Below are 922,746 nucleotides of genomic sequence, written 5' to 3' on the forward strand. Positions count from 1 at the left end.
ATGAACTTAACTAGCCCTAAGGTTTCTACTATGTTTTTTGATCAGATTATTACAGTAACGGATCACAATGTTACTTGGGAAAAAATCCAAAATTGTCTTTATAATCTTTATGGAGAAGCAACATATAATAGCTGGCTGAGTTCACTAAAATTTGTCAGTAGCAGAAATGGGGAAGTTCTTTTATCCGTGTCAACAAGGTTTATAAAAGAGTGGATTACAGTTCATTACATGAAAAAAATATTATCATTATGGCAAAGCGAAGATAAAAGTATACGTTCTATTGATATTCAAGTAATTGAGGAGAGGAATTCAAATTTTAATGTTATACTAAAAAACAGAGAGGAAAGTAATCATAATCTTGGTTCGCCGCTGGATCCAAGGTTCACCTTTGATAATTTTGTAGTGGGAAAGCCAAATGAATTAGCATTTACGGCGGCAAAGCGTGTGGCAGAGTCTATAGATCCAATATTAGGCAGCAATCCTTTGTTTCTATATGGTGGAGTGGGACTTGGTAAAACACATCTAATGCATGCTATAGCTTGGCACATAGTCAATTCCCCATCAGCAAAAAGAAAAGTGGTGTATTTATCAGCAGAGAAATTCATGTACCAATATATTACAGCGCTGCGAAGCAAAGATATTATGTTATTTAAAGAGCAATTTAGATCAGTAGATGTATTGATGGTAGATGATGTGCAATTTATCAGTGGTAAAGATAGTACACAAGAAGAATTTTTTCACACTTTCAATGCATTGATAGACCAAAATAAACAATTGGTTATATCAGCTGATAGGTCTCCTAGTGATCTTGATGGAGTGGAAGAAAGAATAAAATCACGACTCGGTTGGGGGTTGGTGGCAGATATTAATGAAACAACTTTTGAATTAAGGCTTGGTATATTGCAGGCAAAAGTGGAGCAGATGAATATGTATGTTCCGAAAGATGTCCTAGAGTTTTTAGCAAGGAACATAAAATCTAATATAAGAGAATTAGAAGGAGCATTAAATAAGGTTACCCATACCTCATTAATTGGAAGAAGTATGACGGTAGAATCAGCTAGTGAAACCCTAATCGATCTTCTTAGGTCAAATCATAGGTCAGTCACAATAGAAGAAATACAAAAGAAAGTAGCTGAATTTTTCAATATAAAGGTTGCAGATATGCAATCCAATAGAAGGCTTCGCAGTCTTGCAAGGCCAAGACAAATAGCTATGTATTTTGCCAAAAAATTTACGCAAAAAAGCCTACCAGATATTGGGAGAAACTTTGGTGGCAGAGACCATGCTACTGTTATACATGCAGTAAAACAAGTAGAAAATTTTATAAAGACCGACTCAAAATTTGCTGATGAAATCAATCGATTAAAAAAAATGTTTAAGTAGCGTTTTTAAAATAGCTAATAACAAATCCTAAAATGAATCGACTATAGTTTTAATCCGTTTAAGTTTAAAATCTTCTGTTAGCTTCGCAGAATACATTTCCTTATTGTGTTGATTATAGAAGGTAAATTCGTGATCATCTAAATTTAGTATTGCAAAGCCAAAGCCAAAAAAGTTTCTAACCTCGTGTGCTAAGTAGTTTTTACCATTTAAATAGTCAAATTCTACATTTTGATAAACAGATTCTTGATCTTGAGCGTGTAATGATGCACCACCGTTTCCAACTATAATTTGGTCTGGAACATTATCCATTAATAAAATCTGGGCTATATGAATGTGGCCAGAAACTATGGTAGTAACATTGCTTGGAAATTTATCTCCAAAAGCTTCGATTTGTGTAAGATTACCATGGCTTTTTAATGTCAAAAATTCTTTTTTTGGAGATCTCCAAAGCGGTTTATGAGTTAAAAACCACATGGGCTTGTCAGAACTATTTTGTATCAATTTATCAAATTGCCTCTCAAAAGCATCAATTGTGCTTTGGGTTGTAAAAATATCCTCACCGGATGAAGAGTCGAAGATAAAAAATTTCATCGGTCCAGCATCTAAGGACCAACTAGAAACGAAGTTTCCACATTTTTTAGACGAAAAGGGGTATGAATCTAGATACCTGAACCATCCTTCATAAGCTCTATCACAACTCTCATGGTTTCCACGAACAAAAAGGAAAGGGGATTGTGATAAAATATCCTTTGCAGGCTCAAACCAATCAGCGTACCAAACTTCTTTATTATATCCATAAATATCGCCACACTTTTTTGTATTTCTACATTTTGTTTGTCTATAATGATAATCACCAACATGGATAATTAAATCTGGTTTATGAAGGGCGATTGAATCTAAATTTTTTTTTAAAGGCCAGCTATCTACCGAATTACATTCCTGCTGAAATAACATATTTATTCTACAGCCCGTGTCACCAATGAAAGCAATTTTATTAACCTTTTTTGGTAATATAGGAACCCGTAGATCCTCAATATTAATGTTTTTGGCACTTGTTTGTACTGTCAGTTCACAAACTGTTTCGTTATGATCACCATTGTTAATTGAGCTGCGATTCAGCATTTCTGTTTCCTCGCCATCAACATAAACAATGGGACACACGTCATTGTCCGTAATTGCGCGTATGCTTAGTTTATTTTCTGGGATAACTTGAGACCATGTGTATAATATTTGTGCATGGACGAAATGAAAGCTAGTTATAAGAGAGAGAGCTAAAAAAATAAAGATATTAGCTATATTCATTTGTATAAAAACCTAAGTTAAAAATTAGTAGTAAGGTTATCTTAAATGATTAAAATTTATAATCACAAAATTCATAATCAAATTATACAAACAATTTCTAAATTATTCTAGTATCAGATTGACACTCTAGATGAAAAATTCTAAAATGATTAAGTAATTTAAAATAATTATATAAAAACTAGAATATAGTGCGGCCGTGGTGGAATTGGTAGACACGCAGCGTTGAGGTCGCTGTGGCTCATAAGGCCTTGGAAGTTCAAGTCTTCTCGGCCGCACCAGTTTTTATCGCTGTTTAATATGGGTAAAAATGTTTATAGGAAATCAGAGTAGCAATAAGGTAGAAAGAGCTATCAGCGAAATCAGGCGCGGTCGGCCAATTGTAATATATGATGAAAGTAATTACCTATTGTTTGCTGCTGCTGAGGCTTTAGAAAGAGATTTATTTAATCAATACAAGCTTACATCAAGTAATGTATATGTTACTTTAACTTCAAGTAAGGTAAAATACATGTCTCAGAATAAAGAACATAACAGCAAACGTCTGTTGGTGAATAATTTTGATGAACTGCTCTATTTAATAAACTGTTCAAAGGAAGATTGCATAAAAGAATTGCAATGCTCAAAGACAATAGATGAATGTGCTATTGCCTTGCTTAAGTTCTCAGAATTATTGCCATACGCGTTAGTGGCTGATATGACTTTTGAGAATAACCATGAAATGCGAAATTGGTGCGAGAAAAATGACGTTATTGCACTGGACACGTCATTCATAAATAATTTTCAAGAAAATCAGGATGTATATGAAGTGTGCAAAACATCATTATTTTTAAAACAGACTCAAGAAGTAAATATCATATCTTATAGAACCGAAAGTGGTGGAAGAGAACATCATGCAATTATCATTGGCAATCCAGATAAAGATGACGAACCATTAGTGAGAATTCATTCTTCGTGCTATACGGGTGACTTGTTAGATAGCTTGTCATGCGATTGCAGAAGTCAGTTACATCAAGCAATTCAAATGATAGCTGACTCTGGAAGTGGTATTATATTGTATTTGATGCAAGATGGAAGAGGCATTGGTTTAACTAATAAGTTAAGAGCGTACAGTATGCAAAGAGGACATAATCTTGATACTGTTGATGCAAATAGAATATTGGGTTTTGAAGATGATGAAAGGAGTTTTGCTGTTGCAGCTAAAATGCTTAAGAAATTGAACATTAACAAAATCCAATTACTTACAAACAATGATAGGAAATTGTCAGAATTGGAAAGTAGTGGTATAGGAGTTACAAAGTGTCTACCACTTATTGTGGAACGTAATAAATATAACGATTCATATATGGAGACAAAGTTTGGTAAATTAGGCCATAGATTAAGAGTTTTTTAGCTTTTTTGCTGTAACTACTTTGTTAATTTGCTATGTTTATTAACATAAGTTAAGATTTTTAGGAATACTAAAATGCTAAGATTTTTTAAGCAAGAAAAAAATACTGAATCCCTAGATAAGGATATAAATTGGAATTCAAACCGCTACAGCACAGTTATTGCTCAAAGGAATATTCTACTTTTATTTGCATTAATATTATTAGCAACGATCTCTATCAGCATATTAGTCATATTTAAAATTAGCACAAGTAGCACTATTGAGCCATTTGTTATAGAAATTGACAAGAAATCAGGAATAGTGCAATTGGTTGATCCTGTCACAGTAAAACAGTATTCTGCAGATGAAGCGCTAAACGATTATTTTATTTCAGAGTATATAAAAGCAAGGGAGGTTTTTGATCCATATCATTATAATTATAACTATTATACAAAGGTGAGGTTGTTTTCCTCACCTAATGTGTATAATGAATTTAGAAATTGTGTAGGATCGCAGAATATGGATGATCTTTTTAATTTATATTCAGATACCAAAAGTGAATTTAAAATTCGCTCAATTCAAAAGTTGGGTAACGATGCTCTTCAGGTGAGATTTTTTGTGGAATTTGCACGGAAAGATGGAAGTTCTACGAGAAAAAATAAGATAGTTATTATGTCATATAGATATGCATCGCTTGAAATGGATGATCAGCAAAGATATATTAACCCATTAGGATTTCAAGTTATTTCATATAGAGTAGATGATGAATATGTATAGGATATTATTAGTTTTAGCTTTACTTGTAAGTGGCAATTTAAACGCATCCATTAATTATAATGAGCCTATTTCTATAGATAGTAGAATAAAGACTTTTGTGTATAGCCCTAATGAAGTATTTACGGTGGTTTTTAGTCAGGGTTACTATTCTTATATTGAATTTGCGGAAGGAGAAAAAGTTAAAAATATCGCTGTTGGTGATGCATCAAGTTGGAAAATTAATCCTTATGACAATAAATTGCTTATCATGCCATTTGAAGTTAGTAGTCGCACTAACATGATTATTACGACAACTAAAAAAAGAAATTACATTTTTGATTTAATCTCAAGGCCAAACTACGATAAATACCCGGATACTGATGCTAAGAAAGTAGATCACGATTATTCTGCTGAAAAGGATATATCTTACGTAGTACGTTTTTATTATCCTCAAGAAGAAGGTGAATTTGATGTTGATTTAGATGAGGTTTCCTTACCTACTCAAATGCAATATACTACAGACAAGCTAGAAAAAATAATACAAGAAAATGATACAAAGTACAACTATACATATATTGATGAAGGTGGTAATGCGGATATAGTTCCGATCGAGTTATTTGATGATGGTTATTTAACCTATTTAAAATTTAGAAATAATAATAAAATACCTCAGGTTTTTGTAGAAGGGGAGGATAAACCTTGTAAAAGGCTGTTATTTGATGATTATGTTATAATAAAAGGAGTACATAAAAAGCTATTTATGCGTTATGAAGATGGTGAAGTTGAAATTATAAATAGGTCACTTTAGCTGTGGTACATGCAATATGAATAAAGAAAGGCGTAACAATTCAGAAGATGAATCAGAAATAGAGAATAAGGTAGTAACAGTTGGCTCTAATCAAGGTCATAGGGCATTGATGGTCATTACTTTAGTGCTTCTGGCTGGTGGAGTGTATTATCTCTATTTTAGTCCTTCTCCTAAAGAGGGTTCAGAAGTTATTAAAAAAGAGGAAACAAAGCAAAACGTTCAAGAATTGAAAGGAAAGTTGGAACAAGTTCCAGATAATGTAATGGTTCCTGAAAGAATAATAACTGATCCCTTACCACCCTTACCTCCTCTTCCTACACCACTAATCATACCAGAAATAAAACAAATTAGAAAAGAAGAAGAGAAACCAAAAGAAACTCCTGTGTCAAATATACCTATTTTGCCAAAGCAAAATTTTCCTTCTAGTAATGTTATGGGCAATTTACCTACCTCGTTTCCTACAATAGGGGGTGGCGGTTATCCTAGAGACAGACGTAGTGCACAGATGTTGACAATTTCAGGTGGTAGTGGAGAGAACAAGGCTGCTGATGCTATTTTATCCGACACTTCAGCACAATCGAGCAAAGCTACCAGAGTAGGAAAGCTTGGTTTAATGATTACTCAAGGTAAAATTATTGATGCTGTTCTTGAAACTGCAATAAACTCTGATCTGCAAGGAATGCTGCGTGCTATGGTGAGTAGAGATGTTTATGCAGAAACTGGTGATACAGTTTTAATACCTAAAGGCTCAAGATTGATAGGCAGTTATTCATTTGACTCGAATGTTGCTAAATCTCGTGTAAATATAAACTGGAATAGAGTGATTCTGCCACATGGAATAGATATTGCAATCTCATCACTTAGTACTGACGAGCTTGGTAGAGCAGGAATAGCAGGAATAGTTGATAACAAAATAGTAAGTGCGTTATTCTCTTCAGTGACACTTGCTGGTGTTTCGATTGGTTCTGCTGTTATAGGGCAAAAGGCTTCTAATCTTCTTGATACGCTAACTATCAGAGATGCAGTAAAGTCTATCACTGCAACCGAAATAGATTTTTCTTCTCTCCAACTCATTATTGACCCAGAAAAGAAGATATCTAGTGACAAATGGAAATTAGGCCTTGGGGCTATCGGAAGAATTCGGAGTGCCAAAAGCAGACAAGATTTACTAAAAATAATGAAAGAGGAAGTAGCAAAAGCACTAGGAATTGAAGAAGACGAGGTAAATATAAGCCTGGAAATTGTGAATCAACTGTTAGAACAAGTTCAAAGAAAAAGCAAGTCTGTTTATGATGAAGCAATCGGGAAATCAATCGAGGATTTTTCTAAAGATATGCGGGATGTAGTGGGCAGATATACAGATAAAAAACCAACTATTTATGTTGATCAAGGCACTGCATTGAAAGTATTTGTTAACCAAGATATAGTATTTCCTCCACAGGCAATATTAAATCAATGAAATGAACTATGCTGCACTTGATACATATTTGGAGCCATTACAAGGCATATTTCAAGAAGAAGGCGTAAATGAAATATCAATAAATAAGCCAAAGGAAGTATGGATTGAAAATCGCGGTGAAATAAGGTGTGAAAAATTAGAAGTATTCGATCTTAACCATTTGAAATCTCTTGGCAGACTGATTGCTCAAGCTACAGAACAAAAACTTAGCGAAGAAGCGCCGTTACTTTCGGCAACATTACCAAATGGTTATCGTATACAGATAGTATTTCCGCCAGCATGTGAACCTGATAAAGTAGTCATGTCGATTCGTAAGCCTTCTAGCATGCAGTTAGCACTCGATGATTACGAAAAAATGGGGGCTTTTTCTGAAACTGTTACAGAAGCAACTGATAATCCAGTTGACCGTCATTTGGATTTATTGTTAAGGCAAAAAAAAATAAAAGAGTTTTTAGAATACGCTGTAATAAGTAAGAAAAATATTATAATTAGTGGTGGAACTTCCACTGGTAAGACTACTTTTACTAATGCTACTTTGCGTGCTATTCTAGCTGAGGAAAGAATTATTACTGTTGAGGATGCAAGGGAAATCGTTTTGAACGATCATCCCAATAAAGTCCATCTAATTGCCTCTAAAGGAGGGCAGGGCAGAGCAAAAGTAACCACTCAAGATTTGATAGAAGCGTGCTTACGTTTAAGGCCAGACAGAATAATAGTTGGTGAGCTCCGTGGAGCGGAAGCTTTTAGTTTTCTCAGGGCGATAAATACTGGTCACCCTGGATCAATATCAACCCTTCATGCAGATAGTCCAACAATGGCCCTTGAGCAAATAAAATTGATGGTTATGCAGGCAAATCTTGGCATTCCTCCAGACCAAATTATACCATACATTAGAAATGTGATTGATATTGTTATTCAGCTAAAAAGAACCGGTGGGGGCAAAAGAAGCATTTCTGAGATATTATTTACTAGATCTGCGAGCGAAAATGCTTAAATTTATACATAAGTTAAGGAAGAGTAGTTTATGAGTAATGGAAATCACCTACGTAATATTCTCATAGGAGGTGTAGTAGCTTTTAGCGTACTTGAGTTTTGCTTCTATCTATCTGGTATATTGTTTGTTCTGTTTGCTGATGGTCCGGATGCTGTGGATTTTAAGGCAATTAATCCTAGTTTGACGCCTTTCCCTCAAGCTCTTTGGCCAACGATTTTTGATCATATGCAATATTGTTGGCATCATCCAGAGTTATATAGCCTTGAGCTCAAAATCACATTAATTATATCTTCTGCACTGCCTATCATTGTTTTAATGATTATCTTATGGAATTTAAGAGAAAGGATAATTGAGTGGCGACCATTTAAAAAGAAGGAATCACTTCATGGAGATTCGCGGTGGGCATCAGAGAAAGACATACGAAAAACAGGATTAAGAAGCAAAAAGGGATTATTGCTTGGTAAAGATAAAAGAGGATACTTCATTTCTGATGGGTTTCAGCATGCATTGTTATTTGCACCTACAGGTTCTGGTAAGGGTGTTGGCTTTGTAATTCCTAATTTATTATTTTGGACTGACTCAGTAATTGTACACGACATAAAATTAGAAAACTATGAAATAACAAGTGGTTGGCGAGAACAACAAGGACAAAAAGTATACGTATGGAATCCAGCGCAGCCAGATGGAATAAGTCACTGTTACAATCCATTACAATGGATTAGTGAAAAACCTGGGCAGATGGTTGACGATGTGCAGAAAATAGCTAACCTAATCATGCCTGAACAAGACTTTTGGCAGAATGAAGCAAGAAGCTTATTTGTTGGAGTGGTATTATACTTACTTGCTGCACCAGAGAAAGTTAAATCTTTTGGTGAAGTTGTGCGTACGATGCGTAGTGATGACGTGGTTTATAATCTTGCTGTTGCTCTTGATACAATGGGTAAAATACTACACCCTGTAGCATATATGAATATTGCAGCTTTTTTACAAAAAGCTGATAAAGAAAGGTCAGGTGTTGTATCAACCATGAACTCATCACTTGAATTGTGGGCAAACCCATTGATTGATACTGCAACTGCGTCAAGTGATTTTAATATTCTAGATTTTAAAAAGAAGAAAATTACAGTTTATGTTGGTTTAACTCCTGACAACTTGACTAGGCTCAGGCCTTTAATGCAGGTTTTTTACCAACAGGCAACTGAGTTTTTATGTAGAAAATTGCCATCGGATGACGAGCCTTATGGCGTATTGTTTTTAATGGATGAGTTTCCTACACTTGGAAAAATGGAGCAATTTCAAACAGGTATTGCATATTTTCGTGGTTATCGAGTTAGGTTATTCTTAATTGTTCAAGATACTGAGCAGCTCAAAGGAATATACGAAGAAGCAGGGATGAACTCCTTTTTGTCAAACTCGACTTACAGAATAACTTTTGCAGCCAATAATATTGAAACAGCTAATTTAATATCGCAACTTATAGGAAACAAAACTGTACAACAAGAATCGTTGAATAAGCCTAAATTTTTAGATTTAAATCCTGCTTCAAGGTCATTACATATCTCTGAAATACAGAGAGCATTGCTATTGCCTCAAGAAGTTATTATGTTGCCACGTGACGATCAGATAATTTTAATAGAGTCGACTTACCCAATTAAATCAAAGAAAATTTTGTACTACAGTGATACCACCTTCACAAGAAGGCTGCTCAAACAAACTCGTGTGCCTACACAAGAACCATATGACCCAAACAAAGTTCTTTCTGCCGCTGCGAGCAAAGATAAGGTTAATAACGAGGGGAATAATGTTCTTGAGGGACCTAATTCAGTTGATTATCCTGCTGAAACTAAAACCGAAGATGCAGTATATGATGAATCAGATGAATTTGCAGACGAAGATATTGATGATGAAGATATCGACGATAAGTTTGAAGATGATAACGAGGAAGATGAGGATAGGAGCGATGATGGGTTTGATGACGAAGAAGAGGAGGATGAATTTGAAGATGAGGATAAATTAAAAAATGACGAGAAGTAAGGTTAACTTTGCCTATTTTTAGCTCAGAAAAGTGCAAGTTATGCAAATAATTAGGTTTTTCATATTAAGCCATTTTTAATTAATTAGATTAGCTATTTTAACTAGGGGAGTGATAATGATTAGTAAAAAAACATTAGCGGTTACAGCATTTGCTTTATTGTTGTCACAACAGTCTTTTGCAAGTGAAACAGAAGGGTTTTACTTTGGTAGTGGGTATTACGGTCAATATTTAAATAACACAAGCGTACTAAAAACAAGCACTACAGGTATCAAAAATTTGTCTATAAATGACAGGGGTGCTCAGAACACAGAAGGTCAGTCACTAAGTGAGTATAAAGGAGATTATAATCCACCTTTTGCTGCAAATGTGGCATTTGGTTACACAGGAGAATTGGGTAACAACAGCTATAGGGCTGAATTGGAAGGGATGTATTCTTCTGTAAAAGTGGATAATATTGGTTTAACAAGTAGCCAAATAACTGTTTCATACCCAAAGGAGACTGGTGAGGATCCTAATAAAGAAACTTATCTCTATAGTGCTGCAGTTAGTCATGACCAAATTGAGAACATATCTGTAATGGCAAATGTTTATCATCATTGGAAAAGTGACCGTTTCTCTTTTTCTCCTTACGTTGGTATTGGGATCGGTGCAACAAGAATGACGATGTTTGAAAAACCGTCAATAAGACCCGCAGGTCAATTAAAAGCTGGCTTTGACTATCGCATAAACGAAGATGTAAATATGCATATCGGATATAGAGGTTTTGGTGCTATTGGTAGCGATATTAAGCTTACAGCAAAAAGGTTAGGACAAGTGGTAGACGACCCTAATAATGATAAAAAAAAGAAGCTTAATCCTAGCTCAGGTAGCAAAGTAACTGAGGAAATAAATATAGGTAATCAACTATTTCACACACACGGTATAGAGGCTGGTCTTACTTTCCATTTTGCCAGCAAAGCTTAAACATGTTGCCCTTTAAAAAATGCATAAAACCGTTCCTGTCGTCCTATGGCTTGACCATAGGATCTAGTTAAATATAGATCCAAGTAGTCACGCTACTTGGATGACTAGGTAGAGGGTACTGGGATGATATAGGATAATATGGGATGAAGGCAAAAAAAACATTAGCTATGTTCTTTTCACAACAATGCATCTCTTCATTCCCGCTAAGTCATATACATATTCCTGAAAAGCTAATTCGTATGAGGGGATTATTTTGTCAATATTGCTTTGATCTTCACCTATCTCCAATATCGCAAACCCATTTTTTTTAAGGCACTTTCTCAATATTGGAAAAATGCTCAAGTAACAGCTCAAACCATCAATACCACCATCAAGGGCAATTCTTGGTTCCTTTTGCACTTCAGCTTGCAAGTCTTTCAATTTGCTTCTTTTAATATATGGAGGATTACTGATTATAAGATCGAATGAACCTCTGCACTCTGTCCACGAACTTGGAAATATTTTGGCTCTGCTGAGAAGATCATGTTTTTTTGTGTTCTGATAGGCAACTTTATATGCTTCCAAGCTTTTTTCAAAACCGACGCTAACAGCATATTCATACTCACTAAGTACGGATATCAATAAACAACCTGTGCCTGTACCAAAATCTGCAATTTTTAGTTTCTGTTTTTTGTTTGGGTAATATTTTAACACTGCTAGGATTATTGTTTCACTATCTGGCCTTGGATCTAAAACATGCTGGTTAACTATAAAATTTTTACTCCAGAATTCACGATTACCTATTATTTGCGATATTGGATATCTTTCCGCTCTTTTTTTTGTTAATTTCCAAAATAAAAGTTCTTTCTCCATCGGCACTTGATCAGCATGGTTCACAATTATAAATGATCTTTCCACTTCAAGTACGTGCTGCATAATGATTTCACAATCTAAATGTGGTGATTCAACTTTACGTGACGATAATAACTCCGATCCTTCTTGAATTAAAGTGCTGATTGTTTTCATTATTCTAAAAATATGTTTCTTTCAGCCAAAAATAGCAAGATGAGCTTCCAGTTTAGGGTAGCTGCGCTAAATCCCAGTGTCAAGCACGCAGCTGTACGAACATTGCAATTTGCAGATCCAAGTAGCTTGACTACTTGGATCCAGCTAAGTTGGTGAGCATAAAAGTATAGCTAATGCGAGCTTTACGTCATACCGTCACGGTATCTCTAGATTCCGCTAACACGTAGCGGGACGACGAGGTCAGGGTGTCATCCTAGTACCTTCTCCTGTCATCCCAGTGCCCTGACTACTTGGATCCAGGAAAAAGAATGGTGTCATCCAAGTAGCCTCCCTCCCCTGTCATCCCAGTGCCCAGACACTGAGATCCAGAAAAGTTTGCTTGTAATACCAACTCTCATTGTTGGCCAGTCAAATAGGAGACATTGCAGAGTTGTTTAATTGTGGAGCTGGCAAGAGAAGTAATAAATTTGCACAAAGCACCCTCAAGCAGAGCAATTGTATCGTATATTTTATTGCGCAAAATGTTCTGTTTTATATATAACCAAAGCCTCTCAACAGGATTGAGCTCAGGTGAGTATGGAGGTAGGCATATAATGTCGATATTTTTAGGTACCTTTAAATTTTTTCCAACTAGCACAATCCATAACAAGAAAAGCCTCTCGTGTTTCTAGATATTGCGACATCTGCTCAAGAAATATGTCTATGCAATCAGTGTTGACATTTGAGCTAGAACTCTCTCCATTTCTAGGATTAACCGCACTATAGAGATAGAAATTTTGCCTACCTAATTTTGTTTTAACCTGTGTTCTAATCCCCTTTTTAAACCACCCATGTCCAACCTTTGAATGTGTGCCAAACCGTGATTCATCAAAGAAAAATAGCTTCATTGAGATTTTTTTTTGAATTCCTCTTGTTTGCTTTTATCTTGTCCATTATGAACTGGTCTTGGTGTAATATATGAGAATTTCATCTTTTGCATATAGCGGTGTACTGTAGATTTGCTGATATTTAATCTGAACTTTTCCTGGATTCTTATTCTCATTTCTTTAATGGTAATATTAGGATTTTCTTCTATCCACTCTTCAATTTGCTGTAGTTGAACCTGATTTAATTTAGTTTTTCTACGGCGTTGTGGAGGAGCAAACAGTTTTTCTTCTCTGCCAAATTTTAGGTCATGCAGTAAGTGCCTTTCTTGAAATGCAATATATTTTTGCTACAGCCGTTATACTGTACTTTTTTGCTGCAATTACAGCATTTAGTTTTTTTGAAACATATGCATTATTCCTTACTTTCTTCAGCATTTCTTTTGCTGATTCTACTACTTTTTCATCCAATAATTTTGATCTTAATGCCATTTATACCTCAACTATTTTACTTACTTCATTATCGCTTTTCTTCCATCTTTGTCCATCTGTTTGCCGTGTAATGGGAATTGGTATAAGATGTTAAATTTACTGGCAAATAAGTAAAGTATTCATATAAATATAGCTAACCTAATATAGATTTACTGAAGCAAATTTATGATTATATTAAGTAATTTGAGTTGTTATGCTGTATTCGGTATTGAACTAGAGTTTTACATTAAAGGAATAGAAAAAGAATACTTATTTCTGAATAGCATCAAAAATAAAATAGCATCTCTTGAATTTTCTTGCGAGAAGGAGAATTCTACACATCAGTATGAGATAAAAAGTGGTTGTTATACGAACTCCTACAATTTAATTAAGCATTTTGAGTTAGCAAAACAATCACTTACTGAAACAGCACAAAAACTAGGTGGGAATGTTTCTTTTAAAGCAAAGCCTTATTTGGATAGAGCAGGCAGTGCATTAAATGTGCATGTTAATCTCGTGAATTCAAATAACGGTAACTTATTTTATATCAATGAGCAAAAGTACAGTGACTATCTGATTCATAGTATTGGTGGATTATGTGCAATGATGAAAAAACATATGTTGTTTTTTGCTCCAAATGATGATTCATATTTAAGATTTCAGTATCCGGACATTCACACTCCAACTACGATTAGTTGGGGAGTAAACAACAGAACTGCTGCGATAAGAATTCCCTATTTTGGCAACGATTTCAAAAGATGCCGCCTAGAGCACCGCGTTCCCGGAGCAGATTGTGACCTTGAAAAAGTACTCACAGCAATAATTGAAGGTATGGTTTTTGGTATAGAGAACAAAATTGCTCCGCCAAATAGGATCTACGGCATTGCATCTGATCCTCAATATGAGGTGGAGAGGTTAATATAACAACTATCTATCAAATCCTAATCCGTTAAACCCCTTTTGGGTAATTGGCTGTTTTAGCATTTTTTTACATCATTATCTACATTTTTGCACTGTAATAGCAAGTCTAAAGCAGATAGTTTCTGCGTGCTTTTAGATTCAAGCTCTAGATTGCTTAACACTTGCCCAGGAAGTGGATTACCAGGCACATCCATGTGCTCAGGAAGAGGTTTCATCTGGTTCTTTATAGAGCTAGAGTTATTTTGTGTAAGAGTTTTATCATTTAGCATGCTAAGAATAATTTCCTCAGGCACTACCATAGCCTTTCTCCATGCGTTCTTGTGCTCTTTTCCTTATCATTTCTTCTTCTAACTCAGTTTCAGTTCTTTCTGGTTCTTTTGCGGTATCTTTTTCTTCACCTTCATCAACACTGCTATACCCTTCATCTTCTGAAACTTTCTCTCCTGAAACACCAGTAATTTCAGGCTGTTCTTTTTTAGTTCTTATTTTATGAATCAGCGAAAGTAATAAGTAAGTAACTGCAGCAGCAGAAACGATAATGGCTATCTTTGCGGCAATGTGGATTGCTGTTAAAAATATTAAAGCTGATAAAGCTCCAGCTAATCCAGACACAATAACTTTATTTTTGCCTTTTGTTATATTTAGAATTGCCACCATAATAACCTCTCAAATACCGTTCTAGAATTATTATACAGGAATTTTCTTATACTTGCAATTTTGCGAAAATTTTAATTATTTGCATAAAGTTTTAAAGCTACACAAGGATTAATTAATATGCAATGTATCTCGACTATAATATTGTACAAACACACATATTCAGCTAACATTCAACATGCAGAGCTTACTCATAGAGCGAAACAGGGCGGTGGTATTATTACTTATAGTAATTTTTATCTTCGGTTCATACGTTTATGTAAAAATGCCAAGGGAAAGCAATCCTGATATACAGATTCCTATAATCAGCGTGTTTGTTGGACTTCCTGGGATTTCTGCTCAAGATAGTGAAAAGCTATTAGTGCTTCCTATAGAAAATGAACTAAGATCCATCGAAGGTGTAAGAGAATTGAGAGCTTTTGCAACTAATGATGGTGCTCACATGATACTCGAATTTGGAACAGAGTATGATAATAAAGAAGTGCTCGATAATGTTCGTTCAAAGCTTTCAAGCATAAAATCGAAGTTACCTGTTGAAGCGGAATCTCCGATAATCAATGAAATAAACTTGAGCTTATTTCCGATACTCAATGTCGGCTTAATTGGTAATTTGCCAGAAAGAGCCTTAACTGAAATAGCACGCAAGCTAAAGAAAGAAATAGAATCTCTGCCAAATGTTCTCAAAGTTGAAGTGGCAGGTATGCGTAAAGAAACAGTGGAAGTGATAGTTGAGCCCACAGTTCTAACAAAATATAACATTCAATTAAACGAAATATTCCAAGCTATATCAAGCAATAACAGACTAGTGGAAGCTGGGTCACTGGAAAATGATACCGGTAAATATTCGATTAAAATATCAGGGTTATTAAAAGATATAGAAGATATTATGAATATTCCTATTAGATCTCAAGGCGATGCAGTTTTGAGAATCAAAGATATAGCAAAAGTATACCCTAGGTTTGAGGATCACCAAGGATTTGCTCGCATTAATGGATTACCTAGTGTCGTGCTAGAAATTTCAAAACGTAACGGAAAAAACATAATAGACACAGTAAATCAAGTAAAATACTTAATGGATAAGGCAAAAGATCAATTACCTGAAAATTTAAAAGTGGTGTACTTAAACGACCAGTCAAAAAACGTCCGCGATGTGCTTGATGACTTGGAAAACGGCATAATATTTGCTGTGTTGTTAATATTGATCATAATGATGCTTTCTATGGGAACAAGGATTGCTATTCTTGTGGCACTCTCGATACCCGGTTCCTTTCTCATTGGGATAATAGCTCTTTACTTTATGGGTATAACCTTAAATATCGTTGTGCTCTTCAGTTTAATTATGGCTGTTGGCATGCTGGTTGATGATGCAATTGTGATCAGCGAATATGCCGATAGAAAGATGATCTGCGGAATGGACAAAGTAGAAGCTTTTTACACTTCAGTTCGTGATATGTTTTATCCGGTTCTATCATCAACGTTAACTAAATTAGCAGTGTTTTTTCCTCTATTATTCTGGCCTGATACTGTTGGTAAATTCATGCAGTATATACCAATTACAATAATTCTAACTTTGACTGGATCGCTCATTATGGCTTTGGTTTTTATACCAACACTTGGTGCAATATTTGGTAAGCCTTCGATAACTTCAAAAAAAGAAATAAAAAAAATGAGTGCTATAGAAAGTGGTGAAATAAAAAATGCTGGGCCTATAATAAGAGCTTACGTACGCATGCTAGAGAAGGTTTTGGATCATCCTAAAAAATTCGTATGTGCTACTGTATTCGTTTTGTTTTCATTTAGTGTGCTGTACTTTACTTTTGCTCCTGGAGTAAAGTTTTTTCCGAAAGTGGATTCAGATAATATTTTAATCAGTGTTAAAGCAAAAGAAAGCTTATCAGCCAAAGAACGAGATCTGATACTCAAAGAAGTGGAAGAACGCATTTTGAGCATTGAAAAAGAAATTCATGTTTCTTATGCTAGATCAGGAGCATTTTCAGACAACGTTATCGCCAGAATACAACTAGAACTTATGGATTGGCGCTTCAGGCGCAAAGCTAAGCACATACTAAATGATATAAGGAGCAGTGTGCAAGACATGAAAGGAATAATAATTAATGTTCAAGAGGAAAAGCCAGGACCGTCGGCTGACAAGCCAATACAAATTAACCTCAGCGGGAGTGTATCCAGTTTGAATTTAGCAGCAGAGAAAATTCTAGAAATTATGAACCAACCTTCATCCGGGTTTATAAATATTCAAGATAGCAGATCAGCACCTGAAATAGAGTGGAATATGAGTGTTGATAAGAATAAGGCTACAAGCTCTGAAGTAAGTGTTGCAACCATTGGCGATTTTATAAAGATGGTTACAAATGGAGTGTTGATTGGAAAATATAGACCAAATAACGCGGATGAAGAAATCGATATTGTACTCCGTTTCCCTGGAAAGGATCGCAACATGAAGACTATAGACAATCTTTTTATCAATACAGTTAATGGCCCGTATCCTATGAGCAATATAGTAAAATATGCTCCCGAAAAAAAGGTAAACAAACTAAACAGGATTGATGGATTACGCATAGTGACAATCTCTGCTGACGTTGATACTGGCTATCTTGTTGATGAAAGAGTAAAGTTCATTCAGAATTCTATTGCCCAGGATTGGGACAAGGGAGTAAAAATTGATTTTAAAGGCGACAAAGAAGATCAACAAAAATCAGGAGCATTTTTGTTAAAGGCTTTTATATTAGCGATTACACTAATGATATTGGTATTAGTGACACAGTTTAATAATGTATACCATACATTTATCGTAATGACAGCAGTGTTTTTATCCACAACATGTGTGTTTTTTGTTTTCTTTCTTATCCAACAAGTTTTCGTAGTTGTTATGTGTGGAGTGGGGATAATTGCTTTGGCGGGAATTATAGTGAATAATAACATACTATTACTTGATGCCTTTCATCACCAAATTAAGGTACACAAAAATGACATCAAGCGATGTGTAATAAATGCTGCAATTTCTCGCGTTAGGCCAATATTGCTTACCGTTGCAACCACAGTTCTTGGTTTAATACCGATGATTACCAGGTTAAATATCAATTTTTTTACGCTACAAATCACATATGATGCTCCATCAAGCCAGTGGTGGGTTGACATTTCAACAACCATAGCAAGTGGAATATTGGCTGCAACGGTTTTAACTTTATTCTTTACTCCTGCGTTGCTTGTTATACAAAGACATGAAAAAACTTGACTTAAATTAGCAATCATTTAACATTTAAGATAGTGTTCTTTGCCCGTTGGAGCTATAATTGTAACTAATTACATTGGATTTATTTATTATGATTGCTAATCGTAAAAGCAGTGTTAAGCAGAAAAGTAACAAGAATAACATAGTTGGAAGCCTTGATGTAATAAAAACAGCAGGAGAGCTTTCACTTCAAAAAGGTTTAGATTTTGATGTTGTAATAAAGGCACTAGAAAGTGCTATAGAAGCAGTGGCTCATCAAAAATATGGTAGCAAAAGTAAAATTGTAGTTGATATAGATAGAAACACAGGCAAAGTTACTTCATATAGAAAACTAAAAGTTATTGATGATGAATCAAATGAAAAAGAGAATACCGAGTGTGAATCAATTACGCTTACACAAGCTAAATTAATAAAAGGAGATGCAAAAGTTGGAGATACTGTTAGTGAATTACTCTCTCTTAACACTGATCTTGCCTCAGCAAGAATTGCCCAGCAAAGGATTGCTCAAATAATTAAAGATGAAGAGTCAAAAAAACAATATGAGGAATTTAAAGATAAGGTGGGAGAAATAAGGTATGGTATTGTTAAACAAGTAGAATATTCAGATCTTATTATAGACATAAATGGCACTAGGGCATATCTTCCATTGCGAAATTTAACTGGTGGTGAATCATTTCGTGAAGGTGATAAGGTTAAAGCTTACATACAGACTGTTAAGCGCTCTGATGATGGACGTCAAATTATTCTTTCTAGGACTCATGAAGGCTTTTTGGAGGCATTATTAAATCAAGAAATACCAGAAATTGCTGACGGATTAGTGACAATTAAAGGTATAGCTAGAGATGCTGGTTCAAGGTCTAAGGTTGCCGTTTTCTCTCCCGACAAGAACATTGATCCAGTAGGTGCTTGTGTTGGAGTTAAGGGAGATAGAATAAAAACTATTATACACGAATTAAATGGTGAAAAAATTGACGTTATAAATTACTCCTCAGATTTGGGTCAATTTGTTATTAAAGCCATTACTCCTGCAGAAGTATCGAAGGTTATTATTGATGAAAATGAAAATTGCATAGAGTTAATAGTTGCTGAAGATCAATTGAGTTTAGCGATAGGAAAAAAGGGCCAGAATGTAAGATTAGCTTCAGAGCTTGTTGGATGGAAAATTGAGATATTAAGCACTCAGCAAGAATCAGAAAGGCGAAGTAAAGAACTTAGTCAATGTTCAGCTTTATTTGCTGAAGCTTTAAACTTAGAAGAGATTATGGGTCAGCTATTGGTAACAGAAGGTTTTTCAAGTGTAGAAGACATATCTAGCGCTTCAATTAAAGAGCTTGCTTCAATAGAGGGCTTTAATGAAGATATTGCAAACGAACTTCACAATAGAGCAAATAAGTACCTGAAAGCAGAAAATGATAGAAAAATAGAAGAGCTAAAAAGTTTAGGTATGGAGGATGATGTAATCAATTTAACTTTATCAATAGACAATAAAATTGCTCTTAGTAAGCATGATATTAAGACTTTAGAGGACATAGCAGATTTATCAAGTTATGAGTTTTGCAGCATACTCTCTTCCTCATCCGATAGCAAAGAAGATCTAAAAGATACAGTAGATTCAATAATCATAGAAGCACGTAAAAAGCTTGGATTAATATAATAAAATAATATGAATAATGAAGATATCAGTGATAAAAAATTAACGCTCCAAGGTTTAAGCAAGCTTAAATTAGACCTCAATTTAAACTCTTCAGCTAGCCCAAGTACTGGAGCTACAGTAGTAAAAAAAAGAAGAAAAAAATCTCATGATGCAGAAGAACATAATTTATTTGACGAGAGTAAATTAGGTTCTTTAACAGAGAAAGAACAAATTTTTCGCATTAATGCTGTGCAGAATGCTGCTTTGCTGAAAGAAAGAAATCAGAGAGAAGAAAAAGAGAAAACAGCAAAAGAAGACAGCAATAAAGAGATTGACGAGAAAAATGAAGCGGACGCTTTATCTAAGGAAATAAATAAGCAAGTTTTAAGTAATACCCACTTAGTTGAACCAAAAGAAGATAGTATTGACCATGAGGACAACGATAAAAAGTCTTTTAAAGTCAACAAAGATATATATTCTAAGCATTCTAAACTGGTAATTGCACAGGCAATAGATGAAAAAACTGAACAACCCCCTGTATTTAAGCAAAGGTTTGGTATAAGAGGTAGAAAGTCAAAGTTTACTAAGGGTAAAAATATATCAAGAGAAGTTATTATACCAGACAAAATAACTATCAGGGAGTTATCTATTCGCATGGCAGAAGATAGCAAGAGTGTGCTAAAAATGTTCAAAGAAGAAGTCGGTGAGAGTTATAGAGTAGATGATCTGGTGGATCCAGATATAGCATGTGAAATAGTGGAAAAATTTAATCATACGGCTAAACGAGTGAGCGATACCAACAGAGAAAAAGATTTATTTTTTATAGAAGGCAGAGAAAGCCTGCCTAAAAAACCTAAACCACCAATCGTCACTTTTATGGGACACGTCGATCATGGTAAAACCTCATTGCTCGATGCATTTCGTGAATCTAATGTTGCAGAAAGAGAGTCAGGTGGCATAACTCAACACATAGGTGCTTATCAAATAACGACAAAAGATAAGCAAAAAATTACCTTTATTGATACACCAGGACATGAAGCGTTCACTGCGATGCGTGCATGTGGTGCCAATATTACTAATATAGTTGTAATAGTAGTTGCAGCTGACGATGGAATCATGAAACAAACAGTTGAAGCAATAAATCATGCAAAAGCAGCAAATGTTTCTATTATAGTTGCTATTAATAAAATTGATAAATCTGAGCCTGGTGATGTGGAGAAAGTAATGAGTAGCTTACCTCAATATGATCTCATTCCTGAAGAGCTTGGTGGTGATGTTATGATTGTGCCAGTATCAGCAAAAAAGAAAACTAATTTAGATAAACTAGAAGAGACGATTTTGTTAATCGCTGAATTAATGAAGCTAGAAGCAATAGAAGATTGTCGAGCACTTGGATGGGTAATAGAATCCAAAATAGATAAAGCGAAAGGAATATCAGCCACATTGATAGTTGAGGAAGGAACGTTAAAGGTTGGTGATATATTGGTAGTTGGTACAACATACAGCAAAGTACGTAGTATGGTTAATCACCTCGGTCAAAGAGAAAAAGCAGCACTACCCTCCGCTCCAATTGAAATTACTGGTCTAAATGGTGTGCCAAATGCTGGAGATAAATTTGTTGTTATAAATTCTGAAAAGCAGGCGCGTGAAATTGTTGAATACAGGCTAGAGTTAATCAAGAAAAAGAAAGAAGATTTGGGCGACAATAATTTAGATATATTCAGTCGTAATAACAGCGAAACAGAAGAACTATCTGTAGTTTTAAAGTGCGATGTAACTGGTTCTATTGAAGCAATATCAAGTTCAATTGATAAACTCGGTAAAGATCAAGTGAAATTAAATATCCTACACAAAGCAGTAGGAGGGATAACAGATTCAGATGTGCTGCTTGCAGAAGCATCAAGTGCAGTAATTTTAGCTTTTAATGTAAAAGTGGACTCAAAAATAAGGGACTTGGCAAAACAAAAAGGTATAGAAATACATACTTATAACATAATATACGAGCTCATTGACGACATGAGAATGTATTTAACTAAAATGTTAAAGCCTGTTACACGAGAGGTTCGTGTTGGCTTTGCATCTGTGAGGCAAATATTTAACGTATCTAAAGCTGGTAATATCATTGGATGTTACGTAAGTGATGGAGTCATAAGAAAAGATTCTTTAATTAAGGTAATGCGTGGTGGCAAATTGGTGCATGAAGGAAAGTTAAAAGCACTACGTAGATTTAAAGATGATGTTAAAGAAGTAGGTGTAAACTTTGAATGCGGAGCATCACTAGAGGGTAATGTCGATATTAAAGTTGGAGATATTTTGGAAGCTTATCAATTAGTGCAAGAAGAAAGGGTGTTATAGTAGCTGGATATGAAAAAGGAAATTAGAAACCTAAAGATAGCATCGGTATTGCATAGAGCAATATCAAGAGTTCTAATGGAAGGTAAGGTGTTCAATAAAAATGTAGCGGTATCTGAGGTAAAATTAAGTAAAGATTTGAAAAAAGCAGATGTATATATTGTGTTATCTTCATTGAATATTCAAGTAGCTGACTACTTAGATCCAGAAAAAAGACGCACTGGAGATCCTTCTGAGAATAATTGTGATATTAATACTGTTGTTAATGAAATGAACCAATCTGCATGGTCAATACGTAAATCTATATTGTGTTATGTTGATTTGCGATTTATACCTGAACTAGTTTTCAAGCCTGACTTAGCGTTCGATAATTTTGTTAATGTAAGCAAAATATTACATAATCACACTTAATTAATGTATTTCAACCATTACTTTTCATTAATGAGGTTGCACAGTTTAACAGGTTTGTGGCTTGTGCTATTTCCCAGTTTGAGCGGTATTCTTTTAGCCTCAACTTCTCTATCATATCAGGCTCTTTTTCTCCTTGTTTTGTTTACTATAGGTGCATTTTTAATGAGAACCGCAGGGTGCATAATCAATGATATCTTCGATAGAAAAATAGATGCGCACGTTGAACGAACAAAATATAGGCCACTTGCAAGTGGTGCATTAAACATAAAGCAGGCTTTGGCTTTACTTTCACTGTTACTGTCTATTGCCCTGGTAATCTTATTATTAACTAATAAAACTACACTTATACTTGGAATAATCTCAATGTGTATGATAGCTACTTACCCTTTATTAAAGCGGTATGTTTGGTGGCCACAATTGTTCTTAGGGTTTACCTTCAATATGGGATCGCTCATGGGCTCAGCAGCAATAACAAACCAGATCAGTATGGAATCCTTGCTGTTTTATATAGGATGCGTCTTTTGGACACTTAGCTATGACACCATATACGCCCATCAAGATAAAAAAGATGATGAAAAACTCGGGATGAAATCTACCGCATTATATTTTGGTGATACAACAAAATCTTGGTTGAAAAGATTTTATTTAATATCTCTTATGACGTGGCTATATGCTGGTATCTTATCATCATTAAATAACATTTTTTATATTGCTCTACTTGCTGTAGGGTTCATATTTCACCGCCAATACAAAAATTTCAATCCTGACGATCCCAGTCAATGCATGTCCATATTTAAAAATAATTCCTACGTAGGGTTGCTTCTCTTTTTTGGCATCCTTTTAGATAGAATTATCACCTAGGTCTCAAGAGTTTTGGCTCTAATGAAGTCAATAAACTCAGGTACTCGCAGAAACGAAAATTGCTTGACACCCTTCGCCAGCCCTCTTATCATGATAGTGGAGCTATTGTATTTGCTTTCGCCAATCTGCAGATTAAAAGGTAAGGATTACTTAATGTATCGGCGTCTTATGTTCAATTTTTTGCAGTATATAGATACTGTATGTCTTTACAAAACTTCATCTACATCTAGATTTTTATCTAAATAAGCTGAACGCGCTTATAAAGCGTTACAAGACATCAAAAAATGCCAATACTCGACAGAGATAGTAAAAGACTAGCTAACTCGGGGATTCTTTGTCTTTTTTTTCTGCTTAGTAAATTTCTTAAACATTTGCAGCGTAGGTTAGTTGCAATTAAAAGCAGCTAAATCTTGCTTGTCAAGCGTTTAAAACATAAAAAACGCCAATATTTTAAAGCGGATAATAACCACGGGGCTTCTTTTGCCTTTTTTTTATTTGGTAAATTTCTTAAATATTTATGGCTAAACGACAATCGTCATCCCTAAGTATCCCGCTGCTTGTTAGCGGCTAAGAGATACCACGGCGGTATAGCTATAGGATGACAAAAAAAGGGCACTGTGACGAACTTAAATCACAATTATCAGTTAATGCTAATTACGGCATTATAAAAAACGCCAAACTTTTTTCTGCTTTTATGCAAGAAGTCTAGTCCATATATTCCTCCCACTTTTCCGTGACTTTTCTTACTATTTCCTCACTCATTTTAATTTTCTTTCCCCATTCTCGTTTGGTTTCAGGCGGGATTTTATTTGTCGCATCAAATCCCATTTTACCTCCAAGTCCACTTTCAGGGGAAGCAAAGTCTAAATAATCAATAGGTGTATTTTCTATCATGATTGTATCACGCACAGGGTCCATCCTCGTTGACATTGCCCACATCACTTCCTTCCAATCACGTATATTTATATCATCATCAACAACGATAATAAACTTCGTGTATAAAAACTGCTTTAGAAAAGAAAGTATGCCCATAACAACTCTTTTTGCCTGCCCTGGATAGGATTTTTTTATCGACACTACCGCTATTCTATATGAGCAACCTTCCGGCGGCAGATAAAAGTCCACTATCTCTGGAAATTGATTAATAAGAATGGGCACAAAAATTTCATTGAGTGCTTCACCAAGAATCGATGGTTCATCAGGTGGCTTGCCGGTGAAAGTGCTGAGATAAATTGGATTTTTACGCATAGTAATTGCAGTAATATTAAATTCAGGAAATTGCTCAACAGAATTATAGTAGCCGGTGTGATCTCCGTATGGCCCTTCGTCTTGATATCTATCCAAACTCACATAGCCTTCCAGAACGATTTCCGCGTGAGCTGGCACTTGAAGTGGAATAGTCTTACAATTTACAAGCTCAAGCGGCCTCTTTCGCAGCAGTCCAGCAAATTGGTATTCTGACAATGTTTCTGGCACTGGAGTTACTGCAGCAATAATCGTTGCAGGATCACTACCGATCACAGCAGCAGCAGGAAATTTCATATTTTGTTCCTTCTCTTTCCATCGTTTGTGGTGACCTGCACCACCACGATGTGCAAGCCAACGCATTAGAGTCGTTTTTTTATCTATGACCTGCATACGATATATTCCAAGATTGAAATTATCTTGTTTGTCTTTCGTAGGTCCTTTTGTCACCACAATCGGCCAGGTGATAAGTGGTGCAGGTTCATTTGGCCAGCATGTTTGAATGGGCAGTAGACTTAGGTCCACTTCATCTCCGGTTAGCACTACCTCTTGACATGGAGCCTTGCTCACGACTTTACTTCGCATCGATAACACGACTTTCAACAAAGGAAACATTTTTATAGCATCCTTAAAGTTTTTTGGCGGCTCAGGTGATTGCAAAAATGCTAAAAGTTTACCAAGATCTCTTAGTTCATCAGGGTTTATGTTCAACCCCAATGCAATCCTCTTAATAGTACCAAATAAATTCACCAAAACTGGAATCGAATTTTTGCCATTTTCTGTGATAACATTTTCAAAAATGATCGCTGGCCCTTTGCTTGACAAAACTCTGCGATGAATTTCTGTCATTTCAAGAACTGTTGAAACTTCCTCCTTAATCCTAATCAGACCTTTTTTTTCTTCTAAGGCTTTGATGAAGTCGCGTAAGTTGTTGTACATATTCCAGTTTTTAAAATTTTAAGTTTATATCTAGTTTTCAAGCACTTTATTGAAATTTGACCTATGCACTGTCTAGCGAGCTTTCAGTTAATTTGAGATCAAATCTTCATATTGCTTACTAAGTTTGTATTTCCTTCCTCTATTGGAAAAATCTACAATCTTGATAAACCCCATTTCCACCCACTTTTTACAAAGTTGCGCACTGGTACGAGGCTTAAAATTAAATAGTTCGCCAACCTGACTAGCTGTAATAGCGGAAAACTCCTGGAAGAGCTCAAGAGCTTTGCGTTGTTTAGGATCAAGCTTACGTATAAGATCAGTCTGATCAGTGTGGTATTCTTCTTCATTTATACGTTGTAAAACGTTCTCAAATGAATTTGCCATACCTTTTACGAAATACTCCACCCACTTAGTGATATCTGCTTCAGCTCGTCCCATATAATAATTGTGCGATGGACCTACACTGATTGCCTCATAATAAGCTCCTAGATTCTTAGCATAATATTCTTCCAATGAATAAAGTCCTTTTAGGTCATACCCACCAAGGTGTAAAATTAATGTAGTCAACAATCTTGCAGTACGACCATTACCGTCATAGTAAGGGTGAATTGTTACAAATTGATAATGCGCAATACCTGCAATAATTGGGCAAGGCACTTGCTCAATGTTACGAATCCAATCAATCATACTGCTCATGAGCTTTGGTACATCCTTTGCTTCAGGTGGCATATAAATTATTGCACGTGTAAGACTATCGCGGATAACATTTTGACCATCACGATAAGGTGTTGATTTTATTTTAGATTTTCCACTTGCTATTACTAGAGCATGTAGTGTTTGAACAGCTTTCTCAGTAATGGGTATTCTCCTTGCTGCCCATTGTTCAACTTGAGTTAAAGCTGCATAATATCCTTTAACCTCATTTTCATCTCTCCTATATTTTGGAAAGTGGCTTTTACCACTTAAAACCTCTTCAACCTGTTTAGGTTCAAGTCGATTTCCTTCAATCATAGTAGAATAGTGTGTGGTATAAAGCCGTACAGTTTCACGAAGAGACAAAAGCATTGATACAGTGAGCGGCAAATGTAACACTTTTTCTTTTGCTGCTTCAATCCTTATAAGACAACTAGCAATTTTAGAAGTAATCGTATAATTCGGCATCGGCATAATATCTGCATTACATTACTTCTATATTATGCTGATAAAATGCAGATAATACAACATTTACACGACGCCGACCATAAACAGCAATAAATTCGGCTGATTAAGAAAGAAGTTTGTCTTGTAGAATAGCTATTTCTTTTTCTCTACCAATTATTGGCTCGTTCATATGTTTATTCCGCGGAAAATTATACACAGCGGAAACAACTTAAATCTACGCTCCGCGCGCCTCTGCTACCAAGTCTTCTGATGAACTTTGTGGTAATGTGCTTGAGTTTTATTGTGTAAAGTTTGCATTTGAGGCAAAACTGGTTATAAAATACACTTGATACAAATGTTTTTATATATTAACACTAGATGCTTCTTTTAATATACAGATAAATGTGTACTAAAAGTTTTATGTTGTAGGTTTTTAAATAAATTGTATGTCTAGAATATCGTTTTTATTAATTTTAATAATAGCAATAGCAAGCTTGCCGATAATAAACAATTGGCTTTCACACCGCGGTCAAACCCTAACCGATGACCAAATAAGTACGAGATTAGATGATTATATCAGTAGAAATTTTGATAAGATCGTAAAAACTCTCAAAGAGGAGTCGATTAAAAGTAGTTACGCTGCTCGAGATAATGTAACCAAAAGTAAAATTTCACAATACAAGGATCAAATATTTGACCTTACTTATCCTTACTCCGGAAATGAAAATAGTAGTGTTATAGCTGTAGGCTTCCTTGACTATTCTTGTGGACATTGCAAAGCTATAAAGAATGATATAAAGCAGTTAATTAACGACGGCAAAATTAAGTATATCTTTAGGGATGCTCCAATACTTGGTAACGCTTCTTTAAAGGCAGCAAAAAGTGCTTTAGCTGTCTATTTTCTCGATAAAGAAAAATATTTCGATTTTCACCATGCTGCTTTAAGTCACAAAGGAGAATTTTCAGACGAAAGCATATTGGATATAGTGAAAAACATAGGGATTGATGAGGACGATTTTAATGATTCCATAAAAGATAACGCGGACAAAATTGAGCAAATGATAAACAACAGTAGGCTTCTAGTAAGAGATTTGGGAGTAGGTGGTACACCTTTTTTAATAATTGGAGATAGCCTGTTTGTAGGAGCAACTGATTTGAATGTATTACGCAAAAAAGTAGATGAATTAAGTCACAAGCAAGGCTAGTTACAGTTTGCCATAAAATTTTATTTTTTTGCTTGACAACTCAAATGAACCTGAGTATAGTAACTGTGGGTGTGACAGCAGTTTAACTCAGTGGTCTCACCCACTTTCCATAGCGTCATTTGCTATGTAAAACGCTTTCAAATTACAACATTTTCTTCAACTAAACTATTTTACTTTCACAGGAGGACATATGTCATTCACAGAAATTAGATTTCCAGAAAATATATCTTATGGTTCCACTGGAGGACCGGAATTTTCTACTGACGTTGTAACAACTCACAATGGTTGTGAACAGCGCAACATCAATTGGTCTCATGCACGCACTAGATACAACATAGCTTACGGGGTCAGATCAAACGAGCAGCTACTAGAACTAATAACATTTTTTCATGCACGAAAAGGTAAAGCAATAGGGTTTCGTTTTAAGGATTGGTCGGATTTTATAGCCATCAACCAAGAGATTGGTATAGGAGATAACAAAAAAACGACTTTTCAGCTAATCAAAACTTATGTAAGTGGGGAAGATAAGCATATACGTATGATCAAAAAGCCAGTACATGGGACAGTAAAGATTTATTTAAATGGTAAAGAAGAGAGTGAATATTCAGTAAATTATTCAACGGGAGAAATAACATTCATGAAACCGCCAGTAAAAGATGCAATAATCACTGCGAGCTTCGAATTTGATGTGCCCGTGCGCTTTGATACAGATTACTTAAACGCTTCTATTGATGACTATGGAAGCAATAGCTGGAATAATATCCCCTTGGTGGAAGTGAAATTTTAGTTATAAGCGAGCATAGATCCACATCATAGTAGGGCTACTAGTCTACCATAAATTGAAAAATTAAGCACCACTGAGGCTCTATACCTAAATGAGCCTCAGTATATGCAATTATTTTAAACTTTATCACCAGCTATATACTACAATGTTGCTGAGCTTTGCTAACATTTACACTTGAAGCTTGGGGAGATTCTAACTCAGTGCTTTTTTCTTCCTGCAAAATAGAAAGCTTCAACAACTCCTTTAGAGTTGATTTTGCAAGTGTTGTATCATCTTTGTTTAAGATGTAGTCTAGCATGTTGTTTTTCTGTAAGCGATTAACAAAATATCTATCTTCCTCATTAAGAACCTCTATCTTGTTAATACAAGATAATACTAAATCCGAGCTCTTTATTGCTAAAATTCCATTTACGAAAATATCTAATTTTGTTTTGTCTTCAGTCAAGTCTCTAGCTAACCTATTTCTGATGTTATCATTATCAAGCACAGTGTACTCGAGGTACGAGCAAGGCTCAATAAGTATAAAGTCCTCTAAAGGCACTAGTTCTGGATAGGTGCCAGCGTAATCAAGTATGCCACACTCAGTAATACACCCTCCTTTTCTTATAACACAGCAATTGAGACGACCATGATACATTGATAACAAAGAAAAAAGACGTATTATACTTGTACCTCTATCTTTCATTTCCTCGAAAAGCTTCCTATCATTTATTAATTTGTGCAAAATGTAATCCATAGCAGGACCTGGTTTGCGGAAATGAAACATATTATTCTCTTCAAAAATGGCCTCAGCTAATTCGATAGATTCTTTATCCTCATCTACAAAAGCTTTTTCATTTCTATTTAACTGTATGATCTCAGCTTTGCTATCTCTGCGTAGACCAGTTCTCCTTATTAACATCTCAAATATTTTTGTATTCATATATATCCTATATTAATTAAAGTAAATATTAATAATGTTTACTTTTTAAATAAAAATAAATGAAAATTTTAGTAAAAATTATATTTTTTTAATAGAATAAAAATCTTTTATATTTGCTTGAGTACCAAAAGGGCTTTATTGGTGTAATGCGTTTTCTATTGCGCCTGGCCGCAGCGCGTGATGCAACCGGATTCAAGTGTCAGCTACTTTTATAGCACCACTTCTGCTTCAATAACTGTAAATACTAAGCGATCTGTCTTAAAATCTCCTCTTGCTGCTGAGTGTGAACACTAACATAACCACATGCAGGAGATGCAGCAGCAGGTCTTGCAATGCACTTAGGTCTTTTTGCTTGAATATCGAGATTGGACAACACTTCTTCTATCAATGGGTTGACAAAAAACCATCCTCCCATATTTTTTGGTTCTTCTTGACACCATACAATTTCAGCGTTTTTGTACTTTTCAAGTTCAATACTTAGTTTATCGGCAGGAAACGGATAGAATTGTTCTAAACGTATTACTGCTATATCGTTTATTTTTTGTGCTTCACATACTTCAATTATGTCGTAGTAAACTTTACCGCTGCATATTACAACTTTACGTATTTTATCATTTAGAACCAAATCTGTTCTATATTCTGGGATTACCGTGAGGAATTTTCCTTCAAAGTCAGATAGGTTAGAAACTGCTCTTTTATGACGCAATAGTGATTTAGGTGTAAACACTACTAAAGGCTTGCGAAAGTCTCTGTGGATTTGCCTGCGTAAAGCATGAAAATAATTTGCTGGAGTAGAGCAATTAACAACTTGCATGTTATCTTCTGCGCAGAGTTGCAAAAATCTCTCTATACGTGCGGAGCTATGCTCAGGTCCCTGTCCTTCATAACCATGAGGCAGCAATAAAACTAGACCGCTTGATCGCAACCACTTTGTTTCTGCAGATGTGATAAACTGGTCGATCATAATTTGTGCACCATTTGCAAAATCACCAAATTGTCCTTCCCAGAGCACCAGTGAATACGGGGAATCAAGGCTATATCCATATTCAAAGCCCATTACAGCATACTCAGATAGTGCGCTATCTATGACCTCAAAGTGAGCTTGCTTTTCATTTATATTGTTTAGCGGAATAAATGCTTCTTCTGTTACCTGATCAACAAGCCTTGAATGACGGTGCGAGAAAGTTCCACGACCAGAGTCTTGTCCTGATAAACGCACTCCTATTCCTTCTGTAAGCAGTGATGCAAACGCAAGACTTTCGGCAGTTGCCCAGTCTATATTACTACCGGAATTTATACTGTCTATTCTGCCATCGAGTATTTTTCTAACCTTATTGTTAATGTTAAAGTTACTTGGGATATTGCTATTTATATGCACACCTAATTTTTTCAGCTCATCTGGCGGAACACCAGAATCCGTGTAGTATTCGCTCAAATCGTTCAACTTTGCTCTTCTTAATTTTGACCACACTCCACCGAACCAGTCAGCTTTTTTTGGAGTGTAAGCCGCTGATTCAGCAAGACTTTTATCTAATTTTGCCCTGAATTCACTGCGCAATTTATTTACTTCATCGCCATCTAATACTTTCTCTGCAGTCAATTTTTCTTCATACAATGTTCCAGGAGTTTTATGCTTTGATATCGCCTTATACATAAGTGGCTGAGTGAAATTCGGTTCATCACCCTCATTATGGCCATATTTGCGGTAACATATTATGTCAATCACTACGTCCTTTTTAAATTTCTGCCTATATTTCATCGCCAAATTCGCAACAAAACTCACAGCTTCAGGGTTATCTCCATTAACGTGAAACACTGGAGCTTCTATTGATTTTGCTATGTCAGTGCAATAAAAAGAGGATCGCGCACAACACGGATTAGCAGTAAAACCAACTTGGTTATTAATGACAATGTGCACAATGCCATCCACTTTATAGCCTTCAATATTGCTTAAGGTTAAAGTTTCAGCAACCACTCCTTGACCGATGAAAGCCGCATCACCATGAATTGATATGCCAAGCACGGATCTTATATTCTGTTTTGCTCTTATTCTTCCAGCCAAAACCGGATTTACCGCTTCAAGGTGAGATGGATTAGGGCATAAACTTAAATGTATTTTTTTGCCACTGTCAAGTGCTCGATCAGAAGAATAACCAAGGTGATATTTAACATCACCAGACACCTCAAGACCACCTGGATATGCAAGATTGCCTTGAAATTCAGATAGCATTGCCGCATATTCTTTGCCCATAACTTTGGTTAGAATATTGAGTCGTCCGCGATGAGCCATACCAAGAACTACTTCTTCAATACCATAACCAGCGGAATCACTAATAATTTTTTCAATTGCAACAATAGCTGATTCTCCACCCTCAATAGAGAAGCGTTTATATCCAGGAAATTTCATATGGAGAAATTGCTCGAACATCTCAGATTCAATTAAGTGCCTCAGTATTTCCTTTTTATCTTGTGAACTCAGCGTATAGGTTTGATTTTCGATCTTTTCCTGCAGCCACATCCTCTCCTCATAAGAGGAGATGTGCATAAATTCAAAACCGATGTTCTTGCAGTAAATATCTCTATAGATTCCAGCATCACGTGCTGGGGATAAATTTGAATATTTTTGATAATCTATTTCTTGATTTTCATTTGGTGATAGCGGGTTAAGGTCTGCAAAAAAATGACCGTAGGACCTAAAGAAATTTGCCAAATCAGAAGCCGAATCATCCGTCTTGGTTACATGCTGCGGACTGCAGGTCTCCGTTTTCTTAACTTCTAAATTACTTGAAAAAATTCTGTTCCAATCTTCCCCGATTGATTTATCGCCCTGCAGATAACGGCTATACATTTCTTCCACAAATCCTGCATTATCACCATAAAGGCAGCTTAAACTCGACATAATCACTATAAAAAGTATCAAATACTTATAAGTATAACTTAAGTTTTTTAAAAAAGAACTTTTTTAGTTTCTATACGTCATACCGCCGCGGTATCTCTTAACATAGATCCCGCTAACACGTAGCGGGATGACGATTGTCAGGGTGTCATTCCAGCGCGTGACGCTGGAATCCAGTTTTTATTTGCAGCCTACTTGACTCGAAGCTAAGTTTTCTGGATCCAAATAGTCAAGGCACTGGGATGACAAAAAAAGGAGCACTGGAATGACAAAGCTATAGGTTGCAAGCGAGACGTCATACCGCCACGGCGCTAACAAGAGATCCCGCTAACACGTAGCGGGATGACGGTTGTCGTTTAGCTATAAACATTAAGAAATTTACTAAGCGAAAAAAAGGCAAAAGAAACCCTAGGGTAGCTAATTATTCACTATCCATTTTTTAAGTTGGCGTTTTTTGATGTTTTAAATAGCGTATTTCAGCTTGTGTAGCTAGAAATTTGATAAAGACATGAGGTGCACATAGTGCAAAAAATTAAGCATGATTTACGCCAAATACAAAGTTCCCTTTGTCGTTTTAATCCGCAGATTGCGAAGATAAATAAATAGCTTCAGTTTCATGATAGGGGGGCTGGCAAAGGGTGTCAAGTAAGTTTTTTCGTTTCTATGAGCTACTTGGATGACGAGAAAGGAGCACTTACATATTTATGGCAACCTCATTACCTGCGCTCAAAAAGTTTTTCAATATCACTGAGTTTCATTTCTGTATAAGTTGGTCTTCCGTGGTTGCATTGCCCGGAATATGGGGTTTTTTCCATTTGTCTCAGCAGCTCATTCATTTCATCTAACCTCATTTTTCTACCCGCTCTAATTGATCCATGACAAGCGATAGTGGCCAATATTTTATTCACTTTATCTTCTACTGGCAATGTATCTTCTATTTCCGTTAATCTATCGACTACATTAATTAGCATCTCTTTCACATCTATTGCTCCCAAAATTGCAGGGATTTCTTTTACTATCACTTTATTTTCTGATTTGATCTCAATATCAAAACCCATTTCAAATAACTTATCTTTATAAACTTCAATCATCTCCATTCCGGCTTGATTTTTGATTTCAACCGTTTCAGGAAGAAGTAGTTTTTGTCTTTTTACATTTGATTTTTGTTTTAAGCATTCATATACTAGCCTTTCGTGGGCTGCATGCTGGTCGACTATAATCAATTTGTCTCTTACCCTGGCAATAATGTAAGTATTATAGACCTGACAGCGTGCAAACCCGAGCGGGTGGCTCTCTATCAAATCAACTTGCTCTAACACCTTTTTTTCTAGAACCATAGCCTCCGCTTGTGCTGGGAATTTCTGTATGCCGGTATAATCAAACGATTTTGACTGTTCTGATAAGCCTTTTGCTTTTTCATTTGGAGAAGCGAATTCTTTTATTAGTTGATTTTCAAAAGGACTTGGCCTTCTTTCATTTTGAACATCAGGTTTATCAAAAGGATCTGGCAATGTTGAATCCATTTTCTGGTCATGCGCTGGAAAGGTGCCTATCCTTCTTGACAATGCTTTAATTAATCCTCTTGTCATTATCTCATATATGAGCTTCTTATTCTGAAACCTTACTTCTGACTTATTTGGATGCACATTTACATCTACTTGATCATAAGGTATCTCTAAATGTAACGCTGCGAAAGGATACCTATCGCTTGGAATAAAATCATGATATGCATACCTAACTGCGCCAATAAGTAAATTATCTTTAACTGGCCTTCCATTAACAAACGTATAGATCTGAGTGGACTTACCACGATTGACGGTCGGTTTACAGATGTGTCCCGTAAGTTTAATGCCGTCTTCTTCTTCATTAATCTCCAGAGAACTGCCCTGAAATTCTTCTTCTACTTCACACAATCTATGAAATAACGAAGTCTGCTTAGCGTATTTTAAGAGCTTTTTATTACCTGAAGTGAGAGTAAACCCTATATGATAGTTAATCATTGCTAGGTTGTTTACAATATCAACAATGCTTTGAGTTTCTGCTCTTTCAGTTTTTAGAAATTTTAGTCTATTTGGAGTGGCAAAAAATAAATCTCGTACTTCGATATGTGTGCCTTGTGATAAAGAGTAAGGAGTTTGCTCCCCTATTTTCTCTCCACCCTCATAACTTATAGACCATGCTTCATTTGCTTCTCTTGCCTTAGACGATAATTTTATCCTACTTACTGCTGCTATTGAAGGCAGAGCTTCTCCTCTAAAACCAAGATGCTTGATTTCTATCAACTCATTGTCGCTCAATTTTGAAGTAGCATGGCGCATAAACGCAAGTTCTAAATCGTTTTTTTCTACTCCGTTACCATCATCTGTCACAATAATAAGGTTACGCCCACCACTTTCTATTTTAATCTCTATTTCTAAACTTCCAGCATCTATTGCATTTTCCACTAATTCCTTTACTACACTTGCTGGCCTTTCTATCACCTCCCCCGCTGCTATACGGTTTATGGTTTTTGTGTCTAAAAGAATTATTGCCATAGATTTATTATGAAACTGGTTTCTCTTTTACTTCTTTGGTCTGTTTCTCTCTCCACTTTTTTAACCTACCTGTAATTTCACTGTTGGAAATTGACAATATAGATACGGCAGTAATGGCAGCATTATATGCTCCATTTTCTCCTATAGACATGGTTGCAACTGGAACACCCTTTGGCATTTGAACTATAGAGAGTAGACTGTCCAGCCCATTTAATTGTTTACTATGCACAGGAACGCCGATAACTGGTAAACAAGTTAGTGACGCAACCATACCAGGTAAATGAGCTGCACCTCCTGCACCAGCTATAATAACCTTAAAACCTTCTTCTTGTGCAGATTTAGCAAAATTGAAGAGCCTTTCTGGTGTTCTATGTGCAGATATTATGAATATATCATGTGAAACTTCTAATGCTTTTAACATATCAACAGTATGGATCATAGTGGTGTAATCTGACTCACTTCCCATAATAACAGCAACATCTTTTTTTATTTTTGTCATATTCAACACAATTTTACTTACTAACTAAATAATGTTCCAGCTAAAAAGCAACAAATATTTAAATTATATTATAAATATAATATATAGAATTCTCGTTAAAATAGAAATTTTAAAAATTTAAATAAATATTTATATTAAGATATAGAGATATAAACTTCTTATGTAAGATAAATTTATAAAATAATTATTTTTGTATTTCAAGCTTTGTAATCTTAGCTTGTTCTTTCTATAAATGGTTTTTTCAGATAGACTGATGATAAAATGGTAATTTAAAATTACTAGAAATTTGATAAAAATATTAATATATAATCAACTTAAAGTTTTAAATATTGATATCATATAATTATTGACAAGTTACATGATATTAATATCTTGGTATATTAAATATTATGTTATAATATTTAATAAAGTTAATTGATATGTGAGTGTAAGAATTATGGAAATAATATCGTTAAATAACTTAGACAGTGCAGGAATAAAAACAAAGTTGCTTTATATAATAAATAAAATTATAAAAAAAAATGCTTGGACTCAGGCTTTTGCAGCTGAGAAACTTGGTATTGATCAGCCAAAGGTATCGCAAATTAAAAATGGTAAAATAGGTGGTTTTTCTTTAGAGCGATTGTTAGGATTTCTAAAAAAACTTGATCATGAGATAACAATCACGATGACAGAAAGCCAAGAAATAAAATCTGAGGCAGAAAAAGTAAAACATGGAGTTGAATCGCAATAGATACAAAGTTGACAACTTGTTTTTTGTGATATAGTATAAAACTTATTAAGGTAGTATCTTATGGCTGAATCTATTGTAGAAAAGTGTATAGAACGGGTAAGTAACCGTTTCAAATTGGTTCTGTTGGCAAGTCAAAGAACACATGATTTAAATACAGGGGCAAGTAATCCAATTCAAGCAGCTAAGTTTAAAGGTCATAAAAATACCATAGTTTCCTTACATGAAATAGCAGGAAAACAGGTGGATACTCATGAGCTGTTTAGCCTTTTGGTAGGTAGATGCAAGGAATACATGAAAGGAAATATGAATAATGTTTACAGCAGTAATACAAGTAAGCTAGCGAATTTATTAAATTTTTCTGATAACACAGATCTTGATGCAAGTCAAGAAAGCCAAGATTATGAAGTGGATGATGAAATAAATGATCAAGATGGCGATGAAGAAGTATCCGTTTAGAAATCTACTGAAGTTACATAGTCTTTAAATGATTTGCATTGCTATCTATACACTGTTGTTCTGTATGAGTGTAATGTTGTGTTGCATAGTGTCTAAGTCAAATGATGTGTACAATAAGGTTTTAGCGTTCAATAATTTCTCAACGCAAGTAGTTGTACTTATAACAGCAATATCAATCATTCTGAATAATTTTTTTTTAATTGATATAGCATTGTTGTATGCTAGCGTTAGCTTTATATCAACTATAGCACTAATGAGATTAATGTTGTTTTGATAATTTATGATAGGATCCATTTTCATATTTTTAGGTATTTGTTTGATAATTATTTCAAATATAGGGGTGATCAGATTTCCTGATTTCTATACTAGGTTACATGCAGCAGGTATTACAGATTCTAGCGGTGCAACGTTATTGTTAATTGGTTTTGCTTTGCAGAATGGATTTTCAATCAATACTGTTAAAATAGTATTATTAATTTTTATAATATGGGTAGCTAACTCAACTAATAGCTATATTTTAGCGCGCACTCATTATAAAGTTAAGAAAAAAACTGTTAAAGAAGGCTAAGGTGTTAGAAATATTAAATGTAGTGTTACTTTTGTTGTTACTAACAGTTACGGTTTTTATAGTTTTCTCGCGACATTTAGTCGTAAGTGCTGTTCTAATGTGTGTATTTAGTTCACTGATTGCGCTTATATACTTAATTATGAATGCACCTGATGTTGCAATTACTGAAGCTTCTGTTGGTGCGGGGCTCAGTACAGTTTTTACGTTTGCAGCACTCTCCTTGATAAAGAATCATAAAGTAAATCTATCTCATAACCCTATAACGCTTTTTTTTATGTTATTTCTGGCTGTATGTTTGTCATATTTTATGATTCAATTGCCAGATTTTGGCAGCCACAATGCTCCGATCCACTTGCATGTTGCTCCTTATTATGTGGAAAATACCGAAAAAGCTACCGGTATTCCTAATATAGTGACAGCTATTTTGGCAAGCTTTCGTGGTTATGACACGTTTGGAGAAACTATAGTAGTTTTTACTGCTGCGCTTTGTATAACGTTGATATTAAAAGAAGAAAAAGAAAATGATTAAAGATCCGATATTAAATGCAGTAACATTTTTGATGATACCTTTTATCATTTTATTTGGTTTATACATACAATTTCACGGTGATTACACTCCGGGTGGAGGTTTTCAAGCAGGAATAATTATTGCCTCCGGGATAATATTATATTCAATGCTATTTGGTGTATCTACAACTCTAAAAGCAATACCTTATTCTGTGATTAGATTGACTAACGTGTTAGGTATTTTAATTTATGGAGGAACGGGCGTTGCAACAACTTTACTTGGCCAAAATTTTTTATCTTATGATATCTTGTTAACCAATAATAGAACCGGTCAAAAATTAGGTATTTTTTTGGTGGAATTAGGTGTAGCATTTACTGTCTGCTCCTCTATGTTAATTATATATATAAATTTTGCTCGTAGGAAAAAACAATGACTTTATATAATTATACGATTATTATTGTATTAATGGCGCTAGGTTTATATATTATTATAAACGATAAAAATTTAATCAAGAAAATGATAGGGGTAAGCGTCTTCCAAGCATCTGTTTTGTTATTTTACATATCTCTAGGATATATAAAAAGTTCCTTGCCTCCTGTATTGGTTTCAAATTTTTATTCATATAGCAATCCTATACCCCATGTTTTAATGCTTACTGCTATAGTGGTTGGAATTGCAACATTTTCAGTTGGATTATCCATAGCAGTAAAAATGGAAGAAAAGTATGGAACAATCGATTAAGACAAGTGTACATAAATTAACAGTATCTTAAACTATATGAAGTAACAAATAGCCACAAGTTAAAAGTAAAATTATAGACTTGCTCGTTGTAAGTTTGTTTGTTAATAAGAAATAAAATTATAAACTATAAAGGTAATGATGTCAACTATTAATGATGCAGAAGATAAGAAAAAAATTATCAAAGATCTGGTAACTAAGAGTATAAAAAAGGGTGGTTTTATCACCTTTGATGATATAAATGATAAATTATCAGATGAAAATTTTTCGTCTGACTTTATAGATGATGCTATATCTTTATTGCAGGATTCCGGAATTAATGTGCTTGAAAGTAGCGAAGATGAAGAAGATATTCCTTCCAACAGTGATGATAGTAAACTTGATGATGATGACACATCGCCAAATGTTACTGCAACTTTAGTACAAAATGATGATCCAGTGAGGATTTATTTACAAGACATGAGCTCCGTAAAGCTTTTATCAAGGGCAGATGAAATCGAGATAGCAAAAAAAATTGAATCTGAAAAGCATAACATGTTACGTGCAATAATTGAAACATCAGTAACATTAAAGGTGATAAAAGTATGGCGTGATGATTTAAGTAATGGAGCTCTCTTACTGAGAGAAATTATAGATCTGGATGCAATTTATAACTCTGATTTTAATGTGGTACTCAAAGAAGAAAGTGAAGAGAGTGAAGAAAGCGCTGAAGATGTTGAGGATTCTGAGGATGTTTCTGAAGATGCTGAGTACTGTAGTGATGATGAGAAAGATAGTAAAAAAAGTGATGATGAGAAAGACGGTAATAATGAAGATATAAGTTCAGTCAATTTAAATGTTTCTATTCTTGAAATGGAAAGTGACTTATTGCCAAAGGTCATAGTTGCATTGGATGAGATAATTACTTTAACAAATGAAGCGTTGATATTAAGAAAGAATTCTAAAAATTTCTCTAATGAGCTAGAAAATTTGTATAATCAAATATGGTCTATAGCATTACAAATTAAGTTAAGTGATGCTGCTGTTGCCAGAATTACACAAGAACTTTATAAGATAAATAGATCCATTACGCTTGAAGAGGCTAATCTTATTCCTGAGGCTAGAAAATACGATATCGATAAAGAAAGTTTCTATAAAGTTTATGATGACGTGCTTTTAAAGCACGAATTGAAAAAGATAAGTCTTTTAAAGATCAATGAAAATCAGTCCTCTTTTACAGGTGAATTAAAAAACAAATTTTTAAGGTTTATAGACGATAACTCTGAACATATAGCTAGTACCTTGAACGGTATTAAGCAGCATATACAGGAAGATAACGTACAAGAATTTAAGGAGCTAATCAAGAGAATACAAAAACACGAACGAGAAGTCTCTGAAGCAAAGCAAGAAATGATTAAGGCTAACTTAAGGCTAGTAGTTTCCATTGCTAAGAAGTATTCAAAAAGAGGCCTTGATCTGCTTGATTTGATACAAGAAGGCAATATTGGTCTTATGAAGGCCGTGGATAAGTTTGATTACAAACGTGGATATAAATTTTCAACTTATGGCACTTGGTGGGTAAGACAATCAATCACTAGAGCAATACCTGAGCAGTCTAAAGTAGTTAGAATACCAGTTCATATGGTGGAAATTATCAGTAAAATCAACAGAGCATTAAGAAAGATGACTCATGAGATGGGAAGAGAGCCGACGTTAGAGGAATTGAGTGTAGAACTGACAATGCCACTGGAAAGAATACGCAAAGTTATGAAAATAGCAAGGGATCCAGTAAGTCTTGAAGCTCCAACAGGAAAAGATGATAGTAGTACCTTTGGTGATTGTATAGAAGACAAGCGAGTCTCCAGGCCAGAGGATGCTGCAATACTTGCTGACTTGCGTGGCATTACAACCAATGTTCTTGCAACTTTAACACCAAAGGAAGAAAGAATTTTAAGAATGCGTTTTGGCCTTGGTAAAGATGGGAAGGAACATACCTTAGAAGAAGTAGGAAAAATTTTTAATGTAACACGTGAGAGAATTAGGCAAATAGAGGCAAAAGCACTGCGCAAGTTGAAACATCCAAGCCGTGCTAGAAAACTTAGAGGGTTCTTTTAAGTATACGTGTCAAGTTAAGAAGAAGCTGATTTTGCCCGGAAAAAGTGGAGAGCAAGTTAGGCCAAAGTTGTATAATTTCACCGCTATTTTTCTTTTCCTATGAATCTAATGAAACAACATGCTAATCTACGGTAAATATTATGACAAACAAAAATGACAATTCTAATTCAAAGTATAGAAATTTTTATGTTCTGGGTGATAGCTTATCCGATAATGGCGCAATCATTGGAATTTTAAATAATTTATCCTTTGCAAAAAGCGTAAAATTTGATGATCCTTTTTATCAAGGAAGATCTTTTAGCAATGGCCCTACTGCTGTTGAATATATAGCAAAATATTTAGATTTAGATGAATTTAAACCTGGGTGGAGTTATTCATTTTTTGAGAGATGCCACGAACAGCAAGGTCAGAATTACGCAGTTTCATATGCAACAGCATCTGAAATTTTTGACCCTATTTTTTCTTATTTCTTCAATAAATTTCGTTTAGCTAACCAGCTAGATGCGGTAATTAAACATCACCCAGATATAGGTAAAGAAGATTTATTTTGCATCATAATCGGCGGAAATGATGTTATGGTTGCCACTGCTTATGACGATACTAAAGCGGAAGAAGTGTTGGAACAAGCAGTGAGTGAAATATGTAATGCACTTAAGATTCTAAATGAACATGGTGTTAAGCATGTAGTTGTTGCAAATGCACCTGAAGTTGGCTCAATACCAGCTTTTAATAGAGATGAAGAAGCAAGGGAACTAGCTACAAAGCTCACGGAGAGTTTCAATGCAAAACTGGCTAAAGGCTTAGATTATATGAAGAAAAGTACAAATCTTGAAATAAAAGCATTTGATCTTAACTCTAAAATGAGAAGTATGTTTAGCGAATACAAGAGCAAAGGTTTAAATTGTCAAGATGCATGCACATCGAACATTGCAGACCAAGTTGGGAGATTTAAAGAAAATATAAAAATACTCTTAAAGTTGATATTTAAAGGGGAACTTGACGTTCACTATAACCCTGGGTGTAGCAAAGAAACACTAAAGGATTATTTCTTTTTTGATTATTTCCATCCAACTGCGGAACTTCATCATGAAGTTGGTAATGAAGTGTATGAGTTGATTTGACACAGTTTTTTGAACATATCCTTTTAAATAGTAACCAGACTGCATTCTGTGATTTTTAGCAAAACACGATCTTTCATTTGAGCTTTCTTCAATTTAAAATAAATACAGAAAATTGCTGCCTATAGCTAAACTGACTTAGATTTACCGATAATTTGAAAAACCGTCATCCCGCTACTATATAGTTATTGATATATATTTTCTTTTAAGCTCCTGGTTTTGATCGATAAATGTAATCATTTCATCTTCTAAAGTTTTAATTTAATTACGTAAAATTGCAAGAAGTTCCTCTATTTGTTTGATTATAGATGTATCAGTTACCTGTTGGATTTGGGTTTTTTGTATTTTTGCTATTTCTACAAGTTGGTTTCTACGAGATAATTTTTGTTTCAAGCAATCAATATTACCATTACTAACTGTTAAAGGGGTAACACGCATATCTGTATTATTAATATAACGTGAGATGATACTGCAGTCTATTTCATCAGTTTTTGTAGTAATACCAAGGCTTTTAGCATAGTCTCTCCCACCTTGGTTGAATGACGTACACCTCAAAACCATTGCTTAGTAAAGTATAGGCACATAATTTTTCGTATCCACCAGTTGCCTCAAGACCAATTTTGGTTACATTATGCAAACGTAAAAAGTCCAGCATTTCATCAATGGATTGTACATTGTTTTCAAATATTTTATAATGCTCAAGTGGGTGAATGTGGAGATCTAATTTACTTTTGCTAACATCAATGCCAGCAATAATGTTTGATGAATTCATAATTCCTCCGTAATAATAACATATACTGCATTTTCCAGCCTTATATACGAGCCTAAAAGCTCAATCAGTTGTTCGGAACTTTCAGTATAATAAACCAGAGAAGAGAACCTTGCTGAACAACGATTCTTATAATCAAGGGGCGTGACGATTCCTCTTCTCTGTGTGTCTTTAATCTCACTACTTTGATATTTATAAAGACTTGTTCTTAACATATAAGGGAAGTGTCCTCTAGGTGAGATTGTGGAGCATTCGTTGCAGCATTTGGCTGTTCAATTACGCTAGTTGATTCTTTAGGTATACTATTTCCTTCAAAATTTCCATCTTTTTATTATGTTCTCTTTAGCATTTTGAGAGTGAATTATTCTAGTTTTGATATTTAAACGTTTTGTATCTGCTGTAATGATTTCACTTCCAGTTTGCTATTCTTTACATATTGAATTGCAAGCACTAACGCTTTACTTCCGGAAGCTGTGGTGCTGTAAGCTATATTTTGCAAAATAGCAGTTCTCCTGATATCTTTGCTGTCTGAGACTGACTTTACACCTTTTGAAGTATTAATCACTAGATTTATTTTTCCATCTTTGAGCATATCAACTATGTGGGGTCTGCCTTCTCTTACTTTATTTACAGCTTGTGCAGCAATGCCGTTATTGTTCAGATACGAAGCTGTGCCTTTGGTGGCATATATTTCAAAACTCAGTTCTTTCAACATTCGTGCAACTGGCAATATATACTTTTTATCATCATCTTTTACTGAAACCAGAGCTGTTCCTTCTGTTGGTAACTTGTATCCTGCAGCCATGTGCGTTTTTGCAAGTGCAGCTTCAAATGATGAGTCAATTCCCATCACTTCTCCTGTTGATTTCATTTCAGGACCAAGTAAAGTATCAACTCCTGCAAAGCGGGTAAATGGAAAAACAGCAGCTTTAACTGCAAAATGATTGAAAGGCTTGTTTTCCTGATTCAATTTTTTACCCAAAATAACCTGAGTGGCAAGCTTTGCAATAGGAATATTGATTACCTTGGAAATAAAAGGAACGGTTCGACTAGCCCTTAAATTCACTTCAAGTATGTATACATCACTAGACCTCTTGCATAACTCGATTTCTGAAGGCAATTTTGTCGTCAAAGCTTGTCTGCGCTCCTCAAATACATTCGAGTATTCTGTGGTGCTCATCTGCACTTTTCCTAAAGATTTCTCATCACAAACAGGTTCTGCAAGAGGTCTATTCTCTTGAACAGCAAACTGAATGTTTATCAGACCTTTCACTTCTAGTGCAAGAGCTATTCTCTCAGTTTGGAGCTCGATCTCTTTTATTACTTCGTCACTCAATGTATTTGTCGGTATTGAGCATGTTGAATCACCAGAGTGGATACCAGCTTCTTCAATATGCTCCATGACCGCTGCAATAAAAACTTTTTCCCCATCACATACAGCATCAACGTCAACCTCAACTGCATTGACTAAAAATTTATCAAGAAGCAGCGATCCGTGTTCAAAAATTTTGGTTTGATTCAAGACATACTCTTTGAAGCTCTGAGTATCGTGTCTAATCGACATAGACTGACCGCCAAGGACATATGATGGCCTGACTACTAGTGGAAACCCCACCTTTTCTGCGTTGGTTAACGCTTCTTCTACTGAATGGCAGATAGAATTTTCAGGTTGTTTTAAATTAAGTTGCAAAGCAAGATTTTTAAACCTCATGCGATCTTCTGCAAGGTCAATAGAATCAAACGAAGTTCCCAAAATTTTGAAACCTCTCTCGTTAAGCACTTTGGCTAACTTTAAAGGTGTTTGACCACCTATTTGAACTATTACACCAACCAGTGTGCCATTTTCTTGCTCTTTACTTAGTATTTCAAGCACATCCTCTGCAATGAGTGGTGCAAAATATAAACGATCAGCGGTATCGTAGTCAGTTGAGACAGTTTCGGGATTACAGTTGATCATTATTGTTTCATACCCCATTTCTTTGGCGGCAGAAGCTGCATGTACGCATGCATAATCAAACTCGATACCTTGACCAATGCGATTTGGACCACTTCCTAAAATGACAACCTTTTCTCGGTCAGAAATATTCGCCTCACATTCCGTTTTATTTTCAACATCACCCTCATAGCAACCATACATATAAGCAGTGCTTGATTCAAATTCAGCTGCACAGGTGTCTACGCGTTTATAAACTTGTTTAATGCCAAATTTTTTTCTTATTTCTTCGATTTGTTTTACTCGATCTCCAGCGTGTAACGCTGGCTGGATCCCAGTGTCACGCACTGGGATGACAGAGGTAGGTCTACTACTTAACTTTGCTAATCTTGCATCTGAAAATCCCATTTTTTTCAGCTCTAACATTTCGTACGCAGTTCCAGGAAATCCATTTTCCTTGATTTTTTGTTCAGTTAATATAATTTGCTGTATATTTTGCAGAAACCATAAGTCATATCCTGTAATCGAATTTATTTCTTCTATGCTAATTCCGTGGCGCATTGCGTCAGCAGCAATCAGTAATCTGTTTGGTAGCAATTTTGCTAATTGAGATTTTACGTGATCAATATCAATGTTCTCAGGAAATACTTCATCAAGTCCTGTAAGATCAGTTTCAAGTGAACGAAAAGCTTTCTGCAGTGACTCATTAAAAGTGCGGCCTATAGACATCACTTCTCCCACTGATTTCATGGAAGTTGATAATTCACAATTCGTCCCCTTAAATTTCTCAAACTCAAATCGAGGGATTTTAGTGACGATATAATCAATCACTGGTTCGAATGCTGCTGGTATTATTGGAGCGCAGTCGTTACGTATTTCATCGAGCGAATAGCCAATAGCAAGTTTAGTTACAACTTTTGCAATAGGATAGCCTGTTGCTTTCGAAGCAAGTGCAGAAGAGCGAGAAACTCTTGGATTCATTTCAATTACAACGAGGCTTCCATCTTCTTTAGGATTCACTGCAAACTGAACATTTGCACCACCGGCACTAACATCAATTTCTCTCAGCACTGCTATAGATGCATTTCTCATCTGTTGGTATTCTACGTCACGCAGAGTCAAAGCAGGAGCAACAGTTATGCTATCCCCAGTGTGCGTTCCCATCGGATCAACATTTTCTATCGAACAGACTATTATGCAGTTATCTTTACAATCGCGGATAACTTCCATTTCATATTCTTTCCAGCCGATAATTGATTCATCTATCTGAACTTCATTTATTGGCGAAATTTTAAGAGCACTTTCTGCAATGTTAAAAAACTCCTCTTTATTATATGCTATGCCACTACCTGCGCCACCAAGAGTGAATGATGAACGAATGATTGCTGGTAATCCAACGTAATCCAAAGCCTTTTTTATTTGTTCTTGATTTTTTATAATGATACTTTTGGGGTATTTCAGTCCTATTCTATCCATGGACTGGCGGAATAACTCTCTATCCTCTGCTTTTTTTATTGCTTCTCTATTTACCCCTATTAATTCTACGTTGTATTTGTCTAACACTCCATCATCTGCAAGTTTTATTGCACAATTGAGCGCTGTTTGCCCGCCCATTGTTGGCAATATTGCGTCTGGCCTCTCCTTAATTATAATTTTCTCTATGATTTCAGGCAGTACCGGCTCAATATACGTCGCATCAGAAAACTCAGGATCTGTCATTATAGTTGCGGGGTTGGAGTTAACCAAAATGACTTTATAACCTTCGCTTTTTAATACTTTACAGCTTTGCGTTCCGGAATAATCAAACTCGCATGCCTGACCTATAACTATTGGGCCTGCTCCTATTACTAATATAGATTCTATATCTGTGCGTTTCGGCATAATTACAATAACGGTCTCTATTCAAGTAATGTTACCAATCTTTCCTGTATATGTGAATTTTTATTAAACCTATTAGCTAATTACTTTTAGGCTTGACGCATAACTGTACGAACATTGCAATTTGCGTGGCAGATTCCAGTGCTTGACACACAGCTGTACAAACATTCATTTTTGAAGGTAAATTGCACAGCAAATGATGTCATTCAAGTAGCTGACACTGGTTCCTTTATGACGGCAGTGCCCAGAGGTGTCATCCCAGTCTGGGATGGCTTTGTTGCATCGCTACTTATGAAAGGCTAACTATAGTTAGGATTATAAGCAACCTATTGAAAATCTTGTTTTTTTTGCAATCAATCTGATCAAATTTAAGAATAGTAATTTGTTATTTATATTAATAAATTTAATTCTATTGAAAATAGCTAAAGCATTGAAATTCTTGAATTTTAGCCGGATTGGTAAATGGTAGTGAAATTTCTTTTACTCAAATTTAGGTATTCATTGACCGTTCTTGTTATAAATACCAGAATAATAAGCTACTGATATTCCCTATCTTTTTTATCTTTAATCCATCATAGCTAGCGATGCAACAAAGCCGTCTGGGATCCAGAAAACTTAACTTTAAATAAGTGGCTGCATAATAAAGACTAGATTCCAGACTGGAATGACACCATAGAGGCACTGGGATGACATCCTTCCTAGTGGAGATTACTCTCAAATCACAATGTTCATACAGTTGTGGGCTTAACGGTATCTTTGCAGATACTATGGTAATTTATTCGGGAGATTTGCTGAGCGGTAAGATTTTTCCTGATATGCTGCAGTCTTCAGAAGCTAATTCCACAAATTTATCTGTTAGTTTATCAGGTAACACCAATTCAGATCCAGGAAATGCCTGCTCACTACCCACAGGTCCTTCCGTGTATACAGCATTTACACATAATTTTGTATGTTTTGTCTCAGATGCATATATCTGCACCATTATTTCTAGTGCAACTTTACTTGCAGCATACGGCATCCAATATGGATAAGAGGAAGGAGAAAGTGTCACTTCTGAGGTCATGAATATCGCTCTTCCAGCATTAGACTTTTTTAGCATTGGATCTAAGTTTTTTAGTAAGTACCAATTGGCAGTAAAATTTGTATTCATTACGTTCTGTAGCTCTTCAATCTCACAGTCATGAATGGGGTTCAGTTTGCCTAAAATTCCAGCACACGCAACTAATATATCAAGTGCTCCAGATTCTGATAATTTCAGGCTTTCTATCATGTTTGTCAGTATCTTTACATTCTCAAAGTCTAAAAGATCAAGCTGAATTAGTTTCACAGAGCCTTCTTTAAATTCTTCAAGCTCTTCAATTTCATTATATAGTGGCTTGAGATTATCAAGAGATCTTGAAATCAGAATCACACATGCACCTTCTCTTATAAACCTTTTTGCAACAGCAGAGCCTACTCCACCTGAAGCCCCGGTGATTAAAGCTACTTTACCTTCTAACTTACCCATTTCTTTCTCCTTAGCGAGATCCATTGAAATATTTTAGCTGAAAATTGAATTTTGCTCCATATATAAAAATCAAACTTAGCATATAAAAAAATAGTAATGACACTACAACACCACCTAAACTTCCATATATCAAATCCAGTTGGTCAAAGGAAGCTTTTAAATATTGCTTAAAAGCTGAAGCAGAAATCGTCCAAAGAATAACAGCTACACAAGATCCAGGAAATACGTCTGATAAATTTTGTTTTATGTTTGGTAACATAAAATATAGCCAAGAGACTACTGTGAAAAGTACAAATTCAATAAGTAAATACCTAGTATAACTTAGCCCCTGATAGGAAAAATCAATTAGCATTGGTACTAGTGTAGAAAACACTATAGTTAGAGTTATAATAAGCGTGATTACTAAAAATTGTAATATACTTAGTACTCTTCTTAATATATAAGGCGGCGAAACCGGAACTTTATAGGCCTTATTGAGTATTGTTCTAAGCCCTTCAATTGTCGATGAAGCGGTCCAAACAGCACCTACAATTGCTAAAGTTAGTAAGCTTTGCGGCGGGCCTGATATTATCTCCCTAATACGCGGCATCAAAGATGATAAAATATCCTGTGGCATGTTATCAATGATAAATACCCAGCCAATGTTGTACTGGTCTAAAAAATTTGCGAATGTTGACGCCACAGCCATTAAAACGATGAGAAAAGGAAATATTGATAACAGAATTAAAAATGATAAATACCCTGCATGCTCCACTCCATCATTATAAATTGTGTCAATCAAAGCACGATAAAGACAATAAACGATGCTGTAAAATTTCTGTAGCACTGTAATATAAACGAACCAAGAAAAGTATTCTAAATGAAATAAAGGATACTTTTAAGCAAAAAAATCCTCACCATTTACTTAAATTTAATCAAAATGGTAGATAATCCAGCATTAAATAGAAATTATCGGAGGCATAATGAAAAATTTTCTTCTACTTGTGGCATTAATTCTCTCCTTTGCATTTGATGCAAATGCTCCTCCTACTACTTTTGTTGATACAAATGATACAACATCATCGGTGATATGCAAGATAATAGGCTATACTCACGGCATAGGTGGCCCAATGATCACAATAGTGATAATTGGTGCAGCGTTGCTTGCAATATTCGGCAGAATGCCGTGGCCAGCGCTTTTTGCACTCGGTGCATTTACTGCTGTGTTTTTTGGCGCTCCTGTAGTCGTTTCAAAAATAACACCAGGAGGTGTGATTTGTGAAGACGGTGCAGTAAAGAATCATCCATAGAAATTATTGGAGGCATAAACATAGTTTTCTTTACTTGAAAGTGGTCAAGCTGACCACTTTCAGTGTCTATGAATACCTAATAAATTCTCTTTCTGTAATCATATCAGTTAAAGTCTGGATTCCAGCGCCACGCGCTAGAATGACAAGGCTTATCGTCATGTCACCGCGAACCGCCATACCGCGATTCATTCGCGGTATCTCAGCCGCTAACAAGTAGCGGAATAACGGTTGTCGTTTAGCTATGAATATTAAGAAATTTACCAAATAAAAAAAAAGGCAAAAGAAGCCCCGTGTTAGCTAGTTGTCACTCTCTAATCCTGCAAAATCGGCGCACTATACTGTCTTAAACGACTTATAAGCGCGTTTCAGCTTATATAGGTAAAAACCCAGAAATGTTGTGAAGACATAAGGTGCACACAGTGTAAAAAATTAAAAATAAGACGCCAACTACGTTGTTTTCCTGCTGTTTAATCTGCACAGATGAAGATAACTGAATACCTTCAGTATCATGATAAGGGGGCTGGCGAGGTTTGTCAAGGAAGTTTTGCATTTAATTCATTTGATAATTCAAAAAACTTGAAAGAATAAAGATAGTTATTAAAATTATCTTGATTTACATCAGTTATCCAAGTTTGACATTGAATACTTAACATTTCCTCTATTAACGCCTTTCTGTAATGTTTATCCAGATGAGACATTATATCGTCAAGCAGAAGAAGTGGTGCCTTATTGTAATGAATACACCTTGCTTTTACACTGGATAAAATAATAGAAAGCAGTAATAATTTTTGTTCTCCAGTGGAGCACAGATTTATTGGTACGTTTCTTTTTTGACAAAAAACCCGAAAATTATCGTTATGCACACCAAAGGTTACTCTACCAGTCAATGAGTCTTTTTCTCTGTTTTCCTTTAGACGATTCTGAAAATATTCTGCAGTATCGTTCAAAGTTAGCTGGCTGCTGAATTTCAAACTTGCCTTTGGAAAAAGCTCACTGGAATGGTTATCAATTGTGTCTTGTAATACTTTTAAAACAGACGATCGCATACGTAAAATACTAACTGCATTAACAGCCATTATGTTTTCAAGACTAGAGAGCCAATTTTCGTCCAAGGTGTTCTCTCTCAACAGTTTACTTCGCTCACGTTTAGCTTTTCTGTGTTTCATGTAGCAGCAAGTGTAATTTTCCTCAAACAGTGAGACTATACGGTCTAAAAATTTTAATCTGTCACTTGGAGAATTAAGAAGAACATAGTCCATTTGTGGAATCAGCCATATTACATTGGATATCTTATACAGAGATGAATAACTTGATTGCGTTTTTCCATCAATTTGTATTAGTTTCTTATCAAAACTCTTTGCGATACCAATTGAATTAAAATCCATTCCATTAAAAAAATCATAGTGCACTGCCCAATCTTCATTACTGAATCTATTTTGTATCTCACTGGCTTTTGCTTTTTTCATTCCATTGCTTTTAGCAAGCAACGAGATTGCTTCAAGTATATTAGTTTTACCAATACCGTTTTTGCCAGTTATTACAACTGAGCTATCATCTGAATCCAGTTCAAAGTTTGAGTGGCTACGAAAATTATGTAATTTCAGCTTTTTTATGTAGCAACGGGTAGCCATTAACCTATTCTTTAGTTTATATTCTCTTTACTTCTTCCAGAACCTCATCAACATGTCCACTAACTTTTACATTTTTCCAGATCTTCACTATTTTACCTTTTTTATCTATTAAAAAAGTAGTGCGTTCTATTCCCATATACTTTTTGCCAAACATACTTTTCTCTACCCAAACACCATATTTTCCCAACATTTCAGCATTCTCATCAGAAACTAAAGAAAACGGCAGAGAATATTTTGCTTTGAAGTTAGTGTGACATCTAACACTATCTTTTGATACACCAATTATCACTGTGTCAAGGAAAGAAAAATCATCTATTTTATCTCTAAAGCCTTTTGCCTCCATTGTACAACCCGGAGTATCGTCTTTAGGATAAAAATAAAGAACTACATTTTTTTTATCAAAAAATTCACTCAGTGATAAATTTTCACCAGAATCTGTTAGTAAGCTAAAATCGGGTGCATTATTTCCTACCGCTAATTCCATACCTTGCTCCATTAATAACACTTCTATCTATAGTAGTATATTGTAGTCAGAGTATCAAATTTTATATATAGCTAACAGATAAGATTCTTGATGGGGGCTTATTGATGAATTTCTGCCTACCTTCTCGGCTTGCCGCTTTTGATAAAGTGTGGTTTTCGTCTGATGTAAGGCCATATCAAATAGATCCTATCAAAAATCAATCGAATCTTCACATGTTTGTTCTTCATAAAAGAAGTTCAATGTTATCGTAGTACCAAGTTTTGCTTCACTTTTAATGTCAAAAGTTCCACCCATTAACTCTACTAATTTCTTGCTTAGCGGCAATCCGATGCCCGTACCTTCGTTTCTATACCCCGAATCTGCTTGGCCAAAAACAGACATAACTTTATATATGTCCTGCTGCATTATTCCTATTCCATTGTCATGAAACTCAATAGTTAATAAGTTTTTTTCTATATTTTCTTTTATCACCATTCTTATTAAACCATCTTTGGGAGTAAACTTGATTGAGTTTGATAATAAATTTATTATAACTTGTTTCATTCTCTTGGGATCTGCAATGACTAATAATTGTTTATTAGTCATCTCTTTTTTTAAATTAATCCCGGCTTCTTTTAATTTAGGTAATAGCATATTTACGCATGAATCCATTATTTTGTTCAGGTTAAACTTCACTTTTTCTACTGTTAAACTACTTGATTCAGCTTTAGAAAAATCGAGCACATCATTAATTAAGGTAAGTAAGTGTGTTCCTGCATTATATATATCGTCTGCATACTCCTTGTATTGAGAATTATCCATTGAACCTAAAGTTTTATTTTTGATCAACTCCGCAAATCCAATAATAGCATTAAGAGGTGTGCGTAATTCATGTGTAACGCTTGCAAAAAACTTTAGCTTGTTTGCATTTTCTTGCTCTAATGTCTCTTTTATCTGCTGTAATTCAATGTTAGTTTTATGTTGCTTGGCTAGCATTTGGGTATTAGAAAAGTGCAAATAGAACATTATTAATATTAAGATTATTAATAATAGGCCCAAAAATGTTAAAAACAGGCCATATGCTATAACATAAGAATTATTGTAGTTCCGAAGAATCTTCAAAAAAAACGACGGTTTAACGCTATTTTCATGGAATATAGGGAAAATAGAAGTTAATGTATTTCCTGTAGTATAAAATATTTCTTGGTTACTTAATAGTTTATCAATTTCATCGTTTGTAAGTAACTGTTCATAATCATAATCTTGAGTGTTAAAATTACTGAATATTATTCTGCCGTTTTGATCATACAGTATTAAGCTGAAATCCTTTACTTTGCTCACTGATTGTAATAATTCAGCACGTAGTTTTACTAGTTGGTTTATGTAGTCAAAATTTTTGTATTTAATGTGATGCTTTTCTATTAGTAAATAATGGTATTTTTTTATTGTGCCATTTTCCAGTACGCTTTTTAAGTTTACACTTGAATCACGGTAAGAAGAAAGGAAATTACTCCTTAGTAAATAATTACAATATATCACACTGAATAAAATCATAAAAATTGATGAGAATAATGCGATAACTTTTGTGTATTTGTTTTTCCCCAGTGCAGAAAACATTAATTTACCTATCTTATACATATCCTTACTCATTGCGAAACAACGGCTTTTATGTTATTAATAATAAAATTTAGCATATAATATTTTATGACAATTTCTCCTATTTTGCCAGTTTATTCTCCTGTTAATATAAATTTTTCTCATGGCAAAGGTATCTACCTATATGATGTTGATGGTGAGCGCTACGTAGATTTTCACTCCGGAATAGCCGTTAGTAGCTTAGGTCACACCAATTCACGATTAATTAGTGCTCTTAAATTGCAAGGAGAAAAATTATGGCATATATCAAATACCTATAATATACCTGCTGCCAATAATTTTGCAGAAAAATTAATAAACAATAGTTTCGCTGACACTGTATTTTTCTCAAATTCTGGATCAGAGGCAGTAGAATGTGGACTTAAGATTGCTAGGATCTATCAAAATGGAAAAGGCAATAAAAATCGTCACAGAATTTTAACATTTCATGGTGCATTTCATGGAAGAACCTTTTTAACTTGTGCTACAAACGATAAACAGAAATTTTCTGAATTACTAAATCCCTACATTGATTGGTGTGATAACATCGAGCCCAATATTGAGAGCGTAAAGAAAGCAATTTCAAGTGGTATAGGCGTTATATTAATAGAACCAATACAAGGGCAAGGTGGTATCAAAGTAATGAATGAAGTCTTTATGAAAGAACTAAGAAGGCTGTGTGATGAAAATGACATATTGTTATTTTTTGATTGCGTACAATGCGGTGCTGGTAGGACAGGAAAATTATTCGCATACGAACATATAGGAGTGGAACCTGATATATGTGCTCTTGCAAAGGGAATAGGCGGGGGGTTTCCGCTGGGGGCTTGTCTTGCAACTGAAAAGGCTGCTAAATATATGGCAGTTGGTATGCACGGTTCCACTTTTGGTGGCAATCCGCTTGCAACCTCAGTAGGTAATGCTGTGCTCGAAGAATTGCTCAGCCCCGGCTTTTTGAAAAATGTTGAAATTAGAGGTAAATACTTAAAAAATAAACTAGAAAACTTAGCAAGTAAATTTTCAATAATAGAAGAAGTGAGAGGGAAAGGGTTAATGCTTGGAATAAAAGTGAAAGCAGACAATCAAAAGTTTGCAGAAGAGTTAAGTCATCGTGGTTTACTCACTGTTGGAGTAACATCAGATAATGTTGTGAGAATTTTACCTCCACTCATTATCACTGAAAAAGAGATTGATGAAGGCATCGAGATTTTGACTCAATATTTATCTGAGAAATCTTCTGATTAGATACTTGCATTAATATGAACGACAATCTGGTATGCTTAGGAATTATTACCTCTCCTCACGGAATTAAAGGAGCTGTTAAAGTAAAAACCTTTACTGAAAAGCCTGAAAATATCTCCTTATATGGTAAGCTAATAAGTGGTGATGAGAATTATAAAATAGACTCAGTATCCGTCATAGGTGATAATTTAGTAATAGCTACAATAAGCGGAGTAAATTCCCGTAATGAAGCAGAGCTTTTAAGGAATAAGAAGCTATATATAGAAAGAAGCAAGTTACCAGAGCTAAATGATGAGGATGAATTTTACCAAAGTGACCTTGTAGATATGGAAGTAAGGCTGAAAAGTAATGAATTATATGGCTATGTAAAATCTGTGTATAATTTCGGCTCAGGGGATATATTAGAAATTTTAGTTATCAGCACAAAAAAACGTATTATGCTGTCTTTCACTAAAGAGATATTTCCACATATAAATATAAAGGGGAGGTATATAGTATTAAATATACCAGAATTTATTGACTAATAAAGACTTTGATATTTATATAAAGCTATTTATAATTGTAAGATCAAACTGAAAATGTAATTATGGCAGAAAGAGCTAACGATATTAGACCAGGTCAGGTGTTGGAACATAACGGCGGATTATTTTTGGTTGTAGGTATTATACATACTCAACCTGGTAAAGGTGGTGCATACATACAAGCCGAAATGAAAAACATCAAAACCGGAGCAAAACACTATGAAAGATTTCGTTCTGATGCAACAATCAGAAGGGCAATTTTAGATGAAGAGGAATATGTTTACCTTTTCACTGAAGGAAACATTGTAAATCTTATGCATCCAAGTAATTACGAGCAAATCACTATAAATTTGGACTTATTGGGAGAAAAAAAAATTTATTTACAGGATAACATGAAAATTAAAGTTGTAGCTTATCAAGACAAAATAATTTCTGCGCATGTGCCTGATTATGTTACACTTGCTGTGAAAGAAACAGAGTCTGTTATTAAAGGACAAACTGCTACTGCTTCTTATAAGCCTGCAATTTTGGAAAACGGAATGCGCGTTAACGTGCCTCAGTTTATAAAAGAAGAGGATAAAATTGTAGTATATACTCCAGATGACAGCTATTATGAAAGAGTGAAAGAGTAAAAAGAAGAATGTCCATCTCATCACCACGAATTAATGTGATGCTTGGTTCTGTGCGTAATGCTTCCAGGCAGCTTATGCGCGATTTTAATGAATTGCAAATTTCTAATGTTAAATCAGCAGACTTTATTAATAAAACTTATTCAAAATCCAAGCAAACCATATACGATTGCTTGCACGACTACAAACGAGACTATGGGTTTATTTCCGAAGATGATACTGATCAAGAAGTAAAAGATGACACTTATACCTGGTTTATTATGCCTATAGAGGGCAGGGAGAACTTTTCCAGTTGTATGGTTTATTTTGCAGTATCAGTCTGTCTCATTCATAAAAATAAAGTTGTGGCGGCTGTAATTGATGCTCCGGCTCTTGGAGAAACTTTTTGGGCAGAAGAAAAGAAAGGTGCTTTTCTTGAGGATTTTAGATCTCGTCATGTAAAAATGCGAGTGAAAAGCCGTGAAGGGGGTCTAATAGATGTAAGTGGTAATTTGTTAAATAAATTGCTGCCTGGCAATAGTAATGTACGCTCCATAGGTTCAACAATTTTAGGCTTTGCATACCTTGCGGCAGGAAGGCACAGTGGAATAATTTACTCTGGAGTTAACAAATATAAAGCCTTGCTCGGTAGACTTTTTCTGCAAGAAAGCGGTGGAAGGCTAACGGAAGACAACGGGCTAATCATTGCTGGAGATATAAAACTATAGCTAAAGTAATTTATGTTTACCTACAATTTGATAAGCGTAAAACTCGTCATTCCGCTACTTGTTAGCGGAATCCATGCTGAGATACCGCGAATAAATCGCGGTATGACGTAGGGCTGTACTAGCTGTAGCATAAACAGGCTACAGAGATAGACAACTTTTCGAAAACTTTTACAAGAGATTCTGTTAAATGCTCTATCATTTCATCGGTATGATAAGGTGTAGGGGTAATACGGAAACGCTCAGTTCCTCTTGGAACTGTCGGGTAATTTATATGTTGAACATATATTCCATACTCATCAAATAATAATTTTGATGCTTTTTTGGATAACTCTGAGTTGCCAATTATTATTGGAATTATATGAGTTTCTGTTGGAATGAAGTTAATTCCTGCATTTCTCAGTGAGTTTTTTACTTTTTCAACGACTTGCTTTTGCTTTTCCCTTTCAATGTTGCTCGATTTTAGGTGCTCAACGCTTGCCTTTGCTGCCGCTGCTAAAACAGGCGACATAGCAGTGGTAAAAATAAATCCTGGAGCGGAACTTCTTATTACATCTACCAAGCTCTTTGAAGACGCTATATACCCACCCATCACTCCAAAAGCCTTTGATAGTGTACCTTGAATAACGGTTATTCTATCCATCAGGCCTTCTCTTTCTGCAATTCCGCCACCATGTGAACCATACATGCCAACTGCGTGCACCTCATCCAAATAGGTAATTGCATTATGTTGATCTGCAAGATCGCATATTGCTTTAAGCGGCGCTATATCGCCATCCATTGAATATACGGATTCAAGTGCTATTATTTTTGGTGTCTTTTTGTCTATAGACTTGAGTAACTGCTCTAGATGATTAACATCACTGTGTTTAAATATATGTTTTGGCCTTTTTCCTGATTTTATGCCTTCTATCATCGAAGAATGGTTCTTCTCGTCTGAAAAAATTACTACGCCCGGAATAACAGACGATAAAGTGCTAAGTGTTGTCTGGTTAGCGAGGTAGCCACAAGCAAAAGTTAAAGCAGCCTCTTTTTTATGCAAACAAGCTAAGGATTTTTCAAGTTCAACAACCTCTTTTGTTGTACCAGATATATTTCTTGTTCCTCCAGCACCAACAGATGAATTTTGGATAGCGGCAATTACACTCTCATTTTGTGACATTCCCAAATAGTTATTACTGCACCAGACTATTACTTCCCTATTTCTTTCATAGTCCATAATGTGGGGAAGCCTACCTGGCAATGACGCAAAGTGCGTAAATTCACGGTAGCGCCCCTCATCTTTTATATCTTTGATTTTGTTTAAGAATATTTCTTCGTAGTTTACCAAGTTTTTATTCACTAATAATTAATACAATTATAACAAATTATTAAATGGTAAACTACAATATTTATTATACAGATACGGTAGTAGATGCTTCCTTCGTGTTGAAAGGTTTGTCAACCTTGTTGTTTTCAACTTGGCTTTTAGGTGTACAGCAGTATATAACTGCAGCAGCAACCAGACAACAAGCTCCAACTGCTATTCCTGCAGCTAGCATTTCCAAATAAACTGCAATAGCTACTCCTGAAACAACTCCAGCTACTGCTAACGTCCATGTAGCTATGGTAGGCCACTTACTCTTTTGCGTATTTTGTGTTGCAGTAATAGAGGTTGATTGATTGTTTATAGCACTAGTTTTTTCTACTGCTGCAGGCTTTTCCTTACTGTTAATAACACCTCCAATTGTAGACACATTGTCAGCATTCGAAGAAACTTCACTTACCCCCAACTTCTTTTCACAACCCGTAATTTCTGGAGTTGTGGTAAGTGCACTATTGCTTCCGGTATTATTAGAACTTGTAGATTGGTCTCCTGAATTTGGCAAATTGTTGTTCAGTGAAATATTAACATTACCTTGTTTTGTATTATGGTTTTTAATTTCTTTTACAATTTCTTCTACTTTACCCTTACAGGGACCTTCTTTATTTTTTACATATTGTAGTACAAGAGTAGGAGAGTTACTTTTTAGAATATTTTCGAGTTCTTCTCTTGAGTTAGTACTGGTTTTGCTTATAAGTTTATTAATCTTTTTCTTAACAGGACCAGCAAGTCGCGGAACATCCTTTTTTTCGCTGCCTTCACCCATTTCACCCTCCTTAAAATTATTGCTAATGAGCTCTTCTGTCGAGCTCTCTCCATTATCCATAATATTTTTTCCTCTGTCCACAATATTTTTTCTGTCTGCTTACTGCCAGCACTTTCAAGTCCTGGATTTTCTGATAGAATGTCACTTGTTATAACTGGAATTTCTAATTCATCTGCAACGTTATTACTTCTTTTTCGTATTATAAAAGTTCCAGGAGTTTGGCACATTTCATCCCACAAATCTTGACGTTCATGACAGGAATATTTTTGCACATCAATAGAAAATTGCAGAATATTTCTAATTTGCATTAAACTGAATATTAGATCAATATTCTTTTGACGTTTATTGTCTTTTGGATCTTTAGTGTATTCATCATACACTATGCAAGCAGTCTGAACTAATCCATTTACAATACCTGGAAGACGGCTGTTATATTCACGTAAAGCTTCAGATTGCAATAATTTGTTTTCCTTTTCCAGATCTTCTATGCGCTTTTCTATGCTAGATTTAAAAATCTTACACTCCTCTTGAAAAATTACGTTAATTGCACCCTCTTCTGTGTATAAGTAACATACTTCCTTGACTAAGGAGTAATCTTCTTGGCCTATTGAGTAGTGTGTTGCATTTTTCAGTATATTCTGTATGACCGGCCTAATCACTTGCTCATTATGTGATACGTTTTGATGGATTTCTTTAGTGTAAAAAAGCACCTCGACTATAACGTCTGTGTTTGTGTATTCAACATTAGACAATGCAATGAGGATTGATTCGTGTATGTTATCAAATTCGTTATTTTTAAATTTTTGATTGAGATAGCCGATAACATCATTGCTGCATTTAGCACATTTTTCACACAAGTGCTCGATAAATGCAATATTACCAGCATCCAATGCAGTTTTCAGAATTAAATCATAAATTTCTTTTCTGCCACGAGCTCCTATATTTTTCAGGATTTGTTGCCCTAGTATTGTAATAACTTTATCATCCGCAAATGCTTGTTCATATACATCGTAAATGGCATGATCTGCACTATTAGTGTATCGTTTGCACAGGTATTCAATGACAGATGTGTGTTCCTGGCTTATCGCAGTTTCTAATAAAGTAACAAAACTCTTTTTTAATAACTCTTCTGTTGAGGCTTTTTTAGTTAGCTTATTAATATATCTTTCAAATGCACCCAGCACTATCGTGATGAATTCTTCATTTTTGATCAGAGACGCTGTTTCAAGCACACCATACAAAGAATCAGGATTACTTGTTTTTAACACCTGTCCAAAATCTCTTAAAACGTATTCGACAAAAACTGCATTTAATAATTCTTGCTCTTTTCTTAATGCTATAACTGAGAAAAAACCAATCTTATTAGGTTCGACAAGTTGTATAGTTTGATCTTTTAATCTTCCATAAACTCCATCGGTACCATGGAATTTTTCTATAAAAGCTTCAATATATTTTTGACCACCAACAAGGAGAGGTAAAAGACTTAAATTTCCTTCAGCAAAAAGAAAATCCTGATATTGCTCTACTAGCTTGTCATTAGCTGCAATTGCCAATAGTACCAATTCTTTTACTGAATAATCATATTTGAAACCCTCTTGATCAAATTTATATTGTGATAGTACATTTGAATATATATGTTGATGGTTGCTTCCGTTTTGTAACTCCAAATTAAGTTGATTTGAACAGAAATCTTTGAGATTTTCATTATCCAGCGTAATAGACCTGCCTTCATAATCTTCAATATTTTGTACAACCTTGTCTAATTCTTCACAATTATCTTCTTGTATAGCTTGATTTAAGATATTTATAATCTCAGCAAAAGTTAAGTTTTTAGGAATGATACCATATGAATCTTCATCTTTTAACTCTAGTAAACGACCTATCACAACCATCAGGAAAGTTTGCAAGTATTGCATTCTCTAAACTTAGATCTTCAGGGGTGTGCTACATGGAGTAGCTGGTATCTCTTGACTTTCGCTATCTAAAACTTCAAACTCTTCTTCAATACCTGAACCTTCAGAATCTGGTTTTTCAAAACCATGCCAACTTTTGATTAATCTTTCAGAATTTGATTGGCCCTGTGAAGTTGTATCTTGTGATACAAAGTCTCTAAAATTGGAACCAAACATGTTTTACCTCCTAACTAGCAGCTAAGCTAAGTATAGCATTAAACAGAAATCTTGCCAAGCAAATTATTCAGTCTCTTAGCAAAGCTGCTCGCGTCATCCATCTCTTCGCCTTCCACGATGCAAGCTTGGTAAAACAATAAGTGAACCATGTCCTCCAATGTTGGGTTTTCACCACTTTCAGCATAAGATTTCATTATACTCTTTATTACAGGATGCTTAGTGTTAATTTCAAGCATCTTTGGCGTGCGGTAATTTAGCTGCTTTTGTTCACGCAAAAAACGCTCCATGCGAAGATCCATAGCACCTTCATCAACCGCTAGGCATACGGGACTATCAGTCAATTTTTTGGAAATTTTTACGCTTTTTACTGAATCTCCAAGCACTGTGGTAAAATATTGCAATATAGTTTCCTCAGTTTTTTCTTCATTCGATTTGTTTTCTTCATTTTTCTTATCTTCTTCTGAAGAGAATTTTTCCAAATCAACATCAGCGCGAGTCACAGACTTAAACTTTTGATCTTTATATTCATGAATTACACTAGTCCAGAAATCATCCACTGGATCAACGAACAGAAGAACCTCCAGCCCTTTACTGACGAACCCCTCAAGTTGCGGACTGTTTTTCACTGAATCGAGGCTATTTCCGGTGAGATAATAGATATGTTCCTGCTCAGGCTTCATTCTGCTTATATAGTCATCAATGCTGACTAATTTCTCATCACCAGTACTATGAAATCTGCAAATTGAGAGTAGTGCTTCTCTCTCATCAGTTGGCATAGCTTCACAAAGACCTTCCTTTAAAACTGCACCAAAATTGGTCCAGAATTTTGTATATTCCTCTAAATTCTCTTTTGCTTTTTTACCGAGCTCTGATATCACACGCTTAGTGAGAGATTTTCTGATCTGCTCAACAACACGATTATTCTGCAGCGTTTCTCTGCTGATATTAAGAGGCAAGTCCGGTGAATCAACCGCGCCTTTCAGAAAACGCAAGTATTGTGGTATAATCTGTACGTTATCTTCAGTGATAAATACTTTATTTACATATAACTTCACAGAGCAACGTCTATCTGGATGGAATAAATCAAAAGGTTTTATAGAAGGAACATAAAGCAAATTTGTATATTCTATTGCACCTTCATTTTTATTATGCAATATCATCCAGGGCTCCCCGCCAACGTGGGCAACACTGCGGAAAAAATCGTTGTGCTCCTCTTGAGTAACGTCATTTTTTGGCTTAGTCCAAATTGCAGCCTTACTGTTTAACTTTTCACTTTTTCCTTCTTCGTCTATAAATTCAACAGGAAAATTTATGTGATCAGAGTAAGTAGTGACAATATTTTCAACACGAAATTTATCTAAAAACTCGTTTTCTTCAGGATGCATAATGAGCGTAATTTTGGTTCCGCGAGGGACTTGATTATCTGACTTGCTGATTGAATATTCCCCATCTCCTTTGGATTGCCAGATCCAAGACTCCTCTTCTCCAGCTTTTCTCGATTCTACTATTACTTCTGATGCAACCATAAAGCTTGAGTAAAAACCAACACCAAACTTCCCAATCAGCTCCACAGTTTGGCTTGAATCCTTGCTATTCTTAATCGCATCCAAGAACTTTTGCGTACCAGAGCTTGCAATTGTACCAAGATTGTCTATTAAATCCTGTCTATTCATTCCAATGCCATTATCAGTGATATATAGCTCGTTCTTATCTTTATTGGAGCTGATAGTGATTTTTAATTCGTCACTCAAATCTAGCAAATTAGGGTTTAGTTGAGATTCATAGCGCAACTTATCACATGCATCTGATGCATTTGATATTAATTCACGCAGAAAAATGTCTTTATTGGTGTAAAGTGAATGAATCACTATATTCAGTACTTTCCCCACCTCAGCGTCAAATTTTAAATTTTCAGTTTCTTGTACATTATGCATTTTGAGCTCCATTATTTGCCTACCACCCTAATAATTTAAGTATTGAATCACGATCTTTCAAGGTCACGTACACCAAAATTAATGTGGGTGTAGTTATTATGACACCCAATTTATGGGATCTCTTGCATAACAAACTTTTGGCAGCGCATTGGATGAAACGAAAAAACTTGCTTGACAAACTCCGCCAGCCCTCTTATCATGAAACTGAAGCTATTTATTTATCTTCGCAATCTCTGCAGTGGGTTAATGACAAAAAAACTTGATGTATTTGGCGTAAATCATGCTTAATTTTTTGCACTATGTGCACCTCATGTCTTTATCAAATTTCTAGCTACACAAGCTGAAATACGCTATTTAAAACATCAAAAAACGCCAACTTAAAAAATGGATAGTGAATAATTAGCTACCCTAGGGTTTCTTTGCCTTTTTTTCGCTTGGTAAATTTTTTAATACTTAGATTAGTTGCAATTTAAGAGACCAGAAATGGTCAGTGCTTGGCACTGGAATAACGTCCTCCTTTGTTATCCCAGCGCCCAGACACTGGGATCCAGGAAACTTAATTGCAAGTAATGCATTGGATTTGGTGAGTATGGGTTTTATGTTATAGAATGAAACACTTTTGGTGAATTTGTAAAGAAAACTGGATCCCAGTGTTTGGGCACTGGGATGACACCATTTGTTGTGTTTAACAAAGTTCGTACTTAGCTTCATATTAGCCGTAAATATTTAAAAAATTTACCAAGCGAAAAAAAGGCAAAGAAACCCTAGGGTAGCTAATTATTCACTATCCATTTTTTAAGTTGGCGTTTTTTGATGTTTTAAATAGCGTATTTCAGCTTGTGTAGCTAGAAATTTGATAAAGACATGAGGTGCACATAGTGCAAAAAATTAAGCATGATTTACGCCAAATACATCAAGTTTTTTTGTCATTAATCCACTGCAGAGATTGCGAAGATAAATAAATAGCTTCAGTTTCATGATAAGAGGGCTGGCGGAGTTTGTCAAGCAAGTTTTTTCGTTTCATCCAATGCGCTGCCAAAAGTTTGTTATGCAAGAAGTCTAATGAATCGCGGTATGACGTCTTAGCTATAGATGCTGGTTTGTGTGATTTCAAGAGAAGTTTAGTAGATAAGTTGTGTTTTAAACCAGATTCGGTATTTTAAACTGAACATTTTCAGTAATACCACCTGGCATAACTGAAATTTTTACACTCAGGTTTACTTTTAGGTAGTCTATTAATTCATCAACTAATATGTCAGGAGCGGAAGCACCTGCGGTGATTCCTATCTTTTCTACGCCCTGAAACCAGCTTTTATTCACACAGCTGTAATTATCAATCAAGTAGGCTCTTTTTCCTCTGGCAGTGCACAGATCTAATAAGCGGTTTGAATTTGAGCTATTTTTACTTCCTACAACTAATACCATGTCTACAATTTCAGCTAGCTTTTTAACAGCATTTTGTCTGTTTTGCGTTGCATAGCATATGTCCTTTAAATCTGGACCTGTTATGCCTGGAAACCTTAATTTCAAGGCAGCAATAATGTCACGGGTATCGTCGATGCTTAACGTAGTTTGTGTAACATAAGACAAATTATCTGGATCTTTAACCTTTAAATCATATACATCCTGCAAAGTTTGCACTAAAGTGATAGGATTGTTTACTCTTCCCCTAATTCCCTTAACTTCTGGATGGTTTTCATGCCCAATGAGAATTAATTCTTTACCACTGTTTTCATACCTTTTTGCTTCTTTATGCACTTTGTTGACTAAAGGACATGTTGCATCAATCACTTGAATACCCTTTCTTTTTGCCTCATCTTCTATATTTTTTGATACTCCGTGCGCGCTGAAGATCAGTATTCCTTCATTACCTTCAATTTCCTCGATACTGCTTACAAAAACCACTCCTTGTTTCTTAAAGTCCTCTACTATATATTTATTGTGAACAATTTCGTGTAGCACATAAACTTGGCGCTCGTTTTTGTATTTTTCTAAAGTAATAGCTAATATGTCCACAGCTCTTTTTACCCCGGCACAAAAACCTCGTGGTTCAGCTAAGATGACTTCCATTTTTGTCAAATCAAGTAAATATGCAAGCATTACTTAAAAATAAGCTCCGCTCACTGTGTTTTATAGTACCATTATTTATATTTTATATAATAATTATTTTTCGCATATTCTCTTTAACATTTGATCAACCTACTACTTCAGAAAATTTTAGAAAAGATAATATAGTACATAAACAACCTGATATTTTAGATAGAAATGGAGTGGTAATAGCAACAAATGTGCCCACAACATCACTATATATAGATGCAACCAAAGTAAAGAATCCGGAAAGTATAGCAGCACAACTGTGTTCTACTTTGCATGACCTCGAATACAAGAACTTATATAGAGTACTTACTTCAGAAAAGAAATTTGCTTGGATAAAGCGGCACTTGACTCCAAAAGAATTACTAGCGATCAAAAACGCTGGTGTACCAGGAGTAAATTTTTATGACGACATAAAGCGTATATATCCTCACAGTAATTTATTTTCACACGTGCTTGGTTACACTGACATAGATGGCAACGGTATTGCAGGAGTTGAGGCATATATAAGTAAAAATAATGAGCAAGAAAAGCCCATAATACTATCCTTAGATACACGAGTGCAAAGCATAGTGCATGAAGAGCTAACTAAAGCTGTAAGCAGATATCAGGCACTTGGCGGAGTAGGAATTGTTTTAAATGTGAGAAATAGTGAAGTTATCTCGATGGTCAGCCTACCTGATTTTAATCCCAACTTACAGAATAAGGCAGAAGACGTACAAAAGTTTAATCGCGCCAGTCTTGGGGTATATGAGATGGGGTCGGTATTAAAATACTTTACAATAGCCGCAGCGCTTGATGCGAACGCTACAAAAACTAGCGATTTATATAACGTATCAACACCAATCACCATTGGAAAGTATAAAATTCAGGATTTTCATAAATCTAAAATTCCAAAAATTACTGTGCAAGATATATTTGTAAAATCATCCAACATTGGTGCAGCAAAAATTGCAGTCAAACTAGGTATTGAAAAACAGGTAGAATACTTTAAAGCTATGAAGCTATTTTCTCCTTTGAAAATAGAAATACCAGAAAAATCCACACCGATAATCCCGGATAAATGGAGTGAAAACACTTTAATAACAGCATCTTATGGTTATGGCATAGCTGTAACTCCTATACATCTTGCACAAACTGCAGCAGCATTAATCAACAATGGGATATTTCATAACGCAACCTTGATGTTGAATAAAAGAAGTATAGGAGAGCAAATTATCTCAAGAAGAACTTCCAGGGAAATGAGAAAATTATTACGTGCAGCAGTAACAGATGGCACTGGCAGAAAAGCAAAAATAAAGGCATATTCAATAGGAGGAAAAACTGGATCGGCGGAAAAAGTTGTAGATGGTAAATATAGCAAAGATGCAAACATAGCATCATTTATAGGAGTGCTAACTATGCTTGACCCAAGGTACATAGTGCTAATTGCTATTGATGAGCCTCAAGGAATGCACCATACCGGGGGAATAATTGCTGCGCCTATAGTAAAAAACATTATAAATAGAATAGCGCCTATACTAAATGTTACACCTGAGATGTAAAATTATGATTGCTTTACTACAACTTCAAATTTATCATCACCAAAATCCTTATTAATATACCAAGAACCATCATCTTTAGTTACAAATTCAAGACCTTTAAGGTCTTTTTTTATTGTCTTTCCATTTTGACCATCAATAGCGATATTAATATCGAATGTAATAATGTCTAGATTTATCATAGCTTCTTTCCCGCTGCACGAATTTAGACTGAACTTGCCTGACATGACATCATTAAAACTCACTTTCCCTGTATAGACATCACACTGACCGTCCACACAACACGTAGTTTCAATATAGAAAAGGTCTGACATATAAAACACCTCACGTTTATAAAAAAAGAGCTAAAGCCCTACGCCATACCGTTATAGTCAGTAAACCTAGAGCACTTTAGCCATAATACAGCTAAGAATGTAAAATTCAACAGTTAATTGTGTAAGGAAGTCTAAATTACTATATCTTAGAGGAATGGCTGTTTAGTTTTTTTTGTTAATCTTTTTTACCATGCTGTCAATCATATGCTTTATCCCTTGATATACAGAGTATGTACTTTCGTCGCTACGCATATAAGCAGAACAGGAAAATACATTATGTTCTTCGTCTTCTATTGATAACTCTGTATCGCATTTTATGTGCTCGCCGCCAAGCCTTTCTATCAACTGTTCTCTGTCATCTCCTATAGTTACCTTAACCTTACTTTCTTCTTTACCTATCTTGCTACTTAAAATTGAAACAATGATGGCTGGAGATATGCATATCGCTCCTATTGGCTTTTTTGTAACAAAAAATTCTGAAACTAATCTTTCAAATTCAGGCATTACTGTCACCATGTCTTTACTTTCAGCTAAGTCAGATAAATTTTTCGCAACCCCGTATCCACCAGGTACAACTAGCATGTCAAAATTTTCAGCTTTGGCTTCTTTTAAGTCATATATTTCGCCTCTTGCGATTCTTGCTGCTTCCACAAGTACATTCCTTTTTTCTTTTGTTGCCTCTTTTGTTCTATGATTCATAACTTGTGTGATATTGATATCAGGTGCAAAGCATTTAACATCCACTTCCTGCTGATCAAGCACAAGCAAACTTAAAACCGCTTCTCTTACCTCTACACCGTCAAGGTGACCACACCCTGATAAGACCACAGCAGCTTTTAATTTTTTTTCACCCATAAAGTACCTTGATTTCATATAATCTAGATATTTTAATACAAATTCTATATTTGGAAAGGGGTATATTATATCAATTATAATATAATTAATGATTAGTATGTATAATTAGGCATATTTATAATCAACGAAGCTGAATATGGAATCTAGCAATAGTATGTTTTTTGACACTGACTATCCAGAACTAAGAAAAGCTATTTCAGATATAATAGAAAGTATTGCACAATCCTCACAAGAGGGGAAAAAAGAGTTATTTACAACCCTATCAGAACAAGTTAAAGGGATGAACCTCAAAGATTTAGGTTTAGCAATTAATGACCAAGGCTTGCAAAAGGAGGTAAATAAAGAATTATTTATAAAACTCATTGAAGAAGCACTTAAAGATTTAACTTCTGAAAATGTTGACTCAAAAATAATAGAAGAGGCGTTAAAATCTGTTAACCAACAAGCAATAAGTAATGTTATAAATAATAATAAAGGTCCACTGGATAATCTAGTCAATTATTCTAAATCAGCCTCTGCAAATAAAAAATTAGAATAGCTTCTGCCGTAATGGTATTAGGAGCAGCATTTTCTCCGCTTATTGTCCTTGCTACATTAATAGCGCTTGTGGCTATTGGAGCACGTTATGTAGGAATAGGTATAGGAAAGGCAGGGGAAAAAATAAAAGAAGGAGCGATTGAAGCAGGAAAAGCAGTGAAAAGTTCATATAAGGATTTAATAGATAAATTACCTGAGGTTCAAAGAAGAGAAAATAATTTTGAAAAGTTAATAAGTAATTTAATGGAAAAGAATCTTGAAGCTGATGAAGGAGAAAGAACAATGCTTAGTAATGAAATAAAAATAATAAAAATGCTTCAGAATCAAGAGCAACTAGCAGCAATAGGACAGTTAATAAGGGAAGATAAGGCTGGTCTTTTGAACAATCTTATGAGCAAGGGTACTAGTACTCATGAGGAAGATATGGAGAAACTTGTAGGTTTTATGAGCGAATTTCAACCTAAAATTATGGCAATTGGTAGTGACATAAAAGAGGTAGAACAAAAAGTTAATGAGAAAGCTCAGGAAATGAAGCCAAATTCTCACTTAGGTATTTCAAGTGCTGCACGAGTTAGTGAAGGAGGAATCACAGGACCAAGTTGATGCATTTTTTTACGCAAAAATTACTATCAGAAAGTGGGGTTACGCTACTCCTTTTTATCCACTTTTTTGAGCAATCCACTTCCACATCTAACACACATCTCAGTGATTATAATATCCAATTTTTGATCATGTTTTTCTACAGGTAAATCTTTACAATATTGTTTCTCATAGGCTACACCTATAAATATTTTTCCAAGTGGCCGCAGTTTTTCTATCATTGTATCATACCAACCACCGCCAAAACCCAATCTATTAAAATGATCATCAAAAGCAATAACAGGAGTAATGATTGTGTCGGGAATTACATCTTCATTTGTTTCGTTCCATTCCTCAAATTTTAGTAACTTATTTTTATTAGGAATTGCTACTTTATAATCTAAATCGAGTAAACTATGCATCAAAGGCACAACATCTATTTCCTCATCCATTGGAATGTAAGCTGCTATTGTTTTGCCTTTAACGTAGCTTAAGTTCTGATTAAAGAGATTAATAAGGGAATTTGCCGCATAACTGGAATAACTTTCATCAATATCTTTTCTTATAGCTCTATATTGCTCTCTTATTTCCTTTTTGTGCTGTTTAATATCTTTGAACATGATCTATCCATTTCGCAGTAAGTTTTTCTTGTAAACTATTTTGCTTCAAGCGCTCACTTAAAAAATCAAAGTCAATAAATTCCATATCCTGGTCTTGATTACTGCAGCTATAAACAAAACTCCTTTCTCCTGTTTTCGCATTTATATGCTGCTGCACACACTGAGCGCAGATTTCTTTCATCATACACTGCATAGGAGAATTAACTGACGATATTGCTATATGACTTGACTTCAGATATGGCTTTAAAATTGTTTTTCTAGCTTCATTCACAGCTTTCATCATTTTATCAGAACCAATAGTGATAATTTTATCTATAACGTTCAAATTAATACCTAATCTTCCTTGTTGATAAGAGACTATTGCATCAACTATATTACCATGAAAGGATTTATCTTGATCTCTGCTTGTTTCTATCAATCCTTCTTCACATGCCCAAACTACTGCATTTGATGCACGCTCTATCAGTGCTCGTTTAAATACATCACTTAACTTCTTATAGCCAGCGAAGTACAAAACCTTGTTATTATTTTCAAGACATGCCTTCCCTATCGAAAATAACACTGCATTTCCAACTCCACCACCAATTAGCATTATATTCTTCATGTGCTATTTTAACTACATTTGTTCAAATTTTTTGAAATTTTATAGAACAAAGTAATTTATATAGTTCTATACACAAAGACAGAGACAAGGACACTCTCTGACTTCAACTATACCGATAACTGATAGCTGCATTTTTACGCATATCATCTAATAACAAGTTGCTTTGTATCATAATCTTTTGTTGGTACATTTTCTGTTTGATTGCTTCTATACCCGCTACATTACTCTTGATATCACACAACATCATCAACTTTGCAGTGCCATTTTCTCTCAATTCTACTATTTCATTCACACTTGTTTTACTAAATAAAATCTGTAAATCAGGATTTAAATCTCGCATTTTTATTTCAAATTCTTTTGCGTTTGGCAGCTTAAAATTATCTGCTAATTTATCAAAATTTAAACAATTAACTTTTTGCTCCTTGAGATTATCTAATAAACTTTCTGAACCTTCAACCACAATCTGTTTTAATTTTAAAGTGCTTTCCAGCAGTGCATGATTAGGTTGTACTTTATCTATTACTTTTATAACGGAGTAACCTTCACTGAAACTGAATGGACCTGCTATGTCGCTGGTTTCTAATCCTTCTAAAACGCTCTTGAGTTTTCCTTTTAGCTGACTTAAATTAACTGTTGCTTTACGCATCTTTATTGGAGATTCTGGGTTATTACTGTTGCGTAATTTTTTTACTAAATCTTCAGCTATACCATAAACGTCCTTGTCTTTTTGATCAGGAATTATAAACTCTTGGAACGTGATAAGATAATCCGGCTTTTCTGCTTGCCTTTTTACATCATCTACTTCTTTATCGCTTATATTAATAAATGGCACAATTCTTACTTCAATAATTTTGCTCCACAGTAACTGACATTTTATTTGTTTTCTTAAAATACCAAGATCTATATTATGCTTCTCTATGTATTGATCAACTTCATTAGCCTTAAGTTTAAAACTTTGGGTTAAAAATAACATAATAGCATTATCTAACTCCTCGTTGCTCAATTTTATATTCAGCCTCTGTGCTTCATTGATAATGATAATTTCGTCTATTAGCTCCCTAAGAATTTGAGGCTTTGCTTCTTTTTGATTAACACTTTGAGTGCCAAACAATGAATTTATAAAGTTGATGCGTTTTTCGATATCTAAATTTGAAATTGGTTCACCATTTACATCTGCAACAATTTCAATCTCGGTTGCAAGCAACCTAAGTGGCAACACTATCAACAGTAAAATTAGTATTTTATACATACAAGTAAAGTTGTTTAGTTAATAACCAATTCTATAATAAATACTGAGTCAATGCTAGCCAACTTTTTAATAGTGATCTCAGTGACAATGGAAATAAAAACCATTGCAACAAAATCAGGTACGCTGGTAAATAGGCTAAAAACATGCTAATATAGCGAATTTAAACCGTGCTAAAAACAGTATACGGAAGGAGAGGGATTCGAACCCTCGATACGACTTTTGGGTCGTATAACGGTTTAGCAAACCGCCGCCTTCAGCCGCTCGGCCACCCTTCCAAATTTAGAACCTAAAGATTATATAATACCAAGACCTCTACCACCTGTCTAATGCTTTTAATTGCAATATTTGTATCTGTTCAGATGCATGGCTAATGCTGAAACAAAAATTCCAGTGCTCCCTTTCTTGTCATCCCAGTGTCACGCACTGGGATGACATCGTTTACTATGTGCCATATTGCAATGTTCGTGCAGTTGTGCGCGGTATAGATTCCGCTAACGAGTAGCGGAATGACGAATTTGTTATTTTTCAAATCGTAGAGCCACTTTAGCTATAAATCAACAAAAACTAATTTCCGCTTTTAATAGAGCTTGCAACAATTTGTTTTGCTTCTTCTACACCAACCCATTCTCCAACTGCTACCGTTTTTCCCTTTTCTAGATCTTTATAATGAGAAAAGAAATGAGTAATTTTATCTAGTAGGCTTTTAGATAAGTCAGAATAGTCCTTTATATTGTCATAATAGCTATCAACACTGGAAACAGGCACTGCTAATATTTTCTCATCTTCTCCTTTTTCATCTTTAGTGAGTAATGCGCCTATTGGACGTACCGATATTAAAACACTAGATGCTAAGGGAAATTGAGTTAGCACCAAAACATCCACAGGGTCACCATCACCTGCGCAGGTATTTGGTATAAATCCATAATTGCAAGGATAAGTCATTGAGGTAGATAAAAATCTGTCAACTTGTAACAACCCAAGCTCTTTATTAAATTCATACTTTACAGGCTCAGCATTTGCACTTATTTCAATTACCACATTCACCGCATTTGGTCCCGCTGTTATTTTACTTAAATCCATAAATCACCTCTTAACTTAAGATTATACAATATATGCTTTTAAGTTGCTACATTTATGTAATTCTAAACTTATTTTGCACGGGCTGTCCTAAATTTTCATTCGTCATCTTATTGACTGTTGAAAGTGGTGGTTCCTGTGATAATTGAAATAAAGCATATACTATTACGATAGTAAGCACTGCAGCAATTACTAGATTAGCAAAATTATCCTGTGGTAGGACACCTTTTATTGGATTAGATAATTTTTGCTCCATAAAGAAATAATCAGCAACATATAACCCAACAGATAATACAAACATACCTAAAATAAGTTTACAGACTGTGTTTTTATGGTCTTTTTCTTTTTTCTTGCTGGTGATAGGATTTGGCCTACATTCATTCTCTTCTTGCAGCACTGAGTAGTATATATTATCAGGGCTCGTTATTAATTGTTCAAATTCATCACTATTTTGGTTTTTTAACAGTTGCTCTAGGGTGTTTTTTGTATTTATAGGATATATTAATCCATCCATTTTCAATGCTTTCTCTTGCCGATCCACATTCTCATGGTCGATTGTATATTTATCTCTACTTGATAATCCGATCATGTGTAATTTGCCAGCTAAGAACATTATATAGCTCTCTATTAACTGATTCTCACATATCTCTAATACTTCTCTTTTTACTGTTTTGTTAGATGACGAAAGTTCTTTATAGTGACCACCCAAAGAAAAGAACAATGCTATATCTTTATCTGCTTTTATGTCATGAATGGAATAATAGCTGCTGATAACGCACTTATTTAATGCAAATTCTCTGTCATATTTGTTTAATGTATTTCCTTCACTTAGTAACTTTCTAAGACCAATGAGTACTTTATTTTCAAAATCTTCTTCTGTTTTAAATATTGGTTCTCTCTTTGGATTTGCTAAGATGTTAAGTAAATCTAATTTTCTTCCATCTACTACTTCATTTATATATTCATTTAACTCAGATCCTTTAATAACTTCATATATTTTATCTATGACATCTTTAGTATTCAGGTTATTGTTTTCACTTAGAATTTGATAAGCTTGAGCATAAATTAAAAACAGCCCTTGTAGACTAAATTTTAAGTTAAAATATTTATCTAATGGTTCCTCTTTTTTTCTAATGAATTCAGACAAACCAAAATGATTTCTGTGATCCATAAAACGACCTAAGTCAGTATGTTGAAAGCTACCTAAAAAAATAAATAACGTCTCTAATAAATTACCCTTACCAACAATTTTTATTAGTTCTTCAATTTCTTTTATCATTGCTGAAACCTATAATGTTCTACTTTATAGTATAAGGGATACATGGCAAAATAGCAATAAATGTTATTAGACTTCTTGCATAACCCAAACTAAGTAGAAAAAGGTATAGCTATACCGCCGCGGCACTAACAAGAGATCCCGCTAACACGTAGCGGGATGACAAGGCTTATCGTCATGCCACTGCGAACCATCATACCGCCGCAGCGCTAACAAGAGATTCCGCTAACACGCAGCGGGATGACGAGACTTATCTTTATGCCGCCGCGAACCGTCATACCGCGATTCATTCGCGGTATCTTTAGATCCCGCTGGGATGACGGTTGTCGTTTAGCTGCAAACATTAAGAAATTTACCAAACGAAAAAAAAGGCAAAAGAAACCCTAGGGTAGCTAATTATTCACTATCCATTTTTTAAGTTGGCGTTTTTTGATGTTTTAAATAGCGTATTTCAGCTTGTGTAGCTAGAAATTTGATAAAGACATAAGGTGCACATAGTGCAAAAAATTAAACATGGGACGCCAGATACGTGAGTTTTTTTGTCATTTAATCTGTACAGAGAAGATAAATAAATAGCCCCAGTTTCATGATAAGGGGGCTGGCGAGGTTTGTCAAGGAAGTTTTTTCGTTTCTGTTATATGGTTATGCAAGAAGTCTATTGTATGTTTACACTCTGCATTAAAGCTTTTAGTTAAGAACATATCCATCCACCGCCAATTACTTGCTCATCTTTATACGCTACACAGGCTTGACCAGGACTGATGCCAAAGTAATCGTCGTTTAAAATGACACAGGCTTTATTTTTTTCGTCAATTGAATGTATTGTTGCTAAACTTCCCGCATGTGATGATCTCAGCTTCACAGTTACTTCCATACTTTCCTTTGGTTGTTCTAACCAATTTAACTCCTTGATCAATATTTTTTTTTGCATTAATACGTTGATCGGACCTACTATAACCTCATTATTTTCTGTATTAATTTTTATCACATAAAGAGGTTCATTGTGTGCGATACCCAAGCCCTTTCTTTGCCCCACTGTAAAATTTACTATGCCACTGTGCTCACCTAGCACTTTTCCATTCACATCCACAATTCTGCCTTTCTGTACGGATTGTGGAGCTAATTTAGCTATTGTTTTACTATAGCTTTCGGAAACAAAGCATATATCTTGACTGTCTGGCTTTTCAGAAATTTGTAAGCTGAAATATTCTGCTAATTTTCTTATATCACTTTTATAGAACCCACCTAGTGGAAATCGCAAAAGCTTCAATTGCTCTTGAGTTGTAGCAAACAAAAAATAACTTTGATCTTTACTTTTATCAATGCTTCTGCACAACTTTACCTCACCATTTTTTTCTAACCTTCTCACGTAATGTCCTGTTACGAGCACATCCGCACCAAGATTTTTTGTAACTTGCAATAGATCACGAAATTTTACCGTTTGGTTACATCTCACGCATGGTATGGGAGTTTCCCCACGCATATAGGTACTCGCAAAATCCTCTATTACTTCCTTTTTGAATATTTCCTCATAGTTTAAAATATAGTGAGGAAAGCCAACACTTTCAGCTACACGCTTAGCGTCATAAATATCCTGTCCAGCGCAGCATGCACCCTTTCTTGCGTTAGCATTGCCATCAGTGCCATATAGCTGAAGAGTTACACCTATCACCTGGTACCCAAGGTTATGTAGCAGTGCTGCAGCAACCGAGCTATCAACTCCCCCGGACATTGCAACAATAGCCTTGATCTGGTGCGGAGCTTTATCTTTTAGCAGAGGTTCAATTTCAAATTCTTTTAGCATAATCGCCTTAATTTATAAACGCAAATCTTGTGTCATTCCAACATACAACTGTGCAAACGTTTTGATTTGGGGGCAATTTACATAGTAGATGATGTCATGGAAGTAGCTGACACTGGAATCTAGCTTCTATTACACAAATTCATTAAAACAGCATATTTATTTGTAATCAAGTTTCCTGGATCCCAGTGTTAGCTACTCGGATGACACCCTTTTCTGCTAGAAGTTGCCTTCAAATTACTTGGTGCATGACACTGGGATCTCATTTATATTACATAATTCCATCAAAACAATTCAATAAACTACCTTCAAAAATAATTTAATCTTGCTTGAATAAAACATGGCCAAAATAATCCATGTTTTCAAGCACTTTTCCACTACCTAAGGCAACACAACAAAGTGGGTCATCTGCAACACGAACCGGTAATTTTGTTGTTTCACTGATAACTTTACCTAGATTACGTAATAATCCACCACCACCGGATAAAACTATTCCTCTATCGACTATATCAGAAGAAAGTTCAGGTGGAGTGCTCTCCAGCGCAGTCTTAATAGCAGAAATTATCTGATGTACAGGCTCTATTAAACTCTCTGCAACTTGGTATTCTGATAAAAGCATTTCTTTTGGCATGCCACTCACTAAATCCCTGCCCTTAATTATCATTCCCTCTTTGTTATTTTCACCTGGCAGACTGGCTGAACCTATGCTTTTCTTAATTTTCTCAGCGGTTGTTTCACCGATTAATAATTTATGATTTTCACGAATATATGATTTTATTGCTTCATCCATAATATCGCCACCTACTCTGGCAGAACGTGAATAAACAATTCCACCTAAAGAAATAATTGCAACTTCAGTTGTACCGCCTCCTATATCAACAATCATAGAACCCTCAGGTTCAGTAACCGGGAGCCCAGCTCCGATTGCTGCAGCCATTGGTTCTTCAATTAAAAATACTTCATTTGCACCAGCACTTTCTGCTGCATCTTGTATAGCACGCCTTTCAACTGGCGTGGATCCAGATGGAACGCATATGATAATATTAGGTTTATTAACAGTGAATTTTGTGTTTGCACTGCGTATGAAATATTTTAGCATTTCTTCCGCACTTTTAAAATCAGCAATAACTCCATCCTTTAAGGGCCTTATCGCCTCTATTTCTCCAGGCGTTTTCCCAAGCATCATTTTAGCTTTTTTACCAAAAGCATAAGGAACGTAACTTCCTTTTTCTTTTATTCTTGCTACAACTGAAGGCTCATCAAGCACTATTCCCTGATTTTTCTGATAAACTAAAGTGTTTGCAGTACCAAGGTCTATAGCAATATCGCTAGCAAACAAACCTTTGAAAGTAAAAAGGCTATAAAACTTTCCGGTTAATTTTCGAACAAAACTCATACATAACTCAAGAAAACCATTTATTAAGACAAATTATACTTTTCAGATAAGTAGTAAGTAACACACTCAACGTCTAAACCCTTACCTGTTACTTTTTTTAGCAGTTCCAGGCCACACTTTGCACTGTATATATTTTGAGATAACCAACTGATAAGTAAACCAAAATCTCCTTTTATTATAGCACTTAATGATTCGTAATGATTCTTTTTAACGCAAGAGAAAATCTGCACAGCAGCAATTAAAGCAATAATTTTTATAGGAAAGTAGCCCATAACACCGCTTGCCCAATATTCATCTTGAAAATAAGTGTTTAGCTCATTTTCAGCTTTTACTGGAATTTTATAGTGCTTCATACCTTCCAGCCACGCATCATGCAGGTCTTTGACTTCCAATGTACCGTTTATTATATCTTGTTCTAACCTAGTTCTCAACATAATATGAGCTAACAGACTAAATTCATCTGCACTTTTTAAAAAAGAAGAAAGGTTTATTTCATTGAAAATCAAGTACAAATTTTCAACACTGCTAACTTTCTCGTTAGTTTTGCCTTTTATAGCAAATTTCTCTTTTATGTGTGGTTGAATAAACTCAATAAATTCTCTGGATGTTCCAATCATCCTTTCCATGAATAACCCTTGAGTTTCATACATAACATGTCTCGTAATTGGACTACTTATAGAATTTTGCGCTAAACATTTTTGATAAATTGCATAACCACTATGCCGTAAAAGTGAAAATAAACCATAACAAAAATCAGATTCATCATAATCTATAGGGTAGTAATAAGAAGTACGAATCTCATTTAGTGCAATACCCATTTGCTGTAAACATAATGAGCCAAGTTCAATCTGTTTCTGAGTAGCAACTTTTTGTATATTAGTAACCTTATCCTTTTTCTGCTTTTCAATTATTTTATCTACATTTTCGCTAAAAAATTTGCCTACCTTGGGGAATACTTCCCTTATATTCTTTTCTGTGATATCAGAGTCATAGTCAGCAAGCAGTGAGTCGTATTTTGAGCATTTTAATTGCTGCGATTTTATAGAAGCTACTTCGCGAATGAGTGTGATTAAATCAGTAAAACGTTCTTTTAGTTTTTCTAAGTTACTGGTTTCAGAATGAGATAGCTTCCATAAATTTTGGCATTCAACCTTAGCTTTGGATAAAGACTTTACTAAATCAATAGGAACAGCACTGTTGCTTTTATGTATTCTCTCTATTAACTTTAGCTGCTGAGTATTTGCACTTTTTTTGTTACCAAGAGCATCTGCTAATGATTCCTTTATTGCGTCATGAGAGATAATTTCATGTCTGATTTCTTCTAGAAGACTCATTTGTTCAACTTTGTCCTCTATATTCAATTGGCTTTGGTTTAGTACTTTTAGCGTATTTTCGATATTCTTTACCCTATATAATACTTCCTCTAAAAACTTATAAGATTGCATATTTGTTCATTATTTTAGAAAACATCTGTTTAATACCGTAATAGATTAATAATAAAGTTAAAAGTATATTTGCTTAAAGTACAATAAAAAATTGTACTTTTTATTCTTTTATTGGATTTTTCTACTCAGAGTCCAGCATATTGTAGGAAAATTAATTGTAAGGTTGTAGAAAAAGTACTTAGTATTTTATTTCTCTTGACTATATTACAGTATGGAGAGATATTAGCTACTGAAATTAAAGTTACGCACTATTTAAAATTTATGGAGGTTTAGTAATGTGGAGTAGACTGGTTATAATGTGCTGTTTTTGTTTATTACTTACTGGTGTAAGTTCTTGCCCAAAAAAAGGAGCAAATACAACAAATAAAATAAATTCTGTTGTTAAGCAGATAGGTGATAAAAGAGTTTTCTTTGGTTATGATGAATCTAGTATTGCTGAAGTAAGTGCAGATGCATTACTTGACGTAATGGAGGTGTTACAAGATAACCCTAACGCGAAGGTTACTTTAACTGGTCACACTGACAACCGTGGTTCTCATGAATATAATCTTGCGCTAGGCGCTAGAAGGGCAGATGCAGCTAAAAAATTTATGGTTAGTTGTACACCCTACATAGAAAACAGAATAAAAACTGCTTCTAAAGGTGAAACTGAGCCTTTGGTTAATGTAAAAGATGATTCTAGAAATTCTAAATATGAAAAAGAGCATGCTAAAAATCGTAGAGTGGAATTTTCATTTTCTGGAATAAAGAAATAGTTTCTTGCATTAAAACCTGGATCCCAGTGTCAAACACTGGGATGACATAAAGAAAGGGCACTGGGGTAGACAAAAAAGGACAAACTTGTCATATTTCGTTGCTTGTTAGCGGGATCTATATATACCACAAATAAGTCGCGGTATGACGTAAGAGATCTGACCTGTCTGGCCATCAAGAGACATAATGGAATTAGAGTTATTATTTCAAAATGTGGTTAATAGTTTTGCTTTCTATAACAATCAAGTTGCAGTTGCAGTATCAGGTGGTGTAGATAGTATAGTCTTACTGCACTTAATGACTAACTGGGCAAAAAAAAACAAGCTTTCACTTCCTACAGCATTAACAGTAAATCATGGGTTACGTCCAGAGTCTCAAAAAGAAGCTGATTTTGTTGTAAGTTATGCAAAGGAACTTGGAGCAAAGGAATCGTTCATATTAAATTGGGAGAAGCAAAATATTAAAGGCAATATTCAGTTACAGGCACGAAAAGCACGGTATAAGTTACTAGCAGAGTGGTGTAGGAATAATAATGTTAAATATTTACTTGTTGCTCATCACAAAGATGATCAAGCAGAAACGTTCTTGTTAAGATTAGAGCGAGGTAGTGGCGTAGATGGATTATCATCAATGGACTACAAGTCTTTCCTAAATGGTATTTATATATTTAGGCCATTGTTAAATTTTAGTCGTAGTGAAATAGAAAAGTACGCTAAGCTTCATCGGTTAAAATGGATCGAAGATAGAAGCAACTATGACTTAAAATACAGGCGAACTTTATACCGTAACTTACTTAAAGCAAGTGATAATCAAGAGATTTTAACAGAGCGAATATGCCTCACAGCCCTTCATATGAAAAGAGCTGCAAAAGCGTTGATGCACTACACACGCCTTGCGTTTAATGACTGCGTTAATGTGCATGATCTTGGTTATATTGAAATTAAACTAAGTGAGTTTTATCAATTGCCAGAGGAAATAGCCTTGAGGCTTTTTCTTTACTCCATAATGGCAATTGCCAGTAAACATTATAAACCAAGGTACAACAGCCTTATCGTAATATTTAACAAAATATTGCAAAAGGATAGTAATGTTAACTGTACACTTTCTGGGTGTAAAATAAGAAAACATGGAGAAAATATCTTGATAATTAGAGAATCGTCAAGGATACAAGAAATTACCGTAAATCTACCTTTAAATGAACCTACTCAATGGGATAACAGATTTAGCTGCACAATACTCGGAAATCAAGAGTGTTCAGTTATCATCGCTCCATTAAAAAAAACACAAAAAGTTCCTGAATTTCTGAAGGATTACAACTGCTGCCCTGAAGTTTTCTATTCTTTGCCTGTAGTGCTAAAAGATGGAAAGGTGCTTGCTTATCCTGATGTAAATTATAACGAAAAAAATACCAATGACGATAAGGCTCAATGCATTATTAATAGCACGATAAAACAAAATTTGGTAAGCTTGATTAGTATTTAGTTAGAAATAGAAATGAAAAAATTTTTAGAAGGCTTATTGATCTGGTTAGTAATTATTGTTCTTATTTCAGTTGCTTATATTCAGTTCAGCGGAAATGTAGGTAAAAGTAAAACAATTATACCTTTTTCGGAATTTTTAACTAGACTAGAAGACAATGATGTAGAAAATATTGTCATAAAAAACCAGAGCATTGAAGGCAAGTTCAGGGACGGTTCAAGTTTCAATTCAAGCGGTGTCATATATAGCGACCTAATAAAAAATTTACATGATAGAAAAGTGAGATTCTCCTTTTCAACTGGAGATTCTGCCATGAACGTAATTGGTGGATTACTTATCTCATGGGTCCCAACATTTATCTTTATTGGCTTCTTGCTATTCTTTCTTAAACAAACACAAGCGGGGGGCAACAGAACTATAAGCTTTGGCAAATCAAGGGCTAGACTCATGACTAGTGGAAAAAAAGTAACATTTGATGATGTTGCCGGAATTGATGAAGCAAAAGAAGAGCTAGTAGAGATCGTTGATTTTCTTAAACAAAGGCAAAAATTTCAAATATTAGGTGGAAAAATACCAAAAGGGTGCCTTTTGATCGGCTCTCCTGGAACTGGTAAAACTTTACTTGCTCGTGCAATTGCAGGAGAAGCTAATGTGCCATTCTTTAGTATTTCTGGATCTGATTTTGTTGAAATGTTTGTGGGTGTTGGTGCAAGTCGTGTTCGTGATATGTTTGATCAAGGCAAGAAAAATGCTCCTTGTATAATTTTTATAGATGAAATAGATGCGGTGGGTAGACATCGTGGCATTGGTCTTGGTGGCGGCAATGATGAAAGAGAACAAACATTAAATCAGTTATTAGTTGAGATGGATGGCTTTGAGTCTAACGAAGGTGTAATAATAATTGCTGCGACTAACCGTCCGGATGTCTTAGATCCAGCACTGCTTAGACCTGGTCGTTTTGACCGACAGATTACTATTTCTTTACCCGATATAAATGGGCGTGAAAAGATATTAAATGCTCATATAAAGAAAATATCAATAGCACCAGATGTAAACGTGAAAACAGTTGCAAGAGGAACACCAGGTTTTTCAGGGGCTGATCTAGCAAATTTGGTGAATGAATCTGCACTTATCGCTGCAAGAAGAAACAAGAAGATTGTTACCATGGATGATTTCGAATATGCACGTGATAAAGTGATGATGGGCGTAGAAAGACGATCCCTAATTATGACAGAAGAGGAAAAGAGACTGACTGCATACCATGAAGCTGGTCATGCAGTAGTTGCTATCAACATGCCTGCCTCTGACCCGATACACAAAGCAACTATTATTCCAAGGGGTAGAGCCCTAGGTTTAGTGATGAGACTACCAGAAACAGATAGAGTGTCCCTCACAAGAGAAAAGATGCTAGCAGATATAACTGTTGCAATGGGTGGACGTGTGGCAGAAGAGCTAATTTTTGGCTATGATAAAGTCACAAGCGGTGCATCTTCGGATATAAAACAAGCATCAGATTTATCACGTTCTATGGTAACAAAATGGGGAATGAGTGACAAAATAGGTCCGATCTATCACAATCGCGAACAAACCATACATGGTTCTGACATAATTTCTGAAGATACGTTAAAACTTATAGATGAAGAAGTGAAGAAAGTTGTGTCTTCTTGCTATGAAAAAGCAAAAGACATTTTGACCAAGCATATGAAAGGCTTAGAGCTTATTGCTGAAAATCTACTGGAGTTTGAAACTTTAACAGGAGATGAAATAAAGGACATATTAAATGGAAAAAAAATTGTTAGAGAGGAAAATGAGAAGAATGAGAAAATAAAAAAATCCTCTCTCTATGAGAGTTGACCTCATCTTAAAAATGCTAATCAGCTAACGCTGCAATAAAACATTCAGAATTGTAACTGTCAATATAAATTGTATTAAAATATTCATAATATTGCATTTTCATCACAATAATGCTATCATTCAGTTAGTATTAATGTTTAATGAGGTGTGAGTAATGATTGATATAGCTTCTATTGGTGTAAGTACAGTTATTGATCAGAATTATAGAAGAAAAGCACAATTATGTTTATCAGGATTATTTGTAACTGTGTCAATAGCAACTGTTACCTGGTTTATTTCCCTGCGTCACAAAATGTATTAGCTCCGTTTTTACTTCCGGCTATGTTCTTGCTCTTCACTTTATCGATGGGTTATTACATGTTCATATTTAGTTGTGAAGAAAAATCTTTGGTAAAGAATGTTCTTGGTATGGTTGAACCGGCTGAATCGGTAAAGAGAGTGCATTGCCAAGAAAATATTAAGTCCTTATTAGCAGAAGTGAGAAGTACTACGAAAGATAGGTTTCGTAACGTGCTTGTTAATCTTTGTTTTGAAGATCGTAGTAAAGCACACAAACTTGCATTATATGTGAAAGAAATTGACGATAAAGGCCTCTTAGACCATTTTGATCAATTTTTTACTATTACTGAAGTAAGCAATAAAAAAAATAGAAGTGAATTAATGAACCTCGCAAGGGCATATAAGATGATAAGTGAAGAAGATCCAGACAAAATACAGGATTTTTTAGCTACTCAAACAAAAAGTTATTCATATGAAATAATGTTACCTGAAATTGATAATTTTCTATCACAAGCTAGGTGATTTTATCAATAATTTTATTGTGTACGTGATTATCATTTTTTGTTTCAATTCCAGTGATAACACTGCACCTAACGGGCTCTTTTATGGCTATTTCCTGAAATCCTTTTCTGACCTTATTGTAAAAATTAACATCCATTTCTTCATATTTATTCTTGTCTTTTGCTCTATTTAAACCAACTTTAACATCAACATCTAGAATGAATGTAATATCTGGATATTTAATTTCCACTAGCTTATGTAAGTCCCTTATTAGCCCTAAGTCAACTCCAAACCCATATCCTTGATATGCAATAGTTGAATCAATAAACCGATCACAAATCACTATTTTTCCTTCTGCAAGAGCTGGTAATATTAATTTTTTCATATGTTCGCGCCTCATCGAGATAAGTAGCAAGAGTTCAGAAATAGGATCAATGTTATTCGTTAACAACACTCCTCTTATCTTTTCTGCAAAATCAGTGCCACCTGGTTCTCGAGTCAATACCACATTATTTTCGCCGTGAATTTGCTTAAAATGATTTGCAAGTAGCTTAGATTGTGTTGTTTTACCAGAGCCGTCTATTCCTTCGAAAGTTATGAACATAAGTTTTATAATTATAATACTAAAAAAGAATATGCAAACAGTATACATAGAAACCGTTTGACATTTAAATAATAAGACCGTAAATTACATATGGTATAATAATAGTCTATGGTTGCTCTGAATACTCCTAAAGTCGATTTTAGTTTTACTGCAAAAGATTTTAATCTTTTGGGAGTAGACAATAAATATTATGCATTAAGTGACTGTTGTGGAAAAAATGGTCTTATTATAATGTTTATATGCAATCACTGTCCTTACGTTCAGTCAATTATTAGCAATCTGGTAAGCGATGTTGATCAATTGAAAAAAGATTATCAGGTAAACACCATTGCAATAATGCCAAATGATGTAAATGAATATCCAGAAGATTCCTTTGAAAATATGATTAATTTTGCCAAGGAAAATAAGTTTACATTTCCATATTTAATTGATAGTACACAGAAAATAGCTAAAGAATACGGGGCTGTTTGCACTCCTGACTTTTTCGGCTTTAATTCCAATTTAAACCTTTGCTATCGTGGACGTTTTAACGACACAAAAAAAGAAAAGGTTCAAAGCTATGAAGTAGGAAGTAGTGACTTATTTCAAGCTATGAAATTTATTGCAGAAACTGGTAATTCTCCAATTGACCAAAAATCAAGTATTGGCTGCTCAATTAAATGGTCTAATTCTACAGGTTAAATATCATGCACAGTGGCTCTCAGCATTTGTTTGATATTATAATTTTGCTTTCTGCTGCTGTGTTTATAGTCATAGCATTTTGGAAAATGAATATTAGTCCAGTGCTTGGTTACTTCGTTGCAGGTGCAGTTATTGGTTCTCACGGATTTAATCTGATACACTCAGCTGAAGCAATGGATAATCTTGCAGAATTTGGTGTAGTTTTTCTGTTATTCATTATAGGCCTTGAATTGACATTTGAACGCCTGATCGCTATGCGTATTCATGTATTTGGGTTCGGTTCTCTTCAAGTTATAGTTACCATGGTAGCAATATGGTGCATCGCTCTTGCTTTCGGAGTGAATACGAATATAGCAACAGTTATTGGTGGTGGGCTTGCGCTATCCTCAACAGCAATAGTGTTGCAGGTTCTGCAAGAAAAAGGTTCTCAAGCAAGTCAGGTTGGTAGATTGTCGATAGCAGTGCTATTAATGCAAGATTTTGCAGTGGTACCATTAATAGTATTGGTACCTTTACTTACTGGCAATTCTGAGCACAGCCTGATAAGCTCATTGGCAGGTTCATTGGTGCAAGCAGCTATTGCATTAGTGCTGATATTTATAACTGGTAGATTATTGCTTAGACCTTTATTTTCGGTTATTGCTAAAATGGAAAGTAATGAGATCTTTATATCAACAACGCTTTTAATAGTATTAGGAGCAGCATTTATTACTGAGCAATTCCATTTATCGTTAGCATTAGGTGCATTTGTTGCTGGATTGTTAGTTGCAGAAACAGAATATAGACACTCAGTAGAACACGCAGTATTGCCATTTAAAGATTTGTTTCTTGGCTTATTTTTCATGACTGTTGGTATGTCCATCAATACCGAACTTTTACTCAATAAGTTACCACTAATTACTTTATTATCGATTATCCTTATCGTTTTAAAAACATCTATTATATATATATTGTGTAGATTTTTTGGGTTTAAGAGTGCACCTGCTATACAAGCTGGGTTACTGCTTTCACAAGGCGGTGAATTTGCGTTTATTTTGTTTCGCTTAGCAGATGAGCTAAATGTGCTACCAAGTGAAATCGCTCAAGTACTTATGATGGTAACTACAGTAACCATGGCTTTCACTCCTCTTTTATCGGGGCTTGGAGATTGGATAGCAAACTCATTTAGCACTGAGAAAACAATATTAGATAATGAAGCTGTTGAAACAGATACACAAGATCTTTATAACCATGTGATAGTCGCTGGATTTGGTAGAGTGGGATATATGGTAACAAAAATGCTTACGGCAGAGCATTTAAGTTACGTTGTTGTAGATATTCAATCGAAAATAGTCAAAGAAGGAAAAAGTGATAGTTTTCCTATATATCTTGGAGATGTTACAAGATGTGAAATTTTAAAATCGGTAGGAATAGAAAGAGCTCAAGCTCTCGTTATTTCAATAAAGAATGAAGTTACTATAAAAAAAGTTGTTTCTTTAGTTGCAGCAAATTTTCCGCATGTAAATATTGTAATACGCTTACCAGATCTGAGTAATGTGGAGGTTTATAGAGATCTAGGAGCTAGTAAAATTATTCCTGAAACATCTGAGATAGGATTGCAGCTAGGTGGAGCTGCACTGAGCCTTAGTGGTATTAGCGAAAGTGGAGTTACGTCTTTAAAAAGTAGATTCAGAAAAGGCAATTACAGTATGTTAAAAGACCTTGGTAGTGATAAAGATGAATAACTACTTCTCTAATTTTATGTACAGAAAGCTTCAAGCTTTATTGAGGTTTTGCCTATAGTAAATTACGCACATAATCAACCAAATTAAGGAAAGTGCAAACCAAGTGATTGCATATTCCAAATGCTTCATTGGCTGTATAGCTACTTTGCTGCCAAAATTGTTCGGCCACAATACACACTTCTCTAGCTTAATACCTAACTCATTGGAAATTTCTTCTGTACTCAGGGTAAACCATGTATTCGAAGCAGTATCGTTCTTGATAAACCAATTTTTACTTTTATTGCTATCGCAATATAAAATTCCATCTGCAACTACTTTTTCAATTTTTACTTTTTTCTCCTTTTTTTCTCCGACTATTCCTTTATTCACCAACATGTAACGTCCAGTGGTGAGCAACATAGGAGACAGCACGTGATAGCCGTGTTGCCCTGCAAAAACATATAGTTCTATGTCACTTAGAATCCCATCAATCTTGACATGCCTATAGTTAAATTTTTCAAGGTCGTTATTGGGCAATAGATGAACCACTGGAAGACTCATACTTTTAATAATATTATTCTTCCAGTTCAATCTGAATATTTGCCATAACCCTAATAAAAAAAGAAGTGAGCAAGGTATAATTAAAATAAATACTATCTTTTTTAACACTCTATATTTGTGTTCTTAAATAGTTTTCAACACCCATTAGTTCAATAAGATCGATCTGTTTCTCAATCCAATGAAAGTGCTCTTCTTCATTTTTTAACATCTCTTCTAATAACATTACACTAACAAAATCCTTTTCTTTCTCAGCGATAGAAATCGTTTCTTTGATATCCTTAATACCTTTTCCCTCTAATTTCAAATTAGCTTCTAAGATTTTCCGTATTGTGTCTTTTGTAAACTTTCCATCATACTTTGATATTTCGTTTGTATCCTGAAAATTTGGGACTCCTTTAAATAACAAAATTCTTTCTGCCAACTTGTTTGCATGTTCAAGTTCTTCGTTGAGCTCATTTTTTACCTTTTCTGCAAGTCTATTAATTCCATTGTTTTTGAGAATCGCAAAATGCAAAAGATACTGGCGTACAGAAGTCAGCTCATTGGTCAATAATTTGTTCAAATGTTTTACTATCTCTTCATTCATAATCTTCCCTTAGTTCAATTCATCAGCATAATTTATATGATAACGATAGTTATAGCAACTCATTTAATAGTTCCTTTGATAACAACCGTATTAAATAGCATGTCGTGGTATGTCTGTTTTTTCTTAGAGAAGCAAGCAACTAGATACCAGCAGAGAGTGAGCAGCACCGTTAATATAGTGAGTAGCACTATTAATATATCGAAAGCGTTTATTAACACGTCCTGTTCTTGGAAAAGCTCGATAAGGATAACTATTATGTTATATAATAGAGAAAGAAAAAACTGAGAAATGCTTCTATCAAATGCTAAACTCAAATCTATTTTAGAACCGTCCAAGCTTATGGTATGTATGTTCATTAATTGCTGACCAGGAGTTGCTTGGGCTTTTGAAGATATAAAATATGTGAAGTAACTGCAATCTATACACATAGATGAAATTAACGGAAAATTCTTTAACAATAGTCTGATTAATAAGTTTGGAATTAATAAAATTGCTCTATCTATCAAATATGCGCAAAAGCGTCTTGTTATACTGGCAATCTCTGTAACAGCGGTCATTACCTATCTTCTAAATACTTTATTACAAAATCTGTAAGTTTATCAAAATGTTGAAAACATAACAAATCTTCATAACCGCTTATTGATTGACCGTATATAATAGGTAAACAATTGGCATTTTGTGCACACAGAACATCTGTGATGCTATCACCAACGAAAAACACATTTTCTCTATTTATAGGCAACGTACTCTCTTCTAATGCAAATAGCAGTGGGGTTGCAGATGGTTTATCTTCTGCAGTATCGCATGACCCAACCACTCTTTCAAAGTAGGAATCTAGTTTAAAATAGGCAACTTCTTTACGTAAATTAGTATTTTTCTTATTACTTACTATTGCTAGATAAATATTGTGGCTTTTCAGTGTCTGCAACATTTTCTCTACTCCTTGATTTAAAGCAATGTTTTGCAATAGTGCATCATCTAAATATTGTTGATATATCTGATTCGCTTTTTTCCACTGATCGCCAAATAAATTGACCATATAGCTCTTTCTCGACTCATGGGAATTTCTATCGGCAGCTTTATTACTATACCCCATTGAGTTTATGGTATGCTTAATAGCATTAAAAATGTTATCTTGAGTGTCAACTAAGGTATTATCCCAATCGAATACTACTGCTAATGGGCTGTTTTTCATTTCTATATTGTTATATATTTTAAATTAATAAGTAAATAACATTTTAATAAAAAAAATATAAATAGGACGCTCTTACTCTTTACCACAAGTTATGTTAACTGTTTTTTATATAATTAGCTAACATACTGGTTATATGATATGTTTTAATAGGTAACAGGTATGGCCCAGACATCTAAAGAAAGTGTTGAAAAAAAGTTTAAAGATGTTTTTGAACGTTCTCCAAGTGCTTTTCCAGAAGGTACCTCATTAGAAAAGAAGGTTAATTATATCGCAAAAGGAACAGAGGCTCTAAAAGCTGTGAAAAGTAAGGAGCTTGAGAACAAAATGAAAAACGTTGCAGAATTGAGTCAGAAATTTGAAAGTCAAAAAGGACGTGCAGATGAAAAAGTACGTCAAGATTTTGAAAGAATTGCTGAGCTTGACCAACAATATAAAGGGAAGGGCATCTTCACAAGTGAAAAAGTTGCAGAGCCAAAAAGTGACAAAAAATTCCAAGACACTCCGAGAAAAACTACAACAGCAGTTAAAGACCTTGAACATAATACACAAAAAAAGACTACTGAAGCTTCTGTGCAAACAGCATCAGAGCACGATTCACAAACCGTTAATCCCTCAGTGAGCAAGAGTTCTGTAAAAGAGAAGCTCAACACTGAGCCGGACAAAAAAGATAACACGCCTCAACCACAAGAAAATCAAAAAGAAGAAGGGTTTTTGAGTCTTCTGAAGCGCTTTGTTAAGAAAATATTAGAAAAATTTTTAGGTGAAGGTGAAAAGGATGTAGAGAATGCTCGTGGCATGAAAGAAGATGCTCAAAGAGATACGTCAAATAACGAAGAGCAACAAAAGAGTAAGCAGCTTGATGAATTTTTAAAGGACAAAAGTGTAAGCGAGGGTTTGAGGCAGGCAACAAAGCTTGAGAACTCGGCAATAACGCCTATTAATACTCCTAAAGTGAATGAAGTAAACACGGGTCGTGAAAGGTGATCCGCTTTCAAGCTTCATTATACCGCCACGAACCGTCATACCGCCGCGGTATCTCATCCGCTAACAAGTAGCGGGATGACGATTGTCAGGGTATCATCCCAGTGTCCCTATGATGTCATCCCAGTGCCCTGACTACTTGGATCTAGCAAGCTTTGCTTGCAAATAAGTCTAATACGCGTCGCGTTTTATGCCAAAACACAATTGGGGTTACATGCAAAATAGATCCCAGTGTCAGCTATTCGGATGACAAAAAAAGGAGCACTGGGATGACACCATTTGTTGTATTTAACAAAGTTCGTACTTAGCTTCATGTTAGCTATAAACATTAAGAAATTTACCAAGCGAAAAAAAAGGCAAAAGAAGCCCCAGCTAATATCTATTTTAGAACATTGGCGTTTTTTAAGTCTTAAACACTGCAATTTAGCTGCTTTTAAATGCAACTCACCTTAGTTTAAATGTTTAAGAAATTTACTAAGCAGAAAAAAAGGCAAAAGAAACCCCGTGTTAGCTAGTTGTCACTCCCTAATCCTGCAAATTGGCGTACTATACTGTCTTAAACGACTTATAAGCGCGTTTCAGCTTGTGTAGGTAAAAACCTAGAATATTGTGAAGACATAAGGTGCACATAGTGCAAAAAATTAAAAATAAGACGCCAACTACGTTGTTTTCTTGCTGTTTAATCTGCACAGATGAAGATAACTGAATACCTTCAGTTTCATGATAAGGGGGCTGGCGGAGTTTGTCAAGTAAGTTTTTTCGTTTCTAACGGTTGTTGCCAAAAACTATGCAAGAAGTCTATTGACAGGTGATTAAATTATAATGTAGCCTATCGCCGTATATCCGGGGGTGGGTTGTTGTGAGGCTTTTTCACTTTTTATTCTTGCTAATGTGTTTTTCTCTGTATTACTATGCGGGTTTTATATTTTCGCCCTGCCCAAAAGCTACGGTTTGCTTTTCACCTGGAGAAGATTGTGCTGTACCGATAATCAACGTAATAGATCAGTCTAAAAAATCTATCTTAGTTCAAGAATATACATTTACTCTTGGAACAGTTGCAAAATCTTTGATTAATGCTAAAGAACGCGGTGTTGATGTTAAAGTCATCTTAGATAAATCGCAACTCTACTCAAAATATAGTGTTATAAATGAATTATTTTCAGGTGGAGTACCAATTTGGATCGATGATAAGCCAAAGATTTCTCATAATAAGATAATGATTATTGACAATCAAAAAGTCATCACAGGGTCGTTTAACCTGAGTAAGACAGCTAAAAAAGGAAATGCTGAAAATTTATTAATTATTACAGATTATCCTGAATTGATTCAGCAGTATGTGAAAAACTGGGAGGCACGAATGTCACAATCTTACAAATACGCTCCCAACTAATCGAGAGCGCTTGCTCAAAATCAGTTTTAAAAACAGCAAGGGAGAGCTTTTTTGATTGATTGGCATAATGATTATGATATAATGAACTAAAAATTTAAGGGATAAAGTAGTGGATTATATAAATGATGCTGCCGGTAGCTACACTGCTATTCATGATTTTTTTCAAAACAACGGTGTTGGAGATTACAAAGTTCAATGCAATCATGGTGGGGTGCCGTATGCTACTGATGAGTACGTGCATTCTGGCGATAAATTTTGGAGTAATAATTTCATAGACTCACATTTTGGCAGGGAAATAAAAATGTATCCTCAAAGTGAACTTTTAGCTAAAGAATATGCTGGAAATACGTTGCCAGTTTCAATATCACTAGATAAGGATTTAATAAAAATGAAGGAATGTCAGAAAAAAACGAAATTTGTGGAACTAGAAAGGGAGTCAGGTGATTTAGTGCATGATAAGCAAAAGTATGTAAAGTGTTACACAACAAAGCTATCATATGATGATGTACATATTTACAATAACGATAAAGTTTCAACATTTAGCATAAAATACGACGTGCCAAATGATCCGAAATACAGTTTAAATATAACATTTACAAAGGTTAATGATAATAAACCAGGATTTTGGCAGAAATTTAAAAATATGTTTTAACGTGACCATTCACTGGTTTTTACTCAATCAACCAACAACAGTTAATATCAAATTTTTATAATTAAAAAATATGCTATTTTTTAAAACTTTCATTCTCCTTGACTCTGTCAACTTCACAAAACAACTCTTGGACCAAATGTATCTGGCATAACACCTTTTGGTAACTTGCTACTTCTTTTTTTCCGCATCTCCGACAACAGCCATTGATATTCCACTACATAAGGCTTGATTTTTGGTAGATCAACTTTTTTATGAATAATACTATGCTTCTCCTTAAATTGACCATTTACCCTAAACGCTATTAGCTTCCTTAAAATTTACATTAATGCCTATTTTGCCTAAACTGAAGCGTCTTTTCCAATTTTTTCTAGCATCAACTCAGCAGCTTTTTGTTCAGCAATCTTTTTACTAGAAGCGCATGCAGAAACTTTACCATAATCTTCTATGCAAACTGATATAGTAAATTCAGGATTGTGCGCTGGTCCAGTTTGTTTTACAAGCTCATACTCTGGTAAAGGCAATTTGTTTTTCTGAGTCCACTCTTGCAGTGAGGTTTTAGGATCTTGAGGGGGGTCAAGCATGCCTTTAGCTAGCTTTTCCCAATATTGGATAATAAATTTTTCAACATTTTCAAGCCCGCCATCAATATAAACTGCACCTATTAGTGCTTCAAGCGAGTTTTCTAAATTTTTTAAGTTACATCTCCCTCCATTGCAGCGTTCACTATTATTCATGATGATAAAGCTGCCTAATTTTATTTCTTTAGCAACATTAGCAATGGTGTTGCCACAAACTAAATCCGTCTTTCTTTTTGCCAATGCTCCTTCTTTTTCTTCAGGAAATAGTTTAAACAGTGTGGCAGATACAACCATATTCAAAACACTATCGCCCAAAAACTCTAGTCTTTCGTAGCTTACAATCTGGTTTTTGCTATTCCTTTTATTTACGCTTGGGTGAGTTAGTGCCTCTTCTAATATTGCATAATTTGTAAATTTATAATCAATGATCTTAGATATTGCATCATTTAAACTCTTCATACCCATTATTTAAAAGAATAACACTTCCTACCACACCTTTATACCAAAGAATTAGTTTTGTTTTATTAAAATAATACCAACAACTTCCAAAATATACAGTTTAATAGACTTCTTGCATAACCATTATTTGAATAATGATTCATCGATGTTATTCCAGTGTCGGCTACTTAGGTGACAGAGAAGATGTTTAATGTATACAACCCACCACCTCACTAATGTTACTAAATCCATCTCTCCTTATTAGTTCTGCAAGTTCTAGATTAATTTTGTTTACAACTTGAGGTCCGTGGTATATGAGAGCAGTGTACAACTGCACCAAAGAAGCTCCTGCCTTTATTTTTTTATATGCATCAGCACCACTTGAGATTCCTCCGCATCCTACCAACAATATTTTGCCCTTAGTAAGTTTGTACATATCGCTCAATAACTCGGTTGAAAGTTTAAACAGCGGTTTGCCACTCAACCCACCACTCTCGTTGTGGTGGGAATGTAAGTTATTCCGACTGATCGTAGTGTTGCTCACTGTTAATCCGTCAATCTTATATTCCAACGCAAGCTCAGCGATATTTTCTTTCGTTTGCTGATCTATATCTGGTGAGATTTTTAATATTATTGGTATGGATTTAGAATTATCAATTGATTTCCGGGTTAGAGTTACGGATTTCAACAATTCCGATAATTCTTGCTTATTGTGCAGATTGCGTAAATTAGGCGTGTTTGGGGATGAGATGTTCAGCACTATATAATTGCTTTTTCCATATACTATCTTTATTAAGTCAACATAATCGCTGATTTGGTCCTTTGATGTACTGTTTTTTCCTATGTTGATGCCAAAAATGCAATCATCAAGCTTGGTTTTATCTATTTGTTTAAGAAAGTAGTCTATTCCTTTATTGTTAAATCCCAATCTGTTAATTACCCCTTGATCTTTAATTAACCGAAAAATTCTTGGCTTTTTGTTTCCATATTGTGGATTACGAGTTACAGTACCAGTTTCAATAAACCCAAAACCAAATGAGAGCATAGGCCTTATAACTTCTGCATTCTTGTCAAAACCTGCAGCCAGACCTACGGGGCTTCTGAGCTTATTACCAAAAAAATTCACACTCAAAGATTCTGGTAGCTCTATAGGATTCTTATAAGGTATTTTCTTTAATGCCATAATTGCCAAAGAGTGAGCAACTTCGGGCTGTAGTAAAAATAGTAAATTACGTTTGTAAAACACTTTGCTTATTTTTAGTTTATTTTTTACCATGAAACGCTATAAGAGTATAACCATAACTTGAAAAGAAATTGATTTTACTATGGATAAGCTTTCTCTATAGGTTACACACTTAAAGCTACTGTTGAATTGAGCAACTTTTACAAGATATAGAGAATGAAAGAGGCCGGGACCGGAATTGAACCGGTATAAAAGGATTTGCAGTCCTCCGCATAAGCCATTCTGCCACCCAGCCGTTTTTTATGTGTAGATATCCATTATATCTTTTAGCATAGATAAAGCCTCCTCCCTTTTGCGTTGAAAAGTGTTACGTCCAATGATTGAACCATTACCGCCACCCTGCTTAATCTCTTTCGCTTCATTGTATATGTTATCTACTTCCTTCGATTCACCACCAGAAAAAACTACTATTCTTTTCCCTGCAAAACAAGACCTTTTAACATATTCAATTCTTTTAGATAATGATTCAATATTTTCTGTTTCTATTTTCTCCCTTTCCAAATATTTAGTTGGAAGTTTTACTTTTATTATATTAGCGCCAAGCAAAGCTGCCATGTGCGCAGCATAGGCAATAACATCAACTGCTGTTTCACCTTCTTTGGAAATCCCTTCACCGCGTGGATAAGACCATAGCACTACTGCAAGCCCATAAGATTTGGCTTCAGCTATGATTCCACGGGCTTCCTCCATCATATCGAAACACTTAGCAGAACCAGGATATATAGTAAATCCGACAGCTAAGCATCCCAAACGCAGCGCATCTTTCACAGAAGAGGTTATTGCCTGATCAGAGGTTAGATCCTTTGAATGTAAAGAGTTGGAACTATTAAGTTTCAAAATAAGTGGGAGCATTCCAGCATAAGTTGCAGCACCAGCTTCAATCATACCAAGTGGAGCAGCATATGCACTTACTCCCGAATCAACCGCAAGCTGAAAATGATAATGTGGGTCATAAGCATCAGGGTTAACTTCAAAACTTTTAATTGGACCATGCTCAAATCCTTGATCTACTGGCAGAATCACTAACTTGCCAGTGCCGCCAAGCTTTCCATGCATGAGAATACGAGTAAGATTTGCTTTTACCCCAGGGTTTTCACTTTCGTAGTAGCTTAGGACTTGTTTTACTTTATCACTTATCACTATAATTCAAATTGAATTTAAGTTATAGATTGTAACAAAGATGAAGTTCAATACAAGGATTTTAAACTATATCAAAAGCAATTTTATTTTCTACTTTATTCATATAGATTCTTAATTTCTTTCCTTTTATTAATTTACGATTCAGTATTTCTTCCGCTAAGTAACTTTTTATCTCTTTTTCAATAAGTCTCTCTATCGGACGTGCTCCCATTTCCTTACTATAACCCATTTGTACAAGATAAGATTTCACTTCATCCTCTACCAAGTAGTTTATGCCTTTTTGCGTCAGCTGCTTTTTCAGTTCCTGAATAAATTTATCTACAATATGCAGAATTATATCCGCATTTAAGTCAGAAAAAGAAATAATCGCATCAAGACGATTACGAAATTCAGGGCTAAAAACCTGTTCTATCGCTTTTTCACTATCACCAGTGTTAAATTTTTTATGCCCAAAGCCAACAAAACTTTTGCTGCGTTCAGCTGCTCCTGCATTAGTTGTCATAATTAAGATTATATTGGAAAAGTTAACTTTACGTCCGTAAGTGTCTGTAACGCAACCATAATCCATAATTTGTAGCAATATATTATAGATATCGCTATGAGCCTTTTCAATTTCATCAAGCAGCACAACACTATATTGATTATTAGATACAGACTCTGTGAGTAATCCACCCTGATCATAACCTACATATCCAGGAGGAGAACCAATCATCCTTGATATCGTATGAGACTCAATATATTCGGACATATCAAAGCGTATAAGATTCATGCCCATGCTTTCTGCTAATTGTTTTGCTAGCTCGGTTTTACCAACACCGGTTGGCCCTGCAAAAAGATAATTTGCTAAAGGCTTATTGTAATTTCTCAACCCAGATTTAGCAATTTTAATAGAATTAACAAGAGATTCTATTGCCTGCTCTTGGCCAAAAATCACCTTCTCTAGATTAGCTTTTAAAGACTTTACTTTCTGCAAATCATCAGATTCAGATCCGCAAGGCACATTTGTAATTCTAGTAATGGCATTCTTAATATCTCTACTATTTACAATTTTACCCCTGTTTCTTAGCAATTTACAATATGCCCCTGCCTCATCAATAACATCAACCGCTTTATCAGGTAATATTCGCCCAGTAATATACTTATGCGAAAGTTCAGCCGCAGACCTAATGGCATTCTTTGTATAATATACTCCATGATACCCTTCATAGTAGTGCTTTATACCATCTAGTATCTTTATCGTTTCGTTAACAGAAGATTCCTTAACATTAATTTTTTGAAACCTCCTCGCTAATGCTTTATCTTTTTCAAAACTATTGCTGTATTCTCTATATGTAGTTGCACCTATACAACGCAGTGTACCTCTTGCAAGCGCAGGTTTGAGTAGGTTACCTACATCAAGAAAGCTACCACTTGTAGAACCTGCTCCAATGATAGTGTGTATTTCGTCAATAAAAAGGATAGCACCTGGTTTTGCCTCAATCGCTTTTATTATAGATTTTATTCTCTCTTCAAAATCACCTCTATAGCGTGTCCCTGCAAGGAGTGACCCTAAATCCAAAGCATAAATTATACTGGACCTGAGCGCACTTGGAACACTGTTTTCAATGATTTTGAGTACCAAACCCTCAACTATTGTGGTTTTGCCAACACCTGGATCTCCAACATATAAAGGGTTGTTTTTTCTACGCCTCAATAATATTTCTATAGTGCGATTTAATTCATAATCACGACCAATAACATAATCTATTTTTTTGCTTCTTGCATAGTCATTTAAATTTTTACAATAACTTTGTAGAATTTCCTCATCTTTTAGTAGCTCACCTTTATTTACTGTAGTAGGAGCATCATTATTTTTATCAAGTTTTACTTTATGATTAGTGGTGTATTCATCTATATCGTTAGAGTATTTCATGTTAGATATGTGGTAAATCAAATTGGAATCTTTCGCACTTTGTTTCTGCAATAGATCTTCAACGTATAAATCTTGCCCAGACAAAATTTCTACTAGAACACTTGCTCCATTTATTTCTTTTTTCCCCAAGCTATGAGCCCGTATTATTGCTCTGTGTATTATGCATTGAAACATTGAGCTAGGTTTAACTCCACTGATAATCAATTCAGAACTGCTTTGTAAAAACCCTTTTATATTATTATTATAATCATTAGCCTTAATATTGCATCTTGATAGAATGTTATCCATACTGATGATTTCATCGGCTCTGATATTACATCTTGATAAAACGTAATTTACATCCACGTCTTTAGTTAACGCCAGCAATAAATGCTCTACTTTCGCATATTTAAGATTAAAATTAGAAGCAATGAATAGTGCTCTATTCAAACTTGCCTCCAAGTTTTTGGAAATCATCTCCTATTCTCTTTAAAAGTGGGAACTCATATATAATGAATAGCACACAATTATTAAAAAAATTGAAATCCAGCAGTTCGCTGTAGCCAATTTGAATCCCACTCTGGATCTACGTCATAGCACCGCAATATCTCAGCATAGATTCCGCTAATGAGTAGCGGAATGACGAGTTTTACGCTTATCAAATTGCAGGTAAATCCTATTTAATACGCTTTTTCTAGTACTCTGCTTTTCTTCTTAAATGCATTGATCTTTTTTCTACCGTATTTAGTCTTTAACGTACTTGGCCTTTTAAAGACCTTTTTGCTGTTACGTTTTTTTAATTGCACACTACAATCAAAATTTAGCTCTCCTTCTTTGTCTGCCAGTGCAGGCAGTCTTCTCTTATCTTGAGGTGTAACAAAAGATAGCGCATACCCTTCAGCTCCAGCGCGTGCAGTTCTACCTATACGATGAATATAGTCAGCTTGCGATTGTGGTGCATCATAATTGATAACATGTTGAATGTGGGGAATATCAAGGCCGCGAGAAGCAACATCTGTTGCAACCATGATTTGATTACGGCCACGACGAAAAGAATTAATGACCCTTTCGCGCTTGTGCTGCCTTAAATCACCATGAATTGCTAAAGCGCTATAGTCATCTTTGTGCAATCTGTTAGCTAGCTGATCCGCTCCTCGCTTTGTTTTAACAAAGATAATGATTGATCCTTCGCGCTGACATAGTTGTGTAACAAGCTTTTCATATTTTTCTGATTCTGATGCATAAACAATTTCTTGCTTAATTTTTACAGAAGTTGTAACCTCACAATCAACAGAAATACGTTCTGGTCGATTAAGGTACTTCTCAGCAAGTTTTACTATATCTCCAGGAAGAGTTGCAGAAAACATAAGAGTTTGCCTTATTTTAGGCAAATGCTTCATAATTTCTTCAATCTGAACTCCAAAGCCCATATCAAACATACGATCCGTTTCATCAAGCACAAGAACGCTAACATTGCGAGTAATCAAAGTTTTACGCTCAATATGGTCTATAATACGACCAGGAGTACCTATTACAATTTGTGGTTTTTTCTGAAGCTGATTTAGCTGCCTAAAAATAGGCTCACCACCAATCAACAAAGCGACCCTTAGTGCAGAATTTTTAGATAAGAGTTTTCTTATCTCATTTGTTACCTGATGCGCAAGCTCTCTGGTTGGCACGATGACTAAAGCTGAACCAGTGTTAGGCTCATTCAGCAACTTAGCAACCAACGGAATAGCAAATGCTAAAGTTTTTCCAGCCCCCGTTTGAGCAGATCCGAGAATATCTTTACCTTGTAGCGCTAAGGGAATCGCTTGTATTTGAATCGGAGTTGGGACGAAAAGATTATTTTTATCTAGAGCTTGTCTAAGCGAAGCTGGGAGACCCATCTCATGAAAATTATTCACAATACGTTAATCCTGTTAAAAGACTTCATAATAGATTAATCTTCCAATCTTAAATTTATTGCAGATTTTTTATCTTCTCCGTTTCTACCGCGCTCCTCTTTAACCTCATAACTCACCCTTTCTCCTTTTATTCCCTTCTCTTTATTCTCTCCTTTAAGTGCCTCAGGTCTTATTCCCGAACGTTCCAATGTGCTAATATGTACAAAAACGTCACCCCCTTTACCTTCTGGCTTGATGAAACCATAGCCTTTTTCGGCATTAAACCATTTTACATTACCAAATTCCATTTAAACAACTCCTAAATTATTAACTAACATTACTAATGTGATGAAAAACTTTGAAATTACGATTGAGAATGCTTTAAGCTTAGCTATTGAAACTAAACCTTTATACTCCATAGTCTATTCTTAACATTACATGACAATAATACACAATTGTTGTACTTGATGCAAATAAATTTTTTAATCGTTAAGCGAACCTGCAACCGTCATTTCGCTAACTTTAATCGTTGGTGAATTAAATTGCCCACAAAAAGTTAGATCATCTGCAATGACTAAATTGCTAAACATATCCTTCAAATTGCTAGCAATGGTAATCTCATGTATTGGATACGTTATTTTTCCATTTTCTATAAAAAATCCGGAAGCGCCTTGGCTGTAATCGCCATTGATTAAATCGACACCAAAACCAAATAAATCAGTTACATATATTCCCTCTTTCACTTCCTGAATTAATTCTTCAAACGATACATCACCATTCTCAATGTAGAGGTTACTAGCTGCAGGAATAACTGCAGCATTACTTGCACGAGTTGCACTTCCGGTTGTTTCTGAGTCTAATTTTCTAGCCGAGTATAAGTCTAAAATCCAATTTTGTAATATTCCGTTTTTTACAAATATATTTTTCTTGCTAGTTATCCCTTCTCCATCAAATGGTCTCGATGCTATGCCTCTTGGCAACAATGGATCATCGATAATATTAATTCTATCGTTGAAAATCTGAGCGTTTAAACTACCCCTCAAGAAAGAACTGTTGCTTATAATACTGCTCCCATTTATAGCAGAAGCAAAACTTTTTACTAGCCCTTTTGCTGCTCTTTTTTCAAAAATAACTGGAAATTTACCAGTTTTCATTGTACGTGAATTCAATTGATCAACTGCTCTTTTTGCTGCTTCTTTTCCCATTAACTCTGGCAACTTTAAATCACTAAAATTACATGCTATATCATAATCGTAACCAACCTTCATTTCACTTTCTCTTCCAGCAACAACAGAGACCTGATTAGCAAAGGTTGATTTACTAAACGAGCCAATAAAACCAGAAACAGTCGATAATACTGTATTCACTAAAGCGTATGAAGAAGAGGCTCCTTCAGAATTAGTGATACTCTTATGTGCAAGGGCTGAATTTTCTGCAGCTTCAGCAATTTCTTTTAGGTTATCAACGGTTACAACATTATTATCTGAGATACTTAAATCTGCAGAAGAGATATAATTACTACCATTTACAGCAAAATTAATGCAAGGATCTTCTGGCGCATTCTTTGCCATTTCTACCACTTGGCTTACTGTATCACTCAGATTATTCAAATCGTTTGTAGAAATATACGCAGCTTTGTTTTTACCTGCTATAGCTCTGATTCCTACAGTGCAATTTTTAGATTGTGATATTTGCTCAATTTTTGATAGACGCTGAGAAACTGAAGTCTTATTAGTTTCATATATTGTAACTTCCGCATCTTGATTTTGCTTTTTTATTAGTTTAGTAATATCTGCTGCAATATTTAATATATCCATTTTCTATTCCTTAGATTTCTATAAAGATTCTGCACCACCTATAACTTCAATTAAATCAGTCGTAATCGCTGCTTGACGAGAACGATTATAAAGCAATGCTAATTTGTTCAGTATCTCTTTAGTGTTTCTGTTTGCTGATTCCATAGCAACCATTCTAGCACTATTCTCACTCGTTGCACTTTCAAGTAAAGCAGAGTAAAGAGCAATTACAACGTAATCTTGAACCAAAGATTTTAAAATAAATTCAATATTTTGTGGTTCATACTCATAGCCGTAATCTGTTGTTGGACCAGCCAGAGAGCTATCAATCAAGGATGAGTCTTTACTCCATGGTTTTATTGTTTCCAACATTGGTTTTTGCGTGAAGGTATTATAGAATTTACTATAAAAAACTTTAACTTTATCGTATTTACTTAAATCTATACCATCAACCAAAGCTTCTACGTGCTTTAACGTGATTCCCTTACTATTTTCAATTTTTAAGATACTTTTAGAGTCAAATCTATTTTTACCTACATCAAAAGCTTTTTTACCAAGAAATACAATATCTACTTTTTTGCCATTTGCGATTGACTTATTTACACGCTCTTGACTAAATTTGACAATAGAAGAGTTAAAGTTGCCGCACAAGCCACGATCAGACGCAATAATGAATACTAGGTAAGAACCGTCGTTACTGACATTTAGAATTTTTGCCAGTAATTCTTGATCAACTGATAGCATTAATGAAAAAATAATGTTATGCAGCTTAGATACATATAATTTTGAATTTAATAACTTCTTTTGGCTTTGTAACAACTTTGCTGCAGAAACCATTTGCATTATTTTCGTGGTTTTCTGTACAGACCTAATATTCTTAATTCTTAAGGATAATTCCTTTAAGCTCTTCATTTTGTATACAACCCTGATTTATTAAAATATATAACTGTTAGTGTCTAAAAGCAAGTTTTTTTGACATTAAAACCAAGTCTAGCTAAGAAACTTGCAGGTTTATTGTTTGGAGATAAGGATTATATTAAGAAAGTGCTCTAACTTCAGCAATATCAATGTGAAAGTAGTCTAATGGTAATTTCTACACTTTGTGGAATTTTATAATATATAATAAACACAATTAAAACTATTACAACTTGAACACTTATGATCCCATTGTTCTAGTTCCCTGTTACAATTTTTACATTTCCAGCTTGGATCAGGCAAAGCTTCTGAGCCCATCTTGTTTAGCCAATAAATTACCTTGTCGTGTTCTTGCAATGTAACCTTGAGTTGTATTACAATAAAGTAGATTGACATGTAATTAGCTTTTTTCATAGCAGTGTCTAAATATTGACTTGCAAGATCATATTTACCTGAACTCATTGAGGACAAAGCAAGTAAACAGTAACTAAAATAATAATCAGGGCGTAAGTTGTATAGTCTTTCAGCACCTTTACTATTTAAATTGATGTACATTTTAGCTGACTGAGGAGTAGGATTTACTGTATACTCTGCCTCTAGCACTGCAGAAGCTTTTCTGATTTTTCCAAGTTTAATATATAATTCTGCCTTTAAATAATTGATGGGCTGAAAAATTGCACTATAACGTTGTGCTCTAAATAAAGACTTTATAGCCTCCTTAAAATTTCCTTTACTTTCATATTGCTTTGCTAAAGCGCAATAAAACACTGCAAACATTTCTTTATGATCAAAGGGGAGAAAAATATTGGACTTAACTGCTTCCTTCAACCTCAAAATTGCATTAATCCAATCTTCTTTCAATATGCAATGCTCTATTTGAAAGGGAATAGATAGCATTTTATCGTTAATTGAACTAGAGCAATATTCTATAAATTTTTGAAAGACTACTTTTTCTTGTTTGAGGTGGACAATCAGCTTATTGGCTAGAAGTAGAGCTAAGTTACGATTTTTATTTGCAATATTTGTTAAACCGTTACTGAAAAAGCTGTAATTTCCCGTCTTACCTGAGTTAAAGAGCTTTATTAAAGACAACCTATCGCTCTCCTCACTCAGACTTTTAACTAGCTTTTGGGCATTCTCTATATTGTCTAAGTCTATGCTAAAGAAAGCTTCAAAGAGAAGCAATTCTTCCATATCCCTTCTTCTATTTCTTATGTTGGCAAATGTTGATGAAATGGAGGAAAAAAAGCGTACAAGTGTAATTAATAAAAATAATAAAACTACACAAGTAAAAATAATGAAATATAGATCAATACTTATAGTGTAATTGCCTAATTCCAATTTTATTACTTCACCACTTACCTTGACCCATATACCAAATAAAAACGAAAAAGCGAAAATTATAAAATAAATCATGAGATATATTGTAATAAGTGATGATATATTGTTGAAATATTCTTAGAAGCTACAATAAAACCATTCAATTTATTCAGCCATGGCTTGAATTCTGAATGCGTTAAATTGCTTACTGTAACAGTTATATTTTGCCAATCATTATCATTTATTGACTCCTCAATTTCTGCGAATTTTACTCTTAATGGATCATTTCGGTCGTCTACCTTTATCCAGTTTGAAATGATTTTTTTAGACAATGTACTTTTGTTGTAATCGATAGTATCAATAGTTTTTTCAAAAGATAACTTCAATTCGTGTAAGGTATTTATCTCTTTCAAATTTTCTAATTCATCTACTGCATTTTCTATCTCTGGATCGTCAAGCTCTGATATCAAAGGCTTTATTGAATTTATATGGTTATCAAATTTTGCTTCTCGCAATAACGAATTCTTCATTTTAACCACAAGTAATAGCAATTTTGCAAGGTTCTTACATCTTGAGTTATTATCACCTTGCTCACATTGAGTATGCTGACTTCTCTTGAGGTCAAATATCTTTTTTTCTATTCTAGATTGATTAACTTCAAGCAACATTCTAAATTCATCCATGTTTTCCGTTAAAGCTTTCACATTGTTTTCACTCTCTTGCTGATTTATTTTTAAAAAGATTATGTTATTTATTGTGATGTAACCGGTAAATAACAATACAATTAAGAACCAACCTATGTACTTTTGCTGAGTATCATTCATAACGTAGTATCTCCGCAGGATCTTGTGCAGCTGCCTGCAACGCAGGAGCAATTGTCGCTAAAAATGATAAGAGTAACGCAAGTGCAGAAATATTTACTACGTCTTGGGGTACTAATATCACTGGCAAACTTGAAAAAAAGTATATCATAGGATCAAACAGCTTGACATTAGTAATGTTTTCTAAAAACACTCTAATGCTTTCGATATTGAGAGAAAAAACGACACCTATAATACAGCCAAGACAAGTTCCCGTAAAACCGATTAATAGACCACAAGCGCAAAATATACGCATAACGCTTCCACTTGTTGCACCAAATGTACGCATAATTGCAATCGCGGATTTCTTTTCTTGCACTATCATCATTAAATTTGAGACAATATTAAACGCTGCTACAACTATAATCAAAGTGAGAATTAAAAACATCACATTTCTTTCAGTTTTTAAAGCACTAAAATAATGGCTTTGCTGTGATTGCCAACTTTCAGCTTCCATTCCTATTTCTTTTTCTATAGCATCTGCCAGCTTATCAGCTCTAGTAACGTCGTCTACAAGTACTTCTATATTTTTTATGCTATTTTTGTAATTAAAAAAGGCTTGTGCTGATTTTAGAGGCATATATATCAAGGTATTATCATACTCAAACATACCCATATCAAATATTGCTATAACTTTATATTTTTTCATTCGCGGCATTTCACCAAGTAATGCATCAAATTCTTCAGATGATATAAACGTAATTTCGTCGCCATAGTCAACGTTCAAAGCTTCTGCTAAGCGTGCTCCTATTATTATTCCTTCATCAAATTTTTTTACATCACCTATAATTACATTATTTGTAACGGCAGTACTATCAAGCAAGTCTTTAGTTGATACACCTCGCACTACGCTACCTGCAATTTTACCGTTTGCTACAATAATAACTTGATCATTGGTCATAGGAGTAGCTTTTAATATACCAGGAATTCTCTCAATAGATTTTGAAACTGCGTAGTAATCTGAATTTATGTTCCTATCAAAATAAACATTAATATGGCCATCAATGCCAAGTATTGAGTCAAGCAACTTTGCTCTGAATCCGTTCATCACAGACATCACCACTATTAGTGTTGCAACTCCAAGGGCAATGCCGATAATAGAGAACAAAGTCACTATAGAGCAAAATCTGGCATTTTTCGCTCGCAAATAGCAAGCAGCCATAGTAATTTCAAAGGCAATGGACATTACAAAATATTTTGAGGTTAAACATTATATTTTTGAAACTTCATATAATTGTAGACTTTTCTTTATTTGAAAACTAGAGATTTTTGCTTCCTTAAATTTAGCAGGCTTATAGAGTATCTTTAACATTAGAATTTCAAAATCTTCCATATACATCATCTAACCTCACTATATCATTATCAGATAAATGCTCTCCTATCTGAAATTCAACTATTTCAAGTGGAGAGCTTATGCTTCTATTTTCAATCCTATGGGAAACTTCCCTTGGGATTTCTATCATATGGTCTTTTGCTATAGCATATTCTTTGTCTTCTAAACTAACATACCCAACTCCTGATAGCACTATATGGTATTCATCTCTATAGTGATGGAATTGCTTAGAAGTGCAGCTTAATGGATTTATAAAAAGATATTTTATAAGAAAATTTTCGCTCATTAAAATTATACTACAAAATCCCCATGGTTTAACTTCTTTCCTTATCACCTTTACTTTCTTAACTTTATGAATAAATGAAATTAGACTTTTGTTTGGTTGCTTACAAGCTCCACCCAATAAATTTTTATTACTTTTTGTCGTTGAAACTGGTTCTTTTTCTCTAATCACATGCTGAAATGACACCAGTTCTTTACTAAACTTCTCACTCAATTCTAAAACTGAATTCCAAGTTCCAACATCCAACCAATCGAAATTAGCTTCTATCATTGCAACGTTTTTTGCTTTCTCCATCACCAAGTAATCAATGGATATGCCTTCAATTCCTGCAAAATCTCGTTGTTTTAAATACAGAAATCTCTCTTGCGGTGTGAAATATTTAAAACATAAATTGTAAAGATTCGGGGCAGATTTTTTAATCTCATCTATGTAGCGTTTTGCTTTAAACACAAATATTCCAGAGTTCCAATAATGATCGTTACTTAACTTACGCTCGGGCTTTTCTGTAAAATCTTTCACTATATGACATTTTTCTTTCTGATCATATATTGCATTTATATAGCCGTATTCAGAATTGAATTCATGAGGCTTAACCCCAAAAGTGACTATAGAGTTAGTTTCAGAGGCTAACTTAGACGCTTTTTGAGTAGAAGCATAAAAACTATTCAAATCACCTATAAAATGGTCTAAAGGCAGAATTAACATTATCTCGTTTTCATTGCAGAGAAGTGCAGCAATTAATATTGCCGCTGCTGTTCCAATTTTCACTGGTTCGAAAATCACTTTATATTCTTGCAGTGCATGCAATTCCTCCATCACTAATGACTCGTACTGTATATTTGTAGCAATTATGGGCGGCATATAATCGCTTTTTAGCCTCAACAAAGTGTTGTGAAACATAGTGTTCTGACTAAATATTTTCTGAAATTGCTTTGGCTTAGATAAAGGCCAAAGTCTGCTACCACCACACAATATTACAGGGCGCATTTAGTTAAGATGTTAATTAAATAATTAACATCTTATACTGAGGGCAAAATACATGCAAGTTTTTGTTGTGGAATAGTTAATAAAGAAAGTAAATGTTGATTTAAAGTAATTGCTAATGAGAGTGATCATGTGTAGCGCCTTGCCCTTGCTGTGGATTTCTTCTATTTTGTAATTCCTCAACATGACCTTTTCTTTTATCACTTAATATTTCACTACCCTTATTTTGTTCTTCCTCAGGACTCTTTAGTATTTCATTACTCTTGCTAACTTCTTTATCATTCCCTTGTTTCTTTGGCCTTCTAGCGTTAAGCTCATCCCATGTGCCCACTATACTAAGTGGCTTATGATCCTTTTGCTCTGGCTTTAGCCTTTCTCCATCTTTAATAACATTAAAGTCACTTTTTGCTTCTTCCCAACATCCTTTCAATTGGTGTTTCCACATAGTGAAGTAAGCATCACCATACTTCTTCTTATCTGCTACAAATAATAAAATTGGAGCCTTAAGTATGGTAGCTCCCATATCCACTAAATTTTTTACTGCCATTGCAGGAGTAAATAAAAGATAACCAAAAGACTTTGCAATTGGACTTTGTTTACCTATTAAATACTCCCCTAATTTCATAGGAAGAGAAGTCAACAATTTAGTACAAACTTTAGCTAAACTTGTAGCAAAAACGATAGGAACAGATATAAGACTTTTATCTAACTCTAGATTACCATTCTGATCTCTAATTTCTGAAAAATGGGTGCTTAGCTTCTTGTAATCACTAGTGTATAATAATTCTCCATTTCTTCCTTTTTCATCAACAACTTCCTGAACTTTACCTTCTTTATTTTTTACCTCTTTAGTTAGCACAGAAGAATTAGTTAATTCAAATGGATATTGAGGATCCTTAGTTTTTTCAGCTTCAAAAATTGGCACGTGTTTTTTCAAATCCATTCTCGAAAAGCCTAATGGCTCAAAATATGACTTATGCAACTCATTTATCGGAATTTGCTTACCCTGATTGTCTATATAATTGATAGTAAAATAAGATCTATCATTATCTTTATCTTTGGTAACTAAAGATAATCTGAAACTTGGTTGTTCTCCATTCTCATCTTTTTGACCATACAAAAGTTTATAGGTTGGATTTTTATCTTTATCTAGTATAGCATTTCCATGCATATCCCTGTTTTCTATGATTTTAGCAGACTGTACAATTTGATCATAATTTTTTGGATACTGGCATTTCCTTCCATCATACATCATTACCTTTCTAAGGTCTTCGACGTAAACTTGAGATTCAGGTGAAGTAAGCAGACCTTTTGCTTTAAGTGTAAGATCTATTGCTCCCTTTTTTAATGCTTCAAACATATTGTCAAACCAAAATCGCTATAATGCTATAGTTCAATAATAAAACTAGTACACTAATAATATATTAACACAGCACCGGTGATTTTACAAGAAAATACGCCTGTAGAAGATAAAGATTGTAAAAGCGAGGGTTATATAAGTAATGCTTGATAAGTACTTTATGCATGTAATTGTAAAAATCCTCAAAGGTACGCTGTGTATATAATCTTCGCATACTACCTGCATTCCAAGAACTGCGTGCCAAAAAATGCAAAACAACAATACAACAAAAAATAAAAGCTCTAGAGGGTGATTAATAAATTTTTCACTAAAAGACAAAGAGCTATCAGTATAAAATATGCAAGAAAATGAATAGATGAACCAAGGAAACAGGAACAGTAAAATTACCGCAGAAACACGCTGAACCCACCAATGATGTACTGAATTTCCAGACTGACTCATATAAACATAAATAAAAAAGCCATAGTAGAAAGAAGTAGCGTTACTGTCAGCAGTATAGCACTCCTTGAAACGCCAGTAATTTCTAAATTAAGCCCAGCATCCCACAATAAATGACGAATACCATTAAGAAAATGATATACAAAACTTATAAAACATAAGACATAAGCTAATTTAGCAACAGGAGTGAATAATAATGCATTTAAGTACCTTACTATAAGTAACTCAGGAAAGTAAACATGTAGTATGAAATACCAAGAAAGTATCATTAATAAAAGGAATAGCAAGATACCAGTCAATCTATGCATAATAGAGAAAAAACTAGTAACTTGTACTTTATATATTTGTAAATGTGGAGAAAGAGGTCTATCACTCATAAAATTCCGTTATCGGGAAATTAAAATAAAGTAGAAGTAAAGACAGCAGTACAGCACATAACAACACCATCATTAAAAATGGTAAGTTATGCGCAAAGCCTAAGGAGGTAATCCAGCTGCAGATTCCCCTACTGCTACCTTGTTACGACTTCACCCCAGTCACCGATCCCACTTTAAATAACTCCCTCCTTGCGGTTAGGTCGTTAGCTTCGAGTGAAACCAATTCCCATGGCGTGACGGGCAGTGTGTACAAGATCCGAGAACGTATTCACCGTGGCGTGCTGATCCACGATTACTAGCGATTCCAACTTCATGCACTCGAGTTGCAGAGTACAATCCGAACTGAGATGGCTTTTAAGGGATTAGCTTAGCCTCGCGACTTTGCAGCCCATTGTAGCCACCATTGTAGCACGTGTGTAGCCCACTCCATAAGGGCCATGATGACTTGACATCATCCCCACCTTCCTCCAGTTTATCACTGGCAGTTTCCTTAAAGTCCCCAGCATTACCTGATGGTAACTAAGGATGAGGGTTGCGCTCGTTGCGGGACTTAACCCAACATCTCACGACACGAGCTGACGACAGCCATGCAACACCTGTGTGAAACCCGGCCGAACCGACCCTATCCCTTCGAATAGGTATAATTTCCATGTCAAGGAGTGGTAAGGTTTTTCGCGTTGCATCGAATTAAACCACATGCTCCACCGCTTGTGCGGGTCCCCGTCAATTCCTTTGAGTTTTAATCTTGCGACCGTAGTCCCCAGGCGGAATGTTTAACGCGTTAGCTGTAATACAGAAAGTAAAACTTCCCATATTTAACATTCATCGTTTACAGCGTGGACTACCAGGGTATCTAATCCTGTTTGCTCCCCACGCCTTCGCGCCTCAGCGTCAGATTTGAACCAGATAGACGCCTTCGCCACTGGTGTTCCTCCTAATATTTACGAATTTCACCTCTACACTAGGAATTCCTCTATCCTCTTTCAATCTCTAGATTAGCAGTTTTAAAAGCAATTCCAAGGTTGAGCCTTGGGATTTCACTTTTAACTTACTAATCCGCCTACGCGCCCTTTACGCCCAATAATTCCGAATAACGCTAGCCCTCTCCGTATTACCGCGGCTGCTGGCACGGAGTTAGCCAGGACTTCTTCTGTGAGTACCGTCATTATCTTCCTCACTAAAAGAGCTTTACAACCCAAAGGCCTTCTTCACTCATGCGGCATGGCTGGATCAGGCTTTCGCCCATTGTCCAATATTCCCCACTGCTGCCTCCCGTAGGAGTCTGGACCGTATCTCAGTTCCAGTGTGGCTGATCATCCTCTCAGATCAGCTATAGATCATTGCCTTGGTAGGCTATTACTCCACCAACTAGCTAATCTAATATAGGCTCATCTAATAGCAATAAATTTTTCCCCCGTAGGGCGTATACGGTATTAGTTGCCGTTTCCAACAATTATTCCGTACTACTAGGTAGATTCCTATACATTACTCACCCGTCTGCCACTAAGTTATACCATAGCAAGCTACAATATAACTCCGTTCGACTTGCATGTGTTAGGCCTGCCGCCAGCGTTCATTCTGAGCCAGGATCAAACTCTCAAATTTAGACTTCAACCTATAAAAGGTTGAGGGTACATCGGATAAATCCGACAAAAAAAATAATTTAGCTTAATACTGCTGTCTTTATTTCTACTTTAGAAATATTTTAATCTCCAACTATTCAAACAACTTTGAGAACATTATTATGTGATATAATCACTATGTCAATATGTTTTTGCAAATCAAAAGCATTAATGTATAAATATATAACTATTCGGAATATTACCATGAAAAAATACATCTTTCTGCTTGCACTCGCGCCAATGTTAGTTGGCATCACATTATACTTATTGCGCAACATTGATAACACAAAACAATCTATAACTGCAGGTGACAAGTTTTACGAAGTATTATTCTTAAAAAAAGATAATAAGCCGCTGCTAGAAGAAATAGATTCAAATTGGGAGTATTTAGCAAATTTTGAACGCGCATTCAATCATATCTCAGATTCAATACCAACAGACACAGCATCTATTTATAATGATTTGGCAGATGATAAAGATGCTCCTGGTGTTTTGCGTGAGTTAGCACAATATTTAGAAGTAATGAGCTTACTTCACTCCAACGGTGAAAAAATAAATAAAGACAAAATTGATAATTTAGAATCAAGCACAGTATACCCTTATTCAAGCCAAGAAGCTATCGCTGTAGTAAAGATACATAATAACGACATTAAAGGTGCAACTAAAATATTGCGTTCCCTATTAAATGACAGAAAATGCCCTACTCTAATAAAGGCTAATGCACAAGAATTACTCCGGATATATGGGAGTTAACTCATTGGACTTTTTGCATAGCTTTTGGCAGCGCATCGGATGAAACGAAAAAACTTACTTAACACCCTTCGCCAGCCCCCTTATCGTGAAACTGAAGCTATTGTGTTTGCTTTCGCCAATCTGCAGATTAAAAGGTAAGGATTACTTAATGTATCGGCGTCTTATGTTCAATTTTTTGCAGTATATAGATACTGTATGTCTTTACAAAACTTCATCTACATCTAGATTTTTATCTAAATAAGCTGAACGCGCTTATAAAGCGTTACAAGACATCAAAAAATGCCAATACTCGACAGAGATAGTAAAAGACTAGCTAACTCGGGGATTCTTTGTCTTTTTTTTCTGCTTAGTAAATTTCTTAAACATTTGCAGCGTAGGTTAGTTGCAATTAAAAGCGGCTTAATCTTGCTTGTCAAGCGTTTAAAACATAAAAAACGCCAATATTTTAAAGCGGATAATAACCACGGGGCTTCTTTTGCCTTTTTTTTATTCGGTAAATTTCTTAATGTTTGTGGCTGAACGACAACCGTCATCCCGCTACTTGTTAGCGGGATCTCTTGTTAGCGGCTGAGATACCGCGAATGAATCGCGGTATGACGTAGGACTGCTGTCATTCCAGCGCGTGACGCTGGAATCCAGTTCTTATTACCTGGTGTAAAGTTAAGTTTCCTGGATCCCAGTGGGCTTTGTTGCATCGCTACTTATGAAAGGCTAACTATAGTTAGGATTATAAGCAACCTATTGAAAATCTTGTTTTTTTGCAATCAATCTGATCAAATTTAAGAATAGTAATTTGTTATTTATATTAATAAATTTAATTCTATTGAAAATAGCTAAAGCATTGAAATTCTTGAATTTTAGCCAGATTAGTGAGTGGTAGTGAAATTTCTTTTACTCAAATTTAGGTATTCACTGACCGTTCTTGTTATAAATACCAGAATAATAAGCTACTGATATTCCCTATCTTTTTTATCTTTAATCCATCATAGCTAGCGATGCAACAAAGCCATCCCAGTGTCACACACTGGGATGACACCATTCTTTTTCCTGGATCCAAGTAGTCAGGGCACTGGGATGACAGCTACCCTGACAATCGTCACCCCGCTGCTTGTTAGCGGATACCGCGGCGGTATGACGTAGAAGTTATACTTTTATGCTTACCAACTTAATAAAATTCCTGGATTCCAGTGTCAGCTACTTTCATGACACCAACAGTTGATATTGGTTTGTTGCTTTGCTAGCCAACTACTAGCTATGCCTCAAGTTTCCTATTCAAAATTTTCAATATCAAATCCAATTCATTTGGATTATCATACCGTATCATAACTTTACCCTTAGAATTGTTGTCATTAATTTTGATCTTTAAACCAAGTTGAGAAGATATAGCGCCTTCTATTACTGTCATATCTTGATTTCTAGTATCCCTCTGCTCTTTTTGATTGTTGTTTTGATGTAGGTCCTTTATCAGTTTTTCAGTTTGTCTAACGCTTAAGCCCTGAGAAACTATTTTTTCTGCAATACTTTCCGCATTTTCAACATTAATCAACGCTCTTGCATGACCCATAGACAATTTTTTCTCATTGATCATTGTTTTCACCCTATCAGGGAGCAACAACATCCGAATCATATTGGTTATGTGGCTGCGGCTTTTGCCTATAGCTGAAGCTAATTCCTCATGTGTATAGAAAAACTCATCTATCAGTTTTCTGTAAGCTTCACCTTCCTCTATTGGATTAATATCTTGCCTTTGTATGTTTTCAATAATGGATACTTCCAAGCATTCCTTGTCGTTCAAATCTTTTATGATAACCGGTGCACTATTAAGGTTTGCAATCTTGCTTGCTCGCCAACGACGTTCTCCAGCTATTATTTCGTAACCATCATCATTTGAATCTTTGCGTACCACAATGGGCTGTATAATGCCACTCTTCTTTATCGAATTTGCAAGTTCTCTTAATGACTCCTCGTCAAAATGTTTCCTCGGTTGAAATTTACTTGGGTGCAGTAATGAAATAGGCAAATACTCTTGTCGATCTTCTTTATTATCATAATTATCGCCTATGAGACCGGCAAGACCTCTGCCGAGGCGTCTATCATCCTTCATACCACGCCCTTGCTCACTAGCTTCTTCTCCTTACAACTGCTCGCGTGCTTTTTTAAAATTTCCCTTGCCAAACTTATATACGCTTGTGCACCAGGACATTTAAGATCATACACAATAGCAGGTTTTCCATGAGAAGGTGCTTCTGATAACCGTACGTTACGTGGAATAACAGTCTCATACAATGGGATGATAGTTTTGTATACTTTATCATTTAAATACTGACAAATATCGTTTTTAATCTGCTCACTAAGTTTGTTGCGCCTGTCATACATTGTTAACACTATCCCTTCTATTGCCAAAAAAGGGTTTAGGTTATTCCTTTTTATTAGCTCCACAGTTTTAACTAAATGGCTTAATCCTTCCAGAGCAAAAAATTCACACTGAAGAGGAACAATAATAGAATTAGCAGCAGTCAAAGCATTTATGGTCAGAAGCCCAAGTGATGGAGGGCAATCGATGATTATATACTCATAATTATCGCGTATCTTCTCCAATGCGCTTTTTAGTACGAATTTTCCTCGCTCAAGTTGCGATAATTCAATTTCTGCAGCTGACAAATCAACTACTGACGAAATTAGCGATAAATTCGGAATTTCCTTTATATTGAAAATTGCCGATTCTATCAATTTATTTTCGCTGCTTAGTAGTATTTTGTATATATTTTTTTCTTCCCTACTACGATAAGAAATCCCGAGCCCGGTGCTAGCATTTCCTTGAGGATCAAGATCTACCAATAAAGTGCTTTTTCCCACAGCAGCAAAGGCTGTCGATAAATTTATACTAGTTGTGGTTTTGCCAACTCCACCCTTTTGATTTACTATTGCAATAATCTTGCTCACGCCTTTTATCTTATGTATAAAATAATTCTATTGTATATATGCAAGAAACTTTTGCATTAGAAAATTTTTTTGTTGTTAACCACACTAAAATTAGACTGTCTTTTTTGCTTTGTGTAACACACTTTGAACCTTGTTTCCTAATTCATTCAGAGTGAATGGTTTTGGCAAAAAGTGAAAATCTTCTATATTGATGTCATCACTCTTTAAAAAAGCATCTTCTGCATACCCAGAAATAAAAATAACGTTGATATTTGGCCTATGGATCAATGCTTCTTTAACTATTTCTGGGCCGCTCACCTCTGGCATGATTACATCAGTGATTATAAGATCTATGTGTTGACTTTTTTTACTGATTATTTCTAGCGCCTCGCTGCCTATGCTTGCTTCTATTACATCAAATCCTTTTCTTTTGAGTGCTTTAGAGATGAATTCCCTTACTGAATCTTCATCTTCGATTAATAAAATTATACCATTACCTTTAATTTCACTTACTACCGGTCTTTCTGTTTCTTCACTATCTTCCTCTCTATCATTTTCATCTGATATGTAAACCATGGGCAAAAATATGCTAAATTTAGTTCCATGATTTACTTTGCTAGCAACATAGATGTATCCTTCAGTTTGTTTAATAATGCCATATACAGTAGAGAGGCCAAGACCTGTACCAGAGGTAATATCTTTGGTAGAAAAAAATGGATCAAAGATCTTTTCAGTTGTATCACTCGTCATTCCACATCCAGTATCAATTACTTCAATCACAACATAATTTCCATGTTCAATCGCTTCCTTGTCTGGAGAAAACATATCCTGAGGTGTAGAATTTAATGAGTCAATCTTTTGATTAAAGGTTCGTATAGTTAATTCTCCGCCCTTTTCCATAGCAGCACTAGCATTGACTGCTAAGTTAAGTATAACTTGCTCTAATTGCCCTTGATCAGCCCTAACAGCACCCAAGTCTCTACCATAATAAATATTAAATTTTATATTTTCACCTATTAATCTTTTTATCATTTCATAAAGATTAGCTATAGTATTATTTACATCAATAATTTTTGGCTGCAAGGTCTGTCTTCTTGAGAAAGCAAGCAATTGTCTTACTAAATTTGATCCACGCTTTGCATTTTGCTGTATCTGTATTATATCTCCAAAAGATGGTTCACCAGCTGAGTGTTGGAGTAAAAGCAAATCGCAAAATCCTATTATCCCAGTCAATATATTGTTGAAATCATGCGCAATACCACCTGCTAACTGCCCTATAGCTTGCATCTTTTGATAATGCTCAAGCTTTATCTCTAGGTTTTTGTGTTCAGTATTGTCAATAAAATAACAAAGTATGAAGATCATTTTATTATGAAGAAACTTATTGAAATATATTTTTATGTTATTACCGCCGTTGAGCTGTACATCAAAAGACGCATTATTTATTCTATTACTCGAAAAATATTCACGTATTTTCACATGATAACTATCCAATATCAACGTAAAGATTGAATTATTATCTGACCCTGCAAGCTTTATTAGTGCCGTATTTTTCTTTACAAAGTTGCCGTTTATGTCACATTGTGCAATAGCAATTGATGAATTTGCAAAACAAGGGTGTAATTGATAATCAACAATATTTGATTCGGTTGGTGTTATAAAGCCATATATATAGCTATGGTTGTATTTATCACAAAATATAGCAGTGCTCATATAAGCCTTGAATGGAATACCACTTATAGTAAAAAACAAAATTTCATTATCGGTTGTTGTATTGTTATATTTAGATTGAGATATAAAATCACTGATTGAGCTACCTTTTTCCAGTTTTTTTAGTTCAAATATGTCTAAAAATCTTTTATTTACAGATAAAATCACCCCTTTGGCATTTGCAATGTAAGTTCCTATGCTGTGTTTTTCTATTAACTCTTCATATATCTGCTCCTTGTTTATCTGTGTTGCTTTTAACACAAAATACCCATCTGGCCTTGCTATTGGCACTAATGATAAATTTAAAATCTTATTACTATTTATAGCAATTTGGGGATTATCTGGTATCGGCTCAAAGAGCAAAAGAAAGTTAGATACTCTATTCTTCTTGTTTAAGGAAATGCATACCTGTACAGAGGAGTTATTTTTTAGTGCATGATAGAGTACTTTTTTGTCTGCTTCTGAAACATCTCCTATTTCAAGAATCTTGCCTAACGTAATGTCATCATCTATATGATCTTTAAACCTTTCGTAGAACCTTGCATCAGCATAAATAATACCTTCATCTTTATGTAAAATAAGGCAAAATTCTGTATTATGATTTAGTGCATTTGCAAATATTGCATTTTGAAATTCTATAGTATTAAGTAGGTATCTGTAGCGTTTTACATTATACATCATAAAGAGAGTTGTTAGAATGCTAACTAATAAATTAATCTCTATATTAATATGCTGACTATATATATCAAAAAAGTAGAGTATCGATATTGCTACTGGAGGTAAGAGCATAATAACTGCCATCACAACAATTGACATTCCATAATTTCTTAGTATGAAGTCAACCCTGTTCTCTTTTTTGTTATCTATGTATCTTTTATTCATTATTGTTACTTGGCATTGTTGTACATACGAAAATATTCTATTATATTGATTTAATTATTATAGATTTATTAACGTCTTTGATAGATAATTATCATCCAAATCTAATTAAGTTCCTTAAATATCAGATATAACAATGTTAATAAGCTAGCAAGAGGATATTATGGAAAAACAAAAAACACAAGCATTTAAATGGTTCTGTGCACTAAGAGATAAGATCATAGAATCTTTCTTATTAATTGAAAAACAATCATCCGCAGAACCAAAGATCGAAAAGAGAAAGTGGGATCGCCCAGGTGGTGGAGGTGGTGAATCTACAATTATTTTTGGTAATGTTTTTGAAAAAGTTGGAGTAAACGTTTCAAAAGTACACGGAAAATTTGCAGATTCAGCTATCAATGAAATTCCTGGTGCAAGTGAAAGTAACGGAGAGTTCTGGGCAAGCGGTATATCTTTAGTGTCTCATATGCAATCGCCCCTTATCCCTGCAGCACATATGAACACAAGGCTGATATATACTTCAAAACAATGGTTTGGTGGAGGAATGGATTTTACGCCAATATATAAAAATGAGGAAGATTGCAAGTATATTCATGAATTAATCAAAATGACATGTGATAGATTTGACACCGGATATTATCCAAAATTTAAAGAGCAATGTGACAACTATTTTTTCTTACAACACAGAAAAGAGCCGCGTGGCATTGGTGGTATTTTCTATGATAATCTGAGTTCTGGCAACTGGGAAAACGATTTTGAGTTCACAAAAGCAGTAGGTGAAGCCTTTTTGGAAATTTATTTGCACATCATACGTAAACATATACAAAAATCTTGGACAAAAGAACAACGAGAAAATCAATTAATAAAACGTGGCAGATATGTAGAATTCAATCTGTTATACGATCGTGGCACAAGGTTTGGTTTAGTGACTGACGGCAATCCAGATGCAATTATGATGTCAATGCCACCACTTGTTAAGTGGTTATAGAGAGCTGCTATTAGTAGAAAATAAATCATCATAGTTTAAAATTGTACCATGGTAGTGAGCTTTTATATAGGGGGTATAATCATGGGCATAATAGATAATTTTTTAATTAAATCTGTCAAAAACAATGACATAAAAGGTGTTAAACTGACTCTAATTCTCTATGATGCATTAAATAGTTTTAGAAAATTCTTTTCAAAGACTATGTCTCTCAAGAATACCATACGCGTCAAGTTAAGAGATTGTGAGCAAATTTAGAGAGGTTAAAGTGGATACTCTAGCCCTTCTACGTTTGTCTTTTAATGAAAATCGCGACCAAGTTATAGTGAGTTTTTTAAGAAATGCTTTTAAACTATTAATTTTGGTTAATACTAAAAATAACTCTCTAACCCGCCTTTTTAGCTCAATAAATGCCTTTGTTAAGCTAAGTTCTGTATTCTTTTTCACTTCTGTGCAACCAACTATGCCGTGAAATATAAGAATTGCGCACAATTTAGCATATAGTTCACATAATACTCTGCATGGCTTTCCTTTTAGCTTATCAAGCCTGGTATGGCTTTTATACAATTTAAATAATAACTCAATTTGCCACCTTACTCTGTAAATCGTTAATACTTGCTCAGCACTAATTTTATTTTCTGGAACATTAGTTATAAATATTGACCAGTTCAACAATTTTTGATTTCTTTTAGAGGATGTATATCCCTGCGATCTTGCTAATCTATTAGCTTTCCTTCTTCTGGCCATATTCAGTTAGTTTCTGACATATAATTCTTACTCTAATTTTTGCTTCTTTTCCTAACAATACCTCGTTTTCTAAAAATAACTTATCCTCTAAACATTCTAATAACTCCATTTTTTGATTTGTTTCTACATCATATATGTTGGTATCAACGACTTATGAAATAAGCTCCTATTTCATTGATTTGTTTAAAAGAACTTGGCACAAAATAACCGAGATCAGATATTAGCAAATCATTGCTTAATATATTACTTAAATGTTTCCTATATCCCTGGTCTGATCTTACCCCCTCCGTTAAATTAAGTTGGTCTATTATCTGATTCATGTAGTCGAAAACTAATTGTAACTTTATTCCAGACTTAGTATTGCTTTCATAGCCACTGTAGCTAGTACCATAACCTTTATACATCTCTTCCATACTGTTAGGTATAGCTACTGTCCAATAATTTAACACTATTAAATTGCTGTAAGATTTTGCAACCAACTTGCAAGATATTTTTAAAGAGAATCACAGATTCATTATACATCCTTTTCATAAATTCCACTGCTTCTTCAGTAAATCTAAACTTGTTTTGTTATATCTATCGAGTCCTCGTTTAGTAATTGAAACATTGTTTCTACGCTACAATTATCAACTCCTATATTACCCAAGACCATGGCTTTTACGAATGATGAACCTTTTAGCTTTCTCTTTCTTTTTATAAACCTTGTTGTAATTGAGATTTTCTCTGCTTTTTCATTAAAAAATTCTTTGAGCTTTTTTGATAAGCAAGTTATTTTATTCATTGGTTCTCTCACTAAAAGTATATCTGGGAGAACTTATACCTTATTATTCTATCTCTTTCATACCTTTATTTCCTTAACTTGACGCGTATGCTTTTTTGAACATTCCCAACGAAAAGAGAAAAACAAGGTTTAATTTTCTTTTTTATTTGCGATTTATCTATTAATTAACCGTGAAAGGTTACGTGTAATGCTTCTTCACATAATTATCAATAATTGCCTTAAATTCTTCAGAGACATTATCACCTTGTAAAGTTTTGAAATATTTGCCGTTTTTGTAGACTGCTGAAACAGGTTTTTCTCCATATCCAGGTAAGCTGATTCCCAAATTTGCGTGTTTGCTTTCTCCAGGACCATTTACTATGCATCCCATAACAGCAATGTTCATATGCTCTACACCTGGATTTTTTTTCTTCCACATCGGCATATGAGTTTTTATATAGCCATTCACCTCTTCAGTTAATATACGAAAACGATCGCTACTCGTGCGCCCACAACCAGGACATGAATTAACCTGAGGGTTAAAGTGTCGCAAGCCTATAGACTGCAATATTTCCTGACACACCACCACTTCATTAGTACGCGATTCACCAGGACGTTGAGTCAAAGAAGCCCGTATTGTATCTCCAATGCCATTTTGCAATAAATAAGTAAGCCCTGCTGCGGTATTTACCACACCTTTATTGCCCATACCAGCCTCAGTTAAACCCAAATGCAGCGCATAATTGGAAGATTTTGCAAGTGCCATATAAACTAAAATTAAATCTTGTACTTTGCTAACTTTACATGAAATGATTATTTTGTTTGAATTTAGACCAATTTCTTCAGCTTTTTTTGCACTATCAAGAGCAGACATTACAAGTGCTTTGCGCAGTATAACGTCAGAAGGCCTTGAATTACTAAGCGAAGAGTTTTCATCCATCAATTTTTGCAAAAGGTATTTATCAAGACTACCCCAATTTACCCCAATTCTAACCGGAAGATCGTGCATTATTGCATACTCTATAACCCTTTCAAACTTCTCATCACGTTTGTTGCCAAAACCTATATTGCCTGGGTTTATCCTAATTTTACCCAGCATTTTGATGTTGTCTGGATAATCTTGAACTAATTTATCTAGCTCATACTGACCACAGCCTACCAATATTTTACCGTCAAAACCTTCTTTATTTATCTCTTCTACTATATAAGGTATGGCTCTTGCTACCTCCTCTGAGTTCAAGGCAATTCGCACCAATTCTGAACCTGTACGCGCTAGTTCTGTTATTTCTTTTGCATAATGTTTTGCGCTACTTTTTATATTATCAGCATCTATATGCACGCCAAGCGCCATAGATTGTACAACTACAGGATTATTTCCGCCTATCTTTACTTTCCCAACTTCTACAACATGAGTTTTGTGCATGGAAATCTGCGATAATTCATATGTATTATCATTCAATATCAGGTCTTTATCTAGCATATTATTAATGGCCAATATTGTGATACTATTTTACTGTGTCAGCTACACTGCCAAATGAACTTGAACCATTCAAACTATAAGCATCTACGTTATCCAAATTAGCAATAGAATCATGTGAGCACGTTCTTCTTGATGGAGTTTCTTTTATAGTGACATTTATAGGAGAAACTTTCTTTTCTCGTGTTGAAGTAACTTTCTTCTCTTCTTGTTGTTCACTTTCATGCTGCTTATTTTCATACTGGAAAACTGACTCTTGATCTATAAATACAGCACCCCTTAAACGTGCGATATTAATACCATGCTGATTTATCATAGTGCTCTCTTCATCGTCGACTATGCAAGCTTCCATGTCATTTGGCTCATTATCAAGACTAGCAATTTTTTTCTCTTTTAATTTTTTGATTAGATCTTCTTTATTTATAGCTCGATCTTGTAATTTTTTTTTCTTGAGCAATTCCCTACGCTTCTCATACAGTTTATATGACTCAGCAAAATCCTCATCTGTATGAAAGTTTGCACCACCAGGGTTACCAGGAGGTATGTATCTCTTACTGAGCTTAGATTTAGCTTCAGCACTATGCACAGTAAAAAAGCTAGAAACCAAAAACATTAATATAAATAAAATTTTAGAAAAAACCCTAAGCATATGGTGCTATAGTAAATATCGTGTTTTAAAAGATAGCAATTAACAAACTTTAAGTAAACCAGAATCTTTACTAACTTTACAATACAAATATTTTTCTAAAAAGTGATATGTTTGCTATCAAAAAAAACTACGCAGACTAAGAGAAGAGTAAGGTGTTACAAGTTGCGTAACACCTTTTCAAGAAAAGTGTTATGCAGCTATATGTTTGCAACTTTTAAGTTATTCTGTAGTTTTTCAGTACCATCGGTAGTATCTACATTACTAAGTTTTGCGTCTGGCGTATCTTTAGATAAGTCGTTTTTCTTCTCTTTATCAAGCTTAACTCCCTGATAGATACAGAATGCAACAAAACTAGTTATTGCTATTGCGGCAACAGCACTGACTATGATACAAATTGCCATTATTTTTTGTTGATCTGCTACTGCCTCTGCAAGTGTTTCCACTTTTTCTTGCAGGCCGTTTAAGTGCTCTTGCATAGCTTGAAACTGCTTAGTACCAATCTTGTCTTCTAATGCACTAAAAACTTTTTCAAACTGCTCAACATCTATCTTTTGAGCTTCTTGCAATTCTTTTAATGCACCAAAAACTTTTTCAAACTGCTCAGCATCAATTTTTTGACTTTCTTGCAATTCTGTTACACCTAACCAATTGCACAAAATTCCTTTTACCATTTTAACCCCCTAGTTAATTAATATATTATAATTTTACATTCCCAATGTTTGAATTATTATTAAATTAACTGTCATTATGTATTAACCTTTTAATAATTTTGTTTGACTTGCTTTTTGAAAGTGCGGAAACTTAAATTAAGGTATTACAAGATTGTTATTCAACCAATATCTCTCTTTTCCCTGAGTAATTTGGAGCGCTGACAATACCTTCCTTTTCCATTCTTTCAACGATGTTTGCTGCTCTGTTATAGCCTATTCTAAGCTGCCTTTGAATGTAACTGGTTGAAACTTTTTGATCTCTTTGAATGATGGCCACTGCTTGGTTATAGAGGTCATTTTCTTCATCCTCCGTTTCATCGTGTGACTCTGTAGAAGAATTTTCATCTTCTTTAGTGATTTCCTCCATGTAGTTTGGCTCACCTTGCATTTTCAGATGATCAACTATATCTTGCACCTCATTATCACTTACAAATGGGCCGTGAACTCGAATGATCTTACCACCAGAGGCCATATAGAGCATGTCACCCATGCCGAGCAATTGTTCAGCCCCTTGTTCGCCAAGTATTGTACGGCTATCTATCTTAGAAGTAACAGCAAAACTGATTCTCGTTGGAAAGTTCGCCTTTATCACACCTGTGATCACATCCACAGATGGGCGTTGTGTTGCCATTATGATGTGTATTCCTGCAGCACGAGCCATCTGAGCTAAGCGTTGAATAGAGCACTCTATTTCTTTGCCGGCAACAAGCATCAAATCTGCCATTTCATCCACGATCACTACAATATACGGAAATGTTTCCATCTTGATTGGTATTTTTTCAAACAGAGGTTTGCCTGTTGTTGAGTTAAAGCCAATCTGCACAACGCGCTCCAATTCTATTCCACTATTCATCGCTTCTGTGATTTTTTGATTATAGTTTATAACATTGCGTACATTCAAATACGACATCATGCGATAGCGATTTTCCATTTCTTTCACTATCCACTTAAGAGCGACTACAGCCTTTTTTGGCTCTGTTACTACTGGCGTTATTAGATGTGGTATTGCATCATATATTGAAAGCTCAAGCATTTTGGGGTCGATCATTATCATCTTGCATTCGTCAGGACTTAATCGATAAACGAGTGAAAGAATCATAGTGTTAATCGCAACTGATTTACCAGACCCTGTGGTTCCAGCAACGAGCAAGTGAGGCATTTTAGTTAGATCTGCAATAACTGGTTTTCCACTTATTTCTTTGCCAAGCGCAATTGGAAGATTTAAGTTTGCATTTTGGTATTCTGGTGATTCAAGCAAATCACGCAGCATTACAATTTCCCGTTCCTTGTTCGGCAACTCTATTCCCATAGCATTTTGCCCACGAATTATTGAAATACGTGCAGAGAGTGCACTCATCGAACGTGCAATGTCATCTGCAAGGCCAATTACTCTTGCAGATTTCGTACCAGCTTGTGGTTCAAGTTTGTATAAAGTCACAACCGGCCCATAGCATACACTGATAATTTTTCCTTGCACGCCAAAATCACTCAGGACTTGTTCCAGCAGAGATAAATTTTTATTGCTCTCCATTTCATTCAGCTGTTTTCTCTGCAAAGACTCTTCTGCTTTAGAAAGTAAATGGATACTTGGAAACTTAAACTCACTTAAAATCTCCTCGGTAGCTTTTTTCTGTCTTTCTTTTGGTTGTTGTTTAGTAGTGATTTTAGTTTTATGTTTTTCTTCTACTACTAATGGTGCAACTGAATATTCAGCAGTTTTATGTGATCTGAAGAATGGAACATTTACAAATAAGCAAGCTATTTTTTTACATAAGAAGAATAGAGAGTAAATTGTTCTCTTCCAACCAACAGATCCTACAAGACCTATTAATGTTACTATCACAAACACATAAAACGGGCAGTTATTAACGAGTGCATTCCCTATTATTCCACTGTGTCTGTACCTTGCTGTGATGCCTAGCGAAAGTTGTGGTAATATAGCACATACCCCTAAATTGATTAATATTAAACAGAGAATTTTCAGCAGTATTTTTGCTGGCCTGAAGATCAACAAGTAAACTATGGTTGTAGCTATTGTAACACTAGTTAATCCAAGAAATTGAACCAATATATCAGCTAAATATGAACCTACTATTCCACCTAAATTTGTCACTTCCTCATTTGTAGCCGTGTTTAAGGAAGGATCTTTATAGTTATAGCTAAAAACTGATATATATATATATATTAAAAGGGATAGATATATTGCTGATTTTAGATATTTTTTTAACATCTACCTAAAGTAGTAAGCTACTGTATATTTTACAAAGTGAATTGTTATTAGCAATATCATTATAGATAAATCTAATCCGTTGAACGGTGGTATATATCTTCTAATAATCTTTAGTGGTGGATATGTCAATTGGTTCAAGATGTGCATTATGCTACTGACAGTTTCATTATATATGTTCACCATATTAAGTTTAACCAGCCAGTTTAGGACAACCCAACATATTAGAATGAAGCTATAAAGATCAAGTAACGTATTGAGTAGATATATGATTGGATGCATACATATCTATTACACGAAAGTTATATAAAAGACAAGTATTTAGCCTTTTCAAACTCAAAATGTTGTTTTTGCTGAACCAAAAAAAACTTCATTTTTTGAGCTGCGCAAAGCCACCTAAAGTAGAGAATGGACAAGGAAGGAGGGGTGTATAATATATATTAATGTTGATATTTATTTCTTATAAATATCATCTCTATGTCCTATCTCTGTGATAGTTACTATATGATCTAATTGATTTACTCTGTAAATTACACGATAGTCACCAACTCTTAGCCTTCTACGTCCTTTTAAGTTATGATGTAGTGGTTCACCAAAATTTATTGGGTCAACTGTAAGACGTTCTTTTATAGCCTTTTGAACTTTTAGCCTTATTGTCTTTGGAGGGTTTGGTAAATCTTTTTCAACAACACTCTTTAGAGACTTAACCTTGTAACGCTCTAATCCTACTTAATATCTTCAAAATCAACTGTTTCTGCACCTTCAACATCACGCTCATCAGAAATTTTAGATACTAAAAAATCCTCCATTTCAAGCTCAACTGCTTCTCTAAATAGTTTTCCTGCTAATTCTTGAACGGGCTGTTTAGTAAATTCAGATAATTCAGCAAGATGCTTTAAAGTTTCTTCGCTAAGAGCTATGTTAATGCCTGAATTTGCCATATGTTTTACCAAAGTCCACTGATAGTTATACAACATTTTTTAATTTTTCAATAAAGAAAGGAAGGAGGGCTGTATAAAAATATATTTAATGTTTATCAAGTAGCCTTCTCATAAATGGTGTCTCTATGTCCTGCTGTAGCAACAAACACCTTATGTTTTGCAATATTTACAGTATAAATAATTCGATAATCACTAACCCTTATTCTTCTATACCCTTTTAGCCTGCCACGTAATGGTTTACCAAATTTAATTGGATCAGTTGTAAGCCGCTCGTTTATCGCTTTTGTAATCCTTGATCTTATTGTTTTTGGAAGATTTAGAAAATCTCTTTCAGTAAAGTTTTTTGAGTAGACAATATCGTATTTCAGTTTATGTCCTCTCCCTTTCAGATAGTACTGTGTTCCAGTCTACATCCTCACATTCCTTAATAGTTTTATATAACGCAATATCTTCTACTTCGCACTCGATTCCTTCGATGACTAACCTTTTTGCTAGTTCTTGAACGGATTCCTTGGTGATTTCAGCTAACTTAGTAAGGTTATGTGAAGTTTTTGGGTCAAAAGTTACACTAATTCCTGAATCTGTCATATGTTTTACCAAAGTCTACTAATAATTATACAACATTTTTCTGAATTTTTCAATAAAGGAAGTTGATGATATGTAAGAAAAATTTTGCCACCTGCGTTAATAAATAATTAAAGATTTAGCATATTTATCTACCCTCTATTCTATTACTTAAGTTAGACCACTTTTTTCTATTAATATTTTTTGTTTATAAAGATGAGCAGTTACTCATCACGCAGTTGATCTATGGATATAATACTACCGTTTGGTAGTTTTTCAGTACATTTTTCACTTTTGTATTCTTTATCAGAGTCGATACTGATTTTGTCAAATATTAAAACATCTCCTGAAATTTTATCACGAAACTCACTAATAGCAAAAACGGTATAGTAATTCGCTCTTGTTTTCCTTGAAAACTCAAACTGACGCTAAATTTATCCTCAACTTTTAAATCATAGAATTGATGCTGTAATATAATAAGCATTTGAGTAGGGTATGACTTTTTCAAACGATCTGGCACGGTCACACCATTAAAATATGTGAAAAATAATATTTCTAAGTGAGGGATAAAACCATTACCTGATATAACATCTAAAGTCTTTTTGATAACTTGAAACTTAGCAGAATTAAGCAGTTTTTTGTAATCTGTTTGCTCCATATAACTTTCACATACGTAAATTTTGGGGGAACTTCTGTTACCCGGCGTTCCCTAAACCGTGCTTTAGTAATAAACCGGTTGTGCTAAATTAAGCAGCAACACGATATTCTTCAGCAGCAAAATTATCGTTTGCATTTAAATTATGAACTCTTAGCGGTGGTGTCTAACCGAGCAAAGCTACCATCTTTACCATGCATGTCGATCCTTAATCGCCCCCGTATAATTAAAAAACATGGTGGAGGCGCCGAGTACTGCCCTCGGGTCCAATACACCTATTACAAGGTAATTTTATTGCTATAGTACACAAAATGTACATAGCTATTATATAGCAACATTAAATAAATGTCAAGATATTATGACCTTAAGTTGATTTATTGCTAAAACAAAATTAATATTTCCAGTAAAAAATTCTGTGCTCTTAACCTGACACATATGGCTTTTTGAATACTCCCAATGAAAATATTTATAAATAAATATTTACTCTTCTTTTTTATTGTTTTTAGGTTTTTCTTGATCAACCATTTCTCCACCGATCTCTTTTATTTTTAGTATCAACGACTCTGGTACATACATGTCAATTACTTCTTCTGCTGTCACAAATAAAGCCTGATAAGAGTGTGAATTTATTATCCAATTAGGCAATATGTCTTCTGCTTCTATTTTATACTCTCCCTCTTTTTTGTCATATACTGTGTAGCAATATAAGTGCACAGCAAAAAATAATACATAAGAGAGCAATATTCCTTTAAGCACTCCGAGAAAGATTCCAGTAACTCTATCGATAAACCCCAACCTTATGGGTAATAATATGTACATTAGCCAGTTATTTATTATCATGAATATAAGATTAAGTATAATAAATACAGAGATTGTAGAAAGTATGTTTAGTGTAACTTTAGAATCAAAATATTTACTATAATTTGGAGTGAAAAAATCATAGTGATTAGCTGTCAGAAAGACCGATAAAAATAGAAACATTAGTGCGCATAGCTCTTTTATAAAGCCTCTAGCTACCGAGATTATTACGCATAGAACAACAATGAAGATAATTAGGCTATCGAAAAGCATGTTTTATATCTATATGGTTTTCAAGATATAATAGTTGTAAATAACAAGGTTGTAAAATTAATTGTATTTATGCTGCATCAATTGATCTAAATACCTGGCGATCATGTCAATTTCTAAATTCAAATAATCATTTACTTTGTTGTACTGAAAAGTTGTATTTTCCCATGTATAGGGAGTGATATTTACTGTAAATTCCTGATTAATAACTGAATTCACTGTGAGGGAAACCCCATCTAGTGTAACGGAGCTTTTTTTTGCAACAAATTTAATTAATTCTTGTGGGCACGATAGTTTGATTTCATGAGAATCTAAATTTTGATTAATTGTTAAAAATTTTACTATCCCATCAACATGACCCTGAACCAGGTGGCCATCGATCTTATCGCTTAATCTCATTGCTTGTTCGAGATTTATTTTTTTTCCTATTCTCCACGTATTTAAGTTAGCAACCTTCATAGTTTCTTGAGATGCTTGGACTGTAAATATATCGCTCATTATATCAACAACAGTTAAACACACACCAGAGCAAGCTATTGAATCTCCTTTATTTATAGAGGATAAATTTTGTGTCTTGATATGGAAAATTTGATCAGAGTTGGAGTGAGTGGTAGTATCAGTTATAGTCCCGATATCCGTGATAATTCCTTTAAACATATGGTGAAAATAAATAATTTTACCATGAAAAATTTTTTACAACAACTTATTTCTATTTTGTTATAGTTAAAGTAATTCTGGTTTACCGACAATTTAAAAAACGACAAATTCGTCATCCCGCTACGTGTTAGCGGGATCTAGAGATACCGTGACGGTATGACGTAGGAAAACTGAGCCTGCACTAGCTATAGGCGCGAGAAAGGGGATCGTTTTCACTTACTTGTTCAATAGATTCTATAGAATATTCAGAATATATGAAATAAGCCAAACTCAGAACACATAATGCAGTTAATATTGGCAACCCTATGTTCAATGCTAACCCAATACTTTCCCTTTTTTCTGGTGGCACTAATCCTTTTAACATTGACACTTTTCCTAATGGAAAATGCCATAAGCAAAGTGTTGATGCAGATGCTACCATTATAAATAGACAAAAATAAGCCTTTTTTGAGGAAAATACAGTTTTTAAAGGTGATTTGAGTGTAATGTTAGTAGGTGGTAGAGTTTTAGCTTCATTTGTTGCTGGTGAAAGATCTTTAATTGGTAAAGGGTTTGTAGATTTATGAGGAGTATTTTCATGTTGTGGAGAAGGTTGTTGTATATAAACACCTGAAACTAATTTAAGCAATTGCTCTTTTTTCTATATACTTGTTTTTGTAAATATTCTTTACCTAAAAGTGAGTTACTAAGAGGTTGTGGCCTTTCGAGTATCTGTAATACTTCTGATATTTCGCCTGGCTCTAATATTGCATGTAATTGTTTATCTTGAAAGTAAACAATATTGAATACTGAGCTGAAAATATTGCAAAATGTTTCTGGATCTTGATTTTTGTATCCACTCATCACTTCAATAAATATTTTATCGAGTTTTTCCCCCGTGCTCAATTTGGTTATCTATCATAGCTACTCTAGCATCATTTTGTGCTTGTTTTATGGCTAATGATTTTTCTTTCTCTGATAGTTCTTTGGTCTGCTTTTTTGACTTCTTTTTTCTGTTAGCCTTAAAATACTCTGTGTGCGAAGTAGTTTGACCGAAATCAGAAATAAGCATTGTGACGTCTTCTATTCTTCTTTCGTCGATTCCATCTTTTTGTGTTACCTTGTCCTGTTTTGTCTCTTGAAGTGTTGGATGGTAAGTCAAAGCCCTCTGGTTTCGTATGGACAGTTTTGGTGGCTGTTGAAAGAAGAATTGTATTATATTAAAAAAATTGGATAGCCGAAAAGAAGATCCAAACCAAAAAAAATTGTCACGCATTGCAGCAACAACTATTGGAACCCGCATCACTTGCTTTTTACTACTTGTTAAATTATAGCCAAACAGGCCTGTAACTGGTACGATTTGTTTATTTTGTGCATTTTTTTTGGTTAGTTTCACTCTGTTCTTTTTTGTCTTCATTTTCAGTTTTTTCTGCATGTTGTAGCTTTTCATTTAGAAATAGCTCGATTTGGTACAAGTTGTCCAGGTTAATGTTTTCAACGTCTGTTTGTAGCGTTATCGTTGTGCCCTGCAGAAGGATTTGAGGCAGAGCACTATTTACGAATTCTTCTACAGTTTTATAACTGTTAGTTTTACAGTAGTTATTATATAGTTCACTGCTTTCTTTGGGCACTTTTATGTTGGCTGTAAATTTTTTTTCCCGGGAAAGGCAGATTTTGAAAAAATCAATTAAAGGGTTTATTCGAAATAATCTTATATTAAAGGTGTCTTTATCTGTTGCTGTTAGCTCAAATGAAAATTTTTGTATATTGCTTTCAATACTTCTCGAGCGAATAGCACTGATCTTAATTGTTTCGCTAGAAAATGCTTTACTTATGTTTCTGGATTTTTCCTTAAAGAGCTTAGGTAAATCCTCTATTTTATACTTATTCTTAGTTTCAGTGTTACTGTTGTGCATAGTTGATACAGCAAATTCATCAACGCAAAGGTAAATAAAAAAGATTAATTAGTCAATAAATTAATAATCAGAATAGGGCAATTTTTCGGATTGTTGATGATATTTAAAATTTCACTATAATGAAAGTTTAAGCCAGCGTTTTTAAGATGAATAAAGAGTTATTAGGTGACATACTTTCACTTGAAGATAAAGCAGTTTCCGAAATTGAGAATGCTTCTTCTTTACAAGATTTAGAAAAAGTTAGGCTATCATATTTGGGAAAAAAGGGTGTAATTAAAGCTTATTTTGACAACTTAAAAGAGATAGAAGACGCAGGAAAAAAGCGCAATTTAGGCGAAGTTATCAACGTTTTACGTAATAAGCTAGATCAGCTTATAATGAATAAGGAGAATATACTAAAAGCCGAAGAAGTTAACTTTAAATTGCAGAACGAGGCAGTTGATATCACGTTGCCTGCGAGGCCAGAAAAAATTGGCAAGGTCCATCCACTCAGTAAGGTTATAAATGAAGTAAAGCTTATTTTTGCACATATGGGTTTTAAAGCAGTTGATGGCCCTGATATTGAAGATGAATTTCATGTATTTGATGCACTGAATACTCCAAGTCATCATCCTGCGCGAGAGGAGCAAGATACCTTCTACTTAAAGAATAAAATAAACGATAAAAGAATGGTACTGCGCACTCACACTTCATCTGTACAGATTAGAACCATGGAAAAAACAAAAAAATTCCCAATTAAAATAGTAGCCCCTGGTAGGGTATACAGAAATGACTTTGATGCAACTCATACTCCTATGTTTCATCAGATAGAAGGGTTATATGTCGATGAAAACGTCAATATGGGCCAGTTAAAATTTACTATTCATCACTTCCTTAATAAGTTTTTTGGAGATAAAGGGCTGAAGATACGTTTTCGTAATAGTTTTTTTCCTTTTACTGAACCCTCTGCGGAAGTGGACATAAGTTATAAAGGTAGTAAATGGATAGAAGTGCTTGGATGTGGTATGGTGCATCCAAATGTCTTTCAAAATGTTGGAATAGACCATACTAAATACAACGGTTTTGCGTTTGGCATTGGTATAGAAAGGCTTGCGATGCTAAAATATCAAATCAGCGACCTAAGAAGCTTTTACGATAACAAAATCAGTTGGCTTGATCATTATGGTTTTCATTTTTCATCTTTAAGATAAGTGATAAATAAAGCTCATACTTTTATCATACTTGCTGCCGGGCATGGCAGGCGGATGAATTCAGATTTGCCTAAGGTTCTGCACGAAATAGGCAATTTTTCCATGCTTCAGCATGTCATTTACAATGCAAAACAGTTAAATCCTGAAAATATTGCTGTTGTAGTTGATCAGCCTTTAATTGAAAGACTAAAGTGCTTTGAGGATATACAGTTAATTACACAAGAATCAACACCCGGCACGGGAGATGCAGTCAAAACTGCGATGAGAAACCTGAAAGAATTGCCAGATTCGAACATAGTTGTTGTGCAGTATGGAGATACTCCGCTCATAAAAAGCAGCACAATAACTAAAATGGTTAGTTATTTAGAAGGCAAGACTCTAGTTTGCCTAGGTTTTAGGACAAGCAATAAAGAATACGGTAGGTTAATTATTGAGAATGGTTCCTTAAGAGAAATCGTAGAAGCAAAGAGTGATAAAAATAATCATGAAGAATTTCTTGCAAATGCTGGAATAATGGTTGCATGTGCAAAGAATTTACGTGAATTGGTGGAGAAAATAGAGTGCAATAGCTCAACTCATGAATATTACTTGACTGATATAGTTTCCATTGCAGTGAAGAGTAATTTAAATGTCGGTTACGTTATTACCGGTGGAGAAGAAGCAACGGGAATAAATAACAGAAATGACCTTATAAAAGCTGAGTTTTACTTTCAAGAAAATAAAAGAAAAATTTTTACCGACTCCGGAGTAACGCTTGTTGCACCAGAGACTGTTTTCTTTTCTCTTGATACGCAAATTGCCAGAGATTCAGTTATTTACCCATATGTTTTTTTCGGTACTGGAGTGAAAATAGAGTCTGGTGCGAAAATACTGCCATTTTCGCATTTAGAAAATTGCTTAATTAAAAGTAATGCTGAGGTCGGTCCATTTACCAGAATACGCGGAAACACAACAATTGGTAATAAGGCAAAAATAGGAAATTTTGTGGAAGTGAAAACAAGTGAAGTTGGTCAAAACACTAGAATAAAACACTTAAGTTATATAGGAAATGCTAAAGTAGGGCAGGAGAGTAATATAGGAGCAGGCACTATTGTTTGTAATTATGATGGGAAAAATAAACATGAAACGAATATAGGGAGCAATTGCTTTGTTGGCGCCAATAGCTCACTAATTGCGCCGCTTAATATTCATGATGAATCTGTAATTGCAGCAGGTAGTGTTATAGTTGAGGATGTACCAGAAAAAAGCCTTGCAATAGCAAGAGAAAAGCAAGTAACTAAGAGAATAAAGTAGTCTAATTTAATTATGTTGTTGTGTCATTTTTAATATTAGACTTCTTGCATAACCATATAACAAACTTTTATTGGGAATAGAAACAAAAAAACTTACTTGACAAACTCCGCCAGCCCCCTTATCATGAAACTGAAGCTATTGTATTTGCTTTCGCCAATCTGCAGATTAAAAGGTAAGGATTACTTAATGTATCGGCGTCTTATGTTCAATTTTTTGCAGTATATAGATGCTGTATGTCTTTACAAAACTTCATCTACATCTAGATTTTTATCTAAATAAGCTGAACGCGCTTATAAAGCGTTACAAGACATCAAAAAATGCCAATACTCGACAGAGATGGTAAAAGACTAGCTAACTCGGGGATTCTTTGTCTTTTTTTCTGCTTAGTAAATTTCTTAAACATTTGCAGCGTAGGTTAGTTGCAATTAAAAGCAGCTAAATCTTGCTTGTCAAGCGTTTAAAACATAAAAAACGCCAATATTTTAAAGCAGATAATAGACCAACTTAATTTAACGGAGGGGGTAAGATCAGACCAGGGATATAGGAAACATTTAAGTAATATATTAAGCAATGATTTGCTAATATCTGATCTCGGTTATTTTGTGCCAAGTTCTTTTAAACAAATCAATGAAATAGGAGCTTATTTCATAAGTCGTTGATACCAACATATATGATGTAGAAACAAATCAAAAAATGGAGTTATTAGAATGTTTAGAGGATAAGTTATTTTTAGAAAACGAGGTATTGTTAGGAAAAGAAGCAAAAATTAGAGTAAGAATTATATGTCAGAAACTAACTGAATATGGCCAGAAGAAGGAAAGCTAATAGATTAGCAAGATCGCAGGGATATACATCCTCTAAAAGAAATCAAAAATTGTTGAACTGGTCAATATTTATAACTAATGTTCCAGAAAATAAAATTAGTGCTGAGCAAGTATTAACGATTTACAGAGTAAGGTGGCAAATTGAGTTATTATTTAAATTGTATAAAAGCCATACCAGGCTTGATAAGCTAAAAGGAAAGCCATGCAGAGTATTATGTGAACTATATGCTAAATTGTGCGCAATTCTTATATTTCACGGCATAGTTGGTTGCACAGAAGTGAAAAAGAATACAGAACTTAGCTTAACAAAGGCATTTATTGAGCTAAAAAGGCGGGTTAGAGAGTTATTTTTAGTATTAACCAAAATTAATAGTTTAAAAGCATTTCTTAAAAAACTCACTATAACTTGGTCGCGATTTTCATTAAAAGACAAACGTAGAAGGGCTAGAGTATCCACTTTAACCTCTCTAAATTTGCTCACAATCTCTTAACTTGACGCGTATGCTATCAACGACAGTCTCGTATATAAACATGCAAGAATACAAAACCGTCATAGCCTCATAGGTATTACTATGCGAGATGGATAAAAGAAAATTAGTGAAATTAAAACACTCAAGAGATTTCTTTTCGCGACTTATACCGTACATAGTAAAGTAGTAGTCATATAGCATTCTATTAACAGTCACTACTCTTTGGGCTACTTCAGCAAGCGAGATAATACTACTATAATCTTCCATTTTGGATGCAGTAATTAAGGTGGTACGAATATAATCACCTAAGAACAACGTCTTTTGTTGAGCATAGAATTTGAAGTTCTCTATATTTAGGGTGTTATTCGCTAACTCAACATTAAAAGGATGCTCAATTATATCCTTTAAAAGATTTGACCCGTAACAGCTCCTAATTATGCCACTGAACACTGTAGTTACCGATAAAAGATCAAGTTAACGTAAATAATCCGCTGCTAATATTCTTTGCTAGATATATTAGAGTAATATGCCTCATCCCAAAACATTATTTCTAATTCCAGCCCTTTCTTAAAAAACTCATACATCCTCTTTTTTTTCACAGTCACTAGCTTTTTTATATAGCTTATTTGTAATATCAGTAACCTCATCAATTACAGCATTTACTGTTTCGCTACTATAAATGTTGATCCACTCTTTGTATTTGTTATTTTTAACCCCTTTAGTTGTTATCTCATTTACCATATGGCGTATAACGATTTGGTATATGTTAAAGCAAGAATAAGATGCTACTAAAGCTTCATTAACAGAATTGTGATATGCGGCACTCATGAAAAAGTCAGTAAAGGCAGAACAAGCTCTTGACTTTTTGTGATCATCAGATAGATCACAATCTTCAAAATATTTTTATACTGTTCTCGAACATAAAATGCTCCTTGTGCCAAATTGATTAAACTACTCATCATTTCAATATCATCAACTCTAGCTGCAACAATTAAAAAAGCACGAGCGCAATCTATACAATACAGAAAATCCTGCTGAAGGTAGAATTTGAATTTTTCATAATCTAATGTATTATTTATCAATTCAACATTAAAAAGGTGTTCTTTTATTTTATCAATAAGATCAGAAAACTCTTTTACAATTACGTTGTACAGTTCTCCTTCTATTTCGTTATACACTTTATAAGCCTCACAATAAAAATTGAATATAAAAATTATTACTAATGTGGTATAATTATTATGAAAAAGCGTGCTATGCTTTAACAATAAGCTAGTATATAAATATGGGGCTGTAAATCAAAAATTTTAGCAATCTAAAGAAATTTTACTATTACCTTCTATATTGAATTCTCTACAAAGATCAGCAGATAAGTCCATGTTTTCCCAAGAAAATCCACCGTCCCTTTCCGACTGTTTACCAAAATGTCCATAACAGGCTGTACGTTTATATATAGGATGATTAAGCGATAAATGCTTAATTATGCCTTTTGTTGATAAATCTATATTATTCTCGATAAACTTTTTAATTACTCTTTCCTCTACCTTATTCGCACCAAATGTATCAATATAGAATGAAGTAGGTTTTGATACACCAATTGCATAAGAAAGCTGCACAAGACAACGTTCAGCCAAACCTGCAAAGACAATATTTTTAGCAAGATATCTTGCCATATAGGCCGCAGATCTATCAACTTTGGTTGCATCTTTTCCGGAAAACGCTCCTCCACCGTGTGGAATATAACCTCCATAAGTATCAACCATAATTTTTCGTCCGGTTAATCCACAATCACTAACCGGTCCACCAATAACAAATCTACCAGTTGGATTGACTAAGAGATTTTCCTCAGGACACATCCATCCTTCAGGTAAAGATGAAACTATGTAAGGGTAAGTTATTTCTTTTACTTTTGATTGATCCAAATCCTCAGGGTGCTGTATTGAGACAATAATACTTTCAGCACGTACCGGGAGGTTATTCTCATATGCCAAAGTGATTTGTGACTTTGCATCTGGACCAAGTTTTGCTTTTTTAACTGCGCTCATGATATTTTTCAGAATCGAGTGTGCATAAAAAATGGGTGCCGGCATAAGGTTTTCTGTCTCTGTTGTTGCATAGCCATACATTATGCCCTGATCTCCAGCACCTTGATCCAACCCTATTGCAATGTCATTTGATTGCTCATGCAGCAATATATTTACTTTCACTTTTCTCCAGTGGAACCCATCGTGCTTGTAACCAATATCTTTTATTGTATTCCGTACAATACTTTCAATCCTGCTATTTTTGATGTTAGGCCCAAACACTTCCCCAGCTATAATAACGTTATCTTTGGTGACTAAAGTCTCTATTGCAGCTCGCGCAAAAGGATCAGTAAAAAGGTACTCATCAAGTATTGCATCTGAAATTTGATCTGCTACTTTATCTGGATGACCAGCCGCCACTGATTCACTGGTTACTAAATTTTTATATAAACTCATGTTTTTGCTTATACAATATCAAAACCGCTATAGAAAACACAGTTAGTAACTACTAAATGGTGGGTCTGGGAAGAGTTGAACCTCCGACCTCACGCTTATCAGGCGTGCGCTCTAACCACCTGAGCTACAGACCCATGATTTATTCAAGCTGAAGCTTTCATATTATCTGTAGGCACGATATCAATAAAAGTCTTTTTATTTGCTGACCTTCTAAAGCTGACCCAGCCTTCTATTTTAGCAAAAATCGTATGATCTTTACCTATACCAACATTCTTTCCAGGATGGAATTTTGTGCCTCTTTGGCGTACAATTATGTTACCAGGAATAACCTTCCCATTCTTCTTTATTCCTAACCTACGACCCGCTGAATCTCTACCATTACAGGAACTACCACCTGATTTTTTAGTTGCCATATCTTACCTCTTACTTTTGAAGACTAATTTCATTTATACGAAGAACAGTTATATACTGCCTATGACCAGTTTTCCTACGGTAATTTTTTCTTCTTTTCTTCTTAAAGATTATAATTTTTTCCCCCCTGCACTGCTCCAACACTTCAGCTTTAACAGTAGCATTAGATGAATAAGATAAGCCATTATTTGAAATACAAATCACCTTATTGATTTCCACCTCTTTTTTTTCTTCAGCTTCTAACTTCTCTACCTTTATTATACTACCTTCTTTTACTAAATATTGCTTTCCACCAGTCTCAATTACTGCAAACATGATAAATATAAATTATTGTTATTAACTTTAATCGTAAACGATGTCATATACGCTGTCAATATAAATAAAAAGCATGACTTAACGTTCTTTTTGAGCTACTAAAATACTTCTATCTGTTTTCATCTTTTATCTACCTTTTCTCAGACAGTAGACTTCTTGCATAACCTAAGCAGAAAAAAGGCAAATAGTTATTATAGCTCTAAGTTTACCGACACCGTCATGCAAGTAGCCCCTTCTCCTGTCATCCGAGTAGCTGACACTGGTTCCTTTATGACGATGTCATCCAAGTGTCAGCTACTCGGATGACAAAAAAAGGAGCACTAGGATGACATCATCTTTTTTTAGGATTCCAGTGTCACGCACTGGGATGACAGCAGTCCTACGTCATACCGCCGCGAACCGTCATACCGCCGCGAACCGTCATACCGCCGCGGTATCTCATCCGCTAACAAGCAGCGGGATGACGATTGTCGTTTAGCCATAAACATTAAGGAATTTACCAAATGAAAAAAAGGCAAAAGAAACCCTAGTCATTGTCTATTTTCAGTATTGGCGTTTTTTAAGTCTTAAACACTGCAATTTAGCTGCTTTTAATTGCAACTAACCTACGCTGCAAATGTTTAAGAAATTTACTAAGCAGAAAAAAAGACAAAGAATCCCCGAGTTAGCTAGTCTTTTACCATCTCTGTCGAGTATTGGCATTTTTTGATGTCTTGTAACGCTTTATAAGCGCGTTCAGCTTATTTAGATAAAAATCTAGATGTAGATGAAGTTTTGTAAAGACATACAGCATCTATATACTGCAAAAAATTGAACATAAGACGCCGATACATTAAGTAATCCTTACCTTTTAATCTGCAGATTGGCGAAAACAAATACAATAGCTTCAGTTTCATGATAAGTGGGCTGGCGAGGTTTGTCAAGCAAGTTTTTTCGTTTCTGTGGGCTACCTGGATTAATATTATATAGAAAGTCTGCTGCCAATAAAGCCTAAACTTACCAAATACATTTCTGTAGATTCAGATCTACTTGACTTTGGTTTAAAGTATTTTACTGTTTTAAACATTTTTTTTAGCTCGTTACAAAAATCTTTATCAGATTCTCCTTGGAAAATTTTTACTACAAACGTGCCACCATGGCTCAAGAAATGCTTTGCAAAATTGAGCGCTGCCTCACATAAAAGCATAATTCTGATATGATCCAACGATTTTAAACCACAAGATTCGGGCGCCATGTCAGATAAAATTACATCAAATTTTTGATCCTTGAATTTTTCTCTCAAAATTTCAAACTCATTGATAATATCACATTGTATAAACTCTACTCCATTAATTGCGTTCATTGGTTTTATGTCAAGAGCAACCACATTTGCACCTTTCTGAGATGCAACTTGTGACCATCCACCAGGAGAAGCACCAAGATCAATAATTTTTTGCCCTTCTTGGAATAATTTAAATTTGTTATCCATTTCTACCAGCTTATATGCTGAGCGTGACCTATAACCATCCTTGCTAGTTTTTTGCACATACTGATCATTCAAATGACGATGTAGCCACCTTGTTGAAGATAGTTTTCTGCCTCTAGCCGTCTTTACTCTAGTTTTTATTGCTAATACCCTACTTATTATTGATTATATCTTTAAGCTCTTTTTCAACTACTTCTTTTACCAGTGCATGTAGATATTTATTCAGCCATTCTGAGAGCTGAGGTTTTAAAAGAGATATAACTAATTCTTCAACAGTAAGGTTCGCTTTTTTTTGTTGTTTATGCTGTAATTCGTTTTGCATTTTTCCAAGCAACGCTTTGATCTCTTCCATATTCTCTTTTAAAATTAGATGATCGTTATTTTGCGCTTGTAAGCCGCTATTACTCGCTTTGTTATTACTCATTTGGATATTATCGTACAAATAAATATCTTTTTTTTCTTCTGAATTGTAGCTATGGCCATTAAATTGGTTATTGTTGCAAGCCATTTCCTCACTTTGGTCATCATTATCAATGTCCTCTTTTTCATTATTTTCTTTTTTGCCATCTTCTTCTATTTCTTCTGGATACTCTTCCTCAAGGTATAGCACATCATCATTTTCATCCTTTATTTCTGCTTTATCGTTACTCGCGTTTTTACCCGATATAGCTTTTTTTATATCTTCTAGGATATCTTTTACAGATTGATTACCTTGTTCATCATGCATAGTGCTAATACCATTAAATTTAGAGATCTATACTATTTATCATAAAAAGCAAGTTGTAAACACTAATCACATAATTGCTTTTTGCTTCAACTAAGTCTGAACGTGCTTTAAATAATGCATCTTCAGTGTCCAAAAGGTCAGATGTACTCTTTAAATTTAAGTTTACTTCTTGCTCAACTCCTTCCAATGCTAAAGCTGCTGCTTTTTCCGCTTCTTGACTTGCTTTGATAATGGCCTTTGCTGTCAACACATCATTCCAAGCATTTACAACTGCTTGTTCTATATTTTTTACCGTTTCATAATAATCGTAGGTAGATTTTTTTGCATCCATTTTAGCTTTACTGACACCAAAAGCATTAACTCCTCTCTTAAAGATTGGAACATCAAGAGTAAAAACTACATGAACATTTTCTAATAGTTTGTCTACCTTCATACCATCCTCCCCAAAATTTTTGCTTGCACTTAGATTTAAAGAAGGAAGCCACTTGGAGCTTTCAGCAATCACTTCCATTCCGGCTGCTCTTTTTTGATAAACTGCTGCTTTTAGAGATAAATTATTGGTTTTTGCTAACTGTAAACATTCATTTAGCTCCGGAACAGAAGGTAGTTTATCATTAGCTTCAGAAAGGTCATCAGCATCTTCGCCAATCAAATGATAATAAGCAATATTTACCAACTTTAATTTACCTTCAGCATCAACTCTTTCGGATATAGAAGACGAAAATTTTGCTTTTGCTAACAAAACTTCAGCATTGGTTACCTCTCCAAGGGAAAAGCGTTTTTTCATAGCTGACAAATGTTCCAAAGAAACGCGTTCTTTATGTTCTCTGAGCTTTAATATTTCTGTCTTTTGTAAAACATTAACATATGCTTTCACAGCATTAAGTGCAAGCTCTTGTTTTAATTGCTGAAATCGCATCTTTTCTGCTTTGAGAAGATGGCTTGATCGACTGAATGTGGCAAAGGTACCACCACCATCGATTAATTTCTGGCGCAATGTAAGTTTTTTTTCAGATGTATCAAGATTAAAGTTACTATCGAAATTGTATTGCAAATTAACGTCAGGTAAAAATCCAGCTAACCCAGAAGATTTACAGTGTTTTTCTGCGCTTTTATATTGGTAAAATTGAGACTTTATTTTTGAGCTATTTTTGATGGCTTTGCTTATCACTTCTCCCACATCGGTTGCATAGCAACTTATAGTATTAAAAATGATCGCAAGTGTGATAATCAATCGAAACATTCTAATTCCTATGCATATTGGCTGCGCAGCTCAATTACTAACATAAATTACTTTAATAATCAATAACTAATATTGTTGACACTATTGAGAAATTAAGTATATCATAGCTTACTACTGTTGGATCAAATAATGAAGACTTTTTTCTTAAAGGAGAAACAAATCAATAAAAAGTGGTTTGTCATAGATGCAGAAGGATTAGTGGTAGGGAGGCTTGCAGCATTTGTAGCGACACTATTACGTGGAAAGCATAAACCTGAGTATACACCTCATATGGATTGTGGCGATAATGTAATTATTATCAACGCAGAAAAGGTGCATTTCACCGGAAAGAAGCTTAAAGATAAAATTTACTATAAGCATACAGGTTATTCTGGTGGTTTGAAGAAAACTACTCCAGATAATATTTTAAATGGTAAATTTCCTGAGCGTGTAATAGAAATGGCAGTGAAAAGGATGCTTGATGATGGGCCTATGGCACGTAGACGCTTTGAAAATTTGTATGTTTATTCTGGTTCAGAGCATAAGCATCAAGGACAGCAACCTGAAAAGATAGATTTTGCCTCTTTGAATCGTAAAAATAAAAAGTAATGGAGTAAAAATGAAGAGTTCTACAATAAATAACAATGATTGGTCGGAAAAGACAATTAAATCAGCAGTTGATTCGCTTGGTCGTTTATATGCTACAGGCCGAAGAAAAGAATCTGTAGCAAGAGTGTGGATAAAGCCGGGGAGTGGAAAATTTAGTGTTAACAAAAAAGGCGATCTAATTTCTTATTTTAAAAGAGAGTCAGTGTGCCAAATAGTAAAAATGCCATTTGTTGCAACTTCCACATTGGATAAATACGATGTATTTGCAACTGTAAAAGGTGGAGGGCTATCTGGTCAAGCAGGTGCTCTAGCTCATGGAATAAGCAGAGCTTTAAGTAGTGTAAGCCAAGATTTGCATTCTATACTACGTAATGGTGAGTTCTTAACTAGAGATTCACGTGTTGTTGAACGTAAGAAATATGGTCAACATAAAGCTCGGAAAAAGTGTCAATTTTCTAAGAGATAGTTATTTTATAGGGGTATTTTTTTGTAAGTATTATACAAATATTTGCAAAAATGTATGATATCCTCTATTTTTGTGATGAATTTAGTTGACTATCGGTGCCAGCATAATATGCTATTTATGTGATTTTTTCAATATTAAGGTAATTTATGAGTAAAGAAGATATAATAAAACAATTAAAGGAAGATTGTTCTAGTCAGAATATAGATATAACAAAATCTGATTTGAGCAAGATTCATGATGCGTTTATTAAAATAATAAAGAATGAGCTGCATGGGAAAGGTGAAATACGTTTGCATAGAATAGGAACATTTTCTACTGCTATCAGTCAGGAAAAACAATGTCGTAACCCCCAAAGTGGTGAGATCATGACTGTTCCTAAAAAGACAAGGGTAAAATTTAAAGCAAGCCAAACTCTTTTAAGTATTTTAAATGAGAAGGAAAAAGCAGCAGTTAGTTAGACATTGTCATTTTCATTGTTTTTACTACGCTGTGTAAGCCGTAAAATACAGCTTCGCTAATTAAATAGTGGCCTATGTTAAGAGCTGAGATATGAGGTATTCTTGTCATCTTCTTAGTGTGTTTATAAGTTATGCCATGTCCTGCGTGGCATTCTATTCCTAATTTATTGACGTACTCTGCAGCATTAGTAATTAACTGTAACTTTTTTTCTGATGGATTATCACAGTAATCCCCTGTGTGAATTTCTATTATGTCAGGTTTTGTCCCTAGCTTTTCAAGATATTTTAGTTGATCAATATTTGGATCGATAAACAGTGAGACTTTTATGCTAGAGCTATGCATTTCCTCTATTATACTAGAAAGTTTACTGTGCATATTCACGATATCCAGGCCACCTTCGGTTGTTAATTCTTCTCTTTTTTCTGGTACTATACTAATCGAATAGGGTTTTACCTTTTTTGCTATTTCAAGCATTTCTTCCGTGGCTGCAATTTCAAGATTTAACTCAGTGCTAATGCTTTTTTTTAGGTTAAATACGTCTTCATCTCTAATATGCCTTCTATCTTCTCGTAAGTGTACAGTAATAAAGTCTGCTCCAGCGTCAATGGCTATTTCTGCTGCTTTCAATGGATCTGGATAAGAAGTTCCGCGTGCGTTGCGGAGGGTTGCAACGTGATCGATATTAACACCTAGTTTCACAATCTACCTCAGAAATTATTTATAGATTATACATGTTATTAGGTTTTTTGCATAGTCATTGTTTGACCTTACCCAGAAAAAGTGGAGAGAAAGAAAGGAGTTTTTTTGGGTAAAATAAAATTTTGGAGGATTAGAAATGGTAAGAGAATATACAGCAGAATTCAAATTGGAAGCTGTTAAACTGGCAAATGAACAAAGAAAGGTAGGTCAACCAGTTGCAAAAGTAGCAAGAGATCTAGGAATAAGGGATAGTGTATTAGGAAAATGGATGAAGAAATATAACGAAAAAAAGTCAGCGGCAAATGCATTTCCAGATGTAGCACCTTATGACAAAGAGAGGTTTGATTTACAAAGCAAGAGTAACAAGGGAAAGAGACATTTAAAAAAAAGCCCTGGCCAGTCAAAAAGAGTAAAATATTTTTTATATAGTAACTGCTATAAAGTACAGGAATTATGTAGGATTTTCTGCTAGTGGCTACTATAAGTGGACTACAAGAAAAATAAGCAGTAGAGAATCAGCAAATAAAGAGCTACTCGAAGCTATTCAAAAAATATATCAAGTTTCTAAATGTAGATATGGAGCTCCTAAAATTCATGCTGAATTGAAGGCTTTGGGTAAAAGTTGCAATTTGAAAACGGTGCAAAGTATTATGCAGAAAAATGACATCAGGGCTATACTGAGAAGAAAGTTTAAAATTAAAAAACAACAAACAGATAATAGAGCTGTAGCTCCCAATATATTAGACCAAAACTTTATTGTTGATCAACCAAATAAAGTATGGGATTACTTACATCAAAACCAAGGAGGGATGGCTATATTTGGCAGCAATAATTCTCACGTATGGTAGTTAATGAGTAGTGCAATAAATAAACAATTGGTTATGAACTCTTTATTAATGGCCATTAATAGGCGTAAACCTGTTAAAAATCTACTGCTGCACAGTGACCAAGGTTCACAATATACTGCGCAAGGGTATCAATATCTCTTAGCTGTAAAGAATATAGATGAGTAATAAAGGCTGTTGTTACGACAATTCTGTTGCAGAAAGCTTCTTTAGCTCATTGAAAAGAGAAATACTTATTGATACTTCACAACACTCTGCTCAACACACTAGAACTGCAATATTTGAATACATAGAAATTTTTTATAACAAACAACGTCACTATTAACTATTGCATTCCTGCACAATTTGATGCATCATTCTTTTTGTAAAAAACATTCCACACTTTCTCTCCACTTTTTCTGGGTAAGGTCAGTTTCCATTTGGTTCAAACTCGGATACAATTTCTCCAGAGCTGGGTAATCTCATACCAGAACCATCTGCTGCAATAAGTCTATAGCCTCTCCAACTCAGGTTCATCCTGATAGGCTGTTTGGATGCTTAAATTCTTGAAAGCCTGTATGGCAAATCTTATATCTTGCTTTAGAAAAAGCTTGCTTTGAGGGTACATGTCAATGGCTCCATAAGTTCACATTCTATTCCCAAACTTTTTTTAACTAACTTTAAAATCATAGAAAATACTGTCGAAAAAGCTTGTTCGTGTAAAACTCAACACAATGGATTTTCTGAAAAGTTTTCGAGTATATTATATTTTTAATTTGTAGAATAAGGTTTTTTCCTTTTTGCATGTTTCACCTAAAAAAGACACATTTTAAACTTTTTTGTTGCAATAAAATAGAAACAAAAGTGCTGTTTCTTGCACTCTTTGGATAATTTAATGATAAAAAATTTAGAGAGAAATTTTATACACTATCGCTGATATTTTTCCTTAAGTTGATGCCATTGCCTGAACGGATACATGACAAATCTATCGTTTATCAAATCGTCGGTAAGCCTAAAGCTATAGCCATTAAGCACGATAAAGAAAATCATTCATAATCGCTATAGCAACTAGTGTAGACACTTGACGTTCCTTGTGATTTGATAAATAGAGGTTTTTATCTGACTTCACAACAAGGGCTTCTGGATGACTTTGAAAGTGAACATTACCATGCTTATCTTCAATAGCCTCTATTACCCCCTCACTGGAAAATGCTGCAACTTTATATCCAAGTGACTCCAATTTTCTTCTATTTTCTGGTGTATTACCTACTGCTCCTGAATGAGCATCTGGAAAATATGTTGAAAACCAGCCATTTTCATTAGGTATTAGGAATTTGGCTACTACTTCTGCTAAACGACTATTTGGAACGATCTTTATCTGCTGGAGAGGTACATCCTCTTTCTGTGGATTAGGTGCTGATTTTAAATGAGATCTTTGCTTCTCTTCATCACTCACAACACTCACTACTTCAATTCCCTTTGCATTCATTATGCCTTCACATATGCCAAGTAAATGAATTGCAGGGTTATCATCAACTATTTTTACAATTGCTTCAGTAACAAGCTGGCGATAAGGAGTGGGTGCTGAATGTAAATTATCCGGAATAAATATCCTATTTATTTTGTGCTCTTTAATGAATTGTGCAACTTCAACTTTTATTCGGTCTAATGTTAGCTTTTTTGCCAATGTTTTATCTTGTTTTGCGAGATTAAGTGACTCTGTCTGAATTTTTTTAAGGCTAATTATCTTATTATAATCAATCAGTACAGTCTTAACCACAAAGTTATTAAACATCTCATAGATATTTTGAGATAGCCCAAGTTCATGTGCTTCTTCCGTTTTCAACAAACCAACAACTACGTCATTATTTACTGTATTTTCTGCCGTCAAGACAGTTGACGCTGGTTCTTCTTTTCTGGTTACATGTTGAGATGCCGGTTTTTCACTAACGCCAGCATAAGTAATATTGCTTAATAATAGAACTATAATTAATAAGATATTAAATATTCTGCTATAATATCTATACATATAGTTTACCCTCTCAACACTTATATCAATATCATAACATATTATAGAACGTTTTACAACAAAAAGGTAAATTTGGTAAGAAAGAGAAGGTGGCCTGAGCAGGAATCGAACCAGCGACACAAGGATTTTCAGTCCTTTGCTCTACCAACTGAGCTATCAGGCCAACTGTATACTTTTATTTTTAGATAAAAAATGTTATTATGTCTATCAAAAGTTTTTAAAGTAGTTTATAAAAATAAAGGATGAACATTAATGACAAAATAGGAATCTACCCTGGCACATTTGACCCTATAACTTTTGGGCATATTGACATAATCAAAAGAGCGTGTAAACTAGTCGATAAATTAATAATAGGAGTTGCAGAAAACGTTAATAAGCATACTGCCTTTGACACAAAGCTACGCACAAGCATGGCTGAAAATGAAATCAAAGGACTAGGAATTGATGCAGATGTTATATCTTTTAATGGGTTGCTAGTGAAGTTTGCCAAAGAGCAGAATGCTTCTGTTATTATTAGAGGATTAAGAGCAGTGTCGGATTTTGATTACGAGTTTCAAATGAGTTGGGTAAATTATAAACTTCTTCCTGAAATCGAAACCATATTTCTTCCCGCTTCTGAAGATACTCAATTTATCTCATCAAGCTTTGTAAAGGAAATAGCAAGATTAGGAGAAGATGTTAGCAAATTTGTATCAAAAGGTGTTCAAAACGAATTGATTAACCTGAATAGGATAAAAAATGGAGAATAGTGCTTGTTGTTTTTTATTTCTGAATGGGTATATTCAATATATAAAATGTTATAAGCTAAAGGAGCAGCATGTCAAAAGTGAGGGTTAATAATAGAAAAGTTTGTTGTCATGGTGATGAGAATGATGAGGGTTCCGGCCATCCATTAATATATTTAGATATGGGAGAAGAAGAGGAAATAGCCTGCCCTTATTGTGAAAAGACGTTTGTCCATGACTGCACTGTAGAAGCGGTTGGGGAGCTGACTAGGGATGAGCTCTAATGGCACTTCTGCAGACTTAGCTTATGTAAATAGCAATAAGAGGGGCAGTAAAAATGAAACTGTCCATACGGTCGAGCACTCCCCCATGGCCAGGTATCATATTTCCACTATCTTTAACACCGTAAGCCCTTTTAACAAGCGACTCAGTGAAATCGCCAAGTTGCGCTAGAATAGCAATTGCAAGGCCAATGATTGGAGAATAAAAAATTGAAAATAGACCAAAAAATATTGATCCAAAAATTGTGCACACTACTCCAGCTAAAATCGCACCAAGAAGTCCTGTCCAAGTTTTTCCAGGGCTAAGAATTGGGCAAATTTTAGCTCCACCAAAATTCTTGCCAAATAGGTAGGCAGTAACGTCAATTCCCCAAATGGTTAAGACGAACCATACTAATGCGTATTTTCCCTGTGGTAGATTATATAAATATATTAATGAGGCGCTTGGTAGTGCAATCAATAATAATGCAAAAACGTATAAAATTTTATTTCCTTGGGTTAGATTATACCATTCAAAAGAAGATAAAACTGCTATTGAAAAAATCAATAGGTAAAACGATAAATCACTAAAATATGTAGCAAAGGAAAATATGAATAATATTACTATTGAGGACAACACTCTAATTATAAAATTATTATCTACCATATTTTTTCTCTCTTTTTATATAATCTTCTAATGCTTTACTCAAATCTTGACAAGAAAAATCAGGCCATAAAGTATCACAAAAATACAATTCAGCATAAGCTACTTGCCATAATAAAAAGTTGCTTAACCTTTTTTCGCCGCCAGTGCGAATTAATAAATCCAATTTTGGCAAATCTTTAGTATACAGAAATTTTTCAAATTCCTCTTCTGATACATAAGCAATATTTTCTTTTATAATATTGCTTATAGCTTGTGTAATTTCTTGCTTTGCTCCGTAACTGACTGCCACAGTGAGTAATAAACCATCGTTCTTATGTGTCATTTCTTCTGCTTTTTTAATTTGATCCAATATTTTACTGGATAACAGACTTAAATTGCCAATAAAATTCAACTTAATGTTACAGTTGCAAATGAAATTGACTTTATCTTCATTAGTTAAAACGGAGTAAAATAAATCAAATAGACAGTCAGTTTCGTTTTTGGGTCTAAGCCAATTCTCCATAGAGAATGCATACAAAGTTAAGTAGGGTATGGTTAGGTCCGTACAATACTTGGCAATATCGTATGCAACTTCACTGCCCTTTTTATAACCATCAATTTTTACTCTTCCTTGATTGTTTGCCCATCTACCATTACCATCCATAATAATTGCTAAATGTTTCGGTAAAGATTCTTGATTCAACATTTAAATTTAACCTAATTTTGACTTGAGTGAAATTTTTTGGATTTCAATGGACACCTGGAAGGTGTCAGCTACTTGCATGACAGGAAGAGAGTTACTGTAGTGACACCAATAGTTGATACTTGAATGCAAAATTGGTGTCATCCCAGTGCTCCGACACTGGGATCCAGGAAATTTGATTTCAAACAAGTGCATCAGATAGTTGTATAGTAAAGACTGGATTCCAGTGTCAAGCACTGGAATGACATCATTTGCTATGTAAGCTTTCTCCATATCATTTAGTGATTCAGTATATCCTTTTCTTTGATGGACAATTCACCATCAATTTTTTTTATATTATTATCAGTAATATTTTGTATTTCCTTTTTAGCACCATGAAAATCATCTTCTGAGATTTCTTTATTTTCCTTCATTTTTTCTGTTTCTTCCATAATATCTCTACGTATATTTCTAATGGCAATCCGTGCATTTTCAGCAAACTGATGCAATAATTTCACTAATTTTTCACGGGTTTCTTGTGTCAAGTCCGGAAGAGCTATACGTATGGTGCTACCCTCGACAACAGGATTTAAATTCAGGTTAGCATTTAATATAGCGTTTTTCACTTCACCTACAACACTAATGTCCCAAACTTTAATTGATAGGGTTTTGTTATCTATAACCGAAACACCTGCAACCTGATTTAACTTTTGATGTCCACCATAGATATTTACAACTATACCATCAAGCAACGATGCGCTAGCTCTACCAGTGCGTACGCCTTTAACATCATCATGAAAGGACTGAATAGTTTTTAGCATTCTTTCTTTTGTTTTAGCTTTTATTTCATTTAACATAAATTACCTAATGTTTACAATCTGAAACTATAGTATAAGTACCTTGACCCTTAATAATATTGACTATTTTTTCTCCCTTCAAAGAAAAAACTATAATTGGAATAGAATTCTCACGAGCAAGTGAAATTGCTGATGCATCCATAACTTTTAAATCACGAGTCAATAAATCCGTGTAAGAAAGCCTATCATACATTACAGCATCCTCATTTTTTTTCGGATCAGCGGAGTATACACCATTTACTTGCGTACCCTTTAGAATAACATCACAATTCATTTCAACAGCACGTAAGGCTGCAGCTGTATCTGTAGTAAAAAATGGGTTGCCTGTGCCTGCTGCAAAAATTACCACTCTACCTTTTTCTAAATGACGAACAGCTTTCCTTCTGATGTAAGGTTCGCATACAGTGGCCATGGGTATTGCAGATAATACCCTAGAAGCTACTAATTTTTTTTCTAAAAAGTTTTGTAAAATTAAAGCATTGATTATAGTTGCAAGCATTCCAATATAATCACTGCTTGCTCTTTCACAACCACTTAAAGACGCAGATGTGCCACGAAAGATATTACCACCACCAACAACAATACATACCTGAACTCCAAGATTACAAACTTCAACTATGCCTTTAGATAACTCACCTATAGTCTCCATATCGTGACCAAATTGCTTTGATCCCATCAAAGCCTCACCAGAGATTTTAAATAACACCCTGGAATATTTTATTTCGCTTTTTTCATTTGTTGAAATAAACATTTTTTGCTATTTAATCTGCATCACCCAAAACAAGTAACTTGTAATTAGAGAGTTTAACAGCACTCAACTCGCTTGATTTTATAAAATCAGAAATCTTCATCTTATCATCCTTTATAAATTTTTGCTCCAGTAAAACAACTTCTTCATAGTACTTAGCCATTCGTCCATCTACTATTTTTTTTGCTACTTCTTCAGGTTTATTTAAGCTCCTCACTTGCTCTTCAATTATAGAACGTTCGTTGTTCAACTTCATTTGATCTAAATCATCTATAGACAAGGCTTCAGGCTTCATAGCAACTACATGCATAGCTATTTGTTTCCCAATCTCTTGTAGCTTCGCCTTATCACCAGATGATTGCAATGCAATTAAAGCACCAATCTTACCTAAGCCATGCGCATCACCATGTACGTAGCCAGCAATAACTCCATCCTTAGCTTCTAAGTAACAAAGCTTGCTTAACTCTAGCTTCTCACCAAGAACTGACGTACCATTCATAATAGCTTCCTGCACTGTGCCAATGCTTTCATACTTGGCATTTTTTAACTCATCAACGCTAGTACAGCGTTCTTGATGAGCAATTGATGCTAAATTTAAAACTAACTCTATAAATTTCTCATTCCTTGCGACAAAATCGGTTTCGCAATTGAGTTCAATCAATACACCACAATTCTCAGTCAAACACATAGCAACGAGCCCATCTGAAGCTACTCTATCAGATTTTTTGTCAGCTTTAGCAAGACCTATTGTACGTAACTTATCAACGGCTTTCTTAATGTCACCATTACATTCTTCTAATGCTTTTTTACAGTCACTTAAGCCAAGCCCTGTTCTATCACGTAATTCTCTTATATCATCTGGATTCATCTTCATTTGTTACTACCTCCCTTTCTTCTTCTTTGTAAACTTTACTACGTCTCCTTTTAGTTTGCACAATACCATCTTCTTTTTCTTGAATAAACTCATCACCCCTTATATCATCAACCTTAACTCCAGATTTTGCTAGACTAGACTCTATTCCAGCTAATATAGAGTCGGTAGCTAATTTACAATAGAGCTCTATTGATTTTCTTGAGTCATCATTTCCAGGTATTAGATAAGTAATACCATCTGGATCAGAATTAGTATCAAGTATTGCAACTATTGGAATTCCTAACTTCTTAGCCTCCTTAACCGCTATATGCTCTTTATTAGTATCAATGATGAATAAGATATCAGGAATTGCTCCCATTTCTCTAATACCGCCAAGCGCCTTATCAAGCTTTTGCTTTTTCTTTTCAATGTTTCCCAATTCTTTCTTTGTTAAAATGCTATCCTCGTCATTTAATATTTTCTCATATTGCATCAAGGTTTTTATCGAAGAAGAAACAGTGCCCCAATTAGTAAGCATACCACCAAGCCAACGATGATTCACATAATATTGACCACAACGAATCGCTTCACTTGCAATAATATCAAAAGCTTGAAACTTTGTACCAACAAATAGAATGCGACCACCTTGAAATGCAACGTCATATAAAGCCTTCATGGCCACCTGTAGCAATGGTAGTGTTTTTCGCAAATCAATTATATGTATACGATTTTCTTGATGCACTCCATATATGTATGGAGCCATTTTTGCGTTCCAGCGACTAATTTTGTGACCAAAATGTACACCAGATTCAGCTAAATCACGCACAGTGACTTTAGGCAAATTTGTCATATATCATTCCTCCAAATAGTTTATCTTCCATGGCATAACCCTAATGGGACTACTTGTACAAGCCATGTGTGAAATTAAATTATTTACATAGTAATAGAAAAGACAGCAAAGCGCAAACAAAAAATATTGACAAAGGGCAACATGTTTATTAGCTTTAAAGTTGAAGCCCGAAAACGCTAAAAAGAAATTAGGGGGTGTAGCTCAGTTGGTTAGAGCGCATGCCTGTCACGCATGAGGTCGTGAGTTCGAGTCTCATCACTCCCGCCATATTAGTTTTAGCATAACTTAGAATTCGCAGTATTATTGCCGGTATTGAGAAACGCCTTCACCAAACTTGACATGGCATGGTATTGTAATTAATACTTAAATAGGTTTGTTTTTATCATTAACAATTAGGATTAAATATGCTCATTTCTGAAGTTTTTGCAGCAGATGCACCTAGCAATACATCAAGTATCGGCGCATCTTTTGCTAGTTTTACTCCATTGATTTTAATATTTGTGGTATTTTATTTTCTCATTATTCGCCCGCAACAAAAAAAACTAAAAGAGCATAGAAAGATGATAGATCAAATAAAACGTGGTGATACAGTCATTACTTCTGGTGGAATAATAGGTGAAGTTAATAAAGTTGATGAGGCAAATGCACAATTTATAATAGAAATAGCACCAAAAGTCGGGATAAAAGTCCTAAAGTCCGCTATATCTGAGGTTTTAAGCAAAGAAACTCAAAAAGTAGCAGCTAAACCAATTAAAAAGGTAAAATCGAAAGAATGATAAAAAGAATATAAATCAACCAGTAATAAAGGCAAAAATGCTTAACATGTTTAGAAAAAAGTTTGTTTGGTGATCCATTTGTGTGCGGAATATTTGGTGTAGTAAGTAGCGGTGATTCAGTAATACCAACTTTACTAACTGGGTTGCAAAAATTGGAATATAGGGGATATGACTCTTCAGGTATAGCAATCATAAATAATGAAGGCGAGATAGAAGTCAAAAAATCAGAAGGTAAAGTCGAAAGGTTATGTGAAGTTGTTGATGACAGCAAGATGTCTCACAGTACAGTTGGTATAGCACATACTCGCTGGGCTACACATGGAGTCCCAGGCCTTAAAAATGCTCACCCCATTCGTACAAATAATGTTGTTGTTGCTCATAACGGCATAATTGAGAATTACAATCTGCTAAAAAAGGGTCTAGAAGAAAGGGGCATGTCATTCCATACTGACACTGACACAGAGATCATACCAAACATGCTAACCTTATATCTTGATGAAGGATTGTCGCCAATTGATTCTCTATTTAAGTGTTTAAACAACTTACATGGCTCATTTGCCTTGGTCTTATTATTTGCAGAATATCCAGACGCCTTATTTGTTGCGAAGAGAAATTTGCCTTTAGCAATAGGCTATAACTGTAACACAGTGTTTGCTGCATCTGACTCTAATGCTTTAAGTGCATTTGTGGAAAAGATATCGCATTTGGAAGATGATGACATTGCAGTGATAAAATCTAGTGGAGTTAGTATATACAACAATGGTACACAAGTTAAACGCAGTATAGAAAATAGTAGTCCAAGTGATTTTCTAATTAGCAAAAATGGTTACCCTAGCTTCATGTTAAAAGAGATTTTTGAGCAACCTTGTGCATTAAACAAAACAATAAACCAATTTTACAAGCAATATAAGGAGGTCAACAAAAAATTATTCTCTGAACTGAATCACATTACTATAGTTGGATGCGGGTCATCTTATTTTGCTGGACTAATAGCAAAGTATTGGCTGGAAAGTATTGCTCAAGTTCGAGTATATCTAGAAATCTCATCAGAATTTAGGTATAGCAACGTCAAGCTGGAAGAAGGCAGCATTGGGTTATTTATCTCTCAATCTGGCGAAACTGCAGATACCATAGAAGCGCTGCGTTATGCGAAATCACAGAAGCAAACAATCATAAGTATAACTAATACATTTAGCAGCAGCATTGAAAAGATCTCAGATACTGTGTTACATACTCTTGCTGGGCAAGAAATTGGTGTTGCTTCAACAAAAACCTTTTCTGCGCAACTTGCAACTTTAGCATGCTTTGCTGTGGAGCTTGGAAAAATAAAAGGTATACTAAGTGGAGAGAGAATAAAACAGCTAAGCAGTGCTATCAATTCTATTCCCGAGTATGTTGAGCACGTTTTGAATGTGATGAAAATACAACATATATCGGGCAGTATATTAGAACACAATAACGTTATTTTAATCGGCAGAGGAAGTTCATACGGAGTTGCAATGGAAGGTGCATTGAAGATAAAAGAGCTTTCATACATCAATACAATTGGTATTGCAGCGGGAGAAATGAAGCACGGTTCTATTGCTTTAATAGACTCCACTGTGCTTGTTATAGCAATTATCCCTTATGATAGTTTATTCTTTAAAACGCTATCTAATATACAAGAGATTATTGCAAGAAAAGGCAAAGTAATTGCCTTCAGTGATAAACAAGGAGCGCCATTCCTAAGGGGAGTTTGCGCAGATGTGGTGCAACTTCCAGACACTGATAATTTTATCTCTCCAATCATCTACAGTGTTGCTATGCAATTCCTTGCTTACTTTACTGCAGCAAAAAAAGGGTTAGATGCAGATTGTCCAAGAAATTTAGCTAAGTCTGTCACGGTTGAGTAGTCCATTTAAAGTTAAAGCTAAACTTCTAATAAGGTAACCAGACTGCATTCTGTGATTTTTAGCAAAACACGATACACAATCGTCATTCCGCTACTAATTAGCGGAATCTATGCCGAGATACCGCGGCGGTATGACGGTTCGCGGCGGCATAGCTATCTTCAAAAATATGGTTGAATAATTGTTAATAATAGTGTATAATTATTAATATTTTTAAGCACTTTGGCTATGGCTTTATCTAAGTTTCTCGACCCTAAGCTGGATTTGACCTTCAAAAAAATATTTGGCACTGAAAAAAATAAGAATATTCTCATACATTTTTTGAATGATATTTTAGGGTTTACCGAGATAAATACTATACAAGAAGTGGAATTCCTCAGTACTATAATGGATCCTGAAATTGCCTCTGATAAGCAAAGTATAGTTGATGTTCTTTGCAGGGACTCTAGTGGGGCTAGGTATGTGATTGAAATGGTGCGACCTGAAAGTCTTCGGTCATATTGTTTAAAAGGAGAGGAATTCCTCCAGAAAGAAACTGAAAGGATTCTAAAACTTATTAAACCAGATGTTTTGCCATCTGAGTCTACGCATCCATACGCGTCAAGTTAAGGAAATAAAGGTATGAAAGAGATAGAATAATAAGGTATAAGTTCTCCCAGATATACTTTTAGTGAGAGAACCAATGAATAAAATAACTTGCTTATCAAAAAAGCTCAAAGAATTTTTTAATGAAAAAGCAGAGAAAATCTCAATTACAACAAGGTTTATAAAAAGAAAGAGAAAGCTAAAAGGTTCATCATTCGTAAAAGCCATGGTCTTGGGTAATATAGGAGTTGATAATTGTAGCGTAGAAACAATGTTTCAATTACTAAACGAGGACTCGATAGATATAACAAAACAAGTTTAGATTTACTGAAGAAGCAGTGGAATTTATGAAAAGGATGTATAATGAATCTGTGATTCTCTTTAAAAATATCTTGCAAGTTGGTTGCAAAATCTTACAGCAATTTAATAGTGTTAAATTATTGGACAGTAGCTATACCTAACAGTATGGAAGAGATGTATAAAGGTTATGGTACTAGCTACAGTGGCTATGAAAGCAATACTAAGTCTGGAATAAAGTTACAATTAGTTTTCGACTACATGAATCAGATAATAGACCAACTTAATTTAACGGAGGGGGTAAGATCAGACCAGGGATATAGGAAACATTTAAGTAATATATTAAGCAATGATTTGCTAATATCTGATCTCGGTTATTTTGTGCCAAGTTCTTTTAAACAAATCAATGAAATAGGAGCTTATTTCATAAGTCGTTGATACCAACATATATGATGTAGAAACAAATCAAAAAATGGAGTTATTAGAATGTTTAGAGGATAAGTTATTTTTAGAAAACGAGGTATTGTTAGGAAAAGAAGCAAAAATTAGAGTAAGAATTATATGTCAGAAACTAACTGAATATGGCCAGAAGAAGGAAAGCTAATAGATTAGCAAGATCGCAGGGATATACATCCTCTAAAAGAAATCAAAAATTGTTGAACTGGTCAATATTTATAACTAATGTTCCAGAAAATAAAATTAGTGCTGAGCAAGTATTAACGATTTACAGAGTAAGGTGGCAAATTGAGTTATTATTTAAATTGTATAAAAGCCATACCAGGCTTGATAAGCTAAAAGGAAAGCCATGCAGAGTATTATGTGAACTATATGCTAAATTGTGCGCAATTCTTATATTTCACGGCATAGTTGGTTGCACAGAAGTGAAAAAGAATACAGAACTTAGCTTAACAAAGGCATTTATTGAGCTAAAAAGGCGGGTTAGAGAGTTATTTTTAGTATTAACCAAAATTAATAGTTTAAAAGCATTTCTTAAAAAACTCACTATAACTTGGTCGCGATTTTCATTAAAAGACAAACGTAGAAGGGCTAGAGTATCCACTTTAACCTCTCTAAATTTGCTCACAATCTCTTAACTTGACGCGTATGGTTCCAGGATCGGTGTCAAAAATTGCTCAAACCATCCATTAAAAACATCCATATTACAGTGGCCTTCAAAGGTTAACGGAACAACTATCTTTCTTCCACTTAAGGCTGCAACCATACTGATTCGTTGAGTTTTCTTTCCAGATTTTAAGGCATAAAACCGCTGTCCTTTCTGGCAATATCCGTAGTGGTAGTCTTCGGTGTTATCAATGCCAGACTCATCTATATACACTAAGTTTTTAGGTTCTTTTGTCGCTATAATTTTCAAAAATTCAGCACGTTTTTCTTCGTTTCTTTCCTTGTATCCATATGTCTTTTTTTGCGCGTAAATCCAATTTTTTTAAGGGCTCGATAGATCGTTTGGATACTAACGTTGTTCCAAAGTTTAGCCATTTCCGATAGAGTCTTTCCTCCGTGTTCTCTGGCAAATTTGGCAAAGGTATCCCAGTCGGTAATTTTGTGATTGTAACCCCCATTTCCAAGTTTTTTTGATTGAAAGTCTCCTGTTTCTTTTCTTCTTTGCTGCCACTCCCATAAAGTAGTTCGTCCAATCTTAAATCTTGCTGCCACTGTTTCTCTGCTTTCTCCTTCGTCTAGCGCTTCCATTGCTTTTTTTCTTAAATCATAACTATATGCTGCTGGCATTCAACCTCCTTATCATCATCTACCCTTATCCTGTCACACCGGACTTTTATGGAAAGAGCTATAATATGGAAGATATCGAAATTGCTATAGATAGTACAGGAATTAGTATATACAACAACACTCCTGGTCATAGCAAAGAAAATAGCGAAGATAGAAAGTATCGCAGCTATGAACAGACAAGAAAATTGCATGTAATGTTGAATACAAACAGCAAAAAAGCCATAGCTGTAAAATACAGTAATGGCTGATCACTATGGAGCTTGTGATTTGCTAAAAGAAGTCGATTTTCAGTATGTCATAAAAGTACTATATGCAGATAGGGCATATGACAGAGAAAAGCTCTATAAGCTGTGTAATCAATATGGTATAAAAACGAAAATTCCTCCGAAAAACAACGCAGCAGAGCATCCAAAGTATGGCTGAGAGAAATTCTGCAGTCAAGCTCATAAAGTCATATGATGAAGATGGTATAAAGAAGTGGAAAAAAGAGATGAGTTATGGAAAAAGATCTTATATAGAAAGTTTTTTCTCGCGACTGAAACAAACATTCGGATTTAGTTTTAGGAATAAATCTGAGATAAATCGAGAAAAAGAACTGCTAATCAAATGCTATTTGCTTAATAAATTCACTGATATTGGTATGGCTAAATTTGAGATAGCTTCATAAATTTATTGTGCGTTACCTACTATCCGAAGAGCGATGCAACAAAGCCATCCCAGTGTCAAGCACTGGGATGACAAGAAAGGGAACACTGGAATTTTTGTTTCAGCATTAGCCATGCATCTAAACAGATACGTTGCCTTGAGAATCGCAACATCCATGCAGTTATGCGCGTAACACTGAAAATCAAAAAAAACAAAGAGGCAGACTTAATCTACCTCTTTTATACTTAGCTGTCTAGTCTGGTACTTTTCCTTTAGCAGCTTGTTCAACAATAGGTGAGCCTAAATAAGTGTTAACCTCTTTAGCACCATCTTTGTCTAAACCTAATGTTTTATTCCACTTTGTTTCATTTACCATACGCGTCAAGTTAAGAGATTGTGAGCAAATTTAGAGAGGTTAAAGTGGATACTCTAGCCCTTCTACGTTTGTCTTTTAATGAAAATCGCGACCAAGTTATAGTGAGTTTTTTAAGAAATGCTTTTAAACTATTAATTTTGGTTAATACTAAAAATAACTCTCTAACCCGCCTTTTTAGCTCAATAAATGCCTTTGTTAAGCTAAGTTCTGTATTCTTTTTCACTTCTGTGCAACCAACTATGCCGTGAAATATAAGAATTGCGCACAATTTAGCATATAGTTCACATAATACTCTGCATGGCTTTCCTTTTAGCTTATCAAGCCTGGTATGGCTTTTATACAATTTAAATAATAACTCAATTTGCCACCTTACTCTGTAAATCGTTAATACTTGCTCAGCACTAATTTTATTTTCTGGAACATTAGTTATAAATATTGACCAGTTCAACAATTTTTGATTTCTTTTAGAGGATGTATATCCCTGCGATCTTGCTAATCTATTAGCTTTCCTTCTTCTGGCCATATTCAGTTAGTTTCTGACATATAATTCTTACTCTAATTTTTGCTTCTTTTCCTAACAATACCTCGTTTTCTAAAAATAACTTATCCTCTAAACATTCTAATAACTCCATTTTTTGATTTGTTTCTACATCATATATGTCGGTATCAACGACTTATGAAATAAGCTCCTATTTCATTGATTTGTTTAAAAGAACTTGGCACAAAATAACCGAGATCAGATATTAGCAAATCATTGCTTAATATATTACTTAAATGTTTCCTATATCCCTGGTCTGATCTTACCCCCTCCGTTAAATTAAGTTGGTCTATTATCTGATTCATGTAGTCGAAAACTAATTGTAACTTTATTCCAGACTTAGTATTGCTTTCATAGCCACTGTAGCTAGTACCATAACCTTTATACATCTCTTCCATACTGTTAGGTATAGCTACTGTCCAATAATTTAACACTATTAAATTGCTGTAAGATTTTGCAACCAACTTGCAAGATATTTTTAAAGAGAATCACAGATTCATTATACATCCTTTTCATAAATTCCACTGCTTCTTCAGTAAATCTAAACTTGTTTTGTTATATCTATCGAGTCCTCGTTTAGTAATTGAAACATTGTTTCTACGCTACAATTATCAACTCCTATATTACCCAAGACCATGGCTTTTACGAATGATGAACCTTTTAGCTTTCTCTTTCTTTTTATAAACCTTGTTGTAATTGAGATTTTCTCTGCTTTTTCATTAAAAAATTCTTTGAGCTTTTTTGATAAGCAAGTTATTTTATTCATTGGTTCTCTCACTAAAAGTATATCTGGGAGAACTTATACCTTATTATTCTATCTCTTTCATACCTTTATTTCCTTAACTTGACGCGTATGCTTACGGTGACTCGCTGGAAAATACGGAAGTGAAAGTGATAAATTCATTTAGTAATTGAAATTTAATAAAGTAAGTGCTAGAATTAATATACAGGTATTAATGGTAGAGGTATAACATGTCAAAGGAAATGGTCAATGCGTTGAAAGCTGAAGTGAAGAAGCTCAAATATGCTGATTTCAAAGCTAACACTTGGGACGGAGTAATTTCTGGTGAGGGAACATATAAGGATCTTAATAGAACACACGACCTTGCTATTAACGGACAAAAAATAACTAACGAATTTATTAACAATCTGTATTCAAACCATAAAAATCTAATTCTACGGGATGAAAACGGAAAAGGGAATTATCGTCCATTTCTCAGACAAATTTTTACAGAAATGTTTAAACACGTTGGTGCAACAATTCCCAATAACTCTATTATTGAGGAGTTAATAAATAACTATTATCAGGGCGGATATACTCATTTTCTTCCTGATGATATGAATCAAGCTCTTGGATCTTTTCATTTGTTAACGCAAGGCAACTGTATGACAAGAGAGTATATTATGGATTGTCGTGAACCCAATTGTATAAAGCTTAGTTTTAGCATGAAATATACAAAAATGCTTAACTATGATGATTGTACATATATCGAAACACCAGGTTTTTGCAGTTCAGCGGAGTTTAAACTGAAATGTGAAGATAAAAATGTAACATATGAAGATGGTAAAGTACTTCTTACCATTCCTAAAGAGTTAGAGGACTATAAAGCTGGTGATGACGGTTCGTTTGATAAGCTTACTTATATTATAAATAAGCTTATTGAGTATTTTAAAAAACTTTGTGAGAAATTGGGCTTTGAGTTTGATACAAGAATAGAGTACGATCCTGAGCGTAATATAAAAATAGAGCATAATCTTGGTGAACCACTAAAGGTAGTAAGTGAGGCAAATGCATCTTCTGTTGAAGATTTAAAGCTTAAAGTGAATAATCAAAGGTAAGATATTGAAATTCGTGCTTTTCATGATTTTAGCTTAAGATTTCAGTGTCCGCTACTCGAATGACATCGTTTACTATGTAACATTGTACTTATACTAATGAAAAAAATACATTATAATTAAGTATATTTACCAATAAATCATTAAGTGAAAACAGCTCTTTCGCAAAATATCATCTCTCTTATTATGATATTGTCTGTAGCAATTGTCGATATGGCAACTGACCTATACTCAGTTGCACTACCAAGCATTGCCAATTATTTTAAAGTAGAAGGCAGTGTAGTGCAGCTTACAATTAGCTTGAATCTAGTTGGATTTGCGGTGTCTGGATTAATTTATGGTCCATTATCGGACCATTATGGTAGGCGTCCAATGATGCTGATTGGTATGACAATTTTTACTTTGGCAAGTGTCATGTGTTATATAGCCGACAGCATTGCGCTCTTGATACTAATTCGCTTCATACAAGGAACAGGGGCTGGTGTTGCAGGTGTTGTTGGGTATGCAGCAATAAGGGATATGTACTCGGGTAGTGAATACTCGAGAGTCATTTCAAAATTAAATATGGTTGTGGCACTCTCACCTGGAATAGCTCCAGTGGTGGGCAGTTATATAATTTCACATGGGTATCATTGGAAATTTTTGTTTTTTATTATATCACTTGCAGCAATTGCTATACTTATTTTTATCTACTTTAAGTTACAAGAAACACTCACTGTAAATAAAAATGAAACCAGTATAACTAACATAACTACTAATATCTTCAAGCAATATATATCAATATTTAGAAATTATCGTTTCCTTGGGTTTTCAGCCATTCATGGATTAACTTTCATGTGGCTTTGGGCATACATTGCTAACTACCCGTTCATATTTGAATCGATGGGCATTGAAGTACAGTATTTTGGCTACCTCATATCGATCATAGTCATATTTTACATAATTGGAACTTTAATTAATAGAAGGTATGTACCAAAAGTAGGGGTTAGCAAAATGCTAATAATAGGTTTGGTGTTACCGATAATATCCGATAGTTTATTGGTATATTTTTATTTCGCGGACAAGTTGAATATATTCATTCTTCAAACTGCTTGGATTCCAGCCAATATCGGACTTGCATTAATAATAAGCAATAACGTAACTTCTACTTTAGAAACGATCAAAGGTATAGGGCTTGGTAGTGCAGTCCTCTCATTCTGCAATATGATGTTTGGGGCTATTGGAATATATATAGTAGGAAAATTTTTTCGCTATGGTATTTTACCAAATTTACTATTAACAATAGCATGCTCTACAATTGCAATTCTTATGTACAGCCAGCTCAAATGTACTGAAAAACACAGGGAATAACCATTATTTGCGTGATCCAGAGCTCATGGGTTATTAATGACTTTATCATAATAATATAGTTTTACAGGAGGTATGGGATGAGTGATTTACAAAGTATAAATAATGATTGGTTTTCTGCTGTTATAAAAGGTAATACTAATAAAGTAAAGCGTCTAATAAGTGAAGGAGCTAAGGTTAATGCAGTAGATGAATATAACAACACTCCTTTACATTATGCTGCTACGAATGGCGATGCAGAGATAGTAAAAGATCTATTGGATAATGGGGCAGATGTTAATGCAGTAGGTCAAGATAAAAAGACTCCTTTACATTGGGCTATTGCACATGGCCGTAAAGATGCAGTAGATGCCCTACTGAAAGTAAAAGGGATCGATGTTAATGCACAAGATAAAGATGGAAAGACTCCTTTACACTTTGCTGCTGAAAGTGGTTATCAGCAGGTGGTGCAAGCTCTATTGGATAAAGGGGCAGATGTTAATATAAAAGATAAAAATGAAAAAACTCCCTTAAATTTAGCTAAGGCAGAAGAAATAAAAACTCTATTGCAAAACGCAGAAAAAACTGATGATGTTAATCCAGTATTGCAAGATGATGAAGAAGAAAGCCAAGTTTCACAAAATGCTGATTTATTTGAGGCTATTAAAGGAGATAATATTAATGAAGTAAAGCGTCTAATAAGCGAAGGAGCAGATGTTAATGCATTAGATGGAAACCGATTTACTCCTTTACGGCATGCTATTGTCAAAGGAGACAAAGATATGGTCTCGCTTTTAATTGATAACAAAGCAGATGTTAATGCACAGTCTGAAAATGGACGCGCTCTTTTACATGTTGCTGTTGACAAAGCCAACAAAACGCAACCACTCGATACAAGTATAATAGAAGCTCTATTAGAAGCAAAAGGGATCAATGTTAATATAAGCAGATAAAAATGGAAGGACTGCTTTACATGAAGCCGCTAAAACTGACGATCAGCAAATAGTAACAGTTCTATTAGAAGCAAAAGGAATTTATGTTATTCCACTAGATAATACTAGCAGCACTCCTTTAAATCTTGCCTCTCAACAAGGCGGGAAACATATAGTAAAAATTCTAGAAGAAACGCAAAAGGACATCGAAGCTTTGTATTCAGCCGTTAAAAGTGATAATTATGAGGAAGTTCAAAGTCTATTAAGTAAAAAAGTAAACGTTAATTCAATAGACAACGATGGAAAAACTCTTTTACATTTTGCTGCTAGAAAGGGCAATGTAGAAATAGTAAGAGCTCTAATACAAACAAGGGCAGATGTTAATATAGCAGATAAAGATGGAAGGGTTCCTTTATTTGAAGCTGCTTTCTATGGTCATAAAGATGCAACTGAAGTTTTATTAAATAATGGAGCAAAGGTTGATACAGTAATGGAATCACTTCTTCAGAGTATGATGGAATATAATTACAATAGTAGCCATAAAGATATAGTTAAAGCTTTATTAAACAAGGGAGCAAATGCTGATGCAGTAGATTCATATGGACATACTCTTTTGCATTGGGCTGCTAGAGAAGGTTATACGGATATAGCAGAACTTTTATTAGAAAAAGGAGCGAATGTTAATATACAAGATAACGATCTATGGACTCCTTTACATTTTACTACAAAAAATAAAATGTTTATGGGTTATGCATATCGTCCAGCAAACGCCTCTGCGGAAACAGTAAAATTCTTAATAGAAAAAGGAGCGGATGTTAATATAGAAAATGAAGATGGAAATACTCCTTTCAAATTAGCCACTGATGAAGGAATAAAAACTCTATTGCAACCAGCAGAAAAATCTGATGATGGTTCAGCGGGTGGATCATCGACAGATAGTGAAGGGGGTCAAGAGGAAGAAAAACGAGTAGGTGATGATACTGAACTACAATCAGGTAATAGCAAAGAAGGGGAAAAACCAGCACCACCAGTGCAGAACAAGGAACTGGTGTAAGCAACGGTAGTCAACCTACGGGATCTACACAAAATAAGGGAGGACAAACCAGCACCACCAGTGCAGAACAAGGAACTGATGTACAAGACAACGATGTAGGTCCTGTTGCTTCCACAGAACCTGCACAAACAGAAGAACAGCCGAGCTCTTTTTTTGGTAGTTTGTTTAGTATACTTATGAAGCCTTTTTCATTAATTGCATCATTTTTTGGTGGTTTTTTTCATGGTTGTTTGGGTCTGACGAAGAAAAGTCTGACACACAACCTTATGATGATTCTTCTTCACCTGGGGTCGATCAATCAGTTGAACAAAATAATGGTGATCATAATGACCAGAGCAATGTGATTTGATAGTGATCTTCTACCGGAAAAGGTGTCATCCCAGTCTGGGATGGCTTTGTTGCATCGCTACTTATGAAAGGCTAACTATAGTTAGGATTATAAGCAACCTATTGAAAATCTTGTTTTTTTTGCAATCAATCTGATCAAATTTAAGAATAGTAATTTGTTATTTATATTAATAAATTTAATTCTATTGAAAATAGCTAAAGCATTGAAATTCTTGAATTTTAGCCGGATTGGTAAATGGTAGTGAAATTTCTTTTACTCAAATTTAGGTATTCATTGACCGTTCTTGTTATAAATACCAGAATAATAAGCTACTGATATTCCCTATCTTTTTTATCTTTAATCCATCATAGCTAGCGATGCAACAAAGCCCACTGGGATCCAGGAAACTTAATTGCAAGTAATGCATTGGGTTTGGTGAGTATGGGTTTTGCGTTATAGAATGAAACACTTTTGGTGAATTTGTAAAGAAAACTGGATCCCAGTGTCAAGCACTGGGATGACAAAAAAAAGAGCACTGGAATGACACCATCTTGGATGGAAATAACGTCACGCGCTGGAATGACAAAGAAGAGTGGGCTTTCATATGGTTATGCAAGAGGTTTACTGAATGCAACCTAACTTCTCACACACACATTTTACCACATGATCAGCGTTGATATTAAAATGCTCATAAAGTGTTTTATAAGGTGCTGATTCTCCGAAGCTTTTCATGCCAATAAATATACCGTTTGAACCTATGTATTTATGCCAACCCATTTCACTTCCGGCTTCAATTGCAACTTTAATGCTGTCATTATTTAATATTGCCGCTTTATATTCATCGCTTTGCTCATCAAAAAGCCTCCAGCATGGCATAGAAACAATCCTTGTACCTATACCCTTTTCCTGCAATTTCTCCCTTGCTTCAACTGCAATTTCAATCTCGGACCCCGTAGCAAATATCGTCACTTTTAATTCTTTTGAACATTCACACAAAATATATGCACCAAACTTCGATAAATTAGCAGATTGATCGATATCAGAGTAGAACTTGCGCATGTAACTTACGTTTTGCCTTGAGAGCGCAAACAGTGCTGGAGATTCTTTCTTTTCGAGTGCAATGCTAACACACTCCAGAGTTTCAACTGCATCGGCTGGCCTAAAAACATATAGATTTGGTATAGCACGCAAAGAGGCTAAATGCTCTATTGGCTGATGAGTTGGGCCATCTTCTCCCACTCCAATTGAGTCGTGAGTCATGACATACATAACCTGCTGCTTCATCAGAGCTGAAAGACGTATAGCAGGACGACAATAGTCGGAAAATACCAAAAAAGTGCCGCCATAAGGAAGAATCGCGCCGTGAAGTGCCATACCATTCATACAAGCTGCCATAGCGTGCTCTCTCACTCCATAGTGGACATAAGAGCCACTATAATTATTGCTATTTATTACCTGCATGTGCTTATATTTAGTGCAATTTGACCCAGTAAGATCAGCAGAACCGCCGATTAATTCCGGCATAGACTCAGTTAAAAGTTCCATTACTCTGCCGAAAGAAGATCGAGTAGCTTCGTTTGGCATTAGCTCACATATTTGTTTCTTCAGGTCAGCTAAAACACCAGCGATATTATCTGGTAGATGTTTATTTAACCGTCTTTGAAGTTCTGCATGATACCCTGTCATCCCAGTACTCTCTCTTGTCATCCCAGTGCTTGACACTGGGATCCATTCTTTTTCTTCTTTCCTGGTCACGCGCTGGAATGACATCGTGTAGTTTTGTTTTGCTCTCTCAACAGTTTTCTTCCAGGCATTTTTCACATCTTCTGGTACATGGAATGGTTCATAATTCCAGTTTAATTTCTCTCTCATCTGTTTTATGTCTTCCTCCGAAAAAGCACCACTGTGAGCAGAGGATGTGCCAGCACGGCTTGAAAATTTTCCGATAATAGTTTTGCAGCAGATCATTGTAGGTTTATCAGACTTTTTTGCTTGCTCTATTGCAAGGGATATGGCATCAAAATCATGGCCATCAATTTTGTCAACATTCCATCCATACGCTAAGAAGCGTTTCTCTACATCGTCAGAACAGGAAAGGCAAGTAGCGCCATCTATAGAAATATCATTATCATCAAAAAGAGCTATAAGCTTATTCAATTTAAGATGCCCAGCAAGTGATGCTGCTTCATGGCTTATTCCTTCCATAAGACAGCCATCCCCTAGCATCACATAAGTGTAGTGATTGATTCTAAACTGCTTTTCAAGTATCGATTCAGCAAGTGCCATGCCAACAGCAGCGGCAAACCCCTGACCGAGCGGGCCTGTTGTTGCCTCTACCCCGGAAGTCAAGCCGAACTCTGGATGACCTGGGGTCTTGGATTCCATTTGCCTGAAGTTTTTTAGCTCATCTATGCTAATATAACCTGTCAAATATAATATTGAGTATAGTAACATTGACCCATGACCGTTTGATAAAACAAAGCGATCTCTATTGAACCATTTAGAATCATCAGGATTATGATTCAGATATTTAGCAAACAAAACAGTTGCAACATCTGCCATGCCAAGTGGCATACCTGGGTGTCCAGAGTTTGCTTTTTGTACTGCATCAATTGATAAAAAACGGATGGCGTTTGCCATAGATTTTAAATGTGAATGATTCATGTGTTAATAGAAAAACTTAAAAATGAAGTATAAAAGATTATATCAGCAAAAACAAGTTGACACTGAGTGCTAAAATCCTTAATAATCTAAAGTTAAATCGTGAGAGTTTTTATATGACAACTGTTATCACTAGAAAATATAGGATTAGCCGTAGACTTGGTGTAAATTTATGGGGTAGAGCTAAAGACCCAGTAAACAAGAGGAAATACCCTCCAGGTCAACATGGTATTCTTGGATTCAAGAAGTTATCCGACTTTGGTAAGCAGTTTGCTGCGCATAAGAAATTTAAGTTTTACTATGCGATTTCAAGTAAGCAGCTCAGACGTACATTTTTAGATGCTTATAACAGAAAGGGTTATACGGCTGATAATTTTATCGGTATCTTAGAATCGAGATTAAGTTCTGTTTTATACCACTCTGGTCTTGTTCCAACAATTTACTCAGCAAAGCAGCTCATATCTCACAAGCACGTTACAGTTAATGATAAGGTGGTTAACATATCGAGTTATCGAGTGAAGCCGGGTGATATAATAAAAATAAGAGAGAGGGCAGCAAAAATCCCTGTAGTAGTAGAGGCTGAACAAAAACAAGAGCGCAAGGCTCCGGATTATTTAGAAGCAGATAGTAAAGAGCATTCAGTGAAGTATTTGAGGTCGCCTCAATATTCTGAAGTTCCTTATTCAGCAGACATGGAAGTCAATTTAGTAGTAGAGTTTTACTCTAGATAGATAAAAAAAAGCCCGTGTGGCGGAATCGGTAGACGCAGCGGACTTAAAATCCGTGGGTTTTGCGACCTTGGGAGTTCAAGTCTCCCCATGGGCACCAATTTAACTTAGCAGATAAATACAAAAAAGTATGAAATGGCTTGATATAGAAAATATTGTGGAAGCTCTGGAGGAAAAATTTCCAAATGAGAATATAATTAGTATCAGATTCACTGAGCTTAAAAAAAAGGTCTTGAGTTTAGAGGAATTTGATGATGATGAAAAATGCTGTAACGAAAAAATACTCGAAGCTATTCAAGCAGCTTGGATTGAGGAAAGATTAACCGCATAGCAATAAACCATACGCAAACGTGATTTCTATTACAATTTGCATATTGATTATGCTATTTTTTGGATCTAGCCTGGCAAGTTAATAATAATTTAACCAATTGCAATTAAAACAGCTATAAGGTTAATTATGAGGCAAAACAAAAATTTTTGAATGGAACGATCTTGACAAGTGCTACGTTGAGATAAGTTTTGCATAAAAATACTGCTTTTAGGTGTGAGGCCAGAGGGTAGAGCCTTTGTAAAGCAGTTAGAAGGTTGTCATCTAAGTAGCGTGACCAGAGCTAGATTCCGCGAACACGCCGCGGAATGACGACTATGCAATATGCGTTGCGGAGTGACGATTATGGTCATACCGTCACGGTATCTCACAAACATGTAGCAGTAATGACAAAATCTCAAGTTATATGTATACTTTTATATTATCTACCTACTAAAAAAACAGAAAAATGCTCAAACGTAGCGGTCCAAAAAAATTAAAGTCTATAATTGAAAACTATGCATTAAAATGCATGAAAAATAAGATTAGTAAAAATGAAATACGTCTTATTTTAAACTGGCGAAATATAGTAGGGAAAGAAATAGCAGAGTGTACAAAACCGAAAAAGATCTCATATGCACAGAATATAAATTCGGGTGTGTTGCATCTGGTAGTAACAAATGGCAGCAAAGCATTGGAAATTCAGCATATGATTTCTCTTATAATAGAAAAAATTACGATATTTTTTGGTTATAAAGCAGTATATGGTATAAAAATTAAGCAAGAGAGTATTGACTATTTGACTATATAAGGTAATCTAAGTACGTAGAATAATTTGGTATATTGAAGTGAGTAGAGTTTGTGAATTAACAAATAGAAAAAAATCTTTTGGTAATAAGGTATCACATTCGAATCGTAAAACAAAGCGTACCTTTCTTTTAAATTTACATAAGGTTACGTTGACAAGTGATATATTGAATAAAAAGTTTAGATTTCGTGTGGCAACAAGAACTTTGAGAACTATAGATTACAAAGGTGATTTAGATGCTTTTTTGCTCAACACAAGAACGATTAAACTAAGTGAGAAAGCGCAGAAGATAAAAAGAAGGTTGAAAAAAGTTTTAGTAAAGCAAGAGGTAGAGTTAGCCGTTTCAGATGCATAGTAAGCCTCCATGGCTCAGAGCAAAAGTTCCGACCGGTGAAGTATTCAATGAAACCTTAAACATCGTTAAACTGCATAACTTGCATACAGTGTGCGAAGAGGCTGCATGTCCAAACATTGGTGAATGTTGGAATAAACGTCATGCTACTGTGATGATTCTTGGTTCTGTTTGCACTCGTGCTTGTGCATTTTGCAACGTTGCAACTGGCATTCCTGATAAACTAGACCCTCATGAGCCAGAAAATTTAGCAAAAGCGATAAAAAAGTTAAACTTAAAACATATTGTCATTACTTCCGTTGATCGTGATGATTTGCCAGATGGTGGCGCAAATCAGTTTATACAGTGCATAGAAGAAATTAGAAAGATAACTTCAGAAACAACAATAGAGATTTTAACTCCTGATTTTTTAAATAAGAAAGGAGCATTTGAAGCAATCGCTGTTGCATCACCTGATGTCTATAACCACAATATTGAAACAGTGCCGAGATTGTATGCAAAAATAAGACCACGAGCTCGCTATTTTCATTCACTATATTTGCTGAAGATGGTAAAGCAGATTAATCCTAAAGTTTTCACAAAGTCGGGGCTTATGGTTGGTCTTGGAGAAACAAAAGAGGAAATATTTCAGGTTATGAACGATTTGCGCAGTGCTGAGGTTGATTTTATTACAATTGGTCAATATCTACAACCAACTCCAAAACATGCAAAACTTGATAGATATGTTACCCCAGAAGAGTTTGAGCATTATAAATATATCGCTTACTCCAAAGGGTTCCTAGTGGTTGCATCAAGCCCACTAACTCGGTCATCATACCACGCTGAAGAAGATTTTAACAGGCTCAAGGCCTGTCGTTGACATTTGTGTTAATTCAAATTAATTTTTACTAATTATAAAGGAGTTTTTACGTAATGTCTACTATAAAAATCGAGAAGAAATCACAATTAGTTAAAGAGGTATTCGATTCCGTGGCAAATCGCTATGACACCATGAATGATATAATGAGCCTCGGAATGCACAGATTATGGAAAGATAGGATGGTAAATAGTGTGCATTTTACAAAAAACTCTAAGGTTTTAGATGTTGCTGGAGGAACTGGAGATATAGCAATAAGAGTAGTAAGAAAAGAGCCAAGTGCTAAGGTTACAGTATGCGATATAAATCAAAACATGCTAAGCAGAGGACGTGATAAAGCTATAAATTCAAACCAAATTAATTTTGATTGGGTATGTGCGAACGCAGAAAGTTTACCATTTGAAGACTCCGAATTTGATTATTGCACAATAGCTTTTGGTATTCGAAATGTTTCTGACCGTAAGAATGCTTTAAATGAGGCGCACAGGGTATTAAAACCACATGGAAAATTTATCTGCTTAGAATTTGCCCCTATGCACTATCAAAATGAGATATTTACCAAACTTTATGACTTATATTCATTTAAAGTAATTCCTAAAATTGGCAGCATAGTTGCTAAAGACAAGAGTTCTTATGAATATTTAGTGAAGAGCATCAGAGAATTTCCAACTCAGGCTGATTTTAAAATGGAAATTGAAGAGGTAGGCTTTAAGAATGTTGAGTTTCATAATATGAGCTATGGAATAGTGGCATTACACATTGGAACAAAATGAATATTAAACTCTGGTATAGAACCCTAGATTATTATCTCATCCTTCCAGTGTTTTTTTTGCTCACTATAAGCTTCATTCTTGTTTATTCAGCAAGCCCTGTAATTGCGCAGCGTCTTTCTTTACCACAAGATTATTTTATACGGCGTCACACAATTTATATAGTCCTGTCACTAATTACCTTGGTGACATTTTCTTTTCTCAACACAAGAACTATACTTAACCTCTCATTCGCAGGTTTCGCTTTATTTACTATTCTAGTAGCAACTGCGATAATACTTGGTATAGAGGTAAAAGGTGCGAAACGATGGTTACATATTGTCAAAATTTCAGTTCAACCATCTGAGTTCGTAAGGCCATTTTTTTCTGTTGTTATAGCTAGTATCTTGGCCAGCGAAATGAAGTTTAAAATACACATATCAATCATAATATTTCTGTTAGTTTTTGTGTTGTTACTTTTGCAACCTGATTTCAGTATGTCTATGCTTTTAACATATTCTTTTATTGGTCAAATGTTTATTGCATGTATACCATTTTTATACTTTCTATGCATAATAGGAATGGCCACAACTGGAACTACAATAGCTTACTTATGCCTCCCACATATAAAGCAAAGGATTTACAATTTTGTCTTTTTTACGCAGCGCGATAACTTTCAAGTCACAAAATCATTAGAAGCATTCAAAAGAGGTCAATTAACTGGGGTTGGACCTGGTGAAGGTAGCATAAAAGCCTCTCTTCCTGATTGCCATACAGATTTTGTGTTTTCTGTTTTAGCAGAAGAATTTGGTTTGATTACGTGCTTAGCCACATTGATGTTATTTGGCATCATTTCCGCCCGCTTGCTTTACGTTGCATATAGGGAAAATGAATTATTTAATCTGTTAGTGATTCTCGGTATCTCAATGCAATTCATCACACAATTCATAATAAACATAGGGGTAACATTGAGTGTTTTTCCTACCACCGGCATAACCCTGCCGTTACTTAGCTATGGTGGTTCTTCTCTTTTATCTTCGAGCATCGCACTTGGCATAATGCTGTCTTTCAGTAGAAACCAAGCTATCGCATTAAAGTTTCGTGAGCGTGTTATGCTTGGAAGGTATATGGACTAAACTTGTACCGCTCACAACTATTATTGGTATCCCTCCAAAATGGGTATCTGTTCAGATGAGTGGCAAAATAAGGTAGACGAGAAAAGCAACTATAGGAACAAATGGGTGTCATGCAAGTAGCTGACACTGGGATGACAAAAAAAGGAGCACTGGAATTTTTGTTTCAGCATTAGCCATGCATCTGAACAGATACCAGAAAATATTCCACTGACATGCTGAACAACAAATACATCACTATGTCATTTATCGCAAAAACTTATATTTTTCGTAACCATTCACACTTAATTCTGCAATTCTTTGATCTCACTCATAGAAAGACCAGTAGTTTGAGCTATAATATTAAAAGAAACACCTGCTTTAAGTAGATTCTTTGCGACTTCAATTTCCCTCTCTTTTCTACCTTCCTCTTTAGCAAGGTCAAGTCTGTATTCAAGAATGGCTTCTTCTTTGCGTAGATCCATTATTCTTTCTTCGTAAGCTACTAAATCTTTTTCATTCCAGCTAAACCTGTCTAATTCATCGTAGGCTAACTTTATTATTGGTGCTTTTTCTGCTATTTTCCTTAAGTCTTCTTCGTTTGTTTCTGCTGCATATCGAAAAAAGTAACACCATTTTTCAACTATACTCTCCAATTGGTCTTCTTTTGTCTTTGTAAATTTAGGTAGTTCTATGAATACAAAGTAAAAATCCTTTAAGTCATGTTCAAAGCTATTTTGATCTAAGATGACATGATTAGATTTGTACTCAGCCTTATCTGGAAAAATAATACAATCAGCAACAGCAATAAAGATAATTTCTTTGAGGTTATGATAATCATCACCTTGATCAGCTTGACTTGAGTAGGCTTTGGCAGCATAATATTGAGCACGTTTTTCGAAGCCTTTAGTCTTAGTAAACTGGTCAGGTAAGGGAGCAGTATTACTACTACCCCCTCCCTTAGAAACGCAGCGTGCAGGTTTCCCCACACTACGCTTGAGCCCCTTATCTAAGTTCTTCTTTTCTAGAACCGGCTTGTCCTTCATGATTCCTCAGGAAACATCATTCTTAATGGTGACACCAACAGTAGAGAACCTTCTCTTGAGAAAGAGCTTGCTAACATTCTTGTTCGTTTCACTCTCTCATCAAAATACTTTTTCCATTTTAAGTCAAGGGGATTTGCATCCGCTCTGATTTTAACATGTCGTCTGATAGGTATATCAATCAGCTTAAGCAGTCTTAAATACCGTATCTCTTTTGGTTTGTTCTTGCATATGGGTGCAGCAAAGACCCATCGGCGTTGACCCATTACTTTGAAGTAACGATTCTTTATCCAACGTAATCCTTTACGAGGATGTCTTTTCTTTGCCCATTTCCATAAACTATGCCAAATTTCATTGTCGACCTTTCTAAACGCTTTTTTAGCACACACATGGTGATAGTAATTTCCCCATCCTCTCAGTAGAGAGTTGAGTGACTTAATTACTATAGCCTGAGTGTTCGCTATATTTGCTTTTATCAATGTACGTGCTTTATTAAGAAGTCTTTTAATACTTTCTTTCGAAGGTTTAATAATTAACTTCTTATTATATCTACGTACATTACAACCAAGAAAGTCAAACCCTGTTGTGATAGATGTAATCTTTGTCTTTTCTTCTGAAAGAATTAAACCTCGCTCATGAAGAAAAGATGATACTAAAGGCTTAACTTCATTTTCCAGTACTTCATGTGTGAAACCTGAAATAATAAAGTCGTCTGCGTATCTGATTACGTTCACTCCACTTCTGATTTTGTTTCTTCTTCTACTGCCGAGTTTACCAAATCGACTTTCCAATAACTTTTCAAGTCCGTTTAAGGCTAAATTGGCTAGTATTGGAGAAATTATACCACCTTGCGGGGTACCTGCAGTTGTGGGATACAGAGTTTCGATTCTAGGAAGCCAGCTTTTAACCAACTATGCAGAATTTTCTTCTCCATAGGAATATGCTTCATAAGCCATTCATGATTAATGTTGTCAAAGCATCCTTTGATATCACCTTCAAGTATCCATTGTAGTTGATTACGACTTGCCAGTAACAAATGACAAGCTACTGTAGCATCTGCACAGGATCTTTTAGGCCTAAAGCCATAGGAGTGACGATCACTGATTGTTTCAGCTATCGGTTCCAGAGCAAACAGATATAATGCTTGCATGGCTCTATCTTTTATCGATGGTATTCCAAGAGGTCTTCTTTTGCCATTAGATTTACTGATATAAATCCGTTTTAGCGGAGAAGGTTTATATCCTCTTTGCTTTAACTGCTTTATTCCTTGAAATTTAGCATTGCAAGTTGACCATAGTTGACGATCTACACCCGCTGTGTTTTTTCCTTGGTTTTCAGTTACTCTCTTAACAGCCAAAGCTTTTCCGCTAAAAGAGCGTGTGAGAAGATGTTGTAAAGTTTTTACCTTACCCCATCTTCCTTCTTGGACAGCCTTAACAATACGTCTTTGTAGCCTCACAATAACTTTCTGGCATTTCTTCCATGGCAACTGCTTCCATGCTTCAAAGCTTTCGGTAGATGCACTTACAGGTTTACTTGTAATCATCTGCTTTCCTACCTTAAGTGGTTAACAAAGTTTCTTGTCACGAGGGACCAAACGGAAGTCTGCTCGTTTTCACGCGAATTAATGTTACAAATTCTATCCATTTCGTTACAAAATGGCATTCGCTTTCTCCATTCTCCTTTACCTGCACTTCCGTCAGCATTCCTTGCGGTTTGCTTGCCATGTAGGCGAAAATACAGGCTTACCCTGTTCCTTCTGTCATACAACAGTGGGTTAGGTGACTTCTCTATACCGGTGATTTGCGTACATCTAGAAATGAGAAATGTCACATTACCTTTTTGGTTAGAGCTTATCAGCATCTTTAGCTCCTTCATAATTACGATACTTTGAAGTTTCACTTACGTTCACCATACCACTAGCCTAGCTCTCCAACCACATGATGCTTGTAGTTTATGCTCCTCTCACGATTGAGCATCTTCTTTTTCAAGAGGAGGTTCATTGTCCGCATCGCTTGGCACCAACCGGTTGCCCGATTCGCACTGATGCGTAGACTCAGATGGCAAAACATCTGGTTTAATAAGTTTTAGAATCCTTTCAGTTTCTTTCTGAATGAATTCCTCTCCTTTTAAACAATATGACCGAAGACTTTCAGGTCGCACCATCTCAATTATATACCTGTTCCCACTAGAATCCCTGCAAAGAACATCAACTATACTTTGCTTATCAGAGGCAATTTCAGCATCTTGAATAGTGCTTAAGAATTCTACTTCTTGTATAGTGTTGACTTCAGTACATCCTAAAATATCGTTTAAAAAATGGATAAGAATATTCTTATTTTTTTTTCAGTGCCAAAGATTTTTTTGAAACACAAATCATTGCGAGGATCGAGAAATTTTGAAAGAGCCATAGTAAAAATACTGAGAAAAGATTAATAATTATACACTATTATTAACAATTATTCAACCATATTTTTGAAGATAGCTAGTTTCTGTATTTATTTTAAATTGAAGAAAGCTCAAATGAAAGATCGTGCTTTGCTAAAAATCACAGAATGCAGTCTGGTTACATTACTCTAGCTATACGCAACAACTTTACTTTCAACAACTTTATTAGCAATAATACGACTTTCATAATCAATATTTATTATATCAGATAGTGAATTAATATCAGTATAACTACCAAAACTTTCCATTGTTGATTCCACTACCTCTACTATTTTTAAAAAGCCGATTCGTGACTTCAAAAATTCATTAACAGTTATTTCATTTGCAGCATTGAGCACAATACTGTTTGTTTGTGGAGCAGAAGAGTTTAACACTGCCATGCTAAGCTTTAGCGCAGGAAAACGCTTATGGTCTGGCTCTTGAAAGGTCAATTTTCCTTGCTCTGTTAAATCTAGTCTACAATTTAAAGCTGATCTTTCCGGCCAAGACAAAGCATATGAAATGGGAATTGCCATGTCAGTTTCTGCAAGCACAGCAAAGTTGAACCCATCCTTATAAGTTACAATTCCATGTACTATTGACTCAGGATGCACTACTGCTTCAATTTTATCCGGGCTGATGTTAAACAAGTTATGTGCTTCTATTATCTCTAGTGCCTTATTCATCATTGTTGCGCTATCAACCGAGATTTTCTTTCCCATATTCCAAGTGGGGTGACTAAGCGCCTTATCTACCATAACATTTTTTAATTGCTCAAGGCTATAATTTAAGAATGGTCCACCAGAAGCAGTAAGTATGATCTTTTCTACGCATTTGTCGTCATTTTGCAAAATTTGAAAAATTGCATTGTGCTCAGAGTCAATAGGGATTATTTGTACATTTTTTTCTTTAGCTTTTTTGAGTAATAACTTTCCACCGCAAACAATGCTTTCTTTGTTTGCCAATGCAATGACTTTGGTACCGCTTTCTATAACTTCCATAACTGGCCCAAGGCCTGCAATGCCAACTATTGCAACAACTGAGAGATCAACAGGTATGGTAGCAATATTTGTAGCACCAATTGCTATTTTTACATCTGTACCAAGTAAACTTTCTTTCAAATCTTTGTAAAGCCTTTCATCGGAGATAGCAACATATTTTGCATTTAGCAGTTTTGCTTGGTGTGCCAGTAGAGCAAAGTTCGAATGGGCACTTAGTGCTTCCACTTGGTATTCTTCTCTTCTCTTTGAGAGCAAATCTACAGTCTTTTGTCCAATGCTTCCTGTTGATCCTAAAACTGAAACCTTTTTCACTAAGATAAACTCATAACAATAGCAACTTTTCTTGCGAACCCAACTATTCAATAGTTTTTAAGCGTTTAACCAAGTTCATGCCCGTGGTCATCGCCAACAGATGGTGAAGGACCAGGTGAAAAAGATTGACCATGGTGATCACCTGCATCATGCATGTCTTGCAAACCATCAGCATTATGAGCTATTTCGTTATTGGCATGAGGGTAATCATCTGAGTGATGTCCATCATCACCATGAGCCATATCCATTCCTTCTGATGGCATATCTTCCCCACCTCCACCTGAAAAATATTCTGCAAGGCCTTCAAGAAATTTTATGCCAAACATATTACCTGATTTTCCACACAGCGTTACTAGACTACTACCACTCACCAAACCTTCAAACACGTTACTATAAGCAGCAATTGCTCCTTCATGAAAGTTGAACAACCATTTCATTCCATCGACAACTGTTGAAACAGAGTCACTATGACCAAGACCAAAACCACTTTTCTCACCAGCAGCCTCTTGGTGTTGCTGCTGCGCTTGCCATTCTGCAATATTTGGACCTTGAGCTTCACTCATAAATTTTTACTCTCAACCTTAAGCTGTTATTTTATCACAAATATTGCAAAATATCAATAGAGCTTTTGAATATAGCTAATACAAACAATTTCTGTCATCCTATATATAGCTAAACTGACTTACGACAATTTGAAAAACCGTCATTCCGCTACTAGTTAGCGGAATCTATGCCGAGATACCGCGGCGGTATGACGTGTTAGCTATAGGATCCAGTTTGAAAAAAATCTGAATTCCAATGTCCACTACCTTTTACAAAGTTAAAACTTAAAAATATGACTGTTAGCAATAGTGTATATATCTTTAGCTATATATAACGAATGAATTTTTTTATATATTCGTTATTAGTATTTTGTATTTCCTGAACAGTTCCATGGGAAATGATCTCCCCTTCATATAATACTGCTATTTTATCAGCTATTTTAAATGCGCTATGAATATCATGTGTAATCGTGATAATTGTAGGGTTAAAGTCTTTAGATAATTTTATTATTATCTCGTTTACTATATCTGACATAATTGGGTCCAATCCTGAAGTTGGTTCATCCAAAATAATGATTTCTGGGTTGTGTGCAATCGCCCTTGCAAGTGCCACTCTTTTTTTCATTCCACCTGACAACTCTATTGGAAACATATCTGCTATATTTTCTTCCAATCCAACATCATTTAGCTTTTCAATTGCTAGCTGTTTTGCCTCCTTTTTGCTGATATTAAAGCGTTTTTTATAATTAAAAGATATATTTTCCCACACTGTAACGTAGTCAAATAAAGCGGAATTTTGAAATAAAACCCCAAATTTATTTTTGCTTTTACTATTTATTTTAACAGACCCTGAGTCTGGAGCAAGCAAGCCGATAATTGTTTTTGTTAATACAGATTTGCCGCTTCCTGAGCCACCAAGTATGACTAATGATTCCCCTTTTAATATATCAAAATTTAGATCTTTTAGTACTGTCCTATCATCAAAAGATAAGCTTAAGTTCAATATTGATATTATGGGGTTACGCATGTATCAAAGTAATCATGTAGTTTGCTAAAATGATCAGTATGGACGATAAAACAACAGTTGATGTTGTAGCAACACCTACTCCTCGTGCACCTTCTTTGCAATGGTAACCGTAATAGCAGCTTGAGACAGAAATTATGGCGCCAAATACAGTTGCTTTTATTAGCCCAGTTATAAAATCATACGTATTAAAGAACTGAGCTGTGTGTTTAATGTATATATTTAAATTGTGGTTAAATTCGAAGACTGCAGTGATACATCCTCCAAATATTCCTATTAAATCTGCACATACTGTAAGTATGGGAAATACTATGATTGACGCTAAAATCCTTGGTGCAATTAAATATTTAAAAGGGTTGATGTTCAAGGTTGTAAGTGCATCTATTTGCTCGGTGATGCGCATTGTACCAATTTCTGCTGCAATTGATGATCCAACCTTTCCTACCATTATTAAGCTGATCAAAACTGGTCCTAACTCTTTAATGATAGTGATCGTAACAAGTTTGGGTATTATCTGTTCTTGGTTAATTAATGAGTCACTCAAGCTACTTTGTAAAACTATTGCCGCTCCTATAAAAACTCCAGTGAGCCCAACAATTGGCAGAGAGAAAAAGCCTATCTCTATAATTTGTCTTGCTATGTTGCTAAAATAATATGGTGGCACAAGGCAGTGGTATAGAGATTGAATAAAAAATATGAATGCATTACCAAGCCTTAACAAAAAATTGATAAAGTACCTACCAATTATTCTAACACTATTTATATCAAAAAAGCTCACTTTGTATTCATTTTAGCTAGAGGTTAGTCTTACTGATTTTATTAAAATTTTTATTAACTTTATCGCAAAGTATAGCTGAGATATGTTTTAAGTTCAACATACTTGATGTTTTAATTTAAAGCTCATATAGCTAACCCAAGAAAGGTTTCCCTACGTCATACCGCCACGGTATCCACAACTGTACGAACGTTGTAGTTTGGGAGCAATTCCCACCAGTGGGCCAGTGCCCAGACACTGGGATCCAGCTTCTATGCAACTTAATTAAAAACGTTTGTTTTAGCGTAAGACAACTACCTTTAGCTCATCAGCTCAGTTATAAGCAAAATTTCTGGATTCCAGACTGGAATGACATCATCTGTTGTGCAATTTACCTTCAAAAATGAATGTTCGTACAGCTATGGATTCATTCGCGGTATAGATTCCGCTAACTAGTAGCGGAATGACGGTTTTTCAAATTGTAGAGCCACTTTAGCTATAGAACTCAATTACATAAGCAAACCTTACTTATTTTACTATCCCTGTTTACTTCCTGTAAAAAACATGTTACTAATGTATTGTATTTTGTAGTAGAATGGAGGAAATTTTGGCAGTTCCAAAAAGAAAAAAGTCAAAGTCAAGGCGTAATATGCATCGTTCTCATCATGCTATTGAGCCTAAGAATGTTGTGGTATGTTCAACAACTGGGGAATTCATGTTGCCTCATAACGTAGCAGTTGATGGCAGTTACAAAGGAAAACGGGTTTTCATCAAGCAACAGGCAGAGTGACTATTATGATATGTTACCTACGGTCAATAATAATATAGTTATTGCACTTGACGCTATGGGGGGCGATTTTGCGCCTCTTTCCGTAATTCAGGGTGCTGTTTTTTTTTTAGACAACCTTGTTGACCCAGGCATTAAAGTTTTTTTTCATATTTATGGAGATAAGGAAGAAGTATCTCCTTTGCTTTTGAAATATAAAAAAGTAAGTAACAATTCTGAATTTACTCATTGTTCTGACAATGTCCTTGCAAATGATAAGCCATCTTTTGCACTGAGGCATCGTAAAGACTCAAGTATGAAAGCTGCCATTGAGGCAGTAAAAAAAGGTAAAGCTTTCGGAGTGGTGTCTTCAGGCAACACCGGAGCATTGATGGCAATTTCCAGATTTATTTTAGGAACATTACCAAACATTTATCGTCCTGCTATTGCCTCTATCTGTCCAACTAAGACAAAAAGCTTCGCTTTGCTTGACCTTGGTGCAAATGTTGATTGTAATGCCGACTCATTATTTCAATTTGCGTTAATGGGTAGTATATTTGCAAAAATAGCATTAAAAATTGACAATCCTGAAGTTGCTTTGCTAAATATCGGCACAGAAGAAGTTAAAGGTAATGACTCAGTGCGCGGCGCTTTTGAGTTGCTTAAAAACGCTCCAGGCATTAATTTCAAAGGGTATATAGAGGCAAGTGAATTTTTAGAGGGTAATATAGATGTGATTGTTGCTGATGGTTTTGTTGGCAATGTAATGCTCAAAACGGCTGAGGCAACCGCTAGTACCTTTATCAATCTAATAAAGCAGGAAGTATTCAATTCGTGGATAGCGAAAATGCTTGTTGGTATATTGTTAAAATCCAAACTAAATAAAGCTTTAACGCGTTTTAATCCCAAAATTAGAAGTGGAGCTATGTTTTTAGGGCTGAATGGTATCATCATTAAAAGTCATGGAAATTCTGATGCTATTTCTTTTGCCCATGCCATAAAATTTGCAGTAAATGCAATTAGTGAAAATTTAAATCAAAAGATAATTAACGGGGTAAGTCATATTGAATAAAAGTTTCATATTAAGCACTGGATCTTACCTACCAAGAAAAATGTTGAGTAACAACGAAATTGCATCGATAGTTGAGACGAGCGATGAATGGATAAGGCAGAGAACAGGAATAGTTCAAAGGCATATAGCAGATGAAGGAGAACTAACGTCAGATCTAGCTGTGAATGCAGCAAAAAGTGCTATAGAAAAAGCTAAAATTTCAGTAGATGAAATTGACTTGATTATAGTTGCTACAACAACTCCTGATAAAACTTTTCCTAGCTGTGCAACGATTGTACAAAGTAAGTTAAAATGTAAAAACGCATTTGCTTTTGATGTACAAGCAGCATGCTCTGGTTTTATATATGCAGTTACAGTTGCTGATTCGCTCATAAAATCTAACAATAGAATTAAATATGCATTGGTTATAGGTGCTGAAATAATGTCTAGGATTGTTGATTGGGAAGATAGGTCAACTTGTGTACTCTTTGGTGATGGTGCTGGTGCAGTGGTGATGAAATCAGAAATGGGTAGAAGCGGCATCATATCAACAAACTTACACTCTGATGGCAATGTGGACATATTATGTACGAACGGAGGGACATCCTCTACTGGTGATTCTGGAAAAATATGCATGAATGGAAGAGAAGTGTTTAAACATGCAGTGGATAAGTTAGCAGCCTTAATAGAGGAAACTCTGAAATGCAATAATTTGAAAATTACTGATATTGACTGGCTAATTCCCCATCAAGCAAACATTCGTATTATTGAAGCAGTAGTAAAGAAGTTAGATTTTCCTATAGAGAAAGTGATTAATACCGTTGATAAGCATGCAAACACCTCAGCGGCATCAATTCCACTGGCCTTAGACTATGCAATACAAGAATCAAAAATAAAATCAGGAAATCTGGTACTGCTGATTTCAATAGGTGCAGGCCTGACCTGGGGTTCCGTGTTGCTGCACTATTAGACTTCCTGCATTACCTCCTGTCATCCCAGTAGCCCCTTCGGTGTCATTCCAGTCTGGAATCCAGTTCTTATTGTACATTCACCTGGTGTAAAGTTAAGTTTCCTGGATCCCAGTGTCAGCTACTCGGATGACAAAAAAAGGAGCACTGGGATGACGATTGTCGTTTAGCCACAAACATTAAGAAATTTACTAAGCAGAAAAAAAGACAAAGAATCCCCGAGTTAGCTAGTCTTTTACTATCTCTGTCGAGTATTGGCATTTTTTGATGTCTTGTAACGCTTTATAAGCGCGTTCAGCTTATTTAGATAAAAATCTAGATGTAGATGAAGTTTTGTAAAGACATACAGTATCTATATACTGCAAAAAATTGAACATAAGACGCCGATACATTAAGTAACCCTTACCTTTTAATCTGCAGATTGGCGAAAGCAAATACAATAGCTTCACTATCATGATAAGGGCGCTGGCGAAGGATGTCAAGCAAGTTTTTCTTTCCCGTGAATTCCCTTTGAGGTTGAATATTGAAAATTAACCGGAGAGTTGTGGATTACTTTGTATATGTCATAACAAGCCATGGCGCTCTCAGCAAAACCATTTAGTATTAATTTTAGTTTGCCTGAATAAATAGCTATATCTCCGATTGCATATATCCTATCTCTACTGGTTTTAAGTGTAGCTGGGTCGACAACTATGCGGCTATGTTCTAACTGTATACCCCAATTGTTTATTGGACCAAGATTCATTGACAATCCAAAAAATGGCAGCAAAAAATCAGCGGATATTTCTTTTTCTTCCTTAGAGGCAATGTTTTTTACTATCACTGCGCTCAACTGCCCATTACCTCCTGCTAGTTCGTGTAATTGATATGGCACTACCAGTTCTATTTTTCCATCAATTTCAAGTGATTCTAATTTATTTCTAGTTTCAGGAGTGCAGCGAAATTCCTTTCTCCTATGTATCACATAAATTTTCTTCGCAACTTTAGAAAGTTCTACAGTCCAATCAGCGGCAGAATCACCCCCCCCTGCAATGACTATAGTTTTATCCTGAAAATCAGAAATTTTATTTACACTGTAAAATACAGATTTATTTTCATATTCTAATATACCACTTAAGGGTGGACGGTTAGGTTCAAACATTCCATTACCTGCAGCAATGATAACGGCTTTGCATTTTACCTCTGTACCTATGTTCGTTATGATAGTAAAGTTTTCACCTTCGTTATTTGAAATCTTTTCTACTTTTTGACTTAAATGGTAAATAGGCTTAAATGGCGAAGCTTGCTCCATTAGCTGCTCAATTAATTTTTGGGCAGTAATTACAGGATAACCAGGTATATCGTATATTGGCTTTTCTGGGTAAAGAGCTGTGCATTGTCCTCCTGCTTGATCCAAAACATCTATTATATGACATCTCATATCAAGCATTCCCGCTTGAAAAGCAGTGAATATTCCAACAGGTCCTGCACCTATTATTACTATATCGGTTTTCATATTCAGATGGTGATCTATTTATAGATATTAGCTTTCTTTGCTAACAAGGTCAATTTACAAAGGGATGTATTTTTAAAAGATGTGGCTAGATTAGACAGGATTTCCAGCGTTATGAACCACATAGTCCAAATAAGCTCTAAAAATCAGCTAGCATAGCGAGATGCTGTGCGGACGGAATGGGATTCGAACCCATGGTACGCTCATCACGTACGTCAGTTTTCAAGACTGGTGCCTTAAACCGCTCGGCCATCCGTCCATTTCTTTTCTATCACAACATTTGATTTTAAGCAATCTATAAAAGCTTTACTTGCCCACGCAAAAGTTGCTAAACACACTACTCAATATTTCCTCAACATCAATAATTCCAATCACCGCACCAAGTTCAAATGCAGCAAGCCTCAAATCTTCAGATATCAACTCAATTGGATTATCGATATTAAAACGTTGTAAATGTTCCAGTGCTTTCTTCATGTGATTCCTATGTCTTTGCCGAGTGATTACAGGAGTGTCTCTATCATGCCCAAATTTTTCCTCTGCCTTCTCTTTTATGAGAGAGATCAATTTGTTTGTACCTATTCCCTTTAAAATAGAAATAGGTAGAAAATCTATGCCATTAATTTTTATATTGTGATTATTGATAACATCGTCAGCTTTGCTCAATACATAAATAGTATCGCTATTTACAACGTTGCAATTGATATTATGACGCTGTTCAAAAGGAAATAGTTCTATTCTTAAATCAGCTTCAAAAGACCTCTTTTTCGCTCGACTTATACCTTCTGATTCTATTGGATCTGAACTCTCACGAATTCCAGCAGTATCAGAGAGAATGATTGGGTATCCGCCAATGTCAATATGAGCTTCAAGTATATCTCTTGTTGTGCCTGCATATTCAGAAACAATAGCAATATCACGCTTGGCTAAGAAATTAAACAGAGTTGATTTACCGACATTTGGTTCACCAGTTATTACAATATGTAAACCCTCACGCAACCTTTCGCCCCGTCTATTATCATTTAAATGCTCTTGTATCAATCGCACGAGAGATTGCACTTCATTATTAATTTTTTCCAACTCACTTTTTTCTGCCCAAATGTCCTCTGGAAAGTCTATATATGCTTCGATTTTGGATTGTATCGTTATCAATCTTTGCCTCCAATTGCTGTATAGTCTCTCCAATTCTCCTGATATCTGCTTAATCGCTTGTTTAGCTTGCATTTTCGTCTCAGCGTCAATTAAGTCTGCAATTCCTTCTATTTGAGTTAAGTCAAATTTACCATTTAGAAAAGCCCTAAGTGAGAATTCTCCAGGCCTGGCCATAACGAAAATTTTTGATAATTCCTCCAAGATGATTTTTATGACTGCCTTACTTCCATGCACTTGTAACTCTATAACATTCTCGCCAGTGAAACTGTTTGGAGCAGGGAAATAGATGATTATTCCATTATCTATCAATTGATTGAAATCATCATATAGATCAACTAAAGTAGCAAATCTTGGTTTAATTTCTTTCTTAATATGAAAATGATTTAAAGCTTTAAGCGCATAGTTGCCTGAAATTCTGATTACTGCAACTCCTGACTTACCAAATACGGTCGACAAAGCGAAAATAGTTTCATTTGTGTTTGTCATTATTTATATAAACTACTTAGCAATATTACACTTAAGAAACCAAAATACCTAAAAAGTCACCCAGGTGAAAATATTTATTTTGAAAACTGATAATATGATTTATAATGACTGACACAAGTTTTAAATATTTTATGCTCAAGAAATTAGCTTGGTACTGGTCTTTTGTAGAGTTAATTAAAGGGTTTGTTATTACATTAAAATATATGTTTAAGCCAAAGGTTACTTTGAGGTATCCTATGGAGAAGGGCCCTTTAAGTCCAAGGTTTCGTGGTGAGCATGCGTTGCGTAGGTATCCAAACGGTGAAGAACGATGCATAGCTTGTAAATTATGCGAAGTCATCTGCCCTGCTCAAGCAATAGTTATTGAAGCAGAGGAAAGAGAAGACGGTAGTCGCCGCACTACGCGCTATGATATTGATATGACAAAATGCATATACTGCGGACTTTGCCAAGAGGCATGTCCAGTTGATGCAATTGTGGAGGGTCCTAACTTTGAATTTGCTACTGAAACGAGAGAGGAGCTAATGTACAATAGAGAAAAGTTATTGCGTAATGGTGAAATTTGGGAAGACGCAATTGCACTCAGGTTAAAAAAGAATAGACCTTATTATTAATGTTCAGAGCTTATAACCCTGTTATCCATTATGATTTAGGGGCAGTGCCCACTAGGGGTGGTGTCATCCAAGTAGCTGATACACAACTGTACGAACATTTGTTTGCGAGGGCAGTATGTTAAATGTTATGGCCTGTTTTGCCTCAAACACAAAAGTGTCATCCCAGTGCTTGACACTGGGGTCCAGGTATAAAAATATTTGCAAATTGTGCAATGGACAACAGATTTTAGGAGCATACGTTAAACTAATTTCCATTATAAAAATAAGATGGATCCCAGTGTCAAGCACTGGGATGACAAAGAGAGGGTTAGACAAAAGGGTCGATAAATGATTAGGATTACTTTTTCAGCCGAACAAAAAGTAAAAGAATACAGTAGTAAAGTTACTGGCTTTGATATATTACAACCGGATGTTTTGAAAGAAGCAATTGCCTTTAAGGTAAATGGTGAGTTGCATGATCTCTCACGTGAAATTGAAGCTGATGCAGAGATAGAGGTGATACAACTGAGTGACGAAGTGGGTTTAGATATAATAAGGCATGATGCTGCTCATATAATGGCGCAGGCAGTGAAAGAGCTATTTCCTAATACTCAGATTACTATCGGCCCAACAATTCAGGACGGTTTTTACTATGATTTTGCTACAGATCGTACCTTCACTACGGACGATCTTACCGCAATAGAAAAGAAAATGAAAGAGATTGTAAAAAGTAACCACAGATTTGTTCGAGAAGTTTGGACTCGCAAGCAGTCAGTTGATTTCTTTAGTGGTATAGGCGAAAAATATAAGGTTGATATTATCTCATCCATACCAGAGGGTGAAAACCTAACTGTTTATAGGCAAGGTGATTTTGTTGACCTATGCCGTGGTCCGCACTCACCATCAACCGGTAGAGTTAAAGCGTTTAAACTTATGAAAGTAGCGGGTGCATACTGGCGAGGTGATGCAAAGGGCCCAATGTTGCAGCGAATATATGGCACAGCATGGAGAAATAAGGATGAATTAAACGCTTATCTTGAGTGTCTCAAAGAAGCAGAGAAACGTGATCACCGCAAAATTGCCAAGGATATGGATTTATTTCACATCCAAGAGGAAGCTGTCGGGCAGGTTTTTTGGCATGAACAAGGATATATTTTATATAATGTTCTTGAGTCTTACATCAGAAAGAAGCTAATAAATAATGGCTATTTTGAGGTAAAAACTCCTATTTTAGTAAGCAAAGAGCTGTGGGAAAAATCTGGACATTGGGATAAGTTTCGTGAAAATATGTTTATTGTTGATGAATCTGAAAGCAAAAAGCTAGCAATAAAACCCATGAATTGCCCCTGTCATGTGCAGATTTTTAATTCTCACACCAGAAGCTATCGTGATTTACCGATACGTATGGCAGAATTTGGTACGTGTCATAGGAATGAAAGCTCAGGCTCATTGCACGGACTGATGCGAGTGCGTGGTTTTACGCAAGACGATGCACACATTTTTTGTATGGAAGAACAAGTGAATTCTGAAACTATAAAGTTTTGTGACCTTTTAAAAGAAGTATATTCAGAGCTTGGATTTAATGAAATTTCTGTGAAATTTTCAGACCGTCCAGATATTAGAGCAGGTAATGATGAAGTGTGGGATAGAGCTGAAAAAGCGCTGCTTGAAGCCGTTAAAGAAGCGGGCTTGAGTTATGAACTGAGCCCTGGTGAAGGTGCATTTTATGGTCCAAAGCTAGAGTTTGTTTTGAAAGATGCAATAGGCAGAAGCTGGCAATGTGGAACATTGCAAGTTGATTTCATTTTACCAGAACGTCTGGGAGCTTTTTATATAGGGGCAGATGGGCACAAGCATCACCCTGTCATGTTACATAGGGCAATTCTTGGGACTTTTGAGCGTTTTATCGGAATTTTGATAGAAAATTATGCAGGAAAATTTCCAGTTTGGCTTGCTCCAACGCAACTTGCTATTCTGACCATTACAAATGAAGCTGACGGTTACGCCACAGAAATTAGCAATATTTTAAAAGAACAAGGTGTGAGAGTCAAGACTGATTTGACCAATGAAAAAATTAGTTATAAGATACGTTTGCATAGTTCAAACAAGGTTCCTATATTGTGGATTGTAGGCAAAAATGAAGTTACAAGTAAAACTGTGTCAGTGAGAAATTTAGGATCGGAAAGACAGGAGTCTTTTTCTTTGGAGAAGGCTATTGAATTGTTGTTAAAAAGTATTAATTTGAATTAAGGGGGTTAAAGTTTGCAAGTTAAAAAGAACAATAAAAACAGAATTAATGGATTCATCACAGCTAAGGAGGTACGCTTAGTTGATCACAGTGGTGAAATGATCGGAATCGTGCTAATAGAACGAGCTTTGGGGCTTGCACAGGGTGTTGGTTTAGACTTGGTAGAAATTGCACCTGATTCAACCCCTCCAGTATGTAAAATTCTGGATTATAGCAAGCAAAAGTATGATATAAAAAAGAAAGCAAGTGAAGCAAAAAAGAAACAAAAAACATTAACTATAAAAGAAATTAAACTGGGTCCCAATATTGGTGATCACGATTACGGAACAAAATTGCGTCAAGCAAGAGACTTACTTGCCCACGGACATAAAATTAAAGTCACAATGAGATTTAGAGGGAGAGAGCTTATAAACACTGAAGTTGGACTGGAAAAATTAGAACGGCTAATTCGAGACACTGAAGATATCGCAAAGGTAGAATTGGCACCTAAAAGAGAAGGGAATCAATATTTTTTAGCTCTGGTTGCTAAGTAGCAAAACGGCTTAAGAAGTATAAGTAAAGTTAAATTATCGCTCTCTCTTTGATAACATGGCGAAAATGTCTTATTAATCCTTGAATCGGCCAAGCTGCAGCATCGCCAAGCGCGCAAATTGTATGTCCTTCTATTTGAGTTGTAAGGTCAAGCAGCTTATCTATTTCATCAGGCTTAATATCTCCTGCCACCATCCTCTTCATAATCCTCCACATCCATCCAGTACCTTCACGGCATGGTGTGCATTGTCCACAGGACTCGTGCATATAAAAGTGTGATAACCTCTCTATTGCAGCTATTATATCAGTTGATTTATTCATCACTATTACAGCAGCAGTACCAAGCCCTGATTGTGCAGTTCTTAATGAATCAAAATCCATTTCAATAGTATCACATATAGATTTTGGAATTAATGGCACTGAAGACCCACCAGGTATTACAGCAAGTAAATTATCCCAACCTCCTCGCACTCCACCTGCGTATTTTTCAATTAATTCACGTAATGGAATTCCGAGCTCTTCTTCAACATTACACGGGTTGTTTACGTGCCCTGAAATACAAAAGACCTTGGTACCAGTATTATTTGGTTTACCAAGAGATGCAAACCATTCTCCTCCGCGATTCAGAATATCTGGAACCATGGCTATAGTTTCAACGTTGTTTATTGTGGTTGGGCAGCCAAAAAGTCCAACACCTGCGGGAAATGGAGGCTTCATGCGAGGAAAGCCCTTTTTTCCTTCAATTGATTCGAGTTGAGCTGTTTCTTCCCCACATATGTAAGCTCCTGCGCCCCTATGGATAAACACATCAAGATCATAACCTGATTTGCAGGCATTTTTTCCAATTAAACCTTCTTTATAGGCTTCCTCAAGTGCTTTTTTTAGAACTAAATATTCATTATAAAATTCACCCCTGATATAAATATATGCAACTGATGCGCTGATCGCTTTGCCGGCCAGGAGAATTCCCTCAAGTAACTTATGTGGCTCATATCGCAATATATCTCTATCTTTACATGTACCAGGTTCTGACTCATCTGCATTGACTACTAAATATGCTTTTGGGAGATTTTTGGGCATAAAGCTCCACTTAAGGCCGGTGGAAAATCCTGCACCCCCTCGACCTCTCAAACCAGATTTCTTTACTTCATCAATGATCTTTTCTGATCCTAAATCCAGTAATTCCTTTGTTTTTTGCCAGCTACCACGTTTTTTTGCACCCTCAAGTAGTGGAGTTCCTTTACCATTTAGGTTGGTGAATATTTTGTCTTGTTCTTTTAGCATGTTTTTCAAAATTTGTGAGTGATCCCGACGCGATTCGAACGCGTGACCCACTGATTAAAAGTCAGTTGCTCTACCGGCTGAGCTACGGGATCATTTCATTTTTCAGCTATACTAAACATCAATACAGTTTTTATCCGTTTTAATCAAACTAAAATTTTCATGTGTGGTTAAATAAATTATATAATATACTGCGTTAGTGATAATTTAGTTAAAAAATTTTTAAAGGAAAACTTCTTGTTAATTTTCAGTTCACAGATTTATTTGGATGGTGTGACGTATAACGCTAAGGAGACAAAAAAATAGAGAAGTGTGTACACCCTGCAGAATTTGTACACTATTTAGCAATAGCCTAATAGATAAATATTTCTTGCATTTCAGCCTGAGTGATTTATGCTTTAAGCAAGAATTACCTGGGGGTATAGCTCAGCTGGTAGAGCATCTGTTTTGCACGCAGAAGGTCAGCGGTTCGATCCCGCTTGCCTCCACCAGTCTATACAGCTCTAGCCGCCACAAAACCTGTCAAAACAGCTTATTTTAATCTATGAGTGTTTTATACTAGTTTCCTAAAAATCCATATTTCTTTTCGTCACTTCTCTCTACACAAGTAATGTTTGTTATTATAATTCTAATATATACCAACTTAACAATAAATTAATCAATAAATGTTAGAATAGCTATAATTAAATTTATTAGGTAATACTCATGAGTGGAAAAAAGCATGTTTTTAAGATGATACCTGGAAAAGAGGTGTTTAGAAAAACCCCGACTACAAGGATAAAGTGGCCTGAAGGTAATGATCCTACAATGCCTATTAAAAAAGTTGAGCTTGTATCGCTGGATGATAAAAACGATGTAGTACTAGGCTTATTGCCTATAAAACTTTGCAGCAGTTCTTGCCTAGACAGTTACATATGTCTGGAGGAAGAAAATGAAGGAAATCTGGTAGCCAAAGATTATAAAAGTGATTCTAACTTAGATTATGTAAAGAGTAACCATACATTTGTATATTACGGTAATGAGTTGGCTAAGTTATCATATACAAGAGAGCTTGTGCAGCCTTTCAAAACTATGTGTAGCAGTTCTATTAAATCAAAAAAATTGGAATACAAATATGTAACATGGGAAGATTCAGATACTGGCAACAATAAATATTATTTTTCAGACGAGGCAGGAAATATAATCGATTCACCTGACAATAAGGTATTACAAGACATTATGTTATACTACGGTGAGAGACATATAAGAGATGTGCTACTGTTGCTATCAAACGCGTTTACTAAAGTTTTTATTCAGGGCCTAACAGACGACCAACTAAAAACTCTTACCAATACTCTTAGTAACGAGCAACTGCAAAAAATAATTCCTGAACTGAGCTCAAGCCAACTACAGACCTTAGCAAAGAACTTAACAGATGAACAACTCCAAGCTTTAGTGGATCATCTAACCAATCACCAATTACAAACTCTTGCTCAGGAACTAAATCCAGAAAAGTTACAAATAATTGTTCCTATTTTAAATGATGCTCAGCTTGAAGCTCTAGTTAGAGACTTAAATCCAGAGCAAGTAAAAGAAATTTTACCTCACTTAAAAGTGGATCAGTTCAAAGCACTTATTAAAACTTTAAATGACGAGCAATTTACAGTGCTTGCAAAAGACTTGGCTGAGCACCACTTGACAATACTCTCCAAAGAATTAGAAGGTGATCAGTTGAAAGCTTTAGTAAATAGTCTGCAAGAAGAACAACTGAAAGACTTAGTTAATAAGCTTGATCCTGAGAAACTCGAAGCAATTGCTCAGGATTTAACTGATTCTAATAAGATTCAGATTATCATTAAGTCTTTAGTTGACAACCCAGACAAACTTCAAGCTTTTGCTCGCAATATGTCTAATGAGCAGTTTAAAGAACTTTTGGATAACGTAGGCGCAGAAGAGCTTAAAGACATCATTCACAAACTGCCTTATGAGAAAGTGACAGCTGTGATCGGTGATCTCAGCAATCAAGATCAGTCTAAAGCTATTATTGATGCATTAAAAGGGAAACTTGACGAGCAGAGTAAACAGAACAAGGAAATGATTGAGATGCTCAAGCAAATCAAGGACGATATGCCAGGCATTGCAGAAGCTCCAGATTTTACAATAGTAGAAAACAATAACGATTCAATGCTACTTGTATGGTAGCAATTTATGAAAATCAATTTTTTTATAGGAGGTAACTTATTATGAGTAAAAACAATGTAGAATTATATTTTGGTGACGAGCCTTCAGACCAAAGTAAATTACTAAAACTTGAGAGCCCGGTTTTTACAAAACCAGATTTTGTAAAACCAAGTATAGATTCAGTAAAAATTCAGAATAAAGAAAAAGGTGCTAAGGAGTTAGATTTTGATATAAATCAGCCACTGGAAAAAATACCTATAGCGGAAACGAAGCAAACAGCCGCAGCTATAACATACCTTAAAAAGGTTTATGATGGCTTGATAGACAGTATTAATGAGTATAACACAAGTTTAAGCAGTAACATTACAACTGGCATAGTGGAGCCACTGTCAACAACTATATCAAATATAGGGAACAATACAACTGAAATAAAAAGTCAACTTCAAACTCTTCGAGATGAGCTTCAGGAATTTCGTGATGATCAGCCAGGCATTGCAGAAGCTTCCATATTCCCTCATGCTACTGGCGAAGAGAACGGGTTGCTTTAATAAAAAAGGTAATAGCTTGCTAGTTGTTACTCTTTCCGCATACCACTTCAATGTAGCTGAATTGATTTTAAAATTATAATTTTTTATAGGAGTTAGCATGAATAATAGTAAACAAGAAAGCAAAGACGAACTTAAAGTAATAAGCAAAATAGAAGTTAACACCAAACCTAAAGGTTATGATGAAACAGTTGCGCGAAATCCAGCGCAGCTTGGTTATGTCCACAAAGCTTTAGATAAATTAATCGCAGAGCTGAACACGAAATTCGTTCCTGAATTGGATGATGTATTGCATAACAATAGCAACTCTATCAGTCAATTAAATGACATGCTAACAGAAGAAAGGAGTAAGCTTGACGAGCTAATTACAAAGGTTGGTAATGAAAATAGTGGTTTAGTACAGAGCCTGAATAACTTACAGACAAAAGTAGAGGAATTAGAAAACAATACCATTAATGAACCAGATTGGGGTTAAACTGGAAAGAGTAATAGTCTCTAGGCTGTGACTCTCTCTACATACCGTTTCAATACAGCCAGGTTAAGGAATCTATTTTAAAACTTTCGGCATATAGTTCTCATCATGTTTTGCAAACACTGTATCTGCAAGAAAAGTACTATTATCAAACATTTTACCTTGCACAACAACACCACTTTTTTCTGAAAACATTGGTGGAAGTATTCCCTGATATTTCACCATAACGCTCTTATTAAAATCTGTCATTTGAAAAATCACTTCACTTTCGTTGCGTATCACGCTATTTTCAACAACCATTCCACCAACACGGATTAGTTTTTGACTATTTGGTAAAACTATTGCCTCACTTACTGTATAGAAAAATGAGATATTTTCTTTGAGCGTTGTTAAAATAAAAAAAACTGCACAACTTAAAAAGCAGAAAATTCCTGAAGTTATAAGTAATCGCTTATGTTTCTTCTTCATGATTATCTTTCAGGCTTTCTAGAATTTTTTTACTTTTAGTATAACAAAAAATGGTAAAAATTAGCTCTCCAGCAATCAGCGTGAAACTAATAAGGTAAGCAAAAATTACATATGTATTCATAATGCATTATCAATAAATAACTCACCTGCATCAAAATAAATTAAGCTTCCATCCTTTTGCTGCAACACCAATTTACCACTTTTATCTATATCAGCAAAAATTCCTTCATACAATTTGTCAGCTAACTTTACACTGATTTGCTCATTCACTTTGAATGCTTTTTTTAACCACATTTCTCTTATAGCATAAAACCCATCAAGTAGCCATTGCTTTCTTAGCTTATTAAAATTTATTATTAATTTCTTTAACAGATCTATGTTAGACACAGACTCACCGTAATTGCTAATGCACGTTGTTCCTGGAAGTGGTGCATGACTGACATTAATTCCAATTCCTATAATGAGCCAATTCGAATTGGATCTTTTTTCAAGCAATATTCCACTTATTTTCTTGCTATCGATTAGAATGTCATTTGGCCATTTATACTGGAGATTTAGACCACTTATAAATGACAGTATAGCATTTCCAACAGCAAGAGCAGTAACAAAAGTCAATTCTGTTAATTTGCTAACTTGATTCATTAAACCTCTTTCTATCATCCCAGTATTTTCCCCAGTGCTTGACACATAACTATGCGAACATTGCAATTTGCAGGTGGTATGTGGTGTCATTCCAGTGCGTGACACTGGAATCCAGTTCTTATTACACAGTTGCCTGATGTGCCCATTTGTAATTAAGTTTTCTGGATCCCAGTGCCAGGCTACTCGGATGACATCATCCTTGGTGGGAATACCACAACGTTTGTACAGTTGTGTGCTTGACCATTCTTCTTGATTTCTAGATTCCAGCGTCACGCGCTGGAATGACACCGAAAGCTGGCTTTCATTCAGATAATCGTTAAAGAGGTTTATTACCAAACTTGCATAAAAATTACCCTCTGGAGAAATCCAGTTTTTTCCGGTGCGCCCCCTGCCTTCTGTTTGTTTATCAGCAACAATAATAGTTTCATTTGATATTCCTTTATCAATTAAATCCAACGCTTCTTTATTAGTGCTTGAAACTTTTTTGTAATGATGAATATGAAAACCCTCAGGGGTCACCTTGTCAGCCCTTTAGTTCAATGAGTGAGTAAAACGTACAAGAAAAGAACGAGGTTGATCAGCGAAGCCACCGAAGTGATAATGAATAGGCCCTTAGAATAAGCAACCTTATTACCACTAGCTTTATCGAAATACATAGCTTTTATAATATTTAGATAATAGTAACACGATACAACACTCGCCACCACAAGGGTCAAAGACAGGCTGATAAAGCCAGAATTTATTAAACTTTTGAATATAAAAAATTTAGCGATAAAACCTGCAAGTGGAGGTATTCCCGACATCGAGAGTAACAGTACAGAAAGATGAAATGCTACAATTGGGCGTTTCTTCCCTATACCAGATAAATTTGCAATATCACAATCGTCATCGTCAATTTGTACAAGATATGAGAATAGCCCTATGCTTGTGATGATATATATCACCAGATACATTAAGGCACTATCTGTTCCTGCTTGCGTAAAAATAGAAAGTGAAGCAAATATAAAACCAATGTGACCAATTGAACTGTAAGCAAGCAGCCTTTTTAAGTTTTGCTGACGTAAGGCCCCAAAAGCTGAGATAAGCACAGACAATGCTGAAACGTATAAGAAAATAGGCTGAACATAACTTTTTACATTTACTAACTCTTCATTCATCAATCGAATTAAAAATGTTACAAGTGCAGCTTTTGGAGCTGTAGAAAAAAACGCAGTTACTATGGTAGGTGCACCTTGATAGACATCTGGAGCCCACATATGAAAAGGAGCAATAGCAAGCTTGAAACACAAACCAATAAGGATAAAAACTAACCCAAAAACTATTCCATAAGTTATCTGATGGCTTTGCAAGAATGAACCGAGCTCAGAGAAATTGACTTGTCCTGTATATCCATAAAGCAGCGACATTCCATATAGCATAATGCAGGAAGATAGTGCACTAAGTGTAAAATATTTCACTCCTGCTTCACATGAATAAGCTGAATCTTTACTAAAGCTCGCAAGAACATACAAAGATATACTCATCAACTCAAAAGCTAAATAAAAAGAAATCAGACTATTTGCTGAAACCAAAGTTATCATACCAAATAGCGCAAAAAGAATCAGTATTGAAAATTCATATTTATAGTCATATTTTGATAAATTCAGCATCAAAAGTATTAAAATTCCTGTGCTGAGAATTAACCCTTGGGCTGACCTGATGTATAAATTGAGTTTTAACAACGAATTAAAGAGAAAAATTTCATTGTTTTCTGCCGAAATAATTAAAATAATCAAAGTTACCACTGTGCAGCCAAGTGCTAATAAGTTGATAGTTCGGCGGTTAAATATAATTCCAAGCAGTAGCAACACTAACGAGGAGATAATAGAGAACGTTTCCGGCAATATCTGTATATAATTCATAGCGCATTATATTTGACTAACAAATTTGCCATACATGGCTTCAAATAATTCAGTGCAAGGGTTGGGTAGAATCCAAGCAAAATAACAAACACTGCAAGCAAAATTAAGACAGAAAATTCTATTTTGTCCAAGCGATTATTCAACAATTTAGAATAGCTAACCCCCCATATTATTTGCTTACATAAATTCAGCATATAAACTGCGCTTAAAATAGTGCCAAGTGCGATAAATCCTGTAAAAAACCCTATGCTCTTAAACATCCCAACCATAGCCAAAAACTCACCTGCGAACCCAGATGTTCCAGGTAGCCCTATTGAAGCCATTGAAAACAAAATGAACATAAAACCAAATTTTGGCATTGTATTTACTATGCCAAAATACTTTGCAATCTCCAAAGTTCCAGTTCGAGTATATAGCATTCCAACACACAAAAATAAAGCAGCAGAAATAAGGCCATGACTAATCATTTGAAATATGCTACCCAGTACTCCTTCCTCACAAAATGAAAAGAGGCCAGCAGTAACGATCCCCATATGTGCTATTGAAGAATAAGCTATTAACTTCTTTATATCATCTTGAGCAAACGCAACTAGAGAAGCATATATCACCGCAATAATGCTCAGCACAACAACGAAATTTGAAAAATACAAACTTGCCTGAGGAAGCATTGGAATAGAAAACCTTAAAAATCCATATCCCCCCATTTTAATAAGCAAGCCAGCTAAAATCACAGATCCAGAAGTTGGTGATTGCACATGCGCATCAGGAAGCCAAGTGTGAAATGGAAACATCGGTACTTTTATTGCAAAAGAAATAAAAAATGCAATCCACAGCAATGACTGCACTTCAAGATCAAGGCTTGGCACTAATGTAGCTAACTCTTGTATATTAAACGTCCCAAAAATGCTATAGATGTAAACCAGTCCAAGTAGAAATAATAATGAGCCAGTTAATGTATAAAGAAACAACTTAAACGTTGCATATACCCTGTGTTTTCCTCCCCAAATGCCAATAATAAAGAACATTGGTATTAAAACAGCTTCAAAAAACACATAAAAGCTTATAGCATTCAGTGAAATGAAAAAACCGACTACAAAACTCTCAAGTAGTAGAAACAATGCCATATATGGACTGAGGGTCGTATAACTCATTTTGCAGTTGTAGAGTATACAAATTACAAACAAGAAAGTTGTAAGCAGAAGGAAAAGCAACGATATACCATCTATCCCTATTCCAACATTTCTAATTGGGTAGCTGACAAACTGAAAGTCCGCATTGTTATAATCAAATTCTATACAAGCTACAATGCTAAGCAAGAATGGAAGTACAGCAAAAAATAGGGCAAGGAATCTTAGGTGTGTAGATTGATGATTAATCCTGATTAAAGATAAAATCAACGCTCCTATCAGTGGAAGCAAGAATATACTAAGTAACAACACCTTCTATTTAGTTCCAATAATATATAAAGCACCGATTATTAAAGTAACAAACATAATAAATGCATAATCAAATATATAACCAGTTTGCAACTTTATAGAACTTTTTGAACATTCATTAACCAACCTTACAATACCATTTGGCCCAAATGAATCAATAGCCTTAACATCAAACTTCCATAGAAGCCTAGACATAAACCTTATCGGTGCAATGATAACAAACTCATACACCTCATCAAAGTACCACTTATTCTGCAAAAACTTAAGTAAAAATTTACTCTTAATTTGCCTAATTACTTGATATTGGTAAATTAGGTACGCAAGTGCTATTCCACTTAGGCTTGCTAAGGTTGGCAGTAGTTTTATAAAGAAATTATGAACTCCATGCTCATCAATAACTACTAAACTTGATTTCCAAAACGCATTACTAGTTATGTTCAAAATATTTGCTCCCCACACTCCAGAAAATACCGAACCAAAAGCAAGTATCAGTAATGGTATAAGCATAATCTTTGGTGCCTCATGTATATTAATTTTACTTTGTTTTTGGCTGTGGAACACAAGAAGCAATAACCTCCAAGAGTAAAATGCTGTGAAGAATGCAACAACTAAGCTTATTACAAAAGCAAAGCTATCCGTGCTATAAGCATGTTCAATTATCAAATCCTTTGAGTAACAACCTGCAAATGGAAATATTCCAGAAAGTGCAAGAGATCCAATCCACATGAGAGTGTAAGTGCAAGGGATTTTCTTCCAGCAATTTCCCATTTTCTGAATGTTTTGCTCATGATGCATTGCATGAATTACATTGCCAGCACCAAGAAATAGTAGAGCTTTAAAAAAAGCGTGTGTCATTAAATGAAAAATAGCAACATTGTAAGCAGAAAGCCCACATGCCATGAACATATAACCAAGTTGACTGCAGGTTGAATAAGCAATTATTTTTTTTATATCATTCTGAGTAATCGCAACGGTGGCTGCAAAAAAAGCAGTGAGTGCTCCAACGATAACTATTAATTCTCGTGCCACATTTGATAACTCAAACAATGGAGAACACTTTGCTACTAAAAATATACCTGCTGTTACCATCGTTGCTGCGTGAATAAGTGCAGAAACAGGAGTTGGCCCTTCCATTGCATCTGGCAACCAAACATGTAAACCAAGCTGTGCAGATTTACCCATACAGCCAATAAAAAGTAATATGCATATTATATGAATTATTTTAAATTCACAGCAGAACACACGAATGTTTTGAGTGCCAAGAAAATCAGTTGTATCAAATATATATGCAAATTCTAGAGAATTAAATGTGTAATAAATAAGAAAAATTCCAATTAATAGTGCAAAGTCTCCTACCCTATTCACAACAAATGCTTTAATTGCTGCATTATTTGCAGAATATTTTTGGAACCAAAATCCTATGAGTAAATAAGAACATAGGCCAACCCCTTCCCAGCCAAAAAAAAGCTGCACGAAATTATCGCTTACAACCAGCACAATCATGCAAAACGTAAATAGCGATAGGTAGGAAAAAAACCTCGACTTCCCCTTATCATGCTCCATATAACCGATAGAGTAGAGATGTACTACCAGTGAAACGGTGGTAATAACAATAAGCATTAAGGATGAGAGAGCATCCACACTAATTGCCCAATTTACTTTTAAGATGCTCAATGAAAACAAAGGAAATAAACTCAAGTGATAATTTTCAGAGAAGGTGAGAAAAACATACCAAGATAAAACTGCAGATATTCCAATCCCCGCCGTTGTAACTAACTGACTTTTTCTAAAAAGTGCTGCAAATAGCGAACCAAAAAGTGGCAAAAATACTATTAATTTCAGTATATCCATCATACTTTCATTTTTTCATTAAATTTGCTTGTTCAACATCTATATTGCCACGGCTTCTATAATATACAACCAATATTGCAAGCCCAACTCCTGACTCTGCTGCCGCAACAGTCAACACAAACATCACAAAAATTTGCCCAACTATATCATTCATAAAGGCAGAAAAAGCAACTAGATTGATGTTAATCGCCAACAATAATATTTCTATTGATAACAATATATTGATTATGCTCTTACGGTTGATGAAAATACCGCACACCCCAACAGTGAACAAAATAGCAGCAACTATCAAAAAATGATTTAATCCTATTTCCATTCCACTCCTTTTCCAAATTTAGCCTTAACCAATTTTACAGATGAAGATTGCGTCAATTGCTTTAATACATTCTGTTTTTTAACTCCTTTTTTCTTGTCCTGCAAAGTAAGAGCAATTGCACCGACAATTGCAACAAGTAGCAAAATTCCAGAAAGATGAAAAGCGTACATGTAGTCAGTGTAGAGCAAATTACCGATAGCTTTCACGTTATTGGCATTATAGTTTATAACATTACTTATATTCAGCGTTGAGCTGCGGATTACAAAACTGATAATCAAAAAAAACACACCACACAATATAGCACCAAGAGTGAAATGCTTCGCAAAACCCTGGCGCAATCTTATGTAGTCAATATCGAGCATCATAACTACAAAGAGGAACAACACTGCAACTGCACCGATGTATACTATCAGTACCATCATAGCGATGAATTCAGCTCCAAGGAGAATGAAAAGCACTGCAGAGTTAACGAAGGTGAAAATTAAAAATAATACTGCATGCACAGGATTTCTTGCACTAACTACGCATACAGCAGATAAAATGCTAAGAATTGCAAAAAAATAAAAGAAAAAAGGCATTGATACTTTAACTGCAACAATAGTTACTAATTTAAAGTGACTATCGTTGTAAAGTCAATATTATATTAAACGTTTGAAAACATTGTACTACAAAGCTCCAGCTCCAGCTCCATTTTAAATTATTATACAGAGCGCTTTCTAAGTGCTTAATCAATGCACTAAATCCTTAATTTATCAATATATAATATGTGTATGTTAGTAATTAATGGCGGCTCAAAATGTACAACATATTTGGTTATTTTAAAAGCAACAATAGTTCTAACGCACAAAGTAGCAGACTAGATGGAGAAAGTTATCAATACACCACAAGAGACTATATGACAATTTACTTTAATAACACACTAGCAAGTTTCAGTAGATCATTGAGAGAATTTAAAGAAAAAGCGTATGGATTCATGTATGATATCGGAACTTGGTTGAAAGAAACATATGAAAATCTCACTGAACGACCTGCAACGCATAATCGCTATACCCCAAAAGAAAAACCCCTTGTTGAAGTTGAAGAAATAGAAATGAAGGAACTAAACCGTACATATAAGCCATTCCAAACTCCACTTATCTACCCAACAAGCAGAAGTTCTGGTGCCAATACCTCAAATCAAGTTGTTGTTACTCGACATACACCTGAAACTACTAAAACAAAATAGATGTAAAACCTACGTTTAAATATGTAGTACTTGAGTGAAGCATTCTTTAACTGTTCTATTCAATAAAACCTTTACAATATTTCAATCATAGGTTTAACTTTACGAAGTTATAATCTATAGGGCTACGATGAACGATTATCTCTCACTGCTAAATCCAGAACAACAATCAGCTGTAACTAACATAGATGGATCGGTTTTAATATTGGCAGGAGCCGGAACCGGAAAAACAAGAACGATTACTTCAAGAATAGCACACATAATTAGAAATGGTCACGCTTATTCTGATGAAATATTAGCTGTTACATTCACAAATAAAGCAGCAAATGAGATGGTATCAAGGGTACTTGAGCTAACGGGCACAAACATACCATGGCTTGGCACTTTCCATGCAATTGCAGCAAAAATTTTGCGCCTGCACGCAGAAATTGTGGGCTTAAACCCCAATTTTACAATCATTGGTGTGGATGACCAATTACAGGTAATAAAAAATATTATCAATGAAATAAGCCCTGATTACCTATCAGAAAAATGTAAGACCATTATGAATATTATTCAGCAATGGAAAGAGAAGTGCTTATTGCCATCTGAAGTGGAAGATATTCAATCATTTAGGCCAGTGTACGTAACTGCACTCAAAGTCTATCACCAGTATCAGGAAAGGTTGAGATTCCTTAACTCTGTCGATTTTGGTGACTTATTGCTATATAACATACAACTCTTTAATCAAAAGACCGAAGTTCTGTCCTACTACCAAAACAAGTTTAAATATGTCATGGTAGATGAATATCAAGATACAAATGCGATACAATATCTTTGGCTAAAATACCTTGCAAAAGAGCACTCAAATATTTGCTGTGTAGGAGATGATGACCAGTCGATATATAGTTGGCGTGGTGCAGAAGTTGAAAATATTTTGAAGTTTTCTGATGATTTTAAAAATGCAAAAACCGTTAAACTAGAGTGTAACTACAGGTCAACATCCCACATACTTGCAACTGCGTTATATGTTATCAATCACAATAAGACTCGCTTAGAAAAAAAATTGTGGACAACAAACATTGAAGGGGAAAAGGTAAATCTAATAAAATTATGGGACGGAAAAGCTGAAGCAAGGTTCATAAGCGAACAGATATTAAAGCTCAATAAATACAGATTTAGTGACATTGCAGTGCTGGTAAGGGCCACTTTTCAAACTAGAGTTCTCGAAGAGTATTTTATAAAACATTCAATTCCCTACAAGATTATAAGTGGCGTAAAATTCTACGAACGTCAGGAAGTCAGGGATATAATTGCATATTTAAGACTCGTTACAAACAATAACGATGACTTAGCTTTCGAAAGGATCGTAAACCGGCCAAAAAGAAGCATAGGAGCTACAACTCTAAAGAAAATATACACGACTGCTCAGGATAACAAAATTTCTTTTTTTGAGGCAGCAAAAATATTAGTTAATAGTAATCAAGTAACCGAAAGAATTAAACTCTCACTAAATGATTTTTTAAATAAAATTAAAGCTTGGGAAGAAATAGTAAGCGTAAAACCACCGCATGAATTCGTTAAAATCGTAGCAAACCAATCAGGGTATATTGAAATGCTTGAAAATGAGGAGGTAACAGGCTTAGCACGAATAGAAAATGTCAAGGAGCTCATCTCATCTTTAAAAAATTTCGATAATGCCACAACTTTCTTGGAGCACATAAGTTTGGTGATGGAAGTGGATAATATGAATAACGATGACACCGTATATGTTATGACTCTTCATGCAGCCAAAGGACTTGAATTCCCGTGCGTGTTTCTACCTGGTTGGGAAGAGGGATTATTTCCTCATCAAAGATCTTTTGATGACAAAAGTGGTAAAGCTTTAGAAGAAGAAAGGAGACTCGCATATGTTGGCATAACCAGAGCCAAAGAAAGGTTAATCATTTCATGTGCAGATAGGAGGGAAATTAACAACCAGTGGCAACCGATGCGCACTTCTCGGTTCATTAAAGAATTGCCAAGAGAAAATGTTGAGGTAATTAAAAGCAACATTGCCTACTGTTGAAGCTATAATTGCAGATAAACATATCTTACAAATCTGAATTACTTTAACTATATGTTTCTCCTGGCAAAAATTCTGTAACCGTTCACACTTAATTCTTCAATCTCATACCAATTTCTATTACATAACAAACAAATAGACAATAGAAGTGAGAAGGTTATACTAAGGCAGTATAATGATGGAGTTTTGGAATGGCATTGGTATCAAGTTGCAATTTTAGCTTACATTGTGCCAATCTTTCTTCAATTGCTGCTCGCATAAATTCTGCCTGTCTTTTAGTTCTGCAGTGCACTATCGCATCATCCACATATCTTTCAAATGGTACTGTTGGGTGATTTTGTTTCATCCATATATCAAATGCATGGTGCATAAATATGTTTGAAATGATTGGGCTTATTGAACCTCCTTGCGGAACTCCTTTTTTCCCTAACTACCTTACTGCCATCTGCTTGCTGAATAGGGGATTTCATCCACCTTTCAACATACAGTATGACCCATTTGCAGTCTGTGTGCTTCTTGATAGCCTGCAGTGCTAAATTGTGGTCCAGATTGTCGAAAAATCCTGTAACATCAACAGCTTTCTTGGTAACCGTATCCTGTCTCCAATAAACAGCGGTTTTGCTATGTATCCTTGATCAGCAAAAAACTTACGTAAAGTTGGAGCCTTGTATTTAGCTTGAGTGAAAAGATTTAGAGCACCATCACGATCTTGAACACTTGCACTATGAACATCAGCCGCAATAATTAAGCCCACTGTATCTACAACAATATGACGTTTTCTACCCTTTATTTTTTTCAGCATCATATCCTCTGGATCCCCTTTTTGAGTGGTTTTTACTGATTGACTGTCAATTATTCCTACTGAAGGTGTTTCATTTTTACCAAACATTTTTCTTACCTCTTTTACTAGCATATTATGTATTTTTTCCAATTTGCCATTACTACGTCACCTGAGAAAATAGTCATACACCGTCTTCCATGGAGGAAAATCTTTCGGCAGCATTCTCCATTGACAACCACCTCTCATTATATACCTTATTGCATTAATAATTGTTCTGATATTGTGCTTTCTTGGCCTCCCTATCTTTCCTTGTGCAACATGTGGCTCCAAAATTTCCCATTCCTTATCACTTATATCACTTGGATACAATTTTCCCTCCTATTTTTTACTTACACTATCATATTTTTTCCTCATTCCTTTTCAAGACATACTCTTAGACAACTGGACGTCAAGCCTATCCTAGTGCTGCATATCAAGCTCATACTCAGTATGTAAATCTTTGACTAAAGCTACAGCGCATTCTTTTTGAACAATTATACTGATTTTGATTTCAGATGTTGTGATAGCAAGTATTTCTATCTTTTTTTCGCTTAAAACCTTGAGTGTGCGGTGCATCACTTCAGCGTTAGACATAACACCAATACCAATTATTGAAATTTTAGCTACATTATCGTTTATAGCATAATTTTCATTCTTATTCAGTGACTTTTCCATTAAATCAATATCAAATTTAGAGATAACAAAACTTGACCCATGTATCATATCAATTTTAACGTTTGCTCCTGCTATGTCTCTTAAAGTACGCAAGTTATTTGCAAGGTTAGTGAAAGTTACAAGAGCTTCATTAGTGCTATAAGCTATTCCAGTAATTAAGTATCTCTCTAGTACCTCCCTTTTGTGTAGCACTGTGGTGCCTTCTACTTCCTTAAAAGTGGATAGCACTTGCACTTTAATGTCATGTTTCATTGCAAGTTGTACTGAACGATTATGCAATATTTTAGCACCAGATGACGACATTTCCAACATTTCATCGTAAGAGATAAATTTGAGCTTGCGTGCCTTTGGAACAATTCTCGGGTCTGCTGTATATATTCCATCAATATCAGTAAAAATTTCGCAAGTTCTAACACCAAAGGCTACCGCGAAGGCAACTGCTGATATATCAGAGCCTCCTCTTCCAAAAGTAGTGATTCTATCATCATTTATACCCTGAAAACCAGCAATGATCGCAGCAGTATAACCCTCAGCAAAAGATCTTTTCACACGTTCAATCTTTATTGTTTTTATTTTAGACTCAGAATAAAAATCATCAGTTACAATTGGTAACTGCCAGGCAAGCCACGATTTAGCATTAACTCCGATCGATTGGAGAGTGATAGCTAATAGACCGCAAGAGATTTGTTCTCCTGCTGAAAGCATAACGTCATACTCTGATAACTCTTGTCTATAACTTAAATTTGAGATTTGCCTAGCCTGAAAAACCATTTGGTCAGTAAATCCTGCAACAGCAGATACAACAACGATTACATTACAACCTTTCTCAATATCGTTTTTTATCAAATTTGCAACTCGGTTTAAATCAGTTAGCGAAGTCCCACCAAATTTTTTTATGATTATTTTGTCCATAGTTACAATATAACTCTCTTCTGAAGAAAAATATAGTTTTTGTAGAGATAGCAGCTTGCAAGCCGTTCAGAAAAGGGAAGACAAAGCTATAGCTAACGCGTCATACCACGATTCATTCCATAGCTGTACGAACATTCATTTTTGAAGGTAAATTGCACAGCAAATGGTGTCATCCCAGTGCCTAGACACTGGGATCCAGAAGACTTAATTTCAACCAAGTGGCTGCATAATAAAGGCTGGATTCCAGTGGGCTTTGTTGCATCGCTACTTATGAAAGGCTAACTATAGTTAGGATTATAAGCAACCTATTGAAAATCTTGTTTTTTTGCAATCAATCTGATCAAATTTAAGAATAGTAATTTGTTATTTATATTAATAAATTTAATTCTATTGAAAATAGCTAAAGCATTGAAATTCTTGAATTTTAGCCGGATTGGTAAATGGTAGTGAAATTTCTTTTACTCAAATTTAGGTATTCACTGACCGTTCTTGTTATAAATACCAGAATAATAAGCTACTGATATTCCCTATCTTTTTTATCTTTAATCCATCATAGCTAGCGATGCAACAAAGCCCACTGGGATCCAGAAAAATTGATTGTGCACTATACAACATTTTCGATCAAACCAGTGTCAGCTACTTGCATGACATCATCTGCTACACACTTGGATTACAAGAGGAGAATTCTGAAACAACAAGTTTCAGGGAAGTCTTATGCAAAATCTAGCATTTACGGAAATTATATTATTTTTATGCACTCTATGGTTTTTATAATCAATGGAGAGTGTGATATGACGTTAGATGAACCTTTAGAAGAATCACTCATAAACAATAATGATTTTGTAAATGCTCTATTAGCAAAGCTCAAAGCAGGGGCTGATGATAATGGTGTTTATACTAAAAAAGGTGTGGATGATGAGTTGAAAAAGAAAGCTGACACAGCCGCTCTAACTAACAAAGCTGACAAGAATTACGTCGATACTGAGCCAGGAAAGAAAGCTGGTGCAGCTGATCTAGCCAACAAAGCTAATACTGCAGATGTTTACACTAAAACTGCTGCTGATACTGCTTTTGCTAAAATCAATGCTTCCAACCTTATAGAGGCAGTAAACAAAAAAGCTTTCGCGAAAGCTATACTTCCTGCAAAAGACGGCGACAAATCAATTCTAGTGGATAAATTAGGAGAATTCCTTGATAACTCTACTGACAATAAGTATGGTGCCAAAAGTGATCAAACAGCAAAGGTGTTCTTAGGAGGTAAAGGGCTAAAGGGAGATCAAGGAAACACCGGGCCAAAAGGAGAGAAAGGGGATACTGGTCTTAAAGGAGCAGATGGAACAAGTCCATCAGCTACTGAAATAGCTGCTGAGAAAGCCTTACAAGAGCATGTAACAAAGATAAGCATAGAAAGTCCAGAATTTAAAAGAGCTGTGCAAGAGGAAATGTCACAACCGTATTTTGAGCCTCCAACAAGTGATGATGCTGCACTTAATTGGACTTGGTAATCCAGCGCTAGATCCAAGTAGTCACGCTACTTGGATAACAGGATAGGGAAACTGGGATAACATTCCGCTACGTCATTCCAGCGCGTGACCAGGTCTTTTTAGCTATCATAGGATGACAGAAGCAGACACTCCACTTTGTCATTCCAGTGCCTCCTTCTCCTGTCATCCCAGTGCCCAGACTACTTGGATCCAGGAAAAAGAATGGTGTCATCCAAGTAGCTGACACTGGGATCTAGCAAGCTTTGCTTGCAAATAAGTCTAATACGCGTCGCGTTTTATGCCAAAACACAATTGGAGTTACATGCAAAATAGATCCCAGGGTCAGCTACTTGGATGACAAAAAAAGGAGCACTGGGATGACGATTGTCGTTTAGCCATAAATGTTTAAGAAATTTACCAAATAAAAAAAAGGCAAAAGAAGCCCCGTGGTTATTATCCGCTTTAAAATATTGGCGTTTTTTATGTTTTAAACGCTTGACAAGCAAGATTTAGCTGCTTTTAATTGCAACTAACCTACGCTGCAAATGTTTAAGAAATTTACTAAGCAGAAAAAAAAGACAAAGAATCCCCGAGTTAGCTAGTCTTTTACTATCTCTGTCGAGTATTGGCATTTTTTGATGTCTTGTAACGCTTTATAAGCGCGTTCAGCTTATTTAGATAAAAATCTAGATGTAGATGAAGTTTTGTAAAGACATACAGTATCTATATACTGCAAAAAATTGAACATAAGACGCCGATACATTAAGTAATCCTTACCTTTTAATCTGCAGATTGGCGAAAGCAAATACAATAGCTCCACTATCGTGATAAGGGCGCTGGCGAAGGGTGTCAAGCAAGTTTTTTCGTTTCTATGTTGTCAGCTACTTGGATGACACCACATAAATTAATAAATAGGAAAATTACTACAAATCCTTTCAACTTTAGTTTTTACTGCTTTTTCGACACTTGAGCTATTTCCGCTGATTAATCCTTGAATTACTTCATTTATTAGATCAGCTATCTCCTTAAAATTTTCTGCCTCAAGTCCGCGTGTTGTCTCAGCAGCGGTGCCAAAACGGAGCCCTGAAGTGATGGTCGGCTTTGCTGTATCAAATGGTACAGAGTTTTTATTACAGGTAATACCGGCTCTCTCAAGGCTATCTACAACGTCTTTTCCAGTTAATTTCTGCGATCTTAAGTCAACTAGCACTATATGAGAGTCAGTGCCACCGGTTATAATGTCGAGTCCATGCTTTTGCAATTCTTGAGCTAGTACTTTCGCATTTTCCACGACTTTCTTGCTATAAGTTTTAAATTCTGGCGCCAATGCTTCTTTAAATGCAACAGCTTTTGCAGCTATCACATGCATAAGTGGCCCGCCCTGCAATCCTGGAAAAACTGCAGATTGAATTTTTTTGTGTAATGCTTCATCATTGGTCATCACTATTCCACCACGAGGACCACGCAAAGTTTTGTGAGTTGTGGAAGTCATAACATGTGCATATTCAGCAGGAGACGGATATTCACCTGCTGCAATAAGCCCTGCATAGTGAGCAATGTCTGCAAGCAAATAAGCACCAACTTTATCTGCAATTTCGCGAAAGCGTTTGAAGTCCATTTTTCTCGGATAAGCAGAAGCACCAGCTATGATCAATTTCGGTTTATGCTCCAGCGCCAGCTTTTCTATCTCATCCATATCCAGCAAGTAAGTGTCTTTATTCACTGTATATTGAATTGACTTAAACCATTTACCAGAAAGGCTTGGTGCCGCACCATGAGTTAGATGCCCACCGCAACTCAGTGATAATCCAAGTATTGTATCGCCTGGAGTAAGCAGTGAAGCAAATACCGCCTGGTTTGCCTGAGAACCAGAATGAGGTTGAACGTTTGCAAATTTAACACCAAACAACTTACAAAGTCTTTCTATAGCCAGACTTTCAATTTTGTCCACATGCTCACAACCACAGTAATATCTTTTACCTGGATAACCTTCTGCGTATTTATTAGTCAGAAAAGAGCCTTGTGCCTCCATTACCGCTTTGCTTGCAAAATTTTCTGATGCAATTAATTGCAATTGTGATTTTTGGCGTTGTAATTCTTTTTCTATAGACTGATAAACCTCGTTATCAAAAGACTTTAAGCTATTTTTAGAGCCACAGATTTTTTTTAAAACACTCATCATAGATCAAACCTCGCTTTAATTTTAAGATGCACAAGCAATTTTAAGACTGCTTATCCTGCTTTTTTAACCATAAGAGCCCAAAAACAGCCACCAGCAAACATACAGGAATAACTGATGTTGCTTTTATCAGCAATTCAGCACCATACACAGGATTTCCTTGTATTATTGTTCTATCCCAATACAAATCTACTATTTTTGCGATCCCAGTGTGAAAAAAATAGCCAAAAACCATAATTATCATGTTTGACACAGCTGTAGCCAGGCCTACTAAGTTATTATTTACATAACTTATCGCTTTGTAAATGGTAACCACCTGATATCCAGATGTGAAGCCAATAATAAAAAGCGTAGGTAATACAACATACAAGCCACCAATCTGAGTAAAAAGCAAAAGAAAACTAGCGATCATTGCAAATGAGCATGCAATTATTACTTCATAATGCTTATTTTTATATTTTTCCAATAAATAAGCCAAAGAGAATGATCCTGTTAACATTCCTATCAATATTACGGAAGAGAGAGAAGATGCCAAGTCTTCATTCATTTTATATACTTCAAAAAAGAATGCTTTCACCCAACCATCGGCAAAACCTTGCATTGGACCGACCATGAGTCCACCAAAAAAGCTAATTAGAATAATATGCTTGTTGAAAAGTATGTTTTTTAAGTCTCTAATGCTAACTTTTTCCTGTTGAGCATTGCTTTCAGGCGTTACTAAGAACAGCAACAGAGCAAGTAAACACCCAAATGCTGAGAATGTATAGATAACATAATTCCAGCCAAATTTATCGAGTAAGAAGTCTAAAGGTAACCCGCCACATATCCCTCCCAAAATTCCTATAATTACAGATAAGCTGGCCATTCTTGCTGATTTTTCTTGCGCAAAATACATGCTTGCAACTTTAAAGATTCCAATTGCCGAAGCGGATGACCCAATTCCCACAATTATTCTTCCAATTATTGAATAACTCCACTCATCAAAGCATATAAGCGGTAGTGTTCCGGTAAATGTCAAAACGGTACAAGCAGGTAAAACAAACTTTGGTCCAAATCTATCAAGGAAAAGACCAATAGGTATATGAGCTAGCGTATAGCCTACATAGTATAACCCACCAAACTGGCCAACATCTGCAATACTTATGTTAAATTTTGTTATTAATTCAGGCGCAATTATGTTTGGAATTACGCGTAATATATATTGGTATGCATAAAACAGTGACGCCAACAACCAGATTAAAAAATTCCTCTGCAATACTTTACCCCAAAGCTAGCATTATAGATACTCTGTTTATAGAAAACAATATTTTTATGAATACTTATTTTAATTTACCGGAATTTTATACAGTTGAACTCATAGCCAACATAAGTAGTTTATGCATTAACTAAATTTTCCAGGTTCAAGTTTGGATGATGGAAAAAGTTCACTTTTTCTATTTTTAAAAAAGACCTTTTATTTTACTTATAATTTTTTCTACCATATCTACAACTGGCTCATGAATAAGGTATATGAAAAAAATTACACCACAAATGATAAGTATATTTATGATTTTACCCTTATTCATCTTTATCTTGAGCTTCACTTTTGTTACAAGATCCATTTTATTTATGTTTTTATTTCATGCTGACAATTATATCTTAAATACCATAATTTTCAGTAAAATTTGACTTCAGAAGTATTCTATTAATTCAATATTAACCTTTTTATGTGTAAAATAGTTAATATAATATTAAAGCAGGCTGATGAATATAAGCACGATAGATAATACGCTGCAAAATTACATAACAAAATACATTGAACAAACATTCGCTACACACGTGCTAGGCAATAGATACGACAAATTGTATAGGAAACTTCTAAGTGGTATAGAAGAGATAATAAAGCTTGCTGTAAATGAAGCAAAACACTACGATGAAAATTTAGAAGATCTATATAACGATTCAAGATTTAATAAGAAATTTATTCAAGCTGTTGCTAAACATCAGGTGTCGGAATTTTTAAATACTTATCCGAAAAGAAAAGAAATTGTTGCAGAATTTTACAATGAACATCACATTAACGAAAGTGATTTAAAGACTCTGGAAAAGGGGAAAGATTTAGTAAATAAAATAAATAACATTAACTTACTGCAACAAAATGAAAAAAATGAGGAATTCAACATTAGAAAGACACTTGCTCAATCAATAAAAATGCCTTCCATAGAAAAACACAAGTTAGAACATTCAAAATAACCTTGGCGAAGTATGGCAAAATATACAACTTATGGATAGTCTATTTCATTTTAACTCCTGGCACGCTTTAGTAATACTATAACATCCAATTTCTAATTGTTCCTGAGAGGTTGCATAAGAAATTCTGATAAAATTTTCTAGACCAAATGCAATTCCTGGAACCACAGCAACCAAATGATCTCCCAGTAAGTATTCAGTAAAATCTAAATCATTATTTATTATCTTACCACTTTTTGTGCTTTTACTGAGCAATCCTTCACATGAGACAAATAAATAAAACGCACCTTGTGGAACAGACGCTGATAATCCCAGGGCAGAATTTAGCTCTTTCACCATAAAATCTCTACGACTCTTAAAAATCCTTGTTCTTTCTTTCAAAAAACTATGATCACCGTTTAATGCTGCTGCTGCTGCTGCTTGTGCTATCGAATTTGGATTAGAAGTGCTTTGAGACTGCAGCGTAGAGATAGCTTTTACCACATCACTTCTACCTGCAATATACCCTATTCTCCAGCCTGTCATTGCATAGGCTTTTGATACTCCATTGACTACAAAAACTCTATCATAAAGCTTCGGCTCAACCTGAGCGATAGTAAAAAACTTTTCGTCGTATATTATATGCTCATAAATATCATCTGTAACGACATTCATATGTGGATATTCAAGCAATATTTGTGCTATGTCTTTCAATTCATCACATGTGTACACAGCTCCTGCAGGGTTGTTCGGTGAGTTAAGAATTAACCATTTAGTTTTTTTAGTTATCCTGCTTTTCAATAATTCCGCTGTCAGTTTAAAATTTTGTTTGCATTCTACTACAACTGGCAAGCCGCCAAAAAGACTTACCATATCAACATATGAAACCCAATAAGGAGCTGGAATAATAACTTCATCTCCAGAGTTAATTGTTGCCATGAACAAATTGAATAACACCTGCTTAGCACCTGCACCAACACAGATTTGGTTAAGCGTGTACTCGAGGTTATTATCCTTTCTTAACTTATTAATTATTGCTTCTTTCAGCTCACGCGTTCCATCAACAGCAGTATATTTAGTCTTACCTTCACTTATTGCTTGAATAGCTGCTTTTTTTATATGATCTGGAGTATCAAAATCCGGTTCTCCTGCAGCTAAAACACAGATCTTTTTTCCTTCATTTTTCAACTTATTTGCCTTATCAGTTACAGCAATCGTAGGTGATGGTTTTATTAGGGACATTCTTTTTGCAAGGTCTGACATATCTTACTGAAGCTAAATTCAAATGATAAACCCCGTACAACAAAAAAGCTAGAATTTTGTGTATTGTATTAGTAGCTTTTTACCAGGTTTACCAACGCAGCAATATTTTCAACTGGAGTATCAGGGAGTACTCCATGTCCGAGATTAAATATGAAGGGTAAATCTCTAAAGCAATCTATTATACGTTTTGCTTCTTTGATTGCTTCCGTTTTATTATAGGCTAAAAGATTAGGATCAAGGTTTCCTTGTAGAGGGATGTTTAGATTCGCTTTCGCCCATTTTATTGGAACATTATAATCTATACTTACTGCAGATACACCTGTTCGTTCGCAGTAATCTTTATAAAGATTTCCAGCAGACCTTGGAAAACCTATTATTGGAAAATCAGAAAATCTATCCCTTATTGCCAAGATAATTCTCTTTGTTGGTTCGATAACATATTCTTTAAACAATGGTTCCGATAACGCACCAGCATTACTGTCAAATAGCTGAATAACATCTGCTCCAAATTCTATCTGTTTAATTAGATAAATAATCGTTACTTCCGTTATTCGTTCAATTATTTCCTTCAAACACGAAGGATAAAAATTTAATACTTTGGAAAAAGTTTTGCTGCTCCCACCTTCTATGATGTATGAGGCTACTGTCCATGGTCCACCAGCAAATCCTATGAGAGATTTTTCTTTTGGTAATTGGCTTCTGACTTTTTTTATAGCGTTTAGAATTAGTAAGGTTTTAGTTTCAATTTCTTGTGGACCCTTCAATTCCTTAGGACTTTCCACGGGTTTTATTATTGGACCTACACCGCGTACGAAATTCACGTCACAACCCAAAACATCAGCTATTATTAAAATGTCTGAAAAAATTATCGCCGCATCCATGTCAAATCTTGTCACCGGCTGTAACGTCAATTCTGTCACTAAATCTGTGTTGTAGCATATCTCCATAAAATTATTCATATTTTCTACTGCTTTGCGGTACTCAGGAAGAGACCTGCCAGCCTGACGCATTAGCCAGATAGGCACTCTTCCACCCGGATTATTTCTCTTAATAATTTTTGCTATTGTTGTTTTGCCGCTTTCCAATCTATTCCATTTATTCTTTTGTATATCAAAGTATAGCAATAATAATAGTTCTATCAATAACTTGTTACTAACTTAAAATTCAGTAAAAATTGGCGTTGTTCAACTTGTGGATAAATATGTGAGTAACTTTCGTATATTATTGATTTTATGTTATGATTTATGTGTATAAGTAAGGTGTTTAGAGTGTTAGTAATTTTCTTTTATGGAAAATACTTTACCATCATGCATTGTTACACAACTATGTATATGTTGTTGAAAAAGTTGTTGATCAATTGTTGGTATTTTATATCAACAAATAATTCACAAATTAATTTGACATTATTCACATGCTTATTAAACATTTAATAACAGTTTTCTTGATAAATCTAATCTGAAAACGTTTTTGCCATTACAGGGAATAAATTGAGTAAAAAAAGAACCTTAGTAGAAAAAATAGCATATAGAATTTTTCTCTTCCTTTTCAAAAAAGCTTCTGTGTTGAAAAAGTGTGCGACTGAGGCATTAATGAAAGATCTGCCAGACCTTAATATATTTAATGGTCTATTAAAATTCCGCGATTGTGGTATAATGGATATAATGACTCCACGTACAGAGATATGCGCAGTAGACATTGAGTCAAGCGAGCGTGAAATAATAAAGAAGATAAAAAACACTTGCCACACTAAAATACCAATTTATAAAAATAACTTTGATAACGTAATAGGCTTTTTTTATGTAAAAGATGTTATTTTTAATAGGGATAAAAATTTTAATCTGAAACATATTATACAAAGCGTAATATTTGTTCCACCCTCGATGAAGACAACTAATCTTTTTGTTAGGATGAACTCTTCTAAATCATGCTTAGCTATCGTATTGGATGAATATGGTGGAACTGATGGTTTAATTTCAATGACTGATCTTATAGAGGAACTAATACCAAACATTGATAGTGAAAACGAAATAAATTCAGAATATACCATTACTAAATTGTCTCAAAATAAGTTTGAAGTATCAGCAAGGGCTCTTATAAAAGATATAGAAGAGGATCTAAAAATAGAATTACGTGACCATGAAGAAGACTATGTTACACTTGGTGGTTTGATTCTTTCGATTGCTGGTAAAGTACCTTCTGTAGATGAAGTCATTAAATATAAAAATGGTATGAAGTTTATCATCAAAGATGCAAATGAGCGCTACATTAATAAAATAGTACTAGACTTAAGTGATTACAAAAATTAGATTTGGTACCCCTTGTCGGGGAATGCCTTGACACGAAGAAAAAGTTGTAATAACCAAATATGCAACTCAAGTTATAGTTAAACCTATTTCCAGCAAATTATTTTCGCAAGTATAATGCATTTCAGTGTTATAGTACTCTAATAATAAAGAGGTCATATAGATATTAATATCTTTTGTATTTAAATTAGTGTCATTTTTTTTGATTAATTTGTCTACTAATGATTTGCTTATTGGTTTGTGTTCATTTAGAATTTTTATAGTTAATAGCATTTTATCTTCTGTTTGACTCAGTAAAACAGATACTAGTTCAACTTCCGCCACTGCACTGGCTATAGTTAGCACCATATTAGAAATTATCTTATTTATCTTTTCAATTAAATCTTCCTTATTTTTTGCAGAGTATGCGTCTATTTTCCACGTAAGCTTTACTTTTTTTTTAATAAATAATTTTCGATATTAGATTTGGTCTTATCAAAGCTATAATTATCCATTGAAGAAGAATATGCCTGCTTCATAACTTTATGTTTATATATTAAATCATCGGAGCTTTCTTTAAGAAACAACAACGCTTCCTTCTGCGCATCAGCATCATTCTTATCTATTACTTCAAGCTCTTCTACGCCAAACGTTATTCCATTCATAGAGTTAGCAAAGTCATGAAGCAGCCGTCCTGATAGCAGTTCCGTTATTAACAGTATGTTTTTGGTATTTTCGTTCATTGGATAATTATAAATGATTTAAGTTACCCTATATTGGTAAGTATATAATAGTCAATTAAGAGAAAGTTTCGTTGCACTTTTTATATCAAGGCATTAATATAGTATTAACAATTTTAAAATTTATAAAAGGATTATGAATACTTATACCAGATCAGGAATAGATATTGAACTATATAATAAGTTAATAAAAGAAGTCAAGCCTATTGCTCAAGAAACTACTAGAGAAGAAGTAATCAGCGAAATAGGTTCATTTTCTGCGTTATTTGATTTTGCTGCACTAAGTAAGAAGTATGACCATCCAGTACTCGTTTCCTCAACTGATGGAGTAGGTACGAAACTGTTGATAGCTCAAGAAGTGAATAAACATGATACTATAGGTATAGATTTAGTTGCAATGTGTGTAAATGACTTACTTGCACAAGGAGCAACGCCTTTGTTTTTCCTTGATTACTTTGCAACAGGCGTTTTGACCAAAGATGTTTTATTATCTGTGGTTAAGGGCATTGCAGAGGGGTGCAAGCAAGCTAAAATAGCATTGGTTGGTGGGGAAACTGCAGAAATGCCTGGAATGTATGGTAATAATCACTATGACCTTGCAGGGTTTGTGGTTGGTGTAGTTGATCGAAAGCAAATTCTTCCAAACTGTAGTATGATGAAAGCAGGTGATTATATAGTTGGCTTAGAGTCAAGTGGAATTCACTCAAATGGGTTTTCTTTAGTGCGCCATGTTTTCAAAAGCTTAGGTATAAATTATAACGATACATCTCTATGGAATAGTAAATCTTGGAGTGAAATACTACTTGAACCAACAAAAATATATGTTGATTCTTTGCTGCCTATCATGTCACAAGTAAAAGGTATTGCGCACATCACGGGTGGTGGTTTGGTAGACAATATTCCGCGAATTCTTCCAAAAAACTTATTTGCAAACATAGACATTAATTCCTGGAAATGGCCAGATATATTTTTATGGCTAACAAAGGAGGGTAAAATAGAGAAGAAAGAAATGCTAAAAACATTTAATTGTGGTATTGGTATGGTATTGATCGTAAGTTCTGAGAATATGCAAAACGTGAAAAATCATTTCCAAAAACGTGGAGAAAAAATTGAAATTATTGGAAAACTTGATGAGGCATGTAACCCTCCACTTGATAGAGTAGTATTTAGTTAACCTAACTTTACTGACAGTCTTTTTGCAACTTCTAGGTATGCTTCCTTTAAATCTCCTAAATTCAAACGAAAGACATCTTTGTCTAGCTTTTTATAAGTATTTTTATCCCATAATCTGCAGTTATCAGGGCTAATTTCATCAGCTAAAACGATTTTAGTACTGTCATTTATTAATCTGCCAAATTCTAACTTGAGATCAACTAAATATATACTTGCATTTGAAAATAGGTGAACTAATATTTCGTTGATTTTTAAAGTTGTAGTTTTAACTTCATCCATTTCTTTGCTAGATAGCCAATCAAAATACAGTATGTGATTTTCACTTACCATTGGGTCGGCTAGGTCATCATTTTTGTAAAAAAAATCGATTATAGGAGATGCAAGCCTCTCACCTTCTTTGATATTAAAACGTTTGCAAAAGCTGCCAGCTGCGACATTTCTAACTACTACCTCAAGAGGTATTATCTTGAGTTTTTTGACTAGCTGTTCTCTTTCGTTTAGAGTTTTTATAAAGTGTGTGCTAATTTCTGCTTTCTCAAGCTTTTCCATGATAAAAGCACTAATATGATTATTAATTATTCCTTTACCATCGATTATTTCATATTTTTCCTTATTGAATGCTGTAATATCATCTTTAAAGTGCTGTATGACAATTGATAAGTCTTCAGTTTCAATAATGACTTTCGCTTTACCTTCGTATATCGTTTTATTCAGTGACATGTTTAATTTAACTATATATTATATCAATTTACTATTCTTAGAGTATAGCCCCAAATAACTTAAAATAAACCTTAATGGCATTCAATGTTACAATATTAACCATATTCCCAAAAATGTTCCCGGGGTTTTTGAACTATTCTCTTGCCGGAAAAGCGTTAGAAAAAAAAATATGGAACCTTGAAGTAATAAATATTCGTTCTTTTGCGAAAGATAAACATTCAACTGTGGATGATGTTCCATATGGAGGTGGAGCAGGAATGGTTATGCGTTCTGATGTAGTTGGTGATGCAGTAGATAGTATGCTCTCTGTTCATAAAAACACTAAGTTTATTTACATGACTCCATCTGGAACTAAGTTTAATCAGAATATTGCCAGAGAATTATTAGAGTTTCCTCATATAACAATATTGTGTGGTCGATTTGAAGGTATTGACCAAAGGATAATTGATGCGTATACTCCCTATGAGTTAAGTATTGGAGATTATATACTTTCAGGAGGTGAGCCAGCTGCAATGGTGGTTCTTGATGCATGCATTAGACTTCTTCCAGGTGTAGTAAATAATACCGATAGTATTACTGAAGAAAGTTTTAATTATGGTGGTGGTGTACTTGAATATCCTCAATATACTAGACCTGAGCAGTGGAAGGGATATAAAGTACCTGAGGTTTTGTTATCTGGCAATCACAAAAAAATAAGTGATTGGAGGCAGAAGCAGTCTCATGTTATAACAAAAAAGCGTAGGCCTGAATTATTGAGTGGAGAGATAAATGACAAATTTACTTAAAAAATTTAACGAACAGCAAATGCAAGTGTTAGCTAAAGAAATACCAGAATTTCGTCCTGGCGATGATTTGAAGGTCACTTTTAAAGTAGTTGACGGTACAAGTGAACGTATACAGATATTTGAAGGTGTATGCATATCAAAAAGGAACCGCGGGTTACATTCTTCTTTTGCAGTCAGAAAAGTGAGCCATGGAGAAAGTATAGTGTCTCAGTTTTTTGTTTATTCTCCTGCACTGGTTTCAGTGCAAGTGACAAGAAAAGGAAAGGTTCGTAGAGCAAAACTGTATTATCTGTGCAAACTATTTGGAAAAGCTGCAAGGATCAAAGAGCGTACTACTTATGTTAAAAAGAAATCTAAGTAGATACAATAGGGAGTGATGTCAATTGTGTCATCTCAGAACTCTCTCTTGTCATCCCAGTGCGTGACACACAACTGTACGAACATTGTGTTTGCCTCCCGCTGTGGTGTCATCCCAGTGCTCCGACACTGGGATCCAGCATTCATTATTCTCCTTTTGGTTTGTGCTTTCATGGAAAATGTAAAAATTATTTGCAGGCAAAGCCTGCTGGATCCCAGTGTCAGCTACTTGCATGACAAAAAAGGGGAAAGTTTTTTCAAATCCTCGTGTAAAGAAAAGTAAATGAGTATAAAGAAAAAATTCCTTAAATTACTTCAGTCAAGGCGTGTACATGCTCGTATAAAAAGGAAAAATAAAAAGAACAGAGCGCTACGCTTTTGTTCTTTCACGGCACTAGTTATCTCACTTGGCTGTCCTGTGTGTATATTGTTGAGTATATTAGTTAACTCTTACAGTGCCTTAACAGTAACGAAAATTTTATTGCCAGTTGAAATAAATGCTGATCTTGCTTTGGCGAGTAATCCTAGTGATTTGCGGTATAAGTCCATTGGCTTACTCAACGATTCTTTACGTAAGGTGTTTGGAGGAACTGATTTTAAAGACGGTGACGAAATTTTAAGTCGTAATTCTTACAAAGAACTAGAGAAATTTTTTCGTAAGAAAGTAAAAGATAGTGGTGAATATGAGATCTGGTTTACCGCGTCAAGTATAATTAATTCAATAAATAAAGATAAATATTTGAATGATCGTTATGCTAAATTACTTGATTGGCTAAAAGAAGAGAGGAGAGTGAAAAAATTTTTTAATAAGTCTTTATTCCTTAAATCTGACTCTCGTGAACCTGAAAATGCAGGGATTTTAGGAGCGTTTATCGGTTCATTAATGACAATTATAGTGTGCCTAGCATTAGCATTACCAATAGGAATTATGTCGGGCATCTGTCTTTACGAATTTATGCCTAAAAATAGGCTAATGACTAATATTGTAGAAATTAGCATAAATAATCTTGCTGCAGTGCCTTCAATAATATTTGGTGTAGTGGGCTTAACTCTCTATCTTGGCATATTTGGGCTACCACGCTCTTCACCACTTGTTGGTGGAATGACTCTTTCATTTATGATGTTACCTAATATTATAATTGCAACAAAAAATGCCTTTGCGAATGTTCCTATTACGATAAAAGATGCAGCGTTTGCGCTCGGTGCACCTCACATCAAGGTGATATTAGATCACTCTTTACCGATTGCGTTACCAAGAATAATACATGGTACTGTGCTTGCAATTGCAAGGATTTTAGGTGAATCTTCTCCTTTACTTATGATGGGTATGGTGGCATTTATTGCTGATACACCTACGTCCTTTTTCGATCCGGCGACTGTTCTACCTGTGCAAATATACATATGGTCAAGCAATCCTGAAATTGCATTTGTTGAACTTGCTGCTATCGCAATTATAGCTTTATTATTGGTGTTATTTGCGTTAAATTTAGTAGCAAATTTTGTAAAAAGGAAATTCGAATTTTTTAATTTTTAGCAATTCATGAAAATCACAGTCCTATCTGGTTATGGCTTAAATTGCGAAAAAGAAACTGCATTTGCATTTATGGAATGCAGCAGAAAACTTGGTGTTGGTAATATTGAAGTAAAAATCGTTCACATTAACGATATCATAGATAATCCAGGTGAACTGAAATTAAGCAATATACTTGCAATTCCAGGGGGTTTTTCCTATGGTGATGACACTGGTGCTGGTAATGCGTTTGCTTTACGTATTAAAAACAACTTGTTGGATGAGTTTCAAGAGTTTTTATCTCAGGACAAGCTGATTATAGGAATATGTAATGGTTGTCAGATATTAGTAAAATTAATTCCAGAGTTCTCTAATCTAGCTTTAATCCATAATGATATAGGCAATTATCAATGCCGTTGGATTAGAGTGAGAGTTAATTCAAAGAGTAATTCTGTTTGGCTACGGGGCCTGAGTGAACTATATCTCCCTATTGCTCATGGGGAAGGCAAGTTTTTTATGGATCAAGATATTTTGAACCAATTGATTGAGAGCAATTCCACCGCATTACGTTACATTGATAAAAATGGCAACTATGCTAACCTACAATTTCCTTACAATCCGAATGGATCTACATACGACCTAGCAGCTTTATCAGATAAAAGTGGAAGAGTGCTAGCTTTAATGCCCCATCCAGAAAGGGGAATATTTTTTACCCAGCAAGATAATTGGCCCCTTGAAAAAGAAAAGAGCAAGCGTTTAGGTGTTGCTGTGCCAAAATATGGCGATGGAATGCTTATATTTGAAAATGCACTAAAGTATTTTTGTTAAAATTTGTTGATAGGGATTTATGGTCGAAATTATCCCCTGATATTGCAAAAAACTTGCTTGACAAGCCTTGCCAGTCCCCTTATCATGAAACTGAAGCTATTTATTTATCTTCTCTGTACAGATTAAATGACAAAAAAACTCACGTATCTGGCGTCCCATGTTTAATTTTTTGCACTATGTGCATCTTATGTCTTTATAAAATTCTAGGTTTTTACCTAATATAAGCTGAAATGCGCTATTTAAAACATCAAAAAACGCCGATTTAAAAAATGGATAGTGAATAACTAGCTACCCTAGGGCTTCTTTTGCCTTTTTTTTTCATTTGGTAAATTTCTTAATATTTATAGCTAAACGACAACCGTCATCCCGCTGCTTGTTAGCGGGATCTATGTTAAGGTATGACGGTCTGCGGCGGTATGACGGTTCGCGGTGGCATGACGATAAGCCTCGTCATCCCGCTACGTGTTAGCGGGATCTGCCGAGATACCGTGGCGGTATGACGTCTCGCTTGCAACCTATAGCCTTCAGTGCTCCTTTTTTTGTCATCCCAGCGTCACGCGTTGGTTTCAACATTATGTCATGAACTTTCAAAATTCATTGAACTGTGCTTTCAAACGGTGGTGCCGGGGTGTGAGTATAATGATTATCAGTATATAAAAGTCATAGCAGACAGACTTGAAGCGGCAAATGTTGGCAAAATGAGGCGAATAATATTCAATATGCCTCCGCGTTCAATGAAGTCCCTGTGCGCTAGTGTTGCGTGGCCCGCATGGATACTGGGAAATCAGCCAACTGCAAGAATAATAGTTGCAAGCTACTCTCGGCTGCTTAGCGAAAAGCACTCGCTCGATACAAGGTGTATAATGCAGTCTAGTTGGTATAGAGAGCTGTTTCCAGAGGTAGAACTATCCAAAGATCAAAATACCAAATACAAATTCCAAACAGTGCAGAGAGGATACAGAATCGCAACGTCCGTTGGAGGGACGTTAACAGGTGAAGGTGGTGATTTCATCATCGTGGATGATCCACTGAGTCCCGCCCAAGCTTTGAGTGAAACGTTTAGAAAGCGTGCTACAAATTGGTTTGACCAGACTTTAGTAGCCAGGCTCAACAATAGAAAAAAAGGAGTAATTGTTCTTGTGATGCATAGGCTACATCAAGAAGATTTAACCGGGCACCTTCTCTCCAAACCGAAAAACATATGGAACCATACTTGTTTACCGATGATATCTGAAAATAAGGAGATTATCTATTCAATCAAAAAGCCAGCGCCTCCTTTTCTTGTTCCTGTCACCCGAGTAACTACAAATGAGTACAAAAGCTGGATTACAGCATCAAGTGCTAGAATGACACCACCCGTAATATTATACTCAAGAGAAGAAGGTCAGTTGCTATATCCCCTCGATGGAGGAAAAGAAGAAGTTGAGATGATAAAGGTTGAACTTGGAAGTTACGCTTTTGCTGCACAATATCAACAAAACCCTCTGCCACTTTCAAGTGGTATAATTAAACGAGAGTGGCTGAAGCGCTATAGAAATTTTCCTGACAATCTCTCGCATGTAACTCAAAGCTGGGACACTGCAGTTTCAACAAGCAACATGAGCAACTTTAGCGTCTGCACCACCTGGGCAAAAATAGATAACAAATTCTATTTACTTGATGTATATCGTGCAAAGCTTGAGTATCCAAAGCTCAAAGAGCAAGTTTTGTCCTTAGCAGCAAGATGGACACCACACGCAATTTTGATTGAAGCAAAAACGAGTGGTCAGCAATTGGTGCAAGAGCTAAAGACAAGCAGTGATTTACCCATTATCGAAATAATGCCACATGATGACAAACTCACTCAAAATTGTTCCGATTATAGAGTCTGGCAAGGTTTTTCTGCCGCACCAAGCAGTATGGCTGAACGATTTTGAGTATGAGATTTTAATGTTTCCTGAAACTCGACACGATGATCAAGTGGATAGTACCGTGCAATATTTGCAGTGGGTGAGAGATAGTAGCTCTAGGGTCGCAGCTTTACGGGCATTGTGATTTGAGTCTACCAGATCCAAGTAGTCAGCTACTTGCATGACACCCTGACAACCGTCATCCCGCTACGTGTTAGCGGCTAAGAGATACCGCGGCGGAATGACGGTTAAGCAATTCGTCATCCCGCTACATGTTAGCGGGATCTCTTGTTAGCGGATGAGATACCGCGAATGAATCGCGGTATGACGGTTAAGTACGTGTTAGCGGCTAAGAGATACTGCGGCGGTATGACGTAGAGCTCGCGTTAGCTATAAGATTAGCTAAATTCTGCACGTCCATAAAAAACAAACCTTCTTTTTCGTCTTGAACGCTAATAATAGCGTGAGTGTTAAAAGGTAAAGGGTCATTTGTATGTCCATGGCCTACCCCTTTCATTGTAAATACAGGAAAGTTAACACTTTTTGCAAACCTTTCTTTTACAACTTCAACAAGATTATCATTATAGCAGTTAACGAAATCCCCAAAGATTACTGCATGTACTCCATCAAAGATGTGGGCTTGTTTTAGGTGATCTAAACTGCGCTCTATTGCATATGGGTAAACTCTTATATCTTCTAAAAATATAATTTTACCTTTTGCATTTATTTGCCAAGCGGTTCCTATACTATTTTCAACTAAAGTCATATTACCACCAATGATTTTAGACTTTAATCTGCCATCTTTTAGTCTAATGCCATTATTTATCATCTTTAGCTTATCAAATCTGATAGAATCCTGCTTGTTAAGAATTAACTCTTTCAATTTTTTAACAGAGCTTTCAGAAATGGAGTTATTTACTATCATTTCCAACATGGTGCCGTGAAGAGTTTGCCAATTATATTTAGCTTGTAGATAGATGTGCAAGGCAGTTATATCGCTATAGCCTATGAGGATTTTTTTGTTTTGAGCAATCCTTTCTTTTTTATCATTGGGTAACTTTTCTAGATAGGGAATTAACCGAGAAGCCCCTTCTCCTCCTCTGATACACCAGATTATTTTACTATCACCGGTTAGTGCACTAATCAAATCATTTGCTCTGAATTCATCAGAGTTGGAATAAAATGGATTATCATTACTATATATTTTCTCCGAAATATGGGGATTAAAATCCAAAGCTTCTACATATTCTTTTATAGTAGTCAGATCTAATTCTTTTCCCTTCGAAGAAGGAGCAATAATATCAACTTGGTCGATTGCATGAATACCTGTGTTAGCACATAAAGTGAGAATGAAATATAAAAGGTAAACAATCATTAAAATATCTTATAAAACTCTTTTTTTAGTATATCATCCAATTCAGAGAGTGGAACTTTCACTCCTAGTTCTTCCATTGACGTGACGCCATAATCTTGCAGTCCACAAGGAATAATACCCTTATAGTGAGAGAGGTCTGGAAAGACGTTAAGCGCTATGCCATGATAAGTTACCCATTTTCTTAAACGGATACCAAAAGCTGCAATTTTTTTTTCTACTCCGTTATGGTTTACCCAAATGCCTATTCTATCTTCTCTAAACTCTCCAAGTATATTAAATTGCTTTAAAACATTTATGATCCACTTACTTAGATCTCTAATATATAGCTTTATATCGCATTTGTTTCTTTTTTTAAGGTTTAACATTAAATATATAATGCGCTGTCCTGGACCATGATATGTGTGTTTACCACCCCTTCCTGTTTTATATATGGGAAATAGTTTTTCAACAATATCATCAGCTGTTGCACTGATTCCTGCAGTGTAAAGTGGAGGGTGCTGGAGTAGCCATACTAATTCGTCTGCTGAATTATTGTGAATTTGTTGAATTTTCTCTTCCATAGATTTTACAGCGCAGTTATAATCAATAAGCTGATTAGATATTACCCATTCTGTCATGTTCAATTTCTTTTCTTTTTAGTATAGCAGTGCGTTCTTTTCCTGTCATCCCAGTGCCCTCTTCTTGTCATTCCAGTGCGTGACACTGGGATCTATGTCTTAGTTTAACTACAGAATCTAAAACACTTTTAACTTTTAAACATCTTTCATGAGGCATATATGAATCTCAATATTTTTCAAAGAAAAAAAAGCGCAGTATTTACTAAATATTCTGCTTTGCAACTAATGATGGAGCCAAGTTGGAGTAAGCGTGATTATGTAAGTTTTGCTGAGGAAGGTTACATAAAAAATGTTATTGCCTTTCGAGCAATCAATATGATTGCAAGTGCTGCATCTTCGGTACCTTTTACTCTCTGCCAGCTTACTGAACAGGGAAAATCGCAATTAAAAGCCCATCCATTACTGAAATTACTTTATTCTCCTAATCCAATGACATCAAAATCGGAATTTATTGAGGGGATTGTAACTTATCGGTTAGTTAACGGCAATTCTTATATATTGATGATTGAGTCACAGAATAGTAGAAAACCACCAACAGAGCTTTATCTTCTGCGCCCAGATAGGGTTGAAATTGTTCCAGGGAGAAATAACGTTCCTTATATCTATCGTTATACCATAAATAACAACAGTTATGGCTTTAAAGTTGATAAACTAACCGGACGTTCAGCAGTGTTGCACTTAAAGACCTTTAATCCTTTGAATGATTGGTATGGGTTATCACCAATTGAGGCAGCTGCATATAGCATAGATCAGCATAATCAGGCGGGTGCTTGGAATCAAGCGATGTTGCAAAACGGAGCAAGACCAAGTGGTGCAATAGTTGTAAAATCAGCAAAAGATGGAAGTGGTGGAAGTTTAAGTCAAGAGCAGTACCAACGCTTAAAGGTGCAGATAAATGATCATTATTCAGGTTCTATAAACGCTGGGAGACCGATATTGCTTGAAGGAGGCTTGGAGTGGAAGGAGATGAGTCTTTCGCCGAGGGATATGGATTTCATTGAGTCCAAACACAGTTCAGCTCGTGATATTGCCCTGGCTTTTGGCGTTCCGCCGCAGTTGCTTGGCATACCAGGTGATAACACTTATAGTAATTTAGTCGAAGCACGCTTATCCCTCTGGGAGCAGACGGTTTTACCAACGCTAGAAAATATTATCTGTCACCTGAATTCTTGGCTGATACCAAGATTTGGTGAAGATCTGTGCTTGTCGTATGACAAAGATGCAATAGAAATTCTCATGGAAAAAAGACAAAAGTTGTGGAAATACGTAGAAAACGCAAGCTTCATGACGCTCAACGAAAAGAGAGAAGCATTTGGCTTGCCACCACTGCCAGGTGGTGATGAGTTAGGTTAAGTTTGTATCCGTTCAGATGAGTTCATTGTCCCCTAAACCGTACGCCTAAGTAAATCAACTATTTTTCTTGCCAACCAGAGCGGTGAAGATTTGGTCTACATCAAAACTCATCTTAGGACGCCAAATAGGGCCATCCAAATGCATATCGATATAGATTGGATTACTATAATTTGGTGGTATGAAAAAGAACCTGAATATAGAAGCTAAAGCGAAGTTAGATAAGGTTAAATTAGAAGAGATCGACCCTGATGCTTGATCAATCCCGAATTGTAAACTAGTTGAACATATACCACTCTTAATACTTGCTTTTCCGCTAATATTTTCAAAAGATGTTTTACCGTTATATATATCAACATAAGCAAGTGTGGAAATTTCAGACTTATTCTTACTGCTTAACAAATTAGTGATAAATGAATTGAAATCTACATTAATAACTTCTATTCCCTGCGCTTGTAAATTTATATCTCCTGATAAGCTATTAGCCCAATCATGAAAACTTTTTCCTTGAGTTTTGATTTCACCATTTAAGCTTACCTGACCATTTACATTGTCAATTCCTATAACCTTACCAATCTTTTTAGTGTCCAAATTTACAATAGAAAACCTTGTATTTATTGAGTCTGATCTTAAATAACCCTGAAAAAACACTTGCCCGCGTTCTAATACGTAACTTGCCTGCCTGATAGTGATAGTGTTGTTTCTCATTACCGCATCCAAATTAAAATCTTTTAAAACATTCTGCTCGGTTTTAAATTCTGCAGTATTGATTTGCACATTTGCATCAAAGCCTTCTTTATCATCCAAAAAATCAAGCTGCTTTGTTGACCATTGAATTTGATCTATCTCATTTCTTGAATTTCTTTTCGTCTCTACTAAATTTGGTAATGTAATAATTTTTCCATTAAATTTACTGCCCGTAAGGTTAACATCTAATAAAGATTTGGCGTATTTTTGATCTGCTAATATTTTTGCATTACCGGTAATATCGAAATCTTCTCCAGATAGTTTTATTTTATCTGCAACTAGCCTACCTTTTTCCATTTTCAGCAAAAAATCCAAATTTTTAATTTTCGTATCATTCAATGTAAGGTTATTAACACGGGCCTTTATATTTGCATCATACTGAAAATTTTTCAGCCATTGCATTTTAGGTAAACTGCTAAATAATGAATGATCATATTTATCTGCATCAAGATTATGCATGCTAAATTCACCATTGACCACATTGTGTTTTTTTGTATGGCTTACTCTAATTGACCCTTGCAAGGATTCCTTATTATTTAGCAGTCTAATGTCTGAGATAGATAATATTCTTGGTGCAAGGTGCAGTTTAGAACTTAGTGTAAATTGATTTTTCTGGTTTTCTTTCATCTTTATAGAAGGGAAAAAACATGAAATGAATGACCCAAAATCATTTCCTTCGACTAATAAATCGCCGTTGAATTCAGATAGGACATTATTGTTTGAGATCTCTCCTGATAAGTAAGATATATTATTGATTCCAGGAAATTTAAGAAGCGTATTAACTTTTACTTTGCCATCAGTGGATTTTAGTACAGCACGGAAATTGTCCAATATTTTGTTTTGATATTGAATGTTAGAAGCTTCCATATTAAAATTTAAGCTCAAGTTCTTTGGCACAACTGCTCTAAAACATTCCAGAAGATCCTTCATATTCATTGTTCTTTGTGAATCATTTTGTATGGAATCTAAATCAACTTTACTGAAGCTAATATTGAAATTAGTGTGATTGCCTTTTCTATCATTTTGTATTGTACCGCTGGCTTGCATGCTTTTGGAATCAATTTTTAAGTCAGTTGCCGTAAACTCACTTTCATTAAGACTTATATTGGATGATATCTTGATATTTTCGCTAGGAATAACACAAGAGAGAAAGCTAAGATTAATGATTTTTGCTAAATCACTCACAGAACCGGAACTGTTATTAATTGTTAATGTTAAATTACCCTGGAGTTCTTCTTGATTTCTATTACCTGTAAATAGCAAATTTACAAAATTTGATTCAACACTAATGTGTACATTCCTTTTTGTGACATTAACCTTTCCTGAAAAATCGTAATTATTATCACCTACCTTTACTTTACCAAAAAACTGCTTATTTTTTTTTACAGCAACTTCCTTTATGTTAACAATATCAGCGAAATCATTCTTGAAACTTACTTGGCTGTCTTTTATTACTATATTGACTGTGTTACCACTGGCGTTTGTATTTATAATATTAAGTAAATTTTCTTTGTTGCTTTTCATGCCAAACAATGTGATTGACTTTGGTTGCAACGAAAATAAAAACAACGATAGGAACGATGGCCTTATTTCAATTTTTCTTACACTAATTAAATCTGACAACTTTTGCTCTTTATTTTCGTTGTATTGTACGTATACATTATAAATAGTGAGCTTTGGGGTAATCAACGAAACTTTAATTTTTCCCCCAATATGCACTTTAGCATCATACGTCTTCTCTAACTCTTTTATGATATATTTCCTGTAGCCACTCCAATCCTTAAAAGTTGCAGCAACATGCATGAGAATTAATAGCAGTGAGATTGATAATATAGCATATAAAGAAAGTCTCATAATTTACACATGCTTAAAGTTTCCCTTAAATATTAAATAGAGAATACCAAAATAAACAATAACACTCAAAGCTATTAAAGTCGTTAAATAAACAATACGAGCCAACATTTTATCAAAAAATAATCCTGCCAACAAAGAATTAAAAATATAAAGGGCTATTGACATGACTGCCGTTGCTACAAAAATTTTCATGACATTTAACAATAACGCTTGGCTAACCTTATGCATTTTATTTATTGTTAAATAACTAATTAATAGAATAGAGTTTATCCAAGTGGAAACGGAAGTAGCAATAGCAATCCCCGTATGCTGATACTCGTTCATTAACAAAAGGTTTAGCACTACATTAATTCCAAGACACATTAGCGAAAATATGGTTGGTATTTTCAGATTGCCTTTAGCAAAAAATGTAGGTAGCAATACTTTATTTATAATAAATGCAGGTAAAGAAAGAGAAAATGCTATTAAAGTGGGAACAGTTTGCTGCACTGCATAATGATCAAACCGGCCGTAAGAAAAAAGCGTAAGTAAAATTATGTCGGGAATAATGATAAAGGCAGCAGTTGTTGGCATAATTAACATTAATCCTATGTTGAGAGCCTTGTTCTGTATTTTGACTATATTTTCAGTATTATCCACCTGTTTTGAAATTAAAGGAAGAAGCACTGTACCAATTGCAGTACCGATTATTCCCTGCGGTAGTTGATTTAGTCTATCGGCATAATATATATAGGACACCGCATTTGGTATAAAACTCGCCATGATTGTATCAATCCATAAGCTTATTTGAGTTACACAATTGTTGATAATTGCAGGTATCACACGCTTAAAAAATAACCTTACTTCATTGCTTAATTCAAGGCTAAAAGAAAAAGCTGCCTTTAACTTGTATGCACTAAATAGTATCAAAAGTAGCTGGAAAATTCCTCCTATAAGGACAGCTATAGAAAGGTTATGAGCCGGTGTTTCAATGTAAGGTAAAAACAAACTGATGATTAAACAGAGATTCAAAACAATTGGTGCAATAGCTGTTGAAGCAAAATGCTGCTTTACTTGCAGCATTCCACCAATAAGTGATGCAATTGAAACAAGGATTATGTAGGGCATCATAATTCTTGATAAAGTAACAGTAAGGGTAAACTTACTTTGGTCAAATCCAGGAGCAAAAATTTGAATCATATAAGGGGAGAAAGTTTGCATGATAAGGCAAAAAATTACTAAGATAATAAACGTAATGGATATTACACTACTTGCAAAATTAAATGCCTTTTTATTATCATATGATTCTGTCGAATATAATGGTATGAATGAGGTAGTGAACGCTCCTTCTGCAAAAAATGCTCGAAATAGATTGGCAAAACGAAACGAAGAAAAAAATATGTCTGCAAGAGAGTTCGCACCAATAACCGTAGCAATCAATACATCTCTTATTAACCCTGAGATTCTTGAAATAGCCGTAAAAAAACTAAATGTGAAAATACTTTTAAACATACCACTACTTCATTAGTGTCAATACAATTAACTATAATGGTAAAAGTATCAATGAAAATATTTATTGGCTAAACTTAAAACCCTCTGCAAAAGGAGAGTTAAATAATCAATTGACTATTTGCGCTCTTATGTTAGAAATTTTATATCTTGGCGGGCGTAGCTCAGTTGGTAGAGCGTCAGTTTGTGGTACTGAATGTCGCCAGTTCGATCCTGGTCGCTCGCCCCACTAAAGCTTTCTGCTTTACGGAAATATGAACAAGTGGTAATATATCGATTTAATTAGGTAGGTTGTATTGATGACGACACTAAAGTTCTTTTAATGCTTTGTGGTGCAGCATCAGTAATAGGAGCATTGACAGGTTTGGGATTGAGTTTTACAGCTTTATCTACTTTGGTTATAGGTGGAATTGTTGCTGCCGTTCCTTCAATATTATTCGCTGCATGTATTATACGCGGTAGTGTACAAGAAGGAACATTCTCCAAAAAAGATCTTTTCGGGATGGCCGTTTTATGCGTTGCAAGCGCTGCAATCGGAGTTGGCCTTGCTGCAGCTGCAACTGCTATTTTCCCTGGTGCAATGCTTGGGATGCAATCACTGGCTTTAACAGGTGCTGTAATAGGAGCCATAGCACCAATTGCAGGGTGCTTTGTAACTGATAAAGTGGATAATTATATTATATCACCTATAGTTGAGCGCTTTTCTTCAAAAAGGGAGGGGTACGAATCACTTTAAACCAATTAAGTAAGGGTTCTTTTTGTTATTCCAGTGTGCAGCATTAGAATAACAAAATTTGACATTAACCGCTAATAGTCGGAATATTAGTAGGGTACGAATTACCTAAAAAGCATGCAGAAATATGACGTAGTAGTAGTAGGTGGTGGCCATGCAGGGTGCGAAGCGGCTGCAGCGGCAGCTCGCCTTGGTGCAAACACGCTGCTTATAACTCATAAAATTTCAACTATAGGGGAAATGTCCTGCAACCCAGCAATCGGAGGAGTTGCAAAGGGTGTTGTAGTTAGGGAAGTTGACGCCCTTGATGGAATAATGGGAAGAGCAATCGATCAAGCAAGTATACACTCAGTCATTTTAAATAGCAGCAGAGGTGCAGCAGTATGGGGCCCGCGTGCACAGGCAGACCGAAAATTATACAAGCAAGCAATACAGGAAATTATTCTAAATTATAACAATTTGGCGGTAAAAGAAGAGTCAGTTGACGATTTCCTTATAGAGAGTAATGGCAATGGAGAACCGTGCATTAAAGCTGTAATAACAAGCTCAGGAGAACATATACTGACAAGCAAAGTCGTTTTAACTACAGGGACTTTCCTGCAAGGTGTGATTCATATAGGAGAACAAACAACCCCTTCAGGAAGAATGGGAGATAAGCCTGCCGTAGAACTTGCAAATACGCTCAAGAGATATGATTTTAAACTAGGTAGACTGCGCACAGGAACTCCACCGAGACTCAATCGTGACACCATAAACTGGTCAATATTGCAAGAACAAGTGGGTGATAATCCACCTGTGCCGTTTTCTTACTTAACAGAAAAAATTAACCAACCTCAGGTATCATGCTTTATTACCCATACTAATGAAAACACGCATAAAATAATTCGAGAGAACCTTCACAGGTCAGCTTCTTCGTATTTGGATGATATTATAGCACCAAGATACTGCCCATCCATTGAAACTAAGGTTAAAAAATTCGCAGAAAAAAGTAGTCATCAAATATTTTTAGAACCAGAGGGCTTGAATGATGATACTATATACCCGAACGGAATTTCAAATTCATTGCCTATTGAAGTGCAGTGTGAAATGATAAAGAGTATCAAGGGACTTGAAAATGCAGAAATACTAAGACCTGGATATGCAGTTGAGTATGACTATATTGATCCACGAGAACTAATCCATACTCTTGAAACTAAGAAAATTAAAGGCCTATATTTTGCTGGCCAAATTAATGGCACCACTGGATATGAAGAAGCAGCAGGGCAAGGAATTATTGCCGGGATCAATGCAGCACTTTCTGCATCTGAAAAAAAAGAAAGCTTTGTTCTTCATCGCACAGACTCATATATCGGCGTAATGATAGATGATCTAGTCACCAAAGGGGTGATCGAACCTTATAGATTATTTACCTCGCGTGCAGAATATAGGCTAGCTATCAGGTCAGATAATGCAGATAGAAGATTAACACAAAAAGGTTATGATATTTCCCTTGTTTCGCATGAGAGATACTCTGTTTTACAGAATAAACTTAAATCTATTAAGCAACTTGAAGAAAAACTAGAGAGTTTGACGATTACTCCTGAGCAGCTCAGGTCTTATGGTATCAAAATATCTTATGATGGGATAAGAAAAACGGCACTAGATCTACTTAGCTATCCAAATATCGACTGGAATAAATTACAAGAAATATGGCCGGAGTTAAGCAGCGTCACGCGCTGGGATGACACCGCAGTGGGTAGCATAACTAAGAATGAAATATGCGAAGCGGTTGAAATTGAAGCAAAATACAAACCTTATCTAATAAGACAAGAAGCAGATATGAAGTTTTTACGAGAGGAAATCAATACTCAAATTCCAATCAACTTCAACTATTCACAAGTTAAAGGCCTGTCAAGTGAAGTAATAGAAAAGTTGCAGACGATAAAACCAGCAACGATTGGCATTGCAAAGCAAATACAAGGCATCACTCCTGCAGCGATAGTGAGCATATTAGTGTATTTGAGAAACAGGAAAACGAAAGTGGCTGCTAATTTTGTATGAGGTGTTCTATGTCAAAAATCGAGGAATTTCGTTCTTTTATGCACGAGATAAACGTTGATGCATTTATGTTGCATACTAAAGATGAATATTTAAATGAGTATTCAGAGGAGCTAACAAAGCTGTGTGGCTTTACAGGAACAAATGGGCTACTTATCGTTATAAAAGACAACAAGTGCCCATTTTTTACGGATGGACGCTATATTACACAAGCTCGCAATCAGCTCGATCGGGGCAATTTTCAAGTATATAATATACAAGAAGAGGATCCACGCGAATGGATAAAAGCAAACTTAACATCGACTGCCTCACTAGGTTATTATTTGCAATATTTTACCATCGAAGATATAAGAAAGTATGAGAATATCTGTAAATTCATACCCTGTTTAGCTGGAAAAAAAAGTGACTATCGAAAACAAGCAGTGGTTTTACATTCTATTGAACATGCTGGTGAAAGTAGTAAGGACAAATGTGAAAAAGTCGCTAAAAGTATAGATAAAGAAGCTGAAGCAGTGCTTTTAACTGATCCAAATTCAATTTCATGGTTATTAAATTTAAGAAACGAAAATGCTAAATATACTCCATGTATATTGGGTCGTGCTATATTGTATAAAAGCGGTAATGTTGATTTGTTTATTCAAGATAAAGAACATTCAACTATAGAAGCAAATTTAGGCAATCATGTAAATATTTTTGATATTAGTGAGCTAGAAAATTCGCTGCACAAGCTAAATTCAATAGTTATAGATCCAAACACAACTCCAATGAGTATCATGGCTGTAATAAAAGATAAACAGGTAGCTGAGAGAGAAGACCCTTGTTTAATTCATAAAGCAGTAAAAAACCAAACTGAAATAGCTGGGGCTATAAATGCGCATATCAGAGATGGAGTGGCAGTTACAAATTTTCTATCTTGGCTTGAAAATAATGTTGGTACAGAACTTGAAGCTGAAGAAAAGATTTTAGAATACAGAAAAGAGCAGAATTTGTTTAAACAATTGAGCTTTCCAACAATTTCCGCATTTAATGAAAATGGTGCAATAATTCACTATCGTGCAAGCAGTAAGACGAATAAGGTAATTCAGAAAAATGGACTATATTTGATTGACTCTGGTGGCCAGTACCTTGACGGCACAACTGATGTGACAAGAACTGTAGTAGTTGGTAATCCAACTGATGAACAAATAACCCACTATACAATAGTACTCAAAGCTCACATTGCTATAGCAAGTGTCGTCTTTCCCCCCGGCACTACTGGTGGAGAATTGGATATATTGGCACGTACGCATTTATGGAAATTTGGAATGGACTATATGCATGGTACAGGGCATGGAGTAGGAAGCTACCTATCAGTACACGAAGGACCACAAGCAATATCAAAAAGTAATAAAGTAAAATTAGTACCAGGTATGATACTATCCAACGAACCTGGCTATTACATTCCGGGAGAGTATGGAATAAGAATTGAAAATCTGATGTATGTTGATAAACATGAAAATGGTTTCTTGGGGTTTAAACAACTAACCTCTATTCCGTATGATAGAAGGCTAATAGATGTGCAAATGCTTACTAAAGATGAAATTGAATGGATAAATAGCTATCATCAATTTGTCTATAAAAACTTAGAAAATAGCGTCGAAGATAAAGGGTGGTTAAAGAAAGTATGTGACCCTTTATAAGCAAAGGAGCATTTTTTATTATTTAAAAAGTATTAATGCAATTGTGACAGGTATTTTGTATTGTTTTTAATTTTAAAATAATATATAATAAGGAACACGTATTTTTAGGTAGGTTATAATTATGATAGACAAAGGGCAAGAAGATGAATTTATGAAGCAGTATATGGATACTTGCAAAGAGCAAATAGAAAAATTAGCTAAGGATCCTGAATTGCTTAATCAGACTTTAAAACCATTTATGCAAATGTCTCAGCGGCTTATGGCTGGCGGTATGTTAGAAGGGGCTATGCCTGGCATGATGCCTGATTTGGGCAGTATGGATGTTAACAAGATGATTGCTCAGATGAAGGAAATGATTGACTACATAAGAGGTAACTATAAGGAACTAATGAAAGAGCACAGCTCGCAGATTCAAGAGCTTGATGAATCCAGTAAAAAGCTAAGAGGCTTAGTTAAAAAATTGATAGAAAAGATCGAAAGTAAGTAAATAACATCTGGATTTCTGTCATTCTATATACAACTTTCTAGTTGGACGGTAAGTCGAGGTCAATTATTGATGCCGTGCAAGTAGTGTAGCTACTTGCATAGCATTTATACCAGTTTTCGTAAATAAATAAGGTGCGTTGCTTAAGGCTGCAGTTATAGTGAGGTATTTTTTCTAGTTTATTTTCTTATTTCTGAGGTTTATAGCTAAGGTTTTCCCTACGTCATACCGCGATTCATTCGCGGTATCTCAGCCGCTAACGAGTGGCGGAGTGACGGTTTTTCAAATCGTCGATGAACCTAAGTTACTTTATCTGTAGTATCGGGAACGTAATTGCACATTGGTTTTACAAATTTGAAAATTAGTGTTAAATAAAAATATAAACGCAAAAGGAAAAGAAATGATTGAACTTAAAGGCCCAGAAATTTGTGCAGGCGGAAATAAGAAAAATTTGATTATTTTTTTACATGGTTGGGGCTCAAGTGGCGATAATTTTATTCACCTTGCCAAAGTTATGAGCAAGTTTTTACTGGGTTCATATTTTGCAGTACCCAATGCTCCGTTTGAGAGAGAAATAGGTGATGGTTATCAGTGGTTCAGTTTGGAAGATCGTAGTGAGGAAGCGCTATATAATGGAGTAAAAAATGCTACATCAATTGTAAATCATTTCATTGATACAAAATTAAAGGAGCTTAATTTAAAAGATACGCAACTTTCTTTAGTTGGATTTTCTCAAGGAGCAATGCTTGCAATACATACAGCTCTCACCCGCTCTCAATCCTGTGCATCAGTTGTTGCATACTCTGGTAGGTTTCTTTTACCTTCAAAAACTGCACCAGAGATCAAATCAAAACCTAACATATGTGTTATCCATGGTGATGCTGACGACGTGGTACCCTTTTCGTCCCTCGACTTAGCGGTTAAAGCTCTGAAAGAAAATGGAGTAAATGTTGAAGGGCACCCAATTCATGGATTAGGGCATATTATCAATGAAGAGGGAATAAAATTAGGAGTAGAATTTATCAAGAAGAACTTTAAAAATTAATTTTCATGCACTTGTTTTGCTTTGGTTATGGATATGTAGCTAAATTTTTATCGAAAAAACTACTGAACTTAGGTTGGAAAGTTAGTGGCACATCAAGAAGTAAAAATATACAAAATGTAATCCTCTGTAATTATGAGAAAGTTAGCCAAGGTCTGCTTAAAAGTGCAACGCACGTTTTAATTTCTATTCCTCCAGATGGCGATGATGTTGTGGAGAGATACGGTGATTGCCTGCAAAATGTTAAATGGCTTGGTTATTTGTCTGCAACTAGCGTCTATGGTGATCACTCTGGTAATTGGGTTGATGAGGAATCTAAAACAAAACCTATAGAAATCAGAGGAGAAAAGCGCCTTAAATCTGAAAGGAAGTGGCTAAATAGCAGATTGCCTGTACATATTTTTCGTTTAGCTGGAATATACGGTCCTGGTAGGAACGTGTTAATTGACTTGCAGCTTGGCAAAGCAAGAAATGTGAAAAAAGAAGGGCATTTTTTTTCTCGTATTCACGTTGAAGATATATCGAATATTTTATTTTCTTCCATGCAAAACATAAAACCTGGTGAAATATACAATTGTGCAGACGATTTACCCACTACACGATCTGAAGTGATAATGTATGCGGCCAAACTTCTCAATGTTAGCCCTCCAGAGCCAATTGAGTTACCAGATTATGCACAGAGTTTTTATTTAGGATCAAAAAAAGTAAGTAATGTTAAAATTAAAAAAGATCTTAATGTCTCTCTAATTTATCCTAACTACAAGGTGGGATTAGAGAGTTTGCACGTAAACAAAACTGAAATCACATCAGAATGATAGATAGGCTTATTGTCACTGCCATTAAGTTAAGGAAAGAATGGTTAAAAACTGAACTAAAAAGTCAGAAATAATTAAGGATTTATGACAAATGCTGAAACAGAATAGAGTAAACTTTAAAGCAGATAAACTCTGAAGTGTAAATTACTTAAGAAATAGCGACCTTACCCAGAAAAAGTGGAGAGAAAGAAAGGAGTTTTTTTGGGTAAAATAAAATTTTGGAGGATTAGAAATGGTAAGAGAATATACAGCAGAATTCAAATTGGAAGCTGTTAAACTGGCAAATGAACAAAGAAAGGTAGGTCAACCAGTTGCAAAAGTAGCAAGAGATCTAGGAATAAGGGATAGTGTATTAGGAAAATGGATGAAGAAATATAACGAAAAAAAGTCAGCGGCAAATGCATTTCCAGATGTAGCACCTTATGACAAAGAGAGGTTTGATTTACAAAGCAAGAGTAACAAGGGAAAGAGACATTTAAAAAAAAGCCCTGGCCAGTCAAAAAGAGTAAAATATTTTTTATATAGTAACTGCTATAAAGTACAGGAATTATGTAGGATTTTCTGCTAGTGGCTACTATAAGTGGACTACAAGAAAAATAAGCAGTAGAGAATCAGCAAATAAAGAGCTACTCGAAGCTATTCAAAAAATATATCAAGTTTCTAAATGTAGATATGGAGCTCCTAAAATTCATGCTGAATTGAAGGCTTTGGGTAAAAGTTGCAATTTGAAAACGGTGCAAAGTATTATGCAGAAAAATGACATCAGGGCTATACTGAGAAGAAAGTTTAAAATTAAAAAACAACAAACAGATAATAGAGCTGTAGCTCCCAATATATTAGACCAAAACTTTATTGTTGATCAACCAAATAAAGTATGGGATTACTTACATCAAAACCAAGGAGGGATGGCTATATTTGGCAGCAATAATTCTCACGTATGGTAGTTAATGAGTAGTGCAATAAATAAACAATTGGTTATGAACTCTTTATTAATGGCCATTAATAGGCGTAAACCTGTTAAAAATCTACTGCTGCACAGTGACCAAGGTTCACAATATACTGCGCAAGGGTATCAATATCTCTTAGCTGTAAAGAATATAGATGAGTAATAAAGGCTGTTGTTACGACAATTCTGTTGCAGAAAGCTTCTTTAGCTCATTGAAAAGAGAAATACTTATTGATACTTCACAACACTCTGCTCAACACACTAGAACTGCAATATTTGAATACATAGAAATTTTTTATAACAAACAACGTCACTATTTATACCAATTCCCATTACACGGCAAACAGATGGACAAAGATGGAAGAAAAGCGATAATGAAGTAAGTAAAATAGTTGAGGTATAAATGGCATTAAGATCAAAATTATTGGATGAAAAAGTAGTAGAATCAGCAAAAGAAATGCTGAAGAAAGTAAGGAATAATGCATATGTTTCAAAAAAACTAAATGCTGTAATTGCAGCAAAAAAGTACAGTATAACGGCTGTAGCAAAAATATATTGCATTTCAAGAAAGGCACTTACTGCATGACCTAAAATTTGGCAGAGAAGAAAAACTGTTTGCTCCTCCACAACGCCGTAGAAAAACTAAATTAAATCAGGTTCAACTACAGCAAATTGAAGAGTGGATAGAAGAAAATCCTAATATTACCATTAAAGAAATGAGAATAAGAATCCAGGAAAAGTTCAGATTAAATATCAGCAAATCTACAGTACACCGCTATATGCAAAAGATGAAATTCTCATATATTACACCAAGACCAGTTCATAATGGACAAGATAAAAGCAAACAAGAGGAATTCAAAAAAAAATCTCAATGAAGCTATTTTTCTTTGATGAATCACGGTTTGGCACACATTCAAAGGTTGGACATGGGTGGTTTAAAAAGGGGATTAGAACACAGGTTAAAACAAAATTAGGTAGGCAAAATTTCTATCTCTATAGTGCGGTTAATCCTAGAAATGGAGAGAGTTCTAGCTCAAATGTCAACACTGATTGCATAGACATATTTCTTGAGCAGATGTCGCAATATCTAGAAACACGAGAGGCTTTTCTTGTTATGGATTGTGCTAGTTGGAAAAAATTTAAAGGTACCTAAAAATATCGACATTATATGCCTACCTCCATACTCACCTGAGCTCAATCCTGTTGAGAGGCTTTGGTTATATATAAAACAGAACATTTTGCGCAATAAAATATACGATACAATTGCTCTGCTTGAGGGTGCTTTGTGCAAATTTATTACTTCTCTTGCCAGCTCCACAATTAAACAACTCTGCAATGCCGCTTATTTGATTCACTAGTAATGAGAATTGGTATAACTATTGCATTCCAGAACAATTTGATGCATCATTCTTTTTGTAAAAAACATTCCACACTTTCTCTCCACTTTTTCTGGGTAAGGTCATTTTTGCCTTGACCAAGAAAAAATTCAGCTATTGCCTTACTTTCTCTTGCAACAACTTCTTCCTTAACAATTTTTCCTTTCTCATCAACGATACTTATAAAAGTTTCTTTTAGTGAGATCGCTATAATATTCCATGAGACTGCTCCTACTAATAAAAGTTTAAATTATTTTTGAAGAACTTATTCTACTGAATTCGTTACTTCGTGCTAAAATAATGGACTCCATCATTCAACAGCAATTACAGTATGTTTACCCTTTTTCTTGTTATTTTTCTAATCTATAGCTAGCGTTCAAAACCATATTCGAAAATACGTTTTCGGATTTTTTTTAATGCTGTTTATTTCATCCTCAACATCGTCTCTACCTTTATGAACTAAGTAGCAGCATTAAAAATTATAACGTACCCCTATCTCTAGAGTTGCATCTGGTATTTGTTTTGCTTTTATACCACTTAGTTGCCCACCCATGGTCATACCAACTGCACCAATTATCTGCGGAGTAATTTCATAATCAACACCTAACTTTAGTTTATAGGAAATAGAACTCAGTATTTTATCTACTACAGATGAACCAGCAGCTTCACCACCTGATTCTGGAGCACCTTGTGTTTCTTCTTCCTTTTCTTTTTCTTCTTGTGAACTATCGCCATCACCATCAACTGTATCACTAACACCAAAGCCAAAAGGTGTTATTTGGAGATATCCTCCTAAACCTCCGCTGACATATAGTTTAACGGGATCAATATCAAGGTCAGGATAGAAGCGGTAGTTTGCCAATAAGCTAGCTCCTATGCTCTTTAATGACTTAATATTACTGAGAACCTCAAGTTCAAATTTAGAGTTTTGGTCATAATGGTAACCAAGAACAACACCAGGTTTCATTTTAAAGCCACCACCCCAACCAGCACCAAAGTTTAAACCTGCATAGTACTTATCTTCTGACTTACTTGCACTATTACTAGCTGCACCTGCTAGAGATGAAGTAAGTAACACAGCCAAAACGCACAATCTCTTTATTTTCATATAACTCCTCATACAAAAAAATATATAATGCATAAGTATATATCCTTTATATTAAAAAAGATATAACTACATGTCAAAAAAAAGTATAGCCATAAAATCAGATTATATAAAACGTACTACTCAGGTCTTTTATATAACTATATTTACTATCTTATTTGGTACAGCATATACAGTGCGAACTTTGCTTTGATCGATCTTACTGGACACAGAGTCTATCGCTATTTTCTTCAATTCTTCTTGAGGTAAGTTAATTGCCACCTTGATTGTTGTACGTAATTTTCCATTGATTTGCACTGCTATAGTTACCGTATCGTCAACTAATAATGATTCATCAGCTTTTGGCCAAGGTTGACCTCCTATTTCTTGCCATAGGCTTTCAGCTAGATGTGGTATGAATGGTTCGATTACTCTGATTAATATACATATACCTTCATCAATAAGAGATTTTCCAGTTTTTACGTCTATTTCAGCTATTAAATTCGTCATCTCACGAAATTTTGCCACTACACAGTTTAATCTGCAGTTTTCCAAGTCATCTGTAAGTCCGTGTAAGAGTTTATGAATTTTTTTTCTGTACTCTAGAAGTCCACCCGTAACATTTTCATTATCATAGTGTATATTTACAGGTCTTAGCTGCATGACCATACGCCACAATTTATTTACATAACGAGAACAACCTTCCACACCATCATCGGACCATTCCATATCTTTCTCCGGAGGAGTGTCGGACAACACAAACAAGCGAGCAGTATCAGCACCATACTTTTCTATGATAAAGTTTGGGTCAACTGTATTCTTTTTCGATTTGCTCATTTTTTCAACTTTGCCCACTTGAACTTTTGCACCTCGCGCTATTAATTCTTTTGCTTCTGCGGGAAATAGCCACTTACCATTTTCGTCTTTATAAGTTGCATGGCAGACCATTCCTTGAGTGATTAAAGTAGAGAAAGGCTCTTTAATATCAAAATAGCCACATTTGGTTAAAGCACGGCAGAAAAATCTTGAATAAAGCAAATGCAGAATTGCATGTTCTATCCCACCTATATAATAATCAACAGGCATAAAACGATTACATGCATCTTTGTCTATTGATTTATCTTCACTACAGAATGCAGCAAAATACCAGGAAGATTCAAAAAAGGTGTCGAATGTATCAGTTTCACGCTCTGCTTGCTTTCCGCACTTTGGACAATCAACAAATTTCCAAGTTGAGTGCTTATCCAGCGGATTGCCACCACTTGTAAATTCTACATCTATTGGTAAAACTACAGGAAGGTCTTTTTCTGGCACTGGAACAGTTCCGCAATCTTTGCAATATATGATAGGTATAGGGCATCCCCAATAACGCTGCCTTGAAACTCCCCAATCGTGCAAACGATAGTTTATTGTTTTTTTGCCTATTTTTTTTTCTTCAAATTTTTTAACTATGGCTTCCTTTGCTTCACTAACCATTAATCCATTTAAGAATTCAGAGTTGCACATTATTTCGCCGCCAGTGTAGGCTTCTTCTAGAGTCACTATGGCTTGTGCACCCTTTTCACAAATAACAGGAATAACCGGCAAATCGTATTTCTGTGCAAATTCAAAATCACGCTGATCATGTGCAGGGCAACCAAAAATCGCGCCTTCCCCATATTCCATCAACACAAAATTTGCTATGTAAAGCGGCAATTCCTTATCAAGAAATGGATGTTTGACGTTTAATCCGGTGTAAACTCCTATTTTTTCGTCATTTTCCTCCTTTGCTTTCATGCCATCGATAAAGTCTCGTATTTCTTTGTCCTTAAGATCCTGCACAATAGGATGCTCTGCTGCCACTGCACAAAAAGAAGCCCCAAACAAAGTATGAGAAGAAGTTGTAAAAATCTTTAATTTCTTATTCAGGCCAACTATTTCAAACTCTATAATTGCTCCTTCAGATTTTCCTATCCAACGCTCCTGCATTGTTTTGACTTTTTCTGGCCAATTTTTCAAACTTTGCAGGCACTTGAGTAAATCTTCAGCAAAATCAGTAATCTTTAAAAACCATTGGGATAACTTACGTTTCTCAACAACTGCGCCTGATCGCCACCCTTTTCCATCGACTACCTGCTCATTTGCAAGCACTGTTTGGTCCACTGGATCCCAGTTAACCCACGACTCTTTTCGATAGGCAAGCCCATGCTTTAAAAAATCCAGGAAAAATTTTTGTTCATGTTTGTAATAATTAGGCTCACACGTGGAAAGTTCACGGTTCCAATTATAAGAAAGACCTATAGATTTCAACTGTGCACGCATATTATTTATGTTATCTTTTGTCCATACCTCAGGGCTAATATTGTTGTCCCTTGCTGCATTTTCAGCTGGTAATCCAAACGCATCCCAGCCAATTGGATGCAAAACCTCAAATCCACGAGCTCTCTTGTAACGCGCTATCACATCCCCTATTGCATAGTTACGTAAGTGCCCCATATGAATTTTACCAGATGGATATGGAAACATCTCCAATACGTAACATTTCTCTTGTTTACTACTCTTGCTTACAGAAAAATCCCATTTATCTTGACAAAACCTTTCGACGTTTTTAAAATCATATCTCATATAAATCCAAATTCAATTACAGTTCATATGCATCAAAGGATCAACCGCTTGGCCGTTGTGTCGTATTGTGAAGCACATCTGCGGATCTTTATCTTGTGTACTTGATTTACCTGCAGATCCAATTACTTGACCTTGCTTTACTTTATCACCAATTTCAACATGTATGTTCTTTAAATAGGAGTACACAGTCATGTAATTATCTTTGTGTTCCACTATAATTAAATTTCCATACCATCTCAGCCCTTTGCCTACATATATCACTTTGCCGGGTGCAGAGGCAATTACGTTCGTTCCATTTTGAGCAGCAATTTTTATGCCATCCTTACACGTTTCATCAGAAGAGGTAGCTGAACCTTTAACTGGCATTACAAATTTACAATTTACCTCCACGTTTTGTGCATTATTGTTATCTCTGTATATCCTATTTATGATGGCTTTTCTACTTTCTTTTTGCACTGAAGGCTCCCTAATTAAATGGTACTCTCTTGTATATTCCAGATCTCTTTTTCCGTAAAATTCTTCGCCTTTAAGCAGCACAGGTGCAGGTTTTTGCAGGCCACAGCCTATTAATATTGCTAATAACATAAGAAATGAGGCTATATGCCACATTTTAAACTCTCACAAAACTCCAAAATTTTAGCGAGACGTAGTGTTTCACGCCTGCTTGTTACTTTCCTCGTTATTTATTTTACTAGTTAAATAGTCTCTCAAATCGGTGAGTTCTTGCAACAAATTCTTTGTGACTTTTATATCATTACCAAATTCTTTTTGCACTCCTTTTATTGTATATCCTTTATCATATAGCATGTATTTTACTTTCTTTATGGCCTCTATACACTTGCGATCATATAGCCTTCTTCCTTTACGCTTTGTAGGCTTAATTTGATGAAATTGACCTTCCCAAAATCTCAAAACATGCTGTTCCAAATGTAGCTCTTCAGCTACTTCCCCAATCGTATAAAATAATTTTTCCTTGTTCATTAATTATTGATTGATTTTTTTATAATTTTTGAAGGCCTAAAAGAAACTGAATTTCTTGCCTGAATCATCACTTTCTCCGATGTATTTGGTATATTTCCTGGTCTTTCCTTCTTTTTCTTAACCAAGAATGTTCCAAATGACGATATTTTTACTATTCCATCCTTTACCAAGCTTGTCTTTATTTCGTCCAATATATCATCTATTATCGAAACAGAGTCTTCCTTTGATAATCCTATTTCTTGGTTTATATCTCCAGCTATCGTTGCCTTAGTTACTGTTGTGTCTTTTGTTGTAACGTGATCCATTATTGATAAATATTACAATACGTAGATATAATATAGCAATCGACTCGAGATTCAGCTACTTTATTTTTTAGAGTATGTCTCTTTTGTTGCATAATTTAAAATACCGGCAACTATCAATATCGCAAATATTGCAAAAAGTGCCATTTTATGATCTGTAAAAAGTGCTAACATTGACACTATAACTCCACTGCCAATAAACATAAATCCATTGATAATGGATGATGATGTGCTGATGTATTTTCGTTTCACAATCTCGCTGCCGACAGTAAAATTAAGCATATGTCCTCCCGCAAAAAACCCGAACATTAACATACAAAAGTACACAACGTGGACTGTTAAATGGCTGTATAGTAAAATAATAATTGAGACGCCTTGCAATAAAGCAAAAGCAGAAATTACATGTTTCCTATTTTTAAATAAGTTTGAGATTCGATCTGCAATTGGAGCACCAACTGCAAGACCAAGCCATAGTATTGCAGTTGCTATACCTGACTCCATTGCATTGAGTTCTGAGTTGCCCAGTAACCTTGGAGCCCACAAGGTATTAAGTGCTAAAAATGTTCCAAAAGTAATAGCACCCACCACTGAAGTTATCCAGATATCTCTTAATTTTAGCACTGTTAATATAGAGCACATTACTGTCTTCATAGAGCTTTTTATTGTGCGCTTTTCTGAGCTGCTTTCTGGAAGTGTGTTTGGACAAAAAAGCGTAAGTACAAATATCAACACACCAAATAGTATTATGCATACAATCAGATTTTTCCAATATGCATCTTCGGCAAGCAAGTTAGAGAACAGTATTTGAATTACCAAAGCAGAAAGGCTTGAAATTGTCTGCACTAGTGAAAACATTAGTCCAAATTGGGCAGCGGAAAAACATATGCTACTTGTGTGAGCAGCACCAATAAAACCAAATGATGCTCCAGTTGCAATCAACACTTGAGACAAAATCAAATGGGAGAAATTGTCACTATTAATAAGGACAAAAAACCCCAAGATCATAGTTGATAACGAGAAAAAATAAATTTTTTTACTGGAAAAAACATTAAACGTTGCTCCACTAAAAAATTGTAAGATGGCGAAAGACCAAGTATATGCTGAATTAGCCAGTGCAACTTGCGCGATTGTAAGTCCAAGTTCCTTTTCGAGATTTACACTTATAAAGGTATAAATTATCTGCATGTTGCTGAATATAACAACCAAGTTACTAATCAGCCAAATGAACCAAGCCTTAGCTCTGCTTTCCATAAGATTTATTTTTATAAGTAATCTATTAGAAATTTAACACTAAGTCTCTTTTTAAGCTATTGTTTCCTGACTACTGTTATAGCTAACCCAAAAAACGGTTTCCCTACGTCATACCATCACGGTATCTCTAGATCCCGCTAACAAGTAGCGGGATGACGGTTGTCAGGGTGTCATGAAAGTAGCTAACACTGGCTTCCATCCAAGAGGGCAGTGCCCTCTTCTTGTCATCCCAGTGCTTGACACTGGGATGGCTTTGTTGCATCGCTCAAGTGAAAAGAACTGGCAGTTACTGACAAAATTCATTATAAATAGCCATTTAACTGTTGAAGAAAAAATATGCCACAAAAAATGAGAGTCAGTAACTGCCATGAATATAACAAATTTCTCCAAGAAAGAGGAAGCATTTTTTGTTATATCAATGACGCCATAGAAAAGTGGTACGAGAATGGTCCAAAAATACCAGGTGGCAACAATATTTATAGTGATAAAGTTGTAATTTTGGTGCACATAATAACTTGTTTATTTAGAATAGGCCTGAGGCAAACAGTTGGGTTTATAGCAGGATACCTTGAGCAAATTGGGAAAAATTTGCAAGTTATCAGCTATTCACAATCATCAAGAAGGTTTAAGAAACTTAATATTAAGATAAATGATTGCAGAAAATAATATGGAAGATATCGAAATTGCTATAGATAGTACAGGAATTAGTATATACAACAACACTCCTGGTCATAGCAAAGAAAATAGCGAAGATAGAAAGTATCGCAGCTATGAACAGACAAGAAAATTGCATGTAATGTTGAATACAAACAGCAAAAAAGCCATAGCTGTAAAATACAGTAATGGCTGATCACTATGGAGCTTGTGATTTGCTAAAAGAAGTCGATTTTCAGTATGTCATAAAAGTACTATATGCAGATAGGGCATATGACAGAGAAAAGCTCTATAAGCTGTGTAATCAATATGGTATAAAAACGAAAATTCCTCCGAAAAACAACGCAGCAGAGCATCCAAAGTATGGCTGAGAGAAATTCTGCAGTCAAGCTCATAAAGTCATATGATGAAGATGGTATAAAGAAGTGGAAAAAAGAGATGAGTTATGGAAAAAGATCTTATATAGAAAGTTTTTTCTCGCGACTGAAACAAACATTCGGATTTAGTTTTAGGAATAAATCTGAGATAAATCGAGAAAAAGAACTGCTAATCAAATGCTATTTGCTTAATAAATTCACTGATATTGGTATGGCTAAATTTGAGATAGCTTCATAAATTTATTGTGCGTTACCTACTATCCGAAGAGCGATGCAACAAAGCCATCCCAGTGTCAAGCACTGGGATGACAGAGGGGGGTGCTAGGATGACAGAAACGAAGTCATACATAGAAAATAGGTTAGGTATTTTCAATTTTTGTATGTATACTTAAGTCAAAACACTCACTTTTAGTATGTAAATGGGTATAGTAAAGTTTGTTTTATTACTGCCAACAATATTACTCATGCTAGTTGCTGGTGTTTACCTATCGATTAAACTAAAATGGCTACAGGTATTTAGATTACCATACGCCCTTTCACTCCTTGGAGCTAAAAAAGGAGAAAATAAATTTTCTTCTATAGCCGCTCTGTTTACAATTTTAGGGGGAAATTTGGGAGTAGGAAATATTTCAGGAACTGCTGTTGCTCTAAAAACCGGAGGACCGGGCTCTATTTTGTGGATGGCGATAATTATTGTTATCACTTCTGTGATAAAATATGTCACTTGTTATCTAAGTATAAAAACCAGAAAGGAAAAGAACGGACGGTTTATAGGTGGCCCTGTAGCCTACATGGCTGATGCATTTAACTCTAGAAAAGCTACAATTGTGTTTCTAGTTGTTATGATAATGGTTTCAATAACAGTTGGTAACCTTGTTCAGGTAAATTCTCTATCAATACCACTTAACATGATAGATGTGCCTGTAGTCATTGGTGGCATTGTAATGGCCATAATATTTTTTGTTGTTGCAGCTCTCAGCTTAAAAAAAATTAAAATTTTTATATCAGCTATGATACCGATAATGACGGTAAGTTACCTCACACTTTGCGGTATCATATTATTTAAATTTAGTGAAAATATTCTTCCTTCTCTAAAACTAATAACAAGCAGTTTTTTTACAACCAGTAGCTTTAACTCTGGTTTATCTTTAGGTTTGATTTTAGAAATGTTGACTATTATTCAAGTTGGAACTTTGCGAGGTGTTTTTGCAACAGATATAGGGCTTGGCCTTGAAGGAATCGTACATTCTTCAATTGTTCCTAAGAAAAATAACAATAAATTTATTATTGAGCAGAGTCTAATTACGATAATATCGCCTTTTATAGTTGCGTTTATAGTGTTTATTACAACAATGGTACTGCTTGTCACAGATTCTTGGATTACTGATTTAGAGAGCACTAACATGTGCATATTTGCTTTTAGAAAGGCAATGAATTGGCCTTATATTGACTATTTAATTATGGCCATAATGTTTTGTTTTGCTTTTACTACTATTTTTACTTGGTTTTTTTGCTCAAAACAGACAATACGCTATGTGTCTATGGATAATAAATACACTAAAATCTGGGTTGTAATTTTTACCTTGATTATTCCGCTTGGTGCGATAGGTAAAGTTCAATTGCTATGGGATGTTGCTGATATTTCGATCGCCGCTTTGTTGTTTATCAACATACTCGCTATACTCAAGCTAACCTCTCAAGATCCAGAAGTGTTTACTATGAGTGACAGATACTTGAAATTAGGCGCCAACTAAAAGTTGCCATCTAACACAACCTTCCTTAATAAAAATTCAACCAATGCTCGTGATAATTATATTAGCTAGTATTAGCTAGAACTAAAGGCAGAGGGTTATTAGTGAGGGGTATATGAACACTAACGATACACAACAAGAACACATTTATAATGAGCGCATTCAAGAAATTTTTCCTTTATTTGGTAGAATAAAAAAGGAAGACGACCCAATTTATAATGCTAGAGTTGATTTTAACACAGTAAAGTTTTTAACAAAACACGCCAACTGGAATTGGGACGAAGAAGAAAACAAAGATAAAGCATATGGGGTTATTCTTCAGAAATGCGACAAGACAAAGAAAGCTGGACAAGAGCTTGAAAGTGAAGTTAAAGAAAGGTTGAAAGAGTATGTTGATGATGTTGCAGGAGTTTCAATATACGGTAATCACGCAAGCATTACGCTGGGAGATAACAAAAAAGAGTTTAAAATTAGCGAATTTTTAAATAGTGATTTTTGTGAGAAGAATGAAATCTCGGGATTTTCAACATTGCATAGTGATGGAAAGAGCGGAATGCATGGTTTTGTTGCCGAGGAAGAAGGGAAAAAAAATAAGACATTATGTCGTAACTGATGGTTCATATGAAATGACTTTAAAGTGGTATGCGGAGGGGAAAGAATGTAAGATCAAAATTAAGATTGATGCTAACGGTGTAGACCTTGTTAAAGGTGATGATTTTTCTCTAGAACGGTTAGAAGTAAACAGAGATGTAAAAATAGGTGGTTTATTCTTGCATGAAATACAATTCAGGGAGAAAGGACAAGGAAAAGCGAATGAGATGCAACATAGTAAAGACAGTAACGAGCTATCATCTGAAACTACGACAAGAATTGATGTTAATAGAGATGTTAGTGTTCAAGCTACTGATATAACTCGAAAAAAAGAAGATCACCATTCACATTTTGGACCACAATCTAACAGCAGAAGGCAGTCTTACGATAGCGGAATTGGAAAAGATTTTGACGATAAAATTAATTCTCAGGAGGCTAAAGAAAAGCGTGAGCTTGGACAAGCAGCACGAGAAGCAAATTCGGGAGGTCAAGTTTATAACCTACAATCGCTTTTTGAGGAGAATCCTCAGAACAAAAAAACTCCTCCGCCACTTCCACCTAGAACTAGTTCACTACCACCTAAAAAAGGTGTTTTCGATGAGCAAGGGGGAGCCAAATCTGGAAGCCAAAAACCAGATGACTTGCGCGAAAATGAGCAAACACCTAATAATCAGCAAAAAGGTGCAACTTCTGATTCTTCAGATAGTTCTACTTTCACCAAGTCTGTAAGCCACAATCAAGATAATAGGCAAGAAGATGAACGGTATGACAATCCTACATTTGGACATGCTGTACCTGGAAGCCAAAAACCAGATAGAAGTGAGCAAACACCTAATGATCAGCAACAACCTAAAACCCAGCAACAAGAAGGAAATAGCAAAGGCGATCTGTTACAAGACATCAGAAATTTCAAGAAAAACAACTTACGGCACATTGATGTTGATGATAGAAAAGCATCAATTGCAGGAAGTAGAAAAAATAACCCATCACCGTTAGAGACATTAAAGGACATAATTCCTTATTCATCTTCTCCAGATAACAGTGATAACCAAGATGCTAGTGATGCTAAGTGGAAAGAAAGTGAACAGCCGCTCTCTGCTACAGCACTCAATAATAAAAGTGACTCGGGCTATTCATCTCCAACTCATGACAATAATGAACAATCTCAAGTAAATCCTGAACAGTTAAAGAAGAGCTTAGAGAACATTGAACAAAGTGATCAAACTCCACCTGAAAATCTTCTTAAAGAAATCAGAGATAGATCACAGCAGGATAATAGAGGATTAAGGCAAGTTGATCCTACTGATAAACTGTCACAAGATAAAGAAGATGGATTGCAAAAAGACGATTTAGCAGATGTAAAAATAGTGGAAGGTCCAACTATTAGTGTCTCTGCTTCAACACCAAATAGTATAAGTGATTCAGGCTATATATCTCCAACTAATAGTGATAGTAAATCTCAAACAGATTTAAAACAGGTAGGAAGGAAATTAGAAGAACATATTAGACAAAGTAATCTAACTCTATTTGAAGAACTTAAAAATACATTAGGTCAAGAAAATCTCGGGTTAAAACCAGCTGATCAGAGTCAGATTAGCGAAGAAACTAAAAAACGCTTGAGAGAAGTTGGGTTGCTAAAAGACAGCTCAACAGACATAAAAGCAAACGATTCGGGCTATTCATCTCCAACTCATGACAATAATGAACAATCTCAAGTAAATCCTGAACAGTTAAAGAAGAGCTTAGAAAACATTGAACCAAAAGAAATCGGAGATACGAGTGAGTTAAAAGGAGCATTGGGAAACCCGGATAAAGGGTTAAGAGAACCGGCACAGCAGGCTACTAAAGAAAATATTCCTAAAGATTCATTCTCAGAAAACATTTTAGAAAAGATAGGAGAAGGTAAACAATATGACCCTATACGTAAGTGGTTAGAAAAAACAGTGGCAGAACGAGAAAATAATGACACTAATCCAACTGTAGATAAAAATAGCGAACTATATAAATTACTAGAGAAAGATGAAGCACAACTGAAAGCTGGAGTAATAGAAGAAGAAAGAGGAGATACTTTAACAGAACACACTGATGGTTATGATCGCAATAGAATTGCATTAGCTAACAGAAATAAAAGACCACTAGATTGGGCTAAACAGGTTGCTGAGTCACAACAAAAAAAAGATACTAATAAAGGTATTTCAATATAAATTGAAGTTAAAATAATTGCTTAGCAAACAATAGGTTTCATGTAATGGTAACCCTATAACGGAAGAGTAGGAGCCGCGTAAGAACAATACGAACACTCCAGCTAGGCCTTGTATATTGCATCCCCCCGCCCTATTTTTCCACTCTTCTGATGCTAAATAATACTTAATTTCTTGTTCACTGAGACGTTTAAATTTCACTATTGTAACCACAGTCCTGATATGTTGTTTAGATTGATCGGGAGTTAATAGACATACACTGGTGTATACTCTATGCCTTCTTCCTGATAACAAGCGGATACATTTTTCTGCTTGCTCAACGTTTTCAGCTTTGAGCAATATCCTTCTACCACAAGCAACAACTGTATCAACACCAAGCACAAAATAATTTGGATTTAAACTTTGTACTTTCTCAGCTTTACTTTTTGCCATACGGATTGAGTAATCCTTCGGAAGTTCCTTTTTTAAAGGGGCTTCATCTATATCTGCTGGCAAAATTAAACCTGGCTCAATGTTTATTTGTTTTAGTAAAGCTATACGCCTTTTCGATGATGAAGCAAGAATAAGATTATTTAGAGATCGTTCTGTCACTTGTACCTTTAAGCCTTCTAATGATCCTACCCTTTCTCGCATTCCTATCGTAAATGCTCATCTCAACTAACACCCTATCCCCTATAATGATGCGTATTTTACTTCTTCTCACTTTCCCTGATACATGACAGATAATCTCATGTTCATTGTCCAGTTTCACTCTAAATTCTGCTGCAGGTAGTAAAGCAGTTACTGCCCCTTCCACTTCAAAAATTGTTTTCGATTTCTCGTCTTTTATCATATGTTATATTATAATTTAATAATCTTTTTTAGTCTACTATAGATTTTAAATTATTATCAACACAAAAGACCTTTTGCGCCCCACTTAAGTTGCAACTTAACCCCAACCATCTTCACAATGATACCCTACCTACGTTTCTACTCTCTGCCACCTTCTCAATAGAACTTATAGGACTTATGTTGAAAGATAAATCATTATCACAATTTTCTTCATCGCTATCAAGTCCACTATCAACGCTTAAAGATCTGAGTAATGTTGTCTTCTCTCTCAGTGGAACATAAGACTCATTATCAACGCTTGAAGATTTGGATAACCTTTTCTTCTGTCGTGGAGCATTACCAGACTCATTAGAAATTTCTCCCGTTAATTGATTGTTGAAGCTCCTTTGTTCATCAGCACGAATTTTTTCTTCCAGTCCATCAAGCATTCCTACCAATTCATCACCCCATTCATTTTCTTCTTCTAATAATTGTTTACACTTTTCTTTCTCACGCTCTAGCTCGTTTCTTAACTCTTCGACTTTATCTTCATCTTTAGTGAGTTCAAGTGTAAGCACCTTATCTCCTGGAAATTCCTCGTACTCGTTTTCTAGTTCTTCAATGTTGAGTTTTAGTCTCTCTTCTCCAAGTGTATCTTGTAAATCGCTATCCTGCCTATCTGATTCTTTAATCTTTTGCTCAATTTCTACTTGTACCTTATATTCCTGATCTAATTCTCTTAGCTGATCTTTCAAGCGCTCTTTCTGTTGGCGTCGTTCAACCATTATCTGTTCCGCATCTTCTCGTGCTTGATTTAGCTCTTTTTCCAAATTCTTCTTTCCTGCATTAACAATTTTCAGCTCTTCCTTTAGCTTTCTTTTTTCTTCATATACACCTTTAAGTTCTTGTGCTTTCCCTTGTAGCTCTTTTAACACACCTGCTAATTCTTCATTTTTTTGTGCCAGTTCAGTTTGCAATTCCGTGTTTTTTTGCTCCTCTTTTTCAAACCTGTCTTGTAAATTGCTATTCTGCTTCTCTAACTTTACAATTGTTTGATTAGCTTCTGCTTGGGTTGTTTCTAGTTTCTCCTGTAGTCGCCGATTTTCTTGTATTAATTCATGGTGCTTTTTATTTATCACTTGCAACCCTGCTTCTATTTCTTGCTTCAATTCAACAGCTTCTTTTTTCAAATTTGACATTTCTTGCTTCAATTCAACGTTTTTTTCGGACAGCATCTGATTATTTAAAATCAATTCATCCATTTGTTGTGAAGCAAATTCTGTCTGAGTTCCAGTGTGCTGTAAATTGACTTCTGTTTGAGTTGATGCATTGCTATTAATAGAAGGAGGAAGGCTATTGTCAGCATCAACTTTAGGGTCTAATTCTCCCTCTGGTTCCTCGCGATAGGCCGCTATAGACTCATTTTGAAAATTATTATTAGCAGTAGGTACAACATCAGCAGCCTTACCTTTTTCTAGTACAGCATCATATAAGGAGAGACCTTGAATATATAATTCATCGTTTTGCTTTATTAATTCTAAGATCTCATCCGACAGCACAAAATCTTCATCATTAAATTTTAGTACTTCAGTTATGCCATCGCTACTCACATTCATAATCATGGTACACATTTCGGATCCATCCTTTACAGGCCAAGTGCTTTTCATTTCATAATATGCGCCCTCTTTAAATTCATAATATCTTTCCTTACCTTTCCGATGAGCGTGTATTTCATGTTTTTTATTGCAATAGATATTCAGCTCTTTAATATCTTTCTCTTGCTGTAAAATGTCACTAATCCTGGTTTGCTCACTTCTATTGTAATTAATAAGATTGATATTCAAAACTCTATGAGTGTTATCGGTTTCTGTGTAATAAGCTCGAAACTCTACGCCTTTCTCTCCAAGATATTTACTTGCAGCTTCTTTTCCCTGCTCTGCCAACTTTATGCATTTATCTATATCTTCCTTAAAGCTCTTATTAGCAGACTCTGTTACTGCTTTATCTATGTACGTTTTTTTAAAATCTCCATCATTTATTAGGTCATAAAAACTCCACTTATCCCCAAAAGCCCTCTGCACGTAAGTGAAATTCTTTTTTTTCCTTTAGTTTTCCTAAGAACCACACCTTTTCTTTCAGATTTTTCAGTTGAAAGCTTACCCTTGCCTTTACACTAGAGTTTTTGGCAGGAATACTAACTTCTTCTAATTCTTTAAGTAATTTGTTATTTTTTATAATTGAGGAGCAAAACTTTACAATAGCAGAATTTGCAAACGAAGGATCTTTTTTTATATCTTCATCAATAATTTCTTTAAAATGTGCAAATTGAGGTAGAACATAAAAATTGATTATTTCTTTTTCTGATTTTGTTTTATTAGCATAAGAGATATCACCTAATTGTGAATATAACTCTTTTAATGTATGGTAGATAAGCGTAGAGTAATAAACCTCCCTATTCAGTGAAGTTGGTCCAATACACTTTTTAAGTTGATCACCTGTTTTTCCTGCCTCTGCTGTTTTTTCTTCTTTAGCCAAACTTCCAATCATAATACACCTCCTTAACTATATTTATATTATATCAATTAACATATATTAAAAGAAATCAAACTGTATAACCTCGCCCTACACTAACTTTTATGATTACTTAATTGTGTGAAAATAACTGCAAGTGTTAAACTTGAGCTTTTATTTTTCATTATACATTTCTTACTACATGTTTATACTGCTGTCTTGCATAATAGACTATTCGAAGTTACACAAGTATTTTTTTTATTAGATAAGAGTTAGTAATAGCCTGTTCATAATTTTTTCAGAAGTAAGGCAGTGAAAGCCAGAACTACCATTTGTAGGCTAGTATTGAGTTTTCGCTCACAATCTTCTACATTTTTCTAACCAAGCAAAAGATCGCTCCACAACCCATCTTTTGGGCAATACAACAAAGGAACGTAATTCATTTCTTTTGATCACTTCAACGGTTGCACCAATAATCGTTTTTATTTGAGTTACAAAATTCTCTCCAGTATAGCCTGCATCAACCAGTACATTTTTAACTTCCGAGAGGTTTTCTTTTGCATTTTCGACCATTCTCACAGCACTGCTACGGTCAGTTATCTCTGCTGTTGTTGTATAAATTGCATGCTTGCGTATCTACTGCAATACGGCCCTGAAATCTTCTTGCCTGCATCATAGCTTCAGCAGTATCTGCATTTTTTATACTCTGTGCATCAATTATGCAGAAGCTTTTCCGACCATTGTTTTGTCGCAATTATTTTTTTTAATACCAGCTCCAGAACACTTTCTTTATTTACATCTGGTTTTTCACTCCACTTCTTAAAATAGTCGTAACAATTGCGCCATTTTGGGAACTCTTTTGATACCATTCTCCACTGGCAACCACTTTTTAACACGTATAACACTCCACAAAATATATCATGTAAATCAAGTGTTCTTGGTTTTGTCTTCTTTCTGCAAGATTCCAGATCTGCTACAATAATCTCAAACTTTTCTCGACTTATGTCACTTGGTTATAAACTTCGCATATCCTACTTTATATACTTTATCCTCTCACTTTATCTCTTTTTTGAGATTACGTACAGGCTCTAAGATACAAAGACGTTTTCAGAAATCTTTAAGCTTAATAACATCCTCTCTCTTTGGACTAGTTGAGATTAGATGAATTGGTACACCTATTAATTTTTCTAACCCTTCTATATATTTTATTAAATTGATAGGCAATGTTTCAATCGACCTTTTACCTTGAGTGTTTTCTTTCCAGCCAGGAAACTCTTCATATATTGGCTCTAATTCCCCTTGTATTGAATGCGATACGGGTAAATAATCATACATTTTTCCGCTATACTTGTAACCAGTGCATATTTTAATTGTATCAAAAGAATTAAGCACATCTAATTTGGTTAATACAATACTTGAAACTCCAGAGAGTTGTACGGCCTGGCGCACTAAAACTGCATCGAACCATCCGCAACGCCTTCTTCTATTGCTCACTGTTCCAAGTTCCTTACCTATAGTAAACAAGCTATCTCCTACTTCATTTTTCTGCTCAGTAGGAAATGGGCCATTGCCCACTCTTGTTGTATAAGCTTTTACCACACCAATAATGTAAGCATTGGAGGATAACCCTGAGCCTGTTATTGCTTGCGATGCTACAGTATTACTTGAAGTAACAAAAGGGTAAGTTCCGTGGTCGATATCTAAAAATGCGCCTTGGGCACCTTCAAATATTATTTTCTTACCTTCTTTCATCAAGTCATTTAATATCTTCCACACAGGTTTTTTATATGAAAGAATTTTTTCTGAAATCTCTTGAATTTCCTTTAATATTTCTTCTTTTTTAACCACCTGGTAGTTAAGGCCTTTCCTGATAGCATTGTGGTAATTCAAAAGAGTATCCACTCTTTTATTGAGCTCATCTGCGTTTTCTAAGTCACAAAGGCGTATAGCTCTCCTTCCAACTTTATCTTCATAACATGGCCCTATCCCTTTGTTTGTTGTACCAATTTTGTGATTTCCATTTAAATCTTCAAATAGCTTTTCCTTGTCCTTATGTATGCTAAGTATTAATGGACAGCTCTCGGATACCATCAAGTTGTTATAGTTTACGTCTACTCCTTTAACTTTCAATGACTCTATTTCTGAGATTAGAGCGTGTGGATCAAGAGCAACGCCATTTCCTATGATAGATATTTTGCCTGGCCTCAAAACAGCAGAGGGCAGTAAATTTAATTTATAAACCTCATCATCTACTACTATAGTGTGCCCTGCATTATTTCCTCCCTGAAATCTCACAACTACATCTGCATTCTCAGAAAGATAATCTACTATTTTACCCTTGCCTTCGTCACCCCATTGCAGACCAACAATTACAATGTTATTCATCATTATTTTCTAGATTAATACATAAATATTAATGCAGTACGCTACAAATGGAAAGAGAAATCTACGCCTTTCCTACACCCCTTAAATAAAGAAATATACTGTCGATTTTCTTAATATATTACCAAATTATTCATCATTATATGATATAACTTACAGCATATTTACAGTAAGGTGTTATTTATGAAAGAGACAAAAGGAAAAAATAATAAGAGTCCAGTAGTTAGATTAAAGGCCACAGCTAAAGAGTTCAATTTTAGTAAATTAAGAGCAGATCAAGATAATAAATTAGCGAATTCCGGTGAAACAATGTTCTTAGATTTTCAAAGGATGAATTTTATTATTAACGGAAAAGAAATAGATAAAAATCTTATTATTGCATTTAAGGAACGAGCTAAGCACCGCAAAAGCGAACTTTTTAATAGTGATGATATATATAATGACGAAATATTTAACAAAAAAGGAACAAGAGAAATAGATACGGATCATGGCAAAGCTTTTGTTGCTTCAGTACTCGAAGATATTGAGAAAGAGCTTGTAAGTAATGCATTGGGTGAGCTATGGAAAAATCACTGTGAAAATTCCAAAACTGCCAATCATCAAAAAACCGATTCATATAAGAAAGAATTTGAAGAATTTTACAATGCTGGCCAAAGGTATGTCCATCTATTACCAACAGAGAAAGATGAAAACAAGGATTACCGTTCCTTTGCAAAAGAAGTTTTCAAAAAAATGTTCAGATACGCTGGGGCAGAAGTTCCAAGTGATGCTATTTTAGAAGAGCTAGTTACCAATTGTAATCAAGCAGGGTATGAGGCTGCTCCATTTATACAAACCCAACTTGCACTTGGACAGTCGTTCATAGTAGAAAATCCTAAAAAAGTAATAAACATTGATTGTGCTAACCAAAATAATGTGAGAATTAGATCTGATATGAGGCTACCAATACTCTCTGTTAAAAATCAAGTTATGCATGGCGATAAGATATGTAATCTGTCTAGTTCATTGGAATTTACAATTGAATCTCACAATGGTGAAGACTTTGTAACATACAGAGATGGTAAATTGTCACTTACTATTCCTAAAGAGTTAAAAAATTATAAAGATAATGGCAAGAGCTTGTTTGACATTATTAAAGAATATTTTCAGAAATTCTGTGCAAAATTAGGATTTAAACCTGAGACAAAAATACAAATAGAGCATGGCTTCGGTGCTCAAAGTAACTATTTAGATGGTACAATATCAACCACAGGATCAGATGCAAATGAAGAATTTATCAATCTTTTAAGCGAAAATCTCAGAGAGAGGTTATTGGGGTCAGGAGTTGCTCTAGAAGATGAAGGTGTTGATGAAGGTGTTGATGATGTTGTTGGAGTCAGAGTATCTACCGTTATAGATCTATTGAGTGATTATGCTAAATTGGAAGATAATAAAGAACACAGAGAGTTATTAATAAGTAAAGTAGCAGATAATTTAGGACTTTCCACTCAAGATAAAACAGCACCAGAAGTATTGATGGAATTAGGCTCTTTACCTTCTTTGACAAAAGGTCAGGTTAATCATAATCAAGTGCAGTCTGTTGTAAATACTTTTATTAAGTTAATTATTGAAGGGAAAAGCGAAGTATACAAAAAAGGAGGTGCGATTGATGCAATTCATAAGGAGATAGATAAGGCAATTGTTGAGCAAGAAAAAAAGCAACCAACAAACAAGATATAGAAAATGATAAATGGACAGATAGAATCAAAAAACAGAATTATTCTGCGGAATCACATGAACATTTACCTTAAAGATATTAGTAGGCTCTTTAAATATTTTAGAGTTCATGGTTGCAACGGTTGCTATTTTACAGTGCATCTCACGACCATAATCATGAACTTCTTCCATTAGCTGCTTTCCCATACCTTTTCTTCTATAATCAGAGTGCACCCAAAGCAAGTCAGTGTAAATTGAACCATAGATAACAAAACCGCTACACCTACAATAATTTGTTCAGTATCATCGCGAATAAAAAAAACAAATGGGTTACACGTACCTTTATCAACGGTTTCTTCATTAATCTTTTTGAGTAGGAATTCAATGTCTTTGCTACTTGGTGATGTGGTGTGTTCTATTTTCATCTCTCGGCCTAATACCGCATACTGATTTCTCTCTTTATCTTATATAAATTAATTAAGTAAAGTGAATACAGTATCCACACTACTAAAAAAAATGTGGCACAAAACATAAACATTACAATGAGTGGCAACAGCAAAGAACCTTCTATTGCTACTCCACCTCTTCTCAAAATGCTTGCAGGCTGATGAAGAGTAGACCATAAATTCACAGAAAATTTTACTATGGGAATATTTATAGCACTAAAAATGGCAAATACTGCTGCTGATTTTTCTGCCCTCGCTTCATTATCAAAAGCGCTCCACAATGAAAGGTAGCCAACATATAGGAAAAATAAAATCAGCATTGAAGTAAGCCTTGCATCCCATACCCACCAAGTGCCCCAGGTTCCTTTTCCCCAGATGCTGCCTGTGATTAAACATATTGCCGAAAAGACTGTCCCTGCAGGAGCAGCAGCATGTGCCAAGACACTAGCAATGCTATTGTTCCACACCAATGAAATAAAACTGAGTGATGCAATTAATCCATATATTCCAAGAGCAAGCCATGCAGAAGGCACATGAAGATACATAATTCGTACAATTTCTCCTTGTTTATAATCTTCTGGGGAGAAGAATAACGCCAAAGACATTCCAATTAAAAAACATGCGAAACAAATCACCCCAAGCCAAGGTAGAGCTTTCTTAGAAAAATAAGAGAAATTTGTAGGCTTTAATAAAAACATTCATTTTGAGAATAATTGTGTTAAGAATTTACCAATTAGTTTGAGTTTTATCAACAGGATAGTTTTTCTATATTTACGTAGGTCAACAAATTAGCATAATTTCAGTAGCAGATTGCTAGCTATTATTTTTAGTATATGACCCTTAAAAAGCTTAATCTACACTTAGTATCAGATTCAAGTGGTGAAACTGTTATATCAGTTGCAAAATCAGCTCTGAAACACTTTCGTTCTGTAGAAACGATCGAATATGTTTGGTCTTTTGTAAAAGGAGAAGAGCAGATTGACAAAATTCTGGAGGAAATTAATAGGAAAAGTGATGAGCATAATTTTGTTATATGCACTATTACTGATGATGAGCTAAGAAAATATCTAAAAGATAACTGTATAAAGTTGAAAATTCCCTATAGAGCAATATTATCACATATTATTAGAGAAATTTCGTCTTATCTTGAAATTGAAAAAGACGAAAAGCTTGACTTGCATACTGAGATAAATAACGAATATTTTCAGCGCATTGAGGCAATAAACTACACTATTAATCATGATGATGGACAAAATATTCAAGATATTGATAAAGCAGATATAATTTTGGTTGGAGTTTCACGTACATCAAAATCTCCCACCAGTACGTATTTAGCTTACCGAGGCTATAAGGTTGCAAATATTCCTTTTGTTAGTGGGGTACCCTTTTATGTCGACTTGGCAAAATTAAAAAATAAACTAACGATAGGGGTAACAATAGACGTAAGTAGGCTAATAGAAATACGCAAAAATAGACTTACTTCAATTAACAACGAAGATAATAGTATATATGCTAATCCTGAAAAAGTAGAAAAGGAAATTAAAGAAGCAGAGGAACTATTTAAGCAGAATAACTGGCCAATTATTGATGTCACACAAAAGTCGATCGAAGAAGTATCAGCAACAATTATACAATATTTTAATAAAATGTTATCAATTGACTAACTCTTGATAAGTGATTATAATGTAAGGTAATTTAATTCTTACTATAGATATGAAAGTCAAAAGTTCGCTAAAATCTCATCGTAACAGAGATAAAAATTGTAAAGTTGTGAAAAGGGGTGGTAAGATTTACATTATAAACAAGGTAAAGCCAAGGTGTAAAGCGCGTCAAGGTTCTTAGCTTTTTGTTCACCTTTTCATGTTATATATTTTTTATGTGTGAAAGTACGGTGCTTATATCTAAAAAGAAGCAAAAATTGCTGTGTTTGAGCGCAACCTTACTCATTTCTTCTCTTACATTATATTTCAGCATTAGCACAATTACAGGTAAACGTGGCTTATTGACGTTAATCGATTTAAAAAAAGAAATCGAGTACAATGAACTTTTGCTAAAGGATGTCTCTTCTGCAAAGGAAAAGTTGGACAACAAAGTATTTGGCTTATATGAAAAAAGCTTAGATTTAGATCTGCTTGATGAGCAAGCAAAAAATGCTTTAGGTTATGTGAACCCTAATGAACTTATGGTTGTTCTTGACGTGGAATAGCAGTAGCGACCTTACCCAGAAAAAGTGGAGAGAAAGAAAGGAGTTTTTTTGGGTAAAATAAAATTTTGGAGGATTAGAAATGGTAAGAGAATATACAGCAGAATTCAAATTGGAAGCTGTTAAACTGGCAAATGAACAAAGAAAGGTAGGTCAACCAGTTGCAAAAGTAGCAAGAGATCTAGGAATAAGGGATAGTGTATTAGGAAAATGGATGAAGAAATATAACGAAAAAAAGTCAGCGGCAAATGCATTTCCAGATGTAGCACCTTATGACAAAGAGAGGTTTGATTTACAAAGCAAGAGTAACAAGGGAAAGAGACATTTAAAAAAAAGCCCTGGCCAGTCAAAAAGAGTAAAATATTTTTTATATAGTAACTGCTATAAAGTACAGGAATTATGTAGGATTTTCTGCTAGTGGCTACTATAAGTGGACTACAAGAAAAATAAGCAGTAGAGAATCAGCAAATAAAGAGCTACTCGAAGCTATTCAAAAAATATATCAAGTTTCTAAATGTAGATATGGAGCTCCTAAAATTCATGCTGAATTGAAGGCTTTGGGTAAAAGTTGCAATTTGAAAACGGTGCAAAGTATTATGCAGAAAAATGACATCAGGGCTATACTGAGAAGAAAGTTTAAAATTAAAAAACAACAAACAGATAATAGAGCTGTAGCTCCCAATATATTAGACCAAAACTTTATTGTTGATCAACCAAATAAAGTATGGGATTACTTACATCAAAACCAAGGAGGGATGGCTATATTTGGCAGCAATAATTCTCACGTATGGTAGTTAATGAGTAGTGCAATAAATAAACAATTGGTTATGAACTCTTTATTAATGGCCATTAATAGGCGTAAACCTGTTAAAAATCTACTGCTGCACAGTGACCAAGGTTCACAATATACTGCGCAAGGGTATCAATATCTCTTAGCTGTAAAGAATATAGATGAGTAATAAAGGCTGTTGTTACGACAATTCTGTTGCAGAAAGCTTCTTTAGCTCATTGAAAAGAGAAATACTTATTGATACTTCACAACACTCTGCTCAACACACTAGAACTGCAATATTTGAATACATAGAAATTTTTTATAACAAACAACGTCACTATTAACTATTGCATTCCTGCACAATTTGATGCATCATTCTTTTTGTAAAAAACATTCCACACTTTCTCTCCACTTTTTCTGGGTAAGGTCAGATACTATAAACTATAAAAAAATTTCTCCGATAGTTCATATAGCAAGTAAATTCACAAAATGAAGACTATTATTTTTATTACAGGTGTATCTACGGTTGGAAAATCAAGTTTGGCTCATATATTAGGTTCAAAGCTTTTTATGCCTAGAAACTTTGCAATTCCACTAACTATAGCTAACCCAAGAAAGGTTTCCCTACGTCATACCGCCGCGGTATCTCAGCATAGATTCCGCTAACGAGTAGCGGAATGACGAATTTGTTGTTTTTCAAATTGTAGGTAAACCTAAGCCACTTTAGCTATACTTGTAGAGAAAAAAGAATAGATGATGATCCTAAATATTTAATAAATTTGACTACTGAGGAATTTCAAAAATCTCAATTTTTTATTAATTGTGATATGGTACATTCTATCTTCATATAGCTTTCCTCTTCATACCTCAACTAATGAAATCAGAAGCATCAACTCCCTTTTGCAAGCAAGCAGCAATAACAGTGTTCATCATTAGAAATGCAATGGTCATTGGGCCAACGCCCCCGGGTACTGGGGTCATAGCTTTGGCTTTCCCTTTTATTCCTTCAAAGTCAACGTCACCTACAAGCTTTCCTACGTTAACGCTATTTATGCCAACATCGATCACTATTGCACCTTTCTTTATCCAGTCTGCTTGAACAAAATTTGGCTTTCCGACTGCTGCAACTACTATATCCGCTTTAGAGCAATATTCAGCTAAATCCTTGCTTTGTGAATGCAAGATGGTGACAGTGCAGTTTTCTTGCAATAGCAGGTAAAACATTGGCTTGCCCACGATATTTGACCTACCAATTACCACTGCGTTTTTACCGGAAAGGTTCTCTTCAATTGACTTAATTAAATGCAAAGAACCTTTAGGAGTGCAAGGTATAAGGCAGTTTTTTTCACCTTTAACTAATTTGCCAACGTTTTCATCATGAAAGCCATCTACATCTTTTTCAACACTTACTGTGTTAATTACTCTGCTTGCACTAATATGATTTGGTAAAGGCAACTGTACTAAAATGCCATGCACAGATGGATCTTCATTTAACTCATTGATTTTCTCAATCAATTCATCTTCTAAAATATTATTAGGCAAAACAATGGTCTCAGAACTTATGCCTATTGATTCTGCTTTTTTTTGTTTGTTGCGAACATAAACCTGACTTGCTGGATTGCTACCCACGAGAATTACTTTCAGGCAAGGAAAAATGTTATACTCCCTCTTTAAAATATCAATTTTTTGTGATAGCCTCTCACATAGGTCGTTTGCTATTTTTTTACCATCAATAATAATTGTCACTTCCTTGCCACTCCTTAAAGTCGGGTAATTTGATATCAAATAAATCCAATACTTTGCCAACAGGATGATTAATAATATCATCCAACGATTTCGGTTTAATATAAAAAGCAGGCACTGGTGGAGCAATAATTGCTCCCATCTCCGTTAATTTTAACATATTTTGTAAATGCCCAAGATGCAGTGGTGACTCTCGCACCATAAGAACTAACTTTCTTCTTTCTTTTAGCGTTACATCTGCAGCCCTTGTCAATAGATTGGAAGTAACACCTGATGCGATTTCAGACATTGTCTTCATAGAGCATGGTGCTACAATCATCCCTGAGGTTTTAAATGAGCCGCTTGCTATTTTTTCTCCAATCTTTTCTTCAGAATAGTAAAAATCTGCAAGTGATGTAATATCTTCAAGTTTTTCTTTAATCTCGTGAGCTAAAGTTATTTTCCCAGCACGACTTATCACTAAATGAGTTTCATAATCGACGTCTTTCAACGCTTCTAAAATACGCACACCGTAAATAGAACCAGATGCTCCACTTATTCCAATTACAATTCTGCTATTCACTTAACTCTTCTTCGTAGCTCATTCCCAATGCACGTTTATAGGTATCAAGCAATATTTCTTGTTCCTCTCTGTCATCATCATCCATCTTCCTCAGCCTAATAATTTGTTTCATCACTTTTATATCCCAACCTTCATCTGCGGCTTTTGCATATACATCACGAATGTGATCTTGCACATCCCTCTTTTCTTGTTCAAGTTTTTCGATTCTCTCTATGTAACCCTTCAACTCTTCAGCCGTTATTTTTACTGTATCTTCCATGAAACTCCACTAATTAATTGCTGCCACTAATATTACCAGTTTTTACTTGCACTTCAACAACAGTAATAATATTTTTATTTTTTTTTAAAATCTTAAAGCGAAAACCATACATGGAAAACTCCTCGCCTTCGTCAGGAATGCGCTCTATTTCATTTACAATCATACCTGCTAGAGTTGTAGCTTCTTCATCAGGGAGATTCCAGTATAACTGCCTGTTAATGTCCCTAATAGTAGATTTTCCTTCTATGTGATACATATTATTAGATATTTTCTTTATAAAATTCTCCGTAATCAAATCATGTTCATCCGAAATTTCTCCAACTATTTCTTCCAGTATATCCTCAAGAGTTACAATTCCCTGCAGTGCTCCATACTCATCAATAACAAATGCAAGGTGTTTCCTGTTCTTACGGAAGTTGTGAAGTTGCACGCTGAGCGGTGTACTTTCTGGTATGAACCAAGGCCTTGACATAACTTGGGTAATGTCAACTTCTTCCGCTTTATTATTCTTTTCACGCAAAGCATTTATTAGAGCTTTCACGTGAATTACACCTACAATGTTATCTGGTTCCTTCTGCCATAAAGGTACTCTACTGTGACTGCTGGTTAAAATCTCTCTTATTAACTCTTCTTTATTCCGATCTATATCAAGAGAAAATAGGTTTCTTCTATGGGTCATAATTTGTGATATCTCTGTCTCAGCCAAATCAAGTATGCTGCTTAGCATATCTAAATCCTGTTGCAACATAGTTCCTTCACTGCGGTGAAGAGTAATCATATTACGCATTGCATCCGCTGCAGATATCACTTCCTTATCTTTATGCAGCCCACATAATTTTAGGATGAGGTTAACAATAAATTGAATACCTAGTGTCAATGGAGAAAAAATCTTTACAAAAAACAATACAAAATAAGCAGAAAATGATGCAAATTTTTCAGGATTTTGAATAGCATAAGTTTTTGGTAGAACTTCGCAGAACAATAAAATACAAAATGTCATTATAATTGTTGATAGGAGAATGCCCTCATTTCCAAAAAGATTGATAAATATTGCTGTAAATAAAGCAGAGCAAGTAATATTAATAATTGTATTGCCGAGCAATACCGTTCCTATTGTCAATTCTTTCCTATTTAATAAGCGATCTATTACCCTGGCTTTTTTGTTACCGTCTAGCTTTAGCTTATTAACTCGAGAACGGCTAATTGAGGTTAAGCCTATTTCTGCTCCTGAGAACAAAAACGATAAAACTAACAAAACAAAAATTGCTGATGATACTAAGACCAATAACCAATCCATTAAAGTACGATGTTGTTGTGATAAAAAATAAAATTAATTTTACATGTTATGAGAGGCATTTGCAAGCCTGAATTTATATTGCCGAATTTTATATACCTTTAATCTTAAAAAACAAATCATAAAGCATATTACACGCTGCGTTCACATGCTCATCCTCAATGATAAGTGGTGGGGTTACCCTTACTACTTTGTTGTTTAAAACCCTAGTTATTATTAAACCTTTATCAAGAGATCGACTAATAATTTTATCAGCTACAGGAGTTGCTAGTTCTATTCCCATTAGTAACCCTTCTCCACGAACTTCTAAAATCATCTCAGGAAATTCTTTAGCTAAAAGCAACAGCTTTTCTTTTAAATCTTTACTAATTTTTTTAACATGATCAAAAAAGCCTTCTTTTAACATTATATCGAGCACTGCATTACCAACAGTCATGGCAAGTGGATTGCCACCATAGGTTGATCCATGAGTTCCTGGAGTGATTGCTTCTGCTATATAATCTTTCACTAAACATGCAGCTAGAGGAAAACCGTTACCCATAGCTTTTGCACAGGTTAGCATATCAGGTTCAATGCCGACATTTTGATAATGAAATAAAGAGCCGATGCGTCCATATCCGCACTGCACTTCATCAAAGCACAAAATTATTCCTTGAGCTTTTGTTATTTCCCTTACTTTTTGAAGATATTCTACGTCTAGTGGATATACTCCACCTTCGCTTTGTATGGGCTCTAAAAATACAGCAGCTATTTCATTGTTGATTTTTTCTTCTAATGCTTTAATGTCATTTCTTGGCACTTTATCAAAACCAGAAAGGAGCGGAGCAAAACCTTCGCGTGATTTTTCATTGCCTCCAGCAGAAATTGCAGCAATACTGCGGCCATGAAAGCCTCCTTCAATTGTAACAATACGATTACGTTTTGCTTGCCCTTTTGAATAAAAGTAACGACGAATAAATTTAATTGCAGCTTCTGTTGCTTCAAGCCCACTTGAGCAGAAAAAAACTTTATCTGCAAAAGTAAGGGTTGTTAAACGGTCAGCAAGCCTTTCTTGCTCGGGAATAGTAAAAATGTTAGAGCAGTGCCATAGTGAGCTCGATTGCTCTTTCAGCTTATCTGTAATGTATGGATGACAATGCCCTAAAGAAGTTGTAGAAATACCTGCAGCAAAATCTAAATATTTTTTACCATCTTTATCAAAAAGATATGCCCCTTCTCCCCTGACTATAGGAGTGTCAAGTCTATTATACGCATTAACAACATGATCCATTTTATAAGTATTGTGGTATTATCTATACTATACCTGAAATGAATCCATTAACACAAAGCTTTTCCTTTAACCTCTTATGCTACTTCAACTAAAAATTTGGCTAATGCAAACCTTTTTTGTCATTCTATAGCTAAAGTGACTTGGTTTTACCAACACTTATTAGCCATTGTAAAAGTTTTTGTTTCTATTGAATGATAGTTGTAGCCTATGCAAGAAGTTTATTGACTTTGAGCGCACTTTAGCCTATACAATTTTAATATCTTAAACTACTGGACATGCCCGATCTAAAGACAATGATGTTAAATTTTGGACCTCAGCACCCAGCTGCACATGGAGTGTTGCGTCTTGTTTTAGAGATGGATGGTGAAGTGATCGAGAGGGCAGATCCACATATTGGGCTTTTGCACCGCGGTACTGAAAAATTAATAGAACATAAAACGTATCTTCAAGCTTTGCCTTATTTTGATCGCCTTGATTACGTATCACCAATGTCACAAGAGCATGCATATTCACTTTGTGTGGAGAAATTGTTGCAATGTGAAGTGCCAATTAGGGCAAAGTATTTACGTGTCTTGTTTTGTGAACTGACGAGAATACTAAATCATTTACTGAACGTTTCTTCTCAAGCACTTGATGTTGGAGCAATGACCCCTCTTTTATGGCTCTTTGAAGAAAGAGAAAAAATACTGGAATTTTACGAAAGAGCTTCAGGTGCAAGGTTTCACGCAGCTTACATCAGGCCAGGTGGAATTGCAGCAGATATTCCAGAAGATTTGATTGAGGATATTGCAAAGTTTATAGAGCAATTTCCAAAATATATAGACGATGTTGATGAACTTTTAACAGAAAATAGGATATGGAAGCAACGCACTGTAGGAATTAGTGAAATATCAATTAAACAGGCACTTGATTGGGGCTTTAGTGGCCCAATGTTGCGCGCTGCTGGGCTTGCTTGGGATTTGCGAAAAAGCCAGCCATATGAGATATATGATCAACTAGATTTTGATATACCGATCGGCCAAAATGGCGACTGTTATGACCGTTATCTAGTTAGAATGGCAGAGATTAGGCAATCTATCAGTTTGGTGAAGCAGTGCATAGAGAAAATGCCTGAAGGGCAAATAAAAACTGAAGATAGAAAAATTTCTCCACCGTCAAGAGCAGAGATGAAAAAATCTATGGAAGCTCTGATTCACCATTTTAAGCTCTATTCAGAAGGATATCACGTACCAGAAGGTGAGGCTTACGCAGTTGTTGAGGCACCAAAAGGTGAGTTTGGAGTGTATATAGTTTCAGATGGTACCAATAGACCTTATAGGTGCCGAATAAGAGCACCTGGCTTTGCGCATTTACAAGCCTTAGACTTTATGGCAAAAGGACACATGCTTGCTGACGTTGCAGCAATTATTGGCTCACTCGATATAGTTTTTGGTGAGATTGATAGGTAATCATTGGTACCCGTTCAGGCAATGGCGTCATGCAAGTAGCTGACACATAACTGTACGAACATTTGTTTGCAAAGGCAGTATGTTAAGTGTTATAGCCGATTTTGCCTCAAACACAAAGGCAGTGCCTTGACTACTTGGATCCAGAAAAATTGATTGTGTACTATACAACATTTTTGATCAAAAGCGTAACCATTCACTGTTAGACTGCATTCTGTGATTTTTAGCAAAACATGATCTTTCATTTGAGCTTCCTTCAATTTAAAATAAATACAGAAAATTGCTGCCTATAGCTAAACTGACTTAGATTTACCAACAATCGTCATCCCGCTACTTGTTAGCGGCTAAGAGATACCGCGGCGGCATAGCTATCTTCAAAAATATGGTTGAATAATTGTGTGTATAATTATTAATATTTTTAAACACTTTGGCTATGGCTTTATCTTATACCAATTCCCATTACACGGCAAACAGATGGACAAAGATGGAAGAAAAGCGATAATGAAGTAAGTAAAATAGTTGAGGTATAAATGGCATTAAGATCAAAATTATTGGATGAAAAAGTAGTAGAATCAGCAAAAGAAATGCTGAAGAAAGTAAGGAATAATGCATATGTTTCAAAAAAACTAAATGCTGTAATTGCAGCAAAAAAGTACAGTATAACGGCTGTAGCAAAAATATATTGCATTTCAAGAAAGGCACTTACTGCATGACCTAAAATTTGGCAGAGAAGAAAAACTGTTTGCTCCTCCACAACGCCGTAGAAAAACTAAATTAAATCAGGTTCAACTACAGCAAATTGAAGAGTGGATAGAAGAAAATCCTAATATTACCATTAAAGAAATGAGAATAAGAATCCAGGAAAAGTTCAGATTAAATATCAGCAAATCTACAGTACACCGCTATATGCAAAAGATGAAATTCTCATATATTACACCAAGACCAGTTCATAATGGACAAGATAAAAGCAAACAAGAGGAATTCAAAAAAAAATCTCAATGAAGCTATTTTTCTTTGATGAATCACGGTTTGGCACACATTCAAAGGTTGGACATGGGTGGTTTAAAAAGGGGATTAGAACACAGGTTAAAACAAAATTAGGTAGGCAAAATTTCTATCTCTATAGTGCGGTTAATCCTAGAAATGGAGAGAGTTCTAGCTCAAATGTCAACACTGATTGCATAGACATATTTCTTGAGCAGATGTCGCAATATCTAGAAACACGAGAGGCTTTTCTTGTTATGGATTGTGCTAGTTGGAAAAAATTTAAAGGTACCTAAAAATATCGACATTATATGCCTACCTCCATACTCACCTGAGCTCAATCCTGTTGAGAGGCTTTGGTTATATATAAAACAGAACATTTTGCGCAATAAAATATACGATACAATTGCTCTGCTTGAGGGTGCTTTGTGCAAATTTATTACTTCTCTTGCCAGCTCCACAATTAAACAACTCTGCAATGTCTCCTATTTGACTGGCCAACAATGAGAGTTGGTATTATTTCTCTGGTTGGCAAAAACAGCAACACTCTGCTAACTCAATCCAGGAGAAGATAGAAAATGCTATATTTAATTTTAGTGGTGAGAAAATTGCCTTGTACTGTGGTGGTAGGACTGATGCAGGGGTTCATGCTTTAGGACAAGTTGCTCATTTTGATATGGAAAAGGAATTTGAGCTTTATAGAATAAGAAATGCAATAAATTATCATTTAAAATCAATTCCTATAGTCGTGCTCAATGTAGAAGTTGTAGATGATGCGTTTCACGCACGGTTTTCAGCAAAAAAAAGATATTACGAATACAGAATAGTTAATCGCTATGCTCCTGCCGCTCTGGAGACAGGTTATGTATGGCAAGTGTTTAGTCCACTTGATGTAAATATTATGCGTGAAGCTGCTAAACATCTACTTGGAAAACATGACCTTTCAAGTTTCCGTTCAAAAGATTGTCACGCCGCAAATCCGATAAGAACAATTGATGATATCGATATAGTACAAAACGGGAATCATATACACATCAAAATATCTGCTATTTCCTTTTTACATAACCAAGTGAGGATTATTGCGGGTACTTTAGTTGAATTTGGAAAAAATAGAACCAATCCGCAAGAAATGCTACATATATTAAGCCAATGCAAAAGAAGTGCTGCTGGGGTTACCGCGCCGCCTTTTGGCTTGTATTTGGTAAAGATAGATTACTAATTTAATAAAAAGTAACGTTCTTAGTGAAATAAGTGCCATACCGCCGCAGTATCTCCAGATCTCGCTAACAAGCAGCGAGATGACGAGTTTAAGTTCTCATTGGCATCACTACATATAATACACTTGAATCATCTTCATCAGTGATAATTGTAGCACTATTACCATCGGCTAAGCTAAACTTACATTTATTTTTTATGCAAGATAGAACATCAAGCAAATAACGCGAGTTGAACCCTATTTCTATAGGGGCTTCATTGTAGTCCACTTCTATGGATTCAGTTGCATCACTGCACTCTTGGGAGTTTGAATGCAGAGTTAGCAGCTTTTCTTGTAGTGAGAATTTAATAGATTTTACTTTATCAGATACAACAACGGAAACTCGATCTATAACATCTGAAAGTTTTTTACTTTCAATAATCATATGCTTATCTTGAGATGCTGGAATAACTGCTTTATAATTTGGAAAAGTTCCATCTATTAATTTTGATATTAGAATATATTCACCGCATGTAAACTTAATTTTTCTGTCTGAGAGTTTTACATTAATTTCATTACAATCGTCCAATATTTTTAACAGCTCCATAACAGTTTTACGTGGAATGATCACACCAGATTCGCCATTGATGTTCCCAGGCTTTGGCCTCTTTATACATGATAAACGATGGCCATCAGTTGCAACGCAGTACAGAAACTGCTCATCTGTATGTAGATATATTCCATTTAAATTATACCTTGTATCATCTAGTGATACAGCAAATTTTGTTTTAGTTAATAAGTCTATCAGGTCCGTATTTAGTAGAATAAAATCATGTTTATAATTATCTTCTTCAAGAGCAGGAAAGCTGCTTGAAACTACATTCGGTAAAGAAAAGTTTGCATTTCCGCAAGACATCAATAATTTTCCTTGGTTGTTTACTTCAAAATTGACATCCAAATCAGCGGGTAACTTCTTCACTATGTCATGTAAAGTATGCGCTGAAATTTTTACTTCTCCTTCTGTTAATACGGTTGCAGCAAGTGAGGCAAACATTGAAATGTCAAGATCAGTTGCCATTAATTTTATGCTGCCGTGTTGTGCTTTGATATTTATACACGCCAAAACATCTATTGCATTACGCCTTTCAACCACTCCACTTACTCTGGATAATGTATTTAAAAGACTTGTGCGGCTCACGCTAAAACGCATCTGCTCGCACACAGAATTCTGCTTTTTGATTTCTGTATCTACACCTGCAACCTCTGACATTGCTAACTCTCAAAAATATATTTTAAATGATATCCACATCCCATATAAAGTAAAGTGCTATTTATATTTCCATTGAAAGAGTAGTCTAGTTTATACTATAGCTGGGTATTCTGTTACAATAATTTACTTTGTATGGCATAAATCATGCATTTTTTGATACGCTTTTTGAAAACCAAGTAGGGAATAAGTATCATCAATGGTCACTGTTTTTGTTTTTCCATTAACTACCATTGATAACCCCTGCTTCATTTTTAGAATGAGATCTTGATCTATTTTTGTATGCTCTGCCCACGCAAAACTTCCCTGTATTATGGGCAGTGTATATTTAATTTTTTTGTCGATATTGAGAGCTACAGGCTCCTTATCATACTGAAAACCAGAGGTAACGCTTACCTCATCTGCTTTTTTATCAACATAACTAATCATTACATACGGCTTGCGATTGGTTGTATAATATTCGCTTTTTTTTTTAGGATAGGATACAATATAACATACTTTCTCTCCATCTTCCAATGCAGTATACACGAGCCAATCTTTATATTTTTCCTTCAATTGTACATCACTAACCGATGCAAAAGCGCCTATCGAAAAAAATATTAGAAATATAAAAAAACTACGCATGCAAACAAAATTTCAAACTTTCAGATTGTATATATTGTTTTACCTTAGCCATCGCCTGCTCAGCCAACTGCCTTATTCTTTCTCTTGAAACACAATATTTTTTACTAAGTTCATCCAGAGTTTGAATGTTTTCAGACAAATATCTACTGATAAAAATGTCTCTTGCCCTTTCGTTGAGGCTCGCTAGTGCATTGTTTAAAATTGCTTCTTTTAATTCTTTTTCTTCATGATTCTGATAGGTTACTTCTTGACTAACCAAGTTACATGGGATCATATCTTGCAGCTCCCTTTTAGAGTCATCACCTATTTTTATGCAATCGTTTAGCGACTGATCCTTACAAGCCATACGGTAATTCATCTGCAGAACGTCTCCTTCGGATACAGAAAGCTCATTAGATATTGCTTTTATTTCTTCATTATTTAAGGTTTCCCTGTTTGTATACTGTAAAATTCTTTTTTTTATTTTACGTAAACTAAAAAACAATCTTCTTTGTGCTTGCGTTGTGCCTATTTTCACAAACGACCAAGATTTCAATATAAAGTCTTTTATTGAAGCTTCAATCCACCACACCGCATAAGTTGAAAAACGAAACCCTAAATCAGGATTAAACTTTTTCACTGCATGCATTAAACCCATATTTCCTTCCATGACCAGGTCCATCAACAATAGTCCATAATTTTTGAATTTCATTGCAATTTTCACTACCAAATTCAAATGGCTGGTAATCAATTTATGAGCAGAAGAAACATCCTTATATTGGTTCCAATTTTTTGCTAATCGTACCTCTTCCTCTTGAGACAGCATAGGAAATTTTTGCACCCTAGCAATATATTGCATGAGATTGGTTCTGCTATCGACACATAAGTTTGCCATTGAGGTCAACATAACAACTTAAATTAAAACTTCATGCATATAATATATTGATTTTCCAGCAAAAATTCAAGCTTTGATTTGAAAAAAGTACAAATCTTCCATCTAATTTCTTGGAGACAGTAGGCCGCAGTGTTAGCTAATTGGATAACATTATGTAACTTTAGATGATATTCTACCAGTACAATGACAAACGTTATAGCTTAAACACATAGCAAATAGTGTTATTCCAGTGCCCTGACACTGGAATCCACATTTCTTTTTTCTAGATCCCAGTGTCATGCTACTTGAATGACAAGAAAAAGCCCACTGGGATAACAAGACTGAGATAGACTAAAAATTAAACGCTACTCCAGCTTCTGCACCAACAGTGCTGTAAAGGACTGTATGTCCTCCTTTGCCTTTCTCACCACCGCTTTTATCGAAATTAGCACCATAAGAACCGAAATAACGAGCTCCAGCATAAAGTTTGACTTCTGGAGTTACATCATAACTAACACCAGCTTTTACTTGACCAGCAAAACCAAATTTACTTTTTTGATCATTCACAGCGTCTTTCAAAGGAGTGCTAATATACGCTGCACCAACACCAACACCAACATATGGAGTGATAGGCATATCTTCAATTGCTATATCGTGATAAACGTTAACTAGCCCTGAAATTGCTGTTAAACTGTCTGCAATAGTATCTGGCGTAAATTTTGCATCTGTAACATCATTTTTGTTTAGGTATGAATAAACTCCTTCAACATCAACCCTGATGTCGTCCATTTTGTAACCAAACGCAGCACTACCAGCTATAAAAGATGCTTTTAATGGATTATGAATCTCTGTGGCCTTTTTATATTCAATACCTCCAATTTTTGTGAAAAGAGGTAAAATTTCACCGTTGTATTGCAAACGAACGTAGTAGCTAGTTTCTTCATCACTTATTGGACCAACAGGATCTGAAAAAGCAGAGTTTGATAAACTTAGCAACGTTGCTAAAGCGGCTGCTGAAAAAAACTTTTTATAATGCATAATTGTCCTCGTAAAAAAAATTAAAATTCCACTTTAGCAGTCTAAGTAACAACTAAAGTTAAGTCAAGTGCTAACTTAATAACACAAAATATTCTACATTTTAACTAATTTTTAGGAGAAGACAAAGATTTTATTAATGAATAAATACGACTTTTGATTTTTTGGTATAGCTAACACAGGTAAGATTTACTATCGAAAGACCTCGTCATCTCGCTGCTTGTTAGCGGATGAGAAATCCACAACTGTACAAACATTGCAATTTGGGCCTACCAGGAGGGCAATGCCTCTTATCCAAGTACCATCTTCTTGTCATCCCAGTCTGGGATCCAGGAATTTTATTAAGTTGGTAAGCATAAAAGTAGCCGTTTTATGTTAAAACACAATGTTCTTGATGAGATTACGGCAAGGCTGGATTCCAGACTGGAATGACATCGTTTACTATGTGCCATATTGTAATGTTTGTACAGTTGTGGAATGAATCACAGTATGACGTAGGGCTATGCTAGTATAGGTACATTATATGAAGAAGTACTAGCGTTGGGAATATTAGAAAAAAAATACTTACACTAAAAGAAACCTCAGTAGTAAATTCAAAAAGGAAGTTTAAACCCAGATGGTAAACCCATCATACCTGCAAGATCAGAAGTTGCATTCGCCATATCTTCTTCTGCTTTTTTAACGGCATCATTAAACGCTGCTGTTACTAAATCCTCTACTATATCTTTTTCCTCATTTCTCATAAGTTCTAAGTCTATGTTCACCTTTTTAGCTTTATAGCTACCTATTTTTATGACTTCCACTAATACAGAAACTTTGCCACCACCAGAAATACCTTGAAACTCTTTTCCAACATATTTTTCTTGAGCTTCTGCAAGCTTTTTTTGCATCTCTTGCGCTTGTTTCATTATTTGACTAAAATCCACAACTTACTCCTTATTTTCTATATTAACTACTTTTGCACCTTTAAACGTGTCAAGGATATCCTTAACTGCAGGTGCATAATTTAAATTACTCACTTCCCTGTTTATATAACCTGTATCAACTGCAATAACCCACTCTTGCTGAGTCACCTGGTTTAAGTAATTTTTTAAATCATTGCAAAAATTACTATCTAACTTAGATACAGCTTTTAATTTTAAATATCCAGGTTTACAATCCATTAATTGTAGATTATTACACAGTTGTTTGTAAAGATAAATTTGGTTACTTCGCCTTAATAGTTGCAAAATCTTATCAAAATCGTAATTTTGTTGTTTATTTTCCACATGGATCCCAGTGTCACGCACTGGGATGACAGAGTGGGGTTGTTGTTTACTTTTCACATATTTTTTTGGATCCGAGTAGTCAGCTACTTGGATGACAGAGGGGGAAGGTGCAACAGGTCTGCCCTGTCTATTTCCTTGCTCTACATTCTGCGAAAGAACTTTTTTGATCACCTGTTCCGGAGAAGGCAGATCAGAAAGATAACAGAGGCTAATTAACATCATTTCAGCAGCAACATCGTTGCATGTTGAAGTTTTTATATCTTGAATACCTTTAAGCAACATCTTCCACAATCTCGAAAAAAATATTAAAGATCTCTTTATACTTAAATCTTTTATCCTATTCTTTTCATGCTCTGTAACTGCATTATCAATCTCTTTTGTAATCAAAAAACGGCATACTAACTGAATTGTTTGCAATAGACCTTCAAAAATACTAAGTGGGTTTGCTGTTTTTACCGCCTTGTCAAACACTGATAGAGCTTTCTGTAAATCACCTTCTAATATTGCCCCTAATAGATCGAATATAATATCTTTATCCACTAGGCCAAGTATGTCTGTCACATTTTTAGTGGATATTGCACCATCTTTGCTATATAGCACTGCTTGATTCATCAAAAACAAGGCGTTACGCATTGAATTTCCAGAGTGTCGTGCAATTAATTCTAATGCTCCCTTTTCAATGGAATAACTCTCTTTTTGTGCAACATCATTTAAACGTTCCACTATTTTAGCTACAGGAATGTTGTGTAAATCAAATCTTTGACAACGTGCAATAATAGTTACTGGTATCTTTTTTATTTCCGTAGTTGCTAAAATGAACTTTACACTAGATGGTGGCTCTTCTAGGGTTTTAAGTAATGCGTTAAATGCACTGCTAGATAGCATGTGTACTTCATCTATAATGTAGACTTTGAATTTAGAGCTTATAGGTGAATAGCAAATATCTCCCAGGATTACTTTAATATCGTCAATGCTAGTGTGACTTGCTGCATCGATTTCAATTACATCTGGATGGCTTGAATTTTTTATTGCTAGACAATTTTCACATGATCCGCAAGGTTCAAAAATTGGCCCCAGGGAACAATTTAAACATAAAGCTATTATCCTTGCAGTGGTGGTTTTACCAACTCCACTACTACCAGAGAGCAGTATAGATTGTGGGATTTTGTTTAAAATAAAAGCATTTTCTAATACACGCACTAATATATCTTGACCTACTAGATCTTTGAAGCTACTAGGACGGTGTTTTAATGCTATATTCATAGCCTCGGATAAAACAAATAATGAAATAGGTATGCAACCCAAAAAGGTTCTGATATGGCTGCTTCATTTCTGATCTGACCAAATTACAGAGTTTTTGCCTGCATACCTTATAAAATATTATACTTTTTTTTTTATTTAGCAAGGTATATCCTATATTAGCTCTATAATTTGATATGTTAAATTTTTTACAGTGCTATTTTGAAGTAAACAAAAAGTTAGTTGTCATGCAAGTCACTACAAGATTGTCACTCCAATGTTTATTTATGTCATTTCAGCGCTTATTTATGTCATCCCAGTGCCTAGGCATACAGCTGTATGAATGTTGTGATATAAGAGCAATTTTTACCGAAAAGGATGTCATCCCAGTGCTTGACTACTTGGATCCAGAAAACTTAACTGTAAATGAGCGCACTAGGCAATTGTATAACAAGAACTGGATTCCAGTGTCAGCTATTTGCATGACACTACCTGCTACGCAAACTTCTGTGGACTACAAAGAAAGTTCGTACAGTTGTAGGTCAAGCCATAGAGTAACAAAAAAAGGATATTGGTATAACAAAAGAGGAACATTATGATTTTATATCATTTTCCTCTTTGTCCATTTTCACGAAAAGTTAGGGCTTTTCTAAAAGAAAAAAAATTAGGCTGTGATCTAGTGTATGAAAATCCGTGGGAAAAGCGGAATGAATTTATGGAGATCAATCCAACCGGGCAAGTACCAGTGTTAATAGATAATAACTTTGTAATAGCGGATAGTAATGCCATTTGTGAATATATAGAAGAGACTTACAATAGCGACGTCAAATTACTTGGTTCATCCACTATTATTAAGTCTAAAATACGCGCTCTAATCAATTGGTTCGATAACAAATTTTACAATGAAGTTACTAAGTATATTATGAATGAAAAAGTAATTACTAACCGCAGCCCTGACTCTAGATTTCTTCATGCAGCTCAGCATAACCTGCCTTGCCATATGGAATACATCGAACACTTAATTAACAAGAACGTTTGGCTTGCAACTGATAAGTTCACTTTAGCTGATATTACTTTAGCATCGCATATTTCTGTAATGGATTATGTAAGTAGTTTTCCATGGGAAAAAAGTAAAATTTTAAAAGAATGGTACTCCATTGTTAAATCAAAGCCTTGTTTTCGTGAGATATTATTAGAGAGGATTTCTGGTTTAATCCCTTCTAAACATTATGCTGACCTTGATTTTTAACTTATGTTAGCTTTAAAGCTACAGTCATTCCTTCATCAGTTGGAATCAATATAGAGAAATATTTTTTTATCTGATAATCTATTATTAAACTCCCTCATGGCATGCCATGATTTTTCTGATACTTCTTTTGGAGGCGATTCTAAAAATACTGTGTTAAACAGTAGAGTGTTATCTGCAACGATTAGCCCATCTTGTTTAATGTGTGACTCTGCCCAATCTAAATACTTAGGATAACTACTTTTGTCAGCATCAATAAATATCATGTCAAATGGTGCTTTTGCTGATAATTCATTAATTTTTTCCAGTGCATCGCCTTCTATTAGAGTAATTTTATCACTTAGATTAAAAGCACTAAAATTTTTTTTTGCTATTCTTGAGTGTTGAGGATTATTTTCTATTGTATATATATGACCGTCTTTTAGTAGAGCTTTTGCCATGCAAATCGACGAGTAACCGTATAACGTGCCAATCTCAACAATACTTTTGATTTTTTGGATTTTTATAAATAAACTTAATAGCTTTCCTTCTTCAGGGCCAATTTGAATATGTTGCTTTTTTTCAAGAATACAATATTCTTCTATTTTTTTATATTCTTTTGCAAATAGATTTCTTATGTATGACAATTTTATACTAAAATTATTACGCATATATTATAAATTAGGGAGACTTAATTCATACAAAATTTGTAAATATAATAATATAGTTTAAAATAATAAAAACATTTATTTTAAGTTATTATTTCATAGTATAAAATTTTAAGTGACAAAAATTATTATATATCGTACTATAGTTAACTAGTATAATAAACAGTCGATTATTATGCTAGAATTAAAGGGATTGTTTATGCGCATTTCTCTTTTTAAAATATAATTTTTATAATCAATTAGAGGGGTTATATGTCTTATGCTATTGCTGGTGAAGTTGAAACGTTAAACAAAAAATCTAACAAGAATGAAGGGGTTATGTTACTACATAATCCAGCTTATCGTGAAAAGTATAAAGAACGTTTTGATGAAGCTCAGAGAAAAGTTATGGATATGGTTCAGTTTTATGATGGGACAATAGTATTAATAGAGAATAAAATCGCTATGTATTACTACACTTGGCACAGTAAAAAAAGAGAGTTTGAGCGTAAAAAACAACAAACAGTAGTGAAAAACAATGACTCAGCATAGAGTCTTTTATATGGTAAGCTACAGTGGTATTACTTCACTATAGCTTTTCCATACAATTTATCTATCGCATTAGTGAAATATTTCAGCTCTTTATACCCTCCATGTTTAACTTTATTATGCTCTATATATGATTTATCATCGTTAAGCTTGATGAAAAATATTGGAGTGGCTGTGATACCAAGTTTATTAATTGCCAGTGATTTATCATTTACGATTTTATCCATTATTTTCTTATCATTAATGCATTGGTTAAATGCATCTTGCTTTAAGTTGCTTAGTGCAGCAATTCTTTGTAGTAAAGTCAAATCACTAAAATTGTAGTAATTCCACGAATCTATTGAGTTAAAAACAGCTTTGTTAAAATTAAAGTAGTCTTCTTGTTTTTCGTAGCAATGACTTAGCATTGCAGCCTTTAGCCCTCTGTAATCCAAAGGAAAATGACGAAATATATATAACATCTTACCTGTGTCTATATATTTCTCTTTAATTTTAGGAAAAACATTCCTATGAAAAAGAGAGCAGTGATAACAAGTTAATGAAGCATATTCTATCATTAGAATTGGTGCTTTTGGATCTCCTAATAATTTATCATTAGGTAATGGCGATAATAGCTCATTTGATGTTATTTCATTGGGTTTTTTTTGAATGTACTGGTTATCGGATAAATCTTGCTTAACAACTGCATAAGAATTAACACTTATGAAAATTAATAAAAACAATAGTCTAAAAATCATTACAATATAAACACTTAACTTACTAAAAAAAATTATACATTTATATTAATAATGTCAAGATAACTTTTGTTTAGCAAGGCTTTCAGCCCTATCTTTAAATGCAGCAATTATTTTACTTTGTGTATACTTATATACTGAGTTTAATAAAGTGGAAAATGAGTTGGACTTAAACTTAAACTCTATATAAAACTTTACCATAGTTTTATTTTCATCTATGGGAATGAATTGCCATTCATTGTATAGATGTTTAAATATTCCATTTGATGATACAGCTTTTATCCAACCTTCATTTGTTCCACTTGGAGAAAGAGAAGTAACTTCTGATGTATATCTACCTTTAATTCCATGAAAAGCTGCGAGGAGATCCACAACCATTTGGTTGTTAATTTTTTCTTTTATATAAACGGCTTTGCACCAAGGAACAAAATCAGGATACCTTTCAACATCAATTACAATTTGGAATACTTCATTAGGCAAACATAGGAAAACACCCTGTTCTTTGTATTGATGAAGCATAAATGTCAAACCAATCAAAATAGGATCCGTATCTACCGTCAGCCTTAGTAGATTCCTGAGACTAAAGTTAAGGTGGGCATCGCGTATCAATTTCAACGAAATTAACAGAGGCAATTCCCTTGACTAGAAATTATCGCTCGGGAAATTTAACTTAACTCATAACGCATAGAACAGACCCTTAATCAATTGTAGATGATTTATACAAGGTGTGTCTATAGATATATTAAAGCTAGCGACTATTATTTAATCTTTATTAAACTTTACATTCTAAGTATCATAGATAATAAATATATCTTATGAACATTACTAAAGTTTTAACTATTATTGTTTTTATTGTAATTTCTTCAAGTGCTTACACTAATTGTACAGATCACAAAATTTTTGTGCATACTATGAAGCAACAAGTGGATGGTATATCTACAAAGGAGAATAAAAAAAACCGGGAATATGTGCAAAAAAAGCTTCAGGAGGTCATTCAAAACAATGTTAACCTCAAAGGAATATCGCAATTCGTCATAGGAAAATATTGGGCTTTAGTTAAACAAAAAGAAAAAGAAGATTTTTTAAGAGAGTATGAAGTGTATCTTACGCGTTTGTGCGTTAAAATTTTATATAAATACATGCATGATAGTGAAATGATCATAATGAGTACAAAAGCAGTTGACGATGAAACTTGCTTAATTGGTACAAGATTTTCTTACGGTGATGAAGAATTTACAAATATTGATTTTAAAGTTACTAAAAATAACAGTTCTTTCTTGATAAGTGATGTTGTAATGAGTGGAATAAGTATTGCTATTAATCAACGTTATCAATTTAGTGAAAAAATCGACACGCATGGCATAGCAAGCGTTATAGCTGAATTAAAATGCAATAACAATCCATGATATATATGCCTCATTGGCCTAAGCCACTTGGTAGCAGGCCGAATGATTTTTCTCTTGATCGCATAAAAGGCTTTCTTAGCAAACTAGATAACCCCGAGAAAAAAGTGCCTCCCGTAATTCATATAGCTGGAACTAATGGGAAAGGCTCAACACTAGCATTTATAAGATATATAATGCAAGCAGCAGGGTATAAGGTACACGCATACACTTCTCCACATTTAGTGAGTTTTAATGAGAGGATAGTGATAGCCGGCAGCTATATCGACGATAATGAATTATATAGCTTATTAGAAGAATGTCGTGCAGTAATTGCAGAACAACCTATCACTCTGTTTGAAGCTGCAACTATTGCAGCTTTTTTAGCTTTTTCTTGTCATAAAGCCGATATAACTTTAGTTGAAGTGGGTATGGGTGGAAGGCTTGATGCAACAAATGTTATAGATAATCCGATTTTAACAATAATTACTTCCATTGCACTTGATCATACAGAATATCTTGGCCCTACTGTAGAAATTATAGCAGGTGAAAAGGCTGGAATAATGAAGCCTAATGTTCCTTGCGTAATAGCACCGCAAGAAAAATCTATAGTGAACACGCTAGAACACCACGCAATAAATAAGAAATCTCCCTTGTATAGAGGAGGTCTTGAATGGAATTGCAAAAAAAAGAACAACAAAATGGTTTTTCAATCAGCTATTCAATCAATAGAATTTCCTTTGCCATCTTTAAAGGGTGATCATCAGGTGATTAATGCAGGCAATGCTATTGCAGCATGTAGTATTTTAAGTGGAAAGTATGAATTTGATATTGGAGAAGAGGATATCACTTCAGGTTTACAGTGCACTTATTGGCCTGCACGGCTAGAGTCTATAAAAGAAGGTAATTTAATTTTCCTACTACCGAAAGATTGGCAATTATTTTTAGATGGTGCACACAATAATGATGGTGCTAGAGTACTATCTCAGTGGGTAAAAGATAATTTTGCTGAAGGTATTTATATGGTTTTTGGTGTTACTAGTAACAGAAATGTGGAAGAGTTCTTAGAGCACTTAAAGCCATATATCAAGCTACTATGTGCGGTTTGTGTTAAGTCTGAACCTAAAGCAACAAATACAAATTTGATTAGGGAAAAAGCCAATAACATAGGAATAAAAGCAGTTGAATGTGAATCAATTGGCGATGCAATATCAAATCACATATTAAAAGCCTCTACCCAAAACGTCAAAACCATACTAATCTGTGGCTCATTGTTCCTAGCTAGAGACTTCGCTATGGAGAATAGCTAACTTTGATGATATTAACTGACCGATGGGGAAATAACTTTGATTGCTCATAGTACTGCTTGGCTTTTCGTTATCGACTTCTATAAACTGATCATCACCTTTAAATTGCTCCTCAATTGAATTTATAGCTGTCTTTTTGAGAATATAATTACTTGCAGCATTTAAAGCAGGTGAAGTAACAATTAAAAGCGTGAATGGTAATGAAAGTAATAAGCCGGATAACATCATAGAGTTAGTTATACCAAAGCCGTTGGCAACTAAATCTAATCCCACACCGAAAAACATTAAAGATGTACAGATTGTGTTGCTCAAAATAACTGATTTTTTAGCTGCTTTAATTTAGTCCTATCACTCTTTGAAAAATTTTCGCATTCTTGGTCAAAGTTAAACAATAATAAAATATTAGTCTGACGATTAGGCTCTTTCCCATTTCTAGTATAAATGCTCTTAACAGCTAGACTCAAAATAGATCCTGCTAACAGGTGAGCAAGAAAACCTACTGCTATTGGTACATTAGAAGAAATACCATTAATTATTAAAAATGCAATTGATGTGAAGGATACTAAAGGAACTCCTAAGAGATCTGGATAAGAAAGATATTTTACATAAGCAGTTACATTATTGTTAATTGACTGCTGCTTATTATAGAGTTTATTTCTGCACTTATCATCTAAGTATTTTTGCAATTCTTCATAACTGCGACTCCACAACTTACCGCGTAATTCTTTTATTAAATTATTTCTTTTATTGAGACCTTTCTCCAATGGCTCTATTATAAATTCTTCAAAAAATGGCTTATTTAATGCAATAACCCTAAATTTCTCCTCCGCTTCTTTATTGTTTGGGTTTTTATCTGAGTGATATTTTAACGATAATTTACGGTATTGTTGACTAAGCTTTTTCTTAATATTCTTAATGTCAGAATTTACCACATCCTCCTTTTGAATATTAAATGTTAAAAACAACTGCTTTAAAGCGTGGTACTCATTTTCATTCAAAACATTTCTAGCCATATTACACCTACAAATTAACTAACTATCAATGTTCTATAGTATACATATTTCCAAATTATGTCAACTATTTCATAAATATCTTTGGTAAAAATTATTTCTGTTATGACTAGCATGATAAGTGTATGAAGCGACTAAAATTGTCATTACAGCGCTTAGTGTACGACAGTGCTCCAACATTTAGGGTTGCAGTTTTCATGGCAGATCTGAGTAGCTGACACTGGAATGGCTTTGTTGCATCGCACCTTATACGGTAGTAATTTACAATAAATTCATGTAGCCATTTCGAATTTAGTCATTTCAGTGTTGGCTACTTGGATGACACCACCTGCTATGCTGCAAATTGCAACGTTCGTACACTAAAGTATAGTGTGTTACTAACGAAGGCAAACAAATATCTGCTTTATGAAAACGTTAATATTTTTCATTGAAATAATACATAAATACTAGAAAAACCTTGGCAGGTTATTCGCGTTTGATTATCATAGAGAATTATATAAATTAATAAATGATCTATGGCAAGTAACCCAGAAGAAAGAAATAGTGATAAACAAAAAGCGCTAGATAACGCAATAAGCCAGATTGAAAAAGCATTCGGTAAAGGTGCAATAATGAAGTTGAAGCAAAACCCTGTAGAAAAAATAGACACAATATCCACAGGATCAATTGCGCTTGATTCGGCTCTAGGTGTTGGAGGTCTGCCAAAAGGGCGTATAATTGAAATATTTGGCCCCGAGAGTTCTGGTAAAACCACTCTTGCCTTGCACGTGATTGCTGAAGCACAAAAAAAAGGAGGATCATGCGCATTTATCGATGCAGAACATGCATTGGATGTCTTATATGCTCGTAAACTTGGGGTAAGCACTGATGATTTAGTGATTTCACAACCAGACACTGGAGAGCAGGCGTTGCATATTGTTGAGTATTTAGTGTGTTCTGGTGCGGTTGATGTGATAGTTATTGACTCTGTCGCAGCATTAACTCCAAGAGCTGAAATTGAAGGTGATATGGGTGATCAACATATGGGGCTGCAAGCAAGGCTTCTAAGTCATGGGCTACGGAAACTAACCTCTGCCGTTTCAAAAGCGAACTGTATATTGATATTTATTAATCAAATTCGTATGAAAATAGGAGTAGTGTATGGAAATCCTGAAACTACCACGGGTGGAAATGCATTAAAATTCTATACTTCTGTAAGGCTTGATATAAGAAAAGTTGGTGTAATAAAAGACAAAGAAAATATTACAGGTAATGAAACAAGAGTTAAAGTTGTAAAAAATAAAGTTGCTCCTCCATTTAGAGAAGCGAAATTTGATATAATGTACAATGAAGGTATATCAAAACTCGGAGAAATAATAGATATGGGAGCAAAGCTTGGTGTGCTTGAAAAAGCAGGCGCTTACTATTCATATAACAACACACGTCTTGGGCAAGGAAGAGAGAATGTAAAAACTTACCTAAAAACAAACAAAGAAGTCGCAAATGAAATAGAAACGAAAATCAGAGATTTACTCAGAAATCATGATAATTCTATCATAATAGACGAGGATAGTGAGCAACTTTTAGAAGAATCAGTTTTCTGATCTAAACTTAGGCATTAGATTTTGTGTTGGACGGGTTGTTACAGTATGACGGTAATTCTATGTGCTAATATAACAATCTGTAATGTTACCTTGTATCAAAAAGACTTTGCTGAAGCAGTTAAAAAAAGCTTTTCATGAGAAATTATAAATGATAAATTGTTAACAATAGGTTATTGTTAATAAGATTATGTGTTTTGGTTTATCTAATATAAACAGGGAAGGTTATTCATTTATAGTAGTTTCCTTTATAGTAACGTGTATAGCATTCTCTATATCTTGGGGGTTTGGCGTTACGTGCTTGTTTCCGACATTATTGTGTACTTATTTCTTTCGTGATCCAGCAAGAGCTGTGCCAAACAATAAGAATCTTATATTAAGTCCTGCTGATGGTGTGATTTCAAAAATTGAAGAAGTTAATTATCCTTTATCAGCAGAAAACGGAGAGGAGAAGAAGTTTACGCTTGTTAGCATATTTTTAAGTGTTTTGAACGTCCATGTGAACCGTATACCAATATCTGGTACGATAAAGGAAATGAGTTATAAAAAAGGCAAGTTTGTATCCGCAATGAGCAATAGGTCTAGTAATGAAAATGAAAAGCAGGTTATTGTAATTGAATACGAAAAGGGGAAAGAAATTATTGTGGAGCAAATAGCTGGATTAATTGCACGTCGTATCGTTTGTAATTTAGGAATATCCCAGAACGTAAAAGCAGGTGAAAGGTTTGGAATTATAAGGTTTGGCAGTAGAGTGAATATCTATGTTCCTGCTGATACAGAAGTCAGAGTTTCAGAAGGGCAAACTGTTATTGGTGGTGAAACAATTATAGCAAACTTAAATAAGGAAAACGTTCAAGAGAAGCTTACTTTTGACGTTATATGAATAACGATGGAAGTAACAGTAGATTCTTACCTATTACTAAATTATTCCCAAACTTTATAACTTTATTGGGTTTATGTTCTGGTCTCACTTCACTTAAATTTACATTTAATGAACAATGGGAATTCTCAGTAATTTTTATCGTCATTGCAGCAATAATAGATGGAATGGATGGCAGAATAGCTAGAATTCTAAAATCAACTAGCGATTTTGGAGCCCAACTTGATTCTTTTGCAGATTTTCTAAATTTTGGTGCAGCGCCTGCATTTCTTTTGTATTTTTGGAAGCTAAACGAAATCAAAGTCATAGGTTGGATTTTAGTAATGATATACGTAATCTGCATATCAATAAGACTTGCAAGATTTAATGTTTCGCTACACTCAGAACAACCATACTGGGAAAAATTTTTCTTTTCTGGTGTTCCAGCTCCAGTGTGTGCTTTACTTTCTTTGTTACCAATAATTATTACCTTTCAATCTCATGAGAGTGAATACTTACTTCTCATAGAGCGATTTTTTAACACAAGAAACGTAGCTTGTTACTTTCTGGCCATTTCATTTTTTTCGATAAGTCACATTCCAACTTTCTCTGCAAAATATATTTATATTCCCAAAAGCCTATCCTATATATTTGTGTCATTTTTTGGAGTACTTATTGTATTTTTCATCAGTAAGCCCTGGATGACTCTACCAACTTTAGGTATAGTGTATACACTTACTATTCCAATAAGCATCGGGTTTTACATATATTTTACATATAAAACTCGTTAGCTAACAAAAAATAGAAAACTGCATGATTTTGAAGATAAGTGAACTATTAAATTCATTTCTGTATATAAAGATATTCAACATTCCATTTATAATTATTTGGGTAATTGCAACTGGAATCTTTTGTACTGCCCAGTTCAAATTCATTAACTTTAGGTTACTTAAATATGGAATACAGACGCTATTCAATCTAAAGTGTAATAACAGCAACAATGGCATAATCACTCATATTCAAGCGTTTGCAACAGTAATTTCAGGAACAGTTGGTCTTGGAACAATATCAGGAGTTGCAATAGCTATCACAATAGGGGGCCCAAGTGCAGTTTTTTGGATGGTAATTACCGGAATACTTGGTATGTCGATAAAGTTTGCCGAGGTGGTGCTTGCATTTACTTATCGCTCTGAAAATACAACTGGCGGGGCTTTTTATTACATGAAGTACGGGCTTGCAAAAATTGGATTTGCAAAAACTGGTAGATTTCTTGCCTTCACTTATGCGATTACGCTACTTATTGCAATGATTTTGGGCGGTATACCATTTCAAGCAAATCAAATAGCAGCACTATCAAATAGCCTCCTAGAATACAACGCATCCATTATTATATCCCTGCTTGTCTTTATTGTAATATTGGGAGGAATAAAGCGCATTGCTTTCGTTTCAACGAGCTTAACACCAATTATGATAGTGCTATATGTGGGTATGTGTATATATTTAATTTATGTAAACGGAAGTAATTTGCTGAATGCTCTATCCATAATATTCCAAGATATCTTCAATAAATCAGCTATAGGAAGCGGAGTATTGAGCGGATTAATAGCCGGAGTGAGAAGATCAGTGTTTGCTAACGAAGCAGGTACCGGAACAGCAGCTATAGCACATTCGGCTGTAAAAGAAGAAGATCCAATTAAAGTTGGGTGCGTTGCAATGATTGCACCACTTATAGACACAATATTAATCTCATTTTTGACTGGTATTGTGATAATTATCACTGGTATGCATAGCACTGATAACGTGGGTGATATTACACTAATTAGTTCGATATTTTCAACAGCTTTGCCCTTGTTCAGCAAGTTAGTTTTTCCGCTAATGATGTTTTCCTTTGCATTTTCCACAATAATAGCTTATTGTTACTACTGTGAAGTTGCTTTGCTGTATTTATTTGGTAGTAAAAAAATACTGATACCGTTCCAAATTCTTATAGTGGTTTCAGTGTATATCAGCTGTATGTCAAAGAATATAGAATTTATATCTTATCTAGGTGACAGTTTGTTTATGTGCCTTATGATTCCAAATGCTGTTGCAATATATCTACTAAGAAGGGAAGTTTTGAATACAATAGATTCTTATTACAGTTCTAAAGGGTATTAACATGATTTATAGATTGCTTTGTATGGTGTTATTTTGCCTATTGTTTAATGATGTGTACGCTGCTTCAGGTTTTTACGAAAGTTATGACGCTGTGTTGAATGGAATAAATAACTTCATGAATGAAGTACTGTTTTTCAAGATCCTTTACGTGCCATTTATAATCCTTCTACTAGTTTTTGGTTATGTGTTTCTAACATTACGTTTTGGATTTCTCAACATAAGAATGTTTAAGCATGCGTTTGCCATTTTATGTGGAAAATATGACACGAATCACCATGATGGTCATATTACGCATTTTCAGGCATTTATGACTGCACTTTCAAGCACAGTAGGCCTTGGAACTGTTGCTGGAGTCGCAATTGCAGTTTCAATGGGTGGACCAGGAGCGGTGCCTTGGATGATGATTACAGGTTTTTTTGGTATGTCAGCAAAATTTGCTGAGGTAACGTTGGCGTTTAGACATAGAACAGAAGATCAGGACCAATTGTTTAGTGGTCCCTTTCAGTATATAAGGAATGGTCTGGAGGAATTTGGATTTAAAAAACTTGGTATTGTGCTAGCTGCCATGTATGCAGTATTCTTTGTATTATCAGGTCTTGGTGGAAGTGTAGCGTTTCAAACCAACCAAATGGTTTCAATATTATCTGGCTATTCAAGTTGGGTAGATGGTCACTCTTGGTTTCTTTCTTCCATAATTTCTGCGCTGCTTGCTCTAGTGATTATTGGCGGAATTAAAAGGATAGCTAGAGTATCTTCTGCACTAGTGCCTATTATGTCACTTATATATATCTTTAGTTGTATTATTATTATTGCATTTAATACTCATAACCTTGGTTATACGTTGAAAATATTATTTTCCACTATGATAGATTTCAATGCTGTTGGCGGAGGGATGGTAGGAGCATTTGTTGCTGGAATTCAAAGGGCAATCTTTGCCAGCGAAGCAGGTGTTGGTTCTGCTTCAATTACTCATGCAACAACTAAAGATGAAGAACCAGTAAGAACTGGACTAGTCGCTATGATAGAACCATGCTTTGACACAATGTTAATTTGCTGTTTAACAGGAATAACAATAGTAATAACAGGTGCATACCAAACAGGTGTTGGTGAGGGAGTATTAATTACTCACAAAGCATTTGAGACAGTTTCTCCATGGTTTCCTATCCTTCTAACAGTAGCTGCTCCTTTGTTTGCATTTTCTTCAGTAATTTCGTTTGTATATTGTTGTGAAATGGGGTGGCTATATTTATTCGGTGCAAAAAGTATAGTGATATACCGCATAGCGGTAATAATTGTGGCGTTTTTCTCTGGTCTTTCTAAAGATATAATGGCTATTGCCAATATCGGTGGAACTTTATTCTCTTGTTTAGCTCTCATCAACATGACAGCGCTTATACTGTTTAGTAATCAGATTAACGATGAAGTTCAGTGCTACCTAAAAAGGCTGAGGAATAATAAAATTAATTAGGTTCTTGGTATAATGGAAAAGCATGTAGTCCTTATACTGTCCTACATACTCGGTTCAATACCGTTTAGCTTAATCATTACAAGAATAAAAGGGATAAACTTAAGAGAAGTAGGTTCAGGAAACATTGGTGCTACAAACGTTGCAAGGACGGGAAATAAATTTCTTGCTGCTTTGTCATTATTTCTGGATTCCTTTAAGGGATTTATTGCCGTTTATATAGCACAACAATTTTGTGATAATAACGATTTTTATATATATGTATCTGCAATTTTAGCAGTTTTAGGACACATGTTTCCTATTTGGCTAAAATTCAGTGGAGGAAAGGGCGTTGCAACCACTCTAGGGATACTGATAGCATTTAACATCGATATTACTTTAGTATTCGTAATAATTTGGATAATAGTCTTTCTTGCCTTTAGATACTCTTCCCTTGCTTCACTCAGTGCTACTTCAACGGCTGTAGCATGGTCCTTTTTTTTTCAGAGGAATTTGTTCTTAACATTACTAATTATAGGAGCACTGGTCTTCCTAAAACACCACAGAAATATTGTGAATCTTCTGCAAGGTAAAGAGTATAAATTTTATAGATAATGTACTGCCAAATTATTGACACTTAAACTACGAGACAAATTGCTTGACGGTATGATTTTGTCCTCTTTGTTTAAGTCTATGATTTTTGCTTTTGTTATATTCTCTACTTCTTGAGGTGTTAAAAGACCATCTTCAATGAATTCCTTTTTTGTTTCTCTTATTTTTTCATAAAGTTGAGTAACGTGATCTTTATTTCCTTCATATACACTTTCAATTTCTAACTCTAGCTTATGTGAAGCTCCTTTTTTTAACATTTCATCCATTGCTGCTTTTGTTACTTTTAACCTTTCTTGCAAAATTTTCTTTATTTTTTCCTTATCATTTTCGTTATTTTTACTGAGTTCTACATATACCCTACAACATCTTTTTTCTCTTGGGAGCATTCTTAACCCATCTAACATGCTAATTATCTGACCTTCAATAATCTTCTCAGCCTTTAATTTAAATTCTGCTACTTCTATTATCTTATTAGCTGTTCTCTTAGCTCCATCCAAAGATGAATCCTTGAGAGAAAAATCTGTCTCGAGTAGATCTCGATTTGATAGCTCTAAGAATACTTTTTTCCCGATGTTTTCGGGTAAACTTTCTTGGTCATCTAAATCATGCCCCTGCAGTTTATTTCTCATGTGCTGAACCAGCTCACAACATTGTAATTTATTTAACTCTATAGAGCTAATATTTTTCATTAACGTCAGCACAATTTGTTCACTATATCGAGAAGTAATACTCAATAATTTTCTCATTAAAGGAATACTTACTTCTGAAATAAAATCATCAACTATTTTTTGACTTTCATCGTCTTCATAACCATTTTGAACGTCATACCAAGCCTTAAGAATTTCTTTATTGTTTTTCTTGTTTTTTAACCTGTCTAACATAAACCAACGTGCTTCATTTTGTGCTTCTGAGAGCAACATTTCCCTTGGGGGAGTAAATCTAATTTCTGGATCAGGATGAATACCCTCTAGCGTGCTTAACATTCTATAGACAATACCGGTGAAGCAAGTGTTAGGAATTCGCTCTTTTCTAGAGAAAGTTTGGCTATCAATTAAATTAGAAATCAATGCATCCTTTTTACTCTTAACGGCTTCTCCGTCTCCATCATTGCAAGCCCTTAAAACTAAAAGCAGAACCTGCCCACCTGTAAAGCCGGAGCTATGCTTTTGATCATCTTTGCAAAAGTCATCTAAAAATACAATTACTCTTCCTTTATCCTCATCACTAAACTCATATGAATTGTTTATATATCCAATGAATTGAATATATTCATCATTTTTGATTACGTCTTCAGGTACTTGTTCACTATACTTACCTTTTAATTTATCAATATTTTTAATGATATCATCATTTAATTGATGGGGCAGTAAATGTTCAAGCTTAACATCAAAACTATTAACCATATCACGTAAATTCTCTTTTATACCTTCCAAAAAGAAATTTATAGAAGCTTTAAGCAGCGTAAATGGGTTAAAATCTTTTGGCCTTAGTTCACTCTGCAATAAAATTAATAGCATTGTAAGTGGTATAGTTCCCAGTAACGAAATAAGCAAGAAAGTGGTAGTGAAAGTTAGATATGTTATGAAAGCAGAAAACAAGAGGAGGGATGCTACCTTGATTGTATTGTTTTTAAAAAATATTTCCCAATATTCCCTTTTGCTCATTTTTTGCTGTTTTGCCGTTTTTATTTTTTTGTAGGTATAAAGAGTTTTAATTTCAGACCTGAAGAACACAGTACCAAGAGAAAAAAGAACATTAACAGGATTAGTGATAATGTTTAACGAGACAAAGGCTCCAAGGTAGCTAACAAATTTTAGCCTACTAGAATCCTTTGAGGGAAATTGTATTTGAGAAATACCAATCACAGCTTACCTCCAGCATCATTACACTTTAATAATAGCATAATAATTTAAAACGTCAATGTTTAATTATCTTATTATCCGCACACTCATCGTATTCGGTCTCGACTGTAGAGTGTGCTATCTCGAACTTATCTAGCAATATTTTTTTTATTTCATATAAAACATTGGTGTGCTGCACATTTTGCTTTATTTTAGCATGCATGGTAATTATAAAATAATTATCAGACAGCGACCATGTATGTATGTGGTGCACATCTATCACTTCAGGTAATTCTGATGTGATCTTACTTTTTATCTCTTCAGCAGATATACCCTCAGGCGTACCTTCAAGGAGTATATGGCAAGAATTTTTGAGAATTTTATAGCCGCTATTTAGAATTATCACACTAACAAATACTGATAAGATTGGATCTACTATTTGCCATCCAGTAAGCATGATAATTATAGATGCAAGTATAGCAGCTACAGAACCTAAAATATCTCCTATAACGTGTAGTACAGCACTTTTTATGTTTATATTGCTCTCGCATTTACTATGTAATATAAAAAAGACTATTATGTTAGAGACAAGACCGAGTGTAGCAATTATTAACATTACTTTCCACTCAACATTGACTGGAAAAATAAACCTCTTTATTGACTCAATTATAATGATTACTGCAATGAGGAATAGAGTTAAACCATTAACAAATGCTGCAATTATCTGCAACCGATGATATCCGTATGATCTCTGCAAATCGGATTTCTTAGCTGAAAACCTATGTGCTAACCAGCTTAAAACCAAGGCAAAGAGGTCAGTGAGCATATGCCCCGCATCTGATAATAGAGCAAGCGAATGTGAAATTATTCCACCTACTATTTCCATAAACATTGTTATCGCAACTATTATTATGGAATAGATTAAGCGCTTGGACTGCGCTGCTGAGTGTTTACCGTTATGCACTGCTGTCATATAAAATCTTTTCATAAACAAAAACGTGGGTAACACTGGGTTCGAACCAGCGACCGCTTGCACGTCAAGCAAGTGCTCTACCAACTGAGCTAATTACCCATCGTGGTTTTAGTATAGTGCTTTGGTGGAATGAAAGTCAATAAACCACTTTGCTTTTGTCCTTGTCCAATGTGATTCCGGAATATAGCTGTATAGAATTTCAGCCATATTCTAAATTTTACATATTAAGTTAACTATCTATACTTTATTTATTAAGATATAAATTATATTAATACAGGGATTTACGTTTTTTTTAGGGAAATTACTTTATGCTTGATATTGAAAGATCAGCAAATTAGAGGTTAAAATTATGACAATTAGTCAACAAGTAAATAAAAATATAATTAAAGCAGAATATTTCAACAATAACGGCAAAGGGTTTAATTCGCCACATGTTATAGAAGTTGAAGATTTAAATATTAAAGTAGAGGTTTATTCTCACAATTTAAGAGCAAGTAAAGTTGCTAACATTGAAAGTGAGATAAGAGAAACAGCTATTAGTTTTAAAGATACATTCAAGTTAGAACGCGGCAGTTCAGAACAAACATTTAAAATTTATATATTTGATGACAAGGATGATTACACTCACCTTGGCGGAAGCGAGCGTTTCGGTTCTTACCTTGGAGACGAAGGTGGTAAATGTTACTACAAAGGGAAAGCTGATGTTTTTGCTGAAATGTACGTCTACCAGCAAGGTGGCGTTCATAACCTTCAGCATGAATTTGCACATGGTTTAACTTACTTGGCTACAGGAGGCGAATCTTTACCAACAGTATTAATGGAAGGAATTGCAGATTACTTTGAGCACCATTCAGATCATAAATTCAATTCTCAAGGATCAAGTATTGACAAGACCGAAGCTGCAAATCTGGATTTAGATAAAATTTTAAGCTTAAAATATTCAGATGACAGCGAAGCAAATAGCCTAGTTTATAAAACAGGTCATGCGTTGATAATGTACTTACAGGAAAAAGATCCTAGTTTATTAAGAGACTACCTAGATGCTTTACGTCAAGGTGACTCACATAAATCAGGAAGCTTTTTAGATCAAATAAAAGGGCATGATAACGCCTTTAAAGGCTGGCTTGCTGAGAATGATACAGAAACTGCAATGGAACATCTCAACGCTTTGCAAGTTACAAAAGGAGATTTCATAGCAACTGGTCAAGAAATAGTGGGTGGAGAAATTAAAAACGTATCCTACTATAAAGCAAATATAGAAAAAATGGATGGAGAAAACGTTGGAAGTTTTTCTCCTGTAGAACACGTTGCGTTTTATGATGTTGCTCGTGCTATAAATAGAGCAACAAATGATACACTTGATATATCAAAGGAATATCATTTCCTTAAGGTAGTAAAAACTTCCGATGGACAGGATAAACTAACTTACTCTGACCAACAAGGTAATGAATATCAAAACAGTCAAGAGTATAAAAATCAGGCTTTAAGGGTATTATCAAAATATGATACAGAAGTTAAGAATCAGGTAGATGAATTTGATAATTTGAATAAAGAACGTGGTGAAATGTATCAAAAATATCATAAAGAAGAGATTACTATTGAAGAGTTACGTAATGAGGAAAATACAAAATACGGACCAGCATTTTTAAAGTTTGATCAACTAAAAAACAAAGCCGTTGATGAAATTGAAAATAATTCCCAAGCAGCAAAAATATTAGATGGGCTGGTCAATATCGATTCAAGCTTAATCAGAGGTACTCACATTAATCTACAAGGAGGTAAGATTTTTTCTATGCAAGCTCATGGTCAAGGAGATATGGGTGCACTGTCTACATATGACGGAAATACAAAGCTTGGAGAATTATTGAGCGAATCAGGATTTTTTAAGCAAGTTGAAGGCCAAACTAAAGAAACTTTCGTTTTTGAGGATATATTGCACAACTTAAATGTTTCATACGAAGGCGGTGCTTACATGGCAGTTACAAAAGAAAATGGTCATTATAAAGCTTCCCTAATAGATGGCAGAACAGTTGAACGCGATGAATACTTTGATGAAGCGCATTTACATGAAAATGAATTGTTGCATCCTAGCACTGGACACATCCAAAAAGATTTAGATTCTCTGCTTCTTAGAGGTACCAAAATTTTGAGTCATCAGGATTCAGAACATGCACAATATTCTGATGAGCAAAAGGCAAATGGAGTAATCGTGGAAAAAGGAAAATTACTGGATAATAAGGGAACAGATAGGACAGACGATGATGTATATGAAGCTGTCGTAAAGCAAGGAGACGAGCGCTTACATGAATTTAAAAATATGGGCTTTTATATTACCGAGAAAGGTGATCTATTTATTCATGACCATGGAGCAAATGTAAGGTTTCAACTACCACAAAGTATTACTCATCTAAAATTAGTGGAAAAAGATGGAGCATATAAGCTTGTTCCGGTGACGAAAGATGGGAATGAACATCCAGTAGGTATGCCAAATATATCAGACGAATATAGATATATAGATCCAATATTTGCACATGAATATGAAAAGAGAGATTATTCCCATAAACATGTAAATGTGGGCCTTATAAACTTAGAGAAATATGGCTCTGGCAAACTTTTTGCTATAAAGCACGACCCAAATGATTACCACATACAAAGAAACTCTAGCGGTGAAATAGTTAGAATAAAAGGTCAAACATATTTCACTAAAGTAAAATTGTTTGATGGCGACGAAGAAATTGGAATGTTATCTAATAACTTCCATAACTTCAAAGGTAAAATATTCTTTTCTGCTGACTACAACTACAGTTATAACGATTTCCTAGCATCTGTTTCTCCTCAAGTTGAAATTGAGGATATGGGAAATGGAAGTAAAAAAATAACTTTCGATCAAGGTAGTGGTGATATCGGTGATACTAATAGAGGCTACACGGACTATCAGAGAATATATACAAAAACCGAAAGTCCAAAAGGGCAAGTAAGTGAAACTAAGACAGAAGTTCATAGTACTACTAATGTTGTTGCACAAGCTGCTGAAGAGAAAACTGCATCAAACGACAATAGTGAAATGCATTCTGATCAGCCACAAATTCCAACAAGGGCAAAAAGGTCAGCTTCAGTGGAGGAGAAAGAGCAAGAACAGGTAGTATTAAAAGACACAATTCTCAAAATAGAAAAGAGCTACGAGCAGGACTCAGAAGGGAAGCATAAGGCAAATGTAACGATAAATTATAATGATGTGAAAGCCTTGTATGATAGAGCGGAAGGAGCAGAAAAGCAATCTGTGTTAGATTTTTGGAACAAACTGCACACATCAGATTATAAGGTTGGTGCTTTGCCGGAAGACAAATACTATTTTGAAAAAGGCAAATTCGTAATCCACGATAGTGGCACAAAGAAGCTTATAGTGTTACCTGAAGATAAGGTGTCCATCAAGATAATGAAGGATGGTGATAGTTATAGTTTAGCTATATCAAGTGGTAATGGCAAAGTAATAAACAGCATTAGTAAAATAGGTAATCTAAATTACGAATTGCTGTCAGATTCAAGTCATTTCAATTCAGGGGAGCAAGATAATATTGTATTATCAGATCAACATCACGAATATAATCTTTATCTAGAGAATGGTTTTGTGAAAATGTTCGATTGCGCAAGCGATCACATTTATCACGACCACAACTCGGCCTATATCTAATACATACAAGGAGGGCAGTGCCCTCTTCTTGTCATTCCAGTGTCAAGCACTGCCGTCTTGGATGGAAACCAGCGTCACGCCCTGGAATGACAGGGTTTGTCATCCGAGTAGCCCCTTCGGTGTCATCCCAGTCTGGGATGGCTTTGTTGCATCGCTACTTATGAAAGGCTAACTATAGTTAGGATTATAAGCAACCTATTGAAAATCTTGTTTTTTTGCAATCAATCTGATCAAATTTAAGAATAGTAATTTGTTATTTATATTAATAAATTTAATTCTATTGAAAATAGCTAAAGCATTGAAATTCTTGAATTTTAGCCGGATTGGTAAATGGTAGTGAAATTTCTTTTACTCAAATTTAGGTATTCACTGACCGTTCTTGTTATAAATACCAGAATAATAAGCTACTGATATTCCCTATCTTTTTTATCTTTAATCCATCATAGCTAGCGATGCAACAAAGCCATTCCAGTGCCAAGCACTGGAATGACACCCTCCCTTGTGGAAATTGCTCTCAAATCACAATGTTCGTACAGCTATGGATTCATTCGCGGTATAGATTCCGCTAACTAGTAGCGGAATGACGAATTTGTTATTTTAAAATTGTCAGTAAATCTAAGTTAGTTTAGCTATATAGCACGAACTAAACCACTAAGCAGCAGAAGACCTTGCATGACCTCCAAAAAATGCTTTTACTCTTTCAAGATAAGTAGGTGGTTCTGCAGGGATTTCTATTTCATCTATTTTAGAATATATTGCCGCGTCTACGACTTTATCCGTTATTAACTCCCTTAACCTTTGTTTTATCTGCCCTCTCTGAATATGCTCCCCATAGTCGTTATAAAACTTTACATATAATTCCTTAAACACGAATTCTTTTATAGCATCTCTTGTATAAGAAATGCCGTCCTTTACTTCATCACTCACGTTGCTCAAATCCACCCCAGAACTTGGTGAATACAAATTATCAAAATTTTCTTTCAAAACTTTTATTTTATGGTAGTGCTTATCCACATATTTCTCAAGAAATCTTTTAGTAGCATTACCAGCCAACTTCCCCATTAGCTGAGGCTCCAGTTGAGCTGCAAGGTTGTTTTCTGCTTCAAGGCCACTTAATGCATAAATAATACGGAGAAGCATTCCAGGACCACATTGACGGTTACTTTCTTCAAAGCGAACCAGTAATATAGATTTCAATAGTTCTACGTCTGCATTTTGCTCTCTTGCCGCAATTAAAACTAAATTTATAGCCTGTGTCAATGTCAATCCGGTTTGTGAATCTACCCAATTTACCCACTCCCCAGTTTCATAACCATCCAATCTTAGATAAGGTTCTATCATTCGTTTTTGCTGACTTGTTAAACCGCTTATATAACTTTTAAACTCTTCATCCAACTCATTTAACGGCGTACCATGTTCTTCCTTTAATTTTTTGGCACATTCAATAACGCTTTGCTGAAAACTTCTAGTATGAACGCTCTGACTACTAGTACCCACATCACTTACATTAAACAAAAAGCTTAGCTGCTTTACATTCAAACCCAAAGGTGAAAAGAGTTTTACTGATGGATATTTTATTAACTCAAGAAGTGCTATTGGAATTAGCAGTGCATAATTTAACAATAATAAACCAAAATTAAATATAAGAAACCCACGTAGAGCTGATACCTTTGATGCAATATACAAAAATGAAAGCTGTAGTAATATATCAAGTGTATACTGAAGAATAAGATTTTGTCCTTTAATTTTATTGTTGGATCTTTATAAACCTCAAACAACATGCTATTGCTATCAATATTGTTGTTTTTAAAGGAGGTATAGTTGTTTATGATCTTCTCTTGCGAGGGAAGAAGCATTTTATTCAGGCAAATAAACGCAGCAATAACAATAAAACCTGTAGCCAAAAATGCTAGTGCAGGGCTAGAAGTGCTTGTAGATAAATAGGCATAAAGACCATCAACAATTAAGTTTTTGTATAATCTTTCAAAGGGACGAACTAGAATCGGGTCAAGGATATAGTTAACAAGAAGATTTAAATAATACACGAGAAACAAAAGTGCAATCAAAAATGCTTTTAATCTCGGATTCATAACCCCCTCTTAATAATCTGTTAATATAATCTATTTTAGGAATAAATTGAAAAAAATACAAGTTTTTATGTTAAAAGATCAATTGAAATTTCTGAGTTTAGGGTATATTGTTAATCTATTTAGATAAGAATTATTGTGTCAAATAAAATAGGTTTTTGGGCTATTTTTGCCTTAGTGATTAGCAGCCAAATTGGCTCTGGAATTTTTATGCTTCCAATTAGCCTTGCTCCATATGGCATGTATAGCCTTATAAGCTGGATAATATCAGGGCTTGGTGCTATATCTCTTGCTTTAGTTTTTGCCTCACTCTGCGCAAAATTTCCGGAAACGGGTGGCCCTCACGTCTATGTAAAGCATGCTTTTGGCCCTGCTGCAGCTTTTTTTGTTGGTTGGACGTATTGGGTGATCTCATGGGTTAGCACAACAGCCGTAATAGTTGTGGGTGTTGGTTATCTTACACCATTTTTCCATGAAGATATTCAAAACGTACATCTGTTTTTAGAGATGTTATTACTTACAATTATTACACTAATAAATTTTAGAGGAGTAGCTACTGCTGGACGTGTTGAGTTTTTATTGACGGTGATAAAAATTTCTGTATTGCTTGTAATACCTATAGCAGCATTGTTTTTTTTTGATAGAAATAACTTCATCATAAGTGAAGAAATATCAAATCTTACAACATCGCAGATTCTTGCCCGTTCTACACTTATTACTCTATGGGGTTTTATTGGAGTTGAATTGGCAACAGCACCTGCAGGGTCAGTTGATAATCCAGCTAGAACAATACCAAGAGCTGTGGTACTTGGAACAATCTCTGTTGCTGTTGTGTATTTTATCAACAATCTTGCAATTATGGGATTAATAAATGGTAATGATTTAGCAAGTTCAAGAGCACCATATGTTGACGCAATAAAAATTATGGCCTCTGGCAATTGGCACTTGATTATTTCTATGACTGCGTTCATTTTTTGTGTTGGTACTTTAAACGCTTGGGTACTAGCTAGTGGACAAGTGGCCCTTGGCCTTGCAAAAGATAAACTGATGCCACAGTTTTTTGCTCAAAGAAACAAGCACGGTTCTCCTTTCTGGGGCATAACAACTAGCTCAGTTGGAACTGCAACTTTACTAATCCTCACTTCAAGCAACAATTTTGCTAAGCAGATCACATCAATTATCGACTTTTCTGTAGTTTCATTTTTATTTGTTTACCTTGCATGCAGTCTTGCTTTTCTCAAAGTTATTGTGCAAGAAAAGAGTTGTTACAAATTTTTAATTGGCAGTATAGCAACAACATTTTGCTGCTGGGTAATATTTGAAACTTCTGTGAATACCTTGCTGATCGCAAGCTTATTCACTGCAAGTGGCGTACCTCTTTATTTATTTTGGTATCGCAGAGTTTCTGTATAGCAAATGTTATGTATCTGTTCAGCAGAGCATACGCGTCAAGTTAAGGAAATAAAGGTATGAAAGAGATAGAATAATAAGGTATAAGTTCTCCCAGATATACTTTTAGTGAGAGAACCAATGAATAAAATAACTTGCTTATCAAAAAAGCTCAAAGAATTTTTTAATGAAAAAGCAGAGAAAATCTCAATTACAACAAGGTTTATAAAAAGAAAGAGAAAGCTAAAAGGTTCATCATTCGTAAAAGCCATGGTCTTGGGTAATATAGGAGTTGATAATTGTAGCGTAGAAACAATGTTTCAATTACTAAACGAGGACTCGATAGATATAACAAAACAAGTTTAGATTTACTGAAGAAGCAGTGGAATTTATGAAAAGGATGTATAATGAATCTGTGATTCTCTTTAAAAATATCTTGCAAGTTGGTTGCAAAATCTTACAGCAATTTAATAGTGTTAAATTATTGGACAGTAGCTATACCTAACAGTATGGAAGAGATGTATAAAGGTTATGGTACTAGCTACAGTGGCTATGAAAGCAATACTAAGTCTGGAATAAAGTTACAATTAGTTTTCGACTACATGAATCAGATAATAGACCAACTTAATTTAACGGAGGGGGTAAGATCAGACCAGGGATATAGGAAACATTTAAGTAATATATTAAGCAATGATTTGCTAATATCTGATCTCGGTTATTTTGTGCCAAGTTCTTTTAAACAAATCAATGAAATAGGAGCTTATTTCATAAGTCGTTGATACCGACATATATGATGTAGAAACAAATCAAAAAATGGAGTTATTAGAATGTTTAGAGGATAAGTTATTTTTAGAAAACGAGGTATTGTTAGGAAAAGAAGCAAAAATTAGAGTAAGAATTATATGTCAGAAACTAACTGAATATGGCCAGAAGAAGGAAAGCTAATAGATTAGCAAGATCGCAGGGATATACATCCTCTAAAAGAAATCAAAAATTGTTGAACTGGTCAATATTTATAACTAATGTTCCAGAAAATAAAATTAGTGCTGAGCAAGTATTAACGATTTACAGAGTAAGGTGGCAAATTGAGTTATTATTTAAATTGTATAAAAGCCATACCAGGCTTGATAAGCTAAAAGGAAAGCCATGCAGAGTATTATGTGAACTATATGCTAAATTGTGCGCAATTCTTATATTTCACGGCATAGTTGGTTGCACAGAAGTGAAAAAGAATACAGAACTTAGCTTAACAAAGGCATTTATTGAGCTAAAAAGGCGGGTTAGAGAGTTATTTTTAGTATTAACCAAAATTAATAGTTTAAAAGCATTTCTTAAAAAACTCACTATAACTTGGTCGCGATTTTCATTAAAAGACAAACGTAGAAGGGCTAGAGTATCCACTTTAACCTCTCTAAATTTGCTCACAATCTCTTAACTTGACGCGTATGATCAGTAAAACAGGCTTTGCAACAAGCAAAATAGCTTTGCACAAAAAGGCTGAAGCAAGGAAATTTCAAGAATATATAGAATCTTTCCGTCAATACATTTATGAAAACCTGCAGCAAAATATCAAAAAACCACATGCGGATATAATCTCTGCATTACTGATCGGTAAAAAAGATGGCATAGATCAAAAAACTATGGACGCGATACGAGATTCAGGTATAGCACATTTGTTTGCCATATCTGGTTTGCATTTATCATTCGTTGCTGGTCTGTTTTTTGTAGTGTTTCGTAATTTATTCGCAATATCTGAAACTTTGACTCTTAAGTATAACACCAAGAAAATATCTGCATTCCTTACTATCTTGCCAACCACGTTTTATTTGTTGATTACCGGTATGCAAATTTCTGCTCAGCGTGCCTACATCATGGTGATTTTAGTACTCGTTGCAATAATGATAGAGAGAAAATATCGAGGGTTAATAGCAATTGCGTTTGCTGCTTCAGTGATACTCTCAGTAGAACCAGAAGCAATTTTAAAGCCTGGCTTTCAGATGTCATTTTCTGCTGTTTTGGCACTGGTTGCCAGTTATCAAATTAATGCTAATAAGTTGTTCAAAATAAAAATAATGAAATATTTTGTATCGATAATGATCAGCTCAGTAATAGCAAGTTTAGCAACTGTTCCGTATACGATATATAATTTTAATTATTTTTCAATTAGTGGCATTATCACAAATTTAGTTGCTATACCAATAGTTACATTAATTATTATTCCACTTGGAATAATCTATGTTTTGTTGATTCCTTTCGGTATTGAATGGATTATAGCGCCACTTGTAGAACGCCCAATTGACAGCATTTTGTATATAACAAACGCTATCGCTAGTCTTCAGTATTTGGTTATTCCCATTCGTACTTTTCCTGCCTCATCAATTATTATAATAACATTTGGGTTATTGTGGCTGTGCTTGTGGGAAAGAAATTGGCGTTTTTTGGGATTTTTTTTATTGTACTAGGTATTTGCTTTAGCGCTGCATATAAAACCCCCGACATCCTAATAAATGCTGATAATGTTGCTGCAAAGGAGAGTGATAACTTACTATATTCTCTCACTAGAAAAAGCAGAAATTTTGTTATCAAAACGTGGGCAAAGCAAAACGGACAGAACCAAATTTTGAATCATACAAAATATAGCAATCCAGATAAAAGACTAAAGTATGGCTGTATATATAATAAAGGAAATAATAAATCAGTACTGCTTGCTTATAAAAAAGAAGATATCTTGAGAAACTGTAATAGTGTTGATCTGATAATTCAATTAAGTGAATTCGACTATTCAGCTTGCAACGCTAAAATTATTAAACATGCTGATCTAGAAACGTATGGCACACATTCTGTTTGGTTAACAAATCGTTACGTAAAGATTAATACAGTGCGCTCCAATAGGCCTTGGCACATGTTGAAAAATTAAGAGACTTGATTTTAAGGTTTGGTTAATGTATACCTAAATAAGTTTTAACTAGAAAAATGTTATGGTTACAAACACTCAAGATCCTTTAAAAGACTATTTTGATTTTTTAGGATTTAGAAAACTTTCTGGCCAGCCCAGTAGAATTTTGAGCTCTATAAGAAAGTATTCTGGTACTATATCGATAGCAAGCACCATTGCTACTCTTATAGCATTTACTGCCTTTTCTATTCAGCCTGTTACAGTAAGTATTGCTAGGTTTGCGTTCACGCCAGCACTTCTTGCCTCTATTCCTCTTATAGTTCTCTTATTTACTGCTGTTGTAAACTTTATAAATACACAAAAAATAAAAGAGAATGAAATAGATAAAAAAATAGGAAACTATCAAGTTGATGAACAGTACAGCCAGATTGCTCAAGAAGCTAAAAAAATTGAAATTGTAACAAATTTAGATAAAAAGGGGGAAAAGCTTTCAATAGTTTTACCAATTTCTAAGACGCAGAGAGAAATACTAGAAGATATAGAAGCAGAAAATAGAAATAGGATTCTCTTGTTTACTGGATCATATGTATTTGGTACTGTTATAGTAGTTTCAGCAATATCACAATCCATTAATGCTCCAATAATATTAATAGCTTTATCAGTCGCTGTTCCTTTATGCATCATATCAACACTTAGCAATCTAATAAGTAATAGCGTGGATCATGAAAATCATACTATTAGAAAACACAGTTCTTTAGGTCTTCTATTTCCATACTGGTCTGGAAAGGGCATGGTTGTATCAGTAGTAGAAAATAAGCTTGGTAAAAGGGAAAATGAACTAATATCTCTAATGAAAAAACTACTTAGTCCGCTTTGCAACTCATTTGACAGTAACCTTAAAAAAGCTTGCGATTTACTTGATAATAGTCTTTTAAAGCCTGCAAATATTAACATTGAAGAAACGCTTGATCACCTAAAAAAAATCAGAGAAGACATCAAAAAAGATTTAGATTGGCTACATGCAGAAATTTCAGAAGTTTTAAATAACACTAAAGAATTGACAAAAAAAGCACATTCACTAGGTATTGAAGGTACTTTTTCTAGGTTAGAGAATGCTATTAAAATTGCTGAAGATAAAATTGAACGATTTGAACCAAGCCGCCTTGTAGGCTGGCTTCGATCAACTACGCAGTCTAATGATAACGAGTTCCTTATCATGCTAAAAAAGTTAAAAGAGGATACAGAAGAGGAAAAAACGGAATTGAAGGAGCAATTAAACGTAGTAAGGAATGAATTAGAAGAAATAAAAAAGAAGCAAGCTCAACCAAGTACGCCTGATTTAGAAGCTAACAATGGAAATAATACTAATAATTTATTAGTATTAGAAAATAAAGTCAAAGAACTACGTGACACAGTTAGAAAGTTAGAGCTGGAAGCAGAACAAAATAAGCTGCAGCAAAAGAAGGAAAAGTTAGAGCAAAAAAAATCTGAACAAGAAAAAACAGATGGATGGAAAGAAAAAATCAACGGCAAACCAAGTGAATTTCTATATTATTTATTAGAATCTATTAAGCTGGAAGAAAAAGATAATAAAGAAAAAAAGGTTGAGGCAACATTACGGGATTTTGATAACAAAATAACAATTCACTGGAAAGATATCTCTCAAACAATTTGCCATATTAAAAAACAAGGTGATCTTCCTAGTACAAAAGTTGATTTTGTAGATCAAAATATTCAAGCAGCATTTGCAGTAGCTCGCGCGGGGTAGTTGTTATAGACCACTTAGAAGTAACCTTAAGTGTTAATAATGATAAAGAGAAATTAAGGTTAGACACCTATATAGCTGAAAAATGCAACATATCACGCAGCAAAGCGCAAAGATTGATACAAAATGAGCAGGTGAAATTACTTGGCACACCGATAATTAATAATGACTACATAGTAAAACCAGATGAAGAGTATGTGGTGCATCTCTTTCAACCTGACATATCCACATCAATTAAGCCTAATTATGACATAAAACTTGATATCGTCTATGAAGATGAGGACATTATAGTTCTGAGTAAACAAAGTGGATTAACAGTGCACCCAGGTGCTGGGACAAACAATGATACGCTTTTGAACGCAGTTATCGCTCACCTTGATGTAAGACCAGGAATTGTTCATAGACTCGATAAAGATACTAGTGGGCTAATGGTAATTGCAAAAAATGAAGCAGCCCATAGTTTTTTGTCTGAATTGTTATCGAATCGCAAAATAAAGCGGGAATACTTAGCAGTAGTTTGGGGAACATTATCTTCTCAGCAAGGCACGATAAAAACTAACATTGCTCCCAAACGCGGCAATAAAGAAATGATGTGTGTAACAAAAATCACAGGCAAATTAGCAATCACTCACTATTTAGTGCAAAAAGTTATAGAACAAGCAAGCCTCGTTAAATGCACTTTAGAGACAGGCAGAACACACCAAATTCGAGTCCACATGAGCCACATAGGACATTCCATAGTTGGTGATCAAGTTTATGGAAAAAATAGTAGTAAAAGCACAAAATATGCTAAAAACTCTAGTTTCATTCGTAATTTCAATAGACAAGCACTACATGCTTATACACTGGGCTTATACCACCCAAAAAGTAAGGAATACATGGAATTTGTCTCTGATTTACCGCAAGATATAAAAACTTTAATTGGTGAGTTTGAAAATATACCTAAGAAAGGGTATCCGTTCAGCAGAGTAGCAAAGTAGGTAGATAAGATAAACCAAAAAATCAAGAAAAAGTGAGTTTACAACAAATGGGTGTCATGCAAGTAGCTGACACTGGTTCACTTTATGATGGTGTCATCCCAGTCTGGGATCCAGATTGGGTACTAAGTTGGTAAACACGAAAGCGCTTTACAACGTTTTTGATGGAACTGCGCGAAAGAACTGGATGCCAGTGTCAGCTACTTGCATGACACCCATTTGTTCCTATAGTTTCTTTTTCACTTCCACTATTTGTAAACCAAATGTTAGCCAGTTCATCTTTAAGTAACTCCAAATCCGCATCTGGCGTAATCACTTATATATTCCTTTCACTACTTCTTGATGCTGCGGACAACTAAGTAAAATTTTGAAATCTTCTTTATCTGGATGTGCTCCCCAATCTCCACAAACTTTCAACACTCCTCTATCGAAGTCAGTTAATTCTGAAACGGTGGCTGGTTGTGAACTGAAAAATGGTTCAAAATTGACTTCAACATTTTCTTCTACATAGCCGGTGTGAAAATAATGATCCTTAATATAAAAAATAAACCCTATTATTGGTATTATTAAACACAAAATTAGTTTAACTGTCTTCGACATAATCACGTTCACAAAAAAGCTAGCCTATAAGAAATAATTTAAAAAAGTTTTAATCTAATCGTTTTTGCAGAGCAGCAACTCCCGGCATTTCATCGCCACTTAACCAATCTAAAAATGCTCCTCCACCAGTGGAAACATATGTAAAATCCTTATCGGTAAGGCCTGCAGCGCTTATTGCAGATAGACTATCGCCTCCCCCTATTATGCTGGTTAACTTTCCTTTGTGCGTTAAGTCACTTACGATTTTCATTACCCCTATTGTACCGCTTGCAAAAGCTGAATGTTCAAAAACACCAATAGGTCCATTCCACAGCAGAGTCTTACTGCTTGCTATTATACTGCTTATTGTACTCAAAGTTTGTGATCCGATATCCAAAATTATATCACCGTCCAAAATGGACTCAGTTTTTCTTGAAATACTAGTGCTGTAATCAGAGCTTACTGCAACCAGAACGTCTTCTGGCACAACTATTTTGCAATTGTTTTTATTTGCTGTTTCAAGAATATTATGCAGAAGGTCGTCAACACCATTTTGAAAGAAAGATTTCCCTATATTTACTTTGCTAAATGACAAAAAATTATTGGCTATTGCACCACCTAGAACTAGGTAATCAACCTTTTCTGTTAGCTTTATAAGCATTTTTATCTTAGTTGATATTTTAGCTCCCCCAACTATCGCAGTAATAGGTTTAGCTTTAAACGATACAGCTTTTTCAAGATACTTTAGCTCATCTTGCAAGCAAAACCCTGCATAAGAGGGTAAAAATTCTGTAATGCGTGAAATAGAAGCGTGAGCTCTGTGAGAGCAAGAAAATGCATCATTTACATATATATCCGCTAGAGATGCTAGTTGTTTGGCAAAATTTGAGTCACTTTGCTCTTCCTCTTTATAAAATCTTAGATTCTCTAGTAATATTATATCTCCTGCATCCATAACACTTACTGCTCTTTGTACTTTTTCACCAACGCAATCGTCAATGAATTTCACTTTTTTATTTAGTAACTGCGATAAAGTGTCAATTACATTTTTTAGCGACAGATTATTGTCTCTGGCCTTTGGGCGTCCAAAATGTGATATAATAATAATCTTTGCACTCGCATTCACTAAATACTGAATAGTAGGCAATGCTCTCAAAATACGAGTGACATCACGAATTTCTCCATCTTTTATAGGAACATTGAAGTCAACTCTAAGTAAAACGGCTTTATTGTGAAGATCACAATTTTCTATACTAGGTATGTTCATTACAAAATTGAAGCTATAAAGCCACTATACAGCAGTTTGATCTAAAGTAAAGTTTTAAGCTTACGAACGTTTAAGGAAATTTGCATGCCAAACGCTTGACACTGGAACCTTATCGTCATGCCGCTGCGAACCGTCATACCGCCGGGTATCTCTTAGCCGCTAACACGTAGCGGGATACTTGACCTTTACAGGGATGACGATTGTCGTTTAGCCATAAATATTTAAGAAATTTACTAAACAGAAAAAAAGGCAAAGAAACCCTAGGGTAGCTAATTATTCACTATCCATTTTTTAAGTTGGCGTTTTTTGATGTTTTAAATAGCGTATTTCAGCTTGTGTAGCTAGAAATTTGATAAAGACATAGAGTGCACATAGTGCAAAAAATTAAACATGAGACGCCAGATACGTTGAGTTTTTTTGTTATTTAATCTGTACAGAGAAGATAAATAAATAGCTTCAGTTTCATGATAAGGAGGCTGGCGGAGTTTGTCAAGTAAGTTTTTCGTTTAATCCGTTTCTTGCTTTAGGTGCCCTTGACTTCCGGCTGGGTCGAATTTGTATAGCTACATTGTCGGTAAATCTAAATTGCTTTAATGATTTTGATTGAAAAATAGTTTTTCTATTATATAAATGCTACTTTAGGGTAATCAAAATGGAAGACGATAAATATAGCCTAGGTTTAAGGGTTATCCATTGGTTGATGGCTGTTTTTATTATCGGTATGCTTTGTTCTGGACTTTATATGAAAAGCCTGCCACTTAGCAATGAAATTAAGTTCAACATATACGCTATTCATAAGGCTTGCGGTATCACTATTCTTGGATTAATCATAGTACGCATATTTTTTCGCGTCTTTACTTATGTTCCACCACTTCCAGCAAATTTTTCTCGGTTTGTAATCAATATAAGTAAAGCAGTACACTTTGGTTTATATTCTTTGATGGTGCTAATGCCACTATCTGGCTATGTCATGTCTTCTGCTTCTGGCAAACAGATCAAATATTTTTTTCATATCCCTTTGTTGATTAATCAAAACAAAGACCTAGCTAACACGGCTAACGAGCTACATTCGATGCTTGCATATTTTATGGTACTCTTTATAATCTTACATATACTTGGCGCTTTGAAGCACGCATTTATAGATAAGCAAAACATTTTTAAACGTATGATATAGGTTATATGTTAAGTAGCCTCTGGAAAAAAGGAACAGATTTTCTTGGCAGTGAGTTTGCTATAATGGGTGGTGCTATGAGCTGGGTTTCAGAGAGAAATTTGGTTTCAGCAATTTCAAACGCTGGTGGTTTTGGTGTAATTGCATGTGGTGCAATGTTTCCAGACTTACTGGAAAAAGAAATCATAGAGACGCAGAAATTAACTAACAAACCATTTGGTGTAAACCTAATTACTATGCACCCAAAGTTGGGTGAGTTGATAGATGTGTGTATTGAAACGAAAGTAAGCCATATAGTGCTTGCCAGTGGACTGCCAACAAAGCCTAATATAGAAAAAATCAAGGGTGTAGGCATTAAAGTTATGTGCTTTGCACCAGCATTAAGCCTTGCGAAAAGGTTAGTAAAAATGGGAGTAGATGCATTAATAATAGAAGGAATGGAAGCAGGTGGGCATATAGGTCCAGTTAGCACTTCTGTTCTTGCACAAGAGATATTGCCTCATTTTAAAAATGAACAAATACCAGTGTTTGTTGCAGGTGGAATAGGCAGAGGCGAAATGATAGTTAATTACTTAGAAATTGGAGCAAGTGGCTGTCAAATAGGTACATTATTTGTCTGCACTAATGAATCAATTGCCCACAAAAATTTTAAGGAAGTGTTTATTAAATCGGCCGCACGTAATGCAATACCTTCTGTACAGATAAGTGCTGATTTTCCTGTAATTCCTGTAAGAGCTATAGCCAACAAAGCAAGCGATGACTTTATGAAGCGTCAAAAAGAAGTTATTGATGAATACCAAAAGGGACAGATCTCAAAAGAAGATGGGCAGCTTGAAATAGAAAAGTTCTGGGCTGGAGCTTTAAGAAGAGCAGTGATTGAAGGAGATGTTGAAACGGGATCTTTAATGGCCGGTCAAAGTGTTGGCATGGTTGATAGGGAAAAGCCTGTAAAAGAAGTAGTGGATATGTTAGTTCAACAAGCAAACAATTATATTGAGAGCAAATCTGTAGAAGTAGAAAACCCAGAAAGCAAATAGTTAAGCGACCTTCCAATAAGCAAGTTGCCGCAATTATTTATAATATGGCATAATTGCCCAGTTTTAATGTAAAATTAACGCTAAAGAGGTATCTATACATTTTATTATGTATGGAGGAATCTATGCTAGGTACTTTAAAAAAACCTCAGAATAATAAAGAAGTTATTAACCAACAATTGCACGACACTATATACAAAAAGGTAACAAAAAAAACACATAATCATGAAAGCCCAAAAAAAATGGAGATGGAACTATCAAAAAATGCATAGAGTTGTTCAAGGAAGGAGCTAGTCCCGAGGTATTAACTGAATTAGAAAAATCGCTGAGAGAACAATTAGAAAAATCACCAGAAAAACAAGAGGAATATCAAAAACATTATAAGTATTATATCGAAAACTTTCTTCCTGCATTGAAAGATGAAGTAACAAAATCAGAAGAACTAGCTGTACCTACAGTATTTAACAATGAAAGAGAACAATCACAAAGACCACAAACAAAAAGAGGAAAAATAGTAAAAACAATTTTGGATATTACTAACAGGAGCAGCAGTGTAAGCTCAATACCAAATGCTGTTGAAGAAAATATTGAAGATCAAATGCAGCTAGGACATATTGAAGAGCAAAACAACACACAAGAAACACCCTTGAATGTAGCTGAGAAAAAAAGTGGTGATACTAAAATACTTGGCCAATTAGATATTCCGAAAGAGGTATCTAGAAAATATAGTAAAGTTATGGAGCAATTAAAGAAGAATATAAAAACTCCCAAGCTTGGTAACGGTAGTGGTTCAGATAGTGGAATAAACTCACCTGGACTGAGTGAAAAAAACTCGATATCACCAATAAATAGTAGAAAAAACAGTTTAACATCAATAGCAAGCACTTCATCTGAGGAAAGTTTAAACTCAACATTGAGCTCTGTTGAAGAAGATAATGGCTTACAACCAGAGGGTGGAGAAAAAACTGAGTTATTAGAATCAAATTTGGAATCCCCAAAAGAAAACGAGACTCAAGTGCAGCCAGAGCAGACTGTAAAAAAAGAGCCAAAAATGCAAGAAAATGAAAACTCAGATGGTCAAGCAAATCCAGATCAAGTTAAGAAAGATATCCTACTTAAAAACCAACCCAATAACAGAAATCTTCACGTTGCATTTGTAGCAGGTTGTGCTCTCTCCACAATAGGGTGCATTGTTGCAGGAGCAATGACATCAGGATTGATAGGAGCAGGACTACTTGCTATGGTTGCAGTGCTTGCTATAGCAGCAGTAGCTGAATTGCATTCAAACTTCCTATCAAGTAAATTAACATCCATTAATGTGAGTCCTCTTGTTGATGATAAGAGCTTACAGCATGTTCACAGCGGTAAAAATTAAATATGTGTTACTTGTAGTGGATAAGTGAATTCAGTTCTTGCCTATTGATATAAAAGTTGTTATATTTGGGGAATGTTTAAAAGGTGTTTAGTTGATGCGCATTCAATTGAATAAAGTTTTGGTTTTTGTAGCCTTATTAAGTTTCATTTTTGCATCATATTCTAGCGAAGCAAGTTCGGCGAGTGATGAATTAAAGGGTATACAAGAAACGGTAAAAAATTTTATTTCTTCATTTTCAGTTAAAGATACTGTAGAAAATATGAGTCCTTCAACAATCATAGGGTTGTGTATAGCTGCAGTGATACTTGCAGTAGTGTTCAGAGGTCTAATCTTTTTTATGATAATGTTTGGTGTACTGGTCCTGATGTTCGGTAGTACAGAAAAGGCAACAGACTACTTAAAAGAAAAATTTAACTTTGCAAAAGATATAAAATTACAATCCGATAGCGAAAAAAAAGATAAAAATTAAGATAGTATTTTTATCTTTTTTAATTATCTTTATTGAATACGCATATGCAGTTAAAAGTACCAACAGTTAACTCTAAGCTTAAAAAAAAGAACAACTTAGCATTACTAGAAAGCATTGATTTAGATTTTGTTCCTTATGCTTGTCATTACGATGAAGAAACCATACTAACAAAACAGGGAGAATTGTTAAAAATAATCAAGTTAGAAGATTATTCTTCTGTTGATAACTACAGCGACCTCAGAACTGAAATTAGAAAAAGCATATCAAAAAATATTAATAGCCTGTATTTTACCGTTTGGATTCATACCGTTAGAAAGCGCAATAAACTGAGCTTGAAATGGAATAAAACTGAAGACTTCTCTGACAACCTACATTCAACGTGGTTTAATAAACTAACTGATAGTAAATTACAGTATATAAATGAACTATACATTGTAATATTGTTTAGCGATTTTGGCAAGCATACTAATAATTCGTTTTTTTTCAATAGAATAAAGAATAAGCATAAGTTGTCTTTACAAGAAAGCCATCAGGAGTTGCAAAAGATAACTGACGTAATTCAAAATGATTTAGGACCTTTTGGAGCTAAAAAACTGAGTCTAAGGTTTAGTGAAGGTAAAATATATTCTGAAATGATAGAATTTCTCCACTATATTGTTACATTAACGCACAAAGATTATCCAATACATGAAAGGGACCTGTCGCAATATATTAGAAATTTTAAAATAGCTTTTGGTTTCAATACGTTTCAAACAATATTTGAAAATCAACAGAAATTTGGCTCTATTTTCAGCATAAAAGAATACCGGGAAATCTCTTTAGGTAATATAGATAGATGCTTGCAGCTTGAATCTGAATTTATCATTACAGAAATAATGATATTTACTAGTAATAACAAAGCAATAAAAGAATTTAAAAAACAAATCAACATGCTGCAAATTAGTGAGGATAATACCTTACTTAAAAGCTCAGGAATTGAAGAAATAATAGAGCTTGAAAAGACCTCTAGTATAGACTTCTGCCAACAGAAAATTATTTTTACAATATTTGCAGATGATAGGAATAAGTTAGCTGAAAGTATTAGTGATTTATCTTCTATAATGTCATTAGTTGGCTTCATGATGTTTAGAACTGATTTACATATGGAAAGTCATTTTTGGGCACAACTTCCAGGCAATTTTGCTTTTATTACGCAACCGAAAAATATCTTAACAAAATACGCTTGCAGCTTTGCTATGCTGCACGATTTTACGTCAGGTACATTAAAAGGAAGAAGGTGGAAAGAAGCGGTAATGATTTTTTTCTCAAAAAAAGGAAATCCTTACTTCTTTAATTTTCATGGAAAAAGAAATAATGGCCATACTACGATACTCGGAGCTCCAAATTCAGGCAGAACTTCACTCATTAATTTTCTATTATCAGAATCAAGAAAGTTTAACCCAAGAATTGTCATATTGGATAACACTGGAAAATCAATAATTTTTACTAAAGCAGTGAGTGGTAAATATTACATAATCGATCCAAAATATAAGGACAAAAGCCTAAAATTTAATCCACTAAACATTGAAGATAGTGCTTCCAATCGCAATATGTTGTTTGAACTGATCAGAAGAATGGTAGCCGATACGAGCTTGGTGGACGTAGAAGAAAAGATAAGAAAAATTGTGGATTCTATATTTGCTATACCCAAGGAATCACGTTCTATTTCACAAATTTCTGAGGTGCTCTTGCTCCTTGGGGGTAAGATAAGTAGATGGTGTGACGATGGTGACTTTGCTTACTTATTTCAAGATGGTAATGAATCAGATATTGACTGGGAAACAAAAATTATATCTCTCAACACCGCAAACCTTACAAAACAAAAGGAATGTATGTCCGTGATACTTTACTATTTTTTATATTCTTTTGAGGCAAAATGTGATGGCTCGCCTGCAATACTTGTTTTGGATGAAGCATGGGAGATAAGTAATATTTTTCCTACAGAGAAAGAGTTTGATAACTGGATGCAAAGAATGACGGAACTAAATGTTGTAGTAATCCTAAGTACTGAAAATTTAAATCTCGCATTTGCTAGCAAATTTACTCAATATTTAGATAAACATGTTGATACAAGAATCTTGATGCCGAACGTCAATGCAAATAGATTATACATGAAGGCATTTTCTCTATCGAAAGAGGAGCTGAATATAATTCTGCAGACGCCAACACAGGAAGGTTTATTTTTGATAAAACAGTACAAAGGATTGGTAACCTTAAATCTGGATTTGAAGGATATGCAAGAAATACATGTACTTTCAGCTAACAAAGAGACTATAAAGTATATGTATGAGGCAATAAAAGAAAAAGGAGAAGAAGTTAATGAGTGGTTACCGGTATTTTATGAGAAGTGTAAGGCTTAATTTCTTATTGATATTTTTTTTGATACTTGGTCTTTCGTATCAAGGATATGCTGATTGTCCAACATTTGTAGAAAGTAATACTTGGTGGGAAGCAATAGTTGGTGGAGATTGGGTAAAGGAAATTAAGGTGCAAGCAATAAAAGATCAAGGAGTTGATGGTTACTTTAATCCCAAAATTAGAGTATGTGCTTATGATGGACAAAGTTATTGTTATGACTTACAAAGTGGGGAATCCTGCCGCCAGATATATGGAACGCAAGGTACAGGAGCTGGAGTTTCTGCTGCAGCTTTTATTGATTGGGAAGGGGATAAAACAAAAGCTGGACGAGAAATTGCTCGGGGTCTTAAATGGGAATGGGCAGACGGTGTTACTGATGAGGAAAAAAGAAGATTCGCTAACTCTCCTAAAATATGTACTTGCAGTCAAAAAGGGGCTTGTATGTCAGGAATTTCTTCATGGGGTTCTAGAGTATTTTCGGGTGAGAATATTTTCCGTCCTGGGGAGATGGAAAAAGTCTGTGATACCTGCTACCAAACGGCAGTAAAATGTGCTCCTGTGCCACTTGCACCTAGCCCCCCTCCATTCTGTGAACAACTTGCGATGTCACCTCCACAAGTTAGAATTGTTCCTATAACAAATGAAGATAATGATTACTTCGATCCAAGAGTTGGGGTGATAATTAGCGGACTGGAGGAAAGAAAAGAGTTAGGTTTTCCACACGTTGTTTCAAATAATGAGAACATTCCAAATCACTCATATACTGTTACAGATAAGGATACTCACTATTACTTCAAAACCTATAGAAAAAAGGGCCAGCTCTGCGCTGAATACCATGGAACTCAAAGTATAGACAAAAAAAATCCACAGTTCGTCCGCTGTTTCCCTGCACCACCTGCTCCAGAGCCTGAAGTAGTAGAAATAGTACAAAGTAACACGTCTGGAAAGCAGAGTGATACGTTAAAGATAAGAATGAAGATGAGCGAGAGCACTTGTACTTATGAAGCACGTGGAACCTACAGTGATGGTTTATGTACTTTTAATGTTAATACCGCTGTAAATATTGGCCCCCTATCTTTAAAAGTAGTAAAACCAGCAATAGTAGCAAAAACAACTGATAGTAATATTGATAATATTATAGAAGGTATATTAGAAAGTAATCCGCAACAATTTAAAGTTTTGAAAGAATATGGCTATGTTCCTGATGTGCAAATTAAATGTTCTAAAGGCGGAAGTTTTTATAGTTTTAATGATTTTGAGAAAAAGTTAAAAGACAAATCTATTCAATGTGAATTTAATAACTCTGGGCAGCCGGAAATAGAAGTAAAGTATAAAGGAAATTCTAACAGTAAAATGCTTTGTCTTTCTGGATGGCAGCCAGAACCAGAGGAGTTTGTTCTTAAAAGAGAAAATAAAATAATACCACTAAAATTAATGGGAACAAGATATACTAAATACAATGCTGTTTACTCCAAGGAATCAAATCAGTTCTATTATCTTCCAAGCAAGGAAAATAAAAGAGCCGATCTCTTAAGCAGAGATCAGAGTGAGTTAGATAAAATAATATTCAATAAGCAAGGGTATGTTTTCTTTCCTGATGAAAATAAGCAAGAAAAGGGAAAATGCAGTTACTGCGTGAATTACGATAAAGACATAGATGAACAATTTACAAACAACAAAGTCAAAGTAGTATATAAGTTGATAGATACAGAGCATAAAGAAGGATGTGAGCAAGGCTATGATGGGTGCATCTGCTTTAATGGAAAATGCAGCCGTTCAACACAATATGTAGACAAAGAAAACACTCAACCTTTTTATACAAAGATTTCACAAGATGCAAATGGCGTTGTCACGCAACTAGAAGCACCAATAAAAGCAAACAGAACAGAGGTCTTTTACGCTGATAAATTGTGTAGGTTCGATTTAGAAGGTCTCAAAGAGAAGTTAAAAGAGATAATCGAGAAACAACTTGAAAAAAAGAAACAAGAGCTGGAAAAAAAGAGCGAAGAATCCTATAAGCATGAAGATGGAAATGTTTATACAGATAACTTATCAATAATGTTTGACCGTGTTGAAATAGAAGCGTGGGGAAGTGGTGAAGCAGGTCATATAGTTGATATAGCAAAGTCCAAAGAAAGCAGATCAGGAATGCCAGGAGATTATATTAAAGCTAAACTGAAAATTGATCCTGATTATCCTATAATTAATGTGCAAGTCACAGAGGGAGGAGGTAACCAGACAGATGAATTATCACAGAAAGACGGGGGACCTGTTTTTATAAAAATGTGTCGTTCAGACAAACAAGATTGCAAGCCATTAATCACTGTTGCAGGTGGAGGTATGTATAGAACATATGGTCCTAAACGTACAAGTTATCGAGACACAATAATTCATGAACCGAGTTTAATATTAGAAGAAAGGATCATAGCAGCAGATGCATTGAAGTCTACTGAAGATAATAAAGTAGCATATATAAAAAATGGTAAAATCAAGTATGAAACAGTAGAGTGTAGACAGGGTTTTAGAAGCAGTAGATCTGGTGCAGGTGGCTGCATTGATCAAAGCAAAGGAATTTATGGTAAAGGCTCTCTAGGGTATGTGAAGATTAGACCTATTATAAAAGGATTTAACGTAAAAGAAATAGATGATACTATTGAAAAAGTGACAAGAGATCTATATGACCTTGAAGCTATGACTGATTTTTCGACGAAGGACCTTAACGTAAATATAAGAGAGACAATTGAAGAGGAAGTCAAAAAAGAATTGTTAAGGTAAAAAGATATAACTCTGGAAATGATGCTCTTGTTTTAATAATTAATTAAAGTAAAGTGTGTAGTAAATGGTGTGATTGCTGTATCTTAACAAAAAGGTATAACGAATGTAAGGAGGGTACTTTATGTCTCTAAAGAATAAAATTTCTGAGTTAATAGAACAACAATTTAGCGTTAAGTACCATGACAATTATTTGGCTTACGCTATACATAAGTAGGCTGCAAGCGAAATATCTGACTCTATTGCTCTTTGTATAACTGGCGGTGGTGATTGCAAGATTGGATATCAAGATGTTGCAAATTCATTCAACATAACAAAAGAAGAAATTGATCAAGGTAATATTGCAAGCATAGAAAGTAAAATAAAAAGTGAAGCTGAAAAATCAGGTAGCGAGTTTTCTGAGTTGATTTCTAGAGTGGATCAATCGCTAAGAGAACAAAGTGAAAAGTCTATTGTACAAATTTTAGATTCATCCGCTGAGGAGATGTTAAGGAGTTTCTGTGATAGCCCTGTACAGTCTCCAGAGCCTCAAGAACCCTCTGCTTCATCTGAAGAGCATGCTACAGAAGGCCCAGAAACTAGTGTTAATTCAGATCTTTTGTCAACCTAATCAACCCCATATATATGTTTTTTTTGTACCCATGCTTTGCGTTTTGGGGTGGAAAGAAAGCACCATTCTTCGTTGCATTTTTCTATCTTCATCACAACAAACTTGTCTATTTTCATAGTAATCTTGCTGTCTACACTCTGTTTTTGATATCCATAAGTATCTTCTTTTACAATCGCGTAGCGCTTATCACTAAGAAGATTGCCTTTTATCCATCCGCAGTCTTCATCTATATCGCAGACCTTTTTCCAACTCTCAAACTCTTCTATCACTTTCAGGGGCAGATTTTTGCAAGTGTATATCCATTTTACAGGATAGTGAAACCCTGGCCCCGTTCTCATGTTGATCTTATTTGATTTGGTTGAAACAAAGTTGTTAGCAAACAAGCTATGGCTAAATAATAAAAACAATAGGATAATAGTACTGAACCAAGATCCCAGTGTCACGCACTGGGATAACGTGAGGGATAGTGTAACAGACTTATTCATCATAATTCACGATTAGGTTGACATAAGATAAAGAGTAAATTAAAAATTGAATAGATCTTTAAATGCAAAATCAATGCCTATAGAAATATTAATGCCTGCTCTTTCACCAACAATGAGCAAAGCTGGAGGAAAAATTGTAAAGTGGCATAAAAAAGAACAAGACAAAGTTGAAGTAGGCGACGTAATTGCTGAGATAGAGACTGATAAAGCCATAATGGAGTTTGAATCTATAGATGAAGGAGTTTTAGCAAAAATTTTAGTAATAGAAGGAACAAGTGGCGTGCCTGTAAATCAACCAATAGCTTTAATGCTGGAAGAAGGAGAAGATGAAAGTGCACTTAACAACTATACTTCAACTTCCATCAATAGTGCAGTTAAAAAGGAAGTGACAAAAAGTGCTGTTGATAATCAAAAATCAGAACACCAAGATTTAAACGGAAAGCCAATAAGTCATTCTTCGGTGTCATTCCAGCGCGTGACGCTGGAATCCAACCCCTCAATGTCATCCCAGTGCTTGACACTGGGATCTAGAAAAGAAGAATGGATCCCAGTGTCAGCTACTCAGATGACAGAGGGTTATGCAGAAGGTAGAACAAAAATAAGCCCATTAGCTAAGAAAATAGCTCAAAATGAAGGGGTTAATGTGCAGCAATTAAAAGGTACAGGACCATACGGTCGCATAATTAAGGCTGATGTGTTGGAGTTTTTAAGCAGTAGTATACGCACTGAAAGTCCTGAGATAGTTGAAGTAAGCAACATGCGCCAAGTGATAGCACAGCGCCTAACTGAATCAAAACAGAATGTTCCACATTTTTATTTAACTGTAGACTGCCAGGTTGATAAGTTAATATCGTTAAAAAACGAGATTAACTCAGCAGATGAAAACAATAAAGTAACAATTAATGACTTAATTATCAAAGCTGTGGCTTTTAGCATGAAAAAATTTCCTGATATAAATTCTTCGTGGATAGATAATAAAATACTGAGATATTCAAATATAGATATTTCAATCGCTGTGGCACTTGAAGATGGGCTAATTACTCCTATAGTAAAAAATGCTGATAAAAAGGGTATTTTATCTATATCAAAAGAAGTGAAAGATTTAGTAAGCAGAGCAAGATCTGGAAAATTGAAACCTGAAGAGTTTCAAGGAGGAGGGTTTACTATCTCCAACTTAGGGATGTTTGGTATAAAAGCCTTCAGTGCTATAATCAATCCGCCGCAATCTTGCATTATGGCAGTTGGTGCATCTAAAAAACAACCAATTGTTATGAATGAGAAAATAGAAATAGTAGAAATAATGACAGTAACGCTCTCTGTTGACCATAGAGCAGTTGATGGGGCACTCGGAGCAAAGTTTTTAAATGCCTTTAAGCATTATATAGAGAATCCTCTGGTGATGCTTATTGAAACTGCGGTAATCTATTAGCATTGTTATTACAAAATTAATACCTCTAAGTTTATACTTTTATTAGTTAATAGGTTTAGAGGTAAAAAATGAATACTACAGTAGAAAAAAATAATCCAAAAATTTTTCCTCAAAATGAAGGAAAGATTAACTCAAAAGGCATGGTTGCCCCACCTGTTCCTACGAAATCTTCCCAAGCTAAATTTGCTGGAATAAAAGCAATTTTTGAGCGAAATGTACCTCATTCTCAAGCAAATGATAGTAATAAAACAGTGAGTAGCAATCTTGGAAGAACATTTGGCCCAACAATGCAAAAACTCATGGAAGACAACATTCATAGCACTCCTAACAAACAACGCCGCAATTCAGGGGATAGTGGTATCAGTGATATTAGTAGCAGCACTTCTGATGATGAGGATAGAACAATAAAAGATAAAATGATGGAAAATGTTAAGCAGGATAACCATCAAAAAAGCTTTGATTTACATAAAGTACAAGCAACTGATGAATTAGAAACCGTAAAATTTCTCAAAACGCTAAGCAAGAAAGAAAGAGAAAAACTTGGTTTTTCTCCTAAACAGCAAAATAACCAAAAGGTTGAGACTAGCAAAAAAACTTATAATCCACTTGATTGGAATCCAATCTATCAAGGTAAAAAGCTCTTTAGCTTAGGCAATATGTCGAGTAATTCGTCTTCATGTAGTGAAAAAAGCAATATTTCAGATGTAAGCGATAAGTCTAATAATTCAAACATTGTTAGATGTAATATTACTAGGAGTAACAGTAAGGAAGACCTTCGTAAACCTGATGCTTCACATAATGACAAATCTGCAGGTAAAAAATTATCTAATGTCAATGTAAGCGAATTAATCAGAAAGTTTGAACAAGGTAATGACATAGTAAAAGGGCGTTAATCAAATGTTACCCTACCTTTGTATATGTGAAGGTAGGGTATCTTTTCAAAATAATATATCCTTTATAGCTTTGTTAATTTTTGACTCCCTCTCTGCAAAAGCAGTTTCTAGAGAGGTTTTAAGTTTTTCCCATTCTTCTTGACCATTTAGAACTAAAGATTTATATTCATTTTCAATTTTTTCCAAGGATCTTTGACATGAGGAATCTAGTTCCTCATATATATCAATATTTATTGATTGCAGTATTACCAAAAATGCAAACAAATTCGGATCAGGTAATTCTTCTCTTGTGTGATTCAGAAGACACAGCTTTATTTTTTTTACGCAGTATTCTATTGTTTTTAAAGATAGTGACAGGCTTTCTGCATAAAATATAAAACTATCTACAATCAAATTTTTTGACTTTTTTGGTAATTTAATATTTTCAAATAGTTCTTTTGTAAATTTTTCTATCGGTTGTTTTGGCAAATGTAAAGAGAGATCAGTAAAAGATTTTAGGTCAAAATTTGGTCCAAGTATTGTGCTGATTGCTCTTTGTACATTACTCTTATCTTTACTTACAGAAATAATGAAAACCAGCCCCTCCACATCAAGCATATACTTTATAGATTCCAAAAAATCGACAACGAATTTAGGACGGCACACATCAAGATTATCCACCATTATATAAATGTTTTTGCCTTTTCTGATTTTATTAACCACATCCGCTAACTGTATTTTGAAATCTCTAGTACTCTCTTTTCTTCTTTGGAGAAGACTTAATTCACTCAAGACAAAACCTATGTCTTTTTTATCAGCCTCTTTTGCAGCATCAAGAAATACTGAAAGCATAGCAAGTGGAGATTTACTGATCAGCTTTCCTAGTGTGTTTAGAGAAAATAGCTCTTGGTTTATGTTCTTGAACTGTTGTATAACGCTTCTTTTTACTTCATACGATGCAAATAAATCTTCAAATAGAAAATTTAAAAAAGAAGGAAGTGGTTGGTCCAATGCATTGATATCCCATGCACTATAATAAGCTACAATTTCATTTTGCTGTTTTAACTCTTTTACCCATTCTTTCAAAAAAAACGTCTTGCCCCATCCATCATATCCTTCTAAAGATATTATTGTAAAAGACTGATCAATTGTTTTAATTATAGTGTTGAATTTACCTGAAAATTGCTTATAGTTTAGGCGGTCATTTTCCCAAGCCACCACTTTAAGTGGTGGCACTATTTTTTTCTTTTTGAATGTTATTAGCGATATAAGTTTTTTTAAGCACATGTCTTATTTTATATTTAACTCATATTCTTGTCTTGAAGTAAGTGCTATCCTCAGCGTTCCTTCATCAAGATAGTCAATTTCTCCGCCCATTGGTATGCCGCAAGCAAGGCGTGATATTTTCACATCCAAATTTTTTAGCAATTCAATTATATATTGTGCAGTAACTTGGCCCTCTAATGTCGGATTAATTGCGATAATTATCTCTTCAATTTTAGACTCTGTCACTTTTTTCAGAATAGTGTCAAGGTTGAGTTCTTTTGGACCTATGCCATTTATTGCAGACAATCTGCCACCCAAAACATGGTATAAACCTGAATATATATTTCCTTTTTCAAACGCCCATAGATCACCTAATTCTTCTACTACACACAGTAACTTAGTGTCACGTTTTGGGTTAGTACAAATAGAACAAGGTGACTTAGTATCTAGATTTCCGCAAACTTCACACTCTATTATAAGATCTGCTAGCTCTTTAATCAAAGATGTAAGTGGTAGCATAACTTTTTCTTTGTTTTGGAGTAAATGTATAACTAACCTGCGTGATGATGATGGCCCTAAACTTGGCAATTTAGAGAAAGCATGAACTAGATTTTTTATGTTAATGTTCATCCAATAAATTCAGAATAGGTAGTCAAATGGTAACATCAAACCCTTTGTAAAGAAAGTGGTAAGTTTCTCTTTATCCACTTTGATTAGCTATAGAAAAAATTTTTTACTCTAACGCAAAAAATTACTTCCGCACACTTAAAGCCTGATTATAATAGACTTCTTGCATAACCCAAACTAAGTAGAAAAAGGTATCATCCTAGTAGCTCTCCTTTGTCATCCCAGTGCCCAGACACTGGGATCCAGGAATTTTAATTGTAAGTAAGCATACTGGGTTGATAAGTATAAAAGTAGCTAGAAAATAAACATTTTTGATGAGATTATATGGAAAACTGGATGCCAGTGTCAAGCACTGGCATGACACCCTTCACGGACTTTTAAATTACTTTAGCTATAAATATTAAGAAATTTACCGAATAAAAAAAAGGCAAAAGAAGCCCTGGGGTTATTATCCGCTTTAAAATATTGGCGTTTTTTATGTTTTAAACGCTTGACAAGCAAGATTTAGCTGCTTTTAATTGCAACTAACCTACGCTGCAAATGTTTAAGAAATTTACTAAGCAGAAAAAAAGACAAAGAATCCCCGAGTTAGCTAGTCTTTTACTATCTCTGTCGAGTATTGGCATTTTTTGATGTCTTGTAACGCTTTATAAGCGCGTTCAGCTTATTTAGATAAAAATCTAGATGTAGACGAAGTTTTGTAAAGACATACAGTATCTATATACTGCAAAAAATTGAACATAAGACGCCGATACATTAAGTAATCCTTACCTTTTAATCTGCAGATTGGCGAAAGCAAATACAATAGCTTCAGTTTCACGATAAGGGGGCTGGCAAAGGGTGTCAAGTAAGTTTTTTCGTTTCTATGTTGTCAGCTACTTGGATGACGCCAATCTGAGTTAACTACACCAACTCACATTCAGCAAAAAAGAAAGCTATCTCCTTACGAGCATTTTCTAGACTATCCGAGCCGTGGACTCTATTTTCACTAATATCATCAGCAAAATCACCCCTGATTGTGCCTTTATCTGCCTGTTTTGGATTGGTAGCTCCCATGATTTGTCTGTATTTACTTACTGCATTTTCACCAACTAAAACTTGAACTACCACAGAACCAGAGGTCATAAACTCTACTAATTCCCCAAAAAAAGGCCTATCTTTATGAATTTCATAAAACAGCTCTGCTTGTTTTTTTGTTAGTAACATCATTTTTTGTGCTGTGATTTTCAGCCCAGATTGTTCGATGTAGGAATTTATATTGCCTGTAATATTATTTTTTACTGCATCAGGTTTTAATATCGAAAGTGTCTTCTCAATTGCCATATTATTTCCTTATATAAAATTGTATATTTATGGATTCATTTTATTGCAAATTTTGATTTGATAAAAGTAGTTTTTTATTTATAGTTAAGAATAAACCATCAAGGAGGTATTGTGTGGGTGAATGTTGTAAAAATAACACTACTAAACAAGCTGAATCTACTACTAAAAAATTAGTAAGTAACTTTAAGTCATCACTTTTTTGTGGAACAAAAGGATTTTTAACTTTTAATTTGGCCTTTTTAAGTTATTTGGAATATAGCATATATAAATGCACTTCATCTGCTCATGTACAACAAAAGGAAAATATTGAAAGATGTAACAACATACAGGCTTCCAAGCTTGCACTTGCTGAGGATACAGATGGCAATTTTGCTACACAAGAAATAGAGCAAAAAGAAAAAAACTTTAACCAGCAACACAAATTTTTAAGAGATACTGCTGCCTTTGCAATGAAAAGGAATACTATTCCATTGCTTGAAATGGCTATCATAGTGCCATTTGTTTGTTTTGCGCTGCCAGCTATGCTAGGCAGTATGAGCCTCATGCAATGCGCACTTTTATGTGCTTCCTTAATGATTGCCACATGTTTTATTGTCAGAACTTTTCATCTGCGTGAGAAGTTAATGGAAAAAATCACTAACCATAGTAGAAAAGAAATAGACGCGGAATTTAAGAAAGATACTATAAAATTTCCTATCTTTGATCAAAATAGAAAACACACCGAGTATAATTCGCCTAACTCAGGGCAACTACTGGATGAAACAAGTAGCACCTCTCTTTTCGTTAAAGTTTTACTTTTTCCCCTCAAGGTTCTTCTGAATGTCCTGCAAAGTTGTATAATGCTATCTTTAGCTGCTGTTGAACTTCTTGAAACGGTATCAAGTCTTCTTGTCGATACATTTTTCGATTGGAACTTCACATCCACCAAGAGTAACCTGAAGAGATCAGGCCACTTATTGTATGCCAGTGTAAGAAATTTAGTGCCTATAACTAAATTTGATGAGTGTGTAGCTAATTTTATAGGCACCCCAGAAGTAACTTGTTGTAGTAGTGCGTAGGTGAAAAAGGCAGTTATCTTATTTAATCTTGGCGGGCCTGATTCACTAAATGCGGTCCGTCCTTTTTTATTCAACCTTTTTTATGACAGGAGAATAATCAATCTACCGAATCCCTTTCGGTTTCTTTTAGCAAAGTTTATATCTGCGAAACGAGAAAATACTGCACGAAAAATATACGAGGAAATTGGAGGTAAATCGCCAATTCTAGAGAATACAAAAATGCAAGCTAATGCTTTAGAACTAAAATTAAACGAAAATAGAAACCATGTACACAAGGTATTCATCTGCATGCGCTATTGGCGTCCATTTGCTGACGAAGTTATTGAAAGTGTAAAACAGTTTGATCCTGACGAAGTAATTCTGCTGCCACTGTATCCACAATATTCAACTACCACAACTCTGTCATCCATCGAGAATTGGCAAAAAAATGCTAAACGGTATGGCCTAAAATGCAATACAAAAATGATTCACCGTTATTATGATAACCAAGATTTTATTGAAGCTCACACTAATCTGATAGCTAAGTACTATAAATTGGCTAGAAAAATCGGTAAACCAAGAGTCCTATTTTCAGCCCATAGCTTACCTCTTAGTATCATTAAAAAGGGCGACCCTTACGCTTCACAGGTAGAAAGAAGCGTAGAGTTAATAGTAGAAAAGTTAGCTATCAATAACTTAGATTGGTCAATATGTTATCAGAGTAAGATTGGTCCTGTAAAATGGCTAGAGCCAAGCACTGAAAGTGAGCTATTACGCGCAAAAGCTGATGGTGTACCTGTAGTTCTATCACCTATATCTTTTGTTTCTGAGCATTCAGAAACTCTAGTTGAACTTGATATAGAATATAAAGCAATTATCAAGGATGGATATTACTTTCGTGTGCCAACTCTCAGTACCGATCCCTTGTTTATAAAATGCTTAGCCGATTTGTGCATAAATCTCCCTTAAAGTCCTGATTCATAGGGCTTTTCTTTTAGGATTTTATGTGATAGAGTAACAGGAAGTTATTAACTATTTCATGCCAAACAAGCTAAAAAAGAAATCTAACATACTCGCACAAAGGGTGCATGATATTTATGATCATGATTTCAGGAAGGTAATCTGCATCACAACAGGTTTAACAGCCCTATTGTGTAAGATTTCACTGCAATTTTGCTGCGAGTTCATTGACAATAATAGATCCAATATCCTTCTTATACGGAATGTTGCTCGACTAGTAAAGTTTCCGACATCTATTCTATACATTGCCCATTCTGCATTTACTCTACAGGATCTAATTAAGGATTACAGAAACCCTGAGAGTAAAAAAAAGCTGGCAAAAATTGTGGGTAAATCGGCTAATCTTGCAAGCAGCACCATAGAAGCGCTAATGATGTTGAAAATCATCCATTTTTGCACTGGAAGCAATACAGACATAATAAGTTATATTAACTTAACCTCAACGATCCTATTTTTGTTCATTTCAGAACCTATAAGCTATTATTATACATGCAAGAAATATCCGGATAATAAGGATCCTGAAAAGTCTGCTGAGTGTAAGAAGGACCTTATTATTAGCACATTAACTTTGTCGTTAGGTTTATTAAACTTCATATTAAGAAGGATAGGGACTCCAACTATACCAATAAACTTAGGTAATGGTATAATCTATAATTTCAACTTAAGCGTAACAGTCAGCATAATATATAGTGCAGTATTTCTTGCAGTTCAGCTTGACAAATTGTTTCAACAACCTGTCAATGATGATCCTTCCACTGAACTTGATGATGTTCATAATATAAACGGTCATTCTAATGACAGCACTGTAGAGGTATAGGAATTAGGGATGAAAAGATTTTATTTCTACTGCCAACGCTAGTACTGCTAATTTGCTAACAATACTCCAAAGTGATAGAATTTTACCTTCTACAACCTGGCTAACATCATGAAACTCACAGTCAGTGGCATTCAAGCTAGAATATACATCTTTTCTGCTATTACATCGGTATAAGTAACATGTTGGAGTATCTCCTATATAGTATATTAGCGGTTCTGCAGAACTGCTTTTAAACATGTCAATGGTTGGTACACCTTCTTGTATAATAACGCTATTGATTGCTATTCCTTCTTTTATCTTTTTCATTTTATGACGCTTTTTTTTATTGAGGTTTAATATTTCCTCTCCACTTGTTGCTGTTATAATGCCCATCCCATATGTGCCATTGCTTGCTTTGATAAAAACGTAAGGTTGTGTTTTTATTTCATATTCCTCATATTTTTTTTGCACTAGAGATAATATTTGGTCAACTTTAGTTGCTACTGCTCCTAGTGACAAATCATCATCAAAATCAACTCCATCACAGCTCTCTGTAAGCACAGAAATTAGCCATGGGTCTATTTTAAATTTGCCACAAAACTCAGATGCTAATTCTTGATAGATTTCAAAATACTTAAATTTCTGCCTGCTATGCCAACCGTATAGTGGGCTTGGTACTATATCTTGCTTTACGTCTTTCAGCGTGTCTGGAATGTGGCTCGTCATATCACGGTTCAGTATAATAACATCAGGCACAAATCCTGAAGTTGTCTTTAGCAGAGAGTTTTCTTTCACAACAGTTTCATACTGTTCTATTAAATTGTATACTTCATTATATAAAAGGCCAATTCTAGTCTCAAAACTTGCGAGTTGTAGTATTTTCTCTATAACAAATACGTTTTCTATATACATTTTATTGCGTGTATAATTTTCCGGTATTATAAGAACCTTTTTGTATTGATGTCTTTTAAAATAGCTTTTTATCAATCTTGCTGCCATCGTTCTTGATTCTTCACTTAAGTTATTGAACCCCGCAGGAAATAAATTAGCGTCTACTGGAACGATTTTATAGCCAGAGTTTCTAAGATCTATAGAGCTATAAAATGGCGATGTAAGGCCATTAAATTTCGCTTCGAACCAATTATTTATACTTTTTTCCGAATCTGGGTGAACTATGTTTTGCATCTGCACTTTAAATGTTATAAGGAAGGTATTATATTATAAGCTATAGTTGAACATATTTAGTAAATTTGACTAAAGATTAAAGTATAATGAGATTCTTATTTAAAGTGATAGAAAAATGATTCAACACGATAACAATAAAATGTATGGCACTACTATCTTATCAATTAGAAAAGATAAAAGTGTAGTAGTAATAGGTGACGGACAAGTTTCACTGGGCCACACTGTTATAAAATCTGGAGCAAAAAAAGTTAGGCGTCTTTCTGGTGATTCCGTAATTGCTGGATTTGCCGGGGCAACAGCCGACGCATTTACTCTTTTTGAAAGATTAGAATCTAAACTTGACAAGCACCCAGGGCAATTAATGAGAGCATGTGTTGAACTTGCAAAAGACTGGAGAATGGATAAATATCTGAGGAAATTAGAAGCTATGATGATCGTTGCAGATAAATCTATTTCATTAGTAATTACGGGAACAGGTGATGTTCTTGAACCTGAAGATGGAGTCGCAGCTATTGGCTCTGGGGGAAATTTTGCTCTATCTGCAGCAAGAGCTTTAATTGACATTAAAGGAATATCAATAGAGGAAATTGCGAAAAAGGCTATGAAGATAGCTGGCGATATATGTGTTTATACAAATCATAATGTAGTTATTGAAAAGATAGAGGAGTGATATGTCTTCCAAGCAAAAAACTTTATGCACCAATTTTTCCAATCAGCCCATAACCCTTTCAGAAGGGCGGTCTTGTAGTAGTGACACCTACGATGAAAAAGATAACCTCTGTAAAGATACTAAGAGTGGTTTTGATTCAAATGACAGCGATGTTCAAGTTAATGACAGCACTCAAGTTTTGTTAGATGACCTGCCACCACAGAAGATAGTTAAAGAATTGGACAGATTCATAATCGGACAGGATGATGCAAAGCGTGCTGTTGCTATTGCGCTCAGAAATCGTTGGCGTCGCAATCAGGTTCCATTTCCATTGCGTGATGAAATCATACCTAAGAATATATTGATGATCGGTCATACAGGGGTTGGTAAAACTGAAATAGCTCGTCGCTTAGCAAAACTTGCCAGTGCACCGTTCATAAAAATTGAGGCAACGAAGTTTACTGAAATAGGGTACGTTGGACGTGACGTTGATTCGATAATACGCGATTTAGTTGATGCAGCAATAGTTTTAGTTAAAGAGAAAGCCCGTAAAGCCTTAGCTAAAAAGGCTTTAATTTTAGCTGAGAAAACAATAGTAAACTCTATGGTAGGCGAAAATGCAACCAAAGAGAGTAAAAAAATTTTTAGAGAAAGGTTGAGGAATAAAGAGTTTGAGGACGGAGAAGTTTCTATTAACGTCAGAGAGAGCAAGAGTATGTTACCTACTTTCGATATACCAGGCATGCCAGGTGGGCAAGTTGGTGTGATGAATGTAACAGAAATAATGGGCAAGATGTTTAACAGGAGCAAAAAAACAAAAACTATTACGGTGAGGGTAAAAGAAGCGCGTGAAATATTAATTAATGAAGAAAGAGAAAGGCTAATGGATGAAGATAAGATAATCAAAGAAGCCATTGATCTTGTTAGTAATGACGGTATAGTATTTTTGGATGAAATAGACAAAATTGCAGCGCGTACAGAAGTAAAAGGTGAAGTAAACAGAGAAGGAGTGCAACGCGATCTGTTACCATTACTTGAAGGAACAACTGTTACAACTAAGTATGGCCATGTAAAAACAGACTATATATTATTTATTGCATCTGGTGCTTTTCATCAGTCTAAACCATCTGACCTCTTACCGGAATTGCAGGGCAGATTACCGATCAGGGTAGAACTTAAGGCACTTACTCAAGAGGATTTAATAAGAATATTAAAGGAACCAGAATCTAGTTTGTTAAAGCAGTACATAGCTTTAATGAAAACAGAAAATGTGACACTTGAGTTCACTGATGATGGTATAAAAACCATAGCTGAAATAGCGTTTACAGTTAATAGGCAAGTGGAAAATATAGGCGCAAGAAGGCTTCACACTGTCATGGAGAAGCTTTTAGATGAAATAAGTTTCATTGCTTCTGAGAAAAATAGCGAAAAATTCATTATAGACAGCAAGTATGTAAAAGATAAACTTGAGTCAATTTCGAAGCAGCTTGATTTATCTAAGTTTATACTTTAGGAAAAACGAAAAGCCTACTTTAAGTAGTATAGAGAGTGTTCAGAAGATTAGCCAGTAGACCTAAAATTTCAGCTATATTCTTTAGGCTGTTTTTCAACAGTAGAATGGTGTGCTGCGACCTCTTGCTTAACATCTAAGCTTAAGTCAATTATTGAGATATTTTCTTCATCATAATCTATGTCTTTTATTAACATATCGTCAGTAATAGTCAAAAGGTCAGGCGGAGAAAGAATAGTTCTTTTATTACCAGCTCTCATTCCCACAACTCCAAGCTCTATAGCAAGTGGTATTTTTTTATCGCCAACCCTAAATTGCACTGTTTGATCTTTGACTATATATTCCCCATTATGCTCCTTTACGCTATATTTAACCGATATCTCATCACTGCACCTTACTTGTTTTCCAGTCTTGTTAATTAAGTCATTAAAAACCATCAGATTATTTACTGAGTCGGGATATTTATCCTTTACTTCGATCAGTTTGACGTAATAAGAATTAAAATTCATTTTGTTCTCATTGGCAATAGTAACTACACGCTCTCCGCCTTCTTTCATACCTATTACCCCTAAACTCACTTCTTTTAGGTCATCTTGACCTATTTTCAAAGTAACATCAGAAACTTTGCTAGGGAGTGTTGCTGAGTTATTATTAGAAATTTTATATATTTGCAATAGGACTTCCAGGCCACAAAAAGCCTTGCTGCCACTGCCTTCAGTAATTTCATAAAAATTTATTAAATCTTCTTCCTTTTGCTGCGTTATTTCTTCTAAATATTCTGTCAGCCCATGCTTTTCAATATAGCGGTCAAGTGCTGATTCAAGTATTGGCTTCACTAGGTAATGTGCTATCGTCTGTATCAAACCACCATGCGTGGCATTTATCTCATAAAGCTTGTCCTTTTTTTCCGGTTTACCTTTGTTTATATAGACAATAGTAAACACAAAAGCAGAAGTTAAAGTGAGAATCATTACTACGGAAATAAGCATTTGTAATATAATTTTTCTAACCATCTTTCTTTACTTGATTCAATAAATCATATAAATAATTAGTATCCCCTGAAAGCGCACTCAAATTATCCAAGCCTTGTTTAAAGAGGCCGTCTATATAGTCCTCTACTTCACTTTTACCAAGCACAGACATAAGATTATTTGTTTTATCTTGTTCGTAGTCTTCAATATCATCCTTAGCTTGAAAGATAAGCCCTAGATTTATTCCATAGTTATATAACGCTTTACGTTGCTTGTCTGTAGCACCCCCGATTATAGCACCTATTTCACATGAAGCTGCAAATAGTTTTGCGGTTTTCATCAAATGAATTTCTTTTATTTTATCAGCTTGGCCCGACGTCATTCCAGCGTCATACATACAGCCGTACGAATGTTGTAGTTTTAAGGTAGAAAGGGTGTCATTCAAGTAGCGGACACTGGAATCCATTTCATGTTCAGCTCCACTATCGCATGGCTTTTTGCACGAAATGCTTGTAGGCAAAGCCTTCTGGATCCCAGTGTCCGCTACTTGAATGACAGAGGGTTGGGGGCTAAAATCTATATGCTCACTGTTAATATCTAAAGCCTGTCCTCCCACCATTCCCCTAATTCCTATTGCCTGAGAAAGAACTTTTATGATCTCACAGCGTTTCTCATTTAACGAAGATAATACCTCAAAAGCCAGAGTAAGTAGTGCATCTCCGGCAAGCACTGCTGTTGCTTCATCAAATTTTTTATGGCAGCTTAGCTGGCTTCTGCGAGTATCGCTGTTGTCCATGCACGGTAAATCATCGTGAATCAGAGAGTAAGCATGAACAAATTCAATTGCTGCAGCAACTGATATTACTTTTTTAGCTTCCGCGTTAAACACTCGCGATGAAGCTACGACTAAAAAGGAGCGTATATGTTTTGCAGGAGCAAGGAGTATATAACGCATAGCTGATATAAGCTTATTCTCGCTATTTTCGGGTAAGAGTTTATTTACTTCTACAATAAGCAAATTTTTTGTTGTTTCGTCTAGCATTTTTGAATTGTTAACTGTTTAGCACGTAACGCTAGCCAGCTAGGGCAGTAGAAAACTTTACTGTAATTTACCAGTTATAAAAGATATTGCAAACATAAAAATTTTTTATAACATCAAAGAATAGGTTATTTTTTTGGTAAGAAATGTGAATAGCGAACTAGCAAAGAGCACTAGAGAAGACATAGAAGAAAAAGTGAAAAAGATTATACTAGAGCATATTAGTAAGGATGTAGAGAAATTCAACAGCTCTTCAAAGCTTTCGGAGCATGGTACAGACAGCTTAGATGCAGTTGAAATCATCATGGCAGCAGAAGAAGAGTTTGGAATAGAAATTCCAGATGAAGACGCACAAAAAATGGAAACTATGGAGCAAATAGTTGAGTACATTAATAATAAAAAAGGCTAATAGTTAGTGTTAAATGAGCAGAAGAGTAGTAGTCACTGGTGTTGGCTTAATCACTCCACTAGCGGCAGATGTTGACAACACTTGGTCAAGGCTAATAAAAAGTGAGTCTGGCATAAAAGCAATCAATACGGATAGATTTGACTCTTCTGATCTTGCTTGCAAAATTGCAGGGCAGGTGCCGTTGCAATCAGATAACATTGAGCACCATTTCAATCCACTAGATTATATTTCTGAGAAAGACTCAAAAAGGACAGATCGTTTTATCCATTACGGTATTGCAGCAGCTATTCAGGCAGTAGATGATTCATTAATTTTGGAAAGCCAAAATATCAATCGGGAACGTGTTGGTGTGACTATTGGCTCTGGTATAGGTGGTCTTCCGTCAATTCAGGAAAATGTTATTACCATGCAGGAAAAAGGGCCCAGACGTGTCAGTCCATTTTTTGTCCCTGCAAGTCTAATAAATTTGATATCTGGCCATATTTCTATTAAATACGAATTTACAGGTCCAAACGATTCAGCAGTAACCGCATGTGCAACAGGTGCGCATGCAATCATAAACTCAGCAAGAACTATAAAACTTGGTGAAGCGGATGTTATGATTGCAGGTGGAGCAGAAAGTGCACTGTGTAGAGTTGGAATTGCAGGTTTTGCATCTATGAAGGCGTTATCAACTAAATTTAACGATAAACCGGAAGAAGCTTCAAGGCCATGGGATGAAGAACGCGATGGTTTTGTTATGGGTGAAGGAGCAGGTATATTGGTGCTGGAGGAATACGAACATGCGAAAAAAAGGGGGGCAAAAATACATGCTGAACTGGTTGGGTACGGACTCACAGGAGATGCGCACCACATTACAGCACCACATCCAGAAGGAAGAGGCGCATTTAAGGCAATGCAGCTTGCTTTAAAGAGCGCACAAATTAATCCCAATCAAGTAGGGTATATCAATGCACATGGAACTTCAACGCCACTTGGAGATAAAATTGAAGTAATAGCAATGAAACAGTTATTCGGTGACTACGTTTATAAAATACCTGTTTCTTCAACTAAATCTTCTATAGGACATTTACTTGGTGCTGCAGGGAGCGTTGAAGCAATATTCAGTATTCTTGCGTTAAATAATGGAATTATTCCGCCAACCTTAAATTTACACAAGCCTTCAGAAGGATGTGATTTAAATTTTGTACCGTTTAAAGCTCAGGAGCATAAAATTCAATATGCACTTTCTAATTCGTTTGGTTTTGGTGGCACTAATGCATCGCTCATATTTGGACAAGTTTAGTTGATGTCACCCCAGTGTCTTCCTCTTGTCATTCCAGTACCCTCCTCTTGTCATGCAAGCAGCTCTCCTACTGTCATCCCAGCACGTGCTGGGATGACAAACGGTTGTGAAAGGGAATACATATAAAAATTAAACTATCAATAGCAATTCAAAAAGAAAAAATATTCTATTCATCCCTGAAGAAGTATTTTATTGACAATTTATGAATAAAGATCAATAATGCAGAAAAGGAATTGGTGGGCGTATGCATGAATTTAACCACTATTAACTGTACATTATTTGTTGTAATTACATATTTTTTGACGTGCATTATAGCTTGGTGCTTACCTTTCAAAGACATAACATTATTAGCAACATTTGTTCCGGCTTCAGTTGCAATTTTGCTAACCATTTATAATAAACAGAAGGTAAGGGATCTTTTTAAACTTAGTTCGCCAAAAAACTGTCTATTAGGGTTTATACTTATTCTGGTAAGTATGCTAATTTCCAATGGTCTTTTGTCAATTTACTGCGGTTTTTCATTTTTCCGAGAGTCTTTTACGTTAGACCGTGTAAAGGATTTGAGTGCAGTTTTGAGTCTATTGGTGATGTTATTTGTTTTATTATCAACCTTTGTGATGTGGATCATTATGTCTCTTGGTGAAGAGATCGGTTGGCGTGGCTATCTTTTAAAAAATCTTAAAAGCAAAATATCAAATTTTTATATCAGAGCAATTATTGTCGGTATTATTTGGTCAGTATGGCACATACCAACTTATGTGGTTGCTGGCTCAGCTTTGTGGAAGGATGGCTTTACATTCCCGACTATTTGTGCTTATACCCTTTATATTTGTGCAATGTCTATAATGTTTACCTAGTTGTTTGAAAAAGACAACTCGATTTGGCCAGTAACTATTGCTCATGCAACAAATAATCTTGTGTATAGTGTTTTGAGCATTCTAATGCCGTCTCCTCCTCTGTCAACTTTCGATGCAGTAATTCGCCTTACATTAGGAGCAGCTGGTTATTTCATTGTTGCAATTGGTGTTATTTGGTTTGATAAAGCTCGAGAGCGTCATTTGAGTAATTCATAGTATAAAATTTCGGGGGCAATTCGCATCAGGTGTCATGCAGGTAGCATGACACTGGGATGATGAGGAAGAAAAAGCAAATTTTGCCTTTTACGGTCAATCTATTATACTTAGTAAGACTTCAATAAACTAATGAATTATACTTTATATCTAATTAAATGCACAAGATATTAATAAGAAATAACTACAAACCTTTGGTCGGAAAAATCAAGATTAATGGCTCAAAAAATGCTGTTTTACCAATAATGGCAGCAAGTCTATTAAGTAGCTCCCCGGTAATTTTGCATAATGTACCTGATTTAATTGATGTGCATCTAATGTCTAAGTTGCTTGAAAGTCTTGGAGCAGAAGTGAACTTTATGCACAATAAAAATTATAAAGCGAACCATACTTTGAAAATTGACTGCAGCAATATCAACAATTACGTGATGCCATATAAAACCGCAAGTAAGCTAAGAACTTCTTTTCTAATATTGGGTCCAATGCTTAGCAGATTTGGCAAAGCGAGAACAGCATTTCCTGGTGGATGCAACATTGGAAAGCGTCCCGTTGATATGCATGTTAAAGCATTAGAAGAAATGGGAGCTAAAATTGAAATTGACGGCTATAATATAATTGCAACAGTGAAAGGAAAGCTACAAGGAAAAGAAATCACATTTGAGAAAATAAGTGTTGGCGCAACAGAAAATGTAATAATGGCAGCAACATTTGCAGAAGGAGTGACAACAATAAACAATGCTGCAACTGAGCCGGAAGTTCTTGATTTAATAGATTTTCTGAAGAAAATGGGTGCTGATATTGAAATTGATAATACAAAGGTCATAATAACAGGAGTTGAAGCACTAAATGGATGTGTTCATAAAATAATACCAGATCGCATAGAAGCAGGCACCTATGCACTAGCTGCTATAATAACCGGTGGTAAGTTGGAGTTGGAAGGAATAAATCTATCTGATATAAGGTGTATTACAAATGAGTTGGAGACTATAGGAGCTATGGTTGAACTGTATGATGGAGGCATTGTTATTTCCAGAAAAAATGGCTCTATTAAGTCTGCTAACGTTGCGACAGATCCATATCCCAATTTTCCCAGTGATATGCAACCACAACTGATGTCTGCAATGTGCATCGCTGATGGGATATCAGTAATTGAAGAGAACATTTTTGAAAACAGATTTACACATGCAGATGAATTGAGAAAGTTAGGTGCTAATATCAGCATCGAGAAAAGCAAAGCTACTATAAGTGGAATAAAAAGCTTATCTGGAGCTAATCTATATGCTACTGACTTAAGATCAACAGCAGCTTTGGTGCTTGCTTCTTTGGTAGCCGATGGAGAAACTATAATAAACAATTCACATCATTTATGGAGAGGATATGAAGCAATGCATGAAAAACTCAATTCATGTGGAGCTGATATCTCCATTTCGTCTTGAGGATATTTTATGAATGAAGCAACCAAACGAACTATAGTAAAAGAAATAGATGCAATCTTATATGAAGAACATAAGGTATTAGACCATGGATTTATTCGAGTAGTGGATTATATGGGCTCTGATAGCGCTATAGTTCAAGCTGCTCGTGTTTCTTATGGCAAGGGAACAAAACAGATAAGTCAGGATGAAGCACTTATAAAGTATTTAATGAGACATCATCATACAACTCCATTTGAAATGTGTGAAATTAAGTTTCACGTGAAACTTCCAATTTTTGTTGCAAGGCAATGGATAAGGCATAGAACTGCAAATGTGAATGAATATTCAGCAAGGTATTCAATACTTGATAATGAATTTTATACACCTAAACCAGAACAAGTTGCAAAACAATCTGACAATAATAAACAAGGTAGCGGGGAAGCTTTTGATCCAGATACCTCAAAGGAAATAATAGATTCTCTAACAAATGACTCTAATTTAGTATATTCTCATTATGAAAAATCTATTGAGCAGGGGCTTGCAAGAGAAATTGCCAGAACTAACCTAATGCTTAATTACTACACGCAATTTTATTGGAAAATAGATCTGCATAATCTCCTTCATTTTTTGAAGCTTAGAGCTGATAAGCATGCCCAATATGAAATCAGAGTTTATGCAGAAGTTATGCTGGATATAATAAAAAAATGGGTTCCACTGGCCTACAATGCCTTTGTTGAATATTGCCTAGAATCAGCCTGTATTTCAAGAACTGGTCTAGAAATAATTCGCAAATTAATTAAAGGGGAAAACGTTACTAGAGAAGAAAGTAATATTGGTAAAAGAGAATGGGGCGAGCTGATGTCTATACTTGATAAACAATCTTAAAGATAAAGGCATACGTGTCAATCTCCTCTGTCAGTTAACTCTCGTTCACCAGATTGAATCTTGCTTTTTACATCACATTAACTCATCACTTTTATAGAACATCTCATTAAAATCATTTAGAGTTCCAAAATCCTGACCCTTGATAAACAGGTGATCATTAGCAACATGTGCTTCATCAAGAGTAAACAGCTCGTAATGATGATTGTGAGCGGGCCTAACAATTTCATTATATAAAACCATTACTTGTTCGTAGTTATATCCATCGCCAGCATGATATTTACCACGTACGGTATCATAAAAATTCTTTACATCATCATATGTCACTTGCAGCTCCACCTTATACTTTCCCACTTCAAGAGGACTTCCTGTCTTTATTTTTGAGGGATGTTGTGAATTTGCAACACTGTTAGAAGTTTCTGCTTCAATATCAGAATTTTTATCCATATTTTCTATCACACTTGCCATAACAGTTTCTTGTTCATCTTCTGTTGGTTTTGTTTGTTTTTCAGTCTTATTACTGCTACCGTCAGTTTCCACAGTTACTTTTTTTACTTCTATATCTTTTTGAGCTTTCTCATTACTTTGCTTGTGTATTTCATCTCCATGCAATTTTTCCTGCAGAGCTTTTTTCGTATCAGCATAATCATCACGATTGCTTTGCAAAGCTGGTTTATAACTGCTGCTATCATCCGCTTGCATTTGATCTATATAGTTAGATTCTTCTTCCTGTATAGTATTTTTTGCGTTATCCTCACCAACCGTTCCTTTCTCCCCAGACTTGGCTTCACTCTCTACCACAACTTCTTCGTCTACTTGCTCATCATCAATTGTAAATTCAGTACCTATCTGATTGCTATCTTCCTCCAATTCATTAGATAATTTTTCAGATAGCTGGTCACCACTCAAATATGGTTCCTTTGAATATTTAGCATAATTATGGGGATCGGTTCTGTTTTCTGAATAAAACCCACTTTCAAAGTCTGAGTAGGAGCTTTGATTGAGCACAAAAAATAAGTTTTCATAATTAACCAGCATATCACTATCAGGGCTAACAAAATTTAAATATTCATCGCCTTCCCATTCTGGGTGGTGTCTATACTCTGCTATGTAGTATTTACTAGAGTCGAGAGGTATCTTGTCACCTTCTTCCCCATCAAGTTGTAAAACTACTGCTGAATGCCCATTACCTAAATCATTACCTTTTACCACTTTGAATATTTTAATCTCATCCTTTTCTACAAGTTCTTTTAACTCCTCGTTCTTTTCATTTAACTCTTCCTCCCTTTGTCTTTCTGCTTCTCTCTCTCTTGCCAATCTTTCTGCTTCTTCATCAGCTTTCTTCTGCAGTTGTGAGAATACATTTTGTAATATATCTTGTGTGGTTAAGCTATTTGTGTTGCTTAAAAAATTATCTAACACATTTGATGCAATTGGTGACAATTCACCGTGATCATCAAATACTTTTTCCTTTGCTTTATCATAGTGATTTGGGTTATAGATTGCATACAGAGGATAAAAACCATAATCTGCAATTGACGCTCCGTCAGGTGATAGTTCCATTGAGAATCCATAGTAATTAAGTGGAAGATTGGAGGTTAAATATTTACCGTTATCATCCCTAACGTGTAGCTCACTTCTACCATTGTGCTCACTATATTTGTTGTAGTAGATATAAAAATTCTCATGGTTAAGATTGAAGTGATCATCTAGATTATCGAATTGAATTGTACTGCCAAGCTTCTCGCGCAAAAGATTTTTGCTTTCATCTGTAAGCTTTATATGTGCAGAAAAGTAGTATCGATCTATAGGTTCGCCTTTTTCTATTTCAAAGTTCAAAGTAATCTTGTCGTTGACCATTGGTAGCCTCCACAAATTCTATAAATCATTTTATTTATCAATCATACGGTCTGTACTATGAAAAATGTGTTAAACGTTAAGATTTTCTCTGTACCGATTCATCTATATTGCCAAGCTTAATAAAGTTACAAGCTCTTTAAAACAATGTTAAACTCAATCACTATGGCAAAAACAGTTGACGTATTACTACCACTTCCAATTGATCAGTTATTTTCATATGCAATTGAGGAAAATACTGAGATTTTACTTAGAGATTACGTAGTGGTGCCATTTGGCAAAAAACGCTTAATCGGAATAGTTTGGAAATACAGTGATAAAAGTAACCGAGAATTAAAATTTATTGAGCAAAAAATTGATTTACCAAATATTAGACCAAAATTGATTGCATTTGCAGAGTGGGTTGCACAATACAATTTAATACCTATTGGTATGCTTGCCAAAGTGATAATGGGAGGAGTGTTAAAAGTAAATCACATAGATAAATTGGTTTGTGTTGAACAAAAGCAGGAAATAAGTGAAATAAGTTGCCAATTAAGCCCTGAACAGCAGATAGCTAGTGATAAAATAATCAGCAATTTGAACGAGTATTCAGTGACTTTGCTTGACGGTGAGACAGGATCTGGAAAAACGGAAGTTTATCTCTCTGTGATTGCACAATTGATTAAGAATTACACTGCCGTTCCAAATGCTGCTCAGACTTTACCATCCCAGTGCCCAGAGACACAACTGTACGAACATTGTGATTTTGGTCTACCAAGAGGGTGTCATCCGAGTAGCCTGACACTGGGATCCAGTTTTTCATATAACCTCATTACAAATGTTTATTTTAACTTAAAACCAATACCTAATTTACAATCAAAATTCCTGGATTCCAGTGTCAGCTACTTGAATGACACCTTTATACTCAAGGCAAAACCCACTGTAACATTTAGCATACCGTCTTTGCCACGTACTAGTATGACACCAGAATATGTTGAAATGACATCAGGAGAAGGTAATACACAAATTTTAATCCTCCTACCTGAAATTGTTTTAACTTCACAATTGGTAAATCGTGTTCGCGGTCAGATATCAAAAAACTTAGTTGAATGGCACTCAGGGCTCACTCCAAAAACTCGCCGGAATAATTGGCTCAATATAGCAAATGGAAATGCGCAGATAATTATTGGTGCACGGTCAGCGCTTTTTTTGCCTTATAAAAACCTAAAATTGATTATCGTTGATGAAGAGCACGACTCATCTTTTAAACAAGAACAGGGAATTATATATAATGCTCGAGATATGGCGATAATCTTAGCCAAATTTGAAAATATTCCGATTATTTTATCATCAGCTACTCCACTGCTTGAAACGATTCATCATGTTAAAAACGGGAATTACAATCATGTAAAGCTAACTAAGCGATTTGGTGGTGCAGAATTGCCACTCATTAAGGTAGTAGATATGAGGAACAACAAGCAATGGATCTCCTCTGAGCTTTTTGAAAGCATCAAACAAACCATAGAGAAAAAACAGCAGGTTATGCTTTTTCTAAACCGCAGAGGGTATGCACAACTGGCAATTTGTAAAAAGTGTGGATATAAAATTTCCTGCTTAAATTGTGCTGTTTGGCTTACATATCACAAGAAAAAAAATGCTCTTTTGTGCCACCACTGCTCTTATCAATTGAAACTTCCAGAAAAATGCTCTAATTGCCAAAGTGAACAGCCATTGTCCCTCTACGGCATAGGAATTGAAAGGTTACTTGAAGAAATGGTGAAATTAATACCAAACGCAAAAACTGCGATGATAAGCAGCGATCAGAAGTCGGTTAGTAACATCATTGATTTAGTGTTAAAGGAAGAGGTGAACATTATAATCGGCACACAGATAATTGCTAAGGGGCACAATTTTCCCAAATTAACTTTGGTTGGAGTAATAAATGCAGATTTGAGCCTCGAAAATTCTGATTTAAGAGCAGCGGAAAAGACGTATCAATTATTGCACCAAGTTGCAGGCAGATCAGGAAGGTTTAATGAAAAAGGAATGGTAATAGTGCAAACTAATAATCCTGAAAGTTCAATAATAAAAGCATTGCTGCATCAAAAAAGAGACTCATTTTATGAAATCGAACTTAAGTCAAGACGCGAAGCCAAAATGCCACCATTTAGCAGATTAATAGCGCTTATAATTTGTGGTAAGAATCAGATTGCAACACAAAAAGCAGCGAATGAAATAGTAAAATCTCTTCTTTGTTATCCAAGTAGCTTAACTACTTGTATCCAGGAAAAAAATGTAGGTGTAGACAGAAAGGAATTTGAAATTCTTGGCCCATCACCAGCAGCAATAAATTTTTTAAATAATAAGTATCGGCATAGGGTATTATTAAAAATACACAATAAACACAGTTTATCTATACAAAAAAAGCTGAAATATTGGATTAAAAATTGTAACTTGAATTCGAGTATTGCAGTGATAATAGATGTTGATCCTGTGAGTTTTTTTTAACGAGTTCCGTTAAGCCTTCTTGCCAATTACCACAACATTCTCACTGGGAAAAAAATAATCAGGTACAGCCATATTTTTCGGTGCAGGACCCCCAATCACTCGGCCTGATGTATCATAATATGAACCGTGACAAGGACAGAACCAACCATTACCATCTCTTGTAGCGTGGTCAACCGGTATACACCCAAGATGTGTACATATTCCAAGCATAATTAACCATTCGTCTTTTCCTTCGTATACTCTCTGCTCATCTAATTGAGGATCCCTCAAGCTCTTCACATTCACAGCTCTTGCAGCCTCAATTTCTTGCTTTGTGCGTCTACGAATGAATACTGGTTTACCTTGCCACTTTACTTTTACTCCGTGTCCTTCCTGAATTCCAGACAAATTCACCTCCACTGTGGAAGTTGCTAGAACTTCAGCAGAAGGATTCATAGATTTAACCAGTGGCCAAAGTCCGCTTGCAGCTCCTATACCTGCCATAGCGCATGTAGTTAATGTTATAAAATCTCTCCTACTCTTATTTTTAGTAAGATCTTTAACAGGAGGTGTTTTTTTATCCTCTTTGTCTGCCAGTGGTTTTTTATTTTTAGTTAATTTTTTGTCCATTGATCTTTACTTAGCCATAAGTATATATTTTAATTTAAATACTGCGTATTAATCAACAAAAACTTGCGCTTTTTGTTTAACCTATACTACGGTTAAGAAGCGATAGAGTTTTCAACTTCAAAAATACTATCTTCAGTGGAATCAGGATCTTCAATTTTCGCTACTGACACCACTTTTTCTCTACTTTCTGTTTTAAACAGAGTGACTCCTTGAGTGCTGCGTCCTGCAATTCTAATCTCATTGACCGAAATGCGAATTAACTTTCCTTTATCTGTAATAAGCATTATATTATCACCCTGCTCAACTGGAAAACTAGCAACAACATTACCGTTTCTGCTAGTAGTAAGAATATTGGTGATACCAACACCACCCCTGTTAGTTACTCTATACTCATACGCAGAAGTTCTTTTACCAAAGCCATTTTCAGTAATAGTTAATATAAACTCCTCATTCACTGCAAGTTTTAAGAATAATTCGTTATCTATTTCTAAATCATTCAAAGTCTTTTCCAATTTAGAATCAATGGAGTTATTAATTGCAGTTCCCAGTCTTTTTGCAAGTGGAACTTTTAAGTAAAGTTCTTTTGTTTCTGTTGCTACACCTATCCCATTTAATATGGTCATGGATATCACGCTGTCATTCTTTGCAAGTTTGATACCTATTACGCCATCTGAATTGCGACTTTTAAATTGACGCACATCACTTACAACAAATCTGATACTTTTGCCGAATCTTGTTGAAAGAAAAACATGATCAATTGCATTGCATACTTTAACCGATATTAATTTGTCTCCTTCATCGAGCTTTATTGCTATTTTTCCATTGCTTGGAATATAGTGAAAGTCCGCTAAAGAGTTACGCCTTATGTTTCCATGAGCAGTAGCAAAAACTATGTTTTGATTTTCGTCATTTTCACTTGGCAATGGCATGATATTAGTTATAGTTTCACCATCGCTAAGCGGAAATATGTTAACAAGTGCTCTTCCACGTGCAGTTGGTTCTGCAAGAGGCAACTTATAAACTTTTAATCTATAAACTCGACCAATATTAGAAAAGAATAAGAGGCTAGTGTGGGTATTCCCAACAAATAATTTTGTGATTACATCCTCTTCTTTTAATCCTTGTCCTAGCTTTCCTTTTCCACCACGACGCTGAGTTCTGTAGTGAGAAAGCTTCACACGCTTGATATAACCATTCATAGTTACGGTTATCACCATATCCTCTTGTGGAATTAGATCTTCAGCTTCAATGTCCGTATCTGATTCCTCTATTGAAGTTTTTCGCGGCACAGCAAATCTGTTCTTTATTTCTTGTAGATTGTTTTTTATTTCCTTCATCAACTTCTCTTCTGAGCCAAGAAAAGCGATATATTCTTTTATCAGGTTGATCATTGAACTTAGCTCAGCTTCTAATTTGTCTTTTTCAAGGCCTGTTAAACGCTGCAGTTTCATATCAAGGATAGCTTTAATTTGTAGCTCAGTTAATCTATACACTCCATCTTTCAAAAAGCTTGCGCTATCTGAAATCAACTCGATGATAGTGTTGATTTCATTCGAAGTTTTCCATTCTTTATTTAAAAGTTCTCTACTTGCTTCCGCAGGATCTTTTGCACCGCGGATGATTTTTATCACTTCATCTATGCTGAGGACCGCAATGTAGAGCCCTATATATATATGAGCTTTTTCTCTCGTTTTTCTTAGACGAAATTCTGTTCTCCTGATTAACACTTCTTTTCTAAAGTCAACAAAAGCAGCTATGATTTCTTTTAACGACATCAAAGCAGGTCTGTTGTTATTGAGTACTAAAGTGTTAACACTAAAACTACTTCTTAGTGGAGTTAGTCCCAATATTTGATTAAGTATAAAACTTGCTTCAGCATTTCTTCTGAGGTCAACTACTACTCTAATACCAGACTTATCGGACTCATCCCTAATTTCTGTTATGCCATCAATTCTTTTTTCTTTTACAAGCTCACCTATCTTCTCAATTAATTTTACTTTATTTACCTGGTAAGGTATTTCATCAATCACTATTGCTTGCCTATCTTGTGGCAGGTCTTCTATGTGAGTCTTGCCTTGCACAACAATTGATCCACGACCCGTTGCAAATGCTGATCTTATTCCAGACCTTCCAAGAATCGTTCCCCCAGTTGGGAAATCCGGCCCTGGCATCACTTCAAGTAACTCATCCAAAGTAACTTCAGGATTATCTACATATAATATACAAGCATCTATTATTTCTCCAAGATTATGAGAAGGAATATTGGTTGCCATACCAACTGCAACACCACTTGCACCGTTTACCAATAGATTCGGAAACTCTGCAGGCAGCACAACTGGTTCTGTTTCATTTCCATCGTAGTTTGGCCTAAAATTAACTGTATCTTCATCAATATCATTTAGTAAAAAGTGTGACACTTTTTGAAGTCTTGCTTCTGTGTATCGCATTGAAGCTGGTGGATCTCCATCTATCGAACCAAAGTTACCTTGCCCATCAATAAGTGGTAAAAGAAGAGAAAAATCTTGAGCCATCCTGACCAAGGAATCGTAAATAGCTGCATCACCATGTGGGTGATATTTCCCCATTACATCCCCAACTATACGAGCTGCTTTTTTATATGGCTTACCGGCATCGAATCCAGCTCTTGACATTGCATATAATATGCGCCTGTGAACAGGTTTAAATCCATCCCGCACGTCAGGTATAGCCCGGCTTATGATAACGCTCATTGCGTAGGAGAGATAAGAATCTTCCAGCTCTTTTACTATTGAGATTGGTACTATATTATCCTGCATTTTCTATATTTTGATTGAAGTAATTAATAATACTAACATTCAGTTAAGCAAATGGGCAATGACAGACTTGAACTGCCGACCTCCTCGGTGTAAACGAGATGCTCTACCAGCTGAGCTAATTGCCCCTTTAGATGTAATTCTATAGTTCAATATTATTATTGTAAACAAAAATAGCGATAAATTGTATCCGTTCAGCCAATGGCGTCAACTTAAGGGAAAATATCAGTGATTGTGTATAAAATTTCTCTCTAAATTTTTTATCATTAAATTATCCAAAGAGTGCAATAAACAGCACTTTTGTTTCTGTTTTATTGCAACAAAGAAGTCTAAAATGTGTCCTTAAGTTGACGCCATTGGCTGAACAGATACGATAAATTAGCTTTAGGTAAGCTATAAGCTCTTATGAAATCTTTGGGTGCGTGCTGTGAAGTTTTATAAATTTTAGTCTTGCTGTCACTTTGTATAAAGGTATTTTTTCACTCACATCTTTCGAAGTTGTAGCCATGTTTAACAACTTTAAGTAGAATATTGTAGCATTTTGAAAATCTGAAAGTTTATCTAGAATAACAGCTAAATTATAAGTATAAAAAATATTGTTTTCATCGAGGGAAATAGCAGTTATCATATACTCTTTACCTTTTACATAATCCTCCTTTTTCATATAGATCAGACCTAAATTTGCTAATAAAGGAGCATAATTTTTATGTATATCATACAATTTTAACATTTCACTCAACGCCAGATCAGGACCATATTGTGAGATTATCGTCAGAAAATTTTTTAATATGTAAGGGTTACTAGGGTGTTCTTTTAACAGTCTTGTGTAAATCTCTACAGCTTTTTTGTATTCTTTATTAGCGTAATAAATATTTCCCAATCCAATTAAAGCATTTTTATGATAAGGAAACTTTGCAATGATCTGATTAAGGAGAGAAATAGCTGTTTCATTATCTCCTGATTCAAAGGAATCTCTTGCTTTTTTTAAAGTAGAGTATATGTCAAAACTCTTGCCAGAATTCTGCGCAATTTTGATGTTAAATTTATCACTTTTTCTCTCAATAACATCAAGATCTTTATATTTTTTATCAGCTTTTATATGCTTGACAACACTATCAAAGGCCTTCTGTATCTCCAAATTTTCACTAGCATAGGTAACAGAAGACCTCCATAAAATCACAACGCAAATTAACATGCAGATAAACATAGGTCCTAGTGTTGTGGCATTGGCTGCAGCGTGTAACCAGTAAACCTTATTTCTTTGAGCTATATGCAACACATTACAAATTCATAAATGCTAAATTACCTATCTCATACAATAATAAAGATATTATTAATTAGCGGGACGAACATGCTGTGTAGCCTTTCAGAATGCATTTATCTTTTGTCTTCCATATTTCGCTTTATTTCCACAAAAATGCTTCGATTTATCTTAACATTTTGTCAACTACCTTTATAGGAATGACAATTTAAAAAGGCATTTTTACATATTCCATATGGCTGCCAGTTGCACCCCTCACATGCGTACTCGAATTTCTCTAAAGACATTTTCTCCCTAATCTTTTCTACCGCTTCACTCCAGGTCAAAGTCTCGCCAATTTTAATTCCTAAAATTTCCATATGCCTTCTATCTAGCTCTAAAACTTTAGCTTGTGTGGTGCATTTACCTTGTTTAGTCTGATTTGGACAAGCACTACAGATACTATCAAGGTTACCAACTACTTCGATTTGAGTACTAATTACTTTGCTTGCTATCTTTTTATAATTTTCTACAAAACCCTGAGAATACCCATATCCCCGAAACGCGAGGGTGCACATGAAATGATGAGGGCGGAATTTTATCATTTTTTCAAATATTGCAAAGCTGCTACAAGTAGAAAAATTTTTATCAAACCAGGAAGGATAAACGGCAAAACACCCACCATTATTGCTTGTCTCAGACCCAAGTAAACAGCAAGCCAACTAACACCACAAATAAAGATTATAACTGTACCAGCCAGACAACTTAAAGAATTACACACAAATGATTTATACTTAGAGTTCAGTAATTCATTTACTTTGCTCATTACCATAACGGCAGCTAAACAGCCAATTAAATATCCACCTGTTGGTCCGAGAAAAATGTGATAACCACCAGAAAAATTCGCAAGAACAGGCAATCCTGCTGCACCAAGTGATAGATATGTAAGCACAGAATAAAATGCTGTTCTGCGGTTAAATTTAAGCCCAATAAGCATTACTCCTAAAGTTTGCAATGTGATAGGCACAGGCTGCAATGGTATGCTTATTTGAGCCATCAAGAATAAAAGTAAAATGCAAGACAATATTTCAGCCAGTGTTGATCTGCTGCTAGATTGTGTTATAAACATACCTTCCCAATAAAAATAACTTATTAAATGTAATATATGTGTATGAGAGGTTTTGCAATTTAAATTTTGCTTATATTGTGCTACAATGAATTATTTATGCACTATTAAATTAAAAATGATGAGTAAACAAGATCTATTATCGTTGATGAAAGCAAGACACAGCGGACGTTCATACGATCCTACAAGAGCAATATCTCAGGAAGACATGGATATTTTAATGGAAGCTGTAAGGCTGACTCCCTCATGTTTTGGTGATGAACCCTGGAGATACGTAATATGCAACAAACAGAACAATCAAAGCGCATGGGAAAAGCTGCTAAATTGCCTTGATGAATCTAATCAAAAATGGGCAAAAGATGCACAAGTGTTAATCATATCTTTAAGTGCTAAAAACTTCCGTAAACAAGGTAAAGGAGAAAATCTTTGGGCTAATCATGATACTGGTGCAGCAAATTATGGACTTATGTTACAAGCTGCAGTTATGAACTTAATGGCCCATCAAATGGGTGGATTTGATAGAGATAAAATAGTGAAAGAGTTCAATATACCCAATGACTTTAACGTAATGTCAGTGATAGCGGTTGGTTACGAAGAAGAGGGTGCTGAAACAAGTAAGAAGAAAAGAAGACCAATAGAAGAAATATTTTTTTATGATGAGTGGCCAAAATTCTGAAAATTTTATCAAAATGCACGGCACTGGTAACAATTTCGTTATCATAGACTCACGTTCAACAAACAATTTAGACTGGAACCATAGGCAAATTGCTGATCAAAGCAGTTGTGATCAAGTGATAATTATAACAATGTCTAATGCTGCAGACTGTTTTATGCATATCTATAATGCTGATGGCAGTCGAGCTGAAATGTGCGGAAACGCAGCACGCTGTGTTGGATATTTGATAATGTCAGAAAAAGGTGCTGAATACTCCATTATTGAGCTAACAAGCAAACGCATTTTAGAGTGTTTTAAAGTGGGTGATAAATCCATAAAGGTTAACATGGGTAAACCTTTGCTAAAATGGCATGAAATTCCCTTGTCTACTGAGTGTGACACTCTTCACTTACCTATAGAGCTTGAAATGCTAAAAGATCCTGTTGCAGTAAATATTGGCAATCCTCACATAGTTTTTTTTGTTGATAACATAAGTGAAATACCATTGCGAAATTTAGGACCAAAGCTAGAAAATCACGCATTATTTCCTCGGAAAATTAATGTTAGTATTGCACAAGTTGAAAAGTCTGGAGAAATAGCTTTAAGAGTTTGGGAAAGAGGTACAGGCATTACTGCATCATGCGGTAGTGCAGCCTGTGCAGCACTTGTTGCATCCACACTACGTGGATATCTGGTTGCCCAACAGACTTCAGTAAATTTACCAGGAGGCAAGTTATTAATCGAATGGGCAAATAACGTATTCATGACCGGTGATATAGGGTTTTTGTGACCCTAATTCTAGTGATGCATTACTTCCAATACCTTCTTACCAATTACTGCAGGGGTTTCAGCAATTGCAATTCCAGCGCTCCGCATAACTTCTAGTTTTGCACCAGCACTTCCACCGCTGGAGGAGATGATTGCTCCAGCGTGTCCCATACGTCTTCCTGGAGGTGCCGTTTGGCCTGCTACAAAACCAACGATTGGCTTTTTAGTTTTTTCTGTTTTCACAAAATATGATACATCTTCTTCTTCGTTTCCACCTATTTCACCAATAACTACAATACCATGAGTATCGTCATCTTTTAAAAAGAGCTCCATACAGTCGACAAATGTCATACCATGAATTGGATCCCCCCCAATTCCGATACACGTGGATTGACCAAGACCAACAGCGGTTGTTTGTGCTACTGCCTCGTAAGTTAAAGTTCCGGAGCGAGACATAATTCCTATGTGTCCACGCTTATGGATATGGCCAGGCATAATTCCTATTTTGCATTCTTCAGGTGTAATAATTCCCGGACAGTTGGGACCAATCAATCGACTTTTTGAGCCGATAAGCGCACGCTTAACTTTCACCACATCAAGTATAGGAATGCCCTCTGTAATACAAATTATCAATTCTATTTTCGCATCTATTGCTTCAAGTATTGCAGCAGCGGCAAATTTAGCAGGTACATATATAACTGTAGCATTTGCACCGGTTTTTTCTTTGGCTTCTGCTACAGTATTAAAAACCGGTAAATTAAGGTGAGTGCTACCACCCTTTCCAGGAGTTACACCTCCCACCATTTTCGTTCCGTAATCAATTGCTTGCTCTGAATGAAATGTGCCTTGTGCACCAGTAAAACCCTGGCATATTAATCTTGTATCTTTATTTACTAAAACGGACATGCTTTATTTTACCTCTTTTACTATCTTTTGTGCAGCATCACCCAGTTCATCTGCAGCAATAATATTTAATCCTGACTCTTCTAAGATTTTTTTTCCTTCTTCAAAATTAGTACCTGATAATCTAACCACTAGAGGAACTTTAATGCTCATTTCTTTTGCAGCCGCAACAATTCCACTTGCGATAATATCGCAACGCATTATACCACCAAATATATTAACCAAAATTCCTCTTACGTTGCTATCAGACAATATGATTTTAAATGCTTCAGTTACAGCTTCTTTACTCGCTCCACCACCAACATCCAAAAAGTTAGCAGGCTCTGCTCCGTAGTATTTTATTATATCCATTGTTGCCATAGCAAGACCTGCACCATTTACCATGCAACCAATACTGCCATCCATTTTGATGTAACTGAGCCCATACTTTGAAGCCTCTATCTCTTCTTTCACTTCCTCATCATAATCACGAAGTTCCATAATTTCTGGGTGACGATATAAAGCATTATCATCGAAATTAATTTTCGCATCGAGCGCAATAAAATCTCCAGAATTTGTTTCAACCAGTGGATTAATTTCAATTTGGCTCGCATCAGTTGCAATAAACGCATCATATATTTTTTTCGCAATGTTCGATATCTTTTCTATTTGTTCTGGACTCAAATGAAAACTGCTGCTTAACTTGCTGCTATCAAAACTTGTAGCAGAATCAATATCAAATTTCACAATTTTTGCAGGAGAATTTTTTGCCACTTCTTCGATGTCCATTCCACCCTCTGAGGAAAATATGAATATTGGCCTACTGAGCTTCGGGTCGATTACCAGGCTTAAATAATACTCTTTCTTAATGCTTGAGCCTTCTTCAACGTACACTTTTCTTACTTGCTGCCCGCTTGGCCCTGTTTGATGAGTAACTAAAGTCATACCAATCATGTCCTTTACAAACTGTTGAGCTTCTTCAACCGACTTTGCTAGCTTTACGCCACCGGCTTTACCCCTACCACCTGCATGAATTTGAGCTTTAACTACAAACACGTCAGATTTTAATTGACTTACTTGAGCCTTTACTTCTTCCACAGATGTAGCAACAAAACCTTTTGGCACTGGGACATTAAATTTATGCAAAACTTCTTTCGCTTGATATTCGTGAATATTCATAAAATAACCAATGATAAACTATTAACCTGAGTACAAACTACCAACCATAACGCTGCCTTCTGCACTCTTGTTGGTACCTCTTTTTTTTAGCTTCAGCTTTCTTTTTAGCTCTTTTTTCTGATTTTTTTTCATGATATTGTTTTTTCATTTTCAACCCTCTTCCTTCCTTTTGAATTGTTTTTTTCAATACTGGAAGAGCTCTGTCTACATCACCATAATGGACTGATACTTCTATCAAACTCTATACCTCCTTCGGTAATCATTTCAAAATCTACTTATAAATTAGAAAATTAACATTGTCAATTATTTTATAAACTTGAGCGTTAAAATGTAATATGCCATAATTTACATGGTGAATAATGTCATTCCAGTGTCAGCTACTTGCTTACTGATGGAGATTGCTCTTGTGTTACAGCGTTCTTACAATTATACTAACATCGGGGCGGAGAGATTTGAACTCCCGACCCTTTGGTCCCAAACCAAATGCGCTACCAGGCTGCGCTACGCCCCGACTTCTTTACTCAGAGTATCAACAACTCAGGCAAAATGCAAGATTCATTTGTTTACTTTAGAAAAAATATAATATGAGATTTAATATTATCTTAGAATATGTTTTTTATTAGCTCCTCTTTAACAACAGACTGCTTCGTAGAAAATCTACAGGGTTTTTGTGCGCGCAACACTGAACCAGATTTCTTTATGACCCAAACCTTAGTCATATTTAAAAATCTAGCTACACCAATTGGTGAAAGTGAGTGCAGCAACTACAGCAGTATCGACCCTTAAAATTCTTTTTCCTAGACTCAATTTTTGACAAAACTTATCGGCAAGATCAAGTTCATAAGATGAAAAACCACCTTCAGGGCCAACAATAATAGCAACATTTTTTTTGCCTTTCAGCACTTTGTCAGCTTTACCTGTTTCATCACACAAAACAAAATTTTTACTCTGGGAATCAGGTAACTCACAAAAGTTAATAGGAGGCAAAATCTCTGGTATACTTATCCTACCTGATTGTTCCGCTGCTTCGATTGCTTGTAATTTTGCTCTACTTAGGTTAATATTTTTTACCACTGTACGTTCCGTTGAAATAAATTGAATGCAGATTACTCCCATTTCAGTTGCCTGTCTTACTATGTTGTTCAAAGCAGCACTTTTTACCATGGCACAATACAGGTATAAATTTTCCTCATATTGCTGTTGTTTAGTGCATTCTTTGGGTGTAACTTCTGTCAATTTACGCGATATATTAACTACTTCTCCTAACCATTCTCCATCTTTTCCATTAAAAAGAGAGAGATTATCATACTTCTTAAGCCGCATTACATTGCAAATATAGTGACTTTGTTGTGGATTAAGTGCTAAACTCACGCCTTGTGATAAAGCTTCTTCAACATAGAGCCTAATTTTTCCCATTCAAAACTTTAATTATATTCTACTTGAGTGACTCTTACGGGATTTGAACCCGTGTTACCACCGTGAAAGGGTGGTGTCCTAACCACTAGACGAAAGAGTCAACTTGAATCTAACTAGGTTATATCGATTACATATATAAAGTCAATTCAATTATTTTGAATCACATAGTTAGAGGGATATATCAGTAATCTTATATCGACAGCCTCCTATTACTCCATGCTCAATACTCACTGAACCTATCTCAGATTTAGGAGCTAATTCTAATTGTTGTTCAATTTTTGTATCGGAATCATAGCCAGAATCTCTACGCTCATATTTCTGCCTTATTTCTTCTACACTAAAGCCAGCCTTGGTCTTAATTTTTTGATCATTAGTCTGTTGCTGACTTATCGACTTATTAGCACTTAGCTCATTTAGCTTCACTTGCCAATCATTCACTTTATCTTGCACTAACCCATGGCAAGTTCCAGAATTAGCTTTTATGTCTTTTGCTTTTCTTTCTGCTCTTTTCTTGGACAAATCTACCCTAGCATAAATAGGTTCTGACGACTGTTCTGGCTCTTTCTGTTTTAGGCTAGTAGGCTTTTTGTTCTGAAAGATCATCTATAGTGCAATAAATAGGTTCTTCTGATATACTCAAATAACCACTATCTTCCAATGATAAATTTTCAGTGGATTTTTTATGTGAATCATATATTTCAGCATAAATAGATTCTTCTGATACACTCAAATAACCATTCTCCCCTAATGAGTTACTAACCTTAGCATCATACACCTCAGCGTAAATTGGCTCTTTTGAAGGCAAAGCATCATAATTAGTGCTCTTTGGCTTATACTCAAAAGTTCTAGGAGGTTTTTGAGGTGGTATTACATTGTTGTTCACCTCAGCGTACATAGTTATTGGCTCATATTCAGAGGTTCTAGGAGGTTTTTGTTGTATAGCTTCAACATTCAAATCATCTGTAGAATAATACTCTGCGCCTTTTCCTAGTAAAAAGGAAACTGTGGGGTGAAGAATTATCTCTGCTGGTAAGTTTTTCTCACTATCCAATTTTAGATTTTTTGATTCTGCTAAACTCTCAATAACACGAATTATAACATTCTTTCCATTCTCATCTATTGAGTGGATATCAGCTCCACGATTAATCAGCAATTCCATTATTTTGTGATCTGTAGCATGTCCTAAAGCCTGATTTAAAGCTTGATTATTATTTATATCAAATGATCCTGTATTCTTGACCATACGCGTCAAGTTAAGGAAATAAAGGTATGAAAGAGATAGAATAATAAGGTATAAGTTCTCCCAGATATACTTTTAGTGAGAGAACCAATGAATAAAATAACTTGCTTATCAAAAAAGCTCAAAGAATTTTTTAATGAAAAAGCAGAGAAAATCTCAATTACAACAAGGTTTATAAAAAGAAAGAGAAAGCTAAAAGGTTCATCATTCGTAAAAGCCATGGTCTTGGGTAATATAGGAGTTGATAATTGTAGCGTAGAAACAATGTTTCAATTACTAAACGAGGACTCGATAGATATAACAAAACAAGTTTAGATTTACTGAAGAAGCAGTGGAATTTATGAAAAGGATGTATAATGAATCTGTGATTCTCTTTAAAAATATCTTGCAAGTTGGTTGCAAAATCTTACAGCAATTTAATAGTGTTAAATTATTGGACAGTAGCTATACCTAACAGTATGGAAGAGATGTATAAAGGTTATGGTACTAGCTACAGTGGCTATGAAAGCAATACTAAGTCTGGAATAAAGTTACAATTAGTTTTCGACTACATGAATCAGATAATAGACCAACTTAATTTAACGGAGGGGGTAAGATCAGACCAGGGATATAGGAAACATTTAAGTAATATATTAAGCAATGATTTGCTAATATCTGATCTCGGTTATTTTGTGCCAAGTTCTTTTAAACAAATCAATGAAATAGGAGCTTATTTCATAAGTCGTTGATACCAACATATATGATGTAGAAACAAATCAAAAAATGGAGTTATTAGAATGTTTAGAGGATAAGTTATTTTTAGAAAACGAGGTATTGTTAGGAAAAGAAGCAAAAATTAGAGTAAGAATTATATGTCAGAAACTAACTGAATATGGCCAGAAGAAGGAAAGCTAATAGATTAGCAAGATCGCAGGGATATACATCCTCTAAAAGAAATCAAAAATTGTTGAACTGGTCAATATTTATAACTAATGTTCCAGAAAATAAAATTAGTGCTGAGCAAGTATTAACGATTTACAGAGTAAGGTGGCAAATTGAGTTATTATTTAAATTGTATAAAAGCCATACCAGGCTTGATAAGCTAAAAGGAAAGCCATGCAGAGTATTATGTGAACTATATGCTAAATTGTGCGCAATTCTTATATTTCACGGCATAGTTGGTTGCACAGAAGTGAAAAAGAATACAGAACTTAGCTTAACAAAGGCATTTATTGAGCTAAAAAGGCGGGTTAGAGAGTTATTTTTAGTATTAACCAAAATTAATAGTTTAAAAGCATTTCTTAAAAAACTCACTATAACTTGGTCGCGATTTTCATTAAAAGACAAACGTAGAAGGGCTAGAGTATCCACTTTAACCTCTCTAAATTTGCTCACAATCTCTTAACTTGACGCGTATGGTCTACGCATCAGTGCGAATCGGGCAACCGGTTGGTGCCAAGCGATGCGGACAATGAACCTCCTCTTGAAAAAGAAGATGCTCAATCGTGAGAGGAGCATAAACTACAAGCATCATGTGGTTGGAGAGCTAGGCTAGTGGTATGGTGAACGTAAGTGAAACTTCAAAGTATCGTAATTATGAAGGAGCTAAAGATGCTGATAAGCTCTAACCAAAAAGGTAATGTGACATTTCTCATTTCTAGATGTACGCAAATCACCGGTATAGAGAAGTCACCTAACCCACTGTTGTATGACAGAAGGAACAGGGTAAGCCTGTATTTTCGCCTACATGGCAAGCAAACCGCAAGGAATGCTGACGGAAGTGCAGGTAAAGGAGAATGGAGAAAGCGAATGCCATTTTGTAACGAAATGGATAGAATTTGTAACATTAATTCGCGTGAAAACGAGCAGACTTCCGTTTGGTCCCTCGTGACAAGAAACTTTGTTAACCACTTAAGGTAGGAAAGCAGATGATTACAAGTAAACCTGTAAGTGCATCTACCGAAAGCTTTGAAGCATGGAAGCAGTTGCCATGGAAGAAATGCCAGAAAGTTATTGTGAGGCTACAAAGACGTATTGTTAAGGCTGTCCAAGAAGGAAGATGGGGTAAGGTAAAAACTTTACAACATCTTCTCACACGCTCTTTTAGCGGAAAAGCTTTGGCTGTTAAGAGAGTAACTGAAAACCAAGGAAAAAACACAGCGGGTGTAGATCGTCAACTATGGTCAACTTGCAATGCTAAATTTCAAGGAATAAAGCAGTTAAAGCAAAGAGGATATAAACCTTCTCCGCTAAAACGGATTTATATCAGTAAATCTAATGGCAAAAGAAGACCTCTTGGAATACCATCGATAAAAGATAGAGCCATGCAAGCATTATATCTGTTTGCTCTGGAACCGATAGCTGAAACAATCAGTGATCGTCACTCCTATGGCTTTAGGCCTAAAAGATCCTGTGCAGATGCTACAGTAGCTTGTCATTTGTTACTGGCAAGTCGTAATCAACTACAATGGATACTTGAAGGTGATATCAAAGGATGCTTTGACAACATTAATCATGAATGGCTTATGAAGCATATTCCTATGGAGAAGAAAATTCTGCATAGTTGGTTAAAAGCTGGCTTCCTAGAATCGAAACTCTGTATCCCACAACTGCAGGTACCCCGCAAGGTGGTATAATTTCTCCAATACTAGCCAATTTAGCCTTAAACGGACTTGAAAAGTTATTGGAAAGTCGATTTGGTAAACTCGGCAGTAGAAGAAGAAACAAAATCAGAAGTGGAGTGAACGTAATCAGATACGCAGACGACTTTATTATTTCAGGTTTCACACATGAAGTACTGGAAAATGAAGTTAAGCCTTTAGTATCATCTTTTCTTCATGAGCGAGGTTTAATTCTTTCAGAAGAAAAGACAAAGATTACATCTATCACAACAGGGTTTGACTTTCTTGGTTGTAATGTACGTAGATATAATAAGAAGTTAATTATTAAACCTTCGAAAGAAAGTATTAAAAGACTTCTTAATAAAGCACGTACATTGATAAAAGCAAATATAGCGAACACTCAGGCTATAGTAATTAAGTCACTCAACTCTCTACTGAGAGGATGGGGAAATTACTATCACCATGTGTGTGCTAAAAAAGCGTTTAGAAAGGTCGACAATGAAATTTGGCATAGTTTATGGAAATGGGCAAAGAAAAGACATCCTCGTAAAGGATTACGTTGGATAAAGAATCGTTACTTCAAAGTAATGGGTCAACGCCGATGGGTCTTTGCTGCACCCATATGCAAGAACAAACCAAAAGAGATACGGTATTTAAGACTGCTTAAGCTGATTGATATACCTATCAGACGACATGTTAAAATCAGAGCGGATGCAAATCCCCTTGACTTAAAATGGAAAAAGTATTTTGATGAGAGAGTGAAACGAACAAGAATGTTAGCAAGCTCTTTCTCAAGAGAAGGTTCTCTACTGTTGGTGTCACCATTAAGAATGATGTTTCCTGAGGAATCATGAAGGACAAGCCGGTTCTAGAAAAGAAGAACTTAGATAAGGGGCTCAAGCGTAGTGTGGGGAAACCTGCACGCTGCGTTTCTAAGGGAGGGGGTAGTAGTAATACTGCTCCCTTACCTGACCAGTTTACTAAGACTAAAGGCTTCGAAAAACGTGCTCAATATTATGCTGCCAAAGCCTACTCAAGTCAAGCTGATCAAGGTGATGATTATCATAACCTCAAAGAAATTATCTTTATTGCTGTTGCTGATTGTATTATTTTTCCAGATAAGGCTGAGTACAAATCTAATCATGTCATCTTAGATCAAAATAGCTTTGAACATGACTTAAAGGATTTTTACTTTGTATTCATAGAACTACCTAAATTTACAAAGACAAAAGAAGACCAATTGGAGAGTATAGTTGAAAAATGGTGTTACTTTTTTCGATATGCAGCAGAAACAAACGAAGAAGACCTAGATAAAATAGTTGGTAGTGACGTAATAATAAAACGAGCTTATGAAGAGATGAATAAGTTTAATTGGTCAGAAGAAGAGTTACTAGCATATGAACAAATGAAAAAACGCATAATGGATGAGATTGCTGCTTTAGCTCAAAAATTTGATGAGGGTCTTAGGATTGGAGAACAAAGAGGCATCCAAATTGGCCGTGAAAAAGGTAAAATTGAAGGTAAAATTGAAGTTGCAAAAAACTCACTTAAGGCCGATGTCTCTATTGATGTTATCGCTGAAATAACCGACCTTTCTTTAGATGAGATCGAAAAGTTAAGAGACTAACTTAGCTTTATCCTTAGTCAAATGACCTTGAATAGAAGTATTACTTAAATAACTTTTAGGCTCTAAAGGGAATGTTCAAAAAAGCATACGCGTCAAGTTAAGAAGAAGTGAGGTAAAGAAAAGAAAAAGAAGATATAAGTTCTCTTAAATTTAACAAAGAAAACGGAGAACTTATACAATGAAAAGAATAATTTGCATCTCAAAAAGCTCAAAGAATTTTTTAATGAAAAAGCAGATAAAATCTCAGCTACAACAGGGTTCATAAAAAGAAAGAGGAAGCTAAAAGGCTCGTCGTTCATAAAAGCCATCGTTTTGGGTAATATAGGGGTTGATAATTGTAGTATAGAGACAATGTGTCAATTATTGAATGAAGACTCGATAAATATAACAAAACAAGTTTAGATTTACCAAGGAAGCAGTGGAATTCATGAAAAGAATGTATTTTAACGTTACTTAAAAATACCTTACAAGTTGATTGCAGAATCTTGAAGCACTTTGGAGGTGTTAAATTATTAGACAGCAGCTATACCTAACAGTATGGAAGACATATATAAAGGTTATGGTACCAGCTACAGTGGTTATGAAAGCAGTACTAAGTCTGGAATAAAGTTACAATTAGTTTCTGACTACCTAAACCAGACATTAGACCAGCTTAATATAACTGAAGGAATAAGGTCAGATCAGGGTTATAGAAGCCATTTAAGCAATATATCGAGCAACGATTTACTAATATCTAATTTGGGTTATTTCGTGCCAAGTTCTTTTGAGCAGAGCAGGAGCTTATTTTATCAGTCGTTGATACAAATATATATGATATAGAGACAAGTCAAAAAATAGATTTACTAGAACATTTGGGAGATCGATCTTTTCTAGAACAGGAGGTATTGTTAGGAAAAGAGACAAGGGTTAAAGTGAGAATTATATTTAAAAAACTAACTGAATATGGCTAGAAGAAGAAAGGCTAATAGGTTAGCAAGATCACATGGATACACATCTTCTCAAAAGAACCAAAAGTTACTAAATTGGTCGATATTTATAACTAATGTTCCAAAAAGTAAGATTAATGCTGAGCAAATACTAGTAGTTTACCGAATAAGATGGCAAATTGAATTATTGTTCAAATTATATAAGAGTAATATAAGGCTTGATAAGCTGAGAGGAAAGCCATACAGAGTATTATGTGAGCTATATGCCAAATTGTGTGCAATTCTTATATTTCATGGGATAGTGGGTTGCACAGAACTGAAAAAAAATACGGAGCTTAGCTTAACAAAGGCATTTATTGTCCCAAATTTGGGAGAAAAACCCTGGACTTGAAGTCCATCCTTTCAAGAATATAATTTTAAGGTAAAAAATTTGAAAGAATGTGGAATATTATAGAAAAAGCAGTCACTCTGTATATGAATGTACATACCACATAGTGTGGATAACAAAATATCGATATCCAGTATTAGTTGGAGATATTGGGCAGAAAACTAAAGAAGTTGTACAAGAAGTATGTGCAAATAATCAGGTAGAAATTATCAGAGGTAGAGTTGCGTCAAGTCATGTACATGTATACGTTTCTGTACCCTCATACTTAAGTATTAGTAAGTTAGTGCAGTTAATAAAAGGAAAAAGTTCCAGAAAAATCCAGCAAAACTTTCCAGAGTTGAGAAAAAGATACTGGGGAAAACACTTATGGGCAGTAGGCTACTTTGTCAGGACTAGCGGAAACGTAACTGATGAAATGATAAAAAATTATATTGAAAATCACTCTAAAAAAGAAGATAAATTTGGTGACTTTCAAGTCGAAAGTTAGCATTCTATGCTCTCTCTCAATCTTTGGATTTTAATCCATAGTGGTTGAATTAAGTTTTCAAACTGATAAATGATGTTGATCTTTATTTACCTTGAAATTCCATTTTTACTATAGACTTGCTGCAAAAGTGTAAAAGATGGTAAAGTATGAAAAAGAGAAATAAAAAGTGAGGGAAAATGAGTCTGAATTACCATAAAGCAAGTAAACACCCGAGAAATTTTCGAGATGTAACGGGATTGAAAATAGAAGAATTCGAAAAAATCTTGGAAAAATTCGTCCAGAGTCATCTGCAAGTGCTTTCTGCAAAGAAATTCGAATCACTACGTGCTTACTCACGTTCTCATAGAGAAGGTTATTTTGAGGGTAGGTTCTCAGAACAAATGGGTAACGTTAGGAACTTACATCAATTTGCAGATGAATTGATGAATGCTGAGCCTAATTTTGGTAATGATGGTAATGTGAATGGTGAGTACAGGGCTAGGTATGGAGTTTTATTTAATGAGATTTCTCGTCTGTTGTCTCCGTTATTAAATGGAAACCGTCTACTCGTGAATAATGAAGCTAAATTTCAGGCTTTGTTGCGTGGGATATTTCAAAGTTGCGATAATCCTGCCAAGGTAATTATTGAGTTCCAGCTACAGAGAGGAAGGAAAATAGACCTAGTATTATCGCAATCTGCAGAAAATGGCGACACTCACCCAATTGGAGTAGAATTAAAGTATGCTAGGACTGCAGAACAAGTTGAACGAAAAAGAGTGGAGGCAGATAGACAGTTAGGTGAATATGAATCTTGCGGAGGATGCAAGCGTATTACTGGGGGAGATGCGATGGTTTTGTTATACGCTATATTAAATGCTGTAGGGCAAAGACAGAATCTGATATCAATTGGTGGTCTTCGTGAAACACGTGAATTTTCTAGATAATTTTGTAACTAATAAAAGCACTAGAGATAAGGTTGTTTATGGATAGAATGTATATATCAAGCTCTAGGGTGCGTTTGGGTAAGATTGGAAAAAAAGCAAATTCTTCGAGCAAAAAAATTAGATTTGTGTTTTCTTAAGTTCAAATTAACTTCATAAAGTTTGTATAATTTATTGTCAGAGTTTTTTTTATTCTCTTTTTACTGTAGGTTCACTCTATTTTGTCTTTTGCCTTTTTAAGCAGATTAATTATTAACTCATTAGTGTAGATTACTAAAAATCTAAATAATATAGTTATTTTTAGTGCTCGAAATCAAGGAGCGTGAGAAGTGTTTTTCTTGGGATGCGTTGGTCTACCGCTAGATCCGCGTGAACTTTTCTCTATAGTAATTTGCTACGTCGCAAAACCAGCTATAATAGCCTATTTTCACCATATTTACATACGAAATAATTTGCCTAGCTTTGTTACAAAAATTTCACACCTTTATTTTTACAACCCTGTTTTTATGTAAAATGTTCTCACAAAGGTAGGTACTTTTTACGATTTTTGGAAAAGTAAATGATTAAATTTTTTATGGTGCTAGAGAAATCCATGTTTTCTACATGAATGTAAATATTTTTCACACTCTGGAACCATACAGCTAAAGCATTGAAATTCTTAAATTTTAGCGGGATTAGTGAATGGTGGCAAAATTTCTTTTGATCAAATTTAGGTATTCGCTGATCGTTCTTGTTGTAAATGCTAAGCTACTGATACTCCTCGTTTTTTCTCTTTAATACGTTACAGCTAGCTACGCAACAAAGCTATCCTAGAACTGTACGTCTCCCTAAAAGCACTGTAGTACTCAAATAACTTTGCATATTGGAGTAACAATGTTATATAATATACCGTGCAGGTATTAAATGAAGCAGTGTGATGAAAGACATTTGGGATAAGGTTGTAGCTCTTGCAATAATTGGTGGTATGATGGGAGGTATTGCCAGTATTGTGCTAATTTTAATAAAATTAATGGGGATGATTATTAGTTTTGTACTAAGCTTAGCAAGCCTAAAGGTAGTTTTGGCTTATCTTGCGCTAGGCTTAATTAGAGCTATTGTCATTGATAGGCAAACCAGCTCATCACCTTCGATCAAAAAGATAATTGTTCCGCTTATTACTGTTTGTAGAACAATTTTAACATTGTATATTGCTGGATTTGTGTTGAGCTTTATTAGTTCGTCACCTTTGATTATGGGAGGAATGATTGGTTTTATGTATCCAGCACTGTCTACAATCTTGTTCTCATCTGCAGTCTCATCGTATAATTCTAATGAGAAAGACGAAGCCTTCGATAGAATCTTTCAAAATAGTAAAACATTTTTCATAAAATTAGGTATTATGACAGTAATCGGTACAGCAGTTGGAATTGGTCTTGGTGCTGCTGTTAGTGCTATTTTCCCTAATGTCATGCTTGGAAAGTGGTCGATAGCTTTAGCAAGCACAGCAATAGGAGCAATAGTATTCCCAGTAGAAATTTTTACTGCTGAACTTATTACCCTGTCTGCGATTAAAAAATTAGAAACCTTCACTGCATTTGTGGTAAATAAAGTAACCGAACGTTTTTCTTCAAAAGAAAGCGAACCAAGTGAGCAATTAAGTGGAGTAGAAGCTCTTAAAGCTTTAGGAGACTTGCCTTACGTCATCTAGTTTTTCTGCTGCATTTTTAGCTCCGTAGTTATTGAAGTGACAGTAGGGCCTTGCACACGGAATTATAGTTGCGAAAACGTAAATATTGTGTACAATATAAGAAAGTTTCGATTTGTAGGTAGTATGACTGGGGTAGTGGTGATGACAAATCTTGAAGAAAATGTAAAAGTAAAAACTGTGGATCAGAAAATAATGAAAGATACAACACAAATAAAACACTCTGTTGAATTTCTAAATGGTGCGAGTAGTAATAGCACTATTAAAGGGATTTTAGAGGAGATTGAAGAAAAAATAAAGGGATCTCAGCCTCTGGATGTGTTCAATATCGACGTTAATAGAGTAAAGGCTGAAGTTAAGATAGAATCTGGTGAAAAAGATGGTGTATACAACATTAAATTTGCAGACGTACAAATTAAACCAGTTCAAGACGATAATGCTCAAGATCAGAAACAAGATGAAGAATTAGCAGCTCTACTTAAAAAAGAAGTGAGGTTTTTTGTATGCAAGAAAAATGTGGATGGTGAAGAAAAATATAAACTTGGAGTAAAGTTTGGTAAAGGTGGAGAAGAATTTACCATAGGTGGAGATAATGAAAAGTTACCATATCCATCACAAGTAAGTGCACTAGAAGATGGTTTTGATAAGAATTTAGCATTAATTGCAACAGCAACAGGATCTGGTAAAACCATAACAAAACTCATGTTTGCTCTTGTAGCAAAATTACGTGGAATGGATGTTGTTTCGGTTAATCCCTGTGCTGACTTGGTGGAGCAAGAATATGAAGAGCAAAAAGGAGCCGTATCAAAACTAGGTGACATTAACTGTGATAATTCTTACAAAAAAGAATGCAAATACAATGTGGTAAGTCTAGAGACTTTCTTTAATAGCTCAAATGAAATATTGGGTTTTAGTAAATTTTCCAAGCTGCTGAAAGATGAAAAGGCGGAAGATAAGGAATTTAAGGTAGATTTAAAAAACAAAAAAATAACAATTGGTGGAAATATCACGATCTATAAAGATTACTATACGATTGATGGCAAGGAATACAGAGAAAGTATTTTTAGTGACCGCAATTTACTTTTAATGCTTGATGAAGTGCAGGACATGGTAGACAAGGGAGAAGCATATTATAAAATAACCCAGCTTTTGCTATTGCTTGCACATTGGAAAGAAATAAACCTGGTAATGACAACGGCAACTCCTCCTATTTGGATGAGGGATTACATAAAAGAGGAAGAAAAAAAATGGAAGAGCGCATATTGAAAGTCAATCGTTGCAGCAAAAAATTAAGTCATGTATTGGCGCGAGGATTGATGTTAAAGTTAGTAATAATGTAAAAGATAGTGATTTTGTTAGCAAGTATGTAGAATACCATAATAATGAATTATTGGAAAGACGTGAAAATGATCAATATTATTACAACCCCAAGAAGGACAGTTCTAATATAGAGGAAGAGATAAGGAAGTGCACCATATGGAATATGCAGAGTGTACGCAATAGAATGACTCTTGCTTGCATGGATTCTGATCAAGCTCGGGAGCAGTTGAAGGAGTGTTTGTGGAAAGAGAAAGAAAGTTCAAAAATAGGGGAATTTCTTTACAAGAGTAAGTTAGGTGATTCAACCAGTACAGTAAAGGAAAAACTTTTAGGTCAATTTGGTAAAGAGAATGAAGAAGCAATTGATAGAGTTCTCAGAGGCATTGACTGTAAGGGTAGCATTGTTGATAGTGGTACATTTGCTGTAGGGCATGGGATTATTAACAATGTCATATCGTGCATAACACAGGATAAACTAGATAAAGATAAATTCGAAGGTAGGCTGAGTGAGCTCGATAATCAACGGTTCTCAAATATGGAATTATTTAGAGAAAAAGTTAAAAAGGCTATCGCAAAACTTAATGATCAGGAAGCTCATAAAAAGATAGAGGAGTATGTTAAAGGTCTAAATATTGACAATTATTCATATGAATGCGGTATAATATCAGCAATGGAGACTGTATGGAAGGTATTAAAAAACGGCGATGAGAAAAGGTTAAATGAGTTGCTAGATAATCATAATCTCAGCAAAGAAATTCACAAAATGATGCCACCTGACTTGGGTTCCATATTTGTGTCCAGGCTCAGTAACGTTGGTGTTGGTAAGGGTATTCTAGATATTCTTGAGAAAAATAGAAGTGCTTTTTTTAGATACCTCAAAGAGCACTATGAAGTAGATGGAATGTTGGCGAAAATAGAAGGGGAGTGTGACACACTGTATCAAGAGTATAAGAAAGCAAAGGATGAGGCAAATGAATATGATAGAAAAGAACTGGAGCCAGCTAAGAGTAAGTTTAGAGAAGCAAGGAGAAGACATATCACATTTAAAGAAAGAATAGACAAATTAAAAAAGGGGATAGAAAAAGCGAAAGGTGCGGATCAAGAAACAGTCAAGGAGATGAGGAAACAATTACAAGAAGCTGAAGGAAAACTAGAAGGTTTACAGAGCGAGGAAGCGAAAGCAAGAGGGGATAAGGATGGCTGTCAATTTGTGTATGATGGTAAAGAATGCAAGGCAAAAGAAAAGGAGAGAGGGCTAATTAGTAAGTTCAGGGAAATTATAATAGAGTTTCAAAGTGAAGAAAAGTATCCGTTAAGGAGCTTACGAAAAATTTGTGAAAAGTTATCTGTCTGCGAGGCTAAGGGTAAAGATGCATGCGCTGGCGATAAATTATCAAGGGTAGGCCTTATTGGGTATTATTTCAATTGGGAAAGGAAATCGGGTTATAACAATCAAGTACTGCATAACGTTCTTATGAGAGAGACGGTGGAGGATAATACAGAAAACAAGAAGCAGTGCATAGGTAGGGGAGGTAGGAAGAATGGGCCTATTATATCGTTATCTTATGTTGATTCTGCAAAGATCAAGAGTTGCGATAAAGTAAAGGGTCAGCTAATAGATGGTGATCCCTTTGACTCTCTTGAGGAAGTGAAGCATAAGATTGATACGAAGAAGTACGCTGAAAGGATAGTTAAAGGGATCGAGAAAGTTGTTGATTCTAAGTATCCCAAAGAAGAAATTAAGTTTATTAATGAGGAAGTATACGATGCACTGATTAAAGGTGCTTTTGAGTGTATTTTAGGTGTGCGTAAAGAAATTTATGACCGCAGTGGGTACAGTGTTGAAGCAAATAAATGCTTTTATCAGGTTTTAAAGTCTGCAACTTCTGCTTTGAAAAAACAACTTGATCAAAGAGGAATAGTAGTAGGTGATTGTGAAATTGAGCTTAGAATTAAAATTCTTGAAAACAAAATAGGTGATCTGTTGGAAAAACATGAGAACTCTTCACGTAACATCCAGCGCAAACAAGAAGAAAAAGATAAGGTTAGTAACAAACTGAAGATAGAAGGTAATTTTTTAAAGGTTATTATTATCAAATTTTGTACTTTGGTATTACGTTTGTGGTATTGGAGATTTACCCTTGACAAGTCACAAGTGGAAGAAGTTTTAAAGAAAGAAGATAAGCTTACTTTCAAAGAAAGAGTTGGCCTTATCAGGGAAGAAAATAAGATTCAAAAGGAAGAAGCAGCTTTACAGAAGGTACATGATAAACAGGAGAGCGAAATGGAAGATTTGAAGAAAGAAAAGATAGATCTTCAAAAGCAGTATAATAAAATACATCAATTAATAGGAATAAAGGCAATCAAAGGTAATGTGGAACACAGGGAAATAACAAAAGGATACAAAGAGAGAACAAAAACAGAACAACTTAAATACATTGAATCAGAGTTAAAAGAAGTGCAAAGTCGTTTGGGTAAAAACAAGAAGGATGTGGATATGTTTAATGAGCTCAATAGTAATACAACCTCAGAAAATGGTAATGATATGGATGTAGCAATCTTAGAATGCCGTATAGTATCTCTCAGGGTGAAGTTAGAAAACATTGTTCGTGAACATGAAGGATTAGCTAAAATTAAAAATACCTTAGTCAATCTGAGAAAGAGTATTATAGGGGATTTTTCAGCAGATGATCAGAATTTACTGAAAGACAGAATGAAGCAGATAACAGAAAGTTTGCACAATTGTAAGTTAATAGATGGTGCTGATAAAGATAAGATAAAGGATAAAATTGATGATCTGTACGCTACGGGCAAAAGTAAAGAACAAAATAATAAGTTAGCTCAGGACATATTTGAACAGCTATTGAGTTATGCGAATGCAAGTTGGATCGGTAAAAATTCAGTAGGTCAGAAAGGTACAAAAGGAGGTAAAACTAAATTTGAGAGGTTATACAACACAATAAATCATAAAATTGAGAATCTCAGCATTGCCCATAAAGGGCTGCAGTACGATCTTGGTGACGTTCAAAGTTTACTCAAGTATTTTGATAACTTTGCAAACGGGAAGACAAGGTTTGAAAAGATAAAAGAGGAACAAGAAAGGTTACAGAAAGAAGCATGGCAGTTAGAAGCTGAGAAAAAAATGCTAAAAACTAATGATAAAAAACAAATGGACATTTGCAGAAGGTTGAAAGTATTTGAAAGTATTAATAAGAATTATGATGTAGGAAGGATTGTGTGGCTAGGTATGGTACTTGATAAATTCTTCCCAAAGCTAAATGAAAAGGATCTTGATCTCAAGATGGGGTATATCTGCTCCCCTCTTTTCTTAGAACTCTTTGCTAATATCGTGGCACCACTTGCTAATGATGGAAATCTCAAAATAGCACTCGATATGTTTGATGATAGTGGCAATAGTTCAAAAGATGGTGCAGACAAAATCTGTAAATTTTATCAAAGTTTATTAAATAAGGATGAGAGTTTTATAAGAGACAACATTGATAATGTGTTAGCGAATACAGTTCGATTGTGTTTATTAATTGTATCTACAAAGTTATGTCATCACGCTAACGCTTTTAGCAAGGATCTTGAGCTTATAAGCTCTTTAACATTTGGTATAGTTGATCCAATAGAGCTATTCGTTAACGATAACGCTTCTTATACTACTAACAATGAGCAAAAAAATATATTGCAAGGTATTGCGGGACGACTTTTCTCAAGAAACTCAACTACAGGAGAATCATTCAACCTTCTAAAGAGATGTAACTTTATTGGCACTGGAATTCGTGGTGATCAATTCAATACTGGAGCAGTTGTGTTTTCAACGCTTAATGTAATAATGGGAGTGCTAGCTGCCGTAAAAGGTGACGGAGCTTGTGATAGAGATGATCAAAATAGTATGTCAAACAAAGTACTTGGGTTTCTTGGTGATAGTAGTATTAGAAGAGCGGAAGGAGAAATTGCAAGATTAGGTAAAGGTGTACATAAAGAGGTTGCAGAAAAATATATTTATGAATATTTGGAGATATTGAGAGCAGGATTAAGTGGTCGTAATTACTGTATATCTCAGCAGCCTGATGATTTACCGAAAACTTCGCTTAACACTTGCCACGTTCAAAAATTGTCGGAAGATTATAAGAAAGCATCACAAAGCCAACTTCCTGCAAGTTCTATAGCTTCTCCAGATATTGAACGTTTAGACAGAGTTTCAACATGGGTTAAGTTAGGTGGGTAGGGCAAGAACTTAAAAGATCAAGGTTCTCAATAACCTACCTAAAATCACTATGATTAAGAGTTGCAATGGCTATTGTAGATCTTGTGAAAAGCGAGGAAATCGTACATTGCTGAAGTGCGAAATTACAGAATAAGGGCATGTTGGTGGATTAATCTGCTTGACGGGCAGTTTTTTTTATTATATTCTACCCTTAGAACCTGTCTTGAAAGGAACTAAGCAGCTAATTTAGCAAGCATAATGGTAATCATATTAAAGGAGATATTAGTTTTTGAAGTAAGAGGAGAATGCTCATAATCCTTACTCATACGTCTAAAATTGGAAAGCCAAGCAAAAGTTCTTTCAACAATCCACCGTTTAGGAATAACTTGAAATCCTACAGCATCAGCTGCTTTTTTAGTAATCATATCATGTTTTCAATAAACAGTAATTTTGCAATTTACCAATATATCCCTGATCAGCGAGAAACCTTTGTAGCGTTGGAGCTTTTCGTTTAGCTTGAGTAAAAGGATTTAGAGCACCATCACGATCTTGAATGCCTCCACTATGAACATCAGCTGTAATAATCAGGCCTATTGTATCCACAATGATATGACGTTTTCTACCCTTTATTTTCTTGCCAGCATCATATCCTCTGGATCCCCTTTTTGAGTGGTTTTCACTGATTGACTATCAATTATTCCTACCGAAGGTATTTCATTTTTGCCAACCATTTTTCTTACCTTTTTTACTAACATATCATGTATTTCTTCCAATTTGCCACTATTACGCCACCTGAGAAAATAATCATACACCGTTTTCCACGGCGGAAAATCTTTTGGCAGCATTCTCCACTGGCAACCACCTTTCATTATGTATCTTATTGCATTAATAATTGTTCTAATATTGTGCTTTCTTAGCAGTCCTACTGCACCTTGTGCAACACTTGGCTCCAAAATTTCCCATTCTTTGTCACTTATATCACTTGGATACACCTTACCCTCCTATTTTTTACTTATCTCATCATATTCTCTTTCTCATTTCTTTTTAAGACAGGCTCTCAGCTAAACAGGATAGTAAATATGTATATAGATTACGCAGAGTTTCAAGCTACCAGGGGTAAAGTAATGTATATGAAGGATTGGAAAGAGAAACTTGATGCATTTTTAAGATTTAATGAGCAAGATATATTACAGAATTATGGCAAAACCTCTCATGAAGTAGCAATTGCCCTAGCTACAAAAGAATATGAGGTGTTTAGAAAAACACAGGATAAGTCATACAAGTCAGACTTTGATAAATTGGTAGAAGAAAAGAAAAGTCTTGATCAAAAAAGTGTAAAAACTTAGGGCTGAATCTTGTAAAGGTAAAGAAATCATAAAAAAATCTATTTGTTCTTTAGGTTTCAGAAATTTTCTTTGCAACTACAGTTTTTTAATAAATAAAAGTTTGGGGTAAAAGGCACTATTTTTTAAAGCCAGAGTATAAACGTTAAAAGGTACAGCTCTAGTTTTGCCCATCAACATGGAGACATAAAACCCAAAATTTAAATCTTCGTCTCCTCTTTGCGTTAACAGTTTTTTTGAAAAAATTTCTTTCTTCTACGGTGATTTAAGAATAGCTTTTATTTGAGCTTTAAGGTCTGTTATAAGCCTGACTATACAGATATCCTAAAAATTACCACCTAGCTTAAAAATGTGTTTTTACCTTCTCTGAAAAAATTTAAAGCATTAGACTAAAATTTCTAGTTTAACTACGAAAACTCAAAGTTATACAGTAAAAAGAGAATAAAAAAAACTCTGACAATAAATTATACAAACTTTATGAAGTTAATTTGAACTTAAGAAAACACAAATCTAATTTTTTTGCTCGAAGAATTTGCTTTTTTTCCAATCTTACCCAAACGCACCCTAGAGCTTGATATATACATTCTATCCATAAACAACCTTATCTCTAGTGCTTTTATTAGTTACAAAATTATCTAGAAAATTCACGTGTTTCACGAAGACCACCAATTGATATCAGATTCTGTCTTTGCCCTACAGCATTTAATATAGCGTATAACAAAACCATCGCATCTCCCCCAGTAATACGCTTGCATCCTCCGCAAGATTCATATTCACCTAACTGTCTATCTGCCTCCACTCTTTTTCGTTCAACTTGTTCTGCAGTCCTAGCATACTTTAATTCTACTCCAATTGGGTGAGTGTCGCCATTTTCTGCAGATTGCGATAATACTAGGTCTATTTTCCTTCCTCTCTGTAGCTGGAACTCAATAATTACCTTGGCAGGATTATCGCAACTTTGAAATATCCCACGCAACAAAGCCTGAAATTTAGCTTCATTATTCACGAGTAGACGGTTTCCATTTAATAACGGAGACAACAGACGAGAAATCTCATTAAATAAAACTCCATACCTAGCCCTGTACTCACCATTCACATTACCATCATTACCAAAATTAGGCTCAGCATTCATCAATTCATCTGCAAATTGATGTAAGTTCCTAACGTTACCCATTTGTTCTGAGAACCTACCCTCAAAATAACCTTCTCTATGAGAACGTGAGTAAGCACGTAGTGATTCGAATTTCTTTGCAGAAAGCACTTGCAGATGACTCTGGACGAATTTTTCCAAGATTTTTTCGAATTCTTCTATTTTCAATCCCGTTACATCTCGAAAATTTCTCGGGTGTTTACTTGCTTTATGGTAATTCAGACTCATTTTCCCTCACTTTTTATTTCTCTTTTTCATACTTTACCATCTTTTACACTTTTGCAGCAAGTCTATAGTAAAAATGGAATTTCAAGGTAAATAAAGATCAACATCATTTATCAGTTTGAAAACTTAATTCAACCACTATGGATTAAAATCCAAAGATTGAGAGAGAGCATAGAATGCTAACTTTCGACTTGAAAGTCACCAAATTTATCTTCTTTTTTAGAGTGATTTTCAATATAATTTTTTATCATTTCATCAGTTACGTTTCCGCTAGTCCTGACAAAGTAGCCTACTGCCCATAAGTGTTTTCCCCAGTATCTTTTTCTCAACTCTGGAAAGTTTTGCTGGATTTTTCTGGAACTTTTTCCTTTTATTAACTGCACTAACTTACTAATACTTAAGTATGAGGGTACAGAAACGTATACATGTACATGACTTGACGCAACTCTACCTCTGATAATTTCTACCTGATTATTTGCACATACTTCTTGTACAACTTCTTTAGTTTTCTGCCCAATATCTCCAACTAATACTGGATATCGATATTTTGTTATCCACACTATGTGGTATGTACATTCATATACAGAGTGACTGCTTTTTCTATAATATTCCACATTCTTTCAAATTTTTTACCTTAAAATTATATTCTTGAAAGGATGGACTTCAAGTCCAGGGTTTTTCTCCCAAATTTGGGACAATAAATGCCTTTGTTAAGCTAAGCTCCGTATTTTTTTTCAGTTCTGTGCAACCCACTATCCCATGAAATATAAGAATTGCACACAATTTGGCATATAGCTCACATAATACTCTGTATGGCTTTCCTCTCAGCTTATCAAGCCTTATATTACTCTTATATAATTTGAACAATAATTCAATTTGCCATCTTATTCGGTAAACTACTAGTATTTGCTCAGCATTAATCTTACTTTTTGGAACATTAGTTATAAATATCGACCAATTTAGTAACTTTTGGTTCTTTTGAGAAGATGTGTATCCATGTGATCTTGCTAACCTATTAGCCTTTCTTCTTCTAGCCATATTCAGTTAGTTTTTTAAATATAATTCTCACTTTAACCCTTGTCTCTTTTCCTAACAATACCTCCTGTTCTAGAAAAGATCGATCTCCCAAATGTTCTAGTAAATCTATTTTTTGACTTGTCTCTATATCATATATATTTGTATCAACGACTGATAAAATAAGCTCCTGCTCTGCTCAAAAGAACTTGGCACGAAATAACCCAAATTAGATATTAGTAAATCGTTGCTCGATATATTGCTTAAATGGCTTCTATAACCCTGATCTGACCTTATTCCTTCAGTTATATTAAGCTGGTCTAATGTCTGGTTTAGGTAGTCAGAAACTAATTGTAACTTTATTCCAGACTTAGTACTGCTTTCATAACCACTGTAGCTGGTACCATAACCTTTATATATGTCTTCCATACTGTTAGGTATAGCTGCTGTCTAATAATTTAACACCTCCAAAGTGCTTCAAGATTCTGCAATCAACTTGTAAGGTATTTTTAAGTAACGTTAAAATACATTCTTTTCATGAATTCCACTGCTTCCTTGGTAAATCTAAACTTGTTTTGTTATATTTATCGAGTCTTCATTCAATAATTGACACATTGTCTCTATACTACAATTATCAACCCCTATATTACCCAAAACGATGGCTTTTATGAACGACGAGCCTTTTAGCTTCCTCTTTCTTTTTATGAACCCTGTTGTAGCTGAGATTTTATCTGCTTTTTCATTAAAAAATTCTTTGAGCTTTTTTGAGATGCAAATTATTCTTTTCATTGTATAAGTTCTCCGTTTTCTTTGTTAAATTTAAGAGAACTTATATCTTCTTTTTCTTTTCTTTACCTCACTTCTTCTTAACTTGACGCGTATGCTTTTTTGAACATTCCCTTTAGAGCCTAAAAGTTATTTAAGTAATACTTCTATTCAAGGTCATTTGACTAAGGATAAAGCTAAGTTAGTCTCTTAACTTTTCGATCTCATCTAAAGAAAGGTCGGTTATTTCAGCGATAACATCAATAGAGACATCGGCCTTAAGTGAGTTTTTTGCAACTTCAATTTTACCTTCAATTTTACCTTTTTCACGGCCAATTTGGATGCCTCTTTGTTCTCCAATCCTAAGACCCTCATCAAATTTTTGAGCTAAAGCAGCAATCTCATCCATTATGCGTTTTTTCATTTGTTCATATGCTAGTAACTCTTCTTCTGACCAATTAAACTTATTCATCTCTTCATAAGCTCGTTTTATTATTACGTCACTACCAACTATTTTATCTAGGTCTTCTTCGTTTGTTTCTGCTGCATATCGAAAAAAGTAACACCATTTTTCAACTATACTCTCCAATTGGTCTTCTTTTGTCTTTGTAAATTTAGGTAGTTCTATGAATACAAAGTAAAAATCCTTTAAGTCATGTTCAAAGCTATTTTGATCTAAGATGACATGATTAGATTTGTACTCAGCCTTATCTGGAAAAATAATACAATCAGCAACAGCAATAAAGATAATTTCTTTGAGGTTATGATAATCATCACCTTGATCAGCTTGACTTGAGTAGGCTTTGGCAGCATAATATTGAGCACGTTTTTCGAAGCCTTTAGTCTTAGTAAACTGGTCAGGTAAGGGAGCAGTATTACTACTACCCCCTCCCTTAGAAACGCAGCGTGCAGGTTTCCCCACACTACGCTTGAGCCCCTTATCTAAGTTCTTCTTTTCTAGAACCGGCTTGTCCTTCATGATTCCTCAGGAAACATCATTCTTAATGGTGACACCAACAGTAGAGAACCTTCTCTTGAGAAAGAGCTTGCTAACATTCTTGTTCGTTTCACTCTCTCATCAAAATACTTTTTCCATTTTAAGTCAAGGGGATTTGCATCCGCTCTGATTTTAACATGTCGTCTGATAGGTATATCAATCAGCTTAAGCAGTCTTAAATACCGTATCTCTTTTGGTTTGTTCTTGCATATGGGTGCAGCAAAGACCCATCGGCGTTGACCCATTACTTTGAAGTAACGATTCTTTATCCAACGTAATCCTTTACGAGGATGTCTTTTCTTTGCCCATTTCCATAAACTATGCCAAATTTCATTGTCGACCTTTCTAAACGCTTTTTTAGCACACACATGGTGATAGTAATTTCCCCATCCTCTCAGTAGAGAGTTGAGTGACTTAATTACTATAGCCTGAGTGTTCGCTATATTTGCTTTTATCAATGTACGTGCTTTATTAAGAAGTCTTTTAATACTTTCTTTCGAAGGTTTAATAATTAACTTCTTATTATATCTACGTACATTACAACCAAGAAAGTCAAACCCTGTTGTGATAGATGTAATCTTTGTCTTTTCTTCTGAAAGAATTAAACCTCGCTCATGAAGAAAAGATGATACTAAAGGCTTAACTTCATTTTCCAGTACTTCATGTGTGAAACCTGAAATAATAAAGTCGTCTGCGTATCTGATTACGTTCACTCCACTTCTGATTTTGTTTCTTCTTCTACTGCCGAGTTTACCAAATCGACTTTCCAATAACTTTTCAAGTCCGTTTAAGGCTAAATTGGCTAGTATTGGAGAAATTATACCACCTTGCGGGGTACCTGCAGTTGTGGGATACAGAGTTTCGATTCTAGGAAGCCAGCTTTTAACCAACTATGCAGAATTTTCTTCTCCATAGGAATATGCTTCATAAGCCATTCATGATTAATGTTGTCAAAGCATCCTTTGATATCACCTTCAAGTATCCATTGTAGTTGATTACGACTTGCCAGTAACAAATGACAAGCTACTGTAGCATCTGCACAGGATCTTTTAGGCCTAAAGCCATAGGAGTGACGATCACTGATTGTTTCAGCTATCGGTTCCAGAGCAAACAGATATAATGCTTGCATGGCTCTATCTTTTATCGATGGTATTCCAAGAGGTCTTCTTTTGCCATTAGATTTACTGATATAAATCCGTTTTAGCGGAGAAGGTTTATATCCTCTTTGCTTTAACTGCTTTATTCCTTGAAATTTAGCATTGCAAGTTGACCATAGTTGACGATCTACACCCGCTGTGTTTTTTCCTTGGTTTTCAGTTACTCTCTTAACAGCCAAAGCTTTTCCGCTAAAAGAGCGTGTGAGAAGATGTTGTAAAGTTTTTACCTTACCCCATCTTCCTTCTTGGACAGCCTTAACAATACGTCTTTGTAGCCTCACAATAACTTTCTGGCATTTCTTCCATGGCAACTGCTTCCATGCTTCAAAGCTTTCGGTAGATGCACTTACAGGTTTACTTGTAATCATCTGCTTTCCTACCTTAAGTGGTTAACAAAGTTTCTTGTCACGAGGGACCAAACGGAAGTCTGCTCGTTTTCACGCGAATTAATGTTACAAATTCTATCCATTTCGTTACAAAATGGCATTCGCTTTCTCCATTCTCCTTTACCTGCACTTCCGTCAGCATTCCTTGCGGTTTGCTTGCCATGTAGGCGAAAATACAGGCTTACCCTGTTCCTTCTGTCATACAACAGTGGGTTAGGTGACTTCTCTATACCGGTGATTTGCGTACATCTAGAAATGAGAAATGTCACATTACCTTTTTGGTTAGAGCTTATCAGCATCTTTAGCTCCTTCATAATTACGATACTTTGAAGTTTCACTTACGTTCACCATACCACTAGCCTAGCTCTCCAACCACATGATGCTTGTAGTTTATGCTCCTCTCACGATTGAGCATCTTCTTTTTCAAGAGGAGGTTCATTGTCCGCATCGCTTGGCACCAACCGGTTGCCCGATTCGCACTGATGCGTAGACTCAGATGGCAAAACATCTGGTTTAATAAGTTTTAGAATCCTTTCAGTTTCTTTCTGAATGAATTCCTCTCCTTTTAAACAATATGACCGAAGACTTTCAGGTCGCACCATCTCAATTATGTATTTAACGTTGCGTTTTTTTTGCGTAGAATACTGCTTTTTCAAGAGAATCAAACTTTAATACAATCTGTTTTTTTGGATCTTTTGAGCCAACCCACCCCATCAAAGGTTCAATGTAGTAAGAGCCAGATTCAATTTTTAGGTGCCAGAAATTTGTATTACCTAAACCAGATTGTGTTGCAGTTCTTGTTGGTCTATAAATCCTAAAAACTACTTTATCGTCAATGCCCATAGTTCTTGTTAAATAAGCTTAAATATATATCCAAATAAATCCTTTCACAAACAATTAGTATGAAAGAATGAAGTTTGAAATAAATATTTTTATGTTATATTATTATTAAATTATATTAAAAGGATTAGCTAAACAGGAGTAACCGATGACGCAACAGGAAATAGTAACAATTAATGCAGAGTTACGTGATATAACAAAAACAAAAGCGATGCATTCTCTAAGGAAGAAAGGAAACATCCCTGGAATCATATATGGAAAGGGCCATAATAATGTAAATTTGACATTGTCTGCAAAGGAATTCACGAAGCAATATAAATCAGGTTCTCTTTCTGCACATTTGATAGAGCTGAATATTTCGGGCAAAAAGGAATATGCTCTTGTTCGCGATATCCAATTGCATGTAGTAAAGGATACTGTGCAACATGTTGATTTTCAATTTGTTAATAAAGGCAGCGAAATTAAAATAGACATACCTCTATCATTTGTGAATGAAAGTAAAGCTCCAGGGATCAAGTTAGGTGGAGTGCTTAATGTTTTGTGTCGTTCTATTGCTGTTAAATGCTCTCCTGATAAAATACCTCAGGTTATAGAGGTTGATTTATCCGGCAAAATGATTGGCCAATCTATACATATCAATGATGTAAAATTACCAGAAGGTGTTAAATTTGTAGCTCATGAAGAAGAAAATTTTACCATTGTTACAATTTCTGCTGCCGATAGTGACGTTGAAGAACCTCAAGCAGAAACAGAGGAATAGTGCACCTGATAGTTGGGCTTGGTAATCCTGGCAGTCAATATGAGCTAACTCATCATAATATCGGCTTCATCACCGTTGATGCAATCTGCAAATATTGGAATTTCCAGTCGTTCTCTAAAAAAGCCGATTATCTAATAACCTCTGGCGTAATTAATGATAATAAAGTCATGTTAATAAAGCCTTATTCATTTATGAATAATTCAGGCATTTCTGTTGCAAAAATACGAAACTTTTACAAATTATCGCTAGATAATATCGTTGTCATACACGATGACGCTGATTTGGAACTTGGAAGAATAAAAGTAAAGAAAGGTGGTAGTTCTGCTGGACATAATGGACTTAAATCCATAGATAGTTTTATTAGCAACGATTATTGGCGCTTGAGATTTGGAGTGGGTAGACCTGAAGATCAAAGAAGCTTAGCAGATTATGTGTTATCAAAATTTTCAAATTTTGATAATGTTACTCCCTTAGTGGAAAAAATAGCAAAAAATATACACTTAATGCTGCAAGGAGATAATACAGCTTTTATCAATTTGACTGTATAATATTACGAAACACAGGGAGTGTATGGTCCCAGAGTGTGATGGTGTGGATTTAGTATGAACAATTCAGGAGATTTTGTCCACTGTAAAGATATAAACTCAAAAGGTGTAAGACCCTTAAGAGTTTTGAGTCTTTTAGCATAATTGTAGGCCATAACAAAGTCATAGAGATGCTCTTTGAGTTGCTGGTGAGACTGATAGTAATACTTCTTAACAGTGGCATTCTTTAAAGTTTTGTTCATACGCTCAACTTGCCCATTTGTCCAAGGATGGCTAACTTTTGTTAGACGGTGTTCAATGTCATTTTCTTCACAAGCTCTATCAAATATATGTTGAAAAGCGTATTTATGGCGTTTTTGGTTGGTAAATTGTACACTGTTATCTGTCAAAATAGTGTGGATTTTATATGGTAAAATTTTAATCAAATTACGTAGAAACTCAGCAGCTATAGGTTTTGTAGCACTTTTATGCAACTCAACATACGTAAATTTGGATGTTCTATCTATTGCAACAAACAAATATAACTTTCCTTCTTCTGTTCTGACTTCTGCAATATCAATATGGAAATAGCCTATAGGATATTGTTTGAATTTCTTTTTTGGTTTAACTTCGCCATCAACATCTGGTAGTCTGCTAATGCTGTGCCTCTGTAAGCAACGATGTAGACTAGAGCGAGTCAAGTGTGGGATTGAGGTTTGCAAAGCGTAGAGACAATCATCTAATGGCAATAGAGTATGCTTACGAAATGCAACAATTACAGCCTCCTCTTCTAAAGTTAAAACAGTTGATCTTGCATGCTTCGGACCCATATCAGCGTCTTTGGCAAAAGACCGTTTTCTCCATTTAATGATAGTTTTTGGATTAAGGTTATAGTACCTGGAGAGTTTTGCTATGCTCTCTTTACTGTTTTGTATTGCTCTACGAATTGTCTCTGTTGTTTTGGCGCACCCATGTAATATTTGTCCCATAATTCCTCCTTTGATGGTATTGTTTTCTCATATTTTATCATACCATCACACTCTGGGACCATACATCCCCCCTCCCCCCTAATTCCTATATCAAACCTTTCTTTACTAGATTATATAGTCAATATAAAAAGCCATATAAAATTGCTTCCACTGCTGCCATGAGGAAATTGCTTATTCTTGCTAACTCTTTAGTCAGAGATGACAGGGTTTTTACTGAGGAATATAACTCTCTGTCTGTTTCTATCTAAGAGCCAGTATAGCTGTGGATAAGCACGTTTATACAGATAAAAGTACTTATCCACAGCTACATCAATTTTTCTATTGACTTTTAACACAACTGCTAAACAGATACATTCGTCATCCCGCTACGTGTTAGCGGCCAAGATACCGCGGCGGTATGACGTGGGAAACCTGACTTGCATTAACTATAAAATAGTGGTTTATATAAACCCCATAGCATGCCGAATGAAGCGTTTTTTGAGGAAATTTGAATTTTCAACTGCAATCAAGCCAAGATTTCTTAGTGCTTTAGCGCAGAATATTCTGTTGGAAGACATCCTATTTAATCCATCAGTTGCAAGCGCCATTGTAAAATTATCAAAGTATCTGTTACGTGAAATTTTCTTTAATAAATAACTACTGCCAACATCAGTACCAGCCGCTTTTGCAGCAACTACGTGCTTTATAACACTTTCTACATCTCTAATTCCAAGATTAAGCCCTTGACCTGCAACTGGATGAATTGAATGTGCTGCATCGCCGATAAGTAAAACTCTACCCTTATATAACTTTTTTGCGAAAGCAAAACTTAAAGGATAAAGTTTTCTTTCACCCTCTAATTTTATCTCTCCTAAATAAGAACCAAATCTTTTTTTAAGCTCTATAATAAATTCTTCTTCAGACAGATCCATTAGCATTTTTGAAATTTCAGATTTTTCTGTCCAAACTATCGAAGAAGTATAGCCACCCTTCATCGGTAGAATTGCAAATGGACCGCCAGGGAAAAAACGCTCCACAGCTGAGTTTTGGTGATGCAGTTCATGCTTTACATTAAATACTATGCTACTTTGTTTATAGTCAAATTTCACTGTCGGTATAGAAAATAACTCTGGTAATTTAGAGTTTTTGCCTTCAGCGCAGATAAGTAGCGATGATATTAATTCCTGGTTATTATCAAGAATCACTTCCACATATCCTGAATCACAAGCAATTGTTTTATAGGAATGTGGAGAGTATATATTCAGTTTATTTAGAAAATTATTGTTGATTCCATTCCATATAGTAGCATTGTTGATAACATAACCCATTGGCTCTTCGCTAACCATTTTATGATTGTAATGCACAGTAACCGCATCTAATATGCATATATCAAGTATTGGCTCAGCTTCACTTTCCACAAACTGCCAAATCCCTAACTTTTCCAATATTTTTTTCGAGCCTTGAGAAATAGCAAATGCTCGATTATCATCTACTACACGTGGTAGACTATTTTTTTCAATCACAGCTACAGACACAAAGTCACAACTGAGGCCAATGGCAGTAATAAGACCAAGTAACCCACCACCTGAAATGATTACATCATAATTCATTTTATTTACGCTAATTGTAAAATTATATTTTATCTGTTTTGAAAATAGTTTAAACAAACTTTATATATAAATTAAATTTTTTAGATCCCAGTGTCAGCTACTTGGATGACATCTAAAGACACTCCACCTTGTCATTCCAGCACGTAACGAACAACTGTACGAACATTTTGCGAAGGCAGTGTGTTAAATGCTATGGCCGGTTTTGCCTCAAACATAAAGGCGTCATTCCAGTGCTTGACACTGGAATCCAGTATTTCCATAATCATCAAAACATTGTATTTTAACAAAAAACAGCTATTTTTATGCTTGCCAACTTAATAAAATTCCTGGATCCCAGTGGGCTTTGTTGCATCGCTCAAGTGAAAAGAACTGGCAGTTACTGACAAAATTCATTATAAATAGCCATTTAACTGTTGAAGAAAAAATATGCCACAAAAAATGAGAGTCAGTAACTGCCATGAATATAACAAATTTCTCCAAGAAAGAGGAAGCATTTTTTGTTATATCAATGACGCCATAGAAAAGTGGTACGAGAATGGTCCAAAAATACCAGGTGGCAACAATATTTATAGTGATAAAGTTGTAATTTTGGTGCACATAATAACTTGTTTATTTAGAATAGGCCTGAGGCAAACAGTTGGGTTTATAGCAGGATACCTTGAGCAAATTGGGAAAAATTTGCAAGTTATCAGCTATTCACAATCATCAAGAAGGTTTAAGAAACTTAATATTAAGATAAATGATTGCAGAAAATAATATGGAAGATATCGAAATTGCTATAGATAGTACAGGAATTAGTATATACAACAACACTCCTGGTCATAGCAAAGAAAATAGCGAAGATAGAAAGTATCGCAGCTATGAACAGACAAGAAAATTGCATGTAATGTTGAATACAAACAGCAAAAAAGCCATAGCTGTAAAATACAGTAATGGCTGATCACTATGGAGCTTGTGATTTGCTAAAAGAAGTCGATTTTCAGTATGTCATAAAAGTACTATATGCAGATAGGGCATATGACAGAGAAAAGCTCTATAAGCTGTGTAATCAATATGGTATAAAAACGAAAATTCCTCCGAAAAACAACGCAGCAGAGCATCCAAAGTATGGCTGAGAGAAATTCTGCAGTCAAGCTCATAAAGTCATATGATGAAGATGGTATAAAGAAGTGGAAAAAAGAGATGAGTTATGGAAAAAGATCTTATATAGAAAGTTTTTTCTCGCGACTGAAACAAACATTCGGATTTAGTTTTAGGAATAAATCTGAGATAAATCGAGAAAAAGAACTGCTAATCAAATGCTATTTGCTTAATAAATTCACTGATATTGGTATGGCTAAATTTGAGATAGTTACATGAATTTACCATAAATCACCATCTCATAAAGTGTGATGCAACAAAGCCCACTGGGATCCATTCTTCTTTTTTTCTGGATTCCAGCGTCACGCGCTGGAATGACAAAAGCTGCTAATTTTTCATGTAAATAATAGTTATGCAAGCAGTCTATTTTGTAACTAACAAAAGAGGACTTTGATTCGCATGTTTCTCACGCTTATTCTATTGTTTAACTATACTTTGAGCAATGTCTTCATAAATCTCTGCCAAATCCTCACTTAACATTAAAGGATTTCCGCAATCAGAAGCATGGCATATTTGTGGATCTAGAGGAACTCTGCCTAGAAGTTTGATGCCCAGCTCCTCAGACATTTTTTTTGCACCGTCTTTTCCAAATATGTATATTTTTGAGCCGCTTTGAATGAAATAACTCATATTTTCTACAATGCCAATAACCGGTACGCTGAGCTTTGTAAACATATCATAAATTTTGCGAGCATCGATTAAAGAGAGCTCCTGTGGAGTTGAAACTATTATCGCCCCAGTTAAGTTAAAATTTTCCATAAGACTTAAATGCACATCGCCAGTTCCAGGTGGTGTATCAATTATCAAATACTCTATATCGGACCATTTTGTTCCCATTAGCAGACTATAAAGTGCTTTTGTAATCATAGGTCCGCGCCATATTGCTGCACGATCTTTATCGATAAAATAGCCAATTGAAATAGTATGCAGTCCATACTTTTCTATAGGCATTGCTTTACTATCCTGTATTTCTGGCTTTAATTTTTCAGCGCCAAGCATTTTAGGAATTGAAGGACCATATATATCTGCATCAACCAGCGCAACTTTGTGTTTTAACTTTGCTAATGAGAGAGCAAGATTTAGCGCAACTGTGGACTTGCCCACACCGCCTTTACCAGAGGCCACAACGATTATATTTTTCACTCCTTCGATATGTAATTTAGCTTTTTGTTGCCCAGTTTGTTTTTGACAAGTAGCAACCACGGTCACTTTTGTCACCCCCGGTATAGCTTTAACAGCTTGCTCACAATTTCTTCTTAATTCTTCATTTGCTTGCGTGTTACCGGCAACTTCAAGCACAAAACCAACATCTTGACCTTTAATAATAATTGAGGATATTATGCCAAGAGCGATCACATCTTTACCGCTTTTTTGCTCTATGACTTTTTTTAAGTTCTCTCTTACAATTTTTTCGTTGATCATTAGCCTTTTAGGTGATTTCTTCCTGAAGTCGTTTAATCTCAGCTTGAGAAAGGCCGGTTGTCTGAGAGATAATATCAATAGAGATGTCAGCCTTAAGTAGGTTTTTTGCTACTTCAATCTTTCCCTCATCAAGTTTTTTAGCGAGGATGCCTTCTTCTTTCCGCAGATCCATTATTCTTTCTTCATATGCTACTAAATCTTTTTCATTCCAGCTAAACCTGTCTAATTCATCGTAGGCTAACTTTATTATTGGTGCTTTTTCTGCTATTTTCCTTAAGTCTTCTTCCGTAGTTTCATCTGCATATTGTTGTCTAAGTGAAGAAGGTCGCCCCTCCTCACTCGACTTCAAAACCGTACGTGAGACTTTGCGCCTCATACGGCTTCTCTCCAATTTGGTGCTTTTCATGCACACCTCCTGTGTAATTCATCGTGACAATGTCCATGTAACAAAGATAAGTTTTTGATCATGTTGTTTCGTCTATTCCGGTCTTTGTGATGTATTTCTATTGTATCATCACTTTTAAACCATAGTCTACAATTATCACATTTACTTTGTTGTAACTTCAATAGTTTTATTACTCTTAATGGCTTATCTGGTATTTTTCTCAGACGTTTACCCCAATAAACCCAATCACCATCATATGGAGATCTGGTTTTTTGCACTTTGATATGTCGTTTAATATCATGATCGCTGTGTATAATAAGATGTATCTTGTTACTTGTCATAAAACGCCAGTTATCGTTATTATACTTTTTAAAGTATTTTCTTTTTATCCAGCATTTCCCTTTGTTTGGGTGCCTAAAGACTGCCCACTTCCAGAGCTTTCTATGTATAGTATTATCCAATGAGCTAAAGATTTTACATGAAACTACCGAAGAGTAATATTGACTCCATCCTCTGTTTATTGGATTGAGATTCCTTATTATTACTTCCTGTGGCGCCCCACGCATTTCTCTAAGTTTATGTTTAATAGCAAATGTATGCTGCTTTATAGAATTACGACTTGGTTTTATTAATAATGTGTAACCTTTTTTACTTTCTTTTGTTGGATATTGTCTTATTGAAAATCCAAGAAAATCAAATCCTGGTTTTGTTTCGTCAATGGTTCTTAATGTATGAGAAATTCTTGTTTTAGAGGGCTTTAATTTTAGTCCAATGGTTTCTAACCATTCTTCAACTAGAACTTTTGCCCTAAGAATAATTTCTTCACTTTCATGTATGACGACAAAATCATCACAGTAGAAAATTACACTAATAGACTTTTGCGCATTTTTATGCGATATCCTACCACATTTTCTTTTCATGCATTGAAAAAGTTCGTTTGTTAATGCTTTTTTGATATGTTGCTCTAATCCGTGTAATGCAACACAAGCTAGCAACGGTGAGATCGTCCCTCCTTGAATTGTACCACGTTTTGTGGATTGAAACTTTCCATCTTCCATAACGCCTGCCCTTAACCATCTTCTTATGATTTTCTTTAACGTTGGTGTGGTTTTCAAGCAGTTTATTATGGTTAATATTGTCAAAACATCCAGAAATATCAGCATCTAATACATATGCTGTTTTCTGTTTTAGCACATCAAATATGGCTTCAATTGCATCATGACATGATCTACCAGGTCTAAAACCATAAGTGTTTGGCTCAAGTTTTGCCTCCCATTCTGGTTCTAAAGCCATTTTTACAAGTGTTTGTGATATAGTAGGTATACCAAGCGGGCGATGCTCCGATGGCTTACCAGGTTTTGGGATTCAGACGCGTCTTGATGGCTTTGCTTTTTCTTTTATATCTAAAGAATATGATAGTTGTAATCTTTCTTTTTGATTAAGATTAGCCTTTCCATCAATACCTGCAGTCTTCTTCCCCCTATTGTCCTGTGTTACTTTCCTAACAGCGAGTGTTTTTGCACTTGTTGATTTGAGCAATAATTTTTGAAGATTATGCATCTTTTTGATGTCATTACATTTAGAAGCTTGGTAAATTCGTTTTTGTAGCTTAAATGAAGATTTCTTCAGCTTTCGCCAAGGAATTCCATTCCATTCATACCTAGCTTTTTGCTGGTCCATAACATATTCACTACTATTCACCACTTTACCTTCCAAATTAAAGTGTTTACGTCTGCATATCCCAGATATTACTTTGGGCATTAGCTTCTTCTTCCACATAGCAGCTTGTGGTTGGCTACCTACTTATATTTAATGAATATAAGAGCTTTTATGTGGTTACTCCGTTCCATAGCTTCGTTTCACGTTAAACTTAGATTCCTACTATTTGCCGGAAGCTGGGAACATCAATAACTAAAGTCTTCAATCTTTAGTTCCCCTTTTGCTTCGTACCATTTTGGTCTATGCGTAGTTCAACCTCTTTTCGCATACTATGCTTTGACGACAATTCAAACATAGGTTCCTCTCGTAATCATATCTAACTCTGTTTGCAGGGATTCACCATGAGGTTTAGTGTTACCTGCTTTTATCTCATGCTTGCACCCCAAAGGTTGCCACCCTTTAAAATGTGAGATATACATTATCCCCGATGTCTAGGGAAAGTGGAATTTAACCACCACAAAACCACGACTTTCAGGGTCGCACTAAAAAAATAAATCCATTTTTCAACAATATTTGAAAGCTGATCTTCTTTTGTCTTATTAAACTTTGGTAGTTCGATGAAAGTGCAACTAAAATCTTTGAGATCATGTTCATAGGTAATTTTATCAAAAGTAACGTGATCAGATTTGTAAGCCAGCTTGTTAGGAAATAAGATAAAATCGGCGATAGCAATAAAAATAACTCCTTTAAGATCTTGATCACCTTTGTGAGCTTGACTTGAATAAGCTTTAGCAGCATAGTATTGAGCGCGTTTCTCAAAACCTTTATCACGAGCAAACTGGTCAGGTAAGGAAGCAGTATTACTACTACTCCCTCCCTTAGAAACCTTACTATTACCCACAAATATGAGGTTCGTGAGCAAGTCGCCATCCTTCTGCTAGATCAAAGAGACGTCTCCACCCTTTCCAAAGAGTAATTGGTCCTGGTTTTGGGTCGCTTTTTCTTGCTAAATGACCTCCAAGTTCACGAAACGGCTTCTTTTATAGTAGGGGCTATATTTGGACATGGTTTCCTGTGTATTTTAACATATAAAACTTTCCATTCTTCCTCAGCTAATAAGGCAGTACATGGTAATGTTGGGTTAGTTCTTGCAATTGATGTAATAAAGAAAATTCTCCAAGCAATAATGCTCATGACTGTTAAATACCTCATTAATCTTTCTGCTGTTCCAAGTCTACATTCCTCAACTTTGAGACCAGATTTTAAAATCTTATGCAATATCTCTATTTTCCATCTCAAACAATACCAACTAACTTTTTCAACAGCTTCTTCAAAAGTACTGACCGGAAAAAAGCATCCACTCTAGAGGACTTGCTTCGGGAGGAGAGTTTTTTTCAACAACATGAATTGCGTGAAGTTGTAGACTCTGTCGGTTTATATTTTATGTGACCTTCTTTACATTTTATATGGCCTTCATGTGATAAATTTTCCGAATCTAATTTCTAAAAACGCTGTCCTTTTTTGCTTGTTATCTCTAGCAGGGATTTCAACTTCTACTTTTCCGGCACAAGGGAGGCCTTGGATAAATGACCATAATTTTTGCTTGTTCCTGGTATGCATGAATTTTTTATTTACATTTCTGTTGTGGCAAGCTCTTACTAAAATTTCTGAGTTAAGATTATGTGCAAGTTCAAAAAAATCATGCATATCTGCTTCTCTGTCACATACAGTTATAGCTTCGGTTTGGGCCAGATCTATAATATTATTTGTTTTCTTTAAACTTTCTAGCCATTTCATACTTTCTTTATCCTCAATATGAACGTTGTTACGATGGCTCTTTAGTCTTTTTTCTTCTTCAGAAATGAGTTGCCTCGAGTAAATCTTTTGATCCAGTATTCCCAGCTTCCGTACTAACAGCAAGGGCTGTATGCATTACTGCTCCTTTTCCAGCAATAGTTCCCAATCCGCTTATGGCTTGAGTATGAAATATAAGTTGTATCTTGAATCACAAGAATTCTTTTATGAGCTTTTGTTCTTTCAACTGTTTTATCAATGTGTGAAGCTAGAATATCGACTTCTTTTACGTTCTCATTTTGAAAAAAACGATATGCTGCTTTTGCTTCTGACCAACTTCCGCATGCCTCATTAATTGAGCTTTCAGGTAAACTCATCAAACTATCAGCAATCTTTACTAATCGGTCAGTTAATCTTTTATCTCCAAGCACAGCATCTCCAAATTCATTTTTAGCCCATTCATTACTCTCGTTTGCCATTTTTATACCCTCAATATTTGCAAACTTTAATATTGTAATACTTTATTTATAAGTACATTTATATTTGTGGGTAATAGTAAGATTTGATATGCTGCCAACACTTATGTTCAAATTAAAAATGTCATTTATGATACTAGCCACTTCACGCTTTGAGTTTTTGTAAAATCCGCTGAGTGCTGCAATTATAGACTTAACCCTTGGATCAAATGTATCTGGCGTAACACCTTCTGGTAACTTGCTACTTTTTCTTTTTCTGCATCTCCGACAACGACCATGTTCCAACTACTACATAAGGCCTAATTTCCGGAAGATCAACTTTTTGGTGAACATAAGGTTTTTCGCATATTACAAGCTCTCCTCCGCATTCGCAAATATTAGGCAACTCTATTTTTACTACTTTATCCGCTTCCATTGTAGCATGAAAATTTCCTTTATGCCCAACCTGATCGCCAACATTCCTTTCGCTTTTTGGCTTGTCCTTTTTTGTTTTGTACAATTCTTTAGAGCTCGGTAGAGATGAATTTTTCGAGTTTAAACCAAGCCTTTCCTTTAATTCAGCGTTCTCTATCTTTAAAGCTTTATTTTCTGCTTTTAAGTTTTCTATCTCTGCTTTCAGTTTTTCTATTTTTTGCTGTAAATTTTTGCAAAGTTCTAAAAGGTTTACCACATTACCTCACTTTTGCTCTATGATTATCTTTTTAGATCACTTTGTCTACCTTATTCTACCACTCCGCTGAACGGATACAATTTACTAAACAGAAAAAAAGGCAAAAGAAACCCTAGGGTAGCTAGTTATTCACTATCCATTTTTTAAGTTGGCGTTTTTTTATGTTTTAAATGGCGCATTTTAGCTTATATTAGGTAAAAACCCAGAGGTTTTATAAAGACATGAGGTGCACACAGTGCAAAAAATTAAGCATGATTTACGCCAAATACAAAGTTCCCTTTGTCGTTTTAATCCGCAGATTGCGAAGATAAATAAATAGCTTCAGTTTCATGATAGGGGGGCTGGCAAAGGGTGTCAAGTAAGTTTTTTGTTTCTATTCCCAATAAAAGTTTGTTATATGGTTATGCAAGAAGTCTATTATAAATGAAATGAATGTGAAAAATATCTTATTAGCGCTTTTAGTACAAACGGTATTCAGTTTGCCGCTATTTGCAGCTGATCCTGTTTTGCTCAACTGCATTGAAACTCCGGAAATATATGACCTTGATGCAAGGCCAAAAAATTTTAATTCTTCAAACAATTTAAGAAGGAAACCTGGTTCTCCAAATAGTGCAACAGGAGAATTAATACACATAGTAGGTAAAATTACTGATATAAACTGTTTACCAATACAAAACGCTGTAGTTTCTATATGGCACGCGAATTCACGCGGCGTGAACCATTACGATGAGAATATAGAGGATGATCCAAATTTTGCTGGATCAGGAAAATTTGTAGTGAATAATCTTGGCTATTATAATTTCATTACAATCGCACCTGGTAAAATTGGTGATAGAGCTCCACATATCAACTTTCTAGTTCAACATCCAGATTTTCCAGAATTCACAACGCAAATGTTTTTTGTTGACCATAATTGCGATAATTGTGCTGATCCTGTTCTTGGAGATTTTGTTAGTAATGGGCTTGCAAGCCTTCTCATAACACCATTTACTTACAGTGATCAGGTCATAAAAACCTATACGTTTAACATTACCTTGGGCGGATATAATAAGTTCTCTAATAAAAGATAAAAACCCTTGCATGTAAGGGAGTCCATAGTAAACTTAAGTGTTATTGTACTTAGGATGTATATGAAAAATATCTTACTGATGTTTTTGCTGTGTTTTATGTACAGTTTACAATTATTTGCAACGGAGATGCCAGCAATGAAAATAACAATTTCTAAAATTTCGCCCGATTTTAAAACAATAGTAACGGGTTTATTTGAGGACAACGAAACCGTAAATGATGGCGGAGTTTTGCAAGGAAAACAGATCATAGATAACATAAAGCAATTTAGCGATTTCAATGGAAGTTTTGGTGAATTTTTCTCTACTACTTTGCCAGAAGAAAAAAATATCATAGTTGTTGGACTTGGTAAGAAGGGTGAGTGGAATGAAAATAAAGAATTAAATATTGGTGGTAAAATATATTGTGAGCTAAGCAGATTAAAAATTAAAAAAGCAGCGGTTTTAATCGAAGGTAGTGCAGCAAATGTTGCATATGGTGCGTTTCTGCGTAGTTTTAAGTTTGATAAGTATAAAACTAAAAAGGATGAGAAAATTACAGAGGTAGAGGAGATTACCGTATTAGTAAAAGATGAGCAATTAAGTAATGCTGAAAGATCATTTGAGCACTCAAGGCAAGAAGGTGAGAGTATATTCCTTGCGCGCTCTTTTATAACAGAGCCTCCTAACATTCTATATCCAGAATCCTATGCTGATCATATAAAAAAAGAACTTACTAAGCTTGGCCTTGAAATCGAGGTGCTTGATAAAAAGCAGATGGAAGAGAAAAAAATGGGAGCCTTGCTTGGAGTTGCACAAGGAAGTAGTAAAGAACCAAAATTAGTAGTGATAAAATGGAATGGAGCTGCTAAAGAACAAAAGCCAATAGCTTTTGTTGGTAAAGGCATAACGTTTGACACTGGTGGAGTATCGCTCAAACCTTCACGTGGTATGGAGTCGATGAAATATGACATGGCAGGCTCTGCTGCTGTGGTTGGGGTGATGCATGCTTTAGCAGGACGAAAAGCAAAAGTAAATGCGATCGGTGTGGTCGCACTTGCAGAAAATGCAGTGGGTGGTAATGCTCAAAGACCAAGTGATGTAGTAACTTCAATGTCTGGACAGACAATAGAAGTGTTGAACACCGATGCAGAAGGAAGGCTCATACTTGCAGATGCTTTGTGGTATACGCAAGAGAGATTTTCACCACAATTTATGATTGATCTTGCAACTTTAACTGGTGCTATAGTGGTTGCGCTTGGAAATAACGAATATGCTGGTCTTTTTTCAAATAATGATGAATTAGCAAACCGTCTGATTGATGCAGGAAATGAAGTAAATGAGAAGTTATGGCGTTTTCCTATGAATGAAACTTACGATAAAATTATTGATTCACCGATTGCTGATGTGCAAAATATCGCTCCTGCGGGCTCTGGCGGAGATAGCATAATGGCTGCACAGTTTTTACAGCGTTTTGTGGATGAAACTTGCTGGGCACATTTAGATATTGCAGGCACTGCTTGGCACGAAAAAGGTACTGACATTTGTCCAAGAGGAGCAGTAGGTTTTGGTGTAAGGTTACTTAATAAGTTGGTTGAAAAGTACTACGAAGCCAATGATTAAAGATCTTTATCTGGATTTATGGCTTGACTTACAGCTACATGAACGTTTATTTTTGAGGCGCAGCAAATGAAGGTAGCTGATACATATTTCTTTTTTTCTGGATTCCAGTGGGCTTTGTTGCATCGCTCTTCGGATAGTAGGTAACGCACAATAAATTTATGAAGCTATCTCAAATTTAGCCATACCAATATCAGTGAATTTATTAAGCAAATAGCATTTGATTAGCAGTTCTTTTTCTCGATTTATCTCAGATTTATTCCTAAAACTAAATCCGAATGTTTGTTTCAGTCGCGAGAAAAAACTTTCTATATAAGATCTTTTTCCATAACTCATCTCTTTTTTCCACTTCTTTATACCATCTTCATCATATGACTTTATGAGCTTGACTGCAGAATTTCTCTCAGCCATACTTTGGATGCTCTGCTGCGTTGTTTTTCGGAGGAATTTTCGTTTTTATACCATATTGATTACACAGCTTATAGAGCTTTTCTCTGTCATATGCCCTATCTGCATATAGTACTTTTATGACATACTGAAAATCGACTTCTTTTAGCAAATCACAAGCTCCATAGTGATCAGCCATTACTGTATTTTACAGCTATGGCTTTTTTGCTGTTTGTATTCAACATTACATGCAATTTTCTTGTCTGTTCATAGCTGCGATACTTTCTATCTTCGCTATTTTCTTTGCTATGACCAGGAGTGTTGTTGTATATACTAATTCCTGTACTATCTATAGCAATTTCGATATCTTCCATATTATTTTCTGCAATCATTTATCTTAATATTAAGTTTCTTAAACCTTCTTGATGATTGTGAATAGCTGATAACTTGCAAATTTTTCCCAATTTGCTCAAGGTATCCTGCTATAAACCCAACTGTTTGCCTCAGGCCTATTCTAAATAAACAAGTTATTATGTGCACCAAAATTACAACTTTATCACTATAAATATTGTTGCCACCTGGTATTTTTGGACCATTCTCGTACCACTTTTCTATGGCGTCATTGATATAACAAAAAATGCTTCCTCTTTCTTGGAGAAATTTGTTATATTCATGGCAGTTACTGACTCTCATTTTTTGTGGCATATTTTTTCTTCAACAGTTAAATGGCTATTTATAATGAATTTTGTCAGTAACTGCCAGTTCTTTTCACTTGAGCGATGCAACAAAGCCATCCCAGTGTCAAGCACTGGGATCTGGTAGACAATGTTCATACAGCAGCTACTCGGATGACACCTTGTGCTTGCTGGCTATAATTGCTAAGGATTTTTATTTAATTTAACTGCATCTTTTGCCTTATCCAATAACCCATTAATAAAACCTATTTCGCTTGGCTTATCAAGTAAATCAGATGCAATGTTAGTATATTCATTAATGACAACTGGAACTGGCGTATCACAATTAGCTAACTCACATATTGCAACACGCAAAATAGATAAGCTTATAAGATTTAACCGTGAAAGGGACCAACTTGGGTGTAAATAAGACTCTATTATTTTATCATATTCTTCACTGCTTTTTATAATCTTATATAACAAGTTTTCTAAGAACTGATGTTCAAATTCTTCACATTCAAATATATCTTTCAACTTATTTATGTAGTCCTTAAGCTCACAATTTTCCAGTTTAAAAGTGCTTTTGTTGTAATCTACGAAAATATTTGAATAAGCAATTTGTACAGCAAGAAATCTTGCCGTGCTTCTTTTTATGCGCCACTTTTTATCTACTGGTTTTTCCTCCATTATTTTAATTTATTATGTAAATCTATCATACGCAAAACAGTTGAGGCTGCATGGCCACCAACGTTCTTTTTGTTTTTATCAGCTCTAACTAGTGCTTTATCTTTGCTGTCAGCGGTAATTACACCCATACCAAGGGGTATTGCATAATGCATAACAACCTCATTTAAGCCTTCAATTACTCCTTTACAAACATATTGATAATGATCGGTTTCACCGCGAATTACGCACCCAAGAGCTAAATAACCATCATAATTAGTATGCCCACTCTTGACTGCAAAAAGAATTGTAGCTGGTATCTCAAATGTACCAGGAACTTCAACTACATCGTAACTGGCATTACTGCCTTTTAATTTATCAATTGCACCTTCAAGCAAAAGGTTCGCTATTTCAGTATAATAAATCGAATTAACTATTAGTATTCTCGACATTTACTACCACTTTTTTTTGTTAAAAACAACTTTATTAATGACTGTTGAATTAGAGTTATAATATTACTAAATATCCAATATATTACCAGGCCGGCAGGAAAAGAAGAAAAAATAAAGACAGAAATGTAAGGTAAAAACTTCATAACATTTACTTGAATATCATCTTTACTGGTTTGATCTTTCTCACTTAGCTTCTGCTGAATTATCATGGTGGCACCGAAAATTATAGGTAAAATGCCTATAGAAATAGGAAAGTTATGATTAAACAACCCAAATAATGTAAAGATGTTCGTTGGGTCAGGAGCTGAAAGATCCTTAATCCATAAAAAAAAAGGAGCATGCCTCATCTCTATAGTAACAAATAATACTTTATATAGAGCAAAAAATACCGGTATTTGTATTAGCATGGGAAAAATGCTCGACATTGGATTTACGTTGTTTCTCTTAAACAATGCAATTGTCTCTTTATGCTGCTTTAAGCTGTCATTTTTATACAACTCTTTTATACGAGTTAATTCAGGCTGCAGGCTTTTTACCTTAAACATCGAAATATATGATCTATTAGATAAGGAAAGCATCAAAAGTTTGATTACTAAAGTCAGCAATAATATTGCTAAGCCAAAATTTTTTAAAACGAAGTTAAAATATTCAAGCAGTAAAAACACTGGTTTAGTTATAAAGTAAAGAACACCAAAATCTACAGCTTTATCAAACAGGGGTATATTGAGAGTGTCCTTATAAGAATCCAGTAAATTCAACTTTTTTGCTCCAGCAAAAAAATAATTCACATTAGAAACGCTTGCACCAGGAAGTATGCTCTTGTAAGGTTTGACAAAATCTACTTGGAATTTATCAGTATTATTAACGTTTGTGTGTTTAATGCTTACATTTATTTTATCAGATTTTTCAGGTATGATGGCTGTGAGCCAGTATTTATCAGCAAAACCAAACCAATTTTTTTCACTCGTGCTTGCTTTTATTAAATGTTTTTTGGAAATATCCTTATATGTCCACTCCTCTAGTTTATTATCAAATGCACCCAGTACTCCTTCATGGGATATCCAATAAGATTCGTTGATATTGTCACGTTTACGGTTAATTTTACCATAAGGAACCAAAACTACATTATCCTTTGTATTATTTTCAACAACTTGCTCAACTTTAAACATGTAATTATCGTCGAGGTTAATTTTCATTCTAAATAAAATGCCATTCTCATTGTCCCAAGATAAATTGACCTCTTTTTGATTAAGTTTATCTGCTCGCCAGACTGCTTTAGAATCTGGAACTTTAATCTTGTTACTCGGATCGAGCCACCCAAATTCTGCAAAATATACATCTTTTGATTCTGCAGGTGACAGTAACACCACTTGTGGAGAAGAAGAACTCGGTTCTAAGTAGTAATTAGTTAAAATTAAGTCATCAAACCTTGCACCTTTCAGAGAAATTGATCCTTTAATCATGTTATTGGTTAAACTAACCCTCTGTTCTCGAGTAGAATTAATAATTTCAGAACGATTTTGGTGTATTATAGGAGCAAGGTCGTTAAAAGATTCGATATGTTCAATATTTTCAATCAATGGCTGATTTTGGTTTGTACTAAAAAAATTATCATAAATAATACGCCAAGACACCATGATTAACATGGAAAGGATAGCTGCCAAAATTAAACTTTTTGCTTCTGACATGAAATTAAATCAAACATATCTTCTTAAAGTGTATACTAAATATTGTACTAAAACAATGAAATTTACTTATTTTTAATAATAACTTTTAACGCTGATCTTTAAAATTTATTTTAATAGCTTCAAATTTTAACAATATGAACGCGGTGAAAAATCTAGTTATTTGGTTGCTAATAATAGCCACTACTGCAATGCTTATTGATTCACAAAGGGACAAACTAAGCGACAGATTTCTCAGTACTTTTTTACCATATAAAGGAAGAATTCAAAATAGCGGTCAGAATAGTGGAAGTATTGAATTTACGAAGTCATATGATGGACACTTTTATATTCAGGCTCAAGTCAATGATCGCAATATAACGTTTTTGCTTGATACTGGAGCAACCGATATTGTTCTATCACAAAAAGACGCATTACATGTTGGTATTAACTTACAAAATGTTCAGGATTTTAAAATATATGAAACTGCGAAAGGTCAAATAAAAGCTGGAGTGGTTCAAATACCTCAAGTTAAAATAGGAAATTTTTTGATTAATGATGTACAGGCAAGCGTTAACACTCATTCTATGTCTCATTCACTACTTGGAATGAGCTTCTTAAGGTATTTTCATTTCACTATAAGAGATAATAAGTTGATATTATACCACGACTAAACACTTCTACAATCTACTTATCAAAGCTCTGTAGGTCAATATAGGAGTAGAAATAAATATTGCAGAACAAGTGCCAATCAAAATACCAAAAAAAACGATCAAGCTGAAGTCTCTCACTGCATCTGTGCAGATTAATACTAAAGGAAGAGCAGCAAGAAGGGTTGTACCAGAAGTTAATATAGTGCGAAATAATGTAGCGTTGATACTTGCATCTACTACCTCACTCATCCGCCCACTTTTACCACTCCTGCGATACTCTCGAATCCGATCATATATAATTACTGAGTTATTGATTGAATAACCAATGACAGTGAGGAGAGCTGCAACTGATGAAATATTAAACTCAATGCCAGTTAGGCTAATAAAACCAACAGTTAAAATCACGTCATGAATCAGTGCTGTTATTCCACTGAATCCACATTGCCAATTAAATCTAAACCAAACGTAAAAAAATATTCCAACAATCGCGATCAACATGGATAACATTCCTTCAAATATTTGTGTTGAGCTTATTTGTGGGCCAACATAGTCTATTTTACGATAGCTTATTGAGCTACCTAGCTTTTCTTCTAGTATGCTTTTTATCTTTTTGATTTTATCTTCATCTCCTTCATCTTTAAAACGCATGACTAAATTATCACCCGCTTTTGAACTCTGCACTGTAAAACCATTTTCTTTTAATGCATCGAGAATAGAGTGATTCTCATCTGAAGATTTTATCTCTATCAAAATTCCGCCTGCAAAGTCTATGCCTAAGTTCACTCCACGCAGTACAACAATGAGCATTGAAAAGATGATAAGAATAATGCTAACGAGTGCAGTCAAATCCCTATATTTACTAAACTTGATATTAAGGTTATCTGGAATGAGTCTAAGTGCCATGCTATTTACTTAAACTTGAATTTTATATACTTTTCAAAAAATTCACTAGTTTATTCTGTGATTGTTTGATTATGTCAATTTTTCCATCAGTTAATTCTTGTCTGTCAATTAAGTTCTATCTAGCTTGCATACTACCATTTTGAAGTACATTACAAAAGCGAAATACTGCCAATTTGGCCCATCATTTTATCTCTGCAAGCTTATCCCCCCTTGCTATGTTAGCAACGCAACCTAAGCTAGGTTCCTTCATAGCAGTGTTAGGTACACTGCCATATCTTTCAAAACTTTCATGCTCTATAGCTTCCTCAACACTTTTTCCTCCTAAAAGACAGTTTTCCCCTAAACTTTTTCCCCTATTTTTTAACTCATTAAGCCTTGCTCTGTTTTCCCCATCAATCCCCACTTTTATTTTATTGCTGCCTTTCTCACTAGGACTTAGATAAATACTTATCTCTCCTACCTCAGTAGTAAAAGACATTTCAATACCACCTTTTGAGACATCCATGTAATTTCTTTTTCCCCCTATTTCTTCTACATTTTCAACTCTTACTATACTTTCTCCAATTTTGAGTATGCCAACTCTTAAATTTAAGTCTTTGGCTTTTTCATTATTTAGGATTTCTGCAACTTCAACAATACTATCTTGCGAGTACTCTATACAAAAATATCTATTATCCTTGTCTACTCCTAATACATTTTGAGTCTGCTTGCTTTTGTTTACAATACTTTCATATGCTAAACCTTTTAGCTTGCTTTCAATTTCCTTACATTTCTCAGAAAGACCATCATCAAATCCATTACAAGTAACTATCTGCTCAAACTCATTCCCATCGAAAAAATTATGGCGTTTTACTTTCCCACCTTCTAACAATAAATTACTAACAATGCTTTTGATAATGTCCTCTTCGGACACTTCATTTTTTTGTTACAGTTTTTATCTTTACTTTGATAGGGAAAGTTATCAAATACAAAAGTGTTACTTCTGTTACTTATATGACTACCACTAGTAAGATCTTTTATTTCTTCAAATACTGTATTTGTTACAGTTTTGTTACAACAACTACATTTTAAATTTAACATTACTTCTTTTTCTAAGTATTTAGCTACTATGCACTTAATACTTTCTGGAGTATTTTTATATCTTTTTGTTCATTTTGTTCTGTTATACCTCTCACCTCCCCACAGCATTTATCAATCAGATCCTGTTTACTTTGAGTTAACGACATTTTTAGTTTCATAAAAAGTGAGTCTTTTAGAAAAGGATTATCATCTTCTAGGTCCCGATCATTTTCTGTATATTTTTGATTATTTTGTGCTTCTATTTTCCTCTTCTTGTACAATGGTTCAAACTGATCAATTTCAATCGATCGTACTCGTTTCCTTGAAGGAAAGTCCTCTGGAATCTGATCCTCATCGTCAGAATTGTGACCTGAATCACAAATTACATGATCATTGCAGGTAGAATTATGCTCTTGACTAATCAAGGAAAGCTGAATTAGATTGCTAAAAACAATATTATCTAGCTGTACTGAATCAGTACTTTCAAAAATTTGTGGATTATTACTCACGTCTGGCAAATCACCTGATAAACCAGTCTGATGATTATTTTCACCTACCCAACCATCAGTTGGTGTTGGAATGCATATTCCTGTATATCTTTGGCTATCAAGAGAATCATTAGTTAATTGTACTGCTGTATAAGTTGTCCGGTCATCCTCATCATCGGAACTAATACCTGAATCATGGCCATCACCTTCTTCAATCTTTTGAGTTTCTATATCGTGTTCATTTATTTCGCTCGACGAATCATAGTTGGAAGGGTTATACTGTTGATTAGGACGTTTAAAAATTTGACGCCAATCGCTGTAAGGCTCCTTAAAATCGAAAGGAGTGCGTATAACTTTTTCCTTGCCTGATACCCCACCATTCATATTGTATAACCATTACTCACTAATCCCCTAGTGAATATCGTAATATATAGGTCTGTCAATAAAAAAATATAACTTTCTTTGGTTCTAACCTTTGCAAATCAGTATCTATAGCTCGGTAATTTCTCATACGTTGCACTCTGGACCTAGGAGCGTTGTTAATAAAATCCACGACAGCTAGACAATCCTTGCTCGTCCACTAAAAGGAAAAGCAGCAAGGAGCGAACCAAAAGCGATAAGAAAGGATCCAAGCCAGATTATAGACATTCCAGGTTTATAGTGCACTTTGGCTGCGATTTTGCTCTTACTCTTATCAATCTCTCCAATTACAACATAAATATCAGAAAATAAATTGTGGTAGATACTGCTTTCAACATTTTTCTGACCTTCCACAAGGTAAAATCTATATTCAGGGGTCATCTCACCTAATATCTTATTATTCAGCAAATTCCTGATACCCATTGTACCCCTCACTGCATGGAAATTTTTTTCTTTTATTAGCTCAATATTTCGTAAAGTAACTTTAAATTTATTGACTGTTATGCTATCCCCTATTTTTAAGTAATTTTCTTTTTTCTCCTGCCAACCAACCGAATATGCTATACCAAGCACTAGAATTGCCACTCCAGCATGAGCTGCCATCATTGCATAGTAGGATTTAGAAACTTTTCTTGCTAATAAAATTGATTCACCAAATGCTACCTTAAATAAACAAATTCTTTTACTGTATGCTTCTAAAACAAAGATTAATAATGCTATGGAGATAGTAATTGATAGCACAATTATTAGCTCCATGTGAAAAATAAACGGCAAAATAGCTGCAGCACTACAAAATGAAAATCTATATTCACGGAATATTGGCAATAGACTATTTCCCTGCCAACTGCAGTATTGCCCAATTATCGTGAGGGCTAGAATAGCCAGTGCAATAGGGTTAAATAAGGAATTATAGTATGGTGCTCCAACTGAAATTAATTCACCGGTTAAATATTCGAGCACTGTAGGGTATAAAGTGCCAACGAACACAATGAAAAAGGCAGTGATGAATAATAAATTGTTCATCAGCATCATCGTAAGGCGTGAAAAGAATCTTCTACCCTCTGTCACTTGAGTAGCAGGTTTCTTTTCAGATTCCAGTGTCAAGCATTGGAATGACATCGCAGACGTGTGATTTTTTCTCGTAAATACTACAAATATTACTAAGCTACTGACTGTAATTACACCAAGTAGAGCTAATATATATAGTCCATATCTTGGATCATCTGCAAACGTGTGCACTGAGGTAAGTATTCCTGAGCGGACTAGAAATGTTCCAGTCACACTCAATATAAAAGTTGTAAGCGTAAGTAAAATAGCAAAGTCCCTTAAAACATTGAAATTTCGCACCACGAGCAACAAATGTGTCAGCGCTACTGCAATTAGCCACGGCATCAAAGAAACGTTTTCCACTGGATCCCAAAACCAAAATCCACCCCACCCAAGTTCGCGATATGCCCACCAGCTACCTAAGCTGATGCCCAAAGTGAACAGCGACCAAGAAATAAGTACCCAAGGCCTGACAATTTTAGCCCAAACATTTCCTTCAGTATTTAAAATTAATCCAGCTATAGAGAGCGAAAAAGGAACGCTAAATCCAAGGTACCCCAAATATAATATCGGTGGATGAATAGCAAGGCCTATATTCTGCAATATCGGATTAAAACCCAATCCATCTGTTTCAATGCCTGGTATTTTAGTGAAGGGGCTGGATTCAATTAAAGTGAACAGCAAAAAACAAAAGCAAATCAGCCCATGAGTGATAAGAGATATTTTTTTTAATTTACTACCATTAGTTCGTTCTGGTGTCATTCCAGTGCTTGACACTGGAATCCAGTTTTTATTACACTGCCATTTGATGTACTCATTTGCAATTAAATTGTCTGGATCCCAGTGTCTGGGCACTGGGATGACAGAGGGGGAAACTGGGATGACAGAAGGTATATAAATATCCATTAGTAATAAATACATGACAAGCACTAAGGTCCAAAGCAACATGGACCCTTCTTTGTTTCCCCAAACACCACAAATCTTGTAGATCAAAGGTTTTGTTGTGTGTGAGTGGTAGTATACGTTTTCAAGTGAAAAATCATTTGTAATGTGGCAGTAGATCAAAATAGCCATTGACACTGATACACAAAAAAATATGGCAGTGGTAATAAACCGACAAGAACTAAGCGGTAAAAACAAATATGTCAAAGACAATAAGCAGGCTAGCAATAGCAATATATTCCCAAGTTCAGGCATAAAAAATTATAGTTTTTATATAAACAATATTACTGATGACAAGTTAGAAGTTAAAGTGTTAATTGATGATAGCATAATGCTCCCGTAGTTAGCTGTGCTAGTATTAATTAAAAATTAAATCTTTATACTTTTATAGATAGCGTTAATATTGAGGTAACATTGTGGGTACAACTAAGATTAGTAAATTTCCATTCAATATAAAAGGTAAAGTGGCAAAACAACATGCCGAACCAATAATCGAAAAAAATCTCTATACTATTTTAGGATTCAAAGATATAGAAGATTTTGAAAATAAGACAAGTAAGCTTGTTAATAAAAAAGTTTGGCAATCATTTGTTGACTGCTTTGCAAAAGAAATAGATTATGCAGCGACCGAAAAAGTTGTAAAAAGCATCGTTTGTAACATTGCAAAGAGTGATCGCGGTGATGCTTTTACCAAAACTGAACATCTCATATTAAATGAAAAACAAGATAATAAAAAGAGAGAAAAAGCGATTAGAAAAGCTATTAGTATTTTGAGAAAAATCAATCCAGAAAAAGCCTTTAATGAACTTTCAGTAATAAAAAAACAAGCTGAAGATTTTTTACAAACCGATTTTTGTAAAGCACAGAGTAAATCACTTCAAGGATTTGCTCCCTCTGGTGGACAGCTCTTTGCGGAAACTCTGAAATATATAGAAACACTAGAAAGATTATCCGAAGTAAAAAAAGAAGGGCTAGTTAAAGATTTCTTGTTAAATCATGTTAGTTCATTGAATAAAAAGTATCCTAAATCACAAGGTAAAAGGGAAGATGCTATAACAATACTATCAAGTGATGAGTTGAAGAATTTTTACAATAAAGGTGTAGAAGAAGGAATATTACAACCAATGGCATCTTACAAAGAATGTAGAAACCTGTATGACAAAATGAACCAGATAAAAAATGAATCCAAAAGTATAATTAAAAGAGAAGAACGGGAAGAAAATTCGAAGAAAATAGATAAGTCGATAGTCAGCGCGATTAATGACATAAAAAAACATAGAGAAGCAATCCTTAACTGTAAAGACTTTCAAAGTTCTTACATAAAAGAGAAAAAAGAACATCCATTTAGAGGCAACGCATGTCAAAAAATGATTGATATATATCAAGAGAGAATTGTTGGATATCAGGAGAAAATTCGTCAAAACTTAAACCAAATAAAAGCGATATTAAAAAGTGCGCCGCAAGAAATGGATGAAGAATTAGAGGAAATAATCGATGGTATACATGAAGCAAAACAGTTCGATGAAGATTTTGATTCAGCTTTAATTTGTTTATCGAACATGCAGAATGAGCCAGATATTCAACTGGAAAATCCTCCAACAGAGCTAAGAGTTTCACACATTAACGTTAAAACTAAGCTAATTAGGTTATAAGGGCGGGATTTTTGGGATAATTTTAATTCAAGACAGCTCTTAGTCTGTGTTTTAATTTGGTTGTGTTTTATTAAAAAAACTTTAGATTTATTGCATAATTGATACTCAAATATAATGACTCAAACTTGGAATTTGTTGCAAACAGGGCAAAAGGAAGGCTATAAAATTGCGTATACTAATGCTCGTATTATCGACCCAGAAACTAAACTTGATATAAAAGGTTCGCTATTGACTGAAGGGGATAAAATTGTTGATTTTGGCGAATCATTATTTTCAACAAGTGGAGTTGATGAAACAATAGACTGTAAAGGGCTTGTTCTAATGCCAGGCCTTATTGACATTCACGTACATTTTCGTGAACCAGGCCAGGAACATAAAGAAACTATATATACAGGCAGCAAATCTGCAGCTGCGGGGGGAGTTACAACTGTAGTTTGTCAGCCAAACACTGTTCCAGCAATTGATAGCGTTATTTTGGCTAAATATTTGAAATATAGAGCACTTGAAACTTCACATGTAAACGTTGAATTTTACGCTAAAATCACCACTTCGGAAGAACACCTGACTGAAATGGCACTTTTAAAGGAAGCAGGTGCGGTTGGGTTCACCGATGATGGCATGCCAGTTATGAACCCAATGATTATGAGACAGGCGCTGCTTTATTCAAGTATGCTGAATGTTCCTATTGCTCAACATGCAGAAGATTTAAATTTATCAGCAGGTGGTGCAATCAACGAAGGTAAAATTTCTGAAGAATTGGGAATAAAGGGGATCTTAAGTGCGTCAGAATCGGTTATGGTAAGTCGCGATATACTGCTCATGAAAGATATGGAGAATGTGCACTACCATATTCTACATGTCTCTTCAAAAGATTCACTTGATGCTATTAAACGTGCAAAAGATTTGGGATTAAATGTTACGTGCGAAGTAACCCCTCATCACTTCACTTTGACTGAAGATATAGTAAAACAACATGGGGCAATTGCAAAAATGAACCCGCCACTTCGCACTGAAGAAGATCGTTTAGCTATGGTTGAAGGTTTAAAGACAGGTGTGATTGATTGCATTGCAACCGATCATGCTCCGCATGATCGTAGTTCTAAAGATCTGCCACTTGAAAATGCTGCATTTGGTATTGTTGGTCTTGAAACAATGCTGCCCCTTTCACTTGAACTCTATCACAGTGGGCAAATGGGTCTACTTGATGTGCTCGCAAAATTGACATATAAGCCTGCAGATATAATACACATACCACGTGGTCGTATACAAAAAAACCTTGCTGCAGACTTAATTTTAGTTGACCTCAATCATGAATGGGAAATTAAAACTGACAACTTTGCTAGTAAATCAAAGAATTCTCCTTTCGATGGTCGCAAAGTAAAAGGACACGTAGTACGTACTGTTGTGTCCGGCAAAACTATATACTCGCAGAAGAGTTAGTTATCATATCTTATCTATTCCAATTTGTTATCACCAGAATGGGCTAAGTGCACCTAAATTTAAATTAAGAAATCTTACACTGTCTCCGAATAAACACATCCTCTTATCTTTCCCTAATCTGTAAAGTTATTTTGTCTATCAATCTGATTCCAAAACAGCAAAATTATTGTATAATGTTACTTTGAAGTTTTATTTTCAATGCACAAGTTTGCAATACTTTTTTCTATACTGCTTGCAATAGTTGCTTACTACCTAAACAATGGAATCATATTTGAAATAGCAAAGCTATTTAGTGATATCTTTATCAGCTTGCTCAAATTAATAAGCTTACCTCTGGTTTTTTTATCCATAGTTTCCACAATTTCCGGGCTCAAAGACTCAATTGAAATCAAAGTCTTAGTTAAGAAAACACTATTTTATACTCTGCTTACAACTATTATAGCTGCGTTTGTTGCATTATCGTTTTATTTGTTAATAGATCCAGCAAGAAAAAATTTCATAAGTAATACAATAGGGAGTATTAACAGCAATAACCACAGTTATTTTTCATATTTAAAATCACTCATTCCTTCTAATTTTGTGCAAGTTTTTCTTGAAAATAATATGATTGGTAGCATATTAATCGCTTTTTTGATGGGTGGAGCTATTGTTTCACTTTCAAAAGAAAAGCAGGATATATTACATCAAATATTCTCTGCACTTTTTGATACGCTACTTAAAATTGCTCAGGGGTTACTAAAATTCATTCCGCTTGCTGTGTGGTCCTTTATCACATGTTTTTTGCATGAATTAAAAGGCGGTAGTGAGTTCTACAATCTTTTATGGTATTTTGTTTGCATAATGTCTGCAAATTTTGTGCAGGCATTTCTGATTTTACCGCTATTTATGTGGTATAAAGGCATATCACCAATTCAAACGCTGAGAGGGGTTATGCCAGCACTCACACTTGCGTTTTTTTCTAAATCATCCAGTGCAACATTGCCAACAACTATAGAATGTGTGCAGAACAAGCTAAAGATGCCAAAGAAATTATCGTCTTTTATTTTACCAATATGCACAACAATTAACATGAATGCATGTGCTGCATTTATACTAATCACTGTAATGTTTGTTGCAGAAATGAACGGATACGTATTTTCCTTAAGCGAAATGTTGATATGGATTTTTTTAGCTACAGGGGCTGCAATTGGTAACGCTGGAGTGCCGATGGGGTGCTATTTTATGGCAACCAGTTATCTCATGTCGATGAATGTTCCTCTGCATATTATGGGACTGATTTTGCCTATTTATACAATCATCGATATGTTTGAAACTGCAATAAATGTGTGGTCTGATGTTTGTATCACTCAGATAATTAATAAAGAATGTAATAGTGAAACTTAAAAAATGATATTAGACGAAAATAACCTAATAATAAAAGAATTTAAAGAAGCAGAAGCAATTTTGCATGGGCATTTTGTTTTATCATCCGGGCTGCATAGTGACACATACATACAGTGTGCGAAGATTTTTGAAAATCTAAGCAGAGCCATGAAAGTTTGCGCATTATTAGCAGACAAAATAAAAAAAGAATTAAATAGCTCCATAGATTTAATATTATCTCCTGCAATTGGTGGAATAATTGTGGGTTATGAGATTGGCAGGCAGCTTGGAATAAAGACAATGTTTTGCGAGCGCGTTAATGGTAAGTTTGAATTACGCCGTGGATTTAAGATCAAAAAGGGTGAGAAAATATTGCTCATTGAAGATGTAATAACCACAGGTAAATCTTCACTTGAAGCAGTGGAATGTGCAGAAGGGGAAGGAGGTAAAGTTGTTGCTGAAGCTTCTTTGATAAAGAGAAATAGTGAAACGAAACTGCCTTTTCCTGTCATATCTTTGATTGAACTGAACATCAAAAACTACAGCGAGGAAGAACTTCCAAGTGAATTAAAACAACTACCCATAACAAAACCTGGGAGTAGGGAATATTTAACAAAGTAATCCTATAATATCTTGGAAACACAGCATTTATACACAGCTTTAGTTATTTACTCCAAGTGTATTTTATGTATACTTATTACTAAATTAATTTTGAAATGATAGAAAATGAACGAATTTAAATCGATCCGAAATATAGCAATAATCGCACACGTTGACCACGGTAAAACTACTTTACTTGATAACATGTTAAAACAAAGTGGCACATTCCGCGAGAATCAAGAAGTTCAAGAACGAGTGATGGATAGTGGTGATCAAGAGCGTGAACGCGGAATTACAATACTTGCAAAATGTACATCAATAATGTGGGGCGATGAAAAGATCAATATTATTGACACGCCAGGGCACGCGGACTTTGGTGGGGAAGTGGAAAGGGTATTGTGCATGGCAGATGGTGTGTTGCTGCTGGTTGACGCTGCAGAAGGTCCCATGCCACAAACAAAATTTGTGCTCTCAAAAGCACTAAAAGCAAATTTGAAGCCAATTGTGATAATCAATAAGGTCGACCGACCAGACAGCAGAATTGATGAAGTATTAAATGAAATATATGAGTTATTTTTTAACCTTGATGCAACCAACGAGCAGCTAGATTTTCCAGTGTTGTATGCTTCAGGTAGAAATGGCTGGTGTGCTAAGGAGCTTTCTGATGAAAGAAAAGATTTAAGCCCATTATTTTCAACGGTTATAGATTATATAAAACCTTCTGTTTATAATCAAAATGCACCTTTTGCTATGTTGGTCACTCTACTTGAGTCTGATAAGTTTCTTGGCAGAATATTGACAGGAAAGGTTTATCAGGGTGTTGCACAAGTTAATTCAGATCTTAAGGTGCTTGACCTCGATGGTAAAGTAATTGAACGAGGAAGATTAACTAAGTTGCTCTCATTTTCTGGCTTGAAACGCATTCCAGTAGAACAAGCTGTAGCGGGAGACATAATTGCAATTGCAGGACTTGAGGAAGCTTCAGTTTCAGACACTATAGCAGCACCAGAGGTTACAACTGCAGTAAGCTCAACTCCAGTTGATCCGCCGACAATGGCGATTACTCTAAGCGTTAATGATTCGCCTTTTGCTGGACAAGAAGGTACAAAGCTTACCTCAACTGCTATAAAGGATCGCTTATACGCGGAGGCAGAAACAAATGTTGCAATTACTGTGACTTTGGCACCAAGCGGTGAAGCGTTTGAAGTAGGTGGACGTGGTGAGCTACAGCTTGGGGTGTTAATTGAAAATATGAGGAGAGAAGGTTTTGAGCTTTCGGTATCACGCCCTCGAGTGCTATTTAAGGAAGAAGATGGCAAAAAACTTGAACCTATAGAGGAAGTAGTAATTGATGTAGATGATGAATATAGTGGAATCATCATGGAAAAACTCAGCTTCCGAAAAGGTGAAGTGACTGACATGAGACCTTCTGGTAATGGCAGGACAAGATTAACGTTTTTAGTGCCATCAAGAGGATTAATTGGTTATCAAGGAGAGTTTTTAACTGATTCTCGGGGTACGGGCATAATCAACCGTTTATTTCACAGTTATGCTCCACATAGAGGTCCAATTTCTGGAAGGCGCAATGGAGTTTTAATTTCCACTGATAAGGGTGAAGCAGTAGCATACGCAATTTTCAATTTGCAAGATAGGGGAATTATGTTTATTAAGCCACAGGATAAGGTATATTGTGGCATGGTTGTCGGCCAGCATAGCCGTGACAATGATTTGGAGATAAATGTGTTAAAGGGTAAGCAATTAACAAACGTAAGAGCTTCAGGTAGTGATGAAGCTATAAAGCTCACTCCACCAAAGATAATGACACTGGAGGATATGATAGCGTATATAGATGATGATGAATTGGTGGAAGTAACTCCAAAATCTATACGTTTACGCAAGAAATTCCTTGATCCAAATGAACGTAAGCGTGCAGGAAGGGCAAAGAATAAGGAGTAATCAGAGGTTGAACATTTGCGAAAAATAGTGTATAATTATTCGTCTCCTAATTGTATTTAATTATGGCCTTTTCAAAATTTCTCGATCCTCGCAATGATTTGTGTTTCAAAAAAATCTTTGGCACTGAAAAAAAAATAAGAATATTCTTATCCATTTTTTAAACGATATTTTAGGATGTACTGAAGTCAACACTATACAAGAAGTAGAATTCTTAAGCACTATTCAAGATGCTGAAATTGCCTCTGATAAGCAAAGTATAGTTGATGTTCTTTGCAGGGATTCTAGTGGGAACAGGTATATAATTGAGATGGTGCGACCTGAAAGTCTTCGGTCATATTGTTTAAAAGGAGAGGAATTCATTCAGAAAGAAACTGAAAGGATTCTAAAACTTATTAAACCAGATGTTTTGCCATCTGAGTCTACGCATCAGTGCGAATCGGGCAACCGGTTGGTGCCAAGCGATGCGGACAATGAACCTCCTCTTGAAAAAGAAGATGCTCAATCGTGAGAGGAGCATAAACTACAAGCATCATGTGGTTGGAGAGCTAGGCTAGTGGTATGGTGAACGTAAGTGAAACTTCAAAGTATCGTAATTATGAAGGAGCTAAAGATGCTGATAAGCTCTAACCAAAAAGGTAATGTGACATTTCTCATTTCTAGATGTACGCAAATCACCGGTATAGAGAAGTCACCTAACCCACTGTTGTATGACAGAAGGAACAGGGTAAGCCTGTATTTTCGCCTACATGGCAAGCAAACCGCAAGGAATGCTGACGGAAGTGCAGGTAAAGGAGAATGGAGAAAGCGAATGCCATTTTGTAACGAAATGGATAGAATTTGTAACATTAATTCGCGTGAAAACGAGCAGACTTCCGTTTGGTCCCTCGTGACAAGAAACTTTGTTAACCACTTAAGGTAGGAAAGCAGATGACCTTACCCACAGAAATGATGAAGAAATTAGGAATATTTTTTACAAAAAGGACAATACTAACAAAAGAACTTTATTCTATTTAAAATATAAAGTTACAATAAATTTTCCTGTCATCTCCAAATAAATTACATTAACTTAGTATTGTATATTGTTAATAACTTAAATAACACAACCATTTTCAGCAACAAAAACCAAAGGTCTTGAGATACAAGATATTTGTATGGTTACTATGATAGTTCCTTTTTTAAGAAAGTTTTAAATTTCATACTTAACAATAAGCAACTTTAGGTTTAAATTTATGAAATCAGTTGTTATATACATCAGCAAATACGAATTTAACTGGTGTTATGGACTTAAATAAATTTACCGAAAAAGCAAAAAGTCTAATTCAAAGTGCTCAGATGAAAGCGTTGGGAGCTGGGCATCAGATTTTTATGCCTGAGCATTTACTAAAAGTGATGCTTGAAGATGAATCAGGTTTAGTTCAGGATTTGATAAACGCTTGTGGTGGAAATGTGCAGAGTATTTCCGATGCTGTGGATAGTGCAATAAAAAAGTTGCCAGTAATTGAAGGTCCAGGAAGTGGTGGCCTTCAACTTTCAAGAGAAATAGCAAAGGTTTTTGAAGATTCAATTGGTATTGCAAAGAGAAATAAAGATTCATTTGTTGCTGTCGAGCGTTTACTGCAGGGCCTTACTGCACAAAAAGACGATACTGTAGGCAAAATTCTGGCAGAGAATGGTGTGACTCCACAAAAACTGAACTCAGTTGTTGCAGAAATGAGAAAGGGCAGCAGTGCGGACTCGCCAAACAGTGAGGAAAAATTAAATGCGGCAAAGAAATATACAAAAGATGTTACAGAGCTTGCTATGCAAGGAAAGCTTGATCCTGTAATTGGTCGTGATGAAGAGATCAGAAGAACTATGCAGGTATCACTGAGGCGGACAAAAAATAATCCAGTGCTGATCGGTGAACCTGGTGTTGGAAAAACTGCAATAGTTGAGGGGCTTGCAAATAGAATTGTTGCAAACGATGTACCACTTGGTTTGCATGATGCAAAGGTCTTAGCTTTGGATCTTGGAGCGCTAATTGCTGGCACTAAGTTTAGAGGAGAATTTGAAGAAAGGTTAAAAGCAGTTATTAATGAGCTTTCGAGAGCGGAGGGAAAAGTTATCTTGTTTATAGATGAGCTTCATACTTTAGTTGAAGCAGGAGCAACAAGTGGTGCAATGGATGCCTCGAATCTGCTAAAGCCTGCTCTTGCGCGTGGAGAAATTCGCTGTATAGGAGCCACAACTTTAGATGAATATCGTCAGCATATAGAAAAAGATCCTGCACTTGCAAGGCGTTTCCAGCCCGTGTTTATTTCTCAACCAACTGAAACTGATACCATTTCAATACTCAGGGGTTTGAAGGAAAGATATGAGGTGCATCATGGTATAAGAATTACAGACGGTGCAATAATTGCTGCTGCAACGTTGTCCAATAGATATATAACAGATAGGTTTTTACCTGATAAAGCAATTGATTTGATTGATGAAGCAGCAAGTAGGGTGAGAATTGAAATGGATAGCAAGCCTGAAGTTATTGATGAACTTGAGAGAAAGGTTATACAGCTAAAGATTGAAGCAGAGGCTTTAAAAAAAGAAAGTGATGAAAATTCTAAACAGCGTTTAAAAAAGATAAATGAAGAGATCGAAAATCTAAACAGTAAATTTGCTGACTTGAACAACAAATGGCAGATGGAAAAGAATAAAATAGCTAGAATACAAGAAACAGCCGAAAAATTAGATAACGCTAGAAAAGAGCTGGAATTGGCTCAGCGGAGTGGAAATTTAGGAAAAGCAGGAGAGCTGATGTATGGTGTGATCCCTCAGCTTGAGAATGAATTAAAAAATCAGGAAAAGGTTACTGATAGTTTCTTAAAGAAAGAAGTGACTGGAGATGATATTGCAAACATTGTTTCAAAATGGACAGGAATTCCAGTTGATAATATGATGCATAGTGAAAAGGAAAAATTCCTTAACATGGAGAATGAAATAGGAAGAAGAGTAATAGGGCAGAAAGATGCAATAGAAGCGATAAGTAATGCAGTTAGGCGCTCCCGCTCTGGGGTGCAAGATACTAATCGACCTTTTGGTTCATTCTTATTCTTAGGCTCAACCGGGGTTGGTAAAACCGAACTTGCGAAAGCCTTAGCTGAATTTCTGTTTGACGATCAATCAGCGCTTCTGCGTTTTGATATGTCAGAATATATGGAAAAACATTCTGTTTCAAAGCTAATTGGCGCGCCTCCAGGGTATGTTGGCTATGAACAAGGTGGCAGATTAACTGAAGCGGTAAGAAGAAGGCCATATCAGGTTATTCTGTTTGATGAAATCGAGAAAGCAAATCCAGATATATTTAATCTATTGCTACAGATCTTGGATGAGGGGAGACTCACTGATAGTCATGGTAAATTAATTGATTTTCGCAACACCATACTGATTTTAACTTCTAACCTTGGCGCTGAGATAATGCTAAAAGGGAATGTTGATTCTGTAAGAAATGAAGTGATGCAAATAGTTAAATCAACATTTCGTCCAGAATTTTTAAACAGGCTGGATGAAATTATTATATTTCACAGTTTAACCAGAGATGACATCTATAAAATTATAGATGTTCAATTTTCTTATTTACAAAAAACACTTGCTAAGCGTAAACTGAGTATAAGTTTGTCGCAGGAAGCTAAAGAACTAATAGCACAAACTGGCTATGACCCTGAATATGGAGCAAGGCCCTTAAAAAGGGTTATACAAGAGTGTATTCAAAATAATTTAGCTAAATTAGTTTTATCAGGGGAAGTAGTAGAAAATGATGAGCTAATAGTGTACGCTCTTGATAATGAAATCTTAGTTAAAAAGGTTTAAGTTCACTGTGTATTTTTGTTAAAAAATGTGTATAGATCATAATGTTGACACTGAGTCTTTATTTAAGCTAGCTGATCAAGAAAATCAGCAAGATAAAGAAAAAATTAAAAAATTCATTAAGTATTTTTATAGTTTTGTTTATAAAAGCGACCTAAAAGCCAATGATAAGTTTTTGCTATATATTGTAAACGATGCTTACAATTTTGTTTCTCAAAAAGAGAAAGATGAAAGTAAGTTAGTAGTAAGCAATATAGATGATATACCAGGAATAGAAGGCGATTTTACCACGATTAAGATAACAAACGATGATATGCCATTTTTGGTTGATTCTGTTATTGCGACTATTAAATCGCACGATTTAACCATATGCTATTACAGCAACAGCATAATTAACATTAAAAGAAAAGATGGCCTAATAGACGAGATTTACTCTTTGGAAGAAAGCAATGGGGTCAAAGAGTCAGTCATATATGTAATTATCAAAGGTATAAGTGACAGCTTTGTTGATACATTAAAAGAATCTCTACAGAAAACGCTGAAAGCGGTTAATTGCGTTGTGAAAGATTGGCACTTAATGCTCAAGAAACTTGATGAGGCAAGTCTTTCTGTCATCCCAGCTGGGATCCAGGAAAAGGACACGTGGATTCCAGTGTCACGCACTGGAATGACACCAGACCGAAATCAAGAGCAAAAAGATTTTCTAGTTTGGTTAAAGAATAATAATTTTGTATTTCTAGGTTATCAAGAATATATTGCTGGTAAAGATGAAAAACTCGTCTGTGATGGCAAAAAGGACCTTGGCCTGATGAGAGTAGGTCAAAGTACGTTGATTCCTTCTGCAAACCTTGATTCCCTATACATATTGAGATCAGATCTAATCTCAATAGTCCATCGGCGTACATACATGAATTGTATAGGAGTAAAAGAATTTGATGACCAGGGTAATGTAGTAAAGGAACGGCGTTTTTTCGGGCTATTTACTTCTGTAGCGGAGGTCCAAGATATTCGAACTATTCCAATAATAAAAGATAAAGTTAAAGTTATAGAAAAAAATGCAGGATTTGTAACCGGGGGCCACAACAATAAAGCTTTGATTTCTATTTTGCAAGTGTTCTCTTGTGATGAATTATTCCAATCAAATGAAGACGAATTATTTAAAATTTGCATTTCGATCATGTCTCTTGCGATTAGGCCAAGGGTCAGATTATTTTTAAGAAGAGTCGGGGATTTTATTAGTTGCATAGTGCTGATACCGATGCGTTATGCTAGCGCTAGGCTAATGTTCAAGATACGTGACATATTGAAGGATGAGACAAGTGCAGGAAGTTCAGATATTTATAACAATCACATTATCAATGAATATGATTTGATGAAATTGCATGTAGTGCTAAAGACCAAAAATGCTAGCGTTCTTGATGATGAAGTTTTGCGTATCGAAAACAAATTAAGAAACATTACAGAAAAGTGGGAAGATCGTTTTATAGACAATTTATACAATACTTTTAGCACTGTTGAGGATATATTCATCCGTTATTGCAAGGCATTTCCAATAAGCTATCAAGAGAGTTTCGAACCTCATGACGCATATTACGATATGAAAAAATTGGAGATAGTGAGGAAGAAAGGAGTTAGCGAGGTCGATTTAAGACTTACTCGTGATAATCTTAATTATCAATTAAAGGTTTATACTCCAAACAACGGAGGCCTTGAATTATCGAAGATATTAAGGATCACTAAGAATTTGGGAGCTAAAATTCTATCTCATAATGGCTATTACATAGAAATTAACGGTGGAATATGGATACACCATTTTGTGTTGTCAAGAGTCGATGAATTAATAGACAACATTACTCTAAAAGAGCAATTTGAAATAACACTTGCGAAAGTGTTTAGCAAGGAAATTAAAAATGACTATTTCAATAGTTTGATCATTATTGCTGGGCTCAAGTGGAAGGAAGTGCTTCTGATTAGAGCGCTAAGTGCCTATCTAAAGCAGACGTCATTTAACTACAACCCAGAATATATCCAAAAGGTAGTCTCAGAGTATCCAAAAGTAGTAAAGTATTTGATACAACTATTTCATGCAAGATTTGATCCTAACATAGACATTGATAGAGCAGAAACTACAGACATTGTCAGAGAAAAAATTGAGGAACTTCTAAAAGAGATCAGCAATGTTTCACATGATTACGTTTTGCGCTCGATATTTAACTTGATAATGGCTATTTTAAGGACCAGTTATTATCAAGATAATAAACCCTACTTATCCATAAAATTTGACTCAAGTAAAGTGAATGGTTTGCCTGATCCTCGTCCGTATCGTGAATTATATATTTATTCAAACCTTTTTGAGGGAATACATCTAAGAGGAGGGAAATTAGCCCGTGGTGGCTTAAGGTGGTCGGATAGGACGGAAGATTTTCGCACTGAAGTTTTGGGGCTCATGAAAGCTCAGATGACAAAAAATGCGGTTATTGTCCCTGTTGGCGCAAAGGGTGGGTTTGTAATTAAGCAAGTTTATAAAGACAAAGATACTTTAAGAGAGAAAAGTGTTGAGTGCTATAAGAGTTTTATTAGAGGAATGCTTGATATTACTGATAACGTGGTTGATGGTGAAATAATTCCACCAGAGAATGTGATTAGGTATGATGAAGACGATCCATACTTGGTAGTTGCAGCAGATAAAGGCACTGCTTCATTTTCTGATTATGCCAACCAGATAGCCTCTGAATACAATTTTTGGCTTGGCGATGCATTTGCATCTGGTGGATCAGCAGGTTATGATCACAAAAAAATGGGTATTACAGCCAAAGGTGCATGGATTGCAGCACAGAGGCATTTTTGGAAAATGAATAAGGATATTTACCAGGATGCAACTGTTATTGGAATTGGGGATATGGCTGGCGACTTATTTGGAAATGGTATGCTGCTTTCAAAAAATATACATTTAATCGGCGCATTTAACCATATGCATATTTTTGTTGACCCAAACCCTGATGCAAAAAAGAGTTTCACAGAGCGTAAACGTCTCTTTGAGTTACCATTTTCAACTTGGATGGATTATAATAAAGATTTGATTTCTAAGGGTGGAGGAGTATTTGAGCGTAGCAGTAAGCAAGTAAACATTTCTCAAGAAATAAAAAAGTGCTTTGATATAACAGAAGATATGCTACCTCCAAGTGATTTGATTAGATATCTATTGAAAGCAAAAGTGGACTTCATATGGAATGGAGGAATCGGCACGTTTGTTAAGGCAAAGAGTGAAAATCATAGCATGGTCGGTGACAAAGCAAACGATGAGTTAAGAGTGAATGGTAAAGATATTAGAGCTTCTATGTTTATAGAGGGTGGAAATCTTGGTTGTACACAGTTTGGAAGAATAGAATATGCTGAAAAAGGTGGATATATCAATGCAGACTTTGTTGATAATTCAGCCGGAGTGATATGTTCGGACCTTGAAGTTAACATTAAGATTGCATTTGTTTCAGCTATGAAAGCAGGGGGTATTTCTTTAGAAAAAAGGAATGAAATACTGGCAAGTATGGTGGATGAAGTTGCATCCAAAGTGCTTGAGAACCACAACAAAATTGAAACAAAAGCATTACTTCTTGAGTGTTTGCAAGCTAAAGAGAGATTGGAGCAGCACCACAGGTTACTGCTCAGTTTAGAAAAATCTGGGCTGTTAAACCGAAGCGTAGAATTTCTTCCAACTGAAGAAGAGATAGCAGGGATGTTAACTGGTGCAGAAGGTTTCAGTTCTCCTCAGCTCTCTGTTCTAATGTCTTATGCTAGAACAGCAATAAAAAATGAAATTATACATTCCGATCTGTCTGAAAAAGATCTTATATCTCATGACTACTTGCTAGGTTATTTTCCTAAAAAGATGGTAACAAAGTTTAAGGATTTCATATTAAAACACCAACTTCGTAGAGAAATTATCTCTACTTGCATTGCAAATGATGTAGTGAATAGAATGGGCTGTATATTCATCAATAATTTGGCTGAGAACACTGGAATTAAGATACAAGAAGCGGTTAACATATATATTGTTGTTAACCACCTGTATGATTTAAACAGCCTGTGGCAGAAAATTGATGAATTGGATGGAAAAATTGATGTTAACTCATACTTACAAATAGTGAGGAACGTGCAGAAATTTATTGGCAGAGTATCATTTTGGCTAGTGAAAAATCTTGGCAAGCTTAGCTTTGTAGAATTGGATGATGTTACAAAATTTAAAGATGCAATTGAAACTTTAGGCCAGAACTTAACTGATGTTTTAGATGAACACCTATTAAAGATCTATAGCCATGGATCAACTTCTTTAGTAGAACTTAATATAAATAAAGATCTAGCAAAAAAAGTTGCTGATCTATGCGTTCTTGCTTATGCACTGGACATTATATCTGTTGCTGAACAGACATCTTTGTCCATTCTTGATGCTGGTAAAATATACTTTGAGTTAAAGTCGCTGTTAAGATTCGATCTGATTAGAACAATTGCCATCAAGATGAAAAGCCGCTCTTCTTATTGGGATCGCAGCTTAGTTAATGATTTATTGGACGATTTAAGCAATTACCATCACAAGCTAGCTGTTAAAGTCATAAAAGCTACTGATAACCCCGAAGATAAGGTTCAAACCTGGGCTTGTGATGATAAGGACTACATAGAACGTTATAATAGTTTTTTAGATGAGATGGTTGCTTCTAAACTTGATTTAAGCAAATTAATATTTATAATCAGAAGGATTAAAGTACTTGCTTCATAGGAAAATGTTCAATATAGGTCTTTCAGAAATTTTAGTTGTAGCTTTAGTGAGCATAATTGTTCTTGATAAAAATAAGGTACCTGTATTTATTGATTTTATTAAGACTATATATAGGTATTTTACAATTGTAAGGTTAAAAGCCAGAAGGTTATTGAAGGATGCCGGAATTGAAGACTTATATAAAGAGTGTAATACTGAGAAAGTAAATTACATAGTTGGTAAAAATGGTAAGCTTTATCCTACTTGCGATATAGATAATACATCTAAAGATAATGACAGCGAAGATTCTGGTAGTAGATGATGTACTATCTAATGTCAAGCTTTTAGAAGCTCGACTAAAAGCAGAGTACTATACGGTTATCGTAACTCATGATGGTGAAGAAGCTATAGATTTAGTAGCAAAGCAGCAGCCTGATATTATATTACTTGATATCATGATGCCAAAGATGAATGGCTTTGAAGTTTGTAAGGAGCTAAAGAGTGATCCCTTGACAACCCATATTCCAATAATTATGGTAACTGCGCTGCATGATACTCATGATAGAGTGCAAGGTATTAATGCTGGCGCGGATGATTTTCTGACTAAACCAATAAACGAAACTGCTTTATCTGCACGAATTAAGTCTCTCACACGCTTAAAGATGATTATCGATGAATTGCGTTTGAGAGGAGAAACTAACGCTGAGATTGGTGGAGTCGCAGGAAACAGTATTATGGATTATTCCAATCAGATTTTTGATGCTAACATACTTGTTATAGATGAGGATGTTCATCAAGCAGAGCAGATATATAATATATTAAAGCAACGCTTTAGGTCAATTAAAATACTGAGTGATCCAATGGAAGCATTGAAGGTTGGTATTGAGAATGGTTACGACCTGATCATTTCTGATATGCAATTTTCAAAAACTGACGGCTTGCGTTTGTGTTCTGAGTTTCGTAGTAAGGTGGAAACACGTTATACACCAATTCTGATTCTTTCTGAGGATTATGATAAAAACAATTTAGTAAAAGCACTTGATGTAGGTGCTAATGATTATTTAACAGTACCTTTGGATGAGGGTGAGCTAATAGCAAGGGTTAATTCGCAAGTAAAACGCAAAAGATATCAAGATGCCTTGAGAATGAATTTATTTAATAATGCGGAAATGTCTATAAAGGACCCATTAACTAACTGTTATAATAGAAGATATTTTGATGCACACTTAAGAAACATTGTTAAGGACTCTGTGGAAAAGGATAGAAGGTTGTCTCTTATGATACTTGATATAGACTATTTTAAGATAGTGAATGACAGTTTTGGGCATAGTGCTGGAGATGAACTTTTAAAGCAAATACAGAAAAGAATTTCTGAAAATATCAGAGTGACAGATTTACTAGCTAGGTTTGGTGGTGAGGAGTTTGTTGTTGTAATGCCAGATACCAATGTATCAGATGCGTATACTATTGCGGAGAGAATACGAAAAATTATTGCTAAAGAACCTTTTGTACTTGCGGATAAAAATACAACCCATAATGTAACTGTGAGCATTGGAATTGCAGAAATGCAAGGATCTGACTTTGATGATATTAAAAAATTTATAGTACGTGCCGACAAATGTTTATATAAAGCAAAAAACAGTGGTAGAAATAGAGTGGTTACTGGCTATAGCTAAACTGACTTACGACAATCTGAAAAACGACAACCGTCATTCCGCTACTCGTTAGCGGAATCTATGCTGAGATACCGCGCACAACTGTACGAACGTTGTAGTTTGGGAGCAATTCCCACCAGTGGGCCATTGCCCAGACACTAGGATCCAGCTTCTATGCAACTTAATTAAAAACGTTTGTTTTAGCGTAAGACAACTACCTTTAGCTCATCAGCTCAGTTATAAGCAAAATTTCTGGATTCCAGACTGGAATGACACCATTTGCTGTGCAATTTACCTTCAAAAATGAATGTTTGTACAGCTATGGAATGAATCGCGGTATGACGTGTTGCTTGGGTTAGCTATAGATTTCTGAAATGATTTCAAAAAAATGATAACTAAGATTAAAGCGACAACATGAGGTTTCTCAGCTCTGGAAATTTCACGTTTAACTGCAAAAATAGATACTTATTTAAAAAATATCCTGTGACTTTCAGTCCTAACTGAAATTCTTGGAATGAGTAGCTGTTTTGTAGGGTATTATTGTATACATCATGCAACATTTGTGGAAAAGGTAGGAGTTTATCTGCATAATAATCTCCTACTTTTTTTGACACTGCTCTACCAGTTTTTGGAGAAATAAATTGCAGATTTTCCTTAACACCTGTTACAGCGCATTTGGATAAGTCTAACTTGAATCCCAATTGCGTAAGAAGCAGAAGCTCCAAGTTAAGATAATGGCTTTGCCAAGACTGATTGTTGTGTTTAATTACATCGATGAAATATCGAAAATTGTCATACAGCATGGCACAGGGTTCACTTTCTGGAAGCACTTTTTCTAAAATAGAGGAGAAAGAAACAATAGTAATGCTTTTTAACCTATCTTGAAAGAAATGATGGAATGAAGATTCGATTAATTCGCACTTAAAAAAACCTAGATTTTCAGGTAACTTAGCACTCCATTCTGCATGTAATAGATTACTTATCTGAAACTTATAATTGCTATTGTTTGTTAGCTTAGTTAATCCCCTGCGCTTTCCATGATTTTTTGTAAACAGAGAAAGAATTAAGTTTTTATCGCCGTATTTTTTAGCAGCTATAATGATGCCTTCATCTTTCCATCTCATTTAGAGTGTATTGACCGTATGATATATAGGATAGTGCACCTAGAGCGTGTAATCCATAAAAATCACTTACTCCGTTACTGTTTGCTTCCAAAGTTTCAAGGCTATGAGAGAGTAAGTTATTGGCTGCCACTCTTCTTCCTGAGCCTGATGCATTTCATACTGAGCTTTTGGTTTGCTAAATAATTGTTTGAATGATTTTAGTAACATTACTTTTCCTCGTCTGAAATTTTGGATAATTCAGCTTCTAATTCTTCTATCGTCGGTAAAGCTGTTTTTATGTTCTCTGGTAGATTTTCAGTTATTCGATATTCTGCTAGCCCTATTGGCTTGCTCATGTCTCGGAGTGTATATTTAGCAAGTACATCGTCTTTAGATTTACATAAGATTAACCCTATAGAAGGTTGATCTGTCGAGTGCTTCAGTAAATCATCAACTGCAGAAAGATGAAAATTCATTTTACCAGCATATTCCGGCTTAAAATCCTTATCTTTTAGTTCAATCACTACGAAGCAACGTAACTTTAAATGATAGAATAATAAATCAATATAAAAGTCTTTATTACCAACATCTAAATGAAATTGTCTACCAACAAATGCAAATCCTTCACCGAGTTCTAACAGAAATTTTTCCATATGCCCTACGAGTCCTTTTTCTACTTCTCTTTCATGAGCATCCTTACCTATACTTAAAAAATCAAAAATATACGGATCTTTTAATGTGTAATGTGCTAGATCGGATTGTGGAGATGGTAATTTTTCTTTAAAATTAGTTATTGCTTTTCCTTGACGTTTATGTAGTCCAAGTTCTATCTGCATCACCATAATGTTACGTGACCAGCCATGTTCAATAGCTTTTTTTACATAAAATAATCTTATTTCATGACTTTCTATTTTTTCCAAGAGAGTGATATTGTGATACCAAGTTAATTGTGCAAGAGGCTCCTGCACAAATTCAACATCAGGATATTCTTCGGCAAACTTACGCATATACTTCAGATTTCTCATGCTAAAGCCTTTCATTTCTGGAAATGTACTTCTCAAATCCTTACTTAATTGATCAATTACCTTAGCTCCCCAGCCGTGTTCTCTTTGCCGTTTTAAGATTTCTGTTCCAATATAATGGTAGAGCAAGATAAGCTTACTATTTACTGCAAGCGCTGCCTTATAACGGCTTGTTGCAATACGATCTTTCAACTGCTCTAAAAATTCTGTATATTCTTTTGCTATAATTCTTGTCATAGGATTCCTTTTAATCCATTATACAATTCCTTTGTCTGTCGAGAAGACAATCTTTCGCTTGCCTGCAACTTTGAAGGGATTCCTTATTTACTTCAAACTTGTCCATCAACTAAAATATATTGACTTTATGTGCAATATTAGCTTTAAACCAGTAAAACAAGCTGCTTAACATATGCGTTTTTTCTATTCTAATTATATTCTTTTTTTGTCTTTATGTTGTTTTTTGCTTTTTTCGTTATCTTCAACAAAAGCCCAAACGAATGATACGTTAGCTGTTCCTATACCACAAAGGAAAAAAGAAATAGTTGAGCACACTGTTGTAGCACAACCGAGGCAAATTATCGAAATGCAAGAAGAAGTCATTATTAACGAGGGTAAAGAATTCATTCCTGTTCCAAAAAGAAAAAAAAGTGTAGAGAAGAAACTAAGAAGGGATGTCAGAGAGGCAAAGAATGAAATAGGAAACGAAAAAAGCGTTGAGAGCAAAAAGGATGAATTAGTTGTAACAGAAATTATTAACTCTATAAGAGAAAAGCTCACAAAATGCTGGAGCATTCCTGAAAGCATAGCTTACAAAGAAAATTTTAATATAAAAATTAACTTATTGTTATCCAGTCAAGGCGAGATAATTATGGCGGATGTAGCAGACAGTGATTCCTATCGAAATAATCCACTTTTCAGGTCGATAGCAGATAATGCAATGCGTGCAGTATATAAATGTAGCCCATTGACCGGCTTGCCTACTCAGCACCACCACATTTGGCGTGAAGTAACACTAGATTTTATTCTATAGCTAAAGTAATTCTATAATTTAATAAGCCCACTGTATCCGTTCAGGATAGCAGCAAGGTAGTATAACCATAGAGTAAAAGTGAGTTTACAACAAATGGTGTCATCCCAGTGCTTGACACTGGGATGGCTTTGTTGCATCGCTCAAGTGAAAAGAACTGGCAGTTACTGACAAAATTCATTATAAATAGCCATTTAACTGTTGAAGAAAAAATATGCCACAAAAAATGAGAGTCAGTAACTGCCATGAATATAACAAATTTCTCCAAGAAAGAGGAAGCATTTTTTGTTATATCAATGACGCCATAGAAAAGTGGTACGAGAATGGTCCAAAAATACCAGGTGGCAACAATATTTATAGTGATAAAGTTGTAATTTTGGTGCACATAATAACTTGTTTATTTAGAATAGGCCTGAGGCAAACAGTTGGGTTTATAGCAGGATACCTTGAGCAAATTGGGAAAAATTTGCAAGTTATCAGCTATTCACAATCATCAAGAAGGTTTAAGAAACTTAATATTAAGATAAATGATTGCAGAAAATAATATGGAAGATATCGAAATTGCTATAGATAGTACAGGAATTAGTATATACAACAACACTCCTGGTCATAGCAAAGAAAATAGCGAAGATAGAAAGTATCGCAGCTATGAACAGACAAGAAAATTGCATGTAATGTTGAATACAAACAGCAAAAAAGCCATAGCTGTAAAATACAGTAATGGCTGATCACTATGGAGCTTGTGATTTGCTAAAAGAAGTCGATTTTCAGTATGTCATAAAAGTACTATATGCAGATAGGGCATATGACAGAGAAAAGCTCTATAAGCTGTGTAATCAATATGGTATAAAAACGAAAATTCCTCCGAAAAACAACGCAGCAGAGCATCCAAAGTATGGCTGAGAGAAATTCTGCAGTCAAGCTCATAAAGTCATATGATGAAGATGGTATAAAGAAGTGGAAAAAAGAGATGAGTTATGGAAAAAGATCTTATATAGAAAGTTTTTTCTCGCGACTGAAACAAACATTCGGATTTAGTTTTAGGAATAAATCTGAGATAAATCGAGAAAAAGAACTGCTAATCAAATGCTATTTGCTTAATAAATTCACTGATATTGGTATGGCTAAATTTGAGATAGCTTCATAAATTTATTGTGCGTTACCTACTATCCGAAGAGCGATGCAACAAAGCCATCCCAGTGTCAAGCACTGGGATGACACCCTCCTTGGCAAACAATGTTCGTACAGCTATGTGCGTGACGCTGGCGCTGGAATCTAGAAAAAAATAGATCCAAGTAGTCAAGCTACTTGGATGATACTGACTGCTAATTTTTTATGCAAGAGGTCCAATCATTCACCGTTCTTGCAAGTGATAGCACTCTCACTTCTTTTGCACCGGAGTTTAAAATTTCCTGAGAGCAAGATCTTACAGTTGCTCCGGTTGTTACCACATCATCAACTAATATCACGATTTTATTTTCGATAATTTTCTTGTTGCTTGTTTTAAAAGCCTTCTTTAAATTTTTTTCACGCTGTTTAAGTGAAAGACCAGCTTGAGGCGCAGTATGGCGAAGGCGTTTTATTGCAAATGGCGTATAGGATAAATTGGACAACTTACTCAATTCTTTTGCAAGCAGTGCTGCTTGATTATATTTACGTTTAAACAAGCGCATTTTATGTAACGGTATAGGAATTATGATCTCTGCGTTCTGAAATGTATCCTGATTAGCTTGGTGTATCCACTTTGCATAGATTTTTACGTAATTCAAATTATCAAAAAATTTGAAATTTATAATCATGTTTCTACTATGTTGATCATAAGCAAAAACTGATCTTAATACTTTAAACGGTGGAGGATTGATGATGCACTTACCACACGTATAAATATTGTCTGAGATTACTACGCCACAAACATTGCAGTAATGCTTAGTTAGAAAATTGATTTTTTTGTTGCATTCACTACACAGATTAAGATTTTCATCAATGATACATTCGCAACTTACGCATACGCTTGGAAATATGAGATTTGTAGCTTTTTTTAGTAAGAGAAGGTTCACAACTCATTAAATATATTATAAAACAATTTATATAGTATAGCTAAAGTAACTTAAGCTTACACTCTTTCACTTTTTATTCCATTTCAATATAGTTCATGCTGCTGAAAAGCAGAACTTATAACTCAGTTTGTGGTATACCATTGACTGAAGTAGTCTTTGAATTATCCTTAGATAAAAATTGATGTTTTTCTGGCTTCTGTACTTCACTCAACTTACTTTGCACTTTGTCACAAGCCCACACAAGTGGCGTTATGATTGACGCGGCAGCCCAAATGATAGCAGCGCAAGCATAACTTACAATCTTGTTAAATACTCTAGCTACTGCATTAGCACAATCTTGCCCCATTTCTAAAATATGTTTGAATAATTAACGAATGATTTTGTATCTGTTTTAAAACAATAGTCCCCTGTTATTTTTGACAATAACTTGACTGGAAAGTATGACAAACATGCCACTATCAAAATAAAGGTTGCAATATTATGTTGGCTGCTAAAACAGCACCCAGTGTACACAATGAATACACTCCCTCTGCTCTGTGGCCCACGTATTCACATTTATCATTATCTTGATAATACTTGTTATAATTGTCTTTACTCTCAACTCCACAAATTACATCTTTCACAGGTCCTAACACATTATCAACGTAACGTACAGATTTATAGAAACTATTTTCTGGAACTAGTGTGTTATCTTCTGCTTTCTTAGCAGGTACAACTCCATATTCAAAGTACCTTCTAAAGTATCGATATACCGACATTCTTATCTCCAAATCATAAATATGCAACCTAGCCTAATATAATTAAGAAATAGTTTATAATAAATACGTTTTAAGATACCTGCCTGTAACACTTTCTGGAATTTTTACCACTTCTTCTGGAGTTCCAGTAGCAATCACTTCTCCGCCTTTTATTCCGCCCTCTGGTCCGATGTCTATTATATAATCTGCAGTTTTTATAACGTGCAAATTGTGCTCGATAACTATAACAGTGTTTCCCAGATCGACTAATCTATGGAGTATTTTTAGTAAGTTATTTATATCTTCAAAGTGTAATCCAGTTGTTGGCTCATCAAGAATATACAATGTTCTTCCGGTAAATCGTTTTGATAGCTCCTTGGACAGCTTTATTCGTTGTGCTTCACCCCCAGACAACGTTGTTGACGACTGTCCGAGTTTTATATAGCCAAGCCCCACTTCCTGCAAAGAAATCAACTTTTCTTTTACCATTGGAAGGTTTTCAAAAAAATCACAAGCTTGATCTATCGTCATATCAAGGACATCAGAGATTGATTTTTCTTTATGAGTAACTTCCAATGTTTCCCGATTATACCTTCGCCCTTTACATTGCTCACACTTCACATAAACGTCCGGTAGAAAATGCATCTCTATCTTTAAGTGCCCATCACCTTTACAAGCCTCACACCTTCCCCCTCTGGTATTAAATGAAAACCGGCCTATATTATATCCCCTTGCTTTTGACTCCGAAAGACCTGCAAACCAATTTCTTATATGAGTGAACATACCAACATATGTTGCTGGATTTGACGCAGGAGTTCTACCAATTGGCGACTGATCAACTTCTATAACTTTATCTATATATTCAAGGCCTTCTATTCTATCACACTGACCATACCTTGCAGACAAATGATATATCTTATGTGCTGAATATTTATATAACGTTTCTATGACTAAACTTGATTTTCCCCCTCCTGATATTCCAGTAACACAAATAAGATTCCCTATAGGAAATTTAACGTTCACATTTTTTAAGTTATTTTCACATGCATTTATTACTTTTATGAACTGAGTTGCTTGCTTTCTTCTCCTTGGAATTAAAATTTTTTTCTCTCCACTCAAATATTGCCCTGTTATGCTCCCCGAATTTCTTTGCACCTGGTCTGGTGTTCCTTCTGCAAGAACTTTTCCACCATTTACGCCAGCTCCAGGACCAATATCAATCGCATAATCAGCAGCCATTATTGTATCTTCATCATGCTCAACAACGATTACAGTGTTACCCATGTCTCTTAAGTTTTTTAGTGTGGCAATTAACCGATCATTATCACATTGATGAAGGCCTATCGAGGGTTCATCAAGCACGTACAGCACTCCTGTTAAACCAGAGCCAATTTGTGAAGCAAGTCTGATCCTCTGACTCTCACCGCCAGAGAGAGTGCTAGATTCTCGATCAAGCGTTAGGTAATTCAACCCTACATTCTTTAAAAATGCTAGCCTCTTGATTATTTCATTTAATATTTTACTTGAGATTTGCTTCTGTTGTTCTGTGAGCTTGTCTGGCAAATTTTCAAACCATTTAAGGGATTCATCGATGCTGAGCCCTGATATTTCACCTATATGTTTGCTATCAATTTTTACTGTAAGCGCTTCTTTTCTCAATCTATAGCCAGTGCATTCTCTGCAGTGAGTAACAGAGCAATATCGCTCAACAAGCGTTTCATCATAATCCATCTGGTTTTCTAAGATACTGACCAAACCTTGAAATTTACCGAAGCCAAAGAGTATCATATCTTTTACTTCTTGATCTATGTTCTTCCACGGAACATCAAGGCTAAATTTACAATTTTCAGCCAGTGATAGAATTGCACTTTTTAAAAATCCATAACCTGTGTGCACTTGACGGAACATTGATCCCACTGGCTTTAAAGCGCCTTCAGATATTGAAAGAGTTTCATCTGGCACTATCAGCTTCACATCAATAGCCAGCTTTTTACCAAGCCCATTACACGAACCACATGCACCGTAAGGGCTGTTAAAAGAAAATAATCTTGGTTCTATTTCCTCAAGAGTGAAACCAGACTCGGGGCATGCAAAATTCTCTGAAAAAGTCAGAATTTGACCATTTTTATACTCGGAATTATGGTTGTCAGGTAGGTTTACTATTTCTACATACATTAGACCATTACCAAGTTTTAGTGCGGATTCTATACTACTTGGCAGTCGATTTCCTATATCGCCCAACATTGATATTCTATCTGCAACCACAAAAATGTCGTGTTTCTTGTTCTTATCGAGTTTAGGCAAGTCATCTACATTGTACACTTCACCATCTGTTTTGAACCTTACGTAACCTTGTCTTTTAATTTCCAATATCTCTTTAAGATGTTCTCCCTTTCTACCACGCACAACAGGGGCAAGTATATATATCTTAGTTTCTAAAGGTAACGCAATTATAGTATCTACAATTTGAGACACCGTTTGTTTTGTTATTGGTAATCCAGTTGCAGGTGAATAAGGAACTCCTATTCGCGCATATACTAAGCGCAAGTAATCGTAAATTTCGGTAACAGTTCCAACTGTTGACCTTGGATTTTTTGAGATCGATTTCTGGTTGATAGATATTGCAGGAGAGAGACCTGTAATCGACTCAACATCTGGTTTATCCTGAATGTTGAGAAATTGACGCGCGTAAGCTGACAGGCTTTCAACGTACCGGCGTTGGCCTTCTGCATAAATCGTATCAAATGCAAGGCTAGACTTGCCAGAACCACTTAGCCCAGTTATAACAACTAGCTTATTTTTCGGTATATTGACGTCTACACCTTGCAGATTATGTTCCCTTGCGCCCTTAACTCTGATAAAATCGTCCATATTATACCATATAGCGTATTAACCATTATAGCCTCAAAATACGTGAATTTATAGTGATATATTGATTTTCTATTGATTTTTTCAACTGTTACGGAAAATTAAGCAGCGTTTGATAAATCGTCATTCCGCTACTTGTTAGCGGCTGAGATACCGCGACGGTATGACGGTTAAGTAGGCCAGTGCCCCTATGATGTCATCCCAGTGTCAAGCACATAGCTGTACGAACGTTGTAGTTTAGGAGCAATTCCCACCAGTGGGCCAGTGCCCAGACACTGGTTCTATGCAACTTAATTAAAAACGTTTGTTTTAGCGTAAGACAACTACCTTTAGCTCATCAGCTCAGTTATAAGCAAAATTTCTGGATTCCAGACTGGAATGACACCATTCTTTTTTCTGGATTCCAGTGTCTGGGCACTGGAATGACACCCCCCTGATAGGCTCAAATCATAGTGTTTGTACAGTTGTGGGTTTAAGCTACCTATAAATTCTAAACTGTTGTTACGTATTAGGACCACCAAATACACCCCCAGGACCCAAAGTCAGTTTAGCTATATCAGAAAACAGGTTATGTGGAAATCTTAAAATACTTCTTGTTCGCCAAGCAAAATAAATACATTCCTACAAACAAGCAGATGCTCAATACTGACACATAAGAAAACTTAAAAATTAAATCTCTAATGTATATTGATAAGCATTTACCTGCAGAAAATTTGTATAGTAATCCAACACATACAACGGCACTATCAACCACTGATGCTATAATTAAAGTAATGAAATTTGCCATATGAAAATTCAACTTGGACTTCAATTTTTCAAAAATAATTATGCTTGAGAGAAGAGATACTAAAATTGCAGTATATGAAATCAATATCATCAAATTAAAACTTTGCCATTTAAAAACACAACATAGCGCTGTACACACTATTAAGTTGTACGTAGCTTTGCTTCTGCCATAAAATTCAACCATTGAATTTACAACTAAAGCAGCTCCCACAAATAAGGCAGCACATATCATCAATTTATTTGAAGTGTTGAGTAAAGAAAGACTGATAAACAGGAGTATCGATAAAATAGACATAATTACCTACCCAAAATTAATAACATACATTCATTCTAAATAAACATTACATATAGTAAAAGAGTTATTTAGCATAATAAGAAAAATATTTTATATTAGCATGCCACATCTTTCAGATCTACTTTTAAAACATCCTTTATGTTTAGCACCTTTTTCTCTGTTACTTTGCCAATACATGAATAAACTGCACCTTCAAACAATTCTTCAAACCTCTTCTGATTTTGTGGTGCAATAGTAACCAAAATTCTACTTTGCGATTCAGAAAACATTATTATCTTGTTTATTATGTCTGTATTTTGTATTTTTCCTATTGGCACTAGTGAAAGATCGATTTCAGCACCAAGGTCTCCTGCAATTAGCGATTTTGCCAGAGCAATAACTAATCCGCCTAAGTTTGGTGCAATTGCAGAGGCAATTATGCCATCTTTTATTGCCTGGTTGTAACGCTCATACAACTTCCTAGCGCTCTTTGCATCAACTTTTGGTACGTTGTTATTACCTATTCCACTATATAACTGATATTCAGATCTACCAAGTTCATCAAGTGTTTCTCCAAGCACATATATCAAGTCCCCTGGCATTTTTACATCAAGCGATACCGCATTTTCAATATTTTCTATAATTCCAATTGCTGAGATGAGTAATGAAGGTGGTGCAGAGATTATCACTTTCTCGCCATTTTCATCATATCCCTTGAAGTCATTGAACATACTGTCTTTTCCGGATATGAATGGTGTTTTAAATGCAGTTGCGAAGTCGTAACAAGCCTCTGCAGCTTTCTTTAGTTGCCACAACCTTTCTGGATTATAAGCATCACACCAGCAAAAATTGTCGAGCAACGCTAGATGATTTATATTTCCTCCTACGGCTACATAGTTGCGTATCGCGGTGTCAATTGCACATGCTGCCATGTGGTAGGTGTCAATTTCTCCATAACTTGAGCCAAATCCTTGCGATTTTACAACACCTTTATTTGAAGAAAGAACAGGCCTTGAGACAATAGCTTCGCTGCACATTCTTCCCTTGCCTTGCAGTGGTTTTAACACTGACGATCCTTGAACCTCATGATCATATTGCACCACTATGAACTCTTTACTGCAAATGTTTGGTCTGCTTAACATTTCTTTTAATTCAATTTCTAAAGAAGGCGAACTTGTTGTCATTCCAGCGCGTGGCGCTGGAAGCCCCTTAGACCACGGCTTTGTCTGTAAATGCATTTTAGGATTACCATCATGCAGAAATTCAGTTCCGATATCCATTATTACTGTCCCTTTAGGACATTTAACAACGGCTTTACCACTCTCATTAAACTCTCCAATCACACAAACCTCCACATCATGTTTTTTCATGATTTGCTTAAACATAGGGAGATTTTCTTCTGGCACTGCTAAGGTCATTCTCTCTTGTGATTCTGATATCCATATTTCCCACGGAGCCATACCATCGTTTTTAAGGAGAACCTTGCTCAAATCAACTTCAAATCCGTCTTTTCCCATTTCACCAATAGACGACGACAGCCCACCTGCTCCATTGTCCGTTATTGCATTATAAAGACCAAGATCTCTTGCTTTTATGACGGCATTGGATAGTTTTTTTTGTGTTATAGGGTCACCAATTTGCACAATCGTTGAAGGGCTGTTTCCCGACAAAGCCTCTGAAGAAAACGTTGCACCGTGAATTCCGTCTCTTCCAACTCTTCCGCCAATAATTACGATTTTATCGCTGTTTTTAGGCCCTTTGATGTGTGAAGGTGCGTTATTTATGTTGCGCGGAATAATTCCGACACTGCCAACAAAAACTAACGGCTTGCCACAAAATCTATCGTCAAAATATACCGATCCAAGTTGCGTTGGAATACCAGAGCAATTACCAGCAACATTAACACCGTGGATCACTTCTTTCATTATATATTTTGGCGGTAAGATCTCATCAGTGCGCTCTTTGTCCCTATAAAACTTGCCTTTTGCTTCTTTGGCAAAGCAAAAGTAATAGGTATTCATTATAGGCTCCGCGCCTTTCCCGAAACCAACTATATCACGATTTACTCCAAGTACCCCAGTCATTGCTCCACCAAACGGATCAAGAGCCGAAGGGCTATTGTGAGTTTCAACTTTATCTACGATTAAGTAATCGTCATTAAAAATTATTCCTCCGGCATTGTCGGAGAAAACTGACACGCATATGTCAGAATTTATCTCACGCGTTGCACGCTTAATATAATGTGCGTATAGGCCATCTTTTATTTCATCAATGGGAGAGCAAAAGATATTGTGCTTACAATGTTCAGACCAAGTTTGTGCTAGGGACTCAAGTTCAATATCATATGGATTTCTATTAAGTTTTTTAAAGTAATCCTTTATAGCTTTCATTGCTGCCAGAGAGATCCCTAAAGTGCCATTACCATCGATTCCATCTCTGCTGATTTTCTCAAGTTCTTGGTTACTTACGTTTAAGTTAACAGATTTGGCTTTGCCATTAATGGTGTCATTTGAGTAGCTGATACTGGAATCTACATCTTTTTTCTGGATCCCAGTGTCTGGACACTGGGATGACAAGTAAGAGAGCGCTGAAGAGTTTGCTTTGTATTTACCATAACATTTCCAGCTATAGTTCTTACAGATAAGTGTGCAATACTCAGTGATAGGATTAAATTCTTGCTTTATATCATCTTCAGTTGCTTGACTTAGAATCAATTTTGAACTTCTTGCTTTGATATAAACATTTTCATCAATGTAGTTCTTGTTTATTAAATATTCTCTAACAATTTGTTTCACTGTGTTGCCTACATTGTCGGTCATGCCAGGTAAAAAGCTTATCTCCAAGCCCCACTTTGCTTGTGGTTCTATGAAGTTATATTGAACTTCTTCAAGGTTTTCATTGTAGGAATAATAACGGCAGTCTTGTATGACTTTATTATAAAATAGCCCACAAATTTCTTCATATAATTTTGGTGGTAATTCTTTGTGTATATAAATCGAGTAAACGTTGACTAACCATCTGCAGCCAACTTGCTCACATTTATTTAAAACTTCTATTCTGATGTTTGTCATGTAATGTTATAAAAGATTTTAACATATAATAGCATACAAGCACGTTTATATTTTGAATAATTTCTATACAATAAAAGTATTGTATTAATTGTTACTGTTAGTGGGAAGAGTTTGTACCGTTAATGTGGATGAATCCCTTTTCGATGTGCTGGTTCAGCATATATTTTCTGAATATGAAAGAGAAAAAATCCCTGAAGTAAAGATCATACTTCCTTGCAAGAGGGATGTGATAGCGCTGCTGAGTGCATTCAAGAATTATAACGCTAAAAAATGCATAATTTTGCCAGAGATAGTTTCGCTAGAGAACATCGATGAGGAGGATTTAATATTAAATCTTGATAGAGTCAAAGTTATCAAGCCAACAAAAAGGACGCTGCTACTCATTCAATTCATATTGGAGTGGAATAGAAAAAATAATGATAATTTTCCAATTGATTTAGCTTATAGCCTGCCATCATTGCTTGATAAAATTCAGTATACCCAAATGGCAGAGTTCGATGAACATTCAAAAAAAATAGAAAGTTTCATAAATTTACTTATTGAAACATGGAATAAAATTTTAAAAGATTTAGGAGTAGTAGATATATTAGAACATAAGAGTGATTACATAAACAGTATGATAACCTCTTTACAAAAAGACCAATATATAATCTTTGTTGGAATTGGAAAGGATAAGTCGTTAATTAAGGCTATATATGATCTGCCATTTGGAAAAATAATTTTGCCTAACCTGAATTTGAAAATTAAAGAGAAAGACTGGAAATTGCTTGATAAAAAACACTATCAATATTGTCTGAAAGATCTGCTAGGTTATTTAAGTATAGGCAGAGAGGATGTAAGTTTTCTGCCAGAAGCGTGTTCTCCAGTGCCCAGACACTGGGATCCAGAAAACTTAACTTTAAATGAGCGCACCAGGTGGCTGTATAATGAAAACTGGATCCCAGTGTCAGGCACTGGGATGACAGAAGAAAGGGCTGGGATAACAGGAAGTCCTGAGGAATATCTAGATTACGTCTTTGATACAACTGCCGATCTAAGCAAAGTTAGTAGTGGACATGTTGGCAATATTGAAGTCATCACTTGTGATTCCAGAGAGGAAGAAGCACAAGTGACATCATTAATTATAGAAAATGAAGGTTATGAAAACATTTCTTTGGTCGTCTTTGATAAATTACTTGCAGCTCGTATAGCATGTTTATCAAGGCAACACAGTGCCATACCAGAAAATTACCCTTATATAACGCTTCTGCTTTATAGTATCGAAGTTTTGACCTCAAATTGGAGCAGTGTGTCATTACTTTCGCTCCTTAAACATAGGCTAGTGACTTTTGGTTACACTCAAGAAGAGTACACTCGGATTTTATCTGAATTTGAAATAGAGATATTACGCAACTTTAGTACAAATGGCCTGAGCGATATTATAAATGCTATCAATGCCCATAAAAAGCTAAAACATAAAGAAGATATATTACTTATTATCAATAAGTTAGAGGCTATATTTAATCCTTTGCTTAATTCTATAAATTACTCTATTTCTGATGTGGTAGCAACTCATTTGCAGTGTATTAATATATTATCTGGTATAAATTTTTCAGAGCTAAATAGTGAAATAGGTAATTTCACCTGTAATTTCTTGAATGCATGTGAGGGTGTAGAAATTAAGTGCTCCTTAGAGTTATATAGCCAAATTCTGACCTTATTTTTAGAGAAAGAGTTTTTCTCTGTAGCAAGTGACTTGAATAAATTCAGCTTATATCACAACAAAGTTGTAATACTTGCTGGATTTAATGAAGCGCCAAGCTTTCAAAATCCGCTTTTGAATGCATTTACGAGAGAAAAATTTAATCTTCCTTCCGTGCAAGAAGAGCAGGGGTATTTTTTTTATACTTTACACAATTTGTTTTGTGCAAGTAAGGTTTATATTACAAGATCGCTAAGCCATAGAAAGCCAATTCTATTGCAGCGTTTGGAAATTCTGCTCAAGGAGGGGAAGCAGCCGTATCGTGATTGGCTAAGGATATTAAATACGCCTGAATGTATTGTTCCATGTACTCAGCCTATGCCAAAACCTCAAACCGAAGTTAGAAAAGAAAAAATGCAGGTGATGTCTTGCAGTGCAATAGAAAAGCTAATTCGTAATCCTTATTCATTTTACGTTGAATATATACTGGGTCTTAAACAATTAAGAGACTTGAATTTTAAGCCATCGATATTGGAATTTGGCACTATGGTACACAACATTCTTGCAAGATATTTACGCAACAAAAAATCTCCAATGAGCATTGCACGAGAAGCATTTTCGACTAGTCAGTTTAATTTTTCAAATATGTGGTGGGTAAGACTACAAAAGATAATTCAATCTTTTGTCGAATTTGATGAAACTCGAAGCAATTATGTTGAGTTGGAAAAGAACTTTTCCTGTCCGATATTTCATATTCCAGCGCGTGACACTGGTTCTTGTGATCAGTATGAAACTGCTTGGATGACAAATAAGCCACAAGAAATTTCACTGATAGCAAGATGTGATAGAGTTGAGTATCTACCAAGTGGGCAAGTGGCAATTATAGACTATAAGCTTGGTACACCACCTTCCAATGAAGAAGTAATGTCGGGATTTTTTCCGCAATTAATTTTACAAGCCTTAGCGGTAGAACATATAACAAAAAGAGAAGTCTCAGAACTTGCTTATTGGAAACTTGATTATGATAAAATAAAAGTCATTTCTATACAAAATTATAGATACAAAATGCAAGAATTAAAAAATGATCTGCCTGGTTTTTTATCTAACTATTTAAGTAATTCCACACCCTTTATTGCCTCTCCATATTTTGATAAATTCCTGAGATTTAACAGCTATAAACAGCTAGAAAGGGCAGGAGAGTGGTTGTAAATGGTGTCATCCGAGTAACTGACACTGGTTCCTTTATGACGGTAGTAGCCCTCCTTCTCCTGTCATTCCAGTGCTCTCTTCTTGTCATCCCAGTGCTTGACACTGGGATGGCTTTGTTGCATCGCTCTTCGGATAGTAGGTAACGCACAATAAATTTATGAAGCTATCTCAAATTTAGCCATACCAATATCAGTGAATTTATTAAGCAAATAGCATTTGATTAGCAGTTCTTTTTCTCGATTTATCTCAGATTTATTCCTAAAACTAAATCCGAATGTTTGTTTCAGTCGCGAGAAAAAACTTTCTATATAAGATCTTTTTCCATAACTCATCTCTTTTTTCCACTTCTTTATACCATCTTCATCATATGACTTTATGAGCTTGACTGCAGAATTTCTCTCAGCCATACTTTGGATGCTCTGCTGCGTTGTTTTTCGGAGGAATTTTCGTTTTTATACCATATTGATTACACAGCTTATAGAGCTTTTCTCTGTCATATGCCCTATCTGCATATAGTACTTTTATGACATACTGAAAATCGACTTCTTTTAGCAAATCACAAGCTCCATAGTGATCAGCCATTACTGTATTTTACAGCTATGGCTTTTTTGCTGTTTGTATTCAACATTACATGCAATTTTCTTGTCTGTTCATAGCTGCGATACTTTCTATCTTCGCTATTTTCTTTGCTATGACCAGGAGTGTTGTTGTATATACTAATTCCTGTACTATCTATAGCAATTTCGATATCTTCCATATTATTTTCTGCAATCATTTATCTTAATATTAAGTTTCTTAAACCTTCTTGATGATTGTGAATAGCTGATAACTTGCAAATTTTTCCCAATTTGCTCAAGGTATCCTGCTATAAACCCAACTGTTTGCCTCAGGCCTATTCTAAATAAACAAGTTATTATGTGCACCAAAATTACAACTTTATCACTATAAATATTGTTGCCACCTGGTATTTTTGGACCATTCTCGTACCACTTTTCTATGGCGTCATTGATATAACAAAAAATGCTTCCTCTTTCTTGGAGAAATTTGTTATATTCATGGCAGTTACTGACTCTCATTTTTTGTGGCATATTTTTTCTTCAACAGTTAAATGGCTATTTATAATGAATTTTGTCAGTAACTGCCAGTTCTTTTCACTTGAGCGATGCAACAAAGCCCACTGGGATCCAGGAATTTTATTAAGTTGGCAAGCATAAAAATAGCTGTTTTTTGTTAAAATACAATGTTTTGATGATTATGGAAATACTGGATTCCAGTGTCAAGCACTGGAATGACAGCAGTCCTACGTCATACCGCGATTCATTCGCGGTATCTCTAGATCTCGCTAACAAGCAGCGGGATGACGGTTGTCAGGGTGTCATCCCACTACCTTCTCCTGTCATCCCAGTGCCTCCCTCCCCTGTCATCCAAGTAGCTTGACACTTGTATCTTTATGATGTGAGGCATTAGAGCTAAAATACCTCACAGGGAGGGTGAAGCTGATGCAACGCTAATGCCATTAAGGCCGAATCCCAGATTTTGCTTCCCTCCCATAGAGTTATAGCTCTTCTCATAATAATCCCAATAAGGTAAGAATGGATTTATGGTAGAGGGGTTTGTATGCCAGCAGCGTATAGTTACGACTTAAGGAAAAAAGCAATGGAAGCATTGGATGAAGGAGAAAGTAGAGCAACTGTTGCCAAGCGACCTTACCCAGAAAAAGTGGAGAGAAAGAAAGGAGTTTTTTTGGGTAAAATAAAATTTTGGAGGATTAGAAATGGTAAGAGAATATACAGCAGAATTCAAATTGGAAGCTGTTAAACTGGCAAATGAACAAAGAAAGGTAGGTCAACCAGTTGCAAAAGTAGCAAGAGATCTAGGAATAAGGGATAGTGTATTAGGAAAATGGATGAAGAAATATAACGAAAAAAAGTCAGCGGCAAATGCATTTCCAGATGTAGCACCTTATGACAAAGAGAGGTTTGATTTACAAAGCAAGAGTAACAAGGGAAAGAGACATTTAAAAAAAAGCCCTGGCCAGTCAAAAAGAGTAAAATATTTTTTATATAGTAACTGCTATAAAGTACAGGAATTATGTAGGATTTTCTGCTAGTGGCTACTATAAGTGGACTACAAGAAAAATAAGCAGTAGAGAATCAGCAAATAAAGAGCTACTCGAAGCTATTCAAAAAATATATCAAGTTTCTAAATGTAGATATGGAGCTCCTAAAATTCATGCTGAATTGAAGGCTTTGGGTAAAAGTTGCAATTTGAAAACGGTGCAAAGTATTATGCAGAAAAATGACATCAGGGCTATACTGAGAAGAAAGTTTAAAATTAAAAAACAACAAACAGATAATAGAGCTGTAGCTCCCAATATATTAGACCAAAACTTTATTGTTGATCAACCAAATAAAGTATGGGATTACTTACATCAAAACCAAGGAGGGATGGCTATATTTGGCAGCAATAATTCTCACGTATGGTAGTTAATGAGTAGTGCAATAAATAAACAATTGGTTATGAACTCTTTATTAATGGCCATTAATAGGCGTAAACCTGTTAAAAATCTACTGCTGCACAGTGACCAAGGTTCACAATATACTGCGCAAGGGTATCAATATCTCTTAGCTGTAAAGAATATAGATGAGTAATAAAGGCTGTTGTTACGACAATTCTGTTGCAGAAAGCTTCTTTAGCTCATTGAAAAGAGAAATACTTATTGATACTTCACAACACTCTGCTCAACACACTAGAACTGCAATATTTGAATACATAGAAATTTTTTATAACAAACAACGTCACTATTAACTATTGCATTCCTGCACAATTTATTCTCATGATAAAAACGTCTTAACTTTCTCTCTACTTTTTCTGGGTAAGGTCACCTCTTTAGGTGCTCCTTTTTTCTTTCTTATACACACAAAAATCATATAGAATTGTAAATACAGCTTTTTTATTCTGATGCTTTTCAATTCTATAGCTCTGGTTGTCTCTCTATTACTATTTTTCTACATTATCGTAAAAAAACTGAGCGAAAAGAAAGCAAACCTTGAGGGTAATTTATGTAAATTAGAGCAAGAACTTCAAGAAACAAAGCAAACTTTGCTTACGAAGAATGAAGAAATAGTTAATTTAAGGGTCAAAAAAGCAGAACTTGAAGTAACTCTGCAAAAAGAACGTGAGGAAAAGAAAAAGGAAATAGAATTACTAACAAAAGCAGAGGAGAGATTAACAAACACTTTTAAAGCGCTCTCTCTTGATGCTTTGCAAACAAATAACAATAATTTTCTGAACTTAGCAAAGGAAGTAATCGATAGTAAATTAAAAGAAACGGAAAGCGATTTCAAAAAAAGACAAGCAACGATCAACGAAGTTGTAACTCCAATAAAAGAAAAATTAGAAAAATTCGATAATGAAATACGTGAGCTAGAAAAGGAGAGGGTAGGGGCCTATGAAGGTTTAAAGGAGCAAATTGGAGCGCTGATGAACCAAACTTCCAACCTTGCTAATGCCCTGAGGAAACCTCACATTAGGGGCAAATGGGGTGAAATGCAACTCAAAAGAGTGGTAGAAATGGCAGGAATGATTGAGTATTGCGATTTTTTTACTCAGCCGTCAGTGATTGATAGAAACGAGGATAATTTATTGCGTCCTGATTTAATAATCAAAATGCCATCTGGAAAGCAAATAATAATAGATGCTAAAGTGCCGCTTGATTCTTACATGGATGCTATATCACAAAATGATTTGCAAATACAAAAGGAGAAATTAAAGAACCATTCCCTGGCAATAAAAAAACACATAAATGATTTGGGTAAAAAAGAGTATTGGAATCAATTTGAAAATACGCCAGAACTTGTGGTGCTTTTCTTAACAGGGGAGGGGGTTTTTAGCGCAGCACTGGAATATGAGCCTGCTTTGATAGAGATTGGAGTGGAAAAAAAAGTGATCATTGCAACACCGATCACTCTAATTGCGTTGCTGAGAGCAATAGCGTATGGATGGAAGCAAGAGATGATAGCTGAAAACGCAAAGAAAATCAGTGAACTAGGTCATATTTTATATGAGCGCATTTGCACAATGGGTGAAAACTTTGATAATTTGCGCAGGAGCTTAAAAAGTGCTGTTGATCATTATAATAAAACTGCTGGCTCTCTTGAAGCAAGGGTGTTTCCTGCTGCTCGAGAATTCAATAAGCTTGGTATACATGCAAAAAATAAAAGTTTAAGTGCTGCAAAGGAATTAGAGTCTTTACCACGCAGTTTACATACTGAGGAGCTGAAAGTAGATTAGGCATCTTAACAGGGAATGTTCAAAAAAGCATACGCGTCAAGTTAAGAGATTGTGAGCAAATTTAGAGAGGTTAAAGTGGATACTCTAGCCCTTCTACGTTTGTCTTTTAATGAAAATCGCGACCAAGTTATAGTGAGTTTTTTAAGAAATGCTTTTAAACTATTAATTTTGGTTAATACTAAAAATAACTCTCTAACCCGCCTTTTTAGCTCAATAAATGCCTTTGTTAAGCTAAGTTCTGTATTCTTTTTCACTTCTGTGCAACCAACTATGCCGTGAAATATAAGAATTGCGCACAATTTAGCATATAGTTCACATAATACTCTGCATGGCTTTCCTTTTAGCTTATCAAGCCTGGTATGGCTTTTATACAATTTAAATAATAACTCAATTTGCCACCTTACTCTGTAAATCGTTAATACTTGCTCAGCACTAATTTTATTTTCTGGAACATTAGTTATAAATATTGACCAGTTCAACAATTTTTGATTTCTTTTAGAGGATGTATATCCCTGCGATCTTGCTAATCTATTAGCTTTCCTTCTTCTGGCCATATTCAGTTAGTTTCTGACATATAATTCTTACTCTAATTTTTGCTTCTTTTCCTAACAATACCTCGTTTTCTAAAAATAACTTATCCTCTAAACATTCTAATAACTCCATTTTTTGATTTGTTTCTACATCATATATGTCGGTATCAACGACTTATGAAATAAGCTCCTATTTCATTGATTTGTTTAAAAGAACTTGGCACAAAATAACCGAGATCAGATATTAGCAAATCATTGCTTAATATATTACTTAAATGTTTCCTATATCCCTGGTCTGATCTTACCCCCTCCGTTAAATTAAGTTGGTCTATTATCTGATTCATGTAGTCGAAAACTAATTGTAACTTTATTCCAGACTTAGTATTGCTTTCATAGCCACTGTAGCTAGTACCATAACCTTTATACATCTCTTCCATACTGTTAGGTATAGCTACTGTCCAATAATTTAACACTATTAAATTGCTGTAAGATTTTGCAACCAACTTGCAAGATATTTTTAAAGAGAATCACAGATTCATTATACATCCTTTTCATAAATTCCACTGCTTCTTCAGTAAATCTAAACTTGTTTTGTTATATCTATCGAGTCCTCGTTTAGTAATTGAAACATTGTTTCTACGCTACAATTATCAACTCCTATATTACCCAAGACCATGGCTTTTACGAATGATGAACCTTTTAGCTTTCTCTTTCTTTTTATAAACCTTGTTGTAATTGAGATTTTCTCTGCTTTTTCATTAAAAAATTCTTTGAGCTTTTTTGATAAGCAAGTTATTTTATTCATTGGTTCTCTCACTAAAAGTATATCTGGGAGAACTTATACCTTATTATTCTATCTCTTTCATACCTTTATTTCCTTAACTTGACGCGTATGGTTTCATTTGCTGCCTCGAACTTACCTTCATCGTTTTTCTCTTTTAGTGAACCTATCTTGAAGAGTAAAGTATTGCCTAGTATACTGGTAAGCTGATTAATATCAACAATAATACGGTAGTTCTTGCCTTCTAAGCTGAAGTCTATATAATATTTATCCTTTTCTACCTTACCTTCTTCATCTTTAACTTGGTTATTCCTTGCAATTTCCCTAAATGCGTCTTTTGTTACTAGCAACCCATCCTTAATAACCTTCAGAGCTTTCAACTCAGATATTTCGTTATTTTTGCTGATAGCGTATATTGCTAAATAAGTCAGCGCAGCAGCAACAAATGCTAAAACGCCCATTCCAAGTGGTGTAGCTGCAAAAGCTGCTAGCTTGCAAGTTGAAGGCCTCCAAAGCGGTGTTGAAAGTATTGCTAATCCACCTATAACGTATATAGCAGTAAATGCAACAAATATAGTGTTTGCTTTGTGGAGCTGGCCACAATGATTTTTGAAAGTTAGCATAAACGACTTTATTTAATAAAATATTAATATGCTTAAATTGTGTATAAAAGAACTGTCATAGTTAAGCTTTTTCGTAAGCTACCTGCCGCTTGAGCCAAAGCCCCCTGCATTGCGACCGGTTTCTTCTGCGCAGAATTCTTCTCTGTCATCCCAAATTACCTGAGATACAGGAGAGATAAGGATTTGTGCGATTCTATCTCCTCTTTTTATTTCGTATGGCTGATTACTTAGATTAATTAGACAAATTTTAACTTCACCTCGATAATCAGAGTCTATAGTACCCGGAGAATTTAAGACAGTGATTCCATGTTTTGCAGCAAGACCAGAACGTGGGCGGATTTGCCCCTCAAAACCGTTTGGTATTGCAATCACAATTCCAGTTGGAACAAGTAATCTTTCAAGTGGATTTAAAACAGCAGAATCATTCAATGCAGCATAAAGATCCATGCCAGCACTCTGCGTAGTTGCATAACGTGGAAGAGACAAGTCTTCTCCGTGTGATAATCTTTTTATTTCTACTTTAATTTTACTTCTTTGCACTCCAATTTACCATCTATGAAGACTCAATTATAGCATGTAAATTGTATCTGCAAAAGTGATAAATGTAAATGATGTCATTCCAGCGCGTGACGCTAGGCCATAAAATTCCTTGACAAGTTCAGTGCTCCTTTTTTTGTCATCCCAGTGCCTCTATGATGTCATTCCAGTCTGGAATCTAGTCCTTATTATGCAGCCACTTGGTTGAAATTAAGTCTTCTGGATCCCAGTGTCTGGGCACTGGGATGACATCATAAGGGCGCTGGGATGACACCCTGACAACCGTCATCCCGCTACTTGTTAGCGGGATCTAGAGATACCGCGAATGAATCGCGGTATGACGTAGATTGCTGTCATTCCAGTGTCAGCTACTTGAATGACACCCTCTTGGTATTCGTGTAGTTGCAAGCAGTATAGCTATAAATCACTCACAATCGATATGCTTGAATTACTCTCAGTAAATAAATCAAGCGTAATGTTAGGTATTCTACCATCAACTATGTGAACAACTCCAGCACATTCCTCCGCCATTTTAACGTATGCCATAAGCCTTTCAATAAATTTTTCCCCTTTAATTTGCCCACAATCAATCGATGCATTTAAACTTTTAACAGATATCTTCCTGCCACCAATTTTATCTATTTCTTCATCTGTGTCACTCAAGATTATCATTTTAGATGCAGAAACTGCAATTGCAATTGCGCTTGCAGTACTATCGGCATCAATATGATATGTTTCCCCATCTTTTCCATGACCAATTGGTGCAATAACTGGTATAAAGTCTGATTCTTCAATAAAAAATAATATATCAGGATTGATTTCAGTAGGTCTACCGATGAACCCCATGTCTAATATCTTTTCGATATTATTTGATCTATCTTCTCTAAGCGTAGCGGTTATTTTTTCGGCTTTAATTAAGTTACCATCTTTTCCACATAATCCAATAGCTGAACCACCAGCAGAATTTATATGCTGAACAATTTTTTTATTAACTGAACCACACAGTGCCATTTCAATGATTTTCATAGTGTCTTTGTCTGTAAGTCTGATACCATTCACAAATTTACTGTTCATACCCAGCATTTTTAACACCGAGTTAATTTCATATTCTCCGTCATGAATTATTACCGGATTTATACCAAGCTGCTTCAACAAGACAACATTATGCACAAAAGTGTTAAATAGTGTTTCATCTAAGATTATTGTACCACCGCATTTAATGACAAAAGTCTCGCCTACAAAGCTAGGTATATTAGATAGCACTTCAAATAATATTTCTGCTTTTTGTTCAAATGATACCTCACCCTTTAAGAATTCACTACTCTTCATTTTTTTATCTTGTAAACTTGAAAAACTCATCTCTTACCTTGGTTATTTTATGCTTAACACGGATGCTCATTTGATGAATTGACACATTCTCATTATTAATCCATTTTTGAATATCTTCTATAACAGCACCTAAGCTTTTTTGACTTACTTTATCTATTTTTGTTAGCACAATGTTAAAGTTAATGTTATTATATATTAACCAATAAATGAAGTCTTTGTCTATTTCTTTTAATCCTACCTTGCTATCTATCAACACAAACACTCTTCTTAGATTTTCTCTTTGAATTAGATAATACTCAATTAAGTTTAAATATTGCATAATTTCCTCCTTACCTGCATGAGAATAACCATACCCTGGCAGGTCAACAAGTCTGAACTTATCATCGTACATAGAGTAAAAATTTATTTGTCTAGTGCATCCAGGTTTAGAGGAAACCCTGGCAGCTTTTTTGCTGTTTATCAGTAAGTTGATCAGACTGGATTTTCCTACATTTGATCTACCAGCAAACGCAATCTCTGGAGCCGACTCATTTGGTAATGATTTTATGTCCGAAGCTCCAAATATGAAATTGCAGTTTGATGTTATCTGTTTTGCCATTGTATTCAACTAGAAGGTAGTAGGTATATTATAGTGTTATTGCTTGATATAAGAAATTTTTTATTTCAGTATATATTACTTAGCTAGATCTGTGCTATATGGATATGGAAAATAATTTACAAGACTTAAAGAAAAAATTTAATGATATAGAGAGGAATTTGGAAAATCCTACCAATTTAAGTCAAAAAGAATTCATTACCCTTTCAAAGGAATACTCTGAGCTCAGGCCAATAATCAAGATAATTGATGAATATAACACGCTGAAAGAGGAAATTTCAGACTTAGAAGAAATAATGAAAGATGAAAACGGCGAAGGTGATATAAAAGAGTTAGCAAAAGAAGAATTCTTCGAAAAGCACAAGGTATTATTACCAAAAATAAAAGCAAAATTAAAGTTAGCACTATTGCCCAAAGATGAAGATGACTCAAGAAATGCAATATTAGAAATCAGAGCAGGCACAGGCGGAGAAGAAGCAGCATTATTTGCAGCAATGTTATTTCGTATGTATCAAAAATATGCAGAAAGAAGAAATTGGAAGTTCGAGCCAATAAGCATTTCTAATACAGGTATAGGTGGCTATAAGGAAGCTTCTGCACTCATTAATGGAACAGAAGTTTTTGCAAGGTTGAAATTTGAATCAGGGGTGCACAGGGTACAGAGAGTGCCAGAAACTGAATCCTCAGGAAGGTTGCATACCTCTGCCGCTACTGTTGCGATATTACCTGAAGTAGAAGAAGTTGACTTTAAAATAGAAGAAAAAGACTTACGAATAGATGTTTATAGATCCAGTGGTCCTGGAGGGCAATCAGTGAATACAACTGACAGCGCAGTAAGGGTCACCCACTTGCCAACAGGGATAGTTGTGATACAGCAAGATGAAAAATCGCAGCACAAAAATAAAGCTAAAGCGCTCAAAGTATTGAGGGCAAGGCTATACGAAATTGAAAGACAAAAAAAAGAAATGGAAAGGTCAACGATGAGGAAAAGTCAGATTGGCTCTGGTGATCGTTCCGAGCGCATAAGAACATATAATTTCCCACAATCAAGAATAACAGACCACAGAATTAATCTAACTTCACATCGGCTAGAGCAGATTATAAAAGAAGGCGAACTAGATGAATTTATTGAGGCATTAATCTCACGTAATGAAGCAGAAAGATTGGCAGGGGAAAGTTAGCAGCCTACAATGGAATATCTTTATTAATTACATAGGATCTTTTAAACGCAATAGATAGACAGTAAAAATAAGTTCTAGTACTACCGCGGATAGAACAAGAACAGCTACACTAATTGTTTTGACCATTGTAAATGTAGCTTGTTAAGCCGATAAAAATAGCCATGATAAAAGCTCTAATGAATGAAACTGCAGAAGAAGCTGTGCCTTTAATTTCAGGGAAAACATTTATTGATGCATTAAAAATCACTGGCTGGAAAATTGCACAACCGATAGAAAAAATAATCATAGACAGTGTTACTAAGTAGAAAGAGTGGGGTACAATTATACTGAATATTACAAGCAATAGAGACCCAATAGCACCCACGCTCGTACCAGAAATTACACACTTTATTGCTCCAAGTTTCTGCAAGATTTTGCCAGCAAATAGACTGATGAGTGAGAAGCACCCAACTATTGCACCTTGATGTAGTGCATAAATAGTGCTAGATAAACCAAAAGTCTTCATATACAGAAAAGGTCCACAAGTAATGAATGACATATACGCAGCAGAAAAGAGGCTTGACATCAAAGACAACGTAACAAACCTCGGATTAGATAGTAGTTTTCTGTAATCTTTCATCGTTTTTTTTCAAACTGAAAATATCACGGTCCTTTTTTGTTTCTGGTAACGCTAAAAGCAGCAAAACCCAAGAGATCAAACAAAGTATTGCAACAGTTGCATAATTACCACGCCATCCTACAATTTCATTGATGAAACTGCCTAACACTGGCGCAATTGCCATGACAACTGTAAGAACAGAATTCATGATTCCAATAAATTTCACCGCTTCGTCACCTCTATAGCTGTCTGCAACGATTGCAAACACAACTACAGATGTGCTGACACCAATGCCCTGAACAAAGCGAGAGATTAAAAGCCAAAAAATCGACGGTGCAAAAACACAACCAACAGCGCCGATTAATAACAAAGTGTTACCTATGATCATAATTCTCCTTCTGCCATAGCATTCAGACAATGGACCAAAAAACAACCCTCCTATGCAAAAGCCTAGGAAATTATAAGCAATAGTTAATTGAATTATGCCTTCCGGTACGTTAAAATAGTGCACCATATCAGGAAAACTAGGTACGGAAATGTCAATTTCAATGAACTTGGCAATGAGAGACAGGATTAACAGAAATGGTAGTAACATTTGAGATTTTTAATTAATGAATAAAAATATCACATTTAAAGCGTTGAAAGAAAACATTTTTTACTGTTATTAAAATGGTTAGAAACACCTCACGTAAAGAGGTGGTGGATAAATTGGACACCAGAGTTAATTGAGAAAAATATGACAACTATGTTAAAGCTCTTACTCTCTGTCCTAACTTTACTTATTTCCTCTTACTTTTTCAACAGTTCGTCTAAATTACTACAAGCAGTTTAATTTTTAGTAAATATGTCATTATTTAAAAATATGCAAGAAGCTTTATAGAAACTTAACATAATTTTATCATAAAAATGTCATTCTTAAGTCCTATGTAAAAACAAATTTTGGCACTAATTTAATTAACTATGAGCTGGATAAATTGGAAAATAAATTTTGTTTACTTTTACAATACCTTAAGATCTAATATTACTTTATCAGTCAAAAGTATCACAATAGGCTAGTATGTTCTTTACTCTTTTCCTAAAAATATTACCTATTTATATTACGATATTTATTGGTTATTTAGCAGGAAAATGTCTTAAAATTGATAGAAACACTATATCTCAAATACTCTTTCATATAGCTAATCCAATAGTGATTTTATATGGAGTTTCTCATACAGAAGTTAATTTAAAAGTAATTTCTCTGCCGATTTTGATATGGTTTATAGGTAGCACTATGTCCTTATCAGTGTATTATCTTTCTTCTTTTTTATTTAAGGATAACACGAGAAACATATTAGCATTTAGCTCGGGTAGCACAAGTATGGGTTATTTTGGCCTGCCGATTGCCATGGCTTTATTTGATGAAGATTCAGTATCTGTATATGTTGTTTGTTATATAGGAATGGCGCTATTTGAAAACAGCTTAGGATTTTACATAGCTGCACATGGTATTTATACCGCAAAAGAATGCATATTAAAGTTGTTCAAACTTCCTTCGCTTTATGCGATGGTTCTGGGCTTCTTTTTAAGTATATACGATATACAAATACCTACTTTTTTAACAGATGTTATGATGAACATTAGAAGTACATTTGTCACATTAGGAATGGTGCTACTTGGAGTGAGCATTGCGAATATTGCAAGCTTTAAAATAGATTGGAAGCTTGCTTTGATCACTATTACAGCAAAGTACGTATTCTGGCCACTGTTTGTTTTAGGAATTGTCCTTTTAGACAAGCATGTTATAGGTATATACGATGAGAGCATATATAAAGCACTGATGTTGCTGGCTATTATTCCAGTTTCTGGGTCCAGTATAATACTTGCTAATATTTTGAATTATCAACCAGATAAAGCTACTCTGTTGCTTCTAATCAGTACTGCAGTGGGACTGTTTTATGTTCCACTAATAATATCATTATTTTTTACTAAACTTGTTCCTTTTTGATCAAAAAATTAAGCGCTTGCACAACCATTATTTGGGTAACAACACAAGACATTGATAAAACTTGAATTTATAGCTAAAGCAACTTCTACAATTTGGTAACCCGTCATCCCGCTACTAGTTAGCGCCGCGGCGGTAAATTGACCTTACCCAGAAAAAGTGGAGAGAAAGAAAGGAGTTTTTTTGGGTAAAATAAAATTTTGGAGGATTAGAAATGGTAAGAGAATATACAGCAGAATTCAAATTGGAAGCTGTTAAACTGGCAAATGAACAAAGAAAGGTAGGTCAACCAGTTGCAAAAGTAGCAAGAGATCTAGGAATAAGGGATAGTGTATTAGGAAAATGGATGAAGAAATATAACGAAAAAAAGTCAGCGGCAAATGCATTTCCAGATGTAGCACCTTATGACAAAGAGAGGTTTGATTTACAAAGCAAGAGTAACAAGGGAAAGAGACATTTAAAAAAAAGCCCTGGCCAGTCAAAAAGAGTAAAATATTTTTTATATAGTAACTGCTATAAAGTACAGGAATTATGTAGGATTTTCTGCTAGTGGCTACTATAAGTGGACTACAAGAAAAATAAGCAGTAGAGAATCAGCAAATAAAGAGCTACTCGAAGCTATTCAAAAAATATATCAAGTTTCTAAATGTAGATATGGAGCTCCTAAAATTCATGCTGAATTGAAGGCTTTGGGTAAAAGTTGCAATTTGAAAACGGTGCAAAGTATTATGCAGAAAAATGACATCAGGGCTATACTGAGAAGAAAGTTTAAAATTAAAAAACAACAAACAGATAATAGAGCTGTAGCTCCCAATATATTAGACCAAAACTTTATTGTTGATCAACCAAATAAAGTATGGGATTACTTACATCAAAACCAAGGAGGGATGGCTATATTTGGCAGCAATAATTCTCACGTATGGTAGTTAATGAGTAGTGCAATAAATAAACAATTGGTTATGAACTCTTTATTAATGGCCATTAATAGGCGTAAACCTGTTAAAAATCTACTGCTGCACAGTGACCAAGGTTCACAATATACTGCGCAAGGGTATCAATATCTCTTAGCTGTAAAGAATATAGATGAGTAATAAAGGCTGTTGTTACGACAATTCTGTTGCAGAAAGCTTCTTTAGCTCATTGAAAAGAGAAATACTTATTGATACTTCACAACACTCTGCTCAACACACTAGAACTGCAATATTTGAATACATAGAAATTTTTTATAACAAACAACGTCACTATTAACTATTGCATTCCTGCACAATTTGATGCATCATTCTTTTTGTAAAAAACATTCCACACTTTCTCTCCACTTTTTCTGGGTAAGGTCAGTCAGCTACTTGGATGACAGGGGAGGTGCTACCCTGACAATCGTCATCCCGCTACGTGTTAGCGGGATCTAGAGATACCGCGAATGAATCGCGGTATGACGGTTTGTGGCGGTATGACGTAGGGTTGCACTAGCTATATCATGCATTTTATTAACCGACACTATAAACAATATCCTTACAATTATGAGATTGAACCACAACTTGCTCAAGCGTTAAGCTGCTGCGTTTAGCGTCTTTACTGTGATTTTCCCCAAGAACATTTGTTCTTTCTCGTTTTATTTCCTCAATGAATTTCCCATTAACATCTTTAGGATCAATCTCTTCTTCAGAATATATAAGGTTAGTGCAATTTGTTTTTCTATAATAATGCACGCCAAGACATATAATTGATAATGCAAGTATACCAGAACCTATAAGTAATGATAATCCTATGTTATTAGTCAAAGGGTTTTGGTAAAATTTTTGTACACCATTAACACCATGTGTTGCAAGTAGCCCTAGAGGAAACGCTATATTTGCAGCAACTACACCAGTAAATAATGCAGTAAATATTGGTCTGTCGTTAATTACTGATTTTATTTTATTAGTTCTAGTAATTACTTTTTCGTCAATGTTAGTGAAGCCTTGTTTAGCTTCCCAAGCATTAAGTACAAAATTTGAATGAGTGCCATTGCTATATTCCAGTCTTACAGATTTTATAGCTTTATCTTTTGGCTGGTGCTCCAACACCTCAGCTAAAATTTTATCCGCATCTTTTTTTTGAATGGAATGTTCTTCAGTATCTATAAATTGCCTTGTTGCAAAAAATATTGGACCAATTGCAAGCAATGCAGCAAGTGCGATAACTGGTATAGTGATATATTTTGGGCTGTTTGTAAAAAATGCAATAAATTTTGCTTTATCTTGTAAATATAATAAAGCTGCAGATATACTGAGTATAATAGCACTTGCAGTAAAAATTATAAAGCCCTTCTGCTGCATGGAATACTTTGCTCTTGGCAAGAATCTGCTTGTTTTTTTATTTGTTGTGCTACCTATATCAGAATTTAGTGACAAAGATTCTTCAGAGTCATCTTTGCTTTTATACGATGGTAAAGTATTTGAAGACGCACCTAAATCATTTTTTGAGTTTTGACCACCTATTTCACTGTCTAAACTCTTTTTCGAAGATTTTGTATTTGGGTTTATAACTGCATCAATATGTTCTTCTGATCCATTACCAGATGATCCTTCTAAACCTAAACTTGCTGTTTGTGATACACAATCATGAGCCTCACCTTTTGTTTCTTCTAGGGAAGGAGGTAGTACTTTAGTACTAAGAACAAACGAATTTTTGTCTTCTTTGTCTTGTAAACCTGGAGCTTTTGGCAAAATCGGTGGTGCTCCATCACCATCTTTTTGTCGATTTACAGATGCATAAGTAGGATCCACTTCCTCATCATCTGATTCTTCATGTGACATTCCCTGCGCACGTGGTACTACATTCAGTACACTTGAGATAGCATTTCCTGCTTCTTCAGGCGATGGTGGATCTTTTAGTGTTATCTTGCTATTGTCACCTGTTTGTTCGTAAGAAGTTAATTTTACTGTTGATTTTTCGACTGACCCATGCATATTCACTCCAAAGTTAATTACTATGCTGCATTGATTACGCTATAGTTATTAAGATATAGTAAATACCAATTTACGGATAATTATTAGTATAGAAATTGTCTATCAAAGATTCTTTCATTCAGAGGGTAATCTTTGTCAAAAAGCAAAGTTATTGTGTTTTCGTGGTCTTTTTGTATTTTTATCTGTGATATATCATGAAATTCTTTGTAATCTGATACTACAAGTGCTGGACGGTTTTTTGTGTCGTTAATGTCAATTTGTACGATCGTATCATTTGAAATTAGCGCTCCATTCCAATGCCTTGGGTAATAGCTATTGATGGAGGTCAGTGCAAGTAAATTTGAATTTAGCGGCAAGATTGGGCCACCGGCAGAGAAGTTGTATGCAGTGCTGCCTGTGGGGGTAGATAATATTACTCCGTCCCCTCTAAATTTTTCTACTTTTAGCTTATCGTTGATAGTGATATTCATTTCTACTATTTGGTTTGCTTTTCTAAAAACATATACTTCGTTTACTGCTATGTAATGATATCTCTTGCCACTTGTGTCTGTTGCTTCCATTTTTAGCAAAGTTAACTGAGTTGAAGTTGCATGCTCTATATGATCAATTAAATCTTCACTGCAGCTAAAGCATTTATTCATCAAAAACCCAACATTGCCAGTGTTTATCCCATACACATGCATGTTTTTATTTTCTATAACGTAATTGTGCAAGGTACGCAGCATAAAGCCATCACCGCCAACAACTATCAGTAGATCAATTTCGGACTTATTTTCTTCTGTTATATTGATAAAATTAAGTTTCTTTAATAGTTTAGATACTTCCTGCGATTTTGGTGATGGAGAAGCAACATAGCCCATATTTTTGTATTTATGCATGCTTCAGTAAACTCTCTAAAACTTAAAGAGGAGGAGAATTAGAAAATGCTTCCATATTTATCGTTAAACTTAGCTAATTTGCTAGTTTTACTTGCTAACCCGCTTGTCAAACTTCCAGTCCATGCAGGGTGAGTAAGAGGATCTCTATCAAGTTTTACCCTATCTCCCTCCTTTCCATAAGTGGAACGAGTTTCAAACTCTTGACCGTCTGTCATAACTATAATAATTTTATGATAATTCATTGTTGTTTATAAACTTTTAGTCAGTTGACATTCTAGTGAACTTAATTCACTAAGTCAATCATTATTCTAAAATATTGACAAAAAATAAATAAAATCTTATACTTAATGAGGAATAAGCAATAATTATCATGATTTTCGCTTTCCCTGGCCAGGGCTCTCAGTTTGTAGGAATGGGAAAGAGCTTATATAGTGAGTTTTCCGTTGCAAGACAAGTATTTAATGAAGTAGATAGCATATTGGATAGAAAGCTGTCTCATTTAATCTTCAACGGTCCTATTGAAGAATTAACCATTACAGAAAACGCTCAGCCAGCTATAACGGCAGTATCAATTGCAATGCTACGTGTTATGGAGCATGTGTTTGGCAAATCTCTTTTCACTGATCACAATGTTAAATATGTTTGTGGGCATTCAGTTGGCGAATATACAGCGCTGTGTGCTGCAGGAGCGTTAACGCTTGAGTCTGCAATCAAGCTGCTGAAAGTTCGCAGCGAAGCAATGCATGAAGCTTCACTGAAATGTAAAGGCGGAATGGTTGCGTTGCTTGGAGCAGAGATAAATGAAGTGGAAGATATATTGAAATCAGTTCAAATTGACGGAATTTGTGAAATTGCAAACGATAACGGTGGCGGACAAGTGGTTATAAGTGGCACTAGAGAAGCTCTTGAAATGTTACCCGATTTATTCAAAAACTCGAGTGTGAGGAAACTAATTAAATTACAGGTTAGTGGGCCCTTTCATTCATCTCTTATGAAACCTGCTGATGAAAAAGTTTTGGAGTTTTTGAAGGGTATTAAAATAACCCGTCCTATAGTTCCTTTGATATCAAATGTTACAGCTAAAGAGGAGAGTGATCCCAAAGTTATAAAAACTTTACTCGCCAAGCAAGTTGTAAGCAGAGTGAAATGGAGAGAAATGGTTTTGTATATGTCAAGCCGTGGCATTAACAAATTTGTTGAAATTGGCCCTAATAAAGTTTTATCTAATTTGGTCAAAAGAATTGACCAATCTATCAGTACAAAAAATATAGATAGTATTGGTGATATTGACAGCTTCTTTAATGAATCATTAGTACTAACAGCGAAAAATTTAAAAGTTGGATTAAGTTGAAACACATCTATTTGATGTCATTCCGGTGCATAACACTGCCTAGCTGGAATGACAGAGGGTAATGCAAGAAATCAACGAACTGCCTGTCATTTCGTTTGGTTTTTTAATTCCAAGTAGCTGTAAAATAGTAGGGGCAATATCAGATAACCTTCCGTCTCTTAGTTTTAGATTATCGCAAGACACAATAAATGGCACTTTATCTAGAGTGTGTGCTGTATGAGGTGTATTATTTTCTTCATCGAACATACATTCCACATTACCATGGTCTGCAGTAATAATTAATGCGGTGTTGCTTGACTTTTTAACAGCACTCAGTACTTTCGCAAGACAATCATCTACAGCTAGCACAGCTTTCTCGGCTGCTTTTATATTACCTGTATGCCCTACCATATCAGGATTAGCGTAATTTACAACTATCAGTGCAAATTCTTGGGAGTGAATTTTTTCTACAAGCTTTTCTGTGAGTTCGAAGGCTGACATTTCGGGCTGCAAATCGTAAGTTTGAACTTTTGGTGAGGGAATGAGTATTCTTTCTTCACCAGAGAAAGGTTCTTCTTTTCCACAATTGAAAAAGAAAGTCACATGAGCGTATTTCTCGGTTTCGGCGATGCGTAATTGTCGTAATTTATTGCCTTCTATTATTTGTCCTAGAGTATCAGCGAAAGAAGTAGGAGGAAAAATATAAGGGATCTGAAGATCTTTTTTATATTTCATCATGCTTAGAATTGAAGAGAATTTTGCTACCTTAGCGTAATCTGTTTTGCCAAGCAAAATACTTGCTAATTGTATCATTCGATCAGCACGAAAGTTAGCCAACAGCACTCCATCTTCTGGTTTTATACCTTGATAGTCACCTATTACTGCGGGCCTGATAAACTCATCAGTTATGTTATTTTGATAATTTTCATCAATCAACGATACTGCATTATCATGACAAGGTGCCTTTGCAAATGCGATAGCCTCATAAGCTTCAATTGTTCTCTCCCACCTGTTGTCACGGTCCATAGCATAGTAACGCCCAGAAACAGTAGCAATTCTTATGTCATTATTCTTTATATTCTCTTCAAATTCTTGAATGCATTTTTTTCCTGAATTCGGCAATGTGTCTCTGCCATCTAAAAATGCATGTATCACCACTTTTATTCCATGCTGTGATATTTTATTTGCTAAAGTTGAAATATGCTTTTGATGCGAATGAACACCGCCATCGGACACCAATCCCATTATATGGCATACTCCGTTCTTACTTTTTAGATCATTAATAAAACTTTGTAGATTTACATTGTTTTCTATTGTTCCAATCTCTTGATTAATGCGCTGAAGGCTTTGCATTACCACTCTACCACTGCCAATATTCATATGGCCAACTTCTGAATTACCTATTTGACCACCAGGTAACCCCACATCAGTTCCACAGGCGGATAAACTGCATTTTGGATAATTAGAACTAATATATTGCCAACAGGGTGGATTTGCGTTGCTGATAGCATTATATTTACTGCTTTCTACTCCATTTCCCCAGCCATCTAGTATACATAAAACGACTGATTTAATGCCCATATAAAATCAACACTAAAATTCAACAGAGAAGAGCTCCCCGGGCCGGATTCGAACCAGCGACCAATTGGTTAACAGCCAACTGCTCTACCACTGAGCTACCGAGGAATAAACCGTTTTTAATTTACCATGTTGAACGTTGGTTGTAAACGTTTTTTGTGTAGACTTTAAGTCCAACTGGTCACAGAAACAAAAAAAACTTACTTGACAAACTCCGCCAGCCCCCCTATTGCAGTATTAAGGGTGTTTCTGACTCAAAACTTGTTTTTGATCCACGCGGGTTCAATAACAAAAATTCAGTAAAAAACTTGGAGTATCTATTGGCGGATTACATAAAATTATAGCGGCTGCATGTCTTTTTAATTTTTTCTACATTCAGCCAAATCGCGCTTATTTTAAGCGTTAGCACATTATTACAGCGCCAATTTAAAGTATTAGAGGGTCAAAACTCGCACCACGGGGCTTCTTTGCCTTTTTTTTATTTGGTAAATTTCTTAATGTTTGTGGCTGAACGACAACCGTCATCCCGCTACGTGTTAGCGGCTAAGAGATACCGCGAATGAATCGCGGTATGACGGTTTGTGGCGGTATGACGATAAGACACAAAGCCTAATGGAAAAAACTGCGAACGCCAGTGAAAAACATAGCAATTTTATTTTCATTTGCAGCTTTTATCACATCTTGATCTTTTAGCGAGCCACCGGGCTGAATTATAGCTGTAATTCCATGTTTTGCGCTTTCTACTATGCTATCTGGGAATGGAAAAAATGCATCTGAAGCAAGCACTGCACCTTTACATTTTTCACCTGCTTTTTTCACTGCAATGTTCACACTATCTATTCTGCTTGTTTGCCCTGCACCGATGCCAATAGCACAACCATCTTTTGCTATAACTATTGCGTTGGATTTCACATGTTTACATATTTTCCAGGCAAAAATAAGATCTTTTTTTTCTTTGTCTGTTGCAGTGCATTCTGTTACTTGTTCTGCTTTTATTGTGTGGTCATTATTTTCTTGCACCAAAAACCCACCAATAACATTTTTAGTTTGGTATTTCACATTTTGTTGAAAAGATTTATGAATAATCACTCTTAATTTTTTCTTTCTTTGCAAAATTTTTAGTGCCTCATTGTTTACTGATGGTGCTATCACAACTTCTAAAAATATCTCGTTTAATTTTTCTGCTAGCTTTAAATCTATCTCCCGATTTAAGGCAACTATGCCACCAAAACTGCTTACTTCATCACATGATAGAGCCTTTTCATATGCCTCCAAAGCATTATTACTAACAGCAGCGCCACATGGGTTATTGTGCTTTATTATCACTGCTGCAGGCTCTTCGAATTCAGAAGTTATGTTAAGTGCGGATTCTATATCTACTATATTATTATAACTCAACTCTTTTCCATGTAGTTTTTCCAACGGATATTCTGTAAATTGATTACTATAAAATGCAGCTTTTTGATGGGGATTTTCACCATACCTGAGTTCTTGTACTTTATGCCCGTATAGAGCAAAAAACTCTGGTAACTCATTATTTTTACTCTGGGATAAAAACCAACTGTGAATATTAGAATCGTAGTGTGCAGTGAGAGCAAATGCTTTGGTTGCTAAGTGTTTTCTATATTCCAATGTTGTTTTATTGTTATTTTCTATCATCTCAGCTTTCAGTGCTTCATAGTCTTGAATGCTAGAAATAACTGAAGTAAAATGAAAATTTTTTGCTGCGGCTCTAATTAACGCCACCCCGCCGATATCAATTTGTTCTATAATTTGCTCCTCACTTGAATCGCTATTCACCGTCTCCCAAAATGGGTATAGGTTAGTTATAAGCAGGTCTATTGGCTCAATACCTAGATCTTGCACTTCCTTTTTATGCTTTTCTCGATCATAAAGTATTCCTCCATGAATTTTAGGGTGTAAAGTTTTCACTCTACCACCCAGTATCTCTGGAAATTGTGTGTAATCTGAGACCTCTTGTGTTTTTATTCCTGCACTAGATAGCACTTTATAAGTATTGCCCGTTGAAAGAATTTCTATTTGTTGCTGCGTTAAAAACGATGCAAGATCAATTATATTCGTTTTATCGTATACTGATATTAAAGCTCTTTTTATTTTCATTTTTATATGGAAAGTTTTTTAAGATTATATCTAAGAAAAGGAAATTTAGCTATTACATTTCTACACTAATTTAAAGCAGTCTATTCTATAAATTTTTTTACCATGCTTGATTTCAAGCCACGAATAAAATCTTCAATACTGCAAGGATTTCTCCCTTCCATTTGTACAACTTTAGGAATTAAAGTGCCACCTTTTAAACTTATGTGCATATTATCGTTAACAATCTTACCTTGTTCTGAAGCGAGAGCTTCAAAGTCAGCATCAAGTATCCTGATACGTTTATTTTCTATCTTAATGAATGCTTTTGGGTAAAACGCTTTAACCTTTCTATAAGCAACTTCACAGGCATCACTTGCATAAATTTTATAGTCTTCCACTTTGTCAGCGTAACATGCATTGTTATCGTTCTGTTTTAAGGGAAGCTGTTTTTCAATTTCGTTTAGCACTTTCAGCAGTAAATCACTGCCTAGCTTAGATAATTTATCATGCAATGTCTTGTAATTATCGTTCTTTTCGATAAGAAATTTTTCCTGTTTTAAAATAGGGCCGGAATCTAATCCTTCATCCAATTGCATAATGCTAACCCCGGTTTCTTGATCTCCTGCTAAAATTGTGTGCTGTATCGGGGCTGCACCACGCCACCTCGGTAGTAATGAAGGATGAATATTAACACAACCATATTTTGGAATATTCAAAATTTCTCTTGGAAGTATCAACCCATACGCGGCTACAACTGCAACGTCTGGTTTGAAATTTCTAAATTTTTCTTGCTCTGCCGAAAACTTTAGAGAGATAGGAGTACATACCTCTATGTTACTTTCTTCAGCGATAACATGTACTGGAGATTTCGTTGGCTTCTGTCCACGCCCCGAAGGTTTTGGAGCCTTGGTGTATACTGCCACCACTTCGCTCTTTGATTTCAGTAACAAGCTCAGAGAATTAACAGCAAATCCTGGTGACCCCATGAAAATAATTCTCATGGTGTCTTTGCTTTAAGAATTCTCTGCTAATTTACCATTTACAGCTTCTACTAATTTGGCAAAATCATCCTTATAATTAACGGCCATCTCAGCAAGAATTTTTCTATTTAAATCAATGCCGGCAAGTGTAAGACCATGCATAAACCTACCATAAGTAAGCCCATGCTCTCTTGCTGCTGCATTAATACGTATTATCCATAAGCTACGGAAATCACGTTTACGGGTTCTTCTGTCTCTATAAGCATATTGCAGTGCTTTTTCAACTCTTTGTAATGCAATTCTATAACAACTTTTTGCGCGCCCTCTATAACCCTTTGCCAGTTTCAATATTTTTTTATGACGAGCGTGAGTAGTGACTCCACGTTTTACCCGAGCCATTTTATTTTACCTCCATTTTGTTAAATACCATAAGGCATATGAAGCTTAACTATACGCGAGTCAGACTTACCAAGAATCGTTGTACCGCGCTGATTACGAATATTAGATTTACTTCTCTTTACCATGCCATGCCTTTTGCCTGACTGAGTAGAAACAACTTTACCCTTAGCTGTAAGGTGAAAGCGCTTTTTCACAGAAGATTTGGTTTTTAATTTTATTTTCTTCATATTCCAAATAAATTTACAAGCACTACTATTGAGTTCTTTAATAGTAATTAAGCGTTAGTATAAATAATTTTATTAAAGAATCAAATTAAAATTGTATATTAAAGGAGTTTAAAAGTAATTACGCCCAATATGTGTGTTATACCTTCTTTATTCCCAAATGGCAACAATACTTGCCTCATTTTAACACTTTCACTTTCTTCCTCTTCATTGATCGGGCATTTACTCTCTATTACAGTATCAAGTTTATCAATAACTGCATCTATTTTATACAGTCGCAAAAATGGTGCATCAATTGCATACTTATTATCAATGCGCGTCTTTTTCTCAAAACCATAGAATTCAACAGCCTTTTCTCCTGCATTTTCACAAATATAACCTTGATCCTTGACTTCAATGACAAAACAATGCTGCCATGATTCCATTATTTCTGCAGTGTCTATTTCATGCCTTTCTGGCCAATCTCTGTCTGATCCTTTTATGTCATTCCAGTGTTGAGTCACCACATTTGCTATTCTTTTTTCTTTGCCTACATAAATTTCCATTCCAATTTCCACATATAAAACACAGATATGAGGTAAATTTATCGTGAATATATTGATTTTTTCTTACCACAAAGTGCATGTCACTAGAAGTTCTGAGATCTAGAGAGTGGTATTGATTTTATTTCCATTACAACTTATTATTTATAGATAATCTCAATAAAAACGATGAAGCTAAACGAAATCAGAGAAAGATTTATAAAATTTTTTGTAAATAATGACCACGAGCAGGTTTCTTCTTCTCCTTTGATTCCAGAACATGACCCAACGCTCATGTTCACAAATGCTGGTATGGTGCAGTTTAAAAATATTTTTACTGGTGCTCAAAAAACTGAAATGAAACGTGCTGTCTCAAGTCAAAAGTGCCTAAGAGCAGGCGGTAAACACAACGATCTTGAAAATGTTGGCTATACAACTCGGCATCACACATTTTTTGAAATGCTCGGAAATTTTAGCTTCGGTGATTACTTTAAGGAAACTGCGATAGAATTTGCGTGGGAATTTATCACTAAGGAGTTATCTCTTGATAAAAACAGACTATCCATAACCGTCTACCATACTGATGATGAGGCGTACGAGATTTGGCGTAAGATAAGTGGCTTTTCAAGTGATAAAATCATAAGAATTACAACGGATGATAACTTTTGGAGTATGGGAAGCACTGGTCCGTGCGGTCCATGTTCTGAAATTTTTTATGACCATGGGAGTCCTAATTTACAAGAGGGCGATAGAATTGTTGAAATCTGGAATCTGGTGTTCATGGAATTTAACAAAGATGAAGAAGGTAATTTACACAAACTGCCAAAAAAATGCATCGATACTGGAATGGGTCTTGAAAGAATAGCGGCTGTTATGCAAAACGTCCATGATAACTATGATATTGATTTATTTTCTGCTTTGATAAATAAATCTCAAGAGTATTGTGGAAGAACAGAAAATAAAGTAGCGCATAAGATCGTAGCAGATCATCTTCGCGCGGCTGCATTTCTCATCGCAGAAGGAGTGCTCCCTGGAAATGATGGCAGGAATTACGTATTACGCAGATTAATTAGGAGAGCCGCGCGTTATATCCACCTGCTTGGATATAATGATTCCCTACTCCATCGCGTTTTTCCGGCGCTGATAGATAGCGCGAGTTCGGCTTATATGGGGGATATTTATCCTGAATTGATCAGAGCTAAAAGCTTAATAGAAACGACGTTAAAATCAGAGGAAGAGAACTTCAAAGACACTTTGATGAAGGGTATCAATCTCCTGGAGAAATTCACTGCAGATTTAAAACCAGGCGATACTTTGCCTGGAGAATCAGCGTTTAAGCTATATGACACCTACGGATTTCCTTTGGATATTACACTTGATATTTTAAAAGAGAAAAAAATAAATTTTGACCAGAAGGGTTTTGATGATGCAATGGGAGAGCAAAAAGAGAGAGCACGCGCTAAATGGTCTGGATCTGGTGAAAAATCTGTTGAGCAAGTATGGTTTGATTTGATCAATAAATTTGGCAAAACAAAATTTGTTGGTTATGAGTTCAATGAAGTAAGTGATGCGAAAATACTAGCTATAGTTTCCTCTAAAAATGAAGTAATTGATTCTGCAAAGGAGGGAGAAAAGATAACCATTATACTTGATAAAACACCTTTTTATGGCGAGTCAGGTGGACAAGTGGGAGATACTGGCAGTCTGATCAAATCTGATAGAAGTATTATTATAGTCGAGAATACCAATAAGGTTAATGACCTATATTTGCACAGATGCATAGTTAAGTTCGGTTCAATTTGTAAAGGTAACACAGTTGCAGCAAGCATTGACAAGGAAAGAAGGCAAACCTTAAGAAGAAATCATTCAGCTACACATCTTCTGCACTTTACACTCAGAAAAATTCTAGGTGATCATGTCACTCAAAAAGGTTCCCTAGTTGCACCGGATAAGTTACGATTTGACTTTAGTCATAACACTCAAGTTACTCAGGATCAGCTATTCTTAGTGGAAGATATGGTAAACTCTCTAATCAGAGAAAACCTTTCTACATCTACAAAAATTCAGAGCATGAATCAGGCAATAGACGAAGGAGCTATGGCGTTATTCGGCGAAAAATATAGCGATCAAGTAAGAGTAGTGAAGATTGGAGATTCAAGGGAACTGTGTGGTGGCACGCACGTTGAACATACTGGAGAAATCGGTTTATTTAAGATAGTAACAGAGAGTTCTGTTGCTTTTGGAGTGAGGAGAATTGAAGCTTTAACTGGTCAGGAAGCAATCAATTATGTGCGTGATAATGAAATTAACTTAAAAAAAGTTGCAGAATTCGTAAAAGCGCCAGTGAGTGAAATAACAAGCAGATTAAGTATTTTAAGTCAAGAACACAAAAAATCCGAAACCAAAATAAAAAACCTATATAAAAAGCTTGTGAGTGCAGAGAATATAAAAAGCACCGAAATAAATGGAATAAATTTTATAAGCCACACTTTCACTGATATTCCAGCAAATGTAATAAGAGAGTTTGTTTTGCAGCAACAAAAACCAAAAACGGTAATAGCTTTTACGGCAACAGAAAAAGATAAAACAGTCTTGATTATTAAAGTAAGTAAAGACTTAATCAATAAGATTAGCGCAAAAGAACTAATATCCATAGCAGTTGAAAAGAACTGTGGTGGGAATGCTGAATTTGCACAAACAGGCTGTGATAGCAATAAAATAGATGATGCCATTACAGCCATTTATAGCAAAATAGCAGCTTCTAAGCACTCTACGTCATACCACCACGAACCGTCATACCGCTGCGGCGCTAACAAGCAGCGGGATACTTAGGGATGACGATTGTCGTTTAGCCATAAATATTTAAGAAATTTACCAAATAAAAAAAGGCAAAAGAAGCCCCGTGGTTATTATCCGCTTTAAAATATTGGCGTTTTTTATGTTTTAAACGCTTGACAAGCAAGATTAAGCCGCTTTTAATTGCAACTAACCTACGCTGCAAATGTTTAAGAAATTTACTAAGCAGAAAAAAAAGACAAAGAATCCCCGAGTTAGCTAGTCTTTTACCATCTCTGTCGAGTATTGGCATTTTTTGATGTCTTGTAACGCTTTATAAGCGCGTTCAGCTTATTTAGATAAAAATCTAGATGTAGATGAAGTTTTGTAAAGACATACAGTATCTATATACTGCAAAAAATTGAACATAAGACGCCGATACATTAAGTAACCCTTACCTTTTAATCTGCAGATTGGCGAAAGCAAACACAATAGCTTCACTATCATGATAAGGGCGCTGGCGAAGGGTGTCAAGGAATTCTTATTAAAACTAAAGAGCTCAAATGAAAGGAGGTAAACTCTAAAGTATACATTTAGTAGCGCTTTCTATGAGAGAAATCGTATTACCTATTCCGTAAAGCTTTATGAAAGATCCCATTCTTGGACCGGTTTTTTGGCCAAGTAACGTTTCATATAATAGCTGAAACCAGTCACGTAAGTTGGTGTAATCATATTTTTTTCCAATAGAAAATACCTGAGATTGAATTTCTTCAGCAGTAGCAGTTGTAGATAGAGAATGTAGAGTGTCCTTCAAATCTAGTAACGCTGCTTTTTCTTTTTCATTTGGAGTTTTATATGATTTTGTTGGCTTGATAAAATCGTGATAATACTTTACTGCAAAGTCTGAAAGTCTATCAAGCATTTTATTATTTTCTGGTGTAACGTTTGGTGCATAAGAGGATATAAAACCCCATAGGATCTCTTTGTTTTCAGCATTACAAGCTGCTGCTAGGTTTAAAAGTAGTGAGAAATTTATGCCTGAAGTTTCTATGCTGGGAACATTGCCCTGGTGAATGTGCCAAGCAGGATTATTTATATCCTTTTCTTTGTTCTCATGATAACGCTTTACAAATTCTAAATATTCATCAGTTGATTTTGGTATCACATCAAAATATAAACGTTTAGCTTTTTTAGGACTCTGAAAAATGTACAATGCTAAGCTCTCTGTTGGTGCGTAAGTTAGCCACTCTTCAATTGAAATGCCATTTCCTTTTGATTTTGATATTTTCTTTCCTTCTTTATCAAGGAAAAACTCGTAGCAAAACAGAAGTGGTGGCTTTTCTCCAAGTATTTCACATATTTGACTTGAAAGCACAGCAGATGGAGTTAAATCTTTTCCGTGAGCTTCGTAATTTACTCCAAATGCGGCCCACCTCATTCCCCAATCAGGTTTCCATTGCAGTTTACATTTTCCTTTTGTCACTGGAACTTCTATTTTTTCCCCGTTTGGGTCTTCATATGTGATTGTTCCTTTCTCTGTATTTGTCTCAATTACTGGAACTTGTAAAACTTGAGAAGTTTTTGGGCATATTGGCAAGAATGGACTATAAGTCTGCTGTCTTTCTTCCCGAAATGATGGAAGCATTACGTCCATCACTTTATCATAATTTTTTAGTAAGAGTAAAAGTTTTTCATCGTAAACGCCAGATTTATAACACTCTGTTGCACTCCTGAACTCGTATTCAAATTCAAACATATCAAGAAATTTACACAACAATGAATTCATATGATGACCATAACTCTGATGAGTGCCAAATGGATCAGGTATCATAGTCAATGGTTTATTTAGGTGCTCTCTTAGCATCTCTTGATTTGGCACATTATCTGGTATTTTTCGCAAACCATCCATATCATCTGAAACTGCAATGATTTTGGTTTTTATACCAGGAGCTATTTTTTTTAATGCATTTACAATAACTGTAGTGCGGAAAACCTCTCCAAAGGTTCCTATGTGGGGTAAACCAGAGGGTCCATAACCAGTTTCAAATATTATTTCTTTTTTATTAGGAAACTCTTGCAATATTTTTTCTGCTTCTTGAAATGGCCAATTTGTCATTATCGGGATTAAATAATGTATCTTAACTTAAAGTGCTACTAGTTTCAATGGATTTTCAATATAATGATATAGTATTAGTGTTAGAGCTATTATTAGAAGGTTAAAGATATGTCCACAGGTAGTATACAAACAGATCAATTATTTAAAGGTCTTACAAGACCTGCAATGCTCTTTGGTGTGAGTTATATGTTTGCAATATTAAACGTCCTGATTTGCATGCTAATTTTCATTAATTCAAATGATTTAGGAGTGATTCTCTTAATGTTACCAGGTATACATGGACTTGGTTATATAGCTTCTGCAAAAGAACCGTTGTTTATTGAATTATTTATGGTAAAATTGGGAAAGTGCTCGAAATGTTTAAATCGTTTTTACCATGGAGCCAATTCTTATGATATTGCTTAACGTTGTGTGATGCTGAGGTTTAGGGCTATTCAATCAAAGAATAAATCTACTCTGAACAGGGAAGTTCACGCTGCTGAATTTATTCCTTATTCTTGCTATTGGAATAGCACAACCTTGATGACAAAAGAAAATTGGTTGGTTAAGGTTATAAAATTAAGTGGTTTTGCATTTGAAACTGCCGATGACGAGGATTTAGTCATACAGAACAACATCAGGAATCAGATGCTAAGAAGCATTTCATCTCCGGCATTTAGTTTGTATTTTCATACTATCAGACGTAAGAAAAATATTTTTTCTGATGAATTTGCAAGTCAAGGTTTGCCGAATTTTTTCGCTAATCACGTAAATCTAAAATGGAGAGAAAAACACGCAACAAGGCAATCATTTATTAATGACCTATACATTACGATTATCCGTAGAGCGGACACAAAAGGAGTAGAATTTTTGTCACATCTACTAAAAAAATTCGGACATGTAACTTCAAAACATGCTTGGGAAAGTGATATACGTGCCACGTATGAAGATTTAGAGGAAACGACAAATCGTGTAGTGACAAGCCTTAGAAATTATTCGCCTAAAATTCTTGGAGTAAAAGAAACTCCAGATGGTTTGTTCTGCGAAATAATGGAGTTTCTATCTAGAATCGTAAATTGTGGCTTCGTTACAAATACGCTTTTTCCGCTAAGAACTGAAATATCAAGATACTTACCAGTACATAGGTTATTCTTTGGCCGTAAGATGATACAGGTTGTGACTCATAATGAGAGTAAATATGCTGGAATAATTAGTATCAAAGAATATGGAAATCATACTTCTGCAGGAATGCTTGATTCGTTTTTACAACTTCCTTACGAGTTTATAATTACGCAATCTTTTCAATTTATAAACAGGCAAATGGCGATTGGAAAAATGCAGATACAGCAAAATCGAATGATACAGTCTGCAGATAAAGCTATTTCTCAAATAGCAGAAATTTCTCAAGCGCTTGATGACGCAATGAGTGGTAAGATTGCGTTTGGTCAACATCACCTGACTATTTTATGTATAGAAAAAAGTCCTAAATCATTGGATAACGCTCTGTCGTTGGTAGAATCAGAGCTTTCTAATTGCGGTGTTTACCCTATACGTGAGAGAGTTAACCTTGAACCAGCATTTTGGGCGCAAATTCCTGGTAATTTCGATTATATAGTGAGAAAAGCTACAATAAGTAGTCTTAATTTGGCTGGATTTGCATCTCAACATAATTATCCTACTGGTAATAAATTCAATAACCACTGGGGAGATGCCGTTACAGTTTTTGACACGACATCTGGTACTCCATTTTTTTTCAACTTTCATATAAGGGATGTTGGACACACTATGATAATTGGCCCAACTGGTGCTGGTAAAACTGTTTTAATGAATTTCCTGTGTGCCCAAGCGATGAAGTTTTCTCCAAGGATATTCTTTTTTGATAAAGATCGCGGTGCAGAGATTTTCTTAAGAGCACTTAGTGGTATCTATACTGTAATAGAACCAAGAACTAAAACAAATTTTAATCCTTTACAACTTGATGATACCTCTGATAATAGAACATTTTTAATGGAGTGGATAAAGTCTTTAATTTCGGTATATAATGATAAATTTACTTCAGAAGATATTGCACGAATTAATGATGCAATTGAAGGAAATTTTAAATTAAGAAAAGAAGACAGATTCTTGAGAAACCTCGTACCGTTTTTAGGGCTTGCAGGTCCTGATACTCTAGCTGGGGCAATATCTATGTGGCATGATAATGGTTCTCATGCTGCAATATTTGACAATAAAGAAGATTTGCTAGATTTTTCACGAGCAAGAGTATTTGGTTTTGAGATGGCTAGCTTGCTCAAAGATCCTGTTGCTCTTGGACCGGTCTTGATTTATTTATTTCATAGGATTAGTATATCTCTTGATGGCACTCCATCTATTATCGTTCTTGATGAGGCATGGGCGTTAATAGATAATCCAGTTTTTGCACCCAAGATAAAAGACTGGTTGAAGGTACTGAGAAAACTAAATGCTTTTGTGATTTTTGCTACTCAGAGTGTTGAGGATGCAAGTAAAAGTACTATTAGCGATACGCTTGTACAACAAACAGCGACACAGATTTTTTTACCAAATCTGAAAGCTACTAGTGTCTATCGGGATGTTTTTATGTTAACTGAACGTGAATATATATTAATTAAGCACACAGATCCGAGTACTAGATTCTTTTTGGTGAAACAAGGAGTCAATGCTGTAGTAGCTAGAATAGACTTAAAAGGCCTGGATGATATAATCAACGTATTATCCGGACGTGCAGAAAGTGTTCTATTGTTACACGATATATTAAATGAAGTTGGGGACAACCCAAAAGTATGGTTGCCTATATTTTATCAGAAGGTAAAAAATGTTTAAGACTAAGCTGTCATTGCTATTAATTGCGATATTTTTACTAAATATAGACTTTTTACTCTCATATCCAGTGCTTGCAGATGGAGTAAGTGGTACTGACAAGACAGAATTTGTTAGCAGATTTAATTCCACTGGCAGTTTTAGTCGTGCCTCTAATCCTAATTGTGGAGCGTTTAAAACAGCTGCAGCACTTGCTGGAATAGCGATTGCTGTTGGCGCAATATTTACTGGCATTGTTTTGATCGTTTCTTCTGCTGGTTTGTTTACCGCTCTTGTTATTGTTGGAATGATAGCTGCAATTGTTGGAGTCTGGAAAGCGATAGGAGGGCTTGTTGTTTGTGAACATAGTTTTGTTAAACACCCAGTTGCACGTGATCATGATGGAAAATACAAAAATTTTAAATTAGAAGACACAGGTTATAGTGGCTGCACCAATGAAAATTACCAAACAGAAGAGGAATATTTTTCTTGTTTGCAAAATAAAGCTCGGGAAGACGTGAACAAAAAAGATTATGACGGGAAAAGAGCAGAAAAAGAAGCCTTAAATTCTAACGTTCAGGAGAGTACAGAGAGTTATTACTGGCCAAAAAATGGTGTGCAATACAGTGAATATATAGAAGTATGTCATCGAAACCCTTTAACTTTTGGTAATCTTTTTAATAAGGTAGACTTTAATTCCAGAGGAAAACCTGGATACATAGACTTTGATGTCAGGGAGAAAGACACTGGATACGTAGATGGGTCATGGTCCTCGAAGGTTGATGGTGGTCTGGAATGTAGAGTTCTCAAAGCAGGACAGAGCGAACCCATACATGGAGCTACATTCAAAGCAGTGAGAAAAACGGGCAGATTGTGTGTGGAGTTAGCCAGTGTTAGCATGCTTGGTATCGAAATGACTCCTTGGCCGCAAGGGGTTGATATGGGGTGCACGGAATTGCCACCTGACCCACTTGCTCCTATGTGTGAAAAATCTGTGATGATATTCAAAAATAAAGATGGTACAGGAGAGGAAAAAGTTCCTATTGGTAATAATGATGACTATAAAACTATTATCAGATCTAAAGAAAAAAGACTCAACGGACAAGGGGGGAAAATTTTTGTAGGTTATGATAATGCTGGCTGTTTTAGCTCGTATGTTTCTGAAGCTTGTTATAACCAGGCAGGGAGTAAATCATTAGCTCCTATTCCCGTAACTTCTATGATAGTGCAATGCATTAAGGAATCGTTAGATAATTTAGTTGCAGGTAAAGGTGCACCAAATGGTGAGAGTTTTATATCTGTAGCACAGAAAAGGCTGAAAAACACTGTAACTGCTGTTTTAGTTTTAGCTTTAATACTGTTCTCTATAAAAGCCATGTCTGGTGGAGTTCAGAGGCCTCAAGAAATGTATATGTTGATCATAAAATTCGCTTTAGTGATTTACTTCACAACAGGCAGTACCATGTCTCATTATTATGGAGAATTAACTCGTCTCTCAAATGGTTTGTCAGAGATAGTGCTAAAAGCATCATCTGAAAGTAAAGGCATATGTAATTATAAAGCAGGTACAGATTATGAATATACTCGTGCAGGAAAGAGGGTATCTTACAGTTATCTTGCACCTTGGGATAGGCTTGATTGTAGAATTTTATTTTATTTAGGTGCCCCTTTAGATGGAATTGGTGGCAAAATTGGTACTGGAGGTGTTGCAACGTTAGCAGTCTTGCTTGGTGCTGCTCCTGTCTTATTAGTTGCAGGTTCGGTAATCGGTATTATTTTTGCTGGTGGACAAATTTTAGTAGCTCTTGTCTGTATATTTATGGCCGTTCTGATGATGATGGTTATTTTGTGGCTGTGCTATGTATTTATTTTATCTCTAGTTGCTTTAAGTGTAATCATCATTTTATCACCTTTGTTCATTCCTATGGTTTTATTCCAACACACCAAAGGATATTTTGAAGGCTGGGTGAAAGAGTTGATTACCTATAGCTTATACCCGGTTATCCTTTTTGCGTTTTTGTCCTTTATGTTCATAGCATGTGATAAAATCTATTTTAAAAATTTAAATTTTGAACTGGACGAGTCATATAAAAATGAACAACCGGACAAGTCATATGAAAAGAAACAAGCAGAAATCTCATATAGTAAGAAAAAACAGTGGTTTAAATTGAAAGATGGGGAATGTGATAAAAATGAAACTACTCTTGCATGTATGATGCAAAATTATAGCTTTAAAAAGAGCAGCATACTTGGTCTATTCGACTTTACATACATGGAGTTTGGCAGCTCTCTCATCGGAGAATTATTAAAATTGTGTTTAGTATTATTCCTCTTTTACCACTTTTTAAACATTCTTCCTGGCATGGCTGCTGAACTTGCTGGTAACCATAGAGCAGCACTTGGCTCAGGTCAGACACCTGGACAAATGGTGGGCAAAGCTTTATCTGCTGCCAAAGCTGCTGCTGGGGGTGTTGCTGGAGTTGCTGCTAAGAAGTTGAGTGGTGGAGACAAGAGTAAATCTCGAGGTTCTGGTTCTAGTAGCTCCGAGAGTGTTAACAAAAGCACTGAATGAGTTGGATTTATGCTAAAATTTTTGCTGATAATACCGTTTTTTTTTCTGTCAGGCTGCGGGGAACATCACTGTATTAAGCCAGAAAATTTATCAGGTTTGCGTGAAAAACTAGATATAGTGTCAACAGAGCAGAAATGGGTTGATTCTGGTGTTAATATCTCAGATAGAATAAGAGTAACAGAGATTGATATAGTGCCTAGTAAGATTAATTTTTGTCCTAAGCAGTATGCAGATTTTGCAATTGGGCCTGGGAGAAATGACGTTGCATTACCATTTGCACTTAAAAAAGGCGATACGATAAGCTTTAGTGTGATTGGAAGTAAAGTGTGTAAAGATAAAGAGAGTGAGACAAAAATCAGGTATTTGAAAATCGACGAAAAGTGTAGCGAGCAAGAAACGGAACATTTTGCACATGTTTTAAATCAAGAGAAATGCCAAGGTGGCAAGGATGGGATATGTCCTAATAAATATATAATAGGCGATGCGCAATGGTTGAGTGGAAGAGAGTACTGGTTTTCGAAGTTAGATCAAGATGAAAGAAAAAAGGAAATTGAAAATATTATTAACTCTATAAAACAAGGAGAGAATATAGATTGCAGCAAGCTTTCAGAGAGCAGTGCAAGTAAGATAGATACGCACATTTTAAATTCACTCTGTAGACGTATATGTAAATTTTCTTCTGGTCGTAGAGGCGAGGATTGCGTGTATATTGAATATAATAATATAGAAATTGAGCTATTCAATGCTTTAAATTCTAGTGGTGAATCTGTTGTTGCTGAAATTATTAGTAACGTATTAAAGGGAAAACAGGTAAAAACTGACATTACATTTCTAAAAGTTGGTATGGATAATGAAACTCTTGAACACATTCCAGGTGGTGGTTTATGTACTAGTTGTGATCATAAGATGGAGAATGACCATCAAATACCAAGTTTAACTTTTAGTCTATGTAGCAGAAATGACAAGAGCTGCTACAATACAAATGACAAAGGCGGGTTCAACATAAGAGTAACGAAGAACCATAGTCTGGAAAATAGCTTGTATATAAGTGTTTCCGATAAATTCCCTGAGCATAAGCCTAGTGAAAATCAAGCGGATATATCTGTAGATATCAGCAAAGTTCATGACATGGAAAACTTGAAAGGAAAATTAAAAGACAAAACAGGCACCATATATTACGGAATAAGAGACCATGGCTGCGATTACAGAAATGAAGGTCAGTTTAGCATTAACCTAACAACTCAAGAGCCACCTACAAAAACTTTTAGTGCAATATATAATTTCTTTGATGAAAAAGTGAAAACTGCATTTTTCGGCTCTAATTATAAAGGCCCTAACGCAATTCACTCTGATACTAGTCCTGTAAAGTCTCTTTACGAAAGTTTTATAAAATCAAGCAGAACAAATACCATTAGATCTACTATAATATCACTATTAGTACTATATATAATCTTATATACTCTTTATTACTTTTTTGGATTAACTCATATTTCTATATATGAGTTTTTAATTATATGCGTAAAGATAGGAATCATCGCCCAGCTATTGCAGGATAATAGCTGGGACTTTTTTTATAACAACGCATTCTCTATATTTATTAACACTCCAAAACAACTAATAGAAATAGCAAATTTTAGAGGCACTACTTCAAATGTTTTTGAGTTTCTTGATTTGCCGCTCAATAGGTTCTTGTCATCGCATTCAGTATTGTTAATAGTATCTCTTATATTTTCTGGCCCTTTGGGCATTGTATCTTTTTGCTTGGTGATTTGGGGTTTAATCACAGTGAGCTTATCTATTTTTAATGCCTTATTTTCTTTTATTACATCTATAGCAATAGTTGCGTTATTACTTTCTTTAGCACCTATTTTTATTATTTGTCTTTTATTTGCGTATACTAGGCAGATGTTTCAAAACTGGGTTAAAAATTTAGCAAGATTTGCAATTCATCCAGTGGTCCTTTTAATTTTTATATCACTGATAAGTCAGGTTATGGATTATATTGTGTATTCAGTATTTGATTTTGAGGTCTGCTCTACATGTATACTTAATATTAACCTAAAGATTTTTAACCCTTGTATTTTTTATGGTTATGCTTCCAAATATACACCTAATATTACCGCTATGATGGCTTTTGTTATTTTGGGACACGCTATGAAAGCTTTAGTTGAAGCTTCTTCGGCAATATCTGACTCGTTGTTTGGTGCTTATGTAGCAAGCGAACCTGGAAGACAGTATCAACAAAGCTTAATGGGGACAGTAGGGTTAGATGAACAAAGCGTTCAAAGAAGAGAAAGAGGAGATGCCTCTCAACAATCAGGTACGTCAAGACCTCAAATACCACAAGGGACTCAAAGGTCAACGCCTCAGATACCACAACCAGGAAGACAGCAATGATAAGTAAAAGATTACTATTATTGATACTGTGTCTTGCAATCACTGGTTGTAATATGGATTGTGTCGAGCCTGGGTTGCAGAGCAAAAACACCAGCGTTAATGTGGATGTTCCAGTTCGTAAAGCCGATAAAATTCATTGGGTTGATTCTGGTCAGGTAATTAGTCAGGGTGAGAAAATCAAATTCACCCTCGATGGATCAGTAAATTTTTGCCCTTTTAAAGAAGACAAAAATCCAAGGAAAGTACTTGTGCCAGCTAGCTTTTGTGCTGATGGCTCAGAACCAAATTATAGTAAGGCTGCGGATATTAATAGTGTATCTAACAATTATGGTGTTAATGAAAGTAAAAACGAACTATGTGGTGGCAAAGGATTTGGCAGCAATAGACATTATGTGGACACTGGAATTAAAGTAAATCCTGGTGACAAGTTAAGCTTCAGCTTAGTTCCCAGAAAAATAACAATTGATTACGACAATCCAGAAGGGAAAGGCATCAATTTTGATGACAATTGTTATAAAGCTGTAGAAAATGATCGTAAGGAAACTGTATATAAGAAAGCTACAGTGAGTGAAGTACATCAGGGGGGAGAGTTTTTTTGTGATGGTAAAGATGGTACAAAAAATAAAATACAATTTTTACCTCTTGATAAAACAAAAGCAAAGGAAAGCAAAGTGCTAGTTGGCAATGGGTATACCCCATATGATAATAAGGTGCATTTTAATAAAGGTTATATTCAAGACAATGAACCATGGGTATATGGTTCACTACTTGATTTACGCCGCGCTAAAATAGGATTGAACGAGTTATGTGATGGAAAAAACTGTAGTCTTGATGAGAGAAAAAAGTACTCCTCCTATGAGCTTAACTGCTACCATCAAAATATATGCTATAGTGAGAAGGGTATATGGAACTATGGTTTAGGTCAAGCAGGAGAACGGAACTGTGTCTCCTCTATAAGGTATAAGAAGTACGATAAAGGAAATAAATGTGATATGTATTCTTATCTAGAAAAAATGGAAGGGAATGTTAAAGCAGGTAGTTTTACTGAAGATGATAAATCTTGGGCTGAGGCTCTTGTTGCAAAAATTGGTGATCCTGATGATAAAAATACCGCTAAAGGTATTCAATGTCTTCCAAAGAAAGAGGGTGCAAAAGGGGATAATATGTGTTCGCAAATTGGCGATAACAATAAATTCGAGGATTTTTCTCTGGAATTGAACAATGATTATCCAGTAAATGACGAGGTAACGCCCGGTAGTAGTGTGATGCTCGCTATCGCAGATTATGGTCATTATTACTATAATAGAGGAGGGTACCATGTTAAAGTGACTAGATCATGTGAATATATTAATGGCGAAAAATTATATGTATATTTAGGTGATGAGCCACCTAAAGATTTGCATGGTGTGGGAACTAATGATTTTAAAGTGGTAGGAGTGAGAGAAAGAGTAAACGGAAAAGATGAGTACACCATATTAGATGTAATAAGCGGAGAACACTTTCAGAACAAAGAATCTAAGAAGATATATTTCGGCATCAATGTAAGCAACGTAGAGAGAGATGACATTACAGATAAAAATGGCAAATATTATGAAAATAATAAGTACACAGTAACTTTATTTGTTAAAAGAAAAATTAATGATTTTATTTCATCGAATGTAAACGGAGTATTTAAACTTATAAAAGAAGAAGTAATTGGGGACAGCGTTAAAGATTCATACAAAGGATATGCAAGAGGTCTTCTTCAAGGGGTAAGAGCTTTGCTTACTCTATACGTTATATTTACTGTCGTTGGCTATATGCTTGGAACAATACAGCTAAGTAAATTTGATTTCATTGTAAGAATGTTCAAGATAGCATTTATAGCTTTTGCCTTTAGCGATAGAAGCTGGGAACTTTTTGGTACAACTTTATCCAGACTTTTTATAGATGGTAGCACTTATTTAGTTGATAGTTTTTCTGGCTATGTAGGAGAAGGGGAGAGAAAATTTGCATTCTTAGACTTGACAGCAGGAGTATTATTCACAGCAGAAACTTGGCTAAAGTTTTTATCGTTGATGCTTTCTGGTCCTTTTGGCGTTATTGCATTTTTGGCAATACTCTGCGCTACTTATGCGTTTTTAAAATGCATTATTAGTGCTACATTGAAATATGTAATATCTACTGTTCTAGTAGCGTTTTTACTGTCATTAACACCTTTATTTATCGTATTTATTCTATTTCAAAAGACTAAACCCTTGTTTGATAATTGGATAAAAACGTTGGCTCATGTTTCATTAGAACCAGTCATTTTATTTTCATTTTTATCTCTTTTAAATCAGTTGATGTATTCAGTTTTATATAACCTCACAAATTTTTCTGCATGCTATCAATGTTTAATTAGCGTAAATTTCTTATCGTATGATCTGTGCTTGATGAAATCAATACTGCCTCTTGGATACAGTCCTGGCACTAGCGTTGATGTTGCACTCAGTACCGGAGAAAGGGCTGGTGGACACTTTGCAGCATTACCTATAGACCTAATCCAGGCGTTTACATACCTCATTATTGCCGGTGCAATGGAAGCTTTTGTTTCTATATCGGAAACTATGGTACAAACACTATTTAGCTCTAGTTATGGAGTTACTGGCGGTGTTGGTACAGTTGCTAAGAGCGCATCGCAAGCTATGCTGTCAACCGTTGGCCTTGATGATAAGACCCAAAGTATGATACAGAGTATCAAGCAGAAAATGAGTAAAGATCGGGGAAAAATTGAGGCTAAATTACCTAACACACCAAAGCAACCAGACAAAAAAGAAGATTCTAAAGGAAGTTCTGATAAAACAACGAGTGATAGACCTAAAACATTAAAACAATCAGATCAGCAAAAAAATTCTGATGAAACAATAAGAAGTGATCCTAGTGCTAAAGCTAAAAACAAGGAAGAAAATGGAGAGGAGTAAGATATGAATGATGTTATGGAGTAACTAATTAAAAAGATATTTTAAGTAAAGTTTTAGAAATTTATTCTGTATTTGGAAAAAGTTTAGATATGCAATCACGTTTAGGCAAATGTTGGTTTAGGGTATTACTTCTTGCAGCTTATGTGCTGATCACAGGTTGTAGTAAGAACGATATGCCTTTTCCAAGGTGCATATTTGCTGACTATTTTGGTCCTGAACCTATTGCAGTAAGCGCTCATTTTTCAAGCGATCATGATGCTTTTATTCCAGAAGGTGAAGATGAAAGCGTTATTGATCCTGACACTGGTGAAATTAATTCTGGTTTTCACCATAACCAAGTGGTGAAGTGGAAAGATACTGGATTAGAAACCAATGGAGATAGCTTAATAGTGCGAGTAAATGGTGCATGGACATCTTGGAGTAATAATAACAAGAAGGAATCTAAAAAAGGCAGTTATACCTTACAAAGCTTGGAGCAGTTAAAATATGCAACTAAATTTGAAGGTAAACAAAGTGATAATAGTTTACCTAATTTTCACTTAGTTTGTAATGATTATAAACCTAGCATACAAAAATTTTCAAGTAAGTCTGATACAAGTTGCACTGTAAATTGCAAGTGCATTAATGAAGATGATAGCGCAAATACAGTATCACGTGGTGCTCCATGTTGGTTTACCAATGGTCATGGTGCTTATCTTTTGTTTCAAACGGGGAAAGATGATCCTAACGAAAATCTAAAGTTAATGCGCGATCCTCAATATCCTACTGTACATCTAGGTTACAACTCCGTGGCAGAAAATGGGAGCGGTCTTTTTACTTTAGACAGAGATAGCACTAAATTAAAAGACAGAAATTGTAATGAGTTGAAGTTAAAAAAGGGATGGAAAATATATGTAAAAATATTAGATAGATATTACTTAGATAATGTAGGTGGCTACTCTTTTGAGTTCTTAAGTGGAGTGCAGCAGCCAAGTAGTTTTGGGTTTTTTGATTACATTTATAACTATCTAAAATGTGTATTATTGATTAACGAAAATTGCAAAGAACATTTTAATAGCAATGATCCTGCAGTTGCACAAGCTATGTTCGAAAATATAGCTGAAAAAAGTACGAGCTTTCACAATTTTGTTCTTTCCTTGCTTGTTCTATTTGTAATGATTTCATCGCTTCTTTATCTTTTTGGCATGATACAAGAAACTAAGCATGATATGCTCATCAGAATGATGAAAATCACTCTAGTAATAGTGCTTATATCTCCTGGAAGTTTTAGATTTTTCTATGATCATTTTCTTGTTTTATTCGTTAAAGGTCTTGAACAATTGATAAGTATAATTACTAATTTTGCTCCCAACATGAACACCGGAAGTATTGCTCAAGGAGATGAAGCTAAGTTGTTTAGCTTCATGGAGGACATGTTCAATAAGTTTTTTGCTTATTCTGTTTGGAAAAAGTTTGCAGCGTTTTTACATTACCAAATGTGGGCAAGCCTTCTTATGATACCGGCAATTTTCATAGGGATTGTGCTATACTTCTTGCTGTGCTTATATGCTTACATAATATTTCTCTCTGGTTTTATGGGTATAGCTTTTCTTATAGCCATTATGCCACTGTTTCTAATTTCTATTTTATTTTCACCGCTGAAAAGTCTATTTGAAGGTTGGATAAAATTCTGCATCAGCTTTTGTTTACAGTCGATTATGATATTTGCTCTCTTGTCATTACTGGCTTCCATTATAATGAATACCTTTTATAGGCAGTTAGGTTTTACTGTATGCTACAATAAATGGTTTGAGGTAAGGTTATGTGCTCCAAAATGGGTGTTTGGTGGTTTTTGTATCGTTGATAAGCAGTACTTTGGTTGGACCCCAGGGCAAATTTTCGTACCTTACACTCTTGGAGAAGCTTCTCCGCTGAACGTAGATAAGAACATAGAAGGTATAGAAAAGATAAGCAGAGAAGGTGGTACAATAAAATTTACTGGCGGTGCTGGGTATATCCCTCTTCCACCGGATTACATTGAAAAAGGGTTTCGTTATATAGATTATCCTTTCTTTAACCCAATTCCTGGTACTAAAGAGAATCCAGCAGACCATTATATTGCAGAAAGTGATATGGTAGTAGATAATAGCTGTAGTGTAAAAGATTTAGTGCGTTTAACAAATAGTTTATCCCATGCATCAGAAAAAGCTGATATCTTATTATTGATTAATAATATAAGTAAAAAGACAGAAATCTATTGTAAGCAGCCAGGAAATGAAAGCAGGTGTACTAATTACAAGGAAATCATAGAAAAAGTAATTCTACAGCCAAGTTTAAAAAGTGAAATAAAGTCTTTAGTGCAAGATATAATTAGACAAGATGGGAGCTGCCAATCACAGAATTTTTATAAGGTAAATAGAAACTATCAAGAAAATAGCGATTACCAAAGGGTGCAAGACATACAGAGAGGTTATTTAATCAATGCAGGGGAAATCTTTATACTATTCTTGCTTTCATTTTTAATGTTCTCCTTACGCACGTTCGTACAACAAATGGGCTCAAGTATCGCTGGTGGTGGATTCAGCGTTTACAATATATCTAGTATGTATCAGGCATCGCCTTTGACTGGCATAATGGAAGGATTCAAACAGCAGTGGCAAAATTTTGCTGGTAGAGGACTTGAGTCTTTAGGCAGTTGGGCTACTCATTTACCGGATAGATTAGCCGGAGGTGCAGCTAATCTGCTGGGGAGAGTACCAAGAGTTGGAGGAGTGCTGAAATACGCTATTGATGTGCCACGTAAATTTGTAGGTGCTACTATTGAAGCAACAAAATTTGCAACATCACCTAAAAATGACGTTGATAAACTTGAGGAAAAGATCTACAGGGCATTTGGAGTTGATAAAGAAGATATTGTGCATAGAAGAATTGATAGATATTTAGAATATTACAAAGGGTATGTAGGATCACATTTGGGCTATACAATAGAAGATGCTATGAAGTTTACTTGGGAGCATGGCCTTGATTCTATAGGAGTTAGCCGCCGTACAGGAGAAAAAGATGGTTATCCAAATAACTTACTTTTTAGAGCAAAATCGCATAGGCAAGATTTCTTGAATAAGCTTCATGATGACACCATAGGCCGTAAGAGAGAACCAGAAAAAGACAATCCTGATCAATCAAATGAAGTGACACGAAATTTAGGCACGGAACCAAAAGGTTCAGATGAAATTGATGATTTTGGATCTGCTTTTGAAGGTATGGAAAAACGTGCTGAAAGAGCTAGAAGAAAAGAAGAAAGAGATCGAAAAGACGAAGTTTATAATCTTAAGCCTTTATTTAAAGAACCAAAAAATCCAGAAGAGTACGTTAAGGCACTTTTTGAAATGAATACCCAGGAAGCTATAAAAAAACGTGCTGAAAGAGAGGAAAAAAGAAATCGAGAAGACAGTAAAAGGAAATTACCGGAACCAATGAGGAAACCAGATGCAAAAGGAGATGAGAAGAGGATTGAAGATGAAGACTAATAAAAATTTCAAAGGCCTTGATTATTATAAATTGCAGCAAGACAAAGATGGCAACATAAAGTTAAATGACTACGACGACATTTTAAATGCGCGTAGGGCAAGGGTAGACTTGTTGCGGGATAACACATCACTTGACAAGGATGTCAATTTTGCTAAATTGAATAAAGCTTTGAGTGAGAAATTTGTAGATAATCATAGTTTATTGTCTGAATTTGATAGGGAAGACAAAGAGATTGTACAAGAAAGGATTAAGGTGTTTAGTATTTTAGAAAGTCTTGAAGACCTTAAAAGCGTGAAAAGTGAAGATCTGTTAGAGGTTAGCTTACTGCTGTCAGATCTTAGCTTCATAGAGAGAAATGTTGTACTAAATACCGATCAGAATTCTGATCTAGCAGGATTTAAAAACCTATTTATTGAAAAAAAAGCATCTGGTGAAGAGTATAGTGAAGAAGAATGTAGAGGCTTTCTTGATAATATAGATAAAATCAATACTATAATTAAGTTAGAGTTAGAAAGCAGAATTGAAGGGCTAAATCATGATGAAAAAAATGATCATGATGATTTACAAGATGAGATTGGTCAAGCAATTAATGCAGCAGGCAAATCAGAAAAAGATAACTGATGAGTCTTGTGTTTGTGTTTTTCTTACAAGCGACTCGATAGCTTCTCTCTATTAAACTGCTAAAGCCATATTGACATTAATCATATAGTATAAATAATTAATTATTTTGGAGCTTATTTAATATGCTACGCATCATTGCAGGCAAATATCGCGGAAGAAAAATAACTACAGGTAAGCATTTAGCTGCACTGCCAACTATGAGTATTGTCCGAGAAGCAATATTTAATATGCTTTCCTCAAGAAAACCTATTTATAACTTGAATGTACTTGATTTATTCTGTGGTAGTGGTTCTTTTTCATTTGAAGCGCTTTCTCGCGGCGCTAAACATGCATTTATGGTAGATTCAGATTATTACAATTTGCAATTGCCTAAAAAAACAGCAAAAGATTTTGGAATTACGGACAATGTTACGCTAATTTGCTGCAGTGCTAACTGCTTACCACAACCTATTTCAAAATGTGACATAGTTTTTATAGACCCACCTTACAATAGCAATCTAGTTGAATCAACGTTGAATGGACTAGCTCACTCAGGCTGGTTAAGTGATGATGCATTGATAATTCTAGAGATTAGGAAAAACGAAGATTTTGAGTGCAATAAAAACTTCAGTATAATCTTGGAACGCACCTACGGTATAGCGAGAATAATTTTTCTTTCTCTATTAACTTGAACTTGCATATACTTTTCATTGATGAGTTCCAGTTCTATTTTCGTCAAGTTTCCGGAGAAATTGCTTATTCTGTACTGCCCTGGATCAAAATTTTTATTAAATTCAGAGTCTATTAAATATTCATGTGCTTCTTCAATAAATTTATTTTCTTTTTCTTCGTAACTGGTGTATTTTGTTGTACCATTATTATCCTCACGATAAACTAAATGTTCTTTATGATCAGCATGAATATTTTTATTTTCACAAACCTTTTCAGGATCGTGCTCAAGTACTTTTCTACCAACAATCAATAGCTTATAAGAAATTTCCTATGATTCCTTTTAAGCGAGTTTTGAATTTTTGAAATGTCATGACATTGTTGATACGGTTATCAAGAAACGATAAAGTATCCGCAAAATCTTCTGAATAATCATTGATAAAAAAAAGTATCGTACTTAAGTACACTCCAGCTAATATTGCTCTTTTTGTATAGTAGTTAAAATCTGTTGATTGGTCATGAATGCCATACCAAATCGCACTAATAGTTCTGTATAAAAGTTTACTAGAAAAATATGTATTTTTTGGTGATACGGAGAATGATAAAACATTTTTTAAAAGTTCTCTATAATTCGGTAGCTTAGCATAGTTTGAAAGGTGTATTTGAATGGCTAACTTTACTCGCTCTCGCACTTTCATATCTTCTAAATTAGAATTCCTTAGTTCAGCTTCCATTGAGCTATTTAAGTCCTCTGCTATGTGCTCCAAAGCGCTATATATTCCATTCTGAAATTTGCAAAAGCTATTAGCTAGATTAAGGTCAGTGCACACCTTTAATAGGGTTTCATCGCTTATCCCTTCAAATGGAATAACCCTAATTAGCTTATCTATTATTAACTTTTGTTCCACGCAACATCATACTAAACAGCATGTGTGATTGTACCTGAGATTTTCAAACATTCTACAAAATGCTTCACCACGTTCCTCGAAATTTTTCCATTGATCAAAAGAAGCACACGCGGGAGAAAGTAATATTGTTACTTCTTCTGCGCTATTTAAGGCCTCTTCAAAAGCCAATCTGAATGCATCTTCTAGATTGCAACATTTAACATAATCTACTTTATTCTCCATAACATTTGCAAAAGCTTCGGTTGATTCTCCAATAAGAAAAGCTTTTCTAACCCTTGTAAAATGCTTGCTTAATGATTCTATTCCACCTTTTTTGCTTCTTCCACCAGCGATCCAATTTATGTTTTCATAAGATAAGATCGCCTTTTCGCTCGATTTTGCATTAGTTGCTTTGCTATCGTTCACGAAAAACACATTTCTTATTTTGCCAAGCAGTTCATTCCTATGCCTCAGTCCTGAAAAGGACTTGATTCCATTGATAATAGTGTTGCTATCTACTCCAAGTACCTTACATACGGCATATGTGGCTGCTATGTTTTCTGCGTTGGATATTAGGTTTATTTTCACGTCGCTTACTGATAAGCTATGATTCTCTAGTTTTAACGAGATCTTCTGGATCCCAGTGCCCCTTTTGTCATCCAAGTAGCTGACACTGGGATCCAGATAATTTCGATCTATACCAGTAATCTGTTCACTATAATCAAGCAAATTGTTACCTGCCAATGATATTAGATCTCTTGCACCACCCTCTGTCATCTGAGTAGTTGGCAATGGTTTTTCTTTTTTGGATTCCAGCGTCACGCGCTGGAATGACATCGGGGAATATGTTACTGAGATTGGAATTTTGTCTCCAGTGAATTTGTTGAATATATCAGCAGTAATCTCATTGTCACATCCTATTACGGCAACCTCACTACCGTTTATCAGTTTTAATTTAGTTGCTATGTAGTTCTCCATACTTCCATGCCTATCTATGTGATCTGGTGTAATATTGAGCAGTGCTGAAATGTCCACGTTAATTTCATTCATCAACTCCAATTGAAAAGAGGAGAGTTCGATTACATAAATTTCTGCATCTCTTTCTAGATCCAAAACAGGAACGCCTAAATTTCCACCAATAGCTACTTTTTTCCCTGCAGATTTTAATATGTGCCCTATTAGTGATGTAGTGGTTGATTTACCATTTGTTCCTGTGACGCCTATTACCTTCTGGTTCGTAGTTTTAGCTTCAAGAAATAGCTCAATGTCTGATTTTATTTTGCAATCAAATCTCCTTGCAAGTTTTACTATCCAATGTGGCTCTGTTGGCACTCCAGGGCTTAAAACCAATGCACTGATCTCATGCCAATTGTATTCCTTGGGATGAATAAAATTACATTTTTTATTCATCATTTTTGCATTTGCTATTTGCTCTTCATGATCATCCCATGCATATATTCTTGCACCACTCTTTGTTAGAGCGTTAATGGCGGATAAACCAGTTTTACCAAGACCAAAAACCGCGACGTTTTGATTTTTGTATTTGTTTAGTTGCACTGCTAGATAACTTATGCGAACCATTTTATAAAGATATCGTACAAACTACAACAGACTTCTTGCGTAGGTTATAACTGTCATTCAATAGAAACGAAAAAACTTGCTTGACACCCTTCGCCAGCGCCCTTATCATGATAGTGAAGCTATTGTATTTGCTTTCGCCAATCTGCAGATTAAAAGGTAAGGGTTACTTAATGTATCGGCGTCTTATGTTCAATTTTTTGCAGTATATAGATACTGTATGTCTTTACAAAACTTCATCTACATCTAGATTTTTATCTAAATAAGCTGAACGCGCTTATAAAGCGTTACAAGACATCAAAAAATGCCAATACTCGACAGAGATAGTAAAAGACTAGCTAACTCGGGGATTCTTTGTCTTTTTTTTCTGCTTAGTAAATTTCTTAAACATTTGCAGCGTAGGTTAGTTGCAATTAAAAGCGGCTTAATCTTGCTTGTCAAGCGTTTAAAACATAAAAAACGCCAATATTTTAAAGCGGATAATAACCACGGGGCTTCTTTTGCCTTTTTTTATTTGGTAAATTTCTTAAATATTTATGGCTAAACGACAATCGTCATCCCTAAGTATCCCGCTGCTTGTTAGCGGCTAAGATACCGCGGCAGTATGACGGTTAAGTGGGGTGTCATCCCAGTGTCAGCTACTCGGATGACAGGAGAAGGAGGCTACTTGCATGACACCATTCTTTTTTCTGGATCCGAGTAATCAGGGCACTGGGATGACAAGAAGAGGGCACTGCCGTCATAAAGGAACCAGCGTCAGCTACTCGGATGACAACAAAGAGCTACTTGGATAACAAGAAATATAGGTACTGGAATTGTAAAGAGTTTGCAAATATTAGTTATTACCTGTAGGATATAAAGAAATTAGTAAGGATTTTAATGGGAATAATATGCCATCTGTTACTTTTATTTTACCTGATGGGAGTAAGAAAAGCTATGAAGCTGCAGAGGGAGAAACTCTGCTCAATTTAGCCCACAGAAGTGATCCAGATCTGCTTGAAGGTGCATGTGAAGGTTCTCTTGCTTGCTCTACATGCCATGTAATTGTTGATCCAAAGTTTTATAATGCTGTAGAAATACATAACCCTATATCTGATGAGGAAAATGATATGTTAGACCTAGCTTTCGGCTTAACAGAGACGTCGAGGCTTGGATGCCAAATAAAAATCACAAAAGATATCGACGGCTTGTGTGTAACCATACCAAGGGGTACAAGAAACATATCATTAGATAAACAGGGGAATCATGCGTAAGATTTTTATCTATATTATCATCTCTTTACTTTTGTTTATTCCTGTAGCGTATAGTGGTTTTTGGTATTTTTCTGCATGTAAGGTAAAAAATCTTTTAGCTGAAACAATACTATACATTAACGACGAAAAATTTGATATTTCACATGATTTTAGTGGATTTCCTTCTAACCTAATTTTTCGTGTGACAAACCCAAAATTTTCCAATGAGCAATTAACCATCTCATCTGATGCTTTATTGATAAAAAATAGATTGTTTGATAAATCAGTATATATCTACATACCAAGCAATGAAGTCAACATTGCTGTTCATGATGATGAGAAAAAGAATATAAAATGCCACACAAACGATAGCAGCCACTTTGTTGTTAGACTAAACGATTTACCATCTTCATTGCGATTCAACAAAAATAGTACCGTGATAGACTATATAGATACACTTCGTTACGAAGATTATGGATTAAAATGTGATGTTTTAGAAAATCAGCAAAGTGTTATAACTGAAGTGAATGATAAAAGCAATTACATTCAATTTCACCTCGATAAAGAACCAAGTGGAAATACTAAACTAGGATTTGATTTTTATACTTATCGGTATAAAAATACTGCAAGTCCTGAAAGTTACCTTAGTATCGACACTAAATTTGATTACGAATTTGTAAACCACATCTCAGCTTCCAGAATTAATTTCAACATAGAGAAATTTTTAATTCAAAGTAATAATTTTTCTCTTGCTGCAGATGGTGGAGTGCGAAATTATAATTTGGTTACGTCTTCATTTAAAGACAAAATCAACGTGGCTATATCAAATTATAAAGAATTAATCTCGTTTATGATTGGTGACTCAAAAACTTCAGATGCGTTTGAAAAATTAATGTCTTCCTTATCAGAAAAAACAACTGATGATGGCATTCAATTTTCAATAAAGTACGATGATGATGTAGGGTCAAGCTTTATTGGAAAGTTATCCACCACTGATTTTATGAACCAGCTCAGTAAAATAACCCAATTAATCAAGGATGAGAGCAGTAGTTAGTTTACTTTTCATATTGATATTCCACTCAGGCGTAAACGCTTTTACTCTGGATAATAAACTCAGAGATAAAAGCATGGAAAAACGAGCAACAAGTTTATTTGAAATAATAAGGTGTCCAATATGTTCTGGCGAATCATTGTCTGAATCTGGATCTCAGATCGCGTATGATATGCGAGAAGCAATTCGTAAAAAAATCAATGATGGATACACAGATGAAGAGATAATCTCAGAGTTAAAAAATTCTTACGGCAATTCAATTATAATCGTACCGCCTATAAAATCTAGCACTTACATTTTGTGGTTTATTCCACTTACAACTCTGCTTATTGGGTGTTTTTTAATACAAAGATACATCAGTACAACCACTTAAATCTTTTATATATAGCTAAAGTGACTTAGGTTCTCTAATTGCACATAAGTCAACAATAATTTTCACACAAATCAAAACAGCATATCTTCTCCATAATCCTTGGTAATTTTACATAAGTTAAAAGTAGCATATGGTTCTCTCCGCGGTCTGAGATGACAATAAATTTGTCAAGCCGCATTATACTTGTTAGGCGGAAGTGGACGGCAACATGTTTACCACGAAGTCTAACTAAGTTCTTGCTTGTCCCTTCCATCGGCATTGCTATCTTTATTTTCAATAAAATTATTGTCCTATGCTCTTTTGATGTTTATTGATAATAAAATTCTGTTTTATCAACCAACATCCTATGCATAATTACAGCTAATTTTCTTGCTACTGCTACAATTGCTTTTTTCATTCCTTTTTTCTTTGCAACCCCAGTTTTTTAATTTAAATGTCCTCTTGGTAACTGTAAGCATTGTTTGTGCAGCTTCATATAACATACTTCTACATTCCGCTGGTCCCATCTTTGATATGCTGCCATGCCGATCAACTTCTCCAGAAGAATATTGCCTTGGTGTCAACCCTATATACCCCAGTTGCGGATTAGCCAACGAAGTAAAGCTTAGAAATGCAGCGGCTGCATGGAATATGAAACAAGCGTAGAAAAAATGTGTACCAAAAAATTTATCGGTGATCTGTGGCGAGTATGCTCAATCTCAAATTTGTTTTTCAGAGAGCCAAAAACTGTCTCAATAATCGATCTTTTTCTTAACAAAATCTTCTCATTTAGCACCATTAATGAGTTTTTCATACCCTTTTTATACTGGTTACAAGCTTTAACCCTCTATCGAATAATTCGTGAAAAAGATCTTTTTTGATATATCCTTTATCTCCAAACAATAATCCAGTCAATTTCTTAGTTAAATTTGGCACAGGTATCAACGTTGCCTTTTATCACCGTAACCCCTTGAATTTCGCCAGTTTCATTGATTACTAGATGTACCGAAAAACCACCCATAAGTAGTCTTTCCAATCTTTGCCAACCCTTTGAAAACTTTGTTTCTCGAGGTCCTTTTTGGATGGCAAACAGCGATAGATGTTGCATCTATGTACGAAATCCCTGTCACTTTTGACTGTTCGCAAAACCATTGCATTAAGAGCGCTAAATACCATAAAACCCGCGATTTTAACCTGATAAACCTACTATAGGATGGCAATTTTGGAAACGCTGATTCGTATAATAATTTCAAATAATGCACATAGAAATTTTTAAAATTGTCGCACTTGATATAGCAATATTATGGTAAAAATCTCTGAATGCGTAATCTCTGGCGTCCTGGTTGGTTTTTTGCCACTTGGTAGAAGTTTTTCTGCAAAATTTTCATCGACTGTATTGCAAAAATCATCGACTATACAAAAGATTTCTGTTACTTTTTCTTTCATTGGTAACCTCCTATTTTAGGAATGAATATCAAATACCTCGGAGTTTACCCTATTTCCTTACCTTTTCTATTTTTTCTAATTTACAACTGGGGTTAGCAGTGTTGTGAGAATGGTTGAAAGCGCAAAAGAAAACCTCTCGGAAGTTAAAAATATACTGGTCGATGCAGGTTATACAGGAGAAAATTTTGCAACTAAAATAAAAACGATTATTGGAGCAACTGTAGAAGTAATAAAACGAAGTGAATTACATTCCTTTGCTGTATTGCCACAAAGATGGGTTGTAGAGCGATCTTTCGCTTGGTTAGAAAAATGCAGACGATTGTGGAAAAATTGCGAGCGAAAACTTAACACTGGCCTACAAATGGTCGTTCTTTCCTTCATTTCTCTTCTATTGAGAAGATTTTAAACAGGTTCTAAATCTTTATTTTAAAAATGTCATATTGACCACCGGTACCTGAAAATACTATTCCAATTGATCAGAGCTATCCATTTCCTTAATTTTTGTAACGTTGTCATAGGAGTACTATAACTTTAGTATCAACTATGTTTTATTGTTTTTGCATCTAAAAAAATTTAGCTTATTCAAGCAGCATTTTGCCTTTTTTTGGATGTAGGGATTTTTTAGGAATTGTCTTCTTGAATTCTATGGTATTTTGTTTAACATTGAAACAAGATTCCAGTGTCAGCTACTTGCATGACATTGTTGGTTAATGTTTTATGGCTTTACGATAGCTATGCAACTTATCTTAAAAGCAATATAGTGTTTACTATACAATGAATCAAAGATAGTAAGTAAAGTCTATGGAATTTCAAATCGCTACACATTTTCAACCGGCTGGGGATCAACCACAGGCAATCGATAGCTTAATTGCAGGGCTAAATAGCAATAAAAGAGATCAGGTTTTGCTTGGAGTTACTGGTTCTGGGAAAACTTTTACTATGGCAAATGTTATTGCAAGGACAAACAGGCCTGCATTAATTATGGCACACAATAAAACTTTAGCAGCACAGCTTTATGAGGAAATGAAAGGATTGTTTCCCCATAATGCTGTTGAATACTTCATTTCTTATTATGATTATTATCAACCCGAAGCCTATTTACCACAAACTGATACTTATATCGAAAAAGATTCTGCAATTAACGAAAGAATTGAGATGCTGCGTTATTCCACCGTCTGCTCCCTTTTGGAGCGCAGGGATACGATCGTAGTTGCCAGTGTTTCCTGCATATACGGTCTTGGTTCGCCTGAGAGCTACCGCAGCATGATCATACCGCTTAGTGTTGGAAATAAAATTCGTATTAATGATTTCCTGAGCAACTTAACTGATCTTCAATACAAGCGCTCTGATGCCAGGTTTGAGAGAGGATATTTCAGAGTGCGCGGCGATATTGTTGATATATTTCCTTCCCATTATGAAAATAAAGCTTGGCGTTTATCGTTATTTGGCGATGAAATAGAAGAAATTTCTGAAGTTGATGCTATAACGGGCAATGTTACCAAAGGCGTAAATAAAATCACCATTTTTCCAAATAGCTATTACATAACCCCACGTGAGGCTTTGTTGCAGGCAATTGAACTAGTCAAAAAAGAGCTGCATGAACGCTTGGATTATTACTATTCACAGAAAAAAATTGTTGAAGCAAAGCGCCTCGAGCAACGCACTAATTTTGATATCGAAATGATGAGAACAACAGGAATATGTAAAGGTATTGAAAATTATTCGCGTTATCTCTATGGAATGGAAGCTGGGGATCCACCACCTACTTTGTTTGAATATTTACCCAAAGACGTAATTTTATTTGTTGATGAGAGTCATGTCACCGTTCCTCAGGTTGGTGCGATGTACAGTGGTAATGAGGCGCGTAAAAAGAAATTGATCGACTATGGCTTCAGGCTCCCTTCCGCTTTTGATAATCGTCCATTAAAATTTGAAGAGTGGGAGGGAGTTAGGCCGCAGACTGTTTACATTTCATCCACTCCCGGAAAGTATGAGTTGGCAAAGACCAGTAATGTATTTATAGAGCAAGTTATTCGTCCAACAGGGCTTACAGACCCAATCTGCATTGTAAAACCAATAGAGAGTCAAATTGATGATGTAATTCATGAGGCACAAGTGACAATAGGGAAGGGATTTTGTGTTTTAATCACTACATTGACGAAAAAAATGGCTGAAAATTTAGCTGAATATATGAGTGAATTGAATATGAGAGTGAGTTATTTGCATTCTGATATTGCTGCGCTGGAGAGAATAGAAATTATATACAAATTGAGATCTAAAGAAATCGATGTTTTAGTAGGTGTTAACTTGCTGAGGGAAGGTCTTGATATTCCAGAGTGTGGGTTGGTTGCAATTTTGGATGCTGATAAAGAAGGATTTTTGCGATCAGAAACTTCATTAATTCAAACGATCGGTCGTGCTGCGCGTAATGCTGAAGGTAGAGTAATTTTGTATGCAGATAAAATCACTGGTTCTCTGAACCGTGCATTAAGAGAGACCGAAAGAAGAAGAAAAAAACAAGAAGAACATAATATATTGCACAATATTATCCCGAAGACTATAATAAAACCTATATCAAACACCTTACAAGAGAGGGCAATAGCAGAACCGAAAGTAAATACTAATAAGGATGATTTGAGAAAGCAAATGATAGAGCATGCTGAAAATTTAGAGTTCGAAGAAGCAGCAAGAATAAAAAAATTATTGCAAGGTTAAGTAATATATGATGCTATGGGCATAGTATAAAAATGTAAATAATTTTATTGATATCTTTATATTAATACTTTTTAAATATTTAGTACGGTGCAATATCTGCAATGGACAAGAAAAACTAACACCAGTGCTTTCAGGGTCAAAGACTTTGGCCCCAACCCTAATAAACCATTTAGGTGGTTAAGATATATCTAAAAACCTAAATTTATTTCCCCAAAGCTTCTCACGTACGCTCTACAGAATGTGAGTTTACCTGTTGCACACTACACTCTGTAACCTTTAAAGGGGCACTTCCCTTATGTTGTACAACAGGAGAAGCAGGCGATCCCATAGAAGAAAAACCACTATCTCTATTAGAGTTATCAGGTGACGATAATTGTGCTTCTGCAAGTCGCCGTAACTGTGATTCTTTACTCTCACATAGAAATCTGCTTAGCTCCCTTTTCCCCGAAAGAGTACGCGTCAAATATAAATGCCACTCCTCCCCAGGGGAGAAATAGTTGGAGTTTAGCTTCTTTCGCTCCTCAGGAGAAAGAAATGGGCGTAGTTCCTCTCTCTGATCAGGATTAAGACGTTGTTGCCACTCTGGTCCACCTTCATGCATAGGAGAAGTCACCGCTGAGGATGGATTGCTTCTTGCTCTTATTCTAGCTGGGAATGAAGAAAATGGCTTAGACACAGGTGGTTTTTCAGTTACAGGAGTTTCAGGAGTACTTCGCGTTGTATCACGCCCTACATCATGTCGCTTAAGGTTTACGCCATATTGCTTCTTAAAAAGTGAAGAGAGCAATTTTTTTATTTTTTGAAGACCACCCCCATGTTTCTTCTCCGGAGATTTACTATCTTGTGACTTTGCTTTAGAACACTCATCACTACTTTTTCGATCACTTTCATCAGTAACTTGCTGTTTTTCAGATTCCTCATTAGAAACCTCAAGATTTAAGAATGTTGAATCATCCCATGCTATAGGAGGAGGAGTCAATGATGGCCTATATCTCACTTGCTGATCCCGAATCTCTATTGGCATACTTTCATCTCGTTTATCTATGTACGTGCATGAACTGGATGGCATGTCCGTTTGCTGAGAAGAAGTACTAGCCTGACCTATCTCTCCCCCCAGCACCCCCGAAAAGGCTTTGTTTCTTCCTCTTTTTCTGACCATTGCCTGGAAGGCCCATCTAATGCTCCATCGGGACTCCGACCCCGCTTGGGAAACTTCTGTGTCGGTGATGACAATTCAGTTAAGCCAGAACTTGGACCACCACTTGAAGAACCAGAATCCTTAGGTTTCGGAGGTGAATTACTATCATAACCACTATCTCTGTCTCTTTGGTTGGGCGGTGTTCTTAGTCCACTCGGTCCTGCATGTGTAGGAGAATTGAGTGGAGAATTTACTGTTGAAGAGGATCGACTCGAGCCACGTCTCCTAAAATTTCCAGGATCAACTGCAAATTCAAAACGTTTGTTTTCTTTATTATATGTAATTGCAGACTCCATAATTTTAGGAAGTAACTGAGCAATTCCTTTATCAGAGAAAGCGTAAATTGGGTTTTCACAACTGTTAATATCTGGATCTGCTGTCTTGCCTCCGATATCACTCATAAGATTTTTATATTCCATATTAATTTTGTACACATCCTTACGCTTTAAAAATTCAAGCTGATCATCACACGCTTTTGTTAAAGGTATAAGAACAAAATTATTGCTACTCCCTATTTTTCCTTCATCTGCAAAAATATCATATCCATAAGCATTAATTGGTTTTCCTGTCCATTTAAAAATAAAACCGCCAAGAACATCCTTAAAATTCTCAACTTTAGAATCTTCTGTGCCTGGAGTTCTAAAATCAAGCGCTACTCGCCCCCTCTCATATTCTGCTACACTCCTGACTACCTTATCGCTAATGTTTTTAATATACAACATATCATCTTTATATTCATAAAAGTCTGAACTCTCAAGTCCACACTCCCTTAATCTTGAGTTAAACTCTTTAATATACTCCCCTTTAAGTAATTCAAAAGTCTCTGAATCATACCCCTCCTTCCTCAAATACTCGTCGCTAAAAACAATACAGTATAGATAAGAAGAAGACTTACCTGTTGCTGCTATTCCAAAAGTTTTTCCTACCCATTCATGCGCTTTTTCCTCCGCTATTCCTACTGCTTTTTGTAAACGTGCAACCAGTTTCAATATTACAGCCCTCCTAAACTCATTAACTAAATGAATCTTCAAGTTATGGATTACTTCACGATTTACAGAATCTGCAAGCTTTACTTCCATTACACCTTTTATGTCACTTTTTTTCTTGCTAGGATTAGCACCTAAAACAAATGGAAAGTAATTTAAGTTATAATATTTACGTGCTACCTCACTTCCACTACTGTAGTGCTGCTTTATTATTTCCTCTCCTATTCTATGTAGATATTCTGCTACGTCAGTGTCATCAGCAAATAACCCAACAATCTTGTTACCTTTTACAGTAAAATTAGTATTAACCCTTTCACAAAAATAATTATTTAAGTTAAATGCATTAACCAGCTTTTCTGTAGAACTACTCATAACTCCCCCCATTAAAATGTTTACTAAATAACATTACTTGCTTTTTCCTTTATCTTTACTACTACCGGCACTAGTAGCACTACTACTACCCAGTTGTGTATTAGGCTTACTGCTTTCACTTTGTTGCTCGTAGTTTTTATACTTATCAGGACCAATCCACTCAACCTTTTTATGTGAAGGCCACTTATTACCATACATATTATCCTCTAGTAAAAATATTATGTAACTAGTATACTAAAAACAAAATTAAGTGCAAGCACTTTTTTATATTTTTTTTAAAATTTTTATTCACTCTTTTTTCATAATCTAGTTTCTAGATTCCAGCGTCACGCGCTGGGATGACAAGACCTTTTCTTGTCGCCTTAGTAGCCATTCTAACATAGAATGTCATCCCAGTGCCCAGAACTGGGATCCAGTGTTCTTTATCATACAAGTAGCTAACACTAGCTATCTCAATGGTGTATTACCATTTCCTCTTGCTGCAGGTTCCTCAAGTACATCAGTAAATTTTGACTTAGGATTTTCTTTAGCATCACTTGCAGAACTACGCTGATCAGCACTAGATTTTCCATTATCAGTAGTTCCTGATGAAACTTGAAAATGACCAATTGGATAATCGTGCTTAACATCAGCTTGGGCATTCCCTTGAGCAACTTTTTCTCTAAGTTTAGCAAAAGGGTCATCTGTTTTATGCTCATCAGTAGACTTGGATTCTTTTCCACTAATACTGCTAGACTTATCAGCAGACGTGGTTCCTCTTCCATTAGCGCTTTCACTTGCATCCCTGCTGCGACCAGTAGATGCTCCTATACTTACAAAATCAGCTATTCTCCCTCTCACCACGGGCTCCTTCTCCTGAACTTTCGGTGGACACACCTCTTTCTTCGGTTCCTCCTGCTTCGCTTTTTTCTCTTCTTCCGCTTTTGGTTTTTGTACCTTACTATCCTCATTATTTATAACTTGTTTATATGAAAGGTCTATCGGAATTTTTAGAGATTCCGGTAAAAGATTTTGCTCTTGTTTGCCCAGAGGAGTTGGCCTTGGAGATCCAGATGAAAAATTAAAAAGGGAAACTGGCACTTTAGGCTTTTCTCTTTCATCTACCTTGATTTCTACGTCTTTACGAACTTCTTTAGTTGCTTCTAATGATGTTTTTTCTGCTTTTTTATCTTCTTTTTCTGTAGATGCCGCTACCGCAGCCGCCAACTCAACTCCAAACATCTCTGCGAACATTGTAACAATCCATCCGACAACGGCCATTTGTAACCTGAGTTTCAGATATTGCAATGCAGTTAATCTTTCTAACGCCCTTGCAAACTCTTCTTCTGATAACTCACCACTGCCCAATTTCTCCTGCAATTCTTTTATCTCTTTGTCCAACCTCTGATTGAAACTTAAATCGCGTGCAAAAATCTTCTTGATTAACTCCTTAAGCTTACCACGCAAAAACTTAATTATCGAAAGAAGCCAATTTTTTTCTTTCTTCTCCTTGAGCATTTGGTAGATTTTCGGATCATCTACATCTACTTCAAAGAGGTTAAAGAGAGATTCAAAGAAATTCCAGAAATCTCCGAGTACTCTTCCTTTTTCACCAGTGAAGTAATCCTCAACATCACCTTCTCCGATACGTAGCTCTGCTTGAGATGAGATTTCATCGATACAACTAGAAGCCTGACGCTCACACTCGAGCCTTCTGAGAAAATCTTGTCTGGTGAGCTCCTCTATGGCTGCTTTTAGTTCATTTAACTTCTGCTCTGCAGAGAAATCTTGCTCCCTGATTTTTCCTTGGAAGATTGAGCTACCGTTTCCGTTATTATCTGAAAAATTTTCCATTATTTTTGCCTCCTCAATAAAATTAATGCCTTTGTCGTTACCTGAAAAGCTTTCCACCATTTTTACTTCCTTCATAAAACTTAATAATTTAATTCTACAGTACTAAATATTTAAGAACTATTAATGTAAAGATGTCAATAAAATTATTTACATTTTTACACTATATATATTATATCATGTGCTATTTAACCTTTCAATAATATTTTTATTTTTACTGCTTCTTCAAACTCTAGCATGCGCTTTCCTTAAATTATCCTTATTAATATTTGCTTTTGCCTCTATCCCACTTTTTCTTGTAAAGTATTTGATATAGATTTTATTATACTCTTTGGCATAACATTTGCAACATACTTTATCTGTAAATGGAAATTGTTATACTTGCAGCTAGACACAATTTGAAATAATTTACACTATAAAGTTAAGGAACGAGATCCCAGTGTCACGCACTGGGATGACAGCAGTCCTACGTCATACCGCGATTCATTCGCGGTATAGATTCCGCTAACAAGTAGCGGAATGACGAATTTTTGTTTTTCAAATTATCGTAAGTCACTTTAGCTATATCAGAGCAATAGAGGCAGTGCGTAGAGGAGCTCACCAGACAAGATTTTCTCAGAAGGCTCGAGTGTGAGCGTCAGGCTTCTAGTTGTATCGATGAAATCTCATCTCAAGCAGAGCTACGTATCGGAGAAGGTGATGTTGAGGATTACTTCACTGGTGAAAAAGGAAGAGTACTCGGAGATTTCTGGAATTTCTTTGAATCTCTCTTTAACCTCTTTGAAGTAGATGTAGATGATCCGAAAATCTACCAAATGCTCAAGGAGAAGAAAGAAAAAAATTGGCTTCTTTCGATAATTAAGTTTTTGCGTGGTAAGCTTAAGGAGTTAATCAAGAAGATTTTTGCACGCGATTTAAGTTTCAATCAGAGGTTGGACAAAGAGATAAAAGAATTGCAGGAGAAATTGGGCAGTGGTGAGTTATCAGAAGAAGAGTTTGCAAGGGCGTTAGAAAGATTAACTGCATTGCAATATCTGAAACTCAGGTTACAAATGGCCGTTGTCGGATGGATTGTTACAATGTTCGCAGAGATGTTTGGAGTTGAGTTGGCGGCTGCGGTAGCGGCATCTACAGAAAAAGAAGATAAAAAAGCAGAAAAAACATCATTAGAAGCAACTAAAGAAGTTCGTAAAGACGTAGAAATCAAGGTAGATGAAAGAGAAAAGCCTAAAGTGCCAGTTTCCCTTTTTAATTTTTCATCTGGATCTCCAAGGCCAACTCCTCTGGGCAAACAAGAGCAAAATCTTTTACCGGAATCTCTAAAAATTCCGATAGACCTTTCATATAAACAAGTTATAAATAATGAGGATAGTAAGGTACAAAAACCAAAAGCGGAAGAAGAGAAAAAAGCGAAGCAGGAGGAACCGAAGAAAGAGGTGTGTCCACCGAAAGTTCAGGAGAAGGAGCCCGTGGTGAGAGGGAGAATAGCTGATTTTGTAAGTATAGGAGCATCTACTGGTCGCAGCAGGGATGCAAGTGAAAGCGCTAATGGAAGAGGAACCACGTCTGCTGATAAGTCTAGCAGTATTAGTGGAAAAGAATCCAAGTCTACTGATGAGCATAAAACAGATGACCCTTTTGCTAAACTTAGAGAAAAAGTTGCTCAAGGGAATGCCCAAGCTGATGTTAAGCACGATTATCCAATTGGTCATTTTCAAGTTTCATCAGGAACTACTGATAATGGAAAATCTAGTGCTGATCAGCGTAGTTCTGCAAGTGATGCTAAAGAAAATCCTAAGTCAAAATTTACTGATGTACTTGAGGAACCTGCAGCAAGAGGAAATGGTAATACACCATTGAGATAGCTAGTGTTAGCTACTTGTATGATAAAGAACACTGGATCCCAGTTCTGGGCACTGGGATGACATTCTATGTTAGAATGGCTACTAAGGCGACAAGAAAAGGTCTTGTCATCCCAGCGCGTGACGCTGGAATCTAGAAACTAGATTATGAAAAAAGAGTGAATAAAAATTTTAAAAAAAATATAAAAAAGTGCTTGCACTTAATTTTGTTTTTAGTATACTAGTTACATAATATTTTTACTAGAGGATAATATGTATGGTAATAAGTGGCCTTCACATAAAAAGGTTGAGTGGATTGGTCCTGATAAGTATAAAAACTACGAGCAACAAAGTGAAAGCAGTAAGCCTAATACACAACTGGGTAGTAGTAGTGCTACTAGTGCCGGTAGTAGTAAAGATAAAGGAAAAAGCAAGTAATGTTATTTAGTAAACATTTTAATGGGGGGAGTTATGAGTAGTTCTACAGAAAAGCTGGTTAATGCATTTAACTTAAATAATTATTTTTGTGAAAGGGTTAATACTAATTTTACTGTAAAAGGTAACAAGATTGTTGGGTTATTTGCTGATGACACTGACGTAGCAGAATATCTACATAGAATAGGAGAGGAAATAATAAAGCAGCACTACAGTAGTGGAAGTGAGGTAGCACGTAAATATTATAACTTAAATTACTTTCCATTTGTTTTAGGTGCTAATCCTAGCAAGAAAAAAAGTGACATAAAAGGTGTAATGGAAGTAAAGCTTGCAGATTCTGTAAATCGTGAAGTAATCCATAACTTGAAGATTCATTTAGTTAATGAGTTTAGGAGGGCTGTAATATTGAAACTGGTTGCACGTTTACAAAAAGCAGTAGGAATAGCGGAGGAAAAAGCGCATGAATGGGTAGGAAAAACTTTTGGAATAGCAGCAACAGGTAAGTCTTCTTCTTATCTATACTGTATTGTTTTTAGCGACGAGTATTTGAGGAAGGAGGGGTATGATTCAGAGACTTTTGAATTACTTAAAGGGGAGTATATTAAAGAGTTTAACTCAAGATTAAGGGAGTGTGGACTTGAGAGTTCAGACTTTTATGAATATAAAGATGATATGTTGTATATTAAAAACATTAGCGATAAGGTAGTCAGGAGTGTAGCAGAATATGAGAGGGGGCGAGTAGCGCTTGATTTTAGAACTCCAGGCACAGAAGATTCTAAAGTTGAGAATTTTAAGGATGTTCTTGGCGGTTTTATTTTTAAATGGACAGGAAAACCAATTAATGCTTATGGATATGATATTTTTGCAGATGAAGGAAAAATAGGGAGTAGCAATAATTTTGTTCTTATACCTTTAACAAAAGCGTGTGATGATCAGCTTGAATTTTTAAAGCGTAAGGATGTGTACAAAATTAATATGGAATATAAAAATCTTATGAGTGATATCGGAGGCAAGACAGCAGATCCAGATATTAACAGTTGTGAAAACCCAATTTACGCTTTCTCTGATAAAGGAATTGCTCAGTTACTTCCTAAAATTATGGAGTCTGCAATTACATATAATAAAGAAAACAAACGTTTTGAATTTGCAGTTGATCCTGGAAATTTTAGGAGACGTGGCTCGAGTCGATCCTCTTCAACAGTAAATTCTCCACTCAATTCTCCTACACATGCAGGACCGAGTGGACTAAGAACACCGCCCAACCAAAGAGACAGAGATAGTGGTTATGATAGTAATTCACCTCCGAAACCTAAGGATTCTGGTTCTTCAAGTGGTGGTCCAAGTTCTGGCTTAACTGAATTGTCATCACCGACACAGAAGTTTCCCAAGCGGGGTCGGAGTCCCGATGGAGCATTAGATGGGCCTTCCAGGCAATGGTCAGAAAAAGAGGAAGAAACAAAGCCTTTTCGGGGGTGCTGGGGGGAGAGATAGGTCAGGCTAGTACTTCTTCTCAGCAAACGGACATGCCATCCAGTTCATGCACGTACATAGATAAACGAGATGAAAGTATGCCAATAGAGATTCGGGATCAGCAAGTGAGATATAGGCCATCATTGACTCCTCCTCCTATAGCATGGGATGATTCAACATTCTTAAATCTTGAGGTTTCTAATGAGGAATCTGAAAAACAGCAAGTTACTGATGAAAGTGATCGAAAAAGTAGTGATGAGTGTTCTAAAGCAAAGTCACAAAAGCAAGAACGTGATTCGGTGTATTCAAGTGCAAGTACTCCTGAGGGTTCTGTAAGTAAAAAACCATCTTTAAGTAATCCACCCTCAGGAGTGACTTCTCCTGTTACTGAACCAGATGATGGCGGATTTCTCAATAGACCAAAAATACGAGCATTACGTTCTAAAACGAATGGTGGTATTCCAGAACCCTTGCCACAAGATGCCGTAAGCAAGCCAAATGTGCCCGGGGACCGTAGTTCTAAAATTTCTGTAGATAGTGGTTTAGGGTCGCTTGAGCGGTCACAGTCACTGCCACTTACTGAAAAGTCTAGTGGTTCATCTCAGCGGAAACAAAATATATTGAAGCAATTTTTTAGTGCGTTCCTTTCTGATAAGGGTAAAACAACAAAAGATATTCTGTTTGATGAGGAAACATTCTCACGTTTTTCTTTTGGAATGCAGAAGGTACTATCTTTATCTCTTTCTTGTGATATGGTAAGTAATCTATGCCGATTTTTTCCTATTAATGAACATGAGGAGCTAATAGTATTAGCTCGTTCTGGAAAAGTGAAGAAATCACGAAGTCCTGAGGAGATTGAGCAACTATTCTCATCTTTTTCTCGTGAGGAGAAGGAAATATGCTCACTTCTTTTTTTTCCTGAGAAGCAAAACGAAATGTGTGAAAATCTTTCTCCTACCGCAAAGGAGCAAGTGGACTTATTTTGGACGATCCCTGATGAACGAGGAATTAGTGGTAACGCTTCTACAAGTTCTAAAGATAGTGGTGTTTCTTTAGGATCGTCTTCACAAAAATCGACTAGTGATACTGGAAGTGATGAAGATGGACTAGAAGCTAGTGGTGGGTCGTCAGTCTCATCGAACTCCAGTACTTCCACTGTTAGAACTAAAATGGATGCTACTAAGATCGAGCAATACTTGCAGGAGAAAAAAGTTAACAGCCGTACCTAATCCACTGCTCTCAGCCACCTAAGTGTTTTATTAGCTGACCCTGAGAGCACTGGTGTTAGTTTTCCTTGTCCATTGTAAGTATTGCATGGTACTATCCACTTGATCATCGTGGCGAGCTTCTGGGAACATTAAAATTTCGTACTCGAAATCGCTGAGCCATACTGCTTGCTGTGGCAAAAAAAACCTACCAGACTCTATCACCGGAACAATTTTGAGTGAGTTTGTCATTGTGTGGAATTATTTCGATAATCGGTAGATCGCTATTTGCCTTTAGCTCTTGTGTTAATTGTTGACCACTCGTTTTTGCTTCGATCAAAATTGCGTGTGGTGCCCATCTTGCAGCTAGTGACAGAACTTGCTCTTTAAGCTTTGGATACTCAAGCTTTGCTCGATATACATCAAGTAGATAGAATTTATTATCTATTTTTGCCCAGGTGGTGCAGATGCTAAAGTCGCTGGAATCGTTTGTTGAAACTGCAGTGTCCCAGCTTTGAGTTACATGTGAGGGATTATCAGGGAAATTTTTATAGCGCTTTAACCACTCTTGTTTTATTATACCGCTTGAAAGCGGCAGGGGGTTTTGTTGGTATTGAGCAGCAAAAGCGTAACTCCCGAGTTCAACTTTTATCATCTCAACTTCTTCTCTTCCTCCCTCCAGGGGATATAATAACTCATTCTCTTCTCTTGAGTATAATACTCTTGCAGGTAGTGTCATTCCAGCACTTGATGCTGGAATCCAGTCTTTTGCGGTTGAATTTTCTGGATCCCAGTGTCTGGGCACTGGGATGACAGGAGGGGGGTTGGAATGACACCAGTATGGTTATTAATTGAATAAATAACCTCCTTATTTTCAGAAATCATTGGCAAACAAATGTGATGCCATATGTTTTTTGGCTTAGATAAGAGGTGCCCAGTTAAGTCTTCCAGGTGGGGCCTATGCATCACAAGCACAATTACTCCTTTTTTTCTATCGTTGAGTCTCGTTACTAAAGTCTGATCGAACCAGTTTGTGGCACGTTTTCTAAATGTTTCACTCAAAGCTTGAGCAGGGTTAAGCGGATCATCCACAATAATAAAGTCACCACCTTTACCGGTTAATGTTCCTCCAACTGATGTTGCGATTCTGTATCCTCTCTGCACTGTTTGGAATTTATATTTAGTGTTCTGGTCTTTGGATAGTTCTACCTCTGGAAATAGTTCTTTATACCAATCAGATTGCATTATGCACCTGGTATCGAGCGAATGTTTTTCACTAAGCAACTTAGAATAACTTGCAACTATTATTCTTGCAGTTGGCTGATTTCCCAGTATCCATGCGGGCCACGCAACACTCATACATATGGACTTCATTGAACGCGGAGGCATATTGAATATTATGCGCCTTACTTCGCCAGCATTCGCTGCTTCCAGCCTGTCTGCTATGACTTTTATGTACTGATAATCATTATACTCACATCCCTGCACCACCGTTTGAAAGCACAGTTCAATGAATTTTAGAAAATTTATATTATCCATATGTGTATTTTAGTGAATGGAATGTAGACTTTAATAGTTTTGATTTGTCTTGTAAGATTGAGGTGTTACAATGACAGGCTTACAATGCTGCTAATTTAGTAAATAACCTACGAGTGCTATTTCTTCAACTTTATCGAAGTAAAGAATTGATTTCCATTGCGGTAAATGAGCAACATTATTGAATCTTTACCGTTTTTCTTTACTGCTGAATCAACTTGTTTTTGAAAATCATTAGTATTTTCTATATCGGTTCCATCTAATTGGATAATAATGTCTCCTTTTTTAATACCACGCAGCGTGGCATTACTGTTACTATCTACATTGGTAACTATCACACCTTTTGTAGGATTACTTTCTTTTGATTCTTTTGGCAGATTTGAAACAGTTAAACCGGTTACATAATCAGATGTTGATTTATTTTCTTCTTGATTGTTATCTTGGCCATCATTTGTAGATTCTCCGATCACAACTTTAATATTAACCTCTTTGCTCTTTCTAAGTAACTTAACTTGCACTTTTTTCTCAGGTCCAGCTCTTGAAACCATTTGAGGTAATTGTGTCATTCTATCGATTTTTTTACCGTCAAATTCTAATAATATATCACCTACTTTAATCCCACCTTTTTCTGCAGGACTATCCTTTACTATACTTGCAACCAATGCGCCTTTTATATCTTTTAAACCTAAGGACTCAGCAAATTCTTTCGTTATAGGCTGAACTTGCACACCAAGCCAACCATGTTTTATTTTTTTGCCACTTTTTAATGTGTCAATAATTGATATAGCTAAATTAGATGGTATGGCAAAACCTATACCCACGTTGCCGCCAGACTCAGATGGAGAATAGATAGCAGTATTAATACCTATAACTTTCCCATTTAAATCAAATAACGGTCCTCCAGAGTTACCCCTATTAATTGCAGCATCAGTTTGAATAAATTCATTCATAGTGCCAATACTAATGTCCCTGGACCTTGCAGATATAATTCCCGTGCTTACAGAGCCACCCAAACCAAATGGGTTACCTATTGCCATAACCGTATCACCAACCCTTGCTTTATCAGAATCACCAAATGCAACAGAAGAAAGATCTTTATCAGAATTAATCTTAAGCACAGCAAGATCAGTTCTTGCATCATAGCCTAAAACTTCTGCTTTGAAATAAGTATTATCGTTCATAGTAACTGTGATATCTTTGGCGTTTTTAATAACGTGATAATTGGTTACTATAGTTCCACCTTTATCTATAATAAACCCAGAACCAAGCAACACCACCTCTTTGTTAACACTAGGGCCCCTATCCATAAAAAACTGATCAAAATGCTCAAAAAACTCTCTAAAATCATCAAAAAAATTATTTCCTGGCATAGATGGAACTCCAGTCCTGCTGTTATTTTCTTGTTTGATGATTTGTTCGCTTGAAATATTTACAACCGCAGGAATGAGTTCTTCCACTAAATCGGCAAGTCCTTGATTACAGTTGCATGCAGTAGTGCTAGCATCAACGACCTTTTTTGCATTCCAATCAAACATATTAGCATACGAAGAAAACGCAATTAGAAAATATGCAAATATAGATAAAATAAATGCCTTACTTTTCATAAATTATTTCCATCCTTTATTTAAAATATCTAAAAAGTTATTGTTTGGTGAAAGTACAAATTTAGTATTATTTTCGGCAAATGATTTACTGTAAGCGCTCATAGAGCGATAAAAGTTAAAGAACTCTTCATCAACCTTAAATGCCTCATTATAAATTCTAGTTGCTCCAGCATAACCACGGCCCCTTATTTCGTACGATTCTTTTACTGCACTGGAGATAATTTCCCTTTTTAATTTATCAGCTTTTGATCTAACTTCCTGCCCAGCTTGCTCTCCTTCTGCTCTAATTTCTTTTGCTTCTTTTTCCCTTTCAGTTTGCATACGGCGAAATATTGCAGAACTATTTTCTTCTGGTAAATCTGCTCTCTTAATTCTTACATCTATTATTTCTATGCCAAATTTTTCAGCTTCAGAATAAACTCCACGCTGAATCAATTGCATAACCTCTGATCTTTTTTCATTCAACAAGCTAATCAACGAAAATCTGCCTATATTTTCTCTTATGTGTGCTTCTATAACCGGATATAATCTTCTAACCAGACCTGATTCATTCCTCACAGCCTGGTAAAAAGTAACAGGATTTGTTATTTTATATTTTGCATACGCATCTACTATAATACGTTTTTGATCCGCTGTTATCACTTCCCTTGGGATCTTATCAGGACTTAAATCTAAAACTCTTTTATCAAGAAACTCTACACTATTTATGAATGGCAACTTAAAATATAAGCCACTTTCCCTAACATCCCTTACAACTTTACCCAGTTGTATAACTATTGCTTGCTTTGTTTCTTGCACAACAAATATTGAATTAGATAAAGCAATCAATAAAACAACAAATACAGAAACAAAAACAATTTTAATATTACTACTCATGGTCATTTTCCTAAATTTGTAAGAGGTAAATAAGAAAACATACCTTTCAGATCATCAGTTACAACAACTTTGTCTACCTTACTGAAAATATTTTCCATAGTTTCAAGATAAATACGATTCTTAACGAGAGAAGGATTCTGTCTATATTCCTCATAAAGAGATAAAAAGCGATTTGCATTACCTTTTGCTTCATTTATTACTTCATTTTCATATGCTTGTGCATCTAATTTTATCTTTATCGCTTCACCCTTTGCTCGAGGTATAATATCATTATTATAAGCATATGCTTCGTTTATAGTACGCTCTTTGTCTGCACGAGCACTTTGTACATCTCTAAACGAACTGATTACTTTTTCTGGTGGATCAATTTTTTTCATTTGAACAGATAAAATCTCTATGCCCATTTGGTATCCATCAAGAATCTGCTGCAATAGAATTCTAGTATCTCTAGAAATTTCTGGTCTGCCTTGACCAAGTGCAAAAGAGATCGTATTTTTACCTATTATTTCTCTCATGGCACTTTCAGCAGCATTTTTAACACTGAAACCGGGTTTGTAATCCCGCACTTTGAATAAATAGTCCTTAGCATCTCTAACGCGCCATTGAACCTCGAAGTTAACGTTGACTATATTTTCATCTCCAGTTAGCATCACGCCTTCACCGCGATCTGTATCTCGCCCATAAGAACTACTTACCCCAATTTCTTCACGATTTACTTCCTTAACGTTCACTTTAAAAACCTTGCCAATAGGGTAGGGGAAGTGATAACGCAAACCAGGTGTTTCCGTATTAGAATATTTACCAAAGGTAAGTTCTATACTTTCTTCACTAGGATGGACAATATAAAAGCCAGTGCAAGCATAGAACAGCAAAATAATGAAAATGATGAAATAAGGTTTTTTGCCCCTGTTTCTGGTTAATCCATTAAGAAAGAACCTTATATCAGATACAGCTTTACTTAAAATATCTTCATTATTAGGAGTTTTGTTCCCTACCGGTTTCTTTCCCAGATTCCAAGGATTATTATCATCAAACATAATGATTGATTCTATAATTAATACGCTAATATTACTTCTTTAATAAGAAAATGCAAACATAAATTGCTATTTTGTTTACAAATTAATCATCAGGATGGAAAACATGATCGTACACTTCCTTTTCTCTATGTAATATGGTCGACTCTATGGAATTTTCTGGCTTTTTTTTGAATTCTTTGTTGTCACTCTTTAAGTGCACTACGTCTTTGTGAAAATGGGAATTATACCTAAATAGTAAAGCTATTATTATTAAAGTTATAACAGCCAAAAAGATGAGTGTTCTTTTTCTATACTTCATAAATGCTGCAACTTCTTGACCTAATTTTCTATGTTACCACAAAACGCGTCAAGCGAAATTATTTGAAGACAAATAAATACTGGCAATCAATTTAACACTAACTTAAGAATCAAGGAATACAATTATAATATATTTAATTAATGGTGAGGTTTAAAATGTTACATAATGAAAAAAATTCAAATTCTGTTGGAACTTAACAAAACCAACCAGAAGATAGTTTTGATTTGAATAAAACGATGCAAAATCTACCAAATTCAGATATTGCTAATGATCCCAAGAAGCTAAAAGAAAGAATTACTGACCTGTTAGAAGGGGATACAAAATTCTCTAAGATGAAACAAGGAGATAAGATTCTTGTAGTAAGTGCAGCAAGTGGATTATTTACGGCAGTACTACCACTTTTGGCAGTTGGTGCAACACTTGCTATACCAGGTGCTATAGTTGGTCTTGCTTTATATTTCGCTGTAAAAGTCGCTGTAAAAACAGTTCAATCTGGATATAAAGGGCTCAAGTGGTCAGCAGAAAAAACAGTTGATGGGGCGAAATATACTGCTGGGAAAGTTAAGGACGCATCAACATACGCTGCCGGAAAAGTTAGAGATGGTGCTGTGCATGTTAAAGATAAGGTGAAAGAAGGTTATGAACATTCAGTAGATTCACTGAAAAAAGGCGCTAGTTTTGTAGGCGAAGGAGTGGCAAATAAGTTCCATAAGGCATCTGGTGAGACGGACTATTTAGATAAGGTAAAAAGGTTTACTCCAGATGCAATTAAGAAATCTGACGAAATAAGAAATGATATGAAAGCAATTTTTGCTGATAAAGGAAATAATTCTGGGTTAGTGAAAAATGTACTTTCTGGAATATCGTCAGAAATTGATTTAAAAATGGCAGAGAAGGCAAAATCAGGGGAGATTGAACATACTTCTGGATGGCAAGTACAGAAAGAATTCATTAATAATTTAAATGAAAAAAGCTTGCATAACTTGTTAACACAAAGGTCATTACCTAAAGGTAGTTATTTCATCGACAGTGTTTTCTCTGAACATTACGATGAAATTAAGAAGGTTATTAAAGAATGTAGAGAAAATCATTTGTACTCAAGCGTAAGCAATATGTTTGACAGAGCAGAGAAAAAAGCTAACAGGCCTTCTGTCAAAAGTTTAACTAGGTCTGTGTCATCATCATTCTCTTCACTGGGAAGAAAAGGCTCTGAACAATCTAACAGCTTGTCAAAAAGCAATTCACTAAATTCTATAGGAACTGAAAGTACTGCTACTGTCTCTGATTCAGATTCTCAGAACTTTGCGACAGTCCGTAGAAGCAATTCATCTAGTAGCTTAACTCCTAAGCTTACTCCAGTTGCTCCACCAGAACTACCTAGAAGCGCCTCATTGACTAACTTAAATGGACAAAGTTCTTTCAGTGAAGATGTTCTCAGTGATCCTATTGTGGAGCAAAACCTGGATAGTTTGAGTAACAGAACTCTCACTCACAGTAATTCTACTGATAGTGGAATGGGTTCTGGTTCTTCTACGCTAACAAGAAAACAAGTTCTTCCTTTAAAAGAAGAATTTGACAGAGAACTCGAAGAAAAGTTGGCAAAACGACGCGCATCTCTAGATCAACCTAGTGCAGAACCTGTCAACTCAAGAGCTACAGCAACTCCAGGAACAGTGTAATAAGTAAAACTTCTACCTTCTCCAAAAGGATGTTACTCAATGAGTAACGTCCTTTTTTTGTTTTTAAACTATAGAAAAATCCTAGATCCCAGCGGTATGCGTACAACCGTATGAACATTGTGATTTCTCTGCTAGGAAAGGTGTCATCCGAGTAGCTGACACTGGGATCCAGGAAAGTTTGCTTGTAAACAAGCAAACTAGCACAGAAAGTGGTTACAACATTTTCGATGAGATTATATGGAAAACTGGATTCCAGTGTCAAGCACTGGAATGACATCACAGGGGCACTGGGATGACACCCTTACGTTTGAGGCAAACTAGCTATAACACTTAACATACTACCTTTGCAAACAAATGTTCATACAGTACGCGCTGGCGTTATTTTCTCTTGATGAATAAATCTTGGTAGAGTATAGTAGCAATGCATTTATGTAGCTACTAATGAATAATTTAGTTTTGGTTTATACAACTTTTTCAAATTTTGAGGAGGCTAAAACTGTTTCTGAAGAATTGTTAAACGAGAAATTAATTGTATGTGTAAATATATTTCCCGAAGTGAATTCTCTGTATTTATGGGAAGGTAAAATTAGTAATAGTTGTGAAGTAGTGGCAATTATGAAGAGCAGGAATGATCAAGTTGATAAAATTGTAGAAAAAATCGAAGCAATGCATTCTTATGATCAGCCAGCTATTGCTGTGATGCCCATAGAAAAAGCAAATAAGTCTTTTACTAATTGGGCTAATAGTGTTATTGATGTAAGTAGTATTGGGGTGTAGCCAAGTGGTAAGGCAGCGGTTTTTGATACCGCCACGCGAAGGTTCGAATCCTTCCACCCCAGCCATATTGAAGTGGGTGTGAAATGATATCACTTTTCTATAAATTAAGATTATTGAATTATATATTAGGTAGTCTAAAAGATATAATTGTGAAACTGTTTCTCTTCACAATGTATCTTTACACATTCAGCATTGTGCTCATGTTTCTCAGCAATGGTTTTTGGTATGCTGTAGAATTTTGCTCTTTCAAAAATGCGTTTTACCGTTTGTTTCAATATTGCAAGTGGTATTATGAAAATAGGGAAGATCTCGGTTACGGAATTTCTATTCGAATATTAGTGGCGTTTCTTACTCCGCATTTTCTCTATAAATTATTACTTGGCACAGGCTGGAAGTCCTTTTTAAAGGAAAAGATAATACAGATACTCAACACAAGAAGAAAAAAGGGTAGTGAGTTCAGTAACAGTAGCAAACCAAGTGGCAGTAGTTATAGTGATAAGAATAATTACAGCAATAACAGTGGTAACAATGAGCGTCAAGCTCAAGATGCAAAGCGAAAAGTAAACATGATAAAGCAGCTATTAATCAAAGATATAGAGGCAACTATAGATAGGAGATTGAATTATATTTTTTTCGGTAAAAGGAGTAAACCTCATTAAGTATATAAAAAGGCTTTATCTAGTAAGGCTTTTAAGGTTGGCTGTATTTTATTTTTTACGTATACCGGATCACAATCAGCCAATATACATGTGTGCACAAAATCTTGACTAAAGTCTGATAACCAAGAAATTGCCTTACGTTTTTCTACCAAGCTTTCTGTTTTTTTGCAGTGACTTGCTGCATCAATCATTGCCTGCGCTATTACTGATTTCCACAGCAAATAATACCTTTGTATATCATCTGACGTACTATTTGTTTCATAGTGGTTAAAAAATTCTTTAAAATTGAAGTTGTTTGACATAATGATACCTCTTTGGATTGAAATTTGAAATGATTTGAGTTTATGTCGCCACAGCAGATTCCGCTAACAAGCAGCGGGATGACGGTTGTCAGGCCAGCGCCCCTATGATGTCATTCAAGTAGCTGACACTGGTTCCTTTATGACGGCAGTGCCCCTATGGTGTCATTCCAGTCTGGGATCCAGGAATTTTGATTGGACACTGGGTTGGTAAGCATAAAAGTGTTATGTAAAATACAACGTTCTTGATGGGATTGTGTGAAATGCTGGATTCTAGACTGGAATGACACCATAGGGGCACTGACCTCTCTTGGGCTCTTTTAGCCATAAACATTAAGAAATTTACCAAATAAAAAAAAGGCAAAAGAAGCCCCGTGGTTATTATCCGCTTTAAAATATTGGCGTTTTTTATGTTTTAAACGCTTGACAAGCAAGATTAAGCCGCTTTTAATTGCAACTAACCTACGCTGCAAATGTTTAAGAAATTTACTAAGCAGAAAAAAAAGACAAAGAATCCCCGAGTTAGCTAGTCTTTTACTATCTCTGTCGAGTATTGGCATTTTTTGATGTCTTGTAACGCTTTATAAGCGCGTTCAGCTTATTTAGATAAAAATCTAGATGTAGATGAAGTTTTGTAAAGACATACAGTATCTATATACTGCAAAAAATTGAACATAAGACGCCGATACATTAAGTAATCCTTACCTTTTAATCTGCAGATTGGCGAAAGCAAATACAATAGCTTCACCATCATGATAAGGGCGCTGGCGGAGTTTGTCAAGCAAGTTTTTTCGTTTCTGCGGGCTACCTGGTTCTTCTACTGAAATTTTGAAAAATGTAATCTACTCCTATATTCAAATATATCAAGCAGTAATTCAAAATCAGCCATTGCGCCTTTTGCGTTATTATACGCGAGATTGAGCAGCTCTTTGTCCTGATATAAATCAGCAAATTTAAATTCCATACATCCTGATTGTTTTGTGCCTAAAATATCTCCGCTGCCTCTTAGCATCATATCCCTTTCAGCAATGTAAAATCCATCTTGTGACTCACACATGATCTTTAACTTTGAAGATGAGCTTTTACTTAAATTATCGTATAATAATACACAAAAAGATGGCTTGTTTCCTCGCCCTACTCTGCCTCTTAACTGATGCAATTGTGATAACCCAAATTGCTCTGCATTTTCTATAATCATGATGGTTGCATCTGGCACATCTATACCAACTTCTATCACAGTGGTTGCAACAAGCAGAGAAAATTCATTCCTTTTGAAGGAAAACATAACTTGATCTTTCTGCTCCTGAGTCAATTTTCCGTGTATTATCCCGACTTTATCAAGAAATGTTTTTTGTAATTCCTGAAAACGCATCTCTGCTGCAGCAACATTGGTCTCTTCGTTTTCTTCTATATATGGACAAATCCAATATGCTTTTTCGCCCCTGTTTATAGCACCTTTTAGCTTTTCAATAACATCTGGCACCCTACTAATGTTCATAGTTACAGTTTTTATTGGCAATCTGGATTTTGGTTTTTCTTTCAAAATTGAACATTCAACGTCACCATACATAGCTTGCTGCAAAGTTCTTGGAATGGGAGTTGCAGTAACGAAAAGTATATCGGCATTTTCTCCTTTTCCTACCAAGCGATTTCTCTGCATCACTCCAAATCGCTGTTGCTCGTCTATGACTGCAAGCCCTAAATTTTTAAATGTAACGTTAGCTTGAAATAGTGCATGAGTGCCAATCACTATATTTAAAACACCACTTGCAAGTTCGTTCATGATAATCTTTCTTTCCTTGCGCGAAGTTTTACCAGTAAGCAGCGCAACTTTTATATCGGTACAGGATAAAACTTCCTCAATCCAATTATAATGTTGCTCCGCCAAGATAGTAGTCGGTGCCATTAGAGCTGCCTGCATGTTGTTTTCTACCACATTTATCATCGCAAAAAGTGCAACTACGGTTTTGCCACTACCAACATCACCTTGCAGCAAGCTTATCATGCGATACTTGGATTTTTGTCTCTCTGAGATCTCATCTATTGCACGAGTTTGATCATTTGTTAATTGAAACGACAATTCATTTAAAACTTGCTCTTTGTATTTACTCAATATTATAAATTCTCTTCCCCTTTCTTTCACATGATTTTTTCTTGCAAGTTTCAGCGCTAGCTGATACGCAAACAATTCATCATAAGCAAGCCTTTTTCTACAAACCTCAGCTTCCACCAATGAGCTTGGTCTGTGCAACTTTATGATGCTTTCCCTCCAACTCAACCATTTTTTTTGCTTGATTAATGTATCATCTATCCACTCTGGTAAATCAGGCAATTCCTTTAGATTAGAGCTTATTATGTTCCCAATGCGCTTATTGGTAATGCCACGGCATAATTGGTAAACTGGCTCTATGCAAGCTATTTTTTTAAATTGGTTGATGTCAAGCGACACGTAATCTGGATGAGTAATTTGCCAATGTTCAGCAAATTTTTCGAGTTTGCCACTGATGATCACATTCGCTCCAATTGGAAATAGTTTATATAAATACTTAACTGAGTAATTAAAAAAGACTATGAATATATACTGACTCTCACTTTCAACGACTATTTTATATGGTCTACCTCTAAAAGTAGGCGACTGATGTTCATAAACTTTTGCAATGAAAGTTGTAAATTCTCCAACTCGAGCATCAGATAGTAACTTGCTTCTATCCACATAACTAAGTGGCTTATAAAACAGCAGATCCACCACCTTGTCCCCACCACAAAGTTTAGGCAATATTGCGGAATGGAACTTAGGTATATTCTCCAGCCTGCTATTTAGAAAAATCTGATTGCTCATTGAGATTCATACATGTGTAAAACTGTTATAGAGCCTTTTTAAAATCTTGTCACCTTATGGTCAGGTATGCACTATAGCTAGCACAGCTCTCTAACGTCATACCGCGATTCATTCGCGGTATCTCAGCATAGATTCCGCTAACACGTAGCGGAATGACGATTTGTCGTTTTTAAAATCGTCGGTAAGCCTAAGTTACCCCTAACTATATTTGCTATCATAGGGCTTATAGTAGGTATTTTATTAACTTATTAATCATTTTTATGTATTATTATACCATTAGCAGTCTATATCAAGGTATTAATGATGAACAGCTCTACACCAAAAGAAAAGGAAAATCCAATAGTTACACTAAGAGCTCAAGCAGAAAAGTTTGGTTTTAGCAGGTTGAGGGCTGGTAAAGATGATGCTGAAGCGAATTCTGGTGCAACTATGTACGTAGATCTTCCAAGAATGAAACTTGTTATTCAGAACAAAGTTATAACAAAAGAGCTTGTTGATGAATTATATAATAAACATACCAACCTCATTTCAAATGACAAAAATAAGTACCGCCAATTTGTAAAACAAGTTTTTACAGAGCTATTTGAATATGCTGAAGCAGAAGTTCCAAATGATTCTATTCTAGAAGAACTAATCACTAATTGTAACCAGGCTGCTTATGTGGGTGCATTGTATGGTAAAGGAGGACCTATCCTTCATTTAGCTGAAACATATGGGTTATTGTTTCAGTCTAATCATGTAACACATATTAATTGTAGTGATCCAAGTCATGCGGCAATCAGAATTGAAGAAAAAATTGCAGTTCGCACTTTTGCAGAACTGGAAGAAGAATTATGTAAATTGGATAGCTCGCTAGAATTCACACTTAAGTCTCAAGGTGATAAAAATGTAACATATGAAGATGGTAAATTGTCACTTACTGTTCCTAAGAGACTGAAGGACTATAATATAGGTGATAAAAACTTGTTTGACGTTATAAAAGAGTGTTTTCAGAAATTTTGCGAGAGGCTTGGATTTTTTAAAATAAAAATAGAGCATGGTTTAGGCGATCCACTAGAAGTAAGCGACCATCTGGAAAATATGGCCCCCTATTCGTAGTAATGAGCACGGCCTGGATTAAAATATCTTGAGCTTGTTTGCACAATCAATCACTTCAGCATTTAGAAATTGTTTTTTAAACCAGGTATACTGACGTTTCGCGTAGTGTCTTGTGTTTGTTTGAGCAATTTGTATCGCTTCGTCTAAAGTAATCTCATCTTTCAAGTACTTTATAATTTCTGGCACTCCGTGTGCTTTCATAGCTGGCAAATATGGGGCTAGGTTCATGCTAAGTAGCTTTTTTACTTCATCAATTGCTCCATTTTCAATCATTGTAATGAAACGAGAATTTATTTTTCGGTATACATCTTCACGTTTAGGCAGAATTGTATATATCTTAAAATTATTGAATAAAGGAGGCTGTCTATTCTCTTGCCATACAAAAATTGACTTGCCAGTTTCAGTGATAACTTCAAGTGCCCTTGAAAGGCGGTGCGAGTCATTCATGAACACTTTACCTTGAATCCTTGGATCTTTGCTTAGCGCTAATTTGTAAAACTCCTCTTTACTTAAATTTTTCCTTAATTCGCTTACATTTTTCCTCACTTCCTGACTTATTTGTGGCATTGATGATAAGCCTTTGATTAAACTGCTGATGTAAAGCCCGCTTCCTCCAGTGATGATAGGTATTTGAGCATTTTCTAATGCGTGATTAACTTCTTTTTCTAAATCTTCTAACCATAGACCCACGGAATAATTTTCTTTTGCTGAAACATAACCATATAGTTTATAAAATTCTTCTTGCTTTGGCGGTTGAGCAGTAATTATGGGAATTTCTTCATATACCTGCTTTGAATCACAATTTATTATACTAATATTTCCATATTTTTCTATCAGGTTATCGCATAATTCTGATTTACCTGAGGCCGTAATTCCTGTAATAATTACTATATTATTTTTCATTTATATTAATTTAATTAACATATGATAAAGTGTAGTAAAAGTTTGGATTCTACAATCTAAAGTTTGGAGATTTTTATGGCAGAAAACAACGACAATAATTCATTTACTAAGCGTTTCACAAACAGGACTCCTGGCGGTACAGGGGAAGGTTTTTCCAGTAAGTATTCGTCTCAAAACACCAAAGAACGGGCATTAGGGGAAAAAGGAAAAATTTCTGAATTAGCAGGCAAAAAAACCGAATCCAAGGAAGCTTTTTCTGAAAGTGGCGGCATAAAAAGTAAAAGCAGAACTGTCAATGAAAGATCTTTTGCTGATGCAACAAAAAGAAGTAGGTCAGATCTTATATACTTAGTCCGTGGTAAAGATCGTGGAAAATCAGCGTGGCATTATGTATTAGTTGATAAAGAGAAAAGAGAAATGTTTCTAGCAAAAAGCAGAACTGGCTCTATAGATGTTGCAGACTATGGAGAGATTTTGTATTCAGGATGGGGAGAGGATCCACCACAGGCAATAATTGATAAAGTCAATGAAGAGTTTGGGTTGTAGTAAATCTGCATAACAAATGGTAAGCTGCGTTGCATTACGTTTACAAAAACTAGCAGTTACTATATAAGATACAGTGCAACAAAACTGATCTAGTTGTTATGAATAAGTTTTTAGCTATATGGTATCTAAAATAATAAATGCAATACAGAACAATTTATTAGTGTGTTTTCCAACAGAAACAGTGTATGCTCTTGCTTGTAATGCACTAGATAATGAATCTATAGGAAAAATATATCAGATAAAGAAACGCTCTCAAAATAAACCACTGTCTATATTTGTTAGTGATATTTACAATTTGACAAAAATAGCAAAGGTAAAGGAAAGATATATTGATTTAATAAACCGCTTTTCTCCTGGACCAATTACCTATATTTTACCACTTAAAAACAACAACATATTGCCAAACGAATTCTTTAAAGATAGTATAGGTATCAGAATTCCTGAGCATCCTATTGCAATTTCAATACTAAACAAACTGAAAGTTCCAATAGTTGCAACTAGTACAAATATTTCAGGAAAAGAAAGTGTATGTAAGGCAAACGATATACCACAATCCATTAAGCAACATTTATCTGTAGTGATTGAAGATGACGAACTAGTTTCTGGTATAGAATCTACTATTATTGACTTAACCGAAGATAAGATTAAGGTTTTAAGGGAAGGTGCAATTTCATTACAAACAGTAAACAACGCATTTTCAAACTAAAATCTATAGGAGAAAGAATGAAAAAAGTAATAGGCCACAACCAAGCCAAAAAAAAAATAATGAACAACTTATCTGTTCAGTCTTGGCTGATCTGTGGTAAAAAAGGTATAGGAAAAGCAACACTTGCAAAATCCTTCTCCAATTGGTTACTCATAAAAAACTATAATGAAGTAGCATTGGACTTACACATTGTTGAAGGTGATACTATCGGAATAGAAAAAGTCAGAGAAATGAAAAACTTTCTACACTTAAGTCCCATTCAATCAGAACACAAAATAGCTATAATAGATAGCTTAGAGGCAATGACTAATCACGCTAAAAACGCAATATTGAAAATATTAGAAGAGCCGCCAAAAAATTCTAAGATATTTATAATTAGCCATAAGCCATATGATATACAAACCACTATCTTGTGTAGGTGCTTTCAGCTAAATTTACTCCCATTAACTTATGATGAAACAAAGCAAGTTGCTTCATCTCAATGTAAATTTGATAATCAAACGTTTGACGAAATGATTACTTTATTTCCTGGAATGCCAGGAATGATAATAAATACAATAAGTAGTGATGCTTATGAAGCATACAAATGCTTTTATAAATTTCTTCATGATTTAAAGAATCCCAATATGATTAATAAAGTAATTAATAGCGAAATCGAACTAGAACTAGCATCATATATAATTCAGGCCTTCATTTTAGAAAGCATAAAGAGAGAGGTAAATGGTGTTGAAATTCTGCTAAGTCAGTGGAAAAAAATAGGTGAACTTTTCGTTGCCGCAAAGCAACTCCACTTAGATAAAAAGCATGTTTTAGCTAATGTAGTTAATATCATGACATAAGTTTACAAAGTATAATACTTTTAACATAAATTCATGATAAAATTCTGTTAATTTAATACTCGAAGTATATAATTTGACTGATAATAAATTAACTGTATGGCAATCAATAGAAGTTTTGACGAAAGCCATATTGAACATGCAGAAAAAATTAAGCTTAATTAAGAATATAGCTTCAGATCAAGACATAACCCTAGAAAAAGGAAAGGAGTTGTTAAGTGGCATTTATGAAGCAAATTTTAAGCTAAACAAGACAATCAATATAGCTACTTTGCCAAAAATTGGCTATCATATGCTAAATGGTGAGCTTGTTGTACGTAATCATATTACGGAAGAGGAAGTAAAGATTCCTGGAGATTTTCATTACCTTAAAGTCGTAAAATCCGATCATGATAATTATAAATTAACGTTTTGTAATTTTTTAGGTAATGAGTTTTTTGAATATAAAAAGTATGATCCACAATATTCTGGTATTTCAGATGAATATAAATTTGTGGATTTTGGTAGTGTAAAAAAGACTCATAATCTAAAATTTAAGGAATACATTGGTCATGCACCTAAATTTTTTGCTGCAGAAGGGCCTATTGAGCCTGGATCCCAAAACCATGTAATTGATCTATTTGAGCTAGTCAAAAGTGGTAAAGGTAGAAAAGTGGGAACCTTTGCTGATGAATTTGGTTATTTTGATGATCAAAATAAATTACATTATTATAATTATCACAAAAGTGTAGAAAGTAATACTTATGATCCTGAAAATTTCAGTGTAAAAGTGATAAATATAGATGTGAGCAAAATCGATAAATTCTACCTCATTGCAGAACAAGGTGATATAATCATTCATCCTATTTGGGAAAATTTAGACATATTTTAAAGTTTTTTTTAGAGTATCTAAGCTTATTGTTATTATAATGATCCGATTAGGTCTGGTAGTATTGTGTTATGGAAGATAAATTGCTTGAATCAGTAAAAAACAAAAGTTATTTCAGTAAAGCAGTCGAATGGTACTGCCATAGGTATCTGTTTTGTGTAGCAGAAAGATCTTGGATGGCATTAATAGTATCGCTTCTCCTAGTATGCTTATGTTTATTAACATTAAACATATACCTGTTATTTCCTATTAAAAAAGATTTAAATTTTGTGAAGTATATGAACCACACAGAAGATGAGTTCTCTGCAATGCATAAGCTTAGTTTCAGTAAAAAGGAAGATGAATACACTTCCACAGCGAGGTACTTAATAAGTAAATACATTGAAATATACGAGTCCATTAAGATCGTTGAACCGAAGTACCAAGAAAATTTTATAAGAAACAATTCTATACATAAAATCTATCAAGGCTTTCAGGAAAAAACGAATAATGAAGCTGGTAATTTGTCTTTATCTAAAAGAAAAATCGCCAACATAAATGTAATAACATTATCTATTGATCGATCGACCAAGGACTTAGTTACATTTGCTGGAAATGCTACTGTAGTTTTTACAACCGAGCAAAATAAGGAGGATACTGTGGAGATTAGCTTCACTTTGTCGAATATAAAAGCAACTCTGGCTGGTATAATACCATTTAAATTTATTGTTAATGGTTATAAATACAGATTTTAAAATATTACTTGGTAGCTAAAAAAAATAACCAAAGTGCACATAGCAGTAATAATTGGAGGTAAAACTAGAAGAATTGGTGTTTTTTTAATAAAGTAATTCTGAGAAGGTTTTAAGAAAAAGGCGTTGTAAATTATCGGTAAAAAGTACAGAGCGTTGAGTATAGTACTAACAATTAACACTAGAGTTACAAACACAGAAAGTATTACATTGCCAGAGTTGAAAACAGCTTGAAAAATGAGAAATTTACCCCAAAAAGTCGGAGCAGGCGGCACCCCTATCATAGACAATGCACCTATAGCAAATGCTGTCATGCTAATTGGCATACTGCGTCCTATACCGTAAATCTTATCTATATATTTCTCACCTGCTCTCGTTATTATTGCTCCGGCAACGAAAAACAAAGTGATTTTTGCAAATGCGTGGCAAACTAATTGAAAAATTGCAACCCTCATGCTGAGATCACTAAAAATTGAAGCGAATAATATAATATACGACAATTGAGAGATGGTAGAGTAAGCAAGCAATTTCTTTAATTCTTTTTGCTTTAGTGCAATCAATGATGCAGTAATAATAGTAAATCCAGCAGCGTACGGAAGCCACCCTCCAGCAAACCAATTTTGCTGCACAAAACGTTGCATGTTATCGACGCCGAAAGTGTATAATATAACTTTTATGATGATGAAAACTCCGGATTTCACAACAGCAACAGCATGCAGTAGTGCGCTTACAGGAGTTGGTGCAACCATTGCTTTTGGTAACCAAAAATGCATTGGCATTAATGCAGCTTTTCCTATTCCGTAAATCAGCATAGCAAAACACACTGCAATGAAAGTGATGAGTGAAGTATCAAATTTGAATATTCCACCGCTTACAAAGTCTAAAGTATGAAATTCATGATATAAAAGGCCTATTGCAGGAAAAAATAATACCAAAGAAGAGAAAAATAGCACGCCAAAGTAATAGCGTCCTGCAATCATTGATTCATTTGTTGAGTTGTAAGTAACCAGAGGGTATGTACTAATAGTTAGAAGCTCATAAAAGACAAATGTAGTGAGCAAGTCTCCAGAAAAAGCAATAAACATTGCACAGCCAATCGTTATTGAAAAAAAGCATAGAAAACTTGAGTGATTGCTATCAGCATAGTTATTCTGCATATAACATATTGCATATATACTGGTCAGCACCCATAAAAACGATATTAATAAACTGAATATTACTCCGGTAGACTCTAGCTTTAAACTAATGTGCAAATTATTACCAAAATCCATGAGAATAAATTGAGAATGATCACCATATACCCAATATAAAGTGCACAGACACGTATACGTAAACAGAAGTACAGAAGAAGTGACAGTAATACTATTGTTCACTCCGGGCCATTTACCAGTAAAAAAAATAACTAACGCACTTAAAAGTGGAATCAACGCAGTAATTAATAAATAATTCTCAGTAATTGAAAATGGTAAGGAAAGAGACGTTAAAACACAGTCCATTAAATAATTCATCTTTTTGTTTAGGTAAAGCTAGAATTATACTAAAATCATAGAAAAACCGCTATGTTTTTTTGGCAAACTAGTCGTTTGTGTATGCTATAGCTATACTGCGATTCATTCCACAACTGTACGAATATTTGTTTTTGTTAAACACAACAAAGATGTCATCCCAGTGCCCTGACTACTTGGATCCAGAAAACTTAGTTTCAACTAAGTGGCTGCATAATAAAGGCTGGATTCCAGTGCCAAGCACTGGAATGACAGCAATCTACGTCATACCACCGCGAACCGTCATACCGCCGCGGTATCTCAGCCGCTAACTAGTAGCGGAATGACGGTTTTTCAAATTGTCGTAAGTCAGTTTAGCTATATAGATAGCACAAAGTCAACTGCATAAATTGAAAATATCTGCTAGACGCAAATTACAACAAATGCAGTAGCGTAATCTCCATCGTCACTTAAAGAAAGATGAATTTTGGAGATAAAATCCTTGCTAACGGTAAGATATGGCTTGCCTCTTACATCATTGTATATTTCTATATCTTTCATTGTAATACCCTGACCACTACCTCGTGCTTTAACAAAAGCTTCTTTTGCTGCAAAGCGTTTAGCAAAATACCTTGCTCGCATTTCTTGACTATTATACTTTCTACTTAGCTCTATTTCCTTTTCAGTGTAGATTCTATTGAGAAATTTTCCCCCGTATTTTTGTAATATTCTCAATATTCTTGGTATATATACTATGTCAGTGCCGATACCGTGTATCATTTTGCGCTAAAGTGATTTATTGCTTCCTCAATCTGCATTTCCTTTACCTCTCCAGTTGCTCTATTTTTTACTTCAACTATATTTTCACTTACTGCTTTCTTTCCGACAATTATTTGCCACGGCAAGCCTATCAGATCCATTCTAGAAAATTTTACTCCTACACTCCCTTCCGTATCATCGTAAAGCACTTCATCGCTTTTCAAAGCTTTGTATATTTTATCTGCAGCCTCCGTTACTTTCGTTTGTAAATTGATTAAACCAATTCTGAAAGGAGCCACCGATTCTGGCCAGATAATTCCTTTATCATCATGAAAAGCTTCTATTATTGCACCAACAAGCCTTGAAACCCCAATGCCATACGAACCCATATGTATATTGACATTTTTTCCATCTTGAGAAGTAACACTTGCCTTCATAGGCTTTGAATATTTGTCGCCAAAATGAAAAATATGCCCTATTTCAATACCTTTACTAACATTTAACTGCTCTTGTGATATAGGGCAAGTCTCAGGATCATGCATATCATCTGCAACTGCGTATATACTCTTTAAACTTTCAATATCTTCACTCTCTAGTAGTTCAGAAAATTTATTGTCATAATATAAAGTGCTCTCACCAGTGTTTGCCAATATATGAAACTCGTGGCTCAAATTTCCTCCAATTGGCCCCGTATCAGCTCGAACTCCAATTGGAGTAAATCCCATGCGTTTGAAGATTTTTATGTAAGTTTTGTACATCAAATTATATGAATTCAGTGCACCTTCGTAATCTACATCAAAACTGTATGCATCCTTCATCAAAAATTCCCTGCCCCTCATAACACCATAACGTGGTCTTACCTCATCACGGAATTTCCATTGAATTTGGTATAAACAAAGTGGCAAATCTTTGTAACTTTTTACCACATCTCTAATTAAATCAGTTGCTACCTCCTCATGCGTTGGACCAAAAAGCATATCTTCCTCATGCCTATCCTTTATGCGTAGCATTTCCTTACCGTAATCATCGTAACGCCCTGATTCTCGCCAAAGACTTGCTGGTTGCACACAAGGCATTAATGCTTCAATAGCACCGGATTTGTTCATTTCATCTCTGATAATATCTTCAATATTCTTAAGCACTAAGAGACCAAGTGGTAACCACGTATAGATGCCAGATGCTATCTGCTTTATTAAACCTGCACGCAAAGAATATTGATGGGAGATAATTTTAGCATGGGCAGGCTTTTCCTTTAGAGTTGGCAGGTAATATTTGGATAAGCGCATATAATAGATCTGATTGTATTAAGTAATCTTAATACAATCAGACCTGTAGGTAAACTTATTTTGAAAAGGAAGGGAAGTGCATGGCTGACCATTTCATAGTTATCATAGTCCTTGTACAACATTTTCCTTTTGGCATCGCAACGCTTTTCCACCAAACTGTGCTATGCGATCCTCAACAGAAAGAGGAGGTGAATCTTGCACCTCATTATCCACTGAGTCAACATTATTTACTTGTGGTGAATCAACACACGAACTTGGCGGTACCGGTGACTCCTCTGTTTCTTGTTCAGGATGTATCGGAGATGTGGCTCTAGATCCTATACCACTGTCAAGATCCCCGCTTCCTTCTTCCTTGCTTGATAGGGAATTTGTGTGTTTTGTCTGCTCCTCTTTTTCCTGCTCTATCTCTTTCTGTGTGTCTTTGCTTTCATCTGTAGTCCAATCTGAATCGCTAATAGAATCAGAATGCTCACTTTCACTATCTGAGAGTTGCATGACTGCTGCTCTCTCCTTAAGTCTCTTTGTCCAATCTGAATCATTATCATCCGACTTCTTTCTCTCTGCTTGCTCCCTATCTATTCTTGCAGCAAACTCTTCTGGTGTTTCTTTTTTGTCAGTGCCCCCACGACTTTCTAATTTTGCTTTCAATTCATTTGTAAAATTTTGTTGCTGCCCACTCTTGTTGCTGCTCACTCTTTTTAACGTAGTACCTCCTCTTATCTGTTCAAACAGAGTAGAATGATTATTATTCTCAGGTTCACAGCCTTTCTTCGGTGCATCATTCTTAGGTTGCTCCGTACGCTTGGAAGCTGTAAAAAAATGCGGAGGCGGAGGCGGAGGTGGTAGTGCAGCATCTTGTGGCAATGGAGGAGGTGGTGGCGGTGGTACACTGACACTTGGATTTGATTGTGTACCCAATGTTACTGGAGGTGATTGAGGAGTAGGTACATTTGATTTATTCTCCAGATTAGTACAATTTTTACACACAAATTTTTGTGGTTCTTGAGATGGAGTATGGCCGAATTTCTGTCCATTAAGACCTACTTCTTTCTTATTATCATCTCTAGAAATAGCCAGTTTAACAAGATATGTCACTGAAATAAGTGCAACAACCGTAGAAACAGCAAAAATTGCTAAAGGAACTGCTGCAATAGGGCCAGAACCAGAAACTGCTATAATAACATAAGGAAGATATTGACCAGATATGAAACTAAATATAGATGATAATGAAACAGCAATTAAAGGTTTCCATATAGTCTGCTTAGTTTTAGTAAGCTCCTGACTATCTTTTAGCAATGAAGAATTATTGGATATCATCATTTCTTTGCCTCACTTGTTAACGATAATTTAATAATAACCCAATTAATAATTTCTGTCAATAATTAATTATGAAAAACAAAGTTGCAATTTGAATAGATAAGCTATAAGTAATATACGACCAGCAATAGCCATACAATAGACTTCTTGTATAACCCACACTAAGTAGAAAAAAGGTGTCATCCAAGTAGCTGACACTGCTCTCCTTTGTCATTCCAGTGCATGACACTGGGATCCAGTTTTCCATATAATCTCATCGAAAATGTTGTAACCACTTTCTGTGCTAGTTTGCTTGTAAACAAGCAAACTTTCCTGGATCCCAGTGTCTGGGCACTGGGATGACATCATAGGGACACTGGGATTACACCCTGACAATCGTCATCCAGCTACTTGTTAGCGGCTAAGAGATACCGCGAATGAATCGCGGTATGACGGTTCGTGGCGGCATGACGATAACCTCGTCTCACTGCCATTAAGTTAAGGAAAAAAGATAGATTTTATGGGATAATGATGTATACCAATAAGTTTAAAGGTAGTATGAGTAAAAAATGCAGTAATAAAATTTATTCAAAATGAATTGGCAAGTCTAGAATTTATAGAATCCCATAAATCATCTTCAAAAGATTTTATGAGAAAGAGGAAGTTATCTTTTATTGACATATTTATCTTAATTTTAAGAAAAAGTGTAAAGTCGCTGCAAGTAATACTAAACGAATTTATTTTATATAGGAAAAAAGACTATACCGTTACTGCTAGTGCTTTTAGTCAAGCAAGAAAAAAAATGAAACACAGTGCATTTTCAGAAATTAACGAAGGTGTGGTTTCCTTGTACTACCAAGACCAAAAATTTAAAACTTGTTTTGGCTTTAGAGTGTTAGCTCTTGATGCCTCCAAAATCATTTTACCAACAAGCGTTGAAATAAAAAATGAATTTGGCTCAAGAAAAATACGTAACCAAAAACCAAAAGATTTAGGTGATTATGCAAGTGCAACCTTTGCGGTTTGTTAAGATGTGCTAAATAATGTTGCCATAAGGTCAGTGTTAGATAGAGGTAACACTCATGAAATTAACTTAGCAGATGAAATGCTTAAAGTTGTAAATACTAATGACTTACTGATTTGTATATTTATCTTATAAATTTCTTTCTAGCCTTACAAAAAGAAAAATTGCTTATGTCATTCGATGTCCCAGATCATCTTTTAATGAAGTGAATGCTATGTTTGAAGAAAAAAGCCCATCTAGTGTTGAGGTTACCATATGTGCTCAGCGTAAGATAAAACAAGAAAATAGTGGAATAACGCTTCAAAGTGGTACTGCCATCTGGTGAAATTGAAGTGTTAGCTACATCATTAATGGATGAACAAAAGTTTCAAACTGGAGGATTTAAGGAGTTATATTTTTTACGCTGGGGAGTTGAGACATTTTTTGCAAAACTCAAAGGAAGACTAAGTCTAGAAAATTTTACAGGAAAAAGTGTTGAGTCTGTTAAACAGGATTTTTGGTCAGCTATCATTATTAGCAACCTAGAAAGTGTTATGACAAAAGATGTAGAAGAAGCGTTGAATATGGACTTAACCGATGATAAGCTTAAGAGGAGCATTAACAAATCTGTCTCATTTAACGCGATCAAAAACTTGGCTTTCGACATTTTTGCTACGGAATCAGATACTGACTGCATTATGGATCAATTATCAAAGCTATTTTTGATGAACACTTTGGTGGTAAGAAAGGGAAGGAAAGTTGATCGTCATAAGGTACCTTATCTTCGTTCGTTCAATTACCAAAAAAGGGTTAGAAAACACATATTTTGACTAGAGGTAGTATTCATATCTTCTGATAATAACTGGGTAGCTTATTGCCATAGCTCCTGTAAAATGACTTCTAAACAAACTATTTCTTAAGTAATTTACACTTCAGAGTTTATCTGCTTTAAAGTTTACTCTATTCTGTTTCAGCATTTGTCATAAATCCTTAATTATTTCTGACTTTTTAGTTCAGTTTTTAACCATTCTTTCCTTAACTTAATGGCAGTGAACCTCGTCATCCCGCTACTTGTTAGCGGGATCTCTTGTTAGCGGCTGAGATACCGCGGCGGTATGACGGTTCGCGGCGGTATGGACGTAGGAAAACCTTTCTTGGGTCAGCTATAGAGACTCTCATCTTTAGCGAGCTTCAAGGTAATTGGTTGCTATTTGCGAAAATATTCGCATAATTTAAGTAACATTACTTAATAAAAATTAACTATGGAGCTTAATAAGATTGCAGCATCGATTTTACTTTCTGGGCTAATCATTATGATAGTTAGTAATGTAGTTGATATGCTTTACAGTCCAGAAGAATATAAGATTGAACACCAAACGATAGTAGCTGCTGGCAGCAATGAGTTCCAGCAAAAAATCGAGCAAGTGGCGCTTGATATTGGAGCGCTCATGCAGAATGCTAGCTTTGAGAAAGGTAAATCAGCAGCAAAAAAATGTATAGCCTGCCATAGTTTTGAGAAAGGTGGAATGAATAAAGTAGGACCAAACTTATGGAACATAGTTGGAAATAAAAAGGCCCATCTTGGTAACTCATTCAATTACTCAAAAGCAGTGCTTGAAAGAGGTGGAAAATGGGGGTATGAGGAGCTATTTGCCTTTTTAAAGAACCCAAAAGCCTATATAAAAGGTACACGTATGGCATTTGCAGGTATTTCCAATCCACAAGAAATTGCAGATCTAGTTAGTTATTTGCATCAATTGAGTGATAGCCCGGTTGCTTTGCCAAAGTAGTATGGATTATTGTAAATTGTTTGATGGAAATAATGGTCACATAGCATATCGAAAGCTACAAGGAAAGAAAGCTTCTGTAGTTTTTTTCGGTGGATTTGCATCCAATATGGATGGAACTAAAGCAACTGCTATTTACAAATTTTGCCAAGAAAATGACGTAGCACTTGTGCTATTTGATTATTTTGGTCACGGTCATTCAAGTGGTAATTTTATTGATTACACGATAAGTGATTGGCAAAAAAATTGTGCTAAAGTAATGAGTGAATTAACTAGCGATAAACAAATAATTATAGGTTCAAGTATGGGAGGATGGCTAATGTTGCTCACTGCCCTTCAATTTCCAGAAAAAATTGCAGCACTAACTGGTATATCGTCTGCTCCCGATTTTACTGAAGATTTGATATTCAAGCAATTGTCAGGCAAGCAAAAAGAAGGACTAGATTCTAAAGGTGTAATAGATTTTACTTCAGAGCATTGTACATACAAAATAACTAAAAATTTGATCGAAGATGGCAGAAAGAACCTTCTTTTAAACAAAAAGACAATAGATATAAACTGTCCTGTGCGCTTGCTGCATAGCATTAATGATAAAGATGTTCCTTATCAAACTTCATTGAATTTAGCTGAAAAAATTAAGTCAACCGATGTTGAAGTACACTTAATAAAATCAGCAGAGCACAATATGTCTGACAATCATTCACTGGAAGTTTTATTTAAGACCATTAGAGAATTTTGTAACCAGACTGCATTCTGTGATTTTTAGCAAAACACGATCTTTCATTTGAGCTTTCTTCAATTTAAAATAAATACAGAAAATTGCTGCCTATAGCTAAACTGACCTACGACAATTTGAAAAACCGTCATCCCGCTACGTGTTAGCGGCTGAGATACCGCGGCGGTATGACGGTTCGCACCATCACACTTTGGAACCTTACAGATATTGAGCAAATCCAATAATATCCTTGATTTCTTTTATATTATGGGTTGCAATTTCTGCTGCTTTCTTTGTGCCTTTTTTTAATATTTCATGTAAATGGAATTGGTCTTTTAAAAGATCATTCATTTTCTCACGTATGGGTGATATAACACTGATAATTAAATCAGCTAACTCTTTTTTGAAGTGCTTCATGTCATGTTTGTTCACTTCTTCACATACTTTTTCTGCATTTACATTACTAAGCACTGAATAAATGTTTATCAAATTGCTTATTTCTGGTCGGCACTTTAAAGTAGCAAAGCCTAGAATTGAATCTGTTTTTGCTTTTTCTATTTTTTTGACAATTAAGTCATCCGTATCATCAAGGTTAATGCACGAATGTTCTGAAGGATCAGATTTACTCATCTTGCTTGTGCCATCCCTTAAGCTCATTATCCTTGATGTGCAATCCAAAGTTAAGATTTCAGGTACGATGAAATAATCCAGCTTATAATGATTGTTAAAAGCTGATGCAATATCACGTGCAAGCTCCAAATGCTGTTTTTGATCATCACCAACAGGAACGTATTTAGTTTGATACAACAATATATCTGCAGCCATAAGTACTGGATAACTATATAATCCAAGAGAGGCTTTTTGTTTATCGCTGCCAGCTTTATCTTTAAATTGAGTCATGCGATTAAGCCAACCAATTGGTGTATAGCATCCAAGCAGCCAGCCCAGTTCTGCATGACCACTAACTGTGGACTGACTAAAAATAATGGACTTTTCTGTATCTATTCCGCATGCAATATAAGCTGCTGCTGTTTTGAAAATATTACTTTTTAATTCACTTGCGGGAAGCTTATTTGCTGTGATTGCGTGTAGGTCGACAATACAAAAAAGAGATTTGTATTTATCCTGCAAGTCTATCCACTGTTTGATTGCACCAAGATAATTACCTAAATGTAGTACGCCACTTGGCTGGATACCCGAAAAGACAATACTTGTCATTATACATTTACCTCATGCTAATCGCTTCCACAATCAGCAGATTTCTTAGAAAGAATAACCATTGCAGGACGGAGCAACCTATTTTTGATAGTATAACCAGTTTGTAGTACTTCTACAATGGTGCCAGGCTTTTTTTCATTGTCTTCCCTTTCCACAACAGCTTGGTGTAAATTACTATCAAAAAGCTCACCAAGTGGATCTACTTCCTCTATTCCATGTTTTTTTAGATCATTTATAATTTTTTGATAAGCTACTTTAATCCCCTCATGAACAGGATCACCGTCTTTCAAAATTTCCATTACTCTTTTTAAATTGTCGCACGAGTCGATCATATCACGTGCAAGTTTTGTGACTGCGTAGTCACTTGCATCGCTAGTTTGCTTTTGCATTATACGTTTGACGTTTTCATTATCTGCAACAGCACGGCGTAAATGATCTTCAAGCTGAGCTGCACGTTCTCTTAATGTATTGAGATCTTCATTTAAATCATCAGTTTGCTTATGGTTATCACTTTGTTGGTCGTCACCTTTCTGCCTACTTACCATATCAGCAAACTTCTTCTTTTTCTCCTTACTGCTATCTGACATATCATTACCCTTAAGAATCTAATAAATATATAACAATTAATCTGAAAATATCAAGCGCCAGCTACATTCGTCTTTCTATGCTCGCATTTAAAAAGTTAATTAAAGTAGTTTTATAAAAAGAATCAGAAAAAGTACTAATATCATTTTGTGCCATATTAATGTAGTGTCTAGCTTTTTCCATAGAAAGCTGAATGGCATTATGGTGATTAATATAGTGTAATGCTTGGTCAAAATTGTGTCTAGCTGAAGAAAAGCATTTTTCCCAGAATTTTTGCTCTGCTGGACTGCCCTTTTCGTATGCTATAATAGCAGGTAAGGTGACTTTACCTTCGAAAAAGTCTTTTCCGATTTGCTTTCCAGAAGTGCCTTGACTAGCAGTATAATCGAGCATATCATCAACTATTTGAAATGCCATACCAAAATTAAAACCAAAATTCTTTAGCCTCTCTGTTTCGTCATCTGTTGCACCAGATACTGTAGATGCAGCTTCACAGCATGCAGAAAATAAAGACGCTGTCTTTTCTCCAATGATATCAAAATAATTTTCCCTGATTGTGTGGGGGTCAAAACGTGTTGTCATCTGCTTTATTTCACCCTTCACAAGTAAATACGATGCTTTAGATAAAATGGAGAGAATATTTAAATTTCCACACTCTATAAGCCATCTAAATGCTAATGTCAACAATAGATCACCAACTAAAATGCTTGATTTATTCCCCCAAATCTTATTCGCTGTTTTAACTCCATGGCGTGCCTCACTTTCATCGAGCACATCATCATGAAGTAAAGTAGCATTGTGTATAAACTCTACCGATGCAGCAACATTGATCCTATTCTCCCCAGAATAGTTTAGCATTTTACATATAATAAAAACTAGTTTAGGCCTTATTTTTTTTCCACCTGACCTAACAAGATGAGATATAATATCAGTAGCAAGCTTAGCATCTTCATCATTGACATTTTTGAAGACAAAGTCACTCATAGCTGACAAATCAGAAGATACAATATCGTCTAATTTATCGCTGTTTGTTATTAGCATTTTAAGAGACTTATGCCTCTTGCCCTTGTGCTTTCTCGTTCTCTACTTTCTTCTTTTCTGTTTTCTTTGGTTCTGTTTCTAAAGTTACTATGCCTTTTTTGATAAACCACAGTACTCTTTCAGTTGCTTGCGCGCCTACGCTTAGCCAATGCTTTAATCTATCAGCCTTCACCACAACACGATTTTTATTGTCTTTTGGTAACATTGGATCATATTGTCCTATTTTCTCAATAAAACGCCCATCTCTTGGTGCTCGTGAATCAGCTACAACTATCCTATAAAAAGGGCGTTTCTTTGCGCCAAACCTCGCCAACCTTATTTTAACTGCCATGTTAACCTTTATTCATATATTAGCTACAATTTTATACAATGAGCCGTTTTAAGTCAAATGAATTATACAACTTTTGCACCTTATAATATAATTACCAATAATGTAGGGCAGTGCCGGGCGCACAGCTATACGAACATTCATTTTTGAAGGTAAATTGCACAGCAAATGGTGTCATTCCAGTGCTTGACACTGGAATCCAGCCTTTTTTTAATCATTAAAACGTTGTATTTTAACATAAAACGGCTACTTTTATGCTTACCAACTTAATAAAATTCCTGGATCCCAGTGTCTGGGCACTGGATGCGTTTGAAGCAACTTATAAGATTTTTGACTATATATCATCAAGTATAGCGTGATTAACTTCGACTTTATACTTTGATTCCAGATAGCTAATTAATTGCTCTTTTAGCGATATCATCACACGTTTTCCAGTGTCAAGCATGTTTAATTTGCCATTTGATGAATGCATTTCTTTTAGAACACCTATTATAATTTCATTATTGTATTGAATAGGATCTGTCACTGAACCAGTTGTTTTCATATTGAAAATCTCTTCTACAAAAGAAAAGGGGTAGTTTTGTTGATCCACTTTATTGCGGTGCATCTGCTGACCTTTAACTAATTCCACACCTTGAATTTCTTCCAAATCTGTTTTTTCTCTTAGTTGAACTGCAACCTCTTGCCCGAATTTAAACATTCTTTCTTTTATAAACTCACTACGCCAAAGCTCTACCGCTAATGCCCTGCCTTCTTCAAAACTTTGTGATTTAGGTGGAACGATATCGATGATTTTTACACTAACAACAGCGTCCCCAACGCCCTTAAAATAACCTTTCTGATCCTTTTCTCGCGAAAAAATGAAAGAAATCAAATCACCAGAATCTCCTACGTTATTACCGCTTTGATCTTTTCCACTCGCATCTACTGGACCAATAGTTTGTATAGGTAAATTATATTCACTCAATATTTCTTCAATTTCTGAACCATTGTATATCTTATAGTTCACTTGGTTTATGAAATCATTGACTCTTTCAAAAGACTTTTGGTTAGTTAGAACTGACTTTATGTCTTTTTTTAAATCAACTAAGTCTTCATCAGAGATTTGATGCGCACTTTCCACTTTTACTATGTGCCAACCAAAACTGCTTGCTAAAACTTCACTTACTTCACCTACTTTAAGAGCAAACACCTTCTCTCTCACGTCTTCTGGTAAAAAATCCTTAGTTATATTATTTACTCTAGTTTCCTCAAGTTTTGCTTTGCCAAACTCTTCTACTATCTGTTCAAAGCTTGTTTTACCCTCCTCAAATGCTCTTCTTGCTGTCTCAGCTTCTTCTTTGGTAGAAAATATTGCATTGAATATATCTCTTTGATTTTTAAGTTCTTGTTGTTCTATTATACCATCAACTTCTTCATCTGAGATCTTGATTTGATCTTCAAAATACTTTTGGCCTAGGGAAATATATTGCGCAGTTCGATACTCAGGATAATAAAAATGGGATTTATTTCTTTCGTACAAATCAAGTAAGGCTTGATCATCTGGTTCAGGAATGTTTGTAACTGCATCTTCAGTTATTTTAACAATATCAACTACTCTAGTTTGGTAGCGACTTTTGTATATCTGCTCATCAATTTTCTCGCCAAAAGTTACTGGATAATTATCTTTAAATAATGAAGTCATGAACATCATTGCAGGCAGGACTTTCTCTAGCTTTGCTATATACTCTTTCTCTGTCATATGCAGGTCATTTAGCGTTTCATAGAATTTATTTTTGTCAAATTCACCTTTATCATTTTGAAAGTATTTGGTGTTTTTAATATGGTTTTTTATAGATTCTTCTCCAACTGTCAACCCCAGCTCACTAGTTAGGTTAAACAATAGTTTTTGCTCTATAAGTGCGTTAAGCAAATCATATTTCAGCTTTTTTACTTGTTCTCTACTCGCATCAGATCCAGAAATTTGTTTTCCATAATTTTGATATAGCGACTTATACTCATCTGACGTTATAACTTCTTTTCCAACCCTAGCTACCTCTTCTTTTTCATCATCACCTGATAAAAGGTTGCCAACTCCCACAAAGATTAACAAGCAAGCTAAAAGGACAACGGTTATTTTAGTGAAAAAATTTTTAACATTCATTTTAAACTCAGTTAATTAATGGTTAATTATAGAATAGTGATAATTTAATACTTGTAAACCTGTTGCTTTATTAGTTAATATATATAATATATTAACTTAAAATTTAACTCTCTAATCTTAAATAGGAACATATGTTTAACTGAGTTATACTATACCTTAGGAAGGGGAAATATTTTGTTTGAAATATGCTTAAAGGTAAGCGCATTTAATTAACTTAAGAGGTGGAAAGTGACAAACAAAAAGTTATTGAATGACAAAATTAATGCTTTTTTAGTTTTAATAGTTTATATTTTGGCCCTGTATAACAGTAAGGGATACTTTAAATGAGAGATGCTTTTTTGATGTCAATGGAATCTTCTAAGGGCAATAACGATAGAAATAAACAGTTTCTAGTGCAAATAGCTGCTTGGTTAGTAGACAACACTGGTTTAACTTTTAATCAAATAGCACAATGTTGCAGATTGGCCCTTGAAGAAGTACAAGACATAGCTGATGAGGAAATAGAAGTAGAAAAATATAACCCTATTATTTCTGGAATAATTACTGAAAAAGAAATCGATGATTGCAAAAAAAATCCAAATCGTGTACCAAATTTGATTATAAAAAATATAAAAAAAGGGAGTAAAGCGATTGGTAGCATTCTTGGCTTTGCCTCTACGGCAAGACGTAGAGATAAACCTGATGCGATTTATTATTTAGTAAAAAAATTTCCTATCTTGGACAATAACGTTATAGCTAAATTAATTAGTACAACAAATTACACAGTTGAGCAGGTAAGAGATGGATCTCATCATAACATGCAAAGTATAAAACCCCAGGATCCTGTACTACTCGGCTTATGTAGTCAAGAAAATTTAGAAGCAGAAGTGGAAAAAGCAAAAGTAGAAGAGGAGAAGCAAGAAAGGTTAAAAAAATATAAAGAATAGCTATTGAAAATCCTCAAATTTTTGTGTTTTGTTAACATTAAATTAACTTGACTTGCTAGTGTTTATTAGTATAACGTAAGTAAAGTACGGGGTTTAATGATAATTAAGCTTAATACGCACTGAAACTAACTCAGCCTAGTTTATTATCTTATAGTCACATTTTAGGTTAGTAAGCATCAATTAAAATTTTTGGAGGATTATGACAACAATCAATGAAGATGTTTTGGCAAAAGGAAAGGTTACAGCTCAACCTGAAAAAAGTGAGCAAATTTACAATAACGATACAGTAAAACAGATGGTCAATGAAGGTACTGAGAAAAACAGAAAAACATTAGATCTGAGCGAATTAAAAGAGAAAACAGCGGAAGAATTGTTAGAGTTAGCTGAAGAAAGAAAAATTTCAACTAACGGTAAAAGCAATGGTAGAATGCTAAAGCAGGAAATAATATTCAGCTTAATGAAAAAAATGAGTGAAGAAGGAGGCATAACCACAGGGAGTGGAATAGTGGAAATATTGCCTGATGGTTTTGGTTTCTTACGTTCAGCAAGTGCAAATTATGCCCCAAGTACCGATGATGTTTATATTTCTAACGGGCAAATAAAGAAGTTTAATTTACGTACAGGAGATATGGCATATGGAGAAATAAGGCCACCTGGTGATAAAGAGAGATATTTTACTTTAACTAAGGTTCAAAGTATAAACTCTACTGAAGTAAGTGAATTAAGAAAGTACGTCCATTTTGATAATTTGCTTCCTCTTTATCCTGAGGAAAGCATAGTACTTGAGTGTAATAATGGTGATGATAAAAAAGGCTTAAGCATGCGTGCTATAGATATAGTAGCTCCTCTTGGAAAAGGGCAAAGAGCGTTAGTAGTTGCTCCACCTCGCACAGGAAAAACAGTATTGCTTCAGCAAATGGCTAACTCTATAGCTATAAATCACCCTGAAGTAGAATTAATAGTGTTACTTATAGATGAAAGACCTGAAGAAGTAACAGATATGATACGTTCTGTAAAAGGTGAGGTAGTAAGTTCTACATTCGATGAGCCTGCTTACCGTCACGTACAGCTTGCTGAAATAGTAATAGAAAAAGCTAAAAGAATGGTTGAGCATAAAAAAGATGTGGTAATTCTACTTGACAATATTACTAGACTTGCACGTGCTTATAATGCGGTTATTCCTTCGTCTGGGAAAGTTCTAACTGGTGGTGTAGATTCAAACGCACTGCAGAGACCAAAACGCTTTTTTGGAGCAGCTCGTAATATTGAGAATGGGGGTTCTTTAACTATAATCGCCACAGCTCTTATAGAGACTGGTTCAAAAATGGATGAAGTTATTTTTGAAGAGTTTAAAGGTACAGGAAATGCTGAGATCATACTTGATAGAAAACTTTCTGATAAACGTATATTTCCAGCTATTGATATTACAAAATCCGGAACAAGGAAGGAAGAGCTATTAGTTGATAAGGCTATACTAAATAAAATATGGGTGGTGCGTAGGATACTCAATCCTATGGGACCCGTTGAAGCAATGGAATTTTTACGTGACAAACTACTTTTAACAAAGAGCAATGCTGACTTTTTTAACTCCATGAATCACTAAAAGTAAGCCAGTTATGATGGATATGCTGAGCAAAAAGTAAAACGCTCCTATAGCTAAAATAATTTGGATTTACCAAAATATATTTATAGTTAAGTTGGAAATTTACCTTAAGTTAGCGCGTGACACTGGAATGACACCCTTGGTGGCAGACAGCTAAAGGAAAATATCAACTAGGTTTATAATCTATCACTACCGTGTTTGCAATTTTGTCGTGAAAAGCTTGTTTATGTTCATCACCTACTGCACATACTAAAACTAAGATTAGTATAGCTAAGAATAAAATGGGATTACAAAGTGATATGCAATAAATTATAAAAAGAGCTATAGTCCTTTTCATTGCTTGCATTGTAGTGATTGACTCAAATGTATCTTTGTCTTTTACACGCATGCTAAATAACAAGTGTCCTGGAGTGCCGCCAAATTTTACTAGTATGAATATATGAAATATACATGGTATCATTAAAAATAAAGAAAATACAATTGTGGTGATTACAATTATTGCACCCATGATCCCTTGTATTGCGTGTGTAAGTGAGAAACCCACCGCCATTAAACCAAATGGTATTGCGATAAATAAAATACAATCAACTATAAATGCTAGAGTACGTCTTGTCATCGTTGAGTAGTTTACTTTTTTATCCATGTACTACCTATAAAGAAAAATATCAACTAGATTTATAGTCTATCACTACTGTTTTTGCAATTTTATCGTAAAAAGTCTGTTTGCGTTGATCAAATACTGCAAACAAAAATAAAATTAGCACAATTAAAAGATATAGAAAAGTATAACCATGATAATGCAGATGAAGCAAAAAGCGAAAAATAATCCAGATGCTTCCCTTAGAAATACATCTTATTGTTGCTTGCATAAGGGTAACATTTGTAAATGTATTAGCATCTTTAATATGCATACCACACAATAGTTTTCCTGGGGTACCACCAAGTTTTGTTACCATTAATATTTTGGATATTGTTAGTACTAATGTTGCGACCACTGTAGAAACTATAAATGGTATTTCTGTTGCTAGTTGTGCAAGTTCCTGAAAAGAGTCTTTATCTTGATCTTGTAATGATACGATGAATACACCATAGATAAAACCGAAGATAAAATGAGGGGAAAATATGATGAGGTCAAGTATTTCTGCTACAATACGCCTTGTAAATCCTACATAATTTACTTTAACATTTATTTCAGTATTCATAACCCCACCTATATTTCATAATATCATCATATGATATAAAAATACGTTATTAAATAACCGTAAATATACTAACTTGGGTAATATTAGCTACTTGTGCCACTCTATTATTTAAATTAATATTAAATCATTTATAACTAGGGAAGTTATGTCAACACTAATCACAGTTGCATATGGCGACGGTATCGGACCAGAAATCATGGAAGCGGTGCTGTCGATATTGCGCGAAGCAGAAGCGGAAATCTCAATAGATATTATTGAAATAGGGGAGCGTGTTTACAGTAAAGAATGGTCTCACGGAATTTCTCCAAGTGGTTGGGAATCAATTGAAAGGACAAAAATATTATTAAAATCTCCGACAACAACTCCTCAAGGTAAAGGGCACAAAAGCTTAAACGTTGCACTCAGAAAAAATCTAGGGTTGTATGCAAATATCAGACCATGCATTTCATATCATCCTGTTATAGAAAATAAATTCGATAAGTTTGATATCGTAGTGATACGTGAAAATGAAGAGGACGTTTACACCGGAATAGAGCATAGGCTCACTGGTGACTCTTACCAATGCACTAAAATTATTACTAGATCTGGCTCAGAGAAGATATGCAGGTACGCTTTTGAATATGCAAAAAAACACAACAGAAAAAAAGTAACTTGCCTGACTAAAGATAACATCATGAAAATGACTGACGGAACTTTCCATGCCGCGTTTGATCGCATTGCAAAGGAATACCCAGATATAAAGGCAGAACATTATATAGTTGATATTGGAATGGCGCGTGTTGCAACAGAACCGGAGAATTTTGATGTTATAGTAACCGAGAACTTATATGGCGACATATTATCAGATATAGTCGCACAAACCTCTGGATCTGTGGGGCTTGCCGGAAGTAGCAACATCGGGAATGAATACGCAATGTTTGAAGCAGTGCACGGTTCTGCCCCTGATATTGCAGGAAAAAACATAGCCAATCCTTCTGGTCTTTTAAATGCTGCAGTGCATATGCTAATTTACATAGGTCAAGTGGGTACTGCAAAACTAATCTACGATGCATGGCTCAAGACTTTGGAGGATGGAATACACACTGCCGATTTATATAAGGGGAAAAGAAGTAAACAGAAAGTTGGTACCAAAGAATTTGCAGAAGCTGTTATAGATAATTTAGGAAAGAAACCTGCTGAGCTTATAATTGGCAGTGGTTCGGATAGTAAAATAAATAAAGTACAAGACAATTACGAACAAGATTACAAAGTTAAAAAGCTAGTGGGTAGTGATATAACTCTCGCTTGGGACAAATCCAGTAATGTTGATCAAATAGTAGGATTATTTGAATCAAGTAATCTGCAAATGATAGCAATATACTCAAAAGGACTTGCGATTTGGCCAGGAAACTCAAAACCTTCAAGTGACCAAATAACCTATAGGTTTATCGCAAATAATGAAAAGCAAGCTATTACAAATAGTGACGTAAATAACTTGCTAATCAAACTCGAAGAACACAATTTTGACGTGGTGAGAATGGACAAATTGTATTTGTATGATGGGAAAGAGGGGTTTTTCTCTTAATGATCGTTTGACATTCTTATGATTGCATAAAACATTTAAATAGATTGTACTAGAGATATAATTTATTTATGTGAGATGTAGTAATGGGTCAACATTTTAAGTTAACTGGTCAGGAGTTTTGTGATAATGCTGATCTGTTCAACGTATTGGAAATAGAAGCTAAGCAAGTTATAGGTAAGGATCATCAAGAGCTTAGTAGCGTTTTAAAAAAACAATATAGAAAATTGATTCTTGTACACCACCCTGATAAAGGTGGAAATGAAGAAAGATTTAAAAATCTTGACAAAGCTTATAAAGAATTAAATGCATATATTGAACCTTTAAAGTCAGGGGACCCTTGTGTTAAAATTAGCGTTGATGCTGAAAGTGATGGGCATTTAACAGCGCGTGAATTCCATTATAGGAAGAAATTATTTGAAAAATTGAATATCACTGAAGAGGAAGTTAGAGGAAGGAATTTTGCTGAGCTTGCTTCTATACTTAAAAAAAAGCAGCTCGCTAACACAGGATCTGCAACACCAAAATAAATTAATCCATTATATAAATTCTTGGCCAAGATATAGCTCACTTTTCGATGATAAAGTCAAAGAGCTGAGAAATGAGCTTGACGAACACTTGCTTAAACCTAACATACAATTATTTAGTTATATCGCCCCTTTAACAAAGAATGGAAGTTTAATAAGGGAAGACAAACAAGCGCTAATGCAAAAGTTTATAAAGCGTAGAGACGATTTGCTATCTAGTACTTTAAAGAAAAAAGTAAATACTTTACTTTTTTTAGCTTTTGCTGAAGCAATTTATTGCTATTGTTTCTTGCCTACTTGGTTAATTGCCAGTGATACCTTGATATGTTTATGCTTGCCACTAGTAACATTAAATCTTATTATGACAGGGATTTTATCTGCTTTAACACAACATTACGAAAAAAAATACAAAAACTCTGAAATTTCTACTGATCAATATGTAAATAGAATAAATTGTATTTACTTATGCTATAAGCTTTTTGTTTTTTACCCTTTGCCTGTCTTTTTTACTTCTTTAATGATAGAGGGTTTTATCTCTGGCAGTTTTTATGTTGATGTGACAATATTTGGTACTTTGTCATTGTTAGCACTGCTAGCTACTGAGATATTTAGTCCTACATTTTCAAAGGCTTGTGAAATATACACTGAAAAACACATGAAAGATTTACTTGAGGAAGATCTAAGAGATAGAGTGCAAAAGGAAACTGATCTGTTAGGACGGTATGATCCACGAAGGCTATTAATGCCAATAATTATGCCTCTTGTTAGAAAGTGTTTTACAGAGGTGGCAAGCGAATTTGCTGAGAGGAATTTCGATGAAGTGAACACTAATATGTCTGATGTTAACACTGAACAGCCACCTAGACCTCAAGCGGTTGAATTTGCATAGTAGAATATTACGGTATAGTATAAACTTTTAGCTCTATGCATGGACTCAAAAAAAGTAGAACTAATATTTGAAAAGTTTCAACAATCAAATCCTGCGCCAAAAATAGAGCTAAATTATACCAATCATTTTACGTTACTGGTTGCGATAGTTTTATCAGCGCGGACAACTGATGTAAGCGTTAATAAAATTACAAGAGAACTATTTAATATCGCTGATACGCCAGAAAAAATGCTGAGCTTTGGGCAGAGTGAGCTGAAAAAATGCATAAGCAGTATTGGTTTATATAATTCCAAAGCAAAAAATATAATCGGGCTTAGTAAAATATTGGTAGAACGATACGACAGCAAAGTACCTACTAATTTTGATGATTTGGTGTCTTTGCCTGGAGTGGGGAGAAAGAGCGCTAATGTGTTCTTAAATTCAGGGCTTGGCATTCCAACATTGGCAGTTGATACTCACGTTTTTAGAGTGAGCAATAGAATTGGGCTTGTGGAAGAAAAAGATGTGTTTAAAACAGAGCAATCTCTTTTAAATGTGGTTCCCAAAGAATACCTGCTTTATGCTCATCATTGGCTAGTTTTGCATGGTAGATATGTTTGCAAAGCACAGAAACCTTCGTGTGAAACGTGCATAATTCATGATTTATGTGAATTTGAGTGCAAAAGGTATAAAGTCTAGTATTTCTTCTTTTGTCATCCAAGTAGCTATAGAAACGAAAAAACTTACTTGACACATTTTGCTGGAATGATACAAGTTATTATTCAAACAACAGTTATGCAAGAGATCTGATTACATCTAAGCTAACAATGGACCGCTAGATATATTACTAACCACGTTGACCTGATTCAATATTTTATTAGTGGGATTGAAATAATTTTCTATAAATTCCTTATATATAGCTGTTAACCTGTGTATATCGTTTACTGATACGCATTCGTTTATCTGATGTGCAGTTTTGTTGATTATACCAAATTCAATCACTGGACAAACATCTTTGATAAACGCAGCGTCAGATGTGCCACCACTTGTGCTAAGTATAGCATCAATGTTGGTAACCTTACTTATTGCATCAAGCATAATATCAGTATTCCTATCGGGAGTAGAGAGGAAAACGTCCCTGCTGCTATGCATAGAAAGCTTATAATCGTTAGTTACACTAGAGCATATTTCATCAATCAGCTTATATAGGCCACCCGGTGTTTGTTTATTGTTATATCGAATGTTAAAACATGTAGTTGCTGAACCAGGTATTAGATTGCTAGTATTATTTCCAACATCGATAGTAGTAACTTCGCAATGTGAAGGCTGAAAATATTTATTACCATGATCAAAAGTAGTATTTTTTACCTTACTCAATATCGATATTACCTTATATATTGGATTATCTGCTAGGTCTGGATAGGCAACGTGCCCTTGTTTTCCATGGCAAATTAATTCAAATGTTACAGAACCTCTTCTGCCTATTTTTATGGTATCACCTAATTTCTCACTACTGGTCGGTTCAGCAACCACACAGAAATCCACCTTTTTTTGCTTACTTTTCATCCATTCCAAAACTGCCTTTGTTCCATATTCTTCCGTGCTTTCTTCAGCACTGGTAATCAATGCACTTATCGAACCATTAAATTGAAACTTCTCTGCAATCAAATTTACCATAGCAGCAATAAACGCAGCTACTCCGCTTTTCATATCAGCCGCCCCTCTTCCATATAATATACCATCCCTCACTTCTGGATTAAATGGACCAAATGCCCAATCTTTTAACTGACCCGGTGGTACAACATCAACATGCCCAGCAAAGCACAAATTTGGTACTCCATTTATATATTTCGCATAAAGATTTTTAACTTTATCACCAAACTCTAAAATTTCACAATCAAAGCCACTCTTCTTGAAGATTGTTGCTATATACTCTATTGCCCCGCCGTCCCTTGGTGTTATACTCTCAAAAGAGATCAATTTCTTAGTTAGCTCTACAGGGTCAATTTTCATGTCAATCTTAAAATACTTATATTGCTATATTGTAAACACTCTATGCACTATTTAAAACAAATATTACATCAAGCCGAACAAACTTTTCTAAGGGAAGTAATAACAGATTACCACCTTGCTGATGATATCTATGAAATATGCACACGACACGGAAATGACATCTTTCTAGTTGCAGATGAAAATACAGCAAAACTTTTAAACAAAAACGTATTTAATAAAATTTCTCATTTAATTATTCCAGCCCCACCTGTCATTCCAGTGTCACGCGCTGGAATGACACCAGGTGGAGAAATGACACCAAGCAGAGCTGCCTCTCTTGAAACCGTAAATCTAGTTAGAAACAAAGCAAAAGACAGTGACTTAATAGTTGCATTTGGTAGCGGCACTGTTAACGATATCTGCAAATATGCAAGCTACCTCGAGAAAAAAGATTATATATCGTTCCCAACAGCCGCTTCTATGAATGGATATACCTCTGCAAATGCTTCAATATTAGTAAATGGATATAAAAAATCGTTCAAAGCACATCTTCCAAGAGCAGTATATATAGATATAGACATACTTGCCAATGCACCACTGCGTCTCACATTAAGCGGATTTGCAGATTTCATTTGTCGTTCAACAGTTCAGGCTGACTGGCTACTATCTCATTTGTTGTTTGGCACAGAATACAATGAATTACCTTTTACACTTGTTCGCGATTTGGAGCAAATTTTGCTAAGAGAGTATACGGCGCTTACTAAAAGAAGTAGAAAAGTGGTCCTATTACTTATGGAAGTTCTACTAATTTCAGGACTTGGAATGGTAATATCAAAAGGCAGCTATTCTGCAAGCCAAGGAGAGCATATGATAGCTCACGCAATGGAAATGGTAACAAGAGATCATTCCTTACTACATGGCGAAAAAATTGCTGTTACGACGATTACCATGGCTAATTTGCAGGAAAAGATATTATCAATACAAAACCCGATTATCAAACCGACCACTTTAGATGTAAAACATATAACTCAGTGCTTTGATAATATCGAATTTGTAAGAACTTTTGAACAGAAGCAAATTATGCAGCAAAAAATCCAAGAGATTATTTGTAAAGAATGGCATAATATTTCCAGTTTAATTAAGCAAAATTTACTACCTGCAAAACACCTGCAAAAAATATTTGAAGATCTATCAATTCCACACTTACCAGAGCACCTCAGTTGGAATAAAGAACAATATTGTAAAGTGGTCGATCTTGTGTTTACAACAAGAGATAGATTCACCTTTCTTGACTTAGCTAACTGCATAGAAGAAAGTTAAGTTTTGTAGTGAAATTCTGTCATTTAAAGAGATCATAGGCCAAAAGCTAAACCCTTTTCACAATTTCTTATCCATTGTCTCTTCACCTGAGTGGATACACAACTCACTCCAAGTAGTTGACACTGGGTTTCACCAATAGCACTATCTTGCTAAACATAGTTTAGTGCGAGTGGCTGAGGAGGGACTCGAACCCCCGACCAAGAGATTATGATCCTCCTGCTCTACCAACTGAGCTACTCAGCCTAATTGAAAACCTTGCTATACATGCGACCTACATGTTTTGTATAGTATTTCAAATCAAACAAAGATTCAAGTTTTTCCGAGTTAATAACCTTAAGTAAGAGTTTATCTTGTTTCAATTCGGCCAGAAAATCACTGTTGTTTTGTTTCACTTTCATTGCATTGCTCTGAACAATTTTATACGCCTCTTCCCTCGCCAAACCACTATTTACTAACTCAAGCAATACACGCTGTGAGAAAACTAAACCTTTTGAAGAATTTAAGTTCTTTTCAATGTTTTCCTTATTGATCACCAATTTATCTATCAAATCTGTTAATCGCACTAAAGCAAAATCCATTGTTATACAAGCATCAGGAGCAATGCATCTTTCCACAGACGAGTGCGATATATCACGTTCGTGCCACAATGCAACATTTTCTAACGCAGGAAACACATAGCTGCGTATTAAACGTGAGAGCCCAGTTAAATTTTCACTTAAAATAGGATTACACTTATGCGGCATAGCAGAACTCCCCTTTTGCCCAGTGGAAAAATGCTCAGAAATTTCGCCGATTTCAGTTCTTTGCAAATGACGAATTTCAATTGCAATATTTTCCATTGAGCTTGCAATCACTCCCAAAACTGAAAAGAATATGGCATGTCTATCACGAGGAATGATTTGAGATGATATGGTTTCAGGTATGAGTCCCATTTCTTTCGCTACATACTCTTCAACAAACGGATCAACATTTGCAAAATTGCCTACCGCACCTGATATTTTACAAATTGAGATTTCTTTTTGCGCGCTAGTTAATCTCTGATAATTGCGTTTAAATTCAGCATAAAATCTGGCAAATTTTATTCCAAGAGTTGTTGGTTCTGCATGCATTCCGTGACTGCGTCCAACACAAACAATATCTTTATAGTCCTCAGCTTTTTTTTTTAATGCTGCAAGTAAATTTTTTAGATTCTCGAGCAAAATATCACAGGACTCTTTCAGTTGCACCGCAAGGCATGTATCCAAAACATCAGAACTTGTCATTCCATAGTGGAGATAACGAACATCAACTCCCGCTTTTTCAGCAACATATGTCAGAAAAGCTATAACATCATGTTTTACAATGGATTCAATTTCGTTGATACATTCAACATCAAATTCAATAGCACCAGAGAGGTTCTCAGCAATATTATTCGGAATCACTCCTAACTTTGCTTGAGCTTCACACGCTAATTTTTCTATTTTAAGCCATATATTAAATTTATTATTTTCCTCCCAAATGGAAGACATTTCTTTTCTGCTATAGCGAGGAATCATTTTTGATTTATTCCAATAATGGTGTCATTCCAGTGCGTGACACTGGAATCCAGATATAAAAGTATTTGCAAATTATTCAATGGACAACGGATTCTAGAAGCATAAAATAATGTCCATGATGAAATAAACTGGATCCCAGTGTCACGCACTGGGATGACAGGAGGGGAGCACTGGGATGACACCAGCTTAGCCATGGAAGACATTTCTTTTCGGCTATAACAAGGGATCAGCTATCATCACCATCAGCAGCTTCTTTATTCGCATCTTGCTCTGCCTCTTGTTGCTCAGATTTCTGATTTCGCAATTTTACTTGCCTTAGCTCATTTGCATCTGTTTCGGATTTCACGACGTATATAGTAATTGGTACTACTACTTCACTATGTAATTCTACGTTTACTTGGTATTCACCCAAGTTTTTGATGCTTATTCCACCAAAAGATAAACTACGGTGATCTATCACATGTCCTTCTTGTAGTAAAATTTTCGCAATTTCACGTGTTGTTACAGAACCAAAAATTTTACCATCCTCTGAAGCTTGCTTTATTAATACCACAAACTTATCACGTAGTGACAACGCAAGCTCTTTTGCTACATTTAATCTTTTTATATTCTCTTCTTCCAGTAATAAACGTTGCTCCTCTAGCTTTGTTAAATTTTCCTTGGTAGCTTTCACCGCTTTTCTTTGTGGAAAAAGAAAATTACGTGCATAACCTGGTTTAACTTTGACAACTTCACCAAGCTTACCTAAAGTCCTTATATTTTCCTTTAAAATTATCAACATAAATTACCTAAACTTTTTTAGTACAGTAAGGAATAAGAGCTAAAAAACGTGCCCTTATAATCGCTAAGCGTAACTTCCTTTGTTTTTTTGCACATACGCCTGTTAATCTTCTAGGTAATATCCTACCATAGTCAGAGGTAAACTTGGATAATAAATCTATATTCTTATAATCTATGTCTTCATCTTTAGACGCAGCAAGAGGGCAAACTTTAGAACGCCTAAAGCCAGTCCTATTATTTACAGATACGTAAGAATTATTAAAACTATTTCGTCTTTTCATCATTATGCGCTTTGCTCCTCAATTTGTTTATTCATCATATGAGATTTACCTTCAAAAATTTTATCAACCTGCACAGGAAAGTGGCGAATAATGTTCTCATTAAGTTTCATTCTACGCATAAATTCATCCAGAATGCTTGCAGTAGAACTTATGCACATTATACAATAATGACCGCTCTTCATTTTATTTTTGTGATATGCAAAATCCAAAAGACCCCAATGTTCATACTTGATTAATCCTGATGCTTCAATGTTTTTCAAAAGCATTTCCAACGCTTTGCTCGATTGAGTTGGACCGTTTATTCTAAAATCTTTCAAAATATCTTGAAAAATCTTTATTAGATGTTCTGAGATATTTCTCTTCAAAGCATTTACTGCGTTATGGATAAACGCACTTTTAGTACTGCCTCCTAGAAATTTTGTAAAATCTTGCATTATTCCTAAATCTTTTAGGTCATCTTTCAACTCTCTATCGATTTTTGACTTCACTTCTTTCAAATTTGAAAGATCTTCTTCCAATTCAACCCATAAAACTTTTGTAAGATCTTCCAAGAAATCAGAGTAAGCAACTAGACCTTCTTTAATGTTTTCAGCACGCACTTCTAACTCTTGTGTTGTAAGCTTGTCATTTCCTTTTTTCAGAATATCCCTGATTTGCTGGAACATAACATCTGCTTTAATATTTTTCAATGAAACAGCTAGCTCTTGGACCATCTCCTCTACTTCTTGCTGTAACAATCCCTGTTGTGCTATAAAAGTAAATTCATAAAGATTCACTATATCTTCCTTTAATACCGATTAAACATTTCATTATATAAAGCTTTTTTATATAAGCAAGTTATTTGTATTAATTTCTACGCCTTTAATCCAGCTTAAGTTAGATATTTCATAAATAACTTGAGGAGCAATTGAGTATGCACCTGGTAATAAGATGCTCACTTTATGTTTTTCGAGAAGAAGTTTTAGCATTATTTTGGTTCTGCCTTCATCTTTCAATATTGTGTTTAATTCCATAGCGGCTTTTTGCGAATCCGTGCACTCAGTGGTGAGAACTAATTCTTTTATTATAGAAGTGACTCTTTTTGTAAACTCAGATATATCCTTGCCTGCTAATCTTGTCGTATTTTCCGAAGCTTCAAGATCAATTATCACAAATGTTCCTGGTGAAAATAAATCTCTTTTTTCTTCTATTATTTCATTATTATAGAATGCTATTTCAGAAACGTTATGGGGATCAGAAAGTGTAAGGATAACAAACCTTCCACGCTCTGAAGTTCTCATACGTGCATTTAATATTACCCCAGCAGTTTTTGCTGTTCTATTTTCTCCGATAAACCCAATATTTAACTTTTCCAGAAGAGTTCTAAATTTTTCAAGTGGATGATTAGTTAAATAAAATCCTAGTGAAAATAACTCATGTTCTAATTTTTCCTCCTCATCAAAATCTTCCACATTCTCAAGTTTCGGTTTGAGGACATCAAGACTACCAAACAAAGCAGCTTGACTTGATTCTCTATCCTGTTTGTTTTTATTTGCAAAGTAAATCAGCATGTCCATTGACTCATATAGCTGCTTTCTGTTCTTATGCACGCTATCGAATGCTCCGGATTTAATTAGGCTTTCTAGCGCTCTCTTATTTATTATATGACCTGAATTTTGAATGAATTCCCATATGTCCTTACAAGCGCTTGAACGTACGTTCACTATTCCTTCCGCTATAGAAAAACCAACATTCCTCAAGGCAGCAATACCATAACGTATGCGTTCATCCTCTATTGAGAATTCAGCTTGAGACTTGTTTATATCAGGTGAAAGAACGGTAACGCCACTAAACTTTGCTGCATGATAAAATAAATTCAGTTTATCTCTATCATCAATATTCAGATTCATTAGTGCTGTAAAAAATTCTAATGGATAATTAGCTTTAAGGTAAGCCGTTTGATAAGATATAACCGCATATGCTGCAGCATGAGATTTATTGAACCCATAACCAGCAAATTTTGCAACAAGGTCAAAGATATAACTTGCCCTGTCATAATCAACGCCATTTTTTGTTGCCCCTTGGACAAAAAGTTCACGTTGTTTATCCATCTCTTCCTTAATTTTCTTACCCATGGCACGTCTTAGCAAATCTGCTTCTGCGAGACTATATCCAGAGAGAATACGCGCTATTTCCATCACTTGTTCTTGGTAAATTATTACCCCAAATGTCTCTTTTAATACTTCCTCAAGTAACGGATGAATATAATCTGGCTTCTCAAGTCCATGCTTTCTTGCAACATAAGTTGGAATGTTATCCATAGGTCCTGGACGATAAAGGGAGATTAAAGCGATGATGTCCTCAATGCAGTCCGGTTTTAGTTTAATTAAAGCTTCTCTCATTCCCGAACTTTCAAGCTGGAACACTCCAATTGAATCACCGCTTGAGAGCATCTCATAGGTTTTTTGGTCATCTAAAGGAACTGAAGAAATATCGATCTTTTGTCTATCACGATTAATTAAACGACACACATGATCTATTAGCGTTAGCGTACCAAGTCCAAGAAAATCAAATTTTATTAGCCCAGCTTTCTCCACATATTTCATGCTGTATTGAGTGATTGGCAGAGCCGAATTTGGATCGTAGTACACAGGAACAAAATTTTCCAACTTTTGATCACATATTACAATTCCAGCAGCATGAGTTGAAACGTGACGATATATTCCTTCAAGCTTAAGAGATATATCAAGAAGCTTTGCAATTACCTCATCACTATCCCGTTCTTTCTGCAGATTTTGATCAAACTCTATCGCTTGCGATAAAGTTACAGGATTTACTGGATTAAATGGAACCATTTTAGATATTTTATCCACTTGAGAGTAAGGCATTTGTAATACCCTCCCAACATCACGCAATACTGCCCTTGCCTGCAATTTTCCAAAAGTGATTATTTGAGCAACATAACCGTACTTTTTCTGAACATAATCAATAACCAGGTCCCTTTTCTCTTGGCAGAAATCGATATCAAAGTCAGGCATCGATATACGATCAGGATTCAAAAATCTTTCAAATATTAGGCCAAACTTTATTGGATCAAGGTCTGTAATCTGTAAGCCCCAAGCAACAATTGAGCCTGCACCAGAGCCTCTTCCTGGACCAACTGGAATGCCATTTGCTTTGCTCCAACGAATGAAATCAGAAACTATCAAAAAGTAGCCAGCGTAGTTCATCGAAGTTATCACACTCAGTTCGTAATTCAGCCGATCGTAGTATTGTTTAAGGTCTATGTCTGTCTCATTCGCAATACGGAATTCTAATCCTGCAACTGCCTGCTCCCTCAGTTCTTCATTCTCAGTTTTATTTTCTCGACAAGGAAATTTAGGCAAAATAGGCTGCCTGCTTCTTGGCATGTAAGAGCACCGCTTAGCTATCACTAAAGTGTTATGAATTGCTTCGGGAATGTCGCTGAACAGCTCCTCCATTTCTGCCACAGATTTGAAATAATGCTCGGTGGTTAGCTTTTTCCTGTTATTTTCGAGAGCATAACTACCCTCTGATATACACGTTAATATATCATAAGCTTCATAGTCAGATCTATTTGTAAAGAATACATCATTTGTTGCAACCAGTGGTATATTGCGCTGATAAGCAAAATCTATTAAAGTTTCTTCAAGCTCTAGCTCCTTGCTCAGCCCATGACGCTGCAATTCAACATATAAATGACCATTGAATGCTGAAAGCAGTTTTTCAACCGTTTCTTTATCTTGCCCCAACAATAGTTGAGCCAAACATCCACCGGTTAAAGCGATCAGACCCGTACTTAAATTCAATAGCTCATCAAAATCAACGTAAGGAATATCGCTGTTATTCTTGCGCTTTCTAAAAGACTCACTCACCAAAGTGACTAAATTAGTGTACCCTTGCTCATTTTTTGCAAGCAATAATATAGGTAAATTTTGTTCTGAATGTTTAACTATAATATTGCATCCTATTATTAGCTGTATTCCCCTACTTGCCGCATATTCTGCAAACTCAAGTGAACCAAATAAATTACCTGAATCAGTAATTGCAACCGCTGGCATTTTATTTCGCAAACAAAGGCCGATCAGCTCCTCAATTTTAACCGAGCTTTCAAGCAGCGAATAAACACTATGAACACGCAAGTGTATGAACATAAAAAACTTTAGATCAACAAAAAAGGATAACATTAATTTACTCATGAGAACATAATTTTCATGAGAACAAAAGCCTATAAAATACAAAAACTTACTTGACAAACTCCGCCAGCGCCCTTATCATGATAGTGAAGCTATTGTGTTTGCTTTCGCCAATCTGCAGATTAAAAGGTAAGGGTTACTTAATGTATCGGCGTCTTATGTTCAATTTTTTGCAGTATATAGATACTGTATGTCTTTACAAAACTTCATCTACATCTAGATTTTTATCTAAATAAGCTGAACGCGCTTATAAAGCGTTACAAGACATCAAAAAATGCCAATACTCGACAGAGATGGTAAAAGACTAGCTAACTCGGGGATTCTTTGTCTTTTTTTTCTGCTTAGTAAATTTCTTAAACATTTGCAGCGTAGGTTAGTTGCAATTAAAAGCGGCTTAATCTTGCTTGTCAAGCGTTTAAAACATAAAAAACGCCAATATTTTAAAGCGGATAATAACCACGGGGCTTCTTTTGCCTTTTTTTCGCTTGGTAAATTTCTTAATGTTTGTGGCTGAACGACAACCGTCATACCGCAGCGGTATCTCTAGATCCCGCGGCGGTATGACGTAGGGATTGCATTAGCTATAATTCTTTAGTTTTCACTTTTCTTTTAACCTTGCAATGATATTTTCTTTGCCGATAAAAATTAATAGTTTAGCGAGCTCTGGTCCTGTTTCTGTTCCTGTTAAAGCTGAACGCAACTGCGTAAATAGGTTTTTTGCCTTTATATCCACTGTTTGTCGAATAGTTTTGACCCATTCTGACAACGTGTTTTCATTACAATCACCTTGGGGCAATGCATTGAACGCAATTTTTATAAGCTCCTTATCAAGAATCACAGGCTCTATATCAGATTTGCATATTTTCCACCACTTGGCCACCTCAGAAAACCTTTCTATATTGTTCCTTATAAAATACCAAAACTCTGAGGAGTCCACTCCAATTTGATTTAAACGGTCTTGCAACATTTCAAATGGCATTTGTTGCAGAACTTTGCTATTTAGCTTATATATTTCACTCAAGCTGAATTGTACAGATGCTGAGCTAAATTTTTTAATATTAAATGAATCAATCAAAGATTGCATACAGGCACAAGCTTCAATTGGATTGGATGTTCCGAGCTTCACTAAATAACTAACTAGTGCCATCGGTTCAATTTCATCTTCTTTTATAGATTTGATATCTAGCACGCCGGCTCGCTTGGATATCTTGCTATCATCAAAATGTAGCAGAGAAAGGTGAGCAAATGTAGGGATTTTCGCTTTTAATGCTTTAATCATTTGGAGCTGAACTGCGGTATTAGTTACATGATCTTCCCCGCGTACAACATGGGTTACATTAAAGTCAACATCATCAATAACAGAAGGTAACATGTATGTGTAAATTCCATCTTCTCTTTTTACCACAGGGTCACTTATGCTACTGGTTGCAATATTTATTTCACCTTTAACTTCATCATTCCATTTAACAACCTCATTTCTATCCAACTTAAATCTAAAATGTGGTCTTCTTCCTTCTTGCTCATAACTAATTTTCTCTTGCTCAGTTAGAAGTAACGCGCTTCTGTCATATACAGGGGGAAGTCCTTGTTTTAACTGCAATTTTCGTTTAATGTCTAACTCTTCTCTTGTTTCATAGCATGCATAAATATGCCCTTCTTTTATTAACTGCAAAAACACCTCATTGTAACGCTCAAAGCGCTCTGATTGCTTGAAACTTGCATCCCAATTGATACCAATCCATTTCAAATCTTGTATGATATCATTTATATATTTGACATCTGAACGCTGAAGGTCAGTATCATCAAAACGGAGTAAAAATTTTCCATTTTGATTGCGTGTGTACATCCAACAAACCAAGGCAGTTCGTACGTTTCCTACGTGGAGGTAGCCAGTTGGGCTTGGAGCGAATCTTGTTAGCATTTAAACAGCAATATTGTTTACTCTAATTTATTTTAATTTTATATAAATATATGGCTAAAGCAAGTGAGATCTGCTAATACAATTGAGCGAGAGAAGAATAAGTATGGCTATAGCATTGTGGCACCTTTGATATTTGATGGATTAAGACCATATGATAAATTCAAGAAAATTCACAGCTTGACGACAAAGGCTAATGTAGCATTATATTGGTATCATGACTAACTTAGAAAAGATGAGAGAAAAACTGCAAGATCAAATAAATTATCATAATGTTTTGTATCACCAAAAAAATAAGCCAGAAATAAGTGATGCTGAATATGATGAACTGAAGAAAAAGTTAGCTGAAATAGAGCCAGAAATTTATGCAACACAAGATAGTGTTGGTGCTCCACCTGATGAGAGGTTTTCTAAGGTGGAACATCAAGAACCTATGCTTTCCCTTGAGAATGCTTATGATGAACAAGGTGTAGAGAAATTTTTGTCTAAAATAAAGAGGTTTTTAATTGAGGACAAAATAGAGATATTATGTGAACCAAAAATTGATGGGTTGTCGTTTTCTGCAATTTATGAGGATGGAAGATTTGTTAAAGCTGCAACTCGAGGTGATGGTTTTGTAGGGGAAGATGTCACTCACAATGTTGCAACAATAAAAGGCTTTCCTAAGTTTTTGCAAGGTGTGCAAGGAAGACTAGAAGTAAGAGGTGAAATATACATCAGTAACAGCGACTTTTTAAAGTTAAATGAAAACGATGAATTTGCCAATCCTCGAAATGCAGCCGCTGGTTCTCTAAAGCAATTGGATGCAAACATTACAGCAAGCAGACCTCTTAGATATTTTGCTTATTCTTTGATTGGTGGAGCAGAGAAAAGTCAAAGTGAGGTACTAAATAAGCTTGAGGCACTTGGTTTTTGCGTAAATGAGCATCAGTCCTTAACGAGTAGTTTAGATGGAATGCTGAAGTTCTATAATGAAGTCTATAACTGTCGCTATAACTTGGATTATGATATTGATGGAATAGTCTATAAAGTAAATGATTTGGTACTACAAAATCGTCTAGGGAATACTCACAAAGCACCGCGCTCAGCACTTGCATACAAGTTTTCTGCGGTTTATGCAAAAACAAAGTTAAATAAGATATTTATACAGGTGGGCAGAACAGGGGTTTTAACTCCAGTTGCAGATTTAGTGCCAGTCAATATTGGTGGGGTGCTAGTTAGTAGAGCAAGTCTGCATAACCAAGATGAGATAAAACGTAAAGACATAAGAGAGGGAGATATTGTAACAATCAAAAGGGCAGGGGATGTAATTCCCCAGATCGTTGAAGTAAGCAGAGATTCTCGTCTTCCAAATACACCTGAATTTGTGTTTCCTGAAGTATGCCCTGAATGTGGTAGTAAAGTACGTCAGGTTGAGGGAGAGGCTGCAGTAAGATGTCCTGAGGAATTTGCCTGTAAAGCTCAAATAATAGAAAAACTAAAGCATTTTGTATCGAAAGATGCATTTGACATTGTTGGCCTTGGTGATAAGCAGATAGAGTTTTTTTACGACCTTGGTCTGATAAAACAAATTCCCGATATTTTTACTTTAGAAGAAAGATTGGATGAATTTAATCTGGAAGAACAGTCTGGTTGGGGCAAGAAATCAATAGCTCATTTATTAAATGCTATACAAAGCAGAAGGGTAATAACTCTAGATAGGTTTATATTTTCTTTAGGTATTAGATTTATTGGCCAAGTTGCAGCAGAATTGCTTGCAGATTATTATGTTTCTTATGATAATTGGTATAATTCGATGATTGAACTGTCATCAGATAATACTGAGCTAGTAGGTATAGACGGCATAGGAAAAAAAGTAGCTGAATCTTTGGAATCATTTTTTTCTAAGGAATATAACATCAAAATGTTAAATGATCTTACTGCTTGTCTTCAAATTCTTTCTGTGAGCTCCAACTCTAGTGACTCTGTTTTAAATAATAAAATTATAGTGTTTACTGGTAAGCTACTTGCTATGAGTAGAGGAGAGGCAAAAGTAAGAGCCAAAACTCTAGGAGTAAAGGTCAGCTCACATCTTTCTGCTAAAACTGACTACCTAATTGCAGGAGAAAAACCAGGATCCAAATATAAAAAGGCAGTGGAATTAGGTGTAGAAATTTTAGATGAAGACCAGTGGCATAAAGTGATAAGTTTGGGAGTGTTCAAATGAAACTTGGATTGTATATTAAATCAAAGTTGCAAGACTATTTAGAGAGTAGCCAATTCTTTCCATCCAAGAATCATTTTATTGACTTGCCTCAATTTTTCAACAGAAGGCAAGTCTTCTGTGCTGAGCGGTAAGCGGACAGTTTGATGTTCTATAAGACCAATATCATGCAAAAGTGCTTTAGTGGGTGTTGGGTTGCTGGCAGTAAATAACGCTTCGCAAGCCTTTTGCCAGATATCTGCCTGAGGGTTCCTGCCATTGAGGCACTTCTTAACGTATTCATGCGCTATGCGTGGCCAAACATTGGCAGCAACGGAAACCAGGCCAGCCGCACCATAAGCGGCCATATCAGATATCATATTATCATCTCCGCAAAAGACCTCAATATTTGGTGCAACTTTCTTATACTGAGTTAAAGTATCAACAGTGCCACTTGAATCTTTGATAGCCCAAAATTTTTCGTGACTGGATAAGTTGCGTACAGTTTCAGCATGAAGACTCACTCCTGCTCTCGATGGAATATTGTAAAACATAGCCGGCATATGTGCTTTCTCAAGCAGCTTTTCAAACCATAAAGTCTGCCCCATAATTCCGGGCTTTGCATAAATGGGAGTTGTCATTAGATAGCCATGAATAGGCATACCCTTGCAAAAATCAAGCCATTCAAGAGTCTGATATAGATTCACTCCTGGTACGCCAATTATAATTTTTGTATTTAATTTTAGCTCACATACAAATTCAACTAACTCGCGTTTTTCAGAATCAGTAAGCGATAGGCTTTCACCGGTGCTACCCAGCAACACTACACCATTTTCAGCTTTAACTTGCATTGTCAGTAAACGCTGCAAACTGCTATAATCTATGCTATCTCCATTGCAATTAAAAGGAGTAATACAAGCAGTCCATAAAAATGTAGATTTCAATTTAAATTGTTAAAATGGTATTTCATCATCGAGTAGTTCATCTTTTATATCGTTGTCAAAACTTTCGTGTTTATCTTTTTGTCCTGTTTCACCTTGTTTGTATTCACTTGGCTTGTAATCAGGATTTGGCGCACTATTTCGTGAATCCAAGAGAGTAAGAGCGCTATTAAAATTATATAGAACTACCTCTGTTGTGTATCTTTCACCACCGTTTTGGTCAGTCCATTTTCTAGTTCTCAAAGAACCTTCAACATAAACTTTACTGCTTTTGCGTGCAAAATCTTTGACGATTTTTACTAATCCTTCACTAAAAATTACGATATTATGCCACTCTGTCTTTTCAGAGCGCATACCGGAAAGTTTGTCAATCCAACTTTCAGACGTGGCTATTGAAAAACTTGCCATTTCTTTTCCATTTTGTGTAGTCCTAATTTCAGGATCTTTTCCTAAATTACCAACTAGTATGACTTTGTTTATGGTACCACCAGACATAATTATGCTCTAAATAAACCCTTTCATTATCTTATGTGAAAATACTATTGTCAAATTTAATTAAAAGTGCGCTTGGAGGGATTCGAACCCACGGCCTTTGCCTCCGGAGGGCAACGCTCTATCCAACTGAGCTACAAGCGCATATATATTTAAGTTATTTAATAGACAAGCCATCCAAGTCAAATTTTTGTTTTGGATAAAGCGTAAACATAATACTCCCATATCCAAAATATACATTTTGAGAATCATTCGCATGCTTTTTTATTGCTTTTTGATCTACGGTCCATACAAAAGTTACATAATTTTCATTGACTGAGTGCACTTTTAAATCCTTGGTATTTATAAACAGTTTTCCATTTACCCATATTTTCCATGTATCGGGAGAAAGATATAAAATTGAGTCTAAACTCACTACCTTACAGTTGAAATTATCTGATACCTCCTCTTTTGCAGCTCTTGAAGATCGTAAATTGAACTTTTCCATTTCATTGACCATTCTATTAACTGGCTCTTCATCAAAAAAAATGCTTTTTACGTTACTATATTGTGACAAAACGTCAAAGTCACTTTCCACTGCTTCTCTTATTATATCGTCCCGATCTGTATAGCTTAGTTTTTGATTGTTGATAAAGAAACACTCTTTTGCACGCAAATTTGCTATATCAATAAAATCGTCGATTTCTTGATTGCCAACTTTAAGAATACTTTCAAAATATCTTTTTTCTATCATCATTCCATACTGAGAATGATGACAAACCATTTCATCATTACCTTGTTTTTCTATATATACGCATAAATTTCCACTATTTAATCCTAATATTTTATGCTCAATAAAATCTTCATTGCCAATATATTGTCGGCAAGAATACTCCTTACAAATTTCTATGCTTTCTATGATATCTTCACAACTGCAATATGCATTAACATTGGAAATGAGTAGCGTAAAAATAAAAAACAGCTTTATGTTCATCACCTTATCTACTTAATATAGTATACCAATCAAAGACTATATTAGCTCTCACTATCTCTATCATATTACCATTCAAAATCTGATTCATAGTTGCAGCATCAATATTTCTCTGCTTATTTAAAATAAGAGATTTGATCATAACATAACCGGGCAGATTTGGAATAGACTGTAGAAATAAAAAAATATGCTTATCGCTGATTGAGCTTAAATTTAGGACCACTTCACTTTTTATTACTTTTGTGCGTTCACTTTTGTTGTGGAGCTCAACTTCTTCGGGTATAGAAATTGATATTTCAGGTTCTAATATATAGTGCTTTTTATATAACTTGCTAAGCTCGAAATTTAAATTTGCAATGTATCTGCTACTATGTAAATTTGAAGAAGAAATTTTTTTCCATAAATCTAGGTTTTTATTTAGAACAACTTCCTTTTTTTGAATTCCAGTAATCTGTAAATTAATAGAACGTATTTTATCAATCGCAATTTGGTTTTTATTATAAATCTTTTCGTTATAGATAACAACATATGTTAATAACCCTATTAATCCAACAGATAATAACAAATACGATATAAACTGAATTGTAGCTTTTCTTTTTAATTGAGAGATAGTCATTAATCTACATTGCCTCTCCTATTTCAACATCAATAGATAGATTTTGCTCTTTAGCAGCAGGTAAGCTAGAAATATTAATGTCATAGGTACGAAAATTATCGTTTAAATTTTTTCGTAGTTTCTCGTATTGATGAGAAATATTTTTACCGGATTGAAAATTAAACTTTAAAGTTGTGGTAATATAACTTTTTGCCTCATTATAATTCCATTCAAATGATCGAAGCTCTATACCTGGTATTTTTAACTTTTCTACATACTTAACTTGTGTAAGAGGAGAGTATTCTATTTTTGATAAAATATTATTGATATTAATAAAATCATAAATTTCATCTATTTTTTTTACATTATAGCTTTGGCTAAGTTTTGTTAATTGGTTATTTAAGGTGTTCTGCTTTGCTGATAAATTATCAGCGACATTGAAATTTGAATACAAATTTAGCAAACAAAGGGTGTTTGTTATAACTAAAACCAGGGCGAAGTATAGAAAAATTCGAGGAGAGTTTAAATAAAGGTAATTGAATAGATAAAATTCTTTAGTTTCCTTTGTATTAAAAATAGCTGCTAATTTATTCTTAAAGCTATGAAACAAAATTATGGTATCGCAAAAGTTATCTTTTTCACTTATAGCTAGTTCTGCTCCTAATAGTTTGCCTAACTCATATGGAGTTAATATGTTCACACTGTTCTCTGAAAAATTTATGACTGATAAACTAGCTTTGATATCTTCTGACACTATGATACAAAGGTCGATAGGGTTATTTTTTTCAAACCCAAACTTAGTTAAGGATCGAATAGTATCTTGCACTTCCTGATATATTCCACCAGCGATAATTCCTGGTAAATTATCATTAGTAAATGATGTTAAGCGCGTAAATACCATTTTATTCTCTTTAAGAACCACTTGTCTATAGCCTCCCGTTTTAGTTGCAGCAACTATAATTTTCCAATTATTAGGATCTTTATGTAGAATCTTTTTTGTTGTATTACTTATTTCTATAGGAAACATTAATATTCCCTTAAAGTTGGAGCCTATCTCAATAAACACATTCAACCAATATTCTACTAAATGCTTTGCTTTTGATGAAACAAGAAGATAGCACCAGTTTTGATTGAATTTGTTTGGCTTCTCAACCAAAAAAACTGAACTTATGTCATTATTACGAGAAAAATGCTCCATCTTTGTTTTTGCTGATAGATAGGCACTAATCTTGTTTGCCCTTGTAATAAACTGTAGCGAGTAATTTTGATCTGCATGATTAAGCACCAGGTATAAAGGTGCTTTTTTATCTGACGAAAGACATGAAATTAAATCGGAAACTGCTTTATCGTTTTTGCCCTTAACAAAATACCTTTTATTTAAAGTATTATTTTTAAAATATAGTAACATTATGCCTTCTTCTCCAATAGAAAGCATAAACTTACTTTTGGATTTTGAACTAAACATATTAACAAAGCATATACTTATCTAGAATTAAAAAGGCAATTTATTGAAATTCATTAAACGTTAGAGGGAAATGTTGTTATAAATTTTCGCAGCAACATTATTTATATTATAATTTTTTTATAAAATTACTACTAATATTAAGTTATTTAGATAACAAATTAAGAAAGTTCATTAAGACGAATTTGTTGTTTTTCAAATTGTAGGTAAACCTAAGCCACTTTAGCTATATCTGCCGATTGACTTTAATTAATAAGAGTTATTAATCTATTTACTATTCTTGTAATATTATTTCTAATGGTAAAGAAATATATATTTTTCTGGAACAGTTGTTATTTCAGATACAGAATTTATTGTAAGTAAACTAACCATTTGCTGAAGAGCGCTCATCTTCTGTGGTACTTGATGATGGAGCAACTAATTTGCTCAAAATCTCATCTTTTGGTCCCATAGCGTAAATGACACCATCTGACATGAGGATCACCTTATCAACTACGGACAATAACGGTAGCTTGTGAGTGATGATAACAGTAGTAGTATTTTGTTTTCTTGCAATGCCAATTGCATTAATTAAGCATGCCTCTCCATTGCTATCTAAGTTAGCGTTTGGTTCATCAAGTACTAAAAGTTTTGTGTGACCATAAAAAGCTCTGGCAAGTCCAAGAAGCTGTTTTTGGCCGCCAGAGAGCGTTACTCCTCCAGGACCTCCTATTGTTGTATCATATCCATTTGGTAAGCTTAGTATTAGTTCATGTATTCCTGCAATTTTTGCTGCTTTGATTATTTCTTCAGGATTTGGATCTGGCCTCATGCGAGCAATATTAGCTTTGACACTAGTGTTAAATAACTCAATATCCTGAGGTAAGTAGCCAACATAATTACCAAAATTTTCTCGATTCCAAGTATATACATCAGCGCCATCTAGTCTGACTATACCAGATATTGGCTTCCATACACCAACAGTTAATTTTGCGATAGTGGATTTACCAGAAGCACTTGCACCAATAACACCAACTACATCTCCAGGATCTATAATGAATGATATTCCTTTTACTGTCGGCTTATTGCTTCCATAAGGAGTAAAAAATACTCTATCAAATTCCAATTTTCCTTCAGGTTCTGGTAGGGCCATCGTTTGCTCTCTTTTTGGCGATGTTAATATAAGTCTTTGTAGCCTTCCATATGACATTCTAGCCTGATTTAAAAACTTCCAAGTATGAACCGCAGCATCAAATGGTGCTAATACTCTACCCATTAAAATTGAAGCAGCGATGATGCTACCGGCAGTCTTATGAGCTGTGATTGCAAGTAATGCACCTGTTCCAATCACTGATATTTGCAGAGTTGAGCGCAAAAATTTAGTGATTCCAGTAATTACATTAGAGCGATTTTGTGCTTTAATTTGCATTGCTCGGTTCTGATCATTTTGTTTACACCAATCAGAGACTATGAATTCTGACATGCCCATAGCTTCAACCACTTCTGCATTTCTTGTTGCAACATCTATAGCATTGATATTCCGTATAGTTTCTTCGTTGGTTTCTTGTAATATTCGTTTAGTGGCAAGTTCATTCCATATTGCCATAGAGACTAATATAATAATTCCAGTAATAGCTATAAACCCCGTGGAGGTATGTATCATGAAAATCACAACAAGGTAAATTAACGACCATGGAGTATCAAACAGTGAGAATATACTATTTCCTGTAATGAAATTTTTTATCACTCCGAGATCTCGTATTGCTTCACCACTTGAAGTTGAGCTCTGCACTGACGTTAGCCTGATTGACCTTACTATCAGATCTGGTGTTGCAGTTTTATCGATCCAATCACCTATTTTTGCCATGGCTAAATATCGACAAGTTTCAAGCATTGCAGAACATGCAAATGCAGATAAAGTGATAATTGTCAGCATAGTTAGTGTTGATATACTTTCGCTCGATATCACCCGATCAAGCACTTGAGAGGTATAAAGTGGTAGGAATAACATTAATAAATTGATTCCCGCACTAAACCAAAAGATAAACCAAAATGCACTTTTGCATTTTTCTAGGCAAATATATAGAGTACTTTGCTTCAATTCTTTTTTTATTGATGGCGTAATTTCCACAATCTTCCTCTTAATTTGATTACATGCACCATATACAATTTTTATTACAAAAATATTAATAACGGTAGTTAGCTTACTTTAAGTGAGTAAAATATTAATATATGTGAATAGGAAATATAAACAATGGTAAAAAGAAGTATAGTTAATATTTCCTTCATTGCCTATAGCGAAGCTACGTCATACCGCGATTCATTCCATAGCTGTACGAACATTCATTTTTGAAGGTAAACTGCACAGCAAATGGTGTCATGAAAGTAGCTGACACTGGAATGGCTTTGTTGCATCGCTACTTATGAAAGGCTAACTATAGTTAGGATTATAAGTAACCTATTGAAAATTTTGTTTTTTTTTGCAATCAATCTGATCAAATTTAAGAATAGTAATTTATTATTTACATTAATAAATTTAATTCTATTGAAAATAGCTAAAGCATTGAAATTCTTGAATTTTAGCCGGATTAGTGAGTGGTAGTGAAATTTCTTTTACTCAAATTTAGGTATTCACTGACCGTTCTTGTTATAAATACCAGAATAATAAGCTACTGATATTCTCTACCTTTTTTATCTTTATCCATCATAGCTAGCGATGCAATAAAGCCCACCGATTCATTCTACTGCAACGCAGAAAATTCGTACAATTGTGCATAATGTGGGGCTTCTGGCTACATTTTTCTATTGAACTCACCTTTTCTCTATGTGACAGATTTCGTATTAAATTTTAAATTTAATGCGCCTAGATATACAAGCATTCCTAGCAAAACCATAGGTATAGAAAGCAACTGCCCCATAGTTAAATCAAGCCACAAATAGCCAATTTGATAGTCTGGTTCGCGAAAAAACTCAACGAAAAAACGTGCTATTCCATACCACATAACTGCAATACCAGTTAACGCACCGTGATACAGTCTTATTCTAGTTAAGAAAAACAGTGAATTTGCAACTGCAAAAAGTAGCAGTCCTTCAAAAAGTGCCTCATAAAGCTGGCTTGGATGATGCAGCAAATTATCACCACTCTCTGAAAATACCATACCCCATGGCATAGTTGTAACTCTGCCAAATAACTCTCCGTTTATAAAATTGCCTATGCGACCTAAAAATAAACCTATGGGAACTCCGCAAGAAACTAGGTCCAGTGCATAAAATATAGGAATGTTATGTCTTCTGCAGGAGATTATTACTGCAAGCAAAACTCCTATAGCACCGCCATGAAATGACATCCCTCCTTCCCAGGTCTTCAATATCTCGATAGGGTTGCTTATATAAAGAACTGGATCATATATCAATACGTAGCCAAGTCTACCTCCAAGGATAATACCTACAATAGTGGCTGTTAATAACGAATCGTAAAAATTCTTAGTAAATATTTTTTGGTCATCTAGCCTATGTAAATACCAATATGCAAACACTATACCCAAAACGTAGGCTAAGGAATACCAATATATAGAAACAGGACCGATGCTGAAAATTACTGGATTTAAAGACATATTTTGCTATAAATTATTTTTAGACAATCTACTTTTTTCACGATCCCACTCTCTCTGTTTTATGGTTGCTCTCTTATCGTAGAGTTTTTTTCCTTTTACAATGGCAATTTTAGTTTTTGCAAATCCTTTATCGTTAAAATAGACCGAAAGCGGCACAACAGTTATCCCAGCAGTCTTGATTTGACCAATTAGTTTATTTATCTCCTTTTTATGCAAGAGTAATTTACGTTCCCTTTTTGGTTTATGATTTTTTCGGTTCGCAGCTTTATATTCTGCAATATGCATATTGTGCAGCCATACTTCGCTATTCTTTTCAACAACGTAGGCGTCGGAAATATTTACTTTTCTTTCTCTTAGCGATTTAACTTCACTGCTTAATAAGACCATACCCGCTTCAAATTCTTCTAAGATGAAATATTCAAACCTTGCTTTCCTATTTTCTGCAATAACTTCCATATCTAAAGATATCTTTAAGCTTCAATATATTACAGAGTTTTTGACTTAATTCATAATAAAACAGTTATCCCAATAAATATAAGGTGCCAGGCTAGTCTGATAGCAACAGGATAACAAAAATCAAGTAAGTGCTTTTTCTGTCTCTCTAGGCACAAGTTCCTTTACTTCTTTCATTTCAGTTTTAGGCTTTGACATTATATATTGACCAGCACCAACTATGAGCGCAGATCCTGCAGCTAGTCCAATTATTGCTGGTACAGATAGGGCAGTAGCAAATGCAAGTGCAACACCAACTATCACTGCAGTTACAAAACACACAATAACACCTTTTACAATTGCATTTTTTGCAGATTGTTCTTTTTCTTTCACAATTGCATTTTTTCCAATTTGTTTTTCTTCCTTTTTCTCTGGAAGCTGCATTACATCTTTATTTTCAGTAAGATCCTTTGGCGTTTTTTTATTCTCATTTTTTAACGTTTGCTTTTTTTCCGCTTCCTCTAAAAGCTGAATTATACCTTGATATTTAGTAAGGTCTCTTGGCGTTTTTCCATCAACATCTTTTAATGAAGGGTCTGCTTCAGTGTGTAGCAGAACTTCCACCACTTTTATTTTGCCATTTTCAGCAGCAAGATGTAAAGGAGTACGTCTATCACCATTTTTTGCATCAACAATTGCTACTTTTCCAGTTAGAATGGTTACTACATCTTCGTGGCCATAGTGAGCAGCAATATGTAAAGGAGTAATTTTATTATCATGTTCTGCATTAATATCTGCTCCGTTTTCAATCAGAGCTTTTGCTACATTTGCACAGTTCCAATAAGAAGCAAGATGTAACAATTTGACTTCCTTAGAATTTTGACCACGAGATATAGTAAATATGTAATTTATGCCAGATCCACTATCATTGTCAGGTTTACTCTTTTTCCACTCTTGACATAAATCTGGATCTTCTTCTTGTAACTTAGCTTTTATTTTTTCAACTATATTGTCCTTGCTCAAATCTGAAAGGTCATTTATTTTTTTAATATTTCCATAAATTTATCATATTCCATAACTTTCTCACTTAAAATACATAACTTAGTTGTTATATCTTTTAACATAGAAGTCAAGAACCTAAATATTCGTTATTATCTTTCCTTAAAGAGTCATTTTAGTTATATTACAGACTATGAAAAACCTCAACTTTAGGAAGGAAATCAAGTTTTTTTCTCTGTCATTTATAATTTTATTTGTTCTATGGACTGTATTGTCTGGTTATTTTGAGCCGTTTTTTATTTTTTGTGGAGTGTTTTCCTGTATATTCACATCGTTTATCTTTAGAAGGTTGATAAACGCTGAAAGAGCTCTTAGCCAGATTTTAAATAGTACGAGTAGACTGTCGTTTTATAAGTTAGTAAGTTATATACCATGGTTAATGTACCAAATCATTTTATCAAGTGTTTATGTAACAAAAAAGGTGCTACAACTCAAATCTAAGCTTGAACCGATTATTATCCTAAGAAAATGCAAAGGGCATAATGACGAAAGCATTGCGTTATTTGCCAATTCAGTCACAATCACTCCCGGAACTTTAACTATCAATGTTGAAAGTAAGCAGAAAACATATTTCTCTACCATGTATTTGATAGATGAAGATCTTGAAAGCGGCATTTCTGAAATAGAAAATAAAATCTTAAAAATACTACGTTCAGTTAAGTAATTGCTTTAAATAAGTTAACAGCATCCTTATATTCCCTTACAAGACTTTCAAGCATTTCTTTTGGAAGGCTATTGTTAACAATAGAACATAAATAATTATACAAATCTTCTAACCTTAATACGTTATTTCTCTTCTTGCTGTTGAATTTATACGGAAAAATACCTTCCATAACTTCAATAGTAGTAGCCTTGTTTAAAAATACATTTTCACTTGTCACGCTTATTCTTGCTAAAACAGTGTTAATTTCAGATTCGTCACTCGTATAAAAATCTGATAGCTGAGTTATTCTAATAACGTACAAAGTTACTATTTTTGACAAGCAATTATCAGCATATTCACAATTTTTTATTACCTCCCACTGAGTAACCTGAGATTTACCTATTTTTGCATTGTTCGGTAATTTACTCATTGAACTTTCTCCATTTAATCCAGTGTAATAAATTATACTAATACTTTGTTAAATAAATAATAACGCGATTACAAAAATAGCACAATATCTAAGCATTAAAGCTAGTTTTAGCTGGGTACATGGGGCTATTCGTTATTTTGTGTTGTCCAGTGAGGTCCAAAATTAGAGGTCCACTTATATAAAGAGTTTAGTCTGCCTTCTTTGCTATAAAATAAGTTTTCTTTTTGAGCTGTTTTGTTAGTATTAACTAAATTCTAAACTAACTGTGCTATAATGAAAAAGATAAAACTCGGAATACTAATTTCAGGTAGGGGGTCGAATATGCAGGCCTTAATAGAAGCATGTCAAGATCAGAATTTTTCCGCAGAAGTTGCATGTGTTATCACAAATAATAGCGAAGCTGCTGGTCTGAAAATAGCAGAGCAAGCAGGAATCTCAGCGTTTATTGTTAAAGATAAACCGCTTGATGCTGGTAAAATTCACGAAATACTTGTTCAACATAAGGTTGATTTAATTTGCCTTGCAGGGTTTATGAGAATTCTCAAAGCTGATTTTCTGAGTAAATGGCATAACAAGGTGATAAATATTCATCCCTCTTTACTTCCGTCTTTTAAATGCCTAAACGCTCAAGAGCAAGCTCTAAAAGCAGGTGTAAAAATTACAGGTTGTACTGTACATTATGTCACTCCTGAAGTCGATGCCGGAGCCATAATTGCTCAAGTTGTTGTACCAGTGTTACCAGCTGATGATATTCAAAGCCTCTCAGAACGCATTCTAGCTGAGGAGCATAAGTGTTATGTAGAAGCAGTAAGGTCAATAGCAGAAGATATATGACTGTAATAATTATTGACCTTGAGCGTTTTTTCCAACTTCAACAAAAAATAAATTTTCAGGTTCCAGTAAAGAACTTGCCAGTTCGTTTACTTCCTCTAATTTAACATCATTAATGATATTCGCATAATTATTTATACGGTTAACATCACGATCATTTATCTGCATATTATCTAGCAGCGTTGCTGTATTTGTGTTATTGGACAGGAAAAGGACAAGATTATTTACCAAGCCAATTTTTGCATCCTTGAACAATTGTTCGTCAATTCCTTGCTTTTTTATTCTGCTAAATGTATCTTTTACTGCTGATATAGCTTTGCCAGCAGTAGAACTATCAGTACTTATAAATCCAGATATAATATTTCCATGTTTATTGGAAATAATACTTGCATAAACACCATAAGTAATACCCAAGTTTTGCCTCAGTTCTGTCATTAATATTGAATTCAGCCTCATGCCACCAAGTGCATCAATTAAGACACCAGCGTTATAATAATTAGGATCTTCATAAGCTATACCTTTTTGAGCAAAAAGTATCACACTCTGTGGTATATCCATAAAAATATTCTTACTTTCTGCAGAACCAAAATTATTTTTTACAGGTATTTTTCTAACTTTTGATCTTTTTGACGGCAATTTAGATAAATATTTATCTAATAGCGTAATAATTTCTTCTTTTTTTGTACAACCAGCAACACTGATAACTATGTTATCTTTAGCAAAATTACGCTTTATGTATGTTAAAACATCGTCTCTAGCAATGCTCATTATAGTATCAAGAGTACCGTACACACTTTTTGAGTAAGGATGTTTTTTAAACAATAACGTATCTAATTCTTTTCCAGCAACAAAATAAGGATTTTTTTCAAGATTATTAAAATCAACTTTGGCTTTCTCGAAAACTCTATTCAACCCTTCAGGGTCAACTTTAGGATGCATTATAGTATCGCTCAGTAATGAAATTGCTTCCTCTAGATTGTCAGACAAAGTATTTAATGAAACCCTAAATGCTTCTAAATCAGCAATAAAATTTAAACTAATCCCTTTATCTTCAAGCTTTTTCGCAAAATCTTTGGCATCATTTTTTCCTGCCCCTTCTTGGATTACAAGAGAAGTAAACCAAGCAAGCCCCTGTTTTTCCTTATTCTCATACACATAACCTGCATCCTTGAACGATATATTTAGTGAAACTTTTGGCAAATCATGATTTTCTACAAATAAAAACTTAAATCCTTTACGGGTAGTGACCTCCTCTATATTTAGGTTACCACTTGCTTGTAAATTAAAGCCTAGACAGAAAAAAAATAGAAATATAATTTTACTTATTCTCATTATTATCTCCTTTTGGTAATAAACGACCAATTAACTTATTAGCAGAAAAAATAGCACGGATTTTATTATTTACATCCTCTAGATTGACATCATTAATCTTGCTATATGAAATATCTATTTCATCAAGTGGAATACCAAGTGCAAGGTGTGGCACATAGAACATCGCTATATGAGTTAAGTCAGATAGATTATCAAACTGTGCTGCCTTATACCTATATTTTGAGCTTTGTAATTCCTCGCTCGTCACCCCTTTAGATACGAAGCCATTAATAGCATTATCTAACTCTCTTTCAACAATATCTAAATTAGCGCCACTTTTTGGAATTATCATAATATCAATGTAGCCATCACTAAAAGCTAGGCTATTATAATAAGCAAACACTGATACTGCCACATCTTTATCTAAAACCAAATCTTTATACAGTTTGCTGGATTTGCCGCCACCTAAAATGTCAACCGCTAAATGAGCAGCAGAGGCTTCATTTATGTGATCAAATAAGGGAACACGATAACGAAAATATAAAACTGATTCTTTTACTTCAGTGCTCTCTAAGGTCACCGATAGACCTGCATTATGCACTGGATCCTGATTTGGGTAATGTCTCATTACAGGCTTAGCTTTAATTTCGCCATATTTTTCTTCTGCTAATTTCACTACTTCATCAAGTTCCACATCACCCACAATCAGTAATATTGCATTGCCGGAGTGATAATAGTTATCATGAAACCTCGTTATGTCATCCAAATTGTAAGTTTTGATATCGCTCTCCCAGCCGATAACAGACCTACCATAGCCAGTACGGTAAAATGCACTATCCATTTCTTCCCATAACAAGTTATGAGGTTGGTTATCAAATCTCATCTTTCTTTCTTCTAATACGATGTTTTTTTCTCTATCTATTTTGTCTTGAGTAACATTAAAGCTGCCCATTCTATCTGCTTCAACTTCCATTGCCAGTGGTAAATCTTTTTTGGGGACCAACTCATAATAACAGGTATATTCTTTAGTGGTAAATGCGTTAAATTGAGCCCCAATGCTACTCATAGTGGCTTCTATATCTGTGAACTTCCCTGTAGTTTCAAACATTAAATGTTCAAAGTAGTGAGCCAATCCTGCTTTGCCGATTGGATCATCCATTCCCCCAACTTTGTATATTACTGCATGTAAAACGGCTGGAATCCGATGATTAGAAACAACATAAACATCTAGTCCGTTACTGAGTTTAGTATATTTTATGTTGTGCTCTATGTTTAAAGCATTCGAAGAAATTGGGTAAGTAAAAAAAAGTACAGGTAGTATAAGAAAACTAAAAAACTTATGAAGCATTATTTCGACTTAATATAAAAACAATTATTTTATTCCTCATTTTGTTTAGAAATAAGCATATCGTATATATACCACTTATATAACAATGTAAACATTCCACAAACTATAGATAAATCTGCTAAATTAAAGGCTGGCCAATACCAATCATCAATATGAAAATATATGAAATCATATACAGCTCCCCAATAGATCCTATCAACTACGTTTCCGATTGCTCCACCAATCATCAGAGAAAAACCAAGGTAAGTTGACTGATCGTCAGACTTGTATATCAAATATGCAAGTATACCAATTATTAGTATTGAAAATGCTGAAAAAAAGAAACCGCCATGTGGTAAAGCGCTACACATTCCAAAACTAATACCTGAATTCCAAACTTCAACTAGTTTTATAAAACTAGCGATCTCAATTGATTCTCCTTCATCAATCAATGAGTTTATGTACAATTTGCTCGTTTGGTCAATCAATACTATAATTAATATAACAACTAAGCATAACTTTTTCATAAATTTGCCTTTAACCTATAAACTTTAAGTATATCATAATTTATCTGTTCTGTTAACTCCTCAATACTATGGAATTTTTTTTCTGACCTTATGAATTTTAAAAGTTGTATATTGACTTTATGACTGTATACGTCTTCATCAAAATCGAATATGTGCATTTCTATTATAGGCTTTTTCAGATCCTTAAAAGTAGGTCTCATACCAATATTGACTACTCCATATAACCAATTTGGATTACTATCAGGAAAAGTCACTCTAGCGTAATATGTGCCAAACTTAGGTTTTATCATGCAATCTTCTATAGGAATATTTATGGTTGGAAATCCTATTTCTCTACCTCTACATGCACCTTTTGTCACAACACCAGAAACTTGATAAGGCCTGCCGAGCAATTTATTAGCAATTTCTATTTCGCCCCTTTGTACATACTTCCTTATTGAAGAAGAAGAGCAAATTTTGCCATCAATTGTTAATGGCTCTAATTTAGTCAAAGAGTATCCATATATTTCAGAATATTTCTCTAGAGTTAATATATTACCCAATCGTTTATGACCAAAAGTGCAATTTTCTCCGACAATTATGTGTTTAGCGCCATATTTATCTATTAAAATCTCACTGATAAAGTCATCGCAGCTAACCTCAGAAAAACCTCTATTAAAATTAATAATATATAAGTAATCTATACCATAGCTGCTGATTAGTTCCTTTTTTTGTTCTTGGTCTATTAACCTAAAATTGTTTCTACCAAATAAAACAGTTGATGGGTGAGGCTCAAAAGTTAAAACTGCAGAGGGTAATCCTCTTTCTTGTGCTACCTTCTTTAGAGTAGAAATTGCAAACTCGTGTCCTAAATGAATGCCATCGAAATTTCCGAAGGTTAGTGCTATATTATTTTCTATTCCTTGCTCACAATTATAAATAATTTTCATACAATTTGATGTTTTTACATGTTTCTTATATATAATAACTATATTTTAGTAAGCTACGGAGATAAATTGTGAAAAATGTTGTGATATATGTAAAGAAGGGCTGTCCATACTGCATAAGGGTAAAGGATTTACTAGATAAAAAAGGTGTGAAGTATGAAGAAATTGATGTGCTCAAAAACTCAGATCTATTTAACGACATAAAATCAAAGTATAACGTTAGAACAGTTCCACAGATTTTTATCAACGATAAGCACATTGGGGGGTGTGACAAATTGATGGATCTTGAAAAAGAAGGAAAGTTGGATGATATGCTAAATAATAATGACAATCATACTGATGTCACAACCTACACAAACAGCAATGATGAATGTGGAGAGTGTGTTATACCACATGATGATTTTATGTAACTTTTTATCTTGTTTTGTCGTGTAATACGTAAATGAAAACTAGTATGCTCACTTTAGACAATTCTTAATGAATTAAAAATATAATGCATTCAGTGAGTTTTTTTAGTGGGAAAAATGACAAAAAATATTTCAATTATTAGCAGAAACTTAATTAGTATCGAATTAGTTAACAAACAAGATTTAGAGAATTTCATCAAGATTTTCACAGTGCTTGATAAACATATAGCAGCTAAAACACTTTTTACAGAAGAAGTGAGAATGGAGTATAAACAACACAACGGCATAGAAGTTGTTGAATTGCTAAAAGATACAGACTTTACATATCATGAGGTTAAAAATGTATTGAACCACCTGAGTAAACATGGAATGAAGGTGCCCAGCAGTGTTATAGCACACACCCTTTTCGCTGCATACAATCATGCACTTGAATTTAAGGATGTAGCATTTTCCTTTTCTGAAGGCTCTCCACAATTTAACATCAGAGTGAGTAAGAACACCTTCATAATAACTCCTATGAGTGAGGAGAATTTGGAATTGAATTCACAAAGTAGCAAGAAATTAATAGAGTCGTTACAGAGCGAAAAAAATATTTATGATTGTATAGTAGAAGAAAATACCATTAAAGTTATAGTGCATTCTGAAATACGTCAAGCTATAAATTTGATTATAAAATCACTGATAAAGTCTCGCCTTTTAGCAAAAGAGGAAGAAGGAAAATTCAAAGAGAAATTGAGACAACTTGCTTTTAAGGATCAAGCTTTTGTTGAGTATTCCAGTATCAAAACCATCAGTAGGTATCCACATAATCATCCTCTGAGAAAGCATGAAAGTGTTACTAAGGATATAGAAAATATTTTATGTGATTTCATAGCAAATGAGAATAGCGAGTTCGCTATAGAGCGGTTAAATAGGCTGAGCTCAGCAGTTTCTCCGGATACTCCAAGAATCATCACTAAAACTATAGATAAACTTGTTAAGTTTCACTAAGATATACGAGAGCCAATAGATTTCTTGTATTACCTTTTGTCATCCAAGTAGCCAAGGCTACTTGGTTCTTTTTTTTGGTTCCAGCACTATGTACATAGCTGTACAAACATTGTAGCCGTTATTCAAGTAGCTATAGAAACGAAAAACTTCCTTGACAAACTCCGCCAACTCCCTTATCATGAAACTGAAGCTATTTATTTATCTTCTCTGTACAGGTTAAATGACAAAAAAACCCACGTATCTGGCGTCTCGTGTTTAATTTTTTGCACTATGTGCACCTTATGTCTTTATAAAACTTCTAGGTTTTTACCTAATATAAGCTAAAATGCGCTATTTAAAACATAAAAAACGCCAACTTAAAAAATGGATAGTGAATAACTAGCTACCCTAGGGTTTCTTTTGCCTTTTTTTTCGTTTGGCAAATTTTTAACATTTATAGCTAAACGACAACCGTCATCCCGTTACTTGTGAGCGGCTGAGATACCGTGGCGGTATGACGGTTCGCGGTGGCATGACGTAGAATTTTATACTCACCAACTCAGTATTCCAACCTGGATTGTATCTTATCGGTAAAAAAGAAGAGCTATTTTAGGAAGTTTTTATAGGACTAAAACCAAAGAAAACTTGCATATAAGTTTATCAAGATGTAGAATTGAAGTTATTTTAAAAGAATAGGTTAATTATGAATCTTGTAACAAAATCTGCTATCGATTTTACTGCTTCATCTGTTCTCTCTGACGGAGAAATTGTTGATGATTTCTGTCTGAGTAAGCGCATAAAAAATAAGTATGCTGTCCTTTTTTTCTATCCACTTGATTTTACTTTTGTTTGCCCAACTGAATTGATATCGCTCAATAATAGAATAAATGAGTTTGCAAAGCGTGGTGTTGAAGTGATAGGAATAAGTGTAGATTCAAAATTTTCACATTATAAATGGCGAAACACTCCAGTTAATGATGGTGGTATTGGAGAGATTAGCTACACTTTAGTGTCTGATATCAAAAAGTCTATATCAAGAGACTATGGGGTCTTATATGATGACTCAATTGCGCTGAGAGCAACTTTCGTTATTGATGATAAATTTATTGTACGTCATCAATCGATAAATGATTTGCCTTTAGGGCGTAATATCGATGAATTCGTTAGAATCGTTGATGCAATTAAACATAATGAAGAGCATGGTGAGGTGTGTCCAGCAGGGTGGAAAAAAGGTAAGCCAGCAATGCAGGCAAGCGATGAAGGAGTAGCTGATTATCTAAACTCATACAGTGAAGAATTATAAATTTAGTACAAAAGTTCTTATTATTGGATCTGGGGCAGCGGGTTATGCTGCCGCTATATACGCAGCACGTGCAAACTTAGAGCCAATTGTAGTAACAGGAATGCAGCCTGGTGGTCAGCTTACAATTACTACAGATGTTGAAAACTATCCTGGTTTTGTTTCAATACAGGGTCCAGAACTAATGGAGCAAATGAGGTTGCATGCAGAAAAGGTTGGAGCAAAAATAATAGATGATGAGATAAAAAGCGTTGAACAACTTGAGGATTCTAATGAGTATAGGTTTAGATCTTCTGGTAATACTAATGACTACTACTCAGATGCAATTATAATTGCATCTGGTGCGCAAGCGAAGTGGCTTGGTCTCAAGAGTGAAAAGGAATTTCAAGGTTACGGAGTTTCAGCTTGTGCAACTTGTGATGGTGCATTTTTTAGGAATAAAGTTGTAGCTGTGATTGGTGGTGGAAACACTGCTGTTGAAGAAGCAATATTTTTAACTCGATTTGCCAAAGAAGTGATATTAATACACAGGCGTGATAAATTAAGAGCGGAAAAAGTAATGCAAGATAGGCTCTTTAAAAATGATAAAATAAAAGTAATGTGGAACCATACCGTAGAGCAGATTCTTGGAGAAGAAAATCCAAAAAGGGTTGCTGGTATTGCGATTAAATCAGCAGAAACCCAAGAATTAAAAGTGGATGGAGTGTTCATTGCAATCGGGCATGCACCAAATACGGGTATTTTTAAAGGCTTTGTTGAAATGGATCAGCAGGGTTATATAATTACAAAACCTGAAACAGCTTTAACTAGTAGGGCAGGAGTGTTTGCTGCAGGTGATGTTCAAGATAAGATATATCGTCAGGCGGTAGTTGCAGCAGGAACAGGGTGCATGGCTGCACTTGATGCAGAGAAGTTTTTAGAGTCGTAATTAATTAACTCAGAATTAGGATTTTATAGCTAAGGTGACTTAAGTTTACCGATAATTTTAAAAACAAAAATTCGTCATTCCGCTACTTGTTAGCGGAATCTATGCTGAGGTACCGCGGCGGTATGACACCTTTCTTGGGTTAGCTATAGATAAATCGCTTGCAATTTTCCTTTTCTTTTACATAATTATATTAGTAAATTATTAGGTAGGTTTAATATGCTTTATGGAGAGAATAGGACAAATACTAATGGTTACAGATATCAGAGAACTCTAGATGCACCGACACAAAAGTTATTTAAAGCTATTGATGATGAAAATCTAGAAGCTTTTAAACAAGCTATAGCAGAAGGTGCGGATGTTAATGCGTTTGATAAAGAAGGCATGACACCTTTGATGTCCATAGTTATTAATTTGTCTGCAGGCTCTGAAACAGAAAAAGAATATCAGAATATGATTAGGTTGCTCCTACTGCACCGGAGCATAGATGTTAATATTTCTGAACAAAATAATAACAATACAGTTTTGCATCTAGCAATGTGCTTTCAATAAAAGAAAACTTTACAACTCTTACTAAGTCATCCAAACATAAACACTTATCTAACCAATAAAAACCATCAAAATCCTGAGGAATGTGCTAGACAAAATCGTACTGGGCATTTGATAATAGAAATACAAAAAGCACAGAAAGGAAAAGAATTATTAGCTGCTCTTTCTAGCGGAAATATTTGCCAAGCGAAAACACTATTGAATCAAGAGCTTCATCCTAATTGCTGGAGAAGAACCCAAGATGGAAGAATAAAAACACCACTTAGCTTAATTATTCGATTATGTTTACGAACGATAACAGAAGATGAAAAAGAAGTATTGACAAAACTTTTAAAACATAAAGACCTAGATTTTAGTTACGAGCAGTATGCACAATTAAAGCAAACAATTGAACAAGCTATTACAGAGCGATTAACCGGTACTATTAATAAAAAAGATTTAGATGATGTAAAAAAATTAGTAGAAGATAATGACTTCATGAATTATGCAATTATTATTGCTGCGTGGAGAAATGTTAATAATCCAATCGAGTCTATTGTAAATTATCTAAATGAAAAATTTCCTGCAAATACATTACAACCTTTGGCAAGTACGAATGATATACCGGTAGGTTCTGAGCAAGTTATACAAGAACTTAAAGGTGAACTTGAAAGAACGAAAGCTCAACTCATAGAAAAAGAACGAGAGCTGGATAGGGTCGTACGCGAAAGAACGAGAGGCATTGACAAAATTTCACAGTTAAAAGAAGATTTAAGGCAGGAAAAATCGGCTCAAAAAACAAAAATCAATGATCTAAATAGTGAAGTAACTCGACTTAATAGAATTGTGTGTGGAAGAGCAAGCGACACTGTCGAAATTTCACGATTAAAAAGAGATTTGAAACAAGTAAGGGAAGAAAGAGATAGGCTTTTATCAGAAAATAGACTGCTCCGTAGTAATAAAAACGAAAAATCCTCGCAAGCAATTTCTTCTGGTAGAAAACTAAGCAACTACGCTTCTGCATGTTTTATATTGCTTGGAGTATATACTGTTGTTGCATGTTTAGTAATAGAAGATTATCCAGGGATAATAAGTGCTTTCTTTACAGCAGTTGCACTGGCTTTTTTATTTATTAGGATGTTGTAATTTATATAAAGCAAACACAATACTTAGTGATGTTGAAAGCACTCAGCTTGGTGGTTTAGAACGAAGTTAAAGTTTTGATTTCTTCTCCAGGCCCTGCTGAAAATTTTTGTACATGTTAAAAACATCTTGATAATTGAGGTGAGTGTAAATTTGAGTAGTTTCCAGGCTTGAGTGACCAAGCAGTTGTTGTATTGATCTTATGTCAATATCTTCCTGAAGCAAATGAGTAGCAAAACTATGGCGAAATGCATGTGGAGATAAAATTTCTGGTAAATTTAACATTCTCCTTATTTTTTGCAAACGATTGGCCACATAAGTTCTTCCCAATTTTTTTCCTCTTACTCCCAAAAAAAGATATTGTGCTTCATCATTAATGCCAAGATAAGGACAGGCCTTTACATATTCCTGTATACATTTTTTTACTACCGGAAGAATGAATACCTGCCTTTGTTTATCTCCCTTACCTGTTACTATTAAACTTTCATTGTTAATATCACTAACCCTAAGGTTCAACGCTTCACTGATTCTTAAGCCTGTACCATATAGCAGGACGATAATTGCAATTTCTCTTTTTATCACCCAAGGTTCGCCCAGGTCGGATAGTTTCATTTCTTTCAATAAAGTTTTTATATTAGGTATTGATAATGCTTTGGGCAGAGTTCTTCTCTGAATTGGCCTTGATAAGGAAAATACAGCTTCATTGTCTATATTGTGGTTATTTTTTATGTACTTGAAGAAATTTCTGATTACTGAGAGTGCTCGAGTGTTAGATCTTGCATTCACACCTCTTGCGTAACGAGAGGTAAGCCAACTTCTTAACTCAGGTATGCTTAAATTTTTCAGAGTACCAACATTTACTTCTCCACCAATGTGAGTATTTAGGAAACTTATAAGATCCTTCAAGTCCCTCATGTATGACTCTAAAGTGTTTGGTGAATAAGATCTGTTACACCTCAGCCACTCATACCATTTTTCAATGATTGAACCGAGGTCCACAATTATTTTTTAAAGAAAGCATCGATGCACGCATCTCGAAAGGCTTCATTTATATCAGGATGAGAGTGACAAATTCTGTATATATCCTCTGCTGCTGCACCATATGCCATTGCAACCGCTGCTTCGTTGATCAGCGTATCAGCGTATGCTCCTATGATATGCACACCTAGTATTGTATCTGCTCTGCTACAAGTCAGCACTTTCACGAATCCTTCAGCATCATCAGTGATTTTTGCTCTGCCGTTTGCAGCAAATTGACATTTACCAACTTTGTACTTACGGCCAGCATTTTTGAGTTCCTCTTCGGTTTTACCAATCGAAGAAACCGCAGGGTGAGTGTAAATGACAGATGGTATGATTCCATAATCAACGTGAGGTGACTGTCCTGCTATTATCTCTGCAACTGCCACTCCTTCTTCCTCTGCTTTATGAGCAAGCATTGCTCCACCGATCACATCACCAATAGCAAATATTCCTTTCACATTAGTTTCATATCTGTTGTTAACTTGAACGAAACCGCGATTATCTTTTTCTATTTTTTCATCAATACCGAGATTCTCAGTGCATGGTTTGCGTCCTACTGCAACCAGCACCTTATCCACCTCTATAGTGTTTGTTTGATTATCTTTTACAGAGCAAACTTTCACACTCAAAGAATTACTACTTTGTTTTATCTCCTCAACTTTAGTGCTAAGTAAAAATTTTATTCCTTGTTTTTGTAGACTAGAAAGTAGAGACTTACTTAATTCTCCATCCATTGCTGCAGCGATTCTGTCAAAAAATTCTACTACAGTGACTTCAGACCCTAGCCTCCTCCATACAGAAGACATTTCAAGCCCTATTGCCCCGGCTCCGATTACGACAAGTTTTTTTGGTACTTCAGTTAAAGATAGTGCACCGGTGGAAGAAATAATGTCTTTCTCATCGATATTAATTCCTGGCAGAGAAATAACGTCAGAACCGGTTGCAATTACTATATTTTTTGTTTTCAGTGCCTTGCCTTCAACTGAAACTTCAAGATTGCCTTGATCAAAAGAAGCAAGCCCATTGATTTTAGTGATTTTGTGAAGGTTAAACAGATATTCTATACCTTTTCCAAGTTCCTGAACTCTGGCGTCCTTATAACCTAGCATTTCTTTTAAATCGAAACTTGCATCCTTAATTTTTATGCCAAGCTTCGACAGATCATTTTTCGTGTGAGCATACTGATAGGAAGAATGAAGCAATGCTTTGGAGGGTATGCACCCAACCCGCAGGCACGTACCACCAAAAATGCTATTTTTATCTATACAGGCAACTTTTAATCCAAGCTTTGCAGCAGCGATAGCGCACTTATAGCCTCCTGGGCCACCACCTATAACAATTAAATCATAATCAGTCATAAAAAACAAACCTATTTTCTAAAGAATAAACACCTTTTTCCTCAGTTGTTACATATATCTTATTGCGAGTAAACACTGGAGTGTGAAACACATTACCAGGTACTTTTACTACCTTTCCTGCACTTTCAGATCCCGGAAAAGCAAACATTGAACTTTTATTGCTTGTCACCCACAGTGTATGGGCATGCATAATTGGAGCAAATAGTTGCGTATTTTCTATTAAATCAGATGCCCAGACTATTTCTCCATTTTTTATATCCAGGCCAATTATTTTATCATCTTTAGTAACTATAAAAATTCTTCCGCCTTCTTTTTGTTTCTCTGCAGGAATAAGAGGACTGTAATATGATTCAATGTCTGATACACTTTTTACTTGCAGTGACTTTGACCATAAAATATTTCCTGATTTTACGTCAATACCATAAATATAAGAATTATTTGTAGCTATTAAAGTATCGCCAAGCACTCTCGGTGTAGTAGTTACATCTGTGAGCTGTGTATCCAAAAGGTTTGTAGCCAATTTTTGGCTCCACAATTTTTTACCGTCTTCATTAAAAGCTATTAACTCACCATTTGAAAATGGTGCTATTATTTTATCATTAGAAATTGCTGGCGATATGGAATACAAACCTCGAACCTCATTGATGCCGTTTTGATAAGTCCAAACGAAGCTGCCATCTTTTATGTCAAACACGTACAGATAATTATCAATAGTCAATACTACCAATTTATTGTTTATTACTGCTGCTTTCCCTCTTACTGGAGCTCTCAATTCTTTTTCCCACTGAATCTCGCCGGTTTTTGCATCTATTGTGTGTAGAACGTTATCCACTATAAAGAAAACGTTTCCTCTGTGACGCAATAGGCTCATGTTACTAATTTTTTTTCTGTGTGAGAGGTGTAATTTCCAATTCATAGCCTTTGAGTTATCAATATCAAAGGAATATAAAGCGCCGTGCTTGTCTGATAAAATAACGCTATTTTCTGTAAGCACTGGAGCTACATATCCTTGAGATAGTTTTTTATCCACTAGACTTATTCTCTCGCTTGCCATTGTGTAACTGCTACACAATAACATTATCATGACAATTATTACTTTCATTATTTATTGAAAACAAGATTCATTAATATACATCTTAAGAACCTTAATTACAACGGAAATGTTCTTGCTGCATGTTAAAAACGTTGATTTATGAACGAAGTATTATATTATTATGTGAGATAATGTATACTCTCAGAGGTAGTACACCTCATCCACTATGCGGCAACGTGCATAGCTGTACGAACATTGAGATATAAAAGTAATTTATACCAAGAAGAAAGATGTCATCCAAATAGCCTCTTTTCCTGTCATCCCAGTGCTTGACACTGGGATGGCTCTGTTGCATCGCAACTGAAAAAATCTGGTGGCTACTGACAAAATTCATTATAAAATAGCCATTTAACCGCTTAAGGAAAAATATGCCACAAAAAATGAGAGTTAGTAACTGCCATGAATATAACAAATTTCTAGAAAAAAGAGGAAATATTTTTCGTTACATCGATAAAGCTATCGAAAATTGGTATGAAAATAGTCCAAAAATGCAGGGCGGCAACTATATTTATAGTGATAAAGTTGTGATTTTAGTGCATATAATCGTTAATCTTTTTAGAATTGGCTTAAGACAAACAGTCGGGTTTATAAAAGGATATTTGCAACAAATAGGAAGAGATTTGGCAGTTATCAGCTATTCGCAAGCTTCAAAAAAAACTTAATATTAAGATCAATGATTGCAGAAAATAATATGGAAGATATCGAAATTGCCATAGATAGCACAAGCATCAGCATTTATAACAACACACAGCAAGGAAAATAGCGCTGACAGAAAATATCGTGGCTATGAACAGACAAGAAAATTGCATGTAATGTTGAATATAAACAGCAAAAAAGCCATAGCTGCAGAATACAGTAACGGTCTGATCACTATGGAGCTTGCGATTTACTTAAAGGAGTTAATTTTCAGCATGCCATAAAAGCACTATATGCAGACAGAGCATATGACAGACATAAACTCTATAAATTGTGTGATGAATGCGGCATAAAGATAAAAATTCCTCCAAAAAAACAATGCAGCAGAGCATCCAAAGTATGGCAGAGAGAAATGCTGCAATTAGACTAATAAAGTCATACAGCGAAGATGGAATGAAGAGGTGGAAAAGGCAAACAAACTACGGAAAAAGATCTTATGTAGAAAGTTTTTTCTCGCGACTGAAACAAACATTCGGGTTTAATTTTCGGAACAAATCTGAAATTAATCGTGGGAAGGAACTGCTACTCAAGTGTTATTTGCTTAATCAATTTACTGACATTGGTATGGCTAAATTTGAAATGGCTACATGAATTTATCGTAAATTACCACCGCATAGTTGTAACATTGTACCATATTACAATGTTCGTACAGTTGTGTGCGCGACCGGGGGTTTTATACTATTCTAGAAGTAACATACGGAAAAGGGGGGATTCGAACCCCCGACATATTTTCATATGTGCACGCTTTCCAAGCGTGTGCTTTAGACCACTCAGCCACCTTTCCATGCTTATTCATAATATTGAAAATTGTACTGCTAAACAATATAAAAACCTGGTATATAGGGTTCACCACGAAAATTCACAGTATTGTTAAACTTGCTTCTGCAAGTTGGAAATGTTTTATCGCAACCTGCGAGTATTGAATATTTATCTCCAGCAAAAATTTGGTATGGAGGCGAAGTAAACAACGTAACTACTTTATTTTTATATTCTTTTACTACACCTTCAAACGCTATTGAGCCAAAGAATTTTACTACTCCGTGCTTATAATATTCATCACTCTCAGTTAAATTCGTGTCTTCAAATCTTCTTTCATCTATTACTTTAGTGATTGTACTTATTTTACTAAATTTTTTAGTATCGGCTTTACATTTATCATCGCAAAATTGTGCTCTGCATGCAGGAGAGTATAATTCTGCTATGCTTCTCTCAAGCTTTGCTGAGAGCCCTCTAATTTCAGCAATAAATCTTCCACTACTTAATGTCACTTTACCAAAAATTCCTGAATGTAGATTCATTGTTCCCTGGGTCAAGTCTTTATAATTCACAAGAAATATCTCAATATTTGCAAAGTCGTACTTTCCTGATAAAACATCTTTTTCTTTGATATCAACACTATTTAATATTCCCTCAATTTCCAAATTATCAGTCTTTAAATCGCTGTTTAATATTATACTACTGGCTGTAAATCCACTTGAAGATTTATAGAGTATATTATCAATATTTAAGTCTTCATCATAGTCAGTGAATCCCATTACTTCTCCACCTGCGAGCTTTAATTTCCAGCACGTAGCAGTGGTAAGTAATTCTCCAGCTAAATGATTTTTAGTGTGGTTTGCATAGGGGCCTCCTGCTTAATTGATTAAATTTGAAAGTAGCTATACGGCCAGTAGAATAAGGGCAGTGTGTTCTTTTCTCATCATCTAATACCAATTCCCACTGCACAATAAACGGATAGATAACAATGGAAAAAAAGCCATACTATTGCCTTTCTTTCTCACTCCACAATTAAATAACTCTACAATATCGCTTATTTGATTCACTAATAATGAGAATTGGTATAAGTAGCCATAAAGCGTTATTCCGGTGACCATAGGATGTCATTCCAGTGCTTGACACTGGAATCCAGGAAATTTTGCTTGTAAGTAAGCAAACTGATTTGGTGAGCATAAAAAGTGGCTGATCTTATGCTGAAAAACGCTTTTGATGAAGTTGCATGGAAAGCTGGATCCCAGTGTCTGGGCACTGGGATGACATCCTTCTTGGTGGAGTGTCCTCAAATCACAATGTCCGTACAGTTGTGTGTCACGCACTGGGACGACAGGAGAGAGGACACCATATGTTTATTTGATCGACAAATAAACACTAACAGACAAGAATACACCACAGTTAACTGTGGTGTGTACTGGCTGGTTAGAAAGAAAACTTCACACCAGTAAGAAGGAGAATTCCTTGGTTAGAAGGTACATCAGCATCAGACTCATCTTTCAGCTTACCTGTTTCGTTAGTCATAAAATAATGGAGAGCTGCGTAAGGAACAAATTTGTTTTTACTGCATGCAGGAGACAGATCATATTGAACGCCAAGTGCGCCATCATGAAGCATATCTTTGTCATTCATTCTGCTGCCAAAATACGTCAAACTTGTGTAGATATTCTCATGTTGATACCCAGCTCCTACAGTCCAATACATGGTACCTATACTATCTTTACCAAATTGAGCTTTCAGCCCTTCCACTCTTTTGCCATCAGTAGCATCTTTACTATCAATTTCCGTATAGGTATCACCAATTAATTTTTTAATACCCTTCGGTTGACCAGATTTGCCCAAGTATGCAAAAGAGGCAGCAAACTTTACGCCTTGATCTTCATTAATCTTATAATCAGCGCTTACACCAAAATTAACACCCATCAGGTCATTATACTCCACAAATTCCTTATAAAGATGCTTATCTTTACTTGGTTGCTTTGGAAAGCCATACTCACCAACTGCAGAAGTTTTAACTTTTACATTATATTTATCAAAGTCATATTCATATGATGCACCAGCACTTAATATGTGCTCATAGTCTGGACCGACATGCCTTATCTTATCTTTTACCTTATCGTTTTCCTCTTCTTTTTCTTTCACAATAAACAAGCTACTATCATAACGAGGTGCATAACTGATGCCAAACCTTGCGCCCATATAATTTGGTGAGTAGTAGGCAACTCTAAACGGCAGTGTAGTCATAACGCCTTTGTTATATTTCCCTGCCATGCGGAAAGAGAATTTTTCACTTTCACTCGAAAAACTTTCAGTGTAAAGACGTGGTGTTACATAAAATGGAAAGCTAGCAGCGCTTCCTTCTAAGTTCACTTTTCTGAACCAGTCACTATCTGCAGCTCCGTCAACAGTCGCAATTCTTGTTGCATCAAGCCTCATCAGAGCCTCAGGACCAAATTGGTAACCAAGCTTCACGTCACCATATTTTGAGTTAACAAACACATGCGCACTTCTGCCTTTTGCAGCATAAACACCCTGTGAAGCTCCCTTACCTTCGGTCACTGGAACATGAAACTGCACGTCAGCACCATAAAGAAGACCTAAATCTTCATTCTTATTTTCTGCTCTGAGGTGCAATATCGCGTCAGCAATCATACCCATATCGTTGCTGTAGTCACCAATATTTCCTATTCCTTCATAGAATATTGGATTTGCTCCTCTTGTTATATCTGGAGTGGCATTATAATACTCTGTAGATCTGTTTGGCATAACGTTATAACGTTTATAATCTGCGCCACTTGGTCCAGCTTTGCCATAACCTTGAACATCAACAACACCACCAAAAGTTATTCTTAAATTACTTTGCCCTTGATTGGTATCGACAATATCAACTCCACCAACTGAAACAACAGGACTTGCCTTACCTTTTTCCTCTGTATTTTTGTTAACAACTTTTATATCCTTCTTTACATCTTTAGCTTCAACTTTAGCATTCTTAGTTTTAGAACGCTTAGTTTTTGAAACTTTACCTTTTTCTATATTAGAATTCTTAGCGTTTAGAGCTTTCGCTTTTGAATCCTCTATAAGCTTTGCTTTTTTCTCATTTGCTAGCCTGATCTCCTCTTTTTTCTTAAGCTCTTCAGCTTTTTTTCTTGGATCAGCATTACATATTCTGTCCATCTTTTCTTTCAGTTTTTTATTTGATGTTTTCATAACTTCTGTTTTTCCAGAAGTTTTTGTGCTCTCTTGCTTTTTTATTTCCTTCATACTCTCATCAGGAAAGTCAGCTGCAAAACTGCTGAAAGAACATAAAGTTAATAAAGAAACTAGAGCAGTTCTAGTATACATAGACTTTTTCATGAAGTGCCCCCAAAAAATTTCGAAATCATATCTTAAATGTAAATAGTATAAAAACGTTGAAAATTCAACTTAAAGCAACCTTATAACGAAAATAAAAGTAAAATGCAATACCTTAAAAGCAACTTTCTTAATATGCTCAACGTGTACATTAACCAAAATTTAGTACAGAGGTTCGCTTGTTAGTGCATTATAACTCGACTATTTATTCTATGGAAGTAAAATTTTTCCACCACAAGTTCTTTCCCATTCTTCTTTAAATTTCTTTAGGTATTCTTTTTTTTCACACTCTAAAAGCAGCTCTTCCACACTTTTGTTGTAGCTTTCAGTAGTAATCCTTCCCTGATGATGCATGAACCTTAAGTAAATCAAATAAGTGTTAATTACATCTGTTTCACAATAATCTCGAATCTCTTGTATCTTGCCGCTATCGTATAAGTCCATAACTTGTGACCCATCAACTCCAATCTTACCAAGAAGATTAAATGCTGCACAAACTTCGTTCATTTTTACTCTCGCAGAAGCTCCAAAATCAGAGAGGGATTCAAGCAAATCACAATGCCAATCACTGCTATATCTCTGATTGTAACTATTCCACTTATCGCCAGCTTTATGAAAATATTCTGCTTGAATGCCATGGACCATAGCACGATACTTCAGCACTGGTATATCAAAAGTGCGTCCGTTGAACGAAACTAATCTTGGCTTTTTCTCTGATATGTAGTTAAAAAATCCTTTCACTAGCTCCTTTTCACTGGAATTTAGTGTGCCTCCAGATCTTATTTCTTGCAGTGTGAACACTTCATAACCACTCTGGTAGCTTATATTGCAAAGTAAAAAACTAATAACTACAACAAGGTGAAAAGGCTGACGCAGAAAAGAGTTTTGCCCGTTTGTTATTTCAAGATGATATTTTGTTAATGCATCCCTCTTCTCTTCTACACTACTATCATCACTAATATTGAGTAAATTTTTGCAGGAATTTACATCTGGTATAGTTTCAATATCAAATACCAATAAAGAATTAAGCATTGCCTATATACTCCTCCGGACGGTCGATCCAAGGTCGCACTTTCACAAATAAAAAGAGGTGTACCTTGCACTCAAATAATTTTTCTAGTTCAGCACGCGCTTCGGTATTAATTTTTTTAATATTACTGCCATCTTTTCCTAGTACTATTTTTTTATGACTATCTTTCAACACAAATATGATCTGTTTGATGACTAAACTCTTATCTTTTTTTTCCTCAAATTGTTCAGTTATAACAGCTGTAGAGTATGGCAATTCTTCACGCAAGTTCAAGAATAATTTTTCTCTCGTAATTTCTGCTGATAAAAAATTTGTCGAGGAATCGGTTATTTGATCTTCTTCATAAAACCAGGGGCTCACCGATGCAACTTCAGACAAGTAATTCATCAAATCAGAAAGTCCATCATTCTTTAATGCTGATATCATAAAAACCTTTTCAAATTTATAAAGCAAATTCAGATGCTCATGCGCCATCTTTAATTCAGGCCTTTTTACCAAATCAGTTTTATTGATAACCAAAATGCATCTGCCTTTTGTGCGCTGCAGCCGCATAAATATAGTCTTAATTCTTTCTATATTTTTCAAATAATTGCTTACATCAACAAGCAACAAAGTGATGTCACTATCCTTAACTGCCGACCATGCAGATTTGACTAAAGCTTTTTCAAGTTTTGTTTCTGCTGAGAAAATTCCTGGGGAGTCAGTAAAGACAATTTGTGTGTTGTTGCATGTTGCAACACCCCTTATTTGCGTCCTTGTTGTTTGCACTTTAGGGGTGACAATTGCAATTTTCTTGCCTATGATGCTGTTAATTAATGTAGACTTCCCAGCATTTGGTAAGCCAGCTATGGTTACAAATAAGCATTTTTGTTCTTTCACAAAGAAAATTATAAAGAAAACTGAATGCCCGCGTCAAGCTACTTATATGACAAGAAGGATGACAGAACCCTTTTTGGTTAGCATGCAAAAAGGAAAAAAAACTTATTCTACAAATTAAAAATACAATATACTCAAAAACTTTTCAGAAAATCCATAGGAGGGTTTGCTAATGAAGGTTCTTGAGTTGACGCCATTGCCTGAACGACTGCTTGATTTAAGGGTAACGTTTTAACCATAAGGTCACTAACTCCTTAATATGTGTGTTCATAATTTGATTTTCCACGAAAGACATAATAGCAATAACCAGTGTAAGTTAAAATGATTGGTAAAAGCGGTATTATAACAATGAGCATTAAAGATAAACTTGGCCCAGAAGCGGCTGCATCCAGAATGGTATATTGAAAAGGTATAATCCATGGGTAGATACTAATTCCTAAACCTAAATATCCCATAAAAAAAATAGCAATACTGAGAAAGAATGGACGGTACTCCCGTTTAGTATTCTGAAGATCAAACCACAGCATGAAAAATAGCCAAGATGTGAGTAATGGAATAGAAAATAAATAATAAAAATTTGGCATGCTAAACCAAAAGTTTTTAATGCGTTCATTTAAAAATGGTGTCACTACACTCACTAGTCCCATGAAAATACCTACAAAACCAAGCGTATAAGAAGCAACCTTGCGTGCCCATTCTTGTGTTATATTTTCTGTCTTCATTATGAGCCATGTAGAACCTAAAAGTGCATATCCAAATATCACAGCAATGCCTGTCATTACACTAAAAGCACTTGCCCAATCAAATTGGCCACCAGAAAAGTTGCGTCCGTTTACTTCTACACCATGTATAAATGCACCTAAAATCATGCCTTGGCAAAATGCAGCACCAAGTGACCCAAAATGAAAGGCATAATCCCATAATCGCCTGTATTTTCCTTCTGCCTTAAAACGAAACTCAAAGGATACTCCGCGCACTATAAGGCCAAGCAGCATAATAATGATTGGAATATAAAAAGCAGGCATTAATATTGAATATGCAAGAGGAAAAGCAGCAAACAACCCTCCACCACCCAATACCAACCATGTTTCGTTTCCATCCCAAAATGGTGCAATTGAGCTTATCATGTGATCACGGCATTTATCTGACGGTGCAAAAGGAAGTAAAATACCAATACCTAAATCAAACCCATCCATTAAAATATACAGTAAAACAGCTATGGCAATTAGTAATCCCCAGATTAGGGGTAAATTAATTAAGGAAGAAAAATCAAACATGATTGTTGTCCTTTCCAGATGTACCAGCATCAATCACTGAAGCTCCAATACCGTGTTTATAAAATTGCTCTTCTTCTTTAATGACAGGAATTCCTTTGTATATAAGTTTCAGAATATAGTAACTACCTGCTCCAAATATAAGGGTATACATAACGATAAATGCAATCAAAGACCATGCAACCTGAGGACCGGTAATCGCAGATGAAAATGATTCAATTGTGCGCATAATTCCATATACAGTGTAAGGTTGACGGCCAATTTCAGTAGTAAACCAACCTGCAAGTAACGCTATGAACCCAGACGGCATCATTGATATCCACCATCCATGTAAGAAACAACTTTGGAATAATTTGCCACGAAGATACTGTATAACACTTACTGACCCAATTATGATCATTAAAATTCCAACTCCAACCATTATACGGAAGGACCAGAATACCCATACTACAGGTGGTCTATCTTCTTTTTTCCATTCCTTTAATCCTTTTACTTCTCCTAAAAAATCATGTGTTAAGATCAAGCTGGCAAGATTAGGAATTTTTATCTCGTAGTGATTAATTTCATTTTGCTGATCCGGATAAGCAAATAAAAGTAAGCCAGCCCCTTTTTCGGTTTCCCATATACCTTCCATTGCAGCAATCTTAGCAGGTTGATGCTTTAGTGTATTTAATCCATGCCTATCTCCCATGAACAGCTGAAATGGTGCAGCTAAAGCTACCATAATGGTTGCCATACCAAGCATAATTCTTGCTTGAGGAGCATGTCGTTTTCTCCAAAGATAAAATGCTCCTACACCACCAACCACAAAAGCTGTTGTAAGATAGGCTGCTGTTACCATATGAACAAAGCGATAAGGGAAAGAAGGATTAAAAATAATCTCTAACCAATTGGTTGGATATAGGAGACCATTCTCACCAATCGTGAATCCAGCGGGTGTTTGCATCCAACTGTTGGCCGCAATAATCCAAAAAGCTGAAATAAGCGTTCCCACTGCAACAATACAAGTAGAAGCAAAGTGCATACGAGAACTTACTCTATTCCATCCAAATAGCATAATACTCAAAAAAGATGCCTCCAGAAAAAAGGCTGTTAAAACCTCAAAGGAAAATAGAGGGCCGAGAACATTGGCTATGCGGTCAGAAAAAATCGACCAATTGGTACCAAGTTGATATGACATTACAACTCCAGATACCACCCCCATGCCAAAAGCAACGGCAAAAATCTTGATCCAGAATTTATAAACATCACGGAAACGTGTATCACCAGTCTTAAGCCAACACCATTCCAAAAAGGCTAGAAAACTTGCAAGCCCGATCGTGAAAGCAGGAAATATAATGTGAAAGCCTATTGTGAAGGCAAACTGAATTCGAGCTAATGATAAAGGATCAAATTTAAACATTTTACCTAATACCCATGTATTACAAATAATAGCCAAATCTGCCTATAATTCAATCCATTTTTTCACAAAATTGACCTTACCCAGAAAAAGTAGAGAGAAAGTTAAGACGTTTTTGTCATGAGAATAAATTGTGCAGGAATACAACTGTTCTCCCTTGTCATACCGTCACGGTATCTCTAGATCCCGCTAACACGTAGCGGAGTGACGATTGTCAGGCCAGCGCCCCTATGATGTCATCCCAGTGCTCCTTTTTTTTGTCATCCCAGTGTCAGCTACTCGGATGACATCATCCTTTTTTTTGGATTCCAGCGTCACGCGCTGGAATGACACCTTCCGTATAAACATTAAGAAATTTACCAAGCGGAGAAAAAGGCAAAAGAAGCCCTGGGGTTATTATCCGCTTTAAAATATTGGCGTTTTTTATGTTTTAAACGCTTTATAAGCGCGTTTCAGCTTATATAGGTAGAAATTTTAAAGACATAAGGTGCACATAGTGCAAAAAATTAAGCACGAGACGCCAGATACGTGAGTTTTTTTTGTCACTTAATCTGTACAGAGAAGATAAATAAATAGCTTCAGTTTCATGATAAGGGGGTTGGCGAAGGGTGTCAAGTAACTTTTGCATTTAATCCATTTCTATGGCTTATATAATAATCGTTATTGTAGTATAATTTAGAATAATGCAATAGATACCTAAATGTTTTAGCTATTAATTATATGTTGCACAAAAGCATATATTGCCCTACTATCCAAGTAGGTTAGAAATAAAGAGGTTTTTATGAGTTTTACTTTACCTGAATTACCATACGATAAAACAGCTTTGGAGCCTTATATATCTGCAAAAACCTTAGATTTTCATTATGATAAGCACCATAAAGGATATTTAAATAAACTCAACGAGCTAGTTGAAAATACAGATTATCAACATGTAAAAATTGAAGAATTAATAACAAAAGTGCATGGTAATAGCGGCAACTTGCCTATATTTAATAATGCAGCACAAGTTTGGAACCATACTTTTTATTGGAATTCAATGAAAAAAAATGGTGGTGGTAAGCCTAAAGATGGTAGTCTTTTAGCAAAAAAAATTCAAGACGATATCGGTGGCTTTGATAAATTTTATGAAGAATTTTTGAGTCATGGAGTAAGCCAGTTTGGCAGTGGATGGGTATGGTTAGTGCTCGAAAAAGGTAGGTTAGGAAAGCTCAAAATCACCAAGACTCCAAATGCAGATTTGCCAATAATTTATGGCCAAGTGCCACTACTCACTATGGATGTGTGGGAGCACGCCTATTATTTAGATTGTCAAAACCGTAGAATTGACTACATAAAAGTTTTCCTTGATCATTTGATTAATTGGGATTTTGCAGAAGAGAACTTAGAAGAATATATGAGATGAATATACCCCGGGTAACAAAATTAGATAATGGTCTGCGCATAATAACTGAGCAGGTGCGTGATATTGATTCCGTAGCTTTAAGCATACGAGTTGGTGTTGGCAGTAGAGCAGAAAGTGCAAAGCAAAATGGAATATCCCATTTTTTAGAACACATGGCTTTCAAAGGGACGAAGACAAGAACTGCCTTTGAAATTGCAAAAGCTTTTGATGACATAGGTGGAGTTTTCAACGCTAGCACCGGTAGGGAAAGCACCACCTATTATGCAAAGGTCCTCAAGAAAGACATAAAAACTGGTATTGATATATTAATAGATATATTGATGAATTCCACGTTTCCAGAAGATGAATTGGAACGTGAGAAGGGTGTTGTAATACAAGAGATTTTTCAAACTAATGATTCACCAAGTGACATTATTTTCGACAAATATTTTGAGGCAGCTTATAAAGACCAACCATTTGGTAGGTCAATCTTAGGCACGCAAAATACTGTAAAATCTTTTACTCGAGGAGATCTAGATAATTACATAAATGAGCATTACTTTGGTGAGAATATGCTATTTGCCGTTGCAGGAAATGTTGAACATGAAGAAGTTGTTGCATTAACCAAAGATTTTCTCTCAAAGATTCATTCTAAAAAGCTGAAAAAAAGCCAAAATGCGAGCTGTACTGGTGGTGAGTATTTAGAACATCGTAAATTAGATCAGGTACACTTGCTAATTGGTCTACCTAGTGTTTCTCGCCATGACGATAAATATCACACGTTTCAAGTGCTTGATTCTATATTAGGGAGCGGAATGTCATCACGTTTATTCCAGGAAGTAAGGGAAAAGCAGGGATTAGCTTACTCTGTTTATTCATTTAATTCCAGCTATACTAATACAGGAATGTTTTCCATTTTTGCTGGTACAGACAGTAGTAACTTAGATAAGCTTTTAAAATCTATAACGACAGAGTTGAAGAAGTTGTCTACAGATGATCTGAAGGAAGAAGAAGTAAATAGAGTGAAAGAGCGAGTAAAATCCCAAATTTTAATGTCACGCGAAAGTGTTAGCTCACGTGCTGAAACATTGGGACACTACTACGGTAACTATAATAGGTACATCAGTAAAAATGAATTAATAGAAAAAATTAGTGCAGTTACCACTGCTAACGTAAAAAAAGCAGCAGAAGAATTGTTATCTCAGCATGAAAAAACCACTCTAGCTGCAATTGGAGAAATTGAATCATTGCCAAGTTACGATAAAGTGGTTTCTATGCTTAAAGCTTAGTGTACTTTAATTATGTTGCTTAAGCTCACTAAAAAGTTCAATGAACGGTTGCAAAATCCTCTCTATAAAAAGTTTACTTTCTGGTTCATCGCGTATATTACTTATCAGTTTATTCAAAGTTTTCTCGCTGTTTCGTAAAAATAAATAGCTTTCTACTGCTTGCACACCAGACAAGACAGTCAAAATTCCTCCTATCACTAGACAAGCAGCTATAGCAGGTACGGTACCCACTGCAATTGCAGTTGCGATTAATGATAATCCAGCTAAGAATGTAACGGCTGAAACGCAAAACGCTATTTGATGTTTTTCTTTATTGTTAACCATAAATACCTCACAAAAACTATATTTTTAGCATACCAGTGTTGTCATGTATTGTCAAGTTTTTAAAGAAGATTAAAAAATGCAACGCACATGTGCAAAAGACGCTAACTATGGATTAGCCAAGGAAGAAAGAGTAGGAAGAGGAAGGCTTTTTCTGTTTTAGGGAATATAAAATAAGCGTAGAAAAATATGAACTAGGTGTATAATTCACAGTGTAGTGGTATCCATACGCGTCAAGTTAAGGAAATAAAGGTATGAAAGAGATAGAATAATAAGGTATAAGTTCTCCCAGATATACTTTTAGTGAGAGAACCAATGAATAAAATAACTTGCTTATCAAAAAAGCTCAAAGAATTTTTTAATGAAAAAGCAGAGAAAATCTCAATTACAACAAGGTTTATAAAAAGAAAGAGAAAGCTAAAAGGTTCATCATTCGTAAAAGCCATGGTCTTGGGTAATATAGGAGTTGATAATTGTAGCGTAGAAACAATGTTTCAATTACTAAACGAGGACTCGATAGATATAACAAAACAAGTTTAGATTTACTGAAGAAGCAGTGGAATTTATGAAAAGGATGTATAATGAATCTGTGATTCTCTTTAAAAATATCTTGCAAGTTGGTTGCAAAATCTTACAGCAATTTAATAGTGTTAAATTATTGGACAGTAGCTATACCTAACAGTATGGAAGAGATGTATAAAGGTTATGGTACTAGCTACAGTGGCTATGAAAGCAATACTAAGTCTGGAATAAAGTTACAATTAGTTTTCGACTACATGAATCAGATAATAGACCAACTTAATTTAACGGAGGGGGTAAGATCAGACCAGGGATATAGGAAACATTTAAGTAATATATTAAGCAATGATTTGCTAATATCTGATCTCGGTTATTTTGTGCCAAGTTCTTTTAAACAAATCAATGAAATAGGAGCTTATTTCATAAGTCGTTGATACCAACATATATGATGTAGAAACAAATCAAAAAATGGAGTTATTAGAATGTTTAGAGGATAAGTTATTTTTAGAAAACGAGGTATTGTTAGGAAAAGAAGCAAAAATTAGAGTAAGAATTATATGTCAGAAACTAACTGAATATGGCCAGAAGAAGGAAAGCTAATAGATTAGCAAGATCGCAGGGATATACATCCTCTAAAAGAAATCAAAAATTGTTGAACTGGTCAATATTTATAACTAATGTTCCAGAAAATAAAATTAGTGCTGAGCAAGTATTAACGATTTACAGAGTAAGGTGGCAAATTGAGTTATTATTTAAATTGTATAAAAGCCATACCAGGCTTGATAAGCTAAAAGGAAAGCCATGCAGAGTATTATGTGAACTATATGCTAAATTGTGCGCAATTCTTATATTTCACGGCATAGTTGGTTGCACAGAAGTGAAAAAGAATACAGAACTTAGCTTAACAAAGGCATTTATTGAGCTAAAAAGGCGGGTTAGAGAGTTATTTTTAGTATTAACCAAAATTAATAGTTTAAAAGCATTTCTTAAAAAACTCACTATAACTTGGTCGCGATTTTCATTAAAAGACAAACGTAGAAGGGCTAGAGTATCCACTTTAACCTCTCTAAATTTGCTCACAATCTCTTAACTTGACGCGTATGGTTACATGGACATTGTCACGATGAATTATACAGGAGGTGTGCATGAAAAGCACCAAATTGGAGAGAAGCCGTATGAGGCGCAAAGTCTCACGTACGGTTTTGAAGTCGAGTGAGGAGGGGCGACCTTCTTCACTTAGACAACAATATGCAGATGAAACTACGGAAGAAGACTTAAGGAAAATAGCAGAAAAAGCACCAATAATAAAGTTAGCCTACGATGAATTAGACAGGTTTAGCTGGAATGAAAAAGATTTAGTAGCATATGAAGAAAGAATAATGGATCTACGTAAGGAAGAAGCCATTCTTGAATACAGACTTGAGGAAGGTATAGAGAAAGGAAAAATCGAAGTTGCAAAAAATTTACTTAAAGCTGGTGTATCTGTTAATTTAATAGCTGAATCCACTGGCCTTTCTCAAGCTGAAATTGTACAGCTTAAGCAAGAAGTGGCCTAAGTATCACGGTTTTCAGGGCTTTTTTAGCTCGGCAGTGGCCTAAAAAGTCCATTTTTCACTTTATAAAATGTTTATATTTTACCACCTACTTTATTTGAATAAGTTCTTCTGCCACACTCTGAACGGATACTTGAATCAGGCTCAAGTTGACAAGTAGATGTTATCTTATTATAACGAATATTTATTAATTTAATCCTAACTTAAGGAGGTATTTGTGGTAGCAAGTGATAGTGTTTTAAAAAGGTATGCGTTAGCCTATATAAAGAAATTAGGTAATGATAATAATATTGGAGGGTTTCTACGGCGTTGTAGTAATACACCGAATTCAACTTGGAGCGAGGAGAATTTTAAAAATGTGTATGAAGAATTTACATATCGAAATTCAAGCAATAGGCGCGATACAGGAAGCAGAAATGGTCGATATGACGCAGGGATAACACACAACCTACAGGCCCTCGGACTACACGTATACGATGATAGAGGTTTAGATTTTTGGGATTATTTACTACTTCGCGGCCTGTTTGATGATCATACTACAGTTATAAATAACCTTGGTTTCATTAGTGATAGCCGTCAAAGCAGAGAAGAAGATAGAAAGTTATTAGCTTTAAGTATAGTAGCTGTAGTTGTGTGTGTTGCTTTCCATGCTGTTATGTGTTTTTGGTATAACAGAAGCAGAAAAGTGGCTAGAAAAGAAGAAAAAATAGATTACCTGGATAGTAAATTTAAAACGTTCAGAAATATAGAATTTGCGGTTGGCGCTGTTTCTTTGGCAGCTTTGGTAGCTTGTGCTGTTTACCCAGTCTTATCAGCGTGGGGTTTAGTTATCCTTGGCGCTAATTCTCTTGTGTGTTTTGCTGGTGGTTTAGCTTTTCATATGAAGCATGAGGAAGAGTCAGAAAATATCGAGAAAGCTAAAGGAGCGGTAGATAGCTATCTTAGACAAGGGCATGGTTATGGAGATTATTCTCGTTATGATGCACCACCTCCTTGCTTTTCTCAAGATCCTAATACTACTCCAACTGCTCCTCCTCGTAGTGAATTTGATAATTCTAATGCGAAACGGCAGTTTGAGAATTGTGAGGGGTTCACGTATGATAGAAATCAATGGTCTTATTATTGGCCAAATTAATTGAATCAAGCCACAAAATCTGCTAAAGTTAACTTTATGAAAGCACCCTTAGCTCAGTTGGATTAGAGCATTTGACTACGGATCAAAAGGTCGGGCGTTCAAGTCGCTCAGGGTGCACCACATTTTATAGGAAGCAGAAGTCACACTTGAAATTAATATATGCAATACCTATCTTTAAAGGTTAAGCACTAAACTATTATATATGAGCAAAAAAGACTACTATGAGCTACTGGAAGTAGGCAGAAGTGCCAGTATTGATGAGATAAAAAAAGCGTATAAAAAATTAGCGTTAAAATATCATCCTGATAGAAATCCTGGCAATCAAGAAGCAGAGGAAAAATTTAAAGAAGTAACAGCTGCATATGAAGTTCTGTCTGACTCTGAGAAAAGGGCAGGCTATGACCGTTATGGCCACGAAGGTGCTTCTGGTGGATTTCAAGGCTTTAGCTCTGCAGGAGATTTTAGCGACATATTCAATGACTTCTTTGGTGGAGGATTCGGTGGTGGTGCAAGTAGATCGAGAGCAAAAAGAAGTACAACAGGAGTATCTGGAGCAGACCTACGTTATGATCTTGAAATTACCTTAGAAGATGCATTTAAAGGAATACAAGCGCCTATACATTATGTGACAAATGTAAAATGTGATACATGCCAAGGCACAGGTGGCGAAGGAGCAATTAAACCAGTTCAGTGCCACACATGCCAGGGAAGCGGTAGGATTAGAACTCAACAAGGCTTTTTTACCATCGAAAGAACATGTACTACATGCTATGGGGAAGGAGAAATAATACAAAACAAATGTAAGAAATGTGGTGGAAGTGGACGTAGAAGAGATGAAGTAAATATATCCGTTTCAATTCCAAAAGGCATAGAAGAAGGAGCTAAGGTAAGGATAAGTGGTAAAGGAGAAGCTGGAACAAAAGGTGGAAAAAGTGGAGATTTATACGTATACGTGAAAATAATTTTCCATAAAGTCTTTGCTAGAAATAAAGCAGATTTACACTGTAAAGTGCCTATAAGAATGACACTAGCAGTGCTTGGTGGTGAAATCGATATTCAATCAATTGATGGAGCTAAAATAAAAGTAAAGGTCCCTGAAGGCACTCAAACTGGTACCAAACTACGTTGTAGGGAAAAGGGTATGCCATATATGAACTCACGTGCTCGTGGTGATTTATACGTACAGGTAATAGTTGAGACTTTAAATCCAAAAAATTTAACTAAAAAGCAAATTGAACTATTAAAAGCGCTTGAAGAAGAGGAAAATGCAAGTGTACAACAGCAATCTGAAGGGTTTTTTAGTAAAGTAAAAAAAAATAAGAAATCTGCTAAATGACATAAAGGGGTAACTGTTTACGGGTTTTCATTTAATCCTGCAATTCTTTGACCCTATTAATGGAAAACTTAACAATAGTGTTATTATTAGCCAACAGAAACTTCTTAGTTCCTTAAAACTATGTAAAAGCAATAAATTTCTTTATTTAAGGTCGAAGTTTTGCTATTCTCAGGTTTTAATAATTTAAATTTAATGAATATAAACAAAAATGAGTTTTTATTTCTTCCGCTTGGGGGAGTAGGAAGAATCGGGATGAATGTTAGCCTATATCATTACCAAGGTAAGTGGATTATGATCGACCTTGGTGTTGGTTTTGCAGATGAAACTATGCCAGGTGTTGAGCTACTCATTGCTGATATAGATTTTATTGCTCAAAGAAAAAAAGATTTACTTGGAATAATAATTACACATGCACATGAGGACCACTGCGGTGCAGTGCCCCACTTGTGGGAAGAGTTGCAGTGCTCCATATATACAACAAAGTTTACGGTTAATTTTCTTAAAGAGAAACTAAAAGAATTTCGATTGGAAGGTATAGTGCCTGTGAAAGAGGTAGACATAAATGGCAGCATAAATTTGGGTCCTTTTACCGTCGAGTTTATAAATGTAACTCATTCAATTCCTGAGGCAAATTCAATATTAATTAGCACTGAAATGGGTAGTGCACTCCATACCGGAGACTGGAAATTTGATCCAAAACCTGTTGTTGGATTAACTTCTAATATGGAGCGTCTAAAAGAAATTGGCGATAAGGGTGACCTGCTTGCAGCAATTTGCGATTCAACCAATATATTAAGCAAGCATCACCCTGAGTCAGAAGGTGAAATTTATAATAATATTTATAACATAATAAAGCGGTCTAAAAAATTAGTTGCTGTTTCGCTATTCGCTTCAAGTGTGGCACGAATTGAAACGATAAGCCAAGCTGCAAAAGCACTAAATAGAAAAGTAGTTTTACTTGGTAGATCTTTATGGAGAATAGTGAAAGTTGCGCAAGGTAGTGGTTATTTAACTGATTCTCCTCAGTTTCTTGAAGCAAAGGAAGCAGTAAATTTTCCAAGGGAAGAACTGGTGCTACTTTGCACAGGTTGTCAAGGTGAGCCACTGGCAGCTACCGCAAGACTTGCTGCTAAGAGTCATCAAGCATTTAAAATGCAGCAAGGTGATACCATGATCTTTTCGTCAAAAATCATTCCTGGAAATGAAACTCGTGCGCACAACATGCTCAATGCCTTTATTGAGATGGGGGTAGAAGTTATTACTGAAAAAACAGAGCATGTTCATGCTTCTGGGCATCCAACAAGAGAAGAGCTAAAGGAAATGTATTCTTTAATAAAACCGAAGATGTCTATTCCAGTTCACGGCGAATATATTCACACGCATGCACATGTAAAATTTGCTAAAGAGTGCGGTGTGGCAAAAGCAATAATGATTGCACCAGGTGATATTGTTAATTTGGAGAACGGAGAAAAGGTTGATTCAATTGATGTTGACTACTTTGGTATTGATGGTATGCTGCTACGTCATCCGGAGAGCAGTGTTATAAAAATGCGTAAAAGAATGAGAGATGCCGGAGTTATTGTGGTAACAGCAGTTGTAAACAAGAAAAATAAATTGCTTGCTAAACCAAAAGTATTTGTACCTGGTGTTTTTGAAGTGCTAGAAGATGCAGCTACCATACAGAAAATTGTCAAGAAAGTTGAGTTGTTGTTTAGTTTGCAGCCAACAAAAAAAATTAAAAATAAGATTGAAAGTTCAATATTGAGTATCTTAAAGGAATATTTACTAAAAAGGCCTATAATTGAGGTTCAGATAGAACAGGTATGAAATGAATGAAGCTATTCGTTCATCTGGTGTTATTTATTTCGTTATTTATTCCTTATTTTACAAAAGCTGCTTTATATGTTGATATAAAAAAAAGCAGTGTTGGTAACATTGGTCTTGTTGTATCTAAATGTACATGTAAAACAGCGTTGGAAAGCGAATTAAGCGAAAATATTGCAAAGGTAATAGGAACAAATTTATCTAATTGTGGCTTATTTAATGTAAAACGTGGCGCGGAAGCTGAATCTAAATCTTGGAAAAGCGATACTGTAGTCACAGTAAGTTTAAGCGAAATATCTGGTAGTGCATTAGAGCTATCATTTCGTTTATTTGACACTTTTACAAAAAGAGAATTACTTACTCAGTCAGTTGTTTTTCCAGCAAAAGACTGGAGAAAAATTGGTCACCTCGTTTCGGATGTGATACATGATAGATTAATTGGTGAGAAAGGGCACTTCAACACAAAAATCACGTATATCGCTGAAGAAAAAGATAGCAACTACAAATCTGTGCGTAAAATTGCTGTGATGAATCAAGATGGAAGTAATATAAAATACTTAACAAATGGCGATAGATTTGTGTCAACACCGAGATTCTCACCAAATGGAAAGGGTATTGTTTATATCTCGTACGCAAATGGTAAAAGTTATATAATATTAAAAAATTTAAAAGATAACACTGAATCAATAATCAGCGCATTTGAAGGAGTTGTTTCTGCACCAAGATTTTCTCCCGATGGTAAATCTCTTTTAATTTCCCACTCATTGGGTGGTGAAACGAATATATTATCTTTGGATTTAAGTAGTAAACGAACAAAAAAAATTACTAAAGGTTCAGCTATAAGCACTTCTCCCTCTTTTTCTCCAGATCAAAAGTATATGGCTTTTAGTTCTGATATAAGTGGGAGTCAGCAACTGTACGTTATCGATTTTACTAACAAAAGTAAAAAACCTAAAAGAATTAGTTTTGGGAGTGGAAGATATGCTACGCCTGTTTGGTCGCCAAAAGGAGATCTGATAGCTTTTACAAAGATTCAGTCAGGAAAATTTTACATAGGAGTTATGAAGCCAGATGGCAAAGAAGAACGTCTGCTTTCAGAGGGGCATAAAATTGAATCCCCGGCATGGCTACCAAATGGTAGAGAAATCATTTTTACAAGAACAGAATCACCAAGCAACTCTAAACTATATTTAGTAGACTTAGTAAAGAAAAATCAAAAAATGGTTTCCACTCCCACAAATGCTTCTTTACCGGATTGGTCTTATTTTTGAAAGTAGATCTATTATAGATTTGATATGAGCCTTATTTTACTTTAATTGCTTATAACCTTTGGCACTACGAAATACCCATGCTCAGGTTTTGTATTGGACAATATCTCTTTTTTAATGTTTTGAGAATTTATAACATCATCGCGTACATGAATGTCCTTGTCTATACTGCCATAACGCATAGGAGAAACACCTTCAGTATTAACTTGCAATAAAGTATCGTGTATCCAATCCAGCATTGTCAGTTCTTTGGAGTAGTGATCAATCTCGTCATTTGATAACTTAATCCTTACAAGCTGTGCAATTTTAAGCATTTCTTCCTTGGTAATTGTTATTTTTCTCTTATTTGCAAATTCTATTAGTGAAGTAATAACGTCTTCTGTTGACTTAGCTGGCATTTCTACCTCCTTGGATGAAGTGAGTTAAAATATTTACAACCGAAACAACTTCTATTTTACCAGTTTTTTCAAGTTTGTGAAGTATGGTATCCGTAATCACTAATTTATCTAAAGAAGAGGAAGAGATTTTCTCAACTGCACTTCCTGAAAGCACACCGTGTGTGATGCATGAAGTTACGGACTTTGCTCCGTAACTTTTTAAAGCAAGAGCTGCATTACACAATGTTCCACCAGAGTCAACTATATCATCAACAATGACACAATTTTTGTTTGCAACTTCCCCTATTATGTTCATTACTTGAGATGTGCCTGCTTTCTCCCTATATTTATCTACTACAATAATCTTATCACTTAACCCTATCTTGTACTTTTCCTCTAAAGTCTTTGCAAAAGCACGTGCTCTACCAATTGCTCCAACATCAGGTGCAACAATTGCCAAATTTTCCGTGTGTATAGAGTCAACAAATGCTTCAAAGCAGTTCAAATTAGTTATCGGTACATCAAAGAATCCTTCAATTTGACTTGAGTGCAAATCAATAACTGCAACACTACTTGCACCTGCAGTTTGAATAAGATTTGCAACTAATTTGGCACTTAAAGCAGACTGCACATTATTGTTCTTGATAATTCTATCTTGCCTGCTATATCCATAATAAGGAATAATTACTACTATCCTTTTGGCTCCTAATCTATTTACTGCATCAATTATGAGCAGAAGCTCCATAAGGTTATCATTCACAGGGGGAGAAAGAGATTGTATTATATATACTTCTTGATTATATAGATCATTTGCTACTTCTACATTTACCTCGCCATCGGTAAACTTTGATATCCAAGCAGAGGATGGTTGAACATCTAGCCGGTTAACTACTGATTCCCCTAATTCCTTACTAGCATTACCTATTATTATCTTCATAACGCACTAATTGAGTTTTTAAGATTATACAGAAATTGTAAAATAATTGAAATGTAAGTGTCTTTATCTAGCATTCTTGTCGGTGAATTAGGTACCTCTTGTACAATGACCTGTCATTTTCACGCGTTGTTTCAATATACAGACCCAAATTGAAACAACTATACAAAATCCTGCTTATGTTTCAAGATAAATGACTTTAATGAAATATAATTTATCTAGTCATTTGTATCTGCTAACATACTACACTTCCCATTGTAGAGCCTCTGCAACTTACTGAAATTTATAATCGCTTTATAAAAAGTTTTATACTCTTTGCTTAATTGGAGGCGCTACCTCTGCACTTTCTGCTCTGTCTAGGGTACTACTTGGTTTTTCTGCAGTAATTTTTTGAATGCTACCATCTACCTTATTCTTGATATCTGCTCCATATGATCTTAATACTTCAATAGCTTTCTCGTTTCCACTATTCAGCGCAATATCCAAAGCATCCATTCCATCATTATTTTTGTGGTTGATAAAATTCTCTAACTCAAAGATTTTTATATATTGCTCAATGATGAATTCTACCACTTTTCCAGGGCAATTATTAGCGGCAGGAAAGAGTACTGCATTGTTATTATTGTCTTTCTTTGTTACATCTGCTTTGAGCTTGTCTATCAAATACTTGATAATTTCTATTCTGCTATCATCTTCTGCTTCAGTGCACTGCCTAGCAGCTAAAAACGGAGCTGTTCGCCCATTATTGTCCACATCTTCAATATCTTGTCCCTTATCAATTAAGGCTTGTATTATATTTTTGTTCCCATATAAAGCAGCAAAGTGAAGAGGAGTATACCCTTCGGTGCTTTCTCTTTCATTAATCAATGCACCATGGCTAGCTAGTAATTCTATAAATTCTGGCGTATTTGCAAAAACTGCAAAGTGCATTGGTGTTAGATCATCTTTACCATGATTTTGAGTTTTTGCATTAACGTTTGCTCCATTTTTTATCAGCAATTTTGCTATTTCTAATTGTTTGCGTCCGATGGCAATATGCAGTGGCGTACGATTGCGTTCATAATGATCATTGACGTTTGTGCCACACTTTATTAGTAGTTCTGCAGCTTCAATATTACCTTCCTGAATTGCAACGTATAAGGAAGCATATCCATCTTTTGTTTTCTCTGTCATACAAAATTGCGAACATGTTAGTTCATATATTATTAAGGATTATTATTAAGTTTTTATTAATACAATATTAATGTAGCAGGATGACGAGCTTATCGTCATCCCGCCGCGAACCGTCATCCCGCCGCGGTATCTCTAGATCCCGCTAACAACTTACTATTACCCACAAATAAAAACATAATATTGTATTTACTCAAATAATTTAATTTTATTAACCTGAAAGCTTATTAGATTAAAATTATTAAACTAAGAGTTATAATTTTAGCAACTAAAAGCTGTAAATTGCACCATATAAACAGTTATTTCAAGCAAAAGTTATGCCATTAAGAGCTATGCAACAAACATTTATATTTGTGGGTAATAGTAAGCGCTAACAAGCAGCGGGATGACGGTTTTTCAAATTATCGTAAGTCAGTTTAGCTATAGCTACAAGTTTCATTCTTCCCTTACAAATAACTTTACTGCGTCCTTTTTTCGGATTCAGAATTAGCAAGAAACGTTCTTGTAAGGTGGTCTACTAAAATTTTGCTTTATAAAACAATGTCTGAACTATGCAATTAATACGTTATCAACACAACTGATTCATAAAAGCAAATATTATAACCACGAAGAGAGAAAATGTTATGCTTAGTTTAATAAGAAAGACCTTGAGAAAAAAATGACTCATCAGGTAAACGATTCGAAATTGAAAGAGAAAGATGAAAAAAGTATTTTAAAATTAGCATCAAAAATAGAAGGCAAAAAAAGTAGCATTGCTGAAGAACTAGAAAAAATATCTGAAAAGGAAAAACAAAGGATTCTTACTACGGAAGTAAGCAAACATCGGGGTAAAGAACCAACTATTATATCACTTGCTTATGCTATACTACGTAAAGATAGTATAGCTGTTGAGAAAATGTTAAGAGTAGCCAAAGAAAACGGTATTCTGAAAGACATTCTTAACACAACAATAACCATAAAACATAAAAATAATCAAAAAGTAACTGATAAGTTACTTGCCGCATTACATGATCGCAAAGTTATTCAAAAAATTTTAGACATAGCTAGAGAAAATGATATTCTGAAAGACATTCTTAATGCAACAATAACTATAAAATATCCAGATAGTGAAGAAAAAATCTACACACCACTTACTTATACAATATCATGTAAAAGCAACGAAGCTTTTAATACAACAAGAGCTATAAATCAAGATGGTCAGGAAAAAACTCACATCCCATTTCCTACCCTTGATAAAAGAGAAACTGAATTAAAATTAAAAGAAAAAAGACAAAGTAGAAGAGATGAGGGATTAAATTTTAACAATGGTAGTAGTGACAAAAATGTTGAAATAAAAGTTAATGGGGATATCTTGTTGCAGCATAGTAGTGGAATTGAAAATGAAATAAATCATACTGCTGTACGTAATGATGTAAGGGGGGTAAAGCCTCTAATAGAAAGTAGAGTAAATGTTAAAGTACAGAATATAAATGCAGTGATTGCAACTTCTGTGACATTTAAAATGATTGCAACTTCTGTGACACTTGAGTTGGTAGCTAGTAAAATAACATGTGTACTGTCAAAACCCACCACTAAATTGGAAGAAGTAGCTATAACATATTTTCAAGGTTTAGCACTATATTTGTGAAACTTAATTTATATAGTGCTAAACAAGATGCTGATTAGTTTTATAGCTAACCCAAGAAAGGTTTCCCTACGTCATACCGCCGCGGTATCTCTAGATCCCGCTGCGGGATGACGATTGTCGTTTAGCCATAAATGTTTAAGAAATTTACCAAATAAAAAAAAGGCAAAAGAAGCCCCGTGGTTATTATCCGCTTTAAAATATTGGCGTTTTTTATGTTTTAAACGCTTGACAAGCAAGATTAAGCCGCTTTTAATTGCAACTAACCTACGCTGCAAATGTTTAAGAAATTTACTAAGCAGAAAAAAAAGACAAAGAATCCCCGAGTTAGCTAGTCTTTTACTATCTCTGTCGAGTATTGGCATTTTTTGATGTCTTGTAACGCTTTATAAGCGCGTTCAGCTTATTTAGATAAAAATCTAGATGTAGATGAAGTTTTGTAAAGACATACAGTATCTATATACTGCAAAAAATTGAACATAAGACGCCGATACATTAAGTAATCCTTACCTTTTAATCTGCAGATTGGCGAAAGCAAATACAATAGCTTCACCATCATGATAAGGGCGCTGGCGGAGGGTGTCAAGTAAGTTTTTTCGTTTCTAACGATTGTTAACATGCTGCAAAAAACTATGCAAGAGGTCTACCACTTTATTAGGTATTTGTGCAGTTATTGGTGTTATCAAGATACTCCCTAATCTTCTTCAAGTCCTCCCAGGCTAAACGTTTTTGTGCTGGTTGGCGAAGTAGGTAGGCTGGATGAAATATAGCGGCTGTGGTGATTGAATTGGACAAATATTGGTTAGTGTACGTATGAAATCTGCCACGCAAATTCGATATAGTTTTTGTGCTGTCAAGAAGGCTATAACATGCGATTCCCCCGACTAAAATTAGAATTTGCGGTGAAACTAGTGCAACATGCTTCTCAACAAATGGTCTGCACATATCAAGCTCTAGGTCGGTTGGCTTTCTATTGCCAGGTGGGCGCCAAAATACAGTATTGCTTATGTATACCTTAGTGCGATCAAGATTGATTGCATTTAACATTTTATCGAGCAACGTTCCACTTGCACCACAAAATGGTATGCCTTGAAGGTCTTCATTTGCTCCTGGAGCTTCACCAACGAGCATAATTTTTGCATTTGGATTACCATCGGAAAAGACAGTATTAGTTGCAGTTTTTTTTATCTCACAACCTTCAAATGATTCAACTGCACTTCTTAATTCATCCACACTATTACATTTGCTTGCAAGTTTCCTTGCTTCGATTATCCAGTCACTTGGAAACATGTCTTTTCCATCTTTAGTGTCACCCCAGCGCGTATCTGCATCTTTCTTCTTGGTCCCAGTTTGGATAACAGAGGGTTGTACACTCTCTTTGCTCTCCAATTTTTTTTCCTCTTCACCCTCCATTAGTGTGCAATCAACGCCCACTTCATGGTAAAATTTTAATAATTCTAGGTCTTTATTGCTCATAATGCTTTTTAACCTTTTGTGCTTTTTTCATGGCCATATCATACTTTAATTTAGATAAATGTCTAATATATAATATGCCGTTTAAGTGATCTAATTCATGCTGAATACACCTTGCAAGCCAACCACTAGCTTTTAGCGTCTGTTCTTCGTTATTTAAGTCTCTGTATTTCACAGTTAAATACTTTGGACGCTTAATTTCATAGCTTTGCTCTGGAATTGAAAGGCACCCTTCCTTGAGAGTCACTTGTTCATCAGATAATTCCGTAACTTCTGGATTAATCATGCAAAATTTGCCAGTTGATTCATATCCTGCTGGCTCATTTTCAATTGTTTCTAGCTGAACATCCACAACAAAAATTCTCTTTAACACTCCAACTTGCACTGCAGCAAGGCCAAGACCTTCTGCATCGTACACAGTTTCGAACATGTCGTTTACTAATTCTTTAATTTTATCGTTTGTATCTGTTACTTCACTGGCACGTGTGATTAGTCTTTCATCAGGGGCAATTACAATTGGTAATATGGACATAAAAATTATAATTCTATGTTTTGCTTTTCCTTTTGTCCAGAATTTAGTGTATATTAAAATGTTGCTATATCTATAATAGAAATATAAATTATTAAAGAAAGCTACAATTTAAATGAAATTGCGTAATAAGGTTAACTAATGTACTCTGCAGTAATAGCAAAACCAAAGAGAAATGTTTTTGCTGTTTTAGACATAGGCACAACAAAGATTATTTGTCTAATCGTTAAAATAAATGGCAACTTCAGCTATAAAGTAACAGGAACGGGCTATAAGATTGCAGAAGGTGTAAACGGTGGGTCGATAACTAATGTAAAACACGCAAATTACTCCATCTCATCAACTATAGGTTTAGCTGAGCAAGTGTCAGAGGAAACTATAGACCAGATATATGTGAGCATTGCTGGATGTGGCATCTCATCTTTCAATGTACATAATGAAATTATTGCAGCTAATCATGAAATTTCTGACCGGGATATAAAACGTGTAGTTTTTCAGACGTTTGAGAAATATATTGAAGAAAATGTTATCATTCACAATATACCACTGAAATATAACTTAGATGACATGACTGACATAAAAGAAGTTGGTGGATTGTACGGAAAAAGACTATCTGCTGATGTTAATGTTGTCACTGCTTCGCGTCCAGCGCTTACCAATATTGAAAACTGTATTACCAATAATGGTGGATTAAATATGGCAGGTTGTATTGCTTCTGCATATTCTGCAGGTCTTGCGTGTCTCAGTGAAGATGAAAAAGAGCTCGGGACTGCTATTGTTGATATAGGCGGTGGGTGCACTGCAATTGGAATTTTCAAAAGAGGGAAACTTGTGTATGCAAGCAGCGTTCCAATTGGTGGTGTTCATATCACTCGAGATATTGCTTACGGGCTATGCACAAGCATAGAACGTGCAGAGTATATAAAAATACTGTATGGCAGCACTATCGTAACTTCAATAGATGAGAATGAGTACATTACAATGCAAAACAACGAAAATGATGAACCTACTCAAGTATTCAAATCTGAGCTTATTAACATCATAAGACCAAGAGTTGAAGAAATACTTGAAATGGTAAGAGAGCAATTTCAAGAGCAGAAAGATCCAATTAATAAAGTAGTGATCACAGGTGGAACTAGTCAACTCACAAGCATGAAGGAAATTGCAGGCTATATATTCAATAAGCAAGTTCGAATTGGGTGCCCTGAGTCTTGTAGCGGTCTTGATGGCGAATATGATAAAAATCCTGTATTTTCTGCTGCTATAGGCTCTATAAAGCTAATAGTTGACACTTTTTATAAAAATAATTCTGGTATTTTAGGTCAGGATGGTAAAATGAGTAAATTGTATAATTGGGTTAAATCAAAAGTTACAGTCTAGATTTCTGTTTTACCACCTTTCATACAAATGACTTGACACTAGGATCCATAGGACTTATTTTTATAATATGTAAAATTATTATGTTTATGTACTTGCGAGTAAGCGTACCAATTACAATAAGACATGGAAAATATGAACATAACTATACACTCACAAGAAGATTTTGAATTTATGCGCAAGGCTGGCAGGCTTGCTGCTGAAACTCTTGATTTCATTGCACCGTACGTAAAGGTAGGGGTGGCAACTAATGAGTTAAATGATCTATGTCATGATTTTATAATTAATGCAGATGCAATTCCAGCACCACTAAACTATAGGGGGTATCCAAAATCGATTTGCACTTCAAAAAATGCAGTTGTGTGCCATGGTGTTCCCGATAATAAACCACTTAAAGATGGAGATATTTTAAATATTGATGTCACGGTGATTTTAAATGGCTGGCATGGTGATACAAGTCGCATGTTTTGGGTTGGCAAGCCATCAATAAAAGCAAAACGCTTGTGTGACGCTACTTATCATGCATTGATGGAAGCAATCAAACAAGTTAAGCCCGGCAATAAGTTAAATGAAATAGGGCTTGCTATAGAGAAATATATTAGAGATTTTGGATATTCTATCGTACGCAGCTACTGCGGACATGGTATAGGAAAAGTCTTTCATGCTCCACCAAATGTAGTGCATTTCTATGATCAAGATGAAAATCTCGTCTTGAAGGAAGGTATGTTTTTTACAATAGAGCCAATGATTAATGCTGGAAAACATGAGACTCTGCTCAGTAAACTCGATGACTGGACAGTAACAACACGCGATCTTTCACTTTCTGCTCAATTTGAGCATACGATTGGAGTAACAAAAGATGGTGCTGAAATATTCACATTATCACCTAAGAATTGGCATTTCCCACCTTATAATTAGATTTTTTTAAATTCTGCTATACTGCAATTATACTTGATTTACTTTGGGTGGTTTTGAAGAAAGCTCACCCTTAATTTGCGATATAGCAACTAGCCCAATTAATGCACAGAAAATCATGTAAAAACTAGCTGAAGTCTCTTGTCCTGTAACCTTGATAATTGTTGTGCATATAAATGGTGCAAGGCCGCCAAAAAATCCAGCAGCTATATTTCTTGATAAACCAAATCCACTGTACCGAACCTTTGTTGGAAATAATTCGCACATAAGTGCACTGACAGGACCAAGCGATGCAGCTATTGGAATTATAAAAGAATGTGTGCCAGCAAGTAATTGCCACTACATAACATTGAAAAAACTGGATAACTCACTATTACAAAAGCTATAAATGCAAACTTCATAACTTTTTCTCTTCCTACCTTATCAGAAAGTATTGCAAACAATATTGTCAATCCTCCAAGTGCAATTTGACTCAGTATTTCCACTATATGATTAAAATGAGTATTTACTGTTAATATTTTATTCGTAAGCACATTGAAAAAGACCAAATATATATAGAGAGACGCATTTTCAACCAAGTCAATACCTATTGATATTAGAACAGGCTTTTTGTAATTGTTTAATAACTCTTTTAATGGCAATTTAGACGGATTTTTTGTCTTTTATACTCTGGGCTTTCATCAAGTATATATCTCATATATATGCTGATTAATCCCATTGCTAAACTGAAAATGAAAGGTAATCTCCACCCCCAAGATTCAAAATCAGATACTTTTTTGCATATGAGTACCGCTATCAAGCTTAATACTGAACCAAAAATTGCGCTTAATACTTCAATGCTGCCAAAAAATCCTTTTTTGTTTTTAGGAGCATGTTCTATTAAAAATGGTGCATTTCCTGCTTCTCCTCCAAGAGATATACCCTGCAATAATCTTAAACACACTACCAGCATTGACGCTAGTATTCCAATGCTTTGATAACCTGGAACAAAAGCAATTAATACGGTTGACAAAGTCATTAATATAATCGAGAGCAATAAGGCAACTCTTCTGCCATGTTTATCACCAATGTGACCAAATATAGCAGCACCGACTGGTCTCATTAAGAAACCCACTGCAAACACTCCAAAAGCCTTCAATACGCTGGTTAGTTGATCATCCGATGGAAAAAAACACACCACCTATTATGTTTATTAAGTGGCCAAAAAGCATGTGGTCATACCACAATAAAGTGTTACAAATCAAACTTGAAAATATTACTTTTGTTATTTGCTGCATAATTTCCCTATAGCCTGTTTGATCTTATATATAAAAAAATGTGAACGTTATGTGAATATTATATTAACAATATTAAACCTTGATTTTAATATTATTGCTCATATATTCCGATAAGATACCATATTTTGGCAAGAAAATCTATGTACATAAATAAAATTGATGTGAAGAGTAGAGTAGAGTAGGATATCTACACCAACTGTACTTAAATTTTTTGATATGATACACACTCCAGTTTTGTTAAAAGAGATGCTATCACTACTATCACCGCAGGATGGTGGCATATACGTGGACGCCACATTTGGAGCTGGAGGGTATAGCAAAGCAATATTGGAGTCAGCTGATTGCAAAGTATATGCAATTGATAGAGATGAAACGGTAACTAAGTTTTATGATGATTTAAGCGTTAGATATCCAGATAGAATAAAACTATTCATTGAGAAGTTTAGTAATATTAAAAGTATACTAAGCAGCGTTGAGCCATCTCCTGTCATCCCAGTACTTGATACTGGAAAAAATAACTGGTCACGCGCTGGAATGACATCAAACGGAGTGGATGGAGTGGTCTTTGACATCGGAGTTTCATCTATGCAGCTTGATAACGGAGATAGAGGGTTCTCATTTTTACATGATGGTCCACTCGATATGAGCATGGATAACTCTTCTTATATAAACGCTTCAACGTTTGTTAACGCTTTACGCGAAGAAGAAATCGCAAATACTATATATAACTACGGAGGCGAACGTCATTCTCGCAAAATCGCAAGAGCAATAGTAAATGCACGGAAGAAGAAAAATATCAAAACTACATTTGAGCTTGCGGATATTGTACGTTCCGTGGTATTTCGTGGAAAAAGCAAAATTGATCCTGCAACCAGAACATTTCAGGCAATCAGAATATGGGTAAACGATGAGCTGGGAGAACTTGAAAAGGGCATTAAAGCTGCATCTGAGATTTTAAGTGAGAATGGCAAATTAATTGTCGTCACCTTTCATTCCTTAGAAGATCGTATAGTCAAAACTTTTTTTAAAGATTTATGTGCTACTGATTGCAAGACATTCTCTCTTCTAAATAAAAAAGTGATCGAAGCAAGTATAGAAGAAGTAAGTGCAAATCCGCGTTCACGCTCAGCAAAACTAAGAGCTATACAGAGGTTGTCATGAGAACTTTCTGCATCATCTCAATAGTTATGTTTTTTCTTAGCATTGTAGGACTATTTAAGGTAAAATTACATGTTCAGTCATTAAATAGAGAGCTAATAAAAATAAAAAGTGAAATTAATTTAGTGCAAAGTGATATAAAAGTTTTACAAGCAGAATGGAGCTATTTGAATAATCCAAAAAGGCTTGCAAGCCTTGTAAAGAAATACCTGAAAAATAACTCTTTAATACTGGCTAGCCAGGTTAAAAATCTTGACTCTCTAAATGGCCGCAGTGTACTAGCACAACTTAAAATCCATGATCAACAGTGAGATTAAGTCTTATTTTTTACAGATGAGCACATCACAATAAAACTTACTTTGTATTCGTTCAGGATAGCGGCAAGGTAGTATAACCATAGAGTAAAAGTGAGTTTACAACAAATGGTGTCATCCCAGTGTCAAGCACTGGGATGACAAAGGAGAGTAGTGTCAGCTACTTGCATAACACCATTTGTTGTGCAACTTACTTTAGTATGAAATTGCTTGCGTAAGATTTTGGCAGCTTCTTAACATTTTTTGGGTCAGGTAAGGGAGCAGTATTACTACTACCCCCTCCCTTAGAAACGCAGCATGCAGGTTTCCCCACACTACGCTTGAGCCCCTTATCTAAGTTCTTCTTTTCTAGAACCGGCTTGTCCTTCATGATTCCTCAGGAAACATCATTCTTAATGGTGACACCAACAGTAGAGAACCTTCTCTTGAGAAAGAGCTTGCTAACATTCTTGTTCGTTTCACTCTCTCATCAAAATACTTTTTCCATTTTAAGTCAAGGGGATTTGCATCCGCTCTGATTTTAACATGTCGTCTGATAGGTATATCAATCAGCTTAAGCAGTCTTAAATACCGTATCTCTTTTGGTTTGTTCTTGCATATGGGTGCAGCAAAGACCCATCGGCGTTGACCCATTACTTTGAAGTAACGATTCTTTATCCAACGTAATCCTTTACGAGGATGTCTTTTCTTTGCCCATTTCCATAAACTATGCCAAATTTCATTGTCGACCTTTCTAAACGCTTTTTTAGCACACACATGGTGATAGTAATTTCCCCATCCTCTCAGTAGAGAGTTGAGTGACTTAATTACTATAGCCTGAGTGTTCGCTATATTTGCTTTTATCAATGTACGTGCTTTATTAAGAAGTCTTTTAATACTTTCTTTCGAAGGTTTAATAATTAACTTCTTATTATATCTACGTACATTACAACCAAGAAAGTCAAACCCTGTTGTGATAGATGTAATCTTTGTCTTTTCTTCTGAAAGAATTAAACCTCGCTCATGAAGAAAAGATGATACTAAAGGCTTAACTTCATTTTCCAGTACTTCATGTGTGAAACCTGAAATAATAAAGTCGTCTGCGTATCTGATTACGTTCACTCCACTTCTGATTTTGTTTCTTCTTCTACTGCCGAGTTTACCAAATCGACTTTCCAATAACTTTTCAAGTCCGTTTAAGGCTAAATTGGCTAGTATTGGAGAAATTATACCACCTTGCGGGGTACCTGCAGTTGTGGGATACAGAGTTTCGATTCTAGGAAGCCAGCTTTTAACCAACTATGCAGAATTTTCTTCTCCATAGGAATATGCTTCATAAGCCATTCATGATTAATGTTGTCAAAGCATCCTTTGATATCACCTTCAAGTATCCATTGTAGTTGATTACGACTTGCCAGTAACAAATGACAAGCTACTGTAGCATCTGCACAGGATCTTTTAGGCCTAAAGCCATAGGAGTGACGATCACTGATTGTTTCAGCTATCGGTTCCAGAGCAAACAGATATAATGCTTGCATGGCTCTATCTTTTATCGATGGTATTCCAAGAGGTCTTCTTTTGCCATTAGATTTACTGATATAAATCCGTTTTAGCGGAGAAGGTTTATATCCTCTTTGCTTTAACTGCTTTATTCCTTGAAATTTAGCATTGCAAGTTGACCATAGTTGACGATCTACACCCGCTGTGTTTTTTCCTTGGTTTTCAGTTACTCTCTTAACAGCCAAAGCTTTTCCGCTAAAAGAGCGTGTGAGAAGATGTTGTAAAGTTTTTACCTTACCCCATCTTCCTTCTTGGACAGCCTTAACAATACGTCTTTGTAGCCTCACAATAACTTTCTGGCATTTCTTCCATGGCAACTGCTTCCATGCTTCAAAGCTTTCGGTAGATGCACTTACAGGTTTACTTGTAATCATCTGCTTTCCTACCTTAAGTGGTTAACAAAGTTTCTTGTCACGAGGGACCAAACGGAAGTCTGCTCGTTTTCACGCGAATTAATGTTACAAATTCTATCCATTTCGTTACAAAATGGCATTCGCTTTCTCCATTCTCCTTTACCTGCACTTCCGTCAGCATTCCTTGCGGTTTGCTTGCCATGTAGGCGAAAATACAGGCTTACCCTGTTCCTTCTGTCATACAACAGTGGGTTAGGTGACTTCTCTATACCGGTGATTTGCGTACATCTAGAAATGAGAAATGTCACATTACCTTTTTGGTTAGAGCTTATCAGCATCTTTAGCTCCTTCATAATTACGATACTTTGAAGTTTCACTTACGTTCACCATACCACTAGCCTAGCTCTCCAACCACATGATGCTTGTAGTTTATGCTCCTCTCACGATTGAGCATCTTCTTTTTCAAGAGGAGGTTCATTGTCCGCATCGCTTGGCACCAACCGGTTGCCCGATTCGCACTGATGCGTAGACTCAGATGGCAAAACATCTGGTTTAATAAGTTTTAGAATCCTTTCAGTTTCTTTCTGAATGAATTCCTCTCCTTTTAAACAATATGACCGAAGACTTTCAGGTCGCACCATCTCAATTATATACCTGTTCCCACTAGAATCCCTGCAAAGAACATCAACTATACTTTGCTTATCAGAGGCAATTTCAGCATCTTGAATAGTGCTTAAGAATTCTACTTCTTGTATAGTGTTGACTTCAGTACATCCTAAAATATCGTTTAAAAAATGGATAAGAATATTCTTATTTTTTTTTCAGTGCCAAAGATTTTTTTGAAACACAAATCATTGCGAGGATCGAGAAATTTTGAAAGAGCCATAGTAAAAATACTGAGAAAAGATTAATAATTATACACTATTATTAACAATTATTCAACCATATTTTTGAAGATAGCTAGTTTCTGTATTTATTTTAAATTGAAGAAAGCTCAAATGAAAGATCGTGCTTTGCTAAAAATCACAGAATGCAGTCTGGTTACAAATAAACTATTTTGACAGTTAATGGGGTCTAGTTTTGATGTATGGACTATCCAAAGAAAAGGGTGGTATCATAACTTCAAAAACTTTTATGCTTTCTTCATTCAGAAATTCATACTTACCCTGCATTATTCCTGACGGTACATTTAAGTATGTTCCACTTGTGTATTTAAATACCTCTCCAGATTTTATCACAGGTTGTTCTCCGATAACACCAACTCCGGCAACTTCATTTACTTTTCCCTTATAATCTATTATTTGCCAATGACGACTTAACAATTGAATAGTTGATTGGCTTTTGTTTTTTATCTTAACGTTATACATCCATACATAGCAATTTTCATAAGGAATGGATTGCTCTTCAATGTAAATTGGTAAAACTGTAACTTCAACAAAGTTGGTAGTTAGTGTGTATTCCATCATTATAAAATATTCATGATAAGAAAATAGTATTTTAATTATATACTTTTTTCATAGATTTTTCAAGTATACTTTAATTAGGAAGTATCAATTTATAGTATGAATGAACCAGATGCGCTTAGCAAAAAAGTAATAGGAATAATAGGTGGTGGACAATTAGGTAAAATGACTGCTATCGCTGCAACAAAACTTGGACAAAAAATACATGTTTTTGCCAGTGCTAAGGACGATCCGGCTTGCTCTGTTGCTGATGATTTCACAATAGCAGATTTCTCTGATAAGAAAGCGCTTGAATCTTTTGCACAGAGTGTGGATTTGGTCACTATTGAGTCTGAAAATATTCCATGTAGTGCAATTGATATCGATGTAAATTTTTATCCGGGTAAAAAAGCGTTACACATTGCGCAAAATAGGCTTAGAGAGAAAGATTTCATTAGAAGCTTGAGTATAAAAACTGCTAAATACAAAAGTATACAAAATTATAATGAGCTACTGAAAAGCAGTAGAGCTTTTGGCTATCCAACAAGGCTGAAAACAACAGAAATGGGTTATGATGGAAAAGGGCAATATGTGCTTGAGAATGATTCTGAAGTGAAGCAATTTGCTTCCTTTGATTGGAATACAGAGTACATTCTTGAAGCAAGTGTTGATTTACTGAAAGAGGTTTCAATAGTCGTTGCAAGAGATAAAAACGGTAAAGTAGCTTTTTTTCCTATAGCAGAAAATTACCACGTTGATGGAATACTTGATACTTCAACAGTGCCAGCTAAAATAGATAGTAAATTAACTCAAGAGGTACAACGAGCTGCAAAGAAAATAGCAAATGCGCTCGATGTAATAGGAATTCTGGCTATTGAATTTTTTGTTACTAAAGATAACGAATTGTTAGTTAATGAACTAGCTCCCAGACCTCACAATTCTTGCCACTGGAGCTTGGATGCATGTAACGTTAGTCAATTTGAACAGCTAGTTAGGATAATATGCGGGTTACCTATGCAGGAAGTAGTATTACGCTTTCCTTGTATGACGAAAAATGTAATAGGTAATGATATATATGATTCTCATAAGTATTTGAGCAACGAAAAAGCTAGTTTAACCATATATGGGAAAAAAGAGGTTAGGGATAAGCGTAAAATGGGACATGTCAATATAGATTTAAGTTAACAGTTTTTCTACGTCATACCGCCACAACTGTACGAACATTGTGATATGATGAGATGTTACATAGTAAACGGTGTCATTCTAGCACCTCTTTTCCCGTCATTCCGCTGCTTGTTAGCGGGATCTCATTTTACTTTATGAGGGTGTCATCCGAGTAGCCTGACTACTTGGATCCAGGAATTTTATTAAGTTGGTAAGCATAAAAGTGGCTGATCTTATGTTAAAACACAACGTTCTTGATGAGATTACAGCAAGGCTGGATTCCAGCGTCAGCTACTTGAATGACAGCAGTCCTACGTCATGCCGCCGCGGTATCTCTAGATCCCGCTAACACGTAGCGGGATGACGGTTGTCGTTTAGCCATAAATGTTTAAGAAATTTACCAAACGAAAAAAAAGGCAAAAAAAGCCCCATGATTGGCTAGTTACTTACATTATACTTTCAAGTATGGCGTTTTTTTATTCTAAACGTTTAATAACCGCGATTCATCTGCTTTTAAGCCGCAACTAATCTAAATTATAAACATTAAGAAATTTACTAAACAAAAAAAAGGCAAAAGAAACCCTAGGGTAGCTAGTCATTCACTATCCACTTTTAAGTTGGCGTTTTTTAATGTTTTAAATAGCGCATTTCAGCTTATATTAGGTAAAAACCTAGAAATTTTATAAAGACATAAGGTGCACATAGTGCAAAAAATTAAACACGGGACGCCAGATACGTTGAGTTTTTTTGTCATTTAATCTGTACAGAGAAGATAAATAAATAGCTTCAGTTTCATGATAAGGGCGCTGGCGAAGGGTGTCAAGTAAGTTTTTTCGTTTCTATTTCCAATAAAAGTTTGTATGCAATAACACAGAAGCATGCACTGCTATTCCTTCATTTCTTCCAATATAACCTAATTTCTCTGCAGTGGTTGCTTTGATATTTACAAATTCATCATCAATTTCTAATGCTTTTGATATGAATTTCTTCATTTCTACTTTGTAAGGCGATATTTTAGGCTCTTCACAAACTATAGTAATATCTAAATTAGACACGCTGTACCCTTTTTCTTTTGCTTTTTTAGCAGCAAAGTCAAGAAAGTGAGATGAATTGCAATCTTTCCATTCAGAGGAACTAGGAGGAAAGTGCTCTCCTATGTCGCCACATCCCAGTGCTCCGAGTATTGCATCAACGATTGCATGTATTGCAACATCACCATCAGAGTGCGCTTCTATTGCCATGTTGTGTTCAATTTTCACACCGCAAATTTTTATAAAGCTTTCAGCACCATTTTGAACTTTAATGAACTTATGTATATCATAACCGGCTCCGACACGAAATTTTGGCTCTTCAAAAAGAAGCTTTGCCATATTGATATCCTCTTTTGTGGTTAACTTAAAATTGCTTTTCTCACCTTTAATAATCGCAACATGTTTTTTGTGCTCTACCATTAGTGATGAATCGTCAGTAAATTCTTTGACTGATTGATGGCATGATAATAATTCTTTGAAATTAAAAATTTGAGGGGTTTGTATGGCTCTGAGCTTTCCTCTTGAAATCGTAGATTCAATAAAACTCTTACTCACCAATGACATAGTGTCTTCAACTTCTATTGCTGGAACTACTCCTGTATATTGATCATTAATCATAGATTCAACCAAGTTATCTATCAGAACATCTGACACAAAAGGCCTACAAGCATCGTGTATAACTACAAAATCTGGGTTAATTTTTTGTAAGCCTTCAAGCCCTAGTTTAACTGAACTTTGCCTGTTTTCTCCTCCGTATACAGGGCTTAGTAATTTAGTGTCTGTAATTAGTGATATAGCTTTCTCATAGAAACTTTCATGGTCTCTATTAATTGCTATTCTTATGTAATCTATATATTGGTTAGCCAGAAATCTTTTAATCGTATGAAATAAAACAGATTTACCTGTCAGTTTTATATATTGCTTAGGAATCGTAGAATTGCATCTACTGCCTACTCCCGCTGCAACTATTAATGCTGCTATTTTGTATTTCTTAGCGCACATATTTCTTTTTGTAGAAGCTTTCCTCTCTATCCAAGATTCTTTCCGAAAAATAAAATTTCTGACATCATATAAAAGTTACTTCCCCTATTAACTAGCATAATTATAATAGCAAAAGAGATATTTAGAGAGCTCAAAATCTATCTTTGCCTGCGGATTAAACAACTGAATTTTAGTAAAAAACGATAGTATTACAAATCGTAAAATACTTTCAACATAGGAAAAATAAATTGCATATTTTTCAGTAAATTAGCTATGCTAAACACATGCAAAAACGTCATATAACTATTTGTTTCATACTGCTTTTTATAATAGGGATGTTATTCCTGATGCGTCCTATGATTTTTCCATGTTTAATATCTATTATTATTGCATATTTGTTTAATCCGCTAGTAGTCAAGTTTGAAAAGTATAGAATACCACGTTCATGTTCTGTAATTTTTATAATACTTATTTTATTAATAGCTTTTATACTAGTCATAACATTTGTTTTACCTATTATATGTGTTCAAATTACTTCAATATTAAATTTCTTAGTGAGTAAAGTGCCTTCATTAAAGCTTAAAGTAATCCCCTCTGTATTAGAATTTCTTAATATGAAAATCGAGGATAGCTTATTTGATCATTTATCTAAAAATCTAGCAGAAAATTACAGCAACTATGTATCTTATTTCATGAATGCTCTTGATATTGCTAGTAACTTTATAATCCAAGTGTTAAGTTCAAGCTTTAACACGGTATCATTAATGGTGATTACTCCTGTAGTGTTTTTCTATATATTACGTGATTGGCCTTTAATTATAGAAAAAGCTAGTAAATTAATCCCTATTCCTTACAGAGGAAAAATTGCAGATTATTTTTCCAAAGTGGATTTCATTATATCTAATTATCTAAAGGGGCAGGTAAATGTATGTATTGTCATGATGGTCTTTTACTCTGTGAGCCTGAGCATAATCGGATTGGAACACTCTATTGTTATTGGAATTTTATCAGGAATGTTAACGTTCATACCTTACGTAGGGCCATTATTATATACCATTATTGGGTTTTTGAGCGCTATCACTCAATTTAGTGGATGGTTTGAAAGTGCTGCTGTTTTGCTATTATTTGGTGTTGGACAATTAATAGATTCAAATATATTAGTTCCTTTATTAATAGGAAAAAAAGTTCATATACATCCAACTGTAATTATTCTGGGAATTACTATATGCGCTTCATATTTTGGATTTACAGGTATATTACTTTTTATTCCAATAATAGCAATGTTCAATGTATCAGTAGAATATGCAATCAATAAATATTTTAAAAGTGAGCTTTATAAAAACGGCTAACAGACCTTTTGCATAATCAATTTATGGTAAGAGGAGAAATGAGCCCAGAATACCTGACACATTTGAGGAGCGTAAGTAAATTTCTGCGCAAAAATTACTACCAGAAAGAGGTTACGTAAGAGGTTCAACGTGCAATTAAATTTATTTAACAACAATCAAGCTGATTATAGCCGGCAAAATTACATCATCTTAGATGAAAATAAGCACGTATATAATTCGGTAGTTAATGATTTATCTTGGAAATGTCTGATTCTTTTTGGACCTAAAAGCTCCGGTAAAACTCATCTTGCTCATATTTGGCAATCAATAAACGATGCAATCTTTATCAATGTGAATAACTTCGTAAGCGAGATTAGGTATAGCGATGCTTTTATTTTAGAAGACGTACAAAACATTAAAGATGAAGCAATGTTATTACATTGTTACAATTACATGAAAGAAAACGACAAGAGGCTGCTAATCACTTCTTCAATTTCACCAAAAAAGCTTAACTTCAAACTAAGAGATTTAAGTTCTCGAATATTATCAACTATCAGCGTAAAAATTTTGCCTGCAAGCGAGGAATTATTAAGAATTATGCTAATAAAACGATTTTCAGATAAACAGTTAAAAATTGATTTAAAAGTGATTAATTATATTTTAGCAAGAATAGAACGTTCTTTCTATAGCATTGATAAAATTATAGAAAAGATAGATAATGAATCTATAGGGTCAAATGTGACCGTTCCTTTTATTAGCACTTTATTAAAAAAAGATGCCATTTGATTTCTTCTTTTGTAAAGGTGTATATTAAAAATTTATTAACACCCATAACACTAACGTAATTGGAATCTCTATCTGTCCATGTTAGAATTATAATCAATGTTATGTTATAATAAATATAGATAGATACAGCTAAGAAGTATTCTATATTTACAGTAGAGCTCACCTTATAAGGTGTTTTTTATAGATTTAACGTTATAATTTAACTATGATAAGAGTAAGATTAAATTTAAGAAAAAGGTTAAAGCAAAAGTTTGTGATGTTCACTCTATTGATAAATGCTTTATTTGTCTCATATTTTCTCATAAGAAACACAGGGAACACTTCTAATCAAATTATAGCCAAAGAAATAAATATAGGAGCTGATAATGAAAAATAAACAGTCGCAAAATAAAAAAGAAAATCTTTACATAACATATTACATAGATGCTTTAGCTTCAGAGAGGTCCGCTGCACAAAATACTCTGGAAAGTTATCGTTCGGATTTACACCAGTTTGAAGAATTTTTATTGGAAAGCGGCACTACCTTGGTTGGTGTAAACAAAACCAATATTAAAGATTATGTGAAATCTTTATGTACACAAAAAAAATATAAAAGTAGCTCTATATCAAGAAAAATATCCGCTATGAGAAATTTTTACAAGTGTCTATTCAATGACGGAATAATAGATTTTAATCCAGCGCCGGCTAATGATGCTGAATTAAAGAATCCAAAAGTTTCTCGTCCTTTGCCTAAGTATTTAAGTGTCGAAGAAATATTTTTGCTAATGGACACAGTGAGAGAATCAGCAAGCGAATCGAATAAAGAGATAAGCAGTAAAAGGCTATGTGCGATTTTAGATATCCTTTACTCTTCTGGAATGCGTGTTTCTGAACTAATTAGTATGAAATTATGTGAAGTGTCACATTTAATAAACAGTAATAACAAAGAACGCTATATAATAATAAAAGGAAAAAGTGGTAGAGAGAGGCAAATTCTTTTTAATGAACAAGCATTGCAGAGCCTTAGAAATTATTTATCAGTTCGTGATAATCTGATCTCTAAAGAAAAGGAATCCGATTGGCTATTCCCAGGTGATAAACCTAATAAACCAATTACAAGGCAGAGGGTCGGTCAATTAATGAAGGAGTTGGCAAGAAAATGCAATATTGATGAAAATAAGATCTCTCCACACGTGATTAGGCATTCTTTTGCTACCCATCTACTAAATAGCGGAGCAAATATTGTGTTGATACAGAAAGTTCTTGGCCATACTAACCTTTCTACAACACAAATATATACTCATATTGCTAACGAAAAGTTAAAGGACAAATTAGCTGATTCGCATCCTATTACTCAGATGATCAATAATTAAATTTATTGTTTTTAATTTGTAATAAAGTTAAATTTAAATAAATTTATGTGAGTTTGTGATTTCAAGTTTATTGTTTAATTTCTTTCTTATATTATGGGAGGTATTCTATACTTTCATTACTCTCCCTGTAATTTTCTTTTCTGAGTGTGTAATAACCATTTTCCTCGTCTGTTCGGTGAGAGTTGTATTATTCATGCTGCGTTTATTATGTGGCATTAAATATGAAGTGAGGGGAATGGAAAACATCCCTAAGCAACCTTTTATCATTGCATCTAAACACCAATCTCCATTTGAAACATTTATTTTTATACTGCTATTTAGAAAAGCGGTTTTTATTTTAAAACGTGAATTGAAATGGATTCCATTCATTGGTTTGCATCTTATGGCGCTGAAAATGATTTTTATTAACCGTTCAGATGGTATCAGCTCTATACGCCATATAATCAAACTAGCAAAAATGCGTATAAAAGAAAATAGAAGCATAATAATATTTCCTGAAGGTACAAGAACAACTATAAACCAAAATATAAAATATCAACCAGGTATTGCTGCTTTATATAGCGTATTATCTGTTCCTGTGTTACCGGTTGCTTTAAACACTGGTTTGTTTTGGCCAAAAAGCATACTTTCTCTGAGAAAGAATCCCGGAAAGGCAGTAATAGAAATATTGCCCCCAATATATCCTGGGTTAAACAAAAATGAATTCTTGCAAAGTTTAGAAAAAATTATTGAAGAGAGAAGCAGTAGATTAACCATAGGAAAAACTGATATTGCAAATTAACAAAAAAACTTTATAATTAAAAGAAAAGTACAGTATTTTAGGTATTAATATATGGCAAATCATAAGAGTGCTAAAAAAATGATAAAGGTAATAGCAAAGCGCACTTTAATAAATAAGATGCGGAAAAGTAAAACTCGCACCTCTATTAGAAAATTGGTTGATATAATCAAGTCTGGCGACAAAGAAAATGTTGTTCTGGCATTTCGGAATGCTGAATCTAATTTACACAAGTGTGTGAATAAAGGTGTTATTCATAGGAATACTGCTGCGCGTAAAATAAGTCGCTTAAATGCAAAAGTAAAAGCATTGATGACCGCTTAATACGGTTAATGTAAAGTTAACTGCATTAATATATACTCCTCAGTTTGTATATTCTGTATAAAATTTAAGTAGCTTAAGTGATGGATAAAAAAGTGCTATTAGAACTGAGTAATGGATTAAAAATCGAGCTACCTGTATTAAGCGGAACAACAGGTCCTGATGTGTTAAATATCAAGGATTTATATAAGATGACAGGATTATTCACTTACGATCCAGGGTTTGTTTCTACAGCTTCATGCTCTTCTACAATTACATTCATTGATGGAGATGAAGGAGTTCTTAAATATAGGGGACATAATATAGCTGATTTGGCAGAGAATAATAATTTTACTGCTGTGATTTATTTATTGCTCTATGGTGAATTACCCAGTTCAGAGCAACACAAAAAATTTCTTCTCAAAATACAAGAATCATCCAAAGTATCAGAGCAAGTTACAAATGTAATTAAAGCATTTCCAAAAACTGCTCACCCTATGTCAATCTTAGTTGCATGTTTTGCAAGTTTGTCAGCATCTTATCATGAAAAGCATGGCAACAATGTCAATGGTGAAGACCTAGATTTTGGAATTTCTGCAATAGCACAAGTTTCCACAGTTATTGCAATGATTTATAGGCGTATCAACAATCAGGAATTCATAAATGCTAACAATGAATTAAGTTACAGTGAAAATTTCTTAAAGATGATATTTGGCGATGCTGTTGATAATGATAAAAGCGCCCTTTTTGCAAAAGCTCTGGATAAAATATTTACTCTCCATGCTGATCATGAACAGAATGCTTCTACGGCGGCTGTCAGATTGGTGGGATCGGCTGGTTCTAATCTGTTTGCAAGCCTCTCTGCAGGAGTTGCTACACTTTGGGGACCAGCACATGGTGGAGCTAATGAGGCAGTTATAAATATGCTAAAAGAGATAGAGCAAAGTGGAGATATAGATAAATTCATCGAAAAAGCTAAAGATGATAAAGATCCATTTAAATTGATGGGATTTGGACATCGTGTTTATAAAAATTATGATCCGCGCGCGCGTATATTGAAAGGCGCTTGCCATGAGGTTCTAAGTAAACTAGAACAAAATAATGAACTGCTTAAAATTGCAAAAAAACTTGAAGAAATAGCTTTAAAGGATGAATATTTTATCGTGCGTAAGTTATATCCAAATGTTGATTTTTACTCAGGTATAATAATGAATGCTATTGATATCCCCTCAAATATGTTCACGCCTATTTTTGCACTTGCAAGAACCACTGGTTGGGTTACTCAGTGGTATGAAATGATGAATGATAAAGAAACTAAGATCTGTAGACCAAGGCAACTCTATTTTGGTAAATAAATTTATTTTCACTTCATTAGACTTCTTGCATAACCCAAACTAAGTAGAAAAAAGGTGTCATCCGAGTAGCTGACACTGGTTCCTTTACAACGGAAGTGTCCAGAGGTGTCATTCCAGTCTGGAATCCAGAAAAAAGGATGGTGTCATTCCGTATCCGTTCAGCCAATGACGTCAACTTAAGAACTTTCATTAGCAAATTCTCCTAAAGACATGATGGCGTTTAGGCTTATCTACTTTATTGCGGCTGTCCAGGTCGGATTTTAACTTTAGCGCGTATACTTAAAAAGGGCTTGAAAGTTTTTTGGCGCAATAAGTACCTGATAGAGTTTCTGCCTCATTGCACCAAATAAAACTGAAAAATTTAAACGATACTCAGTAATTTGATCTGGGTTCCAAGGCCCTTGTGCATCACATATATGAAGCGATAATATATTGCACATGACCAAGTTTGCCCAAAATTCTTGTAATACAGCCTCTCCAGAAAAATTCTCTAACTCTGCTCCTACCTTGAGTCGTTTCCTCTATGTGCCACCTTAACACATAAGCTTTGCTCCAAAGTCTCGGTCAAAAACTCTGTTTCTCAGTTGGCTAATGTCAGCACTATAACTCTTACTTTCTGTCCTTTCATTTTATTTTTTAGCTTTTCATTTTCTAATATAAAATCAAAATCTAATTCGCCAGCGTTCCCATAGCTTACTATAATTTCTTTTTTGCAAGCGAAAAATAAAATCTACTTCCAAATCATAATGCTGCTGAATGAATTTTACTGAAGACGATCATAGATAAATAATAATTTCTCTTGATTTAATAAACGCATTTGAGTGATAACTTCGGGTAATTGCTCTGCCGCCAACGTTTGTTCACCTATATTCCAAGCTGCAAGACGAGCACTACAAATCAGCGAAGTACACAAATCAACAAACAAATTGCCAATGGTGCCTGTTGTTCCATTTGGTTCAAACTCGGATACAATTTCTCCAGAGCTGGGTAATCTCATACCAGAACCATCTGCTGCAATAAGTCTATAGCCTCTCCAACTCAGGTTCATCCTGATAGGCTGTTTGGATGCTTAAATTCTTGAAAGCCTGTATGGCAAATCTTATATCTTGCTTTAGAAAAAGCTTGCTTTGAGGGTACATGTCAATGGCTCCATAAGTTCACATTCTATTCCCAAACTTTTTTTAACTAACTTTAAAATCATAGAAAATACTGTCGAAAAAGCTTGTTCGTGTAAAACTCAACACAATGGATTTTCTGAAAAGTTTTCGAGTATATTATATTTTTAATTTGTAGAATAAGGTTTTTTCCTTTTTGCATGTTTCACCTAAAAAAGACACATTTTAAACTTTTTTGTTGCAATAAAATAGAAACAAAAGTGCTGTTTCTTGCACTCTTTGGATAATTTAATGATAAAAAATTTAGAGAGAAATTTTATACACTATCGCTGATATTTTTCCTTAAGTTGATGCCATTGCCTGAACGGATACGGTTTCCCGTCTTCACCATGCTATATAGAAAAAAGTCTGGATTCCAATTTGCATGACAATATGGAGTATCTGCTTCTTTCATCCCAGTGGGATCTTTTATTCCATTTTATCAACAGTTTGTTTTGCAGTATCAAACAATTTTAATCCTATAATCCCGAATGTAACTAAAATAAAGCATATTACTTCGAATAAATTAACTGGTTCATCAAATAGGTAAACTCCAAGTATCGAAGCTCCTATAGCGCCCACTCCAGTCCAAATTGCATAGCATACTCCGATAGGTATAGAACGTGTAGCGAGCGAAAGTAAATATGTACTAAGAGCCATGGAGAGTATGCTAATTATTGATGGTACGAGATGAGCAAATCCATAACTATGCTTAAGTGTTATGACCCAGAACACTTCAATTAGTGACGATAAGAGTAAATATATCCAATTCATGCATAAATTTTTAGGTTTAAATAGAGAGCTTTAGCCCTATGCTTCCTATTACAATTAAAACAATACATAAAACTTGAGATAAATTAATATTCTCTGTGAAAGTGGTTGCGCCAATTATAGTTATTCCAATTGTGCATATTCCAGAGGAAACTGCATAGCATACTCTAATAGGTAAAAAGCATGCTGCAAGAGATAAAAAATAAATGCTAATGATCATAATTACCAATGTTGCAATCGAAGGCACAACTTTAGTAAAACTGTTACTAAACTTTAGTGTTACAGCCACAGTATCTCTAGGATACTAGACAGCAACAAATATAACCAGCACATTTTCGTAACACTTCAATCTTGTATTGTAACAGAAATTGTTAGTTAAAACTACACTAAAGTGCAATAGATCTCTCTTTCGGAATTGCTTTAATATCAAACTTAAAACAACATCCTAAAAAACTTTTCTACGAAATTCAATTCCTGCACGTCATTTGCTGCATAAAGTGGTGTGGTTTGTTGCTCAATACCTGGTATTTCTACAAAAACTTCGCCCACTTCTTGACCTTTTTTAATGGGTGCAGGTATCATATCTTTATATTCAATACGCACCTTAATTTGGTCATGCAATTTGCGGTTGTAAGTTATGGTAACATCGTTTGCAACTGTAATAGGCACTTTTCTATCTTTTCCATAGAGAACATTTACTTCCTCAACTACGCTGTCTTTAACGAATATTTTCTTAGTGTTAAAATGATTTAAGGAATATTGTATCAATCTTTTTGCTTCTTCTATTCGCTCTTTCTCAGTGTTTAAACCATTTACGACAGCAAAAATTCTCCTATCATTTCGTTTTGCAGATGCTACAATGCCGTAACCACCAGCATTTGTATAACCGGTTTTTAAGCCATCAACCCCAATATCGTGAAAAAGTAGAAGATTTTTATTCTTTTGTACAATTTCATTATATGTCAAATATTGTTCGGAAAATAAATCATAATATTCAGGAAAATCGGTGAAAATCCTTTTTGCCAGCATTACCAAGTCTTTTGCGTTCATAAAATGATCTTCATCTGGCCACCCGCTTGAGTTGACAAAATGACTGTCATTCAGATTCAAATTTTGTGCAACTTCATTCATTTCAGCCACAAAATTCTCTTCTGATCCTGCAATGCCCTCGGCTAGTGTTATGCAGGCATCATTGCCTGAGACTATTGTAATTCCTTCAAGTAATTCCCTCACCGTAACGGATTGACCTTCTTTCAAAAACATAGAAGAGCCTCTCCTTTCCCACGCTTTTCTACTTACTCGAAATTTATCCTCCATGTGTATTATTCCAGCTTTTAGATAATCGAAGGCTATATATAAAGTCATTAGCTTGCTCATTGAAGATGGGGCCATTTTTTCATCAGAATTATGGTCAAAAATGAATGAGTCTGAAGCTAAATCTAAGACTACTGCTTGCTTTGCTTTGGTTCTAAACTGGTATGAGTATGAAGAAAAAGGAAGTATAAAAACTAATAGCAAAATTACCAATCTGCTTAACATATCTATAATTTTAAATTTATAGTGTACTAATTAATAGTATAATTTTACAGGGGCATTTCAATAGATCTCTTGCATAAAAATTCCTTGACAAGCCTTGCCAGTCCCCTTATCATGAAACTGAAGCTATTTATTTATCTTCTCTGTACAGATTAAATGACAAAAAAACTCACGTATCTGGCGTCCCATGTTTAATTTTTTGCACTATGTGCATCTTATGTCTTTATAAAATTCTAGGTTTTTACCTAATATAAGCTGAAATGCGCTATTTAAAACATCAAAAAACGCCGATTTAAAAAATGGATAGTGAATAACTAGCTACCCTAGGGTTTCTTTTGCCTTTTTTTCTGTTTAGTAAATTTCTTAATGTTTATAATTTAGATTAGTTGCGGCTTAAAAGCAACTAAATCGCGGTTATTAAGCGTTTAGAATAAAAAAACGCCATACTTGAAAGTATAATGTAAGTAATTAGCCAACCACGGGGCTTCTTTTGCCTTTTTTTTATTTGGTAAATTTCTTAAATATTTATAGCTAAACGACAACCGTCATCCCGCTACGTGTTAGCGGGATCTATGTTAAGGTATGGCGGTTAAATAAGGGATCTATGTTAAGAGATACCGCGAATGAATCGCGGTATGACGGTTCGCGGCGGGATTCCAGTGTCTGGGCACTGGGATGACAGGAAAAGGGGCTACTTGGATGACAGCAGATCACCTCTTCACAAAGATTTTATCAGTAATACGCATATCAATAATACTCCAATCGCTGAAAGTAAAATCAGTTGTATTGTGTAAGTGGTTTAAATAGTCCCATGCACTATAAGGGTTATCTTCAGGCAGTTTTACTGTGGAATCGTTATCAAGTATGATATTCCATCTTCTATTCCCTATATAAGCAAAAGAAGAAATGTGGTCTCTTAATTGAGTTTTACTCTCCAACACATCTCTAACAAATTCTAGGTTTGATAACGAGTTTTGTCCTGCAATTACAACAAGATCATCTACTAGATAGTCATCTACGATCACTTTGCCTTCGAAATCAATTACCGAGGTTTTGTTATTATCTTTCCAGAGAGCAAACGGTTTATGCTCATCTATATTAATGCGTAGAGTATTGGGCAAAATTCTGTGAACTCTTACGTGTTTTATCCACCTGCTTACGGATTGTATGTTACCGGCAAGTTTTGAAAGTGATATATACAGGATAGGTTGCGTTCTATCTGTCAAACTTAGAATATCCTTTTTGTTTGTAAATTTATTGCCGCTCACGACTACTTCGTCGATTGAAAATCCACTACTGAGTAATAAACTAGATAGGCAGTCATTATACCAAGTAAAGTAGTAATTAAATCGATTTATTATTTTATCAAGTGAGCTGTAAAGTATTAGCGTAAGAAAAAGTGCTGTGATAATAACCAAGGCACACTTACGCAAAAAACTCCTTTGGCTTCTAGTAATACTGCTCAACATGACTTAAATCCCTAATATTTTTGTGCTGCAAACTATCTTCAATAATAATTTTAACTAATTCATTAAAATTGATTCCTTTTGCCAATTTTGCAATTTCTGGCACTAACGATAACTCAGTAAAGCCAGGATGTGTATTAATCTCAAGCATTTTTAAAGTGTTATTCTTGGGATTATAACGAAAGTCTGAGCGGGAAATAGTTTTGCATCCTAAAAATTGATGAACTTTCAGTGCGTGTTCCAAGGTCATTTTATATATATTGTCAGGAATTTCAGCAGGAAATATATGTTCTGCAAATCCATCTGTATACTTTGCTTCATAATCATAGAATTTATTTTTTGGTCGTATTTCCATAGTGCCAATTGCTTCATCCAGCAATACAGCAGTATGTAACTCTATGCCCGGTATGTATTCTTCTACGATCATCAAATCTCTTGTCATAGAAGTAGCTCCTTCCTTGTCATCCAAGTAGCCAGATACTGTTTTTTTTTCCTGGTCACGCGCTGGAATGACATCAAATTTCAGTTTTAAATAATCCTCATGTGAGGAAACAATATGTACTCCGATGCTAGAGCCTTCATTAATTGGTTTTAAGACGTACGGATAATCGATTTTAATATTATTTTTTAGTACATCTTCTCGGCTAATTACATAACCTTTTGGAGTATCAATACTAAGGGATCGAAATATATGCTTTGACATCACTTTATTTATAGCAACGGCAGAAGCCATAACTCCTGAGTGTGTATATTTTATACCTAAGATTTCCAATAAACCTTGAATGCAGCCATCTTCACCATAAGGTCCATGCAGAGCGATAAAAGCAAGGCCCGAATTAATTTTTCTAAGCTTTTCAGCAATGTTGCTGTCAACATCTATTTCTATTGCATTATATGAAAGGCTATCGAGCGCCTTCTTTACTGCTTTTCCGCTCATAAGCGATATTTCTCTCTCACAAGAAAACCCACCACTTAAAATTGCTATAGTTGGAACCATAAGCATTCTATGTTTTACTATATAGCATATATAATGGTTACATTAAGCTTATTAAATACCTACTTTGGCTAACTATAAGACCTTCTTACTTTCCTTTAAGCACTTTTTTTATCCACTTCAAATAGCGTGCTCGGCAACGGTACTGGCGTGTTTGCTGCACCTTTATACTGTTCACAGACAAGCTTTTCTAAATCCTCAGCAGATTGTTCTTTTGCTTCTTCTTTTTTCACTACTCCACTAGTTACTAAATCAATTAAGGCTATAGTGTGTATTATCATTCGATTATTTAGCTCAAATATCTTTTTTGTATCAAGTGAGGGGTTTCTAATTAAGGCAGATAGTGCATGCATATATTTGTCTATATCAGAAAGACTTCTGCTTGTATCATAGTTGCTAACTAATATATATTCCTTCAAACGCTCAATTTCTTCTGGAGTAAACTTGTAAACTTCATCAAGTTTCCTTATTAAAGATATAGTAAGTATTCTACTTAGAACTCTTAATTCTCTAATAAATTGTACTCCTTCTCCTTCAGGATAAGACATCTCTTCCTTTTTATATTTCTTGAATAATTCTTGATCATAAGACTTCTTAAAATCTGACATTATTGCCAATGCTAACTCTTTTGAACCTAACTTATAAGCTTCGTTGAAGCTGCTTGCGCTGGCATCTTGTGCACCGCCTGCAGTAATTCCACAACTCCAAGAAATCTTTTAAACAAGCTATAATACTCTTTTATCATCTCTTCCAGCAATATTTTAATATCATCTTCGGTTAACTTTACTGTTGATAATAGATCACATGTTTTTTCAAGATTACCGTTCGCTTGAAAAAGTAACCCTTCAATCTTTTTAATGGTTTCTCTTTTATTTATACTCATAACTTACCCCCAAGATTTAATGCTAACAGCTAGTTTTATAATCAAATATTTCAAAAGTCAATAAGCCTTTTTCCTTAATCCTTAAATTAATCGATACTAATTTATCAGCATAACAACTTAGATAACGCAACTATTTTCAGCAACCAAAAACAATAACCCTGAAATACAAAAAGTTTCTTTTCCTTCAGCAGTATTATTCTAAATTTTCCTCAAAATAAGTTGTTTTATCCTTTTTTTCCTTATACTCTTCTGCAGTATAGAGAGGTTGCTTCTTAGCTGTGATATTTGGCCATTTTTGTGAGTATTCTACGTTTATGTTGTAAAATGATTTGAAGATTTTTTGTTCACTGTTCAGTAACTCTTCATCTAGTTCTAAAATATCTTTTATGGAATCATCAGTTACAATTGCATCTACTGGACACTCAGGTATGCACACTCCGCAATCAATACATTCATCTGGGTTAATCACGAGCATGTTTTTACCTTCATAGAAGCAGTCAACGGGACATACTTCCACACAATCCGTATATTTACATTTTATGCATTTATCTGTAACAAAATGCGTCATAAAACACTGTATATTTGCATTATCTTGGGTACACTAAATTGATAAGAAATTCAAGCCTTTTATGAAGATAAATAAATTGAACAACAAAGAATTAGAAGTGTGGTTAAGCTTGGCTAGAACTATAGGACCAACAAAGTTTTTTAGTATACTAAGAACACATGGATCGCTAGATGAGGTGTTGAAATATCTCAATAGGGTGGCTAATAATAAGGTGTATGGCATTCAAGATGCACGAGAAGAAATCAATAATGCAGAAAGAATTGGAGCTAAAATTATACCCGCATGTGACCCAGATTACCCTGATCTTTTAAGAAATATCTCTAGTTGTCCTCCTGTAATAACTGCGCTTGGTGATATATCATTATTAAGCCGTGAGATAATTGCAATAATCGGTGGGCGTAACTCTTCAATGAATGGAAGAATTTTGCCAATAAGTTGGCACTTGATTTAAGCGAAGCTGGTTTTGTTATTGTTTCTGGACTTGCAAAAGGAATCGATACTGCAGCAAACAGTGTAATATACAAAAATCATCCCACTATTGCTGTTACAGCAAGCGGAATTGATGTGGTGTATCCAAAAGAGAATTTTGATCTATACAAAAAAATCACTGGGAACGGTGGGTTAGTAATTACTGAGCTTCCATTTGCTACTAAACCAAAGCCTCAATATTTTCCTCAGAGGAATCGAATTATATCTGTTCTATCGCTGGGTGTTGCAGTGATTGAAGCATCGAAACGTTCTGGCTCTCTAATAACAGCAGATTTTGCTTTAAATCAAGGGAGAGAGGTGTTTGCAGTTTCTGGTTTCCCTTTAGATTCACGCTGTAGTGGTAGTAATTATTTAATTAAAAACGGTGCTAAGCTTATCGAATCCGCTGATGACATAATGGAGAGTATTAGGTTTAGTTTACCTCCGCAGCAAAAAAACCTATTTGATGTTGAGCACCATTTTGTTAACCAAAAACAAGAAAAATTACAACAGGCAAAATCTGTTATAGTTGATCATATTAACTCTGTACCTGTTGATATAGATGAACTTATATTAGCAAGCGGACTTTCTGCCAACATAGCTCTAATGGCTCTTTTAGAACTAGAGTTGGAAAACAAAATAGAGCGTTCACCGGGGAATAAAATATCGTTAATTTTCTAGATTACTTTAGCTATACTAGATGCTCGTACAGACATATGCTTGACACTGGAATGATGCCATTTGTTATAGGATTCTTAGTTGCTGATTTTAGAATTGATAAGAGAAAACTTTTTTTCAACTTGTTGTATAATTTTATAAAAGTGATCGAAATCTAAGCTTGCACTGCCAATTAAAACTCCTGATAAATTTGAAATATTTAACAAATTTTCTATATTTTCTGAACTGACTGAACCACCATATATAATGTGTTTTTTACTAGTACACAATTTTATTACCTCTATCATCTCAGCAATTGCATCATTATTTGGCACATGACCTGTGCCTATTGCCCATATTGGCTCATATGCTACGGTATATTCACCGTGTGTTGGCAAGCGGTTTTTGCATTGATATTCTATTACTTCTTTTGTTTTTTCATTCTTATAATCTTCTGAATTTTCACCCACACAGATAATTGGGTGTAAGCCTGATTCTATTGCTATTTCCGACTTAAGTTTTATTTCACTATCTTTTTCATTGGCCCTTTCAGAATGCCCAAGTATTACGTAAATACACCCTAGTTCTTTTAACATTTCTGCGCTAATTTCACCTGTGTAAGAACCGAACTTTTTATGATGGCAATTCTGTGCTCCTATATTAATATTATTGTTCAACTCTATACTGCTTGGAAATGATGTAAAAGGAGGGCAAATCACTAGCTTAGAGGTAATTTCGTTGCTCTTGTTGTTAAGTTTGCCTATAAAGTCAACAAATGAAGAACGCATTCCATTCATTTTCCAATTTGCTACTATTAAAAAGGACATCAACTTTACTTATATGGGCGAGAGTGCCGGCTGTCGGACTTGAACTGACAACCTACTGATTACAAGTCAGTTGCTCTACCAATTGAGCTAAGCCGGCGTTAAACACATTAATAATATACAATTATCAATGAATTTTCGTCAACTAATTTTTAAAATACTGTATAATGAAAATAATATGAAAAAATTTTTACTGAAGCCAAAAAAGAGTCTAGGGCAAAATTTTATTTTATCGAGTGAGATAACAAAAAAAATCGTCGCTTTAGCTGGTAGTCTGGAAAATTTTAATGTCATTGAAATTGGTCCTGGATATGGTGCATTAACAAGAGAAATATTGGTGCATAATCCAAAGTCTCTACTTTCTATAGAAAAAGATAGAGATTTAGTAAAACACCATGACCAACTGCCAAATGAGCATCAAGGAAAGTATAGAATTATAGAAGCGGATGCACTGCATGTTACAGAAGAAGAGCTGATAGAGCGCCCAGTTAAAGTTATTGCTAACTTGCCTTACAATATCTCGGTAGTGTTATTTTTAAAGTGGTTAAATAATATAAAATTTTTTACGAACTTGACATTAATGTTTCAAAAAGAGGTAGCAGATCGCATTACGGCAAGACCCAATTCTAAAGATTATGGTTCCTTATCAGTGCTAAGCCAGTTGCTATGTGATATAAAAAAGGAATTTGATATTGAACCTAAAGAGTTTTTTCCAAGACCAAAAATACATTCTTCAGTAATTACAGTAAATCCTTTGCCTACCCCAAAGTTTGCAGTAAATTTGGAAACCTTAACAAGATTAACACGTGTCGTTTTTTCTCAAAGAAGAAAGATGCTGAGAAATAGCTTGCAAAATATAACGAACCACGCTGAAACTGTCCTTGAAAACGCTAAATTGAGCGGAAACCAGCGTCCAGAAAACTTAACTATTGAGCAGTTTTGTTTGCTGGCAAATAATGTAGAATGCTTATTTTGCAATAAAATGTATTAGCAACTATATAGCTTTTCTATCTCCTAAAAACAGTTAGAGCTATACAATTAAAGGCTCCTAGCTAATTTTGCCTATTGCAATTTAATTAATTGGCGTATAAGCTTTAAATAAAGCCTATGAAAAAAATGGAAGCTTGTTATTCATTTGACGATATACTTCTTTTGCCAGCCTATTCTAATGTATTGCCTTGCGATACAGATACAAAAACTTATTTAACAAATAATATAGAACTAAATATCCCTCTCATATCCTCTGCGATGGATACTGTTACTGAATCGGGCTTTGCAATAGCTATTGCCCAACATGGAGGAATAGGTTGCATACATAAGAATTTATCAATAGATGAACAAATTTTAGAAGTAAGAAGGGTGAAAAAATATGAAAGTTGGATCGTGTATAACCCAATTACGATTTCACCAGATAAAACGGTTGCGGAAGCAATTTCATTAATGAGAGAGCACAATTATTCTGGCATTCCTGTAGTTGATCAACGCAAGTTAGTTGGAATTTTAACTAACCGAGATGTGAGGTTTATTGAAGACCAGAACATGAATGTAAAAGTTTCCGAAGTGATGACAAAAGATAAGTTAGTAACAGTGCGGGAGCAGGGAGTGAATAGTGCCTCAGCAATGAAATTATTGCATGAAAATAGAATAGAAAAGCTTTTGGTTGTAGATGAAAATTCTTGTTGTATAGGTTTAATTACGGTTAAAGACATTGAAAAATACAATAGATACCCAAATTCATGTAAAGACAGTAAAGGGCGTCTCAGAGTTGCCGCTGCAATTGGCACTGGTAAAAAAGATGGTATAGAAAGATGTGAAGCTTTGATCGGAGAAGAAGTTGATGTAGTTGTTGTGGATACTGCTCACGGTCATTCCGAAAACGTTATCAATACCATTAGGGAAATAAAAAAGATGTATCCTAATACGCAATTCATTGGCGGAAACATTGCAACAAAGGAGGCTGCTGAAGCGTTGATTGATGCGGGTGTTGATGCAGTGAAGGTTGGAATAGGACCAGGATCAATCTGTACAACCAGAATAGTTACAGGTGTTGGTGTGCCACAATTCTCTGCAATCAAGAATGTTGCAGAGGCGTGTAGAGCAAGAAACGTCAGACTAATTGCTGATGGTGGGGTAAAATACTCAGGAGATGTTGCAAAAGCTATTGCAGCTGGTGCTGACTCTGTGATGATTGGTTCGATTTTTGCTGGCACTGACGAAAGCCCAGGTGAGATTATTATGTATAAGGGCAGAGCATATAAAAGCTATCGAGGAATGGGATCTATTAGTGCAATGAAACGAGGTTCAGCTAGCCGTTATTTTCAAGATAAAGATTCAAAACTCAAATTAGTTCCACAAGGAGTGGAAGGAAGAGTTTCATTCAAAGGTCCAGCTTCAGGAGTAATCCATCAATTGATTGGCGGATTGCAAGCTGCAATGGGGTATACTGGTAATAGGAATATAGAAGAGATGAAAAAAAATTGTAAATTTGTTACTATTACTGCATCAGGATTAAGAGAGAGTCACGCTCATGATATAGTCATTACACAAGAAGCTCCAAATTATGCTTATCAAACGTCCAATTTGTCAACCGATTCGGAGTAGTCCAGAAAAAGTAGAGAGAAAGTTAAAACGTTTTTGGAGTAAAATAAAACGTTTTTTCAAAATATGACAAATAGAAGAGAATATACAGCAGAATTCAAATTAGAAGCTGTTAAGCTGGTTAAAGAAACAGGTCAAGCAAGTACAAAAATAGCAAAAGATCTAGGTATAGATGGCAGTATGTTAAGTAAGAAAATATGATGGAAAAATGTCTGGAGCATACGCATTTCCAGGCAAAGGCTCCTTATGACAAAGAAAGATTTGATCTAAAAAAAGAACTAACAAGAGAAAGAGACATTTAAAAAAAAGCCCTGGGCAAAGAAAAAGAGTAAAGTATTCTTTTATATAGAAATTGCTATAAAACACAGGAACTATGTAGGGTTTTGTACTGGTGGTATGGGTTGCTAAGGAAAAAAGCAGTAAAGAATTAGCAAAAGAAGGGCTTCTAGCAGATATTCAAAAAATACATCAAGCTTCTAAATGCAGATATGGAGCCCCTAAAATTCACGCTGAATTAAAAGCTTTAGGCAAAAATTAAAACAGTACAAAGTGTTATGCAAGAAAATGGCATTAAAGCCAAGTTTAGACGAAGGTTCAAAAATAAAAAACAGCAAATAAGCAACCGAGTTGTGGCTCCGAACACATTGGATCAAAATTTTACTACTGATCAGCCAAATAAAGTTTGGGATTACCTACATAAAAACTAAAGAAGGTTGTTGGCGGCAATAATTCTCACGCATGGTGGTTAATGAGTAACATGATAATTAGTTATAGATTCTTTATTGATGGCCGTTGATAAACGCAAACCCGATAAAAATCTGCTGTTACATAGCGATCAAGGGTCACAGTATACCTCTCAAAATTACCAATTTCTATTGAATACAAAAAACATCATTTCCAGCATGAGCCATAAGGGCTGTTGTTACGATAACTCTGTTGCAGAAAAGTTCACTTAAAAGGGAGCTGCTTATTGATACTTCTCGCCCAACAAACCAGAACTGCCATATTTGAATACATAGAAATCTTTTATAACAAATAACGTAGACATTCTACTATTAACTATTGCATTCCTGCACAATTTATTCTCATGATAAAAACGTCTTAACTTTCTCTCTACTTTTTCTGGGTAAGGTCAAATAGAGAATTTTACAAAAATCTATTTTTAACTTACAATCAATTATTACAATTTTAAACCTACAACTTATGTATAACAGACTTATAGTCAAATCTTTTTCAGTATTATGCATCTGTTTATTTGCTTTGTACATAACACTGCCAAATTTCTTTGATAATAAGCTTTTTATTTCGAAAAAAAGAATAAACTTAGGCCTTGACCTGAAAGGAGGGGCATCTTTGCTTTTAAACATAGACTTAGACTTCTATTTTAAGGAAAAGCTAAGCATGCTAGCTAACGAAATAAAAGAGACATTGCTAACAAAAAATATTGAATCTAACGTACAAAATAGCGTTATAACTTTAAATAATATTGATGATTATAAAAAAGCATCTGTGTTGATTAATGCGATAAATCCAAATTTAGAGCTAAATAGAAAAGATTCTTCAATTCTCATTTCGTATAAACCCCATTATAAAAATTCTTTGATCAGTGAAGTAGCTGCAGAATCAATAAACAATGTCCAGCGCCGTTTGGACAAACTTGGCACAAAGGAAGTCAGCGTTCAAAAACAAGGGCAGAATAAAATATTAGTGCAGGTGCCTGGAGTAGAAGATACCAAGCAGATAAAATCTCTGCTTGGCAAAACTGCTAAGCTAGCTTTTCATTTGGCAAACACTAACATAGCCAGGGTGCAGGATATAGACCATGAAACCACTGTCATGCTCAAGGATTCTTTAGGTAATTCTTATCCAATATTCCGCAAAACTGAAATAGGTGGTGATTCGCTGGTTAACGCATCAGTTAGATTTGGTCACTTAGGTAAACCAACAGTGCATTTTAAATTTGACAGCATAGCGAGTAAAAGATTCGCAAAAATCACTAAAGAAAATGTGGGAAAACCTTTTGCAATTGTTCTGGATAACACAGTCTTAACAGTACCTACAATACGTGAGCCAATTTTAAATGGAGAGGGAGAAATTAGCGGTAATTTCACTGAAAAACAAGCAAGCGAACTTGCAATACTTTTAAAATCTGGAGCACTGCCAGCACCACTTAAAATAATTGAAGAAAAAAACATTGGCCCAAGTCTTGGAGAAGAATCAATAAAGGCAGGGGAAATGGCAGCAACAATCTCTATTATAGCCGTGGCTTTATTTATAATCATCACTTACGGCAAATTAGGTGTATTGGCCTCTGTTGCACTTTTTTCTAATGTAGTTCTTATATTATCAATTCTCACTCTGCTTGAAGCAACTCTAACTTTACCTGGAATTGCCGGTATTGCACTTACTGTTGGTATGGCGGTGGATGCAAATGTTTTAATATTTGAGCGAATTCGTGAGGAAATCAAATCTGGCAAGAGAGTGGAACGTGCTATTGAAGAAGGGTTTAAAAACGCTATAAAGACAATACTGGATTCAAATATCACTACATTAATTGCTGCAGGAATAATGTTCATTATTGGCAGTGGAGCAATAAGAGGCTTTTCTGTCACTCTATCAATAGGAATTTTATGTTCGATGTTTTCTGCAATCACAGTCACAAAACTCCTGATAGAGTTGTGTATGAACCCGAAGGAACTAGTGCTTTGTTAGTCAACCACCTTCATTCCCACAACGTTATATCCTGAATCGACGTGCAAAATTTCTCCAGTAGTGCCACTACTTAGGTCGCTTAATAAGTATAGCGCTGCCTTGCCAACATCCTCTATTGTAACATTGCGTCTGAGCGGAGAATTATTTCTATTCCATTCTGATATGGAGTGAAAATCGCTTATTCCAGAAGATGCTAAAGTTCTGATTGGACCAGCGGAAATTGCATTTACTCTGATATTTTGTGGCCCGAGATCACATGCTATATATTTTACACTTGCTTCAAGTGCCGCTTTACATAAACCCATAACGTTATAATTTGGCATAACTTTTTCAGCGCCATAATAAGATAAAGTAAGCAAACTACCACCACCTGACATCATTTTTTCAGCTCTTTGTGCTAAAGCAGTGAAAGAATAGCACGATATATGCATTGCATTGAGGAAGTTATCCAGTGAAGTATTGACATATTTACCATCTAACTCATTTTTATCGGAGAATGCTATTGCATGCACCAAAAAGTCAAGAGTACCCCATTTTTTCTCTATTATTTCGAAAGCGTTATCTATGATTTTTTCATTTGAAACGTCGCAGTGTAATATTAGCTCCACATTTAGTTCATCTGCTATTGGTGACAGTTTTTCTTTTATTATTTCATTCTGGTAGGTGATTGCAAGTTCTGCTCCGTGCTCTGAGAGAGTTTTTGCTATACCGTATGCTATTGATCTCTTATTTATTATTCCGGTTATTAATCCCTTTTTGCCTTGTAATAGACTTGTCGTCATAGAACTATCTGTTTTTTTATAATTTGGAATATTAACTAGGTAAAGTCAAGATATCACTATGTTTTAAAATATTTTTTGCAGTAACTTGAAGTCTATAAACAGTAATCTTGATTCTTCTACAACAAAGCCATCCCGTATGACATTTTGTCTATACCTAATTAAGCATATCAATAAGCAAGTAAATCTTAATATAATCTTATTATACTTATAAATACGCTGTATAGAATGAAAGTGTGGATGATTTCATAACTGCAAGAAGAAAAGATGATGCTGTGGTATCTGTTTGTCAGGATAATAAGAAAAAAAACGTGTTAATTTTAGGGCTCAATCAAGCCGCAAGGAATTTGTTAAAATACGAGGAAGGGAATTTGCTTAATAAGCCGTTAATCAATATTTTAAGTGCAAGAGCAGCTGACGACATGAAGAATTATTTAGAGTATACTGAAAATGGGCACGATTTACTTGATATATTACCTAAAGTGATAAATTTTTCCTTAACTGATGCTAAAGGAGAAGATGTCAGGACAAAAGTAAAAGTTTTCCGCACTGCACAATTTGCCAGTAATAAAATAAATTATGAGCTGTTAATACGTGATATCAGTTTGTCCCATAAATTAGGAATCTTTAGAGATGAATATCTAATAGGTAAGAAATATAAAAACCATGACTTATTCGATATACCGGGCAATGAGTCCACTATTCTAGAGTTATACGTTATATTGAATTTCGCCTTTCAACATCAAATTAATGCAGCTATAGGAATAATTGGCTTAAATAGTAGCTGTAGCGAGACAAATGATGCACTGAAAGTTGTCATAGAACATTTTTATAAAAATTGCCGTAGTGATGATTTTCTAGGGTATATTGATGAGAATAAAGTGCTTTTTGTTTTGATTAACTGCGATGTAAAAAGTACATCTAAAATAATTAATCGTATACATTCTGCCATTAATAAGCAGTTATTAATGCAAAAATTACCAAGTGTATCAATAATTTATGGGAATATAGCTCAAAAACAGGCAGCAAAATCTACCAGCGGTGCCTTCTGAAAAGTTGTTTTTTATTTATATTGAGTTTAAACTTAAATTTTTATAAAGATTTAAGTTTATTTATGAAGTTAAAGTACTACCTGGTAGCACTGCTTTCATCATTGTTTTTGCAGAATAGTGCTAGCTCTAAAACAATTTTGGATAAGGAAATATTTTATGCAGAACTAGACGGAAAAATAGATTTGAGATTCGGCTACGCCTTCAACAGAGATTCTTTCAATGCTAAGCCTAAGGATAAAACTTCAAGTTATTCATACTTGCGCTTTCTTTATTTACAGCAAGTTTATCCAAATACTCAAATGGGGGTTAATGTTAAGGCAGGGGTTTCTGGTATTGCAAACCTAAAAGCGTTAGACATAGAAAAGTTAGACATGGAGGAATGGTATTTTATCATAAAAAACCAGGAACTTGGATCAATTGAATATGGTAAAAGAAGTTTAGTTGGTCAGAGCATGTTAATTAACACTTCAAAAATTTATGCAGCTGCTGGAGGAGTAAATGGTCATTGGACAAACTATGCAAATTTGCGCGGTGATCATAAAAAGGATGGTGACCCTGGATATGATCAAGACAAGGTGTTCTGGGTCAAGCCCAATATTTATAGCGATTATAATGAACTCGAACTAGGGTTAAAACAATCATCAATTAACTACATCTCCCCTGAAATCTATAACTTTCAACTCGGATTCAGTTATGTTCCAGGAAAAAATAACTTACAGTACAGCAATTTAATTGCTGCTGGCCTTTCCTATAAAAACAGCTTGTCAGATGATATAGGTTTTACTACTGCCTTAACTGGTGAATTTGCAAGAAAAAATTTAACTGATTGCTCAGATGGGACTTCTAAAAATTATGAATGCCGCAATCAATTACTACACTGGAATTTTGGTTTGAAGCTAAAATTGTTCGATCTTGATTGCATTTTTTCGTATGGTAATGGTGGTAAATCTGGTGAGAAGCGTAATCCTGAAACAAATAATACGTATTATATGAATGCAGGTATCGCTTACCGTTCTGATTCTTACAAATCGAGCTTAACATATTTTAGTAGTGGTAGGGATATTGCAGGCGAAGGTACAAACGAGTTAACATCATATGCTTTAAGTCTTGAAAATTCTCTTTTTTTAGGTACTTCATACTATTTCGATATTGTAAAGTTTAGTACAAAAGAGCCTAAAATAGAAAATAACAACTCTGGTTATGTGTTCTTGGCTGGACTGAAATTAAGTTTTTAATATTGCCTCCTTCCAACACTCTTTTCTGTCATCCAAGGTAACCGTTCACAGATTTCCACTTAATTTTTCAATCTCACTCATGGAGAGGCCAGTAAACTGACCTTACCCAGAAAAAGTGGAGAGAAAGAAAGGAGTTTTTTTGGGTAAAATAAAATTTTGGAGGATTAGAAATGGTAAGAGAATATACAGCAGAATTCAAATTGGAAGCTGTTAAACTGGCAAATGAACAAAGAAAGGTAGGTCAACCAGTTGCAAAAGTAGCAAGAGATCTAGGAATAAGGGATAGTGTATTAGGAAAATGGATGAAGAAATATAACGAAAAAAAGTCAGCGGCAAATGCATTTCCAGATGTAGCACCTTATGACAAAGAGAGGTTTGATTTACAAAGCAAGAGTAACAAGGGAAAGAGACATTTAAAAAAAAGCCCTGGCCAGTCAAAAAGAGTAAAATATTTTTTATATAGTAACTGCTATAAAGTACAGGAATTATGTAGGATTTTCTGCTAGTGGCTACTATAAGTGGACTACAAGAAAAATAAGCAGTAGAGAATCAGCAAATAAAGAGCTACTCGAAGCTATTCAAAAAATATATCAAGTTTCTAAATGTAGATATGGAGCTCCTAAAATTCATGCTGAATTGAAGGCTTTGGGTAAAAGTTGCAATTTGAAAACGGTGCAAAGTATTATGCAGAAAAATGACATCAGGGCTATACTGAGAAGAAAGTTTAAAATTAAAAAACAACAAACAGATAATAGAGCTGTAGCTCCCAATATATTAGACCAAAACTTTATTGTTGATCAACCAAATAAAGTATGGGATTACTTACATCAAAACCAAGGAGGGATGGCTATATTTGGCAGCAATAATTCTCACGTATGGTAGTTAATGAGTAGTGCAATAAATAAACAATTGGTTATGAACTCTTTATTAATGGCCATTAATAGGCGTAAACCTGTTAAAAATCTACTGCTGCACAGTGACCAAGGTTCACAATATACTGCGCAAGGGTATCAATATCTCTTAGCTGTAAAGAATATAGATGAGTAATAAAGGCTGTTGTTACGACAATTCTGTTGCAGAAAGCTTCTTTAGCTCATTGAAAAGAGAAATACTTATTGATACTTCACAACACTCTGCTCAACACACTAGAACTGCAATATTTGAATACATAGAAATTTTTTATAACAAACAACGTCACTATTAACTATTGCATTCCTGCACAATTTATTCTCATGATAAAAACGTCTTAACTTTCTCTCTACTTTTTCTGGGTAAGGTCATCATAGCATTAGTTAGATGCATTAGAATTGATCATGATGATGTACATATAATGTTTAGGTTTCAAGAACTTGCTCTGGAAATGCAAAAAAAAATGTTCAACATTATGTCGCGAGTCAAACTTAGGGTATTTGGCGTCTCATGTTTAATTTTTCGCACTACGTGCATCGCATGTCTTTAAAAATTTCTGGGTTTTTACCTATATAAGCCGAAACGCGCTTATAAAGCGTTACAAGACATCAAAAAATGCCAATATTTTAAAGCGGATAATAACCCCAGGGCTTCTTTTGCCTTTTTTTTATTTGGTAAATTTCTTAATGTTTATGGCTAAACGACAATCGTCATCCCGCTACGTGTTAGCGGGATCTATGCTTTGAGATACTGCGAATGAATCGCGGTATGATGGTTAAGTAAGGGATCTATGCTAAGAGATGCCAAAGACCTTCATGAAACTTTGCCCATTTGGCTTCTCTAAAGATTTCGTTTACAGAATCTAGTAACTCAGCTATGCAGAATAAAAAAAGTTTGTATGGTATACAAATAGTGTGTTTTTTTTATAATTATTTTCTATAATACATAAACCTTTGGTCCAAGCTGTAAATGCCACCATAGGCATTAAAAGTTAATTAACAAACTGCAATGTATAATGAAATAAAGAAACTTGTAAGACTTTGATCTTACAGATTATAAACTTGTCATAAAGTTTAATAGTGTCTGTTACTGCTTTTAGGTGTGAGGCTAGAGGGTTATTAGCAGTAACAGACACTATTAAACTTATTATAGAATTTACTTAAAGTAAATACTTAATTTAAAATATTATAATATTTTTACTTACAATAGATTTATGTAAATGCTTTTTTCCTCAATTAGCATTGTACTATTATACTTGTTGAATGCTAAAAAATTATTAACCATCACTAATCTCTATTTGCATAGTAAGTTTATATATACTATTATACAGTATATCACTTAGTTTTATAGCAAACAAACAAAAGATATGGTGAAGTTATTTGCACTATTGATAATATTTTACTCAAATATATCTGTTGCCTCTGCTCCTACTTCCTGGCAATTTGGATTTCCTGCTCCTGCAACTGAAGTAATGGAGGCTGTAGTTAGGTCACATTCGTTTGTGATGCTTGTGATGGTTACAATAATGCTTTTTGTGTGGGCGCTGCTTGCTTATATAGCGTTTCGCTTTCGTAAAAGCAAAGTAACAAACATAAGTAAAACTACCCATAGTGTTCCTTTAGAAATTATTTGGTTTGTTATACCAACTATCATTGTTGGAATATTAGCCTTTGAAAACGCTAAATTACTGAAGCTACAGGAAGAAATACCGAAAGCTGATATAACACTGAAAGTTATTGGCCATCAATGGTATTGGAGTTACCAATATCCAGAATATCAAGGTGTGTCATTTGATAGTTATATTAAGGGAAAAGAAGACTTTATCGAAGGAGATTTAAAGCTATTCTCTGTTGATAACAACATCGTTTTACCCATTAATACTAATGTTCGTTTACAAGTTACAGCAGGAGATGTGATACACAGCTGGGGAGTACCGGCTTTTGGTGTAAAAATTGATGCGATACCAGGTAGGCTGAATGAGGCGTGGTTTAATATCAAAAAGTCTGGTGTTTATTACGGGCAGTGCTATGAATTGTGTGGTCAAGGCCATGGATTTATGCCAATTGTTGTTGAAGCAGTAAGCAAAGAAGATTTTAATAAGTGGATTGAAAATAGAAAATTAGTGAGTTAAATTTGGAGTATAGATATGAGTGACGTACCAAGGGGCATAAAGCGTTGGTTGTTTTCCACTAATCATAAAGACATAGGGACACTGTACATTATTTTTTCCATATTAGCTGGAATTATTGGTGGATTATTATCGGTGATTATTCGCACTCAGCTAATGCACATTAATATACTTAACAATAACTATCAATTATATAACGTAATGGTTACAGGGCATGCGTTGATAATGGTGTTTTTTATGATAATGCCAGCCCTCATGGGAGGATTTGGTAACTGGTTTGTACCTCTCATGATTGGCGCACCAGATATGGCATTTCCTCGTATGAATAATTTAAGTTTTTGGTTATTAGTGTCATCTTTTATTTTGCTCATTCTCTCAGTGTTTATTGGTGAAGGTCCAGGTACAGGTTGGACTTTATATCCACCTTTATCACAGGTAATGTTCCATCCAAGTGCAGGAGTTGACCTTGCTATACTTGCACTCCACATTGCTGGTATGTCGTCAATTGTTGGGGCGATCAACTTTATAGTTACTATATTTAACATGCGCGCAAAAGGAATGTCATTAACTAAGATGCCACTGTTTGTTTGGTCTGTCTTGCTAACAGCATTTATGTTGATTGTTGCCTTACCAGTACTTGCCGGTGCTATAACTATGCTTCTTACTGATCGCAATGTTGGTACTTCCTTTTTTGATCCTGCCGGTGGTGGTGACCCTGTGTTATTTCAACATTTATTTTGGTTTTTTGGTCATCCAGAAGTTTACGTAATTATTTTTCCTGCATTTGGCATCATAAGTCAGGTTGTATCAACTTTTTCTCACAGACCTGTATTTGGTTACATAGGGATGGTTTATGCAATGATAGGTATAGCAGTATTTGGCTTTATGGTTTGGGCTCATCATATGTTCACTGTTGGGCTTAGTGCTGACGCTGCTGCATTTTTTAGCACTACCACAATTTTTATCGGTGTTATAACTGGTGTAAAGGTCTTTAGCTGGATTGCAACTATGTGGGGTGGAGCAATTGAGTTTAAGACCCCTATGCTATTTGCACTAGGTTTTATTTTCATGTTTGTTGGCGGTGGCATAACGGGAATAATTCTTTCTCATGGTGGAATAGATAAGCTCCTGCACGACACCTATTATGTTGTTGCTCACTTCCATTATGTCATGTCACTTGCTGCATTATTTGGAGCTTTTGCTGGCTTTTATTATTGGATTGGTAAAATGTCGGGTAAACAATATAATGAGCGCTTAGGTCAAATCCACTTTTGGCTTACTTTTATTAGCACCAATATCACTTTTTTACCTCAACATTTCTTAGGATTAGCTGGTATGCCAAGGCGTATACCTGATTATCCTGATGCGTTTATCCCTTGGAATTATATATCCTCAATTGGTTCGTATATGTCCTTTGTTTCAGTTATGTTTTTTGTGTTTATAGTTATACATCTTTTTAAATGGGGCAAGAAAGCTGGAGATAATCCTTGGGGAGGTGACACCTTGGAATGGACGGTATCTTCACCACCGCCTTTTCATACTTTCGAAAAACCACCAGTGGTAAAATAGAATGTACACAAGTGTTTTGCTAAATGTTGAATCAACAATACTGGATTTTTGGCGTTTGCTGAAGCCAAGGATAATGTATCTTGTGGTATTTACTGCAGTTGCTGGTATGGTTACTGCACCAGGTAGTATGCACCCTTTTCTAGCACTAATATCTCTTATATGTGTTGCTCTTGGCTCAGGATCTGCAGGTGCTATAAATATGTGGTATGACAGAGACATAGATCTGCTCATGGAAAGGACAAAAAACCGCCCTATACCCTCAGGTAGAGTTTCTGCAGAAAGTGCGCTTGAATTTGGTATAACTCTTGGAATATTGTCAGTATTTATCATGGCAATAGCAGTAAACTATATTTCTGCTGCTTTGCTTGCTGTTAGCATATTATTTTACGTTTTCATATATACAATTTGGCTAAAAAGGCGTACTCCGCAGAATATCGTTATCGGTGGTGCAGCAGGTGCTTTCCCTCCAATGATTGGCTGGGCAGTTGTGACTAATTCTGTAAGTTGGGAAAGTTTCATTTTATTTTTAGTAATTTTTATGTGGACTCCACCACACTTTTGGGCCCTATCTTTAAATAAGTCTGAAGACTATGCAAAGGCATCAATTCCAATGTTCAATATTGTTTATGGTCCGGAAAAAACAAGAAAATATATATTAATTTATAGTGTTTTGCTGGTGCTAACTAGCTTGCTTCCGGCTCTATTTTTGAAAAAGGCTTTACTTTATCTAAGCATGGCAACCTTTGAAGGTTGCGTTTTTATTTGGTACGCTGTATCTGTTATGAAGTTCAAGAATCACAGCTCACAGAAAAAAATGTTTTCTTATTCAATTTCTTATCTATTTTCCCTATTCGCCAGTATTATTTTTTGTTCTATTGATTTATTTTAGTTATGAAAGAACGGCAGAAGCATAAAAACTATTTTTTACTTTTCCTTTTGGTAATGCTCGTTGTCACACTTTTTTTTGTTTCTATAATAAAATTTAAAGGTGCAGCTTAAACTACCTTTAGAAATTGTGCTTTCATAAAAGCAACTATATACTTTGTTAACCGATATAAGCAAAGGTGAGTAAAAAAGAAGTGACAATATATACGGATGGGGCGTGTTCTGGTAATCCTGGAGCGGGAGGATGGGCAGCTATCATATTATTTCAAGATTACAGAAAAGACATTTGTGGTAGAGAAGAAAATACCACAAACAATAAAATGGAGTTAACAGCGGTGATCAATGGGCTGAAAGTATTGAAATTTTCTTGTAATATTAATTTATATACGGATAGTCTTTATGTTAAGCATGGCATAACAGAATGGATAAATAAGTGGAAAATGAATGGCTGGAAAGCAAGTAATAAAAAATCAGTAAAAAATATGGAATTGTGGAAAGAGCTAGACAACGTTGCTTCACAACACGAAATTGATTGGAAGTGGGTTAAAGCACACAGTGGCGATAAGTATAATGAGGAGACTGATAGTTTAGCAAGAAAAGCAATAATCGATGCTTAAAAAAATTACTATATTATTTTCCGTAGCTTTATTATTCATATTGTGCTTCTTTATTTTTTTTAAGCCTTTAGAAATCAATATTAATTATATTGATTTTTATGTTAAATATAAAATATCAAAAATATTTGTTGGCTCAAGCGTTAATATGGAGAATACCTCAGTTGTTTGGCAGAAAGATGGCAAAGATCCGTATTTAGTCATTGCGGATTTGGCAATAGCAAACCCTAATTTTACTATAAAAGTTCCTGAGCTTTTTGTACATTTTAAGTTAAGTTCCTTATTTAAAGCTAGCACAAATCTCTCTCAGGTTTCAGCTGATAATGTGCATGTATGTATCAAGAGAGAAGAAACTAATGTTAATCCGCAAAACTCATTAGACCTTTTGGATAATCATTATTTAAGTAGTAACCGCCTTCCTTCGGTGTCATTCCAGCGCGTGACGCTGGAATCTAGAAAAAAAGAAACAAGTAGTCAAGCTACTTGGATGACAAGGACGAGTGCTGGGATGACAGGGAAGAATTTCAAGATGACAGAAAGTAGTGCAAAAAATCTATTAAAAACAATAAGGGAATTTTTTTTTGACTTAAATGCGGATTCAAAAATTGAATTTACTAACATCGCTATTGATAAAAGCACAGAAGATGAATTTTTTATTGATAAATTATATATAGGGAAGGGGGAAGATTTTAATGTTTTAGATATTCATGTGAATACAAAAGATGGAAAGGGATTTTTGGATGATTTATCAATTACGATAAAAAATCGCAACAATTTGCTAAATGTGTACGGGACATTTTATGATCTAAAATTGGGACTATTGAGCAAGTTTTCTACATTAGTTAAAAGCTACAATTTGGACAAAAATATAGGATTCAAAGGAAGCTTCTCAGTGAAAATTAATAAAAAGGATGAAATTGTAGATGGAAATATATACGTATTAAATACAGAAAATTATTTGAACAAAAATTTGGCCTTAACTAATGTAAATATAAATTTAACATATAGTGATGGAATTATTAGTGTAAAAAACTTTCATTTTAAGTTAAATGGCACGTATCTCTCTTTAATAGGCAAAATGAACTTTAGTACAAGCCATGCTTTGCTTAGAATTAATATTAGTAAGTTTGCTGCAAAGGATTTATGTACTTATATACCAAATAGTGTAGTAAATAGTAAATTTAAAAGCTGGTATTGTGATAATATTGATGGGGATGTTTTAAATACCATTGTAAGTTTCAATGGCAAAATTAACAATTTGGTTGATGACGATCTGTCAGACATTGTAATTGTTGCTGATATAGAAAACGGTAGCGTAAAATTTGATGAAGATCTTGAGCAAGTAAAGGAATTAAAGGGTGATTTGATCATCAAGAATAACGATCTTGAAATTACTGTAAATAGCGCTAAGTTTCAGAATTTCACTGTTAATGGTGGTGATATTGAAATGAAATCTCTAAATAAGGAAGATTCAGTTCTAACCATTAATGGCAAAGCTGTAAGTGATGCGTATGGTTTATATGAGCCTATAAGATTTAAGCTGGATGATGTGGTGAAGGTTGAAAGGGATAAAGTAAGTGGAATGGCAAAATCCGTATTTAATTTTCGCATTTTTAATCTAAATGCTGATGACAAAAAAGTAGACTTCTCAGCAAATTTTCATTCTGAAATTGACAATTTGGCCGTCTATAATGCAAGTCTTGGTAAATATGATATTAAGATTAGTTTTGGCAGTGACTTTATAGATTTAAATGGTAGTGGTATGGTGAATAACACACAGCTATTATTTGACCTGAAAAGTAGCAATAGGAATGAAAGTTTCGCCTGGAATTTGACCGGAGATTTACCCGCTCAAATATTTAATTTTGATAGTGGCTATGTCAGTGCAAATTTAGAGTCAGTGATAAATCAAGATAAGACGGGGTATGTTAATGGTGATATAGATTTATCAGAATTTGAATCACATTCAAGCTACTTAGGGTGGAAAAATCGCTTTGAAGATCACAATAAAATTTTGTTTTCTACAAGGTTAAAAGGAGCAGGTGAATTGTTAGTAGATAAATTAGACATTGTAGGAAATGACCTAGATATAAAATTCAGCGGAAGAGTAGAAAATGGAAATTTATATTTAAATTCTAGTAGCTTTAAATTGCCTGATAATGATTTTAGTATAGAAATTGAATCAGGTAAGGAGAAAAATGCCATAACTATTTATGGTGAGGAAATTAACTTAAGTGATATTTTAGGCTTGCTTGGCAAAAACAGTAATGGATTAAATAAAGATATAGAGATTAGTATGAATGTTGACAATGTAATTATGAAAGAAGGCATCGTTATCAAAAATGCTAAGCTGAATGTAACCTGTACTAAAGGTAATTGCAATGGAAGTCAATTTACAGGGCAGTTTCTGGAAGATAGCAGCAACATACTAGCAGAATACAGTGGAATAGGGCTCGAAATATATGCGGATAATTCAGGTATGCTTTTGCGTTCCTTAGGCATTAGTAAATCAATTAAAAACGGCAAATTGTCTTTTTATCTCTCTCCTCAGAGAGAAAGTGGAGAACATTATGGTACGTTATCCATTAGCAATTTCTACATCAAAGATGCTCCACTACTTACTACTTTATTGTCGATGTCTTCATTGCCTGGCATTGTAAATGCCATAAAAAATGAAGGTGTATACTTTTACAAATGTAATGCACCTTTTTCATACAAAGATGGCACTATTGAAATTGAAGAATCTTGGCTTGAAGGGGCGGAGTTAGGTATTAGCACTGGTGGTAAGCTCGATATTAGAAATTATAAATTCCAGGTTGCAGGACAAGTAATACCATCATATTCAATTAATAAATCTTTGTTAAAAATTCCTATAATTGGAAAACTTCTTACTGGTGGGAAAAGTAGGGGAATCGTTTCAATAGACTATAAAGCAAGTGGTGATGACAAAAACAATAACGTATCTGTTGATCTTATCTCTTCGCTAACTCCAAACCTATTAAAGAGGTTATTGGGAGTGTTTGATCGCATTATGACAAAAACTAACGAAAGTGGCTTAAAAGGTGGTGTAAAAAAGAAATTTGGTTCGATATGACCAAAAGGGAAGTTATTTAACAAAATTATGGACAAAAATGCAAGAATTTCAGAATGATCTACCTGGTTTTTTATTTAGTTGTTTAAGTAATACCACTCCCTTTAACCTCTCTATATTTGCTGAACAACTAAAAAGGGTAGGGGGGTGGTTGTAAATTGTATCTGTTCAGCAGAGTGGCAAAATAAGGTAGACGAGAAAAGACAACTATAGGAACAAATGGGTGTCATGCCAGTGCGTGACACTGGTTTCCATCCAAAAGGGTGTCATCCCAGTGTCAGCTACTTTCATGACATCGTTTACTATGTGCCATATTGTAATGTTCGTACAGTTGTGGAATGAATCGCGGTATGACGTGTTGCTTGGGTCAGCTATAGTATAAATATACTAGGGGTTATAGTTTTCTTATGCTGCCTTTTTGTTATTAGACAACCACAATATAAAGGAGTGAAACGGATGCAAACAGTAGTGCATTTCTGCACCAAACGTATTACCTTTAACGAATAGTAAAATGTGAGATTTTTTGGAACTACCGTGGAGCAATTGCTCCACGGTTTCATTCTACTTAGAATCCACCCATGCCACTCATTTCTCCTGCACCCATAGGAGATGAAGCATTTTCTTTGCTTGGTACATCAACTATCATAGATTCAGTAGTAATCAGTACACTCGCAACAGATATCGCTGTTTCAAAAGCAATGCGCACCACTTTTGCTGGATCAATCACACCAGCTGTAAATGCATTAGCGTAATTCATAGCCTCAACGTTGTATATAAGCTCTTTATCATTCTGCTTAATCAAATAGTCAATTATAACAGCAGATTCAAGACCAGCATTTTTGACTAACCTTCTAATTGGAGCACTGAGAACTTTCTTGATAATGTTTATGCCTATTTGTTCCTCGTCACTTGCACCTTTTAATTTGTCGAGAACAGATGAAGCATAAAGAAGCGCAACCCCACCACCTGGAACTATACCTTCTTCAATTGCAGCTCTTGTTGCATGCAGCGCATCTTCGACTCTATCTCTACGTTCTTTAACTTCCACTTCAGTTGCTCCACCAACTTTGAGCACAGCAACGCCACCTGATAATTTTGCTAAACGTTCTCTTAGCTTTTCTTTATCATAATCAGAAGTTGAAGTTTCAATTTGAGATTTAATCTGCCCGATTCTAGCTTTCACACTGTCAGAATCGCTATTTTCGCTGACAACTGTGGTATTATCTTTAGTAATTTTAACATTTTTAGCCGTACCAAGATCATCAAGCGTGAGATCTTCCATCTTGATTCCAAGTTCATCTTTTATGACGTACTTAGCACCAGTTAAAGTTGCTATGTCTTCGAGCATCTCCTTTCTTCTGTCACCAAAACCTGGAGCTTTTACTGCAGCAACTTTTAAACCACCACGCAATTTATTGATAACTAAAGTGCTTAATGCTTCACCTTCGATATCCTCTGCAATAATAACCAAAGGTTTACCAGATTTAACAATAGCTTCAAGAATAGGAAGTAAAGGTTGAATAATATTTAATTTTTTCTCTGTAATTAATAGATAAGGATTATCAAGCTCCACGATCATTTTTTCATTATTTGTAATAAAATACGGAGAGAGATAACCGCGATCAAATTGCATGCCAGTGGTCAGCTCAACTTCTAACTCTTTTGAACCTTTACTCTCTTCAACAGTTATTACACCCTCTTTTCCAACTTTTTTCACGGAATCAGCGATACTGTTACCTATATCCTTATCACCATTTGCAGAGATTATTGCAACTTGTGCCACTTCGTCTATTTTCTCTAGAGAAATTGTACGAGACATTGACGCAATTTCCTTTAATATTACATCTTTTGCCTTCTGTATTCCGTTTTTAATACCAACACGATCGTTTCCAGCAGCAATTGATTTTGAAGCTTCCATTATCATGTTGCTAGTTAGTATTGAGCACGTTGTTGTACCATCACCAACTTTGTCGTTACATTGAGAACAACTTTGTGCAAAGATGCTTGCTATCGCAGCGTTTAATGGTTTTTCAGGCTTGATACCCTTCATCACCTTATAACCATCTTTTGTAATTTCTGGTGCTCCATAGGGCTTATTAATCCCTACTGTTTTTCCTCTAGGCCCTGCAGTTATTGCCACCGTTGAATCCACTATTGCTGCAACTTCACGAAAGGCTTCTTGCAACTGCTCACCTGATACTACTACATTAGTCATTTTTATCACCTCTTGTTAATAAAAAATTTAGAAAACTATAATAAAATCATTTACAATGCGCCATGTTGCGCTTTGTTTCAGTTTAGTAAAATAAAGACTGCTACTTAATGACAGCAAGTATATCGGATTCCTTCATCACGATAAGCTTCTCATTATTATGTTCTATTTCTGTACCAGCCCATTGGCGATAGAACACTTTATCACCAGCTTTCACAGTTAAAGTTACGCGTTCGCCACTTGAATTGCGCGAACCTTCACCAATTGCTATAACTTCACCTTTAGTAGGTTTCTTTTCAGCACTTGATGGAAGCACAATTCCACCTTGCTTTTCTCCGCCAATAGGCTTGATCAGCACGCTATCATCTAATACATTTAAACTTACACCTGACATTTGTTTTTCCTCATCAACAAATTAACTTATAAGTTTATATGTATATACTCGTAAGTTAGATTTCAAGGGCTGGAGCTTGTAAAATATGCACGCCAAAAGCAGTTTCTAAAAGAGCCTAATGTTATATAATAAAATTTAGATTTATTTATAGAGATTTCATGAGTTATATACCATTTTTAAGTCGTGGTGTGATAGTGCTATATGGGCCTGACACTAGAGATTTTCTGCAGGGTATTATAACCAATGATATTAATAAGTTGGATAGCCAAAAAGCCATTTACTCTTTATTGCTTAGCCCTCAGGGAAAATATCTATATGATTTTTTTCTTATTGAATATGGTAAATACACCCTCTTGGAGTGCGAAAACATGCACTTGCAGCAAATAATCGAGAAACTGGATTTGCTTAAAACTTATTTGAAAGTGAAAATTAAGGACGTTAGCGCACTATATAAGGTTGGAGTTTTGTTTAATACTAAGTTGGCGGAGTGTAGTAGTGAATCACAAGTTATTTTTCAAGATCCAAGGCACAAGCTGCTAGGAATGAGGATCATACATAAAGATGAAATAAAAGAGCCGGTTGGGGATTTTACTCAGTATGAAAAAGTCAGAATTCAAAATCTCGTTCCAGATGGAGTGAAAGATATGGTGCAGAATTCATCGTTTCCGCTGCAATTTTTAATCGATAAAGTAAACGGTATAAGCTTTAATAAGGGGTGTTATATAGGTCAGGAAGTTGTAAATCGAATGAGCAGACAAGAAATATTCAGAAGAAAACTTTACCTTGTTGAGGGGGATAACGCACTTCCAGATATTGGCACTAAAGTGACAAATGAAAACAATGAGGAAATAGGGGAACTGCGCTCTAGTGTAGACAACATTGGATTTGCATTGCTTAATACTGGAAAGAGCCATGCAAATTTATATGCAGATGGAGTTAGGTGCGTTAAGACGTTGAAGTCTTAAGGTAGCGCATATAGAAACGAAAAACTTGCTTGACACCCTTCGCCAACCCCCTTATCATGAAACTGAAGCTATTTATTTATCTTCTCTGTACAGATTAAATGACAAAAAAACTCAACGTATCTGGCGTCTCATGTTTAATTTTTTGCACTATGTGCACCTTATGTCTTTACCAAACTTCTACCTACATAAGCTGAAACGCGCTTATAAAGCGTTTAAAACATAAAAAAACGCCAACTTAAAAAATGGATAGTGAATAACTAGCTACCCTAGGGTTTCTTTTGCCTTTTTTTTCGTTTGGCAAATTTTTTAACATTTATAGCTAAACGACAACCGTCATCCCGTTACTTGTTAGCGGGATCTAGAGATACCACGGCGGTATGACGGTTCGCAGCGGTATAGTAACTCGTCATCCCGCTGCTTGTTGGCGGCTAAGGGATACTGCGAATGAATCGCGGTATGACGGTTCGCGGCGGTATGACGTAGAGCTCGCGTTAGCTATACTTTTATACTCACCAACTCAGCTGGATCCAAGTAGTCAGCTACTCGGATGACATCTTTGTGTTTGAGGCAAAACCAGCTATAACATTTCTTCGCAAACAAATGTTCGTACAGTTGTGCGCGTGATGCTGGAATCTAGACAACAATTAGATCCTATTGTCAAGCAATAAGCTACATGTGCTATTTATTTAGTAGATTAAATATGAAGTTTAAAACTCTGCTATTGACTTCCTGTAGAACTAGTGAAAACTAAACTTGCTTAAAACCACTTAATTAATTATAGTTATAAGTTTAGGTACAGTAAAATGACAGCTTTTGTCCCCTTGATTATTTTTTTGATCTTGTATCTTGGAAGTGGTGCTTATTTTTCTTTTATCGGAACTGATAATCCACTTCATCAGGTTTCACCAGTAGTCTGCTTATTACCAGCACTATTTTTTGCTGTCTCACGTGGTACAAATAAAATTCAGCATAACATCGATACTGTTATCAAGGGCATGGGTGACAAAAACACCCTTACTATGTGTTTAATTTTTTTATTTTCTGGAGCATTTTCTGCGGTGACTCAATCAATCGGTAGCGCAGACACTGTTGCTAATTTAATTCTTAATTTCCTTCCAGCAAGATTACTGCTGCCTGGAGTATTTTTGGCTTCTGCTTTTATTTCAACTGCAATTGGCACATCTATGGGAGTTGTTGCGCTGATGGTACCTATAGCTGTTAATCTGGCAAAAAGTGGAGCTTTTGGTCTCGAAATAGGAACTGCAACTGTAGTAGGTGGTGCCGTGTTTGGCGATAACCTTTCGATGATATCTGATACCACCATTGCATCTGTTTCTTCACAGGAAGCTTCAGCAAAAGATAAACTTAAAATGAACTCTAAAGTTGCACTTATTGCCAGCATTATAACACTCATCTACCTAGCAGTTGCCTCAAATAGTACAAAAATTATTTCTATATCAAATTTAGATTATTATTCTATAATAAAAATTATTCCTTACATTTCTTTAATAATCATGGGGCTGCTTGAAGTCGCCACTTTAGTAACAATAACTATAAACATAATTATTGCCGGTGTGCTAGGAATAACTTTTTTTGACTATGCTATCATTCAATTTCCTCATGACGTGTATGACGGTTTCAAAAAAGTAAACGAAATAGTGATATTTGCTCTATTTATCGGTGGATTGAGCCATATAATGTACAAGCAAGGTCAAAAAGCGTTGCATAAACTCATCGATGAAAGCAATATCACAAAAACTAAAGCTGAATTTGTGATAGCAGGAATTGCGTCTATGTTTACTGCCTTAGTTGCCAATAATACCATTGCTATTTTACTAAGTGGTGGCATTGCAAAAGGGCTTGCACAAAAACACAGTATTGCGCCACATCGCAGCGCATACTTATTAGATGTTTTTGCTTGTACTACAAAAGGTATCTTACCTTATGGTTCCCAACTATTGCTAGCAGGTAGCATCGCCTCTGTATCACCTATTTCTTTATTAACACAGGTATATTATTGCTTTATTCTAGCGGCAGTTACAATAGGCGAAATAATCATCAACAGCAGAAAAGAGAAACATTGTGCGGCTGCAACTTAGAGTTTCTCTTTTTTTACCCATAAGGAACGGAATTACTTGACACCCTTCGCCAACCCCCTTATCATGAAAACGAAGCTATTTATTTATCTTCTCTGTACAGATTAAATGACAAAAAAACTCAACGTATCTGGCGTCTCATGTTTAATTTTTCGCACTACGTGCATCGCATGTCTTTAAAAATTTCTGGGTTTTTACCTATATAAGCCGAAACGCGCTTACAAAGCGTTTAAGACAGCAAAAAACGTCAAATTGACAAGGGAGAATTTGAATGCTAGCTACTACGGGGTTTCTTTGCCTTTTTTTCTGTTTAGTAAATTTCTTAATGTTTATAATTTAGATTAGTTGCAGCTTAAAAGCAGCTGAGTCGTGGTTATTAGACGTTTAGAATAAAAAAACGCCATACTTGAAAGTATAATGTAAGTAACTAGCCAACCACGGGGCTTCTTTTGCCTTTTTTTCGCTTGGTAAATTTCTTAATATTTATAGCTAAACGACAACCGTCATCCCGCTACGTGTTAGCGGGATCTATGCTAATGCCCTTTTATTCTTTCAATTATGTTATTTCCATTTAAATCTGTCTGTTCCGCAACTTCAGTGAATACAGTTGAATACTCCCTAAAACTGATCGTCATAACTTTACCCTACTTTGAATAATATTTTGATCATTACATATTGTAACAAAAAAAAATCAACTCATTTCTTCTAACGGCTCTATATTAAAGATAGAAAGTCCAGAAGCAATGACGTGTGCTAAGGCCTGCACGAGAAACATTCTTGCAGCGGTGAGGTTTAAGTTGTCTTCCAGTATGAAACGCATGTTTAAATCACTCTTGCCATACCCCCATAAAACGTGAAACGCTTCTGCAACTTCAAGTAAGTAGAAAGTAATTCTGTGTGGCTCACAAAGCCTTGCTGCAATTTCTACCACATCTGGCCACTTTGCTAAGGTTTTTATGAGGAAGAGCTCTCCACCTGTCCTTAAAAGTGAAGGATCTGCTGTTGGGAGCTCTTTTGGAGCATTACGCATTAACGAATGAGCACGAGCATGCGCATATTGCACGTAAAAAATAGGGTTGTCTTTTGACTGTTCTTTAACTTTAGCAAAATCAAAGTCCAAGACCATATCATTCTTGCGTGTTAGCATTATAAAACGAGTTATGTCCCTGCCAACTTCTTCCACTACATCCCTTGCTGTGAGGAAATTTCCTGATCTTTTGGACATCTTAACAGGTTTGCCATTCTCGAAAAAATTCACAATATTATGCAGTTTTACCTCTATTTTTGCTTGATCATCACTTAGCGCAGAGACGACTGCTTTAAGTCTTTTGACATAACCGCCGTGGTCACTACCAAGCTCTACGATCATATTGTTAAAACCACGTGATATCTTATCAAAATGGTAAGCAATATCCGAGGCAAAATAAGTCCAACTGCCGTCCTCTTTTTTCAGTGCGCGGTCAACATCATCGCCAAATTTTGTAGAGCGAAATAACATTTCTTTTCTGGAAGTCCAATTTTCACTTTCTTTGCCTTTTGGTTTCTCCAGGTACCCTTCATACACTAGACCCTTGTCAGACAATATCTTTATACTCTCTTCAATTTTGCCACTTTTTTGTAGCTCATACTCTGAAGTAAAAACATCATGATTTACTCCAAGTAAGTTCATGTCTTCCTTTATGATTTCTAAGATAGAACTTAAAGTATAGTCTCTAATCACTTGATTATCTTGCTTTTCTAGAAGCTCTGCGCCATATTTTTTGGCCAGCCCAGTCCCTATTGGTTTTAAATATTCACCTGGGTATAAACCTTTTTCGATGCTGATTTTTTCTCCCAGAGTTTCCTTATACCGCAAATATACTGACCGAATTAGCGTATCTATCTGCGCTCCAGCATCATTAATATAGTATTCCTTAGTAACTTTATAACCAACTTTTTTCAATAAATTTGCCAGAACGTCACCAAATACTGCCCCTCTTGCATGACCAATATGCAGTGGACCAGTTGGATTTGCAGATACAAATTCAACATTGATGGCCTGATTGTTCCCTATATCTAGGGTGCCAAACTCTGTTTTTAGCTCATTTATTTGTTTTAAAATCCCATGCCATACTTTTATTTTTAAGTGTATGTTGATGAAACCAGGGCCCGCTATTTCCACTTTTGCAACTTCATCAAAAAGTTCAAATTCTTTGGCTAAAACCTCTGCAATTTCAATGGGATTCTTCTTTTCATGCTTTGCGAGTACCATAGCAACGTTTGTGTAAATGTCTCCATGTGCTCTGTTACTTGGGGGTTCTACGATAAAGTTTGTTGTATCTGTATTTATAATACCCCTTTGCTTCAACTCGTTTAATTTACTCAAAATTAAGGAAGAAGCCCTTTTGAAAATGTTCATCAACTAGAAAAACTATGAAAACCTCCAACAATATAGCGAATAAGTGGGGCTAGTTGAAGGTTTATCTTAACTATTTTATCTTCCTGGATCAGAGTTTATATTAAGTCGTTGCCGTAACCATGGTAAGAGAAAGCCATACCTTCACTGTAACCATCATTACCAGCATCAGGTTCTTTAACATCATCAGTTACTACCTGATCTTCAGTTGTGATTTTATCCTTGATCGTCTCGTCTACACCCTCATCACTATAAGAAAATTTGTTAGTATATGAATAGCGATTATTGATTTTATCACTATAGTTATGTTTTAACATAGAGACCTCCTATACAGTCAAAATTGGAATTACATTAAGATAGAACAAGCTATGAATATAACGTGAATGAAAGAAACTACAGATCACGAAATTTCCGGATAACTATGGAACCATTATAAAATAATAAAATTAAAAATTTAATAATTTTAATTATAAATCTAGCATATCAACTAACGGTATGATTTAAATTTTCTTTCAATTCCACTGTATCTTCGCCAGTTTTGCATATAGCCCGTCTTTACTTATTAGAGAGTCATGAGTGCCTACTTCTTCTACTTTTCCATGATTAATTACTATAATCTTGTCAGTCTTGAGTGCGGTTGATAGCCTGTGTGTAATTACGATTGTTGTTCTGTTTTGCATTAACGTGCTCAATGCTTTTTGCACGAGGTTCTCACTTTTGTAATCAAGGGCAGAGGTTGCTTCATCCAGTATTAAAACCTGAGGATTGTTGAGTATGGCCCTTGCTATTACAATACGTTGTTTTTGTCCTTCAGAAAGTTTTAATCCTCTTTTTCCTACAAATGTATCAAATTTATCAGGCAGCTTATCAATAAATTCCATCGCATAAGCGCTGATGGCTGCTTGCTTCACTTCCTCATATTCGGCACCTGGTTTGCCATATAGTATATTTTCCATTATTGAGCAAGAGAATATCATGTGATCTTGTGGCACTAAGCCAAACAACGATCTGAGGTCATTTAGCGCAATTGACTTAATATTGTGCCCATCGATAGTAATGCTACCTTTGTTTGGATCATGAAAACGGAGCAGAAGCTTTAAAATGGTGCTTTTACCACTGCCAGATGGTCCAACAATTGATACTGCTTGACCTGCCTCTATAGAAAATGATACGTTATCTAATGCTGGCTTATCAGCATAAAAAAATGTTACACCATTAAACGAAATTCCCTTTTGAACACTACAAATTTTTATAGGATCATCGGGATCTGCTATAGAGCTTTTCATATTTTTAAATTCAAATAAACGCTCTACTATTCCAAGACCTCGTTGTAAATCACTGATATTATCGCTCAAATTATTTATAGCTCCTGCCGCAAGCGCTGAATAAAACACAAATGAGGAGAGTTCTCCAATAGTTATATTATTGCTTAAGACTTCTTTAATACCAAAAAAGAGCAAAACAACTAGTGAACCTATCACACACGTGATAACTAGAGTTACTAGAATAGCACGCAAGAGTACTAATTTTACGTATGATTTTGATACTGAGTTTAAATACTCCTTAAAACGGGTTTTTTCATTTTCTTCGAGTACAAACGATTTGATAGTCACTATAGATCTAAAATTTTCCTCACTAAATGACGCAAGCTCACTTAATTTATCCTGGGCAAAGCGTGCATAGCTACGCACTTTTTTTCCAAGTGAGGTCATGATAATGAGTAGTATAGGTATTATTGCGGCTGCATACGCAGTTAGTTGTATATTTGTATATAATAACATAGCAACACTGCCAATCAGAATCACAAAATTTCGTAATATGGTTATTAAGCTGCTGTTTATTATTGATTGCAGCACAGAGGTATCAGTAATTAACGCTGAGATAACATCTTGTACGCCTGTGTTCTCAAAGAAACTTGGTTGCAAGTTAGTGATACTGCTATATAAGTCATATCTGATTCTTGCGATAACTTTCTCGCTGCCAATGCCAATGAAATATAACCGAGTAAATGCAGTGAGAGAAATGGCTAAAACTATAAGTATTGCAACTAATAGTTTGGTAGTAAAATCGTGCTCTGTGCCAGAATCAATTATATTGCTTAAGCCTCTGCCAAAGAGGAGGATCGTTAAGGCTGAAAATAAAACTGCAATAAAAGCTATGACAAAATAGGATAGATTAGGCTTTATATAGTAAAATAACTGCCTAATATTAGATCGCATCTTATTTTAAAGTTTCTAAAGTTAAGTATATAGATTTTAGTTTCAGGGGAAAGGGGAAAGGTGTAGTATGAAGCAATTTAGGTTCTGCAGCTGTTGTGATTTTAGTCCACCAAGAAAGGGTAGTAGCTCGCAGAAACAAAAAACTTACTTGACACCCTCCGCCAGCGCCCTTATCATGATGGTGAAGCTATTGTGTTTGCTTTCGCCAATCTGCAGATTAAAAGGTAAGGATTACTTAATGTATCGGCGTCTTATGTTCAATTTTTTGCAGTATATAGATACTGTATGTCTTTACAAAACTTCATCTACATCTAGATTTTTATCTAAATAAGCTGAACGCGCTTATAAAGCGTTACAAGACATCAAAAAATGCCAATACTCGACAGAGATAGTAAAAGACTAGCTAACTCGGGGATTCTTTGTCTTTTTTTTCTGCTTAGTAAATTTCTTAAACATTTGCAGCGTAGGTTAGTTGCAATTAAAAGCGGCTTAATCTTGCTTGTCAAGCGTTTAAAACATAAAAAACGCCAATATTTTAAAGCGGATAATAACCACGGGGCTTCTTTTGCCTTTTTTTCGCTTGGTAAATTTCTTAAACATTTATGGCTAAACGACAACCGTCATCCCGCTACGTGTTAGCGCCGCGGCGGTATAGCTATCTTCAAAAATATGGTTGAATAATTGTTAATAATAGTGTATAATTATTAATCTTTTCTCAGTATTTTTACTATGGCTCTTTCAAAATTTCTCGATCCTCGCAATGATTTGTGTTTCAAAAAAATCTTTGGCACTGAAAAAAAAATAAGAATATTCTTATCCATTTTTTAAACGATATTTTAGGATGTACTGAAGTCAACACTATACAAGAAGTAGAATTCTTAAGCACTATTCAAGATGCTGAAATTGCCTCTGATAAGCAAAGTATAGTTGATGTTCTTTGCAGGGATTCTAGTGGGAACAGGTATATAATTGAGATGGTGCGACCTGAAAGTCTTCGGTCATATTGTTTAAAAGGAGAGGAATTCATTCAGAAAGAAACTGAAAGGATTCTAAAACTTATTAAACCAGATGTTTTGCCATCTGAGTCTACGCATCAGTGCGAATCGGGCAACCGGTTGGTGCCAAGCGATGCGGACAATGAACCTCCTCTTGAAAAAGAAGATGCTCAATCGTGAGAGGAGCATAAACTACAAGCATCATGTGGTTGGAGAGCTAGGCTAGTGGTATGGTGAACGTAAGTGAAACTTCAAAGTATCGTAATTATGAAGGAGCTAAAGATGCTGATAAGCTCTAACCAAAAAGGTAATGTGACATTTCTCATTTCTAGATGTACGCAAATCACCGGTATAGAGAAGTCACCTAACCCACTGTTGTATGACAGAAGGAACAGGGTAAGCCTGTATTTTCGCCTACATGGCAAGCAAACCGCAAGGAATGCTGACGGAAGTGCAGGTAAAGGAGAATGGAGAAAGCGAATGCCATTTTGTAACGAAATGGATAGAATTTGTAACATTAATTCGCGTGAAAACGAGCAGACTTCCGTTTGGTCCCTCGTGACAAGAAACTTTGTTAACCACTTAAGGTAGGAAAGCAGATGATTACAAGTAAACCTGTAAGTGCATCTACCGAAAGCTTTGAAGCATGGAAGCAGTTGCCATGGAAGAAATGCCAGAAAGTTATTGTGAGGCTACAAAGACGTATTGTTAAGGCTGTCCAAGAAGGAAGATGGGGTAAGGTAAAAACTTTACAACATCTTCTCACACGCTCTTTTAGCGGAAAAGCTTTGGCTGTTAAGAGAGTAACTGAAAACCAAGGAAAAAACACAGCGGGTGTAGATCGTCAACTATGGTCAACTTGCAATGCTAAATTTCAAGGAATAAAGCAGTTAAAGCAAAGAGGATATAAACCTTCTCCGCTAAAACGGATTTATATCAGTAAATCTAATGGCAAAAGAAGACCTCTTGGAATACCATCGATAAAAGATAGAGCCATGCAAGCATTATATCTGTTTGCTCTGGAACCGATAGCTGAAACAATCAGTGATCGTCACTCCTATGGCTTTAGGCCTAAAAGATCCTGTGCAGATGCTACAGTAGCTTGTCATTTGTTACTGGCAAGTCGTAATCAACTACAATGGATACTTGAAGGTGATATCAAAGGATGCTTTGACAACATTAATCATGAATGGCTTATGAAGCATATTCCTATGGAGAAGAAAATTCTGCATAGTTGGTTAAAAGCTGGCTTCCTAGAATCGAAACTCTGTATCCCACAACTGCAGGTACCCCGCAAGGTGGTATAATTTCTCCAATACTAGCCAATTTAGCCTTAAACGGACTTGAAAAGTTATTGGAAAGTCGATTTGGTAAACTCGGCAGTAGAAGAAGAAACAAAATCAGAAGTGGAGTGAACGTAATCAGATACGCAGACGACTTTATTATTTCAGGTTTCACACATGAAGTACTGGAAAATGAAGTTAAGCCTTTAGTATCATCTTTTCTTCATGAGCGAGGTTTAATTCTTTCAGAAGAAAAGACAAAGATTACATCTATCACAACAGGGTTTGACTTTCTTGGTTGTAATGTACGTAGATATAATAAGAAGTTAATTATTAAACCTTCGAAAGAAAGTATTAAAAGACTTCTTAATAAAGCACGTACATTGATAAAAGCAAATATAGCGAACACTCAGGCTATAGTAATTAAGTCACTCAACTCTCTACTGAGAGGATGGGGAAATTACTATCACCATGTGTGTGCTAAAAAAGCGTTTAGAAAGGTCGACAATGAAATTTGGCATAGTTTATGGAAATGGGCAAAGAAAAGACATCCTCGTAAAGGATTACGTTGGATAAAGAATCGTTACTTCAAAGTAATGGGTCAACGCCGATGGGTCTTTGCTGCACCCATATGCAAGAACAAACCAAAAGAGATACGGTATTTAAGACTGCTTAAGCTGATTGATATACCTATCAGACGACATGTTAAAATCAGAGCGGATGCAAATCCCCTTGACTTAAAATGGAAAAAGTATTTTGATGAGAGAGTGAAACGAACAAGAATGTTAGCAAGCTCTTTCTCAAGAGAAGGTTCTCTACTGTTGGTGTCACCATTAAGAATGATGTTTCCTGAGGAATCATGAAGGACAAGCCGGTTCTAGAAAAGAAGAACTTAGATAAGGGGCTCAAGCGTAGTGTGGGGAAACCTGCACGCTGCGTTTCTAAGGGAGGGGGTAGTAGTAATACTGCTCCCTTACCTGACCAGTTTACTAAGACTAAAGGCTTCGAAAAACGTGCTCAATATTATGCTGCCAAAGCCTACTCAAGTCAAGCTGATCAAGGTGATGATTATCATAACCTCAAAGAAATTATCTTTATTGCTGTTGCTGATTGTATTATTTTTCCAGATAAGGCTGAGTACAAATCTAATCATGTCATCTTAGATCAAAATAGCTTTGAACATGACTTAAAGGATTTTTACTTTGTATTCATAGAACTACCTAAATTTACAAAGACAAAAGAAGACCAATTGGAGAGTATAGTTGAAAAATGGTGTTACTTTTTTCGATATGCAGCAGAAACAAACGAAGAAGACTTAAGGAAAATAGCAGAAAAAGCACCAATAATAAAGTTAGCCTACGATGAATTAGACAGGTTTAGCTGGAATGAAAAAGATTTAGTAGCTTACGAAGAAAGAATAATGGATCTACGCAAAGAAGAAGCCATTCTTGAATACAGACTTGACCTTGCTAAAGAGGAAGGTAGAAAAGAGAGGAAAATTGAAGTCGCAAAAGCAATGCTGGCTAACAATGTTGATGTCAACACTATTGTCAAATTTACTGGCCTTTCTATTAGTGAGATTGAAGAATTAAGTGTGAACGGTTACTAATTAAGAACTTTAATTATCAACCATAAATCACTGAATTTCGCTAGTAAATTTGTTGCCATTGTCCATATTGCACAATTGTATATAAGATATAGTATAACAATAGTGTCCGTTCAGCTAATACCAATTCCCACTGCACAATAAACGGATAGATAACAATGGAAAAAAAGCCATACTATTGCCTTTCTTTCTCACTCCACAATTAAATAACTCTACAATATCGCTTATTTGATTCACTAATAATGAGAATTGGTATAACTTTGCTATTTTTCTCTCTAGATTCTTGCAAAGTTCTACAAGATTAACCACATTACCTCACGGTTTCTCTATGATTATTTTTTTAGATTACTTGTTTACCTTATTTGCCGTTCTCCTGAACAAATATACATAAGCTATAAAAACTATCTAATAGCTACCCAAAACCCTTATTTCCCACTCAAGTTCAACATTAAATTTATCCTTTACTGCATCTTTTACTTTGTTGCCAAGGTTTTCCAAGTCAGATGCAGTTGCATTATCGTAATTGAGCAAGAAGTTACAATGTTTCTTAGAGATTCTAGCTCCACCAATATTTAACCCTAGGCAGCCAGATTTATCAATTAACTCCCATGCTCGGTAGTTTTTTGGATTTTTGAATATGCACCCAGCAGTTTTTCCTCTTATTGGCTGGCTTTTATTTTTCCTCTCAATAACTTCCTTTAACTTTTGCAGTATAAGCTCATACTCTGAGTTTACTCCTTTAAACTCAGCTTCAACAAAAATCCAATTTCCTTTTAGGCTATGTCCACGGTAAAAATACCCCATTTCATCGCTGGAGAACTCATATAGGTTTCCATCCTCTAGATTCACTGCTTTTATGGATTGTACAACACTTGCGATATCACTACCATATGCACCTGCATTCATTTCTATTCCGCCACCAACTGTTCCTGGAATTCCAACTAGAAACTCCAACCCACTAATCTGCTGATTTCCCGCAAAGTGAGCAAGGTTGCTGAGCAGCACAGCTCCCCCAGCTACAATAGAGTTGTTACCCTTACTTTTAATATATGCAAACTCCTTACCTAATTTTACTGTTATTCCTCGAATGCCACTATCTCGCACTATTATGTTGGATGTTGCACCAATAACGCTAACTGGCAGTTCAGTATTTTTAATCAAGTATGTTAAATCTTCAATATCACATGGTTTAAATAATACATCAGCTCGTCCACCAACATTTAACCACGTCGCTTTAGACATTAAGACATCATAACGATAGATTCCACGTACTTTAGGTAAGCTTATAAGCATTTTGATTTCAACTCTAATCCTGCATCCATACCCATTTTCTCCGCATCTTCTATAAATGAAGTGCGCTCAGTGAAGTATATATTTTTTCCACTTGCTAACATACAACGAAGGTGTAGCATATTTTCGCTCACATATTCAGCCAAAGCTGCAAGTGGTGTAAAACATGAACCATTCACTGTCTTCATAAAACTGCGCTCTGATTTCACTCCTATAAAAGACATATTATTATTAATTTTCTCTAAAAGATCGATAATTTTTACATCATTCCTTCTACATTGAATACAAACCGCCCCCTGCCCCACTGCACTTAACATAACTTTTGGTGGCAATACCTCTGTAATCAAGTGATGTTTTTCTAATCTTATGAGTCCTGCTTCAGCTAGAATTATTCCATCAAAACTTTGATTTTGCAATCTGGTTGTTACATTTCCACGTAGCGGTACTATATTTAAATCTGGTCTAACATTTAACAACTGAACTTTTCTTCTTATTGAAGAAGTGGCAATAGTAGCCTGCTGTGGCAAAGACTCAAGGCTATTGTGTTTATGAGAAATAAACGCATCGCATGAACTTAGCCTTTCTAAAACACAAGGAATTGTTAAACCCCCTGAGAAAAACGCAGGCATATCTTTTAGCGAATGAACTGCCATGTCTATATTATTTTCGAGCAATTCAGTCTCAATTTCTTTAATGAATAATCCTTTGCCTCCTATTTCAGCAAGATTTGCGTTTGCATACTTATCTCCAGAAGTTTTTATTTTAACAATTTCAATAGATAAGTTAGGAAAAGAATCCAGCAACTTTTGTTTTGCTTCCAAAGCCTGGGCAACTGCAAGCTTGCTTCCTCTGGTACCTATTTTGACTAGCATGTGTACGATTGTTTGTCTGATGTCATTCAAGTAGCTGACTACTTGGATCCAGTTTATATAAACCTTCGCATTTATTGTACTTTAACTTAAAACCAAAAGCAACTTTGACTTTACAAAATAATAACCTTTTATATGCATAAATAAGCTTACTGGATTCTAGTACTTGCATGACAAGGTATAAACCTTATCGTCATACCACCGCGAACCGTCATACCGTCACGGTATCTCTAGATCCCGCTAACACGTAGCGGGATGACGGTTGTCGTTTAGCTATAAATATTAAGAAATTTACCAAGCGAAAAAAAGGCAAAAGAAGCCCCGTGGTTGGCTAGTTACTTACATTATACTTTCAAGTATGGCGTTTTTTTATTCTAAACGTCTAATAACCACGACTCAGCTGCTTTTAAGCTGCAACTAATCTAAATTATAAACATTAAGAAATTTACTAAACAGAAAAAAAGGCAAAGAAACCCCGTAGTAGCTAGCATTCAAATTCTCCCTTGTCAATTTGACGTTTTTTGCTGTCTTAAACGCTTTGTAAGCGCGTTTCGGCTTATATAGGTAAAAACCCAGAAATTTTTAAAGACATGCGATGCACGTAGTGCGAAAAATTAAACATGAGACGCCAGATACGTTGAGTTTTTTTGTCATTTAATCTGTACAGAGAAGATAAATAAATAGCTTCGTTTTCATGATAAGGGGGTTGGCGAAGGGTGTCAAGTAATTCCGTTCCTTATGGGTAAAAAAAGAGAAACTCTAAGTTGCAGCCGCACAATGTTTCTCTTTTCTGCTGTTGATGATTATTTCGCCTATTGTAACTGCCGCTAGAATAAAGCAATAATATACCTGTGTTAATAAAGAAATAGGTGATACAGAGGCGATGCTACCTGCTAGCAATAGTTGGGAACCATAAGGTAAGATACCTTTTGTAGTACAAGCAAAAACATCTAATAAGTATGCGCTGCGATGTGGCGCAATACTGTGTTTTTGTGCAAGCCCTTTTGCAATGCCACCACTTAGTAAAATAGCAATGGTATTATTGGCAACTAAGGCAGTAAACATAGACGCAATTCCTGCTATCACAAATTCAGCTTTAGTTTTTGTGATATTGCTTTCATCGATGAGTTTATGCAACGCTTTTTGACCTTGCTTGTACATTATATGGCTCAATCCACCGATAAATAGAGCAAATATCACTATTTCGTTTACTTTTTTGAAACCGTCATACACGTCATGAGGAAATTGAATGATAGCATAGTCAAAAAAAGTTATTCCTAGCACACCGGCAATAATTATGTTTATAGTTATTGTTACTAAAGTGGCGACTTCAAGCAGCCCCATGATTATTAAAGAAATGTAAGGAATAATTTTTATTATAGAATAATAATCTAAATTTGATATAGAAATAATTTTTGTACTATTTGAGGCAACTGCTAGGTAGATGAGTGTTATAATGCTGGCAATAAGTGCAACTTTAGAGTTCATTTTAAGTTTATCTTTTGCTGAAGCTTCCTGTGAAGAAACAGATGCAATGGTGGTATCAGATATCATCGAAAGGTTATCGCCAAACACGGCACCACCTACTACAGTTGCAGTTCCTATTTCGAGACCAAAAGCTCCACTTTTTGCCAGATTAACAGCTATAGGTACCATCAGCGCAACAACTCCCATAGATGTGCCAATTGCAGTTGAAATAAAAGCAGAAGCCAAAAATACTCCAGGCAGCAGTAATCTTGCTGGAAGGAAATTAAGAATTAAATTAGCAACAGTGTCTGCGCTACCGATTGATTGAGTCACCGCAGAAAATGCTCCAGAAAATAAAAAAATTAAACACATAGTAAGGGTGTTTTTGTCACCCATGCCCTTGATAACAGTATCGATGTTATGCTGAATTTTATTTGTACCACGTGAGACAGCAAAAAATAGTGCTGGTAATAAGCAGACTACTGGTGAAACCTGATGAAGTGGATTATCAGTTCCGATAAAAGAAAAATAAGCACCACTTCCAAGATACAAGATCAAAAAAATAATCAAGGGGACAAAAGCTGTCATTTTACTGTACCTAAACTTATAACTATAATTAATTAAGTGGTTTTAAGCAAGTTTAGTTTTCACTAGTTCTACAGGAAGTCAATAGCAGAGTTTTAAACTTCATATTTAATCTACTAAATAAATAGCACATGTAGCTTATTGCTTGACAATAGGATCTAATTGTTGTCTAGATTCCAGCATCACGCGCACAACTGTACGAACATTTGTTTGCGAAGAAATGTTATAGCTGGTTTTGCCTCAAACACAAAGATGTCATCCGAGTAGCTGACTACTTGGATCCAGCTGAGTTGGTGAGTATAAAAGTATAGCTAACGCGAGCTCTACGTCATACCGCCGCGAACCGTCATACCGCGATTCATTCGCAGTATCCCTTAGCCGCCAACAAGCAGCGGGATGACGAGTTACTATACCGCTGCGAACCGTCATACCGCCGTGGTATCTCTAGATCCCGCTAACAAGTAACGGGATGACGGTTGTCGTTTAGCTATAAATGTTAAAAAATTTGCCAAACGAAAAAAAAGGCAAAAGAAACCCTAGGGTAGCTAGTTATTCACTATCCATTTTTTAAGTTGGCGTTTTTTTATGTTTTAAACGCTTTATAAGCGCGTTTCAGCTTATGTAGGTAGAAGTTTGGTAAAGACATAAGGTGCACATAGTGCAAAAAATTAAACATGAGACGCCAGATACGTTGAGTTTTTTTGTCATTTAATCTGTACAGAGAAGATAAATAAATAGCTTCAGTTTCATGATAAGGGGGTTGGCGAAGGGTGTCAAGCAAGTTTTATTTCTAGCGGTTGTTGCCAAAAACTATACAAGAAGTCTATTGAAATTACGTATATCAATCGTTGTAAAATCACACAATTGCTCTGTAGAGCTATGCCCTGTAATAATTACTATACCATTTTGCTCAGAGCGTATTGAGATTAGGTTCAGCACTAATTCACACGTTGCACTATCAAGATTACAAAATGGTTCATCTATCAGCCAAACGTTTGCATTAGAAATCAAGAGGCGAGCAAGCGCAACTCTCCTTTTCCAGCCTGCAGAAAGTTCGCCATATCTAATATTAAGTACAGGTTGCAACTGCAAGCAACAAATAGCTGCCACAATCAATTCTCTAGTATTTCGTATTCCTGCCCAGAATTCTACGTTTTGAGCAACAGTTAAGCTATCTTTACAGGCATTCTTATGGCCTATATAGACCATAGAAGGTATATAGGATTTTGGATCATCATATATATCTTTTCCGCAGTGCCTTATATTGCCTGATACCGGCGGTAAAAGTCCAGATAAACTTCTAATTAAGCTGGTTTTACCACTACCATTTGGACCAGTGATTAGAATCTTTGATTTTAGCTCAGCTCTAAAACTGAGATTCTTAAATAGTACCTTATTATTACGAGCGCAGGATAAATTTTCACATTCAAGCATGGATTATCTGCCCTTCCCCTTATGTTTACCTTGAGTTGAAGCCTGAGCCTTAACAAACAGCTCCCAAAATCCTTTCTGTCCGCCTTCTCTATGTATCAATTGTGCAAAACGCTGCATTAAACCATTACCCATCATAACCATCTTTGTCCATTTACCTACCGGTTTTGCTATGTCAACTATTTCTGGATCTTCTTTATAAACTTGCACATCTTTTTGTTTCTCGCGTAGCGTTTCTTGTTGTTTCATCAACTCTTTTTGCTTATTTTTTTGATATAATTCATTGAATTTTCTGTCTTCTTCCCACTCTTCTTTAAAAACTTTTCTAGGAAATATGATTTTTCTAATGCGATTTTTGTATATTTTTCTCAAAAAGAGAAATACTGCAGCTACAGCAAGTAATGTTACGCTATATAATATGATCTGTGTAAGTGGCATTTCCTGTATCTAATTCATTAAAAATACCCTTACTATTATACCATAATTATAGAAATTGTGCAATTTTTTTGCGGGTAAAGACAATATAAAAGCAGTACTGCTCTATTTCGAAAATTGCGCAAATATCTGACGAACGGGCTTGTATGTAATAAGGTTTATTTCTATACTTCTTAAAGAATTTAGAAGTAAAACAAATATGAACTGCTATAAAACTCATACGTGCAATGAACTGAGGAAGAACGACGTAGAAAAGGAAGTTACCCTTTCTGGATGGTTATATCGTAAGCGCGACCATGGTAACCTAATTTTTGTTGATTTAAGAGACTTCTACGGAATCACTCAGCTAGTATTTAATAATGACAAAGACTTTTTTGATGAGATATCAAATTTAAAATTAGAGAGTGTAATTACTGTTACAGGAATAGTTGAAGCTAGAACTGAAGATACGGTAAACAGCTCTATTTCTACCGGAGAAATCGAGGTGATAGTCAACAATTTGCGCGTTGAGTCGGAAGTTGAGTTCCACTTTGATGAAGAAATAGCAAAAGAAGAAAGAAGTATATTGGCAAGCATTACCGGCGAGCAAGAATACCCAGAAAACATGAGATTTAAATATCGATTTCTTGACTTAAGACGTGAAAAAGTCCGCAACAATATTATTTTGCGCTCACAAATTATTGCAGAGCTCCGCAAGCTCATGATAGAGCGAGGATTTTTAGAGATTCAAACTCCAATACTCACTGCTTCCTCTCCTGAAGGAGCACGCGACTACCTAGTGCCAAGCAGGCTAAATCCTGGCAAGTTCTATGCATTGCCACAAGCTCCGCAGATTTTCAAACAGTTGCTCATGGTTTCAGGGTTTGATAAATATTTCCAAATTGCACCGTGTTTTCGTGATGAAGACGCAAGGGCTGACCGTTCTCCGGGAGAGTTTTATCAGCTAGATCTTGAAATGTCTTTTGTAACTCAAGAAGACATCTTTCAGATTATTGAGTCTACCTTATATAGAGTGTTTGCCAAATTTTCTCGTAAGTCTGTTGATAAAGATTTTCCACGTATTACATATAAAGAAGCAATGCTTAAATATGGTTCTGATAAGCCAGATCTGCGCAATCCACTATTAATCAGCGATGTTACAGAAATTTTTCGTGATTCAGGGTTCAATATTTTCAAAAGCAATATTGAGCGTGGTATGGTAGTGAGAGCCATCCCTGCACCTAAAACAGCAGAGGAACCACGCAGCTTCTTTGATAAAAAGATAGAACATGCGCAAAAAGAATTCGGTGCTAAGGGTCTCGGATATATAACGTTTGATAAAGATGGAACTGCGAAAGGCCCAATTGCTAAATTTCTTGATGAAAATAGGCTAAACCACATAAGAGAAGCAACAAACATAGAGCCAGGAGATAGTGTATTTTTTGCTTCTGACAAAGAGAATGAGGCGGCAAACATTGCAGGAAAAGTACGCACTCTTTTAGGGTCAGAACTCAGTCTTATAGATGATAATATCTTCAAGTTTTGTTGGATCATTGATTTTCCATATTTTGTATATGACGATAAAAGTAAAAAAATCGATTTCTTTCATAACCCATTCTCCATGCCACACGGTGGTCTGAAAGATTTAGAGGACAAAAATCCACTGGATATCCTTGCTTACCAATATGATCTTGTTTGCAATGGAATAGAACTGTCAAGTGGGGCGATTCGTAATAACAAACTGGATATCATGTATAAAGCTTTTGCCACTGCAGGTTATAGCCGGGGAGAAGTTGATACAAGATTCGGTGCACTTGTACGTGCATTCAGATTTGGTGTTCCTCCTCATGGTGGAATAGCACCAGGAGTTGATAGAATAGTTATGCTGCTTGCTGATGAGCCAAATATTCGTGAAGTAATCTGTTTTCCTATGAACCAGCAAGGTGAAGATGTTCTAATGGGTGCTCCTTCCAAGGTGGAGGATAAGCATTTACGTGAATTATCCTTGAAGGTTATTGAATGAAAAATTTTATAGCAAGGAGCACCGGTTAATGATATATTAGGTTATGTTAAATTGAAAGACCATGAATAATATCCAAAAAGCAATACTGTCGGGCATGATCTGTAACATGATTGTGTGGTATGAACTCACTCTTTTTGGAGTATTAACAGATACAATCATCAACGTTTTTTTCCCATCAGAAGATCATTATTTGAGTACACTCAAATTCCTTGGTGTTTTTGCAATTGGTTTTGCGTTTAGACCAATTGGTGCAGTAATTTTTGGTTATATGGGAGATAAGTATGGCAGAAGAAAGACTTTACTTACTTCAGTAATATTAATTTCAATATCATCCACAATTATGGGAATTATACCTGGGTATAAAGAAATAGGGTTGCTTTCACCTGTATTGCTTGTGTTTTGTAGAATAGTGCAAGGAATAACTGCAGGAGGTGAAACAAGCATTAATACAGCATTTACGATAGAGCATTCAAAAGATAAAAAAAATCTAGGTTTCTTAGGAAGTATGAAGCCCTTTAGCGGAGCCCTTGGAACGCTCTTATGCATAACAATGATATTTATCTGCAAAAGAGTTACAGGTGAGAACTATGAAATATGGGGATGGAAGTTGCTTTTTTATTTTTGCTTTTTTTTGGGGACAATAGGTTTTTTAACTAGGTACATATTAAAAGAAAGCTTAGCATATAAAACTAATAAGTACGCTAATAATTTAGCACATTCACCATTGTTAGAACTAGTAAGAAACTATAAAGGACCGCTTATTATTTCAATCAATCTGGGAATTGCTCAGAATGCAATTGTCTACGCAGCAATAATGTTTTATAATATATCAATAAAAGAGCTAGTTATTTTATCTATTAGTGTTAAAGATTTAATGAGGATAGTAATACAGGTTGTATTTGCAGCATCTGCGGTACTTTTTGCAATTTTATCTGATAAAGTTGGAAGAAAACGCGTAATGATTCCTGTACTGATTATGCTATCTCTGATTGGTACATGTGTATTACCATTATTATCTTCCGTTAACCACTATGTCGTAATAATAACTTACTTATTGATTACTATACCAGTAGGTGCATCTTTTGGAATATATGGTTCTGTTATTTGTGAACTGTTTCCAACAAAAGTAAGATGCACTGGCGTAAGCTTAGCAAATAATATATCTGCAGGAATTTTTGGTGGCCTTTCTCCATACATATGCATGTGGCTTATAGAAAAAACCGAAACAAAACTTGCAGCAGGCATTTATCTTACTGCCTGCGCATTAATTAGCCTAATATCTGTGCTTCAAATTAAAGCCAAAGACAGAAAAGTTGATTGGTGAAATCGTTTCAGTCGAAAAATAGCGCTTCAATGGATTTTTCGATGTGTTTAGTGATAGGAGCGGTGATAGTGATTTCTTTATTGTTTGGCAGTTTTAAAGATAAAGAATGCGAATGAAGGTGAATTTTATTTGCTATCCCATCAATAAAAGCTTTTTTACCACCATATTTACCGTCACCAAGAATAGGGCAATTTATATGAGCTAAATGTGCACGTAACTGATGGGTTCTGCCGGTAATTGGTTGTAATTTTAAATAAGCAACATTGTGTTTGGATTTTGCTATAATTGAAAAATGCGTAGTGGCATTCTGAGGTGAATTTTCATCAACGACCACTTTTTCTTGACCCGAAACATATTTTTTCACCAATGGATAGTCTATTGTTCCACTATCCTTGCTCGGTATGCCAGAAGTTAATGCTAAATAAGTTTTTTTTACTCTTCGTCCTTTAAATTCTTCCATAAGGTATCTGGCAACATTAGCGTTGCGTGCGAATATTATCACTCCACTCGTATCTCTATCTAGCCTATGGACAATTTTAAATGTTTCTCCCTCTCTTATTTGGTCAAGCAAATCACTCATGCTAATCTTTACTTTTACGCCACCTTGAACGATGACCCCTGCGGGTTTGTTTATAGCTAGTATATATTCGTCTTCATATAATATGTTCTCTCTTAGTAGATTCACTAACTTTTCATTATATTTGCGATCAGAATTAGCGTTTTCAATATAATGCAAGTGCTTCAGCGTTATAGTTTGCCCAGAATTTACTCTATCACTGGACTTTGCTTTGCAATCATCAACTTTGATTAATCCTTTCCTTAAAGATTTTTCAATTACAGATTGCTTTAGATCAGGAAAGATTCTTCTGATGTACCTATCCAGCCTAACGTTATCGTCTTCTATTAATATGGTTTTTATACTTTGTAGCATTCCATTATTTATAATGAATATCTAGTGAAATGTCAATTATCGGTGTCATTCCAGTGTCAAGCACTGGAATGACACCGAAGGGGCTACTGCCGTCATAAAGGAACCAGTGTCAGCTACTCGGATGACAGGAGAAGGAGACTACTGAGATGACAGCTAGCCTGACAACCGTCATCCCGCTGCTTGTTAGCGGGATCTAGAGATACCGCGAATGAATCGCGGTATGACGGTTCGCGGCGGCATGACGTAGAGCTTGCGTTAGCTATACTTTTATACTCACCAACTCAGCTGGATCCAAGTAGTCAGAGCACTGGGATGACAAAAAAAAGGAGGGCACTTGGATGACGGGAGAAGGAGCTATTTGGATGACATCGTTTACTATACAATGTTTGTACAGTTCTGGATAAAAAAATTAGCTAACAAATTTATAAACATCAGTATACAGCTCATCAACGCTTGGTTCTTTACTATTTTTGGCAAAATCTTCCGACTTTTTTACTAAATCACGTATTTCCTTATCAATTACCTTGCACTCTTCTTCTGAAGCCATTTTATTATCTGTCATGTATTTCTTTAAAGTGCTTATAGGGTCATGATTTTGCTTCATATCTTCAACTTCTTCTTTTAAGCGATAAGTAGCAGGATCTGACATTGAGTGACCGCGATATCGATATGTCTTCATTTCAAGCAGGATAGGCCCTTTTCCGCTGCGTGTGTGTTCCGCTGCTTCGCTTGTAGCCTCATAAACAGAGAAAAAATCCATTCCATCAACTTGTTTTCCAGGAATACCAAAACTTTCTCCTCTTTTATATAACTCTGTTACTAAAGTTGACCTTTGCACGGAGGTTCCCATTGCGTATTCATTATTTTCTATGATGTAAACCACAGGCAACTCCCACAAAGATGCCATATTAAACGATTCATATACTTGTCCTTGATTTGCAGCACCGTCGCCAAAATATGTAAATACCACATTATCTTTTTTCTTATATTTATTAGCAAATGCTATTCCTGTGCCAATTGGAACTTGTGCTCCCACTATTCCATGCCCGCCGAAGAATTTTTTTTCAACGTCAAATACGTGCATCGAACCACCTTTACCTTTCGAGCATCCTGTTTCTTTGCCGGTAAGCTCTGCCATTACAACATTTGGATCAGAATCACATGCGAGCATTAAGCCATGGTCTCTATAACTTGTGATAAAAGCGTCACCTAATTTTGATGCAGCTTGAGTTCCAACTGCAACTGCTTCTTGTCCTATTGATAGGTGACAGAACCCGCCTATTAATCCCATCCCATATAATTGTCCTGCTTTTTCCTCAAATCTGCGTATGAGTAGCATTTTCCTGTAGAATCCAATTATCTGTTCTTTAGTGAAATTTTCTGCTTTCATATCGATTTCTTTTTCATTAAACTAACACAATACCAGGAATTTTAAATTTTTGCTAATGAACTATTACCACTGGCTTGAGGCTTTTCACGTTATCTCTGTTATCATGTGGATGGCAGGTATGCTTTATTTACCCAGGCTTTATGTCTACCATGCAACTGTAAAACCGGGATCGGAAAATGATAGCTTGCTTCAAACAATGGAAAAGAGGCTACTTAGATATATCATAAACCCTGCAATGCTTTTCTCACTTGGTCTTGGAATTACACTAATGGTTATTAGGGAAGCGTATCGTGAAGGATGGTTTCATGTAAAAGCATTTGCAATACTTTTGATGTTAATTATTCATATGCTACTTGCAAAATATAGGAAAAATTTTGCAATGGGTTCGAATAAGAAGTCACATATTTATTTTCGCGTTTTAAATGAAGCAGTTACAGTATTGATAATAGTTATAGTTATTATGGTTGTTGTAAAACCTTTTTGATTGACCTTACCTAAAAAAAGCAGAAAGCTCGTATCTGTTTAGATGCATGGCTAATGCTGAAACAAAAATTCCAGTGTTCCCTTTCTTGTCATCCCAGTGCTTGACACTGGGATGGCTTTGTTGCATCGCTCTTCGGATAGTAGGTAACGCACAATAAATTTATGAAGCTATCTCAAATTTAGCCATACCAATATCAGTGAATTTATTAAGCAAATAGCATTTGATTAGCAGTTCTTTTTCTCGATTTATCTCAGATTTATTCCTAAAACTAAATCCGAATGTTTGTTTCAGTCGCGAGAAAAAACTTTCTATATAAGATCTTTTTCCATAACTCATCTCTTTTTTCCACTTCTTTATACCATCTTCATCATATGACTTTATGAGCTTGACTGCAGAATTTCTCTCAGCCATACTTTGGATGCTCTGCTGCGTTGTTTTTCGGAGGAATTTTCGTTTTTATACCATATTGATTACACAGCTTATAGAGCTTTTCTCTGTCATATGCCCTATCTGCATATAGTACTTTTATGACATACTGAAAATCGACTTCTTTTAGCAAATCACAAGCTCCATAGTGATCAGCCATTACTGTATTTTACAGCTATGGCTTTTTTGCTGTTTGTATTCAACATTACATGCAATTTTCTTGTCTGTTCATAGCTGCGATACTTTCTATCTTCGCTATTTTCTTTGCTATGACCAGGAGTGTTGTTGTATATACTAATTCCTGTACTATCTATAGCAATTTCGATATCTTCCATATTATTTTCTGCAATCATTTATCTTAATATTAAGTTTCTTAAACCTTCTTGATGATTGTGAATAGCTGATAACTTGCAAATTTTTCCCAATTTGCTCAAGGTATCCTGCTATAAACCCAACTGTTTGCCTCAGGCCTATTCTAAATAAACAAGTTATTATGTGCACCAAAATTACAACTTTATCACTATAAATATTGTTGCCACCTGGTATTTTTGGACCATTCTCGTACCACTTTTCTATGGCGTCATTGATATAACAAAAAATGCTTCCTCTTTCTTGGAGAAATTTGTTATATTCATGGCAGTTACTGACTCTCATTTTTTGTGGCATATTTTTTCTTCAACAGTTAAATGGCTATTTATAATGAATTTTGTCAGTAACTGCCAGTTCTTTTCACTTGAGCGATGCAACAAAGCCCACTGGGATCCAGGAATTTTGCTTATAACTGAGCTGATGAGCTAAAGGTAGTTGTCTTACGCTAAAACAAACGTTTTTAATTAAGTTACATAGAAGCTGGATCCCAGTGTCAGCTACTCGGATGACAGGAGAGGGGACTGGGATAGCAAGAGAAGAATTCTGAAACGACAAACCTCAAAAAAAACTTATGTAAAATCTAGCATTAACGAAAATTATACTTTTTTCATGCATGCTATGGTTTTTATAATTAACGGAGAGTGTGATACGGCGTTAGGTGATCGATTGAATGCTAAGACAGAACAAGAGCTCATAGACGACGGTGCTTTTATAAATGCTTTAGTAGAAAAGCTCGCAGCAGGTGTTGGTAATAGTGGTGTTTATACTAAAACTGCTGCAAATACTGCATTTGTTAAAACTGATGGTTCCAATATTTCAACTCAAGCAGATAAAGGAAAAGCTTTAGCAGATGCAATACTTGCTGTACAAGATAACAATAAAAAATCAGCTCTAGTGGATAAATTAGGAGGATTTCTTGATGCTGCCGATGCAGTGTATGGTGCTAGTAGCAATCAAGCAGCAAAAGCTTTCTTAGCTGATAAATATCCTTTTGTTAAAACTGCAGATCTTGGAACAAAAGTTGCAGAAAAAGCTGTCGTGGATGTTCTAGTTCCTGCTCTTGCAACAGTTGGTACTGATGATACTAAGAAGGTTTATACTAAATCAGTAGCAGATACTGCGTTTGCTAAAATCGATGCTTCCAACCTTACAGAGGCAGCAAACAAAAAAGCTTTCGCGGAAGCTATACTTCCTGCACAAGACGGCGACAAATCAATTTTAGTGGATAAATTGGGGGACGCCATAGCTAGCACAGATAAAGCAGAGTATAATGTTGGAACTGAACAAACAGCAAAACAGTTCTTAAACAGTAGAGGGCTAATTCCATCAGAGGATGTAATATTTAATAGACTCACAAGCGATGACAAATTCAAAACAAGCGTTACAATTGATGTCAATGCTAGTAATAATGGATTTCAAGAAGCTGTAAAGAACGTAATGTCACAACCGAAATTTGACATTCCAGCAAGTGATAATGTTGCACTTGACTGGACTTGGTAATTCAGCGCTAGATCCAAGTAGTCACGCTACTTGGATGACGTCATACGGTCCTCGGATGACGAAAAAAAGGACTCGGATAACACCCTACAATGTCATTCCAGCGCGTGACGCTGGAATCCAGGTCTTTTTAGCTATCATAGGATGACAGAAGCAGACCCTCCACTTTGTCATTCCAGTACCCTCTTCTTGTCATGAAAGTAGCTGACACTGGTCTCCATCCAAGAGGGTGTCATCCCAGTGCCTTGACTACTTGGATCCAGAAAAAAGAATGGTGTCATGAAAGTAGCCTCCTTCTCCTGTCATCCCAGTGCCTATTTCTTTGTCATCCCAGTGCTTGACACTGGGATCCAGGAAAGTTTGCTTGCTCACAAGCAAACTAGCATAGAAAGTGGTTACAACATTTTCGATGAGATTATATGGAAAACTGGATCCCAGTGTCAAGCACTGGGATGATATCATCCTTCTACGTCATTCCGCCGCGGTATCTCTTAGCCGCTAACACGTAGCGGGATGACGGTTGTCAGGGTGTCATGCAAGTAGCTGACTACTTGGATCTGGTAGACTCAAATCACAATGCCCGTAAAGCTGCGACCCTAGAGCTACTATCTCTCACCCACTGCAAATATTGCACGGTACTATCCACTTGATCATCGTGTCGAGTTTCAGGAAACATTAAAATCTCATACTCAAAATCGTTCAGCCATACTGCTTGGTGCGGCAGAAAAACCTTGCCAGACTCTATAATCGGAACAATTTTGAGTGAGTTTGTCATCATGTGGCATTATTTCGATAATGGGTAAATCACTGCTTGTCTTTAGCTCTTGCACCAATTGCTGACCACTCGTTTTTGCTTCAATCAAAATTGCGTGTGGTGTCCATCTTGCTGCTAAGGACAAAACTTGCTCTTTGAGCTTTGGATACTCAAGCTTTGCACGATATACATCAAGTAAATAGAATTTGTTATCTATTTTTGCCCAGGTGGTGCAGACGCTAAAGTTGCTCATGTTGCTTGTTGAAACTGCAGTGTCCCAGCTTTGAGTTACATGCGAGAGATTGTCAGGAAAATTTCTATAGCGCTTCAGCCACTCTCGTTTAATTATACCACTTGAAAGTGGCAGAGGGTTTTGTTGATATTGTGCAGCAAAAGCGTAACTTCCAAGTTCAACCTTTATCATCTCAACTTCTTCTTTTCCTCCATCGAGGGGATATAGCAACTGACCTTCTTCTCTTGAGTATAATATTACGGGTGGTGTCATTCTAGCACTTGATGCTGTAATCCAGCTTTTGTACTCATTTGTAGTTACTCGGGTGACAGGAACAAGAAAAGGAGGCGCTGGCTTTTTGATTGAATAGATAATCTCCTTATTTTCAGATATCATCGGTAAACAAGTATGGTTCCATATGTTTTTCGGTTTGGAGAGAAGGTGCCCGGTTAAATCTTCTTGATGTAGCCTATGCATCACAAGAACAATTACTCCTTTTTTTCTATTGTTGAGCCTGGCTACTAAAGTCTGGTCAAACCAATTTGTAGCACGCTTTCTAAACGTTTCACTCAAAGCTTGGGCGGGACTCAGTGGATCATCCACGATGATGAAATCACCACCTTCACCTGTTAACGTCCCTCCAACGGACGTTGCGATTCTGTATCCTCTCTGCACTGTTTGGAATTTGTATTTGGTATTTTGATCTTTGGATAGTTCTACCTCTGGAAACAGCTCTCTATACCAACTAGACTGCATTATACACCTTGTATCGAGCGAGTGCTTTTCGCTAAGCAGCCGAGAGTAGCTTGCAACTATTATTCTTGCAGTTGGCTGATTTCCCAGTATCCATGCGGGCCACGCAACACTAGCGCACAGGGACTTCATTGAACGCGGAGGCATATTGAATATTATTCGCCTCATTTTGCCAACATTTGCCGCTTCAAGTCTGTCTGCTATGACTTTTATATACTGATAATCATTATACTCACACCCCGGCACCACCGTTTGAAAGCACAGTTCAATGAATTTTGAAAGTTCATGACATAATGTTGAAACCAACGCGTGACGCTGGGATGACAAAAAAAGGAGCACTGAAGGCTATAGGTTGCAAGCGAGACGTCATACCGCCACGGTATCTCGGCAGATCCCGCTAACACGTAGCGGGATGACGAGGCTTATCGTCATGCCACCGCGAACCGTCATACCGCCGCAGACCGTCATACCTTAACATAGATCCCGCTAACAAGCAGCGGGATGACGGTTGTCGTTTAGCTATAAATATTAAGAAATTTACCAAATGAAAAAAAAAGGCAAAAGAAGCCCCGTGGTTGGCTAATTACTTACATTATACTTTCAAGTATGGCGTTTTTTTATTCTAAACGCTTAATAACCGCGATTTAGTTGCTTTTAAGCCGCAACTAATCTAAATTATAAACATTAAGAAATTTACTAAACAGAAAAAAAGGCAAAAGAAACCCTAGGGTAGCTAGTTATTCACTATCCATTTTTTAAATCGGCGTTTTTTGATGTTTTAAATAGCGCATTTCAGCTTATATTAGGTAAAAACCTAGAATTTTATAAAGACATAAGATGCACATAGTGCAAAAAATTAAACATGGGACGCCAGATACGTGAGTTTTTTTGTCATTTAATCTGTACAGAGAAGATAAATAAATAGCTTCAGTTTCATGATAAGGGGACTGGCAAGGCTTGTCAAGCAAGTTTTTATGATTTATCTAACGAACTTTACACTTGCTAAAGTTGTACCATCTTGGTAACTTTAACTGAAAGAAGTTATTTTTTATCCAATATGAAAAAAGCCTTTATATTCACATCCTTAATAGCAATTATATTGATAGTTATTACTTATTTATACAGAAACGACGGGACTAATGACTCACAAGTGGTAAATGTTTATTCATCGCGCAAAGAAGAATTAGTACGTACTTTGTTTGATGAATTCACGAAAAATACAGGTATTAAAGTACGTTACATCATTGATGATTATTCTCAGCTACTTTCAAGAATGGAAAACGGTGGTGAAGCTGACTTATTTTTGACTGCTGATGCAATCAACTTAATTCTAGCAAAAAAAAGAGGACTTTTATCTCAAGTAGATTCAGAGGTTTTAAAAAGTGTTATACCTGCAAGATTTAGAGACAGTGAAGATTATTGGTTTGGTCTTACGAAAAGAGCTAGGATATTGGTTTACAATAAAGAGTCAGTAGACCCTAAGGACTTAAGTACTTATGAAGATTTAGCAAATGAAAAATGGAAAGGAAAAATATTAGTGCGTTCTTCTACAAGTCCATATAACAGATCGTTAATTGCTTTTATGATTGCAAATAATGGTTTTGAAAAGACGAAAGAATGGGTAAGCGGAATTGTGAGCAATATGGCAAGAAAACCAAGTGGTGGTGATACTGATCAAATTTACGCCGTAGCAGCGGGTGAGGGAGATGTTGCAATAGTAAACAGCTACTACTTTGCGAGAATTCTTTCATCAGAAAATAAAAAGAATGTTGCAGACAAGCTAGGGGCTTTTTTTCCTAATCGCAACGATCACGGTGTAATGGTAAACATCAGTGGTGCAGCAGTAACAAAAAACGCAAAAAACAGGGAAAATGCTATAGTCTTATTGGAATTTTTAGTAAGCAAGCAGGCTCAAGAGTTATACGCTAAAAAAAACCAAGAATATCCTATTATTGAAGGCGTTGAAACTTCCGATATACTAAAATCTTGGGGAAATTATTCACAAAGTGATTTGCCTCTAAGTGAACTTGAGAAGCATCTTTTTGAGGCTGTTATGATAGCGGATGAGTGTAAGTGGAAGTAATCCCCAGCGCCACTAAACATTGGGATGAAAGATTTATGCTAATATACCTTACTCTTGACTCGCTGAACTTTTTCTTCCTTCTAACTTAATTTTGACTTTACTATCTTTTTCCGTTCTTTCACCAAAACAATTGCTGCACAAGAAGTCTATTGAAAATAGGTAATAAGAAAGTAGAATAGGTTCAAGTAGTTGAAAAGGAAACTATGAACAAGAGAAGGAATTTGTTAAACATCTCAGACCTTACAGTCGATGATGTAGAAAATATAACTAAGTTGGCCAACCAGTACCTTAAAAAAGAAGTTGCAAATAGTCATATCTTGGAAAATAAGACAGTAATAAATTTATTCTTTGAAGATTCAACGCGTACACTTGCGTCTTTTGAAATAGCAGCAAAAAGCCTTGGAGCAAATGTTGTAACTTTGCCAATAAGATCTTCTTCTATTAACAAGGGAGAAGATCTAAAAGACATGATCAAAACATTAAATGCAATGAATCCTGATTACATAATAATCAGGCACAAAAGTAGTGGTATCATTAATACACTGGCAAAGTATGTTAACTGCTCGCTAATCAATGCAGGCGATGGAAGTAGTGAACATCCAACTCAAGCTCTTGCAGACTATCTTGTAATCAGCAATCACAAAAAGCAAATAAAGGACCTCAAAGTTGTGATATGTGGAGATATTCTGCACAGTAGAGTTGCAAGATCAAATATAAGATTGCTAAAAATGTTTGGAGCAGAGATAAACTTGGTCGCACCACCAACTTTGATTTGTAAGCATTTTCCTGAAGTAGATTCAGTCCATTATTCATTAATTGAAGGTATAAAGGATGCTGACGTAATTATGCTTTTGAGATTGCAGAAAGAGCGCATGAATAATAGTTCTTCAGAGAAAGAATATTTTTATTTGTATGGACTTGATTCACAAAAGCTATCATACGCAAAACCAGATGCGATTGTTATGCACCCAGGGCCAATAAACAGAGGGATTGAGATTAGCAGCGATGTAGCAGATTGTGTTATTTTACAGCAAGTAGAATTTGGATTGGCAATACGTAAGGCAGTGTTGCACCATTATAGGCCTTGCTAATATTAAAAGATGCTACACAACTAATGCAAAAAGGGGGGCATGAAATGACAAGGCTTGTAAATGGTTTGAGAATGGCCATTAAGATGTTAAGGCCGAGGATATGGTGTGGAAGTTTTTACGAAAGCCTGAAGTCAATCAACAACCTTGCAGAACGGCAAATTAGACGGCTATCGTAAAAACAGCTTTTTCACCTGGTCGGAACATGGAGAAAGATTTGTGGAAAGAATGTTGTCGATATTTTTGACATCACGTCTCAATGGCCAAAATCCCTTCCAAAAGTTACGACTGCTTAGTTCTTTATTCATTCTCACAATCCGTGAACGGTTACAACCTGGATTCCAGTGGGCTTTGTTGCATCGCTAGCTATGATGGATTAAAGATAAAAAAGGTAGAGAATATCAGTAGCTTATTATTCTGGTATTTATAACAAGAACGGTCAGTGAATACCTAAATTTGAGTAAAAGAAATTTCACTACCACTCACTAATCCGGCTAAAATTCAAGAATTTCAATGCTTTAGCTATTTTCAATAGAATTAAATTTATTAATGTAAATAATAAATTACTATTCTTAAATTTGATCAGATTGATTGCAAAAAAAACAAAATTTTCAATAGGTTACTTATAATCCTAACTATAGTTAGCCTTTCATAAGTAGCGATGCAACAAAGCCATTCCAGTGTCAGCTACTTTCATAACACCATATTACCTTAACAAAAGCAAATGTTCGTACAGATGTGCATCAGCTACTTTCATCTGCCACCTGCAAATTGCAATGTTCGTACAGTTATGTGTCACGCTACTTGGATGACACCGTTGAAAGAAATGAACCGCCTTTTCAAAATTGTTTTGAATAGAGGAATAACATTCACAAGTAAAATTTCATATTACCATTTTTTAATTTATGTATTATAATAAGCTTAATCTATAAGAAAAACAAAGTTGGAAAAGTTGGAAGAACTAAGCAAAAACTGGGTGATAAGAACGGGAAGATTTTTATCTTCATTGTTTTTTTTACTGTTGATTGCGCTGTCAATACGTAGTTTTTTATTCGAGCCATTTCATATACCTTCTGGTTCAATGAAAAGCACCCTACTTGAAGGGGATTACATTTTTACTAGTAAATATTCATACGGTTACAGTAAACACTCCTTTCCATTTTCTCCAAACATTTTTAGCGGCAGGATTTTTTATACCCCTCCAAAGCGTGGCGACATAGTAGTTTTCAAACCCACAAGAAATGACAGCATCAGGTTTGTTAAGCGAGTAATAGGAACACCAGGTGACAAAGTGCAAATGATAGAGGGAGAATTATACCTAAATGATCAGAAAGTAGAGCGAAGGCAAATTGAAAGTTTTTTTGATTATGAGTCAAATCGTAACATACCAAGATATATAGAAACGCTTTTAAGTGGCAAGGAACATGAGATTTTGGTAGATGACATTTCTAATAAGCTATCATATAACACTCCGGTTTATTATGTACCTAACGATCAATTTTTCGTTATGGGAGACAATAGAAATAATTCTTTAGATAGTAGGTTTCCTGAAGTTGGTTTTGTACCAATGGAAAATATCATTGGGCGTGTAAGCATAGTTGGTTTATCATTTAAATTAGGAAAGGTCGATTGGTTACCATTTAATTTCAGGTTACCTGTTGCTTTGAGATTAAATAGGGTATTGCACAAGGTTGTGTAAGCTTTTTCTACCTATTTGTTAATTCACACAACTCTAAAGAAGAATTTTCTAACTCGGCAATAGTGTTGTTGATTTCATTCAAGTCATTGCCTTGTAAAGCGTTTTTTGCATTTTGTAATAGGTTTTTCAACTTTTGATCAGTGGAAAAGTTATTATTGTTTTCAACCAAGTGTATGAGTTTATTTCCATTAATTTTAGCACCTGCAAGGGAACGAGCCTTCATATCTTCGTCAAAACTGTTTATTGACTGGTTAACCATATTTTGAACATCAGCTTCACTCAAGCCAAAACTTGAATTTACTTTAACTGTCTGCTCAATTCCAGTAGTTTTTTCTCTTGCAGTAACAGTCAAGATTCCGTCAACGTTAACTGTAAATTCTATTTCAACTCTTGCAGAACCTGCAGGCAGTGGCGGTATACCTTTTAGTTCAAACTGCGCTAGAGATTTGTTATCCTCTATCATTTCACGTTCTCCCTGACAAACATGAATTTTCATTGCTGTTTGCCCATCAATATAAGTTGTAAACTCTTTTGTTTCTGAAACTGGCAGTGGCGTATTTCTTGGTATGATTTTTTCAACTATGCCTCCCATAGTTTCTATGCCAAGTGATAAAGGTAGAACATCCAGGAGAATATTCCTATCTTTTGAGCTCGAAATTAAATCATGAGCCTGCAGAGCTGCCCCAATGGCAACTGCTTTATCTGGATCCACGTCATTTAGTACTTTATTTCCAAAGAGTTTGACTAGTGAATTTTGAACCAATGGTGTTCTAGTTGCACCACCAACTAAAATTACTCCTTTTATATCATCAATTTTAAGATCTATATCACTTATAGTACGAGTGACTATATTGATAGTCTTATTGACCAAAGAACTGATTGCCTGCTCGAATTCTTCTCTGGTAATTTCGCACTCAAATGGCTTGCCGTTAACATTAAATTCGAAGATACCTATAGTGTGATTGCTTAGGTACTCTTTCACAGAGCGTGATTCGATAAGTAAGGAATTTAGTTGCTTAGCCGTCTTTTCTCTATACTTATCAATCACAATTGAACTCAGCAAATGATCAAAATCATCACCGCCGAGTTTGGTGTCACCACCAACCGCAAGGACTTGAAACACTCCTTGATGCAATTTCAATATCGAAATATCGAACGTTCCGCCACCAAGGTCATACACTGCATATATTCCACTGCTATTGTTCTTTTCAATGGAGTAAGAAAGCGCTGCAGCGGTTGGCTCGTTAACGAGGCGAAGAACTTCTATGCCAGCTAATTTTGCCGCATATTTAGTTGCGTTACGTGCTGAATCGTCAAAGTAAGCTGGCACAGTAATCACTGCTTTTTTTACTTCCAGCCCCTTAGACTTTTTTACCCTCTCACGTAAAGCTTTTAATATCTCAGCAGAAATCTCAATAGGAGTAAGATACTTTTCCTCTGCGCATTTTATTCTAATAACTTTTTCGCTTTCATGATCCATTTCAAAATTGACGCCTTCTTTATTTAATTCTTCAACACTTTTACCCATTAAACGCTTTATTGAGTAGATTGCATTTTGACCGACATCGTAGCCAGTTTTCAATGTATTATTTTCATATGAAAGAGCAGAAGGCAGCAGTTCTCTTCCTTGTTCATCTTTAAATATCTCCACGTTGCCAGCTTTATTTACCATAGCAATCAAAGAATTGGTGGTGCCAAGGTCTATACCAAAAACTACTTCACTTGAATTTGGTTCAGAAATTTGAATTGGTTGCATTCTTTTTCACCTCCTCAAATGACTTATATAAATATTTCAATCTTAAGACTTGTGTAGCAGCTCCATCAAAATTCTTTACAGCAAAAGTGTTAATTAGGTTTTTAACGCAATCTTTTATTTTTTCATCAATTATCCTGCTTGCAAATTGTAGATCATCGCAGTCTAGTAAGTACTCTCTTATTTCCATTGATTCATTTAATATTTCAGAATTTGGATGATCCTTTGGGCTTCCCACACCAAAAAGATTCAACAAATGCTCAGCACGTTCTAGTGGTGACTTTAGCACTTGATAAGCTTTGTTGATATTTTCCATGTTTTTGGACTGTCTTTCATTTATATCAGTCTTGCTTAGCTCAATATATTTTTTCTCTAACTCATCAAAGCTGATATTGAAAGCTGGTTCAATTTCAAACAATGCAAAATAGTTGCTAGACATGAAAACTCTCTCCACAACCACATTTTCCTTTCTCATTAGGATTTTTGAAAACAAAACCCGATGAAAATTTTTCTTCTACATAATCCATTTCAGAGCCAAGAATAAACATGACGGATTTTGGGTCGATCAACACTTTAACTTTTTGGCCATCACTACAGTTTTCTTCAATTACCGACTCTAAAGGACGAGTATCATATGCATATTCAATATCATATTTTAAACCAGAACATCCTTTTTGCTTAATTAGCACTCTTATTCCTATTGCTTCTTCCGGTTTCTCAAGGTTAGTATGCTTCTTTTGGTCCAATAAATACCTTATCCTTTCTACTGCTTCCGCAGTTATAGTGATAAGTTTTTTATTCTTTTTTACAGTTTCACCTCCGCCTACTTCTTGATATTCACTCATGCTTCTTAATTCTTTTGCTTACTTTGATAATCATGAATAGCAGCCTTTATAGCATCTTCAGCAAGTACCGAACAGTGTATCTTCACTGGAGGTAAAGACAACTCTTCCACTATTTGAGTATTCTTTATCTGTGTAACGTCACTGATGGTTCTTCCCTTTATCATCTCTGTTAACAAGGAACTTGAAGCAATGGCAGAACCGCAGCCAAAAGTTTTAAATTTTGCATCTTCAATAACACCTTTGTCATTGACCTTTATCTGCAATTTCATTACATCACCGCACGACGGTGCACCAACTAGACCAGTGCCAACACTTGGATCATTTTTATCCAGAGAGCCAACATTCCTTGGATTTTCGTAATGATCTAAAATTTTCTCATTATAACTCATAAAATTACCTGTGAACCGCTATCCTACATTATAACATATTTAGGTTAAAAACTAAAGTAAAATACACTAGCAAACGGTATATTTTACTCACAGAATAACACAAAAGTGAGTGTATTTAACTTTACAAATACACTCAGTGCATGTCATTCTTTATATTGTAATTTTAAAAGGAGCATTCCCTTGAGTTTATTTGGTAATCTTTATAAAGGCCTGTTAAAAACTTCTTCTCGCTTTAGCGACGGAGTGAAAAGTATTTTCTCTGGCAAAAAAAAAATAGACCAGTCGCTTTTAGACGAGCTAGAAGAATTGCTAATTAGCATGGACATTGGTCATAAAACTTCTAAGTTGATTATCGATAGGCTCACAAGCATCAAGTTTGACAAGGAAGTTGAACATAATATTATCTCGCAGCAGTTAATGAACGAAATAGAAGCTATATTGAGCCCAGTTGTACAGCCGTTAATTTTAAATAAAAAACCACATATAATAATGGTATGCGGAGTAAACGGTAACGGTAAAACCACAACTATAGGTAAGCTTGCATATAAATATAAGGAAATGGGAAAATCCGTTATGCTTGTTGCATGCGATACATTTAGAGCGGCTGCTAGTGAGCAATTAAACATTTGGGCAGAACGTTCTGATTGCTTAATTGTTACTGGAGAGTACGGTAGCGACTCTGCAAGTGTGGCATACAGAGCTGTAAGTCAAGCTACAAAAGACAACGTTGATGTTGTTCTAATTGACACAGCAGGAAGGCTGCAAAATAATGTGAACCTTATGGAGGAGTTATCAAAAATATATAGAACGATAAAGAAATTGGATGACGCTGCCCCTCATGATGTTATTTTAGTTCTTGATGCAACTACCGGCCAAAATGCTTATAGCCAATTAGAAGCATTTAGCAAAATGGTTAATGTTACCGGGCTAATCGTAACAAAGCTAGATGGCACTGCTAAGGGTGGAGTGGTAATTGGACTTGCAGAAGCTTATAAGATAAAGTTACATGCTATAGGAATTGGCGAAAACATAGAGGACTTAAGGGAGTTTACTAGCAAAGAATTTGCTGAAGCGTTATTTAATTGTAATTAAAAATTTCTCTTAATTCCCTTACGTGACCAAGCTTAATTATCTCAATATCGTGAGAAGAGTAATTACCATTTTTAGGCATAATTGCTTTTTTGAATCCTAACTTTTGTGCTTCTTTTAGTCTGAGATCAGCATGCGAGACATTCCTAATTTCTCCTGAAAGTGCAACTTCACCGCAGATTATTGAAGAAGTTGGCAGCGGTAAATTTACTACACTTGAAATAAGGGAAGCAGCAACAGCAAGATCAGCCGATGGTTCCTGTATTTTGAGTCCCCCTGCAATGTTTAGGTATACCTCTTTATCATGCAAAAACATTTTGCAACGAGCATTTAGCACTGCGATGATCATAGCCAATCTATTAATATCCCACCCAACTACTGCCCTTCTTGGGGTTGCCATATTAGTTCCTGCTATTAATGCTTGCACTTCCATTAAAATTGGTCTTGAACCTTCAATTCCTGCAAATACGGCGCTGCCAACTACTTCTCTGTCATGGGCCATCAGAAACAATGATGATGGGTTATCAACAGGCACAAGTCCTGCTTCAGACATCTCAAAAACACCAATTTCATTTGCAGGGCCAAATCTATTCTTAATAGTACGCAAAATGCGGTATTGATTGCTATTTTCACCTTCAAAATATAATACCGTATCCACCATATGCTCCAAAGTTTTAGGTCCAGCTATTTGTCCATCCTTAGTTATATGGCCAACTATTAAGAGGGAAATACCATATTGTTTCGCAAGAATGGTTAATTCATGTGCGCAAGTGCGGACCTGAGTTACAGTTCCTGGTGCTGATGTAATTCTGCTATCATACATTGTTTGTATAGAGTCAATTACTAAGAATTTAATACTTTTATTTTCCTTTATTGTTGCTACTACATCAGTTAAAGACACTGTAGATAAAAGCTTAATTTTAGGTTCATTTATCTTAAGACGCTTTGCTCTGAGACTCACTTGCTCTAAAGATTCCTCGCCAGATACATAAAGACATTCAAAAGAGGAAAGTTGCACAACATTAGCTGCAATTCTAAGCAAAAGGGTGGATTTCCCAATTCCAGGTTCGCCACCAATTAAAATGCTAGCACCTTGAACGATACCCCCACCAAAAACTCTATCTAATTCTTCTATTCCTGTTAAAAAACGACTTGGAGTGATAATTTCGCTACCCGATAACGTCTTTATTAAAATTGGTGCAGATATACTTCTTTTGCTCGTTTTTACTGCTATTTCCTCAACAACTGTATCCCAATTGTCACATGCAATACACTTCCCTACCCACCTGCCAGTGCTATGACCACAGGATTGACATACATATACAGTTTTCATCAAAGCCAAAATTATTTTGTTGTAATTGTAATAAAAATTAGCTGAATATGCGAAGTAAATCTATAGCTAACCCAAGAAAGGTTTCCCTATGTCATACCGCCGCGGTATCTCAAAGCATAGATCCCGCTAACACGTAGCGGGATGACGATTGTCGTTTAGCCATAAATGTTTAAGAAATTTACCAAGCGAAAAAAAGGCAAAAGAAGCCCCGTGGTTATTATCCGCTTTAAAATATTGGCGTTTTTTATGTTTTAAACGCTTGACAAGCAAGATTAAGCCGCTTTTAATTGCAACTAACCTACGCTGCAAATGTTTAAGAAATTTACTAAGCAGAAAAAAAAGACAAAGAATCCCCGAGTTAGCTAGTCTTTTACTATCTCTGTCGAGTATTGGCATTTTTTGATGTCTTGTAACGCTTTATAAGCGCGTTCAGCTTATTTAGATAAAAATCTAGATGTAGATGAAGTTTTGTAAAGACATACAGTATCTATATACTGCAAAAAATTGAACATAAGACGCCGATACATTAAGTAATCCTTACCTTTTAATCTGCAGATTGGCGAAAGCAAACACAATAGCTTCACCATCATGATAAGGGCGCTGGCGGAGGGTGTCAAGCAAGTTTTTTGTTTCTATTCCCAATGTTATATGGTTATGTAATACCAATTCTCATTACTAGTGAATCAAATAAGCGGCATTGCAGAGTTGTTTAATTGTGGAGCTGGCAAGAGAAGTAATAAATTTGCACAAAGCACCCTCAAGCAGAGCAATTGTATCGTATATTTTATTGCGCAAAATGTTCTGTTTTATATATAACCAAAGCCTCTCAACAGGATTGAGCTCAGGTGAGTATGGAGGTAGGCATATAATGTCGATATTTTTAGGTACCTTTAAATTTTTTCCAACTAGCACAATCCATAACAAGAAAAGCCTCTCGTGTTTCTAGATATTGCGACATCTGCTCAAGAAATATGTCTATGCAATCAGTGTTGACATTTGAGCTAGAACTCTCTCCATTTCTAGGATTAACCGCACTATAGAGATAGAAATTTTGCCTACCTAATTTTGTTTTAACCTGTGTTCTAATCCCCTTTTTAAACCACCCATGTCCAACCTTTGAATGTGTGCCAAACCGTGATTCATCAAAGAAAAATAGCTTCATTGAGATTTTTTTTTGAATTCCTCTTGTTTGCTTTTATCTTGTCCATTATGAACTGGTCTTGGTGTAATATATGAGAATTTCATCTTTTGCATATAGCGGTGTACTGTAGATTTGCTGATATTTAATCTGAACTTTTCCTGGATTCTTATTCTCATTTCTTTAATGGTAATATTAGGATTTTCTTCTATCCACTCTTCAATTTGCTGTAGTTGAACCTGATTTAATTTAGTTTTTCTACGGCGTTGTGGAGGAGCAAACAGTTTTTCTTCTCTGCCAAATTTTAGGTCATGCAGTAAGTGCCTTTCTTGAAATGCAATATATTTTTGCTACAGCCGTTATACTGTACTTTTTTGCTGCAATTACAGCATTTAGTTTTTTTGAAACATATGCATTATTCCTTACTTTCTTCAGCATTTCTTTTGCTGATTCTACTACTTTTTCATCCAATAATTTTGATCTTAATGCCATTTATACCTCAACTATTTTACTTACTTCATTATCGCTTTTCTTCCATCTTTGTCCATCTGTTTGCCGTGTAATGGGAATTGGTATAAATAGTTTATTCTGGTGCTCTACAGTCTAAATGGAATGCTTAAATTATAGATTCTTTATTTTTGTGTGTTATCTTGAGTTAACACAAATTCACAGTAGTATTATGATAAGTAAGTTAAAAAAGCTTAGCGCTGGATTTTCTTTGACAGGCTTGATTGGCCATGGTGATAATATAAATATGCAAGGAGCAAAAAATAAAAAGAAGAAGTACCCAAAATTTTTGGATAAGACGTTTGCATTGATTGATGCAGTGATAAATTTTATTTTAAAACGCGAAAGTAATAACGTAAATCAAGTCCTGAAAGTAACATGGGGACCACTATTTTTTGGTCTGGTAGTAATACTCATCTTTTTTGGGATAGGTGGTATTTGGTCGGCTATAGCTCCAATTGACGGTGCGGTGCATGCAAGTGGAGAAGTTATTGTATCTTCAAATAGAAAAATAGTTCAACACTTGGGCGGAGGAATAATAAGCAAAATTTTAGTAAAAGAGGGTCAAGCAGTTAAAAAAGATGAGCCTCTAGTTTTGTTGAGTGATGTTAACGAGAAGGCGAATTTAAGTATCATCAAAGAGAAGCTCTTATCATTTTTAGCAACAGAAGCAAGGCTTCTTGCAATCAGAGTAGATTTGGACACGCTCGAGTTTCCTGATGAGGTTAAAAAATTATCTCACGATGAACTTGTAAATAAAGCGATAAAGAATCAAGTAAAGTTGTTCAACTCTCAGAGAAAGAGCATATTGGGAAAAACAGACATACTGCAACAACGTATAAAGCAGTTAAATGATGAATTAGCGGGGCTAAACTTTCAACTAAATGCAGCTCATAAGCAATATGACTTGATAACTGAGGAGTTGGAAACAAAAAGACAATTACTTGATAGTGGCCATATAAGCAAACCACACATTTTAGCTTTAGAAAAGCAGTTTGCTGAAATTGAAGGCAGAGTTGGACATTACCATTCTGCAATATCTCAAGTGCAGCAAAAAATTGGAGAGAACGAATTAGAAATTATAAACGTGAGAAATGATTCTCAAGAAAGAGCAAACGCTGAACTTAAGGAAGTTAGTACGTCTATTGCAGACTTGAAAGAGAGACTGATGGTTGCTGAAGATTCATTAGCACGTACAATAATTAAATCGCCTCAAGATGGGATAGTCACAGATATAAGATACCATACTGAAGGTGGTGTTATACAATCTGGAGTTCCGATCATGAGCGTAGTGCCATCGGATGACGACCTAATAATAGATGCTAAAATTCAGACCAGAAACATAGAAGAGATACTGTCAGCACAAAAGAAAGATAGCAACATAGTCTCCATTGATGGGCTAGAAGGGCTAAAGGTTAAAGTTCGTTTAAGTGCTTACAGTGCACGTCGTTTAAGTTTAATTAATGGTATAGTAAGCAATATTTCTCCCGATGCCCTTGATGATCCAAGGCTAGGGCGTTATTATTCAGTACGTGTAGTGATACCAAAACCAGAGCTTGCTCAGTTTAAAAACGTATACCTATACCCTGGTATGCCAGCAGAAGTGTACATAGTTACTCAATCTCGTACTCTTTTATCATTCTTGTTTACGCCTATAATTGCAACAGTCGATAGGTCTTTTATAGAAAGGTAGCTCACTCGTTAAAGTAGTAGTGAAAGTGCCGTAATAAAATTTAGGTACATAATTAGACAATAGGCTTCTTGACCTTACCCAGAAAAAGTGGAGAGAAAGAAAGGAGTTTTTTTGGGTAAAATAAAATTTTGGAGGATTAGAAATGGTAAGAGAATATACAGCAGAATTCAAATTGGAAGCTGTTAAACTGGCAAATGAACAAAGAAAGGTAGGTCAACCAGTTGCAAAAGTAGCAAGAGATCTAGGAATAAGGGATAGTGTATTAGGAAAATGGATGAAGAAATATAACGAAAAAAAGTCAGCGGCAAATGCATTTCCAGATGTAGCACCTTATGACAAAGAGAGGTTTGATTTACAAAGCAAGAGTAACAAGGGAAAGAGACATTTAAAAAAAAGCCCTGGCCAGTCAAAAAGAGTAAAATATTTTTTATATAGTAACTGCTATAAAGTACAGGAATTATGTAGGATTTTCTGCTAGTGGCTACTATAAGTGGACTACAAGAAAAATAAGCAGTAGAGAATCAGCAAATAAAGAGCTACTCGAAGCTATTCAAAAAATATATCAAGTTTCTAAATGTAGATATGGAGCTCCTAAAATTCATGCTGAATTGAAGGCTTTGGGTAAAAGTTGCAATTTGAAAACGGTGCAAAGTATTATGCAGAAAAATGACATCAGGGCTATACTGAGAAGAAAGTTTAAAATTAAAAAACAACAAACAGATAATAGAGCTGTAGCTCCCAATATATTAGACCAAAACTTTATTGTTGATCAACCAAATAAAGTATGGGATTACTTACATCAAAACCAAGGAGGGATGGCTATATTTGGCAGCAATAATTCTCACGTATGGTAGTTAATGAGTAGTGCAATAAATAAACAATTGGTTATGAACTCTTTATTAATGGCCATTAATAGGCGTAAACCTGTTAAAAATCTACTGCTGCACAGTGACCAAGGTTCACAATATACTGCGCAAGGGTATCAATATCTCTTAGCTGTAAAGAATATAGATGAGTAATAAAGGCTGTTGTTACGACAATTCTGTTGCAGAAAGCTTCTTTAGCTCATTGAAAAGAGAAATACTTATTGATACTTCACAACACTCTGCTCAACACACTAGAACTGCAATATTTGAATACATAGAAATTTTTTATAACAAACAACGTCACTATTAACTATTGCATTCCTGCACAATTTGATGCATCATTCTTTTTGTAAAAAACATTCCACACTTTCTCTCCACTTTTTCTGGGTAAGGTCACTGACTCAATACCCAGTCAATATCCTTTCCACCAGTTCTTTTACTGCCGGTACGTAGCCATTCTCATAAAATGGATCTTGCTTAAATTTGTACACATTGTGCCCGGAAAACATGAGTTCGTTCTCAATATCACCATCGTGCATAACGTTTTGCAGTGTTTTTTGTACGCAAAAACTACGCGGATCTGGCTTTCGTCCTGTTGAATGGTCACCATGATCTTTCCAATTGCTAAACAAACAATGGCTCAAACATCCCATACAATTGATTTGATCTTCTCTTATTTGTTTAAATTTATCTGGCGTCACAAAAATAACAGTTGAATCTGGGGTTTTCATTGCTTCTGTGTACCCTGCTTTAGTCCATGTATTTGCCAGTTCTTTGTCTTTTGCAGTAAGGTAGATCTTCCTACCTCTGCTACCCATTGCAAATTCACTATTGGATTCTTCGCTGGCATTTTCTGAAAAATTTACTTGATGTAATTTTCGTTCCTGTAACTCACGTATAAAATTATTCCTCACCGCAGATGAATAAAACCCTGTTGGACTGAATTTATTTAAAAATACATCACCTTCTTCTAAAGTGAGTAGCTTCTTTTTCCACTCTGCAGAAATTGGGCTTTCTTTCGTCAAAAGTGGACGAGTGCCAAACTGAAAAGCTATTGGTCCAATTTGCAGATTGTCAAACCAATGTTCCCAATCTTTTAAATGCCACACTCCTCCTGCCATAACAATTGGTGTTTCTGAAAGACCGATCTCGTTCATGAAAGATCTAAGCTCTGCAACTCTTTCAAATGGAGCCTGTGGTAGCTCTGGGTCTTCACTGTTACTGAGTCCATTGTGCCCTCCAGCAAGCCATGGATCTTCATACACTACTCCACCAAGCAAATAGGAAGATATTCTTTGGTAAGTACGCTTCCATAATGCTTTAAAAGCACGCACCGATGAGATAATAGGGTAATAATAAACCTGATATTTAGCTGCAATTTCTCCAAGCCTATAAGGCATACCAGCACCGCAGGTAATACCATGAATCAAACCTTTCGCTCCTTCTAATATGCCATGAAGCACGCGTTCTGCTGCTCCCATCTCCCAAAGTACATTCATATGTACTCTTCCATGACCTTTTGATATTTCATTTGCTATTCTTGCCTGACTAATTCCAGCTTTAATACTATATTCAATCAATTCGCTGTGTTTTTCATTTCTTGTTCTGCCTTTGTAAATCAGCGGCACCAACTCGCCGTTATCATCAATAAGCTTAGCATTTGCACCAGAAAACGTACCCACAGCATCTGCTGCAGCAAATGCTCCGCTTGATCTCCCATCACTAACTGCAATGCCTTTACCACCTTCGATGATTGGCCACACTTCCTTTTCTGAAATTACTATCTTTTTTATCTTATTTTTCAAAACTTCCTCGCAATCTTTCACTCTATTTTACTTAATTACTAAAAAAATGATAGCTGTTTATTTTTTCTTGTATCATTAAAGCTTCTGTAGCTACTCATGCTGTTGTAGTTTGAGAGCAGTTCCCATCGGAAGGGTGTCATTCCAGTCTGGAATCCAGCTTTTATGTTGTATAGTGCACAATCAATTTTCCTGGATCCCAGTGTCTGGGCACTGGGATGACACCATAGGGGGCTACTTGGATGACAGGGGAGGGAGGCTGCTGGGATCCTGACAACCGTCATCCCGCTGCTTGTTAGCGGTATCTAGAGATACCGCGGCGGTATGACGTAGAGCTACGTGTTTAGGTTTGATGAATCCACTATATCTTTTACTTGAGAAAAAACATACTCTTTGCTTACACTGGTATCGATAATAAAGTCACTCATCTTCCTTTTCTCCTCAATAGATAACTGAACATCGGAGATTAGATTAAGCTTTTCTTTATCTATGTTGCGTTCGTTAAGTCTTTGAGCTTGCACAACGCTATCTGCATGAACAAAAACAATAAGGTCGCAATATAAATAAAATTTTGTTTCTAATAGAAGTGGCACATCTAAAACTAAAAGTTTTCTATCGATCTTTTTTTCCTTGGCAATAAAAAATTCTAATTCACGCAGCACAGCGGAGTGAACCAAAGATTGAAATTGTTTCCAATTTTCATCGTAGGCTAAGAAATATTTAGACAGTACTGTTCTATCTATTTCACCATTTACTACCACTCCAGGAAAATTTTTCTCTGCATAACTTATTATGCTTTTATCCACTTTATAAAGTTGGTGTACAACAGAATCAGCATCAAATACAGCAGCACCAAACTCTTGAAAGCAATTAGTTACAAAGCTCTTTCCTACCCCAATTCCGCCTGTTAGACCTATAATCATATAACAAAAACACATTAGACTTCTTTCGAAACTATAGCTAAGGTTTCTCTATATATATTAACTAGATTTTCTAGATCCCAGTGTCAAGCACATAACTATACGAACATTGCAATTTGTAGGTGGTGTCATTCCAGTCTGGAATCCAGCTTTTATGTTGTATAGTGCACAATCAATTTTCCTGGATCGAAGTAGTCAAGGCACTGGGATGACACCCTACTTAACCGTCATACCGCCGCGGTATCTCTTAGCCGCTAACACGTAGCGGGATGACGATTGTCGATAAATCTAAGTTACTTTAGCAACAGTTATTCTCCACTAAATTACTCTGAATTTTGGTTATATTATTTGCGGATTTCACTGCTGAAATCTCAAATTTTGAGCTTGTGTTCAAAAATGATTCAACTGACCTGCCAAAAAAATCATATCTCCATCCCTTGAATAATTTATCTGTCTGTCCAGATATTGACCCGGTTAACTCATTTTTTGAAGAAACTAATTTCCTTGATATGTTACTTTCTTTACATTTACTATCTAAAATAATTGAGAGTATATCAAGTACAGATTTGTCATAATTACTCGATAAGGTGTTGTTTTGCTGCATCCAATTTCTCTCATTTTCATTAAAAATATTCACAAACTCTAGTAAATCTGCATCTTTTATATTTTTTGCATTCCTCTTGAGATCATCTAAAATTTCATCAACATGCTCTATATTTTTTTCAATAAAATCAGCTATTACAGCATTATTGATTATTTTATTACGGTTCATATTATAGCGCTGTGCTAAGGTTTCTTGCCACTCACTAACTGCTTTAACAGTTAGTATCAATCTTGGATTTACTTCATAATTAAATTTAATCCTCTTCCATGCATCTTTTGGGCTATGTAAATACTTATTTATATCAACTATTGATTCCATCTCTTCTTGAAACCAACCCATCCTATTATTTTCTTCAAGTTTATTGCACAATATTTGGTATAGGTCATATAGGTGTACCACGTCGTTTACTGCATAATCTAACTGATCTTTGGACAACGGACGCCTTAACCAATCTGAATTTTTAGCTTTAATTTTATCCAGTGCTATTCCTTGATATTGCTCCACTACTTTTGAGTAACCAATAAAGTCATGATAATAATGACAAAACATAGCAGCAACTTGGGTATCAAAAGTGGGAGTGGGAATACATTTAAACACAGTGAGTAAGGATTCTATATCCTGCCGGCAGCTATGAAACACTTTGGTTATCCCCTGATTTAGCATTATTTTCTTAATGAATGATAAATCAATTTCTGGCACTAGTGCGTCTACAATAAAACTCTTCTCTCCGTAAGAAATTTGAATTAACGATAATTTTGGGTAGTAGATTAAATTATTTCTAATGAACTCCGTGTCAACTGCTATAAATTTTGGCTTTTTTGCTATCAACCCCTCACCTATGTCCTCCAGCTCCGACGTTGTATTAATTAACATATGTTTTTTATTCAGTGGTTCTACTTTACCACTTATATTAAATTTTTGCAATTAATGACTTCTTGCAGAACTTTCTATCACTCATTGGCATCACACAAATAGCCTTTTCCATCCCAATCCCAGTGCTTCCTTCTCCTGTCATCCCAGTGCCCTGACTACTTGGATCTAGCAAGCTTTGCTTGCAAATAAGTCTAATACGCGTCGCGTTTTATGCCAAAACACAATTGGAGTTACATGCAAAATAGATCCCAGACTGGGATGACAAAAAAAGGAGCACTGGGATGACAGCAGTCCTACGTCATACCGCCGCGGTATCTCTTAGCCGCTAACACGTAGCGGGATGACGATTGTCGTTTAGCTATAAACATTAAGAAATTTACCAAGCGAAAAAAGGCAAAAAAAGCCCTGGGGTTATTATCCGCTTTAAAATATTGGCGTTTTTTATGTTTTAAACGCTTGACAAGCAAGATTAAGCCGCTTTTAATTGCAACTAACCTACGCTGCAAATGTTTAAGAAATTTACTAAGCAGAAAAAAAAGACAAAGAATCCCCGAGTTAGCTAGTCTTTTACTATCTCTGTCGAGTATTGGCATTTTTTGATGTCTTGTAACGCTTTATAAGCGCGTTCAGCTTATTTAGATAAAAATCTAGATGTAGATGAAGTTTTGTAAAGACATACAGTATCTATATACTGCAAAAAATTGAACATAAGACGCCGATACATTAAGTAATCCTTACCTTTTAATCTGCAGATTGGCGAAAGCAAACACAATAGCTTCACTATCACGATAAGGGCGCTGGCGGAGTTTGTCAAGTAAGTTTTTCGTTTCTATAGCTACTACCACGATTGTATAGGTAATTCTTCACTTATAATAATGATTCAAGCCTTCAGCTCCTCAAACACTTCACTTGCTCTATTTAAAACAGAATCAGGAAAACCAGCAAGTTTTGCTACATGTATTCCATATGACTCATCTACAATGCCTTCAATTACTTCATGTAGAAAGATAACCTCTCCGTTCCACTCTCTTATTTTTACACAAAAACATTTCACGTTCTTCAAGTATTTGCTTACTTTAGTTAATTCATGATAATGAGTTGCAAAAATGGCGCGGCACTTATTTACATTGTGAATATGTTCAATCACCGCCTGTGCAATAGATAATCCATCATACACCCCTGTGCCCCTACCAATTTCATCAAGTATCACCAAGGAACGGTCCGTTGCCTGATTTACTATCGTTGCTGTTTCGATCATCTCTACCATGAAGGTAGAATAACCAGCTGTTATATTATCCGTTGCGCCAACCCTGCTGAATATCTTGTCAATCACTCCAATATGTGCACTCTCTGCTGGCACAAATGACCCCATGTGAGCTAAAATTGCAATGAGAGCGTTTTGCCTCAAGAAAGTGCTTTTTCCAGCCATATTAGGACCAGTAATTAGATATATACCAGCTAAATTGATGCTATTTGCAATGAATTTATCGTTAACTTCAACCACTGGATGTCTTCCGCTACAGATATTGAACTCTTTGCTGTCATCAATAATGGGTTTTACGTAATTATTTTGCACTGCAAGCTCTGCAAATGCGGTTCTAATATCAAGTTTTGCCAAAGCATTTGCAGCAAGAGCAATTTTTTCAGACTCTTTAGCAACTTCACTACACAGTTCACTAAAAATTTTCATTTCTAAGCCGATTGCAGCATCACGTGCCGTAAGAATTTTATTTTCTAATTCTTTCAATTCATTAGTTGTGTAGCGCATGCTATTTGCTAAGCTTTGCCTATGAATAAATATATCCGAAGTTATTTTGTGATTTGCCGACACTTCAACGTAATAACCAAGTATGTTGTTGTGTAATATTTTGAGTGCGGCAATGCCAGTAAGATCGCGATAAGATTCACGGAGCTTAGTTACCAACTTATTACTGTTGTTCAATATATAAGATAACTCAGATAATTCTGAGTTGTATTTTGAGTGAATAAACCCTCCTTCTTTCACGGAACTGAGGTTATTATCAAGTATAGCACTATTTAACAGTTCAAATAGGTCTTTATGATTGCCAAGGCTCTTATGTATTGTGCTGAGTTCACTCTCGTCACTACTTATCACCTGAGTAGTAGACACTGGTTCCTTTTCTCCGGTCAAGCACTGGAATGACATCTGAGAGTTAATTTCTGATTTTTCACTTAAACAATAATTATGCAAGGTAGACAGAAACTCAGACAACTCTAAAGTTTTTCCTAGGCCTATTTTTAATAGGTTCATATCCTTTGGTGAACCACGCCCTAGTATTAAGCGCGATAAAGACCTTTCAATATCTGGAATGTTAGATAATATCTCTCGTATTTTTTTGCGTGAATCATGATTATTTACAAAAAATTGAGCAGTGCTGAGCCTCAAATTGATTGCCTTGGAGCAAGCAAGTGGTGAAGCGAGCATTTGTTTGAGCAGGCGTCCACCAGAAGCTGTAACTGTGTGATCAATAACTGAAATTAGTGAACCTTTCTTTTCACCAAATTGAGTTGAGAATAACTCAAGATTTCTCCTTGCTGAAGCATCAATAAGCATGAAATTTTGTTGCTTATAGGTTTTCGGGAATTCAAGCCTTGGAATGGGGCCCCTTTGTGTTACTCTGACATATTCAAGCAGTGCACCGCACGCCATGATTTCTACTTTGCTGAAATTTCCTATACTCCCAAGTTCCCTGATTTTATAAAACTCGCATAACGTTCTGTGAGATTTACTATACTCAAAAAAGCTCTGTGCGTGTTGCGTAATTGATATTTTATAATTTTTTAAAATCGATCTAATTTTTTCGTCCTCAGTGAATTTTTCAGAAATTAATAATTCTCTTGGTGATATACGCAATAAATCACTATCTAGAGCTTTCAAACTCGTTAAAGTGTGAAAAAATTTTCCCGTCGATAATTCAAGCCAACTAATAGCATATTCGTCATTTTGTTCAACTATGGACGCGAGATAATTATTGCTTTTATCCTCCAGTAGTGAATCTTCTATAATTGTACCTGGAGTTACAACTCGCACTACATCACGTTTTACTATGGATTTATAGCCCCTCTTTTTTGCTTCATCAGCAGTTTCTAATTGATCACAGATTGCTACTTTGAATCCTAAATCTATTAGCTTGTGCAGGTAAGATTCACTACTGTGTGCTGGCACTCCACACATTGGTATTTCTTGCCCACACGAATTACCTCTCTTAGTGAGCACTATATTCAGCAATTTCGCAGCTTTAATAGCATCATCGAAAAACAATTCATAAAAATCTCCTAGCCTATAAAATAGCAGATGATCTTTGTATTGAGCTTTCAGGTTCAAATACTGCTCCATCACAGGGGTGTTTTTTTCTTTTACGAAGCTCATAATATTTTTTAATATATTGTATTGATAAACGTTATTATAGATTATATTGCACATGTGGATAACATAAATTTTAAATAGGTGTATAGAGGGAAAAATTTAAAACAATTAAATTTCTTGGATCCAAGTAGTCAGGACACTTGGATGACATAAAGAGTAGGAGTATTTGATGACAAAAAAACAAAAAACGCAGTTGTCATTCCAGCGCGTGACGCTGGAATCCAGAATATCCTAATTACAAGGTTTATTATTTAGTTTGAAGAATACTATAGCTTTTTCTATGTAAGTTGTGGCCCCTTTTTACCATTTGCGACAGTTGTATCATCAACAGATATTTCAGAGCTAACAGTGCTAATAGTTTTTTCTATCGCTTTAGCCTGTTCATAGTCTTGACTCAAAAAATACATGGCCAGTCCAATAGCTATACTAGCAACAAGAGAAGATGCTATCATTACACCTAGTATCATACCACCAGAAAGACTTACTGCAACACACACACCAGCTCCAAGTACAACACCAAGAAAACCACCAATTATTACGCCAGGCACCAAACTGCCTACCATAGCGCTTTCTTTTTTCGTATTAGCTTGTTTTTTCATACTTTTAATAAGCACTTCTTTTGTTTTTCCTTGAGCTAAATCTGAAGGAATTTTATTATCCGCGTTTTGTATCAAAGGATTTGCACTATATGTAACAAGCAGGGTGGTTATTTCTTCAGTTTTATTACCTATAACTGCATGATGTAGTAATGTATTTCCCTTTTCATCTTTAAAATTTATATGAGTACGAAATTCTTCATCTAGATTTCTTATTGGGTTGTTTTTTGCATATATCCTAGATTGTATTGCTCCATCTAAGTATTGTATTACTTGTTCTAGTGATTGCTCGCCAGGATTTTGTATAAAATGAAGCAGAATTTCGTGTACTATCGCTTCCTTTGTAGTTTGTGGGCATTGTAAAGCGTAATTAAATGTCTGTGTAGTAATAACTTCTTCTTTTCTTTTTTTAAGAACAACCCTTAAATCTTCAATCGCCTTTTCACCATCTTTTATTCCAAGAATTATTGAATCCAAATTATTTATCATGCTATCCTCCTCGGTTTGATTGCATTGCTCATTAATAAATAATATAATAAATCCTGCTAAAAGTCAAGCAATTAATTAATAAGTTAATATAATCCTCCAAAAGGGGCTCCTTACTTTTTGTTCAGCATGTCCATTGGATCAGACTCTTTAAGCTTGCTGTTTGCTGAATTTATTCATCGCAATAGCTACAATGTGCTATCGAAGTTCTCTGTAATCTTAGTTGGTTCTTCTAGAATATTCAAAATATCAGTTGCACAATAAACCCGATCTCTCTTTCCTTGAGAAGTTTGTGAAACGATGCCTAAATCTTCAAGCTTTACGATTGCTCTTTGGGCTGTTGTAAATACGACACTTAAGTTTTCAACCACTTTCCTTATAGTAAAGTAAGGGTTTAAAGACTATTAACTAAATCATTGTCCCATTCAAATTTTGGTGGCAAGGGGCTTGGTATAAATGCCTGATAACCAGCGAATACCTTGCCTGATGGTGATCCTTTAATGTACATTCATTCAACCTAGCACACTATTTTTATAGTATATATTATTTTCAAATAAAGTCAAAAATGAAAATAAGGCTTTATCTTATTTGCGTGCATGAAAATAAGAAACTCTCTTATTATTGATTTTGCTCAAAAACGAAAATAGAAGAAGCTGCTGAACTTTATATATCCTGTTTTTCTGGAGAACTGCTATAAAACTTCTGAGTGAAGTCACTTAATTTTTACACATCTATTGTAGAGTAAGAAGAACCGAATTTGAAACAAAAATGCTAACTGATGCTTGGACTTTACTGACACTTACACTACTTGAAACTATACTTAGTGTAGACAATTTAATCTTTATTTCTCTAGCAATAGATAAGGTACCAAATGCGCTGAGAGAAAGAGTGCGCCTTATGGGCCTTGGATTAGCACTATTAATGCGTTTTGTAATACTATTTTTTACATCATCTATATTATCAATGCAAAAACCTATATTTCACACTGCATCAGCAAGGGATTTACTTATGATCGCAGGGGGATTATTCCTTATTGTTAAGAGCTCTATGGAGTTACGGGATGACATCTTTGTATGTAAGAAAAATAAAAAGAAAGCAAACGTTAAATCAAAATTTTTTTTAGTTGTGCTACAAATTATATTAATAGATTTAGTTTTTTCGGTTGATTCGATATTAACTGCTATAGCACTAACTTATAACATGGTAATAATTGCTACAGCATTTACATTTTCCATGCTAGCAATGCTGTTTTTATCAAGTTATACCGCCCAGTTAATCAAATCTAACCCAGGGTTAAAAATAATCGCCATTTTATTTGTTTTACTTGTCGGTGTGTACCTCATACTTCATGGATTTCATATAGAATTACCAAAAGGATATTTGTATTCTTCATTTATGTTTGCACTGCTTGTGGAAATTATAAGCAAAATAAAGAAAATTAACCGTCATACCGCGATTCATTCGCGGTATCTCTAGATCCAGCTAACAAGCAGCGGGATCTTTTTGATTTACTCCCACTCAATAGTTGCGGGTGGTTTAGAAGTGATATCATAAACAACTCTATTTACTCCGGGAACATTATTAACAATTATACTGCCGACATTGCGTAAAAAATCCCAAAATACTAGCAAGTGTTGATCCTTATCTTCAAATGGAAATGCATCGGCTGTCATACCATCAGATGATGTTACAGCCCTTAAAGCACAAACATATCCATACGTACGACCATCTCCCATAACGCCTACAGTTTTTATTGGTAATAATACAGCAAAAGCTTGCCATATCTTATCATATAGATCGTAATTTTTCATCGTATTAATATATATTTCATCTACTTCTTGCAATATTTGCACCTTTTCTTTATCAACTTCACTTATAATCCTCACTGCAAGTCCGGGTCCAGGAAATGGATGTTGAAATATTATCTCGTCTGAAAGCCCAATTTCTTTTCCAAGTAGCCTTACCTCATCTTTAAAGAGGTAACGTAAAGGCTCCACTAACTTCAGATTCATCTTTTCTGGCAACCCACCAACATTATGGTGAGACTTAATTGTACTAGTGTTGTCTGAGGCATGCCCTGACTCAACTACATCAGAGTAGATGGTACCTTGCATCAAAAAATCCACATCACCTATTTTTTTTGCTTCTTCTTCAAACACTTCAATAAAAGTGTTACCGATAATTTTTCGCTTTTCTTCTGGATCAGTTATTCCCTTCAACCTACTCAAAAATAAATTTGATTTATCAACGTAATTTATCGGAATCTCTTTCAACATAGCGATGGTTTGGTTCTTGCGTAACAACCCAGTATCGATAAAAATACAGTTCAATTGTTTTCCTATAGCTTTATGTGTGAGAGCCGCTGCAACGCTTGAATCAACCCCACCACTTACTGCAGCGATTACTTTTTTCTCTCCTACTACATTTTTGATTTTTTCCTTTTGCTCCTCAATAAACGACTTCATTGTCCAGTCTCTTTTGCAATTTGCAATATCCAAGAAGTTAGAGAGCAATTTACTGCCATTTGTTGTGGGCTTAACCTCAGGATGGAACTGAGTACAGTAAATCTTCCGCTGTTCGTTGACAATCATTGCAATTGTTTGATTTATCACACCTGATGCGATAACAGTAAATCCCTGTGGTATAGTATCAACACTGTCCGCATGGTTCATTAATACATCCACTTCAGAATTAACATCCCAGGTATCCTTTACAATGGGGGATTCTTTTAGTATCTTGATTTTAGTTCTACCAAACTCCTGTTTAAAACTCTCTTTTACTTTTCCTCCAAAATAATGACAAATGAGTTGCTGTCCATAGCATATTCCAAGTATAGGAACGTTTGTTGCCTCATTAAGTTTTATAATTTCATGTACTACTCTACTTGTTTCAGAACAATCATCATTTACAGATTGTGGTCCTCCAGAGAGAATAAACCCATTGAATTTTGATATTGTTTCAAAACTGATGTTGCTTGGAAATATCTCACAATAAACACCCATTCCTCTTACTTGTCTTGCGATAAGCTGTGTAAACTGTGAACCAAAATCAATAATGGCAATTGCTGACAATTTGCTCCTCCATATTATTTAAAATGATATCTGATAATAAAGAAAATAATGGAGTAAGTAAACCAAGACCTGTTTAAAAGCTTTAACGCGTGGTACAAGTTAGCTATATAGCTAATTTTCCTACACCATACCGCTGCGGCGCTAACTAGTAGCGGAATGACAGCAATCTACGTCATACCGCCGCAGTATCTCAGCCGCTAACAAGTAGCGGGATGATGATTGTCGTTTAGCTGCAAACATTAAGAAATTTACCAAACGAAAAAAAAGGCAAAAGAAGCCCTAGGGTAGCCAGTTATTCACTATCCATTTTTTAAGTTGGCGTTTTTTTATGTTTTAAACGCTTTATAAGCGCGTTTCAGCTTATGTAGGTAGAAGTTTGGTAAAGACATAAGGTGCACATAGTGCAAAAAATTAAACATGAGACGCCAGATACGTGAGTTTTTTTGTCATTTAATCTGTACAGAGAAGATAAATAAATAGCTTCAATTTTATGATAAGAGGGCTGGCGGAGTTTGTTAAGAAAGTTTTTTTGTTTCTATTCCCAATAAAAGTTTGTTATATGGTTATGCAAGAAGTCTATTTACCCATTTGCTTAACTTTCTCTCTACTTTTTCTGAGTAAGGCCGCTATTGGCATGACAGACATTCATCGTAGTCAATATCTGTTTTTTGTTGCAATATTTCACTTTTTTTGAATATGTCATGCGAGACCTTATCGGCTCTCTGCATTGATTGTGATCTGCAGTAATATAAGCTCTTCAACCCTTTTTTCCAAGCAAGCATGTGTATTTTGTGCAAGTAACGTTTATGTACGTTGGCAGGTAAGAACAGATTTACTGATTGAGATTGACAAATATACGAAGTTCTATCACTTGCATGTTCTATAATCCATCTTTGGTCAAGCTCGTACGCTGTTTTAAATGTCAATTTTTCATGCTCACTAAGAAAATCTAAATGCTGAACGGAACCCTCGTTTGTTGAAATTGAAGACCATATTTTATCATTGTCTTGATTTTTTTCTGCTAATAGTTTTTGCAAGAATTTATTTCGCACTACAAATGAGCCTGTAAGTGTCTTTTGTATGAATACGTTTGCTGCGTATGGTTCTATTCCAGGGGAGGTATTACCTGCAATAATGGAGATCGAGGCAGTAGGAGCAATAGCGAGTTTGTGTGTAAACCTTTCCATTAGATCAACTTCTTTGGCATCAGAACATGCTCCCTTTTCTTCTGCTAATTTTTTAGAAACTATATCTGCTTGCTCGCGTAAATACTTAAATATTTTTTTATTCCATTGTTGTGCTGTTACTGATTCAAAAGGAACCATTTTGCTTTGTAAAAATGAGTGAAAGCCCATCACACCAAGACCAATACTGCGTTCTCTGGCTGCAGAATATTTTGCTCGCTGCATTTCATTCGGTGCTTTATTTATGAAATCTTCCAATACATTATCAAGAAAGCGCATTATATCTTCTATGAAGGGTTTATTGTCTTTCCATTCTTCGTAGTACTCAAGGTTTACGGATGATAGACAACACACAGCAGTGCGTGACTTATTCAGGTGATCATAACCTGTGGTTAAAGTTATTTCACTGCATAGATTTGACATCTTGATGTCTAAGTTGAGCTTTTTGTAAGATTCTGGCTTATTGTTATTTGTTGCATCAAGGAAAATAATGTAAGGTTCTCCAGTTTCAACTCTTGCTGTTAATATTTTGATCCATATATCCCGCGCTTTTACAGTTGAAATAACCTTATTGTTGTGAGGGCTTATTAAATTCCATTCTTGATCATTCTCAACAGCCTGCATAAATTTATCTGTTACTATTACAGCATGATGTATATTTAACGCTTTGCGATTTGGGTCACCGCCTGTTGGCTTGCGTAAATCTAGAAACTCTTCTATCTCCGGATGAGATACAGGAAGGTAGACTGCTGAACTTCCTCGCCTTAGGGATCCCTGACTAATTGCAAGCGTTAGAGCATTTTGCACTACAATAAATGGAACAATTCCTGATGTTTTGCCGCTACCCTTTACGCTTTCGCCTATTGAGCGTAAATTTCCCCAATAACTACCTATGCCTCCTCCACGTGCAGCAAGCCAAACATTTTCGTTCCATAGATCAACTATTCCCTGCAAGCTGTCTTCGGTTTCATTAAGAAAGCAAGAGATAGGTAACCCTCTCTTAGTGCCACCATTGCTGAGTATTGGTGTTGAAGGCATGAACCACAAGTTGCTCATGTAGTCATAAAGACGCTGCGCATGTTCTTTATTATCAGAATAGTAATTAGCAATACGTGCAAAGAGGTCTTGATAACTTTCATTTTCTATTAAATACCTGTCTGATAGAACTGCTTTTCCAAAGTCGGTTAATTTGCTGTCCTTCGCGTAATTAATGGTAATGTTATTCATAAAGTTCCTTTTATTCTTTTACTATATATAGATACTTAAAAGTCATTTTGAGCGATTTTTAAGTTAGGTTTTTCAGATTTTCTTGTTGATGCTGTAATGCAAACAAGATAACGTCAACCTGACTGCCATATATTTTACAGTAACTCGTATAACTTATTTGCATATTTATTTCTTTTGCAACATGTTGAACATAACTTTCTGAGTGACGAAAATAGTCTCCTTTATTTACAAAGTCAATACCTTCACCTTCCTTTCTTCTTATTAAACATACAATAACTCCTTTTTTGCTCGTAGATCTTTTTGCTAATTCCAACTCTTCTTGAAAGTCATGTAGATAATGTAGCACTTCAGCAAAGATAATTACATCATACTGCTGGTTTTTCTCTTGTTTAAGAAACTCTTTCATTTCCATATGTATTAATTCATTGTAAACAGGCTTACCTTTTATAAAGCATCCTCTTGCGATATTTAGCATTCTACTTGAAATGTCAATTCCTGTTATATGGTTTCCAATACTATTTATTTTCAAGAAATGACCACATATTCCAGTTCCACAACCAAGGTCGAGTATATTGAGCTCAGAAGTGGAGTTGTTGAAGATTTTTGTAATTATCATGTGTACAAGTTCATGCCCTCTATATTGTTTGGCAATCAACCAATGCTCAACAAAATATTCACCTGTGTAATCAAAATATTGTCTTATGAGGTTTTTTGGCAATTCTGTAATAGGCGCTGAGTTTGTCATTTTTTTTATATAGTAAGACGCCTCCTCGTGGTCATTATCTAATTTTAGTGCCCTTGTTAAATAATTATAAGCTTTGTTAGTATTCCCTACCGCAAAATGACACCTTCCGATGTTATACCAGACTATAGGTAAATGGGGGTAAAATATGCTAATTAACCAAAATCGTAACTTTGCATCTGACATGCTACCTTTATAAAAGTGATATAAACCGATTTCAATGTTGGTGTTTAACAGGTTCTTAGATTTTTTAAGAAGCACTGTCATTTCTTTATGAAGAGTATTATATTTATTCACAATGAAGTGTTTTACTTTCTTAATATTTAATACGCCAATGAGCTTAGACATACAATTTAAAGCAACGTTTTTTATAAAAGAGAGATTACTTTTCATACGTTAGAAATACTCCGAATGTTTATTATCATTTTTAGGCAATTGATTTTAACACATTTTATCTTACAAAATATCTTTTTTATTAATTTTTACTGTATATATAAGTTTACCACATATTTCTCAGATTATACTGTTTAGGATTGCTAGTATATTGTTGTTGATAATATAAGTAAATGTTTTGTGCAAAAAGGCGTTGACATATTATTTATTAGGTTATAACATACAAAAGATTAATTTAGTTTTTAGATGTTTGACAAGTTTTATGGTAGAGATTAATTTAATCTCAATTCAATTTTAATAATATTTAACTCTGCATATTCTGCATATAGTCGGATAAATAAATTATTAAGAGCACTTGATGGATGCCTTGGCGTTAAGAGGCGATGAAGGACGTGGCAGGCTGCGATAAGCTGTGGGGAATTGTCAACAAATTTTGATCCGCAGATTTCCGAATGGGGAAACCCAACTAGTTTAGCTAGTTATTACGTACTAAGTATGTAAAGCAAACTTGGTGAACTGAAATATCTAAGTAGCCAAAGGAAAAGAAATCAACCGAGATTCTGTTAGTAGTGACGAGCGAAAGCGGAAAAGGCTAGTGATTTAAGAATAAGAATTAGAATACTCTGGAAATAGTAACCATAGAAGGTGATAGTCCTGTATAAGTAGAAAGTTTTTAAATCCTTGAGTAGAGCGGGGCACGTGAAATCCTGTTTGAATATGGGGGGACCATCCTCCAAGCCTAAATACTCCTTAACGACCGATAGTGAACAAGTACCGTGAGGGAAAGGTGAAAAGAACCCCGGGAGGGGAGTGAAATAGAATCTGAAATCAAGTGCTTACAGACAGTTGGAGCTCTATATCAATTTATTGATATTTAGAGTGACAGCGTACCTTTTGCATAATGGGTCAGCGAGTTAATCTATGAAGCAAGCTTAAGCCGTTAGGTGTAGGCGTAGCGAAAGCAAGTCTGAATAGGGCGTTTTAGTTTTATGGATTAGACCCGAAACCAAGTGATCTAGTCATGACCAGATTGAAGGTGTGGTAAAACACACTGGAGGATCGAACCAGTTAATGTTGCAACATTATTGGATGAGTTGTGATTAGGGGTGAAAGGCCAATCAAACTTGGAAATAGCTGGTTCTCCGCGAAATCTATTTAGGTAGAGCGTTGTATGTATGTTGTTGGGGGTAGAGCACTGGATAGACTAGGGGGATTCACCGTCTTACCAAATCTAACTAAACTCCGAATACCAACAATTAATTATACAGCAGGCACACTACGGGTGCTAAGTCCGTGGTGAAGAGGGAAACAACCCAGATCACTATCTAAGGTCCCAAAATTACAGCTAAGTGGGGAAGGAAGTAGAAAAACCATTACAGCTAGGAGGTTGGCTTGGAAGCAGCCATCCTTTAAAGAAAGCGTAACAGCTCACTTGTCTAAATAAGTTTTTCTGCGCCGAAAATGTACCGGGGCTAAAGCTGTACACCGAAGATGTGAGTGCTTGTTGATTTCGATCAATAGGCGCGGTAGCGGAGCGTTCCGTAAGTCTGTGAAGGTGGTTTGTGAAAACTGCTGGAGATATCGGAAGTGAGAATGCTGACATAAGTAGCGTAAAAGAGTGTGAAAAACACTCTCACCAAAAATCTAAGGGTTCCTACGTTAAGTTAATCTGCGTAGGGTTAGTCGGTTCCTAAGGCGAGTCCGTAAAGGAGTAGTCGATGGCAATTAGGTTAATATTCCTAAACCTCTTAAGTGTGACGGGTTTCGTATTTGTATAGATCTTATTGGATTGATCTATGCTTAAAAGAAGCTCCAGGAAATAGCACTTATATTTATGAGGCCGTACCGCAAACCGACACTGGTGGATGAGTAGAGTATACTAAGGTATTGAAAGAATGATGTTGAAGGAACTCGGCAAATTGTACCTGTAACTTCGGAAGAAGGGTAACCTGCTTTTAGGCAACTATTAGTAGGTGGCACAAAATAGGGAGTAGCGACTGTTTACTAAAAACACAGGACTCTGCAAACACGTAAGTGGAAGTATAGGGTCTGACGCCTGCCCGGTGCTGGAAGGTTAATAGGAAGGGTGCAAGCTCCGAATTGAAGCCCCAGTAAACGGCGGCCGTAACACTGACGGTCCTAAGGTAGCGAAATTCCTTGTCGGGTAAGTTCCGACCCGCACGAATGGCGTAACGATTTCTCCACTGTCTCCAACATCACTTCAGCGAAATTGAATTCCCCGTGCAGATGCGGGGTACCCGCGGTTAGACGAAGAGACCCCGTGCACCTTTACTATAGCTTTACATTGCTATTAAAAGTGTGATGTGCAGGATAGGTGGGAGACTTTGAAGTTATGGCGCTAGCTATAATGGAGTCAACCTTGAGATACCACCCTTTACACTTTTGATATCTAACTATGTTTCATTATCTGGAACTAGGACATTGTATGGTGGGTAGTTTGACTGGGGCGGTCGCCTCCTAAAAAGTAACGGAGGCGTGCGAAGGTAAGCTAGAGCTGGTCGGAAATCAGCTTGATAGTATAATGGCATAAGCTTGCCTGACTGCGAGGCTGACAAGCCAAGCAGAGACGAAAGTCGGTCATAGTGATCCGGTGATTCTGTATGGAAGGGTCATCGCTCAACGGATAAAAGGTACGCCGGGGATAACAGGCTGATGGTGTTCGAGCGTTCATAGCGACGACACCGTTTGGCACCTCGATGTCGACTCATCACATCCTGGGGTTGGAGAAGGTCCCAAGGGTTCGGCTGTTCGCCGATTAAAGTGATACGTGAGTTGGGTTTAGAACGTCGTGAGACAGTTCGGTTTCTATCTGCCGTGGGTGAAGGAAATTTGAGAAGGTCTGACTCTAGTACGAGAGGACCGAGATGGATATACCTCTGGTGTACCAGCTGTTATGCCAATAGCATCGCTGGGTGGCTATGTATAGATGGGATAATTGCTGAAAGCATATAAGCAAGAAACCCTCTTCAAAAAGATTTCCCAATTAAGGCCGTGGAAGACTACCACGTTGATAGGCTAGGTGTGGAAGCATGGTAACATGTGAAGCTAACTAGTACTAATAGCCTGATTGATTTATTTGCTTCCTATATGTGTGTATGCAGTGTTAAATATTAAGTTAAAATTGTTAAGTTAGAAATTTTTATTGACTTGGTGGCTATAGCAAAAATGAACCACCCGATCTCATCTCGAACTCGGAAGTGAAACTTTTTAGCGCTGATGGTACTTGAAAAGGGAGAGTAGGTCGCCGCCAAGTTTATAAAAATTTCTTTGTTAATTAGACAGTAGGTATACTTATATTTTAACTTTCTTGTTTTGTTACTATTCTTTAAGTTTTTACTTTAACTACGATATCTTTTTTTTCTTATATGTTCTTGGTCATTTTCTACATTATTTAGCATTGTTCCTACTTCCCCTAATTGATTCCCTTTTGAGGGAGAATTACTGATTTCTGGTAATATTACATTACCTCCCACTTTTTTAAATAATTCTTCTTGTTGGCGAAATGCTGACCTCCAATCTGTTCCTGTTCCTTTAGGAAGAAATAAGAATTGATACATCTGACCAAAGCCTGTGTTATTTACCTCCTTTATATGCTCTACCATTCACCACACCCATTAACTATTTTTAAAAATTTTACCTATATTATCATAAAAAATATAGTTGTAAATACCTTAATTGAGATTTTTTTTATTTTATCTTTTTTAAGCAAATAGTTAGATCTTTTTGTAAATTTTTATAACTTGCTTGCATAATGTTTCTATGAGTTAGTATTATGTAGTAGTGCCCTATATTACTTATATTTAAAATGCTAATTCTAGCAAGCATTCGTAGTTGCCTTTTTATTTTATTTCTTTTTGCTGCTTTTCCGGTTTTTTTACTGATAGCCAGACCTACTCTAATAGTATGAATGTACTTTTCAGGTTCTCTTTCTTTTATAGCGTACAGTGACATATAAAGCCCACGATAAAAAAGACTGTTGAGTGCTAACTTATTTTTGAAAGCAGAAGAAAAATCTTTTTTTTTATACTTACTATGCGCATAATTTGTTACACCCTAATGAACGGCGCCTATTAAGGATTTTTCTTCCAGCTCTTGTTGCCATACGTGAACGAAATCCGTGTCTGCGCTTTCTTATCAAATTTTTTGGTTGAAATGTTCTCTTCATTGTTTTTATATTAATATAATTATTTATTTTAAATTGTTTTACTTTATTGTCAAATAATGGTGAACTTGTATGACATTTTCGTAGAATAAAATTTGATACATAGAAGAATGAATTCGGTGATAGTCATACCTGTCTTACTAATCCTTTTATTTTGTTTTAGTAGGTTTCAAGAAGTAAATAAGGTTAAATCTTATCTATATCTTGGTTGTGTATGGATGCTAACTTGGTTGTTAGTATTCTATAATAATTGTTTTGTAACTTTTATTTCTATAGCGTTACTTTTTTTCATGCTTGCTTTTATCTTTAAAAATAAAAGAAATAAGATAATAAAACTTTCGTTATTTGTGGCTTTGGCCATATCATTTTTTATCACTTTATTTATAATGCTGTCTATTTTTATTCAATCCATTAGTTTTTTTAATAAAGTAGCTATTTCAGAATTCTTGTTTTGCTTGAAATGGGGCCACAATGTAGTCACTATCAATGAAGAGAAGATAGGATATTTTGGTATAGCGCCGCTTTTAGTTGGTACATTACTTATAACTATTATAGCAATGTTAGTTGTCGTTCCGCTTGGTTTATTTTCTGCAATATATATTAGTGAATATGCGAGTGAGAAAGTGCGTTATATTGTTAATACAACTTTGCAAGTTTTGTCTGCTATTCCTACGGTTGTATATGGATATTTCGCGGTTGTGTTTTTGTCTTTCTTTATAAAGCAGGTAGCAAATTTTTTTGGTTTAAGTATACACTCAGAAAGTGCCTTAGTTGCCGGTTTATCGATTGGGATAATGATTCTTCCTTTTATTATTTCTTTACTCGAAGATGCCATAAGATCTGTTCCAAAAAGCTTGCGTTATGGCTTCATGGCACTTGGTGCAACTCCAGCGGAAACTATATGGCATATAACAATACCTTATGCAATGCCTACAATTTTAAGTGCAATTTTATTGTCAATTTCAAGAGTGATAGGTGAAACAATGATTGTGCTAATGGCTGTGGGAATCAACGCAAATTTGACTTTTAACCCTCTTAATTCAGTTACTACCATTACCGTGCAGATCGCTACATTACTTACCGGAGATCAGGATTTCAATAGTGTACAAACTCTTGCTGCTTATGCGCTTAGTTTAGTATTGTTTATTATTACTTGGCTATTAAATGCATTTGCATTGTTTGTAATGAAGCGTAACTAGTAAGCGTTTTAATGTTGCAAAATTTCTATTAATAATATAAAATTTATTTTCTTTAGAAGTTCTTTTATGGAATTATAGTGTTAGGTGATAAAAATAAAGAGATGAATATAGGTAGAGCGATTAAGGTAACTCAAGCAGTTGTTGATATAAAATTTGAAGGTGAATTGCCTAAAATATTTAATGCTTTAAAAAGCAAACTAAAATATAAGGATAAGGAGCTGGTTTTAGAAGTTTCGCAGCATATAGGTGACAATATAGTTCGTTGTATTGCTATGGATAGCACAGATGGCATGTCAAGGGGGGATGAATTTGTTGATACAGGTGCACCAATATCGGTGCCAATTGGGCGTTCAACTTTAGGAAGGATTTTTAATGTTGTTGGAGAGCTTATAGATGAGTGTGGTCCACTGAAGGGAAAGTATAACTTAGAACCTATACACAGAGCACCTCCAAGTTTTACTGAACAGAGAATACAGGAAGAAGTTTTAGTTACGGGAATAAAAGTTATAGATCTTCTTGCACCTTATCTTAAAGGAGGAAAAATTGGCTTATTTGGTGGAGCCGGTGTTGGTAAAACAGTCCTAATAATGGAATTAATTAATAATATAGCAAAAGCTCATAAAGGATTTTCTGTGTTTGCCGGGGTAGGGGAGAGAATGCGTGAAGGTAACGATCTTTATCACGAGATGATCACTTCAAATGTAATAAATATAAATGAGCATGAAAAATCTCAAGCTGTTTTGGTTTATGGTCAGATGAATGAGCCTCCTGGAGCAAGGGCTAGAGTTGCTTTAACAGCACTTACTATGGCAGAATATTTCCGTGATAAGGAAAATCAAGATGTTCTATTTTTTGTGGATAATATCTTTAGATTTACACAAGCTGGTTCTGAAATTTCTGCTTTACTTGGAAGAATACCGTCAGCTGTTGGTTATCAGCCAACCCTTGCAACTGATATGGGTGCAATGCAAGAAAGAATAGCTTCAACAACTTCTGGCTCTATTACTTCTGTGCAAGCTATATATGTTCCTGCGGACGATTTGACTGATCCAGCCCCAGCAACTACATTCTCTCACCTTGATGCAACCACAGTGTTGTCAAGGCAAATAGCTGAAATGGGAATATACCCTGCTGTTGATCCACTTGATTCAACTTCTCAGTCTTTATCTGCTGAAATCATTGGTGAAGAACATTATAATGTAGCTTCTGAGGTGAAACGTATATTGCAAACTTATAAATCACTGCAAGATATTATCGCAATACTTGGTATGGATGAGCTATCTGATGAAGATAAAATTATTGTTGATAGGGCTCGTAAGATTCAGAAATTTCTTTCTCAACCTTTTCACGTTGCAGAAATATTTACTGGCATGCCTGGTAAATTTGTTTCACTTTCTGATACTGTTTCTAGTTTTAAAGGGATTGTTGAAGGCAAATATGATCACTTACCAGAGGCTGCTTTTTATATGGTGGGGAATATAGATGAAGCAATAAAAAAGGCTGAATTAATACAAGCTGAAGCTAAATAAAAGTTAAAGATTATGAGTACTTTTAAAGTGCAATTTTTCTCTCCTGATGATCAAATTTCATTCAGTGGAGTGGTTTCTCTTTCAGTAACTGGGCTCGAAGGGGAGCTTATGATTTTAGCTCACCATGCTCCTTACTTAATTTATTTATTGCCTGGTATGATTACTGTTAAAATGAGTAACCAAACAGAAAAGAAGGTTGTAATTGATAGTGGCGTATTAGAAGTTGCAAATAATAATTGTAGCATTATAACAAGTCAAATTCAGGTTTTTGATCGTGCAATTCATGATGAGAAATCGTTTAAAAATAAGAGAATTAGTATATATTTAAGTTATCTTGATGAGAAGTTTCTTTCTTAGTTATTTTAGGCAAAAAGTCAATTATCATTCAAGTGGCTATAAGATTTTTGCTCAGGGGGCTCTTTTTGTCATCCCAGAAACCCCGGGGTGTCATCCCAGTGTCGGAGTACTTTAGGTGTATGATCCCAGAGTGTGGTGGTATTGGACCATACACCTAATCAAATAAAAATTAAAGAAGGAGAGTTGGTTGTAACGGTTGGAGATAACGACTTTGTTTTACCTGGAATTTACGTTGGATAAACTACAAAAAATAACAGGTAAAAATCAACGTAAATTTAAGATAAATCGATTTTATTAGTATTATCAAATCAAAATCTGTTTTTAATTAATCAATAATACTTTTTTACATATTTTCATCCCCTTTCATGGATTTTTTAATTTTATAGATGATATCTAATATTATTAGAAGCATTGTAAAATATCTTATGAGAAAAATTATAAAATATATTAGCATTATTGGTATTGCATGTTTAGTATTGTTATTTTTTATATCTAATGTGGAAACACGCGTAAAAACACAGGAAGAACAATTATTCCTAGCTGTAGAAGATGGTAATGCACAAGAAGTAAAACTATTACTCAAAAATGGTGCAGACCTAAATTGACCTTACCCAGAAAAAGTAGAGAGAAAGTTAAGACGTTTTTATCATGAGAATAAATTGTGCAGGAATGCAATAGTTAATAGTAGAATGTCTACGTTATTTGTTATAAAAGATTTCTATGTATTCAAATATGGCAGTTCTGGTTTGTTGGGCGAGAAGTATCAATAAGCAGCTCCCTTTTAAGTGAACTTTTCTGCAACAGAGTTATCGTAACAACAGCCCTTATGGCTCATGCTGGAAATGATGTTTTTTGTATTCAATAGAAATTGGTAATTTTGAGAGGTATACTGTGACCCTTGATCGCTATGTAACAGCAGATTTTTATCGGGTTTGCGTTTATCAACGGCCATCAATAAAGAATCTATAACTAATTATCATGTTACTCATTAACCACCATGCGTGAGAATTATTGCCGCCAACAACCTTCTTTAGTTTTTATGTAGGTAATCCCAAACTTTATTTGGCTGATCAGTAGTAAAATTTTGATCCAATGTGTTCGGAGCCACAACTCGGTTGCTTATTTGCTGTTTTTTATTTTTGAACCTTCGTCTAAACTTGGCTTTAATGCCATTTTCTTGCATAACACTTTGTACTGTTTTAATTTTTGCCTAAAGCTTTTAATTCAGCGTGAATTTTAGGGGCTCCATATCTGCATTTAGAAGCTTGATGTATTTTTTGAATATCTGCTAGAAGCCCTTCTTTTGCTAATTCTTTACTGCTTTTTTCCTTAGCAACCCATACCACCAGTACAAAACCCTACATAGTTCCTGTGTTTTATAGCAATTTCTATATAAAAGAATACTTTACTCTTTTTCTTTGCCCAGGGCTTTTTTTTAAATGTCTCTTTCTCTTGTTAGTTCTTTTTTTAGATCAAATCTTTCTTTGTCATAAGGAGCCTTTGCCTGGAAATGCGTATGCTCCAGACATTTTTCCATCATATTTTCTTACTTAACATACTGCCATCTATACCTAGATCTTTTGCTATTTTTGTACTTGCTTGACCTGTTTCTTTAACCAGCTTAACAGCTTCTAATTTGAATTCTGCTGTATATTCTCTTCTATTTGTCATATTTTGAAAAAACGTTTTATTTTACTCCAAAAACGTTTTAACTTTCTCTCTACTTTTTCTGGGTAAGGTCACTACTTGGATGACAGGTAGTAGTGCGAAAGTCTCTTACAACTTACTTTTAATTAGTCTAACCCATGCGTGCCAATCCCTCTCACCAAGATTGCTTTCAAAAGATAGGAGATCCTTTACAGCTTTTGAGCAAATTTCTTCACTTGGAATTGATAACTCCTTATTCATTGCTAACGTTAAACATTGAGTTTTGCACGCTCGTTCTAAATGATATGTGTAGAACATTGCTTCTTGTATAGTCCGACCACACGTTATAGATCCATGATTACGCATTAACATGACAAAATTTTCTTTCAGATCAGCTATTAACCTCTTTCCTTCTGCATCGCTAAGTGCTAGGGAATTATAATTATGGTAAGAGATTTTATTGTAAAAGTGCAGTGCCCATTGACTTATAGGAAGCAGCCCATCTTTGAGAGAAGAAACCGCTACAATAGAAGGTGTATGCAAGTGAAAAATTGCTTGAATATCTTTCCTTGCTTGATAAACAAAACCATGAATTATATAGCCAGTTCTATTATATTGATATTCTTTGCCTTCAATTACATCTCCATCAAATGATACTTTCATTAACGAACGTTCATCTACTTCATCAAAACGCATACCAAACGGATAAATACAAAACGACTTTTGATCTTCAGAACGCACTGAAAGGTGAGTATATGTATGATCATCGAACTTAAGGTAGGACAAAATCTGATAGGCATAGACTAGATCCCTTTTTACTCTGCTCTTTGTTAACAACACAATCCTCTGTTAGAATCTTCTGAAGGTTTATACGCGAAAAGAGACTTGTAGTAAACTAATAAGTCTATGCCACTCTGTCTTGCTTTCTGAATACCAAACACTTTTGTGTTGTAGCTTGCTTAAAAATAGTTATCGTTATTATAGAGTTTATATACAGAATTTATGTTTTTAAATTACATAATATCTTAACTACAAAAATAATTTTCTATATAATATTTCATATGTTTTAAAGCTTCATTTTTATGTTATTATGAATGTAAGTTTCAAGATTGAAAATAATATGGTAAATATTAACACAAAAAAACAGCCAGCAGGATTTTTCATATATCTCTCTGGTCTTTCGGGAAGTGGTAAACTTTCCACAGCAATAGAATTATCCGATATGATAGACGCATTAATTGTAAATAGCAAGTTCTATAACAATGTTCAAGCTTGCTCTATATACGATGGTGTCTTTGAACGTGATCAAATACCTAAAGAAGTTCAAGATAGAATATATGGCATTATGCAAATTATGCTTCAGGTAATAGAAAATTATCCGATTCACTCAAAAAATTACATATTTATTGGTGAGTTGATGGAAAATAATGGCCAGAACATGAGGATGTATGATTCAATAGTAAGGCTTAGTAAAAAAATGAACACAGAAATCCTTCCTGTGGTACTTAGGTGTGATCTACCGACATTACAAAAGCGTATTGCATTAAAAAGGCAAAGAAAAAATAGGAAGGTGATTAATCTAAATAGCATGATAGAGCAATTTAGGATTAACAATTTATTTACACCACCGAGTGCTATAGAGATAGAAAATTCAAATATGAGTATAAAAGAAGTAGCTCAAGAGATAGTAAACCAGATGCACAAGCTTAGCCAAATTGCGTGTATGCAAAAAAATAGTCTATAGCAATTTCATATACTGAGGCTCATTTAAATATAGAGCTTCAACTTCATTTAATTTTTGCTTGTTCTTCAGTCTATAATGAACTAATAGCCCTGCATGGCTAGCATTTAAATTGCAATCCATATGTGTACTGCTTGTAGCGTAACCAGGGTCACATGCTGCAGTTGGACCAGACAGCGGCAATAAATTGAAATCAAATAACTGTGTATAAAACCCTTGAGCATTTTTGATTATAGCTCTGATATTTTTTTTGCTATTTGCACAAAGCAAAGATATTGCGTAGGCTTGAACTTCCAGCGCACTAACCCCGTATAACGGCTTATTTGTAGCAAGATTTATACCTTGTGCAGCTGATATACCAACTCTAATTCCAGTGAAACTTCCTGGTCCAACTACTACCGCCAAATGATCTATTTTATCATAATTATAGTTGTGCTTATCAAATAAAGTACTTAGTATTTGAAAAAATGATTCTGCATGACTATTGCTGGTGGAATTGTGCTCTACAAAACAGTTACCATCATAATCAACTATTGCTATTGAACTACCAATACCTACAGTATCAATCGCTAAAATAGACATTACTTAAGCTTATCATAGAGTTTTGAAAATATTATAGTAAAGGCACCATTACCCATAACATTTGCTGAAGTGATTATTGGATCAAACACTATATACAATGCTGTAATTAACGAAAGCATTTCTGGAGAGAATTTGAGATATTTCTCAAGAATAGGTAGCATTACCATAATTCCTCCTGCCGGCACTGCCACGATAGCAAACTTAAATAACAAAAAATAGAGAAGAAAAGTTACATAATCTATTGTGAACAATGAATAACCGGAGGCAATTATCATTGATAATATTATGATAAAAAAGCAATCACCTACTAAATGAAAGCTAGCAGTTATTGGTACAACAGACGATGCTATGTCAGGTTGCTTTACATTTTTTTTGCTTCCTTCAAGAGTAAGTGGCATAGTTGCATTACTAGACATTGTGCCCATTGCAGTAATAAATGCCGGTATCATATTGCCTATACTAGCTATCCAGCTTGTGATCTTGAATGAATTTGCTGCTCCATATAAGAGGAAAACATAAAGGTAGGTTGCAGATGCTATAATAATGAAAATTATTGAGTAATCCTTAAATATTATAGATAAAACTTGATCATGCTGCATTTTTAAAGCAAGCCCAAGTACAAATATTGGAATAATCGGCGTCAAAAACGTCTTCAAAATAAAGAGAGTTAAATCTAACATTTTGTTCGAAAGCTCTTTGCTTTTCTTGGGTAGCAGTGTGGACACTACTATGCTGGACACAAATCCACAGGCAAGGGCATAAAAATTAGAAAGCAATGCAGGCAGCCTAAACGACCATAAGGGAACAATTGTTTCTTCATACGTTATATCTTGTATTGAATGAGTGTTTTGTATGATAAAATGCCCAACAGAATAAGCTATTAAACTTGAAGCCAGATTTGACAAGAAGATCATTATAATAAGTAACAATATGAACTTTATAGCTGACTGCTTAAGATTGTTAACACTGCTAAAGATTAACGCAAAAATAATAAAAGGCATTATAAATAGCAAAACCTCTTTTATACTCAGGCTCGTTGAGTACAAGAAGGTTTTTGCTTCCATTGGAACTAAATGACCAAAGAATGCAACTGAAGTGATCACCGTGAGTAAGATTAATAGTTGTAGCACGTTCTTATATACCAATGTCCTATGGACATACATATGGTAAGTTAGTTGTTAAGTAAAGCAAAACTGTCTAAACTGCACAGCAAATGACGTAATGAAAGTAGCTGACACTGGAATGACAAAGAAGAGTGAAATTAGCACTTATTTATTGTTTGTGTCGTTTTCAGTAAAAGCTTCCTCCCATGTGCCTTGAGTTGCTGCGCGGCTATATTCTGTTACTCTATTTTCAAAGAAATTCGTATGTTCCACGCCATTTAGTATTTCATCAAGCCACGGAATAGGATTATCATTGACATCATATATGGATTCAAGACCTAATTGCATTAACCGTCTGTTTGCTACGTAGCGTATGTAATTGCGCACTTCTTCTGCGGATAGTCCTTCAACGTCTCCGAAATCAAAAGCAAGCTTTATAAACTCATCCTCAAGTTCAACAATAGTGCGACATGCAGAATATAATTCCTCTTTAAACTCGTCGTCCCAAATTTCATTATTCTCTTTAATAAATGTATTAAACAACATGATAATTGAATTGGTGTGCAAAGTTTCATCACGGGCTGACCAGGCAATTATTTGTCCCATGCCTTTCATTTTTCCAAAGCGTTGAAAATTGAGCAAAATTGCAAATGATGCGAATAACTGCAACCCCTCGGTAAATGCACCAAACACTGCTAGAGTTTTAGCTACATGTTTTTTATCGTGTTTTTTGCTTTCCTCGAATTCTAACATGTATTCATACTTCTTTCTCATAGCATCATACTTTAAGAATGCTTGATACTCGCTTTCTGGCATGCCAATTGTGTCTAAAAGATAAGAATAAGCTGCAATGTGTATGGTTTCCATATTGGAAAAGCTTGCAAGCATCATGCATACTTCTGTTGGCTTAAATATATTTGAATAATGCCTCATGTAGCAGTTATTTACTTCAATGTCTGCCTGAGTAAAGAATCTAAAGATCTGGGTTAGTAGATTTTTTTCTACACTTGAAAGTTTAGTTTTCCAATCCTTCACGTCATCAGCGAGCGGAACTTCTTCAGGTATCCAATGTATCCTTTGTTGCTGTAGCCACGCATCATAAGCCCAAGGGTAATTAAAAGGTTTGTATATTGGATCTGCTTTTAACAATGACATAAGACACCTATTATTTTCTAAAGTAAATATTATATTAAGTGATATTTAGGATCAGTCAATTTAACTTTTTGAAATTTGACGGCAGGTAATTTATTAGTGTATTATAGCTTCAAGTAATTTATCAATAGAAATGCGAGTATTAATATCCTTTGTTTTATTATTTTTAGTAAGCTGCACTCACACTATTCACAATCACGGAGCTCCTGGCATTAGCGTTGAATTGTGGAGCAAGATAAAAGTAGGTGACGATAAAGAAAAAGTGGTTCACACTTTAGGATCACCAACATTAGTATCAAAGTTTGATGACAATGTTTGGTACTATGTCTCATATAAAATTAAACAAGCTAACTTCTTAGGAAAAAGGAAGTATAGCAGTAAGTCTCTGCAAATTTCATTTGATCAGGACGGTAAAATTGCAGATATAAAAGAAACTGACATCTTAGAGAGATCTTTGGCTGTTTCTGATTGAAAGTTTGCTCAGATCTTCCTACGTCATACCGCGGTTCATTCCATAACTGTACGAACATTGCGATTTTGGCCTACCAGAAGGGTGTCATGAAAGTAGCTGACACTAGTTCCTTTATGACGGCAGTGCCCAGACTACTTGGATCCAGGAAACTTAATTGCAAGTAATGCATTGGGTTTGGTAAGTATGGGTTTTGCGTTATAGAATGAAGCACTTTTGGTGAATTTGTAAAGAAAACTGGATTCCAGTGAGCTTTGTTGCATCGCTCTTCGGATAGTAGGTAACGCACAATAAATTTATGAAGCTATCTCAAATTTAGCCATACCAATATCAGTGAATTTATTAAGCAAATAGCATTTGATTAGCAGTTCTTTTTCTCGATTTATCTCAGATTTATTCCTAAAACTAAATCCGAATGTTTGTTTCAGTCGCGAGAAAAAACTTTCTATATAAGATCTTTTTCCATAACTCATCTCTTTTTTCCACTTCTTTATACCATCTTCATCATATGACTTTATGAGCTTGACTGCAGAATTTCTCTCAGCCATACTTTGGATGCTCTGCTGCGTTGTTTTTCGGAGGAATTTTCGTTTTTATACCATATTGATTACACAGCTTATAGAGCTTTTCTCTGTCATATGCCCTATCTGCATATAGTACTTTTATGACATACTGAAAATCGACTTCTTTTAGCAAATCACAAGCTCCATAGTGATCAGCCATTACTGTATTTTACAGCTATGGCTTTTTTGCTGTTTGTATTCAACATTACATGCAATTTTCTTGTCTGTTCATAGCTGCGATACTTTCTATCTTCGCTATTTTCTTTGCTATGACCAGGAGTGTTGTTGTATATACTAATTCCTGTACTATCTATAGCAATTTCGATATCTTCCATATTATTTTCTGCAATCATTTATCTTAATATTAAGTTTCTTAAACCTTCTTGATGATTGTGAATAGCTGATAACTTGCAAATTTTTCCCAATTTGCTCAAGGTATCCTGCTATAAACCCAACTGTTTGCCTCAGGCCTATTCTAAATAAACAAGTTATTATGTGCACCAAAATTACAACTTTATCACTATAAATATTGTTGCCACCTGGTATTTTTGGACCATTCTCGTACCACTTTTCTATGGCGTCATTGATATAACAAAAAATGCTTCCTCTTTCTTGGAGAAATTTGTTATATTCATGGCAGTTACTGACTCTCATTTTTTGTGGCATATTTTTTCTTCAACAGTTAAATGGCTATTTATAATGAATTTTGTCAGTAACTGCCAGTTCTTTTCACTTGAGCGATGCAACAAAGCCATCCCAGTGTCAAGCACTGGGATGACATCACTTTTGCTTCAATATTCGCACATTAGCGGAGGTAAGCCCATTGCGAAAATCAGTATGTTAAGGCATGATTTTTAATAACCTCAACATCGCTAAATTCAAAAGTTTGGTTGCCTATAATTTGAAATTTCTCATTTCCCTTTCCTGCAACTAGCAGAATCATACCCTCGTTATAGGCAATATCTACGCCTTTCTCTATAGCTTCTCTCCTACCTCCTATCTCCAGTGCATCAGGGCAATGTAGCAAAATATCGTGGCGAATTTTTGCCGGATCTTCATCACGCGAATTATCATCTGTAATTATTACTTTATCTGCATACATTTGTGCTATTTTGCCCATTTCTGAACGTTTCGTCTGATCGCGATTTCCACCGCATCCAAAAACTAGAATTATTTTTTTGTTGATATGCCATTTTAAAGACAATAGGGCTTGTTTAAGCGCACTTGGAGTATGAGCGTAATCCACGAATGCAAAAGGTTTCACTTTTTCCATTCTTCCTGGTGGAGAAACGAGTTTTTCTACGCATATTTCTCTGTAATTTAATCCAGATATACCAATTGCACATAGCAGATTATATGCTTGAAATTTTCCTAAAACTGGGAAAAATGTATTGTAAATTTGGTTATCAATTTTTACTGTAAGATGTTGACCATTAGGGGTTGATGTTTGCTCTAATAAAGTAATATCAGAGCCTTTTTTTCCATAAGTCACAACTTTATTACTGCGTTTTTCAGCTATTTTAAGCAATGCGCCGTATTCATCTATATCCGCATTTAAAATCGCTGTTTTTCCTTCTGGTAATACTTCGTAAAATAACCTTTTTTTAGTTTCTAAATATCCACCAAGACTTTTATGGTAATCTAAATGATCTTGCGAGAAATTAGTAAAAGCTGCAGCACTCAACTTTAATCCATGGATTCTATATTGATCAATCCCATGACTTGATGCTTCTAACACTAAGTGCTCTACGTTTTTATTATCTATATCACGTAATGCTGCGTAAAGGTCATCTGCACCTGGAGTGGTAAGACTGTTGCTATTACCTTTTCTACCATTATTGATGCATGTTCCAAGTGTTCCAATAGACGCAGCATTATAGCCAGCGTTTTGCCAGATCTGGCGGCAAAATTCTACTACTGAAGTCTTGCCATTTGTGCCTGTTACAGCAGCAACATATTTTGGCTGTTTGAATTGATAAAACCTGCTGACTATTTCGCTGTATATTTCTTGAGGGTTTGGGTGGAAGATACAGATTCCAGCATCACGCGTTGGAATGATACCAAGGCTTGAAGCTTCTGTTATGCAATCACTTGCAATTATCGCTTTAGCTCCACAAGATAATATCTGATCTATGTAAATCCTATCCCTTTCTGACACACAAACAAAAAGATAACCTTCCTTGATTTTCTTGGGATTATATGTGACGCCTTTGGTTTCAATATCAAAGTTAACATCAATAATGTTATGCAGTAATTCTCTCAGTTTCATGTCCTACTTCATCGTTTTGAAAGTCTAAACATGGTAACCTTTTTAGTGCGTCATTAAGGTCAAAGATCAAATCTTCAGGATCTTCCAGTCCACAAAATATCCGTATAAAACTTCCACCATAATCTGAATTCATTACAGATCTTGACATAGATCTACGATCTATTGGTAATATCAAACTGTCGCACCCTCCCCAAGAAGCACCGATACCAAAAATTTTCATGTGATCAACCATGCAGCTTAGTTCTTCACATGAATATTCTCTACCCAATACTATACTGAATACGCCGCTTGCTCCTTTAAAGTAACTTTTCCATAATTCGTGTTGAGGATGGGAGGGAAGTGCTGGGTACAAAACTTTTTTGATTTTTAAATGTTTTTCTAGCCACTTTGCCACTTCCATTGCTGTATTTTGGTGCCTTTTTATACGTGTGTGCAGTGTTCTTAGTCCCCTATGTGCAAGGTAGCAGTCGTGCGATTGAATGGTTACCCCATAATTTTTATGGCTCTCATAAAGCAATTTAAAAGTTTCACCTTCAGCAACCATAGCTCCCATCACTAAATCTGAGTGACCGGCTAGATACTTTGTTACCGCATATAGTGCAACATCAATTCCATAATCAAGCGGCTTAAATAACAAAGGAGTGGCCCATGAATTGTCGCAAACGGTTACGATTCCACGTTCTTTAGCAACTTTTACTATATGCTCTATATTCGAAATCTCAAACGTTACAGAACCAGGAGTCTCGATCATTATCAATGAAGTACTACTCTGAATTAAATCAGTTATATCCTGTGTTGGATCATAAAAAGTTACTTCTATTCCCCTGTTTGGTAACTCATTTTCGGCAAATCTCTTGAGTCGGTAATAACTGTTATCCTGAATTAAAACATGAGAACCTGCTTTAGTGAAAGTCAAAATAGCAAAAGTAAGTGCAAATAGTCCGGAAGGAAAAATAAGCGCTTGTCCACTCCCTTCAATTTCAGCCAGTGCATTTGAAAAATAATGAACAGTGGGAGTACCAACATTACTATAGCTGTAATCTCTTGCAACATCATCGTTGATTACATCGTATATACTTTCTCCATTTGCTGCATTTAAGTAGTCCTTGTAAGTAGGGAATAATATGGTAGAAGAATGATAAACTGGCGGGTTCATAGAACCTTTATAGTCATTAAATTTTCTTCCTGCTTTAACTAATATAGACTCTTCCTTCACATTTTTATTATTTATTTTTTAAATTGTACTCATCTTGCGTATACAAGTAAAGAGAAATTGCATGTATTAGCTCTATCTCACCCTTCAATAACTCATAAATCAACTTGTGTCTTTTTAGAACGCTCATTCCAATAAAGCCGTCAGATATTAATATTAATTTAATGTGCGAAGGTAATGTTGAAGATGAAGCAAAATAATGATCAGCATGCTTTGCTGATTCATCGATAATGTTGATATCAATTACATCTATCGAATCGCGTATCTTTTCTTCTATTGTTTTAATAATATCCATAATGGTTTCTTTAAGCAACAATATGCTCCTCTTGTCACCCCAGTATCAGCTACTTGGATGACAATCGCAATTACTTATTCTCTTCTTTATTATCTATGTCTTGATAATCAGAATCTACTACTTTTTCCTCTTTATCATTTGGATTTCCTTCTGATGAAAAGCCATTTTCAGCACTATTTTGTTGAGATGCTTGATACATAGCTTCTCCAAGTTTCATAGATAATTGAGAAAGATTAGTGACTTTCTGCTGTATTGAATCAGCGTCATCAATGTTATCAGATTTACTAACTTCTTTTAATTCGTTAACTGCATTTTCAATAGCAGATCTATCTTCTGGTGAAACTTTATCACCATACTCTGTCAGAGACTTTTCTGTAGAATGGACTAAGCTATCCGCTTGATTCTTCACTTCAATAAACTTTTTGCGCTTTTCATCTTCTTGCGCTTTTTCTTCAGCTTCTTTTACCATGCGATTTATTTCATCATCAGATAAACCACCTGAAGATTGAATGCGTATTTTTTGCTCTTTTCCAGTAGCTTTATCTTTTGCAGAAACGTGTGCTATTCCATTTGCATCTATATCAAATGTCACTTCAATTTGTGGCCTTCCGCGCGGAGCAGGAGGTATCCCTTCCAAACTAAACTGACCGAGTAGCTTATTATCAACTGCCAGTTTTCTTTCACCCTGATGCACCTTAATTGTAACAGCTGTTTGGTTATCTTCTGCAGTTGAAAACACCTGAGATTTTTTAGTAGGAATTGTAGTATTACGCTCAATAAGTGGAGTGAATACTCCTCCTAGAGTTTCAATACCAAGAGAAAGTGGGGTCACATCAAGTAGTAACACATCTCTTACATCACCTTGAATGATCCCCGCCTGTATTGCAGCTCCAATTGCTACAACTTCATCAGGGTTAACTCCTCTATGTGGATCTTTGCCAAAGAATTCTTTAACTTTCTCTATGACTTTTGGCATACGAGTCATGCCACCAACAAGAACCACTTCGCCAATTTGACTAGCAGATAAACCAGCATCCTCAAGAGCTTTTTTACAAGGAGCCATAGTTCTTTCGATTAAATCATTCACTAAGCTTTCAAGTTTTGCTCTCGTTAATTTCATATTTAAGTGTTTTGGACCACTTGCATCAGCTGTAATAAACGGTAGATTTATTTCCGTTTCCATTGCACTTGATAATTCAATTTTCGCTTTTTCAGCAGCTTCTTTGATTCTTTGCATAGCCATTGGATCATTTTTCAAATCAATGCCGTTACTTTTCTTGAATTCATCTAGTAAATAACTCACTACTCCATTATCAAAGTCTTCACCTCCAAGATGGGTATCACCGTTTGTTGCTTTCACTTCGAAAACTCCATCACCTATTTCAAGTATTGAAACGTCAAATGTACCACCACCAAGGTCATATACTACTATTGTGTGTCCATGTTTCTTATCAAGACCATAAGCAAGTGCTGCAGCAGTCGGTTCATTTACTATTCTGAGTACATTTAATCCGGCAATTTTTCCTGCATCTTTTGTTGCTTGACGTTGAGAGTCGTTGAAGTATGCTGGCACTGTTATCACAGCATCTTTTACTTCCTCTCCAAGATAAGCTTCTGCTGCCTCTTTCATGTTTTGTAGTATAAATGCACCAATTTGACTAGGAGAATATTCTTTATTATCAGTTGTTTTAACCCATGCATCACCACTTTTTGCTGCAAATACTTTGTATGGTACACTTAGATTTTTCATCTCAGGATCACTATATTGACGGCCTATTAATCTCTTAGTAGCAAAAAAGGTATTACTTGCATTGGTGGTTGCTTGCCTTTTTGCTGGAGCACCAATCAACCTTTCTCCTGAAGAAGTCAATGCAACTATAGATGGAGTAGTTCTTGCCCCTTCTTTATTTTCTATTACCTTCGTATCCTTGCCCTGCATTATTGCAACACAAGAATTTGTTGTTCCGAGATCTATGCCTATTGCTCTTCCCATAATGAGTACCCCATTGTAAATATTATCTGATATAAGAATATATAAGTATAGGGCTCATTAATTACAAGCCCAATTTAGGTTTCTAATTAGTTATTAGAACTTAAAAGGCGCGAAAGCCACTTAGTCAGCCAAAAATTGCCTCGTAGTTTATTTGAATTATCAGCTTCTTCATTGCTGCTATCCCCAATTTGGTATCCAGAGTTCTGTAATGGCTTATAACCGTTTAAATTAACATCATCTCCTTGTTTTAAAACAAATGTATTTACATCTAAACTGTTATCAATACTAACGTTCAATGTAATATTAAACTCTTTTTCGATTGTAGAAACTGTATTGCGTTTGTTATTAAAAATGTGCGCTATAACTGCACTGTGTGCTACTAAATCAAAAGACTTATTTCGATTCTTGTTAGCAATATGTTGTAAATCCCTTAGTATTGATGAAACAATTACTTCGTTTGATTTTACTCTTCCAGTACCTTTGCAGTGTAAACACTCTGTAGTATTAATTTCTTGTATGTTTGGTTTAATTCTTTGTCTTGAAAATACCATTAAACCAAAGTCATTTATGTAGCTAAGTTGAACTTTAGCTTTATCATCTTTAAACGCTTGCTTTATAGCAGACTCAATAGCTCTGCAATACTGATATTTCAACATATCAATAAAATCGACTACTATTAATCCTGATAGGCCCCTAAGATTCACCTGTCTTGATATTTCAGGTACTGCTTCCATGTTGGTTCTATAAGCTGTTTCTTCTATGCTATCTTCTCCTGTCATCTTTCCTGAATTTACGTCTATTGAAACAAACGCCTCAGTTAAAGTTATTATCAAAGACCCACCAGATGGCAATTCTACTCTATTGCTATATAACTCAGAAATTTGATCTTCGATTCCGTAGTAAGTAAAGATCGGAGCATAACCTCTATACAATCTATAGCGCAACTTACTACCTTTTAGTGCATTGTTAGCATATTGCCTAACTGCCTCAAAAGCTTCCTTTCCAGACACTATAACTTCTATACCATCGCTACAAAAATCACGAACAGATCTCATAATTACATCTGCTTCATTGTAAATTAATGATGGAACGTTTACAGAGAAGGCATTTTTTTGAATGCTCTGCCACAATGAGGATAAGTAATTGTAATCCTGCTCAATTTCTTTCTTATTTTTTCCTGAACCAAAAGTTCTTACTATTAAACCTGATCTTTTTGGCAAGTTTATTGAACTCAGTATCTCCTTTAACTGCTTTCTGACATTAGCATCTTCAATTCTGCGGGACACTCCACCTTTGCTCATGGAATTTGGCATGAAAACACAGTATCTACCCACTAAAGTTATGTATGTTGTAAATGAAGCTCCTTTATTGCCTCGTTCCTCTTTAGTTAGCTGGACCAATACTTTTTGATTTACTGAAATAACATCTTGTAATTTGTATTTTTTATATAAAGGTACCTCTCTTACAAAACCACTACCTGATTCGTTGACATTCTTACTAGCTGCAGAATCTGAAGAAACATTTGCTGAGGCTTCCTCTATACAATCGTCATTTGAGTAGCCCTCAAAGATAGTTTCCTTTTCTTTTTCTGGAATGTTGAAGTAATCTAGAGATATCTCGGAAAAAGACAAAAAACCTTGCTTATTTTTTCCATATTCAATAAATACGGCTTGCAAAGAAGGCTCTATACGCTTTATATAAGCAACGTATATATTACCTCTTAATTGTTTTTTTTCCTTGAATTCTTGTTCAAATTCTACAACCTTGTTATTAATTGACAAGGCAACTCTTACCTCATTAGAACAGATAGAATTTTCTATCAATAATACCCTTTTACCACTATTTGTCACTTATTTACCGTTTGCTTTTTATTCTGAAGTTAACTTTATGCTACTTAATGCACTGTTGATTGTCAAGGATTTTGCAATCTGCATTATTCGATTGACTTTTAGTATTTTGCGTAATAAACTCGCGTAGAATTTATTATATCATTATAAGTATGGCGAAAAAAAATGCTTCTTTGCTCGTTAAGTTAGTCAGCACTGCAATCAAGATAACAAAAACTGGTGAAGAAAAATCAACTGGCTATTTTTATGTAAAAAAGCGTAATCCAAAAAAGCTCACCAAAAAACTGGAGTTTAGGAAGTATGACCCAGTAGTCAGAAGGCATGTGTTATTTAAAGAAGAAAAACTAAAGTAATTTTTTTATAAGGAGTTTTATTATTGTGCAAAATTTACAATTAAGTTATCCTATAATAGTAGAGTTGGGGGATGTGAAAGATACAAAACTGAAATTAATAAAGGTCATTGCACAATTAATAAGTAAGAAGTACACAACACAGAAAAAAGCAGCAAACGCTCTAAAGATTGATCAACCTAAAGTATCTCAAATCAATAGGTCAAAAATCGAAGGGTTCTCCTTAGAATACTTGCTTAACTTATTGATTGTATTGGGCCAAGAGATAAACGTAAGAATAAAGCATAATTCTAAACCTGCATAATATGGTATCCGTTCAGCGGAGTGGCAAAATAAGGTAGACAAGATAAATCAACCCCGGTGTCAAGCACTGGGATGACGAGGTATAAACCTTATCGTCATGCCGCCGCGAACCGTCATACTGCGATTCATTCGCGGTATCTCTAGATCCCGCTAACAAGTAGCGGGATGACGATTATCAGGCCAGCACCCCTACGATGTCATCCCAGTCTGGGATCCAGGAATTTTATTAAGTTAGTAAGCATAAAAGTAGCCGTTTTATGTTAAAATACAACGTTTTGATGATTATGAAAAAGCTGGATTCCAGACTGGAATGACACCATTTGTTGTAAACTCACTTCTTCTTGATTTGCAGAACAATAAAACAGTAAGCTAAAAGGGAACTTATTACTCAACAAAACAAGACTTAAAATTTTGTGCAATGCTATTGATTATAGCTAGATATGCATCTTTTCCAGGCTCTATGTCTGATCCAATAGGATCAAGAACTACCATTTTTGCATCATTAGAAAGGGCGTTAAGCTTTATGCTATCTTCCTGTGAATGAGCAAATATACATTTAACGTTTTCTTCCTTCATTATCTTTTTTAGCTTCATTAAACTCTTCATACCTATGTAGGAATCCTCTTCTATGGAAAGAATAGCGCTTGGATGATTTAGACCGAAATATTTTTCAAAATATTGATAAGCATCGTGAGTGACGATATATTTTTGATTTTTAAAATCATTCAGTTCTTTCATAATTTCTTTTACTTCTTGGTCTATTTTTTTTATAGCTTTTGTTGCATTAGAACTGTATCGATGGGAATTTTCTTTATCTATGTTAGACAATGTTGCACTTATAGAAAGTATCATGCTCTTTGCATTTTCGGGACTCAGCCAAATGTGTAAATCTTTTTCATCTTTAATGTGAGTAATTTTTCTAGAAAATGAATGTGGCCGAGTAGGAAGTAGGTTGATTGCCTTTGACAATTGCACTAGTTCTTTATTATTTTTGGCGAAAGTTTGAACAAACGTCTCTAAGTTATCGTCAACATAAAATATAACGTCACTTGATTCTAAATTACTCGCATCAGATGGCTTTAATATATAATTATGTGCAGATGTTGCATAGCCAAGCAATTCCGGTTCTAAAATCCCTTCTGTAACAGAAGCTACAAGTGAGTGGATAGGTTTGATTGTAGCTACAACTTTTAAATTGGATGAAAAGGCGATATTATAGTATAGTGTAAATGAAAGTAATAGAAAAAAAGTCAGTAAATGTCTCATATAAACGTTGAGAAGAAGTTAAATTTTGTCAATAAATTGAATAATGTCAATAATCGTGTTCTAAAAATAGAAAATCTTGCTCTCGCATATGATGGTAAAAGAATCCTTGACAATATCAATATGTTCATGGAAAGAGGAGACATAATTACAATACTTGGTCCAAATGGTGGAGGTAAAACCTCTTTAGTGAAAGCAATTGCTGGTATAAATAAAAATTATACTGGAAATATTGTGTTAGCTGAGAACACAAAAATTAGCTACATGCCGCAAAATTTTAGTATTAGTAATTTGATGCCAATAACAGTTGAATATTTTCTTTTAAATAGCTCCTTGAAAAGACTAAAGAAAAATCAATCCATTATTACAGAAACGATAGAGTTGGTTGGTATCGGTAACATTTTGAAGAATCAAGTGTTAGAAATTTCTGCAGGGCAAACACAATTATTGCTACTTGCACGTTGTTTAATTGCAGAGCCTGACTTGATCATTCTAGATGAACCAGTTAGTGCAATGGATATTAACGCGCGGGCTAAATTTTATGATATTATAAATAAAATAGCAAAAAAACGATTGGTATCGATTCTTATGACTTCTCATGATCTTAACTCTGCTCTACCGTCCTCAGATTACATAATTTGTATAAATAATACTATCTATTGCCAAGGCAAGCCTGATGAGATTATGAAAAATAGAACCCTAAATGAAATATTTAGCAGTTACGCAGCGAAATGATTCAAAATATTTTGCGTCTTCTGCACATAACTACGGTGCTGACGCGTTACAATATATTACCTTATTTACTTCCACCATCAAAAAAATCAATAAATAAAATACAAGGCCACAAGCTAAAGTGTGCTCTTGAAAAATTAGGTCCGGTGTTCATTAAGTTTGGGCAGTCTATCTCATCACGTACTGATGTTTTAAATGAAGATATAACAAATAACTTGTTATTGATATGTGATAGATTGCCATCGTTTTCACATAAAATAGCAGTTAAAACTATAGAAAGTGAGTTTAATTGTAAATTGAGCGACATTTTTTCAAGCTTTTCTGAAAAGCCAATTGCAGCAGCATCGATTTCTCAGGTGCATAGAGCAGTTACAACTGAGGGTAAGGAAGTTGCTGTGAAGGTTTTAAGGCCAAATATTGAGAAAACATTCTCAAGGGATATAAAAATGCTTTCTTGGCTCGCAGAAATTGCAGAAAAATTTAGCGAACAATCAAAAAGGCTGAGGCCAATTGAATTAGTTAAAACTTTTGCTGAAATTTGCCGATTAGAGTTAGATCTACGTTTTGAAGCTGCTCACTCTTCGGAACTAAAGGAAAACACAAAAAATGACAGAGGTTTTTACGTACCTGAAGTAGATTGGAATAGAACTTCGAAAAAGGTTTTAACATTAGAATGGATAGAAGCAACGCCAATATACGAAGTTGAAAAACTGAATAATCATAAGCAAATAGCTATCAATCTTATAGAATCGTTTTGTAATCAGGTATACAGGGATTGTTTTTTTCATGCTGATATGCATCCTGGAAATCTAATGGTTGATAGTAATAACAATATTATTGCTCTGGATTGTGGAATCATGGGTAGAATAGATCGTGAGACATGCTATTACGTTATAGAGATACTCAAAGGCTTTTTAAATCGGGATTATGATCACGTTGCAAAAATGCACTTTAAAGCTGGTTACGTTTCATCACAGCATAGAAATTTTGTCACAGCTTGCAGGGCAATAGGTGAACCCATTATTGGGCAGCCTATACAGAAGATTTCATTTGCTAGTTTACTTGCTCAGCTATTAAAAATAACTGGTGATTTTGATATGAAAGTTCAAACACAATTGTTATTGCTGCAGAAAACTATGATTTTACTGGAAGGGACATGTAGAAAGATCTACCCAGAAATCAATATGTGGAAAGTAGTTGAAGCGTGGATAAGCAGTCAACATGAAAGTAAAATAGGGTATAGGGAAAAAATTAGAAGTTCTTATCCTGTAAAAACAATCCAAGGGATATTTAGCCTTATAGAAAAATTAAACCTAATAGCTGATAAAAAATTAGAAAACATCCAAATTAAAAATAAATCAAATGGAAAAGTCTATTTTTTATTGTGGTTTGTAATTATAATTCTAATCGTTAAACTTTTAATTTCTTAAACTATGGGAAAAAACTGCGTCAAATCCAATTTTTATTCAACTTAATTTTTAATCTGCAGGAGCCGAGTTGAGAATGTCCAATTTTCCACTTTCTTTATGTATCTGTTCAGCAGAGTGGCAAAATAAGGTAGACGAGAAAAGACAACTATAGGAACAAATGGGTGTCATGCCAGTGCGTGACACTGGCCTCTTGTTTCAATGTTAAACAAAATACCATAGAATTCAAAAAGACAATTCCTAGAAAATTTCTACATCCAAAAAAGGCATAAGTTATGTTAATGCTGTTTGAATGAGATGATATAAGGATAAGCCAAATTTTTACAAAGAAAACATTTCAAGCAGCAAGACACCTTTGATTGAAAGAGAGCACCAAATTTATGGGGTGAGTAACTGCGCTATTTCAACTATAGTATTTTCTAAAACGAATGATAAACGTCTAAAATGGTATTACCAAGTAAAAGGTGTAAGTCTGTACATTGATGCATTAGAGGTCTGAGGCAACTTTTGATGGTGTGCCAACAATGCTCTATCGGATTTAGATCAGGTGAATATGTTGGAAGATAAAGCAAATGACAGCCAAAAGACTCTATTAATGACTTTGTTTTGGGAGTTTTATGGAATGTAGCATTATCCATAACTATGGTTGTATCACGCTGTAATTGTGGAAGTAATCTTCGCTCTAACCATACATTAAATATATCTTTATTACACCCTCCTGTGAAGGTCATTGGTGCAATAAACTTCTCATCCACCTATTATACTCACTCTTTCCCGCTTTTTTCCTGGAACATCAGCATATATTTTTTCTCCTCTTGGAGCTCGTGCATATTCTCGGTATAGTCTATTATCAACTCCTGCTTCATCTATATATAAAATGCTACAGTGGTCTATTTTTGAGACTTTATCGATAAATTGCTGCCTATCTTCTTGATTGCGCTCTTGATAGAATGTGACTTTTTTTTAAAGGTTATTTTTAGCTGTCTTAATCTATACCAAATTGCACTTATCCCAAAGCCAAGGTTTTGTTTCATTTCTGCTAGTGTGTGATCTGGGTGTTTTTTGACATATTCTTTGAGTATTTCTGGATCTATTTTTCGAATAAAACCAGTACTTTTTACCGCTTTGAGACCTTGGCCAGTAGCTTTCTTTTTTAGCCATCTATATAGTGTCTATCTCAAAAACCTCTGCAACTTCAACCTTTGACTTTCCTTTTTCTACCAAAGACACTGCTTTTTCCCTTAAATCTACACTATATACCATCGCTTTCCCTACTTTAAAAAAACATATTATACCTTTATCATTCGCTTTTGAAAATACTATAGTTAGCGGAATGACGGTTTTTCAAATTGTCGGTAAATCTAAGTCAGTTTAGCTATAATTTCCTAAATTTGCTCACAATCTCTTGACTTGACACATATGTTTTTTCCCAAATGTTACTATCTTCCTCCTTTTCCTTTCTCAATTTGTGCAACCATTTCCTTTACATTTGCATGCGTGAGAAGGGAATTTTTGCTGATATGAGATTTTGGATCAGATTTTGCTGTTACGTGTTTCGTTGCAGATCTTTTATTCTCTGTTAGAAATGAATGAGATTGTTTTTTCTTCACACCGATATCCGCTTGTGCTGCTGGAGTGGTTTTGCTTTCAGCAAGCTGTACATTAGCATTTCCTTTTGCTTGATTTTGCTCAAATTTTTCTTTTAATGCCTTTACTTTACTGCCCATCTCGCGATTAGCTCCTCCTTTCATAGTAGCTGCTGCTACTTTTGGTATCGCCTTACCAGCAGCTTTTTGTGCTGATTTCCTATTGTCTTGATTTTCAGATTTTAGTGGTACTCTTTCAGCTGATTTTTTAAGAATTACTCCTACTACTTTTGGCTCTGTGCTTACTTTTTGATTAGCACGGCTTAGATTTTTAGGCTTTGGCGGTACTGCAGGTTTATCTTTGATTACCACTTTCGATTCTTGTCTAACTTCTTGACCAGTAGTAAACATTTTTTTTGGCACTTGCGGTGGTTTTGGTGGTACGAGGGATTGAGGTTGTTGTTTCTGCTTACGTTCTTTTTTGCTTCTATATGTTCTTTAGGAACTGTTGCATAAATTGGCTCTTCTTTGGGCGATTTTGAACTCTGCGAATTTTCTATTAAAATTTTACTCTTCTTCTCTTGATAATTTGATATCTCTTTGTATACAGACTCTTCATTTAATGAACTTCCATAGCCTGAATCTTCTCTCTGCTCACATAAAGGATTTTCCTTTTGCTTTTTCTCTTGATAATTTGATATGTCTTCATATTCAGACTCCTGATCTAATGAACTTTCATAGCCTGAATCCTCAGAAGGATTTTCCTTAGCATCAGGCATACTAAAACTATTAGCTCCTTTTAGTAAAGAAGATGTAGACTTTGCCTTGCTTTCTCCATCTGAGGATATTTCTGATTTAAAGCGTACCTTCCTCGAATCTGGAGCAGCCGGAGGTGCTGTTGTTGGTCGCTTTATTTGCCTCATGCGATTACCACCTAATTTTTCTTTCGGCTGTTCTTCTTTTCGCAGCTCAAAAGTACCTTCCTTTTGCTTTCTACCTTCCAAACTCACTTCGTGTGATCTATCTTTTCCTTGACTCTTTTCACTTTGTTCTAAATTTAAAGAATCTTTTAAAATATTATTTTTTCTGAAATCTTTTTCTAATTGTTCCAAGAGATCAATTTTTTTTAAAATTCTTGTATACTTAGCTGCTGTTTCTAAAGTGAAACTTGACAACTCATCATTTACAAAATTACTTATACTACTGTTCTTGGTTGGAAAAATTTTTCCCAAAATTCTATTCATTAATGTTTTAAAAAGACCTAATGGCTGTTCTACATAATTGTTCAAGTCAGTATATATAACCATACGCGTCAAGTTAAGGAAATAAAGGTATGAAAGAGATAGAATAATAAGGTATAAGTTCTCCCAGATATACTTTTAGTGAGAGAACCAATGAATAAAATAACTTGCTTATCAAAAAAGCTCAAAGAATTTTTTAATGAAAAAGCAGAGAAAATCTCAATTACAACAAGGTTTATAAAAAGAAAGAGAAAGCTAAAAGGTTCATCATTCGTAAAAGCCATGGTCTTGGGTAATATAGGAGTTGATAATTGTAGCGTAGAAACAATGTTTCAATTACTAAACGAGGACTCGATAGATATAACAAAACAAGTTTAGATTTACTGAAGAAGCAGTGGAATTTATGAAAAGGATGTATAATGAATCTGTGATTCTCTTTAAAAATATCTTGCAAGTTGGTTGCAAAATCTTACAGCAATTTAATAGTGTTAAATTATTGGACAGTAGCTATACCTAACAGTATGGAAGAGATGTATAAAGGTTATGGTACTAGCTACAGTGGCTATGAAAGCAATACTAAGTCTGGAATAAAGTTACAATTAGTTTTCGACTACATGAATCAGATAATAGACCAACTTAATTTAACGGAGGGGGTAAGATCAGACCAGGGATATAGGAAACATTTAAGTAATATATTAAGCAATGATTTGCTAATATCTGATCTCGGTTATTTTGTGCCAAGTTCTTTTAAACAAATCAATGAAATAGGAGCTTATTTCATAAGTCGTTGATACCGACATATATGATGTAGAAACAAATCAAAAAATGGAGTTATTAGAATGTTTAGAGGATAAGTTATTTTTAGAAAACGAGGTATTGTTAGGAAAAGAAGCAAAAATTAGAGTAAGAATTATATGTCAGAAACTAACTGAATATGGCCAGAAGAAGGAAAGCTAATAGATTAGCAAGATCGCAGGGATATACATCCTCTAAAAGAAATCAAAAATTGTTGAACTGGTCAATATTTATAACTAATGTTCCAGAAAATAAAATTAGTGCTGAGCAAGTATTAACGATTTACAGAGTAAGGTGGCAAATTGAGTTATTATTTAAATTGTATAAAAGCCATACCAGGCTTGATAAGCTAAAAGGAAAGCCATGCAGAGTATTATGTGAACTATATGCTAAATTGTGCGCAATTCTTATATTTCACGGCATAGTTGGTTGCACAGAAGTGAAAAAGAATACAGAACTTAGCTTAACAAAGGCATTTATTGAGCTAAAAAGGCGGGTTAGAGAGTTATTTTTAGTATTAACCAAAATTAATAGTTTAAAAGCATTTCTTAAAAAACTCACTATAACTTGGTCGCGATTTTCATTAAAAGACAAACGTAGAAGGGCTAGAGTATCCACTTTAACCTCTCTAAATTTGCTCACAATCTCTTAACTTGACGCGTATGATCAGTAAAACAGGCACGAAATACATTGCTTGGAAGAAATAAGGAAGTGAAAGAACAGTTACTTTTCACAATGAGAAAGTGCAGCAGTGAAGAAAACTATGAGCTTGCTGCTATATATAGAGATCGGGTAAAGTTTCTTGAGCAAATTCAAATACAGCACACGGATTTTTCTTTTGAAAAAGATGCAGATTTCTTCAGTATTGTACGTGAAGAGGATCTAGCATGTATTAGTGTGTTATCGTTCAGAAATAAAGACAACTACGGCAGCACTCCTTACTTTGCCGAGAACTGTGGTGATCACTCAAATGATGAAATTTTATCCACCTTTTTGGTCAATTTTTATAATTCAGCTAACATACCTCCAATACAAATTTACGTTCCAGATTCTATTGTGGATAAGGAAATTATAGAACAAGCACTATATAAGGTTGCTCAAAAGCCAGTAAAAGTTCTGCATGCAAAGAATAAAAAAGAGCGTGATTTATTGAAATTTGTTTATGATAACTCTCAGCATAGCTTAGAGCAGAAGCTTATCGATTATAGAAATAACCTAGAAAAGCTTGAAGAGCTTAGCAAAATCTTCTTGTTACCAAACATTCCAAAGCGTATTGAGGTTTATGACAATAGCCATATATTTGGAAACCAACAAATTGGTGTAATGGTTGTTGCAGGGCAGGAGGGTTTTTTAAAAAGTGAGTACAGAAAATTTACTATAAAGGAAAAATTTTCAGGCGATGACTATAAAATGATGAGGGAAGTGCTAACCAGACGTTTCTCCGGCAATATAAAAGGCATAATACCTGATTTTTACTGATTGATGGTGGACCAGGACATGTTTCCATAGTACAGAATGTACTGGAAGTATTGAATATAAACGTTCCTTTTGCTTGTATGGCAAAAGGTCCTGATCGTAACGCAGGAAATGAAAGATTTTATATGCTGGGCAGGGAAGAATTCAGTCTGGCAAATGACAGCAAAGTCATGCTTTACTTACAATCGTTGCGTAATGAAGCCCACCGTTTTGCGATAACTTCACATAGAAAAAAACGCGATAAACAGTTTATAGTTTCACAATTAAGCAAAATACCCGGCATTGGCAACAAAAGAAAAAAAGCGTTGATGTCTTATTTTGGTTCAGTGAAAAATATAAGCAAAGCTTCTCTGGCTGAAATTCAAAACGTACCTGGAATTAGTAAAGGTTTAGCAGAAGTCATTCTTAAATACGTGAATTATAAGAGAGGAGTACTGGAATGACACAAAACCCGTTTTATTATTAGGGAATTTATATCTTAAAACCGCAAAAAAAGGTGTGCGTATTTGTGAAAAAAAATCTCCATAAAATTTAATGTGGTGGGACTAGTGCGATTCGAACGCACGACCTTCGGATTAGGAGTCCAAAGCTCTATCCTGCTGAGCTATAGTCCCGTGTTTCCTACCATTCATGTAAAGTTATAGCAAAAAATCCTTTCTTTTCTAGATTTCTTGCATAACCAATTTATGACGACAAAAAACATTTCTGTACTTCTTGAGTATAATGCTATTATATTTAATAACATGGTTTAAGTAAGATTAATGCTAGTTAACAATATTGGTTATTTCTATAACAATCAAAACGACTTTGCTTTAAGCAATATAAACATTAAAGTAAAGAAAGGAAATGTTGCATGTTTATTGGGGCATTCTGGCTGTGGCAAGTCAACAATTTTGAAATTAATTGCGGGGATAGAAAATCCAAAATCTGGAACTATTTTTATAAATGATAGGTTAGTTGCAAGTAATAAGGCATCAGTCGCTATAGAGCATAGAAATATCGGATTGATTTTTCAGCATTCTGCATTATTTCCTCATAAAACAGTAGTAGAAAATATAACCTTTGCTATCCGCAGCTCTTCCAAGAGAGAAAAGCACCTAATTGCATTGGAAATCTTGAAGTTACTCAATATAGAAAAATATGAAAATATGTACCCTAACGCCTTATCTGGAGGACAGCAACAATTAGTTGCAATAGCAAGAGTGATGGCACAAAACCCTGATGTTGTGTTGTTAGATGAACCATTTTCTAATTTAGATATACTGCTCAAGTGCCGAATAAGACAACATATATTGTCCCTTTTCAGAAGTAAAAATATCCCTGTGCTAATGGTAACTCATGACCCGCAAGAAGCATTGAAAGTTGCAGATTTTATCTACGTAATGAAAAATGGTAAAATTATTCAATCAGGAGTTTCTAGCGATATATACCATAAGCCTAAAGATGATACGCTAGCAAAGTTTTTTAGTGAGCTCTCTTCTACTCTACAGTTAAGCGAAAAGTTTCCACTTATTCGCTGCAAGAAAATAATCTAGTTTGGGATTGTTATAAAATAATTAAAAAACCTTGATTTATAATTAAATAAAGGTGATATAATCTATGTGTTACTTGACTTCAGTCAAGTTTTAATATTTAAAGGTCAATATTTTAAATGGAGGTGAAAATGAGTTTAGGACCATGGCAATTGTTTCTAGTCTTAATAATAATTTTAGTTCTGTTTGGTGCAGGCAGATTACCGCAAGTTATGGGTGATTTAGGAAAAGGCATCAAAAACCTTAAACAGGAGCTTAAGGACTCAGAAAAATTATCGTCTAATGAACCAGATCGTTAGCGTCCTCATACTTCGTGACACGCACCTTAGTGCATGTCATCTGTTTAAAAACTTAGTCAGGTTAAAGAATGAAAGAGATGAAGTGTTGGTATGAAATAAATAACAAATATTGAAATACAGCAACAACTATGTTAGCTTAAGAGGAATATTTTATTAAAGGATAATTGTGCAAAAAAGTGAGAAACTAACTAAAGATAAAAAACTAGCTTCTGATATTCTAAAAGAAGTTGCAGATACCAATAACAATGATAGCGATAAAGTAACTTTGTTTAACATTAAAACAGCTTTGCATGAGCGTGGTTTTGGTATTTTAATAATCATCTTCTCCTTGCCGCTATCGGTGCCTATACCGGTTCCACCTGGTTATACAACTATTCTTTCTATACCTTTAATCTTATTCTCACTGCAGCTTCTATTTGGGTTTGATTCTCCTTGGATGCCGCATTGGTTGGAAAGAAGGTCTTTTCAGCGTTCAACACTAGCTTTTGTGGTAGAGAAAACTTCTCCAGCATTAAAAAAAATAGAAAAGTTCATGAGACCGAGAATGTCTTTTATTTTCTATGGGCCCGGTGAAAAAATTTTAGCTTTTATAATGCTGCTTTGTGCGTTATCAATAGCTCTTCCACTACCTCTTACTAACTTCATTCCTGCAATTGGTACGACTCTTATTTCGCTTGGTATCATGAGTAAAGATGGGTTTCTATCCATATTGGGAGTTCTAATATCATTGTGTGGGTTATTGCTTACTCTTGTTGTAGTAGTCAAAGGGCCACAACTTATCATTGGGGCATTTTCTTTTCTCAAAAGCTTCGTATATGGTTAGGCTTTACAACACCTTAACAAAAAAAAAGGAGCTTTTTACACCTATCGATAAAGATCATGTGAAAATGTATGTTTGCGGACCAACAGTATATGACACAGCACATATAGGCAATGCACGGTCTGTTGTTGTGTATGATGTGTTATTTCAGCTACTTAAGTTTTGTTATGGCAAAGTTACCTATGTGCGTAACATAACCGACATTGATGATAAGATAATTAATGCAGCAAGTGAAAAAAATAGCAACATAGAAAGTATAACCACATATTACATTAAAGCTTTTCATGATGATATGGAAAGCATAAATTGTAAAAAACCAACATACGAACCAAAAGCAACGGAAAACGTAGATTATATTATAAAATTAATTGAACATTTGCTGCAATCAGGCCACGCTTATGAATCTGACAAACACGTGTATTTTAATATAGAATCTTACCATGAATATGGTGCTTTATCAGGAAAAAAAACTGATGAATTGGTTCCAGGTAGCAGAGTTGAAGTTAATGAAAATAAAAAGCACCCGGGAGATTTTGTGCTGTGGAAGCCTGCAAATGATATTGACTACAAACTTTCAAGTTATTGGAATAGCCCATGGGGAGAGGGCAGGCCTGGATGGCATATAGAATGCTCAGCAATGTCATATGCTTATCTTGGCAAAGATTTTGATATTCATGGTGGCGGCATAGATTTACAATTTCCTCACCATGAAAATGAAATTGCACAGAGTAAGTCTGCATTTGCTGGATCAATGTTTGCAAAATACTGGATACATAACGGCTTTCTTACAGTAAATGAAGAAAAAATGAGCAAGTCCTTATTTAATATAATCAAAGTAAGAGATTTGCTTGATAGTGGAATAAAGGGTGAAGTAATACGTTATGCACTGCTCAAAACTCACTACAGAAAACCACTTGATTGGACAGAAAACGTTATTTCTGATGCACAGGAAACCTTAAACAAATTTTATCGGTTATTACGTGGTTTAGATACAATAAATATTGATGAAAGTAACGCAGAGATTTCTAAAGATTTTATAGACGCTTTAAAAAACGACTTAAACATTCCTGAAGCTCTAGCTATATTACATGAAATGGCTGCAAAAATTAACAAAATGAGTAATGAAAGTGAAAAGCTTAAATTAACTGAGAGTTTTGTTAAGAGTGCCAGATTTATTGGTCTTCTTGAGTCAAGTTATGAAAAGTGGTTTGCTGTGGATGTAAATCATCAAGAAATAGAAAGGTTGATAGACTTAAGAAAAATTGCAAAAAAAAATAAAAATTACGATACTGCAGACAAAATAAGAAATCAGTTGAAACAAATGGGGATTACAATTTCTGACAATGAAGATGGTACAACAACCTGGTAAACTCATATGGAAAATTACTTTCTGTTATTCACAGATAGTCTAGTATCGTCGTTAGTTTTACCCATACATCAAGGTTTTGTGTTCAATACGATGCTTTATTTCAGGTCGTATTACACTCCACTACTGATGTTATTTTTTGGAGTACCAGGATCAAGCCTTGGTGGAATAGTTAACTGGTACTTAGGTAGAATAACAATCTCTATACAAAAATCATACCACAAACTAGAGAACGAGCATAAAACACCAAAAATCGTAAGAAATCTACTGATTTGTGCAGTTGCATTACTTTCATGGGTGCCAGCACTTGGAAGTGTGATTCAAATTTTATCAGGTTATTTCAAGTTAAACCTTTATATCCTTGCCCCTTTAATCATTCTATCTAATTTCTTCTATTTGTTATATCTAATACTTACTTTTGGAGTATAACAGCTATAGTACTACAGCCATTAAAGCCCACTTCTGTCATCCTATGCCCTGATAGAAGCGGAGCTATAAATTAAATGCAAAATTCAGTAGTCATAGGATGCACCATGAGCTAAAAGCAATTCCACAAGCTCTTGGTGATTATTATTAGCTGCATAATACAATGCTGTTTTTCCTTCATTATTTTTAGCGTTAACATCGGCGTTGTGTTTTAGCAGTATTTTTGCCACAGCAACTTTTCCCATTACGGCAGCAAAGTGTAGTGGCGTATCGTCATCTTTGTTCTTGGTATTAACACCTTTTTCGGCAAGGTATTCTACTATTTCCAAATTTTCACGAAAAACAGCACAGTGTAATGGAGTCAAGCCATCTTTATCCATAGCATTGACATTAGCGCCTTTGTTTACAAGATGTTCTACTACATCTAAATCACTATTACTAGCAGCTAAATGCAGAGGTGTTTTATAATAAATATCCCTAGAATTAATATCAGCTCCTTTCTCTATAAACTTTTTCACTACAGCTAAGTAGCCTAGATAAGCAACCGAGTGTAGAGGAGTTGTACCGTCATTATCTTTTATGTTAATGTCTGTACCCTTTTCATCTATCAAGTATTCTACTACATTCAAGCTTCCATCCTGAGCAGCATAGTGCAACAGAGTACTGCCGTCTTTGCTCTTAGCACTAATGTCAGCACCTTTACTAACAAGGTACTTTACTACATCTAATCTTCCATTATAAACAGCAAAGTGTAATGGAGCGTGACCAGAATTATTTTCAACATTAACAGCCATTATCAATTTACCTGGGAAATGTGTTGATATATGTGTGAGTATAGCCTTAATTGCTTTAAAATCACCACTTGCAGCAAGCAAGTGCAAAGGAGTACTTTTCTTTATAAAAAATGGTTTCCTATGTATACAAGATGAGTTAAAGTAAAAATCATCAATCAACTTACCATATTTACTTGCATATTCCCAAATAGACACAATGTGACTGATTGCTATATCACCACTATTTATCAATTCCAGAGCTTTTCTAAGAACTTCTTCTTCCCGGACTGCCTTTTGTAAATTCAACTCAGTTACTTTCTGCACTAGTCTGTGAATGTTTGCCACTCCTTTTTTTAAGTCAATTATTGAATATCTATCGAGTAGCTCAACAGCCTTCCATAACTTTTCCTTATCCTCTGCTATTAACTTTGAAAAGACTTCTTCTATATGAATCTTGTCAGGAGCAAGATAAGCCATTACTTCTAGAATCTTCAATGCTTCTGGCCCACATTCTCTTTTTGCTATAGCATCAATCGTAATTTTCCAAGCTATGAATGTTGTTTTAGTATAACGGTCACTTTTATATTTAGACTCAAAGTCGAGCAGTTTCTCTGCTTCTTTTTCATACCTTTTTAGGTAGTCACTAACCCCAACTCTTTCTTCACCTCTGCGACTTAATACAATGTTGCTTTCATTTATATATGCAATTGCTTGCCCCAAAGCTAGTGGGAAATATTGTAACTCCTCTGTTAGTTTTTTTATTTCTTCATCTTGTAAATTATCTTTTATATTTAAAGCCCTCTTGACAAACCTTATAGCCTCCGTTTTTTTGAATACACCTAGCTGTATTGTTTTTATTTTTTCCTCGTCTTCTGCTATTCTCCAATCTTTATTACGAGAAGTAATTAAAATGTAAGGTTTTTTATGTCTAGGGTGTAAAGATGAAGGTAAAAACCTTTTAATGTCTTCATATCCCTCAGCATTATCAAAAATGAACAGGCTTCTCCTTCCCCTTCTTGCAAAAAAAAGCATATACTTCTCTAACAATGTTTTCTATCGTCTTGTCCCTTTCGTGCCTATCTCTGGTAGGAATGCCTAATCTATTATTAGCTAAATCCAGGAAAGAATTTTTCATAGTTTCAGTGCTTTCAACATCTATCCAGATAGCATTAACATAATAATCCTTTCCATATTTGTAAGTATATTTCCTAGCCAACTCACTTTTACCTACTCCTCCAAGACCGCTAATAGAGGCAACCTGCGATATCACCGCTTGTTTTTTTGCACTTCTTTGTAGCATATTATGCAGAGCTGTTAACACTCTGCCTCTACCAGTAAAAGATGCCACTGGCTCTATTATGCCAAACCAAACCGCCCCTAAAATTTCCTCTCTTATTCTTTCAAGAAGAGCTTTTGCTTTCTCATATGATAGAAACTCCTCTTCTTCTTTTTCCAGCAAAATCAGCACTTCTTCCTGGTAACGGCTGTAGAAGTGACTTGCATCAGTATTGCTGAATTCCTTGCCCAATTCACTCTTAATAATTTCACTAAGTTCAGTTCCGCTTGGCAAATTGACTGCAAATACTAATTTATTTAAAAAGTCTTCTATTTCTTTATCGCTGACTTCTCTACCTACCTCACGCTTTATAAAATTCTTATTCTCCTGCAAATATGAGATAATGCTATCATCAAATTTATATCTTATACCATCACCTACATCCAGAAACTCATCTTGTGTGTCTATTCTTATGACTGAAATTTCCTTTCCTTTATTCTTCCCACTCGACATCATTCTCAGCTTTCTTACTGGATGCGATGTCGAATCCGCGGAATCAAAATCATCATTTGTAATAATGACAAAATCCTCTATTTCACCCTCAAACTCTCCACTACTTTTGATCTTTAAATAAGCAATGAGATATTTTATTAAGCCAAACGCACCATTCTTTCCCGGTGTTAATAAGTCACCTATGCTGATCTTTTTGTGCCTACCCTGCCTGTGCTTGACTTGTATGAATCTATGTACTATTTTCCCATCTTGTTCATACCGAAGAACAATATCATCAAAATCCTTAGCTGATTTTTTTCTCTGTGAATAGGCGGAAAGAATACTCTCTATCTACTGCATGTTTAGGAAACAGCATTAGCCATCTCGCTTGATACATAATACCATGAAAGGTGCGCTTAACCGCCGGGCAGGATAATCTTACAGGCACCTCACTCTAATCTCTCACTCAAAATTGAATTCACCACATCAGGGCTGGCTTTTCCTTTGGTAAGTTTCATAACTTCGCCGACAAAGAATCCGTATAACTTTGTTTTACCGCTTTTGTATTCTTGAACTTTATCTTGGTTGTTATTGACGATTGTGTCGATAACTCCTGATATTTGACCTCTATCGGTTATTTGTTTTAGGTCTTGCTCTTCTATAATTAAAGATGCAGGTTTGCCAGTTTCAAACATACTATCGAATACCTGCTTGCCAAGTTTAGCAGAGATTGTTCCATCAACGATAAAATCTAAGAGTTCGGACAGGGCATTGGCTTTGATTGGGGAGCTCACAATATCAATACCTACTTTATTCAAACGACCAAAAAGCTCTACGGTTAACCAGGTAACGGCGAGCTTTGAATCATGTTTTTTTATCAATTCCTCAAAATAATCAGCAATTGCTTTATCGGAGGTAATGACGTTTGCATCGTATTCGTTGATACCCAATTCCTCAATGTATCGCAGCTTTTTTTGATCTGGTAACTCGGGTAAAGATGATTTAATAGAATCGATTTTATCCTGGCTTACCTCAACAGGTAATAAATCAGGCTCAGGGAAGTATCTATAGTCGCTTGCATCCTCTTTGCTTCTCATCACTTTTGTTTTTCCCAAAGCAACATCAAATAATAAGGTATCTTGACTTATTTCTTCTCCACTTTCTAAAATTTCAATTTGTCTTTGTATTTCATAGTCTATAGCTTGCACAATATAACGTATCGAGTTCAGATTTTTTATCTCACAACGAGTGCCAAATGTACTACTGCCTTTTAGGCGGACAGAAACATTTGCATCACAACGAAGTGATCCCTTTTCCATATCACCATCACACGAACCAATGTAACGCAAAATCTGCCTCAATTTTTTCATGCATTCTGCAGCTTCCGCAGATGAACGGAGATCTGGCTCTGAAACAATTTCCATTAAGGCAACCCCTGCACGATTTAACTCTACATAAGTTCTGCTTTCCCCATGAACGCTCTTTCCTGCATCTTGCTCTAAATGAATTCTCGCAATTCTTATTTCTTTTTCATTGTCGTTGATAAATACTCTACCGTTTTTAACTATCGGCTCAAAAAACTGAGTTATCTGGTAACCTTGCGGTAAATCAGGATAAAAATAATTTTTCCGATCAAAGTAAGAACACTTATTAATTTCTGCAGAAAGTGCAAGACCAGTGCGTATTGCTTGCTCTATGCAGTAATAATTTAGTATTGGCAGCGTACCTGGCATTGCCGCATCAACTAGAGAAACTTGAGTGTTATGCTCAGCACCAAATTCCGTTGATGAGCTAGAAAATAGCTTCGTATTAGAAGAAACTTGAGCGTGTACCTCAAGCCCAATTACCGCTTCCCAATCCTCTTTCGTCATGTATTTTATTTAAATGATAATCTTAATATTCTGCAAAATTAGCACAAAAAGTCAAAACAAAACTCATGTTAGCTAAGTGGTATGCAGATTGTTTTACCCATAGAAACGGGTTAAATGCAAAAGATTACTTGACAAGCTTCGCCAGCCCTCTTATCATAAAATTGAGGCTATTTATTTATCTTCTCTGTACAGATTAAATGACAAAAAACTCACGTATCTGGCGTCTCATGTTTAATTTTTTGCACTATGTGCACCTTATGTCTTTATAAAACTTCTACCTACATAAGCTGAAACGCGCTTATAAAGCGTTTAAAACATAAAAAAACGCCAACTTAAAAAATGGATAGTGAATAACTAGCTACCCTAGGGTTTCTTTTGCCTTTTTTTTCTGTTTAGTAAATTTCTTAACGTTTATAATTTAGATTAGTTTCGGTTTAAAAGCAACTGAATCGCGGTTATTAAGTGTTTAGAATAAAAAAACGCCATACTTGAAAGTATAATGTAAGTAATTAGCCAACCACGGGGCTTCTTTTGCCTTTTTTTTATTTGGTAAATTTCTTAATATTTATAGCTAAACGATAACCGTCATCCCGCTACTTGTTAACGGCCGAGATACCGCGAATGAATTGCGGTATGACGTAGGATTGCTGTCATTCCAGTGCCAAGCACTGGGATCCAGCCTTTATTATTTGGTTGAAATTAAGTCTTCTGGATCCCAGTGGGCTTTGTTGCATCGCTAGCTATGATGGATTAAAGATAAAAAAGATAGGGAATATCAGTAGCTTATTATTCTGGTATTTATAACAAGAACGGTCAGTGAATACCTAAATTTGAGTAAAAGAAATTTCACTACCACTCACTAATCCGGCTAAAATTCAAGAATTTCAATGCTTTAGCTATTTTCAATAGAATTAAATTTATTAATATAAATAACAAATTACTATTCTTAAATTTGATCAGATTGATTGCAAAAAAAACAAGATTTTCAATAGGTTACTCATAATCCTAACTATAGTTAGCCTTTCATAAGTAGCGATGCAACAAAGCCATCCCAGTGTCAGCTACTTGGATGACACCATTCTTTTTCCTGGATTCCAGTGTCTGGGCACTGGAATGACATCATAGGGGCACTGCCCTTTTGGATGGAAACCAGTGTCAGCTACTTAGATGATACCTTTTTTCTACTTAGTTTGGGTTATGCAAGAAGTCTATTGCATTCCTGAGCAATTTGATTCATTATTCTTTTTGTAAAAAATTTTCTTAACTTTCTCTCCACTTTTTTGGTAAGGTCACTTTAAAGGAAGTCTAATAGATGCTACATAGAAATCCAGATGAGTTTCTAAAGTCTATTCCAAAAGATAAGCGCATAATGTGCCTTGACATGGGAGAAAAGCAAATAGGCATAGCATTTAGCGATAAAACACAGCTCATAGCCACAGCTCATAGCATATATCACAGAAAAAATATGAGCAAAGATTTAGGTTATCTGCATAGAATATTCAAAGAAAATGAATCTGGATCAATGGTAATAGGACTACCATTAAAAATGGACGAGCAAGAAACTAAATGGTGTAAAACTATAATCCAATTCACAAATAAAATAATAAAAAAATATAAAGTAAATATATACTTACAAGACGAAAGCTTCTCAACATCTATCGCAACTCATACACTAAAAATTACTGGAATATCAATCACAAAATCGAAAAAAATAGATGATAAAATCTCCGCATGTATTATTTTGCAACGAACGTTAGACAAGATAAATACAATCAAATAGTTTTTCCAGATCTGGAAATCTTCAAACTGAATCCCATATAAAAGTTACTCAACAAAACAAGAACCTTTCGTATAAGCATGACAAATTGCTACAGCAAGAGCGTCAGCAGCATGGTGGCATTTTATACTCAAATTTTTAACTATTTGCTTCACCATAAATATAATCTGATCCTTATCAGCATGGCCATTTCCGGTAATGCTTTTTTTTACATAGTTTGCATCATATTCATTCATAGTTAGCTTTGTTATTTTTAACGCTAAAATTACAACCCCTCTTGCATATCCTAAAGTTAGTGAAGATTTAGGATTTTTATTAACAAAAATTTTCTCCACCGCAGCTTCATTCGGAGAGTATAGGGAAATTACTTTCTTTAATTGTTCAAAAATTATATGTAGGCGTTCACCTGTACCCAATTTACCATCAGTTGATATGGTACCGCCGCCCAAAAATTCAATATTATTTTTTTCGTTCAGGCTGATAATGGCCCACCCAGTCTTGCTTATTCCTGGATCTAGACCTATTATTTTAACCACTTAATAAACGCTTAACCAATAGACAAACAAAAATAAAAATATCCAGACTACATCTACAAAGTGCCAATACCAGGAGGCAAACTCAAAGCACAAATGGTCCTGAAGTGTAAATTGGCCTTTCCGTGCTCTAAATAAACACACTGATAAAAATATTATTCCTATTATAACGTGTGCGCAGTGAAAGCCGGTAATCATATAAAAATTGGATGTATAAATAAGCTTTTCTCCTGTTTCTTGTAGAGAAAAACTCGCTTCATGATACTCTATTGCTTGCACTATTATAAAAAAAACTCCAAGCAATATAGTTATGGACAGCATTTTAATCATGCTCTTTTTATCATTTTTAAGTAAAGAGTGATTTGCCCAAGTAATTGTTGTACCAGAAAGCAATAATATTAATGTATTCATGAATGGTAGTGACCACGGATCAGGTGGCAAAATTCCCTCAGGGGGCCATTCAACTTTTTTTGCAGGAGAAAACGCCTCAAATAAAAAAACTGGATCAAGCCAGGCTTTAAAGAATGAACAAAAGAACACTATAAAAAATATGACCTCCGAGAGAATAAACAAGTACATTGCAAATTTGAGTCCATGTTTTACAATGGCAGTGTGACATTTGTCATAAATGGCCTCCCTTATTACATCTCTCCACCAATAAAACAGCACCCCTGATACTGCGGAGATTCCCAAAACTAAACAAAACATTCCGACAATTTGTTTATGAAGCGCGCCAACTAATCCAAGTGCAAGAATAAGAATTGCTGCTGATACAGCAATTGGCCAAGGGCTTGGATCCACTAAATGAAAATCATGTTCTTTACTTTTCATAGCATTTTAAAAAATACTTATTGAGGATACAAATTAGCTTAAAATTGTCAATGTTCCTTAGGAAATTGATTGAATCTTGAAAAATTATATGCAACGTTCAAAAAATCTAACACAAATTGTGCAGTTATTCTAAACAACTCAAGCATTCCGCTCTTTTCGTTTTCTCTTGCTCTGCTGCAATATCCATCAACAATATTTTCCAAAATAATGCATCCAGACTTTACTGAATCACTGTAACAAAAATTAAACCAATCCCTATATCTATTATTTTTCTTGAATCTATTTTTCATACCTTTATTTCCTTAACTTGACGCGTATGGTTTAATTAAGTGTGAACTGTTACACGAAAATTTTGTAAACAGATTAATATACCCTGTTTTTGCTATTCATCTAAAAATGGAACCATAGAGTACGTTGAGGAGCGTAAGCAAATTTTAATGCAAAAATTACTATCAAAAAATAGATTATGCAAGAGGTCTAATTATTCTGCCGCAATTTTGCTCTATCACACTTGCCACATTTAATATTCCAGCTTCATCATAATAATTTCCAATCACTTGCAAGGCAAGTGGTAAACCCTCATTGGAGAGCCCAACAGGAACAGAAATAGCAGGCAATCCTGCCAGACTCGCCGGCACAGTAAACACATCATTGATGCACATAATTAGCGGATCTGGCTTTTCATTTAAGCCAAAAGCTTCTGTTGGAGCAGATGGCACAAGTATGTAATCTATTTTTTCAAACGCTTTTATAAAATCATTTCTGATTAACGCCCTGATACACTGTGCTTTTTCGTAATATTCATTGTAATGACCTGAGGAAAGCGCATAAGCGCCAATTAAAATTCTTCTTTTCACCTCTTTACCGAAACCTTCTGCTCTTGTTAGTGAATACATTTCTTCAAGGGTATCAGCATCAACCCTGAACCCATAACGCACACCGTCATAACGAGCAAGATTGGATGAAGTTTCAGCAGAACAAATTAAATAATAGACTGGTATTGCATATTTAGTATGTGGCAGAGTAACGTCAACAACTTCAGCGCCATTTTCTTTTAAATAGGAAGCAACTTTCTCCCAATTATGGACTATTTCCTCTGAAATTCCATCCATCCTATATTCTTTTGGTATACCAATACGCTTACCCTTGACATCACCATTTATAAAGCTAGAAAATTTAGGCACTGGCTTTTCGCTTGATATTGAATCTTTTGTATCATAGCCACAAATTGCTTCCAGCATTAATGCTGAATCAGAGACAGAACGAGTAATGACTCCTGCTTGATCTAGAGAACTCGCAAATGCAATCATACCAAAACGCGAGCACCTTCCATAAGTTGGCTTTATTCCAACCACTCCACAATAAGCTGCTGGTTGGCGCACAGATCCACCGGTGTCACTCCCTAGTGCTCCAGCGCATAAAAATCCAGCCACCGATGCTGCAGATCCACCAGATGATCCACCAGGAACAACTTTTTCCCCATCACTTTTTCTAATCCACACATTTTCAACAGGGCCAAAATAGCTGTTTGTGTTCGCAGAACCCATAGCAAATTCATCCATATTAAGCTTACCGAGCATGGCTGCTCCACTTTTTAAAAGCAAGTCAGATACTGTAGATTCATAAGTCGGAACGAAATTTTCCAGCATTCTTGAGCATGCTGTTGTTTTTATTCCTTTTGTACAGAATAGATCTTTGATGCCAACTGGTACACCCATGAGCGGTGAGATTAAATCATCCTTTTGCCTAGAGAAACATTCATCTGCAGCTTTAGCAGCTTTCATTGCTATCTCTGGGGTTTTTGTTATAAATGCATTTAATTTCTCATTTTCAATCGCGCTAATGTGCGCCTTTACAAGTTCAACGGCAGAAAAATTCCTTTTTCTGAGCCCGTCATGCATTTGTGTAATACTTAACTTCCTTAGTTCGTTCATTAATATTTAATTTTTAGCAAGACGTTAATTGTAACATGGCACGATAAAAAATCCATACATTTATAGTTACAGCTAGAAATGTAGCTAAGGTAACTTAGATTCACCGACAATCGTCATCCCGCTACTTGTTAACGGCTAAGAGATACCGCAGCGGTATGACGTAGAAGCTATACTTTTATACTCACCAACTCAGTATCCAATCCGGATTGTATCTTAAAAAGGTCAAAAGACTATAATAAGCAAAGGAGTGATACTGTGTCTGAGTGAAAATCGTTGAGATCCCAGTGTCTGCTGCTTGCATAGCATTTATTTACAAAAAAATAGTCATGCAAGAGACTTTGCTTGGATATTTGATATAATTTAGGTCTATTAAAGCAAAAAATACTAACATGAATGAAGTGATAACATTTGGTTGTCGTCTAAATTTTTACGAGAGCGAGTTAATCAAAGAAGCATTAAAAAAAGCAAAGAGAGAAAATGTTGTTGTGGTGCATAGCTGTGCAGTGACAAACGAAGCAGAACGTCAGGTAAAGCAAAAGATACGTAAGATTTACAAAAATGATCCAAATAAAGAAATTATCGTAGTTGGTTGTGCTGTTCAGTTGGATCCAGAAGTTTACAGTAGCATTCCTGGTGTAAGTAAAGTGCTCGGTAATCAAGATAAGCTAAAAGCTGAAAATTACTTACTAAATGACGATAAAATCTTGGTCAGTGATAACCAAGTAGAACCTGTTCTAATTAATGGATTTGAAGATAAGTCAAGGGCATTTATTGAAATTCAAAATGGTTGTAATCATAGCTGCACATTTTGTTCAATTACTGAGGCAAGAGGGAATAATCGATCTGTGCCAATAAACAGTATTATAGAGCAAATCAGGATCTTTGTAGAAAATGGATATCAAGAAGTAGTGTTTACAGGGGTTGATATTACTGACTTTGGTACAGATTTGTTGGGTAAGCCATCACTTGGTTCAATGATTAGGAGAGTTTTAAAGGATATACCAGAGTTGAAGAGGCTAAGACTTTCCTCTATCGATGTTGCTGAAGTTGACGACGAATTAATGGATTTAATAGCTAATGAGTCAAGACTTATGCCTCATTTACATTTGAGTCTACAATCTGGTAATAATTTAATACTAAAGAGAATGAAGCGTCGTCACAACAGAGAACAAGTGATAGAATTTTGTCATAAAATGAAGAGCTTGAGGCCTAATATGGCATTTGGCGCTGATATTATTGCTGGATTTCCAACAGAAACTGATGAAATGTTTCAGGATACGGTTGATCTACTAAAAAAAATAAATGTAGTTTACCTACATGCTTTTCCATATTCAGAGCGGAAAAATACACCTGCTGCACGGATGCCGCAAATACCAGAAAATGTACGTAAAGAACGGGTAAAGCACCTAAGAGAGGTGAATAAGGAAATGATGAGCAGTTTTTATCAATCTTTGCTCAGCACCGAGCAAAGCGTTCTGGTTGAGCAAAATCATATCGGTAGAACAGAAAATTTTGCATTAGTAAAGCTTGAACCAAAAGCTCAAGCCAAGAGTATTGTGAAAGTTAATGTTAAAGGAGTGGAAAATAATTATCTAATCGGAAGTATCTTACCTTAATTTTTTGTACATTAAAGAAATATATGATATAGTAGTTATACTATAAATGATAATTATGGGTTCATTTGTGATAACTAAAATATCTATTGCTTTATTTTTAATTTTCATTCCATGTGTCTATTTTTTTATTACTTATATTAGTAATAGTACACACATTGAGCAAGTACAACCCTTAAAATTAGAAACAGACAATGATGAAAGTGTGATACGTTCTGAGGAGGTTACTGCAAAAGAAATACCAATAAAATATCAAGAACTTGAAAGTAGTCCACCTTCTGTTTTCCAAGTAGCTGATCAGAAAAATATGTGGTCACGTATTGCAGATCAAGCTGAGCCTACAAAAGAAAAATCAAAAAAACTTGATTTTTATGTTAGCGCTAACGGTGGTAAGGTATACCATGATAATTCAGAAATATTTGTAAAGGGTATAAAGGCAATAGGGGAGAGAGTCCTAACTTTAGTTGAAAGTCATTATGGTTTTACAATAAAAAATATAGTGGCAGATGAAATTAAAAGTATACAGCAATTTGATGGTAAAATTGATTTCCAGTGGTTTAGCAGCATGTCTTTAGGTTACTATGCTAGAGAAAATGGTAAAATTGATTTTGAAGCCGCGTATTCTATAGCCAATATTGAAGATAGTAATTCTCCTCCGGTATTTGATAAATCAGCAAGTATATTTGCGTTTTTGTTAAACTTCTATTATAATCCCAGCGTTCAGGATACACAGTTTGCTCCGTACATCGGTCTTGGTATGGGACCAACAGTTTTTAGATTAAAAAGGATTAATGGGTCACCCCAAAATTCAATGCCACTGAATGTTCCTTGGTTTGCTTATCAAATAAAACTTGGTGTTGATTATTCAATAATCCCAGAAATCAAAACCTTTCTCGGCTATCGTTACTTTAGCGTTCCGATACCTGTTGCAGATGACATATCTACTCACAATATTGAAGTTGGTTTGATATTTAATTTTTAGTGATAATTTAATATATATATAAATTCTTATCTTTTCTATCTAACAAACCAAATGTTGGTACGATTGTTGCTTTTAAAAAAATGACAGTTTCTACTGTTCTAATATTATTCGCTAGCCTTTTTGATTTCTGATGCAATAAGCTTTGCTTATCTTCTCTATGTTCTATAAGCCCGCCGATTACCATAATTTCACCGCTCTTAATTTTTAACATAGAGTTCATTTCTCTGATTTCAACAATTGGAATGTCGCTATTTAATTTCATTTTACTCTGCTGTGCGACGTACTCTATATCTGGATCTTTAGTGTAGCCGTTAATTCTTGATAAAGTTGGATGTATATCCATGAATATTTCACTAGTATCAATGTTAATGCTTGGGTGGATTATTAGCACAACACCTATTGGGACGCTATTCATCTTGGTAATTAAGGTCTGATTAGAGTTTCTAGTATCTTTTTGTATATCGGAGGTAAAATAAATATGGTTTTTAGTAAATGAAATCATCGCTTGCTGATTATTTATAGCATGTACTCTGGGGCTTGAAATTACAGTTGAAGTGCCAAATTTGTCTAAATTTTTTACTAAATCTCCTAGATCATTTGCACCAAAGTTCATTGCTAGGTTAATAATGGAGTTATCTTGATTTATTATAGACTTAGTTCCATCTTGTAAGTCATTTAAGTTCATACCAGAAAGGTATTTGTCATCTAGCACAACTTCAACTATTTTTGCCTCTATCATTACTTGAGAAGACGCTAACTTCTTAACCTTATTAATATATTCTTCAACAGCTTTGTGGATATCTTTTCTAGCATTCAAAATAATAACACCAGCTTCTCTGTTGGATGAAAGGAATTCGCCATCATCCACCCCGTTAACATCCATTATTGCATTCAAGCCTTTTTCTAATGAATTCCATAAGTCACTACTGTATTGAGACTTCATAACATTGTTATAGTCCCTATCAACGTTACTTCCATCACTGTTAGTAATATTGTTATTAATGACGAGACTGCTTTGAGCAGAATGTTGAATATTGATGAAGTCTACGTAATAATTTTGTGCGTATGGCAAGTCCTGCTCAATTCTAATTACACCATTACTTGTTGAGTAACGCAGTTTGGCGCTATTTGCTATACTCTGAATTACTTCGTTTATATCCTTATCTTTTAGCTTTAAAATAATATTACCTGATATTTTTGGGTCCATATCCAAGTTAACGTCAGAAAGTTTTCCTATCTCAATCAGCAAATCCTTTACTGATACTTCTTCACTAACATTAATAGAAATAAGCTGATTACTGATTGTGAGATCGGGAAACTCTATTGGTAAAGGCATAATTTCTGGTATTGCCGGTTCATTAATCTCCAAAGAGGTGTTATATTGTTGCAACGGATAATCGTGCTTATAATTGTCTATGTTAATAGGATATTGCTTGGTAGGTAGATGTGTGCAAGAAATAATGAAGAGGAGTATTAAGCATTTAAAAATAGCCATTAGAACAGCATACAAAATCTATACTAATAGATTTCTATAAAAATATTAAAAATGTATTTAATCTCATTTTCATCGAGCAGATAATTGTCGTGTATTAGCTTTGGCTATGTATTTTTTGTATACTCTTCTTGTACTTAAATGTAGACCAGCATAGCCCTAATTTTTTTATATATTTTACTTCTTTCTCTGTATTTAATAATAGGCTTGAAAATAAATGGTAAGCCTATAATTGTTAAGCTTAGAGCTAGGGTTGAAAGTATACAACAGGCTTTGTGTTTACTATGTAGCTCTTTCAGGTAAAGCATCAAAAATCTACAAAATTTTTTGTAATTTTCTTCGATGTTTTTTTTGCTATGAGCCTTGCTAATGAACATATCTATTGCGGTATGACCGTTATTGCACTTAATGTTAAGGTCTGCACCTTTTTCTGTTAACAACTGAGCTATATCAAAATAATCCTTTTGAACAGCAAGATGTAGAGGTGCAAAACCTTGTTGCTCACAAATGTTCATATTGGCTCTAACTTCCAATAACATTTTCACAATTTGTGTATGGCCTTTTTTAACTGCGAGTAGCAAGGGAGTTCTGTTACATTTAGTAACAGCATTAACGTTTACCTTAAGCTTCAATAAGAGCTTAACTGTTTTAGTGTTACCATTATGGCTAGCTTTATGCAGCCTAGCGTTACCATTAAAATCTTGATCGTTTGCTTCTATTCCCTTTGAAACAAGAAATGTTACCATTTTTCTATTATTATGCTCAATAGCGCAATCTAACGCATCAAAACCATGGTTGTTTTTTGTGCAAAAAAACTCTTTAAGTTTAATTTTATCGTTACTTGCTTGCTGTTTTTTTGCAATAAGTTTTACTATTTGCATTTTGTTGTTATACGCTGCTAGGAAAAGCGTAGTGTTATTTTCTGCATCTTTGGCTTCTATATTTGCACCTTTCTTTATCAGATATTCTATAATTTCTGCTCTGCTGTCATAATGTGCGGTGCATTGATAAATGGTTAAAAACAAAGGAGTACGAAAATTGTTATCTTCACATTCGAGATTTGCTCCGCTATCAATTAAAATTTGAACACTTTTTTTAGAACCGTATAGTGAAGCTATATGAAGAGGAGTATAGCCCTCTTTGACATCTTTTTCACTAATTTTTGCGCCTTTTGTTATCAAAAAATCTATTAATTCCGTGTCATCTTGTAGTGCAGCAAGGTGCAGTGGAGTGAATCCATTTTTATCCTTGGAATTAATTGTCAGTTGGTTAACAAAAAGTTTAGCAACTTTCTTGTGTCCATGCATAATGGCGTAATGCAGAGGGTTTCTATTTTCGTTGTCTACGACATTGAAATCAGCTTCGTGCTCTAGTAATGACTTTACTCCAACTAAATCGCCTTCTTTTGTGAACTTATGCAAGAGAGTGATTCCACTTGCATCTTTTGAGTTAATATCAAATCCATTTTCTACTAATTGGTTTATATCTTCCTCACGCGCCATATCACCTAAATCTCTAATTAAACTCTTTTCGCGTTAATAATACTCCTACTTGATTAAGTTTAAATGAATCTGTGAGAAATGGCTAGTGCATTCTTGCATAACAAACTTTTGGCAGCGCATTGGATGAAACGAAAAACTTACTTGACAAACTCCGCCAGCCCTCTTGTCATGAAACTGAAGCTATTTATTTATCTTCGCAATCTCTGCAGTGGATTAATGACAAAAAACTTAATGTATTTGGCGTAAATCATGCTTAATTTTTTGCACTATGTGCACCTTATGTCTTTATAAAACTTCTACCTACATAAGCCGAAACGCGCTTATAAAGTGTTTAAGACAGTAAAAGACGTCAAATAGACAAGGGAGAATTTGAATACTAGCTACCCTAGGGTTTCTTTGCCTTTTTTTTCATTTGGTAAATTTCTTAATATTTATAGCTAAACGACAACTGTCATTCCTGTAAAGGTCAAGTATCCCGCTACTTGTTAGCGGCTGAGATACCGCGGCGGCATGACGGTTCGCGGTGGCATGACGATAAGCTCGTCATTCCGCTACGTGTTAGCGGCTAAGAGATATCGCGGTGGTATAGCTATAAATTGTTGATATCTTTTTTATATCACATTTTTAACTTACAATAGTTAGCCAGCGTTTCTGACATTAACCAAATTTTTCAAATTCTGCACTCACCACTACCTATAACTCACTTTCACGCAATATTGATCGTTCTTAAAAAGCAATCTAACATTTTTTATTCCTTGATTGCGAAGCTTTGATGCAGCTGATTTAGCAGCCTGAGCACTTTTAAAAAATGCAACATATCCCTTACTTTCTGCACTGTCTTGTTTTGGGTGACGTTTCTGTATTTCTTTTTCATACTGCTTTCTGTAATGAGGAGTATTTTGTATCAATTGTTCTGACATCTTTCTTAGGTATTGGACTTTTACTTTTGCAAGCCCAGATTTATGAAATCCTAAGACTTGGGCTGCTTTTTCTGATAAGTCTATTATTCTACCTTCAATAAATGGTCCTCTATCGTTAACCCTTGTAACAAGCTTTCTTCCATTTTCTAAATTAGTGACAAGAACAAAGCAGGGTAGGGGCAAAGTCTTATGCGCTGCAGAGATCAAGTGACGGTTAAACACTTCACCATTTGCTGTAAGCGTGCCATGATCTTCTATTCCATACCACGACGCTGTCCCTATCTCTTCATAGTGTTTACAGTTTTTTGGATAATAAGTTATACCATTTATTGTGTAGCTGCTGCCAATTTTGTAATGACCTGCAGTGCAATTAAACCTGTTGCTAAAACTGCAACTACTCATCAAAACGAATATTAGACATAGGAAGGCTAGGTTTTTTATCATTGTATTCGGTAAGAGGGTTCGATACTATGAGGATTTTAAATTATACTATAATAAATTTAGTAATGAGTAAACATCTACTGCTAAATATTAACAAAACTCAAGAAGGAATAATACATATTATTGGTATAGGTGGAATCGGAATGAGTGCCATTGCTGAAATTCTTCACAATTCCAATTACAAAGTTCAAGGCAGTGATGCGCAGTCAAACAACAATGTAGATAGATTACAAAAGCTGGGTATAGAAGTTTACATTGGTCACAATGCTGATAATATAAGCCAAGCTCAAATAGTTGTATATTCTTCTGCGATAGAATCTGATAATGTGGAGTTAATTGCGGCAAAAAATAACAATAAAATCGTTTTGCATAGATCAGACATGCTTGCTGAACTTTTAAGAGATAAATATGTGATAGCGGTTTCAGGTTCAAGCGGAAAGACAACAACAACCGCTATGATTGCTTCCATTTTTGATCATTCTGGCATTGATGCGACTGTAACTGTAGGAGGGATATTAAATTCCTATAAGAGCAACTTCAAACTTGGAGGGAGTGACACTTTTCTGATCGAGGCTGATGAGTCTGATGGAACTATGCTAAAAATCCCTGCAAAGATTGCTGTCATAACAAGTATCAACAATGACCACATAGATTATTACGGCACATTTGATAATATCAAAAATGCATTTTCCCAATTCGTGAATAATGCAGGTTCTGCAGTTTTACCTGATTCTGTAGACATCGATTATGATGCGGGTAATTCTATAACGTTTGGGTTTGAGAATGGTAGCATAAGAGCCAGCAACATCGAACAACATAATAACAGCATGGAATTTGATGTGTTGATTGACAATAACCACAGAATAAAAAACGTAGTACTATCAAACACAATAGGAATGCATAAAGTCAGCAACGCCTTGGCTGCAATATCAGTTGCGATAAAGCTCGGAATTAGCGATGCAGATATTAAAAAAGGCCTTTTGGAATTTCAAGGGGTAGCAAGAAGATTCTCTTTGATTGCCAATATTAAAGGTGTTAAGTTAATTGAGGATTATGCCCATCATCCAAATGAAATATATGCAACTTTAACGGCTGCACGTTCGATCACTAAAGGAAAGGTGATAGGAATTATCGAACCACTTCGTTTTGCTCGCATTCGTAATTTTTTTGATGAATTCATACGAATTTTCATGATGTTTGATTATGTCATCCTTACTCCTGTTCATCCTCCAGAAGATAAGCCTATTCCTGGTTGTGGGATTGATGATATACAAAAAGCTTTAATCAGTAATGGATTTAATAACACAAAAATTATGAATGATGCTTTGCTCATTTCACATTTTATTAGTGATTCGACAAGTCCAAGTGATATAGTATTATTTATTGGTGCTGGTAGTAATATAGCTAAATTGGCAAAGGAAACTGCAGCACTTATTGCGGAAGTTAAGGTTTAATGTAATGAATAAGATAATCAATAACGTATTTGCAAGAGAAATTTTAGATAGCAGGGGTTACCCCACTATTGAGGTAGAAATTGAGCTCTGTGATGGTGCAATAGGCAGGGCATCTGTACCTTCTGGAGCTTCAACCGGTAAATTAGAAGCCTTGGAACTCAGGGACCAAGATGAGAAAAGGTATTGTGGTAAGGGAGTGCTGAAAGCTGTTCAAGCTGTAAATGGGATAATAGCAGATGAAATCATTGGAATGAATGCAGCGGACCAAAATGCAATTGATAAAGCATTAATTGAACTGGATGGAACAAAAAATAAATCTAAACTTGGAGCAAATGCAACTTTGGGTGTGTCTCTTGCGGTTGCAAAAGCAGCAGCAAACAGCTTCAATATGCCGCTCTACAGATATTTGGGAGGAGAGCAGATGAGTGTTATGCCGGTTCCACTCATTAACATAATTAATGGTGGAGTACATGCAGACAATAAGCTCGATTTCCAAGAATTCATGATTCTTCCGGTCGGTGCTGAGACTTTCAGTGAAGCTATCAGAATATCTGCGGAGGTGTTCCACAACTTACGTAGCATTCTTAAGAAAAAAGGTTATAGCACAAACGTAGGAGATGAAGGTGGTTTTGCACCAAATATTGAAAGCACTGAAGAAGCACTTGACTTGATCATATACGCTATAGAATCAGCAGGTTATTCAGCGCAAAGTGATTTTGCACTGGGCCTTGATGCTGCTTCATCTACTTTTTATGAAGATGGAATTTACGAATTTGAAAGTAAGGGGCTTACTTCAGAAGAGTTAACCGAATATTATTGTAACCTTGTGGAAAGATATCCAATAATTTCTATAGAAGATGCAATGAGTGAAGACGACTATGAAGGCTGGAAATTGCTTACTGCAAAACTAGGGAATAAAATTCAATTGGTCGGGGATGATTTATTTGTTACAAATTGTGAACTAATACGTAAAGGAATAGAGGAAAAAATGGCAAATGCTGTACTGATCAAGCCAAATCAAATAGGGACGTTAACAGAAACGTTTAATGCAATTGAAATGGCAAAATCAAATGGCTATAAAACTGTTATTTCTCACCGCTCAGGTGAAACAGAAGACACAACAGTATCTCATATAGCAGTTGCGTCAAATTGCGGACAAATAAAAACCGGGTCGCTATCGCGTTCTGATAGACTCGCGAAGTATAATGAGCTAATGAGAATAGAAAGCACGTTAGGAAAGGATGCTAAATGTTATCGTGGGTTAGCATGGGTTTTATAGACGAAGTAAAATTGTGTTTAAAAGCCGGTGACGGTGGTGATGGCTGTGCAAGTTTTCGTCGAGAAAAGTTCGTTGAATTTGGTGGTCCAAATGGTGGTAATGGAGGAAAGGGTGGAAACATAGTTTTCATCAGCGACGCTAATCTCAACACTTTGCTTCATTTTCGTTATAGAAGACACATTAAAGCAGATAGTGGAAAAAATGGTGCAGGCAGGGATAGATCTGGCACAGCAGGGAAAGACGTTATACTTAAAGTTCCAGTCGGTGCACAAATAATTGATGAAGAAAGTGAAGAGATAATAGTAGACCTTGACAAGCCTGGTATGGAATTTCAAGTGGCACAGGGTGGAAAAGGTGGACTTGGAAATACTAATTTTAAATCTTCTACTAATAAGGCACCAAGACATTTTACTTACGGTCAGCCTGGCGAAGAAAAACATGTATTATTAAAACTAAAAGTTTTATCAGATGTTGGAATTATTGGCATGCCAAACGCAGGTAAATCAAAATTTTTGACTCGCTGCTCAAATTCCGATACAAAAGTAGGCGATTATCCATTTACCACCGTAAGACCCCACTTAGGTGTGACAAAAGTGGATGATAGCGAAGTTGTAATAGCAGATATTCCTGGAATAATTACTGATGCTCACCTTGGAGTTGGGCTCGGGCATAAATTTTTAAAGCACATAGAAAGGTGTAAAATTTTACTTCATTTAATCGATGTAACCCATGGTGACGTTGTTTCGGCTTATAGTTGTATCCATAATGAATTGGAACTTTACAATAGTGATCTTGTTGAAAAAGAAGAGATTGTAGTACTGAACAAATGCGACTTATTGAGGGAAGCAGAAATTCTGGAAAAGAAGAATCACCTAGCTAATTATCTCAATAAAGAAGTGCTGTGCTTATCAATTAATGGTGATTTACAGCCTATTTTAAGATTATTAAGTGAAAAATTGAAAAAGAGTAATTCTAAGGAAATCGATGTATATGATCCTTTTAAAGCGTAAATTTTCTATTTATGGATGTACAAGAATGGTAGCGTGCAACCAGAATTAAGCGTACAGCTGTGCAAACATCGTGATTTGAGTCCACCAGAGGGGTGTCATCCCAGTCTGGGATCCAGGAATTTTATTAAGTTGGTAAGCATAAAAGTAGCCGTTTTATGTTAAAATACAACGTTTTGATGATTATGAAAAGGCTGGATTCCAGACTGGAATGACACCATCATAAAGTGAATCAGTGTCAGCTACTTGCATCTACCATGCAAGTTACCTGAAAATTGCAATGTTCGTACACTTGACTACTTGGATCTAGTATGATTTAATTAACCAAGAAGTAGGCATGAAAAAATTATGTAGTGAACCAGTTTGCATAACACCAGGAGGAAAATATGGATAGAAAGACGAGAATAGAATCAGACAGCTTAGGGGAAGTAAAAGTACCAAGTGAACATTACTGGGGAGCGCAGACTCAGCGTTCTTTAGAAAATTTTAAGATTGGCACAGAAAAAATGCCAGAGCCTCTGATTAAAGCATTAGCAATAGTAAAACTTGCAGCAGCGCGTGTTAATATGAAACATGGTGTTATAGATGATAGGGTAGGGGACGCAATTTGCACAGCCGCGAGGGAAGTAATAGATGGCAAATTTAATAATGAATTTCCGCTTGTTGTTTGGCAAACCGGATCCGGAACGCAGACTAATATGAATATGAATGAAGTGATCAGCAATCGTGCAATAGAGATTTTAGGTGGTAATTTGGGTAGTAAATCTCCGATACATCCAAATGATCATGTGAATTATGGTCAGTCGTCAAATGACACCTTTCCAACAGCAATGCATATAGCAGCAGCAGAGCAAATAAACTGCTTGCTTATTCCAAATCTTGAAAAATTGCATAAGGTGCTGGATAATAAGGTTCAGGAATTTAAAGATATAATAAAAGTAGGACGTACTCATCTGCAAGATGCAACGCCCCTAACACTGGGACAGGAGTTCTCTGGCTATGCAGTCCAGATTAAAAAGGGGATAGAGAGAGTAAAATCAACTTTAAGTGATATATGTGAGCTTGCACAAGGTGGCACTGCAGTTGGCACGGGACTCAATACTAAAAAGGGTTTTGCTGAAGATTTTGCTAGAGAAGTTGCAAAAATCACTAATCTTCCATTTACTTCAGCAGGCAATAAATTTGAAGCGCTAGCAGCAAATGATGCTTTAGCTGAGCTCAGTGGAACACTCAATACAGTAGCAGTCAGTTTAATGAAAATTGCAAATGATATAAGGTTGCTTGGTTCTGGTCCAAGATGCGGAATTGGGGAAATAATGTTACCAGAAAATGAGCCCGGTTCTTCAATTATGCCAGGTAAAGTGAATCCAACTCAGTGTGAAGCGGTAACTATGGTATGCACTCAAGTTATGGGAAATCATGTTGCTGTAACCATTAGTGGTTCAAACGGTCATTTTGAATTGAATGTGTTTAAGCCAGTGATAATTTACAATGTTTTGCAGTCTATAAGACTTTTAGCTGACGCAAGTTTAAATTTTACAGAAAAATGTGTAGTTGGTATTAAAGCAAATGAGGAGAGGATAAAAGATTTACTGAATCAGTCGTTGATGTTGGTCACTATATTAAATACGCATATAGGGTACGACAATGCAGCAAAAATAGCGAAGCTTGCTTATAAAGAAAATATCACTCTAAAAGAAGCAGCAGCAAAACTTCAACTGCTCACTGAGGAAGAGTTTGAAAGGATAGTGAAACCAGAAGAAATGGTAAATTATTTGTAACCGCTCACACTTAATTCTTCAATCTCACTAATAGAAAGGCCAGTAAACTTGACAATAGTGTTAACATCAACATTATTATCTTGCTTTGTCTACCTTATTTTGCCGCTCCCCTGAACGGATACGGTTTAAGACATAAGATCCTTTTTCATAGCAATACTACGTTATCCAGCGTCTGGGCACTGGTTTCTTGGTACTTATTCCGCAATAATTTTTTTTTCCTTCAATAAACTTTGCAGTTCGCCTTTTTCGTACATCTCGCGAGTAATGTCGCAACCACCAATAAACTCTTCCTTTATATATAATTGTGGAATTGTTGGCCAATCAGAAAACTCTTTTATAGATTCACGTATTTCATCATTCTCCAACACGTTAATATACTTAAACTTCACGTTCAATTTTTTTAGGATTGACACGACGAGTCCAGAGAATCCGCATTGAGGAAAATCAGAAGTGCCTTTCATATACAATACCACATCATTTTCTGTTATATCTTTTTTTATTTGTTCAAAATTGCTCATAAATTCACCTTATTTTAAAGTATTAGTTTCCAGTTGCAAGGCGTGTATAGACTGACCTTCCAGAGCTTTATATACCATTTTATGCTGTTCTATTTTTGTCTTTCCAAGAAAACACTTGGAGTTTATTTTTAAATGATAACGGTCATCATCTCCAGCAAGATCATGAATCTTTATATCAGCGTCGGGGAACGATTGTTTGATGATCCTCTCCAATTCGTGAATTGCAATAGTCATTGATTTGCTTTAAATTACAATACTTTCATTATAAATCTAAAACGATTGAGCGCAATAAAAAGTTGCTATCATAAAGAATAGAAGCATACTATAATAATGGAATGACAAGTTATGCAGGGAGGCTTTGTGGTGGGCGAAAGATTTAAATTCACATATCTATTGGTTTTGCTAACTTTTTCATTTAGGTGCTTATCTTACGATGATAAAATAAATAACTTAGAGAATGTTTACATCAAAGCTAACTATTTTGGAGCATTCTTCAATGCAATAGGTTCTCTAGAAGGAAAAGAAGATGCAGGTGACAATATAACAGAGGGGGTTTTTAGTTTTAATAAGAAGGAGCGAATTGAAGCTGGATACAGTCCTAAATATGTTCCAGGGTTTGCCGGTAGTGCTGCAATAGGGTATTTATTCAAAAATATGAGAGTTGAGTTTGAAGGCTTATATTCTCAGACTAACTTATATGATGAAGATTATTCAGATAAGAAAAAAGCAAGATATATTGAACTTCGTCGTCACAATGATGCGTCTACTGGAGCGGAATGCAATTCACCTTGGAGAAGTGGAAAGGTTGATATTCACATTCAAGAAAATTGTAGTGTTGAAGCAGAGTTCAGAGCTGCATTTAAGATGAAAAATGAAGGTTTTAATAACTTAGCTGGAATGGTCAATGTATATCGTGATTTTAATATAGCAAAAATGCCATTCACCCCATATGTTGGTATTGGTGCAGGTGTAACTAGGGTTAAATTTCTAGGAAAAACCAGATATGCCTTGGCTTACCAAGCAAAACTTGGTATCAATCACCAACTTACAGCACAAACTCAAGCATTTTCTGGTTTACGCTATTTTGGTATCCTTGATAACCAATTTAAAGATATTGTACCAGGAATAAAGATACTAGCTGGTGAAGGATATATTCCTGCCGGTGGAGGAAGTAAAGTTGATGAAACTGCACGTGTTGAATCAACAACTGCAACCATTACCAATAGGTTTGGCATATATGGCTTAGAGTTTGGGTTGGTTTATCACTTTTAACTTTATCCAATAAATTACATATGTGAAGATAGTAAATTCAGCGTACTGAGAACATTAGAAAGACGAGATTTTAATTGATTTTCATATTTACTCCAATCTTGTATTGCCTTTCTTGCAACACCTGAATCAACTGCGGCTTTTGCAACAGCAGGAGCTACTATAGAAATTAATCTTGGGTCAAATGGAGTGGGTATTATATATTCACGTCCATAGCCCATTTTACGACCGCCATAGACTGCAGATATCTCACCTGGTACTGGCTCACGGGCAAGCTTTGCTATTGCATCTGCAGCTGCAATTTTCATTTCATCATTTATTGTTGTTGCATGTACATCAAGTGCCCCTCTAAATATATAAGGAAAACCCATTACGTTGTTGACTTGGTTGTTGTAATCTGACCTACCAGTTGCAATTATTGCATCTGGCCTCACAGATTTTGCAAACTCAGGCCTTACTTCTGGATCGGGATTGGCAAGAGCAAAAATAATCGGGTCTTTGCCCATACTCTTTAACATCTCTTCATTTAACACATCTTTTGCAGATAGTCCGATGAATACATCAGCGCCTTTTATTGTATCAAGTAGAGAACGTTCGGAAGTATCAATTGCATATTTTTCCTTCCACTCATTCATGTCCTCGTTTCTACCTTTGTATATTACTCCTTGCTTATCACACAGCACTATATTTTTAGCGCCCATGGACTTTAGTATTTCTAAACATGCAATACCGGCTGCTCCAGCACCATTCATAATGATCTTAACGTCCTCTAATTTCTTTCCGACAATATCAAGAGCATTTTCTATACCAGCTGCAACAACCACTGCAGTTCCATGCTGGTCATCATGGAACACTGGAATATCCATCAGTTCATTCAGACGTTTCTCTATTATAAAACAATCGGGAGATCTTATATCCTCTAAATTTATCCCCCCCCAACTTGGCCCAAGGTACCTTACTGCATTGATAAAATCTTCTATATTTTCTGTACCAACTTCTATATCAACTGCATCAATATCAGCAAAACGCTTAAATAAAACAGCTTTGCCTTCCATGACAGGTTTTGCAGCAAGAGGACCGATATTACCAAGTCCAAGCACTGCAGTGCCATTTGAAATGACAGCAACACAGTTGCTTTTTGCCGTATAATCATAAACAACCTCAGGATTTTTAGCTATTTCAAGGCACGGAGCTGCAACGCCAGGGGAATAAGCAAGTGACAAATCATACTGGGTAGATAAAGGTTTTGTTGGCATGATTGAAATTTTACCAGGTTTACCACCTCTACTGTGATAATTAAGTGCCTCTTGTTTTGTGGTACTATCTAAATCATCGTTCATCATTACATCTTTATATTTTAAGCTTGTATTTTTTAAGTATATGGAGTTTTTATAAATGTTCAATTGTAAACTATTAGCTTGCGAACTCTGGTGTACTTCTGTATAAGTTTACCTGCTACGTAGAATGGTATTACATGCTTAAGAAAAACGTGCCTAATTTGCTTACAATTTCTCGTGCGCTTGCAGTACCAGCAATAATATTAAGTTTTTATATAGAAAATAAATATGCAGGCCTGATAACAATATCAATCTTTGTATTTGCGTGCATTACGGATTTTTTTGATGGTTACTTGGCGCGTGCGTGGAAAGTCCAATCAAAATTTGGCAAGCTATTTGATCCAATTGCTGATAAATTAATAGTGGTTTCAACGATAATTATGCTAGTTTATAAGCAGAAGATAAATGATTTTACAATAGTACCATCGATTATCATCATCTGTAGGGAGATATTAGTCTCTGGTTTGCGGGAGTTTTTGATAGCTACAAATGTTAGTCTACCTGTAAGCAAAGCTGGCAAAATTAAAACATTTTTGCAGATGGTTGCTGTAGTAGCGCTAATAATGAACGATTATTATATGATTCAATATACAGGTGCGATTTGTTTATGGGTTGCAGCTATTATAACTATGTGGTCAGGCTATAATTATATCCTAGCCGGCATCAAACAGATTGATTAAATCTCCTAGGAAATAGTTAATAGACAAGAGTAGTTAATATCTTAGTGATATTGACTCAGAAAGCAAAAAGGTGTATAATTATATTAACTTACAACTAATTAGGTTAATATTATGAAAATACCTAGTGGCAAATTTTCTTCTACTAAAAAGGTTCCAGGAAAGAATAAGAAAAAAAGAGATTTTGAACCATTAGAAGAGTTTTTTTTGGATTTTTGGCCAACAGTTGATAAAGAAGTCAAAAGAGAAAGGCTAGAACAAGAACTATTAGCACTAAAAAAAAGAGAGCTATATAGAAAATGTGCATCATTGGCAACAATGGTCCCATTTACATTGCTGATGGCGATTGAACTGGAAAAAACATATAGCGATCAGGTATTACTTGGCGTGATAAGTGGCGCGCTAAGCCACACTATATTACCTTTTACAGTCTTATCTCTTATTTGTACGCTATATTTAATTTACAATAATAGGAAGATAGCACAAAAAGAACGAGAGTTGGAGATTATTGAAAATGGAGAGGAAGTAAAGGAAAAAGAGCACAATATTTCTGATATAGGTCAGTGTTTGATCTATATTGAGGCTATAATAACTGCACTGGTTATTGTAGGTATGATAATGGGTGAAACATCTTCACTTAAAGCAGCAGAGGATGCAATTTTATTTCTTGCCAATGCAATTGCTTTTCTTGCAACTCTTGTTTCTTATATTGATAAGCATGAAAAAAATAAGAAAAAGGAAACAGAAAAGTCTGATCTTGATGGGAAATCTAGCAAGAAAACTAGCAATATATCTGTAGCCGGATTGGCGCTTGCTGGTTCTTCTGTATTTTTAATAAGAAGGATAATGTTAATAGCATTAGCATCGTCCTTAAATCCTGCTGTTGGACCTACTTTAGGCTTGATAGGTATTGCAATTTTTATGGCTGTACAGGTCTTAACTATACATTCCTACAGTAAGACGCTGAAAGATCCAAAAGTGGAAGGACGAGGTGAATCAAGAAATGCAGGTAGTTCTGACCGTAGTTATAAAGAAGAAGGACCGGCTATTGCCTAAGAAATTTATTTATTTAAGTAATATTTAGGTCTATACTTTATTTTGATCGAAAAAAATCTTATGTATAAGACTTTAATCACGTGCTTTATTTTCCTAATTTGCTCCTTTACACAATCGTATGCGGATGATCTTGAAAAAACTGAAACTGAACTATATGAAGAAGCAGTTGAACTTTTTGACCAGAAAAAATATAAACAAGCTATTAGGGCATTTCATAAGATAGAGGATTTGTATCCTTTGTCTTATTGGGCAATGAAAGCGAAATTATTATCTGGGGTTTCTCACTATAATATGGGTAACTATAGCAGTGCTGCAAGTGATATGGATGATTATATGTATGTTTATTCAAACGGTGAAGATTTACCATATGTATACTACTTAAGAGTATTATCTTATTACATGCAAATTAATAAAGTGCAACTTGGACAGCAAACTGCATATAAAACTTTAGAGCTAGCCACTGAGTACATTAATCTCTTTCCAGGCAGCGAATATGTAGACGAGATAAAGGAAAGAGCAAAATTAATCACAGAACATATATCAACAAAAGAGTATTCTATCGGTAAATTTTACCTGAGGCGTGGTGAATATTTAGCAGCAATTAAGCGTTTCCAGAATATGGCAAGCTATAAGGATTCTAAATATTTTTCTAAGTCTATTAACCATTTAATAGCAGCCCATTCAGCTCTTGGCCTTGACTTAGAAGCTGAGCAGTATGAAAGTATGTTATTAGCAGAAAACCTGCAAGATGCCAAGCCAGAGGCTTGAAAATTTGCTTTAGCTTTTTCTATGCTTTGATATATAATTAGGTTTTTAACTATTTGAATATGGCTGGTCATTCACAATTTTCAAATATAAAACACCGGAAAGGTGCTCAGGATGCAAAGCGCTCTCAAAAATTTACGAAGCTGATTAGAGAAATAGCAGTTGCTGCAAAGCAAGGGCTACCCGAACTCAACCCGCGCCTTCGCTCTGCTATATTTGCTGCACGCAAGGAAAATCTACCAAAAGATAAAATAGAAACAGCAATAAAAAGTGCAACTGGTAACGTTGCTGGAGAAAATTACGAGGAAATACAATATGAAGGTCATGGGCCTTCTGGCACTGCACTCATTGTCCATGCCTTGACTAATAACCGCAACCGTACTGCTTCTGAGGTACGTTATATCTTTTCTCGTAAAGGTGGAAATTTAGGAGAAACAGGAAGTGTTAGTTACCTTTTCGATCATGTAGGCTTAATCGTCTATAAAGCAGAAGGTATGAATTTTGACGATTTATTCAGTCATGGAATCGAATTAGAAGTATTGAATGTTGAGGAAAATGACAAAGAAGGATTACACGTTATAACTTGTGAAATAAAAGATTTTGGTAAAGTACGCGATGCCTTTTATGCAAAATTCGGAGAACCAGAACTTGCTCGTCTTTCATGGCAGCCAAAAGATCTGATTGAAATTAGCGATAAAGAGTTGATTGATAAATTATCTGCATTGGTTGAAGAATTAGAAGATAATGATGATGTACAGTATGTGGAAGGTAATTTTACTTTTGTTGATGCTGTTTAAATGATGAAGCTGATTGTATTTATGCTGCTCTTTATCTTACCGTTATATACCGCTGAAACATCAACAGATCTTGCACAGCCATTCCAGCATGGAATCAGAAAAAAAAAAGCTACTTTGACGACAGAAAGTGATAGAAAGTTGTTATTCATATCCAGTACCATAAAATCTTCCTTTTTTGCCACGGAAGGGTTGGCGCCAAATACAGTGGTGAAATTGATCAACATATATAAAGATTTCGGTGTTGATTTTAAAAAAGACATTGTGCCGAAGAGTAAATTGGAGGTTCTTTTTGAGAGATTGCCTAATAATCAGAAGACTGAAGAAAAAATTTTATATGCTTCACTGACAATAAACAAGAAAGCTATTAGTTTATATCATTATAAATCGCAAGACGGCAAAGAAAGATATTTTAATAAAGAAGGAATAAGCTTAAAAAATGGCGAAATTTTTGCAAATCCTTTAAATGGAGATTATCGCGTATCCTCGAAATTTGGTAATAGAAAGCACCCTATTCGCGGCAAAATTGTTTTTCACAAAGGAGTGGATTATGCAGCTAAACTTGGCACTCCCATATACGCTGCTGCAGAGGGTGTGATAGAATATGTAGGAAAGAATGGTGGCTATGGAAATTACATCAAAATAAAACACAAAAATGAATATTCAACCTGTTACGCGCATATAAGTAGATTTAGTGGCGATATAAAGTTAGGCTCTAAAGTAAAGCAGGGGCAGATCATCGCTTATGTTGGTAGCACTGGTGTTGCAACAGGACCCCATTTACATTACGAAGTTATATATAATGGCAAACACATTGATCCGCTTACGATAGCACATAAAACTGAAGTAAAATTGCCTGATCATGAATTAAGAGAGTTTAAACTATTTGTAAATAAGATAAACAAAACGATCAACAGAGAGAGTTCAAGTGAAAAAGAAGTTTAAAGACAATATGGATAAGAATACGATAAACGATAGAATTTGAGTCAAATTCGGGCTTTTCCTGTACTAATAGCGCTAGGATTAATTTTATCGCTGCTTTTTTTGGCATATGACAGCACAATTGCACTTGGAGTTGCTGCCGTTTCAATTTTGACTTTTCTTCAAGGATTTTTTATTAATGACCCTAATGAAGCAAGAGTGATAGAATTTTTTGGTCATTATATTGGAACTTATTTTAAGTCTGGAATATGTGTAACGCTTCCCTTTTCAAGCAAATATATAGTTTCCCTAAAATTTCAGAATATTAACACAGAAAAAATAAAAGTTAATGATGCAAATGGAAGTCCAATAGAGATTTCTGCAGTAATTGTTTGGAGAGTAAACAGCCCTGCAAAGGCGTATTATAATGTTAACAACTATCACGAATTTGTTTTTGTGCAAAGTGATTCAGTAATAAGAGAATTAGCAAGCAATTATCCGTATGATAGCGAAAGCGATGAGGAATCTTTACGTAAAAATTCTGATAAAATTTCAGATGAATTGCGGTCAATGTTACAAAAAAGATTAGATATTGCAGGAATTGAGATTACAGAAGCAAGAATATCGCATTTGGCGTATTCGTCCGAGATTGCACAAGCAATGTTAAGGCGTCAACAAGCACATGCTATCACTTCGGCAAGAAGGCATATAGTGCAAAATGCAATAGGAATTGTCGAGGAAGTAATAGCTCATTTTGAAAAAAACAAAAGCTTACAATTAGATGGCAAGCAAAAGGTTCAATTGATAAATAATTTGTTGGTTGCCCTAATCTCTGAGCAAGATGCACAACCGACGATTAGTTTAGATAATAATTAGCTTAGGTATACTTTTAATTCTTTTTGGTTGATAGGCCAAACTATGTTATTATTGTAATTTAGTAAAGAAATTTAAGATTATCAACATTTTAAGCTTGATATAGCTAATGCAAGTCAGGTTTCCCTCGTCATACTGCCGCGAACCGTCATACCGCCGCGGTACCTCTTAGCTGCTAACACGTAGTGGATGACGAATTGCTTAACCGTCATACCGCCACGAACCGTCATTCTGCCGCGGCGCTAACAAGAGATCCCGCTAACAAGCAGCGGGATGACGGTTGTCGTTTAGCCATAAGCATTAAGGAATTTACCAAACGAAAAAAAAGGCAAAAGAAGCCCCGTGGTTATTATCCGCTTTAAAATATTGGCGTTTTTTATGTTTTAAACGCTTGACAAGCAAGATTAAGCCGCTTTTAATTGCAACTAATCTACGCTGCAAATGTTTAAGAAATTTACTAAGCAGAAAAAAAGGCGAAGAAAACCTAGGGTAGCTAGTATTCAAATTCTCCCTTGTTCTATTTGACGTCTTTTGATGTCTTGAACGCTTTATAAGCGCGTTTCTGCTTATGTAGGTAGAAGTTTTATAAAGACATGAGGTGCACATAGTGCAAAAAATTAAACATGAGACGCCAGATACGTGAGTTTTTTTGTCATTTAATCTGTACAGAGAAGATAAATAAATAGCTTCAGTTTCATGATAAGGGGGCTGGCGAAGCTTGTCAAGCAAGTTTTTGTTTCTACTGAATGACAGTTGTGGCTTGGGAGGTAGTGCAAGAAGTCTATTGTATTACTGAATTATTAATAATTCAGTAATAGTGCCTGCTATGTAGCTAAAATTTTCCTTTAACTTGAGCTATATGTAGCTAAAATAACTTGGGTTTACCGACGATTTGACAAACGACAAATTCGTCATCCCGCTACTTGTTAGCGGGATCTAGAGATATCGCAGCGGTATGACCCTGACTTGCATTAGCTATGTATAATAAAGGGAATCTATGACAAAAGAATCATTGGTAAAAACTGATATAGTGAAAGTTGAAGACAAAAAGGCGGTAAGAAGCTTTTTTAAAATACTAGGTGGAGTGGCAGATGCTGTAAGATCGTGGATTGGTAACATCAGTCCTGATTTAAGCAACAGTCGCGATATCGATAGTTTAGTCCTGAAGATGAACGAGTGCTTAAATCCAAAGGGAGGGGAGGTTTCAGCACGTAAAAACGCTGTATCTCTTGGTAACTTGTACTTAAGCTTATCAGAGAAAGGTAAAATAAAATTTCTACAAACCCTGGCAGAAAAATTTAATCCGAATAAAGCGGAAATAGATGAGAAAATTAGAGAGTATAAGAAAAACCAAGATCCCGAGTTAAACTATAAATTTGAACAGGATTTAATAAAAATTCTTGAATCACCGCGTTCTAAAATATTAAAGCAATTTATTTCTTTACCAGAAGGCCTTAAGTTTATTGTTGATATGCGTTCTGATGTGCTTAAGCTAAAAAACCAACATAGAAGCTTGAATCCACTAGAGAACGAATTAAAAAATATACTCTATACTTGGGTTGATGTTGATCTACTTGATCTTCGTCAAATCACCTGGGATTCACCTGCATCATTGCTAGAAAAACTTATAAAATATGAAGCTGTGCATAAAATTTCCTCTTGGGGCGACCTAAAAAACAGACTAGATTCTGATCGTCTCTGTTTTGCTTTTTTTCATTACAAGATACCAAACGAACCTCTAATTTTTGTAGAGGTTGCATTGGTGGATAAGATTGCAGATAGCATTCAACACCTTTTAGATGAGTCAGTACCTTCAAATGATCCGAGTAATGCAAGCACTGCTATATTCTATTCAATATCAAACACTCAAGCAGGGTTATCTGGAATCAGCCTTGGTAATTTTTTGATCAAAAGGGTTGTAGAAAAGCTATCACAGGAGTTTAAAAGTATAAAAACATATGCAACTCTTTCTCCAATACCTGGCTTTACGAAATGGCTAAAAAACAATCTAAACCAAGATGTCACTTTATTGGGCAAACTAAATATAAAACAATCTAGTGCAGAAATTTTAGAAAGTGCAGAGCAATTAAAAACTAATGTTGAATGTACAAATGAAACTAAACAATACATGCTTAAACTATGTGCATATTATTTACTAAAAGTGAATAATAGTAATGGAAATACTTATGACCCGGTGGCGCATTTTCATTTAAGCAATGGCGCATCAATAAAACAATTAAACTGGATGGCGGATACTTCTGAAAAGGGTATTAGTCAGTCAGCCGGGATGATGGTAAATTATCTATATGAGTTGCCTAAAATAGATAATAATCATGAAAACTATATGGTTAATAAAGTGATTTCCTGCTCGAAAAAAGTGTCGTCTATGTTGAAGGAGTAAATAGTCTCTTAATAAAGGATTGCCCTCACAACACTTAAAATGTAAAATGGTTCTACTTAAGTAAAATAGCCATAAATGAACAACATAAGAAATTTTGCAATAATAGCGCATATAGACCACGGTAAGTCAACGCTTGCTGACCGTTTAATAGAGGAATGTAACGGCCTTGAAGCAAGAGAAATGATCAATCAAATACTCGATTCAATGGATATAGAGCGTGAACGTGGCATTACAATTAAAGCACAGACGGTAAAACTTAATTATACGGCAAACGACGGTAATCAATATTGCCTAAATCTCATGGACACCCCAGGTCACGTTGACTTTTCTTACGAGGTAAGTCGAAGCTTAGCCGCATGTGAAGGTTCACTTTTAGTGGTAGATAGTAGCCAGGGCGTTGAAGCACAAACCCTTGCAAATGTATATAAAGCTATTGACAACAACCATGAAATAATAGTTGTGCTCAATAAAGTTGATCTTCCTGCTGCAGATCCAGAAAAGGTAAAACTCCAGGTTGAGGAAATAATCGGTATTGATGCAAGTGAGTCAGTTTTAATATCAGCAAAAACTGGACTTGGAATAAAAGATGTACTGGAAGCAATAGTAGCAAAACTTCCAGCTCCTCAAGGTGATGTAAATGCTCCATTGCAAGCAATTTTGGTTGATAGTTGGTATGACACTTACTTAGGAGTAGTAATTTTAGTGCGAGTTAAAAATGGAGTGCTAAAAAAAGGCATGAGAATTGTTATGATGTCTAATAATGCTACATATCAAGTGGACAATATTGGTATTTTCACCCCTAAAAAAGTTATGACGAGTGAGCTTTCAGCGGGTGAAGTTGGTTTTATAACTGCTTCAATGAAGGAAGTAGCAGACTGCAAGGTAGGAGACACTATCACTGAGGAAAAGAGACCTTGTAGTGAAGCACTTCCTGGATTTAAAGAAGTGCATCCTGTGGTATTTTGTAGCATTTTTCCTCATAAAACGGATGATTTTAAATATCTAAGAGAAGCTCTAGAAAAGTTACATTTAAATGATGCAAGTTTTACCTTCGAAGCTGAAACTTCAAATGCACTAGGCTATGGATTTCGTTGTGGTTTTTTGGGAATGTTGCATCTTGAAGTTATTCAAGAAAGGCTCGAGAGAGAATTTGATTTAGACCTAACAGCAACTGCACCGAGTGTTATATATAGGGTTACAACACGAAGTGGTGAAGTTTTGAATATTCATAACCCAAGTGATATGCCAGATCCAACGAAAATTGAAATTGTGGAAGAACCATGGATTACCGCAATCATAATGGTCCCTGACCAATACTTGGGAGAGATTCTATCTCTATGTGAAGAAAGGAGGGGAGAACAGGAGGATTTATCTTACATTGGTAACACAACAACAGCATTGTTAAGATATAAATTACCACTGTCTGAAGTTGTTTTTGACTTTTATGATCGATTAAAATCAATTTCCAAAGGATATGCAAGTTTGGATTGGGAAATTTCCGGCTATCTGGTAAGCCAAATAGATAAATTAAGCTTTTTAATTAATGGAGAGCCCGTAGATGCACTAGCTTGTATCGTTCACAAAAGTAGGGCAGAAAAAAGAGGGCGTGAAATATGCGCACGCTTGAAGGATCTAATACCACGTCAGCAATATAAAATCGCGATTCAAGCGGCAGTGGGCGGAAAAATTATTGCCAGAGAAACGATTAACCCATACAGAAAAGATGTAACAGCTAAACTCTATGGTGGAGATGTAACGCGAAGAATGAAACTACTTGAAAAGCAAAAGAAAGGTAAAAAAAGGTTACATTCTATAGGGAACGTAAATATTCCACAGAATGCTTTTATTCAAGCCTTGAAGATAAGTGATTGATCTTAAAAGACTTTTTGTATAGTTTTTGGCAACAACCGTTAGAAACGAAAAAACTTGCTTGACAAGCTTCGCCAGCCCCCTTATCATGAAACTGAAGCTATTTATTTATCTTCTCTGTACAGATTAAATGACAAAAAAACTCACGTATCTGGCGTCTCATGTTTAATTTTTTGCACTATGTGCACCTCATGTCTTTATAAAACTTCTACCTACATAAGCAGAAACGCGCTTATAAAGCGTTCAAGACATCAAAAGACGTCAAATAGAACAAGGGAGAATTTGAATACTAGCTACCCTAGGTTTTCTTCGCCTTTTTTTCTGCTTAGTAAATTTCTTAAACATTTGCAGCGTAGATTAGTTGCAATTAAAAGCGGCTTAATCTTGCTTGTCAAGCGTTTAAAACATAAAAAACGCCAATATTTTAAAGCGGATAATAACCACGGGGCTTCTTTTGCCTTTTTTTTCGTTTGGTAAATTCCTTAATGCTTATGGCTAAACGACAACCGTCATCCCGCTGCTTGTTAGCGGCTGAGATGCCGCGGCGGTATGACGGTGTAGATAGTATCCCGCTACGTGTTAGCGGGATCTATGTTAAGGTATGACGGTTAAGTAGGGTGTCATCCCAGTGCCCAGACACTGGGATCCAGGAATTTTATTAAGTTGGTAAGCATAAAAGTAGCCGTTTTACGTTACAATACAATGTTTTGATGATTATGGAAAGGCTGGATCCCAGTGTCAAGCACTGGAATAATATCGTTTACTATGTCTATATTACAATATTTGTGCAGTTGTGTGTCAACTACTTTTGTGGCACCGTCTGTTATTCAATCTTTATGCTAGTTTTACTAAAAATTATAGTATTTTAGGTATAATTGCAATATCTAAATTTAAGGTATAGAGATGAACCCTAGGAAAGTTTTTAATATTCTTTTTATAGTATTATTTATTTCTTTTTCTCATGTTGGGAGTGCTGCCGCTGACACTAATACTGATACAACTGCTCAAGTAATATGTAACATTATTGGCTACGTTTGGGGAATAGGCGGACCGCTTATGACCGTAGTGATAATAGGTGCAGCTTTGCTTGCGATATTTGGTAGAATGCCATGGCCAGCTCTTTTTGCACTCGGTATATTTTGTGCTGTATTTTTCGGTGCTAAAACTATCGTCATAAAAGTAATGGGTGGTATAGGCGGCACTGGAAATACTTCTTTGATGGACCAATGCGGAACAGGAGACACAAAAAAGAACTATTTTTTTCTAAAACAGACCTGATGCACGGCTTCAACTATATCTTCCACTTGCGGTAATGCTTTTTTTTCTAGATTTGCAGCGTAAGGTAAGGGGATGTCCTTGCCAGTTACACGTACAACTGGAGCATCAAGGTAGTCAAATCCTTGTTCCATAACAACGGCTGACAGCTCTGCTCCTATTCCTGCAAATGGCCATCCTTCTTCTACACTAACTAACCTATTAGTCTTCTGAATAGAGTTAATAACAGTTTGAGTGTCAAGTGGTCTTAAGGTTCTGAGGTCAATAACTTCAGCTTCTATACCTTCACTCGAAAGTAAATCTGCTGCATTTAAGGCATCCATTAATTTTAATGAAAAAGCAGTGATAGTTACATCCTTTCCTTCCCGTATAACAGCAGCTTTGCCTATCTCAAGTAGATAATCTTTGTTTGATAGCTCAGAGTCAGAAACTTCATGCTCATGTCCATAAGCTATTTCGTTTTCTAGAAATATTACCGGATTAGGGTCACGAATTGCAGCTTTAAGCAGACCTCTGCAATCTGAGGCAAAATAGGGTGCTATTACTTTTAACCCCGGTATATTCGAATACCAAGCTGCAAAGCATTGAGAATGTTGTGCAGCAACTCTTGCTGCAGCGCCATTTGGTCCACGAAATACTATAGGGCATCCAAGTTGTCCGCCTGACATATAATTTGTTTTTGCTGCGGAATTCACAATTTGGTCAATAGCTTGCATAGAAAAATTAAAAGTCATAAACTCGACTATTGGCTTTAATCCAGCAAACGCCGCTCCAACAGCAAGGCCAGCAAATCCATGTTCGGTAATAGGCGTATCAACTACTCTGTTTTCTCCAAACTCTTTCAGTAATCCTTTCGTTACTTTATAAGCACCATCATACTCTGCAACTTCTTCACCCATGATAAGCACATCAGAGTCGTTTTGCATTTCTTCTCTAATTGCTGTGCATAAAGCTTCTCTTACACTTAAGGTTGCCATTTATAAACTTTTATAGACTTTAACTAAAGTAACTGTATCAGAATTACTGGGGATAAGTAAAGTGTACAAATTAAGTTTTACAAACATAATGATTGTATTGCTTGTGTTTTTAATAATATATACTGCTAAGTTAATAATAATTCACTTGGGAATAACAGAAAAATACATGATAATTTTATATTTCAAATAGAATAAAATCCTTTTTATTGATACTGTCTTTTTTTTTGTAAAAAATATTCCTAACTTTTCCACCACTTTTTCTGGCTAAGGTCAGTATAACTTTTGCTTGAAATAACTGTTTATATGGTGCAATTTACAGCTTTTAGTTGCTAAAATTATAACTCTTAATTTAATAATTTTAATCCAATAAGCTTTCAGGTTAATAAAATTAAATTATTTGAGTAAATGCAATACCATGTCTTTATTTGTGGGTAATAATAAGAATAACGAAGGTTGGCTCAGCTACACTTCTATAATTTCAATTTTTATGTTTACCGTATAAAAGAAGTTTCTTCTGTCTGTGTCTCCCTGTTTGAAACCAACCTTATTCTCTCTCTTTCTTGTTCTGAACTTAACCCGCGAAGCGCGTGATCGAAATCTTTCTCACTAATCTTAGACCGTCTTTCCTCAACAGCACACATTTTTGCCTCATTTACTAATTGCTCTAACTTAGCCCCAGAATAGTCTTCAGTCTTTTCTGCAATGTTTTTAAGGTTTAACTCATTATCGGCTTCTGTACCTCGCATATAAAGTTCTAATATTTTTTGTCTCGCTTCTACGCTTGGATTAGGGATATAAACCCTCTGACCTAAACGTCCAGGTCTAATAAGTGCTGGATCTATATCATCGATACGGTTAGTTGCACCAATTACTATTATATCTTTTCTGCTCTTAAATCCATCTATTTCAGTTAATAACTGTGTTAAACTTTCTCGACAATGGTCAGCTGAGGTATTAGCGGTACTTCTTTTTTGAGCAACTACATCTATTTCATCTATAAAGACTATACAAGGAGCATGTTTTTTTGCTACTTTAAAAAGCTCGCGTACAGCATGTGCACCATGACCAACATATACTCCAATAAGATCAGGGCCTGAGATGCTTATGAAATTCATATTTGATTCACCTGCAATTGCACGAGCGATAAGTGTTTTACCATTTCCAGGAGGGCCATGTAATATGTAACCTCTTAGTGAATTAATACTTTTATTTCCAAACAGCTTGCGCATTTTTTCTGTCATTTGGTCACAGCAAATCATCTGCAACCGTTGTTTTAAGGAGTCATCAATTATAGCATCAGCAAATGTTATTCTTTTATCATCTGAATCAGCTAATTCTATCGATATAGGCAGCTCTACTTCCTTTAGTTTGCTGAATACTTGATCATATACAAACCAAACAATAAAAAGGAGAACGACAAGTAACACACAAGGCATAGCTTCACTAACATAATGTGCAGCTAACTCATACCCTTTACTAAGCAACATTGTATGCATATAGGCAAACAAAAAAGCGATAGAGACAATAGTTACCACGCATAGTATTATTATTAACCCGAATTCTGGATTAGATTTTAGGTAAATTATTGAAAGTCTTGAATTTTACTAAATTAGTAACTAATCTTAAAATGCTTACTGCTTTATCGTAAATGCTAAAACAATAAGCTATTGATATTCTTGTTTTTTTAATCTCCAATCCAGAATTCGGGTTAAAAACGCTAACTTGTATCTTCAAGAAGTAAGACATAATAGCTCTAAAATGTCTTGCAAGGAAAGGTAAAGCTGAATGCTAACTTATGCCAGAAAGATACCGTCTTGTTTGCCTTTTTGAGTAGTATCATCTTATTTTTCCTGTAAATTTTGTTTATAACGCCTAAGATTTACGATATTTTAATCCCGGTAGAATATCTTATAAAATCAGATTATATGTTATACCTATGGAAATAGATAGCTTTCAGCAATATTACAACCAAGAAGAAATGAAGACAGTAACATTAGCTCAAATTTATAAAGACTTGGTAATAAAGATATTCGATATAGCCACAAGCAAAATGTAAGCTACTATTAATGGTATTATGGAAATAGCACCAACGATACCACCTACTATACCTACTACCAGAGGTGACGGAGTAGTAAGGCTTAATATAATAAGTGGGAGAGATATAATTGATAGTATTATAGAAATTACACCTACTGTTTTCAGAAGAGATAGAAATCCTTTTGAATCTAAGTGTTCTTTTTCCCTTAAATAATATAAAGAAAATGCTTATACACATTATAGCACAAAGTATTACTGCTGCTATAAGTGCTGCTAAATAAGCTATATTCATTGCAATTATCACACACCATAATAAAAAAGTCAACTCCATATGTTTAGGTTGTAAAATCCCAAAAAGCAGCCAGAATAGAATAAGCAAACATTTACGAATTGAATTTAGTGCAAACAAGGGTGTTGATATCAACCATACTCTGCAGAATCGCAATATGGTATGACTACATGCTTTTTATTGATTTGATTAACATAATCAGCAGAGAGTTTTGTTTTGCAAAAGATGTCTACAGTAACATACTGCAATTATTTGGAATTGTAGGGCTAGGTGCAATTGTAAGGCCACTTGGTGCATTCATATTTGGTCACGTTGGTGACAGGTATGGAAGGAGAATGGCATTAACGATTGCTATCTTGCTAATATCGATTCCGTCTAGTCTCGTTGCGTTTATTCCAAGTTATAGCAAAATAGGTATAACTTCTACTATATTGCTTCTTGCAATCCATGTGACACAAGGGATTGCGCTTGGCGCTGAACAAGGAGGCAGTTCTGTTTATCTCATAGAGCATTTATCCAGTAGGAAAGAGAACTTAGGGATGTATTTTGGAATAATGGGCTTTGGTCGTTCCATTGGTGTACTGCTTTCTGTGGTGATAGTAATTATCTGCAAAAAAACTACTGATTTTTGTATCTGGGGTTGGAGATTGCCATTTGTTTTCTCAGCTATTTTAGGATTAATTAGCGCGTATAGCATATACACATTGGGAGAAACTCCAGCATATGAAAAAAATCGAAAACAAAGAAATTTACCTGATTTGCCAATAATAGAGCTTATAAAGCGCCACAAGAGAGCTCTTATACTTGCTATTTTAATATCTGTACCTGTTAATGTTGCTGTCGGATTTACCATATTTCTTCGAACACTCGCAAAGGAAATAGCATCAGTGGATGTTTATGTAACAACATATATCAACGAAATTGTATTGATTATAACCAGTATATTAATGCCGATATCTTCAATAGCGTTTGGAATGTTGGCTGATAAAGTTGGAAAAGAGCGCACTGCAATCTTATTTATAGCAATTACAATGGCACTGTGTTGTCCTGCGTTATCTATTGCATATTACTATAAAAATTATCTTGTAATTGCGTTGAGCGTAATGGTTCTCTCTATAATAGAAAGAGGTATAGTTCCCATAGGAATAGTTGCATCTGAACTCTTTCCTACCAATGTTAGATTTAGTGGTGTGAGCTTATCACGCAATATCTCTTATGCGTTACATGGAGGATTTACTCCTATGGTTTGTATTTGGTTGACTGTAACATTTCCTCAAACAAACCTTGCTGCTGGGCTTTATATAGTCTTCTGCTTATTGATCAGTGTGGTAGCAATATTGCAAATAAAACCGCAAGATAAAAATTTTGATTTGTGAAAGTTCTCAGTTTTCTCTTAGATTTATACCGTAACCTAAATTAGGTCCTTAGTTTCTCAAAAAAATCCTTTAACAAAAAAGAGCATTCTATTTCTAATATCCCACCATAAACTTCAGGTATATGGCTGCAAAATTGAAATATCTTAGCACCATTTTCAATTCCTCCACCTTTTGGATTATAAGCTCCAAAGTACAATCGTTTAATTCTGGCAAAGGAAATAGCTTGAGCACACATCGGACATGGTTCTAATGTTACGTACATATCAGCATCACAAAGCGTGGGAGTTGAAAATGCTTGTCTGATCGCTAACATCTCTGCATGTGCAGTTGGATCGCTGGATATATTGTGTGCAGAAGAAATGATATTGTCTCCACTCACTATTACAGCACCTATGGGCACCTCATCATTTTTTTGAGCGAGTTTGGCTTGCTCTATGGCAAGCTCCATATATTGATACTTAAACACTAGGCACTTATTTCTTATCAATTGCTGCTTTAACGAACGACACGAAAAGAGGATGAGGAGGAAACGGCTTTGATTGAAACTCTGGATGAAACTGCACACCAATAAACCACGGATGACTCTCTAACTCCACTGCCTCTATACATGTTCCATCTTCTGATATGCCACTGCATAGCAGTCCATTTTTTTCCAAATCATCTTTATAATCTGAATTGATTATGTATCTATGCCTGTGTCTTTCTGAAATAGTAGTGTTACTATATGCATCCATCATTTTAGAGTTTGCATTTATATTACATTTGTATGCCCCAAGTTTCATGGTTCCACCAAGATCGTCATCTTGATCGCCAGCTAACTTAACGATTGGATGTTTACAGTTACGAAATTCTTCAGAGTGTACATCTTCAAGCTTAACAACATTACGAGCAAATTCAATAATTGCAAGCTGCATACCAAGGCAAATTCCGAAAAATGGGATATTATTTGTACGGGCATAATTTATTGCTAATATTTTACCCTCTACTCCGTCATCACCAAACCCCCCTGGAACAAGGATTGCATGAGAATTCTGTAATTTCTCTCCTATAAGTTTTTCATTTATAGGTTTTTCTTCCTTCTCTCTTGAGTTAACCCAATTTATCCTTACTTTGACTTTATTACTAATCGCACCATGATTTAATGCTTCAACTAGTGATTTATACGCATCAGGGAATTCGGTGTATTTTCCCACTATAGATACAGTAACTTCCTGTGTTGGGTGCCTTATGGAATGCACTATTTGATCCCATTCAGTCAAGCTTGGTTTTGGCTTGCTTAAATGAAAGTGCTCCAAAATTTGCGTATCAAGCCCACATTGGCTATACAACACCGGTAACTCATATATATGACTCACATCAGGAGCAGGTATCACATTGGATAAAGAAACATTGCAAAGCTTAGCTATTTTCTCTCTTTGATTATCGAAAATTTCTTTCTCACTGCGGCATAATATAATATCTGGTTGTAACCCCGCGGAATTTAACTCTCGAACTGAATGCTGCGTTGGCTTTGTCTTTAATTCTTGCGCTGCGGTAAGATATGGTATTAAAGTTAAGTGAATAAGGATAACTCTTTGTTTTCCTAATGTGTAGTTAACTTGGCGTATAGCCTCCAAAAATGGTTGGCTTTCAATGTCACCTACAGTTCCACCTATTTCACATATTACAAAATCTAAACCTTCCGTACCATTAAAAATGAACGATTTGATCAAATCTGTTACATGAGGAATGACTTGCACAGTTTTGCCCAGATAATCACCACGCCTCTCTTTCTTCAATAACTCATGATATATCTTACCAGTTGTTATATTGTCATCTTTTGTTGCTTTAATTCCAGTAAAACGCTCATAATGCCCAAGATCCAAATCAGTTTCAGCACCATCTTCGGTAACAAATACCTCTCCGTGCTGAGTTGGGTTCATTGTCCCAGGATCAATGTTGAGATACGGGTCAAGTTTTCTGATACGGATCTTAAAACCGTGAGCTTGAAGAAGCGCACCAACACTCGAAGCAACTAAGCCTTTACCAAGCGATGACACAACTCCACCTGTGACAAAGATAAATTTAGCTTCCTTCATTAATTTTCAAATGGAACAGAAGTAGATTCACTTTCTTGCTTTTTTTCTAATATAATTTTTTCTGCGATCGATTTTTTATGTACGTCTTTTGAACATAATCCTGACAATAGCAATGTGTTTATAATAAACAATCCAGCAACAATAGCCGTTATTCTGCTGAGCGGGTTTTCAGAAGATTTCACCGGAATCATCGAATTGACCCCCTGTTGTGTATTACTAAAACCACTTAACGAACTACTTCCAGGCGGCTGCAAGAGCACTAAAATTACTAACACAACAACCAATATTATTTGAAATATACTTAATACCGCTACTGACATTATAGATAGGGCTGAAAATAAAAATCTTAGCAGCACAAAGCACGTAAGTCAAGAACATCTGTCACCCAAGTAGTTTGAAATCTAAGTATGTATTTACTGCTTACCTTATTTTGATTAACATATGCATAAGACTTTGGGCTTAATATGTATCACATTTTAAAATACAAAGATTATGAACCAAAAATAGACGAAAGTGCTTTCATCGCAGGTGGTTCGCATATCATAGGCAAGGTTGAAATAGGAAGAGATGCAAGCATCTGGTTTAATTGTGTAATCAGAGGGGACGTTGGATCAATAAAAATAGGTAATGGAACAAATATTCAAGATGGAACGGTAATTCATGTGGATAGAAACCCAGGTGGTGACACAATTATTGGCAGCATGGTAACAGTGGGACATTTTTGTGTGTTGCACGCATGCACGGTGCATGATAAGGCGTTTATTGGTATGGGCTCTACCGTGATGGACCATGCAGTTGTGGAGCCTGAAGCTATGGTAGCTGCTGGCTCACTGGTAACACACGGAAAAGTGATAAAAAGTGGGGAAATATGGGCTGGCAGGCCAGCAAAATTCTTCAAAAAAATGTCGAATGAAGAAATTAAACATATTACACAATCAGCACAAAATTATATTATGCTAATGAAGGAATATAAAAACTGAAGTTCGCGTCAAGTGTTTTACTTGACACGTACATTTCGGCTTAACCCTTGTTACTTCTTTTTCCCATTCTCATTTACTTCTTGTGCTTTTGCCCCATCTACTTGAGTACTAGGTAATACTGCATATGTAATACCACCGGCTACGAGTGCAGATGCTACTGCTATACCAATCATTACTAACATCTCTAACTTAACTGTACGTTCAAGTGCAGTAAATGCTATCAGTCCAGCAGCAAGACCCATACCAATAGTAGCAGTGTACCGTGCTCCATTGCCTTGTTTTGGTTGCTCAGTTGTTTTGCTTTTATCTTCTAGTTTTCTATTTTTCTCCTCAGCTTCAGCCAATCGATTTTGTAAGTCTTTTATTTCATCCTTTTTGGCTTCTAACTGAGCAGCATCTGGTTGAGCTTTTAATGCTGTCATTTCATTCTCTTTCTCTGTTAACTTTTGCTGTAACGCCACAGCATCTAATGCTTCCAATTCTGTTATTTTAGCATTTTTCTCTTCTAACAATTGTACTGTGGGATGGCAAGATAGGGCTTTTACCATAATCTCCTCTTTCCCATCGTTAAGGCCTAACAGACTTTCCATTTCTCCTGGGCGACTAAAATATCTGCCACCATTTTTCCCAACGGATTTTACATTCATGATTATATTATCTCCTAGTTCTTCTTGAGGATAAGAACCAGTAATATATAGTTGTTGATCATTTAGCGTACAGCCCACATAAAACTTGTCATCAATTATAGCACCACTCCTACCTACGTCTTTATACTTTTTAAATTCTTCATAATCATCTTTTTTTATAACAAGTACTATTTTATCATCGGCAACCTGTATTGTACCATTCTTTAGGCCTAGCATAACGAACCCCAATTATAATTTAACATTATATAATACCCTTAGAACCTAAGGTCAAGTAATATTTTTATCATAGCACAGAAAATTTATGTTCGTAAACAAAAAATTTTGGCGTAAAATTGCCGTAATTGTGCTATAGCTAAAGTAATTTAGGTTTACCGACCATCGTCATTCCGCTGCTTGTTAGCGGGATCTAGAGATACCGCGGCGGTATGACGTTGCTAGCTTAAAGTTTAAAATTGAGAAATATTTATGTTAAAAGAAAAATACGGCTTTAAAGAAGTTGAAGACAAATGCAACATATTATGGGAAGGTAGTAAAGTTTATAAATGGAATGGTGAAAAGGATAACACTTTCACTATAGACACGCCTCCACCGACAATATCAGGAAAACTCCATATCGGCCATATATTTAGCTATTGCCACACGGACTTTATTGCAAGGTTTCAGCGCATGCTGGGAAAAGATGTGTTTTACCCAATTGGGTTTGATGATAATGGGCTTCCCACTGAAAGATTGGTTGAGCAAACCTATAAAACCCGCGCAAAAGAAGTTGGCAGGGAAAAATTTATAGAGATGTGCCATGAGGTTATTGAAAAATCAAAGCAAGAATTCAAGGAACTATTTAAATCGGTCGGCATTAGTTATGACTGGGATTTGGAATATCACACGATCAGCAAGGAAACTGTGACGCTTTCACAGATGTCGTTTATTGATCTATATAATAAGGGATATGCATATAGAAAAATGCAGCCCATCCTTTGGGACCCGGTTGATAAAACCGCAATTGCGCAAGCAGAAATAGAAGATAAAGTTTTTGAGTCATCCTTAAACACGATAGTTTTCTCTACTCAAGAAAATGAGCAGATCAACATTGCAACTACGCGGCCTGAGTTACTTCCTGCATGTGTTGCAGTTTTTTGTCATCCAGAGGATACGCGCTACACTCATCTGATCGGAAAAACAGCGGTAGTGCCAATAACAGAGGAGAAAGTTTCAATAATAGCAGATGATAAGGTTAAAATAGATAAAGGCACTGGGCTTGTTATGTGTTGTACATTCGGTGATGAACTCGACATATATTGGCAGCAAAAGCATAATCTACCGATGAAAATTATCATCGATCAGGATGGAAGGATGGACCTAGATGATGTCATTCCAGTGCTTGACACTGGAATCCAGGAAAAAGAGCCAATGCCAGCGATGACAGAGGAAGATATCATGTCAGCGTATGGTCAGAAAAAAGAAGAATGGATCCCAGTGTCAGTTACTCGGATGACAGACGATATACTAAATGAAATAAATGGATTGAAAGTTAAAGAAGCAAGAAAGCGGATAATCGAAATCCTAACTCAAAGAGGCCTTTTGATAGAAAGCACTAACATTTCTCATTCTGTTAAGTGTGCAGAAAGATCTGGTGCACCACTTGAGATATTGCCTACTTATCAATGGTTTATCAAGACCTTAGAGCAAAAAGCTCAAGTATTAGATAAAGTAAAAGAATGCAATTGGCATCCAGCTACTATGCGTAAACGCGTGGAAGTGTGGATAGAAGGGCTAAATTGGGACTGGTGCATCTCAAGGCAACGTTATTTTGGTGTGCCATTTCCAGCGTGGTATTCTAAACGTAAGGGAGAAGAAGGTAAAATTATTCTAGCTGAGATAAAGGACCTACCTATAGATCCACTCAAAGATTTGCCAAAAGGGTATAGCAAAGAAGAGGTTATCCCAGATCAAGATGTAATGGATACTTGGGCCACAAGTTCAATTACTCCTCAACTGAGTGCACTGGCAGTAAACAGTGAGTTTAGCTTACCAAATCATCGCTATAATACAATATTTCCTGCAGATCTGCGCAGCCAGAGCCATGAGATAATAAGAACTTGGGCTTTTTATACTATTTTAAAGGCATATTATCATGCAAATTCTTTACCTTGGAAAAACATTATGATCAGCGGTTGGTGTTTAGCCGATGATAAGAAAAAGATGAGTAAATCAAAGGGTAACATCATCACTCCTCATGTAATACTTGAAACTTATGGAGCTGATGTAGTGCGCTATTGGGCAGCGAACTCAAGGCTTGGAGTTGATACAGTCTACTCTGAAAATACATTCAAAATTGGCAAGCGCCTCGTTACAAAACTTTGGAACGCTAGCAAGTTCGTTTCCATGTTCATGGAAAAGCATCAAGTGATGAGCATAAATTCTGCTCACGGGACAATGGATAAGTGGATATTGTCTAAGTTATACAAAGTTATAGAAAGAGCAACGAACAACCTATTACAATTTGAATACTGCGAAGCTTTGGGCGTAATAGAGGAATTTTTTTGGAAGGATTTTTGTGATAGTTACTTGGAGTTAGTAAAAAAACGTGCGTACGGAAGCAGTTTAAGTGCAAAACAAAGCTTGGCGTATGTACTGAATATTATTTTGCGGTTATTTGCACCTTTCTTGCCTTACATTACAGAAGAGATATACCACCAATTGTATAGTTATAATTCTGTACACAATCAAAGTAATTGGCCGAGCAAAGAAGAACTTATCTACGATAAATATTCAGAGGAAATGGGAGATAATGTTATTCAGATATTAAACATTATCAGAAAGATAAAGGCAGATAATAATGTATCAGTTAAGCATCTGATAAAAAAGTTGATGATAAAAGCAGATCTACGAGAGGATAAATTGAATCAATCCGCACAGAATGATTTGCAGGCAGTTTGCAATGTGGAAACGATAGAGTGGATGCAGTCTGAGCTTGAAACTGAAGACGGAAAATACATAGTGAATATAGACTTATACTGATTTTTATAGCTTTATTTCCTTTAATATCCATGCTATTGTAATCATTATTAATTATGAGGGAATAATAATGGGGGATTTATATAGTAAAGCCAATGCACCTTATCTTATAGCTGGTGCTCTTGCTACTTTGGTATTGCTTGCGTCTGAGACACTTGCTGTTGCCCCTTATGTTAAGTTCTTGTCTTCAGTTGCAGCCTTTAATGTAGCTCTTCCTGTTGCTTTGAGTTTGTCTATACTTTCTGTTCTGGTGCTTGTACTTTCATGTAAAATGATCAGCCAGAATAAAAAGCTTGATGCACAAAAAGCAGAACCTAATGAAAAAAATGGATTAGCTAAAGAGCAAGAAAATATAATACAAAGCTTAGAGCTTCAAATCAAAGAGCTAAATAAGAGGCTTAGTAGTCAATACAATGAAATTGTAAAGCTAATGGGTAGTGCTGCAAAAAAAAAGATGAAGTGGAAGAGCTAAAGGCAAAGATTGCTAGTGCTGCAACAGAAAGTAAAACACAAGGAAAGATTTTTATGAAATTTTGCGCAAAAGGTGAAAAAAGAGGGGAGAAAGCATTTGAGGATTTTATATTTATAAAAGAGATAAAAACAAAATTAGCAAATATTTGTGAATCAATAAAAAATAATATTAATATAGTGTCTTCAGCAAAATCAGGTGATTCAGAAGAAGAGCAAGAAAAAATACAAAGAGGATTCATTTTTCACGGTCCAGGAGGAACTGGTAAGAGTTCAATTGTTGAGGCGATTGGGGATCAGCTGATATCTCTAACTACATTTATAAAAGTTTCTGGAGCTGATTTGCTTGAAAAATCAAATATAAATGAGCTTTTTAATAAAGCAAACGAAAACGCTCCTTGTATAGTTCTTATAGATGAAATCGACAGCTTTGGCAAGGAACGCACTGATGCCAATCGAGTACCTTTAAATTATTTTTTCACTAGATTCGATGAAGCTGATAAAGGTGTGACAGTGTTTGCTACAACTAATGTTAGTCTGAAAGATTTAGATGCATCACTTGTTAGGGGAAGTCGTTTGAGTAGTAAACTCAAGTTTACTATGATAGAAGGAAGTATACTTAAGAATATACTGAAGGGTGGTCTGAATGAAAAATTAAAAAATAAAAAGTACAAGCATGCTATCTTAAGAATTTTAAACGAAATAAGACTTACAACACTCTCTATCTCAGCAGCAGATGTGGAATGTTTTATAAATTATATAGTTGAAAAGTTAAACAACAAGATTGGAACTTCTGCTTATACTATAATTAAAGATTTTTGTATTGAATATAATATTGGAGAGGTGTCGAATAAGCAGACTAACAGGAAAATTGAAAATTCTATAGGAGAATCACAGCAATACACATCCAGACCATCACATAAGCTGAATGACGCTTTATGTGATTCTGGATATACCAGTATTTCTACCCCGATCAATAGCTAACTAGACTTATAAGTACAATGGTACACTTGATACACAACTGAACGTGGGGGGAGGGGAGTAATGAGCAATTTGCTTAGTGAGGCTAATGCATTTTATTTTGTAGCTAGTTCCTTAGCTACTCTTACGTTACTTACATCTTTAGCGCTTATTGTAACTTCTAATGTGCCTCTTCCTCTAATTCTTGCTTTAGCTACATTATCTGTTTTGGTGCTTGCACTTTCGTATAAAATAATTAGTAATAATAAAAAAAATAGAGGTTGAGAGAAATAAATTCGCTCAGAAAGAGCAAGAGTTAGAAAATAAAATAACTCTGGAAAAAGAAGCTGCAAACAAAGAAGTGGAAAAATTAAAACATGAATTAACTCAAGAAAAGCAAAATTTAGACAAGAGAGTAAAAAAAATTGGATCAGAAAGTAAATGAGTCAGAAGTTGAGAGAGAATCTCTTCTTGAAGAAAAAAAATCTTTAGAGAAAAAATTAGAAACAGCAAAGAATCGTACGTTTGAAATAGACAATGAATTGGACAAAACAAAAGAGGAAATAGATAAGCTTGTTGCACGAGAAGAAGAATTACATCTTAAAATCTCGTGTTTACGTGAACAGTTACAAGAAAAAGAAGAACGTATAACAGAATTGAAAGGGAAAATAGACAATAATCAATGCAAAGAATTAGAAAATAAAAAATTGAATGAGGAAGTAGAAAAATTACGTAAAGAAATAAGGGAGTTATACGAGAAAGAAGACACACTTTATAAAGAAAGAGATATATTATATGAGGAAGAAAAAAAGTTGCATACAAAATTAGATGACCTAAAATGTGAAATTAGAAAAATCAATAAAGAAAAGGAAAATTTATCTAAAAAATTGGAAAAGAAATTTGACGAGTTAGATGAAGCAAATGGTTTAATTGAAAATCAGTCTTTTGAGTTAGACGGAATAAGAAAAGATTGTAACAATGAGGTAAAAGGTTTAAAAAATTTACTTTTAGAGCGAGACAGTCAAATAGAACAACTTGAAGAAGATTTGTTGAGAAATGCAGAAGAGAAAAAGGGTTATTTACCGGAAATGTTAGAATCTGTGGTAGACAAGGTAGAAAAATTGGTAAACAATAATGAAGCGATCGGAGATCGTAGTAGAAAAATAATATTACAGGAGACTCAAAAAATAAAGTTTATTGTGAATCACCATCAGAGGAAACGTTTGATTGTTTACTGGAGGATCTTGGATATGCAAGTCGCTCATCCACCCCGATCAAATTGCCAAATTCACTATTGACAGAATCTTATGAACGTAATCAGAGTGAAGGTATTTGCAAAACACAACAATTAGTCTTATAGTCTTATTATAAAATAAATCGTGCAAGATAATGAACCCAATAATATGTGCACTGGATACACAAGATTTAAATAAGGCTATTTCTCTAGTTAATACTCTGCGTGGTAAAGTTGGCATGGTAAAGCTGGGATTAGAATTTTTTGCTGCTCAAGGTCTTTCTGGAGTGCAAGAAGTTGCAAAATGCAATGTACCAATTTTTTTAGATCTGAAATTGCATGACATTCCAAACACTGTAGCTAAAACAGTTGAAGTAATAAAAGTTCTGAACGTTGAAATGTTAACTCTGCACATCAGCGGTGGGACAAAAATGCTTGAAGAAGCGCTAAGTGTAGTGCAAGGCACAAAAATAAAGCTGATTGGAGTGACAGTGCTAACTAGTATGAGCAATGAGGATTTAAACGAGCTTGGAGTAGCAAGAGAAGTAAAATCACAGGTAATTTTGCTTGCAAAGCTTGCAAAAAAGATTGGACTCTATGGAATAGTCTGTTCTGCATTGGAAGCTCAGGAAGTGCGCCGAGAATGCGGTGAAGACTTTAAAATTATTACTCCAGGAATTCGTATAGATCCAGGTCATGACGACCAAAAAAGAACAGCAACACCAAAAGAAGCAATAAATTCAGGAGCTGATTATATCGTCATTGGCAGACCCATTACAAAAACTACAAGTAGTGCGGAGCTAATATTGAAATCCATGAAAGAATTTTAATATAATAACTTAATTTATAAAAATACTAACATATTAATTAGGAATAAGCATGAGTAATATCAATAGAATAATACGCGAAGTAATCAAGGAATTCCGCTCAAAATTACCAGATAAGGAAATAGAGGAATATTCTGGCAAATTGAATAAGCTACATATCTACCAGTGCAATAAGCATATAATAGAAAATAAGAAGCTATATCATTATACAATAAATGGGAAAACCCATGCTATGGGTCAGCATGGGCATAATTTTGTCAAGAGTTTAGAAGTTATCTTGAGGAATAAGCCACAAATTTCCTTAGAAGAGGTAATTGATTTTATGGAAAAATAATTAATTTTGGTATTGATAGTTGTTATGGAGCATTTGAGATGATATTTGAATCTCGCTCTGGTGTTACAATAGATGATGCAGTTAATTTTGTAAAAGATAGCTTATCTAGTAAATTTTATAGATTCCATGGCAGTGGGATTTTCAAAGTAATATTAGAACTTAATCCAGAGAGCTCTCTTGAAGAGATAGAGAAACAATTTAGCAAAGTAGTAGATCCTTACTTTCTTAATGCTTGGAGTCGAGAAAGTGAAAGGGTTTTTGCTAAGATATGTAGGTTATGTAGAGAAGGACATGTGGAGAATATGCAGAAATTTGATTTTAGCAATTTTAATTTAGATCAAGATAGTGCTGGAGTATTAAGAGCACTGTTACAGTATTGTGTTGACGTTTCTAATCAAAAAGCTTTAGGTGATTCACATGAATTGCATAGAGAAGAGATGGAGGGGATATATAAATTTGATGATAATTACGATTTAAATTTAGATAGTGATCATAATGATAGTATCTGGCATTGAAATTATACTACAATAATAAAATAACTGGATAAAAATTATCACCAAAAAAATTCAAAAAAGTGCTTGACATAAAAGAACGAACATTATATAGCGTCATTACCTTTTATTTTACCTCGCTTAATTTAATTGCTGGATTAAGCTTACAGTACTAAGCGTGGCACAAAGTGCCACGCTATTTTTCGGTTTACATTTTCAACAGATAAAAAATGATGCCATTTCAGTGCCAAGCACATAACTGTACGGATATTCATTTTTAAAGGTAAATTGCACAACAGATGATGTCATCCCAGTGCTTGACACTGGGATGGCTTTGTTGCATCGCTCTTCGGATAGTAGGTAACGCACAATAAATTTATGAAGCTATCTCAAATTTAGCCATACCAATATCAGTGAATTTATTAAGCAAATAGCATTTGATTAGCAGTTCTTTTTCTCGATTTATCTCAGATTTATTCCTAAAACTAAATCCGAATGTTTGTTTCAGTCGCGAGAAAAAACTTTCTATATAAGATCTTTTTCCATAACTCATCTCTTTTTTCCACTTCTTTATACCATCTTCATCATATGACTTTATGAGCTTGACTGCAGAATTTCTCTCAGCCATACTTTGGATGCTCTGCTGCGTTGTTTTTCGGAGGAATTTTCGTTTTTATACCATATTGATTACACAGCTTATAGAGCTTTTCTCTGTCATATGCCCTATCTGCATATAGTACTTTTATGACATACTGAAAATCGACTTCTTTTAGCAAATCACAAGCTCCATAGTGATCAGCCATTACTGTATTTTACAGCTATGGCTTTTTTGCTGTTTGTATTCAACATTACATGCAATTTTCTTGTCTGTTCATAGCTGCGATACTTTCTATCTTCGCTATTTTCTTTGCTATGACCAGGAGTGTTGTTGTATATACTAATTCCTGTACTATCTATAGCAATTTCGATATCTTCCATATTATTTTCTGCAATCATTTATCTTAATATTAAGTTTCTTAAACCTTCTTGATGATTGTGAATAGCTGATAACTTGCAAATTTTTCCCAATTTGCTCAAGGTATCCTGCTATAAACCCAACTGTTTGCCTCAGGCCTATTCTAAATAAACAAGTTATTATGTGCACCAAAATTACAACTTTATCACTATAAATATTGTTGCCACCTGGTATTTTTGGACCATTCTCGTACCACTTTTCTATGGCGTCATTGATATAACAAAAAATGCTTCCTCTTTCTTGGAGAAATTTGTTATATTCATGGCAGTTACTGACTCTCATTTTTTGTGGCATATTTTTTCTTCAACAGTTAAATGGCTATTTATAATGAATTTTGTCAGTAACTGCCAGTTCTTTTCACTTGAGCGATGCAACAAAGCCATCCCAGTGTCAAGCACTGGGATGACATCACAGGGGCACTGGAATTTTTGTTTCAGCATTAGCCATGCATCTGAACAGATACTGTAAATTAGCTATATTACATTAGCCCATCAGATGAGTTGTAATGGTTATAATTGTCTGATAAGTGATCTCTAACATCGTGACCTAACTCATTGGCATCAGGCTTAACTTCGTGATCTAACTCATTAGCATCGAGCTTAAACAAAGAAGGATTATCATCAGATTGTTGATTAGACTCTTTCTCTTTCGACCCAAATAACCATGAAAAGAGTGATGAGATAGAATCAATAATGGATTTAATTGCTGAAAAAAAATATTGGATAAGAAATTACTGGGTTGCTGAGTATCCTCTTCGGCTGATTCTGGTTCAGGCTCTTTTCCTGCTGTGTCATCCACATCTTGTTCAGGCTTACTTCTGCTTATGAGTGTCTTATCTAACCATTTGGACATATTCTTGTCTGGATTATGAAAATACATTTTCTCTATGTCCTTGTTTTCATCAACAAAAATTACTACAGTTGCATTCTGACTTAATGACCCTTCATTTAATCTATAACGTTCACTAACGAGCGATTCATGAGAGTTCTTAATGTCTTTGATAAATTGAAATTTTTCTTCTTCTGAAAAGTACTTGCATCTTACGTTATAAGTGGTGCCTTTGTATTTAAAACTAAATATCCATCCATGATCTTCATATTCATCTACTAGTTCACGAATATTCTTGACATTTTGTATAGCTTTAAATTTTTCTTCTTCTGAAAGGTTCTTGTGATATTTATAAAGTGTACCTTTATATTTAAATTTAAACATCCATCCATGGCCTTCATATTCATCTACACCCATCTGCTTGCAAATAGCTTTATAATTTTTTTCTTCTACCTCTCGTCCAATGACATTCGCTATGAGTTCAGTATCCAGAATATTCAAAGTTTGGACTGTTGCCGATGGTGAAAAACGCAATTGAAATATGTGGCCTAGCTCATGACCTAGAACAAAATCCATGGCACTTTGCTTATATGTCAGAATATTCTGACAATCTGTTACTCCTCGTGTAATATATCCTGGACCACCATCTTCATCTATGCCGAGAAGATTGTTATACTTTGTATAATCGCTTCTATTATTAAAAATGTGAACCGTTATATTGTAACTTGCATTACTATTTTTCAAGCAAAACTTTTCTTTAAATGCTTCATAGGTAGTTTTAATGTCTGTTTCTATTTGGTTTTGTTCCTGCTCAGATAAGTTGTCGTATTTTATAGTACAATTTATATACCCGTATTTAACGGTAAAGCTGTTAGACAAAACATCATGTATATTTATGGAAAAATAATTGAACTGCTTTGACTCAGCTTCCTTATACAATTGATGCCCATATTTATCCCTAGAATACTTTGGTAGTTTAGGTACTTTGGCAATTAAGTTTTTGTTACTATCAAAAAAAAGAAATATCAGAATTACCAATCCTAAAATCCTTTATAGATTGCCCGCAAGTGCCATCATTTGCACAATCATGATTATCTTTCTTATTAAACCATGCGTTGGTGTATTTTTCCATTTTGATACCTCACTACCAAACCTTACTATATTATTATCTTGGTAAAAATCATAATAATTCGTTAACTTGTATTTTAAATCTGTATCAAATGTGCTTTTTTCGTAAGGTATCAATTGTGAAGTAATTAACTTTATTTGTTTAAAATTTTGCTAAAATAGCTCTTTTTATACTATGTTTTATATAGCTAAACTGACTTAGATTTACTGACAATTTGAAAAACAAAAATTCGTCATTCCGCTACTATAGTATTTTCTAAAACGAATGATAAACGTCTAAAATGGTATTACCAACTAAAAGGTGTAAGTTTGTACATTGATGCATTAGAGGTCTGAGGCGACTTTTGATGGTGTGCCAACAATGCTCTATCGGATTTAGATCTTACTATTACCCACAAATATAAATGTTTGTTGCATAGCTCTTAATGGCATAACTTTTGCTTGAAATAACTGTTTATATGGTGCAATTTACAGCTTTTAGTTGCTAAAATTATAACTCTTAGTTTAATAATTTTAATCTAATAAGCTTTCAGGTTAATAAAATTAAATTATTTGAGTAAATACAATACTATGTTTTTATTTGTGGATAATAGTAAGGCTTAAAGCAAAATGTAGTACGAACGGTAGGTGGATCTAAAAGATCGAATTACAATCCTGTATACAGCATTTTGCATTATTGTTTGATTATATTTATAGGTACAAAAATGGCTAGAATAATTTTCATGGGAGTAGATGTTTCCAAGGAAGCATTGGATATCTCAATTAATGGCAAGCATAAGCGCATAGCAAACGTGAGTGATGCTATATCTAAGTTTATAGAAACAAATATAGTCGATTTACCCATCAAGTTATGTGTAAGCTGGTGGCTATGAAAAGCTCATTATAAAATTGTTGCAAGATAACTGTCCATAAAGCTCACCCGAATCGGGTATATGCATTTGCCAAAGCTTGCAATCATTTTGCAAAAACTGACAAGTTAGATGCTAAATTACTGGAAAAATACGCTGAATTTGTCAGTAAAGACGGTGAAGTAAAAGGATGTATAATTTCACAAAAGCAAGAGGAATTAAAGGAGCTGGGGCAGTTGAGCGTAATTTAAATGATGCAATTCATGCAAACAAGTGTCGCCTGCAAAGTGCGACGGGAAAAGCTAGAGAATACATAAAAAGACAGATAGGGTTTGCTGAAAAACAATTGAAAGAAATTAGGCAAGACATAGAAGACGCAATAGCTGAATTGAAAGGAAAAAATGAGCTTTTAATCAGCTATAAAGGTATTGGATCAAAGACGGCGAGCGTTCTACTGACAGAGGTGCCTGAGCTTGGTAGATTAGAGAATAGAGAAATTGCATGCTTAGTTGGAGTTGCACCTAAAACTAGTGAAAGTGGAAGAAAAGTTGGCAAAGCTCAAATCAAAGGAGGCAGGTTTTATGCAAGGAAAGCACTATACATGTCAGCTCTTGTTGCTATGCGCCACAACAGAAAAATGAAAGCGTTTTATCAGCGTTTGGTTGATTCTGGCAAAGCTGCTAAGGTTGCATTAGTTGCTGTCATGAGAAAAATTATCGTTTGTTTAAATGCCATGATAAAAAATAACAACTTTTATCTTGACTCTTAAGACGGTAGATGACAGACCATTGATTGTATGGGTTCCATCTGTTATATATAATCTTTTTGAATACGAAGAAAACTGATGAATGAGTATGATATTACGGTTATAGGTAGCGGTCCTGGTGGTTATATAGCGGCAATTAGGGCGGCACAGCTTGGGTTTAAAACTGCAATTGTGGAAAAAGAAAAAAATTTAGGCGGTATATGCTTAAATTGGGGATGTATACCAACAAAATCACTGCTTAGAGCATCTGAGGTTTATAGGCTAATAAAAAGATCAAAAGAGTTTGGTATAGAAGTAAAGGGAGCGAATTTTGATATACAATCAATAGTGAAATACTCAAGAAACGTTGTTGATAAATTGTCAAGCGGTGTTGCATATTTGATGAAAAAAAATAATATCAAAGTTCATCAAGGTTTTGGTAAACTTGCAGGCAATGGTACTATAAAAGTCGTTAGCGATAAGGAAGAACAAGAAATTGTTTCCAAGCATATCATTTTAGCAACAGGCGTGAGGGCACGGAATCTGCCTGGAATAGAGGCAGATGGAGATTTAATATGGAATGCGCAGCACGCTATGACTCCAGAGAGATTACCAAAATCGCTACTAATTATAGGGTCTGGTGCAATTGGAATAGAATTTGCAAGTTTTTATAGTACTTTGGGTGTTGATGTAACAATCATAGAGATAAAGAGCACTATTTTGCCGCTGGAGGATAAGGACATTTCAGATTTAGCACAAGAAATATTCACAAAACAGGGGATAGAAATATATACAAGCAGTAGCGTAAAAGCTCTTACTAAAAGTAAAGACTCTGCTCAAGTGCTACTAAGTAGTGGTGAGAGCAAAGAATTTGAGAGGGTGATTGTTGCGGTTGGAATTCAAGCAAATATTGAAAATATAGGTTTAGAAAATACAAAAATTAAATTAAGCCCTTCTGGCTTTATTGAAACGAATGAATGGTATGAAACTAGTGAATCAAATGTGTATGCAATAGGTGATGTAGCTGGCCCACCATGTTTAGCACATAAAGCGAGCCATGAAGCCGTGATCTGCATTGAAAAGATTGCTGGTAAAAATGCTCATGCGTTAAAAAAAGAATGCATACCAAATTGCACTTATTCTCATCCACAAATAGCGAGCATCGGCCTTACTGAGGAACAGGCAATAAAAGGTGGGTATGATATAAAAATAGGAAAATTTCACTCTAACTTTAATGGTAAGTCTGTTGCACTCAGTGAAACTGAAGGGTTAGTGAAAACGATTATAGATAAAAAAACCGGAGAAATTCTGGGTAGCCACATGATAGGTGCAGAAGTAACGGAGTTAATTAGCAATTTTGCTCTTGCAAAGCAACTAGAAGGAATAGACTTCGACATAAAATCTACGATTTTTCCTCATCCAACCATTTCAGAGATGATACATGAATCAGTGCTTGCTGCAGATGTTAAATAGTTGAACTAACGTTCCATCGTTTTAGAGTTGTCAATGTCTTGAGTAGTAGTTTGATTAGGCACTTTAGTTTCAATAGATTGATTACCACCAGCATCAGAATTCTGTAACTCTTCTTTCAATCCCTTAGCTGCTTCTTTAACTTCAAGCTTTGCCTTTGGATGAAGATCTTCTGGGCCTTTTCCTTTAGTATCCAAACCTTGTTGTAGATTAGTGCTTTTCATTTTATTATGCTGCTCGTGCTCAGGTAGGTCAATGACCGAATTGAAAAGAATTTTTATTATATTTTTTAGCAGTTCTAAAAAACCTCCACTTCTGCCTTCTCTTTGTTCTTGAGGTTTATTTTTCTCATTAGGTTCTTTTTTACTATTACTTTTAGGCATTTTTAACTCAACTATCATAACGCTTAATAAAATTCTACGTGCAAATTGTTAAATAACAGTTAACAATCTAGGATTTATTATTTACAGATGGATATTATTTTAGCAACAGGTGGCACAGGTGGGCATATCTTTCCGGCCATAGCTTTAGCAAAAGCACTAAAGACACAAGGATACAATTGCATATTATTCACTGATAAAAAAACAAATAAAAATACCGACATAGAAAGCTACACCTTACCATTACGTAGACCAAGCAGCAACAAATTTAAGTTTTTCCTTTTCTTGATATACAGCTCTATGTTAGCACTGTATCAAGTAAGAAAATTAAAACCAAAATCGGTCATTGGTTTTGGTAGCTATGCTTCTTTTCCAACTCTTCTTGCAGCAAGAGTTCTTTCTATACCTATAATTTTACATGAACAAAACACAGTTTTAGGGAGAGTAAATAGATTCTTTTTCAAGAGTGCAAAATTAATTGCAACCAGCTTTCCGGAGACTAAATATGCAGAGGGCAATAAATGTATTTTTACAGGAAATTTTGTTGATATAAAAGCACAGAGCCATTCTAGCACTGAGAAAATCCTAAATATATTGGTCATAGCAGGCAGCCAAGGTGCAAATTTTTTTGATGATGTAGTAAGCAGCGTAATTTGTGATTTACCTATTAAAATGAAAAAGAAAATTAGAGTGACGCAGCAATGTACGAAGAAAAATGTAAACAAGGTCAAAAGTCTATACAAAAGTGAAAAGATCGATTGTGAATTGAGTGAATTTTTTGATGATATGGAGAATAGACTGGCCAATGCTCACTTGGTAATTAGCAGAGCAGGAGCAACTTCAATAGCAGAGATCACTCTTGCTAGGCGTTCTGCTATATATATTCCTTACCCTTACTCAAAAGATAATCACCAATTTTATAACGCAAAATATATTGAAGACTCGAGAGCAGCTATAATAGTTAAGCAGAATAGTGAAGCAAAAAAAAATCTAACAGAGGTACTATTTGATCTATTAAATAATTCTCAAAAATTGCGTGATATGACCAATAGTACAGAAAAAACAGGGATAAAGAATGGGACTACTGAGTTTGTTAAGGTGATTGTTCACAGGTTTAGTTGATGGCTGCTTGCTTTTTCTTCAAACACGTCCCAAAGATCCTTTTCTAGCGATATATTATACAATTTATTGATATGAACTACTCCCGTGGGTGAAGTTGTGTTAATTTCGAGCAGGAAGTCATCTATAATATCAATACCAACAAATATTAGCCCTCTTTTCTTTAATTCAGGACCAATTTTGTTACATATTTCATTGTTTCTATCGTTCATTTGAGCGGGCTCAAAACTTGCTCCAAGTCGCATGTTTGTTCTGATCTCTCCACTGATTTTTGGAATTCGTTTCATTACACCAATTGGTTGGCCATAAAGTAGCAATATTCTTTTATCTTTATCTATGTTTTTACAAAATGATTGTGCAATCACAGGGCATTCGTATTTTGCTATCATGAGATCCACTACTACTTGAATACTATTCTCATCTTGTATTCTTATCACGTCGTTTCCTCCATAACTATACAACGGCTTCAGAATAATATCTTGATAGTTGTAGTAGAAATCTCTAATCATTGATATATTTTCAGTAATCAAAGTTGGCGGAATTAGCTCTGGAAATAATGAAGTTATCAATTTTTCAGGACAATTTCTTATTTCTGTTGGATTGTTAATTACCAATGCGCTGGTTTTTTCTAAGATATATGTTGTTGTAATATAACGCATATCAAAGGGTGGATCCTGTCTGATAAATATGATGTCCATTTCATTCAAGTTGATTGCTACATCCTCTTTAGAGATAAAACTAAAATCATCAACGCTGGCTTTCTGAGCCAGAGCAATTGGATGGTTTAGCTTTAGTGCTAAATTGTTAGGAGCATAGACAAAAACTTCGTGCTTCCTCCTTTGTGCTTCCTTTATTAGCACGAATGTAGTGTCAGTTTCAAAATTTATATTTTCATCCATCTGAAAGGCAATTTTCATTTATGTTCTCTACCTATTGTCACAACTGTACAAATGTTATAATTTGAAAGCGATTTTTGCCTAATGGCGTAACTTACTGTACCTGTATCGTACATAACTTACAACTTGTTTTACTCCCTTTACTTTTCTTGCAATTGCTATTACAGCTTTTAATTCCGCTTTATTTTGGGCTATACCCATCAAATAAACAACTCTATCAACCGTATTAACGCTATAATTAATTGACTTAATATTTCTTTTTCCCAGAAGTCTTGTTCTTATTTCCGCTGTTATCATGCCATCTACAGTGGTGTCTAGCATGGAAGCCATTTGAATTGGTACTACTCTTATTTCATTTATCACTTCTTTAATTTCTTTTTGCTGCCAAGCTATTTTTTCTGCTGTAAGTTGTTTTTCAGGAGTGTCAACACTTCCAATGAGCAATACTCTTCCTTCACTTACTTTAACCTTTATGGATGAAAATAGTCCATGTTTTAAGAGCCCCTTATTAATTCTGATGACCATAGTCGTATCATCAATGATATTTCCCAAGGATTTGTCCTGCATTGTTATTGCTGTTGCTGTAGCCACCACACCACCTATTATAAGGGTTGTGCAACCACTTTGTGTAATCAAAAAAATTGCGAGTAAGAAGCTTGTTATTAATCTCATTATTGATTTTCAGGGTTTAGAGCTTTCATTAAGAAATGTTAATAAGCTTTTTTGATTGTGTAAATACCATAAATTAAGTAAGACTTTAAACCTTGAATATTTTTAATGGAATACCTATAATAGGGTACTGAAAATTTCTTGCGGATATGGCGGAATTGGTAGACGTGCCAGGTTTAGGTCCTGGTGAGCTTGCTCGTGGGGGTTCGAGTCCCTCTATCCGCACTTTAAAGTCATGTAACTTAGGTTTTAAGGGAAAATTTATAATCACTAAATACACTTTTGTTTGTGTAAAAACCTGTTCTTAAGGATTGTGTTTAACTTAAATTCTGGTAAAATGACTCTATTAAGATATGAATTAAAATGTTAATAAATGAATTATGATGTCTAATAATATACCTCAAAATACAGTCGAAGTAAGTAGCGTATATACCTACAAAGAGCTTAGTATAGATAAACTAAAGTATGAGTATGAAATCACAGTTGGTAGTGATTATATAAAACAAAAGGTAAATTCCAGGTTGCAAGAGATAGCAGAAAATGCAAAATCACCTGGATTTAGGGCTGGAAAGATGCCCTATGACCTTGTTGTTGCAAATTATAAAAACGAGGCTTTGGAATATGTGATAAATAATACAATTGATTATTGCTCAAGTGATTTGATGAAAAAAATTGGAGTCAAGTCTCACATTTATCCTAAGGTTGATGTTATATCATTACCAGATCTGGGCAAAGAAAATGAGGAGGGCAATTTTGTATACAAGCTATCTTTTGAGTCGATGCCTGAAGTACCGATGATAGATCTTGACAAAATAAACTTAAAGAAAATTGAAGCAAAGATTGAAGAGGAAGATATAAAAGAATTTATTGATTCTATCAAAACAAAGTTCCCCAATTTTGCCTCTGTTGATGATGCTTCTTATCAAGCGAAAGATGGGGATAAATTGATAATTGATTTTGAAGGGCGGATTAGGAATAAGCTCTTTCAAGGTGGAAGTAGCAAAGATTTTGCCGTTAATTTAGGGTCTGGCACATTTATTAATGGTTTTGAAGATCAATTAACTGGTATGAAAAAGGGAGAAACAAAGAACTTTAAGTTGAAATTTCCTGAAAATTACCAAGCCATTTCCCTTGCAGGACAGGAAGCTGATTTTTCTGTGCGAGTTAATGAGATTCAAATTGCCAAAGATTTTGAAAATGATGATGAAATAGCTAAGAGTATTGGGTTTAAAGATTATTCTTTGCTAATAAATCATGCAAAAAAAATGATTGGTGATCAGTGCACCGAAATGAGAAATCTCTTAATTAAAAAGGAGCTGTTTGATTATTTGGATGCTAATTATAGTTTTGATTTACCCACAGACATAGTAAAACAGGAGCAACAAAGAATGGAAGGAGAATTGGGTGCTCAAAATGATTCTCGTAAAGAAGCTGAAAAACGTGTAAAGCTTGCTATGTTATTTATGAAATTTAGTGCAGAACATAAAATATCATTAACTCAAAATGATGTTTTGGGTGTTATTGTAAATCAATATGTCAGTAAAGATGTGCAATTTGACAGAGTACTTAAGCATTTTGAATCAAATAAACAATTTCAAGAATTAGTTAGAGGGCAAGCGCTTGAGTATAAAGTGACAGATTATATAATAGAAAAAGTTAGTAAAGAAGAGCAGATTGTTTCTGTGAAAGAATTAAAGGAATTATTTGATAATATTTAATAGGAAAAGGTATGACTCTTATACCAATTGTAGTTGAACAAACTAGTCGCGGTGAGCGCGCTTATGACATATATTCAAGACTAGTGAAAGAAAGAATAATTTTTGTAACAGGTCCTATTGAAGACAATATGGCCAGTGTAATAGTAGCACAGCTTTTATTTTTAGAATCGGAAAATCCCGATAAAGACATTTGTATGTACATCAACTCACCAGGTGGTGTTGTAACTGCTGGTTTGTCGATCTACGATACAATGCAGTATATAAACCCAGACGTTTCAACTTTATGTATAGGTCAAGCTGCGTCTATGGGTTCTTTGTTGCTTGCAGCTGGTACAAAAGGTAAGCGCTACTCTCTACCTCATTCAAGAATTATGATACATCAGCCATCTGGTGGTTATCATGGTCAAGCAACTGATATAGAAATACATGCTAATGAAATTTTGCGGGTTAAGAAAAAACTAAATCAAATTTATGAAAAACATACTGGAAATTCACTGAAGAAAATTGAAGGAATGATGGAAAGAGATAAATTCATGGATCCTGAAGAAGCAAGGAAAATTGGCTTAATTGACAGGGTGATAGCTGAGCGTACAGATATTGAAATTGAAAATATTAAAGTTAAACAAAAGGTGGGTTAATGGATAACAATAATGATTTACACTACTGTTCTTTTTGCAACAAGGCGCAAGATGAAGTAGATAAATTGATTACTAACTCTTCGGATGGTTTAAAGGTGTTTATTTGTAATGAGTGCATAGAATTATCCCATAAAGCAATAAGTCAAAAGAAAGATAGATCTTTTAATTCAGATCGTATATCTGATATGAAGCTATTACTAAAGAAACCTGAGGATATAAAAAACTTTCTCAGCAAGCATGTTGTAGGTCAAGAACACGCGCAACACGTTTTATCTGTAGCTATGTATAACCATTGTCAATCCATGGTACAATTTCATGCTATAAGTGATATTGAAATCGAGAAGTCAAATATAATGCTTATTGGTCCCACTGGTTCTGGTAAGACTTTGCTAGCCAAAACACTTGCTAAAGTTTCAGATGTGCCATTTGCTATGGCTGATGCGACAACTTTAACTGAGGCAGGTTATGTGGGTGATGATGTAGAAAGCGTGTTGTCGCGTTTATTACAAGCTGCAAATTATGACGTTGTAAAAGCACAGCGTGGTATAGTGTTTATAGATGAAATAGACAAGATTACAAGAAAATCTGAAAGCACTTCAATAACCCGTGACGTTTCAGGTGAAGGGGTCCAGCAAGCTCTGCTTAAGATTATGGAGGGTACAGTTGCTTATGTTCCGCCACAAGGAGGGCGAAAACACCCACAACAAGAGTTTATACAAGTGGATACTAGTAACATACTGTTTATTTGTGGAGGAGCTTTTGAAGGCCTCGATAAAATTATTGAAGCGAGAAAAAAGGGAACGTCAGTTGGCTTTGGAGCAGATATAAGTCAGTCTAAAGAGCAAAAGAAAAAGAATGCTTTACATGATGTTCAACCTGAAGATTTAATCAAATTCGGTTTAATACCCGAATTTGTAGGGCGGGTTCCAATAACTGCTGTTTTAGATGAGCTGGATCATGAAGATTTAATACATGTGTTGACAGAGCCAAGGAATGCACTAATAAAACAGTACAAAGCATTGCTTGCGTTTAGCAAAGTAAACCTTGAGTTTTCAGATGGAGCAATATCAGCTATTGCTAAAAAGGCTATAAGCTACAAAACAGGTGCAAGAATGTTACGTGCTATCTTGGAGTCACTTTTGCTTGACATTATGTATACATCTGGAAACGGAGGCTTTGAAGGTAGCACTATAGTAATCACTAAGAAAATGGTAGAATTAGGAAAAGCAACGGTTAATCATAATAACAATGGCAATGTTATAACGGTTAATGATTAATTTGAGGCATATATTATGAACATTGAACGTGCTGTAAGCTCTAGTTTTACTGCATTGCCAGTATTGCCTTTAAGAGATGTAGTAATTTTTCCAAATATAATGGTGCCTTTATTCATAGGCAGAGAAAAATCTGTTAATGCACTAGAGTATGCAATAAGTAGTAGTAATCACCAAAATGAGATTTTTCTTGTAGCACAGAAAGATGGCTCTGTTGATAATCCAGAGCCTGAAGATCTTTATGAAGTAGGTGTGTTAGCAAGCATTGTACAACCGTTAATAAAATTACCTGACAATGCAGTAAAAGTTATAATCCGGGGGATAAGAAGGGGAAGAGTTGTAGAATATATTAGCTCTCATACTTTATTACAAGCCAGGGTAGAGTTAGACAGTCATTATAAGGAAGATGAAGACAATATTGACTTAGAAGCTTTAAGGCGATCTGTTGTAGACGCGTTCGATAGCTGGTGTAAGCTAAACAAGAAAAATCAGCCCGAGGTTGCCATTAACTCCATTGATCAAATCAAAGAAGTTGATCAACTTGTAGACACGGTAGCTTCACATTTAAATATAAAAGTATCAGATAAACAAAGCATACTTGAGGCTTATGACCCAGAAGAGCGTTTAAAAAAAGCTTTTGCTTTTATTGAGAGAGAAATGAGTATTTTGAACGCACAAAACCGTTTATATAAGACAATTAAATCGCAAGTTGAAAGCACTCAGAAAGTTTACTACCTTAACGAGCAATTGAAAGCTATACAGAAAGAATTAGGCGAATTTGAGAATGGTGATGAAGGGAATATACTCAATGAATTTGAAAAAAAGATAAATGAAACAAAGCTTTCTCAGGAAGCAAGAGAGAAAGCTATAACTGATTTGAAGAGATACAAGAAAATGAATCCCATTTCTCCTGAAGCTACAGTTATATCTAGTTACTTGCATTGGTTGCTTGAGTTGCCATGGGGAAAGTACAAAGATGCAAAAATTAACTTAAATGCAGCTAAGAAAATCTTAGATGAAAATCATTATGGCATAGAGAAAGTAAAAGATAGAATAATAGAATTTTTAGCGGTATTAAAAAGAGTAAAAGAGATAAAAGGTCCTATACTTTGCTTAGTTGGACCGCCAGGTGTTGGTAAAACTTCTTTAGCTAAGTCTATGGCAAGGGCAGTAGGAAGAGATTTTGTTCGCATAGCTCTTGGTGGTGTGCGTGATGAGTCTGAGATACGAGGGCATAGGAAAACTTATATTGGCTCAATGCCTGGTAAAATCATTCAACACATGAAAAAAGCTAATTCATGCAACCCGCTTTTTCTGCTTGATGAAATAGATAAGATGGGTTCTGATTCGCGTGGCGATCCTGCGTCTGCATTACTTGAGGTTTTGGATACTGAGCACAATAAACACTTTACGGATCATTACTTGGAAGTTGAGTTTGATCTTTCAAGTGTAATGTTTGTAGCTACGGCAAACAGCTTAAATTTACCACATCCTTTGCGTGATAGGATGGAAATTATACAATTGTCCGGGTATACTGAAGATGAAAAAATCAGTATTGCTACACACCACCTTATTCCGAAGTTAAAGAAGGAGCATGGTTTGTATCAGAAGGAATGGGACATAACTAATGAGACGTTATACGAGTTGATACGTTTATATACACGTGAAAGTGGTGTGCGGAGTATGGAAAGGGAGCTTGCAAAGCTCATGAGAAAGGCAGTTAAAGAAATATTGACTGATAAAAATAAGAAAATATCCGTAGGGGTTGACAATTTACAAGATTATTTAGGGGTGCGTAAATATACCTTTGGCATTGCGGAAAATGAGAGTTTAGTAGGAATAGTAACTGGGCTCGCCTATACTGAAACAGGTGGTGATATTTTGATGATAGAATCAGTCCTAATTCCGGGCAAGGGAGAAATAAAATACACAGGAAAGCTTGGAGAGGTTATGCAAGAATCTATAAAAGCTGCGTATAGTTATATTCGATCAAATTGTTTGTTTTTTGGTATAAAGCCCGAAAAATTCCAAAATAATGATATACATTTACATGTACCTGAGGGTGCAGTACCAAAAGATGGCCCTTCTGCTGGCGGCGCGGTATGTACGTCTATTGTTTCTCTTATGACGAATATACCAGTTAACAAAAATGTTGCTATGACAGGCGAAGTGACATTGCGTGGTAGAGTTTTAGCTATTGGGGGCTTAAGAGAAAAATTGCTTGCAGCGCTCAGAGGATCAATCAAAACTGTGATTATACCAAGTGAAAATGAGAAAGATATGCAAGAGATTCCGGCAAGCATCAAAGAGGGGATCAACGTAGTTTTTGCTAAGAATATTGATGAAGTTATGAAAGTTGCTTTAATGCACCCTACTACTCCAATTGATGGTGATGATAATCAAAATAGTGTGCCTTCCTCTATAGAAAGTAAAGATGATACTTTTCCTATGTCGGAAACATTGAAGCATTAGATTAAAAAAATATTATCAATCTCCATTTCTCTTTTATCCGGCAAAAACCCACCAACTTGTGTGTCCCATAAGGATATGACTTGCTTTGTTGTTATGTCATTCATATTTTTTACTTATTCTATCTCCCAGTTTTATTCAAGTAGATGATATATTATAATAGTCCTTTTCATGGAAACCTTTTCTGGTAGATTGCTTTCTAGAAAAACCTTGGTCAAGGTGCCAACTGTGGTTTATAATAATATAAATTATATCATAGTTGATTTGCGTTTATCAGAGCTGAGGTATGTTTTATCTTACAAATTTTTTGCCTATTTTACTGTTCCTATTTCTTTTTGTAGGAAGTGGTATATATTTTACTGTTCTTGGCGTGTCAAATGCTTTTTATCAGTTATCTCCACTGGTAGCCATTGTTCCTGCCATAGCTCTGGGCTGGGTTTTATACAAGGGCAATACTGAAGAAAAAATGTATGCCTTTCTAGATGGGGTAAGAGATCGTAATATTATCACTATGTGTATCATTTTCTTACTTGCAGGTGCATTCAGTGAAGTAACTAAAGCAATCGGTAGTGCTGATGCCACAGTTAATTTGGCTCTTTCATTTATACCAACACAATTTTTACTCATAGGATTATTTTTTGTAGCAGCTTTCATCTCCACTGCTATTGGTACATCAATGGGCACCATTGCAACAATTGCTCCTATTGCAGTTGAACTGACACAAGCTGGGATTTCTCCTTCCTTAGGAGTGGCAACCGTTGTAGGAGGAGCAATGTTTGGCGACAATTTATCTATTATCTCTGATACTACAATTGCATCTGTGATGTCTCAAAAGGCTGATATAAAGAAAAAATTAAAACTGAATGCAAAAGTGGCACTAATTGCTTCTATATTCACAATAATTATATTATTTTATAGCTCAAGCAATAGTGCTGCTATTTCAGTTAAGGAGTATTCTTTATTGCTTGTGGCTCCTTACATCATACTTATATTGCTTGCAAACTTTGGAATCAATGTATTTACGGCATTGGTTTTAAGCATAACTTTTGCTGGAATTATTGGATTTATAAATAACAACAATTATGGTTTATTGTTTTTAAGCCAAAACATCACCAAAGGGTTTATGAGTATGCATGAAATTATGCTACTGTCATTGATGGTTGGCGGACTTTCAGGACTAGTAGGTAAAAATTCTAAGGAGCTTGCAGATAAACTTTCATCTTGGGTTATGATACAACGTGGTGGACAAAAAACTGCGCAGTTATTTATTGCAAAAATAGTCAGTATATTTGATATTTTACTTGCAAATAACACCATCGCTATAATTTTTAGTGGTGAAATTGCTAGAGATATTGCTAAGAAATATGAAATACCGCCTCACTATAGTGCAACATGGTTAGGCACATTTTCTTGTGTATTTCAAGGATTAATACCGTATGGCGCTCAATTGCTTTTGGCTAGCACTATTGCTGGAGTTTCACCTTTGGCAGTCATGCCACACGTATACTATTGCTATGTTTTAGGTATTATTGCAGTGTTATATATTGTATTGAACAAAATTGAGAAAAAAGATTGTGCTTAACATACAAGACAATGCTTCACTTTGTAAAAGATGGATATTCCTAGCAGTATGTGCCCTTGCTTGCTCTGGGTTACTGTCAATAATTGTTATTTTTCTACGATTGCCTTTTATCTCCTCTCTTGTTCCTTCTGCACAATATATTTTTGATAATGCGCTGGTAATACACGTGAACTTGTCAATTTTAGTGTGGATGTGCTCTATAATATCTCTGCTCTTTATCATAAACCTACAAAATACCAATAGTTGGTTTAACTTTTCATGGGTTCTATCAACCCTTTCGATGCTGCTCATGTTTATATCCGCATTCGTTCCAAACACTGAAGTTATCAAAAGTAACTATATTCCCGTATTACAAAACAAATTATTTTTACTTGGACTCAGTTTATTTATTGCCAGTATATTAGTAAATACAATGCTAGCATACACATCAAAAAAAGAGGTTTCATTTCTCTCTGTTGGGCAAATTGGGCTAGTTATTATACTTGTATCGTCATTTCTTTGCTTTGTTTTAGCATATAATAATATGCCTCCAGGTCTATATCACTCAGATAATAATTTATTTTACGAATATCTCTTTTGGGGAGGCGGACATTTATTGCAGTTTGCTTTTACTCAAGGAATGTTTTTAGTCTATTTAATAATGCTAAGTTCCAATGATATTAGTTTAGCTTCAAGCAATAAAATTACTATTTTACCACTATTTATAAACACGATTTTAGCTGTAGGCGCACCGTTTGTATATTTTGTTTATCCAGTTGATAGTGCCAAGTTAATACAGTTTTTTACTTGGCATATGAGGATTGCTGGAGCAGTTTTGCCGTGCTTTTTGATAATATTAGTGTGCTGCAACATCAGAACTTTTATTAATAATAAAAGCAACTATTTATTACATTCATTCTTGTTGTTCATTTATGGAGATGTGCTTGGAGTGCTGGCTATTGAAGGAAATGTCACCATTCCCGCTCATTATCACGGTTCTGTAGTTGGGATCACTATAGCTTTTATGAATTTCATTTATTGGCTGTTACCCAAATTAAACTTTAAAGAGATAAAAGGTTCCATGGTAAGATTACAGATTTATGCCTACAGTATAGGGCATTTTCTCCATATCACTGGCCTTGTGTGGCTTGGTGGATATGGTGCTTTAAGGAAGGTTGCAGATCTGCCAAGTATTTCGTCAATGTTAGCACGCACGTGCTTCATTATAGGTGGCGCTATATCAGTTGTTGGTGGAATGTTGTTCGTAATAATTGTGCTTTTACATCTGTTAAAAGGCAAAGCGCGTACCAACTGACCCATAGAAACAAAAAAAACTTGCTTGACAAACTCCGCCAGCCCCCTTATCATGAAAACGAAGCTATTTATTTATCTTCTCTGTACAGATTAAATGACAAAAAAACTCAACGTATCTGGCGTCTCGTGTTTAATTTTTTGCACTATGTGCACCTTATGTCTTTACCAAACTTCTACCTACATAAGCTGAAACGCGCTTATAAAGCGTTTAAAACATAAAAAAACGCCGATTTAAAAAATGGATAGTGAATAACTAGCTACCCTAGGGTTTCTTTTGCCTTTTTTTCTGTTTAGTAAATTTCTTAAACATTTGCAGCGTAGGTTAGTTGCATTCAAAAGCAGCTAAATTGCAGTGTTTAAGACTTAAAAACGCCAATACTGAAAATGGACAATGACTAGGGTTTCTTTTGCCTTTTTTTTATTTGGTAAATTTTTTAATGTTTATGGCTAAACGACAACCGTCATCCCGCTACTTGTTAGCGGCTAAGAGATACCGCGGCGGTATGACGGTTAAGTAGGGTGTCATCCCAGTGTCACGCACTGGGATGACACCCTCTTGGATGGAAATCAATGTCAGATAATTTCATGACACCAGTTGTTGTAAACTCACTTTTTCTCGATTTTTTGGTTTATCTTGTCTACCTATTTTGTCACTCTGCTGAACAGATACACTCAACTGATGGTTAATACATCTTCTATCAAAAATTGTACAAATTCATTGCCATTCCAGTAATTCATAGAGATTTTACCCAAAATAGCTTTAACATTACCCTGCATGATAGCAGAGCCAAGATGAGTATTTGCAGAACGAAATGCAATAGCTCTTACCATAACATTATCATCAGCAATAAAACATTTTATATGGTCAACTCCTATAACTTCAGGCTTTCTTATCTTTGCTCCTTGGATAATAAACCTTGGTTCAGGATTTCCAACTCCAAATGGTCCCAAGCGTTGCAATTGATTCCATAAAGACAAATTTATTGCTTTAGCAGTTACTATACTATCAGCTTTTAAAGTTTTCTCATTTATAGAATTTGAAAATCTTTCAGTAAAAAAATCATGCAAATCATTTATTTTGTCTTCTTTGATTGAAAATCCTGCCGCCATACTATGGCCACCACCTTCAATAATCAAATTTATAAACTTTGCGGAAAGGACTGCAGCACCGATATCAACTCCCAAAATTGATCTACAGCTTGCTTTTCCTATTCCATTATTTAAAGATATCACTACTGTTGGCAAGTGAAACTGCTCCTTTAGCCTTGATGCAATTATACCAATTATTCCCTGGTGCCAATTGCCACTTATCATTATAAAATTCGCACCTGATTGGGCAGACTTTTCCGCTTGTGCTGTAGCTTCCAAGAGAGCCTCATTTTCTAACACTTTTCTTGCATTATTCAAATCTATTAATTTTAGCGCGATTGAATGTGCCTCTTCATCATCATCGGTGGAAAGCAACCTTGCACCAAGCGATGCTTCTCCTATTCTTCCTCCAGCATTTATGCATGGCCCAATACTAAACCCTAATCGAGAAACACTTGGTTTTTCAAGGATTCCCAAAGCATCAAATAAAACACGCAAGCTAACGTTTTTTCTTGTTGACATAACTTTTAATCCTTGTGAGACAAGTGCTCTATTGAGGCCTGTGATCTGCATAACATCACAGACAGTTCCCAGGGCAACCAAATCCAACAGATCAAATAAATCTGGTTCTTTTTTGTTGGTAAAAAATCCTTGCTCACGTAGGCTTTTATTAAGAGCAACAATTAGCAGAAATGACACTCCAACTGCTGCTAGGTTATTATAAGGAGAGCTCTCATCAAGGCGGTTTGGATTCACAACTGCTACGGCGCTTGGTAATTTTTCCGTACCAAGGTGATGGTCAACAACTATAATATCAAGACCAAAAGCCTTTGCATCTTCTATTGGTTGATATGCAAGCGTACCACAATCAACGGAAATACATAAATCAATTCCATTCTTTTTAAGTTGTAATAAAGCATCTGTGTTTAATCCATAGCCCTCATCAACACGATCTGGAATGTAGATTATAGAGTGTATATCGATTGCTCTCAGGTACCTGTTAATCAATGCTGACGACGTTGCACCATCAACATCATAGTCACCAAATATTGCAAGGTTTTCATCATTTTTTATTGCCCGTATTATACGAGAAACAGCTTTATCCATATCAAGAAGGTGAAAGGGATCTGGTAATAGCGATCTGATTAGTGGATATAAGAAGTCGCTTGCATTTTCTATGTTAACACCACGAGTAACCAATATTCTTGCTAATATTTCTGGTAACTCAAATCTCTGTGTAAGAGTTAAGATTTGCCTTTGATCTGCTTCTTGCAACTTCCACAATGCATTTGTTATGCTGCGCTTTTCAATTTCAAGTAGCATATTCTTTCTTTGTAAATAAAACTACTTTACCAGAATTTTTAAGCTTGTTCTATAATTGTATTAGACTTCTGCATAACCTAAACTAAGTAGAAAAAAGGTATCATCTAAGTGGCTGACACTGGTCTCCATCCAAGAGGGCAGTAGCCCCTTCGGTGTCATTCCAGCGCGTGACCAGGTCTTTTTAGCTATCATAGGATGACAGAAGCAGACACTCCACTTTGTCGTTCCAGTGCCTCCTTTTTTTGGGGTTCCAGCGTCACGCGCTACCTTCCGTATAAACATTAAAAAATTTACCAAATAAAAAAAAGGCAAAAGAAACCCTAGGGTAGCTAGTTATTCACTATCCATTTTTTAAATCGGCGTTTTTTTATGTTTTAAACGCTTTATAAGCGCGTTTCAGCTTATGTAGGTAGAAGTTTGGTAAAGACATAAGGTGCACATAGTGCAAAAAATTAAACACGAGACGCCAGATACGTTGAGTTTTTTTGTCATTTAATCTGTACAGAGAAGATAAATAAATAGCTTCGTTTTCATGATAAGGGGGTTGGCGAAGGGTGTCAAGGAATTTTTATGACTTAGTGTCACACGCTGGAATGACATTTGGGAGTTGTTGTCCACTTCTAAATGATAAGAGCCTCAATGAATTTATTAGTTTATTACATGTCTCTTTTCATGTATAAATCTATAGAAAGTTTTATACGGAAGTTGTTTTATGAGCAAAATTATAGAAATCAGAGCACCAAAAACTCTTGGTGGTGAATCAGTTACAGAAGGTATAGTAAAAATAAAGAAGGGTATTGGAGAAGCAGTAAAAGTAGATGACTTGATCTTTGAAATTGAAACTGACAAAACAGCACTCGAATTAACTGCAGAAGCTTCGGGGCAAATAACTGAATTTCTTATAAAAGAAGATGATGTAATAAGTCCTGATCAATTGTTAGCGAAGCTTTCCATGGGAGAAGTAAAAGAGGAAGCGAGAAAAGAAGATAAAAGCGAAAGTGCTGCTAAAAAAGATGCTCCATCAGCTCGTAAAATTATGGAAGAAAATGCAATCAGTGCAGAAAGCGTCAAAGGAACTGGCATGGGAGGCAGAATAACAAAAGCAGATGTGATAGGCCATATGAACAAAGCTGAACAACCTGCAATAAAACAATATGAATTGCCAAAAAGTGTAGTAAATGGAGAGCAAAGAGAGGAACGAGTAAAAATGAGCAAAATAAGGCAAGTAATTGCCGCTCGTTTGAAAGCATCGCAAAATACTGCTGCAATACTGACCACGTTCAATGAAATTGACATGAAGAATGTCATGGATCTAAGAGCAAAATATAAGGACGCCTTTGAAAAAAAATATGGAATAAAACTTGGTTTTATGTCGTTTTTTATAAAGGCGGCGGTGCAAGCATTGAAAGAAATTGCTGAAATTAACGCTGAAATCTCAGGCGATGAAATCATATATAAACATTACTATGACGTAGGTGTTGCTGTTGGCACCGATAAAGGTCTTGTTGTACCAGTTATTCGGGGTGTCGATCAGATGTCATTTGCAGAAATTGAGTTGACTTTAGTTGCTCTTGGCAAAAAAGCTCGTGAGGGTAAATTACAAGTATCAGAAATGGAAGGTGCAACATTTACCATCTCAAACGGTGGAGTATACGGTTCACTTCTTTCCACTCCGATAATAAACCCTCCGCAATCTGGAATACTTGGAATGCATTCAATACAAAACAGGCCAGTTGCTGTTGGTAATGCAGTAGAAATCAGACCTATGATGTACATTGCTCTCTCTTACGATCACAGAATAGTTGACGGCAAAGGAGCAGTAACTTTCCTCGTTAAAATAAAAAATTATATAGAAGATCCAAACAGGTTAGTTTTGGAAGTGTGATTATAAAATAAGTGATTATTAATCTAGTGTTGCTAAAAGCCTAAATATCATCTAGCTCTGCCAGCAGTTTAGCAACTTCCGGATGATCAGGGCCATAATGTTTCTTAAAGATGGATGAAGCCCGTGCAAACAACTCCTTTTGTTTCTTATGGTTACCTAGAGCACCATAGGCGTCGCTTAGGTTTATCAGTAGTGTAGCAACTTTCGGGTGATCAGGGCCATAGTGTTTTTCAAAAATAGGTAAAGCACGTTCAAGCAACTCTCTTGCTTTCTGAGAACTACCTAAAGCATTATGAGCAATACCAAGATTTACCAGCAGTATAGCAATTTCATAATCAGGGATAAAATGCCTCTGAAGAATAGGTAAAATCCATTCGATCAACTCCTTTTGTCTTTTAGGGTTACCTAAATCAGAGTATCCATCATTAATCCACATTAACAAATCTAAAAGATAATCCTTTTCTGTTGTTTGCTTTTCTGAAGAATTTTTTTCTAGCAAATTATCCATGTGTGATAAAAATGCTTCTAAATGTGGTAATAATTGTCGTTTCTTAGCATAATCTTCTAGTTTATCACTGTGGTAAGGAAAACCCTTTTGTAATAGTTGAAAAACAGTCTTTATGTCTTCTTTAGTTTTTCCACTTTTCTCTGACTTTAGCCTTATAACTTCTTGAACCAAGCTGTGTATTAACATACTATGATCTTTTTTGGTAGTTAACATGGAGTAACTTATTAATATCCCAAACGCTTCATGGAAAGTTTCTAAGGAAGGATTATTTTCTTGATTATCAGCAAAGATTTCTAGTAAAGATTGAGGAATAGGACTACCATCTTATACCAATTCCCATTACACGGCAAACAGATGGACAAAGATGGAAGAAAAGCGATAATGAAGTAAGTAAAATAGTTGAGGTATAAATGGCATTAAGATCAAAATTATTGGATGAAAAAGTAGTAGAATCAGCAAAAGAAATGCTGAAGAAAGTAAGGAATAATGCATATGTTTCAAAAAAACTAAATGCTGTAATTGCAGCAAAAAAGTACAGTATAACGGCTGTAGCAAAAATATATTGCATTTCAAGAAAGGCACTTACTGCATGACCTAAAATTTGGCAGAGAAGAAAAACTGTTTGCTCCTCCACAACGCCGTAGAAAAACTAAATTAAATCAGGTTCAACTACAGCAAATTGAAGAGTGGATAGAAGAAAATCCTAATATTACCATTAAAGAAATGAGAATAAGAATCCAGGAAAAGTTCAGATTAAATATCAGCAAATCTACAGTACACCGCTATATGCAAAAGATGAAATTCTCATATATTACACCAAGACCAGTTCATAATGGACAAGATAAAAGCAAACAAGAGGAATTCAAAAAAAAATCTCAATGAAGCTATTTTTCTTTGATGAATCACGGTTTGGCACACATTCAAAGGTTGGACATGGGTGGTTTAAAAAGGGGATTAGAACACAGGTTAAAACAAAATTAGGTAGGCAAAATTTCTATCTCTATAGTGCGGTTAATCCTAGAAATGGAGAGAGTTCTAGCTCAAATGTCAACACTGATTGCATAGACATATTTCTTGAGCAGATGTCGCAATATCTAGAAACACGAGAGGCTTTTCTTGTTATGGATTGTGCTAGTTGGAAAAAATTTAAAGGTACCTAAAAATATCGACATTATATGCCTACCTCCATACTCACCTGAGCTCAATCCTGTTGAGAGGCTTTGGTTATATATAAAACAGAACATTTTGCGCAATAAAATATACGATACAATTGCTCTGCTTGAGGGTGCTTTGTGCAAATTTATTACTTCTCTTGCCAGCTCCACAATTAAACAACTCTGCAATGTCTCCTATTTGACTGGCCAACAATGAGAGTTGGTATTACAAGAAAAGACAATTATTTTAAGGAAGCCATAGAACATCTTTATAGTCTCAAACTTAAGGAAGATCTACCTGAATTTTGGCAAGTCCCTCTTCGAAATTATAACTTTGTCGGCAGAGAAGCGCTGCTAGATAAAATAGAAGAATGCCTGAAAGCTAATGATACAGCAACACTAGTTGCTTGTCATGGAATAGGTGGAATAGGTAAAACACAATTAGCATTAGAATTTATTTGGAGTAAGCTCCAAAAATATAGATGGATAATTTGGCTTGATACACGAGATAGAAATACTTTAATTAACGAGTACATCAAGTTAGGACGTGGACTAAACGTTATTCATGGTTACAGAGAAAACGTTCGTGAAGAAGATCACGCCAAGCATGTTAAGTATTGGCTAGAACACCCTGAACGTGCTGGGTGGCTACTGATATGCGATAACGCTCCTAACTACAAAGATATAGCAGATTTACTTCCTATAGAAGGAGGAAAGATATTATTAACTTCTCGTTATACATTTGGCTGGCCACAACCACAGAACACTATTTCTGTTGATGTTTTTGAACCTGGAGAATCAAGGAGCTACATTTGTAAGATACTAGAAGTGGAAGGAACAAAGCTAGATATAATTCAAGTGGATGCATTAGCAAAGACATTAGGTCATTTACCTTTAGCTTTAGCCCAAGCAAGCGCTTATATAAAGAAAACAGGTATAAATATTTCAGACTATTTGAAATTATATAACGATAGAAAACGAGCTTTATTATCTGATGAAACATTGCTTGAAACATTTCCAGCCGACGCTAATAGAGAGACTGCAGCAATAGTGTATGTTACATGGGACATCACAGTAGAAGCAATAAAAAAAGAATCCTTATTGGTAGCTAACTGGCTTACTGCTTGTGCTTACTTATACCAACTCTCATTGTTGGCCAGTCAAATAGGAGACATTGCAGAGTTGTTTAATTGTGGAGCTGGCAAGAGAAGTAATAAATTTGCACAAAGCACCCTCAAGCAGAGCAATTGTATCGTATATTTTATTGCGCAAAATGTTCTGTTTTATATATAACCAAAGCCTCTCAACAGGATTGAGCTCAGGTGAGTATGGAGGTAGGCATATAATGTCGATATTTTTAGGTACCTTTAAATTTTTTCCAACTAGCACAATCCATAACAAGAAAAGCCTCTCGTGTTTCTAGATATTGCGACATCTGCTCAAGAAATATGTCTATGCAATCAGTGTTGACATTTGAGCTAGAACTCTCTCCATTTCTAGGATTAACCGCACTATAGAGATAGAAATTTTGCCTACCTAATTTTGTTTTAACCTGTGTTCTAATCCCCTTTTTAAACCACCCATGTCCAACCTTTGAATGTGTGCCAAACCGTGATTCATCAAAGAAAAATAGCTTCATTGAGATTTTTTTTTGAATTCCTCTTGTTTGCTTTTATCTTGTCCATTATGAACTGGTCTTGGTGTAATATATGAGAATTTCATCTTTTGCATATAGCGGTGTACTGTAGATTTGCTGATATTTAATCTGAACTTTTCCTGGATTCTTATTCTCATTTCTTTAATGGTAATATTAGGATTTTCTTCTATCCACTCTTCAATTTGCTGTAGTTGAACCTGATTTAATTTAGTTTTTCTACGGCGTTGTGGAGGAGCAAACAGTTTTTCTTCTCTGCCAAATTTTAGGTCATGCAGTAAGTGCCTTTCTTGAAATGCAATATATTTTTGCTACAGCCGTTATACTGTACTTTTTTGCTGCAATTACAGCATTTAGTTTTTTTGAAACATATGCATTATTCCTTACTTTCTTCAGCATTTCTTTTGCTGATTCTACTACTTTTTCATCCAATAATTTTGATCTTAATGCCATTTATACCTCGCTACTTTACTTACTTCAGTATGGCTTTTTTCTATTATTGTCTATCCGTTACTTGTGTAGCGGGAATTGGTATAAGAAGTCTAATAGCAAATTTTTAAGTTCCTCTTTAACTCTTTAACCAGCGGGCTCGCATGAGGAGAGGAGAGTAAAGGTCCTCTTCCATAGATATCTTCACACTTTTTTCTTCTTCTGTAGTTGGCGGACGAGTAAGAAAGTGAATCTTTGGTGCACCACTAATTATTGCCATTGGTGTTTGCTCCGCCCCTTCTCCCATAACTAAAACAGCAGACGTTGCCAGCGCATCAAGAAGATTGACTTGTGTTACTTGCAGTGGTTGATCATAAAGATCTGGCTTGCCTATATAGGAATAAAATGGTTCAAATCCACACCAACCAAGAGCAACGCCCGTAACCCCAAGGCGCATAGGTGTTATGTTACTATCTGTAATCAAAATACCAAGATGTTTTATGCAGTGTTTTGTCTTGAGATAGTTCCATATTGATAGAGCTGTTTTCTGAACATCCTTTGGGTATAAAATATACATTTCATTACCATTTGATTCATCAATACCAGCAGATGGAATTAAGATATTGTCTTTGATTGTTAAATAGATGCCGTAAGAATTATGGTCTACATCAACAATTGCATCAGCTTCTCTTTTGATTAGCTCTTCTTTAGAACAAGCAGTTTTGCAAACCACTTGTTTTTGACAAATAGAAATGATTTTTGATGTGATAGCAAGAACAACTTCTTCTCCTAGCAACTCTGAAACATAGCGATCAAGAACCTGCTCTAATACTTCCCCACATTCAATGCGGTGGGTATAAATTGCTTTAACATGCATATTAACGTATTAGCCTACATATAGTATAATCTTTCGTTTTGGTGAGAATAGTTTTATGCCATCCATCAAGAAGTGTTAAGTTGAAATATACATCACCTTTATAGGGTTTGTGAATTTCTGTTATGATAAATTCTGAGATTAGATCATACTCCAAAAAAAGATGCGCTATTTGTGCTCCACCAATCACGAAGACTTTAGAATTACTTTGGATTGACAAAAACTCTTGCATAGAAGAAATAATAGTGCATTTTACTCCTCTGTTAAAACAAGAATTTAATTTGTCACGAGAAAAAACAACAGGGATACGATCCTTTAATATGTTTTGAGACATAGTTTCAAATGTTTTTCTTCCCATAACAATAACTTGTTTGTCAGTCACCTGACGAAAATGATCTAACTCACTTGGATAATGCCAGGGCAATCCATTATTTATTCCAATTACCCCCTTGGGATCAACAGCCATAATTCCGATAACTATCATCCCTGTAAAGCAGCTTGAGCTACAAAGAATCGCATGTGATCACGCACATTATGCACTCGAAGGAAATCAACCTTGTTGTGCAATGCAGATGATAAAGCAATTGTTTCTAAATCTCGGTTAAAGACAGGTTCTGTAGGAAAAGAAGAAATAAATGACTTTCTAGAATGACCAACCAGAACTTTGCAGCCAAAATTTTGTAACGTTTCTATACTGCGTAAAATCTGGATATTCTGGTACATAGATTTGCCAAAACCAATACCAGGATCAATAATGATCGAGCTTTGATCAAAACCTAGGGCAAGTAACCTGTTAATGCTCTTTTCTGCCCAATTATTTATGGTATCAATTGGATCAATGTCACTTGGGATAATGTTGTCACTATGTGGTGGTATGGAGAGTGAATGCATAATAACGATACTACATCCACTGCTAGCAATCGCTTTTAAGGTATTATCATCTAGATCTCCCTTCTGATCGTTTACCCAGGCAATGTTGTAGTGTTCCAAAACATTTAAAATAACGTCTGACCAGAAGCTATCAATGCTGACTTTAATGTCACCAACTTTCATATATTGATTAAGGTCATCAAGCACTGGTTTTAAGCGTGCATACTCTGCTTTTGGAGTTTGCATTGAGGAGCCAGGTCTTGTTGATTGAGCACCAAGTTCAACTATGCTTGCACCATCTGATAACAGCCGCAGTGCCTGCTTGGTTGCTTGATCTGCATCATAATAAAGACCACCATCTGAAAATGAATCAGGAGTAATACTGACAATACCTACAAGCTCTGGTGAAAGCGTAAAACTCCTTAAAAAGCAATCCTTAATGTTAGGGTTAACCATACGCGTCAAGTTAAGGAAATAAAGGTATGAAAGAGATAGAATAATAAGGTATAAGTTCTCCCAGATATACTTTTAGTGAGAGAACCAATGAATAAAATAACTTGCTTATCAAAAAAGCTCAAAGAATTTTTTAATGAAAAAGCAGAGAAAATCTCAATTACAACAAGGTTTATAAAAAGAAAGAGAAAGCTAAAAGGTTCATCATTCGTAAAAGCCATGGTCTTGGGTAATATAGGAGTTGATAATTGTAGCGTAGAAACAATGTTTCAATTACTAAACGAGGACTCGATAGATATAACAAAACAAGTTTAGATTTACTGAAGAAGCAGTGGAATTTATGAAAAGGATGTATAATGAATCTGTGATTCTCTTTAAAAATATCTTGCAAGTTGGTTGCAAAATCTTACAGCAATTTAATAGTGTTAAATTATTGGACAGTAGCTATACCTAACAGTATGGAAGAGATGTATAAAGGTTATGGTACTAGCTACAGTGGCTATGAAAGCAATACTAAGTCTGGAATAAAGTTACAATTAGTTTTCGACTACATGAATCAGATAATAGACCAACTTAATTTAACGGAGGGGGTAAGATCAGACCAGGGATATAGGAAACATTTAAGTAATATATTAAGCAATGATTTGCTAATATCTGATCTCGGTTATTTTGTGCCAAGTTCTTTTAAACAAATCAATGAAATAGGAGCTTATTTCATAAGTCGTTGATACCGACATATATGATGTAGAAACAAATCAAAAAATGGAGTTATTAGAATGTTTAGAGGATAAGTTATTTTTAGAAAACGAGGTATTGTTAGGAAAAGAAGCAAAAATTAGAGTAAGAATTATATGTCAGAAACTAACTGAATATGGCCAGAAGAAGGAAAGCTAATAGATTAGCAAGATCGCAGGGATATACATCCTCTAAAAGAAATCAAAAATTGTTGAACTGGTCAATATTTATAACTAATGTTCCAGAAAATAAAATTAGTGCTGAGCAAGTATTAACGATTTACAGAGTAAGGTGGCAAATTGAGTTATTATTTAAATTGTATAAAAGCCATACCAGGCTTGATAAGCTAAAAGGAAAGCCATGCAGAGTATTATGTGAACTATATGCTAAATTGTGCGCAATTCTTATATTTCACGGCATAGTTGGTTGCACAGAAGTGAAAAAGAATACAGAACTTAGCTTAACAAAGGCATTTATTGAGCTAAAAAGGCGGGTTAGAGAGTTATTTTTAGTATTAACCAAAATTAATAGTTTAAAAGCATTTCTTAAAAAACTCACTATAACTTGGTCGCGATTTTCATTAAAAGACAAACGTAGAAGGGCTAGAGTATCCACTTTAACCTCTCTAAATTTGCTCACAATCTCTTAACTTGACGCGTATGGTCTTACTAACCCAGTCAAGAGGAGTCTTTTTAGATTGATCTAGCGCACATCTATTGCACAATGCCTCTTTAACATAATTCTTGACATTTTCTAATTTTTTCGGATCACAATTTGGGTTAGTTTTTTCAGACTCCGAATGCTTGAATATTCCTTTTACTACACTTGGTAATATCCCCACTTCTGCTGCTATATGAAATGGATTTTCATGATCTTTATTGTACTCTAACAAATGAACATTACTTTCAACACTTTTCTTGAAAATAGATAAAAACTTATCAACCTTTCCTGTTTTTGCAGCTAAATGCAGGAGATTATCTCCCCTAATTCTTTGTTTTGTTTTATCAAAAGGGCCGGTGTAACGCCAATTGATATTAGCTTCATTATCTGAAAGCAATTTTGCTATATCTACAAGTCCATCCATAACTCACCTCGCTATATTCAACCAATACTAAATTATACAACACAATTTATGAAAAATAAATAAAATTTTATCTCTCAGAACAAATAAATTCTAAATTGTTACAAACATAAATTTTAGCTATCATCATTTACATTACTGTAACAGACAAATATGCCAGGTATAGTCACGAGATTTGCTCCATCACCAACAGGATTTTTGCACATTGGAGGAGCTCGTACTGCTTTATTCAATTGGCTCTATGCAAAGCATCATGGTGGCAGGTTTTTGCTAAGAATTGAGGACACCGACAGAAAACGTTCAACGAAAGAAGCAATTGATGCAATTATAGAAGGGCTAAGATGGCTCGGTGTGAGCTATGATGGGGAAATAGTATATCAGTCAAAAAGAATAGAGCGGCATAAAGAAGTAGCAAACCTTTTAGTTGAGAAGGGTAGGGCGTATCACTGTTATTGCCCTGAGGATGAAGTTGCAGAAAAGAAAATAAAAGCAAGAGAAGAGGGCAAGATATACAAGCATAAATGTACTACAAAACCTCCTTCTTGTCATCCAAGTAGCCGACACTGGAAAAATATGTGGTCACGCGCTGGAATGACATCGGGTGTGAGGTCAGTTGTCCGCTTTAAAGTGCCAGATTCGCAAGAGATCGTTATTGATGATAAAATATACGGCCAAATCAAAGTAAATAGCAGCCAGCTTGATGATATAGTGATCTTACGCTCTGACAACACTCCAACATATATTTTTGCTGTCGTAATTGACGATCATGATGCTGGAATAACTGATATAATACGCGGTTCTGACCATCTCACTAATACCTTTAAACATCTGCTAATATACCAAGCTCTTGATTTTGACATTCCACGCTTTGCACATGTGCCGCTTATCCATGGGGAAGATGGGAATAAGCTATCCAAAAGGCATGGTGCCACAAGCGTTTGCGATTATGAAAAGATGGGAATATTGCCAAAAGCGATGCGTAATTACTTGCTGAGACTTGGCTGGAGTCACGGCAACGATGAGATTATTAGCGATGAGCAAGCAATAGAGTGGTTTAATTTAGAAAGTATTGGTCGTTCACCTGCACGGCTCGATTTCAAAAAACTGGAGCATTTGAATAACCACTATATTAGTAATATAAGCAATGAAGATATTCTGACTCTAATGCTTAGAGAAAATACTCTAACTGACAAAAAAAAGGGCTATTTACTGCAGGGACTGACAGAGCTAAAAAAAAGAGCAAACTACCTGACCGAACTGCTGGATTTAGCAAAGTTTTATATTCAAGATCCGCCACTTGATTTAAGTGAAGAGGCTGAGCAAATTGTCAAATCTAACCTCGATATAATCAAGTTACTCGCATCATTTCTGTCAAAGATCGGTGATGAAAATTGGAATAAGGGTTCTTTATCTTCTCAGATCAAGGAATGTGCAAAATTGCACGATATGAAAATAAGCGATGTATACCACTCATTACGCGCCCCTATAACTGGAGTAATGGATGCACCTGGAATCATTGATATCATGGTGATTCTTGGTAAAGATGAGTGTATAAGAAGGTTACAAGCAATTTAAATGAAATAAGAAAATTTCTTGACAAACTCCGCCAGCCCACTTATCATGAAACTGAAGTTATTGTATTTGCTTTCGCCAATCTACAGATTAAAAGGTAAGGATTACTTAATGTATCGGCGTCTTATGTTCAATTTTTTGCAGTATATAGATACTGTATGTCTTTACAAAACTTCATCTACATCTAGATTTTTATCTAAATAAGCTGAACGCGCTTATAAAGCGTTACAAGACATCAAAAAATGCCAATACTCGACAGAGATAGTAAAAGACTAGCTAACTCGGGGATTCTTTGTCTTTTTTTTCTGCTTAGTAAATTTCTTAAACATTTGCAGCGTAGGTTAGTTGCAATTAAAAGCAGCTAAATCTTGCTTGTCAAGCGTTTAAAACATAAAAAACGCCAATATTTTAAAGCGGATAATAACCACGGGGCTTCTTTTGCCTTTTTTTTATTTGGTAAATTTCTTAATGTTTATGGCTAAACGACAATCGTCATCCCGCTACGTGTTAGCGGCTAAGAGATACCGCGGCGGTATGACGGTTCGCGGCGGCATGACAATAAGCTCGTCATCCCGCTACGTGTTAGTGGCTGAGATACTGCGGCGGTATGACGTAGGATTGCTGTCATCCCGCTACTTGTTAGCGCCGCGGCGGCATGACGTCTTAACTATAGAAAACTTGTATAGATTTTTCTACTTCTGTGATATCATAAGCCTGTAATGATAAAATAAGTAAATATGGATAAGTCAGCGTATGAGATCATAGAACATGAGTATGACGTGGTAGTAGTAGGTGCAGGTGGAGCAGGGCTCAGAGCAACGCTTGGGATGGCTGCAACTAATTTTTCAGTTGCCTGCATTTCTAAAATTTTCCCTACACGAAGTCATACAGTTGCAGCACAAGGCGGAATTAGTGCAGCTTTAGGTAATATCGGTGAAGACGATTGGCGCTGGCATGCATATGACACAATAAAAGGTTCAGACTGGCTTGGTGATCAAGATGCAATAGAATATATGTGTAAAAACGCTGCTAAAGCTGTTATTGAACTTGAAAATTTTGGCGTACCTTTTTCTCGTACAGAAGATGGCAAAATATACCAGCGTTCCTTTGGTGGAATGACAACTCACTTTGGTAAAGGAAAATCAGCGCAGCGCACTTGTGCGGCAGCAGATAAGACTGGGCACGCAATCCTTCACACTCTATATCAGCAGTGTCTTAAATTCAACGCTGAATTTTTTGTTGAATACTTTGTGATTGATTTAATTATGGATAGCGAAACATGCTGCGGAGTTCTTGCTTGGTCGCTATGCGACGGCACATTACATAGATTTCGTGCGCATAGAGTGGTGTTAGCAACAGGTGGATATGGACGTGTTTATTTCTCTGCAACAAGTGCGCATACCTGCACAGGTGATGGTAATGGCATGGTAGTAAGGGCTGGATTACCACTTGAAGATATGGAATTTGTACAATTTCATCCAACAGGAATATATGGCTCAGGGTGCTTGATGACAGAAGGATGCCGTGGTGAAGGGGGGTACCTCGTTAATTCTCAGGGCGAGAAGTTTATGGAACGTTACGCACCAAAAGCAAGAGATTTAGCTTCCCGTGATGTGGTAAGTCGCGCAATAACAATTGAAATTAGAGAGGGAAGGGGGGTTGGACCAAAAAAAGATCATATGTATTTAACTATAGCGCATCTTGATCCGGAAGTAATAAAACTCAGATTGCCGGGCATCAGCGAAACCGCAAGAACTTTTGCTGGAGTTGATGTCACTAAAGATCCAATACCGGTCATTCCGACTGTTCACTATAACATGGGTGGCATTCCAACCAATTATTATGGAGAAGTGATCACGCTGAAGCAAGGTAAGGAAGAAGTGGTAGATGGACTATTTGCAATTGGAGAAGCTGCGTGCGTCTCTGTGCACGGTGCAAATCGACTTGGTTCTAACTCGCTTCTTGATCTTGTGGTTTTTGGCAGAGCTGCAGCGCTCAGAGCAAGAGAGAAACTAAAATCCGGTACACCACATAAAAAATTGCATTCAGACTGCACAGACTGGATAGTAGATAGATTTAATAAAATGCGATTTGCCTCCGGTGGGCTAAAAGTAGCAAAAATACGCGGTGAAATGCAGAACACTATGCAAAAATACGCATCAGTTTTCCGTGTTGCTGAAGTTTTAGAAGAAGGCAAAAAAGCTATAAAAAAGGTAGCAAAAATGATGCCTGATATTTCACTTGAGGATCGCAGTATGATGTGGAATAGTGATTTAGTTGAAGCACTGGAGCTTGCTAACATGATCCCACAAGCGGTTATTACCATGGAATGCGCAGCTAATCGCGAGGAAAGCAGAGGTGCCCATGCTCGTGAAGACTTTCCTGAACGTGATGACAAAAACTGGATGAAGCACACTATAGCGTGGCTTGAAGAAAAGAAAGGGCAAATTAACGTAAAAATTGATTATAAAAAAGTGGCTGAAAAAACTCTGAGCGGTGAGATTGATTTCATAGCGCCAGAGAAGAGGGTTTACTAGTTACACTATCCCTACACAATTTTTCAACGAGTTTTATTGATATGGCACTCATTTTAGTGTCTGGAGGACTCTCAGTATGCTCTGATTGATTTGATGATTTTTGCACCTCTTGCTCTTCTAAATCGTTGGACTTATTTTCTATATCTTTAACAGAGTTATTGCATTGTGTATCATTTTTTGGTGCATTATCTTGAAGTGTAAGTTGCTTTTCTTCAGTAAACTTTCCTTTAATTTTTCCAAATCCTTCATAAATATTTTCTAAATTCAAGTAAATAAGATAACAAACTCCAATAACTGCTATAATAGATGAGGCAGTTGCAATTGTAATAATTCCTTGAGAAGCACTGAATATTGCTGCACAGGCTAAAGCAGCAAATACAAGCGTTGTCACTGCTTTACAAGCAACATTATTGATGTACTTCACAATATCGCGTGCTTTTAACTTCCTGCCAAAGTTGCACTTCAGTTCAGTTCTCATATCATCTGGAATAAGCGCTCTACCCATTGATTTCTCTATTCCTTTTATAGTTTTATAATACTCTTTGCTCCATAATCTTTCGGGTAGTATTAACTGCTTTGGGTCAACACCATTTTGCAATAATTTTACACAGAACTTGATCGTGTTATCACGGCTCTTAGGATTGACCAAATTATGTTTATCTTTTGTCGTCTTAGTAATTAGCGCTACTTGTAGTGGTGTGCGTTCTTTTTCGTTAGCGGCGTTTGCAGCTTTACTAAATTTCTCTTTTTCCACCGAATTTAAAATCAACTCTAAACATGTAACTTTTTGTTCTCCTTTGAATGAAGCAATATAGTGCAGAGCATTTTTTTCATCTTTATCTTGCACAGTAATATCTGCACCGTTTTTTAGCAATAGTTCTAGGGTTTCATACCTTTTAGTTTTTTCAAATTTCTTAAGTGATCGGTTCTCACTCTTCTCTTGTATGCGCTGGAGTATCTGATGGAGCGGTGTTTGCCCTTCTTTTTTATCATTTACAGCTTTTATAAATTGTTCTTTTTGGCCTGTTTCTAGCAATATATTGAGAAGTTTAAGTTTTTGTTTTGTTTCAGGTTTAACAATCAAGTGTAAAGCATTGTTACCATCTGTGTCTTTAAGGCTAATATCCGCACCTTTTTCCAATAGTTCTTTAAAAAGTTTTTTATCACTATTTTTAATTACTGGATGTAATAGATAATTATCATTACTATCTGGAGTATTTATGGTATGTGGTATAATTTCTTTAATTTTTGCTTCTGTATTGATTCTTATTTCTGGCTTTAATTTAGATTTCTTTTCTTGCTCTGCTAATTTTTCTAAGAAATTACGGTAGTATGTCTTTTGCTCCTCTTTTAAGTTTTGTAATTCTTCTGTAGATAATTCTAAATTATCAGAGCTGGCTCCATGCTCTAACAATTTTGTAAGAAACTTAAGTGTGTTATCGTTACTTCGAATTGTATTAGACTCATGTTTTTCTTTTGTTACCTTGTTAATTAGTGCTACCTGAAAAGGGGTCTGATTTTCACTATTAATGAGTTGTGCTAGATCTTCCTTGGTGACCGTTTTTATTAGGGTACCCAGAAACTTGCATTTCTGTTTCTTTTCCAACGACGCAATGAGGTGTAAAATATTTTTCCCTTCTTCAGCTTTTATGCTGCTAATATCCGTACAATCTTTTAGATATTTTCTAAATTTCCTGTTATTTCCATTTTTGATCGCTTTTAGTAGTAGAGCATTGTTATTTGTTATTTCGTTGCTTATTTCTACTTCATGATCATCTTCAACATCACTGCCGTAGCCACTCTCTGTTTCGCCGTCCCTACGGTTGTGGGTAAAACAATATCTGCTATTGTCAGTAATTTTAGAAATTACTTGCTTTTTTGTTTCATTTGATATTTTTTTCGATCGTTCTATTGCTTTATCTAGCACTGGAAGGAAGCATTGGACATAATACCTATAATATTTTTCTTGTTCTCTAAGTGATTCTTCTAATTTAGTTAGTACTTCAGAGCTAGCACCTTCCTCAAATAACCTTTTACACTTCTTGAGGGTTCCATCTTGACCTCTTGGTTTTTCACGCTTGTGTTCTTCTTTTTTTACCTTTTTCTCTATAATGCCATACAATTGCTCGTCTTTTCTATCCTGCTCTTGCTTTTTATTTTTATCTATGCATTCACCTAATTTATCTGCATTAGTAGTTAGTGCAGTTATATCTATACCCATACTAAAACCTCAATATTAAAAGCTATTTAAGTTGTCAGCACTAAACTAACAACCAAGAAGTTTGACTTTTAAATTGAGCTAAACGTTGTATATGTATGGGTGGAAAGGCAGAAAACTAGTTTCTATTAGAAAATCTGTTATCATAGTCAAATCCTCACTTGAACAGTTGCTACTATTTTAACCATTTAATCTTAAAAAATAATAAATATAGCTAAACTGTGAAACGTGCTATTGGCTAAAATAGGATAAGAAACTATAGCTGCAAATATCCAAATTGATGTTTTTATCAGTCTTCCAGACTTGGTTTTTCTTTTAGTTTTTTAAGTCTTTCTTTATTTAGTATGGAGCTTATCTCTTCTACACTTTTATCAATATCATCATTGATTATTACATAATCATATTTATCACGTTTGCTTATCTCTTTTTGAGCTTCGGCTAATCTGCGCTCTATTTCGCTTGCATCATCACTATTACGCTTTTGCAAACGCAACCTAAGCTCTTCCATTGAAGGGGGAAGTATAAAAACACTCACAACTTTTTTTCTCATGAGCTTGAATAAGTGAAATGCTCCTTGCCAGTCTATGCTGAGTAAAACGCTTATTCCATTGCTTAAGTTTTGCTCTATAAAATTTCTTGATATACCATAAAAATTCTCAAAAACTTTGGCGTATTCAAGCATTTGGCCAGCTTTGCATAACTCGTGAAATTTTTCTTCGGTAACGAAAAAATAGTCTTTTCCATTTATTTCGCCGGGGCGAGGCTTGCGCGTAGTCATAGAAACAGACCTAACTAAATTAGTTGATCGCTCAAGTAATTTTGCTGATATAGTAGTTTTTCCAGCTCCAGAAGGGGAGGATAGAACCAATAATACGCCCTCACTTTTTACGGTCATTTTTCTTTGCATTTTTTAACATGGTGCTTTTTGGATCAGAGTTTAAAAAGCTAGAACCTTCTAAATTAGAATTTGATAAGTTGGTGCCAATGAGAGAAGAGTTATCAAAGACAGTATAGCGCAAATCGGTCTTTTCAAAATTTGCTCTACTCAATGTTGAATTAGAAAAATCGGCATTTTCTAAATTCATATTCTTAAATTCAAAGTAAGAATAATTTACATTAAATTTTTCACCCTGTGATATTTTCTCTTGCAAATCTTTAATCGAAGTTATAGCATTTTCTGAACCTGCAAGTTTTTTCTGTCCTTTATTGTCAATCAAAATTGAATTATCAAATTTGCAACCTGTTAAGTGAGCATCAACAACTGAACTTTTATATATGCTTGAAGAGAGAAAAGACATATCACTAATTGTTGAATTACTCAAATTGCTAAGAAAAAAGCTAGTTTTCCTAAAGGCATTAGCGTGAAGCAAAGAAGATCTGAAATCGCTTTCAATAAAATTTGAATTAGTTACTTTTAAATTGGACCAGCTCGAATTATCAGCTAATAAATTAAAGAATGTTGAATTTTCTATTTCACTGGAATCAATATTATGGCGAGAAAGTGTACTGTTATAAACTTGAGAGTCTTGGATTTTTATCTTATACATTGAAGTTGTAGAAAGGTCTGAATCTTCTATCTTCGCAGAGGTGAATAGTGAATGGTCAAAAAATGAGTCATTCATGTTAGAATTTGCAACTTTAGTATTATAAAACTTTCCGTGACGAATGTCAGCATTAGAGACATTAACTTGATGCAGTTCACTAAAACTAAAATCAATATTGGATAAATCAGCATCATGAAGATTTGCTTCAGAAACATATGCATGTTTTATCTTGGAACCATTTAGTATAGATTGAACAAAACTTGAATTATCGTCATTCACATAGGAAATTTGTGTGTTGCTTAAATTAGCCTCGTCGAAGTTACTGTTAATTATGATAGAAGAATTAAGGCAGGCATCGGAAAGATTGCTACCTGTAAAGTCTGATTCTTTTAACTCTGCACCATATATGTTAGCATTTTTTAATGAAGAAAATTGTATCTTTAATTTATATGCATCCACTCCAAAGAAACTTGCATTATCAAGGTTGTTTTTCTGCATAACAGTATCGTTTATTTCACTATCACTAAAATTTACGTGGCTAACATTCGAGTTTGATAAGTTGGAGAAATTCATTTTCACATTCGAGAAATTAGTATGCAAACCAATTACGTTGTGCATACTTACTTTTTTGAGATCGGAACTGATAAAATCAGCATAACTAACATTAGACTGATCAAATACGATATCTGTTAAGTTTGCAGAAACAAATTTTGTAAAACTCAAATTTGTACCTTTTATTTTAATGCCATGTAAATTAGCATTGGAGAAATTAGCACCACGTAAATCAACATCAATGAAAGACACGTCGGATAAATCGGTGTTAGAAAAATCAGCACCAATCAGACTTACTCCATCAAAAACAGATTTACTTAGGTACAGTTGGTTAAAATTAGCTCCATTTAAGTTAGAACCAAAACCTTTCTTAAAATCTTCTGGCACGCCCTCTTTGTGGCACTGCACCAAAAATTCAGCAAAGTCTTTTTTACTGTAAGATACGTATTTTGCATCACGCAGAGCATTTAAAAAATCACTAATCTGATTTTTTTCATCATTTATTTCGTTTCCATAACATAAATGACCAACTAAAATTAATATCAAAAATCTAATCATCTTGCTTATCGCACTGTATTTCTTTCGTTTTCACAGCCCAATCGTACATTGCTGAGCTTTCTTTATTGTCTATTTTTCTATCCTCCAAAAGATGTGGCATCATTTCGGCAATCGCATTTATTATATTGATCTGCTTTTTTTCGATTGCTATATCAATTGGGGATTGAAAATTATTGTTAACTACTCTAAGATCAGCACCTTGTAATAAGAGAAAGCGCACTATGTCTACCTCACCTTGTTTAACTGAATAAATGAGAGGAGTATCACCCAATTTATTTCTAAACCTTAGTATCTCTTGAATTGTTAATCCAATTTTTTCTAGCTTACTTATTACTCCTCTTAAGCAAGTTAAGTTGTTCTTCTTAATGCAGTAAAAAAATTGCTTACTGTAATCATCAATAAACACAGTTGTAGGAAGATGCTCATTAAGGCTATCATATTGTCGTTTATATATTGACTTGCTTTGTATGTCTTTATGACCCCATTCTTTCATTGGTTCTCTGTTTAGCTTTGTCCATTTTTGTAAATTTTTCTTTTCACTTTCATCTTTTTTAGTTATAGGTTTTACTCTATTGCGGTCCTTGGAATTGCTGTTTGTTTCTTTCACTTTTTTTTCTTCAAACTGACTCTCTACTTTTTCTTTTTTTTCCTCTAATAATTGACTCGCATCACTTTTTGAAAGTTCATTATCTTTTATATCAATCTTCTGATCAGCTTGTAGATTTTTTTGCGGGTTAGCTGTATTCTCATTTAAATCAGCACTTAAAGGCAAAGGCTCTGGTTTCAAATCTTTATTCACTTCTTTATTGGCCACATTTGGTAAATTTTGAGCAAATTTGTCTGTGCTTCCTTCTAGCTGATCATTTGGCAAATCTTTATCAATCCTTTCACCTTCACTTATAGTTTTTTCAACCACGAAAGCTTTGTTCTCGTTGTGTTGCAGTTTCTCTTTATCGGTAGTGCCGTCTAATCTTTTGCTCTCAGCCTCTTGTGTTTGTTTAGCATCGACGTTGCTTTTCAACTCATCTTTTTGATTTGTGCTATCTTGCTTCCTTACACCTACATTTTCGTTTTTATGAACTGATTCAATTTTCTTTTCTTCAAGCTGCTCTACGGCAAACAGGATGGGTGATCCGAATACGACAGCTAATAATATAAAATATAAAATATTCTTCATAAATATCCCAAGCATAAGCTTAATTAAAATGATACTATAATCAAATGATTAATCTACAGTAAAAAATGCCTTAGATAAAAAACCAATAGAAAGGATAAATTACTACACATTAAACCTAAAGTGCATTATATCACCATCTTGCACGATGTAATCTCTGCCTTCAAAGCGAATTTTTCCTGCGTCTTTACAAGCCGGTTCACTTCCATACTTTATGTAGTCTGCAAAGCCTATCGTTTCTGCTTTTATAAAGCCTTTCTCAAAATCAGTGTGGATTACACCTGCTGCTTTATCGGCTGTTGACCCTATTTTTACTGGCCAAGCTCGTGCTTCTTTTGGCCCTACAGTAAAGAAAGTTATCATACTCAGCACTTCATACATAATACGCGCTACTCCATCAAGCCCTGATTCTTGTAAGCCAAATTCTGATAAAAAACTCTGTTTTTCCTCTTCACTACCAAGATTTGCAATATCTGCTTCGAGTTTTGCTGAAATGCAATAAAATTTGCTTTTATTTTCCTCTGCCATTCTCTCTACCTTTTTAGATAATTCATTGCCAGTTATAACATTTGTATCTTCAACATTGCAAACGTACATAACGGGCTTTGTTGTCAGCAATTGAAGCAACTTCATCTCATCTCCATCGATATTCTCCAAACTTCTTGCAGGTTTACCTAATTTTAAAGTAGCCAGTACCTCTTGCATTAATTCAAGTTGTCTCTTTAGCTCTTTATCACCTTGCTTTGCTTTCTTTTCCAATTGAGGAAGCCTTTTTTCTATGCTATCAATATCAGCTAGGATTAATTCCATTTCTACCACTTCAGCATCTGATATTGGATCTATTTTACTGTGTATATGGCTGATATCGTCATCCGTAAAGCACCTGAGCAGATGAACGATGGCATCAACTTCTCTGATATGGCTTAAAAATTTATTGCCGAGCCCTTCGCCTTTACTCGCACCCTTTACCAGACCTGCAATATCTACAACTTCTAATTGGTTGTAGATTACCTTCTCTGAGCCTGCAATTGCTGCGATTTGTTTCAAACGTTGATCTTTTATCGAAATCTTGCCTATATTTGGCTCGATTGTGCAAAAAGGATAATTTGCAGCTTCGGCTGCACTTGACTCTGTAAGCGCATTAAATAAGGTTGATTTTCCTATGTTTGGTAACCCAACTATACCGCAGTTAAAACTCATATTTGCTATGTAAAATTATGACTATTGCATAATTTAAAAATTTCTGCTATACTTAATTAGTTGCTTATTGACAATTTTGTTGGCATAGTAATATATAGATTAAATTAAGGTAAAACTATGACTACAGCTAAGAAACGGAAACTACCAAGTGACTTTCATGATGTTGAGGTTGGAATAAAAAGGCCCAGGATCTCAGGGCAAGAAATGACTCTTTTAAATAGTAACCCTTACCCTGACAATTTCTATGTAGGACAAGCAATTGGTAATGGAAGCTGTTTTTTTGACTCGTTCAGGCAAAGTCTAGAACAACAGACAGGAGAGCAAGTTACTGCCGAAAAATTAAGAAATGATTGTAGGGAATTTGCGCAAAAGAATCCACCAAAGTGGTTTACAAATGCAATTGTCAATAGTCATGATAACAATGGCCAGCACCGTAGTGAAACTGTAGATGATTATACAGCAGGCATTATGCGTAACAGTAGGTGGGGTGATCCTGACGTTGAAGGCAGAATACTTTGTGAAAAGTATAAGGTAAAGCTACATGTTATAGAGAACCAGACTGTTGATAACCAAGATCTGTCTTTGCATGAATTAATAGACAATTCAGGTTCAAAAAGTGCAGGTGAATACAATAAAGTTGATTATGATGATAGTAGTATTGTGCATATAATAAACAAAGGCGGATTGCATTTCGAACCATTGCTTGATAGAAATAAAAGTTTAGCAAAACAACTGCAAGAGGAAACCAAACTTAAACAAGAGCAAGAAGATTTCCTATTAGCAAAAAAACTGCAGCTAGACGAGATCTTAGAATATTGTAACCTTTCAAAGGATATCTCTGAGAGAGCAGAGGTTGAAAAGGGATTTGATAAGTTATTGGCAGAAAATGCTGATGGAAAAATTGGTGATGTTGTAGGGCAGTGCGTTAGTGATATAAAGCAGCGCATAGAGCGCTCTGAGAAGCAAAACCCTTCAAGCTCACCAAGATGTAGTATGGAGGAATCAAGAACAGAAAAAACATTTCATCAACAACAAATATCACAATTAGAAGTGTAAAATAAATCTTCATAACTCTGTATATTTTTATATAGGGCTTTTGCAAGCATTTCATATAATATAAACTTGCAGTACGTACTAACCTAAATGCAAGTTGACCATGAGACTAGTTTAATTATTGATGCCATAGAGGAATTTGGTGGTGAGGCTAGGCTTGTCGGCGGATGTGTGAGAGACTCAATTTTGCAGCGTGATGTCCACGACATCGATTTAGCTACTAATTTGCTTCCCAATCAAACGATTAAAGCGCTAAAACTCTGTAATATAAAAACTATTCCAACTGGCTTAAAACATGGGACTATAACTGCGGTTCTAAATCAAAGATCTTTTGAGATCACAACACTAAGGCATGATGTGAAATGTGATGGCAGGCATGCAAAAGTAGAATTTACCAATAATTGGCAAGCGGATGCTTCAAGGCGCGACTTTACATTTAATGCTCTGTATGCAGATAAGCATGGCCATATATATGACTACTTTGGTGGTATAGAGGACTTAAAAGCGCGAAGGTTAAACTTTATAGGCAACGCTGAAGATAGAATTAAAGAAGACTATCTACGTATTTTAAGAGCATTTCGTTTTCATGCAAAAATATGTGTCGGAGATTTGAGTGATGAAATACTAAACGTATGCAAAAAGCATTCGCATATGATTCAAAACCTCTCTGGAGAGAGAATAAGAGATGAAATACTTAAATTGCTGGAGTGCAATGATCCTTTTCCAACACTTAAGAGCATGCAAGAATCTGATGTTTTGCAAAAGATTATCCCAAAAGAAGTAAAATGCGAAATTCTGTCTTCGCCACTTCTTTTGGGCACTGATGCACTAGTAAAATTAGCGTTACTCCTTAGGACTACTAAAAAAAATGACAGGCTAAGTCTTGGAGAATATGTAAGCAAATTTTTACGTCTTTCAAACAAGCAAAAGAAAAAGCTGCTATTTTTACTATCCAACGATATCAAAACAGAACTCTCAGAAAAAGAGCAAAAAAAATACATATCTTTATTTGGTAGAGAATTATATTGTGATTTAGTGAAAATTTGTGGTGTTGAGTCTGGAGAAAATGTTGATGAATACATTTCATTTGCTAACACATTCAATATTCCAAAATTTCCTTTATCTGGCGATGATTTAATAAGTATAGGTCACCAGCCAGGAAAAAGTTTAGGTAGAAACTTGGAATTGCTAAAACAACATTGGGAAGATAGCTCCTACACTTTAACAAAAGAGGAGCTGGTGCTTTATGCTAAGAGCCTATTCTAACTGCTTTCTGACTGTTCAATGAATGTATGCTTGCAATATTAGGGGAACTCATAGAGGAATTAGGTATATGTTCTTTTTTAGCTTTTTCTGTTAATTGATATTCGTTTACTCCTCCTTGAGTTTGATTACACATTCCCTGATCTGGAGATAAAATTTATCTCTTATGCTTAATGCCAGTTGTAACTCTTGAATCTTATTTGAAAAACATTTCATTTTAGCCTCTGTTAATTTTCCTGTAACAATTTCTTTAAGCAATTCTCCTGAGTCGTTATTATTATTATTCTTGCTATTAAAGCTGTGCAAGATAGAGTCTACAATCTTATTTACCCCTTCTTGTTTGTTAAATTCTAATTTTTTTACGCATTTTCTAACAGAAGGTGACAACTTGGCTTTTAACGTGTCATCTCGTAGTTCTTTACCCATATTTTTTCCAATGTTACAATGTTCGTTGACAACTTCTTTAACCTTAGCTTCTATGATCTCCCTTGCGGATTGTTTCAAATTACTTTCTAATAATTCAAGCAGCTTACTGCTTTCAAATTTGCCATCATCTTGATTTGATAGAGACTTTATAGTTTCATTAAGCACGTTATGGCAAAAGTGTTTCTTTTCAAATTCAGGAAAACCTTTTTTTAACTCCTCGTTTTTCCCAGATAAAAAGTTATTGAGACCCTTATCCCTAGAAAGCTTATTGGGCAAGTTTCGTAATTTTGAAAGAGTTGATTTTGCAGTAGATACTGTACTCACTGCACCTGCCTTTTTAGCCAATTGACCTTCTTTTGCTTCCTGTAGTTTCTTAGTGTCAGCTTTCAATTGACCTTCTAAATCAATCTCCAATCGTTGTTTAGATTTTTGAACACTTTGTAATTGCTTCCCCAAGTTCTCCATTTCACCCAATTGAGCAGTCAATGTATTCACACTTAATCGTAGAGCTTTGTTTTCATGACCTAAGTCACTGACTTTATTTTCTAATTCAGTATTTTTGTCTTTAGCCTGACACAATTTATCAGTCTGTGATTTAAGTAAAGCCACTAATTTGCTAGCTTGCCATTGTTGATTCAATTCAATTAATTTATCCTCCTTGTCCTTTAACCTACTCTTAAGTTCTATTATTTGTGCTTGCAGACTTTCATTATCTTTCCTAGTAGCTTCAATTTCTTCTCCTTGCTCTCTTATTATCACGTATTGATCAAATATAGTTTTCTGTTGTTCATCAACTTTATCCTGCATTGCTTTTTTATCTTGTTTGTATTTGGTTAGTTACTCTTCTCGTTCGCCTGCATCTTCTGTAAGTCCCTTATAACTCTTTTCAAGTCCTTCAATTGCAGATCGTAATTCTCTATTTTCTTCTTTTAAGGAAGCATTTTGTAAACGTTCAAGTTCTAATTCCTGATTTATGCCCTCCAGCTGTTCTTCTAATGCTTCATCATCTTCCTCTGTTATCAATGCTACTCCATCCATACGCGTCAAGTTAAGGAAATAAAGGTATGAAAGAGATAGAATAATAAGGTATAAGTTCTCCCAGATATACTTTTAGTGAGAGAACCAATGAATAAAATAACTTGCTTATCAAAAAAGCTCAAAGAATTTTTTAATGAAAAAGCAGAGAAAATCTCAATTACAACAAGGTTTATAAAAAGAAAGAGAAAGCTAAAAGGTTCATCATTCGTAAAAGCCATGGTCTTGGGTAATATAGGAGTTGATAATTGTAGCGTAGAAACAATGTTTCAATTACTAAACGAGGACTCGATAGATATAACAAAACAAGTTTAGATTTACTGAAGAAGCAGTGGAATTTATGAAAAGGATGTATAATGAATCTGTGATTCTCTTTAAAAATATCTTGCAAGTTGGTTGCAAAATCTTACAGCAATTTAATAGTGTTAAATTATTGGACAGTAGCTATACCTAACAGTATGGAAGAGATGTATAAAGGTTATGGTACTAGCTACAGTGGCTATGAAAGCAATACTAAGTCTGGAATAAAGTTACAATTAGTTTTCGACTACATGAATCAGATAATAGACCAACTTAATTTAACGGAGGGGGTAAGATCAGACCAGGGATATAGGAAACATTTAAGTAATATATTAAGCAATGATTTGCTAATATCTGATCTCGGTTATTTTGTGCCAAGTTCTTTTAAACAAATCAATGAAATAGGAGCTTATTTCATAAGTCGTTGATACCAACATATATGATGTAGAAACAAATCAAAAAATGGAGTTATTAGAATGTTTAGAGGATAAGTTATTTTTAGAAAACGAGGTATTGTTAGGAAAAGAAGCAAAAATTAGAGTAAGAATTATATGTCAGAAACTAACTGAATATGGCCAGAAGAAGGAAAGCTAATAGATTAGCAAGATCGCAGGGATATACATCCTCTAAAAGAAATCAAAAATTGTTGAACTGGTCAATATTTATAACTAATGTTCCAGAAAATAAAATTAGTGCTGAGCAAGTATTAACGATTTACAGAGTAAGGTGGCAAATTGAGTTATTATTTAAATTGTATAAAAGCCATACCAGGCTTGATAAGCTAAAAGGAAAGCCATGCAGAGTATTATGTGAACTATATGCTAAATTGTGCGCAATTCTTATATTTCACGGCATAGTTGGTTGCACAGAAGTGAAAAAGAATACAGAACTTAGCTTAACAAAGGCATTTATTGAGCTAAAAAGGCGGGTTAGAGAGTTATTTTTAGTATTAACCAAAATTAATAGTTTAAAAGCATTTCTTAAAAAACTCACTATAACTTGGTCGCGATTTTCATTAAAAGACAAACGTAGAAGGGCTAGAGTATCCACTTTAACCTCTCTAAATTTGCTCACAATCTCTTAACTTGACGCGTATGGCTACTCCATCAGTCTGAACCCCTCCATCTTTGTTTATCACTACACTTTGGCTCTCTTTCTCTACAACTTCAGGTTTTAAGTCAACTTGAACACTTCCATCTATTGTCTTAAAAGCATCAGTTTGAACTTCATTGTTTGCAGTAGTTTTATCGTAGTACAAAATATTTTCTGCCCATCTATTCCATCTCTTGGGCAATATTCGTCCAATCGTTTTTAGATATAACCAAGCAAATACAGTAGACCAGCTGTATTTTTTTCCTTTCGCTTAATATTAATTTCATAATTAACCTTATTATTAATATTTAGCATAAAATTACCTTATTTTTTAACTTTAATTTACAGAAAATTTTAATAGTAATAAAGTTATATATATTAGTATAAATGTTAAACAAATACTAACACAGGTGTCAAATTATGGTAAAGTCTTTGCCCGCCTAATACACTTTAAGCAGAAATGTACATGTCTGCAAGTACAGCATTTGCTTTTTCTATCGCTCTTGCTAACACTTCCTGTTCATTGTTCTGATTTTTCACATTGATTACCTGAGCAGCCAAGTTTGCAGGAAAAGTGACCAAACTGACTTCCCATAATTCCACTTGTTTTAACACTCTAGCTCCACTTTTATGATCAACATCATACTCTATAGGTATATAGCCGATGGAAAGTCCGTTAATTGCCCCAGTTTTGAGCATCAAATACACTTCTTCTGCTTTCTGAATACCCAAAAGTAAATGTGCGGTTATATACAGGCCAACATCATTTTCATAAATATCTATGATGCTACCTATAGGTTCGTCAAGATTATGCTGCCAAAGGAGTTTTATTTTATTTCTGTTTAAATTTTCCTTAAATGCTCCGGGCAATATCAGATCATTTTGTTTATCAACTATGTTAAAAACGCTCGCATAACCAGAAAATACACCGTTTTCTCCTATACTTTTTATTGACAATGGTGAATAGAGAAATTTCTTATTCATAAGGCCTCCTGTAGTATTGGGAATTTTGTTTCGCAATGCACTGCGATATAATTCTATTATATGCAGTGCTCTAAAAGGGGAAAGCACTTTTCTTAGTTACTAAAAACGCTAACTGGAATCCAGATTGGACACTGGGTTATAAAATTATACGTCATACCGCTGCGGTATCTCTAGATCCCGCTAACATGTAGCGGGATGACGATTGTCAGGCCAGCGCCTCTATGATGTCATCCCAGTGCTTGACACTGGGATCCAGCCTTTCCATAATCATCAAAACATTGTATTGTAACGTAAAACGGCTACTTTTATGCTTACCAACTTAATAAAATTCCTGGATCCCAGTGTCTGGGCACTGGGATGACACCCTACTTAACCGTCATACCTTAACATAGATCCCGCTAACACGTAGCGGGATACTATCTACACCGTCATACCGCCGCGGCATCTCAGCCGCTAACAAGCAGCGGGATGACGGTTGTCGTTTAGCCATAAGCATTAAGGAATTTACCAAACGAAAAAAAAGGCAAAAGAAGCCCCGTGGTTATTATCCGCTTTAAAATATTGGCGTTTTTTATGTTTTAAACGCTTGACAAGCAAGATTAAGCCGCTTTTAATTGCAACTAATCTACGCTGCAAATGTTTAAGAAATTTACTAAGCAGAAAAAAAGGCGAAGAAAACCTAGGGTAGCTAGTATTCAAATTCTCCCTTGTTCTATTTGACGTCTTTTGATGTCTTGAACGCTTTATAAGCGCGTTTCTGCTTATGTAGGTAGAAGTTTTATAAAGACATGAGGTGCACATAGTGCAAAAAATTAAACATGAGACGCCAGATACGTGAGTTTTTTTGTCATTTAATCTGTACAGAGAAGATAAATAAATAGCTTCAGTTTCATGATAAGGGGGCTGGCGAAGCTTGTCAAGCAAGTTTTTAGCCCTGTCTCCTTGCTATAATGTTCATATCGATAGAAAAGCAAAAGAATAGAATGAAATATCAAGCAATATCCTCTATAATTAAATTTTTTGAATGAAGAGATGATGATTCGTATAGGAATTAATGGTCTTGGTAGAATAGGCAGGGGCGTATTGCGTGCTATTTATGAAATAGAAAAGTATAGTGAGCAAATAGAAGTTGTAGCTGTCAATGGATCGCTCGGTGCTGAGCAGCATGCACATTTGATTAAATATGATTCTGTTCATGGCAAATTCAGTGGTGATATTGACTTTAATGAGTCTCAAAATTGGCTATCCATAAATGGCAAAAAGTTTTCTTTATATAGAGAACGTAGCCCTGAAAATATTCCTTGGAATGTTGATGTAATACTTGAATGTACTGGTGCATTCAACAAACGTGAAGAAGCAATAAGGCACAATGCAGAGAAAGTAATTGTCTCTGCTCCAGTTCCGGATGCTGATGTAACTATAGTTTATGGTGTGAATAATGATATGCTCAAAAAAGAGCATAAAGTAATATCAGCAGGTTCTTGCACTACAAATTGCCTTGCTCCGATTGTGAAAGTCCTACACTCCAGTTTAGGTATAAAAAGCGGTTTTATGACTACTATACATGCCTACACGAATGATCAAAATGTTCTTGATGGTAATCATAAAGATTTGCGTAGAGCAAGGGCTTGCGGATTATCTATGGTGCCAACTACAACCGGGGCAGCAAAAACAATTGGTTCTGTCATTCCTGAATTAAAAGGAAAGCTAGATGGCACTGCCGTCAGAGTTCCGGTTAGCAATGTTTCTATGGTTGATTTTACATTTACGACTGATAAGAAAGCGACCGTTAAAGAAATCAATGAAATGTTTAAGGATGCAGCTCTCTCCTCTACGTCATTCCAGCGCGTGACGCTGGAATCTAATTTCTGGATCCCAGTGTCAGCTACTCGGATGACATCAGAGGGTACTAGGATGACAGAGGATTATCCAATGTCAAATGTACTTTCTATATTCGAGGAACCTTTAGTCTCAATAGATTTTGTGCATAACCCTTATAGTGCAATTGTGGATTTAACTGGTACATATGTTACAGGTGATATATGCAGGGTTGCAGCGTGGTATGACAATGAGTGGGCTTTTTCGCTGAGAATGTTAGACATAGCATTATTGAGCTATAGTAAAGTATGAACTGGAACTCAAACAAATACGCCTCATTTTATGAGCACTTTGCGGAACTCAGAAAAAGAGTTATCTTTTGCTTTCTATTTTTTTGCGTTGCTTTTGGTTTTTGTTATTACTTTAAGGAAAATATATACCGTTTTTTACTCGCACCTTTAATAGAAGCAACAAAAGGTAGCGAAGGTTTTTCTTTAATTTACACAGACTTAACAGAGGCATTTTTTGTGTATCTCCAAGTTGCAATAATGAGCGCACTTTTGTTTTCTTTTCCTGTGTCTGCATGGCAATTTTATATGTTCTTAGCACCTGGGTTATATAAAAGTGAAAGGGCAGTGTTGTTGCCATACTTGATTGCAACACCGGTTTTATTTGTAACGGGAGCTACTGTAGCCTATTACTATATATTTCCTTTAGCCTGGAAGTTTTTCATCACTTTTGAACATAGTGGGAAATCTTTCGGTATACCAATAGAGTTTATGCCATCAGTTAGCGAATATTTAGACCTCGTTCTCCAATTTATGTTTGCTTTTGGCACTGCATTTCAAATTCCAGTAATACTCACATTAATGGTGAGAGTAGGGTTACTCACTACACAAAGTTTGTCAAATAAACGCAGAATCGCGATAGTGGTAATTTTTATTATCGCTGCAATCTTAACTCCACCTGATGTATTAAGCCAAGTAGGGCTTGCAATACCTATGCTGATTCTATATGAATTGTCCATTCTGATATGTAGGTATATTGAAAAAAAGAAGACAAAGATTTAAACAAAGAAATCCCTCTTATCTCCTTTATATCACATTTTTAACTTACAACATTCTTATTCAGGACTTAAATATGGAAATGTTTCATAAATTGATTGTAATACTTTGTTAAGTTCAGCCTTACTTTTGATGATCAATAATACTGTATCATCACCTGCTATAGTTCCTATAATTCCTATGTTTTTGCTATTATTTAATGAATAAATAACATACTTCTGATCTAGAAAGTAAGCTAGGCTGCTAGCTTGTCCTGGTTGAGTGTGTAGTACTATTAAACCAAAATCCGAAATTTGCATATTAAGTATCAATGGTAATTGATACTGGTTGATATCGATTACTTTATATACACCAGCAACTTTGGCAATTTTAAGTTTTTTTAATTTTCTTGATAAAGTAGCCTGAGGAATGTTGTGCCCTCTTTCTTTAAGCAAGGTCTGTAAATCGCTCTGCTCTAAAATTTCGTGATTTTGAATAATATTTAAAATATGTTCACCTAGTGTGTTGTCATGCATTATGCATTTTCCTCATATTGAATATGTAATAAGTATATTTGAAATTATATTCATTATTTCTTGACTATTCAATTTTTAATATCTATATTCATAAGATGAATAAAATATGAATATAAATTAGTAATATGAAAAAATATATTTTAAATGCTATTATAGTGATAAGTATTCTATTAACAGGATGCAAGGAAGATAAACACGATAATATCATTAGATTTGCAATTTCTGCAGATTATCCACCTTTTGAATATTATGAAAATGGTAAATTTACTGGCTTTGACATTGAGCTTGCTCAATTAGTAGCAAAAGAGTTAGGTAAAGAAGCAATGTTTAAAGATATGCAGTTTAGTGCTATATTTGCAGCATTACAAAGTAATTCTGTAGATGCTGCTATATCTACTATTGGTAGTACAGAAGAGCGTGAAAAAAATTTTGATTTTTCAAATAGTTATTATACAGGGGAATTTGGTATTCTATATCACAAAAATAAACCCATAGCCGGTATAAACAATTTAACTCACAAGAAGATAGCCGTTCAACTAGGAACTGTCATGGAAATTTGGCTAAAAGAGCATGTTCCTACAACAGCTCAAATTATTGCTATAGACAATAATAATCAAGCTGTAGAAGCATTGAAGTCTGGTCATGTTGATGGCGTCCTAATTGATGAATTCCAAGGTAAAGTATTTAGCAAAAAAAATCCTGGTCTATCATGGTCAGCCATCGCTAAGTCAGATAATGGTTATTCTATTGCTGTGAATAAAGGATCTGATTTAAAGGATAAAATAAACGAGGCGTTAAAAAGTTTAGAAAGTAAAGGTGTAATACAAAAGATAGCAGAAAAATGGCTAGGAGATAACTGATGCAAGAATTAATTTCTAATTTCTTGTTTGTTGGAACAGGCCTTGCCTTTACTTTAAAATTATTGATTGGAGGACTGCTTTTAGGTGTGAGTCTAGGGGGATTATTGTCAGTACTCAGATATAATAAGATCTGTATTCCATTAATTAATGGAATTATATCTGTAATACGTGGCACCCCCCTTATATTACAGTTAAGTGTTGTTTATTTTATGACCCCAACCATTGCAGGAATTAAATTAAACATATTTAGTGCTGGCATTATAGCATTTGGTCTAAATAGCTGTGCTTATATTGCTGAGATTTTACGAGCTGGTATTGAAACTATATCAAAAAACCAGTTTGAAGCAGCTAAGACTTTACAAATACCTAGTTTCTATATGTGGAGAGATATTATATTACCACAAGTTATTAAAAATATTCTTCCTGCAATGATAAATGAGATCATTGCACTCCTTAAAGAAACGGCATTAATCTCTACTATTGGTGGTGTTGATATTATGCGCTCTGCGCAAATGCTTGCAGCAGAACAATTTACTTATTTTATACCACTTTGTCTTGCTGGGGCTTATTATTACGCTCTTGTATTACTAATTGAATATATAGGCAAAAAGATTGAACAGAAAGGTATATATGATAAAAATGCATAATGTTTGTAAATTATTTAATAATATTCCAGTACTTAATAATATTAACCTGATTATAGAGCAATCTATAGTTGGTCTTGCTGGTCCTTCTGGTAGTGGTAAATCAACATTGTTACGTTGTATACAAAAACTCGAAGTTTTAGATTCTGGTAGCATTGAATGCAATGATAGTACTGGTTTTGTATTTCAGGATTTTCAACTTTTCTCACATATGACTGTCTGGGAAAATCTTACATATGCTCCCAAACTTAAAAACAAAACTCAGGATCAAAGTGATTCACTACTTGAGTCTTTGGGTATTGCCTCTAAAAAAAATGATTACCCTAGTAATCTATCCGGTGGGCAAAAACAGCGGGTTGCGCTTGCCAGAAGCTTAATGATGAATCCAAGGATTCTATTATGCGATGAGCCAACGTCTGGTTTAGATGTAGCAACAATAGTCGACGTTGTGGAACTATTACAATCAGTTAGAGATATGGGTATTACTATGATTATCGCTTCTCACAATTTGGATTTTTTAACAAAAATATCAGATCGGATTATTCTGTTAAAAAACGGAAAAATAATTGTAGATATCAATCCTAAAGAAATTGATGAACCAACAAACTATTTAAAAAATAATTATTAAAAGAGAATCACTCATATCATACTGAGAGCTATAACAGATTTTAGCATCGAAAATTACATAATGTATATTATGGAAAACAAAATTACATAATGTAAGAAGCAATGCTAAAAATAAAATCACATAATATAGCAAACTATAGCTAACCCAAGAAAGGTTTTCCTACGTCATACCGCCGTGATATCTCAGCATAGATTCCGCTAACAAGTAGCGGAATGACGAATTTTTGTTTTTCAAACTGTCGGTAAATCTAAGTCAGTTTAGCTATATGTGTCAAGCACTGGGATGACACCCTCCTGATGGGCCAAAATCACAATGTTCGTACAGTTATGGAATGAATCGCGGTATGACGTGTTGCTTTGATCAGCTATAAAGATGATGCTGCGGAAGTTTTTAGTACTTGCTCGCAACTTTCAACAATTTAATAGCACTGGTGTTTACAACCTCTCCGCCGACACGCTTAGTGACAAAAAACCTCACATAAGGTTTATTCGTATAAGGGTCTCTTAATATTCTCATTCCTCTGTTATCTACAATCTTATAAGCTTGTTTGAAATCTGCCATCGCAATTACTGGTAGCTGATTGTTTGGCGCTGGTGGCATATCGGCAGATTGATATACTGGTATTCCCATTAAAGTATCTGGAGCTTCAAGCGACAGACTTGGCTGCCAGAGATACTGACCTGTTTGAGATTTTAGCAGCCTGATATCCTTCAACGTACTCCTGTTCATCAAAAATGACGCATTTTTGGAATAATATTCGTCCAGAGAGTAATACAACATCATTATTGAATCACTATCTAATTTTTCAGTTTTAACTTGCTCTATTTTATTATAACTGTTTCCATTTTCATAAGCTAAAATTCCTTTTGGTTGAAAAGTGCCCTCACCCTTAATGAAGGCTTCGCTTTCTTCCTTACTAAAAGTCTCGGCAATCTTTTCCACCAGCCAACTCTCAACATCGACAAACGCATCATCGAGTAACTTTTGTGATATTTGTGGTTGAGCATATAACTCGTAAGTTGTGACGGAAATCTTTTGGATTTTGGGCGTGTCCGTATCTTTTGCAAAATCATACTTAGACTTATTGCCACCGTCCTCATCATCTACTGTTTCACTGCTCCAACCTGCACCGGCGCGGTCAAAATCTTCTATAATGTAATCCAATGTTTCAGTAGAGATTCTTTGACCGGAGCATATTTGTCGCATTGGGGACGAATCAGTTACGCGCTTGTTTATGCGTTTTACAATATGCGGAGTAACTAGATACCCCCCGATATCACTGTTATCTCCACTGAGGGTTTTGTGTGATAAACCGCTTTCCATTCCCTTGCGGATATAATCAGAAAAATATTTATCGCTTGTGCTAAAATCTGTATTTACTTCTGGGCGTTGAGCTGCAGTTTCGATCAAGTCTAAACGCTCTTTGCAACTATCAATGGCATTATTTACCTTGCATAGCTGCTCAATTGTTGCAGAATCAGCACGCCCTTTGCTTTCAATTTCTTTTAGTTTGCGATCATTTATTAATTTAAATTGCTCCCATGATGAAGCGAGTTCATTGATACGGTGAGCGATATCGGTAAGTGACATAATAGCCTCCTTTGAAAATGAAATAAAAATGGAAATAAGGTAATAGGAATGGCATCCATAGATGTTTCCCACAGTTGTACGAATATTGCAATATGGTACATAGTAAACGATGTCATTCCAGTGCTTGACACTGGAATCCAGTATTTCCATAATCATCAAAACATTGTATTTTAACAAAAAACAGCTATTTTTATGCTTGCCAACTTAATAAAATTCCTGGATCCCAGTGGGCTTTGTTGCATCGCTCAAGTGAAAAGAACTGGCAGTTACTGACAAAATTCATTATAAATAGCCATTTAACTGTTGAAGAAAAAATATGCCACAAAAAATGAGAGTCAGTAACTGCCATGAATATAACAAATTTCTCCAAGAAAGAGGAAGCATTTTTTGTTATATCAATGACGCCATAGAAAAGTGGTACGAGAATGGTCCAAAAATACCAGGTGGCAACAATATTTATAGTGATAAAGTTGTAATTTTGGTGCACATAATAACTTGTTTATTTAGAATAGGCCTGAGGCAAACAGTTGGGTTTATAGCAGGATACCTTGAGCAAATTGGGAAAAATTTGCAAGTTATCAGCTATTCACAATCATCAAGAAGGTTTAAGAAACTTAATATTAAGATAAATGATTGCAGAAAATAATATGGAAGATATCGAAATTGCTATAGATAGTACAGGAATTAGTATATACAACAACACTCCTGGTCATAGCAAAGAAAATAGCGAAGATAGAAAGTATCGCAGCTATGAACAGACAAGAAAATTGCATGTAATGTTGAATACAAACAGCAAAAAAGCCATAGCTGTAAAATACAGTAATGGCTGATCACTATGGAGCTTGTGATTTGCTAAAAGAAGTCGATTTTCAGTATGTCATAAAAGTACTATATGCAGATAGGGCATATGACAGAGAAAAGCTCTATAAGCTGTGTAATCAATATGGTATAAAAACGAAAATTCCTCCGAAAAACAACGCAGCAGAGCATCCAAAGTATGGCTGAGAGAAATTCTGCAGTCAAGCTCATAAAGTCATATGATGAAGATGGTATAAAGAAGTGGAAAAAAGAGATGAGTTATGGAAAAAGATCTTATATAGAAAGTTTTTTCTCGCGACTGAAACAAACATTCGGATTTAGTTTTAGGAATAAATCTGAGATAAATCGAGAAAAAGAACTGCTAATCAAATGCTATTTGCTTAATAAATTCACTGATATTGGTATGGCTAAATTTGAGATAGCTTCATAAATTTATTGTGCGTTACCTACTATCCGAAGAGCGATGCAACAAAGCCATCCCAGTGTCAAGCACTGGGATGACAGAGGGGGGTGGGATGACAGAAGATGATGGAGTGACAGGGAGTAATACAAAAAGTTTCGTCATCCCCATTGAATCGGCTTTAAAATCGATGTTCAAAGTTGAAATTTCCCTAGAAGATGCGGGGAAAATCAGAAAAGGTCAGGAAGTTGTATTAAATAACTTGCGTAATTTAAAGAATCATGATATTTGTTGTACGGTGGTGGGTAGTGTACCTATTGCAATCCGCAGTTTTATTTATGGTTGTGTGAAACCTATTCGTGTTTTTAATATTTAAAATGAGGTTTAGATGTCGATAACATCCGAAAAGAAAAAGAGTTTGATAAATATATATGCAATTAAAGAAGATGATACAGGTTCATCTTTTGTACAATGTGCAATTTTGACCGAGAGGATCAGTAATTTAACTGAGCACTTTAAAGTGCACAAGCATGACCATCACTCTAAGCGTGGTTTACTTATATTGATAGGTAGAAGACGCAAGCACTTAAATTATATAAAGCGTAAATTTGGTAATGAAGCCTATCAGGAATTAATAGAGAAGTTAGGCATTAGAAAATAATCGAGGAATTTAGTATGTTTAAAATTATAAAAAAATCTATAGAGTGGGGTGGTCGTACCTTATCTTTAGAAACAGGAAAAATAGCACGCCAAGCTCATGGTTCAGTAGTTGTAAATTACGGTGATACTTCTGTTTTAGTAACTGTTGTAAGTAAAAAGAAGGAAGAAAATGTTGATTTTCTTCCTTTAAATGTACAGTTTATCGCAAAAAGCTATGCCATGGGTAAGATCCCTGGCGGCTTTTTTAAAAGAGAAGGCAAGCCATCTGATAGAGAAATTTTAATCTCAAGGGTAATAGATAGAAGTATAAGACCACTATTTCCAGAAGGATTTAATGATGAAGTTAGTGTGGTGTGCAATCTATTAACTTATGATACAGTCAATCCTCCTGAAGTGCCAGCATTGATTGGTGCTGTTGCAGCTCTTGCAATTTCTGGTGTTCCTTTTCACTCTACTATAGCTGGAGTGATGGTTGGTTGTGATGAAAATAATAACTATATACTCAACCCTTCTGTTCAAGAGATGAAAGCAAGCAGCTTGGATCTGTTTTTGTCCGGTGATGAAAATTCAATTTTAATGGTTGAATCAGAAGTGAAAGAGCTCTCTGAAGAAAATGTTTTTAATGCAATAAAATTTGGCCATGAACACCTTAAACCTGTCATTAAGCTCATAAAAGAGTTTGCTGATACAATTGGCAATAAACCTAAGAGCTTTGCTCCTATTGATACATCAGATATAACACAAGAGCTCGAAAAATACGGTAAAGATTTTGAAAAAGCATATTCGCAAACAGTAAAACAAGAGCGAGTTCAAGCTCTAGAAGCGATCAGAGAGAATATATTGAATACTCTTAAAGAAACTGGAAAAGACGAAAAGTTAATTACGTATGCAGTAAGAAACTTTGAAAGATCTTTAGTACGTGAAATAATTAGGAAGAAAAGTGTAAGGATAGACGGTCGTAAGCATGATGAGATACGTCAGATAGAAGTTGAAGTTGATATTCTGTCCAAAACTCACGGTTCTGCACTATTTACAAGAGGCAATACTCAGGCACTGGTTGTTACTGCTCTTGGCACCACTCAAGATGAGCAAATTGTGGATGATATTGAAGGGGATAGACGTGAGCATTTCATGTTGCATTATAACTTTCCCTCATTTGCTGTTGGAGAAACTTCTGCTGCGCGTGCACCAGGAAGAAGAGAAATCGGTCATGGCAAACTTGCTTGGAAAGCAATTCATCCTGTTTTACCCGATAAGTCTGAATTTCCTTATACAATAAGAGTAGTGTCCGAAATTTTGGAGTCTGATGGTTCTTCTTCCATGGCAACAGTTTGTGGGACTTCTCTTGCTTTAATGGATACGGGTGTGCCAATAAAGGCCCCTGTTGCTGGAATTGCTATGGGTCTCATCAAAGATAAAGACGAGTATGTAATACTTTCCGATATACTTGGTGATGAAGATTATCTTGGTGATATGGACTTTAAAGTAGCAGGAACTAGTGAAGGGGTTACGGCGCTACAAATGGACATGAAAATTTCTGGTATAAGCTTTGAAATTGTTGAAAAATCTTTAGAACAGGCAAAAGCTGGAAGATTACATATTTTAGAAAAAATGAATGCAGTGATTTCAGAACACAGTGATGATGTCAAAGACCATGCACCAAGGATGTTATCATTTTACATAGATAAAGACAAAATTTCTGCTGCTATAGGTTCTAAGGGGAAAAATATACGCAGTGTGTGTGAAAGAAGTAATGCAAAAATTGAAATAGGAGATGATGGTAAAGTTTCTGTTTTTGCTACGAGTGGCACTGAAGCTGAAATTGCAAAGAGTATGATGATTGATTCAATAACAGAACTAGAACAAGGTTCTATAGTTGATGTCAAGGTTGTAAGAATAGAGAAGTCTATTGTAGAGCTTGAATTTCTTAATGGCAGAAAAGGAAAAATGCACATAAGTGAAGTAGCTAATGAACATATAGATTCTATAGAGAGCGTACTTAAACAAGATGATACTTTCAAAGCACTAGTAATTGACTTCGAAAAAGGTGGGTGTCCAAAGTTGTCAAGACGTCGGGTTGACCAAGAGACGGGAGAGTTTTTTGAAGGTGAGCTTTACAACGAGGAAAGGAAAGATGGTCCAAATGACAAGGATAATTATTACAATAATTCATTTAGTAGAAAACCTGGAGGAAGTCACCGTAAGAGGCCTCCTCGTCCTCGTTCTGGTTTCAGCAACAGAAATAGGCCGAAATTTGGTAATAATGATTCATCATCGGGTTTTTATTAAGAGTAAACTTCTTGCGTTACCTCTCGTCATTCCAGTGCTTAACACTGGAATGACACCCTTTCTGGTGAAGGTTGTTCTCAAATCACAATGTTAGTACAATTGTGGTGTTAGCTATAGCTAACCCAAGGTATCCGTTCAGCGGAGTGGTAGAATAAGGTAGACAAAGTGATCTAAAAAGATAATCATAGAGCAAAAGTGAGGTAATGTGGTAAACCTTTTAGAACTTTGCAAAAATTTACAGCAAAAAATAGAAAAACTGAAAGCAGAGATAGAAAACTTAAAAGCAGAAAATAAAGCTTTAAAGATAGAGAACGCTGAATTAAAGGAAAGGCTTGGTTTAAACTCGAAAAATTCATCTCTACCGAGCTCTAAAGAATTGTACAAAACAAAAAAGGACAAGCCAAAAAGCGAAAGGAATGTTGGCGATCAGGTTGGGCATAAAGGAAATTTTCATGCTACAATGGAAGCGGATAAAGTAGTAAAAATAGAGTTGCCTAATATTTGCGAATGCGGAGGAGAGCTTGTAATATGCGAAAAACCTTATGTTCACCAAAAAGTTGATCTTCCGGAAATTAGGCCTTATGTAGTATAGCATTTCTCATAATAGTCCGAACAGACCATAGGAAGGCAGAATCAACAGCACGACGAAAGGATTCGAATAGAGGAATGTTTTTCCTGGCTCTGTTTTTTATAGCAAACCAATGATGCTCAATTTTGTTGAAATCTGGAGAATAAGGCGGCAGATACAAAATTTCTGCACCAACCCCTTTAGCAAGCTCGATAATCTTATCAGACTTATGAAAAGTAGCATTGTCAAGAATGACAGTCTGTCCAGGTTCCAAGATCCATACGCGTCAAGTTAAGGAAATAAAGGTATGAAAGAGATAGAATAATAAGGTATAAGTTCTCCCAGATATACTTTTAGTGAGAGAACCAATGAATAAAATAACTTGCTTATCAAAAAAGCTCAAAGAATTTTTTAATGAAAAAGCAGAGAAAATCTCAATTACAACAAGGTTTATAAAAAGAAAGAGAAAGCTAAAAGGTTCATCATTCGTAAAAGCCATGGTCTTGGGTAATATAGGAGTTGATAATTGTAGCGTAGAAACAATGTTTCAATTACTAAACGAGGACTCGATAGATATAACAAAACAAGTTTAGATTTACTGAAGAAGCAGTGGAATTTATGAAAAGGATGTATAATGAATCTGTGATTCTCTTTAAAAATATCTTGCAAGTTGGTTGCAAAATCTTACAGCAATTTAATAGTGTTAAATTATTGGACAGTAGCTATACCTAACAGTATGGAAGAGATGTATAAAGGTTATGGTACTAGCTACAGTGGCTATGAAAGCAATACTAAGTCTGGAATAAAGTTACAATTAGTTTTCGACTACATGAATCAGATAATAGACCAACTTAATTTAACGGAGGGGGTAAGATCAGACCAGGGATATAGGAAACATTTAAGTAATATATTAAGCAATGATTTGCTAATATCTGATCTCGGTTATTTTGTGCCAAGTTCTTTTAAACAAATCAATGAAATAGGAGCTTATTTCATAAGTCGTTGATACCGACATATATGATGTAGAAACAAATCAAAAAATGGAGTTATTAGAATGTTTAGAGGATAAGTTATTTTTAGAAAACGAGGTATTGTTAGGAAAAGAAGCAAAAATTAGAGTAAGAATTATATGTCAGAAACTAACTGAATATGGCCAGAAGAAGGAAAGCTAATAGATTAGCAAGATCGCAGGGATATACATCCTCTAAAAGAAATCAAAAATTGTTGAACTGGTCAATATTTATAACTAATGTTCCAGAAAATAAAATTAGTGCTGAGCAAGTATTAACGATTTACAGAGTAAGGTGGCAAATTGAGTTATTATTTAAATTGTATAAAAGCCATACCAGGCTTGATAAGCTAAAAGGAAAGCCATGCAGAGTATTATGTGAACTATATGCTAAATTGTGCGCAATTCTTATATTTCACGGCATAGTTGGTTGCACAGAAGTGAAAAAGAATACAGAACTTAGCTTAACAAAGGCATTTATTGAGCTAAAAAGGCGGGTTAGAGAGTTATTTTTAGTATTAACCAAAATTAATAGTTTAAAAGCATTTCTTAAAAAACTCACTATAACTTGGTCGCGATTTTCATTAAAAGACAAACGTAGAAGGGCTAGAGTATCCACTTTAACCTCTCTAAATTTGCTCACAATCTCTTAACTTGACGCGTATGGTCACCGTAAGTCACTGCTTTTAGGTAAAACCTTTTCCCCATTTGCACTTCGAAAGATATTATTGAATCATCAAGTAGAACAAATTTTTCACCTGTGGCATGATCATATTCTTTAGTATCTTCTTGTCCTCTGATTAGGTTGCTAAGCTTATATTTATTTTTATCTATAAGTTCAGCATTCTGGAATTTTATTACCTCTTTTCCAACCAGTGCTAAATTTGAGTTCGCAATTGAAGTTATGTTTCCAAAACGTAACACTACTATAAGCCCCTCGTCGGTAGATTCCATTACATATCCGTAAGTAGACTGCTTATTTGTGCTTGCGATAGGCTTATAATCCTTATCGTTGTACGAAATAAAGAGCGTTGCTCCCTTCCAATTCCTTTCCTCACCAATTAAAGTAAAGCTTGCAATATTACCTTTAACATGCGGTAAATCTATCATTTCTGCGATGGTTTTGCTGATATGAGAAGGAGGGTATTCCTTCAGCATAAGAGACCTTGTTGGAGGAAAAGAAAGCTTATATATGGAGCTGTCATAACCAACACCACTTACTTGAATGGACATGCTTTCAAATTTTGTTTTTATAATTCTCACCGTATGCTTTTTCTCACCGTCTAAAATCGTCATTACATCACTTGGCGCAAGCCACGCATATCTTATCGGCAGCTTGAAATTGTATATATTTCTCTCTTGCCACGAAGAATAAAGTAAAACCTCAGCTATATTTTGCGCCTCTCCCTCCTCCACAATGAGCGGTATTTCAACTGTTATAGCAGTGCCTTGCTTTGGCAACTCAGCATATTTAACATCAATTGGATAGCCAAAATTGCGATTAAAATAAACGACGTTAACTTTATTGTTTAAATCCAGTTGACTAATATTAACAAGTTGCATTTGCTTTGAATTGTTACTGAAAACCGTTTCACCAATTGGCATTACAGTTGTAACTCCCCTGCCCTTTTGAACAAATTTCAGTTTAGAGTCCTGTTCAACCACATCAAAAAAATAGCAACTTTGCAGCATTTTAATAATAGAACGTACGGGTTGCTGGTCGTTTATCACATACCCAGACAATAACCCTTTGACGTTGCTTGTATCGAACTGATCGCTTTTTAAACCTGCTTTTTGTAATAGATCCGATAAAACATCGGAAATATTAAGCTGTGAAAGCTTTCCCTGAATCCAATGTCCTGTCTGCCAATTATGGCAGTCAGTCCACATATCACATAAATTGGGAAAGTAAGGAAATGGCCTTGCATCCCACGCCCAGAGAAACATTTTTTCTACCATTTCCGAGCTTTGCCACTTTTTTAACGTTCCTTCAATTGCAATTTTTTGCGAAAGAAAGCTCACCTCTCCGTTTGAATATCGTGGATATTTGCTCTCTATGCTGCCTTTGTCAACAAACACATTTGGTTCATTAGTGCAGCCGTTCATACTGGGAAATCCATATTTAGTAAACCATATTTTTTTCATTTTTGGTTGCCATTTTGTTTTGCTACCACCTGGATTTATGTGAGTTTCACTCCACCATTTCTCTATATTTTTCCACGCATACCTGCTGTCGTTATACTTTACTTTTTCAGGCTCACTTTTTGAGTAATCATAGAAATAATCATACCCCACTCCACTGCTCCAACCACCCATTACATCTTCCGCAGAATAGCCAAAAGGAGGCTCTGGACCATCAGTCAGTGGAAAATAAGCATCTATGCCAATATGGTATTCGCTCCAATCCGCAGCGTAAGTTACCGTTACTTCTTTTCCAAGCTGAAGTTTTATTCGCTTTGCAAGCTTAACTAGCTCTATAACGGCAGGGTAATTACCTTGTTCATCTCTAATTTTGGTAAGCCGCACAAGTTCAGAACCGATGATAAACCCTTCCACTTTAGTTTGTTTGGCAATGCTTGCATAATGCTCTATAAATTTGTTATATTGATTCTCAAAAAAATCACTTATATCCCCAGGAGTCCCGCTCAATTTTCCTCGCCACTCTTTGTTCTTTGTGTCAAGCAAGTGCATTGGATAGAGCATCACCTTGTAGCCTCTGCTGCGTAACTCTTCTATATATCTTATCAACGCTGCATCACTAACTGTGCCACCATACCTTGGGTTTCCACTCGCATCTTTTGAAATTAGCTGAGCATTATCTCTGGTTACACCCCCTACTTGCCAATCATCAGGTAATATTGCGGAATCATCTTGAAATTCAACTGCAGGATATATTTTACAATCTTTAATGTTCAGATCATTCACAAACCAATTGACTACTACCGATACCCACTCAACATTTGGTAAATCTCCCTTTAATTGATCCAAAGAAAGCATTGCATCGCTCTTTTTAGTGTGGTTGTTGTGATTTACCCTTTGCGCCAGCCCATATGGGATATATTGGTTGCTGCTTATTTTCTCTTGCGCGATTTTCTTCTGTATTTTTGTATCATATACAAACTCACCTGAACCTGGTATGATATTGATATTCCGAATATTTTCCGCTATTGAAAACCCAACGGGCTTTAATGCAGTTTGCACTTCAAACGTAAATACCGGAACATGATTATTATAGTCTGCTAAAGGAAAATTCTTGATGACTATGTAAGATATTCCCCTATAAGCCGGCACATTCCCCTCTCCTTCAATTGATGACATAAATGGATCAGGATTTTGGTCTTCTCTGCCGCTGTAAAAAGTATAATCTATTTCATCAAAGCTAAGTGATGTTGTATCTGCCCAGATTCTGTTTAATTTTTCTACTTTCCCCTTGCAGATCGCAATTGCAAGCGTTGCATAGTAATTATATGTAACGTTCATACCTCTTCCAATTTTACTTTTGGTGGTTATCGCCTCTTCTTTTATTGGCTGCGCCCAAATAATGTTCCCTGCAACACGAGCAGTGCCATAGATAATTGAAATTGTTCTGCCATAGGTTGAGGTTTGAACTTGCAGATTTTTTAGCCTCGCACCATGCGTTACTTTTTGCTTGGCATCAAGGCCAAACATCGCACCATCAAGCTGCGCACCAAGAAGAGCACCGAGCTCTGAACCGATAATCTGGCCAATTGGCCCAAAAATGCTGCCTGCTTGACCAAAAATTGATGATAAAATTATTGTAGGCATAATGATCCTCCTTTTTGTTTCTATAGCTAATGTAGGCTCTACGTCATGCCGCAGCGGATAGATCCCGCTAACAAGCAGCGGGATGACGAGCTTATCGTTATGCCGCCGCGAACCGTCATACCGCGATTCATTCGCGGTATCTCTTAGCATAGATTCCGCTAACTAGTAGCGGAATGACGAATTTGTCATTTTACAGCCACTTGGATGACAATTTGCTACTAAATAGTAGCAAATTCAATAATTTACAATTAATAATTGAAGTTTTTAATTAAGAAAAGCACATGGTGTAGCTATAATTATTGTAAGCAACAATGAAAAAGTACGGAAGTGAAAAATTACCACTCTCATGGCAATCACTTCACCAGTGGCAAAGTGATACCATGCTGATTCATATATTTTCCTTTCATATCATCATATGATTTCTCACACTCACTTTCGCCGCTTAAAAATACAAATTGGCATGCGCCTTCATTAGCGTAAATTTTCGCGGGAAGCGGAGTGGTGTTTGAGAATTCGAGTGTGACATGACCTTCCCATCCAGGTTCTAAGGGAGTAACGTTTACTATAATTCCACATCTTGCGTAAGTTGATTTACCAACACAAATGACCAGTACATTCCTTGGTATACGAAAATATTCCACTGTACTTGCAAGTACGAAACTATTTGGTGGAATTATGCATACATCTGTTTCCTTATCTATAAAACTATTCTCAGAAAAATTTTTAGGGTCCACGATAGCTGAATTAACGTTAGTAAAAATTTTAAATTTATTATCCACTCTTGCATCGTAACCATAAGATGATAGTCCGAAAGATATAACACCTTTGCTGCTTTTGTGATTCACAAAAGGCTCTATCATTCCAAAATTTTCAGCTTTTCCTCTTATCCATTTATCTGGCATAACTGCCATAATTGCCCCTTAAAGTTGTGTAATACTTACAATAATATAAAATAAAATTTAAATGTAAACTGTAGCTTTTGTCATGCAATTAAAGCTTTTCAGTTTGATTTTTGTTATAATAATTAGATTTATGTTCTTAACTAAAAATAATGCTTAGAAACTTTCTCCTGATTTTTGTATTCGTATTATTCACGCCGCCGTCAAATGCTGATGCCAGGAAATACATCAGAATTGTTGGATCTTCAACTGTTTTTCCTTTTATCTCGTTTATAGCCGAGGAGTTCAATCGTGTATTCCCTTTTAAGACTCCAGTTGTGGAATCAATAGGAAGTGGATCAGGGTTCAAAATGTTTTGCTCAGGAATAGGGGAAGACACTCCAGACATCACCACTTCATCTCGCCCTATGAAGGAAGTAGAAAGAGAACTATGTAAAAGGAATAAAATTAATGAAGTGATAGAAATCATCATTGGCTATGATGGAGTTGTCATTGCAAATTCAAATCAAAGCCATAGATTTGATTTCACAAAGAAGGACTTATTTGAAACTTTATCTGCATATTCTCAAGAAAATGATAAATTAGTAAAAAATAATAAGAAGTTTTGGTCTGATGTAAAGCAAGCCTTACCAAAAACAGAAATTGAAATTTATGGTCCACATCAAAATACAGGCACATACGAAACTTTGGTTAATTCTATTATGCTTGATCAATATTCATGCATGAACTCGAGAATTTTCAAAGAGAATTATAAAGATCAGGAAGAAAGAAAGCAAGCATGTGGTAATATAAGGGATGACGGAAGGTATATAGAAGTTGGAATTAATGAAAACATAATAATACAAAAATTGAAAAGTAACAAGAACGCTTTAGGGATATTTAGTTTTAGCTTCTTAATGAGGAATCAAGATAAAATACAAGGGAGCACAATTGCAGGAATTGAGCCAACTTACGAAAATATATCATCGGGAAAATATATATTAGCAAGACCTCTATACCTTTATATAAAGAAAGAACACCTGGATACTGTTGATGGATTAAGAGAATTCATAAAAGAAATTATAGATTCGATCAGCATTGAAGATGGGTATCTATCTAGGCTTGGTCTAATTCCACTTTCAAGTGAAGATATAAAGAAAGCTTCAGCAAAGGTTTATGATATAACGTGACGGCAACGTTTCTTTTATATTCTTTGTTCTAGCGTAGTCAGACCCAGCGCGGCGCGCTGGGATGACAATGGATTACTGATTAAGCAGTTCTGCGTTGTTGCAACACCCAGAAACAACCGGGTTCAAACTTTTCGTATTTGGACTTTCTGATTTCTCACAAACTCCTCCAATATAAGCTAGTACAGCCAATGCTGAAACTGCTGAAACTTCTAAAACTAATGCAACTACAGGATATGCCAGCACATAGGCTGCAATAGCACCAACTACGCATAGTCCAACAACGCCTAGAGCAATTTTCCCTTTGTGTTCACTCCAGAAGGTTGTATCGTTTTTTTCTGGGGTTTTGTTGCCAGTAGTTGGTGTAGTAGTGTTAGTTACTATAGGAGCATTGGAATAAAGATCCTTCATATGCCCACTTGTGATCTTCTATTTCTTGAATAACTTGTGCAAGAGCAGAATATTCTGTGTTATTAGGGTCAATTTTTTGTTGAAAGGGTTTAAGACCATCTATTGTATCTACAAAATATGGTTGACCTTCAAAAGAATTTACTACCTTGTAATCACACAAAAAATCACGAGTTTCTTTATCAGCTTTCTGCCAAATTAGTTTAATGATCCCTACTTTAGTGCTAACGCTAGCATTAGAACAGTCAATAACATCATTTAAATGGTACCTTTGTCACTAGTCAGAGTCCCCTCGTGGCTCAAAACTGCTTGTATATCCTTATGTTCCTTATTGTCGAGTACGTTCTGGACTTCTTGAAAATTGTCATTCCTGACTGCCTGTCTTAATGAACTTAGAATTTCTTCTTGTGCATCAGTTAATTCAACCATATCTTACCTCTAATAAAAATTTAATTATCACACATATTTACAAGTAAATCAAGTATATTGTTAATAACTGTTAATAAAGGCCAACAAAATGCTTGACGTTAGAGTAGCTTTTATGGCTTTGTATAGCGAGGAAGTAATTCTATGAAAAATCATCAACGTTTACAAAATTTGCGTTCAATTGCATTTATTGTGGGAATATTCCTATTGCTGTTTAGCTTAGCAATGCTTATTCCTGCTATTACCAATAAGTATCTCAGCTACGAATGGAAAAATTTCCTCGCTGGATTCATAATTACCTGCACATCTGGCGCAATTTTTATTTTACTCGGTAAATTAAGTAGATTGCATGGAATGCCAGCAATTTTTGCGATTACTAGTTGCACCTGGATTGCCTTGTCTCTGTTTGCAGCTATTCCTTTCTATTTTGATAATCTGAGCTATGTTGATGCATTATTTGAAACGATATCTGGCATCACAACCACAGGAGCAACTATATTTAATGATATTGAAAAGCAATCTCCGGGAATACTGCTGTGGAGAGCAATGCTACACGGCATGGGGGTTTTGGTGTAATCACTTTAGGAATTGCAGTTTTTCCTATGTTTAAGGTTCTCAGCCTAAATAATTTACTTTATTCTGAATATTCAGATGCTACCAAAAGGAAGTTGCCGAACACGCGAAGCGTAGTGATTCATGTTACGGCAATATATTATGGCTTAATTTTGTTATGCATATTTTCCTATTATCTAGCTGGTATGCCACTATTTGATGCAATATGTCACGGAATGTCCGCTGTATCAACTGGTGGATTTGCTAACTATAATGATTCTATAGGGCACTATAGTAATCCCATACTAGAAGCCATAACGATCGTTTTTATGATTTTGGGTTCTCTGCCTTTTCTTAGCTATTTAAAAATCATAAGACGGTTAGACATTTGCTATGATGAGCAGGTCTCTTACTTTTTTAAGATAGCTATTGTTTCATCTTTATTTGCTTGTTTTTGGTTGTATAAAAATGTTGATTTAGGAGTGTCATTATCATTTAGATGCAGCACATTTACCATCACTTCCTTGATTACGTCAACTGGTTATGCAATCTGTAATCATATAGATTGGAGTTTCATTTCAGTCTTAGCTTTTTTTTCTCACCTTTGTTGGTGGATGTAGTGGTTCTTCAAGTGGTGGTGTCAAAATCTTCCGCTTGATTGTTCTTTTAAGGTCTATAAGAAATTACTTTTACCTTTTATTAAACCCTGATGCAGAAAATGGAGTAAAATTCAATGGAAAAACCGTCATTCCGCTACTCGTTAGCGGAATCTATACCGCGAATAAATCCACAGATGTACGAACATTGTGATTTGGGCACACCAGGAAGAATGTCATCCAAGTAGCCCCTTTCTCGTCATCCCGCTACTTGTTAGCGGAATCTATGCTAAGAGATACCGCGAATGAATCGCGGCATGACGGTTCGCGGCGGTATAGCTATAGATAGTATTAGCTATTTAATAAAAAGATCGTAGCTAAACCAAGAAATATAAAAGCTGAGAGAATATCAGTTGTTGCCGATGTTAGGATTGAAGAAGAAACGGCAGGGTCAGACTTTAAGCGATGAAGCATTATAGGAATGAAAGTTCCGATGAACGTTGCAATAATTGACATCATGATCATGGAGACCACAAAAATCATCTCCACTTTGAAGTTGTGAAACCTTATTGCTAACACTACTAATGAAATAGTAGATAAGATCACCCCGTTTATAAGACCTATTAAAAATTCTTTCATCAGTATTCTTTTTGCATTTTGCTCAGTTAGATATTTTGTTGCGATTGCCCGGATGGTTAGCGTTACTGTTTGGGATCCTGCATTTCCGCTCATTGATGCAATTATCGGCATGATTATTGGCAGCACTATAAAACTTTTTATTACATCATCGAAAAAGCCAACTACTATGGAACACATTGTTGCAGCTAAGAGGTTAAACAGTAACCAAGGTAGCCTTTTAATTATAGTTTTATGTATAGGGGCATTTATATCGGCTTTAGAAGATACACCGCTTATTTTGAGTACATCCTCTTCTGTTTCTTGTTGAACAACTTTTATCACATCTTCAATTAAGATCACACCAATAATTTTACCATTCTTATTTACTACCGGAGCCGATAATAGGGAGTAATCTTTAAATATTCTTGCTACTTCCTCTTGGTCTATTCCAGTTTTAATGATTTTTATGTCATGATCCATTATCTCTTTTATTATTGTGTCTCCTGAGTGAGATATTACCTTATTTAAATTAACACTGCCTATAGGCTCTAATTTTGAGTTGATAATGAATATCTGGTGAAATTTTTCTGGTATTTTTTTATAGTTGCACACAAATTCTGTCAGTTGATTTATTGTCCAATAATATGGAGCTATAACCATATTTTTATGTATTAACCTTCCTGCACTTTCTTCTGGATATGATAGCAACTCCTCTACCGATTTCTGAGTTTTGCTGGGCAAATAGTAAAGTATATTTTCTACAGACTTTCTATCTAAATCTTTCACTATGGTTACTATATCTTCTACATCAAGGAGCATTAGTAACTTTGCTGTATTTTCTATTCCCAATGTTTCTATGATCTCTATTTGTAAATCTGGCACTACATGCACTAGGGCATCACTTAACAAATGTTGATCGAGGATATTAACTAATTTCTCCCTGTGATCACTGATCGAAGTAGATAAAAAATAAGCTAACTGAACACTGTCTATCGTTTTTACAATATTACGAACATTCTCTAGCTCCTCGTTATCAAGTGACTCTATTAAGTCATCAATAGCCTTTTTGTCTAAACCATAATGGGAACTTATTTCAATATTCATTACTTTACCTTGTTTTTTAATAAATATACGCGCTTGATTTCCTTAAACATTAAAGTATAATGAAATTATTTAAATTAACTATCATATGGTTAAATTTCTATTTTGTTTACTGTTATTGTTATTGATAGTAAATATATTAAAATCTAAAGTATAATGAAAACTTATCCAGAAATTCTTGAACGCTTTCAAAGCTTAAATAAAAGTATTTCTCTTATCAGGAGGTGTCTTTGACATAGAAAAATTAAAGTTGCGTCTTGAAGAGCTTGACTCCCAAGCGTCGAATGATGACCTATGGCAAGATAACCAAAAAGCACAAGAAGTTTTAAAAGAACGTTCTAAAATTAAGAATGACGTAGAGTCGTTTTTAAAGCTGGAAAGCGATTACAACGATGCCATCAGCTTAATGAAGTCTGCTATTGATGAAAATGATGAAGAATTTTTCTCTGAAGTTGAAAATGAATTAGCTAAGCTAGAGAAATTAATCAAGTATAAAGAAACAGAGTCCTTATTTACTGGTGAAGCAGATAATAATAACTGCTTTTTAGAAATCCACTCAGGAGCTGGCGGAACCGAGAGCAATGATTGGGCTGAAATGCTGATGCGCATGTATATAAGGTGGGCAGAAATTTATCACAACTTTAAAGTTGAAGTTGTAGAAAAATTAGAAGGAGAGTCAGTTGGTATAAAGTCTGCAATGATAAAAATCGTTGGAGAAAAAGCTTATGGGTGGGCAAAAAGTGAAAGTGGAATTCACAGGCTGGTTAGAATATCGCCATTTGATGCAAATGGTAAACGTCATACCAGTTTTGCAAGTGTAGGAGTAACTCCAGTGATCGAAGATTCAATTGATATTGCTGTGGATGAAAAGGATCTAAAGATCGACACCTACCGAGCTTCTGGAGCAGGCGGTCAGCATGTGAACAAAACTGAAAGTGCAGTACGCATTACGCATATTCCAACTGGTGTTGTAGTTCAATGCCAAAATGGTCGTTCTCAACATAGAAATAAAGATGAGGCGTTAAAATTACTTAAAGGACGTTTATACCAAATTGAACTGGAAAAAAAAGAACAGAAAATGGCTGAAGAGTATGGTAAAAAATGCGATATAGGCTGGGGTAATCAGATCAGATCGTACGTTATGCATCCATATCAAATGGTGAAGGATTTAAGAACCGGACATGAAGTGGGCAATATAAATTCTGTTTTTGATGGTAATATAGATTGTTTCATAGTTAGTGTGCTTACTAAGCAAAATTAGGTAGGGTTGACTTTCTTGCCATAATATATGATAATTAAAATATTGTTAAAGTAGGAGTAAAGTTATGGCGATTAAATATGATCAGTGGAAAAGTGACCTTACCCAGAAAAAGTAGAGAGAAAGTTAAGACGTTTTTATCATGAGAATAAATTGTGCAGGAATGCAATAGTTAATAGTGACGTTGTTTGTTATAAAAAATTTCTATGTATTCAAATATTGCAGTTCTAGTGTGTTGAGCAGAGTGTTGTGAAGTATCAATAAGTATTTCTCTTTTCAATGAGCTAAAGAAGCTTTCTGCAACAGAATTGTCGTAACAACAGCCTTTATTACTCATCTATATTCTTTACAGCTAAGAGATATTGATACCCTTGCGCAGTATATTGTGAACCTTGGTCACTGTGCAGCAGTAGATTTTTAACAGGTTTACGCCTATTAATGGCCATTAATAAAGAGTTCATAACCAATTGTTTATTTATTGCACTACTCATTAACTACCATACGTGAGAATTATTGCTGCCAAATATAGCCATCCCTCCTTGGTTTTGATGTAAGTAATCCCATACTTTATTTGGTTGATCAACAATAAAGTTTTGGTCTAATATATTGGGAGCTACAGCTCTATTATCTGTTTGTTGTTTTTTAATTTTAAACTTTCTTCTCAGTATAGCCCTGATGTCATTTTTCTGCATAATACTTTGCACCGTTTTCAAATTGCAACTTTTACCCAAAGCCTTCAATTCAGCATGAATTTTAGGAGCTCCATATCTACATTTAGAAACTTGATATATTTTTTGAATAGCTTCGAGTAGCTCTTTATTTGCTGATTCTCTACTGCTTATTTTTCTTGTAGTCCACTTATAGTAGCCACTAGCAGAAAATCCTACATAATTCCTGTACTTTATAGCAGTTACTATATAAAAAATATTTTACTCTTTTTGACTGGCCAGGGCTTTTTTTTAAATGTCTCTTTCCCTTGTTACTCTTGCTTTGTAAATCAAACCTCTCTTTGTCATAAGGTGCTACATCTGGAAATGCATTTGCCGCTGACTTTTTTTCGTTATATTTCTTCATCCATTTTCCTAATACACTATCCCTTATTCCTAGATCTCTTGCTACTTTTGCAACTGGTTGACCTACCTTTCTTTGTTCATTTGCCAGTTTAACAGCTTCCAATTTGAATTCTGCTGTATATTCTCTTACCATTTCTAATCCTCCAAAATTTTATTTTACCCAAAAAAACTCCTTTCTTTCTCTCCACTTTTTCTGGGTAAGGTCAGAAATTTAATGATCCAGGATATACTCCTTTGTTAAGGGAGATTGAGCATTTTCAAATATTTCTTGAGTGCTTCCAGACTCAACAATTCTGCCATTATGAAAGAAAATTACACTATCAGATGACTTTTTAGCTTGCTTCATTGAATGAGTCACCATAATTATAGTAAATCTTAATTTCAGCTCTTGTATAAGATTTTCGATTGCATTGGTTGCCATTGGATCAAGAGCAGAGCACGGTTCATCCATTAATAAAATAGTTGGCTTCACTGCAATTGCGCGAGCGATGCATAGCCTCTGTTGTTGGCCACCGGATAAATTGAGTGCGCTATCTTGCAATCTGTCCTTCAATTCTTCCCATAAACCAACCTTGGTTAAACTATTTTCCACCATCTCATTCAATTTTTGCTTATCCTTTGCCATACCATGCAATTTTGGCCCACAAGCAACATTATCATATATTGATTTTGGAAAAGGATTTGGCTTTTGAAATACCATACCAACTTTTGCTCTAAGTAGTACAACATCCATATCGCGTGAATATATATCACCCAGCCCATCGATATCTAATTCACCAACAGTTTTGCAACCTGGTACATAGTCATTCATACGATTAAAACAACGCAAAAATGTTGATTTACCGCACCCGGATGGTCCGATAAAAGTAGTAACTTTTCTTTTATAAATATTCAAATTTATATCGAATAAAACTTGCTTAGAGCCGTACCAGAGATTTAAATCTTTAACAGAGGCACGTGTATTGCTCATATCACATCCTGCATTGAATAGAGCCCCGGAATTTCTCTTTTATTTTCGTATAGCCATACTGCTGCTTGAACAGCTCCTCTAGCAAATGTTGTGCGATCAATTGCTTTGTGGTTTAGTTCTATCCGTTCACCAGAATTAACAAACATCACGCTGTGATCTCCTATTACTCCACCTCCACGAGATACTGCAAAACCTATTCCCCCCTTTTTCCTTATGTTTGAACCACTATGTAAATATTGATTGGACTGAAAATCCACTTTTGAAGCGTTAGCAATTGTTTTGCCAAGTTCTATAGCTGTTCCAGATGGTGAATCCTTTTTTAAGTTATGATGCATTTCCCAAATCTCAACGTCATATTCATTACCTAAAAGCTCAGCAGCTTTTTTTACCAATTTCAGCAACACATTAACCCCAACACTCATATTTGCTGACCATAATATTGGAACTTCAGCAGCATATTCTTTCAAATCGACACCTTCTATTCCAGTTGTGCCACTAACCAGCGGTGTTTTAAATTTTACAGCTGCTTTAAGGCAGTCTAACATACATTCTTTAGTTGTAAAATCTATTACAACGTCAGATGACTCAAATATGCCACTAATAGAACTTGTAACTTTAATTCCTAGATTGGCTATAATTGGTCCAATATCTGAATCTATGTACTTACTGCCTGAACGGGCAACAGCACCTGCTATTTCCACTTTGGTATTTGTAATTAATTCATTGAGTATTTTTTTGCCCATTCTGCCTAAGCAGCCTATTACTCCAACTCTGATTTTCATAAAGCTTTTTACGTTTATTAAGAATGTTAGGCCTTTTTTTAAGCTCTGTCACTTCTGATCTATATTCTATAGCTGTACGAACACTGCAATTTCAGATCCTAGTGCCTTGACCACAACTATTGCAATATGGTACATAGTGAACGATGTCATTCCAGTCTGGAATCTAGCCTTTCTGCAATCTCATCGAAAACGTTGTAACCACTTTCTATGCTAATTTGCTTGCTTACAAGCAAACTTTTCTGGATCCCAGTGTCTGGGCACTGGGATGACAGGAGAAGGCACTGGGATGACAAGAATAGGGCACTGGGATCTAGTGGGCTCAAACTACAATGTTTGTACAGTTGTGATCTATATTCTATAGCTGAATAATTTAACAATTCAAAATGAATACATATCCTATTGAGCTCTATATTACATACCAGGTTGCTTTGCCTTTTCCATGCTGAGTGATGTGATTACTCTTTACGAGATTAGATACGTGCTTCTTTAAGGTATTGCAGTTTGCTTTAGTAATATTTTCCAAATCCTTAATTGTAAGACATCCATGTTTGCTGAGTAGTGCTAATACTTTAGCAGAAAGTGGTGGTAAATAGAGATTTAACACTTTTTCATGTGACACCTTTTGTTCAAGATGAAATTTTTGCTTTTGTAGTGACCTTAAAAAGAATATAAGCCATGGATTAAAATCATAGCTGCTCGTCTTCAAGGATTGTTGAGTACGACGCAAAGCTAAGTAGTAACTCTCCTTATTACTTTCAAGGGAACTGTAAGGTACATAGATATACCCTAACTTTAGTAACAAGAAAGTCGTGAGAATGCGTGATAATCTGCCATTTCCATCCTGGAAGGGATGAATAGCTAAAAAAGTAACTACAAAAATGCCAATAATTAATAGAGGGTGTAACGATTTCACCTCTAATTGCTGGCTAGTCCAATAAATAAGTTCTTGCATTTGTGTTGCTGTCTCAAATGGAGAGGCTGTTTCAAAAACTATGCCCAAGCTTTTTCCAGATTCATCAAACGCTTCAACATGATTGGGGAATTTTTTATATTCTCCCATGTGCCTTTGATCTTTATATGAAAATTGTAAAAGCCAGATGTGAAACTGTTTTATAGTGTTTTCTGTAAATGGCATCTTGTTAAAGTTTTGAAATACTTCTTCACACACATACGCATATCCAGCTATTTCTCGTTCATCTAGAGAACGAAATGAGCGTGTATCAAGTTTGGATAGTAATTGCTCAACTTCACGGTCTGATAATCTTGCCCTTCAATACGAGTAGAAGAACCAATACTTTCAATTGTTGCAATTTTCTTGAGCATTTGTAAACGTTCTGGAGCTAAATTACCAAACAATTGCCATGCTCCTTTAAATTCATCAATTTCAGCAACTAATTTTAACATTTCAGGTGTTATTACAATTTTTGAAATGTCAAACATATCTGTATTTTTATCTAGTTATATTCAATTATATTCGAAAATATCCTATTAGCAAAGAATACTTGTGAGACACACACTAAAGAATGAATTTTGGTAGGCATAAAAGCAGCTATTTTATGTTAAAATACAACATTTTGATGAAATTATAAGAAAGGCTGGATCCGAGTAGTCAGCTACCCGTCAGTGCATGTTGAAAAATCATTTTATGATCTAAATCAGTTTTTTTACAGGTAATTTCTAAGCTTATCAATTTTTCCAAGATCTTCTTAAGTTCTGAAAGTTGCAAACTTTTCAAATGAGATTTAAAACTCTGCAATTGTTTAAAAAACAATGGAGGGCTTAGCTGATCAATCGCAGCCTGCTCACTCATTCCACCTTGCACTGACAGCAAAACGTTTTCAAGGCGTAGGAAATAATTTGATATAATGCGAATTAGCGCTATCGGTGAAAAATTTTCTTGCGATATCAATGCATCAGAAATTCTAATGAAGCGCGACATATCTTTACTTGCTATGGCAGAGCATAGATCATCAAGTGTAGCATAGTCGTTGCCGGAAGTTGAAAAGCATAATTCTATATCAGTAAGTTTTAGGTCTTTTCTCTCCCCTAAGTACAAAACTAACTTCTCAAGTTCTGAACATATAGGCAGCTTGCTATGATTAAAGTAAGATTGCAAATGGTAGATTATCTCATTTGTGCATTTTATATCATTTTGTTTTAAGTAACTTGATATAATATCATAAAGATTGCTGTTGCTGTCTTTATAGCAAGCAATCACACCAAAAATTTTTGAACTCTCCATATAACTTTTAGTCGCAGAATTATATGGAAGATCATTTGCTACCATCATTACATAATGACCACTTGCGTTATAATCCAATACATTTTTTAACTCCTTGGATATACCTCCACTCACATTTATCAGCTTAATTAATTTTTTGCTGGTAAACATCGAAACGTTTGCCAATTCAGAAAACAGTAAACTGGGTGACTTATTCACTATTCCAAAACCCATCACCTGAACTGAATACTCACCCAAATTAGCAATTATTTCTTGTACATAAAAATCAACCCTACTGTTATCACTTCCATGAATTAACACACCACGTAAAGCATCAGGTTTCTCTAGGAATTTTTTAACTTTGGATGGTGTGACCCTCATGCTATCTATATGATATCATTCTCATTTGACTGTACATGAGTATCCAAAGACTCTGAGTCTCCTTGTGCAATATTATGCACATCACCTGCTACATCATCTGACTCTTCTGTTTTTCCTGTAATATAATTATAAAATTTTTTCACAGGTTGAGATATATATTCGGAAAAAAAATCCTTCTTTGCTCATATTGCTTACTCCATAAAACTAACAACTTATCATTAGCATATAAGTAACAGTATAGCAAAAACTATTTTGTGCTAAGATAGTGATGTTTTATAATGAGTATACTACAAAATTATTAACATTCGAGATCAAAATTAAGCCAACCTGCTTAATACTAGCCTTATAAAATAAGCGATAATTAAATATACCGCTGCAACAAGTATAATTGCAGGTCCAGTTAACAAATCAAAACTTGCAGATAACATGAGACCTGATATCCCAGAGATCACAGAAAAAACTGTTGCAACAATAATCATCTGCATTGGAGTTTTCGAAATGAGCCTTGCAGATGCTGCTGGTATTAGCAAAAATGCAGCAATGAGTAATATTCCTATTAGTTGGGCAGCAATTGCTATAAATATAGCAAAAGTGATTAAAAATTCTAGTCTAACAAAGGTAACATTAATTTTTTCAACTACTGCTAAATCTTGATTAATTGAAATCATTAACCAATAACGCCATCTAAATATTAATATCAAAGTAACTACTGCAGAGGTTAAAAAAATCAATACTATATCACTTTGATCGAGCGTTAATATATCACCAAACAGTGAGCTAGTAATACTATTATTGCCAGATGGAAGAAAAGACATAAGTATTAAACTCGATGATAAAACTACATTGGTAACAATGTTCAATATCGTATCAGCAGAATATAATCTGTTAAAATTAAGAGAAAGTAGCATAGCAAATGTAATTGCAATGAGCATTATGCTAAGCGATGGGCTAATCTTAAAGATTAAAGCAAGTGCAACACCGAGCAACGAAGAATGGGACAAACTATCACCAAGATAAGATAACCTTTGCCATATCATAAACGATCCTAAAGCGCCTGTTACTAGGCTAATTACAACTACTGCAACTAGACTATTGATGAAAAAGTCCTGGGTAAACATTTCAAACATGCTATATGGCTATTAGATAACTGACAACAAATCTATCTTCGGATATTAAAACGTTATGGGTTCTGCATGCAGAACCTGTTGTCATAAATTCAAAATTTAAACCTTTTTGTTCCATAAGATAGGACTTCACTGAAGAACTTGGTATATTGCGTGTTTTACCAGTACCTATTAACAAAATTTCTATTTCTTCTGTTAAAAAAGATTCAAAATACTCCTTGCTGTTTATATCACTTTCTTTCAATTTTATCACCTTTTCAGGAAAAATTATAATTGAGCCATAATATTCTTGATTGTTTACCAAAAATCTTCCTTCCCTGTAACCATTTATAAGATTTTTATTCTCGGAAATTAAGGGCATAAGTCAAACTATTAATTGAGTGTCACATACCCACCATTCTGGTTGCTTTTTTCCGATATTAACTGCAGCAGCTTTTGCATTTTCCTCACTATCGAATATTCCAAAACATGATACACCACTGCCTGACATGCGAGAAAGTATAGAGCCTTCTTGTGACTCAAGTGTTGATATCACATCCTTAATTTCAGGTACAAAGCTTATTGCTATTTCTTGAAGATCGTTTCTCGTCTCTTTAAGAAGCTTCAACAAATCCTTTTCAGCGTCATCGCTCCATTTAATTGGCTCAGAAAATTTTCCTTCATGTTTGGAAAATACCTCTGGTGTACTCAAAAACCTTTTTTTCGGTTTCACAAGCACCACATTTGTAGGTAAAGAGAATTTTTTAATGTGGCATAATTCTTCGCCAATACCTCTAACAAAAACTGGCTTGCTATCTACGCTTGCGGGAACATCAGCACCAACGTTTAAGGCTATTTCATTTAAAATCGTCCTATCAATCTCCCACAGCTTCCCTAGCGTACGTACCACAGCTCCAGCATCTGAGGATCCGCTACCAAGTCCTGCAGCAATTGGTATGTTTTTTACAACCTTTACAGTGACTTTAGTGCGTACAGGAGCATGCCTAAGCAGCAGATTAACCGCTTTCATTACAGTGTTATATTGGTTATTTATTTTAGACTCGGAGTTTATAAATTCAACTGTAGAGTTATCGTATCTAGAATCCTTCTCACCTACTTTTATTTCCAAAAAATTAGAGAGATTAGCAAAGACAAATAAACCTTCAATCAAGTGATACCCTGTTTCTTTTTTGTCTACAACATGCAAAAAAAGATTGATTTTTGCAGGCGCCTTTACACAAAAACTTTTCATTATATATCTTCACTAACACTATTTTTACATTATATGTATAATGCTATTATAGTCAACTTTTATAAGGTTCTCGCACTTCTGATGAGATCAAATGCCATAAATCCTAATTTCTCTGTGTGGGTAAATGCGTCCGCTGGTACAGGCAAAACAAAAATCTTAATAGACAGAGTATTGAGACTTTTATTAGAAAACAAAAGAAATATTCTTTGCTTAACATTCACCAATGCTGCAGCAAACGAAATGGAGAATCGCATTCACAGCATACTCAGTAAGTGGGCAATATGTTCAGATAGTGTGTTGGCAGCAGATCTAGAACAACTGGATTTCTTTCCAATGTCATCCCAGTGCGTGACACTGGGATCCAGAAAAAATAAAGATTATTTAACAAGAGCAAGAAGGCTTTTCTCTGAACTGGAAAATCTTGGTCTAACTATACAAACCATACACGCTTTCTGTTACAAATTAATCTCCAGCTTTCCTATAGAAGCTGGCATTGCTCCAAATTGCACGCTGAGCGAATGCAAAGAATTACATTCCATCATATTCAATAAAGTGCTTCATAACGAAACTGTGCAGGATGATATCAACCTTATTGCAACTGAAATTGATGAAAATAAACTACGCGATTTGCTTTATACTTTATGTATAAAAAGATCGATATCAGCAAATGATTCGAAATATATCAAAGATAAATTGAGCGCCCCAGATGAAATTCATGACTTACAGAGTGAAACAATTGAGCACGTGGGAAGACTAGCCGAGATATTAAGTGAAGGCAGTAAAAGAGATCAGAGTTATAGTGAAATACTTTATTCTACTGTCATCCCAGCTGGGATCCAGAAAAAAAGAACCAGTGTCAGCTACTCGGATGATACCGGAATAAAGTGGAATGACACCAAAATAGAAAACCTAGCCAAGGTATTTCTAAAATCAGAATCGCACGAAAAAAAGAGCATATCATCCATTGCAACAAAAAGTATTTTGGAGAAATTCAAAGATGCAGAGCAAATAATAGAGAACGTTCAGAATGTAGTGTTTACTCATATAAGAGACATGAACTCTTATCAAATATTCAAGAGAACCAGTAGCTTACTTGGTATATTTAAAGTATATGTTGATCTATACAGTAGCGAAAAATCAAAAAATGCACTGCTTGACTACAATGATATAATTGACTTAGCAACAAATCTTCTCAGCGACCCAGATCATAAAGATTGGGTATTGTTTAACTTAGATCAAAAAATAGATCACATCCTTGTTGACGAGGCACAAGACAATAGCATCAGTCAGTGGAAAATTATAACAAATCTCTGCGATGAATTTTTTGCCGGTAATGATGAAAAGCGAACCTTATTTGTAGTTGGTGACGTAAAACAATCCATATACAGATTTCAAGGAGCAAATCCCCATCTATTCAACTATATGCAACAATACTTTCATACGAAAACTGGTGGTAGAGATTGGATATCATGCCAACTTGAAAAGTCATTTCGTTCAACTCCAGAAGTTTTGATGCTTGTAGATAGAATATTTAATAACTTCCGCGCAGAAATATCTTTTAATGATAATGAAATAAAACATGTTCCACATAGAGAAAATGACCAAGGATATATTGAAATTTGGCCAGCGTTACCAAGGCGCAAAGAGAAAGAACAGCAAGCTTTACAAATTCCTCTGACATGCAGGGAAAATTATATAATAGCAGACCGATTACTTGCTCAAACAATAGCCAACAGAATTCACAATTGGTTAAATGAAGGGCGAATTTTAGTCGCTAAAGATCGCCATATAGAGCCAAGAGACATTATGATTTTGGTGCGACAACGAAACGTGTTAGTTGATTACATAATAAGCGAACTTAAAAAAGCAAATGTGCCAGTTGTAGGCCGAGATTATTTTAGAATTATGGACTATATAGCCGTGCAGGACTTAATAGCTTTGGCTGAGTTTTTGCTCCTTCCAGCAAATGATTTAGCTCTTGCAAATGCTTTAAAATCACCGCTATTTAATTTCACCGAGGATGATTTATTTAACATTGCATACGACCATAAAGAGCATTCACTATGGGAAAGAATTCAGGATTATTCTGTGGTTATCTATAGTGAATTAAACTATCTCATTAACTTATCTCGCATAGAGTCTCCTCTTGCACTATTTACACATATATTGTGCACAGGTAAGAAGAAATTTGCTGCAAGGCTAGGTCTTGAGTGCTTTGAGGTTCTAGACGAATTTATGAACCTTGTGTTGCAATTTAAAAACCCATCTCTTCAAGCATTTGTTCAATGGATCAAGGAGAATAACCCAGAGATTAAGAATGATATGCAATCAGAACGCAATGCTGTGCGAATAATGACGATTCACAAATCAAAAGGTCTGCAAGCTCCCATAGTATTTTTGGTTGATACAAATACGGTGCCAAGAAGCAATGAAAGTATCATCTTTGATGGAATGGAAGTGCCATTTTGGTGTGGAAAAAACAACAATGCTTATTGTGATCAAGTAAAAAGAGAGAAAAAACTAGAGGATTATAATGAATATTTGCGTTTATTATACGTAGCACTCACACGTGCTGAAGATGAGTTATACATCTTAAGTAAAGAGCCAGTGCAAAAGAGCTCTTGGTATGATCTAATCACTGAGTATGGAGAACCATATGAAAAGAAACAAAGGGATTTACAGCCAATATTTAAAGAAAAAGTTGAAGTATTATGCGTGAATGCAAACTACCCTTACATTTATAAAAAACGTGATTACTTTGACGTTCCGGTCATTTCTCTTCCGCCAAACCTATCAATGTCATTCCAGCACGTAACGCTGGAACCTAGAGAAAAAAAGCCAGTGTCTAGCTACTTGAATGACAAAAAAAAGAGCACTGGGATGACAGATGGTTATGCAAGAGGCCTGATTATTCACAGCATATTGCAGTATATGCCCAAGATAGAAAAAGAAAGGAGAAAAAATTGGGTCAGAAAATACCTTGATAACATCAGCGAAGATAAGGATGAAATTTACAGTAAAATATTAGCCTTTAATGAAAAATATGGCTATTTGTTTGACTTGGAAGGCAAATCAGAGATTACACTGAGTGGAACAATTGATGGCAAGTCAGTATTAGTACGACTAGATAGGCTATGCATAACGCAAGATAAAGCAATCATAATTGACTACAAATCACACCGTAACGTTTCTGTTTCCTTATTAAATGAAATAAAAAAACAGATGTTAATCTATAAAACCTTAGTACAAGAAATATATCCAAACAAGCAAGTAGAGTGCGTGGTTATTTGGGTGGAAGATTTAACCATTCAATCTGACTTTTAACGAAACTTGATTGCAAGAAATAGCTACTACGTCATACCACCGCGAACCGTCATACCGTCACTCCTTTCTCGTCATCCCGCTACGTGTTAGCGGGATCTCAGCATAGCTATCTTAAAGCTAAGTAATATAAGTCAACCCAGCTAGGATTCTTTTGATTGATCAAATTAATTTTCCACTGCCTTGGCCATTCTTTCAGGCGCCTTTCTCTTGCAATAGCTAAACTTATATCTTCAAACTCTTCAAAATATACAAGTTTATTTACATTATATCTTGATGTAAAACCTGAAACAATTTTGTTTTTGTGTTCCCAAATCCTCTTGATCAAATTTGCAGTTACACCAATATATAATGTGCTATTAGCTTTATTTGTAAGTATATAGATATATGATAACTTCATCTTAATCGTTTATAGCTAAAGTAACTGAGGTTTATCAACATTATACTACACCATCATGCCACAATAAATCTTACCGTCATACCACCGCGGATAGATCCCGCTAACACGTAGCGGGATGACAGCAATCTACGTCATACCGCGATTCATTCACGGTATCTCTTAGCCGCTAACACGTAGCGGAATGACGATTGTCGGTAAATCTAAGTTACTGTAGCTATAAAGGCTTTCACAACAACCTATTTTCCTTGAAACTAAAATAGCTACTGAATGTAATAATAATGTGGTCTATTAATTCTATTCCTATACTTTGGCAAGCTTCTGCTAGTTGTCTAGTGAGAGATATATCGCTATTTGAAGGTTGTGTATCTCCGCTTGGATGATTGTGAGATATTACAATGGATGTTGAACCAATCAAAAGTGCGCGCTTGATGATCTCTCTGACATAAAGAGGAGTTTGATCTACTGTACCAATATTTTGCAGGTCTTCCGCTATTAGACGATACTTTTTATTAATATAGATGACACGAAAATTTTCCTTATTGAGGCTTCCTATACTTATTCTTAAATAATCAAGCAATTTTTCCCAGTTATCGATTACAGGCAGGTTTTTTATTTCTTCTCTTGCAGAACGAACAAAGGCTTGTTTTACACAAAAGATGGCAGATATCGCTGCATTGCTGACATCATCAACGTTTTGCAGCGCTTCCAGGTCAGCATTAAAAACTTTATTTAAGCTGCCAAAACTTTCTATCAAACTCTTTGCCACCGGTTTTACGTCAATTCTACTATATGCTGAATATAAAATGTGCTCTAAAACTTCATAATCAAGTAATGATTGTCCATTATCTAAAATAATTTTCTCTCTTAGGCGCTTTCTATGCCCCTTTTTGTAATTTTTCATCATCAATGAATTGCTTATCTCTTGTATAATAAGAAATTAGATTTTTAAGTAAAATATTTAATAAAGCGCATGACGCACAATTGCAAGAACACTCATTTTAAAAGACAGCAAATGGTGTCATGAAAGTAGCTGAGACACTGTCCTCCTTTGTCATCCGAGTAGCTGACACTGGTTCCTTCACGACGGCAGTGCCCAGAGGTGTCATCCCAGTGCATGCACATAGTGCAAAAAATTAAAAATAAGACGCCAATACGTAATGCTGTTGTCGTTTAATCTGCACAGATTGAAGATAAATGAATACCTTCAGTACCATGATAAAGGGGCTGGCGAAGGGTGTCAAGTAGTTTTTAGCTCTGCCTTCTAAGGCTTTTACTCGTGACAACCACTGTGCCTGCGATCTTATCGTGCCAAGTTTGACAGCGTTTGTTGAAATTTGACCATAAAAAGCCCAAGAACAATGGTGCAACTGACAATATAAAGGAAAAAAATCTCTTTGTTGCTTGTTTTAGGGTCATCTTTTCGAAAGTTTGTGCATCCACAACTCTAAGCCCAAATAATAGTTTTCCAGGTGTAGTAGCAAACTTTACCCACATATATATTACATAGCAAAAGAGCATAATAAACTGGACTATTTGATTTAGGATTAGTAATTTTATAAGTCTACTCTGCGTTGTCTTTTCTTCCGCAGACAGTGGTGCTTGCATTGGGGATTTTGCAGCAATTTGACTTAATATTTTGCTATCCTCTGAGTTCATAAAGAGCTGATTTAAGGCTTGGCTGCAAAACTGCAAGAACAAAACGATAATAATCAAATCAAGCAATACTGATATATAGCGCCTGAGGCCCGTTACATAACATATCCCATTTTCATCTTTCTTTACCTTTTGAATAACATTTATAGAAGAAAAAATAGAAAATAAACGATTAAAAAATTTATGTAACATATATATACTTTCCAATATTTAACGTGCCCCTGGCCGGACTTGAACCAGCATGCTTTTGCAAGCAACAGATTTTGAGTCTGCCGTGTCTACCATTCCACCACAGGGGCATTAAGTTTTAATGCTATAGGCAACACGGAATTAGTCAAATTTTATATGTCTTTCAAATCAAAACTAAATATTCTACAATAATCAACAGTTACTCTCAAAACTTAAAATGAATGAATTAGCCAATCTCCTCAGTTCAAGAAGTGTAGATAAGGAAATATGTAAATTACCGCATAATTTAGAAGCTGAACAGATGCTTATTGGTGCAATGATTCGTGATAATAGAATCTGTGATGCAGTTGAAGACACAATTACAGCAGAAAATTTCTATGATCCACTGCATCAAAGTATTTTTACGCAAATATCTAAAACCAGAAAACATGGCATAGTTGCCAATGAACTGAGCCTTAAAATGTTTTTTGAAAACGACCAAGCATTTACCGAGTGTGGTGGGGTAGAGTACTTAGCAAAGCTTGCAGCGAAGGCAAGTATTGCACTTGATATTTATAGTTTGACTAGAATAATCCGTGATACTTACTTAAGGAGATGTTTAATCAAGCTCGGGCAAGAAATAGTTGGTGATAGCTACAACTACGATATTGAAAATCCTGCACAGGCGCAAATTGAACAAGCAATGACAAAATTGTTCAATTTGGCAGTAAAAAAACAAGGTGAGAAAACATATATAAAACTTGCAAGTTCAATTAAAGATGTAGTTGAGAAGATCAGCACACTGAAAAATAATCCAGAAGCGCTAGGCGTTACAACCGGACTTCAAGATCTAAATCAGCTTCTTGGTGGTCTACAAAAATCTGATTTATTAATTTTAGCTGCAAGGCCTTCTATGGGTAAAACAGCATTGGCGCTAAACATCGCACTTAATGCTTGTAAGATGTTGCAAAAAAGAGCAGATAAGCAACACTATGTAGCGTTTTTCTCGCTTGAAATGTCAGCAGAGCAATTAACTGCAAGGCTGATCACTATAGATTCAGGAATTAGTTATTATAAGGCATTAACCGGGAGAATTAGTGATTTTGAATTGCATGAATTTATCAATACTAGTACAGAATTATCTGAACTGCCTTTCATCATAGATGACACCCCTGCGCTATCAATTAGTGCCCTTCGCACCAGAATACGCTTGCTGTATCAATTATATAATGTAGAAGTGGTATTCATTGATTATTTGCAGCTAATCAGAGGAACAACAAAAAGGAGTAATGAAAATAGAGTGCAAGAAATCTCGGAAGTGACGCAGGGTTTGAAAGCAATTGCAAAGGAGCTAAATATTCCCATTGTTGCACTATCTCAGCTCTCTCGTTCTGTTGAGCAGAGGGATGATAAAAAACCACAACTTTCTGATTTACGTGATTCAGGGAGCATAGAGCAAGACGCAGATATAGTAATGTTTCTCTATAGAGAAGAGTATTATGAACTAAGAAAACAGCCAAATGAAGGAAACAATAAACATCGGGAATGGCAAGAGAAAATGGAAAAAATTAGAAACATTGCAGAGCTCATTATTGCAAAGCAGAGAAATGGACCAATTGGCAGTGTGAAGCTATATTTTGACTCTAACAGAGGTGCATTTAAGGATTACACGGAAAGGCATAGTTCATAGCTTGGCAGCAATCTTCTTGTTCCCAAGTTTATCAATTATTTTTATGTAAAGATAGCTTGACAACTTCTTAAAATCCTTTTATAATGGTATTATATTTTTAATACGCGAGGAATCACCATGATAAGTAAAGACAATGTACCCTATTATATAACTGGAGCTTTGGCTACTTTCACTTTATTAGCATCTGAAGTGTTTGCTGCAGCTCCTTATATTGGTTTCTTAGCTCCAGTTGCAGCATTAAGTGTTGGCCTGCCATTTATTATTGGTGGTGCTGTATTTTCTGCTGTAGCTATTGCACTTTCGTGTAAAGCGATTAGTAAGAACAAAACAAATTCTGAGTTAAAAAATAAAATAAAAGCTCAAGAGCAAATAATTTCTGAGCAAAAAACTCAACTAGCTGAAAAAAATAAAAAGATAGAAGAAGACAAATTAAGAGTGGCAATTGCTGATGGCACTGTTCAGCTTGCAAAAGGAACAGTTAATAGCGCTGTTTGGTCTGCAAAAGAAGCAGTTAATGGTGTCTTGTATTCTGGCAAATATGCTTACGATAATTATGCGCCATCAACTGAGTCTACAAAAGGAACACTTAGTGGTATTGGAGGTGGCTTGAAAAATACTTATGATGCGTCAATTACATCTGTAAGAGGAGCACTTAACAGCGTTGGAAGCAGCTTGTACAGTAGGATTTATGGTACTAAGGTTTCTAGTCCGGAAGAGCAGTTTAAGCGTGAAGATGGATCTAAACCTAGCATGCAAGAACTAACTCGTTTGGATTATTTAAATCTTGAGGTTCTTTCCAGTGAGCAAAAGCAACGAGCTAATAGTTTGGATTATTTAAATATTGATAACGTTCCTAAGCAACCTGATCATTTAAATGTTGATGCTGCTAAAAGTGATTTAATGAGTCTTTCTGAGGATCAGGATGCATTTTATGATGCAGAATCTGGTGATGAAAAAGGTATTGAGATTTCTAGCCCAGAAAGTCAGCCAACTAAAGAAGAAAATGGTCAAGGCTGGTTTGCGCGGAGCCTAGGAAAGGCTAAGTCGGCAATGACTGAAGTAGTAGTGATAGATGCTAATGTTACTAAACCATATTTTGCTAAAGAAATTAAGGCACTTACCACTAGCTTGAATACGCAGACAGCGGTGTGCACCGTCGTTAACTAAAGATAATCCCATCCAGGAGAAATAGTGTAAAAACTATTTCTCCTCTTTAGCATCAACCCTCAAAAAAACCGGCGTAGGTTTAGGCAGCGTAATGCCTAAGCTTACGCATGCGTTGCACAGAGATTTTAAATCTCGTTGTTCTTTCGGAATTTGCAGTTGATTTAGTATCATCTCTGCTGACTTGGGAACGATTGGCTGCAATAAAATGCCTATTATCCTGATATATTCTAGTAATTTGTAGATTACTAAGTTCATACGCACTCTATCGGTTTTGCTTAATGTCCAAGGTGCACTTTTGTCTATGTAGGCATTTGCTTCAGAAGAGATGTTGATGATTAGAAGTATGATATGGTTAAATTCATACTTTGATAGGTGATTCATCACTTGATCGAGTATAGCTTTGCAACCTGGAAGACTTTCTTCACCTTTAAGTAGGCTTTGATCGATTGTTGGTACAATTCCAGAACATTGCTTGTGTAAAAATGAAATTGTTCTTTGTACTAAATTGCCTATGTTGTTTGCCAGTTCTGAATTTATCCGGCTGATCATATTTTTCTTACTAAAGTTGCCATCTTGGCTGAAGCTTGCTTCCCTGAGGAGAAAATAGCGTAGCTGATCAACACCAAACTCTTGAGCGAGGCCAATTGGATCTATGACATTACCAAGGGACTTGGATATTTTCTCTCCCTCGTTCAACCACCAACCATGAACTGCAATTTGTTTTGGCAGTGGCAGGTCTGCTGCAAGGAGAATCGCTGGCCAATATACAGCATGAAAGCGCAATATGTCTTTACCGATTACATGAACGTTGAAAGAGTTGTCAGCTAGGTTTGCAGCGCTTGACACTGGAATCTGCGTTTTCCCTTGGTTTGGTGTCATTCCAGTGCTTGACACTGGAATCTGTGTTTCTGGTTCCGCCCAAAACCTCTTATATTCCTCACCTTCAGTACTAGGGAAACCTATTGATGTAAGATAATTGGTTAATGCATCTATCCAGACATAGATTACGTGTTTGTCATTACCTGGTACTTTTATTCCCCAGTTAAAACTAGTGCGAGAGATTGAGAGGTCAATGAGCCCTGATCTTACAAACGATATCACTTCATTTCTTCTGCTCTCAGGAAAGATAAAACTTGGCTGATTTTTATAGAGTTCCAGTAATTTTTCTTGCCAGTTTGATAAGCGAAAAAAGTAACTCTTTTCTTTTATCCACTGGACCTCAGCACCTGTTGGTGCTTTGCCATCTATCAGCTCTGACTCCTGATAAAATGCTTCATCACGAACTGAATACCAACCCGAATAGGAATCCAAATATATTTGCCCTCTCTCTTCAAGTCTATTCCATAAAGCTATAACTGCTTTTTTGTGACGTTCCTCCGTAGTGCGAATAAAATCGTCATACTCACAATTCATGAACTTAGCCAATTCTTTAAATGAAACGCTCACTTCATCTGTAAATTCTTTTGGCTGCATTTCCTTTGCTTTAGCTGCTTTTTCTATTTTTTGTCCATGTTCATCTGTACCAGTGGTAAATTTGACATTTTTCCCAGCTAGTTTCATGAACCTTGCCACCACGTCACACAAGAGAGAAGTGTATACATGACCAATATGCGGCTTATCGTTTACGTAATATACTGGCGTGGTGATGTAAAAGTTCTCGAATTGTTCCATGGTTTAGCATTTTGATAAAAATCAACTGAGTTAATTATAGTATTAAAAAGGCAGTAATAAATAAATATTGATTGGGTTAAGCATAATTTTTGAAAAAAGCTATTTACTGAAATTTTATTAAAATAAGAAACAATCAGGCATGATTATTGAAAGAACAATGAGAAATTTTCTTGTAATTCTATTTATAGTTTTCTATGCATTTGATGCACACGCTGATGGAGCAACAGATGTAATGTGTAATGTAATAGGTGGACCAATGATTACAGTGGTAATAATTGGTTCAAGCTTACTTGCAATATTTGGCAGAATGCCTTGGCCTGCACTTTTCGCACTGGGTATGTTTGTTGCTGTGTTTTTTGGTGCTCCTCAAATTGTAACAAAGGTAACAGAAAAAGAAGTTTGTTGTCTTTTTAAAGGTCAAACCTTGGAGAATGGAAAGTGTGTTGCTGCTCCTGGATATGAACGTGTAGGTACAGGTTATGCTTGTCGTTCCGGTTGGGCGCTAACTAATAAAGGCTACTGTATAAAAGCTGGCCAAGATCCTTCAAAGTATTGGAAGTGAAAATGGTGCTTTTATAGAGTTAAATCTAACAAACCGCAGAGTATATAATTAACATCCACGCCTTTAGTTAGATTCCACTCACGCTTTATTACGTTGTACTCCATGCCAGCCATGTTTTGCAGCGTTACATTATTTTCTCTTAAGTGATTTGCAATTTCTGACGGCTTGAGAAATTTATTCCAGTTATGTGTACCTTTTGGCAGCCAATTTAATATGTACTCTGCACCAATTATTGCAAGGCAGAAGGATTTGATAGTTCTATTTATTGTGGATATAAATATCAGCCCATTCGGTTTTAGCAGTTCTATCGCTTTTTTCATGAAAAGCTCTAAATTATCCACATGTTCAACTACTTCCATCAACAGAACCACGTCGTACTTCTTGTCATTGCTTAGCTCTTCAATGCTGGTATGTATATATTCTATATTTAACCCTACTTTTTTTGCATGTGAATGCGCTACTTTTATGTTTTCTTCACATACATCTATTCCCACAACGTTAATGCCAACGCGTGCCATTGACTCTGACAAAATGCCACCACCGCATCCAACATCAAGCAATGATAATTCTTTCAAATTGCATTTTTTTAACTCTTTTATTTTCTCAATAATGTAAGATACTCTAACAGGATTCATTATGTGCAATGGTTTGAATTTGCCGTTCTCATCCCACCACTGGCCTGCCATTTTAGCGAATTTTGATATTTCATCTTCGTTATAAGTTTTTGTTTTTTTTTTCTTAGAGGTTATATTGCTGAGTTTATCAAGGCGTTTTTTATGTCTGCTTTCTTTTGAAAATTCTGTTTCGAGGAATTGTTTGACTATGTCTTTTGCTAATCCACTCGCAGTAAACCCTGCACCAAGACACAGTACATTTGCGTTGCCATGCTCGCGAGCTAATTTTGCGATCTCAACACTGTTACATAAAGCAGCGTAGATTCCTTCAAAACGATTTGCCACAGTACTCATGCCCAAACCTGTACCACAAATTAATATCCCATAATTTGCTTTTTTGCTTGTTATATCTTCTACAACTTTAACAGCATAGTTTGGGTAATCTACACACTTTTGCTTAGCAGTGCAGCCTTGATCTACTACTCTGTAACCTAGGGCTTCCAGGTAAGGTTTTATTTCTGATTTTAATTCATAACCAGCATGATCTGAGGCAATTGATACTATACCTAACATATAAGAAACAAGGACATTTTATATGGGTTTGAACTTTCTGTCAAGTCATTCAATGCTTCTGACCTTTTGGGAGTTCTAAAGCTATAGCTAAGGTTTTCCTACGTCATACCGCAATTCATTCCACAACTGTACGAACATTGTGATTTGAGAATAATCTCCGCCAGGAAGGGTGTCATCCCAGTGCTTTGGCACTGAGATCCAGAAAACTTAATTTTAAATAAGTACACCAGATAGCTGTATAATAAGAACTGGATTCCAGTGTCAAGCACTGGAATGACACCTTCTGTATAAATATTAAGAAATTTACCAAACGAAAAAAAAGGCAAAAGAAACCCTAGGGTAGCTAGTTATTCACTATCCATTTTTTAAGTTGGCGTTTTTTAATGTTTTAAATAGCGTATTTCAGCTTGTGTAGGTCAAAACCCGGAAAATTTGATAAAGACATAAGGTGCACATAGTGCAAAAAATTAAACATGAGACGCCAGATACGTGAGTTTTTTTGTCATTTAATCTGTACAGAGAAGATAAATAAATAGCTTCAGTTTCATGATAAGGGCGCTGGCGAGGTTTGTCAAGGAAGTTTTTTGTTTCTGTGGGCTACCTGGATGACAGGATTGCTCTTGAATTTGTATAGCTACATTGTCGGTAAATCTAAATTGCTTTAGTTATAGAAATAAATTTCGAGTCAGATGTGTATAAATTCTATATAATTTTTATCCTACTACTAATTTAACAAGATGGATCATATAGATATTATAAAATCAAAATTATTATTATCCGACCTAGTAGGTAAAAAAGTCAGATTAATAAAAAGAGGAGATAGTTTTGTTGGGCTCTGTCCATTTCATAACGAAAAAACCCCATCTTTTTCGGTGAGCAATACTAAGGGGTTATATTACTGTTTTGGTTGCTTAGCTAGTGGTGATGCATTTGAATTTATTTCACAAACTGAAGGATTAAGCTTTAAAGAAGCATTGGAAAAATTAGCATCGGTTACAGGTGTTGAACTGCCCAAAAGTCTTAGTATTACAAAAGAGAACAATAAACTATTTTTAGTGCTTGATTTAGCTGCAAATTGGTTTGCACAAAAAAATCAGGGCGTTGTAGATTATTTAAAGCAGCGTAAGATTTCACCTAAAATCATAGATAAATTTAAGATAGGTTATGCACCAAGCTCTGGTTTGAAAGAGTATTTAAACTCTTCAGGTATTGAAGACAAAATTTTAATTGATATTGGATTAGTAAACAAAAATTTTCATGATTATTTTTATGACCGGCTGATATTTCCTATACAGAGCATTGCAGGGAGAGTTATTGGTTTTGGCGGACGTGCGCTAAGTTCTGAGCAACAGCCGAAATATTTAAACAGTCCAGAGAGTCAGCTCTTCAAGAAGAGGGAGAATTTATACGGATTAAACTTTGCTTTAAGCGAAATACGTAAAAAACAGCACATACTCGTTGTTGAAGGATATATGGACGCTATAGCGCTACATCAAGCAGGAATTAGTAATGCAGTTGCTCCGCTTGGTACCGCAATTTCTGCAGAGCAGATAAAAAATCTATGGAGATTTGCTAAAGAAATCTCCATCTGTATGGATGGCGATAGTGCTGGACGTCATGCTGCTACTCGAGTTGCAGAACTTGCTCTGCCAATATTAGAGCCTGGATACACGTTAAAATTTGTGACTTTGCCGAGTAATAAAGATCCATACGATATATGTAACGAACTGGAATACAAGAAAGAAGACGTATTGATTGCGCTTGATCACTCAACAAAACTTCATTCTGAATATTTATGGCATCACATAATCGATAGCAATTTGCAAAATTATGAAAAACTTGCTCCGGAAAAATATTCAATTCTTGAGCACAAGTTCATGGAATATGTAAATACTATTAGCAACAGCAGTATTAGAAGGTATTACAGAGATTATTTTTACAATAAGGCTAGTGAACTAAGAAGTAGCTTCAAAAAACAGATTTTTAATAGTAAAACTAGAGCAACAAAAGGTGAGTATCTTCATAACAAATCTCCAGAGCTAATTGAAGCAGAGCAAAATCAGGCCGTAATTTTGCGTATAGCCGTAGAATTTCCTGAAATCTTGAACCGTCCTATATTTTTTGAGCAATTTTCTCATTTTGAATTTACTAATGAGATGAAAAGATTACAACAGCGTATAATTGATGTAATAAGTAACAAAAGCAAACTCGATAAAGAGGCTTTGTTACAAGAATTGAAACAGTTTAACGTTATAAAGTATGTATTTGAAAAAACTAGTGTACTAAATAGCCAACTGAACGAGAGAAAATCTACAGAAATTGTGTGGAATAATATAGTGTTACTAAAAGAGTTAAATGCATTACGGAAAGAAAGAACCGAAGCGAGGCTGAGCGGTAATCTTGACTTAGAGGAAAGGTTGATAGAACAAATAAAGCAAATAGAAAGCAGTATACAAGAAATGCAAATGGAGTTTATTGAAAAGTAGATATCGTCTCGTTAGTCAACAAGAAAATTACAAAATAAGACAATATTTTACATAAGATTGAAATTTTTAACTAATTAAGCCTCCTCTAACAACTTTGCCCTGTAGTTTTTGATATGGTTAGGATCACTTGAAAATGTATAATTTTTGTAGTTAGCTCTGCTGTGCATATAAAGTTTACTATTGACTTTTATCACATTATCTCACATAATATGCATGTGAGAAGAATATGAACTGGAAGAATTTTCGTCTTAGTACGCGTCTCAACCTAGAAGGGCCTGTAATTGAGCAAGTGTACGAGTTAATTACTGCAGTTGATAGTGTTAAAAATAGCTGGCAGATAACGAAAAAACTACTACCACAAACGATTGAAAGATTAACTCATTCAGTTATTGTTATATCTTCTGGCGCTTCTAACCGTATTGAAGGAAATCGTCTAACCGATAAAGAAGTTGAGGATCTATATAAAAACCTACGTGTCAAAAAATTTAAAAATAGAGATGAGCAAGAAATTGCTGGCTACTTAGAAATGCTTAAACTAATATTTCATGATTATACGGATATTCCAATTAGTGAGTCATCAATATTGCACATTAACAACCAGATGCTACTTTATAGTGAAAAAGATTTGTATCATAGAGGAAAATACAAAGCAAGTTCTAATAGAGTTGAGGCAAAAGATCAGAATGGAAAAGTTGTTGGTATAATTTTTGATCCCACACCACCTTACCTTGTTAGAAAGGAAGTACAAGAGCTTATTGATTGGTATCACTGGTCCTTAAATAATAAATTTAAGCATCCTCTTATTATTGTTGCTAACTTTGTTTTTGAGTATTTGGCAATACACCCTTTTCAAGATGGAAATGGCAGAACTAGTAGATTGATAACTAATTTAATGCTGTTGCAGCAGGGTTATGATTTTGTATCTATTGTATCACATGAAAAGATAATTGAAACTAACAAACTTGATTACTATTTAGCGCTTAATAAAACACAAAGTAGCTGGAAAAGTGGCAAAGAAGATATTTCCCCATGGTTAATATTTTTTCTTAATGTGCTCAAAACGCAAGCAAATGAGGCGCATTATATTCTTGAGAGGGAGAATACTGAATATTTATTATCAAGAAAACAATTATTCTTCTGGGAGTGGGCACTTAGCCTTGCAGATAAAGAATTTAGTAGAAAAGATGCTATAGAAGCTCTAGGATTTCCTCCAAGAACAGTAGAGGCAATTACAAAGAAACTGCTAGGGATGAAATACTTACAGCGTCTTGGAGAAGGCAAAGCCACTAGATATAAAGTTATTATTTAAAAGTTTTAGTATGTTTTTCGAGATTTTTTTAAATCCAGTCTTATGCACAACTTTGTTTGCAATTTTATTCGATTAAAAATTGCATTTTAGCAATAAAAAACTTACTTATTATAGGAAAATCTTGTGTTTGTTCTCATATAAAACTATTTATGGAGTGACAATGGTACATGTATTATACTTACATTTCTGATTCGAAAATTTATGCAGTTGTTTCTAACAAGATTGGTCAACAAATTCTATTGTTTAAAGATGAGAAATAAAGTAATCATCATTTCCAGTATTGCTTTTATTCTACTGTTTTTTATCAGCAGTGCATTTTTAAAAAAAGATCAGGCGGTTCATAGCGATAATGCAACTAGTAGCTTTTCAGTAAAAACTCAAGAATGTGCGCCGCAAAACCGCACTATATATTTAAATTTTTCTGGTACAGTAAATCCCTTACATAGAGCTAGCCTTGTCTCAAAAATAAGTGGTAAGATTATTGCTATTTATTTACCTGATGGTGAAAAGGTAAAAAGAGATGATGTAGTGTTAAAGATAGAAGATTATGACAGGATTGAGCAAGCTCAGAAAGCCAAAGCTTTATTAAAGCAGCGTGAAATTGAGTATGATTCCTCTCACAAACTGAATAAAAAAGGCTATGGGGCACAAATACAAGTAGAAGCAGCTTTTACTGCGTTACAAAGTGCAAAAGCTGACCTAAAAAGGCTAGAATTGGATTTAGAAAATACTGCAGTCACATCTCCTATAGATGGTTATATTGATAAAATCAATGCAAACGAAGGGGATTTTGTTAATGCTGGGCAAAAAATAGCTGACGTGGTTAATTTCGATCAAATTCTTGTAGTGTTATACGTTTCGGAAAATGAAGTAAATAAAATAGAGCTAGGCAGCACAGCTCAAATTAATTTGCTGGACGGAAAAGAATTGGCAGGTGAAGTAAGTTTTATTAGTAAAATTGCTAAGCCTAAAACTGGGTCTTATAGGGTAGAAGTAAAGGTAACTAATAATAAAATGATATCCTTGCAGGGACTAACTGCCAACGTAAGGCTACCTTCAGGCGAAAGATTTGCATATAAAGTTCCTTCTTCAGCCCTGAGCTTAAGTGACGAAGGTGCTCTTGGAATAAAGATTGTTGATGATAATAATTATGTAGTATTTGCACCAATAGAAATTGTTGATCATGAGAGCGATGGGGTTTGGATAGTAGCGAATAACGAAGGTAAACCCATAAAGTTAATAGTATTGGGCCACCTATTTGTTAAGCCTGGTGATAAGGTTTAAGACATAAGATCCTTTGACCTTACCCAGAAAAAGTGGAGAGAAAGTGTGGAATGTTTTTCACAAAGAGAATGATGCATCAAATTGTGCAGGAATGCAATAGTTAATAGTGACGTTGTTTGTTATAAAAAATTTCTATGTATTCAAATATTGCAGTTCTAGTGTGTTGAGCAGAGTGTTGTGAAGTATCAATAAGTATTTCTCTTTTCAATGAGCTAAAGAAGCTTTCTGCAACAGAATTGTCGTAACAACAGCCTTTATTACTCATCTATATTCTTTACAGCTAAGAGATATTGATACCCTTGCGCAGTATATTGTGAACCTTGGTCACTGTGCAGCAGTAGATTTTTAACAGGTTTACGCCTATTAATGGCCATTAATAAAGAGTTCATAACCAATTGTTTATTTATTGCACTACTCATTAACTACCATACGTGAGAATTATTGCTGCCAAATATAGCCATCCCTCCTTGGTTTTGATGTAAGTAATCCCATACTTTATTTGGTTGATCAACAATAAAGTTTTGGTCTAATATATTGGGAGCTACAGCTCTATTATCTGTTTGTTGTTTTTTAATTTTAAACTTTCTTCTCAGTATAGCCCTGATGTCATTTTTCTGCATAATACTTTGCACCGTTTTCAAATTGCAACTTTTACCCAAAGCCTTCAATTCAGCATGAATTTTAGGAGCTCCATATCTACATTTAGAAACTTGATATATTTTTTGAATAGCTTCGAGTAGCTCTTTATTTGCTGATTCTCTACTGCTTATTTTTCTTGTAGTCCACTTATAGTAGCCACTAGCAGAAAATCCTACATAATTCCTGTACTTTATAGCAGTTATAGCTCTTTCCATAAAAGTCCGGTGTGATAGGATAAGGGTAGATGATGATAAGGAGGTTGAATGCCAGCAGCATATAGTTATGATTTAAGAAAAAAAGCAATGGAAGCGCTAGACGAAGGAGAAAGCAGAGAAACAGTGGCAGCAAAGAAGAAAAGAAACAGGAGACTTTCAATCAAAAAAACTTGGAAATGGGGGTTACAATCACAAAATTACCGACTGGGATACCTTTGCCAAATTTGCCAGAGAACACGGAGGAAAGACTCTATCGGAAATGGCTAAACTTTGGAACAACGTTAGTATCCAAACGATCTATCGAGCCCTTAAAAAAATTGGATTTACGCGCAAAAAAAGACATATGGATACAAGGAAAGAAACGAAGAAAAACGTGCTGAATTTTTGAAAATTATAGCGACAAAAGAACCTAAAAACTTAGTGTATATAGATGAGTCTGGCATTGATAACACCGAAGACTACCACTACGGATATTGCCAGAAAGGACAGCGGTTTTATGCCTTAAAATCTGGAAAGAAAACTCAACGAATCAGTATGGTTGCAGCCTTAAGTGGAAGAAAGATAGTTGTTCCGTTAACCTTTGAAGGCCACTGTAATATGGATGTTTTTAATGGATGGTTTGAGCAATTTTTGACACCGATCCTGGAACCATACGCGTCAAGTTAAGAGATTGTGAGCAAATTTAGAGAGGTTAAAGTGGATACTCTAGCCCTTCTACGTTTGTCTTTTAATGAAAATCGCGACCAAGTTATAGTGAGTTTTTTAAGAAATGCTTTTAAACTATTAATTTTGGTTAATACTAAAAATAACTCTCTAACCCGCCTTTTTAGCTCAATAAATGCCTTTGTTAAGCTAAGTTCTGTATTCTTTTTCACTTCTGTGCAACCAACTATGCCGTGAAATATAAGAATTGCGCACAATTTAGCATATAGTTCACATAATACTCTGCATGGCTTTCCTTTTAGCTTATCAAGCCTGGTATGGCTTTTATACAATTTAAATAATAACTCAATTTGCCACCTTACTCTGTAAATCGTTAATACTTGCTCAGCACTAATTTTATTTTCTGGAACATTAGTTATAAATATTGACCAGTTCAACAATTTTTGATTTCTTTTAGAGGATGTATATCCCTGCGATCTTGCTAATCTATTAGCTTTCCTTCTTCTGGCCATATTCAGTTAGTTTCTGACATATAATTCTTACTCTAATTTTTGCTTCTTTTCCTAACAATACCTCGTTTTCTAAAAATAACTTATCCTCTAAACATTCTAATAACTCCATTTTTTGATTTGTTTCTACATCATATATGTTGGTATCAACGACTTATGAAATAAGCTCCTATTTCATTGATTTGTTTAAAAGAACTTGGCACAAAATAACCGAGATCAGATATTAGCAAATCATTGCTTAATATATTACTTAAATGTTTCCTATATCCCTGGTCTGATCTTACCCCCTCCGTTAAATTAAGTTGGTCTATTATCTGATTCATGTAGTCGAAAACTAATTGTAACTTTATTCCAGACTTAGTATTGCTTTCATAGCCACTGTAGCTAGTACCATAACCTTTATACATCTCTTCCATACTGTTAGGTATAGCTACTGTCCAATAATTTAACACTATTAAATTGCTGTAAGATTTTGCAACCAACTTGCAAGATATTTTTAAAGAGAATCACAGATTCATTATACATCCTTTTCATAAATTCCACTGCTTCTTCAGTAAATCTAAACTTGTTTTGTTATATCTATCGAGTCCTCGTTTAGTAATTGAAACATTGTTTCTACGCTACAATTATCAACTCCTATATTACCCAAGACCATGGCTTTTACGAATGATGAACCTTTTAGCTTTCTCTTTCTTTTTATAAACCTTGTTGTAATTGAGATTTTCTCTGCTTTTTCATTAAAAAATTCTTTGAGCTTTTTTGATAAGCAAGTTATTTTATTCATTGGTTCTCTCACTAAAAGTATATCTGGGAGAACTTATACCTTATTATTCTATCTCTTTCATACCTTTATTTCCTTAACTTGACGCGTATGGTTGAAGATACATGGTCGGTAAAGGATCAAAATTTGAAACTTTCGCTTTAAGAATACAAGAGGCAATAAATAATTTGGATGAAATCAGTAGGAGTTCAATTGAAGCGTTAGTTTGTAGTTTGGAAGCAATAGAAAAGTCATTAAGAAAGCTTGACAAAATGCTTTCAGAACAAGGTGAAAAAGACGATGATTGTAAATTGTTAACTACTGTTCCAGGAGTGGGGATTATAGTAGCAATGACGTATAAAGCTGCAATTGATAACCCACATAGGTTTGAGAAATCTGATACAGTTGGAGCATATACAGGGTTGACACCAAGGCAATATTCTTCTGGAGAAGTTGATCGGCATGGCAGCATATCAAAGATGGGACCAGCGGAATGTAGAAGTATGTTATATGAAGCTGCACAAACAATGCTTACAGTTACCAAGAGGACATTTAAATTAAAAAACTGGGGTTGCAAAGAAAAAAGGAATGAAAAAAGCAATTGTAGCAGTAGCAAGAAAATTAGCTGTAATTATGCATAGGATGTTGGTTGATAAAACAGAATTTTATTATCAATAAACATCAAAAGAGCATAGGACAATAATTTTATTGAAAATAAAGATAGCAATGCCGATGGAAGGGACAAGCAAGAACTTAGTTAGACTTCGTGGTAAACATGTTGCCGTCCACTTCCGCCTAACAAGTATAATGCGGCTTGACAAATTTATTGTCATCTCAGACCGCGGAGAGAACCATATGCTACTTTTAACTTATGTAAAATTACCAAGGATTATGGAGAAGATATGCTGTTTTGATTTGTGTGAAAATTATTGTTGACTTATGTGCAATTAGAGAACCTAAGTCACTTTAGCTATAATTCAGAATTGAGAGCTTTTAATAACTCTCTAACTCCCACTTAGGTCTTGGTGCAAAATTAAGTGGATCTATATAATTTTTCTGTAACCTTTCAATTCCTGTCCATCCAACCATAATTGCATTGTCTGTACATAGGTCGTTAGGGGGAAAAAATATGTTTAAGTTTATGTGTTGTTTTAATTGTTCAGATATAGTTAGTTTGTCTCTAGTCAATTTTTTGTTTTCTTGTCTTAACCCACTAGCTGTTCTGCTTGAGTTGTTGTTTACAGCTTGTATACCTTGGTCTTGCTGCTGCATGCTTGTTCCTCTACTTTCATATTCAACTTCAGTTTGAGTTGATGTAGCTGCCTGACCTTTTTCCTGCTGTAATATGTTCTGCAGTTGCTCTAGACTCTCTTTGGCAGATTTCAACTCTTCTTGTAACATATCTTCCTTTTCCTTAAAATGTATTGTTTTCCTTTTTTGTTTCCATTAACTGTTCTACCAACTGCTTTTTATGATCATCGTTTAAACCTTCCACTATTTTCTTCAGGTCATTCTCCAAATTTGCATTCTTTTCCTTTAGTACAGTTAAATTAGCTTCACTTTGCTTCAATTTTCTCTGTAATTCTTTATTTGCCTCATTTGTTTCACCTTCCTTATCTTTCAACTGATCATTTAAGTTCTTTATTACATCATTTTTATCCTGTAGTTCTTCCTCTTGTTCCTTTATTCTTTGACCTCTTTCAAATATCGCTCGCTGTTGTTCATTGACTTTATCTCTCAAGGAGTCACGTTCTAATCTTAGATCCTCAAGCTGCTTTGCCTGCACTGCAAAATATTTAGCAAATGTTTCTTTTTCTTCCTCTAATTCCTCAACTTCATCTTTTAATCCTTCTTGCTCATACTCTTCTTCATCACCAGACATATCATCCTCAAATATTTCATCTTCATCACTAAATTCACTGCTGGTGGATATAGAACTTCTACGTGAAGAAGGTGTGCTAGGAGAGGAATACCCACTGCTGCTTGGTGTAGGTGACTGTGGTGATATATGTAGATCTTTTGTAAATATTTCCTCTGCTGGTACTTGCTGATCGTCTACACTCTTGGATATGCCAGTAAAAGCTTGATACAGAGTTTTTCCGTTGATAAAAACTTCTTTATTTTGTCCAACTAACTTTAATACTTCTTCTGAACTCGTTATTCCTCCAAATTTTGGCTCACCAATAACACTCTGTATACCACCAGAATCCAATTTTACGGTCATGCTACAGTCTATGCTGTTACCTTCAGAATCCTTAGCCTGCCAATTAATGGTCATTTCACATGAGCTTGAACCAGTAAAATCATAGTGCCTTTCGCTGCCTTTTTTGGTTGCAGGTATTTGACTATCTTTCCCTAAAGATATGTTATAAACCTTACCTTCACTGCTAGCTCTTAAAATATTGCTAATTTCTATTGGTTTTTCTTCATTTTCAAATCTAATTTTGAAGTCATTATCCTTTGTTGGATACACTAAGAAATTTTGACCAGGCAGAGACGACTTGAGTTCTTTATGCGTTGCGTCTATTGATTGCTCAAATTTTTGGAACTCCTTTTCCCACTTTAAATTTATCTGTCCTGTAATGTTCTCATCTTTGCATAAAGGACCAATGAAGTACCAGATGAGATTTTCTTCCTTTAGTTTTTTTTATAAAATCCTGAAGATCGTTGCAAGATTCAATGACACTTAAAATATCGTTTTTCTTCTGTTCATCTACATCTAAACTTTGACTTTCAGCTATAAATACATTTTCGTTTTCCTGTGGCATAATTTTACATTTTAAAAAATATACTATAATATTAACAGATTTCTTTAGAAAGTCAACTAATTGTTGGATAAATAAACTTGAGCATTTGGCCAAAATGTTATATAGTAGTCACTTCAAGAAGTACAGTATGGACAATACCATTATAAGAAAATACGATATTAGAGGTATAATAGGCAAAGACTTGCAGATTAATGATGGGTACGAGATAGGTAGAAAGTTTGGCCAAACCGTAGTTAGTGTTTGTGTCGGCTACGACAGCAGAATAGATTCACCAGGTATAGAAAGAGAATTAATTAGGGGCTTAACTTTATCCGGTGCAAATGTTATACGCGTTGGACTATGCTCTTCACCTATGCTTTACGCTGCAACACAAATCACACAGGCGGATCTTGGTATCATAATAACTGCCTCTCATAACCCCAGCGAATATAATGGCTTTAAATTTTTTAGTAATAAAAAAGTCTTCTCAGATCAAGAAATGAAGGAAATTATAAGCAGTCCAATTAAAAACAGCACAAGAATTGGAAGCTTAATTAACATAAATATATATAGTGAGTACATTAGCATATTGAAAAGTGCAGTGAAGAATAATACTACACAGAAATTAAAAATAGCCTGGGATTGTGGAAATAGTCCAGCAAGTGGAATTATAAGGTATATTGAAAAGATCTTGCCTGGTCATACGCATATCGTAACCAATAACTCTATAGATGGGGCATTTCCACTGCATGATCCAGATCCCATAGAGGAAAAGAACCTCGCTCAATTAATTGACGTTGTGAAGGAATGTGAATGTGATCTTGGCATTGCGCTAGATGGCGATAGCGATAGGGTGCGCTTAATTGATAATAAAGGCAACGTTGTTTCCAATGACCATTTATTTATAATTTTTGCACGTGAAGTGTTGGAGGAATATCCAGAAAGCAAAGTTATTGCTAACGTAAAAATGAGTATGAAAGTGCATGATTTTGTTAGTAAGTTAGGAGGGCAAGTTATTACCTGCGCTACTGGACATTCACTAGTTAAGAAGAAGATGGTAGAGGAAGAGGCAAAGTTTGCTGGTGAATTAAGCGGGCACTTCTTCTTTTCTGAGCTAGGTTTTGATGATGGGCTATATTCTGCTGTTAAAGCAGTTGACATTTTGCTTAAGAAAAACCAAAGCCTATCTCAGGTAATTGAGGATTTACCGAAGTTATATATCACTCATGAAGTAAAGATTGTAGTGAAAGATGAGAAAAAATTTCAAATAATTGAATCAATAAAGAAAACACTGGAGAAGCAAAATATTGTATTTTCAGATCTTGATGGTGTTAAAGTAACCGATAATAAAGGTTGGTGGCTTCTTAGGGTATCAAATACGCAAAACTGCATTACAGCAAGATGCGAAGGAGAGACTTTAGAGGGTTTTGAACTTACTAAAAAGGTTTTGTTCCATTACATTGATGAAGCAAGGTCTTTAAATTGTAGCTACTCACAGAAATAAATTTGATTTATAAAATTGACATGAAAGTATAAAGATAAATAGGCTAAATGTACTTATCACCTGGTCAGGCTGCAGCATTATTTCGTGTAACCGTTTGCGGGTCCACTTAATTCTGCAATTCTTCAATCTCACTCATGGAGAGGCCAGTAAACTTAACAATAGTGGTGACATCAACATTATTAGCCAGCATTGTTTTTGCAACTTCAATTTTTCCTTCCTTTTTAGCATCATCAAGTTTTTGTTCAAGAACAGCCCGTTCATCACGAATACGTTTTATTTCCTGTTCGTAGGCAATAAATTCTTTCTTTGACCAGTTGAATTTATTTAGTTCTTCATAAGCTCGTTTTATTATTACGTCACTACCAACTATTTTATCTAGGTCTTCTTCGTTTGTTTCTGCTGCATATCGAAAAAAGTAACACCATTTTTCAACTATACTCTCCAATTGGTCTTCTTTTGTCTTTGTAAATTTAGGTAGTTCTATGAATACAAAGTAAAAATCCTTTAAGTCATGTTCAAAGCTATTTTGATCTAAGATGACATGATTAGATTTGTACTCAGCCTTATCTGGAAAAATAATACAATCAGCAACAGCAATAAAGATAATTTCTTTGAGGTTATGATAATCATCACCTTGATCAGCTTGACTTGAGTAGGCTTTGGCAGCATAATATTGAGCACGTTTTTCGAAGCCTTTAGTCTTAGTAAACTGGTCAGGTAAGGGAGCAGTATTACTACTACCCCCTCCCTTAGAAACGCAGCGTGCAGGTTTCCCCACACTACGCTTGAGCCCCTTATCTAAGTTCTTCTTTTCTAGAACCGGCTTGTCCTTCATGATTCCTCAGGAAACATCATTCTTAATGGTGACACCAACAGTAGAGAACCTTCTCTTGAGAAAGAGCTTGCTAACATTCTTGTTCGTTTCACTCTCTCATCAAAATACTTTTTCCATTTTAAGTCAAGGGGATTTGCATCCGCTCTGATTTTAACATGTCGTCTGATAGGTATATCAATCAGCTTAAGCAGTCTTAAATACCGTATCTCTTTTGGTTTGTTCTTGCATATGGGTGCAGCAAAGACCCATCGGCGTTGACCCATTACTTTGAAGTAACGATTCTTTATCCAACGTAATCCTTTACGAGGATGTCTTTTCTTTGCCCATTTCCATAAACTATGCCAAATTTCATTGTCGACCTTTCTAAACGCTTTTTTAGCACACACATGGTGATAGTAATTTCCCCATCCTCTCAGTAGAGAGTTGAGTGACTTAATTACTATAGCCTGAGTGTTCGCTATATTTGCTTTTATCAATGTACGTGCTTTATTAAGAAGTCTTTTAATACTTTCTTTCGAAGGTTTAATAATTAACTTCTTATTATATCTACGTACATTACAACCAAGAAAGTCAAACCCTGTTGTGATAGATGTAATCTTTGTCTTTTCTTCTGAAAGAATTAAACCTCGCTCATGAAGAAAAGATGATACTAAAGGCTTAACTTCATTTTCCAGTACTTCATGTGTGAAACCTGAAATAATAAAGTCGTCTGCGTATCTGATTACGTTCACTCCACTTCTGATTTTGTTTCTTCTTCTACTGCCGAGTTTACCAAATCGACTTTCCAATAACTTTTCAAGTCCGTTTAAGGCTAAATTGGCTAGTATTGGAGAAATTATACCACCTTGCGGGGTACCTGCAGTTGTGGGATACAGAGTTTCGATTCTAGGAAGCCAGCTTTTAACCAACTATGCAGAATTTTCTTCTCCATAGGAATATGCTTCATAAGCCATTCATGATTAATGTTGTCAAAGCATCCTTTGATATCACCTTCAAGTATCCATTGTAGTTGATTACGACTTGCCAGTAACAAATGACAAGCTACTGTAGCATCTGCACAGGATCTTTTAGGCCTAAAGCCATAGGAGTGACGATCACTGATTGTTTCAGCTATCGGTTCCAGAGCAAACAGATATAATGCTTGCATGGCTCTATCTTTTATCGATGGTATTCCAAGAGGTCTTCTTTTGCCATTAGATTTACTGATATAAATCCGTTTTAGCGGAGAAGGTTTATATCCTCTTTGCTTTAACTGCTTTATTCCTTGAAATTTAGCATTGCAAGTTGACCATAGTTGACGATCTACACCCGCTGTGTTTTTTCCTTGGTTTTCAGTTACTCTCTTAACAGCCAAAGCTTTTCCGCTAAAAGAGCGTGTGAGAAGATGTTGTAAAGTTTTTACCTTACCCCATCTTCCTTCTTGGACAGCCTTAACAATACGTCTTTGTAGCCTCACAATAACTTTCTGGCATTTCTTCCATGGCAACTGCTTCCATGCTTCAAAGCTTTCGGTAGATGCACTTACAGGTTTACTTGTAATCATCTGCTTTCCTACCTTAAGTGGTTAACAAAGTTTCTTGTCACGAGGGACCAAACGGAAGTCTGCTCGTTTTCACGCGAATTAATGTTACAAATTCTATCCATTTCGTTACAAAATGGCATTCGCTTTCTCCATTCTCCTTTACCTGCACTTCCGTCAGCATTCCTTGCGGTTTGCTTGCCATGTAGGCGAAAATACAGGCTTACCCTGTTCCTTCTGTCATACAACAGTGGGTTAGGTGACTTCTCTATACCGGTGATTTGCGTACATCTAGAAATGAGAAATGTCACATTACCTTTTTGGTTAGAGCTTATCAGCATCTTTAGCTCCTTCATAATTACGATACTTTGAAGTTTCACTTACGTTCACCATACCACTAGCCTAGCTCTCCAACCACATGATGCTTGTAGTTTATGCTCCTCTCACGATTGAGCATCTTCTTTTTCAAGAGGAGGTTCATTGTCCGCATCGCTTGGCACCAACCGGTTGCCCGATTCGCACTGATGCGTAGACTCAGATGGCAAAACATCTGGTTTAATAAGTTTTAGAATCCTTTCAGTTTCTTTCTGAATGAATTCCTCTCCTTTTAAACAATATGACCGAAGACTTTCAGGTCGCACCATCTCAATTATATACCTGTTCCCACTAGAATCCCTGCAAAGAACATCAACTATACTTTGCTTATCAGAGGCAATTTCAGCATCTTGAATAGTGCTTAAGAATTCTACTTCTTGTATAGTGTTGACTTCAGTACATCCTAAAATATCGTTTAAAAAATGGATAAGAATATTCTTATTTTTTTTTCAGTGCCAAAGATTTTTTTGAAACACAAATCATTGCGAGGATCGAGAAATTTTGAAAGAGCCATAGTAAAAATACTGAGAAAAGATTAATAATTATACACAATTCTGAAGAAATGTTCAAGTTTTTTATTTTTTTAAGTTTTGAATGCGTTGATGAAAAAAATGTCTCCCATAGATGGCTTTAGAATGCTACTACGCACCTTAGACGTCCTTTTGTACATCTTTTATTAACCCTTCTATAAAGCGCCTTAAAAGGCTGGCAAATGGATGCTATGAGTTTGGAGCTGTAGGAGACATCAAAGATACCCTTTTTGGTGTATAAAAATACGAATCTACGACAACATCGTTTAAAGAAATTAGCAGCTATTAATATCTTCTACCTTTTCATAAAAAAATAAACAAAAAAAATTGAAAATTTGATTTGACTTCACCCAAAAGCTATGGCTTTATGCCAATACTGCTAAGAAAATAACAGTAAACATTTAAAAATAATTTATTATTAGTGAAGGGTATATTATATGAACAATAAGAATAAAAGTAAAGATCGTAAAAAAGAAATAGAGTTCCGAATTGACCTTACCCAGAAAAAGTGGAGAGAAAGAAAGGAGTTTTTTTGGGTAAAATAAAATTTTGGAGGATTAGAAATGGTAAGAGAATATACAGCAGAATTCAAATTGGAAGCTGTTAAACTGGCAAATGAACAAAGAAAGGTAGGTCAACCAGTTGCAAAAGTAGCAAGAGATCTAGGAATAAGGGATAGTGTATTAGGAAAATGGATGAAGAAATATAACGAAAAAAAGTCAGCGGCAAATGCATTTCCAGATGTAGCACCTTATGACAAAGAGAGGTTTGATTTACAAAGCAAGAGTAACAAGGGAAAGAGACATTTAAAAAAAAGCCCTGGCCAGTCAAAAAGAGTAAAATATTTTTTATATAGTAACTGCTATAAAGTACAGGAATTATGTAGGATTTTCTGCTAGTGGCTACTATAAGTGGACTACAAGAAAAATAAGCAGTAGAGAATCAGCAAATAAAGAGCTACTCGAAGCTATTCAAAAAATATATCAAGTTTCTAAATGTAGATATGGAGCTCCTAAAATTCATGCTGAATTGAAGGCTTTGGGTAAAAGTTGCAATTTGAAAACGGTGCAAAGTATTATGCAGAAAAATGACATCAGGGCTATACTGAGAAGAAAGTTTAAAATTAAAAAACAACAAACAGATAATAGAGCTGTAGCTCCCAATATATTAGACCAAAACTTTATTGTTGATCAACCAAATAAAGTATGGGATTACTTACATCAAAACCAAGGAGGGATGGCTATATTTGGCAGCAATAATTCTCACGTATGGTAGTTAATGAGTAGTGCAATAAATAAACAATTGGTTATGAACTCTTTATTAATGGCCATTAATAGGCGTAAACCTGTTAAAAATCTACTGCTGCACAGTGACCAAGGTTCACAATATACTGCGCAAGGGTATCAATATCTCTTAGCTGTAAAGAATATAGATGAGTAATAAAGGCTGTTGTTACGACAATTCTGTTGCAGAAAGCTTCTTTAGCTCATTGAAAAGAGAAATACTTATTGATACTTCACAACACTCTGCTCAACACACTAGAACTGCAATATTTGAATACATAGAAATTTTTTATAACAAACAACGTCACTATTAACTATTGCATTCCTGCACAATTTATTCTCATGATAAAAACGTCTTAACTTTCTCTCCACTTTTTCTGGGTAAGGTCAGTTGGATTTTCACCAACCGTATTCTAAACGCTTACTTGGCGCACCCATAACAAAAATGCCTGAAAAACGTTAATAATTATATACTATTATTAATAATTATTCAACCATATTTTATAGCTCTTTTTACAATAATCCGAACAGACCGTAATATGCTACTGGCCTGCTATAGCCATAAACACATATCTTATCGCATTCGGACTATTATAAGAAAGGCTATAAGCTTACAATTTTGAGCTTAACTGACGCTTATGGATAGGGGCAACTCTATCACCCTGTGTTATGTTTATTTTCTAACGGACGCTGATTTTTGTATCGTAATTTCTTGCTATAAATTGGTTATATAAGAGCTGGCTTCTAAAATTTTATAACCCTAATTTGAATTAACAGACAGTAGAATCGAAAGATTATTACAAGGAGAAATCTACACAGATCGACCCTTTTGTGAATCTGCGTTTCTGCTTTCTTCAACTTGTTTTGCAAAAGATGTTTCCGGTTTCTGAAGTGGCTTAGCGATTTCACGCACAACGGCAATAACTGCTGTTAAAAACGTTTTTAACAATGCACCTAAAGCTCCACCAACTGCTTCCCTGCCATGTATATGAGCTTGCTTTTCGTTATCGTCAGCAGTTTCCCCTGCCCTCCTTCTTGGATCCATCCTATGAGCAATCACCGAAAACAACACTCCCCTGATTGAAGACTTCACTTTTTCCTTTGCTTCGTGGACATCCCCATCTTTTGCTGTTTCATGTCCATGACTTAAGTGTTTAGCGTTCATTAGCTCCTTTTGTTGCTGGGCAAACATGCTACTTAATACTTCCTCTATCACTTGCTTTCTTCTCTTCTCTCTAACTCTTTTCATAGATTCTGATTTATCGCGAGTGTGTTTGGTAGTTTCAAATTCTGCATCAATATCTTCGGACGCAGCCTGACTATATAAAGTCTCTATGAGCCTGTCTATGCTTCGCTTTATTTGCATAGTCCTTTCGTAACTATCCGAATTATCAATTCCTTCGTCGATCTGATTTAGAATATCCTCAAAAACTTTCAAATAGTCTTGAATATACTGTATTATGTATTGCTTATCTTCCTCTTTGTGTTGTTCTTCTTGATTTTGCTGATTTTCATTTTCTAAACTTTTCTCTCTTTTATCATCGTTATTTTCTTCAATATCATCACCGTCTTCCTCGAAAAGGTCTTTGTCGTTCATGATTTTTTTAATTTAGTTAAAATTCTCACCAGTTACTATTGTATATAAAAAGATTAAATTAACATTAATGAAAAGCGTTTACAACTTCAGCACTAGTTAAAACTACAGTAAAGCTGTCAAAAGTAACAGGATCATAATACCTCTCATACAATTCAACTGAACACCTAAGCCTTATCTTTTCCTTAGCATTAAAACTAATTTCATAATCATTATTAGAGTTTAGCATAGCAGAATTACGTAATAATTCATCAGCTAATACAGAGTCTAAAATTCCATTAATTTTTATCGTAATATGTCTGCTTCCAGCAGAGTCCAATACTTTTCTCCAGCCAAAAGAAGAAATATCTTTCACCTCTTCTCTGTTATTACGCAAAGTAAACCTTAGGTTTCTTATATTATTTAACACAATAAAATTATTGTCATGATCTTTAATTTTTAGCTGTAATTTGCTCATTATCACCTCCTTTTATTAAAATATCAAAATTAATTGTTGAATGTAAAATTTCATCGTGCTGATCCATAGCACAATTACTTTCTAAAATGACCTCACTACTAAAACCTTCAATGCTCTTAAGTATCAAGTTAATATGCCTTATAATGACAAACATACTGTCTATATGATAAGTATATATGTCGCATGAAAATCTTGCCTTTGTAGCAAAATTGGACAGCATATGCAGGTTGCTATAATTCACTGCACGCAATCTCAAGTAAGGAATGGTGACCTGTTTAGGTAAGTAGTCATAAATGTTAGTAACATATTTCCTTAAATCATAATTTGCTTTTAGTGCTGCATAAACGCTATTGTACAACTCGTTTATAGCTTGAATTTTTTCCATGATTAACCCTTGAAAGATATATAGAAACTCATCATCCCGCTGCTTGTTAGCGGGATCTATCCGTAACGGTATGACGTAGTAGCCCAGTTTGAATGACCAGAAAGAGCTACAAAACAACCTTTGGTTCGCGAAACGGAGAATATACCTTCTTCACTTCAGATAAATGGCTACTTACCTCCGATTCACGATTTTTGTAAAGAGCAGAAACATGCCGCATAATACCTAGTTTTATCTGCTCAGGAACATTGTCATAACCAGCTTCGTATACAACATCAACTCTTATTGCATTCAAACAATTGAAAAACTCAACGTAGCCCCCTACATCACTAAAATAATACTTAAGTGTACTCTTCTCTTGATTTTTAGACATCATTGCAGTAGCCAATACTATCTTACTCACCATACGCGTCAAGTTAAGAGATTGTGAGCAAATTTAGAGAGGTTAAAGTGGATACTCTAGCCCTTCTACGTTTGTCTTTTAATGAAAATCGCGACCAAGTTATAGTGAGTTTTTTAAGAAATGCTTTTAAACTATTAATTTTGGTTAATACTAAAAATAACTCTCTAACCCGCCTTTTTAGCTCAATAAATGCCTTTGTTAAGCTAAGTTCTGTATTCTTTTTCACTTCTGTGCAACCAACTATGCCGTGAAATATAAGAATTGCGCACAATTTAGCATATAGTTCACATAATACTCTGCATGGCTTTCCTTTTAGCTTATCAAGCCTGGTATGGCTTTTATACAATTTAAATAATAACTCAATTTGCCACCTTACTCTGTAAATCGTTAATACTTGCTCAGCACTAATTTTATTTTCTGGAACATTAGTTATAAATATTGACCAGTTCAACAATTTTTGATTTCTTTTAGAGGATGTATATCCCTGCGATCTTGCTAATCTATTAGCTTTCCTTCTTCTGGCCATATTCAGTTAGTTTCTGACATATAATTCTTACTCTAATTTTTGCTTCTTTTCCTAACAATACCTCGTTTTCTAAAAATAACTTATCCTCTAAACATTCTAATAACTCCATTTTTTGATTTGTTTCTACATCATATATGTCGGTATCAACGACTTATGAAATAAGCTCCTATTTCATTGATTTGTTTAAAAGAACTTGGCACAAAATAACCGAGATCAGATATTAGCAAATCATTGCTTAATATATTACTTAAATGTTTCCTATATCCCTGGTCTGATCTTACCCCCTCCGTTAAATTAAGTTGGTCTATTATCTGATTCATGTAGTCGAAAACTAATTGTAACTTTATTCCAGACTTAGTATTGCTTTCATAGCCACTGTAGCTAGTACCATAACCTTTATACATCTCTTCCATACTGTTAGGTATAGCTACTGTCCAATAATTTAACACTATTAAATTGCTGTAAGATTTTGCAACCAACTTGCAAGATATTTTTAAAGAGAATCACAGATTCATTATACATCCTTTTCATAAATTCCACTGCTTCTTCAGTAAATCTAAACTTGTTTTGTTATATCTATCGAGTCCTCGTTTAGTAATTGAAACATTGTTTCTACGCTACAATTATCAACTCCTATATTACCCAAGACCATGGCTTTTACGAATGATGAACCTTTTAGCTTTCTCTTTCTTTTTATAAACCTTGTTGTAATTGAGATTTTCTCTGCTTTTTCATTAAAAAATTCTTTGAGCTTTTTTGATAAGCAAGTTATTTTATTCATTGGTTCTCTCACTAAAAGTATATCTGGGAGAACTTATACCTTATTATTCTATCTCTTTCATACCTTTATTTCCTTAACTTGACGCGTATGGTTAGTAAGACAGTCAAAAAAGAAATAAAAGAAATCGCAGGCATAAAAGACAGCTTCATATGTAACCAGAAGTTTCACCTGCGCTTATACATAATAGGAGCTATAGCGTGTATTGCTGCTTTATGTTTGTCTTTATACTTTTTATTTTTAGTTTCTCAATCTATGGCACTGACTACGATGGCTGGGATAATTTCTGGCGGGGCTGCGTATCTGTCAGGCAAAGTGTGTAGTGAGATACATGACTTGCATGACATGAGCACTCCAGTGGAAACTTTTAGTAGTACGGATCTTGCAAGGGTGGCTGTCTGATATATAACAAAAAGTTGCAGGCAATGATATAGAAATTTACTTTCTCAACTTAAGAAAGTATACTCATACGATGATAGAAAAGAAGTACAGTAAGATTTTAATAGCAAACAGAGGAGAGATTGCCTGCAGGATTATCAGAACTGCCCATAAGATGGGTATATCTTGTGTGTGCATATACTCGGATGCAGATGTAAATTCTGTGCATGTAAGACAAGCAGATGAGTCAAGATATATCGGCCCTTCGCCACCTTGCCTCAGTTACTTAAACATTGAAAAAATATGTGAAGTAGCAGTTGAAACAGGTGCTGAGGCGGTTCATCCTGGCTATGGTTTTTTAGCAGAAAATCCAGATTTTCCACGTGCTCTTCAAAAACATAATATAGACTTCATCGGCCCCAGTGCAGAAACAATAGAAGTTACAGCCAACAAAATAACAGCAAAAGAAGCGGCAAAAAAAGCTGGAGTGAATGTAGTGCCAGGATATATGGGTAAGATTAGCAACGCTGCCCACGCAGCTCAAGTTGCTGAAGAAATTGGCTTTCCGGTTATGCTTAAAGCTGCATCAGGCGGTGGTGGCAAAGGAATGCGAATTGTAAATTCCAAAAAAGAAATTGAACTGGCGTTCACATCAGCAACAAATGAAGCAGAGAAAAGTTTTAAGGATGGCAGTATCTTTATAGAAAAATATATAGAACTACCAAGACATATTGAAATACAAATCATAGCAGATAAATATGGCAATATAGTGTGTCTTGGAGAAAGAGAATGCTCGATACAAAGGAATAACCAGAAAATAATAGAAGAAACGCCAAGTCCATTCATTAGTGAAGAAGTAAGACAAAAAATGTATGTCCAATGTGTTTCTCTAGCAAAGCAGGTTGGTTACTTTTCAGCAGGCACTGTTGAGTTTGTTGTAGATAAAGACCAAAACTTCTATTTTCTTGAGGTAAATACGAGATTGCAAGTTGAGCATCCAGTAACAGAATTTATAACTGGAATAGACATAGTAGAAGAAATGATTAGAACTTCCTGTGGAGAGAAATTAAGGTTTAGTCAGAATGGTATTAAACTTACTGGTTCTGCAATAGAAAGTAGAATTTGCGCTGAAGACCCATCGAAGAAATTTTTCCCTTCCAGCGGAAGAATAAAATATTACGATAAACCGGGTGAAAATGATTATGTAAGAATAGATGATGGAGTTGCTGCAGGTTCAGAAATTAGCACGTTCTATGACTCAATGATTGCAAAAGTTATAACATATGGAAAAGATAGAGTAGAAGCGATTAGCAGAATGCAAAAAGCATTGTCTGAATGCTATATAGAAGGAGTAACAAATAATATAGAATTTCTAGAATCCATCTTCCATCACCCAAATTTTATCGCAGCAAAGCTCCATACGAGATTCATTCCAGATCATTACCCTAGTGGGTTTCACGGCGATTTTGTTACAGAGGAGTATATTAAAATATTTATTTTCACTGCGTTATATGTTCATTTGGAAAATGAAGAAAGGTACCATCATAAAGCAGTGAATGAAACATCTCAGGTGTCATTCCAGTGCGTGACACTGGAATCTAGTAAAAAAGAAGGGGCACCAGTATCAGCTACTCGGATGGCAGGTGACCGTGCAAGAGATTTATTCATAGTGAATATAAATGACAATGAGTACTCTGTAAATGCAAAATACCAAGATAATATATTAATAACGGTATATAATCACAATAAATACTCCGTTATAGGCAAGTGGAAATCAAGTTATAGATTGCTATGTATCACAATTAATGACGATACCAATATAGCACTTAAAATAGAAAGACAAGGCAGCAAGTACTTCATAAGACATGCAGGTATGAAAGCTGAGTGTTGTATATTAAAACCTCATGTAGCTGAATTAAGTAAGTTAATGCTAAATAATGAAACAGAAGAGATTTCAGTAGATGTTGTAAAATCCCCAATATCTGGCTTATTAGTTAAATTACACGTAAATGTAGGAGATCAGGTAGAAATAGGACAACCTTTATTTGTTGTGGAAGCAATGAAAATGGAAAATATCATATGTGCTGAAGCAGCAATGGTGATAAAAAATATTCCCGTTCAAGAAGGAAAAAATGTGCAGATCGGTGATGTAGTCTGCTTGCTTATACCAATTCCCATTACACGGCAAACAGATGGACAAAGATGGAAGAAAAGCGATAATGAAGTAAGTAAAATAGTTGAGGTATAAATGGCATTAAGATCAAAATTATTGGATGAAAAAGTAGTAGAATCAGCAAAAGAAATGCTGAAGAAAGTAAGGAATAATGCATATGTTTCAAAAAAACTAAATGCTGTAATTGCAGCAAAAAAGTACAGTATAACGGCTGTAGCAAAAATATATTGCATTTCAAGAAAGGCACTTACTGCATGACCTAAAATTTGGCAGAGAAGAAAAACTGTTTGCTCCTCCACAACGCCGTAGAAAAACTAAATTAAATCAGGTTCAACTACAGCAAATTGAAGAGTGGATAGAAGAAAATCCTAATATTACCATTAAAGAAATGAGAATAAGAATCCAGGAAAAGTTCAGATTAAATATCAGCAAATCTACAGTACACCGCTATATGCAAAAGATGAAATTCTCATATATTACACCAAGACCAGTTCATAATGGACAAGATAAAAGCAAACAAGAGGAATTCAAAAAAAAATCTCAATGAAGCTATTTTTCTTTGATGAATCACGGTTTGGCACACATTCAAAGGTTGGACATGGGTGGTTTAAAAAGGGGATTAGAACACAGGTTAAAACAAAATTAGGTAGGCAAAATTTCTATCTCTATAGTGCGGTTAATCCTAGAAATGGAGAGAGTTCTAGCTCAAATGTCAACACTGATTGCATAGACATATTTCTTGAGCAGATGTCGCAATATCTAGAAACACGAGAGGCTTTTCTTGTTATGGATTGTGCTAGTTGGAAAAAATTTAAAGGTACCTAAAAATATCGACATTATATGCCTACCTCCATACTCACCTGAGCTCAATCCCGTTGAGAGGCTTTGGTTATATATAAAACAGAACATTTTGCGCAATAAAATATACGATACAATTGCTCTGCTTGAGGGTGCTTTGTGCAAATTTATTACTTCTCTTGCCAGCTCCACAATTAAACAACTCTGCAATGTCTCCTATTTGACTGGCCAACAATGAGAGTTGGTATAAGTAACAATTCCTGCATCAACTATGTTTTTAAAATTTTTTGACGTTTAACTTTATTATAACTTTTTCTTTATTTTGTGAATATCTGAGTTACTTATATTATGTAAGAAATTTATTGCCGACTAGTCAATATTCTGTTAGGAATTAAGATAATATAAAGTTATTATGCTTAAATTGGAAAGCAGAAAGTTCCTGATTACTGGCGCATCAGGCGGAATAGGGCAAGCGATTGTAAAAATTATGCACAAAGCCGGAGCAACTTTATGTATTTCTGGCACAAAAAAAGAAGTGCTCGAAGAAGTTGCTAAACAATATGAAAAAAACATGCATGTACTCCCTTGTGATTTATCAAATGCTGAGGAAGTAAATCAACTAATAAATAGAGCAAGTGAGCTGATGGAAGGCTTTGACGGGCTCGTATGCAATGCGGGTATTACGCGAGACAGTTTATTATTGAGAATGACAGATGAAGCATGGCAAAAAGTAATTGATATTAACTTGAGCTCTACATTTAAGCTGAGTAGAGAAGCATGCAGAAAACTAATTAAGAATAATTGGGGAAGAATTATAAATATTTCCTCAATAATAGGGCTGACAGGAAACGCCGGGCAAGCAAATTATGCGGCGTCTAAAGCTGGAATAATAGCTATGAGCAAATCCATAGCAAAAGAAGTTGCAAGTCGTAATATAACAGTAAATTGTATTGCTCCTGGGTTTATAGATACTAAAATGACTGAAGTTTTAAATGAAGGACAAAAGGGAAAAATATTAGATAATATTCCAATGAAAAGAATGGGAACAGGGGAAGAAATAGCAGCAGGGGTCTTGTTTTTAGCAAGTGATGAAGCAAAATATATAACAGGGCATGTGCTCAATATTAATGGTGGGTTATTTATGTAGCAACACTTATGTATGGACAAATTATAATTTTTACTTTAAAATAAAAAATGTGTAGGTTTAGGTTAATTTATTACTTAGAGGCAAAAAAAATGAGCTCTATAATGGAATTTTTTAGTGTTTTTTGCGTAGTATTGCTTTTCTCTTTCTCAGGTTATGCAGCTGACCCTGATATGGATGACACAACTAAAGTAATATGCAATATTATTGGTTATGTTTGGGGGATAGGCGGTCCACTTATGACGGTAGTAATAATTGGTGCAGCTTTGCTTGCAATATTTGGCAGGATGCCGTGGCCAGCCCTCTTTGCTCTTGGCATGTTCTGTGGTGTATTTTTTGGCGCTAAAACTATCATAACGAAAATTATGCCCAACGTAAGCGATGAAGCAAAAACTATGTTGGAAAAGTGTGGACAAAAATAATCCAAAAAGTGCAGAAATGCTTTTTTGTTATCCATTGAACCGCTTCATATCTTCAACTTGCAACAAATAAGGGCTATCTTTTGGTAAAGTTTTAACAGCTAGCTCAGCATATTTTGTAAATTGCTTTAAATCACCTTCAATACAAGCCTTTTTTGTCAAGGCAAAATAATGCATTGCCGTATCAGCTTCACATTTATATGCAATGCTTAAATACTTCCAGACAAAAGCGTTATCTGGTTCTACATTCAAAATCTGCTCCAGGTAAAAAATCGCCTTTTTTGCATCACCGTGTAATAATAAAGTATGAGATAATGCAAGTTTCACTAAATAACTGTTTTTCTCAGATAAATACCTAAGCGATTCCTCATACATTTTTATTGCTTCACTTAAATTTCCGGCCTTGTATAGCATTTCTGCTTTTAATTCATATAGGTATGGGTCATTGCGTGACTCTTGAATCAATGAATTAACTTTAGCAATAGCCTCTTCTATCTTTCCTTGCCTATAGCAAACTATAGCATTTACATACTCAGAATTATTTTCATATTTATTAGATAACACATGAATAGGAGCAAAGAAAGAGTCTAGCTTGGCAACCACACGCTCAAACTTTAGTAACTTATCCGCAAAAATTGGTTTTACGTTGTTTTTAACCTTATAATTTTGTACAGCAAATATACGTTTCTCACTAAGTGGGTGAGTGCGGAAATATTCCTCGGTGTTCTCATGCTCAATACTTTTAAAATAATCAAAAATCTCTTTCATACCTGAATTATCATAGCCAGATTCATCAAGATACCTTAAAGCATAGCTATCTGCTACACTTTCTTGCTCTTGAGAAAAGTTAAAAAATAGCCTTGAACTAAACGCTACACCACTAAGCAAAATTGCACCAGCAACCTGAGGGTTAATGATAATACTAGAAACTAATCCTACCATATAACTAATCATTGCTATCGATTGAAAATAACCCATAGCACTACTCATTTGCAATATATGACCAGCAGATATGTGAGCAATCTCATGTGCTAATATACCAAGCAGGACATAAGGTTTAGCCGAATATTGTAAAAGTCCTAAATGAATGAAAATACTGTTATTGTTAATTACAAAAGCATTAATCGAATTGTCATTAATTATAAAAACTTTTATTTGCTCATGATCAATATCCGCAGCAGAAAATAAAGGTTGCGCTAGCTCTTTCACTATTGCTTCCACTTCACTATCTCTAATAATGTTAATAGAGTAAGCATTATTACAATATGCAAAAAAGAACAATAAGGTCAAAAACTTAGCAACTCTAAACATGAAAATTCTGTGCTTGTATAATTTATAGAAATTCTATATTTTAACACTTAAATTATACAAATTTATAAACGCTAGTTTAAATTTTTAACGTAACTGATAAGTTTGTCGATGGTAGTTAACTTAATTTTATGTTGTTCAGCAAATTTAAGTAACTGAGGTAAGCGCATCATAGAGCCATCATCATTCACTAATTCACAAATAACTGCTGAATGATCAAACCCTACTAACTTCGCCATTTCAACACTCGCTTCAGTATGACCAGCACGTTGTGCCACCCCACCTTTATGTGCAATTACAGGAAAAACATGACCTGGAGTTATGATGTCATCCTGAGTACCATCCTTGTTGATAGCAGCATGTATAGTTTTCGTTCTATCCTCTGCTGAAACACCGGTTGTAATGCCATAACGTGCATCAATTGATGTAGTAAATGCGGTATGATTTTCACCAATATTTTTCTTTTCCATGAAATTAAGGCCCAACCTTTTCATGTGAAATTTAGTCATTGCTAAGCAAACAACCCCTGTACCGTACCTAACCATAAAAGCCATATGTTCCGGCTTTATTTTCTCAGCTAAGACAATCAAATCGCCTTCATTTTCTCTATTTTCATCATCAACTAAAATGAATAATTTACCGGAACGAGCATCCTCTAATACATCTTCCACAGAAGAAATACCTGGTAGACTCATTGAAGCATAAGTAGCCTGTACCATAATAATTTACTTAAATTCAATCTTAACTATTTTATACAATTTCTCTCCATTTGGCACTGTCACTTCCACATATTCACCGACTTTTTTGCCGATTAAGGCACTCCCAAGTGGTGAACTAGTAGATATTAACTGCTTTGAAACATCAGCTTCATATTCGCCTACAACCTTATAAACATATTCCACTTCACCGTTATTATCACTTAACATGCTTAATGTCACAGTTGCACCAAACATTACTGAATCACCAGACAAATTTTTTACTTCTATTACTTCCGCATGTGAGAGCTTACTTTCTATCTCCATTATACGGCCTTCAATAAAACCTAACCTTTCCCGTGCTGCATGATACTCTGCGTTTTCAGACAAATCACCTTGATCACGAGCATCAGAAATAGCCTGTATCACAGAAGGTTTTTCTTCCTTTAATTTTTCAAGTTCGGCTTGCATATTCTCAAAACCTTCCCTCGTCATAGGAAATTTATTAATAATGGATGAAGCCATAATCACCACCTAAACGCAATTAAATTGAGTAACGAAATTACTCACAATGTTAAAAATATCACCTCTTATATCATCACTCATGTCATTTGACAACTTTTTTAAAACCCCAGGGTGTACAGTATGAAAATAATTAATAAGATCATGTTCAAATTTATTAATGTAACTTATTTGTATTTTACTTAACTGATTATATAGGTTAGAAAAAATATACATCAGCACTACTTGCTCTTCTATTGACATAGGTAAATGTTGTTTTTGCTTTAATAACTCGACAAGATATTTACCCTTATTCAAGGATAATTGAACACTAGCATCAAGATCAGAACCAAATTTTGCAAAATCTTCTAATTCTCTATACTGAGCTAAGCTTAGCTTTATAGAACCAGCAACTTTCTTCACAGACTTTAGTTGTGCAGCAGAACCAACCCGTGAAACTGACAAACCTATATTTACTGCAGGTCGAAATCCTTTATAAAATAATTCAGACTCAAGAAAGATCTGCCCATCGGTAATTGAAATAACATTTGTTGGCACATATGCAGATACATCACCAGCTTGAGTTTCGACAATTGGCAAAGCAGTTAAAGAACCCTGCCCTTTTTTATCAGACATTTTAGCAGCTCTTTCAAGCAAGCGAGAATGTACATAGAATATATCTCCAGGGTAAGCTTCACGACCAGGAGGACGTCTGAGCAATAAAGACATCTGCCTATATGCCACAGCATGCTTAGATAAATCATCATATATAATCAAACAATGCATTCCATTGTCACGGAAAAATTCCCCAATAGTGCAACCAGCATAAGGTGCTAAAAATTGCATAGGCGCGCAGTCAGATGCACTAGCCACAACTACAGTTGTATACTCTAATGCTCCGCTTTCTTTCAGCTTATTTACCACTTTTGCTACTGTTGAAATTTTTTGCCCAATAGCAACATAAACACAGTAAACTTTTTGATTTTCGTTTACCTCATCGTTAATCTTCTTCTGATTGATAATAGTATCAAGCGCAATAGTAGTTTTACCAATTTGTCTATCACCAATAATTAATTCACGCTGCCCTCTACCTATTGGAATTAGCAAATCTATAATTTTAATTCCTGTTTGCAGTGGCTCATGCACAGACTTACGATCAATAATGCCTGGCGCTTTAGATTCTATATCCATTCTGTTTTTGGCTCTAATTTCCCCACCGTCGTCCATAGGATGGCCCAACGCATTTACAACTCTCCCTAACAATTCATGCCCTACAGGCACCTGCACAACATCACCACTACATTTTACAACGTCCCCTTCTTTCACATCACGGTCATTACCAAGCACAACTATTCCAGCCGTATCATGATCTAAATCGAGAACTATTCCTTCTACACCACTTGCAAAAAATACCTTTTCACCGAATTTTGCTTTTTCCAGCCCATAAACCAATGCGATACCATCTGTTACTGAAATTACTTCACCTATATTTTCCCGCTTTATAGGATTATCAAACGTCTCAACCTTTTCTCTTATTATACTTGCTATCTCAGAAACATTCATACTGTTCTTCATACAAAATTCCTTACTTTTAATATTTCCATTTTACTTAAGTCAACTAACCTATCCAAGTAGCTTTTTAGCGAAGCATCGATCAAATTAAAACCATACCTAACTACGAAGCCACCTAGTATAGAAGGGTCAACCACATTGCTTACTTTTATTATTTTACCAAGAAAGCTCAAAGATTCAGTAATTATTTTTATATCAGATTCCTTTAAAGTTTCTGCTGACTTTATAGTAATTTCGAATTCATTTTCATTTTCTCTTGCAAGACTTAAGAATTTTTCTAATATAAGGATCAATAAACTAGAGCGTTTATTTGCAAATATAACCATAATAAATTTTACTAAATTCTCACTCAAGTGCTCATTTATAGAAAGCATCACTTCTTTTTTGTGTGCAAAAGAAATCATAGGATGAGATAGGTACACAAAAACATCACGTTGATCCTTAAAAAAAGCCAACAAAAATTCTACTTCTTTCCTTATAATACCTAACCTGCTTCCTGAGACATGAAATAGCACTCTAGCGTAGGATGAAACTAAATTATTGTATTGGGTCTTTTTCATATTAAATCCAGCAAATCTAAATTAATTCAGCTACAAATCTTTCATTCTTCAATCCAAGCATTTTTTATATAAACAGGTCTTCTCCTTAAGGAAAGAAAATATAAATCATATCTGACTGAATAATCTAAAAAACTAAGGTTTTTACTTAAGAAATACTTAGAAGAATTTATAATAGACTGACATTGAAGATGAGATATCGGTATTTCTTTTCCAAGTAAACTTGTTTTAACTTCTATAAAAATCAGCTCCTTTTTTTAGATACAATTAAGTCAATTTCACCGAACTTACAACGATAACGGCGTTTTATAACATTATACCATTTCAGTTTTAAATATACTAAAACTAATAACTCGCCAAAGTAACCTACAAAGTAGCGTAACCTACTTACCACAAGAAGAACAATTATGATAACAATTAACTTTGTGTAACTACTTTGCCTCCTTCTTTATTTTTACTATAAACCTTACCTCTTGCTGCAATATCCCTATCAACCAGTTCTATCACTGCCATTGAAGCGCAATCACCCTTTCGAGTGCTAAATTTTATTATTCTAGAATACCCACCTTTACGATCTTGATAACGGCTGGCTAAGACGTTTAATAACTTATCAACTGCTAACTTACTATTATGAAGGCGTGAAAGCAAAAGTCTTCTACCATGTAAAGTATTCTTATTCTTAGCAATTGTAATAAACTTTTCGACATATGGACGAAGTTCCTTAGCTTTTGGTAAAGTAGTTACAATCTGCTCATGGTTAACTAATGAGATAGATAGATTCTTTAACGTCGATAATCTACGTTCAGTACAACGAGATAGTTTACGTTTTTTTATTCCATGTTTCATATATCACCTAATCTTCATCGGTATGTTGTTTAGCCAACTCATCTATATCCTTAGGTGGCCAGTTTAGCACATTCATACCCAAAGACAAGCCAAAATTAGTCAAAACTGCCTTAATCTCATTCAAAGACTTCCTGCCAAAATTAGCAGTTCTTAACATTTCACCTTCTGTCTTTTGCACAAGATCACCTATATAAGTGATGTTTTCGTTTTTCAGACAGTTATGAGACCTGACAGATAATTCCATTTCATCTACCTTACGCAATAAGACAGGGTCATAACCCAAATCTTTAGCACCACTAGACGAAGAAACCTGCGATTTTTTATAACTTACATCAGAACTAATAAAGGGCTGAAGTTGCTCCTGTAATATTCTTGCAGCAGAGTCAACAGCTTGACTCGGAGAAATTGTACCATCAGTTTCAATTGACAATATCAGCTTATCCTTATCAGTCACTTGGCCAACACGACTGTTCTCTACCCTGTACGAAACCCTGTTGACAGGGCTATACAAAGCATTAACTGGAATAAAACCAATTAAATCCTGTTCACTCATAAGCTTCAAAAGTTCGTTTTCTTTATACTTAATTACAGGAAGATAACCTTTTCCGCTAGCCACATATATGGTCATGTTAAGCTCTACATTTTGCCCCAGCGTACATATTAATAAATCCTTATTAACAATAGAGCATCGATCATCAGTTTCTATCATCCCAGCTAATACCTGGCAAGGCCCTTTAGCGTTTAAATTTAAGCATTTATTAGAAGCACCATTTAATTTACACCTCAACATGCCCATATTTAACACTATATCAGTTACATCTTCTCTCACCCCTTGAATTGAAGTAAACTCATGAGTTACACCTTCAATTTTTATTCCATAAACAGCACTACCTTTAAGAGAAGATAACATTACACGTCTTAATGCATTAGCTAATGTTAAAGCAAAACCACTTTCCAACGGTTCTAGCACTATATCACTTTTTTCACTTGAATCATCTGATATTACCTTAACTGAACTAGGTTTAATCAATTTATCTAAATTGCTACAGAGAGACACATCATTATTATAATACATAAAACAACCTTTTCAAATATCCTATACTCTTCTTTTTTTTCTTAACCTGCACCCATTATGAGGAATTGCGGTTTTATCTGCAATTGAAGTCACAGTCAACCCACAGCTCTGAAGTGCTTTAACCGCAGCTTCAGTACCAAAGCCAGGACCACGAATTATTACAGAGACAACCTTCATACCAAATCTCTCTATTGCATTCTTCGCAGCAGCCTCCGCAGCCTTACCTGCAGCATAAGGTGTGGATTTTCTCGAACCTGAAAAACCACATGCACCCACAGAAGTTTGACATAGCGTATTACCATGAACATCAGTTACATTTACAAAAGTATTATTAAAAGTTGCACGAATATGGACAACACCAGTAATAAACTCCTTCTTACTCTTACCAACCGTTTTGACTTTTTTCATTAAAACTCACAATAATAATAAATTTTATTTTTTCCCAGCAATAGGCAACCGAGATCTACCTTTACGAGTCTTAGCATTAGTATGAGTCCTTTGCCCTCTCACAGGTAAACCTTTTCTATGTCTCACCCCTCTATAGCATCCCATTTCCACTAAAGATTTTATGTTCATAGCCACTTCTTTTCTGAGCTCACCTTCTATAACATAATTTTGTCTAATGAAACTGCTGATCTTTTCTATATCTTCATCTCGTAATTCTGAAACACGTTTGCGCTTATCAACTTCGCAAGCGTGACAAATTACATTCGCAGTAGCAATACCTATACCATATATATAAGTTAATGCAAAAGGAACACATTTCCTCACTGGAATATTTATGCCTGCAATACGTGCCACTGGTACCTCGATACTTTATTAATAACAACTCTTAATTTATACCATAAAACAACTCAGAGTCAAACCAAATTACAAGAAATTTTACTTTCAATCTCTTGCGTTACCTCATCAACACTCAAATTAGCGTCAATTGTTAATAATTTGCCTTTATAATACTCGCGTAAACCTTTCATTTGAAGGTGATATTCACTTATTCTCTTATTAATTGCAGACATATCAGCATCATCAATTCTTTTCTCTAACCTCGTACTTTTACATTTAGCACAAGTAGTACTCTTAAAAGAAGATACACTATATATGCTTTTACAGTCCAAACACGCGAGACGATTTTTTAACCTATCGATTGCAATATTATCGTCAAGCTGCAGCTCAACTACAATGTCAACATCCCTATTATATTTTTCTTGCAAAACTTGAGTCAAAAAATGAGCCTGGTTTAAATTTCTCGGAAAACCATCTAATAAGCAATTATCATCCACTAATGCAAGCTGGTCACGTAATAATCCACATATAATTTCATCTTGAATTAAATTACCAGATTCCACGGTACCCTTTATTTTTTTACCTAACTCACTACTGCTAGATATAATATTCCTTAATAAATCCCCTACTGAAATTAATTTTAAATTATATTTTGCTATTAACAAGCTTGACTGAGTACCTTTACCAGAACCTGGAGGACCAAAAATCGTAATGATCATCTTACTTTCCTCGTTTTAGACTCATATTTCTCTATCCAGTTGTCGTACCTATTTGAAAAAATATAAGATTGTATTTGCATAATAGTATCAGTAATAACGTTCACTATAATCAGTAAGCTCGTCCCACCAAAAATAAACGGTATATCATAATAATATCTCATAACTTCAGGTACAGTACATATGACTACCAAATACGCAGAGCCAATGAATGTCAACTTAAAAACTATATCTTGAAGGTAATCAGAAGTATGTTTCCCAGGCCTTCTACCAGGTATAAAACCACCATTTTTTTTAAGAAAATCTGCGTTTTCCTCTGGATTAAATATAAAATTGGTATAGAAAAAATTAAAAAATACTATCAGCACCAAATAGGCTACAATATATACTACTTTATTTGCCATAAAGTAATTCAAAATAAAATCAGAAAAAGCGTGCCCCTTATAGAAATTTGCAATTGAAATAGGTGTCAATAAAATTGCATTAGCAAAAATGGTTGGTACTACACCAGATAAATTAATCTTCAATGGAATATAAGTAAAATCGTCATTATGTAATCTTTTAAATTGCTTTTTAGGATGTTGAACAATAACCTTTCTATAAGAAGACTCTACAAAAATGACTAAGAGTAGCAGCAAAAAAAACAATACCAAAACAAAAAGGATAATAAATAACGATACGCTACCGTTTTTATTTAACGTTAACAAAGATGACAAAGCGCTGTGTAACTCTGATATTATACCCGTGAAAATGATTAATGAGATACCATTGCCTATACCGCTAGCGCTGATTCGTTCACCAAGCCATATTAAAAGCATAGTTCCACCTAAAAGGCTGAAAACACCTATTGTACGAAACATAACACCAGGTTCGATTACAACCAATACCCCTTCCCTATTCATCCCTTCCAATCCAACCAAAATTGGAATTGATTGAAATACACAAATTACTATGGTCAGATAGCGTATATAAGAATTCATCTTTCTACGGCCTGACTCTCCATCATTCTTAACTTCCTTCATTCCTTTAATCGCAGAAGAAAGTAACTGAATAATGATAGAAGCCATTATATATGGCATAACGTTCAATGCTAGAATTGTCATTCTAGCCAATGCACCACCAGAAAATAAATTAAATACTCCAAAAACGCCTGAGCCCTCTTTGGGAAATATATCATTAATTACATCAAGATTAATTCCAGGAATAGGCACATAAGTACCCAAGCGATAGCAAATTAAAGCTATTAGCGTAAAAAATATACGCTTTAATAAATCACCTTTATATAACAACGTAGGATCCAAGCTATTAAATGCAGATTTATTGCCCATGATTTACGATAGTATTTCCACACTACCACCAACTGAAGCTACAGATTTTTTTGCAACTTCTGACGCAAAATCAACATGAAACACAAATTTTTCGCTCAACTTACCTTTATTAAGAAGTTTAATTTTATCCTTAATAGACTTTATAAAACCTAATTTATACAGCTTCTCCTTATCTATAACAGAGTCTTTCACTATTTTTTTAGCTTCCATTAAGCGCTGTATATCGCCAACATTAATTATAGAGTATATGCTCCTACGTATAGGCTTAAAACCTCTTTTAGGCAAACGAGTATATATAGACTGTTGTCCACCCTCAAAACCATTTATAGAAACTCCACTTCTAGCCTTCTGCCCTTTATGCCCTCTACCGGATGTTTTACCTTTACCACAACCGATACCTCTACCCAGCAACTTAGGCTTCTTTTTCTTAGATAATTTAGTAAATATAGAGTTTAATTTTACAGCATTATTCATACTTTACCTGTTTCCAACTATATTGCTAATCTTTTTGCCTCTTTTGCTTGCCACCTGACGAGGAGACAACATACTATCAAAAGCCTTAAACACCGCACATATAACGTTATGAGGATTATTTGATCTAGTAGATTTAGCTACCACATCCTTTATACCTAACACCTCAAAAACTGACCTAATCGCTCCACCAGCAATAATACCTGTTCCGGCTCTTGCAGTTCTTAAAACTATCTCACCAGAACAAAATTTAGCTTTAATATCATGATGCAAAGTTCTACCTTCACGCAAGTACACTCTAATCATCGATTTCTTTGCAGCATTTGCAGCTTTGACTCTTGCTTCAGCAACTTCTGCGTGCTTACCTATTCCACATCCTACCCTACCCCTCTCATCGCCAACAACAACCAAAATTGAAAATGAAAATCTTCTACCACCTTTGGTAACCGTTGTTACTCTTCGTACCGAAACTAAAAGCTCTGATAAATCATTATTATTTTGTAAATCCTTTATAGCCATATTCAAACCCTTCTAAAACTCAAATCCAGAACTTCTTAAAGCCTCAGCAAATTGAGAAACTAATCCTGTATATTTATACGCTCCACGATCAAACGTAAGCTGCTGCTCTAATTTCATGCCAGATAGACGCTCAACCATTAAAGAAGAAACCTGTTTTATAGTTTCAGCGTTGACTTTCCCTTTACATACATCCTTAATTTTAGCATCCAAAGTAGAAGCTGAAGTGAGAGTTACTCCTTTTACATCATTAATTAACTGGACGTAAAAATGCCTATTAGATTTAAATATGGATATACGTAAACGTTCAGCGCTCTTGTCAAGCTTCGCTCTATTACGTAACTTCCTTTTTTCAGAATTACTTAAAAAATTATACGATCTTTTCATTTTTATTACTTCTTTTTACTTACAACCTTACGCAGCATAAATTTGCCTTTTATTACAACACCCTTACCTTTATAAGGATCATATTTTCTAATTTTGCATATATCAGACGCCACCATATAGACCTTCCGCTTATCCATACCACTAACTACTAAGTGAGTTGGCTTTATGCACTTAATCTCAACATCTTTAGGCACTTTATATTTAACATTATGGCTATAACCAAGATATAAAGTCAAATACTTACCATCACACTCTGCCTTATATCCAACACCGTTAATCTCAAGATTAACAGAAAAACCATCAACCATGCCGTTAATGATATTATTAATATTACTCCTATAAGTGCCCCACATAGGCTTTATTTTATCATAATTATCTTTATCTTGATCAACAGAAAGCAATAGCTGATTATCAATAATCTGACACACAACATCCCTGATCAAGCTAACTTCTTTTTCAGCCTTAGCACTCTTTATTAACATACTACCATTGTTATATTCAACTGAAACACCAGCAGGAATATTGATAGGAGCAGCACCTATACGAGACATGAATTTCTCCTATTATTTAAAACACACGACACAAAACTTCTCCACCAACCTTTAACTTACGTGCATTATAATCAGTCATCACTCCTTTGGGTGTCGATATAATAAAAATACCAAGACCATTATATGCTTTAGAAATGTCCTTATACTTAGAATAACGACGACAACCAGGCTTTGACACCCTAACTATGTCACTAATTACAGGTAACTTCTCATAATACTTCAATTTTACAATGAAAGAAGGTAAATTACCTACAACTTGCTTTTCATAATCAAGGATATACCCTTCCTCTTTTAAAATCTCCAATATAGAAGAATTCATCTTAGAAAATAGTACCCTTGTTGCCCTATGCATTGCCAATTGAGCATTACGTATCCTTGTTAAAAAATCACCAATACTATCAGATAACGCCACAATATACTCCTTATATTATATTTACCAACTAGACTTTGTAACTCCTGGAACTTGCCCAAAAGAACATAAATCACGCAAAACAATTCTACATAAACCAAATTTTCTATATACTCCTCTTGGTCTCCCAGTTAAAGCACACCTATTTCTAATTTTGGTTTTAGAAGAATTTCTAGGCAATTTTTTAATTAATTTATTTTGAGCTGTAAACCTTTCTACAATAGACAAATTCTTATTATTTATTATAGATCTCAATTTTTCTCTTTTTTCTTTATATTGATCGCACAACTTTATTCTGCGAAGATTTCTTTCTATCATAGATTTTTTTGCCATATATTTCTCCTCTCAATTAATCAAAAAAAGGAAATTTAAGAGCCAGTAATAATTCCTTTGCTTCCTTATCACTAACTGCACTTGTTATAATATTAATATCCATACCTCTAATTTTACTTATTTTATCATAGTCTATTTCTAAAAACGAGATATGTTCCTTTATACCAAAGGAAAAATTACCATTACCGTCAAATCGCTTCACACTAAATCCTCTAAAATCTTTTTCCCTTGGCAAAGCAATATATATCAATCTTTCTAAAAACTCATACATTTTATCTCTGCGCAAAGTTACTTTGCAACCTACTGTAGCACCTTTTCTGATCTTGAAGCCAGAAATAGATTTTTTTGCAAAAGTTGATAAAGGCTTCTGCCCAGCAATCAAATATAGGCTATCAAGTGGTTCATTTATTGCTTTACTATCTGTAGCAGCATCTCCAACGCCCATATTGATACACACCTTGACAAGTTTAGGCACTTGCATTATATTGCCGTAATTAAACTTATCCTTCAAGGACTTTACTATGCTATCTTTATACAATTCTTTAAACATATCAACCTAATCTATCACTTCTCCAGAAACTTTTGCAAAACGCACTTTTCTACCGTCTATAACCTTAAACCCCACTCTAGTTGGAGTTTTATATTTAGGGTCCAATGTTGCAACGTTGGATATATCAATAGCTAACTCTTTATTTAATATACCACCACTACTACCAGCTTTTGGTTTAGTATGTCTCTTATGCACATTCACTCCAGAAACAATTACTTTCTTTTTAGCATCACGTGCTATAACTTTGATTACCTTACCAATTTTTCCCTTATCTTTACCAGTTAAAACTATAACGTCGTCACCACTTTTTATTTTAGCACTCATTATAAAACCTCAACAGCTAATGACATTATCTTCATAAAAGAACCAGATGATAACTTTTTTACCGGACCAAACACCCGAGTGCCAAGTGGTTCACCTTGATCGTTAATCAAAACTACAGCATTGCTAGAAAAACGAATTACAGAACCATCAGATTTTCTAATAGGGCTTTTCACCCTCACCACAACTGCTCTATATACTTTTCCCTTCTCAACTTTCCCTCTTGGAGTAATAGATTTAGTAGATACAATAACTGTGTCACCTATAGATGCAGACTTTCTACCACCCAATAAACCAATACAAAGCACTGCACGCGCGCCAGAATTATCAGCTACTTCCAACAATGTATTTTTTTGAATCATATAAATATCCTATTCAATGTGAGCTATTAACAATAACCCATTTTTTAGTAGTAGAAATAGGCTTGTGTTCTTGTATTAAAACCTTGTCCCCTTCTTTACAACTATTATTCTCATCATGTGCTGTATACTTCTTGTATTTTTTTATAACCTTTTTATACAGCTCATCCTTATACACTTGTAATACCGAAACCTTTACAGTCTTATCACACTTAGCCTTAGTTACAGTACCACAAAAAACCTTTTTAGGCATTCTTTTCCTCTCTTCTTCTTTTATTTAATGTAGTTAAAATACGAGCTATGCTCTTTCTTATTAAGCTAAAACGCGAAATATTGTTGCACTGGCCCAGCTTCTTTTGAAAAACCAAATTAACAAACTCTTTTCTCAAATTCACAAGAATTTCATGCAATTCTTGCGAGGACCTCGATTCAATGTCAGCTATATCCATTGCAACTCCATTTAATTATAATTAGATACAAATTTACACTTCATAGGAAGCTTAGCAGTTGCCTTTTCAAGCGCCAATCTTGCTAAATGCATGGGAACATCACTGCTAATTTCAAACAACATTCTACCGGGCTTAGCTTTAAATACCCAAAACTCAACACTACCTTTCCCTTTACCCATACGCACATCCGCCGGCTTTTTACTAACAGGGGTATCAGGAAAAATTCTTATCCACACTTTACCAGAGCGTTTTAATGTTCTAGATATTACACGCCTTGCAGTTTCAATATGCTTAGATTGAATCCTACCTGCTTCCATAGCCTTTAGACCATAATCTCCAAAAGATAATGTGCTACCACCCTTCGTGTTACCCTTAATTCGTCCTTTAAATACTTTTTTATATTTACTTTTTTTAGGAATAAACATTTCAATATACCTAATTAGTTACCAATATAAACCCAGACCTTAACTCCTATGATGCCATATATAGTTTTTGCTTCAGCAAAAGCATAATCTATATTAGCACGTAAAGTATGCAAAGGCAAACGGCCTTCTTTATACCACTCAGTACGAGCTATCTCAGCCCCGCCAAGGCGCCCAGAACAACTTACTTTAATACCTCTAGCACCCATCCTCAAACAACTTTGAATAGCTTTTTTCATCGCTCTTCTAAATGAAACCCTTTTTTCTAACTGCTGTGCAATGCTGTTTGATATTAAAACTGCATCTATTTCAGACCTTTTAACCCCTACTACATTCACTTCCACATTATTTTTTACTTTTTCAGCTATCTTTTGCTTTATCTTCTCAATATCCGAGCCTTTCTTACCTATTATCACTCCAGGTCTAGAAGAATGTATTATTACAGATACCAAATCGATCGTACGCTCTATAATTACTTTAGAAACACCAGCATGCTTAAAAGATTCATTTATATAACTGCGAATAGATAAATCTTGATGCAACCCTTGTTTATAACCCTTCTCAGCATACCAAATAGATGACCAAGTATTAATTATTTTTAACCTAAATCCCCTAGGATTAACGTTTCCCATATTTTTGCACTTTCCTTATTAATTTTCTATTTTTATGAATCATATAATTTCCCCCAATTTTACAGTTATATTACTATAACGTTTACTAACTCTATTAGCTCTACCCATAGCTTTTGGACATACCCTACGCAAAGTAAGAGACTTACCTATTAAAATTTCTTTTATATATAAATTATCGATATCCAATCCATAATTTTGAGCATTAGCAATCGCAGAATTTAATACCTTCCTTATAAGACCTGCAGCTTTCTTTTCACAAAATCTTAATTGCACAGTGGCAAAAGAAACTTTTTTATTACGTACTAAACCAGCAACCAAATTCAATTTACGAGGAGTTGATTTTAAAACCCTAGAACCAGCTTTAACTATTACATCTCTGTTTTTCATATCAATTACCTTCTTGTCGCCTTTTTATCACCACTATGCCCAGTAAATTTACGAGTGGGTGAAAACTCACCAAACTTATGACCTATCATATTCTGATCATTAACATTCACAGGAATGTAATCCTTACCATTATAAACAGCAAACTTTAAACCTAAACAATTAGGAAGAATTACAGAAGCCCTGGAATGAACTTTTATAGCCATGTTAACAAACCCCTTGTTTAAAGCATTATTCACCGACTTTAATATAGAAGGATGACAAAAAGGAGGCTTCCATGCAGATCTACTCATAAACTAACCTTTCAATTGTTTTATATACTTATCACTAGATTTATTTCTCCTTCGAGTTTTCTTTCCTTTTGTTACAACACCCCAAGGAGTAACAGGATGACGACCACCAGAGGTTTTTCCTTCCCCGCCTCCATGAGGATGGTCAACCGGATTCATTGCAACTCCACGTACAGTAGGTCTAATCCCAAGCCACCTACTTCTCCCAGCTTTACCCAACTTTCTATTCTTATGGTCAGGGTTAGATACTACACCAATAGTAGCCTTGCAAGAAGATAAAATCAACCTAATTTGACCAGACCTGAGTCGTAATAAAACATATTGGCCATCACGACCAACGATCTGTGCATAACAACCAGCAGCTCTAGCAATCGCAGCACCATTACCTGGCTTCAGCTCAACATTATGAACGAAAGAACCAACAGGTATATGCTTGAGTAGTAAACAATTCCCTGGCAAAATATCAGCATCATTCCCAGCTGTAACAACATCACCTGGCTTCATACCTTGAGGAGCTAATATATAAGACTTAATATCATCTTCCTTATATGATATTAACGCCAAAAACCCACTTCTATTTGGGTCATACTCTACTTTTTCAACTATACCTTGACCACTTCTATTACGCTTAAAATCTATCACTCTATACTTCTTTTTGTGACCACCACCCCTATGACGAGTTGTAATTCTACCATGATTATTTCTTCCACCACTGGACTTTTTACCGGATGTAAGAGACTTTTCTGGCTCATCTTTTGATAAACCAACTTTACTTACTAACACAGTCCCACGAGAAGACGGAGTAACAGGATTAAAAAATTTCATACCCATACTAAACGCTCATTATATCTAATTCTTGACCATCCATCAAAGAAAAATAAACTTTCTTTTTCTGTTTTTCACAACCAATCACACCCCTAAAACGCCTATATTTAGGCTTAATTCTAACAACATTTATAGAAGAAATTTTAACATCAAATAGAGACTCTATTGCCAACTTTATTTGACGCTTATTTACATTTACAAAAACATACAAAGAATATTTATTAAACTTCTCCCTCAAAAAAGAGGCCTTTTCTGTAATTATAGGAGATTTTATTATATTATTATATTTGATCATAACAATCTACCTTCAAGATGCTTTAAAGTATCCTTTGTCAACATCACGCATTCGTGATTCAATATATCAAAAACATTTAACCCAATAGGTTTGATTAAGTCTACATAGTGCAAGTTTTTAGCCGCACGCAACAAATCATCTCCATAATCACCAACCATCAAAAAGGAAGAAAATTTAAAATTTTTAATACATTTACACATTTCAGACGTTTTTTTCACATCAATATTTAAATTATCCAGAATAATTACTTGATTATTTAAATACTTTAGAGATAAAGCAATTTTTAAACCAAATTTGCGTACCTTCTTATTAAGAGAATAAGTATGACTCCTCACAACAGGGCCGAAAATAATCCCACCACCTCTAAATTGAGGAGATCGCAAGCTCCCTTGTCTTGCCCTACCGGTACGTTTTTGACCATAAGGTTTAGCTGTTGTACCAGAGACATCACTAATACCTTTTGTTTTATGAGTACCAGCTCTTCTCTTCGCTAATTGCCATCTCACTATATCATGCAAAATACTCAATTTTTGCTTAGCAGAAAATATCAAAGGATTGAGCTGAGCAGTACCTACATTATCATTAGATAGATTAACTAAATTACATTCCATAACTAACTTACCAAATTACTAGCATCATCATTTACATCTAACAGTAAACCTACCGGAAAAGGAACATCTTTATGTAAAGATTTTTTAACTGCATCTCTTACAAAAACATAGGAATTTTTAAACCCAGGAACATTATTACCCTTCACAGCAATTATACTATTTTCATGATCAATGGATAATATCTTCATATTTTGTACAGTTATCCTGCTGTTACCTAAATGACCAGCCATTTTCTTTCCTTTAAATACTCTACCAGGATCCTGACATTGGCCAGTGGAACCTTGTGATCTGTGAGCAATAGAAACACCATGAGATGCCCTAAGCCCACTGAAATTATGCCGCTTCATCACACCAGCAAATCCTTTACCTATAGAATAACCCGTAATATCAAGATATTGACCAACCACAAAATGATTGATTCCCACTTTTTTACCACATTCTATTCCCGACAGGTCATTTAATCTACTTTCGTATAACTTACATTTATTATTTATACCCTTTTTCTTTAAATATTCCAACTGAGGTTTTGCTATATTTTTAAAATCTCCTGTGCCTAAAATGACTGAATTATAGCCACATTTATCTTGTCCTTTTATATCAATAATATAAGTTTCGCTGAGATGCAATAAAGTTACAGCCATGCGACTATTGTCAGAATACATAGCAGTATGACCAATATTCATCATTAGTAAACCAATTCTCCTCAGCGAATTTATTCTCTTCATTTCCTTCTCCTAAACCTTAACTTCCTTGACTTTTAAATCCACTTCTACGCCAGCAGAAAAAGATAAACCTGTAAGCATCTGCATCATAGTAGGAGTAAGATCATGTAAAACAATCAAACGCCTAGAAGTTCTCATTTCAAACTGTTCACGAGATTTTTTATCAACGTGAGGAGATCTATTAACAATAAATTTAGAATCTTTCCTTGGCAACGCAATCGGACCAGATAATTTTGCACTGGACCGCTTCAATTCATCAACAAATTTTCGAACACACTCCTCCAATAAAGAACAATCGAAAGCCTTAATGTTAATATATATATCTTGCTTCATCTTAGTTACTACACTCACTCCAAAATTTCAGAAACAACACCAGAACCAACAGTTCTACCGCCTTCTCTTATCGCAAAACGCAATCCCTTATCCATTGCTATCGGTACTTGCAATTCTACTTCTACACTCACATTATCTCCTGGCATTACCATCTCCTTCCCATCTAGCAATTTTATGCTCCCAGTTACATCCGTTGTCCTTAAATAAAACTGTGGCTGGTAATTCGCAAAAAATGGTGTATGCCTTCCTCCTTCCTCTTTCTTTAATATATAAACCTCCGCCTTAAACTTTCTATGCGGCGTTATCGTCCCCGGTTTTGCCAATACTTGCCCTCTCTCTACTTCTTCTCTTTTTATTCCTCTTAACAATATTCCTACATTGAGTCCTGCACTTCCCTTATCCAGCAATTTCTTAAACATTTCTACACCTGTGCATATCGTCTTTTGCGTCGCTTTCAGACCTATTATCTCTATCTCCTCTCCCGTCTTTATCTCTCCCTTCTCTATTCTTCCTGTTACCACTGTTCCTCGCCCCGATATCGAAAATACATCTTCGATTGGCAATAAAAATGGTAAATCCACAGGCCTTGGTGGAACCGCTACATATTCATCTAACTTTTCCATCAATTTGTCTATTGATTTCTTTCCATATTCGCTGCTGTCATCCTCCAGCGCCTTGAGTGCTGAACCAACCACCACAGGCACTTCATCCCCTGGAAATCCGTATTTACTCAGTAATTCCCTCACTTCCATTTCTACTAAATCTATCATATCAGCATCAGCAACATCAGCTTTATTTATATACACCACGATATATCCAACACCTACCTGCTTCGCCAGCAATATATGCTCTCTCGTTTGTGGCATTGGCCCATCAACCCCCGACACTACCAATATCGCCGCATCCATCTGTGCTGCACCTACTATCATGTTCTTTACATAGTCAGCGTGTCCAGGACAATCAACGTGTGCATAATGCCTTTTTTCCGTCTGATACTCAACATGCGCTGTTGCTATCGTTATCCCCCTCTTCCTTTCTTCTGGCGCTTTATCTATCTGATCGTACGCTACAAAATTTCCATAATGCTTCGTTATCGCCGCTGTTAACGTTGTCTTCCCATGATCCACATGTCCTATTGTTCCCACATTTACATGCGGCTTTCCAAATGCTTCCACTATTGCTGTCATAATTTAAACTTTTCTACCTAAAATACAAATACATCAATAAATAATATGTTGATTTTATAAAAATACAACAAAAAAAAGAGCGGATAGTGGGAATCGAACCCACGTCACTAGCTTGGAAGGCTAGAGCTCTACCATTGAGCTATACCCGCACAATGGAGGAGGTAGGATTCGAACCTACGTACGCTCACGCGGACAGATTTACAGTCTGTTACCTTTAACCACTCGGTCACTCCTCCGCAAAAATTTGTTAAGAGAATACTATTTTAGCATCTTAACCTAAGCTCTTATTGTATTTAATACTAAACGCCTAAAATTAAAAAATCAAGCAATAAAACCTACCCTGATTAAAATCATGCAGATTTCATTTTATATAACACAATATTGCCAATAAAACGCCTAAACAAATAATGCGAATCATGCGTACCTGGCGCTTCTTCTGGATGATATTGCACAGAAAAGACTAGGTAATCCTTCATCATTATTCCCTCTACACTATTATCAAATAGAGAAATGTGAGTAATTTCAACATTACTTGGAAGAGAAGCTGAATCAACAACAAAACCATGATTTTGGCTAGTGATCTCAACTTTTCCACTAATTACATCATAAACTGGATGGTTACTCCCTCGGTGACCAATATCCATTTTAATGGTCTTTGCCCCCAAAGTAATCGCAAGTAATTGATGGCCCATGCATATGCCAAAAATTGGTATTTTAGATTTTATAATAATGTCTATTTCTGAAGCTACACTTTCTCCTATTTCTTGCGGATCACCAGGACCATTTGAAAGCACTATACCATCTGGATTCATACTC

810 protein-coding genes, 27 tRNA genes, 3 rRNA genes, 3 other RNA genes and 102 pseudogenes (1 of these 945 only partly in view) are annotated in these 922,746 nt (G+C 35.1%); 414 read left to right on the plus strand and 531 right to left on the minus strand.

Features of this window, described 5'->3' with window-relative positions:
- Complete coding sequence (gene dnaA, locus ACEL90_RS00005; protein ID WP_010962298.1) at window positions 1-1,383, plus strand: chromosomal replication initiator protein DnaA; 1,383 nt, start codon at window positions 1-3, stop codon at window positions 1,381-1,383.
- Window positions 1,384-1,410: 27 nt separating this feature from the next.
- On the opposite strand, the gene ACEL90_RS00010 is transcribed toward dnaA, so the two are convergent.
- A complete protein-coding gene (locus tag ACEL90_RS00010) occupies window positions 1,411-2,685 on the minus strand; it encodes a metallophosphoesterase (protein ID WP_423348933.1) in 1,275 nt (424 codons plus the stop codon).
- A gap of 190 nt (window positions 2,686-2,875) precedes the next feature.
- Here ACEL90_RS00010 and ACEL90_RS00015 point away from each other — a divergent pair.
- The 8 genes from ACEL90_RS00015 to ACEL90_RS00050 all read left to right on the plus strand — a co-directional run bounded on the left by ACEL90_RS00015 (window position 2,876) and on the right by ACEL90_RS00050 (window position 11,066).
- Window positions 2,876-2,963 (plus strand) — tRNA-Leu (locus ACEL90_RS00015).
- A 29-nt stretch (window positions 2,964-2,992) separates the two neighbouring features.
- Window positions 2,993-4,075, plus strand: a complete 1,083-nt coding sequence (locus ACEL90_RS00020) for a GTP cyclohydrolase II (RefSeq protein WP_423348934.1) — start codon at window positions 2,993-2,995, stop codon at window positions 4,073-4,075.
- Between the two features lie 72 nt (window positions 4,076-4,147).
- Window positions 4,148-4,828 (plus strand): virB8 family protein, encoded by a 681-nt coding sequence (locus ACEL90_RS00025; RefSeq protein ID WP_423348935.1) that lies wholly within the window; start codon window positions 4,148-4,150, stop codon window positions 4,826-4,828.
- Entirely contained in the window at window positions 4,815-5,615 is an 801-nt protein-coding gene (gene virB9 / locus ACEL90_RS00030) for a P-type conjugative transfer protein VirB9 (RefSeq protein ID WP_174515708.1), read from the plus strand. Before ACEL90_RS00025 ends, virB9 begins: the two co-directional genes overlap by 14 nt.
- Before the next feature lie 16 nt (window positions 5,616-5,631).
- A complete protein-coding gene (locus ACEL90_RS00035; protein ID WP_423348936.1) occupies window positions 5,632-7,074 on the plus strand; it encodes a TrbI/VirB10 family protein in 1,443 nt (480 codons plus the stop codon).
- Between the two features lies 1 nt (window position 7,075).
- Window positions 7,076-8,068, plus strand: a complete 993-nt coding sequence (virB11, locus tag ACEL90_RS00040; protein WP_423348937.1) for a P-type DNA transfer ATPase VirB11 — start codon at window positions 7,076-7,078, stop codon at window positions 8,066-8,068.
- Between the two features lie 30 nt (window positions 8,069-8,098).
- Window positions 8,099-10,102, plus strand: coding sequence for a type IV secretory system conjugative DNA transfer family protein (locus ACEL90_RS00045; protein ID WP_423348938.1), 2,004 nt, complete (start codon window positions 8,099-8,101; stop codon window positions 10,100-10,102).
- Window positions 10,103-10,217: 115 nt separating this feature from the next.
- On the plus strand, window positions 10,218-11,066 hold the full coding sequence (locus tag ACEL90_RS00050; RefSeq protein WP_423348939.1) for a P44/Msp2 family outer membrane protein: 849 nt from the start codon (window positions 10,218-10,220) through the stop codon (window positions 11,064-11,066).
- Window positions 11,067-11,231: 165 nt separating this feature from the next.
- Here ACEL90_RS00050 and prmC read toward each other — a convergent pair whose 3' ends face one another.
- Together prmC and ACEL90_RS00060 are read right to left on the minus strand one after the other, a co-directional pair.
- Window positions 11,232-12,071 carry a peptide chain release factor N(5)-glutamine methyltransferase gene (gene prmC / locus ACEL90_RS00055; RefSeq protein ID WP_423348940.1) on the minus strand — a complete coding sequence of 280 codons (840 nt, stop codon included), beginning with the start codon at window positions 12,069-12,071 and terminating at the stop codon, window positions 11,232-11,234.
- Between the two features lie 394 nt (window positions 12,072-12,465).
- Window positions 12,466-13,426, minus strand: a pseudogene (locus ACEL90_RS00060) (IS630 family transposase).
- A gap of 165 nt (window positions 13,427-13,591) precedes the next feature.
- Between ACEL90_RS00060 and ACEL90_RS00065 the strand changes: the two are divergent.
- Window positions 13,592-14,329, plus strand: coding sequence for a glutamine synthetase (locus ACEL90_RS00065; protein WP_423348941.1), 738 nt, complete (start codon window positions 13,592-13,594; stop codon window positions 14,327-14,329).
- 3 nt (window positions 14,330-14,332) lie between these two features.
- Here ACEL90_RS00065 and ACEL90_RS00070 read toward each other — a convergent pair.
- Window positions 14,333-14,983, minus strand: a pseudogene (locus ACEL90_RS00070) (hypothetical protein).
- Between the two features lie 175 nt (window positions 14,984-15,158).
- Between ACEL90_RS00070 and ACEL90_RS00075 the strand changes: the two are divergent.
- The 5 genes from ACEL90_RS00075 (at window position 15,159) to ubiA (ending at window position 23,487) form a co-directional block, all read left to right on the plus strand.
- A complete protein-coding gene (locus ACEL90_RS00075; protein WP_423348942.1) occupies window positions 15,159-18,233 on the plus strand; it encodes an efflux RND transporter permease subunit in 3,075 nt (1,024 codons plus the stop codon).
- A gap of 88 nt (window positions 18,234-18,321) precedes the next feature.
- Complete coding sequence (gene nusA, locus ACEL90_RS00080) at window positions 18,322-19,884, plus strand: transcription termination factor NusA (RefSeq protein ID WP_423348943.1); 1,563 nt, start codon at window positions 18,322-18,324, stop codon at window positions 19,882-19,884.
- Between the two features lie 9 nt (window positions 19,885-19,893).
- Window positions 19,894-22,218: a translation initiation factor IF-2 gene (gene infB, locus ACEL90_RS00085; RefSeq protein ID WP_423348944.1), complete on the plus strand. Its 2,325-nt coding sequence runs from the start codon at window positions 19,894-19,896 to the stop codon at window positions 22,216-22,218.
- A gap of 9 nt (window positions 22,219-22,227) precedes the next feature.
- Complete coding sequence (locus tag ACEL90_RS00090; protein WP_423348945.1) at window positions 22,228-22,626, plus strand: ribosome-binding factor A; 399 nt, start codon at window positions 22,228-22,230, stop codon at window positions 22,624-22,626.
- Between the two features lie 3 nt (window positions 22,627-22,629).
- On the plus strand, window positions 22,630-23,487 hold the full coding sequence (gene ubiA / locus ACEL90_RS00095; protein WP_423348946.1) for a 4-hydroxybenzoate octaprenyltransferase: 858 nt from the start codon (window positions 22,630-22,632) through the stop codon (window positions 23,485-23,487).
- Window positions 23,488-24,192: 705 nt separating this feature from the next.
- Here the strand turns inward: ubiA and ACEL90_RS00100 are convergent.
- Together ACEL90_RS00100 and ACEL90_RS00105 are read right to left on the minus strand one after the other, a co-directional pair.
- Window positions 24,193-25,671 carry a UbiD family decarboxylase gene (locus tag ACEL90_RS00100; RefSeq protein WP_423348947.1) on the minus strand — a complete coding sequence of 493 codons (1,479 nt, stop codon included), beginning with the start codon at window positions 25,669-25,671 and terminating at the stop codon, window positions 24,193-24,195.
- 87 nt (window positions 25,672-25,758) lie between these two features.
- Window positions 25,759-26,832: a Fic family protein gene (locus tag ACEL90_RS00105; protein WP_423348948.1), complete on the minus strand. Its 1,074-nt coding sequence runs from the start codon at window positions 26,830-26,832 to the stop codon at window positions 25,759-25,761.
- A 425-nt stretch (window positions 26,833-27,257) separates the two neighbouring features.
- Between ACEL90_RS00105 and ACEL90_RS00110 the strand changes: the two genes are divergently transcribed.
- Together ACEL90_RS00110 and ACEL90_RS00115 are read left to right on the plus strand one after the other, a co-directional pair.
- On the plus strand, window positions 27,258-28,016 hold the full coding sequence (locus ACEL90_RS00110; protein ID WP_423348949.1) for a DsbA family protein: 759 nt from the start codon (window positions 27,258-27,260) through the stop codon (window positions 28,014-28,016).
- Between the two features lie 190 nt (window positions 28,017-28,206).
- Complete coding sequence (locus tag ACEL90_RS00115) at window positions 28,207-28,803, plus strand: TIGR02217 family protein (protein ID WP_138265061.1); 597 nt, start codon at window positions 28,207-28,209, stop codon at window positions 28,801-28,803.
- A gap of 130 nt (window positions 28,804-28,933) precedes the next feature.
- Here ACEL90_RS00115 and ACEL90_RS00120 read toward each other — a convergent pair whose 3' ends face one another.
- From ACEL90_RS00120 to purE, 4 genes are all read right to left on the minus strand, one after another.
- Window positions 28,934-29,722 carry a hypothetical protein gene (locus ACEL90_RS00120; protein ID WP_264719112.1) on the minus strand — a complete coding sequence of 263 codons (789 nt, stop codon included), beginning with the start codon at window positions 29,720-29,722 and terminating at the stop codon, window positions 28,934-28,936.
- Window positions 29,723-29,966: 244 nt separating this feature from the next.
- Complete coding sequence (locus tag ACEL90_RS00125) at window positions 29,967-32,621, minus strand: 2-oxoglutarate dehydrogenase E1 component (RefSeq protein ID WP_423348950.1); 2,655 nt, start codon at window positions 32,619-32,621, stop codon at window positions 29,967-29,969.
- Window positions 32,622-33,334: 713 nt separating this feature from the next.
- The gene (mutL, locus tag ACEL90_RS00130; RefSeq protein ID WP_423348951.1) at window positions 33,335-35,152 is read right to left on the minus strand and encodes a DNA mismatch repair endonuclease MutL; all 1,818 of its coding nucleotides are present in this window, start codon (window positions 35,150-35,152) and stop codon (window positions 33,335-33,337) included.
- Between the two features lie 7 nt (window positions 35,153-35,159).
- Window positions 35,160-35,651 (minus strand): 5-(carboxyamino)imidazole ribonucleotide mutase, encoded by a 492-nt coding sequence (gene purE, locus ACEL90_RS00135; protein WP_423348952.1) that lies wholly within the window; start codon window positions 35,649-35,651, stop codon window positions 35,160-35,162.
- Between the two features lie 436 nt (window positions 35,652-36,087).
- Between purE and ACEL90_RS00140 the strand changes: the two genes are divergently transcribed.
- The 9 genes from ACEL90_RS00140 (at window position 36,088) to ACEL90_RS00180 (ending at window position 41,869) form a co-directional block, all read left to right on the plus strand.
- Window positions 36,088-36,384 carry a helix-turn-helix domain-containing protein gene (locus tag ACEL90_RS00140; RefSeq protein ID WP_423349307.1) on the plus strand — a complete coding sequence of 99 codons (297 nt, stop codon included), beginning with the start codon at window positions 36,088-36,090 and terminating at the stop codon, window positions 36,382-36,384.
- 60 nt (window positions 36,385-36,444) lie between these two features.
- Window positions 36,445-36,840: a DNA-directed RNA polymerase subunit omega gene (gene rpoZ, locus ACEL90_RS00145; protein WP_151807669.1), complete on the plus strand. Its 396-nt coding sequence runs from the start codon at window positions 36,445-36,447 to the stop codon at window positions 36,838-36,840.
- Window positions 36,841-36,868: 28 nt separating this feature from the next.
- On the plus strand, window positions 36,869-37,114 hold the full coding sequence (locus ACEL90_RS00150; protein ID WP_007548527.1) for a monovalent cation/H+ antiporter complex subunit F: 246 nt from the start codon (window positions 36,869-36,871) through the stop codon (window positions 37,112-37,114).
- Window positions 37,115-37,120: 6 nt separating this feature from the next.
- Window positions 37,121-37,408 carry a monovalent cation/H(+) antiporter subunit G gene (mnhG, locus tag ACEL90_RS00155; protein WP_006279703.1) on the plus strand — a complete coding sequence of 96 codons (288 nt, stop codon included), beginning with the start codon at window positions 37,121-37,123 and terminating at the stop codon, window positions 37,406-37,408.
- Window position 37,409: 1 nt separating this feature from the next.
- Window positions 37,410-37,937: a DUF4040 domain-containing protein gene (locus ACEL90_RS00160; protein WP_015589497.1), complete on the plus strand. Its 528-nt coding sequence runs from the start codon at window positions 37,410-37,412 to the stop codon at window positions 37,935-37,937.
- Window positions 37,930-38,349, plus strand: a complete 420-nt coding sequence (locus ACEL90_RS00165) for a Na(+)/H(+) antiporter subunit B (protein ID WP_006279705.1) — start codon at window positions 37,930-37,932, stop codon at window positions 38,347-38,349. Before ACEL90_RS00160 ends, ACEL90_RS00165 begins: the two co-directional genes overlap by 8 nt.
- Window positions 38,346-38,657 (plus strand): cation:proton antiporter subunit C, encoded by a 312-nt coding sequence (locus ACEL90_RS00170; protein ID WP_423348953.1) that lies wholly within the window; start codon window positions 38,346-38,348, stop codon window positions 38,655-38,657. The genes ACEL90_RS00165 and ACEL90_RS00170 overlap by 4 nt, the downstream gene beginning before the upstream one ends.
- 138 nt (window positions 38,658-38,795) lie before the next feature.
- Window positions 38,796-40,748: an RNA polymerase sigma factor RpoD gene (rpoD, locus tag ACEL90_RS00175; RefSeq protein WP_423349308.1), complete on the plus strand. Its 1,953-nt coding sequence runs from the start codon at window positions 38,796-38,798 to the stop codon at window positions 40,746-40,748.
- 140 nt (window positions 40,749-40,888) lie between these two features.
- A complete protein-coding gene (locus tag ACEL90_RS00180; protein WP_423348954.1) occupies window positions 40,889-41,869 on the plus strand; it encodes an SGNH/GDSL hydrolase family protein in 981 nt (326 codons plus the stop codon).
- Window positions 41,870-42,127: 258 nt separating this feature from the next.
- On the opposite strand, the gene ACEL90_RS00185 is transcribed toward ACEL90_RS00180, so the two are convergent.
- From ACEL90_RS00185 to carB, 4 genes are all read right to left on the minus strand, one after another.
- Window positions 42,128-42,427 carry a hypothetical protein gene (locus ACEL90_RS00185; RefSeq protein WP_423348955.1) on the minus strand — a complete coding sequence of 100 codons (300 nt, stop codon included), beginning with the start codon at window positions 42,425-42,427 and terminating at the stop codon, window positions 42,128-42,130.
- On the minus strand, window positions 42,378-42,638 hold the full coding sequence (locus ACEL90_RS00190; protein ID WP_010082049.1) for an IS110 family transposase: 261 nt from the start codon (window positions 42,636-42,638) through the stop codon (window positions 42,378-42,380). Before ACEL90_RS00190 ends, ACEL90_RS00185 begins: the two co-directional genes overlap by 50 nt.
- On the minus strand, window positions 42,635-42,850 hold the full coding sequence (locus ACEL90_RS00195) for a hypothetical protein (protein ID WP_080717592.1): 216 nt from the start codon (window positions 42,848-42,850) through the stop codon (window positions 42,635-42,637). Before ACEL90_RS00195 ends, ACEL90_RS00190 begins: the two co-directional genes overlap by 4 nt.
- A 164-nt stretch (window positions 42,851-43,014) precedes the next feature.
- On the minus strand, window positions 43,015-46,449 hold the full coding sequence (gene carB / locus ACEL90_RS00200; protein WP_423348956.1) for a carbamoyl-phosphate synthase large subunit: 3,435 nt from the start codon (window positions 46,447-46,449) through the stop codon (window positions 43,015-43,017).
- A gap of 138 nt (window positions 46,450-46,587) precedes the next feature.
- Between carB and ACEL90_RS00205 the strand changes: the two genes are divergently transcribed.
- Entirely contained in the window at window positions 46,588-46,749 is a 162-nt protein-coding gene (locus tag ACEL90_RS00205; RefSeq protein WP_238514577.1) for a hypothetical protein, read from the plus strand.
- Window positions 46,750-47,221: 472 nt separating this feature from the next.
- Here the strand turns inward: ACEL90_RS00205 and ACEL90_RS00210 are convergent, their stop codons facing one another.
- Window positions 47,222-47,977 carry an SDR family oxidoreductase gene (locus ACEL90_RS00210; RefSeq protein ID WP_423348957.1) on the minus strand — a complete coding sequence of 252 codons (756 nt, stop codon included), beginning with the start codon at window positions 47,975-47,977 and terminating at the stop codon, window positions 47,222-47,224.
- Window positions 47,964-48,779: a YihY/virulence factor BrkB family protein gene (locus ACEL90_RS00215; RefSeq protein ID WP_155969484.1), complete on the minus strand. Its 816-nt coding sequence runs from the start codon at window positions 48,777-48,779 to the stop codon at window positions 47,964-47,966. The genes ACEL90_RS00210 and ACEL90_RS00215 overlap by 14 nt, the downstream gene beginning before the upstream one ends.
- A gap of 136 nt (window positions 48,780-48,915) precedes the next feature.
- Between ACEL90_RS00215 and ACEL90_RS00220 the strand changes: the two genes are divergently transcribed.
- Window positions 48,916-49,242, plus strand: coding sequence for a TrbC/VirB2 family protein (locus tag ACEL90_RS00220; RefSeq protein WP_265024241.1), 327 nt, complete (start codon window positions 48,916-48,918; stop codon window positions 49,240-49,242).
- Window positions 49,243-49,775: 533 nt separating this feature from the next.
- Here the strand turns inward: ACEL90_RS00220 and recF are convergent.
- From recF to ACEL90_RS00235, 3 genes are all read right to left on the minus strand, one after another.
- Window positions 49,776-50,873: a DNA replication/repair protein RecF gene (gene recF, locus ACEL90_RS00225; RefSeq protein WP_423348958.1), complete on the minus strand. Its 1,098-nt coding sequence runs from the start codon at window positions 50,871-50,873 to the stop codon at window positions 49,776-49,778.
- Between the two features lie 16 nt (window positions 50,874-50,889).
- On the minus strand, window positions 50,890-51,357 hold the full coding sequence (bcp, locus tag ACEL90_RS00230) for a thioredoxin-dependent thiol peroxidase (RefSeq protein ID WP_264339215.1): 468 nt from the start codon (window positions 51,355-51,357) through the stop codon (window positions 50,890-50,892).
- A 189-nt stretch (window positions 51,358-51,546) separates the two neighbouring features.
- Window positions 51,547-52,974, minus strand: a complete 1,428-nt coding sequence (locus ACEL90_RS00235; protein WP_423349309.1) for a sensor histidine kinase — start codon at window positions 52,972-52,974, stop codon at window positions 51,547-51,549.
- Between the two features lie 66 nt (window positions 52,975-53,040).
- On the opposite strand from ACEL90_RS00235, the gene ACEL90_RS00240 reads away from it, so the two are divergent.
- The 4 genes from ACEL90_RS00240 (at window position 53,041) to ACEL90_RS00255 (ending at window position 56,070) form a co-directional block, all read left to right on the plus strand.
- Window positions 53,041-54,216, plus strand: coding sequence for an aspartate aminotransferase family protein (locus ACEL90_RS00240; RefSeq protein WP_423348959.1), 1,176 nt, complete (start codon window positions 53,041-53,043; stop codon window positions 54,214-54,216).
- Between the two features lie 14 nt (window positions 54,217-54,230).
- Entirely contained in the window at window positions 54,231-54,737 is a 507-nt protein-coding gene (gene rimM / locus ACEL90_RS00245; protein WP_006279718.1) for a ribosome maturation factor RimM, read from the plus strand.
- A gap of 62 nt (window positions 54,738-54,799) precedes the next feature.
- Window positions 54,800-55,366 (plus strand): elongation factor P, encoded by a 567-nt coding sequence (efp, locus tag ACEL90_RS00250; protein ID WP_423348960.1) that lies wholly within the window; start codon window positions 54,800-54,802, stop codon window positions 55,364-55,366.
- A gap of 8 nt (window positions 55,367-55,374) precedes the next feature.
- A complete protein-coding gene (locus tag ACEL90_RS00255; RefSeq protein ID WP_423348961.1) occupies window positions 55,375-56,070 on the plus strand; it encodes an inositol monophosphatase family protein in 696 nt (231 codons plus the stop codon).
- A gap of 118 nt (window positions 56,071-56,188) precedes the next feature.
- Here the strand turns inward: ACEL90_RS00255 and hemA are convergent, their stop codons facing one another.
- The 7 genes from hemA to ispH all read right to left on the minus strand — a co-directional run bounded on the left by hemA (window position 56,189) and on the right by ispH (window position 64,329).
- Window positions 56,189-57,397: a 5-aminolevulinate synthase gene (gene hemA, locus ACEL90_RS00260; protein ID WP_423349310.1), complete on the minus strand. Its 1,209-nt coding sequence runs from the start codon at window positions 57,395-57,397 to the stop codon at window positions 56,189-56,191.
- Between the two features lie 64 nt (window positions 57,398-57,461).
- Window positions 57,462-58,196: a TomO hydrophobic C-terminal domain-containing protein gene (locus ACEL90_RS00265; RefSeq protein ID WP_423348962.1), complete on the minus strand. Its 735-nt coding sequence runs from the start codon at window positions 58,194-58,196 to the stop codon at window positions 57,462-57,464.
- Window positions 58,121-60,088 (minus strand): host RNA manipulator TomO, encoded by a 1,968-nt coding sequence (locus ACEL90_RS00270; RefSeq protein WP_423348963.1) that lies wholly within the window; start codon window positions 60,086-60,088, stop codon window positions 58,121-58,123. Before ACEL90_RS00270 ends, ACEL90_RS00265 begins: the two co-directional genes overlap by 76 nt.
- 33 nt (window positions 60,089-60,121) lie before the next feature.
- Window positions 60,122-60,325 (minus strand): hypothetical protein, encoded by a 204-nt coding sequence (locus ACEL90_RS00275; protein WP_423348964.1) that lies wholly within the window; start codon window positions 60,323-60,325, stop codon window positions 60,122-60,124.
- Between the two features lie 38 nt (window positions 60,326-60,363).
- Window positions 60,364-62,259 carry a molecular chaperone HtpG gene (gene htpG, locus ACEL90_RS00280; RefSeq protein WP_423349311.1) on the minus strand — a complete coding sequence of 632 codons (1,896 nt, stop codon included), beginning with the start codon at window positions 62,257-62,259 and terminating at the stop codon, window positions 60,364-60,366.
- Between the two features lie 453 nt (window positions 62,260-62,712).
- Window positions 62,713-62,970, minus strand: a complete 258-nt coding sequence (locus tag ACEL90_RS00285) for a hypothetical protein (RefSeq protein ID WP_423348965.1) — start codon at window positions 62,968-62,970, stop codon at window positions 62,713-62,715.
- Between the two features lie 429 nt (window positions 62,971-63,399).
- Window positions 63,400-64,329 (minus strand): 4-hydroxy-3-methylbut-2-enyl diphosphate reductase, encoded by a 930-nt coding sequence (gene ispH, locus ACEL90_RS00290; protein ID WP_423349312.1) that lies wholly within the window; start codon window positions 64,327-64,329, stop codon window positions 63,400-63,402.
- A gap of 20 nt (window positions 64,330-64,349) precedes the next feature.
- Between ispH and ACEL90_RS00295 the strand changes: the two genes are divergently transcribed.
- On the plus strand, window positions 64,350-65,897 hold the full coding sequence (locus ACEL90_RS00295) for a peptidoglycan D,D-transpeptidase FtsI family protein (protein WP_423348966.1): 1,548 nt from the start codon (window positions 64,350-64,352) through the stop codon (window positions 65,895-65,897).
- A gap of 2 nt (window positions 65,898-65,899) precedes the next feature.
- On the opposite strand, the gene ACEL90_RS00300 is transcribed toward ACEL90_RS00295, so the two are convergent.
- Complete coding sequence (locus ACEL90_RS00300) at window positions 65,900-66,208, minus strand: hypothetical protein (protein ID WP_423348967.1); 309 nt, start codon at window positions 66,206-66,208, stop codon at window positions 65,900-65,902.
- Window positions 66,209-66,370: 162 nt separating this feature from the next.
- Window positions 66,371-67,063, minus strand: a complete 693-nt coding sequence (elbB, locus tag ACEL90_RS00305; RefSeq protein ID WP_423348968.1) for an isoprenoid biosynthesis glyoxalase ElbB — start codon at window positions 67,061-67,063, stop codon at window positions 66,371-66,373.
- A gap of 136 nt (window positions 67,064-67,199) precedes the next feature.
- Here elbB and ACEL90_RS00310 point away from each other — a divergent pair, with 136 nt between their 5' ends.
- Complete coding sequence (locus ACEL90_RS00310) at window positions 67,200-67,601, plus strand: hypothetical protein (RefSeq protein ID WP_423348969.1); 402 nt, start codon at window positions 67,200-67,202, stop codon at window positions 67,599-67,601.
- An 11-nt stretch (window positions 67,602-67,612) separates the two neighbouring features.
- Window positions 67,613-68,203, plus strand: a complete 591-nt coding sequence (locus ACEL90_RS00315) for a hypothetical protein (RefSeq protein WP_423348970.1) — start codon at window positions 67,613-67,615, stop codon at window positions 68,201-68,203.
- A gap of 44 nt (window positions 68,204-68,247) precedes the next feature.
- Here ACEL90_RS00315 and ACEL90_RS00320 read toward each other — a convergent pair whose 3' ends face one another.
- From ACEL90_RS00320 to ACEL90_RS00365, 10 genes are all read right to left on the minus strand, one after another.
- The gene (locus ACEL90_RS00320; protein WP_155968432.1) at window positions 68,248-68,799 is read right to left on the minus strand and encodes a 5-formyltetrahydrofolate cyclo-ligase; all 552 of its coding nucleotides are present in this window, start codon (window positions 68,797-68,799) and stop codon (window positions 68,248-68,250) included.
- The gene (locus tag ACEL90_RS00325; protein WP_155968434.1) at window positions 68,783-69,403 is read right to left on the minus strand and encodes an oxidoreductase; all 621 of its coding nucleotides are present in this window, start codon (window positions 69,401-69,403) and stop codon (window positions 68,783-68,785) included. Before ACEL90_RS00325 ends, ACEL90_RS00320 begins: the two co-directional genes overlap by 17 nt.
- 103 nt (window positions 69,404-69,506) lie before the next feature.
- Window positions 69,507-70,652 (minus strand): SurA N-terminal domain-containing protein, encoded by a 1,146-nt coding sequence (locus ACEL90_RS00330; protein WP_423348971.1) that lies wholly within the window; start codon window positions 70,650-70,652, stop codon window positions 69,507-69,509.
- 184 nt (window positions 70,653-70,836) lie between these two features.
- Window positions 70,837-70,927 (minus strand) — tRNA-Ser (locus ACEL90_RS00335).
- Window positions 70,928-71,019: 92 nt separating this feature from the next.
- Entirely contained in the window at window positions 71,020-71,181 is a 162-nt protein-coding gene (locus ACEL90_RS00340) for a hypothetical protein (RefSeq protein WP_010963140.1), read from the minus strand.
- Between the two features lie 35 nt (window positions 71,182-71,216).
- Complete coding sequence (gene ppa, locus ACEL90_RS00345; RefSeq protein WP_209473293.1) at window positions 71,217-71,732, minus strand: inorganic diphosphatase; 516 nt, start codon at window positions 71,730-71,732, stop codon at window positions 71,217-71,219.
- A 52-nt stretch (window positions 71,733-71,784) separates the two neighbouring features.
- On the minus strand, window positions 71,785-73,008 hold the full coding sequence (locus ACEL90_RS00350; protein ID WP_423348972.1) for a WD1261 family protein: 1,224 nt from the start codon (window positions 73,006-73,008) through the stop codon (window positions 71,785-71,787).
- A 688-nt stretch (window positions 73,009-73,696) separates the two neighbouring features.
- The gene (gene mnmA, locus ACEL90_RS00355) at window positions 73,697-74,809 is read right to left on the minus strand and encodes a tRNA 2-thiouridine(34) synthase MnmA (protein WP_423348973.1); all 1,113 of its coding nucleotides are present in this window, start codon (window positions 74,807-74,809) and stop codon (window positions 73,697-73,699) included.
- Window positions 74,810-75,125: 316 nt separating this feature from the next.
- Window positions 75,126-76,202, minus strand: a complete 1,077-nt coding sequence (locus ACEL90_RS00360; RefSeq protein ID WP_423348974.1) for a rod shape-determining protein — start codon at window positions 76,200-76,202, stop codon at window positions 75,126-75,128.
- A 23-nt stretch (window positions 76,203-76,225) separates the two neighbouring features.
- On the minus strand, window positions 76,226-77,647 hold the full coding sequence (locus tag ACEL90_RS00365) for a carboxypeptidase (RefSeq protein ID WP_423348975.1): 1,422 nt from the start codon (window positions 77,645-77,647) through the stop codon (window positions 76,226-76,228).
- A 275-nt stretch (window positions 77,648-77,922) separates the two neighbouring features.
- On the opposite strand from ACEL90_RS00365, the gene ACEL90_RS00370 reads away from it, so the two are divergent.
- The 5 genes from ACEL90_RS00370 (at window position 77,923) to ACEL90_RS00390 (ending at window position 82,534) form a co-directional block, all read left to right on the plus strand.
- Entirely contained in the window at window positions 77,923-78,402 is a 480-nt protein-coding gene (locus ACEL90_RS00370; protein WP_182309861.1) for an OmpA family protein, read from the plus strand.
- A gap of 184 nt (window positions 78,403-78,586) precedes the next feature.
- The gene (gene tilS / locus ACEL90_RS00375) at window positions 78,587-79,882 is read left to right on the plus strand and encodes a tRNA lysidine(34) synthetase TilS (RefSeq protein WP_423348976.1); all 1,296 of its coding nucleotides are present in this window, start codon (window positions 78,587-78,589) and stop codon (window positions 79,880-79,882) included.
- Window positions 79,883-79,894: 12 nt separating this feature from the next.
- Window positions 79,895-81,733 (plus strand): ATP-dependent zinc metalloprotease FtsH, encoded by a 1,839-nt coding sequence (gene ftsH / locus ACEL90_RS00380; protein ID WP_423348977.1) that lies wholly within the window; start codon window positions 79,895-79,897, stop codon window positions 81,731-81,733.
- A gap of 154 nt (window positions 81,734-81,887) precedes the next feature.
- The gene (locus ACEL90_RS00385) at window positions 81,888-82,034 is read left to right on the plus strand and encodes a hypothetical protein (protein ID WP_423348978.1); all 147 of its coding nucleotides are present in this window, start codon (window positions 81,888-81,890) and stop codon (window positions 82,032-82,034) included.
- 56 nt (window positions 82,035-82,090) lie between these two features.
- A complete protein-coding gene (locus ACEL90_RS00390) occupies window positions 82,091-82,534 on the plus strand; it encodes a hypothetical protein (protein ID WP_423348979.1) in 444 nt (147 codons plus the stop codon).
- Here ACEL90_RS00390 and tmk read toward each other — a convergent pair.
- On the minus strand, window positions 82,527-83,117 hold the full coding sequence (gene tmk / locus ACEL90_RS00395) for a dTMP kinase (RefSeq protein WP_423348980.1): 591 nt from the start codon (window positions 83,115-83,117) through the stop codon (window positions 82,527-82,529). The two genes, ACEL90_RS00390 and tmk, sit on opposite strands and share 8 nt — an antisense overlap.
- 108 nt (window positions 83,118-83,225) lie before the next feature.
- Between tmk and ACEL90_RS00400 the strand changes: the two genes are divergently transcribed.
- The gene (locus tag ACEL90_RS00400; protein ID WP_006279694.1) at window positions 83,226-83,798 is read left to right on the plus strand and encodes a thioredoxin family protein; all 573 of its coding nucleotides are present in this window, start codon (window positions 83,226-83,228) and stop codon (window positions 83,796-83,798) included.
- A 5-nt stretch (window positions 83,799-83,803) separates the two neighbouring features.
- The gene (locus tag ACEL90_RS00405) at window positions 83,804-85,522 is read left to right on the plus strand and encodes a monovalent cation:proton antiporter-2 (CPA2) family protein (RefSeq protein ID WP_423348981.1); all 1,719 of its coding nucleotides are present in this window, start codon (window positions 83,804-83,806) and stop codon (window positions 85,520-85,522) included.
- A 30-nt stretch (window positions 85,523-85,552) separates the two neighbouring features.
- Here the strand turns inward: ACEL90_RS00405 and ACEL90_RS00410 are convergent, their stop codons facing one another.
- From ACEL90_RS00410 to ACEL90_RS00425, 4 genes are read right to left on the minus strand one after another with little or no spacing between them, the layout of a single operon-like run.
- Window positions 85,553-86,170: an SURF1 family protein gene (locus tag ACEL90_RS00410; RefSeq protein ID WP_213863315.1), complete on the minus strand. Its 618-nt coding sequence runs from the start codon at window positions 86,168-86,170 to the stop codon at window positions 85,553-85,555.
- Window position 86,171: 1 nt separating this feature from the next.
- The gene (bfr, locus tag ACEL90_RS00415; protein ID WP_077188433.1) at window positions 86,172-86,648 is read right to left on the minus strand and encodes a bacterioferritin; all 477 of its coding nucleotides are present in this window, start codon (window positions 86,646-86,648) and stop codon (window positions 86,172-86,174) included.
- Window positions 86,649-86,707: 59 nt separating this feature from the next.
- Window positions 86,708-87,205 (minus strand): RDD family protein, encoded by a 498-nt coding sequence (locus ACEL90_RS00420; RefSeq protein ID WP_265024536.1) that lies wholly within the window; start codon window positions 87,203-87,205, stop codon window positions 86,708-86,710.
- The gene (locus ACEL90_RS00425; protein WP_400771318.1) at window positions 87,205-87,843 is read right to left on the minus strand and encodes an HAD family hydrolase; all 639 of its coding nucleotides are present in this window, start codon (window positions 87,841-87,843) and stop codon (window positions 87,205-87,207) included. Before ACEL90_RS00425 ends, ACEL90_RS00420 begins: the two co-directional genes overlap by 1 nt.
- 159 nt (window positions 87,844-88,002) lie before the next feature.
- Between ACEL90_RS00425 and ACEL90_RS00430 the strand changes: the two genes are divergently transcribed.
- From ACEL90_RS00430 to ACEL90_RS00440, 3 genes are all read left to right on the plus strand, one after another.
- The gene (locus ACEL90_RS00430) at window positions 88,003-88,827 is read left to right on the plus strand and encodes a hypothetical protein (RefSeq protein WP_423348982.1); all 825 of its coding nucleotides are present in this window, start codon (window positions 88,003-88,005) and stop codon (window positions 88,825-88,827) included.
- An 856-nt stretch (window positions 88,828-89,683) separates the two neighbouring features.
- A complete protein-coding gene (locus tag ACEL90_RS00435) occupies window positions 89,684-90,214 on the plus strand; it encodes a phospholipase D family protein (protein ID WP_423348983.1) in 531 nt (176 codons plus the stop codon).
- 109 nt (window positions 90,215-90,323) lie between these two features.
- Complete coding sequence (locus tag ACEL90_RS00440) at window positions 90,324-90,866, plus strand: hypothetical protein (protein WP_264339681.1); 543 nt, start codon at window positions 90,324-90,326, stop codon at window positions 90,864-90,866.
- Window positions 90,867-91,204: 338 nt separating this feature from the next.
- On the opposite strand, the gene rnc is transcribed toward ACEL90_RS00440, so the two are convergent.
- The 17 genes from rnc to ACEL90_RS00525 form a co-directional block, all read right to left on the minus strand.
- Window positions 91,205-91,903: a ribonuclease III gene (gene rnc / locus ACEL90_RS00445; RefSeq protein WP_423348984.1), complete on the minus strand. Its 699-nt coding sequence runs from the start codon at window positions 91,901-91,903 to the stop codon at window positions 91,205-91,207.
- Window positions 91,904-92,090: 187 nt separating this feature from the next.
- The gene (locus ACEL90_RS00450; RefSeq protein ID WP_423348985.1) at window positions 92,091-93,158 is read right to left on the minus strand and encodes a quinone-dependent dihydroorotate dehydrogenase; all 1,068 of its coding nucleotides are present in this window, start codon (window positions 93,156-93,158) and stop codon (window positions 92,091-92,093) included.
- A gap of 130 nt (window positions 93,159-93,288) precedes the next feature.
- A tRNA-Cys gene (locus ACEL90_RS00455) sits at window positions 93,289-93,360 on the minus strand.
- A gap of 5 nt (window positions 93,361-93,365) precedes the next feature.
- Window positions 93,366-94,262 (minus strand): class I fructose-bisphosphate aldolase, encoded by an 897-nt coding sequence (locus ACEL90_RS00460; protein ID WP_038228077.1) that lies wholly within the window; start codon window positions 94,260-94,262, stop codon window positions 93,366-93,368.
- A gap of 64 nt (window positions 94,263-94,326) precedes the next feature.
- The gene (locus ACEL90_RS00465; protein ID WP_423348986.1) at window positions 94,327-96,633 is read right to left on the minus strand and encodes an AAA family ATPase; all 2,307 of its coding nucleotides are present in this window, start codon (window positions 96,631-96,633) and stop codon (window positions 94,327-94,329) included.
- Between the two features lie 203 nt (window positions 96,634-96,836).
- Complete coding sequence (locus tag ACEL90_RS00470) at window positions 96,837-98,063, minus strand: DEAD/DEAH box helicase (protein WP_423348987.1); 1,227 nt, start codon at window positions 98,061-98,063, stop codon at window positions 96,837-96,839.
- 35 nt (window positions 98,064-98,098) lie between these two features.
- The gene (locus ACEL90_RS00475) at window positions 98,099-98,350 is read right to left on the minus strand and encodes a cold-shock protein (protein WP_006279919.1); all 252 of its coding nucleotides are present in this window, start codon (window positions 98,348-98,350) and stop codon (window positions 98,099-98,101) included.
- A gap of 174 nt (window positions 98,351-98,524) precedes the next feature.
- Window positions 98,525-99,859, minus strand: coding sequence for a TldD/PmbA family protein (locus tag ACEL90_RS00480; RefSeq protein ID WP_423348988.1), 1,335 nt, complete (start codon window positions 99,857-99,859; stop codon window positions 98,525-98,527).
- A gap of 18 nt (window positions 99,860-99,877) precedes the next feature.
- Window positions 99,878-100,750: an ATP synthase F1 subunit gamma gene (gene atpG / locus ACEL90_RS00485; RefSeq protein WP_010081973.1), complete on the minus strand. Its 873-nt coding sequence runs from the start codon at window positions 100,748-100,750 to the stop codon at window positions 99,878-99,880.
- Between the two features lie 198 nt (window positions 100,751-100,948).
- Entirely contained in the window at window positions 100,949-102,169 is a 1,221-nt protein-coding gene (locus ACEL90_RS00490) for a heme biosynthesis protein HemY (protein WP_423348989.1), read from the minus strand.
- Window positions 102,166-102,897 carry a hypothetical protein gene (locus ACEL90_RS00495; protein ID WP_038250643.1) on the minus strand — a complete coding sequence of 244 codons (732 nt, stop codon included), beginning with the start codon at window positions 102,895-102,897 and terminating at the stop codon, window positions 102,166-102,168. The genes ACEL90_RS00490 and ACEL90_RS00495 overlap by 4 nt, the downstream gene beginning before the upstream one ends.
- Window positions 102,890-104,119, minus strand: a complete 1,230-nt coding sequence (locus ACEL90_RS00500; RefSeq protein ID WP_423348990.1) for a lipoprotein-releasing ABC transporter permease subunit — start codon at window positions 104,117-104,119, stop codon at window positions 102,890-102,892. Before ACEL90_RS00500 ends, ACEL90_RS00495 begins: the two co-directional genes overlap by 8 nt.
- A gap of 133 nt (window positions 104,120-104,252) precedes the next feature.
- Window positions 104,253-105,536, minus strand: coding sequence for a sugar phosphate nucleotidyltransferase (locus tag ACEL90_RS00505; protein WP_423348991.1), 1,284 nt, complete (start codon window positions 105,534-105,536; stop codon window positions 104,253-104,255).
- Between the two features lie 112 nt (window positions 105,537-105,648).
- Entirely contained in the window at window positions 105,649-106,893 is a 1,245-nt protein-coding gene (locus ACEL90_RS00510) for a hypothetical protein (RefSeq protein WP_423348992.1), read from the minus strand.
- A gap of 84 nt (window positions 106,894-106,977) precedes the next feature.
- Entirely contained in the window at window positions 106,978-107,334 is a 357-nt protein-coding gene (gene sdhD, locus ACEL90_RS00515) for a succinate dehydrogenase, hydrophobic membrane anchor protein (RefSeq protein ID WP_423348993.1), read from the minus strand.
- On the minus strand, window positions 107,331-107,708 hold the full coding sequence (gene sdhC, locus ACEL90_RS00520) for a succinate dehydrogenase, cytochrome b556 subunit (RefSeq protein WP_007548462.1): 378 nt from the start codon (window positions 107,706-107,708) through the stop codon (window positions 107,331-107,333). Before sdhC ends, sdhD begins: the two co-directional genes overlap by 4 nt.
- 100 nt (window positions 107,709-107,808) lie before the next feature.
- Window positions 107,809-109,313 (minus strand): 16S ribosomal RNA (locus ACEL90_RS00525).
- 155 nt (window positions 109,314-109,468) lie between these two features.
- Between ACEL90_RS00525 and ACEL90_RS00530 the strand changes: the two genes are divergently transcribed.
- Window positions 109,469-110,083 (plus strand): hypothetical protein, encoded by a 615-nt coding sequence (locus ACEL90_RS00530; RefSeq protein WP_423348994.1) that lies wholly within the window; start codon window positions 109,469-109,471, stop codon window positions 110,081-110,083.
- Between the two features lie 1,252 nt (window positions 110,084-111,335).
- Here ACEL90_RS00530 and ACEL90_RS00535 read toward each other — a convergent pair.
- From ACEL90_RS00535 to ACEL90_RS00545, 3 genes are all read right to left on the minus strand, one after another.
- Window positions 111,336-112,187 (minus strand): ParB/RepB/Spo0J family partition protein, encoded by an 852-nt coding sequence (locus ACEL90_RS00535; protein ID WP_423348995.1) that lies wholly within the window; start codon window positions 112,185-112,187, stop codon window positions 111,336-111,338.
- Complete coding sequence (locus tag ACEL90_RS00540) at window positions 112,184-113,026, minus strand: ParA family protein (protein WP_423348996.1); 843 nt, start codon at window positions 113,024-113,026, stop codon at window positions 112,184-112,186. The genes ACEL90_RS00535 and ACEL90_RS00540 overlap by 4 nt, the downstream gene beginning before the upstream one ends.
- A 90-nt stretch (window positions 113,027-113,116) precedes the next feature.
- A complete protein-coding gene (locus ACEL90_RS00545) occupies window positions 113,117-115,597 on the minus strand; it encodes a response regulator (RefSeq protein ID WP_423348997.1) in 2,481 nt (826 codons plus the stop codon).
- A 160-nt stretch (window positions 115,598-115,757) separates the two neighbouring features.
- Here ACEL90_RS00545 and hemF point away from each other — a divergent pair, with 160 nt between their 5' ends.
- On the plus strand, window positions 115,758-116,582 hold the full coding sequence (gene hemF / locus ACEL90_RS00550) for an oxygen-dependent coproporphyrinogen oxidase (protein WP_423348998.1): 825 nt from the start codon (window positions 115,758-115,760) through the stop codon (window positions 116,580-116,582).
- A 48-nt stretch (window positions 116,583-116,630) separates the two neighbouring features.
- A complete protein-coding gene (locus tag ACEL90_RS00555; protein ID WP_423348999.1) occupies window positions 116,631-116,837 on the plus strand; it encodes a hypothetical protein in 207 nt (68 codons plus the stop codon).
- Here the strand turns inward: ACEL90_RS00555 and ACEL90_RS00560 are convergent.
- The 16 genes and pseudogenes from ACEL90_RS00560 to ACEL90_RS06070 all read right to left on the minus strand — a co-directional run bounded on the left by ACEL90_RS00560 (window position 116,814) and on the right by ACEL90_RS06070 (window position 128,929).
- Window positions 116,814-118,107 (minus strand): annotated as a pseudogene (locus ACEL90_RS00560) (IS4 family transposase). The gene ACEL90_RS00555 and the pseudogene ACEL90_RS00560 sit on opposite strands and share 24 nt — an antisense overlap.
- 178 nt (window positions 118,108-118,285) lie before the next feature.
- Window positions 118,286-119,566 (minus strand): flavodoxin-dependent (E)-4-hydroxy-3-methylbut-2-enyl-diphosphate synthase, encoded by a 1,281-nt coding sequence (gene ispG / locus ACEL90_RS00565; protein WP_423349267.1) that lies wholly within the window; start codon window positions 119,564-119,566, stop codon window positions 118,286-118,288.
- A 25-nt stretch (window positions 119,567-119,591) separates the two neighbouring features.
- On the minus strand, window positions 119,592-120,212 hold the full coding sequence (locus ACEL90_RS00570; protein WP_070356736.1) for a TRP75-related protein: 621 nt from the start codon (window positions 120,210-120,212) through the stop codon (window positions 119,592-119,594).
- A 197-nt stretch (window positions 120,213-120,409) separates the two neighbouring features.
- Entirely contained in the window at window positions 120,410-120,883 is a 474-nt protein-coding gene (locus ACEL90_RS00575; protein ID WP_423349000.1) for a hypothetical protein, read from the minus strand.
- A 154-nt stretch (window positions 120,884-121,037) separates the two neighbouring features.
- A complete protein-coding gene (locus ACEL90_RS00580; protein ID WP_423349001.1) occupies window positions 121,038-123,152 on the minus strand; it encodes a DNA translocase FtsK 4TM domain-containing protein in 2,115 nt (704 codons plus the stop codon).
- Window positions 123,153-123,431, minus strand: coding sequence for a YggT family protein (locus ACEL90_RS00585; protein WP_006279515.1), 279 nt, complete (start codon window positions 123,429-123,431; stop codon window positions 123,153-123,155). It abuts the gene before it with no gap.
- A 171-nt stretch (window positions 123,432-123,602) separates the two neighbouring features.
- A complete protein-coding gene (locus tag ACEL90_RS00590) occupies window positions 123,603-123,803 on the minus strand; it encodes a type II toxin-antitoxin system RelE family toxin (protein ID WP_423349268.1) in 201 nt (66 codons plus the stop codon).
- 71 nt (window positions 123,804-123,874) lie between these two features.
- Complete coding sequence (locus tag ACEL90_RS00595; RefSeq protein ID WP_423349002.1) at window positions 123,875-124,090, minus strand: hypothetical protein; 216 nt, start codon at window positions 124,088-124,090, stop codon at window positions 123,875-123,877.
- 95 nt (window positions 124,091-124,185) lie between these two features.
- Entirely contained in the window at window positions 124,186-124,479 is a 294-nt protein-coding gene (locus ACEL90_RS00600; protein ID WP_306700832.1) for a type II toxin-antitoxin system RelE family toxin, read from the minus strand.
- Window positions 124,460-124,678 carry a hypothetical protein gene (locus ACEL90_RS00605; protein ID WP_265013939.1) on the minus strand — a complete coding sequence of 73 codons (219 nt, stop codon included), beginning with the start codon at window positions 124,676-124,678 and terminating at the stop codon, window positions 124,460-124,462. The genes ACEL90_RS00600 and ACEL90_RS00605 overlap by 20 nt, the downstream gene beginning before the upstream one ends.
- A 310-nt stretch (window positions 124,679-124,988) precedes the next feature.
- Complete coding sequence (locus tag ACEL90_RS00610; protein ID WP_423349003.1) at window positions 124,989-125,312, minus strand: ClpXP protease specificity-enhancing factor SspB; 324 nt, start codon at window positions 125,310-125,312, stop codon at window positions 124,989-124,991.
- 23 nt (window positions 125,313-125,335) lie between these two features.
- Window positions 125,336-125,665, minus strand: a transfer-messenger RNA (tmRNA) gene (ssrA, locus tag ACEL90_RS00615).
- Window positions 125,666-125,789: 124 nt separating this feature from the next.
- Window positions 125,790-126,380, minus strand: a complete 591-nt coding sequence (locus ACEL90_RS00620; protein WP_423349004.1) for a CvpA family protein — start codon at window positions 126,378-126,380, stop codon at window positions 125,790-125,792.
- A gap of 57 nt (window positions 126,381-126,437) precedes the next feature.
- Complete coding sequence (locus tag ACEL90_RS00625; protein ID WP_151808045.1) at window positions 126,438-127,034, minus strand: riboflavin synthase; 597 nt, start codon at window positions 127,032-127,034, stop codon at window positions 126,438-126,440.
- A gap of 181 nt (window positions 127,035-127,215) precedes the next feature.
- A pseudogene (locus tag ACEL90_RS06065) lies at window positions 127,216-128,070 on the minus strand (hypothetical protein); the annotation flags it as partial.
- A 307-nt stretch (window positions 128,071-128,377) separates the two neighbouring features.
- Window positions 128,378-128,929, minus strand: coding sequence for a hypothetical protein (locus ACEL90_RS06070; protein ID WP_425589819.1), 552 nt, complete (start codon window positions 128,927-128,929; stop codon window positions 128,378-128,380).
- 146 nt (window positions 128,930-129,075) lie between these two features.
- Here ACEL90_RS06070 and pheS point away from each other — a divergent pair, with 146 nt between their 5' ends.
- From pheS to ACEL90_RS00645, 3 genes and pseudogenes are all read left to right on the plus strand, one after another.
- Complete coding sequence (gene pheS, locus ACEL90_RS00635) at window positions 129,076-130,119, plus strand: phenylalanine--tRNA ligase subunit alpha (RefSeq protein ID WP_423349005.1); 1,044 nt, start codon at window positions 129,076-129,078, stop codon at window positions 130,117-130,119.
- A complete protein-coding gene (gene glmU, locus ACEL90_RS00640) occupies window positions 130,120-131,412 on the plus strand; it encodes a bifunctional UDP-N-acetylglucosamine diphosphorylase/glucosamine-1-phosphate N-acetyltransferase GlmU (protein WP_423349006.1) in 1,293 nt (430 codons plus the stop codon).
- 482 nt (window positions 131,413-131,894) lie between these two features.
- A pseudogene (locus ACEL90_RS00645) lies at window positions 131,895-132,727 on the plus strand (IS4 family transposase); the annotation flags it as partial.
- Here the strand turns inward: ACEL90_RS00645 and ACEL90_RS00650 are convergent.
- The 6 genes and pseudogenes from ACEL90_RS00650 to rplU form a co-directional block, all read right to left on the minus strand.
- Entirely contained in the window at window positions 132,704-133,156 is a 453-nt protein-coding gene (locus ACEL90_RS00650; RefSeq protein WP_423349007.1) for a hypothetical protein, read from the minus strand. The pseudogene ACEL90_RS00645 and the gene ACEL90_RS00650 sit on opposite strands and share 24 nt — an antisense overlap.
- 126 nt (window positions 133,157-133,282) lie before the next feature.
- Window positions 133,283-133,884 (minus strand): annotated as a pseudogene (locus tag ACEL90_RS00655) (TenA family protein).
- Window positions 133,885-134,010: 126 nt separating this feature from the next.
- Window positions 134,011-135,183 carry a methionine adenosyltransferase gene (gene metK, locus ACEL90_RS00660; RefSeq protein ID WP_423349008.1) on the minus strand — a complete coding sequence of 391 codons (1,173 nt, stop codon included), beginning with the start codon at window positions 135,181-135,183 and terminating at the stop codon, window positions 134,011-134,013.
- A gap of 57 nt (window positions 135,184-135,240) precedes the next feature.
- Window positions 135,241-135,317: transfer RNA gene (locus tag ACEL90_RS00665), tRNA-Ile, on the minus strand.
- A gap of 9 nt (window positions 135,318-135,326) precedes the next feature.
- A complete protein-coding gene (gene rpmA / locus ACEL90_RS00670) occupies window positions 135,327-135,596 on the minus strand; it encodes a 50S ribosomal protein L27 (RefSeq protein WP_006279564.1) in 270 nt (89 codons plus the stop codon).
- A gap of 10 nt (window positions 135,597-135,606) precedes the next feature.
- Window positions 135,607-135,909 (minus strand): 50S ribosomal protein L21, encoded by a 303-nt coding sequence (gene rplU, locus ACEL90_RS00675; protein WP_006279565.1) that lies wholly within the window; start codon window positions 135,907-135,909, stop codon window positions 135,607-135,609.
- Window positions 135,910-136,065: 156 nt separating this feature from the next.
- Between rplU and ACEL90_RS00680 the strand changes: the two genes are divergently transcribed.
- Window positions 136,066-136,215, plus strand: a complete 150-nt coding sequence (locus ACEL90_RS00680) for a hypothetical protein (RefSeq protein WP_213863471.1) — start codon at window positions 136,066-136,068, stop codon at window positions 136,213-136,215.
- 655 nt (window positions 136,216-136,870) lie between these two features.
- Here the strand turns inward: ACEL90_RS00680 and ACEL90_RS00685 are convergent.
- The 3 genes from ACEL90_RS00685 to ACEL90_RS00695 form a co-directional block, all read right to left on the minus strand.
- On the minus strand, window positions 136,871-137,449 hold the full coding sequence (locus tag ACEL90_RS00685; RefSeq protein ID WP_015588787.1) for an RlmE family RNA methyltransferase: 579 nt from the start codon (window positions 137,447-137,449) through the stop codon (window positions 136,871-136,873).
- Between the two features lie 76 nt (window positions 137,450-137,525).
- Window positions 137,526-138,101: a PopZ family protein gene (locus ACEL90_RS00690; protein ID WP_174516014.1), complete on the minus strand. Its 576-nt coding sequence runs from the start codon at window positions 138,099-138,101 to the stop codon at window positions 137,526-137,528.
- Window positions 138,102-138,120: 19 nt separating this feature from the next.
- Window positions 138,121-139,344 (minus strand): TolC family protein, encoded by a 1,224-nt coding sequence (locus tag ACEL90_RS00695; RefSeq protein ID WP_423349009.1) that lies wholly within the window; start codon window positions 139,342-139,344, stop codon window positions 138,121-138,123.
- Between the two features lie 129 nt (window positions 139,345-139,473).
- Between ACEL90_RS00695 and rplM the strand changes: the two genes are divergently transcribed.
- The 3 genes from rplM to ACEL90_RS00710 all read left to right on the plus strand — a co-directional run bounded on the left by rplM (window position 139,474) and on the right by ACEL90_RS00710 (window position 140,856).
- Window positions 139,474-139,932 (plus strand): 50S ribosomal protein L13, encoded by a 459-nt coding sequence (gene rplM, locus ACEL90_RS00700; RefSeq protein ID WP_010082596.1) that lies wholly within the window; start codon window positions 139,474-139,476, stop codon window positions 139,930-139,932.
- A gap of 10 nt (window positions 139,933-139,942) precedes the next feature.
- Complete coding sequence (rpsI, locus tag ACEL90_RS00705) at window positions 139,943-140,398, plus strand: 30S ribosomal protein S9 (protein WP_006279875.1); 456 nt, start codon at window positions 139,943-139,945, stop codon at window positions 140,396-140,398.
- Window positions 140,399-140,544: 146 nt separating this feature from the next.
- On the plus strand, window positions 140,545-140,856 hold the full coding sequence (locus tag ACEL90_RS00710; RefSeq protein WP_423349010.1) for an HU family DNA-binding protein: 312 nt from the start codon (window positions 140,545-140,547) through the stop codon (window positions 140,854-140,856).
- Here ACEL90_RS00710 and ACEL90_RS00715 read toward each other — a convergent pair.
- On the minus strand, window positions 140,849-141,556 hold the full coding sequence (locus ACEL90_RS00715) for a pyridoxine 5'-phosphate synthase (protein WP_423349011.1): 708 nt from the start codon (window positions 141,554-141,556) through the stop codon (window positions 140,849-140,851). The genes ACEL90_RS00710 and ACEL90_RS00715 overlap by 8 nt on opposite strands.
- Before the next feature lie 136 nt (window positions 141,557-141,692).
- Between ACEL90_RS00715 and ACEL90_RS00720 the strand changes: the two are divergent.
- Window positions 141,693-142,769: pseudogene (locus tag ACEL90_RS00720) on the plus strand (IS3 family transposase).
- Window positions 142,770-142,815: 46 nt separating this feature from the next.
- Here ACEL90_RS00720 and ACEL90_RS00725 read toward each other — a convergent pair.
- The 3 genes and pseudogenes from ACEL90_RS00725 to ACEL90_RS00735 form a co-directional block, all read right to left on the minus strand.
- Window positions 142,816-143,186: pseudogene (locus ACEL90_RS00725) on the minus strand (IS4-like element ISWosp8 family transposase); the annotation flags it as partial.
- A 221-nt stretch (window positions 143,187-143,407) separates the two neighbouring features.
- Window positions 143,408-144,271 (minus strand): gamma-glutamyl-gamma-aminobutyrate hydrolase family protein, encoded by an 864-nt coding sequence (locus ACEL90_RS00730; RefSeq protein ID WP_375138385.1) that lies wholly within the window; start codon window positions 144,269-144,271, stop codon window positions 143,408-143,410.
- Window positions 144,272-144,499: 228 nt separating this feature from the next.
- Window positions 144,500-144,572: transfer RNA gene (locus ACEL90_RS00735), tRNA-Phe, on the minus strand.
- 79 nt (window positions 144,573-144,651) lie between these two features.
- Between ACEL90_RS00735 and coaD the strand changes: the two genes are divergently transcribed.
- Together coaD and ACEL90_RS00745 are read left to right on the plus strand one after the other, a co-directional pair.
- The gene (gene coaD, locus ACEL90_RS00740) at window positions 144,652-145,158 is read left to right on the plus strand and encodes a pantetheine-phosphate adenylyltransferase (protein WP_015589048.1); all 507 of its coding nucleotides are present in this window, start codon (window positions 144,652-144,654) and stop codon (window positions 145,156-145,158) included.
- 68 nt (window positions 145,159-145,226) lie between these two features.
- The gene (locus ACEL90_RS00745) at window positions 145,227-145,418 is read left to right on the plus strand and encodes a zinc-finger domain-containing protein (RefSeq protein WP_006279326.1); all 192 of its coding nucleotides are present in this window, start codon (window positions 145,227-145,229) and stop codon (window positions 145,416-145,418) included.
- Between the two features lie 16 nt (window positions 145,419-145,434).
- Here ACEL90_RS00745 and ACEL90_RS00750 read toward each other — a convergent pair whose 3' ends face one another.
- The 7 genes from ACEL90_RS00750 to rpsB are packed head-to-tail and all read right to left on the minus strand — an operon-like array spanning window position 145,435 to window position 150,030.
- Complete coding sequence (locus tag ACEL90_RS00750) at window positions 145,435-146,061, minus strand: phosphatidate cytidylyltransferase (protein ID WP_423349012.1); 627 nt, start codon at window positions 146,059-146,061, stop codon at window positions 145,435-145,437.
- Window positions 146,051-146,746, minus strand: coding sequence for a polyprenyl diphosphate synthase (gene uppS, locus ACEL90_RS00755; protein WP_423349013.1), 696 nt, complete (start codon window positions 146,744-146,746; stop codon window positions 146,051-146,053). The genes ACEL90_RS00750 and uppS overlap by 11 nt, the downstream gene beginning before the upstream one ends.
- A gap of 6 nt (window positions 146,747-146,752) precedes the next feature.
- Complete coding sequence (locus tag ACEL90_RS00760) at window positions 146,753-147,016, minus strand: hypothetical protein (RefSeq protein ID WP_039964055.1); 264 nt, start codon at window positions 147,014-147,016, stop codon at window positions 146,753-146,755.
- 5 nt (window positions 147,017-147,021) lie between these two features.
- The gene (frr, locus tag ACEL90_RS00765; protein WP_423349014.1) at window positions 147,022-147,579 is read right to left on the minus strand and encodes a ribosome recycling factor; all 558 of its coding nucleotides are present in this window, start codon (window positions 147,577-147,579) and stop codon (window positions 147,022-147,024) included.
- Window positions 147,580-147,586: 7 nt separating this feature from the next.
- The gene (pyrH, locus tag ACEL90_RS00770; RefSeq protein ID WP_423349269.1) at window positions 147,587-148,324 is read right to left on the minus strand and encodes a UMP kinase; all 738 of its coding nucleotides are present in this window, start codon (window positions 148,322-148,324) and stop codon (window positions 147,587-147,589) included.
- Between the two features lie 16 nt (window positions 148,325-148,340).
- Window positions 148,341-149,201 carry a translation elongation factor Ts gene (gene tsf / locus ACEL90_RS00775; RefSeq protein ID WP_264339432.1) on the minus strand — a complete coding sequence of 287 codons (861 nt, stop codon included), beginning with the start codon at window positions 149,199-149,201 and terminating at the stop codon, window positions 148,341-148,343.
- Complete coding sequence (gene rpsB / locus ACEL90_RS00780) at window positions 149,182-150,030, minus strand: 30S ribosomal protein S2 (protein WP_264339433.1); 849 nt, start codon at window positions 150,028-150,030, stop codon at window positions 149,182-149,184. The genes tsf and rpsB overlap by 20 nt, the downstream gene beginning before the upstream one ends.
- Before the next feature lie 190 nt (window positions 150,031-150,220).
- Between rpsB and ACEL90_RS00785 the strand changes: the two genes are divergently transcribed.
- The 5 genes and pseudogenes from ACEL90_RS00785 to ACEL90_RS00805 all read left to right on the plus strand — a co-directional run bounded on the left by ACEL90_RS00785 (window position 150,221) and on the right by ACEL90_RS00805 (window position 154,671).
- Window positions 150,221-150,297, plus strand: a tRNA-Asp gene (locus tag ACEL90_RS00785).
- A 137-nt stretch (window positions 150,298-150,434) separates the two neighbouring features.
- Window positions 150,435-150,806, plus strand: coding sequence for a preprotein translocase subunit YajC (yajC, locus tag ACEL90_RS00790; RefSeq protein ID WP_423349015.1), 372 nt, complete (start codon window positions 150,435-150,437; stop codon window positions 150,804-150,806).
- A gap of 80 nt (window positions 150,807-150,886) precedes the next feature.
- The gene (gene glmS, locus ACEL90_RS00795) at window positions 150,887-152,698 is read left to right on the plus strand and encodes a glutamine--fructose-6-phosphate transaminase (isomerizing) (RefSeq protein ID WP_423349270.1); all 1,812 of its coding nucleotides are present in this window, start codon (window positions 150,887-150,889) and stop codon (window positions 152,696-152,698) included.
- A gap of 225 nt (window positions 152,699-152,923) precedes the next feature.
- Window positions 152,924-153,169: pseudogene (locus ACEL90_RS00800) on the plus strand (PD-(D/E)XK nuclease family transposase); the annotation flags it as partial.
- 208 nt (window positions 153,170-153,377) lie between these two features.
- A pseudogene (locus tag ACEL90_RS00805) lies at window positions 153,378-154,671 on the plus strand (IS4 family transposase).
- Between the two features lie 11 nt (window positions 154,672-154,682).
- On the opposite strand, the pseudogene ACEL90_RS00810 reads toward ACEL90_RS00805, so the two are convergent.
- A pseudogene (locus ACEL90_RS00810) lies at window positions 154,683-155,326 on the minus strand (IS630 family transposase); the annotation flags it as partial.
- A 62-nt stretch (window positions 155,327-155,388) separates the two neighbouring features.
- On the opposite strand from ACEL90_RS00810, the pseudogene ACEL90_RS00815 reads away from it, so the two are divergent.
- Window positions 155,389-155,993: pseudogene (locus ACEL90_RS00815) on the plus strand (transposase); the annotation flags it as partial.
- 231 nt (window positions 155,994-156,224) lie between these two features.
- On the opposite strand, the gene ACEL90_RS00820 reads toward ACEL90_RS00815, so the two are convergent.
- Both ACEL90_RS00820 and ACEL90_RS00825 read right to left on the minus strand, forming a co-directional pair.
- A complete protein-coding gene (locus ACEL90_RS00820; protein ID WP_423348809.1) occupies window positions 156,225-156,347 on the minus strand; it encodes a hypothetical protein in 123 nt (40 codons plus the stop codon).
- A 10-nt stretch (window positions 156,348-156,357) separates the two neighbouring features.
- Window positions 156,358-157,651 (minus strand): annotated as a pseudogene (locus ACEL90_RS00825) (IS4 family transposase).
- A 206-nt stretch (window positions 157,652-157,857) separates the two neighbouring features.
- Here ACEL90_RS00825 and ACEL90_RS00830 point away from each other — a divergent pair.
- The 6 genes and pseudogenes from ACEL90_RS00830 (at window position 157,858) to ACEL90_RS00855 (ending at window position 162,382) form a co-directional block, all read left to right on the plus strand.
- Entirely contained in the window at window positions 157,858-158,724 is an 867-nt protein-coding gene (locus ACEL90_RS00830) for a hypothetical protein (protein ID WP_423349016.1), read from the plus strand.
- A gap of 183 nt (window positions 158,725-158,907) precedes the next feature.
- The gene (locus ACEL90_RS00835) at window positions 158,908-160,071 is read left to right on the plus strand and encodes a multidrug effflux MFS transporter (protein WP_423349271.1); all 1,164 of its coding nucleotides are present in this window, start codon (window positions 158,908-158,910) and stop codon (window positions 160,069-160,071) included.
- Window positions 160,072-160,148: 77 nt separating this feature from the next.
- The gene (locus tag ACEL90_RS00840; protein WP_423349017.1) at window positions 160,149-161,000 is read left to right on the plus strand and encodes an ankyrin repeat domain-containing protein; all 852 of its coding nucleotides are present in this window, start codon (window positions 160,149-160,151) and stop codon (window positions 160,998-161,000) included.
- 34 nt (window positions 161,001-161,034) lie between these two features.
- Window positions 161,035-161,124, plus strand: a pseudogene (locus ACEL90_RS00845) (hypothetical protein); the annotation flags it as partial.
- A 69-nt stretch (window positions 161,125-161,193) separates the two neighbouring features.
- The gene (locus ACEL90_RS00850; RefSeq protein ID WP_423349018.1) at window positions 161,194-162,033 is read left to right on the plus strand and encodes an ankyrin repeat domain-containing protein; all 840 of its coding nucleotides are present in this window, start codon (window positions 161,194-161,196) and stop codon (window positions 162,031-162,033) included.
- Window positions 162,034-162,259: 226 nt separating this feature from the next.
- Window positions 162,260-162,382: a hypothetical protein gene (locus ACEL90_RS00855; protein WP_266408820.1), complete on the plus strand. Its 123-nt coding sequence runs from the start codon at window positions 162,260-162,262 to the stop codon at window positions 162,380-162,382.
- A gap of 350 nt (window positions 162,383-162,732) precedes the next feature.
- Here the strand turns inward: ACEL90_RS00855 and ACEL90_RS00860 are convergent, their stop codons facing one another.
- Both ACEL90_RS00860 and tkt read right to left on the minus strand, forming a co-directional pair.
- Window positions 162,733-162,897, minus strand: coding sequence for a hypothetical protein (locus tag ACEL90_RS00860; RefSeq protein WP_423349019.1), 165 nt, complete (start codon window positions 162,895-162,897; stop codon window positions 162,733-162,735).
- A gap of 85 nt (window positions 162,898-162,982) precedes the next feature.
- Window positions 162,983-165,025, minus strand: coding sequence for a transketolase (gene tkt / locus ACEL90_RS00865; protein ID WP_423349020.1), 2,043 nt, complete (start codon window positions 165,023-165,025; stop codon window positions 162,983-162,985).
- Between the two features lie 113 nt (window positions 165,026-165,138).
- Between tkt and rpsD the strand changes: the two genes are divergently transcribed.
- From rpsD to ACEL90_RS00905, 8 genes are all read left to right on the plus strand, one after another.
- On the plus strand, window positions 165,139-165,753 hold the full coding sequence (gene rpsD, locus ACEL90_RS00870) for a 30S ribosomal protein S4 (protein ID WP_010962555.1): 615 nt from the start codon (window positions 165,139-165,141) through the stop codon (window positions 165,751-165,753).
- Between the two features lie 10 nt (window positions 165,754-165,763).
- Window positions 165,764-165,850 (plus strand) — tRNA-Leu (locus ACEL90_RS00875).
- A gap of 30 nt (window positions 165,851-165,880) precedes the next feature.
- Window positions 165,881-166,081, plus strand: a complete 201-nt coding sequence (iscX, locus tag ACEL90_RS00880; protein ID WP_423349021.1) for a Fe-S cluster assembly protein IscX — start codon at window positions 165,881-165,883, stop codon at window positions 166,079-166,081.
- A gap of 445 nt (window positions 166,082-166,526) precedes the next feature.
- Window positions 166,527-166,868, plus strand: coding sequence for a DUF721 domain-containing protein (locus ACEL90_RS00885; protein WP_010082513.1), 342 nt, complete (start codon window positions 166,527-166,529; stop codon window positions 166,866-166,868).
- Between the two features lie 37 nt (window positions 166,869-166,905).
- Window positions 166,906-167,220 carry a 50S ribosomal protein L28 gene (gene rpmB, locus ACEL90_RS00890; protein ID WP_006279619.1) on the plus strand — a complete coding sequence of 105 codons (315 nt, stop codon included), beginning with the start codon at window positions 166,906-166,908 and terminating at the stop codon, window positions 167,218-167,220.
- Complete coding sequence (gene lipA / locus ACEL90_RS00895) at window positions 167,213-168,076, plus strand: lipoyl synthase (RefSeq protein ID WP_423349022.1); 864 nt, start codon at window positions 167,213-167,215, stop codon at window positions 168,074-168,076. Before rpmB ends, lipA begins: the two co-directional genes overlap by 8 nt.
- A 53-nt stretch (window positions 168,077-168,129) precedes the next feature.
- On the plus strand, window positions 168,130-168,846 hold the full coding sequence (gene ubiE, locus ACEL90_RS00900; protein WP_423349023.1) for a bifunctional demethylmenaquinone methyltransferase/2-methoxy-6-polyprenyl-1,4-benzoquinol methylase UbiE: 717 nt from the start codon (window positions 168,130-168,132) through the stop codon (window positions 168,844-168,846).
- Entirely contained in the window at window positions 168,843-169,958 is a 1,116-nt protein-coding gene (locus ACEL90_RS00905) for an FtsW/RodA/SpoVE family cell cycle protein (protein WP_266407662.1), read from the plus strand. Before ubiE ends, ACEL90_RS00905 begins: the two co-directional genes overlap by 4 nt.
- A 281-nt stretch (window positions 169,959-170,239) precedes the next feature.
- On the opposite strand, the gene ACEL90_RS00910 is transcribed toward ACEL90_RS00905, so the two are convergent.
- From ACEL90_RS00910 to ACEL90_RS00955, 10 genes and pseudogenes are all read right to left on the minus strand, one after another.
- Complete coding sequence (locus tag ACEL90_RS00910) at window positions 170,240-170,980, minus strand: Rpn family recombination-promoting nuclease/putative transposase (protein WP_423349024.1); 741 nt, start codon at window positions 170,978-170,980, stop codon at window positions 170,240-170,242.
- Window positions 170,977-171,888, minus strand: a complete 912-nt coding sequence (locus ACEL90_RS00915; protein ID WP_423348612.1) for a group II intron maturase-specific domain-containing protein — start codon at window positions 171,886-171,888, stop codon at window positions 170,977-170,979. The genes ACEL90_RS00910 and ACEL90_RS00915 overlap by 4 nt, the downstream gene beginning before the upstream one ends.
- Window positions 171,816-172,523 carry a reverse transcriptase N-terminal domain-containing protein gene (locus ACEL90_RS00920; RefSeq protein WP_423348613.1) on the minus strand — a complete coding sequence of 236 codons (708 nt, stop codon included), beginning with the start codon at window positions 172,521-172,523 and terminating at the stop codon, window positions 171,816-171,818. The genes ACEL90_RS00915 and ACEL90_RS00920 overlap by 73 nt, the downstream gene beginning before the upstream one ends.
- An 8-nt stretch (window positions 172,524-172,531) precedes the next feature.
- Window positions 172,532-172,855: a hypothetical protein gene (locus ACEL90_RS00925; RefSeq protein ID WP_423348614.1), complete on the minus strand. Its 324-nt coding sequence runs from the start codon at window positions 172,853-172,855 to the stop codon at window positions 172,532-172,534.
- Window positions 172,856-172,942: 87 nt separating this feature from the next.
- Window positions 172,943-173,143: a hypothetical protein gene (locus ACEL90_RS00930; RefSeq protein WP_012481961.1), complete on the minus strand. Its 201-nt coding sequence runs from the start codon at window positions 173,141-173,143 to the stop codon at window positions 172,943-172,945.
- Window positions 173,141-173,388: pseudogene (locus ACEL90_RS00935) on the minus strand (PD-(D/E)XK nuclease family transposase); the annotation flags it as partial. The gene ACEL90_RS00930 and the pseudogene ACEL90_RS00935, both read right to left, overlap by 3 nt.
- A 165-nt stretch (window positions 173,389-173,553) precedes the next feature.
- Window positions 173,554-174,717, minus strand: a complete 1,164-nt coding sequence (gene dxr / locus ACEL90_RS00940) for a 1-deoxy-D-xylulose-5-phosphate reductoisomerase (protein WP_423349025.1) — start codon at window positions 174,715-174,717, stop codon at window positions 173,554-173,556.
- A gap of 65 nt (window positions 174,718-174,782) precedes the next feature.
- On the minus strand, window positions 174,783-175,280 hold the full coding sequence (locus ACEL90_RS00945; RefSeq protein WP_423349026.1) for a hypothetical protein: 498 nt from the start codon (window positions 175,278-175,280) through the stop codon (window positions 174,783-174,785).
- A 304-nt stretch (window positions 175,281-175,584) separates the two neighbouring features.
- A complete protein-coding gene (locus tag ACEL90_RS00950) occupies window positions 175,585-176,286 on the minus strand; it encodes an ABC transporter ATP-binding protein (protein ID WP_182319592.1) in 702 nt (233 codons plus the stop codon).
- The gene (locus ACEL90_RS00955; protein WP_423349027.1) at window positions 176,279-177,061 is read right to left on the minus strand and encodes an MlaE family ABC transporter permease; all 783 of its coding nucleotides are present in this window, start codon (window positions 177,059-177,061) and stop codon (window positions 176,279-176,281) included. Before ACEL90_RS00955 ends, ACEL90_RS00950 begins: the two co-directional genes overlap by 8 nt.
- 583 nt (window positions 177,062-177,644) lie before the next feature.
- Between ACEL90_RS00955 and rpmF the strand changes: the two genes are divergently transcribed.
- The 3 genes from rpmF to ACEL90_RS00970 are packed head-to-tail and all read left to right on the plus strand — an operon-like array spanning window position 177,645 to window position 179,824.
- Window positions 177,645-177,827 carry a 50S ribosomal protein L32 gene (rpmF, locus tag ACEL90_RS00960; protein ID WP_010962967.1) on the plus strand — a complete coding sequence of 61 codons (183 nt, stop codon included), beginning with the start codon at window positions 177,645-177,647 and terminating at the stop codon, window positions 177,825-177,827.
- Between the two features lie 10 nt (window positions 177,828-177,837).
- Window positions 177,838-178,875, plus strand: coding sequence for a phosphate acyltransferase PlsX (gene plsX / locus ACEL90_RS00965; protein WP_182321032.1), 1,038 nt, complete (start codon window positions 177,838-177,840; stop codon window positions 178,873-178,875).
- The gene (locus tag ACEL90_RS00970; RefSeq protein ID WP_423349028.1) at window positions 178,868-179,824 is read left to right on the plus strand and encodes a beta-ketoacyl-ACP synthase III; all 957 of its coding nucleotides are present in this window, start codon (window positions 178,868-178,870) and stop codon (window positions 179,822-179,824) included. Before plsX ends, ACEL90_RS00970 begins: the two co-directional genes overlap by 8 nt.
- Before the next feature lie 476 nt (window positions 179,825-180,300).
- Here the strand turns inward: ACEL90_RS00970 and ACEL90_RS00975 are convergent, their stop codons facing one another.
- The 3 genes from ACEL90_RS00975 to mnmE all read right to left on the minus strand — a co-directional run bounded on the left by ACEL90_RS00975 (window position 180,301) and on the right by mnmE (window position 182,949).
- The gene (locus tag ACEL90_RS00975; RefSeq protein WP_423349029.1) at window positions 180,301-181,317 is read right to left on the minus strand and encodes an NAD(P)/FAD-dependent oxidoreductase; all 1,017 of its coding nucleotides are present in this window, start codon (window positions 181,315-181,317) and stop codon (window positions 180,301-180,303) included.
- Between the two features lie 168 nt (window positions 181,318-181,485).
- Window positions 181,486-181,573, minus strand: a tRNA-Ser gene (locus ACEL90_RS00980).
- A gap of 47 nt (window positions 181,574-181,620) precedes the next feature.
- The gene (mnmE, locus tag ACEL90_RS00985) at window positions 181,621-182,949 is read right to left on the minus strand and encodes a tRNA uridine-5-carboxymethylaminomethyl(34) synthesis GTPase MnmE (RefSeq protein WP_423349030.1); all 1,329 of its coding nucleotides are present in this window, start codon (window positions 182,947-182,949) and stop codon (window positions 181,621-181,623) included.
- 131 nt (window positions 182,950-183,080) lie between these two features.
- Here mnmE and nuoI point away from each other — a divergent pair, with 131 nt between their 5' ends.
- The 4 genes from nuoI (at window position 183,081) to infC (ending at window position 186,323) form a co-directional block, all read left to right on the plus strand.
- A complete protein-coding gene (gene nuoI, locus ACEL90_RS00990; protein ID WP_423349272.1) occupies window positions 183,081-183,563 on the plus strand; it encodes an NADH-quinone oxidoreductase subunit NuoI in 483 nt (160 codons plus the stop codon).
- Window positions 183,564-183,678: 115 nt separating this feature from the next.
- Entirely contained in the window at window positions 183,679-183,894 is a 216-nt protein-coding gene (locus ACEL90_RS00995; protein WP_423349031.1) for a hypothetical protein, read from the plus strand.
- Window positions 183,891-185,792 (plus strand): threonine--tRNA ligase, encoded by a 1,902-nt coding sequence (thrS, locus tag ACEL90_RS01000; RefSeq protein WP_423349032.1) that lies wholly within the window; start codon window positions 183,891-183,893, stop codon window positions 185,790-185,792. The genes ACEL90_RS00995 and thrS overlap by 4 nt, the downstream gene beginning before the upstream one ends.
- Window positions 185,793-185,804: 12 nt before the next feature.
- Window positions 185,805-186,323, plus strand: a complete 519-nt coding sequence (infC, locus tag ACEL90_RS01005; RefSeq protein ID WP_423349033.1) for a translation initiation factor IF-3 — start codon at window positions 185,805-185,807, stop codon at window positions 186,321-186,323.
- A 28-nt stretch (window positions 186,324-186,351) separates the two neighbouring features.
- On the opposite strand, the gene nuoF is transcribed toward infC, so the two are convergent.
- Window positions 186,352-187,605: an NADH-quinone oxidoreductase subunit NuoF gene (nuoF, locus tag ACEL90_RS01010; protein ID WP_010962959.1), complete on the minus strand. Its 1,254-nt coding sequence runs from the start codon at window positions 187,603-187,605 to the stop codon at window positions 186,352-186,354.
- 19 nt (window positions 187,606-187,624) lie between these two features.
- A tRNA-Lys gene (locus tag ACEL90_RS01015) sits at window positions 187,625-187,697 on the minus strand.
- 320 nt (window positions 187,698-188,017) lie between these two features.
- Between ACEL90_RS01015 and ACEL90_RS01020 the strand changes: the two genes are divergently transcribed.
- The 4 genes from ACEL90_RS01020 (at window position 188,018) to ACEL90_RS01035 (ending at window position 190,782) form a co-directional block, all read left to right on the plus strand.
- Window positions 188,018-188,093: transfer RNA gene (locus tag ACEL90_RS01020), tRNA-Ala, on the plus strand.
- Between the two features lie 214 nt (window positions 188,094-188,307).
- Window positions 188,308-189,783 carry a magnesium transporter MgtE N-terminal domain-containing protein gene (locus ACEL90_RS01025; protein WP_341817510.1) on the plus strand — a complete coding sequence of 492 codons (1,476 nt, stop codon included), beginning with the start codon at window positions 188,308-188,310 and terminating at the stop codon, window positions 189,781-189,783.
- A gap of 41 nt (window positions 189,784-189,824) precedes the next feature.
- Window positions 189,825-190,310 carry a hypothetical protein gene (locus ACEL90_RS01030; RefSeq protein ID WP_423349034.1) on the plus strand — a complete coding sequence of 162 codons (486 nt, stop codon included), beginning with the start codon at window positions 189,825-189,827 and terminating at the stop codon, window positions 190,308-190,310.
- A gap of 97 nt (window positions 190,311-190,407) precedes the next feature.
- Complete coding sequence (locus ACEL90_RS01035) at window positions 190,408-190,782, plus strand: hypothetical protein (protein ID WP_423349035.1); 375 nt, start codon at window positions 190,408-190,410, stop codon at window positions 190,780-190,782.
- A 72-nt stretch (window positions 190,783-190,854) separates the two neighbouring features.
- Here the strand turns inward: ACEL90_RS01035 and ccmE are convergent, their stop codons facing one another.
- From ccmE to ACEL90_RS01075, 8 genes are read right to left on the minus strand one after another with little or no spacing between them, the layout of a single operon-like run.
- Window positions 190,855-191,247 carry a cytochrome c maturation protein CcmE gene (ccmE, locus tag ACEL90_RS01040; protein ID WP_264338033.1) on the minus strand — a complete coding sequence of 131 codons (393 nt, stop codon included), beginning with the start codon at window positions 191,245-191,247 and terminating at the stop codon, window positions 190,855-190,857.
- The gene (locus tag ACEL90_RS01045; protein ID WP_423349036.1) at window positions 191,231-191,368 is read right to left on the minus strand and encodes a CcmD-like small membrane protein; all 138 of its coding nucleotides are present in this window, start codon (window positions 191,366-191,368) and stop codon (window positions 191,231-191,233) included. Before ACEL90_RS01045 ends, ccmE begins: the two co-directional genes overlap by 17 nt.
- Complete coding sequence (locus ACEL90_RS01050; RefSeq protein WP_423349037.1) at window positions 191,365-192,408, minus strand: biotin--[acetyl-CoA-carboxylase] ligase; 1,044 nt, start codon at window positions 192,406-192,408, stop codon at window positions 191,365-191,367. Before ACEL90_RS01050 ends, ACEL90_RS01045 begins: the two co-directional genes overlap by 4 nt.
- Window positions 192,409-192,425: 17 nt before the next feature.
- Window positions 192,426-193,790, minus strand: a complete 1,365-nt coding sequence (locus tag ACEL90_RS01055; RefSeq protein WP_423349038.1) for an NADH-quinone oxidoreductase subunit N — start codon at window positions 193,788-193,790, stop codon at window positions 192,426-192,428.
- Complete coding sequence (locus tag ACEL90_RS01060) at window positions 193,787-195,229, minus strand: complex I subunit 4 family protein (protein WP_423349039.1); 1,443 nt, start codon at window positions 195,227-195,229, stop codon at window positions 193,787-193,789. The genes ACEL90_RS01055 and ACEL90_RS01060 overlap by 4 nt, the downstream gene beginning before the upstream one ends.
- Before the next feature lie 3 nt (window positions 195,230-195,232).
- Window positions 195,233-197,080, minus strand: coding sequence for an NADH-quinone oxidoreductase subunit L (nuoL, locus tag ACEL90_RS01065; protein ID WP_423349040.1), 1,848 nt, complete (start codon window positions 197,078-197,080; stop codon window positions 195,233-195,235).
- A gap of 4 nt (window positions 197,081-197,084) precedes the next feature.
- On the minus strand, window positions 197,085-197,393 hold the full coding sequence (nuoK, locus tag ACEL90_RS01070; protein WP_423349041.1) for an NADH-quinone oxidoreductase subunit NuoK: 309 nt from the start codon (window positions 197,391-197,393) through the stop codon (window positions 197,085-197,087).
- Entirely contained in the window at window positions 197,384-197,971 is a 588-nt protein-coding gene (locus ACEL90_RS01075) for an NADH-quinone oxidoreductase subunit J (RefSeq protein ID WP_423349042.1), read from the minus strand. Before ACEL90_RS01075 ends, nuoK begins: the two co-directional genes overlap by 10 nt.
- Before the next feature lie 218 nt (window positions 197,972-198,189).
- Between ACEL90_RS01075 and ACEL90_RS01080 the strand changes: the two genes are divergently transcribed.
- Both ACEL90_RS01080 and ACEL90_RS01085 read left to right on the plus strand, forming a co-directional pair.
- Entirely contained in the window at window positions 198,190-198,618 is a 429-nt protein-coding gene (locus ACEL90_RS01080) for a WD_0964 family protein (RefSeq protein ID WP_423349043.1), read from the plus strand.
- A 127-nt stretch (window positions 198,619-198,745) separates the two neighbouring features.
- Window positions 198,746-200,662 carry an ATP-dependent helicase gene (locus ACEL90_RS01085; RefSeq protein ID WP_423349044.1) on the plus strand — a complete coding sequence of 639 codons (1,917 nt, stop codon included), beginning with the start codon at window positions 198,746-198,748 and terminating at the stop codon, window positions 200,660-200,662.
- Window positions 200,663-200,816: 154 nt separating this feature from the next.
- Here the strand turns inward: ACEL90_RS01085 and ACEL90_RS01090 are convergent, their stop codons facing one another.
- From ACEL90_RS01090 to ACEL90_RS01110, 5 genes are all read right to left on the minus strand, one after another.
- Window positions 200,817-201,029, minus strand: coding sequence for a hypothetical protein (locus ACEL90_RS01090; RefSeq protein WP_423349045.1), 213 nt, complete (start codon window positions 201,027-201,029; stop codon window positions 200,817-200,819).
- Window positions 201,030-201,191: 162 nt separating this feature from the next.
- Entirely contained in the window at window positions 201,192-201,548 is a 357-nt protein-coding gene (locus ACEL90_RS01095; protein WP_316659783.1) for a transposase, read from the minus strand.
- A 57-nt stretch (window positions 201,549-201,605) separates the two neighbouring features.
- Complete coding sequence (locus ACEL90_RS01100; protein WP_007549940.1) at window positions 201,606-201,809, minus strand: IS5 family transposase; 204 nt, start codon at window positions 201,807-201,809, stop codon at window positions 201,606-201,608.
- A 90-nt stretch (window positions 201,810-201,899) separates the two neighbouring features.
- Window positions 201,900-203,066: an aspartate kinase gene (locus tag ACEL90_RS01105; RefSeq protein ID WP_423349046.1), complete on the minus strand. Its 1,167-nt coding sequence runs from the start codon at window positions 203,064-203,066 to the stop codon at window positions 201,900-201,902.
- Between the two features lie 92 nt (window positions 203,067-203,158).
- Window positions 203,159-203,284, minus strand: a complete 126-nt coding sequence (locus tag ACEL90_RS01110; RefSeq protein ID WP_256469399.1) for a hypothetical protein — start codon at window positions 203,282-203,284, stop codon at window positions 203,159-203,161.
- A gap of 381 nt (window positions 203,285-203,665) precedes the next feature.
- On the opposite strand from ACEL90_RS01110, the gene ACEL90_RS01115 reads away from it, so the two are divergent.
- Window positions 203,666-204,571, plus strand: coding sequence for a collagen-like triple helix repeat-containing protein (locus ACEL90_RS01115; RefSeq protein WP_423349047.1), 906 nt, complete (start codon window positions 203,666-203,668; stop codon window positions 204,569-204,571).
- Between the two features lie 67 nt (window positions 204,572-204,638).
- Here the strand turns inward: ACEL90_RS01115 and ACEL90_RS01120 are convergent, their stop codons facing one another.
- From ACEL90_RS01120 to ACEL90_RS01135, 4 genes are all read right to left on the minus strand, one after another.
- On the minus strand, window positions 204,639-204,797 hold the full coding sequence (locus tag ACEL90_RS01120) for a hypothetical protein (RefSeq protein WP_423349048.1): 159 nt from the start codon (window positions 204,795-204,797) through the stop codon (window positions 204,639-204,641).
- 657 nt (window positions 204,798-205,454) lie between these two features.
- The gene (gene glyA, locus ACEL90_RS01125; RefSeq protein ID WP_423349049.1) at window positions 205,455-206,732 is read right to left on the minus strand and encodes a serine hydroxymethyltransferase; all 1,278 of its coding nucleotides are present in this window, start codon (window positions 206,730-206,732) and stop codon (window positions 205,455-205,457) included.
- Between the two features lie 40 nt (window positions 206,733-206,772).
- Window positions 206,773-207,984, minus strand: a complete 1,212-nt coding sequence (locus tag ACEL90_RS01130) for an MFS transporter (RefSeq protein WP_423349050.1) — start codon at window positions 207,982-207,984, stop codon at window positions 206,773-206,775.
- Window positions 207,985-208,168: 184 nt separating this feature from the next.
- A complete protein-coding gene (locus ACEL90_RS01135; RefSeq protein WP_006280042.1) occupies window positions 208,169-208,330 on the minus strand; it encodes a hypothetical protein in 162 nt (53 codons plus the stop codon).
- 142 nt (window positions 208,331-208,472) lie between these two features.
- On the opposite strand from ACEL90_RS01135, the gene ACEL90_RS01140 reads away from it, so the two are divergent.
- Window positions 208,473-208,961 (plus strand): hypothetical protein, encoded by a 489-nt coding sequence (locus ACEL90_RS01140; protein ID WP_006280043.1) that lies wholly within the window; start codon window positions 208,473-208,475, stop codon window positions 208,959-208,961.
- 45 nt (window positions 208,962-209,006) lie between these two features.
- Here ACEL90_RS01140 and ACEL90_RS01145 read toward each other — a convergent pair whose 3' ends face one another.
- A complete protein-coding gene (locus ACEL90_RS01145) occupies window positions 209,007-210,200 on the minus strand; it encodes a pyridoxal phosphate-dependent aminotransferase (RefSeq protein ID WP_423349051.1) in 1,194 nt (397 codons plus the stop codon).
- A 68-nt stretch (window positions 210,201-210,268) separates the two neighbouring features.
- Window positions 210,269-211,285, minus strand: coding sequence for a uroporphyrinogen decarboxylase (hemE, locus tag ACEL90_RS01150; protein WP_423349273.1), 1,017 nt, complete (start codon window positions 211,283-211,285; stop codon window positions 210,269-210,271).
- A gap of 402 nt (window positions 211,286-211,687) precedes the next feature.
- Between hemE and ACEL90_RS01155 the strand changes: the two genes are divergently transcribed.
- Window positions 211,688-212,506, plus strand: a complete 819-nt coding sequence (locus ACEL90_RS01155; RefSeq protein ID WP_423349052.1) for a transporter associated domain-containing protein — start codon at window positions 211,688-211,690, stop codon at window positions 212,504-212,506.
- Between the two features lie 66 nt (window positions 212,507-212,572).
- Here the strand turns inward: ACEL90_RS01155 and ACEL90_RS01160 are convergent, their stop codons facing one another.
- Window positions 212,573-212,947, minus strand: coding sequence for a histidine phosphotransferase family protein (locus ACEL90_RS01160; RefSeq protein ID WP_158246746.1), 375 nt, complete (start codon window positions 212,945-212,947; stop codon window positions 212,573-212,575).
- Window positions 212,932-213,225, minus strand: coding sequence for a hypothetical protein (locus ACEL90_RS01165; protein ID WP_006280049.1), 294 nt, complete (start codon window positions 213,223-213,225; stop codon window positions 212,932-212,934). The genes ACEL90_RS01160 and ACEL90_RS01165 overlap by 16 nt, the downstream gene beginning before the upstream one ends.
- A 133-nt stretch (window positions 213,226-213,358) precedes the next feature.
- Between ACEL90_RS01165 and purM the strand changes: the two genes are divergently transcribed.
- Window positions 213,359-214,396 carry a phosphoribosylformylglycinamidine cyclo-ligase gene (gene purM / locus ACEL90_RS01170; protein WP_423349053.1) on the plus strand — a complete coding sequence of 346 codons (1,038 nt, stop codon included), beginning with the start codon at window positions 213,359-213,361 and terminating at the stop codon, window positions 214,394-214,396.
- On the opposite strand, the gene purC is transcribed toward purM, so the two are convergent.
- Window positions 214,393-215,115 (minus strand): phosphoribosylaminoimidazolesuccinocarboxamide synthase, encoded by a 723-nt coding sequence (purC, locus tag ACEL90_RS01175; protein WP_423349054.1) that lies wholly within the window; start codon window positions 215,113-215,115, stop codon window positions 214,393-214,395. The two genes, purM and purC, sit on opposite strands and share 4 nt — an antisense overlap.
- Window positions 215,116-215,189: 74 nt before the next feature.
- On the opposite strand from purC, the gene trmD reads away from it, so the two are divergent.
- Entirely contained in the window at window positions 215,190-215,900 is a 711-nt protein-coding gene (gene trmD, locus ACEL90_RS01180; RefSeq protein WP_423349055.1) for a tRNA (guanosine(37)-N1)-methyltransferase TrmD, read from the plus strand.
- Window positions 215,884-216,261, plus strand: coding sequence for a 50S ribosomal protein L19 (rplS, locus tag ACEL90_RS01185; protein WP_006279489.1), 378 nt, complete (start codon window positions 215,884-215,886; stop codon window positions 216,259-216,261). Before trmD ends, rplS begins: the two co-directional genes overlap by 17 nt.
- A 48-nt stretch (window positions 216,262-216,309) precedes the next feature.
- Here rplS and ACEL90_RS01190 read toward each other — a convergent pair whose 3' ends face one another.
- Window positions 216,310-216,492 carry a hypothetical protein gene (locus ACEL90_RS01190; RefSeq protein ID WP_010962989.1) on the minus strand — a complete coding sequence of 61 codons (183 nt, stop codon included), beginning with the start codon at window positions 216,490-216,492 and terminating at the stop codon, window positions 216,310-216,312.
- A gap of 48 nt (window positions 216,493-216,540) precedes the next feature.
- Here ACEL90_RS01190 and ACEL90_RS01195 point away from each other — a divergent pair, with 48 nt between their 5' ends.
- The 3 genes and pseudogenes from ACEL90_RS01195 to terL (ACEL90_RS01205) all read left to right on the plus strand — a co-directional run bounded on the left by ACEL90_RS01195 (window position 216,541) and on the right by terL (ACEL90_RS01205) (window position 220,629).
- Window positions 216,541-217,791 carry a DUF3333 domain-containing protein gene (locus ACEL90_RS01195; protein WP_423349056.1) on the plus strand — a complete coding sequence of 417 codons (1,251 nt, stop codon included), beginning with the start codon at window positions 216,541-216,543 and terminating at the stop codon, window positions 217,789-217,791.
- 6 nt (window positions 217,792-217,797) lie between these two features.
- On the plus strand, window positions 217,798-218,595 hold the full coding sequence (locus ACEL90_RS01200) for a phosphoribosylformylglycinamidine synthase subunit PurQ (RefSeq protein WP_264723930.1): 798 nt from the start codon (window positions 217,798-217,800) through the stop codon (window positions 218,593-218,595).
- Between the two features lie 560 nt (window positions 218,596-219,155).
- A pseudogene (terL, locus tag ACEL90_RS01205) lies at window positions 219,156-220,629 on the plus strand (phage terminase large subunit).
- A 204-nt stretch (window positions 220,630-220,833) separates the two neighbouring features.
- Here terL (ACEL90_RS01205) and ACEL90_RS01210 read toward each other — a convergent pair.
- Window positions 220,834-221,859: an LD-carboxypeptidase gene (locus tag ACEL90_RS01210; protein ID WP_423349057.1), complete on the minus strand. Its 1,026-nt coding sequence runs from the start codon at window positions 221,857-221,859 to the stop codon at window positions 220,834-220,836.
- Complete coding sequence (gene lipB / locus ACEL90_RS01215; RefSeq protein ID WP_423349058.1) at window positions 221,859-222,476, minus strand: lipoyl(octanoyl) transferase LipB; 618 nt, start codon at window positions 222,474-222,476, stop codon at window positions 221,859-221,861. The genes ACEL90_RS01210 and lipB overlap by 1 nt, the downstream gene beginning before the upstream one ends.
- A gap of 159 nt (window positions 222,477-222,635) precedes the next feature.
- Here lipB and ACEL90_RS01220 point away from each other — a divergent pair, with 159 nt between their 5' ends.
- Window positions 222,636-223,829, plus strand: a complete 1,194-nt coding sequence (locus ACEL90_RS01220) for a phage portal protein (protein WP_423349059.1) — start codon at window positions 222,636-222,638, stop codon at window positions 223,827-223,829.
- Between the two features lie 54 nt (window positions 223,830-223,883).
- On the opposite strand, the gene ACEL90_RS01225 is transcribed toward ACEL90_RS01220, so the two are convergent.
- A complete protein-coding gene (locus ACEL90_RS01225; protein ID WP_423349060.1) occupies window positions 223,884-226,427 on the minus strand; it encodes an AsmA-like C-terminal region-containing protein in 2,544 nt (847 codons plus the stop codon).
- A gap of 3 nt (window positions 226,428-226,430) precedes the next feature.
- On the minus strand, window positions 226,431-227,918 hold the full coding sequence (murJ, locus tag ACEL90_RS01230) for a murein biosynthesis integral membrane protein MurJ (RefSeq protein ID WP_423349061.1): 1,488 nt from the start codon (window positions 227,916-227,918) through the stop codon (window positions 226,431-226,433).
- Between the two features lie 150 nt (window positions 227,919-228,068).
- Between murJ and ACEL90_RS01235 the strand changes: the two genes are divergently transcribed.
- The 9 genes and pseudogenes from ACEL90_RS01235 (at window position 228,069) to ACEL90_RS01275 (ending at window position 237,009) form a co-directional block, all read left to right on the plus strand.
- A tRNA-His gene (locus ACEL90_RS01235) sits at window positions 228,069-228,144 on the plus strand.
- Between the two features lie 93 nt (window positions 228,145-228,237).
- A complete protein-coding gene (locus tag ACEL90_RS01240; protein ID WP_423349062.1) occupies window positions 228,238-228,651 on the plus strand; it encodes a hypothetical protein in 414 nt (137 codons plus the stop codon).
- A 114-nt stretch (window positions 228,652-228,765) separates the two neighbouring features.
- The gene (gene mnmG / locus ACEL90_RS01245) at window positions 228,766-230,688 is read left to right on the plus strand and encodes a tRNA uridine-5-carboxymethylaminomethyl(34) synthesis enzyme MnmG (protein ID WP_423349063.1); all 1,923 of its coding nucleotides are present in this window, start codon (window positions 228,766-228,768) and stop codon (window positions 230,686-230,688) included.
- Between the two features lie 8 nt (window positions 230,689-230,696).
- Window positions 230,697-232,364, plus strand: coding sequence for a M24 family metallopeptidase (locus ACEL90_RS01250; RefSeq protein WP_423349064.1), 1,668 nt, complete (start codon window positions 230,697-230,699; stop codon window positions 232,362-232,364).
- A 121-nt stretch (window positions 232,365-232,485) separates the two neighbouring features.
- Window positions 232,486-232,851, plus strand: a complete 366-nt coding sequence (locus tag ACEL90_RS01255) for a hypothetical protein (RefSeq protein WP_423349065.1) — start codon at window positions 232,486-232,488, stop codon at window positions 232,849-232,851.
- A gap of 397 nt (window positions 232,852-233,248) precedes the next feature.
- Entirely contained in the window at window positions 233,249-233,893 is a 645-nt protein-coding gene (locus tag ACEL90_RS01260; protein ID WP_319606718.1) for an alpha/beta hydrolase, read from the plus strand.
- Between the two features lie 5 nt (window positions 233,894-233,898).
- The gene (locus ACEL90_RS01265) at window positions 233,899-234,705 is read left to right on the plus strand and encodes an SDR family oxidoreductase (RefSeq protein WP_182309590.1); all 807 of its coding nucleotides are present in this window, start codon (window positions 233,899-233,901) and stop codon (window positions 234,703-234,705) included.
- A gap of 232 nt (window positions 234,706-234,937) precedes the next feature.
- Window positions 234,938-236,034 (plus strand): annotated as a pseudogene (locus tag ACEL90_RS01270) (IS3 family transposase).
- 20 nt (window positions 236,035-236,054) lie between these two features.
- Window positions 236,055-237,009 (plus strand): annotated as a pseudogene (locus tag ACEL90_RS01275) (IS630 family transposase).
- Between the two features lie 490 nt (window positions 237,010-237,499).
- Here ACEL90_RS01275 and ACEL90_RS01280 read toward each other — a convergent pair.
- The 6 genes from ACEL90_RS01280 to ACEL90_RS01305 all read right to left on the minus strand — a co-directional run bounded on the left by ACEL90_RS01280 (window position 237,500) and on the right by ACEL90_RS01305 (window position 243,249).
- Window positions 237,500-238,135, minus strand: coding sequence for a hypothetical protein (locus ACEL90_RS01280; protein ID WP_155968855.1), 636 nt, complete (start codon window positions 238,133-238,135; stop codon window positions 237,500-237,502).
- A gap of 129 nt (window positions 238,136-238,264) precedes the next feature.
- Window positions 238,265-240,715, minus strand: coding sequence for a leucine--tRNA ligase (leuS, locus tag ACEL90_RS01285; protein WP_423349066.1), 2,451 nt, complete (start codon window positions 240,713-240,715; stop codon window positions 238,265-238,267).
- A 12-nt stretch (window positions 240,716-240,727) separates the two neighbouring features.
- Window positions 240,728-241,324 (minus strand): murein hydrolase activator EnvC family protein, encoded by a 597-nt coding sequence (locus ACEL90_RS01290; protein WP_423349067.1) that lies wholly within the window; start codon window positions 241,322-241,324, stop codon window positions 240,728-240,730.
- Between the two features lie 45 nt (window positions 241,325-241,369).
- Window positions 241,370-241,696 (minus strand): MerR family transcriptional regulator, encoded by a 327-nt coding sequence (locus ACEL90_RS01295; RefSeq protein ID WP_006279880.1) that lies wholly within the window; start codon window positions 241,694-241,696, stop codon window positions 241,370-241,372.
- Window positions 241,696-242,001: an integration host factor subunit alpha gene (locus tag ACEL90_RS01300; RefSeq protein ID WP_006279881.1), complete on the minus strand. Its 306-nt coding sequence runs from the start codon at window positions 241,999-242,001 to the stop codon at window positions 241,696-241,698. Before ACEL90_RS01300 ends, ACEL90_RS01295 begins: the two co-directional genes overlap by 1 nt.
- 60 nt (window positions 242,002-242,061) lie before the next feature.
- Window positions 242,062-243,249 carry an MFS transporter gene (locus ACEL90_RS01305; RefSeq protein ID WP_423349068.1) on the minus strand — a complete coding sequence of 396 codons (1,188 nt, stop codon included), beginning with the start codon at window positions 243,247-243,249 and terminating at the stop codon, window positions 242,062-242,064.
- Window positions 243,250-243,421: 172 nt separating this feature from the next.
- On the opposite strand from ACEL90_RS01305, the gene ACEL90_RS01310 reads away from it, so the two are divergent.
- From ACEL90_RS01310 to ACEL90_RS01330, 5 genes and pseudogenes are all read left to right on the plus strand, one after another.
- Window positions 243,422-243,601, plus strand: a complete 180-nt coding sequence (locus ACEL90_RS01310) for a hypothetical protein (RefSeq protein ID WP_423348810.1) — start codon at window positions 243,422-243,424, stop codon at window positions 243,599-243,601.
- Window positions 243,586-244,518, plus strand: a pseudogene (locus ACEL90_RS01315) (IS5 family transposase). Before ACEL90_RS01310 ends, ACEL90_RS01315 begins: the two are co-directional and overlap by 16 nt.
- A 7-nt stretch (window positions 244,519-244,525) precedes the next feature.
- Entirely contained in the window at window positions 244,526-244,672 is a 147-nt protein-coding gene (locus tag ACEL90_RS01320) for a hypothetical protein (RefSeq protein WP_423349069.1), read from the plus strand.
- A 27-nt stretch (window positions 244,673-244,699) separates the two neighbouring features.
- Complete coding sequence (locus tag ACEL90_RS01325) at window positions 244,700-246,034, plus strand: alanine:cation symporter family protein (RefSeq protein ID WP_423349070.1); 1,335 nt, start codon at window positions 244,700-244,702, stop codon at window positions 246,032-246,034.
- Window positions 246,035-246,146: 112 nt separating this feature from the next.
- Window positions 246,147-248,826: pseudogene (locus tag ACEL90_RS01330) on the plus strand (hypothetical protein).
- On the opposite strand, the gene ACEL90_RS01335 reads toward ACEL90_RS01330, so the two are convergent.
- The 6 genes and pseudogenes from ACEL90_RS01335 to ACEL90_RS01360 all read right to left on the minus strand — a co-directional run bounded on the left by ACEL90_RS01335 (window position 248,818) and on the right by ACEL90_RS01360 (window position 254,529).
- On the minus strand, window positions 248,818-249,414 hold the full coding sequence (locus ACEL90_RS01335; protein ID WP_423349071.1) for a Maf family nucleotide pyrophosphatase: 597 nt from the start codon (window positions 249,412-249,414) through the stop codon (window positions 248,818-248,820). The pseudogene ACEL90_RS01330 and the gene ACEL90_RS01335 overlap by 9 nt on opposite strands.
- Window positions 249,392-249,655: a translation initiation factor IF-1 gene (infA, locus tag ACEL90_RS01340; RefSeq protein WP_007550159.1), complete on the minus strand. Its 264-nt coding sequence runs from the start codon at window positions 249,653-249,655 to the stop codon at window positions 249,392-249,394. Before infA ends, ACEL90_RS01335 begins: the two co-directional genes overlap by 23 nt.
- A 112-nt stretch (window positions 249,656-249,767) precedes the next feature.
- The gene (locus tag ACEL90_RS01345) at window positions 249,768-251,714 is read right to left on the minus strand and encodes a hypothetical protein (protein WP_423349072.1); all 1,947 of its coding nucleotides are present in this window, start codon (window positions 251,712-251,714) and stop codon (window positions 249,768-249,770) included.
- Window positions 251,692-252,180 carry a hypothetical protein gene (locus ACEL90_RS01350; protein ID WP_423349073.1) on the minus strand — a complete coding sequence of 163 codons (489 nt, stop codon included), beginning with the start codon at window positions 252,178-252,180 and terminating at the stop codon, window positions 251,692-251,694. Before ACEL90_RS01350 ends, ACEL90_RS01345 begins: the two co-directional genes overlap by 23 nt.
- Before the next feature lie 251 nt (window positions 252,181-252,431).
- Window positions 252,432-253,148 (minus strand): annotated as a pseudogene (locus ACEL90_RS01355) (IS5 family transposase).
- 103 nt (window positions 253,149-253,251) lie between these two features.
- Entirely contained in the window at window positions 253,252-254,529 is a 1,278-nt protein-coding gene (locus ACEL90_RS01360) for an adenylosuccinate synthase (protein ID WP_423349274.1), read from the minus strand.
- A 180-nt stretch (window positions 254,530-254,709) separates the two neighbouring features.
- On the opposite strand from ACEL90_RS01360, the pseudogene ACEL90_RS01365 reads away from it, so the two are divergent.
- Window positions 254,710-256,316: pseudogene (locus ACEL90_RS01365) on the plus strand (hypothetical protein).
- On the opposite strand, the gene ACEL90_RS01370 reads toward ACEL90_RS01365, so the two are convergent.
- The 3 genes from ACEL90_RS01370 to ccmC are packed head-to-tail and all read right to left on the minus strand — an operon-like array spanning window position 256,270 to window position 257,365.
- On the minus strand, window positions 256,270-256,428 hold the full coding sequence (locus ACEL90_RS01370) for a hypothetical protein (RefSeq protein ID WP_423349074.1): 159 nt from the start codon (window positions 256,426-256,428) through the stop codon (window positions 256,270-256,272). The pseudogene ACEL90_RS01365 and the gene ACEL90_RS01370 overlap by 47 nt on opposite strands.
- On the minus strand, window positions 256,413-256,646 hold the full coding sequence (locus tag ACEL90_RS01375; RefSeq protein WP_423349075.1) for a hypothetical protein: 234 nt from the start codon (window positions 256,644-256,646) through the stop codon (window positions 256,413-256,415). The genes ACEL90_RS01370 and ACEL90_RS01375 overlap by 16 nt, the downstream gene beginning before the upstream one ends.
- Window positions 256,647-256,654: 8 nt before the next feature.
- The gene (gene ccmC, locus ACEL90_RS01380) at window positions 256,655-257,365 is read right to left on the minus strand and encodes a heme ABC transporter permease CcmC (protein ID WP_423349076.1); all 711 of its coding nucleotides are present in this window, start codon (window positions 257,363-257,365) and stop codon (window positions 256,655-256,657) included.
- 135 nt (window positions 257,366-257,500) lie between these two features.
- Between ccmC and ACEL90_RS01385 the strand changes: the two genes are divergently transcribed.
- The 4 genes and pseudogenes from ACEL90_RS01385 to ACEL90_RS01400 all read left to right on the plus strand — a co-directional run bounded on the left by ACEL90_RS01385 (window position 257,501) and on the right by ACEL90_RS01400 (window position 260,029).
- Entirely contained in the window at window positions 257,501-258,331 is an 831-nt protein-coding gene (locus ACEL90_RS01385; protein ID WP_423349077.1) for a pyruvate, water dikinase regulatory protein, read from the plus strand.
- A 49-nt stretch (window positions 258,332-258,380) separates the two neighbouring features.
- Window positions 258,381-258,509 (plus strand): type B 50S ribosomal protein L36, encoded by a 129-nt coding sequence (gene ykgO, locus ACEL90_RS01390; protein ID WP_250296744.1) that lies wholly within the window; start codon window positions 258,381-258,383, stop codon window positions 258,507-258,509.
- A 34-nt stretch (window positions 258,510-258,543) separates the two neighbouring features.
- On the plus strand, window positions 258,544-258,873 hold the full coding sequence (locus tag ACEL90_RS01395) for an FtsB family cell division protein (RefSeq protein ID WP_423349078.1): 330 nt from the start codon (window positions 258,544-258,546) through the stop codon (window positions 258,871-258,873).
- 79 nt (window positions 258,874-258,952) lie between these two features.
- Window positions 258,953-260,029, plus strand: a pseudogene (locus tag ACEL90_RS01400) (IS3 family transposase).
- Window positions 260,030-260,509: 480 nt separating this feature from the next.
- Here ACEL90_RS01400 and folD read toward each other — a convergent pair.
- The 5 genes from folD to ACEL90_RS01425 all read right to left on the minus strand — a co-directional run bounded on the left by folD (window position 260,510) and on the right by ACEL90_RS01425 (window position 264,770).
- A complete protein-coding gene (folD, locus tag ACEL90_RS01405) occupies window positions 260,510-261,388 on the minus strand; it encodes a bifunctional methylenetetrahydrofolate dehydrogenase/methenyltetrahydrofolate cyclohydrolase FolD (RefSeq protein WP_423349079.1) in 879 nt (292 codons plus the stop codon).
- Window positions 261,372-261,947 (minus strand): UbiX family flavin prenyltransferase, encoded by a 576-nt coding sequence (locus ACEL90_RS01410; protein WP_264718685.1) that lies wholly within the window; start codon window positions 261,945-261,947, stop codon window positions 261,372-261,374. The genes folD and ACEL90_RS01410 overlap by 17 nt, the downstream gene beginning before the upstream one ends.
- Entirely contained in the window at window positions 261,940-262,206 is a 267-nt protein-coding gene (locus ACEL90_RS01415) for a DUF2312 domain-containing protein (protein WP_010082293.1), read from the minus strand. Before ACEL90_RS01415 ends, ACEL90_RS01410 begins: the two co-directional genes overlap by 8 nt.
- Window positions 262,207-262,219: 13 nt before the next feature.
- Window positions 262,220-263,503, minus strand: a complete 1,284-nt coding sequence (locus ACEL90_RS01420) for an HlyC/CorC family transporter (protein ID WP_423349080.1) — start codon at window positions 263,501-263,503, stop codon at window positions 262,220-262,222.
- Window positions 263,504-263,591: 88 nt separating this feature from the next.
- A complete protein-coding gene (locus tag ACEL90_RS01425; protein ID WP_423349081.1) occupies window positions 263,592-264,770 on the minus strand; it encodes an aspartate aminotransferase family protein in 1,179 nt (392 codons plus the stop codon).
- Between the two features lie 275 nt (window positions 264,771-265,045).
- Between ACEL90_RS01425 and ACEL90_RS01430 the strand changes: the two genes are divergently transcribed.
- The 3 genes and pseudogenes from ACEL90_RS01430 to truA all read left to right on the plus strand — a co-directional run bounded on the left by ACEL90_RS01430 (window position 265,046) and on the right by truA (window position 268,418).
- The gene (locus ACEL90_RS01430; RefSeq protein WP_423349082.1) at window positions 265,046-266,218 is read left to right on the plus strand and encodes an NADH-quinone oxidoreductase subunit D; all 1,173 of its coding nucleotides are present in this window, start codon (window positions 265,046-265,048) and stop codon (window positions 266,216-266,218) included.
- 527 nt (window positions 266,219-266,745) lie between these two features.
- Window positions 266,746-267,706 (plus strand): annotated as a pseudogene (locus ACEL90_RS01435) (IS630 family transposase).
- Complete coding sequence (truA, locus tag ACEL90_RS01440) at window positions 267,693-268,418, plus strand: tRNA pseudouridine(38-40) synthase TruA (RefSeq protein ID WP_423349275.1); 726 nt, start codon at window positions 267,693-267,695, stop codon at window positions 268,416-268,418. The pseudogene ACEL90_RS01435 and the gene truA overlap by 14 nt, the downstream one beginning before the upstream one ends.
- A gap of 88 nt (window positions 268,419-268,506) precedes the next feature.
- Here truA and dnaN read toward each other — a convergent pair whose 3' ends face one another.
- From dnaN to ffs, 7 genes are all read right to left on the minus strand, one after another.
- Window positions 268,507-269,664, minus strand: coding sequence for a DNA polymerase III subunit beta (gene dnaN, locus ACEL90_RS01445; protein ID WP_423349083.1), 1,158 nt, complete (start codon window positions 269,662-269,664; stop codon window positions 268,507-268,509).
- Window positions 269,665-269,787: 123 nt separating this feature from the next.
- Window positions 269,788-270,285, minus strand: a complete 498-nt coding sequence (locus tag ACEL90_RS01450) for an invasion associated locus B family protein (protein WP_264723947.1) — start codon at window positions 270,283-270,285, stop codon at window positions 269,788-269,790.
- Complete coding sequence (locus tag ACEL90_RS01455; RefSeq protein ID WP_041582625.1) at window positions 270,278-271,171, minus strand: RNA polymerase factor sigma-32; 894 nt, start codon at window positions 271,169-271,171, stop codon at window positions 270,278-270,280. Before ACEL90_RS01455 ends, ACEL90_RS01450 begins: the two co-directional genes overlap by 8 nt.
- A 318-nt stretch (window positions 271,172-271,489) precedes the next feature.
- Window positions 271,490-272,176, minus strand: a complete 687-nt coding sequence (locus tag ACEL90_RS01460) for an acyloxyacyl hydrolase (protein ID WP_423349084.1) — start codon at window positions 272,174-272,176, stop codon at window positions 271,490-271,492.
- A gap of 590 nt (window positions 272,177-272,766) precedes the next feature.
- The gene (locus tag ACEL90_RS01465; RefSeq protein ID WP_010963017.1) at window positions 272,767-273,099 is read right to left on the minus strand and encodes a YbaB/EbfC family nucleoid-associated protein; all 333 of its coding nucleotides are present in this window, start codon (window positions 273,097-273,099) and stop codon (window positions 272,767-272,769) included.
- A gap of 3 nt (window positions 273,100-273,102) precedes the next feature.
- A complete protein-coding gene (gene dnaX, locus ACEL90_RS01470; RefSeq protein ID WP_423349085.1) occupies window positions 273,103-274,704 on the minus strand; it encodes a DNA polymerase III subunit gamma/tau in 1,602 nt (533 codons plus the stop codon).
- A gap of 15 nt (window positions 274,705-274,719) precedes the next feature.
- Window positions 274,720-274,819, minus strand: an RNA gene (gene ffs, locus ACEL90_RS01475) — signal recognition particle sRNA small type.
- A gap of 58 nt (window positions 274,820-274,877) precedes the next feature.
- Between ffs and ACEL90_RS01480 the strand changes: the two genes are divergently transcribed.
- Window positions 274,878-275,279 carry a WPE palindromic element domain-containing protein gene (locus tag ACEL90_RS01480; protein WP_423349086.1) on the plus strand — a complete coding sequence of 134 codons (402 nt, stop codon included), beginning with the start codon at window positions 274,878-274,880 and terminating at the stop codon, window positions 275,277-275,279.
- Window positions 275,276-275,929, plus strand: coding sequence for a glutathione S-transferase family protein (locus tag ACEL90_RS01485; protein ID WP_423349087.1), 654 nt, complete (start codon window positions 275,276-275,278; stop codon window positions 275,927-275,929). The genes ACEL90_RS01480 and ACEL90_RS01485 overlap by 4 nt, the downstream gene beginning before the upstream one ends.
- 1 nt (window position 275,930) lies before the next feature.
- Here the strand turns inward: ACEL90_RS01485 and ACEL90_RS01490 are convergent.
- Window positions 275,931-276,576, minus strand: a pseudogene (locus tag ACEL90_RS01490) (O-methyltransferase).
- A gap of 249 nt (window positions 276,577-276,825) precedes the next feature.
- Between ACEL90_RS01490 and ACEL90_RS01495 the strand changes: the two are divergent.
- Entirely contained in the window at window positions 276,826-277,104 is a 279-nt protein-coding gene (locus tag ACEL90_RS01495; protein WP_423349088.1) for a DUF2671 domain-containing protein, read from the plus strand.
- 29 nt (window positions 277,105-277,133) lie between these two features.
- Here the strand turns inward: ACEL90_RS01495 and ACEL90_RS01500 are convergent, their stop codons facing one another.
- From ACEL90_RS01500 to ssrS, 3 genes are all read right to left on the minus strand, one after another.
- On the minus strand, window positions 277,134-277,838 hold the full coding sequence (locus tag ACEL90_RS01500) for a DsbA family protein (RefSeq protein WP_423349089.1): 705 nt from the start codon (window positions 277,836-277,838) through the stop codon (window positions 277,134-277,136).
- 54 nt (window positions 277,839-277,892) lie between these two features.
- Window positions 277,893-278,354 (minus strand): type II toxin-antitoxin system RatA family toxin, encoded by a 462-nt coding sequence (locus ACEL90_RS01505; protein ID WP_010963012.1) that lies wholly within the window; start codon window positions 278,352-278,354, stop codon window positions 277,893-277,895.
- A 19-nt stretch (window positions 278,355-278,373) separates the two neighbouring features.
- Window positions 278,374-278,534: non-coding RNA, 6S RNA (gene ssrS, locus ACEL90_RS01510), on the minus strand.
- A gap of 116 nt (window positions 278,535-278,650) precedes the next feature.
- Here ssrS and ACEL90_RS01515 point away from each other — a divergent pair.
- Both ACEL90_RS01515 and ACEL90_RS01520 read left to right on the plus strand, forming a co-directional pair.
- Window positions 278,651-279,241: an MlaC/ttg2D family ABC transporter substrate-binding protein gene (locus ACEL90_RS01515; RefSeq protein WP_423349090.1), complete on the plus strand. Its 591-nt coding sequence runs from the start codon at window positions 278,651-278,653 to the stop codon at window positions 279,239-279,241.
- Complete coding sequence (locus ACEL90_RS01520) at window positions 279,238-280,527, plus strand: bifunctional folylpolyglutamate synthase/dihydrofolate synthase (RefSeq protein ID WP_423349091.1); 1,290 nt, start codon at window positions 279,238-279,240, stop codon at window positions 280,525-280,527. Before ACEL90_RS01515 ends, ACEL90_RS01520 begins: the two co-directional genes overlap by 4 nt.
- Here the strand turns inward: ACEL90_RS01520 and ACEL90_RS01525 are convergent.
- Both ACEL90_RS01525 and ACEL90_RS01530 read right to left on the minus strand, forming a co-directional pair.
- Window positions 280,495-280,809 carry a hypothetical protein gene (locus tag ACEL90_RS01525; protein WP_423349092.1) on the minus strand — a complete coding sequence of 105 codons (315 nt, stop codon included), beginning with the start codon at window positions 280,807-280,809 and terminating at the stop codon, window positions 280,495-280,497. The two genes, ACEL90_RS01520 and ACEL90_RS01525, sit on opposite strands and share 33 nt — an antisense overlap.
- Before the next feature lie 521 nt (window positions 280,810-281,330).
- A pseudogene (locus ACEL90_RS01530) lies at window positions 281,331-281,537 on the minus strand (DnaJ domain-containing protein); the annotation flags it as partial.
- A gap of 512 nt (window positions 281,538-282,049) precedes the next feature.
- On the opposite strand from ACEL90_RS01530, the gene recA reads away from it, so the two are divergent.
- The 6 genes from recA (at window position 282,050) to plsY (ending at window position 288,189) form a co-directional block, all read left to right on the plus strand.
- Window positions 282,050-283,117 (plus strand): recombinase RecA, encoded by a 1,068-nt coding sequence (recA, locus tag ACEL90_RS01535; RefSeq protein WP_010963008.1) that lies wholly within the window; start codon window positions 282,050-282,052, stop codon window positions 283,115-283,117.
- A gap of 187 nt (window positions 283,118-283,304) precedes the next feature.
- Window positions 283,305-283,997 carry a phosphatidylserine decarboxylase gene (locus ACEL90_RS01540; RefSeq protein WP_423349093.1) on the plus strand — a complete coding sequence of 231 codons (693 nt, stop codon included), beginning with the start codon at window positions 283,305-283,307 and terminating at the stop codon, window positions 283,995-283,997.
- Window positions 283,994-284,764, plus strand: a complete 771-nt coding sequence (locus tag ACEL90_RS01545; RefSeq protein WP_423349094.1) for a CDP-alcohol phosphatidyltransferase family protein — start codon at window positions 283,994-283,996, stop codon at window positions 284,762-284,764. Before ACEL90_RS01540 ends, ACEL90_RS01545 begins: the two co-directional genes overlap by 4 nt.
- 22 nt (window positions 284,765-284,786) lie before the next feature.
- Window positions 284,787-286,130, plus strand: coding sequence for an alanine/glycine:cation symporter family protein (locus ACEL90_RS01550; RefSeq protein ID WP_423349095.1), 1,344 nt, complete (start codon window positions 284,787-284,789; stop codon window positions 286,128-286,130).
- A gap of 1 nt (window position 286,131) precedes the next feature.
- Window positions 286,132-287,598, plus strand: a complete 1,467-nt coding sequence (locus ACEL90_RS01555; protein ID WP_423349096.1) for an alanine/glycine:cation symporter family protein — start codon at window positions 286,132-286,134, stop codon at window positions 287,596-287,598.
- A gap of 12 nt (window positions 287,599-287,610) precedes the next feature.
- Entirely contained in the window at window positions 287,611-288,189 is a 579-nt protein-coding gene (gene plsY / locus ACEL90_RS01560) for a glycerol-3-phosphate 1-O-acyltransferase PlsY (RefSeq protein ID WP_423349097.1), read from the plus strand.
- Here the strand turns inward: plsY and ACEL90_RS01565 are convergent.
- The 3 genes from ACEL90_RS01565 to ACEL90_RS01575 form a co-directional block, all read right to left on the minus strand.
- A complete protein-coding gene (locus ACEL90_RS01565; RefSeq protein ID WP_423349098.1) occupies window positions 288,180-290,051 on the minus strand; it encodes a hypothetical protein in 1,872 nt (623 codons plus the stop codon). The two genes, plsY and ACEL90_RS01565, sit on opposite strands and share 10 nt — an antisense overlap.
- A 52-nt stretch (window positions 290,052-290,103) precedes the next feature.
- Window positions 290,104-291,000 carry a cation diffusion facilitator family transporter gene (locus ACEL90_RS01570; protein ID WP_423349099.1) on the minus strand — a complete coding sequence of 299 codons (897 nt, stop codon included), beginning with the start codon at window positions 290,998-291,000 and terminating at the stop codon, window positions 290,104-290,106.
- Between the two features lie 26 nt (window positions 291,001-291,026).
- Window positions 291,027-291,099 (minus strand) — tRNA-Val (locus ACEL90_RS01575).
- 250 nt (window positions 291,100-291,349) lie between these two features.
- Between ACEL90_RS01575 and ACEL90_RS01580 the strand changes: the two genes are divergently transcribed.
- Window positions 291,350-294,691 carry a peptidase M2 gene (locus ACEL90_RS01580; RefSeq protein WP_423349100.1) on the plus strand — a complete coding sequence of 1,114 codons (3,342 nt, stop codon included), beginning with the start codon at window positions 291,350-291,352 and terminating at the stop codon, window positions 294,689-294,691.
- Between the two features lie 17 nt (window positions 294,692-294,708).
- Window positions 294,709-294,855 (plus strand): hypothetical protein, encoded by a 147-nt coding sequence (locus ACEL90_RS01585; RefSeq protein WP_423349101.1) that lies wholly within the window; start codon window positions 294,709-294,711, stop codon window positions 294,853-294,855.
- Window positions 294,856-295,342: 487 nt separating this feature from the next.
- On the opposite strand, the gene ACEL90_RS01590 is transcribed toward ACEL90_RS01585, so the two are convergent.
- Entirely contained in the window at window positions 295,343-296,377 is a 1,035-nt protein-coding gene (locus tag ACEL90_RS01590; protein ID WP_423349102.1) for a hypothetical protein, read from the minus strand.
- 539 nt (window positions 296,378-296,916) lie between these two features.
- Here ACEL90_RS01590 and ACEL90_RS01595 point away from each other — a divergent pair.
- The 5 genes and pseudogenes from ACEL90_RS01595 (at window position 296,917) to ACEL90_RS01615 (ending at window position 303,808) form a co-directional block, all read left to right on the plus strand.
- Window positions 296,917-298,191 (plus strand): APC family permease, encoded by a 1,275-nt coding sequence (locus ACEL90_RS01595; RefSeq protein WP_423349103.1) that lies wholly within the window; start codon window positions 296,917-296,919, stop codon window positions 298,189-298,191.
- Between the two features lie 117 nt (window positions 298,192-298,308).
- Window positions 298,309-299,602, plus strand: a pseudogene (locus ACEL90_RS01600) (IS4 family transposase).
- A 13-nt stretch (window positions 299,603-299,615) separates the two neighbouring features.
- Window positions 299,616-301,084 (plus strand): annotated as a pseudogene (locus tag ACEL90_RS01605) (ComEC/Rec2 family competence protein); the annotation flags it as partial.
- Window positions 301,085-301,145: 61 nt separating this feature from the next.
- A complete protein-coding gene (locus ACEL90_RS01610; RefSeq protein WP_423349104.1) occupies window positions 301,146-302,831 on the plus strand; it encodes a hypothetical protein in 1,686 nt (561 codons plus the stop codon).
- Window positions 302,832-302,902: 71 nt separating this feature from the next.
- A complete protein-coding gene (locus tag ACEL90_RS01615) occupies window positions 302,903-303,808 on the plus strand; it encodes an RluA family pseudouridine synthase (protein WP_423349276.1) in 906 nt (301 codons plus the stop codon).
- A gap of 220 nt (window positions 303,809-304,028) precedes the next feature.
- Here the strand turns inward: ACEL90_RS01615 and ACEL90_RS01620 are convergent.
- Together ACEL90_RS01620 and ACEL90_RS01625 are read right to left on the minus strand one after the other, a co-directional pair.
- Window positions 304,029-304,405, minus strand: a pseudogene (locus tag ACEL90_RS01620) (EndoU domain-containing protein); the annotation flags it as partial.
- A gap of 49 nt (window positions 304,406-304,454) precedes the next feature.
- Complete coding sequence (locus ACEL90_RS01625; protein ID WP_423349105.1) at window positions 304,455-305,651, minus strand: phosphoglycerate kinase; 1,197 nt, start codon at window positions 305,649-305,651, stop codon at window positions 304,455-304,457.
- A 652-nt stretch (window positions 305,652-306,303) separates the two neighbouring features.
- Here ACEL90_RS01625 and ACEL90_RS01630 point away from each other — a divergent pair.
- The 8 genes from ACEL90_RS01630 (at window position 306,304) to ACEL90_RS01665 (ending at window position 315,479) form a co-directional block, all read left to right on the plus strand.
- Window positions 306,304-306,825 (plus strand): cytochrome b, encoded by a 522-nt coding sequence (locus tag ACEL90_RS01630; protein ID WP_423349106.1) that lies wholly within the window; start codon window positions 306,304-306,306, stop codon window positions 306,823-306,825.
- A 5-nt stretch (window positions 306,826-306,830) separates the two neighbouring features.
- Entirely contained in the window at window positions 306,831-307,859 is a 1,029-nt protein-coding gene (locus ACEL90_RS01635) for an NAD(P)H-dependent flavin oxidoreductase (RefSeq protein ID WP_423349107.1), read from the plus strand.
- A 122-nt stretch (window positions 307,860-307,981) separates the two neighbouring features.
- Window positions 307,982-308,128, plus strand: coding sequence for a hypothetical protein (locus tag ACEL90_RS01640; protein ID WP_423349108.1), 147 nt, complete (start codon window positions 307,982-307,984; stop codon window positions 308,126-308,128).
- Window positions 308,129-308,130: 2 nt separating this feature from the next.
- The gene (locus tag ACEL90_RS01645; RefSeq protein WP_423349109.1) at window positions 308,131-309,231 is read left to right on the plus strand and encodes a hypothetical protein; all 1,101 of its coding nucleotides are present in this window, start codon (window positions 308,131-308,133) and stop codon (window positions 309,229-309,231) included.
- Window positions 309,232-309,325: 94 nt separating this feature from the next.
- On the plus strand, window positions 309,326-309,700 hold the full coding sequence (locus tag ACEL90_RS01650) for a hypothetical protein (RefSeq protein WP_015589420.1): 375 nt from the start codon (window positions 309,326-309,328) through the stop codon (window positions 309,698-309,700).
- Between the two features lie 44 nt (window positions 309,701-309,744).
- Window positions 309,745-312,099 carry a type VI secretion protein gene (locus ACEL90_RS01655; protein ID WP_423349110.1) on the plus strand — a complete coding sequence of 785 codons (2,355 nt, stop codon included), beginning with the start codon at window positions 309,745-309,747 and terminating at the stop codon, window positions 312,097-312,099.
- Entirely contained in the window at window positions 312,080-314,872 is a 2,793-nt protein-coding gene (locus tag ACEL90_RS01660; RefSeq protein ID WP_423349111.1) for a hypothetical protein, read from the plus strand. The genes ACEL90_RS01655 and ACEL90_RS01660 overlap by 20 nt, the downstream gene beginning before the upstream one ends.
- 274 nt (window positions 314,873-315,146) lie before the next feature.
- Window positions 315,147-315,479, plus strand: a complete 333-nt coding sequence (locus ACEL90_RS01665) for a hypothetical protein (protein WP_423349277.1) — start codon at window positions 315,147-315,149, stop codon at window positions 315,477-315,479.
- Here ACEL90_RS01665 and ACEL90_RS01670 read toward each other — a convergent pair.
- Window positions 315,476-315,967 carry an SH3 domain-containing protein gene (locus ACEL90_RS01670; RefSeq protein WP_007551030.1) on the minus strand — a complete coding sequence of 164 codons (492 nt, stop codon included), beginning with the start codon at window positions 315,965-315,967 and terminating at the stop codon, window positions 315,476-315,478. The two genes, ACEL90_RS01665 and ACEL90_RS01670, sit on opposite strands and share 4 nt — an antisense overlap.
- A 70-nt stretch (window positions 315,968-316,037) precedes the next feature.
- Here ACEL90_RS01670 and ACEL90_RS01675 point away from each other — a divergent pair, with 70 nt between their 5' ends.
- Both ACEL90_RS01675 and ACEL90_RS01680 read left to right on the plus strand, forming a co-directional pair.
- The gene (locus tag ACEL90_RS01675; protein ID WP_423349278.1) at window positions 316,038-317,393 is read left to right on the plus strand and encodes a dihydrolipoamide acetyltransferase family protein; all 1,356 of its coding nucleotides are present in this window, start codon (window positions 316,038-316,040) and stop codon (window positions 317,391-317,393) included.
- A gap of 68 nt (window positions 317,394-317,461) precedes the next feature.
- Window positions 317,462-318,286, plus strand: coding sequence for a hypothetical protein (locus ACEL90_RS01680; RefSeq protein ID WP_423349112.1), 825 nt, complete (start codon window positions 317,462-317,464; stop codon window positions 318,284-318,286).
- A 45-nt stretch (window positions 318,287-318,331) separates the two neighbouring features.
- Here the strand turns inward: ACEL90_RS01680 and ACEL90_RS01685 are convergent, their stop codons facing one another.
- The 3 genes from ACEL90_RS01685 to ndk form a co-directional block, all read right to left on the minus strand.
- Complete coding sequence (locus ACEL90_RS01685) at window positions 318,332-319,552, minus strand: KAP family P-loop NTPase fold protein (RefSeq protein WP_423349113.1); 1,221 nt, start codon at window positions 319,550-319,552, stop codon at window positions 318,332-318,334.
- Between the two features lie 3 nt (window positions 319,553-319,555).
- The gene (recR, locus tag ACEL90_RS01690) at window positions 319,556-320,161 is read right to left on the minus strand and encodes a recombination mediator RecR (protein WP_423349114.1); all 606 of its coding nucleotides are present in this window, start codon (window positions 320,159-320,161) and stop codon (window positions 319,556-319,558) included.
- A 900-nt stretch (window positions 320,162-321,061) separates the two neighbouring features.
- Window positions 321,062-321,481 carry a nucleoside-diphosphate kinase gene (ndk, locus tag ACEL90_RS01695; RefSeq protein WP_182309846.1) on the minus strand — a complete coding sequence of 140 codons (420 nt, stop codon included), beginning with the start codon at window positions 321,479-321,481 and terminating at the stop codon, window positions 321,062-321,064.
- A 113-nt stretch (window positions 321,482-321,594) separates the two neighbouring features.
- Here ndk and ACEL90_RS01700 point away from each other — a divergent pair, with 113 nt between their 5' ends.
- The 3 genes from ACEL90_RS01700 (at window position 321,595) to ACEL90_RS01710 (ending at window position 324,355) form a co-directional block, all read left to right on the plus strand.
- On the plus strand, window positions 321,595-322,539 hold the full coding sequence (locus ACEL90_RS01700; protein ID WP_423349115.1) for a hypothetical protein: 945 nt from the start codon (window positions 321,595-321,597) through the stop codon (window positions 322,537-322,539).
- On the plus strand, window positions 322,540-323,487 hold the full coding sequence (gene hemH / locus ACEL90_RS01705; protein WP_007548918.1) for a ferrochelatase: 948 nt from the start codon (window positions 322,540-322,542) through the stop codon (window positions 323,485-323,487).
- A gap of 70 nt (window positions 323,488-323,557) precedes the next feature.
- Complete coding sequence (locus tag ACEL90_RS01710; RefSeq protein ID WP_423349116.1) at window positions 323,558-324,355, plus strand: hypothetical protein; 798 nt, start codon at window positions 323,558-323,560, stop codon at window positions 324,353-324,355.
- A 3-nt stretch (window positions 324,356-324,358) separates the two neighbouring features.
- Here ACEL90_RS01710 and gshA read toward each other — a convergent pair whose 3' ends face one another.
- Window positions 324,359-325,519 (minus strand): glutamate--cysteine ligase, encoded by a 1,161-nt coding sequence (gshA, locus tag ACEL90_RS01715; protein ID WP_423349117.1) that lies wholly within the window; start codon window positions 325,517-325,519, stop codon window positions 324,359-324,361.
- A 115-nt stretch (window positions 325,520-325,634) separates the two neighbouring features.
- Here gshA and hslV point away from each other — a divergent pair, with 115 nt between their 5' ends.
- Window positions 325,635-326,189, plus strand: coding sequence for an ATP-dependent protease subunit HslV (gene hslV, locus ACEL90_RS01720; protein WP_006280198.1), 555 nt, complete (start codon window positions 325,635-325,637; stop codon window positions 326,187-326,189).
- A 1-nt stretch (window position 326,190) separates the two neighbouring features.
- Entirely contained in the window at window positions 326,191-327,681 is a 1,491-nt protein-coding gene (gene hslU / locus ACEL90_RS01725) for an ATP-dependent protease ATPase subunit HslU (RefSeq protein ID WP_423349118.1), read from the plus strand.
- Window positions 327,682-327,749: 68 nt separating this feature from the next.
- Here the strand turns inward: hslU and ACEL90_RS01730 are convergent, their stop codons facing one another.
- Both ACEL90_RS01730 and ACEL90_RS01735 read right to left on the minus strand, forming a co-directional pair.
- Window positions 327,750-328,691, minus strand: a complete 942-nt coding sequence (locus ACEL90_RS01730; protein ID WP_423349119.1) for an FKBP-type peptidyl-prolyl cis-trans isomerase — start codon at window positions 328,689-328,691, stop codon at window positions 327,750-327,752.
- Window positions 328,684-329,691 carry a polyprenyl synthetase family protein gene (locus ACEL90_RS01735; RefSeq protein WP_423349120.1) on the minus strand — a complete coding sequence of 336 codons (1,008 nt, stop codon included), beginning with the start codon at window positions 329,689-329,691 and terminating at the stop codon, window positions 328,684-328,686. Before ACEL90_RS01735 ends, ACEL90_RS01730 begins: the two co-directional genes overlap by 8 nt.
- A 145-nt stretch (window positions 329,692-329,836) precedes the next feature.
- Here ACEL90_RS01735 and acpP point away from each other — a divergent pair, with 145 nt between their 5' ends.
- The 6 genes and pseudogenes from acpP to thyX all read left to right on the plus strand — a co-directional run bounded on the left by acpP (window position 329,837) and on the right by thyX (window position 334,752).
- Window positions 329,837-330,097 carry an acyl carrier protein gene (gene acpP / locus ACEL90_RS01740; RefSeq protein WP_006279836.1) on the plus strand — a complete coding sequence of 87 codons (261 nt, stop codon included), beginning with the start codon at window positions 329,837-329,839 and terminating at the stop codon, window positions 330,095-330,097.
- A gap of 13 nt (window positions 330,098-330,110) precedes the next feature.
- The gene (fabF, locus tag ACEL90_RS01745) at window positions 330,111-331,382 is read left to right on the plus strand and encodes a beta-ketoacyl-ACP synthase II (RefSeq protein ID WP_010082030.1); all 1,272 of its coding nucleotides are present in this window, start codon (window positions 330,111-330,113) and stop codon (window positions 331,380-331,382) included.
- Window positions 331,383-331,508, plus strand: a complete 126-nt coding sequence (locus tag ACEL90_RS01750; RefSeq protein ID WP_423349121.1) for a hypothetical protein — start codon at window positions 331,383-331,385, stop codon at window positions 331,506-331,508.
- Window positions 331,509-331,630: 122 nt separating this feature from the next.
- Window positions 331,631-332,455: pseudogene (locus ACEL90_RS01755) on the plus strand (CPBP family intramembrane glutamic endopeptidase).
- Between the two features lie 155 nt (window positions 332,456-332,610).
- Window positions 332,611-333,888, plus strand: a complete 1,278-nt coding sequence (murA, locus tag ACEL90_RS01760; protein ID WP_423349122.1) for a UDP-N-acetylglucosamine 1-carboxyvinyltransferase — start codon at window positions 332,611-332,613, stop codon at window positions 333,886-333,888.
- Between the two features lie 9 nt (window positions 333,889-333,897).
- Entirely contained in the window at window positions 333,898-334,752 is an 855-nt protein-coding gene (gene thyX, locus ACEL90_RS01765) for an FAD-dependent thymidylate synthase (RefSeq protein WP_423349123.1), read from the plus strand.
- Window positions 334,753-334,824: 72 nt separating this feature from the next.
- Here thyX and ACEL90_RS01770 read toward each other — a convergent pair whose 3' ends face one another.
- Window positions 334,825-336,609 (minus strand): hypothetical protein, encoded by a 1,785-nt coding sequence (locus tag ACEL90_RS01770; RefSeq protein ID WP_423349124.1) that lies wholly within the window; start codon window positions 336,607-336,609, stop codon window positions 334,825-334,827.
- A 162-nt stretch (window positions 336,610-336,771) separates the two neighbouring features.
- On the opposite strand from ACEL90_RS01770, the gene priA reads away from it, so the two are divergent.
- Window positions 336,772-339,096, plus strand: a complete 2,325-nt coding sequence (gene priA / locus ACEL90_RS01775; protein WP_423349125.1) for a replication restart helicase PriA — start codon at window positions 336,772-336,774, stop codon at window positions 339,094-339,096.
- Window positions 339,097-339,105: 9 nt separating this feature from the next.
- Here priA and petA read toward each other — a convergent pair whose 3' ends face one another.
- The 6 genes from petA to ACEL90_RS01805 form a co-directional block, all read right to left on the minus strand.
- Complete coding sequence (petA, locus tag ACEL90_RS01780; RefSeq protein ID WP_423349126.1) at window positions 339,106-339,705, minus strand: ubiquinol-cytochrome c reductase iron-sulfur subunit; 600 nt, start codon at window positions 339,703-339,705, stop codon at window positions 339,106-339,108.
- A gap of 92 nt (window positions 339,706-339,797) precedes the next feature.
- The gene (gene gyrA / locus ACEL90_RS01785) at window positions 339,798-342,500 is read right to left on the minus strand and encodes a DNA topoisomerase (ATP-hydrolyzing) subunit A (protein WP_423349127.1); all 2,703 of its coding nucleotides are present in this window, start codon (window positions 342,498-342,500) and stop codon (window positions 339,798-339,800) included.
- A 52-nt stretch (window positions 342,501-342,552) separates the two neighbouring features.
- Window positions 342,553-342,625, minus strand: a tRNA-Val gene (locus tag ACEL90_RS01790).
- A gap of 275 nt (window positions 342,626-342,900) precedes the next feature.
- Complete coding sequence (locus ACEL90_RS01795; RefSeq protein ID WP_423349128.1) at window positions 342,901-343,776, minus strand: tetratricopeptide repeat protein; 876 nt, start codon at window positions 343,774-343,776, stop codon at window positions 342,901-342,903.
- A gap of 164 nt (window positions 343,777-343,940) precedes the next feature.
- Complete coding sequence (locus tag ACEL90_RS01800; protein ID WP_423349129.1) at window positions 343,941-344,342, minus strand: DUF1284 domain-containing protein; 402 nt, start codon at window positions 344,340-344,342, stop codon at window positions 343,941-343,943.
- Complete coding sequence (locus ACEL90_RS01805) at window positions 344,339-344,866, minus strand: biotin transporter BioY (protein ID WP_338481770.1); 528 nt, start codon at window positions 344,864-344,866, stop codon at window positions 344,339-344,341. The genes ACEL90_RS01800 and ACEL90_RS01805 overlap by 4 nt, the downstream gene beginning before the upstream one ends.
- An 85-nt stretch (window positions 344,867-344,951) precedes the next feature.
- Between ACEL90_RS01805 and ACEL90_RS01810 the strand changes: the two genes are divergently transcribed.
- On the plus strand, window positions 344,952-345,539 hold the full coding sequence (locus tag ACEL90_RS01810) for a nitroreductase family protein (RefSeq protein WP_006279823.1): 588 nt from the start codon (window positions 344,952-344,954) through the stop codon (window positions 345,537-345,539).
- Entirely contained in the window at window positions 345,520-346,308 is a 789-nt protein-coding gene (dapF, locus tag ACEL90_RS01815) for a diaminopimelate epimerase (RefSeq protein WP_006279822.1), read from the plus strand. Before ACEL90_RS01810 ends, dapF begins: the two co-directional genes overlap by 20 nt.
- An 8-nt stretch (window positions 346,309-346,316) precedes the next feature.
- Here dapF and sucD read toward each other — a convergent pair whose 3' ends face one another.
- The 8 genes from sucD to ACEL90_RS01855 all read right to left on the minus strand — a co-directional run bounded on the left by sucD (window position 346,317) and on the right by ACEL90_RS01855 (window position 351,006).
- A complete protein-coding gene (sucD, locus tag ACEL90_RS01820; protein WP_423349130.1) occupies window positions 346,317-347,192 on the minus strand; it encodes a succinate--CoA ligase subunit alpha in 876 nt (291 codons plus the stop codon).
- Between the two features lie 3 nt (window positions 347,193-347,195).
- Window positions 347,196-348,347, minus strand: a complete 1,152-nt coding sequence (gene sucC / locus ACEL90_RS01825) for an ADP-forming succinate--CoA ligase subunit beta (protein ID WP_423349131.1) — start codon at window positions 348,345-348,347, stop codon at window positions 347,196-347,198.
- Window positions 348,348-348,384: 37 nt separating this feature from the next.
- The gene (rpsU, locus tag ACEL90_RS01830) at window positions 348,385-348,585 is read right to left on the minus strand and encodes a 30S ribosomal protein S21 (RefSeq protein ID WP_006279819.1); all 201 of its coding nucleotides are present in this window, start codon (window positions 348,583-348,585) and stop codon (window positions 348,385-348,387) included.
- A gap of 199 nt (window positions 348,586-348,784) precedes the next feature.
- A tRNA-Pro gene (locus ACEL90_RS01835) sits at window positions 348,785-348,858 on the minus strand.
- 218 nt (window positions 348,859-349,076) lie between these two features.
- Entirely contained in the window at window positions 349,077-349,763 is a 687-nt protein-coding gene (locus ACEL90_RS01840; protein WP_006279818.1) for a 16S rRNA (uracil(1498)-N(3))-methyltransferase, read from the minus strand.
- A gap of 28 nt (window positions 349,764-349,791) precedes the next feature.
- A tRNA-Glu gene (locus ACEL90_RS01845) sits at window positions 349,792-349,863 on the minus strand.
- Between the two features lie 68 nt (window positions 349,864-349,931).
- Window positions 349,932-350,282, minus strand: a complete 351-nt coding sequence (locus tag ACEL90_RS01850; RefSeq protein ID WP_423349132.1) for a hypothetical protein — start codon at window positions 350,280-350,282, stop codon at window positions 349,932-349,934.
- A 55-nt stretch (window positions 350,283-350,337) separates the two neighbouring features.
- A complete protein-coding gene (locus ACEL90_RS01855; RefSeq protein WP_423349133.1) occupies window positions 350,338-351,006 on the minus strand; it encodes a hypothetical protein in 669 nt (222 codons plus the stop codon).
- 87 nt (window positions 351,007-351,093) lie between these two features.
- On the opposite strand from ACEL90_RS01855, the pseudogene ACEL90_RS01860 reads away from it, so the two are divergent.
- From ACEL90_RS01860 to ACEL90_RS01910, 11 genes and pseudogenes are all read left to right on the plus strand, one after another.
- Window positions 351,094-352,387: pseudogene (locus ACEL90_RS01860) on the plus strand (IS4 family transposase).
- Between the two features lie 191 nt (window positions 352,388-352,578).
- On the plus strand, window positions 352,579-352,902 hold the full coding sequence (locus tag ACEL90_RS01865) for a hypothetical protein (RefSeq protein ID WP_423348614.1): 324 nt from the start codon (window positions 352,579-352,581) through the stop codon (window positions 352,900-352,902).
- An 8-nt stretch (window positions 352,903-352,910) separates the two neighbouring features.
- Complete coding sequence (locus ACEL90_RS01870) at window positions 352,911-353,618, plus strand: reverse transcriptase N-terminal domain-containing protein (RefSeq protein WP_423348613.1); 708 nt, start codon at window positions 352,911-352,913, stop codon at window positions 353,616-353,618.
- Window positions 353,546-354,457: a group II intron maturase-specific domain-containing protein gene (locus tag ACEL90_RS01875; RefSeq protein ID WP_423348612.1), complete on the plus strand. Its 912-nt coding sequence runs from the start codon at window positions 353,546-353,548 to the stop codon at window positions 354,455-354,457. Before ACEL90_RS01870 ends, ACEL90_RS01875 begins: the two co-directional genes overlap by 73 nt.
- Window positions 354,454-355,230, plus strand: a complete 777-nt coding sequence (locus tag ACEL90_RS01880) for an Rpn family recombination-promoting nuclease/putative transposase (protein ID WP_423349134.1) — start codon at window positions 354,454-354,456, stop codon at window positions 355,228-355,230. The genes ACEL90_RS01875 and ACEL90_RS01880 overlap by 4 nt, the downstream gene beginning before the upstream one ends.
- Before the next feature lie 178 nt (window positions 355,231-355,408).
- Window positions 355,409-356,514, plus strand: a pseudogene (locus tag ACEL90_RS01885) (IS4 family transposase); the annotation flags it as partial.
- A gap of 82 nt (window positions 356,515-356,596) precedes the next feature.
- Complete coding sequence (tnpA, locus tag ACEL90_RS01890) at window positions 356,597-357,031, plus strand: IS200/IS605 family transposase (RefSeq protein ID WP_423349135.1); 435 nt, start codon at window positions 356,597-356,599, stop codon at window positions 357,029-357,031.
- Between the two features lie 176 nt (window positions 357,032-357,207).
- Complete coding sequence (locus ACEL90_RS01895) at window positions 357,208-357,954, plus strand: hypothetical protein (RefSeq protein ID WP_423349136.1); 747 nt, start codon at window positions 357,208-357,210, stop codon at window positions 357,952-357,954.
- Window positions 357,955-358,867: 913 nt separating this feature from the next.
- Window positions 358,868-359,638: a hypothetical protein gene (locus tag ACEL90_RS01900; RefSeq protein WP_423349137.1), complete on the plus strand. Its 771-nt coding sequence runs from the start codon at window positions 358,868-358,870 to the stop codon at window positions 359,636-359,638.
- A 123-nt stretch (window positions 359,639-359,761) separates the two neighbouring features.
- Complete coding sequence (locus tag ACEL90_RS01905; protein WP_423349138.1) at window positions 359,762-360,901, plus strand: DEAD/DEAH box helicase; 1,140 nt, start codon at window positions 359,762-359,764, stop codon at window positions 360,899-360,901.
- A gap of 10 nt (window positions 360,902-360,911) precedes the next feature.
- On the plus strand, window positions 360,912-365,189 hold the full coding sequence (locus ACEL90_RS01910; protein WP_423349139.1) for a hypothetical protein: 4,278 nt from the start codon (window positions 360,912-360,914) through the stop codon (window positions 365,187-365,189).
- Window positions 365,190-365,401: 212 nt separating this feature from the next.
- On the opposite strand, the gene ACEL90_RS01915 is transcribed toward ACEL90_RS01910, so the two are convergent.
- The 3 genes from ACEL90_RS01915 to ACEL90_RS06060 are packed head-to-tail and all read right to left on the minus strand — an operon-like array spanning window position 365,402 to window position 366,160.
- Window positions 365,402-365,593 (minus strand): transposase, encoded by a 192-nt coding sequence (locus ACEL90_RS01915; protein ID WP_423349140.1) that lies wholly within the window; start codon window positions 365,591-365,593, stop codon window positions 365,402-365,404.
- Window position 365,594: 1 nt separating this feature from the next.
- On the minus strand, window positions 365,595-365,852 hold the full coding sequence (locus tag ACEL90_RS01920) for a transposase (RefSeq protein WP_425330528.1): 258 nt from the start codon (window positions 365,850-365,852) through the stop codon (window positions 365,595-365,597).
- Complete coding sequence (locus ACEL90_RS06060) at window positions 365,795-366,160, minus strand: transposase (protein WP_425330527.1); 366 nt, start codon at window positions 366,158-366,160, stop codon at window positions 365,795-365,797. Before ACEL90_RS06060 ends, ACEL90_RS01920 begins: the two co-directional genes overlap by 58 nt.
- Before the next feature lie 87 nt (window positions 366,161-366,247).
- Here ACEL90_RS06060 and rhuM point away from each other — a divergent pair, with 87 nt between their 5' ends.
- Window positions 366,248-366,514 carry a RhuM family protein gene (gene rhuM, locus ACEL90_RS01930; RefSeq protein ID WP_423349141.1) on the plus strand — a complete coding sequence of 89 codons (267 nt, stop codon included), beginning with the start codon at window positions 366,248-366,250 and terminating at the stop codon, window positions 366,512-366,514.
- A gap of 628 nt (window positions 366,515-367,142) precedes the next feature.
- Here rhuM and ACEL90_RS01935 read toward each other — a convergent pair.
- The 9 genes and pseudogenes from ACEL90_RS01935 to ACEL90_RS01975 all read right to left on the minus strand — a co-directional run.
- Window positions 367,143-367,889: a hypothetical protein gene (locus ACEL90_RS01935; RefSeq protein ID WP_423349136.1), complete on the minus strand. Its 747-nt coding sequence runs from the start codon at window positions 367,887-367,889 to the stop codon at window positions 367,143-367,145.
- Between the two features lie 176 nt (window positions 367,890-368,065).
- The gene (gene tnpA, locus ACEL90_RS01940; RefSeq protein ID WP_423349135.1) at window positions 368,066-368,500 is read right to left on the minus strand and encodes an IS200/IS605 family transposase; all 435 of its coding nucleotides are present in this window, start codon (window positions 368,498-368,500) and stop codon (window positions 368,066-368,068) included.
- Window positions 368,501-368,582: 82 nt separating this feature from the next.
- A pseudogene (locus tag ACEL90_RS01945) lies at window positions 368,583-369,689 on the minus strand (IS4 family transposase); the annotation flags it as partial.
- A gap of 178 nt (window positions 369,690-369,867) precedes the next feature.
- Entirely contained in the window at window positions 369,868-370,644 is a 777-nt protein-coding gene (locus tag ACEL90_RS01950; RefSeq protein WP_423349134.1) for an Rpn family recombination-promoting nuclease/putative transposase, read from the minus strand.
- Window positions 370,641-371,552 carry a group II intron maturase-specific domain-containing protein gene (locus ACEL90_RS01955; protein ID WP_423348612.1) on the minus strand — a complete coding sequence of 304 codons (912 nt, stop codon included), beginning with the start codon at window positions 371,550-371,552 and terminating at the stop codon, window positions 370,641-370,643. Before ACEL90_RS01955 ends, ACEL90_RS01950 begins: the two co-directional genes overlap by 4 nt.
- Window positions 371,480-372,187 carry a reverse transcriptase N-terminal domain-containing protein gene (locus ACEL90_RS01960; protein ID WP_423348613.1) on the minus strand — a complete coding sequence of 236 codons (708 nt, stop codon included), beginning with the start codon at window positions 372,185-372,187 and terminating at the stop codon, window positions 371,480-371,482. Before ACEL90_RS01960 ends, ACEL90_RS01955 begins: the two co-directional genes overlap by 73 nt.
- An 8-nt stretch (window positions 372,188-372,195) precedes the next feature.
- Window positions 372,196-372,519 (minus strand): hypothetical protein, encoded by a 324-nt coding sequence (locus ACEL90_RS01965; protein WP_423348614.1) that lies wholly within the window; start codon window positions 372,517-372,519, stop codon window positions 372,196-372,198.
- 87 nt (window positions 372,520-372,606) lie between these two features.
- A complete protein-coding gene (locus tag ACEL90_RS01970) occupies window positions 372,607-372,807 on the minus strand; it encodes a hypothetical protein (RefSeq protein WP_012481961.1) in 201 nt (66 codons plus the stop codon).
- A pseudogene (locus ACEL90_RS01975) lies at window positions 372,805-373,048 on the minus strand (NADH dehydrogenase ubiquinone Fe-S protein 4); the annotation flags it as partial. The gene ACEL90_RS01970 and the pseudogene ACEL90_RS01975, both read right to left, overlap by 3 nt.
- 145 nt (window positions 373,049-373,193) lie before the next feature.
- Here ACEL90_RS01975 and ACEL90_RS01980 point away from each other — a divergent pair.
- Both ACEL90_RS01980 and pth read left to right on the plus strand, forming a co-directional pair.
- Window positions 373,194-373,805, plus strand: coding sequence for a 50S ribosomal protein L25/general stress protein Ctc (locus ACEL90_RS01980; RefSeq protein WP_423349142.1), 612 nt, complete (start codon window positions 373,194-373,196; stop codon window positions 373,803-373,805).
- Window positions 373,805-374,353 carry an aminoacyl-tRNA hydrolase gene (gene pth / locus ACEL90_RS01985; protein ID WP_423349143.1) on the plus strand — a complete coding sequence of 183 codons (549 nt, stop codon included), beginning with the start codon at window positions 373,805-373,807 and terminating at the stop codon, window positions 374,351-374,353. The genes ACEL90_RS01980 and pth overlap by 1 nt, the downstream gene beginning before the upstream one ends.
- Window positions 374,354-374,355: 2 nt before the next feature.
- Here pth and ACEL90_RS01990 read toward each other — a convergent pair whose 3' ends face one another.
- Together ACEL90_RS01990 and ubiH are read right to left on the minus strand one after the other, a co-directional pair.
- Window positions 374,356-375,318, minus strand: a complete 963-nt coding sequence (locus ACEL90_RS01990) for an IS481-like element ISWpi4 family transposase (RefSeq protein WP_012673056.1) — start codon at window positions 375,316-375,318, stop codon at window positions 374,356-374,358.
- 440 nt (window positions 375,319-375,758) lie between these two features.
- Entirely contained in the window at window positions 375,759-376,907 is a 1,149-nt protein-coding gene (gene ubiH / locus ACEL90_RS01995; RefSeq protein ID WP_423349144.1) for a 2-octaprenyl-6-methoxyphenyl hydroxylase, read from the minus strand.
- A 426-nt stretch (window positions 376,908-377,333) separates the two neighbouring features.
- On the opposite strand from ubiH, the pseudogene ACEL90_RS02000 reads away from it, so the two are divergent.
- A pseudogene (locus ACEL90_RS02000) lies at window positions 377,334-378,266 on the plus strand (IS5 family transposase).
- Between the two features lie 198 nt (window positions 378,267-378,464).
- Here the strand turns inward: ACEL90_RS02000 and ACEL90_RS02005 are convergent.
- The 8 genes and pseudogenes from ACEL90_RS02005 to ACEL90_RS02040 all read right to left on the minus strand — a co-directional run.
- Window positions 378,465-379,469: an Mrp/NBP35 family ATP-binding protein gene (locus tag ACEL90_RS02005; RefSeq protein ID WP_007548295.1), complete on the minus strand. Its 1,005-nt coding sequence runs from the start codon at window positions 379,467-379,469 to the stop codon at window positions 378,465-378,467.
- 7 nt (window positions 379,470-379,476) lie between these two features.
- Window positions 379,477-379,776 (minus strand): annotated as a pseudogene (locus ACEL90_RS02010) (hypothetical protein); the annotation flags it as partial.
- Window positions 379,777-379,871: 95 nt separating this feature from the next.
- Window positions 379,872-380,873 carry a group II intron maturase-specific domain-containing protein gene (locus ACEL90_RS02015; protein WP_423349279.1) on the minus strand — a complete coding sequence of 334 codons (1,002 nt, stop codon included), beginning with the start codon at window positions 380,871-380,873 and terminating at the stop codon, window positions 379,872-379,874.
- Window positions 380,755-381,219 carry a reverse transcriptase/maturase family protein gene (locus ACEL90_RS02020; protein WP_423349280.1) on the minus strand — a complete coding sequence of 155 codons (465 nt, stop codon included), beginning with the start codon at window positions 381,217-381,219 and terminating at the stop codon, window positions 380,755-380,757. The genes ACEL90_RS02015 and ACEL90_RS02020 overlap by 119 nt, the downstream gene beginning before the upstream one ends.
- Window positions 381,220-381,615, minus strand: a complete 396-nt coding sequence (locus ACEL90_RS02025; protein ID WP_264329422.1) for a reverse transcriptase N-terminal domain-containing protein — start codon at window positions 381,613-381,615, stop codon at window positions 381,220-381,222.
- Between the two features lie 442 nt (window positions 381,616-382,057).
- A pseudogene (locus tag ACEL90_RS02030) lies at window positions 382,058-382,354 on the minus strand (PD-(D/E)XK nuclease family transposase); the annotation flags it as partial.
- Between the two features lie 52 nt (window positions 382,355-382,406).
- Window positions 382,407-383,786: pseudogene (locus tag ACEL90_RS02035) on the minus strand (IS4 family transposase).
- A gap of 54 nt (window positions 383,787-383,840) precedes the next feature.
- A pseudogene (locus tag ACEL90_RS02040) lies at window positions 383,841-384,453 on the minus strand (DUF6444 domain-containing protein); the annotation flags it as partial.
- A gap of 428 nt (window positions 384,454-384,881) precedes the next feature.
- Here ACEL90_RS02040 and ACEL90_RS02045 point away from each other — a divergent pair.
- The gene (locus tag ACEL90_RS02045) at window positions 384,882-385,523 is read left to right on the plus strand and encodes a protocatechuate 3,4-dioxygenase (RefSeq protein WP_423349145.1); all 642 of its coding nucleotides are present in this window, start codon (window positions 384,882-384,884) and stop codon (window positions 385,521-385,523) included.
- 96 nt (window positions 385,524-385,619) lie between these two features.
- Entirely contained in the window at window positions 385,620-387,122 is a 1,503-nt protein-coding gene (locus tag ACEL90_RS02050) for a leucyl aminopeptidase (RefSeq protein ID WP_423349281.1), read from the plus strand.
- Here ACEL90_RS02050 and ACEL90_RS02055 read toward each other — a convergent pair.
- The 6 genes and pseudogenes from ACEL90_RS02055 to yidC all read right to left on the minus strand — a co-directional run bounded on the left by ACEL90_RS02055 (window position 387,119) and on the right by yidC (window position 390,983).
- Window positions 387,119-387,271 (minus strand): hypothetical protein, encoded by a 153-nt coding sequence (locus ACEL90_RS02055; RefSeq protein ID WP_423349146.1) that lies wholly within the window; start codon window positions 387,269-387,271, stop codon window positions 387,119-387,121. The genes ACEL90_RS02050 and ACEL90_RS02055 overlap by 4 nt on opposite strands.
- 7 nt (window positions 387,272-387,278) lie before the next feature.
- Window positions 387,279-388,211, minus strand: a pseudogene (locus ACEL90_RS02060) (IS5 family transposase).
- Window positions 388,196-388,339: a hypothetical protein gene (locus tag ACEL90_RS02065; RefSeq protein ID WP_423349147.1), complete on the minus strand. Its 144-nt coding sequence runs from the start codon at window positions 388,337-388,339 to the stop codon at window positions 388,196-388,198. The pseudogene ACEL90_RS02060 and the gene ACEL90_RS02065 overlap by 16 nt, the downstream one beginning before the upstream one ends.
- Before the next feature lie 45 nt (window positions 388,340-388,384).
- Window positions 388,385-388,867: a transcription antitermination factor NusB gene (nusB, locus tag ACEL90_RS02070; RefSeq protein WP_423349148.1), complete on the minus strand. Its 483-nt coding sequence runs from the start codon at window positions 388,865-388,867 to the stop codon at window positions 388,385-388,387.
- On the minus strand, window positions 388,867-389,295 hold the full coding sequence (locus tag ACEL90_RS02075) for a 6,7-dimethyl-8-ribityllumazine synthase (RefSeq protein WP_006279647.1): 429 nt from the start codon (window positions 389,293-389,295) through the stop codon (window positions 388,867-388,869). The genes nusB and ACEL90_RS02075 overlap by 1 nt, the downstream gene beginning before the upstream one ends.
- Window positions 389,273-390,983: pseudogene (yidC, locus tag ACEL90_RS02080) on the minus strand (membrane protein insertase YidC). Before yidC ends, ACEL90_RS02075 begins: the two are co-directional and overlap by 23 nt.
- A gap of 134 nt (window positions 390,984-391,117) precedes the next feature.
- Here yidC and ACEL90_RS02085 point away from each other — a divergent pair.
- Window positions 391,118-391,633, plus strand: a complete 516-nt coding sequence (locus tag ACEL90_RS02085; protein WP_423349149.1) for a TIGR02281 family clan AA aspartic protease — start codon at window positions 391,118-391,120, stop codon at window positions 391,631-391,633.
- 6 nt (window positions 391,634-391,639) lie between these two features.
- Here ACEL90_RS02085 and secF read toward each other — a convergent pair whose 3' ends face one another.
- The 4 genes from secF to ACEL90_RS02105 all read right to left on the minus strand — a co-directional run bounded on the left by secF (window position 391,640) and on the right by ACEL90_RS02105 (window position 396,705).
- Window positions 391,640-392,515, minus strand: coding sequence for a protein translocase subunit SecF (gene secF / locus ACEL90_RS02090; RefSeq protein WP_423349150.1), 876 nt, complete (start codon window positions 392,513-392,515; stop codon window positions 391,640-391,642).
- 181 nt (window positions 392,516-392,696) lie between these two features.
- Window positions 392,697-393,428: a hypothetical protein gene (locus ACEL90_RS02095; RefSeq protein WP_423349151.1), complete on the minus strand. Its 732-nt coding sequence runs from the start codon at window positions 393,426-393,428 to the stop codon at window positions 392,697-392,699.
- 193 nt (window positions 393,429-393,621) lie between these two features.
- Window positions 393,622-394,446 carry a hypothetical protein gene (locus ACEL90_RS02100; protein ID WP_423349152.1) on the minus strand — a complete coding sequence of 275 codons (825 nt, stop codon included), beginning with the start codon at window positions 394,444-394,446 and terminating at the stop codon, window positions 393,622-393,624.
- 174 nt (window positions 394,447-394,620) lie between these two features.
- Window positions 394,621-396,705, minus strand: coding sequence for a heme lyase CcmF/NrfE family subunit (locus tag ACEL90_RS02105; protein WP_423349282.1), 2,085 nt, complete (start codon window positions 396,703-396,705; stop codon window positions 394,621-394,623).
- Here ACEL90_RS02105 and ACEL90_RS02110 point away from each other — a divergent pair.
- From ACEL90_RS02110 to ACEL90_RS02170, 13 genes and pseudogenes are all read left to right on the plus strand, one after another.
- Window positions 396,626-396,814, plus strand: coding sequence for a hypothetical protein (locus ACEL90_RS02110; RefSeq protein WP_423349315.1), 189 nt, complete (start codon window positions 396,626-396,628; stop codon window positions 396,812-396,814). The two genes, ACEL90_RS02105 and ACEL90_RS02110, sit on opposite strands and share 80 nt — an antisense overlap.
- A gap of 73 nt (window positions 396,815-396,887) precedes the next feature.
- A complete protein-coding gene (locus tag ACEL90_RS02115; protein WP_265023825.1) occupies window positions 396,888-398,123 on the plus strand; it encodes a hypothetical protein in 1,236 nt (411 codons plus the stop codon).
- A 114-nt stretch (window positions 398,124-398,237) separates the two neighbouring features.
- Window positions 398,238-399,563: a dihydroorotase gene (locus ACEL90_RS02120; RefSeq protein WP_423349153.1), complete on the plus strand. Its 1,326-nt coding sequence runs from the start codon at window positions 398,238-398,240 to the stop codon at window positions 399,561-399,563.
- A 198-nt stretch (window positions 399,564-399,761) separates the two neighbouring features.
- On the plus strand, window positions 399,762-400,946 hold the full coding sequence (locus ACEL90_RS02125; protein WP_423349154.1) for a dicarboxylate/amino acid:cation symporter: 1,185 nt from the start codon (window positions 399,762-399,764) through the stop codon (window positions 400,944-400,946).
- Window positions 400,947-400,949: 3 nt separating this feature from the next.
- Entirely contained in the window at window positions 400,950-401,546 is a 597-nt protein-coding gene (pyrE, locus tag ACEL90_RS02130) for an orotate phosphoribosyltransferase (RefSeq protein ID WP_423349155.1), read from the plus strand.
- Between the two features lie 105 nt (window positions 401,547-401,651).
- Window positions 401,652-403,481, plus strand: a complete 1,830-nt coding sequence (typA, locus tag ACEL90_RS02135; protein ID WP_423349156.1) for a translational GTPase TypA — start codon at window positions 401,652-401,654, stop codon at window positions 403,479-403,481.
- Between the two features lie 62 nt (window positions 403,482-403,543).
- Window positions 403,544-403,791: pseudogene (locus ACEL90_RS02140) on the plus strand (PD-(D/E)XK nuclease family transposase); the annotation flags it as partial.
- A complete protein-coding gene (locus ACEL90_RS02145; protein WP_012481961.1) occupies window positions 403,789-403,989 on the plus strand; it encodes a hypothetical protein in 201 nt (66 codons plus the stop codon). The pseudogene ACEL90_RS02140 and the gene ACEL90_RS02145, both read left to right, overlap by 3 nt.
- 87 nt (window positions 403,990-404,076) lie before the next feature.
- Entirely contained in the window at window positions 404,077-404,400 is a 324-nt protein-coding gene (locus ACEL90_RS02150; protein WP_423348614.1) for a hypothetical protein, read from the plus strand.
- 359 nt (window positions 404,401-404,759) lie between these two features.
- Window positions 404,760-407,321: an ATP-dependent chaperone ClpB gene (clpB, locus tag ACEL90_RS02155; protein WP_423349283.1), complete on the plus strand. Its 2,562-nt coding sequence runs from the start codon at window positions 404,760-404,762 to the stop codon at window positions 407,319-407,321.
- 25 nt (window positions 407,322-407,346) lie between these two features.
- Entirely contained in the window at window positions 407,347-412,089 is a 4,743-nt protein-coding gene (locus tag ACEL90_RS02160; protein WP_423349157.1) for an NAD-glutamate dehydrogenase, read from the plus strand.
- A 4-nt stretch (window positions 412,090-412,093) separates the two neighbouring features.
- Entirely contained in the window at window positions 412,094-412,390 is a 297-nt protein-coding gene (gene tatB / locus ACEL90_RS02165) for a Sec-independent protein translocase subunit TatB (RefSeq protein WP_423349158.1), read from the plus strand.
- On the plus strand, window positions 412,362-413,744 hold the full coding sequence (locus tag ACEL90_RS02170; protein WP_423349159.1) for a PleD family two-component system response regulator: 1,383 nt from the start codon (window positions 412,362-412,364) through the stop codon (window positions 413,742-413,744). The genes tatB and ACEL90_RS02170 overlap by 29 nt, the downstream gene beginning before the upstream one ends.
- A 380-nt stretch (window positions 413,745-414,124) precedes the next feature.
- Here ACEL90_RS02170 and recO read toward each other — a convergent pair whose 3' ends face one another.
- The 3 genes from recO to ACEL90_RS02185 form a co-directional block, all read right to left on the minus strand.
- On the minus strand, window positions 414,125-414,847 hold the full coding sequence (recO, locus tag ACEL90_RS02175) for a DNA repair protein RecO (RefSeq protein ID WP_423349160.1): 723 nt from the start codon (window positions 414,845-414,847) through the stop codon (window positions 414,125-414,127).
- 66 nt (window positions 414,848-414,913) lie between these two features.
- Window positions 414,914-415,054 (minus strand): hypothetical protein, encoded by a 141-nt coding sequence (locus tag ACEL90_RS02180; RefSeq protein WP_007548500.1) that lies wholly within the window; start codon window positions 415,052-415,054, stop codon window positions 414,914-414,916.
- Window positions 415,054-416,085, minus strand: a complete 1,032-nt coding sequence (locus ACEL90_RS02185) for a PDDEXK nuclease domain-containing protein (RefSeq protein ID WP_423349161.1) — start codon at window positions 416,083-416,085, stop codon at window positions 415,054-415,056. The genes ACEL90_RS02180 and ACEL90_RS02185 overlap by 1 nt, the downstream gene beginning before the upstream one ends.
- A 172-nt stretch (window positions 416,086-416,257) precedes the next feature.
- On the opposite strand from ACEL90_RS02185, the gene ACEL90_RS02190 reads away from it, so the two are divergent.
- From ACEL90_RS02190 to ACEL90_RS02200, 3 genes and pseudogenes are all read left to right on the plus strand, one after another.
- Complete coding sequence (locus ACEL90_RS02190; RefSeq protein ID WP_264339167.1) at window positions 416,258-416,878, plus strand: hypothetical protein; 621 nt, start codon at window positions 416,258-416,260, stop codon at window positions 416,876-416,878.
- Window positions 416,879-417,089: 211 nt separating this feature from the next.
- Window positions 417,090-418,022 (plus strand): annotated as a pseudogene (locus ACEL90_RS02195) (IS5 family transposase).
- Window positions 418,023-418,029: 7 nt separating this feature from the next.
- Window positions 418,030-418,164: a hypothetical protein gene (locus tag ACEL90_RS02200; RefSeq protein ID WP_256437791.1), complete on the plus strand. Its 135-nt coding sequence runs from the start codon at window positions 418,030-418,032 to the stop codon at window positions 418,162-418,164.
- A 36-nt stretch (window positions 418,165-418,200) separates the two neighbouring features.
- On the opposite strand, the gene ACEL90_RS02205 is transcribed toward ACEL90_RS02200, so the two are convergent.
- The 6 genes from ACEL90_RS02205 to ACEL90_RS02230 all read right to left on the minus strand — a co-directional run bounded on the left by ACEL90_RS02205 (window position 418,201) and on the right by ACEL90_RS02230 (window position 426,668).
- Window positions 418,201-418,932, minus strand: coding sequence for a ComF family protein (locus ACEL90_RS02205; protein WP_155969427.1), 732 nt, complete (start codon window positions 418,930-418,932; stop codon window positions 418,201-418,203).
- 115 nt (window positions 418,933-419,047) lie between these two features.
- Window positions 419,048-419,278 (minus strand): hypothetical protein, encoded by a 231-nt coding sequence (locus ACEL90_RS02210; protein ID WP_423349162.1) that lies wholly within the window; start codon window positions 419,276-419,278, stop codon window positions 419,048-419,050.
- Between the two features lie 112 nt (window positions 419,279-419,390).
- Window positions 419,391-419,690, minus strand: a complete 300-nt coding sequence (locus tag ACEL90_RS02215) for a hypothetical protein (protein ID WP_423349163.1) — start codon at window positions 419,688-419,690, stop codon at window positions 419,391-419,393.
- Between the two features lie 54 nt (window positions 419,691-419,744).
- The gene (gene uvrA, locus ACEL90_RS02220) at window positions 419,745-422,540 is read right to left on the minus strand and encodes an excinuclease ABC subunit UvrA (RefSeq protein WP_423349164.1); all 2,796 of its coding nucleotides are present in this window, start codon (window positions 422,538-422,540) and stop codon (window positions 419,745-419,747) included.
- 565 nt (window positions 422,541-423,105) lie between these two features.
- Window positions 423,106-423,618 (minus strand): hypothetical protein, encoded by a 513-nt coding sequence (locus tag ACEL90_RS02225; protein ID WP_006279733.1) that lies wholly within the window; start codon window positions 423,616-423,618, stop codon window positions 423,106-423,108.
- 95 nt (window positions 423,619-423,713) lie between these two features.
- Entirely contained in the window at window positions 423,714-426,668 is a 2,955-nt protein-coding gene (locus ACEL90_RS02230) for a phosphoribosylformylglycinamidine synthase subunit PurL (RefSeq protein ID WP_423349165.1), read from the minus strand.
- A gap of 100 nt (window positions 426,669-426,768) precedes the next feature.
- Between ACEL90_RS02230 and ACEL90_RS02235 the strand changes: the two genes are divergently transcribed.
- Window positions 426,769-429,558 carry a WPE palindromic element domain-containing protein gene (locus ACEL90_RS02235; protein ID WP_423349166.1) on the plus strand — a complete coding sequence of 930 codons (2,790 nt, stop codon included), beginning with the start codon at window positions 426,769-426,771 and terminating at the stop codon, window positions 429,556-429,558.
- Entirely contained in the window at window positions 429,549-429,701 is a 153-nt protein-coding gene (locus ACEL90_RS02240) for a hypothetical protein (RefSeq protein ID WP_423349167.1), read from the plus strand. The genes ACEL90_RS02235 and ACEL90_RS02240 overlap by 10 nt, the downstream gene beginning before the upstream one ends.
- A 12-nt stretch (window positions 429,702-429,713) precedes the next feature.
- Here the strand turns inward: ACEL90_RS02240 and ACEL90_RS02245 are convergent.
- Window positions 429,714-430,646: pseudogene (locus ACEL90_RS02245) on the minus strand (IS5 family transposase).
- Between the two features lie 166 nt (window positions 430,647-430,812).
- Between ACEL90_RS02245 and ACEL90_RS02250 the strand changes: the two are divergent.
- The 4 genes and pseudogenes from ACEL90_RS02250 to rmuC all read left to right on the plus strand — a co-directional run bounded on the left by ACEL90_RS02250 (window position 430,813) and on the right by rmuC (window position 433,851).
- Entirely contained in the window at window positions 430,813-430,995 is a 183-nt protein-coding gene (locus ACEL90_RS02250; RefSeq protein WP_423348926.1) for a hypothetical protein, read from the plus strand.
- A 180-nt stretch (window positions 430,996-431,175) separates the two neighbouring features.
- Window positions 431,176-431,262 (plus strand): annotated as a pseudogene (locus ACEL90_RS02255) (IS630-like element ISWpi11 family transposase); the annotation flags it as partial.
- A gap of 70 nt (window positions 431,263-431,332) precedes the next feature.
- A pseudogene (locus ACEL90_RS02260) lies at window positions 431,333-432,412 on the plus strand (IS3 family transposase).
- A 107-nt stretch (window positions 432,413-432,519) separates the two neighbouring features.
- Window positions 432,520-433,851, plus strand: a complete 1,332-nt coding sequence (gene rmuC, locus ACEL90_RS02265) for a DNA recombination protein RmuC (RefSeq protein WP_423349168.1) — start codon at window positions 432,520-432,522, stop codon at window positions 433,849-433,851.
- A gap of 41 nt (window positions 433,852-433,892) precedes the next feature.
- On the opposite strand, the pseudogene ACEL90_RS02270 reads toward rmuC, so the two are convergent.
- The 5 genes and pseudogenes from ACEL90_RS02270 to yihA form a co-directional block, all read right to left on the minus strand.
- Window positions 433,893-435,186: pseudogene (locus ACEL90_RS02270) on the minus strand (IS4 family transposase).
- Between the two features lie 65 nt (window positions 435,187-435,251).
- A complete protein-coding gene (locus ACEL90_RS02275) occupies window positions 435,252-435,785 on the minus strand; it encodes a hypothetical protein (RefSeq protein WP_423349169.1) in 534 nt (177 codons plus the stop codon).
- Window positions 435,786-435,863: 78 nt separating this feature from the next.
- Window positions 435,864-436,325, minus strand: coding sequence for a dUTP diphosphatase (gene dut, locus ACEL90_RS02280; RefSeq protein WP_423349170.1), 462 nt, complete (start codon window positions 436,323-436,325; stop codon window positions 435,864-435,866).
- A gap of 414 nt (window positions 436,326-436,739) precedes the next feature.
- Entirely contained in the window at window positions 436,740-437,651 is a 912-nt protein-coding gene (gene argB / locus ACEL90_RS02285; RefSeq protein WP_423349284.1) for an acetylglutamate kinase, read from the minus strand.
- Between the two features lie 4 nt (window positions 437,652-437,655).
- Window positions 437,656-438,249, minus strand: coding sequence for a ribosome biogenesis GTP-binding protein YihA/YsxC (gene yihA / locus ACEL90_RS02290; RefSeq protein WP_423349171.1), 594 nt, complete (start codon window positions 438,247-438,249; stop codon window positions 437,656-437,658).
- A 98-nt stretch (window positions 438,250-438,347) separates the two neighbouring features.
- Here yihA and prfA point away from each other — a divergent pair, with 98 nt between their 5' ends.
- Entirely contained in the window at window positions 438,348-439,427 is a 1,080-nt protein-coding gene (prfA, locus tag ACEL90_RS02295) for a peptide chain release factor 1 (RefSeq protein ID WP_423349172.1), read from the plus strand.
- Window positions 439,428-439,536: 109 nt separating this feature from the next.
- Here the strand turns inward: prfA and ACEL90_RS02300 are convergent, their stop codons facing one another.
- Window positions 439,537-440,046 carry an MFS transporter gene (locus ACEL90_RS02300; RefSeq protein ID WP_423349173.1) on the minus strand — a complete coding sequence of 170 codons (510 nt, stop codon included), beginning with the start codon at window positions 440,044-440,046 and terminating at the stop codon, window positions 439,537-439,539.
- Window positions 440,018-440,620 carry an MFS transporter gene (locus ACEL90_RS02305; protein WP_423349174.1) on the minus strand — a complete coding sequence of 201 codons (603 nt, stop codon included), beginning with the start codon at window positions 440,618-440,620 and terminating at the stop codon, window positions 440,018-440,020. The genes ACEL90_RS02300 and ACEL90_RS02305 overlap by 29 nt, the downstream gene beginning before the upstream one ends.
- 16 nt (window positions 440,621-440,636) lie before the next feature.
- Between ACEL90_RS02305 and ACEL90_RS02310 the strand changes: the two are divergent.
- The 3 genes and pseudogenes from ACEL90_RS02310 to ACEL90_RS02320 form a co-directional block, all read left to right on the plus strand.
- A pseudogene (locus ACEL90_RS02310) lies at window positions 440,637-440,778 on the plus strand (N-acetyltransferase); the annotation flags it as partial.
- 304 nt (window positions 440,779-441,082) lie between these two features.
- Entirely contained in the window at window positions 441,083-442,012 is a 930-nt protein-coding gene (locus ACEL90_RS02315) for an AEC family transporter (RefSeq protein ID WP_423349175.1), read from the plus strand.
- A gap of 211 nt (window positions 442,013-442,223) precedes the next feature.
- Window positions 442,224-443,300 (plus strand): annotated as a pseudogene (locus ACEL90_RS02320) (IS3 family transposase).
- A 193-nt stretch (window positions 443,301-443,493) separates the two neighbouring features.
- Here the strand turns inward: ACEL90_RS02320 and ACEL90_RS02325 are convergent.
- The 3 genes from ACEL90_RS02325 to rpmE all read right to left on the minus strand — a co-directional run bounded on the left by ACEL90_RS02325 (window position 443,494) and on the right by rpmE (window position 446,077).
- Window positions 443,494-444,957 carry a hypothetical protein gene (locus ACEL90_RS02325; protein WP_423349176.1) on the minus strand — a complete coding sequence of 488 codons (1,464 nt, stop codon included), beginning with the start codon at window positions 444,955-444,957 and terminating at the stop codon, window positions 443,494-443,496.
- A gap of 83 nt (window positions 444,958-445,040) precedes the next feature.
- On the minus strand, window positions 445,041-445,835 hold the full coding sequence (locus ACEL90_RS02330; RefSeq protein WP_423349177.1) for an NAD kinase: 795 nt from the start codon (window positions 445,833-445,835) through the stop codon (window positions 445,041-445,043).
- A gap of 38 nt (window positions 445,836-445,873) precedes the next feature.
- Window positions 445,874-446,077: a 50S ribosomal protein L31 gene (rpmE, locus tag ACEL90_RS02335; protein WP_007548602.1), complete on the minus strand. Its 204-nt coding sequence runs from the start codon at window positions 446,075-446,077 to the stop codon at window positions 445,874-445,876.
- Between the two features lie 128 nt (window positions 446,078-446,205).
- Here rpmE and fabD point away from each other — a divergent pair, with 128 nt between their 5' ends.
- A complete protein-coding gene (gene fabD, locus ACEL90_RS02340) occupies window positions 446,206-447,186 on the plus strand; it encodes an ACP S-malonyltransferase (RefSeq protein WP_423349178.1) in 981 nt (326 codons plus the stop codon).
- 39 nt (window positions 447,187-447,225) lie between these two features.
- On the opposite strand, the gene gpmI is transcribed toward fabD, so the two are convergent.
- From gpmI to ACEL90_RS02375, 7 genes are all read right to left on the minus strand, one after another.
- Window positions 447,226-448,746: a 2,3-bisphosphoglycerate-independent phosphoglycerate mutase gene (gene gpmI, locus ACEL90_RS02345; RefSeq protein WP_423349179.1), complete on the minus strand. Its 1,521-nt coding sequence runs from the start codon at window positions 448,744-448,746 to the stop codon at window positions 447,226-447,228.
- Window positions 448,747-448,779: 33 nt separating this feature from the next.
- Window positions 448,780-448,851, minus strand: a tRNA-Asn gene (locus tag ACEL90_RS02350).
- Between the two features lie 501 nt (window positions 448,852-449,352).
- A complete protein-coding gene (purH, locus tag ACEL90_RS02355) occupies window positions 449,353-450,864 on the minus strand; it encodes a bifunctional phosphoribosylaminoimidazolecarboxamide formyltransferase/IMP cyclohydrolase (RefSeq protein ID WP_423349180.1) in 1,512 nt (503 codons plus the stop codon).
- Between the two features lie 80 nt (window positions 450,865-450,944).
- Window positions 450,945-451,844 carry a methionyl-tRNA formyltransferase gene (fmt, locus tag ACEL90_RS02360; RefSeq protein ID WP_423349181.1) on the minus strand — a complete coding sequence of 300 codons (900 nt, stop codon included), beginning with the start codon at window positions 451,842-451,844 and terminating at the stop codon, window positions 450,945-450,947.
- A 12-nt stretch (window positions 451,845-451,856) separates the two neighbouring features.
- Window positions 451,857-452,222 carry a 50S ribosomal protein L20 gene (rplT, locus tag ACEL90_RS02365; RefSeq protein WP_423349182.1) on the minus strand — a complete coding sequence of 122 codons (366 nt, stop codon included), beginning with the start codon at window positions 452,220-452,222 and terminating at the stop codon, window positions 451,857-451,859.
- 20 nt (window positions 452,223-452,242) lie between these two features.
- The gene (gene rpmI / locus ACEL90_RS02370) at window positions 452,243-452,449 is read right to left on the minus strand and encodes a 50S ribosomal protein L35 (protein ID WP_423349183.1); all 207 of its coding nucleotides are present in this window, start codon (window positions 452,447-452,449) and stop codon (window positions 452,243-452,245) included.
- 98 nt (window positions 452,450-452,547) lie between these two features.
- A complete protein-coding gene (locus ACEL90_RS02375; RefSeq protein WP_423349184.1) occupies window positions 452,548-452,991 on the minus strand; it encodes a PAS domain-containing protein in 444 nt (147 codons plus the stop codon).
- Between the two features lie 165 nt (window positions 452,992-453,156).
- Here ACEL90_RS02375 and alaS point away from each other — a divergent pair, with 165 nt between their 5' ends.
- Complete coding sequence (alaS, locus tag ACEL90_RS02380) at window positions 453,157-455,799, plus strand: alanine--tRNA ligase (RefSeq protein WP_423349185.1); 2,643 nt, start codon at window positions 453,157-453,159, stop codon at window positions 455,797-455,799.
- Between the two features lie 523 nt (window positions 455,800-456,322).
- On the opposite strand, the gene ACEL90_RS02385 is transcribed toward alaS, so the two are convergent.
- Window positions 456,323-457,858, minus strand: coding sequence for a lysine--tRNA ligase (locus tag ACEL90_RS02385; protein WP_423349186.1), 1,536 nt, complete (start codon window positions 457,856-457,858; stop codon window positions 456,323-456,325).
- A 108-nt stretch (window positions 457,859-457,966) separates the two neighbouring features.
- On the opposite strand from ACEL90_RS02385, the gene ACEL90_RS02390 reads away from it, so the two are divergent.
- From ACEL90_RS02390 to rsmD, 8 genes are all read left to right on the plus strand, one after another.
- Window positions 457,967-458,263 carry a type IV secretion system protein VirB3 gene (locus ACEL90_RS02390; protein ID WP_423349187.1) on the plus strand — a complete coding sequence of 99 codons (297 nt, stop codon included), beginning with the start codon at window positions 457,967-457,969 and terminating at the stop codon, window positions 458,261-458,263.
- Window positions 458,264-458,272: 9 nt separating this feature from the next.
- Window positions 458,273-460,678, plus strand: coding sequence for a VirB4 family type IV secretion/conjugal transfer ATPase (locus ACEL90_RS02395; RefSeq protein WP_010962886.1), 2,406 nt, complete (start codon window positions 458,273-458,275; stop codon window positions 460,676-460,678).
- Complete coding sequence (locus tag ACEL90_RS02400) at window positions 460,671-463,226, plus strand: type IV secretion system protein (protein WP_423349188.1); 2,556 nt, start codon at window positions 460,671-460,673, stop codon at window positions 463,224-463,226. The genes ACEL90_RS02395 and ACEL90_RS02400 overlap by 8 nt, the downstream gene beginning before the upstream one ends.
- Window positions 463,227-463,235: 9 nt before the next feature.
- Complete coding sequence (locus tag ACEL90_RS02405; protein WP_423349189.1) at window positions 463,236-465,623, plus strand: type IV secretion system protein; 2,388 nt, start codon at window positions 463,236-463,238, stop codon at window positions 465,621-465,623.
- Window positions 465,620-468,565, plus strand: coding sequence for a type IV secretion system protein (locus ACEL90_RS02410; RefSeq protein ID WP_423349190.1), 2,946 nt, complete (start codon window positions 465,620-465,622; stop codon window positions 468,563-468,565). The genes ACEL90_RS02405 and ACEL90_RS02410 overlap by 4 nt, the downstream gene beginning before the upstream one ends.
- Window positions 468,566-468,654: 89 nt before the next feature.
- On the plus strand, window positions 468,655-472,071 hold the full coding sequence (locus tag ACEL90_RS02415; protein WP_423349191.1) for a type IV secretion system protein: 3,417 nt from the start codon (window positions 468,655-468,657) through the stop codon (window positions 472,069-472,071).
- Entirely contained in the window at window positions 472,061-472,693 is a 633-nt protein-coding gene (locus tag ACEL90_RS02420; RefSeq protein ID WP_423349192.1) for a WD_0853 family protein, read from the plus strand. Before ACEL90_RS02415 ends, ACEL90_RS02420 begins: the two co-directional genes overlap by 11 nt.
- Before the next feature lie 122 nt (window positions 472,694-472,815).
- The gene (gene rsmD / locus ACEL90_RS02425; RefSeq protein WP_423349193.1) at window positions 472,816-473,364 is read left to right on the plus strand and encodes a 16S rRNA (guanine(966)-N(2))-methyltransferase RsmD; all 549 of its coding nucleotides are present in this window, start codon (window positions 472,816-472,818) and stop codon (window positions 473,362-473,364) included.
- On the opposite strand, the pseudogene ACEL90_RS02430 reads toward rsmD, so the two are convergent.
- The 3 genes and pseudogenes from ACEL90_RS02430 to ACEL90_RS02440 form a co-directional block, all read right to left on the minus strand.
- Window positions 473,322-473,636: pseudogene (locus ACEL90_RS02430) on the minus strand (hypothetical protein); the annotation flags it as partial. The gene rsmD and the pseudogene ACEL90_RS02430 sit on opposite strands and share 43 nt — an antisense overlap.
- 22 nt (window positions 473,637-473,658) lie before the next feature.
- Window positions 473,659-474,249 (minus strand): COQ9 family protein, encoded by a 591-nt coding sequence (locus ACEL90_RS02435; protein WP_065106633.1) that lies wholly within the window; start codon window positions 474,247-474,249, stop codon window positions 473,659-473,661.
- 6 nt (window positions 474,250-474,255) lie between these two features.
- The gene (locus ACEL90_RS02440) at window positions 474,256-475,809 is read right to left on the minus strand and encodes a Mur ligase family protein (protein WP_423349194.1); all 1,554 of its coding nucleotides are present in this window, start codon (window positions 475,807-475,809) and stop codon (window positions 474,256-474,258) included.
- A gap of 668 nt (window positions 475,810-476,477) precedes the next feature.
- On the opposite strand from ACEL90_RS02440, the gene ACEL90_RS02445 reads away from it, so the two are divergent.
- From ACEL90_RS02445 to ACEL90_RS02460, 4 genes are all read left to right on the plus strand, one after another.
- A complete protein-coding gene (locus ACEL90_RS02445; RefSeq protein ID WP_007549233.1) occupies window positions 476,478-476,600 on the plus strand; it encodes a hypothetical protein in 123 nt (40 codons plus the stop codon).
- A gap of 96 nt (window positions 476,601-476,696) precedes the next feature.
- On the plus strand, window positions 476,697-477,059 hold the full coding sequence (locus ACEL90_RS02450) for a ferredoxin family 2Fe-2S iron-sulfur cluster binding protein (RefSeq protein WP_077188202.1): 363 nt from the start codon (window positions 476,697-476,699) through the stop codon (window positions 477,057-477,059).
- Complete coding sequence (locus ACEL90_RS02455; protein ID WP_213863054.1) at window positions 477,052-478,092, plus strand: hypothetical protein; 1,041 nt, start codon at window positions 477,052-477,054, stop codon at window positions 478,090-478,092. Before ACEL90_RS02450 ends, ACEL90_RS02455 begins: the two co-directional genes overlap by 8 nt.
- Window positions 478,076-478,462, plus strand: coding sequence for a cytochrome c-type biogenesis protein (locus ACEL90_RS02460; protein WP_423349195.1), 387 nt, complete (start codon window positions 478,076-478,078; stop codon window positions 478,460-478,462). Before ACEL90_RS02455 ends, ACEL90_RS02460 begins: the two co-directional genes overlap by 17 nt.
- Window positions 478,463-478,806: 344 nt before the next feature.
- Here ACEL90_RS02460 and ACEL90_RS02465 read toward each other — a convergent pair whose 3' ends face one another.
- Window positions 478,807-479,055 carry a transposase gene (locus ACEL90_RS02465; RefSeq protein ID WP_423349196.1) on the minus strand — a complete coding sequence of 83 codons (249 nt, stop codon included), beginning with the start codon at window positions 479,053-479,055 and terminating at the stop codon, window positions 478,807-478,809.
- Window positions 479,048-479,887, minus strand: a pseudogene (locus ACEL90_RS02470) (IS982 family transposase). Before ACEL90_RS02470 ends, ACEL90_RS02465 begins: the two are co-directional and overlap by 8 nt.
- A 127-nt stretch (window positions 479,888-480,014) precedes the next feature.
- Here ACEL90_RS02470 and ACEL90_RS02475 point away from each other — a divergent pair.
- A pseudogene (locus ACEL90_RS02475) lies at window positions 480,015-480,293 on the plus strand (transposase); the annotation flags it as partial.
- Between the two features lie 395 nt (window positions 480,294-480,688).
- Window positions 480,689-482,602 carry an excinuclease ABC subunit UvrB gene (gene uvrB / locus ACEL90_RS02480; protein ID WP_423349197.1) on the plus strand — a complete coding sequence of 638 codons (1,914 nt, stop codon included), beginning with the start codon at window positions 480,689-480,691 and terminating at the stop codon, window positions 482,600-482,602.
- A gap of 220 nt (window positions 482,603-482,822) precedes the next feature.
- Here uvrB and ACEL90_RS02485 read toward each other — a convergent pair whose 3' ends face one another.
- From ACEL90_RS02485 to ACEL90_RS02500, 4 genes are all read right to left on the minus strand, one after another.
- Window positions 482,823-483,761: a hypothetical protein gene (locus tag ACEL90_RS02485; RefSeq protein WP_423349198.1), complete on the minus strand. Its 939-nt coding sequence runs from the start codon at window positions 483,759-483,761 to the stop codon at window positions 482,823-482,825.
- Window positions 483,704-485,158, minus strand: a complete 1,455-nt coding sequence (locus ACEL90_RS02490) for a hypothetical protein (RefSeq protein WP_423349199.1) — start codon at window positions 485,156-485,158, stop codon at window positions 483,704-483,706. Before ACEL90_RS02490 ends, ACEL90_RS02485 begins: the two co-directional genes overlap by 58 nt.
- A 33-nt stretch (window positions 485,159-485,191) precedes the next feature.
- The gene (locus tag ACEL90_RS02495) at window positions 485,192-485,356 is read right to left on the minus strand and encodes a hypothetical protein (protein ID WP_423349200.1); all 165 of its coding nucleotides are present in this window, start codon (window positions 485,354-485,356) and stop codon (window positions 485,192-485,194) included.
- 249 nt (window positions 485,357-485,605) lie between these two features.
- Entirely contained in the window at window positions 485,606-487,051 is a 1,446-nt protein-coding gene (locus ACEL90_RS02500; protein WP_425589823.1) for a hypothetical protein, read from the minus strand.
- A 752-nt stretch (window positions 487,052-487,803) separates the two neighbouring features.
- Here ACEL90_RS02500 and ACEL90_RS02505 point away from each other — a divergent pair.
- The 4 genes from ACEL90_RS02505 (at window position 487,804) to ACEL90_RS02520 (ending at window position 491,963) form a co-directional block, all read left to right on the plus strand.
- On the plus strand, window positions 487,804-488,853 hold the full coding sequence (locus ACEL90_RS02505; protein ID WP_423349202.1) for a hypothetical protein: 1,050 nt from the start codon (window positions 487,804-487,806) through the stop codon (window positions 488,851-488,853).
- A 249-nt stretch (window positions 488,854-489,102) separates the two neighbouring features.
- Window positions 489,103-489,267 carry a hypothetical protein gene (locus tag ACEL90_RS02510; protein ID WP_423349200.1) on the plus strand — a complete coding sequence of 55 codons (165 nt, stop codon included), beginning with the start codon at window positions 489,103-489,105 and terminating at the stop codon, window positions 489,265-489,267.
- A gap of 33 nt (window positions 489,268-489,300) precedes the next feature.
- Window positions 489,301-490,755, plus strand: coding sequence for a hypothetical protein (locus ACEL90_RS02515; protein WP_423349199.1), 1,455 nt, complete (start codon window positions 489,301-489,303; stop codon window positions 490,753-490,755).
- Window positions 490,698-491,963, plus strand: coding sequence for a hypothetical protein (locus tag ACEL90_RS02520; RefSeq protein ID WP_423349203.1), 1,266 nt, complete (start codon window positions 490,698-490,700; stop codon window positions 491,961-491,963). The genes ACEL90_RS02515 and ACEL90_RS02520 overlap by 58 nt, the downstream gene beginning before the upstream one ends.
- Window positions 491,964-491,993: 30 nt before the next feature.
- Here ACEL90_RS02520 and terL (ACEL90_RS02525) read toward each other — a convergent pair.
- The 5 genes and pseudogenes from terL (ACEL90_RS02525) to ACEL90_RS02545 all read right to left on the minus strand — a co-directional run bounded on the left by terL (ACEL90_RS02525) (window position 491,994) and on the right by ACEL90_RS02545 (window position 497,290).
- Window positions 491,994-493,478 (minus strand): annotated as a pseudogene (gene terL, locus ACEL90_RS02525) (phage terminase large subunit).
- A 116-nt stretch (window positions 493,479-493,594) separates the two neighbouring features.
- Complete coding sequence (locus tag ACEL90_RS02530) at window positions 493,595-495,079, minus strand: DegQ family serine endoprotease (protein WP_423349204.1); 1,485 nt, start codon at window positions 495,077-495,079, stop codon at window positions 493,595-493,597.
- Between the two features lie 3 nt (window positions 495,080-495,082).
- A complete protein-coding gene (gene hflC / locus ACEL90_RS02535) occupies window positions 495,083-495,955 on the minus strand; it encodes a protease modulator HflC (protein WP_423349205.1) in 873 nt (290 codons plus the stop codon).
- Between the two features lie 2 nt (window positions 495,956-495,957).
- Window positions 495,958-496,992 (minus strand): FtsH protease activity modulator HflK, encoded by a 1,035-nt coding sequence (hflK, locus tag ACEL90_RS02540; protein WP_006279849.1) that lies wholly within the window; start codon window positions 496,990-496,992, stop codon window positions 495,958-495,960.
- A gap of 82 nt (window positions 496,993-497,074) precedes the next feature.
- The gene (locus tag ACEL90_RS02545; RefSeq protein WP_006279848.1) at window positions 497,075-497,290 is read right to left on the minus strand and encodes a hypothetical protein; all 216 of its coding nucleotides are present in this window, start codon (window positions 497,288-497,290) and stop codon (window positions 497,075-497,077) included.
- 224 nt (window positions 497,291-497,514) lie between these two features.
- On the opposite strand from ACEL90_RS02545, the gene walE1 reads away from it, so the two are divergent.
- The 4 genes from walE1 to ACEL90_RS02565 all read left to right on the plus strand — a co-directional run bounded on the left by walE1 (window position 497,515) and on the right by ACEL90_RS02565 (window position 500,405).
- Window positions 497,515-498,969, plus strand: a complete 1,455-nt coding sequence (gene walE1, locus ACEL90_RS02550; RefSeq protein WP_423349206.1) for an actin bundler — start codon at window positions 497,515-497,517, stop codon at window positions 498,967-498,969.
- A 441-nt stretch (window positions 498,970-499,410) separates the two neighbouring features.
- Window positions 499,411-499,746 carry a divalent-cation tolerance protein CutA gene (gene cutA / locus ACEL90_RS02555; RefSeq protein ID WP_006279213.1) on the plus strand — a complete coding sequence of 112 codons (336 nt, stop codon included), beginning with the start codon at window positions 499,411-499,413 and terminating at the stop codon, window positions 499,744-499,746.
- A tRNA-Gln gene (locus tag ACEL90_RS02560) sits at window positions 499,737-499,811 on the plus strand. Before cutA ends, ACEL90_RS02560 begins: the two co-directional genes overlap by 10 nt.
- Before the next feature lie 135 nt (window positions 499,812-499,946).
- Window positions 499,947-500,405, plus strand: a complete 459-nt coding sequence (locus tag ACEL90_RS02565; RefSeq protein WP_022626355.1) for a hypothetical protein — start codon at window positions 499,947-499,949, stop codon at window positions 500,403-500,405.
- Here the strand turns inward: ACEL90_RS02565 and ACEL90_RS02570 are convergent.
- Both ACEL90_RS02570 and recG read right to left on the minus strand, forming a co-directional pair.
- The gene (locus tag ACEL90_RS02570; protein WP_423349207.1) at window positions 500,402-500,707 is read right to left on the minus strand and encodes a hypothetical protein; all 306 of its coding nucleotides are present in this window, start codon (window positions 500,705-500,707) and stop codon (window positions 500,402-500,404) included. The two genes, ACEL90_RS02565 and ACEL90_RS02570, sit on opposite strands and share 4 nt — an antisense overlap.
- An 814-nt stretch (window positions 500,708-501,521) precedes the next feature.
- Entirely contained in the window at window positions 501,522-503,543 is a 2,022-nt protein-coding gene (gene recG, locus ACEL90_RS02575) for an ATP-dependent DNA helicase RecG (RefSeq protein WP_423349208.1), read from the minus strand.
- A 303-nt stretch (window positions 503,544-503,846) separates the two neighbouring features.
- On the opposite strand from recG, the pseudogene ACEL90_RS02580 reads away from it, so the two are divergent.
- A pseudogene (locus ACEL90_RS02580) lies at window positions 503,847-504,663 on the plus strand (hypothetical protein).
- Here ACEL90_RS02580 and miaA read toward each other — a convergent pair.
- Complete coding sequence (gene miaA, locus ACEL90_RS02585; protein WP_423349209.1) at window positions 504,660-505,544, minus strand: tRNA (adenosine(37)-N6)-dimethylallyltransferase MiaA; 885 nt, start codon at window positions 505,542-505,544, stop codon at window positions 504,660-504,662. The pseudogene ACEL90_RS02580 and the gene miaA sit on opposite strands and share 4 nt — an antisense overlap.
- A 75-nt stretch (window positions 505,545-505,619) precedes the next feature.
- Here miaA and ACEL90_RS02590 point away from each other — a divergent pair, with 75 nt between their 5' ends.
- The 5 genes from ACEL90_RS02590 to ACEL90_RS02610 all read left to right on the plus strand — a co-directional run bounded on the left by ACEL90_RS02590 (window position 505,620) and on the right by ACEL90_RS02610 (window position 509,234).
- On the plus strand, window positions 505,620-506,090 hold the full coding sequence (locus ACEL90_RS02590) for a hypothetical protein (protein WP_010082479.1): 471 nt from the start codon (window positions 505,620-505,622) through the stop codon (window positions 506,088-506,090).
- Between the two features lie 118 nt (window positions 506,091-506,208).
- Entirely contained in the window at window positions 506,209-506,796 is a 588-nt protein-coding gene (locus tag ACEL90_RS02595) for an L-threonylcarbamoyladenylate synthase (protein ID WP_423349210.1), read from the plus strand.
- A gap of 17 nt (window positions 506,797-506,813) precedes the next feature.
- Window positions 506,814-507,635 (plus strand): AAA family ATPase, encoded by an 822-nt coding sequence (locus tag ACEL90_RS02600; RefSeq protein ID WP_423349211.1) that lies wholly within the window; start codon window positions 506,814-506,816, stop codon window positions 507,633-507,635.
- Between the two features lie 73 nt (window positions 507,636-507,708).
- The gene (locus ACEL90_RS02605; RefSeq protein WP_423349212.1) at window positions 507,709-508,503 is read left to right on the plus strand and encodes a hypothetical protein; all 795 of its coding nucleotides are present in this window, start codon (window positions 507,709-507,711) and stop codon (window positions 508,501-508,503) included.
- Between the two features lie 68 nt (window positions 508,504-508,571).
- The gene (locus ACEL90_RS02610; RefSeq protein WP_010082435.1) at window positions 508,572-509,234 is read left to right on the plus strand and encodes a hypothetical protein; all 663 of its coding nucleotides are present in this window, start codon (window positions 508,572-508,574) and stop codon (window positions 509,232-509,234) included.
- Here ACEL90_RS02610 and ACEL90_RS02615 read toward each other — a convergent pair.
- Window positions 509,231-510,727: a proton-conducting transporter membrane subunit gene (locus ACEL90_RS02615; RefSeq protein ID WP_423349213.1), complete on the minus strand. Its 1,497-nt coding sequence runs from the start codon at window positions 510,725-510,727 to the stop codon at window positions 509,231-509,233. The two genes, ACEL90_RS02610 and ACEL90_RS02615, sit on opposite strands and share 4 nt — an antisense overlap.
- Window positions 510,728-510,894: 167 nt before the next feature.
- Here ACEL90_RS02615 and ACEL90_RS02620 point away from each other — a divergent pair.
- A pseudogene (locus ACEL90_RS02620) lies at window positions 510,895-510,993 on the plus strand (WPE palindromic element domain-containing protein); the annotation flags it as partial.
- A gap of 145 nt (window positions 510,994-511,138) precedes the next feature.
- On the opposite strand, the gene ACEL90_RS02625 reads toward ACEL90_RS02620, so the two are convergent.
- The 4 genes from ACEL90_RS02625 to ACEL90_RS02640 all read right to left on the minus strand — a co-directional run bounded on the left by ACEL90_RS02625 (window position 511,139) and on the right by ACEL90_RS02640 (window position 514,452).
- On the minus strand, window positions 511,139-511,495 hold the full coding sequence (locus tag ACEL90_RS02625; RefSeq protein ID WP_423349214.1) for a holo-[acyl-carrier-protein] synthase: 357 nt from the start codon (window positions 511,493-511,495) through the stop codon (window positions 511,139-511,141).
- Window positions 511,492-512,760, minus strand: coding sequence for a proline--tRNA ligase (gene proS / locus ACEL90_RS02630; RefSeq protein WP_423349215.1), 1,269 nt, complete (start codon window positions 512,758-512,760; stop codon window positions 511,492-511,494). Before proS ends, ACEL90_RS02625 begins: the two co-directional genes overlap by 4 nt.
- A 102-nt stretch (window positions 512,761-512,862) precedes the next feature.
- The gene (locus tag ACEL90_RS02635; protein ID WP_423349216.1) at window positions 512,863-514,080 is read right to left on the minus strand and encodes a hypothetical protein; all 1,218 of its coding nucleotides are present in this window, start codon (window positions 514,078-514,080) and stop codon (window positions 512,863-512,865) included.
- 207 nt (window positions 514,081-514,287) lie between these two features.
- The gene (locus tag ACEL90_RS02640; protein ID WP_423349217.1) at window positions 514,288-514,452 is read right to left on the minus strand and encodes a hypothetical protein; all 165 of its coding nucleotides are present in this window, start codon (window positions 514,450-514,452) and stop codon (window positions 514,288-514,290) included.
- Between the two features lie 181 nt (window positions 514,453-514,633).
- Here ACEL90_RS02640 and ACEL90_RS02645 point away from each other — a divergent pair.
- From ACEL90_RS02645 to ACEL90_RS02655, 3 genes and pseudogenes are all read left to right on the plus strand, one after another.
- Window positions 514,634-515,889: pseudogene (locus ACEL90_RS02645) on the plus strand (IS4 family transposase).
- A gap of 432 nt (window positions 515,890-516,321) precedes the next feature.
- The gene (locus ACEL90_RS02650; protein ID WP_010082469.1) at window positions 516,322-516,849 is read left to right on the plus strand and encodes a c-type cytochrome; all 528 of its coding nucleotides are present in this window, start codon (window positions 516,322-516,324) and stop codon (window positions 516,847-516,849) included.
- 1 nt (window position 516,850) lies between these two features.
- Entirely contained in the window at window positions 516,851-517,612 is a 762-nt protein-coding gene (locus ACEL90_RS02655; RefSeq protein WP_423349218.1) for an alpha/beta hydrolase, read from the plus strand.
- Between the two features lie 168 nt (window positions 517,613-517,780).
- Here the strand turns inward: ACEL90_RS02655 and trpS are convergent, their stop codons facing one another.
- The 5 genes from trpS to ACEL90_RS02680 form a co-directional block, all read right to left on the minus strand.
- A complete protein-coding gene (gene trpS / locus ACEL90_RS02660; protein ID WP_006280207.1) occupies window positions 517,781-518,779 on the minus strand; it encodes a tryptophan--tRNA ligase in 999 nt (332 codons plus the stop codon).
- A gap of 17 nt (window positions 518,780-518,796) precedes the next feature.
- Window positions 518,797-519,366 (minus strand): nucleotide exchange factor GrpE, encoded by a 570-nt coding sequence (locus tag ACEL90_RS02665; RefSeq protein WP_423349219.1) that lies wholly within the window; start codon window positions 519,364-519,366, stop codon window positions 518,797-518,799.
- Between the two features lie 61 nt (window positions 519,367-519,427).
- Window positions 519,428-520,405 (minus strand): polyprenyl synthetase family protein, encoded by a 978-nt coding sequence (locus ACEL90_RS02670; protein ID WP_423349220.1) that lies wholly within the window; start codon window positions 520,403-520,405, stop codon window positions 519,428-519,430.
- 10 nt (window positions 520,406-520,415) lie between these two features.
- Complete coding sequence (gene rpsP / locus ACEL90_RS02675; protein WP_006279266.1) at window positions 520,416-520,736, minus strand: 30S ribosomal protein S16; 321 nt, start codon at window positions 520,734-520,736, stop codon at window positions 520,416-520,418.
- A 331-nt stretch (window positions 520,737-521,067) separates the two neighbouring features.
- The gene (locus tag ACEL90_RS02680) at window positions 521,068-522,876 is read right to left on the minus strand and encodes a peptidylprolyl isomerase (RefSeq protein ID WP_264339500.1); all 1,809 of its coding nucleotides are present in this window, start codon (window positions 522,874-522,876) and stop codon (window positions 521,068-521,070) included.
- Between the two features lie 323 nt (window positions 522,877-523,199).
- Here ACEL90_RS02680 and ACEL90_RS02685 point away from each other — a divergent pair, with 323 nt between their 5' ends.
- Both ACEL90_RS02685 and rho read left to right on the plus strand, forming a co-directional pair.
- On the plus strand, window positions 523,200-523,802 hold the full coding sequence (locus ACEL90_RS02685) for a cell cycle transcriptional regulator TrcR (RefSeq protein ID WP_423349221.1): 603 nt from the start codon (window positions 523,200-523,202) through the stop codon (window positions 523,800-523,802).
- A gap of 199 nt (window positions 523,803-524,001) precedes the next feature.
- Complete coding sequence (rho, locus tag ACEL90_RS02690) at window positions 524,002-525,405, plus strand: transcription termination factor Rho (protein WP_007549497.1); 1,404 nt, start codon at window positions 524,002-524,004, stop codon at window positions 525,403-525,405.
- A 166-nt stretch (window positions 525,406-525,571) separates the two neighbouring features.
- Here rho and ACEL90_RS02695 read toward each other — a convergent pair whose 3' ends face one another.
- Window positions 525,572-526,048, minus strand: a complete 477-nt coding sequence (locus ACEL90_RS02695; RefSeq protein WP_423349222.1) for an RDD family protein — start codon at window positions 526,046-526,048, stop codon at window positions 525,572-525,574.
- 22 nt (window positions 526,049-526,070) lie between these two features.
- The gene (locus ACEL90_RS02700; RefSeq protein ID WP_006279799.1) at window positions 526,071-526,607 is read right to left on the minus strand and encodes an RDD family protein; all 537 of its coding nucleotides are present in this window, start codon (window positions 526,605-526,607) and stop codon (window positions 526,071-526,073) included.
- 145 nt (window positions 526,608-526,752) lie between these two features.
- Here ACEL90_RS02700 and icd point away from each other — a divergent pair, with 145 nt between their 5' ends.
- The 4 genes from icd (at window position 526,753) to nth (ending at window position 530,262) form a co-directional block, all read left to right on the plus strand.
- Window positions 526,753-528,171 (plus strand): isocitrate dehydrogenase, encoded by a 1,419-nt coding sequence (icd, locus tag ACEL90_RS02705; protein WP_423349223.1) that lies wholly within the window; start codon window positions 526,753-526,755, stop codon window positions 528,169-528,171.
- 83 nt (window positions 528,172-528,254) lie between these two features.
- Window positions 528,255-528,698, plus strand: coding sequence for a DnaJ domain-containing protein (locus ACEL90_RS02710; RefSeq protein ID WP_423349224.1), 444 nt, complete (start codon window positions 528,255-528,257; stop codon window positions 528,696-528,698).
- A complete protein-coding gene (locus ACEL90_RS02715; RefSeq protein ID WP_423349225.1) occupies window positions 528,640-529,584 on the plus strand; it encodes a hypothetical protein in 945 nt (314 codons plus the stop codon). The genes ACEL90_RS02710 and ACEL90_RS02715 overlap by 59 nt, the downstream gene beginning before the upstream one ends.
- Window positions 529,585-529,623: 39 nt before the next feature.
- Complete coding sequence (gene nth / locus ACEL90_RS02720; RefSeq protein ID WP_423349226.1) at window positions 529,624-530,262, plus strand: endonuclease III; 639 nt, start codon at window positions 529,624-529,626, stop codon at window positions 530,260-530,262.
- 117 nt (window positions 530,263-530,379) lie between these two features.
- On the opposite strand, the gene dapE is transcribed toward nth, so the two are convergent.
- The gene (gene dapE / locus ACEL90_RS02725) at window positions 530,380-531,576 is read right to left on the minus strand and encodes a succinyl-diaminopimelate desuccinylase (protein WP_423349227.1); all 1,197 of its coding nucleotides are present in this window, start codon (window positions 531,574-531,576) and stop codon (window positions 530,380-530,382) included.
- A gap of 42 nt (window positions 531,577-531,618) precedes the next feature.
- On the opposite strand from dapE, the gene ACEL90_RS02730 reads away from it, so the two are divergent.
- Window positions 531,619-532,875: an iron-containing alcohol dehydrogenase gene (locus ACEL90_RS02730; protein ID WP_423349228.1), complete on the plus strand. Its 1,257-nt coding sequence runs from the start codon at window positions 531,619-531,621 to the stop codon at window positions 532,873-532,875.
- Between the two features lie 170 nt (window positions 532,876-533,045).
- On the opposite strand, the gene ACEL90_RS02735 is transcribed toward ACEL90_RS02730, so the two are convergent.
- The 8 genes from ACEL90_RS02735 to gltX (ACEL90_RS02770) form a co-directional block, all read right to left on the minus strand.
- A tRNA-Met gene (locus ACEL90_RS02735) sits at window positions 533,046-533,118 on the minus strand.
- Window positions 533,118-534,410 carry an adenylosuccinate lyase gene (purB, locus tag ACEL90_RS02740; RefSeq protein WP_423349229.1) on the minus strand — a complete coding sequence of 431 codons (1,293 nt, stop codon included), beginning with the start codon at window positions 534,408-534,410 and terminating at the stop codon, window positions 533,118-533,120. Before purB ends, ACEL90_RS02735 begins: the two co-directional genes overlap by 1 nt.
- Window positions 534,407-534,604, minus strand: coding sequence for a hypothetical protein (locus ACEL90_RS02745; protein WP_246484351.1), 198 nt, complete (start codon window positions 534,602-534,604; stop codon window positions 534,407-534,409). The genes purB and ACEL90_RS02745 overlap by 4 nt, the downstream gene beginning before the upstream one ends.
- Before the next feature lie 32 nt (window positions 534,605-534,636).
- On the minus strand, window positions 534,637-535,191 hold the full coding sequence (gene rplI, locus ACEL90_RS02750; RefSeq protein ID WP_423349230.1) for a 50S ribosomal protein L9: 555 nt from the start codon (window positions 535,189-535,191) through the stop codon (window positions 534,637-534,639).
- A gap of 7 nt (window positions 535,192-535,198) precedes the next feature.
- The gene (gene rpsR / locus ACEL90_RS02755; protein WP_007548890.1) at window positions 535,199-535,474 is read right to left on the minus strand and encodes a 30S ribosomal protein S18; all 276 of its coding nucleotides are present in this window, start codon (window positions 535,472-535,474) and stop codon (window positions 535,199-535,201) included.
- Window positions 535,474-536,247, minus strand: coding sequence for a 30S ribosomal protein S6 (locus ACEL90_RS02760; RefSeq protein ID WP_423349231.1), 774 nt, complete (start codon window positions 536,245-536,247; stop codon window positions 535,474-535,476). Before ACEL90_RS02760 ends, rpsR begins: the two co-directional genes overlap by 1 nt.
- 48 nt (window positions 536,248-536,295) lie before the next feature.
- Window positions 536,296-539,625: a DNA polymerase III subunit alpha gene (gene dnaE / locus ACEL90_RS02765; RefSeq protein WP_423349285.1), complete on the minus strand. Its 3,330-nt coding sequence runs from the start codon at window positions 539,623-539,625 to the stop codon at window positions 536,296-536,298.
- Between the two features lie 640 nt (window positions 539,626-540,265).
- Window positions 540,266-541,588, minus strand: a complete 1,323-nt coding sequence (gene gltX / locus ACEL90_RS02770) for a glutamate--tRNA ligase (RefSeq protein ID WP_423349232.1) — start codon at window positions 541,586-541,588, stop codon at window positions 540,266-540,268.
- A 214-nt stretch (window positions 541,589-541,802) separates the two neighbouring features.
- Between gltX (ACEL90_RS02770) and ligA the strand changes: the two genes are divergently transcribed.
- Window positions 541,803-543,791 (plus strand): NAD-dependent DNA ligase LigA, encoded by a 1,989-nt coding sequence (gene ligA, locus ACEL90_RS02775; protein ID WP_423349233.1) that lies wholly within the window; start codon window positions 541,803-541,805, stop codon window positions 543,789-543,791.
- A gap of 38 nt (window positions 543,792-543,829) precedes the next feature.
- Here the strand turns inward: ligA and dapA are convergent, their stop codons facing one another.
- The 10 genes from dapA to ACEL90_RS02825 all read right to left on the minus strand — a co-directional run bounded on the left by dapA (window position 543,830) and on the right by ACEL90_RS02825 (window position 553,275).
- The gene (gene dapA, locus ACEL90_RS02780; protein ID WP_423349234.1) at window positions 543,830-544,711 is read right to left on the minus strand and encodes a 4-hydroxy-tetrahydrodipicolinate synthase; all 882 of its coding nucleotides are present in this window, start codon (window positions 544,709-544,711) and stop codon (window positions 543,830-543,832) included.
- A 9-nt stretch (window positions 544,712-544,720) separates the two neighbouring features.
- Window positions 544,721-545,203, minus strand: a complete 483-nt coding sequence (gene ssb / locus ACEL90_RS02785) for a single-stranded DNA-binding protein (RefSeq protein WP_423349235.1) — start codon at window positions 545,201-545,203, stop codon at window positions 544,721-544,723.
- Window positions 545,204-545,270: 67 nt separating this feature from the next.
- Window positions 545,271-545,344, minus strand: a tRNA-Arg gene (locus ACEL90_RS02790).
- 13 nt (window positions 545,345-545,357) lie between these two features.
- Window positions 545,358-546,173, minus strand: coding sequence for a hypothetical protein (locus ACEL90_RS02795; RefSeq protein WP_264724007.1), 816 nt, complete (start codon window positions 546,171-546,173; stop codon window positions 545,358-545,360).
- Window positions 546,174-546,177: 4 nt separating this feature from the next.
- Window positions 546,178-546,786, minus strand: a complete 609-nt coding sequence (locus ACEL90_RS02800) for a hypothetical protein (protein WP_015589194.1) — start codon at window positions 546,784-546,786, stop codon at window positions 546,178-546,180.
- 4 nt (window positions 546,787-546,790) lie between these two features.
- Entirely contained in the window at window positions 546,791-548,230 is a 1,440-nt protein-coding gene (locus tag ACEL90_RS02805) for a hypothetical protein (RefSeq protein WP_423349236.1), read from the minus strand.
- Between the two features lie 361 nt (window positions 548,231-548,591).
- On the minus strand, window positions 548,592-550,337 hold the full coding sequence (locus ACEL90_RS02810; protein WP_423349237.1) for a type I secretion system permease/ATPase: 1,746 nt from the start codon (window positions 550,335-550,337) through the stop codon (window positions 548,592-548,594).
- A gap of 691 nt (window positions 550,338-551,028) precedes the next feature.
- Window positions 551,029-551,820 carry a prolipoprotein diacylglyceryl transferase gene (gene lgt / locus ACEL90_RS02815; protein ID WP_423349238.1) on the minus strand — a complete coding sequence of 264 codons (792 nt, stop codon included), beginning with the start codon at window positions 551,818-551,820 and terminating at the stop codon, window positions 551,029-551,031.
- Window positions 551,821-551,826: 6 nt separating this feature from the next.
- Entirely contained in the window at window positions 551,827-552,276 is a 450-nt protein-coding gene (smpB, locus tag ACEL90_RS02820; protein ID WP_007548863.1) for an SsrA-binding protein SmpB, read from the minus strand.
- A 120-nt stretch (window positions 552,277-552,396) separates the two neighbouring features.
- Window positions 552,397-553,275, minus strand: coding sequence for an ankyrin repeat domain-containing protein (locus tag ACEL90_RS02825; RefSeq protein ID WP_423349239.1), 879 nt, complete (start codon window positions 553,273-553,275; stop codon window positions 552,397-552,399).
- Window positions 553,276-553,444: 169 nt separating this feature from the next.
- On the opposite strand from ACEL90_RS02825, the gene ACEL90_RS02830 reads away from it, so the two are divergent.
- Window positions 553,445-553,975, plus strand: a complete 531-nt coding sequence (locus ACEL90_RS02830; RefSeq protein WP_423349240.1) for a Na+/H+ antiporter subunit E — start codon at window positions 553,445-553,447, stop codon at window positions 553,973-553,975.
- Here ACEL90_RS02830 and ACEL90_RS02835 read toward each other — a convergent pair.
- On the minus strand, window positions 553,968-554,384 hold the full coding sequence (locus ACEL90_RS02835; protein ID WP_423349241.1) for a hypothetical protein: 417 nt from the start codon (window positions 554,382-554,384) through the stop codon (window positions 553,968-553,970). The two genes, ACEL90_RS02830 and ACEL90_RS02835, sit on opposite strands and share 8 nt — an antisense overlap.
- Window positions 554,385-554,657: 273 nt before the next feature.
- Between ACEL90_RS02835 and purN the strand changes: the two genes are divergently transcribed.
- The gene (gene purN / locus ACEL90_RS02840) at window positions 554,658-555,218 is read left to right on the plus strand and encodes a phosphoribosylglycinamide formyltransferase (RefSeq protein ID WP_423349242.1); all 561 of its coding nucleotides are present in this window, start codon (window positions 554,658-554,660) and stop codon (window positions 555,216-555,218) included.
- Window positions 555,219-555,227: 9 nt separating this feature from the next.
- Here the strand turns inward: purN and ACEL90_RS02845 are convergent, their stop codons facing one another.
- The 4 genes from ACEL90_RS02845 to ribF are packed head-to-tail and all read right to left on the minus strand — an operon-like array spanning window position 555,228 to window position 559,309.
- Window positions 555,228-556,547, minus strand: a complete 1,320-nt coding sequence (locus ACEL90_RS02845) for a M16 family metallopeptidase (protein ID WP_423349243.1) — start codon at window positions 556,545-556,547, stop codon at window positions 555,228-555,230.
- On the minus strand, window positions 556,534-557,874 hold the full coding sequence (locus tag ACEL90_RS02850; RefSeq protein WP_423349244.1) for a M16 family metallopeptidase: 1,341 nt from the start codon (window positions 557,872-557,874) through the stop codon (window positions 556,534-556,536). Before ACEL90_RS02850 ends, ACEL90_RS02845 begins: the two co-directional genes overlap by 14 nt.
- Window positions 557,875-557,903: 29 nt before the next feature.
- The gene (gene lspA, locus ACEL90_RS02855) at window positions 557,904-558,380 is read right to left on the minus strand and encodes a signal peptidase II (protein ID WP_006279329.1); all 477 of its coding nucleotides are present in this window, start codon (window positions 558,378-558,380) and stop codon (window positions 557,904-557,906) included.
- Window positions 558,377-559,309, minus strand: coding sequence for a riboflavin biosynthesis protein RibF (ribF, locus tag ACEL90_RS02860; RefSeq protein WP_423349245.1), 933 nt, complete (start codon window positions 559,307-559,309; stop codon window positions 558,377-558,379). Before ribF ends, lspA begins: the two co-directional genes overlap by 4 nt.
- 68 nt (window positions 559,310-559,377) lie before the next feature.
- On the opposite strand from ribF, the gene grxC reads away from it, so the two are divergent.
- The 6 genes from grxC to ACEL90_RS02890 all read left to right on the plus strand — a co-directional run bounded on the left by grxC (window position 559,378) and on the right by ACEL90_RS02890 (window position 564,581).
- On the plus strand, window positions 559,378-559,716 hold the full coding sequence (gene grxC, locus ACEL90_RS02865; protein ID WP_213863023.1) for a glutaredoxin 3: 339 nt from the start codon (window positions 559,378-559,380) through the stop codon (window positions 559,714-559,716).
- 114 nt (window positions 559,717-559,830) lie between these two features.
- Complete coding sequence (locus tag ACEL90_RS02870) at window positions 559,831-560,703, plus strand: hypothetical protein (RefSeq protein WP_423349246.1); 873 nt, start codon at window positions 559,831-559,833, stop codon at window positions 560,701-560,703.
- 682 nt (window positions 560,704-561,385) lie between these two features.
- Complete coding sequence (locus tag ACEL90_RS02875; RefSeq protein ID WP_012673206.1) at window positions 561,386-561,985, plus strand: peroxiredoxin; 600 nt, start codon at window positions 561,386-561,388, stop codon at window positions 561,983-561,985.
- The gene (trxB, locus tag ACEL90_RS02880) at window positions 561,972-562,910 is read left to right on the plus strand and encodes a thioredoxin-disulfide reductase (protein ID WP_423349247.1); all 939 of its coding nucleotides are present in this window, start codon (window positions 561,972-561,974) and stop codon (window positions 562,908-562,910) included. The genes ACEL90_RS02875 and trxB overlap by 14 nt, the downstream gene beginning before the upstream one ends.
- 216 nt (window positions 562,911-563,126) lie before the next feature.
- Window positions 563,127-563,459 (plus strand): ankyrin repeat domain-containing protein, encoded by a 333-nt coding sequence (locus ACEL90_RS02885; protein WP_423349248.1) that lies wholly within the window; start codon window positions 563,127-563,129, stop codon window positions 563,457-563,459.
- Window positions 563,460-563,567: 108 nt separating this feature from the next.
- Window positions 563,568-564,581 carry a hypothetical protein gene (locus ACEL90_RS02890; protein ID WP_423349249.1) on the plus strand — a complete coding sequence of 338 codons (1,014 nt, stop codon included), beginning with the start codon at window positions 563,568-563,570 and terminating at the stop codon, window positions 564,579-564,581.
- Between the two features lie 66 nt (window positions 564,582-564,647).
- Here ACEL90_RS02890 and ACEL90_RS02895 read toward each other — a convergent pair whose 3' ends face one another.
- From ACEL90_RS02895 to ACEL90_RS02905, 3 genes are read right to left on the minus strand one after another with little or no spacing between them, the layout of a single operon-like run.
- Complete coding sequence (locus ACEL90_RS02895) at window positions 564,648-565,577, minus strand: tyrosine recombinase XerC (RefSeq protein WP_341811283.1); 930 nt, start codon at window positions 565,575-565,577, stop codon at window positions 564,648-564,650.
- 2 nt (window positions 565,578-565,579) lie between these two features.
- Window positions 565,580-566,959 carry a dihydrolipoyl dehydrogenase gene (lpdA, locus tag ACEL90_RS02900; protein WP_423349250.1) on the minus strand — a complete coding sequence of 460 codons (1,380 nt, stop codon included), beginning with the start codon at window positions 566,957-566,959 and terminating at the stop codon, window positions 565,580-565,582.
- Window positions 566,952-568,061, minus strand: a complete 1,110-nt coding sequence (locus tag ACEL90_RS02905) for a PQQ-binding-like beta-propeller repeat protein (RefSeq protein ID WP_423349251.1) — start codon at window positions 568,059-568,061, stop codon at window positions 566,952-566,954. The genes lpdA (ACEL90_RS02900) and ACEL90_RS02905 overlap by 8 nt, the downstream gene beginning before the upstream one ends.
- A 359-nt stretch (window positions 568,062-568,420) precedes the next feature.
- Between ACEL90_RS02905 and ACEL90_RS02910 the strand changes: the two are divergent.
- Window positions 568,421-569,339, plus strand: a pseudogene (locus tag ACEL90_RS02910) (IS5 family transposase).
- 106 nt (window positions 569,340-569,445) lie between these two features.
- On the opposite strand, the gene ACEL90_RS02915 reads toward ACEL90_RS02910, so the two are convergent.
- Window positions 569,446-569,532 (minus strand) — tRNA-Ser (locus tag ACEL90_RS02915).
- A 31-nt stretch (window positions 569,533-569,563) separates the two neighbouring features.
- A pseudogene (locus ACEL90_RS02920) lies at window positions 569,564-570,304 on the minus strand (baseplate hub protein); the annotation flags it as partial.
- 399 nt (window positions 570,305-570,703) lie between these two features.
- Here ACEL90_RS02920 and ACEL90_RS02925 point away from each other — a divergent pair.
- Window positions 570,704-570,967 (plus strand): hypothetical protein, encoded by a 264-nt coding sequence (locus ACEL90_RS02925; RefSeq protein WP_423349252.1) that lies wholly within the window; start codon window positions 570,704-570,706, stop codon window positions 570,965-570,967.
- Here ACEL90_RS02925 and ACEL90_RS02930 read toward each other — a convergent pair.
- From ACEL90_RS02930 to ACEL90_RS02950, 5 genes are all read right to left on the minus strand, one after another.
- Entirely contained in the window at window positions 570,942-572,873 is a 1,932-nt protein-coding gene (locus ACEL90_RS02930; RefSeq protein WP_423349253.1) for a WD0745 family porin, read from the minus strand. The genes ACEL90_RS02925 and ACEL90_RS02930 overlap by 26 nt on opposite strands.
- A gap of 207 nt (window positions 572,874-573,080) precedes the next feature.
- A complete protein-coding gene (locus tag ACEL90_RS02935; protein ID WP_423349254.1) occupies window positions 573,081-573,902 on the minus strand; it encodes a 3'-5' exonuclease in 822 nt (273 codons plus the stop codon).
- Entirely contained in the window at window positions 573,895-574,779 is an 885-nt protein-coding gene (era, locus tag ACEL90_RS02940) for a GTPase Era (protein WP_423349255.1), read from the minus strand. Before era ends, ACEL90_RS02935 begins: the two co-directional genes overlap by 8 nt.
- Before the next feature lie 251 nt (window positions 574,780-575,030).
- Entirely contained in the window at window positions 575,031-576,053 is a 1,023-nt protein-coding gene (gene cydB, locus ACEL90_RS02945) for a cytochrome d ubiquinol oxidase subunit II (RefSeq protein WP_010962802.1), read from the minus strand.
- The gene (locus tag ACEL90_RS02950; protein WP_423349286.1) at window positions 576,046-577,452 is read right to left on the minus strand and encodes a cytochrome ubiquinol oxidase subunit I; all 1,407 of its coding nucleotides are present in this window, start codon (window positions 577,450-577,452) and stop codon (window positions 576,046-576,048) included. Before ACEL90_RS02950 ends, cydB begins: the two co-directional genes overlap by 8 nt.
- A 778-nt stretch (window positions 577,453-578,230) precedes the next feature.
- Between ACEL90_RS02950 and ACEL90_RS02955 the strand changes: the two genes are divergently transcribed.
- Together ACEL90_RS02955 and ACEL90_RS02960 are read left to right on the plus strand one after the other, a co-directional pair.
- Window positions 578,231-578,851: a superoxide dismutase gene (locus ACEL90_RS02955; RefSeq protein WP_423349256.1), complete on the plus strand. Its 621-nt coding sequence runs from the start codon at window positions 578,231-578,233 to the stop codon at window positions 578,849-578,851.
- Window positions 578,848-580,119 (plus strand): M16 family metallopeptidase, encoded by a 1,272-nt coding sequence (locus ACEL90_RS02960; protein ID WP_010962800.1) that lies wholly within the window; start codon window positions 578,848-578,850, stop codon window positions 580,117-580,119. Before ACEL90_RS02955 ends, ACEL90_RS02960 begins: the two co-directional genes overlap by 4 nt.
- Window positions 580,120-580,125: 6 nt before the next feature.
- On the opposite strand, the gene ACEL90_RS02965 is transcribed toward ACEL90_RS02960, so the two are convergent.
- Entirely contained in the window at window positions 580,126-580,443 is a 318-nt protein-coding gene (locus tag ACEL90_RS02965) for a WD_0736 family protein (protein ID WP_010082444.1), read from the minus strand.
- A 312-nt stretch (window positions 580,444-580,755) separates the two neighbouring features.
- Between ACEL90_RS02965 and ACEL90_RS02970 the strand changes: the two are divergent.
- The 7 genes and pseudogenes from ACEL90_RS02970 (at window position 580,756) to ACEL90_RS03000 (ending at window position 588,078) form a co-directional block, all read left to right on the plus strand.
- Window positions 580,756-582,049 (plus strand): annotated as a pseudogene (locus tag ACEL90_RS02970) (IS4 family transposase).
- Between the two features lie 154 nt (window positions 582,050-582,203).
- A pseudogene (locus tag ACEL90_RS02975) lies at window positions 582,204-582,515 on the plus strand (Rpn family recombination-promoting nuclease/putative transposase); the annotation flags it as partial.
- Between the two features lie 214 nt (window positions 582,516-582,729).
- Window positions 582,730-583,647 carry a hypothetical protein gene (locus tag ACEL90_RS02980; RefSeq protein ID WP_423349257.1) on the plus strand — a complete coding sequence of 306 codons (918 nt, stop codon included), beginning with the start codon at window positions 582,730-582,732 and terminating at the stop codon, window positions 583,645-583,647.
- 42 nt (window positions 583,648-583,689) lie between these two features.
- Window positions 583,690-583,767: transfer RNA gene (locus tag ACEL90_RS02985), tRNA-Arg, on the plus strand.
- An 82-nt stretch (window positions 583,768-583,849) separates the two neighbouring features.
- Window positions 583,850-584,983 (plus strand): molecular chaperone DnaJ, encoded by a 1,134-nt coding sequence (gene dnaJ, locus ACEL90_RS02990; RefSeq protein ID WP_423349258.1) that lies wholly within the window; start codon window positions 583,850-583,852, stop codon window positions 584,981-584,983.
- 192 nt (window positions 584,984-585,175) lie between these two features.
- The gene (locus ACEL90_RS02995) at window positions 585,176-586,810 is read left to right on the plus strand and encodes a ribonuclease J (RefSeq protein ID WP_423349259.1); all 1,635 of its coding nucleotides are present in this window, start codon (window positions 585,176-585,178) and stop codon (window positions 586,808-586,810) included.
- Between the two features lie 5 nt (window positions 586,811-586,815).
- A complete protein-coding gene (locus ACEL90_RS03000; protein WP_015588777.1) occupies window positions 586,816-588,078 on the plus strand; it encodes a Tol-Pal system protein TolB in 1,263 nt (420 codons plus the stop codon).
- A gap of 41 nt (window positions 588,079-588,119) precedes the next feature.
- Here the strand turns inward: ACEL90_RS03000 and gatC are convergent, their stop codons facing one another.
- The 3 genes from gatC to ACEL90_RS03015 all read right to left on the minus strand — a co-directional run bounded on the left by gatC (window position 588,120) and on the right by ACEL90_RS03015 (window position 590,559).
- On the minus strand, window positions 588,120-588,473 hold the full coding sequence (gene gatC, locus ACEL90_RS03005) for an Asp-tRNA(Asn)/Glu-tRNA(Gln) amidotransferase subunit GatC (protein WP_010962323.1): 354 nt from the start codon (window positions 588,471-588,473) through the stop codon (window positions 588,120-588,122).
- Window positions 588,463-589,389: a ribose-phosphate diphosphokinase gene (locus tag ACEL90_RS03010; protein WP_155968767.1), complete on the minus strand. Its 927-nt coding sequence runs from the start codon at window positions 589,387-589,389 to the stop codon at window positions 588,463-588,465. Before ACEL90_RS03010 ends, gatC begins: the two co-directional genes overlap by 11 nt.
- Before the next feature lie 303 nt (window positions 589,390-589,692).
- Entirely contained in the window at window positions 589,693-590,559 is an 867-nt protein-coding gene (locus tag ACEL90_RS03015; RefSeq protein WP_423349260.1) for an ankyrin repeat domain-containing protein, read from the minus strand.
- A gap of 655 nt (window positions 590,560-591,214) precedes the next feature.
- Here ACEL90_RS03015 and ACEL90_RS03020 point away from each other — a divergent pair.
- The gene (locus ACEL90_RS03020) at window positions 591,215-592,183 is read left to right on the plus strand and encodes a WD_0033/WD_0034 family tandem repeat-containing protein (RefSeq protein WP_423349261.1); all 969 of its coding nucleotides are present in this window, start codon (window positions 591,215-591,217) and stop codon (window positions 592,181-592,183) included.
- Between the two features lie 651 nt (window positions 592,184-592,834).
- On the opposite strand, the gene ACEL90_RS03025 is transcribed toward ACEL90_RS03020, so the two are convergent.
- Window positions 592,835-593,656, minus strand: coding sequence for a uracil-DNA glycosylase (locus ACEL90_RS03025; RefSeq protein ID WP_423349262.1), 822 nt, complete (start codon window positions 593,654-593,656; stop codon window positions 592,835-592,837).
- Window positions 593,646-594,185 (minus strand): peptide deformylase, encoded by a 540-nt coding sequence (def, locus tag ACEL90_RS03030; protein WP_423349263.1) that lies wholly within the window; start codon window positions 594,183-594,185, stop codon window positions 593,646-593,648. The genes ACEL90_RS03025 and def overlap by 11 nt, the downstream gene beginning before the upstream one ends.
- Window positions 594,186-594,323: 138 nt before the next feature.
- On the opposite strand from def, the gene ftsA reads away from it, so the two are divergent.
- Both ftsA and map read left to right on the plus strand, forming a co-directional pair.
- A complete protein-coding gene (gene ftsA, locus ACEL90_RS03035) occupies window positions 594,324-595,562 on the plus strand; it encodes a cell division protein FtsA (RefSeq protein WP_423349264.1) in 1,239 nt (412 codons plus the stop codon).
- A gap of 132 nt (window positions 595,563-595,694) precedes the next feature.
- The gene (gene map / locus ACEL90_RS03040; protein ID WP_423349265.1) at window positions 595,695-596,477 is read left to right on the plus strand and encodes a type I methionyl aminopeptidase; all 783 of its coding nucleotides are present in this window, start codon (window positions 595,695-595,697) and stop codon (window positions 596,475-596,477) included.
- A gap of 27 nt (window positions 596,478-596,504) precedes the next feature.
- On the opposite strand, the pseudogene ACEL90_RS03045 reads toward map, so the two are convergent.
- Window positions 596,505-597,751: pseudogene (locus ACEL90_RS03045) on the minus strand (MFS transporter).
- Window positions 597,752-597,967: 216 nt separating this feature from the next.
- Here ACEL90_RS03045 and rsmH point away from each other — a divergent pair.
- Both rsmH and ftsL read left to right on the plus strand, forming a co-directional pair.
- The gene (gene rsmH, locus ACEL90_RS03050; RefSeq protein WP_423349266.1) at window positions 597,968-598,912 is read left to right on the plus strand and encodes a 16S rRNA (cytosine(1402)-N(4))-methyltransferase RsmH; all 945 of its coding nucleotides are present in this window, start codon (window positions 597,968-597,970) and stop codon (window positions 598,910-598,912) included.
- Window positions 598,909-599,220, plus strand: coding sequence for a cell division protein FtsL (gene ftsL / locus ACEL90_RS03055; RefSeq protein WP_007548286.1), 312 nt, complete (start codon window positions 598,909-598,911; stop codon window positions 599,218-599,220). The genes rsmH and ftsL overlap by 4 nt, the downstream gene beginning before the upstream one ends.
- A 211-nt stretch (window positions 599,221-599,431) precedes the next feature.
- Here ftsL and ACEL90_RS03060 read toward each other — a convergent pair.
- From ACEL90_RS03060 to apaG, 7 genes and pseudogenes are all read right to left on the minus strand, one after another.
- Window positions 599,432-599,593: pseudogene (locus tag ACEL90_RS03060) on the minus strand (Rpn family recombination-promoting nuclease/putative transposase); the annotation flags it as partial.
- Complete coding sequence (locus ACEL90_RS03065; RefSeq protein ID WP_423348612.1) at window positions 599,590-600,501, minus strand: group II intron maturase-specific domain-containing protein; 912 nt, start codon at window positions 600,499-600,501, stop codon at window positions 599,590-599,592. The pseudogene ACEL90_RS03060 and the gene ACEL90_RS03065, both read right to left, overlap by 4 nt.
- Window positions 600,429-601,136, minus strand: a complete 708-nt coding sequence (locus ACEL90_RS03070; RefSeq protein WP_423348613.1) for a reverse transcriptase N-terminal domain-containing protein — start codon at window positions 601,134-601,136, stop codon at window positions 600,429-600,431. The genes ACEL90_RS03065 and ACEL90_RS03070 overlap by 73 nt, the downstream gene beginning before the upstream one ends.
- Window positions 601,137-601,144: 8 nt before the next feature.
- Window positions 601,145-601,468 carry a hypothetical protein gene (locus tag ACEL90_RS03075; protein WP_423348614.1) on the minus strand — a complete coding sequence of 108 codons (324 nt, stop codon included), beginning with the start codon at window positions 601,466-601,468 and terminating at the stop codon, window positions 601,145-601,147.
- 87 nt (window positions 601,469-601,555) lie between these two features.
- Window positions 601,556-601,756, minus strand: a complete 201-nt coding sequence (locus tag ACEL90_RS03080) for a hypothetical protein (protein WP_012481961.1) — start codon at window positions 601,754-601,756, stop codon at window positions 601,556-601,558.
- Window positions 601,754-602,001 (minus strand): annotated as a pseudogene (locus ACEL90_RS03085) (PD-(D/E)XK nuclease family transposase); the annotation flags it as partial. The gene ACEL90_RS03080 and the pseudogene ACEL90_RS03085, both read right to left, overlap by 3 nt.
- Before the next feature lie 178 nt (window positions 602,002-602,179).
- Window positions 602,180-602,581, minus strand: coding sequence for a Co2+/Mg2+ efflux protein ApaG (gene apaG, locus ACEL90_RS03090; protein WP_423348615.1), 402 nt, complete (start codon window positions 602,579-602,581; stop codon window positions 602,180-602,182).
- A gap of 96 nt (window positions 602,582-602,677) precedes the next feature.
- On the opposite strand from apaG, the gene ACEL90_RS03095 reads away from it, so the two are divergent.
- A complete protein-coding gene (locus ACEL90_RS03095; RefSeq protein ID WP_423348616.1) occupies window positions 602,678-603,742 on the plus strand; it encodes a 5-(carboxyamino)imidazole ribonucleotide synthase in 1,065 nt (354 codons plus the stop codon).
- Window positions 603,743-604,560: 818 nt separating this feature from the next.
- On the opposite strand, the gene ACEL90_RS03100 is transcribed toward ACEL90_RS03095, so the two are convergent.
- The gene (locus tag ACEL90_RS03100; protein WP_423348617.1) at window positions 604,561-605,754 is read right to left on the minus strand and encodes a bifunctional 2-C-methyl-D-erythritol 4-phosphate cytidylyltransferase/2-C-methyl-D-erythritol 2,4-cyclodiphosphate synthase; all 1,194 of its coding nucleotides are present in this window, start codon (window positions 605,752-605,754) and stop codon (window positions 604,561-604,563) included.
- 263 nt (window positions 605,755-606,017) lie between these two features.
- Here ACEL90_RS03100 and ACEL90_RS03105 point away from each other — a divergent pair, with 263 nt between their 5' ends.
- The 7 genes from ACEL90_RS03105 (at window position 606,018) to ACEL90_RS03135 (ending at window position 611,632) form a co-directional block, all read left to right on the plus strand.
- A complete protein-coding gene (locus tag ACEL90_RS03105; protein ID WP_423348618.1) occupies window positions 606,018-607,082 on the plus strand; it encodes an AI-2E family transporter in 1,065 nt (354 codons plus the stop codon).
- A 129-nt stretch (window positions 607,083-607,211) separates the two neighbouring features.
- Window positions 607,212-607,847, plus strand: a complete 636-nt coding sequence (locus ACEL90_RS03110) for a DnaA ATPase domain-containing protein (RefSeq protein ID WP_006280257.1) — start codon at window positions 607,212-607,214, stop codon at window positions 607,845-607,847.
- Between the two features lie 205 nt (window positions 607,848-608,052).
- A complete protein-coding gene (locus ACEL90_RS03115; protein ID WP_006279319.1) occupies window positions 608,053-608,223 on the plus strand; it encodes a hypothetical protein in 171 nt (56 codons plus the stop codon).
- Window positions 608,213-609,199: a site-specific tyrosine recombinase gene (locus ACEL90_RS03120; RefSeq protein WP_423348619.1), complete on the plus strand. Its 987-nt coding sequence runs from the start codon at window positions 608,213-608,215 to the stop codon at window positions 609,197-609,199. Before ACEL90_RS03115 ends, ACEL90_RS03120 begins: the two co-directional genes overlap by 11 nt.
- A gap of 244 nt (window positions 609,200-609,443) precedes the next feature.
- Entirely contained in the window at window positions 609,444-609,980 is a 537-nt protein-coding gene (locus ACEL90_RS03125; protein WP_423349287.1) for a lysophospholipid acyltransferase family protein, read from the plus strand.
- A gap of 51 nt (window positions 609,981-610,031) precedes the next feature.
- Window positions 610,032-610,301 carry a 30S ribosomal protein S20 gene (rpsT, locus tag ACEL90_RS03130; RefSeq protein WP_012673338.1) on the plus strand — a complete coding sequence of 90 codons (270 nt, stop codon included), beginning with the start codon at window positions 610,032-610,034 and terminating at the stop codon, window positions 610,299-610,301.
- Between the two features lie 80 nt (window positions 610,302-610,381).
- A complete protein-coding gene (locus ACEL90_RS03135; RefSeq protein ID WP_423348620.1) occupies window positions 610,382-611,632 on the plus strand; it encodes a citrate synthase in 1,251 nt (416 codons plus the stop codon).
- 16 nt (window positions 611,633-611,648) lie between these two features.
- Here ACEL90_RS03135 and ACEL90_RS03140 read toward each other — a convergent pair whose 3' ends face one another.
- The 10 genes and pseudogenes from ACEL90_RS03140 to ACEL90_RS03185 form a co-directional block, all read right to left on the minus strand.
- Window positions 611,649-611,798, minus strand: coding sequence for a hypothetical protein (locus ACEL90_RS03140; protein WP_155975166.1), 150 nt, complete (start codon window positions 611,796-611,798; stop codon window positions 611,649-611,651).
- A 23-nt stretch (window positions 611,799-611,821) separates the two neighbouring features.
- Window positions 611,822-612,949 (minus strand): annotated as a pseudogene (locus tag ACEL90_RS03145) (transposase).
- Between the two features lie 266 nt (window positions 612,950-613,215).
- Window positions 613,216-613,560, minus strand: coding sequence for a DMT family transporter (locus ACEL90_RS03150; protein WP_423348621.1), 345 nt, complete (start codon window positions 613,558-613,560; stop codon window positions 613,216-613,218).
- 16 nt (window positions 613,561-613,576) lie between these two features.
- A complete protein-coding gene (locus ACEL90_RS03155; protein ID WP_423348622.1) occupies window positions 613,577-613,846 on the minus strand; it encodes a DMT family transporter in 270 nt (89 codons plus the stop codon).
- 143 nt (window positions 613,847-613,989) lie between these two features.
- Window positions 613,990-615,096 (minus strand): D-alanyl-D-alanine carboxypeptidase family protein, encoded by a 1,107-nt coding sequence (locus ACEL90_RS03160; RefSeq protein ID WP_182366631.1) that lies wholly within the window; start codon window positions 615,094-615,096, stop codon window positions 613,990-613,992.
- 707 nt (window positions 615,097-615,803) lie between these two features.
- Window positions 615,804-616,562 (minus strand): cell division protein FtsQ/DivIB, encoded by a 759-nt coding sequence (locus ACEL90_RS03165; protein ID WP_423348623.1) that lies wholly within the window; start codon window positions 616,560-616,562, stop codon window positions 615,804-615,806.
- Entirely contained in the window at window positions 616,543-617,562 is a 1,020-nt protein-coding gene (locus tag ACEL90_RS03170; RefSeq protein WP_423348624.1) for a D-alanine--D-alanine ligase, read from the minus strand. Before ACEL90_RS03170 ends, ACEL90_RS03165 begins: the two co-directional genes overlap by 20 nt.
- Before the next feature lie 89 nt (window positions 617,563-617,651).
- Window positions 617,652-618,161 (minus strand): hypothetical protein, encoded by a 510-nt coding sequence (locus ACEL90_RS03175; protein WP_423348625.1) that lies wholly within the window; start codon window positions 618,159-618,161, stop codon window positions 617,652-617,654.
- A 26-nt stretch (window positions 618,162-618,187) separates the two neighbouring features.
- A complete protein-coding gene (locus tag ACEL90_RS03180; RefSeq protein ID WP_423348626.1) occupies window positions 618,188-618,436 on the minus strand; it encodes a hypothetical protein in 249 nt (82 codons plus the stop codon).
- 193 nt (window positions 618,437-618,629) lie between these two features.
- Entirely contained in the window at window positions 618,630-619,004 is a 375-nt protein-coding gene (locus tag ACEL90_RS03185; protein WP_141456813.1) for a ferredoxin family protein, read from the minus strand.
- Between the two features lie 61 nt (window positions 619,005-619,065).
- Between ACEL90_RS03185 and dprA the strand changes: the two are divergent.
- Window positions 619,066-620,153 (plus strand): annotated as a pseudogene (dprA, locus tag ACEL90_RS03190) (DNA-processing protein DprA).
- Window positions 620,154-620,227: 74 nt separating this feature from the next.
- Here dprA and ACEL90_RS03195 read toward each other — a convergent pair.
- Entirely contained in the window at window positions 620,228-620,956 is a 729-nt protein-coding gene (locus tag ACEL90_RS03195; protein ID WP_423349288.1) for a triosephosphate isomerase, read from the minus strand.
- Between the two features lie 24 nt (window positions 620,957-620,980).
- Window positions 620,981-621,053 (minus strand) — tRNA-Thr (locus ACEL90_RS03200).
- Window positions 621,054-621,131: 78 nt separating this feature from the next.
- On the opposite strand from ACEL90_RS03200, the gene rsmA reads away from it, so the two are divergent.
- From rsmA to secD, 4 genes and pseudogenes are all read left to right on the plus strand, one after another.
- Entirely contained in the window at window positions 621,132-621,944 is an 813-nt protein-coding gene (gene rsmA / locus ACEL90_RS03205) for a 16S rRNA (adenine(1518)-N(6)/adenine(1519)-N(6))-dimethyltransferase RsmA (protein ID WP_423348627.1), read from the plus strand.
- Window positions 621,945-622,060: 116 nt separating this feature from the next.
- Window positions 622,061-623,554 carry an IMP dehydrogenase gene (gene guaB / locus ACEL90_RS03210; RefSeq protein WP_423348628.1) on the plus strand — a complete coding sequence of 498 codons (1,494 nt, stop codon included), beginning with the start codon at window positions 622,061-622,063 and terminating at the stop codon, window positions 623,552-623,554.
- Between the two features lie 63 nt (window positions 623,555-623,617).
- Window positions 623,618-624,590, plus strand: a pseudogene (locus tag ACEL90_RS03215) (IS3 family transposase).
- A 164-nt stretch (window positions 624,591-624,754) separates the two neighbouring features.
- Window positions 624,755-626,263 (plus strand): protein translocase subunit SecD, encoded by a 1,509-nt coding sequence (gene secD, locus ACEL90_RS03220; RefSeq protein ID WP_423348629.1) that lies wholly within the window; start codon window positions 624,755-624,757, stop codon window positions 626,261-626,263.
- Here secD and ACEL90_RS03225 read toward each other — a convergent pair.
- The gene (locus ACEL90_RS03225; protein ID WP_151808061.1) at window positions 626,260-627,045 is read right to left on the minus strand and encodes an enoyl-ACP reductase FabI; all 786 of its coding nucleotides are present in this window, start codon (window positions 627,043-627,045) and stop codon (window positions 626,260-626,262) included. The genes secD and ACEL90_RS03225 overlap by 4 nt on opposite strands.
- A 233-nt stretch (window positions 627,046-627,278) precedes the next feature.
- On the opposite strand from ACEL90_RS03225, the gene ACEL90_RS03230 reads away from it, so the two are divergent.
- From ACEL90_RS03230 to ACEL90_RS03275, 10 genes and pseudogenes are all read left to right on the plus strand, one after another.
- Window positions 627,279-628,094, plus strand: coding sequence for a hypothetical protein (locus ACEL90_RS03230; RefSeq protein WP_423348630.1), 816 nt, complete (start codon window positions 627,279-627,281; stop codon window positions 628,092-628,094).
- Between the two features lie 62 nt (window positions 628,095-628,156).
- Window positions 628,157-629,329, plus strand: coding sequence for a porin (locus ACEL90_RS03235; RefSeq protein WP_423348631.1), 1,173 nt, complete (start codon window positions 628,157-628,159; stop codon window positions 629,327-629,329).
- A 170-nt stretch (window positions 629,330-629,499) separates the two neighbouring features.
- Window positions 629,500-630,579, plus strand: a pseudogene (locus ACEL90_RS03240) (IS3 family transposase).
- 1,025 nt (window positions 630,580-631,604) lie between these two features.
- Entirely contained in the window at window positions 631,605-632,369 is a 765-nt protein-coding gene (gene coxB / locus ACEL90_RS03245) for a cytochrome c oxidase subunit II (protein ID WP_012673173.1), read from the plus strand.
- A gap of 15 nt (window positions 632,370-632,384) precedes the next feature.
- Complete coding sequence (ctaD, locus tag ACEL90_RS03250; RefSeq protein WP_423348632.1) at window positions 632,385-633,935, plus strand: cytochrome c oxidase subunit I; 1,551 nt, start codon at window positions 632,385-632,387, stop codon at window positions 633,933-633,935.
- A gap of 1 nt (window position 633,936) precedes the next feature.
- Window positions 633,937-634,824 carry a heme o synthase gene (locus ACEL90_RS03255; RefSeq protein WP_182309217.1) on the plus strand — a complete coding sequence of 296 codons (888 nt, stop codon included), beginning with the start codon at window positions 633,937-633,939 and terminating at the stop codon, window positions 634,822-634,824.
- Window positions 634,825-634,999: 175 nt separating this feature from the next.
- On the plus strand, window positions 635,000-635,437 hold the full coding sequence (rnhA, locus tag ACEL90_RS03260) for a ribonuclease HI (protein ID WP_423348633.1): 438 nt from the start codon (window positions 635,000-635,002) through the stop codon (window positions 635,435-635,437).
- Entirely contained in the window at window positions 635,430-638,528 is a 3,099-nt protein-coding gene (locus ACEL90_RS03265) for an AsmA-like C-terminal domain-containing protein (RefSeq protein ID WP_423348634.1), read from the plus strand. The genes rnhA and ACEL90_RS03265 overlap by 8 nt, the downstream gene beginning before the upstream one ends.
- Window positions 638,515-638,682, plus strand: a complete 168-nt coding sequence (locus tag ACEL90_RS03270; RefSeq protein ID WP_265044237.1) for a hypothetical protein — start codon at window positions 638,515-638,517, stop codon at window positions 638,680-638,682. Before ACEL90_RS03265 ends, ACEL90_RS03270 begins: the two co-directional genes overlap by 14 nt.
- 62 nt (window positions 638,683-638,744) lie before the next feature.
- The gene (locus tag ACEL90_RS03275; RefSeq protein ID WP_423348635.1) at window positions 638,745-638,867 is read left to right on the plus strand and encodes a hypothetical protein; all 123 of its coding nucleotides are present in this window, start codon (window positions 638,745-638,747) and stop codon (window positions 638,865-638,867) included.
- A 223-nt stretch (window positions 638,868-639,090) separates the two neighbouring features.
- Here ACEL90_RS03275 and groL read toward each other — a convergent pair whose 3' ends face one another.
- A complete protein-coding gene (gene groL, locus ACEL90_RS03280) occupies window positions 639,091-640,740 on the minus strand; it encodes a chaperonin GroEL (protein ID WP_423348636.1) in 1,650 nt (549 codons plus the stop codon).
- Between the two features lie 100 nt (window positions 640,741-640,840).
- Entirely contained in the window at window positions 640,841-641,131 is a 291-nt protein-coding gene (locus ACEL90_RS03285) for a co-chaperone GroES (protein WP_423348637.1), read from the minus strand.
- 158 nt (window positions 641,132-641,289) lie between these two features.
- On the opposite strand from ACEL90_RS03285, the gene ACEL90_RS03290 reads away from it, so the two are divergent.
- A complete protein-coding gene (locus ACEL90_RS03290) occupies window positions 641,290-642,096 on the plus strand; it encodes a YgfZ/GcvT domain-containing protein (protein WP_423348638.1) in 807 nt (268 codons plus the stop codon).
- A gap of 803 nt (window positions 642,097-642,899) precedes the next feature.
- Window positions 642,900-644,195: a Na+/H+ antiporter NhaC family protein gene (locus tag ACEL90_RS03295; protein WP_423348639.1), complete on the plus strand. Its 1,296-nt coding sequence runs from the start codon at window positions 642,900-642,902 to the stop codon at window positions 644,193-644,195.
- A gap of 688 nt (window positions 644,196-644,883) precedes the next feature.
- Here the strand turns inward: ACEL90_RS03295 and argS are convergent.
- From argS to ACEL90_RS03310, 3 genes are all read right to left on the minus strand, one after another.
- Window positions 644,884-646,590: an arginine--tRNA ligase gene (gene argS / locus ACEL90_RS03300; RefSeq protein WP_423349289.1), complete on the minus strand. Its 1,707-nt coding sequence runs from the start codon at window positions 646,588-646,590 to the stop codon at window positions 644,884-644,886.
- Window positions 646,591-646,685: 95 nt separating this feature from the next.
- The gene (locus tag ACEL90_RS03305; protein WP_077188094.1) at window positions 646,686-646,904 is read right to left on the minus strand and encodes a hypothetical protein; all 219 of its coding nucleotides are present in this window, start codon (window positions 646,902-646,904) and stop codon (window positions 646,686-646,688) included.
- Between the two features lie 195 nt (window positions 646,905-647,099).
- Window positions 647,100-648,806 (minus strand): ABC transporter ATP-binding protein, encoded by a 1,707-nt coding sequence (locus tag ACEL90_RS03310; RefSeq protein WP_423348640.1) that lies wholly within the window; start codon window positions 648,804-648,806, stop codon window positions 647,100-647,102.
- Between the two features lie 729 nt (window positions 648,807-649,535).
- On the opposite strand from ACEL90_RS03310, the pseudogene ACEL90_RS03315 reads away from it, so the two are divergent.
- The 6 genes and pseudogenes from ACEL90_RS03315 to ACEL90_RS03340 all read left to right on the plus strand — a co-directional run.
- Window positions 649,536-649,783: pseudogene (locus ACEL90_RS03315) on the plus strand (PD-(D/E)XK nuclease family transposase); the annotation flags it as partial.
- Complete coding sequence (locus ACEL90_RS03320) at window positions 649,781-649,981, plus strand: hypothetical protein (protein ID WP_012481961.1); 201 nt, start codon at window positions 649,781-649,783, stop codon at window positions 649,979-649,981. The pseudogene ACEL90_RS03315 and the gene ACEL90_RS03320, both read left to right, overlap by 3 nt.
- An 87-nt stretch (window positions 649,982-650,068) precedes the next feature.
- Entirely contained in the window at window positions 650,069-650,392 is a 324-nt protein-coding gene (locus ACEL90_RS03325; protein WP_423348614.1) for a hypothetical protein, read from the plus strand.
- An 8-nt stretch (window positions 650,393-650,400) separates the two neighbouring features.
- A complete protein-coding gene (locus tag ACEL90_RS03330) occupies window positions 650,401-651,108 on the plus strand; it encodes a reverse transcriptase N-terminal domain-containing protein (protein ID WP_423348613.1) in 708 nt (235 codons plus the stop codon).
- Window positions 651,036-651,947, plus strand: coding sequence for a group II intron maturase-specific domain-containing protein (locus ACEL90_RS03335; protein ID WP_423348612.1), 912 nt, complete (start codon window positions 651,036-651,038; stop codon window positions 651,945-651,947). Before ACEL90_RS03330 ends, ACEL90_RS03335 begins: the two co-directional genes overlap by 73 nt.
- Complete coding sequence (locus ACEL90_RS03340; protein ID WP_423348641.1) at window positions 651,944-652,693, plus strand: Rpn family recombination-promoting nuclease/putative transposase; 750 nt, start codon at window positions 651,944-651,946, stop codon at window positions 652,691-652,693. Before ACEL90_RS03335 ends, ACEL90_RS03340 begins: the two co-directional genes overlap by 4 nt.
- A gap of 402 nt (window positions 652,694-653,095) precedes the next feature.
- On the opposite strand, the gene murB is transcribed toward ACEL90_RS03340, so the two are convergent.
- The 5 genes from murB to ACEL90_RS03365 form a co-directional block, all read right to left on the minus strand.
- On the minus strand, window positions 653,096-653,983 hold the full coding sequence (murB, locus tag ACEL90_RS03345) for a UDP-N-acetylmuramate dehydrogenase (protein ID WP_423348642.1): 888 nt from the start codon (window positions 653,981-653,983) through the stop codon (window positions 653,096-653,098).
- Window positions 653,974-654,852 (minus strand): hydroxymethylbilane synthase, encoded by an 879-nt coding sequence (hemC, locus tag ACEL90_RS03350; RefSeq protein ID WP_010962666.1) that lies wholly within the window; start codon window positions 654,850-654,852, stop codon window positions 653,974-653,976. The genes murB and hemC overlap by 10 nt, the downstream gene beginning before the upstream one ends.
- Window positions 654,853-655,608: 756 nt before the next feature.
- Window positions 655,609-656,904, minus strand: a complete 1,296-nt coding sequence (locus ACEL90_RS03355) for a Na+/H+ antiporter NhaC family protein (protein ID WP_423348639.1) — start codon at window positions 656,902-656,904, stop codon at window positions 655,609-655,611.
- A gap of 807 nt (window positions 656,905-657,711) precedes the next feature.
- Window positions 657,712-658,335 carry a heme ABC exporter ATP-binding protein CcmA gene (ccmA, locus tag ACEL90_RS03360; protein ID WP_423348643.1) on the minus strand — a complete coding sequence of 208 codons (624 nt, stop codon included), beginning with the start codon at window positions 658,333-658,335 and terminating at the stop codon, window positions 657,712-657,714.
- A gap of 3 nt (window positions 658,336-658,338) precedes the next feature.
- Window positions 658,339-658,770, minus strand: a complete 432-nt coding sequence (locus ACEL90_RS03365; protein ID WP_174515653.1) for a hypothetical protein — start codon at window positions 658,768-658,770, stop codon at window positions 658,339-658,341.
- Window positions 658,771-658,966: 196 nt separating this feature from the next.
- Here ACEL90_RS03365 and aspS point away from each other — a divergent pair, with 196 nt between their 5' ends.
- Together aspS and ACEL90_RS03375 are read left to right on the plus strand one after the other, a co-directional pair.
- Entirely contained in the window at window positions 658,967-660,769 is a 1,803-nt protein-coding gene (aspS, locus tag ACEL90_RS03370) for an aspartate--tRNA ligase (RefSeq protein ID WP_423348644.1), read from the plus strand.
- 61 nt (window positions 660,770-660,830) lie between these two features.
- Window positions 660,831-662,093 (plus strand): MFS transporter, encoded by a 1,263-nt coding sequence (locus ACEL90_RS03375; protein WP_423348645.1) that lies wholly within the window; start codon window positions 660,831-660,833, stop codon window positions 662,091-662,093.
- Window positions 662,094-662,100: 7 nt separating this feature from the next.
- On the opposite strand, the gene ACEL90_RS03380 is transcribed toward ACEL90_RS03375, so the two are convergent.
- Both ACEL90_RS03380 and pdhA read right to left on the minus strand, forming a co-directional pair.
- Window positions 662,101-663,024: an RluA family pseudouridine synthase gene (locus tag ACEL90_RS03380; RefSeq protein WP_155968382.1), complete on the minus strand. Its 924-nt coding sequence runs from the start codon at window positions 663,022-663,024 to the stop codon at window positions 662,101-662,103.
- Window positions 663,025-663,433: 409 nt separating this feature from the next.
- A complete protein-coding gene (pdhA, locus tag ACEL90_RS03385) occupies window positions 663,434-664,414 on the minus strand; it encodes a pyruvate dehydrogenase (acetyl-transferring) E1 component subunit alpha (protein ID WP_006279887.1) in 981 nt (326 codons plus the stop codon).
- Between the two features lie 55 nt (window positions 664,415-664,469).
- Between pdhA and hemJ the strand changes: the two genes are divergently transcribed.
- On the plus strand, window positions 664,470-664,898 hold the full coding sequence (hemJ, locus tag ACEL90_RS03390; RefSeq protein WP_010082641.1) for a protoporphyrinogen oxidase HemJ: 429 nt from the start codon (window positions 664,470-664,472) through the stop codon (window positions 664,896-664,898).
- 159 nt (window positions 664,899-665,057) lie between these two features.
- On the opposite strand, the pseudogene ACEL90_RS03395 reads toward hemJ, so the two are convergent.
- Both ACEL90_RS03395 and ACEL90_RS03400 read right to left on the minus strand, forming a co-directional pair.
- Window positions 665,058-665,990: pseudogene (locus ACEL90_RS03395) on the minus strand (IS5 family transposase).
- Window positions 665,991-666,053: 63 nt separating this feature from the next.
- The gene (locus ACEL90_RS03400) at window positions 666,054-666,248 is read right to left on the minus strand and encodes a hypothetical protein (protein ID WP_423348646.1); all 195 of its coding nucleotides are present in this window, start codon (window positions 666,246-666,248) and stop codon (window positions 666,054-666,056) included.
- A gap of 63 nt (window positions 666,249-666,311) precedes the next feature.
- Here ACEL90_RS03400 and ACEL90_RS03405 point away from each other — a divergent pair, with 63 nt between their 5' ends.
- Together ACEL90_RS03405 and ACEL90_RS03410 are read left to right on the plus strand one after the other, a co-directional pair.
- Complete coding sequence (locus ACEL90_RS03405) at window positions 666,312-667,193, plus strand: hypothetical protein (RefSeq protein ID WP_423348647.1); 882 nt, start codon at window positions 666,312-666,314, stop codon at window positions 667,191-667,193.
- Window positions 667,194-667,469: 276 nt separating this feature from the next.
- Window positions 667,470-667,646, plus strand: a complete 177-nt coding sequence (locus tag ACEL90_RS03410) for a hypothetical protein (protein WP_423348648.1) — start codon at window positions 667,470-667,472, stop codon at window positions 667,644-667,646.
- A gap of 115 nt (window positions 667,647-667,761) precedes the next feature.
- Here the strand turns inward: ACEL90_RS03410 and terL (ACEL90_RS03415) are convergent.
- Window positions 667,762-669,235: pseudogene (terL, locus tag ACEL90_RS03415) on the minus strand (phage terminase large subunit).
- Between the two features lie 751 nt (window positions 669,236-669,986).
- Between terL (ACEL90_RS03415) and ACEL90_RS03420 the strand changes: the two are divergent.
- The 3 genes from ACEL90_RS03420 (at window position 669,987) to lepB (ending at window position 673,799) form a co-directional block, all read left to right on the plus strand.
- Window positions 669,987-671,012, plus strand: coding sequence for a Fe(3+) ABC transporter substrate-binding protein (locus ACEL90_RS03420; protein WP_010082338.1), 1,026 nt, complete (start codon window positions 669,987-669,989; stop codon window positions 671,010-671,012).
- Between the two features lie 203 nt (window positions 671,013-671,215).
- Window positions 671,216-672,103 carry an aspartate carbamoyltransferase catalytic subunit gene (locus ACEL90_RS03425; RefSeq protein ID WP_423348649.1) on the plus strand — a complete coding sequence of 296 codons (888 nt, stop codon included), beginning with the start codon at window positions 671,216-671,218 and terminating at the stop codon, window positions 672,101-672,103.
- Window positions 672,104-673,052: 949 nt separating this feature from the next.
- Window positions 673,053-673,799 carry a signal peptidase I gene (gene lepB / locus ACEL90_RS03430; RefSeq protein WP_010962911.1) on the plus strand — a complete coding sequence of 249 codons (747 nt, stop codon included), beginning with the start codon at window positions 673,053-673,055 and terminating at the stop codon, window positions 673,797-673,799.
- Window positions 673,800-673,806: 7 nt separating this feature from the next.
- Here lepB and hscA read toward each other — a convergent pair whose 3' ends face one another.
- From hscA to iscU, 4 genes are read right to left on the minus strand one after another with little or no spacing between them, the layout of a single operon-like run.
- Entirely contained in the window at window positions 673,807-675,555 is a 1,749-nt protein-coding gene (gene hscA / locus ACEL90_RS03435; RefSeq protein WP_423348650.1) for a Fe-S protein assembly chaperone HscA, read from the minus strand.
- Window positions 675,533-675,991 (minus strand): iron-sulfur cluster co-chaperone HscB C-terminal domain-containing protein, encoded by a 459-nt coding sequence (locus tag ACEL90_RS03440; protein WP_265024473.1) that lies wholly within the window; start codon window positions 675,989-675,991, stop codon window positions 675,533-675,535. Before ACEL90_RS03440 ends, hscA begins: the two co-directional genes overlap by 23 nt.
- A complete protein-coding gene (locus tag ACEL90_RS03445) occupies window positions 675,984-676,397 on the minus strand; it encodes a HesB/IscA family protein (RefSeq protein WP_182309603.1) in 414 nt (137 codons plus the stop codon). The genes ACEL90_RS03440 and ACEL90_RS03445 overlap by 8 nt, the downstream gene beginning before the upstream one ends.
- A gap of 5 nt (window positions 676,398-676,402) precedes the next feature.
- On the minus strand, window positions 676,403-676,786 hold the full coding sequence (iscU, locus tag ACEL90_RS03450; RefSeq protein WP_151808025.1) for a Fe-S cluster assembly scaffold IscU: 384 nt from the start codon (window positions 676,784-676,786) through the stop codon (window positions 676,403-676,405).
- A 180-nt stretch (window positions 676,787-676,966) separates the two neighbouring features.
- Here iscU and ftsY point away from each other — a divergent pair, with 180 nt between their 5' ends.
- Window positions 676,967-677,878, plus strand: coding sequence for a signal recognition particle-docking protein FtsY (gene ftsY, locus ACEL90_RS03455; protein ID WP_423348651.1), 912 nt, complete (start codon window positions 676,967-676,969; stop codon window positions 677,876-677,878).
- Here the strand turns inward: ftsY and radA are convergent.
- Window positions 677,865-679,208 carry a DNA repair protein RadA gene (radA, locus tag ACEL90_RS03460; protein ID WP_264723993.1) on the minus strand — a complete coding sequence of 448 codons (1,344 nt, stop codon included), beginning with the start codon at window positions 679,206-679,208 and terminating at the stop codon, window positions 677,865-677,867. The two genes, ftsY and radA, sit on opposite strands and share 14 nt — an antisense overlap.
- A 675-nt stretch (window positions 679,209-679,883) precedes the next feature.
- A pseudogene (locus ACEL90_RS03465) lies at window positions 679,884-680,838 on the minus strand (IS630 family transposase).
- Window positions 680,839-681,025: 187 nt separating this feature from the next.
- Between ACEL90_RS03465 and ACEL90_RS03470 the strand changes: the two are divergent.
- Window positions 681,026-682,546, plus strand: coding sequence for an HlyD family type I secretion periplasmic adaptor subunit (locus tag ACEL90_RS03470; protein WP_423348652.1), 1,521 nt, complete (start codon window positions 681,026-681,028; stop codon window positions 682,544-682,546).
- A gap of 142 nt (window positions 682,547-682,688) precedes the next feature.
- A pseudogene (locus ACEL90_RS03475) lies at window positions 682,689-683,765 on the plus strand (IS3 family transposase).
- Between the two features lie 48 nt (window positions 683,766-683,813).
- Here ACEL90_RS03475 and ACEL90_RS03480 read toward each other — a convergent pair.
- From ACEL90_RS03480 to ACEL90_RS03510, 7 genes are all read right to left on the minus strand, one after another.
- Entirely contained in the window at window positions 683,814-685,217 is a 1,404-nt protein-coding gene (locus ACEL90_RS03480) for an NAD(P)H-dependent flavin oxidoreductase (protein ID WP_423348653.1), read from the minus strand.
- Window positions 685,218-685,549: 332 nt separating this feature from the next.
- On the minus strand, window positions 685,550-686,137 hold the full coding sequence (gene coaE / locus ACEL90_RS03485; RefSeq protein ID WP_423348654.1) for a dephospho-CoA kinase: 588 nt from the start codon (window positions 686,135-686,137) through the stop codon (window positions 685,550-685,552).
- Window positions 686,138-686,432: 295 nt separating this feature from the next.
- Window positions 686,433-687,611 carry a ribonuclease D gene (locus ACEL90_RS03490; RefSeq protein WP_423349290.1) on the minus strand — a complete coding sequence of 393 codons (1,179 nt, stop codon included), beginning with the start codon at window positions 687,609-687,611 and terminating at the stop codon, window positions 686,433-686,435.
- 37 nt (window positions 687,612-687,648) lie between these two features.
- Entirely contained in the window at window positions 687,649-687,783 is a 135-nt protein-coding gene (locus tag ACEL90_RS03495) for a hypothetical protein (protein ID WP_010962423.1), read from the minus strand.
- 708 nt (window positions 687,784-688,491) lie between these two features.
- On the minus strand, window positions 688,492-691,002 hold the full coding sequence (gene mutS, locus ACEL90_RS03500) for a DNA mismatch repair protein MutS (RefSeq protein WP_423348655.1): 2,511 nt from the start codon (window positions 691,000-691,002) through the stop codon (window positions 688,492-688,494).
- Window positions 691,003-691,277: 275 nt separating this feature from the next.
- Window positions 691,278-692,084 carry an ankyrin repeat domain-containing protein gene (locus tag ACEL90_RS03505; protein ID WP_423348656.1) on the minus strand — a complete coding sequence of 269 codons (807 nt, stop codon included), beginning with the start codon at window positions 692,082-692,084 and terminating at the stop codon, window positions 691,278-691,280.
- Between the two features lie 185 nt (window positions 692,085-692,269).
- Entirely contained in the window at window positions 692,270-692,452 is a 183-nt protein-coding gene (locus ACEL90_RS03510; RefSeq protein WP_423348657.1) for a hypothetical protein, read from the minus strand.
- A 397-nt stretch (window positions 692,453-692,849) separates the two neighbouring features.
- Between ACEL90_RS03510 and ACEL90_RS03515 the strand changes: the two genes are divergently transcribed.
- Window positions 692,850-693,557, plus strand: coding sequence for a TerC family protein (locus ACEL90_RS03515; protein ID WP_010082284.1), 708 nt, complete (start codon window positions 692,850-692,852; stop codon window positions 693,555-693,557).
- A gap of 32 nt (window positions 693,558-693,589) precedes the next feature.
- Here the strand turns inward: ACEL90_RS03515 and guaA are convergent, their stop codons facing one another.
- From guaA to ACEL90_RS03530, 3 genes are all read right to left on the minus strand, one after another.
- Window positions 693,590-695,152, minus strand: a complete 1,563-nt coding sequence (gene guaA / locus ACEL90_RS03520; RefSeq protein WP_423348658.1) for a glutamine-hydrolyzing GMP synthase — start codon at window positions 695,150-695,152, stop codon at window positions 693,590-693,592.
- 626 nt (window positions 695,153-695,778) lie between these two features.
- The gene (locus tag ACEL90_RS03525; protein ID WP_423348659.1) at window positions 695,779-697,563 is read right to left on the minus strand and encodes a ribonucleoside-diphosphate reductase subunit alpha; all 1,785 of its coding nucleotides are present in this window, start codon (window positions 697,561-697,563) and stop codon (window positions 695,779-695,781) included.
- A 58-nt stretch (window positions 697,564-697,621) separates the two neighbouring features.
- Window positions 697,622-698,698 (minus strand): methyltransferase domain-containing protein, encoded by a 1,077-nt coding sequence (locus ACEL90_RS03530; RefSeq protein WP_423348660.1) that lies wholly within the window; start codon window positions 698,696-698,698, stop codon window positions 697,622-697,624.
- 335 nt (window positions 698,699-699,033) lie between these two features.
- Here ACEL90_RS03530 and ACEL90_RS03535 point away from each other — a divergent pair.
- Together ACEL90_RS03535 and rrf are read left to right on the plus strand one after the other, a co-directional pair.
- Window positions 699,034-701,799 (plus strand): 23S ribosomal RNA (locus tag ACEL90_RS03535).
- A 66-nt stretch (window positions 701,800-701,865) separates the two neighbouring features.
- Window positions 701,866-701,972: ribosomal RNA gene (gene rrf / locus ACEL90_RS03540) — 5S ribosomal RNA — on the plus strand.
- Between the two features lie 85 nt (window positions 701,973-702,057).
- Here rrf and ACEL90_RS03545 read toward each other — a convergent pair.
- From ACEL90_RS03545 to rpmH, 3 genes and pseudogenes are all read right to left on the minus strand, one after another.
- Entirely contained in the window at window positions 702,058-702,321 is a 264-nt protein-coding gene (locus ACEL90_RS03545; RefSeq protein ID WP_077188558.1) for a hypothetical protein, read from the minus strand.
- Between the two features lie 85 nt (window positions 702,322-702,406).
- Window positions 702,407-702,682: pseudogene (rnpA, locus tag ACEL90_RS03550) on the minus strand (ribonuclease P protein component); the annotation flags it as partial.
- 67 nt (window positions 702,683-702,749) lie between these two features.
- Complete coding sequence (gene rpmH, locus ACEL90_RS03555; RefSeq protein ID WP_006279898.1) at window positions 702,750-702,884, minus strand: 50S ribosomal protein L34; 135 nt, start codon at window positions 702,882-702,884, stop codon at window positions 702,750-702,752.
- Window positions 702,885-702,991: 107 nt separating this feature from the next.
- Between rpmH and pstC the strand changes: the two genes are divergently transcribed.
- From pstC to ACEL90_RS03575, 4 genes are all read left to right on the plus strand, one after another.
- Window positions 702,992-704,080 carry a phosphate ABC transporter permease subunit PstC gene (gene pstC / locus ACEL90_RS03560; protein WP_423349291.1) on the plus strand — a complete coding sequence of 363 codons (1,089 nt, stop codon included), beginning with the start codon at window positions 702,992-702,994 and terminating at the stop codon, window positions 704,078-704,080.
- Window positions 704,081-704,181: 101 nt separating this feature from the next.
- A complete protein-coding gene (gene atpD, locus ACEL90_RS03565; protein ID WP_423348661.1) occupies window positions 704,182-705,609 on the plus strand; it encodes a F0F1 ATP synthase subunit beta in 1,428 nt (475 codons plus the stop codon).
- A 12-nt stretch (window positions 705,610-705,621) separates the two neighbouring features.
- On the plus strand, window positions 705,622-705,966 hold the full coding sequence (locus tag ACEL90_RS03570; RefSeq protein WP_423348662.1) for a F0F1 ATP synthase subunit epsilon: 345 nt from the start codon (window positions 705,622-705,624) through the stop codon (window positions 705,964-705,966).
- Window positions 705,967-706,352: 386 nt separating this feature from the next.
- Window positions 706,353-706,571, plus strand: a complete 219-nt coding sequence (locus ACEL90_RS03575; RefSeq protein WP_423348663.1) for a hypothetical protein — start codon at window positions 706,353-706,355, stop codon at window positions 706,569-706,571.
- A gap of 93 nt (window positions 706,572-706,664) precedes the next feature.
- On the opposite strand, the pseudogene ACEL90_RS03580 reads toward ACEL90_RS03575, so the two are convergent.
- Both ACEL90_RS03580 and ACEL90_RS03585 read right to left on the minus strand, forming a co-directional pair.
- Window positions 706,665-707,637: pseudogene (locus tag ACEL90_RS03580) on the minus strand (IS3 family transposase).
- 105 nt (window positions 707,638-707,742) lie between these two features.
- A complete protein-coding gene (locus tag ACEL90_RS03585) occupies window positions 707,743-708,453 on the minus strand; it encodes a class II aldolase/adducin family protein (RefSeq protein ID WP_423348664.1) in 711 nt (236 codons plus the stop codon).
- Between the two features lie 280 nt (window positions 708,454-708,733).
- Between ACEL90_RS03585 and ACEL90_RS03590 the strand changes: the two genes are divergently transcribed.
- On the plus strand, window positions 708,734-709,357 hold the full coding sequence (locus tag ACEL90_RS03590) for a hypothetical protein (RefSeq protein WP_423349292.1): 624 nt from the start codon (window positions 708,734-708,736) through the stop codon (window positions 709,355-709,357).
- Here ACEL90_RS03590 and tsaB read toward each other — a convergent pair.
- From tsaB to ACEL90_RS03605, 3 genes are all read right to left on the minus strand, one after another.
- The gene (tsaB, locus tag ACEL90_RS03595; protein ID WP_155969018.1) at window positions 709,352-709,936 is read right to left on the minus strand and encodes a tRNA (adenosine(37)-N6)-threonylcarbamoyltransferase complex dimerization subunit type 1 TsaB; all 585 of its coding nucleotides are present in this window, start codon (window positions 709,934-709,936) and stop codon (window positions 709,352-709,354) included. The genes ACEL90_RS03590 and tsaB overlap by 6 nt on opposite strands.
- Window positions 709,936-711,066 (minus strand): cation:dicarboxylate symporter family transporter, encoded by a 1,131-nt coding sequence (locus ACEL90_RS03600; protein WP_423349293.1) that lies wholly within the window; start codon window positions 711,064-711,066, stop codon window positions 709,936-709,938. Before ACEL90_RS03600 ends, tsaB begins: the two co-directional genes overlap by 1 nt.
- 138 nt (window positions 711,067-711,204) lie before the next feature.
- Window positions 711,205-712,194, minus strand: a complete 990-nt coding sequence (locus ACEL90_RS03605; RefSeq protein ID WP_423348665.1) for a ribonucleotide-diphosphate reductase subunit beta — start codon at window positions 712,192-712,194, stop codon at window positions 711,205-711,207.
- Window positions 712,195-712,324: 130 nt separating this feature from the next.
- On the opposite strand from ACEL90_RS03605, the gene ACEL90_RS03610 reads away from it, so the two are divergent.
- Window positions 712,325-712,663, plus strand: a complete 339-nt coding sequence (locus tag ACEL90_RS03610) for an outer membrane protein assembly factor BamE (protein WP_423348666.1) — start codon at window positions 712,325-712,327, stop codon at window positions 712,661-712,663.
- Between the two features lie 70 nt (window positions 712,664-712,733).
- Here the strand turns inward: ACEL90_RS03610 and ACEL90_RS03615 are convergent, their stop codons facing one another.
- The 7 genes and pseudogenes from ACEL90_RS03615 to ACEL90_RS03645 form a co-directional block, all read right to left on the minus strand.
- Window positions 712,734-712,949, minus strand: coding sequence for a hypothetical protein (locus ACEL90_RS03615; protein WP_423348667.1), 216 nt, complete (start codon window positions 712,947-712,949; stop codon window positions 712,734-712,736).
- 7 nt (window positions 712,950-712,956) lie between these two features.
- A pseudogene (locus tag ACEL90_RS03620) lies at window positions 712,957-713,889 on the minus strand (IS5 family transposase).
- 166 nt (window positions 713,890-714,055) lie between these two features.
- Window positions 714,056-715,492, minus strand: a complete 1,437-nt coding sequence (locus ACEL90_RS03625; RefSeq protein ID WP_423348668.1) for a Mur ligase family protein — start codon at window positions 715,490-715,492, stop codon at window positions 714,056-714,058.
- Window positions 715,467-716,708, minus strand: coding sequence for a cystathionine beta-lyase (gene metC, locus ACEL90_RS03630; protein ID WP_423348669.1), 1,242 nt, complete (start codon window positions 716,706-716,708; stop codon window positions 715,467-715,469). The genes ACEL90_RS03625 and metC overlap by 26 nt, the downstream gene beginning before the upstream one ends.
- Before the next feature lie 7 nt (window positions 716,709-716,715).
- The gene (locus ACEL90_RS03635) at window positions 716,716-717,000 is read right to left on the minus strand and encodes a BolA family protein (protein WP_423348670.1); all 285 of its coding nucleotides are present in this window, start codon (window positions 716,998-717,000) and stop codon (window positions 716,716-716,718) included.
- 70 nt (window positions 717,001-717,070) lie between these two features.
- Window positions 717,071-718,993 carry a molecular chaperone DnaK gene (gene dnaK, locus ACEL90_RS03640; RefSeq protein WP_012673300.1) on the minus strand — a complete coding sequence of 641 codons (1,923 nt, stop codon included), beginning with the start codon at window positions 718,991-718,993 and terminating at the stop codon, window positions 717,071-717,073.
- Window positions 718,994-719,079: 86 nt separating this feature from the next.
- Complete coding sequence (locus ACEL90_RS03645) at window positions 719,080-720,843, minus strand: Rne/Rng family ribonuclease (protein ID WP_423348671.1); 1,764 nt, start codon at window positions 720,841-720,843, stop codon at window positions 719,080-719,082.
- A gap of 149 nt (window positions 720,844-720,992) precedes the next feature.
- Here ACEL90_RS03645 and rpmG point away from each other — a divergent pair, with 149 nt between their 5' ends.
- Entirely contained in the window at window positions 720,993-721,193 is a 201-nt protein-coding gene (gene rpmG / locus ACEL90_RS03650; protein ID WP_010082633.1) for a 50S ribosomal protein L33, read from the plus strand.
- Window positions 721,194-721,266: 73 nt separating this feature from the next.
- On the plus strand, window positions 721,267-721,494 hold the full coding sequence (locus ACEL90_RS03655) for a helix-turn-helix domain-containing protein (protein WP_423348672.1): 228 nt from the start codon (window positions 721,267-721,269) through the stop codon (window positions 721,492-721,494).
- A 383-nt stretch (window positions 721,495-721,877) separates the two neighbouring features.
- Here ACEL90_RS03655 and ACEL90_RS03660 read toward each other — a convergent pair whose 3' ends face one another.
- The gene (locus tag ACEL90_RS03660; protein ID WP_423348673.1) at window positions 721,878-722,759 is read right to left on the minus strand and encodes a zinc ABC transporter substrate-binding protein; all 882 of its coding nucleotides are present in this window, start codon (window positions 722,757-722,759) and stop codon (window positions 721,878-721,880) included.
- Here ACEL90_RS03660 and ACEL90_RS03665 point away from each other — a divergent pair.
- Entirely contained in the window at window positions 722,751-723,491 is a 741-nt protein-coding gene (locus ACEL90_RS03665) for a metal ABC transporter ATP-binding protein (RefSeq protein ID WP_155969337.1), read from the plus strand. The genes ACEL90_RS03660 and ACEL90_RS03665 overlap by 9 nt on opposite strands.
- Window positions 723,488-724,918 (plus strand): 2-polyprenylphenol 6-hydroxylase, encoded by a 1,431-nt coding sequence (ubiB, locus tag ACEL90_RS03670; protein WP_155969335.1) that lies wholly within the window; start codon window positions 723,488-723,490, stop codon window positions 724,916-724,918. The genes ACEL90_RS03665 and ubiB overlap by 4 nt, the downstream gene beginning before the upstream one ends.
- Before the next feature lie 416 nt (window positions 724,919-725,334).
- On the opposite strand, the gene ACEL90_RS03675 is transcribed toward ubiB, so the two are convergent.
- The 5 genes and pseudogenes from ACEL90_RS03675 to ACEL90_RS03695 form a co-directional block, all read right to left on the minus strand.
- The gene (locus ACEL90_RS03675; RefSeq protein ID WP_423348674.1) at window positions 725,335-725,670 is read right to left on the minus strand and encodes a transposase; all 336 of its coding nucleotides are present in this window, start codon (window positions 725,668-725,670) and stop codon (window positions 725,335-725,337) included.
- Between the two features lie 135 nt (window positions 725,671-725,805).
- Window positions 725,806-726,027 (minus strand): annotated as a pseudogene (locus tag ACEL90_RS03680) (IS630 transposase-related protein); the annotation flags it as partial.
- A gap of 49 nt (window positions 726,028-726,076) precedes the next feature.
- A complete protein-coding gene (locus ACEL90_RS03685) occupies window positions 726,077-726,178 on the minus strand; it encodes an IS630 transposase-related protein (RefSeq protein WP_213863610.1) in 102 nt (33 codons plus the stop codon).
- A gap of 176 nt (window positions 726,179-726,354) precedes the next feature.
- Window positions 726,355-726,912 (minus strand): hypothetical protein, encoded by a 558-nt coding sequence (locus tag ACEL90_RS03690; protein WP_423348675.1) that lies wholly within the window; start codon window positions 726,910-726,912, stop codon window positions 726,355-726,357.
- Window positions 726,867-727,808 carry a hypothetical protein gene (locus ACEL90_RS03695; RefSeq protein WP_423348676.1) on the minus strand — a complete coding sequence of 314 codons (942 nt, stop codon included), beginning with the start codon at window positions 727,806-727,808 and terminating at the stop codon, window positions 726,867-726,869. The genes ACEL90_RS03690 and ACEL90_RS03695 overlap by 46 nt, the downstream gene beginning before the upstream one ends.
- Window positions 727,809-727,895: 87 nt before the next feature.
- On the opposite strand from ACEL90_RS03695, the pseudogene ACEL90_RS03700 reads away from it, so the two are divergent.
- A pseudogene (locus ACEL90_RS03700) lies at window positions 727,896-729,189 on the plus strand (IS4 family transposase).
- 14 nt (window positions 729,190-729,203) lie between these two features.
- Window positions 729,204-730,456: pseudogene (gene uvrC, locus ACEL90_RS03705) on the plus strand (excinuclease ABC subunit UvrC); the annotation flags it as partial.
- A gap of 94 nt (window positions 730,457-730,550) precedes the next feature.
- Here the strand turns inward: uvrC and ACEL90_RS03710 are convergent.
- A tRNA-Arg gene (locus ACEL90_RS03710) sits at window positions 730,551-730,627 on the minus strand.
- Window positions 730,628-730,774: 147 nt separating this feature from the next.
- On the opposite strand from ACEL90_RS03710, the gene ACEL90_RS03715 reads away from it, so the two are divergent.
- The 5 genes from ACEL90_RS03715 (at window position 730,775) to ACEL90_RS03735 (ending at window position 734,459) form a co-directional block, all read left to right on the plus strand.
- Complete coding sequence (locus tag ACEL90_RS03715) at window positions 730,775-731,548, plus strand: ABC transporter ATP-binding protein (protein WP_006280146.1); 774 nt, start codon at window positions 730,775-730,777, stop codon at window positions 731,546-731,548.
- Between the two features lie 128 nt (window positions 731,549-731,676).
- A complete protein-coding gene (gene tatA, locus ACEL90_RS03720; protein WP_006013840.1) occupies window positions 731,677-731,844 on the plus strand; it encodes a twin-arginine translocase TatA in 168 nt (55 codons plus the stop codon).
- Window positions 731,845-732,010: 166 nt separating this feature from the next.
- Window positions 732,011-732,667 (plus strand): exopolysaccharide biosynthesis protein, encoded by a 657-nt coding sequence (locus ACEL90_RS03725; RefSeq protein WP_423348677.1) that lies wholly within the window; start codon window positions 732,011-732,013, stop codon window positions 732,665-732,667.
- Entirely contained in the window at window positions 732,660-734,033 is a 1,374-nt protein-coding gene (gene cysS, locus ACEL90_RS03730) for a cysteine--tRNA ligase (RefSeq protein ID WP_423348678.1), read from the plus strand. The genes ACEL90_RS03725 and cysS overlap by 8 nt, the downstream gene beginning before the upstream one ends.
- 6 nt (window positions 734,034-734,039) lie before the next feature.
- Window positions 734,040-734,459 carry a YqaA family protein gene (locus ACEL90_RS03735; protein ID WP_423348679.1) on the plus strand — a complete coding sequence of 140 codons (420 nt, stop codon included), beginning with the start codon at window positions 734,040-734,042 and terminating at the stop codon, window positions 734,457-734,459.
- 83 nt (window positions 734,460-734,542) lie between these two features.
- On the opposite strand, the gene ACEL90_RS03740 is transcribed toward ACEL90_RS03735, so the two are convergent.
- The 3 genes from ACEL90_RS03740 to gatB all read right to left on the minus strand — a co-directional run bounded on the left by ACEL90_RS03740 (window position 734,543) and on the right by gatB (window position 738,868).
- Window positions 734,543-736,261 carry an ankyrin repeat domain-containing protein gene (locus tag ACEL90_RS03740; protein ID WP_423348680.1) on the minus strand — a complete coding sequence of 573 codons (1,719 nt, stop codon included), beginning with the start codon at window positions 736,259-736,261 and terminating at the stop codon, window positions 734,543-734,545.
- Complete coding sequence (locus ACEL90_RS03745) at window positions 736,215-737,021, minus strand: hypothetical protein (RefSeq protein ID WP_423348681.1); 807 nt, start codon at window positions 737,019-737,021, stop codon at window positions 736,215-736,217. Before ACEL90_RS03745 ends, ACEL90_RS03740 begins: the two co-directional genes overlap by 47 nt.
- Window positions 737,022-737,446: 425 nt before the next feature.
- The gene (gene gatB / locus ACEL90_RS03750) at window positions 737,447-738,868 is read right to left on the minus strand and encodes an Asp-tRNA(Asn)/Glu-tRNA(Gln) amidotransferase subunit GatB (protein ID WP_423348682.1); all 1,422 of its coding nucleotides are present in this window, start codon (window positions 738,866-738,868) and stop codon (window positions 737,447-737,449) included.
- A gap of 1,312 nt (window positions 738,869-740,180) precedes the next feature.
- Between gatB and ruvX the strand changes: the two genes are divergently transcribed.
- Window positions 740,181-740,648, plus strand: coding sequence for a Holliday junction resolvase RuvX (gene ruvX, locus ACEL90_RS03755; RefSeq protein WP_423348683.1), 468 nt, complete (start codon window positions 740,181-740,183; stop codon window positions 740,646-740,648).
- A 44-nt stretch (window positions 740,649-740,692) separates the two neighbouring features.
- On the opposite strand, the gene ruvC is transcribed toward ruvX, so the two are convergent.
- The 4 genes from ruvC to gatA form a co-directional block, all read right to left on the minus strand.
- A complete protein-coding gene (ruvC, locus tag ACEL90_RS03760) occupies window positions 740,693-741,181 on the minus strand; it encodes a crossover junction endodeoxyribonuclease RuvC (RefSeq protein WP_038199503.1) in 489 nt (162 codons plus the stop codon).
- Window positions 741,182-742,009, minus strand: a complete 828-nt coding sequence (locus tag ACEL90_RS03765) for a cytochrome c oxidase subunit 3 (RefSeq protein WP_423348684.1) — start codon at window positions 742,007-742,009, stop codon at window positions 741,182-741,184.
- A 47-nt stretch (window positions 742,010-742,056) separates the two neighbouring features.
- Window positions 742,057-742,299 (minus strand): hypothetical protein, encoded by a 243-nt coding sequence (locus tag ACEL90_RS03770; RefSeq protein WP_423348685.1) that lies wholly within the window; start codon window positions 742,297-742,299, stop codon window positions 742,057-742,059.
- A 174-nt stretch (window positions 742,300-742,473) separates the two neighbouring features.
- Window positions 742,474-743,943 carry an Asp-tRNA(Asn)/Glu-tRNA(Gln) amidotransferase subunit GatA gene (gene gatA / locus ACEL90_RS03775; RefSeq protein ID WP_423348686.1) on the minus strand — a complete coding sequence of 490 codons (1,470 nt, stop codon included), beginning with the start codon at window positions 743,941-743,943 and terminating at the stop codon, window positions 742,474-742,476.
- A 389-nt stretch (window positions 743,944-744,332) separates the two neighbouring features.
- Between gatA and mtaB the strand changes: the two genes are divergently transcribed.
- Window positions 744,333-745,559, plus strand: a complete 1,227-nt coding sequence (mtaB, locus tag ACEL90_RS03780) for a tRNA (N(6)-L-threonylcarbamoyladenosine(37)-C(2))-methylthiotransferase MtaB (RefSeq protein ID WP_423348687.1) — start codon at window positions 744,333-744,335, stop codon at window positions 745,557-745,559.
- A gap of 67 nt (window positions 745,560-745,626) precedes the next feature.
- Entirely contained in the window at window positions 745,627-746,538 is a 912-nt protein-coding gene (locus ACEL90_RS03785; protein WP_423349294.1) for an outer membrane protein, read from the plus strand.
- A gap of 7 nt (window positions 746,539-746,545) precedes the next feature.
- On the opposite strand, the gene ACEL90_RS03790 is transcribed toward ACEL90_RS03785, so the two are convergent.
- From ACEL90_RS03790 to ACEL90_RS03800, 3 genes are all read right to left on the minus strand, one after another.
- Window positions 746,546-748,033 carry a type II secretion system protein GspD gene (locus tag ACEL90_RS03790; protein WP_423348688.1) on the minus strand — a complete coding sequence of 496 codons (1,488 nt, stop codon included), beginning with the start codon at window positions 748,031-748,033 and terminating at the stop codon, window positions 746,546-746,548.
- A gap of 134 nt (window positions 748,034-748,167) precedes the next feature.
- Window positions 748,168-749,532 carry an ankyrin repeat domain-containing protein gene (locus tag ACEL90_RS03795; protein WP_423348689.1) on the minus strand — a complete coding sequence of 455 codons (1,365 nt, stop codon included), beginning with the start codon at window positions 749,530-749,532 and terminating at the stop codon, window positions 748,168-748,170.
- A 689-nt stretch (window positions 749,533-750,221) separates the two neighbouring features.
- The gene (locus ACEL90_RS03800) at window positions 750,222-750,896 is read right to left on the minus strand and encodes a septal ring lytic transglycosylase RlpA family protein (protein ID WP_015588944.1); all 675 of its coding nucleotides are present in this window, start codon (window positions 750,894-750,896) and stop codon (window positions 750,222-750,224) included.
- Window positions 750,897-750,922: 26 nt separating this feature from the next.
- On the opposite strand from ACEL90_RS03800, the gene murC reads away from it, so the two are divergent.
- The 4 genes from murC to fumC all read left to right on the plus strand — a co-directional run bounded on the left by murC (window position 750,923) and on the right by fumC (window position 756,414).
- Window positions 750,923-752,347: a UDP-N-acetylmuramate--L-alanine ligase gene (murC, locus tag ACEL90_RS03805; protein ID WP_423348690.1), complete on the plus strand. Its 1,425-nt coding sequence runs from the start codon at window positions 750,923-750,925 to the stop codon at window positions 752,345-752,347.
- A gap of 4 nt (window positions 752,348-752,351) precedes the next feature.
- Entirely contained in the window at window positions 752,352-753,626 is a 1,275-nt protein-coding gene (gene eno, locus ACEL90_RS03810) for a phosphopyruvate hydratase (RefSeq protein WP_423348691.1), read from the plus strand.
- A complete protein-coding gene (gene cgtA / locus ACEL90_RS03815; RefSeq protein ID WP_265042886.1) occupies window positions 753,614-754,636 on the plus strand; it encodes an Obg family GTPase CgtA in 1,023 nt (340 codons plus the stop codon). Before eno ends, cgtA begins: the two co-directional genes overlap by 13 nt.
- A gap of 383 nt (window positions 754,637-755,019) precedes the next feature.
- A complete protein-coding gene (gene fumC, locus ACEL90_RS03820; RefSeq protein ID WP_423348692.1) occupies window positions 755,020-756,414 on the plus strand; it encodes a class II fumarate hydratase in 1,395 nt (464 codons plus the stop codon).
- Between the two features lie 194 nt (window positions 756,415-756,608).
- Here the strand turns inward: fumC and grxD are convergent, their stop codons facing one another.
- On the minus strand, window positions 756,609-756,932 hold the full coding sequence (gene grxD / locus ACEL90_RS03825; RefSeq protein ID WP_423348693.1) for a Grx4 family monothiol glutaredoxin: 324 nt from the start codon (window positions 756,930-756,932) through the stop codon (window positions 756,609-756,611).
- A 9-nt stretch (window positions 756,933-756,941) separates the two neighbouring features.
- Window positions 756,942-757,166, minus strand: a complete 225-nt coding sequence (locus tag ACEL90_RS03830; RefSeq protein WP_423348694.1) for a BolA/IbaG family iron-sulfur metabolism protein — start codon at window positions 757,164-757,166, stop codon at window positions 756,942-756,944.
- 129 nt (window positions 757,167-757,295) lie between these two features.
- On the opposite strand from ACEL90_RS03830, the gene ACEL90_RS03835 reads away from it, so the two are divergent.
- Complete coding sequence (locus ACEL90_RS03835; RefSeq protein WP_423348695.1) at window positions 757,296-758,204, plus strand: P44/Msp2 family outer membrane protein; 909 nt, start codon at window positions 757,296-757,298, stop codon at window positions 758,202-758,204.
- Between the two features lie 14 nt (window positions 758,205-758,218).
- Here ACEL90_RS03835 and ACEL90_RS03840 read toward each other — a convergent pair whose 3' ends face one another.
- Window positions 758,219-759,541, minus strand: a complete 1,323-nt coding sequence (locus tag ACEL90_RS03840; protein WP_155969552.1) for a malic enzyme-like NAD(P)-binding protein — start codon at window positions 759,539-759,541, stop codon at window positions 758,219-758,221.
- A 134-nt stretch (window positions 759,542-759,675) separates the two neighbouring features.
- Here ACEL90_RS03840 and pgsA point away from each other — a divergent pair, with 134 nt between their 5' ends.
- The 9 genes and pseudogenes from pgsA to ACEL90_RS03885 all read left to right on the plus strand — a co-directional run bounded on the left by pgsA (window position 759,676) and on the right by ACEL90_RS03885 (window position 770,172).
- Window positions 759,676-760,218, plus strand: coding sequence for a CDP-diacylglycerol--glycerol-3-phosphate 3-phosphatidyltransferase (gene pgsA, locus ACEL90_RS03845; protein ID WP_012673109.1), 543 nt, complete (start codon window positions 759,676-759,678; stop codon window positions 760,216-760,218).
- 111 nt (window positions 760,219-760,329) lie between these two features.
- Window positions 760,330-761,271, plus strand: a complete 942-nt coding sequence (locus ACEL90_RS03850; protein ID WP_423348696.1) for a hypothetical protein — start codon at window positions 760,330-760,332, stop codon at window positions 761,269-761,271.
- A 60-nt stretch (window positions 761,272-761,331) separates the two neighbouring features.
- Window positions 761,332-762,039 (plus strand): outer membrane protein assembly factor BamD, encoded by a 708-nt coding sequence (locus ACEL90_RS03855; RefSeq protein ID WP_423348697.1) that lies wholly within the window; start codon window positions 761,332-761,334, stop codon window positions 762,037-762,039.
- Window positions 762,040-762,098: 59 nt separating this feature from the next.
- A complete protein-coding gene (locus ACEL90_RS03860; RefSeq protein ID WP_423348698.1) occupies window positions 762,099-762,833 on the plus strand; it encodes a YebC/PmpR family DNA-binding transcriptional regulator in 735 nt (244 codons plus the stop codon).
- 3 nt (window positions 762,834-762,836) lie between these two features.
- Window positions 762,837-763,775, plus strand: coding sequence for a M23 family metallopeptidase (locus ACEL90_RS03865; protein ID WP_423349295.1), 939 nt, complete (start codon window positions 762,837-762,839; stop codon window positions 763,773-763,775).
- Window positions 763,776-763,782: 7 nt separating this feature from the next.
- Window positions 763,783-764,627: pseudogene (locus tag ACEL90_RS03870) on the plus strand (SPFH domain-containing protein).
- 994 nt (window positions 764,628-765,621) lie between these two features.
- Window positions 765,622-767,025, plus strand: a complete 1,404-nt coding sequence (locus ACEL90_RS03875) for a malonyl-CoA decarboxylase (protein ID WP_264339419.1) — start codon at window positions 765,622-765,624, stop codon at window positions 767,023-767,025.
- Window positions 767,026-767,100: 75 nt separating this feature from the next.
- Window positions 767,101-768,897: a translation elongation factor 4 gene (gene lepA, locus ACEL90_RS03880; RefSeq protein ID WP_423348699.1), complete on the plus strand. Its 1,797-nt coding sequence runs from the start codon at window positions 767,101-767,103 to the stop codon at window positions 768,895-768,897.
- 900 nt (window positions 768,898-769,797) lie between these two features.
- Entirely contained in the window at window positions 769,798-770,172 is a 375-nt protein-coding gene (locus ACEL90_RS03885; protein ID WP_006279664.1) for a TrbC/VirB2 family protein, read from the plus strand.
- Here ACEL90_RS03885 and ACEL90_RS03890 read toward each other — a convergent pair.
- Window positions 770,148-771,146, minus strand: a complete 999-nt coding sequence (locus tag ACEL90_RS03890; RefSeq protein WP_423348700.1) for a pyruvate dehydrogenase complex E1 component subunit beta — start codon at window positions 771,144-771,146, stop codon at window positions 770,148-770,150. The two genes, ACEL90_RS03885 and ACEL90_RS03890, sit on opposite strands and share 25 nt — an antisense overlap.
- 491 nt (window positions 771,147-771,637) lie before the next feature.
- Window positions 771,638-772,633, minus strand: coding sequence for an ATP-binding protein (locus ACEL90_RS03895; protein WP_423348701.1), 996 nt, complete (start codon window positions 772,631-772,633; stop codon window positions 771,638-771,640).
- A gap of 1,009 nt (window positions 772,634-773,642) precedes the next feature.
- Here ACEL90_RS03895 and ACEL90_RS03900 point away from each other — a divergent pair.
- On the plus strand, window positions 773,643-774,848 hold the full coding sequence (locus ACEL90_RS03900; RefSeq protein WP_423349296.1) for an MFS transporter: 1,206 nt from the start codon (window positions 773,643-773,645) through the stop codon (window positions 774,846-774,848).
- 40 nt (window positions 774,849-774,888) lie between these two features.
- Here the strand turns inward: ACEL90_RS03900 and ACEL90_RS03905 are convergent, their stop codons facing one another.
- From ACEL90_RS03905 to secG, 3 genes are read right to left on the minus strand one after another with little or no spacing between them, the layout of a single operon-like run.
- Window positions 774,889-775,296, minus strand: coding sequence for a nucleoside deaminase (locus ACEL90_RS03905; protein WP_010962617.1), 408 nt, complete (start codon window positions 775,294-775,296; stop codon window positions 774,889-774,891).
- A 25-nt stretch (window positions 775,297-775,321) separates the two neighbouring features.
- Window positions 775,322-776,926 carry a CTP synthase gene (locus ACEL90_RS03910; protein ID WP_423348702.1) on the minus strand — a complete coding sequence of 535 codons (1,605 nt, stop codon included), beginning with the start codon at window positions 776,924-776,926 and terminating at the stop codon, window positions 775,322-775,324.
- Window positions 776,926-777,246 (minus strand): preprotein translocase subunit SecG, encoded by a 321-nt coding sequence (gene secG / locus ACEL90_RS03915; RefSeq protein ID WP_007548880.1) that lies wholly within the window; start codon window positions 777,244-777,246, stop codon window positions 776,926-776,928. The genes ACEL90_RS03910 and secG overlap by 1 nt, the downstream gene beginning before the upstream one ends.
- Window positions 777,247-777,390: 144 nt before the next feature.
- On the opposite strand from secG, the gene ACEL90_RS03920 reads away from it, so the two are divergent.
- Window positions 777,391-777,906, plus strand: coding sequence for a gamma carbonic anhydrase family protein (locus ACEL90_RS03920; RefSeq protein WP_010962614.1), 516 nt, complete (start codon window positions 777,391-777,393; stop codon window positions 777,904-777,906).
- A gap of 50 nt (window positions 777,907-777,956) precedes the next feature.
- On the opposite strand, the gene ACEL90_RS03925 is transcribed toward ACEL90_RS03920, so the two are convergent.
- Window positions 777,957-778,769: a hypothetical protein gene (locus ACEL90_RS03925; protein WP_423348703.1), complete on the minus strand. Its 813-nt coding sequence runs from the start codon at window positions 778,767-778,769 to the stop codon at window positions 777,957-777,959.
- Between the two features lie 249 nt (window positions 778,770-779,018).
- Here ACEL90_RS03925 and ACEL90_RS03930 point away from each other — a divergent pair, with 249 nt between their 5' ends.
- The 8 genes from ACEL90_RS03930 to ACEL90_RS03965 all read left to right on the plus strand — a co-directional run bounded on the left by ACEL90_RS03930 (window position 779,019) and on the right by ACEL90_RS03965 (window position 785,906).
- Entirely contained in the window at window positions 779,019-781,571 is a 2,553-nt protein-coding gene (locus ACEL90_RS03930) for a valine--tRNA ligase (RefSeq protein WP_423348704.1), read from the plus strand.
- 67 nt (window positions 781,572-781,638) lie between these two features.
- Window positions 781,639-782,040, plus strand: a complete 402-nt coding sequence (locus ACEL90_RS03935) for a hypothetical protein (protein WP_423348705.1) — start codon at window positions 781,639-781,641, stop codon at window positions 782,038-782,040.
- Window positions 782,028-783,020 carry an ATP-binding protein gene (locus tag ACEL90_RS03940; RefSeq protein WP_423348706.1) on the plus strand — a complete coding sequence of 331 codons (993 nt, stop codon included), beginning with the start codon at window positions 782,028-782,030 and terminating at the stop codon, window positions 783,018-783,020. Before ACEL90_RS03935 ends, ACEL90_RS03940 begins: the two co-directional genes overlap by 13 nt.
- 60 nt (window positions 783,021-783,080) lie before the next feature.
- Window positions 783,081-783,281, plus strand: a complete 201-nt coding sequence (locus ACEL90_RS03945) for a hypothetical protein (protein WP_423348707.1) — start codon at window positions 783,081-783,083, stop codon at window positions 783,279-783,281.
- Window positions 783,282-783,421: 140 nt separating this feature from the next.
- Entirely contained in the window at window positions 783,422-784,294 is an 873-nt protein-coding gene (locus ACEL90_RS03950; RefSeq protein WP_423348708.1) for a hypothetical protein, read from the plus strand.
- A 91-nt stretch (window positions 784,295-784,385) separates the two neighbouring features.
- A complete protein-coding gene (gene pyrF, locus ACEL90_RS03955; RefSeq protein WP_174515794.1) occupies window positions 784,386-785,060 on the plus strand; it encodes an orotidine-5'-phosphate decarboxylase in 675 nt (224 codons plus the stop codon).
- 49 nt (window positions 785,061-785,109) lie between these two features.
- Entirely contained in the window at window positions 785,110-785,391 is a 282-nt protein-coding gene (locus ACEL90_RS03960; RefSeq protein ID WP_423348709.1) for a hypothetical protein, read from the plus strand.
- A 38-nt stretch (window positions 785,392-785,429) separates the two neighbouring features.
- Window positions 785,430-785,906, plus strand: a complete 477-nt coding sequence (locus tag ACEL90_RS03965) for a hypothetical protein (RefSeq protein WP_423348710.1) — start codon at window positions 785,430-785,432, stop codon at window positions 785,904-785,906.
- Window positions 785,907-786,098: 192 nt separating this feature from the next.
- Here the strand turns inward: ACEL90_RS03965 and ACEL90_RS03970 are convergent, their stop codons facing one another.
- The 5 genes and pseudogenes from ACEL90_RS03970 to ACEL90_RS03990 form a co-directional block, all read right to left on the minus strand.
- Window positions 786,099-786,251: a hypothetical protein gene (locus ACEL90_RS03970; RefSeq protein ID WP_341814708.1), complete on the minus strand. Its 153-nt coding sequence runs from the start codon at window positions 786,249-786,251 to the stop codon at window positions 786,099-786,101.
- A 7-nt stretch (window positions 786,252-786,258) separates the two neighbouring features.
- Window positions 786,259-787,191, minus strand: a pseudogene (locus ACEL90_RS03975) (IS5 family transposase).
- The gene (locus ACEL90_RS03980) at window positions 787,176-787,337 is read right to left on the minus strand and encodes a hypothetical protein (protein ID WP_423348711.1); all 162 of its coding nucleotides are present in this window, start codon (window positions 787,335-787,337) and stop codon (window positions 787,176-787,178) included. Before ACEL90_RS03980 ends, ACEL90_RS03975 begins: the two are co-directional and overlap by 16 nt.
- A gap of 139 nt (window positions 787,338-787,476) precedes the next feature.
- Complete coding sequence (locus tag ACEL90_RS03985) at window positions 787,477-788,763, minus strand: hypothetical protein (RefSeq protein ID WP_423348712.1); 1,287 nt, start codon at window positions 788,761-788,763, stop codon at window positions 787,477-787,479.
- On the minus strand, window positions 788,735-788,857 hold the full coding sequence (locus tag ACEL90_RS03990) for a hypothetical protein (RefSeq protein WP_423348713.1): 123 nt from the start codon (window positions 788,855-788,857) through the stop codon (window positions 788,735-788,737). The genes ACEL90_RS03985 and ACEL90_RS03990 overlap by 29 nt, the downstream gene beginning before the upstream one ends.
- Window positions 788,858-789,557: 700 nt before the next feature.
- Here ACEL90_RS03990 and ACEL90_RS03995 point away from each other — a divergent pair.
- Window positions 789,558-790,470: pseudogene (locus tag ACEL90_RS03995) on the plus strand (IS110 family transposase).
- A 75-nt stretch (window positions 790,471-790,545) separates the two neighbouring features.
- Window positions 790,546-791,919, plus strand: coding sequence for a dihydrolipoyl dehydrogenase (lpdA, locus tag ACEL90_RS04000; RefSeq protein ID WP_423348714.1), 1,374 nt, complete (start codon window positions 790,546-790,548; stop codon window positions 791,917-791,919).
- A gap of 5 nt (window positions 791,920-791,924) precedes the next feature.
- Here the strand turns inward: lpdA (ACEL90_RS04000) and ACEL90_RS04005 are convergent, their stop codons facing one another.
- Window positions 791,925-792,317 (minus strand): hypothetical protein, encoded by a 393-nt coding sequence (locus ACEL90_RS04005; RefSeq protein WP_265043996.1) that lies wholly within the window; start codon window positions 792,315-792,317, stop codon window positions 791,925-791,927.
- Between the two features lie 69 nt (window positions 792,318-792,386).
- Between ACEL90_RS04005 and murG the strand changes: the two genes are divergently transcribed.
- Window positions 792,387-793,418, plus strand: coding sequence for an undecaprenyldiphospho-muramoylpentapeptide beta-N-acetylglucosaminyltransferase (gene murG / locus ACEL90_RS04010; protein WP_007549072.1), 1,032 nt, complete (start codon window positions 792,387-792,389; stop codon window positions 793,416-793,418).
- On the opposite strand, the gene gshB is transcribed toward murG, so the two are convergent.
- Together gshB and ACEL90_RS04020 are read right to left on the minus strand one after the other, a co-directional pair.
- Complete coding sequence (gene gshB / locus ACEL90_RS04015; RefSeq protein WP_423348715.1) at window positions 793,403-794,332, minus strand: glutathione synthase; 930 nt, start codon at window positions 794,330-794,332, stop codon at window positions 793,403-793,405. The two genes, murG and gshB, sit on opposite strands and share 16 nt — an antisense overlap.
- A gap of 60 nt (window positions 794,333-794,392) precedes the next feature.
- The gene (locus ACEL90_RS04020) at window positions 794,393-794,983 is read right to left on the minus strand and encodes a BON domain-containing protein (protein WP_423348716.1); all 591 of its coding nucleotides are present in this window, start codon (window positions 794,981-794,983) and stop codon (window positions 794,393-794,395) included.
- A 140-nt stretch (window positions 794,984-795,123) separates the two neighbouring features.
- On the opposite strand from ACEL90_RS04020, the gene ACEL90_RS04025 reads away from it, so the two are divergent.
- From ACEL90_RS04025 to ACEL90_RS04055, 7 genes are all read left to right on the plus strand, one after another.
- Window positions 795,124-795,205 (plus strand) — tRNA-Leu (locus tag ACEL90_RS04025).
- Between the two features lie 158 nt (window positions 795,206-795,363).
- On the plus strand, window positions 795,364-796,698 hold the full coding sequence (gene tig, locus ACEL90_RS04030; protein WP_423349297.1) for a trigger factor: 1,335 nt from the start codon (window positions 795,364-795,366) through the stop codon (window positions 796,696-796,698).
- An 11-nt stretch (window positions 796,699-796,709) separates the two neighbouring features.
- Window positions 796,710-797,336: an ATP-dependent Clp endopeptidase proteolytic subunit ClpP gene (gene clpP / locus ACEL90_RS04035; RefSeq protein WP_006280254.1), complete on the plus strand. Its 627-nt coding sequence runs from the start codon at window positions 796,710-796,712 to the stop codon at window positions 797,334-797,336.
- Window positions 797,336-798,613 carry an ATP-dependent Clp protease ATP-binding subunit ClpX gene (gene clpX / locus ACEL90_RS04040; RefSeq protein WP_423348717.1) on the plus strand — a complete coding sequence of 426 codons (1,278 nt, stop codon included), beginning with the start codon at window positions 797,336-797,338 and terminating at the stop codon, window positions 798,611-798,613. Before clpP ends, clpX begins: the two co-directional genes overlap by 1 nt.
- Window positions 798,614-798,628: 15 nt before the next feature.
- Window positions 798,629-801,082, plus strand: coding sequence for an endopeptidase La (gene lon / locus ACEL90_RS04045; protein WP_423348718.1), 2,454 nt, complete (start codon window positions 798,629-798,631; stop codon window positions 801,080-801,082).
- 283 nt (window positions 801,083-801,365) lie between these two features.
- Window positions 801,366-802,661: a Na+/H+ antiporter NhaC family protein gene (locus tag ACEL90_RS04050; protein ID WP_423348719.1), complete on the plus strand. Its 1,296-nt coding sequence runs from the start codon at window positions 801,366-801,368 to the stop codon at window positions 802,659-802,661.
- On the plus strand, window positions 802,654-803,955 hold the full coding sequence (locus ACEL90_RS04055) for a cbb3-type cytochrome c oxidase subunit I (RefSeq protein WP_423348720.1): 1,302 nt from the start codon (window positions 802,654-802,656) through the stop codon (window positions 803,953-803,955). The genes ACEL90_RS04050 and ACEL90_RS04055 overlap by 8 nt, the downstream gene beginning before the upstream one ends.
- Before the next feature lie 671 nt (window positions 803,956-804,626).
- Here the strand turns inward: ACEL90_RS04055 and recJ are convergent.
- A complete protein-coding gene (recJ, locus tag ACEL90_RS04060; RefSeq protein WP_423348721.1) occupies window positions 804,627-806,366 on the minus strand; it encodes a single-stranded-DNA-specific exonuclease RecJ in 1,740 nt (579 codons plus the stop codon).
- Between the two features lie 60 nt (window positions 806,367-806,426).
- The gene (locus ACEL90_RS04065) at window positions 806,427-806,648 is read right to left on the minus strand and encodes a hypothetical protein (protein ID WP_423348722.1); all 222 of its coding nucleotides are present in this window, start codon (window positions 806,646-806,648) and stop codon (window positions 806,427-806,429) included.
- A 430-nt stretch (window positions 806,649-807,078) separates the two neighbouring features.
- Between ACEL90_RS04065 and odhB the strand changes: the two genes are divergently transcribed.
- Window positions 807,079-808,251, plus strand: coding sequence for a 2-oxoglutarate dehydrogenase complex dihydrolipoyllysine-residue succinyltransferase (gene odhB / locus ACEL90_RS04070; RefSeq protein WP_423348723.1), 1,173 nt, complete (start codon window positions 807,079-807,081; stop codon window positions 808,249-808,251).
- Between the two features lie 40 nt (window positions 808,252-808,291).
- On the opposite strand, the gene ACEL90_RS04075 is transcribed toward odhB, so the two are convergent.
- Window positions 808,292-808,945, minus strand: a complete 654-nt coding sequence (locus ACEL90_RS04075) for a tetratricopeptide repeat protein (RefSeq protein WP_423348724.1) — start codon at window positions 808,943-808,945, stop codon at window positions 808,292-808,294.
- Between the two features lie 224 nt (window positions 808,946-809,169).
- Between ACEL90_RS04075 and ACEL90_RS04080 the strand changes: the two are divergent.
- Window positions 809,170-810,130: pseudogene (locus ACEL90_RS04080) on the plus strand (IS630 family transposase).
- Between the two features lie 929 nt (window positions 810,131-811,059).
- On the opposite strand, the pseudogene ACEL90_RS04085 reads toward ACEL90_RS04080, so the two are convergent.
- The 4 genes and pseudogenes from ACEL90_RS04085 to folP all read right to left on the minus strand — a co-directional run bounded on the left by ACEL90_RS04085 (window position 811,060) and on the right by folP (window position 814,196).
- A pseudogene (locus ACEL90_RS04085) lies at window positions 811,060-812,020 on the minus strand (IS630 family transposase).
- Between the two features lie 115 nt (window positions 812,021-812,135).
- Window positions 812,136-812,873, minus strand: a complete 738-nt coding sequence (locus ACEL90_RS04090) for a putative folate metabolism gamma-glutamate ligase (protein ID WP_264705944.1) — start codon at window positions 812,871-812,873, stop codon at window positions 812,136-812,138.
- 1 nt (window position 812,874) lies between these two features.
- Complete coding sequence (locus ACEL90_RS04095) at window positions 812,875-813,354, minus strand: dihydrofolate reductase (protein WP_423348725.1); 480 nt, start codon at window positions 813,352-813,354, stop codon at window positions 812,875-812,877.
- Window positions 813,351-814,196 (minus strand): dihydropteroate synthase, encoded by an 846-nt coding sequence (gene folP / locus ACEL90_RS04100; protein WP_423348726.1) that lies wholly within the window; start codon window positions 814,194-814,196, stop codon window positions 813,351-813,353. The genes ACEL90_RS04095 and folP overlap by 4 nt, the downstream gene beginning before the upstream one ends.
- An 87-nt stretch (window positions 814,197-814,283) precedes the next feature.
- On the opposite strand from folP, the pseudogene ACEL90_RS04105 reads away from it, so the two are divergent.
- Window positions 814,284-815,577, plus strand: a pseudogene (locus ACEL90_RS04105) (IS4 family transposase).
- On the opposite strand, the gene ACEL90_RS04110 reads toward ACEL90_RS04105, so the two are convergent.
- The gene (locus ACEL90_RS04110; RefSeq protein WP_423348727.1) at window positions 815,554-816,012 is read right to left on the minus strand and encodes a hypothetical protein; all 459 of its coding nucleotides are present in this window, start codon (window positions 816,010-816,012) and stop codon (window positions 815,554-815,556) included. The pseudogene ACEL90_RS04105 and the gene ACEL90_RS04110 sit on opposite strands and share 24 nt — an antisense overlap.
- A gap of 150 nt (window positions 816,013-816,162) precedes the next feature.
- Between ACEL90_RS04110 and gltX (ACEL90_RS04115) the strand changes: the two genes are divergently transcribed.
- Entirely contained in the window at window positions 816,163-817,584 is a 1,422-nt protein-coding gene (gene gltX / locus ACEL90_RS04115; RefSeq protein ID WP_423348728.1) for a glutamate--tRNA ligase, read from the plus strand.
- Window positions 817,585-818,318: 734 nt separating this feature from the next.
- The gene (sdhA, locus tag ACEL90_RS04120) at window positions 818,319-820,118 is read left to right on the plus strand and encodes a succinate dehydrogenase flavoprotein subunit (RefSeq protein ID WP_341814494.1); all 1,800 of its coding nucleotides are present in this window, start codon (window positions 818,319-818,321) and stop codon (window positions 820,116-820,118) included.
- Here the strand turns inward: sdhA and ACEL90_RS04125 are convergent.
- From ACEL90_RS04125 to ychF, 5 genes are all read right to left on the minus strand, one after another.
- Window positions 820,090-822,339: an ankyrin repeat domain-containing protein gene (locus ACEL90_RS04125; protein ID WP_423348729.1), complete on the minus strand. Its 2,250-nt coding sequence runs from the start codon at window positions 822,337-822,339 to the stop codon at window positions 820,090-820,092. The two genes, sdhA and ACEL90_RS04125, sit on opposite strands and share 29 nt — an antisense overlap.
- 286 nt (window positions 822,340-822,625) lie before the next feature.
- Window positions 822,626-823,231, minus strand: a complete 606-nt coding sequence (gene gmk, locus ACEL90_RS04130; protein ID WP_423348730.1) for a guanylate kinase — start codon at window positions 823,229-823,231, stop codon at window positions 822,626-822,628.
- Complete coding sequence (locus tag ACEL90_RS04135) at window positions 823,215-824,990, minus strand: pentapeptide repeat-containing protein (protein ID WP_423348731.1); 1,776 nt, start codon at window positions 824,988-824,990, stop codon at window positions 823,215-823,217. The genes gmk and ACEL90_RS04135 overlap by 17 nt, the downstream gene beginning before the upstream one ends.
- On the minus strand, window positions 824,983-826,167 hold the full coding sequence (locus tag ACEL90_RS04140; protein ID WP_423348732.1) for an ankyrin repeat domain-containing protein: 1,185 nt from the start codon (window positions 826,165-826,167) through the stop codon (window positions 824,983-824,985). The genes ACEL90_RS04135 and ACEL90_RS04140 overlap by 8 nt, the downstream gene beginning before the upstream one ends.
- Before the next feature lie 102 nt (window positions 826,168-826,269).
- Complete coding sequence (gene ychF / locus ACEL90_RS04145) at window positions 826,270-827,364, minus strand: redox-regulated ATPase YchF (protein ID WP_423348733.1); 1,095 nt, start codon at window positions 827,362-827,364, stop codon at window positions 826,270-826,272.
- Window positions 827,365-827,481: 117 nt separating this feature from the next.
- On the opposite strand from ychF, the gene ACEL90_RS04150 reads away from it, so the two are divergent.
- Both ACEL90_RS04150 and ACEL90_RS04155 read left to right on the plus strand, forming a co-directional pair.
- The gene (locus ACEL90_RS04150) at window positions 827,482-828,420 is read left to right on the plus strand and encodes a hypothetical protein (protein WP_423348734.1); all 939 of its coding nucleotides are present in this window, start codon (window positions 827,482-827,484) and stop codon (window positions 828,418-828,420) included.
- An 87-nt stretch (window positions 828,421-828,507) separates the two neighbouring features.
- Window positions 828,508-829,683, plus strand: coding sequence for a CCA tRNA nucleotidyltransferase (locus ACEL90_RS04155; protein WP_423348735.1), 1,176 nt, complete (start codon window positions 828,508-828,510; stop codon window positions 829,681-829,683).
- 105 nt (window positions 829,684-829,788) lie between these two features.
- Here ACEL90_RS04155 and ACEL90_RS04160 read toward each other — a convergent pair whose 3' ends face one another.
- Window positions 829,789-830,913 (minus strand): hypothetical protein, encoded by a 1,125-nt coding sequence (locus ACEL90_RS04160; RefSeq protein WP_423348736.1) that lies wholly within the window; start codon window positions 830,911-830,913, stop codon window positions 829,789-829,791.
- Window positions 830,914-830,943: 30 nt separating this feature from the next.
- Window positions 830,944-831,144 carry a hypothetical protein gene (locus ACEL90_RS04165; RefSeq protein WP_423348737.1) on the minus strand — a complete coding sequence of 67 codons (201 nt, stop codon included), beginning with the start codon at window positions 831,142-831,144 and terminating at the stop codon, window positions 830,944-830,946.
- Between the two features lie 87 nt (window positions 831,145-831,231).
- Between ACEL90_RS04165 and ACEL90_RS04170 the strand changes: the two are divergent.
- Window positions 831,232-832,525: pseudogene (locus tag ACEL90_RS04170) on the plus strand (IS4 family transposase).
- Here the strand turns inward: ACEL90_RS04170 and ACEL90_RS04175 are convergent.
- Both ACEL90_RS04175 and ACEL90_RS04180 read right to left on the minus strand, forming a co-directional pair.
- Window positions 832,502-832,735: a hypothetical protein gene (locus ACEL90_RS04175; RefSeq protein WP_423348738.1), complete on the minus strand. Its 234-nt coding sequence runs from the start codon at window positions 832,733-832,735 to the stop codon at window positions 832,502-832,504. The pseudogene ACEL90_RS04170 and the gene ACEL90_RS04175 overlap by 24 nt on opposite strands.
- A 248-nt stretch (window positions 832,736-832,983) precedes the next feature.
- Entirely contained in the window at window positions 832,984-833,517 is a 534-nt protein-coding gene (locus ACEL90_RS04180; protein WP_423348739.1) for an HK97 family phage prohead protease, read from the minus strand.
- A 1,032-nt stretch (window positions 833,518-834,549) separates the two neighbouring features.
- On the opposite strand from ACEL90_RS04180, the gene ACEL90_RS04185 reads away from it, so the two are divergent.
- Complete coding sequence (locus tag ACEL90_RS04185) at window positions 834,550-835,647, plus strand: type I glyceraldehyde-3-phosphate dehydrogenase (RefSeq protein ID WP_423348740.1); 1,098 nt, start codon at window positions 834,550-834,552, stop codon at window positions 835,645-835,647.
- Window positions 835,644-836,405 carry a twin-arginine translocase subunit TatC gene (gene tatC / locus ACEL90_RS04190; protein WP_423348741.1) on the plus strand — a complete coding sequence of 254 codons (762 nt, stop codon included), beginning with the start codon at window positions 835,644-835,646 and terminating at the stop codon, window positions 836,403-836,405. The genes ACEL90_RS04185 and tatC overlap by 4 nt, the downstream gene beginning before the upstream one ends.
- 53 nt (window positions 836,406-836,458) lie before the next feature.
- On the opposite strand, the gene ACEL90_RS04195 is transcribed toward tatC, so the two are convergent.
- The gene (locus ACEL90_RS04195; RefSeq protein WP_065094904.1) at window positions 836,459-836,914 is read right to left on the minus strand and encodes an arginine repressor; all 456 of its coding nucleotides are present in this window, start codon (window positions 836,912-836,914) and stop codon (window positions 836,459-836,461) included.
- 125 nt (window positions 836,915-837,039) lie between these two features.
- On the opposite strand from ACEL90_RS04195, the gene ACEL90_RS04200 reads away from it, so the two are divergent.
- Genes ACEL90_RS04200 through ACEL90_RS04210 form a run of 3 tightly spaced genes read left to right on the plus strand, consistent with a single transcriptional unit; the run spans window position 837,040 to window position 839,046 of the window.
- The gene (locus ACEL90_RS04200) at window positions 837,040-837,774 is read left to right on the plus strand and encodes a substrate-binding periplasmic protein (protein ID WP_155968424.1); all 735 of its coding nucleotides are present in this window, start codon (window positions 837,040-837,042) and stop codon (window positions 837,772-837,774) included.
- On the plus strand, window positions 837,774-838,421 hold the full coding sequence (locus tag ACEL90_RS04205; RefSeq protein ID WP_022626279.1) for an amino acid ABC transporter permease: 648 nt from the start codon (window positions 837,774-837,776) through the stop codon (window positions 838,419-838,421). Before ACEL90_RS04200 ends, ACEL90_RS04205 begins: the two co-directional genes overlap by 1 nt.
- Window positions 838,387-839,046, plus strand: coding sequence for an amino acid ABC transporter ATP-binding protein (locus ACEL90_RS04210; protein ID WP_423348742.1), 660 nt, complete (start codon window positions 838,387-838,389; stop codon window positions 839,044-839,046). The genes ACEL90_RS04205 and ACEL90_RS04210 overlap by 35 nt, the downstream gene beginning before the upstream one ends.
- Window positions 839,047-839,436: 390 nt before the next feature.
- Here the strand turns inward: ACEL90_RS04210 and ACEL90_RS04215 are convergent, their stop codons facing one another.
- Complete coding sequence (locus ACEL90_RS04215; RefSeq protein WP_423348743.1) at window positions 839,437-840,636, minus strand: phage major capsid protein; 1,200 nt, start codon at window positions 840,634-840,636, stop codon at window positions 839,437-839,439.
- 316 nt (window positions 840,637-840,952) lie between these two features.
- Here ACEL90_RS04215 and ACEL90_RS04220 point away from each other — a divergent pair.
- The 5 genes and pseudogenes from ACEL90_RS04220 to ACEL90_RS04240 all read left to right on the plus strand — a co-directional run.
- Window positions 840,953-841,885: pseudogene (locus tag ACEL90_RS04220) on the plus strand (IS5 family transposase).
- 7 nt (window positions 841,886-841,892) lie between these two features.
- Window positions 841,893-842,231 carry a hypothetical protein gene (locus tag ACEL90_RS04225; RefSeq protein ID WP_423348744.1) on the plus strand — a complete coding sequence of 113 codons (339 nt, stop codon included), beginning with the start codon at window positions 841,893-841,895 and terminating at the stop codon, window positions 842,229-842,231.
- Between the two features lie 12 nt (window positions 842,232-842,243).
- Window positions 842,244-842,516 (plus strand): 30S ribosomal protein S15, encoded by a 273-nt coding sequence (rpsO, locus tag ACEL90_RS04230; protein WP_006279944.1) that lies wholly within the window; start codon window positions 842,244-842,246, stop codon window positions 842,514-842,516.
- A gap of 14 nt (window positions 842,517-842,530) precedes the next feature.
- Entirely contained in the window at window positions 842,531-844,804 is a 2,274-nt protein-coding gene (gene pnp, locus ACEL90_RS04235; protein ID WP_423348745.1) for a polyribonucleotide nucleotidyltransferase, read from the plus strand.
- A gap of 205 nt (window positions 844,805-845,009) precedes the next feature.
- Window positions 845,010-845,393 (plus strand): annotated as a pseudogene (locus ACEL90_RS04240) (IS66 family transposase); the annotation flags it as partial.
- Here the strand turns inward: ACEL90_RS04240 and ACEL90_RS04245 are convergent.
- A pseudogene (locus tag ACEL90_RS04245) lies at window positions 845,377-845,649 on the minus strand (transposase); the annotation flags it as partial. The pseudogenes ACEL90_RS04240 and ACEL90_RS04245 sit on opposite strands and share 17 nt — an antisense overlap.
- 91 nt (window positions 845,650-845,740) lie before the next feature.
- On the opposite strand from ACEL90_RS04245, the pseudogene ACEL90_RS04250 reads away from it, so the two are divergent.
- A pseudogene (locus ACEL90_RS04250) lies at window positions 845,741-847,034 on the plus strand (IS4 family transposase).
- On the opposite strand, the gene ACEL90_RS04255 reads toward ACEL90_RS04250, so the two are convergent.
- The gene (locus ACEL90_RS04255; RefSeq protein ID WP_423348746.1) at window positions 847,021-850,167 is read right to left on the minus strand and encodes a baseplate megatron protein TIM-barrel domain-containing protein; all 3,147 of its coding nucleotides are present in this window, start codon (window positions 850,165-850,167) and stop codon (window positions 847,021-847,023) included. The pseudogene ACEL90_RS04250 and the gene ACEL90_RS04255 sit on opposite strands and share 14 nt — an antisense overlap.
- A gap of 353 nt (window positions 850,168-850,520) precedes the next feature.
- Complete coding sequence (gene dcd / locus ACEL90_RS04260; protein ID WP_423348747.1) at window positions 850,521-851,078, minus strand: dCTP deaminase; 558 nt, start codon at window positions 851,076-851,078, stop codon at window positions 850,521-850,523.
- 140 nt (window positions 851,079-851,218) lie between these two features.
- Between dcd and ACEL90_RS04265 the strand changes: the two genes are divergently transcribed.
- Window positions 851,219-852,235, plus strand: a complete 1,017-nt coding sequence (locus tag ACEL90_RS04265; RefSeq protein ID WP_423348748.1) for a substrate-binding domain-containing protein — start codon at window positions 851,219-851,221, stop codon at window positions 852,233-852,235.
- 72 nt (window positions 852,236-852,307) lie between these two features.
- On the opposite strand, the gene ACEL90_RS04270 is transcribed toward ACEL90_RS04265, so the two are convergent.
- Together ACEL90_RS04270 and ACEL90_RS04275 are read right to left on the minus strand one after the other, a co-directional pair.
- The gene (locus ACEL90_RS04270; RefSeq protein WP_423348749.1) at window positions 852,308-852,643 is read right to left on the minus strand and encodes a hypothetical protein; all 336 of its coding nucleotides are present in this window, start codon (window positions 852,641-852,643) and stop codon (window positions 852,308-852,310) included.
- A gap of 255 nt (window positions 852,644-852,898) precedes the next feature.
- Window positions 852,899-853,069: a hypothetical protein gene (locus ACEL90_RS04275; protein WP_423348750.1), complete on the minus strand. Its 171-nt coding sequence runs from the start codon at window positions 853,067-853,069 to the stop codon at window positions 852,899-852,901.
- Window positions 853,070-853,210: 141 nt separating this feature from the next.
- Here ACEL90_RS04275 and ACEL90_RS04280 point away from each other — a divergent pair, with 141 nt between their 5' ends.
- Both ACEL90_RS04280 and ACEL90_RS04285 read left to right on the plus strand, forming a co-directional pair.
- The gene (locus ACEL90_RS04280) at window positions 853,211-853,642 is read left to right on the plus strand and encodes a potassium transporter TrkG (protein ID WP_423348751.1); all 432 of its coding nucleotides are present in this window, start codon (window positions 853,211-853,213) and stop codon (window positions 853,640-853,642) included.
- Window positions 853,603-854,238 (plus strand): potassium transporter TrkG, encoded by a 636-nt coding sequence (locus tag ACEL90_RS04285; protein WP_423348752.1) that lies wholly within the window; start codon window positions 853,603-853,605, stop codon window positions 854,236-854,238. Before ACEL90_RS04280 ends, ACEL90_RS04285 begins: the two co-directional genes overlap by 40 nt.
- Window positions 854,239-854,565: 327 nt before the next feature.
- Here the strand turns inward: ACEL90_RS04285 and mgtE are convergent, their stop codons facing one another.
- Window positions 854,566-855,936 carry a magnesium transporter gene (gene mgtE / locus ACEL90_RS04290; protein WP_423348753.1) on the minus strand — a complete coding sequence of 457 codons (1,371 nt, stop codon included), beginning with the start codon at window positions 855,934-855,936 and terminating at the stop codon, window positions 854,566-854,568.
- Window positions 855,937-856,089: 153 nt separating this feature from the next.
- Between mgtE and prfB the strand changes: the two genes are divergently transcribed.
- A protein-coding gene (gene prfB, locus ACEL90_RS04295) for a peptide chain release factor 2 (protein ID WP_423348754.1) occupies window positions 856,090-857,194 on the plus strand; the annotation gives its coding sequence in 2 pieces (ribosomal slippage) (window positions 856,090-856,164 and window positions 856,166-857,194; 1,104 coding nt in all).
- Window positions 857,195-857,317: 123 nt separating this feature from the next.
- Here the strand turns inward: prfB and ACEL90_RS04300 are convergent.
- The 11 genes and pseudogenes from ACEL90_RS04300 to ACEL90_RS04350 all read right to left on the minus strand — a co-directional run bounded on the left by ACEL90_RS04300 (window position 857,318) and on the right by ACEL90_RS04350 (window position 864,973).
- A pseudogene (locus ACEL90_RS04300) lies at window positions 857,318-858,397 on the minus strand (IS3 family transposase).
- A gap of 78 nt (window positions 858,398-858,475) precedes the next feature.
- A complete protein-coding gene (pstB, locus tag ACEL90_RS04305; RefSeq protein WP_423348755.1) occupies window positions 858,476-859,234 on the minus strand; it encodes a phosphate ABC transporter ATP-binding protein PstB in 759 nt (252 codons plus the stop codon).
- A complete protein-coding gene (gene dapB / locus ACEL90_RS04310; protein WP_423348756.1) occupies window positions 859,231-860,016 on the minus strand; it encodes a 4-hydroxy-tetrahydrodipicolinate reductase in 786 nt (261 codons plus the stop codon). Before dapB ends, pstB begins: the two co-directional genes overlap by 4 nt.
- A 146-nt stretch (window positions 860,017-860,162) precedes the next feature.
- Window positions 860,163-860,393, minus strand: a complete 231-nt coding sequence (locus ACEL90_RS04315) for a hypothetical protein (protein ID WP_423348757.1) — start codon at window positions 860,391-860,393, stop codon at window positions 860,163-860,165.
- A 29-nt stretch (window positions 860,394-860,422) separates the two neighbouring features.
- A complete protein-coding gene (locus tag ACEL90_RS04320) occupies window positions 860,423-861,151 on the minus strand; it encodes a Fic family protein (RefSeq protein WP_423348758.1) in 729 nt (242 codons plus the stop codon).
- A 62-nt stretch (window positions 861,152-861,213) separates the two neighbouring features.
- A complete protein-coding gene (locus ACEL90_RS04325; protein WP_423348759.1) occupies window positions 861,214-861,456 on the minus strand; it encodes a hypothetical protein in 243 nt (80 codons plus the stop codon).
- Window positions 861,457-861,625: 169 nt separating this feature from the next.
- Window positions 861,626-862,618, minus strand: a complete 993-nt coding sequence (holA, locus tag ACEL90_RS04330) for a DNA polymerase III subunit delta (RefSeq protein ID WP_423348760.1) — start codon at window positions 862,616-862,618, stop codon at window positions 861,626-861,628.
- A gap of 5 nt (window positions 862,619-862,623) precedes the next feature.
- Window positions 862,624-862,761, minus strand: a complete 138-nt coding sequence (locus ACEL90_RS04335) for a hypothetical protein (protein ID WP_341820248.1) — start codon at window positions 862,759-862,761, stop codon at window positions 862,624-862,626.
- A 174-nt stretch (window positions 862,762-862,935) separates the two neighbouring features.
- On the minus strand, window positions 862,936-863,745 hold the full coding sequence (locus ACEL90_RS04340; protein WP_423348761.1) for a metal ABC transporter permease: 810 nt from the start codon (window positions 863,743-863,745) through the stop codon (window positions 862,936-862,938).
- A gap of 1 nt (window position 863,746) precedes the next feature.
- Window positions 863,747-864,103, minus strand: coding sequence for an Mth938-like domain-containing protein (locus ACEL90_RS04345; protein WP_423348762.1), 357 nt, complete (start codon window positions 864,101-864,103; stop codon window positions 863,747-863,749).
- A gap of 3 nt (window positions 864,104-864,106) precedes the next feature.
- A complete protein-coding gene (locus tag ACEL90_RS04350; RefSeq protein ID WP_006280386.1) occupies window positions 864,107-864,973 on the minus strand; it encodes a 4-(cytidine 5'-diphospho)-2-C-methyl-D-erythritol kinase in 867 nt (288 codons plus the stop codon).
- An 81-nt stretch (window positions 864,974-865,054) separates the two neighbouring features.
- Here ACEL90_RS04350 and ACEL90_RS04355 point away from each other — a divergent pair, with 81 nt between their 5' ends.
- Window positions 865,055-868,297: a UvrD-helicase domain-containing protein gene (locus ACEL90_RS04355; protein WP_423348763.1), complete on the plus strand. Its 3,243-nt coding sequence runs from the start codon at window positions 865,055-865,057 to the stop codon at window positions 868,295-868,297.
- Window positions 868,298-868,403: 106 nt separating this feature from the next.
- Here the strand turns inward: ACEL90_RS04355 and ACEL90_RS04360 are convergent, their stop codons facing one another.
- The 4 genes from ACEL90_RS04360 to ACEL90_RS04375 all read right to left on the minus strand — a co-directional run bounded on the left by ACEL90_RS04360 (window position 868,404) and on the right by ACEL90_RS04375 (window position 870,646).
- Window positions 868,404-868,694 carry a GIY-YIG nuclease family protein gene (locus ACEL90_RS04360; RefSeq protein WP_007549156.1) on the minus strand — a complete coding sequence of 97 codons (291 nt, stop codon included), beginning with the start codon at window positions 868,692-868,694 and terminating at the stop codon, window positions 868,404-868,406.
- A 226-nt stretch (window positions 868,695-868,920) separates the two neighbouring features.
- A complete protein-coding gene (gene radC / locus ACEL90_RS04365) occupies window positions 868,921-869,595 on the minus strand; it encodes a RadC family protein (protein WP_274979007.1) in 675 nt (224 codons plus the stop codon).
- A gap of 347 nt (window positions 869,596-869,942) precedes the next feature.
- Window positions 869,943-870,539, minus strand: a complete 597-nt coding sequence (locus ACEL90_RS04370) for an RDD family protein (protein WP_015589093.1) — start codon at window positions 870,537-870,539, stop codon at window positions 869,943-869,945.
- 24 nt (window positions 870,540-870,563) lie between these two features.
- A tRNA-Leu gene (locus ACEL90_RS04375) sits at window positions 870,564-870,646 on the minus strand.
- Between the two features lie 107 nt (window positions 870,647-870,753).
- Here ACEL90_RS04375 and ACEL90_RS04380 point away from each other — a divergent pair.
- Window positions 870,754-872,205: a replicative DNA helicase gene (locus ACEL90_RS04380; RefSeq protein WP_015589094.1), complete on the plus strand. Its 1,452-nt coding sequence runs from the start codon at window positions 870,754-870,756 to the stop codon at window positions 872,203-872,205.
- A 117-nt stretch (window positions 872,206-872,322) separates the two neighbouring features.
- Complete coding sequence (locus ACEL90_RS04385) at window positions 872,323-873,372, plus strand: hypothetical protein (RefSeq protein WP_423348764.1); 1,050 nt, start codon at window positions 872,323-872,325, stop codon at window positions 873,370-873,372.
- 33 nt (window positions 873,373-873,405) lie between these two features.
- On the opposite strand, the gene metG is transcribed toward ACEL90_RS04385, so the two are convergent.
- The gene (metG, locus tag ACEL90_RS04390; protein ID WP_423348765.1) at window positions 873,406-875,043 is read right to left on the minus strand and encodes a methionine--tRNA ligase; all 1,638 of its coding nucleotides are present in this window, start codon (window positions 875,041-875,043) and stop codon (window positions 873,406-873,408) included.
- A 139-nt stretch (window positions 875,044-875,182) separates the two neighbouring features.
- On the opposite strand from metG, the gene ACEL90_RS04395 reads away from it, so the two are divergent.
- Window positions 875,183-875,605: a TrbC/VirB2 family protein gene (locus tag ACEL90_RS04395; RefSeq protein WP_423348766.1), complete on the plus strand. Its 423-nt coding sequence runs from the start codon at window positions 875,183-875,185 to the stop codon at window positions 875,603-875,605.
- Window positions 875,606-875,616: 11 nt separating this feature from the next.
- On the opposite strand, the gene ubiG is transcribed toward ACEL90_RS04395, so the two are convergent.
- Entirely contained in the window at window positions 875,617-876,792 is a 1,176-nt protein-coding gene (ubiG, locus tag ACEL90_RS04400) for a bifunctional 2-polyprenyl-6-hydroxyphenol methylase/3-demethylubiquinol 3-O-methyltransferase UbiG (protein WP_174515933.1), read from the minus strand.
- Window positions 876,793-876,987: 195 nt separating this feature from the next.
- On the opposite strand from ubiG, the pseudogene ACEL90_RS04405 reads away from it, so the two are divergent.
- The 4 genes and pseudogenes from ACEL90_RS04405 to ACEL90_RS04420 all read left to right on the plus strand — a co-directional run.
- Window positions 876,988-877,077 (plus strand): annotated as a pseudogene (locus ACEL90_RS04405) (WPE palindromic element domain-containing protein); the annotation flags it as partial.
- Between the two features lie 452 nt (window positions 877,078-877,529).
- Window positions 877,530-879,278: a DNA primase gene (gene dnaG / locus ACEL90_RS04410; protein WP_423348767.1), complete on the plus strand. Its 1,749-nt coding sequence runs from the start codon at window positions 877,530-877,532 to the stop codon at window positions 879,276-879,278.
- Window positions 879,279-879,504: 226 nt separating this feature from the next.
- Window positions 879,505-880,587 (plus strand): Fic family protein, encoded by a 1,083-nt coding sequence (locus tag ACEL90_RS04415; RefSeq protein WP_423348768.1) that lies wholly within the window; start codon window positions 879,505-879,507, stop codon window positions 880,585-880,587.
- 201 nt (window positions 880,588-880,788) lie between these two features.
- Window positions 880,789-881,871: an efflux RND transporter periplasmic adaptor subunit gene (locus ACEL90_RS04420; protein ID WP_423348769.1), complete on the plus strand. Its 1,083-nt coding sequence runs from the start codon at window positions 880,789-880,791 to the stop codon at window positions 881,869-881,871.
- A gap of 57 nt (window positions 881,872-881,928) precedes the next feature.
- On the opposite strand, the pseudogene ACEL90_RS04425 reads toward ACEL90_RS04420, so the two are convergent.
- A pseudogene (locus tag ACEL90_RS04425) lies at window positions 881,929-882,711 on the minus strand (IS3 family transposase); the annotation flags it as partial.
- A 62-nt stretch (window positions 882,712-882,773) separates the two neighbouring features.
- Here ACEL90_RS04425 and ACEL90_RS04430 point away from each other — a divergent pair.
- Window positions 882,774-883,376: pseudogene (locus ACEL90_RS04430) on the plus strand (transposase); the annotation flags it as partial.
- 11 nt (window positions 883,377-883,387) lie between these two features.
- Here the strand turns inward: ACEL90_RS04430 and ACEL90_RS04435 are convergent.
- Window positions 883,388-884,681 (minus strand): annotated as a pseudogene (locus ACEL90_RS04435) (IS4 family transposase).
- Window positions 884,682-884,782: 101 nt separating this feature from the next.
- On the opposite strand from ACEL90_RS04435, the gene ACEL90_RS04440 reads away from it, so the two are divergent.
- Complete coding sequence (locus ACEL90_RS04440) at window positions 884,783-885,298, plus strand: transposase (RefSeq protein ID WP_423348770.1); 516 nt, start codon at window positions 884,783-884,785, stop codon at window positions 885,296-885,298.
- 352 nt (window positions 885,299-885,650) lie between these two features.
- On the opposite strand, the pseudogene ACEL90_RS04445 reads toward ACEL90_RS04440, so the two are convergent.
- Both ACEL90_RS04445 and ACEL90_RS04450 read right to left on the minus strand, forming a co-directional pair.
- A pseudogene (locus tag ACEL90_RS04445) lies at window positions 885,651-885,824 on the minus strand (tRNA (adenosine(37)-N6)-threonylcarbamoyltransferase complex transferase subunit TsaD); the annotation flags it as partial.
- 274 nt (window positions 885,825-886,098) lie between these two features.
- Window positions 886,099-887,425: pseudogene (locus tag ACEL90_RS04450) on the minus strand (hypothetical protein); the annotation flags it as partial.
- A 94-nt stretch (window positions 887,426-887,519) separates the two neighbouring features.
- Between ACEL90_RS04450 and ACEL90_RS04455 the strand changes: the two are divergent.
- Window positions 887,520-888,908 carry a phosphomannomutase/phosphoglucomutase gene (locus tag ACEL90_RS04455; protein ID WP_423349298.1) on the plus strand — a complete coding sequence of 463 codons (1,389 nt, stop codon included), beginning with the start codon at window positions 887,520-887,522 and terminating at the stop codon, window positions 888,906-888,908.
- Between the two features lie 106 nt (window positions 888,909-889,014).
- Here the strand turns inward: ACEL90_RS04455 and ACEL90_RS04460 are convergent, their stop codons facing one another.
- The 6 genes and pseudogenes from ACEL90_RS04460 to ACEL90_RS04485 form a co-directional block, all read right to left on the minus strand.
- Entirely contained in the window at window positions 889,015-889,743 is a 729-nt protein-coding gene (locus ACEL90_RS04460) for an Rpn family recombination-promoting nuclease/putative transposase (protein ID WP_423348771.1), read from the minus strand.
- Entirely contained in the window at window positions 889,740-890,651 is a 912-nt protein-coding gene (locus ACEL90_RS04465) for a group II intron maturase-specific domain-containing protein (RefSeq protein ID WP_423348612.1), read from the minus strand. The genes ACEL90_RS04460 and ACEL90_RS04465 overlap by 4 nt, the downstream gene beginning before the upstream one ends.
- Entirely contained in the window at window positions 890,579-891,286 is a 708-nt protein-coding gene (locus tag ACEL90_RS04470) for a reverse transcriptase N-terminal domain-containing protein (protein WP_423348613.1), read from the minus strand. Before ACEL90_RS04470 ends, ACEL90_RS04465 begins: the two co-directional genes overlap by 73 nt.
- Before the next feature lie 8 nt (window positions 891,287-891,294).
- Window positions 891,295-891,618: a hypothetical protein gene (locus tag ACEL90_RS04475; RefSeq protein WP_423348614.1), complete on the minus strand. Its 324-nt coding sequence runs from the start codon at window positions 891,616-891,618 to the stop codon at window positions 891,295-891,297.
- 87 nt (window positions 891,619-891,705) lie between these two features.
- On the minus strand, window positions 891,706-891,906 hold the full coding sequence (locus ACEL90_RS04480) for a hypothetical protein (protein ID WP_012481961.1): 201 nt from the start codon (window positions 891,904-891,906) through the stop codon (window positions 891,706-891,708).
- A pseudogene (locus ACEL90_RS04485) lies at window positions 891,904-892,151 on the minus strand (PD-(D/E)XK nuclease family transposase); the annotation flags it as partial. The gene ACEL90_RS04480 and the pseudogene ACEL90_RS04485, both read right to left, overlap by 3 nt.
- A gap of 579 nt (window positions 892,152-892,730) precedes the next feature.
- On the opposite strand from ACEL90_RS04485, the pseudogene ACEL90_RS04490 reads away from it, so the two are divergent.
- Window positions 892,731-893,810: pseudogene (locus ACEL90_RS04490) on the plus strand (IS3 family transposase).
- Window positions 893,811-894,261: 451 nt separating this feature from the next.
- On the opposite strand, the gene ACEL90_RS04495 reads toward ACEL90_RS04490, so the two are convergent.
- The 5 genes and pseudogenes from ACEL90_RS04495 to ACEL90_RS04515 form a co-directional block, all read right to left on the minus strand.
- On the minus strand, window positions 894,262-895,047 hold the full coding sequence (locus ACEL90_RS04495; protein ID WP_423348772.1) for a hypothetical protein: 786 nt from the start codon (window positions 895,045-895,047) through the stop codon (window positions 894,262-894,264).
- A gap of 64 nt (window positions 895,048-895,111) precedes the next feature.
- On the minus strand, window positions 895,112-895,501 hold the full coding sequence (locus ACEL90_RS04500; RefSeq protein ID WP_264723746.1) for a phage tail protein: 390 nt from the start codon (window positions 895,499-895,501) through the stop codon (window positions 895,112-895,114).
- Window positions 895,476-895,886: a DUF3168 domain-containing protein gene (locus ACEL90_RS04505; protein ID WP_423348773.1), complete on the minus strand. Its 411-nt coding sequence runs from the start codon at window positions 895,884-895,886 to the stop codon at window positions 895,476-895,478. Before ACEL90_RS04505 ends, ACEL90_RS04500 begins: the two co-directional genes overlap by 26 nt.
- A gap of 106 nt (window positions 895,887-895,992) precedes the next feature.
- Window positions 895,993-896,289, minus strand: a complete 297-nt coding sequence (locus ACEL90_RS04510) for a head-tail connector protein (RefSeq protein ID WP_423348774.1) — start codon at window positions 896,287-896,289, stop codon at window positions 895,993-895,995.
- Between the two features lie 10 nt (window positions 896,290-896,299).
- Window positions 896,300-897,593: pseudogene (locus ACEL90_RS04515) on the minus strand (IS4 family transposase).
- Between the two features lie 87 nt (window positions 897,594-897,680).
- Here ACEL90_RS04515 and ACEL90_RS04520 point away from each other — a divergent pair.
- The 5 genes and pseudogenes from ACEL90_RS04520 to ACEL90_RS04540 all read left to right on the plus strand — a co-directional run bounded on the left by ACEL90_RS04520 (window position 897,681) and on the right by ACEL90_RS04540 (window position 902,505).
- A complete protein-coding gene (locus ACEL90_RS04520; protein WP_423348775.1) occupies window positions 897,681-897,992 on the plus strand; it encodes a hypothetical protein in 312 nt (103 codons plus the stop codon).
- A gap of 70 nt (window positions 897,993-898,062) precedes the next feature.
- Window positions 898,063-900,135, plus strand: a pseudogene (locus ACEL90_RS04525) (acetyl-CoA carboxylase biotin carboxylase subunit); the annotation flags it as partial.
- Between the two features lie 81 nt (window positions 900,136-900,216).
- A pseudogene (locus ACEL90_RS04530) lies at window positions 900,217-901,177 on the plus strand (IS630 family transposase).
- A gap of 174 nt (window positions 901,178-901,351) precedes the next feature.
- Window positions 901,352-902,086 carry a 3-oxoacyl-[acyl-carrier-protein] reductase gene (gene fabG, locus ACEL90_RS04535; protein ID WP_015589136.1) on the plus strand — a complete coding sequence of 245 codons (735 nt, stop codon included), beginning with the start codon at window positions 901,352-901,354 and terminating at the stop codon, window positions 902,084-902,086.
- Window positions 902,087-902,175: 89 nt separating this feature from the next.
- A complete protein-coding gene (locus tag ACEL90_RS04540; protein ID WP_155968336.1) occupies window positions 902,176-902,505 on the plus strand; it encodes a TrbC/VirB2 family protein in 330 nt (109 codons plus the stop codon).
- 27 nt (window positions 902,506-902,532) lie between these two features.
- Here the strand turns inward: ACEL90_RS04540 and ACEL90_RS04545 are convergent, their stop codons facing one another.
- The 36 genes and pseudogenes from ACEL90_RS04545 to carA form a co-directional block, all read right to left on the minus strand.
- On the minus strand, window positions 902,533-903,813 hold the full coding sequence (locus tag ACEL90_RS04545) for a M48 family metalloprotease (RefSeq protein WP_265024428.1): 1,281 nt from the start codon (window positions 903,811-903,813) through the stop codon (window positions 902,533-902,535).
- 71 nt (window positions 903,814-903,884) lie between these two features.
- Complete coding sequence (gene ribB, locus ACEL90_RS04550) at window positions 903,885-904,529, minus strand: 3,4-dihydroxy-2-butanone-4-phosphate synthase (protein ID WP_007549343.1); 645 nt, start codon at window positions 904,527-904,529, stop codon at window positions 903,885-903,887.
- Window positions 904,530-904,535: 6 nt separating this feature from the next.
- Entirely contained in the window at window positions 904,536-905,030 is a 495-nt protein-coding gene (gene greA, locus ACEL90_RS04555) for a transcription elongation factor GreA (RefSeq protein ID WP_007549342.1), read from the minus strand.
- A gap of 9 nt (window positions 905,031-905,039) precedes the next feature.
- The gene (gene atpA, locus ACEL90_RS04560) at window positions 905,040-906,581 is read right to left on the minus strand and encodes a F0F1 ATP synthase subunit alpha (RefSeq protein ID WP_423348776.1); all 1,542 of its coding nucleotides are present in this window, start codon (window positions 906,579-906,581) and stop codon (window positions 905,040-905,042) included.
- Complete coding sequence (gene atpH, locus ACEL90_RS04565; RefSeq protein ID WP_010962742.1) at window positions 906,578-907,138, minus strand: ATP synthase F1 subunit delta; 561 nt, start codon at window positions 907,136-907,138, stop codon at window positions 906,578-906,580. Before atpH ends, atpA begins: the two co-directional genes overlap by 4 nt.
- Before the next feature lie 41 nt (window positions 907,139-907,179).
- Window positions 907,180-907,529 (minus strand): annotated as a pseudogene (locus tag ACEL90_RS04570) (YraN family protein).
- Between the two features lie 23 nt (window positions 907,530-907,552).
- Complete coding sequence (gene rplQ, locus ACEL90_RS04575; RefSeq protein ID WP_423348777.1) at window positions 907,553-907,981, minus strand: 50S ribosomal protein L17; 429 nt, start codon at window positions 907,979-907,981, stop codon at window positions 907,553-907,555.
- Between the two features lie 7 nt (window positions 907,982-907,988).
- A complete protein-coding gene (locus tag ACEL90_RS04580; RefSeq protein ID WP_423348778.1) occupies window positions 907,989-909,056 on the minus strand; it encodes a DNA-directed RNA polymerase subunit alpha in 1,068 nt (355 codons plus the stop codon).
- A gap of 21 nt (window positions 909,057-909,077) precedes the next feature.
- Complete coding sequence (rpsK, locus tag ACEL90_RS04585) at window positions 909,078-909,464, minus strand: 30S ribosomal protein S11 (protein ID WP_012673179.1); 387 nt, start codon at window positions 909,462-909,464, stop codon at window positions 909,078-909,080.
- 24 nt (window positions 909,465-909,488) lie between these two features.
- Window positions 909,489-909,857, minus strand: a complete 369-nt coding sequence (gene rpsM, locus ACEL90_RS04590) for a 30S ribosomal protein S13 (protein WP_007550179.1) — start codon at window positions 909,855-909,857, stop codon at window positions 909,489-909,491.
- Window positions 909,858-909,916: 59 nt separating this feature from the next.
- Window positions 909,917-910,558, minus strand: coding sequence for an adenylate kinase family protein (locus ACEL90_RS04595; RefSeq protein ID WP_007550178.1), 642 nt, complete (start codon window positions 910,556-910,558; stop codon window positions 909,917-909,919).
- Window positions 910,555-911,883 (minus strand): preprotein translocase subunit SecY, encoded by a 1,329-nt coding sequence (secY, locus tag ACEL90_RS04600; RefSeq protein WP_423348779.1) that lies wholly within the window; start codon window positions 911,881-911,883, stop codon window positions 910,555-910,557. Before secY ends, ACEL90_RS04595 begins: the two co-directional genes overlap by 4 nt.
- Window positions 911,884-911,886: 3 nt before the next feature.
- Window positions 911,887-912,357, minus strand: a complete 471-nt coding sequence (gene rplO / locus ACEL90_RS04605) for a 50S ribosomal protein L15 (protein ID WP_423348780.1) — start codon at window positions 912,355-912,357, stop codon at window positions 911,887-911,889.
- A gap of 3 nt (window positions 912,358-912,360) precedes the next feature.
- A complete protein-coding gene (gene rpsE / locus ACEL90_RS04610) occupies window positions 912,361-912,873 on the minus strand; it encodes a 30S ribosomal protein S5 (RefSeq protein ID WP_423348781.1) in 513 nt (170 codons plus the stop codon).
- Between the two features lie 12 nt (window positions 912,874-912,885).
- Window positions 912,886-913,257: a 50S ribosomal protein L18 gene (gene rplR / locus ACEL90_RS04615; RefSeq protein WP_353274531.1), complete on the minus strand. Its 372-nt coding sequence runs from the start codon at window positions 913,255-913,257 to the stop codon at window positions 912,886-912,888.
- Between the two features lie 5 nt (window positions 913,258-913,262).
- A complete protein-coding gene (rplF, locus tag ACEL90_RS04620) occupies window positions 913,263-913,808 on the minus strand; it encodes a 50S ribosomal protein L6 (protein ID WP_423348782.1) in 546 nt (181 codons plus the stop codon).
- A gap of 16 nt (window positions 913,809-913,824) precedes the next feature.
- A complete protein-coding gene (gene rpsH, locus ACEL90_RS04625; protein WP_423348783.1) occupies window positions 913,825-914,220 on the minus strand; it encodes a 30S ribosomal protein S8 in 396 nt (131 codons plus the stop codon).
- 21 nt (window positions 914,221-914,241) lie between these two features.
- A complete protein-coding gene (gene rpsN / locus ACEL90_RS04630) occupies window positions 914,242-914,550 on the minus strand; it encodes a 30S ribosomal protein S14 (RefSeq protein WP_423348784.1) in 309 nt (102 codons plus the stop codon).
- Between the two features lie 16 nt (window positions 914,551-914,566).
- On the minus strand, window positions 914,567-915,100 hold the full coding sequence (gene rplE / locus ACEL90_RS04635) for a 50S ribosomal protein L5 (RefSeq protein WP_423348785.1): 534 nt from the start codon (window positions 915,098-915,100) through the stop codon (window positions 914,567-914,569).
- 6 nt (window positions 915,101-915,106) lie between these two features.
- On the minus strand, window positions 915,107-915,424 hold the full coding sequence (gene rplX, locus ACEL90_RS04640; RefSeq protein WP_006279347.1) for a 50S ribosomal protein L24: 318 nt from the start codon (window positions 915,422-915,424) through the stop codon (window positions 915,107-915,109).
- Window positions 915,424-915,783 carry a 50S ribosomal protein L14 gene (gene rplN / locus ACEL90_RS04645; protein ID WP_006279348.1) on the minus strand — a complete coding sequence of 120 codons (360 nt, stop codon included), beginning with the start codon at window positions 915,781-915,783 and terminating at the stop codon, window positions 915,424-915,426. The genes rplX and rplN overlap by 1 nt, the downstream gene beginning before the upstream one ends.
- Window positions 915,784-915,796: 13 nt before the next feature.
- The gene (gene rpsQ, locus ACEL90_RS04650; RefSeq protein ID WP_007549925.1) at window positions 915,797-916,033 is read right to left on the minus strand and encodes a 30S ribosomal protein S17; all 237 of its coding nucleotides are present in this window, start codon (window positions 916,031-916,033) and stop codon (window positions 915,797-915,799) included.
- Entirely contained in the window at window positions 916,026-916,229 is a 204-nt protein-coding gene (gene rpmC / locus ACEL90_RS04655) for a 50S ribosomal protein L29 (RefSeq protein WP_006279350.1), read from the minus strand. The genes rpsQ and rpmC overlap by 8 nt, the downstream gene beginning before the upstream one ends.
- Before the next feature lie 11 nt (window positions 916,230-916,240).
- Window positions 916,241-916,654, minus strand: coding sequence for a 50S ribosomal protein L16 (gene rplP / locus ACEL90_RS04660; RefSeq protein ID WP_423348786.1), 414 nt, complete (start codon window positions 916,652-916,654; stop codon window positions 916,241-916,243).
- A 14-nt stretch (window positions 916,655-916,668) separates the two neighbouring features.
- Window positions 916,669-917,283 (minus strand): 30S ribosomal protein S3, encoded by a 615-nt coding sequence (gene rpsC / locus ACEL90_RS04665; protein WP_423348787.1) that lies wholly within the window; start codon window positions 917,281-917,283, stop codon window positions 916,669-916,671.
- Window positions 917,284-917,322: 39 nt separating this feature from the next.
- Window positions 917,323-917,670 (minus strand): 50S ribosomal protein L22, encoded by a 348-nt coding sequence (gene rplV, locus ACEL90_RS04670; RefSeq protein WP_007549821.1) that lies wholly within the window; start codon window positions 917,668-917,670, stop codon window positions 917,323-917,325.
- A gap of 5 nt (window positions 917,671-917,675) precedes the next feature.
- Window positions 917,676-917,960, minus strand: coding sequence for a 30S ribosomal protein S19 (gene rpsS, locus ACEL90_RS04675; protein ID WP_006279181.1), 285 nt, complete (start codon window positions 917,958-917,960; stop codon window positions 917,676-917,678).
- Window positions 917,961-917,963: 3 nt separating this feature from the next.
- Entirely contained in the window at window positions 917,964-918,788 is an 825-nt protein-coding gene (gene rplB, locus ACEL90_RS04680; RefSeq protein ID WP_423348788.1) for a 50S ribosomal protein L2, read from the minus strand.
- 1 nt (window position 918,789) lies between these two features.
- Complete coding sequence (locus tag ACEL90_RS04685) at window positions 918,790-919,077, minus strand: 50S ribosomal protein L23 (RefSeq protein ID WP_423348789.1); 288 nt, start codon at window positions 919,075-919,077, stop codon at window positions 918,790-918,792.
- On the minus strand, window positions 919,074-919,688 hold the full coding sequence (gene rplD, locus ACEL90_RS04690) for a 50S ribosomal protein L4 (protein ID WP_423348790.1): 615 nt from the start codon (window positions 919,686-919,688) through the stop codon (window positions 919,074-919,076). Before rplD ends, ACEL90_RS04685 begins: the two co-directional genes overlap by 4 nt.
- Window positions 919,689-919,690: 2 nt before the next feature.
- Window positions 919,691-920,413, minus strand: a complete 723-nt coding sequence (rplC, locus tag ACEL90_RS04695; protein WP_423348791.1) for a 50S ribosomal protein L3 — start codon at window positions 920,411-920,413, stop codon at window positions 919,691-919,693.
- 9 nt (window positions 920,414-920,422) lie between these two features.
- Window positions 920,423-920,743 (minus strand): 30S ribosomal protein S10, encoded by a 321-nt coding sequence (gene rpsJ / locus ACEL90_RS04700; protein WP_012673184.1) that lies wholly within the window; start codon window positions 920,741-920,743, stop codon window positions 920,423-920,425.
- Window positions 920,744-920,757: 14 nt separating this feature from the next.
- Window positions 920,758-921,930, minus strand: coding sequence for an elongation factor Tu (gene tuf, locus ACEL90_RS04705; RefSeq protein ID WP_423348792.1), 1,173 nt, complete (start codon window positions 921,928-921,930; stop codon window positions 920,758-920,760).
- A gap of 78 nt (window positions 921,931-922,008) precedes the next feature.
- Window positions 922,009-922,079 (minus strand) — tRNA-Gly (locus tag ACEL90_RS04710).
- A gap of 4 nt (window positions 922,080-922,083) precedes the next feature.
- Window positions 922,084-922,166: transfer RNA gene (locus ACEL90_RS04715), tRNA-Tyr, on the minus strand.
- Window positions 922,167-922,280: 114 nt separating this feature from the next.
- A protein-coding gene (gene carA / locus ACEL90_RS04720; RefSeq protein WP_423348793.1) for a glutamine-hydrolyzing carbamoyl-phosphate synthase small subunit crosses the window boundary here: on the minus strand, window positions 922,281-922,746 show its final stretch. 626 nt of this gene lie beyond the right edge of the window; the window shows 466 of its 1,092 coding nt (coding positions 627-1,092); its start codon lies beyond the right edge, outside the window; the stop codon is at window positions 922,281-922,283.

It is taken from the genome of Wolbachia sp. wLmal, assembly GCF_049435495.1.
GTDB lineage: Bacteria > Pseudomonadota > Alphaproteobacteria > Rickettsiales > Anaplasmataceae > Wolbachia > Wolbachia pipientis.

Coding starts and splice junctions, on each gene's coding strand:
- dnaA (WP_010962298.1), top strand. CDS start 1: ATGAACTTAACTAGCCCTAAGGTTTCTACTATGTTTTTTGATCAGATT.
- ACEL90_RS00010 (WP_423348933.1), bottom strand. CDS start 2,685: ATGAATATAGCTAATATCTTTATTTTTTTAGCTCTCTCTCTTATAACT.
- ACEL90_RS00020 (WP_423348934.1), top strand. CDS start 2,993: ATGTTTATAGGAAATCAGAGTAGCAATAAGGTAGAAAGAGCTATCAGC.
- ACEL90_RS00025 (WP_423348935.1), top strand. CDS start 4,148: ATGCTAAGATTTTTTAAGCAAGAAAAAAATACTGAATCCCTAGATAAG.
- virB9 (WP_174515708.1), top strand. CDS start 4,815: ATGAATATGTATAGGATATTATTAGTTTTAGCTTTACTTGTAAGTGGC.
- ACEL90_RS00035 (WP_423348936.1), top strand. CDS start 5,632: ATGAATAAAGAAAGGCGTAACAATTCAGAAGATGAATCAGAAATAGAG.
- virB11 (WP_423348937.1), top strand. CDS start 7,076: ATGAACTATGCTGCACTTGATACATATTTGGAGCCATTACAAGGCATA.
- ACEL90_RS00045 (WP_423348938.1), top strand. CDS start 8,099: ATGAGTAATGGAAATCACCTACGTAATATTCTCATAGGAGGTGTAGTA.
- ACEL90_RS00050 (WP_423348939.1), top strand. CDS start 10,218: ATGATTAGTAAAAAAACATTAGCGGTTACAGCATTTGCTTTATTGTTG.
- prmC (WP_423348940.1), bottom strand. CDS start 12,071: ATGAAAACAATCAGCACTTTAATTCAAGAAGGATCGGAGTTATTATCG.
- ACEL90_RS00065 (WP_423348941.1), top strand. CDS start 13,592: ATGATTATATTAAGTAATTTGAGTTGTTATGCTGTATTCGGTATTGAA.
- ACEL90_RS00075 (WP_423348942.1), top strand. CDS start 15,159: ATGCAGAGCTTACTCATAGAGCGAAACAGGGCGGTGGTATTATTACTT.
- nusA (WP_423348943.1), top strand. CDS start 18,322: ATGATTGCTAATCGTAAAAGCAGTGTTAAGCAGAAAAGTAACAAGAAT.
- infB (WP_423348944.1), top strand. CDS start 19,894: ATGAATAATGAAGATATCAGTGATAAAAAATTAACGCTCCAAGGTTTA.
- ACEL90_RS00090 (WP_423348945.1), top strand. CDS start 22,228: ATGAAAAAGGAAATTAGAAACCTAAAGATAGCATCGGTATTGCATAGA.
- ubiA (WP_423348946.1), top strand. CDS start 22,630: ATGTATTTCAACCATTACTTTTCATTAATGAGGTTGCACAGTTTAACA.
- ACEL90_RS00100 (WP_423348947.1), bottom strand. CDS start 25,671: ATGTACAACAACTTACGCGACTTCATCAAAGCCTTAGAAGAAAAAAAA.
- ACEL90_RS00105 (WP_423348948.1), bottom strand. CDS start 26,832: ATGCCGAATTATACGATTACTTCTAAAATTGCTAGTTGTCTTATAAGG.
- ACEL90_RS00110 (WP_423348949.1), top strand. CDS start 27,258: ATGTCTAGAATATCGTTTTTATTAATTTTAATAATAGCAATAGCAAGC.
- ACEL90_RS00115 (WP_138265061.1), top strand. CDS start 28,207: ATGTCATTCACAGAAATTAGATTTCCAGAAAATATATCTTATGGTTCC.
- ACEL90_RS00120 (WP_264719112.1), bottom strand. CDS start 29,722: ATGAATACAAAAATATTTGAGATGTTAATAAGGAGAACTGGTCTACGC.
- ACEL90_RS00125 (WP_423348950.1), bottom strand. CDS start 32,621: ATGTCGAGTTTAAGCTGCCTTTATGGTGATAATGCAGGATTTGTGGAA.
- mutL (WP_423348951.1), bottom strand. CDS start 35,152: ATGGCAATAATTCTTTTAGACACAAAAACCATAAACCGTATAGCAGCG.
- purE (WP_423348952.1), bottom strand. CDS start 35,651: ATGACAAAAATAAAAAAAGATGTTGCTGTTATTATGGGAAGTGAGTCA.
- ACEL90_RS00140 (WP_423349307.1), top strand. CDS start 36,088: ATGGAAATAATATCGTTAAATAACTTAGACAGTGCAGGAATAAAAACA.
- rpoZ (WP_151807669.1), top strand. CDS start 36,445: ATGGCTGAATCTATTGTAGAAAAGTGTATAGAACGGGTAAGTAACCGT.
- ACEL90_RS00150 (WP_007548527.1), top strand. CDS start 36,869: ATGATTTGCATTGCTATCTATACACTGTTGTTCTGTATGAGTGTAATG.
- mnhG (WP_006279703.1), top strand. CDS start 37,121: ATGATAGGATCCATTTTCATATTTTTAGGTATTTGTTTGATAATTATT.
- ACEL90_RS00165 (WP_006279705.1), top strand. CDS start 37,930: ATGATTAAAGATCCGATATTAAATGCAGTAACATTTTTGATGATACCT.
- ACEL90_RS00170 (WP_423348953.1), top strand. CDS start 38,346: ATGACTTTATATAATTATACGATTATTATTGTATTAATGGCGCTAGGT.
- rpoD (WP_423349308.1), top strand. CDS start 38,796: ATGTCAACTATTAATGATGCAGAAGATAAGAAAAAAATTATCAAAGAT.
- ACEL90_RS00180 (WP_423348954.1), top strand. CDS start 40,889: ATGACAAACAAAAATGACAATTCTAATTCAAAGTATAGAAATTTTTAT.
- ACEL90_RS00185 (WP_423348955.1), bottom strand. CDS start 42,427: ATGGTTTTGAGGTGTACGTCATTCAACCAAGGTGGGAGAGACTATGCT.
- ACEL90_RS00190 (WP_010082049.1), bottom strand. CDS start 42,638: ATGAATTCATCAAACATTATTGCTGGCATTGATGTTAGCAAAAGTAAA.
- ACEL90_RS00195 (WP_080717592.1), bottom strand. CDS start 42,850: ATGTTAAGAACAAGTCTTTATAAATATCAAAGTAGTGAGATTAAAGAC.
- carB (WP_423348956.1), bottom strand. CDS start 46,449: ATGCCGAAACGCACAGATATAGAATCTATATTAGTAATAGGAGCAGGC.
- ACEL90_RS00210 (WP_423348957.1), bottom strand. CDS start 47,977: ATGGATCTCGCTAAGGAGAAAGAAATGGGTAAGTTAGAAGGTAAAGTA.
- ACEL90_RS00220 (WP_265024241.1), top strand. CDS start 48,916: ATGAAAAATTTTCTTCTACTTGTGGCATTAATTCTCTCCTTTGCATTT.
- recF (WP_423348958.1), bottom strand. CDS start 50,873: ATGGCTACCCGTTGCTACATAAAAAAGCTGAAATTACATAATTTTCGT.
- bcp (WP_264339215.1), bottom strand. CDS start 51,357: ATGGAATTAGCGGTAGGAAATAATGCACCCGATTTTAGCTTACTAACA.
- ACEL90_RS00235 (WP_423349309.1), bottom strand. CDS start 52,974: ATGTATAAGATAGGTAAATTAATGTTTTCTGCACTGGGGAAAAACAAA.
- ACEL90_RS00240 (WP_423348959.1), top strand. CDS start 53,041: ATGACAATTTCTCCTATTTTGCCAGTTTATTCTCCTGTTAATATAAAT.
- rimM (WP_006279718.1), top strand. CDS start 54,231: ATGAACGACAATCTGGTATGCTTAGGAATTATTACCTCTCCTCACGGA.
- efp (WP_423348960.1), top strand. CDS start 54,800: ATGGCAGAAAGAGCTAACGATATTAGACCAGGTCAGGTGTTGGAACAT.
- ACEL90_RS00255 (WP_423348961.1), top strand. CDS start 55,375: ATGTCCATCTCATCACCACGAATTAATGTGATGCTTGGTTCTGTGCGT.
- ACEL90_RS00265 (WP_423348962.1), bottom strand. CDS start 58,196: ATGGGTGAAGGCAGCGAAAAAAAGGATGTTCCGCGACTTGCTGGTCCT.
- ACEL90_RS00270 (WP_423348963.1), bottom strand. CDS start 60,088: ATGGTTGTGATAGGTCGTTTACTAGAGTTAAAAGATGAAGATTCATAT.
- ACEL90_RS00275 (WP_423348964.1), bottom strand. CDS start 60,325: ATGTTTGGTTCCAATTTTAGAGACTTTGTATCACAAGATACAACTTCA.
- htpG (WP_423349311.1), bottom strand. CDS start 62,259: ATGCATAATGTACAAGAAACTGAAAATTTAAAATTTGACGCTGAGGTG.
- ACEL90_RS00285 (WP_423348965.1), bottom strand. CDS start 62,970: ATGAAGCTAAGTACGAACTTTGTTAAACACAACAAATGGTGTCATCCC.
- ispH (WP_423349312.1), bottom strand. CDS start 64,329: ATGGAAGTCATCTTAGCTGAACCACGAGGTTTTTGTGCCGGGGTAAAA.
- ACEL90_RS00295 (WP_423348966.1), top strand. CDS start 64,350: ATGCAAGCATTACTTAAAAATAAGCTCCGCTCACTGTGTTTTATAGTA.
- ACEL90_RS00300 (WP_423348967.1), bottom strand. CDS start 66,208: ATGTCAGACCTTTTCTATATTGAAACTACGTGTTGTGTGGACGGTCAG.
- elbB (WP_423348968.1), bottom strand. CDS start 67,063: ATGGGTGAAAAAAAATTAAAAGCTGCTGTGGTCTTATCAGGGTGTGGT.
- ACEL90_RS00310 (WP_423348969.1), top strand. CDS start 67,200: ATGGAATCTAGCAATAGTATGTTTTTTGACACTGACTATCCAGAACTA.
- ACEL90_RS00315 (WP_423348970.1), top strand. CDS start 67,613: ATGGTATTAGGAGCAGCATTTTCTCCGCTTATTGTCCTTGCTACATTA.
- ACEL90_RS00320 (WP_155968432.1), bottom strand. CDS start 68,799: ATGTTCAAAGATATTAAACAGCACAAAAAGGAAATAAGAGAGCAATAT.
- ACEL90_RS00325 (WP_155968434.1), bottom strand. CDS start 69,403: ATGAAGAATATAATGCTAATTGGTGGTGGAGTTGGAAATGCAGTGTTA.
- ACEL90_RS00330 (WP_423348971.1), bottom strand. CDS start 70,652: ATGTATAAAATACTAATTTTACTGTTGATAGTGTTGCCACTTAGGTTG.
- ppa (WP_209473293.1), bottom strand. CDS start 71,732: ATGGATTTAAGTAAAATAACAGCGGGACCAAATGCGGTGAATGTGGTA.
- ACEL90_RS00350 (WP_423348972.1), bottom strand. CDS start 73,008: ATGATAAAAGAAATTGAAGAACTAATAAAAATTGTTGGTAAGGGTAAT.
- mnmA (WP_423348973.1), bottom strand. CDS start 74,809: ATGCTAAAAGAATTTGAAATTGAACCTCTGCTAAAAGATAAAGCTCCG.
- ACEL90_RS00360 (WP_423348974.1), bottom strand. CDS start 76,202: ATGAGTTTTGTTCGAAAATTAACCGGAAAGTTTTATAGCCTTTTTACT.
- ACEL90_RS00365 (WP_423348975.1), bottom strand. CDS start 77,647: ATGCAATCTTATAAGTTTTTAGAGGAAGTATTATATAGGGTAAAGAAT.
- ACEL90_RS00370 (WP_182309861.1), top strand. CDS start 77,923: ATGTGGAGTAGACTGGTTATAATGTGCTGTTTTTGTTTATTACTTACT.
- tilS (WP_423348976.1), top strand. CDS start 78,587: ATGGAATTAGAGTTATTATTTCAAAATGTGGTTAATAGTTTTGCTTTC.
- ftsH (WP_423348977.1), top strand. CDS start 79,895: ATGAAAAAATTTTTAGAAGGCTTATTGATCTGGTTAGTAATTATTGTT.
- ACEL90_RS00385 (WP_423348978.1), top strand. CDS start 81,888: ATGATTGATATAGCTTCTATTGGTGTAAGTACAGTTATTGATCAGAAT.
- ACEL90_RS00390 (WP_423348979.1), top strand. CDS start 82,091: ATGTTCATATTTAGTTGTGAAGAAAAATCTTTGGTAAAGAATGTTCTT.
- tmk (WP_423348980.1), bottom strand. CDS start 83,117: ATGTTCATAACTTTCGAAGGAATAGACGGCTCTGGTAAAACAACACAA.
- ACEL90_RS00400 (WP_006279694.1), top strand. CDS start 83,226: ATGGTTGCTCTGAATACTCCTAAAGTCGATTTTAGTTTTACTGCAAAA.
- ACEL90_RS00405 (WP_423348981.1), top strand. CDS start 83,804: ATGCACAGTGGCTCTCAGCATTTGTTTGATATTATAATTTTGCTTTCT.
- bfr (WP_077188433.1), bottom strand. CDS start 86,648: ATGAATGAAGAGATAGTAAAACATTTGAACAAATTATTGACCAATGAG.
- ACEL90_RS00420 (WP_265024536.1), bottom strand. CDS start 87,205: ATGACCGCTGTTACAGAGATTGCCAGTATAACAAGACGCTTTTGCGCA.
- ACEL90_RS00425 (WP_400771318.1), bottom strand. CDS start 87,843: ATGAAAAACAGCCCATTAGCAGTAGTATTCGATTGGGATAATACCTTA.
- ACEL90_RS00430 (WP_423348982.1), top strand. CDS start 88,003: ATGGCCCAGACATCTAAAGAAAGTGTTGAAAAAAAGTTTAAAGATGTT.
- rnc (WP_423348984.1), bottom strand. CDS start 91,903: ATGAAGAGTTTAAATGATGCAATATCTAAGATCATTGATTATAAATTT.
- ACEL90_RS00450 (WP_423348985.1), bottom strand. CDS start 93,158: ATGGTAAAAAATAAACTAAAAATAAGCAAAGTGTTTTACAAACGTAAT.
- ACEL90_RS00465 (WP_423348986.1), bottom strand. CDS start 96,633: ATGATTTCCAAAAACTTGGAGGCAAGTTTGAATAGAGCACTATTCATT.
- ACEL90_RS00475 (WP_006279919.1), bottom strand. CDS start 98,350: ATGGAATTTGGTAATGTAAAATGGTTTAATGCCGAAAAAGGCTATGGT.
- ACEL90_RS00480 (WP_423348988.1), bottom strand. CDS start 99,859: ATGGATATATTAAATATTGCAGCAGATATTACTAAACTAATAAAAAAG.
- atpG (WP_010081973.1), bottom strand. CDS start 100,750: ATGAAGAGCTTAAAGGAATTATCCTTAAGAATTAAGAATATTAGGTCT.
- ACEL90_RS00490 (WP_423348989.1), bottom strand. CDS start 102,169: ATGATTTATTTTATAATTTTCGCTTTTTCGTTTTTATTTGGTATATGG.
- ACEL90_RS00495 (WP_038250643.1), bottom strand. CDS start 102,897: ATGAATGATACTCAGCAAAAGTACATAGGTTGGTTCTTAATTGTATTG.
- ACEL90_RS00500 (WP_423348990.1), bottom strand. CDS start 104,119: ATGTCCATTGCCTTTGAAATTACTATGGCTGCTTGCTATTTGCGAGCG.
- ACEL90_RS00505 (WP_423348991.1), bottom strand. CDS start 105,536: ATGCGCCCTGTAATATTGTGTGGTGGTAGCAGACTTTGGCCTTTATCT.
- ACEL90_RS00510 (WP_423348992.1), bottom strand. CDS start 106,893: ATGTTTGAAGCATTAAAAAAGGGAGCAATAGATCTTACACTTAAAGCA.
- sdhD (WP_423348993.1), bottom strand. CDS start 107,334: ATGAGTCAGTCTGGAAATTCAGTACATCATTGGTGGGTTCAGCGTGTT.
- sdhC (WP_007548462.1), bottom strand. CDS start 107,708: ATGAGTGATAGACCTCTTTCTCCACATTTACAAATATATAAAGTACAA.
- ACEL90_RS00530 (WP_423348994.1), top strand. CDS start 109,469: ATGTCAATATGTTTTTGCAAATCAAAAGCATTAATGTATAAATATATA.
- ACEL90_RS00535 (WP_423348995.1), bottom strand. CDS start 112,187: ATGAAGGATGATAGACGCCTCGGCAGAGGTCTTGCCGGTCTCATAGGC.
- ACEL90_RS00545 (WP_423348997.1), bottom strand. CDS start 115,597: ATGAATAAAAGATACATAGATAACAAAAAAGAGAACAGGGTTGACTTC.
- hemF (WP_423348998.1), top strand. CDS start 115,758: ATGGAAAAACAAAAAACACAAGCATTTAAATGGTTCTGTGCACTAAGA.
- ACEL90_RS00555 (WP_423348999.1), top strand. CDS start 116,631: ATGGTAGTGAGCTTTTATATAGGGGGTATAATCATGGGCATAATAGAT.
- ispG (WP_423349267.1), bottom strand. CDS start 119,566: ATGCTAGATAAAGACCTGATATTGAATGATAATACATATGAATTATCG.
- ACEL90_RS00570 (WP_070356736.1), bottom strand. CDS start 120,212: ATGCTTAGGGTTTTTTCTAAAATTTTATTTATATTAATGTTTTTGGTT.
- ACEL90_RS00575 (WP_423349000.1), bottom strand. CDS start 120,883: ATGGTAAAAGGAATTTTGTGCAATTGGTTAGGTGTAACAGAATTGCAA.
- ACEL90_RS00580 (WP_423349001.1), bottom strand. CDS start 123,152: ATGTTAAAAAAATATCTAAAATCAGCAATATATCTATCCCTTTTAATA.
- ACEL90_RS00585 (WP_006279515.1), bottom strand. CDS start 123,431: ATGCATCCAATCATATATCTACTCAATACGTTACTTGATCTTTATAGC.
- ACEL90_RS00595 (WP_423349002.1), bottom strand. CDS start 124,090: ATGGCAAATTCAGGCATTAACATAGCTCTTAGCGAAGAAACTTTAAAG.
- ACEL90_RS00605 (WP_265013939.1), bottom strand. CDS start 124,678: ATGACAGATTCAGGAATTAGTGTAACTTTTGACCCAAAAACTTCACAT.
- ACEL90_RS00610 (WP_423349003.1), bottom strand. CDS start 125,312: ATGGAGCAAACAGATTACAAAAAACTGCTTAATTCTGCTAAGTTTCAA.
- ACEL90_RS00620 (WP_423349004.1), bottom strand. CDS start 126,380: ATGCTTTTCGATAGCCTAATTATCTTCATTGTTGTTCTATGCGTAATA.
- ACEL90_RS00625 (WP_151808045.1), bottom strand. CDS start 127,034: ATGTTTAAAGGAATTATCACGGATATCGGGACTATAACTGATACTACC.
- ACEL90_RS06070 (WP_425589819.1), bottom strand. CDS start 128,929: ATGCACAACAGTAACACTGAAACTAAGAATAAGTATAAAATAGAGGAT.
- pheS (WP_423349005.1), top strand. CDS start 129,076: ATGAATAAAGAGTTATTAGGTGACATACTTTCACTTGAAGATAAAGCA.
- metK (WP_423349008.1), bottom strand. CDS start 135,183: ATGAGTTTATATAAAAATTTAGTAACCAGTGAATCAGTGGCGGCTGGT.
- rpmA (WP_006279564.1), bottom strand. CDS start 135,596: ATGGCAACTAAAAAATCAGGTGGTAGTTCCTGTAATGGTAGAGATTCA.
- rplU (WP_006279565.1), bottom strand. CDS start 135,909: ATGTTTGCAGTAATTGAGACTGGTGGAAAGCAATATTTAGTAAAAGAA.
- ACEL90_RS00690 (WP_174516014.1), bottom strand. CDS start 138,101: ATGCATGATGAACAAGGTAATCAATCTGTAAAAGATATCCTAGAAGAT.
- ACEL90_RS00695 (WP_423349009.1), bottom strand. CDS start 139,344: ATGTTTCGATTGATTATCACACTTGCGATCATTTTTAATACTATAAGT.
- rplM (WP_010082596.1), top strand. CDS start 139,474: ATGAAGACTTTTTTCTTAAAGGAGAAACAAATCAATAAAAAGTGGTTT.
- rpsI (WP_006279875.1), top strand. CDS start 139,943: ATGAAGAGTTCTACAATAAATAACAATGATTGGTCGGAAAAGACAATT.
- ACEL90_RS00710 (WP_423349010.1), top strand. CDS start 140,545: ATGAGTAAAGAAGATATAATAAAACAATTAAAGGAAGATTGTTCTAGT.
- coaD (WP_015589048.1), top strand. CDS start 144,652: ATGAACATTAATGACAAAATAGGAATCTACCCTGGCACATTTGACCCT.
- ACEL90_RS00745 (WP_006279326.1), top strand. CDS start 145,227: ATGTCAAAAGTGAGGGTTAATAATAGAAAAGTTTGTTGTCATGGTGAT.
- ACEL90_RS00750 (WP_423349012.1), bottom strand. CDS start 146,061: ATGGTAGATAATAATTTTATAATTAGAGTGTTGTCCTCAATAGTAATA.
- uppS (WP_423349013.1), bottom strand. CDS start 146,746: ATGTTGAATCAAGAATCTTTACCGAAACATTTAGCAATTATTATGGAT.
- ACEL90_RS00760 (WP_039964055.1), bottom strand. CDS start 147,016: ATGGAGAAAGCTTACATAGCAAATGATGTCATTCCAGTGCTTGACACT.
- frr (WP_423349014.1), bottom strand. CDS start 147,579: ATGTTAAATGAAATAAAAGCTAAAACAAAAGAAAGAATGCTAAAAACT.
- tsf (WP_264339432.1), bottom strand. CDS start 149,201: ATGAAGATGAATCCAGATGATATAAGAGAATTACGTGATAGAACAGGG.
- rpsB (WP_264339433.1), bottom strand. CDS start 150,030: ATGACAAATTTGCCTAAAGTCACTGTGCGTGATTTAGCTGAATCTGGT.
- yajC (WP_423349015.1), top strand. CDS start 150,435: ATGCTCATTTCTGAAGTTTTTGCAGCAGATGCACCTAGCAATACATCA.
- ACEL90_RS00820 (WP_423348809.1), bottom strand. CDS start 156,347: ATGGTAAATGAAACAAAGTGGAATAAAACATTAGGTTTAGACAAAGAT.
- ACEL90_RS00830 (WP_423349016.1), top strand. CDS start 157,858: ATGTCAAAGGAAATGGTCAATGCGTTGAAAGCTGAAGTGAAGAAGCTC.
- ACEL90_RS00835 (WP_423349271.1), top strand. CDS start 158,908: ATGATATTGTCTGTAGCAATTGTCGATATGGCAACTGACCTATACTCA.
- ACEL90_RS00840 (WP_423349017.1), top strand. CDS start 160,149: ATGAGTGATTTACAAAGTATAAATAATGATTGGTTTTCTGCTGTTATA.
- tkt (WP_423349020.1), bottom strand. CDS start 165,025: ATGAATCATTCACATTTAAAATCTATGGCAAACGCCATCCGTTTTTTA.
- rpsD (WP_010962555.1), top strand. CDS start 165,139: ATGACAACTGTTATCACTAGAAAATATAGGATTAGCCGTAGACTTGGT.
- iscX (WP_423349021.1), top strand. CDS start 165,881: ATGAAATGGCTTGATATAGAAAATATTGTGGAAGCTCTGGAGGAAAAA.
- ACEL90_RS00885 (WP_010082513.1), top strand. CDS start 166,527: ATGCTCAAACGTAGCGGTCCAAAAAAATTAAAGTCTATAATTGAAAAC.
- lipA (WP_423349022.1), top strand. CDS start 167,213: ATGCATAGTAAGCCTCCATGGCTCAGAGCAAAAGTTCCGACCGGTGAA.
- ubiE (WP_423349023.1), top strand. CDS start 168,130: ATGTCTACTATAAAAATCGAGAAGAAATCACAATTAGTTAAAGAGGTA.
- ACEL90_RS00905 (WP_266407662.1), top strand. CDS start 168,843: ATGAATATTAAACTCTGGTATAGAACCCTAGATTATTATCTCATCCTT.
- ACEL90_RS00910 (WP_423349024.1), bottom strand. CDS start 170,980: ATGAAGGACAAGCCGGTTCTAGAAAAGAAGAACTTAGATAAGGGGCTC.
- ACEL90_RS00920 (WP_423348613.1), bottom strand. CDS start 172,523: ATGATTACAAGTAAACCTGTAAGTGCATCTACCGAAAGCTTTGAAGCA.
- ACEL90_RS00925 (WP_423348614.1), bottom strand. CDS start 172,855: ATGAAGGAGCTAAAGATGCTGATAAGCTCTAACCAAAAAGGTAATGTG.
- ACEL90_RS00930 (WP_012481961.1), bottom strand. CDS start 173,143: ATGGTGCGACCTGAAAGTCTTCGGTCATATTGTTTAAAAGGAGAGGAA.
- ACEL90_RS00945 (WP_423349026.1), bottom strand. CDS start 175,280: ATGAGTGAAGCTCAAGGTCCAAATATTGCAGAATGGCAAGCGCAGCAG.
- ACEL90_RS00950 (WP_182319592.1), bottom strand. CDS start 176,286: ATGCGTAACCCCATAATATCAATATTGAACTTAAGCTTATCTTTTGAT.
- plsX (WP_182321032.1), top strand. CDS start 177,838: ATGTTACCTACGGTCAATAATAATATAGTTATTGCACTTGACGCTATG.
- ACEL90_RS00975 (WP_423349029.1), bottom strand. CDS start 181,317: ATGAAAACCGATATAGTAATAATAGGTGCAGGACCTGTTGGAATATTC.
- mnmE (WP_423349030.1), bottom strand. CDS start 182,949: ATGACAAACACAAATGAAACTATTTTCGCTTTGTCGACCGTATTTGGT.
- nuoI (WP_423349272.1), top strand. CDS start 183,081: ATGCTCAAGAAATTAGCTTGGTACTGGTCTTTTGTAGAGTTAATTAAA.
- ACEL90_RS00995 (WP_423349031.1), top strand. CDS start 183,679: ATGTTAAATGTTATGGCCTGTTTTGCCTCAAACACAAAAGTGTCATCC.
- thrS (WP_423349032.1), top strand. CDS start 183,891: ATGATTAGGATTACTTTTTCAGCCGAACAAAAAGTAAAAGAATACAGT.
- nuoF (WP_010962959.1), bottom strand. CDS start 187,605: ATGCTAAAAGAACAAGACAAAATATTCACCAACCTAAATGGTAAAGGA.
- ACEL90_RS01025 (WP_341817510.1), top strand. CDS start 188,308: ATGAGTGGAAAAAAGCATGTTTTTAAGATGATACCTGGAAAAGAGGTG.
- ACEL90_RS01030 (WP_423349034.1), top strand. CDS start 189,825: ATGAGTAAAAACAATGTAGAATTATATTTTGGTGACGAGCCTTCAGAC.
- ACEL90_RS01035 (WP_423349035.1), top strand. CDS start 190,408: ATGAATAATAGTAAACAAGAAAGCAAAGACGAACTTAAAGTAATAAGC.
- ccmE (WP_264338033.1), bottom strand. CDS start 191,247: ATGAAGAAGAAACATAAGCGATTACTTATAACTTCAGGAATTTTCTGC.
- ACEL90_RS01045 (WP_423349036.1), bottom strand. CDS start 191,368: ATGAATACATATGTAATTTTTGCTTACCTTATTAGTTTCACGCTGATT.
- ACEL90_RS01055 (WP_423349038.1), bottom strand. CDS start 193,790: ATGAATTATATACAGATATTGCCGGAAACGTTCTCTATTATCTCCTCG.
- nuoL (WP_423349040.1), bottom strand. CDS start 197,080: ATGATGGATATACTGAAATTAATAGTATTTTTGCCACTTTTTGGTTCG.
- nuoK (WP_423349041.1), bottom strand. CDS start 197,393: ATGGAAATAGGATTAAATCATTTTTTGATAGTTGCTGCTATTTTGTTC.
- ACEL90_RS01075 (WP_423349042.1), bottom strand. CDS start 197,971: ATGCCTTTTTTCTTTTATTTTTTTGCAATTCTTAGCATTTTATCTGCT.
- ACEL90_RS01080 (WP_423349043.1), top strand. CDS start 198,190: ATGTACAACATATTTGGTTATTTTAAAAGCAACAATAGTTCTAACGCA.
- ACEL90_RS01085 (WP_423349044.1), top strand. CDS start 198,746: ATGAACGATTATCTCTCACTGCTAAATCCAGAACAACAATCAGCTGTA.
- ACEL90_RS01090 (WP_423349045.1), bottom strand. CDS start 201,029: ATGCACCATGCATTTGATATATGGATGAAACAAAATCACCCAACAGTA.
- ACEL90_RS01095 (WP_316659783.1), bottom strand. CDS start 201,548: ATGTTTGGTAAAAATGAAACACCTTCAGTAGGAATAATTGACAGTCAA.
- ACEL90_RS01105 (WP_423349046.1), bottom strand. CDS start 203,066: ATGGACAAAATAATCATAAAAAAATTTGGTGGGACTTCGCTAACTGAT.
- glyA (WP_423349049.1), bottom strand. CDS start 206,732: ATGATGAGTGTTTTAAAAAAAATCTGTGGCTCTAAAAATAGCTTAAAG.
- ACEL90_RS01135 (WP_006280042.1), bottom strand. CDS start 208,330: ATGGATCTTGTAACAAAAGTGAAGCTCAAGATAAAGATGAATAAGGGT.
- ACEL90_RS01140 (WP_006280043.1), top strand. CDS start 208,473: ATGAATATAAGCACGATAGATAATACGCTGCAAAATTACATAACAAAA.
- ACEL90_RS01145 (WP_423349051.1), bottom strand. CDS start 210,200: ATGTCAGACCTTGCAAAAAGAATGTCCCTAATAAAACCATCACCTACG.
- ACEL90_RS01165 (WP_006280049.1), bottom strand. CDS start 213,225: ATGAACGAAAATACCAAAAACATACTGTTAATAACGGAACTGCTATCA.
- purM (WP_423349053.1), top strand. CDS start 213,359: ATGAATACTTATACCAGATCAGGAATAGATATTGAACTATATAATAAG.
- purC (WP_423349054.1), bottom strand. CDS start 215,115: ATGTCACTGAATAAAACGATATACGAAGGTAAAGCGAAAGTCATTATT.
- trmD (WP_423349055.1), top strand. CDS start 215,190: ATGGCATTCAATGTTACAATATTAACCATATTCCCAAAAATGTTCCCG.
- rplS (WP_006279489.1), top strand. CDS start 215,884: ATGACAAATTTACTTAAAAAATTTAACGAACAGCAAATGCAAGTGTTA.
- ACEL90_RS01190 (WP_010962989.1), bottom strand. CDS start 216,492: ATGCAAGTAGCTGACACTGGGATCCAGCAGGCTTTGCCTGCAAATAAT.
- ACEL90_RS01195 (WP_423349056.1), top strand. CDS start 216,541: ATGAGTATAAAGAAAAAATTCCTTAAATTACTTCAGTCAAGGCGTGTA.
- ACEL90_RS01200 (WP_264723930.1), top strand. CDS start 217,798: ATGAAAATCACAGTCCTATCTGGTTATGGCTTAAATTGCGAAAAAGAA.
- ACEL90_RS01210 (WP_423349057.1), bottom strand. CDS start 221,859: ATGATTGTTTACCTTTTATATTTCATTCTCACTTTATGTGCTAACACA.
- lipB (WP_423349058.1), bottom strand. CDS start 222,476: ATGACAGAATGGGTAATATCTAATCAGCTTATTGATTATAACTGCGCT.
- ACEL90_RS01220 (WP_423349059.1), top strand. CDS start 222,636: ATGAATCTCAATATTTTTCAAAGAAAAAAAAGCGCAGTATTTACTAAA.
- ACEL90_RS01225 (WP_423349060.1), bottom strand. CDS start 226,427: ATGAGACTTTCTTTATATGCTATATTATCAATCTCACTGCTATTAATT.
- murJ (WP_423349061.1), bottom strand. CDS start 227,918: ATGTTTAAAAGTATTTTCACATTTAGTTTTTTTACGGCTATTTCAAGA.
- ACEL90_RS01240 (WP_423349062.1), top strand. CDS start 228,238: ATGCTTTGTGGTGCAGCATCAGTAATAGGAGCATTGACAGGTTTGGGA.
- mnmG (WP_423349063.1), top strand. CDS start 228,766: ATGCAGAAATATGACGTAGTAGTAGTAGGTGGTGGCCATGCAGGGTGC.
- ACEL90_RS01250 (WP_423349064.1), top strand. CDS start 230,697: ATGTCAAAAATCGAGGAATTTCGTTCTTTTATGCACGAGATAAACGTT.
- ACEL90_RS01255 (WP_423349065.1), top strand. CDS start 232,486: ATGATAGACAAAGGGCAAGAAGATGAATTTATGAAGCAGTATATGGAT.
- ACEL90_RS01260 (WP_319606718.1), top strand. CDS start 233,249: ATGATTGAACTTAAAGGCCCAGAAATTTGTGCAGGCGGAAATAAGAAA.
- ACEL90_RS01265 (WP_182309590.1), top strand. CDS start 233,899: ATGCACTTGTTTTGCTTTGGTTATGGATATGTAGCTAAATTTTTATCG.
- ACEL90_RS01280 (WP_155968855.1), bottom strand. CDS start 238,135: ATGAAAATAAAGAGATTGTGCGTTTTGGCTGTGTTACTTACTTCATCT.
- leuS (WP_423349066.1), bottom strand. CDS start 240,715: ATGAGATATGATTTTAAAAACGTCGAAAGGTTTTGTCAAGATAAATGG.
- ACEL90_RS01290 (WP_423349067.1), bottom strand. CDS start 241,324: ATGTGGCATATAGCCTCATTTCTTATGTTATTAGCAATATTAATAGGC.
- ACEL90_RS01295 (WP_006279880.1), bottom strand. CDS start 241,696: ATGAACAAGGAAAAATTATTTTATACGATTGGGGAAGTAGCTGAAGAG.
- ACEL90_RS01300 (WP_006279881.1), bottom strand. CDS start 242,001: ATGGATCACGTTACAACAAAAGACACAACAGTAACTAAGGCAACGATA.
- ACEL90_RS01305 (WP_423349068.1), bottom strand. CDS start 243,249: ATGGAAAGCAGAGCTAAGGCTTGGTTCATTTGGCTGATTAGTAACTTG.
- ACEL90_RS01310 (WP_423348810.1), top strand. CDS start 243,422: ATGAAAGTAGCTAACACTGGCTTCCATCCAAGAGGGCAGTGCCCTCTT.
- ACEL90_RS01325 (WP_423349070.1), top strand. CDS start 244,700: ATGGGTATAGTAAAGTTTGTTTTATTACTGCCAACAATATTACTCATG.
- infA (WP_007550159.1), bottom strand. CDS start 249,655: ATGATAAAAGACGAGAAATCGAAAACAATTTTTGAAGTGGAAGGGGCA.
- ACEL90_RS01350 (WP_423349073.1), bottom strand. CDS start 252,180: ATGATTGGAAGTTTGGCTAAAGAAGAAAAAACAGCAGAGGCAGGAAAA.
- ACEL90_RS01360 (WP_423349274.1), bottom strand. CDS start 254,529: ATGAATAACATTGTAATTGTTGGTCTGCAATGGGGTGACGAAGGCAAG.
- ACEL90_RS01370 (WP_423349074.1), bottom strand. CDS start 256,428: ATGGGAAAGCAGCTAATGGAAGAAGTTCATGATTATGGTCGTGAGATG.
- ACEL90_RS01375 (WP_423349075.1), bottom strand. CDS start 256,646: ATGAAAATAGAACACACCACATCACCAAGTAGCAAAGACATTGAATTC.
- ccmC (WP_423349076.1), bottom strand. CDS start 257,365: ATGTTTTTATTAAAGCCTACAAATTTCTCTTATTTTTCTAAGAAAGCT.
- ACEL90_RS01385 (WP_423349077.1), top strand. CDS start 257,501: ATGACCCTTAAAAAGCTTAATCTACACTTAGTATCAGATTCAAGTGGT.
- ykgO (WP_250296744.1), top strand. CDS start 258,381: ATGAAAGTCAAAAGTTCGCTAAAATCTCATCGTAACAGAGATAAAAAT.
- ACEL90_RS01395 (WP_423349078.1), top strand. CDS start 258,544: ATGTGTGAAAGTACGGTGCTTATATCTAAAAAGAAGCAAAAATTGCTG.
- ACEL90_RS01415 (WP_010082293.1), bottom strand. CDS start 262,206: ATGGAAGATACAGTAAAAATAACGGCTGAAGAGTTGAAGGGTTACATA.
- ACEL90_RS01420 (WP_423349080.1), bottom strand. CDS start 263,503: ATGGATTGGTTATTGGTCTTAGTATCATCAGCAATTTTTGTTTTGTTA.
- ACEL90_RS01425 (WP_423349081.1), bottom strand. CDS start 264,770: ATGGATCATGTTGTTAATGCGTATAATAGACTTGACACTCCTATAGTC.
- ACEL90_RS01430 (WP_423349082.1), top strand. CDS start 265,046: ATGCCCGATCTAAAGACAATGATGTTAAATTTTGGACCTCAGCACCCA.
- dnaN (WP_423349083.1), bottom strand. CDS start 269,664: ATGTCAGAGGTTGCAGGTGTAGATACAGAAATCAAAAAGCAGAATTCT.
- ACEL90_RS01450 (WP_264723947.1), bottom strand. CDS start 270,285: ATGCGTAGTTTTTTTATATTTCTAATATTTTTTTCGATAGGCGCTTTT.
- ACEL90_RS01455 (WP_041582625.1), bottom strand. CDS start 271,171: ATGTTGACCTCAATGGCAAACTTATGTGTCGATAGCAGAACCAATCTC.
- ACEL90_RS01460 (WP_423349084.1), bottom strand. CDS start 272,176: ATGCATTATAAAAAGTTTTTTTCAGCAGCCGCTTTAGCAACGTTGCTA.
- dnaX (WP_423349085.1), bottom strand. CDS start 274,704: ATGAATATAGCATTAAAACACCGTCCTAGTAGCTTCAAAGATCTAGTA.
- ACEL90_RS01480 (WP_423349086.1), top strand. CDS start 274,878: ATGTTAAATTTTTTACAGTGCTATTTTGAAGTAAACAAAAAGTTAGTT.
- ACEL90_RS01485 (WP_423349087.1), top strand. CDS start 275,276: ATGATTTTATATCATTTTCCTCTTTGTCCATTTTCACGAAAAGTTAGG.
- ACEL90_RS01495 (WP_423349088.1), top strand. CDS start 276,826: ATGTCTTATGCTATTGCTGGTGAAGTTGAAACGTTAAACAAAAAATCT.
- ACEL90_RS01500 (WP_423349089.1), bottom strand. CDS start 277,838: ATGATTTTTAGACTATTGTTTTTATTAATTTTCATAAGTGTTAATTCT.
- ACEL90_RS01505 (WP_010963012.1), bottom strand. CDS start 278,354: ATGCTTCATCAATACAAAGAACAGGGTGTTTTCCTATGTTTGCCTAAT.
- ACEL90_RS01515 (WP_423349090.1), top strand. CDS start 278,651: ATGAACATTACTAAAGTTTTAACTATTATTGTTTTTATTGTAATTTCT.
- ACEL90_RS01520 (WP_423349091.1), top strand. CDS start 279,238: ATGATATATATGCCTCATTGGCCTAAGCCACTTGGTAGCAGGCCGAAT.
- ACEL90_RS01525 (WP_423349092.1), bottom strand. CDS start 280,809: ATGTTTTTCGGTGTGGGATTAGATTTAGTTGCCAACGGCTTTGGTATA.
- recA (WP_010963008.1), top strand. CDS start 282,050: ATGGCAAGTAACCCAGAAGAAAGAAATAGTGATAAACAAAAAGCGCTA.
- ACEL90_RS01540 (WP_423349093.1), top strand. CDS start 283,305: ATGTGTTTTGGTTTATCTAATATAAACAGGGAAGGTTATTCATTTATA.
- ACEL90_RS01545 (WP_423349094.1), top strand. CDS start 283,994: ATGAATAACGATGGAAGTAACAGTAGATTCTTACCTATTACTAAATTA.
- ACEL90_RS01550 (WP_423349095.1), top strand. CDS start 284,787: ATGATTTTGAAGATAAGTGAACTATTAAATTCATTTCTGTATATAAAG.
- ACEL90_RS01555 (WP_423349096.1), top strand. CDS start 286,132: ATGATTTATAGATTGCTTTGTATGGTGTTATTTTGCCTATTGTTTAAT.
- plsY (WP_423349097.1), top strand. CDS start 287,611: ATGGAAAAGCATGTAGTCCTTATACTGTCCTACATACTCGGTTCAATA.
- ACEL90_RS01570 (WP_423349099.1), bottom strand. CDS start 291,000: ATGACAGCAGTGCATAACGGTAAACACTCAGCAGCGCAGTCCAAGCGC.
- ACEL90_RS01580 (WP_423349100.1), top strand. CDS start 291,350: ATGACAATTAGTCAACAAGTAAATAAAAATATAATTAAAGCAGAATAT.
- ACEL90_RS01610 (WP_423349104.1), top strand. CDS start 301,146: ATGGTTACAAACACTCAAGATCCTTTAAAAGACTATTTTGATTTTTTA.
- ACEL90_RS01625 (WP_423349105.1), bottom strand. CDS start 305,651: ATGAACATACCTAGTATAGAAAATTGTGATCTTCACAATAAAGCCGTT.
- ACEL90_RS01630 (WP_423349106.1), top strand. CDS start 306,304: ATGGAAGACGATAAATATAGCCTAGGTTTAAGGGTTATCCATTGGTTG.
- ACEL90_RS01635 (WP_423349107.1), top strand. CDS start 306,831: ATGTTAAGTAGCCTCTGGAAAAAAGGAACAGATTTTCTTGGCAGTGAG.
- ACEL90_RS01640 (WP_423349108.1), top strand. CDS start 307,982: ATGCTAGGTACTTTAAAAAAACCTCAGAATAATAAAGAAGTTATTAAC.
- ACEL90_RS01650 (WP_015589420.1), top strand. CDS start 309,326: ATGCGCATTCAATTGAATAAAGTTTTGGTTTTTGTAGCCTTATTAAGT.
- ACEL90_RS01655 (WP_423349110.1), top strand. CDS start 309,745: ATGCAGTTAAAAGTACCAACAGTTAACTCTAAGCTTAAAAAAAAGAAC.
- ACEL90_RS01660 (WP_423349111.1), top strand. CDS start 312,080: ATGAGAAGTGTAAGGCTTAATTTCTTATTGATATTTTTTTTGATACTT.
- ACEL90_RS01670 (WP_007551030.1), bottom strand. CDS start 315,967: ATGATGAATAAGTCTGTTACACTATCCCTCACGTTATCCCAGTGCGTG.
- ACEL90_RS01675 (WP_423349278.1), top strand. CDS start 316,038: ATGCCTATAGAAATATTAATGCCTGCTCTTTCACCAACAATGAGCAAA.
- ACEL90_RS01680 (WP_423349112.1), top strand. CDS start 317,462: ATGAATACTACAGTAGAAAAAAATAATCCAAAAATTTTTCCTCAAAAT.
- ACEL90_RS01685 (WP_423349113.1), bottom strand. CDS start 319,552: ATGTGCTTAAAAAAACTTATATCGCTAATAACATTCAAAAAGAAAAAA.
- recR (WP_423349114.1), bottom strand. CDS start 320,161: ATGAACATTAACATAAAAAATCTAGTTCATGCTTTCTCTAAATTGCCA.
- ndk (WP_182309846.1), bottom strand. CDS start 321,481: ATGGCAATTGAGAAGACACTTTCGATATTAAAACCTGATGCAGTAAAA.
- ACEL90_RS01710 (WP_423349116.1), top strand. CDS start 323,558: ATGCCAAACAAGCTAAAAAAGAAATCTAACATACTCGCACAAAGGGTG.
- gshA (WP_423349117.1), bottom strand. CDS start 325,519: ATGCAAAACATAGTTCACCCAGATTCGGAAAAAAGTATAAATAATTGG.
- hslV (WP_006280198.1), top strand. CDS start 325,635: ATGATTCAACACGATAACAATAAAATGTATGGCACTACTATCTTATCA.
- hslU (WP_423349118.1), top strand. CDS start 326,191: ATGTCTTCCAAGCAAAAAACTTTATGCACCAATTTTTCCAATCAGCCC.
- ACEL90_RS01730 (WP_423349119.1), bottom strand. CDS start 328,691: ATGGTTAGAAAAATTATATTACAAATGCTTATTTCCGTAGTAATGATT.
- ACEL90_RS01735 (WP_423349120.1), bottom strand. CDS start 329,691: ATGCTAGACGAAACAACAAAAAATTTGCTTATTGTAGAAGTAAATAAA.
- fabF (WP_010082030.1), top strand. CDS start 330,111: ATGAGCAGAAGAGTAGTAGTCACTGGTGTTGGCTTAATCACTCCACTA.
- murA (WP_423349122.1), top strand. CDS start 332,611: ATGCACAAGATATTAATAAGAAATAACTACAAACCTTTGGTCGGAAAA.
- thyX (WP_423349123.1), top strand. CDS start 333,898: ATGAATGAAGCAACCAAACGAACTATAGTAAAAGAAATAGATGCAATC.
- ACEL90_RS01770 (WP_423349124.1), bottom strand. CDS start 336,609: ATGGTCAACGACAAGATTACTTTGAACTTTGAAATAGAAAAAGGCGAA.
- priA (WP_423349125.1), top strand. CDS start 336,772: ATGGCAAAAACAGTTGACGTATTACTACCACTTCCAATTGATCAGTTA.
- petA (WP_423349126.1), bottom strand. CDS start 339,705: ATGGACAAAAAATTAACTAAAAATAAAAAACCACTGGCAGACAAAGAG.
- gyrA (WP_423349127.1), bottom strand. CDS start 342,500: ATGCAGGATAATATAGTACCAATCTCAATAGTAAAAGAGCTGGAAGAT.
- ACEL90_RS01800 (WP_423349129.1), bottom strand. CDS start 344,342: ATGATAAAATTCCGCCCTCATCATTTCATGTGCACCCTCGCGTTTCGG.
- ACEL90_RS01805 (WP_338481770.1), bottom strand. CDS start 344,866: ATGTTTATAACACAATCTAGCAGCAGATCAACACTGGCTGAAATATTG.
- ACEL90_RS01810 (WP_006279823.1), top strand. CDS start 344,952: ATGAATTATTTATGCACTATTAAATTAAAAATGATGAGTAAACAAGAT.
- dapF (WP_006279822.1), top strand. CDS start 345,520: ATGAGTGGCCAAAATTCTGAAAATTTTATCAAAATGCACGGCACTGGT.
- sucD (WP_423349130.1), bottom strand. CDS start 347,192: ATGTCCGTTTTAGTAAATAAAGATACAAGATTAATATGCCAGGGTTTT.
- sucC (WP_423349131.1), bottom strand. CDS start 348,347: ATGAATATTCACGAATATCAAGCGAAAGAAGTTTTGCATAAATTTAAT.
- ACEL90_RS01840 (WP_006279818.1), bottom strand. CDS start 349,763: ATGGGAAAAATTAGGCTCTATGTTGAAGAAGCTTTATCACAAGGCGTG.
- ACEL90_RS01855 (WP_423349133.1), bottom strand. CDS start 351,006: ATGGTCAAGAATACAGGATCATTTGATATAAATAATAATCAAGCTTTA.
- ACEL90_RS01865 (WP_423348614.1), top strand. CDS start 352,579: ATGAAGGAGCTAAAGATGCTGATAAGCTCTAACCAAAAAGGTAATGTG.
- ACEL90_RS01870 (WP_423348613.1), top strand. CDS start 352,911: ATGATTACAAGTAAACCTGTAAGTGCATCTACCGAAAGCTTTGAAGCA.
- ACEL90_RS01880 (WP_423349134.1), top strand. CDS start 354,454: ATGAAGGACAAGCCGGTTCTAGAAAAGAAGAACTTAGATAAGGGGCTC.
- ACEL90_RS01895 (WP_423349136.1), top strand. CDS start 357,208: ATGAGTCTGAATTACCATAAAGCAAGTAAACACCCGAGAAATTTTCGA.
- ACEL90_RS01900 (WP_423349137.1), top strand. CDS start 358,868: ATGAAAGACATTTGGGATAAGGTTGTAGCTCTTGCAATAATTGGTGGT.
- ACEL90_RS01905 (WP_423349138.1), top strand. CDS start 359,762: ATGACTGGGGTAGTGGTGATGACAAATCTTGAAGAAAATGTAAAAGTA.
- ACEL90_RS01915 (WP_423349140.1), bottom strand. CDS start 365,593: ATGATTACTAAAAAAGCAGCTGATGCTGTAGGATTTCAAGTTATTCCT.
- rhuM (WP_423349141.1), top strand. CDS start 366,248: ATGTATATAGATTACGCAGAGTTTCAAGCTACCAGGGGTAAAGTAATG.
- ACEL90_RS01935 (WP_423349136.1), bottom strand. CDS start 367,889: ATGAGTCTGAATTACCATAAAGCAAGTAAACACCCGAGAAATTTTCGA.
- ACEL90_RS01950 (WP_423349134.1), bottom strand. CDS start 370,644: ATGAAGGACAAGCCGGTTCTAGAAAAGAAGAACTTAGATAAGGGGCTC.
- ACEL90_RS01960 (WP_423348613.1), bottom strand. CDS start 372,187: ATGATTACAAGTAAACCTGTAAGTGCATCTACCGAAAGCTTTGAAGCA.
- ACEL90_RS01965 (WP_423348614.1), bottom strand. CDS start 372,519: ATGAAGGAGCTAAAGATGCTGATAAGCTCTAACCAAAAAGGTAATGTG.
- ACEL90_RS01970 (WP_012481961.1), bottom strand. CDS start 372,807: ATGGTGCGACCTGAAAGTCTTCGGTCATATTGTTTAAAAGGAGAGGAA.
- ACEL90_RS01980 (WP_423349142.1), top strand. CDS start 373,194: ATGACGCAACAGGAAATAGTAACAATTAATGCAGAGTTACGTGATATA.
- ACEL90_RS01990 (WP_012673056.1), bottom strand. CDS start 375,318: ATGGGACAAATATTACATGGGTGCGCCAAAACAACAGAGACAATTCGT.
- ubiH (WP_423349144.1), bottom strand. CDS start 376,907: ATGAATTATGATGTAATCATTTCAGGTGGTGGGTTACTTGGTCTTATT.
- ACEL90_RS02005 (WP_007548295.1), bottom strand. CDS start 379,469: ATGATCAACGAAAAAATTGTAAGAGAGAACTTAAAAAAAGTCATAGAG.
- ACEL90_RS02025 (WP_264329422.1), bottom strand. CDS start 381,615: ATGCCCAAAGTAATATCTGGGATATGCAGACGTAAACACTTTAATTTG.
- ACEL90_RS02045 (WP_423349145.1), top strand. CDS start 384,882: ATGAATGTGAAAAATATCTTATTAGCGCTTTTAGTACAAACGGTATTC.
- ACEL90_RS02050 (WP_423349281.1), top strand. CDS start 385,620: ATGTACAGTTTACAATTATTTGCAACGGAGATGCCAGCAATGAAAATA.
- ACEL90_RS02065 (WP_423349147.1), bottom strand. CDS start 388,339: ATGAACATTGTCTACCAGATCCCAGTGCTTGACACTGGGATGGCTTTG.
- nusB (WP_423349148.1), bottom strand. CDS start 388,867: ATGGAGGAAAAACCAGTAGATAAAAAGTGGCGCATAAAAAGAAGCACG.
- ACEL90_RS02075 (WP_006279647.1), bottom strand. CDS start 389,295: ATGTCGAGAATACTAATAGTTAATTCGATTTATTATACTGAAATAGCG.
- ACEL90_RS02085 (WP_423349149.1), top strand. CDS start 391,118: ATGAACGCGGTGAAAAATCTAGTTATTTGGTTGCTAATAATAGCCACT.
- secF (WP_423349150.1), bottom strand. CDS start 392,515: ATGGCACTTAGACTCATTCCAGATAACCTTAATATCAAGTTTAGTAAA.
- ACEL90_RS02100 (WP_423349152.1), bottom strand. CDS start 394,446: ATGAATGGTGGGGTATCAGGCAAGGAAAAAGTTATACGCACTCCTTTC.
- ACEL90_RS02110 (WP_423349315.1), top strand. CDS start 396,626: ATGGCAGTGGTAATAAACCGACAAGAACTAAGCGGTAAAAACAAATAT.
- ACEL90_RS02120 (WP_423349153.1), top strand. CDS start 398,238: ATGACTCAAACTTGGAATTTGTTGCAAACAGGGCAAAAGGAAGGCTAT.
- ACEL90_RS02125 (WP_423349154.1), top strand. CDS start 399,762: ATGCACAAGTTTGCAATACTTTTTTCTATACTGCTTGCAATAGTTGCT.
- pyrE (WP_423349155.1), top strand. CDS start 400,950: ATGATATTAGACGAAAATAACCTAATAATAAAAGAATTTAAAGAAGCA.
- typA (WP_423349156.1), top strand. CDS start 401,652: ATGAACGAATTTAAATCGATCCGAAATATAGCAATAATCGCACACGTT.
- ACEL90_RS02145 (WP_012481961.1), top strand. CDS start 403,789: ATGGTGCGACCTGAAAGTCTTCGGTCATATTGTTTAAAAGGAGAGGAA.
- ACEL90_RS02150 (WP_423348614.1), top strand. CDS start 404,077: ATGAAGGAGCTAAAGATGCTGATAAGCTCTAACCAAAAAGGTAATGTG.
- clpB (WP_423349283.1), top strand. CDS start 404,760: ATGGACTTAAATAAATTTACCGAAAAAGCAAAAAGTCTAATTCAAAGT.
- ACEL90_RS02160 (WP_423349157.1), top strand. CDS start 407,347: ATGTGTATAGATCATAATGTTGACACTGAGTCTTTATTTAAGCTAGCT.
- tatB (WP_423349158.1), top strand. CDS start 412,094: ATGTTCAATATAGGTCTTTCAGAAATTTTAGTTGTAGCTTTAGTGAGC.
- ACEL90_RS02170 (WP_423349159.1), top strand. CDS start 412,362: ATGACAGCGAAGATTCTGGTAGTAGATGATGTACTATCTAATGTCAAG.
- recO (WP_423349160.1), bottom strand. CDS start 414,847: ATGAGATGGAAAGATGAAGGCATCATTATAGCTGCTAAAAAATACGGC.
- ACEL90_RS02180 (WP_007548500.1), bottom strand. CDS start 415,054: ATGTTACTAAAATCATTCAAACAATTATTTAGCAAACCAAAAGCTCAG.
- ACEL90_RS02185 (WP_423349161.1), bottom strand. CDS start 416,085: ATGACAAGAATTATAGCAAAAGAATATACAGAATTTTTAGAGCAGTTG.
- ACEL90_RS02190 (WP_264339167.1), top strand. CDS start 416,258: ATGCGTTTTTTCTATTCTAATTATATTCTTTTTTTGTCTTTATGTTGT.
- ACEL90_RS02210 (WP_423349162.1), bottom strand. CDS start 419,278: ATGGGGCAAGATTGTGCTAATGCAGTAGCTAGAGTATTTAACAAGATT.
- ACEL90_RS02215 (WP_423349163.1), bottom strand. CDS start 419,690: ATGTCGGTATATCGATACTTTAGAAGGTACTTTGAATATGGAGTTGTA.
- uvrA (WP_423349164.1), bottom strand. CDS start 422,540: ATGGACGATTTTATCAGAGTTAAGGGCGCAAGGGAACATAATCTGCAA.
- ACEL90_RS02225 (WP_006279733.1), bottom strand. CDS start 423,618: ATGTCTATTTTATCGATACTCCTGTTTATCAGTCTTTCTTTACTCAAC.
- ACEL90_RS02230 (WP_423349165.1), bottom strand. CDS start 426,668: ATGACAAACATCAGAATAGAAGTTTTAAATAAATGTGAGCAAGTTGGC.
- ACEL90_RS02250 (WP_423348926.1), top strand. CDS start 430,813: ATGGAAATACTGGATTCCAGTGTCAAGCACTGGAATGACAGCAGTCCT.
- rmuC (WP_423349168.1), top strand. CDS start 432,520: ATGCTTTTCAATTCTATAGCTCTGGTTGTCTCTCTATTACTATTTTTC.
- ACEL90_RS02275 (WP_423349169.1), bottom strand. CDS start 435,785: ATGCTAACTTTCAAAAATCATTGTGGCCAGCTCCACAAAGCAAACACT.
- argB (WP_423349284.1), bottom strand. CDS start 437,651: ATGAAGAGTAGTGAATTCTTAAAGGGTGAGGTATCATTTGAACAAAAA.
- yihA (WP_423349171.1), bottom strand. CDS start 438,249: ATGGCAAAACAGATAACATCAAACTGCAATTTCATATTTGGAGCTTCG.
- prfA (WP_423349172.1), top strand. CDS start 438,348: ATGGATATGGAAAATAATTTACAAGACTTAAAGAAAAAATTTAATGAT.
- ACEL90_RS02300 (WP_423349173.1), bottom strand. CDS start 440,046: ATGAAAGATTACAGAAAACTACTATCTAATCCGAGGTTTGTTACGTTG.
- ACEL90_RS02305 (WP_423349174.1), bottom strand. CDS start 440,620: ATGTTACTACCATTTCTGTTAATCCTGTCTCTCATTGCCAAGTTCATT.
- ACEL90_RS02315 (WP_423349175.1), top strand. CDS start 441,083: ATGTTCTTTACTCTTTTCCTAAAAATATTACCTATTTATATTACGATA.
- ACEL90_RS02325 (WP_423349176.1), bottom strand. CDS start 444,957: ATGCATGGGTCAGTCGAAAAATCAACAGTAAAATTAACTTCTTACGAA.
- ACEL90_RS02330 (WP_423349177.1), bottom strand. CDS start 445,835: ATGCATAAATACAAAAATATGGGCTATGTTGCTTCTCCATCACCAAAA.
- rpmE (WP_007548602.1), bottom strand. CDS start 446,077: ATGAATTATCATAAAATTATTATAGTTATGACAGACGGTCAAGAGTTT.
- fabD (WP_423349178.1), top strand. CDS start 446,206: ATGATTTTCGCTTTCCCTGGCCAGGGCTCTCAGTTTGTAGGAATGGGA.
- gpmI (WP_423349179.1), bottom strand. CDS start 448,746: ATGGGCATTAAATCAGTCGTTTTATGTATACTAGATGGCTGGGGAAAT.
- purH (WP_423349180.1), bottom strand. CDS start 450,864: ATGAAAATAAAAAGAGCTTTAATATCAGTATACGATAAAACGAATATA.
- fmt (WP_423349181.1), bottom strand. CDS start 451,844: ATGAGAATTATTTTCATGGGGTCACCAGGATTTGCTGTTAATTCTCTG.
- rplT (WP_423349182.1), bottom strand. CDS start 452,222: ATGGCTCGGGTAAAACGTGGAGTCACTACTCACGCTCGTCATAAAAAA.
- rpmI (WP_423349183.1), bottom strand. CDS start 452,449: ATGAAGAAAATAAAATTAAAAACCAAATCTTCTGTGAAAAAGCGCTTT.
- ACEL90_RS02375 (WP_423349184.1), bottom strand. CDS start 452,991: ATGGAAATTTATGTAGGCAAAGAAAAAAGAATAGCAAATGTGGTGACT.
- alaS (WP_423349185.1), top strand. CDS start 453,157: ATGAAGCTAAACGAAATCAGAGAAAGATTTATAAAATTTTTTGTAAAT.
- ACEL90_RS02385 (WP_423349186.1), bottom strand. CDS start 457,858: ATGACAAATTGGCCATTTCAAGAAGCAGAAAAAATATTGCAAGAGTTT.
- ACEL90_RS02390 (WP_423349187.1), top strand. CDS start 457,967: ATGTCCACAGGTAGTATACAAACAGATCAATTATTTAAAGGTCTTACA.
- ACEL90_RS02395 (WP_010962886.1), top strand. CDS start 458,273: ATGCTGAGGTTTAGGGCTATTCAATCAAAGAATAAATCTACTCTGAAC.
- ACEL90_RS02400 (WP_423349188.1), top strand. CDS start 460,671: ATGTTTAAGACTAAGCTGTCATTGCTATTAATTGCGATATTTTTACTA.
- ACEL90_RS02405 (WP_423349189.1), top strand. CDS start 463,236: ATGCTAAAATTTTTGCTGATAATACCGTTTTTTTTTCTGTCAGGCTGC.
- ACEL90_RS02410 (WP_423349190.1), top strand. CDS start 465,620: ATGATAAGTAAAAGATTACTATTATTGATACTGTGTCTTGCAATCACT.
- ACEL90_RS02415 (WP_423349191.1), top strand. CDS start 468,655: ATGCAATCACGTTTAGGCAAATGTTGGTTTAGGGTATTACTTCTTGCA.
- ACEL90_RS02420 (WP_423349192.1), top strand. CDS start 472,061: ATGAAGACTAATAAAAATTTCAAAGGCCTTGATTATTATAAATTGCAG.
- rsmD (WP_423349193.1), top strand. CDS start 472,816: ATGCTACGCATCATTGCAGGCAAATATCGCGGAAGAAAAATAACTACA.
- ACEL90_RS02440 (WP_423349194.1), bottom strand. CDS start 475,809: ATGGTTCGCATAAGTTATCTAGCAGTGCAACTAAACAAATACAAAAAT.
- ACEL90_RS02445 (WP_007549233.1), top strand. CDS start 476,478: ATGACACCATTCTTTTTTCTGGATCCGAGTAATCAGGGCACTGGGATG.
- ACEL90_RS02450 (WP_077188202.1), top strand. CDS start 476,697: ATGCCATCTGTTACTTTTATTTTACCTGATGGGAGTAAGAAAAGCTAT.
- ACEL90_RS02455 (WP_213863054.1), top strand. CDS start 477,052: ATGCGTAAGATTTTTATCTATATTATCATCTCTTTACTTTTGTTTATT.
- ACEL90_RS02460 (WP_423349195.1), top strand. CDS start 478,076: ATGAGAGCAGTAGTTAGTTTACTTTTCATATTGATATTCCACTCAGGC.
- uvrB (WP_423349197.1), top strand. CDS start 480,689: ATGGAATTTCAAATCGCTACACATTTTCAACCGGCTGGGGATCAACCA.
- ACEL90_RS02485 (WP_423349198.1), bottom strand. CDS start 483,761: ATGGTCAGAAAAAGAGGAAGAAACAAAGCCTTTTCGGGGGTGCTGGGG.
- ACEL90_RS02490 (WP_423349199.1), bottom strand. CDS start 485,158: ATGAGTAGTTCTACAGAAAAGCTGGTTAATGCATTTAACTTAAATAAT.
- ACEL90_RS02495 (WP_423349200.1), bottom strand. CDS start 485,356: ATGTATGGTAATAAGTGGCCTTCACATAAAAAGGTTGAGTGGATTGGT.
- ACEL90_RS02500 (WP_425589823.1), bottom strand. CDS start 487,051: ATGGTGGAAAGCTTTTCAGGTAACGACAAAGGCATTAATTTTATTGAG.
- ACEL90_RS02505 (WP_423349202.1), top strand. CDS start 487,804: ATGCTCAAGGAGAAGAAAGAAAAAAATTGGCTTCTTTCGATAATTAAG.
- ACEL90_RS02510 (WP_423349200.1), top strand. CDS start 489,103: ATGTATGGTAATAAGTGGCCTTCACATAAAAAGGTTGAGTGGATTGGT.
- ACEL90_RS02515 (WP_423349199.1), top strand. CDS start 489,301: ATGAGTAGTTCTACAGAAAAGCTGGTTAATGCATTTAACTTAAATAAT.
- ACEL90_RS02520 (WP_423349203.1), top strand. CDS start 490,698: ATGGTCAGAAAAAGAGGAAGAAACAAAGCCTTTTCGGGGGTGCTGGGG.
- ACEL90_RS02530 (WP_423349204.1), bottom strand. CDS start 495,079: ATGAAAAGTAAGGCATTTATTTTATCTATATTTGCATATTTTCTAATT.
- hflC (WP_423349205.1), bottom strand. CDS start 495,955: ATGAGTAGTAATATTAAAATTGTTTTTGTTTCTGTATTTGTTGTTTTA.
- hflK (WP_006279849.1), bottom strand. CDS start 496,992: ATGTTTGATGATAATAATCCTTGGAATCTGGGAAAGAAACCGGTAGGG.
- ACEL90_RS02545 (WP_006279848.1), bottom strand. CDS start 497,290: ATGAAGTATAGAAAAAGAACACTCATCTTTTTGGCTGTTATAACTTTA.
- cutA (WP_006279213.1), top strand. CDS start 499,411: ATGAATAATTTAGTTTTGGTTTATACAACTTTTTCAAATTTTGAGGAG.
- ACEL90_RS02565 (WP_022626355.1), top strand. CDS start 499,947: ATGTTTCTCAGCAATGGTTTTTGGTATGCTGTAGAATTTTGCTCTTTC.
- ACEL90_RS02570 (WP_423349207.1), bottom strand. CDS start 500,707: ATGTCAAACAACTTCAATTTTAAAGAATTTTTTAACCACTATGAAACA.
- recG (WP_423349208.1), bottom strand. CDS start 503,543: ATGAGCAATCAGATTTTTCTAAATAGCAGGCTGGAGAATATACCTAAG.
- miaA (WP_423349209.1), bottom strand. CDS start 505,544: ATGAAAAATAATATAGTAATTATTACAGGAATTACGGCCTCAGGTAAA.
- ACEL90_RS02590 (WP_010082479.1), top strand. CDS start 505,620: ATGGCAGAAAACAACGACAATAATTCATTTACTAAGCGTTTCACAAAC.
- ACEL90_RS02595 (WP_423349210.1), top strand. CDS start 506,209: ATGGTATCTAAAATAATAAATGCAATACAGAACAATTTATTAGTGTGT.
- ACEL90_RS02600 (WP_423349211.1), top strand. CDS start 506,814: ATGAAAAAAGTAATAGGCCACAACCAAGCCAAAAAAAAAATAATGAAC.
- ACEL90_RS02610 (WP_010082435.1), top strand. CDS start 508,572: ATGGAAGATAAATTGCTTGAATCAGTAAAAAACAAAAGTTATTTCAGT.
- ACEL90_RS02615 (WP_423349213.1), bottom strand. CDS start 510,727: ATGGACTGTGTTTTAACGTCTCTTTCCTTACCATTTTCAATTACTGAG.
- ACEL90_RS02625 (WP_423349214.1), bottom strand. CDS start 511,495: ATGATACACGGTATCGGCACTGACATAGTATATATACCAAGAATATTG.
- proS (WP_423349215.1), bottom strand. CDS start 512,760: ATGCGCTTATCCAAATATTACCTGCCAACTCTAAAGGAAAAGCCTGCC.
- ACEL90_RS02635 (WP_423349216.1), bottom strand. CDS start 514,080: ATGATGATATCCAATAATTCTTCATTGCTAAAAGATAGTCAGGAGCTT.
- ACEL90_RS02650 (WP_010082469.1), top strand. CDS start 516,322: ATGGAGCTTAATAAGATTGCAGCATCGATTTTACTTTCTGGGCTAATC.
- ACEL90_RS02655 (WP_423349218.1), top strand. CDS start 516,851: ATGGATTATTGTAAATTGTTTGATGGAAATAATGGTCACATAGCATAT.
- trpS (WP_006280207.1), bottom strand. CDS start 518,779: ATGACAAGTATTGTCTTTTCGGGTATCCAGCCAAGTGGCGTACTACAT.
- ACEL90_RS02665 (WP_423349219.1), bottom strand. CDS start 519,366: ATGTCAGATAGCAGTAAGGAGAAAAAGAAGAAGTTTGCTGATATGGTA.
- ACEL90_RS02670 (WP_423349220.1), bottom strand. CDS start 520,405: ATGCTAATAACAAACAGCGATAAATTAGACGATATTGTATCTTCTGAT.
- rpsP (WP_006279266.1), bottom strand. CDS start 520,736: ATGGCAGTTAAAATAAGGTTGGCGAGGTTTGGCGCAAAGAAACGCCCT.
- ACEL90_RS02680 (WP_264339500.1), bottom strand. CDS start 522,876: ATGAATGTTAAAAATTTTTTCACTAAAATAACCGTTGTCCTTTTAGCT.
- ACEL90_RS02685 (WP_423349221.1), top strand. CDS start 523,200: ATGAGAGATGCTTTTTTGATGTCAATGGAATCTTCTAAGGGCAATAAC.
- rho (WP_007549497.1), top strand. CDS start 524,002: ATGACAACAATCAATGAAGATGTTTTGGCAAAAGGAAAGGTTACAGCT.
- ACEL90_RS02695 (WP_423349222.1), bottom strand. CDS start 526,048: ATGGATAAAAAAGTAAACTACTCAACGATGACAAGACGTACTCTAGCA.
- ACEL90_RS02700 (WP_006279799.1), bottom strand. CDS start 526,607: ATGAATACTGAAATAAATGTTAAAGTAAATTATGTAGGATTTACAAGG.
- icd (WP_423349223.1), top strand. CDS start 526,753: ATGTCAACACTAATCACAGTTGCATATGGCGACGGTATCGGACCAGAA.
- ACEL90_RS02710 (WP_423349224.1), top strand. CDS start 528,255: ATGGGTCAACATTTTAAGTTAACTGGTCAGGAGTTTTGTGATAATGCT.
- nth (WP_423349226.1), top strand. CDS start 529,624: ATGGACTCAAAAAAAGTAGAACTAATATTTGAAAAGTTTCAACAATCA.
- dapE (WP_423349227.1), bottom strand. CDS start 531,576: ATGAAAATTGACCCTGTAGAGCTAACTAAGAAATTGATCTCTTTTGAG.
- ACEL90_RS02730 (WP_423349228.1), top strand. CDS start 531,619: ATGCACTATTTAAAACAAATATTACATCAAGCCGAACAAACTTTTCTA.
- purB (WP_423349229.1), bottom strand. CDS start 534,410: ATGATTCCTCGCTATAGCAGAAAAGAAATGTCTTCCATTTGGGAGGAA.
- ACEL90_RS02745 (WP_246484351.1), bottom strand. CDS start 534,604: ATGGCTAAGCTGGTGTCATCCCAGTGCTCCCCTCCTGTCATCCCAGTG.
- rplI (WP_423349230.1), bottom strand. CDS start 535,191: ATGTTGATAATTTTAAAGGAAAATATAAGGACTTTAGGTAAGCTTGGT.
- rpsR (WP_007548890.1), bottom strand. CDS start 535,474: ATGATGAAAAGACGAAATAGTTTTAATAATTCTTACGTATCTGTAAAT.
- dnaE (WP_423349285.1), bottom strand. CDS start 539,625: ATGTTCATACACTTGCGTGTTCATAGTGTTTATTCGCTGCTTGAAAGC.
- gltX (WP_423349232.1), bottom strand. CDS start 541,588: ATGCTAACAAGATTCGCTCCAAGCCCAACTGGCTACCTCCACGTAGGA.
- ligA (WP_423349233.1), top strand. CDS start 541,803: ATGACTAACTTAGAAAAGATGAGAGAAAAACTGCAAGATCAAATAAAT.
- ssb (WP_423349235.1), bottom strand. CDS start 545,203: ATGTCTGGTGGTACCATAAACAAAGTCATACTAGTTGGTAATTTAGGA.
- ACEL90_RS02795 (WP_264724007.1), bottom strand. CDS start 546,173: ATGAACATAAAGCTGTTTTTTATTTTTACGCTACTCATTTCCAATGTT.
- ACEL90_RS02800 (WP_015589194.1), bottom strand. CDS start 546,786: ATGACTATCTCTCAATTAAAAAGAAAAGCTACAATTCAGTTTATATCG.
- ACEL90_RS02805 (WP_423349236.1), bottom strand. CDS start 548,230: ATGTTTAGTTCAAAATCCAAAAGTAAGTTTATGCTTTCTATTGGAGAA.
- lgt (WP_423349238.1), bottom strand. CDS start 551,820: ATGTCTTTAAATCCAGTAATTTTCAGCATCGGTCCTGTTTCTATATAT.
- smpB (WP_007548863.1), bottom strand. CDS start 552,276: ATGGAAGTTATTGCAGAAAATAGGAAAGCAAGGTTTGAATATTTCATC.
- ACEL90_RS02830 (WP_423349240.1), top strand. CDS start 553,445: ATGAAAAACCTCAACTTTAGGAAGGAAATCAAGTTTTTTTCTCTGTCA.
- ACEL90_RS02835 (WP_423349241.1), bottom strand. CDS start 554,384: ATGAGTAAATTACCGAACAATGCAAAAATAGGTAAATCTCAGGTTACT.
- purN (WP_423349242.1), top strand. CDS start 554,658: ATGAAAAAGATAAAACTCGGAATACTAATTTCAGGTAGGGGGTCGAAT.
- ACEL90_RS02845 (WP_423349243.1), bottom strand. CDS start 556,547: ATGAGAATAAGTAAAATTATATTTCTATTTTTTTTCTGTCTAGGCTTT.
- ACEL90_RS02850 (WP_423349244.1), bottom strand. CDS start 557,874: ATGCTTCATAAGTTTTTTAGTTTTCTTATACTACCTGTACTTTTTTTT.
- lspA (WP_006279329.1), bottom strand. CDS start 558,380: ATGAAAAAGTTATGCTTAGTTGTTATATTAATTATAGTATTGATTGAC.
- ribF (WP_423349245.1), bottom strand. CDS start 559,309: ATGAAAATTATTTATAATTGTGAGCAAGGAATAGAAAATAATATAGCA.
- ACEL90_RS02870 (WP_423349246.1), top strand. CDS start 559,831: ATGACAAAAAATATTTCAATTATTAGCAGAAACTTAATTAGTATCGAA.
- ACEL90_RS02875 (WP_012673206.1), top strand. CDS start 561,386: ATGAATCTTGTAACAAAATCTGCTATCGATTTTACTGCTTCATCTGTT.
- ACEL90_RS02885 (WP_423349248.1), top strand. CDS start 563,127: ATGCTTTATGGAGAGAATAGGACAAATACTAATGGTTACAGATATCAG.
- lpdA (WP_423349250.1), bottom strand. CDS start 566,959: ATGACTGATTATGATTTAATTGTTATAGGTGGTGGCCCAGGAGGCTAT.
- ACEL90_RS02905 (WP_423349251.1), bottom strand. CDS start 568,061: ATGAAAGTAATAATTGTCATGATAATGTTATTGTGTAGCAGTTACACA.
- ACEL90_RS02930 (WP_423349253.1), bottom strand. CDS start 572,873: ATGAAAAAGTCTATGTATACTAGAACTGCTCTAGTTTCTTTATTAACT.
- ACEL90_RS02935 (WP_423349254.1), bottom strand. CDS start 573,902: ATGCTTAATTCTTTATTGGTATTTGATATTGAAACTATACCAGATGTA.
- cydB (WP_010962802.1), bottom strand. CDS start 576,053: ATGTTTGATTTTTCTTCCTTAATTAATTTACCCCTAATCTGGGGATTA.
- ACEL90_RS02950 (WP_423349286.1), bottom strand. CDS start 577,452: ATGTTTAAATTTGATCCTTTATCATTAGCTCGAATTCAGTTTGCCTTC.
- ACEL90_RS02955 (WP_423349256.1), top strand. CDS start 578,231: ATGAGTTTTACTTTACCTGAATTACCATACGATAAAACAGCTTTGGAG.
- ACEL90_RS02960 (WP_010962800.1), top strand. CDS start 578,848: ATGAATATACCCCGGGTAACAAAATTAGATAATGGTCTGCGCATAATA.
- ACEL90_RS02965 (WP_010082444.1), bottom strand. CDS start 580,443: ATGGTTAACAATAAAGAAAAACATCAAATAGCGTTTTGCGTTTCAGCC.
- dnaJ (WP_423349258.1), top strand. CDS start 583,850: ATGAGCAAAAAAGACTACTATGAGCTACTGGAAGTAGGCAGAAGTGCC.
- ACEL90_RS02995 (WP_423349259.1), top strand. CDS start 585,176: ATGAATATAAACAAAAATGAGTTTTTATTTCTTCCGCTTGGGGGAGTA.
- ACEL90_RS03000 (WP_015588777.1), top strand. CDS start 586,816: ATGAAGCTATTCGTTCATCTGGTGTTATTTATTTCGTTATTTATTCCT.
- gatC (WP_010962323.1), bottom strand. CDS start 588,473: ATGCCAGCTAAGTCAACAGAAGACGTTATTACTTCACTAATAGAATTT.
- ACEL90_RS03010 (WP_155968767.1), bottom strand. CDS start 589,389: ATGAAGATAATAATAGGTAATGCTAGTAAGGAATTAGGGGAATCAGTA.
- ACEL90_RS03015 (WP_423349260.1), bottom strand. CDS start 590,559: ATGACAGAGAAAACAAAAGATGGATATGCTTCCTTATACGTTGCAATT.
- ACEL90_RS03020 (WP_423349261.1), top strand. CDS start 591,215: ATGACTCATCAGGTAAACGATTCGAAATTGAAAGAGAAAGATGAAAAA.
- ACEL90_RS03025 (WP_423349262.1), bottom strand. CDS start 593,656: ATGAGCAATAAAGACCTAGAATTATTAAAATTTTACCATGAAGTGGGC.
- def (WP_423349263.1), bottom strand. CDS start 594,185: ATGTCCATATTACCAATTGTAATTGCCCCTGATGAAAGACTAATCACA.
- ftsA (WP_423349264.1), top strand. CDS start 594,324: ATGTACTCTGCAGTAATAGCAAAACCAAAGAGAAATGTTTTTGCTGTT.
- map (WP_423349265.1), top strand. CDS start 595,695: ATGAACATAACTATACACTCACAAGAAGATTTTGAATTTATGCGCAAG.
- rsmH (WP_423349266.1), top strand. CDS start 597,968: ATGATACACACTCCAGTTTTGTTAAAAGAGATGCTATCACTACTATCA.
- ftsL (WP_007548286.1), top strand. CDS start 598,909: ATGAGAACTTTCTGCATCATCTCAATAGTTATGTTTTTTCTTAGCATT.
- ACEL90_RS03070 (WP_423348613.1), bottom strand. CDS start 601,136: ATGATTACAAGTAAACCTGTAAGTGCATCTACCGAAAGCTTTGAAGCA.
- ACEL90_RS03075 (WP_423348614.1), bottom strand. CDS start 601,468: ATGAAGGAGCTAAAGATGCTGATAAGCTCTAACCAAAAAGGTAATGTG.
- ACEL90_RS03080 (WP_012481961.1), bottom strand. CDS start 601,756: ATGGTGCGACCTGAAAGTCTTCGGTCATATTGTTTAAAAGGAGAGGAA.
- apaG (WP_423348615.1), bottom strand. CDS start 602,581: ATGATGGAATACACACTAACTACCAACTTTGTTGAAGTTACAGTTTTA.
- ACEL90_RS03095 (WP_423348616.1), top strand. CDS start 602,678: ATGAATGAACCAGATGCGCTTAGCAAAAAAGTAATAGGAATAATAGGT.
- ACEL90_RS03100 (WP_423348617.1), bottom strand. CDS start 605,754: ATGTGCGCTAAGAAATACAAAATAGCAGCATTAATAGTTGCAGCGGGA.
- ACEL90_RS03105 (WP_423348618.1), top strand. CDS start 606,018: ATGCAAAAACGTCATATAACTATTTGTTTCATACTGCTTTTTATAATA.
- ACEL90_RS03115 (WP_006279319.1), top strand. CDS start 608,053: ATGATAAGAGTAAGATTAAATTTAAGAAAAAGGTTAAAGCAAAAGTTT.
- ACEL90_RS03120 (WP_423348619.1), top strand. CDS start 608,213: ATGAAAAATAAACAGTCGCAAAATAAAAAAGAAAATCTTTACATAACA.
- rpsT (WP_012673338.1), top strand. CDS start 610,032: ATGGCAAATCATAAGAGTGCTAAAAAAATGATAAAGGTAATAGCAAAG.
- ACEL90_RS03135 (WP_423348620.1), top strand. CDS start 610,382: ATGGATAAAAAAGTGCTATTAGAACTGAGTAATGGATTAAAAATCGAG.
- ACEL90_RS03150 (WP_423348621.1), bottom strand. CDS start 613,560: ATGAATTGGATATATTTACTCTTATCGTCACTAATTGAAGTGTTCTGG.
- ACEL90_RS03160 (WP_182366631.1), bottom strand. CDS start 615,096: ATGTTAAGCAGATTGGTAATTTTGCTATTAGTTTTTATACTTCCTTTT.
- ACEL90_RS03165 (WP_423348623.1), bottom strand. CDS start 616,562: ATGTTGAGCAGTATTACTAGAAGCCAAAGGAGTTTTTTGCGTAAGTGT.
- ACEL90_RS03170 (WP_423348624.1), bottom strand. CDS start 617,562: ATGCTTATGGTTCCAACTATAGCAATTTTAAGTGGTGGGTTTTCTTGT.
- ACEL90_RS03175 (WP_423348625.1), bottom strand. CDS start 618,161: ATGTCAGATTTTAAGAAGTCTTATGATCAAGAATTATTCAAGAAATAT.
- ACEL90_RS03180 (WP_423348626.1), bottom strand. CDS start 618,436: ATGAGTATAAATAAAAGAGAAACCATTAAAAAGATTGAAGGGTTACTT.
- ACEL90_RS03185 (WP_141456813.1), bottom strand. CDS start 619,004: ATGACGCATTTTGTTACAGATAAATGCATAAAATGTAAATATACGGAT.
- ACEL90_RS03195 (WP_423349288.1), bottom strand. CDS start 620,956: ATGTCCTTTTTAATAGTAGCAAATTGGAAAATGAATGGAATGCGTTCT.
- rsmA (WP_423348627.1), top strand. CDS start 621,132: ATGAAAAAATTTTTACTGAAGCCAAAAAAGAGTCTAGGGCAAAATTTT.
- guaB (WP_423348628.1), top strand. CDS start 622,061: ATGAAAAAAATGGAAGCTTGTTATTCATTTGACGATATACTTCTTTTG.
- secD (WP_423348629.1), top strand. CDS start 624,755: ATGTATAACAGACTTATAGTCAAATCTTTTTCAGTATTATGCATCTGT.
- ACEL90_RS03225 (WP_151808061.1), bottom strand. CDS start 627,045: ATGACGACAAGTCTATTACAAGGCAAAAAGGGATTAATAACCGGAATA.
- ACEL90_RS03235 (WP_423348631.1), top strand. CDS start 628,157: ATGAAGTTAAAGTACTACCTGGTAGCACTGCTTTCATCATTGTTTTTG.
- coxB (WP_012673173.1), top strand. CDS start 631,605: ATGGTGAAGTTATTTGCACTATTGATAATATTTTACTCAAATATATCT.
- ctaD (WP_423348632.1), top strand. CDS start 632,385: ATGAGTGACGTACCAAGGGGCATAAAGCGTTGGTTGTTTTCCACTAAT.
- ACEL90_RS03255 (WP_182309217.1), top strand. CDS start 633,937: ATGTACACAAGTGTTTTGCTAAATGTTGAATCAACAATACTGGATTTT.
- ACEL90_RS03265 (WP_423348634.1), top strand. CDS start 635,430: ATGCTTAAAAAAATTACTATATTATTTTCCGTAGCTTTATTATTCATA.
- ACEL90_RS03275 (WP_423348635.1), top strand. CDS start 638,745: ATGGGTGTCATGCCAGTGCGTGACACTGGTTTCCATCCAAAAGGGTGT.
- groL (WP_423348636.1), bottom strand. CDS start 640,740: ATGACTAATGTAGTAGTATCAGGTGAGCAGTTGCAAGAAGCCTTTCGT.
- ACEL90_RS03285 (WP_423348637.1), bottom strand. CDS start 641,131: ATGTCAGGTGTAAGTTTAAATGTATTAGATGATAGCGTGCTGATCAAG.
- ACEL90_RS03290 (WP_423348638.1), top strand. CDS start 641,290: ATGAGTTATATACCATTTTTAAGTCGTGGTGTGATAGTGCTATATGGG.
- ACEL90_RS03295 (WP_423348639.1), top strand. CDS start 642,900: ATGACAGCTTTTGTCCCCTTGATTATTTTTTTGATCTTGTATCTTGGA.
- argS (WP_423349289.1), bottom strand. CDS start 646,590: ATGAACATTTTCAAAAGGGCTTCTTCCTTAATTTTGAGTAAATTAAAC.
- ACEL90_RS03305 (WP_077188094.1), bottom strand. CDS start 646,904: ATGTTAAAACATAACTATAGTGATAAAATCAATAATCGCTATTCATAT.
- ACEL90_RS03310 (WP_423348640.1), bottom strand. CDS start 648,806: ATGCGATCTAATATTAGGCAGTTATTTTACTATATAAAGCCTAATCTA.
- ACEL90_RS03320 (WP_012481961.1), top strand. CDS start 649,781: ATGGTGCGACCTGAAAGTCTTCGGTCATATTGTTTAAAAGGAGAGGAA.
- ACEL90_RS03325 (WP_423348614.1), top strand. CDS start 650,069: ATGAAGGAGCTAAAGATGCTGATAAGCTCTAACCAAAAAGGTAATGTG.
- ACEL90_RS03330 (WP_423348613.1), top strand. CDS start 650,401: ATGATTACAAGTAAACCTGTAAGTGCATCTACCGAAAGCTTTGAAGCA.
- ACEL90_RS03340 (WP_423348641.1), top strand. CDS start 651,944: ATGAAGGACAAGCCGGTTCTAGAAAAGAAGAACTTAGATAAGGGGCTC.
- murB (WP_423348642.1), bottom strand. CDS start 653,983: ATGCTTATAAGCTTACCTAAAGTACGTGGAATCTATCGTTATGATGTC.
- hemC (WP_010962666.1), bottom strand. CDS start 654,852: ATGCTAGTCAAAATAGGTACCAGAGGAAGCAAGCTTGCAGTTGCCCAG.
- ACEL90_RS03355 (WP_423348639.1), bottom strand. CDS start 656,904: ATGACAGCTTTTGTCCCCTTGATTATTTTTTTGATCTTGTATCTTGGA.
- ccmA (WP_423348643.1), bottom strand. CDS start 658,335: ATGCTTGAATGTGAAAATTTATCCTGCGCTCGTAATAATAAGGTACTA.
- ACEL90_RS03365 (WP_174515653.1), bottom strand. CDS start 658,770: ATGCCACTTACACAGATCATATTATATAGCGTAACATTACTTGCTGTA.
- aspS (WP_423348644.1), top strand. CDS start 658,967: ATGAACTGCTATAAAACTCATACGTGCAATGAACTGAGGAAGAACGAC.
- ACEL90_RS03375 (WP_423348645.1), top strand. CDS start 660,831: ATGAATAATATCCAAAAAGCAATACTGTCGGGCATGATCTGTAACATG.
- ACEL90_RS03380 (WP_155968382.1), bottom strand. CDS start 663,024: ATGCTACAAAGTATAAAAACCATATTAATAGAAGACGATAACGTTAGG.
- pdhA (WP_006279887.1), bottom strand. CDS start 664,414: ATGAAAGCAGAAAATTTCACTAAAGAACAGATAATTGGATTCTACAGG.
- hemJ (WP_010082641.1), top strand. CDS start 664,470: ATGAACTATTACCACTGGCTTGAGGCTTTTCACGTTATCTCTGTTATC.
- ACEL90_RS03405 (WP_423348647.1), top strand. CDS start 666,312: ATGGTTTTTATAATTAACGGAGAGTGTGATACGGCGTTAGGTGATCGA.
- ACEL90_RS03410 (WP_423348648.1), top strand. CDS start 667,470: ATGAAAGTAGCCTCCTTCTCCTGTCATCCCAGTGCCTATTTCTTTGTC.
- ACEL90_RS03420 (WP_010082338.1), top strand. CDS start 669,987: ATGAAAAAAGCCTTTATATTCACATCCTTAATAGCAATTATATTGATA.
- ACEL90_RS03425 (WP_423348649.1), top strand. CDS start 671,216: ATGAACAAGAGAAGGAATTTGTTAAACATCTCAGACCTTACAGTCGAT.
- hscA (WP_423348650.1), bottom strand. CDS start 675,555: ATGCAACCAATTCAAATTTCTGAACCAAATTCAAGTGAAGTAGTTTTT.
- ACEL90_RS03440 (WP_265024473.1), bottom strand. CDS start 675,991: ATGTCTAGCAACTATTTTGCATTGTTTGAAATTGAACCAGCTTTCAAT.
- ACEL90_RS03445 (WP_182309603.1), bottom strand. CDS start 676,397: ATGAGTGAATATCAAGAAGTAGGCGGAGGTGAAACTGTAAAAAAGAAT.
- iscU (WP_151808025.1), bottom strand. CDS start 676,786: ATGAGTTATAATGAGAAAATTTTAGATCATTACGAAAATCCAAGGAAT.
- radA (WP_264723993.1), bottom strand. CDS start 679,208: ATGAAAACTGTATATGTATGTCAATCCTGTGGTCATAGCACTGGCAGG.
- ACEL90_RS03470 (WP_423348652.1), top strand. CDS start 681,026: ATGATAAGTAAGTTAAAAAAGCTTAGCGCTGGATTTTCTTTGACAGGC.
- coaE (WP_423348654.1), bottom strand. CDS start 686,137: ATGATTATAGGTCTAACAGGCGGAATTGGGGTAGGAAAGAGCTTTGTA.
- ACEL90_RS03490 (WP_423349290.1), bottom strand. CDS start 687,611: ATGTTAATTAATACAACGTCGGAGCTGGAGGACATAGGTGAGGGGTTG.
- mutS (WP_423348655.1), bottom strand. CDS start 691,002: ATGAGCTTCGTAAAAGAAAAAAACACCCCTGTGATGGAGCAGTATTTG.
- ACEL90_RS03505 (WP_423348656.1), bottom strand. CDS start 692,084: ATGATAAATAATTTGGATTCAATAATTCTTGGAATAAAAGATGGTGAA.
- ACEL90_RS03515 (WP_010082284.1), top strand. CDS start 692,850: ATGCTAACTGATGCTTGGACTTTACTGACACTTACACTACTTGAAACT.
- ACEL90_RS03525 (WP_423348659.1), bottom strand. CDS start 697,563: ATGAATAACATTACCATTAATTACGCGAAGGACAGCAAATTAACCGAC.
- ACEL90_RS03530 (WP_423348660.1), bottom strand. CDS start 698,698: ATGAAAAGTAATCTCTCTTTTATAAAAAACGTTGCTTTAAATTGTATG.
- ACEL90_RS03545 (WP_077188558.1), bottom strand. CDS start 702,321: ATGGTAGAGCATATAAAGGAGGTAAATAACACAGGCTTTGGTCAGATG.
- rpmH (WP_006279898.1), bottom strand. CDS start 702,884: ATGAAGAGAACATTTCAACCAAAAAATTTGATAAGAAAGCGCAGACAC.
- pstC (WP_423349291.1), top strand. CDS start 702,992: ATGAATTCGGTGATAGTCATACCTGTCTTACTAATCCTTTTATTTTGT.
- atpD (WP_423348661.1), top strand. CDS start 704,182: ATGAATATAGGTAGAGCGATTAAGGTAACTCAAGCAGTTGTTGATATA.
- ACEL90_RS03570 (WP_423348662.1), top strand. CDS start 705,622: ATGAGTACTTTTAAAGTGCAATTTTTCTCTCCTGATGATCAAATTTCA.
- ACEL90_RS03575 (WP_423348663.1), top strand. CDS start 706,353: ATGATATCTAATATTATTAGAAGCATTGTAAAATATCTTATGAGAAAA.
- ACEL90_RS03590 (WP_423349292.1), top strand. CDS start 708,734: ATGGTAAATATTAACACAAAAAAACAGCCAGCAGGATTTTTCATATAT.
- tsaB (WP_155969018.1), bottom strand. CDS start 709,936: ATGTCTATTTTAGCGATTGATACTGTAGGTATTGGTAGTTCAATAGCA.
- ACEL90_RS03605 (WP_423348665.1), bottom strand. CDS start 712,194: ATGTCATTGTTAAAAGCAGATCCAATATACAAACCTTTTAATTACCCT.
- ACEL90_RS03610 (WP_423348666.1), top strand. CDS start 712,325: ATGCGAGTATTAATATCCTTTGTTTTATTATTTTTAGTAAGCTGCACT.
- ACEL90_RS03625 (WP_423348668.1), bottom strand. CDS start 715,492: ATGAAACTGAGAGAATTACTGCATAACATTATTGATGTTAACTTTGAT.
- ACEL90_RS03635 (WP_423348670.1), bottom strand. CDS start 717,000: ATGGATATTATTAAAACAATAGAAGAAAAGATACGCGATTCGATAGAT.
- dnaK (WP_012673300.1), bottom strand. CDS start 718,993: ATGGGAAGAGCAATAGGCATAGATCTCGGAACAACAAATTCTTGTGTT.
- rpmG (WP_010082633.1), top strand. CDS start 720,993: ATGGCGAAAAAAAATGCTTCTTTGCTCGTTAAGTTAGTCAGCACTGCA.
- ACEL90_RS03665 (WP_155969337.1), top strand. CDS start 722,751: ATGTCTCATATAAACGTTGAGAAGAAGTTAAATTTTGTCAATAAATTG.
- ACEL90_RS03660 (WP_423348673.1), bottom strand. CDS start 722,759: ATGAGACATTTACTGACTTTTTTTCTATTACTTTCATTTACACTATAC.
- ubiB (WP_155969335.1), top strand. CDS start 723,488: ATGATTCAAAATATTTTGCGTCTTCTGCACATAACTACGGTGCTGACG.
- ACEL90_RS03685 (WP_213863610.1), bottom strand. CDS start 726,178: ATGGTATATAGTGTAGATTTAAGGGAAAAAGCAGTGTCTTTGGTAGAA.
- ACEL90_RS03690 (WP_423348675.1), bottom strand. CDS start 726,912: ATGTTTACTACTGGTCAAGAAGTTAGACAAGAATCGAAAGTGGTAATC.
- ACEL90_RS03695 (WP_423348676.1), bottom strand. CDS start 727,808: ATGGTTATATATACTGACTTGAACAATTATGTAGAACAGCCATTAGGT.
- ACEL90_RS03715 (WP_006280146.1), top strand. CDS start 730,775: ATGCTAGTTAACAATATTGGTTATTTCTATAACAATCAAAACGACTTT.
- tatA (WP_006013840.1), top strand. CDS start 731,677: ATGAGTTTAGGACCATGGCAATTGTTTCTAGTCTTAATAATAATTTTA.
- cysS (WP_423348678.1), top strand. CDS start 732,660: ATGGTTAGGCTTTACAACACCTTAACAAAAAAAAAGGAGCTTTTTACA.
- ACEL90_RS03735 (WP_423348679.1), top strand. CDS start 734,040: ATGGAAAATTACTTTCTGTTATTCACAGATAGTCTAGTATCGTCGTTA.
- ACEL90_RS03740 (WP_423348680.1), bottom strand. CDS start 736,261: ATGCTTTTTTTTGCAAGAAGGGGAAGGAGAAGCCTGTTCATTTTTGAT.
- ACEL90_RS03745 (WP_423348681.1), bottom strand. CDS start 737,021: ATGATGTCGAGTGGGAAGAATAAAGGAAAGGAAATTTCAGTCATAAGA.
- gatB (WP_423348682.1), bottom strand. CDS start 738,868: ATGACGAAAGAGGATTGGGAAGCGGTAATTGGGCTTGAGGTACACGCT.
- ruvX (WP_423348683.1), top strand. CDS start 740,181: ATGCTACATAGAAATCCAGATGAGTTTCTAAAGTCTATTCCAAAAGAT.
- ACEL90_RS03765 (WP_423348684.1), bottom strand. CDS start 742,009: ATGAAAAGTAAAGAACATGATTTTCATTTAGTGGATCCAAGCCCTTGG.
- ACEL90_RS03770 (WP_423348685.1), bottom strand. CDS start 742,299: ATGAAAAATAGATTCAAGAAAAATAATAGATATAGGGATTGGTTTAAT.
- gatA (WP_423348686.1), bottom strand. CDS start 743,943: ATGAACGAACTAAGGAAGTTAAGTATTACACAAATGCATGACGGGCTC.
- mtaB (WP_423348687.1), top strand. CDS start 744,333: ATGAATGAAGTGATAACATTTGGTTGTCGTCTAAATTTTTACGAGAGC.
- ACEL90_RS03790 (WP_423348688.1), bottom strand. CDS start 748,033: ATGGCTATTTTTAAATGCTTAATACTCCTCTTCATTATTTCTTGCACA.
- ACEL90_RS03795 (WP_423348689.1), bottom strand. CDS start 749,532: ATGGCGCGTGAGGAAGATATAAACCAATTAGTAGAAAATGGATTTGAT.
- ACEL90_RS03800 (WP_015588944.1), bottom strand. CDS start 750,896: ATGATAAAAAACCTAGCCTTCCTATGTCTAATATTCGTTTTGATGAGT.
- murC (WP_423348690.1), top strand. CDS start 750,923: ATGAGGATTTTAAATTATACTATAATAAATTTAGTAATGAGTAAACAT.
- eno (WP_423348691.1), top strand. CDS start 752,352: ATGAATAAGATAATCAATAACGTATTTGCAAGAGAAATTTTAGATAGC.
- cgtA (WP_265042886.1), top strand. CDS start 753,614: ATGGGTTTTATAGACGAAGTAAAATTGTGTTTAAAAGCCGGTGACGGT.
- fumC (WP_423348692.1), top strand. CDS start 755,020: ATGGATAGAAAGACGAGAATAGAATCAGACAGCTTAGGGGAAGTAAAA.
- grxD (WP_423348693.1), bottom strand. CDS start 756,932: ATGAGCAATTTTGAACAAATAAAAAAAGATATAACAGAAAATGATGTG.
- ACEL90_RS03830 (WP_423348694.1), bottom strand. CDS start 757,166: ATGACTATTGCAATTCACGAATTGGAGAGGATCATCAAACAATCGTTC.
- ACEL90_RS03840 (WP_155969552.1), bottom strand. CDS start 759,541: ATGAACGATGATTTAGATAGTACCACAAAACAAGAGGCACTTAATTAT.
- pgsA (WP_012673109.1), top strand. CDS start 759,676: ATGCTTAAGAAAAACGTGCCTAATTTGCTTACAATTTCTCGTGCGCTT.
- ACEL90_RS03850 (WP_423348696.1), top strand. CDS start 760,330: ATGAAAATACCTAGTGGCAAATTTTCTTCTACTAAAAAGGTTCCAGGA.
- ACEL90_RS03855 (WP_423348697.1), top strand. CDS start 761,332: ATGTATAAGACTTTAATCACGTGCTTTATTTTCCTAATTTGCTCCTTT.
- ACEL90_RS03860 (WP_423348698.1), top strand. CDS start 762,099: ATGGCTGGTCATTCACAATTTTCAAATATAAAACACCGGAAAGGTGCT.
- ACEL90_RS03865 (WP_423349295.1), top strand. CDS start 762,837: ATGAAGCTGATTGTATTTATGCTGCTCTTTATCTTACCGTTATATACC.
- ACEL90_RS03875 (WP_264339419.1), top strand. CDS start 765,622: ATGACAAAAGAATCATTGGTAAAAACTGATATAGTGAAAGTTGAAGAC.
- lepA (WP_423348699.1), top strand. CDS start 767,101: ATGAACAACATAAGAAATTTTGCAATAATAGCGCATATAGACCACGGT.
- ACEL90_RS03885 (WP_006279664.1), top strand. CDS start 769,798: ATGAACCCTAGGAAAGTTTTTAATATTCTTTTTATAGTATTATTTATT.
- ACEL90_RS03890 (WP_423348700.1), bottom strand. CDS start 771,146: ATGGCAACCTTAAGTGTAAGAGAAGCTTTATGCACAGCAATTAGAGAA.
- ACEL90_RS03895 (WP_423348701.1), bottom strand. CDS start 772,633: ATGTTGCTTAGTAAAGGGTATGAGTTAGCTGCACATTATGTTAGTGAA.
- ACEL90_RS03900 (WP_423349296.1), top strand. CDS start 773,643: ATGCTTTTTATTGATTTGATTAACATAATCAGCAGAGAGTTTTGTTTT.
- ACEL90_RS03905 (WP_010962617.1), bottom strand. CDS start 775,296: ATGGAGCTTGCCATAGAGCAAGCCAAACTCGCTCAAAAAAATGATGAG.
- ACEL90_RS03910 (WP_423348702.1), bottom strand. CDS start 776,926: ATGAAGGAAGCTAAATTTATCTTTGTCACAGGTGGAGTTGTGTCATCG.
- secG (WP_007548880.1), bottom strand. CDS start 777,246: ATGTCAGTAGCGGTATTAAGTATATTTCAAATAATATTGGTTGTTGTG.
- ACEL90_RS03920 (WP_010962614.1), top strand. CDS start 777,391: ATGTATCACATTTTAAAATACAAAGATTATGAACCAAAAATAGACGAA.
- ACEL90_RS03925 (WP_423348703.1), bottom strand. CDS start 778,769: ATGCTAGGCCTAAAGAATGGTACAATACAGGTTGCCGATGATAAAATA.
- ACEL90_RS03930 (WP_423348704.1), top strand. CDS start 779,019: ATGTTAAAAGAAAAATACGGCTTTAAAGAAGTTGAAGACAAATGCAAC.
- ACEL90_RS03935 (WP_423348705.1), top strand. CDS start 781,639: ATGGGGGATTTATATAGTAAAGCCAATGCACCTTATCTTATAGCTGGT.
- ACEL90_RS03945 (WP_423348707.1), top strand. CDS start 783,081: ATGAGCAATTTGCTTAGTGAGGCTAATGCATTTTATTTTGTAGCTAGT.
- pyrF (WP_174515794.1), top strand. CDS start 784,386: ATGAACCCAATAATATGTGCACTGGATACACAAGATTTAAATAAGGCT.
- ACEL90_RS03960 (WP_423348709.1), top strand. CDS start 785,110: ATGAGTAATATCAATAGAATAATACGCGAAGTAATCAAGGAATTCCGC.
- ACEL90_RS03965 (WP_423348710.1), top strand. CDS start 785,430: ATGATATTTGAATCTCGCTCTGGTGTTACAATAGATGATGCAGTTAAT.
- ACEL90_RS03980 (WP_423348711.1), bottom strand. CDS start 787,337: ATGCTGAAACAAAAATTCCAGTGCCCCTGTGATGTCATCCCAGTGCTT.
- ACEL90_RS03990 (WP_423348713.1), bottom strand. CDS start 788,857: ATGGAAAAATACACCAACGCATGGTTTAATAAGAAAGATAATCATGAT.
- lpdA (WP_423348714.1), top strand. CDS start 790,546: ATGAATGAGTATGATATTACGGTTATAGGTAGCGGTCCTGGTGGTTAT.
- ACEL90_RS04005 (WP_265043996.1), bottom strand. CDS start 792,317: ATGATAGTTGAGTTAAAAATGCCTAAAAGTAATAGTAAAAAAGAACCT.
- murG (WP_007549072.1), top strand. CDS start 792,387: ATGGATATTATTTTAGCAACAGGTGGCACAGGTGGGCATATCTTTCCG.
- gshB (WP_423348715.1), bottom strand. CDS start 794,332: ATGAAAATTGCCTTTCAGATGGATGAAAATATAAATTTTGAAACTGAC.
- ACEL90_RS04020 (WP_423348716.1), bottom strand. CDS start 794,983: ATGAGATTAATAACAAGCTTCTTACTCGCAATTTTTTTGATTACACAA.
- tig (WP_423349297.1), top strand. CDS start 795,364: ATGTCTAATAATATACCTCAAAATACAGTCGAAGTAAGTAGCGTATAT.
- clpP (WP_006280254.1), top strand. CDS start 796,710: ATGACTCTTATACCAATTGTAGTTGAACAAACTAGTCGCGGTGAGCGC.
- clpX (WP_423348717.1), top strand. CDS start 797,336: ATGGATAACAATAATGATTTACACTACTGTTCTTTTTGCAACAAGGCG.
- lon (WP_423348718.1), top strand. CDS start 798,629: ATGAACATTGAACGTGCTGTAAGCTCTAGTTTTACTGCATTGCCAGTA.
- ACEL90_RS04050 (WP_423348719.1), top strand. CDS start 801,366: ATGTTTTATCTTACAAATTTTTTGCCTATTTTACTGTTCCTATTTCTT.
- recJ (WP_423348721.1), bottom strand. CDS start 806,366: ATGCTACTTGAAATTGAAAAGCGCAGCATAACAAATGCATTGTGGAAG.
- ACEL90_RS04065 (WP_423348722.1), bottom strand. CDS start 806,648: ATGTTTATACGGAAGGTAGCGCGTGACGCTGGAACCCCAAAAAAAGGA.
- odhB (WP_423348723.1), top strand. CDS start 807,079: ATGAGCAAAATTATAGAAATCAGAGCACCAAAAACTCTTGGTGGTGAA.
- ACEL90_RS04075 (WP_423348724.1), bottom strand. CDS start 808,945: ATGTTAATACACAGCTTGGTTCAAGAAGTTATAAGGCTAAAGTCAGAG.
- ACEL90_RS04090 (WP_264705944.1), bottom strand. CDS start 812,873: ATGCATGTTAAAGCAATTTATACCCACCGCATTGAATGTGGGGAAGTA.
- ACEL90_RS04095 (WP_423348725.1), bottom strand. CDS start 813,354: ATGATAGTTATCGGAATTATGGCTGTTGATCCCAAGGGGGTAATTGGA.
- folP (WP_423348726.1), bottom strand. CDS start 814,196: ATGGTTAACCCTAACATTAAGGATTGCTTTTTAAGGAGTTTTACGCTT.
- ACEL90_RS04110 (WP_423348727.1), bottom strand. CDS start 816,012: ATGGATGGACTTGTAGATATAGCAAAATTGCTTTCAGATAATGAAGCT.
- gltX (WP_423348728.1), top strand. CDS start 816,163: ATGCCAGGTATAGTCACGAGATTTGCTCCATCACCAACAGGATTTTTG.
- sdhA (WP_341814494.1), top strand. CDS start 818,319: ATGGATAAGTCAGCGTATGAGATCATAGAACATGAGTATGACGTGGTA.
- ACEL90_RS04125 (WP_423348729.1), bottom strand. CDS start 822,339: ATGGGTATAGATATAACTGCACTAACTACTAATGCAGATAAATTAGGT.
- gmk (WP_423348730.1), bottom strand. CDS start 823,231: ATGACCGTAAAAAGTGAGGGCGTATTATTGGTTCTATCCTCCCCTTCT.
- ACEL90_RS04135 (WP_423348731.1), bottom strand. CDS start 824,990: ATGATTAGATTTTTGATATTAATTTTAGTTGGTCATTTATGTTATGGA.
- ACEL90_RS04140 (WP_423348732.1), bottom strand. CDS start 826,167: ATGAAGAATATTTTATATTTTATATTATTAGCTGTCGTATTCGGATCA.
- ychF (WP_423348733.1), bottom strand. CDS start 827,364: ATGAGTTTTAACTGCGGTATAGTTGGGTTACCAAACATAGGAAAATCA.
- ACEL90_RS04150 (WP_423348734.1), top strand. CDS start 827,482: ATGACTACAGCTAAGAAACGGAAACTACCAAGTGACTTTCATGATGTT.
- ACEL90_RS04155 (WP_423348735.1), top strand. CDS start 828,508: ATGCAAGTTGACCATGAGACTAGTTTAATTATTGATGCCATAGAGGAA.
- ACEL90_RS04160 (WP_423348736.1), bottom strand. CDS start 830,913: ATGCAGGATAAAGTTGATGAACAACAGAAAACTATATTTGATCAATAC.
- ACEL90_RS04165 (WP_423348737.1), bottom strand. CDS start 831,144: ATGGATGGAGTAGCATTGATAACAGAGGAAGATGATGAAGCATTAGAA.
- ACEL90_RS04180 (WP_423348739.1), bottom strand. CDS start 833,517: ATGAATAAGAAATTTCTCTATTCACCATTGTCAATAAAAAGTATAGGA.
- ACEL90_RS04185 (WP_423348740.1), top strand. CDS start 834,550: ATGATGATTCGTATAGGAATTAATGGTCTTGGTAGAATAGGCAGGGGC.
- tatC (WP_423348741.1), top strand. CDS start 835,644: ATGAACTGGAACTCAAACAAATACGCCTCATTTTATGAGCACTTTGCG.
- ACEL90_RS04195 (WP_065094904.1), bottom strand. CDS start 836,914: ATGCATGACAACACACTAGGTGAACATATTTTAAATATTATTCAAAAT.
- ACEL90_RS04200 (WP_155968424.1), top strand. CDS start 837,040: ATGAAAAAATATATTTTAAATGCTATTATAGTGATAAGTATTCTATTA.
- ACEL90_RS04205 (WP_022626279.1), top strand. CDS start 837,774: ATGCAAGAATTAATTTCTAATTTCTTGTTTGTTGGAACAGGCCTTGCC.
- ACEL90_RS04215 (WP_423348743.1), bottom strand. CDS start 840,636: ATGTCACTTACCGATATCGCTCACCGTATCAATGAACTCGCTTCATCA.
- rpsO (WP_006279944.1), top strand. CDS start 842,244: ATGTCGATAACATCCGAAAAGAAAAAGAGTTTGATAAATATATATGCA.
- pnp (WP_423348745.1), top strand. CDS start 842,531: ATGTTTAAAATTATAAAAAAATCTATAGAGTGGGGTGGTCGTACCTTA.
- ACEL90_RS04255 (WP_423348746.1), bottom strand. CDS start 850,167: ATGCCTACAATAATTTTATCATCAATTTTTGGTCAAGCAGGCAGCATT.
- dcd (WP_423348747.1), bottom strand. CDS start 851,078: ATGGCAGTTATGCCAGATAAATGGATAAGAGGAAAAGCTGAAAATTTT.
- ACEL90_RS04265 (WP_423348748.1), top strand. CDS start 851,219: ATGCTTAGAAACTTTCTCCTGATTTTTGTATTCGTATTATTCACGCCG.
- ACEL90_RS04270 (WP_423348749.1), bottom strand. CDS start 852,643: ATGAAGGATCTTTATTCCAATGCTCCTATAGTAACTAACACTACTACA.
- ACEL90_RS04275 (WP_423348750.1), bottom strand. CDS start 853,069: ATGGTTGAATTAACTGATGCACAAGAAGAAATTCTAAGTTCATTAAGA.
- ACEL90_RS04280 (WP_423348751.1), top strand. CDS start 853,211: ATGAAAAATCATCAACGTTTACAAAATTTGCGTTCAATTGCATTTATT.
- mgtE (WP_423348753.1), bottom strand. CDS start 855,936: ATGAATATTGAAATAAGTTCCCATTATGGTTTAGACAAAAAGGCTATT.
- pstB (WP_423348755.1), bottom strand. CDS start 859,234: ATGAGCAATACACGTGCCTCTGTTAAAGATTTAAATCTCTGGTACGGC.
- dapB (WP_423348756.1), bottom strand. CDS start 860,016: ATGAAAATCAGAGTTGGAGTAATAGGCTGCTTAGGCAGAATGGGCAAA.
- ACEL90_RS04320 (WP_423348758.1), bottom strand. CDS start 861,151: ATGCCATTTACAGAAAACACTATAAAACAGTTTCACATCTGGCTTTTA.
- ACEL90_RS04325 (WP_423348759.1), bottom strand. CDS start 861,456: ATGTTTGACATTTCAAAAATTGTAATAACACCTGAAATGTTAAAATTA.
- holA (WP_423348760.1), bottom strand. CDS start 862,618: ATGAGGGTCACACCATCCAAAGTTAAAAAATTCCTAGAGAAACCTGAT.
- ACEL90_RS04340 (WP_423348761.1), bottom strand. CDS start 863,745: ATGTTTGAAATGTTTACCCAGGACTTTTTCATCAATAGTCTAGTTGCA.
- ACEL90_RS04345 (WP_423348762.1), bottom strand. CDS start 864,103: ATGCCCTTAATTTCCGAGAATAAAAATCTTATAAATGGTTACAGGGAA.
- ACEL90_RS04350 (WP_006280386.1), bottom strand. CDS start 864,973: ATGAAAAGTTTTTGTGTAAAGGCGCCTGCAAAAATCAATCTTTTTTTG.
- ACEL90_RS04355 (WP_423348763.1), top strand. CDS start 865,055: ATGAGATCAAATGCCATAAATCCTAATTTCTCTGTGTGGGTAAATGCG.
- ACEL90_RS04360 (WP_007549156.1), bottom strand. CDS start 868,694: ATGAAGTTATCATATATCTATATACTTACAAATAAAGCTAATAGCACA.
- radC (WP_274979007.1), bottom strand. CDS start 869,595: ATGAAAAATTACAAAAAGGGGCATAGAAAGCGCCTAAGAGAGAAAATT.
- ACEL90_RS04370 (WP_015589093.1), bottom strand. CDS start 870,539: ATGTTACATAAATTTTTTAATCGTTTATTTTCTATTTTTTCTTCTATA.
- ACEL90_RS04380 (WP_015589094.1), top strand. CDS start 870,754: ATGAATGAATTAGCCAATCTCCTCAGTTCAAGAAGTGTAGATAAGGAA.
- ACEL90_RS04385 (WP_423348764.1), top strand. CDS start 872,323: ATGATAAGTAAAGACAATGTACCCTATTATATAACTGGAGCTTTGGCT.
- metG (WP_423348765.1), bottom strand. CDS start 875,043: ATGGAACAATTCGAGAACTTTTACATCACCACGCCAGTATATTACGTA.
- ACEL90_RS04395 (WP_423348766.1), top strand. CDS start 875,183: ATGATTATTGAAAGAACAATGAGAAATTTTCTTGTAATTCTATTTATA.
- ubiG (WP_174515933.1), bottom strand. CDS start 876,792: ATGTTAGGTATAGTATCAATTGCCTCAGATCATGCTGGTTATGAATTA.
- dnaG (WP_423348767.1), top strand. CDS start 877,530: ATGGATCATATAGATATTATAAAATCAAAATTATTATTATCCGACCTA.
- ACEL90_RS04415 (WP_423348768.1), top strand. CDS start 879,505: ATGAACTGGAAGAATTTTCGTCTTAGTACGCGTCTCAACCTAGAAGGG.
- ACEL90_RS04420 (WP_423348769.1), top strand. CDS start 880,789: ATGCAGTTGTTTCTAACAAGATTGGTCAACAAATTCTATTGTTTAAAG.
- ACEL90_RS04440 (WP_423348770.1), top strand. CDS start 884,783: ATGGTCGGTAAAGGATCAAAATTTGAAACTTTCGCTTTAAGAATACAA.
- ACEL90_RS04455 (WP_423349298.1), top strand. CDS start 887,520: ATGTTATATAGTAGTCACTTCAAGAAGTACAGTATGGACAATACCATT.
- ACEL90_RS04460 (WP_423348771.1), bottom strand. CDS start 889,743: ATGAAGGACAAGCCGGTTCTAGAAAAGAAGAACTTAGATAAGGGGCTC.
- ACEL90_RS04470 (WP_423348613.1), bottom strand. CDS start 891,286: ATGATTACAAGTAAACCTGTAAGTGCATCTACCGAAAGCTTTGAAGCA.
- ACEL90_RS04475 (WP_423348614.1), bottom strand. CDS start 891,618: ATGAAGGAGCTAAAGATGCTGATAAGCTCTAACCAAAAAGGTAATGTG.
- ACEL90_RS04480 (WP_012481961.1), bottom strand. CDS start 891,906: ATGGTGCGACCTGAAAGTCTTCGGTCATATTGTTTAAAAGGAGAGGAA.
- ACEL90_RS04495 (WP_423348772.1), bottom strand. CDS start 895,047: ATGAACGACAAAGACCTTTTCGAGGAAGACGGTGATGATATTGAAGAA.
- ACEL90_RS04500 (WP_264723746.1), bottom strand. CDS start 895,501: ATGAGCAAATTACAGCTAAAAATTAAAGATCATGACAATAATTTTATT.
- ACEL90_RS04505 (WP_423348773.1), bottom strand. CDS start 895,886: ATGGAAAAAATTCAAGCTATAAACGAGTTGTACAATAGCGTTTATGCA.
- ACEL90_RS04510 (WP_423348774.1), bottom strand. CDS start 896,289: ATGGTGAGTAAGATAGTATTGGCTACTGCAATGATGTCTAAAAATCAA.
- ACEL90_RS04520 (WP_423348775.1), top strand. CDS start 897,681: ATGGTTAGTAAGACAGTCAAAAAAGAAATAAAAGAAATCGCAGGCATA.
- fabG (WP_015589136.1), top strand. CDS start 901,352: ATGCTTAAATTGGAAAGCAGAAAGTTCCTGATTACTGGCGCATCAGGC.
- ACEL90_RS04540 (WP_155968336.1), top strand. CDS start 902,176: ATGAGCTCTATAATGGAATTTTTTAGTGTTTTTTGCGTAGTATTGCTT.
- ACEL90_RS04545 (WP_265024428.1), bottom strand. CDS start 903,813: ATGTTTAGAGTTGCTAAGTTTTTGACCTTATTGTTCTTTTTTGCATAT.
- ribB (WP_007549343.1), bottom strand. CDS start 904,529: ATGGTACAGGCTACTTATGCTTCAATGAGTCTACCAGGTATTTCTTCT.
- greA (WP_007549342.1), bottom strand. CDS start 905,030: ATGGCTTCATCCATTATTAATAAATTTCCTATGACGAGGGAAGGTTTT.
- atpA (WP_423348776.1), bottom strand. CDS start 906,581: ATGAAGAACAGTATGAATGTTTCTGAGATAGCAAGTATAATAAGAGAA.
- atpH (WP_010962742.1), bottom strand. CDS start 907,138: ATGAAAAAGACCCAATACAATAATTTAGTTTCATCCTACGCTAGAGTG.
- rplQ (WP_423348777.1), bottom strand. CDS start 907,981: ATGAAACATGGAATAAAAAAACGTAAACTATCTCGTTGTACTGAACGT.
- ACEL90_RS04580 (WP_423348778.1), bottom strand. CDS start 909,056: ATGTATTATAATAATGATGTGTCTCTCTGTAGCAATTTAGATAAATTG.
- rpsK (WP_012673179.1), bottom strand. CDS start 909,464: ATGAAAAAAGTCAAAACGGTTGGTAAGAGTAAGAAGGAGTTTATTACT.
- ACEL90_RS04595 (WP_007550178.1), bottom strand. CDS start 910,558: ATGATCATTACGATTTTTGGTCCTCCAGGTTCTGGTAAAGGTACTCAG.
- secY (WP_423348779.1), bottom strand. CDS start 911,883: ATGGGCAATAAATCTGCATTTAATAGCTTGGATCCTACGTTGTTATAT.
- rplO (WP_423348780.1), bottom strand. CDS start 912,357: ATGAATAATGCTGTAAAATTAAACTCTATATTTACTAAATTATCTAAG.
- rpsE (WP_423348781.1), bottom strand. CDS start 912,873: ATGGCTATAAAGGATTTACAAAATAATAATGATTTATCAGAGCTTTTA.
- rplR (WP_353274531.1), bottom strand. CDS start 913,257: ATGAAAAGATCGTATAATTTTTTAAGTAATTCTGAAAAAAGGAAGTTA.
- rplF (WP_423348782.1), bottom strand. CDS start 913,808: ATGTCTCGTATAGGTGCTGCTCCTATCAATATTCCTGCTGGTGTTTCA.
- rpsN (WP_423348784.1), bottom strand. CDS start 914,550: ATGGCAAAAAAATCTATGATAGAAAGAAATCTTCGCAGAATAAAGTTG.
- rplE (WP_423348785.1), bottom strand. CDS start 915,100: ATGTTTAAAGAATTGTATAAAGATAGCATAGTAAAGTCCTTGAAGGAT.
- rplX (WP_006279347.1), bottom strand. CDS start 915,424: ATGAGTGCTAAAATAAAAAGTGGTGACGACGTTATAGTTTTAACTGGT.
- rplN (WP_006279348.1), bottom strand. CDS start 915,783: ATGATTCAAAAAAATACATTGTTGGAAGTAGCTGATAATTCTGGCGCG.
- rpsQ (WP_007549925.1), bottom strand. CDS start 916,033: ATGCCTAAAAAGGTTTTTTGTGGTACTGTAACTAAGGCTAAGTGTGAT.
- rpmC (WP_006279350.1), bottom strand. CDS start 916,229: ATGGATATAGCTGACATTGAATCGAGGTCCTCGCAAGAATTGCATGAA.
- rplP (WP_423348786.1), bottom strand. CDS start 916,654: ATGTTTATTCCTAAAAAAAGTAAATATAAAAAAGTATTTAAAGGACGA.
- rpsC (WP_423348787.1), bottom strand. CDS start 917,283: ATGGGAAACGTTAATCCTAGGGGATTTAGGTTAAAAATAATTAATACT.
- rplV (WP_007549821.1), bottom strand. CDS start 917,670: ATGAAAAACAGAGATGTAATAGTTAAAGCTGGTTCTAGGGTTTTAAAA.
- rpsS (WP_006279181.1), bottom strand. CDS start 917,960: ATGAGTAGATCTGCATGGAAGCCTCCTTTTTGTCATCCTTCTATATTA.
- rplB (WP_423348788.1), bottom strand. CDS start 918,788: ATGGGTATGAAATTTTTTAATCCTGTTACTCCGTCTTCTCGTGGGACT.
- ACEL90_RS04685 (WP_423348789.1), bottom strand. CDS start 919,077: ATGATCAAATATAATAATATAATAAAATCTCCTATAATTACAGAAAAG.
- rplD (WP_423348790.1), bottom strand. CDS start 919,688: ATGGAATGTAATTTAGTTAATCTATCTAATGATAATGTAGGTACTGCT.
- rplC (WP_423348791.1), bottom strand. CDS start 920,413: ATGAAGAGAATAAATTCGCTGAGGAGAATTGGTTTACTAATGATGAAT.
- rpsJ (WP_012673184.1), bottom strand. CDS start 920,743: ATGAAGCAAGATATATATATTAACATTAAGGCTTTCGATTGTTCTTTA.
- tuf (WP_423348792.1), bottom strand. CDS start 921,930: ATGACAGCAATAGTGGAAGCATTTGGAAAGCCGCATGTAAATGTGGGA.